This window comes from Hydrogenophaga sp. UC242_53 (assembly GCF_042696965.1).
GTDB lineage: Bacteria > Pseudomonadota > Gammaproteobacteria > Burkholderiales > Burkholderiaceae_C > Hydrogenophaga.
In genome coordinates this window covers 2,799,897-3,697,842 of record NZ_CP170552.1, presented here as the reverse complement: position 1 = coordinate 3,697,842, position 897,946 = coordinate 2,799,897, and the positions used below count along the sequence as shown (strand labels likewise).

Genomic DNA, 897,946 nt, shown 5'->3' with positions numbered 1-897,946 from the left:
GGTGCTGGGCGACATGGGCGAGGTCGGCGAACAGGGCCTGGCGTTCCACGACGAGGTGCTGCGCCACGCCCTGGCGCGCGGCATCGAGGCCGTGCACGTCGCGGGCGACTGGATGCGCCAGGCCAGCGCGCCCCTGCCCAAAATCATTCATTGGGTCGAAGTGCCAGCCCTGGCTGGCGCCGTCTGCGCCGCCGTGACCGACGACCGGCCGGTGTACCGCAGCGTGCTCGTCAAGGGCTCGCGCTTCATGCGCATGGAACGCGTGGTGCAGGCGCTGCTGGCGCTGGACCCCGCTCAAACAAGAGACAAGAAGGACAACGCCCATGCTGCCTAGCCTGGCCCTCTGGCTGCAAGGCCTGTCGCCCGAATTCGGATCCCTGCGGGTGTTCCAGTACCTCACCTTCCGCGCCGTGATGGCGGCCATGACCGCGCTGCTGGTCGGCCTGGTCGCGGGCCCGTACTTCATCCGGCGCCTGGCCGCGCTCAAGATCGGCCAGCCGATCCGCGAGTACGCCATGCAGACCCACCTGAGCAAGGGCGGCACGCCCACCATGGGCGGTGTGCTCATCCTGTTCTCGATCGCGCTGTCCACGCTGCTGTGGTTCGACCTCACCAACCGCTTCGTGTGGATCGTGCTGCTGGTGACCCTGGGTTTCGGTGCCATCGGCTGGGTGGACGACTGGCGCAAGGTGGTCAACAAGGACCCGGAAGGCATGCGCTCGCGCGAAAAGTACTTCTGGCAGTCGGTGATCGGCCTGGTGGCCGCGTTCTACCTGGTGTTCAGCGTGTCCGAGTCCAGCAACCTGCGCGTGCTCGAACTCTTCGTCGCCTGGGTGCGTTCGGGTTTCAGCGTGGACCTGCCGCCGCAGGCCGGCCTGCTGGTGCCCTTCTTCAAGGAAATCAGCTACCCGCTGGGCGTGTTCGGTTTCGTGATCATGACCTACCTGGTCATCGTCGGTTCGAGCAACGCCGTCAACCTCACCGACGGCCTCGACGGCCTGGCGATCATGCCGGTGGTCATGGTCGGCTCGGCGCTGGGCGTGTTCGCCTACGTCACCGGCAACACGGTGTTCGCGCGCTACCTGCTGCTGCCGCACATCCCCGGCGCGGGTGAGTTGCTGATCTTCTGCGCCGCCATGGCCGGCGCGGGCCTGGCTTTCCTGTGGTTCAACACCCACCCGGCGCAGGTGTTCATGGGCGACGTGGGCGCGCTCGCGCTGGGCGGCGCGCTGGGCACCATCGCCGTCATCGTGCGCCAGGAAATCGTGCTCGCCATCATGGGCGGCATCTTCGTGGTCGAGGCGCTGTCGGTGATGCTGCAGGTGAGCTGGTTCAAGTACACCAAGCGGCGCTACGGCACGGGCCGGCGCCTGTTCCAGATGGCGCCGCTGCACCACCACTTCGAGAAAAAGGGCTGGAAGGAGACGCAGGTCGTCGTGCGCTTCTGGATCATCACCATGCTGTTGTGCCTCGTGGGGCTGTCCACGCTCAAGCTGCGATGAATCAGCAGTCCGTTCTCATCCTCGGTCTGGGCGCCTCCGGCCTGGCCATGGCGCGCTGGTGCGTCCGCCAGGGTGCGCGCGTGACCGTGGCCGACACGCGCGAGACGCCGCCCCAGCTGGCGGTGCTGCGCGCCGAGTGCCCGGACGCGAATTTCGTGGCCGGACCATTCGACGACACGCTGCTGGCGCGCGCCGAGTGGAACCTGATCGCGCGCAGCCCGGGCCTGGCGCCCGAGATGCTGCAGGGCGTGTTCGGCTGGGCAACGGAGCGCGGCGTGGCCGTGGTCGGTGAGCTCGACCTGTTCGCCCGCGCCCTGCGCGAACTCTCGCAGCGCGCGCGCCTGCCGTACAAGCCCAAGGTGCTGGGCATCACGGGCACCAATGGCAAGACCACCGTCACCTCGCTCACCGGCCTGCTGCTGCAGCGCGCCGGCCTGAACGTGGCCGTGGCCGGCAACATCGGCCCGGCCCTGCTCGACGTGCTGTCCGCCGCGCTGGACACCGAAGCCGTGGCGCAGGCGGCCGACGACGAACGCGCGGCGGCCGAAGAAGCGCAGGCGCAGGCCGAAGCGCAGGCCCAGGTGCGCACCCGAGGCCCCCGTGGCCGTCGAAGCCGAGGCGGCGCCCGAGGAAGACGCCGACGCAGAGATCGACGAGGCCGATGAAGCCGTGGTCCCGGCGGATGCCGAGGCAGAAGGCGAAGGCCCGACCCAGCTCGTGCCGCCGCCCGTGGAGCCCCCGCAGCCGGCGCACCTGCCCCAGGCCTGGGTGCTGGAACTCTCCAGCTTCCAGCTCGACGGCACCGCCGGCGGCGACTGGGACGGCGTGCCCACCGCGGCCACCGTGCTCAACCTCACCGAAGACCACTTGGACTGGCACGGCAACATGGCCGCTTACGCCCTGGCCAAGAAGGCGGTGTTCGGCGCGCAGGCCCTGATGCTGCTCAACCGCGACGACCCGCTGGTCATGGGCATGCAGCCCGGCCTGGTGACCGTGAAAGTGGGCAACCGCAACCGCCAGCAGAGCGCGCGCCCCTGGGCCAGCTTCGGCCTGGACGCGCCCACCCGCGCGGGCGACTGGGGCATCGAATCGGTCAATGGCATGGCCTGGCTGGTGCGCGCCCTGGCGCTGGACGAAACGCGCAAGCGCGGCCGTGGTGCCGAAGAAGACGAAGAGATCTATTTCCAGCGCCTCATGCCCGTGGACGCGCTGCGCATCCGTGGCCGCCACAACGCGGCCAACGCCCTGGCCGCGCTCGCGCTGGCCACGTCCACCGGCGCCGCGCTCGGTCCCATGCTGCACGGCCTGCGCGAGTACCGCGGCGAGCCGCACCGCGTGGAACCCGTGGCCATCCTCGACGAGGTCGAGTACTTCGACGACAGCAAGGGCACCAATGTGGGTGCCACGCTGGCGGCCGTGCGCGGTCTGGGCGTGGACCGCCGGCTGGTCGTCATCCTGGGTGGCGATGGCAAGGGGCAGGACTTCCTGCCGCTGGCCGAGCCGCTGGCCCGCTTCGCGCGCGCCGTGGTCTACATCGGCCGCGACGCCGGCCGCATCCGCGAGGCCGTGGGCAACGCGCTGCAGGAGGCCGGGGTGCCCCAGCTCGACGCCGCCACGCTGCCCGACGCCGTCGCGCTCTGCGCGCAGCAGGCGCGCGCGGGCGATGCGGTGCTGATGTCGCCGGCCTGCGCCAGCCTGGACATGTTCGACAACTACATGCACCGCGCCCGCGTGTTCGTGGAAGCGGTGCACGCCCTGGCCGCCGAGCAGGGCCTGAGCCTGGAGGGGGGACTGTGAAGAAGAAAACCGCCGCCGCCGCCCAGGCCAACCGCGCCCCCTGGGGCGAGCGCCTGCGCGCCGGCCTGGCCGGCCTGCTGCCACGCTTCCCGGGACGCGACCTCGCGGGCGCGCTCGCCGGAGGCTCCTCGCGCGACAACCTGCCGGTGCGACTGTCCAACCGCACCTATGCCGGCACGCGCAACGTGGCGGTGCGCGAACTCGGTTTCGACCAGCCTCTGCTGTGGGTGGTGGTGGCGCTGCTCGCCTGGGGCCTGGTGATGGTGTATTCCGCCTCCATCGCGCTGCCCGACAACCCGCGCTTCCAGAACTACGCCCACACCCACTTCGTGCTGCGGCACGGCATCTCCATGGTGATCGGCGTGATCGCGGCCATGGTGGCCTTCCAGTTCCCGCTGCGCTCGTGGGAAAAGATGGCGCCCTGGCTGTTCGCGCTGGCGCTGGTGCTGCTCGCGCTGGTGCTGCTGCCCTTCATCGGCCGGGGCGTGAACGGCGCGCGCCGCTGGATCTCGCTGGGCATCATGAACTTTCAGCCTTCCGAACTGGCCAAGCTGGCCGTGTTGCTCTACGCCGCCAGCTACATGGTGCGCAAGATGGAGGTCAAGGAACGCTTCTTCCACGCCGTGGCCCCGATGGCGGTGGCCGTGGGTGTGGTCGGCATGCTGCTGCTGGCCGAGCCCGACATGGGCGCCTTCATGGTGATCGTGGTGATCGCCATGGGCATCCTGTTCCTGGGTGGCGTGAACGCGCGCATGTTCTTCCTGATGGCGCTGGTGGTGGTGGGCGCGTTCGCGCTCATGGTCATGACCAGCGAGTTCCGCCGCCAGCGCGTCTTCGCCTACCTCGACCCCTGGAGCGTGGAGCACGCCCTGGGCAAGGGCTACCAGCTCTCGCACTCGCTGATCGCCTTCGGCCGGGGCGAGATCTTCGGCGTCGGCCTGGGCGGCAGCGTGGAGAAGCTGCACTGGCTGCCCGAGGCGCACACCGACTTCCTGCTCGCCGTGATCGGCGAGGAGTTCGGCCTGCTCGGCGTCGTGGTGCTGATCGCGCTGTTCCTCTGGCTCACGCGCCGCATCATGCACATCGGCCGTCAGGCCATCGCGCTCGACCAGGTCTTCGCCGGCCTGGTGGCACAGGGCGTGGGCCTGTGGATGGGCTTCCAGGCCTTCATCAACATCGGCGTGAACCTGGGCGCGCTGCCCACCAAGGGCCTGACGCTGCCGCTGATGAGTTACGGCGGTTCGGCCATTCTGCTGAACCTGGTGGCCATCGCGCTCGTGCTTCGCGTGGACTACGAGAACCGCCAGATGATGAAGGGAGGGCGCTCGTGACGGCTCCCTGCGCCCTCATCATGGCCGGTGGCACCGGCGGCCACATCTTCCCCGGCCTGGCCGTGGCCGAAGCCTTGCGCGAGCGCGGCTGGCGCGTGCACTGGCTGGGCGCGCCCGGCAGCATGGAAAGCCGGCTCGTGCCGCCGCGCGGCTTCGCGCTGGAGACCATCGACTTCGGTGGCGTGCGCGGCAAGGGGCTGGTCACGGTCGCGCTGCTGCCGCTGCGCCTGCTGCGCGCCTTCTGGCAGTCGCTGCAGGTGGTGCGCCGCGTCAAGCCCGACGTGGTCGTGGGCCTGGGCGGCTACATCAGCTTCCCCGGCGGCATGATGGGCGTGCTCGCCGGCAAGCCGCTGGTGCTGCACGAGCAGAACTCGGTGGCCGGCATGGCCAACCGGGTGCTGGCCGGTGTGGCCGACCGCGTGTTCACCGCCTTCCCGAACGTGTTCAAGAAGGCCGAGTGGGTGGGCAACCCCCTGCGCACGCCTTTCCTGCGCCAGGCCGCGCCGGCCGAGCGCTTCGCCGGCCGCAGTGGCCCGCTGCGCCTGCTGGTGGTGGGCGGCAGCCTGGGCGCGAAGGCGCTCAACGACGTGGTGCCGCAGGCGCTGGCGCTGCTGCCCAAGGTGCAGCAGCCGCAGGTCACGCACCAGAGCGGCGAGAAGCAGATCGACGCGCTGCGCGCCAACTACATCGCCGCCGGCATCCACGCCGAGCTCACGCCCTTCATCGACGACACCGCGCAGGCCTTCGCCGACGCCGATCTCATCGTCTGCCGCAGCGGCGCCAGCACCGTGACCGAGATCGCCGCCGTCGGCGCGGCCGCGCTGTTCGTGCCGTTCCCCTCGGCGGTGGACGACCACCAGACCACCAACGCCCGCTTCCTGGTGGATGCCGGCGCCGCCTGGCTGGTGCCCCAGACCGAACTCACCCCCCAGCGGCTCGCGCAAACCCTGCAGACCGTGCAGCGCGAGCAACTGCTGGCCAGTCGCACCCAGGCCAAACAGATGCAAAAGACCGAAGCCGTGGCGGCCGTGGTGTCCGCCTGCGAGCAACTCGCGAAAGTCCCGAATCCATGAAGCACGCCATCCGTCACATCCACTTCGTCGGCATCGGCGGTGCCGGCATGAGCGGCATCGCCGAGGTGTTGCTCAACCAGGGCTACCGCATCTCCGGCAGCGACCTGGGCGAGAGCACCGTCACGCGCCGGCTGGTGGCGCTGGGCGCCCAGGTGTTCGTGGGCCACGACGCCGCGAACATCGAGGGCGCCGACGCCATCGTCACCTCGACCGCGGTGAAGGAAGACAACCCCGAGGTGGTGGCCGCGCACGCGAAACTCGTGCCGGTGGTGCCGCGCGCGGTGATGCTGGCCGAGCTGATGCGCATGAAGAAGGGCGCTGGCGATCGCCGGCACGCACGGCAAGACCACCACCACCAGCCTGGTGGCCAGCGTGCTGGCCGCCGCCCAGCTGGACCCGACCTTCGTGATCGGGGGCCGCCTCAACAGCGCCGGCGCGAACGCCCAGCTGGGGTCGGGCGAGTACATCGTGGTCGAGGCCGACGAGTCCGACGCCTCCTTCCTCAACCTGCTGCCGGTGCTCTCGGTCGTCACCAACATCGACGCCGACCACATGGACACCTACGGCCACGACTTCGGCAAGCTCAAGTCCGCCTTCGTGGACTTCCTGCACAAGATGCCGTTCTACGGCGCGGCCGTGGTGTGCGTGGACGACGCGGCGATCCGCGAGATCCTGCCCCAGATCGCGCGGCCCATCACCAGCTACGGCTTCGCGGAAGACGCGCAGGTGCGCGCGATCAACGTGCGCGCGGTGGACACGCAGATGCACTTCACCGTGCAGCGCCGCAACGGCGTGGAGCTGCCCGACCTGGACGTGGTGCTCAACCTGCCCGGCAACCACAACGTGCTCAACGCCCTGGCCGCCATCGGCATCGCGGTGGAGCTGAACGTGCCCGACGAGGCCGTGCAGCAGGCGCTGGCCGAGTTCAAGGGCGTGGGTCGGCGCTTCCAGCGCTACGGCGAAGCCGCGCTGCCTTCGGGCGGCAGCTGCACCGTGGTGGACGACTACGGCCACCACCCGGTGGAGATGGCCGCCACGCTGTCGGCCGCGCGCGGTGCCTACCCGGGCCGCCGGCTGGTGCTGGCCTTCCAGCCGCACCGCTACACCCGCACGCGCGACTGCTTCGAAGACTTCGTGAAAGTCATCGGCCAGGCCGATGCCGTGCTGCTGGCCGAGGTGTACGCGGCCGGCGAAGCCCCCATCGTCGCGGCCGATGGCCGCTCGCTGGCGCGCGCGTTGCGCGTGGCCGGCAAGCTCGAACCCGTGTTCGTGGACGACATCGCCGCCATGCCGCAGGCCGTGCTCGACAACGCGCGCGACGGCGATGTGGTGCTCTGCATGGGCGCGGGCACGGTGGGCGCGGTCGCCGGTCGCGTGATCGAGCTGGCGCAGGGAGCAACCGCATGAAACAGGAGAAGGCAATGACGGTGGATGCCAGGTCGCTTGGCAAGGTGGCCGTGCTGATGGGCGGGCGCTCGGCCGAGCGCGAGGTCTCGCTCATGTCGGGCAAGGGCGTGCTGGCCGCGCTGCAATCGAAGGGCGTCGACGCGCACGCCTTCGATCCGGCCGAGCGCGAGATGGGCGAACTCAAGCGCGAAGGTTTCCAGCGCTGCTTCATCGCGCTGCACGGCCGCTTCGGTGAAGACGGCACGGTGCAGGGGGCCCTGGAGCTGATGGGCATTCCCTACACCGGCCCCGGTGTGATGGCCTCCAGCGTGGCCATGGACAAGCTCATGACCAAGCGCATCTGGATCGCCGAAGGCCTGGCCACGCCGGCCTGGCGCCAGGTGCACAGCGCCGACGAGACCCTGGCCGCGTTCAAGGCGCTGGGTTCGCCCATGATCGTCAAGCCCGTGCGCGAAGGCTCCACCATCGGCCTGACCAAGGTGATCAGCGAGGCGCAATGCGCCGCCGCCTACGAACTCGCTGCCAGGCTGGATCCGCTGGTGATGTGCGAGCAGTTCATCGCGGGCGACGAGGTCACCTGCCCGGTGCTGGGCACGGGCGCCGACGCAAGAGCCCTGCCGGTGATCCGCATCGTCGCGCCCGAAGGCAACTACGACTACCAGAACAAGTACTTCACCGACGACACCAAGTACCTCGTGCCCTGCGGCCTGCCCGAAGGTGAAGAGGCCGCCATCCAGGCGCTGGTGCTCAAGGCCTACCTCACGCTGGACTGCCGTGGCTGGTCGCGCGCCGACGTGATGATCGACGCCAAGACCCGCAAGCCCTGGCTGCTCGAGATCAACACCTCGCCCGGCATGACCGGCCACTCGCTGGTGCCGATGTCGGCCAAGGCGGCCGGCCTGTCGTACGAAGACCTGTGCGTGGCGCTGCTGGCCACCGCCTCGCTGGACCACGCGGCCTGAGCCCCGGAACACCACCATGCCCAGCACCGAACTGCCCTTGGACGTCAAGCTCATGACCGTGGTCACGCACGTCCTGGTCGCGGTGTTCGCCGTGCTGAGCCTGGGCCTGTTCACCACCTGGCTGGTGCGCCACCCGATCTGGTCGGTCAAGGCCATCGCCGTGCATGGCGACGTGGCGCACCAGAACGCCGTGACCTTCCGCGCCCAGCTCTCGTCGCAGATGAAGACGCGCCTGAACGGCAGCTTCCTCACCGTGGACCTGCAGCAGGTGCGCCAGCTGTTCGAGTCCGTGCCCTGGGTGCGCAAGGCCGTGGTGCAGCGCGAGTTCCCCAACCGCCTGCGCGTGACGCTGGAAGAGCACCAGGCCGTGGCCTGGTGGGGCGAGTCGGGTTCGGGCCAATTGGTCAATCGCCTGGGCGAGGTGTTCGATGCCAGCCCCGACGACAGCGATGGCCTGCCCGAACTGGCCGGCCCGGTCGAGAAGTCGGCCCAGGTGTGGTCGCTCTACCAGCTGCTGCAAACCGAACTCGGCCGCCTCGACCTGGGCCTGGAGCGGCTCGAACTCACCGAGCGCGGCACCTGGCGCGCCAAGCTCGACAGCGGCGCCCAGGTGGAGCTGGGCCGCGGCACGCCCGACGAACTGCTGGCGCGCACGCGCCGCTTCACCGGCACGCTGGCGCAGCTCACCGAACGTTACGCGGGCGCGGTTCAGTCCGTGGACCTGCGCTACCCCAATGGCTACGCGCTGCGCCTGCGCGGCGTGACCACCGTGACCGACACGCCGGCTGGCGGATCTCAAAACCGAAGGTAATCAAGAAGCAATCATGGCCAAGGAATACAAGGATTTGGTGGTCGGACTCGACATCGGCACCGCCAAGATCATGGTGGTGGTCGCCGAGGTCCAGTCCAACGGCGAACTCAAGCTCGCGGGCCTGGGCGTGTCGGCCAGCCACGGCCTCAAGCGCGGCGTGGTGGTCAACATCGACGCCACGGTGCAGAGCATCCAGCAGGCCTTGAAAGAAGCCGAGCTGATGGCCGACTGCCGCATCGCGCGCGTCTACACCGGCATCACCGGCAGCCACATCCGCGGCATCAACTCCAGCGGCATGGTGGCCATCAAGGACCGCGAGGTCAGCGCCACCGACGTGGCGCGCGTGATCGAGACCGCCAAGGCGATCAACATCTCCACCGACCAGCGCCTGCTGCTGGTGGAGCCGCAGGAGTTCGTGATCGACGGCCAGGAGGTGAAAGAGCCGATCGGCATGAGCGGCATCCGCCTGGAAGCCAAGGTGCACATCGTCACCGGCGCGCAGAGCGCGGCCGAAAACATCATCAAGTGCGTGCGCCGCTGCGGCCTGGAAGTGGACCAGCTCATGCTCAACCCGCTGGCGTCCAGCCAGGCCATCCTGACCGACGACGAGAAGGAACTCGGCGTGGCGCTGGTGGACATCGGCGCGGGCACGACCGACGTGGCGATCTTCTCGGGCGGCGCGATCCGCCACACGGCGGTCATCCCGATCGCGGGCGACCTGATCACCAGCGACATCGCCATGGCCCTGCGCACGCCGACCAAGGACGCCGAAGACATCAAGGTGGAAAGCGGCTGCGCCAAGCAGCTGCTGGCCGATCCGGACACGCAGGTGGAAGTGCCCGGCCTGGGCGATCGCGGCCCGCGCATGCTCAGCCGCCAGGCGCTGGCCGGCGTGATCGAGCCGCGCGTGGAGGAAATCTTCTCGCTGGTGCAGCAGGTGCTGCGCGACTCCGGCCATGAAGAGATGCTGTCGTCGGGCATCGTGCTCACCGGCGGCAGCGCGGTGATGCCGGGCATGGTCGAACTGGGCGAGGACATCTTCCTCAAGCCCGTGCGCCGCGGCATCCCGAACTACACCAGCGCTCTGTCCGACATGGTCGCGCAGACGCGCGCGGCCACGGTGATGGGCCTGCTCGAGGAAGCGCGCCTGGCGCGCGTGCGCGGGCACAAGGTGGCACAGAAAGCGGGCTCGATGCAAGGCGCACTCGAGCGGGTCAAAAACTGGTTTGTGGGGACCTTCTGATGAACAACGCGAACACGCTGTCTTCGAGCCCGGCCCTCACGCCGGCCAACGCCATGAGCCTGGAACGCCACCAGCGAGGGCGGTGCACCGAATGCACCGGGCCGCCTGGATGAACCCTCGCCATTCCCCGATTCCGCAGATTTTTTGTATTGACAGATTGCCCGGCGACACCGTTCCAAGGGCCACAAAAGGAGCTTCCAAATGAGCATCGAAATGATCGAAGTTGAAGAATTCAACCAGGGCACCCAGATCAAGGTCATCGGCGTGGGCGGCGGCGGCGGCAACGCGGTCGAGCACATGATCTCGCGCAGCGTGCAGGGCGTGGAGTTCATCTGCGCCAACACCGACGCGCAATCGCTCACGCGCAGCGCCGCGCACAAGACCATCCAGCTCGGCACCAGCGGCCTGGGCGCGGGCAGCAAGCCCGAGAAGGGCCGTGACGCGGCCGAAGTCGCGGTGGACGACATCCGCGAAGCCATCGCGGGCGCGCACATGCTGTTCATCACCGCCGGCATGGGCGGCGGCACCGGCACCGGCGCGGCCCCCGTGATCGCCCGCGTCGCGCAAGGAAATGGGCATTCTCACCGTCGGCGTGGTCACCAAGCCGTTCGACTGGGAAGGTGGCCGCCGCATGACCAACGCCGACAGCGGCCTGGCCGAGCTCGAAGCCAACGTGGATTCGCTGATCGTGGTGCTCAACGAGAAGCTGCTGGAAGTGCTGGGTGACGACGTCACGCAGGACGAGGCTTTCGCGCACGCCAACGACGTGCTCAAGAACGCCGTGGGCGGCATTGCCGAGATCATCAACGAGTACGGCAACGTGAACGTCGACTTCGAGGACGTGCGCACCGTGATGGGCGAACCCGGCAAGGCCATGATGGGCACGGCCGTGGCCGCCGGCCCGGACCGCGCGCGCATCGCCGCCGAGCAGGCCGTGGCCTGCCCGCTGCTGGAAGGCATCGACCTGTCGGGCGCCAAGGGCGTGCTGGTGCTGGTGACGGCGGCCAAGGGTTCGCTCAAGCTGTCGGAGTCCAAGCTGGCGATGAACACGATCCGCGCCTACGCTTCGCCGGAAGCGCACGTGATCTACGGTGCCGCTTACGACGACGCCCTGGGCGACGAGATGCGCGTGACCGTGGTGGCGACGGGCCTGTCGCGCCAGGGTGTGCGCCGCACGGCGCCTCCGCTGCAGGTGCTGCGCACCGGTACGGACAACGTGCCGTTCAATGTGCCGACCGTGAACGCCGCTGTGGGCGGCCCCGGGTGCTGCGCAGCCGGACTACAACTCCATGGCGGTGCCCAGCGTCTGGCGCACCAACCGCACCCAGGCCGCGGCCAAGGTGGATGCGCTGGCTTCCGGCGGCATGGACGATTTCGAGATTCCTGCTTTCCTGCGCAAGCAGGCGGACTGAGTCTCTTCCCCGGGTTTTCTTGCCTGCACCTCGCGGGCTCGTGGACCCCGGGCGCTCTGCTCCGCGGGTATCCCCCGGACCGGCTTCGCCGGTCCTCCTCCTTACCCCGCTGCGCAGAACGCCCGGGGTCCACGAGCTGAAGAAGCGTTTGTTTGCCAGCGGTTCTCTTGCACGTAGGTCAGCGGTGATCGGGGTGGCCGGCGCAGCGGGGTAAAGGAGGAGCCCGTGGCGCAGCCACGGGCGGGGGACACCCGCGGAGCCGGCCACCCCGGTCGCCGCTGACCGTCTCAGCCGGAGAAAAACGGAGAAAAGCCTTCCCTATCAAGGCCATCAGCTTTCTAAACCATGTTCTGGCGCCCGGAAAACTACAATTCAAGGATGCTTGCCCAACGCACCCTCAAATCCCTGACCAAGGCCGTCGGTGTCGGCCTGCACAGCGGTCAGCGGGTGGAGCTGACGCTGCGGCCGGCCGCGCCCGACACGGGCATCGTGTTCCGCCGGGTCGACCTGTCCGCGCCGGTGGAGATCCCGGTCAATGCCATGGCGGTGTCCGACACCCGCCTGGCCTCCACCATCTCCAACGGCGGCGTCAAGGTGCACACCATCGAGCACCTCATGAGCGCCTGCGCCGGCCTCGGTCTGGACAACCTCTACGTCGACATCACGGCCGAAGAAGTGCCCATCCTCGACGGTTCCTCGGCCTCCTTCGTCTACCTGCTGCAAAGCGCCGGCATCGTGATGCAGAACGCGCCCAAGCGCTTCATCCGCGTCACCAAACCGGTGGAAGTGCGCGAAGGCGACGGCCGCACGCTCAAGTGGGCGCGGCTCGACCCCTTCCACGGCTACAAGCTGGCGTTCGAGATCGAGTTCAACCACCCGGCCGTGAACTCCACCGGCCAGCGCGTGGAGTTCGACTTCGGCAGCGGCCAGTACGCGCGCGAGATCGCCCGCGCCCGCACCTTCGGTTTCACGCGCGACGTGGAAATGATGCGCTCCAACGGCTTGGCGATGGGCGGCGGGCTGGACAACGCCATCGTGATGGACGACGTGAAAGTGCTCAACGCCGACGGCCTGCGCTACCAGGACGAGTTCGTCAAGCACAAGATCCTCGACGCCATGGGCGACCTCTACATCGTGGGCAAACCGCTGCTGGCCGCCTACAGCGCCTTCCGCAGCGGCCACGCGATGAACAACCAGCTGCTGCGCGCCCTGCTGGACCAGCCCGACGCCTACGAGATCGTGAGCTTCGAACACGAGCGCGAAGCCCCGCGCGGCTTCGCCCAGCTCGCACCGGCCTGGTAGGCGCCGCCGCCACCACCCCTCATGCTGCTGTTCCGCTGGACCGTGATGTTGCTGCTGCTGGCAGCGGGCGTGTGTTTTGCCTTCTACATCGGCACCGGCCAGGCACGTTACCGCACCTGGGGCATCGTGATCCTGAAGTGGACCGTCATCGCGGCCCTGGGATTCTTCGGCGTGCTCGTGCTGGAGCGCCTGCTCTAGCCAGACCGCCGTTCAGTCAGTGCGATGGCGGCTCGGTCACCGGCCGCACGAAGGCGCTGAAGAGCTGCAGCTCGCTGGTGTGGATCAGGCCGATCTTCATCTCCACTTCCATCTCGCGACCCTGCCGGTCCACCACCGTGCGCCGAAGCAGCCGGCCCGTGAACGGGGCCTTGCCGGTGGTGTGGAAATGCGCCAGCGCCTTCACGAAAGCGATGTGGTAACGCTCGGGCAGGATGGTGTCGGCCAGCGATTCGCCGCGCACCTCCTGGCGCTTCCAGCCGAACAGGGTTTCGGCCGCGGCGTTCCAGTCGGTGATGCAACCGTCGAAATCGATGCCGATGAAGGCTTCCTGCGCGCTGTCGATCACGGTCTGCACACGCTCTTCGTTGGCGCGCAGGTCGTCCACCGTCTCGCGCAACTCGGCGGTGCGCTCGCTCACGCGCCGCTCCAGCGCGGCATGGTTCTGGCGCAGCGCCGCCTCGTTGGCCTGCAGGCCCTTCACCAGGGAGTTGAAGGCATTGCCCAGCATCGCGCCTCGCGGTAGGCCGCGGTGGTGGGCGCCTTCACCGCGTAGCCGGCCTCGATGCCGCGCGCCACGTCGGTCAGGTCGAGCAGGGGCCGGGTGATCAGGCGCGCCACCAGCCAGCCCAGCAGGGAAAACAGCAGTGCCGCCGCGATGCCGCCGAGCAGCATGCGCCGGTGCAGCTGGTTCACCGGGGCGTAGGCCTCGTCCAGCGTCTGCCGCACCAGCACGCGCCAGCCCAGGCCGGCGTAGGTGTCGAAGCCGTTGTCGCGCGTGTGGCCCACGAGGTAGGTCTGGCCATCGGGCCACGTTTCCGTCGCATGCCCCGATTCGCCGCGCCCCGCGGCTTCCACGCTCGGCACCTTCAGCACCGTGCCTTGCAGGTCCTTGGGGCCGAGCAGCACCGCGCCGGTGGTCGAGACGATCAGCAGGTCGACGCTGCGGTGGCGGCTCACGGGGGTGAAGATCGCGTCCTGGATCTCGCTGGCCCAGTTCCACGACAGGTGCACGCCCAGCACGCCCGTGGTCTGGCCGGCCGCGTCGGTGAGCGGAAAGGCGATGTCGACGAAGCGCATCGGCTCGCTGCCCGGCGTGCCCAGCAGCTGGGCGAGCAGCACGGCATCGTGCACGTCGCCCATGGGGTGGCCGTCCATGGCGTTGCGGAACCAGGGGCGCGCCGACACATCCACGCCTTCGAGCATGCCGCGCGTGGCGGTGCGCACCACGCCCGCGGTGTCGGTCACGCCGATCCAGGCGTAGTGCGGGTAGCTCTTCTGCAGGGCCTCGATCTCGCCGCGGACCGCGCCGAAGTCGGTGTGGCCGCTCAGGCGTTGGGCGATCAGGCGCACCTCGCGGTAGCGCTCGAACATGGACCGGTCCAGCCGGCTCGCGGTCTGCTGCGCCAGCTCGGTCAGGTTGGCGCCGATGGCCTCGCGCACCTGGTTGCTCGCGGCGCGGTCGCTGAACAGCGTCAGGCTCAAGGTGAGCAACAGCGACAGGACCGTGAATGCGATGGCGAGCCAGGCCCCCAGGCTGAAACGGCGCAACGGCGAAGAACCCTCCATGCCCATCAATACACCCGGCCGGCCTTGTACGTGGCGTGGGTGCGAGCCTGTTGGGTGGAGACCTTGTTGATCGCCGCCAGGGTGCGGCTCACCTGGGCGTGGGTGATGGCCAGGCCGAGCGCGTCGGCCGCGTCCTTGCCGGGCAGGCCGGGCAGGCGCAGCAGGCGCTTGACCATTTCCTGCATCTGCGGCTTGCCGGCCCGGCCGTTGCCGGCCACGGCCTTCTTCAACTGCAGCGCGGTGTACTCGGCAACCTCCAGCTTGTTGGCCACGAGGGCCGTGAGGCAGGCGCCACGTGCCTGGCCCAGCAGCAGCGTGGCCTGGGGGTTGACGTTGACGAACACGATTTCACAGACCGACATCTGGGGCTGGTAGCGCGCCACCACCTCGGTGATGCCGTCGAACAGGATCTTGAGCCGCTCGGGCAGCAGGGCGCCGTCCTTCGGGCTGGTCTGGATGGTGCCGCTGGCCACATAGTGCAGGGCAGCGCCTTCGGTGTCGATCACGCCGAAGCCGGTGCATTGCAGGCCGGGGTCGATGCCGAGGATGCGCATGGTGGAAGGTCTCAAAGGTCGAAGGTCCAGCGCACCGAATGGAAGAACACGGGCGCGGCGAAGCACAGGGCGTCCACGCGGTCGAGCAGGCCGCTGGCACCGGTGACCGAGCGGCCCGCCAAGCCCCAGTGGGTCACGCCGCGGTCGCGCTTGATGGCCTTCATGACCAGGTGGCCGAAGCTGCCGGCCACACAGGCCACCAGGGCCATGGCCAGCGCGGGCAGGGGCTTGAAGGGCGTGAAGCCGGAGAGCACGGCGCCCAGCAGGCCGCCGGCGACCAGGCCCAGGGCCCAGCTGCGCCAGTGGAAGCTGCCGCTGATGGCGGGGGCCACCGGCCGGCGCAGGCCGCGCGCGGCCAGGTGCTGCACCAGCATGCAGGTTTGCACCACCAGCACCAGGAAGAACACCAGGAACGCGGTCTTGCCGACGAAGCCGGGGAAGCTGAGCAGCAGCAGGGCGGGCACGTGGCTCATGCCGTACACGCAGACCATGATGCCCCACTGCAGTTTGGCGTTGCGCTCGAGGAAACGCTGGGGGTCGTTGCCCAGCGCGCTCACCACGGGAATCGCGAGGAACACGTAGACCGGGATGAACACGGTGAACAGGTTGAAGCGTTCCGTCCAGACCAGCGCGTACTGCAGCGGCAGCACGATGAAGAAGGCCAGCACCAGGCTGCGGTGGTCGCCCCGGCGCGTGGGCGAGAGGCTGATGAACTCGCGCAGGATGAAGAACGAGACCAGGCCGAACAGCACGATGGCGAAGCCCTCGCCCATGACCCAGCCGACCCAGAACACCAGCATCATCATCCAGGAGCTGCGCAGCAGCGCCTGGTTGTCCTGCAGGCGCAGCGCGCGTTCGCCGCTGGCGTCGTCGTCGCCTGAGCGGCGCTCGCGCAGCGACAGCAGCACGCCCACGCCGCTGGCGATGATCAGCAGGCCGAACAGCACCACGAAGACGAGGCTGACCTGCTGGTCGGGGGTGAGGCTGCGAAGGAAGGAACCCATCAGACCGTCCGCCGGGCCGCCCCAAGGGCGGTCTGCGCCCCCTTGGGGGGCAATGAGTACATGAAATGACGAGTGTGGGGGCTCATGTTCTTAGACGTCCCGAAGGGCCATGACGGCCTCGCGGGCCCGTTTCAGGAAATCGGCGCGCGGTTCCTCGGCGCCCAGCACCAGCGGTTCGCCGAAGGTCACCGAGCACAGCACCGGCACCGGCACCACCTCGCCCTTGGGGATCACGCGCTGCACGTTGTGGATCCAGGCCGGCACCAGCACCACGCCGGGAAAGCGCTGCGCCAGGTTGTACAGGCCCGACTTGAAGGGCTGCGGGTCTTCCTCGTGGCCGCGCGTGCCCTCGGGAAAGAGGATCAGCGAGTCGCCGCTCTCCAGCGCCTGCACCAGCGGCGCCAGTGGGTCTTCGTCGCCCTTGCGCTCGCGCTCCACGTACACGGCGTTGAACACCTCGGTGGTGATCCAGCGCTTGAAGTTCGACGCGGTCCAGTAGTCCTTGGCCGCGATCGGGCGCGTGATGCTGCGCAGCTCCTGCGGCAGCGCGGCCCAGATCAGCACGAGGTCGGCGTGGCTCTGGTGGTTGGCGAAATAGATGCGCTGCTCGGCCTTGGGCGGGCAGCCGTGCCAGCGCGCCTGCGCGCCGGTGAGCAGGCGCACCAGGCCGAGCAGGAACACGCTCATGAAGGTGGCACGAAGGTTCATGGCAGCACGACCCCACCCATGCGCGCGACGATGGTGCCGGTGCGCCGCGCGAGGTAGGCCGATCCCTGCCGCGCCTCGAAGAACTTGGGCGAGGGCAGCATCACCGCCAGACGCGCCGCCTCGTGCGGGCTGAGCTTGCTGGCCGGCTTGTTGAAGTAGCGCTGCGAGGCGGCCTCGGCGCCGAAGATGCCTTCGCCCCACTCCACGCTGTTGAGGTAGATCTCCAGGATGCGGCGCTTGTCGAGCAAGGCTTCGAGCATCAGCGTGAGCACCAGTTCCTGGCCCTTGCGCAGCAGCTGGCGTTCGCCGGAGAGCAGCAGGTTTTTCGCGAGTTGCTGCGTGATGGTGGAGCCGCCGACCACCTTGGGCTCGCGCGCGGGCTGGGCGGGCTGGGCGGGCTGGCGCGCGGCGCGTTTTTCGGCCAGCTGCTGGCGGCGCTCGTTCTTCTGCCAGGCGCCTTCGATCGCGCCCCAGTCCACGCCCCGGTGGTCGGTGAAGCCGGCGTCTTCGGAGGCGATCACGGCGCGCTTGAGGTGCGGGCTGATCTGGGCATCGGGCACCCAGTGGTGCGACCAGCGCCAACCCTTGTCGCTTTGCAGGCTGGCGCCCGCGATGCGCCAGGCTTCGGAGCGCATGAAGGCGGTGCTGGTGGGATCGACCGCGACCATGAGCGCGATGCGCGCCAGAAAGAACAGCTGCAGGGCCAGCCCGGCGAGGACCAGCCACAGCAACCAGCGTCCGAGGGACCTCATGCGGTGTGGAAGGGCCTGTTCACACTATTTTTCCAAGTGCGAATGGGTTGAAAACAGCGCCAATCGAGGCGCGCGACGACGGCCAGACCGGGTGTCTGGCCTAGGAGTGCAACGAAGAGTGGCGCTGTTTTCAACCCATTCCCTTCGGGTTGCGGCCAACAAGGCCATGCGCGGCGTTGCGGAGCCTTGCCGGGGGAATGCCCCGGCTGCGTTTCGCGCCTTGCGCATGGCCTTTTTGATCCGCAACGCATCTTGGAAAAATAGTGTGAACAGGCCTTATTGCCCGGAGAGCTGGGTCTGCAGCGTCTCGTCGCGCGTGAAGCGGAAGCGCGAGACGACCACGATCTGGTCGGCCTGGCGGCGCATGGCTTCGTTGAAGCGGCCGAACGAGAGGCTGCGCACGATGGCCTGGGCGCGGCGGTCGAGCTGGCTGATGCCCGAGGGCTGCACCACCTCGGTGTCGAGCACGGCGCCGTTGTGGTTGACCGTGATGGTCATGGTGAGTTCGCCGTAGAGCTTGCGGCCGCCGACTTCGGGGAAGTTGGTGGTGCCCCGGTCCTCGATCTTGCGGCGCAGCTCGTCGTAGTAGATGGCGTAGACCGCCTCGCGCGTGGCCGGGCTGATGTAGCGCTTCTTGGGCCGCGCGTTTTCTTCGTTGATGCGCTTTTCGATCTCGGCCAGGATCTTCACCAGCGCGCGGCGCTTCTGCTCGCGCTCCGACGAGGCCTGGCTGGGGTTGACCGACTCGGGGTCGGGTGGCGGCATCTTGGCGAGCTCGCGGCGCACCTGGGCCAGCAGGCGGTTCTGCTGCTCGCGCAGCATCTCGATCGTGCGCTCGTCTTCTTCGTGCGCGTCGCCGATGCGGGCCACCGTGGCGGGTGGCAGGGGCGAGGTGGCGCGGCCGCGTTCGGCCTCGCCACCGCCGGCCAGCGAGGTCTGCGCGATGGCCGTGGCCTTGTCGGGCCGCTCGTTGCCGCGCGCGTTGACGAGGATGACTTCCAGCGGCGTGTCCTGGAACACGCGGTTGAAACGCTCGGGGTCCACGAAGCGCACCGTGAGCAGCGCGGCGTGCACGGCCACCGACACCCCCAGCGCCAGTTGCAGCGTGCTCAGCTTCTTGAAAAAGGACAGGGCGGACGGCTTCACGCGGGCATTATCCGTGCTGGGTGTCGCCTGGGCCTCAATCCCCTGCCGGGCCGGGCGTTTGGGGGGGCTGGGCGGCGCTTTCGCCCTCGGTTTCGTTGACGTCGATGCGCCAGGGCCAGCGGCGCGGCCAGTGCCTCCTCTTCCTCGGCGTCGTCGCCCGCGGTCTCGCCCACGTCGTCCACCGGCAGGTCCAGCCGCTCGGTGACGGTGCCGTGGATGTCGAGCGTGATGTCGTCGATCTCACCCAGCTTCACGCGCACGTGCGCGCCGCGCGGCAGGCCGTCGGCGCCCAGCACCGGCAGCACCAGGGGCAGGGTGTCGGCGCGCACCAGGTTGTCCTTGATCAGGGTGGCGGTGAGCTCGGTGATGCCTTCCTGCCGGAGGTACTGCAGCGTCCAGTAGCGCTCCATGCCGTTCTGGAAGCCGTTGTACGCGGTGTAGGCGGCGTCGAAGGCGCTGATGATGGAGAACAGGTTGGCGTCCTTGGGCTTGAACGGCGCGGCCAGCGCGGCGGTCTTGCCGTGGCGCGCGCAGGCAATGATCTGCCACTGGTTGACCAGGTCCACGTAGCGGCGCAGGGGCGAGGTGCTCCAGGCGTAGCTCTTGACGCCGATGCCCGCGTGCGGCTGCGCCTTGGTGCCCATGCGCACCTTGACGCCGGGCTGCAGGCTGGCCTGGCTGCGGTAGATGCCGGGCACGCCGCAGTCGGCCAGCCAGTTGCCCCAGGTGCTGTTGGCCAGGATCATGGCCTCGGCCACCATCAGGTCCAGCGGGGCGCCGCGTTTGCGGGTGCCGATGACCACGCGCTCGTCGCCCTGCGGTTCGTCGCCGCTCACGCCTTCGAGGCGGAAGGTGTAGTCCGGGCGGGTGAAGTTCTCGGGTTTGCCGCGCACCACCTCGCGTTGCGCCTTGAGGTGCAGGGCCAGGCGGAACAGGAAACCCAGCGAGGGTTGCAGGGCCGCGATCTCGGCGGGGACATCGGTCGCCGGCGCCTCGCCCGCGAGCCAGGCTTCGGTGATCACCGTGTCGAGCTGGTCGTGCCGCAGGTTGAGGGCGATCGGCACGCGCTCCAGCGCGGTGCGGCTGCCGGTGACGGCCAGGGTGGCTTCGTCGAAGCTGACGTACAGGGACACGGCGGGGCAATCGCGCCCGGCCATGAGCGTGTAGGCCTGCACCACCTCGTCGGGCAGCATGGTGAGCTTGTGGCCCGGCATGTAGACGGTGGACAGGCGCGTGCGCGCCACCTGGTCGATGGGGCCTTCCGGCGCCACGGCCAGGCCGGGCGCCGCGATGTGGATGCCCAGCGTGACGCTGCCGCTGCCCAGGCCTTGCAGCGAGAGCGCGTCGTCGATCTCGGTGGTCTGCGAATCGTCGATGGAGAAGGCCTGCACCGGCGCCAGGGGCAGCTCGTCGGCGATGACCGGGGCCTGCAGCGGGGGGAAGCCCGTGCCCTTGGGGAACTGGTCGAACAGGAAGCGCTGCCAGTGGAACTGGTAGGCGCTGCTGATGGCACCCGCGTTCTGCAGCAGGGTGAGCGGCGCGGTGTGGCTGGTGCGCGCGGCTTCCACCACGGCCTTGTACTCGGGCGCGTTCTTGTCCGGCCGGAACAGCAGCTTGTAGAGCTGCTGGCGCACCGGCGCCGGGCAACTGCCGCTGGCGAGCTCGGCCGCCCAGGCCTCGATCTGTGCCTGCACCTGTTTCTTCTTCTCGATCGCGGCCAGGGCCTGCGCGAGGATGTCGGCCGGCGCCTTCTTGTAGCGGCCCTTGCCGGCGCGGCGGAAGTAGTGCGGCGCGCCTTGCAGGCACAGGAGCGCGGCCACCTGTTCGGTGATGCCCGCCTTGTCGCTGAAATACTCGTGGGCGAGGTCCGCGAAACCGAACTCGTCTTCGGGCGCGAATTCGTAGGCCAGCTCCAGCTCCATGGTCTCCGCCAGGGCGGTGGCCGCCGGCATCAGCTGGCTGGGGGCGGGTTTTTCGAAGCGCAGCAGGGCATTGGCCGACTTGACCTTGACGCGTTTGCCGGATTCGAGCTCGACTTGCAGGGAACTTTCGGCCTCGGACAGGAGGCGGCCGGTCAACAGCTTGCCGGCTTCATCAAACAGGATGTGCATGGGCGCGATTGTCCCATGGGGCCGTTACAGGTCCAGGAAATGGAACAGGTCGTCGATGTGGTCGTCGAAGTCGCTGATGGCGTGGTCGCTGCCTTCCAGCAGGCGGGTCGTTCCCCCTGCGCAGAAGGCCTGCATTTCGCGCCAGTCCAGCACCTCGTCGCCTTTGGCCACGATGGCGAACTGGCGCTCCGGCGAGGCCGGGTGCAAAGGAGCCAGGCGGGCGATGTCGTCCTGCTGTTGCTGAAGCTCCCCCATGAAGGCCGGGTCGACGACGAAGCGCGCCTGCGGGTCGTGCCAGGCGGTCTGTTCGCCGATGTATTTCACCAGGTCGCGCGCGGGAAACACGGCCGGGTTGAGCAGCACCGTGCGGCGGCAACCGGTCTGCAGCGCCAGCCAGCGCGCGTAGAAGCCGCCCAGCGACGAGCCGACCACGCCCATGGTCTCGCGCGGCCAGTCCTGCACGCCGCGCACCACCATGTCCATGGCTTCGCGCGGGGAGGGCGGCAGTTGAGGGCACCACCAGACCACCTCCGGGTGCCGCGCCTGCATGCGCGCGGCGACCTTCTGCGCCTTCATCGATTGCGGCGACGAACGAAAACCATGCAGGTACAACAGGTGGGTGGTGGGGGATGTCATGGCCGAAGGATAATCGGGGCCCAACATGGCCGCCGTCTTCGACAAACCCACCCTGCTGCAGCGCATCGCCCCGATCTTCCAGGGCTTTGACGGCTGGCTGCTGTTCGCCATCCTGCTGATGGCCGGCGCCGGCCTGATCACCATGTATTCGGTGGGTTTTGACCACGGCACCCGCTTCGCGGCCCACAGCCGCAACATGCTGCTGGCCGTGGGGCTGATGTTCCTCGTGTCTCAGGTGCCGCCGCACCGCCTGATGACGCTGGCCGTGCCGCTGTACACCCTGGGCGTGATGCTGCTGCTGGGTGTGGAGCTGTTCGGCATCATGCGCAAGGGTTCGCAGCGCTGGCTGGACATCGGCGTCACCGTCATCCAGCCCAGCGAACTCATGAAGATCGCCATGCCGCTGATGCTGGCCTGGTGGTTCCACCGCCGGGAAGGGCAGCTCAAGCCGCTGGATTTCGTGGCGGCCGGCATCCTGCTCATCATTCCGGTGGCGCTCATCCTCAAGCAGCCCGACCTGGGGACTTCGCTGTTGGTGATGTCCTCCGGCCTGGCCGTCATTTTCTTCGCCGGCCTGAGCTGGAAGCTGATCCTGCCACCGGTGTTGATCGGCGTGATCGGTGTGGTGACGCTGATCGCCATGGAGCCGCAGATGTGCGCGCCGGGCGTGGACTGGCAGATCTTGCACGAGTATCAGCGCCAGCGCGTGTGCACCCTGCTCGACCCCTCGAAAGACCCGCTGGGCAAGGGCTTCCACATCATCCAGGGCATGATCGCCATCGGTTCGGGCGGCATCTGGGGCAAGGGCTTTATGCAGGGCACGCAGACCCACCTGGAGTTCATCCCCGAGCGCACCACCGACTTCATCTACGCCGCCTTTTCCGAGGAATTCGGCCTCATGGGTGTGCTGGGCCTCATGTCCGGCTTCATCTTCCTCATCGTGCGCGGTCTGCTGATCGCGGTGGAGGCGCCGACCCAGTTTTCCCGGCTGGTGGCGGCTGCGGTCACGCTCAACGTGTTCGTCTATGCCTTCGTCAACATGGGCATGGTCAGCGGCATCCTGCCGGTGGTGGGGGTGCCGTTGCCCTTCGTGAGCTATGGCGGCACGGCCATGGTGACGCTGGGCGTGGGGCTGGGCATCCTGATGGCGATCGCCAAGTCCAAGCGCCTGATGCAGTCCTAGAGCGGTTGACGGCAAGACCCTGACGGCAGCGCGCGGCGCCAGGGTTCTTACAATCGGCCGATGATTTCACGCGAACCCACCCTGGCCCGTCTCGCCACCGCCCAAAGCCTGTTGCTCGAACCGTTCGGGTTGAGCCCCACGCACCTGCAGCGCGCGCTCGGCGAGATCATGTCGCACGGCGTGGACGACGCCGACCTGTATTTCCAGACCACGCGCAGCGAAGGCTGGAGCCTGGAAGAGGGCATCGTCAAGACCGGCAGCTTCAGCATCGACCAGGGGGTCGGCGTGCGTGCGGTCAGCGGTGAAAAGACGGCGTTCGCCTATTCCGACGACCTGTCCTGGGACTCGCTGATCGATGCCGCCCACACGGTGCGCTCGATTTCGGCACAGGGCCAGGGCCGCAAGGTGCGCGTGCCGGCGGTGAAGGTGCCCAAGTCGCGTTCGCTCTACCCGGGCCTGGACCCGATCGCCACGCTCGACAGCACCGCCAAGGTCGCGCTGCTGGAAAAAGTGGAGCGCATGGCCAAGGCCAAGGACCCGCGCGTGAAGCAGGTCATGGCCGGCCTGGCGAGCGAATACGACGTGGTGCTGGTGGCGCGCGCCGACGGCACTTTGGCGGCCGACGTGCGCCCGCTGATCCGCCTGTCGGTGACGGTGATCGCCGAGCAGTCGGGCCGGCGCGAAGCCGGTTCGTCCGGCGGCGGCGGCCGTTTCGGCCTGGCCTATTTCGACGATGCCATGGTGCAGTCCTACGTGGACGAGGCCGTGTCCTACGCGCTGACCAACCTCGACGCACGCCCTGCACCGGCCGGCGAGATGGTGGTGGTGCTGGGCTCGGGCTGGCCCGGCATCCTGCTGCACGAGGCGGTGGGCCACGGGCTGGAAGGCGATTTCAACCGCAAGGGCTCCAGCGCTTTCGCCGGCCGCATCGGCCAGCGCGTGGCCGCCAAGGGTGTGACCGTGCTCGACGATGGCACCATCGCCGACCGCCGGGGCTCGCTCAACGTGGACGATGAAGGCCACACCTCGCAGCGCAATGTGCTGATCGAGGACGGCATTCTGCGCGGCTACATCCAGGACGCGATGAACGCGCGCCTGATGGGCGTAAAGCCCACCGGCAATGGCCGTCGCGAGAGCTACGCCCACGTGCCCATGCCGCGCATGACCAACACCTACATGCTGGGTGGCGACAAGGCGCCCGAGGAAATCGTGGCCAGCATCAAGAAGGGCCTGTACGCCACCAACTTCGGCGGTGGCCAGGTCGACATCACCAGCGGCAAGTTCGTGTTCTCGGCCAGCCAGGCCTACTGGGTGGAGAACGGCCAGATCCAGTACCCGGTGAAGGGCGCCACGCTGGTGGGCAATGGCCCGGACGCGCTGACCCGCGTCAGCATGATCGGCAACGACATGAAGCTCGACAGCGGCGTGGGCACCTGCGGCAAGGAAGGCCAGAGCGTGCCGGTGGGCGTGGGCCAGCCGACGCTGCGCATCGATGGCCTGACGGTCGGCGGCACCGCTTGACTCGGCGTTTTCAATTGCCTGTGCTACATTTCGAACCCATGTCTTCGCGCTTCGCCTTTTTTGCCTTTTATTTTTGGTTCTCAGTCCCCGGCGGACGAGAGGCGAAGCTGTAAGCGCATCACCGAATCTCGATACAACCGCCGGAGCTCCAAGCCCGGCGGTTTTTTTTCGCCCTTTCGAACCGTTTTTTGATTCAACCCCACTCAGGAGCCCCGTGATGACCGCCAAGAACGCCCCCGCCAGCAGCGACGCCTGGCATGCCCGTCCTGTCGACAAAACCAGCCAGACCGACGACGAACGCATCAAGGACATCACCGTGTTGCCCCCTCCTGAACACCTGATCCGCTTCTTCCCCATCGGCGGCACGCCGGTGGAAGCGCTCATCAGCCAGACCCGCCAGCGCATTCACCGCATCCTGCATGGGCAGGACGACCGTCTGCTGGTCGTGATCGGCCCGTGCTCCATCCACGATCCGGCCGCCGCGGTCGACTACGCGCGCCGTCTCAAGCCGCTGCGCGAGAAGTACGCCGACACGCTGGAGATCGTGATGCGGGTCTACTTCGAGAAGCCGCGCACCACGGTGGGCTGGAAGGGCCTGATCAACGACCCCTACCTGGACGAGAGCTACCGCATCGACGAGGGCCTGCGCATCGCGCGCCAGCTGCTGATCGAGATCAACCGCCTGGGCCTGCCTGCGGGCAGCGAGTTCCTCGACGTGATCTCGCCGCAGTACATCGGCGACCTGATCGCCTGGGGCGCCATCGGCGCGCGCACCACCGAAAGCCAGGTGCACCGCGAGCTGGCCTCGGGCCTCTCGGCCCCGATCGGCTTCAAGAACGGCACCGACGGCAACATCAAGATCGCCACCGACGCGATTCAGGCCGCCTCGCGCGGCCACCATTTCCTCTCGGTGCACAAGAACGGCCAGGTGGCGATCGTGCAGACCAATGGCAACAAGGACTGCCACGTGATTCTGCGCGGTGGCAAGGCGCCCAACTACGACGCCGCCAGCGTGGCCGCTTCGGTGAAGGAACTCGAGGCCGCCAAGCTGCCGCCGCGCCTGATGGTCGACTGCAGCCACGCCAACAGCAGTAAGCAGCACGAGAAGCAGCTCGAGGTGGCGCGCGACATCGCGGGCCAGATCGTTGGCGGCTCGCGCAGCATCTTCGGCGTGATGATCGAGAGCCACATCGAAGCCGGCGCTCAGAAGTTCACTCCAGGCAAGGACGAGGTGGGCGCGCTCAAGTACGGGCAGAGCATCACCGACGCCTGCCTGGGCTGGGGCGATTCGCTGCAGGCGCTCGAGGTCCTGTCGGCGGCGGTGCTGACCGCCCGCCACGCGCGGGGCTGATGCCGCCACGGGCTTTCACGGGGTGGATCGCGCACGGCGCGCGGTCCACAATGGGGCGAATCACCGATCAGGAGAACCCGACATGCGCAGCCAAGTCACCGTGAGCTGGGGCGGCACCGCCTCTTACCCGTTCGATCTCGAGGAGGTGCAGCCGATGCCGCACGACCATGCGCGCGCCTGGCTCGACGAACAGTTCACCACCCTGGGCTGTGACCCGATCCGGCCGACCGGCAAGGTGCTGACGGCCGACAAGATCCTGTGCGTGGCCGAAGCCGCTGGGGAGGGCCATTTCCGGGATGCGGCGCACCGTCCCTGGGCGGTGGCCTTTGCCCGCGCCGCGAGCGCGGCGCTGGCCAAACCGGTGGTGTCGATCGACGTGCCGAAGCACGTGCTGACGTACTGAGGGTCAGGCGGCCAGGGCCTTGAGCAGGCGGTCGTGCACACCGCCGAAGCCGCCGTTGCTCATGCAGACGATGTGGTCGCCGGGCTGGGCGGCCGCCGTTACCTGGGCCACCAGTTCGTCGATGTTGCGGCCGATCTGCGCCCGCGCACCCATGGGTGCCAGGGCCTCGGCTGCGTCCCAGTCCAGCCCGCCCGAGTGGCAGAACGCCAGGTCTGCCGCCTCCAGGCTCCAAGGCAGTTGGGACTTCATCGTGCCCAGCTTCATGGTGTTGCTGCGCGGCTCGAACACCGCCAGGATGCGACCGCGCGGCTGGCCCAGCTTGCGTTGCAGGCCATCGAGCGTGGTGCGGATGGCGGTGGGGTGGTGGGCGAAGTCGTCGTAGACCGTGATCGCGCCGCCTGCGCGAGGCACCATGCCCCGCACTTCCATGCGACGACGCACGTTCTCGAAGTTGCTCAAGGCGCGCGCGGCGTCCGCCGGGGCCACACCCACGTGCTCGGCCGCCGCGATGGCCGCCAGGCCATTGAGCTGGTTGTGCACGCCGGTGAGTGCCCACTCCACGCGGCCGACTGGTTGGCCGCGGTGCAACACGTCGAAGGCGTGGGGTTCGCCCTGGGCGGTGAAATCACTCACCGCCGCACCGAAGCTGCGCAATTCGCTCCAGAGGCCCTTGTGCAGCACGCGCTCGAGGCTTTCTTCCAGGCCGTTGACGACCACACGGCCGTTGCCCGGCACGGTGCGGATCAGGTGGTGGAACTGGCGTTCGATCGCCGCGAGGTCGTCAAAAATGTCGGCGTGGTCGAACTCGAGGTTGTTCAGGATCGCGGTGCGGGGCCGGTAGTGCACGAACTTGCTGCGCTTGTCGAAGAAGGCGGTGTCGTACTCGTCGGCTTCGATGGTGAAGGTCTTGCCCTGGCCCAGGCGGGCCGACACACCGAAGTTCATCGGCACGCCACCAATCAGGAAGCCGGGCTGCAGGCCGTTGGCCTCCAGGATCCAGGTCAGCATGCCGGTGGTGGTGGTCTTGCCGTGCGTGCCGGCGACGGCCAGCACATGGCGGCCCTGCAGCACGTGTTCGGCCAGCCACTGGGGCCCGCTGGTGTAGGCCGCGCCGCTGTCCATGATGGCTTCCATCAGCGGGAACTTGGGTGTGCCATCCGCCGTGCGGGCACGGCTGACCACGTTGCCGACCACGAACACGTCGGGCTGGAGGGCCAGCTGGTCGGCGCCAAAGCCTTCGATGAGGTCGATGCCCAGCGCCCGCAGCTGGTCGCTCATGGGGGGATAGACGCCGGCGTCGCAGCCGGTCACGCGGTGGCCGGCTTCGCGGGCCAGGGCAGCGAGACCGCCCATGAAGGTGCCGCAGATGCCCAGAATATGAATGTGCATCCCGGGATTCTAGGGGGCGCACCCACCGGGTTTGCGGGTATGGACCGTGCGCGCCGTGGGCGCCGCCGCCAGCGGGCACAATCCCCCTCCATGGATGCCAGCCGAGACGACACTTCCCACGAAATCGCCGCCGTGGCCGCCCGACTGGTGGTCGAGGAGGGCCTGGAATATGCCGCGGCCAAGCGCCGCGCGGTCAAGCAGCTGGGCTTGCCGGCGCGCACGCCCCTGCCCGACAACGCGATGCTGGATGCCGCGGTGCGCGAGGACATCGCCGTGTTCTGCCCGGAAAGCCAGGCCGTCGAGTTGCGCGCGCTGCGCGAACTCGCCTTGCTCTGGATGGACCGCCTGCAGGCCTTTCGCCCCCACCTGGGCGGCGCCGTCTGGCACGGCACGGCCACCCGGCACAGTGATATCTATCTTCAGCTGTTCTGCGAAGACCCCAAGGCGCCTGAGTGGACGCTGCTCGATCACCGCGTCGAATACCACCCGGGCACGGTCAACGGCTGGCGCGGCGAACCCGTGGAGGCGTTGACGCTGCGCGTGCGAAGCGAGGCGCTGGGCCAGTGGGTGCTGGTGCATCTGATGGTGCACGACCTGGACGACCAGCGCGGCGCCCTCAAGCCCGACGCCCAGGGGCGCAAGCCGCGCGGTGACGCGGCGGCCTTGCGCCGCCTGCTGGCCGGGGAGGTGGCGGCATGAGCCTGCAACGAAGAACCCTCTGGATGGCCGGCGTGGCGGTGGTCGCTGGTGGTGCCGGCGCCTTGCTGGCGCACGCGGCGCCTTCAGCTCCAGCCGGTGATGAGCGAGGCCGAGGCCGCGTTCTGGGCCGGGTCGTTCGACGGACCGAACGGTGAAGCCGTGCGCATGAGCGATTTCCGTGGCAAGCCCTTGCTGGTGAATTTCTGGGCCACCTGGTGCCCGCCGTGCGTGGAGGAGCTGCCGATGCTGAACCAGTTCCACACCGCGCAGGCCGCCAAGGGCTGGCAGGTGCTGGGCCTGGCGGTCGATCAGCCCAGCGCGGTGCGCAGCTTCATGCAGAAGCTGCCGCTGAATTTCCCGGTGGGCATGGCAGGCTTCGCGGGCACGGAACTCAGCCGCAGCCTGGGCAACGCCACCGGGGCCTTGCCCTTCAGCGTGGTGTTCGGCGCCGACGGGGCGCTGCTGCACCGAAAGCTCGGCAAGGTGTCGGAGACCGATCTGGCGCAGTGGGCCGAGTTGGGTTGACCTTTCGTCAACCCACTCGAACTCGACGAGAAAAAGAGGTAAATTCGTCGTTTTCACAAAAATGACTCAATGAGTCATCCCTTGCCCCGGGTTGAAAACCCTCCAGCGGGCGAGGTTGGGAAGCCGGTCCATTCGTGTACACTGCGGCACCCCGGCGGGTTGGTCAGCTCTCATTTCGTTGAAATTGAGTGCTTTTAGATCAACTTGACCGAACTTCGTTGGAGAAATCATGGATTTGAGAAAACTGAAGACACTGATCGACCTCGTGTCCGAGTCGAACGTGTCCGAGCTGGAAATCACCGAGGCCGAAGGCAAGGTGCGCATCGTCAAGAGCGCGCCTGTCGTGGCCGCCGCGCCCGTGACCTACAGCATGGCCCCCGCACCGGTGTCTCCACCCCTGGTGCCGGCCGTCGACGTGACGCCCGCCGCTCCGGTTGCGCACCGCCCCTGCCGCGCCGGCCGGGCACACCGTGAAGTCGCCCATGGTGGGCACCTTCTACCGTGCGTCGAGCCCGGGTGCGAAGCCCTTCGTCGAGATCGGTGACACCATCAAGGAAGGCGAGACGATCTGCATCGTGGAAGCGATGAAGATCCTCAACGAGATCGAGGCCGACAAGTCCGGCACCGTGACCCAGATCCTGGTGGAGAACGGCCAGGCGGTGGAGTACGGACAGCCCATGTACGTGATCGAATAAAGAAGAAGGCCCCGAGCCCATGTTCAAAAAAATCCTGATTGCCAACCGGGGGGAGATCGCGCTGCGCATTCAGCGCGCCTGCCGGGAAATGGGCATCAAGGCGGTGATGGTGTATTCCGAGGCCGACCGCGACGCCAAGTACGTGCGTCTGGCCGACGAGGCGGTCTGCATCGGCCCGGCGCCGAGCGCCCAGAGTTACCTCAACATGCCGGCCATCATCTCGGCCGCTGAAGTGACCGACGCCGAAGCCATCCACCCCGGCTACGGTTTCCTGTCGGAAAACGCCGATTTCGCCGAGCGCGTCGAGAAGAGCGGCTTCACCTTCATCGGCCCCACGCCGGAGTCCATCCGCACGATGGGCGACAAGGTGTCGGCCAAGCAGGCCATGATCCGCGCGGGCGTGCCCTGCGTGCCGGGTTCCGAAGGCGCGCTGCCCGACGACCCCGTCGTGATCAAGCGCACCGCCAAGGCGGTGGGCTACCCGGTGATCATCAAGGCCGCCGGTGGCGGCGGTGGGCGCGGCATGCGCGTGGTGCACACCGAAGCGGCCCTGCTGCACGCGGTGCAGACCACCAAGGCGGAAGCCGGTGCGGCCTTCGGCAATCCCGAGGTCTACATGGAGAAATTTCTCCAGAACCCGCGCCACATCGAGATCCAGATCCTGGCCGACCAGCACCGCAACGCGGTGTACCTGGGCGAACGCGACTGTTCCATGCAGCGCCGCCACCAGAAGGTGATCGAGGAAGCGCCTGCACCCGGCATCCCGCGCCGCCTGATCGAGAAGATCGGCGAGCGTTGCGCCGCGGCCTGCAAGAAGATCGGTTACCGGGGCGCCGGCACCTTCGAGTTCCTGTTCGAGAACGGTGAGTTCTACTTCATCGAAATGAACACCCGCGTGCAGGTGGAGCACCCGGTGACCGAGTGGATTTCGGGCGTGGACATCGTGCGCACCCAGATCGCGGTGGCCGCGGGCGAGAAGCTGCCGTTCACGCAGCGCCAGATCGAGCTGCGCGGGCATGCCATCGAGTGCCGCATCAACGCCGAAGACGCCTACAAGTTCACCCCGTCGCCCGGTCGCATCACGACCTGGCACGCGCCGGGTGGCCCGGGTGTTCGCGTGGACTCCCACGTCTACACCAACTACTTCGTGCCGCCGAACTACGACTCGATGATCGGCAAGATCATCGTGCACGGCGACACGCGGGAGCAGGCCCTGGCGCGCATGCGCACGGCGCTGGCCGAGACCGTGATCGAAGGCATCAACACCAACATCCCGCTGCACCGCGAGCTGATGGTGGACGCGAACTTCGTGACCGGCGGCACCAACATCCACTACCTGGAAGAGTGGCTGTCCCAACGTGAGCGCTGAAGCCTTCCAACTGACCCAGCCGCCGGCTGGGTCTCTTTTTGAGCTGGTGCTGCTGGTGCCCGAGGCGGCGGTGGACGACGTGGGCGATGCCCTGGTCGCGCTGGACGCGCTCAGCGTGTCGGTGGAAGACGCCGACGCGATGACCGACGCCGAATCGGCGCTGTTCGGCGAGCCTGGCATGCCGCCGCCCAAGGAGGGTTGGCAGCGCTCGCGCGTGGTGGCGCTGTTCCCCACCGACGCCGCGGCCCGCGACGCCGCGCAGTTGCTGGCGGTGCAGGACTTTTTTGCGGGCTGTGCGGTGCAGGGCGTGCGCCCGGTGCCCGATCAGGATTGGGTGCGGCTGACGCAGTCGCAATTCGAGCCGGTCGAGATCACGCCCAGCTTCTGGATCGTGCCGACCTGGCACGAGCCACCCGCCGCCGCGCAACAGGTCATCCGGCTCGACCCCGGTCTGGCCTTTGGCACGGGCACCCACCCGACGACCCGCATGTGCCTGCGCTGGACCGCGCAACACGGCCCCGTGGGGCCGCGTGTGCTGGACTACGGTTGTGGCTCGGGCATCCTGGCCATCGGTGCGGCCAAGTTCGGTGCGCGCGAGATCATCGCGGTGGACATTGATCCCGCGGCGGTGGAGTCCACCCGACTCAATGCCGAGGCCAACCACGCGGTGCTGTCGGCCGGCTTGCCCGATCTGGCGCGGGGTGAACACGATCTGGTGCTGGCCAACATCCTCGCCACGCCCTTGAAGGTGCTCGCACCGTTGCTGTGTTCGCACGTGCGCCCGGGCGGCCAGCTGGTGCTCGCGGGCATTCTGGCGCGCCAGGCCGATGAGCTGATCGAAGCCTATGCGCCGTGGGTGGCGTTGCAGGTCAGCGACGAAGAGGATGGCTGGATCCTCATGACCGCCGTCAAGGCCTGAGGCTGCCTGTCGCGCCCGCGATAATCGGCGCATGAGTTTCACCACCCGTTGCCCCTCGTGCGGAACGATGTTCAGGGTTGTCGCCGACCAACTGAAGATCTCCGAGGGCTGGGTGCGCTGTGGCCATTGCGCCGATGTGTTCGACGCCACGCTGTACCTGCAGCCGTGGATCCCTCCGGGCGAAGAAAGCACGCCCGACGATTTCGTGGCGGCGGCGCCTGCACCCGAACCGGCGCCGGCATCCGCGCACGCGGCGTTCGACGCCGACCTGGAAGCAGAGCTGGAGGCCGAGTCTCAGCGGTCCGTGGAAACGGTCGAGGAATCTGCCGATGCGATGTGGGGCACCGAGGCCGTCGCGGACGAGCGTGCCGTCGAGACCTTGCCGCCACCGATCATCGATGCCCCGCCCGCTCAGGCCCGGCCCGATGAGCAGGAGTCCGACTTCCACGCCGAACTGGAGCGCTTCGCCGCCGGTCTGGGTCGTTTGAAAGCCGATGGCGCTGCCGCCGATCCCACGGAACAGGTGGAGTCGGACGAAGAGGCGGTCGTGCCCCACGTCGATGCCATGCCCGATGCCCCCGGACCGCAGGACGTGGGTGACCTGGACGCTGAGGGGCCGGACTCGCCCGAGCTGGTGCCCGGCTTCGTGAGGCAGGCGCAGCGGCAGGCCTTCTGGCAATCCCGCGGCATGCGCGCCGTGCTCTCGCTGCTGGCCGTGGTGTTGGTGGTCGTGCTCGCCGGGCAATGGGCCCTGCAGGAGCGCGATCGATTGGCCGCCTGGCGGCCCGGCCTGCAGCCCTGGCTGCAGCGGGCGTGCGAACCCGTGGGCTGCGTGGTGGCGCCGGTGCGCCGCATCGACGCGATCGTCATCGACAGCACTTCGCTGGTGCGCCGGCTCGGCAACTTCTATTCCTTTGACCTCGTGCTCAAGAACACGGCCTCCATGGCGCTGGCTGTGCCCGCGCTGGAGCTGAGCCTGACCGACATCAGCGACCAGGTGATTTCGCGCCGCGTGTTCCTGCCCGAAGAATGGCCCGATGCCCCGGCGCTGTTGCCGGCGAACGGCTCGGTGAACGTGAGTTTTCGACTGTCACTCGCCCTGGGCGACGCCACGCCCATGGCGGGTTACCGCGCCCTGATTTTTTACCCTTGATCTGGAAGATTTTTCATGTCCATTCTGGTTTGCGGCTCGCTCGCCTTCGACACCATCATGACCTTCGAGGGCCGCTTCGCCGAGCAGATCCTTCCGAGCCAGCTGCACATTCTCAATGTGTCCTTCCTGGTGCCGGGTCTGCGCCGGGAATACGGTGGCTGTGCCGGCAACATCGCCTACGGCCTGCGCCAGCTCGGTGCCGATGCGGTGCCGCTGGCCATGCTCGGCAACGACGGCGGCGAGTACCTTGATCGCCTGCGCGAACTGGGCGTGGACACGCGCCACGTGTCGTCCTCCGCCGAGAGCTACACCGCGCAGGCCATGATCATGACCGACCGCGACAACAACCAGATCACCGCCTTCCACCCCGGCGCGATGTCGACGGCGCACGACAACCCGGTGCCTCGGCGCGACGACCTCAAGGTGGCCATCATTTCACCCGATGGCCGCGATGCGATGCTCACGCACGCGCGCCAGCTGCACGAGGCCGGTGTGCCCTTCGTGTTCGATCCCGGCCAGGGCCTGCCCATGTTCAATGGCGAAGAGCTGCGGCAGTTCATCGGGCTGGCCAGCTGGGTCACGCTCAACGACTACGAAGCCCAGATGCTGTGCGACCGCACCGGCCTCACGCTCGACGCCATCGCCGCGCAGGTGCGCGGCCTCATCGTGACGCTGGGCGCGGAAGGCTGTGACGTCTGGGATGGTGGCGCGGCCAAGGTGCGGGTGGCGGGCCTCCCGGCGGCCACGGTGGTGGACCCCACGGGGTGTGGCGATGCGTTCCGCGCGGCCCTGCTGCATGGCCTGGAGCAGGGGTGGCCGCTGCAGCGCTGTGCCGAGTTGGGCAACCGCATGGGCGCGGTGAAGATCGCCAGCCGGGGCGGTCAGAACTACACGCTCTGAGCCCGGGCAACGGGCATGAAAAAAGCCCGGCGCTTTCGCGCCGGGCTTGCAGGTCATCTCAACGAGAATCTCAGGGCTTGCTGGACGTGGGGAACGGCCACGCAGCCTGAGGGTTGAGCTTCGTCTGCGCCGCAGGAGCAGCAGGGGCCGCCGGCTTCTTGGCCGGCTCAGCTTTTTTTGCTGGGGCTGCCTTCTTCGCAGGGGCCTTCTTTGCAGGGGCCTTTTTCACGGCGGCTTTTTTGGCCGGCGCTTTTTTGGCTGCAACCTTTTTGGGAGCAGCTTTCTTGGCGACAACCTTCTTCGCCGGCGCTTTCTTGGCAGCGGCTTTCTTCGCCGGAGCCTTCTTGGCGACGACCTTCTTGGCCGCGGCCTTCTTCGCCGGTGCTGCCTTCTTCGCAGCAACCTTCTTCGCCGGTGCTGCCTTCTTGGCCGCAACCTTCTTCACGGCGGGCTTCTTGGCCGCGACCTTCTTGGCCGGAGCCTTCTTCGCCGGTGCTGCCTTCTTCGCAGCGGGTTTCTTGGCCGGAGCCTTCTTAGCCGGTGCGGCCTTCTTGGCCGGGGCTTTTTTTGCAGTTGCCATTGTTTTCTCCTTGATCAAGTTGCAAAGAGCACTTCAGCCAGCCTTGTTGCCGGTGAAGTGATTCAACGCCCTGGAGCCGTGTGGATGCATCCACGGCTGGCCCCAAGGTTTTGAATCCTGTGACAAAACCCTGCGCCCGGCGTCTGCGCGACGGTGACAGGGTTTTGATTGAGCGGAAATCATGTTGTTGGTCGGTATGGGCAATGCGGCTCCGGCTGCGTGGGCATCAATCCCAGGACAATGCCCCGCCGGTTTGGTATTCGATCACGCGCGTTTCGAAGAAATTGCGTTCCTTCTTGAGGTCGATCATCTCGCTCATCCAGGGGAACGGGTTCTCTTCGTTCGGGAACAGGGGCTCCAGGCCGATCTGCGTGGCGCGGCGGTTGGCAATGTAGCGCAGATAGCCCTTGAACATCGAGGCGTTCATGCCGAGCACGCCGCGCGGCATGGTGTCCTCGGCGTAGCGGTACTCGAGCTCGACAGCCTTGAGGAACAGCTCCTTGATCTCTTCCTTGAACTCGCTGGTCCACAGCATCGGGTTCTCCATCTTGATCGCGTTGATCAGATCGATGCCGAAGTTGCAGTGCATGGACTCGTCGCGCAGGATGTACTGGTACTGCTCGGCGGCACCGGTCATCTTGTTCTGGCGGCCCAGGGCCAGGATCTGGGTGAAGCCGACGTAGAAGAACAGGCCTTCCATCAGGCAGGCGAACACGATCAGGCTCTTGAGCAGGCGCTGGTCGGTCTCGGGCGTGCCGGTGTGGAAGTTCGGGTCCATGATCGCCTCGATGAAGGGGATCAGGAACTGGTCCTTGTCACGGATCGACTGGACTTCGTTGTAGGCGTTGAAGATCTCGGACTCGTCCAGGCCGAGCGACTCCACGATGTACTGGTAGGCGTGCGTGTGGATCGCTTCCTCGAACGCCTGGCGCAGCAGGAACTGGCGGCACTCGGGCGCGGTGATGTGGCGGTAGGTGCCCAGCACGATGTTGTTGGCGGCCAGCGAATCGGCGGTGACGAAGAAGCCGAGGTTGCGCTTGACGATGCGGCGCTCGTCTTCGGTCAGGCCGTTGGGGTCTTTCCAGAGCGCGATGTCGCGGCTCATGTTCACTTCCTGCGGCATCCAGTGGTTGGCGCAGGTGGCGAGGTACTTTTCCCAGGCCCATTTGTATTTGAACGGCACCAGCTGGTTGACGTCGGTCTGGCCGTTGATGATGCGCTTGTCGGCCGCGTTGACGCGGCGCGCAGGAGCGGCCGGCGCGGCGGCGGTGTTGATCGAAGCGGAGGGGAGAGGCGCGCGCTCACCGGACGGTGAGGACAGTGAGGCTTGCAGACCCGACGTGCCGGTGGGCAGTGGGCTGTTCGCTGGCTTCGAAGAGGGCGTGGTGTGATCGTCCCAGGTCAACATAGAGGTTTCCAATGTTCGGATTATGAAAGTGTGTGCATGAAATGCAAAGTGATCAGGCGAGATGCGCACATTTTGTGTTGCGGTGTTGCATCGAATTGCATTCGAGGGACACCGCAACACGTGCACGCATGACGGCCGAAATCACTGGCACGCTTCGCAACCCGGGTCGTCGATGGCGCAGAACTTGATGTCGGTGGCGGACTCCACGTCGGTGATATCCGCGGGTGCCGCAGCCGGAGCGGAGGCCGCGGCGGCGCTGGTGTTGCCGACGGAAACGGCGTTGAGCTGACCGGTGCGGCCGGTGGATTTTTCGATCTGCGTGGCCGAGGTCGTGCGCAGGTAGTAGGTGGTCTTGAGACCGCGCAGCCAGGCGAGCTTGTAGGTGTCGTCGAGCTTCTTGCCCGAGGCGCCGGCCATGTAGATGTTCAGGCTCTGCGCCTGGTCGATCCACTTCTGGCGGCGGGCGGCGGCTTCCACCAGCCACAGCGGTTCGACTTCGAAGGCGGTGGCATACAGCGCCTTCACGTCCTGCGGCACGCGGTCGATCGGGCGCAGCGAGCCATCGAAGTGCTTGAGGTCCATGACCATCACGTCGTCCCACAGGCCCAGGCGCTTGAGGTCTTTCACTAGGTAGCTGTTGATGACGGTGAACTCGCCGGACAGGTTGGACTTGACCGAGAGGTTGCCGAAGCAAGGCTCGATGGAGGCATCCACGCCGATGATGTTGGAGATGGTCGCGGTCGGCGCGATGGCCACGCAGTTGGAGTTGCGCATGCCGTCGGCCGCGATCTTCTGGCGCAGGGCGTCCCAGTCCAGGCTGCTGGAGCGGTCCACGTCCACGTAGCCGCCGCGCTCGCGCGCCAGCAGGTCCAGGGTGTCGGGCGGCAGGATGCCCTTGTCCCACAGCGAACCGCGGTAGCTGGCGTAGCGGCCGCGCTCGCGGGCGAGTTCGGTCGAGGCCCAGTAGGCGTAGTAGCAGACGGCTTCCATCGAGCGGTCGGCGAAGTCCACCGCTTCGTTGGAGGCGTAGGGAATGCGCAGTTCGTACAGCGCATCCTGGAAGCCCATGACGCCCAGGCCCACCGGGCGGTGGCGCATGTTGGAGTCGCGCGCCTTCTTCACCGCGTAGTAGTTGATGTCGATCACGTTGTCGAGCATGCGCATGGCGGTCTTGATGGTCGCCTGCAGCTTGGCGTGGTCCAGCACCTTGGCGCCGTCGTCACCGCGCTTGACGTGGTTGAGCAGGTTGACCGAACCGAGGTTGCACACGGCGGTTTCGGTGTCGCTGGTGTTGAGCGTGATCTCGGTGCACAGGTTGGAGCTGTGGACCACGCCGGCGTGCTGCTGCGGGCTGCGCACGTTGCAGGCGTCCTTGAAGGTGATCCAGGGGTGGCCGGTCTCGAACAGCATCGAGAGCATCTTGCGCCACAGGTCGCTGGCGGGCACTTTGCGGTACGGCTTGATTTCGCCGCGCGCGGCCTTCTCTTCATAGGCCAGGTAGGCTTTTTCGAAGTCGGCGCCGAACAGGTCGTGCAGGTCGGGCACGCTGTTGGGCGAGAACAGGCTCCATTCGCCCTTTTCCATCACGCGCTTCATGAACAGGTCGGGAATCCAGTTCGCCGTGTTCATGTCGTGCGTGCGGCGGCGGTCGTCACCGGTGTTCTTGCGCAGCTCCAGGAATTCCTCGATGTCCAGGTGCCAGGTTTCCAGGTAGGTGCAGACCGCGCCCTTGCGCTTGCCGCCCTGGTTGACGGCCACGGCGGTGTCGTTCACCACCTTGAGGAAGGGCACGACGCCTTGCGATTCGCCGTTGGTGCCCTTGATGTGGGAACCCAGGGCGCGCACGCGCGTCCAGTCGTTGCCCAGGCCGCCGGCGAATTTGGAGAGCAGCGCGTTTTCCTTGATCGACTCGTAGATGCCGTCGAGGTCGTCGGGCACGGTGGTCAGGTAGCAGCTGGAGAGCTGCGAGCGCAGCGTGCCGCTGTTGAACAGCGTGGGCGTGGACGACATGAAGTCGAACGAGGACAGCACCTCGTAGAACTCGATGGCGCGGGCTTCGCGGTCGATCTCGTTGAGCGACAGGCCCATGGCCACGCGCATGAAGAAGGACTGCGGCAGCTCGATGCGCGTCTTGCGCACATGCAGGAAGTAGCGGTCGTACAGCGTCTGCAGGCCGAGGTAGTCGAACTGCAGGTCGCGCTCGGGCTTGAGCGCGGCGCCTAGGCGGGCCAGGTCGAACTGCAGCAGTTTTTCGTCGAGCAGGTCGTTGTCCACGCCCTTCTTGATGAAGAGCGGGAAGTTCTCGGCGTAGCGCGCACCCATTTCGGCGGCGGGCACTTCCTCGCCCATCACTTCCTTGACGATGGTGTGCAGCAGCAGGCGGGCAGTGGCGTAGGTGTAGTCGGGATCTTTTTCGATCAGCGTGCGCGCGGCCAGGATGGAGGCCTTGTAGACCTCTTCCATGGGCACGCCGTCGTACAGGTTGCGCTTGGTCTCGGCGACGATGGGGTCGGCCTTGACGTCCTTGCCCAGGCCGCTGCAGGCGGCGGCGATCAGGCCTTGCAGGCGCTGCAGGTCCAGCGGCACGCGCTCGCCGCCGTCGAGCACGTGCAGCACGGGCTCGGCCGGGTGCGCCACTTCGGCCAGGTGCGCGCGCTCCTGCGTGCGGCGTTCGCGGTAGAGCACGTAGGCGCGGGCGACTTCGTGGTCGCGACTGCGCATCAGGCCGAGTTCGACCTGGTCCTGCACGTCTTCAATGTGGAAGGTGCCGCCACCCGGGCGCGAGCGCATCAGGGCGCGGGCCACGTTCTGCGTCAGCTCGTCCACCGTCTCGCGCACACTGGCCGATGCGGCGCCCTGGGTGCCGTGCACCGCCAGGAAGGCCTTCATCATGGCGACGGCGATCTTGCTGGGCTCGAACGGCACGACGGCGCCGTTGCGGCGGATGATCTGGTAGTTGGCGAAAACCGAGCTGCTCGCGGCCAGCGAAGCCGCGGCCGGGGTACCGGCGGTGGGCTTCAGCGGGGCGGGGGACGAGGTGGTGATGGGAGAAGCGGTCAGCATGGGTTCCTCTTTCATTTGTTGTTGGGTGAACTGCATCGGGGGCGCGGTGTCCGATGGCAGGTTGGTGGCTTGGGTGCCGGTATCAACGCAGGCCGCAGGGGGTGGACGCGGTCGTCTGAAGGGCATTGTTCAGGCGACGGCCATACTGGGCGGGGTAGGGTTCGGGACTCACAAGGCAACACTATATCTGGTGTGCATGTCCCGTTCAAGCCACTACGGGTAGTGTTTACGAGAAAAAGCGGTCGTTAGACGCGGCGCATTTTTCGTCAGACAAAAAATGCTGGTTCACATCCCCGCGCCCTGTGCGAATGATCGCTGGCGATTGGGCGGCTTGCTTGAATCCCGGTGGGCAACACCAATGCCGGCGGGGGCTTTGGCGCGATTTGTCTTGGCTGGCCGCGCCGTTGCACGGCCGGTGAGAACGGGGCGTTTTTGGCGTCGCCCTGGCTCAGTCGCCAGCGACGCTGTGACCGAGTGTGTCTTGTGGGAAACACGCTTCGGGCCAGTGAAGGTCGGCGCGCAGGCGCGACCAGTCGAAACCCGGTCCGGGGTCCTGCTTGCGTCCGGGCGCGATGTGCTCATGGCCCGCCACATGGCGCACCGGATAACGTTGCACCAGTCGGGTGCACAGCCGCGCCAGGGCGGTGTACTGCGCGGCCTCGAAACGGTCGCCCTCCAGCCCCTCGAGTTCGATGCCGATGGAATCGTCGTTGCAGTTGTGGCGGCCGCGCCAGCACGATGCGCCCGCGTGCCATGCGCGCGCATCGGCATCGACAAACTGCACCACTTCGCCGTCGCGGCGCACGAAGAAATGCGACGACACCTCCATGCCCCGGATCTGCTCGAAGTACGGGTGGGCGCTCCAGTCCAGCTGGTTGGTGAAGAGCTGCTCCACCTCCGGGCCGCCGTACACGCCCGGGGGCAGGCTGATGGAGTGGATGACGATCAGGTCGATCTGTGCACCGTCGGGACGCGGGCCGAAGTTGGGCGAAGGGCTGTGGCGCGCCGTGCGCAGCCAGCCGCCTTGCCAGGGATCATCGCGCTCGGCGGAATCAGGCCGTGGTGGTGTCGTCATCGTCCGACGGCATGGCGATGCCCAGCCGCTGGATGCGGTAGCGCATCTGGCGCAGGTTCAGGCCCAGGCGGGCCGCGGCCGCGGTGCGGTTGAAGTCGCATTCGCGCAGCGCCTTGAGCAGCACCTGGCGCTCCTGTTCGTCCAGGTAGGTCTGCAGGTCGGCGGGAATCTCTTCGGGCGGGCGGGTCATGGGTGCGCCGAGGCCATCGGCGGGCGCGAGCTGGTCGGGCTGGGTGGGCACTTCGGTCTCGTCGGCCTCGCCGAAGTCGTCCGGTTCGAGCACCTCGCCGCTGCTCAGGGCCAGGGCGCGCTGCAACAGGTTCTCGAGCTCGCGCACATTGCCCGGCAGTTCGCGCGACTGCAGCCAGGCCAGGGCGCGGGCCGACACCCTGGGCACGTTTTGCCCGGATTCGGCGCACAGCCGCGCCAGCAGAGCCTCCACCAGCAGAGGCAGGTCTTCGCGCCGCTCCCGCAGGGCGGGCGAGCGCAGGCCGATGACGTTGAGGCGGTAGAACAGGTCCTGGCGGAACTGGCCCGACTGCACGAGCGCGTTGAGGTCGCGGTGGGTGGCGCTCACCAGCCGCACGTCGACGGCCTCTTCCTGTACGCCGCCAAGCGCGCGCACGCAGCGCTCCTGGATCACGCGCAGCAGCTTGGCCTGCATCGCCAGGGGCAGGTCGCCGATTTCATCGAGGAACAAGGTGCCGCCCCGCGCCGCCTGGAAGTAGCCTTCGCGGTCGGTGGTGGCGCCGGTGTAGGCGCCCTTGCGCGCGCCGAAGAATTCGGCCTCGATCAGGTTTTCCGGGATCGCGCCGCAGTTGACCGCCACGAACGGCCCGCCGCTGCGGTGGCTGCAGTCGTGCACCGCGCGCGCCACCAGTTCCTTGCCCGTGCCGGACTCGCCCAGGATGAGCACCGGTGCCATGCTGGAGGCCACCTTTTCGATGCGCGACTTGATCTGCGCGATGCTGGGCGAGGCGCCCACGATGCGGCGCAGCGATTGCGCGCCGCTGGAGGTGGCGGCTGGTTTTCTGGGGGCGTCGCCCGCACCGCTGGCGTTGGGCGCGGGCGCCGTCGCGCCGTTGGCCATGGCGGCCGGGGACCCGCGCTGGCTTTGCAGTGCCGCCGTCACCGCGCTGCGCAGCTGCTTGAGGTCCACCGGTTTGGTGAGGTAGTCGAAGGCGCCGGCCTTGAGCGACTCCACCGCGTTTTCTGCCGATCCGTACGCGGTGATGACGATGCATTTTTCAGGCCGCTGGGCGTCCGCGAGTTCGCGCAGCAGGTCCAGGCCCAGGCCGTCGGGCAGGCGCATGTCGGAGATCAGCACGTCGAAGCGCTGCTGGGCGAGCCATTCGCGCGCCTGGGTGATGTCCGGCGCGGCCACCACCGCGTGGCCTTCGCGCAGCAGGGTGAGCTCGTACAGCGTGCGCAGATCGGGTTCGTCGTCGACGACCAGCACGGAGGCGGAGGAGGGGGCGGTGCGCATTGGCGTCGTGTTCAGCGGGTCGCCAGGGGGGCGTCACCCGAGAGCGGGTGGCCTTGGTGCTCGGCGCGCGCTGCGCACCGAATCGCCCATCGGGTACGACAGGCTTTGCTGTGTCGGCTCGCGGGTGGGCGCCGGGCTGGCGGCGGGGATCAGCGCATAGAACTCGTTGCCTTCGCGCTGGTCCAGGCGCGTGCGGCGGTAGGCGATCTGGGCGCCGTAGCGCTCGCAGAGTTCGCGGCAGATGTACAGGCCCAGGCCGCTGGAGCGGCTCTCGGAGGAGAAGAAGGGCTCGAACAGGTGGCGCATCACGCTGGCTTCGAGTGCCTGGCCGTCGCTCCACACCGAGAGGCGAACATGCTCGCTGCCACTGGGCTGGGTGATCAGGCGGATCGAGGAGGGTTTGCCGCTGGCGTGGCGCAGGGCGTTGTCCAGCAGGTTGATGAGCAGGCGGCGCAGGTGCTCCGGGTCGAAGCCCACATGGGCCGCAGGCGCGTGGGCATGCACGCCCAGGATGCGCTCGGCCTTGCTCTGGCGCACCCACTCGTGCGCGATCTGCCGAACGGTCTGGTCCAGTGGCAGGGAGGGGGCCGAGGTTGTGTCCTGGCTGGGCTGCGCGCGCGCGCACGTTGAGGATGTCGTCGACGATGCGCGAGAGCCGCTGGGCGTTCTGCTCGATCATGCGGGTCAGCCGCTTCTGGGCCGGTGCCTGCACCTCTTCATCGAGCAGCGCATTGGCCTGCGTGATGGCCGAGAGCGGGTTGCGGATCTCGTGCGCCACCGCGGCGGACATGCGGCCCATCGAAGCCAGTTTCTCGGTGCGCACGCGCGCCTCGACCTCGCGCAGGTCTTCGAGGAACAGCACGCACAGGCCCGCGCTGCGCCCGCTCTGCGCGGTCAGGCGGGTGCGCGCATGCAGGCGCTGGCTCGGCCGGTCCTCGTTGTCGATGGTGGTTTCGGTTTCCAGGGCCTCACCGCGCGCAAAGGTTTCGTTGACCAGGTGGGCCAAGTGCTGCCAGCTGGAGCGGGCGGACAGCAGGAGCTTGGCCGCCTGGGGCGAGACCTGGCCGAGCAGCATGGCCTGGGCCGCCGGGTTGGCGCTGCGCACCACGCCGTGCGGGTCCACCACCAGCACGCCCACCGTCAGGCTTTCGATCACCAGTTCGTTCACCTGGGCCTGCGCGCGCGCGGCGGCCTGGCTGCTGGCGGTCAGGGCCTCTTCGCGGGCCAGCCGGATCGCCAGCTGGTTGGCCAGCACGCCCACCAGGAAAAAGCCGGTGCCGGTGAGCGCCGCCTGCAGGAAGCGCGCGGTGGACAGTTCGCTGAACAAGGGCGCATGCAGCGCCGCTTCGCCCAGCAGGTAGAGCGTGACGCTGGCGGCGGTGGCCAGGGCCAGCGTGAGCGAGCCCAGGATGGAGGCCAGCAGCACCGGCAGGGCGAACAGCGCCGTGTAGTTGATGCTGCCGACCTGGAACGACTGCAGCAGCGCGAACACCAGCACATCCACGCCGATGGTCAGCAGCCATTGGACGTGCATCGGGGCGGCCTGCTCCGCCGGGCGCCACAGGTAGAGCGTGACCAGCGCGGCGCAGAGGTGGGCCGAACACACCACCACCAGCCAGTTGGGGCCGCCGGTCTGAGAGACCAGCATGAACACCTGCAGGGCGAGCAGCACGGTGGCGATGAACACCCGGGCCCGCATGAAGGCGCGCCACAGCCGGACGAAGGCACGCATGCGCTGTTCGCGGCTCTGCACATGGCTGCCCTCGAAAGCGGAGTACCAGGACGGGGCGAACTGTGAGCTGACGTCCCGGGCCATGTCAGGCGTCCATCCGGAGGGAGGTCATGCCGAACCGCCTTCGCGCAGCCGGCGGTGCTCGGTGCTGCAGTACGCGCCCTGCTGGCCCCGCACCGCCTCGGTCTCGGGCAGGTGCGTGCCGCATTGCAGGCAGGCCACCATGATGGTGGGGACGTTGGCGCGCGGCTTGGGCGGGGGCGCCTGGCGGGCGGCCTCGGCGCGGTCGCTCAGGCGGTTGTTGCGCCAGATGTAGAACGCCACCATCACCACGGCCAGGACGAGCAGGTATTTCATGGTCAATGCCTCAGCCGCGGTGCAGCATCACTTCGAGCACGAAGCGCGAGCCCGCGTAGCCCAGCAGCAGGAAACCGGCGGCCACGTAGAGCGTGCGCACGGCGACACGGCCGCGCCAGCCCAGGCGCCATCGGCCCCAGAGCAGTACCCCCATGGTGATCCAGGACAGCAGCGAGAAGGTGGTCTTGTGGTCCCAGATCCAGCGGTGGTTCAGGGTCTCGGAAAAATACCAGCCGGCCAGCAGCGTGGCGCTCAGCAAGGCAAAGCCGGCGGCGACGAAGCGGAAGGTGAGGCGCTCCAGCGTGAGCAGGGGCATGGACGCCTCGCTGGCATTGCCCAGCCGCATGGCCTTTTCGGCGCGCTGCATCAGCCAGGCATGCACCACCGCCGCGGCGATGAGGCCATAGGACGCGATGCCCAAGGCCCAGTGCAGCGGCAGCAGCGCGGAATGCAGGGCCGGGTAGCGCGTGCCCGGGAACACCAGCGCGAGCAGCACGACCACCATGCCCAGGATCGCCAGCGTCCAGCGCGCGCGCATCTGCGGGTAGAGCCGGCTTTCGATCAGGTAGACGGTGAGCACCAGCCAGCCGGTGACGGAGAGGGCGGGCGCGAACCCGAAGCGCGCGGGTTGTTCGAACAGGCCGAGCACCAGCACGACCAGGTGCAGCAGCCAGGCCAGGCCGAGCAGGCCGCGGCTTTGCGGCGCCGACATGCGCGGGTGGGCGATGGCGAGCATCGCGTAGGCCAGCGCCGCGCCGCCGGAGAACACGGCAGCGGGCAGGTTGGACGCGAGTGCGGGCAGCAGGCTCATCACCGGGGCAGCGCGCCAAGCGTGAAAAGGAAGGGCGCAGCTAAAATCATCCTCACAGTTTAACGGCCTTGTCCCTCCTGGACGCGCCGGTCCGCCGACCCAGGCGCCCGCCTGACCGCCCGCCCGACGCGGGTTTCCGCCCTTTTCCCCTTCTACCCGAGGCAGCATGGCTTCAGCCCTTTCAGACCGACTTTCACGCATCGTCAAGGAAATGCGCGGGCAGGCCCGCATCACCGAGGGCAATGTCACCGACATGCTGCGCGAGGTGCGCATGGCCCTGCTGGAGGCCGACGTCGCCCTGCCGGTGGTGCGCGACTTCATCGCGCGGGTGAAGGAGAAGGCGCTGGGCCAGGAGGTGGTGGGCTCGCTCACGCCCGGGCAGGCGCTGGTGGGCATCGTCAACCGCGAGCTCGCCGCGACCATGGGCGACGGCGTGGCCGACATCAACCTCGCGGCGCAGCCGCCGGCGGTGATCCTCATGGCCGGCCTGCAGGGCGCCGGCAAGACCACCACCACCGCCAAGCTGGCCAAGCACCTGATCGAGAAGCGCAAGAAGAAGGTGCTTACCGTCTCGGGCGACGTCTACCGCCCGGCCGCCATCGAGCAGCTCAAGACCGTGACCGCGCAGGCCGGCGCCGAATGGTTCCCCAGCACGCCCGACCAGAAACCGGTGGACATCGCGCGCGCCGCGATCGATTACGCGCGCAGGCATTTCTTCGACGTGCTGCTGGTCGACACCGCCGGCCGCCTGGCGATCGACGAGGCGCTGATGCGCGAAATCCAGGAACTGCACGCCGTGCTCAAGCCGGTGGAGACGCTGTTCGTGGTGGACGCGATGCAGGGCCAGGACGCGATCAACACCGCCAAGGCGTTCAAGGACGCGCTGCCGCTCACCGGCATCGTGCTCACCAAACTCGACGGCGATTCGCGCGGCGGCGCGGCGCTTTCGGTGCGCGCCATCACCGGCGCGCCGATCAAATTCGCCGGCGTGTCCGAGAAGATCGACGGTCTGGAGGTGTTCGACGCCGACCGCCACGCGCAGCGTGTGCTCGGCATGGGCGACATCCTGGCGCTGGTCGAGCAGGTCACGGCCGGCGTGGACATGGCGGCGGCGCAGAAGCTCGCGGCCAAGGTCAAGAGCGGCGAGGGCTTCGACCTCAACGACTTCCTCGACCAGTTGCGCCAGATGAAGCAGATGGGCGGCCTCTCCAGCCTGATGGACAAGCTGCCCGCCGCGATGGCCGCCAAGGCCAGCGAGGTCGACATGGGCCGCGCCGAGAAGGACATCAAGCGCAAGGAAGGCATCATCTGCAGCATGACGCTCAAGGAGCGCCGCAAGCCCGAGATCATCAAGGCCACGCGCAAGCGCCGCATCGCCGCCGGCGCGGGCGTGCAGGTGCAGGAAGTCAACCGCCTGCTCAAGGAGTTCGAGCAGATGCAGGACATGATGAAGAAGATGAAGGGCGGCGGCATGATGAAGATGATGAAACGCATGGGTGGCATGAAGGGCATGCCCAAGCTGCCCGGCATGGGTTGAGGACGCCACCGCCATGACCGCGCCCACCGACGACCTCCACACCATTCAGGATCTCGCTTCGCTGCAGGCGCTGTTCGGCCCGGTGGGCGACGCGTCGGTGCGCAAGGAGGTCTCGCGCCTGCACCCGGTCTACCAGCGCTGGATCGAGGCCTCGCCGTTCGCGGTGCTCGCCACCCTCGGCCCCGACGGGCTGGACGCCTCGCCGCGCGGCGATCCGCCCGGGCTCGTGAGCATCCAGGACGAACACACGCTGTTGCTGCCCGAGCGCGCTGGCAACAACCGCATCGACAGCCTCAAGAACATCCTGGCCGACCCGCGCGTGGCCCTGCTGTTCCTGGTGCCCGGCGTGGGCGAGACGCTGCGCGTGAACGGCCGCGCGCGCATCTCGGTGGCGCCGGACCTGATGCAGCGCCTGGCCATGGACGGCAAGCCGCCGCGGTGCGTGCTGGTCATCACGGTGGACACGGTGTTCTTCCAGTGCGCCCGCGCCATGAAGCGCGCCAGCCTGTGGGACGCGCGCGAAGCCGCGGCGGCGGTGCCCACGGCCGGCGAGATGCTCGCGGCCCTGACGCACAACGCCATCGACGGCGTTGCCTACGACCGCGCCTTGCCCGCGCGCCAGCGCGACACGCTGTACTGAGGCGTCAGCCCAGGGTGCGGGCCAGCGCCTGCGCCGCCGCCTCCAGGCGCGGCAGCTGCAACCGGGCCTGTGCCAGCGCCATGCGCGCGGCCGGTGCCTGCAGGGCGAGCGCGCAGCGCACCGTGCGCTGGCCGGGCGCGAACACCGGCACCGCCACGCACACCAGGCCTTCGACGAACTCCTCGGCGTCCACCGCGTGGCCGTCGCGCCGGATCGCCTCCAGCTCCGCTTCGAGGGCCTCGCGCAGCGTCAGCGTGTTGGCGGTGTAGCGCGTGAGCACCAGCCCGTCGAGCACGGTGCGGCGCTGGCGCGCGCCCATCCAGGCCAGGAACAGCTTGCCGCTGGCCGAACAATGCGCCGGCACGCGCGTGCCCGGGCGCAGCTCCAGCCGCAACGGAAATGCCGACTCCACGCGGTCGAGGTAGACCACCTCCGCGCCCGACAGGGCGGTGAGGTTGCAGCTCTCGCCCACCTCGGCCACCAGCTGGCGCAGCACCGCGTGGCGCACGCCCTGCTGCGTGCTGTTGCTCAAGGCGGCCTCGGCCATGCGCAGCAGGCGCGTGGCCATCGCGTAGCGCCGGCCGTCGGGCTCGCGCACCAGCCAACCGCCTTGCTCCAATTGTGCGAGCATGCGGTGCACGGTGGGCTTGGGCCAGCCGGTCAATGCGACCACCTCGGGCAGGGCCATCGGTTGGGCGTGGCGCGTGAGCAGGTCCAGCAGCTCCATCAGCCGCAGGCCCGGGCTGTTGTCGGTTTCTGTGTTCATATCTCGAAAAATGAGACGAATCCATAAATTATTCCGAGACGAATTCTAGAGACCCCTACATTGCGGGCACAACTTCGAGGAGATGGGTGGTTTGACGACGACGCCGAGCTTTCACAACGCCGTGGTGACCGGCGCCTGCGGTGGCCTGGGCCAGGCGCTGGCGCGTGAGCTCATCGCCGGTGGCGCGCGCGTGGCCCTGGTCGGCCTGCAGCGTCCCGCGCTGCAGGCGCTGGCCGCGCTCGAGCCGGAGCGTTGCGCGATCTACCAGCCCGACGTGTCGGACGCGGCCGCGATGCAGGCCATGGCCGCCGACTGGATGGGCCGTTTCGGCGCGCCCGACCTGGTGATCGCCAACGCGGGCGTGGCCGGCGGCTTCGACACCGCTCAGGCCGGCGACCTCGCCGTGATGCGCCGCATGCTCGAGATCAACCTGCTCGGCGTTGCGCACCACCTTCCAGCCCTTTCTGGCGCCCATGCGCGAGAGCGGCCGGCGCGGCGCGCTGGTGGGCGTGGCCAGCCTCGCGGGCTGGCGCGGCATGCCAGGCAACGGTGCGTACTGCGCGAGCAAGGCCGGCCTGATCGCCTACCTGCAAAGCCTGCGCGCCGAGCTGCGTCCCACGGCGCTGCGCGTGCACACCATCAGCCCGGGCTACCTGCGCACACCGCTCACGGCCGGCAACCGCTTCGCCATGCCCGGCCTGCTCGAAGCCGACGAGGCCGCGCGGCGCCTGCTCGCGGGCGTGGCCGCCGGCACCGAACACATCGTGCTGCCCCGGCGCATCGGTTGGCTTTCGCACGCGCTGGACTTGCTGCCCGCGCGCCTGCACGACCGCATCCTGCTCGGCCAGCCGCGCAAGCCGCGCGCGGGCGAACCCGGCGCGACCGACATTCCAGGCCTGAAAAAATGACGACACCCACCGAACAACAGATCGCGCTCATCGGTGCCGGCCCCTCGGGCCTGGCCGGCGCGCGCTGCCTGCAGAAACACGGCATCCCCTTCCAGGGCTTCGAGGCCCACACCGACGTCGGCGGTCTGTGGAACATCCACAACCCGCGCTCCACGGTGTACCAGTCGGCGCACCTGATCTCCAGCAAGCGCATGACGGAGTTCAGCGAGTTCCCCATGCCCGAGCGCGTGGCCGACTACCCGAGCCACCGTGAGCTGCTGGACTACTTCAGCGCCTTCGCCGACCACTTCCGGTTGCGCGAGCACTACCGCTTCGGTGTGCGCGTGCTGAGCGTGGTGCCGGTGAGTGATGCGCCCGGCACGCTGTGGCGCGTCACCACCGAAGACGCGGACGGCCTTCAGACCACCGCCGACTACAAGGGCGTGGTGGTGGCCGACGGCACCCTGGCCGAGCCCAACATGCCGCGCTTCGAAGGCCACTTCTCCGGGGAGCTGCTGCACACCTCGGCCTACAAGAGCGCCGACCAATTCCGCTACAAGCGCGTGCTCATCGTGGGCGCGGGCAACTCGGGTTGCGACATCGCCGTCGACGCCGTGCACCAGGCGCGCAGCGTGGACATCTCGGTGCGGCGCGGTTATTACTTCGTGCCCAAGTACGTGTTCGGCCAACCCGCCGACACCCTCGGCGGCAAGATCCGGCTGCCGCCCTGGCTCAAGCAGAAGATCGACAGCACCATCCTGAAGTGGTTCACCGGCGACCCGGTGCGCTTCGGTTTTCCCAAGCCGACCTACAAGATGTACGAGTCGCACCCGGTGGTGAACTCGCTCATCCTGTACCACATCGGCCATGGCGACGTGGGCGTGCGCGCCGACATCGCGCGTTTCGACGGCCACACCGTGCACTTCAAGGACGGGCGCCAAGGCGAGTACGACCTGGTGCTCGCGGCCACCGGCTACAGGCTGCACTACCCCTTCCTCGACCCCGCGCTGCTCAACTGGCAGGGCATGGCGCCCCGGCTCTACCTCAACATCTTCGCGCCGCGCTTCGACCGCCTCGCCGTGCTCGGCATGGTCGAGGCCAGCGGCCTGGGCTGGCAGGGCCGCTATGAACAGGCCGAGCTGGTGGCGCGCTATTTCAAGGGGCTGGACGAAGGCAAGGCCAGCGCCAGAGCGTTCCGGATCGCCAAGGCGGGGCCGCCGCCCGACCTCTCCGGCGGCTACAAGTACCTGCAGCTCGAGCGCATGGCCTACTACGTGAACAAGAACGTCTACCGCGACACCGTGCGCCAGGCGGCCGAGGCCCTGGCCTGACATCCCGCCCGACGACAAAGACAACAGACACAGGAGACCCGCATGCTGCCCGTGGACGAAATCCGCCTCAACTTCAACCCGGCTTCGCTGGCCGTGCTCAACGCGGTGCTGGCCTTCCTGATGTACGGCATCGCGCTGGACACGCGCCTGGAGGATTTCCGCCGTGTCATGCGCATGCCGCTGGCGTTCACGGTGGGCATCGTGGCGCAGTTCATCGCGCTGCCGGCCATCACCTATGCGCTCACGCTGCTGCTGCAGCCAGGCCCCAGCATCGCGCTGGGCATGATCCTGGTGGCCTGCTGCCCGCCGGGCAACGTGAGCAACATCCTCACGCACCGCGCCAACGGCAACGTCGCGCTCAGCGTCTCGATGACGGCGGTGTCCAACGCCATCGCCATCGTGGCCATGCCGCTGAACTTCGCTTTCTGGGGCGGCATCCACCCCACCGCCGCGCCCCTGCTCAAGACCATCGCGCTGGACCCGCTGGAGATGTTCGGCCACATCCTGCTGATCATCGGCGTGCCCTTCGTGCTGGGCATCTGGTGCGCGCACCGCTTTCCGAACTGGACCGCGCGCTTCAAGAAGCCGGTGCGCATCCTCAGTTTTCTCGCGCTCATCGCCTTCATCGTCGGCGCCATCGCGGGCAACTGGCGCTACTTCCTCGACTACGTGGGCCTGGTGCTGCTGGCCGTGGTGATCCACGACGCGCTGGCCTTCGGCACCGGCTACGCCATCGCGCGCGCCGCCGGCCTGCCCGACTACGACCGCCGCGCGGTGTCGATCGAGGTCGGCATCCGCAACGCGGGCCTGGGCCTGGTCATCATCTTCAGCTTCTTCGGTGGCCTGGGCGGCATGGCCGTGGTGGCCGGCGTCTGGGGCTTCTGGGACATCATCGCCGGCCTGATCCTGGCGGGCTGGTGGGCGCGCAGACCGCTGCAGGGCGGCGTGCCGGGGATCGAAAAGCCATGAGCGCGGCCATGGACAAGGCGCCGGCCGCCCGGCGCGTGCTGGTCACGGGCGCCGACGGTTTCCTCGGGCGCGGGCTGATCGACGCCTTGGCGCGCGAGCCTCACATCGAACACCTGGTGGCGGTGGACGTGCGCGAGGTGCCCGTCGCGCGGCGTTCACCGCGCGTGGCCTACGTGGTGGAAGACGTGCGCGACCGCGCCCTGGCCGCCACGGTGGAGGCGCACGGCATCGACACCGTGGTGCACCTGGCCTCCATCGTCACGCCGGGCAAGGGGTCGAGCCGGGCCTTCGAACATTCGGTCGACGTGGGCGGCACGCGCAACGTGATCCAGGCCTGCCTCGCCCACGGCGTGGCCCACCTCGTGGTCTCGTCCAGCGGCGCGGCCTATGGTTACCACGCGGACAACCCGGCCTGGCTGACCGAAGACCACGCGTTGCGCGGCAACGAGGTGTTCGCGTACGCGCACCACAAGCGCCTGGTGGAAGAGATGCTCGCCGAAACGCGCGCGGCCCACCCGGCGTTGCGCCAGACCGTGCTGCGCATCGGCACCATCCTGGGCGAGCGGGTGGACAACCAGATCACGGCCTTGTTCGAGAAACCGCGCCTGATCGCGATCGCCGGCAGCGACAGCCCCTTCGTGTTCGTCTGGGACGAGGACGTGACCGGTGCGATCGTGCACGCGCTGAGTGGCGAGGCCGTGCCCGGCTGCTACAACGTGGCCGGTGACGGCGCGCTGACCATCCGCGAGATCGCCGCGCGCCTGGGCAAGAAACCGCGCGTGCTGCCGGCGGGCCTGTTGCGCACGCTGCTGCGCGTGGGCAGCTCGCTGGGCGTGAGCCGCTACGGCCCGGAGCAGCTCGATTTCCTGCGCTACCGGCCGGTGTTGCTCAACACCGCGCTGAAGCAGCGTTTTGGCTACACGCCGCGCAAGACCAGCGCACAGGCGTTCGATGCTTTTGTGGCCGCGCGCGCTGCGCAGGGGCGACCGGTGAAAGTGATGGCGTGAACCCTGTGCCTCTTTCGCGCGGCGATCTGCTGCGCGCGCTTGCGGTGGTGGTGATCTGGGGTTTGAACTTCGTGGTGATGAAGATCGGCCTGCAGGGCATCGGCCCGATGTTGCTGGGGGCCTTGCGCTTTGCGGCGGCGGCCTTGCCGTTCCTGCTGTTCGTGAAGTTTCCGAAGCTGCCGTGGCGCTATGTGGTGGCGTATGGCCTGGCGCAGGGTCTGGGGCAGTTCGGTTTTCTGTTCCTGGGGCTGCAGATGGGGATGACGGCGGGCATGGCGTCGGTGGTGATGCAGACGCAGGCGTTTTTCACGTTGTTGCTGGCGGTGCCGGTGCTGGGTGAGCGGGCGCGCTGGTCGCAGGGGCTGGGTTTGCTGGTGGCCTTGGGTGGGCTGGTGCTGATCGCGACGGCGCACGGGGAGGGGCCGGGGCAGATGACGCTGGCGGGCTTTGTGCTGACCTTGTCGGCGGCGTTCATGTGGGCGGTGTCGAATCTGGTGGCGCGGTTGGCGAGTCGGGTGGCGGATTACGAGCCGTTTCCGTTCATTGTGTGGAGCAGCGTTGTTCCGATTGTTCCGTTCATGGCGTTGGCGCTGTGGATGGATGGGCCTTCGGTGGTGTGGGCGCAGGTGGCGGGCTTGAGTCTGTCGGCGGTGTTGGCGGTGTTGTTTCTGGCGTGGCTGGCGACCTTGTTGGCCTACACGCTGTGGACGCAGTTGCTCCAGCGCCATCCGGCTGGGCGGGTGACGCCGTTTTCTTTGCTGGTGCCGGTGGTGGGGCTTTCGGCGGCCTGGGTTTTCTTTGGCGAACTTCCCTTGTTTCAGCAGTGGCTGGGGACGGGGGCGGTGTTGATGGGGCTGGTGGTGAATCAGCTCGGGGGCTGGTTGGTTTCTCGTCGCTCTTCTTGAGGTTTCTGGCGTCTGCCTCGCGTCAGGCCGGTGGCGATGCCCGACTGCTCCGGCCCTGCTCGCGGGCGGCTGCACTGGTTCGCATGCACCCCTTCATCAACAGCGTTGCTGGTGCGCACCTTCTGTGGCAACCGCGAATGGGGGCCTGCGCATTCGGGCATCGCCACCGTCCTGCGAAACAACGTAGGCACGCCAAGCGTGGTGCGCCAGCATCTCTTTGGGGGCGGGTGGTTTGGGCATGCGGGCGCCGGCCCCATTCGCGGTTGCCACAAAAGTGGGCGTGCTCAAGCGGCGTTGACGAAGGGGTGAAGGCGGACCCGGGCAGTCGCCCGCGAGCGGCCGGCGCCCGCATGACCGGACCACCCGACCCTGCCCACCCGTTGGAATGAAGTAAGCCGTATCCTCACAAACCCCGTCAACCCAAGTGGAGCAAAACCCCATGAACACCCATCGCTGGCTGCAGAAAACCTCCCTCGCCATCGCCCTGGCTCTGGGGGCGGCAACGGCCCAAGCCGGAGCGCCCATGGTCAAGACCTCGGCGCCGGGTTACTACCGCATGATGTTGGGCGACTTCGAGATCACCGCGCTGTCCGACGGCACGGTGGACCTGCCGGTCGACAAGCTGCTCACCAACACCCAGCCGGGCAAGGTCACGACCGCGCTCAACCAGTCCTTCCTCAAGGCCCCGGTCGAAACCTCCGTCAACGCCTACCTCATCAACACCGGCAACCAACTCGTGCTGGTGGACACCGGCGCCGCCGGCCTCTTCGGCCCCACCCTCGGCAAACTGCTCGGCAACCTCAAGGCCGCCGGCTACCAGCCCGACCAGGTGGATGCGGTCATCGTCACCCACATGCACCCCGACCACGTCGGCGGCCTCCTGGCCGGCGACCAGCGTGCCTTCCCCAACGCCACCGTGCACGCCGACCAGCACGATGCCGACTTCTGGCTCAGCCAGGCCCAGATGGAAAAAGCACCGGCCGACGCCAAAGGCTTCTTCCAGGGCGCCATGGCTGCGCTCAACCCCTACATCAGCGCCGGCAAGTTCAAACCCTTCAACGGCAACACCGAACTCGTGCCCGGCATCAAGGCCCAGGCCTCGCGCGGCCACACACCGGGCCACAGCACCTACCTGGTGGAAAGCAAGGGCCAGAAGCTGGTGCTGTGGGGCGACCTGATGCACGTCGCCGCAGTGCAGTTCGCCAACCCGGCCGTCACCATCGCATTCGACACCGACAGCAAGGCCGCCGCCGCGCAGCGCCAGAAGGCCTACGCGGACGCCGCGAAGAACGGCTACTGGGTCGCGGCTTCCCACCTCTCGTTCCCCGGCATCGGCCACCTGCGCCGCGAGGGCAAGGGCTACCGCTTCGTACCGGCGAACTACAGCGTCGTGCGCTGAAACGACAACGCGCCGCAAGAGCGGCGCGTTGGACGGAAACGGGGGAGCCGGTCAGGCCGCGTGCGGCAGGCCGAAGCGGCTGGCATGGCGCCAGGCGCGGCGCAGCACCGCGGGTGACCACGATTCTTCGGGAATCAGCAGCACACCGCGCGAGCGCATCCAGGCACCCAGGTCCACATGGCTGGTGCGCACGGTCAGCGGCACCGCCAGCAGCAGCGGCATCGCCACCGGTGCCAGCCAGATCAGCGCGTTGGCGTTGATCGCGGCCACACCCACGGCCAGCAGGCCGATCACCAGCGTCATGGGGGCCAGCCGCGCCACGGCGTCGCGCCAGGTCACGCCGGCCGCTTCGCGCGGAGGCGACTTCCATTCCAGCTTCAGGCCGGTGATCGCCACCAGCACGAACAGCGAGTGCGCCAGCATGCGGATCGGCGCCTGCATCAGGGCCAGCACGGTTTCTACGGCCGAGCTGCCCAGCAGGCCCACGGTGCCACCGAAGGACTTCTGCTCACCCTTCATGAACACCGCCAGCAGGCCCAGCACGCGCGGCATGAAGAGCATGGTCAGCGTCCACATCCACAGCGCGCGCAGTTCTTCGGGCACGGCCTGCCAGCTCGGGATGGCGCTGGAATCGGCCGCCCACAGCGCGGTGCCGATGGACAGGAAGGCCAGCCACAGCGGGGCCGAGAGGTAGGACATGGCGCCGATGGCGAACATGGTGCGGTGCACGCGGTGGATGCCGGGTTCGGCCATCAGGCGCGAGTTCTGCAGGTTGCCCTGGCACCAGCGGCGGTCGCGCTGCAGTTCGCTCAGCAGGTCGGGCGGCTGCTGCTCGTAGCTGCCGGTCAGGTCGGACACCAGCCACACGTGGTAGCCGGCACGGCGCATCAGCGCGGCTTCGACGAAGTCGTGCGACATGATGCCGCCGGACATGCCGCCCGTGCCCTTGATGGGCGCCAGCGCGCAATGCTTCATGAAAGGCTCGACGCGGATGATCGCGTTGTGGCCCCAGTAGTGGGACTCACCCAGCTGCCAGAACTGCATGCCCAGCGTGAACAGGCGCCCGGTCACGCGCGAGCCGAATTGCTGCGCGCGCGCATGCAGGGTGGCGTGGCCGATGGCCTGGGTGGCGGTCTGGACGATGCCGGCGCGGGGGTTGGCTTCCATCAGCTTGACCATGGACACCAGGCAGTTGCCGCTCATGACGCTGTCGGCGTCGAGCACCACCATGTAGCGGTAGTCCTTGCCCCAGCGGCGGCAGAAATCGGCCACGTTGCCGGCCTTGCGGTGCGTGCGGCGGGTGCGCAGGCGGTAGTACACCTCGATCGACGGCAGCTCGGGCTGGGCGGCCAGCGCGGCGCGCAGGTCTTCCCAGGCCTTGCGTTCGGCCTGGGCGATCTCGGGGTTGTAGCTGTCGGAGAGCACGAACACGTCGAACTGGCCGGCGTGGCCGGTGGCGGCGAGCGATTCGCAGGTGGCGCGCAGGCCGGCGAACACGGTCGCCACGTCCTCGTTGCAGATCGGCATGATGATCGCCGTGCGCGCCTCGGGGTTCATGGCGTGGTCTTTCACGTCGGCCGCGCGCAGCGTGTGGCGGTCACCGAACAGCGAGACCCAGAAGCCCATGAGCGCCGTCACGAAGCCGGTGACGACCCAGGCCGAGAGCAGGCCGAACAGCGCGAGCTGGCCGTACTGCAGCCAGGCGTTGTGGTGCTCGGGCTGTGCATCGGCGAACAGGCTGGTGGCGAACGCGGTGCTCACCACGGTGAGCAGGGCGAACACCAGTCGGCGGCGGTTGGCCGCGCTCTGCCAGGCCATGGGCGCTTCGGCGACCTCGGCGGACGCCACGGCGGGCGTGCGCGGGGGCAGCACGCGGCTGGCCGTGCTCAGCAGCGCGGTGCCGATGCTGTTCCAGAAGCCGCGCCAGGGGCGAGGCACCATGGAGCCGCGGTTGATCGGAGGCGCCGTGACGGAATTGGGGTGGCGCTCTTCGCGCAGCTGGGTCAGGGCATGCTGGGGCATGGGAAGGCTTTCAGGCGCCGCACCGGGGTGCGAACTGGGGTGGGCCGTGCTCATTCGGGAAGCAGCAGATGTGTCCATGTTTCGCTCACGGTGTCGTTGTGGTGTTGAAGAAAGGCGCGCAGCTCGACCGGCTGGGTCGGGTCCACGCGCTCGACGCGCACGGTCACGCGCCAGGTGCGCGTGGCGGGATTGGGGTAGGCCAGGGTTTCGAGCACGCGGCCATTGGTGTTGGCCGTGACCACCGCCTTGACGGGCGCACCGGCGGGCAGGCTGTCCAGCGCGGGGCCGGCGAAATCGATCACGTACTGCGGCTGGCGCGCCTGCTCGGCCGGCGAGAGGCGGGTGAAGCCATAGCCCTTGCGGGTCTGGGTGACCCAGCTCGACGGGGGGCGCTGCTGGGTGTCGCCCTGCCAGGCCAGTTCGTAGCTCAGTTCCAGCGGCTGGCCGGCGGCAGGCAGTTGGGCGGGCACCCAGTAGGCGACGATGTTGTCGTGCGTCTCATCGGGCGTGGGCAGCTGCACCAGCTCCACACGGCCCGCGCCCCAGTCGCCCACCGGCTTGACCCAGGCGCTCGGGCGGCGCTCGTAGCGCGCTTCCACGTCTTCGTAATTGGCGAAGGCACGGTCGCGCTGCATCAGGCCGAAGCCGCGCGGGTTCTGCAGGGTGAAGGAGCTGACCGTGACCGCCTTGGGGCGCTGCAGCGGGCGCCACAGCCACTCGCCTTCGCCGCTGACCATCATCAGGCCGTCGGAGTCGTGCACCTCGGGGCGGAAGTCGCCGGGCATGGGCTGGTTCTCGCCCGAGAGGAACATGCTGGTGAGCGGGGCGATGCCCAGGGTGTTCACCGGGCCGGCGCCGGCGCGCAGGAACACGCGCGTGGTCACCGTGGTGGTGGTCTGCTGGCCGGGGCGGATCACGAAGCGGTAGGCGCCGGTGGCGCGCGGCGATTCGAGCAGCGCGAACACGGTGACCTCGGTCGCGCCCGCGGCGGGGCGCTGCAGCCAGAACTCGGAGAAGCGCGGGAACTCCTCGCCGCTGCCGCCCACGGTGTCGATCGCCAGGCCGCGCGCCGACAGGCCGTACTGCTGGCCCGCGCCGAGCGCGCGGAAGTAGCTCGCGCCCTGGAACACGATCAGCTCGTCCTTGTAGGCCTGGCCGTTGAGCGGGTAGTGCAGGCGAAAGCCCGCGTGGCCCAGGTCGCCCCAGCGGCTGGTGTCGAAGGTGTTCTTGCCGTAGTCGAAATCGGCGCCCCGGTAGGGCAGGTGGTTCACCGTGCCGTCGGCCGTCAGTTCATGGATGCGCACCGGCTCGGTCTGGTACAGGCCGAGGTGAAAAAACTGGGCTTCGAAGGGCAGGTTCTGCGCGCGCCAGACGGACTGGTCGGTCTTGAACCGGATGTCGCGCAGCTGGTCGTAGGTGATGGTGGCGAGCTCGGCGGGCAGCTTGTCGCTGTTTGCCTGATAGGGCTGCTGGGCACGCGCCTTGGCGAGCTGGGTGATCTGGTCCCAGTCCACACGCTGTGCGTGGGCCGACGCCCCGCAGAACGAGGCCAGCAGGGCGCCGAGCACGCCCCAGCCGCGCAGGCGGCGGGTGGTGAAAAACGGGCGAATCGTGAAGGGCATGCCGGTATAAGGGCAAACCCTGTGCCAACCCGAAAAAACCCAATCAGATCAACGACTTTTCCCGTATCCAGATGTGTTTTCGGCGTTTCGCCGCGCTGGCGGGCGTTTCAAGCCCCGTTTTTGTCGCCGAATGGCGACAGGCTGGGCCTTCGTTCAGAAAAAAACCAGCAAAAACAAGGGCTTGGCCTTGTCACTCATCGGCGACAGCGTCGCTGGCGGCGCCCGGCGCATCGCTTTTGAACAGCCCCGGGGTCAGGGCGTGTTTCTGCAGCAGGCGGTAGAACTCGGTGCGGTTGCGCTGCGCCAGGCGGGCCGCGTCGGCCACGTTGCCGTCGGTCATCTTGAGCAGGTCCACCAGGTACTCGCGCTCGAAGCGCTGCTTGGCGTCGGCGAAGCTGAGCACCTCGATCGACGGCGTGCGCAGCGCGCGCTGCACCAGCGCGAGCGAGACCAGCGGCGTGGTCGACAGGGCGCAGACCTGCTCGACCACGTTGTAGAGCTGGCGCACGTTGCCGGGCCAGGCCGCCAGGGTGAGCGCCTTGAGCGCCTCGGGCGCGAAACCCGAGCTGCGCTTGCCGTATTTGGCCGCGAGCCGGGCGAGGAAGTGGTTGGCCAGCAGGGCGATGTCCTCGCGCCGCTCGGCCAGGGTGGGCAGCGTGAGCGTGACCACGTTGAGCCGGTAGTACAGGTCCTCGCGGAACTGGCCGGCGGCCATCGCGTCTTCCAGGTCGCGGTGGGTGGCCGAGATGATGCGCACGTCCACCGGCAGCGACTGGCTCGAGCCCAGCGGGCGCACCGCGCGCTCCTGCAGCACGCGCAGCAGCTTGACCTGCAGGGCCGGCGGCATGTCCCCGATCTCGTCGAGCAGCAGCGTGCCGCCGTCGGCCGCCTGGAACAGGCCCTTGTGGTTGGCCACGGCGTCGGTGAACGCGCCTTTCATGTGGCCGAACAGCTCGGATTCGAGCAGGGCCTCGGGGATCGCGCCGCAGTTCACCGCGATGAAGGGGCGGTTGGCGCGCGCGCTGGCCTTGTGGATGGCGCGCGCCAGCATTTCCTTGCCGGTGCCCGAGTCGCCGCGCAGCAGCACGCTGGCGTCGGACTGCGCGACCATGCGCGCCTCGGCCAGCAGGTCGGCCATGCGGTTGGAGCGGCTCACGATCTCGCTGCGCCAGGCCTCGTCCACGTGGGTGTTCTGGTGCGCGGGCGCGCCCAGGGCCAGGGCCTGCGCGATCTTCTCGAGCAGTTCCTTGGCGTCGTAGGGCTTGGTGAGGTAGGTGAAGACGCCACGCGCCGTGGCCTCCACCGCATCGGGGATGGTGCCGTGCGCGGTCAGCAGGATCACCGGCAGCGAGGGGTGGCGCGCGCGGATCTCGTCGAACAGCGCCAGGCCGTCGCGCCCGGGCAGGCGCACGTCGGAGAGCACCAGCTGGGGCCGTTCGATGTCGAGCTGGCTGAGCGCGGCCTCGGCCGAGCCGACCGAGGTCACCTGGTAGCCCGCCGCGCCCAGGCGCATGGCCAGCAGGCGCAGCATGTCGGCGTCGTCGTCGACAACCAGCAGCCGTGCGCGCGGCGCCGAAGGCCGCTCGGGGCTGGCGTTCATGGCGTGGTGGGGCGCGCGCCGTTGGGCGCGGCGGCCGGTGGGCGCGTGGTGAGGCTGCGCTCGATGGCGCGCATGGCTTCCAGCCGTTCGTTGAGCTGGTCGATGCGGCGCTGGCTGTCGCGCAACTGCTGGGCCTGGCGGTCCGTGGTTTCCTCCAGCTTGCGCTGGTCCAGCAGGCGGTTGGCCAGCAGCCGGGCGAGCGGCTTGAGCGGCAGGCTCTCGGGGCCGGGGTGGGCGATCACGCGTTGGAACAGACCGAGCGCGCGCGCGGTGTCGGCCGGCTGGCGCAGGTGGGTCAGCGCCAGGGCCAGCTGCATCTGGCGCAGCGCCACGTTGCCGGGGTCGCCCTGCACCACGATCTCGGCGGCGAGGTCGGCGGGGCTGAGCGCGTGCAAGCGGTCGGCGTAGCTCAGCAGGGCCGTGACCACGTCGGGCACCGGGGTCGTGTCACCGCTGAGCACCATGGGGGGTTGCGAGGGTGGGGCCGTCACCGGCGTCACCAGGGGCGGCGCGGTGGCCACGGTGACCGTGGGGTTGGTCATCTGGATGGTCACCGTGCCGTTGCCGACGGTCTCGGGCGCGGTCGGCGCCGTGCCGCAGGCGGCCTGCGACAGGGCCAGCGCGGCGACCAGGCCGGTGAGGCGCCCTGCGTGGGTGGGGTGGGATGGGCTAATGGGCATGGGGCAGTTCGATGCGGAAGTGGGCACCCTGGCGCTGGGGCAGCAGGGTGATGCGGCCCCCGTGGGCCAGAATGTACTCGTGCACGATGGACAGGCCGATGCCGGTGCCGCGCACGGCGCCGCTCGGTTGCCGTTCGCCACGGTAGAAGGGTTCGAAGATGCGGTCGCGGTCGGCCTCGGCCACGCCCGGGCCCTGGTCCACGATGTCGATGCAGGCGCGGCCCGGCAGGTCCAGCAGCACCAGGCGGATGCTGCGCACCGGGCGGCGAGAAACGGATCGCGTTGGACAGCAGGTTGCCCACCGCCGAGGCGATCTTCTCGCGGTCCAGTGGCATCGTGGTCGGCACGCCCTCGACGCGCACGTTCAGCGACTGGGCCTGCCACTGCAGGCGCTGGGTGTCCACCTGGTCCTCGAGCAGTGCCAGCAGGTCGGTGCGCTCGCGCTTGAGCTGGCGGGCTTCGAAGGCCGCCGCGTTGAAGCGCAGCAGCGCCTCGATCTGGTGCTGCAGCAGCTGCGTGTTGTGCTGCAGGATGTTCACCACCTCGGCCTGGCTGGGGTTGAGCGCGCCGGCCACGCCGTCGCCCAGCACCGCCACGCCTTCGTGCAGCGAGGCCAGCGGCGTCTTGAGTTCGTGCGAGATGTGGCGCAGGAAACGCGCCTTGTCGGCATCGAGCTCGGTCAGCCGCAGGCGCAGCCATTCGAGCTGCTGGCTCACGCGGCGCACGTCGGACGGTCCGCGAATGTCGATCGGCACGTCGAGCCGGTTTTCGCCCAGGCCCTGGATGGCCTTCTCCAGCCGCTTGAACGGCCGCGCGAGCCAGATGCCGAAGCCCAGCGCCAGGATGGCCGCGATGCCGATGGAGCCCACCACCTGCTGCGTGAGTTCCTGTCGGCTGGTCTCGAAGCGGGCCTGCAGGGCCTCGTTGCGGCCGGTGATGATGGACTGCACCTTCTGCGCGATGGACGCGCTGTGGCCGTCGATCTCGCGAAAGGCCTGCGCCACCTCGCGCTCGCGGTCCAGCGCGGTTTCGGGCGGGCCGTCCAGCAGCACGGTGATCGCGTCCAGCCGGTCGCGCCAGTTGGTGGCGAAGTCGGGCGGCAGTTCGTTGTCCTCGAGCCGGCGCAGGATGTCGCGCGCGTTGCCGGCGGCTTCGTCGAAGCGCTGGCGCAGCTGCCGGTCGCGCAGCACCAGCGACTGGCGCGCCGCGCGCTCCATGGTCAGGCTGCGCTCGGAGAGCGACTGCGCGGCGGTCGACAGCGCGATTGCCTGCGCCGCGCTCTCGCGGCTCTGCGCCATCAGGGTCTCGAGCGAGAACAGCGCGCGCACCGCCGCCACGCCGAGCAGCGCCCCGATGAGCAGGAAGGCGACCAGCAGCAGCTGCTGGAAGGAGAAGCGCAGCGGTTTCACCGAGGGGTGCTCAATCCAGAAACACCGCGGAACCGGCTTTGCCGGGCGGCAGGTGTTGCCTCATCGAGGGGGTCGCGCGCAGCGCTGCGGGGGTGATTTCCAGACTGCCGCGCAGCGAATGCGGGCGCGCCTCGGTGATGCGCACGTCGAGCATCTGGCCGAGCAGGCGCTCGGCCCGGGGGCCGCCGTCGAAGTTGACGATGCGGTTGCACTCGGTGCGGCCCATCAGCTCGAGTTCGCCGTTCTTGCCGGGGCGGCGCGAGCGGCCCTCCACCAGGATGCGCTGCACCGTGCCTTCGCGGCTGGCGCTGATACGGCGCACGTTCTCCTCGATGACCGCCTGCAGGTGCTGCAGCCGCTTGAGCTTGACCTCGTGCGGCGTGTCGTCGGTGAGGTTGGCCGCCGGCGTGCCGGGGCGCGGGCTGAAGATGAAGCTGAAGCTGGTGTCGAAACCCACGTCGGTGATGAGCTTCATCATCTTCTGGAAGTCGTCCTCGGTCTCGCCGGGGAAGCCGACGATGAAGTCGCTGCTCATGCCAACTCGGGCCGGATCGCGCGCAGCTTGCGGACGGTGCTCTTGTATTCCATGGCGGTGTAGCCACGCTTCATCGCCATCAGGATGCGGTCGCTGCCGTGCTGCACCGGCAGGTGCAGGTGGTTCACCAGCTGCGGGATCTTGCCGTAGGCCTCGATCAGGCGCGGCGTGAACTCGTTGGGGTGGCTGGTGGTGTAGCGGATGCGCTCGATGCCAGGGATCTCGGCCACGTACTCCAGCAGCAGGGCGAAGTCGGCGATCTCGCTGGTCTCGCCCATCGCGCCGCGGTAGGCGTTCACGTTCTGGCCCAGCAGGGTCACTTCCTTCACGCCCTGGTCGGCCAGGCCCGCGACCTCCACCAGCACGTCGTCGAACGGGCGGCTGACCTCTTCGCCGCGCGTGTAGGGCACGACACAGTAGCTGCAGTACTTGGAGCAGCCTTCCATGATGGACACGAAGGCCGAGGCGCCCTCGACCTTGGCCGGCGGCAGGTGGTCGAACTTCTCGATCTCGGGGAAGCTGATGTCCACCTGCGGCAGCGCCTGGCGCGCGCGCTGGTTGAGCAGTTCCGGCAGGCGGTGCAGGGTCTGCGGGCCGAACACCACGTCCACATAGGGCGCGCGCTTGATGATCTCGGCGCCTTCCTGGCTGGCCACGCAGCCGCCCACGCCGATCAGCACGCCCTTTTCCTTGAGGTGCTTGACGCGGCCGAGGTCGCTGAACACCTTCTCCTGCGCCTTCTCGCGCACCGAGCAGGTGTTGAAGAGGATCAGGTCGGCCTCTTCCACGTCCTGCGTGGGCTCGTAGCCTTGCGCGGCGCCCAGCACGTCGGCCATCTTGTCCGAGTCGTACTCGTTCATCTGGCAGCCGAAGGTTTTGATGAAGACTTTTTTGCTCATGGGGAATTCCGTTCGGGAAAGGGCGTCGCGCCGCGGGCGCGCGCCATGGGCGGGGCCGCGGCCATGGTGACCGCGGCAGGCGCCGGGGGACTCAGTTCGTGGTGCGGGCCGGCGCGCCGGCGGGCAGGGTCTGTTGCGACTCGAAGACGAAGTTGCGCTGCGTGCCGTAGCCCGGGCGCTTGACCTTCGCTTCGGCCTCGGTCAGCAGCCACACCTGGTGGACCTGACCGCGCTGGTCGAGGGTGTAGTTCACCACCAGTTCCTGGTTGACCAGGGTGGAGGACATCACCAGCTTGTTGGTGCTGTCGAGGATGCGCGCGCCCGGTGCGAAGCGCGTGGCGCGGTCGTCCATGGCCGACCAGTGGCGGTTGCACCACCACCATGGTGCCGCGCAGCGCCTTGGCCGGGAACTCGCGTTGCACGGCCTGCGCGTGGGCGGCGCTGGCGGGAATCAGGAGGAGGGTGGCGGCGAGCGCGGTGCTCAGGCCGGCGAGGGTGCGCACGAGGGCGGGTCGGCAGCGGTTCATGGTATGTGTCCAGAGGCTGTGAGGAGGGGCGATTGTCTCACGCGGGGGCGGGGCGCTTCTGCATCAGAACCACGTTGGCGCCAGGCACTTCGCAGTGCCAGCCATGGTGGCGCGCCAGCCAGCGCAGCGTGGCCTCGCGGTAGAACACCACGTGGGTCGGGTCGCGGCGGTAGTGCCACTGCGCGAAGCGCGCGTCGTCGGTCTGGAAGCGCGTCATCAGCGCCAGCCAGCCACCCGGGCGCAGCAGCGCGTCCAGGCGGCGGAACTCGGCGGCGGGGTCGTGGAAGTGCTCGGCCACCTCGGTGCAGGTGATGAAGTCGTGGGGGGGTGGCCAGTGCGCCCGTGTCGGGGTGGAAGAACGGGTCGTACAGGGCCACCGTGTGGCCGGCCTCGCGCAGCAGGTCGGCCAGCACCGGGCCGGGGCCGCAGCCGTAGTCGAGCCCGCTGCACCCGGGCGCCAGGCGCTGCAGCAGCGGTGCTGCGCACCTGGGCCAGGAAGGCGCGGTAGCCCGCGTCGTCGCCGGTGTTGCGGTGCAGTTCGTACTCGGCGCGTTCGGCCTCGGGCGAGGGCCGGTGTTCGGGGAACAGAAAGGTGGCCTCGCAGCGCCCGCAACGGCCATAGGCGCGCTCGCCGACGACCTGGAACGCCCGGCCCTCAAGGCCTTCGCAAACGGGGCAGCGCATGGCGCGAAGGCCGGCCGGCTACTTCCAGCGCACCGGCTCGATGTGCACGCTGCCGCGCTCGCTGGAGAGCGTGAGCGCGCCTTCCTGCACCGTGGCCTGCAGCTGCATGCTGCGCTCGGCGAGCTGGGCCAGCGCGGGCGCCACCTCGGTCGGCAGGCGCCAGGCCTGCAGGCGGTCGAGCCGCGTGAGTTTGCCCTCGATGCCGCGCCACCACACGTCGGCCGCGCTGCCGAATGCGTAGACGACCACCGCGTCGGCCTTGCTGCAGGCCTTGGCCAGCGGCTTGTCTTCCGGCTGGCCGACCTCGATCCACAGGCGCTTGCGGCCGGTGAAATCGGTCAACGAGACGTCCGGGGTCGTCCGGGTCGGAGAGGCCGGCGCCGAAAGCCAGCGTGCCGTCGCCCCGGCAGGTGTCCTGCAGCTCGTGCGCGTGCAGCGCCATCGCCACCAGCCGGACCATCATGCGCTCGTCGGTCTCGCTGGGATGGCGGGCCAGGGTGAGCGCGTGGTCGGCGTAGTAGCCGTGGTCGATGTCGGCGATCTGCAGGTTTGCCTTGAAGATGGTGGACTTGATTGCCATGACGAGACGGACCGGAAATGAAAAAAGCGGGCCCCGTTGCCGGAACCCGCTTTTTGAGATGCTGGTGGCGATAGGTGGACTTGAACCACCGACATCAGCATTATGAATGCTGCGCTCTAACCAACTGAGCTATATCGCCAGCGAAGCGCGCATTATAGACAGTTTTTTTGGACGGCTCAGCGGTGCTGGAAAGCCGGCTTGCGTTTGTTGACGAAGGCGTCCATGCCTTCCTTCTGGTCTTCGGTGGCGAACATCGCGTGGAACAGGCGGCGCTCGAACATCACGCCGTCCGACAGCGTGCCTTCGAACGAGCGGTTCACCGCTTCCTTGGCCGCCATCACGCTGGGCAGCGAGAGGCCGCAGATCACCAGCGCGGCGCCCAGGGCCTCGTCCATCAGCTTGTCCAGCGGCACGACGCGGCTGACAAGGCCGGCGCGCTCGGCCTCGGCGGCGTCCATCATGCGGCTGGTGAGCACCATGTCCATGGTCTTGGCCTTGCCCACCGCGCGCGGCAGGCGCTGCGTGCCACCCGCGCCGGGGATGATGCCCAGCTTGATCTCGGGCTGGCCGAACTTGGCGTTGTCGGCCGCGATGATGAAGTCGCACATCATGGCGAGTTCGCAGCCGCCGCCCAGCGCGAAGCCGCTCACGGCCGCGATCACCGGCTTGCGGATGCCGCGGATGGTTTCCCAGTTGCGCGTGATGTAGTCGCCGTTGTAGACGTCGGCGAAGGTGTAGGTGGCGATGGCGCCGATGTCGGCGCCGGCCGCGAAGGCCTTTTCGCTGCCGGTGATGACCATGCAGCCGATGCCCTCGTCCGCGTCGAAGGCCTTGAGCGCCGCGCCCCAGCTCGTCCATGAGCTGGTTGTTGAGCGCGTTGAGCTGCTTGGGCCGGTTGAGCGTGACGATGCCCACGCGGCCTTCGGTGCGCACGGTGATGCATTCGGGTGGGGTGGCGGCGGTCATGGTGTCTCCTCGGGCAATGGCGTCGGGTTGAAAGCCCACCACTATATCGGGCCCGCCCTCCGGGAAAACATTAGCCGACCGATTGGTTGGTTAATGGTAAATTGCGATCCAACGCCCAACGACAACAGCAGGAGACCGCCGACATGAGCAACAACGCCACCGTGGTGTACGAAGAGCGCGGGGCCGTGGCCCTGGTCACGCTCAACCGCCCCGAAGCCCTGAACAGTTTCACCCGCCAGATGCACCGCGAGCTGTGGGCCGCGCTGGACCAGGCCGAGGCCAACCCGGCGGTGCGCGCGCTGGTGCTCACTGGCGCCGGGCGCGGTTTCTGCGCCGGCGCCGACCTGGCCGAATTCGATTTCGAGCCCGGCCCCGATCTGGTGAAGCGCGCCGACCCCGGCCCGGTGATCGAGCAGGCCTTCAACCCCACGGCGCGCCGCCTGCAGGGGCTGCGCATGCCCACCATCGCCGCCGTCAACGGCGTCGCGGCGGGTGCGGGCGCCTCGCTGGCGATGGCCTGCGACATCGCCATCGCCGCCACCGGCGCGAGCTTCATCCAGGCCTTCAGCAAGATCGGCTTGATACCGGACGCGGGTGGCAGTTGGTTCCTGGTCGAGCGCCTGGGCCTGGCGCGCGCCATGGCCTTGGCCCTGACGGGCGACAAGCTGCCGGCCACGCAGGCCAAGGAATGGGGCCTGGTCTGGGACGTGTCCGACGACTGCGTGGGCGCGGCACTGGCCCTGGCCGCGCGCCTGGCCACCATGCCCACCAAGGCCCTGGTTGCGCACGCGCGGCCTGCTGCGCGATGCCGGCACGCGCACGCTGGACCAGCAGCTGGACGTGGAGCGCGACACCCAGTCGGCCCTGGGCCGCACGCACGACTACATCGAAGGCGTGATGGCGTTCCGCGAAAAGCGTCCGGCGCAGTTCAAGGGCGAATGAGGATGAGCCCCGAAGACAAGGCCCGCAAGGTGGGCGAGACGATGTTCGCGGTGGACACCGCGAGCAAGGACACCATGGGCATGGAGCTGCTGGCCTGCGAACCCGGTCGCGCCGTGATGCGCATGGCCGTGCGCCCGCTGCATCTCAACGGCCACCAGATCTGCCATGGCGGCTTCATCTTCACGCTGGCCGATTCCACCTTCGCCTTTGCCTGCAACAGCCACAACAAGAACGCTGTGGCCGCGGGCTGCGGCATCGAGTTCCTGCGGCCCGCGCACGCGGGCGACGTGCTCACCTGCGAAGGCATCGAACAGACGCTGTCGGGCCGCCACGGCATCTACGACATGCGGGTGAGCAACCAGCGCGGCGAAGTGGTTGCGATGTTCCGCGGCAAGAGCGCGGTGATCGCCGGCACCGTGTTTCCCGAGGACGAGCAGCCATGAAGACCTTTCCCCTCGAACCGATCGAAAAAGCCGGCATCGACGAACTGCGTTCGCTGCAACTCAAGCGCCTGCAGGCCACGCTGCGCCACGCCTACCAGAACTCGCCGGTGTACCGCGCGAAGTTCGATGCGGCCGGCGTGCACCCCGACGACTGCCGCAGCCTGGCCGACCTGGCGAAGTTCCCTTTCACGACCAAGAAGGACCTGCGCGACAGCTACCCCTTCGGCATGTTCGCGGTGCCGCGCGAGCAGTGCGCGCGCATCCACGCCAGCAGCGGCACCACCGGCAAGCCGACGGTGGTGGGCTACACGCTCAAGGACATCGACACCTGGGCCACGGTGATGGCGCGCAGCATCCGCGCCAGTGGCGCCCGCCCGGGTGATCTGGTGCACGTGAGCTATGGCTACGGCCTGTTCACCGGCGGCCTGGGCGCGCACTACGGCGCCGAGAAGCTGGGGCTCACGGTGGTGCCTTTCGGCGGCGGCCAGACCGAGCGGCAGGTGCAGCTGATCCAGGACTTCCGGCCCGACATCATCATGGTCACGCCGAGCTACATGCTGGCGATCGCCGACGAGTTCGAACGCCAGGGCTTGGACCCGCGCGAGAGCAGCCTGCGCCTGGGCATCTTCGGCGCCGAACCCTGGACCAACGACATGCGGCTGGCGATCGAGCAGCGCATGGGCATCGACGCGGTGGACATCTACGGCCTCTCCGAGGTGATGGGGCCCGGCGCTGGCGAACGAGTGCGTGGAAACCAAGGACGGCCCGACGATCTGGGAAGACCACTTCTACCCCGAGATCATCGACCCCGACACCGGCGAGCCGGTGCCCGACGGCGAGCTGGGCGAGCTGGTGTTCACCAGCCTGACCAAGGAGGCGTTGCCCATCATCCGCTACCGCACGCGCGACCTCACGCGCCTGCTGCCCGGCACGGCGCGCCCCATGCGCCGCATGGAGAAAATCACCGGCCGCAGCGACGACATGATGATCGTGCGCGGCGTCAACGTGTTTCCCACGCAGATCGAGGAGCTCATCCTCAAGCGCGCCGAACTCAGCGCGCACTACCAGTGCGTGCTCACGCGCCAGGGGCCGATGGACGACCTCACCGTGGTGGTGGAGACGCGCTCGGGCCTGTCACCGGACAGCGAGGAGGCCCAGGGGGCCGCGCGCCTGCTGCAGCACGACATCAAGGTGTTCGTGGGCAGCAGCGTGATGGTGCAGTTGAAGCCCGAGGGCGGTGTCGAACGCAGCCAGGGCAAGGCCAAGCGCGTTCTGGATCAGCGAGGGCGCTAGTTCAGCCAGCTGGCGAGCTTGGGCGCATCGCCCACCGCCAGCCGCACGGTGAAGGACTCGGTGGGCCAGTCCAGCGGCAGGCGCAGCAGGCGCTTGTCGCGCGAGACCAGCGCGGTCAGCTTGGCGCGCCGCGCGCGCAGGGGCGGCAGTTCGTCGAGCTTGTGGAGGCGCCAGGCCTCGGCCTCGCCGCCGCGCTGCGCGGGCGCGAACTCCACGCCCAGCCACTCGTCGTTCGCGGCCATGCCGGCGGCCTCAGCCGCGCCGCCGCGCAGCACGGTCTTGAGCACCACGCTGCCCCCGGTCTCGCTCACGCGCAGGCCGAGTTGCTGCGCCAGCGGCGCCTTGTCGTGCGCCACCTTCACGCCATGGTCCTGCAGCAGCGAGGGCAGGGGCAGCTCGTCGGTGCTGTGCACCCAGGCCGCGATCTCACCTTCGTAGCTGCGTTGGCCCAGGCGCTTGAGCGCGCGCAGCACGTCGGCCTCGCGCATCGGGCCGCCTTCGCAGCGCTGCCAGAGTTCGCGCATCACCGCGTCGAGCGAACCGTGGCCTTCGGCGCGCAGCGTGAGGTCCAGGCACAGCGCCACCAGCGAGCCCTTGGTGTAGTAGCTCACCGTCGCGTTGGGCGTGTTCTCGTTCATGCGGTAGTACTTCACCCAGGCGTCGAAGCTGGCCTCGGCGACGGTCTGCACCAGGCGGCCCGGCGTCTGCTGCACCTGGTTGAGGGTCTTGGCCACCAGCTGCAGGTAGGTCGCGTCGTCGATCAGCCCGGCGCGGCGCAGCATGAGATCGTCGTAGTAGCTGGTGAAGCCTTCGAAGAACCAGAGCAGCTCGGTGTGGTTCTCGCTGTCGTAGTCGTAGCGCGCGAACTCGGCCGGGCGCAGGCGCTTGACGTTCCAGGTGTGGAAGTACTCGTGGCTGATCAGGCCCAGCAGCGTGGTGTAGCCGTCCGTGGCCTTGAGGGCGGCGGGTTTTTCGCCCGGCGCGGGCGTGCGCGGCAGATCGGCGCGCTGGCAGATCAGCGCGGTGGAGTTGCGGTGCTCCAGGCCGCCGTAGCCGTCGGCGCTGGCGTACAGCATGAACACGTAGCGCGAGAAAGGCGGGGGCTGCTGGCCGTGCCAGAAGGCGATCTGCGTCTCGCAGATCTTGCGGGTGTCTTCGATCAGGCGCTCGCCATCCATCCACTCGCCCGCGCCGGCCACCACGAAGCGGTGCTCCACGCCGCCGGCGGTGAAGCTGGCGCTCCAGAAGCGGCCCATTTCCACCGGGCAGTCGGCGAGCTCGTCGTAACCCTCGGCGAGGTAGTGGCCGAAGCCCTGGGCGTCCACGGTCTGCGGCGTCAGGCCGGTGGCGACCTGCCAGCCGGCGGTGGCCTCGCCACCCACGAGTTCGAGCGCGTGCGGCGTGTCCTCCTGGCCGAGCACGCGCAGGCACAGGCTGGTGGCGTTGAAGAAACCGCGCGAGGCGTCGAGGAAGGCGGTGCGCACCGAGGCGTCGAAGGCATACACCTCATACCGCAGCTCCAGCGGCTCGCCGGCCTCGGCCTGGGCCTGCCAGCGGTGTTTGTCGAGCTGCCTGAGGGCGACGGGTTGCCCGTTCTGCCAGGCGCGCAGTTGTTGCAGGTTCTGCGAGAACTCGCGCACCAGGTAGCTGCCCGGTATCCACACCGGCAGGGCCACGCGCTGGTTCTTCGCGGGCTGCTCGATGCGCAGCGTCACGGCGAACAGGTGGGCGTGCGCGCTGAGCACCGAGACGGTGTAGCGCACGCCCGCGTTGCGCGCGGCCTTGGCCGCCCTGGCGCGGGTGCTCAAGGCTTGGCTTCCGCGAGCTGTTTCTCGATCTGCTCGGCACCGATGGCGCCGGGCACGCGCGTGCCGTTGGCGAAGATGATGGTCGGGGTGCCAGTGATGCGGGCCTTCTTGCCGAACTCGAAGTTGCGCGCCACGGCAGCCGCGTCGCAAGTCGCCGAGGGCGGGGTCACGTCGCGCACCATCCAGTCGATGAAGGTCTTGCCCTTGTCCTTGGCGCACCAGATGTTGCGCGACTTCTCGCCCGAGTCGGCGCTCAGGATTGGGTACAGGAACACGTGCACCGTCACGTTGTCGATCTTCATCAGGTCGCGCTCGAAGCGCTTGCAGTAGCCGCAGTTGGGGTCCTCGAACACCGCCAGCTTGCGCTTGCCATTGCCGCGCACGATGGTGAAGGCGTCTTTCAGCGGCAGGTCCTTGAAGGCGATGGCGGTGAGCTTGTCCATGCGCTGCTCGGTCAGGTCCACGCGGGCCTTGGTGTCGATCATCGAACCCTGGATCAGGTAGTTGCCTTCGGCGTCGGTGTAGAACAGCTCGCTCTGGTTGACGCGCACCTCGTAGATGCCCGGCATGGGCGTCTTGCTGACCTCGTCGATGGCCGGCAGGTTGGGCAGGCGCTCGGCGAGGTTCTTGCGGATGGTGGCTTCCTGGGCGATGGCGGCCATCGACAGGGCAGCCAAGGCCGCGATCAGGAGGGATTTGAAGAGTTTCATCGTGGGAGCCTTGGAGGGCGTGCGGGATTCGAAAGAGGGTTTCAGAAGTGCGGCTGGCCCATGGCCTGGCGGGCGATCCAGCGCTTGAGCGGGCCGCTGCGGTCGAAGCCGTTGAGGCCCCAGTTGCGCAGCGCCTGCACGCGCGAGTCGCCGTGGGCGAACAGGCCGAACAGACCGTCGGTGACCCAGCCCATGGCGCCCACTTCGGCGGCGCGCGCGCGTTCGTAGCGGCGCAGCAGCTTGAGGTCGCCCAGCTCGCGCCAGTATTCGCGCTGCTGCAGCACGCGCGCCAGCTCGGCGGCGTCGGCCAGACCCACGTTCAGGCCCTGGCCCGCCAGCGGGTGCATGGCGTGCGCCGCGTCGCCGGCCAGCGCCACGCCGCCCTGGGCGGTGCGGGCGATCCAGCGTTGGGCGCGCGAGAGTTCGAGGGGCCAGGCCTGGGCGGGGCTTTCCATGTGCATGTGGCCCAGGGCCTGGGCGCAGCGCGCCTGCACGGCCTGGGTGAAGGTGGTCGGGTCGGCTTGCAGCCAGGCGTCGGCCTGCTGTGCAGGGACAGACCACACCAGCGCCACGGAGTTCCCGAACGCGCCGCCCAGGGGCAGCAGGGCCATCACCTCGCCGTTGGAAAACCACTGCCGGGCGATGCCGCCGTGCGGCTGGTCGCAGTGCAGCCGCGCGGCCACCGCCTTGTGTGGGTAGGGGCGCACGTCGAATTCCAGGCCCAGTTCCGCGCGCGTCTGGCTGCGCTTGCCCTCGCACACCACCGTCAGGGCGGCGTTGGGCGCTTCGCTCACGCGCTCGATGCCGCCCTGGAAGCCGATCGCGTCGGACAGGCGCTGCTCCAGCGCGGGCACGTCCACGATCCAGGTCAGCGCGTCCGCGCCCTGGTCGTCGGCCGAGAACTGCAGCTCGCCGCCGTCGTCGCCCCACACCTGCATGGCGCTCACCGGGGTGATGGGGGGCACGCGGTCGTCCTGCGGATCGGCCTCGGGCCAGGCGCGCACCGAGCGCAGCACGTCGCGCGAGGCCGCGTTGATCGCGTAGGCGCGCACGTCGGGGGTGTCCTGCGGGCCGCGTGGCGCGCCGACCAGAGCCACGCGCAGGCGGTCGCGGGCCAGCAGCAGGGCCAGGGTCTGGCCCACCACGCCGGCCCCTCGGATGGCGACGTCGAAACGCCGGGTAGAGCCGGTGCGGGGGGCAGGGGAGTTCATGGGGGGATTCTAGGAGCAGGGCACAATCCGGGCCTTCCCCCGGGCGATACCCGGTACCCCCATCCTGACCATCCACCATGAGTGCTGAACCCATTGCCGCCGACGTGCAGGCCACCATCGCCCAGCTCTGGGTCTATCCGGTCAAGTCCTGCGCCGGCATTTCGCTGACCGAGGTCGAGCTGACCGACACCGGCCTGCTGTACGACCGCGCCTGGATGGTGGTGGACGCGGACGGCGAGTTCGTGACCCAGCGCGAGCTGCCCCGCATGGCGCTCATCCAGACCGCTTTCAAGATGGGCCAGCTGGTGCTGCGCGCCCCCGGCATGCTCGCGCTGCACCTGGCGCTGGACGCGGCCGAAGGCCCGCTCCAGGTGCGCGTGTGGGACGACGAGGTGCAGGCCTACGACATGGGCGATCTGGCCGCGCAGTGGTTCAGCGATTTCCTCGGTCAGCCCCTGCGCCTGGCGCGCTTCGACCCCGAGGTGCGGCGCGTGTGCAGCCTGAAGTGGACCGGGGGCCGTGAGGCCGTCACGCAGTTCGCCGACGGTTTCAGCCTGCTGGTGACCAGCACCGCGTCGCTGGACGAACTCAACACCCGCCTGGGCGCGGCCGGCCACGGGCCGGTGGAGATGCTGCGTTTCCGGCCCAACGTCGTGCTGGCCGGCGTGGAAGCGCACGACGAAGACCGCGTGGGCGCGATGCGCATCGGCACCGGGGACGGCGCGTCCGCGCTGATCGAGCCGGTCAAGCCCTGCGGCCGCTGTCCCATTCCCAACATCGACCCGGCCACCGCCATCTCCAGCCCCGAGGTGAACGACACGCTGCAGGTCTACCGGCAGGACCCGCGCCTCAACGGCGCCATCACCTTCGGCATGAATGCCATCGTGCTCGAAGGCGACGGGCAGGTGCTGCGGATCGGCCAGCCCGTGAGCGCCGACTGGAAGTTCGACTGAACTCAGCCCTGGGCTGATCGTGGCGGGCTGGCCCGCTCGCTCGCGTAGCGCGCCAGCGTGGCCGCCAGTTCGCCCAGGTCGCGCTGCACCGTGGCGAAACTGGCGTTGCGCTCCCGGGTGATCTCGTCCATGTACACCGGGCGGCGGATCTCGATCTGCAGGCTGTGGCGCCCTTGTGCGGGCTGGCCGATGCGAGCGATCAGCTGCACGCCCTTGTACGGGTCGTTGCGGGCCACCGAATAGCCGCGCGAGCGCAGCTCGCGCTCCACCAGGTCGACAAACGCCGGGTCGCAGGTGGTGCCGTCGCGGTCGCCCAGCACGAAGTCCGCGAGTGGGCGGGTGCTGCGGATCTGGAGCCGCTCGTAGGCGTTGTCGGGCATGGAATGCAGGTTCAGGTGCCAGAGCGCGCCGAAGCGGTCCATGGTCTCGTCGATGCATCGCGACAGGGCCGCGTGGTACGGGCGGTAGCAGCGGGCGATGCGCGCCTGCACCTCCGCCACGGTGAGCCGACGGTGGTAGATCGGCGTGCTGGCATCGATGTTGCGCCACACCAGGCCGAAACCCAGGCGGGTTTTCTCGCTCGGGTTCAGCGGCGCCGGCCACGGGCCGTCGAGCAGGTCCGGGTCGAGGTCGTCCTCCGAGCGGTTGCAGTCCATGTAGGTGCGGGGAAAGTGGGCCGCCAGCAGGCTGCCGCCCACCGAGGGCACCGCCGCCCACAGCGCCTCCACATGCGTGTCCTCGCCGCGCCGCAGCAGCGCCCGGGGCACGGCGTGGTCGTAGTCCGCCGGGTAGTCGGTGCCGCTGTGCGGCGAGTCGCACACCAGGGGCACGGGCGTGGCGACAGGGCGGTGCAGCGTGAACGGCGGTGCGTCGATCGGCATGGCTCAGTCCAGCGAGATCTTGGCGATCTCGGCCACGCGCTCGTAGCGCTCCATGGCCTGCTGGATCTGCTGGGCGAACGCCTCGGGCGTGCCGGGGATCAGCGTGGAGCCCGAGGCTTCCATCTGCTTGATGAACTCGGGGTGCTTCATGCCTTTGTGGATGGCAGCGTTGAGCCTGGCCACCACCTCGGGCGGCGTGCCCGCCGGCGCGACCACGCCGAACCAGCCGCCACCGCCCATCTGGGGGAAACCGAGTTCGCCGTAGGTGGGCACCTCCGGCAGCGAGGGCGAGCGCTTCTCGCTCAGCACCGCCAGCGCGCGCAGCTTGCCGGACTGGATGTTCGGCAGGGCCGACGGCAGGTTGTCCGTGATGGCGGTCACCTGGCCCGCCATGGCGTCGGTCATGGCCTGCCCGGCGCCCTTGTACGGCACGTGCAGCAGGTTCATCTTGGACAGGGCCATGAAGTGCTCGATGTTGGCGTGGCCCAGGGAGCCAATGCCCGGCGAGGCGAAGCTGTACTTGCCCGGGTTGGCCTGGGCCAGGGCGATGAACTCCTTCATGTCCTTGGCCGGTGTGGCGGGATGCACCGCGAAGACGCTGGGCGTGGTCGCCACGTTGGTGATCGGCGCGAAGTCCTTCACCGGGTTGTAGCGCAGCTTGTTGCCATAGACCGCCGGGTTGCTGCCGTGCGTGCTGACGGTGGCGCATGCCCAGGGTGTAGCCATCGGCCGGCGCGCGGGCGACGAATTCCATGCCCGTCGAGCCACCGGCGCCCGCCTTGTTCTCCACCACGATGGACTGACCGAGCTCGCGACCGCCGTATTCGGCCACCAGGCGCGCGGCCAGGTCGGTCGAGCCGCCGGGGGCGAAAGGCACGATCAGCTTGATCGGCCGGTTGGGGTAGGCGGTCTGGGCCTGGGCGGCAGCGCCCAGAACGAGCGCGGTGGTCAGGGTCAGCGCGGTGCGCAGCAGGGTTCGGGTGGTCATGTGAGGTCTCCTCCTCGGGGATGGGAGCCGAAGGGTAGGAAATCCGACCAAGGCAGGCAAACGACATTTTCGCCGTGTGCGATGACATGATGTAATCAGCCGCATGCGCATCCGAAGCCCTTCTCTGGTGGAGCTGCACGCCTTCCTGGGCGTGGCCCGCCATGGCAATTTCCACCGCGCGGCCGACGAGCTGTGCGTGACCCAGGCGGCGGTGAGCCGCGCGGTGGCCCGGCTCGAGAAACACCTGGGGGTCCAGCTGCTGGACCGCGCGGCCAGCGGCGTGCGCCTGACCCCGGCCGGCGCCGACTTGCGCCGCCAGGTCGAAGGGCCCGTGGCCGCGCTGGAGGCCGCGGCGGGCCAGGTCAGGGCCCTGCCCGAAGCCCTGCGGCTGCGGCTGTCCGTGGTGCCCAGCCTGGGCAACCTCTGGCTGATGCCGCGCCTGGAGGATTTCCGGCACCGCCACCCCGAGATCGACATCGAGTTCCGCCAGTACCACCACGACGAGGACTTCACCCGCGCGGACGTGGATCTGTGGGTGGCGCTCAAGGCGCGGGCCGGCAAGCACTGGCCCCGCCAGGTGGCGGCGCAGTACCTCATCGGCCGCGAGATCGTGGCCGTGTGCGCGCCCGCGCTGGCGCAAGGCATCGACGGCGTGGACGCGCTGCTGAACCTGCCCCTGCTGTACCACAGCAACTACCGCGACAACTGGGCCCTGTGGGCCGATTCCGTGGGCGGGCAACTGCCGCCGCACTGGCGGGGAACGGGCTTCGACCTGGTCATGAACCTGATCGAAGCGGCCCGCGCGGGCATGGGCGTGGCGGTGGTCCAGCGCTGCATGGTGCAGGCCGAACTCGCCGCCGGCCGCCTGGTCACCCCCGTGCCCGGCAGCGCCAGCACCGGGCGGGGCTACTACCTGTGCCGTCCGCGCGCGACCGCCGGCTCCCGCGCGGTGGAGGCTTTCTCGCTCTGGGTCCGTGAACAGGCCCGGCGCGCGGGCGGCTGAGCGTCCGGGACGCTTCAGCGCGAGAGATTCACCCATCAGTACAATCGACACCCGTTTCCCCTTGGCAAGACGAGGACAACGTCCTCACGGAACCCGGTACCTCTCACCTCGGTTCGCAGCACTGCCAGACAGGCGCTACACAGTGCCACAGGGGTTGATTCATAAGGAATTTCCATGAGCCTCCAATGCGGCATCGTGGGCCTGCCCAACGTCGGCAAGTCCACCCTTTTCAACGCGCTGACCAAGGCCGGCATCGCGGCCGAGAACTACCCCTTCTGCACCATCGAGCCCAACACCGGTGTGGTGGAAGTGCCCGATCCGCGCCTGCAGCAGCTCGCCGAGATCGTCAAGCCCGAGCGCATCGTGCCGGCCATCGTGGAGTTCGTGGACATCGCCGGCCTCGTGGCGGGCGCGAGCACCGGTGAAGGCCTGGGCAACAAGTTCCTCGCGCACATCCGCGAGACCGACGCCATCGTCAACGTGGTGCGCTGCTTCGAAGACCCGAACGTCATCCACGTGCGCAACAAGGTCGACCCGATCGCCGACATCGAGGTCATCCAGACCGAGCTCTGCCTGGCCGATCTGGCCGCCGTGGAAAAGGCCCTGCACCGCGTGAGCAAGACCGCGCGCTCGGGCGACAAGGAGTCGATCAAGCAGGTCGCCATCCTCGAGAAGTGCCAGGCCGCGCTCAACGACACCCAGCCGGTGCGCACCATCGACTTCAGCAAGGAAGAGCAGGCGCAGCTCAAGCAGTTTTTCCTGATCACCGCCAAACCCGCGATGTTCGTGGCGAACGTGTCGGAAGACGGCTTCGAAAACAACCCGCTGCTGGACCGCCTCAAGGAATTCGCGCAGAAGCAGAACGCGCCCGTGGTCGCCATCTGCGCCAAGATCGAGGCCGAACTCTCCGAGATGGACGACGCCGACCGGCTCGAATTCCTCAAGGAACTCGGGCAGGACGAGCCGGGCCTGAACCGCCTGATCCGCGCGGCCTACCAGCTGCTCGGCCTGCAGACCTACTTCACGGCCGGCGTGAAAGAGGTGCGCGCCTGGACCATCCACGTAGGCGACACCGGCCCGCAGGCCGCTGGCGTGATCCACACCGATTTCGAGAAGGGCTACATCCGCGCCCAGACCATCGGTTTCGACGACTACATCGCCTACAAGGGCGAGCAGGGCGCCAAGGACGCGGGCAAGATGCGCGCCGAAGGCAAGGACTACGTCGTCAAGGACGGCGACGTGATGAACTTCCTGTTCAGCAGCTGAACTCGATCCGCCTTGGCTGAGCCAGCGGGCGTCAGTCCGCGGGCTGCGCCTTGCCCCGCCAGTGGCGGACGTTGAACGGGAACACCGGGCGGTGGTCCTTCATCGCCAGGGCGGCGTCCGGCGTGGCGCCCAGATCGCCCCAGCCACTGCCGTCGCCCCAGTGCCGGAAACCGTGCTGGAGCACGCTGTGGCTCTCGCCGGGAATGCCCAGCGCCGTGGTCTCGTAAACGCCCTCCCGGGCGGGGTTGCCGTTGGTCTCGATCGTGAACCAGGAATAGAACTCAGTGGACATGGAAGATCCTTTGTCAAACAAAGAGAGCCCCCACCTTAAGACAGAACGACACGCTTCGACTGTTCGCTGGGAAACACTCGATCGGCCGCGTGGCACGTGCTGCCAAAGCATGAAGGGGAAGTGGCATGCCGAAATGGTCACCCGCCTGGACACACCCGAACAGCGCGTAGAGTCGGCGGCATGAACGAACACGCTCCGATCCGTCCCGAACCCCAGCGCCTGGCCAAACGGCTCGCGGCCCAACTGCCGTGCTCGCGCCGCGACGCCGAACACTACATCGCTGGCGGTTGGGTGCGGGTTGACGGCACCGTGGTCGAGGAGCCCATGGCGCGCGTGCGCGACGAGCAGGCCGTGGAGCTCGATCCGAAGGCGCGGCTGGAACCGCTGGTGCCGGTCACGCTGGTCTGGCACAAGCCCTCGGGCCAGGCCCTGCCCGACGAATCGCCTTTGCCCGACGAGCTGGCCGCGCGCTGGTTCGCCCCGGGTGCGCGCTTCAAGGGCGACCGCTCGGGCGTGCGCCCGCTCAAGGCGCATGGCCACAAGCTGCTGCCGGTCTCGCCGCTGGAGGTGCTTGCCAGCGGCCTGATGGTGTTCACGCAGAACCCGGGCGTGGCGCGCAAGATCACCGATGCCTCCTCGCCGCTGGAACACGAGTGGCTCGTGGAGGTGCAGGACGATGCCGAACTCGACGACGACGCGCGGCGCGAAGCGGTGCTGCAGTCGCTGGGCAAGGCGCTGTTCTTCGACGGCTGGGCCGTGCCCACGGCGCGCGCGAGCTGGCAGAGCGAGCGGCGCCTGCGGCTGGCGATCAAGGGCACGCTGCCGGGGCAGGTGGCGCACCTGGCCGAGCGCGCCGGCCTGCGCCTGGCCTCGGTGCGGCGCCAGCGCCTGGGCCGCATCGGCCTGGACGGCCTGCCTTCAGGCCAGTGGCGCTACCTCGCCGCGCACGAGCGTTTCTGAAGCCACGCGGCCCACAGGCTCACGGCCATCGCGACCAGCATCACGGCCAGGCCGACCTGGTGCAGGTTCATCATGCGGCCCTGGGCGATCATCACGCCGCCCAGCGCCGCGCCCAGGGCCTGCCCGCCATACAGGGCCGAGGTGTTGAGCGCCACGGTGGCCGGGGCCAGCTCGGGTGAGATCTGCACCAGCCGCGCCTGCTGCGCCGAGTTGCACGAGAAGCAGCCCAGCGCCCAGGGGATGAGCACGAAGGCCTGGGCCCAGACGCCGTAGCGGCCCAGCGGCCAGAGCAGCAGGCTCAGCACGATGGCGCACAGCGTGATCAGCACGGCCCGGGGCGCGCCGATGCGGTCGATGGAGCGCGTGACCGCGACATTGCCTGCCAGGCCGAAGACGCCGAACCACAGGAAGATCAGCGACAGCAGTCCGCCGCCCGCGCCCAGGGTCTGCGCGAAGTAGGGGGCGAAGTAGGAGAACAGCGTGAACTGCCCGAAGGAGAAGAGCAGCGTCACGGCCACGGCGGTCATCAGCGGGGCCGAGCCCAGGGTGCGGCCCCAGGCCTCGCGCGACAGCGCGGCCGGTTTGATGCCGTCGGGCATCTCGCGCCACACCCAGGCGCCGCTGAGGAACGAGGTCAGCGCCACCAGCCCGAAGGCCCAGCGCCAGTTGAGTTCGCTGCTGATCCAGGCCGACAGCGGCATGCCCAGCACCGAGGCCAGCGACCAGCCCAGGAAGATGAAGGTGATGGCGCGCCCGCGCATCGCCGGGCCGACCAGGAGGCCCACGCTGGCCGCCGCCTGCGGCGTGAAGATGGCCGGCGCGATGACGGCCAGCACGCGCAGCGGCATCAGGCTGGCGTAGTTGGGTGCCAGCGCGCAGGCCAGCAGCAGCACGCCGTACCAGATCAGCGAGATCGTGAGCAGGCGGCGCCGGTCCCAGCCCGCGACCAGGCTGGCGAACAGCGGCGCGCCCAGGCCCATCAGGATGGCCGCGGCCGTGATCAGCTGGCCGGCCTGCGGGATCGACACGCCCAGCGAGTGGCTGATGTCGTTGAGCGTGCCGGGCACCACCATCACACCGGTGCCGATCACGAAGTTGCCCACCATCAGGGCCCAGAGGGCGCGTGGCAGGCGGTTGCTGGCAACGGTCATGGATGCAGGGTTCCAGGGAAGAACCACAACAGCGCGGCCGTCATGGTGAGGTAGCGGGCGAACTTGCCGATGGCCATGTAGGCCAGGCAGGGCCAGAACGGAAATTTGAGCCAGCCTGCCACGGCGCATAGCGGGTCGCCCACCACCGGCAGCCAGGACATGAGGCAGGCCTTGGGGCCGAAGCGCTCCAGCCATTGCAGCGCGCGCAGATCGACGTGGTTGCCGCGCGCCCGGTCCACCACCTTGTGCGTGCCCAGGCCCATGAGCCAGCTCACGGCGCCGCCGGCCGTGTTGCCGGCGGTGCGCACCAGGATGGCGGGCCAGAAGAGATGCGGGTTGATCTTGATCAGGCCGAACACCGCCGGCTCCGATCCCAGGGGCAGCAAGGTGGCCGATATGAAGGACACCACGAAGACCGTGCTCAGGCCGAATTCGGGCAGGGCCAGCTGCTCTATCAGGTAGGTGATCCAGTCGGGCATGGGCGGCGAAATCCGGGGGTGGGGGAGACCGGCGATCGGGAAGTCGGAGGGAGAGGGCAAAAAGGGTGCCGACATATCGCCTGCTGAAAAAACAGGCAGATACAATCGCGTTCCTTCGCCCCCCGCGTTAGCAGGGATCGCGGCAGTTCCACCGCTCGACACCGATTCTCCCACCGCCATGCAACTCGGGGCTTTCACCCTGCCCAATGCCCTGTTCGTCGCGCCCATGGCGGGGGTGACGGACCGGCCATTCCGCAAGCTGTGCAAGCGCCTGGGCGCGGGCTATGCGGTGAGCGAGATGGTGACCTCGCGCCCCGATCTGCAGGACAGCCTCAAGACCTCGCGCCGCGCCAACCACGAAGGCGAGGCCGCGCCGATCTCGGTGCAGATCGCCGGCACCGACGCGCAGATGATGGCCGACGCCGCGCGCTACAACATCGACCGGGGCGCGCAGATCATCGACATCAACATGGGCTGCCCGGCCAAGAAGGTCTGCAACAAGTGGGCCGGCTCGGCGCTGATGCAGGACGAGGCGCTGGCCATTGAGATCGTGCAGGCCGTGGTGGCCGCCTGCGAGCCGCACGGCGTGCCCGTCACCCTCAAGATGCGCACCGGCTGGTGCGCCAGCGTGCGCAACGCCCCCACGCTCGCGCTGGCCGCCGAAGCCGCGGGTGTGCAGATGCTCACCGTGCACGGCCGCACGCGCGAGCAGGGCTACAAGGGCCAGGCCGAGCACGACACCGTGGCCCACATCAAGAGCCGCGTGCGCATTCCGGTGGTGCGCAACGGCGACATCGACAGCCCCGAGCAGGCGCGCGAGGTGCTGCGCCGCACCGGGGCCGACGCCATCATGGTCGGCCGCGCCGCCCAGGGCCGGCCCTGGATCTTCCGTGAAATCGCCCACTTCCTCGCCACCGGCGAACACCTGCCGCCGCCCGACCTGGCCGACGTGCGGGTCTGGCTGCTCGACCACCTGCACGACCACTACGACCTGTACGGCGAATCCACCGGTGTGCGCAGCGCGCGCAAGCACCTGGGCTGGTACGCGCAATCGCTGCCGCTGCCCCCCGGCGCGGCCGCCCTGTTCCGTTCGCGCGTCAACGCCGTCACTACGGTGGAGGCGCAGCTGCGCTGCGTGAGCGAGAGCCTGGACGAGTGGTCGTCCGGCGAAACCACAACAACAACCCCGAGCGACAACTGGAAACTGGCCGCATGAAACAGAACAAATTGCACGACTGTGTGCGTGCCAGCATGGAAGACTTCTTCCGCGACCTCAACGGCACCGACCCCGCCAACCTGCACGACATGCTGGTCAAGGCGGTGGAAAAACCCTTGCTCGAAGTGGTGATGGAGCAGGCGCAGAACAACCAGTCGCGCGCCGCGCAATGGCTGGGGCTGAACCGCAACACGCTGCGCAAGAAGCTGCTCGAACACAAGCTCATCGACTGAGCCCACCGATTTCCCAACCTCCCAAGCCCTCTCTTCCATGCGCGCACTCATTTCCGTCTCCGACAAGACCGGCATCGTCGAACTCGCCCAGGCCCTGCACGGCCTCGGCGTGGCCCTGATCTCCACCGGCGGCACCGCCAAGCTGCTGGCCGAGAAAGGCCTGCCGGTGACCGAGGTGGCCGAGGTGACGGGCTTTCCCGAGATGCTCGACGGCCGCGTGAAGACGCTGCACCCCAAGGTGCACGGCGGCCTGCTGGCGCGCCGCGACCTGCCCGAGCACATGGCCGCGCTCAAGACCCATGGCATCGAGACCATCGACCTGCTGATCGTCAACCTCTATCCCTTCGAGTCCACCGTGCGCCAAGGCCGGTTGCACGCTGGAAGACGCGATCGAGAACATCGACATCGGCGGCCCCGCCATGGTGCGCAGCGCCGCGAAGAACTGGAAGGACGTGGCGGTGCTGACCGACGCGGCCCAGTACCCGGCCGTGATCGACGAACTCAAGGCCAGCGGCAAGCTCAGCGACAAGACGCGCTTCGCGCTCTCGGTCGCCGCGTTCAACCGCATCAGCAACTACGACGCGGCCATCAGCGACTACCTCTCGTCCATCGAGTTCGAGGAAGGCGCCAGCGTGCCCCGCCGCAGCGAGTACCCGGCCCAGAGCAACGGCCGCTTCGTCAAGCTGCAGGACCTGCGCTACGGCGAGAACCCGCACCAGAGCGCCGCCTTCTACCGCGACCTGCACCCCGCGCCGGGCTCGCTGGTCACGGCCAGGCAGCTGCAGGGCAAGGAACTCAGCTACAACAACATCGCCGACGCCGACGCGGCCTGGGAATGTGTCAAGAGCTTCGAGGTGCCGGCCTGCGTGATCGTCAAGCACGCCAACCCCTGCGGCGTGGCCGTGGGCAAGGACGCGCTGGAGGCCTACGGCAAGGCTTTCCAGACCGACCCCACCAGCGCCTTCGGCGGCATCATCGCGCTCAACCGCGTGCTCGATGGCGCGGGCGCGCAGGCAATCAGCAAGCAGTTCGTCGAGGTGCTGATGGCGCCCGGCTACACGCCCGAGGCGCTGGAGGTCTTCAAGGCCAAGGCCAATGTGCGCGTGCTCGAAATCGCGCTGCCCCCGGGCGGCGCCACGGCGTGGGACAAGGGCCTGAACCTCAGCGATGTGAAGCGCGTGGGCTCGGGCCTGCTGATCCAGAGCGCCGACAACCACGTGCTGCAACGCAGCAACCTCAAGGTGGTCACCCAGCTGCAGCCGACCGAACAGCAGATCGAAGACCTGCTGTTCGCCTGGAAGGTGGCGAAGTTCGTGAAGTCCAACGCCATCGTGTTCTGCAAGGACGGCATGACCATGGGCGTGGGCGCGGGCCAGATGAGCCGCCTGGACTCGGCGCGCATCGCCAGCATCAAGGCCGGCCACGCCAAGCTCTCGCTGCAGGGCACGGCGGTGGCGCAGCGACGCCTTCTTCCCGTTCCGCGACGGCCTGGACGTGGTGGTGGACGCGGGCGCGAGCTGCGTGATCCAGCCGGGTGGTTCGATGCGCGATCAGGAAGTGATCGACGCGGCGGACGAGCGCGGTGTCGTCATGGTCTACAGCGGCGTGCGCCACTTCCGCCATTGAGCGAACGGCGCCACGCGCCTGAATGCCCTCCGGGCCGCCGCAGAAACCTGCCGCGGCCCTTTTTCTTGCGGGGTCCCCGACCTTGAATAGTTAACTTCTATTCTTCGGATGCGGCCAATCAAATGGCTGTTTTCAAGGCGGCTCTCTATTCTCTGGGCCGGCGCGATCCAGACGGCCGACCCAGAACAACAACAGGAGACCCGCATGCTCACTCTGCAGAAGATGCCTGAAGCATCCACCGTGCGTTTTCAGCCCGAGCCCTGGATTCACCTGATCGAGCAGCTCGATGTGATCCTGGCGATGGTGCAAGCCGGTGACTCGAATCCCGTGCTCCGCCGCTTCGGTGCGCGCCGGCGTTCGGCCATGCACCGCCGCCTCATGCTGGAGCGAAGGCGCGTTGTTGCGGAGATCATGGTCTGGGGCCATGCCGACATCGCCATGGGCCCGATGCCGGATGCGCTGGCGCCGCAGCGCGATCTTGATGCCGAGTTCAGGCGCCTCGGAGACGCCTTCGACCTGTGCGCGCAGGACCCGTCGCCGCTGACGCAGGCCGCGCTGCGGGACTGGCTGACGCTGCGTTCGCACATGCACCGGGAGCACGCCCGTTTTTTTCGGGCGTACTGACCGAAGCCCGCGCTCAGCGCGCCAGCTGCTTGAACACCTCGCGCGCCGCAGCCACCGTGTCTTCGATGTCCTGGGCCGTGTGCGCCGCGCTCACGAAGCCGGCTTCGTACAGGGCCGGCGCGATGTAGACGCCGCGGTCCAGCAGGCCGTGGAACAGGGTGTTGAAGCGCGGGCCGTCGGTGGTCATCACCTTGGCGTAGTTCTGCGGCAGTTCGTCGAACAGGAAGAAGCCGAACATGCCACCCTCGCTGTCGCCACTCAGTGCCACGCCCTCGGCGGCGGCGGCGCCCTTGAGGCCATCAACCAGCGAACGCGTGGTGGCCGCGAGTTTGTCGTAGAAACCGGGCTGGCGAATTTCCTTGAGCGTGCGCCAGACCGCAGGCCGTGGCCACCGGGTTGCCCGAGAGCGTGCCGGCCTGGTACACGCCGCCCAGCGGGGCGAGCTGTTCCATCACCGCGCGCTTGGCGCCGAAGGCGGCCAGCGGCATGCCGCCGCCGATCACCTTGCCCATCACGGTCATGTCGGGCTCGAAGCCGGGGATGAGTTGGGCGTACACGCTTTGCGCGCCGCCCAGCGCCACGCGGAAGCCGGTCATGACCTCGTCGAAGGCGAGCAGGGCACCGTGCTGCGTGCACAGCTCGCGGCAGCGCTTCATGAACGGCACGCTGGCGCGCACGAAGTTCATGTTGCCCGCGATCGGCTCGATGATGAGGCAGGCCAGTTCAGGGCCGTGCTCGGCGAACGCGGCCTCGAGTTGTTCGAGGTTGTTGTATTCGAGCACGAGGGTGTGCTGCACCACCTCGGGCGGCACGCCGGAGCTGGTGGGGTTGCCGAAGGTGCGCCAGGCCCGAGCCGGCCTTGACCAGCAGGGCGTCGGCATGGCCGTGGTAGCAGCCCTCGAACTTGATGATCTTCTTGCGGCCGGTCGCGCCGCGCGCCAGGCGGATGGTGCTCATGCCGGCCTCGGTGCCCGAGCTCACCAGCCGCACCATGTCGATGCTGGGCACCAGTTCGACGATGGCCTCGGCCAACTCGACCTCGCGCTCGGTCGGCGCGCCGAACGAGAAACCCTCCAGCACGGCCTTTTGCACCGCCTCGACCACCGCCGGGTGCGCATGGCCCAGGATCATCGGACCCCAGGAGCCGATGTAGTCGATGTAGCGCTGGCCGTTGGCGTCCCAGAAGTGGGCGCCCTGGGCGCGTTGCACGAAACGGGGCGTGCCGCCCACCGCGCGGAAGGCGCGCACGGGCGAGTTCACGCCGCCGGGGATCAGCGCCTTGGCGCGGTCGAACAGTTGCTGGTTGCGATCGGTGGTCATGGAGCGAAGGTCAATGTCTCGTGGTGTCGAGCGGGAAATCGTTGGCGTCGAGTGTGCTGTCGGGCGTGCCTTCGGCGGGGGCTTCTTCTTCCTCGCCCTCGTCGTCGTGGGCCCAGAACAGGCGGTCGGGCACGGCGTGGCCCATGCCGGGCTGGAAGCCCGCGTCCAGGCACTGGTCGAGGTAGGTGAGGGCTTCGGCGCAGGCCGCCTGCAGGTCGCTGCCGCCCGCGATGAGCGCGCACAGCGCGGCCGACAGGGTGTCGCCCGCACCGGTGAAGGTGGCTTCGAAGCGCTCGTAGCGCGCCGTGGCCAGCACCGTCTCGGGCGTGGCGAGGTGGCTTTCCAGGTACTGGTCGGCCGCGTTGAACCCGGTCACCAGGGTGTAGGGCACGCCGTGCACGGCGGCCGCGCGGGCCACCTCGCGGGCGGTGGGCGGGCGATCGCCTTCCCATTCGGGCAGCAGCCAGCGGCACAAGGTGCTGTGGTTGCCCACCAGCACCGTGGTCTGCGGCAGCAGCAGTTCGGCGCAGGCGTCCAGGTAGGTGTCGATCGCCATCTCGTCCCACCAGGAGAGGTCGGGCATGTAGGTGATGACCGGGACCTCGCTGTAGTCGGTCGTGATCTCCGCGATCACGCTCAGGTTTTCCGGGCTGCCCACGAAACCGACCTTGAAGGCCTGCACCGGCATGTCCTCCAGCGCGCAGCGCGCCTGGTCGGCCACCGCTTCTTCGTCGAAGGCGTAGTGGTCGTGGATGTCGGAGGTGTCGCGGATGTAGGCGCCCGTGACGATGGGCAGCACGTGCGTCGACGCGCTCGACATGGCGGTGATGTCCGCGCTCAGGCCGCCCGCGCCGCTGGGATCGCTGGCGTTGAAGGTCAGCACGCACGGCAGGGAAATCTCGCCGGGCTTCTCGACCGTTTCGGGCGCGGAAGTTGCGGGTGTATCGGGCATGGGTACGGAGGGGGGGAAGGGTTGTGGCGCGGTCACCCGGGTGGGTGCGTTGCGCAGGGCGCCAAACGTGATCGACAGCCGGTCCAACTGGCTTGCGGAGCGGCTTATGTCGCTCGATACAATGCTTGCATTCTAAGACAATGCCCCCTATAACCATGACCGAAACCAAGACTTGGATGTGCCTGATCTGCGGCTGGATTTACGACGAAGCCGCAGGTGCACCCGAGCATGGCGTGGCCGCCGGCACTCCCTGGGCTGAAGTGCCGATGAACTGGACCTGTCCCGAGTGCGGCGCCCGCAAAGAAGATTTTGAAATGGTGCAGATCTGAGGTCGGGGTCTGCGCGCTTGATGGTTTCCTGGCGAACCCGGTAGGGTATTTCTCCGGTCTCGCTTTCCTCGTTCTGTCCCACCCTCTGGAGCTAGTGAAACGTGAGCACAACGCCTGCCCTCAAAGTCCTGGTGGTTGACGACAGCAACACCATCCGCCGCAGCGCCGAGATTTTCCTCAAGCAGGGCGGGCATGAAGTCCTGCTGGCCGACGACGGCTTCGACGCCCTGGCCAAGATCAACGACTACCAGCCCGATCTGGTGTTCTGCGACATCCTCATGCCGCGCCTCGACGGTTACCAGACCTGCGCCATCATCAAGCGCAACGCCCGCTTCGCCGGCATCCCCGTGGTGATGCTGTCGTCCAAGGACGGCGTGTTCGACAAGGCGCGTGGGCGCATGGTCGGCTCGCAGGACTACCTCACCAAACCCTTTACCAAAGACCAGCTGCTGCAAGCCGTGCAGCAGTTCGGCGCCAACCTGACAGGAGCAGTGTGATGCCCATTCGGAAAATCCTCGTGGTGGACGACTCGAAAACCGAGCTGATGGTCCTGTCCGATCTGCTGGGAAAAAACGGCTACACCGTGAGCACCGCTGAGAACGCGGACGAGGCCTTCCGTCGGCTTGGCGAGGAAAAGCCCGATCTGATCCTGATGGACGTGGTGATGCCCGGTCAGAATGGGTTTCAACTCACGCGTGCCATCACGCGGGACCCTCAGTATTCGAGCATTCCCATCGTCATGTGTACGAGCAAAAATCTGGAGACCGACCGCGTCTGGGGCATGCGCCAGGGCGCACGCGACTACGTGACCAAACCGGTCGACGCGGAAGAGTTGCTGTCGAAGATTCGCGCGCTGGGTTGACCGCACCACCGACCTGAACCGCACCGAGCATCGCCAAACGTCAATCACTCAAGGAACTCCAGGAACGATTGGCCCAGCGTTTGACGGCCGCCAAGACCGAAGCCGTCACCGCCACCTGGTTGGCGGTCGAAGCCGGCGACCGGCGTTACCTGCTCCCTCTGGTGCAGTCCGGTGAAATCTTCCCCTGGTCCGCGCTGCAGCGCGTGCCCTACACCAAGCCCTGGTACGCCGGGGTCGCCAGTCTGCGCGGCGGCCTGCACGGCGTGATCGACCTGGCCCGCCTGGTCGGCTCGGCGGCCTCGGCGCTGCCTTCCCCGACCAGCGAACGCGTGACCTCCGAGTCGCGCCTGGTCAGCCTGCACACCGCGCTCGGCTTCAATGCCGTGATCTGGATCGACCGCCTGCTCGGTCTGCGCAACCCCTCCATGTTCACCGCGCTCGGGGCCAATCCCGAGGGCGCGCCTTCGTATTTCACCCGCTCGCTGGTCGATGCCCAGGGTCAGTCCTGGCAGGAGCTGGATCTGCAGATGCTGGTGGCCGAGCCCGAGTTTCTGGCGATCGCCGCCTGAAGGTTGAACCCGCGGACCGCATGGGGTCCATTCGTCATTCTGTTTTCAGTTGGAAGGTTTTTACATGGCTATGCTTGATCGATTCCAGGGTCTCTTCAAGAAAAAAGCCGGCGACGAACCCGACCTTTCCAATGCCACCGACCAGGAGGTCGCCGAACTCGCGGCGGCCCGCCTGGCGCCGACGCTTGCATCGGAAGGCCTCGTCGGCAATCCGATGGTGGACGAGGACAGCCCCGACGCCAGCGGCCAGGTGACCCTGCCGCTGCTGGGCAGCAAACCGGCCGAGCAGCACCAGCGCACGCTGGCCATCCTGCTGGCGCTCGGCCTGGTCGTTCTCGGTGGCGTGACGCTGTATGCCCTGACCCAGACCGAAAAGGTGGGTCAGCAGGTGGCCGCCAGCGGCCAGGCCCTGATGCAGTCGCAGCGCCTGGCCAAGAGCGTGTCGCAGGCCCTGATCGGAAGCCCTGCCGCCTTCCCCGAGGTGCGCGACAGCTCGACCGTGATGGCCCGCACGCTGCGCGGCCTGCAGGGCGGCGACAGCGAGATGTCGCTCGACGCGCTGGGCGCCGAATATTCGGAAGACCTCGGCAAGATCCTGCCCAAGGTGGACCAGGCCGAGCGCAATGCGGCGGCGGTGCTGGCGCAGCAGAACATCCTGACGCAGGTGGGCAACGCCTTGCGCACCATCAACCGGCAGTCGTCGGACCTGCTGGAGATCGCCGAGACCGTGTCCTCGCTGAAGCTGCAGCAGAACGCGCCGGCCGCCGAGATTTCGGCCTCGGGCCAGCTGGTGATGCTGACCCAGCGCATCGGCAAGTCGGCCAACGAGTTCCTGACGATGGAGGGCGTGAGCCCGGAAGCGGTGTTCCTGCTCGGCAAGGACTTGAACACCTTCAAGGAAATCGCCGAAGGCCTGCTCAACGGCAGCGACGAACTGCGCCTGGCCGCCGCGCGCGACCCGCAGGTGCGCGAGCGCCTGGACGCCCTGCTCAAGCTGTACGAAGCCACGCGCGTCGAAGCCGGCGCGATTCTGGGCAACCTGCAGGGCCTGGTCTCGGCGCGTGAAGCGCAGGCCGGCATCATTGCCGACAGCGAGCCCTTGCGCCTGAGCCTGGAGAAGCTGCAGGGCGACCTGTCGTCGCGCTCGGGCCTCGGTGGCGGCCAGTTGGCGGCCCTGGCCCTCTCGGCCCTGTTTGCCCTGCTGTGCGCGGGCGGCCTGGCCTATGTGCAGCTGCTCGACAGCCGCCAGCGCCAGTCGGTCGCGGAATCGCAGCGGCTTGCTGCCGAATCGCTGGAGCAGGACGCCAAGCGCGTCAACGACGCCAACCAGGCGGCCATTCTTCGCCTGATGAACGAACTGCAGACGGTGGCCGAAGGCGATCTGACGCAGGAAGCCACCGTCACGGAAGACATCACCGGCGCCATCGCCGACTCGGTGAACTACACGGTGGAAGAACTGCGCTCGCTGGTGGGCAACGTGCAGGCCACGGCCACGCGCGTGGCGCAGACGACGTCGGCGGTGGAAAGCACCTCGACCGAGCTGCTGGCCGCGTCCACCGAACAGCTGCGCGAGATCCGCGAAACCGGCCAGTCGGTGCTGGATATGGCGCAGCGCATCAACCAGGTGTCGGGCCAGGCGCAGGAGTCGGCCACGGTGGCCCGCGCGTCGCTGCAAGCCGCCGAGTCGGGCCTGCAGGCCGTGCAGGACGCCATTGGCGGTATGAACGCCATCCGCGACCAGATCCAGGAAACCTCCAAGCGCATCAAGCGGCTCGGTGAGTCGTCGCAGGAGATCGGTGAAATCACCGAACTGATCTCGGACATTACCGAACAGACGAACGTGCTGGCCCTCAACGCCGCCATCCAGGCGGCGTCGGCCGGTGAAGCCGGCCGGGGCTTCTCGGTGGTGGCGGAAGAAGTGCAGCGGCTGGCCGAACGCTCCGCCGATGCCACGCGCCAGATCTCGGCGCTGGTGAAGGCGATTCAGACCGACACGCAGGACGCGGTGGCCGCCATGGAGCGTTCCACGCAGGGTGTGGTCGAAGGGGCCAAGCTGTCGGACAACGCCGGTACCGCGCTGTCGGAGATCGACCGTGTGTCGCGCCGCCTCGCCGAACTGATTGAACAGATTTCCGATGCCGCGTCCCGCGAAGCGGATTCGGCCAACGAGGTGGCCGGCAACATCCAGCACATCTTCGCGGTGACCGAACAGACCGGCGAAGGCACGCGCTCCACGGCGGCCCAGGTGCGCGAGCTCTCGGCCATGGCCGAGGAACTGCGCCAATCCGTGGCCCGATTCAAGATCGCCTGACGACCCCGCTCGGCGCCCGCGTCAACCCACTGGAAGAACATGCTCGACTCCGCCATCGACACCGACAGCCTGCCAGCGGACGCGCCGGTCGCCGACCTCGGCCCCCTGGCCTGGGTTTTCGAGGAACTGCGCAAATCGCTCGACGGCGCCAACAAGGCCATCCGGCGCTTCGTGCGCGAGACCGAACTGTCGCGCAACAACGACCTGGAGGCGGTGGACCCCGGTTCGCTGCGGCTGGCGCGCCAGCAGTTGCACCAGGCCGTGGGGGCACTGGAGATGGTGGGGCTGACCTCGCCGGCCCAGGTGCTGCGCGCGATGGAAGCCGCGGTGCAGCGTTTCGTGCAGCGCCCGAACACCTGCAACGAAGAGGCCGCGGGCAAGGTCGAGCGCGCGAGCTTCGCGCTGATCGAGTACCTGGAAGCGGTGCTCAACAACAAGCCGATCCAGCCGGTGGCGCTGTTCGCGCAGTACCGCGAGGTGCAGGAGCTGGCCGCGGCCGAGCGCGTGCACCCGGCCGATCTGTGGCCCTTCGAACACCGGGGCAAGGAGGTCGGCGCGCCGGTCGACGTCGCCGCGCTCGAATCCAGCGCGGCGGTGCGCTCGCTGTTCGACCGCCTGGTGCTGCTGGTCGTGAAGACCCAGAGCGTGGCCGCCGCGCAGCAACTGGCCAAGCTCAGTGCCGGCCTGTCCGCCGGCGCCGCCGATGCGCGCTCGCGCACGTTCTGGCGCGTGGCCGCCGGTTATTTCGAGGCGGTGGCGCAGCGCCTGCTGCCGCCCGACGTCTACGTCAAGCGCGCAACCTCGCGCATCCTGCTGCAGTTCGTCAACCTCAGCCAGGGCAAGGCCCAGGTGTCGGAGACCCTACTGCACGACCTGCTGTTCTTCTGTGCCCAGCCCACGGCGGTTTCCGCCACCACCACGCCCCACCTGGCGGCGGTGCGCGACGCCTTCGGCCTGGGCCAATTGCCGCCGGTGGACTACCACCAGGCCACGCTGGGCCGCTACGACCCGGCGGTGCTCGCCCAGGCGCGCAAGCGCATCCACGCGGCCAAGGAAGTCTGGTCGCTGTACTCCGGCGGCGACAACAGCCGCGCCCGGCAGGTGGCCGACCAGTTCAGCCTGATCGGTGATTCGCTGCTCAAGCTGCACCCGGCCAGCACCGTGCTGGCCCAGGCCCTGGTGAAGGCGGCCGATCAGGCCGTGCAGGAAGCCGGCAACGTGCGCCCCGAGCTGGCGATGGAAGTCGCCACCACCACGCTGTACCTGGAAGCGGCCTTCGAGGATTTCGACCCCAGCGCACCCGAGCTGACCGAACGCACGCAAGCCCTCGCCGAACGCCTGGAAGGCGTGCTCGCCGGGCGGCCCGCGCAGCCGCTGGATGTGTGGATGGAGCAGCTGTACCGGCGCGTGAGCGACCGCCAGACCATGGGCAGCGTGGTCGGCGAACTCAAGGCCTCGCTGGGCGAGGCGGAAAAATCGCTCGACCAGTTCTTCCGCAACCCGCAGGAGAAGGCCGGTCTGCACGTGGCGGTGTCCCAACTGGGGCAGATGCGCGGCGTGCTCTCCGTGCTGGGGCTGGAGCAGGCGGTGCTCACCGTGGCCCGCATGCGCAACGCGGTGGACCAGATCCTCGACACCGAGGTGGACGAGGCGCTGGCGCGCGAGGCCGGCACCTTCCAGCAGCTGGGCAACAACCTGAGCGCGATGAGCTTCCTCGTCGACATGCTCAACTACCAGCCGGCGCTGGCCAAGAAGCTTTTCGTGTTCGACGAAGAGAAGGGCGAGCTGTTGCCCCTCATGGGCCGCAGTGTGGGGGCCGATGCTGCGCACCAACCCGCCCTGGAAGAGGCGCAGGCCATCAGCGATGGCGTGCAGCGCGTGGTCGACAGCGTGCAGGGTGGCCTGAGCCTGGTCGATCTGAGCGAACAGCTCGACTCGCTGGCGGATCAGGCTTCGCTGGCCGAGCAGTCGGGTGTGGCGCGGGCCGCGCGCGAAGCGGCCGAGGCGGTGGTCGGTGACGATGCCGCCGCCGGTGCGCAGGCCCTGGTGGGCCTGTCGGCGTCTTCCACGGCGGCCCAGGCGCCCGAGCCCGAAGCGCCCAGCGACGCGGACAACGACGAAGACGACCTGCTCGACATCTTCCTGGAAGAGGCCCGCGAAGTCGTGGCCAACGGCCTGGAAGCCGTGTCGCACCTGCAGGTGCAGCCCAGCGATCTGGAGCACCTGACCACGCTGCGCCGGGCGTTCCACACGCTCAAGGGCAGTTCGCGCATGGTCGGCCTGGACGAGTTCGGCGAAGCGGCCTGGGCCATGGAGCAGTTGCTCAACACGGTGCTGGCCGAACAGCGGCCCGCCAGCCCGCCCCTGCTCACGCTCTCGGGCGAGGCCATGACCGAGTTCGGGCGCTGGGTGGACGACATCTCGGCACGCCGTGCCGTGCCCTGGCGCTCGCTGCCCTTCCGCGCCAGCGCCGAGGCGCTGCGCGACCAGGGGCAGTACCTGCCGCTGGCCTCGCCGGAGGCGGCCACGTCCGCACCGGCGCCTCTGGTGGAAGCCACCGTGTTCGTGCCACCGGAGGCGGCCAAACCGGCCCCGGTGGGGGAGGCCCTGGCCGAGCCCTCGTTCGACCTCGATCTCGATGCCGTGGCGGCGGCCGCAGCCGCGGCGGCGACCGCAGAGGCGCCTGCCGATGCACCGCCCACCCAGGATTTCCCGCCGGTGGACGCCGCCGCCGAGCCGCCGGTGGTGGCCCCGCCGCTGGACGCCGAGCCGCTGCTGGCCGACATCGATTTCGGCAGCCTCGCCGCGTTCTCCTCCGCCGCGCAAGCCGAGCCGGCCGAAATGCCGGTCGAACCCGAGCCCGTCCTGGCCGAGCCCGAATGGGCCGACCCCGAACTGGCCCAGGTGGTCGATCCCGTGGAAGAACCGCTGCCGGCGAGCGTGCCCGAGATGGTGGACGAGGCGGTGGTGGCACCGCTGCCCGAGCCCGTCGAGGCACCCCCCGCGGACGACCATCTGGCCCTGGAAGTGGCGCAGTCGGTCGAACCTTTCGCGCTGCCCGAACCCGAGCCCGAGGCCATCCCCGACGAACAGACCAAGGTCATCGGTTCGCTGCGCATCGGCCTCAAGCTCTACAACGTCTACCTCAACGAGGCCGACGAGTGGTCCCGCCGCCTCAACACCGTGCTGACCGAGTGGGCCCTGGAGCGCCACGAGCCGGTGCCCGAGCAGGCCGAGGCGCTGGCGCATTCGCTGGCCGGCAGTTCGGCCACGGTGGGCTTCCAGTCCCTGTCCGACATCGCGCGCGCGCTGGAGCATGCGATCGAATCGGTGGGCATGCACCAGCGCTCGGGCCACCCGGCCAGCGCCGGCCAGGCCCAGCTGTTCGTCGAGGCGTCGGACGACATCCGCCGCCTGTTGCACCAGTTCGCCGCCGGCTTCCTCAAGGAGCCCAACGCCGAGCTGATGGACGCGCTGTACCGCGTGGTGCACGACCCGCAGCCCGAGCCCGGGCCCGCCGTCGAGGAGCCAGCGCCCGCCGAGGTGCAGGCACCCCAGGACGACGGCGCGCCGGTGCTGGCGCTGACCGGTTTCGAGGTGCCCGACCGCGCCGAACACACCACCGCCTTCACCGCGCCGCACGCCGACGTGAGCCGCGTGCACGAGGTGGTGCAGGACATCGACGACGACATCGACGTGGCCGATACCGTGGACGTCGACCTGTTCCCGATCTTCGCGGAAGAGGCGCAGGAGCTCATTCCTCAGCTCGACGGCGCCTTGCGCCAGTGGGTGGCGCGTCCCGACAACAGCAGCGCGCGCGCCGAGGTGCTGCGCAACCTGCACACGCTCAAGGGCAGCGCGCGCCTGGCCGGCGCCTTGCGGCTGGGCGAGATGGCGCACCGCATGGAAACCACCGCCGAGCGGTTGGGCTCCGACCTTCAGCGCGGCGCCGACCTCGAACCCCTGCAGACCGCGTTCGACGCCATCAGCGCGCGTTTCGAGCAGTTGCGCAACGCCGACGCCCAGATCATCGACATCGCGCCGCCGGTGCCCGAACCTTTGCCGGCCCAGCCGGTGGCAGAGGCCGCCGCACCGCCCGTGGCCGCCACCGCCGCCATCGGCGGGGAAGGGGGCCTGAGCGGCATCTCGCTGCCGCAGGCGCCCACGATCCTGCAGGCCCGCGCGGGTGCCGCCGTGCGCGTGCGCCCCGAGCTGCTGGACCGCCTGGTCAACCAGACCGGCGAGGTGATGATCACGCGCTCGCGCATGGAGTCCGAACTCGTGACCCTGCGCGGCTCGCTCAAGGACCTCACGGGCAACCTGGACCGTCTGCGCGGCCAGCTGCGCGACATCGAGCTGCAGGCCGAGACCCAGATGCAGTCGCGGCTGGCCCAGGCGCGCGACGCCGACCAGTCGTTCGACCCGCTGGAGTTCGACCGCTTCACCCGTGTGCAGGAACTCACCCGCATGATGGCCGAGTCGGTGAACGACGCTGCGCACCGTGCAGCGCAACCTGCAGCGCGCGGTGGAGGCCACCGAAGACAGCCTGGTCGCCCAGGCGCGCCAGACGCGCGAACTGCAGCGCGACCTGCTGCGCACGCGCATGGTGGAGTTCGAAGGCATCTCCGAGCGCCTGTACCGCGTGGTGCGCCAGGCCTCCAAGGAAACCGGCAAGCAGGTGCGGCTGGACATCACCGGCGGCAACATCGAAATGGACCGCGGCGTGCTCGACCGCATGACCGCCGCTTTCGAACACCTGCTGCGCAACAGCGTGGCCCACGGCATCGAAGCCCCCGAGCGGCGCCAACAGGCCGGCAAGCCGACCGAAGGCCAGATCGAGATCGTGCTGGGCCATGAGCTCAACGACGTGTCGCTGGTCTTCACCGACGACGGCGCCGGCCTCGACCTCGCGCGGCTGCGCGAAAAGGGCCTGGCGCAAGGCATCGTGCCGGCAGGTACCCAGTTGAGCGACGAGGAAGCCGCCCAGCTCGTGTTCGAGCCCGGCATCAGCACGGCGCGCGAGGTGTCCGAACTGGCCGGTCGTGGCATCGGCATGGACGTGGTGCGCAACGACGTGGTGGCGCTGGGCGGCCGCATCGAGACCGCCACGCAGGCCGGGCAGGGCACCAGTTTCAAACTGGTGCTGCCGCTGACGACCGCGGTGACGCAGGTGGTGATGCTGCGCGCGGGCGGGCTCACCGTGGGCGTGCCGTCCAACCTGGTCGAGGTGGTGCGCCGCCTGGGCAACGACGACCTCACCAAGGCCTACGCCAGCGGCCACCTCAATGTGGCGGGCGAGGACGTGCCCTTCTACTGGGCTGGCGCGCTGCTGCAATCCTCGGCGCATTCGACCGAGGTGCATGGCCGCACACAACCGGTGGTGATTTTCCGAAGCGCGGCGCAGCGCGTCGCGCATGCACGTGGACGAAGTGCTGGGCAACCAGGAAGTCGTGGTGAAGAACCTGGGGGCGCAGCTCTCGCGGCTGCCGGGTCTGGCGGGCATGTCGGTGCTGGCGTCGGGCGCGGTGGCGCTGATCTACAACCCGGTGGCGCTGGCCACGGTGTACGGCGCCCAGGTGGCCGAGTGGGTGGCGAACCAGCGCACGACGCCGCAGGCGGCGACGTCCCTGGGCGAGGCGCTGGCGCAGAGCGCGGCGGAGGTCAACACGGTGCCGCTGGTGCTGGTGGTGGACGACTCCATCACCGTGCGCCGCGTGACGCAGCGCCTGCTGCAGCGCGAGGGCTACCGCGTGACGCTGGCGGCCGATGGCCTGCAGGCGCTGGAGAAGCTGCAGACCGAGCGCCCGACCGTGGTGCTGTCCGACATCGAGATGCCGCGCATGGACGGCTTCGACCTGGTGCGCAACATCCGCAGCGACGTGCGCCTGTCCGACCTGCCGGTGATCATGATCACCTCGCGCATCGCGGAGAAACACCGCGAGCACGCGCGCGAACTCGGGGTGGACCACTACCTCGGCAAGCCCTACTCGGAAGACGAGCTGCTGGCCCTGATCGGCCACTACGCGAAGGCGGCGGCCGAGGCCTGATGCTCAGCGGGGCGTCTTGCCTGGTTGTTTGACGACGGCGTAGCGCTCTAACGTGCGCTCGCGCGCCATCGCGTGGTCCACGATCGGCTGCGGGTAGCCCTCGCCCAGCACCAGACCGGCCGCCGCCAGCTCGATCTCGTTGGCCTTCCAGGGCGCGTGGATCGCCGCGTCCGGCAGGCCGGCAAGCTGCGGCAGGTACTTCCGGATGAACTTGCCCTGCGGGTCGAACTTCTCGCTCTGCGTCACCGGGTTGAAGATGCGGAACCAGGGCTGGGCATCGCAGCCGCTGGAGCTGGCCCACTGCCAGCCGCCGTTGTTGGCCGCGAGGTCGAAATCGATCAGGTGGTCGGCGAAGTAACGTTCGCCCCATTGCCAGTGCAGCCCCAAGTCCTTCACCAGGAAGCTGGCCACCACCATGCGCAGCCGGTTGTGCATGTAGCCGGTCTGGTTGATCTGCGCCATGGCCGCGTCGATCAGCGGGTAGCCGGTGCGGCCCTCGCACCAGGCCGCGAACTGCTCCTTGGCGTGCTTGCCGTGCTCGAACTTGATGGCGTCGTACTCGGGCTTGAAGGCCTTGTCCACCACGTGCGGAAAGTTGGCCAGCACCTGGTGGTAGAAGTCGCGCCAGACCAGTTCCGACAGCCAGGTGCTCGCGCCCGCGATGCCCTGCAGGTGCATCTGGTAGGCCACCGAGGCGAGGTGGCGGATCGAGATGGTGCCAAAGCGCAGGTGCGCGCTCAGGTAGCTCGGCCCCTTCACGGCGGGGAAATTGCGCGCCTCGGTGTAGCGGTCGATGCGGTCGACGAAGTCCTCGAACAGCGCCTGCGCCCCGCTCGTGCCCGTGGGCAGGGCGAGTTGCGCGAGGTTGGTGGGCTCGAAGCCGATGTCCGACAGGCTGGGGACCGGCACCGCGTGCTCGGCCGGCACGCCGGCCAGCGTGCCCGCGTACCGGGCGACCGGGTAGGCCTTCAGGTGAAAGGGCGTGAGCGCCTTGAGCCAGGCGTTCTTGTAGGGCGTGAACACGCCGAAGGCCTGTCCCGCCTGCGTGAGCACCTCGCGCCGCTCGAAGACCACGTGGTCCTTGTGGCTGTGCAGCAGGATGCCGGCGTGCGCGAGGTCGCCGAACACGCGCGCGTCGCGCGCCAGGGCGGCGGGTTCGTCGTCGTGGTTGGCGAACACCGCCTGCACGCCCAGCTTCTGCGCCAGCGCGGGAATCGCCTGCCGGGCCGGCGCGTGCAGCACGATCAGGCCCACGCCTTCCACGCGGTGCGCCCGCCCCAGCGCGCGCAGCCGTTCGTCGAGCTCCACCAGCGATTCGCGGATGAACTCCACGCGCCGGTCGGCGCGCAGGCCGCGTTCGATCAGGTCGTCCAGGATCTCGGTGTCGAACACGAACACGCACCACACCTGGCGGCAGACCTTGAGCGCGTGGTACAGCGCCGCGTTGTCCTCGGCGCGCAGGTCACGGCGGAACCACATCAGACCTTTGTCGTAGCTGTTCATGGGCCAGGGCGGGGGTTGCCCCTGCCGGGCAATGACCAGCAGAGTAGGCGGCTTAAAATCGCGCCATGTCCGCTGATTTTGCCCCCATCAACCTGACCAATCATTTCCTGATTGCGATGCCCGGCCTCAGCGACGAGCTTTTTGGCCGCAGCGTGGTGTTCATGTGCGAACACAGCGAGCGCGGCGCCCTGGGGCTGGTGATCAACAAGCCCAGCGACATCCTGCTGCCCCGCCTGTTCGAGAAGGTCGACCTGCCCATGGGGCGTGACGACCTGGCCGAGCTGCCGGTGTTCCAGGGCGGCCCGGTGCAGACCGAGCGCGGTTTCGTGCTGCACGAGGCGGTCTCGGGCGAGGGCGAGTCGGTCTACGCGTCCACCCTGTCCATTCCCGGCGGCCTGGAGATGACCACCTCCAAGGACGTGCTCGAAGCCATGGCCTCGGGCGCCGGCCCGCGCCGGGTGTTCGTCTCGCTGGGCTACGCCTCCTGGGGGCAGGGCCAGCTCGAATCGGAAATCACCGAGAACAGCTGGCTCACGGTGGAGGCCGACCCCAACCTCATCTTCGACGCGCCGGTGGCCGAGCGCTACGAGCGTGCCATGGCCCTGCTGGGCCTGCAGCCCTGGATGTTGTCGCCCGACGCGGGGCATGCATGACCGTGAACGCACCGGCGCCCACGACCATTGAAGTCCCGGCGCATTGCCAGGTGTTCCTGGCGTTCGACTTCGGCCTCAAGCGCACCGGCGTTGCGCACCGGCAACCGCCTCACGCGCAGCGCCACCCCCCAGCCCACCATCGCCGCCGAGGGCGACGCGCGCTTCGCGCAGATCGCGCAGCGCCTGAAGGAGTGGCAGCCCGACGCCCTGGTGGTGGGCGTGCCCTACCACCCCGACGGCGCCGCGCACGAGAACACCGCGCGCGCGCTCAAGTTCGCGCGCCAGCTGCGCGGCCGCCATGGCCTGCCGGTGTTCGAGGTGGACGAGCGCTACAGCACCACCGAGGCCCACAGCCTCGGGGCCAAAGACGCCGATGCCGCATCGGCCTGCATCATCCTGGAACAGTTTTTGAGGAGCCTGCCTTGACGTCGTCGTCGTCACCTTCCCACCTGCCCGATGCCGAGGCGCTCTACGCGGAGCTGGCGCGCGGGGTGAAACAGCTGCTGGCCTCGTCGCCCGCGCCCGTGGTGCTGGCCGGCATCACCTCCGGCGGCGCCTGGCTGGCCGAGCGCCTGCAGGCCGACCTGGGCCTGAGCGGGCCCGCGGGTGTGATCTCGTCGAGCATGCACCGCGACGACTTCGCGCAGCGCGGCCTGGCTTCGAGCGCGCAAACCCGACTGCCGTTCGACGTGAACGGCGCGCACGTGCTGCTGATCGACGACGTGCTCTACACCGGCCGCACGCTGCGCGCCGTGATCAACGAACTCTTCGACTACGGCCGCCCCGCCAGCGTGCGCCTGGCGGTGCTGGTGGACCGGGGCGGGCGCGAACTGCCGATCGAGGCCAACCTGTGCGCCGCGCGCCTGGACGTGCCCGCGGGCCGTTCGCTCGAGCTCGCGCGCGACGACAGCGGCCGCCTGAGCTTCGTGCTGGAAACCAAGGAAGCCTGACCGTGCAACGCAAGAACCCCCAGCTCAACAAGAACGGTGAACTGATTCACCTGCTCTCCACCGAGGGCCTGTCGCGCGACATCCTCACGCAGATCCTGGACACCGCCGCCAACTTCACGAGCGTGAGCAACCGCGAGGTGAAGAAGGTGCCACTGCTGCGCGGCAAGAGCGTGTTCAACCTGTTCTTCGAGAACAGCACGCGCACGCGCACCACCTTCGAGATCGCGGCCACGCGCCTCTCCGCCGACGTGATCAACCTCGACATCGCGCGCAGCTCCACCGCCAAGGGCGAATCGCTGCTCGACACCATCGCCAACCTCAGCGCCATGGCGGCCGACATCTTCGTCGTGCGCCACAGCGAGTCGGGCGCGCCCTACCTGATCTCGCAGCATGTGGCGCCGCACGTGCACGTGGTCAACGCGGGCGACGGGCGCCATGCGCACCCCACACAGGGGCTGCTCGACATGTACACGATCCGCCACTACAAGAAGGACTTCACCAAGCTGTCGGTGGCGATCGTCGGCGACGTGCTGCACTCGCGCGTGGCGCGTTCGGACATCCACGCGCTCACCACGCTGGGCTGCCCCGACGTGCGCGTGGTCGGCCCGCGCACGCTGGTGCCCAGCGACCTCGCCCAGATGGGCGTGCGCGTGTGCCACACGCTGGAGGAGGGCATCAAGGACTGCGACGTGGTGATCACGCTGCGGCTGCAGAACGAGCGCATGAGCGGTGCCCTGCTGCCCTCGAGCCAGGAGTACTTCAAGAGCTTCGGCCTCACGCCCGAGCGCCTGCGCTGGGCCAAGGACGACGCGATCGTGATGCACCCGGGCCCGATCAACCGGGGTGTGGAGATCGATTCGGCCGTGGTGGACGGACCGCAGAGCGTGATCCTGCCGCAGGTCACTTACGGTATCGCGGTGCGCATGGCGGTCATGGGCATCGTCGCGGGGAACGAGGCATAACGACATGAAGATCCTGATCCAGAACGGCCGGGTGATGGACCCGGCCAGCGGCCGCGACGAGATCGCCGACGTGGCGATCGCCGCCGGCCGCGTCATCGCCATCGGCAACGTGGCGCCCGACTTCCACGCCAACCGCACGCTCGACGCCAGCGGCTGCGTGGTCGCGCCCGGCCTGGTGGACCTCGCGGTGCGCCTGCGCGAGCCCGGGCAGGAGCACGCCGGCATGCTCGAGAGCGAGATGGCCGCCGCCGTGGCCGGCGGGGTGACCTCGCTGGTCTGCCCGCCCGACACCGACCCGGTGCTCGACGAGCCCGGCCTGGTGGACATGCTCAAGTTCCGCGCCGAGAAGCTGCACCTGGCGCGCGTGTTCCCGCTGGGTGCGCTCACGCGCGGCCTGCAGGGCGAGGTGCTCACGGAAATGGCCGAGCTCACCGAGTCCGGCTGCATCGGCTTCGGCCAGGCCGAGGTGCCCATCGTCAACGTGCAGGTGCTGCAACGCGCGCTGCAGTACGCCGCCACCTTCGGCTACACCGTCTGGTTGCGTCCGCAGGATTTCTGGCTTGGCAAGGGCGTGGCCGCCAGCGGCCCGCTGGCCACGCGCCTGGGCCTGGCGGGCATTCCTGCCGCCGCCGAAACCATCGCATTGCACACGCTGTTCGAGCTGATGCGCAGCGCCAAGGGCGGCGGCGCGGGCGCGCGCGTGCACCTGTGCCGCCTCAGCAGCGCGGCCGGCCTGGCCCTGGTGCGCCAGGCCAAGGCCGAGGGCCTGCCCGTCACCTGCGACGTCAGCGTGCACAACTTGCACCTTACCGATGTGGACATCGGTTACTACGACAGCCGCCTGCGCCTGCAGCCCCCGGTGCGCCAGCAGCGCGACCGCGACGCGCTGCGCGCGGGCCTGGTCGACGGCACCATCGACGCGCTGGTGTCCGACCACAACCCGGTGGACAGCGACGCCAAGACCCTGCCGTTCGCCGAGGCCGAGCCGGGCGCCACGGCGGTCGAGTTGCTGCTGGGCCTGGCCTGCACCTGGGCGCAGCAGGAAGGCCTGGGGCTGATGCAGGCGCTGGGCGTGCTCACCGTCGGGCCGCAGGCGGTGCTGGGCGCGAGCCTGGGCACGCTGCAGGCCAGCGCGGGCCGCATCGCCGTGGGTGGCGTGGCCGACCTCTGCATCTTCAACCCGGACAGCGGCTGGACCGTGCGGCCCGAGGCGCTGCGCAGCCAGGGCAAGCACACGCCCTTCGGCGGTCACGAACTGCCGGTGCGCGTGCACGCCACGCTGGTGGGTGGGCAGCTCGCCTACCAGGTCGACACCGAGCGGACCGCCACCGCGTGAAACCCTTTCGCGCGCTCTGGCGTGGCCTGCGGGCCACCGCGCACGTGCTGGGTGCGCTGTGGACCATCCGCACCGAGCTCGGCCGCCTGACCCCGTCGCAGACCGAACTCGTGGTGCGCGAGTGGACGCGCCGCATGCTGCTCATCCTGGGCGTGGAGCTGGTGGTCGAGGGCACGCCGCCCGAACACGGTCCGCTGCTGCAGGTTGCGCAACCACATGTCGTGGCTGGACATCCTGGTGATGAACGCCGCGCGCCCGAGCCGCTTCGTTTCCAAGGCCGACGCCGAACACTGGCCCTTGCTGGGCTCGCTCATCACCGGCGCGGGCACGCTCTACCTCGAACGCGGCAACCGGCGCGCGGCCATGCGCATGGTGCACCACATGGCCGAGCGGCTGGAGCTGGGTGACATCCTCACGGTGTTTCCCGAAGGCACCACGGGCGACGGCCGGGCCCTGCTGCCCTTCCACGCCAACCTGCTGCAGGCCGCCATCGCGGCGCGCGCGCCCGTGCTGCCCATTGCCTTGCGCTTCGTGCAGCGCGACACCGGCGAGCCGCACCCGGCGCCGGTGTTCGTGGGCGACACCACGCTGATCGGCTCGATCTGGGCCACGCTCAACGCCGACGGCCTGCGGGCCGTGGTGCGCTACGGCGAGCCGCAACACGACCAGGGACGCGACCGCCGCGCCTGGGCCAACGACCTGCGCGCGGACATCGACCGCCTGCGCGCGCTCTGAAAAAAGGACCCACCATGGGCACCGAAGGGCGCGACCAGCGCATCGACTACATCGAGTTCAACGTGGGCGACATCGCGCGCGCCAAGGCCTTCTATGGCGCGGCGTTCGGCTGGACCTTCGTGGACTACGGCCCGGGCTACTGCGAGTTCAACGACGGGCGCATGACCGGGGGCTTCGCCACCGGCGAAGCCGTTCGCCCCGGCGGCGCCCTGATCGTGCTGTACGCGGACGACCTGGCCGCGACGCAGCAGCGCATCGAGGCCGCGGGCGGGCGGATCTCCAGGCCCGTGTTCGACTTTCCCGGTGGGCGCCGTTTCCACTTTCTCGACCCGGACGGGCACGAACTCGCCGTCTGGTCGACGCCTTAACCCGCGTCCGGCGCCTGCGCCTTCTGCAGCCGCCGGTACAGCATGCCGCGCGAGACGCCGAGCGCGCGCGCGGCTTTCGCGATGTTGCCGCCGCACGCGGCCAGCGTGGTCTCGATCAGGCGCTGCTTGTGGTCCAGCAAGGTGGCCTGAGCGTGGTCGGTTTCCGGCGGTGTCGCGCAGGGCCGGTGTGTCGATGGCAGCCGGTGGGAGCGCCGTTTCGGTGACTTCGGGCGCGGGCTGTGACACGGCCACCGCGTGCTTGAAGTCGGCGCCGTTGCTCGCGGTCAGCGTGCCCGTCACCCACACGCCCAGGCCATTGGGCAGGCGCAGGGTCTGCGCCTGGTGCTGGCGCGGCAGGGCCAGCAGGCGCTCCAGCGGCACGCCGAACACCTCGTCCACCGTGTGCCGCTCTTCCATGCGGCAGCCCGTGAGCCGGCGGCCCGCGCCGTTGAGCCACAGCACCCGCCCGCCAGCGTCGATGCCGGCCAGGGCCTCCATCGGCGTGCCCAGCAGCGTGGGGCTGGCCTGGAAGTGCAGCACCAGGTGCTCGACCGACTGCAACTGCAGCAGGCGGTTCTCGATCGTGGTGGCGTACATGCCCACCACCGACGCGGCATCGAACTGGAAGCGCCCGGCCTCGATCGACACGTCCAGCACGCCCGCGAGCTGACCGTGGATGTCGCGGATCGGCGCGGCCGCGCAGTGCAGGCTCTGCAGGCTCTGGAAGAAATGCTCGGCGCCGGTGACGGTGCAGGCCTCGCCGGTGCGCACCACGATGCCCGGCGCGTTGGTGCCGACCTGGCCTTCGGTGAGGTTCACGCCCACGCGCGAGGCGGTCTTGAGCAGCGGGTGCTGGTTGGTCGCGGGCAGCTGGGTGGCGTGGATGATCACGCCCTGCGCGTCGGTCAGCAGCACGCGGCAGTCGGTGCCGGCCAGCGCGGCTTCCATGTGGTTGAGCTCGAGGTTGCCGGCCTGCAGCAGCTGCCGGTTGCGGTTCAGGCTGGCGTGGGCCCGGCTGCGCGTGACCTGCTCGAAGCTCACGCGGTCGGTGGGCTGCTGGTGCGCCGAGGCGCAGCGCAGCCACGACTGGATGACCGCCTCGCCCACCAGGCCGGAGGGGCGCGTGCCTTCGTCGAAGAAGCGCTGGCGCGCCAGCGCGGTGCGCTGTTCGGTGGTCTGGAAAAAGAGCTGGCGCGGCGTGCTCGCCTGCCCGTTCGTGGGGTGGGGCATGTTCTTGTCCTGCTGGGCGTCTCCTCGATCAGTATCCCGTTCATCGGCGCGCGGTGGCATGCGGGTAAGCCCTGCCCGCCGCCCGTCGGATGTTCCACGCCGGAACACATCGGCTTCAGGGAAATCCCGAAGATGAATCGGCTCCCGGAGAGGCAGAAGATGGCAAAGCTGGGCCGAGCACGACAGGCCCTGGCAGCCCCACAAACAGGCCTGCGCGCCGCAGGCAGCACAAGGAGACACGATGAATCCGTCACCACTTGCTTTGGTCAGGTGCCGCGCGGCCGCCTGCCTGTTCACCGCACTCACCACGCTCTGCGGCGCCGCGCTCGCGCAGCCGCAGGCCCCCATCAAGGGCTCGCAGGAGCACATCCGGGCCGCCGTCGGCAAGGTCAACGCCAGCTTCATGAAGGCCAACGCGAGCAAGACGCCGGACTGGCCCAGCTACGGCCTGGATTACGCCGAGACGCGCCACTCCAGGCTCAACCAGATCAGCACCGCCAACGTGAAGGACCTGGGCCTGGTCTGGTCCTACAACCTCGAATCCTCGCGCGGGGTGGAGTCCACGCCGCTGGTGGTCGACGGCATCATGTACGTCACCGCCTCCTGGAGCATCGTGCACGCGGTGGACGTGCGCACCGGCAAGCGCCTGTGGACCTTCGACCCCAAGGTCTCGCGCGAGGCGGGCTACAAGGGCTGCTGCGACGTGGTCAACCGCGGCGTGGCGCTGCACGAGGGCAAGGTCTTCGTGGCGGCCTACGACGGCCGGCTGATCGCGATCGACGCGGCCACTGGCGAACAGGTGTGGTCCAAGGACACCATCATCGACCGCAAGTTCAGCTACACCATCACCGGCGCGCCGCGCGTCTTCAAGGGCAAGGTGATCATCGGCAACGGCGGCGCGGAGTACGGCGTGCGCGGCTACATCACCGCCTACGACGCCAAGACCGGTGACCAGAAGTGGCGCTGGTTCACCGTGCCGGGCGACCCGAGCAAGCCGTTCGAGGACGAGTCCATGGCCAAGGCCGCCAAGACCTGGGACCCGGCCGGCAAGTGGTGGGAAGCCGGTGGCGGCGGCACGGCCTGGGACACCATGACGTTCGACCCCGAGCTCAACCTGATGTACATCGGTACCGGCAACGGCTCGCCCTGGGCGCGCAGCAAGCGCAGCCCGGCCGGCGGCGACAACCTCTACCTCGCGTCCATCGTCGCGCTCAACCCCGACACCGGCAAGTACGTCTGGCACTACCAGGAAACCCCGGGCGACAACTGGGACTTCACGTCCACGCAGCCCATGATCCTGGCCGACATCAAGCTCGACAACAAGCCGCGCAAGGTGATCCTGCACGCGCCCAAGAACGGCTTCTTCTTCGTGATCGACCGCACCAACGGCAAGTTCATCTCGGCCAAGAACTTCGTGGACGTGAACTGGGCCACCGGCTACGACAAGAACGGCCGCCCGATCGAGACCCCGGCCGCGCGCACCGCCGACCGGCCGCGCGAGATCATCCCCAGCGCGTTCGGCGCGCGCAACTGGCACTCCATGTCGTACAACCCGGCCACCGGCCTGGTCTACATGCCGGTGCAGGGCGTGCCGCTCACGCTGATGGACAACAAGGACTGGAAGTTCAACGCCGACCGGCCCGGTGAACCGCACGCCAACATGGGCTGGAACCTGGCCACCTTCGCCAACGTGGAGCCGCCCTCGAGCAAACCCTTTGGCCGCCTGGTGGCCTGGGACCCGGTGCAGCAGAAGGCGCGCTGGACGCAGGAGCAGATCTCGCCCTGGAACGGCGGCACGCTCACCACGGCCGGCAACCTGGTGTTCCAGGGCACGGCCGACGGCCGCTTCATCGCCTACAACGCGACCAGCGGCGAGAAGCTGTGGGAAACGCCCACCGGCACCGGCGTGATCGCCGCGCCTTCGACCTACATGGTGGATGGCAAGCAGTACGTGTCGATCGCGGTGGGCTGGGGCGGGGTCTATGGCCTGGCGCAGCGCGCCACCGACCGCCAGGGCCCGGGCACGGTCTACACCTTCGCCGTGGGCGGCAAGGCGCAGCCGCCGGCCTTCGTGAACTACCAGCTCGGCAAGCTCGTGGCCGGCGTGAAGTACGACCCGGCCCACGTGCCGGCCGGCACCGCGCTGTACGTGAGCAACTGCGTGTTCTGCCACGGCGTGCCGGGGGTGGACCGGGGCGGCAACATCCCCAACCTGGGTTACATGGATTCGGCCTTCATCGAGAATCTCGACAAGTTCGTGTTCGCCGGTCCGGCCATGGCACGCGGCATGCCGGACTTCACCGGAAAACTCAGTCAAGACGATGTCCAGAAAATCAAAGCGTTCATCCAGGGCACGGCCGATGCCATTCGGCCGAAGAACTAGCCACGCCTTTGGCGCCCTGGGGGCGGCCGCCGGTCTGGTGCTGGCGGTGCCCGGCTGGGCCCAGACCGCCACCAGCGAGCGCGACGGCGACACCGCCGGCGCGCTCGCGCCTGTGGTGATCACCGGCGGCTCGGCCTGGCAGCAACGCTGGCTGGCGCCGGGCTCGGTCGAGGTGGTGGATGGCGAGGAACTGCGCGCGGGCCAGTTGCAGATCAACCTCTCCGAAGGCCTGGGCCGCGTGCCCGGCCTGGTGGTGCGCAACCGGCAGAACTACGCGCAGGACCTGCAGATCTCCATGCGCGGCTACGGCGCGCGCGCGCCCTTCGGTGTGCGCGGCGTGCGCCTGTACGTGGACGGCATTCCGGCCAGCGCGCCCGACGGGCAGGGCCAGGCGGCGAACTTCCCCATCGGCAGCGCCGACCGCATCGAGGTCATCCGCGGTCCGTTCTCGGCGCTGTACGGCGCCTCGGCCGGTGGCGTGATCGCGCTCTACACGCTGGACGGCCAGCGCCCCACCGAGTGGCGCACCGGCGTGGCGGCCGGCTCCAACGGGCTGTGGCGCTTCTCCACCCAGCTCAGCGGGCAGACCGGCAGCGCCGAGCAGCCGGGCTGGTCGTACACCCTGGACGCGGGCAAGTTCGCCACCGACGGCGAGCGCCCGCAATCGGCCGCGTCGCGCAGCACGGGCAACCTCAAGCTCAGCCGCGCGCACGACGGCGGGCGCACGGTGCTCGTGCTCAACCGCCAGAGCAGCCAGGCGCTGGACCCGCTGGGCCTCACGCGCGCCGAGTTCGACGCCGACCCCGGCCAGACCACGGCGGCGGCCACGCAGTTCAACACGCGCAAGAGCGTCTCGCAGACGCAGGTGGGGCTGGCCTGGGAACAGGCGCTGGGGCAGGGCCACCGCATCGAACTCATGGGCTATGGCGGCCAGCGCGCCGTGCGCCAGTTCCAGGCCATTCCCACCGGCGCGCAGATTCCGGCCGGCAGCGCGGGCGGCGTGATCGACCTGGACCGCGACTACTGGGGCTGGAACGCACGCTGGCGCCTGGACCGCAGCTACGACAGCGGCCGCCTCACCGTGGCCGCCGGCATCGCCTCGGACCGGCAGACCGAGGACCGCCTGGGGTACGAGAACTTCATCGGCGCCGCGCTGGGCGTGCAGGGCCGCTTGCGGCGCGACGAGACCAACCGCGCCAGCACCTTCGACCCTTATGTGCAGGCCGAGTGGCGCACACCGGCGACCACGTTCCTGGCCGGGCTGCGGCACTCGCGCGTGCGCTTCACCTCGGCCGACCGTTACATCGTGGCGGGCAACCCGAACGACAGCGGTGCGGCGGACTACGACGGCTTCAGCCCGGTGCTGGGCATCCGCCGGGAGATCACGCCGCAGCTGCAGGCGTTCGCGAGCGTGGGGCGCGGTTTCGAGACGCCCACGCTCAACGAGGTGGCCTACCGCGCCTCGGGGCTGACGGGGCTCAACCCCTCGTTGAACGCCTCGCGCAGCCTGAGCGCCGAGACGGGTTTGCGGGGGCGCCAGGCTTGGGGCAGCTGGAGCGCCACGCTGTTCGAGACGCGCACGAAGGACGAGATCGTGGTGTTGTCGAACACGGGGGGGCGGTCCACGTTCCAGAACGCGGGGCGCACGCGCCGCCAGGGGTTTGAGTTGGCGGGGGTGATGCAGTGGGGGAAATTCACCGTGACGCCGGCGTACACGTGGATGGACGCGACCTACCGCGATGGTTTCCTGACCTGTGTGCGCACGCCGTGCGCGGTGCCGAATGTGCCGGTGGCGGCGGGCAACCGCCTGCCGGGCTTGGCGAAGCAGCAGGCGTATCTGCAGGTGGCGTGGGAGCCGGGGTGGGCCAACAGTGTGTTCACGCTGGAGGCGTTGCACACGGGGCGCATGGCGGTGAACGACCGCAACACGGATTTCACGTCCGCGAGCACGGTGTTCAACCTGGGGGTGCGGTTCGAGCAGAACCGGGGTGACTGGACCTGGCGGGAGTTCGTGCGCATCGACAACGTGAGCGACCGTTCTTATGCGGGGTCGGTGATCGTGAATGAGGGGAACAACCGGTTCTTCGAGCCTGGGGGTGGGCGGTCCCTGTACGTCGGCTTTGAGTTGGTGCGGCGGTTTCCCTGAGCTTCTTCGTTCGGGGTGTTTCCGGCGGGGACCTCGCGTCAGGCCAGTGGCGGTGCCCGCAGGCCTCCGGCCGCTCACGGGTGTCTGCGCGGGCGCACACAGATCACTTCGTCAACACCACCCTCGCACGCACGCTCTGGGGCAACCGTGAATGGGGCCTGCGCCTGCGGGCACCGCCACTGTCCTGCGAACAAACGCTGGCATGCAAAGGGGCGCGCGCCGACTTTGCTTGTAGGTGGGTGGGTAAGGGGTGTTTGGGCGCAGGCCCCATTCGCGGTTGCCCCAGAGCGAGCGTGCCAACCAAGGTGTTGACGAAGCGGTGAAGGCGAACCCGGGCAGCCACCCGCGAGCGGCCGGAGCCCAAACACCCCTTACCCACCCGCCCCGCCCACCCAGCCAGAGCGAAGAAAAGACTCAGCCCTTGGACCGCCCCAGCATCAACTCGGTGTTCGCCTTGCGATCCGCATTCACCTTCTGCACAGCAGGCCGCTCACCCAGCCGCTTCAGGTACTCCCGAGCCGGCGTATCGGCCAGGAAATCGCGGCCGTAGATGATCTTGGTCGCGCTGCTCACCAGCGGAAGGTGCACCGCCGCCGCGCAATCCGCCAACGTGAACTGCGAACCCGCGATGAACGGCGAATACTTCGTCAGCTTCGAAAACCCAGCCACGTTTTTCTCCAGCTGCTGGCCGATCTTCTCCTTCGCCGAATCGCTCACCTTGCCGCCGAAGAACGCCTCGGGATACAGATTGCGCGCCACCAGCTCCAGATGCAGCTCCAGATACCGCACCAACTCCCGCACCTTCGCCGCCTCGAACGCATCGCGCGGAAACAGCGGCACCTCGGGAAAAGCGCCCTCGATGTACTCCAGAATCACTGTCGACTCCGACAGCGACCCCTTGTCCGTCTTCAGGTACGGCACCTTGCCCAGCGGACTGCAGGCCTTGTCCGTCTCGCCGATCCAGGCCAGCTCCTCCTCGAACGCCACGCCCTTCTCGAGCAGCGCGAGCTTGACCTTGTTGTAGTAATTGCTGGCCGAAAAGCCGCAGAGTTTGAGCATGTCTGTCTCCTGTTGGGGTTGTGCGCACCATCGTAGCCCGGGGCATCCGCCCACGCGTCCCGCAGTTGACGGGCCCGGCTGATAAACTGCCCCGCCATGCGCTTCCCCCGCACCACCCACCGATTCGCCGCCTGGCTGGCGATGCTCGCCATGCTGCTGGGCGCGCTCGCGCCCACCGTGGCGCAGGCGGTGGTCGCCGCGCAAGGCGGCCCCGGCTGGGTGCAGGTCTGCAGCGCCAGCGGCATGGTCTGGGTGCAGGCCGATGCCATCGACGGCGACAACGCCGCCATGGCCGATGTCGGCAAGTCCATGGCCGACGCCTCGCGCCACTGCCCCTGGTGCAACTTGCACGGCGCCGTCGGCCTGCCGCCCGCATCGTCCATGCCCACCCTGGTGCTCGCGCCCCGCGCCGAGCCCCCGCCCGAGCCCTTCCGCTCGGCCCTGCCCGCGCCACCCTGGCCCGCCGCGCAGTCGCGCGCCCCGCCCACGGCCTGACGCACCCCACCGGCCCGCGCCCAGGCGCGGACCGCCTCTCCGCCCAAGCCCCTGTCGCCGCCCCGCCGCGGCCCGGGCCGGGCGAACCCGATCAATGCTTTTCGATGGACGACTCCACGATGAAATCCCTGCTCATCTCCACCCTGCTGGCCGTGACGGCCAGCGCCTGGGCGCAAGCGCCCGCCACCGCTCCCGTCGAGGTGAAAGACGCCTGGGTGCGCGCCACCGTCGCGCAACAGAAATCCACTGGCGCCTTCATGCAACTCACCGCCAAGGCCGACACCCGCGTGGTGGAAGCCCGCTCGCCCATCGCGGGTGTGGCCCAGATCCACGAAATGGCCATGGACAAGGACGTGATGCGCATGCGCGAGGTCAAGGGCCTGGCGCTGCCCGCCGGCCAGGCCATCGAGCTCAAGCCTGGTGGTTACCACGTGATGCTGCTGGACCTCAAGGGCCAGGTGAAGGCCGGTGACGTGGTGCCCGTGACGCTGGTGCTCGAAGGCAAGGACGGCCAGCGCAGCACGCTGGAAGTCAAGGCCACGGCGCGCGCGCTCGGTGGCACCAGTGCGGCACCGGCCGCCGCGGCCGAAGACCACGGCAAGCACAAGCACTGAGGCGGCCATGAAAGCCGTTGCTGAACGCGCGTCCGCGCTGGCGGACGCGGGGACGAAGCCGTCCTCGCATTCCAGTTTCCATGCCGTGGCCTGGCGCTGGCACTTCTACGCCGGCCTCTACGTCGTGCCCTTTCTGCTCATGCTGGCCCTCACCGGGCTGGTCATGGTGTTCTTCACCGGTTTCCAGACCCGCCTCGGGCCGGTGGTGACGGTGAACCCGATGGACCACGCGCCGCTGCCCGTGAGCGCGCAGGCGAAGGCCGTGCTCGAACTGCGCTCGCAGGCCACGCTGCGCGAGTACATCGCGCCGGCCGCGCCCGACCGCGCGAGCTGGTTCGTCGTCGCGCGCGACGGCACCACCGAAGCGGTGGCGGTGGACCCGTACACCGCGCAGGTGCTGCAGCTGGTGGACAAGGACCAGACCTGGTTCGCCTGGGCCGAGAAGATCCACGGCACGCTGCTGCTGGGCGACGTGGGCGACCGCCTGATCGAGATCGCGGCGGGCCTGGCATCGTGATGGTCGTCACCGGCTTCTACCTCTGGTGGCCGCGCGGCGGCACGCGCTGGGCCCAGGTGCTGCTGCCCGACCTGCGCCTGAAGGGGCGCCTGTGGTGGCGTTCGCTGCACGCCAGCCTGGGCTTCTGGCTCGGCACGGTGCTGCTGGTGTTCCTGCTCACGGGGCTGTCCTGGACGGGCGTGTGGGGCGCGAAGTTCGCGCAGCCCTGGGGCAGTTTCCCCGCCGCCAAGTGGGACGCCGTGCCGCTGTCGGACGCCACGCACGCCACGCTCAACGCCGGCGGCACGCACGAGGTGCCCTGGGGCCTGGCGCAGACGCCGCTGCCGGCCTCGGGTTCGCCGGGCGGCGCGGTGGGCGTGCCCGCCGGCCAGCCGGTGGACCTGGACAGCGTGGCCGCGCTCGCGAAGCGGCTCGGCTTCACGGGCCAGCACCACATCCAGCTGCCGCAAGGCGACACCGGCGTGTACACCCTGTCGGCCGACACCATGAGCGGCGACCTGGGCCGCCCGACGCAGGATCGCACGGTGCACGTGGACCGCTACACCGGCCGCGTGCTGGCCGAGGCCGCCTATGCCGACTACCCGCTGCTGGCCAAGGCCATGGCGGTGGGCATCGCGCTGCACCAGGGCGACCTGGGGCTGTGGAACGCCCTGCTCAACGTGCTGTTCTGCCTGGCCATCGTGTTCCTGTGCGTGAGCGGCATCGTGATGTGGTGGAAGCGCCGGCCCAAGGGCAGCTGGCGACTGGTGGCACCACCCGCGCCGCGCGACCCGTCGCTGTGGAAGGGCGGGGCGTTGGTGATGTGCGCGCTGGCGCTGGCCTTCCCGCTCAGCGGGGCGGTGCTGCTCGGCGTGCTGCTGCTCGACTGGCTGGTGGTCTCGCGCCTGCCGGCGCTGCGGACGGCGCTGGGCTGATCGATCGATGGATCAACCGCCGCCGACGCGGCGGTCGGTCTGCCGCACGATCAGCACCACCGGCAGCAGGCCCACGGCCACGATCGCCAGTGCCGGCACTGCCGCGTTGGCCCACATCGATTCGGACGTGAGCTGGAAGATGCGCACGGCCAGCGTGTCCCAGCCGAAGCTGCGCGTCATCAGCGTGATCGGCATTTCCTTCATGACATCGACCATCACCATGAGGAAGGCCGTGAGCAGGCCGCCGCGCAGCAGCGGCAGGTAGAGCCGGCGCAGCATCGCCCAGGTGCCCAGGCCCAGCGTGCGCGCGGACTCTTCCTGGCTGCGCGTGATGCGCTGCATGGCGCTGTCGATCGCGTGGTAGGCCACGGCCAGGAACCGCGCCGAGAGCGCGAGCAGCATGGTGCGCACGCTGCCCTTGAGCAATTGGAAGCCTTCGAAGCCCAGGGGCTGCAGCCAGGCGATGAGCAGGTTGTCGAGCCAGGCGATGGGGATGAAGACGCCCACGGCGAGCACGGCACCCGGCACCGCGTAGCCGATGATCGCCAGCCGCACCGTCCAGCCGGTGGCGCGGTCGGGGTGGTGGCGCCGCAGCCAGGCCAGCGCGAGCGACAGCAGCGTGGCGATGGCCGCGGTGCCCAGCGCGAGCCGCACCGTGTTCAGCGTGAAGTCCCAGTAGCGCGGCTCCAGCTCTTCGCGCCAGGTGCTCAGCGACCACATCACCAGTTGCGCGATGGGGATGGCGAACGAGGTCGTGAACACCAGCGCGCAGACCGCGAAGGCGGCCCAGCGGTGCCAGCCGTGCAGCGCCACCGGGGGGGTGTGGCGCGAGGCCACCTGGTAGCTGCGGCCCTGTTGCGAGCGCTGCTCGGCCGCCGCGAGCACCAGCACCACCAGCACGAGCAGGGCGGCGAGCTGCGCCGCGGCGTCGAGGTTGTGCAGGTCGAACCAGGCCTTGTACAGGGCGGTGGTGAAGGTGTCGTAGTTGAAGACGGCGACCGCGCCGAAGTCGGCCAGGGTTTCCATCAGGGCGAGCGCGAGGCCGCCCGCGATCCAGGGGCGCGCCATCGGCACCGAGACGCGCCAGAACGCGCGCGGCGCGCTGTGGCCGAGCGTGCGCGCGGCCTCCAGCGCGCGGCGGCCCTGCGTCATGAAGGCGTTGCGCGCGAGCAGGTAGACATAGGGGTAGAAGGCCATGGTCAGCACCATCACCGTGCCCCACAGGCTGCCCCGGATTTCGGGGAACCAGGCGCTGCTGCCGAACCACACGCGCAGCTGGCTCTGCACCGGGCCGGCGAACTCGAACAGGCCCATCTGCACGAAGGCCAGCACATAGGCCGGAAACGCCAGCGGCAGCATGAGCGCCCACGAGAAGAAGCGCTGGCCCGGGAAGGCGCACAGCGCGGTGAGCCAGGCCAGCGGCACGCCGACGCACAACACGCCGACGGACACCAGCAGCATGAGCAGCGCGGTGTTGGCCGTGACCCGGGGCAGCACGTACTGGATCAGGTGGTCCCACACCTCGGGCTGCGGCGAGAGCGCCACGCCGAGCACGGTGAGCACCGGGATCAGCGTGAGCAGGGCCACGGGCAGGGTCAGCGCCCAGCCCGGCCAGCGCCGCGCCACCCGCTGGCGGGGCGCCAGCGGTGTCGCGGCGAGGGTGTCGCTCAACGGTAGCCTGCGCGGTCCAGCAGGCGGATCGCGTCGGCCTGCTTGGAGCCGATGTCGGCCGCGTTCAGCGGGCTGGGCTTGAAGCTGGTGCCCCAGGCCTTGATGATCGCGTCAGGCTCCACCTTGGGGTTCACCGGGCTTTCGAAAGTGCCGCGCGTGTAGCCGTTCTGCGCCGCTTCGGACGACAGCCATTCCAGCAGCTTCTGCGCGCCGGCCGGGTTCTTGGCGTGGCGCGTGACGCCGCCGCCCGAGAGGTTCACGTGGGCGCCGCCTTCGTTGGCGCCCTGGTTGGCCCAGAACAGGTGCACCTTGTCCTTGATGCCGGCGTTGCTGGAGACCAGGCGGCCGTAGTAGTAGGTGTTGGCGATGCCCACCTCGCACTGGCCGGCGCCGATGGCCTGCAGCAGGCTGGCGTCGTTGGTGAACACGTCGGTGGCGAGGTTGCTCACCCAGCCGCGCACGATCTGCTCGGTCCTGGCCTCACCGTGCTTGGCGATCAGCATCGCCACCAGCGATTGCGTGTAGGTCTGCTTGCCGGTGCGCAGGCAGAGCTTGCCCTTCCACTTCGGGTCGGCCAGGTCTTCGTAGGTGGAGAGCTGCGCCGGCTTGACCTTCTCGGGGTTGAAGAAGATGGTGCGTTCGCGGCGCGACAGGCCCCACCACTGGTTGCCCGGGTCGCGGAAGTTGGGCGGCACGTTGTTGTTGAGCGTGGGCGAATCGATCTTGCGCAGCAGGCCGCGCTCGGCCGCGCTCCAGAGGTTGCCCATGTCCACCGTGAGCAGGATGTCGGCCGGCGAACCCGCGCCTTCGGCGGCCAGGCGCTCGGCGATCGAGCCGCCGCGGTCGGTCAGCAGGTTGATCTTCACGCCCGTCTCGGCGGTGTAGCGGTCGAACAGCGGCTTGATCAGCTGCTCGATGCGCGAGGAATAAACCGTCACCGCCGGCGCGGTCTGGGCCTGCGCGAGGGGGGCGGCCAGCCCGGCAAAAGCGAGGGCGGTGAGGACGAGGCGTTTCATCAAAAAGTACTCCAGACAGGTTGCAAATAAGATTTATTCCGATTTGGACCTGTGACGGAGTGTGTCCGCACCGCAAGAGTTCACTGCTTTGATAAGTTTTTTTTAAGTTTCAAGGGCAAAAAAAACCGGGCCGCTCAGGCCGCGGTCTGGCGCGAGCCCGGTGCGGGCGGCGAGCTGGCGCCACCGCCGCGTTCGAACGTGACCACGTGGTCCACCTCCGCGCGGATGCCGATCCACTCGCCCACCGCGTGGTTGTGGTGCGAGGGCACGTGCGTCATCAGCACCTCGCCGCTGGCCAGGCGCAGCGTGTAGAGGAATTCGGAGCCGCGAAACGCCTTGCGCAGGATCTGCGCCTTCACCGGCGCGTCGTCGTCGTGCACGATGTCGTCGGCGCGCAGCAGCACGTCGCACAGGCCGGCCTCGTAGGCCGAGGGCAGGGGGCATTCCTCCACGTCGTGCAGCGGGCCCAGCGGCGTCTGCACCGAGACCTGGTCACCCACCATCTGGATCTGCGCCGGGGCGAACACGCCGTGGCCGATGAACTCGGCCACGAAGCGCGTGGCCGGGCGGTGGTAGAGCGCGTAGGCGTCGTCCCACTGGTGCAGGTGGCCTTCATGCATCACGCCGATCACGTCGCCGATGGCGAACGCCTCCAGCTGGTCGTGCGTGACGAAGAGGGCGGTGGCGCCGGCGGCCTTGAGGATGCCGCGCACCTCATGGGCCAGGCGCTCGCGCAGGTCCACATCGAGGTTGGAGAAGGGTTCGTCGAGCAGCAGCAGGCGCGGGCGCGGCGCCAGTGCGCGGGCCAGGGCCACGCGCTGCTGTTGGCCGCCCGAGAGCTCGTGCGGAAAGCGGGCCTGCATGCCGGCCAGGCCGACCAGGCGCAGCACCTCGTCCACGCGGGCCTCGCGCTCGGCGCGCGGCAGGCGGTCGATGCCGAAGGCGATGTTGCGGCCCACGTCGAGGTGGGGGAACAGGGCGTAGTCCTGGAACACCATGCCGATGCGGCGCTGCTCGGCCGGCATGTGGTGCTGGCTGTCGCTCACGGTCTCGCCGTCGAGCGTGATGCCGCCGCCGCTGGCGCGTTCCAGGCCGGCGACCGCGCGCAGCAGGGTGGTCTTGCCGCAGCCCGAGGGGCCGATGAGCACGCCGATGTCGCCTGCGCGCAGCCCCAGCGAGACACCATCCACCGCGGCTTGGGACTGGCCCGCGTACCGCACGCTGAGTTGAGAGACGTTCAGGAACATAGGCGGTCTATTCTAGATAACTACAATTCTCATTTGTGTTGACGCGGGTCGATGGCCCTTTCACCTGAAACCTGCCCATGCTGCGTTGGTTGGCTCCCGCCCTGTTGATCCTGCTTGCGCTGCTGCTCACGCTGCCGGTGCTGTCGCTGGGGGCGTCCTGGTTCGAGTTCGATGCCGCCGCGCGCGACGTGCTCTCGCAGATGGCGCAGACCGTGCTGCCGGAGTACGCGCTCACCACGCTGGTGTTGTGCGTGAGCGTGGCGATCGGCGTGGCGGTGGTGGGCATCGCCACGGCCAGCGCGGTCACGCTGTTCGACTTCCCCGGCCGCCGTTTCTTCGAATGGGCCCTGCTGCTGCCGCTGGCCATGCCGGCCTATGTGGTGGCCTATGCCTACACCGACTTCCTGCAGTTCAGCGGCCCCCTGCAGGTGGGGCTGCGCGAGACCTTCGGCCTGTCCGGGCGCCTGCTGCCCGAGGTGCGCAGCACGCCGGGCGCGGTCTGGGTGTTCACCTTCTCGCTCTACCCCTACGTCTACCTGCTGGCGCGCACCGCGCTGGCCGAGCGCGCGGCCCAGCTCATGGAAGCCGCGCGCCTGCTGGGCGCGCCGCTGGCGCGGCGCATCCGCGAAGTGGCGCTGCCGCTGGCGCGCCCGGCCGTGGCCGCGGGCGTGGCGCTCGCGCTCATGGAAACGCTGGCGGATTTCGGCGTCGCCAGCTACTTCGGCATCCAAACCTTCACGGCCGGTGTCTACAAGGCCTGGCTCGCGATGGACAACCGCATGGCCGCCGCCCAGCTCGCCACGATGCTGCTGGCGCTGGTGGCCCTGCTCCTGTGGCTCGAACACCGCGCCCAGCGCCGGCTGCGCTTCGCCACGCTGCGCGGCCAGCGCGCCGGCAGCGCCGAGGCCCAGCCCACGCGCCTGCAAGGCGGGCGCGCCGTGTGCGCCGTGCTGGTCTGTGTGCTGCCCATCGCCTTCGGCTTCGTGCTGCCGGTGCTGTTCATGCTGCGCCCGCTCATCGGGGGCTGGGACGACCTGCCGTGGACCTCCTTCGTGCAGTGGTCGCGCAGCAGCGTGTGGCTGGCCAGCCTGGCGGCCGCGCTGACCACCGCGATCGCGCTGGCGCTGGCGTTCGCGTTGCGCGCACGGCCGGGCCAGCTCACGCGCGGCGTGGTGCAGCTCGTGAGCCTGGGTTATGCCGTGCCCGGCGCGGTGATCGTGGTCGGCCTGTTGCTGCCGGTGGGCTGGGTGCAGTCCCTGTGGCCCGAGGCCAGCGTGGGCTATTGGGTCACCGCCACCGCGCTTGGCATCGTGTGGGCCTACCTCGTGCGCTTCACCGCCGTGGCCCTGCAGTCACTGCAGAGTGGTTACGCGCGCATCCCGGCCAGCCTCGACGACTCGGCCCGCATGCTCGGCACCACCGGCCTGGGCCTGGCCGCGCGCGTGCACTGGCCGCTGCTCAAGCGCTCCACCGCCGCGGCCGCGCTGCTGGTGTTCGTGGACGTGATGAAGGAGCTGCCCGCCACCCTGGTGCTGCGGCCCTTCAACAGCGACACCCTGGCGGTGGTGACCTACCAGCTCGCGCGCGACGAACGCCTGGGCGAGGCGGCGCTGCCGGCGCTCACGCTGGTGCTGGTGGGTCTGGTGCCGGTGATCCTGCTCAGCCGCACCTTGCGGGCGAGGTGAAAGCGGCGCGCCTCAGTCGAGGCGCACCCCCGAGGCCTTGACGATCTGGCCCCACTTCACGCGGTCCTGCTGCGCCAGCGTGGCCAGTGCGGCGGGCGTGCTGCCCATCGGGCGGATCGAGAGGCGCTCGAAACGGGCCCTCACTTCGTCGGTCTTGAGCGCGGCGAGTGTTTCCTTGTTGAGCTTGTCGATCACCGCGGCCGGCGTGCCGGCCGGTGCGACCAGACCGAACCAGCTCACGATCTGCAGGCCGGGCAGGCCCGCTTCGGTGGTGGTCGGCACGTCGGGCAGGCTGTCCAGGCGCTCCGGGCCGGCGATGGCGAGCGCGCGCATCTTGCCCGCGCGGATGTGCGGCAGCACGGCGGGCGGGGATTCGATGCCGCCAGTGACCTGGTTGGACAGGATGGCCGTGGCCGACTCGGCGCCGCCTTTGTAGGGCACGTGGACCAGGGTCACACCGGCTTCGCGCTTGAGCAGTTCGGTGGCCAGGTGCGGCGTGGTGCCGTTGCCCGGCGAACTCAGCAGCAGGCTGTCGGGTTTGGCCTTGGCCTGCGCCACGAGTTCGGCCACGTTCTTCACCGGCACCAAGGCGTTGACGGTGACGATCAGCGGCATGTCGCCCACCAGCGAGACCGGGGCGAAGTCCTTGCCGGGCTCGAACCCGAGGCGGGGATACAGCGCCTCGTTGATGCTCAGGATGCTGCCCGTGGCCATGAGCAGCGTGTAGCCGTCGGCGGGGGCCTTGGCCACGTGCTGGCTGCCGATGTTGCCGCCCGCGCCGGCGCGGTTGTCGATCACCACCGGCACGTTCAGCGACTTGCCCAGGGCATCGCCGAGCGTGCGCGCCATCACGTCCACCGGGCCGCCGGGCACGAAGGGCACGACGATGGTGAGCGGCTTGCTCGGGTAGGCCGGCTGGGCGAGCGCGGGCGCGGCGCCGAGGCTCAAAGTGGCGCCCAGGGCGAGGGCCAGGCGGGTGAGTTGGCGGCGTTGCATCATGCTGGTTGTCTCCTGTGTGGGTAGTGGAAAAAGCGAAGGCACTCAGGCGGGCGCGGTGCCCGGCGTGTTGAGTTCGAGGGCGAGCCGCACGAAGAAGTCCAGGCTGCGTGGGTTGACCATGGCGTCGGGGCTGGCCACCTTCTCCAGCGGGGTGCCCAGCAGCAGCTTGCGCACCGGCACTTCCATCTTCTTGCCGGTGAGGGTGCGCGGAATCTCGTCCACCAGGTAGATCTCGTTCGGCACATGGCGCGCCGAGGCCTTGGTGCGGATCTGCCCGGCGATGGCGGCCTTGAGCGCGTCGTCCAGCACAACGCCCCGCTGCAACACCACGAACAGCGGCAAAAAGGACGGTCGGCCCAGGTACTCGAGGTCGACCACCAGGCTGTCGCGCACCTGCGGCATTTCCTCGACGACGCGGTAGATCTCGGCCGTGCCCATGCGGATGCCGAAGCGGTTGATGGTGCTGTCGGAGCGGCCGTAGATGACGGCGGTGCCGCGCGGCGTGAAGCGGATCCAGTCGCCATGGCGCCAGACGCCGGGGAAGGTGTCGAAGTAGCTCTCGCGGTAGCGCTGGCCGTCGGCGTCGTTCCAGAAGAACAGCGGCATCGAGGGCATGGGTTGCGTGATCACCAGTTCGCCGACCTCGTCCTGCACCGGCTGGCCCGCCTCGTTGAAGGACTGGGCCGCCACGCCGAGCTCGGCGCACTGGATCTCGCCCGCCACCACGGGCAGGCCCGGCGCGCAGGCCACGAAGCCCGAGGCGATGTCGGTGCCACCGCTGATCGAGGCCAGCCAGAGGTCGCTTTTCACCGCGCCGTAGACCCAGTGGTAGGCGTCGATGGACAGCGGCGAGCCGGTCGAGTTGATCGCGCGCAGCGCCGGCAGGGCGGCGAAGTCGCGTGGGCGCAGGCCGCGCTTCATGCAGTTCATGAGGAAGGCCGCGCCACAGCCGAACAGCGTGACGCCGTGCCGGTCCATGAAGCGCCAGAGCGCCTCGTCGTCGGGCCAGGCGGGGTTGCCGTCGTAGAGCACGGTGGTGGCGCCGGTGAGCAGGCCGCCGATCTGCAGGTTCCAGACGATCCAGCCGGTGCCGCCGAGGAACAGCATGCGGTCGCCTTCGCGCAGGTCGTGCTGCAGCGCGAGCGTCTTGAGGTGGGTGAGCACCACGCCGCCGTGGCCGTGCACCATGGCCTTGGGCAGGCCGGTGGTGCCGGAGGAATAGACGATCCACAGCGGGTGGTCGAAGGGCAGGCGCTCGAAGCGCAGCTCGGCGTGTGCGTGCTGTTGCATCGCGCCGTCCCATGCCAGGCGGTCGCGCCACGCCACGGCGCGTTCATTCGCCAGCGGGCCGGGCAGGTGCACCACGGTGCGCACGCTGGGCAGGCGCTCGAGCAACTGGTCCACGGTGTCGTGGCGGTCGTGCACCTTGCCGTTGTAGCGGTAGCTGTCGGTGGCCAGCAGCACCTTGGGTTCGATCTGGCTCAGGCGGTCGAACACCACCGAGGGGCCCATGTCGGGCGCGCAACTCGACCAGATGGCACCCAGGCTGGCGCAGGCCAGGAAGGCCGCCACGGTCTCGGCCTGGTTCGGCAGGTAGGACGCCACGCGGTCGCCCGGCTGCACGCCGTGATCCCGCAGGGTGGCCGCGAAGGCCGCGGTCATCTGGCGCAGCGCCGCCCAGGACACCTCGCGCGCTTCCTCGCCTTCGGTGCGCACCACCAGCGCGGGGCGCTGGGCGCTGGCCTGCCGGAAGACGTGCTCCGTGTAGTTCAGCCGCGTGTTCGGAAACCAGCGCGCGCCGGGCATCTCGCGGCTCGCGAGCACGGGTTCGGGTGAACCGTCGGCCAGCACCTCGAAGTGGTCCCAGATGCTGCGCCAGAAGGTGTCCAGGTGCTGCACCGACCATTGCCACAGCGCCGCATAGCTGTCGAAGCGCAGGCCGTGCTGCTCGGCGAGCCAGCGCTCGTAGCGCGCCAGGCGGCTGGCGCCGATGTCGTCCGCGCTCGGGGTCCACAGTGTGTCGTGGATGGCGGCGGCGTCGTCCGCGGTGGGGGCCGTCGTGGAATGCGTGCTCACGTCTTGTCTCCTGTTCGAAGCCGCCACGGTACGCAAAGAGAGCTTCGATCGCTAGACGCATGGACGATGTAAGTGCTATACACATCACGTATGAAGACGACCTACGACCGACTCGAACTGCTCGACACCTTCCAGCACATCAGCGAGGCGCGCTCGCTGAGCAAGGCGGCGCGGCAACTGGGCACCACGCAGCCCACGGTGAGCCGGCGCCTGGTGGAGCTCGAATCCCTGCTGGGCTGCAAGCTGGTGAACCGCACCACCTCCACCTTCTCGCTGACCGACGAGGGCCAGACGCTGCTGCTGGAGGCGCGCGACCTGGGCGAGCGATGGGCCGGTCTGTCCGACCGGCTGCAGGGCCGCCAGAGCCGGCCCGAGGGAACCCTGCGCGTGATTGGTCCGGCGGGCTACGGCGCCAGTTTCCTGACCGACGCGCTCACCGGCCTGATGGCGGAGCACCCCCGGCTGCGCGTGGAACTGGCGCTGGCCGAGCGCTACACCGACCTCTCGGCCACGGGGGCGGAGTGCTGCGTTTTCGTGGGCGAGGTGCCCGACCAGGACATCGTCTGCCGCACGCTGGGCACGATGGAGCGCGTGCTGGTTGCGCACGCCTGCGCTGGTGGAGCGCATCGGCCCGGTGACGCTGGCGCGCCTGCCTCGGCTGCCCTTCATCGGGCTGGCCGCGCACGTGGTGGGCACGGTGCAGCTCGTGCGCCGCAGCGATGGCGCCGCGCGCATGGTCACGCTGAACACGCCCTTTCGCACGCCGAGCCTGCCCGCGAGTTACCGGGCCATCCTCAACGGCGTGGGCATCGGATCGGCCGCCCCCTGGATGTGCCGTGAAGACATCGCCGCCGGCCGGCTGGTGCGTGTGCTGCCGCAGTGGGCGCTCGCGCCCGTGGGCATCCACGTGGCTTTGTTGCCAGGCCGCCACCGCCCCGCGCGCGTGACGGCTTTCATCGACGCGATCCGCGCACAGCTGCTGCTGCAGGAAGGCTTCGTGGCCGCGCCGGTGGCGCCACCGGCGGCCGGCAGGCGGTAACAGCTGTTGCGATTGCTTGTGCGCCAGGCCTGCACAGGGCCGTATGCTCTCGCCATGCCGAACACCACCGACCTCACCCTGTCCTCACCGCCTTCCTTGTTGCCTGGGCGCCGCCGGCTGCTGGCCACCGCTGCCGCCGGCGCGGCCGGCCTGCTCGCGGCGGGCTGCTCGGTCCTGCCTTCGGGCTCCAGCCGTCCGCCGCTGGCCGACGCCAGCTACCGGCTCGCGGTGGCGAACCACATCTACCGCCGCTACCCGGACCGCATCTACCGGGGCAAGCTGCCGCCGATGCTGTACGCCATCGGGGTGATGGAGCTCGAAATCGACCGCAGCGGCGGCGTGGACGCGGTGCGCTGGTTGCGCGGACCGAGCCACGCGCCGGAGGTGATGGCGGAGATCGACCGCCTCGTGCGGCAGGCCGCGCCGTTCCCCAACCCACCGGGCTGGGGCCGCGTGCGCAGCGTCGACACCTGGCTGTGGGACCGCAGTGGCCGCTTCCAGCTCGACACCCTGAGCGAAGGCCAGCTCTGACCGGCTCTGGCCGGTTCAGCGAACCGGCCACCCCACTTGATGGTGGCCTGCAGCCCGGGTGCCGCCTCGGTCACGGCTTGCCGATTTCCCTCGGCCCGCCGTTGATGCCCCAGGGCGTGCCGAAACGGTCGGTCACCATGCCGAAGGTGTCGGCCCAGAAGGTTTCGGACAGCGGCATGGTCACCTTGCCGCCGTCCGCCAGGGCCTTGAAGACGCGCTCGGCCTCGGCCACAGTGGGGAAGGTGATGGCCATCATGCAGCCCTGGATGCCCGCGAAGGGCACGCCGGGCGGCGCGTCGCCGGCCATGAGGGCGAAGTCCGGGTGCACCAGGTAAGCGTGCATGATGAGCTTGGCGTTCTCGGGCGGCACCGGTTCGCCGCCGGGCATCTCGCCATAGGTGATGAGGGCCTCGAGCTTGGCGTTGAACAGCTTGGCATAGAACTGCATCGCCTCGGCGCAGTTGCCGTTGTAGGACAGGTAGGCACTGAGTTGCGTCGACATGGGGATCTCCTGAAGGGTGGATGAAGGGGGCTTGCCACCTGACGACGTGCCAGGCGCGGCCGTTTCGACATCGGCCGGCGCCGCGCGACGAACGGCGGGTGCGCCGTTCAGCGAATCTCCTCCACCGACAGCTTTTTGTCCACCACCGTGGGTGTGACCAGCGCGTAGCCCTGGTTCTGCCAGTGCACCAGCTCGGTGATGGCCGAGGGCGTCACCTCCACGAAGGGCTGCATGTCGGCCGCGGTGTAGCCGAAGTCCTGCAGCGCCAGCCCGCAGACCTTGAACTTCACGCCCAGTTCGGTGTAGTAGCGCATGCGCTGCACCACCTCTTCGTACTTCGCCTCGTTCTTCTTCGCCAGCGCCACGAGTTCGGTGCCGTGCAGCAGCACGATCACGCTCATGTCCTCGTTGAAGAAGCTGTAGGGCGCTTCGGTGAGCGGGTTCACGAACGAGCGCAGCCAGTACAGCGCGGCGCCCAGCTTGGCCGGGTGGTCGAGGTAGATGTCGAACAGGGCCTTGGGGTTCTTGTAGGGCGTCTGCACGAACCTGGCCTGGGCCTGCACCGAGGGGGCCGACAGGGCCCATGCCAGACCGAGGGCGCAGAAGAACGAACGGCGGGGGTGGTTGATCGATTGCATGGACAGGTCTCCGTGGGCGCTACCATCGCTCTCCATGGCGCTGAACTGGGTCTGGGTCGGTTTCTTCATCGTGGCTTTCGCCACCGCCGTCGCGCGTTGGCTGCTGGGTGAGCAGGGCATCTTACAAGCGCTGTTGACGGCCATGTTCGATGGCGCGCGCTCGGGTTTCGAGATCTCGCTCGGCCTGGCCGGTGTGATGGCGCTGTGGCTGGGGCTCATGCGCGTGGGCGAGCGCGCCGGCATGATCGAGCTGCTCGCCCGCCTCGCCGGGCCGCTGCTGCGCCGCCTCTTTCCCGCCGTGCCGCAAGGCCACCCGGCGCAGGGCGCGATGACCATGAACATCTCGGCCAACCTGCTGGGCCTGGACAACGCGGCCACACCGCTGGGCCTGAAAGCCATGCGCGAACTGCAGACGCTCAACACCGAAGCACCCGGCACGGCGAGCAACGCGCAGATCATGTTCGTGGTGATGAACACGGCGGGCCTCACGCTGATCCCCACTTCGGTGATCGCCATCCGCCAGAGCGTCGCGCTCAAGCAGGGCCTGGGCGCGGGCTTCAACGCGGCGGACATTTTTCTGCCCACGCTGCTGGTCACCTTCACCTCGCTGCTCGCGGGGGTGCTGGCGGTGGCCGTGTGCCAGCGCCTGCCGCTGTGGCGCGCGCGGTTCCTGCTGCCGGTGCTGGCGGTGGCCGGCCTGCTCGCGGCGGCCGTGACCGCGCTGGCCCGCCTGCCGGCCGAACAGGCCGCGCGCGTGGCCGGCACCACCGGCGCGGCGGTGATCCTGAGCGTGGTGATGCTGTTCGTGCTGGCCGGGGCCTGGAAGCGCCTGAACGTGTACGACGCCTTCATCGACGGTGCCAAGGAAGGCTTTGGCGTGGCGATCCAGATCGTGCCCTACCTCATCGCGATCCTGATCGCCATCGGCGTGTTCCGCGCCGCCGGTTGCATGGACTTCCTGCTCTCGGGCATCGGCGCGATGGTGGCCGCGATGGGCTGGAACACCGACTTCCTGCCCGCGCTGCCGGTGGGCCTGATGAAGGTGCTGTCGGGCGCGGGCGCGCGCGGGCTGATGATCGACGTGATGCAGACGCACGGCGTGGACTCGTTCGCGGGCCGGCTCGCGGCCATCGTGCAGGGCTCGACCGAAACCACCTTCTACGTGCTCGCGGTGTACTTCGGCAGCGTGGGCATCCAGCACGCGCGGCACGCGCTGGCCTGTGCGCTGTTCGCCGATGCGGTGGGGCTGGCCGCCGCGATCGGCGTGGGTTACCTCATGCTGCGCTGAGCCTGCTCGCCAAAGCGCTGTTCGAGCCAGGCCTTGCCGAAGCGCACGAGGTCCCGTGCATCGAACAGGTGGCAGTCGGCCTGGCCCACACGGCCCGTGCGGTGGCGGCCTTCGGCCACGTAGGCCCGCGCGATGGTCTCCACCGCGTCCAGGGCGCCGTCTTGCGCGAAGCCGTCCAGGATGCCGTTGGTGTCGAACTCCTCGGCCGCGCGCCAGACCTTGCGGCCTTGGTCGTCGAGCACCGGTTGTTCGTAGCGCACGCGGCGCTTGTTCGGGATGTCGGCCAGGGTCTCGGCGTGGTGCAGCACCGTCACCGCGTCCAGGGGCGCACCGAGCAGCAGCACCTGGCCGCCCAGTTGCACGAAGCGGTCCAGCGGTGAACCGGGTCCGTAGCCCTCCTGGAGCGAATGGGGCGCGACCAACTCGTCCGCCTTCGCGCCCAGGGCGGCCATGTTGGCGTCGGGGTGCGCGCTGCGCCGCACGCCGGGTGTGTGGCAGATGAAGGCATTGAGCAGGCCGAAACTGCGTTCGGTGCCGGCGCTGGCCGGGTCGAATGCCGGCCAGGCCTCGCGCGCGGCGGCGCCCAGCGTGGCGCCGTTCAGGGTCTCTTCGTAGGGGGAGCGGTCCCAGGACACATAGGCCATGAGCGTGCCGCCCGGGCCGATGCTCTCCTGCAGCGCCCGCACGACCTGCGGGGCGCCGCCGGCCACCGGCCCGATGGCCTTGAGCGAGGCGTGCACCATGACCACGTCGCCCGCGGCCAGGCCCAGGCGGCGCAGCTGATGGACGAGTTCGCCGCCGGGCAGCGGTTCGGACATGGTGGCTCGAGGTGGTACCACCAACAGGAATCGAACCTGTATCTAGCGCTTAGGAGGCGCTCGTTCTATCCATTGAACTATGGCGGCGAAAAAGAGCCCGCATTGTACGGGGCGGGCTGCAGCCGGGACGCCCCCTCGCGGCGCTGCAGCTTGCCGCACACGGGCACGTATTCGGCCAGGAAATCGAGAAAGCTGCGCACCGCGGGCGAGAGGCCCCGGCGCGAGGGAAACACCGCATGCACCACACCCACCGGCGTGGACCAGTCGGGCAGCAGGCGCACCAGCTGGCCGCTGCGCAGTTCGTCCTCGCACATGTAGTCGGGCAGCCAGCACATGCCGCTGCCGCCGAGCACGGCGAGCTTGAGGGTGAGCAGGTCGTCGGCGATGTAGCGGGGGGTGAACTGCAGCACGGCCTCGCGCCCTTCGGGGCTGGTCAGGCGGATGCTGGTCTTGCCCTCGGTGGCGGACATCGCCACGCTGTCGAGCCGGCCGGCTTCCTCCAGCGTGGTGGGCGTGCCCTGGCGCGCCAGCAGCGCCGGGCTGCGCCACCAGCACCGAGCGCGCGTCGTCCAGCCGCTTGACGATCAGGCTGCCGCTTTCCTCCAGCGTGAGTCGCACGCGCAGCGCCACGTCCACGCCGTCCTTCACGAGATCGACCACGCGGTTGTTGACCTCCATCTCCACGCGCACCTGCGGGTGCCGCGCGAGGTAGATCGGCATCACGCCGCCCAGCACGGTCTGCGCCAGCGTGACGGGGCAGACCACGCGGATGGTGCCGCGCGGCTCGGTTTGCGCGTGGGCCACGGCGTCGGCGGCGGCCTGGGCGGATTCGCGCAGGACCTGGCAGTGGCGCAGGTAGGTCTCGCCCACATCGGTCAGCGAGAGCTTGCGCGTGGTGCGTTGCAACAGCCGCACGCCCAACTGCGCCTCCAGCCCGGCGATGCGGCGCGACAGGCGCGACTTGGGCAGGCCCAGCGCGCGGCCGGCGGCCGCGAAACCGCCGTGTTCCACCACCTCGGCGAACAGGATCATGTCATTCAGGTCTTGCATGGCGTTTCCCGTTGATTGTCCTGATTATGGAACGATATGTCGTAAGAATGCCGTCTTATCAAGTATTGGCATCGAAATCACAATCTATCCATGGTCACCTGGCGTGGCTTTCAACTTTTTCAGGAGATTTCCATGCAACTGCTTCACATCGATTCCGCGATCACCGGCGACCAGTCGGTTTCCCGTCAACTGACCGCCCAGACCGTGGCGACCTGGGTGGCGGCCCATCCCGGCACGCAAGTGCAGCACCTGGATCTGGCGGTCAACGCGCCGGCCCACCTGAGCGCCGACGCGCTGGGCTTTCGCACCGGCCAGGCCGCCGCCACCGAGGCGCAACGCCAGGAAAACGCCGTCTCCGAAGCGCTGGTGAGCCAGTTTCTGGCGGCCGACGTGGTGGTGATCGGTGCCCCTCTGTACAACTTCACCATCCCGACCCAGCTCAAGGCCTGGATCGACCGCGTGGCCCAGGGTGGCCGCACCTTCAAGTACACCGAGCAGGGCCCGGTGGGCCTGGCCGGTGGCAAGACGGTGATCGTGGTGCTCAGCCGCGGCGGCGTGTACTCCACCAGCGAAGGGGGCCGCGCCATGGAGCACCAGGAAACCTACCTGCAGACGGTGCTGGGCTTCTTCGGCATCACCGATGTGCGCTTCGTGCGCGCCGAAGGTGTGGCGATGGGCCCGGATGCCAAGGCCCAGGGTCTGGCGACGGCCGAGAGCGAGATCCGCGCGCACGTTGCGGAAGCCGCCAACCAGCCGGCGGTGGCCAAGGTCGCCTGAGGCCTTTCCGGCGCGAAGTGATGAAGTCCGGAACACCGCGGAGCTGGCTCTGCCAGGCCGCAGGTGTTGCCCCCTGAAAGGGGGGACGCGCCCACGGCGCGGCGCGGGGGTCAGTCAAATGTCGTCGTGAAGATCAGGTCGATGGCGTTCTCTTCACCCGCCCGCGCGCGCACCGTGACGCGCCGCGAGAGGTCGTAGAACATCGAGACCGTGCCCATGGCCCCGGCCAGGCTGGCTTCGTAGGTCAGGTAGAGCTTGTTGGACAGGCGCTTGCCCAGCGTGAGCGCGGCCGACGAGGTGGTGCCATCGGCGTTGGTGGAGCTGCCGGCAAAGGACAGCTCGTCCAGACCGAAGGCGCTGGCCAGGCCGCCGTCCAGGTTGCCACCGTTGCGCGAGAGCAGGGCCAGCGCGGCCTGCTGCAGCACGGCGGCTTCGGCCCCGGCGCCGCTGGCCGGGCGCCCCAGCACCAGCCAGGCGAGCTTCTCGCTGTCGGGCAGTTCGGGGTCGGAGAACAGGCGCACGCGCGGCAACTGCGCCGAGCCGCTGATGAGCACACCCACGCGCTGCGTGGTGTTGGGGCGCACGGCGGAGATGTCCAGCGTGGGGTTGTCGTAAGGCCCGTTGAAGCGCAACACGCCGGTTTCGATGTCGAGCCGCTGGCCGTAGGCCCGGTAGGTACCGCGCTCCGTGCGCACCTCGCCCAGCACGCGCGGCGCGGGCGAAGTGGGGGTGCTGCGCACATTGAGCTGGCCGGTCAGGCGCGTCTGCAGGCCCTGGCCGCGCACCTCGAAGTTGTTGCCCAGGTTCAGGTCCACCAGCACATCGGGTTGCACACGGAAGGCGTTCGGGTCTTCCAGCGGCCGCTCGGTGCCACGCACCACCACGTCCGCGCCGAGGCTGGGGGTGGACTCGTCGGGCAGCACGAAACGGGCCTCATCGGCCGTGAGCTGGCCGCGCAGCTGCAGCGTCGTGCCCGCCAGCTCGGCCTGCAACTGGCCCGAGAGCGTGAGCATGCGGTCGGCGCGGGTGGACACGCGCAGTTTCGTGGCGGTGGCCTGCAGGCTGATGTAGGGCTGGCGGCGCGGCTGGCCGTTCACCGTGACGGTGCGCCACTCGGTGCTGCCGGTGGCCAGCAGCGTGCCGCCGTTCTGCACGCCACCCAGGCCCTGCAGGTAAAAACGGTCGATGGTGATGCGTTCGCCCGCGAGCGTGGCGCGCAGCTGCCCGCGCGAGAAGGCGATGCCATTGACCAGCGAGCGCAGGGCCAGGTCGTCGGCGTTGAGCGAGCCGTTGAGCAGGGGTTTGTCGCGCGTGCCGCCCAGCGTGAGATCGGCGCCCAGGGAGCCGCGCACGCGCCAGCCGGGCGGCGCCAGCGCGGACCACACGCCCACCTGAGGCAGGCTGGCCTTGAGAGTGCCGCGCAAGGGCGCCTGCTCGGCCCAGTGCCAGGCGGGCTCGGCGGCGTTGGGCGGGCTCAGCGTGGTGCTCACGTCGGCGCTGGCCTGGCCCAGGCGCTCGCTGTCCCAGCGCAGGCGCGCCAGCACATTGCTGCCCTGGGTTTCCACGTCCAGCTGGGCTTCGCGGATGCCGGTCTGCAGGCGCTGGGTGGAGGCGGTGTTCTCGTCGAAGGCGCCGTCGGTCTGCACCGAGAGGTCGCCGCTGCGCCGGCGCAGCTGCGCCGCCAGGCGGGGCGGTGCGCTGGGGTCGGCCGGCAGGGTGAGGTCCCATGAGCCGTCGAACACCACGTCGCCGCCCAGGCCGGATTCGCTCAGCGGGCCGTGGCGCGCGCCCTCGGGCGTGGCGAGGGCATCCACCCAGGACAGCGGCAGGTGGCTGAGCTGGCCGCGCGTGTCGAGCGCGCCGGCCCGCCAGGTGATGCGTTCCCAGGCCAGCGTCATGGGGGTGGTGACGGTGGGCGTGGCGGCGGCCGCGGCCGCGGCAGCGGCCGACACGGCCACCGGGGACGCGGGCGCCGCGCGGCGGCGGAACACGGGCTGCAGCCGCAGCTGGCCGGCGTCGGCCTGCACCTGCAGCGTATCGCCGCGCGCGCCCTGCCATTGCACGCCCAGCGCGTTGGTGCTCTCCAGCGTCCATTCCACGGTGCGGTCGGGCCGCGCGCTGTCGGTGGCCTGCAGTTTCAGCCGGCTGAGTTCCAGGCGGCCGGTGTCGATGTCGGGCTGGCGGGCGTTGCCCAGTTGCAGCACGCCCTGGGTGTCGAGGGCGGCGCGCCAGGGGCCTTGTTCGGCCCGGCCGGCCAGGGTGAGGGCCAGGCGCTCGGGCGGGCCGTTGGCCTGCAGCTGGAGCGCGCTGAGAAGGATGTCCTGCGCCCTGGTGGGGTTGGCCGGATCGCCGGTGCGCACCTCGCGCGCGATGCGCAGGCGCGGCGCGTCCAGGCCGAGCTGCAGGCGCAGCGGGGCGGCCTGGGTGGCGCCGGCCGCCGGCGGCGGGTAGCCCAGCACGCCCAGACCACCTTGCCAGTCGGCGTTGAGCCGGGCGCTGCCTTCGGCCTGCAGGCCCGGCTGGCCGTCCAGCGCGGTGCGGATCGACGGGCCCACGATGGGCAGGGTCTGCAGGCTGCTCACCCAGGCCAGCACGCGGCTGGCGTCGTCCAGGTTGAGGTCCAGGTCGCCGCTGCTTTGGGCGTGCGCGGCCTTGCCCTTCCAGCGGGCCTGCGCACCGGGCAGCTGCAGCGCGAACTGGCCGTCGAAGCTGCGTGCCAGGGTATCGAGCGTGCCCTGGCCGTCCAGCGTGGCGTCGGCCACGCCCAGGCGGGCCTGGCGCAGGTCGAGCACGCCTTGCGTGGCGCTGTCGGCGCTGGGGCGCCAGCGGCCTTTCACATCGAGTTCGCGCAGCCGCAGGCCGGCCAGGGCGCCGCCCCGGGGTTGCGTGCCCGACGGCTGGATGCGCGCGCCCAGGTCGATGGCGGTGTCGACCGTGCGCGCCGTGACGGTGCCGTCGAGCGCGGCGGGGGCGATGCTGCTCCAGAGCTGGGCCGGGTTGATGCGGCGGGCCTGGATCTCGCCCTGCCACTGGCCCAGCGGCGAGGGCTGCGCGCCGCTGGCGGGTTCCCACTGGCCCTGGCCCTGCACACGGCCGCCGCCGAGCTGCGCGTCCAGTTGCGTCAGCGTCCAGCGCGCACCGCGCTGTTCGAGCGCGGCCTCGATCCGGTCGAGCGGCAGGCGCTGCCGGTCGGCCGGCCCGCTGGCGGCGTTGGTGAGCTTCAGCTCGGCGCGCCAGGCCTCGCCCTGGGGCTGGGCCTTCACCGTGCCGCTGAGCAGCGTCACCGGCGCCTGCGGCCAGAAGGCGGCGAGGTCGATGCGGGCCATGGTGGCGTCGGCGGTCTCGATCGGCTGCGGCCACCATGGGCGCAGGCGGGCCTGGGCATCCAGCGTGGGGGCCTGGGCCGGGTCGATGCCTCCGGTGGCCTTGACGCTGGCGCTGGCGTCGAGCGCGGCGTCGGTGGTGGCCAGCACGCCGGTGAGCTTGGCGATGACCTGCAGCGTCACGGGCTCACCGCCCGGCACGGTGGTGCGCACCTCACCGCTGGCGTCCACGCGCAGGGGCATCGGGGCTTGCGCGCCCAGCACCGCCTTGGCCTGGTAGCGGCCGCCGGCCACCTCCACGCTGTCCAGGTCGAACTGGTGCGCGTCGGTCACGCCGAGGTTCCAGGCGCGGTCGGCCGTGCGGTAGCGGTACTGGCCTTTCAGGCCGCTGAGGGTGAGCGGCGATTCGCCAGCCAGCACCAGTTCACCGATCGACCAGGGCAGGGTGACCGGCAGGGGCAGGGTAATGGGTTGCAGAGGCTCGGGTGGGGCCGATGGCGTGGGCGGGCGCTGGTCGTCGATCTGCAGGCGGCCGATGTCGAGCTGCGACAGGCGCACGCCGCGCCCGAGCACGGCGTCGGCCCAGAACCAGTTGCTCAGGCCGATGCGCGTGTCGCTGGCCTGCACGCTCAGGCCGTCGCGCGCCCATTGCAACTGCGTGATCTGGCCGCCTCGCAGCAGGCTGCCCTGCACACCGGCCACTTCCAGCGTGCCGGCCTGCGGCCCCTGCCGGGCCATGAACGATTGACCCCAGCCGATGGCCTGGGCCAGCGAGCCGGGCGAGGCGGCCCACAGGCCGACGCCGAGCAGGACCAGCAACACCAGCACCGCCAGGCCGCCGAACACCCAGCGCACCACGCGGCCGATGCGCGAGGGCGGGGGGGCGATGCGGTCGGGATCGTTGTCGCTGTTCATGCGCCGATCAGAACGTGAAGCCCACATTGAGGTGGATGCGGAAACGCCTGACCTCCAGGCCATAGGCCAGGTCCAGCTGGAGCGGGCCGACCGGGCTGTTGTAGCGGATGCCGGTGCCCACACCCCACACCGGCTTGAGGTCGCCGGCCTTGTTGGCGATGGCGCCGCCGTCGATGAAGAGCACGTTTTCCCAGTTGGAGCGTTGGTCGGCGTTGAAGATGGGGCGCTGCCACTCCAGGCTCACCACCCCTTTGTAGCGGCCGGGCCCAATGCTGCCGTCGGCGCGCGGCACACCGATGTCGCGCAGGCCGTAGCCGCGCACGGTGTTGTCGCCGCCGGTGATGAACAGCTGCGTGTCCGGAATGGGGGCCGAGTCGCGCGCCACCACCGCACCGCCTTCCACGCGCAAGGCCAGGCGGCCCAGCTGCGTGCGCCGCGACGGCGTGCTCACGTCGCGCGGCTGGCCGGGCACCGGGTCGGCGGCCCGGGCGATCGCACCGAGTTGCCAATAGGTGAGCCAGCGCGCCTGCGTGCGGGTGAAGGGCTGGCGGCTGCTGCCCAGCGTGTAGCCCACCCCCAGTTCCACCGCGAGGCCATAGCCGCGGTTGGGAAACACCTGGTCGTCAAAGCGGCGCCGCGTCCACGCGTAGTTGGCGCTGACGGCGGACCTGGCTTCCTGCTGCGCCGCGGCGGACAGCAGGCTGCTCTTCACATGGGCGCGGTCGTACTGCAGGTAGAAGCTGCGGTCGTATTCGACGCCCAGCTGCGTCTGGCCCACGCGCAGGCGCTGGCTGCTGGTGGTGGTGAAGTCGTCGAGCTGTTTCGCCAGCTGCGCGCCGGCGATCTTGCGCCAGCCGTCGTCGTTCGGGATCGAGCTCCAGTCGGTGCTGGCGAGCTGGTCGTCGCGCTCCAGCTGCAGCTTGCTGACCGCGCGCCAGCCGATGCCGGGCACGCTGTTGTGCGTGTGTTCCAGCGACAGGCGAGCGCCGTTGTCGGTGCTGCCGCCAATGCCGATCACGACCTTCTGCCGCTTGCTCTCGCGCAGCTGCACCATCACCGGCAGGGTCTGTCCGTCGGTCGAGGTCTCGGCGTAGACGAAAACCGAGTCGTAGTAGCCGCTCTCGGCGATGCGGCGTTGCGCGTCCTGCAGTTTCTCGAGGTCGTAGTCGCTACCGGGCGTGAGGCCGGTCAGGCGCACCAGGCGCTCGGCGGTCACGGCGTCGTAGCGCTCGGCCCCTTGCACCACCACCTCGCCCATGCGCATGGGTTTGCCCGAATCGAGTTCGATGTAGAGCCGGGCCTGGTGCGCCTGGGTGTCGATGTCGGCCAGGCTGTTCTGCATCCGGCCCGAGGGGTAGCGCTGGGCGATCAGCCGCCGCAGCGCGGCGGTCTTGGCGCGGTCCCAGTCGGCCTGCGAGAAGGGCAGGCCGGTGATCAGGCCGGCCTCGCGTTCGATGTCGGCGCGCTGCGCCTCGGCCTCGGGCGCGGTGGCGATGTCGCCCACGAAGGACACCGTGACCGAGGCCACCTGCGTGACCGGGCCGGGATCGACCTTCACGGTGATGGTGCCCAGCGAGGCGGGGCTGGTGGTGCGATCACCATCGCTCGTGGCGGCGGCCACCTCGCCCAGCCCGGGGGGCGGGATCACCTCGACCTGGGGCGAGAAATGGCCGAGCGTGGCCAGCAGTTCGCGCACGTTGGCCGGTGCCTGGGCCAGCAGGCGGCTCAGTTCGTTGGCTTCGAGGCTGCGCAGTTCGCGGTAGCGCTGCACCTCCATGTGGCGCAACAGGAAGTCGCGCATGGCCTCGCTGGGCGCCTGCATGTCGATCTCGAAGCGCGCGCCGGCTGGCGTGCGCGCCTCGCGCGGCGGACGCGGCACGTCGGCATCCGTGTCGTCCTGGGCGCGGGTGGCGAGCGGCCACAGCAGGGTCGCGCACAGCAGGAAAGGCCATGCCCGGCGGGCATCGCCAGGGAAAGGAAAAAGTCATTCGGCCGTTATTTCGAGAGCAGGCGCATCGTGTCTTCGAGCCCCTTCAAGGTCAGCGGGTACATGCGCTGGCCCATCAGTTGCTGAATCACGCTGATGCTCTGTCGATACTGCCACACCCCTTGGGGTTCCGGGTTGATCCACGCAAACTTCGGAAACGCGTGCGTGAGGCGCTGCAGCCACTCGGCGCCGGCCTCCTCGTTGTTGTATTCCACGCTGCCGCCAGGTTGCAATATTTCGTAAGGACTCATCGTGGCATCGCCGACGAAGATGAGTTTGTAGTCCTTGTTGTACTTGCGGATGATGTCCCAGGTCGGGAACTTCTCCGCGTAGCGGCGGCGGTTGTTCTTCCACATGAAGTCGTAGACGCAGTTGTGGAAGTAGTAGAACTCCAGGTGCTTGAACTCGCTCTTGACCGCCGAGAACAGCTCCTCCACGCGCTGGATGTGTTCGTCCATGGTGCCGCCCACGTCCATGAGCAGCAGCACCTTCACGTTGTTGTGCCGCTCCGGGATCATCTTGATGTCCAGGTAGCCGGCGTTCGCGGCGGTGGCGCGGATGGTGTCGGGCAGGTCCAGCTCGAGGTCGTTGCCTTCGCGCGCGAACTTGCGCAGGCGGCGCAGCGCCACCTTGATGTTGCGCGTGCCCAGTTCCTGCGTGTCGTCGTAGTCGCGGTAGGCTCGCTGCTCCCACACCTTCACGGCGGTCTTGTTGCCGCCCTTGCCACCGATGCGGATGCCCTGCGGGTTCTGCCCGCTGTGGCCGAACGGCGAGGTGCCGCCGGTGCCGATCCACTTGCTGCCACCCTCGTGGCGTTCCTTCTGCTCTTCGAGGCGCTTGCGCAGCGTCTCCATGAGCTCGTCCCAGTCCATCTTGGGCGCGTTGGCCTTCTGCTCTTCGGAGAGGATGCGCTCCATCTCCTGGCGCAGCCAGTCGGCCGGGATCGGCTTGGTGAAGTCCGCGATCATCTCCACGCCCTTGAAGTAGGCGGCGAAGGCGCGGTCGAATTTGTCGTAGTGCTTCTCGTCCTTCACCAGCGCGGTGCGCGCCAGGAAGTAGAAGTCGTCCATGGAGCAGGCCTCGGGGTTGCGCGGTCCCACCACGTCGGCCTGCAGCGCTTCGAGCAGCGTCAGGTACTCTTTGACGGAGACCGGCAGCTTGGCCGAACGCAGGGTGTAGAAGAAATCGATCAGCATGGCGATCTCCCGGGTTCGTCAGGCGTGCATGTCCCGCAGGTACAGCAGCTGGGCCTTGGCCTCGGGCCATTCGCCCGACCGCATGCTGTACATCACCGTGTCGCGGATGGTGCCGTCGCGGCGCAGGGCGTGGCCGCGGATGACGCCGTCCTTTTTCGCGCCCAGCCGCTCGATCGCGCGCTGCGAGGCGAAGTTGTAATTGTCGGTGCGCCAGCCCACCACGTGGCAGCCCAGCGTGTCGAAGGCGTGGCCCATCATGAGCAGCTTGCACGTGGTGTTCACGTGGGTGCGCTGCACGCTCTGGGCGTACCAGGTGTAGCCGATCTCCACCCGCTTCACCGCCGGCAGGATGTCGTGGTAGCTGGTGCTGCCCAGCACCCGGCCGCTGGCCTCGTCGGTCACGGCGAAGGCAAAGCGGTGGCCCTCGGCGCGCATCTGCAGCGCGGTTTCGATGTAGGCGCGCGTCTGCCCGGGCTCGGGCACCGAGGTGATGCGCAGCTTCCAGAGCTCGCCGTCGGCGGCGGCCGCGCGCAGCCCCTGCTCGTGGTCCAGCGCGAGCGGCACCAGGGCAAGGCCGTTGGCGCGCAGGGTGAGGGGTTCGACGAAGGCCATGGCGTGGACATCAGGGTGAGGGAGGCGGTGGCGGCGCGATCAGGCGCCGTGCCACCAGCTTGCCGACGCCGCAGCCCAGGGCGATCAGGCCCAGGCCGGCCATCTCGCGCCAGCCGAAGGCATCGGGCGCGGCGAAGAAGTCCAGGCCCAGCTGCTTGCCCAGGGCCCAGCCGGCCAGCGAGCCGATGACGAAGCCCGACGCATCGGCCAGGCCTTCCTTGAATGCATTGCGGGTCTGCTTGTCCATGGTGGGCTCAGCGGTTGCGCTGGTTCATGAAGACCAGCTTCTCGAAGAGCGTGGTGTCCTGCTCGTTCTTGAGCAGCGCGCCCACCAGCGGCGGCACGCTGACCTTGCTGTCGGCGCTCTGCAGGGCTTCGAGCGGGATGTCCTCTGCCATCAGGAGCTTGAGCCAGTCCAGCAGCTCGGAGGTGCTGGGCTTCTTCTTCAGACCGGGCAGGTTGCGCACGTCGTAGAAGGTCTTCATGGCCGCGGCCAGCAGTTCCTTCTTGAGCTTGGGGAAGTGCACGTCCACGATGCGCTGCATGGTCTCGGCGTCGGGGAACTTGATGTAGTGGAAGAAGCAGCGGCGCAGGAAGGCGTCGGGCAGTTCCTTCTCGTTGTTGGAGGTGATGAACACCAGCGGGCGGTGCTTGGCGCGGATCATCTCGTGCGTCTCGTAGCAGTAGAACTCCATGCGGTCGAGTTCGCGCAGCAGGTCGTTGGGGAACTCGATGTCGGCCTTGTCGATTTCGTCGATCAGCAGCGCGACCGGCTCGTCCGCCGTGAAGGCCTGCCACAGCACGCCCTTGACGATGTAGTTGTGGATGTCCTTCACGCGCTCGTCGCCCAGCTGCGAATCGCGCAGGCGGCTCACCGCGTCGTACTCGTACAGGCCCTGTTGCGCCTTGGTGGTGCTCTTGATGTGCCACTGCAGCAGCGGCAGCTTGAGCGCCCCGGCCACTTCCTCGGCGAGCATGGTCTTGCCGGTGCCAGGCTCGCCCTTGACGAGCAGCGGGCGCTTGAGGGTGATGGCGGCGTTCACCGCCAGCATCAGGTCTTGCGTGGCAACGTAATTCTCGGAACCTTGGAATTTCATGAAAAAGCGCCTTGTGCGAAGGTTGGCGGGGGTGTGGCCGGGGCTGAGGACCAGTCTATATAATCAGGGGTTGATTTTCTCAGCCGGTTCCATTCATTGTGCTTGCAAAATGATTCCAATGTTGTCCACGATCGCCCGCACCCTTGTCGCCGCTGCGACCCTCTCCGTCGCTCTCGCTGCCCAGGCCCAGGGCGTCACGGGTGATGTGCAAGCCGGCCACAAGAAGGCCGAAATGTGCATCGGTTGCCACGGCATCGTCGGCTACCAGAACAGCTTCCCCGAGATCCACAAGGTCCCCAAGATCTCGGGCCAGTCGGACAAGTACATCGTGGCGGCGCTCCACGCCTACAAGAAGGGCGACCGCAAGCACCCCACCATGCGCGGCATCGCGGGCTCGCTGAGCGAGCAGGACATGGCCGATCTGGGCGCCTACTACGCGTCGCAGGCCGACAAGGCCGCCCCCGAAGCGCCCCGCACCGCCAGCACCGCGGCCGCCGCGCTGATCGAGAAGGGCGCCTGCGCCTCCTGCCACGGCGCCAACTTCAGCAAGCCGATCGACCCGAGCTACCCCAAGATCGGCGGCCAGCACGCCGACTACCTGTTCTTCGCGCTCAAGGCCTACACGGTCGAAGGCAACAACATGATCGGCCGCTCCAACGGCATCATGGCCGGCATCGCCAAGCAGTACACCCCGGCCGAAATGCGCGAGATCGCCAAGTACCTGTCCACGGTGGACGGTGAACTCAAGGTCGTGCCGCAATCGCGCTTCCGCTGACCTGCCGCCACCCATCAAGAAAGCCGCTCATCGAGCGGCTTTTTTTGTGGTCAGTCCCGCGTGGCCCTGCGCCGCACCGCGTCGATGTAGGCCTGCCCGTCGGGTGGCCGGCCCGCGCGCTGGCTTTCCCAGAGCATGCTGCCCAGGCACTCCATCACCTCGTGGTGCGCCACATGCAGGTCGCCGCGCCGCGCGGCCAGCAGCTCCACCGCCTGGCGGATGCCCGGGGGCTGGTCGATGCTGCATTGCTCGCTGATGGACAGGTGCATGGACAGGTGCAGGAAGGGGTTGTCGCGGCCGCTGTCGGGCTCGCCCAGGCGCGCCAGGGCCGCGTCCACGTCGGACAGTTCGGCGTGGTACTCGCTGTGCTCGGCGATCCATTGGCCGGCCAGGGTTTCGATGGCCTCCATGGGTTGTTGCAGCAACTGTTTCTGGTGAACGGCGCAGAAGAAGCGCCGCACGTCGGCTTGGGATGGGCTGAACATGGTGCGGGGATTCTCCCGCATGCCGCGCACCCCTGCGCCCGGCTTGGGTACAGTCGCAGGTTGACCTGAGGAGAACACACATGAACCAAGCCTTCATCTGCGACGCGATTCGCACCCCCTTCGGCCGCTACGGCGGCGCCCTCTCCAGCGTGCGTGCCGACGACCTCGGTGCGATCCCGCTCAAGGCGCTGATGCAGCGCAACCCCGGCGTGGACTGGGCCGCCGTGGCCGACATCCTCTTTGGCTGCGCCAACCAGGCCGGCGAAGACAACCGCAACGTCGCGCGCATGGCCGGCCTGCTCGCCGGCCTGCCGCTGGAGCTGCCCGGCGCCACCATCAACCGCCTGTGCGGCTCCGGCCTGGACGCCGTGGGCTCGGCCGCGCGCACCATCAAGGCCGGTGAAGCCGGCCTGATGATCGCCGGCGGCGTGGAGAGCATGAGCCGCGCGCCCTTCGTGATGCCCAAGGCCGAGAGCGCCTTCAGCCGCGCCAACGCGGTCTACGACACCACCATCGGCTGGCGCTTCGTCAACAAGCTCATGAAGGCCCAGTACGGCGTGGACTCCATGCCCGAGACGGCCGAGAACGTGGCGACCGATTACAAGATCGAGCGCGAGGCGCAGGACCGCATGGCGCTGGCCAGCCAGCTCAAGGCCGTGGCCGCGCAGAAGGCGGGCCACCTCGCGCGCGAGATCACGCCGGTGACCATCGCGCAGAAGAAGGGCGATCCGCTGGTGGTGGACAAGGACGAACACCCGCGCGAGACCAGCCTGGAAGCGCTGGCCAAGCTCAAGGGCGTGGTGCGCCCCGATGGCACGGTGACGGCAGGCAACGCCAGTGGCGTGAACGACGGCGCCTGCGCGCTGCTGCTGGCCGACGAGGCCACGGCGGCGAAGAACGGCCTGACGCCCAAGGCGCGCATCGTGGGCATCGCCACGGCCGGCGTGGCGCCGCGCGTGATGGGCATTGGCCCGGCGCCGGCCACACAGAAGGTGCTGGCGCTCACCGGGCTGAAGCTGGAGCAGCTGGACGTGATCGAGCTCAACGAGGCCTTTGCCGCGCAGGGCCTGGCGGTGCTGCGCATGCTGGGGCTCAAGGACGACGACGAGCGCGTGAACGCCTGGGGCGGTGCGATCGCATTGGGCCACCCGCTGGGCGCCAGCGGCGCGCGGCTGGCGACCACGGCGGTCAACCGCCTGCACGCCACCGGTGGCCGCTACGCGCTGTGCACCATGTGCATTGGCGTGGGCCAGGGCATCGCGCTCGTGATCGAAAAGGTCTGAGGGCGAGCCCGCCGCCGGGCCGCCCCAAGGCCGGGCTCAGCCCCCTCGGGGGGCTGCGACCCGCGCAGCGGCGGAGCGTGGGGGCCTACAACTTCCACGCGGGAAGCTGCCAGTTGCGCCACAGGGCCAGGCCTCGCAGGCCGGCCGTGAACACCACGCAGGCCACCAGGGCGATCCAGCCCGGGGCCTCGATCTCCCACAGTCCCACGTAAAGCCAGCCACCGGCGAAGGCGCAGAGCGCATAGGGGCGGTGGTCCTTGAAGGCGGTGGGGATCTCGTTGCAGACCACGTCGCGCAGCACGCCACCGAACACGCCGGTGATCAGGCCCATGAGCACGGCCACCAGCGCCGGCATGTTCAGCAGCAAGGCCTGGTGCACGCCGGTGGCGGTGAACAGGCCCAGGCCCAGCGCATCGGGCCACTGGATGGCGCGCTCGGTGAGCTTCATGTGGCGCCCGCGCAGGAACACCATGGCGAGCACGCACAGCCCGAGCACGCCCCAGAGCAGCTCGACGTGGCGCACCCAGAAGAACGGGCGCTGATCGAGCAACAGGTCGCGCAGGGTGCCGCCGCCGAAGGCGGCCAGGAAGCCCACCACCGCCACGCCCACGGCGTCCAGCCGCATGCGCGCGCCCATGAGGATGCCGGAGAGTGCAAAGGCCACCGTGGCCGCCAGCTCGACCAGCAGGCGCAGGGTCTCGCCCCAGAACTGAATGTTGTGCATGCGCCGATTCTCGCCGGGCGGGAGGCAAGGGCATTCGCCTGCGGCGACAATCGCGCGCTTGAACTTCCCGCTCATCACCGATCCCTCGTTCTACCTCGTCGCGATTCCCGCGGTGCTCCTGCTGGGCATCAGCAAGAGCGGCTTTGGCGCCGGCTTTGGTTCCCTGGCCGTGCCCTTGATGGCGCTGGCGGTCACGGTGCCGCAGGCCGCCGCCATCCTGATGCCGGTGCTGCTGCTGATGGACCTGCTGGGCATGGCGGCCTTCCGCAAGAACTTCGACCGCCGCCTGCTGATGTTCCTCGTGCCCTGCAGCCTGGTCGGCCTCGTGGTCGGGGCCTTGCTTTTCAAATGGCTCGATTCTCGCGTGGTGGCGGGCATGGTGGGCGTGTTCACCCTGGTGTTCCTGGCGCAGCGCCTGCTGTTTCCGCCGCGCCCCGACAGCGCGCCGCCGCCGCGCTGGGTGGGTGCGCTGCTCACGGTGACCTCGGGTTTCACGAGCTTCGTGGCGCACGCCGGTGGGCCGCCGCTCAACGCCTACGTGATCCCGATGCGTCTGTCGCCAGCGGTCTTCACCGGCACGCTGGCCTACCTGTTCTTCTTCGTCAACCTCGCCAAATGGGTGCCGTACGCCTGGCTCGGTCTGCTCGATCTGCGCAACATGGCGACCTCGCTGGCGCTGCTGCCGTTCGCCCCGTTCGGGGTCTGGCTCGGGGTCTACATTGCCAAGCGCATCGAGCCTCAGCTGTTCTACCGGCTCATCTATGTGGGGATGTTCCTGACCGGTTGCAAACTGGTGTGGGACGCGGTGGCGATAACATAGCGCCCGATACCCCCCTCCCCATCACGCTGTCCGTGTGGGGCGTCCCGCACACAAAGGAGCTTTTCATGCCCATCGTGGTGGTTGCGAATCCCAAAGGAGGCGTTGGCAAGTCCACGCTGTCGACCAACGTCGCCGGCTACTTTGCCCGCCAGGGTCACTCGGTCATGCTGGGCGATGCCGATCGCCAGCAGTCGTCGGCCCTCTGGCTGCGCCTGCGCCCACCCGAGGCCCGGCCGATCCAGACCTGGGAGGTTTCGCAGGACCTGATCGCGCGGCCGCCCAAGGACGTCACCCACGTGGTGCTCGATACCCCCGCTGGTTTGCATGGCTGGCGCTTCAAGGACGTGCTCAAGATCGCCGACAAGGTGCTGGTGCCGTTGCAGCCCAGCATCTTCGACATCTACGCCACGCGCGCCTTCATCGATGAGTTGGCCGAGTCCCGCCGTGCGGGCCAGCTGCAGGTGGGCATCGTCGGCATGCGGGTGGACATGCGCACCATCGCGGCCGACAAGCTCGGCGAGTTCGTGACCGGGCTGGGCCTGCCCGTGCTGGGCGCCTTGCGCGACACGCAGAACTACGTGCACCTCGCGGCGCGCGGGCTCACGCTGTTCGACGTCACGCCCAGCCGGGTCGAGAAGGACCTCAAGCAGTGGCAGGGCATCTGCGAGTGGCTTGATCGCTGACACCCGGCGGTGCCGTGTCGCCGGCCCGACATGCGCGGCGCGGGGCCGGCGATACAGTGGCTCGCATGAAAACCTTTGAATCCCTGGCCGATCTGGCGGCTTGCGTGGGCCAGGAAGTGGCCGTCAGCGAATGGGTGGTGATCACCCAGGAGCAGGTCAACCGCTTCGCCGAGGCCACTGGCGACCACCAATGGATCCACGTGGACGTGGAACGCGCCAAGGCCGGGCCGTTCGGTGGGCCGATCGCGCACGGCTTTCTCACGCTGTCCTTGCTGCCGGTGTTCTTCGAGTCCTCTTTCGATATCCGGAACACGCGCATGGGGGTGAACTACGGCCTGAACCGCGTGCGCTTCACCGCGCCGGTGCCGGTGGGCAGCCGTTTGCGCGCGCGCCTGACGCTGCAGGCCATCGAGTCCATCGAACAGGGTGGGCAGCAGATGACCTGGGGCGTGGTGGTGGAGCGCGAGGGGGCCGACAAGCCGGTGTGCTTCGCCGAATCGCTGGTGCGCCAGTACCCCTGAGCGCGCGGGCAGGCCGGCCTACTTGATGCGGATGAGCTGCTTGGGCTCGAGCCAGCCTTCGAAGTACTGAATCAGCCGGTTGATGCGCTCGGCGGCGACCGACTGGTTGTGCCGCTGCGAGATGAGCTGGTACGCGTCGTTGCGCAGCAGCCAGAGTTCCTGCGGCGTGTGGGCCTGATCGATCTGTTTGCGCAGCCGGATCGCGGGTGTGCCGGGGCAGTCCTCGATGCTGCGCTCGAGATGGCGCCGGATGCGCGCCAACTCCTTGAGGCTGGGGCTCTTGGGCGCGCGCTGTCGAGACGCGAGGTTCACGCGGAAGATCCGGGTGAGGACAGAAATCAGGGCGGTCTCCATGCAGGCGGTCCGTGATGCGCAGAGTGGCGATCGGGCCGCCGCCCACAGGGTGTGGAGCCGCGCGGTCCCGATCAGGTTGGCAAGCCTATGTTGCGCGTTTCGCGCGCGATGTGATCTATGCCGTGCGCCACTTGCGTGACCTGCGTCACGGAACCGGCATCGCAAACTGCCGCTGGCGCCAGGCCTCGAACACGGTCACCGCCACGGCGTTCGACAGGTTGAGGCTGCGCTGGCCAGGCACCATGGGCAGCCGCAGGCGCTGCGTGGGCGCAAAGGACTCGCGCAGCGCGTCGGGCAGCCCCCGCGTCTCGGAGCCGAACACCAGCCAGTCGCCGGCCTGGAAGGTGTTGTCGAACACGCTGTGGCTGCCCCGGGTGGTGAAGGCGAACATGCGCTGCGGGTCCGGTGCTTCGGTCTGCAGGAAGCTGGCCCAGTCCGCGTGGCGGCGCAGATCGGCGTACTCGTGGTAGTCGAGCCCCGCGCGGCGCATGTGGCGGTCATCCATGGAGAAGCCCAGGGGCTCGATGAGGTGCAGGGTGCACCCGGTGTTCGCGCTGAGCCGGATCACGTTGCCGGTGTTGGGCGGGATTTCAGGTTGGACGAGGACGATGTGGAACATGGTGGCGGGCGAGCTTACCGCGCTGGCGTGCGCGCGAACACCAGCGCGCTGACCCGGACCGCCCCTGCCTGCAGCAAGGCCTGGGCCGCTGCCTGCAGCGTGGCGCCGGTGGTGGTCACGTCGTCCACCAGCAGCACGTGCCGGCCGTGCAGCCGGGGCGCGTGCAACGGGTGGGCGGCGAACACGCCTTGCAGGTTGCGCAGGCGCTGCTCACGGGGCAGGCTGTGCTGGTCGGGGGTCTCGGTCAGGCGGACCAGCGCCTCGGCCAGGGCCGGCGCCCGGGCGGCAGGCGTGCTCGCGCGCCGCAGGGCTTTCACCAGCTCCCAGGCCTGGTTGTAGCCGCGCCCGGCCAGGCGCGCCGGGGTGAGTGGCACAGGGGCGAGGAGGTTGCATGACGAGAGCAGGGCGCCGGCCTGCGGTGCCTGCAGCATCCGCCGCGCGAAAGGCCCGGCCCAGCCAGGCTCCTGGCGGAACTTGAAGCGGGCGATCAGGCCGTCCCAAGGGTAGGCATAGTCCACAGCCGCCGCGCAGGCGTGCAGCGCGGCCGGCGTGGGCCGGGTGAGACAGGCCCCACACAGCGGCACGTCCACGGGCACGCGGTCGGCACACGCCGTGCAGCGGGGCGCCTCGTCCTGGAACCGCGCCGCGCAGGCCTCGCACACCGCGCTCGATGGCCAGGCGCCGCAGACCTGGCAGGTGCCGGGCAGGGAATTCCAGAGCGTGCGCCAGGGGTTGAGCATGGGGCCAATATACTGGCGCGGCCTTGTTGTCCCGCCCGCCGGCATCCCGTTTGAACACCTCCACCCCCACTGAAACCCCCGTGCCCGACATGGACCCGGTCGCGGCCCTGCGCTGGCAGCAACGCGCCGCGACGACCAGTCCGTGGCTGCACGAAGAGGTGGCCTCGCGCATGGCCGAACGCCTGAAATGGTTCCGCGAGCCGCCCGCCAGCTGGATGCACTGGGAGCCCGTGGGCGGCGGGCTGCTCGCGCACCAGCAGCTCCGGTCTCAGTTGCCCGACGCGCCCTGCCACGTGGCCGCACAGCGCCTGCCCGAGGCCTTGCAGGCCACCCGGGAAGGGGGCGGGCCGGGCTGGAACCCCCTGAACTGGGGGCGCAGCCGAGGCCCGCAGGCGGCGAACGCCGACACCCGGGTGGGCATGCTCTGGGCCAACATGGCCTTGCACACCGAGCCACGGCCGCAAACGCTGCTCAAGCGCTGGAACGCACACATCGAGACCAACGGCTTCCTGATGTTTTCCTGCCTGGGGCCGGACAGCCTGCGCGAACTGCGCGTGGTGTACGCGGCACAAGGCTGGCCCGAGCCGGCCCACGCCTTCACCGACATGCACGACTGGGGCGACATGCTGGTGCACAGCGGGTTTGCCGAGCCGGTGATGGACATGGAGCGCATCACCCTCTCGTACAGTGGGGCGGAACCCTTGCTGGCCGAGCTGCGCAGCCTGGGCCGCAACCTTCATTCGGGCCGGTTTGCCGCCTGTCGGTCGCGGGGCTGGCGTGCGCGGCTGTGCGAGGCGATCGAAACGGGCCTGCCGCGCGCGGCCGACGGCCGGCTGCTGCTGACCTTCGAAATCATCTACGGCCACGCCTTCAAGCCCACGCCGCGAGTGCCCATGGGGCCTGCGACGACGGTGCCGATGGAAGACATGCGTGCCATGCTGCGGGGCCGCAGGGGCTGAGCCGGGCTGGCGGCGGGCCGTTTCTCGCCTGGAGATACCGCATTGTCCGAGTCGGATGGGGCGGCTTTGCAGCCGGGCGGCACCCTTCTCGCCGCTACAATTGGAGGCGATCCAAGTTTCAAGGGGATTTTCCCTGCGTTAACGCGCGCGCCTTCGGGCGCAGCGCGGCTTGAACCGGTGGTGGGTGGTGAACCTTACCTGCAACGCTCATCGTTTCGCGACCGAGTCTGAACAAGGCATGGAGTGGTCGCTGAAGCGCAACTGTTCGGTCACGCCCGCACAACTGGGATGGCTCTATGCCTCCATGTGTGTCGTGTCGTTGGGTGTGGCCGGATTCTTCTGGTCGCAAGGTGCAACGCTGGTGCTGCCTTTCGCGGTGCTGGAGTTGATCGTGGTGGCGGTGGCCTTTCTGGCCTATGCCCGCCACGCCACCGACGGCGAACGCATCCGCTTGCTGGAAGGCCGGCTGGTGGTGGAGCAGGAGATGGCGGGACGGACGAAGCGGTGCGAGTTCGCCCGTGAGTGGGTGCAGGTGGAGCCGCGGGGAGAAGACGACCAGATGGTCGAACTCCGCTGCGGCGGCCAGTCGGTGAGGGTGGGGCGCTTTCTGCGCCCCGAACTGCGGCCGGTGCTGGCGCGGGAGATACGCCAGGCCTTGCGTGGCGCGTGATGGTGGGGTTTTGGGTAGGTGTGCCCGGAAAATTTGTTCTAATCGGCATTGATATAAATCAATACTTATATTTGAGGCGCTTAAAGTGAGTACGACGAATAAAAAGGTGCATTCCCTGCGAAACCGGTGGGCCACGATCCGCGCCGTGGCAACCACGCTGGCCTTGGGCGCAGGCGCCTGGTCCACGGTCGCTGCTCAGGCGGTCAAGGACCTCGCTGGCGGCCCGGCGGTCAACCAGCTGAACTTCCACCCCCCGGTGACCCGCATCGCCGAGGAGCAGCACTGGCTGCACTGGTTCATGATGGTCCTGTGCGCCGTCATCTTCGTCATCGTCTTCGGCGTGATGTTCTATTCCATCCTGAAGCACCGCAAGGCGGCCGGGCACAAGGCCCAGGAGCTGCCGGAGCCGATCTGGGTGGAGCTGGGTTGGACCATCGTCCCGCTGCTCATCGTCATCGGCATGGCCCTGCCCGCCACCAAGGTGCTGGTGGCCCAGAAGGACACCACCAACAGCGACCTGACCATCAAGGCCACGGGCATGCAGTGGAAGTGGGGCTACGACTACATCAAGGGCGAGGGCGAGGGCATCGGTTTCCTCTCCACCCTGGACAACAACCAGCGCGTGATGTCCAACAGCGGCAAGCCCGAAGCCACGGACGACTACCTGCTCAAGGTGGACAACCCGCTCGTGGTGCCCGTGAACAAGAAGGTGCGCATCATCACGACCGCCAACGACGTGATCCACGCCTGGATGGTGCCGGCCTTCGGCGTCAAGCAGGATGCGATTCCCGGCTTCGTGCGCGACACCTGGTTCCGCGCCGAGAAGACCGGCGACTTCTACGGCCAGTGCGCCGAACTCTGCGGCAAGGAACACGCCTACATGCCGATCCACGTGAAGGTGGTGTCGGCCGAGGAATACACCGCCTGGGTGACCGAGCGCCAGAAGGCCATGGGCGCTGCCGCCGATGACCCGAGCAAGGTCTGGACGCTGGCCGACCTGGTCAAGCGCGGCGAGTCCGTCTACGCCGCCAACTGCGCGGCCTGCCACCAGGCCAACGGCAAGGGCGCCGGCCCGATCAAGCCCCTCGATGGCTCCGCGATCGTGACCGACACCGACCACGCCAAGATGATCAATGTGCTGCTGCACGGTGCGGCAGGCGGCGCCATGCCGGCCTGGAAGCAGCTGTCCGACACCGAACTGGCCGCGGTCATGACCTACGCCAAGAACAACTGGTCGAACAAGACCGAACAGATCGTGCAGCCGGCCGAAGTGCTGGCCGCCCGCAAGTGATCTGTTGACAGAAAAACATTGAGTCTCAAAGGAATCGACCATGAGTGCAGTTCTTGACCACCACGACGCACACGGCCACGACGATCACCACGACCACCATGCCCCCACGGGCTGGCGCCGCTGGGTCTACGCCACCAACCACAAGGACATCGGCACGCTGTACCTGCTGTTCGCCTTCACCATGCTGATGGTGGGCGGCGTGCTGGCCCTGCTGATCCGCGCCGAGCTGTTCCAGCCCGGCCTGCAGCTGGTGAACCCCGAACTGTTCAACCAGCTCACCACCATGCACGGCCTGATCATGGTGTTCGGCGCCATCATGCCGGCCTTCGTGGGCTTCGCGAACTGGATGATCCCGCTGCAGATCGGCGCGTCCGACATGGCCTTCGCGCGGATGAACAACTTCAGCTTCTGGCTGATGATTCCCGCGGCCATCATGCTCGTGGCCTCGTTCTTCATGCCCGGGGGCGCACCCGCCGCCGGCTGGACGCTGTACGCGCCGCTGACGCTGCAGATGGGCCCCTCGATGGACGCCGGCATCTTCGCCATGCACATCCTGGGCGCGTCCTCGATCATGGGCTCGATCAACATCATCGTGACCATCCTGAACATGCGCGCACCCGGCATGACGCTGATGAAGATGCCCATGTTCTGCTGGACCTGGCTCATCACCGCCTACCTGCTGATCGCCGTGATGCCCGTGCTGGCCGGCGCCATCACCATGACGCTGACCGACCGCCACTTCGGCACCAGCTTCTTCAACCCCGCCGGCGGCGGCGACCCGGTCATGTACCAGCACATCTTCTGGTTCTTCGGCCACCCCGAGGTCTACATCATGATCCTGCCGGCCTTCGGCATCGTGAGCCAGGTCGTGCCCGCCTTCGCGCGCAAGAAGCTGTTCGGCTACGCCTCCATGGTGTACGCCACCGGCTCCATCGCCATCCTGTCCTTCGTCGTGTGGGCCCACCACATGTTCACCACCGGCATGCCGGTGACGGGCCAGCTGTTCTTCATGTACTCCACCATGCTGATCGCCGTGCCCACGGGCGTGAAGATCTTCAACTGGATCGCCACCATGTGGAAGGGCTCGATGACCTTCGAGACCCCCATGCTGTGGGCCGTCGGCTTCATCTTCGTGTTCACCATCGGTGGCTTCACCGGCCTGATCCTGTCGGTCGCGCCGATCGACATCCAGATGCAGGACACCTACTACGTGGTGGCCCACTTCCACTACGTGCTGGTGGCCGGCTCGCTGTTCGCCATGTTCTCGGGCATCTACTACTGGCTGCCCAAATGGACCGGTGTGATGTACAGCGAAACGCGCGGCAAGATCCACTTCTGGTGGTCGATGATCTCGTTCAACATCACCTTCTTCCCGATGCACTTCCTGGGTCTGGCCGGCATGCCCCGCCGCTATGCCGACTACCCGATGCAGTTCGCCGACTTCAACGCGATCGCCTCGGTGGGCGCGTTCGGCTTCGGTCTGGCGCAGGTGTACTTCTTCCTGGCCGTGGTCGTGCCCGCCATGCGCGGCAAGGGCGAGAAGGCCCCCCAGAACCCCTGGGAAGGCGCCGTGGGCCTGGAGTGGGAAGTGCCGTCGCCGGCACCGTTCCACACCTTCGAAAACCCGCCCAAGCTCGACGCGACCGCCACCAAGGTGATCGGCTAAGCCTTTTCACGCCATGTCTGCCAACGCCATGACACCCGAACAGAAGAAGAACAACCGCCGCCTGGGCCTGATCCTCGCGTCCGTGGCCGTGGTGTTCTTCCTCGGCTTCGTGGGCAAACGCTTCCTGCTGGGCTTCTGACCATGGCCGTTCAGCGCGAAAACCTCAAGATGGTGGGCAAGCTCTGCGTGATCGCGCTGGGCATGTTCGCGTTCGGCTACGCGCTGGTGCCGATCTACCGGCATATCTGCGAGGCCCTGGGCATCAACGTGCTGGCGGTGTCGGAACTGCGTGTGCCCGGTGCCGCGAGCCTGCCTGCGAACACGCAGGTGGACCGCACGCGCACCATCACCGTCGAATTCGACACGAACGCCCGCGGCCCCTGGCACTTCAAGCCGGCCGTGCGCTCGCTGCAGGTGCATCCGGGCGAGCTCACCACGGTGATGTACGAGTTCCAGAACATCCAGAACCGCACGATGGCGGCACAGGCGGTGCCCAGCTATGCCCCCAAACAGGCGGCCGCGCACTTCAACAAGCTCGAGTGCTTCTGCTTCACGCAGTACACCCTGCAGGCCGGAGAGAAGAAAGAATGGCCGGTGGCCTTCGTCATCGATCCCCGGCTGTCCAAGGACGTGTCCACCATCACCCTGTCGTACACCTTCTTCGAGGTGGGCGGCAAGGTGCCGGCCGCGCCGACCGATGACGCGCCGCAGGCCCAAAGCCCGGCCACGCTCAAACCCACGGGGGACGTATGACCACACCCACACCTGCTCATCAACGCAAGGGCTCTTTCATCGACACGGTCAAGGCCGTGGCCTGGGGCTTTCTCGGCGTGCGCCGCAACGCCGACTACCAGAAGGACATCGCCAAGCTCAATCCGCTGCACTTGATGGCGGTGGGCGTGGGCATGGCGATCCTGTTCGTGGCGGTGCTGATCGTGGTGGTGAACTGGGTCGTCGGCTGAGACACGGCGACCCGATACGATTTTTGATTTTTGACATTAGATACAAGCGAAAGCACAACAGGAGTGAGCATGTCAGCAGCAACCCACGGCACGACGCCCTACTACTTCGTCCCTGGACCCTCGCGCCATCCGGTGATGGCCGCCATCGGCCTTTTCTTCGTCATCCTGGGTGCCGGGCAGTGGATCAACGGCCACGGCTGGGGCGCGTATTCGCTGGCGTTCGGCCTGGTGTTCTGGCTGTTCGTGCTGTTCCAGTGGTTCAGCGAGTCGGTGCGTGAAAGCGAAAGCGGCATGTATGCGCAGCAAGATCGACCTGTCGTACCGCTGGAGCATGAGCTGGTTCATCTTCTCGGAGGTGATGTTCTTCGGCGCCTTCTTCACCGCCCTGTGGTGGACGCGCACGCACTCCGTGCCGGCGCTGGGCAACATCGAGAACGCGCTGATCTGGCCCGACTTCTCGGCCGTCTGGCCCAGCCTGCAGGCCGGCGCCACCGCGTCGCCCGGTGGCATCGTCGAGCCTTTCCAGACCATGGGCCCGTTCTGGCTGCCCACCATCAACACCGCGCTGCTGCTGACCTCGGGCGTGACGCTGACCATTGCCCACCACGCGCTGCAGGTCGGCAACCGTGGCAAGACCATCGCCTTCATGTGGGTGACCGTGCTGCTGGGCATCGTCTTCCTGTTCGTGCAGGGCTATGAGTACGCCCACGCCTATGCCGACCTGAACCTCAAGCTCTCCTCGGGCGTGTTCGGCTCCACCTTCTTCATGCTCACCGGTTTTCACGGCTTCCACGTGTTCGTCGGCATGCTGATGCTCTTGTTCATCACCCTGCGCCTGCAGAAGGGTCACTTCACGGCCCAGCGCCACTTCGGCTTCGAAGGCGCGGCCTGGTACTGGCACTTCGTGGACGTGGTGTGGCTGGGCCTGTACATCCTCGTCTACTGGATGTGATTGGGTCGGGTGGTGCGTCCACCTTCCTCGGGCAACTGCCACAAAAAAGCGCCTTCCGGCGCTTTTTTGCTGAAGGGGCCCGACGGTTCTAGCCGCGCAGCGGCAGGCCGGTGGGCTGGATCCAGCCCATCAGGTAGCTGATGAGCACCACGACGAAGAGCAGGATGGAAAAACCGACCCGAAACGCCAGCGCGCGCGCCATGTGGTTCTTGCGCGGCGTGCCGTCCTCCTCGGTGTCGCTGCCGCCGCGCATCATGTACACCAGGGCGGCGGCGAGACTTCCAATGATGGCAACGAATGCCGCGATGACCAGGTACTTCATGCGCTCCATTATCCGTGCCCGGGCCAGGGTGGCTTGACCATGCGGCGCTCCACCTGGCGTTTCTGGATTGTGACCGCCGCGACCGCGCTCACCATGGCGGCCACGGCCTCGCTGGGCCTGTGGCAGCTCGATCGCGCGGCGCAGAAACTGGCCTTGCAGGCGCAGATCAACGAGCGCGGCGGGTTGGCCGCCTGGGACACGCAAGAACTTCTGGATTCCGCCGATGCCACGGCTGGCGTGCACCGCCCCGTGCGCCTGAGCGGCACCTGGGTGCCCGGGCGCACCGTGTTCCTGGACAACCGGCAGATGAACACGCGGGTGGGCTTCTTCGTGGTGACGCCGCTGCGGCTCGAAGGCAGCGAGCGCGTGGTGCTGGTGCAGCGCGGCTGGGTGCCGCGCGATTTCACCGACCGCAACCGCGTGCCCGAGGTCCCCACCCCGGCGGGCCTGGTGCGGCTGGAAGGCCGATTGGCCCCCCCGCCCGGCAAGCTATACGAGCTCGGCGCGGCGGGCACGGGGGTGATCCGGCAAAATATCGACCTTGCGGCGTTCGCGCAGGAAACCGGGCTGCCCTTGCTGGCGGTGTCCGTGCTGCAGACCGATGCCGCCGCCGATGGCCTGCTGCGCGAGTGGCCGCGCGTCGCGATCGACGTGCAGAAGCACCACGGCTATGCCTTCCAGTGGTTCGCCCTGTGTGCCCTCGCGGGCTTCCTCTATCTCTGGTTCCAAATCCTCTCCCCCCGCCGAAAGCGCAGATCCCATGGCACAGACGCCCGATGAACCCCTGACCCTGACCGTGCACAGCCTGCCGCAACTGGACCAGGCCAGCGCGGACGCGGCGGCCAGCACGCGCAAGGGCCGCTGGAAGATGCTGGGCCTGATGCTGGTGTGCGCCGCGCCGGTCATCGCGTCGTACTTCATGTACTACGTGGTGCGCCCCGAAGGCCGGCAGAACTACGGCGAGCTGATCGATCCCCAGCGCCCGCTGCCGGCCTGGACCGGCACCGACGCACAAGGCCGCGCCGTCCCCATGAGCAGCCTCAAGGACCAGTGGCTGCTCGTGAGCGTGGCCGACAGCGCCTGCAACGACGCCTGCGTGGAGCACCTGTACCTGCAGCGCCAGCTGCGCGAAACCCTGGGCCGCGAAAAGGACCGGCTGGACTGGGTCTGGCTGCGCACCGGGGACGCCGCGCTGCCCGAGCCACTGCAGAAGGCCACGGCCCCCGCCGTCGTGCTGCAGGTGGACCCGCAGGCCGTGGCCGGCTGGCTTCAGCCCGCGCCCGGTCAGAAGATCGAGGACCACCTGTACGTCGTCGATCCGCTGGGCAACTGGATGATGCGTTTCCCCGCCAAGCTCGACCCCAAGCAGGCCAAGCGCGACCTGGACCGCCTGCTGCGCGCCTCCTCGTCCTGGGACAAGGAAGGTCGCCCCGCGAACTGACATGGACGCCCAACCCCTGTACGACCTCGCGCCGGTGGCGCGCCTGATGCTTCTGGGCGTGGTGATCGCGCTCGGGCCGCTGGCCTGGGTGTGGCTGCGCAACCGCCATGCGCCGCCCGCGCACCGCTTGCGGGTGCTCACGCTCATCACGCTGTTCCTCACCTTCGACCTCGTGCTGTTCGGTGCCTTCACGCGCCTCACCGACTCCGGCCTGGGCTGTCCCGATTGGCCAGGTTGCTACGGCAGCGTAAGCCCGGTGGGCGCGAGCACCTCGATCGCGGCCGCGCAGGAAGCCATGCCGCACGGCCCGGTCACCTTCTCCAAGGCCTGGATCGAGATGATCCACCGCTACCTCGCCACCGCCGTGGGCGTGCTGATCCTGGTGCTCTCCATGGTCAGCTGGGTCGAGCGCAGGCGCCTGAGCGTGTCCTACGTGTGGCCGCTGGTCACGCTGGTGTGGGTCTGCCTGCAGGGCGCGTTCGGCGCGTTGACCGTGACCATGAAGCTGTTCCCCGCCATCGTCACGCTGCACCTGCTCGGCGGCCTCGGTCTGCTCGCGCTGTTGCGCGCGCAGTCGGTGGGCTACGCGCTGGCCGAGCCGGGCCACGCCGGGCCCGTGCCGCTGCCGGGCCGCCTGCGCTGGGCGCTGGGCGCGGTGTTCGTGTTGCTGTGGCTGCAGATCGCCCTCGGTGGCTGGGTCAGCACCAATTACGCCGTGCTGGTGTGCGGCGAGTTCCCCACCTGCCAGGGCAGCTGGTGGCCGGCGATGAACTTCCGCGAGGGCTTCACGCTCTGGCGCGAGCTGGGCCAGAACCACACCGGCGAACTCATTACCTTCCCCGCGCTGACCGCCATCCACTACGTGCACCGCCTCATGGCCTACCTCGTGCTGGCCGCCATGCTCTGGCTGGGCTGGCGCCTGTGGTCGGTGGACGGCATGCGACCCGCCGCGCGCGCGCTGCTCCTGCTGGCCGCCTGGCAGTTCGCCAGCGGCCTGACCAACGTGGTGCTCGACTGGCCGCTGCTGGCCGCCGTGGGCCACACCGGCGGCGCGGCCGCGCTGGTGATCGTGCTCACCGGCGCGCTCTGCGGCACGCGCCGCGCCAGCCAGCGCGATGCCGCTTCGTCCGCCACTTCCCTGCACCTGTCCACACCGATCCGATGAGCACCGCGCCCACCCCTCCTATTGCCGCCGCGCTGCCCTCGGTCTGGCGCCAGTACCACGCGCTGACCAAGCCGCGCGTGATCCAGCTCATCGTGTTCTGCGCCCTCATCGGCATGGTGCTGGCCGTTCCCGGCGCGCCCACTTGGGCCCAGGTGCGGCTCGCGGCCATCGCCTGCTTCGGCATCTGGCTGGTGGCAGGTGCCGCCGCGGCCTTCAACTGCGTGGTCGAGCAGCACATCGACGCGAAGATGAAGCGCACCGCCTGGCGCCCCACCGCCAAGGGCCAGCTCACCAACGGCAAGACACTCACCTTCTCGGCCGTGTTGTGCGTCGCCGGTTCGGCCGTGCTCTACCTCTGGGTCAACCCGCTGACCATGTGGCTCACCTTCGCCACCTTCGTGGGTTACGCGGTGGTCTACACCGTGATCCTCAAGCCGCTCACGCCGCAGAACATCGTGATCGGTGGCGCCTCGGGCGCCATGCCGCCGGTGCTGGGCTGGGCCGCGATGACCGGCGTGGTGTCGCCCGAGGCGCTGATCCTGTTCCTCATCATCTTCCTCTGGACACCGCCGCACTTCTGGGCGCTGGCCCTGTACCGGGTGGAGGACTACCGCAAGTCCGGCCTGCCCATGCTGCCGGTCACGCACGGCTCCGAGTTCACGCGCCTGCAGATCCTGCTCTACACCTTCGTGCTGTTCGCCGCCTGCCTCATGCCTTTCGTGATGCGCATGAGCGGCTGGATCTACCTCGTGGTCGCAGTGGTGCTGAGCATCGGTTTCTGCGGCTATGCCTTCGCGCTCTGGCGCAACTACTCCGATGCGCTCGCGCGCAAAACCTTCCGTTTCTCCCTCATTCATCTCGCGGTGCTCTTCGCCGCGCTGCTGATCGATCACTATGTCTGAGTCCCGAGCCATGAACCGTCGACAACTTCTCGCCCTGAGCCTGGGCACCGTGGCCCTCACCGCCTGCAGCGACAAGGCCGACGCGCCGGCCGCGTTCACCGGCATCGACATCACCGGCGCCGACTACGCCACCGGTTTCTCGCTCACCGACCACAACGGCCAGCCGCGCACCCTCGCCGATTTCAAGGGCAAGGCGGTCGTGATCTTCTTCGGCTTCACCCAGTGCCCCGACGTCTGCCCCACCTCCATGACCGAGCTGGCCGAGGCCAGGCGCCTGCTCGGCGCCGACGGTGAGCGCCTGCAAGGCCTGTTCGTCAGCGTGGACCCGGAGCGCGACACGCCCGAGGTCATGAAGCAGTACGTTGCGCAGCTTCGACCCGAGCTTCCTCGCCCTCTACGCGGCCCCCGGCGAACTGCCCGCGCTGGCCAAGAGCTACAAGATCTACTACAAGAAAGTCGAAGGCCCCACGCCCACGAGCTACACCATGGACCACTCGGCCGGCAGCTACGTGTACGACCCGCAGGGCCGCATCCGCCTGTACAACCGCTACGGCAGCGGCGCGGCCGCGCTGGCGGGCGATCTGAAGAAGCTGCTCGCGGGCGCCTAAGATCGGCCTAAGCCAAGCCCCGCACCATGGACGCGGGGCGCCCCGCCGGGGTGTTCGACAACCCACGGACCTGGAGAGTGCATTGCCATGAGGCTGTTGCTGGTCGAAGACGACACCATGATTGGCGAAGCGGTGCTGGACCTGCTGCGGGCGGAGCACTACGCGGTCGACTGGGTGCGCGACGGCGAGATGGCCGCCACGGCGGCGCAGGCCGAGAGCTACGACCTCATCCTGCTCGACCTCGGCCTGCCGCGCCGCGACGGCCTGGAGGTGCTGCGCGAACTGCGGGCCCGCAAGAACCGCGTGCCGGTGCTCATCGCCACCGCGCGCGACTCGGTGCAGCAGCGCGTGCAGGGCCTGGACGCCGGTGCCGACGACTACATCCTCAAGCCCTACGACCTCGACGAGCTGCTCGCGCGCATCCGCGCGCTGCTGCGCCGCGCCTCGGGGCGGGCCGAGCCGGTCTACGAGCACCTGGGCGTGAGCATCAACACCGCCACGCGCGAGGTGACGGCGCAGGGCGAGCCGGTGGTGCTCTCGGCGCGCGAATGGGCCGTGCTCGAACCGCTGATCGCGCGGCCCGGCCGCGTGCTCTCGCGCGCGCAGCTGGAGGAAAAGCTCTATGGCTGGAAGGACGACGTGAGCAGCAACGCGGTCGAGGTCTACATCCACGGCGTGCGCAAGAAGCTCGGCGCCGGCCTGATCCAGAACGTGCGCGGCGTGGGCTACATGGTGCCCAAGGCATGAACCTTCAGCGCCTGGCGCGCATTCGCTGCGCGCGCGCCTGATCGGCCTGCTGCTGCTGGCCATCGTGCTCGCGGCGGGCCTGCAGGTGGCGGTGGTGTACCGCCAGGCGCGCGCCGAGGCCGACGGCATCTTCGACTACCACATGGAGCAGATGGCGCAGGCCCTGCGCGCCGGTGTGATGCCCCCGGGTCTGCCCGCGCCGCCGGGCGACGACCCACCGCTGCCGGCCGAGGCGTTCGACTTCTTCGTGCAGGTCTGGACGCAGGAAGGTCTGCGCGTGTTCCAGTCCGGCACGGGCGCGGCGCTGCCGCAGCGCGCGGTGCTGGGCTTCTCCAACATCGAGGTCGACGGCAAGCCCTACCGTGTCTACTCCATGCAGTCGCGCACGCAGGTGATCCAGGTGGCGCAGGACCTGCGGCCGCGCCAGACCATGGCGCGCGCGCTGGCCTGGCGCACCGTGCTGCCCATCGCCTGGATGGCACCGCTGCTGATGCTGGTGGCCTGGGCGGTGGTGAGCGCCTCGCTCGCGCCCGTGGCCCGGGTGCGGCGCCAGGTGGCCGCGCGCGAGGCCGATGAGCTGGCCGAGGTGAGCGAAGCCGGCCTGCCCGACGAGATCCGCCCGCTGGTGCACGAGCTCAACCTGCTGTTCGGCCGCGTGCGCCAGGCCTTCGACGCGCAGAAGAACTTCGTGGCCGAGGCCGCGCACGAGCTGCGTTCACCACTGGCCGCGCTGCGCCTGCAGGTGCAGGGCCTGCAGCGCGCGCCCGACGACGCCACGCGCCAACTGGCGACGGAGCGCCTGCTGGCCGGCATCGACCGCGCCACGCGGCTGGTGGAGCAGCTGCTGGTGCTCGCGCGCCAGCAGGCCCAGCCCTCCAGCGGTGAGCCGGCGCAGCCCGTGTCGCTGGCCGAACTCGCGGCCCAGGTGGTGGCCGACGCGGCGCCGCTGGCGGCCACGCGCCGCATCGACCTCGGCCTGGGCGAGGCCGACAAAGGGCCGGTGAACGGCCACGCCGAGCCCCTGCGCATCCTGCTCGGCAACCTGGTGGACAACGCGCTGAAGTACACGCCCGAAGGCGGCACGGTGGACGTGGCGGTGCGGCGCGACCAAGACCAGCTGGTGCTGCTGGTGGAAGACAGCGGCCCCGGCATCCCCGAGGCCGACCGTGCGCGCGTGCTCGACCGCTTCTACCGCGTGCCGGGCTCGACCGCCACCGGCAGCGGGTTGGGTCTGGCGATCGCGAACGCCATCGCGCAACTGCACGGCACCGCGCTGGCGCTGGACCGCTCGCCCCGCCTCGGCGGCCTGCGCATCGCGGTGCGGCTGCCTTTAAGAACCGTCTAACTCTGAGGGCCCATATTCAAGGACATGTTCAACCTGTCCTTGCTGAAGGAGCTCTCATGAAAACCTTGTCTCTCACCGCGACGCGCCTGGTGCTGTCCCTGGCGGCCGCGGGCATCGTCGGCGGCGCCAGCGTGGGGCTGGTCTCCGGTACCCATGCCACGGCGGCCACACCGGTCGTCACCCAGTCCGCGCCCCTGGTGACGGCCGCCGCCGTGCCCGACTTCTCGCAGATCGCGCAGCGCCACGGCGCGGCCGTGGTCAACATCAGCGTGATCGGCAAGGCCGGCGCGGAAGACGGCCAGCAGGCGCAGAACCGCCTGCCGCCCGGTATCGACCCCAACGACCCCTTCTTCGAATTCTTCAAGCGCTTCCAGGGCCCCGGCCAGGGTGGTGCGCCCGAAGCGCCCTCGCGCGGCCAGGGCTCGGGCTTCATCATCAGCGCCGATGGCCTGGTGCTGACCAACGCCCACGTGGTGCGCAACGCGCAGCGCGTCACCGTCAAGCTCACCGACCGCCGCGAGTTCGTGGCCAAGGTGCTGGGCTCGGACCCCAAGACCGACGTGGCGGTGCTGCGCATCGACGCCAAGGACCTGCCCGTGGTGCCCCTGGGCAGCACCAAGGACCTGAAGGTGGGCGAGTGGGTGCTGGCCATCGGCGCGCCGTTCGGCTTCGAGAACAGCGTGACCGCCGGCGTGGTCAGCGCCAAGGGCCGCTCGCTGCCCGACGACAGCTTCGTGCCCTTCATCCAGACCGACGTGGCGGTGAACCCGGGCAACTCGGGCGGCCCGCTGTTCAATGCGCGCGGCGAGGTGGTGGGCATCAACTCGCAGATCTACAGCCACACCGGCGGTTACCAAGGCCTGTCGTTCGCGATCCCCATGGAGACCGCGCTCAAGGTCAAAGACCAGATCGTGGCCCACGGCAAGGCCAGCCACGCGCGCCTGGGCGTCTCGGTGCAGGAGGTGAACCAGACCCTGGCCGAGTCCTTCCAGCTCGACAAGCCCGAAGGCGCGCTGGTCTCCAGCGTGGAGCCGGGCAGCCCGGCCGCCAAGGCCGGCCTGCAGGTGGGCGACGTGATCCGCCAGATGGAAGGCCAGCCCATCGTGAGTTCGGGCGACCTGCCGGCCCTGATTGGCCAGGCCCTGCCCGGCGAAAAGGTGAAGCTGGACGTGTGGCGCCAGGGCAAGCCGGTGAGCTTGACGGCGCAACTGGGCGACGCCGCGGCCAAGGCCGTGAAGACGGCCGGCGATGAAAAGGCGGCCGACCAGGGCCGCCTGGGCTTGGCGCTGCGCCCGCTGGCGCCGCAGGAGAAGCGCGAAGTCGGGGTGGACGGTGGCCTCGTGGTCGAAGACGCCCAGGGTCCGGCGGCGCTGGCCGGCGTGCAGCCCGGCGACGTGCTGCTCGCGGTCAACGGCGCCAAGGTGCAGAGCGTGGAGCAGGTGCGCGCCATGCTGGGCAAGTCCACCAAGTCGCTGGCGCTGCTGATCCAGCGCGACGGCAGCCAGATCTTCGTGCCGGTTCCACTGGGCTGAGCGCTTCAACTTTGATGGCAACGGCACCTTCGGGTGCCGTTTTTCATGGGGAGGTGGCACCCGCAGGACAGGGGTCAAAAGGGGAAAACGTCTATGATCCCTGGCTCTTTCGCCGTGGCCGCCGGGCCGCCGGCCTGCCGTTCCCACATCCCATGTCCGCACCTACCGACCCCCCACGCGACGCGCGCGCCGACGACGCCGATGCCGCCACGCCCGCCAACCCGGACGATGAAAACACCCGGGTGCCGCTGCGCATCGAAGACTGGCTGACCGTCATCTCGATGGCGCTGCTGGCCCTGATCACCTTCGGCAACGTGATCGCGCGCTACTTCACCGACCAGTCCTTCGCCTGGACCGAAGAGTTCTCGATCTTCCTCATGATCGTGCTCACGCTGGTGGCGAGTTCGGCCGCGGTGGCGCGGCACCGCCACATCCGCATCGAGTTCTTCGCCGACGCCGGCTCCCCGCGCCGGCGCCACCTGCTGGCGCTGTGGGGCGCGATGGCCATGGTGCTGCTGTTCCTGCTGATGGCGGGCCTGAGCGTGCGCATGGTCTGGGACCACTACATCTACGAGGAAGTCTCGCCGGGCCTGGGCCTGCCGCAGTGGTGGTACTCGATGTGGCTGCCCATCCTCTCGCTGGCGATCGCGCTGCGCGCGCTGGGCCGCTTCAACCGCCTGCGCCGCGCCGGAGAACAGCCATGATCGCCGCGCTGCTCTTCCTGCTCTTCCTCGGCGCCATGTTCGCCGGCGTGCCCATCGCTGCGGCCCTGGGCCTGGCCGGCGCCGCCGCCATCGCCATGGCCGACTTCAACACCCAGTGGTTCGGCCTGCTGGCCGTGCCGCAGAACTTCTACGCCGGCCTGGGCAAGTACCCGCTGCTGGCCATTCCCATGTTCGTGCTGGTCGGCTCCATCTTCGACCGCTCGGGCGTGGCGCTGCGGCTGGTGAACTTCGCGGTCGCGATCGTCGGGCGCGGCCCGGGCATGCTGCCGCTGGTGGCGATCGTGGTGGCGATGTTCCTCGGCGGCATCTCGGGCTCGGGTCCGGCCAACGCGGCGGCGGTGGGTGGCGTGATGATCGCGGCCATGGCGCGCGCGGGGTACCCGGGTTCGTTCTCGGCCAGCGTGGTCGGCGCGGCCGCCGCCACCGACATCCTGATCCCGCCCTCGGTGGCCTTCATCATCTACTCGGTGCTGGTGCCTGGCGCCTCGGTGCCCGCGCTGTTCGCCGCCGGCATGGTGCCCGGCGTGCTGGCCGGCATCGCGCTGATCGTGCCGGCCGTGTGGCTGGCGCGCAAACACAAGATGGGCGCGCTCGAAGCCGCCATGCCACGCCCGCCGTTCTGGAAGAGCCTGCGCGAAGCCCTGTGGGGCCTGGCCGCGCCGGTGCTGATCCTGGGCGGCATGCGCGCGGGCTGGTTCACGCCGACCGAAGCGGCCGTGGTCGCGGTGTTCTACGGCCTGTTCGTGGGCATGGTGATCCACCGCACGATCCAGGTGCGCGACCTGTTCCCCATCCTGCGCGAAGCGGGTGAGCTCTCCGGCATCATCCTGCTGGTGGTCTCGCTGGCGGGCATCTTCGCGTTCTCGCTGTCCACGCTGGGCGTGATCGACCCGGGTGCGCAACGCCATCGTGAACTCGGGCCTGGGCGAGTACGGTGTGCTCTCGCTGCTGATCCTGCTGCTCATCACCGTGGGCATGTTCCTCGACGGCATCTCGATCTTCCTGATCTTCGTGCCGCTGCTCATGCCCATCATGGAGCACTACCAATGGGATCCGGTGTGGTTCGGCGTGATCCTCACGCTCAAGGTCGCGCTGGGCCAGTTCACGCCGCCGCTGGCCGTGAACCTCATGGTCTCGTGCCGCATCGCCGGGGTGCGCATGGAGTCCACCATCCGCTGGGTCGGGCCCATGCTGCTGGCCATGTTCCTCGTCATGGTGCTGGTGATCGCCTTCCCGCAGCTCGCGCTGTGGCTGCCTGCCCGACTGGGCTATTGATTTTCCATTTCAACCAAGGAGACAAACTCATGAAACTGCGCACCTTCCTGACCACCACGCTGGCCGCCGCCGCGCTGGCCGTGACCACGCAGGGCTTTGCCCAGAGCACCAGCGCCTACAAGGCCGAGTACCGCATGTCGCTGGTGCTGGGCACGGCCTTCCCCTGGGGCAAGAGCGGTGAGATCTGGTCCAACCTCGTGCGCGAGCGCACCCAGGGCCGCATCAACATCAAGCTGTACCCCGGCGTGTCGCTGCTGCAAGGCGACCAGACGCGCGAGTTCAGTGGCCTGCGCCAGGGCGTGATCGACCTCGCCGTAGGCTCGACCATCAACTGGTCGCCCCAGGTGCGCCAGCTCAACCTGTTCTCCATGCCCTTCCTGATGCCCGACTTCGCGGCCATCGACGCGCTCACCACCGGCGAAGTGGGCACGCAGCTGTTCAAGGACATCGAAAAGGCCGGCGCCGTGCCGCTGGCCTGGGGCGAGAACGGCTACCGCGAGATCTCCAACTCGAAGCACGCCATCAAGACCCCGGCCGACCTCAAGGGCCTGAAGATCCGCGTGGTGGGTTCGCCGCTGTTCCTGGACACCTTCACCGCGCTGGGCGCCAACCCCACGCAGATGAGCTGGGCCGACGCCCAGCCCGCCATGGCCAGCCGCGCCGTGGATGGCCAGGAGAACCCGCTGTCGGTGTTCCTCGCCGCCAAGCTGCCCACCGTGGAGCAGAAGCACCTCACGCTCTGGGGCTACGTGGCCGATCCGCTGATCTTCGTGGTGAACAAGGACATCTGGGCCAGCTGGACCGAGGCCGACCGCGCCATCGTCAAGCAGGCCGCCATCGACGCCGGCAAGGAAGGCAAGGCGCTGGCCCGCAAGGGCCTGGTCGAGCCGGGCAAGCCGCTGATCAAGCAGCTCAGCGACATGGGCGTGACCGTGACCGAGCTGACGCCGGAGCAGCGCGCTGAGTTCGTCAAGGTGACGCGCCCGGTCTACGACAAGTGGAAGAACCAGATCGGTGCCGACCTCGTGACCAAGGCCGAGAAGGCTGTCGCCGCGCGCAAGTAAGGGCGCCGCGCGTCCAACGAAAAAACCCCGCTTCGGCGGGGCTTTTTCGTTGTGAACGTGATGGGGGTCAGTCCACGGTCGCGCCCGAGATCTTCACCATGCGCTGGTACTTCGCGCGCTCGTTCTTCATGAACTCGTCGAACTGCTCGGGCGTGCTGGGTGCGGGCTCGGCCAGCAGCTGGGCGAAGCGCGTCTTCACCTCGGCCGAGTTCAGCGCGGCGTTGAAGGCGGTGTTGAGCTTGCGCACCGTCTCGGCCGGCGTGCCGGCCGGGGCGATCAGGCCCCACCAGGTGTCGATCTCGAAGCCGGGCAGGGTGGCGGCCACGGTGGGCACATCGGGCATCACGCTGCTGCGCTGAGCCGTGGTCACGGCCAGGGCCTTGAGCTTGCCCGAGCGGATGTTGGCCGCGGCGGTGGCGAGGTTGTCGATGTTGAAGTCGACCTGGCCCGACAGCAGGCCCAGCTGCGCCGGGTTGCCGCCGTTGTAGGGGATGTGCACGGCGTAGATGCCGGCCTGGTTCTTCAGCAGCTCGCCCGCGAGGTGGCCGGCGCTGCCGTTGCCGCCCGAGCCGTAGTTGAGCTTGCCGGGGTTGGCCTTGCCGTAGGCGATCAGGTCGGCGACCGAGTGGATGTTCAGGCGCGTGGCGGTCTCGGCGTTCATCACCAGCACGTTGGGCACGCGCAGCATCTGCGTGATGGCGGCGAAGTCCTTGGCCGGGTCGTAGGGCAGCTGCTTGAACAGCCAGGGGTTGATGCCGTGCGAGGCCGTGGTGGCGATGCCCAGCGTGAGGCCGTCGGCCGGCGCCTTGGCCACCGCGCTCACGCCGATGTTGCCGCCCGCGCCGGGCCGGTTCTCCACGATCACCGTGCCCAGCGTTCCCTTGACCGCTTCGGCCACGATGCGCGCCGTCACGTCGATCGGGCCGCCCGCCGCGAAGGGCACCACGATGCGCGTGGTGTTGGCGGCCTGCGCCGAGGCGAACCCCGGCAGGGCGAGGCTGGCCGAAGCCAGGGCGGAGCGGGTGATCAGTTGGCGGCGGTTCAGCATGGTTGTCTCCTATGAGTGAACGGGTGCACAGTCAGAAGCGCCGCGGAACCGGCTCTGCCGGGCCGCTGGCGCTGCCCCCTAGAGGGGGGATGCGGCTACACGCAGTGAGCAAGCGACGGGGGTGGGTCACAGTTTGTCGGCGGCGCTGGTGAACGAGTCGGCGAAGAAGGCCTCGTCGGGCAGGCCGGCCTGGGCGACGTAGTCGCGGTGGGCCGACTCGACCACGATGGGCGCGCCGCAGGCGTACACCTCGTGGCCCGAGAGGTCGGGGAAGTCCTGCAGCACGGCCTGGTGCACGAAGCCGGTGCGGCCGGTCCAGGCATCCTCGGGCAGGGCGTCGGACACCACGGGCACGTAGCGCAGGTTGGGCATCTCGGCCAGGCGCGCCTCGATCCAGGCGCTCTGGTACAGGTCGGCCGGGCGGCGGCCGCCCCAGTACAGCGTGGCGGGGCGGGTGATGCCCTTGAACTGCATGTGCTCGATCACCGCCTTGATAGGCGCGAAGCCCGTGCCCGAGGCGAGGAACACGAGAGGCTTGTCGCTGTCCTCGCGCAGGAAGAAGCTGCCGTAGGGCCCTTCGATGCGCAGGATGTCCTTTTCCTTCATGGCGCCGAACACGTGGTCGGTGAACTTGCCGCCGGGCATGTGGCGCAGGTGCAGTTCCAGCGCGGGCGCCGTGGCCTGCGTGTGCGGTGCGTTGGCCATGGAGTAGCTGCGGCGGTCGCCGTCGCGCAGCAGGAACTCGACGTACTGGCCCGCGTGGTACTGGAAGGCGTCGCTCGCCGGCAGCTGCAGGCGCAGCACGATCACGTCGTGCGAGGCGCGCTCCAGGGTGCTCACGCGCACCGGCATCTTCTTGATCGGGAAGGCGCCCGCCTCGGTGACCTGGCGCGATTCGAGCACCACGTCGCTGTGGGCCACGCCGCAGCAGGTGAGCACGTAGCCGGCGGCTTCCTCGTCGGCGCTCAGCGCCTTGGGCTGGTGGTGGCGATGCGTCACGCTGCCCGAGACCAGCTTGCACTTGCAGGAACCGCAGGCGCCGTCCTTGCAGCCGTAGGGCAGGCCGATGCCCTGGCGGATGCCGGCGGCGAGCATGGACTCGTCGGGCTCGGCGGTGAAGGTGCGCCCACTGGGCTCGACGGTGATGGTGAATGTCATACTGGCACGTGTTGGAACGGGAAAGGCCGACGGGGGCGACCCCCCGTGTGGCAACCCGCCATTGTCTCAAATCCGGATTTCGCATGAGCCTTCTCGGCGCTTTGCCCGCACGCTTCCGGCGTGAACGGGTTCTCATCGTGGGTTGTGGCGACGTGGGCCAGCGCGCAGCGCGCGTGCTGGGCGGCGGTGCCCGCGCGCGCCTGCTGGCCCTCACCTCCAGCGCCGCGCGCGGCCCCGAGCTGCGGGCCCTGGGCATCACCCCGCTGCAGGGCAACCTGGACGACCCGCGCAGCCTGCGCCGCCTGGCCGGCCTGGCCAGCGCGCCGTGCTGCACCTGGCGCCGCCACCCTCGGAAGAGCTGGCCGACTGGCGGCTGGACCCGCGCACCCGCGCGCTCACCCGGGTCCTGGCGCAGCGTTCGCTGCCCGCCTCGGTGGTCTACGGGTCGACCACCGGCGTCTACGGCGACGGCCAGGGCCGCTGGATGGACGAAGCCTCGCCCGCGAACCCCAAGACGCCGCGCGCCTGGCGCCGGGTGGACGCCGAGGCCGCCGTGCACTGGCTGGGCCGCGCCACCGGCGTGCGCACCACGGTGCTGCGCATTCCCGGCATCTACGCGCCTGACCGGGCCGGTGGCACGCCGCGCGAGCGCCTGCTGCGCGGCACGCCGGTGCTGCGCGCCGAGGACGACGTGTACACCAACCACATCCACGCCGACGACCTGGCGCGCGCCTGCGTGCTCGCGCTCTGGCGCGGTCGGCCGCAGCGCAACCTGAACGTGGTGGACGACACCGAACTCAAGATGGGCGACTACTTCGACCTCGCGGCCGATCTGTACGGCCTGCCCCGGCCGCCGCGCCTGGCGCGCGAGGGCGCGGGCGACCAGCTGCCACTGGTGCTGCTGAGTTTCATGAGCGAGTCGCGCCGGCTGCGCAACCAGCGCCTCAAGGGCGAGCTGGGCCTGCGCCTGCGCTACCCCACGGTGGCGCAGGGCCTGGCCTGAGCGGCGGGCAACAAAAAAGCCGTGCGGCTTGCCTGCACGGCTTGGGATTGTGTCGTGGTGCCCGGGGTCGGAATCGAACCGACACTCCTTTCGGAACCGGATTTTGAGTCCGGCGCGTCTACCAATTTCACCACCCGGGCTGCCAGAAGGGAGACTCGAAATTATGGCACAGTGGTGGGATGAACTACCCGACGATTGAAGACGCCATCGGCAACACGCCGCTGGTGGCGCTGCAGCGCATTGGCGCGGCGGCCAACCAGGCGCGAGGCAACGTGATCCTGGGCAAGCTGGAGGGCAACAACCCCGCCGGTTCCGTGAAAGACCGGCCCGCCGTTTCGATGATCAAGCGCGCCGAGGAACGGGGCGACATCAAGCCCGGCGACACCCTGATCGAAGCCACGTCGGGCAACACCGGCATCGCCCTGGCCATGGCCGCGGCCATCAAGGGTTACCGCATGGTGCTGATCATGCCGGAGGACCTGTCCATCGAGCGCGCCCAGACCATGAAGGCCTTCGGCGCCGAGCTGATCCTCACCTCCAAGAGCGGCGGCATGGAATCCGCGCGCGACCTGGCCGAGAAGATGCAGGCCGATGGCAAGGGCCGCGTGCTCGACCAGTTCGCCAACGCCGACAACCCGCGCATCCACTACGAAACCACCGGCCCCGAGATCTGGGCCCAGACCGGCGGGCGCATCACCCATTTCGTGAGCGCGATGGGCACCACCGGCACCATCACCGGCGTGTCGCGTTTTCTGAAGGAAAAGAACCCGGCCGTGCGCATCATCGGCGCCCAGCCCAGCGAGGGCTCGCGCATCCCGGGCATCCGCAAGTGGCCCACCGAGTACCTGCCCAAGATCTACGACCCGAGCACGGTGGACGAGCTGGTGTACGTGGGCCAGGGCGACGCCGAGGCCATGTGCCGCCAGCTGGCGCGCGAAGAGGGCATCTTCGGCGGCATCTCGGCGGCGGGCGCCTGCTGGGTGGCGCAGCAGATCGCCAGCCAGGTCGAGAACGCCACCATCGTCTTCGTGGTCTGCGACCGGGGCGACCGCTACCTCTCCACCGGCGTTTTTCCGGCCTGAGCGCCAGCGGCCGACCATGAGCACCGAATTCCGGTTCTGCCCCGTGTGCGCCACGCCGCTGGCGCTGATCGGCATGGAGGAAGACGGCGGCTTCACCCAGCGGCTGCGCTGTCCGGCCTGCGGCTTCACCCACTGGAACAACCCGACGCCGGTGCTCGCGGCCATCGTGGAGATGGACGGGCTCATCCTGCTGGCGCGCAACGCGGCCTGGCCGGGCAAGATGTTCGGCCTCATCACCGGCTTCATGGAGGCCGGTGAGACGCCCGAAGAGGGCATCCGGCGTGAGATCGCCGAGGAAACCTCGCTGGAGGTGGATGCGCTGGAGCTGGTGGGCGTGCACGATTTCCAGCGCATGAACCAGGTCATCATCACCTACCACGCGCGCGCGCACGGCGAGGTGCGGCTCTCGCCCGAGCTGGTCGACTACAAGCTGATGCGGCCCGAACAGGTGCGCTGCTGGCGGGCCGGCACCGGGCTGGCCCTGGCGCAATGGCTGCGCCAACAGGGGCACGAGCCCGTCTTCATGGAAGATTTGTCACAGAAACCCGCCGCGGGTCCGGCCGACGGCGCCGGCTAGCGTGCTTTGGGCCCCGCACGGGGGCCGCCGCGCGCTGTGGGCCGCTTAGAATGTTGACAACCCAGGAATACCCCCCACCCCATGACTGCCGACAAAGAACTCGATGCCCGCGGCTTGAACTGCCCCTTGCCCATCCTCAAAGCGAAGAAGGCATTGGCCGACATGCTCAGCGGCCAGACGCTCAAGGTGATCTCCACCGACGCGGGTTCGGTGCGCGATTTCCAGGCCTTTGCCAAACAGACGGGCAACCTGCTGATGCAGCAGGAGACGGTGGGCGGCGACCACATCACCCTGCTCAAGCGCCGCTGAGCACAGGCAGGCGCGATCAGGTTTCTTCATCCTCCACACCGCCCTGCCCACACCATGGAAGTTCTGCTGCTTGATCCGCTCGTGCCCGAGGCGCTGGCCTGGTTGCAGGAACGCCATGAGGTGAGTTTCCGGCCCGAGCTGGCCGACGATCCCGCCGAGCTGCGCAAGAGCACCTACAAGACCCGCGCCATCGTGCTGCCGCCGCACGTGGTGGTCTCCAGCGAATTCCTGGATTTCGCGCCCAAGCTCGAGATCGTGGCGCGCATGCAGATCTCCAGCGACAACACCGATCTCAACGCCTGCGCGCGGCGCAACGTGCGCGTGCTGCAGGCGCGCAGCGCCACGGTGCGCTCGAACGCCGAGTACCTGCTGTACGGCCTGCTGATGCTGTACCGCCGGGGCATGGTCAGCGCGTTGCTGGGGCGCAAGATCGCCCAGGTGCGCATGGGCCGCGAACTCTCGGGCAGCACCGTCGGACTGCTGGGCCTGGCACCGGTGGCGCACACGCTGGCGCCCATGCTGCGCAGCCTGGGCGTGCGCCTGCTGGGCTACGACCCGGCCGTGCACCACGCCGCCGACATCTGGGACAAGCTCAAGGTCGAACCCGTGTCGCTGCAGGAACTGCTGGCCCATTCGGACGCGATCTCGCTGCAGATGGTCTACGCCTCGCGTTTCCGGGGCTGGATCAACGAGCGCATGCTCAACCACTGCAAGCCCGGCCAGCTCTGGGTGGGCGTGAGCCGCAGCTCGCTGTTCGATGCCGAGGCCCTGGCCCTGGCGCTGTGCGACGGCCGCATCGACGCCTGTCTGCTCGATGGCGCCAACCCGCAGTTCGCGGCCGAAGGCACGCCGCTGCACGGCATTCCCAATCTGCACCTCACGCCGCGCCTGGGTTCGCACACCCGTGAGGCCAAGCTGCGCGCCAGCTGGTACGTGGCGCACCGTATGCACGAGACCCTGTCGCCGGAGTCCGCGCAGCACAACGAGAACCGGGTGAGCGACTTCTCGGCGCTCGACAACGTCGACTACCAGGACACGACGAGCGATCCGCAGGCGGTGTCACCGTCGCAGTGGAGTTCGATCGCGATGCATCGGGGTTGACCCCCCGCCGCGCTTCGCGCGTCCCCCTGGCAGGGGGGCGGCACCAGCGGCCCGGCAAAGCCGGTTCCGCGGTGCCTCTTGACCCGATACCTCAGGCGCCCAAACGGGCCAGTTGCTCGCGCACCTTGTCCAGCGTGGCGCTGAAGTCGCCCACGCGTTTCTTCTCCTGCTCGATCACGGCCGGTGGTGCCTTGGCCACGAAGGCTTCGTTCGAGAGTTTGCCGTTGGCCTTGGTGATCTCGCCTTCCAGGCGGGCCGCTTCCTTGCCCAGGCGGGCCTTCTCGGCGGCGACGTCGATCTCCATGAACAGGCACATGCGCGCCTCGCCCACCACGGCCACGGGCGCGGCCTGCGCGGCGGCGGCCCAGGCGGCCTCGTCTTCGAACACGCGCACCTCGTTGAGCTTGCGCAGGGCCTGCAGCACCGGGCCGGCGGCCTGCATGAAGGCGGTATCGCCCAGCACGTAGAGCGGCAGGCGCGTGGCGGGTGACACGTTCATCTCGCCGCGCAGCGTGCGGCAGGCGTCGACCAGGGCCTTGAGCTTGACCACGTGCGCGATGGCGGCCTCGTCGATCTTGGCCGGCTGGCTCTCGGGGTAGCGCGCGATGCTCACCGACGCGCCGGGCAGGCCGGCCACGGGCGCGACCTTCTGCCAAAGTTCTTCGGTGATGAAGGGGATGATCGGGTGCGCCAGGCGCAGGATGGCTTCGAGCGTGCGGATCAGCGTGCGCCGCGTGGCGCGCTGCTGCGAGGCATCGCCAGTCTGGATCTGCACCTTGGCGATCTCCAGGTACCAGTCGCAGAACTCGTTCCAGACGAAGTCGTAGATCGCGTTGGCGACGTTGTCGAGCCGGTACTCGGCAAAGCCCTTGGCCACCTCGGCCTCCACCTTCTGCAGCACCGAGCTGATCCAGCGGTCGGCCTGGCTGAAGCTCAGGTAGCCGTGGAAGGGCTGGCCCACGGCGCATTCGGCCTTGGTGTGTTCCTGCAGGCCGCAGTCGTGGCCTTCGCAGTTCATCAGCGTGAAGCGCGTGGCGTTCCAGAGCTTGTTGCAGAAGTTGCGGTAGCCCTCGCAGCGCTTGCTGTCGAAGTTGATGCTGCGGCCCAGCGAGGCCAGCGCCGCGAAGGTGAAGCGCAGCGCGTCCGCGCCGTAGGCGGGAATGCCGTCGGGGAATTCCTTCTCGGTCTGCTTGCGCACCTTGGGCGCGGTCTCGGGCTTGCGCAGGCCGGTGGTGCGTTTCTCGAGCAGGGGCGCGAGCGCGACGCCGTCGATCAGGTCCACCGGGTCGAGCACGTTGCCTTCGCTCTTGCTCATCTTCTGGCCCTGCGCGTCGCGCACCAGGCCGTGGATGTAGACGTGCTTGAACGGCACGCGGCCGGTGAAGTGCGTGGTCATCATGATCATCCGGGCGACCCAGAAGAAGATGATGTCGTAGCCCGTCACCAGCACGGTGCTGGGCAGGTAGAGGTTGTAGTCCTCGGTCGCGCCGTCCTTCTGGTTCGGCCAGCCCATGGTGCTGAAGGGCACCAGGGCCGAGGAGTACCAGGTGTCGAGCACGTCCGGGTCGCGCGTGAGCGTGCGGCCCGGGGCCTTGGCCTGGGCCTCGGCTTCGTTGCGCGCCACGATCACGTTGCCGGCCTCGTCGTACCAGGCCGGAATCTGATGGCCCCACCAGAGCTGGCGGCTGATGCACCAGTCCTGGATGTTGTTCATCCACTGGTTGTAGGTGTTGACCCAGTTCTCCGGCACGAAGCTGACCTCGCCCGAGGCGACGGCGTCGATCGCCTTCTGCGCGATGCTCTTGCCGGTGGGATCGGATTCGCTCACCTTGGACATGGCGACGAACCACTGGTCCGTCAGCATGGGCTCGATCACCTGGCCGGTGCGCGCGCAGCGCGGCACCATGAGCTTGTGCTTCTTGGTTTCCACCAGCAGGCCGGCGGCTTCCAGGTCGGCCACCACGGCCTTGCGGGCCACGAAGCGGTCCATGCCACGGTACTTGGCCGGGGCGTTCTCGTTGATGGCCGCATCCAGCGTGAGCACACCGATCAGGGGCAGGCCATGGCGCTGGCCGACGGCGTAGTCGTTGTTGTCGTGCGCGGGCGTGACCTTGACCACGCCGGTGCCGAACTCGCGGTCCACGTAGGCGTCGGCGATCACCGGGATCTCGCGGTCGCACAGCGGCAGCTTCACCGTCTTGCCGATCAGGGCGGTGTAGCGCTCGTCTTCCGGGTGCACCATCACGGCCACGTCGCCCAGCATGGTCTCGGGGCGGGTGGTGGCCACGGTGAGCGAACCGCTGCCGTCGCTCAGCGGGTAGGCGATGTGCCAGAGGAAACCGTCTTCCTCCTCGCTCTCCACCTCCAGGTCGGAGACGGCGGTCTTGAGCACCGGGTCCCAGTTCACCAGGCGCTTGCCGCGGTAGATCAGGCCCTGTTCGTACAGGCGCACGAAGGTCTCGGTAACGACCGTGCTGAGCTTGTCGTCCATGGTGAAGTACTCGCGGCCCCAGTCCACGCTGTCGCCCATGCGGCGCATCTGGGTGGTGATGGTGTTGCCGCTGTGCTCCTTCCACTCCCAGACCTTGGCGACGAAGTTCTTGCGCGCTTCGGCCGGGGTCGGGCCCATGTCGTGGCGGCTGATGCCCTGGGCCTGCAGCTGGCGCTCCACCACGATCTGGGTGGCGATGCCGGCGTGGTCGGTGCCGGGCACCCAGACCGTGTTCGCGCCCGCCATGCGGTGGTAGCGCGTGAGGCTGTCCATGATGGTCTGGTTGAACGCGTGGCCCATGTGCAGGGTGCCGGTCACGTTCGGCGGCGGCAGCTGGATCGCGAACGAAGGCGCGCCGGCCTCCGGTACTCCCGTGCCCCGGAAGCCGGCGGCGCCGTAGCCGCGCTGTTCCCACTCGGGGCCCCAGCGGGCTTCGAGCGGAGCGGGTTCGAACGATTTGGCCAGGGATTGCAGGCCAGGCTGGTTCAGGGTGTCGGTCATGGGCGCGCCAAAAATGAAAACGGCATCCCGCAGGATGCCGTCTGGGAGAGCAGGGGGACCCTGATTTTAGCTAGGCGTTCTCTTCGCTGCTTCGATGCAGGCTTTCAGCACCTTCGCATCGCCGATCTGGTTGGCCAGCAGCAGGATCAGGCGGGCGTTGAGCAGTTCGGCGTCTTCGCGGCTGAGGCCGGCGTGGGCGTCCAGCAGCTGTTCGTAGAACGCGTCCGCGTCCTGGAAATGCAGGTCTTGTCTCATGGGGTTTTGTCTCCGCGCAGGCCAAGGGAACGCTCGATGGCCGTGACCAGCCGGGCGTTGATGGTTTCGCCGGTGGCGGCGAGGTAGCCGTCGGGGCGCACCAGCGCCCAGGCGTGGCCGAACACATGGCAGGCCCCCTGCAGGTGGCCCTTGGGGTCGCGCACGTGTTCCAGGGCCTGGGCGGGCACGCCGTCGGTGCCGAGCACCTGCACGCTGCGCACCGGCGCGTCCAGGCAGAGTCGGCGCAGGCGCTGCAGCGCGGCGGGCGCGAGGTCGCCGAACACCAGCACCAGCAGATCGCCCTGGGCCCAGTTCAGCAGGTCGTTGACCTGGCCGGGGGTGCCGTCGGCCCATTGGAAAGGCACGTTCTGCACCGACTGGCCGGCCGCGCTGCCGGTTGCGTAGGTGCACGCGCTGGACTGGCTGTAGGGGTTGGCCACGGCCATGCGCCCGGTGTTGATGAGGCTGCGCGCGAACGGGTACTGCTTGGCCAGGCTGATGGCGGCCTGGCGGAACAGGCGCTCGCTGCCGTCGGCCGGGCGCAGGAAGCGCGCGGTGCGGTTGGTCACGCACACGTTCTGCTGCGCGGCTTCCAGGCGCTCGTCCTGGTAGCTCTGCAGCAGGGCCGCGTCGGCCTTGCCGCGCAGCACGGCGGCGAGTTTCCAGGCCAGGTTGTCGGCGTCGGCCACGCCGGTGTTGCCGCCGCGCGCGCCGAAGGGGCTGACCACCTTGGCCGAGTCGCCCATGAGGAAGACGCGCCCATGGCGCATGGCGTGCACGCACTCGCTGCGGTAGGCGTAGGGGCCGACCCAGACGATCTCCACGCCCACGTCGGGCCCGAACTGGCGCGCCAGGCGCTCGCGCACCACGTCTTCGCGGCTCACGTAGGCGGGGTCGGCGTTGGGGGCCATCTGGTAGTCGATGCGCCAGACGTCGTCGGCCATGAGGTGTTGCCAGACGGCGCGGTTCTCGTTGAACGGTGCTTCGATCCAGGTGTGGCGTTCGGCCGGCGGGTGGGTGGTGAAGCGCACGTCGGCGATGCACCAGCGGTCGTCGCCCCGGCGCGAGTCGAAGGGGACGTTGAGCCATTTGCGCAGCGGGCTGTTGGAGCCGGTGGCGTCGATGACGTGGTCGGCTTCGATGCGGTAGCTGCCGGCGGGCGTTTCCACGGTGAGGGTGGCGGCGTCGGCGGTTTGCTCGAAGGCGGTGAGGCGGTTCTGCCAGCGCAGTTCGACGGCGCCAAGTTCCTGCACGCGGTCGACGAGGAAGGCTTCGATGTAGAACTGCTGGATGTTGATGAAGGGCGGCTGGCTGGAGAGGTGGAAGTTGCCTTGTTGGCGCAGGTCGAAGTTGTAGACCTCGTCGTCGCCGGCGAAGGTGCGGCCGACGCTCCACTGGGTGCCTTTGGCGGCGATGCGTTCGAAGATGCCCAGGCGCTGGAAGATTTCGAGCGATTTCTGGGTGTAGCAGATGCCGCGCGAGGAGGCGCCTTTGACGCCGACGGTGTTGTCTTCGTCGATGAGCACGGCTTTCACGCCCAGGCGGGCGAGGGAGCAGGCGAGGGTGAGGCCGGTGATGCCGCCGCCCACGATGACGATGGGGTGGCGGACCCGGGCTTCGCTGTTCAGTTCGGGTGGGGGCACGAATTCGTATTCGGGCAGCACGTAGCCCGCACCGCTGGTGAATTCGTAGTTGTTGGTGTGGGCTGTCTCGCGGTATGTCGTCAGTGACATGTATCGCTCCTTGTTTGGGTTGTCTTCATGTCTTCTTGTCTCTTTCGATGACCTCGCGGGCCCGGCGACGCCCGGCACTCTGCTCCGCGGGTGTCCCCCGGCGGCTGGTGCCGCCTCCTCCTTTACCCCGCTGCGCAGAGCACCGGGCATCACCGCGCCAGAGTGACCGTTGAGTGCCCGCAGTTGTTGGTGCGCACGGAGGTCGGCGAAGGGTGGGTGAGGGGCGCAGCGAAGTAAAGGAGGAGAACCGGCGAAGCCGGTTCGGGGGACATGAGCGGAGCCCCTCGCCCACCCTTCGCCGACCGGACCCGGCCAACGCCAAAGCCAAAACCCTCAGGCCTTGACGCGCGCAACCACCTCCGGCCGGTCGTTCTGCTGCGGCTTCAGCGGCGCGGCGGATTTGCCCTCGGCGCGTTCCTTGCGCCACTGCTCCTTGCGCGCCGTCCACTCGGCCAGGCGCGCATGCGCGGTCTTGCTCTCCTTGAGCATCTCGAACTCGTCGGCCAGCTGCGCCGTGAGTTCCAGGCGGATGCCGTTCGGGTCGAAGAAGTAGATGCTCTTGAAGATGTGGTGGTCCGTCACCCCCAGCACCTCGATGCCGCCGGCTTCCAGGCGCGCCTTGGTGTTCTCCAGCTCCTCCACCGTGTCCACGCGGAAACTGATGTGGTTCACCCACTTCGGCGTGTTCGGGCTGGGCAGCGCGGCCTCGTCGTCGCCCAGGTCGAAGAAGGCGATGAAGGAACCGTCCTGCAGCCGGAAGAAGAAGTGCGTGTACGGGCAGTACTCGCCCGTGCTCGGCACATGGTCGCTCTGGATGATGTGGTACAGCGGCAGGCCCAGAATGTCCTCGTAGAACCGGCGCGTTTCCTCGGCGTCCTTCGCACGGTACGCATAGTGGTGCAGCTGCTGGATCGGCGCGGGCGGGGGCAGGGTGGCGGTGGTCGGCATGTCGGTCTCCTGGATGGGCGAAAGCGGGGCCTGTGATTCACCATTATGCAACGCATTTCTCTTATCGTAATTCAATAGGCCTGCGGCGCACTCCAGTTTGATGCTTTCGACCGAGGGTGTCGATCCTGTTGAGCGCCGATATCAACGCCCGTTCACGGATAGGCGAGGGCAATTCCCCGCATAGCCCAGAACTATTGGACGCTGGCTGACCGGCGGGCGTATGTTGCGGAGGTCCTGTCAGGTTCGGCGCCTGTTGTCCGGGCCTCATGGGCGTTTCTTCCACCCACGCAAGCAAGGAGATACCACATGCCCGCATTGAAAGGCTCGAAAACCGAGCAGTGCCTGAAAGACGCCTTCGCCGGCGAATCCCAGGCCAATCGCCGCTACCTGTACTTCGCGAACAAGGCCGACGTGGAAGGCCAGAACGACGTGGCGGCCCTGTTCCGCTCGACCGCCGAAGGTGAAACCGGCCACGCGCACGGCCACCTGGAGTTCCTGGAGCAATCGGGCGACCCGGCCACCGGCCTGCCGATCGGCTCCACCCGCAACAACCTCGCCTCCGCCGTGGCCGGCGAAACCCACGAGTACACCGACATGTACCCGGGCATCGCCAAGACCGCGCGCGAGGAAGGCTTCGACGAAGTGGCCGACTGGTTCGAGACCCTGGCCAAGGCCGAGCGCTCGCACGCCAACCGCTATCAAAAGGCCCTGAACGAACTCGTGGACTGAGCAAGCCCCCATTCCCTCGCTGTGCCACCGGCACAGCGTTTTTGAAAGGGCTTGGCCGAGCCCTTTCAAAAACCCACGAAACGACTCGCACCAGACGAGGAGACATCCCCATGCGCACAGAAGGCAATCTGCAGGCACCGACGCGGCACGCGCTCGACTGGAAGAACCCCGACTTCCACGACGAGGACAAGTGCCTGCACGAGATGGAGCGCATCTTCGACATCTGCCACGGCTGCCGGCGCTGCGTGAGCCTGTGCGGCTCCTTCCCCACGCTGTTCGACCTGGTCGACGAGAGCAGCACCATGGAGGTGGATGGCGTTGGCCAAGGCGGACTACTGGAAGGTGGTCGACCAGTGCTACATGTGCGACCTCTGCTACATGACCAAGTGCCCCTACACACCGCCGCACGAATGGAACCTGGATTTTCCGCACACCATGCTGCGCGCCAAGGCGATCCAGTTCAAGAAGGGCGAGGTGGGCCTGGCCGAGCGTTTCCTCGCCTCCACCGACGTGCACGGCCAGTTCGCCGGCATTCCGATCGTGGTGCAGGTCGCGCAACGCGGTGAACCGCACCAGGACCGCGCGCGGCCTGATGGAGCGCGTGGCCGGCGTCGACCAGGACGCCTGGCTGCCCGAACTCGCGACGAAGAAGTTCCGCTCGGGCGCGCCCGAAGCCAACGCCTCGAAGGTGGTCGATGGGGAGAAGACACCGGGCAAGGTCGCGATCTTCGCCACCTGCTACATCAACTACAACGAGCCCGGCATCGGCTTGGACCTGCTCAAGATCCTCGACCACAACGGCATTCCCTACACCCTGGTCGAGAAGGAAAAATGCTGCGGCATGCCCAAGCTGGAGCTGGGCGACCTGGACTCGGTGCAGCGAAGCAAGGAGGCCAACATCCCGGTGCTCGCGAAGTACGCGAAGGACGGCTACGCGATCCTCGCGGCCGTGCCCAGCTGCGCGCTGATGTTCAAGCAGGAAATCCCGCTGATGTTCCCCGACGATGCCGACACCCAGCTCGTGAAGGAGAGCGTGTGGGACCCGTTCGAGTACCTGATGGCGCGCAAGCGCGACGGCCTGCTCAAGACCGAGTTCCCGCAAGCGCTGGGCAACGTGAGCTACCAGATCCCCTGCCACGGCCGGGTGCAGAACATCGGCCGCAAGACCGAGGAGATGCTGAAGATGGTGCCCGGGACCACGGTGAACACCATCGAGCGCTGCTCCGGCCACGCCGGTACCTTCGGCGTGAAGAAGGCGCACCACCAGCAGGCCATGAAGATCGGCAAACCGGTGTTCAAGGCCATGGCCACCATGAAGGACGGCGCGAAGCCCGACGTCATCAGCTCGGACTGCCCGCTCGGTGGTCACCACATCGCGCAGGGCTTCGAGGTCAACGGCCTGGGTGCGCCGGAACTGCTGCACCCGCTGAGCCTGGTGGCCCGGGCCTATGGCCTGAAGTAAGAAAGCAAGGAGCACCCACCATGCAACTCACCGGCCGCATCACCGCCGACTCCCTCATGAGCCTGGAGGCCTACACCAAGTGGCGCAAGGTGCACAAGCCCGAGATCATGGCGCACCGCCGGCTGCGCAGCGTGCAGCTGGGCGAACACCTGCACCTGCAGTTCGAGTGCGAGACCACCATGCGCTACCAGATCCAGGAGATGCTGCGCATCGAGAAGATCTTCGAGGAGGAGGGCATCCAGCAGGAGATCGATGCCTACGCGCCGCTGGTGCCCGATGGCACGAACTGGAAGGCCACGATGATGATCGAGTACATCGACATCAACGAGCGCAAGCGCGAACTCGCGCGGCTCATCGGGGTGGAAGACCGCATGTTCGTCGAGGTCGAGGGCCATGCCCGTGTGTACGCCATCGCCGACGAGGACCTGGACCGCGAGAACGACGAAAAGACCTCGGCCGTGCACTTCGTGCGCTTCGAGCTCACGGCCCCGATGCGCGCGGCGGTGCTGGCCGGCGCGGCCGTCAAGCTGGGTTGCGACCACACCCACTACCCGGCGCACCTGCAAGTGCCCCCGGAAACGCTGGCGTCTCTCGCCGGTGACCTGAAGTAACACGGCCCGTTGGGGATAATCAGGGCTTCCCCCGGGAAGCCTTGCCGCTTCCGTGTTCGCCTCCCTCTGCGGCCCTGCCCGCCTCCAGCCCGACATGCTCTTCCTGATCTCGCCCGCCAAGGCGCTCGACTACGAGACGCCCCCGCACGTGCCCACCCACACCCAGCCGCTGTTCGTGAAACACTCGACCGAACTCATCGAGGTGCTGCGCGAAAAAACGCCGTTGCAGATCGGCGAGCTCATGGACCTGTCGGACGCGCTCTCGGGCCTGAACGTCGCGCGCTACCAGGCCTGGCGCCCGAAATTCACCGCGAAGAACGCCAAGCAGGCCGTGCTCGCCTTCGACGGCGACGTGTACGGCGGGCTGGACGCGAAGACCCTGGGCGAGGCCGAACTCGACTGGCTGCAGCAGCACCTGTGCATCCTCAGCGGCCTGTACGGCGTGCTGCGCCCGCTCGACTGGATGCAGCCCTACCGGCTGGAGATGGGCACGCGCCTGAAGACGGCCCGGGGCAAGAACCTCTACGAGTTCTGGGGCCGCCAGATCGCCGAGTACCTCAACCAGCGCGCCAAGGCCGACCTGAGCCCGGTGGTGATCAACCTCGCCAGCGAGGAGTACTTCAAGGCCGTGGACCGCAAGGCCCTGCTGCCGCGTGTGGTCACCTGCGCCTTCGAGGAGCGCAAGGCCGATGGCTATAAGGTCATCAGCTTCATGGCCAAACGCGCGCGCGGCCTGATGGTGCGGTACGCTGTGACGCACCGGGCCACCACGCCCGAACAGCTCAAGGGCTTCGACCTTGAGGGTTACCGTTTCGTGCCCGCCGCGTCCTTGCCCGACCGGCTGGTGTTCCGCCGCGAACAGAAGGCCTGACCGCCTCGACACACACATGAGCCAGACCATCACCCCCGAATTGCGCCGCTGGATCATCGAGCAGGCGTCCGCCGGCTTCACCCCCGAGGTGGTGCTGGCCTCCATGGTGTCCTCCGGCTGGCAGGAGTCGGTGGCCGTGGCGGCGCTCGAGAGTACGCTGCGCGAGCACCTGCGCGCCCAGGCCGCCAAGCCCCCGGTGGTCGCGCCTGCGGCCCAGCCCGATGCGGCTTCCACCGCGGCGGGCGTGCCGGTGCCCGACTTCGCTCTGAGCCAGTCCCCGCGCCAGATCGACGCGGGCGACCGTTTGGTGGACGTGATCGCCACGCTGAACCACCCGCGCGTGGTGGTGCTGGGCAACCTGCTGAGCGCCGAAGAGTGCGAGGCGCTGATCGCATCCGCGCGCCCGCACCTGGCGCGCTCGCTCACGGTGGAAACCAAGACCGGCGGCGAAGAGCTCAACCCCGACCGCACCAGCAGCGGCATGTTCTTCACCCGGGGCCAGACGCCCGAGGTGGCCGCCGTGGAGGCGCGCATCGCGCGGCTGCTGAACTGGCCGCTGGAGAACGGCGAGGGCTTCCAGGTGCTCAACTACAAGCCCGGCGCCGAGTACAAGCCGCACTACGACTACTTCGATCCCGCCGAGCCGGGCACGCCCACCATCCTGCGGCGCGGCGGCCAGCGCGTTGCGCACGCTGGTGATGTACCTCAACGAGCCCGCGCGCGGCGGCGGCACCACCTTCCCCGACGTGGGCTTCGAGGTGGCGCCGGTGCGCGGCAACGCCGTCTTCTTCAGCTACGACCGGCCCCACCCCTCCACCCGCACGCTGCACGGCGGCGCGCCCGTGATCGAGGGCGAAAAATGGGTCGCCACCAAGTGGCTGCGCGAACGCGAATTCATCTGACACTCTCATGTCCCAGAACACCCCCGAACAGTCCCAGCTCGGCCGCGCCTCGGCCTACGTCGACCAGTACGACGCCTCGCTGCTGTTTCCGCTGCCGCGCGAAACCAAGCGGCGCGAGATCGGCATCACCGGCAGCGTGCCCTTTCTGGGCGCCGACCTCTGGACCGCCTTCGAGCTGAGCTGGCTCAACCCGCGCGGCAAGCCCATGGTCGCGCTGGCTCACATCACCGTGCCCTGCGAGAGCACGCACATCGTGGAGAGCAAGTCGTTCAAGCTCTACCTCAACAGCTTCAACAACACGCCGTTTCCGAGCGCCGACGCGGTGCGCGACCGCATCCGCGCCGACGTGAGCGCCGCGATCTGGCACGGCGGCCCGATCCAGGCCAGCGCCGGCGTGAAGCTGCTGCTGCCCGAGCACTTCGACCGCGAGCCGGTGCACGAACTCAGCGGCCTGTCCATCGACCGGCTCGACGTGGAGTGCACGCGGTACCAGCCCGCGCCCGAGCTGCTCTCGGCCGCGCTCGATGAGCAGCCCGTGACCGAGACCCTGGTGAGCCACCTGCTCAAGAGCAACTGCCTGGTGACCGGCCAGCCCGACTGGGGCAGCGTGCAGATCAGCTACAGCGGCCCGCAGATCGACCAGGCCGGCCTGCTGCAGTACATCGTGAGCTTTCGCAACCACAACGAATTCCACGAGCAGTGCGTCGAGCGCATCTACATGGATGTCTGGCAGCGCTGCAAGCCGGCCAAGCTCACGGTTTACGCGCGCTACACGCGCCGGGGCGGGCTGGACATCAACCCCTGGCGCAGCAGCCACCCGCAATCGCCGCCGGCCAACGTGCGCACCGCGCGGCAGTGAGCCGGCTGGTTCAGAGCATCTTCTGGATCAGCGCGCCCTTGAACAGCACCGGCCCGGTGGGGCCGCGCTCGCTCGGCACGCCGCCCTTGGGCTCCAGGCTGATCGCCAGGGTCGGCACCTCGCGCACATCGCCCTCGCCAGCGGCGAGCTGCAGCAGGCGCTCCTGACCCAGCACGCCGAGCGAGCGCGGGCCGCCGGACGGCGGCAGCGCCCAGAGCTGCAGCGACTTGTCGCTCGCTTCCTGGAAGCCGCTCACGCGCTGCAGCGTGAGCTTCCTGCTCTTGGGATCGAAGGTGACCAGCATGGACGCGCTGGCCTGGTCGTCGTGCAGCACGGCCACGTACTCCACCTGCGGCGTTGCTTCGAGTTGGGCTTGCAGCTCGCTGATTCGCGTGCCCAGGTTGTCGCGCAGGCCGACGGCCGTGACCACGGCCAGCACGGTGGCCAGGGCGCCGGCCGCGGTGGCGCCGCGCCACAGCGCCAGGCTGCGCAGCCAGCCGCCCCGGCCGTTGGGTGGGGTGGCACGCGCGGCGGCCATGGCCTGCTGGTCGTTGTCGGCGCGCACCAGGTTCTCGATGCGCGTCCAGACCGCCGGGGCCGGCTCGCTCGGGGCCTGCAGTTCGTTCATGCTGGCCACGCGGCTCTGCCACACCAGGGCGGCGGCGCGCACCGGCGCCTGTTCGCGCGCCATGGCTTCGAAGCGGCGGCGCGCGCCGCCGCGCAGCGTGCCCAGCGCGTGGGCCGCGGCCAGTTGGTCCAGCAGTTCGGGGTGTTTCATGAGGTTCATGGCGAGGTCCTCACGCGAAGCGCGCCATGCAGGTGCGCAGCTGGTCCAGCCCCCGGCGGATCCAGGTCTTGACCGTGCCCAGCGGCAGCTTGAGCTGCTCGGCCAGCTCGCTGTGGCTCAGGTCGCGCAGGTAGGCCAGGCTGACCACCTCGCGCTGGCGGCTTTCCAGCTGGCCCAGGCACTGGTGCAGCGCCCAGGCCTGCTGGCTCGCCAGGCTCACGTCCATGGGGTTGGGAGACGTGCCCTCCATCGTGTCGGCCATCACGTCGTCGATTTCGTCGGTGAGGTGGGCGCGCTCGGCGCTGCGCCGGCGCAGGGCATCGAGTGAGCGGCTGCGCACGATCAGGCCGAGCCAGGCCATGGGCGGGCTCAGGCTGGCGCGGTAGTCGCCGGCCGAGCGCCAGATCTGCAGGAAGGTTTCCTGCAGCACGTCCTCGGCCCATTCGTGCTTGTTCACCACGCGCAGTGACAACCCGTAGAGCTTGGACGACACCAGGTCGTAGAGGCCCTTGAGCGCGGCCTCGTCGCGCTGGGCGATGCGGTCGAGCAGGGCGATGAGGGTGTCGTCGGGTTGGTCGCTCATGCGCGCATTGTGGGGCTGCGGGGGCTCCTGCGGGGCATTGCCGGGCCGGCTCCACACCAGCACGGGGCGGGAACCGCGCGCGGTGGGGCGGGGAATGTCGGGGCGTTGAGGGGGTGGTGAGGGCTTCATGGCCCTCTGGATACGCACCCGGGGCGCGCCTGGATTCAGCCGGGTGCTCAGGCCGCCCGCTGGAAGCCTTCGAGCAGGTTGACGGCGTTGGTGCCGACCTCGTCCACCGCGTAACCGCCCTCGAAGGTGAACACCGTGGGCAGGCCCGCGCTGGCCAGCGCCGCGCCGACGGCGGCGTAGTCGCCGGTCTGGAGCGTGAAGCCGGAGATCGGATCGCCCTCGAAGGTGTCCAGGCCCAGGGGCGCCACCAGCGCATCCGCACCGAAATCGCTCACCGCGCGCAGGGCGGTGTCGAGTGCCGCGCGCCAGGCCTGCACGCCGGTGCCGCGCGGCAGCGGCAGGTTGAGGTTGAAACCGGTGCCCGCGCCCGCGCCGCGCTCGTCCGCGTGGCCGAGGAAGAAGGGGTACTCGGTCGCCGGGTCGCCGTGGAGGGAGACCGTGAGCACGTCGGCGCGTTCGTAGAAGATGGTCTGCGTGCCGTTGCCGTGGTGGTAGTCCACGTCCAGCACCGCCACCTTGGCGTGGCCGGCGTCGCGCAGCGCCTGCGCGGCGATCGCGGCGTTGTTCAGGAAGCAGTAGCCGCCCAGAAAATCAGGCCCCGCGTGGTGGCCGGGCGGGCGCGAGAGCGCGAAGGCGCTGCGATCACCACCCGCCACGGCCTGCGCCGCCGCGAGCGCGCAGGCCGCGCCGCCGCGCGCGGCGGCCCAGGTGCCGGCGGTCAGGGGTGAGCCGGAGTCGAAGGAGAACAGGCCCAGGCGCGCCGCGAAGTTGTGCGGCAACACGTCGTTGCGAAAGCCGTGCCGGTTGGCCAGCGGCCACACCGAGGGCAGGGCGTCGCGCTGCGCGTTGGCCGGGTCCATCGCCCACCCAGTCGTCCCAGGCGGTGGCGCAGGAAAGCCAGGTAGCGCGCGTCGTGCACGCGGGCGATGGCGGTGTCCAGCGCGGCGGCGTCCACGGCCGGCGGGGTGAGGGTCCCCAGCGGGCGGCGCTGCAGTTCGGCGAGCACGAAGTCCAGCCGCGCGGGCACCTCATGGCAGGGCACCATGCGGCCGCGAAACATTTCCTGCTGGCCGGCGTGGCCGGCGTGGTGGGGGTTGTGAAAGGTTTTCATGCGCTGGCGAACGATGGGGGACGCCCATCGTAGCGAAAGCGGCCGCCTCAGGCCGCCAGCGCCAGCTCCACCTGCCGGGGCTCGGACCGGCGCAGCAGGCCGAACAGGTCCTTCGGGTCGGCCAGCGCGGGGATCAGCGGCAGCGCCTGGCCCAGGCCGAGCTCGCCCGCGACCTCGCGCAGGAAGCGCAGGGCCGAATAGTCTTCCAGCGCGAAGCCGACCGAGTCGAACAGCGTGACCTGCGCCGCGCTGGCGCGGCCGGGGGCGTTGCCCTCGAGCACGTGCCAGAGTTCGGTCACGGCGAAGTCGGCGGGCAGGTGCTGCAGGTCGCCTTCGATGCGGGTCTGCGGCTCGTACTCGACGAAGACCGAGGCCATGCGCAGCACGTCGGGGTGCAGCTCGGTCTTGCCCGGGCAGTCGCCGCCCACGCCGTTGATGTGCATGCCGGGCTCGATCAGGTCGGGCGTGAGGATAGTGGCGTTGGTCTTGTCGGCGGTGACGGTGGTCACGATGTCGGCGCCGCGCACCGCCTGGGCGATGCTGTCGCAGGCGAGCAGCCTCAGGCCGGGCTGGCCCGCGAGGTTGTCCATCAGCTTGCGCGTGGCGGCGGGGTCGGTGTCGTACAGACGGATCTCGTCGATGCCCATGAGGTGGTGGAAGGCCAGGGCCTGGAACTCGCTCTGCGCGCCGTTGCCGATCAGCGCCATGCGGCGGCTGTTGGGGCGGGCCAGCGCGCGCGCGGCCACCACCGACATGGCGGCGGTGCGCAGCGCGGTGGTGAGCGTGAGTTCGCTCAGCAGCACGGGCACGCCGGTGCGCACCTCGGCCAGCACGCCGAAGGCCATCACCGTGGGCAGGCCGCTCTGGGTGTTCTTGGGGTGGCCGTTGACGTACTTGAAGGCGTAGGTGGTGTCGTCGGCGATCGGCATCAGCTCGATCACGCCGTCGGTGGAGTGGCTGGCGCACGCGCGCCGACTTGTCGAACGAGGGCCAGCGCAGGTAGTCGGCGTGCAGGGTGCCGGCCAGGCGGTCCAGCGCGGCGGGCAGGCCCAGGCGGTGGACGAGGGTTGCGCAGCATCCTGGGCGCTGAGGAACAGGGTGGGCAGGGAGGACGAGGTGGCGGCTTTCATGGGGAATCCTTGGGTGATGTCCTCAGTGTCGCCAAGCGCTCGCTCAATGTAAATCGTCAACTGTGCTTGAATTTCGACAGAAAATTGTCAAAAAGTCAGCCTCGGATCGCATAATGCCCGAATGGACGCCCTGGACCAGCAACTGATCGGCCTTTTGCGCAAGGACGCGCGCACCAACGTGGCCGCGCTGGCCAAGAAGCTGGGCGTGTCGCGCGGCACGGTCACCAACCGCATCGCGCGGCTGGAGGACAGCGGGGTCATCGTGGGCTACACGGTGCGCCTGCGGCCCGATGCCAAGCCCGACGAGATCAGCGCCTGGATGAGCGTGGCGGTGGAAGGCAACCAGACGCGCGCGGTGATCGCCAGCCTGCTGGGCGAGCCCGGCGTGGCCGAGCTGCACGACACCAATGGCCGCTGGGACCTGCTCGCCGAGCTGCGCGCGAGCAGCCTGGCGGAGCTGTCCCAGGTGCTGGAGCGCATCCGCCTCATCCGCGGCATCAGCAGCACCGAGACCAGCCTGCACCTGGCGACGTACCGTCTGTCCTAGCCCAGGGCCTTGAACGATGGCAGCTCGGCCAGCGGCGTGAACTGGCCGGCGCGCTTGTCCTTCATCGCGCTGATGGCCTCGCGCACGTGGGCGTTGCTCCACACCGTGCCCTGCAGCCAGCCCATCTGGCGCAGGCTGTCTTCCACCGAGTGGTCGCGCGCGTAGGTCACGGCCTGTTTGGTGCCCCAGATCGCCACCGGGGGCTTGGCGGCGATTTCCTTCGCGCACTGCAGCGCGGCGGCCACCGTGGCTTCGGCGGTGTCGAACACCTCGTTGACCAGGCCGTGGCCCAGCGCCTTGCCCGCGGGCAGGCGGCGGCCGGTGTAAGCCAGCTCCTTCACGACGCCGAAGGGGATCAGCTTGGGCAGGCGCTGCAGCGTGCCCACGTCGGCCACCATGCCGATGTTGATCTCCTGGATGCAGAAGAAGGCGTCGGCGCTCGCGTAGCGGATGCAGGCCGCCGTGACCATGTCCACCGCGCCACCGATGCATCCGCCCTGGATGGCGCAGATCACCGGGATGCGCAGGTTTTCGATCTTGGTGAAGGTGGCCTGCATGTCGGTGAGCAGGTCGTAGATGGCCGCGCGGCCTTCGGGGCTCTGGTCGTCCATCTGGATCGCGCCGCCGAAGGTCTCCAGCGCCATGCCGGCGCTGAAGTGCTTGCCCGTGCTGCTGATGACCAGCGCGCGCGCCTGGCCCTCGTGGTGGATCCGCGTGAGCAGCTCGTCGAGCTCGCGCCAGAAGGTCGGGTGCATGGTGTTGAGCTCGGCGGGCCGGTTCAGCACCAGGTGGGCAATGTGGTCGGTCGTGCTGAGGGTGAAGCAGGTCGGTGCGGTCATGGCGGGCTGGTCTCGGTGGTGGTGGGCAACGGACCACTGTAGTCCGCGCGCGCCACGGGGACTGTCCCGGCCCGGACGGCCCGCCGCTCAGTTGTACGGCCCCAGCCAGTCGCAGCGCAGGCGGTGCGACCGGTGCACCTTGCGGCGCCAGCGCACGTACAGCCCGGGCGCCCAGATGCCCATCACGCAGAAGGGCAGCAGCCACAGGGCCTCCGAGAAAAAGGCCGGCACGCAACCCACCCAGCCCATCACCCAGAACGTGAGCATGCCGTCCCACAGCTGGTATTCCAGCGGGTGGTCCCGGCGGTGCGCCACGTGCCAGCGTTTGATGCGCTCCAACTCGTCAAGCCTGAGACAGAGATTCATGGCAGACCCCTCGGGAATGCGGCTGACATCCAGTCTCTGACACTGTAAGTTTGGCGTCAGCTTCCGTCAATGGCGGCCGCGCGGCCTCAGAACAATTGGGCCGGCTCCGGGGGGCGCTCGGGCTCGGGCGGCACCTCGCCGAGCTTGGCCAGCGAGCCCACGCGCACGCCCAGCAGGCGGATGCGGCGCGTGAGGTCCACCCGCTTGAGGCACAGGCCGGCGTGGCGGCGGATGCTGGTCGCGTCGCTGGTGAAATGGGCGATCGTGCTGTCGCGCGTGACGATCTGGAAGTTGTCGTAGCGCAGTTTCACGCCGATGGTCTTGCCCACGTAGCCCTTGCGCTGCAGGTCGTCGGCCACCTGCTCGCACAGCTGGGTGAAGATGGCGCCGAGCTCGGCGCGGTCGCGCACGGCGTGCAGGTCGCGGTCGAAGGTGGTCTCGCGGCTCATGCTCACGGGCTCGCTCTCGGTCTGCACCGCGCGCTCGTCGCGGCCCCAGGACACCTCGTGCAGCCAGGCGCCATAGCTCTTGCCGAAGTGCTCGACCAGCCAGGGCCGTTCGCGCTGCGCGAGGTCGCCGATGGTGTGGATGCCGTGGCCCTGCAGCTTGGCATCGGCCTTGGGGCCCACGCCGTTGATCTTGCGGCAGGGCAGGGGCCAGATCAGCGTCTGCAGGTCGTCCATGTGCACGATGCTGATGCCATTGGGCTTCTGGAATTCGCTCGCCATCTTGGCGATCAGCTTGTTCGGTGCCACGCCGAGGGAGCAGGTCAGGCCGGTGGCCTGGAAGATGCTCTTCTGGATCAGGCGCGCCAGCACGCGCCCGCCCTCGCGCTGGCCACCGGGCACGTCGGTGAAGTCGATGTAGACCTCGTCCACGCCCCGGTCTTCCATCACCGGCGCGATCTCGCGGATGGTGTGCTTGAACAGGCGCGAGATGCGGCGCACCTCGTCGAAGTCCACCGGCAGCAGGATGGCCTGCGGGCAGAGCTTGGCCGCTTTCATCAGGCCCATGGCCGAGCCCACGCCGAACTGGCGCGCCGCGTAGGTGGCGGTGGTCGCGACGCCGCGGCCGACGTAGTGTTCCAGCAGGGGAAAGAACTCGATCGGGATGTGGGCCAGGTCCTCGCCGGTCCATTCGCGTTCGGGGTAGGTCTCGCGCAGCCGCGCGAACATGTCGTCCTCGCGCCGCCGCCCGCCGCCGATCACCACCGGCAGGCCCTTGAGCTGCGGGTAGCGCAACAGCTCGACGGACGCGAAGAAGGCGTCCATGTCGAGGTGCGCGATGCGCCGGATGCGGGCCGTGGGAGAGGTCACGGCGGTGAGCATAGCGGCAGTGGTGCCGCCCTCACGGTCAGGTCGGGTACGTGCCCGGCAGCAGGATGCCTTTATCGACCTTCTCGATCTGCGTGTGGCCGCAGAAGGCCATGGTGAGGTCGAGCTCCTTGTGCAGGATCTCCAGGCACTTGCTCACGCCGGCCTCGCCCATGGCCCCCAGGCCGTACAGCATGGGCCGGCCGATGTAGACGCCCCGGGCACCGAGCGCGCGCGCCTTGAGCACGTCCTGCCCGCTGCGGATGCCGCCGTCCATGTGCACCTCGATCTGGCTGCCCACCGCATCCACGATCGCCGGCAGCGCCTCGATGCTGCTTTGCGCGCCGTCGAGCTGGCGGCCGCCGTGGTTGCTCACGATCAGCGCGTCCGCGCCCGAGGCCACGCACAGCTTGGCGTCCTCCACGTCCTGGATGCCCTTGAGGATCAGCTTGCCGCCCCAGCGCTTCTTGATCCATTCCACATCGCCCCAGTTGAGCGAGGGGTCGAACTGCCTGGCGGTCCACTCGCCCAGGCTGCCCATGTTCTCCACGCCGCTCACGTGTCCGACGATGTTGCCGAACTGCTTGCGCTTGGTGCCCAGCATCCCCAGCGCCCAGCGCGGCTTGCAGGCGATGTCGAGGATGTTGGCCAGGGTCATCTTGGGCGGCGCGGTCAGGCCGTTCTTCAGGTCCTTGTGGCGCTGGCCGATGATCTGCAGGTCCAGCGTCAGCACCAGCGCGCTGCACTTCGCGGCCTTGGCGCGGTCGATCAGGCGCTCGATGAAAGCGCGGTCGCGCATCACGTAGAGCTGGAACCAGAAGCCTTCGCCCGCGTGCTGCGCCACGTCCTCGATCGAGCAGATGCTCATGGTGGAGAGCGTGAACGGGATGCCGAACTTGCGCGCCGCGCGCGCGGCCAGGATCTCGCCGTCGGCATGCTGCATGCCGGTGAGGCCGGTGGGCGCGATCGCCACCGGCATCGCCACCTCCTGGCCCACCATGGTGCTGCGCGTGCTGCGGTTCTCCATGTTCACCGCCACGCGCTGGCGCAGCTTGATCTTCTGGAAGTCGGCGTTGTTGGCGCGGTAGGTGCCCTCGGTCCACGAGCCGCTGTCGGCGTAGTCGTAGAACATGCGGGGCACGCGCCGCTGGGCCAGGACGCGCAGGTCCTCCACGTTGGTGATCACGGTCATCTCGAAAGTCTCCGGTGTTTTGGGTGTCGTGGCATGTTAGCCGCGCGCCCCGGCCCTCGCTTGTGAAAGCGGGTGGCGCGGCTTTGAAATTTTTGCTGCGGTGCCGCAGCGCTGGGGGGACGGACGGCGGAACCGCCCCCGGGTCGCGGGAGTCCCACCGCCATGAAGCTGAACGCCCTGACCCTTGTCGTCGCCCTGGCGCTGCCCGGCGCGGCCCTGGCCGCCGATGTCTTCCGCTGGGTGGACGAGCGCGGCCAGACCGTCTACGGCACCCAGGTGCCGCCGCAGCACCGGGCCCGGGCCGTGCCGGCCGATGCGCCGCTGCCGCCCGGCACCAGCGCGTGCGAGGCGCGCTGGCACCGCTACCTGGCCAGCGCCGCGTGCTTCGACCAGTACCGCGTGGTCGGCGGCGGCCTCAAACCCGAGGCCTACCGGCGCTGCACCGAGGTGCCCCAGCCCGATCCCTGCACCTGAGCGCGAGCCCGAGTCGGGCCACGGGTTCACTGCGCGGTGATCTTCTGCTCGCGGATGACCTTGCCCCACTCGGCGGACTCGCGCACGATGTCGGCGGCCAGGGGTCCGGCCGGCATGTAGGCCGGCACGGCGCCCTGCTGCGCGGCGATCTGCGCGATGTCCGGCGCTTCCATCACGGTGCGCAGCGAGTCGCTCAGGCGCTCCACGATGGCGGCCGGCGTGCCGGCCGGTGCCAGCACGTACAGGCGCGGCACGGCGGAGAAGCCGGGCAGGGCGTCGGAAAGCGGCGCGATGTCTTCGGCGCCGGCCAGCTTCACCGGGTTCATCACGGCCACGGCGCGCAGCTTGCCTGCCTTGGCCTGGGCGATGGCCGAGGTCGCGCTCACCACACCGAAGGGCACCTGGCCGCTCATCACGTCGGGCACGATCTGCGACGCGCCCCGGTAAGGGATGTGCACGACGAACGTGCGCGCCTGGCCCTTGAGCATCTCGAAACCCAGGTGGTGCACCGTGCCCACGCCCGAGGTGGCGTAGGAGTAGCGGCCGGGGTTGTCCTTGAGCAGCTTCACGAACTCGGCCGGCGTCTTGGCGGGCACCTCGTTGTTCGCCACGATCACCAGCGGCAGGGTGAACACACCCGCCACCGGCGTGAAGGCCTTGATGGGGTCGAAGCTCATGCGCGGCTGCAGGTGCTGCGCGATCAGCAGCGAGCTGTCGCCCAGCATCAGGGTGTAGCCATCCGGCGCGGCGCGCGCCACCGCGTCGCCCGCAATCAGGCCGGCCGCGCCGGTGCGGTTGTCCACCACCACCTGCTGGCCGAGCAGCGTGGACAGGCGCGGCGCGATCAGCCGCGCCATGGCATCGACGCCGCCGCCCGCCGAGTAGCCGACCAGCAGGCGCACCGGCTTGCTGGGCCAGGCCTGCGCCCAGGCGCTGGTGCCGAGGGTCGCGGCCAGGGCCAGGACCAGCGCGGAGCGCCGGCCCAGGGAGAAGCGGTTGTTGAGGTTCTGCATGTCTTGTCTCCGTTTTTATCGTGGGGAATCTTTTTCAGGCCTTGCCGGCACCGCGCGAGCCCGGGCGCCTGGCGAGTTCCGCCAGCCGCTCGGGGTTGGGCTTGAAGCCCAGGCCCGGTGTCTCGGGCAGGCGCAGCACGCCGCGCTCGGGTTTGGGCAGGTCGTCGAAGACCAGCTCGCAGCACTGCACGGCCACCGAGTGGTATTCCACCAGCGAGCCGTTGGCCAGGCCGGCGTGCAGGTGCATGTTGTGGTGCGGCCAGGCGCCGCCGTTGGCGAAGCGCGTGTTGAAGGCCGCTGTCATGCCCGCGATGCGGCTGCACTGCGTGAAGCCGCCGCTGATGCAGGCGTTGGGCTGCACCACGTCCACCGCCTGCGCGACCAGCATGTCGCGAAAGCGCGAGGCCAGGCCTTCGTTCTGTCCGGCGGCCAGCGGGATGGACGTCTTGGCGCGCAGGCGCGCGAGGTTGGGAATGTCGTTCTGCGACACCGGCTCCTCGAAGAAGCTGATGTCGTAGGGCTCCACCTTCCTGGCCAGCGACAGCGCGTGGAAGTAGTCCAGGCTGCAGTTGGCGTCGATGTAGATCTGCACGTCCGGCCCCACCGCCTCGCGCACCGCGCGGATGCGCTGCACGTCTTCGGCGATCACCTGGTCCAGCGGGCGGGGTTCGTCGCGCCGCTGCAGCGCGTGGTGGCCCACCGTCATCTTCAGGCGCGAGAAGCCCCGGCCCACCCACTCGCGCGCAGCGGCGGCGAGCTCGTCGCGGTCGAAGAAGTTGAAGCCGAAGGTGGCGTACACCGGCACCTCGGCGCGCGCGCCGCCGAGCAGGCGCCAGCAGGGCTCGCCCAGCGCCTGGCCCTTGATGTCCCACAGCGCGAGGTCGATGGCGGCGATGGCGTGGCTGGCGTAACCCGACTGGCCGCGCGGCGTGAGCAGCCAGTAGAGGCGCTCCCAGACCTGCTCGTGGCGCATCGGATCCATGCCCACCAGGTGGTGCGCGGCGATGTCGTTGACGATGCTGCCGATCACCTCTTCCTCGGTGATGGCGGTCATGCCGGTGCCGATGAGGCCGGTGTCGGTTTCGATGGTGACGAGGCAGACCGAGAGGCTGGTGGTCTGGCTGCGGCTGGGGGATTGCACGGTGACGGGCAGGTTCAGCGGCGTGGCGCTGACGCGGGCGATTTTCATGAAGTCTCCGGCGCGGCCGGGGCGGCGGCGCTTGTGTTGTGGGGTCTGGGGGCCAGTGTAGGAACGGCCCCGCGTGGGCCGCAATGGCGTGCGGCAAAGGCTGCTTTCGCGTTTCGCGAAAGCCCGATCAGCGGGAGGTCAGCGCGCGGATCAGCGTGAGCGCGGCCGGTGCCGGCGGCGCGTCGGTGCGGGTGGCGATGTGGTGGGTGCGCCGCGCCCAGGGGTCGGACAACGGCACCGCCGCCAGCGGCAGGTGCGCCAGCTGGGGCGCGATCGCCTCCAGCGGCAGCACGCCCACGCCCAGGCCGGCGGCCACCATGCGGCACACGGCGTCGAAGCCGCGCATGCGCATGCGCACGTGCAGCGGCTGGCCCGCGTCGGCGGCCGAGGCGAGCAGGCGGTTGGACAGGGCGGTGCCGTCGGTGAGCGTGATGAAGGGCTCGTCCAGCGCGTCGGCCAGCCGCAGCCGGCGGCGCGTCGCCAGGCGGTGCGCGCGCGGCGTGAGCAGCACCAGGGTGTCGCTGAAGAAGGGCGTGAAGGCCAGGCCGGCGGGCGGCACGGGCAGGTCCACCACGCCGAAGTCGGCGCGGCCTTCGATCAGCGCGAGCGGGATCTCGGGGCTGCCGCGCTCCTCCAGGTCGATGCGGATCAGCGGGTGCGCCTTCATGAACTGCGCCAGCCGCTGCGGCAGCACCTCGAGCAGGGCCGAGGTGTTGGCCAGCACGCGCACATGGCCTTGCAGGCCCTCGCTGTAGCCGCGCAGGTGCTGGGCCAGCCGGTCGGCGTCGGTCAGCAGCGCGCGGCTGCGCTGCACCAGCATCTGGCCCGCCGGCGTGAGCTGCACGCCGCGCGATGAGCGCTCGAACACGCGGAAGCCCAGCGACTCCTCGAGCGCCGTGATGCGCGAGCTGGCGGCGGCCACCGCCAGCTGCAGGCGTTCGCTGGCGGCGCTGATGGAGCCGAGGTCGGCCGCCGCCACCACGACGCGCAGGGTGCTCAGGTCAATGGCTTCTTGCATGCTCTTTCACTCCCGCGCCGCGCACCTCGAAACGCACCTCGTCCAGCACCGTGCCGCGCGCATCGGTGAGTTGCATCACATGCCGGCCCGGCCAGGGCAGCCACTGCAGCCGGGTGCCCTGGCCCAGGGGCTTGCCGTCCAGGCGCCAGCGGCCGCCCGCGCCACTGGCCACGAAGCTCAGGCGCTGGCGGTTGGGCGGGATGTCCGGGTCCAGGGCGACGATGGTGCCCGGAGCCGGGCTGCGGATGCGCAGCGCGCTGCCCGGCGCCCTCGCCGGGGCCGGCGTGTCCATCGCGAAGCGGGCCTGCTCGGTGCCGACGAGGAACCATTCGCTGCGCGCCGCTTCCAGTGGCCGCGCGCCATCCGTGCCTTCGAACGAGGCGCGCGCCTGCACCAGGCCGGCCGGTGGCCGCGGCGCGCGGCTGGGCGTGTGGGCGTGCAGGTGCTGCATGACGGTGGCCCAGACGGGTGCCGCGCCGCTGGTGCCACTCACATCCCACATCGGCGCGCCGCTGGCGTTGCCCACCCACACGCCGACGGTGAAGCGCTCGGACCAGCCCACCGCCCAGTTGTCGCGCATGTCCTTGCTGGTGCCGGTCTTCACGGCGGCCCAGAAGCGCGTGGCCAGGATGCTGTCCGTGCCGAAGGTGCGCGCGCGCGCGTTGCTGTCGCTCAGGATGTCGCCCACGATGAAGGCGGCGCGCGGGTCGATGGCCGGCGCGGCCTGCGGCGGCGAACCCACGGGGCCGTGGCGCCCGCCGTTGGCCAGCGTGCGGAAGGCGTTCGTCAGCGCGAGCAGCGGCACCTCGGCGCTGCCCAGGGCCAGGCTGTAGCCGTAGTAGCCGGCGGGCTCGCGCAGGGGCAGGCCGAGCGCGCCGAGCTGGTGGTGAAACGCGTCGGGCGAGACCATGACCAGCGCGCGCACCGCCGGCACGTTGAGCGACGATGCCAGCGCGGTGCGCGCGGACACCCAGCCTTTGAAGCGGCGGTCGTAGTTCTGCGGGATGTAGAGGCCGCTGGTGGTGGGGATTGCGGCGGGCGAGTCCTCCAGCAGGGACGCGGCCGTCATGCGCCGCTCGGCGATGGCCTGGGCGTAGAGGAAGGGCTTGAGCGTGGAGCCGGGCTGGCGCGGCGCCGTCACGCCGTCCACCTCCGACGCGGCGCTCAGCTCGCCCGAGGAGCCGACCCAGGCCAGCACCTCGCCGCTGGCGTTGTCGAGCACGACCAGCGCGCCGTCCTGCACGTGGCGGCCCTTGAGCTCGCGCAGGTGGCGCTGCAGCGTCTGCACGGCGAAGCGCTGCAGCGGGGCGGACACGGTGGAGCGCACCGTCTGCGCGGGCCCGGCCGCCAGCACGCGCCGGGCGTGGTGGGGCGCGATGCCTTCGCTGGCGGTGAATTCGCGGCCTTGCAGGGCAATGGTGGTCAGGATCTTCATTTCGCCGCAGTCCACCGGCGTGCCGGCCTGCATGAGCTGGAGCACGCCGCAGGCGCGCTGCGCGACCTGCGCGGGTTTCGCGTTGGGTGCGCGCACCAGGGCGGCGGCCACGGCGGCTTCGCGCTCGTCCAGACCGTGGGCGGCCTTGCCGAACAGCGTGCGCGAGAGCGCATCGATGCCGACCAGTTCGCCCCGGAACGGCACGAGGTTGAGGTAGGCCTCCAGGATCTGGTCCTTGCGCCAGCGCCGCTCCAGCTGCTGCGCGGCCACCGCCTGGCCGAGCTTCTGCGTCAGGCGGCGGCCGCCCGCGCCGCGCTGCAGCTCGCCATCGGGCTCGTCGAGCAGGGCCGCCAGCTGCATGGTGATGGTCGAGGCGCCGCGCGTGCGGCTGTTCCAGAGGTTGCCCCAGGCCGCGGCCGAGACGGCGCGCCAGTCCACGCCGCTGTGTTCGTGGAAGCGCTTGTCCTCGCTGAGCACCAGGGCCGTGCGCAGCGCGGGCGACACGTCGGCCAGCGCGATCCACTCGCCCCGGCGCTCCTGGTGGTCGATGCGCACGCGCTGCAGCAGCTCGCCCTGGCGATCGAGCACCCGCGCCTCGGACGAGCGCCAGCCGGCGTGCACCTCGGCGAAGCTTGGCAAGGCCTGTGCCGGCAGCGCCAGGCCCAGGCCGAGCGCGGTCGCCGCGAGCGCGTGGCGCAGGTTCACCGCACGGCCTCCACCTTCACGCGGGCGTTCGGCGTTTCGCCGAACATCTCGGGCGCGTACATCGCCTCCACGCGGCTGGGCGGCAGCGAGAACTCGCCGACGTTGTTCAGGCGCACGGTGTATTCCATCTTGAACACGCCCTTGGGCACGTACTCGTAATAGCTGCGGTAGGCCTCGAAGCTGCGTTCCTCGAAGGCCGGCCAGGCGTTGCCGGCCGGGCTCTTCTGGCCCGAAGTCGCGATCTGCGAATCGCGGCCCAGCCCGCCGCCGAGGATGGTCGCGCCGCCCGGGATCGGGTCGGTGACCACCACCCAGGTCATGTCGGCGGAGGCGTTGACCTCCAGCGCCACGCGCCACACGTCGCCGCGCGTGTGCGTGCCGCTCACGGCCTGTTCCACCGGCGTGATGCTCTTCTTGATCGTGTAGCCCGCGCTGAACGGCGCCTTGAGCGGGACGGCGGCGAGGGACTGCAGCGTGAGCCAGGGCTTGCCGCTGCCCTGGTGGGCCACGCTCAGGGTGCCCTTGCCACCGTCGGCCAGCCAGGGCAGGAAACCGGTGTTGTTCTTCAGATTGCCCGGGCCGGCGGGGGCGCCGAACCAGGTCGTCTGGTTCGGTGCACCGAGCGCATCGCTGGTCTTCACCCGATCGACCTTGGCCCAGTCGATCGCGGCGGCACCCGTGCCCAGGGTGGCGCGCGTCGTGCCCGCGACGGGAGTGGCTTCGAACCTGGCCGAGAACTTCTCCAGCGCCAGGCCGCCCCAGAGGTTGGCGGTCGTCGTGTGCCAGGCGCCGCTTTGCTGGCGGCCGATGAAGCCGCTGGCCAGCCGGCCCATGTCGTCCTGCCAGGCCGGGTCGTTCATGACGGTGAGCATCAGGCGCGCGGTGTTCACGTCGCCGTTGGCCATGAGCCACCACCAGTAGTCGTCCTGCTCGGTGCTGAACACCAGCTTCGTGCCCTGGAAGCTCAGGCGCGCGCGCAGCACCTGCATGGCCTCGGCCAGGCGCTGCTCGCGCTGCGGCACGTCGCTCACGCGCTGGAGGATGTTGACCCAGTCGATCACCGCGCTGGTGGGCCACTGGTTGGGCGCGAGGGTGACGCTGCCCAGCATGCGGCCGCGCGCCTTGCCGTAGCGCGAGAGGGCCTCGATGGCGGCGAGTTTGCGCACGTCCAGGTCCTTGCGCGGGCTCCAGAACTCGCGCGAGATGCGGCCTTCGACAAACGCGATCAGGCCGCGCTCCATCGGCGCGCGGACCTCGTCCGGCAGGCCGAAGGCCGGGTCGAGGGTGGCCGCCTCGTGCGTGGCCGCCAGCAGGTAGGCTGTGAGGATGTCGCTGCCGCGGTTGGCGTCGCCTTCGCGCGGCGGGAAGTAGTTGGCCAGGCCGTCGGCGTCGAGGTAGTTGGGCAACTGCGCCACCACGCCCTGCCAGAGCCTGGCGTCTCGCAGGCCCACGGCCTTGCTGGTCTTCTGCTCCAGGCAGACGAAGGGGTAGTTGGCGAACCAGTCGCGCACGCCGGGCAGGCCCTCGGCCAGCTTGGGCTGCAGCGCGAGCTTCAGGCCGCCCCGGCCCGGCAGCGCGCCGGCTGGCGGCGCCACGTCGAGGTTGAACGCGCCATCGACCTGCACCAGCGTGGCCTGCTGCACCGTCAGCGGCACGGCGGGCACGATGCGCTGCCGGGCCTTGAGCGCGTCCTTCGCGCCACCCAGCGTGTCCCTCGCCTCGATCTCCCACAGGATGGCTTCGGCGCGCGTCTGCGTGAGCTGTGCGGGCGCGGTCACCGTCCAGGCGACCTCGCGCGCCTCACCGGCCGGGATGTCCACCGTCTGCGGCGCGAGCTCGAGCAGCGTGGCGCGCGGCGACACGGCCACCTTCATCGCCTTCTGGGTGGTGTTGCGCAGGGTGAGCTGCGCGCGGAACTGGTCGTCCTCGCGCACCAGCGGCGGCAGGCCGCTGATGATCTGCAGGTCCTGCGTGGCGCGCACGCTGGTCTGACCGGTGCCGAAGAGGCCGGTGCCCAGGTCGGCCACGGCGACGATCTGGAAGGTGGTGAGCGCGTCGTTGAGCGGCACCGTGACGACGGCCTGGCCCTTCGCGTCCAGCGTCACCCTGGGGTTCCAGAGCAGCAGGGTGTCGAGCAGTTCGCGCGCGCCGCTCTTGCCGCCGCCGCCACCGGCCGGCACCGCCTTGCGGCCGTAGTGCCGCCGGCCGATGATCTCCATCTGCGCGGTGGACGTCTCCACGCCCCAGGCGCGTTGCTGCAGCATGGCGTCGAGCAGGTTCCAGCTGCGGTTGGGCATGAGTTCCAGCAGGGCCTGGTCCACCGCCGCGAGCGCCACTTCCGCGTTTGCCGCCGGCTGGCCGTTGGGCAGTTTCGCGCTGATGGTCACCTTCGCCTGACCGCGCACCGGGTAGGTCTCCTGGTCGGCCTTGACGCTCACATCGAGCTGGTGCGCCCGCGTGCCGACGCGGATCTCGGCCAGGCCCAGGCGGAAACGCCGGCTTGCTCAGGTCCACCAGCGCGGTCGGCGCCACGTACTCGCGGCCCTCGTACCAGAACGAGGTCCACCACTCGCGCGGGGCTTTGTAGCCCCAGGTGAAGAACGAGTACCACGGCACCTCGCGCAGCCGACCGCGCAGGGCCAGCACGCTCACGTACACGTTGGGGCCCCAGCCTTCCTGGATCTTCAGTTGCACCGTCGGGTCCTGCCCGTTGAGCTGGACCACCTGCGATTCGAGGATGCCTTCGCGCTCCACCGTCAGCAGCGCGGTGGCGAAGCGGAACGGCATGCGCACCTGGAACTTCGCGGTCTCGCCGGGCTGGTAGCTCTTCTTCTCGGGCAGCAGGTCGATGCGGTCGTGGTTCTCGCCGCCGAACCAGAGCTCGCCCTGGCGCGTGACCCACACCGAGCTGGCGGCCTGGATGCTCAGGCCCGCCGCGTCCTGCGCGGTCACGATGAGTTCCACCTCGCCCGGTTCGCCGAGCTTGGTTTCGCACAGCAGCAGGCCGCGCGCGTCGCTCTGGCCGCTGCAGACCGTACCGAGGTCCTTGGTCTGCGTCTGGTTGTCGTAGGTGTAGAAGCCGCCCACCATGCGCTTGCGGCTGGTGGTGGTGATGTGGGCCACGGCCTTCACGCTCAGCGCGACCTTGGCCGCGGGCTTGCCCGCCAGGTCCAGCGCCAGCGCCTGGAACTTGATTTTCTGGCTGGCCGACACCCAGCCTTCGGTCTTGATGCCCGCCACCACGTTCGCCGGCCACACGGTGGAGACGCTGCGCAGCGTCTGCACCTCGCCGTTCGGGTCAGCGTAGGTGGCCTCCAGCAGCAGTTCCTGCGGCTGAGGGGCGGTGGGCACCTGCTCGATGGTGAGCGCGCCCGCGCCGTTGCGGTCCAGCGTGACGGGCAGTTTGTCCGCGATGACGCGCTGGTCCTGCGAGGCGGCGGCTTCTTCCTCGCCGTCTTCATGCCCCGGCGCGCCGTCCGCGCGGGGCGGCTGGAAGCTGAAGCCGTCGAAGTCGCGGAAGCTCAGGGCCTTGTCGCGCACCAGGGCCGATACGCGCACCGGCAGGTTGGCCGCGCCGCCGCCCGAGACGTAGCTGACCTGCAGCTGGGTCGGCACGGTCTTCACGTTGACCAGCGCCTGGTTCGCCTGCGGCGCGATGCGGCCTTCGAGCACCGGCAGCCGGAACTCCTCCACGCGGAACTCGCCGCTGCTGTATTGGCGCTGGCGCTCGTCGGCGCTTTTGAGCACGACCTCGTAGTTGCCCAGCTTGGCACCGGCCGGCACGGCAAAGCTGTTTTCCGCGCTCTGGCCGCCCGTGGCCGTCTTGCGCCAGGCCACGGGCTGCGTGAACTGCTGGCCGCTGCCGGTGTGCGTGATCACCAGGGTGTCGGGCAGGGTTTCCGGCAGGCCGAAGCCCTGGCTGGTTTCGGTGCGGATCAGGTGCTTCATCGACACCGTCTCGCCGGCGCGCAGCAGCGTGCGGTCGAACACCGTGTGGGCGCGCGCGTCCGGGCGCGGATCGCGGCTGGTCGGCACGTTGAAGCGCCAGGGCTCGATGCCCCGGTACCAGTCGCTCCAGGTGAAGGCCATGTCCTCCGTGGCGCCATCCTTGAGCCGCGCGCTGACGAAATAGGCCTGCGTGCTTTCACCGTCCCCGCTGTTGCAGCGCGGTGCTTGCGGCGGCACGCCCTTGAGCTCGGCCACACCCTGGGCGTTGGTGGTGGCCGTCGCACTTCCTTGCCGACGCAGTCGGACACGCGCACCAGGGCGCCCGCGGCGGGTTTGCCCTTGTCCAGCGTCGTCACCCAGGCCAGCGCGTTTTCGCGGCCCAGCTTGAAGTGCACGCCCAGGTTGGTCACCAAGGCGGAGGTGCGCACGTACATCGTGCGCGAGCCGCCATAGCGTGCGTCCAGCAGGGCGCCACCCAGGGCAGGCGAGGCGATCTCCACGACGTGGAAGCCCGGCGTGAGTGGGATGCCGACCACCTCGAAGGGGCGCGGGTCGCTGGCGGCGGGTTGGGGCAGGCTCATCGCCTTCACGCCGGCCTGGCCCTTGAGCAGCGACACGGCGCGCGACTCGACCCAGCGCTTGTCCCGGTCTTCCAGCACCTTGGGCAGCGGGCCCACCGTGTCGGCCTGCGCCTGTTTGCGCGAGACGTTGAACTGGTCGTAGCGCTGCAGCTTGCGGAACCAGGCAATGATCTCCGCGTCGGTTTTGGGCTGCAGGTCGTTCACCTGGCCGGGGCTGAGGCCTTGCACCTGCAGCGCGGCCTCGACGTTGCGCAGGGTCACGGGCAGCAGCGGGGTGCCGCCGGGTTCGGCGAAACGCTCGACGATGCCGAAGGGCGAGGCGGCGAACTTGGCCAGCGGGGGCATGGCGCCCGCTGCGCACCGGCAGCGGAAAACTGTCGGCGTTGGCCGGCGTGCGGCCCGCGTCGTCCTTGAAGTTCTTGGGCAGTTCGATGGTGAACGCGGTCTGCTCGGCGAAAGGCGGCTTGAACGTCAGCTCGGTGACCACGCTGTCGCCGTCGGCGTTCTCTTCTTCGAACACCGGCTTGTGCGTCTGCTGGGCCGACTTCAGGCGGATGCCCTCGGCCTGCTTGCGCGGCACGGGCGCGCTGAAGTTGAGCGTCATCGGCCGGATCGGCAGGCAGGCGGCCTGAGCGTTCTCGCGCTCGCAGCTGAAGCCGACCGTCAGGGCCTCGCGCACCTGGAAGTCGAAGCGCTTCTCCACGGTGTTCGCAATGCCCGAGGGTGTTGCGCACGCCCTTGCCGTACACGAGGGAGACCTTGGTGTCGGGCGTGAAGCGGCGGTTGCACGAGAGCGTCACATAACGCTGCGGCTCCTTGTCCGCCAGCTTGTCCCAGCCGTTGGCTTTCAGCAGCTCGCCGCGGTCCTTGCCTTCGATGAGCCGGATCGGCACCCGCTCGCCCAGGCCCTCGACCGCGCACCACACCTGGGACTGCAGGCTGGCCGCCGTCGCCGCGCCGTTGAGCCGCAGCACGAAATACTGTTCTTCGTCGATGCGCGACGAGGGGCCCGGGCGCACCTGCTGCACGAACGGGCCGCCGGTGTTGAAGCCGGTGCGGGTCACGGGCAGTTCCAAGCCCTTGGGCGACTTGAAGCCGCTTTTCACCTGCACTGTGCAGTTCACGCCGGGCGGCAGGTCGTTCTCGAACTCGAAGGCCCATTCGCGGTCGCTGGTCCAGCGGCCGTTGCCCCGGGTGGCCTGGGCGTCGCTGCAACTGAGCGACACGGGAGCGGGGGCTTTGGCGTCGCCGAAGTTGACGGCGCTGTCGTTGAACTTGACGACCACTTGGCGCACCCGGGCCACTTCGCCCTGGGGTGAAACGCTGGTGATCTGCAGCGCGGACGCGGGCAGGGCGATGGCCAGCCACGCGGTGGCGGCAAAGCGGAGCGGGATGTTGTTTTTCAAGGCTTCCTCCATGGCAGACGCCAAGGGTAGCTGAAAGCCCGCCGCCGCCCGTGTGCCCGCCGTGGCGGGCCGAGGGGTTTCAGCCCAGGCGCTTGCGGTGGCGCGCGATCTGCGCCAGCACCTGGGCCGGCGCGGTACCGCCCAGGGTGTTGCGCGCGTTCAGGCTGCCGCGCAGGCTCAGGCACTCGTACACGTCTTTCTCGATCGAGGCGTTGAAGCCTTGCAGCACGGTCAGCGGCAGCTCGGACAGGTCGCAGTTGTGCGAGACGGCGGCCTTGACGGTGTGTGCCACCGTTTCGTGCGCGTCGCGGAAGGGCAGGCCCTTCTTCACCAGGTAGTCGGCCAGGTCGGTCGCCGTGGCGTAGCCCTTCTTGGCGGCTTCTTCCATCGCCACGGCGTTGACGGTGATGCCGCCTTCCTTGGTGCCCGTGGCCGGGTTCAGCTGGCCGCCCACCATCTCGCCGAAGATGCGCAGCGTGTCCTTGAGCGTGTCCACGGTGTCGAACAGCGGCTCCTTGTCTTCCTGGTTGTCCTTGTTGTAGGCCAGCGGCTGGCCCTTCATGAGCGTGATCAGTCCCATGAGGTGGCCGACCACGCGGCCGGTCTTGCCGCGCGCGAGCTCGGGCACGTCGGGGTTTTTCTTCTGCGGCATGATGGAACTGCCGGTCGTGAAGCGGTCGGCGATCTTCACGAAACCGAAGTTCTGGCTCATCCAGAGAATGAGTTCCTCGCTGAAGCGGCTGATGTGCACCATGCACAGGCTGGCCGCGGCGGTGAACTCGATCGCGAAGTCGCGGTCGCTCACGCCGTCCAGGCTGTTCTGGCACACCTGCGGCTCGCCGCGCTCGTCCACCATGCCCAGGGTGCGCGCCACGCGCTCGCGGTCCAGCGGGTAGGTGGTGCCGGCCAGCGCGGCGCTGCCCAGCGGCAGGCGGTTGGTGCGGCGGCGCACGTCGGCGAAACGCTCGGCATCGCGCGAGAACATTTCCACGTAGGCCAGCAGGTGGTGCGCGAAGCTCACCGGCTGCGCCACCTGCAGGTGGGTGAAGCCGGGCAGGATCACGTCCACGTTCTTCTCGGCCACCGCCACCAGCGCGGTCTGCAGCTCGTCGAGCAGCGGGACGATGAGGTCGATCTCGCCGCGCAGCCACAGGCGCACGTCGGTGGCGACCTGGTCGTTGCGGCTGCGGCCGGTGTGCAGGCGCTTGCCGGCGTCGCCCACGAGCTGGGTCAGGCGGGCCTCGATGTTGAGGTGCACGTCCTCCAGGTCGAGCTTCCACTCGAACTCGCCGGACTCGATCTCGGCCGTGATCTGGGCCATGCCGCGCTGGATGGCCTCGAGGTCGGCGGCACCGATGATGGCCTGGTGCGCCAGCATCTCGGCGTGGGCGAGGCTGCCGGTGATGTCGGCTTGCCACAGGCGTTTGTCAAAGAAGACGCTGGCGGTGTAGCGCTTGACCAACTCGCTCATGGGCTCCGAGAATAGGGCGGACCAGGCTTCGGATTTTTTGTCGAGTTGGTTGGTGGACATGGTGTTACCAGCGGCTGGATGGAAAAAGGAAGGAGCGCGAGTGCGCCAGGGATGGGGCTTGGGGCAGTGGGCCCTGGGCCGGTTGGCGGCGCGGCAGACCCCTGTAGAGGCCCTCACGGGGCCGACCCGAAGACGGATGTGCTTCCCATGAAAGATTCCAGAATTTTATCGAGCTTCCAGGAACTGGCGCATGCCGCGGGTGCGCGCCCGATCGCGGACATGCCCGAGGACCTGCGCGCGCGGGTGCAGGTGTTCGACACCTGCCAGGTCGGCACGGTGCTGCGCGCGGTGCTGTTCGTGCAGGCCATCGTGGCGGTGGCGGCCCTGTTCGGCGCCCAGACCTTCATTGCCTGGGTCACGCAACTGGCGATCTACACCGGCGCGGCCTTGCCCGCCGTGCTGGCCTGGCTGCTGACCGTGTGCGGCCTCAAACGCCAGCTGGGCCTGCTGCCGATTCCGGGCCAATGGGCGGCGGCGGTCGGGTTTGGTGCGCTTTCGGGGCTCTACGGTTGCGGCCTGCTGGTCTGGATGGGCCTGGTGGAGCCCTCGCCCTGGCTGGCCAGCGCCGCCTCGGGGGCGCTGGTGTCGGCGGTGCTGGTGGCCGCGCTGATGTGGCGTTCCAAGGCGCGCGGACCGGCCGGCGCCACGGCCCGCCTGGCCGAGCTGCAGGCGCGCATCCGGCCGCATTTCCTGTTCAACACGCTCAACAGCGCGATCGCGCTGGTGCGCGAGGAGCCGGCGAAGGCCGAAAACTTGCTTGAGGACCTGAGCGAGCTGTTCCGCCACGCGCTGGCCGACGCCAAGGAGGCCGTGCCGCTGTGGCAGGAGCTGGAGCTGGCCGAGCACTACCTGGCCATCGAGCAGGTGCGCTTCGGCGAGCGGCTGAAGGTGGAGTGGAGCGTGGACGACACGGCGTCCAAGGCCAAATTGCCTCCCCTCATCCTGCAGCCGCTGGTGGAGAATGCGGTCAAGCACGGGGTGGAGCCCAGTGCCAGCGGGGCGGTGGTGCGCATCAGCACCCAGCGCCGGGGCAGTGTGGTGGTGATCAAGGTCACCAACACCGTGCCGGCAGGCAGTGGGCGGCGAGGCAATGGTCTGGCATTGGACAATGTGCGCCAGCGCCTGACACTGCTGCATGATGTACAAGGGCGCTTTCAGAGCGCCTTGGTGAATGGCGTGTTTCAGGTGAGACTTGAAATACCGGTATAAGCGGGGTTTGAATGAACCCCCGAACCGGATCTGGCAACGGAGCGTGACATGGCACTGAAGGTACTGATCGTTGACGATGAAGCGCTGGCGCGATCCCGGCTGCGCACGCTGTTGGGCGAATGCACCGAGCCACGGGCCGATGTGGTGGGTGAGGCGTCGAACGCGGTGCAGGCGATGGAGCAGATCCAGCGCACGGGTTGTGACCTGGTGATGCTGGACATCCACATGCCGGGCGTGGACGGCATGGCGCTGGCGAGCACGCTGCGCCAGATGGCGGCGCCGCCGGCGATTGTGTTCGTGACGGCTTATGCTGAGCATGCGGTGCATGCGTTCGAGCTGGAGGCGGTGGATTACCTGACCAAGCCGGTGCGGCGCGAGCGTCTGCAGCAGGCGTTGCAGAAGGTGATGAAGCAGCGCAGCGCGGGCGAGGGTGTGCAGGACGGGGGTTTGCCCGAGAGCCTGATCATTCAGGAGCGGGGCCGCAGCGAGCGGGTGGCGCTGGCCGATGTGATCTACCTCAAGGCCGAGTTGAAATACATCACCGTGCGCACGGCGGACAAGGAACACATCTTCGACGGCGCTTTGAGCGATCTGGAACAACGCTATGCCCACCTGTTCGTGCGGGTGCACCGCAACGCGCTGGTGTCGCGCCGGGCGGTTCGCGCGGTTGAGAAGCACAACGATCCGGTCGAGGGCGAGGGCTGGATGGTGCGGCTCGATGGGGTCGAGGAACGCCTGGCCGTTTCTCGCCGTCAACTGGCGGCGGTTCGTGAAGCGCTCATGAGCTGAGCTTCTTTCGTTGGCGTTGCTCCGGTCGCCAGCGGCTGGGGTGATCGCCTCCGCGAATGTCCCCCGAACCGGCTTCGCCGGTTCTCCTCCTTTACTTCGCTGCGGCGATCACCCCAGCCACCGGCGACCTCCCCGGCGAGCGGAGCGGTGGATGTCTGCTCTCTTTGACGTCACTGGCGCGAGGGTGTGGGCGCTCTGCGCAGCGGGGTAAAGGAGGAGCCCCGGCGAAGCCGGGGCGGGGGACACCCGCGGAGCAGAGCGCCCACACCCTCGCGGCCCGCGAGGTACAACGAACCAAGGGAGCCTCAGACCTCCGCCGCCTCCACCAGAAACCGGACCCGCCGCTGCCCCTGCCACTCATCCGCATCCAACCGGAAAGCGATCTTCACCCGCTGTGGCAGCGGCTCCGTGTGGCCGAACCAGATGCCGTCCACCGGTTCACCCTGGTGCTTGAGCTTCAGCGCCAGGTGCTTCTCGCCCACGAGACGCTGCGACACCACCACCACCTCCTCGCAGAACACCGGTGGCGCGAACCCCTGACCCCACACCTCCTGGTGCAACGTGTCCACCAGATCCGCGCGACGGTACTTCGTGTCCAGCGGGCCGTCCGCCTCCATGCGGCGCTGCAACGTCGCGGCGTCCAGCCACTCGTGCGCCACCTGCTGCAAGGCCGCCTCGAACGTCTCCAGCTGCTCCTCATCGATCGTGCAGCCCGCCGCCATCGCATGCGCACCAAACCGCAACAACACCCCCGGATGCCGCTTCGCCACCAGGTCGAGCGCATCGCGCAGATGAAAACCCGCGATCGAGCGCCCCGAGCCCTTGAGCTCGTGCTCCTTGCCCTCGGCACCGCTGGCCGCGAACACGAAGGTGGGGCGGTGCAGCTTGTCCTTCAGCCGCGAGGCCACGATGCCCACCACGCCCTCGTGGAAGTCGGGATCGAACACCACCAGCGCCGGTGGCGGCTCCTCGGATTCGTCGAACATCTCCTCGGCCATCTGCAAGGCCTGCTCGCGCATGTCGCCCTCGATCGCCTTGCGCTCGCGGTTGATGCCGTCCAGCGTGCGCGCCAGCTCGTCGGCGCGCAGCGCGTCCTCGGTGGTCAGGCACTCGATGCCCAGCGTCATGTCGGCCAGGCGGCCCGCCGCGTTCAGGCGTGGGCCCAGGGCGAAGCCGAAGTCGAAACCGGTGGCGGCGGCCGGCTTGCGCGCGGCGGCGTTGAACAGCGCCGTCATGCCCGGCGGCATCGCACCCGCGCGCACCCGCTTCAAGCCCTGCGCCACCAGGCGGCGGTTGTTGGCGTCGAGCTTGACCACGTCGGCCACGGTCCCCAGCGCCACCAGCGGCAGCAGGGTGTCGATCTTGGGCTGGTTCTGCGCGGTGAACACACCGCGCTCGCGCAGCTCGGCCCGCAGCGCCAGCAGCACGTAGAACATCACGCCCACCCCCGCGATCGACTTGCTCTCGAAGGCGCAGCCCGGCTGGTTGGGGTTGACGATGATGCAGTCCACCGGCAGGGCGATCTCGCCGTCCTTCAGCGCGGGCAGGTGGTGGTCGGTCACGATCACGTCCAGGCCCAGCTCGCGCGCGGCGCGCACACCGTCCACGCTGGCGATGCCGTTGTCCACCGTCACCAGCACGTCGGCGCCCTGGGCCTTCACGCGCTTCGCGATCGAGGGCGTGAGGCCATAGCCGTCCGTCACGCGGTCGGGCACCAGGTAGTTCACGCGGTCGAAACCCAGGGGCGCGCCCAGCAGGCGCAGGCCGCGCAGGCCGACCGCGCAGGCGGTGGCACCGTCGCAGTCGTAGTCGGCCACGATGCAGATGGATTTGCCTGCGGCCATCGCGTCGGCCAAGGCGCGCGCGGCCTCCTGGGCACCGAGCATCGAGGACGGCGGCAGCAGGCGCGCGAGCGCGTCGTCGAGCTCGTCCTTGCTGGTGATGCCGCGCGCGGCGAACAGGCGCGCCAGCAGGGGATGCAGGCCGCTTTGCTCCAGCGCCCAGGCGGCACGGGGAGGCACGTCGCGGGTGATGATCTTCATAGGGTGTCCAGGGTCTTCCAGGCCGGGGTGGGGCCCAGCAGGTTCTTGATGAGGCGGCCGAGGCGTGCGCCGGCGCCTCGGGGGGCGTTCGTGAAGCGCTGTGCGGCGCGTTCGCCGCACAGGGTGAGGGTGACCGCTTCGCCGCGTTGCGCGCGTTCGCGCCATTCGGCGATGGGGCCGGCATCGAGCGCGGCCCAGGCCTGCCGCCACGCGGCCCAGTCGGCCTGCAGCGCGGCGCGGCGCAACGCATCGGGCTGGGCCGGTGGGGGCTGCGGCGTGATGGGGCGGTCCAGCGCGCCGGCCCCGCTGACCCAGAACCCGTTGACCGGGTGCAGCCGCGCGGCCTCGCGCGCATCGTGCACGGCGTGGGTGTAGAACAGCATCTGCGCCTCGCTCTGCAGGCGCTTGAGCAGCAGGCCCCCGGCCGGGTTGGCCGTGCTTTCGGCCATCCAGGCCTCCACCGAGCGGCCGCTCACGCGGTCCAGGCTGGCGCAGGCGATGCCGCGCAGCGGCTCCCCGCGCGCGTGCCAGCGCGTGGCCGACTGGTAGGTGAGGGTGATGCCGTCTTCAGCGCAATAGGGCGCCAGGGCGTCGAACAGCGCGCGCGAGTGGTCGTCGCTCAGGCCCAATTGATCACCGGGCAACAGCGTCACCTGTTCCATGCCGACCTGAAAGTGGCAGGGCGTGAACCAGGCCTGGGGCGTGTCGGGTTGCGCGTCTTCCATCGCGGCCCAGGGAATCAGGCCGTCGCCGAAGGGGCAGCCGTCGGCGCGCACCAGGCCCAGCGCCTGCGCCAAGGCGCGTTCGTGCGGCGGGCTCAGGCTGTGGTCGTCGCCCGCGTCGGCGTAGACAGGCACCAGTTCGGCCAGCAGCGCGGTGAGCTGGGGCAAGGGCAAACCCGGGAGCGCGGCGCGGCAGGCGGGGTCGCTCGCGCTGGCGAAAGGAACCAGCAGGTGCAGGCGAGGCTCAGAGGCCGGGTAGGGGGCGGGCATGCCGTGATTGTCGGGGATGCCACAATGCCCGCTGCATCCCACCACCAACTGCATGCAAACCCCTTACGAACTCATCCTGGGCTGGCGCTACACCCGCGCCGGCCGCGCCACCCGGCGCAACGGTTTCATCTCCTTCATCTCGGGCGTGTCCATGCTGGGCATCGCGCTGGGCGTGGCCGCGCTCATCATCGTGCTCTCGGTGATGAACGGCTTCCAGAAGGAGGTGCGCGACCGCATGCTGGGCGTGCTCTCGCACATCGAGGTGTTCGAGCCCAGCGGCCAGGCGATCCCCAACCTGGCCGACACGCTGGCCCGCATCGAGCGCCATCCCGAGGTGGTGGGCGCCGCGCCGTTCGTGGGCGCGCAGGCGCTGATCGCGCGCGGCGAGGACATGAAGGGCGCATTGGTGCGCGGCATCGACCCCGCGCTCGAACCCAAGGTGACCGACCTGGCGGCGGAACTGGCCGACACCATGCTGCCGCGCCTGGTGCCCGGCGAGTTCGGCGTCATCCTCGGCGGTGAGCTGGCGCGCAGCCTGGGCGTGATCGCGGGCGACAGCGTCACGCTGATCGCGCCCAACGGCCAGGTGACGCCGGCAGGCGTGGTGCCGCGCATCCGCCAGATGACGGTGGTGGGCACCTTCGATTCGGGCCACTTCGAGTACGACTCGGCCCTGGCCCTGCTGCACCAGGACGACGCCGCGCGCATCTTCCGCGTGGAGGGCCCGACCGGCGTGCGCGTGAAGATCAAGAACCTGCACCAGGCGCGCGAGGTGGCCCTGTCCATCGCCTCCGACCTCGACCCCGGCCTGCTGGTGCGCGACTGGACGCGCCAGAACCGCACCTGGTTCGCGGCCGTGCAGCTCGAGAAACGCATGATGTTCATCATCCTCACGCTGATCGTGGCCGTGGCCGCGTTCAACCTCGTGTCCACGCTGGTGATGACGGTGACCGACAAGCGCGCCGACATCGCCATCCTGCGCACGCTGGGCGCGAGCCCGCAGAGCATCATGGGCGTGTTCATGGTGCAGGGCGCCATGGTGGGCATCATCGGCACCGGCGCGGGCCTGCTGCTCGGCCTGGGCGTGGCCTTCAACATCGACACCCTGGTGCCCGCGCTCGAACGCCTGCTGGGCGCGAGTTTCCTGCCGCAGGACATCTACCTCATCAGCCGCATGCCCAGCGATCCGCAGCAGACCGACATCCTGCCGGTCGCGCTGATTTCGCTGGTGCTGGCCTTCCTGCGCACGATCTACCCGAGCTGGCGCGCCAGCCGCGTGAACCCCGCCGAGGCCTTGCGCTATGAGTGACACCGTTCTCCAGGCCCAGGGCCTCACCAAGCGCTTCCACGAAGGCCGGCTCGACGTCACCGTGCTCAAGGGCGTGGACCTCGCGGTGCGCGCGGGCGAAACCGTGGCCATCGTCGGCGCCTCGGGCTCGGGCAAGAGCACCTTGCTGCACCTGCTCGGCGGGCTGGACGCGCCCACCAGCGGCAGCGTGCAGCTGATGGGGCAGACCCTCTCGGGCCTGAGCGCCACGCAACAAGGCACGCTGCGCAACCGGCACCTGGGCTTCGTCTACCAGTTCCACCACCTGCTGCCCGAATTCAGCGCGCGCGACAACGTGGCGATGCCGCTGTGGATCCGCCGCCTGCCGCGCGCCGAGGCGGCGCAGCAGGCCGAGCAGATGCTCGCGCGCGTGGGCCTGGGCGAGCGCCTGCACCACCGGCCGGCCGAGCTGTCGGGTGGCGAGCGCCAGCGCGTGGCAATCGCGCGCGCGCTGGTGACGCAACCGGCCTGCGTGCTGGCCGACGAACCCACCGGCAACCTGGACCGCAGCACCGCCGAGGGCGTGTTCCAGCTCATGCTGGAACTGGCCCGCGACCAGGGCACGGCCTTTATCGTCGTCACGCACGACGAGGCGCTGGCTGCGCGTTGTGCACGCGTGCTGCGGTTGACCGCAGGCGTTCTGACTTAGGGCTTGGTTCTGCTAAAGCGCAGGGGTTTGTCGAGGCCCTGCACGTGCATCAGCATCGTCCGTCCCTGCACCTCCAGTCGCTGGGCCTTCTGCAGCGCGTCCAGGTAGCGCGTTTCCTGGTCGTTCACCGCTTCGGGGCAGGCCATGCGCGTGCCGCCGAGCTGGCCGATGGCCACGCGGTCCTGCATCAGGGTGTACGAGCCGAAGAAGCGGTTGCACGAGCTGTTGCCGGCCACGCGCCCGGCTTCGGGGAAGGCGAGCGTGGCCTGCACGCGGTCCAGCACGCCGCGCCCGCCCAGGTCTTCCAACAGCCATTCGCTGCCCACCAGCGGGGCGGGCGCGGGGACGCCGGGCAGGGCGCAGGCGCTGAGGGCCAGCAGGGCGGGCACGGCGAGCGAGGCGAGGCGGGTGGTGTGTGACATGGTGATTTCCTTTCTTGCTGGCATTCTTGTGAGCGGGCCGGTGCGCTGGCGCTTGCCGGCACAATGGCCGTTATACCGCCATGTGGATCGACACACACTGCCATCTGGATGCGCCCGAGTTCGGCGCCGACCACGCTCTCGCGATCAGCCTGCGTGAAGTCGCGGCCGCGCGCGGCGTGGGCCGGTGCGTCATTCCCGCTGTGGCGCGCTTCAATTTCGACACCGTGCGCCTGCTCGCGCACCGCCTGGGCGACGCCTATGCGCTGGGCATCCACCCGCTGTGCGTGCCCAAGGCGACGGAAGACGACCTCACGGCCCTGGACGCGGCGCTCACCGATCACCGCGACGATCCCCGCCTCGTCGCGGTGGGTGAGATCGGCCTGGATTTTTTCGTGCCCGAACTCTGCACGCCCGAGATGCGCGAGCGGCAGACCGCCTTCTACCGCGCGCAGCTTCGGCTGGCGCGAAAGCACGGCCTGCCGGTGATCGTGCACGTGCGCCGCAGTGCCGACCTGTTGCTCAAGCATTTGCGTGAACTGCCGGTGGCCGGCATCGCGCACGCCTTCAACGGCAGCGAACAGCAGGCGCAGGCCTTCATCGATCTGGGTTTCAAGCTGGGCTTCGGTGGCGCGAGCACCTTCGAGCCCGCGCGGCAGCTGCGCCGGCTCGCGGCCGAATTGCCCTTGTCGGCGTTGGTGATGGAGACCGATGCGCCGGACATTCCGCCGCAGTGGCTGTACGTGACGGCGGCCGAGCGCGAGGCCGGGCGCGCGCAGGGCCTCAACAGCCCGGCGGAGCTGCCGCGCATCGGGGCGGTGGTGGCGGGTTTGCGGGGCATGCCGGTGGAGGATCTGATGGTGGCGAGCACCGTGAATGCCCTGGTGGCGTTGCCGCGCTTGGGGGCTTTGGCATGAGCCGGTTGCAGGGTCTGGCACCGGTGTTGAGCGCGAACACGCGGGTGTTGGTGCTGGGCAGTTTTCCGGGGGTGGCGTCGTTGCGGGCGCAGCAGTATTACGGCCATCCACAGAACCATTTCTGGAAGATCCTGGGGGCTTTGTGGGCCTTGCCTTTGCCTGCGATGGATTACGCGGGGCGGGTGGCGGCGTTGCGCGAGCACGGGCTGGGGGTGTGGGATGTGTACGGGGCCTGCGAGCGTGAGGGGAGTCTGGACGCCAACATCCTGAATGCGGAGTTGAACGATTTTTCGATGGTGCTGCGTGAGTGCCCGATGCTGGAGGCGATCGCCCACAACGGGGGCGAGAGTTTCCGGCATTCGCGGCACACGGAGAAGCTGGGGGTGCCGGTGTACCGGTTGCCTTCCACGAGTCCGGCGAATGCGAGTTGGAGTTTTGATCGCAAGCTGGCGGCTTGGGCTGAGGTGTTGCGGCGGCATGGGGTGGGGGGGTGAGTTCCTTGTTGGGTTGAGACCTCGCGGGCTCGGAGCGATAGGGCGCTCTGCTCCGCGGGTGTCCCCCGGCGGCTGGTGCCGCCTCCTCCTTTACCCCGCTGCGCAGAACGCCCTATCACTCCGAGCTACCCATTTGCAGGCACTCGACTCTCCCGCATACCAACCCTGCGGTTCACCGGGGGTGGCCGACGCAGCGAAGTAAAGGAGGAGGGGCGGCGAAGCCGCCCCGGGGGACATGAGCGGAGTCGGCCACCCCCGGTGAACCGCAGGGCGCCGCCGGAGAAAAACCCAACCCGACACTGTGTTCATAATCGTCCTCCCAAGGCCAGACACCCAGATGCAGCACTCCCCCCACCCCTCCGAACATTCCCCGCGTGACAGCGAGGGCAAGGCATGAAGGCCGGCGCCAATGCCGCCGCGCGCGCACGGCGCGCGGTCCAGACCCTGCCGGACGTGACCATCTCCGAAGACAGCGAAGTGCGCTTCCTGCACCTGGGCACCGAATGGATCCAGGGCTCGATGCTGCTGGAGTCGCCGTTCGACATCGAACTCGACTACGTCCAGCGCATGATGGCCTGGCTGCTCTTCGTCGATCCGGACTCGGTGCCCAAACGCCGCGCACTGCAGCTGGGCCTGGGCTCCGCCGCACTCACCAAGTTCTGCTTCAAGAAACTGCGCATGGACACCACCGCGATCGAGATCAACCCGCAGGTGGTCGCGGTGTGCCGGCAGTGGTTCAAACTGCCCGCCGACGGGCCGCGCCTGCGCGTGCTGCTCGCCGACGCCGGTGAAGAGATCCGCCGCGCCGACCACGTCGGCGCCTACGACGCGCTGCAGGTGGACCTCTACGACCACGAAGCCGCCGCCCCCGTGCTCGACAGCCCCGACTTCTACGCCGATTGCCGCGCCGCGCTCACCGACGACGGCTGCCTCACCGTCAACCTCTTCGGCCGCGACGCGAGCTACGAGCGCTCGCTGCAAAGCATCTGCGCCGCCTTCGTGTCCGACGCGGTCTGGGCCTTCAAGCCCACGCGCGAAGGCAACACCGTGGTGCTGGCCCAACGCACCGCCGAGCGGCCCACCCGCATGGCCCTGCTGGCGCGCGCGGAAGCGGTGCAGGCGCGCTGGGGTTTACCCGCTGTGAAGTGGCTGCGCCTGTTCAAACCGGTATCCTGATCGACGCATGAAGACCTCGCCGACGCCACCGCAGCAGCAACAGAAGACATTCGATGGCCCGCTCGACTGGCGCAGCCTCGTGGGCTGGCTGCGCGAGGACGGCATCATCTCCGCCGAGGAGGCCGAGCGCACCACCACGCGCTGCGCCTCGGCGCACAGTTCGCAGCACCCGCTGCAGCGCCTGGCGGTGGTGGGCATGTCGCGCAAGGCCGACCAGCACGTGCTCGACGTGGAGATGCTCACGCAATGGCTGGCCCAACGCAGCGGCCTGGAGTACATGCGCATCGACCCGCTGAAGGTGGATGTGGGCAAGGTGGCCGACGTGATGAGCGCCGCCTACGCCGAACGCCACAAGGTGCTGCCGGTGCTGGTGAGCCCGAACGAGGTGGTGGTGGCCACGGCCGAGCCCTTCATCCGCGACTGGGTGCCCGAGGTGGAGCGCCAGACCCGGCGCAGCGTGCGCCTGGTGCTCTCCAGCCCGCAGTCCATCAAGAGCTTCACCGGGGAGTTCTTCGCGCTGGCCAAGTCGGTGCGCGCGGCCAACAAGAGCGGCGCGCCGGGCGGCTTCGGCAGCTTCGAACAGCTGGTGGAGCTGGGCAAGGCGAACAAGCAGCTCGACGCCAACGACCAGGGCGTGGTGCAGGTGGTGGACTGGCTCTGGCAATACGCCTTCGACCAGCGCGCCAGCGACATCCACCTCGAACCCCGGCGCGAGCAGGGTGTGATCCGCTTCCGCATCGACGGCGTGCTGCACCCCGTCTACCAGATGCCCATCGGCGTGATGAACGCGATGACCGCGCGCATCAAGCTGCTGGGCCGCATGGACGTGGTCGAGCGGCGCCGCCCACAGGACGGCCGCATCAAGACCCTGCGCCCGGGCGTGGGCGGCGCGCGCGGCGACGAGGTGGAAATGCGCCTGTCCACCCTGCCCACCGCGTTCGGCGAAAAGCTGGTCATGCGCATCTTCGACCCCGAGTCGACCGTGAAGGACCTCAGCGCCCTGGGCTTCGCCGCGCACGACGCCCAGCGCTGGGAAAGCCTGACCCGGCAACCGCACGGCATCGTGCTGGTGACCGGCCCCACCGGCTCGGGCAAGACCACCACGCTGTACGCCACGCTCAAGCGCCTGGCGCACGGAAGAGGTCAATGTGAGCACGGTGGAAGACCCGATCGAGATGATCGAGCCGGCTTTCAACCAGACCCAGGTGCAACCTCACCTGGACCTCGACTTCGCGCAGGGCCTGCGCTCGCTGATGCGGCAGGACCCGGACATCATCATGGTCGGCGAGGTGCGCGACCTGGCCACCGCCGAGATGGCGGTGCAGGCCGCGCTCACCGGCCACCTGGTGTTCACCACGCTGCACACCAACGACGCGCCCTCGGCCATCATGCGGCTGATGGAGCTGGGCATTCCGCCCTACCTGATCAACGCCACCGTGCTGGGCGTGCTCGCCCAGCGCCTGGTGCGCACGATGTGCCCGGCCTGCCGCAAGCCACAGGACCAGGACGAGACCGCGGCCTCGCGGGCGACGCTGACCGAGCTGGTCAAGCCCTGGCAGGTCAGCGGCAGCTACCGGCCCTACCAGCCGGTGGGCTGCGTGGACTGCCGCATGACCGGCTTCCGAGGCCGCATGGGCCTGTACGAACTGCTGGTGGTCACCGAGGCCTTCAAGGACAAGGTCAGCCGCGAGCCCGTGCTCGACGCGCTGCGCCGGCAGGCCGTGCAGGATGGCATGCGGCCGCTGCGCCTGGCGGGCGCGGCGCGCGTGGCCGAGGGCCTGACCACCATGGACGAGGTGCTGGCCTGCACGCCGCCCGTGCAGTGAGCCGTCCGCGCGGTCACCACGACGCATGATCAAGAACCTGCAGGACTTTCTGGCCGGGCTGCTGTTCCTGGCCCTGGGCGTGGGTTTCGGCTGGGCCGCCTCGCGCCATGCGCTGGGCTCGGCGGCGCAGATGGGCCCGGGGTATGTGCCCCTGCTGCTGGGCCTCGTGCTGGGGCTGCTGGGCCTGCTCATCCTGTTCAAGGCGCTGACCTTCGAGGCCCTGGGCGGCGGGCGCGTGCGGCACTGGGGCTGGGGCCCCTTGCTGCGCCTGCTCGGTGGTCTCTTGTGGCTGGCCTTGTGCAGCGGGCCGGCGCAGTGGCCCTGGATCGGGGCCTGGTTCACTGGCTGGCCCACGCTGGGCCTGGCGGCGGGGGTGTCGGGTCTGGTGCTGGCGGTGGTGCCGGGTGAGCCCGGTGGCGCCAGCGGGCGCGTGTGGCTGTGGGCCATCGCGCTGGCGGCGGTGGTGTGTGCGCTGTGGATCGGCCCCCTGGGGCTGGATCTGCCGCTGTGGCCCACGCGCGCCTTGCGCTGAATACCGCGGGGACGCACGGGCATGGTGGACTTTTCCTGGTGGGACTCGCTGGCGCAGGGCCTGGCCGCGGTGTGGGGCTGGCAGGCGCTGGGCCTGATCGCGCTCGGTGTGCTGGTGGGCAGCGTGTTCGGCGTGCTGCCGGGCCTGGGGCCGGTGGCCGCCATCGCGCTGCTGCTGCCGGCCACGCTGGGCCTGCCCTCGTTGCCCGCGCTGCTGGTGCTGGCAGGCGTCTACTACGGCGCGCAGTACGGGGGCTCGCTGCCGGCCATCGTGCTCGACCAGCCTGGCGAGGCCTCGTCGGTGATGACCAGCCACGACGGGCATCCGATGGCCTTGCAGGGCCGGGCGGGCGTGGCGCTGTCCATGGCGACGATCAGTTCGTTCGCCGCCGGTTGCCTGGCCATCGCGCTGGTGGTCCTGCTCGCGCCGGCGGTGGTGTCACTGGGCCTGCAGTTCGGCGCGGCCGAGCGTTTCCTGCTGCTGGTCGTCGGGCTGGTGGGCGCGACGGTGCTGGCCTCGGGCTCGTTCCTCAAGGCGCTGGCCATGACGGTGCTGGGCCTGTTGCTCGGCCTGATGGGCTGGGACGTGCACACCGGCACCGCGCGCTTCGTGCCCGAAGGCCTGGAGCCCTGGATGGGGCGCCACCACGGTCTGACCGAAGGCGTGGGCTTCATCGCGCTGGCGCTGGGCTTTTTCGTGGTCGCGCCGGTGGCGGCCGAACTGGCGGGCCTCTCCGCCCTGGCGCCTGCGGCGCCTGTGCGCGAAACGCCCCCGGGCACACCGGTGGTCTCGGGCATGGCGACGCGGCCCACGCGCGAGGAACTCAAGGACGCGCTGCCGGCCCTGCTGCGCGGCACCGGCCTGGGTGCGGTGCTCGGCGTGGTGCCGGGCGGCGGCGCGTTGCTGTCCTCGCTGGCGGCGTACCGGCTGGAGGTCGTGGTCTCGCGCCACCGCACGCCGCCGCTGGGCCAGGGCAACCTGCGCGGCGTGGCCGCGCCCGAGGCCGCCAACAACGCGGGCGCGCAGACCGCCTACCTGCCCATGCTGGCCCTGGGTCTGCCGCCCAACACCGTGATGGCGCTGCTGCTGGGGGCGCTCGGCCTGCACGCCATCGAGCCCGGTCCCTCGGTCATGGGCGTGCAGCCTTCGCTGTTCTGGGGCCTGCTGGTGTCCATGTGGGTGGGCAACCTGCTGTTGCTGCTGCTCAACCTGCCGCTGGCGCGCTGGTGGGCGCCTGTGCTGCTGGGCGTGTTGCGCGTGCCGCGCCGCGCGCTGCTGGCCGGTCTGCTGGTGGCCGCCGGCCTGGGCGCGCTGGCGCTCGGCCCGCACGGCTGGGGCGTGTGGCTGGTCATCGGGCTGGGCCTGCTGGGCTTCGTGCTGCAGCGCCTGGGCTGCGAGGGCGTGGCGCTGTTGCTGGGCTTCGTGCTCGCCCCGGGCCTGGAAGAGCAACTGCGCCGCACGCTGCGGCTCTCGCGCGGCGACTGGTTCGTGTTCCTGGAGCGGCCGGTCTCCGCCCTGCTGCTGATGGTGGCGCATCCTGCTGCTGCTGGTCGTGGTGCTGCAGCCGCGCCGGCGCGCGCCGGACTGACGCAGCCTGCCATCGCCAAAGACGAAGCCCCGCGCGCCACGGGCCCTTCGCCGCGCCCGGATAATCGGCTGGATGCCCGCCGCGCCTTCCGCTTCCCACCCCTCGCCCCACCTCGCCACCGGCCTGTTGCTGGCGCAGCGCGGGCTCCATTGCCTTCAGCGGGAAGGCCATCATCGTCAAGCTGGCCTACCGCCATGGGGTCGATGCGGTCACGCTCATCATGTACCGCATGCTGTTCGCGCTGCCGCTGTTCCTGGCGCTGGCCTGGTGGGCCAGCCACCGGCCCGGCGGCGAGAAACCGGCCCCGCTCACGCGGCGCGACTGGCTGGGCGTGCTCGGCCTGGGCTTCACCGGTTATTACCTCGCGAGTTTCCTGGACTTCTGGGGCCTGCAGTACATCAGCGCGAGCCTGGAGCGCCTGATCCTGTACCTCAACCCCACGCTGGTGCTGTTGCTGGGCTGGGTGGTCTACAAGCGGCGCGTCACCGGCCTGCAGGCTATCGCCATGGCCGTGAGCTATGCCGGCGTGATGCTGGTGTTCGGCCACGAGGCCGGCTTTCAGGGGCCGGATGCGGTGCTGGGCACGGTGCTGGTGTTCGGCAGCGCCGTGAGCTACGCCATCTACCTCGTGTACAGCGGCGAACTCGTCAAGCGGCTGGGCTCGATGCGCCTGGTGGGCCTGGCCACCAGCGTGGCCTGCGTGCTGTGCCTGCTGCAGTTCGTGCTGCTGCGGCCGATGAGTGCGGCCGCCGTGGCACCCGAGGTGATCTGGCTCTCGCTGCTCAACGCCACGCTGTGCACCTTCGCGCCGGTGGTGATGGTGATGATGGCGATCGAGCGCATCGGCGCCGGCCTGTCGGCGCAGACCGGGATGATCGGCCCCATGTCCACCATCGTGATGGGCGTGCTGATCCTCGATGAACCTTTCAACCGCTGGATCGTCGCGGGCACGGTGCTGGTGCTCGGCGGCGTCTTCCTGGTGACGCGCTTTGGCTCGGCACCGAAAAAATAACCTCTGGAGATTCACATGGATTTGGGCATCAAGGGCAAATGGGCGCTGGTGTGCGGCGCGAGCAAGGGCCTGGGCCTGGGCTGCGCGCAGGCGCTCGTGGCCGAGGGCGTCAACGTGGTGCTGGTCGCGCGCGGCGCGGCCGACCTCGACGCGGCGGTGAGCGCGCTGCGCGCTGCGGCACCCGGCGTCAACGTGCTGGGCGTGGCGGCCGACATCACCACGACCGAAGGCCGCGCGGCCGCGCTGTCGGTGGCGGGCGGGCCGGGCAAGGCCTTCGACATCCTGGTCAACAACGCGGGCGGTCCGCCGCCGGGCGATTTCCGCTCGTGGGAGCGCGACGACTGGATCCAGGCGCTGGACGCCAACATGCTCACGCCGATCGAACTCATCAAGGCCGTGGTGGACGGCATGGCGCAACGCGGCTTCGGCCGCATCGTCAACATCACCTCGGGCGCGGTGAAGGCCCCGATCGGCATCCTGGGCCTGTCCAACGGCGCGCGCAGCGGCCTCACGGGTTTCGTGGCCGGTGCCGCGCGCAGCCCGCTGGCCGCGCAGGGCGTGACCATCAACAACCTGCTGCCGGGCGCGTTCGAGACCGACCGCCTCAAGACCACCATGGCCGGTGCTGCCAGCAAGGCGGGCCAGCCGCTGGACGCCGTGATGGACGCGCGCCGCAGCACCATCCCGGCCAAGCGCTTTGCGCAGCCCGCAGGAGTTCGGCGCGATCTGCGCCTTCCTGTGCAGCGTGCACGCGGGCTACATGACGGGCCAGAACGTGCTGGCCGACGGCGGCGCCTACCCAGGCACGTTCTGAGGCCGCGCGGCACCCCTGCACCAGGCTTGTGCGAGGGTGTCGAAAAGCGGTGAAAACGCACCGCCGAGGCGCATTTTCCGCACCACTTCCATGCGGTTTTTCCGAATGAAAACCGCCGCGGAAAAGTCGTGCGTTGATGCCTCAACTTGTGGGGGTGCCCGTCGATAGTTGGACCACGTTCAACCCTCCTCGATCGCCCCTCATGCCGTCCCTGATCCGAAACCTGCGCCTGGTCCACAAGCTCGTCCTGCTCGGACTCATCGCCGCCTTGCTGGTGGCCGTCCCCCTGACGGCCTATGTGCGCGACGCGCTGGGTGGACTCGCCGCCATCGAGGCCGAGCGCCAGGGCCTGGCGCCTTCGCGCTCGCTGCTGGAGGTGGTGCGCCTGGCGCAGATCCACCGCGGCATGACGGCCACCGTGCTGGGCGGCAAGGCCGATGCCGAGCCCCAGCGCCAGACCCGCGCGGCCGAGGTGCAGCAGGCGGTGCAGCGCTTCGAGGCGCTGCTGGCCAGCGACGTGGACGACGCGCGCATCCGCCGCGACTGGCGGGGCATCGTGGAGCAGTGGCAGTCGCTGTCGCAGGCGGTGGCCGCGCGCGGTGTCACGGGGCCGGAGAGCTTCGCGCGCCACACCGCGATGATCGCGGGCCTGATCGAACTCAACGACCGCGTGTCGGACCACTTCGGCCTGACCTCCGACCCGGACAAGTCCACCTACTTCCTGATCATCGGCACGCTGCAGCAGATGCCGCGCCTGACCGAGATGCTGGGCCAGGCGCGGGCGCGTGGGTCCGCGCTGCTGGTGCGCCAGTCGGCCACGCCGGAAGAGAAGGCGCAGATCGCCAGCCTGGTCGAGCGCGCGCGCGTCGGTGTGCGCGAGCTCGACATCAGCCTGGAGAAGGCGTTCGAACACGACCCCACGCTCAAGACCCGCCTGGCCGCCTCGCATGCGCAGGCGCGCAGCGAATTCGAAGGCGCGCTCAAGCTGGCGCGCGAGCAGATCGTCGAGGCGCCGGTGCTGCAGTACGCCTCGGCCGACTACTTCAAGGCCACGACCACCGCGATCGACGGCATGTACGGCCTGAGCGACCGCGCGACGAAGGAACTGGGTGTGGAGATCGAAAGTCGTTACACCGAACAGCGCGGCGAACTGGGCTGGGTGCTGGGCACCATCGCGGCGCTGCTGGGCGCGGGCGTGGCCTTCGCGATCGTCATCGGCCGCTCGATCACGCGCCCGGCCGAGCTGGCCCGCACGGTGGCGGCCCGCGTGGCCGCCGGCGACCTGAGCCAGGCCGTGCCATCGGGTGGTGGCGACGAGATGGGCCAGTTGCTCCGGGCCATGTCGACCATGCAGGCCGAGCTCACCCGCGTGGTGGGCAGCGTGCGCGGCAACGCCGAGGGCGTGGCCGCGGCCAGCTCGCAGATCGCCCAGGGCAACCACGACCTGTCGGCGCGCACCGAGCAGCAGGCCTCGGCGCTGGAGGAAACCGCCGCCTCGATGGAAGAGCTGAGCTCCACCGTGAAGCTCAACGCCGAGAACGCGCAGCAGGCCAACCGGCTGGCGATCAGCGCCTCCGAAGTCGCGACGCAGGGCGGTGACGCCGTGAGCCGGGTGGTCGACATGATGAAGGGCATCAACGACAGCTCGCGCCAGATCGCCGACATCATCAGCGTGATCGACGGCATCGCCTTCCAGACCAACATCCTCGCGCTCAACGCCGCGGTGGAGGCCGCGCGTGCGGGCGAGCAGGGCCGGGGCTTCGCGGTGGTGGCGGCCGAGGTGCGCAGCCTGGCGCAGCGCAGCGCCGCCGCGGCCAAGGAGATCAAGGGCCTGATCGAAGTGAGCGTGGACCGCGTGGAGCAGGGCACGGCGCTGGTGGACCAGGCCGGCAGCACCATGAGCGAGGTGGTGGGTTCGATCCGCCGCGTGACCGACATCGTGGGCGAGATCAGCGCGGCCAGCCGCGAGCAGAGCGACGGCGTGTCGCAGGTCGGCGAGGCGGTGACGCAGATGGACCAGGCCACGCAGCAGAACGCCGCGCTGGTGGAGGAAAGCGCCGCGGCGGCGCAGAGCCTGAAGTCGCAGGCCGATCAGCTGGTGCAGGCGGTGGCGGCGTTCAGACTCGCCTGATCACTTTCTCGACGAGACCAGGATGCCGCCCACGATCAGCACGAAACCGAGCGCGTGGTAGAGCCGGGGCGGCTCGCCCAGCAGGGTGGCCGAGAGCAGGGCGGCGAACAGCGGCGTGAGGTTGTTGAAGAACGCGGCCAGGGCCGGGCCTACGCGCGCCACGCCCGCGCCCCAGCAGCGGTAGGCCACCAGCGAAGGGCCCACGGCCACGTACACCAGCGCGGCGGCCAGCGGCCAGCCCCACTGGATGGGGTGCTGCCCTTCGGCCAGCGGGGGCAGCGTGAGCCACTCGCCCGCGGCGAACAGGCCCGACCACAGCACGCCCATGACGATCTGCGCGAGCAGGAAGGCGGCCCAGTCGGCCTTGATGTGGGCAGGCTCCGTGCCGGGCTTGGGGCGCACCAGCAGCCAGCTGTACCAGGCCCAGAGCAATGAGGCCAGCAGCATCCAGCCGTCGCCCGGCACCAGCTTCACCGCCAGCAGGTGGTCGAGCTCGCCGTGCGAGAGCACCACCGCCACGCCGGACAGCGAGAGCAGGGCACCCAGGGCCGCGCGCCGGGAGATCGCCAGCGCCATAGAAGATCCGGCCCAGCAGCAGCATCCACACCGGCATGCTGGCCGCGACGAGCGTCACGTTCATCGGGGTGGAGGTCTTCAGGGCCACGTACTGGAAGGCGTTGTAGCAGCCCACGCCCAGCAGGCCCAGCAGGGCGAAGCGCCGCCAGTGCGGCCACAGGCCGTCGGGGCCCGGGCGCAGAACCCGGCCGGCGAACGGCAGCAACAGCAGGAAGGCCAGGGTCCAGCGCAGGAAGTTCAGCGTGACCGGCGGCACCACACCCTGCATCATGCGGCCGACCACCGCATTGCCCGCCCACATCAAGGGCGGAATGACGAGCAGCAGAAGGGTGGTGGGGCTGAGACGGGCACTGGCGTTCTGGGACATGGCCCGCACTGTACCCGCGAGCCCATGACCGGCGAGGGCCTGGGGGTGATGCGAAGCGGCATCGGCAGGGCGGGCGTTTCGTGGCAGCATGGCCGCTTTCGAACCCCGAGGAGAAACCGAGATGAGCGAACAGACCAGCCGCGCCGTGCGCATCCATGCCGTGGGCGGCCCCGAGCAACTGGTGATCGACACCGTGAGCGTGGGCGAACCCGGGCCTGGCCAGGTGCGCATCCGGCACCACGCCATCGGCCTGAACTTCATCGACGTGTACCAGCGCACCGGCCTGTACCCCTTCCCCCTGCCGCTGGCGCTGGGCATGGAAGGCGCGGGCGTGGTCGAGGCGGTGGGCGAGGGCGTGACGCACCTGAAAGCGGGGGACCGCGCGGCCTATGCCGCCAACCCGCCCGGCAGCTACAGCGATGTGCGCGTGATGCCGGCCATGAACGTCTGCCGGCTGCCCGATGCGATCGACTTCGAGACCGGCGCGGCCATGATGCTCAAGGGCCTGACCGCGCAGTACCTGCTCAAGCGCTGCCGCCCCGTCGAGGGGCTGGAGGCGGGTGATTTCGTGCTGTTCCATGCCGCCGCCGGTGGCGTGGGCCTGATCGCGAGCCAGTGGGCGAAGTCGCTCGGCCTGCAGCTGATCGGCACCGCGGGGTCCGACGAGAAGTGCGCGCTGGCCCTGGCGCACGGCGCGGCCCACGCCATCAACTACCGCACCGAGGATTTCGCGGCGCGCGTCAAGGACATCACCAACGGCCAGGGCGTGAAGGTGGTCTACGACTCGGTGGGCAAGGACACCTTTGAAAAATCGCTGGACTGCCTGCGCCCCTTCGGCCTGATGGTGAGCTTCGGCAACGCCTCGGGCCCGGTGCCGCCGTTCGCGCCCGGCCTCCTGGCGGCCAAGGGCTCGCTCTACGTGACGCGCCAGACCCTGTTCGCCCACATCACCAGCCGCGAGCGCACCCAGGCCATGGCCGACGACCTGTTCGCGGTGGTGGAGGGTGGCAAGGTGAAGGTGCGCATCGACCAGCGCTTCGAGTTGACCGATGTGCAGGCCGCGCACAAGAGCCTGGAGGCGCGCGCCACCACCGGCTGCACGGTGCTGCTGCCGTAAAAAAAGCGGCCTGGGCCGCTTTTTTCGTCAGGCCGGTTGCGCCACCTTGGGCGCGACCTCGGCCAGGGCCCGTTCCAGGTGCTGGAGCGTGGCCGGCACGTCGTGCCATTTGTCCAGGCCGAACAGGCCGATGCGGAAGGTCTTGAAGTCCGGGCCTTCGTCGCACTGCAGCGGCACGCCGGCCGCGGTCTGCAGGCCTTGCGCGAGGAATTTCTTGCTCGACTGGATGTCGGGGTCGGTGGTGTGGCTCACCACCACGCCCGGCGCCTGGAAGCCGGCCGCGGCCACGCTGGGGAAGCCGTGGCGCACCAGCAGCGCGCGCACCTGCGCGCCCAGCGCCACCTGCTCCTGCCGCACGCGCTCGAAGCCGTAGGCCTCGGTTTCCTTCATGGTCTCGCGCAGGCGGGTGAGCGCGTCGGTGGGCAGGGTGGTGTGGTACGCGTGGCCGCCGCCTTCGTAGGTTTCCATGATCTGCAGCCACTTCTTGAGGTCCATCGCGAAGGTGGTGCTCTGCGTGGCGTCGATGGCGCTGCGGGCGCGTTCGCTGAGCATCACCATGGCGCAGCAGGGCGAGCTGCTCCAGCCCTTCTGCGGGGCCGAGATGAGGAGGTCGACGCCGGTGGCCTTCATGTCCACCCACATCGCGCCGGAGGCGATGCAGTCGAGCACGAACAGGCCGCCCACGGCGTGCACCGCATCGGCCACGGCCTCGAGGTAGTCGTCGGGCAGGATCATGCCGGCGGCGGTTTCCACGTGCGGGGCGAACACCAGGGCCGGTTTTTCGCGCGCGATGGTGGCCACCACCTCGTCGATCGGCGCGGGCGCCCAGGGGGCCTGCGCGCCGTCGCCGGTGCGCCGTGCCTTCATCACGGTGTGGCTGGCGGGGATGCCGCCCATGTCGAAGATCTGCGTCCAGCGGTAGCTGAACCAGCCGTTGCGGATCACCAGCACATGTTTGCCGTGCGCGAACTGGCGCGCCACCGATTCCATGCCGAAGGTGCCGCTGCCGGGCACCAGCACGGCCGAGTGCGCGCCGTAGACGCGCTTGAGCATGGCCGAGATGTCGGTCATCACGCCCTGGAAACGCTTGGACATGTGGTTGAGCGCGCGATCGGTGTAGACGACCGAGAACTCGAGCAGACCGTCGGGGTCGATGTGGGGCAGCAGTCCGGGCATGTTGTCTCCTGTGTCGGGCGCAAAAACGGAGAGCCAGCGTAGCACAGCCCTCCCAGGCTTGCACCCGTACGGATGCTCAGAGCCGGCTGGCGTGCGACGGTGGGGTGGGTTCGCGCAGGCGGCTGGGGGCCAGCACGCCGGCGCTGTCCAGGATGGGGTAGGCGATCGAGCAGATGTGCGAGTTGATGCGTTTCAAGTCGCTGATCAGGTCCAGGTGCAGCGAGCTGGTGTCCATGCTCTGCGGGGTCATGCCGGAGAGCCGGTCCAGGTGGGTGGCGGCGTACTCGCGTTCCATGTCGCGAAAGCGCACCTTCTCTTCCACCAGCTTCTGCGCGTCGCGCACGTTGCCGTTGAGGAACACGCTCATGCCCAGGCGCAGGTTGTCGAGCAGACGCGCGTGCAGTTCGGTGATCTCGGCCATGCCGGCCTCGGAGAAGCTGCGGCCCTTGCGGATCTTCTTGTCCTCGATGTCCAGCAGCACGCGCTCGACGGTGTCGCCGATCTGCTCCATGTTGATGGTGAAGCTGATGATGTCGGTCCAGCGCCGGCTCTCGGCCTCGCTGAGCTGCTGGCGCGAGATCTTGGTGAGGTAGTACTTGATCGAGGAGTAGAGGTTGTCGACGGTGTCGTCGAGCTTGCGCAGGTCCTGCGAGAGCTTGGCGTCGTTGTTGCGGATCACGGTGACCACGCCGCGCAGCATGGTCTCGACCACGTCGGCCTGGTGCATGGCCTCGCGCGCGGCGCAGGAGATGGCCAGCGAGGGCGTGCGCCAGGGCCGAGGGGTCGAGGTGGTTGGGCCGGTCCAGCGGGCTCTTGTCCTTCTTCAGCGGCAGCAGGCGGTTGACCATGCGGGCGACCGGCTTGGTCAGGCCGATGAAGACCGCGCCGACCATCAGGTTGAAGCTCAGGTGGAACAGCACGGTGAGCGTGGCCGGGTCCTGCACCAGCGGCTGCATGACCTGCAGCCACAGGGGAATGAGCCAGATCGCGATCGCACGCCCAGCACCTTGAACAGCAGGTTGCCCAGCGGCACCTGGCGGGTGCTGATGCCGGACTTGGCGGTGGTGATCACGGCCAGCAGCCCGCTGCCCAGGTTGGCGCCGAGCACGATGCCCAGGGCCACGTCCAGCCCGACCACCTGCAGCGCCAGGGAGGACGCCAGCAGCACCACCGCGAGGCTGGAGTAGGCCACCACGGCCAGCGCGGCGCCCAGCAGGATCTCCAGCAGCAGGTCGCTGGTGAGCGATTCCAGCATCAGCTGCACGGCGGGGTTCTGCGTCAGCACGCTGGTGGCGGCCGAAATGAGCCGCAGGGCCAGCAGCATCAGGCCCAGGCCGATCAGCACGCGGCCGAAGTCGCCCACCGGCGTGCCTTGGCGCGAGATGAACAGCGTGACGCCCAGGAAGATGAACAGCGGCGAGAGCCAGGACAGGTCGAAGGAGAACACCACCGCCATCAGGCTGGTGCCGATGTCGGCGCCCAACATCACCGCCAGGGCGGCGGGCAGCGCGATCAGGCCGCGGCCCACGAAGGAGGCGGTGATCAGCGCGGTGGCGGTGCTGGATTGCACCAGGGCGGTCACGCCCAGGCCGGAGAGGGCGGCGGTGAAGCGGTTGCCCATGCTCGCGGCGAGGAACTGCCGCAGGTTGCTGCCGAAGACGCGCAGCACGCCGGCCCGCACCAGGTGGGTGCCCCAAACCAGCAAGGCAATGGCCGCGAGAAGGTCCAGCAGATGTTTCATGAACCTCAAAACTATACGCCCCGGGGCGAAGCCCCGTGGGCGGTGCGGACTCGCGGGGCCGCGCGGGGGGTCAGCGGCGGCGGCGCACGCGCAGGATCTCGTCCAGGATCAGGGCCGCGGCACCGACCGAAATCGCGATGTCCGCGAGGTTGAACGAGGGGAAATGTCCGCCCGGGAACAGGCCGGCCAGGAAGGACCAGTGGAAGTCGAGAAAGTCCACCACGTAGCCGTGCCACAGGCGGTCGATCACGTTGCCCAGGGCGCCGCCCAGGATGCACGACAGCGCGAACGCGAACAGCTTCTGGCCCGGGTGCGAGCGCAGCATCCAGACGATGAAGACCGCCGCGCCCACGCCCACGGCGGTGAAGAACCAGCGCTGCCAGCCCCCGGCGCCTGCCAGGAACGAAAACGCCGCGCCCGTGTTGTGCACGCGCACGAGGTTGAAGAAGCTGGTGACGTGCGTGCTGTCGCCCAGCTGGTACACCGCCAGGATCCACTGCTTGGTGAGCTGGTCGGCCACCAGCAGGGCGGCCGCCAGGCCGAGCCAGGGCCAGAGGTGGCTGTTGGGGCTGTTGTTCGACATCAGGCCACCGTGCGCGGCTCGCCCGCGCCGAACAGGTTGCTGGTGCAGCGGCCGCACAGCGTGGGGTGCGCGGCGTCCGTGCCCACGTCGTCGCGGTAGTGCCAGCAGCGCTCGCACTTGGTGGCGCTGGACGGCACGACCTGCACCGACAGCTCGTCGCCGGCCAGCAGTTCCACGGCCGAGACGATCAGCGCGAACCTCAGGTCATCGCCCAGCGAGGCCAGCAGGGCATGGTCATCGGCCGGGGCGGTGAGGCGCACGTTGGCTTGCAGCGAGGAGCCCACCTGGCCGGCGGTGCGCACGGTCTCGATCTCCTTGTTCACCAGGTTGCGCACTTCGCACAGGCGCGTCCACTTGGCCAGCAGCGCCTCGTCGGCGTTGGGCAGCTGGGCGTAGGTCTCGAAGAAGATCGAGCCCTGGTTCTGCGCACCCGCGAGCACCGGCCAGGCCTCTTCGGCGGTGAAGCTCATGAACGGCGCCATCCAGCGCAGCATGGCGTGGGTGATCTGGTGCAGCGCGGTCTGGGCGCTGCGCCGCGCCAGGCTCTTGGGTGCGGTGGTGTAGAGCCGGTCCTTGAGCACGTCGAGGTAGAACGCGCCCAGGTCTTCCGAGCAGTACACCTGCAGCTTGGCCACCACGGGGTGGAACTCGTACACGTCGTAGTGCGCCAGCACCTCGGCCTGGAACTGCGCCGCGCGCGCGAGCGCGTAGCGGTCGATCTCCAGCATCTGGTCCAGCGGCACGGCGTCGGTGGCCGGGTCGAAGTCGCTCACGTTGGCGAGCAGGAAGCGCAGCGTGTTGCGGATGCGGCGGTAGGCGTCGACCACGCGGGCGAGGATCTTGTCGTCGCCGGCGATGTCGCCCGAGTAGTCGCTCGCGGCCACCCACAGGCGGATGATCTCGGCGCCCAGCTTCTTGGTCACCTCCTGCGGGTCGATGCCGTTGCCGAGCGACTTGCTCATCTTGCGGCCCTGGCTGTCCACGGTGAAGCCGTGGGTGAGCAGGCCTCGGTAGGGCGCGCGGTCGTGCAGGGCGCAGCCCAGCAGCAGCGAGGAATGGAACCAGCCCCGGTGCTGGTCGTGGCCTTCGAGGTACAGATCGGCCTCGGGTCCTTGCGAGTGGAAGGCGCCATTGACGTAGGCCTTGGCGTGGCTGCCGCGCAGCACGTGCTGGAAGGTCGAGCCGGAGTCGAACCAGACCTCCAGGATGTCCTGGCTCTTGGTGTAGTTCGGCGCGTCCTGCGCGCCCAGGATGTCCTCGGCCGTCACGCGGCTCCAGGCCTCGATGCCGCCCTTCTCGACGATGTCGGCCGCCTGGTCGAGGATCTCCATGGTGCGCGGGTGCAGCTCACCCGAGTCCTTGTGCAGGAAGAAGGGGATGGGCACGCCCCAGCTGCGCTGGCGCGAGATGCACCAGTCGGGCCGGTTGGCGATCATGTCGTGCAGGCGCGCCTTGCCGTTCTCCGGGAAGAAGTGGGTGTGCTCGATCGCGTCCAGCGCGGTCTGGCGCAGGGTGCGCGGCGCCTTGTCCTTGGTGAACACGCCCTCGCCCTCGTCCATGCGGATGAACCACTGCGCGGCGGCGCGGTAGATCACCGGTGTCTTGTGGCGCCAGCAGTGCGGGTAGCTGTGGGTGATGGGCTGGGTCGCCATGAGGCGGCCGGCGTTCTTCAGCGCCTCCAGGATGGCCGGCACGGCCTTCCAGATGTGCTGGCCGCCGAACAGCGGGAAGTCGGCCGCGTAGGTGCCGTTGCCCTGCACCGGGTTGAGGATGTCGTCGTAGGCCAGGCCGTGCGACACGCAGGAGTTGAAGTCATCCACGCCGTAGGCCGGGGCCGAGTGCACGATGCCGGTGCCGTCGCTGTCGCTCACGTAGTCGGCCAGGTACAGCGGCGAGAGGCGGCGGTAGCCGGCGTCCACGTCGTACAGGGGGTGGCGGAAGCTCAGGTCGCGCAGGGCCTCGCCGGGGGCGGTGGCGATCACCTGGCCTTCGAGCTGGAAGCGCTCCAGGCATTTCTCGACCAGCGACTCGGCCAGCAGCAGCACGCCGCGCGGCGTGTCGACCAGCGCGTAGCCCAGGGCCGGGTGGGCGTTGAGCGCCTGGTTGGCCGGGATGGTCCAGGCGGTGGTGGTCCAGATGACGGCGAAGCCGGTCTTGCCGGCCGGCAGCGCGGCCAGGCCGAAGGCCTTGGCGAGCGCGGCCGGGTCGTTGGCTTCGAAGGCCACGTCCAGCGTGTCGCTCTTCTTGTCGGCGTACTCGATCTCGAACTCGGCCAGCGAGGAGCCGCAGTCGAAGCACCAGTACACGGGCTTGAGGCCTCGGTAGACGAAACCGCGCTCGATCACGCGCTTGAAGGCGCGGATCTCGCCCGCCTCGTTGGCCGGGTCCATGGTGCGGTAGGGGCGCTCCCAGTCACCGAGGATGCCCAGGCGCTTGAAGTCTTCGCGCTGCAGGCCGATCTGCTCGGTGGCATAGGCGCGGCTCTTGGCCTGCATGTCGTCGCGGCTGAGGTTGCGGCCGTGTTTTTCTCGATCGCGTTCTCGATCGGCAGGCCGTGGCAGTCCCAGCCCGGGATGTACTGGGCGTCGAAGCCGGCCAGCTGGCGGCTTTTGACGATCATGTCCTTGAGCACCTTGTTGACGGCGTGGCCCATGTGGATCTGGCCGTTGGCGTAGGGCGGGCCGTCGTGCAGCACGAACAGCGCCGCGCCTTCGCGGGCGTCGCGCAGGCGCTTGTAGAGGCCTTCCTGGTTCCAGCTGTTCACCCAGCCCGGCTCGCGCTTGGGCAGGTCGCCGCGCATGGGGAAGGGGGTGTCGGGCAGGTTGAGGGTGCTGCGGTAGTCGGTGGGGGTGTCGGACATGACGGGAGTTCCATGGTGGCTTCGACAAGCTCAGCCCGAACCGGGGGAGTGCGAGGGGACTGGAGACAGAAACCGTTCGCCCTGAGCCTGTCGAAGGGCAGCGACCGGACAGACAGGTCGTCTAAATTCGGTCGCGGGTGGTCTGCCGATGGGTCTGGGTGTGCAGCGACGCAAAGAACGCGCGTGCGTCGTCGCAGTCCCGTGCGATGCCCTGGGTCAGGGCGTCGAGGCTGTCGTACTTCAGCTCGTCATGCAGTTTGTGCAGCAGTTCCACGCGCACGATTTTACCGTAGGCCTCTCCGTCGGGCAGGCTGGCGGCCAAGGCGGGCGGCCAGTCGAGGCAATGGGTCTCCAGCAGCACCCGCCCGCCGTTGACGTCGTCCGGGTCCAGCGAGGGCCTCACCCCCAGGTCTGCCACGCCCGGCAGGGGGGGCGAATCGGCGTGTGGGCCCAGGCCATGCACGTGCACCGCGAAGATGCCGCTGGCCGCCGGTTTCCAGTGCGAAAAGCGCAGGTTGAGGGTGCGAAAGCCGTCGCCGCGCCCGGGGCTGCTCTCGGCCAGCTGGCGGCCGAGCTTGCGCCCGTGCACCACGTGGCCGCTGATGCTGTAGGGCCGGCCCAGCAGGGCGGCCACGTCGTCCATGCGGCCGGCGCCCAGAGCCTCGCGCACGGCGGAGCTGGACACACGCAGGCCGTGCACCTCGTAGCTTTGCATGCGCGCCACGTCGAAACCCAGGCGACCGCCGGCGGCATCGAGCATGGCGTAGTCGCCGGCCCGTTTGGAGCCGAAGCGGAAGTCGTCGCCCACCAGCACGTACTGCACGCCGAACGCGCCCACCAGCGTGTCCTCGATGAAGGCCTCGGGCGCCTGGTTGGCCAGCCGGGCATTGAACGGCAGGATCACGCATTCGTGCACGCCGCAGCGGTCCAGCTCCTGCAGCTTGTCGCGCAACGTGGCGATGCGCGCGGGCGCCAGTTCCGGCTTGTGGTGCAGGGCGGCGAAGTAGTCGCGCGGGTGCGGTTCGAAAGTCATCACGCAGCTGGGCACGCCGCGGTGCCGCGCCTCGTTGTTGAGCAGCGCGAGCATGGCCTGGTGGCCCCGGTGCACGCCGTCGAAGTTGCCGATGGTCAATGCGCAGCCCGGGGAGCCGGGGGGGCGGGAGCGCAGGCCGCGATAGATTTTCATGCCGTGAGAGGGGGTCAGAGGCTGGGTCGAAAGGGCATTTGAGGGCGAAAGCCATGGCTTCCAGGCCTGCCGTCACGGCCGATTCTTCAAAGCTTGCTATATTGGCACACGATGATATGCGCCCGCAGGCCTTGCCCGCGGCCGCAGGGCGGCTTGCCCAGGGCCGCCCCTCCCCGGTGACATGTTCGTTGGAAGGAGCCCGTCTTGAAGGTCTTGAAGCTCTCCGCGCAGGGGCTGCCACAGTCGTGGATCAGCCTGGAGGAAGCCGTGTTGCATTACGCGGCGGATGAGGTGCGCTGGGAAATGGGGGCCGAGGTCGCGGTGTTCCACGGCGGGCACAACGCGGTGACCGGGCGCCAGTCCATCATCACGGTCAACTCCATCATCGGCACCCAGGGCGTGCCGCGCATCAACCCCTTCGACCTGCGGCCCACGCTGACCAACAGCAAGCTGTTCGCGCGCGACCGCAACGTGTGCGCCTACTGCGGCGAGAGCTGCCACGACGAGGTGTGCACGCGAGAGCACATCGTGCCGCTGGGGCAGAACGGTCGCGACACCTGGATGAACGTGGTGACGGCCTGCAAGTCCTGCAACCACCGCAAGGGCAACCGCACGCCCGAACAGGCCCACATGGGGCTGCTGTACACGCCCTACGTGCCCAGCCTGTGGGAAGACTTCATCCTGCGCAACCGCCGCATTCTGGCGGACCAGATGGAGTTCCTGATGTCGCACCTGCCCAAGACCTCGCGGCTGCACGCCTAGGGATGGGCGTGGTCCGGCGCCGGGCCGCCCCAAGCCGGGCCAGCCCCCTTGGGGGCAGCGACCCGCGAAGCGGTGGAGCGTGGGGGTGGTCAGTGCGTCAGTTCCAGCACCACGAGGTGGTTCTCGCCCGCTGGCCAGGTCCGGCCGGTGAGCTTCTCACCGTTGAATTCGGCCGCGATGGGCCGCGCGCCTTCCGTGGCGAGGGCCAGTTTCGAGCTGGACACGCCCGCGCCCGCGGGCGGCACACCGGGCAGGGCCTTGCCATCGAACGACATCGTGTCGCGCGCGGCATCGAAGTAGCCGCGCGGCCGGGTGAAGGTGACGATGGACTTCGCGCCGCGGTCGGCGGCCGCGATGCGCTCGGCGCGCAGGTGGATCAGTTCGCTGCCACGCGGGAAGGGGCTGCGGTAGATGTGTGTGGTGGCGTAGCCCGGCGCGCTGATGACGAACTCGTGGGCCACGCCAGGCTGGGCGGTGAACGGGCCCCAGAGGCCATCGGCGCCCACGGTCTTGCTGTGCACGGCCGCGCCCCGGCGCTCGCCCGTCGCGGGGTCGGTGGCGTACACCGTGAGCTGCGCGCCCGGCACGGGCAGGTTGTTGGTCTCGTTGCCCGAGGCCGGGTCGGTTGGCGACACGCCCAGGCCGGTGACCTTGCCGTTGAGCACCACCGGCGTCTGGGCGGTGATGGCCAGCGTGCGTGGCGCCTGGCCGGTGATGAAGCGGTGCATGGCATCGAACGCCGCGGGTGAGAAGGACGTCTCGCGGTGGTCCACGCGGGGCAGCACCACGTTGTGGGCACCCTTGAGCGCGGGCCCGTCGAAACCGACGTTGGTGGGCGTGCCCCGGGCGCCGATCCACACGCCGTCGGGCTGGGCGAACTTGTCGTTGTTGTCGGATCGCAGGGTCATCCACTTCACTGGGCCGGCCACTTCGTCGCCGGCGGCGTTCTTGGGCGCGTTCAGCGCGCTCAGGAAGGGGCCGGTGCCAGCGAATTCGTTGGCCTCCCGGAATCCCTTGATGGCCCAGACGCCGTGGTTGGGTGTGCCGCCCAGCACCGCGTGGCTCACGGTCTTGTCGCCGCCGCCATTCTGGATGTAGTTGCGCACCGCGTAGCCGCCGCGCGAATTCGCCACCAGCACCACCTGCGGCGCGCCGGTGGCCCTCAGGACCTTGTCCACCTCGGCCTTGAGGAAAGCCATGTGCTCGGCCGTGGACGAGCGCCCCGGCTGGGCCTTGCCGTCGTCGTCGCGCGCGAGCGGGTAGGGCAGGTCGATCGCGTGCAGGCGCTCGCGCGGCCAGCCGTTGGACTCGAAGCGCCACAGGGTGGTCTGCCAGATCGAGGCGGAGTCGCCGTTGCCGTGCACGAACACGATGGGTGGCTGCCCCGCACCCCGGGGTGCGCTGGCACAGGCCGCCAGCAACAGGCTGCTGGCGATGGTGGCGAAAATGGTTCGGCGGGTGGGCATCGGGTCTCTCCTGTTGAAGGGGTTGCGCAAAACACCGCGGCCCGCTGGGTGCGGGCCGCTGGGGGGATCAGGCGAACACGCCGGCCGTGTCCTGCATCCGGGCGGAGACCTCGCCCAGGTGGTGCAGGGTGTCGCCGTAGGTCATTTCCAGCTGCGTGAGCTTCTTGAAGTAGTGGCTCACGATGTACTCGTCGGTCACGCCGATGCCGCCGTGCAGCTGCACCGCCTGTTGTCCGACGAAGCGCATGGCCGTGCCCAGCTGCACCTTGGCCCGCGCCATGGCCGCGCGGCGCTCTGGCGCCGGGGCGTTGAGCTTGAGGCTGGCGTAGTAGCTCATGGAGCGCGCCAGCTCCAGTTGCATCTTCATGTCGGCCACGCGGTGGCGCAGCGCCTGGAAGCTGGCGATGGCCACGCCGAACTGCTTGCGCGTGTTCATGTACTCGACGGTGATGGCCACGGTCTTGTCCATCACGCCCACGGCTTCGGCGCAGGCGGCGGCGATGCCGATGTCCACGGCGTGTTCCAGCGCGGTCAGGCCATCGGTGGTGATCAGTTGGGCCGGGGCGTCCTTGAGCGTGAGGTCACCCGCACGGCCGCCGTCCTGCGTGCCGTAGCCGCGCGCTGCGCACGCCAGCGGCGGTGCGCTCCACCAGGAACAGGGCGAGCTTGCCGCCGGCCACGGCGGGCACGACGAAGGCGTCGGCCTGGTCGGCGGCGGGCACCACGTTCTTGCTGCCCGAGACCGTCCAGCCGCTGCCGGCCTGGGTGGCGGTGGTGGCGCACACGTCGAGCTTGTAGCGGGCCTTGCGCTCCTGGTGCGCGAGCACCACCAGCGCTTCGCCCGAGGCCATGCGCGGCAACCACGCGGCCTTGAGGTCGGCCGGCGCGTAACCGCCCAGCACGCCGGAGGTGATGAGGGTCTGGGCCAGGGGTTCGAGCACGATGCCGCGCCCCAGCTCTTCCATGACCACCATGCCTTCGATGGGGCCCATGCCCAGGCCGCCGTCGTCCTCGCTCACGTAAAGGCCGGCCAGGCCGAGCTCGGCCAATTCACCGTAGGCGGCGCGGTCGAAGCCGCCCGCGGCCACGATGCCGTTGCGGCGCTCGAAGGTGTAGCCCTTGTCGACCCATTTGCGCACGGCGTCGCGCAGTTGCTGTTGGTCGTCGCTGAAATCAAAGTCCATGTTTTTCTCCTCAGCCCAGAACGGTTTGCGCGACGATGTTGCGCTGCACTTCGTTGCTGCCGCCGTAGATGGTGGTCTTGCGCATGTTGAAGTAGGTGGACGCCAGCGGCGCGTTGGCGGTGACGCCGCCGGGGAAGTCGCCCTGCCAGCCGGCTTCCATGGCCTCCTCGATGAAGGGCAGGCTGTAGGGGCCGGCCGCCAGCATCATGAGTTCGCTGTAGCGTTGCTGGATCTCGCTGCCCTTGATCTTGAGCAGACCGGCGATGTCGAGCGAGTTCTTGCCCGATTTCTCGGCCGAGAGCACGCGCAGCACCAGCATCTCCAGCGCCACCACGTCGACTTCGAGCAGCGCGATCTGGTCGCGGAAGCGCAGGTCGTCCCAGACGCCTTCGGTCTTGGCGATGCGCTTCAGGCGCTCGAGCTCGCGCTTGGCGCGGTTCACGTCGGCGATGTTGGTGCGTTCGTGGCTGAGCAGGTGCTTGGCGTAGGTCCAGCCCTTGTTCTCCTCGCCGATCAGGTTCTCCGCTGGCACCTCGACGTTGTCGAACCAGACTTCGTTCACCTCGCTCTCGCCGTCCAGCAGCTTGATGGGCCGCACGGTGACGCCGGGCGAGGCCATGTCGATCAGCAGGAAGGAGATGCCGGTCTGCGGCTTGCCCTCGGTGCTGGTGCGCACCAGGCAGAAGATCCACTCGCCGTACTGGCCCAGCGTGGTCCAGGTCTTCTGGCCGTTGACGATGTATTTGTCGCCCTGGCGCTCGGCGCGGGTCTTGACCGAGGCCAGGTCCGAGCCCGAGCCGGGTTCGCTGTAGCCCTGGCTCCACCACACCTCGCCGCTGGCGATGCCGGGCAGGAAACGCTGCTGCTGTTCCTTGTTGCCGAAGGCCATGATCACCGGCGCCACCATCACGGGGCCGAAGGGCACCACGCGCGGCGCGCCGGCCAGGGCGCATTCTTCCTCGAACAGGTGCTTCTGCACCGCGGTCCAGCCCGGGCCGCCGAACTCCTTGGGCCAGCCCCAGCCCAGCCAGCCCTTCTTGCCGAGAATCTTGGCCCAGCGCTGCATGTCGTCGCGCGTCAGGCGCAGCGCGTTGTGCACTTTGTGGGCGATCTCGGCGGGCAGGTTGGCCTTGACCCAGCCCCGGATGTCTTCGCGAAACGCCTGTTCTTCGGGCGTGAATGCCAAATCCATGGAATGTCTCCTGGTGGCCGCCACAGGATGTGTGCCGGCAAATTGAACAACGCCGGCCAGTTTCGCACGACCGTTCGTTTTATGGCTGTCCGGGCTGCGACAAGCCGAGCTGCTCGTTCAGATTCTGAAGCTGGTCCTGCAACTGGGCCACGGTGTTTTCCAGCGTGCGCACCCGGCGGGTGAGGGCGATCAGTTCGTCTTCGGTGGCCGCGCTGCCCTGGGTGGACGGCGCCGCCGCGACGGCGCTGGTGTCCACCGGGCCGCAGAGCAGGTGGGCCCAGCGCTGCTCCCGGGCGCCGGGTGCGCGCGGCAGCTTCACCACCAGCGGGCCGCCTTTCTCGGCGCTGCGGTCCTGCAGTTCCTCCAGGAAGCCGTCGACCGAGGCGATGTCCAGGAACTTGTACCAGCGCTCGGTGTTCAGGCGCAGCTCACCGGCGGTCTGCGGGCCGCGCAGCATCAACATGCCCAGCAGCACGGCGGATTGTTCGGGCACGCCCACGGCGCGCGCGAAATTGTGTTCGTAGCGGGTGACCCGGCTGCCGCTGCCCTCCATCACCATGTGCAGGCTGCGCAGCTCGTCCAGCGCCTCCAGCACCAGGGCGTCGGCCAGGTTCATCACCGGGTCGCGGCTGGACTTCTGGTTGCAGCCCGTCACCAGAGCGTTGAGCGTCATGGGGTAGCTGTCGGGCACGGTGCGCGCCTTCTCCATGAGGGTGCCGAGCACGCGCGCCTCGGCGGGCGAGAGCGGGCGTTGCTGGAAATCGTGGCCGCGCGGGCGGCCGGCTGAAGGGGTTTGCAGGTCTGAGGTCATTACACTTCCCGGCCATGTCTGGCGTGAACAAAAACATCGTGATTCTCATCTCCGGCAGCGGCTCCAACATGGCCGCCATCGTGGAGACCGCCCGGACGCAACGCTGGCAGGCCCGGTTCGGCGCGCGCGTGGCGGCCGTGGTGAGCAACAAGGCCGCCGCCCAGGGCCTGGCCTGGGCGAAGGAACAGGGCATCGCCACCGCCGCGCTGGACCACACCGCCTACGCCAGCCGCGAGGCCTTCGACGCCGCGCTGATGGCCGAGATCGACCGCCACGGCCCCGCGCTGGTGGTGCTGGCGGGCTTCATGCGCATTCTCACCCCGGGCTTCGTGCAGCACTACGAAGGTCGGCTGGTCAACATCCACCCCAGCCTGTTGCCCGCCTTTCCGGGGCTCAAGACGCACCAGCGCGCGATCGAGATGGGTTGCCGCTTCGCGGGTGCCACGGTGCACCGCGTGACCAGCGAGCTCGACCACGGCGAGATCCTGGCGCAGGCGGTGGTGCCGGTGCTGCCGGGCGACACGCCCGAGGCGCTGGCGGCGCGGGTGCTCACGCAGGAGCATGTGATCTACCCCCGCGCGGTGGAGCGGCTGCTGGCCGCCGCCTGATCAGACGCCCTTGGCGAACACCAGCCCCGCGTGCTCGCGCATGGCGTGGAACTTGATCTTCGGCCAGTTGGCCTCCACGGCGCGCAGGGTGGCCGAGTGGTCCACCAGCAGCGTGGGCGCGTCCACCGCGTCCAGCGCCACGCGGTGGCTGTTGGCGTCGATGAAGCGCTTGAGTTCGACCTCGCCACCGTCCTCGGGTGCGCAGGTCACCCAGCGCGCCACCTGGTAGGGGCTGTTCATGATGCGGGCTTTCACGCCGTACTCGTGCTCCAGGCGGTGCGCGACCACCTCGAACTGCAGCTGACCCACCGCACCCAGCAGCAGCACCGAACCCGCCACGGGGCGGAACACCTGGATGGCACCCTCTTCGCCGAGCTGGGTCAGGCCGGCGCGCAGCTGCTTGCTGCGCAACGGATCGGCCACTTCCACGCTGCGGATGATTTCCGGCGCGAAGAAGGGCAGGCCGGTGAACTGCAGGCTTTCGCCCTCGGTGAGGGTGTCGCCCAGTTGCAGCACGCCGTGGTTGGGGATGCCGATGATGTCGCCGGCAAAGGCTTCGTCGAGCAGTTCGCGGCGCTGTGAAAGGAAGCTCACCACGGTGTTGGGCCGCAGGTCCTTGCCCGAGCGCACCACCTTGAGTTTCATGCCGCGCTCGAAATGGCCGCTGCGCCACGCGCACGAAAGCGATGCGGTCGCGGTGCGCCGGGTCCATGTTGGCCTGGATCTTGAAGACCACGCCGCTGAACTTGGTCTCCTCGGGTTTCACCACGCGCTGGATCGCGGGCCGTTCGCCCGGGGGCGGCGCCAGATCGACCAGGGCGTCGAGCACCTCGCGCACGCCGAAGTTGTTCACCGCCGAGCCGAACAGCATGGGCGTCTGCTGGCCGGCGAGGAACTTGGCCTCCTCGAACGCGGGCGAGGCGCCGGCCACCAGCTCCAGCTCGTCGCGCGCCTGCGCGAACTCGGCGCCGAAGCGCTGCAGGCTCTCGGGGTTGTCCAGGCCGGCCAGCACGTCCTCGTCGCCACCGCGGCGATCTTCACCGGCGGCGAACACACGCATCTGGTCGGTGCGGCGGTCGAACACGCCCCGGAAGGTCTTGCCCATGCCCACCGGCCAGGTGAAGGGCACGACCGTCATGCCCAGCTCGCGCTCGATCTCGTCCATCAGGTCCAGCGGGGCCTGCACCTCGCGGTCCATCTTGTTGACGAAGGTCAGGATGGGCGTGTTGCGCGCGCGGCAGACCTGCAGCAGGCGGCGGGTCTGGGGCTCCACGCCGTTGCCGGCGTCGATCACCATCAGCGCCGCGTCCACGGCCGTGAGCACGCGGTAGGTGTCTTCCGAGAAGTCTTGGTGCCCGGGGGTGTCCAGCAGGTTGATCACGCAGTCGCGGTACTCCATCTGCATCACCGACGAAGCGACCGAGATGCCCCGCTGCTTTTCGATTTCCATCCAGTCGCTGGTGGCGTGGCGCGCGGCCTTGCGCGCCTTCACGCTGCCCGCGATGTTGATCGCGCCCGAGAACAGCAGCAGCTTCTCGGTGAGGGTGGTCTTGCCCGCGTCGGGGTGGGAGATGATGGCGAAAGTGCGCCGGCGGCGCACCTGGTTCGGGATGTCGGACATAGCCTCTGATTATCCCCGGTGGACAATACGGCTTATGCACCCCAAAGCCCTTCTGGACGAAAGCGCCAGCCTGATCGAGCAGGTCTTCAAGTTCGAGCACCCCGCCGACGCGGTCGTCGCGCGCCATTTCCGTGAAAACCGTTCCCTGGGCCCACGCGAGCGGGCCACGCTGTCCGACACCGTCTACACCATCCTGCGCGAACGCCTCAAGCTGGAGTGGCTGGCCCGCTCCGGCAGCGGCTCCAAATGGCGCCGGCTGGCGATCCTGGCCTTTCCGGGCGACCGCGACTTCGTCAAGAGCGCCCTGACGGACGCCGAAAAAAGCTGGCTCGACCATTGCGACGCCGTCACCGACGCCGACCTGATGGCGCCGCACCGCCACAACCTGCCCGAGTGGCTGCGCCACCGCCCTGCGCGAGCAGGTGGGCGACGAATTCGACGCGCTGGTCGCCAGCCTGAACCAGCCCGCGCCCCTGGACCTGCGGGTGAACGTGCTCAAGGCCAAGCGCGACGCCGCCCTGGCCGGCCTGCAGAAGGCCGGGCTCACGGGGGCGGCCACGCCGTATTCGCCCCTGGGCATCCGCCTGCAGGGCAAGCCCTCGCTGGCCGAACTGCCGGCCTTCGTGCAGGGCGAGGTGGAGGTGCAGGACGAAGGCTCTCAGCTGCTGGCCTTGCTGCTGGACGCCAAGCGCGGCGAGATGGTGGTCGATTTCTGCGCCGGTGCCGGGGGCAAGACCCTGGCCATCGGCGCCGCCATGCGCAACAGCGGCCGGCTCTACGCCTTCGACACCTCCGGCCACCGGCTCGACGCGCTCAAGCCCCGGCTGGCGCGCAGTGGCCTGTCCAACGTGCACCCAGTGGCGATCGCCCACGAGCGGGACGACCGCATCAAACGCCTGGCCGGCAAGATCGACCGCGTGCTCGTCGACGCGCCCTGCTCAGGCCTGGGCACCCTGCGGCGCAGCCCGGACCTGAAATGGCGCCAGACGCCGCAGACCGTGGCCGCCCAGGCCGATCTGCAGCAGGCCATCCTGCACAGCGCCGCCCGCCTGCTCAAGCCCGGCGGCCGGCTGGTGTACGCGACCTGCAGCCTGCTCCAGGCCGAAAACGAGGCCGTGTGCGCGGCATTCGAACCGGCCCACCCGGACTTCGAACCGGTGCCGGTGGTCAGCCTGCTGGAGGGGGTGCACGTTTCCGGGGCATCCACCCTGTGCGCGGGCGAAAATGGAAAATGGCTGCGTTTATGGCCGCATCGGCATGCAACAGACGGCTTTTTCGCTGCCGTTTGGCGGAAAAAGGTTTGAATTGTGTTCAAGTCGCCTGAAATAAAGGCTTAAGTTTTCATCCCTGGCCGTCCATGGGTTGGTGATTTGCACCCCCGGCCTTAAAATCCAAGCTTCGCTGGCCCACACCGCCCATGGGCTTGGCGCCCCTCCATGTCCGTGACCCAGGGCGGTCTTTTAGGAACTCCATGTTTTCTTCCGATTCCGGAATCTTCTCTGCTGTCTGGGATGGCCTGATCCAGTTTCTGGCCAGCGGCCTGACGGGCGCCGCCTGGTGGCAGGTGCTTATCGTGGCCCTGGTGTTCACGCACATCACGATCGCCAGCGTCACCATCTACCTGCACCGCCATTCCGCACACCGGTCGCTGGATCTGCACCCGATCGCGTCGCACTTCTTCCGCTTCTGGCTCTGGATGACCACCGGCATGGTCACCAAGGAGTGGACGGCCATCCACCGCAAGCACCACGCCAAATGCGAACACGAAGGTGATCCGCACAGCCCGCACATCTTCGGCATCAAGAAGGTCTTCTACGAGGGCGCCGAACTCTACCGGGCCGAGGCCAAGAACGCCGAGACCATGGAGCGCTACGGCCACAACACGCCGAACGACTGGATTGAAAAGAACCTCTACACCGGCCGCTCGCGCCTGGGCGTGAGCCTGATGCTGATCATCAACGTGGCGCTGTTCGGGGTCCTGGGGCTGTCGGTCTGGGCGCTGCAGATGGCCTGGATTCCCATCACCGCCGCCGGCATCATCAACGGCATCGGCCACTGGTGGGGCTACCGCAACTTCGAAGCCGCCGACGGCAGCACCAACGTGTCGCCCTGGGGCATCCTCATTGGCGGCGAAGAGCTGCACAACAACCACCACACCTACCCGACCTCGGCCAAGCTGTCGGTCAAGCCCTACGAATTCGACATCGGCTGGATGTACATCACCATGCTGAAGTCCGTGGGCCTGGCCTCGGTGAAGAAGGTGCCGCCGAAGATGGCCTATGGCGCCGTGCGCCCGGTGGCCGACGAGAAGACGCTGGAGGCGATCATCGCCAACCGCTACGAAGTGATGGCCGGTTATGCGCGCGAAATGCGCGCCGCCTGCAAGCACGAACTCGAGGCCCTGAAGCAGCGCCGCGGCGACGCCACCGTGCTGCAGGCCGCGCGCCGCTGGTTGCACCGCGACGACGACAAGGTGCCCGCCAACGTCAAGCCGCAGTTGGCCCAGGTGCGCGCCGAGCACCCGGTGCTCGACAAGATGGTGACCATGCGCGAAGAACTGCGTGCCCTGTGGTCGAGCACGAACTCCACGCGCGAACAGCTCGCCGTGGACCTGCAGGCCTGGTGCCGCCGCGCCGAGGAAAGTGGCATCGCCGCACTGCGCGACTTCTCGATCCGCCTGCGTTCCGCCCACGCCTGATTGGCCCACCCCTGCGCCGCGCCTGCGGCGCGTCACCCCCTCAAGGGGGCGGCGCTGACGGACCGGCAAAGCCGGATCCGTGGCGCCCTGGAAGGAATAAAAAAACCCGCTGTTTTCACAGCGGGTTTTTTGTTGGGAATCGGCTCGATTACTTGAGCTTGATTTCCTTGTAGTCCACGTGCTTGCGAGCCTTGGGATCAAATTTCTTGATCAGCATCTTCTCGGGCGTGGTCTTCTTGTTCTTGGTGGTGGTGTAGAAGTGGCCGGTTCCAGCGGTGGATTCCAGCTTGATCTTCTCGCGTGCGCCTTTGGTTGCCATGTTCGGTTCTCCTTAAGCTTGACCGCGTGCGCGCAGGTCGGCGAGCACGGCGTCAATGCCGTTTTTGTCGATCAGGCGCAGGGCGGCACCGGAGACGCGCAGACGCACCCAGCGGTTTTCGCTCTCGACCCAGAAACGGCGGTATTGCAGGTTCGGCAGGAACCGGCGCTTGGTTTTGTTGTTGGCGTGGGAAACGTTGTTCCCGACCATGGGCTTCTTGCCCGTGACGTCGCAGACGCGTGCCATGAGGACACTCCGATCATTTCAAACAGCTGCGGACCGCGAACCGGAGGTGTCTCCGTGTCGGCCCCTCAGCCTCACCTCGCCAGGAAAGGGTGGCGGTAACCCGAATCTGCTTCGTGCCCGGGCAAGCCGGTAAATCTCAGCAAAGCCCGCAATTATAGCCAACTGGCGGCCAAGCCGCCAGGGCCGGCCGTCAGCCCCGCGCTCAGACGGCGTTCTGCTCCAGGAAACGCTGGGCGTCGAGGGCGGCCATGCAGCCGGTGCCGGCGCTGGTGATGGCCTGGCGGTACACGTGGTCCTGCACGTCGCCGGCGGCGAACACGCCGGGCACGCTGGTCATGGTGGCGATGCCCTGCAGGCCCGAACGGGTGGTGATGTAGCCGTCCTTCATGTCCAGTTGGCCCTTGAAGATGTCGGTGTTGGGCTGGTGGCCGATGGCGATGAAGCAGCCTTTGACATCCAGGTCTTCGGTCGCACCGGTCTTCACGCTTTTCAGGCGAACGCCGGTCACGCCGGTCGGGTCGCCCAGCACCTCGTCCAGCGTGCTGTGCAGTTTGAGCTCGATCTTGCCGGCGGCGACCTTGTCCATCAGCTTGTCGATCAGGATGGCTTCGGCCTTGAAGGTGTCGCGGCGGTGGACCAGCGTGACCTTGCTGGCGATGTTGGACAGGTACAGCGCCTCTTCCACGGCCGTGTTGCCGCCGCCGACCACGCTGACTTCCTGGCCACGGTAGAAGAAGCCGTCGCAGGTGGCGCAACCCGACACGCCCTTGCCCATGAAGGCTTCCTCGGAGGGCAGGCCGAGGTACTTGGCCGACGCGCCGGTGGCGATGATGAGCGCATCGCAGCTGTATTCACCGCTGTCGCCCTTGAGCACGAAGGGGCGCTTGGAGAAGTCGACCGCGTTGATGTGGTCGAAGATGATCTCGGTCTTGAAGCGCTCGGCGTGCGCCAGGAAACGCTGCATCAGGTCGGGGCCCTGCACGCCTTCGGCATCGGCGGGCCAGTTGTCCACATCGGTCGTGGTCATGAGCTGGCCGCCCTGGGCGATGCCGGTGATGAGCACGGGGTTGAGGTTGGCGCGCGCGGCGTAGACGGCCGCGGTGTAGCCGGCAGGGCCTGAACCCAGGATGAGGACTTTCGCGTGTTTCATGTTGAGCGCCCCATCGAATTTGGGGCCAAGTGGTTTAGAGTCGGTGGTTATATGGGCGCGTTCGGGGGCAAATCCAGTGCCGCGTGGCGCCCAATGTGTGCGAATCATTGTATGAAAGAGCGCCGCGCGCGCCGTCCCAACCAAGGAATACACGCATGTCTCTCCTGTCCAATCTCGACCTGATCCGCCGGGTTCCCTTGTTTTCCACCTTGACCCAGGCCCAGGCCGAATCGGTGGCCGATTCGGTGGTCAAGCGGCGCTTCAAGCGGGGGGAGTGCATCGTCGAGCAGGGCAAGAAGTCCAACTGCCTGGCCATCGTGCTGACCGGGCGGGCGCGGGTGGTCACCACCGACACCCGGGGACGTGAGGTGATCCTGGCCACCATGAACCCGGGCGACTACGTGGGCGAGATGAGCCTGATCGACAACCAGCCGCATTCGGCCACCGTGCGCGCCGAGGTGCAGACCGACGTGCTGATCCTGGGGCGCACCGAATTCGCGCGCTGCCTGCCGGAAAACACCTCCATGGCCTACGCGGTCATGCGCGGCCTGGTGCAGCGCCTGCGCCACGCGGACCGCAAGATCGAGTCACTCGCGCTGATGGACGTGTATGGGCGTGTCGCCCGAGCCCTGCTGGAGTTCGCCCAGCCCGACAAGGACGGCATCCTGACCATCAAGGACCGGGTCTCGCGCCAGGACGTGGCCAAGATGATCGGGGCTTCCCGCGAGATGGTCAGCCGCGTCATGAAGGACCTGGAAGACCGGGGTTTCATCGAGGTGACCGAAGAGGGCAGCACCGTCATCAAGGAGCGCCTCAACTCGCTCGGTTGAGGGCTCTTTCGCACCCGGCCGGCATCGCCCGGTCGGTGGCTGTCATGGGGTAAGCTTGTCGCTGGATTTCAGCGAGGCCTATGACTTATTCACTCAACACCCTCAACGCCGACCGCGATTCCGCGGCGCCGGCGGGTGTGTCCCGGTTTGCCCAGGAAATCGGCCTGGTGCTGGGCGCTGCGGCGCTCGCGTTCTGGCTGCTGGCACTGCTCAGCCACTCCCTGGCCGATCCCGCGTGGAGCACCACGGGCACCTCCACCGAGGTGAGCAACTGGGGTGGCCGCCTGGGCGCCATGCTGTCGGACTGGAGCTACTACCTGCTCGGCTTTTCGGTCTGGTGGCTGTTTCTTGCCGGGGTGCGGGCGTGGTTGTCCACCCTGGCGCGCTGGATCCGCGGCGCCCAAGGCACGGGCGATGAAGCCGTGGCCGGCGATCGCCTCTGGCACCGCCCCTGGGCGCGCCGCGCGCTGTTCTGGCTGGCCTTGGTCGTCCTGATGGCGGCCAGCACGGTGCTGGAATGGAGTCGCCTCTATCGGTTGGAGGCCTTGTTGCCCGACCACGCCGGCGGCGTGCTGGGCCATGCGCTGGGGCCTGTGGCGATGCGCTGGCTGGGCTTCACCGGTTCGGCGCTGGCGATGCTGGCGGTGCTGCTGGTGTGTCTGCCCACCGTCTTCCGCTTCTCCTGGGGCCACTGGGCCGAGGAAGTCGGGCACACGCTGGATGGCTGGTTCGAGGCCCGGCGCGAGAAGCGCGAGGCGGTGGAAGACCAGCGCATCGGCGAGAAGGCCGCGCGCGAGCGCGAAGAGGTGGTGAAGGTCGAGCGCGTCGAGATCGAGGAACACCACCCGGTGCCTGTGGTGATCGAACCCACGCTGGTCGATGTGCCCAAGAGCGAGCGCGTGGCCAAGGAGCGCCAGAAGCCGCTGTTCACCGAGCTGCCCGACAGCAAGCTGCCGCAGGTGGACCTGCTCGACAGCGCCCCCTTGCACCAGGCCGGGGTGGACAGCCAGACGCTGGAGATGACCAGCCGGCTGATCGAGAAGAAGCTCAAGGACTTCGGCGTGGAGGTGCGTGTGGTGGCGGCCGCCCCTGGCCCCGTGATCACGCGCTACGAGATCGAGCCCGCCACCGGCGTGAAGGGCTCGCAGATCGTCAACCTGGGCCGTGACCTGGCCCGTTCGTTGTCGCTGGTGTCGATCCGCGTGATCGAGACCATCCCCGGCAAGAACCTGATGGCGCTGGAACTGCCCAACGCCAAGCGCCAGACCATCAAGCTCAGCGAGATCCTGGGCTCACAGGTCTACAACGATGCCAAGTCCATGTTGACCATGGGCCTGGGCAAGGACATCGGGGGGCAGCCCGTGGTGGCCGACCTCGCCAAGATGCCGCACTGCCTCGTGGCCGGTACCACCGGTTCGGGCAAGTCGGTGGGCATCAACGCGATGATCCTGTCGCTGCTCTACAAGGCCGACGCGCGCGACGTGCGCCTGCTGTTGATCGATCCCAAGATGCTGGAGATGAGCGTCTACGAGGGCATTCCGCACCTGCTCGCGCCGGTCGTGACGGACATGAAGCACGCGGCCAACGGCCTGAACTGGTGCGTGGCCGAGATGGAGAAGCGCTACAAGCTCATGAGCAAGATGGGCGTGCGCAACCTCGCGGGCTTCAACACCAAGATCGACGAGGCCACGGCGCGCGGCGAGATCATCGGCAACCCATTCAGCCTCACGCCGGAGCAGCCTGAGCCGCTGGAGCGCCTGCCCTACATCGTGGTCGTGATCGACGAACTCGCCGACCTGATGATGGTGGTGGGCAAGAAGATCGAGGAGCTGATCGCCCGCCTGGCGCAGAAGGCGCGCGCGGCCGGCATCCACCTGATCCTGGCGACCCAGCGCCCGAGCGTGGACGTGATCACCGGCCTGATCAAGGCCAACATCCCGACGCGCCTGTCGTTCCAGGTCAGCAGCAAGATCGACAGCCGCACCATCCTCGACCAGATGGGCGCCGAAAGCCTTCTGGGCATGGGCGACATGCTGTACATGCCCTCCGGCACGGGTTTCCCGATCCGCGTGCACGGCGCCTTCGTCAGCGACGACGAGGTGCACCGCGTGGTGGCCTACCTGAAAGAGCAGGGCGGCGAACCCAACTACATCGACGGCGTGCTCGAAGGCAGCATGGGCGACGGCGAAGGGGGCGACCTGTTCGGCGAAGGCGGTGGCGAGGGTGGCAGTGGCGAGAAGGATGCGCTGTACGACCAGGCCGTCGAGATCGTGCTCAAGGACCGCAAGGCCAGCATCTCCTATGTGCAGCGCAAGCTGAAGATTGGTTACAACCGCGCGGCGCGTCTGCTGGAGGACATGGAGAACGCGGGGCTGGTCAGCGCGCTCACCTCCAGCGGGCAGCGCGACATCCTGGTGCCCTCGCGCGGCGGGGAATGAAGCCCGCCGACATGCAACCAAGTCGGCGCAACCGGGTCCTACCGTCCATGATCAAGCAACTCCTCACTTCCTGCGCGTTGTCGCTGGCCGCGCTCGCCGCCCACGCCGACGGCCTGCAAGACCTCGAAAGATTCCTGCGTGAAGTGGACAGCGGCAAGGCCGGCTTCACCCAGGTCGTGACCTCGCCCAAGCGCGCCAACGAAACCGTGGCGCGCAGCAAGACCTCCAGCGGCACGTTCGAATTCCTGCGGCCCAACCGCTTCCGCTTCGTGTACGCCAAGCCGTTCGAGCAGACCATCGTGGCCGACGGCCAGACCCTGTGGCTCTACGACGTGGACCTGAACCAGGTGACATCGCGTTCGCAGAAGGAAGCCTTGGGCAGCACGCCTGCCGCGCTGATCGCGGCCGGGACCGATCTCAAAGGGCTCTCGGACGCGTTCGAACTCAAGCCGGCCGCCGCCCGCGATGGCCTGGAGTGGCTGGAGGCCCGCCCGAAGGACCGCAACGGCCAGCTGCAAGTGGTGCGCGTGGGCTTTCGCCAGGGGCAGCTGTCGGTGCTGGACATCGAGGACAGCCTGGGCCAGCGCTCGGTGCTCACGTTCAACAGCTGGCAGGCCAATGCGCCGCTGAAGGCGGGGGACTTCAAGTTCCAGCCGCCACCGGGTGCCGCTGTCGTCAAACCCTGATCGTTTCGCCGTGTCGACCGCCAGTACCCATGTGCCCCTGGCCGAGCGCCTGCGCCCGCGCACGCTGGCCGAGGTGATCGGCCAGCAGCACATGCTGGGCGAGGGCATGGCCTTGCGCCTGGCCTTCGAATCGGGCCAGCCGCACAGCTGCATTCTCTGGGGCCCACCGGGCGTGGGCAAGACCACCATTGCCCGCCTGATGGCCGACGCGTTCGACGCGCAGTTCCTCACCATCAGCGCGGTGCTGGGCGGCGTCAAGGACATCCGCGAGGCCGTGGAGCGGGCCGAGGTGGCGCGCAGCGGCCTCTCGCCCCAGCGCACCATCCTGTTCGTGGACGAGGTGCACCGCTTCAACAAGAGCCAGCAGGACGCCTTCCTGCCGCACGTGGAAAGCGGCCTGTTCACCTTCATTGGTGCCACCACCGAAAACCCCTCGTTCGAGGTCAATTCGGCGCTGCTCTCGCGGGCGGCCGTCTACGTGCTGCGGCCCTTGTCGGAAGACGATCTGCGCCAGATCGTGGTCAAGGCCCAGGCGATCGACGCGGTGCCGGCCATCGAATCGACCGCCGTGGACCGACTCATCGCCTACGCCGATGGGGATGCGCGCCGCCTGCTCAACACGCTGGAGACCCTGGCGGTGGCGGCCGGGCGGGAAAAACTCGCCGAGGTGAGCGATGCCTGGCTGCTCAAGGTGCTGGGCGAGCGCATGCGCCGCTACGACAAGGGCGGCGAACAGTTCTACGACACCATCAGCGCCCTGCACAAAAGCGTGCGCGGTTCCGACCCCGATGCCGCCCTGTACTGGTTCGCGCGCATGCTCGACGGGGGCGCCGAACCCCGGTACATGGCCCGCCGCTTCATCCGCATGGCCAGCGAGGACATCGGCCTGGCCGATCCCCGCGCCTTGCGCCTGGCCCTGGACGCCGCCGAGGTGTACGAACGCCTGGGCAGTCCCGAGGGCGAGCTGGCCCTGGCCGAGTGCGTGGTGTACCTGGCGGTGGCGCCCAAGTCCAACGCGGTCTACAAAGCCTTCAACGAAGCCAAGGCCTTTGTGAAGAAGGACGGCACCCGCCCCGTGCCCATGCACCTGCGCAACGCGCCGACCAAGCTCATGAAGTCGCTGGACTACGGCAAGGGCTACCGCTACGCGCACGACGAAGAGGGCGGTTTTGCGGCCGGTGAACGCTATCTGCCCGATGGCATGGCCGACCCGGGCTTCTACCGCCCGGTCGAGCGTGGGCTGGAGTTGCGCATCGCCGATAAGCTGCGCGAGCTCAAGAAACTCAACAATCAAAAAGACTAATGCACTGCCAATCGCGCTGATGCGGTCTGGGGAGTTGCACCTAAAACCAGGGTAAACCCGCGTCCGCTAAGGGCTTACACGCATGTGGGCTCCAAAAGCCCCTCATTACAATCCGTCCACCAACCCGCAGTCGGTCCTGTTTCAAGGTCATGTCTGGCGGGTTTTTTGCTAGGTTGAAACGGGCCGGCGCCACAAGCGCTTCCCGGCCTGTCACAAAACACGGAGAAACATTCATGGAAGTTTTGCTGCAGCAGATCATCAACGGTCTGGTGTTGGGCAGTATGTATGCGCTGGTGGCACTGGGGTACACCATGGTGTACGGCATCATCGGACTGATCAACTTTGCGCACGGCGACGTGCTGATGGTGGGGGCCCTCACCAGCTGGACGGTCATCGGCTGGATGACCAGTGCGTCAACCGGACTGCCGACCTGGGTGGTCCTCCTGCTGCGCCACCATCATCGCGATGGTGGTCTGCGCCACGCTCAACTTCACCATCGAGAAACTGGCCTACCGGCCGCTGCGCAATTCCAACCGACTCGCGCCCCTGATCACCGCCATCGGCATGTCGCTGCTCTTGCAGACCTTCGCCATGATCATCTGGGCGCCGAACCCGAAGTCCTATCCCTCCATGCTGTCGCGCGAACCGATCGCGTTCGGTGGCGCGGTGATTTCGGTGACGCAGGTCGTCATCCTGGCCACCACGGCGGTCACGCTGGCCTTCCTGATGTGGTTGGTCAACCGCACCAATCTGGGCCGAGCCATGCGGGCCACGGCCGAGAACCCGCGTGTGGCCGCGCTCATGGGCATCAAGCCCGACGTGGTCATCTCCGCCACCTTCATCATCGGCGCCATGCTCGCGGCCATTGCCGGCGTGATGTGGGCCTCCAACTACGGCACCGTGCAGCACGCCATGGGCTTCATGCCCGGCCTCAAGGCCTTCGTGGCCGCGGTGATGGGCGGCATCGGCAACCTCGCCGGTGCGGTGGTCGGGGGCATTGCGCTCGGCCTGATCGAATCCCTGGGCGCCGGCTACCTCGGCAAGCTCACCGGTGGGGTGCTGGGCAGCCAGTACACCGACATCTTCGCCTTCATCGTGCTGGCGTCGTGCTCACGCTGCGTCCCTCGGGGCTGCTGGGTGAACGTGTGGCGGACCGTGCCTGACCGTCCGGGAGAAACACCATGATGAACACCAAAACCGGCAAGCTGATCGTCTTCCTGATCGCGGCGGTGGCTTTGCTGCTGCTGCCCATCATCCTGCAGTCCACCGGCAGCAACTCCTGGGTGCGCATTGTCGATATCGCGCTCATGTACGTGCTGCTGGCCCTCGGCCTGAACATCGTGGTCGGCTACGCCGGCCTGCTGGACCTGGGCTACATCGCGTTCTTCGCGGTGGGGGCCTATGTGTTTGCCTTGCTGGGCTCGCCCCACCTCGCCGACACCTTCCCGGCCATCAAGGCCATGTTCCCCAACGGCCTGCACTACAACATCTGGCTGGTGATGATCCTGGCGGCGGCGATTGCGGGGGTGGTTGGCATGATCCTGGGGGCACCCACGCTCAAGCTGCGTGGCGACTACCTCGCCATCATCACCCTGGGCTTCGGCGAGATCATCCGCATCTTCCTGCTGAACATGGACCGCCCGTTGAACATCACCAACGGTCCCAAGGGCATCAGCCAGATCGACACCATCTCGGTGTTCGGCCTCGACCTCGGCAAGCGCCTGACCATCGGTGACTACACCTTCCAGCCGGTCACGCTGTACTACTACCTGTTCCTGTTCTTCGTGGTGCTGGCCATCGTCATCTCCTACCGCTTGCAGGATTCGCGCATCGGCCGCGCCTGGATGGCCATTCGTGAAGACGAGATCGCCGCCAAGGCCATGGGCCTGAACACCCGCAACCTCAAGCTGCTGGCCTTCGGTATGGGCGCGTCCTTCGGTGGCGTGTCCGGCGTGTTGTTCGCCTCGTTCCAGCGCTTCGTTTCGCCCGAGTCCTTCTCGCTGATGGAGTCGGTGATGGTGGTGGCGATGGTGGTGCTGGGCGGCATCGGGCACATCCCCGGGGTGGTGCTGGGTGCCCTGTTGCTGGCGGGCCTGCCCGAGGTGTTGCGCCATGTGGCACACCCGCTGACCGAACTGACGGGTGGTCGCCTTGGCCCCGAGATCCTGCGCCAACTGCTCATCGCGCTGGCCATGGTGGTCGTGATGCTGCTGCGCCCCAGAGGCTTGTGGCCCTCGCCCGAGCACGGCAAGTCCCTGACCAAGTAAGCGGAGCATTCACATGAGCGACACCATTCTCAAAGTGGCGAATGTTTCCAAGCGCTTCGGGGGCCTGCAGGCCCTGAGCGATGTGGGCATCGAAATCAAGCGCGGTCAGGTCTATGGCCTGATCGGCCCCAACGGCGCCGGCAAGACGACCTTCTTCAACGTGCTGACCGGGTTGTACACGCCCGACAGCGGTTCCTTCGAACTCGCGGGCAAGCCCTACACGCCCAGCGCGGTGCACGAGGCTGCGAAGGCCGGCATCGCCCGCACCTTCCAGAACATCCGGCTGTTCGCCGAGATGACCGCGCTGGAAAACGTCATGGTCGGGCGCCACGTGCGCACCCATTCGGGCCTGATCGGCGCCGTGCTGCGCACGCCCGGTTTCAAGCGCGAAGAGGCCGCGATCACGGCGCGCGCGCGCGAGCTGCTGGCCTACGTGGGCATCGAGAAGTTCGCCGACTACAAGTCACGCACGCTGAGCTACGGCGACCAGCGCCGCCTGGAAATCGCGCGCGCCCTGGCGACCGACCCGCAGCTGATCGCGCTGGACGAACCGGCCGCCGGCATGAACGCCACCGAAAAGGTGCAGCTGCGCGAGCTGATCGACCGCATCCGCAAGGACAACCGAACCATCCTGCTGATCGAACACGACGTGAAACTGGTGATGGGCCTGTGCGACCGCGTGACCGTGCTCGACTACGGCAAGCAGCTCGCCTCCGGCTCACCGGCCGACGTGCAGAAGGACCCCAAGGTGATCGAGGCCTACCTCGGCACCGGCGGCCACTGATCAAGGATTGACGCAAATGGCAAACACACTCCTCAAAGTCAGCGGTCTGAAGGTCGCGTACGGCGGCATCAAGGCCGTCAAGGGCATCGATCTCGAGGTGCGCGAGGGCGAGCTGATCTCGCTCATCGGCTCCAACGGCGCCGGCAAGACCACCACCATGAAAGCCGTCACCGGTTCGCTCGCCTACGAGGCCGGCGACATCGAGTACCTGGGCCAGAGCATCAAGGGCAAGGGCGCCTGGGATCTCGTGAAGCAGGGCCTGGCGATGGTGCCGGAAGGCCGTGGCGTGTTCACCCGCATGACCATCACCGAGAACCTGCAGATGGGTGCCTACATCCGCAAGGACAAGGCCGGCATCGCGCAGGACATCGAGAAGATGTTCGGCATCTTCCCGCGCCTGCGCGAACGCAAGGACCAGCTGGCCGGCACCATGAGCGGTGGCGAGCAGCAGATGCTGGCCATGGCGCGCGCGCTCATGAGTCAGCCCAAGGTGCTGCTGCTCGACGAGCCGTCCATGGGCCTGTCGCCCATCATGGTGGACAAGATCTTCGAGGTCGTGCGCGACGTCTCCGCCCAAGGCGTGACCATCCTGCTGGTGGAGCAGAACGCCCGCCGCGCGCTGCAGATCGCCGACCGCGGCTACGTGATGGATTCGGGCGAAATCATCATGACCGGCGTGGGCCGCGACATGCTCGACGACCCCAAGGTGCGCGCCGCCTACCTCGGCGAATAACGAGAATTCGGCCCCGATCGGGCCGAAAACTACAATCATGGGTTGCGCACCTCGGTGCCCAACCCATTTTTCATTCATGACCCAAGCCCAAACCCCCCCCACCGCCGAGACCGGTGCGCCTGCGGCGCACGACGACAACCAGCTCATCGCCGAACGCCGCGAGAAGCTCAAGGCGCTGCGCGAGGCGCAGAAACAGGGCCAGGGGGTGGCGTTTCCCAACGACTTCAAACCCGCCGACAAGGCTGCCGACCTGTTCGCCCGCTATGGCGAGACCACCAAGGAAGCGCTGGAAGCCGAGCCGGTGCGCGCCAGCGTGGCCGGGCGCATGATGCTCAAGCGCGTGATGGGCAAGGCCAGCTTCGCCACGCTGCAGGACGCGTCCTTCGGCCCCTCGGGCGGCCGCATCCAGATCTACCTGAACAACGACGGCGTGGGCGAGGCGCAGCACAGCGCCTTCAAGCACTGGGACCTGGGCGACATCATCGCGGTCGAGGGCGTGCTCATGCGCACGCGCACCGGCGAACTCACCATCCAGGCCGACCGCATCCGCCTGATCACCAAGAGCCTGCGCCCGCTGCCCGACAAGTTCCACGGCATCGCCGACCAGGAAATCAAGTACCGCCAGCGCTACGTGGACCTGATGACCGACGAAACCGCCCGCAAGCGTTTCGTCGCGCGCAGCCAGGCCCTGGCCAGCATCCGCGACTTCATGGTGAGCCACGGCTTCCTCGAGGTGGAAACGCCCATGCTGCACCCGATCCCGGGCGGTGCCAACGCCAAGCCGTTCAAGACCCACCACAACGCGCTGGACCAGGAGATGTTCCTGCGCATCGCGCCCGAGCTCTACCTCAAGCGCCTGCTGGTGGGCGGTTTCGACCGTGTGTTCGAGATCAACCGCAACTTCCGCAACGAAGGCATCAGCGTCCGCCACAACCCCGAGTTCACCATGATGGAGTTCTACGCGGCGTACTGGAACTACCAGGACCTGATGGACTTCAACGAGGAACTCATTCGCCACGTGGTGCGCCGGGTGCGCGGTGACGAGCCGCTGACCTACCAGGGCCAGCCGGTGGACATCCTGTCGCCCTTCGAACGCCTGACGATCCGCGAAGCCATCGTCAAGTACACCGAGGCGGGCGACAGCGTGGACGATGCCGCCTGGCTGCTCGCGCAGCTCAAGAAGCTCGGCCTGAGCGAGGAGAAGCACCAGCTCTCCAGCCGCAGCCTGCCGAGCCTGCAGGTGCTGTACTTCGAAGAGAAGGTCGAAGACAAGCTCTGGAACCCGACCTTCATCATGGACCACCCGACCGAGATCTCGCCGCTGGCGCGCGCCAACGACGCGAACCCCGCGGTCACCGAGCGCTTCGAGCTCTACATCACCGGGCGCGAATTCGGCAACGCCTTCTCCGAGCTCAACGATGCGGAGGACCAGGCCGCGCGCTTCCAGGCGCAGGCCTCGGCCAAGGACGGGGGTGACGAGGAGGCCATGTTCTACGACGCGGACTACATCCGCGCGCTGGAGTACGGCATGCCGCCCGCCGGTGGTTGTGGCATCGGCATCGACCGCCTGATGATGCTGCTGACCGACAGCCCCAGCATCCGCGACGTGATCCTCTTCCCCGCGCTGCGCCGCGAGGGCTGATCAGAAGTTCAGTTTCAGGATCGCCTTGCGCGGGTCCTTGCGCAGGGCGTCCAGCGCCTGGCGCAGCCAGTCCAGGTGCGCCTGGGCGTCCTGCTGAAGTTCGGGCGTGGGATCGGGCAGCAGCGCCACGACGATCTTGAACTTCAGCGTGGTGCCCACGGGCAGTTGCACCGAAGGGCGCAGGCCGCCCGCGACGATGCTGGTGGCCGCGGCCAGGGCCTGCGCCTCGCGCACCGGCCCTTCCATCAACAGCGCCAGGGTGCTGTCGTCGACCCGGCTTGCCGTGTCCACGTCGCGCGCCACCGAGCGCAGCAGCGAGCCGGTGATCACCAGCGCGCGGTCGGCCACCTCGCGGCCGTGCTGCTCGGCAAACCAACCGTGGTTGTCCAGGCCGATCAGCAGCAGCGCGCTCTGGTGCCCGTAGCGCTGGGCCCGCACCACGCTGTCGTGCAGCCGCAGCATGAAGTTGTGCCGGTTCGTGAGGCCGGTGAGCGGTTCGGTCAGGGCCAGTGCGCGGGCGCGGGCCTGGGCCTCGTGCTGCAGGGACGAGCGTTGCAGCAGGCCGTAGATCAGCAAGGGCGCCTCGAGGGCGGCGGCGATCACCATGCCGTACTGCGACAGGAAACCCGATGAGATCAGGCCGAAGTTGCGCATCACCGGCAGCGCCCCGGCCAGCAGCACCGGCAGCATGCCCAGCGCGATCCAGCGCACCCAGCGGTCCCCCGTGCGCCAGGCCGCCCAGAGCATGGCGTAGACCAACGCGAGCGTGGCCGCGGACGCGGCCGTCACGGCCTGCAGGCTGCCATGGGTGGGGTACAGCGTGTCCCACAGAATCAGGCCCGCCAGAACCGCAGGCAGCGCCAGGGCGGAACGGTCCAGCCAGCGACCGATGCGCCTGGGTTGAACCACCTGCCGCACAAACAGCAGACCGAACACCGCCGCCATCGGCATCAGCACGAATTCGGCCAATCCGTTCCACTGCGCCGAGTTCGGCCAGAGGAACTGGCCGGCCACACCCAGCGACGCGGCCATGGCGCAGCCCGAGGACTGTGATGTAGATGGCATAGGCGGCAAAGCTGGTGTCCCGGAACACCAGCGCATTGGCCGACCGCGGTCGCGGTGAGCAGCAACGCCATGCCGAAGTAGGCGCCCAGCAGAAACTGCTGGTGGATGCGCAGCTCGCGCAAGGTGTGGTGGTCGTGAATCTGCAGCGTGCCGGAGAACGGCACGCGAGCGTGTTCGATGCGCACCCAGTAGGTCACTACAGCGTCGGTGCGGGGGTCGAGCGAGAACACCGGGTAGCGGTCGGGAAAGGCCCAGTGGCTCACCGCGAGGCGGTCGCCAGCGTGTTGCGCTTTCCATTCGCCATTGGACAGCCGGTGGTAGAGGCTGATGCGGTCGGTGCCCGAGCGCGCCAGTTCCAGCTCCCAGCGCGAATGGTCGTCGCGGGCCTGGGCATCGAAGCGAATCCACAGCGCGCCGCCGTCCGGAAGGAGGAGGCGGTGTTCGGCGCTGCGCACCGCAAACGGCAGTTGGTCCTGTTGGGCTTCCACCTCCTGCACCGTCAGCTGGCCGCCGGTATCCACCCAGTACAGGCTGCGCTGGGCCAGGGGCACGCTGGGTTGTGTGCCGTCGAGCACCACAGGCGGCAGCTCGGCGGCCACTCCGCGCAGGACAGGAAAAAGGGAGAAGAAGGCCAGCGCCAGCCAGGCGGCCAGCCTGCGAGCGCGACGGATCCCGGGCGTCGCGCCCTTCCACAAAACGTCAGACATCCCCCGATTGTGTCGCCTGTGACATTGGCCGGGCGTGACGCAGGTCCGGCGACGGGCACCGTTCGTAAAAAAGAAGCCCCGGGGTCGCGAAACCGCCGGGGCCGTGGTGGCAATGGGGGTCGTGGATCAGGCGTAAGCGGCCAGCGCCTTGCGCATCTTCTTCATGGCCGCCACCTCGATCTGGCGCACGCGTTCGGCGCTCACGCCGTACTCGGCCGCCAGTTCGTGCAGCGTCATGCCGCCCGAACCGTCGTCGTTCACCTTGAGCCAGCGCTCGCTCACGATGCGGCGCGAGCGTTCGTCGAGTTCGCTCATGGCGCGCGCCACGCCTTCGGTGCGCCAGCGCATCGCGCTGGGCCGATTCGAGCACCGCGGTGGGTTCGTGGGTGGCGTCCGCAAGGTAAGCGATGGGGCCGAAGCTGTCTTCGCCGTCGTCGCCCGGGGCCGGGTCCAGCACCACGTCGCCGCCGGAGAGGCGCGTTTCCATTTCGCGCACTTCTTCGGGTTTCACGTTGAGTTCGCGGGCCATCACGCCCACTTCGCTGTCGGACAGCACCTCGCGGTGGGTGTCGCCATCGACCGCATCGGCACGGAAGCCCTGCTTGCGCGAGCGCAGGTTGAAGAACAGCTTGCGCTGGGCCTTGGTGGTGGCCAGCTTGACCATGCGCCAGTTCTTCAGGATGTATTCGTGGATCTCGGCCTTGATCCAGTGCATGGCGTAGCTCACCAGGCGCACGCCTTGGTCGGGGTCGAAGCGCTTGACGGCCTTCATCAGGCCGACATTGCCTTCCTGGATCAGGTCGCCATGGGGCAGGCCGTAGCCCAGGTACTGGCGCGAGATCGACACCACCAGGCGCAGGTGGGACATCACCAGCTGGCCGGCGGCGTCCAGGTCGTTGTCGTCGCGCAGGCGGCGGGCGGCCTGCTGCTCCTGCTCCAGCGTGAGCAGCGGCAGGCGGTTGACCGCGGAAATGTAGGCGTCCAGGTTGCCCAGGGGCGGCACGAGCGCCCACGGATTCGCCACGGCGATCGAGCCGGTGGTGGCGGTGGCAACAGGAGCAAGCGTGTGGGACATGTGAACCCTCCTCAGGTGTCTGCTAAGAATATTAGCACTCTCTAGGAGCGAGTGCTAAAGCAGAAGTTCCTTGCCCTTGGCCGGGTGCGGTTTTGCATTCACTGCCATTCAGTTCGTAAAAAGGTATTCATTTTTGGAGGTTGCGCCACGGCGACTGCAGGCCTTGGCCCGTGCACCGACAATCGGTCCATGCCCATTGCCATCAATTCCGACGAAGTGCTCACCCCGCCCGTGGCCGCTGCCACCGTGATGGTGGTGCGCGACGGGCCCGCTGGCCTGGAGGTGCTGCTCGTGCGCCGGCACGGCAATTCGGGCGTGCTCGGTGGCGTGCATGTCTTCCCGGGTGGCAAGCTGGACGCGGCCGACCGGCAGACCGACCCAGCGGCGCTGGACCGCCCCGCCACCACCTGCCTCGCTGGGCTGGGCGAACTCGGCCTGGATGTGGACACGGCCCTGGGCCTGCACGTGGCGGCGTTGCGCGAGACCTTCGAGGAATGCGGCCTGCTGCTGGGCCAGGCGAACGGCGCCAGGCACGTGCAGCCCGTGCGCGAGCAGACGGCCACCGGCATCGCGTTCGCTGCCGCCCTGCAGGCCCAGGGCCTGCCCATCCCCACGGCGTGTGTGCTGCCGTGGTCGCGCTGGGTCACGCCGCGCGTGCCTTCGGTGACCAACAAGCGCTTCGACACACGCTTCTTCGTGGCCGTGGCACCCGATGACCAGACGGTGGAGCACTGCGCCCACGAAGCGACGGAAGCCGTGTGGCTCTCGCCGCGCACTGGCCTGGAGCGCTACTGGGCCGGCGAGATCGACCTGGCGCCGCCGCAGATCATGAGCCTGAGCGAGCTCAGCCGCCTGGCCGACGTGGCGCAGGTGCTGGCCACGGCGCGCAGCCGCCCGCCCTCGCTGATCGAGCCCGAGCCGTTCGACGAGGACGGCCGGCGCGTGATCTGTTATCCCGGCGACCCGAGGCACAGCATCGCCACCCGGGTCTGGCCCGGCCCGACGCGCCTGCTGCACCGCAACCAGCGCTTCGAGCCCGAGAACGGCCTGGCCGCGCTGCTGGGCTGAACGGCAGGAACTCGCCTCCCTGAAAACCATCGAAATGGCTTGAGCCACCGAACAGGAGCTGTCCATGCGTTTGCGCTTGTGGTGTTTGATCGGTGCGGCCTTCCTGAGCGCGTGCGCCGGCTACGGACCGACGGCCGACATGGCCGGCCAGAACCGCGACCAGGTCGTGGCGCGGATGGGTCCGCCGGAAACCACGCGCCAGATCGACGGGGGCACCCGGCTGGAATATCCCCGTGGCCCTTATGGCTTGCACACCTGGTTCGTGGACCTCGATGCCTCGGGCCGCGTGGTCCGCTCGGAGCAGGTGCTGACCGAGGCACGTTTCACCCAGATCAACCCCGGCATGAGCGCCGACGAGGTTCGCGCCAGGCTGGGGCGCCCGGGCGAGGTGCAAGGGCTGGGGCGGGAGCGGGGCATGGTCTGGAGCTACCGCTTCGTGAACCCGTTCTGCCGCTGGTTCCAGGTCGAGATCTCCCTGGAGAACGTGGTGCGCTCAGCGGGTTATGGCGAGCCGCCGGAGTGCGTCCGACGGGAGCCGGTGTTCAATCGTTGACCGTGCCGAAACGATAGACCGTGGTGGCGCGGTAAGGCCGGCCGGGCGCCACGGTGTTCTGCGGCAGCGCCGGGCAGTTGGGGGCGTTGGGAAAATGCTGGGGCTCCAGGCAGACGGCCGAGCGGGGCCGGTGCCGCACGCCCCACTTGCCGAGGTCGGGGCGCTCCGCCACCCCGAGCTGGCCGGCGGTGTACACCTGCAGCAGCGGTTCGGTGGTCCACACGGCCAGGGTGCGGCCGCTGGTGTCGCTGCGCAGTTGCGCGCACGGGCGTGCGGCGGATGTGGGCAGGGGTTCCAGCACGTAGCTCAGGTCGATGTCGGGCAAATCACCCAGCACCTGAGCCGTGCGCAGGTCCTGCGGGTGGCCGTCGAGCGAGACCTGGGGCCCCGTGGCGATGCCGTCGGCCCCGGTGGCCAGCACCTCGCGCGAGCCGGGCACCTGCAGCACGTGGCCGTCGATGCGCTGGCCCTGGCCCACACCGTCGAGGTTGAAGTAGATGTGGCTGGTGAAGCTCGCGGGGCCGGGTGCGTCGAGCGCGGTGGCCGTGTGTTCGAGCACCAGCGCGTTGTCGTCGTCGAGCCGGTAGGTCAGCTGCAGGTCCAGGGTGCCAGGGAAACCGTCTTCGGCGGTGAGAAAACGGTGGTGCAGCTGCAGGGTCTGGGCGTCGGTCTGCGTGGCGTCGAACACGCGGTGGCGCGAGCCGCGCGGCCCGCCGTGGATGCAGTGCGCGCCCGCGTTGGGCGTGAGGTGGTGCTCGTGCCCATCGAGGGTGAAGCGCGCGCCGCCGATGCGCCCGGCGTAGCGGCCCACGAAAGCGCCCATGGAGGGTGAGCCGGTGATCACGTCGGCCAGCTGGTCGTAGCCCAGCGCCACGTCGTCCAGCGCGCCCGAGCGGTCGGGCACGACGATCTGCAGCACCTTGGCCCCGAGGTTGGTGATCGCCACCACCATGCCGCGCGCGTTGCGCAGGAAGAAGAGGGCGGTGGGCTGGCCGTCCACTTCGCCTTGGAAGCGCGCCGGGTCGAGCAGATAAGGGAATGCGGCAGGGTTCATCGGCCCTATTGTGGGCCGAGCGCGTGAATCAGCTCGCCCAGGCGCTCGCGCTCGGCGGGCTGCAGGTCGGTGAGCGGCGCGCGCACCGGGCCGGCGCCGCGGCCCACGATCTGAGCGCCGGCTTTCACGATGCTCACCGCGTAGCCAGCGCCCTTGTTGCGGATGTCGAGGTAGGGCATGAAGAAGGACTTCAGCAGGCGGTGCTGCGTGGCGTGGTCGTCGCGGCGCACCGCCTCGTAGAAGGCCATCGCCGTCTTCGGGATGAAGTTGAACACCGCCGACGAGTACACCGGGGTGCCCAGCGCCTTGTAGGCCGCCGCGTACACCTCGGCCGTGGGCAGGCCGCCCAGGTAGGAGAAACGATCGCCCATCTTCAGGTAGATCGACATCATGAGCTCGATGTCCCCGATGCCGTCCTTGAAGCCGATCAGGTTGGGGCAGCGCCCGGCCAGGATGGCGAGCGAGTCGGGCGTGAGCTTGCAGACGTTGCGGTTGTAGACGATCACGCCGAAGTCCACGCTCTTGCAGACCTGCTCCACGTGGGCGATCAGGCCGGCCTGGCTGGCTTCGGTGAGGTAGTGCGGCAACAGCAGCACGCCGTGCGCGCCCAGGCGCTCGGCCTCCTGCGCGTGCGCGATGGCGGTGCGGGTGGGCCCGCCCGCGCCCGCGATGATGGGCACCTTGCCGCGGCAGGTGGTCACCGCGGTGCCCACCACCTCGCTGTACTCGGCGCCCGAGAGCGAGAAGTACTCGCCGGTGCCACCCGCGGCGAACAGCGCGCTGGCCCCATAGGGCGCGAGCCACTCCAGGCGCTCGGCATAGCCTCGGGCGTTGAAGTCGCCCTGCGCATCGAAGTCGGTCAAGGGGAAGGACAGCAGGCCGCTGCCGACGATGGATTGGAGTTCCTGGGGGTTCACGGGGCAGCTCAGTCCAGTTTGATGTTGGCCTCGGCGACGACCGCGCCCCAGCGCTTGCGTTCGGCGTCGAAGAAGCGGTCCTGCTCGGCCGACTGCATGGTCACCACCTCGGCGCCCTGGCCGGTCAGGCGGGCGCGCACGTCGGGGCTGCGGATGGCCTTGATCAGCTCGGCGTTCAGGCGCGCGATGAGCGCGGCCGGTGTGCCGTTGGCCACCAGCACGCCCTGCCAGGTGCCGGACTCGAAGTCCTTGACGCCCTGTTCGGCCAGCGTCGGCACCTCGCCCACCAGCGGCATGCGCGTCTTCTTGGAGATGCCCAGCACCTTGAGCCGGCCGCTCTGCACGTGCGGCAGCGTCGCCAGCATCCCGTTCATGATGACCTGGGTCTGGCCGGCCACCGTGTCGGTCACGGCCTGCGAGCCGCCCTTGTAGGGCACATAGGTCCACTTGGCGCCGGTGGCGCGCTCCACGGCCACGCCGGCCACGTGCGGCGCGCTGCCCACGGCCGTCACCGCGAAGTTCAGGTCGGTGGTCTTGGACAGGGCCACCAGTTCCTTGAGGTTGTTGGCCTTGACGGAGGGGTGCACGGCCAGCATGTGCGGCGAGTACGCCAGCATGGTCACGCCGCGCAGGTCCTTGCTCGGGTCGAACGAGAGCTTGGTGTAGACCGCCGGGCTGATGGCCAGCGCGCCCACGTCGCACAGCAGCACGGTGTGGCCGTCGGGCGCGGATTTCGCCACCAGATCGGCCCCCAGGTTGCCGTTGGCGCCAGGCCGGTTCTCCACGATCACCGGCTGCCCCAGGCTGTCGGACAGCGGCTGGCTGATGGCGCGCGCGATGATGTCCGAGGAGCCGCCCGGCGGGTAGGGCACGATGATCTTCAGCGGCTTGTTCGGAAAGCCCTGCGCGTGCGCGGCGGGCAGGCCGGTCACGGCGAGCGCGGCGGACGAGGCGAGCAGCTGTCGGCGGTTGATGGACATGGTGATCTCTCCTTGAAGGGGTTTACTTCACGAGGCCGGGCAGCCAGAGCGAGAACGCGGGCACGTAGGTGACCAGCATCAGGCAGATGCCCAGCGCGCCGTAGAACGGTGCGATGGTGCGCATCACCTGGCCGACCGAGATGCCGCCGATGGCGCAGCCCACGAACTGCACCGAACCCACGGGCGGGGTGTTGAGACCGAGCGCGCAGTTGATCAGCATCACGATGCCGAACTGCGTCGGGTCCATGCCGAACTGCATCGCGATCGGCATGAAGATCGGCGTGCAGATCAGGATGGTGGCCGCCATGTCCAGGAAGGTGCCGAGCACGAACAGCAGCAGGTTGATCATGAGGAAGATCACCCAGGGCTTGTCCGACACCGACTTCATGAGTTCGCCGGTGAGCTGCGGCACTTCGTAGAGCGCCATGAAGTAGCCGAAGGCGGCCGAGATGCCGATCAGCAGCAGCACCACGCCGGTGGTCTTGCAGGCCTTGGCGCAGGCTTTCAGGAAGTTGTGCCAGGACAGCGTGCGATACACCAGCACGGTGATCGCCAATGCCCAGGCCACCGCGATGGAGGCCGACTCGGTGGCGGTGAACGCGCCCGAGAGAATGCCGGCGAGGATGATCACGATCACCAGCAGGCCCGGCAGCGCGGCGCCGAAGGCGCGCAGCACCTCGCCCCAGCCGGGGAACTTGCCGTGCGTGGGGTAACCGCGCTTGACGGCCACGTAGTAGGCCGCGCCCAGGTTGCAGATCGTGAGGATCAGCGCCGGGATCAGGCCGGCCAGGATCAGGCTGAGCACGCTCACCGAGGCGATGCCCGAGGTGGCCAGCGTGAAGATGATCATGTTGTGCGAGGTCGGCATGATGGCGCCGACCAGCGAGGCGTGGGTGGTGACGTTGACCGCGTAGTCCGCGTCGTAGCCCTCCTTCTTCATCAGCGGGATCATCACCGAGCCGATGGCCGAGACGTCGGCCAGCGGCGAGCCGGCCACGCCGCCGAACAGCGTGCAGCCCACCACGTTGCTCATGCCCAGGCCGCCGCGCACGTGGCCCACCAGGCTGTTGGCGAAGCGCACGATGCGGTCGGCGATGCCGCCGTACAGCATCAGCTCACCGGCGAACACGAAGAAGGGGATGGCCAGGAAGCTGAACACCTGCATGCCGCCGACCATCTTCTGGAACACCACCGCCACCGGCAGGCCGGCCACGAGGATGGTGGCGACCGAGGACAGGCCGATGGCGAAGGCCACCGGCACGCCGAGGATCAGGAACAGGGTGAAGCTCAACCCCAGGACAGTCAGTTCCATGCGGGCTCCACGAGGGTGCCGCGGATCAGCGCGACGATGTGTTCGATCGAGAACAGCACGATGAGCGCGCCGGCGATCACGATGGGCAGGTAGTCGATGCCGTCGGGCACCGGCAGCATGGGTTTCTTCTCGCCCCACTTGGCGGTCATCCACAGCCAGCCGCTCTGCACCATGAGCGCGCCGAAGACCGCCACCAGGGCGTGGATCACGTACTCGATGCGGCGCTGCCAGCGCAGGGGCAGCAGGCTCACCAGCGATTCCAGGCCGATGTGGCCCGCGTCGCGCACGCCCACGGCCAGGCCGAAGGCGGTGACGAAGAGCACCAGCAGCATCGCCAGGGCCTCGGCCCAGGTGGGCGTGTCGTTGAAGACGTAGCGGCCGATCACCTGCCACTGCACGCACAGGACGACCGCGATCAGCCCGGCCACGGCCAGCATCAGGCACAGCTTGGACAAGCCGGCACACAATTTGGTGAACATGGGAAACCTTGCTCCCCCGCCCGCCGGAGCGGACGAGGGCTGGAGGAGAGGGATGGAAAAAGAGGACGCCGTTTACTTGGTGTCCTGGATCGCCTTGACCAGGCGCTTCATGTCCGGCGTGGTCATGAACTTCTCGTACACCGGGCCCATCACGGCCTGGAAGGACTTCTTGTCGACCTCGACGATCTCGGCGCCGGCGGCCTTCACGTTGGCGAGCGACTTGGCTTCCTGCTCGTCCCACTTCTGGCGCTCGAACGCGACCGACTCCTTGGCGGCGGCGCGGATCATGTCCTGCTCGGCCTTGGGCAGCTTGTCGTAGACCACCTTGGACATCACCAGGATCTCGGGCGCCATCGAGTGCTCGGTCTTGGAATAGATCTTCACGGCCTCGACGTGCTTGGCGGTGTCGAACGAGGGGATGTTGTTCTCGGCGGCGTCGATCAGGCCGGTCTTCAGGCCGGTGTAGACCTCGCCATACGGCATGGGCGTGGCGTTGGCGCCCATGGCGCTGACCAGCGCGACCCACAGGTCGGACTGCTGCACGCGGATCTTCAGGCCCTTGGCATCGGCCACGGTCTTGATCGGCTTCTTGGCGTAGATGGAGCGCGCGCCGCTGTCGTAGAAGGCCAGGCCGATGAAGCCGGCCGACTCGCAGCTCTTGAGGATCTCGTCGCCCACCGGGCCGTCCAGCGACTTGCGCATGTGCGCGATGGAGCTGAACAGGAAGGGCATGGTCGGCACCTGGGTCAGCGGGCAGATGGCGTTCATCGGGCCCACGTTGACGCGCGTGAAGTCCAGCGCGCCGATCTTCACCTGGTCGATCGTTTCCTTCTCGCTGCCCAGTGCCTGCTTGTTGAAGACCTTGATCTTGTGCTTGCCGCCGCTCTTCTTCTCCAGCAGCTCGCTCATGTGTTTCACGGCGGCCACGGTGGGGTAGTCGTCGGCGTTGTGCGTGTCGGCCGAGCGGAACTCGGTGGCCTGGGCCGCGAGGGCGGCACAGGCGGCCACGATGGTCAGGAGGGGTTTGATGTTCATGTCGTCCTCAGCGCTTTCGGTTGGGTGGTTGAAAACAGGGGCTTGGGCCTGGGGGCCTCTTGTGGGAATGCAGGGCTCAGAAAATCGTGCAGGTGGGTTCGGGCAGCCCGCGCACGCCGGGGCGCAGCGCGAACACGCCGCCCGCCAGCGGTTGGTCGGACAGGTCGCCACCGGGCCGGATGGAGGTGACGAACAAGGTGTCGAGCCCGCTGCCGCCGAAGGCGCACATGGCGGGCTTCTTCACCGGCACGGCGAGCGATCGGTCGAGCCGGCCGTCGGGCGTGAAGCGGTGCACCAGGCCGGCGTCGTTGCCGCAGATCCAGTAGCCGCCGTCTTCGTCCACCGCCGCGCCATCGGGCCGGCCGGGCAGGGCCTTCATGTCGACCCAGGCGCGCGGGTGGTGCGGCGTGCCGCTGTCGGTGTCGTACTCGTAGGCCCAGATGGTCTGCACGCTGGGGTGCGAGTCCGAGAGGTACATGGTCTTGCCATCGGGGCTGAAGGCCATGCCGTTGGGCGTGATGAAACCGCCCTGCAGCGCGCGCAGCGCGGCGCCGTCGAAGGCGTACAGGCTGCCCGCGGGCGCGGCCAGCGACATGTCCATCACCATGGTGCCGGCGCGCAGCCGGCCCTGGCGGTCGCAGCGGCCGTCGTTGAAGCGCATGCCGCCCTGCGGGTGCCGCACGCGGGCGCGCGCTTCCTGGGTGAGCGTGCCGTCGTCCTGCGGCGTGAGCACCGCCACGCCGGTTTCCATGGCGGCCACCCAGCGGCCGTGCGGCGTCGCTTCGCTGCCGGCGGCCAACGCCATGCAACCGGCCATCTCGGGCGTGGCCCACTGGCGCGATTGCCCGGTGGCCGCGTTCCAGCACCAGAGCGCGCGGCCGGGAATGTCCAGCCAGAACAGGGATTGGCGCTGCGCGTCCCACACCGGGCTCTCGCCCACGCCGTTGCGCGCGTCGAGCACCAGTTCGGCCTGCGTGGTCATGGTGGGCGTGCCGTTCAGAACGGGCCGGCCTTGACGAAGCCACCGCCCTGGTAGATCGCGGCGGGGTCGTTCAGGTCGGGTGCGCTGGTGCGCGCGAAGACGGCCTCGCGGAACACGTCCGAGGTGTCCCGGGGCACGTAGCCCACGTGGCGCGCGCGGCTGTTGTCCCACCAGGTCACGGCGTTGTCGGACATGCCGAACACGATGCTGTGGCCCAGCACCGGCGTGCTCAGGCAGGCGCTGATGAGGCGGTGCAGGTCGTCGAAGCTCAGCCAGGTGGCGAGCATGCGGCGGTCCCTGGGCTCGGCGAACGAGGAGCCGATGCGCACGCAGGCGGTCTCGATGCCGTGGCGGTCGTAGTACAGGCGCGCCAAGTCCTCGCCGAAAGCCTTGCTCAGGCCGTAGAAGCCGTCGGGCCGGGCCGGGTGGTCGGCGTGGATGGTCTCGCTTTGCTTGTAGAAGCCGGTCACGTGGTTGGAGCTGGCGAACACGATGCGCTTGACACCGTGCCGCCGCGCGGCCTCGTACAGGTGGTACGCGCCCAGGATGTTGGCCTGCAGGATGGCGGCGAAGGGCGCCTCCACCGAGATGCCGCCCATGTGCACGATGGCGTCGCAGCCGCTCACCATGGCGTCGACCTCTTCCGCGTTGGCCAGGTCGGCCAGCGCGATTTCCTCGCCGGCCTGTGCCGAGCCCAGGTCGGCGCGGTCCGAGAGGCGCAGCACTTCGCAATTGCGCTTGAGGCGATTGCGCAGGGCGGTGCCCAGGCCGCCGGCGGCGCCGGTGAGCAGCAGGCGGTGGTGGGTTTTGAGAATGACGTCCATGGTGTGTGCGGTCTTGTCTCGAAGGGCTTGGACTTTCGCGAGGGGTTTGCTACAGTCCGTCCATCTTGTTGTCTGTTGTCGGTTGTCAGACAACTTGGGCGAATTGTGTGAACGCCACAATGGCGTGTCAAGGAAAAAACAATGCTCCCCGTGAAAACCCTAGGAGACGAGGCGATGCCGATGGCAGCGCCGCCACCGCGCCCCCGCCGGCAGCGCGGCCTGGTGCCCGAAATCGTCGATACGCTGACGGCCGATGTGCGCGAAGGCCGCCTTCAGACGGGCGACAAGCTGCCCACCGAATCCGAGCTGATGGCCCGTTTCGCGGTCAGCCGCACCGTGGTGCGCGAGGCCATCTCGCGCCTGCAGGCCTCGGGCCAGGTGGAGACGCGCCACGGCATCGGCACCTTCGTGATGGCGCCGCCCGAGCAAAGCAACTTCCGCGTCGCGCCGGAGGACTTCGCCACCGTGGCCGACGTCATCTCGCTGCTGGAGCTGCGCATCAGCCTGGAGAGCGAGGCCGCGAGCCTGGCCGCGCAGCGCCGCGACGACGGCCACTTGCACAACATGGCCGCCGCGCTCGCGGCCTTCGAGGCCTCCATCGACGACGTCTCCGACGCCGTGCCCTCGGACTTCCAGTTCCACATGGAAGTGGCGCGCGCCACCGGCAACCGCCACTTCGCCGACCTCATGACCTACCTGGGCACGATGATCATTCCGCGCACCCGCCTCAACACCGCCAGCAGCGCGCCCGAAGGCCGCCTGGCCTACCTGCGGCGCGTGCACGGCGAGCACCAGAGCATCTACAACGCGATCCGCCTGCGCGAGCCCGAGGCCGCTCGCCAGGCCATGCGCCTGCACCTCTCCAACAGCCGCGAACGCCTGCGCCGCGCCCAACCCGACAGCCCGGCATGACGGACCGCCTCGGCGGCGCGGCCTTCTTCAGCCGGCCACGCAACGTGGTGCTGCTCGCCACCCTGTGCTGCCTGCTCTGGGGCAGCGCCTACCCGGCCATCAAGAGCGGCTATGCGCTGCTGGCCATCGGCCGCGACGACACGGCCTCGCAACTCGTGTTCGCGGGCTGGCGCTTCCTGCTCGCCGGCGTGCTGCTGCTCGGCATCGCGCGCGCCATCGGGCGGCCGGTGTTCGCGTTGCCGCGCGCCAGCATCGGGCGCATCGCCTTGCTCGGCCTGGCGCAGACCTCGCTGCAATACGTGTTCTTCTACGTCGGCCTGGCCCACACCACCGGCGTCAAGGCGTCCATCCTCAACGCCACCGGCACCTTCTTCAGCGTGCTCCTGGCGCACTTCATCTACCACAACGACCGGCTGGACCACCGCAAGGCACTGGGCTGTCTGGTGGGCTTCGCGGGCGTGATGGCGGTGAACCTGCGGAGCGGCGGCCAGGGGCTGGACGCGGGTTTCACGCTGCTGGGCGAGGGCTTCATCGTCATCGCGGCCTTCGTGCTCTCGGCCGCGAGCATCTACGGCAAGCGCCTGTCGCAGCGGATCGACGCCATGGTCATGACCGGCTACCAGCTGGCCATCGGCGGCCTGGCGCTGCTGCTGGCGGGCCACGCCTTCGGCGGCGCACTGCACGGCATGTCGCTTGCGCCGGCCGTGCTGCTGCTCTACATGGCCGTGCTCTCGGCGGTGGCCTTCGCGCTGTGGGCCGCGCTGCTGAAATACAACCGCGTCGGCATGGTCTCGGTGTTCAACTTCCTCATTCCGGTGTTCGGCGCGCTGCTCTCCGCGCTGTTCCTGGGCGAGCAGATCCTGGCCTGGCGCAATGCCGTGGCCCTGCTGCTGGTGTGCGGCGGCATCTGGCTCGTCACCACCGACCGGCGCCCACCGGCCAGCGCCACCACCCCGGCGGGTTGACCGCCGCGCCAGCGGCGCTACAGTGCCCTTTCGCCAACGCGGCGCCGGGTGGTCTGGTGCCGCACCAGCCAAAGGGGTTGTCATGACGTGGTTGATCATCGGCCTGGTGTTGTTCCTGGGTGTGCACTCGGTGTCCATCGTTTCGCCGCAAGGCCGCGACGCGCTGGCCGGGCGCATGGGCGAAGGCGGCTACAAGGGCGCGTACGCGCTGGTCTCCTTCGTCGGCCTGGCGCTGATCGTCTGGGGCTACGGCCTCGCGCGCCAGGCCCCGGTGCTGCTCTACACGCCGCCCACCGGCCTGCGCCACCTGGCGCTGCTGCTGATGTTGCCGGTGTTCGTGCTGCTGTTCGCGGCCTACCTGCCCGGGCGCATCCAGCGCGCGGCGAAACACCCCATGCTGCTGGCCGTGAAGTGCTGGGCGCTGGCCCACCTGCTGGCCAATGGCACGCTGGCCGATGTGCTGCTGTTCGGCGGTTTTCTGGCCTGGGCCGTGGCCGACCGCATCTCGGTCAAGCGCCGCGCGGCGGCCGGCCTGTTGCGCAGCCCGCCCGCGCTGCCCGGCAGCACGGCCAACGACGCGATCGCCCTGGTCGGCGGGTTGGCGGTCTACCTCCTCTTCGTGTTCTGGGCCCACGCCTGGCTGTTCGGCGTGCGCCCCATGGGCGGCTGACGGGGAACCCTGAGCGGTTCGCGCGCACCAACCGCCTTGCCGCCTCTTTTTCCGCCATCCCTTCCACACCACCATGACCCGTCCCTTCACCGCCCCCCTGCTGCCCCTGTGCGCCCTCCTGGGCACGCTGCTTGCCCCTGCCGCGCATGCACAAGCGCCCGCTGTCACCACCGAAGTCGTCGCGCGCGGCCTGCACAACCCCTGGGCGGTGGCCTTCATCGGCGAGGGCCGCATGCTGGTGACCGAGCGGCCCGGCCGCATGCGCGTGATCGGCACCGACGGCCGCGTGGGTGAGCCCCTGAAGGGCGTGCCCGACGTGGACGCGGTGGGGCAGGGCGGCCTGCTCGATCTGGTGACCGACCGCGACTTCGCGCGCAACCGCACGGTGCACTTCTGCTACGCCGAGCCCGGCGCGATGGGCATGCGCAACTCCACCGCGCTGGCCTCGGCGCGCCTCTCGGCCGATGCCCGGTCGCTGGAGAACGTGAAAGTCATCTTCAGCCAGCAACCCAAGGTGAGCAGCCGGCTGCACTTCGGTTGCCGCATCGCGCAGGCCGAGGATGGCAGCCTGTTCCTGGCCCTTGGTGACCGTTTCCAGCGCATGGCCGATGCGCAGACGCTGGACAACCACCATGGCAAGGTGGTGCGCGTGCGCCCCGATGGCCGCGCGCACCCCGACAACCCCTTCATCGGCCGCGCCGGCGCCCTGCCCGAGATCTGGAGCCTGGGCCACCGCAACGTGCAGGGCGCGGCGATCGGCCCCGATGGCCGCCTCTGGACCATCGAACACGGCCCGCAGGGCGGCGACGAACTCAACCGCACCGACGCCGGCAAGAACTACGGCTGGCCCGTCATCACCTACGGCGAGAACTACGGCGGCGGTCAGATCGGCGACGGCCTCACCAGCAAGGACGGTCTGGAGCAGCCACTGCTGTACTGGAAACCTTCCATCGCGCCCTCGGGCATGGCCTTCGTGAAAGGCGGCCCCTATGGCAAGGACTGGCAGGGCAACCTGCTGGTGGGCTCGCTCAAGTTCCAGTACCTCGTGCGCCTCGTGATGGACGGCGACCGCGTGGCGCGCGAAGAAAAACTGCTGCCCCAACTGGCCCAGCGCGTGCGCGACGTGCGCCAGGGCCCGGACGGCTTCATCTACCTCCTCACCGACGACCGCGACGGCCAGCTGTTGCGGCTCAAGCCCGGAAGCTGACACCATGAACCCCACGCCCCGACCGGTTGCCCCACAGCGTTCTTCCGACCCACGGCCCAACCGCGCGGGGCTCGCGCGCCACTACGCATCGGTGCGCGAACGCAGCCGCGCGCTCGCCGCGCCGCTCTCGCCCGAGGACTGCCAGGCCCAGTCCATGCCCGATGCCAGCCCGACCAAATGGCACCTCGCGCACGTCACGTGGTTCTTCGAGACCTTCGTGCTCGAACGCTTCGAGCAGGGCTTCAAGCCGTTCGACCCCGCGTTCCGCGTGCTCTTCAACAGCTACTACCAAGGCGTCGGCGAACCCTTCTCGCGACCGCAGCGCGGCCTGCTCACGCGGCCCGACCTCGCCACCGTGTGGCAGTGGCGCGAGCAGGTGGACGCGCGCATCGCCCACGTCATCGAACACACCGACAGCGCGGACGCGCTGCGCCTAATCGAACTCGGCCTGCACCACGAGCAGCAGCACCAGGAACTGCTGCTCACCGACGTGAAGCACCTGCTGTCCATCAACCCCTTGCGCCCGGTCTACCAGCGCCACTGGCCGCTGGTGTCCGTGACCACGGTGGCGCCGCGCTGGGTCGAGCAAGCCGGTGGCCTGGTCGAGATCGGCCACGCGGGCGAGGGCTTCGCATTCGACAACGAGCTGCCGCGCCATCGCCAGTGGCTGGAGCCTTACGCCCTCATGAACCGGCAGGTGACGCACGGCGAGTGGTGGGCCTTCGTGCAGGACGGTGGCTACACCGAGCCGCGCTGGTGGCTCGCCGCCGGCTGGGACTGGGTGCGGGCCCAGGGCCTGCGCGCGCCGCTGTACTGGACGCTGCCGTCGCAAGCCTCCGCGGCCTTGCCCACCGTGTTCACGCTGCATGGTGAAGCGCCGCTGGACCCGCACACCCCGGTCACGCACATCAGCCACTTCGAGGCCGACGCCTTCGCGCGCTGGGCCGTCGCCACGCACACCGAGTGGCAGGGCGCCCGCCTGCCCACCGAGGCCGAATGGGAGGCCGCGGCGGCCGGGCTGCCCGTGCAGGGCAACCTGCAGGAAGGCGGTGCGCTGCATCCCTTGCCCGCGCGCGCCGCCGGTGACGGCCTGCTGCAGATGTACGGCGACGTGTGGGAGTGGACCAGCAGCAGCTACAACGCCTACCCCGGCTACCAGCCCGCCGAAGGCGCGGTCGGCGAGTACAACGGCAAATTCATGATCAACCAGTACGTGCTGCGCGGCGGCTCGTGCGCCACGCCGGCGTCGCACCTGCGCGCCAGTTACCGCAATTTCTTCCCCACCGACGCGCGCTGGCAGTTCAGCGGCCTGCGGCTGGCGCGAAGCGCCTAGGAGACTTCCCATGCGATACATCGACCAGGCGCCGCACTTTGTCCAGCTGCACCACCCGCGCCCCGGCGCCACGCACCCGGAACTCATTGCCGGCCTGCTGGCGACACCGGCGCGCATCGCGCCCAAGTTCTTCTATGACGCATTGGGCTCGCGCCTGTTCGATGCCATCACCGAACTGCCCGAGTACTACCCCACCCGCACCGAGGCCGCCGTGTTCGCCGAGCATGGCGCCGACATGGCGCGCCACGTGCCCGAGGGCGCGGTGCTGGTCGATCTGGGCGCAGGCAGCTGCGCCAAGGCCGCGCGCCTGTTCCCCGTGCTGCAGCCCTCGGCCTATGTGCCGGTGGACATCTCGGTGGACTACCTGCGCGACACGCTCGCGGCCCTGCAGCAGCGCCACGCCGACCTGCCCATGCTCGGCCTGGGCATGGACTTCTCCACGCGCTTCGCGCTGGGCGCCGACGCCACCACCTGGCTGAGCGAACGCGCATTGGCGCAGCAGCCGCGCGTGGTGTTCTACCCCGGCTCCAGCATCGGCAACTTCCTGCCCGACGAGGCCCTGGCCCTGCTGTGCCAGGCGCACGCGGTGTGCGAAGCCGGCGGCACCGGCGGCGGCCTGCTGATCGGCGTGGACCGCGTCAAACCGCGCGCCGTGCTCGAACCTGCTTACGACGATGCGCTGGGCGTGACCGCGGCCTTCAACCGCAACCTGCTGCGGCACGTGAACCGCCTGCTCGCCGCCGACTTCGCGCCCGCCGCGTGGCAGCACGTGGGGCTGTACAACGCGGACGAATCGCGCATCGAGATGCACCTGCAATCCATCGGCGCGCAGACCGTGCGCTGGCCCGGCGGCGAGCGCCGCTTCGCCGATGGCGAGCGCCTGCACACCGAGAATTCGTACAAGTGGATACCCGAGGATTTCGAGACGCTGCTGCGCGAAGCCGGCTTCGGCGCGCCCCGGCACTGGACGGACGCCAATGGGTGGTTCAGTGTGTTCTGGGCGCCGGCCTGATCCGTTCGCCTCGGTTTCGGTGAGGCCGGTGGCTGCCGCACAATGGCGGCATGACCACTCCCATCTCCTCATCCCCCCGCGCAGAACCCCGCCTCACCAGCCTCTCGCACGGTGGTGGCTGCGGCTGCAAGATCGCGCCCGGCGTGCTCAGCGACATCCTCAAGGGCACCAGCGCGATGCCCATCCCCAAGGAACTGCTGGTCGGCATCGAGACCGCCGACGACGCGGCGGTCTACCAGCTCAACGATGAGCAGGCGCTGATCGCCACCACCGATTTCTTCATGCCCATCGTCGACGACCCCTTCGACTTCGGGCGCATCGCCGCCACCAACGCCATCAGCGACGTGTACGCCATGGGCGGCACGCCCATCATGGCGCTGGCGCTGGTGGGCATGCCGATCAACGTGCTCTCCACCGAGACCATCGGCCGGATCCTGGCGGGTGGCCAGAGCGTGTGCCAGGCCGCCGGCATCCCGATCGCGGGTGCGCACACCATCGATTCCGTCGAGCCCATCTACGGACTGGTCGCGCTGGGCCTGGTGCACCCGAAACGCGTCAAGCGCAACGCCGACGCGCGCGTGGGCGACCGCCTGGTGCTGGGCAAACCGCTGGGCGTGGGCGTGCTGTCGGCCGCGCTCAAGAAGGATGCGCTGCCGGCCGTGGGCTACGCGCAGATGATCGAGCACACCACCAAGCTCAACACCGCCGGCCCCGACCTCGCCGCGCTGGAGGGCGTGCACGCGCTGACCGATGTGACGGGCTTCGGCCTGGCCGGCCATGCGCTGGAGATGGCGCGCGGCTCGGCCACCACGGTGCGCGTGGACATGGCCCGCGTGCCGCTGATCGAAGGCGTGCGCGGCCTGGCCTCGGCCGGCATGGTCACGGGGGCCTCGGGGCGCAACTGGGCCGCCTACGGCCATGAGGTGCGGCTGGGTGCCGGCCTGCAGCCGGTGGACCAGGCGCTGCTGAGCGACCCGCAGACCAGCGGCGGCCTGCTCGTGGCCTGCGCGCCCGAGGCCGTGGCCGACGTGCTGGCCGTGTTTCACCGCCACGGCTTCGGCGCGGCGGCCGAGATCGGCGAGGTCGTGGCGTCGAGCGCCGACGGCGCGCGCCTGCGGGTGGATTGAATGAACAAGGGACCTCACACCATGCAACGACAGCACATCAGCTCCGGTTCGCCCTTCGAGGAACAGATCGGCTACTCGCGCGCCGTGGTCGCGGGCGATTGGGTCTTCGTCTCGGGCACCACGGGTTTCGACTACACCACCATGGGCATCTCGGACGACGTGGTGCAGCAGGCCGAGCAGTGTTTCCTGAACATTCAGGCCGCGTTGCAGCAGGCCGGGGCGAGCCTGGACGACGTGGTGCGTGTCAACTACGTGCTGCCCGACGCCTCGCTGTTCGAGGCCTGCTGGCCGGTGCTGCGCAAGCACCTGGGCCGGGCACGGCCCGCGGCGATGATGGTGTCGGCCGGCCTGCTGGACCCGCGCATGAAGATCGAGGTCGAGGTCACGGCCCTCAAGGCGCACTGAACACCATGACCCCGTTGTCCACCACCACGCCCGTCCTGGTTTTCGATGTCTTCGGCACCGTGGTCGACTGGCACGGCAGCATCGTGCGCGAGGTGCAGGCGCTGTACCCGCAGATTGATGCCGATGCCTTCGCCACCGCCTGGCGCGCGGGCTACCAGCCCGCCATGCAGCGCGTGCGCTCGGGCGAGCTGGGCTGGACGCTGATCGACGACCTGCACCGCATGGTGCTGGAGGCGTTGCTGCCCCGCTTCGGCCTGACCCACCTGAGCGAGGCCGAGCGCGATCACCTCAACCGCGTGTGGCACCGGCTCGACCCCTGGCCCGACGCGGTGGCTGGGCTGCAGCGGCTGAAGGCACGCCACACCATCTGCACGCTGTCCAACGGCAATATCGGCTTGCTCACGAACATGGCCAAGCGCGCCGGCCTGCCCTGGGACTGCGTGCTGTCGGCCGAGGTGTTCCGCGCCTACAAGCCCGACCCGCGCGCCTACCTGGGGGCCGTGGCGGTGTTTCGCCTGCGGCCCGAGCAGGTGATGCTGGTGGCGGCGCACCAAGACGACCTGGCCGCCGCGCGCGCCTGCGGCCTGGCCACGGCCTATGTGGAACGACCACTGGAGTTCGGCGCCGCGCGGCCCAAGGACGTGTCGCCGGTGGCGGCCAACACCTGGCACGCCCGCGATTTCGGGCACCTGGCCGATCAGCTGGGCTGCTAGGGCCTTATTCGACGCGCACGCTGGCGCTGACCGCGTCGGTGAGCGCCTTGCCGGGTGCGATGTTGTCCAGCAGCTCCAGCTTGAGGCCGTAGCTTCCCGGTGGCGGCGAGAGCCAGACCTCGGTCTGCCCTTCGACGAAATCCATCACGACCGGGGCGCCCGATGCGGGCGAGATGGTCAGGCGGAAGTGCCCGGTCTCGGGCAGGCGCTGCGACTGGTGGGCCACGTTGAGCGACGAGGCGTGGAACTGCACCCGGAACGGCCGCTTGACCACCGGGCCCTCCAACTGCAGGGCCACGCCCTTGACCGACAGCGTCTTGGGATCGGTCGGGTTCTTCTTGGTCACCGTGATGGTGGCGGGCTTGCTGTAGACGAAGTGGGGCAGGTGGTTCTGGTCGGCCAGCAGCATGCGCAACGTGTAGGTGCCGGGCTCCAGGGTGAGCACGGTTTCCATCTGGCCCTTGCCGAAGTGGATGTACTGGTCGTTGAACGGCAGCGCTTCCTTGAAGTTCAGCGGCAGGTCGCGGTTGACGAGCAGGTGGTGGTGTCCGCTTTTGGCCCGGCCCGGTTGCGCGATGGGCGCCAGGCCCCAGCCGCCCGACAGGCCGAACTTGAGCAGGTAGGGCGTCTCGATGCGGTCGCCGTCCTTGAGGTTGGTGAAGTAGGCCTCGGCCGTCAGGCGCGGCGGCGCGGCTTGCCAGGGGTGGGTTGTGCCGGGTGGGGTCTGCGCGAGGGCGGGCAGCAACGCGGCCGCGGCGAGGAGGAGAGAGGCAAGTCGGGTGGAGGCGCGCATGGCGGGCGGATCGGTGGTGGGCGGGGACGCCGTCGCGAAGTCTATCCAATCCGGCCCATACCCGGGGGGGTGTGGGCATCGCCAGGAGCCGGGGCCTGGCGGGGCCGTCATCAACGTGTCACGCGGTGCTGTTCCAGAAAACCGCGGTCGATTCGGTCTTTCCAGCCCCAGACCCAGCCGCCGGCCAGGGTCAGCGGCCCCCAGCTCGCGATGGCGTGGCCCGTGCCGCAGGCGAGCAGGGCCATGCGCGGGCGCGAGGGGGGCAGGGCGCGCAGCGCGGTGCCCTCGTGCGCGGCCAGCAGGTTGTGGGCCAATGCCGCGCCGGCGTGCATGTCGCCAGGCGCCCCATCCACGCGGGCGGCCACGCTGCCGGTGGCGAACACCTGCGGGTGGCTGGTGCTTTGCAGGGTCGGGCCGGTCGACACCTGCCCGCTTTCGTTGAGCGACAGGCCGCTGGCGGGCAACCAGGTGGGGGTGCGCACGCCCATGGCCAGCAGCGGCACGTCGCAGGCCAGGCGGGCGCCATTGCCCAGGTGCACCTGGCCTTCGCTCATGCCCACGCAGGCCTCGCGCAGCACGGTGATGCCGCGGCGCCGGAGCTGGCGCAGCACGCGCTGACGCACGCCGGGTGGCAGGTCGGTGCCGACCTCGTTACCCCCGGTGATGAGCGTGAAGCGGGCCCCCGGCAAGCCGTGTTCGCGGATGCCTTGTTCGGCCGCGAACACGAGTTCGATGCCATCGGCCTCGGCGCCCACGACGGCCACCGAGACGGCCTGTTGCTGCGCCAGTGCCATCACCTGGGGCCACAGCGCCACGAAGGCCTCCATGGGGCTCAGGTGCAGGGCATGGTGGTTGGCGCCCGGCATCTCGGCGTCGAGCCAGGCGCGGTCGGGCACGGTGCCGGTGTCGATGGACAGCAGGTCGTAGCCCAGCGTGGCCGGCACGCCTTGCGCGCCGCCCGTGGCCGCGACCTGCACCTGCCGCGACGCCACATCGAGCCCGGTGCAGCGGCCCTGCAGCCAGCGCGCGCTGGCCGCGCGCACCAGCGGCTCGAGCGCGACGCGCCCTTCGTCCGCCGTGTGCTGGCCAGTCATGAAGCCGGGCAGACAACCCTGGCCGGTGTGGTGCGCGAACGGTGTGAGCAGGATCACGTCCAGGTTGCCCGGGTGGTGCCGCGCCAGGCGCGCCAACACCTGCAGATGGGCCTGGCCGGCACCGAGCAACAGGAGTTTCTTGATGCCGTGGTGCATGGCTGCCTCAGACCACCAGCATGGCCGCGAACCAGGCGCAGCCGGCGAGCTTCACCGGCGCGGGGCGCCCGGGCGTGCGCCAGAGCGAGGCGAGCAGGAAACTGTTGTACGGCAGGGGAGCGAAGTGCACCGCCAGGGCCCAGGCGATCGGCTGGCCTTGCGAGACCAGCATCAGCGCCGCGAAGCCCGTGCACAGGTTGATGACGCTGCCCACGGCGAGCATGTCGCGCCAGAACAGCGTGCGCCAGGCGACCTGGCCCTGCCAACGCCGGCCCCAGAACCCGGTCGTGGTGGGTGCTGGGCCGGTCATGAGCAGGAGGGTGTTCAATGGGCGCTCAGGATGCCGGCGCCGAGCAGGCCGAAGACCAGCAGGCCCAGCGCGATGCGGTAGTACACGAAGGCCATGTAGCCGCGCGTGGACACCAGCTTGAGGAAGACCACGATCACGCCATAGCCCACGCCGAAGGCGATCAGCGTGGCCAGGGCGGTGGGGCCGGGCGCGACCGGGCTGCCGTGCTGCCAGCTGCGCAGCAGCTGGTAGAAGCCCGAGCCCATCACGGCGGGAATCGCCAGCAGGAACGAGTAGCGCGCGGCCGCTTCGCGCGTGTAGCCCATGAGCAGGCCGGCGGTGATGGTGCCGCCCGAGCGCGAGACACCGGGGATCAGCGCCATCGCCTGGGCCAGGCCGAACAGCAGGCCGTGGCCCCAGGTGAGCTGGTTCAGCGGGCGCTCGCGCCGGCCGTAGCGGTCGGCCGCGCCCAGGATGATGCCGAACACGATCAGCATGGTGGCCGTGATGTAGAGGTTGCGCAGCGAGCCTTCGATCGCGTCCTTGAACAGCAGGCCCAGCACCACGATGGGCACCGAGCCGATGATGATCAGCCAGCCCATGCGCGCGTCGGGGTCCTGGCGCTTCGCCGGTTGCGTGAGCGAGGCCCACCAGGCGAGGAAGATGCGCACGATGTCGTGCCGGAAGTACAGCAGCACGGCGGCTTCGGTGCCGATCTGGGTGATGGCGGTGAAGGCCGCGCCCGGGTCGCCGCCCGAGGGCAGCAGCGGGCCGATGATGCGCAGGTGCGCGCTCGACGAGATGGGCAGGAATTCGGTCAGGCCCTGGATCAGGCCCAGGAAGGCGGCTTCGAGCCAGGCGGTGGTGGGGCTCATGGGTGGGGCAGGCAATGCGGCATGGTGCGCGAAGTATAGGGATGCGCTGCCCGAGGGGCTCAGGCCAGCAGGGCCTGCGCGAATTCGCGCGCGTCGAAGGTTTCGAGGTCTTCGAGCTTCTCGCCGACCCCGATGAAGTAGACCGGCACCGGCTTCTCGCGCGCGATCGCGCAGAGCACGCCGCCCTTGGCGGTGCCGTCGAGCTTGGTGATGACCAGGCCGGTGAGCTGCAGCGCCTCGTCGAAGGCCTTCACCTGCATGAGCGCGTTCTGGCCGGTGTTGCCGTCGATCACCAGCAGCACTTCATGCGGCGCGCCGGCATCGGCCTTCTGCACCACGCGCTTGATCTTGCGCAGCTCTTCCATCAGGTGCAGCTGCGTGGGCAGGCGCCCGGCGGTGTCCACCAGCACCACGTCGCGCCCGCGCGCCTTGCCGGCGGTCACGGCGTCGAAGCTCACGGCGGCGGGGTCGCCGCCTTGCTGGGTGATGATTTCCACCGTGTTGCGGTCGGCCCAGACAGCCAGCTGCTCGCGCGCGGCGGCGCGGAAGGTGTCGGCCGCCGCGAGCAGCACCGAGGCGCCGCTGTCGGCCAGGTGGCGCGTGAGCTTGCCGATGGAGGTGGTCTTGCCCGCGCCGTTGACGCCCGCGACCATGATCACGGTGGGTTTGTGCTCGCCGATCACCAGCGGCTTCTGCAGCGGGGCGAGCAGGTCGGCGATGGCATCCGCCAGCAGACCCTTGACGGCGGCCGGGTCGGTGGTCTTGCTTTCCTTCACGCGGCGCTTCAGGTCGCTGAGCAGGTGGGTGGTGGCCTTCACGCCGGTGTCGGCCATCAGCAGGGCCGATTCCAGTTCTTCGTAAAGGGCATCGTCGATCTGGGTGCCGGTGAACACCGTGGCGATGCCCGAGCCGGTCTTGCGCAGGCCGGCCTTGAGTTTGTCCAGCCAGCCCTGGCGCGGCGCGGCCGCGGGCGCAGCCGGCGTGGGTGCCGCAGCGGCTGGCGCGGGCGCCGCAGGCGAGGGCGCGGGGGCCTCTGGCAGGGCGGGCGTGGGCGGGGTGGGGGCTTTTTTGCGAAAGAACGAGAACATTTTTCCAACTCTAGAATCCATTGCATTCTATGAAACGCCTTATGCCGCTGACCAAGCAGCGCTGTTCTGCACTCCTGATGGTCCTGGCGATGGCGGGCGGCACCGCGCTGGCCCAGTCGCCCGCCACCCCGGTTTCCCCTCCACCGAGCACCGCCCAGGCACCCCTGGCGCAGCAATTCACGCTGGCCAATGGCCTGACGCTGATCGTGCGGCCCGACCGCCGCGCACCCACCGTGGTCCAGATGCTGTGGGTGCGCGTGGGTGCCATGGACGAGGTCGATGGCACCAGCGGCGTGGCGCACGCGCTGGAGCACATGATGTTCAAGGGCACGCCCGACATCAAGGCGGGCGAGTTCTCGCGCCGCGTGGCCGCCTTCGGCGGCATGGACAACGCCTTCACCACGCGCGACGCCACCGCCTACCACCTGCAGATCCCCGCGCGCCGCCTGGAGACCGCGATGCAGCTGGAGGCCGATCGTTTCGCGCGCAACCAGTGGGACGACGACGAGTTCAAGCGCGAGATCGAGGTGATCAAGGAAGAGCGGCGCCAGCGCACCGAAGAGTCGCCGCGCGCCCGCATGTTCGAGGCGCTCAACGCCATGGTCTACCAGGCCCATCCGTACCGCCGGCCCGTGATCGGCTGGATGAGCGACATCGAGGCGATGACGCCCGACGACGCGCGCGCGTTCTACCGCCGCTGGTACGTGCCGGCGAACGCCGCCCTGGTGATCGCGGGCGACGTGGACGTGGCGCAGGTGCGCGCGCTGGCCGAGAAACACTTCGGCGCGTTGCCCGCCGCGGCCGTGCCCGCGCGCAAGCCGCGCGAGGAGCCCGCCCAGGCGGGGCCGCGCCGGCTCGAGTACCGCGCCGTGGCCGACCAGGCCCTGGTCGCGCTGGCATACAAGGTGCCGCAGTGGCGCGGCGCCGAGGTGGACAACGAGACCGACCGCGATGCCCTCGCCCTGACCGTGCTCTCGGCCGTGCTCGACGGTTACGATGGTGCGCGCCTGGACCGCGCGCTGGTGCAGGGCGTGGGCACGGGCGGCAAGCGGCTGGCCGACAGCGCGGGCTCGTCCTACGGCCTCATGGGTCGGGGCCCGCAGCTCTTCATGCTCACGGCGGTGCCTTCGGCCGGCGTGACGACCGAGATGGCCTCGGCCGCGCTCAAGGCCGAGGTGGCGCGCATCGCCCGCGAAGGCATCCAGGAAGCGGAACTGCAGCGTGTGAAGACGCAGTGGACCGCTGGCGAGATCTACAAGCTCGACTCCGTCCGCGCAACCAGGCGCGCGAGCTGGGTGGCTACTGGATCAACGGCATGGGCCTGGACGCGGGCGACCGCCTGATGGCCCGCCTGCGCACGGTCACGGCGGCCCAGGTGCAGTCGGTGGCACAGCGTTATTTCTCCGACGAACAGCTCAGCACCGGCGTGCTGGTGCCCGATCCCTCGCGCCGCGAAGCGGCTCCTGCGGCCCCGGCCGGTCCTCGGCCCGCGCTGACGCGCCACTGAAGCGAGCCGCGTACACCATGACCCTGTTCACCCTGCTGCGCCGAACCCTGCCGGCCCTGCTCTTGCTGAGCATCCTGGGCACCGCCCGGGCCACCATCCCCATCGAACAGTGGACGCACGCCAGCGGCGCGCGCGTGCACCTCATTGCCAGTCCCTCGATCCCCATGCTGGATGTGCAGATCGATTTCGATGGCGGCCGGCGCCGCGATCCCGCGGCCCAGGCCGGCCTGGCAAGCGCGACCGCCGGGCTGCTCTCGGGCGGTGTGGCCGCGCAGCCCGGACTGCCCGCGCTCGACGAGAACCAGCTCAGCGAGGCCTGGGCCGACCTGGGCGCTCAATTCGGTGCCGGCATCACCCTGGATCGCTTCAGCGTTTCACTGCGCACCCTGACCGAACCCGATCTGCTCGACCGCGCGGTGGCATTGGCCGCGCGCCAGCTGGCCGCACCCGCCTGGCCCGAGCGCGTGTGGCAGCGCGACCGCGAACGCCTGCTGGCCGCGCTCAAGGAGGCCGAGAATCGACCGGGCACGCAGGCCAGCCGCGCGTTCGGCCGTGCCGTGTATGGCGACCATCCCTATGGGTTCCGGGCCGATGCCAGCACCCTCAACGCGATCCGGGTGGCCGACATGCGCGCGTTCTACCGCCGCCATGTGGTGAGCTGCCGCGCCCAGGTATCGATGGTGGGGGCGGTGGACCGCGCCACCGCCGACCGCATCGTGGGCCGGTTGATGGCGGCCGTGCAGCCGCATGGGTGTTCGGCCTTGCCCGATCTGCCGCCCGTGCAGCCGCTGGCGAAGGCCCTGGATCAGCGCCTGCCCTTTGCCGCCGCGCAGGCGCAGGTGCTCATCGGCCAGCCCGGCGTGGCCCGCGCCGATCCCGACTTCTTTGCGCTCTACGTGGGCAACTACGTGCTGGGCGGTGGTGGCTTCGTCTCGCGGCTGATGACGGAGGTGCGCGAGAAGCGCGGGCTGACCTACGGTGTGTCCAGCTACTTCCTGACGGCGCGCCAGGCCGGCGCCTTCCAGATCGCCCTGACCACGCGGCCCGACCAGGCGGCGCAGGCGGTGGACGTGGTGCGAGAAGTGGTGCGCGACTTCGTCGCCAAGGGTCCGACCGAGGCCGAGCTGCAGGCCGCCAAGGACTACCTCATCAACGGCGAAGCCCTGCGGCTCGACAGCAACCGCAAGCTGCTGGACAACGTCGGCCAACATCGCCTGGAACGACCTGCCGCTGGACTATCTCGACACCTGGACGAAGGAGATCGAGCGCCTGAGCGTGGCCGACATCCAGCGGGCCTTCGCGCGCGTGCTGCAGCCCGACCGCATGGTCACCGTGGTGGTGGGTGCGCAACCCTGAGGTCGCGTAAGCTCGCTGCCATGAAAAAGCCTGCCCCCAGCGCCGCGCGCGCCGCCGCGAGCGCCCCCCACGAGGTGCGCATCATCGGCGGCCAGTGGAAACGCACCAAACTGCCCGTGGCCGACCGCCCGGGCCTGCGGCCCACGCCTTCGCGCGTGCGCGAAACCCTGTTCAACTGGCTCGGGCAGGACCTGAGCGGCTGGCGCTGCATCGACGCCTTCGCCGGCACCGGGGCATTGGGCCTGGAGGCTGCCTCGCGCGGCGCGGTGGAGGTGGTGCTGGTGGAGCAAGACAGCGCCTTGCTCGCCAACCTGGGCCGCATCACCACCCAGCTCAAGGCCACGGGCGTGCGCGTGGAGCGGGGCGATGGTGTGGCGGCGCTGCGCCAGCGGGCCGGGCAAGGGCTGGATGTGGTGTTCCTGGACCCGCCTTTTGGTGAGGGCCAGAACGAGGCCTTGTATGCCGCCGCGCTGGCCGCCGCGCGCCAGGCGGTGCAAGGGGACGGCCTGATCTACCTGGAGGCCCCACGGGCCTGGGGCGAGGACGAACTGGCCCAGATCGGCCTGCAGGTGCACCGCCAAGGCAAGGCCGGGGCGGTGGCCTTTCACCTGTTGCGGCCATTGCCGGCCCAGTGAGGCGCGGCGCGGGGCCCCTCGCGCATAATCTTCGGCATGAGTTCAGCCCTTGCTTCAACCGGCGGTGGTGGCCGCGTGGCGGTCTACAGCGGTACCTTCGACCCCATCACCCTGGGCCATGAAGACGTGGCGCGCCGCGCCGCGCTGCTGTTCGACGAACTGGTCATCGCGGTGGCCATCGCGCACCACAAGAAGACCCGCTTCACGCTGCAGGAGCGGCTGGACATGGCCGCCGAGGTCGCGTCCCGCATGCCGGGGCGGGTGCGAGTGTTGCCCTTCGAAGGCCTGATCATGGACTTCTGCCGGCAGCATGGCGCGACCGCCGTGGTGCGTGGCATCCGCAACCTCACCGACTTCGACTACGAAGCCCAGATGGCGGCGATGAACCGCAAGCTGAATGCGGCGGTGGAGACGGTGTTCCTGCTGCCGCAGGCCGAGTTGCAGTGCATTTCCAGCACGCTGGTGCGCGAGATCTCGCAGCTGGGTGGTGATGTGTCGCAGATGGTGAGCGGCGCCGTGGCCGCGCGGCTCGCACCCAAGCCCCTGCAGGCTTAGAACATGAGCCCCCACGCTTCACGCTTCGCTGTTTCGCTGCCCCCCGCGGGGGAGCGGCTTTGCTTGGGGCGGCCCTGCGCCGCAGCCTGACCATGGCCTTGCTGATCACCGACGAATGCATCAACTGCGATGTGTGCGAGCCCGAGTGCCCGAACCAGGCCATCTCCATGGGCGAGGACTTCTACGAAATCGACCCGGCGCGCTGCACCGAGTGCGTGGGGCATTTCGACGAACCGCAGTGTGTGCAGGTCTGCCCGGTGAACTGCATTCCGATCAACCCGGACCACGTCGAGTCGCGCGAGACGCTGTGGGAGAAGTACCAGCGCCTGCAGAAAGCCGGTCAGCCCTTGTCGGCCGCCGGTGACACGGCAGCCCCGCCACCCGCCTCGGCCTGAGGCGCTGGCGTGGTGGCCGGCCGCGGTGGCTTGGGCCGCGGCGGCTTGCTGGTGTGGATCAAGGCCGTGGCCTTGTCCATTTCGCCCGCGATCAACTGCGGCAAGGCCTTGAGCGAGCGATCCAGCGCCTGCGCGATCGCGATGCGGTCATCGGGCGAGGGCTTCTTCAGCACCCAGTTCGCCACTTCGTTCTTGTTGCCCGGGTGGCCGATGCCCACGCGCAGGCGCCAGTAGTCGGCACTGCCGAGCTGCGCGTGAATGTCGCGCAGGCCGTTGTGGCCCGCGTGTCCGCCGCCCTTCTTGAGCTTGGCCTCACCGGGCGCCAGGTCCAGTTCGTCGTGCACCACCAGCACCTCTTCGGGCGCGATCTTGAAGAAGCGCGCGACCGAGGCCACCGACTTGCCCGAGAGGTTCATGAAGGTCTGCGGCTCCACCAGCCAGACGCTCTGGCGCACCCACGTTGGCCCGCGCCACCAGGCCGAAATGCCCACGCTCCATCTGCAGGGACACCTTGAGCAGGCGCGCGGCCTCGTCCACCCACCAGAAGCCGGCGTTGTGGCGCGTGTGTTCGTATTCCGGCCCCGGGTTGCCCAGGCCGGCGATGAGTTTGATCATGGGATCGGATTATCGAGGCGGAAAACAAAAAGGCCCGCGGGTGCGGGCCTTTCTGACAGCAGGGGCTGGAATTACTTCTTGCCCTTGCCCTTGGCGGCCTTCTTGTCGTCGGCGGGAGCGGCCACCGGTGCGGCGACCACTTCTTCCACCGGTTCCACCACGGTGCGCACGGTGATGTTCTTGCGGCCGTGCGTCACGAGCTTGACGCCCTTGGCCAGCTTGATGTCGCCGGTGTGCACGGTGGCACCCTTGGTGACTTCACCCAGGTCCACTTCGATGAACTCGGGCAGCTGGGTTGGCCAGGCACTCGATTTCGATGTCGTTGAGCACGTGGCTGATCACGCACTTGTCGTTCTTGACGGCCGGCGAGTTGTCGGCGTTCACGAAGTGCAGCGGCACCTTCTTGCGCAGGCGGGTCTTGTCGTCCACGCGCTGGAAGTCCACGTGCAGCACTTGCGGCTTGTACGGGTGGTATTGCACATCGCGCAGCAGAACCTTCTGCACCTTGCCAGCGAGTTCCATGTCGAGGATGGACGAGTGGAACGCTTCCTTCTTCAGGGCGTGCCACAGGGCGTTGTGATCGAGTTCGATCGTGGCGGCCGGCGTTTCACCGCCGAAAACGATACCGGGCGCGCGACCGGTGTTGCGCAGACGGCGGCTCGCACCCGTACCCTGCTTGGCGCGCTCAAAAGCGACGAATTGCATGACTGACTCCTGTGGAGGGGTTCCGCGACCAGAACGCCTCTGTTTCAAAAAAGCCGCCCCCACCATGGAGACGACCCGCTTTTTGCTGCCTTCAGCCTCTTAGAAGAGGTTGTCCTGATCGGCAAACAAACTCATGACCGACTCACCCGAGGCGATGCGCGCGATGGTCTCGGCCATCAGCGGTGCCACGGAGAGCTGGCGAATCTTGGAGCAGGCCTGCGCGGCCTGCGAGAGAGGAATGGTGTTCGTCACCACCACCTCGTCCAGGGCACTGCCCTTGGCGATGCGTTCGATGGCCGGGCCCGAGAAGATCGGGTGCGTGCAGTACGCATACACGTTCTTCGCGCCGCGCTCCTTGAGCACCTCGGCGGCTTTGACCAGCGTGCCGGCGGTGTCGATCATGTCGTCCATGATCACGCAGTTGCGGCCTTCGATGTCGCCGATCACGTGCATCACTTCCGACACGTTGGCCTTGGGGCGGCGCTTGTCGATGATGGCCATGTCGCAGTTGAGCTGCTTGGCCAGCGCACGGGCGCGCACCACGCCACCCACGTCGGGCGAGACGATGAGCACGTCGGGGTAGTTCTTCTGGCGCAGGTCGCCCAGCAGCACGGGCGAGGCGTAGATGTTGTCGACCGGAATGTCGAAGAAGCCCTGGATCTGGTCGGCGTGCAGGTCCATGGTCAGCACGCGGCTCACGCCCACGGTCTGCAGCAGGTCTGGCCACGACCTTGGCCGAGATCGGCACGCGGGCCGAACGCGGGCGGCGGTCCTGGCGGGCGTAGCCGAAATAGGGGATGACGGCGGAGATGCGCTCGGCCGAGGCGCGCTTGAGCGCGTCGACCATGATGAGCAGCTCCATCAGGTTCTCGTTGGTCGGCGAGCAGGTGGACTGGATCACGAACACGTGGCGCGCGCGCACGTTCTGCGTGATCTCGACCGTGACTTCACCGTCGGAGAAGCGACCCACATTGGCCGCGCCGAGTTGCGTGCCCAGGTGTTGGGCGATTTCGGAGGCCAGCACCGGGTTGGCGTTGCCGGTGAAGATCATGAAATCCGGGGGCTGAACTTGCATGGTATTCCCAGCTGTCTGAACGACGGACCCAGAAGATCGCCGTCAAAAAAGGCCACCCGGGGGTGGCCGTTCCGGTGCTTGATGTGTTGAAACAGGGTGGCAGGGGAGGAAGGACTCGAACCCTCGCATGCTGGAATCAAAATCCAGTGCCTTTACCAACTTGGCGACTCCCCTACGCAGGTCGATGGTTCGGCGTGATGCCGGACAACCAACCAAAAACGTCGCAGGTTGCGCAACCACTGCCTGGGCTGTGCGCTGCCGATTCTAATCGGTGCACCAGTCGAGCAATGGATGTGCATCCATGTTGCCGCATTCTCGAACCTTCCAGCCGCCGGGGGCGTCTGTCAGGTCCACTGCCTGCGGCAGCTGTGCAAACACCGCGGTTCCCGATCCGGTCATTCGCCCTTGCAATCCATGGCTGTCGAGCCATCGAATGCAATGCCCCACATCGGGACAGAGCGCCTGCGCCACGGGTTGAAGATCGTTGTGTCCGAAGGCCAGAACTTTCTGGAGATCGATCACCGCGCCTTCACGCGAGTCATTTGCAGCAAAGCCTTGGATTGTAGCAGTTTTTGTGTCGCGTTTGAGCTCAGGCGAGCCAAAGATGCGTTGGGTGGAGGCGCCCGTGGGTGGCTTGACCACGAGGAAGCGGGTGGGCGGCAGGGCCACGGGGGTGAGCTGCTCGCCCACGCCTTCCACCCAGGCGTTGCGCCCGCCGATGAAAAACGGCACGTCGGCGCCCAGTTGCAAACCGATCGCCGCCAGCTGCGACCGCTTCAACCCCAGCCCCCAGAGCCGGTTCAGGGCCAGCAGGGTTGTGGCCGCGTCCGAGGAGCCGCCGCCCATGCCGGCCTCGGCGGGCAGGCGTTTTTCCAGGCCGATGTGCACGCCGTGAGCACAGCCGGTGGCCTGTTGCAGGGCCCTTGCGGCCCGCACAGACAGGTCTTCGGCCGGCAGGTGGCCGGGCGTGAGGTCCTCGCGGCTGATCGCGCCATCGGCCCGGCGCTCGAAATGCAGGTGGTCGCACCAGTCCACCAGCATGAAGATGGACTGCAACAGGTGGTAACCGTCGGCTCGGCGGCCGGTGATGTGCAGAAAGAGGTTGAGCTTGGCGGGCGCAGGCACGTCCAGCAGGCGCCGCACGGGGGCGTGGGAGGTCATGGCTGGAAGACGACGCGCAGTTCGGCGGTGGGCAAGGGGGTGGAGCGGCGTGCCGTGATGCGGCCTTCGGCCTGACGCGACAGATCGGCCTGCCAACCGGGCACATCGCCTTGCTCGCCGCGCAGCCAGCCGAACAGCGCCGCGACCGGCACCGCCGTGCCGCTGAGTTCGGTGGTGAGCTCGTCCAGGTTGCCGCGCCGGGTGACCTGGCCGCCCTGGCGCAACTCGGCGCTCTGGGGCGTCCACACCACGGTCGCCAGCGTGTTGCCCAGGGGCGAGGTGAGTTGCAGCTCGCCTTCGGCGGGGGCGCCGCGCAGGTCGAAAGCGGCGGAAAACGACTGGGGTGGCGCGCTGTCGACTTGAAGGGACAGGCGGCCGCTCCACACCGTTTCGCCAGGCAGTGCCGAGCGAGGCGGTGTGGCGCAAGCCGAGAGCACGGCGGCCAAGGCCAGCACGGCCAAGCGGCCCTGCAGCCTGGGCCAGGGGAAAGCCCGCACGGTCATGGTTTGACTTGCAGGCGTTTGAGGGTGGCCTGCAGGGTTTCGTTGTCGGCCGCGAGAAGCAGGCCTTCGCGCCAGATCTTCAGCGCCTGCTCGCGCTGGCCTTGCACCCACAGCACCTCACCCAGGTGCGCGGCGATTTCCGGGTCGGGCCGTTTGCCGTAGGCGGCCTGCAGGATGGACAGCGCGCGCGCGTTGTTGCCCATGCGGAACTCGACCCAGCCCAGGCTGTCCTGGATGTAGGCATCGCCCGGCGCGAGCGAGACCGCCTTCTCGATCAGTTGTTTGGCTTCCGGCAGGCGCATGTTGCGCTCGGCCAGCGAATAGCCCAGCGCGTTGTAGGCGTGGTGGTAGTCGGGCTTGAGGGCGATCAGCTGGCGCAGCAGGCGCTCCATGTCGGCCAGTTTCCCGGCCTTCTCGGCCATCATGGCCTGGTCGTAGATCAAGTCGGTGTCTTCAGGGAAGCGGGTGGCGGCCTCGTTGTAGACCTCGTAGGACTGCTGGTAGGCCTTGAAGTCGCGCAGCAACTGCGCTTCGGCGACCAGCTTGAGGCGCACGTCTTCGGGCCGGCGCTCGGGCTGGCCGCGCAACAGCGCGCGGGCCTGGGGCAACTGGCCCTGGCGGGCCAGCAGCGAGGCGCGCCGCATCTGGGCGGCCATGATGTCGTCGGCGTTCTCGATGCGGTCCAGCCAGGCATTGGCGGCGGGAAAGTCGTTCTGCTTTTCCGCGATCTGCGCCATCAGCAGGTAGGCCTGCGTCAGGCCGCGCGCGGTGCGCTCGTCGCCCGACTGGCGCGCCAGTGCCATGTACTTCTGCAGCGACGCCGTGGCGGGCGCCAACGCGTTGTCTTGTGCCTGCAGCGAAGCCAGCAGCAACCAGGGTTCGGCCTGGTCGGGTTGGCGCGCAGTGAGCGCTTCGAGTTGCGCACGCGCTTCGCTGTTGCGTTGCAGATCCACCAGGATGCGGGCATAGGCCAGTGCCACGGCGGTGTCGCCCGGCGTGGCGGCATTGCCGGTCTGCAGCTGTTGCCGCACGATGGCCTCGGCGTCGTTCTGCCCGCGCTCCATCAATTCCAGCGCGAGCAGGGCCGGGTAGGGCGATGCAGGATCGATCGCATGGCCTTCGCGCGCCGCCGCGAGGGCCGGGGGCAACTGGTCCTGCGCCAGCTCCATGCGGCCCACGGTGGTCCAGGCCGCCGCGGCATGGAAGGGTTGTTTGAGCGAGGGTGCCAGGGCCTCGCGCACCACGGTCGCGGCCAGGGCCTTGTCGGCAATGCGCCCGTAGGTTTGCGGAATGGCGTTGATGGTGTCGTTGCGCTCGGTCACCGGGCTGGCTTGCAGGATGGCCTGCAGCACTGGGCCGGTCTCGCCCACGCGGTTGAGCGCCAGCAGGATCTGCAGCACGAAGCGGTTGGCTTCCGGGCTGTTCGGAATTTCCTGAGCCCAGGCGCGCGCCGCGGTCAGCGCGGCCTCGCCCGAACGGGCCTGCAAGGCCACATCCACCGCGCGCCGGTACAGCTCCGGATCCTTCTGGCGGCGTGCCGCGTCCAGGATGAGCGAATAGCCCGTGCCCGGCTCACCCGCGCTGACATTGAGTTCGCCCAGCAGCAGTTGGTAGAAGAGGGGCGCGTTGAGGGCCGAATTGACCACGGCAGGCTCGCTTGCGGGGGGCTGGGCGGCGGCTGCGGGTGGCGCGGCCGGTGGGGCAGGCTGCGCGGCCGCGCCAAAAGCCAAGCCCAAGAGAACCAGGGTCGCGGTGCGGTGCAAGGTGTTCATCGGGTCATGATAATGGGAAGGGTTCAGGGGCACGGGGGTGTGACCCCAAGACCGCACCGGCGTTCCGGACCCCTGCAGAAAAACCACCCGCCATGCCCGAATTGCCCGAAGTCGAAGTCACGCGCCGCAGCTTTGCCGACCGCATCGCGGGCGCCCAGGTGCGTGCGCTGTCCCTGGGCAAGCCGCTGCGCTGGCCTCTGGGCTGTGAGCCTTCGAGCCTGGCCGGGCGCCAGGTGCGCTCGGTGGCGCGGCGCGGCAAGTACCTTCTGGTGCATCTGGACGAGGGGGTGTTGCTGTTGCACCTGGGCATGTCGGGCAGCCTGCAGTTCGCCCCCAGCCTGCCGCCGCGCGGCGTGCACGACCACTTCGAACTGTTGACCAGCCACGGGGTGCTGCGCCTGCACGACCCGCGCCGCTTTGGTGCGGTGGTCTATGCCCCGTCTCTGGAGGACGCCCGGGTGCTCAAGCTGTTGGGCGGCCTGGGGGTCGAGCCCCTGGAGATCGGCTTCGATGCAGTGAGTTTCCACCGGGCCCTGAAGCTGCGGCGCTCCGCCATCAAGCAGGTGCTGATGGCGGGCGACATCGTCGTGGGCGTGGGCAACATCTATGCGTCGGAGGCGCTGTTCATGTCGGGCATTCACCCCGCGCTGCGCGCCGATCGCCTGAGCAAGCCCCGCGCGGCGCGGCTGCACGCGGCCATTGTGTCGGTGCTGCAGCGAGCGGTGGCGTTGGGAGGCAGCACCTTGCGCGACTTCTCCAGTGCCGAAGGGCAGAGCGGCTACTTCCAGCTCGATGCCATGGTCTATGGCCGCGAGGGCCAGCCCTGCCGGGTCTGCGGGACGCCGGTCAAGGCGATGCGGCAGGGCCAACGGTCCACATTCTTCTGCCCCGTGTGTCAGAAAAAGTGACGCGCCAGCGGTGCGGTTTTGTGCCCGGGCGCCCGGCTGTCGGTCTTTCCGACCGGTCAGCTTTCTCCTGTGTGCCGATGCTATATTGACCTATTGACAGAGACACAAGGCCCATGAGCTTCAACCAGGAATTCGATCAGCACGGTGTGTGGCGCAAGCAGTTTGCCTTGCGCCTGAAGCTGTTGTCCGAATGGTTGACCGACCACGACCTCATGGAGTCTGGCGTGCGAGAGCGCCTCGACCAGCTGCATGCGCAGGTCAAGAACGACAAGATCATGGTGGCCTTCGTGGCCGAGTTCTCGCGTGGCAAGTCCGAGCTGATCAACGCGGTGTTCTTCGCCGGTTATGGCCGTCGCATCATGCCCGCCAGCGCCGGGCGCACCACCATGTGCCCCACCGAGCTGGGCTATGACGCGGAAGTGCCGCCGTGCCTGCGCCTGCTGCCCATCGAAACCCGCCTGCAACCGCAATCTTTGCTGGACTGGCGCAATGCGCTGGAGAAGTGGGAGCGGGTCGATCTCGACGTGAACGACCCCAAGCAGCTGGCGCGCGCGATCCAGAAGGTGGCCGAGGTGCGCCGCGTGACGCAGGCGGAAGCGGCGGCGCTGGGGTTCTGGCACGACGAGGTGCCCGAAGACAACCCCTTGCCTGGCCCGGACGGCCTGATCGAGGTGCCGAAATGGCGGCATGCCTTGATCAACATGGCGCACCCCTTGCTCAAGCAAGGCCTGGTGATTCTTGATACCCCGGGCCTCAACGCCATCGGCGCCGAACCGGAGCTCACCGTGAGCCTGCTGCCGCAGGCGCACGCGGTGGTGTTCATCCTCGCGGCCGACACCGGCGTGACCAAGTCCGACCTGACCATCTGGCGCCAGCACCTTGCGGTGTTGGGCGAGGGGCGCGAGTCCCGGCTGGTGGTGCTCAACAAGATCGACACCATGTGGGACGCACTGAGCTCGCCCGAGCAGGTGCAGTTGCAGATCGCTTCGCAGCGCACCGACTCGGCCGAGATCCTTGGCCTGTCGCCGCGCCAGGTGCTGGCGGTGTCGGCGCAGAAGGGCCTGCTGGCCAAGGTGCACCGCGACAAGAAGCTGCTGGCCGCCAGCAACCTGATGGAGCTGGAGACCGCTCTGGGCGTGGATCTGCTGGGTCAGCGCCGCAAGATCCTGGGCGCGGCCGTCGCCAATGGCATCCAGGCGCTTCGCTCGGAAACCGGCCGCATGGTGCACACCCGAGCGCGCGATCTGGTGGAGCAGATCCAGGAACTCGAAGGCTTGCGCGGCAAGAACACCGGTGTGATCAAGCAGATGCGCCTGCGCATCGAGCAGGAGCAGGCCGACTTCGATGCGAGCGGTGCCAAGATCCAGGCGGTGCGCTCGGTGCACCTGCGCCTGCTCAAGGACCTGTTCGCCATGCTCAGCTCTTCCCATCTCAAGGCCGAGGTGGCGACCCTGGGCAAGGCCTTGAAGCAGCCCGGCATCAAGCTGGGCGTGCGCCGCGCCTACGACCACACCTTCGACCGCCTGCGCACCGACATGGGCAAGGCCGATCGCATGGCGGGTGACATCCAGTCCATGCTGGAAGGCAGCTTCAAGAACCTCAATGCCGAGTACGGTTTCTCGCTGCAGGCGCCCACGCCGCCGCGCCTGGGACAGTACGTGAAGGACCTCGACCTGATCGAGAAAAGCCACCTGCAGTACCTCAGCCTGGGCAACGCGCTGCGCCTGGCGCAGCCCGAGTTTGCCGAGCGCCTGGCGCGTGCGCTCATGAGCCGGCTGCGCGTGGTGTACGACACCGCGGTCAACGAGGTGGAGCTGTGGAACAAATCCGCCGCCGCCCAGCTCGACGCGCAGTTGCGCGAGCGCCGCCGCAATTTCAGCCGGCGCATCGAGGCCGTGTCGCGCATCCAGCAGGCCGCTGGTGGTCTGGACGAACGCATCCGGGAGCTGCAATCGCACCAGGCCGAGCTGAATCAGCTCGACGTCAAACTGGCCGAGCTCACCGACCACCTGCTGGCCGCACCCGAAGAAGAACCCTCCGACGAAGCGCTCGCGGCATGAGCGCCGAGGCGATTTCGGTGAACCCCGTGGGGACTGCACTGCCCATGACTTTTGCGCCCCGGCTCATTGAATGGCAGCGCCACTCGGGCCGCAGTGGCCTGCCCTGGCAGAACACCCGCGATCCCTACCGGGTGTGGCTGTCGGAGGTCATGCTGCAGCAAACCCAGGTCAGCACCGTGCTGTCCTATTACCCCCGTTTCCTGGAGCGTTTCCCGGACGTGCGTGCCTTGGCCGCGGCCTTGCCCGATGACGTGATGGCCTTGTGGAGCGGCCTGGGCTACTACAGCAGGGCGCGCAACCTGCACCGCTGCGCGCAGGCGGTGGTGAAGGACCACCAGGGCGTGTTCCCCGACACGGCCGAGCAACTCGAGACCCTGCCGGGCATCGGTGCCTCCACCGCCGCGGCGATCGCGGCGTTCTGCCACGGCGAGCGCATCTCCATCCTCGATGGCAATGTGCGCCGGGTGTTGTCGCGCCTGCTTGCCTTCGAAGGTGACTTGGCGCAGGCCGGGCCGCAGCGCGAACTCTGGTCGCTCGCCCAGGCCTTGTTGCCGGACGCCCCCACGCGCGAGGACATGACGGCCTACACGCAGGGTTTGATGGACCTGGGCGCGACGGTGTGTCAGCGCACCAAGCCGCTGTGCGGGCGCTGCCCGGTGCAGATGGTGTGCCGCGCGCACGGGACGGATCAGATTTCGCGCTTCCCGGTCAAGACCCGCCGTGTGGCACGCCGTTTCGAGAACTGGTGGCTGTTGCTGGTGCGGGGCACCGGTGCCGATGGGCAACAAGCCTTCTGGCTGGAGCGCCGGCCCGCACCGGGCATCTGGGCCGGGCTGTACTGCCCGCCCGTGTTCGCCGATGAGCCGGCCTTGCAGGCGTCGCTGTCATCCGGGTTTGCCCGGCGGCTGCAGCCGCTCGAGCCGGTGTCGCACAGCCTGACCCACCGGGAGTTGCGCCTGCACCCCTTGCTGCTGGATCTGCGGGAAGGTCAAGGGTCTGACGGTTTGCCCGAAGGCCAATGGGTGCCCGCAGGCGCCTTGATCGACCACGGTCTGCCGACGCCTGTGCGCCAGCTGTTGTCGGCCTTGAGTTAACTCAGCTCGGCCGCCTGGCTCGCCGGCCCGGGCCAGTTGTCGTCTTCGCGGTGGCGCACGCGCGTGAACCAGTCGGGCGCGAAGGTGTCGGCCAGCCGCTCCACCAGGTACACCGAGCGGTGCTGGCCGCCGGTGCAGCCGATCGCCACCGTCACGTAGCTGCGGTGGTCGCGCAGCATCTGTGGCAGCCAGTGGCGCAGGAAGGCGGTGATCTGCTCTTCCATCTGTCCCACCTCGGGCTGGGCCGCGAGGTACGCGGCCACCGGGGCATCGAGCCCGCTCAAGGGTTTGAGTTCGGGTTCGTAGTGCGGGTTGGGCAGCATGCGCACGTCGAACACGAAGTCGGCGTCCATGGGAATGCCGCGCTTGAACGCGAAGGACTCGAACACCAGCGTCAGGGGCGCCTGCGTCGCACCGAGCAGGTCCTTGATCTGGCTGCGCAGGCGCGTGGGACGGATCAGGCTGGTGTCGAGCACGAGCGCCTGCTCTCGCAATTCGGCCAGCAGCTCGCGTTCGTGTTCGATCGCGTCGGTCAGCGCGCGGTGCTGGTCGTGGGCCTGCTTGAGCGAGAGGGGGTGCAGGCGGCGCGTTTCCGAGAAGCGGCGCACCAGCGTGTCGGTGGTGGCGTCCAGGAACACCGTGGTGAGGTGCACCGGCCGGTGGGCGCGGCGCTGCAGCTGGGCCAGGCGTTTGGGCAGGCCCGGCAGCGAGGCGGCACTGCGCACATCCATGGCGATCGCACCCCGGGGTGCCTGGTTGCTCTGCTCCAGTTCGATGAAGGACTCGAGCAATTCGGGTGGCAGGTTGTCCACGCAGTAGAAGCCCACGTCTTCGAGCGCGGTGAGCGCCACCGATTTGCCTGAGCCGGACATGCCGGTGATCAGGACCAGGTGGATCGGGGTGTCGTCAATCGGGTTCATGGCAGCGGCTGCGTTCTTCACACGGCCAGCATTTCGCGGGCATGCGCCAGCGAGATTTCGGACTGTTCGCCACCGCCCAGCATGCGGGCGAGTTCGCGCACGCGCGCGTCGGTGGCGATGGGCTCCACGGTGCTCTGGGTCTGGCGACCCACGGCCTGCTTGCTCACGAGCAGGTGGTGGTCGGCGCAAGCGGCCACCTGGGGCAGGTGGGTCACGGCGAGCACCTGGCGGTCCTTGCCGAGTTGGCGCAGCAACTGGCCCACGGTGTGGGCCACGGCCCCACCGATGCCCGAGTCCACCTCGTCGAAGATCAGCGTGGGCGCCTGGCCCAAGCGGCTGGTGACGACCGAGATCGCCAAAGCGATGCGAGACAGCTCACCGCCCGAAGCCACCTTGCCGACCGGCTTGGGTGTGGCGCCCGCGTGGCCGGCGACGCGGAACTCGACCTGCTCCGCGCCCTGGGCCTGGGGTTCTTCCAGCGGCAGCAAGGCCACTTCGAACACCCCGCCCTGCATGCCCAGCGTCTGCATGGTGGCGGTGACGGCCTTGGACAGCTTGGGGGCGGCCTTCTGCCGTTCCTTGCTGATGGCCTGCAAGGCGGTGCCAAAGGTCTTCCAGTCGGCGCGCTCGGCGCGTTGCAGGGCTTCGATGTCCAGCGCCTGATCCACCTGGGCGAGTTCGGCCTTCCATTGCGCGTGCACCTCGGCCAGCTCTTCCGGGGTGCGGCGGTAGCGCCGCGCCAGCGAGACCCAGAGCGACAGGCGCTGGTCCAGCGCCTCCAGGCTGGCGGGGTCCTGTTCGGTGTGGCGGCTGTACTGGTGCAGGCTGTGCACGGTGTCCTGCACCTGAGCGAGCGCGGCCTCCAGCGCTTCGATGGCGCTGGCGAACTGCGGTTCGATGTGGGCCTGTGCCTGAAGGGCCGAGAGTGCGCGGTGGATCAGGGCGGCGGCGTTGGTATCGTCTTCGTCCAGCGCGTTCGCGGCGACCTGGGCTGCGTCCAGCAAGCCCTGGGCGTTGGCCAGCCGGCTGTGCTGGGTATTGAGCTCTTCCCATTCACCCGGCTGAGGGCTCAGCTTGTCGAGTTCCGCGATCTGCCAGGCAAGGCGTTCGCTTTCCTGCTGCAGCGTGGCCTGTTTTTCGGTGGCGGCTTCCAGCGCCTTGCGGCGTTGGCGCCACTGTGCCCAGGCCCGGGCCGCCGGCGCGGTGTCGATGCCGGCGTAGGCGTCGAGCAGGTCGCGCACCGCATCGGCGCGCGTGAGGCTTTGCCAGGCGTGCTGGCCGTGAATGTCCACCAGGCCATCGGCCAGGGCCTTGAGCTGGGTCACGGTGGCCGCGCTGCCATTGATCCAGGCCCGACTGCGGCCCTCGGTGTCCACGGTGCGGCGCAGCAGCAGGCCGTCTTCGACGGGAAATCCCTGTTCCTCCAGCCACGGCGTGAGCGAAGCGGGGGCATCGAACTCGGCCGCGATGTCGCAGCGCGCCGCACCTTCGCGCACCACGCCACTTTCCGCGCGCGCGCCCAGCGCGAGTTGCAGGGCGTCGATCAGGATGGACTTGCCGGCGCCCGTTTCCCCGGTGAGCACACCAAAGCCGGAGCCGAGCTCCAGTTCGAGGGACTGCACGATGACGAAGTCGCGCAAAACGATGCGTCTGAGGCTCATGGGTGTAAGAGGCGCGGCGTTGATGAAATGGGAGCGCAGCCGCTATTCTGACCGGGCTTTCAGGCCCCTTCGTTCCAGTGCAGCTTTTTGCGCAAGGTGTCGAAGTAGGTCCAGCCCACCGGGTGCAGCAAGCGCAGCGCATGTTCGGAGCGGCGCACCACGATGCGGTCGCCATGCAGCAGGCTGGTGAGCGTCTGCATGTCGAAGTTGGCGCTGGCGTCGCGACCCGAGACGATCTCCACCGCGATCTCGCTGTGCGAAGGAATCACCACCGGCCGGTTGGACAGCGTGTGTGGCGCGATCGGCACCATCACCCAGCCGCCGATGCCGGGGTGGAGCAGGGGGCCACCGGCCGACAGGGCATAGGCGGTAGAGCCGGTGGGCGACGCGATGATGAGGCCGTCGGCGCGCTGGTTCGCCACGAAATGGCCGTCCACCTCCACGCGCAACTCGATCATGCTCGCCACGCCGCCCCGGTTGACCACCACGTCGTTGAGCGCCGTGGCCTCGAACACGCAACGGCCATCGCGCCAGACCGTGGCCGCCATCAGCGCGCGCGCGTCTTCCTCGAACTCGCCGCGCAGCATGGGGCGCAGCTTTTCCTGGTAGCTGTCAAAAGGAATGTCGGTGATGAAGCCCAGCCGACCCTGGTTGATGCCCACCAGTGGCACGCCATAACGCGCGAGCTGGCGCCCGATGCCGAGCATGGTGCCGTCGCCGCCGACCACCAGGGCGAGGTCGCAAGCCTTGCCCATGGCCGGCACGTCGAGCGCCGGATACTGCAGCAAGCCCGTGTTGGCGGCGGTTTCCTTTTCCAGCGAAACGTCGCAGCCTTCGTCGTGCAGGAAGTGCGCGATCTCGTCCACCGCATTGCGCGCACCGGGTGCGTGGTACTTGCCCACAATGACGACATGCGCAAAACGCAGGGGCCGGTTCCATCGGGCGGTCGTGGACCGGGTGTCGGTTGACATGCTCATTCGGAAATTACAACACAGCTTTCCTGTGGCGGAATGGCATAAAACCCTGTGCGTCGGCGGTACCGTCGGGGGCATCCGTCCTTAGAATGAAGCCATGTTGGATGACCGCGCCAAGTTGTTGCTCAAAGCCCTCGTCGAGCGTTACATCGCCGACGGCCAGCCCGTGGGCTCGCGCACGCTCGCCAGGGCCGCCGGCATGGAGCTGTCGCCGGCCACCATCCGCAACGTGATGAGCGATCTCGAGGAGCTTGGGCTGATCGCGAGCCCGCACACCTCGGCCGGCCGCATTCCCACGGCCCGTGGCTACCGGCTGTTTGTGGACACCATGCTCACGGTGCGCCGCGAAAGCCTGCCTACGGTGAGCGACATGGGTGCCCCGGGCATCGAGGCGGGGCAGCCGCATCGTGTCATCAGCAATGCCGCGCAGATGCTGTCCAACCTGTCGCAGTTCGTGGGCGTGGTCATGGCACCCCGGCGCGCCTCGGTGTTCCGCCACATCGAATTCCTCAGCCTGTCCGAACGGCGCGTGCTCGTGATCATCGTGTCGCCCGAGGGCGACGTGCAGAACCGCATCATCCACACGCAGGTCAACTTCACCCAGCCACAACTGCTGGAAGCCGCCAACTTTCTCAATGCCCATTACTCCGGTCTCACCATGGAGGCGGTGCGCGAGCGCCTCAAGACCGAGGTGGACGCCCTGCGCGGCGAGATCGCCGATCTCATGAAGGCGGCGGTCGATATCGGAGCCGAGGCCAGCGAGGCCCAGGACGAGGTGGTGGTGTCGGGCGAACGAAACCTGCTCTCCGTCAGCGAGTTCTCCAGCGACATGGGCAACCTGCGCCGCATGTTCGACCTGTTCGAGCAGAAGACCCAGCTGATCCGTTTGCTCGATGTGTCGGCCCAGGCCGATGGCGTGCGCATCTACATCGGTGGTGAAAGCCAGGTCGTGCCCTACGAAGACCTGTCCGTGGTGACTGCCCCTTATGAGGTGGACGGCCAGGTGGTGGGCACGCTGGGTGTGATCGGCCCCCAGCGCATGTCGTACGAGCGCATGATCCAGATTGTTGATGTCACGGCCAAGCTGGTTGGTAACGCGCTCAGCCACCACAAATAAGCCCCCCTACAATCCTTGGGCGGGCCGTTAGCTCAGTTGGTTAGAGCAGAGGACTCATAATCCTTTGGTCGTTGGTTCAAGTCCAACACGGCCTACCAAAAAAATGCTGCTATAATTCGAGGCTTCGCGGCTGTAGCTCAGTTGGATAGAGTACTTGGCTACGAACCAAGGGGTCGTGGGTTCAATTCCTGCCAGCCGCACCATATGGAAGCCCGCAGCCAAAAGCTGCGGGCTTTTTCATTTTTTGCCTGGGAATCGCCCACCATGAGCAAGGCCTTCACCCGCGAAACCGATTCGGACGATGAAGACGATCTGCCGGCCGCGGCGCCCGTGCCCGGTGGCAAGAACTACATCACCCGCGCCGGCTACGACCGGTTGCGCGCCGAACTGTTCTCGCTGATCGACGACGAACGTCCCAAGATCGTGGACATCGTTCACTGGGCGGCCAGCAATGGCGACCGCTCGGAGAACGGTGACTACCTCTACGGCAAGAAGCGCCTGCGCGAGATTGACCGGCGCATCCGCTTCCTGACCCGCCGGCTCGAGATCGCCGAAGTCGTCGACGCTTCGCTGCACTTTGGTGGCGATCAGGTGTTCTTCGGTGCCACCGTGACCTACGCCGACGACAACGGGCAGGAGACCACCGTGACGATCCGGGGCGTGGACGAAGCCGACAGCGCTCAGGCCCAGGTCAGCTGGATCTCTCCCGTGGCGCGTTCCCTGCTCAAGGCGCGGGTGGGCGATGTGGTGAAGCTCGTGGTGCCTGGCGGCGTGCAGGAGCTCGAAGTGCTGAGCGTGCGGTATCCGGCGCCAGGCGAGGGCGCCTGAAGTCAGGGCTTGTAGCGCTGCGCCTTGATGACCGAGGTGGTGCGTTTGAGGCTGCGCAACACATCGGCCAGGTGCTGGCGGTCGCGCACCGCCACCGAGAAACGGATGTCCGTCGCGGTCTGGGCGGGTTCATCGCCCATGTCCACATGGGTGATGTCGGCTTCGGCCGCTGCGATGCTGGACGCCACGCGCGCGAGCACCCCCTTGCCATTCGTGACGGTCACGATCACCGTGGTGTCGAACGAGCGCACGGGTTCGTCGGCCCACTCGACTTCCAGGAAGCGTTCGCCATCGCGCAAGAGCAGGCGTTTGCCGGTGGGACAGTCGTCCGCGTGCACCACGAGGCCCTCGCCACGACCGAGGTAACCGACGATGCGGTCGCCCGGGATCGGCTTGCAGCAGGGCGCGTACTGCACCGACAGGCCCTCGCTGCCGTCGAGCGTGACCACACCTTGCGAGACCGATTCGTCCCGGCCGCTGGCGTAGCGCTCGGTGCTGATCAGCAGGGCGTCGGGCTTGAGGCCGGTTTCGGCCAGCAGCACGGCCAGCTTCTTGCCCACCATGCTGGCGATGCGCTTGCCCATGCCGATGTCCGACAGCAGCTCCGCGCGCGACTTGTTCCCGGTGAAGCGCAGCAGTTTTTCCCAGGTCGCGTGGTGTGGGCCCACTTCGGACGGCAGGGTCGCGATGCCTTCGGAGCGCAGGGCCTGGCCGAGCATGCGTTCGCCCAGCTCGTGTGACTTCTCCTGTGCCACCGTCTTGAGGTGGTGCCGGATCTTCGAGCGCGCCCGGCCGGTCTTGACGAAGGACAGCCAGGTCGGGTTGGGCTCGGCCTTCTCGGCCGTGACGATCTCGACGACGTCGCCATTCGCCAACTCGGTGCGCAGCGGTCGCTGCTCGCCGTTGATGCGCGCCGACACCGTGTGGTTGCCCACGTCGCTGTGGATGGCGTAGGCGAAGTCCATCACGGTGGCGCCGCGCGGCAGCGCCATGATCTTGCTCTTGGGTGTGAACACATAGACCGCATCGGGGAAGAGGTCGATCTTGATGTGGTCCCAGAACTCCGCCGCATCGCGCGTTTCCTGCTGGATGTCCAGCAAGGACTGCAGCCATTGCGTGCCCAGCCGTTGCGAAGTGTCGCTGTTGGGTTCGCTGGCCTTGTAGAGCCAATGCGCGGCCACCCCCGATTCGGCCACCACGTCCATGGCGTGCGTGCGCAGCTGGAACTCGATGTTGGTGCCGAAGGGGCCGATCAGCGTGGTGTGCAGCGACTGGTAGCCGTTGACCTTGGGAAATGGCCACGTAGTCGCGGAACTTGCCCGGCAGCGGCTTGTAGAGCTGGTGCAGCACGCCCAGCCCGGTGTAACAGTCGGTCAGCTCGGGGACGATGATGCGAAAGCCGTAGATGTCGGTGACCTGCGAGAACGACAGGTGCTTGTTGTCCATCTTGCGGTAGACCGAATACAGCGTCTTCTCCCGACCCATGATGCGCACGCTCATGCCGTGCCGCACGAAGTCTGCTTCCACCTCGCGCTGGACGCGGGCGATCAGGTCGCGGCGGCGGTTGCGCGATTTGTTGAGGGCCTTGGAGAGCACCTCGTAGCGCCAGGGATGCAGGAAACGGAACGCCAAGTCCTGCAGTTCGCGATAGGTGAAGTTCAGGCCCAGCCGGTGCGCGATGGGCGCGTAGATTTCCAGGGTTTCGCTGCTGATGCGCTGCCACTTCGAGCGCGGCATGTCGCCCATGGTGCGCATGTTGTGGGTGCGGTCGGCGAGCTTGATCAGGATGACCCGCACGTCCTTGGCAGTCGCCAGCAGCATCTTGCGGAAAGACTCCGCCTGGTTCTGCTCTCGCGTGTCGAATTCCAGCTTCTCCAGCTTGGTGAGACCGTCCACCAGCTCGGCCACGGGCGCGCCGAAGCGCTCCACCAGTTCTTCCTTAGTCACGCCGCAGTCTTCAATGGCGTCGTGCATCAGCGCCGCCATCAGCGCCTGGGCGTCCAGCTTCCATTCGGCGCACTGGGCGGCCACCGCGATCGGGTGGGTGATGTACGGGTCACCGTTCTTGCGCAACTGGCCCAGGTGGGCCTCGTCGGCGAACCGGTAGGCCTGGCGGATGCTTTCAATGTCGGTCGGACCGAGGTAATCCAACTTGCCCAGCAGCGCGGCAAAGCTCGCCGCAGCGGCGCTCGCGGCCGGATGCGCCTGCTCGGCTGGGGACTGAAGGGTGCCGTTGTCGGCCTCGGTGATCATCCGCATACTTTAGCGCGAGACGATGGATCCCGCTGAGTCCATGCACAGAGTCTGTGCAAGGCACATGAATACGTCCGGAGCAGGGGCGAAAAAAAACACCGCAGCGCGGTGTTTTCTTTCGAAGGACCTGAAAGGCCTCAGAGCGGCACTTTCTTGAGCATTTCCAGGCCCACCTTGCCGTCGGCGATTTCACGCAGGGCGGTCACGCCGGGCTTGTTCTTGCTCTCGATCTTGGGCGCATGGCCCTGGCTCAGCATGCGGGCGCGGTAGGTCGCGGCCAGCACGAGCTGAAAGCGGTTGGGGATCTTTTCCAGACAGTCTTCGACGGTGATGCGTGCCATGGGCGGGCTCCAGGAAATGGGCGGTGAATCAGAGGATGTTGAGCGCTTGGAAGGTATCGCCGCGGGCGATACGCTGAGCGGAAAACTTGAGCCGCTGGGCATGGACGATGGCCTTGAGGTCAAACAAGGCCCGCTCGAACAACTCGTTGATTATAACGAAGTCGAATTCCCTGGCATGGGCCATCTCGGTGGCGGCGTTCTGCAGGCGCAATTCGATCACCTCGGCGGTATCTTCCGCCCGGCGCTCCAGCCGCGAGCGCAATTCCTCCCAGCTTGGCGGCAGGATGAAGATCAGCACAGCGTTGGGAAAGATGCGCTTGACCTGGATAGCCCCCTGGAAATCGATCTCCAGCACCACGTCGGCGCCCTGGTTGATGCGCTGCTCGATGGCGATTTTCGAGGTGCCGTAGCGATTCCCATGCACCATGGCCCACTCCAGGAAGGCCCCCTGGATGACCATCTGGTCGAAGGTTTCCTTGCTTACAAAGTAGTACTCCCGGCCATGCAGCTCCTGGCCCCTGGGCGGGCGCGTGGTGTGCGAGACCGATGGCACGACGCGCGAATCGAGCTCCATCAAGGCCTTGACCAGGCTGGACTTGCCGGCCCCGCTGGGGGCCGCGACGACAAACAGGTTTCCGGGGTATTCCATTACGAGGCAAGAAGTTGGGTTTCGCCGCCGGGCCGCCCCAAGGCGAAACGCGCCCCCTTGGGGGGCAGCGACCCGCGCAGCGGTGGAGCGTGGGGGCTGTATGTCATTCGATGTTCTGGACCTGCTCGCGCATCTGTTCGATGAGCACCTTCATGTCCACCGAGATGCGGGTGAGTTCGAGGTTGGACGACTTCGAACCCAAGGTGTTGGCCTCGCGGTGCAGTTCCTGGATCAGGAAGTCGAGCCGCTTGCCGACCTCGGCGCCCTTCTTCAACAGGCGCTCGATCTCGGTCAGGTGGGAGTCGAGCCGGGTCAATTCTTCGGCCACGTCGATGCGGATGGCGAAGGCGGTGGCTTCCGTGAGGGCCCGGTCCTGCGCCATGTCGGAGGTGATGGCGCTGCCTTGCGCCGTGGCGGATGCACCCGCGCCCAGGGCCTCGTTCCAGCGGTCGATGAAGCGCTGGCGCTGCTGCGCGACCAGTTGCGGGATCAGGGGTTGCGCGTCCTTGGCAAGCTGGCGCAGCTGACCCAGGCGGTCGAGCAGCATGGTGGCCAGGCGTTTGCCTTCGCGTTCACGGGCGCTGGTAAGGCCGTCCAGCGCGGTCTGTGCCAGGGTAACCAGGGCCTCGTTCAACTCGCCGGGGTTGCCCTGCTGGCGCGAGGTGAGCTGCAGCACCTCGGCCACCGACAGGGGCGATGCCGTGGGCAGCCAGGCGCGCACGTTGTCCTGCAGGCCCACGAGTTTCTGCAGGTCGAGCGCGCTGGGCGTGCGCGGCACGGTGTCGGAGCGGCCTTCGATCCAGGCCCGCACCTCCACCTTGCCACGTTTGAGGCGTGCGCCCAGCAGTTCGCGCAGCGCGGGTTCGGTGGCGCGCAGGTCGTCCGGCAGCTTGAAAGTGAGGTCGAGAAAGCGGCTGTTGACGGAGCGGATTTCGACGCCCACACCGGCCTGGGACTCGCGGCTGGACTCGGCGCTGGCCGGGGCCGCAGACCCGCCCGAGTGGGCCGAGGCGTAGCCGGTCATGCTGTAAACTGCCATTGAACTTTGCCCATCAGGGTGAGTGGTCCAAAACGAGGCGTTCCGGAAACCATCCGAATTATGTCAAAGGTCAAACCCGCACCGCTGCCGCCGGACACCGTGATCGGTGGTTACCGCATTGTCCGCAAGCTGGCGGCGGGCGGTTTTGGCGTGGTGTACCTGGCCGTGGACACGGAAGGCCAGCAGGTCGCCGTCAAGGAATACCTGCCCTCGTCGCTGGCCTCGCGCGGCCCCGGCGAGCTGCTGCCCCAGGTGCAGCCGGAGAAGCTGTCGCTGTACCGGCTGGGCCTCAAGAGCTTCTTCGAAGAAGGCCGGGCCCTGGCCCAGATCTCCCACCAGTCGGTGGTCAGCGTGCTCAATTTCTTTCGCGAGAACGAGACCGTCTACATGGTCATGAACTTCCTGGAGGGCGCGTCCCTGCAGGAATTCATCATCACGGCGCGTGAACTCAAGAAGCAGAAGGTGTTCCGCGAATCGACCATCCGCTCGCTGTACGACGAGGTGCTGCGCGGCCTGCGCATCGTGCACCAGCACAAGATGCTGCACCTGGACATCAAGCCGGCCAACATCTTCGTGACCGACGACAACCGCTCGGTGCTGATCGACTTCGGCGCCGCCCGCGAGGTGCTGAGCAAGGAAGGCAATTTCATCCGCCCGATGTACACGCCCGGCTTCGCCGCGCCCGAGATGTACCGGCGCGACTCCTCCATGGGCCCGTGGACCGACATCTACGCGATCGGCGCCTGCATCTACGCCAGCATGCAGGGCTACCCGCCCAACGATGCGCCCCAGCGGCTGGAGAAAGACCGCCTCTCGCTGGCGCTTTCGCGCCTGCGCGGCGTGTACTCCGACAACCTCATCGAGGTGGTCGAGTGGTGCATGTCGCTGGATCCGCTGTCGCGCCCGCAATCGGTGTTCGCGCTGCAAAAGGAACTGAGCCGCGAGACCGAGCGCAGCTACACCAAACTCACCGTGGCCGAGAAGATGCGGCTGCAGTTCGACAACATCGTGTCGGACAACAAGAAGTCCCTGCGCAAGTCCACCAACGCCGCGACCAAGTTTCGATGAAGTTTTCGGTCTACCAGATCAGCCGCCAAGGGGGCCGGGAGCGCAACGAAGACCGAATGGGCTATGCCTACACCCGGGAGTCGGGTCTGTTCGTGCTGGCCGACGGCATGGGCGGCCACCCCGAAGGCGCGATGGCGGCGCAACTCGCGCTGCAGACCTTTTCGGCGTATTTCCAGAAGGCCGCCAACCCCACGGTGCGGGAAGTGCCGGAGTTCCTCTCCAGCGCCCTGATGGCGGCACACCACCAGATCATCCGTTACGCCGCCGAAAAAGGCATGCTCGACACCCCGCGCACCACGCTGGTGGCGGCCGTGATGGAGCGCAACCACGTGCACTGGGTGCATTGCGGCGATTCGCGGCTGTACGTCGTGCGCCACGGCGAGATGCTCACGCGCACGCGCGACCACTCTTACATGGAGCAGCAGCAGCACCTGGGCCGCGCCACCGACCACATCAACCGCAACATCCTCTTCACCTGCCTGGGCTCACCCGCCAAGCCGGTGTTCGACCTCTCCGGCCCGGTCCACCTGATGCAGGGCGACCGCGTGCTGCTGTGCTCGGACGGCCTGTGGGGCACGGTCAGCGACGAAGAAATCACGTCCGAGCTGTCCAAGCGGCCGCTGGAGCAGGCCGTGCCCGAGCTGGTGGAGATGGCGCTCAAGCGCGGCGGCCCGCGTTGCGACAATGTGACCGTGCTGGCGATGGAGTGGGAGACGGCGGACGAATTCCAGTCCACCCGCGTCTCCACCGAGGACATCGACGACGGCGTGTTTGCTTCCACCATCCAGTCGGGCATTCCCGACCCTTCCATCGAAGACATGGACGACGCGGCGATCGAACGCTCGATCGCCGAGATCAATGCCGCGATCCGCCGCACGGCCGAACGCAATTCCTGAACTCCCGAGGTTTCCCATGAGCGATATGACCCGACCCGGCCAACGGGCCGCCGATGCGTTGCGCCCGGTGCGCATCACGCGCCACTACACCATCCACGCCGAGGGCTCGGTGCTGATCGAGTTCGGCAACACCAAGGTGCTGTGCACCGCGTCGGTGGAAGAAAAAGTGCCGTCGCACAAACGCGGCAGTGGTGAGGGCTGGTTGACGGCCGAGTACGGCATGTTGCCGCGCGCCACCCACACCCGCAGCGACCGCGAGGCGGCCAAGGGCAAGCAGAGCGGGCGCACGCAGGAGATCCAGCGCCTGATCGGCCGTTCGCTGCGCGCCGTGTTCGACCTGAAGGCGCTGGGCGAGCGCACCATCTCGCTGGACTGCGACGTGATCCAGGCCGATGGCGGCACGCGCACCGCGAGCATCACGGGCGCCTACGTGGCGGCGCACGACGCGGTGGCCAAGCTGATGGCGCAAGGCAAGCTGCCCGTGTCGCCGATCCGCGACCAGGTGGCCGCGATCTCGGTCGGCATCCTGCGCGGCAAGCCGCTGCTCGACCTGGAGTACGTGGAAGACGCGGCCTGCGACACCGACATGAACGTCGTCATGACCGGCGCCGGGCACTTCGTGGAAGTGCAGGGCACGGCCGAGGGCGCGGCCTTCACGCGCGACGAGATGAACACGCTGCTGGCCCTGGCCGAAAAAGGCATCGCCGACCTGGTGGCGGCGCAGCGCGAGGCGCTGGGGCTGGCATGAAGCTGGTGCTGGCGTCCAACAACAACGGCAAGCTCGCCGAGCTGCAGGCGTTGTTCGCGCCGCTGGGCGTGGAACTGGTGCGCCAGGCCGACCTCAACATCCCGGAAGCGCCCGAGCCGCACCGCACCTTCATCGAGAATGCGCTGGCCAAGGCGCGCCATGCCGCGCGCGAGAGCGGCTTGCCCGCGCTGGCCGACGATGCGGGCCTGTGCGTCGAGGCCTTCGGTGGCCTGCCCGGCGTGGACACGGCGTACTACGCCACGCAATTCGGCTACGCCAAGGGCGACGGCAACAACGTGCGCGCGCTGCTCGAGCAAATGGCGAACGTGACCGACCGCCGCGCGGCCCTCGTCAGCACGCTGGTGGCGCTGCGCAGCGCCGACGACCCCGAGCCGCTCGTGGCCACCGGCCGCGCGCCCGGGCTGATCACGCAGCAGCCGGTCGGCGACAAGGGTTTCGGTTTCGATCCCGTGATGTACCTGCCCGAGTTCGGCCAGACCTTCGCGCAATTGCCCACCGAGGTGAAAAACGCGAACAGCCACCGGGGCCGCGCGGCGCGGCAGATGCTCGAACTGATGCGTGAGCGCTGGTTCTCGCCCGCGCCCTCGGACACACCATGAGCGAACCCACCGGCGTGCCGATGTCCTGGCCCGGCGGCCAGCCGGCCGCCGCGGGCCAGGCCGACCCGGCCTGGAACGACGTGCGCCACTGGATGCGCCCGGGCACGCTGCAGCTGCAGAGCCTGCCCCCGCTGTCGCTCTACATCCACCTGCCCTGGTGCCTGAAGAAGTGTCCCTACTGCGATTTCAACTCGCACGAATGGACGGCCACCGCCGCGCCCGGCAAGGCGCTGCCCGAAACCGCCTACCTCGAGGCCCTGCGCGCCGATCTCGCGGCCTCGCTGCCGCTGATCTGGGGCCGCACGGTGCACAGCGTGTTCATCGGCGGCGGCACACCCAGCCTGTTCTCGCCCGCCGCCATCGACCGCCTGTTGGGCGACGTGCGCGCGATGTTGCGGCTGGAGGCCGATGCGGAGATCACGCTGGAGGCCAACCCCGGCACCTTCGAGAAAGACCGCTTCCGCGCCTTCCGCGACGCGGGCGTGACGCGCCTGTCGATCGGCGTGCAGAGCTTCAACGATGCCCACCTCAAGGCGCTGGGCCGGGTGCACGACCGCGATCAGGCCCTGGCCGCGGTGGAAGAGGCCGCGCAGGCCTTCGACACCTTCAATCTCGACCTCATGTACGCGCTGCCGGGGCAGACGCTGGCCGATTGCGAGGCCGACGTGCGCACCGCGCTGTCGTTCGCGCCGCCGCACATCTCGATCTACCACCTCACGCTCGAACCCAACACCTACTTCGCCAAGTACCCGCCCGCGCTGCCGCAGGAGGACGAGGCCTGGGACATGCTGGACCGCATCACCGAGCTCACCGCCGAGGCGGGCATGCAACGCTACGAGGTGTCGGCCTACGCGCGCGAGGGGCACCAGTGCTGGCACAACCTCAACTACTGGCAGTTCGGGGACTACCTGGGCATCGGTGCCGGCGCGCACAGCAAGCTCAGTTTCGCGCACCGTGTGGCCCGGCCGGTGCGTGTGCGCGAGCCGCGCCTGTACATGGAGCGCGCGCTGGCGGGCAACGCCGTGGTGAGCGCCGACGAAGTCTCGCGCAAGGCCTTGCCCTTCGAGTTCATGCTCAACGCCTTGCGGCTCAAGGACGGCTTCACGCTGCTGCAGTTCATGGAGCGCACGGGCCTGCCGCTCTCCAGCATCGCGCCGGCCCTGGCGCAGGCAGAGCAGAAGGGGCTGATCGCGCGCGACGCCACCCGGGTGTCGGCGGACCGAACGCGGCTTCGATTTCCTGAGCGACCTGCAGGAACTGTTCCTGGCGGACTGAGCCCGCCGGGTTCGCTCAGGCGCTGGCCGCGTTGGTCTGCAGGCTGAAGCCCACGCGCGTGGTGCCGCCGCTGGATTCGGCCGCCGGGAAACCGTCGTGCATGCGCGCGATGGCCGCCACGATGGACAGGCCCAGGCCATGGTGCGGTTTTTCCATCTCGCAGCGCGCGGCGTCGGCGCGGAAGAAGCGGTCGAAGAGGCGCGGCAGGTGCGAGGCTTCGATCGACGGCCCGGTGTTTTCCACCCACAGGCGCGCGCCACTTTCCGACTCGGGCGCGATGCGCACGCACAGCGCGGAGCCCTGGTCGGCGTAGCGGATCGCATTGCCCAGCAGGTTGGAGATCGCGCGCTTGATCAAAGGCGCATCCACCGACAGGTGGGCATCGCCCTCGATGGTCACGCGCAGCCCACGCTCGTCCATGGGGGCTTCGTGGAACTCCACCACCTGTTGCACCAGCTCGGCCAGGCTCACCGGCGCGCTGCGCCGTGCCTTCACGCCCCGGTCGGCCTGGGCCAGGAACAGCATGTCGTTGACGATGGCCGCCATGCGCTGCAGCTCTTCCAGGTTGGAGTGCAGCGTTTCCTCCAGCTCGGCCACGCTGCGCTCGCGGCTGAGCGCCACCTCAGTCTGGCCGATCAGGTTCGCCAACGGGGTGCGCAGCTCGTGCGCCACGTCGGCGTTGAAGCCCTCGAGCTGCACATAGGTGCGCTCGACGCGGTGCATCAGGCCGTTGAACTGGTCGATCACCGGTTGCAGTTCTTCGGCCGGTTCGGCCAGCGAGATTCGCTGGCCCAGGCGCCGCGCGTCGATGGCCTTGGTCTGGGCAGCCAGGTCCAGCAGAGGGCGCAGGCTGCAGCGCACGCGCCAGAAGGTGCCCCAGCCCACCAGAGCCCCACCGGCCAGCACGGCGCCGACCAGCAACAGGGCCATGCGGCGGGCGGTCTTGGCGTCCTGCGAACAATCCAGCACCACCTTGCCCTGCAGCAGGCCGCCAGCCGCCGTCGGCACCGCGAAATCCATGCCGCGGGCGGTGGATTGGTTCACGTCGAAGGTGGGTGCCGCGTCGCGGTAGAACTCGCTGCCGTCGGCGCGGTTCATCTGCACGAAGGTGCCCGGGCGGCGTTCGGCCAGCCAGGCCATCTTGGCCTTGACTTCGGCCTCGCCACCCTGGGCGTAGGCCTCGCGCGACACGTCCACCAGCACGGTGCTGTAGCTGCGCAGCTCTTCCTCGTGCTTGGCGATGAAGAGCATGGAGGTGGCGCCATAGATGAAGGCCAGCAGCACGCCCAGCCCGATCACCGTCTGCACGGCCAGCAGCAGCGAGAGGCGCCGGCCGATGGAATAGGTGCAGGGCGCCTCGGCGGGCTTGTCGCCGCCCAGGACCGGGGCCGCGTCCAGCACGGTCGTCGAGGTGTTCATGTGCGTTCCTCCAGCACGTAGCCCATGCCGCGCACGTTGTGCAGCAGCTTGGGTTTGAAGGGATCGTCCATCTTGGAGCGCAGGCGGCGCACCGCCACTTCCACCACGTTGGTGTCGGAGTCGAAATTCATGTCCCACACCTGCTCGGCGATGGTGGTGCGCGAGAGGATCTGCCCCTTGCGGCGCGCCAGCAGCGCCAGCAGCGAAAACTCCTTGGCCGTGAGGTCCAGCCGCTGGCCGGCGCGCCAGGCCTTGCGGCTGATCAGGTCCATCTCCAGGTCGCACACCGCCATGCGGGTGTTGGCCGCCTCGGCGACGGCGGCGGGGCCCCGGCGCAGCAGCGCGGCCACGCGGGCCAGCAGTTCGGAAAAGGCGAAGGGCTTGACGAGGTAGTCGTCCGCGCCGGCCTGCAGGCCTTGCACCCGGTCTTCCACGCGGTCGCGCGCGGTGAGCATCAACACCGGCGTGTTGCGCTTCTCGCGCAGCGCCGCGAGCACGCCGAAGCCATCGATGCCGGGCAGCATGATGTCCAGCACCAGCAACTGGTAGTCGCCTTCGAGCGCGAGGTAGCGGCCCTCGATGCCGTCGCGGGCGACGTCCACGGTGTAACCGGCCTCGGAGAGACCCCGCTTGACGTAGTCCGCCAGCTTGGATTCGTCTTCAATGACCAGCACGCGCATGGGAGTGGGGCTTAGTGACCGGATGGAGGGACAACAAGGCGGCAAAAGGCCTTGCACGACACCGAATTGTCACGGAATTGCCCGTTTTGCTGCATTACGAATCCGTAATTCTCGCGTTCTGAAAATGACAGACCCGGTTTTTACAGTCTCTCCTGTGCCGAAACCAAGGCGGCACAAACCTCCATCCAAACCTCCATCCATCCATTCAACCTACCGTTCAAGGAAGCATCATGAAACTCTCGACCCGTGTCCTCATCCCCCTCATGCTGACGGCTGTTGCCGGTGCCGCCATGGCCCAGAGCGCGCCGCTGACCCGCGCTGAAGTGCAAGCCCAGGCCATCGCCGCCCGCGACGCCGGCCAGCTGCCCGACACCGACATCGTGAAATTCGAAGTTGCCACGGGCTCCAGCCTGAGCCGCAACGAAGTCCGTGCCCAAGCCATCGCCGCCCGCGACGCCGGCCGCCTGGCCGACACCGACATCGTGAAGTTCGAGGTGCCCGCCGGTTTCGAGAAGACCCGCGCCCAAGTGGTGGCCGAGCTGAAAGAAGCCCAGCGCCTGGGCCTGGTGAATGAGAATGACGCCGCGTACCCCGTGATCGCCACCGCGCAACAGGCCGAGCAAGTGCGTCAGGCCGGTCTGCGCGCCGTCGCCGGCACCAGCGTCAGCCTGGGCCAGTGAAGGCAGCCCGCATGGCGAGGTGATCCGGCTGCCCCAAACTGACCTGCCGGAGCACCTTGTCAGGGTTGTTTTTCACCATGCAATAGGAGTGATGCCGATGCGAACCGCGTTGTCCGCACCAGAAACAGCAACGGGCCCCATGGGCCCGTTGCTGTTTCTGGTTCTGGCGGAGACTGTGTCCTCCATATTCAGATACTGAGAAATCTCAAGTCGTCTCATAAATCACGCTTCTACCTAGGGAGAAAGAATCTCATTGCACCCGCGTTGTATTTCGACGTATCATCGAATCTCGTTTTTTATGGTACGTTTTATGGTGCATGGAGCGGTGGATGCCTAAGAAGGCCGACGAACTTGGCGCGCTGGAAGTCAAACGACTTTCTGAGCCAGGCTTGCACTTTGTCGGCGGGGTGGCGGGACTAGGCCTGCAGATCACCCCGTCAGGTAGCAAGAGCTGGGTGCTGCGCGTCATGGTCGGAGCCAAGCGCCGCAAGATGGGATTGGGCGGGTTTCCTGACGTGACCTTGGCTAGGGCTCGTGATCTGGCTCGCCTGGCGCGCGAAAAGATCGGCGGTGGCGTTGATCCCATCGATGAGAAAAAGGCGGCGCGCCGGGATCTGGCTGCGAGCCGTGCAAAGGATGTGACCTTCCGGGCCTGTGCTCAGCAGCATATTGCGGCTCACCGCAAGTCGTGGAAGAACGAGAAGCACGAGGGCCAGTGGGAGCGAACGCTTGAGATGTACGCCTATCCCGTCATTGGGGACATGTGGGTTCGTGACGTCCGTCTAGAGCATGTCATGCAGATCCTGGAGCCGATCTGGCACACAAAGACCGAGACCGCCAACCGCCTACGCGGACGCATTGAGACGGTTCTCGATTCCGCCGCCACTAAGGGCCTTCGAGACGGGGTGAACCCTGCGAGATGGAAAGGCAACTTCGCCACCTTGCTCCCTGCGCGGCACAAGATTGCGAAGACCACGCATTTCCGTGCCGTGCCCGTGAAAGAGCTTCCATCCTTCTATGAAGCGCTGAGAAGCCAAGAGGGCATGGCGGCTAGGGCGCTAGAACTCCTTATCCTGACCAACGTACGATCTCACAACGTGCGGCATGCGTCATGGAACGAGATCGACATGAAGTCGAAAACCTGGCTCATCCCTGGCGAAGACGGTGAGGACTCAAAGCAGCGCATGAAGGCGGGCGTCGCTCATCGGGTTCCCCTCTCGCCCGCCGCCATCAGCCTGTTGAAGCGTGTCGGTGAGACTGCTGGCACAGATCTGATCTTTCCCTCACCGCGAAAGCTCGTGCCTCTCTCAGACATGGCGATGAGCAAGCTCATGAAGGACATGAAAGCCAACGGCGTGCCGCATGGGTTTCGTTCAACCTTCAGGGACTGGACCATTGAACACACCAACTTCTCGCGCGAGATCACCGAGCGGGCGATGGCTCACGCCGTCGGGGACAAAACCGAAGCTGCGTATCTGCGGAGCGACGCCTTTGAGAAGCGCCGCAAACTGATGGACATGTGGGCGGCGTACTGCACGACCACACCCCAGGCGAAGGGAAAAGTGATTTCGATCCGCTAAGCCCTGCGGCGGTTTTTGCAGGGCAAGTCGGGTCGCAAAGGTGGTGGAACACCGATGCGACCCTAACCAAGTCAACCTGTTCAGGAGGTTTAAATGGCTGAGGTCAATGTTACCCAATTCGCGCCGCTCACCCTGCGGATGCGTGCTCATGACGGTCTCGATGCGCGGCTGACGCAGCCTGCGCGCAAGCTTCTTCCCGCTTCGCAGGAGGCAGCATGAGCTTTTCACGATTCCTCCAAGCCGTAGGCATCGGCCAGGTTCGCATTGCTGGTCAGGTCCCAGACCGCATTCTTCAACACGTCAGCAACTCCGACGTATGCGGCACGTTTATGCCGGAAGACGGTGGGCCAACGCTCATCGTCGTGGGCGAGCGGGCTTCAGCCGAACGTCTGCGTGGGCTGGCGGTGAAACACCATCTTGAGCCGGAGTGTCTGCTGATGTTCGCCAGGAGGCACTGACATGCGAGTGCCTCAAGACCAGTTGAAGAAGCTCTCATAACGAGCGCGCAGCATGTCTGGCGAACGTCTGCTCCAGCGTCCAATCTATGGGGGCGTCTTCGGTGAGGAAGGCTCGTATTCACTTGCAAGCGTGCCCTGCGTGTCTCGTGGCCTGTACTCCACACGGTACATGGTTGTTCAACCGAAGGCAGGCATTGTCTTGAGCATTTCGGAAGACAAGGCGCAAGCCCTTGCCGATGCTCGCGTTCGCCTGACTGCAGCAAACGACCACCATCACATGCAGCCTGGCAGCGCGGTGCAGGGTGAGTTATGGCCAGACGAACCCTTCTTGACCATGATTCCTGCGCCTTCACAGCCTGTTTCGCGCAGGCGGCGGATCATCTACGAACAGTCGGCTGGCAAATGCCACTACTGCGGCGTGCCTTTGGATCTCTCGGGGAAATGGCACGTTGAACATCAACAGCCACGCGCGCTCGGTGGTGGCGATGATCCGTTGAATCTTGTCGCGGCGTGCGCGCCGTGCAACCTGGCGAAGAGAGATCGGACGGCGCTTGAGTTCGTCACGCAGAGTCTGGGGAGCGAAGCGCGCTGATCGGTAAGCCCCGCGCCGATTTCATGCGGGGCAATGTTACGGGCAGCCAGCCAATCCCGCTCACAAGCCGCCCAGAACAAACCACTACTGGAGATCGAAATGGCTACTGAAGCTGTCAAGCACCCCTGGAACGACGAGAGAGCAAAGATTTGCCTGAGCGGCGTATATGAGATGGACAAGATCGTGCGCATGCTTCCTGCCTTAGTGTCAACTGATGCCGATGATCAGGCGCACTATGCCGTCCGCGCTATTGCAGGTCGACTTCTGCGCATCTCTAGCCTTCTGCTGTCTGGCCTCAGTGATGACGCCGTCTCCAGTGAGGAGCTGAAAAAGTATGTCGATTTCAACAACAACGGACAAGGTTGATTCACAGCGAAGAAAGGATTTTTCCATGGCCACAGAAACTCAGCATTGCGCCTTCAGTGACACAAGGGTATTCGTTGTTCCCAATGCGGGAAACGGATCTACAGACGCGGGCCGCAGTGAGATCCTCACGACACAGGCCGAAGATGGGCCTACGTACATCAGGATCGGCATCGATTGCACGGACGCCTATTTGCGTGAGGTATGGCTGGAGCGCAAGCGCTTTCCCGGTCTTACTCTTGAACAGCTCGTGGCAGCGCGAGACAACAGCGTGAAAATCAGCGGGGTTCAGCGTGTCTAAAGTCAGTGACGCGGACATTCGCGCTCGCACCAGTGACATCCATGTTCACTTCGTGCGGCTAGGGCTCACCCATATCCACGGAACATGGCAGCAGCTGCAGGACGAAGGCTTTGTTCCGCGCACAGAATCAATGCCACCGGGAAACTACCTGCAGTTGAGATTGAACGACTGCGCGACTCTGTCGGCGCAACGCAAGTGGGTGCCGGGAACACGCGGCAAAGGAAAAGTCGGTGTCAAGCTGCGCGACTCCGATTGGTGGTGCATAACCATTGACCACGATCACTTCTCCCTTGAAGAGGACGAACTCTATCGCCACCGCGAGAAAGTTCGGCGGGAGATCCGAGCCTTAAGTCCGGAGGGGAAAAAAGAGCGGCATCGGACCGTCAGCATGGCTGCCAGGGCCTACTCTGATTCGGCTTTTCAGCAGTTCAAAAGAAGGCTACTGCTGCAAGCAAAGGGAGCTGTCCAACATGGCTAAGCCCAGCCCGATCGAGCCCGTAGACCGAGATCGCCTTTTCGCATGCAGCATTCTTGGCCTACGGCCGCGCTCACTCTTTGGGTCCGATCTGCCCCGGATCTGCGCAATGTCCACGGAAGATCGTTGGGAGCGACTTTGGGAAGCTTCGGATGCCTGCAATGACCCAAAGGCCACACAGATCTTTCTCGAAGTGATGTCTGAGGTCGAAGCAGGCTTAGTCGTGGAGCGCATTCGTCGCGCGTCACAAACTAGCTGTCGTTCAAAACGCTAGACTGATTCGCCCCAGCTAGGCCCGCGAACCGAAGAGCGGGAAACCTTCACCCGCCTGCTGGGGCACCCGTTGAAGGCCGCATCATGAAGGGGTGCGACGGTGAATGAGAACGAGAAAAAGAAAGAGCTGGACGCAATGCGCCCACCACCAGGGGTAGGAGGTGGCAGTGGTAGCGTTCCGCTGCATGCGACGGTTGACTGGGCATTTTGGAAGAAGCTGCCGGAGGTCAAGGTCTTTGAGGCAATCGCTTTGCTGCATGGCTCAGAGCCAGCCAGCCAGCCGCCGGACCCTGATGATGCAAGCCCTGAATATCGGAAGACCCTGCGCCTACTTCTGGCCAGCATGTCTGACGGTTCAGCGTTCACGCCGTGCACTCTGAACATAGGCGATGCGGCGCTGAATGGCGTGCGACTGCTTGAAGTTGGAAAGTGGGCGATGGCGAACGGGTACATGCTGCCTGACAAGTTTCCGCGTCCTGTGCAAGTGCCGAAAGCCCCAGCGCCCATCACGCCCCTGCGTGGCAATGGCTATTCGCCCTCGCGCAGACCGTCATCAGCGAACTGGAACAAGTGGAAGTTCATTCCAAAGGCGCAGTTGTGGGAGACCGTGTGCCTCACCCTGGACGTGGAGCCGGACGAGGAAGTTCTTGGCATGCGACATTGGCTGCAATCACGTAGGGGTGTGCCGCGTGGACTACCTCCAGAGTTCGCCGACCGCCTACATATTGCCCAGGCCAACATGAGTACGAACGGGCCGATACGCCCTCTGGCACTCTACTCAGGTGTTTTGCAGAGCCCTCATGCAGAAGTTTCGCTGTCGGAGGTAGCCGCGTTTGCAGTTCACTGTGGCTGGACATTGCCTGAACCTATGAAAGCCCTGGCACCTACCATCCCGTCGCTGGCAACCACGGAAGATGCGCGCGCTCAATTCTTCAAAACTGCTGACGCGCAGGATGCAGTGACGCCAAGGCAAGAATTGGGGTCGGTTTCGGCTGAGTCGGCAAAAGAGACCGTGGAAAGGGCGGGGAATGCAAACCCGCCCTCATCAAGCCCGAAATTCAGCAGCCCTAAAGAGGTGTTGATACGTGCTCACGAGCACCACTGGCCAACGATTCGTGGCGATCTGCACGACGCGAGCAAGAATGGACTGGCGGCAGCTAAAGCCGCGTCGCGCGGCTGGATTGAAGAAGAAGCCCTCAAGTGGGCGAAAGCCAAGGGCAAGCTAACTGACGTCGAATCTGCCCCCTCAGATCTGGGGCAGGCTATGCGAAATCTGAGTAGTTTGCCGTCCAAAAAGCACACGCTATAGGGCCAATTCTCCGGTAGTTCTACGGTGTTTCTCCGAAGATCCTCCGGTGTTTTTCCGTCCGCAAAATGTACCAATGATGGGGCTCCATACCGCAGTCAATCGACAACGCGGGACGAACCGTAGTCTCAGACGCATGAAGTCCAGGCTCGGTTTTTATGGAGCCTCGGATGAGTCAAATCCAAGCCCGGTCATATCGACCAAAGCAAGCCGCGGAACTGCTCGGCATCGGACCAGCCACGCTGTGGCGCTGGATCAAGGAACGAGAGGACTTCCCAAAGCCGAAACGCTTGAGCCCTCGATGCACGGTTCTTGACGGCGCAGAACTGATCGCCTGGCGCGACGCTCAAGGAGAAGGGGTGTCCAAATGATGGCCGCGATCCTTTACCTGTGGACCCGATACCGCGACGGGAGGGCCGCAAAATGAACGAAGCCCCGCACACCGACCAAGATGCAAACGGGGCTTCGAAGGAAGCGCGGATCGATTTTATGGCTCGCAGCACCTCAGGGGAAGCCCAGCGAGACCGGATCGTCCAAGCACTGCGAAGCGGTCCAAAAACCTCCTACGACCTTCGCCGCATCGGTTGCTACCAAGCTCCTGCACGCATCAAGGAGTTGCGAGACAGATATGGCTATGCGATTCGTACTGAGAGGGTGACCCTGTACGACCGAGATGGGTTTGAACATCGCGGCGCCGCTCGCTATGTTCTTGAGGCTGAGCCCCAGAGCGCTGCATCGCTGTGAACAAGCGTAACCCGGGCCAAAAGGGTAGCTCGGGGCGCGATGCTGGCGGGTTCGTAGCCCTGCCATGGACTGTCCTAGACAGTCCGGCATACGCCGCTCTGAGCCACCCCGCGCGCTCTCTGCTCATGGAGATCGCCCGGCAGTTCGTCCGCGACAACAACGGGCGTCTCCTGGCCTCAGCTGCCTACCTCGCGAAGCGCGGATGGAAGAGCAATGACGTCATAACCCGTGCACTGCGTGAGCTACTCGATGCCGGCTTTGTCCACCAGACCGTCCAGGGGTGCCGCCCTAACAAGGCGTCGTGGTTTGCGGTGACCTGGCAGACGCTCGACCGTCACCCTGGCTATGACATCGGTGCGCAGGAGCTATTTATGCGTGGCGCTTACCGCGATCTCGTGCCCCTGAAAAACGCATCCCTTACACCGTCTCGCGGTGTAGAGAGGCCTCCTATTGCACCGTCTCACGGTGTAGATAAGCGCCCGCCTACACCGTCTCACGGTGCTATCAGGGCCACTTTTGCCACTCTCCCTACACCGTCTCACGGTGACCATCTAGATAAGCCATCTGCTGTAGCAACAGTCACCCATTGAAAGACCAACATGAACTGGACCGAAGACATACCCAACCTGAAAATCCAACGGCTGGACAACGGCAACTTGCGGCTGGAGGACAAGAGCTTCTCCGAAGGGGCCATCGTGGACGTACACCCCTCGCAACTTCGACTGATGGCTGAGCGGCTCGGCCTCGTCCGAGAACTGTCCGCATCTGATGCGGATCTTCTGCGGGCTGAACGGGCGCTCTCAACCTCGTTGCGCCAGGAGCTGGAACGGCTGGTCCCATGGCTGGTTTTGATCGAAGCCAGGTCCGCCCAACTGCACGAAAACATCATGGGCGTCTCGATGCGTGGCAATGAAGACGTGAACATTGAGGTCGCGCAATCTTCCGCGCTTGCCGACATTGCTGAGGAGGTCTGCAACGATGCGAAGGCGGCGGTCGCGCGCTGCCTGGCGCACGGTGCCGATCGGCCAGCCACCTCAACCGGAACCCAGCAATCGCGGAAGACACCCATTGATGGTCGTGCTCAAGAGCCGGGATCTTCGGTGGCGACCGCGAGCGGCGCGCTACAAGCCGCCCTGATATGAGGTGCGCCATGCGACTTCAAACCGAAATTGACCAACTGCTACCCAGGGCTCAGTTCCTAGAGTTCGTGCGAGATGACTACGCGAGATTCTTGGCTGAGTACGGTCTGACCGCAGCCTGGGTGACGGCGGTGGTTGCGGACATGAGCGACCATGCTGAGATGCCCCCAGGGTACGACCGCTATGTCTTGGGCCCGTCCGAGATCCATGGGCACGGTCTATTCACCAAAGAAGCCATTCCGGCGGGTCAGCAAGTCGCCCCCGCTCGCTTGGGTAGTCGCCGGACCGTGGCGGGTCGACTGACCAATCACTCGCCTCTACCCAACTGTCGATTTGAGCCAATGCCCGACGGTCTCGTGATGGTGAGTCGCCATGAAATCGCCCCCGGAGAAGAACTGACCGTTGACTACCGCCAGGTCGGCAGCGTGAACGGGTGGGATCTTCAGCCCAAAGCCGACGAAACACTGGCCACGATTCGTTGGAGAGCCTCAAGCTTGCGATGGCTGGGTGACCCATGGGCGCGGTGGTTTGGCGCCTCCTGCGTCGATCTGACGCGCGAGGCGGGCTATTTGCTGGCGAAGCTTGGACACCTTCCCTCCATCGATGTGACTCCCATAGAAAAACAATCAAAGGAAATCAAATGACTGCTCCGAGCAAGAAGTCTGGCAAAGCCAAGGTCGCCAAGTCTCCAGTGCCCCCGCCAGTCGCGCCACCCATCAACAAGGCCCGAGTGCTCGAAATTGAGGGAAAGCCCTTCGACAGGGAGAAGATTGAGGCAGAGCTGGCCGTCGAGGGGCTTGTCTCAAATCTTGTTCTCACCCAGAGCTACGGCACCAACATCAACGGCGAGATTGGCATTACTCAAGCGGTGAAGGCTTTGCGCTCTACCCTGGTCGATGTGGAGGGGGGCAACTTGAGGGGCGCAGAGACCATGCTCTACAGCCAGGCCGTCGCCCTAAACGCAATGTTCGCTGAGCTGGCCCGGCGTGCAGCGGCCAATATGGGATCGTATATGGAGCCCACCGAGCGTTACATGCGTCTTGCGCTGAAGGCACAGAGCCAATGCCGCAACACGCTGGAGACGCTCGCCAACATTAAGAACCCGCCCGTAGTGTTTGCGAGGCAAGCCAATATCTCCAACGGCCCGCAGCAGGTCAATAACGGCACGGCGACGGGTTTCGAGACCAAGCGCGCACAAGCGCCCGCGCAGGCGTGCGGAGAAATCGAAAACGAGCCAACCAAACTTTTAGGAGAGACGCTGTATGGCGGGACGGATCTGGACACAGGAGCAGCGCGAGCGGCAGCGAGAGGCCATCAAACGATGGAAACCGTGGGAGCAGTCTACGGGGCCGAAGAGCGCGGACGGCAAGGCCAGAGTTAGCCGCAACGGCTGGAAGGGAGGGGCTAGACCTCTGATGCGCGGATTGGCAAGGGTCCTTCGCGATCAAGCTAGACATATGGACGACTACTGCCACGATGTTGAAAGGTCAACGTGAGGCCACAGTGTCATCGCGGCTGGGGCGCACGGCCCAGCCGTTCGAGTTTCTGCGCAAATGCCTGAAGATTTTGCATCTCAAGCGCATTGCGAATGCTCACTAGCCGAGATCCATCAGCGAGGAGAAATCCTTGTCGAAGAATCAGTGGAGGGTCGCTACGAGACACATGGAACACCCAAAGGAAACCTCCAAATGTGAGGTTGTAAGCCTTGATTCCATAGCTTCGTACAGGACGAGGCTCAGTGATCACTTGGAGAACTTCGGGACGCTCGCCAACCTTTAGGCCGAACATCAGCGCTCCATAGCGATCAGGGTGTCCGGGATCGGACGCATCGAGGTGACGACGTAAGACCTCTGCGTGTGGCCCTAACTGGCATTTTTCAAAGAACGGCAGCGTGCTCACCCCCGCGCGCCACAGAATTGACAACTCGAAGAGTTTCAGCTTGCTGTAGTCAAGGCGGCTCACTTGTAGCAGTGTGCCCTGTTGAGACATTTCCAAAGGCTTTTGCGGCTGGACAAAAACTGAGTGGGCGTACCCCTCCCAGACGGAAAGCTTCTGCTCGCAGTCATCGCATAGGAGGCGCTCACGCATTCCCTTCTGCTTTAGTTCATTCCGCCCATCTGGAATGACGGACAAGATTTCTAGCCGCCGCTTTTCGTCATAGAGAGGTTTGTATATCCACTCAGGGTAGATGTGACTGTTCCGAAGCGTGCGGTTCCGCAAACAAAGTGCGCAGGTCTTCATGTGCAGATTGGTTTTTTCGGTAGCCGCTTCTTAGAGCGTTCCCAGTCAGCTGCTTCGCGGTAGTTTCGGTTGCGCGCCCAAGAGGCTGGATGACGGCGCCGCAGGACTTTGGCTTCGTTCAACGCGTCATTGATCGCGTCGAGAACAAGCTCTCTCAAAGGTGGCTTGGTTTTTCCGGCCGTGCAGCAGCACAGCACTATGTCGCCTTTTCGATGGATAGCCGTCAGCCGCTCTTTGAAGTCAATCTCGCCATAGTCCTGCCACACCGCCATAAAGATTTCGTCACGGTGCGCTTTCGGAGCACAACCAAGCGAGCATTGGTACTGCACAGCGTTGACGAGAATGACTGAATAGTCTTTGTCATCAGCCTCATGTCCGACAACGGTGCGCAGCCAGCAAGCCAAGGCGAACCCGGTTCCTGACGCATTTTTTGCGGGCCCGAGGTCTCCCTCAAACTCTTCTATGTGGGGCGATTCGAGAACTACGATTAGAGCGGGGCCTTCGGGCCTACTCAGTGCTGGCTCTCTTTGTACGCTGTGCCATTCAGATGCTTGGTGCATCCGGCCGAATGCGGACAGATAGCCCACGTACTGATCGGGGCACGCTCGGCTTTCAATCGGCCCGCAAGGAATACGCCCCGAGCGACTGACGATCTCTGCAAACTTCATGTTCCATTGGCTCCGTGTATGAAACCTCATGGCCATATCGACTAACGAATAACGGAACTCCGTCACACCCCGGTCGGAAGATGGGAAAAAGTACCGTTGCCGCGCATTGCCATGAGCGTGAGAATGATTTGATCACGAGCGGAGTGTATTTTTCGGAGTCCGGGTCGTGCGCGCATCTGCCAGAACAATTACGAGGAGGACAGCACATGATCCGGTACGGGGCAATGGTGCTTGCGTTGATCGGAGGCGTCGCCACAGCGCAAGTGCCCGCTGTTTTGCTTGAGGCCTGTAATGCCCTGGAGCCTGCGTCTAAGCGGCTTGAGTGCTTACGTGCGGCAAACCAGAGAGCCCAGTCTGGCTCAGTTGGAGTAGCACCGCAGCCGGCCTATCGCCCTTCGCCGCAGTCGTCGCCGGCCAACTCCTACAACTTCGCGCCGACTCCAAACACCAGCTACACAGCGCCTGGTGGCAAGACTTGCTTCGTCGGTCCACGCGGCGGCACGTACACCATCACCAAGAGCGGAAAGAAGAACTATGGCGGCTGCTGAGCAAACCTCAACAAAAACTGTGGCGGCGGGCACCTTGAACGTCCAGGCGTCCGCTGGGTATGTGAAGGAGACCGGAACTAAAAAGGGCCTCGGGGTGTTTGCATCTCGCAAAATCCTACAAGGCGAGACAGTGGAGGTCTGCCCTGTTCTTGTTCTACGCAATCCCACCTATCAACTTCCCGCGTCCATTGCCGATCGAGTGTTTTGTTGGGGCCATCTCACTGGCGGCGTGCAGGTAGATTGCTTAGCGCTCGGTTGGGGCAGCATCTACAACCATGCCAACTCAGCGAACATGCGCTTCGCTGCTGACGAGAAGTCAGAGTTCCTAACATTCGTTGCTGTGCGCGACATCGAAGCCCATGAGGAACTGACCATCAACTACAACGGCGATCGGGGCGAGCCAACGTCGACAAGTGGCGACTGGTTCAGCGATCGTGACATCGATCCGATCTAAATCTCACTACTTCTCGGGGACGGTGATGGAAGCATTTCTGAACATCTTGTTGGCGTGCCCCAAGTGCTGGATAAAGATCGGGGTGTTCATTTCAGGCGCTTGCTTGTCGCTCTTATTGTTGGGCTTGCGCGTGAGCCGAAGGATGGAGCGACTAGAGGAGAGGGCTGGTGTTCTGATCGATGTGGACAAGATTGTTGCCGCGCTACCGTTCCCGATCCCGACCACCACAGGTCAACTTGTTTTGACTGGCGTCGGAGTTCTCTTGGGAGCTTATCTTGCGTACCTGGGCAACTGGGCGTCAAGGTTCTGAGGTCGTATGGGCATACTTGAAGCCCCCACTCCGAAGCACTGGAACTTCTTCCTCGCTCTAGAAGAAGATGTCCTTCGCTTAGCTCGATACCTGGAGCCCACAGAGGCCAATTTCAGTTCTTACTCTCTGGAACTCGCTCGGCTGCTGATGGCTGCAGCCTCCGAAGTAGATGTAGTTGCTAAGCAACTATGTCAGCAGATTGACCCAGATGCGAAAGCAGATGGCATAGCCCGCTACAAGTCAGTGATTTTGGCGGCGCATCCCCAACTGACAACGGCCGAGGTCATGATTCCAAAATTCGGGCTCACCTTCAAGCCGTGGGAGCGCTGGGGAGCGCACTCCAAGCCTCTGTGGTGGGAGGCGAACAACAACGTGAAGCACCACCGGCACACTCATTTTCCAGAAGCCTCGTTGAAGCACGCTTTGAATGCGGTTGCAGGGCTGTTTGTACTCCTGCTATTTTTCTATCGCAAGGAAGGCCCGGAAGGCGGGCTTTCACCAGATCCAACAATCTTCCGCATTGGGCAGCCTTTCCTCGTTGACCGTCCGATGTGGGGGCCAGACGTAAATCTCTACCAACTTCGTGGGCAAACATGAGCTGCGTATCCAGTCAATCAAAGGGCGATGTGGTGAGCGAAAAGTCCAAAGAACCGCCTCCAAGCGAAAAAGCAATCATCAGCTGCGTTCTGCTGCTCGTGGCGCTAGTCATCATTTTTTATGGGTTGCACTTCGCGGGCAAGTCCGTCGTGCCCGACGTCGAAAAGTGGGGGCAGTTCGGTGACTATTTCGGTGGGGTGCTCAATCCGGCTGTAGCCACGGCGGCGCTGCTTCTTCTGGCCCGGTCCGTGAGTATCCAGCGCACCGAGCTGGCAGATGCGAAGACTGCATTGAACAAGCAGGCGCAGAGCGCAGCCGACACTGCGGAGCTTGCGGCTCTTTCCAGCCTCGTCAATGCGGCGCTCGCGGAAACGCAGATGCATCGTGACTACGGGCAGTTTCTGGTGCAGCAAATCAGCACACAGGATCAACTTGCCATGCAGCGAAACCCAGGCGCCGCCATGGCTGGCATGCTTGATCTCAACGATGGCAAGTATTTGGTGCACACCTTAGAGGGCAAGAAGGTCGGCCGCTCCGGTGCCCTTCGTCAACTAGACCTCGTCAACACGGCGATTGTCAAACGCATGACTGCCAGCCAGGGCCACGAGGCCGACATTCAAGCGCTCTTGGACGCTCGGCGCAAGAAGGCGGCGGCTGCGGAGTAGGACGATGTGCAACATCTGCGGCAACATCGATGAAGACACGCTCGGATTGTTCCTTGGACAGGATTTCGCGCTTTCGTGGGAATAGCCTACCGGGTGATTTTTCAGGCAGTGGTCACGCCTATGCAGCAAGCCGGTGTTCGTAGTACGGCCTCACCGGGTCCTCAAGGATGGCCATCTGCTCGTCGAGTCGCTCGGGGTTGGGCTGCAGCCAGCGATCAACATTCTCTGACTTGATCGACACGATGCAGCGGTCGTGCCCAGCCGCCTCCACCTCGGGCGGCGGGTCATCGGTGATCGCTGCGAACGACAACAGGTCGGGTTGGCCAGGCGCTGTCCACTTGGACCACAGGCAAGCTACCAGCATGGGTTGGGCCGGCTCGGGGTGGAACTCCAGCACGACGTTGCCGCTAGGCCTGTCCACGTTCTCGTAGAACACGTCCACCATCATTAGCCCATGCGTGTACCCGAACTGGCCGCGCCAGAAGCCCGAAAGGCTTGTCTTGCGGGCGTTGTACGTGCCCGGGTACTTCTCATCGTAGAAGGCTGGCTTACCAGCAGGCCGGCATTGGTAGCGCATGAGCCGGATCATCTTGCGTCCGTCTTCCATGATCATCACCGGGGCATAGTGGCCGGGAAAGATCCGCGAGTCGCGTGGCTGCAGCTCGAAGCGGTTGAGATCCTTCAGGCGATTGTGGCCCCTGGCGATCTTGTCCGTCGCAATGCGCTTGCTCTCGGATGCCGCCTTTGTCACCTTGCTGGCCAGCTTGCGCTCCGCCTCGGCCAGGCGGCCCTTCTGCTTGAAAAGGTCCTGCTCGATCACCATCGCCTGTGCAGCGCGGTGCTGGTCGATCAGACCCTTGATGCGCTGTTCATCGGGATTGGTGGGGTGGTCGAACGAGGCCTCGACACCCTTGGGGATGCTGATCGCGGGATCGCTCAAGCGGGACCAGAAAAGCTCGGCGAATGTCGCGATGTCGATCTCAGAGCCATAGGCACGCTTGTATCGGCGGTAGTCCGCCCAGATCTGAGCCGAGTAGCACATTGCAGATCCTTCACGATCGACACAGTCACGCAGCCTTGCGTGATTTCGTCGGTGCAGCTTTTGGAGTTGTTGTCTTTTTGGCCGCACCGGACGCTGCCGCTTTCGACTTCATGCTCCGCAGGAGAAGTTCAGTGAGGTCCACGACATTGCTGCTGGTCTTGGCGGCGTCGCTCGCGATTTTTTCCACCTGTTCGACGTGCCCCGCGTTCGCCTTGTCCTCCACGAGCTTCATCACTTGCTCGTGAAAGGTATCTCGAAACTGATCCGGGGTCCAGTGGGCGAACATGTCCTCAATAAGTGCCTTCGCCATTTTCAGCTCCGGTTCGCGAATACCCGCTTCCTTGATGCCTTGAGGTGGTAGTTCCAGGGCCTGCCAAGAACGAATCTCTCCGCCCCAGCGAAGAAGATTCAAAACCAGCGCCGGACCACAAGGCATCAGCAGCGCCAAGTGCTGCTTGTTCGCAATGACGACTTTCGCGACACCAACCATTCGAGTGTCTGCCAGCGCCTCACGAAGCAGTGCGTAGACCTTCGCCCCCTTGTTGATCGGCGCAGTGTAGTAAGGCTTCTCCAGGTACACGAAAGGAATCTCGTTGATCGGAATGAACGACTCGATTTCGATGGTCTGGGTGGTCTTGGGATAGGCGGCCGCGATCTCTTCGGGAGTCAGCAAGACGAACTGGCCGTTTTCCCATTCGATGCCCTTGACGATGTCCGTGTTGGCGACTTCCTTGCCCGACTTCTTGTTGATGCGCTTGTAACCCACGGGGTCCATGGTGCGCTTGTCGATCATCTTGAAGTTGAGGTCACTCTCGTCGGTCGCCGAAAACAGGGCGATGGGCACATGCACCAGGCCGAAGCTGATGGCCCCCTTCCAAAGCGAGCGTGTAGAAGTCGGTGCTTTCCCCGCGTCGGGGTCGGGCTTGCTGGCGACCTTGGACTTTGCTGCGCAGCTTTGCTACCCCTTGGACCGATGAGGATCAGCAGAGCGGGGGTATGTGCGTTCTTCCTCGACTCGCCCATTGGCAAGATGGATCTTGACGGAGCCGGTCCGCTCGGCCATGAACTCCTCGGTCGCAGCAATGATCTCGGCCTTGGTGGGCTTAGAAATGGACGCCCGCTCAGCGCCTTCTTTCGTTAAGTCCCAATGCCCGTCATGGGGCTTGATGTGGTAGTTCTGCATGGTGCCTCCTGAAGGTGGACAACCATGGTGAACACCTGGGCGAGCTATTGCTGTAGGACGACGGAGGTTTCAACCGTGTATGGGCGATCACCCAACCCGATCCATTGAAGAGTGCCGACGCTCAGGCTTTAGCCAACCCTTGCCGACAGGCGTTTCAGCAGGATGGGGAGACACCTCGATCCTCCATTCCTGCACAACCCAGGCGTCTTCATCTCTTTCGACGCCGGCAAGCACCATCGTGGCCTCTCCCTGGGTGCATTCCTTCACCTTTGGGTCGTATAGCTCAACCATCCCGGGTGCACAGTTGGTCTGCTGAAACGCCAACACCTTCACCCAGGCGTCGCCAGCCTTGAACTTCTTGGTGTGCACGTCACCAGTCATAGGCTTCTGGCTTGAGGCGCCCAGCGCTCGGCCAGCTCGACGCAGCATGGTCATCGTCACTCGCATGGCTGCGCGCGTCAGGGTTGAGGCAGGGCGCTGGCGACTGGCTCAAGCCAAGCCCGGGCCGCATCGCTCGGCGTCATGGAGCGCAGGCGTTCGTCGCGCCACAAGTCTCCCGCAAGCTCCTCAAGTTGCCCAGGGTCTACCGTGCGCCACTGCTGTTGAAGCACATGGGCGCAAGCGGCAATCCAGATGTCGGCGGGCAGGGAGTCCATGGTCTGGAATCATACAGAAATACTGTACATACATACAGTTTGTCGACGTGCGGTAGTGTCCCAGGATGTCCACCAGCGTTGCAAAGATGGACTTGTGAGGACGTGTGCAAGGGAGGGCTGCAAACCGACAGAGAATCGACCTATGCGATCAGACCGACTTCATCACCGCGAACGCCTCAAGACGAAGCGCCGCTTTCTGTGGGGCAGGGATCTGCGCCTGGAGCCCGTGGCGCTGGCTCAGGCTGTGGACACGCCTACGCCTTGCAGTTGCGCCCTGTGCAGCCCGAGAATGAGAGGCGAGACGTCGATCAAGGACCTGGCCGCCAGAGAGGCTTGGCGCAAGATCGAGCGGGCGTAAAAAAGCCCGCGCTTAGGCGGGCTCGGCAGGATCAGAGGAGGCCTATGCCGCTGCTTGGTTCCTGCTGTGCTTGCGCTGCACGATCTCGATGAGCGCGCGCTGCTCTTCCGATGCTTGCTGGATCACTTGGTTGTATATCTTGCGCTTCTCAGCGGCAGTAGCTTTTTGCACAAAGTGAGACAGTGGCGTCTCTTCGACCAATGTGCGGCGGCTGTGGAAGAGTTTGAGCATGATGGTCCTAGATAGAGGTAACGATGCGTTCTACGTCTTCACGGGAGTATGGGATCGGCGCAGCGTGGTTCAAGTCGGAGATGTTCGCTTCGAACCGTCGGTTCTTTCCGTCGATGTCTTTGAAGATAACATCAACCTGAACGGACGGCCCGAACTTTACCTTGAGTTCGTTAACCACGTCACGAGCCCCGAAAAACTGGTCAACAAATCTGGCAGGAGGAATGTTCCGACCTTCGGCTTCCTCTCTAGCTTGTACGAATCTCCAGGCCTGCAAAGGTTCCTGATATACATACAAAAGAAGTACTTCTCGCCCCTTTTTTACCGCTCGTTCTACGTTTTCCGTGGAAGTTTTCATGTTGGACAAGGTGCCATCCAGCAGAAAGCTCTGTTTTTGTTCGAACGCCAAGTCCAAGACTTTGCCCAAAAGCACGCTTACAGCTGCCTGAAATAACCAAGAGTTCTTTCCGTTGTAGCCAGGAAGCGCGCTTCGGAAATCATCTGGGTCGATGTGCAAGACGCGCTCTCGGAACAACGCCGTAAGCGCCTTCGCCACCTCGGTCTTTCCGGCTCCAGGAGAGCCGGCCATGAATACCGAAACAGGCTGGGCCTCACCAGGGTATTTTTGGGGGTCAGCGAGCGCTCGCGCAAAGGACTTCTTGTTCGCCCTTGCCCAAACTAGTGCAGTGTCACTGATCAGTTTCTCTTCGTCAGTCATCATTGTCTCCGCCACTCCCAAGGTGGCACAGCCTTCATAGACCACACCCCGAGCCCTGCGTCTCGGGCTTGCTGCTCAACCTGGGCCAGATGCTCGTACCTCTTGCCGAACTTCACGTAGTACCAGGCTTGGCCCGCCCGGATCTGCTCCTGGCCTGCATCCTTGCCCCGGCACTCGACATCGGCGATCGTCCGCTTATACCGGTCGGTGCCTTTGGGTGCGATCCTGGCGGCCTGCTGGAAGCACAAAGCCGCCAAGTGCTGCCGAGACACGTTCCCGAAGTCCTGGGCCTTCTCAGGGGCGTCTATCGCGCTGATTCGGATGGTGATCTGTTCGTAGGCTCCCGGCACACCGCATCGGGCCTTAAGAGTGTCGCCATCGCTGATGGCAACGACCAGGCAGAGTAGGGCGGCTGACACTACAAGGTTCTATCTTTCGTTGACGAACGACGTGGAGTTTTATGGAACAGCTCGGTCGCTCGCTTCATCGCAGCAGTCGCGCCCCTGAGGTCGAAACGATTGACACGAAACTGACCGTCGTCCATCGCTATAGCAATGCCGATGTACTTCGAGCCCTGAGAAATCTTTTCGATGGTGTCAAACGGCTTCAGGAAGTAGCGAGTCTTACCCTCGCTTAGCTTTCCGCCGCAGACCATTTCGATGCTGCTTGAAGTGATTTCAGAACTGGTGAGGGCTGGATAAATCTCGCCTTCTTCGCAGCCGATGTTGTTGGCGAGTATCCAGTAACAGGACTCATCTTCAAAGAAGCAGTATTGACCTAAGACCGCTCCGCTATCGTTGATGGTTGCGGCATACACAGCGTCGCGACCATTTGTGATGCCGTGACTCCAACCGTTTTGTGCGGTAGCGGCATTGCTTTGGAGAAGCGCGCCAAGCACAGCGGCTGCAGACCAGAGATTCTTGTTCATTCATCCCTCCTAGCTCGTTCAACCCTTGCAACAGAGAATTTAGATTCTGTCTCTTCTCACGGCAGGTTGGACGAGAAGTCCATCACGCATCTAGCCGTTTGCACTTAGCCGCTCCCTCGCATGAGGCCATAGTGCTTCAGACCGGCTCAGTCAGTTTCGAACGATCTTGCGAACTGCGTTTGAGCCCCAGTCCATCACGAAGATCTGACCCAGCGCATCGATGACAACGCCCAATGGTTGGTTGAAGGAGGCGACATTACCGGCGCCATCCGTCGAACCTAATGCGCCAGTTCCGGCGAGCGTGGAGACGTCGCCATTCGGCAAGACGCGTCGAATGGTGTTGCCACCTTCATCTGCCACGTATACCGCCCCATCAGATCCAACATCTAGATCGTGCGGTCCATTGAAGCTGGCCGCATGGCGGGAGCCGTTTGCAGATCCTGCCGCACCACTTCCTGCCAGAGTCGATACGAGACCATTTTGACTAATTGTGCGAATGCGGTTGTTGAGCAAGTCAGCGACCAAGACATTGCCACCTGAATCGACCGCAAGACCACTCGGTTGATTGAAGCTCGCCGTGCTGTCTAGACCGTCTGAGAACCCCGCGACGCCATTTCCAGCCAATGTCGTAACGAGTCCCCCGACAGAGATTTTGCGGATGAAATTGCCTTGAACTTCGGACACATACAGGTTCCCAGCAGCGTCGCTCGCTAGGCCGAAGGGTCGGTTGAACGATGCTGCCACGCCAACGCCGTTTGTTGACGCGGAAGCGCCACTCCCAGCAAACACGTGCAATGTGCCGTCTGGCTCGACTCGATACACCCGGTTTTCACCGCTTCCAGCGACAAACATCTGTCCCGACACGTTGCTGACTCCGGCCGGGCCTGCAATACTCGTGGTGACGATGCTCACCACTCCAGATGGCGAGATGCTGCGCACGATGTTGTTCATGACATCAGTCACCCAAAGATTGCCACTTGCGTCGAACGCGCCGCCGCTTGGCGTTGGGGTGCTTGCGAAGGTGCTTACCAGCACACTGTCCGCACATGCGACTGTCACGTTGCTCACGTCGCTAGTTATTGGCCCTTGCCCATTCGTTACATCGCAGCGCTGAAAGGCGGGATCTGCGGCCACGGTCACCCGGTATGTAGAACCGTGTGACAAATGAAGAGGGAAACTGAAAGGGCCGCTCGCGGTCAAGGTCAAGTCATCACTCGCATTGTTTTGAAGAACCAGATTGCCCGCTAGTCCGTTGACTTCCCCCGCAACGCTGTAATTTGTTGGAGTGGCGGGTGGCGCTGTACCGGAGCCGTTCCCGCCACAGCCAGCCAAGACTGCAACGACCAACAAGGGAAGGAAAATGCGTGGCGCGTAGGGAGACATGGCGTCAGAGCTCCGATGGCAGTTGTTGACAGCGCTCACCTTAGCATCGATGAAGCAAATCACTGAGCACTCGACTCGCGATGGAGCATGCACGTAAAAAAGCCCGCGTGAGGCGGGCTGCTAGGCACAGTCAGGTATTCGATCGCGAGCGATTGGGCGGGAAGCTTGTACCCCCCCCAGTAGTGCGGTAACAACAATCAGGTCATCTCGCTAAGTCTCGCGCGGGATGGCACCTGTGATGGTGCGTTTATTCTGAGACCCCTCTGGAAGCCGCATAAACACTAGGAGTTTGGCGGAGACTGTGAGATTCGAACTCACGGACCCTTGCGGGTCGGCAGTTTTCAAGACTGCTGGTTTAAACCGCTCACCCAAGTCTCCGGGAGCGATGACAAGGGTGGGATTTTAGCCTGCGCCGGTGTTTCAGGCCGGCACGGGCTCCCGGGCTTCGCTGCGCAGCATGCCCCGGGTCTCGATGAAGCGCACCACCTCGTCCACACCCGTCAGGGTCTTGAGGTTGGTCATCACCCAGGGGCGGCGCGCGGCATCCGGGCGCATGCGCGCGGTGTCCGCCTTCATCACCTCCAGGTCGGCGCCCACGTGGGGCGCCAGGTCGGTCTTGTTGATGACGAAGAGGTCGCTCTTGGTGATGCCGGGGCCGCCCTTGCGCGGGATCTTTTCGCCCGCGGCCACGTCGATCACGTAGATCGTGAGGTCGCTGAGTTCGGGGCTGAAGGTGGCGGCCAGGTTGTCGCCGCCGCTTTCGATGAACACCACGTCGGCGTTGGGGAACTGGTCCAGCATGCGGTCGATGGCTTCGAGGTTGATCGAGGCGTCTTCCCGGATCGCGGTGTGCGGGCAGCCCCCGGTTTCCACGCCCATGATGCGTTCGGCCGGCAGCGCGCCGCTCACGGTGAGCAGGCGCTGGTCTTCCTTGGTGTAGATGTCGTTGGTGATGGCGATCAGGTCGTAGCGCCCGCGCATGGCCTTGCAGAGCATTTCCAGCAGCGTGGTCTTGCCCGAACCGACGGGGCCGCCGATGCCCACGCGCAAGGGGGGCAGGGTCTTGGTGCGGCGGGGGATGTGGTGCAGGGCGGTGGTCATGGCGGTCTCCTTGTGTGGGGGGGCGCGTGCTCAGGAGCGGAAGAGGCGAGAGTATTGCGTTTCGTGGCGCGCGGAAAGAATCGCGAGCATGGGGCTGAAGGCCTGTCGGGCGTCGTCGCTCAGGGCCAGGGCGTGGTCCACCGCGTCGGGAATCTGTTGCGCCAGCCGAGCGAGCATGCGCTGGCCCGAGCTCTGGCCGAGCGGCACCGATTTGATGGCGGCCTGCACCAGGTTCTCGGCCCAGCCGAAGGCATAGCCCACCAGGCTGTCGCGCACGCTGGCCTGCGCGCTCGCGGCGGCACAGGCGCAGGCCACCGGGTAGGTGGGTGGGTTCAGGTCGGCGGCTTGCAACTGCTCGAACACGCCCGCGCCCAGCTCGCCGAGCTGTCGCGCCCACTCGAGCAGCGAGCGCCCCATCTGCTCGGTCTGCAGGCGGAACTCCAGCGTTTCGCGGGTCTGCAGGACCCAGTGATTCAGCGCGCGCACGCGAGGCAGATCCTGCTTGCGCCAGGCGGGGATGGCCTGGGCCGCCACCGCGAGGTCGCTGCGTGCCAGGCCCAGGTGCAGCTGGTCGGTGAGCCAGGCGGCCGCGCTGGCTTCGTCGTGCACCAGGCCCGCGTCCACGGCGGCCTCCAGGCCCTCGGAATAGGAGAAGCCGCCCACGGGCAGCGCGGGCGAGGCCAGCCACAGGATCTGCAGCAGACTGGCGGCGGAGCGCTCGGGCACCGGGTGGCCCGCGTCAGCCGTGGTCATGTCCGTGGTGGTGATCGTGGCTGTGGCTGTGGTGATGGCCGTGCCCGTGGGCATGGCCGGCGTGGCCCGCGCCCTGGGCGCCATAGGCACCGCCCTCGGGCTCGAAGGGCTCGCGCGCCTCCACCACGGTAAGGTGCATGGCGCGCAGCATGTCGGCCAGCACGTGGTCGGGTTCGATCTTGAGGTGGTCGGGCCGCAGCTCGATCGGCACGTGCCGGTTGCCCAGGTGGTAGGCCGCGCGCATCAGGTCGAAAGCCTGGTCCTGCGCGGGGTGGTCGGGGCAGGCGGTGATGCGCAGCACCGGCTGCGGCGCGGCGACCACGCGCAGCAGCGAACCGTCCTTCGTGAGCAGCACGTCGCCACCGCGCACCACGGTGCCGCGCGGCAGGAACACGCCCACGTGGCGCTCGTCGGTCGTGGTGGCGTCGAAACGGCTTTTCTGGCGGATGTCCCAGTCCAGCACCAGCTGTGCCGCGCGCTGCACCAGCGGCTTGGCGAGGCCCTGGCCTTGGGGGATGAGCTTGGAGACTTGCAGCATCGCGGCGCTCAAAACAGGAAGTAGCGCTGCGCCATCGGCAGGCGCGTGGCGGGTTCGCAGGTGAGCAGCACGCCGTCGGCACGCACCGCGTAGGTCTGCGGGTCGATCTCCATCTTCGGCAGCAGGGCGTTGTGCACCATGTGGGCCTTGGTCACGCCCCGCACGCCGTGCACGGCCGACAGGGTCTTCTGCAGGCCGTAGCGTTCGCCGACGCCGGCCTTGAGGCCGGCCTGCGAGACGAAGGTCAGGCTGCTCTTCGCGGTGGCACCGCCGAAGCTGCCGAACATGGGCCGGTAGTGCACCGGCTGCGGCGTGGGGATGGAGGCGTTGGGGTCGCCCATGGCGGCCAGCGCGATGCTGCCGCCCTTGAGCACCAGCGCCGGCTTCACGCCGAAGAAGGCGGGCTTCCACACCACCAGGTCGGCCCACTTGCCCACTTCCAGCGAGCCGACGATGTGCGCGATGCCGTGCGCGATGGCCGGGTTGATCGTGTACTTGGCGATGTAGCGCTTGACGCGGAAGTTGTCGTGCCGAGAGCTGTCTTCGGGCAGCGTGCCGCGCTGGCTCTTCATCTTGTCGGCCGTCTGCCAGGTGCGGATGATGACCTCGCCCACGCGGCCCATGGCCTGGCTGTCGCTGCTCATCATGCTGATGGCGCCCAGGTCGTGCAGGATGTCCTCGGCCGCGATGGTCTCGCGGCGGATGCGGCTCTCGGCGAAGGCCAGGTCCTCGGCGATGCCCGCGTCCAGGTGGTGGCAGACCATGAGCATGTCCACGTGCTCGTCCAGCGTGTTGACGGTGTAGGGCATGGTCGGGTTGGTGGACGAGGGCAGGAAGTTGGCCTCGCCGACCACGCGCAGGATGTCCGGCGCGTGGCCGCCGCCGGCGCCTTCGGTGTGGAAGGCGCACAGGCTGCGGCCCTTGGTGGCCGCGATGGTGTTTTCCACGAAGCCCGATTCGTTGAGCGTGTCGCTGTGGATCGCGACCTGCACGTCGGCCTCTTCGGCCACGCTCAGGCAGGTGTCGATGGCCGCGGGGGTGGTGCCCCAGTCCTCGTGCAGCTTGAGGCCGATCACGCCCGCGTCCACCTGCTCGTGCAGCGCGGCGGGCAGGCTGGCGTTGCCCTTGCCCAGGAAGCCCAGGTTCATGGGCAGGCCGTCGGCGGCCTGCAGCATGCGCTCGATGTGCCAGGGGCCGGGCGTGCAGGTGGTGGCGAAGGTGCCGGTGGCCGGGCCGGTGCCGCCGCCGAGCATGGTGGTCACGCCCGAGGTCAGCGCCTCGTCCACCTGCTGCGGGCAGATGAAGTGGATGTGGCTGTCGATGCCGCCGGCCGTGACGATGTGGCCTTCGCAGCTGATGACCTCGGTGCCCGGGCCGATGACGATGTCCACGCCGGGCTGGGTGTCGGGGTTGCCGGCCTTGCCGATGGCGACGATGCGCCCGCCCTTCAAGCCGATGTCGGCCTTGACGATGCCCCAGTGGTCGATGATCACCGCGTTGGTCATCACCGTGTCCACCGACCCTTCGGCGCGGGTGCGCAGGCTTTGCGCCATGCCGTCGCGGATGGTCTTGCCGCCGCCGAACTTCACTTCCTCCCCGTAACCACCGGCGGCCAGGGTGTAGTCCTTCTCGATCTCGATCACCAGGCCGGTGTCGGCCAGGCGCAGGCGGTCGCCGACGGTGGGGCCGAACATGTCGGCATAGGCGCTGCGGGGGATGCTTGCCATGGGCTGTCTTTCAGAGGGCGCTTTGGGTCAGGCCACGAAAGCCGTACACGATGCGGTCGCCCGCGTAGTCCACCAGCTCGACGGTGCGCTGCTGGCCGGGCTCGAACCGCACGGCGGTGCCGCTGGCGATGTTCAGCCGCATGCCGCGCGCGGCGGCGCGGTCGAAGTCGAGCGCGCCGTTGGTCTCGGCGAAGTGGTAGTGCGAGCCGACCTGGATCGGGCGGTCGGCGCCGTTCTTCACCACCAGGGTGATCGTGCGCCGGCCGGGGTTGAGCGGGTGCTCGCCCGCGTCGGTGAAGAGTTCGCCGGGGATCATGGCTTCAGCCCGCCAGCAGGGACCAGCCCATGTTCAGGCCCATCAGCGCCACCACGCCGCCGGCCACGCGCGGCAGCCAGTGGTTGGCGCGCTTCAGGCCCAGGCCCATGCCGATGCCCACCGCGTGCAGCACGGCCGTGCCCAGCACCATGCCGGCCAGGGCCGCGCCATCGGCCAGCTCCTGTCCGTGCGCCGCGCCGTGGAACAGCGCGAAGGCCCCCACCAGCACCGCGCCCGCCGCCTCGGGCAGTTTCACCTGCGCGGCCAGCAGCAGGCCCACCACCAGCATGGAGGCCGCGATCATCGGCTCGATGGCGGGGAAGGCCACGCCCGCCTGCGCCATCAGCGCGCCGGCCAGCAGCAGGGCGGCGAACGACACCGGTGCGACCCACAGGCGTTTCGTGGTCATGGCGCTCCACACGCCCACGGCCAGCATGGCGGCGAGGTGGTCCAGCCCGGTGATGGGGTGCAGGAAACCGGTGAGGAAACCGCCGTGGTCGTGCGCATCGCCCACATGGGCGGCGGCGGAGAACGACAGGGCGGCGAGGGTGAGGGCGGGCAGGGCGCGCTTGAGGAAGAAGGCGAAAGTCATGGGGTCTCCTGAATCCTGAATGGGGTCACACGATCGGCTGGTGCACCGTGACGAGTTTGGTGCCGTCGGGGAAGGTGGCTTCCACCTGGATGTCCGGGATCATCTCGGCGATGCCGTCCATCACGTCGGCGCGGGTGAGCACGCTGCGGCCTTCGCTCATCAGCTGAGCCACGGTCTTGCCGTCGCGCGCGCCCTCCATCACGGCCGCGCTGATCAGCGCCACCGATTCGGGGTAGTTGAGCTTGAGGCCGCGCGCCTTGCGCCGCTCGGCCAGCAAGGCGGCGGTGAAGATCAGCAGCTTGTCTTTCTCTCGGGGCGTGAGTTCCATGGTGGTGCGCGATCGTCAAGGGAGCCTGAGCATACAAGTTGCCCTGGAATCAGCAATTCCCGTGCCCCAGGCCCGGCGTGGCATGAAAGCTGCGAAATCCCGGTGTGAACCCCGCCGTGCCCCCACCGCCTTCCCCGCCCGCCAGCGCCCCGCCGCCGGCCGGGCAGGACGCGCCGCAGCGCATCATCAAGGTGCGCCGCGACTACAACAGCTGGGTCGGCAGCGAGACCATGGAGGACTACGCGCTGCGCTACACGCCGCAGCGTTTCCGCAAATGGAGCGAGTGGCGGGTGGCCAACACCGCGTTCGGTGCCGCCTCCTTCCTGATCCTCGAGGCCGTGGGTGCCACGCTGCTGGTGCAGTACGGCTTCGTCAACGCCGCGCTGGCGATCCTCTGCACCGGCCTCATCATCTTCCTGGGCGGCCTGCCCATCAGCGTCTACGCCGCGCGCCATGGGGTGGACATGGACCTGCTCACGCGCGGCGCGGGCTTCGGCTACATCGGCTCGACCATCACCTCGCTGATCTACGCGTCCTTCACCTTCATCTTCTTCGCGCTCGAAGCGGCGGTGATGGCCTACGCGCTCGAACTCGCGCTCGACATCCCGCCCGCCTGGGGCTACCTGATCTGCGCGCTGGTGGTCATCCCCCTCGTGACGCACGGCGTCTCGGTCATCAGCCGCTTCCAGGTCTGGACCCAGCCGCTGTGGGTCGTGATGATGGTGGTGCCTTTTGGGGCGGTGGCCTGGATGGCGCCCGAGACCTTCACCAACGTGGTGCGGTACGGGGGCGAATCTGGTGCGGGCGCGGTGTTCGACTGGCACCTGTTTGGTGCGGCGCTCACGGTGGGCATCGCGCTCATCACGCAGATGGGCGAGCAGGCCGACTACCTGCGCTTCATGCCCGCGAAGGAGCCCGGCCACGCGCTGCGCTGGTGGCTGGGCGTGCTCGCCGGGGGGCCCGGCTGGGTGGTGCTGGGCGTGGTCAAGATGCTGGGCGGCGCGCTGCTGGCCTACTTGGCCATCAGCCACATGGTGCCGCCCGAGCGCGCGGTGGACCCCAACCAGATGTACCTCGCGGCCTACGAGTTCGTGTTCGCCGACTACGGCTGGGCGGTGGCGGCCACGGCGCTGTTCGTGGTGGTCTCGCAGCTCAAGATCAACGTCACCAACGCCTACGCGGGCTCGCTGGCTTGGAGCAATTTTTTCTCGCGCATCACGCACAGCCACCCGGGCCGCGTGGTGTGGGTGGTGTTCAACACGCTGATCGCCTTCATGCTGATGGAGATGAACGTGTTCCAGGCGCTGGGCGAGGTGCTGGGCCTGTACTCCAACATCGCCATCGCCTGGATCATGGCGGTGGTCGCCGATCTCGTGATCAACAAGCCGCTGGGCTGGTCGCCCAAGGGCATCGAGTTCAAGCGCGCCTACCTGTACGACATCAACCCTGTCGGCGTGGGCGCCATGGGCCTGGCCTCGGCGCTGTCCATCGTGGCCCACATGGGCCTGCTGGGGCCAACGGCGCAGGCGTTCTCGGCGGTGATCGCGATGGTGACGGCGCTCATCACCGCACCGGTGATCGCGTGGTTGACCCAGGGGCGTTACTACATCGCCAGAAGCGGTGGAGAGGTGCCGCCAGGCGCACCGCGGATCTGGCTCCGCCAGGCCGCCAGTGCGGCCCCCCTTCAGGGGGGTGACGCCGCAGGCGGCGCGGGGGGTGTTGTCCAAACCTGTGTGATCTGTGAACGCGAGTACGAAGCGCCGGACATGGCGCACTGTCCTGCGTACCAGGGCCACATCTGTTCGCTGTGCTGCACGCTCGACGCGCGCTGCGGCGACCTCTGCAAGCCGCACGCGCGCCTCTCCGAGCAGTGGATGGGCGCCCTGCGCCGCGTGCTGCCGCGCCGCGTGTGGCCTTACCTGGAAGCGGGCCTGGCGCACTACCTGCTGCTCATGATGATCGTGGCGCCGGTGCTCGCGGCCGTGCTGGGCCTGCTCTACCGGCAGGAGGTGGAAGGCCTGGCCCAGGGCCTGGGCGTGGCGGCCAACACCTCGCTGCTCGACGCCGCGCTGCGCTCGGGCTTCGTGCGCGTGTACGCGGTGCTGCTGCTCATCGCCGCCACCGTGGCCTGGTGGCTGGTGCTCGCGCACAAGAGCCGTGAGGTGGCGCAGGAAGAATCCAACCGGCAGACGCGCCTGCTGATGCAGGAGATCGAGTCGCACCAGCGCACCGACGAGGCGCTGCAGCAGGCGCGCCGCGCGGCCGAGCAGGCCAACCAGGCCAAGACGCGCTACATCTCCACCATCAGCCACGAGCTGCGCACGCCGCTCAACAGCATCCTGGGTTACGCGCAGCTGCTGCAGGAGGACACCGGCGTGGCGCCGCACCGCGCGCAGGCCATCCGCGTGATCCACCGCGGCGGCGAGCACCTGCTCTCGCTGATCGAAGGCACGCTGGACATCGCGCGCATCGAGTCCGGCAAGCTCGCGCTCGACGTGCGGCCCATGGCGTTTGCCGACGCCATGCGCGAGGTCGCCAGCATGTTCGAGCTGCAGGCGGCGGCCAAGGGCCTGCGCTTCTCGTTCGACACCGGCAGCCGCCTGCCCGACACCGTGCGCGCCGACGAGAAGCGCCTGCGCCAGATCCTCATCAACCTGCTGGGCAACGCGGTGAAGTTCACCCGCAGCGGCGAGGTGCGGCTGCGGGTCGCGCACGCGCGCGAGATGGCGCAGTTCGAGGTGCACGACACCGGGCCCGGCATGAACCCGCAGGACCTGGACCGCGTGTTCGAGCCCTTCGCGCGCGGGCAGGGCGAGGCGGCCGCCCACGGCGCGGCCACCGGCACCGGCCTGGGCCTGACCATCGCCAAGATGCTCGCCGACCTCATGGGCGGCGAGATGACGGTGCGCAGCACCCCGGGCCAGGGCTCGGTGTTCACCGTGCGCCTGTTCCTGCCCGAGCTGCACGGCGTGCAGCTGCCCGCGCCCACCGCGGTGCCGCAACACGCCGGCTACCAGGGCGCGCGCCGCCGCGTGCTGGTGGTGGACAACGAAGAGGCGGACCGCGAACTGCTCGCGCGCTGGCTCGCGCCCCTGGGTTTCGAGGTGATGCTCGCCACCAGCGGCCACGACGCACTGGCCCTGCTCGACGGCCTGCAGCCCGGCGAGCCCGGCGCGCCGCACGCGGTCTTCATGGACCTGGCGATGCCCGGCATCGACGGCTGGGAGACGCTGCGCCGCCTGCGCGCGCGCGGCTGGGGTGCGGTGCCGATGGCCATCGTCTCGGCCAACGCCTTCGACAAGGGACTGGAGAACGACCTCGGCCACCGCCCGCAGGACTTCTTCGTCAAGCCGGTGCGGCGCGAGGACCTGCTGGGCTGGCTCGGCCAGCGCCTGTCGCTGGCCTGGATCACCGAAGCCTCGCCCGAGCGCGCCGGGGCGCCGGTGGCCGCCGCGGCGCCCGCGACGAGGGACGAACTCGAACCCCTGCTGGAACTGGTGCGCCTGGGCTACTACAAGGGCATCGTGCAATGGCTGGACGAGTGGGTGCAGCGCCGCCCCGAGCAGGCCGCGTTCGCGCAGGGCCTGCGCACGCTGGCGCGCGAATTCCGTTTTGAAACCATCGAACAGCAACTGCTGCAACACCATGTCGCACCCGGTTGAAACCCTGGCGCCATCGACCGCGCGGCCGCTCACGGACGCGCTGGTGGTGCTCATCGTCGACGACGTGCCCGACAACGTGGCGCCCCTGCACGACGCGCTGGACGAGGCGGGCTACACCGTGCTCGTGGCGCTGGATGGCGAAAGCGCCATCCGCCGCGCCACCCAGGCCCTGCCCGACGTGGTGCTGCTCGACGCCGTGATGCCCGGGCTGGACGGCTTCGAGGTCGCGCGCCGGCTCAAGGCGCAGCCGGCCACGGCGCACATCCCCATCATTTTCATGACGGGCCTGACCGACACCGAGCACCTGGTGGCCGCGCTCGACGCGGGCGGCGCCGACTACGTGACCAAACCGATCAAGCCGCGCGAGGTGATGGCGCGCATGGGCGTGCACCTGCGCAGCGCGCGCCACGCGCGCCAGGGCGCGGTGGAGCGCAGCCAGGCGCGCAACGCGCTCGACGCCTTCGGCTACGCCACCATCACCGTGCGCGAGCGCGACGGCCGCCTGATGTGGCAGACGCCGCTGGCGCGCGACCTGCTGCGCCACCACTGCGGCACCGAGGCGCCGACCACGCCACCGGCCGTGCTGCAGTGGCTGCGCCGCCACCTCGGCGAGGCGCTGGCGCAGCGCGAGCCGCCGCGCCTCACGCTGGAGAACGGCCCGCGCCGCCTCACCTTCCGCCTGCACCAGTGCGTGGGCGATGAGGTCAACGGCGAGGGCGGCGACTGGCTCATCGTGATGCAGGAAACCTCGGACGCCAGCGTGCTCTCCGGCCTGGCCGCCGCCTTCGGCCTCACCGCGCGCGAGGCCGAGGTGCTGTACTGGGTGGTCAAGGGCAAGATCAACCGCGACATCGGCGACATCCTGGGTGCCAGCCCGGCCACGGTGAAGAAACACCTGGAGCGCATACACGCCAAGCTGGGGGTGGAGACGCGCACGGCCGCCGCCGCCATGGCGATCAACCGCGTGCCGCAATTGCAACCCCAACACGGCGGCTGAGCCCGCCCGCTGGTTCGGCGCAGAATGGCGCCACGGCGTCCCTTCCTTCCCGATGCGACTGCGAACCAAGATCCTCCTGCTGGCATCCTGCCGCTGCTGGCCTCGCTCGTGCTCATCGCGCTGGCCGTGCAGCACCAGGAGCGCGATCTGGCCAGGCGCGAATACGCCCTGGTGGAGCGCACCTACCTGGAGGCGCGGCGCGCCGAGCTGCGCAACTACGTGGCCCTGGCGGCCAGCACCGTGCAGCCGCTGTACGACCGGGGCGGCAACGAGGCGGCGGACCGCGAGCAGGCGCTGCGCCTGCTGGCCTCGCTGGACTACGGCCGCGACGGTTATTTCTTCGTCTACGACCTGCAGGGCCGCGTGCTCATGCACTCGCGCCAGCCCGAGCTGGTGGGGCAGAACCTGTGGGAGCTGCGCGACCCGCAGGGCCGGCCCACCATCCAGCGCCTGATCGCCCAGGCGCGCGCCGGTGGCGGCTTCGTGGACTACCTGTGGCGCCAGCCTTCCAGCGGGCAGGACACGCCCAAGCTCGGTTATGTGATCGCCTACGAGCGCTGGGGCTGGATGCTGGGCACCGGCCTGTACCTGGACGGCATCCAGGCCACGCTCACGCGCATCGAGGGCGAGGCCAACCGCAACATCGCCACCACGCTGCTGTGGATCGCCGGCATCGCGGTGTTCGGCATCGCGCTCATCAGCGCCAGCGGCCTGGCGCTGAACCTGAGCGAGCACCGCGTGGCCGAGAACAAGCTGCGCCTGCTGGCGCGGCAGGTGCAGCAGTCGCAGGAGGACGAACGCGCCCACCTCGCGCGCGAGTTGCACGACGGCATCAGCCAGACCCTGGTGTCCACCAAGCTGCTGGTGGAAGCCGGGGCCGGCACGCGCGATCCCGCGCCATTGGCCAAGGCGCTGCAGGGGCTCAACCACACCCTGGTGGAGGTGCGCCGCCTCTCGCACCGCCTGCGCCCGGCGCTGCTCGACACCCTGGGCCTGCCCGCCGCGCTGCAGCACCTGGGCCAGGAGTTCGAGGACGCCAGCGGCTTGCCGGTGGCGGTGCGCATCGAAGGCGCCGAGCGCGAACTGCCCGACGAGGTGAAGACCGCGCTCTTCCGCGTGGCGCAGGAGAGCCTGACCAACGTGCGCAAACACGCGCAGGCCAGGCAGGTGGAGCTGGTGCTGGCCTTCGGACCGGGCGGCACCGTGCGCATGAGCGTCACCGACGACGGCCGGGGCTTCGACAGCGCGGCCGTGCACCTGCACCCCGAGCGAGGCATTGGCTTGCGCAACATGCGCGAGCGCCTGGCCGCGATCGGCGGGCGGCTGAGCATCCAGGCCGAGCCCGGCCACGGCACCCAGATAGAAGCATCGACATGAACGACACCATCCGCATCCTTCTGGTCGACGACCACCCCATGGTGCGCGAGGGCCTGCGCGCGCGCCTCTCGAGCGTGGCGCAACTGGTGGTGGTGGGCGAGGCCGGCCATGCCGCCGAGGCCATGCGCCTGCTCGACGGCCTGGCGGTGGACGTGGTGCTGCAGGACGTGGGCCTGAAGGACGGCAACGGCATCGACCTGGCGCAGGCCATGCTGGCGCGTTGGCCCGGCCTGCGCGTGCTGATGTTCAGCATGTACGACAACCCCGAGTACGTGCAGCGCGCGCTGCAGGCCGGCGCGCGGGGTTACGTGCTCAAGGACGCGCCGGCCGGCGAAATCGTGGCCGCCATCGAGGCCGTGGTGGCCGGTGGCACCTTTCTCAGCCCCGGGGTCTCGAGCCGGCTGTTCCGCCAGCCCGCGCCGCGCCCGCTGCTCACGCCGCGCGAGAGCCAGATCCTGAGCGCGCTGGGCCGGGGCGAGTCGAGCAAACAGATCGCCAAGGCGCTGGACCTGAGCGTGCGCACGGTGGAAACGCACCGCCAGAGCATCAAGCGCAAGCTGGGCCTGGAGGGCCAGGCGGAACTGATCAAGTACGCCGTCGAGCACGCCCGCGAAATCCCCTGATACGGGTTTCCACCTAAGTGGTGCCACGCGGTCCGGCGCGCGGTGCAACGGATGTGCGCGTGCGCCCGGTTGCCGATACTGCCCGTCGCACGGCGGCCCGAATCGGCGAGGTCGCGGCACAAGAGGAGACAAGCATGTCTGGACTGGGTCGCCACCTGGGGTGGTTTTTCGTGGCCGTGCTGGGCGCTTTCGCGCTCGCGGCCGTGGCGCTGGGACGGGGTGAAGCCGTCAGCGCCCTCTGGGTGGTGGTCGCTTCGGTCTGCGTCTACCTGATCGCCTACCGCTACTACAGCCTGTTTCTGGCCACCAAGGTGCTCGGCCTGGACGCCACGCGCATGACGCCAGCCTGGCGCCACAACGATGGCCTGGACTACGTGCCCACGCACAAGTACGTGCTGTACGGCCACCACTTCGCCGCCATCGCCGGCGCCGGCCCGCTGGTGGGCCCGGTGCTGGCCGCGCAGATGGGCTACCTGCCCGGCCTGCTGTGGATCCTGGCCGGCGTGGTCTTCGCCGGCGCGGTGCAGGACTTCATCGTGCTGTTCATCTCCACGCGCCGCGACGGCCGCTCGCTGGGCGACCTGATCAAGCAGGAAATGGGCACCGTGCCGGGCCTGATCGCGCTGTTCGGCGCCTTCATGATCATGATCATCATCCTCGCGGTGCTGGCGCTGATCGTGGTGAAGGCCCTGGCCGAATCGCCCTGGGGCACCTTCACCGTGGCGGCCACCATTCCGGTGGCGCTGTTCATGGGCGTGTACCTGCGCTTCATCCGGCCCGGTCGCATCGGCGAAGTCTCCATCATCGGCTTCGTGCTGCTGATGCTGGCCATCGTGGGCGGCCAGTGGGTGCACGAGAGCCCGACCTGGGCGCCGCTGTTCACCTACGACGGCAAGGCCCTGACCTGGATGCTGATCGGCTACGGCTTCGTCGCCGCTTCCATTCCCGTGTGGCTGCTGCTGGCGCCGCGCGACTACCTCTCCACCTTCCTCAAGATCGGCACCATCGTCGCGCTGGCCATCGGCATCGTCGTCGTCGCGCCGCCGCTGCAGATGCCGGCGGTCACGCAGTTCGCGGCCGGCGACGGCCCGGTCTGGTCGGGCAACCTGTTCCCCTTCCTGTTCATCACCATCGCCTGCGGCGCGGTCTCGGGCTTCCACGCGCTGATCTCCTCGGGCACCACGCCCAAGATGCTGGACAACGAAGTCAACGCGCGCTTCATCGGCTACGGCGGCATGCTGGCCGAATCCTTCGTCGCCGTGATGGCGCTGGTGGCAGCCTCGTGCATCGAGCCCGGCATCTACTTCGCGATGAACAGCCCGGCCGCCCTGGTGGGCAGCACGCCCGAAGCGGTGGCGCAGACGCTCTCCACCTGGGGCTTCGTGATCACGCCCGAGATGCTGGTGCAGACCGCCAAGGACGTGGGTGAGAACACCATCCTGGCGCGCGCCGGTGGCGCGCCCACGCTGGCCGTGGGCATGGCGCACATCCTGCACCAGGTGGTGGGCGGCCAGACCATGATGGCTTTCTGGTACCACTTCGCCATCCTGTTCGAAGCCCTGTTCATCCTGACCGCCGTGGACGCCGGCACGCGCGCCGGCCGCTTCATGCTGCAGGACCTGATGGGCAGCTTCGTGCCCGCGCTCAAGCGCACCGACTCGCTGCCCGCCAACCTGATCGCCACCGGCCTGTGCGTGGCGGCCTGGGGCTACTTCCTGTACCAGGGCGTGGTCGATCCGCTGGGCGGCATCAACACGCTGTGGCCGCTGTTCGGCATCGCCAACCAGATGCTCGCCGCCGTGGCGCTGATGTTGGGCACCGTGGTGCTGTTCAAGATGAAGAAGGACCGCTACGCCTGGGTCACCATCGTGCCGGCGATCGTGCTGCTGGTCTGCACGCTCACCGCGGGCTGGCTCAAGATCTTCTCGGCCGACGTGAAGGTGGGCTTCCTCTCCAACGCCAGCCGCTACGCCGAGGCGCTGCAGAACGGCGTGCTGCTGGCGCCGGCCAAGACGCCCGAGGCCATGTCGCGCATCGTCTTCAACAACCGCCTGGACGCCGTGTTGTGCGCGCTGTTCATGTTCGTGGTGCTCAGCGTGCTGTTCTACAGCGTGAAGAGCGTGCTCAAGGCCCGCGCCGAGCGCAAGCCGAGCGTGGCCGAAACCCCCTACGAAGCGCTGCCGGCCGGCGCCAGCGTTGGTGGCTGATCCCTCCGCCACCGGCGCGGGCGGCCTGCTCGACGACCTCGGGCGGGCCGGGCGCTACCTCACGCAGAGCTTGCGCCTCATGGTCGGTGTGCCGGACTACGGCAGCTACGTGAAGCACATGCGGGCCACGCACCCGGACCAGGAGCCGATGAACTACGAGGCGTTCTTCCGCGAACGCCAGGCCGCGCGCTACGGCTCCGCCACCGGGCGCTGCTGCTGACATCGGCGCCAGCGGCGTACGCCACGTGGCGTACATACGCCATCCAGGGTCTTCCCTAGCATCCAGTTGTCCGTCGAGCACCGCCTGAAGAAGGCGGGCCGGCGGCGCCCAACACCCCTTCCAAGGGACCCCTGGAACACTGGAGAAGCGCCATGTCGAAGACCCCCCAAAAACGCCCGCCGATTCACCCTCAAGACCCTGGCCGCCGCGGCCACAGTCGCCACGCTCGGCTTCACCGGTCTGAGCGCCCACGCCCAGGAGACCATCAAGGTCGGCGTGCTGCACAGCCTCTCGGGCACCATCGCCATTTCGGAAACCGTGCTCAAGGACACGGTGCTGATGGCCATCGACGAGATCAACGCCAAGGGCGGCGTGCTCGGCAAGAAGCTCGAACCCGTGGTGGTGGACCCGGCCTCCAACTGGCCGCTGTTCGCCGAGAAGACCAAGCAGCTGCTCACGCAGGACAAGGTCGCCGTGATCTTCGGCTGCTGGACTTCGGTGTCGCGCAAGTCGGTGCTGCCGGTGGTGGAAGAGGCCAACGGCCTGCTGTTCTACCCGGTGCAGTACGAAGGCGAAGAGCTGAGCAAGAACGTGTTCTACACCGGTGCCGCGCCCAACCAGCAGGCCATTCCCGCCGTGGAATACCTGATGAGCAAGGACGGCGGCTCGGCCAAGCGCTGGGTGCTGCTGGGCACCGACTATGTGTACCCGCGCACCACCAACAAGATCCTGCGCGCTTTCCTCAAGAGCAAGGGGGTGGCCGATGCCGACATCATGGAGGAGTACACCCCCTTCGGCCATTCGGACTACCAGACCATCATCGCCAACATCAAGAAGTTCGCGTCCGCCGGCAAGAAGACGGCCGTGGTCTCCACCATCAACGGCGACTCCAACGTGCCGTTCTACAAGGAACTGGGCAACGCCGGCCTCTCGGCGAAGGACGTGCCGGTGGTGGCCTTCTCGGTGGGTGAGGAAGAGCTGCGCGGCGTGGACACCAAGCCGCTGGTCGGCCACCTGGCCGCCTGGAACTACTTCATGAGCATCAAGAGCCCGGCCAACACCGAGTTCGTGAAGAAGTGGAGCGCCTACGCCAAGGCGAAGAACATCCCCGGCCACAAGGACAAGCCTCTGACCAACGACCCCATGGAAGCGACCTACATCGGCATCAACATGTGGGCCCAGGCCGTGCGCCAAGGCCAAGTCCACCGACACCGACAAGGTCATCGCCGCCATGGCCGGCCAGACCTTCAAGGCGCCGGGTGGCTTCACCAGCACCATGGACAAGGAAAACCACCACCTGCACAAGCCGGTGTTCATCGGCGAGGTGAAGGCCGACGGCCAGTTCAACGTGGTGTGGAAGACGCCGGGCCCGGTGGTCGCCGATCCGTGGAGCGACTACATCGCCGAGAACAAGGGCAAGAAGAACGTGCCGGACAAGAAGTAACACCCCCCTGCGCCGCTGACGCGGCTTCCCCCCTCTCTGGCGCGCCTTCGGCGCTGGGAGGGGGGACGGCATCTTGGGCCGGCGGAGCCGGACCCTCGATGCCCCTGGTTCTGGCGTGTTGGCGCGCCATCGGATCCTGCTTTTGGGGATGGATATGAAGTTTCAATGGCTCCGCTGGTTGGGGCTCGCGGTGTGGTTGTCATTGAGTGTTTCGCATGCGCTCACCCCGGCCGACGCGCTCGCGCTGGTGGACGGCGACACCGACACCCGCATCGACACGCTCAACCGCCTGGCCGCCGAGCCGGACGAACGTGCCACCGCACTGATCAAGGCCATGGCCGACGAGGCCGTGCGCGTGCAGGGCGAGCGGGTGCTCATCGCCGAAGGCGAGGGCGCCATCGACGCCGTGACCGGCGAGAAACTCGCGGCGCTGCCCGAGGACGCCGGCGACATCATGGTCAACAACCGCCTGCGCAGCGCGATGGAGAACGCGCTGGCCGGCATGGAGCTGGTGGGCGCGCCGCCCGAGCGCCAGCGCGAAGCGGCGAGCACCCTGCAGCGCACCGCCTTCGAAGAGCCCGACACCAGCCAGCTCGCCTTGATCGACAAGGCCCTGGCCGGTGACCTGGACCCGCGCGCGCGCCAGAGCCTGGCGCTCGCGCGCGCCGCCGTGCTGCTGGCCAGCGAGGACCCGGCGCAGCGCCTCTCGGCCGCGCGGAAACTCGGCGAGGCCCAACAACCCATCGTGCGCCCGCTGCTGACGGCGCAGATGGAAAAGGAAGAAGACGCCCAGGTCAAGGCGGCGCTGAAGGAATCCCTCTCCAGCCTGGACACCACGCTGGCCATCGGCAGCGCGCTGGGCCAGGCCTTCACCGGCATCAGCCTGGGCAGCATCCTGCTGCTGGCCGCGCTGGGGCTGGCGATCACCTACGGCCTCATGGGCGTGATCAACATGGCGCACGGCGAGCTGATCATGATCGGCGCCTACGCCACCTGGCTGGTGCAGAGCTTCTTCCGGGCCTCGTTGCCCGAGTACTTCGACTGGTACCTGCTGGTCGCCCTGCCGGTGGCCTTCCTGGCCTCGGGCCTGGTCGGCGCGGCGATGGAGCGCACGGTGATCCGCTTCCTCTACGGCCGGCCGCTCGAGACGCTGCTGCGCACCTGGGGCATCAGCCTGGTGCTGATGCAGGCCGTGCGCAGCCTGTTCGGCGCGCAGAACGTGGGCGTGGAAAACCCCTCGTGGATGAGTGGTGGCATCACCCTGCTGGGCAACCTCAACCTGCCCTGGAACCGCATCATCATCATCGGCTTCGCGCTCGCGGTGCTGCTGGGCGTCACGCTGCTGATCGGCAAGACGCGCCTGGGCCTGTTCGTGCGCGGCGTCACGCAGAACCGCCCCATCGCCTCGTGCATGGGCGTGAACACCGCGCGCATCGACACCTACGCCTTCGCGCTGGGCTCGGGCATCGCCGGCCTGGCCGGCTGCGCGCTGAGCCAGATCGGCAACGTGGGCCCCGACCTCGGGCAGAACTACATCGTGGACTCGTTCATGGTGGTGGTGCTCGGTGGCGTGGGCCAGCTCGCGGGCACGGTGTACGCCGCGCTCGGCCTGGGCATGCTGAACAAGTTCATCGAAGGCTGGGCCGGCGCCGTGCTCGCCAAGATCGCGGTGCTGGTCTTCATCATCGTGTTCATTCAAAAGAGACCTCAGGGCATCTTCGCCATGAAAGGGAGGGAGGCATGAGCGCCCCCGTCGTCCTGCCCTCGCACGGCCCGCTGCTCACGCGCGCCGGCTGGAGCGCCTTCGTGGTCGCGCTGCTGGTGGTCTGCGCCGTGGCGCCGCTGCTCAACCTGTTCGTGCCCGAGGGCAGCGCCTTCCACCTGAGCGACTACATGGTCGGCCTGCTGGGCAAGATCATGTGCTACGCCATCTGTGCGCTGGCCATGGACCTGATCTGGGGCTACACCGGCATCCTGAGCCTGGGCCACGGCCTGTTCTTCGCGCTCGGCGGTTACGTGATGGGCATGTACCTCATGCGCCAGATCGGCACCGACGGCAACTACAAGAGCGAGCTGCCCGATTTCATGGTGTTCCTGGACTGGAAGGAGCTGCCCTGGCACTGGGCGCTGTCCGACAGCTTCATCGCCACGCTGTTGCTGATCGTGCTGGTGCCGGGTCTGATGGCCTTCGTGTTCGGCTACTTCGCGTTCCGCTCGCGCATCAAGGGCGTGTACTTCTCCATCATCACGCAGGCGCTCACCTTCGCCGCGCTGCTGCTGTTCTTCCGCAACGAGACCGGCTTCGGCGGCAACAACGGCTTCACGGACTTCAAGCGCATCCTCGATCTGCCGCTGGCGCACGCAGAACATGCGCATGGCGCTGTTCGTGCTCACCGGCCTCACGCTGCTGGGCTTCTACCTGTTCGCGCGCTGGCTGGTGAAGAGCAAGTTCGGCCGCGTGCTGCAGGCGGTGCGCGACGCCGAGAGCCGCGTGATGTTCTGCGGCTACAACCCGCTGCCCTACAAGCTCACCATCTGGACCATCTCGGCCGTGATGTGCGGCGTGGCCGGCGCGCTCTACGTGCCGCAGGTCGGCATCATCAACCCGGGCGAGATGAGCACGGCCAACAGCATCGAGATCGCGATCTGGGCCGCGGTGGGCGGCCGCGCCACGCTGATCGGCCCCATCCTCGGCGCCTTCATCGTCAACGGCGCCAAGAGCTGGCTCACCGTGACCTTTCCCGAGTACTGGCTGTACGTGTTGGGCGCGCTGTTCATCGTCGTCACGCTCTACCTGCCGCAGGGCGTGGTGGGCCTGGTGAAGAGACTGCGCCCGGCCAAGAAGGGAGGCCCGGCATGACGCCCGACCTGATGGAAGAGGGCGCGAAGCGCGCCGAACGCGTGGCCGCGCTCGCCCTGGGCGGCGCCACCGAATCCGGCGGCCGCCAGGCCGGTTTCTCGCGCCCGCTGGTGCGCGGCGAGGTGGACACCACGCACGGCCGCATCCTGTACCTGGAAGACGTGCACGTGAGCTTCGACGGCTTCAAGGCCATCAACGGCCTGAGCCTGGACATCGCGCCCGGCGAGCTGCGCTGCATCATCGGCCCCAACGGCGCGGGCAAGACCACGATGATGGACATCATCACCGGCAAGACCCGGCCCGACGCGGGCCAGGTCTTCTTCGGCAGCACGATCGACCTGCTGCGTTACCGCGAGGCCGAGATCGCCGCCATGGGCATCGGGCGCAAGTTCCAGAAGCCCACGGTGTTCGAGCACCTCAGCGTGTTCGAGAACCTGGAGCTGGCGCTGGCCACGGACAAGCGGGTGCGCCATTCCATGCTGTTTGTGCTCACCGGCGAGGAGAAGGACCGGCTGGGGGAGGTGCTGCACACGATCCACCTGGCCGACAGCGCTTCGCGCCTGGCCGGCAACCTGAGCCACGGGCAGAAGCAGTGGCTGGAGATCGGCATGCTGCTGATGCAGGACCCCAAGCTGCTGCTGCTGGACGAGCCGGTGGCGGGCATGACGGATGAGGAAACGGAGCGCACGGCGCAGCTGTTTCTGTCTCTCAAGGGCAAACATTCGCTGATGGTGGTGGAGCACGACATGAGCTTCATCCGCACGATCTCGGAGAAGGTGACGGTGTTGTGCGATGGGTCTGTGCTGGCCGAAGGCACGCTGGATCAGGTGCAGGCGGATGAGCGGGTGATCGAGGTTTATCTTGGGCGCTGATTGGGTTTCTTCTTCGGTTGGTTTTTGCTTTCGTGGCTGGCCGGGTCTCGCCCCGGCGGGCGACTCACTTTCTTTTGCTTCGCCAAAAGAAAGTAAGCAAAGAAAAGGCGACCCCGCCGGCCGTGTCCCTCCGCTTCGCTCCGGGCAACCTGCGGTGCTCGCGATGGGCGGGGTCTGCGCAAACTCGCTTCGCTCAAACATGCGCAGCCCTTTTTCCGCCCATCGCTCCGCTCCTCGGCACGGCCAGAGGGGAGCAGACGGGAGCGGGATCGGACTCCCCTTCAACGCCACCGCCGCTTCGCCTGAGGGGAAGTCCGATCCCGCCTGTGCCGTGTGGCCGGGCCGAGCAGCGCAAGGGCGCGGGGAAAAAGAAGTTCGCATGTTCGAAGGCCGCGAAGCGGACAAGTTTGCGAACTTCCCCCGTGACCTGAGCAGCGCAGGGGACCCCGAAGGGGCCCGGACTTCGGCTCGCCTTTTCTTTGCTTACTTTCTTTTGGCGAAGCAAAAGAAAGTAAGGCGCCTGCCGGGGCGCGACCCGGCCTGCCACGAAAGAAAAAACGCAGAAGGAACACCAAAATGCTGAACGTCAAAGATGTCAACCAGTACTACGGCGGCAGCCACATCCTGCGCAACGTCAGCCTGCAAGCCGAACTCGGCAAGGTCACCGTGGTGCTGGGGCGCAACGGCGTGGGCAAGACCACACTGCTCAAGTCGCTGATGGGCCTGGTGCCGATCAAGAGCGGCAGCATCGAACTCGACGGTGTGCCGATCCACAAGGCCACGCCCTACGAGCGCGCGCGCCTGGGCGTGGGTTTCGTGCCGCAGGGCCGCGAGATCTTCGGCCGCCTCACGGTGCACGAGAACCTGCTCATGGGCCTGGCGACGAAGAAGGGCAGCACGCCCATCCCGGCCGAGCTGTTCGAGTTGTTCCCGGTGCTCAAGCAGATGCTGGGCCGCCGGGGCGGTGACCTCTCGGGTGGTCAGCAGCAGCAGCTCGCGATCGCGCGGGCATTGGCCGCCGGCCCCAAGCTGCTGATCCTGGACGAGCCCACCGAAGGCATCCAGCCCAACATCATCAAGGACATCGGCAAGGTGATCCGCATGCTGGCGGACCGGGGCAACACTGGCCATCGTGCTGGTGGAGCAGTACTACGACTTCGCCGAGGCCCTGGCCGACCACTACCTCGTGATGGAGCGCGGCGAGGTGATCGCCAGCGGGCCGGGCAGCGAGATGCAGGCCAAGGGCATCCGGCAGCTGGTGGCGATCTGAGCCGCAAGGTCAGGGTGGGTGGAAGGATTTGCCGAAAAGGGGGATGATCCGTCCACGCCCCCCGGACAGTGAGGCGGAGGGCGCGGGAACACCGTTTGCCCGCCCAGGCGCATCACTCACTGCGAGAGGACCGCCATGCACACCCCGCACACCCAGCCCGCCCCCGACCAGGCCCTGGCCGAGCATCCGAAGGACTACTCGGATCCGGAATTGAGGGTCTACACCGACGAGGAGGCCGAGGACATCTTCGACTCCGTCGTGCACTACATGCCCCTCATGCTGCCCGCCATGGGCGTGCTGCAGATCTTCATGCTGGCCTTCATCGCCGTCTACATGGCGTGATGAAGGCCCGCCGCGCGTTCAGTCGGCCGTGATCTTGCGGTCGCGGATGATCGCGCCGAAGCGCTGCGAGTCGTCCATGCCGCGCTTGCCGAATTCGGCGGGCGTGAGCGGCAGGGCTTCGCCACCCAGCGCGGTGATGCGTTCCTTCACGCTGGCGGTGGCCAGGATCTTGTTGACCTCGGTGTTGATGCGTGTGATCACGGCCGGCGGCGTGCCGGCCGGGGCGTAGAAGCCGAACACGGTGTCGGCGTCGAAGCCCCTGAGGCCGGCTTCGTCCAGCGTGGGCACGTCGGGGAACAGCGGCGAGCGCTTGAGGCTGCCCACGGCGAGCAGCTTGGTGCGCCCGGCCTTGGCGTGGGCCAGGCCGATGCCGGGGTCGAAGTAGTAGTCGATCTGCCCGCCCATCAGGTCGTTGAGCGCGGGCGCGGCGCCCCGGTAGGGCACGTGCACGGTGAACATGCCGGTCTGGGCCTTGAGCATCTCGCCCGCGAGGTGGGGCGAGCTGCCGTTGCCGGCCGAGCCGTAGCTCATGCGGCCAGGGTTGGCCTTGGCGATGCGCACCAGTTCCTGCACGTTCTTCACCTCCAGCGTGGGCCGCGCCATCAGGTAGACCAGCACGCGCGCCGCGGAAGCCACCGGGGTGAGGTCTTTCACCGGGTCGAAGCTCATGCGCGAGAGGTGCGGGTTGACCGAGACCATGCCGCCCGAACTCAGCAGCAGGGTGTAGCCGTCGGCGGGCGATTTCGCCACCGCCTCGCCCGCGATGTTGCCGTTGGCACCGGCCCGGTTCTCCACGATCACCGGCTGGCCCAGCGCGGTGGCGCAGCGGCGTGGACACCAGGCGCGCGATCTGATCGGCCGCGCCACCGGGCGGGAAACCCACGATGACCTTGAGCGGCTTGTCCGGGAAGGCCTGCGCGAGCGCGCCCGTCACGGTGCCCAGGGTGAGCAGGGCGGTGGCCGCCGCGCGGCGCCAGGGCAGCGAAGACAGGGGGGTGGGGTGGTGCTTCATGCGGGTCTCCTTTGTTGTGAAAAACGGAAAGTCAGGGCGTCGAGGCCGGTTTGGCCTTGAGCCGGGGATTGTGCTGCCAGCGGATCGGCTGTGCCTTGACGGGGCGCGCGGGCGCGCCGTGTTGCCGCAGCGCCTGGTCCAGCGCCTTGCCGGCCTCGTCGCTCAGCGCGGCGTTGCGCGCGGCGGCCACGGCCTGGCCGCGCTGGGTGGCGCTGGCCGGGTCGGCCAGCGCGGGCAGGGCGAGGTGGTCGATGATGTGCAGCAGGTTGTCCTTGCCGCGCTCGTTGGTGCTGCCGTAGCCCTTGATGAGGCGGCCGCACAGCGCCACCTCGTGCGCGAGCGGGGCGTGCATGGCGGCAAGCTGCACCACGGCGTCGACCCAGCGGTCGATCAGCGCCTGCTCGGTGTGGAAGCGGCTGCCCAGCGGGCGCAGGCGCTTGCACGCGGCCAGGCCGCGCAGCGCGAGCATGCCCAGCACCGAGTGCGTGCCGATCTTCAGCGGCAGCGCCCAGGGCGCCTGGCCGGCGGCCACGCGCCGGCGGTCCCAGGCCAGCACGCGCCGCGCCAGGCCCTCGGGCAGCATCGCGGCGAACTCGGGCGCGCCGGGCTTGAAGTGGTCGTACACGCGCAGCAGGTCGTCCTGGCCGGCCTTGGCCTCGCCGCGCACGCGCGCCTGGCGGCTCGCGCGGCTCTTGAGGTCGGCCACCAGCACGATGTCGTCGAACGCCATCCACAGCGCGACCCAGCGCGCCATCTCCACCGTGGTGCGGTGGCCGTGCAGGTTCTTCGGGTCGCCGAGCGTCTCGGCGGCCAGCACGCGGCGCAGGCGCTGGGCATAACGCTCGCCGTAGGCCGCGTTCTGGTACTCGCAGACGCGCGCATGGCCCAGGGCCATGATGCCGTGCGCCTCCAGCGGGAATTCGCGGCGCAGCGCCTCGGGCAGGGCGGCCTGCGGCGGCGCGGGCGCGGCGGCGCCTTCGGTCGCCAGCACCTGTTCCACGTAGGCGGCCTGGGTGCGCTGCGCGTTCACCGCGTCGAAGGCGAGCGCGAAGCCGCGCAGGCTGGCCTTGGCGCCGCCGCCGCTCTCGGCGATCACCGCCTCGTAGTCGCGCCGTGCGAAGGGCAGCAGGCCGCTGCCCGCGATCGCGCCCAGCATCACCGCGCTGACCACGGTGCCGGCCTGTCTGGTGAGCGCGGCCATGTCGAGCACGTGGCGCGCGAGGCTGTGCTTGTTCACCAGAGCCAGCAGTTCGGCGTTGTCGCGCCGGCCGTCGCCCATCACCATCTTCTCGCCCGTGGTCAGGGCGCGCGCGGACGAGCTGATCACCAGCGTGTGCGTGCTGGAGGCCAGGCCGTTGGTGATCTGGCGGCCGGTTTCGAGCAGCTCGGAGGACACCAGCGCGTCGAGCCGGCCGGGCAGGGGGTTGAGGCCGAACACCGGCCGGCGCCCGCCCAGGTCGGCCGTGGGCACCGGGAAGACCTCCAGGTAGTAGGTGGTGGCGCCGGTGCGCTGCGCCACGCCGGGGATGGAGGTGGCCTGCGCCGGGTAGCCCGCGTGGCGCGCGGTGTCCACCAGCCAGTCGGTGAGGATGCCGCCGCCCTCGCCACCGAGGGCGCAGAGCAGCAGGGAGATGGGTTGTTGGGACGTAGGCATGTTCAGGCCGGTTGGAGCAGACGCACGACGCTGCCGCGCAGGGAATGGATCAGGCGCTCGTGCCAGCGCGGGTTCTGGATCACCTCGGCGCGGTAGAAGGACGGGCACAGCGTCGCCGCGTGCGCGTTGGCGCCGCACAGGCCGCAGCCCACGCAACCGTCGATGACGGTGCGCACCGGGTCCACCTTGAGCGGGTCGGGGTTGTCCTTGAGCGTGAGCGTGGGGCAGCCCGAGAGGCGGATGCAGGCGTGGTCGCCGTTGCACACGTCCTCGTCCACGCCGTACTTCACGCGCACCACGCGCCGGCCCTTCTTGAGCAGGCTGGCGATCCAGGGCTTGATGCGGCGCTGGCGCTCCAGCTGGCATTCGCCCTCGGCCACGATCACCTTCAGGCCCTGGAACTCGGTGGTGAAGGCCTCGGTGAGCGTGGCGCGCACCGTGTCCACCTCGTAGGTGTGCACGGTGCGCATCCATTGCACGCCCAGGCCCTTGAGCGTGGTCTCGATGGTCTGGTTGGTGTGGGCCAGGCTTTGCAGCTTGTCGGCGGCGGCTTCCTTGGCCTCGTCGCCGGGGGTCGAGATGATGTCCTGCGTGCCGGTGGCCGAGGTGTAGCCGTTCTTGAAGATCAGCAGCACCGCGTCGTCGCCGTTGAACAGGGCCGACTGCACGCCGGTGAGCAGGCCGTTGTGCCAGAAGCCGCCGTCGCCCATGACGGAGAGCACGCGCCGCTTCATCACCGGCGACACGCCGGCGCGGCTGGCCAGGCTCATGCCGTAGCCCAGGATGGAGTGGCCGAACGAGAAGGGCTCGAAGGTCGCGCAGCGCGTGGCAGCCGATGTCGCCTGCGATGTGCACCGGCCCCACGTCCTGCTGCGCGAGCTTGAGGGCCGAGAACACCGGCCGCTCGGGGCAGCCCACGCACATGCCGGGCGGGCGCGCGGGCAGCGGCGCCTGCAGCTGCTGCGCGGCTTCCTGGCGGCGCGTCTGGTTGCCCTGCAGCCAGGCGCGCGCGGCGTCGGTCACGGCCTGGGTGGCCGGGTCCTGCAGGTAGCGCCCGATGAAGTGCGCCAGGCCGTTGGCCATGACTTCGGCGGTGTACTCGCCCGCGTTGGGCAGCATGTCCTTGCCGTGCAGAGGCGTCTGGATGTCGCCGCGCCGCAGCAGGGTGGCGAGCTCCTGTTCGATGTACTCGGGCTGGCCCTCTTCCAGCATCAGCACCGCGCGCTTGCCGACGCAGAAGTCGGTGAGCTGCTGCGGCACCAGCGGGCAGGTGACGTTGAGCACCAGCATGGGGATGGCGCTGCGCCCGAAGGCATCGGCCAGGCCGAACTGCTGCAGCGCGCGGATCAGGGTGTTGTACAGGCCGCCCTGCACGATCAGGCCCAGGTCCTGGTGCGCGCCGTCGAAGTGCTCGTTCAGACCGTGCTCGACGATGTAGCGCCGCGCGGCCGGAATGCGCTCGTCGCTCTTGAGCTTCTCGTGGCGGAAGGTCACGGGCGGGTGGGCCAGGCGGTTGTAGTCGAAGCTCGCCGGCTCCTCGATCAGGTTGTGGCGCGAGAGCGCGGGCTTGACGTTGTCCTTGGCCGTGAAGCTGCCGCGCACGTGGCAGGCGCGGATGCGCAGCTCCATCAGCGCCGGCATGTTCGAGGCCTCGGACAGGCGGAAACCCTGCTCGACCATGTGCACCATGCGCTCCAGGTCGGGCCGCGGGTCCAGCAGCACCATGCTCGACTTGAGCGCGTAGGCGTGCGTGCGCTCCTGGATCACGCTGGCGCCTTCGCCGTAGTCCTCGCCCACCACCACCAGCACGCCGCCGGTGACGCCGGGCGAGGCCAGGTTGGAGAGCGCGTCGGCCGCCACGTTGGTGCCCACGATGGACTTCCAGGTGACCGCGCCGCGCAGCGGGTAGTGGATGGACGCGCCCAGCATGGCCGCGGCCGAGGCCTCGTTGGAGCAGGCTTCCACGTGCACGCCGAGCTCGTCCATGTAGGGCTTGGCCTGCACCATCACGTCGAGCAGGTGCGAGACCGGCGCGCCCTGGTAGCCGCCCACGTAGGCCACGCCGGACTGCAGCAAGGCCTTGGTGATGGCGAGGATGCCTTCGCCGTGGAAGGTCTGGCCGTCCCCCAGGCGCAGCGATTCGATTTCCTGGCTGAATGAAACTTCCACGGTGCGGGCTCTCCAGGGTCAGCGGAACAGGGTGTCGACGAAGGCGGCACCGATGCCGACCTTCTCGTAATGGGCGCGGCACAGGGCGATGTACTGGTGCACGTCGAAGTAGCCGTTCGACTCGCCCTGATCGTCCAGCCAGATCAGCGGGCCTTCGACGATGAAGAACACCTTCATCGGGTCTTTGTGCTCGTAGGCCACCAGCGTGTGGCCCTCGCCCGGGGTCTCGTAGACGAAGTCGCCCGCGGTCGCGGTCCATTCGTGCTCAAGATAACCCCATTTGCCGGAAATCGTATAGGCGAAAACCTGATGCGGGTGGTAGTGGCGGTTGACCAGGCCGGCCTTCCTGGCCATCAGGATGTCGCACCACTTGTTCTGGCTCGGCGAGATCCACAGCGGGCGCGAGGACACGGTCTCGGTGAAGGGCACGTAGAGGCGCTCGTCCTCGGTCGGCGCGTTGGGGATGTAGACCTCGGGCAGGGCATCGGGCTGGAAGACCTTCTCGATCGGCTTGAGGTCTTTCCAGAATTCATGGGTGGCGAGTTCGGGCATGGTGTGGGGTCCTTTCGTTTTGCATGGGGTCAGATGTGCATGCCGCCGTCGGCCATGAACACGCCGCCGGTGGAGAAACTGCTGCCAGCCGAGGCCAGGAACACCACCATGCGCGCGATTTCCTCGGGCTGGGCGTGGCGGTGCAGCGGGATGGCCTCGTTGAGCATCTGCGTGGCGTCGCGCCCCACCACGTCGCTCAGGCGGCGCTCGATGTCGTTCTGGAAGCCGTTGGTCGTGGGGCCGGGCGCGATGGCGTTGACGCGGATGCCGCGCGGCGCCACTTCCTTGGCGGCCACGCGCATCAGGCCGATCAGCGCGTGCTTGGAGGTGGCGTAGGCGCTCACGCCGGGGTCGGCGGTGACGCCCATCACGCTGGAGGTGATCAGCACGCTGCCGCCGTCGCGCATCAGGGGCAGGCCGTGCTTGAGCGCCAGGAAAGTGCCGCGCACGTTGACCGCCATCACGGTGTCGAACACGTCCTCGGGGTAGGCGGTGATGGGCACGATCTCGCCGTTGAGGCCGGCGTTGCAGAACAGGAAATCGATCGCGCCCGCGCGCGCCACGGCCTGCGCCAGGTAGTCCTGCGTCTGGCGGCTGTCGCTCACGTCGGCGGCGCTGGTGCCCACGCGCTCGCCGTGGCCTTCGGCCGCGAGCGCCTGGCGCGCGGCTTCCAGCAGGGCCGGGTCGCGGTCCACCAGGTGCACCGAGGCGCCGCGCGCGAGCAGCTGGCGGGCGGCGGCCAGGCCGATGCTGCCGGCACCGCCGGTGAGCACGCAATGTTGTCCTTCAAAGTCCGACACGGGGGTCCTTTCTGTCCGGGGTTCGGGGGTTGTCATGGCATGGGTCCCCACCAGGCCTCGGCCGTGGGGGCGAGCAGCGATTTGGGGATGCAGCCGTGGATGCCCTTGACACCGTCCACGAGCTGGGTGACCTCGAAGTCCACCACCAGGCTGGCCAGCGCGTAGGCCTCGCCCGTGTCCACGCCCGCGAAGGCCTGCAGCACCTCGACCGCGCGCCGCACCGCGTCGGCGGCGGCGGTGTCGAGGTCTTCGTTGAGGCCCATCACGATGTAGTGGCTGGGCGTCTCGGCCATGGGCCAGGCGAGCGCGCGGCGGGGATGCAGCACGAACTCCAGCCGGGTGGTCATGGAGGTTTCCAGCGCGGTCAGGTTGACCTCGCCGTTGCCCTGCGCGCCGTGGCCGTCGCCGGTGAAGAAGAGCGCGCCCGGCACCTGCACCGGCAGGTACAGGCGCGCGCCGGGCACCAGGTGCTTGAGGTCGATGTTGCCGCCGAAGCGCCCCGGCGGGATCGACGACACGCGCGAGGTGGGCGCCACCGCCAGGATGCCCATGAAGGGCCGCAGCGGGATGTCCAGGCCCTCTCGGAAGCGGGCGGTGCGGCGCGCCATGTCGATCGGCAGCACCTGGGTGCGTGGTTCGGGCAGCAGATCGGGCAGGCTGCCGGCGCCGGGTCGCGTGAAGTTGACGCCGTAGTGCGGTGCGCGCGGCTCGACTTCGTGGATGCGCACCTCCAGCACGTCGCCCGGTTCGGCGCCTTCGATGTGGATGGGGCCGGTGAGCACGTGCGGGCCCACGCCCTTGGGCACGGTTTTCACGATGTCGCAGATGTCCCGCGCGGCGTCGGTGAGTTCGAGCCGGTGCCGCTCGAAGAAGGCCTCGGGCGCGTCGGGCGGCACGCACAGCGCGTTGACGGTGTCGATGTCCACCGTGGTGCCCGAGGCGATGCGCAGCACCGGCGGCACGTCGGGGGCAAGGAAACCCCAGACCACGGTCTCGGGGCGCGAGCGCAGGTGCGGTGTGGCGCTCATGCGGTGGCTCCAGCGGCCGCGCCACCCAGGTAGGCGCGCTGCACGGCCGGGTCCTGCGCGAGGTCCTGCGCCGAGCCCTGGCCGACGATGCGGCCGTTCTCCAGCAGGTAGCCCCGGTCGGCGATGCGCAGGCTGCGGCGGGCGTTCTGCTCCACCAGCAGCACGCTCACGCCCAGGGTGCGGATCTGCGCCAGCGCACGGAACAGCTCGCCCGTCATGATGGGCGAGAGCCCGAGCGAGGGCTCGTCGAGCAGCAGCACGCGCGGCTGCGACATCAGCGCGCGGCCGATGGCCACCATCTGCTGTTCACCACCGCTCATGGTCTGCGCCATCTGGCCCATGCGCTGTTCCAGTTTGGGGAAGATGGACAGCACGCGCTGCAGCTGCTCCTTCTCGCCGGCGCGCGCGCGCTTCGCGTGGGCGCCGAGCTGCAGGTTTTCGCGCACGCTCAGCTCGCCGAAGATGCCCCGGCCCTCGGGCACCAGGGCGATGCCGGCTTCCACCACCGCGTGGGCGGGCAGGGCCAGCAGGTCCTGGCCGTCGAGCGCGATGCGGCTGCCCGGCAGGGAGGGAATGAGGCGCGCGATGCACTTGAGCAGGGTGGACTTGCCGGCGCCGTTGGCGCCCAGCATCACCACCACCTCGCCCGCGCCGATGCGCAGGTCCACCCCCTGCAGCGCCACGTGGTGGCCGTAGCTCGCGCTGACCTGGCTGACTTCAAGCATCGTCGTCTCCCAGGTAGGCGCGCACCACGGCCGGTTCGGCCAGCGCGGCGGCCGGCGGGCCGTCGGCGATGCGGCTGCCCGCGTTCATGATCACGCAGCGGTCGCACAGCGCGCGGATCGCCTCCATCACGTGTTCGACCATCAGCATGGTGATGCCTTCCTCGCGCAGCGAGCGCAACAGGGCGATGCCGTCCACCAGCTCGGACGGGTTCAGCCCGGACAGCCATTCGTCCAGCAGCAGCAGGCGCGGTTGCAGCGCGAGCGCGCGCGCCAGCTCCAGCCGCTTCTGGTTGATGTAGGTGAGTTCGCTGGCGGTGGTGTGGGCGAAGTCCGCCATGCCCACGCGCTCCAGCAGCTTCAGGGCCTGCGCGCGCGAGGCGCGCTGCGGCAGGTTCTGCGTGCCGAAGGCCAGGCCGGCCTGCACGTTCTCCACGCAGTCCATCGAGCCCAGCACGCGCACCAGCTGGAAGGTGCGGGCCACGCCGGCGCGCGCCACGCGGAAGGCCGGCAATCCCGTCAGTTCCTGGCCGTGCAGGGTCACCGAGCCCGCCGTGGGCGGCAGCGCGCCCGAGATCAGGTTGATCACCGTGGTCTTGCCCGAGCCGTTGGGCCCGAGCAGGCCGACGATCTCGCCCTGGGCCACCGAGAAGTCCACGCCATTGACCGCGACCAGGCCGCCGAAGCGCTTGACCAGGCCGTTCACCTGCAACAGGGGGGTGCTCATGCCTTGCCTCCCTGCAGACGGTCCATCAGGCCCACGATGCCGCGCGGCGCGAGGTACACGATGACGAGGAAGGTGCAGCCCAGCAGGATGCTGAAGTAGTTCGGGAAGTTGGCCGAGAGGAACTCGAACAGCAGCACCAGCGGGATCACGCCGAGCACCGGGCCGTGCAGGCGCGCGGCACCACCGAGCAGGGCCATGATCAGCACCTGGAACGAGACCACCGGGTTGAAGGCGATCGTCGGGTCGATGTAGGTCCAGCGCGGCGCCACGATGGCGCCGGCCAGGACCATGAACATGGCGCTGATGCCGAACACCAGCAGCTTGGCGAAGGTGGTGTGCACGCCGCAGTGGCGCGCGACCATCTCGTCGTCGCCGATCATGCGCAGCGCCAGGCCCACGCGCGAGCGCTTCACCAGCCAGCCCGCGAGGTAGACCAGCGCGGCCAGCGCGGTGAGCTGCCAGACGATGTGCTTCTGCTCGATGTCCAGGAACAGGTAGCGCCCGACCGAGCCCGAGTGGTTGGCCTCGTACCAGGTCACGACCTGGCGGATCAGCTCGGCCAGGCCGAAGGTGAAGATCACGAAGTACACGCCGCGCAGCCGCAGCGTGCGCCAGGCCCACCAGCAGCGCCACCGCCAGCGCGGCGAGCGCGGCCGTGGCCAGCACCGCCGGCCAGGGCCAGGCCTCGCCGAACACCGCGGCCACGTACACGCCCAGGCCGAAGAAGGCCACCGTGGCCAGCGAGACATAACCCGTGGGCCCCGAGAACAGGGCCCAGGCCGTGGCCAGCACGGTGAAGATCAGCAGGTTGATCGCCATCGACATGGCGTAACCGCTGCCAAAGAAGGGCAGCAGCGCGCAGGCCGCCAGCCCCGCCACGCCGAGCGTGACGAACACGATGTCGCCGCGCTTCATGCCCCGGCCTTTCCGAACATGCCCGTGGGGCGGATGATGAGGACCAGCAGGAACAGGCCGAAGGTGACCGCGAGCGTGAGGCCGGGCGCCACGAAGGTGCGCACCAGGCTTTCGGTCAGGCCCAGCAGCAGGCCCGCCACCAGGCAGCCCATGAGGTTGCCCACGCCGCCCATGATCACGACGATGAGGGCCTTCATGGTGAAGACCACGCCCATGGACGCGTTGATGGTGAAGAACATGCTGACCAGCGTGCCGCTGGCGGCCACCAGGCCACCCCCCAGCGCGAACGCGAAGGCGGCGGCCTTGCGCACGTCGATCGCGACCAGCTGCGCCGAGGTGGGCGAGACCGCGACCGCGCGCAGCGCCGTGCCCCGGCGCGTGTGGTGCAGCACGAGGTAGAGGCCGACGCCGATCACCACCGCGAAGCCCAGGGCCAGCAGCCGATTGGCCTTGAGCGGCGAGCCCAGCAGCGTGATCACCTGGCCCAGGTAGTCGTAGTTGTAGTAGTTGCCGCCGAAGATCACCAGCACGATGCCTTCGATGACGAACAGCAGGCCGAAGGTGGCCAGGATGCTGTCCACCTCCAGCGCTTCGCTGGTCTTGGCGCGCCGCACCAGCGGCGTGAGCAGCAGCTGGTAGAGCAGCCAGTTCAGGGCGAAGGCGGCCGGCGCGATCAGCAGCAGGCCCAGCAGCGGGCTCAGCGCGAAGGTGGTGAAGAGGGCGTAGGCGGCGAAGGCGGCGGCGATCAGCATCTGGCCGTAGGCCAGGTTCATGATGCGGGCCACCCCGTATTGCAGCGTGAGGCCCATCGCGATCAGGGCGTACACGCCGCCCAGTGTGAGCCCGTTGAGCAGGGCGTCGATCAATGCCATGGAGCGTTACCGTGGGAGAAAGAAAAAAAGGCGAGCCGCCCGCCACGTCTGCGCGTGGTTCGGGCGGTGCCGTGTGGGCGGTGTGACGCGTTACTGTTTCCAGGCCGGCTTGGGCAGCGCGACCGGCTTGACGCCGATGGCATTGGCGGGCGAGACCGGCTGGAACTGGCCGTTCTGCCACTGGCCGACCGAGGAGGCCTCGCTCCAGATGCGGTTCTTCAGCGTGACCGGGCCGATCACGGTGTTGAAGCCGCCTTTGCCGATTTCGGCCGAGACGGCCTTGCGCTCGATGCTGTTGGCGCGCTCGATCGCCTGCTGCAGCACCTGCAGCGTGGCGTAGGTCACCGCGCTGCCGTTGTAGTCGGCTTCCTTCTTGAAGACTTCCAGGTGGCGGGCGCGGTAGGCCTTGGTCACCGGCAGTTCGGGGCTCACGCCGCCCAGGCCCAGCACGCCTTCGGCGTTGGCGCCGAAGCGGTCCTTGAAGACCGGGAACACGGTGCCGATGGCGGTGTAGAACAGCTTGGGGTTGAAGCCCACGGCGCGCGCCTGGTCGGTCAGCGCCAGCGTGTCGGGCGGGTAGCTGAAGGCCAGGAAGACCTCGGGGTCGCGGCGCTTGACTTCGTTCAGGATGGACTGCAGGTCCTGCGAGCCCAGCGGGTAGCTCTGGTCGTAGACGACGTTGAAGTTGCCCTTCTTCAGGCCGTCGCGCGCCGCCTTGGACAATTCCACGCCGAACTGGTCGGCCACGTTGACGATCGCCACGTCGCCCTTGATCTTGCCCTCGCTGCGCAGCCGCGTGAGCAGGTCGATGACGCCGTTGGCGTAGTCGGTGGAGGTGAGCGTGAAGAAGAAGGTGTTGGGCCAGCGTTCGCGCAGCTGCGGAATGCGGTCCGTGATCATGGTGGTGGTCAGGTGCGGGTAGCCGTGGCGGTCCAGGATGGGCGCGACCGCGAGGTTCATCGCCGTGCCCCAGGGCGGCAGGATGAAGTCGACCTTGTCCTGGTTGACCAGGCGCTCGACGGCGCGCACGCCTTCTTCGGAGCTGCTGCGGTCGTCGTACTCGACGAACTTGACCGGCACGCGCTTGCCGTTGATGAGCATGCCACCCGACTTTTCCAGGTCCTGCTGCCACAGCTGGTAGTTCGGCAGCACGGTGGTGCTGGCGCCGCCCGCGTAGGGACCGGTCTTGGAAATGGCGTAACCGATGCGGATCTCGGTGGGGTCTGCCGCGTGGGCGGGCAGGGCGGCCAGGGCGCACAGGCCGGCGGCCGCGGCCAGCCAGGTCAGGGTGGTCCTCTTGTTCATCTTGTCTCCGGTGGGTTTTGTTGTTGAGTCGCGGAGTTTCACGGTCTGTGACATATTCGGCAATAAGATCAAGGGGATATCGAATATCAATGCCATGCATATCAACGACATCGACCTGAACCTGCTGCGCCTGTTCGCGGCGATCTACCGCGCCGGCAGCGTGAGCCGCGCCGCCGAGCAGGTGGGCCTGACCCAGCCGGCCGCGAGCCACGGACTGGGCCGCCTGCGGCTGCTGCTGGAGGACGCGCTCTTCGTGCGCACGCCCGGCGGCGTGAAACCGACGCCGCGCGCCGAGCGCCTGGCGGGCGCGGTGCAGAACGCGCTGGCCATCGTCGAGCAGGCGATCAACGAGTCCACCGGCTTCGACCCGCAGCGTTCGCGCCGGCTGTTCCGCCTGCACATGAGCGACATCGGCGAGAACCGCTTCCTGCCCGAGCTCATGGTCAGCCTGCAACAGCTCGCGCCCGGTGTGCGCGTGGCCAGCCGCCCGGTGGCCCACGCGCAGCTGGCCGATGCGCTGGACACCGGGGTGATCGATTTCGCCTTCGGTTTCCTGCCGCTGGTGAAGGACACGCAGCGCACCGAGCTGCTGCGCGACCGCTATGTGGTGCTGATGCGCGCCGGCCATCCCATGCATGCACCCTTGAAGCGCCTGAAGGGGGCGGCGCAGCTCAAGGCCTTGCAGAAGCTGGAGTTCGTGGGTGTGCGTTCGCACGGCGACACGCTGCGCATCCTGGAGCAGACCGGCCTGCAGGACCGCCTGCGCCTGACCACCGAGCACTTCATGGTGCTGCCCTCGATCGTGAGCGCGACCGACCTCTGCGTGGTGATGCCGGGCAACATCGCGCGCGGCTTTGTCGCCTCGGGTGGCTGCGTGATGGTGCAGCCGCCGTTCGTGGACTGCAACTTCACCGTCTCATTGCACTGGAGCCACCGCTTCGAGAGCGACCCGGACAACCGCTGGTTCCGCGAACAGGTGGTGCGCCTGTTCTGCGAGCTCTGAGGCGCGCTCAGGCGGCGGGCTGGGCGGTGGTGCCGGTCAGGCTTTCGGGGCTGGGCGGCTTGTAGCCGGCCGACAGCGAGACGCCGCCCGGCGGGGTCTGGCCGCTGCTGGTGTGCTCGCCCAGGCGGGTGATGGGCGCGGTGGTGCGGTAGAGCGCGCGCAGCGCCTCCACGCGTTCCTGCAGCGCCGGGTAGCTGTCCATGCGCTCGCTGTGGCGCTGCAGCACCTGGTGCGCGGACTCGATCAGCTTGGCGTTGCCGGTGCGTTCACCGGCTTCGAGCAGCTGTTGCACCGTGCCCTGCGGGTCGCCCTTGAGGCTCAGGGCCATGGCGTCCTGCGAGATGCGCAGCACCTGGCCGTGGGCGGCGCGGATGCGCTCGGCATGCCCCGCATCGCTGCCGGCCGCGCAGGCCAGCAGCTCGGTCATGGCGCGGCTGGTGCCGAAACGCAGCGCGAGCCGGTCCACCGCGCCTTCGGCGTCCTGCATGGGCAGGGAGCGCATCGCGAGCCGGCCCATCAGGGCGAGCAGGTTGCAGGCGGATTCGAAATCGAAGTCGGGCGTGAGCACGCTGTCGGTCAGGCGGCGCACGTCGTCGACGGCGCGCGTGGTGTTCTGCTGCTGCAGCGCGAGCAGGCTCTCGGCCATGGCCAGCAGGCGGTGTGGCCGCGCGGGCGCGTGGCTGCGGTCGCGCAGCCGGGTGAGCTGGTCCACCGTGCGCTGCAGGCCGCGCGCGTCGTTGTTGTCGAGCCGGGCGAAGGCCAGCAGCAACAGGGCCTGCGCGTCATACATCTTGGAGTCCAGGCCCAGGCGCGTGGCGCGGTCGAGCAGCTCCACGCCTTCGCTGCGCTCGCCGGTGTAGTAGGCCAGCATGCCGTGCTTGAGCAGGCGGCTGATGGACGAGGGCGTGAGGCGCGTGGCGATCTCGTAGGTGGTGAGCGCGCTCTGGAAGTTGCCCAGCTCGAACTGGGCGCGGCCCATCACGTCGTAGGCGTCCGCGTAGGCGTCGTCGTCGCGGATCAGGCTCTCCAGCGTGGTCACGGCCTTGGCCGGCTGGCCGTTTTCCAGTTGGGCCCGCGCCACCCCCAGGCGGGCCCAGGGCAGGGTCTTGGCCTCGATCACGGCCTGATACAGGGTCTGGGCCTCGTCCACGCGGCCGCCGCGCAGCATGAGCTCGGCGCCGATGCGCGCGGCGTACAGCCAGTAGGACTGGCGCGCTTCGAACCGGGTCTGGCACAGGTTGGCGGCGCGCTCGAAGTCCTGCGCGTCGATGGCGCTGAAGATGTCCTGCAGCGACTGCTTGCGCACACGCGCCTGCACGATGCGGTGGGCCAGGCGCGAGGCGGTGTGGGGTTTGAGCAGGTAGGCGTCCAGCGCCGACTCGGCGGCCTCGGCCACGCTGGCGTAGGAGGCCTCGGCCGTGAGCATCACGAACACGGTGTGAAAGGGCAGCAGCTGGTTGCGCCGCAGGTCGTCCAGCAGGTCCTGGCCGGAGCCGGACTCGCGCTCGAAACGCTGTTCGCAGATGACCACGTCGAAGCTCGCCATCTCGAGCTTGCGGCGCCCGTCGGTCAGGCGCGAGCACTGCACGACCGTGCCCACGCCCAGGTCGCGCAGCTGGGCGACGAGGATGGAGCGCGATTGCAGGTTGCCCTCGATCACGAGCGCATGGGCGTCGTGGAGCTGGTTGGGTGCGGAAGGCATGAGCGGACGCAAAAGGGGCAATGTCAGGATTCTGCCCAGCGCCACGCACCATGAGGGGGAGAAGAGGGTGGCGATTCCGGTGCTTTTCGGGCAGCAGACGAACGGTCGCCGCCCCAGCCTGGGGCGGGTCAGACGCGCCAGATGCGCGGCGGCACCGCCGACAGGCCCCAGGCCTCGGTGCGCAGCCCGCCCCAGACGCGCTGGAACAGCGCCATCAAGGGCTCCACCAGCGGCGCCACCGCGCGCAGCACCAGCATCTGCGGATTAGGGCAGGTGGCGCCGGCCTGCACGCCCTGGAGGTCACCGTCCAGGTGCGCGCGCACGGTCTCCAGCAGGTGCTCGCGCCGCTCGCGCGCGAGCGGGCTGCCGCAGGCCAGCCACAGCGTGCCCAGGCAGCGCTGGCCGGCCAGGCCCAGGGGCGATTCGAGCAGGCGGGTGTCGGCCGCGTCGATGTGCGAACGCTCCAGCCACAGGCCCGGGATCTCCAGGTGCTGGGTGAGGTGGCCGCGATCGAAGGGCTGGCCGGCGGTGGGCAGGCCGAGGGCGCACACGTCCCAGCCGATCAGCTCGGCGCCTTCGGCGAGTGTGGCGCGCAGGGTGTTGTGCGCCAGGCAGCCCGGGTAGGCGATGGCTTCGAGCGGCAGCCATTCGAGCCGCGCGCCGGCCTCCAGCGCGAGCGTGACCTGCTGCGTGGCGGCCGGGCCGTCCGAGCGGTAGAAGCGCGTGGCACCTGGCGTGGAGAGCAGGCCGTGCGCCTGGGCGCCCGCGCGCACGCGCAGGTCCAGCACGTCGCCGCCCACCAGCCCGCCGGGCGGGTGCACCACCACGTTGTGGCAGATGCCCTCGCCTTCGGGGTACAGGCTCTTGAGGATGCGCAGCGGCCCGGTGTGGGCGTGCTGCAGCACGGTGCGCTGGGCGTCGTCGCGGCGGTAGTTCAGGTCGAGTTGGGCGTGCCAGGGCATGCGGGGAGTTTACGGGGCGCTCCGGTGCGCTCAGGTTTTCCAGAAGCCCTGGTGCGGCTCGCTCGCCTCGTCCAGCAGCGCGGGGCCGATGCACTCGATGCGGTGCGGCGAGGCCGCGAACACATCGCGGCACGACAGCTCGGCATCGCGCTGCTCGGCGCGCTCGCCGCGGAACACGCGCAGGCTCACCGCGTCGATGCCGAACACCACGCGCCCGATGTTGCTCCAGAAGATCGCGCCCGCGCACATCACGCAGGGTTCCGCCGAGGAATAGAGCGTGGCGCGCGAGAGCGTCTCGCGGTCCACCACCGGGCTGAGCTGGCGCACCGCGTTGGTCTCGGCGTGGCCGGTGCAGTCGCCGGTCTCGCCGGTGTTGCACCAGGCCTCGGCGAGCACGCGGCCGTCGCCGGCGATCACCACCGCGCCGAAAGGGCGGTTGCCCCGCTCGCGCGCCACGCGCGCCCAGCCGATGGCCTGGCGCAGGTAGGCGCCGTCGCGCTCGTTCAGGGTGGCCGTCGTCATGCCTTGAGCACCCGGTCGCCGGCGGCCGGCAGCATGGCGCGGTTGAACACGCCTTCCACGCTGGGGCGGGCCTTGAGGCCGAACACGTCGACGACCTCGTCCACCTGTTGTTCCAGCGTGCGCTTGAAGACATCGCCCAGGCCGTGGCTGCGCGTGTCGGCCGCGGCGATGTAGCGCTGCGTGATGCGCCAGCGCTCGAGTTCGACGGCTTCGTTGAGGATGGGCTCGCGCAGCTTGGTGGCGGCGATCGCGGCGACCGGATCGGCCATGCTCTCCTGGATGGCGCGGTTGGTGGCGCGCAGGAAGCCGGCCACGGCGGCGGGGTTCTGCGTGATCATGGCGTTGCTCGCGAGGATGGCGTTGCCGTACAGGTTCACGCCGGCGCTGGTGTATTCGAGGATGGAGAGTTCGTCGAGCTTCATGCGCGCGAACAGCGAGACGGCGGAGTCGTGGAAGTAGGTGGCGCCGTCCACGTCGCCGCGCACGACGACGTTGTCGCGCGAGGCGAAGTCGGTGGTGGACCACTGGAAGAGGTCGTTCTTCACGCGCAGCCTGCGCGCCACCATGGGCCAGGCGCGGCGCGTGGACTCGACGGCGGCGGCCGCGATCTTCTTGCCTTCGAGGCTGCGGAAGTCGGTGGTGATGCCCCGGTCCTTGCGGCCAATGATCGCGAACGGTGCGCGGTTGTAGTACTGGTACACGGCCTGCACCAAAGGCGTGCCGCTCTGGGTCGCCTGGAACTCGATCAGCGAGCTGATGTCGCCCAGGCCCATCTGGTAGACGCCACTGGCGATGCGCGTGATGGAGGCGACCGAGCCGGAGCCCACGTCGATGCTCACGTCCAGGCCTTCGTCCCTGTAGTAGCCCTTGCTCTGGGCGAGGAAGAAGGGCGAGGTCTGGCCGGTGATGCGGAAGTCCAGCGTGAACTTGACGGGCGTGAGCTTGGGTGAGGCCTGGCCCCAGACGGTGGGGGCGGCGAGGGCCGAGACGGCGGCGGCGGAAGAGGAAGCGAGGAAGTGACGGCGTTGCATGGCAAGGCTCCGGACGGTGGGCTTGTTCCACTCCCGCAGGCCATGTGAGTCGCGACGGGAGACGTACAAGAGCAATTTCCGGGCGGGCGGTGTGGGGGCACCATCTGCTGAACGCTTCTACTCTGCGAGGTGCGGGTATGCACGAGGCATGCCAACCCGATGTGGCCTGCCTTTTGCTAGCATGCAGGGCCAGAGTAGAAGCGTTCAACCCCGTGCAATGCGGGGCGGGAAATTGCTCTTGAGACCCCACCCTCAAGCCATTTCTTTCAGGAGCGCCTTCACCATGCTGGTCACCCAACAACCCGTCTTCCGCCGTTACTGGCACGCCGTCATGCCGCTGTCGATGCTGGCCGACGGCCCCAAGCCCTTTACCCTGCTGGGCGAACACATCGTTCTGTTTCTCGACGAACACGGCGAGCCGGCCGCGCTCAAGGACCGTTGCTGCCACCGCACCGCGAAGCTGAGCAAGGGCTGGTGCAAGAACGGCAACCTCCAGTGCGGTTACCACGGCTGGGTCTACAACCGGCACGGCCGCGTGATCAACATTCCGCAGTACCCGCCGGAGCGCGAGATTCCCAAGGACTACGGCACGACGGCCTACCACTGCACGGCGCGCCATGGCTATGCGTGGGTGGCGCTGGAGGATCCGGTGGCGGAGATTCCCGCGATTCCGGAGTTCGAGGCGGAGGGCTGGCGCACGATCTTCCAGTTCTACGAGACCTGGCACACGAGCCCGGTGCGCGCGCTGGAGAATTCGTTCGACAACTCGCACTTCAGTTTCGTGCACCGCGCGACTTTCGGTGTGGCGGCGTCGCCGGCGCCGAGCAAGTACGAGCTGGTGGAGAACGAGGCCGGGTTTTATGCCGAGACGGTGATCGACGCGGTGAACCCGGAGAAATTCCAGCGCATCAGCGGGGTGAAGGAGGCGATCACGCAGCGGCACATGCGCAACGCCTACTACCAGCCGTTTTCGCGGCGGCTGGACATCGAGTACCCGAGTGGGGTGCGCCACGTGATCATCAATGCGTTCACGCCGATCGACGATGGGCGCATGCAGTTGTGCCAATGGCTGTTTCGCAACGACACGGAGGCGGATTGTCCGGCGCAGATGCTGATCGACTTCGACGATGAGATCACGCGGGAGGACAAGGACATTCTCGAGTCCACCGACCCGGACGCGGTGGTGGATCTGCGGCGGCGTGGGGTGGAGTTTTCAATGGACTCCGATCGGCCCGGGATTCTGATTCGCCGGCGGTTGATGGCCCTGCTTTCCTCTGCTGGGGAGGTGGAGGTGCATCGGTAGTCTTTCTCGCTGCTGCCTCGCGGGCCTCGTGAGCGGGCGGCGCTCTGCTCCGCGGGTGTCCCCCGACCCGGCTTCGCCGGGTCTCCTCCTTTACCCCGCTGCGCAGAACGCCACCCGCTCACGAGGCCGACGTGACGTTGGCGCGAAAACAGACCGAACGCCCTTAGGCCATCGGCGAGGGGGGAATGGCGCAGCGGAGTAAAGGAGGAGGGCGGCGCAGCCGACCCGGGGACATCCGCGGAGCCATTCCCCTCTCGCCGATGGCCGCCGTCGGCCGGAGAAAAACTCAGCGAGACGCCCAGAACCCCAGATGGGGCTCCAGCATCTCGGCCTCCAGCGAGGGCACAGGCCCGATGACCTCGATGACCTTCTGCCCCCGCGCAAGAACCTCCCGGCAGGGCAGCGACAGAGTGGGGTTCTCCTCGTGGCTGCCCGTCAACGCCAACAAGGCCTCCTCGCTCGCGCCATAGACCACGCGCCCGATGTTGGCCCAATACAGCGTGCCCGTGCACATGGCACAAGGCTCGAACGTCGTCACCAGCGTGCAGCGCGCCAGGTACTCGCCGGGATAGTTGTCGGCCGCCACGCGGGCCAGCGTCGACTCCGCGTGGTTCACCGTGTCGATGTTGCCCTGCTCGGCCAACACCGTCTCCCCATCCGGCGCCACCAGCAAGGCCCCGAACGGATGCCGGCCCATGCCCGCCGCACGCCGTGCCACCCCGTTGGCGCGGCGCAGGTGCTTCGCCACCTGTTCCGGACTCATGCGCTCTGCGAGCCGCGGTGCGCCCAACCCGTGGTGTGCTTCTCGATGAAACTGAACAGCTCGTACATCGCCATCGCCATCACGCCCACCACCAGCAGACCGCTGAAGGCCAGACCCATCTGCATCGACGAACCCGCCGAGATCAGCAGATAACCAATGCCCTCGTTCGACGCCGTCATCTCCGACACCGTCGTGCCCACGAAGGCCAGCGTGATCGCCACCTTCAGCGAACCGAAGAAATACGGCATCGAGCGCGGCAGGCCCACCTTGGTCAACACGTCCCAGCGCTTGGCGCCCAGCACGCGCAACACGTCCTCCAGCTCAGGCTCCAGCGTGGCCAGGCCGGTGGCGATGTTCACCATGATGGGGAAGAACGAGATCAGGAAGGCCGTGAGAATCGCCGGGCCCACGCCGATGCCGAACCACACCACCAGGATCGGCACGAAGGCCGCCTTGGGCAGGGCGTTGAACGCCGTCATCAGCGGATAGACCGCCGCATACGCCAGGCGCGAGCTGCCGATGAGGAAGCCCAGCAGCACACCGACCACGATGGCGATGCCGAACCCGGCCATGGTCACCCAGTAGGTGCGCCAGGCGTGGCCCAGGATGGTGACCTTGTGTTCCAGCGTCTGCTCCCAGATGCGTGAAGGGCTCGGAAAGATGAATTCCGAGACGCCGAAACCCCGGGTGATGATTTCCCAGAGGATGACGATGGCCAGCAGCAGCAGGAACGGCGACCATCGTTCCAGGTGTTTTTGTTGCATGTTCTTTGACTCCCGCTTCCTTATTGGTTGATGACGGTGCCGGCCTTGCGCATGGCGCCAATGTGGCCGCGCAGCTCGAGCACGATGTCGGAGAACTCCTTGGTGTAGGTCACCTCCAGGTCGCGCGTGCGCGGGATCGGGATCTCACGCTGCACCACGAAGCGGCCCGGGCTGCGGCTCATGCAGTACACCGTGTCGGCCAGGAAGACCGATTCGCGCAGGTCGTGCGTGACCAGGATCACGTTGAAACGCTGCGCCTCCCACAGGTCGCGCAGCGTGCACCAGAGTTCCTCGCGGGTGAAGGCGTCGAGCGCGCCGAAGGGCTCGTCGAGCAGCAGCATCTTGGGCTCGTGGATCAGCGCGCGGCAGATGCTGGCGCGCTGCTGCATGCCGCCCGAGAGCTCCCAGGGAAACTTCTTCTCCATGCCGCCCAGGCCCACGCTGGCCAGCAGCTTCTTCGCGCGTTCCTCGTATTCCTTGCGCCGGTCCTTGAACTGGCTGCGGTAGGGCTCGACGATTTCGAGCGGCAGCAGCACGTTGTCCAGCGTGGTGCGCCAGGGCAGCAGCGAGGGCGCCTGGAAGGCCATGCCCGAGATCTTCAGCGGGCCGGTGACGGGTTGGCCGTCGATGCGGATCTTGCCCATGCTGGGCATCTTCAACCCGGTGGTGAGCTTCATGAAGGTGGACTTGCCACAACCCGAGGGGCCGACGATGGCGATGAACTCGCCGCGTTTGACCTTGAGGTTGATGTCTTCCACCGCGAAGACGTTCTGGGCCAGCAGGTCTTCGTTGTAGGCCAGCCAGACCTGGTCGAAATCGACGAAGGGCTGGTCGCTGGAGGGGTCTTGCATGGGGTCGTCTTCCTGAAAAAAAGGCCAGCCGCCGTGGGGTGGCTGGCCGGGGCCGCGGGCTGGCGGCCGGTGGCCGTTCTTACTTCTTGGCGGGGGGCAGCACGTTGAGTTCGGCGGCCGAGGGCAGCATGGAGCCGTTCCAGATCGTGGCCGGGTCGATGCGGGTCTTGGTGCCGTAGGCGTCCGACACCTGGGAGGCCATCAGCGAGAGGCGGCCGGGGTTGACCTGGCCGAAGCCTTCCTTGCGCGCGTCGGGGCTGGCGACCACGGAGTCGATGGCCAGCACCAGGCGGCGGGTTTCCAGCGGCACGTTGATGATGCCGTCGCGCGCCTTCACGGTATCGATGCTGGCGGCCGGGTTGGCCATGACTTCCTTGGCGCCCTTGGCGAAGGCGGTCAGGAAGGCTTTCACGGCAGCCGGGTTCTCCTTGATGATCTTGGGCGAGGCAATGATCACGTTGCCGTACAGCTTCACGCCGTGATCGGCGAAGGGCATGATGACCACGTCCTCGGTCTTCACGCCGCGCGCCTCGAGGTTGAGCAGCGAGGTGAACGAGAAGCCCGTGATGGCGTCGATGTCGCCGCGCACCAGCATGGTTTCGCGCAGCGGCGGGTCCATCGAAGTCCAGTTCGCGTTGGAGAGGTTGTTGGCCTTCTGGAAGATCGGGTAGGCCTTGCGGCCGGCGTCGAACACCGGGGCACCGAGCTTCTTGCCGTTGAGGTCGGCGGGCTTGGTGATGCCGCTCTTCTTGAGCGCGAGCACCGCGGCCGGCGTGTTGTTGTAGACCATCATCACGGCCACCGGCTTGTTCGGCGCTTCCGGGTTGTTGGCGTGGAATTCCATCAGCGCGGCCAGATCGGCGAAGCCCAGGTCGTAGCTGCCCGAGGCCACGCGGGTGACGGTGCCGCCCGAGCCGTTGCCGGAGTCGATCGTCACGTCCAGGCCGGCGGCCTTGAAGTAGCCCTTGGCGGCGGGTTGCAGGAACAGCGCGGCAGGACCCTCGAAACGCCAGTCGAGCTGGAACTTGATCGGCGTCTGCGCGTGGGCGCTGCTGCCGAAGGCGGCGGCCGCGGCCAGGGCAGCGGTGATCTTGATGAGGTGGCGCTTGTTCATGGGTTCTCCTGTGATGGGCGGGGTTGCAGGGGGTTGCTCAGCTGTCACCCGGGCATGCCTTGTCATCAGCAATAAAGGTGCCAGCAAAGCGTGGGCGGCAAAAAGGCGCCGGGGCGCCTTTTGAGCACAGAATTTGTATACAGATTCTTGTTCGAGACGTTCGGTGCGTCATCGAGACTAACCCTGAATGGTGCGCACCACATCGGGGCTTGCACCATGTCCGGGCGCGGTGCGCGCATGAAAAAGGCCCCCGAAGGGGCCTTGTCGAAAGGGCGCGGGCGAAGCGCTCAGTGCGCCTCGGCGTGTTTGGCCGCTTCGATGGCGGCGCTGGTGTCGCCCCGGCTGCCATTGAAGTACAGGTTGAGCGCGACCGCGCTGATGGAGGCCAGCAGGATGCCGGACTCGATCAGGGGGTGGATGGCGTGCGGCATCCACATCTTGAAGTTGGGTGCGACCAGCGGGATCATGCCGAAGCCGATCGAGACAGCCACGATGAAGAGGTTGTTGCGGTTGCCCTTGTAGTCCACGCCGGCCAGGATGCGGATGCCGGTGGCGGCCACCATGCCGAACATCACCAGGCCCGCGCCACCCAGCACGAAGGTGGGCAGGGACTCGACCAGCGCCGCCATCTTGGGCAGCAGGCCCAGCACGATGAGGATGACGCCGCCGGCCACGCAGACGAAGCGGCTCTTGACGCCGGTGACGCCGACCAGGCCCACGTTCTGCGAGAAGCTGGTGTAGGGGAAGGTGTTGAAGATGCCGCCGATGAGCGTGCCCAGGCCATCGGTGCGCAGGCCCGCGGTCAGGGCCTTCTGGTCGATCTTGCGGTCGGTCATGTCGCCCAGCGCGAGGAACATGCCGGTGGATTCGATCATCACCACGATCATGACCAGGCTCATGGTCAGGATGAGGATGGGGTCGAAGATGGGCATGGCAATCTCGAACGGCAGCACCACATCGAACCAGTTGGCGTGTTTGACTTTCTCGAAGGTCATGAGGCCGGTGGCGGCGGCGACCACGGCGCCGACGACGATGCCCAGCAGCACCGAGATGTTGGCGATGAAGCCGCGCGCGTATTTGGCGATGAGCAGGATGGCGGCCAGCACGATGGCGGCGATGGCGATGTGGGCGGGCTGTGCGTAGGCGGGGTTGGGCACGCTGCTGGCGATGGACAGGCCTTTGGGCATGTCGGGCACCAGGCCTTTGGCGGTGGCCTCGTTCACGGTGTGCAGCCAGGTGATGTGCTCGGTGTTGGGGACGAAGGGGCTGGTGGCGCCGACGGGGTTGCCGAAGATCCAGTTGATGCCCACGCGCATGAGGCTGATGCCGATGACCGCGATGATGGTGCCGGTGACCACGGGTGGGAAGAAGCGCAGCATGCGGCTGACGATGGGCGCGATGAGGATGGAGACGATGCCCGCGCCGATGATGGAGCCGAAGATGAGGCCCGCGCCCTGGATGCCGGGGTTGGTGTTGGCCATGGCGACCATGGGGGCGACGGAGGCGAAGGTGACGCCCATCATCACGGGCAGCTTGATGCCGAACCATTGGGTGGCGCCCAGGGCCTGGATCAGCGTGACGAGGCCGCAGCAGAAGAGGTCGGCGGAGATGAGCATGCCAGCCTGCTCGGGGCTGAGCTTGAGCGCGCGGCCCACGATGAGGGGGACCGCGACGGCACCGGCGTACATCACGAGCACGTGTTGCAGGCCGAGCGCGGTGAGTTTGCCGGGGGGCAGGACTTCATCAACCGGGTGGACGGAGGTGGACATGGGGGTCTCCTTGAGGGGCGTGGTTCGGCTTCAATGCATGCAAAACTGTATACAGATTATGTGTACTGTCGAATTGGGCTCGGCCTAGGGGAAACCCGGTTTCGGACCGGCGGCTGGCTTGTTTCACGGGTGATTCGCTTTCCTGTGGCACCGGTCGCCGGCGCCGAGGGGGCGTGGCTCCGCGACTGTCCCCCGGACCGGCTGCGCCGGTCCTCCTCCTCCTTTACGTCGCTGCGCCACACCCCCTCGTCACCAACGACCTCCAGGCGCTCGCGATTGAAAGACCGAGGGTGGGTGTGCCTACATCACTTCGGCCCAGGGATGCCCGGCGCTCTGCGCAGCGGGGTAAAGGAGGAGCCCCGGCGAAGCCGGGGCGGGGGACACCCGCGGAGCAGAGTGCCGGGCGTCCCTGGGCCCGCGAGGTGCAGGCGAAAAAAGGGGCGCCCGAGGCGCCCCTTCCCAAACACAAGCGAGAAGACTCAGTTCTTCACCACACCACTGGCCGCCGCCAGCGCCGTCATGTTGAGCACCCGCCGCACCGTGGCCGCCGGCGTGAGGATGTGCACCGTGCCGGCCGCGCCCATGAGGATGGGGCCGACGGTGACGCCGCCGCTGGTGGTCGTCTTCATCACGTTGTAGAGGATGTTGGCCGCATCCAGGTTCGGGCAGATCAGCAGATTCGCCGAACCCGTCAGCGTGGTCTCGGCCAGGTAGGCGGCGCGGATCTCGGGCTGCAGCGCGGCGTCCCCGTGCAGCTCGCCGTCGCACTCGATCTCGGGGTGCGCCGCCACGAACAGGTCGCGCGCATCGGCCATCTTGCGAGCGGAAGCGCGCTTGCTCGACCCATAGCTGGAGTGCGACAGGAAAGCCACCTTGGGCGGCAGCCCGAAACGCTGCACTTCCTGCGCCGCCATCCACGCGATCTCGGCCAGCTCCTCGGCCGACGGCGTTTCGTTGACGTACGTGTCGGCGATGAAGACCGGGCCCCGGTTCGTCATCAGCGCGTTGACCGAGGCGTACAGGCCCGCGCCCTGGCGGCGGCCCAGCACGTTGTCGATGCGCTCCAGGTGCGTCATGAAGCCGCCGACCAGGCCGCAGATGAGCGCATCCGCATCCCCCAGCGACAGCATCAGCGAACCGATGATGGTGTTGGACCGGCGCACGGCGGCCTTGCGCACCTCGGGTGTCGCGCCGTGGCGGCCCATGATCTGGTGGTAGTGCTCCCAGTACTGGCGGAAGCGCGGATCGTCTTCCGGGTTGACGTTCTGCACGTCCTGCCCGAGCTTCATGCGCAGGCCGGCCTTGGCGATGCGCGCCTCGATCACCGCCGGGCGCCCGATCAGGATCGGCAGCGCGAGCTGGTCGTCGATCGCCATCTGCGCCGCGCGCAGCGCGCGCTCGTCCTCACCGTCGGCATACGCCACGCGCTGCTTCTTCGGCAAGGCCTTGGCCGCGTTGAAGATCGGCTGCATCAGGATGCCGGTCTGGTACACGAAACGGCCCAGCTGCTGGCGGTAGGCGTCCATGTCGGTGATGGGCCGCGTTGCGCACGCCGGAATCGGCGGCGGCCTGCGCCACGGCCGGCGCGATGCGCAGGATCAGGCGCGAATCGAACGGCTTGGGGATGATGTAGTCCGGGCCGAAGCTCAGGTCCTGGCCGGCGTAGGCGTTCGCCACTTCTTCGCTGGTCTCGCTCTTCACGAGCTCGGCGATCTGGCGCACGCAGGCCAGCTTCATTTCTTCGGTGATGCGCGTGGCGCCGCAGTCGAGCGCGCCGCGGAAGATGTACGGGAAGCACAAGACGTTGTTGACCTGGTTCGGGTAGTCGCTGCGGCCGGTGGCGATGATGCAGTCCGGCCGCACGGCCTTGGCCAGCTCGGGCCGGATCTCCGGCTCGGGGTTGGCCAGGGCGAGCACGATGGGCTTGGGGCCCATGGTCTTCATCATCTCGGCCGTGAGCACCCCCGGAGCCGAGCAGCCCAGGAACACGTCGGCGCCGTCGACCGCGTCGGCCAGCGTGCGCTTGTCGGTCTTCTGCGCGTAGCGCGCTTTCGACTCGTCGTAGCCACCGGGCCGGCCTTCGTAGACCACGCCCTTGGAGTCGCAGACGAAGATGTTGTCGCGCGCCACGCCCAGGCCCACCATCACGTCCAGGCAGGCGATGGCGGCGGCGCCCGCGCCGCTGACGGCGAGCTTGACCGAGCCGATGTCCTTGCCCACCAGCTCCAGGCCGTTGATCAGGGCGGCGGCCGAGATGATGGCTGTGCCGTGCTGGTCGTCGTGGAACACCGGGATGCCCATGCGCTCGCGCAGCTTCTTCTCGATGTAGAAGCACTCGGGTGCCTTGATGTCCTCGAGGTTGATGCCGCCCAGCGTGGGTTCGAGCGAGGCGATGATCTCGACCAGCTTGTCCGGGTCCTTCTCGTCGAGCTCGATGTCGAACACGTCGATGCCGGCGAACTTCTTGAACAGGCAGCCCTTGCCTTCCATCACGGGCTTGGCGGCCAGCGGGCCGATGTCGCCCAGGCCGAGCACGGCCGTGCCGTTGGTGACCACGCCCACGAGGTTGCCGCGCGAGGTGTACTCGGCCGCCATCGCGGGGTCGGCCTCGATGGCCAGGCAGGGGTAGGCCACGCCGGGGGAGTAGGCCAGCGAGAGGTCGCGCTGGTTGGACAGGGGCTTGGTGGGGGTGACGGCGATCTTGCCGCGCGAGGGCGTGCGGTGATACTCGAACGCGGCGTCGCGCAGGGCTTGTTCAGCAGGGGTCATGTTGTCTCCAGAGAGCTTGAATGCGGGTTCATTGTGTCACGCGTTCAAGCCCTCAAGACCGCGCCGGGCGCGGTGTTTCATGGATGGTTCAGGCGGGTTGCAGCAGCTCGAAGAGGGTGCGCGCGATCACCTTGGTGGCGCGCTTGAGGTCGTCGAGCTGCAGGTGCTCGTCGGCGCGCTTGGCGTTCGATTCGCGCACCGTGCGCGGGCCCGCGCCGTAGATCACGCCGGGGATGCCGCGCTCCACGTACAGGCGCACGTCGGTGTAGAGCGGCGTGCCCACGGCGGGGATGGTTTCGCCGAACACGGCCTGGCCGTGCTTCTGGATCGCCCGCACCAGCGGCTGGTTGCCGGGCAGCGGCTTCATGGCGCGCGCGAGCAGGATGCGGCGCACGTCCACCTTGAGCTCACGGCCGCCGCGCGGCGGCTGGAAGCTGGCCGCGGCCTGTTCGATGGTGCGGCGCAGCGATGCTTCCACCTCGGCCGGGTCTTCCTCGGGGATCATGCGGCGGTCCACCTTGAGCACCACCTTGCCGGGGATCACGTTGGTGTTGGTGCCGCCGCTGATCTGGCCCACGTTGAGGTAGGGGTGGGTGATGCCTTCGACCTGGGAGGTGACCTTCAGGTAGTCGGCGTTGAGCGCGTACAGCGCGTTGAGGATGTGGGTGGCGCCTTGCAGCGCGTCGGTGCCGCTGTCGGGAATGGCGGCGTGCGCCATGTCGCCATGCACCGTCACCTCCAGCTGCAGGCAGCCGTTGTGGGCCACCACCACCTGGTAGCTGAAACCGGCGGCGATCATCAGGTCGGGCTTGGTCAGGCCCTTGTTCAGCAGCCAGTCGGGGCCGACCTCGCCGCCGTATTCCTCGTCGTAGGTCACGTGCAGTTCCACGCCGCCGGCCAGCTTCGCGTTGAGCGATTCGAGCGCGCGGATCGCGAAGGTGAAGCTGGCGATGTCGCTCTTGCTCACGGCCGTGGCGCGGCCGTAGATCCGGCCGTCCACCACCTCGCCGCCGTAGGGGTCGTGCGTCCAGCCTTCGCCGGGTGGCACCACGTCGCCGTGGGCGTTGAGGGCGATGGTCTTGCCCGGCCCGTAGGGGCGGCGCACGATCAGGTTGGTGATGCTCTGCAGGCCGGCGGCCTCCACTTCGTTGGCGGGCACGGCGTGCCGTTCGGCCTTCAGGCCCATGGCGCCGAGCAGCTCGGCGGTGCGCTCGGCGTGCGGCGCGTTGTTGCCCGGTGGCGTGTCGGTGGGCACGCGCACGAGTTCCTGCAGGAAGCGCACCTCCTCGTCGAAGTGGGCGTCGATCCAGGCATCCAGTTGGTGTTCGGTGGTCATGATGGCGTTCAGTTCGGGTGTTCGGTGGCGAGTTGGTCGAGCAGGTGCGAGAAGGCGTTCACGCCCAGTTCCATGTCGTCGCTGGTGGTGGACTCCAGCGGGTTGTGGCTGATGCCGCTGTTGAGGCCGCGCACGAAGAGCATGGCCTGCGGCATGACCTCGTGCAGTTTCATGGCGTCGTGGCCGGCACCGCTGGGCATGCGGTGCAGCGGCACACCCAGGGCGGCCACGGCCTTTTCCCAGCGCGCCTGCCAGGCGGGTGCGCTGGGCGCGGCCGCCGCGCGCATGGTTTCTTCGGTCTTCAGGCCGATGCCGCGGCGCTCGCAGATGCCGCGCAGCTGCGCGAGGATGTCGCGCTCCAGCGCATCGCGCTGTTCGTTGCTGGGCGCGCGCAGATCGAGCGAGAACAGGCAGCGGCCGGGCACCACGTTGATCGATCCGCCGGGCACCTGCAGCATGCCGATGGTGGCGACCGAGTCGCCGTCGGCGGCGGCACGCTGCTCGGCGTAGAGCGCGAGTTCGGCCACCGCGCTGGCGGCGTCGCGCCGGCGGTCCATGGGCGTGGTGCCGGCGTGGCTGGCCATGCCGACGGCTTCGCACAGGTAACGCACGCTGGCGTTGATGGAGGTGACCACGGCCAGCGGCAGATCCATCTCGTTGAGCACCGGGCCCTGTTCGATGTGCACTTCCACGAAGCCGAGGTACTTCGAGGGGTCGCGCTCCAGCGCCCCGATGGCCTCCAGCGTGGCGGGCAGGCCGGCGTGCCGCATGGCGTCGCGCATGCTCACGCCATCGGCGTCCAGCTGATCGAGCCACGCGGGGTTGAAGTGGCCGGTGAGCGCGCCCGAGCCCAGGAAGGTGGCCTTGTAGCGCTGGCCTTCCTCTTCGGCGAAGCCGATCACCTCGAAGGCGAACGGCAGGCGCCGGCCCGCAGTGTGCAGCTGCTGCACGCAGGCCATGGGCACGAAGATGCCCAGGCGGCCGTCGTACTTGCCGCCGTTGCGCACGGTGTCGTAGTGGCTGCCCGTGAGCAGGGCCGGGGCATCGGGCGTGCTGCCGTGGTAGCGGCCGACCACGTTGCCCACGGCGTCGATGTGCACCTCGTCGAAACCGCAGTCGCGCATGCGGGCAGCGATGTCGGCGGCGCAGGCGCGGTGCGCGTCGGTCAGGTAGGTCACGGTGAGCTGGCCGTGTTCGGCGAAGCCGGGGTCGCTGTGGCGCGCGAGGTCTTCGTGCCAGTCCCACACGCGGTGGCCGACGGTGGGCTCGAAGCCGAACTTGTCGTTCAGCCGGATCTCGGCGATGCGGTGGATGTTGCGCAGGCACTCGGCGCGCTCGAAGTCCACCGGGTGGCCCAGACGGCGCTCGAAGGTGGCGATGATCTCGCGCTTGTTCAGGCCGACGCCGCGCGGGCCGCGCACCGCGAGGATGAACGGGAAACCGAACTTCGCGTTGTATTGCGCGTTGAGCTGCTGGATGTGCGCGAACTCCTCGGGCGTGCAGTTCGTGAGGCCGGCCTTGGTCTGCTCGTTGGTGGACTCGGCGGTGAGCGACTTGGCCACCATGGCCTTGCCCGCGAGTTCCGGGTGGGCGCGGATCAGCGCGAGCTGCGGCTCCCGGCCGGCCTGGTTGAGCACGGTCACCATGGCGTGCTTGAGCGCGGCCAGCGAGGCGAAGGGGCGTTGGGCCAGCGCCTGTTCCGCGATCCAGGGCGAGTGTTCGTAGAGGCCGTCGAGCATCTGCGTGGCTTCGGCCAGCGGCGCTCGGTTGAGTTGTTCCAGGGTGATGGGCATGGGGGCGGCCTCAGGCGGCATGTTCAGGGGGCGTCAAGGGGTGGGTGGCTGTCCAGTGGCGCGCGATGTCCAGGCGCCGCGCGACCCAGACCTTGTCGTGTTGCTGGATGTGGTCCAGGAAACGCTGCAGCGCGGTGATGCGGCCGGGCCGGCCGAGCAGGCGGCAGTGCATGCCGATGCTCATCATCTTGGGCCGGTCCAGGCCGTCGGGGTCGCCTTCGGCGTAGAGCGCGTCGAAGGTGTCCTTCAGGTACTGGAAGAACGGGTCGGCATGCGAGTAGCCCTGGGGCAGCGCGAAGCGCATGTCGTTGCAGTCCAGCGTGTAGGGCACGATGAGCTGGTGCGCGTCGCTGCCGTCGGTCTTGCGCACCTTCATCCAGAACGGCAGGTCGTCGCCGTAGTAGTCGCTGTCGTATTCGAAGCCGCCGTAGTCGGCCACCAGGCGGCGCGTGTTGGGGCTGTCGCGGCCGGTGTACCAGCCCAGGGGCCGGCTGCCGGTGAGGCGTTCGATCAGTTGCATGGCCTGCGCCATGTGGGCGCGCTCGGTGGCCTCGTCCACGTTCTGGTAGTGGATCCACTTGAGGCCGTGGCAGGCGATGTCGTAACCCAGCTCCTTGAAAGCGGCGGTCACGTCCGGGCTGCGCTGCAGGGCGGTGCGCGCGCCGAACACGGTGAGCGGCAGGCCGCGCCGCTCGAACTCGCGCAGGATGCGCCAGACGCCGGCGCGCGAGCCGTATTCGTAGATGCCTTCCATGCTGATGTGGCGCGCGGTGTAGGCCGCGGGATTGAACATCTCGGACAGGAACTGCTCGGACGCGTCGTCACCATGCAGCACGCTGTTCTCGCCGCCTTCTTCGTAGTTCAGCACGAACTGCACGGCGATGCGCGCGCCGTTGGGCCAGCGGGCATGAGGCACATCGCGGCCGTGGCCGGCCAGATCGCGCGGGTAATCGCGCGTGGAGTCGTAAAGCGTCATGACAAGGCCATGGAGATGTCGTTGGTCGGCAGCTTGCGGTCGAAGGTCAGGTTTTCCTCCACGTGCAGCAGGTGTTCGTTCATCAGGCGCACCGCCAGTTCCTCGTCGCGCGCGGCCAGGGCCTTGACGATGTCGGCGTGTTCGTCGTTCGAGTGTTCGGCGGCCTGGTTGCTCTGGTACATGAGGGTGATCAGGGCGCAGCGCGAGATGAGTTCGCGCAGCAGCTCGGACAGCACCTGGTTGCCCATGAGCTCGGCCATGCGCACGTGGAAGTCGCCCAGCAACTCGGTGCGACCGGCCACGTCCTCGTTGTTGACGGCCATCTTTTCCTGCGCCACGTGTTCGCGCAGCGCCTTGATCTTGGCGTTGGTCACGGTCTTCACGAAGGCGCGCGTCATCTCCACCTCGAGCATGCGGCGCACGGCGAACACCTGCTGCGCCTCCTGCACCGAGGGCGTGCGCACGAAGGCCCCGCGCGCCGGTTCGAGCCGGATCAGCCGGTTCTGCGAGAGCTGGAACAAGGCCTGGCGCACCAGGGTGCGCGAGACGCCGAAGTGGTCGGCCAGCTTCTGCTCGGCCAGCTTGGTGCCCGGGTGCAACCGGTGCTCCACGATGGCCCGCGTGAGCGACTCGACGATGTGCAGGGTGCTGGAGGTTTCCATGCGGCGCATCATATCCAGAAAAACAAAAAGTGTATACACTTTCGGTCGACCATCAAACACTGGAAGGACAACACACCATGGGCTTGAGCACACACGTTCTGGACACGATGCACGGCTGCCCTGCCGCCGGCATGGTGGTGGAACTGCACACCACCGAGGGCGACAAGGCCACGCTCGTCAAACGCTTCACGCTGAACGCGGACGGGCGCAACCCGGACGGGCCGCTGTACGACAACGCCAGCCTGAAGGTGGGCACCTACCGGCTGGTGTTCGACGTGACGGGGTATTTCGCGGCCAAGGGCGTGAAGCTGCCCGAGCCCAATTTCCTCAACCGCGTGTCGCTGGACTTCGGCGTGGCGCACACCGACCAGCACTACCACGTGCCGCTGCTGGTGAGCCCCTGGAGTTACTCCACCTACCGGGGCAGCTGAGCGGGCATAAAAAAAACCCGCCGGATGGCGGGTTTTTTTTCGAAGGGATCGAGGCCTACTTGTCACGCTGGCCTTCTGTCAGCGTGTCGAGCTGGAATTTGCCGCTCTTGTCCCACAGCCAGACCTCGGTGTAGGTCACGCTGCCCATGCGCACGGGCGCGGGGAAGGGGGCGGCGGCGCGCACGGTGCGCTCGATCTCGCGCATCACGTCGGGCACATGGCTGGGCGCGCGCATCCAGTTGATGTTCTGCACATTGCCGCGGCCATCGACCTGCACCTGCAGCACACCCACGGCATGCATCAGGGGCGGCAGCTGGCCCTTGTAAATGCGGTGGGCATTGCGTTCGTAGATGTGGCGCGCGCCGTCCTTGCGGTAGTCGTGCGGCGAGGCGGCGTGCGAAATGAAGTCGGGTGCGGGCAGGGCGCTCACGGGCGGCGGCGGTGCGGGCACCGGAGCCGGTGGTGGGGGCGGTGGCGGTGGCGGCGGTGGGGGCAGCGGCGCGGCACAGGCGGCCAGCAGGGCGGCGGTGCACAGGCCGAGCCAGCCCCAGGGCGCGCGGGGCTGGTCGGCGGCGTCCGCGCGCGGGGCCGGACGGGGAGCGGGGGTGATGTCTCTCATGGTGGCTGACCTGCAAAGGGATCGGGGGTCGGGCGGGGTCTTCGGCTGGACCATATGGCGGGGCGGATGAAGTGTATGGGCGTTTTCGGTAGGGCGTGGGTACAGTAGGGGCGGATACTGGGTGTCCTCGATTCCGATTGCGTGTCCATACCTCTTTTTTGACGGCGGCGCCACAGATGCTCTCAGACCTTGAAGCCTTTTTATTGCGTCTGGCGACGGAGCGCGCCGTGCTGGTGACGGTCGGCGCGACGCGCGGATCCGTGCCGCGCGAAACCGGTGCGTGGATGGCGGTGTTCGCGGGCGCGGCGGGTGGCGCGGTCGGCACCATCGGTGGCGGGCACCTGGAGTGGGACGCGATGCGGCATGCGCGCGAGGCGCTGGGGCGCGGGGCCAGCGAGCGGCCCGCCGCCTGGTCGCAGGCGGTCACCCTGGGCCCCAGCCTGGGCCAGTGCTGCGGCGGGGCCCTGGTGCTGCAATTCGAACTGGTCGATGCCTCCTGCCGCGAGGCGCTGCGCCAGCGCCTGACCTTTGGCCATGCGCCGCTGGCGCTGTTCGGCGGTCGCCACGTGGGCCGCGCCCTGGTGCAGGCGCTGGCGCCGCTGCCGTTCGATGTGACGTGGATCGACAGCCGGGACGAGGTGTTTCCGCACGACCTGCCGATCGGGGTGCGCACCGAGTACTCCGAACCGGTGCAGCTCGCGGTGCGCGACCTGGCGCCGCGCTCCAGCGTGCTGATCATGAGCTTCTCGCACGCCGAAGACCTCGACATCGTGGCGGCTTGCCTGCAACGGCAACGGCAACATGACGATCTGGGCTTCGTGGGGCTGATCGGCAGCAAGACCAAGTGGGCGACCTTCCAGCGCCGCCTGCGCCAGCGCGGTTTCAGCGAGGCGGAGCTGGCGCGAATCACCTGCCCCATCGGCCTGCCGGGCATCCAGGGCAAGGCGCCGGCCGTGATCGCCGCCTCGGTGGTGGCGCAGTTGTTGCTTGTCTGCGAAACCACGGCCGATGCGCGCATGACCTCTTGAATGTTCTCAAAAAGTGTATACACTTTGGCCGACCGGTCGCAGCGGAGCGGGTGTTCCCACAACACTCAAACGCGGCCCTCAGACGACTCAGAGCGCCCGCGGTGGTGAGTCGCAAGCCCTGACCTTGCCTTGAGGTGCCATGGAAACTTACCTGCTCGACTGGGCCAATCTGCTGCTTCGCTGGCTGCACGTCATCGTGGCCATTGCCTGGATTGGCTCATCTTTCTATTTCGTCTTTCTTGACAGCAGCCTCACCCCGCCGGAGGACGAGCAGCTCAAGAAGGACGGTGTCAGTGGCGAACTCTGGGCCCTGCACGGCGGCGGCTTCTACCACCCGGTGAAGTTCGCGGTCTCGCCGCCCAAGCTGCCCGACCACCTGCACTGGTTCTACTGGGAGAGTTACTCCACCTGGCTCTCGGGCTTCGCGCTGTTCCTCATCTCCTACCTCTGGAGCCCGAGCGTCTACCTGATCGACCCGAAGGTGTTCGAGTGGTCGCCGGCCGCGGCGATCGCCACCGCACTGGGTTTCCTGGTGGTGTTCTGGCTGCTGTACGACGCGATCTGCCGCACGCTGGGCCAGAAGGAGAACGGTGACGCCAAGGTGGGCGCGCTGGTGCTGGTGCTGGTGTGCGTGGCGGCCTGGCTCGCCACGCAGCTGTTCGCCGGGCGCGCGGCCTTCCTGCTGGTGGGCGCGATGATTGCCACCGCCATGAGCGCCAACGTGTTCTTCTGGATCATCCCGGGCCAGCGCACGGTGGTGGCCGACCTCAAGGCCGGCCGACCGGTCGACCCCATCCACGGCAAGCGCGGCAAGCAGCGCAGCGTGCACAACACCTACTTCACGCTGCCGGTGGTGTTCGCGATGCTGAGCAACCACTACAGCTTCACCTACACGCACCCGCAGAACTGGCTGATCCTCATCGGCATGATGTTCGCCGGCGCGGCGATCCGCCAGTTCTTCGTGATGCGCCACGGTTACAAGCTGGGCCGCAACAAGCACCCCTGGCCGTATGCGGTGGCTGGCGTGGTGGCGCTGATTGCGCTGATCGTCTGGCTCAAGCCGGCGCCGGTGCAGGCGGTGGCGGTGCCCGCCACCGTGAGCTATGCGCAGGTCAAGCCGGTGATCGACCAGCGCTGCGTGATGTGCCATGGCGAGGCGCTGCAGTCCAAGAACGTGCGGCTGGACACGCCCGATGCGCTCAAGCAGCACGCGCAGGCGGTGTACCAGCAGGCGGTGGTCACGCGGCTGATGCCGATGAACAACGCGACCGGGCTCACCGAGGAAGAGCGCGCCTTGATCGGCCAATGGTTCAAGGGCGGCGCGAAGACAGAGTGACCCCCCGCAGCGCTTCGCGCTACCCCCTCAGGGGGCAACACCTGCGGCCTGGCAAAGCCAGTTCCGCGGTGTTTCGGGTCTTGTCATGTCGCTCCGGTGAGGGGGTGTGATCTGCGGTAACCTCGTGACCGATTTCACAACCTCCGAGCAGAGCACACCATGAAGACGCAAGCCGCCGTGGCCTGGAAAGCAGGCCAGCCCCTGACCATTGAAACCGTGGACCTGGAGGGGCCGAAATTCGGCGAGGTGCTGGTTGAGATCAAGGCCACCGGCATCTGCCACACCGACTACTACACGCTCTCGGGCGCGGACCCCGAAGGCATCTTCCCGGCCATCCTGGGCCACGAAGGCGCGGGCATCGTGGTCGACGTGGGCCCGGGCGTGACCACGCTCAAGAAGGGCGACCACGTCATTCCGCTGTACACGCCCGAATGCCGCCAGTGCAAGTTCTGCCTGAGCCGCAAGACCAACCTGTGCCAGCTGATCCGCGGCACGCAGGGCAAGGGCCTGATGCCCGATGCCACCAGCCGCTTCAGCCTGGACGGCAAGCCCATCTTCCACTACATGGGCACCAGCACCTTCAGCAACTACACCGTGGCGCCCGAGATCTCGCTGGCCAAGATCCGCGAGGACGCCCCGTTCGACAAGGTCTGCTACATCGGCTGCGGCGTGACCACCGGCATCGGCGCGGTGATCTTCACCGCCAAGGTGGAGGCGGGCGCCAACGTGGTGGTGTTCGGCCTGGGTGGCATTGGCCTGAACGTGATCCAGGGCGCGAAGATGGTGGGCGCGGACAAGATCATCGGTGTGGACCTCAACCCCGCCCGCCAGGAGATGGCGCGCAAGTTCGGCATGACGCACTTCATCAACCCGAAGGAGGTGGAGAACGTGGTCGATGCCATCGTGCAGCTGACCGACGGTGGGGCCGACTACAGCTTCGAGTGCATCGGCAACACGCAGGTGATGCGACAGGCGCTGGAGTGCACGCACAAGGGCTGGGGCCGCAGCATCATCATCGGCGTGGCCGAGGCCGGTGCCGAGATCAGCACGCGCCCGTTCCAGCTGGTCACCGGCCGCAAATGGGAAGGCTCGGCCTTCGGCGGCGCGCGAGGCCGCACCGATGTGCCCAAGATCGTCGACTGGTACATGGACGGCAAGATCAACATCGACGACCTGATCACCCACAAGCTCAAGCTGGCCGACATCAACGAGGGCTTCGCGCTGATGAAGCGCGGCGAGTCCATCCGCGCTGTCGTGGAGTTCTGATGGTGCTGGAGACCTTGAGCGAGCACCGCTGCTTCGGCGGCGTGCAGGGCTTTTACCGCCACGCCTCGGCCGGGATCGGCCTGCCGATGAAGTTCGGCGTGTTCGTGCCGCCGCAGGCCGCGCAGGGCCCGGTGCCGGTGCTGTTCTACCTGGCGGGGCTGACCTGCACCGAGGAGACTTTCGCCATCAAGGCCGGCGCGCAGCGTGTGGCGGCCGAGCTGGGCCTGATGCTGGTCTCGCCCGACACCAGCCCGCGCGACACCGGCATCGAGGGCGCGAGCGCGGCCTGGGACTTCGGCCACGGCGCGGGCTTCTACCTCGATGCCACGCAAGCGCCCTGGGCGGCGCACTTCCGCATGGAAAGCTGGGTCACGAAAGAGTTGCGCGGGCTCGTGCTGTCGCAGTTTCCCGCGCGGGACGACCGCGTCGGCCTCTTTGGCGACTCCATGGGTGCGCACGGAGCGCTCACGCTGGCCTTGCGCCACCCCGGGCTGTACCAGAGCGTGTCGGCGTTTGCGCCGATCGCCGCGCCCACGCAGTGCCCGTGGGGCGAGAAGGCTTTCGGTGGCTACCTGGGTGACGACCGCGCCAGCTGGGCCGCGCACGACGCCACCGAACTCGTGAAGGCCGGGCGCAAGGCGCCTCCCTTGCTGATCGACCAGGGGCTGGCGGACAATTTCCTGGCCGCCCAGCTGCACCCCCACCTGTTCGAGGCGGCCTGCGCGCAGGCCGGCCAGCCGCTCACGCTGCGCCGGCACGAGGGGTATGACCACGGTTATTACTTCATCGCCAGTTTCATCGAAGACCACTTGCGCCACCATGCGCAAACCCTTTGTGCCTGACCCCATGCGCCCGCGCCAATTCGATCTCATCGCCTTCGACTGGGACGGCACCCTGTTCGATTCCACCGCGCTCATCACCCGTTGCATCCAGTCGGCGGTGGTGGATGTCGGGGGTGTGGCGCCCACCCGCGAGGCGGCCAGCTACGTGATCGGCATGGGCCTCATGCAGGCCCTGGCCCACGCCGCGCCCGACGTGCCACCCGACCGCTACCCAGAGCTCGGGCAGCGCTACCGCCACCACTACATGGCGGCGCAGCACGAGCTGAGCCTGTTCGAAGGGGTGTTGCCGCTGCTGGCCGAGCTCAAGCGCCGCCACCACTGGCTGACGGTGGCGCACCGGCAAGAGCCGGGCGGGCCTCAACGAGGTGCTGCACACGGTGGAGCTGCAGGGCGTGTTCGATGGCTCACGGACCGCCGACGAGACCGCGGGCAAGCCCAACCCCCGCATGCTGCACGAGCTGATGCGCGAGTTTGGCGTGGCGCCCGAGCGCACCCTGATGGTCGGCGACACCACGCACGATCTGCAGATGGCCGTCAACGCCGGCTGCGCGAGCGTGGGCGTGAGCTACGGTGCGCACGAGCCGGCCAGCTTCGCGGTGCTCAACCCCTTGCACGTGGCGCATTCGGTGCGCGAACTGCACGACTGGCTGAACGCCCACGCCTGAGCCGGCCATGAGCATCCCCTCCGACGATCCGGTCTACGCGCTGTGCAACAGCCGGGATCTGGTCGATGGGGGGCGTGCCGTGTCGTTCGACGTGGTGTACGCGGGCCAGACCTGCCGCGCGTTCGCGATCCGCTACCGCGGCCAGCCGCACGCCTACCTGAACCGCTGCACCCACGTGGCGATGGAAATGGACTGGCAGCCCGATCGGTTTTTCGACGACAGCGGCCGCTGGTTGCTGTGCGCCACGCACGGCGCGGTGTACGAGCCCGACACCGGTGCCTGCCAGGGTGGGCCATGCCGGGGCGGGCTGGTCAAGATCGAACTGGTGGAGCACGACGGGGTGGTCCACTGGCGGTCACAATACCACCTCAAACCCCTTGAATTCTGAGAGCCTTCGACCATGAACGACGATTTCCCCGGCCCGTCCGCCAACGCCTCCAGCGACCGCACGCCGGGCGTGGCCTGGGAGCGCGCCACCCTGGAAAAACTGGTTTTCGCGACCATCCGCGAGCAGCAGTCCGCGCGCCGCTGGAAGATGTTCAGCCGGCTGCTCTGGCTGGCGGTGTTCGGCGCCATTGCCTGGTTCGCCTACACCAGCAACACCACCACCACGGTGAGCACCCCGCACACGGCGGTGGTGGACATCAAGGGTGAGATCGCCAGCGGGGCCGAAGCCAGCGCCGAATACGTGGTGGCCTCGCTGCGCTCCGCGTTCGAGGACGAGGGCGCGCAGGCCGTGGTGCTGCTGATCAACTCACCCGGCGGCAGCCCGGTGCAGGCCGGCATCATCAACGACGAGATCACCCGCCTCAAGGGCCTGCACGACAAGAAGGTCTATGCGGTGGTGGAAGAAACCTGTGCCTCGGCCGCCTACTACATCGCCGCGGCGACGGACGACATCTACGTGGACAAGGCCAGCCTGGTCGGCAGCATCGGCGTGTTGATGGACGGCTTCGGTTTCACCGGCCTGATGGACAAGCTCGGCATCGAGCGCCGTCTCATGACCGCCGGGGCCAACAAGGCCATGCTGGACCCGTTCAGCCCGCAGGACGAGGCGCAGAAGGCCTACATCCAGACCATGCTGGGCCAGATCCACGCCCAGTTCATCGAGGTGGTGAAAAAGGGCCGTGGCGATCGCCTGAAGGAGAACGGCGACACCTTCAGCGGCCTGGTCTGGAATGGCCAGCAGGCGGTGGCGCTCGGCCTGGCCGACGGCCTGGGCAACCTCGACTACGTGGCGCGCGAGATCGTCAAGGCCGAGGAGATCGTGGACTACACGCGCCGCGAGAACGTGGGCCTGCGCCTGGCCAAGCGCTTTGGCGCCAGCATGGGCGAAGGGATGTTCCTGGCGGCCCGTGCGGCCGGCGTGCAGCTGAAGTGAGGGCCCCGGGGCGGGTTCAGCCCTTGTAGCCGTTGGGGTTGCCGCTCTGCCAGCGCCAGGCATCGGCGCACATCTGATCCAGCGTGTGCTTCGCCTGCCAGCCCAGCAGGCGCAAGGCCAGCGCCGGGTCGGCCCAGCACTGGGCCACGTCACCCGCGCGGCGTGGGGCAATCTGGTAGGGCACCGGGCGGCCGCTGGCCTGTTCGAAGGCGCGCACCACGTCCAGCACGCTGTGGCCGCTGCCCGTGCCCAGGTTCACCGTGAAGCTCTCGCCCCGGCTCAGCAGGGCCTTGATGGCGGCGACGTGGCCGGCGGCCAGGTCCTGCACGTGGATGTAGTCGCGCACACCCGTGCCATCGGGCGTGGGGTAGTCGTTGCCATACACGTTGAGGTGTTCGCGCTGGCCCACGGCCACCTGCGCCACGTAGGGCATCAGGTTGTTGGGAATGCCCGCCGGGTCCTCGCCGATCAGGCCGCTGGGGTGGGCACCGACCGGGTTGAAATAGCGCAGCGTGCCCACGCGCCAGGCCGGACGGGCCGCGCACAGGGCGGTGAGCATGTCTTCGATGACCAGTTTGCTGTGGCCATAGGGGTTGGTGTGGCTGCGCGGGAAGTCCTCGGTGATCGGCACGGTGGCCGGATCGCCGTACACCGTCGCGCTGCTGGAGAACACCAGCGTGGGCGCGATTGAAGGGTCTTCCGCGTGCACGGTCTCCATGGCGCGCAGCAGGCTGACCGCGCCGCCGATGTTGTTGTGGAAGTACTTCAGGGGCAACGCCACGCTTTCGCCCACCGCCTTGTCGCCCGCGAAATGGATCACACCCACAGGACGGTGGCGGCGCAGCACGTCTTCAACCCAGGGCGTGTCCAGCACATCGCCTTCTTCGAACGGCATCGTCTGCCCTGTGATGCGCGCGAGGCGGTCCAACACCACGGGGTGGCTGTTGGCGAAGTTGTCCAGCAACACCGGTTCAAAGCCGGCTTCGATGAGGGCCACGGCGGTGTGGCTGCCGATGTAGCCGGCGCCGCCGGTGAGCAGAACTTTCATTTTTTTACTTCTTGGTGGCGGGGTCGGGTTGGCGGCCGTAGATGTCTTCCAGCCGAACGATGTCGTCCTCGCCGAGGTAGCTGCCCGACTGGACCTCGATCATCTCCAGCACCATCTTGCCGGGGTTGTGCAGCCGGTGCACTTCGCCAATGGGGATGTAGGTCGACTGGTTCTCCGACAGCAGGTACACCTCCTGCCCACGCGTGACTTCGGCCGTGCCCTTGACGATGATCCAGTGTTCGGCGCGGTGGTGGTGTTTCTGCAGGCTGAGCGAGGCGCCCGGCTTCACGCCGATGCGCTTGACCTGGAAGCGCTCGCCCATGTCGACGCTGTCGTACCAGCCCCAGGGGCGCGCCACGCGGCGGTGCATCGCGGCCTGCGGCACCTTGCGCTGCGAGAGGTGGGCCACCACGTCCTTCACCTGCTCGGCGTGGTCCCGCTGGGCCACCAGCAAGGCGTCGGGGGTGTCGATGATCAGCAGGTCCTGTGTGCCCAGCGCCACCACGGTGCGGCCCGGCGCGTGGATGAAGGTGTTTCGCGCGTTCAGCGCGTGGCCCTGCCCGGTGATGCGGTTGCCTTCGCCATCGGCGTCGCTCAGTTCGGCCACCGCGTTCCAGCTGCCGACATCGCTCCACTGGCCCTGGAAGGGCACGACGGCCACGTCGTCGTGCGGCTCCATCACCGCGTAGTCGATGCTCTGCGAGCGGCAGGCGAGGAAGGATTCGGCGTCGGGGCGAACGAACTGGATCTGGCCCACCCGGTCCTGGCGCGTCCTGGCCATGGCCTTTTCGCAGGCCTGCAGGATGTCGGCGGCGTGCTGGGCGAGCGCGGCCAGCAGCGTGCTGGCGCGCGCGAGAAAGATGCCCGCGTTCCACAGCACGTTGCCTTGCAGCAGCAAGGCCTGGGCGGCGGCCGGTGCGGGTTTTTCGATGAAGCGGGCCACCTTGCGGCTGCCATCGGCGCGCTCATCGCCCTGCTGGATGTAGCCGTAGGCGCTGCTCGGGAAGCTGGGCATCACGCCGAAGGTGACGATGGCGCCGGCCTTGGCGGCCGGGACACCCTGGCGGATGGTCTGGGCGAAGGCCGAAGCATCGGGAATGTGGTGGTCGGAGGGGCAGAACAGCAGCAGGGGATCGGCGTTGTCCTTCGAGCGGGCGAGCAGGGCGGCCAGCGCCATGGCCGCGGCGGTGTTGCGCGCCGCCGGTTCGAGCAGCACCTGCCCGGGCACGTTTTCCGCTTCGATCGCATCGGCCACCAGGAAACGGTGGTCTTCGGCGGCCACGCAGATCACCGGGTTGTCGCACCAGGCCAAGCGGTCCAGGGTCAGCTGCAGCAGGCTCTTGTCGCCCACCAGAGGCACGAACTGCTTGGGAAAACTCTGGCGGCTCAGAGGCCACAGACGGGTGCCGGAGCCTCCGCAAAGGATGACGGGGGTGATGCTCATGCCGGATGGGAGTGGGTTGAACCAGTGGGGGGAACCCCGCTTTCAATCCGCTGCAGTGTAGCCTTTCGATGGACGTCGGCGTGTGCGCCGTTAACATGGTGAGCCTTTCTTCACGAACATGCGAGCCAAACCAAGATGACGATCCGCAAAGCCGTATTTCCCGTGGGTGGCCTGGGCACCCGTTTCCTGCCGGCCACCAAGGCGATCCCCAAGGAGATGTTGCCGGTGGTGGACAAGCCGCTGATGCAGTACGCGGTGGAGGAGGCCTACGCCGCCGGCATCCGCGAAATGATCTTCGTGACCGGGCGCCACAAGCGCGCCATCGAGGACCACTTCGACACCGCCTACGAACTGGAGATGGAGTTGGAGGCCGCGGGCAAGTCCGCCCTGCTCCAGCTGGTGCATTCCATCAAACCCGACGACATGGACTGCGTCTATGTGCGCCAGCCTCGCGCGCTGGGTCTGGGCCATGCGGTGCTCTGCGCCGAGCGCTTGGTGGGCAACGAGCCGTTCGCGGTGCTGCTGGCCGACGACCTGATGATGGGCCAGGACCAGGCGCAGGGCGGTGCCACCGTGCTGCAGCAGATGGTGCAGGCCTACGAGTCCAGCCCGGGTACGGTGCTCGCGGTGCAGGACGTGCCGCGCGCCGAGACGCGCCGTTATGGCGTCGTCGACGTGCACGGCGCCAACCAGGCGCTGGCCGAGGTGTTCGCGATGGTGGAGAAGCCGGCGCCCGACGTGGCCCCCTCGACCCTGGCTGTGGCCGGTCGCTACATCCTCACGCCGGCGGTGTTCGAGAGCATCCGCCAGCAACCGCGTGGCGCGGGGGGCGAAATCCAGCTCACCGACGGCATCGCGGCCCTGATCGGCAAGGAAAAGGTGCAGGCCTTCCGCTACGCCGGCAAGCGCTACGACTGTGGCAGCAAGGAAGGCTTCCTGGAGGCCACGATCGATCTGGCCTTGGCCAACACCGAACTCAGCGCTTCGGTGCGCGCGCACCTGAAGCGTCTGGGCGTCTGAGCCCGGACTTCAGCGGCCCAGCAGGAAGACGCAGGGCGCGTCCAGCGGCAACTCGCCGGACAGGGTCTGGGGGTTGCGCTTCCACTCCTGCACCAGCGCGCTGCGGCAGACCTGCTGCGGCAAGGTGAGTGCCCCGCACACGGCCAGGCGAGTGTGCGGATGCAGCGTTTGCAGCAGCGCCTGCAAGAGGGCGGTGTTGCGGTAGGGCGTTTCGATGAGGATCTGCGTCTGCCCGGTCTTCAGGGCCAGGGCTTCCAGTTCCCGCAACCGTTTGGCGCGCTCGGTGGCGTCCTGGGGCACGTAGCCGACGAACGCGAAGCTCTGTCCATTCAGCCCGCTGGCGGCCAGCGCCAGCATGAGCGAGATGGGGCCGGTGAGCGGCACCACGCGCAGGCCCATCGCGTGCGCGGCGCGCACGATGGAGCTTCCCGGATCCGCGATGGCGGGCATGCCGGCTTCGCTGACGAGGCCGATGTCGTGCCCGAGCAGGGCGGGGGCCAGCAGTTCACGGGCCTGTGCGTCGCCTTCGGCCTGCGGGGCATGGTCCCCCTTCTTGTGGGCCGCTCTGGGCAGCTCGGTGATCTGCTGCGCCTGCAAGGGTGCGGCCAGGCTGGCGAGGGCGTCCACCCGCTTGAGAAAGGCGCGCGTGCTCTTGGCGTTTTCGGTGATCCAGTGAGTCAGGCGCCGGGCGGTGCCCAGCGTCTCGGCGGGGAGCCACTCGGAGGGCGCCACGGGCGTGGCCTGCGCCACGCCGAAATCCAGGGGGGTGGGCACGAGGTAGAGCGTGCCGCGTGATTCGGAGTGGGCGCTCACAACAACTTCACCCCCGCCGCGCGAATCAGTCGGCAGGTGCGGATCATCGGAAGACCCACCAGGGCCGTCGGGTCGTCGTTGTCGATGCGCTCCAGCAGCGCGATGCCCAGGCCCTCGCTCTTGGCGCTGCCGGCGCAATCGTAGGGTTGCTCCGCGCGCAGGTAACGCTCGATTTCGCCGTCGCTCAGGTCACGGAACACCACCCGCACCGCAGCGATGTCGCTGTGTTCGAAGCCCGTGGCCTGGCACACCACCGCCAGCGCGGTCTGGAACACCACGGTCTGGCCGCGCATGCGCCTCAGCTGGGCCACGGCCCGCTCATGGGTGCCTGGCTTGCCAAGCGGTTCGCCAGCCAGGTCAGCGACCTGGTCGCTGCCGATCACCACGGCTTGGGGGTGTCGTTGCGCGACATTCCGGGCTTTTTCAATGGCCAGGCGAAGTGCCAGATCCGCCGGCTTTTCCCCGGCCCGGGGTGTTTCGTCCACGTTGGGGGCGATCGCTTCGAAGGGCACGCCCAGCCGGGACAGCAGTTCATGGCGGTACCGCGATGTGGAACCCAGAATGAGGGCTCGGGACGGGGTGTCGGATGACGGATCGGAAGCGGTGGTCATCCCGGTATTCTCCCCGCATTCTTTTACACTGCCCGGATGAAAGACACCCCCAAGACGGCCTGGAACCCTCGGCGCCTGGACGTGCGTGCCTTCGCCCAGGCGGCCGCCAGCCTGCAGGACGAAGAGCCGCTTTCGGCATTCCCCCGCGTCCAGGCCGAAGCGGCCCTGGACGATGGCGCGACGCTCACGCCCGTGCGCTGGCGGGCGCAGGGCGAAATGCGGCCGGCGGCCAGCGGCGGCACGCCCGATGTCTGGCTGCATTTGCAGGCCGATGCCCGGGTGCCGCTGACTTGCCAGCGCTGCCTCGCGCCTGTGGACACGCCCTTGACCGTGGACCGCTGGTTCCGTTTCGTGGCCGATGAGGCCACGGCCGAAGCCCAGGATGACGACTGCGAAGAGGACTTGCTGGCCCTGGAGCCCAGGCCCGATCTGCACGACGTGCTGGAGGATGAGCTGTTGATGGAACTGCCCCTGGTGCCCATGCACGACACCTGCCCTGAGCCGGTGTCCCTGCGCACGGCGGGGGCCGGGGACGCTCCCGAGGCCGCGGCGCCCCGCAAGAACCCCTTTGCCGAACTGGCCAAGCTCAAAAAGTGAGCCTCTGGCGCGCCATGGCCCCGGGGCTGGCGGCATTGCCGCCTTCGGGCTATAATGCTTGGCTTTGCGCTGGTATCCATTCGCACGTTGACGTGCCCGGGTCAGGCGCGCAACCGGTTGAACGGAGCGATTTCAGGTCTCCGTTTGTGCCACTCCGTTTGACCCTACCGATTTCAGGAGCCCACCATGGCTGTTCAGCAAAACAAAAAGTCCCCCTCCAAGCGCGGCATGCACCGTTCGCACAATGCGCTGAACGTGCCCGGCATCGCCGTGGAACCCACCACCGGCGAAACCCATCTGCGCCACCACATCAGCCCCAACGGCTTCTACCGTGGTCGCCAAGTGCTGAAAAACAAGTCCGAAGCCTGATGGCGGGCCGCCACGGGCCTCGCCGCGGTGTCGCGAACGGGGTCCGGTTCGCCAGTGAGGCACAGGCCCGCATGCTGCATGCGGGCTTTTTTTGTTCTTGGGGTGCACAAAGCGCTCGATCCGGGGTGTTGTCATGATCACCATCGCTGTGGATTGCATGGGCGGGGATGTCGGGCCGGCCGTCACCATGCCTGCCTGCACGGCCTTTCTGGCTGCTCATCCCCAGGCGCAACTTCTGCTCGTGGGCAAGCCCGAGGTGTTTCGCGCCTGGCCCCAACTGCTCAACAACGTGCGTTGCAAGGTGGTGCCGGCCAGCGAGGTCGTGACCATGGAGGATCCGGTGGAGGTGGCGCTTCGCCGCAAGAAGGACTCTTCGATGCGGGTGGCGATCAACCAGGTCAAGGACGGTGCCGCGCAGGCGGCCGTCTCGGCCGGCAACACCGGGGCGCTCATGGCGATCGCCCGCTATGTGTTGAAGACCATGGATGGCATCGATCGCCCGGCCATCGCCACCCAGATGCCCAACGCCCGGGGTGGTGCGACCACGGTGCTGGACTTGGGCGCCAACGTCGATTGTTCGGCCGAGCACCTGCTGCAATTCGCCGTGATGGGCTCGGCTCTGGTGGCGGCGGTCACGGGTCGGCAGGAGCCGACAGTGGGGCTGCTCAACGTGGGTGAAGAAGTCATCAAAGGCAGCGAAGTCATCAAACAAGCCGGTGTTCTGCTGCGAAATGCGTCCAACACCGGCGATCTGAATTTCTTCGGAAACATCGAGGGCGACGACGTTTTCAAAGGCACGACGGACATCGTGGTCTGTGATGGTTTCGTCGGCAACGTGGCGCTCAAGGCCAGCGAGGGCCTGGCTTCGATGATCAGTGGCTTCATCCGGGAAGAATTCTCGAAGAACATTTTTCGAAAAATGGCGGCCATCGTCGCCTATCCGGTTTTAAAGTCGTTTAAAAATCGCGTTGATCACCGCCGGTACAACGGTGCGGCGCTGCTCGGCCTGAAAGGGCTGGTGTTCAAGAGCCACGGATCGGCGGATGCCTTTGCGTTCGAACATGCGCTGAGCCGGGCTTATGATGCGGCCCACAACAAATTGCTGGACAACGTGCGGGAGCGCATCGCCCACGCCAAGCCGCTGATTGCTCCGGAGTCCGTGCCCAGCGAGCTCAAGAGCATTCCGACCCTTTGAAATTTCGCCTCTCACCCGCATGACACGCTACGCCCGCATCACCGGCACTGGCAGCAGCCTGCCGCCCCAGCGCCTGACCAACGCCGACATGGTCGAGCTGCTGGCACCGCGCGGCGTGGAAACGAGCGACGACTGGATCGTCGAACGCACCGGCATCCGGGCGCGTCACTTCGTGGCCGACGGGGTCTATGCCAGTGATCTGGCCGTCGAGGCCTGCCAACAGGCCTTGGCCGCGGCCCAGGTGGCGCCGGGCGACATCGACCTGATCATCGTGGCCACGTCCACGCCGGACATGGTCTTTCCTTCGACCGCGACCATCGTGCAGCGCAAGCTGGGCATCGCCGGGTGCCCGGCCTTCGACGTGCAGGCGGTGTGCACAGGTTTCATCTATGCCCTGACCGTCGCGGATTCATTGATCCGCTCGGGCACCTCGCGCAAGGCCCTGGTGGTCGGTACCGAGATCTTCAGCCGCCTGCTCGATTTCAGCGACCGCACCACCTGCGTGCTGTTTGGCGATGGCGCCGGTGCCGTGGTGCTGGAGGCCTCGGACACGCCGGGCATTCTGGCCACCGACATCCATGCAGACGGCAAGCACACGGGCATTCTGTGTGTGCCGGGCCACGTCTCCGGCGGGCAGATCCTCGGCGACCCACTGCTCAAGATGGATGGCCAGGCGGTCTTCAAGCTGGCAGTGGGCGTGCTGGAAGACACCGCGCGGGCCACGCTCATCAAGGCCGGCAAGACCACGGAAGACATCGACTGGCTGATCCCGCACCAGGCGAACATCCGCATCATGCACAGCACGGCGCGCAAGCTCAAACTGCCGCTGGACAAGGTGGTTGTAACCGTCGACCAGCACGGCAACACCTCGGCGGCCTCCATCCCGTTGGCGCTGGACCACGCGGTGCGACAGGGACAAGTCAAAAAAGGCGACACGCTGATGCTCGAAGGCGTTGGCGGCGGATTCACCTGGGGCTCGGTGCTGCTCGATTTCTGAGCACCGCCTTCTCTGCTTTCGTCTGAACTGAATATCTCCATGAAGAATTTTGCGTTTGTGTTTCCGGGCCAGGGCTCTCAGGCCGTGGGCATGCTCGATGCGTGGGGCGATCACCCCGCCGTTCAGGAGACGCTGAAGGAAGCTTCGGATGCCATGGGTGAAGACCTGGGCAAGCTGATCCACGAAGGCCCGGCCGATGTGCTGGCCATGACCGTGAACACCCAGCCTGTGATGCTGGTGGCGGGCGTGGCGGCCTGGCGCGTCTGGCGCGCCGAAGGTGGCGCTTTGCCCATGGCGGTCGCGGGGCATTCGCTGGGCGAGTATTCCGCGCTGGTGGCTGCGGGGTCCTTGACCCTCGCACAGGCCGCTCCGCTGGTGCGCTTTCGTGCGCAGGCCATGCAGGAGGCGGTGCCACCGGGCACGGGGGCCATGGCGGCCGTGCTGGGCCTGAGCGCCGCGGCCGTGGTGGCGGGTTGCCTGGAGGCACAGTCCAGTTTTGGTGCCGGCAGCGCCGAAGTGGTGGAGGCCGTGAACTACAACGACCCGGTGCAGACCGTCATCGCGGGCAGCAAGGCCGCCGTCGACAAGGCGTGTGAGGTGCTCAAGGCACATGGTGCCAAGCGCACGCTGCCCTTGCCGGTGTCCGCGCCTTTCCACTCGAGCCTGATGAAGCCGGCCGCCGAGAAATTGAAGGAAAAGCTTGCCGCGACGCCGTTTGCGGCGCCGCAGATTCCCGTGATCAACAACATCGATGTTGCGGTGGAGTCCGACCCCGATCGCATCCGCGAAGCCCTGTACCGGCAGGCTTTCGGGCCGGTGCGCTGGGTCGAGTGCGTGGGTGCGATCAAGGCCCGCGGCATCGACACCCTGGTCGAATGCGGGCCGCGCAAGGTGCTGGCCGCGATGGTCAAGCGCGTGGATCCGTCCTTGACCGGTGCGGCCCTGTTCGACCCCGCCACGCTGGCCGAGGTCAAGGCCTTGCTGGCCTGAAGTCTGGAGAACTCCCATGTCTGAAATCAAATTTGCGGGCCAGGTGGCCCTGGTCACGGGCGCCTCGCGGGGCATTGGCGCGGCCATCGCGCAGGAACTGGCGACGCGTGGCCTGATCGTGATCGGTACCGCGACCAGCGACGAAGGCGCGGCGCGCATCGGTGCGGCGCTGTCGGCCGCGCCTGGCGCTACTACCGGTTGCCGGGGCGCGAAGCTGGATGTGAATGACGCGGCTGCGGCCGAGGCTTTGATCGACGAGATCGTCAAGGCCCACGGCGGTCTGCAGGTGCTGGTGAACAACGCCGGCATCACGCGCGACATGCTGGCCATGCGCCTCAAGGACGACGACTGGGACGCGGTGCTGGACACCAACCTCAAGGCCGTCTTCCGCATGAGCCGCGCCGTCATTCGCCCGATGATGAAGCAGCGCTATGGCCGCATCGTCAGCATCACCAGCGTGGTGGGTGCGTCGGGCAACGCCGGCCAAGCCAACTACGCTGCTGCCAAGGCCGGCGTGGCGGGCATGACGCGCGCCTTGGCGCGCGAACTGGGCAGCCGCAACATCACGGTCAACTGTGTGGCACCGGGTTTCATCGAGACCGACATGACCGCGGCCTTGCCCGAAGAACAGCAAAAAGCCTTGTTGGGCCAGATCCCTCTGGGGCATCTGGGCAAACCCGCCGACATCGCGCACGCGGTGGCTTACCTGAGCAGCCCTCAGGCGGCCTATGTCACGGGACAGGAACTGCACGTCAACGGCGGCATGTTCATGTCCTGAGTCCGGAGCATTCACCCCTTTTCCTCGCCGCGTCAGCCGCCCGGCGGGCCACCCGGGATCACTTTCCCGGCACGGCTAAAATGGCGGACTGTATTTCAACCACCCTCAGAGGGACCTATGAGCGATATCGAAGCACGTGTTAAGAAAATCATTGCCGAACAACTCGGTGTGGAAGAGGGACAGGTCACCAACGAAAAGGCCTTCGTGGCCGACCTGGGCGCCGATTCTCTGGACACGGTTGAACTGGTGATGGCGCTGGAAGACGAGTTCGGTATCGAAATCCCCGACGAAGAAGCCGAAAAGATCACCACGGTTCAGAAAGCCATCGACTACGCGTTGGCCAACCAGAAGGCCTGAAGCACAGATGAGCCGTCGCCGCGTCGTCGTGACCGGTCTGGGTTGCATCAGCCCCGTGGGCAACACGGTGGCCGATTCCTGGGCCAACCTCCTGGCTGGACAATCCGGCATTGATTTCATCACGAGGTTCGACGCGTCGAACTTCGCCTGCAAATTTGCAGGAGAGGTCAAGGGGTTCAACCTGGATGAGTACATCACCGCCAAGGAAGCGCGGACGATGGACACCTTCATCCATTACGGCGTGGCTGCGTCGATGCAGGCGGTGGCGGATTCGGGCCTCCTGACGGGTGACCAGCTCAGTGAGGAGCAGGCCACGCGCATCGGTTGCGTGATTGGCTCGGGCATCGGCGGTTTGCCGCTGATCGAGGACACGCACACCGAGCTGACCAACCGCGGTCCACGGCGCATCACTCCCTTCTTCGTGCCGGCCTCGATCATCAACATGATCTCGGGACACGTGTCGATGAAGTTCGGCTTCAAGGGGCCGAACATCGCCATCGTCACGGCCTGCACCACGGGCCTGCATTGCATCGGTGAGGCCGGCCGCATGATCGAGTACGGCGACGCCGACGTGATGATCGCCGGTGGTTCCGAAGCCACCGTGTCGCCGCTGGGCATTGGCGGTTTTGCCGCCATGCGCGCGCTGTCGACCCGCAACGACGATCCCAAGACCGCGTCCCGTCCCTGGGACAAGGACCGCGATGGCTTTGTGCTGGGCGAGGGCGCGGGCGTGATGGTGCTCGAAGAGTACGAGCACGCCAAGGCACGCGGCGCGAAGATCTACGCCGAGTTGGCCGGTTTCGGCATGAGCGCCGATGCGGGTCACATGACGGCGCCCAACATGGACGGCCCACGCCGTGCGATGCTGGGAGCCTTGCGCAACGCGGGGGTCAACGCCGATCAGGTGGATTACCTGAATGCCCACGGCACCTCCACGCCGCTGGGTGACATCAACGAGACGAACGCCATCAAGGCGGCCCTGGGTGACCATGCCAAGAACATGGTGGTCAGCTCGACCAAGTCCATGACCGGCCACCTGCTGGGGGGCGCCGGGGGCATCGAGTCGGTGTTCACCGTGCTGTCGCTGCACCACCAGAAGGTGCCACCGACCATCAACATCTTCAACCAGGACCCGGAGTGTGACCTGGACTACTGCGCCAATACGGCGCGGGACGTGAAGATCGACGTGGCCGTGAAAAACAACTTCGGTTTCGGCGGCACCAATGGAACGCTGGTTTTCCGGCGCGCCTGAACGCTCTGATCGCGCCTATCTTCACGAAGAATCCGCATGCACAACGCCCCATCGGTGATGTTTCCGGTGGGGCGTTGTGGTTTGTATGGCGTCCTGCTCGCGCTTCTGGCCGTGCTGGGTGCCGCTGTCCTGGGCCTGTGGTATGGGCTCGACCCGACCCGCGGTGCTTCCTGGTCGGGCGTGGTGGGGGGCACGCTGTGGTCCATATGGGTGATGGGCGCCCTGTGGACCTGGCGACGGTCTCCCGTGGGGCGGCTGAAATGGAGTGCGCTGGAAAGGCGCGATCCCGAAACGCCGGCAGGTGTCTGGCACTGGTACAGCGAATCGTGCCCCGAGGGCGTGCCGTTGCAGCGCGTGGAGCGGGTGATGGACTGGCAGGGCGCTGTGCTGTTGCGCCTGTGTTCCGCAGACGCGCCCGCGCGCTGGATCTGGGCGGAGCGTGGTCGCAATCCAGCGCTCTGGAACGACCTGCGCCGGGCGCTGATATCGGCCCGCGCATGAGCCGGCGAATGGCCTGGGTTATATTTCCGCGCGCATGACTCTCGAAGACCACACCGCTCCACCACCACCCGACAGCGACGTCATGCTGGTGCAGCGCACGCTCGCGGGGGAGCAGCGTGCCTTCGAGATGCTGGTCATCAAGTACCAGCGCCGCGTGGAGCGGCTGATCGGGCGCATGGTCCGCGACACCGACCTGGTCCAGGACATTGCCCAGGAGACCTTCATCCGGGCTTACCGCGCGCTCGCTCAGTTTCGGGGTGACGCGCAGTTCTACACCTGGCTGTACCGCATTGCGGTCAATACGGCCAAAAAACAGCTCATGGAACTCAAGCGCGATCCGCTGGTCTTCCAGTCTCAGATGAAATCCGGGGAAGACGATGAAACTTCCGCTCCGGAACGCGAACTAAATTCGGGAGTGGCCGACACCGAAACGCCCGAAGCGGTGCTGGCCAGCAAGGAAATCGCCGAGGCGGTCAACGCCGCCATGGACGCGCTGCCCGAAGAGTTGCGCATGGCGATCACCCTGCGGGAAATCGAGGGCATGAGCTATGAAGAGATTGCCGCAGCGCTGGAATGCCCCATCGGCACAGTGCGATCCCGGATTTTCCGGGCGCGCGAGGCCATTTCAGGGCGCATCAAGCCAATGCTGGAGCGTCAGACAGGCAAACGCTGGTAGAAGAGGCGGGGCAGGCCATTGAAAGCTTGTCCATCGCCCCGCGAGTAGGGAATTTCAGGAAATTCATCATGAATGCCGCACAAGTCAATTTGAACCTTCGGCCTCAGAAAGAGATCGATCTCGTTGCCCCGGAGCAGGCTTTGTCCGCGCTGGTGGATGGCGAGCTCGATGCCGCATTGCTCGAAGGGCTGCTCGCAGCCGATGAAGGCCGCGCGGAGGTGTTCGCGAGTTGGCACACCTACCAGGTGATCGGCGATGTGTTGCGTGGCAACCGCGTGGTGGCCACCGCCCCAGGCACCCGGCGACTTTCTGGCCGGGGTGCGTGAACGGCTGCGATCGGAGTCGGCGCCCGTGGGCGAGGGGCGGTTGCTGGTGCAAAACCCGCCCGCAGCGCTGGTGCAGGTGCCTGCGGCCAATGACGCGGTTTTTCGCTGGAAGATGGTGGCCGGGCTGGCCTCGCTGGCGGCCGTCATGGCCGTGAGCTGGACGGTGTTGAGCGGTGCGCCCTCGGGCCCGGGCGGTGCAGCAGGCCCTCAACTGGCCTCGGCTCCAGTGCCAACGCAACAAGCCGCGGCTCCCGTGGCGGTCAGCGCGGCGGCTGCTCCGTCCAACGCGGTGGTGGTGAACACCGGGCAAGGCCCCTTGATCCGCGACGCGCGTCTGGAAGAGTTGTTGGCCGAACACCGCCAGAATGGCGGCATGTCGGCGCTACAGATGCCCACCGGCTTCATCCGCAATGCCACTTACGACGCCGCAGGACGCTGAGGCACCATGGCGCTAGTCCTGACCCTGCCTTTTCGTGGTGATGTGAGCGTGATGCGGTTTCAACATGGAAGGCCCGTCATCCGGCGCTGGGGTGCGGCTGCGCTTGTCGCCCTGGTTTCGGGCTTCATGGCGCCGGTGCATGCGCAGAACGCACCGGCCTCGGCCCATGTGCGAAGTGTCAACGAATGGCTGACGCGCATGCACGAAGCCTCGAACCAGCGCTCCTACATCGGTACCCTGGTGGTGTCCGCAGGAAGCGCCATGTCGGCCTCGAAGATCTGGCATGTGTGCGATGGCGCGCAGCAGATGGAGCGGGTCGATACCCTGACTGGCGCGCCGCGAACGACCATTCGCCGCAACAAGGAGGTCATCACTTTTGTGCCAGAGGCGAAAACCGCGTTCGTCGAGAAACGCGATTCGCTGGGCATGTTCCCCGAGCTGCTGCGCACGCCAAGCAACCTGATCCCGCAGTTCTACAGCGCGCGGGAAGTGGGTGTGCAGCGGGTGGCCGGGCATCTGGCCGACATGGTGGAAATTCTGCCGCGCGACGACCTTCGCTTCGGCTACCGCATCTGGTCCGAGCGCCAGACGGGGCTGGTGGTGAAGCTGCAGACCCTGGGCGAGCAGGGCGCGGTGCTGGAGCAGGTGGCCTTCTCCGAGCTGCAGCTCGATGCCCCGGTGAGCATGGACAAGCTCTCGAAGCTCATGAAAGACACCCGAGGCTATGAGGTCCACAAGCCCACCTTGAAAAAGACCACCGCGGAGGCGGAGGGCTGGCGTCTGAAAGAGCCGGTGCCTGGCTTCACCGCCATGAGCTGTCACACGCGCGAGACGCCCGGAGCCGCGGCGCAAGGTCCTGGCCAGGCCTCCATGCAATGGGTGTTCTCGGATGGCCTGGCGTCGGTGTCCCTGTTTGTCGAGCCGTTCGATGCGCAGCGCCACACGCAGGAGACCTCCGCCACGGTGGGCGCCACGAATTCGGTCAACCGCCGGGTGGGCGACCATTGGTTGACCGTGATGGGGGAAGCGCCCGCGGCCACCTTGCGCCGATTCGCCATCGCCTTGGAGCGAACCCGGTAGATGCGTCGCCTGGCCGCCCGGAGATGGCCTGCTTCGCGTCGGCGGCCGGCCTTGTTCCCGGCGGCCTTTTGTTTTTCGGCATATCCTCTTTTTTTGCGTACCTGTAAAGGATTTCCATGACGCGCTCCGACACCGTGCGAATCCCGCTCCTGAGCATGCTGACCACGGCCGCGCTGGTGGTGAGCGGCGCTGCAGGCTTGGCGACCTCGTCCACCGCGGCAGCCCAGGTTCCCACTGTGCCACCGGCGGCCAGCGTGCGTGGGCTGCCTGATTTCACGGACCTCGTGGACCTCGTGGGGCCGTCGGTGGTCAACATCCGCACCCTGGAGCGCGCCAGCAAGGAAGGCCCAGGCGGCTCGGCGCCGGACGAGCAGATGCTGGAGTTTTTCCGCCGCTTCGGCATTCCCATTCCTCCCGGCATGACGCCGCGCGGCCCCCGCCAGGAGCGGCCACCGTCCGAAGAGGCGCAACCCCGGGGCGTGGGCTCGGGTTTCATCCTGAGCGCGGACGGTCTCATCATGACGAACGCGCACGTGGTCGATGGCGCCGACGAACTCATCGTCACCCTGCCCGACAAGCGCGAGTTCAAGGCCAAGCTCGTGGGGGCGGACAAACGCACCGACGTGGCCGTGGTGAAGATCGAGGCATCGGGATTGACGGCCGTCAAGATCGGCGACATCAATCGCCTGCGCGTCGGTGAATGGGTCATGGCCATCGGCTCCCCCTTCGGCCTGGAAAACACGGTCACCGCCGGCATCGTGAGTGCCAAGCAGCGCGACACGGGGGATTTCCTGCCGTTCATCCAGACCGACGTGGCCATCAACCCGGGCAACTCGGGCGGCCCGCTGATCAACATGCGCGGCGAGGTGGTGGGCATCAACAGCCAGATCTATTCGCGCTCGGGTGGTTTCCAGGGCATCTCGTTCGCGATCCCCATCGATGAGGCGGTGCGCGTCTCCGATCAGCTCCGGGCCACCGGGCGCGTGACGCGTGGCCGCATCGGCGTGCAGATCGATCAGGTGAGCAAGGACGTGGCCGAGTCCATCGGCTTGGGCCAGCCCAAGGGGGCGCTGGTGCGCGGGGTGGAGCCGAACTCGCCAGCGGCCAAGGCCGGCGTGGAGCCGGGCGACATCATCGTCAAGTTCGACGGCAAGGAGATCGACAAGTCCGTGGATTTGCCGCGCCTCGTGGGCAACACCAAGCCGGGCAACAAGAGCAGCATGACGGTGTTTCGCCGGGGCAGCCAGCGCGAGCTCTCGATCATCGTGGCCGAGCTCGAACCGGAGCGCCCGGAGGCCAAGGCCGCAGCACCGGAGCCGACCAAGCCTCAGTCCAGCAATGCCCTGCAGGCGCTGGGCCTGAGCCTGGCAGAACTCACTGCGGCCGAGAAGAAGGAACTCACTCTCAAGGGCGGTGTGCGTGTGGCCTCGGCCGAAGGCCCCGCTGCGCGTGCGGGGCTGCGCGAAGGCGACGTGATCGTGGCGATCGCCAACACCGAGACCGCCAGCGTCAAGGAAGTCGAAGCTGCCCTGGGCAAGGTCGAGAAGAGCAAGCCGATCAACGTGCTGTTCCGCCGCGGGGAGTGGGCCCAGTATGCGGTGATCCGCGCAGCACGCTGAGCCGCGTCCTCCGGCCAATAACCCCCTGTCCCGATTGGGATTGGGGGTTATTTTTTTCGGTGGCCGATTCGCCACACGGGGTTTTCCACAGTACGCAGCACCCAAAATTTTCTTTTTGTTAGTGAACGCTTACAACACTTGTCGGTCTCATGACTGAATTCGCTAAAATAGCCCCTGTTCTGAACAGATTCCTGTGCCCATGCGCCACGTCGATCCACGATGTGGAAGTGCCGCAGGATGTTCCCAAGTCATCCACAGCTGCCTCACACGTTGTCCCGTTTTCCTGTGAATGAGCTGTGCATAACTTTGACGTTGCTGCGCTGCAACAGGGTAACGGCGGTGGTTCGGAGGTGTGCATTCCAGGCTTTTTGCCTACAATGAAACCCCAACTATCGCAGTTGCCATTGATTGTTGGTTACGGGCGCGTCAGCAGCTGACGCGCCCTTTTTTATGGCCGCCCGTTCCTGTGTGAACCTGCGGTTTTTCTCGTGCCTGAGCCGCTTTCCTGATGAATCACATCCGCAATTTTTCGATCATCGCGCACATCGATCATGGCAAGTCCACGCTCGCTGACCGCATCATTTCCCTGTGCGGGGGGCTGTCCGATCGTGAGATGAGCGAGCAGGTGCTCGACTCGATGGACATCGAGAAGGAGCGCGGCATCACCATCAAGGCGCAGACCGCCGCGCTCAAGTACAAGGCCCGCGACGGTCAGGTCTACAACCTCAATTTGATCGACACCCCGGGCCACGTGGACTTCTCCTACGAGGTGTCTCGTTCGCTCTCGGCTTGCGAAGGCGCGTTGCTGGTGGTCGATGCCAGCCAGGGGGGTCGAGGCCCAGACCGTCGCCAATTGCTACACCGCGCTCGACCTGGGTGTGGAGGTGGTGCCGGTGCTCAACAAGATGGACCTGCCCAACGCCGACCCGGAGAACGCCAAGAGCGAGATCGAGGACGTGATCGGCATCGATGCCACCGATGCAATTCCCTGTTCGGCCAAGACCGGCATGGGCGTGGAAGACATTCTGGAAGCGGTGGTCGCGCGCATTCCGGCGCCCAAGGGGCGGCCCGATGCGCCGCTGCGCGCGATGATCGTGGACAGCTGGTACGACGCCTACGTGGGCGTGGTGATGCTGGTGCGCGTGGTCGACGGTCGCCTGCAGAAGGGCGAGCGCTTCAAGATGATGGCGACCAACACCGTCTACAACGCCGACAACCTCGGTGTGTTCACGCCGGCCAACGAGCCGCGCGAGGCCCTGGAAGCGGGGGAGGTGGGGTACATCATCGCCGGCATCAAGGAGCTGCAGGCGGCGAAGGTGGGCGACACCATCACGCTGGAGAAGAAGCTGCCCAACAACGCCGGCCCGGCCACCGAAGCCTTGCCGGGCTTCAAGGAAGTGCAGCCCCAGGTGTTCGCCGGTCTGTACCCGACCGAGGCCAACCAGTACGACGCCTTGCGTGACGCGTTGGAGAAGCTCAAGCTCAACGACGCGTCGCTGCACTACGAGCCGGAAGTGTCGCAGGCGCTGGGCTTCGGCTTCCGCTGCGGTTTCCTGGGCCTGCTGCACATGGAGATCGTGCAGGAGCGCCTGGAGCGCGAGTTCGACCAGGACCTGATCACCACCGCGCCCAGCGTGGTCTACCAGGTGGTCAAGCCCGATGGCGAGGTCCTGATGGTGGAGAACCCGTCCAAGATGCCCGACCAGGGCCGGATCGAGGAAATCCGCGAGCCTATCGTCACGGTGCATCTTTATATGCCCCAGGAGTACGTGGGCGCGGTCATGACGCTGGCCAACCGAGAAGCGCGGTTTGCAGATCAACATGGCCTACCACGGCAAGCAGGTCATGCTGACCTACGACATGCCCTTGGGCGAGATCGTGCTGGACTTCTTCGACAAGCTGAAGTCGGTCAGCCGGGGCTATGCCTCCATGGACTACGAATTCAAGGAGTACCGCGCCTCCGACGTGGTGAAGGTCGACATCCTGCTCAACGGCGAGAAGGTCGACGCCCTGTCCATCATCGTGCACCGCACCCAGGCCCAGTACCGGGGCCGTGCGGTGGCCGCGAAGATGCGTGAGATCATCAGCCGCCAGATGTTCGACGTGGCCATCCAGGCGGCCATCGGAGGCAACGTGATCGCCCGCGAAACCATCAAGGCGCTGCGCAAGAACGTGCTGGCAAAATGCTACGGCGGTGACATCACCCGCAAACGCAAACTCCTCGAAAAACAGAAAGCAGGCAAGAAGCGCATGAAACAGATCGGCTCGGTCGAAGTGCCCCAAGAGGCCTTTCTCGCCATTTTGCAGGTGCAGGACTGATGCCGGCGGCCATGGCATCGATCACCGCGGTGATCCTGGCGGCGTTCGCCGCTTACGCGGTCGCCTGGTACACCGGTGTGGTGGAGGGCAACTTCGCCGTGCTGCTGATGCTGGCAACGGCGGTGACAGGGGTCTACTGGATCGCCGAAAAGCTGATTTTCCTGCCCCGCCGCCGCCGTGCGGCGCAGCAATTGCTGCTCGAGCACAACACGCGCAAGGAGGCGCTGCTCAAGCAAGGCTTCACGCACATCGAAGGCGACGTGGACAACGCGCGGCAGAAGCTGCTGGCCCAGCCCTGGTGGCTGGACTGGACGGCCGGCCTGTTCCCCGTGATCCTGGCAGTCTTCGTCCTGCGTTCCTTTCTGTTCGAGCCCTTCAAGATACCGTCTGGCTCCATGATCCCCACCTTGCGCGTGGGCGATCTCATACTGGTGAACAAATTCCACTACGGAGTGCGCTTGCCGGTCTTCAACACCAAGATCATGGAGAACCACACCCCCCAACGGGGCGATGTGATGGTGTTCCGTTATCCGCCGCAACCCAGCCTGGACTACATCAAGCGGGTGATCGGGGTGCCGGGCGACGAGGTGGCCTACCTGAACAAGCAGCTCACGGTGAATGGCAAGCCGGTGCCGCGCGTGGCGCAGCCCGAGTTCTTCGACAGCGAGACCATGCGCTATGCGCGCCAGTTCCGCGAGACCCTGGACGCGCGCAGCTACAACACCCTCAACGACGACGACCGTCCGGCCTTCATCCAGGGCACCACGGAGTTTCCCTTCAGCAACGCCTGCAGGTACACCGTCGAGGGCGTTACCTGCAAGGTGCCCCAGGGCCACTATTTCATGATGGGTGACAATCGCGACAACTCCCTGGACTCGCGCTACTGGGGCTTCGTGCCGGACGCGAACATCGTGGGCAAGGCCTTTTTTGTCTGGATGAACTTCGGGGACCTCGGCCGCATCGGGTCGTTCGAGTGAGCCTGCTGGTTGGTTTCAAGGGGATGAACACATGAAGCTGAAGCGACAACAACAGGGTTTGACCTTTTTCGGCCTGCTCATCGTCGGTGTCTTGCTGGCGTACACGGGTGTCATCCTCGCGCAGGTGGCCCCCACCTACATCGAATACCTCGCCGTGAAGAAGGCGGTGGACAAGGCTGCCGCTGGCAGCACGGTGGCCGAGGTGCGCAGCATCTTCGACAAGGCGGCGCAGATCGACGACATCCGCGCCGTGGCCGGCAAGGACCTCACGGTGGGCAAGGAGGGGGATCGCGTCGTGGTCTCCTTCGCTTACGCGCGCGAAATCCCCCTGGTGGGGCCGGCGCACCTGGTGATGAAATACGAAGGTCGCTCGAAGTGAAGAACATGACGGACCGGCAGCGTCCCGGCGGGCGCTGGTCCCATTGAGCCCCGAACTGCTGGCGCTGCAGAAGCGCCTTCAACACCCGTTTGCCAACCCGCGCCTGCTCGAGCGCGCGCTGACCCACCGCAGCTTCACCGCCGATCACAACGAACGCCTGGAGTTTCTGGGGGACTCGGTGCTGAGCCTGGCGATTTCCGGCCTGCTGTTCGAGAAGCTCAACCAGCTGCCCGAAGGCGACCTGTCCCGGGTGCGCGCCAACCTGGTCAAGCAGGACACCCTGTTCCAGATCGCTTCCAGCCTGGGGCTTTCGGCCTGCCTGCGCCTGGGCGATGGCGAAAAACGCTCGGGGGGGCACAAGCGACCCTCGATCCTGGCCGATGCCCTGGAGGCCGTGATCGGTGCCGTCTACCTCGACGCGGGCTTCGAAGTCGCCGCGGCGCTGGTGCACCGGCTCTACAGCGGGGTTGAGCTCAGCGCCCAGATGAGTGCGATGGGCAAGGACCCCAAAACCGAATTGCAGGAGTGGCTGCAGGCGCGCAAAATGAAACTCCCGGTCTACCGCGTCGTGCGCACGCTCGGCGAAGCGCACAAGCAGACCTTTGATGTGGAGTGCACCGTGACGGAAACTGGTCGCAGCGAGCGCGGCATTGGCGCTTCCCGCCGTGCGGGCGAGCAGGCCGCCGCCGCGGCCATGTTGCAGCACCTGACCGCCAGCCCGGGCGCCGCCGCCGCGTCCACCGAGTCCCCCGTGGTGAGCCGCACCACCCAGCCTTCCTGATCCATGTCCGCCCCTGCCACCCCCCCTTCCTCCAACCCCGATCTGGACGCCATGCTGGCCAGGGTCCTGGGCAAAGACACGGCCGACGCCGCCGCTCCAACCGGTGATCCGGCGGCGGATGAACCACCAGCGGCGGAACCCGTGGACCCGGCGGAGCAACGCTGTGGTTATGTCGCCATCGTCGGCAAGCCCAATGTGGGCAAGTCCACCTTGCTCAACGCGCTGGTCGGCCAGAAGGTGAGCATCACTTCGCGCAAGGCGCAGACCACGCGCCACCGCATCACCGGCATGCGCACCGTCGGCCCCACGCAGTTCGTGTTCGTGGACACACCCGGTTTCCAGACCCGCCACGGCAACGCGCTCAACCGCGCTCTGAACAAGACCGTGCTGGGCGCGGTGAACGATGTCGACCTGATCCTCTTTGTCGTCGAAGCCGGGCATTTCAACCTGGCCGATGCCAAGGTGCTCTCGCTGTTGCCCGCCAACGTGCCGGTGATGCTGGTGGCGAACAAGTTTGACCTTGTGCACCGCCGCGGTGATCTGGCGCCCTGGCTGCGCTCCATGCAGGAGCGCCATCCGTTCGCCGAGTTCGTGCCCATGTCGGCCAAGGCGCCCAAGGACATCCAGCGCCTGTTCTCGATCTGCGAAAAATACCTGCCGCAGCAACCCTGGATGCACGATCCGGACGACTTGACGGACCGCAGCGAGCGCTTCATGGCGAGCGAGATGGTGCGCGAAAAACTGTTCCGCCTGACCGGCGACGAGTTGCCTTACACCTCCACGGTCATCATCGACAAGTTCGAGGAGGAGGGCACGCTCAAGCGCATCGCCGCCACCATCGTGGTCGAGCGTGAGGGGCACAAGGGCATGGTGATCGGCGAGAAGGGCGAAAAGCTCAAGCGCATCGGCACCGAGGCCCGGCAGGAACTGGAGAAGCTCTGGGATTGCAAGGTGTTCCTGGAGCTCTGGGTGAAGGTGCGCTCGGGTTGGGCGGACGACGACGCTCGCGTGCGCTCGTTCGGCTACGAGTAAGCCAGCGGCTGCTGGACACCCGACCGGCACACGAGGCCACACGGCATGGCCCTGAAACGCTTCTCCGACGAACCCGCTTTCGTGCTGCACCGCTACGACTGGAGCGAGACCAGCCTGGTGCTCGAGGTCTTCACGCGCCACCATGGCCGCATCGCCCTGGTTGCGCAAGGGCGTGAAGCGGCCCACCTCCCAGTTCCGCCCCGTGCTGCTGCCGTTGCAGCCCCTGCATGTGTCCTGGAGCGGCGACGCCGAGGTGCGCACGCTGAAGGCAGCGCACTGGCAGGGCGGGCACGTCATGCCCACGGGCGAGGCGCTGATTTCGGGCAGCTATCTGAACGAGCTGCTCATGCGCCTGCTCGCACGCGACGACCCGCACGAGCGCTTGTTCGACCACTTCACCACTGCGGTGCAACTGCTGGCGGAGAAAAGCGATGCGCAACCGCTGATCCTGCGGGCATTTGAACTGCTGTTGTTGCGCGATGTGGGTCTGTTGCCCGACCTGGCCCAGGAGAGCAGCACGCTGACCGACCTGGACCCCTTGCGCCGCTATGTGCTGGTGCCCGAGAGTGGGTTGGTGCCCGCGCAGGACGATGATGGCCAGGCCCTCACCGGCGAGCAGTGGCTGGACCTGCAGGCCGCCATGGACGAACCCGCGCCATTCATTCCCACCTTGCGCGCCTGCGCGGCCTGCCTGCAGGCGGTGCGCGTGCCCCTGCGCAACCTGCTGCACTACCATTGCGGTGTGCGCGTGTTCAAGACCCGCCAGCTGATGCTCGACGTGCAAGCCATGACCCGGCCGCGAACGCCGTCGGATTCGGGCGCCTCCCCAGAGAACTTCCCCACCGCGACCTCACCATGACCGTGGCCTCCCGATCCCCGCATCCGACCACCGCCTTGTCGGTGAACCTCAACAAGGTGGCCCTGGTGCGCAACACCCGCCACCTGGGCATTCCCTCGGTCGCGCGCGCGGCCACGCTGTGCCTGCAGGCCGGCGCGCACGGCATCACCGTGCACCCGCGGCCCGACGAGCGCCACATCCGCACGCACGACGTGCACGAGCTCGCCGAGCTGCTCAAGGCCTGGCCCGACCGCGAATTCAACATCGAAGGCAACCCGTTCCACAACCTCATGGGCTTCGTGCGCGAACTGCGGCCGCAGCAGGTCACCTTCGTGCCCGACAGCGAAGGCCAGTTCACCAGCGACCATGGCTGGGGCTTCCCGGCCGATGCCGAACGCCTGCGCCCGTTGATCGACGAAGCCCGGGCGCTGGGGGTGCGCGTGAGCCTGTTCATGGACGCCGAGCCTGACCAGATGGTCGGTGCCAAGGCGGTGGGCGCCGACCGTGTGGAGCTTTACACGGAGCCCTATGCGGCCGCCTGGCACACGCCGCAGCGCGAGGCGCAATTGCAGCGTTTCCAGGCGGCCGCCCAGGCTGCGCTGGACGCCGGTTTGGGGGTGAACGCCGGGCACGATCTGAACCGCGAAAACCTCACGGCCTTCCTGCGCACGGTGCCGGGGGTGAGCGAGGTGTCCATTGGCCATGCCCTTATCGCGGACGCGCTGGAACTGGGCTACAGCGCCACCATCGCCGACTACCACCGCTGCATCGCCGACGCCTTCGCGCCATGATCTACGGCATCGGCACTGACATCTGCGACATCCGGCGCATCGAGGCCGTGTTGCAGCGCCAGGGCGAGCGCTTCGTGCGCAAGGTGCTGACCGACGCCGAATTCACCGTCTGGCAAAAGCGCAGCGCGCGTTGGCCGCAACGCGGTCTGCGTTACCTGGCCACCCGCTTCTCCGCCAAGGAGGCGTTTTCCAAGGCAGTGGGCATGGGCATGCGCCTGCCCATGACCTGGCGGCGCTGCGAGATCAACAACCTGCCCAGCGGCCAGCCCGTCATCGTCCTGCACGGGGATCTGAAGACCTGGTTCGAGGCACAAGGCCTGCGCGCGCACGTGACCGTGACCGACGAAACCGACTACGCCGCCAGCTTCGTGGTGGTGGAGCGGGACTGACTTTTCCGAAACTGTTTCCATGAACCCTCACGCTCCCCTCATCATCGACGTGGCCGGCCACAGCCTGACCACGGTGGACCGCCAGCGCCTGGCCCATCCCCTGGTCGGCGGCGTCATCCTGTTCGGCCGCAACTGGCAGGATCGGGCCCAGCTCACCGCGCTGTGCCGCCAGATCAAGGCTGTGCGGCACGACCTGCTGATCGCCGTGGACCATGAAGGTGGCCGTGTGCAGCGCTTCTGCACCGACGGTTTCACCCACCTGCCCGCCATGCGCAGCCTCGGCCAGATGTGGCTGCGCGGCCCCAAGGCCGGCGAACCCGCTGGCGCGGCGGCCCTGCAGGCGAGCAATGCCGCGACCGCGGCCGGCTTTGTGCTGGGTGCCGAGCTGCGCGCCTGCGGCGTGGACCTTACTTTTGCGCCGGTGCTCGATCTGGATTACGGTGAGAGCTCGGTGATTGGCGACCGCGCCTTCGGTCGCGATCCACGCCTGGTCACGGTGCTGGCGCAAGGCCTGATGCTCGGCCTGCTGCAGAGCGGCATGGGCCATTGCGGCAAACACTTCCCCGGCCATGGTTTCGTCAAGGCCGACTCGCACCTCGCGATCCCGGTGGACCGGCGCAGCCTCAAGGCCATCCTGGCCGAGGACGCCGCGCCCTACGGCTGGCTCTCGGCCAGCCTGCAGGCCGTGATGCCCGCGCACGTGATCTACCCCAAGGTCGACAACCGCCCTGCCGGCTTCTCGTCGCGCTGGCTGCAGGACATCCTGCGGCGCCGCCTCGGCTTTACCGGTGCGATCTTCAGCGACGACCTCAGCATGGCCGCGGCGCGGCAGATCGGTGGCCGTGAAGTGAGCTTCACCGAAGCCGCGCTGGCCGCGCTCACGGCCGGGGGGGACATGGTGCTGCTCTGCAACCAGTCGGTGGTGGACGGTGGCGCCCCGATCGACGAGGCGATCGACGCGCTCTCTCAGGCGGTGCTGGAAAGTCGCTGGCAGCCCAGCGCGGCGAGCGAAGAACGTCGGCTCGCGTTGCTGCCCCGCATGGCCGCCCCCGATTGGGACACGCTGATGGTCAGCGAGCGCTACATGCAGGCGCTGTCGCTGCTGCCGGGCTGATCAGCGGTTCAGGCCCAGCTTGTCCAGCAGGTCCGACACCAGCTCCAGGCGCAACAAAGGGTTGTCCAGCGCCATCAGGCGCTGTTTGAGCTCGGCCGGCGCGGGCAGCAGTTCGGCCCAGCGGTTGCGCCACCCAGCCACTGTCATCCCACTGGTAGGGCGGCTGCAGCGGCAACTGCTCCAGGCTGTCCGGGTCGCGCTCCTGCAGGTTCTGCAGCAGGTGCTGCAGGCCGTCCCGGGTGTGGGCCAGGTGTTCCGGCACGGGCACCGCAACCTCCGGCTCGTCGAGTCGCACATCCGCCACCCACAGGCCATGGGGCAGCTGGCTGCGGCGCTGCACGTGGAACCGCTGCAGGCCACGGCAGCGGATCATCATCAGGCCGGGTTGTGGCCGTTCCAGGCTTTCGATCTGCGCCAGCGTGCCCACGGGGTGGAACACCTCTTTCGCAAAACCGTCGCCCCCGGGGGGCGCCTCGGGGTCAAGGCGCCGCACCTCGCTGCCCTCGCTCAGGCAGACCACGCCAAAGGGCGCGCCGGCCTTGTGGCAGCGGCCGATCATGTCGAGGTAACGCACCTCGAAGATGCGCAGAGGAAGCCAGCCACCGGGGTACAGAACCGTCTGCAACGGGAACAGCGGGAGCTGCGACAGCGTGAGCGCCTCGGCAACCCCGGAGGTGGGACTCAATCGTCGACCACCGCGTCGGCGCTCTGGCGCTGCAGCATGGCCAGGGTGTTGGCGATGGTGGCGCGCAGTTCGCGCCGGTCGCAGATGAAGTCCACCGCGCCCTTGGTCTGCAGGAACTCGGCGCGCTGGAAACCTTCGGGCAGCTTCACCCGCACGGTGTTCTCGATCACGCGCGGGCCGGCAAAGCCGATCAGCGCCCGGGGTTCGGCGATCACCACGTCGCCCACGAAGGCAAAGCCCGCGCTCACCCCGCCCATGGTCGGGTCGGTCAGCACGCTGATGTAGGGCAGGCCCTTCTTGGCCAGGCGCGTCAGGGCCGCGTTGGTCTTGCGCATTTGCATGAGCGAGAGCAGGCCTTCCTGCATGCGCGCGCCGCCCGTGGCGGTGAAGCAGATGAAAGGCACCTTTTGCGCGATGGCTTCTTCGACGCCGCGCACGAAGCGCTCGCCGACCACCGAGCCCATGGAGCCGCCCATGAAGTCGAATTCAAAACACGCGACCACCAGGCTGACACCGTGCACCGCGCCGCCCATGACCACCAGCGCGTCGGTCTCGCCGGTGGTTTCCAGCGCGTCTTTCAGGCGCTCCGGGTACTTGCGGCTGTCCTTGAACTTGAGCGCGTCCACCGGCAGCACTTCCTGGGCGATTTCGTAGCGGCCTTCAGCGTCCAGGAACGCATTGAGGCGCGCGCGCGCACCGATGCGGTGGTGGTGGCTGCAATGCGGGCAGACGTTCTGGTTCTTTTCCAGATCGTTCTTGTAGAGCACGGCTTCGCAGCTCGGGCACTTGATCCACAGGCCCTCGGGCACGCTGCGGCGCTCGGTCGGGTCGGTGGGGGTGATCTTGGGGGGGAGCAGTTTTTCGAGCCAGGACATGTTTCTCTCCTTGCGGGGGACAAAGGGAATTAAACCATGGGAGAGGTTGGGCGCGGGCCAGCCGCCGGGCCGCCCCCAAGGCAGGCCCAGCCCCCTTGGGGGGCAGCGACCCGCGCAGCGGTGGAGCGTGGGGGCCTGGTTATGCGTCGAGCGCTTTCCGGATGGTGCGAAGGAACTGGATCGCCACCGCCACCACCTTTTCGTGGGGTTCGTTCTCCAGCAACTGGATGATCTTGCTGCCAATGACCACCGCGTCGGCGGTCTGGCCGATGGCGCGCGCCGTTTCGGCATCGCGGATGCCGAAGCCCACACCCACCGGCACGCTCACGTGCGCGCGGATGCGGGGCAGCATGGCCTCGACCTGGCCGATGTCCAGCGTGCCGGCGCCGGTGACGCCCTTGAGCGACACGTAGTACACATAGCCGCTGCGCAGCGCGCGCCACCTGCGCCATGCGCTCGTCGGTGGAGGTGGGGGCCAGCAGGAAGATCAAGTCCATGCCGTGCTCGCGCAGCGAGGCGGCGAATTCCTCGCATTCCTCGGGCGGGTAGTCGACGATCAGCACGCCGTCCACGCCCGCCTGGCTGGCATCGCGCACGAAGGCGCCCGCGCCATGCTTCTGGTCGTAGCGCTCCACCGGGTTGGCGTAGCCCATGAGCACCACCGGCGTGGTGTGGTTGCGCTCGCGGAAACTGCGCACCATGGCGAGCACCTGGGTCATGCCGATGCCCAGCGCCAGCGCGCGATCGCCGGCTTTCTGGATCACGGGGCCGTCGGCCGACGGGTCGGAGAACGGCACGCCGAGCTCGATGATGTCGGCGCCGGCCTCGGCCATACCGTGCATCAGGTCCGGCGTGATGTCGGCGAACGGAAAACCGGCCGTGACGTAGGGAATCAAGGCCTTGCGGCCCTGGGACTTGAGCTGGGAGAGGGTGTTTTCGATGCGGCTCATTTGGCGTTGCCCCCCTTCACGGTGAGCCCGCGCATGGAAGGTCTGTCGTAAAAATCGACGCCCGAGAGGTCGGCCACGGTGCCGATGTCCTTGTCGCCCCGGCCCGAGAGGTTGACCAGGATGGACTGGTCGGGCTTCATGGTCTTGGCCAGCTTGAGGGCGTAGGCCACGGCGTGGCTGGACTCCAGCGCGGGGATGATGCCCTCGGTGCGGCAGAGGTGGTGGAAGGCTTCGAGCGCTTCGGTGTCGGTGATGCCCACGTACTCGGCGCGGCCGACGTCCTTCAGGAAGGCGTGCTCCGGCCCCACGCCGGGGTAGTCCAGGCCCGCGCTGATGCTGTGGGTTTCGGTCACCTGGCCGTTGTCGTCCTGCAGCACGTAGGTGCGGTTGCCGTGCAGCACACCCGGGCTGCCTTTCTGCAGCGAGGCCGAATGTTTGCCACTCTCCAGGCCTTCGCCAGCGGCTTCCACGCCGATCAGGCGGGTGGCTTCATAGGGGATGTAGGGGTGGAAGATGCCCATGGCATTGCTGCCGCCGCCCACGCAGGCGATCACCGCGTCGGGCTGTTCGCTGCGGCATCCGGCGGCGGCCAGCATCTCGGGCACCTGCACCAGGCACTCCTTGCCGATCACGCTCTGGAAGTCGCGCACCATCATCGGGTAGGGGTGCGGGCCGGCCACGGTGCCGATGATGTAGAAGGTGTTGTCGACGTTGGCGACCCAGTCGCGCATGGCCTCGTTCAGCGCATCCTTGAGCGTCTTGCTGCCCGACTCCACCGGCACCACGGTGGCGCCCAGCAGTTTCATGCGGTAGACGTTGGGGCTCTGGCGTTTCACGTCTTCGCTGCCCATGTAGACCACGCACTCCAGGCCGTAGCGCGCGCAGATGGTCGCGGTGCGCAGCGCCGTGCTGGCCGGCCCCGGTTTCGGCGATGACGCGCGGCTTGCCCATGCGACGCGCCAGCATGGCCTGGCCGATGGTGTTGTTCACCTTGTGCGCGCCGGTGTGGTTGAGGTCTTCGCGCTTGAGGAAGATCTGCGCGCCGCCGGCCTCTCGGCTCATGCGCGCGGCGTGGTAGACCGGGCTGGGGCGGCCCACGAAATGGGCCAGCTCGCTCTCGAACTCGGCCAGGAACTCGGGGTCGTGCTGGTATTTCGCGTACGCGGCCTTGAGTTCGTTGATCGCGTGGGTGAGCGTCTCGCTCACGAAGCTGCCGCCGTAGATGCCGAAATGGCCGCGGGCGTCGGGTTGTTGGTAGGTCGTCTGCATGGGGTGTCTCGGTGGGACTGCCAGCCTGACCCCATGAAAGGGGTCAGGTCGAGCAGGGGGTCTGCGCATCGGCCGCCCGCACGGCGGCCACGAAGGCGAGCATCTTGTCGGGGTCCTTGATGCCTTTGGCGGCTTCGACCCCGGAGCTCACGTCAACGGCCCAGGGCCGCACGCGCGTGATGCCATCGGTCACGTTTGCAGGCGTGAGTCCACCAGACAAAACGAGGCGAGAGCTGGCGTTTAGAAGTGGATGTGACCAAGGGAAGGCTGTCCAGTCGAAGGATTGACCACCACCGCCATAGCCCTCGACGAGCGCGTCGAGCAGGATGGCCTGGGCGGCCGAGTGGTCCGAGGCGTATTTTAGAAGATCGAAGCCGGCCCCGGCGGGGCCGGTGGGAATGCGCGCCGCGCGCAGGTAGGGCCGGCCGGCGGCCTGGCACTCGGCGGGCGTCTCATCGCCGTGGAACTGCAGCAGGGCCTGGGGCACGGCGTCGCAGCCCTGGCGGATCTGGTCAGGGGTGGCGTTGACGAACAGCAGCACCGGTGTGACGAAGGGTGGCAGGCGGCGAGCGAGTTCGCCGGCGCGCCGCGCCGTCACATGGCGAGGGCTCTGGGCGTACAGCACGAAGCCAATGGCGTCGGCGCCAGCGCGCACGGCCGTGTCCACGTCCGCCTCGCGGGTGAGGCCGCAAATCTTGATGCGCGTGCGGTGGTGGGGTGTCATGGCAGCCAGTCGAAAGCGGGTGTGCCCTCGGGCAGACCCAGCCCGGCATCGTAGACCGGTCCGAGAAAGTACAGGCCGTCAGGGGAAAAGGTCGGGGCGGCGGCGTCGCGGCTGCGGGCCTGCAGCACCTCGGCCATCCAGGAGGGAGGACGGTTGCCGCTGCCAATGGCGATCAGGCAACCCATGATGTTGCGGATCATGTGGTGCAGGAAGGCCGAGGCCTCGAACTCGAAGCGCCAGTAGCTTCCGCGGCGCGCGATGTCCATCCTCATCAGATCCTTGACGGGCGAGTGGGCCTGGCACTGTGCCGCTCGGAACGAGGTGAAATCGTGTTCGCCCAGCAGGGCTTGCGCCGCCTGCACCATGGGATCCAGCGCAAGCGGGCGAAACACCCAGCCGACCTGGCCAGCGTCCACGCTCGGGCGCACCGGCGATTCGAGCAACACATAGGCATAGCGGCGCGAGCGGGCGCTGGCCCGGGCGTGGAAGCTCTGGGGCACGTGCCGCGCCCACTGCACGGCGATGTTGTCGGGCAGAAAGCTGTTGGTGCCACGGACCCAGGCGTTCTCGGGCCGGTCGAGTGGCGTATCGAAATGCACCACCTGCATCAAGCCGTGCACCCCCGCATCGGTGCGGCCCGCGCAGAGCGTTTTCACCGTGTCGTCCTGGGCGCTGAAGCGCGTTAGCGCCTGCTCGAGATGGTCTTGCACGGTGCGTCCGCCCGGCTGGCTTTGCCAGCCGTCGTAGGCGCGACCGTTGTAGCTCACGCCCAGTGCGACGCGGGTGCGGCTGGGCTCCTGGGGCGGTGGGAGCAAAAGCGAAAACCGAGGGCGCGTCAGGCCAGATCGGCCAGGAAAGTCCCTGCCTTGGCCTTGAGCGAACCCGAGGCTTCGGCCAGCACTTCCTCCGCCAGCGAACGCGCACCCTCGAAGTCGCCAATGGCGCGGAATTCCTCCGCCAGCGACAGCTTGGTCTCCAGCGGATTTTCTTCCGTCAGGCGGCCGGCCGAGGTGGCGTCGTCTTCCACGGGCGGCGCGCTCAGATCGAGGTTGAGGTGGTTCAGGTCGAACGACAGCATGTCGGCCGCCGCCGGGGGCGGGGTCTGGGGGCGGTGGTCCGCCGCGTGCGGGGTGTCCAGGTCGAGGATCGGGCCGTCGTCGAACGACAGCGAGTCGATGCTGGGTGCCGGGGTGCGGTCCATGGCTTGCACCGGCTCGGGCGCATGCTCCTGCAGCGGGGCGGGGCCGGACGGGAAGTCCAAGTCGAAGTCCATCGACATGGACGAGGGCGGGCCATCCTTCGCGTCCGCGGGGGCATTGGTCAGCGCCTCGGTCATCTTGAGGTCGTCCATGCTGGACATGCCCGCCTCCCGGGCGGCCAGCGGTGCGGCGTCCGAGGGTTCGTCGAGCGAAAAGTCCAGATCGAGGTCGAGATCGCCCAGGCCGGACGGCGGGGCTTGCTTGCCGGGCTCGTTCAGCGTGCTGGCGCCAAAGGGCATGGTGTTCAGGCCGGCACCCGCGATGCCCGCCGTGGCCGCGACCTTCACGGCCGGGCTGCCGCCGGGTTGGTACAGGGGGTTGGAGGGATCCAGGTCCTTGCCAAGTTCGCAGGCGTGTTCCCATTCCGGGCCCTGGCCTTGCGTGAGGTTGTAGGCCTCCGTAGCCACCACCTCGAACGCGCGCGCATCGCGGCGCTTGGCGTAGATTTCCAGCAGCTTGTTGTGGATGCGCCACGCGCGTGGGCGTGCTGCGCATCGCTTCCTTGAGGATTTCCTCGGCCTGCAGGTCGCGACCGTAGGCGAGATACACGTCGGCTTCGGCGACCGGATCCACATCACCTGCCGCATCCAGCTGGCTGGGCGAGTACACCATGGACGAGCCGGAGGCCACGGATTCCGCGGTGTCGATGCGCTGACCACCGCTGGAGCCGAAGAACGAATCGGGTTGCAGGCGGCTTTCCAGGAAGGAGCTGTCGACGCTCGAACCGTGCTTGCGCTGGCGGATGCGATAGAGGCCCAGGCCGGCCAGCAAGGCCAGCAGGCCGCCCGCCACAGGCAGGGCCAGCGGGTTGTCGCGCAACTGGTCGAAGAACGAAGGTTCGTCGGGCAGCGGCGTGGGCACCGGCAGCGGAGGCTTCACCGGAGCTGGGGTGGTGGAAGGCGCGGCGGCCGCTGGGGCCTCGGCCGGCGGTGCGGCCGGCGCCGGGGCTTCTGCCGCAGGCGCGGCGGGCGCGGGAGCTGCCTCGGTCGGCGCGGGTGCGGCGGGCACGGTCACCGTGGGAGCCGGTGCCGGAGCGGCCGCAGGGGCCGCCGCTGCAGGCGCTGCAGGGGCAGGCGCGGCAGCGGGAGCCGCCGGTGCGGGCGCAGGGGCGCTGCCGCCGCCCAGCTTGGACAATTCCTCGATGTTGCGCGAGAGCTCGGCCACGCGCGAGGACGCTTCCTTGGCCTGGCGTTCCTTGGCGATCTTGTCTTCGTTGGCGGCCTGGCCTGGCGCGGCTTCCTTGGACAGCGTCAGCTTGTCGGCGGCCGGTGCGGCGGGCTTGGCTTCCTTGACTTCGGTCTGCACCTGGCCGGCGGCCTGCCGATCGGCGGCGGCGACACCCGCCTCGGGCGCGCTGCCTGCGAGGCGGCGGCGGAATTCATTGAAATCGCGGCTCTGGGCCGTGATGGTCTGGCGTGCCTCACTCGGCGCGATGGCGCTGGCTTCCGCTGCGCTGGGCAGGTCAAGCACAACGCCGGCCTTCATGCGGTTGACGTTGCCCGAGATGAAGGCGTTGGGGTTCTGTCGCAGCATTGCCACGAGCATCTGGTCCAGGGACACGTCCGCTGGCTTGTTGGCGGCCGCGATGCCGCCGGCGGTGTCACCGGCTTTGACGCGGACCTGGCCTCCACCCGCGCTGCTGGGAGCGGCCGGTGCAGGCGTGGGCCGAGCCACCGGTGCGGGTGCCGGGGCAGGTGTGGGTGCCGCGGCGGCCGGCGCCGGGGTCGCGGCTCGGGGTGGCTGCACCTGAGGCTGGGCGACGCTGGGCGCGGGTGCCGCAGGGCGTGGCGCTGAGGCGGCCGGGGGGGCAGACACGCCCGGCGCCACGGGCACCGGCTGAGGCGCGGCCGCGCGCAGGTTCGGTGGGTCGAAGAGCAGGGTGTAGTCGCGAACCATGCGGCCGGACGACCAGTTGGCCTCGACGATGAGGTCCACAAAGGGTTCGGTGACCGGGCGCGAACTGGTCAGGCGCAGGTAGGCACGGCCATCGGCGCGCCGTTGCAGGCTGATCTGCAGGGTCGCCAGCGCGGCGTTGACGTCCACGCCCGCCGCCCGGAAGGTATCGCCGGAAGCCAGGCCCACCCGCAGGCTGGCGGCTTCTTCCGCATTGATGTCCGGCACGTCGATCTCGGCCCGTAGCGGTTCGCCCAGGGCCGACTGCACCACCACACGACCGAGCGCCAAGGCCTCGGCATCGCTGTGGTGCACGAGGCCCGCACACAGCACCGCCGCCGCAGCGACCGCATGCAACCGCGCGAGACCTCGTAAACCCGTGCCGGGAGGCACTGGGCGGGTCTGTTGGGATGGGGTGTGGCGGGAGATGGATGGCACTTTGACCTCGACGTAAAAAACCGAGAATTGACCTTAACATCAACGGATTACAGTGACAAGCTGAGAATCCGCTTGAGTTTCTTCGTCGACCCTCTGTCGTCGCGGGGCGGGTTGTTGCGTTGCAGTGGCGCAACGTGAACAACCACACCCTTCATCCATCGATGCCATCCCCGGGTGGGTCAGGCCTCGAGCAGGATGCGCAGCATGCGGCGCAGGGGTTCTGCCGCGCCCCAGAGCAGTTGATCGCCGATGGTGAAGGCGCCCACGTACTCCGGGCCCATGGCCAGCTTGCGAACACGGCCCACCGGGATCGTCATGGTGCCCGTCACGGTCACCGGGGTCAGGTCCTGGATCGTCGCTTCGCGCGTGTTCGGCACCACTTTCACCCAGGCGTTGTCGGCCGCGATCATGGCTTCGATATCGGCCACGGGCACGTCCTTCTTGAGCTTGAAGGTGAGGGCCTGGCTGTGGCAGCGCATGGCGCCCACGCGCACGCAGAAGCCGTCCACCGGGATGGCCGGGATATTGAAGCCTTCACCCATGCCGAGGATCTTGTTGGTCTCGGCCATGCCCTTCCACTCTTCCTTGGACATGCCATTGCCCAGGTCCTTGTCGATCCAGGGGATGAGCGAGCCGCCCAGTGGCACGCCGAAGTTGGCGGTCTCAGCGCCCGAGAGCGAGCGCTGCTTGGCGATCACCTTGCGATCGATCTCCAGGATGGCGCTCTTGGGGTCGTCCAACAGGGCCTTGACCTCGGCGTTGAGCGTGCCGTACTGCGTGAGCAACTCGCGCATGTGCTGGGCACCACCGCCGGAAGCCGCCTGGTAGGTTTGCGTGCTCATCCACTCCACCAGGCCCGCCTTGTAGAGCGCGCCCACACCCATGAGCATGCAGCTCACGGTGCAGTTGCCACCGATCCAGTCCTTGCCGCCCTGGGCCAGGGCGTTCTGGATGACGGGCAGGTTGACCGGGTCCAGGACGATGACGGCGTTCTTGTCCATGCGCAGCGTGGACGCGGCGTCGATCCAGTGGCCGTTCCAGCCCGCCGCGCGCAGCTTGGGGTAGACCTCGCTGGTGTAGTCGCCGCCCTGGGCGGTGATGACGATGTCGCAGCGCTTGAGGGCCGCGATGTCGTGCGCGTCCTGCAGCTGGGTTTCGTTTTTCGCCATCGCAGGGGCTTTGCCGCCCGCGTTGGAGGTGGAGAAAAACAGCGGTTCGATCAGGTCAAAGTCGCTCTCCGCGACCATGCGGTCCATCAGCACGGAACCGACCATGCCGCGCCAGCCAACGAGTCCTACGAGTTTCATGTCAACGCCCTTCAGTTAAAAAACCGTTTTGCCCCGGCTCGTCTGGCCGGGGAGGGGCGTGACGAACCGGAGCTGTATCAGCCCTTGGTAATGGTTTTGGTGATGGCGGCCACGACGGCATCGCCCATGCCGCGGGTGCTCACCTTGGTCGTGCCCTCCGACCAGATGTCCGTGGTGCGCAGGCCGGACGCGAGCACGCTGCTGACCGCAGTTTCAATGCGGTCGGCGGCTTCGGTCTGGTTGAACGTGAATCTGAGCATCATGGCAGCGGACAGTATTGTAGCCAGAGGATTGGCCAGGTTCTTGCCGGCGATGTCCGGCGCGCTGCCGTGGCTGGGTTCGTACAGGCCCTGGTTCTTCGTGTTGAGCGAGGCCGAGGGCAGCATGCCGATGGATCCGGTGAGCATGGACGCCTCGTCGGACAGGATGTCACCGAACATGTTGCCGGTGACGACCACGTCGAACTTCTTGGGCGCGCGCACCAGCTGCATGGCGGCGTTGTCCACGTACATGTGCTCCAGCTCCACGTCGGGGTACTGGGCGTGCACCTCGGTCACCACGTCCTTCCAGAACTGAAAGGTTTCGAGCACGTTGGCCTTGTCGACGCTGGTCACCTTCTTGTTGCGCTTGCGTGCGGCCTGGAAGGCCACGTGGGCGATGCGCTCGATCTCGGGCTTGCTGTAGCGCATGGTGTCGAAGGCTTCCTCCGCGCCGGGGAAGTGCCCGTCGGTGGCGGTGCGCCGGCCACGGGGCTGGCCGAAGTAGATGTCGCCGGTCAGCTCGCGGATGATGAGGATGTCCAGGCCGGAGATCAGTTCGGGCTTGAGGCTGGAGGCGCCCACCAGCTCGGGATAGCAGATGGCCGGGCGGAAGTTGGCAAACAGGCCAAGGTGCTTGCGCAGGCCCAGGATGGCTTGTTCCGGGCGCAGCGGGCGGTCCAGCTTGTCGTACTTCCAGTCGCCCACGGCACCGAAGAGCACCGCGTCGGCGTCCATCGCCAGTTTCAGGGTGGACTCGGGCAGCGGGTGGCCGTGGGCCTCGTAGGCCGCGCCACCCACCAGGGCGGACTCCATTTCGATCGGCAGCTCGAGTGCCTGAAGGACCCTGACCGCTTCGGCCACGATTTCGGTGCCGATGCCGTCACCCGGAAGAACTGCGATTTTCATGTGATGTGAAGTTGGAGTCGAGAGAAATGCTCAGGCCGCCATCGTGTGCGCGAGCCAGGGCTTGGTCGCCAGGCGCTCGGCTTCGAAGGCCGCGATCTTGTCCTTGTAGCGCAGCGTGAGGCCGATGTCGTCCAGCCCGTTGAGCAGGCAGTACTTGCGGAACGCCTGCACGTCGAAGGGGATTTCCTCGCCCTGCGGCTTGACGATCACCTGGCGCTCCAGGTCGATGGTGAGCTGGTAGCCGGGGAAGGCCGCGACTTCATCGAACAGCTGGGCCACCTGCGCCTCGGGCAACTGGATGGGCAGCAGGCCGTTCTTGAAGCAGTTGTTGAAGAAGATGTCGGCGTAGCTGGGCGCGATGATGGCGCGAAAACCGTACTGGTCGATGGCCCAGGGCGCGTGCTCGCGGCTGGAGCCGCAGCCGAAGTTCTTGCGCGCCAGCAGCACGGACGCACCGGCGTAGCGCGGCTGGTTGAGCACGAAGTCGGGGTTGGGCTTGCGGCTGGCCGGGTCCTGGCCCGGTTCGCCCTTGTCGAGGTAGCGCCACTCGTCGAACAGGTTCTCGCCGAAGCCGGTCTTGCGGATCGACTTCAGGAACTGCTTGGGGATGATGGCGTCGGTGTCGACGTTCTCGCGGTCCATCGGGGCCACGAGGCCCTTGTGGAGGGTGAATTTCTGCATGGTGATGTGTGCCTGTTATTTGGCGATGTCCTGGACCTTCTCGCCGGCTTTTTCAATGCCCTTGCCGGCCGCCTGGCCGGCTTGCTTGGCGTCCTGCTTGACGCCGGTCCAGGTGTTGCACGCGGCCAGCGTCAGCGAGAGGGCGAAGGCGGCTGCGATCCATGCAATGCGTTTCATGTGAATCTCCTGAGGGTGGTTGCGGGGGAAGGAGGAAGGGTCAAGCGAAGGTGCGCACGTCCACGAAGTGGCCGTGCACCGCGGCCGCGGCGGCCATGGCGGGGGACACCAGGTGGGTGCGGCCACCAGCGCCCTGGCGGCCTTCGAAGTTGCGGTTGCTGGTGGAGGCGCAGCGCTCGCCCGGCTCCAGCCGGTCGGCGTTCATGGCCAGGCACATCGAGCAACCGGGCTCGCGCCACTCGAAGCCCGCCGCCTTGAAGATCTCGTGCAGGCCTTCGCGCTCGGCCTGGGCCTTCACCAGGCCGGAGCCCGGCACGACCAGCGCCAGCTTGACGTTCTTGCGCACCTTCTGGCCGAGCTTCTTCACCACGGCGGCGGCTTCGCGCATGTCTTCGATGCGGCTGTTGGTGCAGGAACCGATGAAGACCTTGTCGACGAAGATGTCGTTGAGCGGCTTGCCGGGCGACAGGTCCATGTAGGTCAGCGCGCGTTCGATGGCGCCGCGCTTGTTGGCGTCCTTTTCGCGGTCGGGGTCGGGCACCGAGCCGTCGATGCCGAGCACCATCTCGGGCGAGGTGCCCCAGGTGACCTGCGGCACGATCTGCGAGGCGTCGAGTTCGACCACGGCGTCGAACGTCGCGTCGGTGTCGGACTGCAGGGTCTTCCAGTAGGCCACGGCCTGGTCCCATTCCACGCCGGTGGGCGAGAGCGGGCGGCCCTTGACGTATTCGATGGTCTTGTCGTCCACCGCCACGAGGCCGGCGCGCGCGCCGCCTTCGATGGCATGTTGCACACCGTCATGCGGCCTTCCATGCTCAGCGCGCGGATCGCCGCGCCGCCGAACTCGATGGTGTAGCCCGTGCCGCCGGCCGTGCCGATCTTGCCGATGATGGCCAGCACGATGTCCTTGGCGGTGCAGCCCTTGGCGAGCTGGCCGTCCACGCGCACCAGCATGTTCTTGGCTTTCTTGGCCAGCAGGGTCTGCGTGGCCAGCACGTGCTCGACCTCGCTGGTGCCGATGCCGTGGGCCAGGGCGCCGAACGCCCCGTGGGTGGAGGTGTGGCTGTCGCCGCAGACCACGGTCATGCCCGGCAGGGTCGCGCCGTTTTCCGGGCCGATCACGTGCACGATGCCCTGGCGCTTGGACATGAAGGGGAAGAACGCGGCCGCGCCGAATTCGGCGATGTTGCTGTCCAGCGTGGTGATCTGTTCCTTGCTGACCGGGTCGGTGATGCCGTCGTAGCCGAGTTCCCAGCCGTTGGTGGGCGTGTTGTGGTCGGCGGTGCGCGCCACCGAACTCACGCGCCAGACCTTGCGGCCAGCCTGGCGCAGGCCTTCATAGGCCTGGGGGCTGGTGACTTCGTGCACCAGGTGCCGGTCGATGTAGAGCACGGACGTGCCGTCCTCTTCGGTGTGGACAACGTGTTCGTCCCAGATCTTGTCGTAGAGCGTGCGTGGCATGGCGTGGGTCTTGTCGTGGAGGAAGGATTTTAGGCCGCCTGACGGACATCGGCGGCACTGAGGTGATCCACCAGCAGGCGTGCGCTGGCGGGCAGGCTGGAGAAATCGCGGGCCACCAGCACCAGCTGGCGCTGGGCCCAGGGATCGGTCAAGGGCACGGCCTGCAGCGCATCGCCGGTGCTCAGCAACTGGAAGGCGCGCTCGGGCATCACGCCCACGCCCAGGCCGTTGGCGATCATGCGGCACATGGCGTCCAGCCCAGTTACGCGGATGCGCACGCGTACGGTGGTGCCGGCCTGGGTGGCAGCCTGGTGCGTGGCCAGGTGGATGGAGCTGTTGGCGTGCAGGCCCACATGGTCGAAGGGCAGGGTGGCTTCGAAGGGCGCGGGGCCGCCGCTGGCCAGCGGGTGCCCGCGTGGCACCACGAGCGCCAGGCTGTCGCGCCGGTAGGGCAGGCTTTGCAGGCCAACGGTGCCCATGGCGCCGTTGCACAGGCCGAGGTCGGTGGCGCCCTCCTTTACCGCGCGCAACACCTCGGGGCTGAGGTGCTCCTCCAGATCGATCTTGATCTGGGGGTGTTGGCGCGCGAAGGCGCCCAGGTCTTCGGGCAGGAACTGCACGATGGCCGAGATGCTGGCGTGCACGCGCACATGCCCGCGCACGCCATCGGCGTACTCGGCCAGTTCGATCTGCATCTTCTCCAGGCCGAACAGCACGGTGCGCGCGTGGTGCAGCAGGCCCTCGCCCGCGGGCGTGAGCCGCACGCCCCGCGCATGGCGGTGCAGCAGTGTGGTGCCCAGCGCGCTTTCCAGGTCCGACAGGCGCTTGCTGATCGCCGAGGCGGCGATGAACTCCCGCTCCGCCGCGCGGCCGATGCTGCCCAGCTCGCACACGGCCACGAAGAGCTGCAGCGAGGTGAGGTCGATCTGGCGGGCGAAATTGCGTTCCGAGAGCATGGGGCGTTGGCTTCTCGTTTGGAGAGGTCGAAAAAGGATTTTCCCTCAGATAGTGAGTCCATGACATCGTCAAGGACGATGGGTGGCTTGCTGCTCTGCGCAGGCCGGAGGCGAAAAAAAGCCCGCCGGGCGGCGGGCTTTCAGGGGGGCGGACGCCGATCAGCGGTTCGCCAGCGGCTTGACGTCGCGGCGCACCGAGCCGGTGAACAGCTGGCGCGGACGGCCGATCTTGTACTCAGGGTCGCTGATCATCTCGTTGAGCTGGGCGATCCAGCCGACGGTGCGCGCCAGCGCGAAGATGCCGGTGAACAGGTTGACCGGGATGCCGATGGCGCGCTGCACGATGCCGGAGTAGAAGTCCACGTTCGGGTAGAGCTTGCGCGAGACGAAGTACTCGTCTTCCAGCGCGATCTTCTCGAGTTCCTTGGCCAGCTTGAACAGGGGGTCGTTTTCCAGGCCCAGTTCCTGCAGCACTTCGTTGCAGGTTTCCTGCATCAGCTTGGCGCGCGGGTCGTAGTTCTTGTACACGCGGTGACCGAAGCCCATGAGCTTGACGCCGGAGTTCTTGTCCTTGACCTTCTCCATGAACTCGCCAACCTTGGAGACGCCGCCGTTGCGCTGGATGTCTTCCAGCATGTTCAGGCAGGCCTCGTTGGCGCCGCCGTGGGCCGGGCCCCACAGGCAGGCCACGCCGGCCGCGATGGCGGCGAACGGGTTGGTGCCCGACGAGCCGCACAGGCGCACGGTGGAGGTGGAGGCGTTCTGCTCGTGGTCGGCGTGCAGGATGAAGATGCGGTCCAGCGCGCGCTCGAGCACCGGGTTGACCTGGTACTCCTCGCAGGGCGTGCCGAACATCATGCGCAGGAAGTTGCCCGAGTAGCTCAGGTCGTTCTTCGGGTACATGTAGGGCTGGCCGATGCCGTACTTGTAGGCCATCGCCCCCAGCGTGGGCATCTTGGCGATCAGTCGGATCGCGGCGATCTCACGGTGCTTCGGGTTGTTGATGTCCGTGCTGTCGTGATAGAAGGCCGACAGGCCGCCGACCAGGCCGGTGAGCACGGCCATGGGGTGGGCGTCACGGCGGAAGCCGCGCAGGAAAAACTGCATCTGCTCGTTGACCATGGTGTGGTTGGTCACGAGCTTGTGGAAGTCGCCCCGCTGCGATTCGTTCGGCAGCTCGCCGTTGAGCAGCAGGTAGCAGGTGTCGAGGTAGTCGCACTGCGTCGCCAGCTGTTCGATGGGGTAGCCGCGGTACAGCAGCTCGCCCTTGTCGCCATCGATGTAGGTGATGGCCGACTGGCACGAGGCCGTGGACAGGAAGCCCGGGTCGTAGGTGAACATGCCGGTCTGCGCGTAGAGCTTTCGGATGTCGATCACGTCCGGACCGATGTTGCCGGCGTAGACCGGCAGGTCGACGCTGGGGCTGCCGTTGGAGAACGACAGGGTGGCTTTGTTGTCTACGAGTTTCATGCAGGTTCCTCGGATGATGAGAGAGGTCGCAGGCCGCGCAGCAGTGCAAGCACTTGCGTCACGTCCGCGCGTTCGAGATCGCCTTGGAGGGGCTTTCGACCGAGCAGCAGATCCAGCAGGTCGTTGTCGGACAAGTCCATCAAGAGCCCGAGTGCATCGGCTTGGCGCACGGTTAAGCCAGATTCGTGCCTGGCGAAGAATCGCTCGATGAACAGATCGTTCTCGAGCAGGCCACGACGACACCGCCAGCGCAGCTTGCTCAGCGCGCGCTCGTCCAGCAAGGCATCCTGCAGGGGGGTGTCGGTCATGGGGTTCGGGGGTGGGCGCTCAGACCGAGCGCAGCACCATCATTTCCTTGATCTTGCCGATGGCCTTTGTGGGGTTCAGGCCCTTGGGGCAGACGTCCACGCAGTTCATGATGGTGTGGCAGCGGAACAGGCGGTACGGGTCTTCCAGGTTGTCCAGGCGCTCACTGGTGGCCTGGTCGCGGCTGTCGGCGATGAAGCGGTAGGCCTGCAGCAGGCCTGCGGGGCCGACGAACTTGTCCGGGTTCCACCAGAAGCTCGGGCAGCTGGTTGAGCAACTGGCGCACAGGATGCACTCGTACAGGCCGTTGAGCTCTTCGCGCTCTTCGGGGCTCTGCAGGCGCTCCTTCTCGGGCGCCACGGTTTCGTTGATCAGGTAGGGCTTGATGCTGTTGTACTGCTTGAAGAACAGCGTCATGTCCACGATCAGGTCGCGCACCACCGGCAGGCCGGGCAGCGGCTTGAGCACGATGTCGCCCTTGAGCGTGTTCATGTTGGTCAGGCAGGCCAGACCGTTCTTGCCGTTGATGTTCATGGCGTCCGAGCCGCACACGCCTTCACGGCACGAGCGGCGGAACGAGATGGAGGGATCCACCGCCTTGAGCTTCATCAGGGCATCGAGCAGCATGCGCTCATGGCGATCGAGTTCGACTTCGATGCTCTGCATGTAGGGCTTGGCGTCCTTGTCCGGGTCGTAGCGGTAGATCTTGAAGGTGCGTTTTGCCATGGTTTGTTCTCCGTGCGTCGTGGGTGCTGGGTGAAGGGGCTCAGAAGGTGCGGACCTTCGGGGGCACCGACTCCACGGTCAGGGGCTTGAGGTTGACAGGCTTGTAAGTCAGGCTGTTGTCGGCGCTGTGCCACAGCGTGTGCTTCATCCACTCCGCGTCGTTGCGGCCCAGGGGGAACTGCGCGTCGTCGGCCGGGCGCTCGTAGTCGTTCACCGTGTGGGCGCCGCGGCACTCGCGGCGCGCGGCGGCCGAGGTCATGGTGGCCTGGGCGCATTCGATCAGGTTCTCCACTTCCAGCGCTTCGATGCGCGCGGTGTTGAACACCTTGGACTTGTCCTTGAGCGTGATGGCGGCGACGCGTGCGCGCATCGCGTTGATCTTGACCACGCCTTCGTCCATGCTGGCCTGTGTGCGGAACACGCCGGCGTGCTGCTGCATGGCGGTGCGCAGGTCGTTGGCCACGTCCTGCGAATACTCGCCATCGGTGGCGTTGTCCAGGCGGGCCAGGCGGGCCAGCGTCTTGTCCGCCGCGTCGGCAGGCAGGGGCTTGTGGATCTTGTTCTTGTTGTTGTACTGGACGATGTGGTCACCAGCCGCCTTGCCGAACACGAGCAGGTCGAGCAGCGAGTTGGTGCCCAGGCGGTTGGCGCCGTGCACGCTCACGCAGGAGCATTCGCCCACGGCGTAGAGACCGTTGACCACCTTCTGGTTGCCCTGGCCGTCCGGAGTCACCACCTGACCGTGGATGTTGGTCGGGATGCCGCCCATCTGGTAGTGGATGGTGGGCACCACGGGGATGGGGTCCTTGGTGATGTCGACGTTGGCGAAGTTGTGCCCGATCTCGTAGACCGAGGGCAGGCGCTTCATGATGTCGTTGACGCCGATGTGCGTCATGTCGAGGTGGATGTAGTCCTTGTTCGGACCGCAGCCGCGTCCTTCCTTGATTTCCTGGTCCATGCAGCGCGAGACGAAGTCGCGCGGTGCCAGGTCTTTCAGCGTGGGCGCGTAACGCTCCATGAAACGATCGCCGTTGACGTTGCGCAGGATGGCGCCTTCGCCGCGGCAGCCTTCGGTCAGCAGCACGCCCGCGCCGGCCACGCCGGTGGGGTGGAACTGCCAGAACTCCATGTCCTGCAGCGGGATGCCGGCGCGCGCCGCCATGCCCAGGCCGTCACCGGTGTTGATGAACGCGTTGGTGGAAGCCGCGAAGATGCGACCGGCGCCGCCGGTGGCCAGCAGCGTGGTCTTGGCTTCGAGGATGTAGGTCTCGCCGGTTTCCATCTCCAGCGCGGTCACGCCGACCACGTCGCCGCTGGCGTCGCGGATCAGGTCCAGCGCCATCCATTCGACGAAGAAGGTGGTGCGGGCCTGCACGTTCTGCTGGTACAGGGTGTGCAGCATGGCGTGGCCGGTGCGGTCGGCCGCGGCGCAGGCGCGCTGCACCGGCTTCTCACCGTAGTTGGCGGTGTGGCCGCCGAACGGGCGCTGGTAGATCGTGCCGTCGGGGTTGCGGTCGAACGGCATGCCGAAGTGTTCGAGCTCGTAGACGACCTTGGGGGCTTCACGGCACATGAACTCGATGGCGTCCTGGTCGCCCAGCCAGTCGGAGCCCTTGATGGTGTCGTAGAAGTGGTAGTGCCAGTTGTCCTCGTTCATGTTACCGAGCGAGGCGCCGATGCCGCCCTGGGCCGCCACGGTGTGCGAGCGCGTGGGGAACACCTTGGAGAGCACGGCCACCTTGAGGCCGGCGCGCGCGAGCTGCAGCGAGGCGCGCATGCCGGAGCCGCCGGCGCCGACGATGACCACGTCGAACTGACGCTTGGGAAGGGATGCGGATGCGGTCATGGCTTCAGAGCCTCCAGAGAACTTGAACGGCCCAGCCCAGGCAGGACAGGAGCCAGACGATGGTGAAGACGTGCAGCACGAGGCGGATGCCGGCGGGCTTGACGTAGTCCATCCAGATGTCGCGCATGCCGACCCACACGTGGTAGGCCAGGGCCAGGAAGACGGCGAAGGTCAGCGCCTTCATCCACTGTTGGGCGAAGATGCCGGCCCAGCTCTCGTAGCCGATGGGGCCGCTGATGAACAGCACCTGCAGCAGCACGATCAGCGTGAAGATCGCCATGAGGGCGGCGGTGATGCGCTGGGCGAGCCAGTCGCGCAGGCCGTAGTGGGCGCCGGTGACGACGCGCTTGGAACCGTAGTTGACGGACATGTTCAGTTTCCTCGTCGCTATCAGTACAGGCCGAACAGCTTGGCGCCCAGCACCAGCGTGAGGCCGATGCTCAGCACCAGCGTGACGATGGCGGAAGAGCGGCCGAATTCCTTGCTCACCGCATGGCAGGCGTCCATGTACAGGTGGCGGACGCCGGCGATCAGGTGGTGCAGGTAGGCCCAGATGATGGACAGCACCACGAGCTTGAAGAACCAGCCCGGCACGAAGCCGATGCCGGCGGAAAACGCCGAGCTGAAACGTTCGAAGGACAGCTCGGACGACACGGAGGTGTCGAACAGCCAGACGATCAGGGGGAGCAGGATGAACATCAGGCCGCCGCTGGCGCGGTGCAGGATCGACACCCAGCCGGCCGGAGGCAGGCGGTAGGTGGTGAGATCCTTGAAGGCGTTGATGTTGCGGAACTCGGGCCGCTTCTTGGTCAACTCGGTCATGGTGGGGCTTTCTTCCGGGGAGGGAGGGGTCGTCGCGGCTTGGTAACTCGTTGGTAACTATTGCCAAGGCGCGTCAAATTCTATTGCAATGCACCAAACCGCAGTCCGGCACTCGGACGCTCCCCGATATCCGGGGCTCCGGCTGGGTGCGCCATCAGCTCAGCTCGTTGCGGTAATGGCGTGCGTCGGTGCGGTAGTAGCCGCGGCGCAACTCCATGGGTTCGTCGTTGTAGGTGTAGGCCAGGCGTTCCACGCTCAGCAGCGGGTGCCCGGGCGCGACGCCCAGCAGGGTGGCGGTGTCTTCGTCGGCGCTGACCGCCTTGATCTTTTCCACCGCGCGCACCATGCGCACGCCGAACTGCGTTTCGAACAGGGCGTACATCGGGCCCTTGTCTTCCGACAGCGCCTCGATCGTCAGGCCTTTGAAGGGGCCGCCCGGCAGCCAGAGTTCTTCCACGATGGCGGGGATGCCGGCGAACGCCAGCACGCGCTTGACCTGCAGCACAGCGTCGCCCGTGCGCAGGGCCAGCTGGCGCGCCACCTCGGCCGGCGCGCGCAGGCGGCGGCATTCGACGATGCGGCGCTCGGCCGGCCCCTGGTCTTCCAGCGTGCCGGTGTCGGGCAGCAGGCGCAGGAAGCGGTACTGGATGTGTTGCTCGGCGTGGGTGCGCACGAAGGTGCCTTTGCCTTGGCGGCGCACCAGCAGGTTGTCGGTGGCGAGTTCGTCGATCGCCTTGCGCACGGTGCCCTGGCTCACGCGAAAGCGCGCGGCCAGGTCGAATTCGCTCGGGATCATGTCGCCCGGCTTCCACTCGCCCGCCTGCAGGCTGCGCAGGATCAGGGTCTTGATCTGCTGGTACAGCGGGCTGAAGGCCGGCGCGGTGTTCTCGAACACGGGGGCGCCGGCCTCTGCAGGTGCCGCGTCGGTGGGATTCTGGGGTGAGGTGCGCATGCGTTTGCGGGCGCCATCGGGAGGGCGCTCATGGCTTCAATCATATCTTATATAAGACATAAGACAAATTGACGTATCAGGGTTTGCGAGGGTACACTCACGGGCTGTCCAGGGGGTTCGCCCGCCTCGTCATTTCTCTCTTCCCCAACGTCCTTTTCCGGAGTTTTCACCATGAACAAGAAGCCCGTTCGCGTTGCCGTCACCGGCGCCGCTGGCCAGATCGGTTACGCCCTGCTGTTTCGCATCGCCTCCGGCGAGATGCTGGGCAAGGACCAGCCCGTGATCCTGCAGCTGCTGGAAATTCCGGACGAGAAGGCCCAGAAGGCGCTCAAGGGCGTGATGATGGAGCTGGAAGACTGCGCGTTCCCGCTGCTGGCCGGCATGGAAGCCCACAGCGACCCCATGACCGCCTTCAAGGACACCGACTACGCCCTGCTGGTGGGTGCCCGTCCGCGCGGCCCCGGCATGGAGCGCGCCGACCTGCTGGCCGCCAACGCCCAGATCTTCACCGCCCAGGGCAAGGCGCTGGACAAGGTCGCCAGCCGCGACGTCAAGGTGCTGGTGGTCGGCAACCCCGCCAACACCAACGCCTACATCGCCATGAAAAGCGCGCCCAGCCTGCCGCGCGAGAACTTCACCGCCATGCTGCGCCTGGACCACAACCGCGCCGCCAGCCAGATCGCCGCCAAGACCGGTGGCAAGGTCGGCGAGATCGAGAAGCTCACCGTCTGGGGCAACCACTCGCCCACCATGTACGCCGACTACCGCTTCGCCACGATCGGCGGCAAGAGCGTGAAGGATGCGATCAACGACCAGGTCTGGAACGCCGACACCTTCCTGCCCACCGTGGGCAAGCGCGGCGCCGCCATCATCGAGGCGCGTGGCCTGTCGTCGGCCGCTTCGGCCGCCAACGCCGCCATCGACCACATGCGCGACTGGGCCCTGGGCTCCAACGGCAAGTGGGTCACCATGGGCGTGCCCTCCAACGGCGAATACGGCATCCCCAAGGACGTGATCTTCGGCTTCCCCGTCACCACCGAAGGCGGCAAGTACAAGATCATTGAAGGCCTGGAAATCGACGCCTTCTCGCAAGAGCGCATCAACAAGACGCTGGACGAGCTCAAGGGTGAGCAGGACGGCGTCAAGCACCTCCTGTAATCGGCTGGTAACCGCGCCTTGGCTCCGATCCATCCTCGCCACATCCTGCTCGGTGCCCAGGCCGGCGCGTTCGCGCTGCCGGTCTGCGACCACTACAGCGGGGTGGAAGCCCGGATGCGCAAGAGCCTGGCGCTGCAGGCCGAGATGGCCGAGGAGTTCGGCACCTGCGTCTTCGACGTCACGCTGGATTGCGAGGACGGCGCGCCCGTGGGCGGTGAGGCCGAGCACGCCGCGCTGGTGACCGAACTGGCCCTGGCCGCGGCGCCCGAGGCGCGCGTGGCGGTGCGCGTGCACCCGGTGGACCACCCGGCGTTCGACGCCGACGTCGCCACCATCGCGGCGCGCGCCGGCCATCGCCTCGCGCACCTCATGGTGCCCAAGGTCGAATCGGTCGCCGACGTGCAGCGCGCAGCGGACGCGCTCGACGCCGCTGGCGCCCGGGCCTTGCCCCTGCACGTGCTCGTCGAGTCCCCCGCGGCGGTGCACCGCGCGTTCGACATCGCCGCCCACCCCCGGGTGCAGAGCATCAGCTTCGGCCTGATGGACTTCGTCTCGGCGCACGGCGGCGCCATCCCGGCCGACGGCATGAGCGCCGCCGGCCAGTTCTCGCACCCGCTGGTGCTGCGCGCCAAGCTGGAGATCGCCTCGGCCTGCCATGCGCACGGCAAGGTGCCCTCGCACTGCGTGGTGACCGAGTTCAAGCACCTGGATGCCCTGCAGCAGGCCGCCCGCCAGGCCGCCCGCGAGCTCGGTTACACGCGCATGTGGAGCATCCACCCTGATCAGATCCGCCCCATCCTGGCCGCGTTCGCGCCCCAGGCGAGCGAGGTCCACACCGCCGCCGCCCTCATCGAGCGCGCCCTGGCCGCCGACTGGGCGCCGGTGCAGTTCGAAGGCCGCCTGCACGACCGGGCGAGCTACCGCTACTTCTGGCAAGTGCTGGAGCGCGCGCACCAGACCGGCCTGCCATTGCCCGACACGGTGCAAGCCCACTTCGCCGAACCCGCCGCCCTGCGGCATTGAGCTTGCTTGGCAACCGTCCCCACCTGTTTTCTGCCCCACGAATTTCACATCCCCACTGGAGAACCCCATGTCCACCTTCCTCACCGACTACCGCGCCCACGCCGCCGAACGCGCCGCGCTGGGCATTCCTCCGCTGCCGCTGGACGCCAAGCAGGTCGCCGACCTGATCGAGCTGATCAAGGCACCGCCGGCCGGTGAGGACGCCTTCCTGCTGGACCTCATCACGCACCGCGTGCCGCCCGGCGTGGACGACGCGGCCAAGGTCAAGGCCAGCTTCCTGGCCGCCGTGGCGCATGGCGACGTGAAGGTGAGCCTGATCTCCAAGTCCAAGGCCACCGAGCTGCTGGGCACCATGGTGGGCGGCTACAACGTGCACCCGCTGATCGAACTGCTGGACGACGAGGAAGTGGCCAGCGTGGCGGCCGAGGGCCTGAAGAAGACGCTGCTGATGTTCGACTTCTTCAACGACGTGGCCGAGAAGGCCAAGGCTGGCAACCTCAAGGCCCGCCAGGTGATGCAGAGCTGGGCCGACGCCGAGTGGTTCACCAGCCGCCCCGAAGTCGACAAGACCATCACCGTGACCGTGTTCAAGGTGCCCGGCGAAACCAACACCGACGACCTCTCGCCCGCACCCGACGCCTGGAGCCGCCCGGACATCCCGCTGCACTACCTCGCCATGCTGAAGAACACGCGCGAAGGCGCGGCCTTCAAGCCCGAGGAAGACGGCAAGCGCGGCCCGATGCAGTTCATCGACGACCTGAAGAAGAAGGGCCACCTCGTGGCCTACGTGGGCGATGTGGTGGGCACCGGCTCCAGCCGCAAGTCGGCCACCAACAGCGTGATCTGGGCCACCGGCCAGGACATCCCCTTCGTGCCCAACAAGCGCTTCGGTGGCGTCACGCTGGGCGGCAAGATCGCCCCCATCTTCTTCAACACCCAGGAAGACTCGGGCGCGCTGCCGATCGAAGTGGACGTGAGCAAGCTCGAAATGGGCGACGTGATCGACATCCACCCCTACGACGGCAAGATCACCAAGGGTGGCGCCACGCTGGTCGAATTCCAGCTGCGCAGCGACGTGCTGTTCGACGAAGTGCGCGCCGGCGGCCGCATCAACCTGATCATCGGCCGCTCGCTCACCGCCAAGGCGCGTGAGTTCCTGGGCCTGCCCGCCAGCACGGTGTTCCGCCTGCCGCAGGCACCCGCCGAAACCAAGGCCGGCTTCACCCTGGCCCAGAAGATGGTGGGGCGCGCGGTCGGCCTGCCCGAAGGCTTCGGCGTGCGCCCCGGCACCTACTGCGAACCCAAGATGACCACCGTCGGTTCGCAGGACACCACCGGCCCGATGACGCGCGACGAACTGAAGGACCTGGCCTGCCTGGGCTTCAGCGCCGACATGGTGATGCAGTCCTTCTGCCACACCGCCGCCTACCCCAAGCCGGTGGACGTGAAGACCCACCGCGAGCTGCCCGCCTTCATCAGCAACCGCGGCGGCGTGGCCCTGCGCCCGGGCGACGGCGTGATCCACAGCTGGCTCAACCGCCTGCTGCTGCCCGACACCGTGGGCACCGGCGGTGACTCGCACACCCGTTTCCCGATCGGCATCAGCTTCCCCGCCGGCTCCGGCCTGGTGGCCTTCGGCGCCGCCACCGGCGTGATGCCGCTGGACATGCCCGAATCCGTGCTGGTGCGCTTCAAGGGCCAGATGCAGCCCGGCGTGACCCTGCGCGACCTGGTGCACGCGATCCCGCTGTACGCGATCAAGGCCGGTCTGCTGACCGTGGCGCAAGGCCGGCAAGATCAACATCTTCTCGGGCCGCATCCTGGAAATCGAAGGCCTGCCGGATCTGAAGGTCGAACAGGCCTTCGAGCTGAGCGACGCTTCGGCCGAGCGCTCGGCCGCCGGTTGCACCATCAAGCTCAACCCCGAGCCGGTGAAGGAATACCTCACCAGCAACGTGGTGCTGATGAAGAACATGATCGCCCAGGGCTACGCCGATGCCCGCAGCCTGAAGCGCCGCATCGAGAAGGTGGAAGCCTGGCTGCGCAAACCCCAGCCTGCTCGAAGCCGACAAGGACGCCGAGTACGCCGCCGTGATCGAGATCGACTTGGCCGACATCAAGGAACCCATCCTCTGCTGCCCGAACGACCCCGATGACGCCAAGACCCTGTCCGACGTGGCCGGCACCAAGATCGATGAAGCCTTCATCGGTTCGTGCATGACCAACATCGGCCACTTCCGTGCCGCGGCCAAGCTGCTGGGCGGCCAGCGCGACATCCCCGTCAAGCTGTGGGTCGCGCCGCCGACCAAGATGGACGAGAGCGAGCTGATCAAGGAAGGCCACTACTCGGCGTTCGGCACCGCCGGTGCCCGCACCGAAATGCCCGGCTGCTCGCTGTGCATGGGCAACCAGGCGCAGGTGCGCGAAGGCGCGACCGTGGTGTCCACCTCCACCCGCAACTTCCCGAACCGCCTGGGCAAGAACACCAACGTGTACCTGGCCTCGGCCGAACTCGCGGCCATCGCCTCCAAGCTGGGCCACATCCCCACCGTGGCCGAGTACCACGAAGCCATGGGCGTGGTGAACAAGGACGGCGCGGCGATCTACCAGTACATGAACTTCGACCAGATCGAGGAGTACGCCGAGGCCGCGAAGGGTGTGACGGCGTAAAAGGGACCCCCCGCGCCGCCTTCGGCGTCACCCCCCGGGGGCGGCGCTGGAGGGCCGGTGGAGCCGGACCCTCGGCGCCCTGGATCAAAAAAGCCGCTGCGGTTGCAGCGGCTTTTTTACGCCTGCGCGGCGAGTTGCCTGAGCAACTCTGCAGACGCTTCATCGCCTGGAAAGAAGGTCTCCAGCGCCAGCTCCTGCAGGGTGATGTCCACCGGCGAGCCGAACACCGTGGTCGTGCTCACGAGGTTCAGCGCGCCATGGCCGGTGTTGAACTGGAAAGGCATCAGCACGCCATGGTGTTCGCCCGGCAGCGTGCCGGCGTCGTTGCCGAACGATGCCGGGTAGCCCTTGAGTTCGGCCAGCAGCGCGGCCAGCGCCTCATCGCCGGTGGCGTGGATCTGCTGGCGCAGGCGCTCGAACAGGTGCTCGCGCCATTGCCGCAGGTTGGCGATGCGCGGCGCCAGCCCCTCGGGGTGCAGGCTCAGGCGCAGCACGTTGACGGGGCCCTCCAGCAGCCGGGGCGAGGCCCCCACCATCAGCAGCGGCACCAGGCGGTTGGCCATCACCAGGTTCCAGTGCCGGTCCATCGCCAGCGCGGGCCAGGGTTCGTGGCAGTCCAGGATGCGCTTGACCGCCGCGCGCGCCGAGGCCATGTCGGGCGCGTCCAGCGGGCGCTCGCGGTACATCGGCGCGTACCCGGCGGCTTCCAGCAGCGCGTTGCGTTCGCGCAGCGGCACCTCGAGGCGGTCGACCAGGCGCAGCACCATGTCGCGGCTGGGGCTGGCGCGGCCGGTCTCCACGTAGCTCAGGTGCCGGGTGGACACATCGGCCACGTGCGCCAGGTCGAGCTGGCTCAGGCGGCGCCGCTGGCGCCAGTGGCGCAGGCGTTCGCCGAACGGGGAGGGGGTGGTCAGGGCGTTCATGGGCGGCATGGTAGGGCACCCGGGCGCCGCCCGGCCATGACCTGCCACGTCATGGACGCCGAGCACCCGCCGGCCGACCATGCACCTCGGATGCCCTGAATTCCATCCGTCCTCACCTCATCAAGGAGTGCACCATGTCCCTCATCGCTTCCCTCACCTCCCCGGTCGGCCTGCGCCGCGTGCTCTGGGCCGATGCCCTGTCCGGCTCCGGCACCGCCGTGCTGCACCTGGCCCTGACCGGCTCGCTGTCCACCTTGCTGGGCCTGCCCGGCGCGCTGCTCAGCGCCTCGGGCATCCTGCTGCTGCTCTACGTCGCCCTGGCCGGCACGCTGGCCCTGCAGGCCACGCCGTCGCGCGCGCTGCTGGGCGTGCTGGTGCTCGGCAACTTCGCCTGGATGGCTGCCTGCCTCGCGCTGCTGTTCGGCGGCCTGGTCTCGCCCACGCCGCTGGGCCAGGCCTACCTGGTGGTGCAGGCGGTGGCGGTGCTGGTGCTGGCCGAGCTGCAATGGATGGCGCTGCGTCGCCAGCGGCCGGCCGCCCTGGCCTGAGGCGTGTGCGCCAGCGCACAGATGTGCGCGCACCGAGCGCCTACGCTGGATGGGCGCCCGCGACGGACCGGCCGTCGCGGGCGCCCATCGGTCTTTTTGAACAAGGAAAACAACCATGACGCTTGGAACCATCCTCCTGATCATCCTCATCCTGATCCTGCTCGGCGTCTTTCCCACCTGGCCTCACAGCCGCGGCTGGGGGTATGGGCCCAGCGGGGTGCTCGGGGTGGTGCTCATCATCGTGATCGTGCTGCTGCTCACCGGCCGTTTGTGACGCAATTCATGGCCGTCAGCACGGATTAGCGGGCTCCTGACAGAATGGACCGGTGTTTCACCGATTCCGTCAGGAGCCCCACATGCCCACGACCAGCCATTTCGCCCATCCCTTCGCCTCCACCGTCAAGACCTTCAAGACCGCCTCGGGCAAGAGCGGCCGCTTCTATTCCCTGCCGGCGCTGGCCAGACAGTACCCCTCTGTGAAGCGCCTGCCGGTGTCGCTGCGCATCGTGCTGGAGAGCGTGCTGCGCCATTGCGATGGCGAGCGCGTGACGCCCGACCACGTGGCGCAGCTCGCGCAATGGCAGCCCAACACCGCGCGCACCGACGAAATCCCCTTCACCGTGGCGCGCGTGGTGCTGCAGGACTTCACCGGCGTGCCCCTGCTGGCCGACCTGGCCGCCATGCGCAGCGTGGCCCAGCGCCTGGGCCAGGACCCGAAGAAGATCGAGCCGCTGGTGCCGGTGGACCTGGTGGTGGACCACTCGGTGATGGTCGACCACTACGGCACCAAGCAGGCGCTCGACCTCAACATGAAGCTGGAATTCCAGCGCAACAACGAGCGCTACCAGTTCATGAAATGGGGCATGCAGGCCTTCGACACCTTCGGCGTGGTGCCTCCGGGCTTCGGCATCGTGCACCAGGTGAACCTGGAGTACCTGGCGCGCGGCGTGCACATGAAGGGCGGCATGTACTACCCCGACACCCTGGTGGGCACCGACAGCCACACCACCATGATCAACGGCATCGGCGTGGTGGCCTGGGGCGTGGGCGGCATCGAGGCCGAGGCCGCCATGCTGGGCCAGCCGGTGTACTTCCTCACGCCCGACGTGGTGGGCTTCGAGCTCACCGGCCGCCTGCGCGAAGGCGTGACCGCCACCGACCTGGTGCTCACCGTCACCGAGATCCTGCGCCAGCACAAGGTGGTGGGCAAGTTCGTCGAGTTCTTCGGCGAAGGCACGGCTTCGCTCGCGCTGCCCGACCGCGCCACCATCGCCAACATGGCGCCCGAGTACGGCGCCACCATGGGCTTCTTCCCGGTGGACGAGAAGACGCTGGCCTACTTCCGCGGCACCGGCCGCAGCGCGGCCGAGATCGAGGCCTTCGAGGCCTACTTCCGGGCCCAGGGCCTGTTCGGCGTGCCGGCCAGCGGCGAGATCGACTACTCCAAGGTCGTCAAACTGGACCTCGGCCTGGTCACGCCGAGCCTGGCCGGCCCCAAGCGCCCGCAGGACCGCATCGAACTCGGCCAGGTGGCGCGCCAGTTCTGCGACCTGTTCAGCAAGCCCAACGACCAGAACGGCTTCAACCGCCCGGCCGAGCTGCTGCACACGCGCTACCACGCGATCGACAACGAGATGGCGCCCGTGGCCGTGCCCTCGGCCAAGCCCACGCCCGAAGGCGCGCCGCGCTTCGAGGTGGAGATGGTGGCGAACCGGCCGGTGCGTGCCAGCGCGCCGGTCAAGGAACCGCGTGGCGACCTCACCATCGGCAACGGCGACGTGCTGATCGCCGCCATCACCAGCTGCACCAACACCAGCAACCCCGGCGTGCTGCTGGCCGCCGGCCTGCTGGCCAAGAAGGCGGTGGAAGCCGGCCTCAAGGTGCAGCCGCACATCAAGACCTCGCTGGCCCCCGGCTCGCGCATCGTCACCGAATACCTCACCCAGACCGGCCTGCTGCCCTACCTGGAAAAGCTCGGCTTCGCGCTCGCCGGCTATGGCTGCACCACCTGCATCGGCAACGCGGGCGACCTCGCGCCCGAGCTCAACGCCGTCATCACGCAGAACGACCTCATCTGCGCCGCGGTGCTCTCGGGCAACCGCAACTTCGAGGCCCGCATCCACCCCAACCTCAAGGCCAACTTCCTCGCCAGCCCGCCGCTGGTGGTGGCCTACGCCATCGCCGGCAACGTCATGAAAGACCTCATGACCGAGCCGGTGGGCAAGGGCAAGGGCGGCAAGCCGGTGTTCCTGGGCGACATCTGGCCCAGCAGCGACGAGATCTACCAGCTCATGAAGTTCGCCATGAACGGCAAGGCCTACCGCGAGAACTACGCGCGCGTGGCGCAGCGAGCCCGGCAAGCTGTGGGAGCACATCAAGGGCGTCTCGGGCAACGCCTACACCTGGCCCAAGAGCACCTACATCGCCGAGCCGCCGTTCTTCGAAACCTTCCAGCTCGCGGCCACGGCGTCCGCCGAGCCGCCGGCGGTGCGTGGCGCGCGCGTCATGGCGCTGTTCGGCGATTCCATCACCACCGACCACATCTCGCCGGCCGGCAACATCGCCGAGAACTCGCCGGCTGGCCAGTGGCTGCTGGCGCATGGCGTGCTCAAGGCCGATTTCAACAGCTATGGCGCGCGCCGGGGCCACCACGAGGTGATGATGCGCGGCACCTTCGCCAACGTGCGCATCAAGAACCTGATGCTGGCCCCCTTGCCCGGCGGATCGCGCGAGGAGGGCGGCTGGACGATCTACCAGCTCGACGGCGTGGGCCAGGGCCAGAAGATGAGCATCTTCGACGCCGCCATGCGCTACCAGGCCGCCGGCGTGCCCACCGTGGTGTTCGCGGGCGAGGAGTACGGCACCGGCTCCAGCCGCGACTGGGCCGCCAAGGGCACCCAGCTGCTGGGCATCAAGGCCGTGGTGGCGCGCAGCTTCGAGCGCATCCACCGCTCCAACCTGGTCGGCATGGGTGTGTTGCCATTGCAATTCAAGGCCGGTGACTCCTGGGAAAGCCTGGGCCTGGCCGGTGACGAAACCATCGACGTGGTCCCGCACCCCGACCTGCTGCCGCAGAGCGAGGCCCGGCTGGTCATCACCCGCGCCAACGGCGAGCGCCGCGAGGTGAACGTCATTCTGCGCATCGACACGCCGGTGGAGGTGAACTATTACCGCGACGGCGGAATCCTCCCCTACGTCCTCAGGCAATTGTTGAGCGCTTGAGCCCGATGCCGCAACGCGGCATGATGTGTTTTCGTTCTGCCCTTCGGGAGTCGCCATGCGAAAGCCTGCCTTGTACAGCCCGTCCACCCGCCCCGGGGTGCCGAAGGCGGGCGCGCAAGGCGCCGGGCCGGCCGCTGCACAGGCCGACGCCCCGGTGGCACCCATCCCGCGCCGGCGCCGCTGGCGGGCCGCCGTCGCCCGCTGGGCGGCCAGCCCGCGCGTCATGTGGTCGGCCCTGGCCCTGCTCGCGGCCCTGCTGGCGGCCAGCGCCTGGCAGGGCAGCGCGAACGGGCCCAAGGCGCTGACGCAGAAGGACATCGACGCGGCCGTGCTGCGCACCCTCACCACCCAGAACATCCCGTCCAAGGCCGCGCGCGCGGCGGAGAAGATCCGCCCCGCCGTGGTGCGCGTCATGTCCTACGGCAAGGACAAGAAGGGCGAGGAGCAGGAAATGGGGGTGGGCACGGGCGTGGTGATCGTGGACAAGGGCATCATTCTGACCAACCTGCACGTGGTGCAGCACGCGCAGACCATCAAGCTGATGTTCGCCGACGGCACCGAATCCGGCGCCAGCATCACCGGCGTGCAGGCCCAGAACGACCTGGCCGTGCTGCAGGCCCACACCATCCCGGACGACCTGATCGCCGCCACCATGCGATCCACCGGCGACCTCGTGCCCGGCGACGAGGTGGTCGCGGTGGGCTTTCCCTTCGGCATCGGCCCCTCCACCTCGTCGGGCGTCATCTCCGGTTTCGACCGCGCCTTCAAGTCGCCCGAGGGCGAGCAGGAGATCGGCAACCTGATCCAGTTCGATGCCGCGGCCAACCCCGGCAACTCGGGCGGCCCGCTGGTCACCATGGACGGCGAGGTCGTCGGCATCGTCACCGGCATCCTCAACCCGACCAGCCACCGCACCTTCCTTGGCATCGGTTTTGCTGTGCCGATCGAGAGCGCCGCCAGCGCCGCCGGTCTGCCCCCGTTCTAGTTCTTCCTTTCTTCACAGGAGCGTTCCATGGACCAAAGCACCGCCCCCGACACCGCCCAGCTCATGGAGCAGATCCTGTACGAGGTCAAGCGCGTGGTGGTCGGGCAGGACCGGTTCCTCGAACGTGTCATGGTCGCCATGCTGGCCCAGGGCCACCTGCTGGTCGAGGGCGTGCCCGGCCTGGCCAAGACCCTTACCGTGAAGACGCTGGCCAGCGTCGTGCAGGGCCGCTTCAAGCGCATCCAGTTCACACCCGACCTGGTGCCCGCCGACCTCGTGGGCACGCGCATCTACAACCAGAAGACCGGCGACTTCAGCACCTCGCTGGGCCCCGTGTTCGCCAACCTGCTGCTGGCCGACGAGATCAACCGCGCGCCGGCCAAGGTGCAGAGCGCGCTGCTGGAGGTGATGCAGGAACGCCAGGTGACCATCGCCGGCGAAACGCACAAGGTGCCCAACCCCTTCCTGGTGATCGCCAGCGCAGAACCCGATCGAGACCGAAGGCACCTACCCGCTGCCCGAGGCGCAGGTCGACCGCTTCATGATGAAGGTGATGGTGGACTACCCGAGCGACGAAGAGGAGTTCGTCATCGTCGAGCGCGTCACCGGCCCGGCCGTCAACGTCAACGCGGTTGCGCACCACCGACCAGCTCGCCGCGCTGCAGGCGCAATGCCGGCAGGTGTACGTGGATCCTTCGCTCGTGCAGTACGCGGTCAAGCTGGTCTCGGCCACGCGCACGCCCGAGAAACACGGCATCAAGGACATGGCGCACCTCATCACCTTCGGCGCCAGCCCGCGCGCCACCATCGGCCTGGTGGAAGGCGCGCGCGCCCTGGCAATGCTGCGCGGGCGCAACTACGCCCTGCCCGAAGACATGACCGATCTCGTGCCCGACGTGCTGCGCCACCGCGTGGTGCTGTCCTACGAGGGCCTGTCCGAAGGCCTGACCAGCGAAACCCTGATCGGCCGCATCATGAAACACATTCCCGCGCCGGCCCGGCCGTTGGAACACGAGAAAAAGGTGGCTTGACATGCTTGGGCGGCTGTTCGGCAGGAAAGGCGGAGCGCCGGCGAACGCCGCGGCCGCCGCCACGCCGGTCGCGCGCCGGGCCGAGGCGCTGCTGCGCCGGCTCGAATGGACCGTGCTGCGCCGGCTCGACGGCCTGCTGCAGGGCGACTACCGCACCCTCATGCGCGGCTCCGGCCTCGACCTCGCCGACCTGCGCGAGTACCAGCACCACGACGACGTGCGCCACATCGACTGGAACGTGACCGCGCGCCTGCAGACGCCGCACGTGCGCGTGTTCACCGAAGACCGCGAGATGGCCGCCTGGTTTCTGCTCGACCTCAGCCCCTCGGTGGACTTCGGCTCGGGCGAGCAGCGCAAGAGCCAGGTGCTGCTGGACTTCACCGCCGTGCTCGCGCGCCTGATCGGGCGCCACGGCAACCGCGTGGGCGCCGTGCTCTACGGCTCGCGCGGCCAGCCCGTGGTGGACGCGGTGCTGCCCGCGCGCGGCGGCCGCACCCAGGTGCTGCGGCTCATGCAGATGGTGCTGCAGCCGCCGGTGCACGCCAACGCGAAGAACGGCGTGACCCAGCTCGCCGACCTCCTCAAGGCCGCTGTGCACACCGTGCGCCAGCGCGGCACCGTGTTCGTGGTGTCCGACTTCATCAGCGAGCCCGGCTGGGAGAAACCCCTGGGCGAACTCGCGCGCCGCCACGACGTGGTCGCCGTGCGCCTGCTCGACCCGCTCGAACTCGACTTGCCCGACCTCGGCCTGATCCCGATCCGGGACGCCGAGACCGGCGAACAGCTCCTGGTCGACACGCACGACTCGGGCTTTCGCCAGCGCTTCGCGCGCATCGCCGCGCAGCGCGAGGCGCAGCTGCGTGAAAGCCTGGGCCGCGCCGGCGTCGACACCCTGGAGCTGTCCACCGACGACGACCTGGCCGAGGCCGTGCTGCGTTTCATCGACCTGCGCAAGCGCCGCCTGCGCGAGACGCGCAACGGCACCGGCGCACGCCCTGTGCCCACCCAGTTGCCTACCCGGGACCGCCGCAGCTTCAGCGGCGTCCCACGCGAAGGAGCCCGTCCATCATGAACAACTGGCCCGTCACCTTTCTCTGGCCGCAGTTGCTGTGGTTGCTGCTCGCGCTGCCGCTGCTGGTGCTGCTCTACGTGTGGCTGCTGCGAAGGCGCAAGCAGACCGCGCTGCGTTATGCCAGCCTGTCCATCGTGCGCGAGGCCATGGGCAAAGGCCCGGGCTGGCGCCGCCACGTGCCCCCGGTGCTGCTGCTGCTGGCCATCGGCATCATGCTGCTGGCCTCGGCGCGGCCCATGGCCACCATCGTGCTGCCCTCGACCCAGCAGACCATCATCCTGGCGATGGACGTCTCGGGCAGCATGCGCGCCGAAGACGTCAAGCCCAACCGCCTGGTGGCCTCGCAGAACGCGGCCAAGGCCTTCCTGGCCGAACTGCCGCGCCATGTGAAGGTCGGCATCGTCGCTTTCGCGGGCTCGGCGCAGGTGGTGCAGCCCGTCACGCTCAGCCGCGAAGACCTGGTCACCGCGATCGACAAGTTCCAGCTGCAGCGCGCCACCGCCATCGGCAGCGCCATCGTGGTCTCGCTCTCCGAGCTGTTCCCCGAGCAGCGCATCAACCTCGGCGACATGACCTACAGCCGCAACACCGATCCGTTCGCGCCCAAGGGCCGCTCGCTCGACCAGCCCAAGCCCGACGAGAAGACCTTCACGCCTGTGGCGCCGGGCTCCTACACCTCGGCCGCGATCATCCTGCTCACCGACGGCCAGCGCACCACCGGCGTGGACACCGCCGAGGCCGCGAAGATGGCGGCCGAGCGCGGGGTGCGCGTCTACACCGTGGGCGTGGGCACGGTGGACGGCGAGATCATCGGCTTCGAAGGCTGGTCCATGCGCGTGCGGCTCGACGAGGAAAGCCTCAAGGAAGTGGCGCGCGCCACGCAGGCCGAGTACTACTACGCCGGCACCGCCGAGAACCTCAAGAAGGTCTACGAGACCCTGAGCTCGCGGCTGACGGTGGAGAAGAAGGAAACCGAAATCTCCGGTCTGCTGGCCCTGGCCGCCTCGCTGCTCGCGCTGCTGTCGGCAGGCCTGTCGGTGCTCTGGTTCAACCGCATCCTCTGAACGCCGAGGGCACGCGCCGGCACGTCGTGCAGCGGCCCGTGCGTCGGCGCGCCACGAAAAAGGCCTGAACGGCGAACCGTTCCGGCCCACCGGCTGCGCCTGCAGAACCGGTGCTGAGCGCCTCCCATTTCACCACCATCGCACCGCGCCCTCGGCCATGAGGCGCGGGCCTCTGCGCGCGCCTTGACGCCGCATCACCGGCCGTCGCATCCGGGAAAACACTTATCTCATGAACGAGACAAGTATCAAAAAAGATACTAGTATCAAAACATAGAAGAGATGTCGAACCTCGCCGAAGCCTTGCGGCGATGTCCCGTGCAACGAAAGCCCTGTGGGGTGGAGACTCAAATGAGCAAGAAAGATGCGGTGGATGGCTACAGCTGGAAAGCCCTGGCGGGCTCGGCGGTGGGCTATGCGATGGATGGATTCGACCTGCTGATCCTGGGCTTCATGCTCAGCGCGATCTCGGCCGAGCTGCAACTGACGCCCAGCCAGGCCGGGTCCCTGGTGACCTGGACCCTGGTGGGCGCGGTCTTCGGCGGCATCGTCTTCGGGGCACTGAGCGATCGGTACGGGCGCATCCGGGTGCTCACCTGGACCATCGTGCTGTTCGCCGTCTTCACCGGCCTGTGCGCGTTCGCGCAGGGCTACTGGGACTTGCTGATCTACCGCACGATCGCGGGCATCGGCCTGGGCGGGGAGTTCGGCATCGGCATGGCGCTGGCGGCCGAGGCCTGGCCCGCCAAACACCGCGCGCGGGTGTCCTCGTACGTGGCGCTGGGCTGGCAATGTGGCGTGCTCGGCGCCGCCTTGCTGACGCCCTTGCTCCTGCCCGTCATCGGCTGGCGTGGCATGTTCCTGGTGGGGGTGCTGCCCGCCCTGGTGGCCTGGGTGATCCGCAACAAGCTGCATGAACCCGAGGTGTTCGTGCGCCAGGCCGCCAGGCCGGCGTCGAAGGGGCAGGCCTTCAGGCTGCTGGTGAAGGACAAGGCGACCACGAAGATCAGCGCGGGCATCGTGGTGCTGTGCTCGGTGCAGAACTTCGGCTACTACGGAATCATGATCTGGATGCCCAGCTTTCTGGCCAAGCAGCTCGGATTCAACCTCACCAAATCGGCCCTGTGGACCTCGGTGACCATCCTCGGGATGATGGCCGGCATCTTCATCTTCGGCCAGCTGGCCGATCGCATCGGCCGCAAGCCCAGCTTCCTGTTGTTCCAGGCGGGCGCCGTGGCCATGGTGCTGTTCTATTCTCAACTGACCGACCCCATCCAGATGTTGTGGGCGGGTGCCGTGCTGGGCATGTTCGTCAACGGCATGCTGGGTGGTTACGGTGCGCTGATGTCGGAGGCCTACCCGACGGAGGCCCGTGCCACGGCGCAGAACGTGCTGTTCAACATCGGCCGCGGCGTGGGTGGGTTCGGGCCCGTGGTCGTGGGGGCGCTGGTCAGTGCCTATTCGTTCCAGATCGCCATCGCCTTGCTGGCCGCCATCTACCTGCTGGACATGGTGCGCACGGTGTTCCTCATTCCCGAACTCAAGGGCAAGGAGCTGGAATGACCGAAGCGCTCCAGCGTCTCCCGGCCGCACCGCGAGCCTGCGCCACCTTGACCGAGCGCGCCTGCTTCCAGCGCAATGCCGAGGCGGTGGCCTCGCACCGCTGCGAGGTGGTGGAGCACCGCTGGGTCAACGACCGCTACAAGTACCTCCGGCTCACCGCCGAGGTGGATCTCGCGGCCATCACCCGGCCCGGGCAGTTCTACCAGCTCAAGTGCCCGTCGACCGACGACATGAAGCCCTTCCTGCTGCGGCCGATGAGCGTCTATGGCGTCGGCCCCGCACCCGGCACGATCGAATTCCTCTACAACGTGACCGGCCTGGGCACGAAGGCCCTGGCGACGCTGGCCGTGGGGGGGCAGATGGACATCGTCGGCCCGCTGGGCAACACCTTCGTGCTGGACGCCAGTGTCCGGCGCATCCTGGTGGTGGCGCGGGGCGTCGGCCTGGCCACCATGGCGCCCTTGCTGCAACTGGCGGCGCGCTCGGGCATCGCCATCACGGCGGTGATGTCGGCACGCGCACCCCAGGACCTGATGCGCGACGAATTCCTGCGCGGTGCGCAGGCCGATGTGCACGTGGTCCATGACAGCGATGGCAGCTCGTCGGTCGAGGCGGTCGAGGCCCTGGTGCGCCGGCTGATGGACGCGCAGCACCACGACGTGGTCTACACCTGTGGATCGCACCGCCTGCTCATGTTGCTGCAGCAGGTGCTGAAGGACTATCCGCAGACGCGCGGTGAAGTCGCCATGGAACAGCGGATGGCCTGTGGCATGGGGGTCTGCCTCTCCTGTGTGCGGCTGTTCGATCACGGCGGCGACAAGCGGTTCCTGCGCGTCTGCCGCGAAGGCCCGGTGTTCTCGATCGATCAGGTGGTGGGGGAGGTGGAGTTTGGCTGATCTCAATGTCAAAGTGGGCGACGTCGCGCTGCGCAACCCCGTCATGCCCGCCTCCGGCTGCTTCGCGATCGAATACGCCGAAGCGCTGGACTTCAACCGCTTGGGCGCGCTGGTGATCAAGAGCGTCTCGCCGAAACCCCGCGCGGGCAACCCCACGCCGCGGGTGACCGAAACCCACGGCGGGATGATGAACTCCATCGGCATCCCGAGCAAAGGCCTGGAACACTACCGGCGCGAGGTGCTGCCGCCCTACACGCGGTTCGACACGCCGGTCGTCGTGTCCATCTCGGCCGACACGGTGGACGAGTTCGCGCAGGCCATCGAGGAGATGTCGCTGCCGGAGGTCGCCGTGATCGAGGCGAACATCTCGTGCCCCAACCTGGAGGCCGATGGCATGGCCTTCGCGATGACGCCCGAAACCACCTACAAGGTGGTGAGCGCCATCCGGCGACGAACCCAGCACCCGTTCTGGGTCAAGCTCACCCCCAACGCATCGCACATTGCCGCCGTGGCGAAAGCCGCCGAGGAAGCCGGGGCGGACGCCCTGGTGATGGGCAACACGGTGCTGGGCATGTCCATCGACGTCCGCACCCGCAAGCCCAAGCTGGGCAATGTGATGGGCGGCTTGTCCGGGCCCGCCATCAAGCCGATTGCCTTGCGCATGGTGCACCAGTGCTACCGCAGCGTGCGCATCCCGGTCATCGGTTGCGGCGGCATCTCCAACGCCGAGGACGCGGTCGAGTTCATGCTGGCCGGTGCCAGTGCCGTCCAAGTCGGCACCGCGTCGTTCATCGATCCCGGTGCGATGCAGAAGATCATCGATGGGCTTCACGCCTTCTGCGACGAGACCGGCGTGACCCACGTCCGCGAGTTGACCGGCCAGGTCCGGCTGGATCGGCAGCTGTCCGACCGCTGGTTGCGCTTTGCCCAGCAATCGGGTTGATGCCCACCGCCGGCGACTGCCATGAACCTTGTTGAACTTCGGCCCCTGGCCGAAAAACTCTTTGCCGACGTCCGTGAACTCTCGTTCGACGGGGTGGGCGTGACGCGGGAAAGCTACGGCCCGGGCGAAACCGCCACGGCGGACTACCTGCGGGACTTCGCGCGCTCGGAGGGGCTGGTGCGCACCTCGGACCGGGCCGCCAACGTGGTGTTCTCGCTGCCGGACGCGCCGGTGGACCGGCCTTCGGTCTGGATCGGTTCGCACATCGACTCGGTGCCGCAAGGCGGCAACTTCGACGGTCTGGCCGGGGTCGTGGCGGGCCTGCTGTGCCAGGTGGCCCTGCGGCGCCAGGGCGTCAGTCCCGCGGTGCCCATCCAGACCATCGCCTTCCGGGGCGAGGAGAGCGCCTGGTTCGGCAAGGCCTACATGGGCTCCGGCGCCCTGTTCGGCAAGCTGGGCGCCGAGGACCTGGCGCTGCGCCAGCGCAGCACCGGCGAGTGCCTGGCCGATTGCATGAAGCACAGCGGCGCCGACATCGAGGCGGTCCGCGCGCAGGACGTGCTCATCGACAAGGCGGCGGTCAAGGCCTATATCGAACTCCACATCGAGCAGGGGCCGGTGATGGTGGCGCGCCAGCTGCCACTGGCCGTGGTCTCGGGCATCCGTGGCAACGTCCGGCACAACCGCATCGAGTGCCTGGGCGATGCCCAGCATTCCGGCGTGGTGCCGCGCTGGCTCCGCCATGACGCCGTCTTCGCCGTCTCCGATCTCGTCATGCGGCTGGACGCCCACTGGCGGGCCTTGCTGGAACGCGGCACCGACCTGGTGGTGACGGTGGGCGTCCTGCAGACGGACCCGGCGGAACACTCCATATCGCGCATTCCCGGCCAGGTGGGCTTCAGCCTGGAGGCGCGCAGCAAAAGCACGGACACGCTCGAAGCCTTCTACCAGCTGGTGCAGGCCGAGGTGAGCGCGATTGCCCGTGAGCGGGGCGTGAGCTTCCGCTTCGACCGCCGCCTGTTGAGCGAGCCCGCCACCATGGACGAGCGCCTGTGCGCCCTGTTGTCGCAGGCTTGCGCGGACCAGGGGGCGGCCTACGAAGTCCTGCCCAGCGGCGCCGGGCACGACGCCGCGCTGTTCGCCAACGCGGGCATTCCCAGCGCGATGCTGTTCATCCGCAACCAGAACGGCTCGCACAACCCGCACGAGTCCATGGACCTCGACGATTTCATGCTGGGCGTGCAGGCGCTCTCCGTCGCGGCCAGCCGCATCGCCTGAAGAGGCCGACCATGACCGACCTGATCACGATCCGACGCCCCGACGACTGGCACCTGCATCTTCGCGATGGCGACGTGCTGGCCACCGTGTTGCCCTACACCTCAGGGTCGTTCGGCCGGGCGATGGTCATGCCCAACCTCCAGCCGCCGGTGACCACGGTGGAGGCGGCCCGCGCCTACCGCGAGCGCATCCTGGCCGCGGTGCCCGCGGGCGATCGCTTCATGCCCCTGATGACCGCCTACCTCTGCGACCATACGCCGCCCGACGAATTGCGCCGCGGCCACGAAGAGGGCGTGTTCAGCGCCGTCAAGCTGTACCCGTCGGGCGCCACCACGCATTCGGAATTTGGCGTGACGGACATGGCCAAGGTGGCGCCGGCGCTGGAGTGCATGCAGGCCATCGGCATGCCGCTGCTGCTGCACGGTGAGAGCACGGACCCGGCGGTGGACGTGTTCGATCGCGAGGCGGTGTTTCTCGAGCGCACGCTGCAGCCGCTGCTGCGCGACTTCCCCGCGCTGAAGGTGGTGCTGGAGCACATCACCACCGAAGAGGCGGCGCAGGTGGTGCGGTCCGATCACAGCGGGCGCCTGGGCGCGACCATCACGCCGCAGCACCTCCTGTTCAACCGCAATGCCATCTTCACCCAGGGCATCCGGCCGCACTTCTACTGCCTGCCGATCCTGAAGCGGGAGCGCCACCGGCTGGCCCTGATCCAGGTGGCGACCTCGGGCGACGCGCGCTTTTTCCTGGGCACCGACTCGGCGCCCCACGCGCGCGCGTTCAAGGAATCCGCCTGCGGCTGCGCCGGGATCTTCAATGCGCCCACCGCCCTGGCGGCCTACGCCACGGTCTTCGATCAGGCCGGCGCGCTCGATCGCCTGGAGGCCTTTGCAAGCCTCAACGGGCCCCGGTTCTACGGCCTCTCTCCCAACGAGGACACCCTCACCCTGCTGCGCGCGCCGCAAGCGGTGCCCGACAACGTGGCGCTGCCCGGCGGCGCGGCGATCCACCCTTTCCTGGGCGGGAGCACCGTGCCCTGGCAGGTGCGCCCGGCGCCATGAGCACGACCCCCTTTTCCCATCGAGCACCCACGGCCCGGAGCCTGCCCATGAATTCGTCCGTTCTTCCCCCTGGCATGCGGGTGCGCCGCCGAACGGTGCGCGGCGGGACTGGCTCACCCGCCCGATGCCGGTATGTCTTTTCCAGCAGGTGCCCTATATTCTCTTTTTTGATTCGACCGAGTGAAAAAGAGATGAGCACACCCGTCTTGCCGCCAGCTTCCTCGATTGACTATGCGGACCTGGGCAACCGGCTCAAGGCCTATCGCATCGGCGCGTCGCTGCAGGCCGAGGATGTGGCCGAGCAGCTCGGCGTGTCGCGCGCGGTGGTGTACCGCATGGAGAAGGGCGAGATCGTCAAGATCGAGACCCTGGAAAGGCTGGCCCAGCTGCTGAACACGTCGCTGGCCTCCTTGCTGGGGGTGGAGGTCGAGTACTACTCGAACGCCCTGGGTCTGTTCGAACGCATGCGCCAGCTCGAGCAGACATCCGACCGCATCCTGGCCCACTTCGAACCCATTTCCTTGCTGCTGACCTCCGACGAGTACCTCACGCACCTGCGGGAAATGCTGCTCGAGGCCTCGCCGAAGTCCCAGGGCAAAGCGCGCCAGGGCGAAGTGGAGGACATGCTGACCATCCTGGCCGAGCGTCGGCGGTTCTTCGAGCAGCGCCGCATGAGCATCGTGAGCCTGATCGGCATGCGCGAGCTGGAGCGCTTCGTGCTGACGGGGCTGGTCGGGCGGGTCGATCTCCCGCACGAGGTCCGGATGCAGCGCGTGCGGGCCGCGCGCAACGAAGTGGTGCGCATTGCCGATCTGATGGAGAGCGAGCCGCTGAATGTGCAGATCGGCCTGATCGACGATGCCATGCCCTCGTCGACCTTCCAGCTGTTCTCCGGGAACCAGCGCACCGTGCTGGCGGTGAGCCCTTTCCGGCTGGGCGAGTTGCCCAACGTGCGCAACGGCATTGCCACCGTGACCGCCTCACCCGAAGCCGTGCGCCTGTACGAGGACATGATCGGCCGCCTCTGGAAGAGCGCCTACAAGGGCCGCACGGGCGCGCAGCGCTTGCGGCGCCTGCTGGAGCGGGTGGACCCATTGACGGAGTCGCCATGATGCCCAACCCATCCTCCGCCCACGCGGTGGCCGAGCTGCTGATCGAGGCGGGCTGCGTCAGCTGCCGAACCGATGAGCCTTTCCGCTTGCCATCGGGCTGGGCCAGCCCGGTGTACATGGATTGCCGGCGACTGATTTCGTTTCCGCGGACGCGGCAGGTGCTGCTGGAGCAGGCCCTGGCCCGGCTTCGCGCCGCCGGCGCCCTGGAGGGCCTGGCCGCCGTGGCGGGAGGAGAGTCCAGCGGCATCGCTTTCGCGGCCTGGATGGCGGATGCCTTGAACCTGCCCCTGCAATACGTTCGCAAGCGGGCCGTGGGCCAGGCGCAGGTGGAAGGGGTGGTGGCGCCCGGCTCGGCGGTGCTGCTGGTGGACGACCTGATGGCCGCGGGCCTGTCCAAGCTCACCTTCTGCCAGGCACTGCGCGCGCGGGGTGCCGTGGTCCGCGACGTCTTCGTGGTCTTCGACTACGGCACCTTCGATGCCACCGCGATGCTGCACGCGCACCAGATGCGGGTCCATGCCCTGTGCACCTGGCAGGACGTGCTGGATGCCGCGCGCGGGCGCGATGGGTTCGACCCATCGGCCCTCGCGGAATGGGCCGCATTTCTTCGAACCCCGGGGGCGTGGTCCGAGGCCCATGGTGGCATCGCATCCTCCCCCGTGTCCCCTGTCCCCGCTTAAAGGAGAACCTCCGGCATGACTTTTCAACACATCGCGCAGACGTTTGCGCAGGGCCTGGCGGGAACCGACCAGTTCAAGGCGTTCTACAAAGGCGCGTTCGCCCTCATGAAGACGGATCCGGACAACGCCGCGCTGTATTTCGTGGTGGGCGTCGCGGCCCACTCCTATGTGCAGAAGTTCGAAGACCAGGCGGTGGACCCCGCGCAGGCGGACCAGGCCAAGGCGACGCTCGACGCGTTCAATGCGCGCTTGCTGGCGTCGCTGTCCCAGTCGCCCGAGGAGCGCCTGGCCGCGGTGAGCGCCGTGGCGCTCGACTACGAGTGGAACGTCCAGGCGTTCTGAACGTCCCCGGGTGCCATGGCCGTCATCGGCGTCATGGGTTCGGGCTCCCGACCCTGGAACCGGCTCGCCAGACCACTGGGCGCGTGGATCGCCGAGGCCGGCCACCACCTGCTCACAGGCGGTGGCCAGGGCGTGATGGCGAGCGTGGGCAAGGCGTTTCACGAACACCCCGGCCGGCGCGGTTGCGCCATCGGGGTGCTGCCCACCCTGGCCGACCCCGAGCACGGTTTTCGGCCGCTGGAGGGCTACCCCAACGCGCATGTCGACATCCGGATCGTCACGCCGCTCCCGCGCCGCGCCGCATCCGATCCACCCGAGCTGCACACGCGCAACCACGTAAACGTGCTGAGCAGCGACGTCGTCGTGGCCTTGCCGGGTGCGCACGGCACCCGCGATGAGGTGCGCCTGTGCCTGGCGTTCCACAAACCCGTCATCGCCTTCGGGCCGCGGGCGCAGTTCGCGGACATGCCGGGCGAGCTGTTGGTCGTGCAGCGCCTCGAGCGCGTCGTCGCGTTCATCGAAGACCGGCTGAAAGCCTGATCCCTTCGCCCCTCGGCAAGCGCGCGTTCAGGCGCCGTTGCCATAGTCCAGTCTGGGGTACCAGTCCGTGCCGCGCCCGCCCGGCGTGAGGTCCAGGATGTTCCACAGCGGCGTGGGGTCGGGCGCGCCGCGCGGGTCCTGGCCCGGGTCGGCCGTGCCGCCGAGCTCGGAGCCCCAGAAGTGCCGCACCTGGCCGTCGCGCCGCACCCAGACATCGAGCGCGGGCCACTCCTCGCCATTGGGTGCCAGGCCCCGGTAGTCGCGCGCGAAGCGGTCGCCCACCGTCGCGTAGAACTTCAGGTTCTTCCAGCCCCGCTCGCGCGCGAAGGCCAGTTGCCGCTCCACCGGCGAGCGGCCGATCACCGCCAGCGCCACGCGCTGCGAGAGGTCGCGCGCGGGAATGTCGAGCGAGCCGATGAACGCGGTGCACATCGGGCAGGGCCGCTCGCGTTGCGGCCCGTACATCCAGAAGTAGGTCACCAGCGTGTCGTGCGCGCCGAACAGCGCCTTCCAGCCCACCGTCTTGCCGTTCTCGTCGCGGAACTCGTAATCGGCCGCCACGCCGCCCGGCGGCAACGCGCGCCGCTGCGCGGCCACGCGCTCGATGTGGCGCCGCAGTTCGATCTCTTCGGCCAGCAGCGCCGTGCGCGCCGTGCGGTACTCGCTGCTGTCGTTGGGGTAGGGCTGGCTGGCCGCCCGGGCCAGTTCGGTGGCGGGCTGGAGCGAGGCGGTCATCGGAGGTCCTTTCCGGGTGATCGAAGTGCCAGCCTATCGCGTTCCCCCAGCCTTGTTGGTGCGCTACCTCACGCAGCCCGGCCGGGGCGGCACAATCGCGCGCATGAACCAACAAGTGATCGTGGCGGGCGGTGGCATTGGTGGACTGGCTTGCGCCCTCGCGCTGGCCCGCGCGGGCGTGCGCTCGGTGGTGCTGGAACAGGCCGAGGCCTTTGGCGAGGTGGGGGCGGGCCTGCAGCTCGGGCCGAACGCGGTGCGCGTGCTGGCCGAGTGGGGCCTGATGGACGCCCTGCAGTCCTGCGCCGCGTTGCCGGAGGCGCTGCGCGTGCGCGACGCGCACCGGGCCAACCAGCTCGGCCACCTGCGCCTGGGCGCCCTGGCGCTGGCGCGCCACGGGCAGCACTACGCCACCCTGCACCGCGCCGACCTGCACGGCCTGCTGCTGAGCGCGGTGCAGCGCCGGCCCGAGGTGCAGCTGCGCCTGGGCGCGCGGCTGGCGAGCTGGACGGAAGAAGGCGAGGGCGTGCAGGTGGCGCTGGAGGAGGGCGAGACGCTGTCGGGCGAGGCGCTGATCGGCTGCGATGGCCTGTGGAGCCGGGTGCGCGCCGGCCTGCTCGGCGGGCCGCCCGTGCGCGCCACCGGCCACCTGGCCTACCGGGGCATGGTGCGCTCGGTGGACCTGCCCACGCCCCTGCGCGCCAACCTGGTCACGGCCTGGCTGGCGCCGCGCCTGCACGTGGTGCACTACCCGGTGAAGCAGGGCGACTGGTTCAACCTCGTGGCGGTGGTGCAAGGCCAGCTGCCGCCCGGCGACGACCCCCAGGGCTGGACGCACGAGGCCCACGCCAGCGACCTGCGGCGCGCCCTGGGCCCGGCCTGCGGCGAGCTGATGGCCATGGTCGCGGCCGTGCCCGACTGGACGCTGTGGCCGCTGAACGACCGGCCCGCCTTGCGCGGCCCGCACGAACAGGCGCGCGGCCGCGTGGCCCTGCTGGGCGACGCGGCCCACCCCATGCGGCCCTATTTCGCGCAGGGCGCGGCCATGGCATCGAGGACGCCTGGACGCTCGGGCGCCTGGTGCAGGACCGCGAGGCCGGCAGCGACTGGGCGCTGCGGCTGTCGCGCTACGCCCGGACCCGCTGGCAGCGCAACGCGCGCGTGCAGAAGCTCTCGCAGCGCAACGGCGTGGTCTTCCACGCCCAGGGCATGCTGCGTTGGGCGCGGGACTCCGCCATGAGCATGCTGGGCGAACGATTGCTGGACAATACGTGGCTCTACGACGGACCGCCCGAGCCGATGAGATGATGAGACACCCCCCTGCGCCGCTGCGCGGCTTCCCCCCTCCGTGGCGCGCCTCCGGCGCTTCGAGGGGGGACGGCATCTCGGGCCGGCGCAGCCGGACCCTTGATGCCTCTGGAGGGTGCACTTCTTTCGTTGCGGCTCGCGCTCCGGAGCAGTGAGAATCCTTGTGCATCCATCCCGAAACCAGAGGCAGACATGAACTTCCAGAACACCCCCGTCACCCGCCGCCATGCCCTGCGCCACCGCCGCCGCCGTGGCCGCTTCCACCGTGCTGCCCAGCGCGCACGCCCAGGCCGCCTGGCCCAGCCGGCCGCTGAAGATCATCGTGGGTTTCCCCGGCGGTTCCTCGCCCGACCTCACCGCGCGCCTCCTCGCCGAGCCGCTGCAGCAGGCCCTGGGCCAGCCGGTGGTGATCGAGAACCGGCCCGGAGCCGGCGGCAACATCGCCGCCGCGGCGGTGGCCCGCGCCACCGACGACCACACCATCGGCCTGATGATCAACGGCAACATGACGATCGCCAAGATCCTCAACCCCGACACCACCTACGACCCGATCACCGAGCTGGCCCCCGTCTCGCTGATCGCCGTCGCGCCCCTGGTGCTCAGCGTGCCCGCCAGCGTGGCCGAGAGCGGCGCGGCCTACATCGCCGCCGCGCGCGCCTCCGGCGACAAGTGGAACTACGGCACGCCCGGCGTGGGCACCGTGGCCCACCTGGGCATGGAGCTGCTCAAGAGCCGCGCCGGCATCGCGCCGGTGCACGTGCCGTACCCGGGCAACCCGCAGGTCATCACCGCCATGCTGGGGGGCCAGGTGCAGATGTCGCTGCTGCCCCCGGGCCTGGCGATGCCGCAGGTGACGGCGGGCAAGCTCAAGGCCATCGGCGTCACGTCGACCGGCCGCAGCAGCCTGGTGCCCGGCGTGCCCAGCCTGAGCGAGGCCGGCGTGCGCGACTTCCAGCTCGAGATCTGGAACGCCGTGGCCGCGCCCAACAGCCTGCCCAAGGCGCACGTGAACCGCCTGCGCACCCTGCTGACCGAGATCGTGCGCCGCGAGGACATCCGCCAGAAGATCTTCGGCCAGGGTTGGCAGGTCGCCGGCACCGGCCCCGAAGGCCTGGCGCGCCGCATCAAGAGCGACACGGCCGCCATGGCCGAGGTCATCCAGCGCAACCACATCCGCCCGGGCTGAGCGGCTGCTCCCCGCCGGCTGGCGGGGTCTCGCGGGTGGTGGCGCGAACGCCCACGAACTGCTAATGTCGCGCTCTCATGAGTGAACACGCTGCGCCCGCGCCCGTTGGGGTCCGCCTCCACGCGCTGGACAACCTGCGCGCCATTCTCATGTGGCTGGGCATCGTGTTGCATGTGGCCGCGGTCTACACGACGCACCCCATGCCCAACGTCTGGCTCGACGAGCAGCGCACGGCCTTCGCCGATGCCCTGGTGAGCTTCATCCACGTGTTCCGCATGCCCGCCTTCTTCATCCTGGCGGGTTTTTTCGCGGCGCTGCTGGCCGAATCGCGCGGCCCGGGCGGCCTGCTGCGCAACCGGCTCGCGCGCCTGGCCCTGCCGTTCGCGATCTTCTGGCCCATCCTGTGGGTGCTCACCAGCCTGGCGGCGCTGCTGTTCCTGAACCGGCTGGCGCTCAACCAATGGGGGTTCGACCTGGCCGTGGCCGCGAACGTGCCCGACCGCGGCATCAGCACCATGCACATGTGGTTCCTGTGGCTGCTGCTGTGGTTCTGCGTGATCACCGCCGGGCTGATGCGCCTGCCCCGGCGCTGGTTCGCGCCCGCTGGCGCGGTGCTCGCCTGGGTGGCGCGCCGGCCCTGGGGCTTCGCGCTGCTGGCGCTGCCGCTGCTGGCCGCCACCGCCGGCTACCCGCGTGGCTTCATCGTGAACTCGGGCTCCTTCCTGCCGCCGTGGAACGAGTGGGTGCACTACGGCGTGTACTTCGGCTTCGGGCTGATGCTGCATGGGCAGCAGGCGGTGCTGTTCGCGCAGTTCCAGCGCCGCTGGGGGCTTTTCGCGGCACTCGGCCTGGGGTTCTACCTGCTGTCCGGCCTGGTGACGCAGCGCCACGGCCCCATGCTGCTGGGCGCCTACAGCTTCCATTGCGCGGCCTGGCTCTGGGCCTTCGCGTCGATCGGCCTGGCCTTGCGCTTCCTGCAGTCGCGCCACAGGGTGCTGGGTTACCTCGCGGAGAGCGCCTACTGGGTCTACCTGGTGCACTTCCCGTTCACCATCCTGTTCGGCGCGCTGCTGTACCAGCTGCCACTGCCCGCCCTGCTCAAGATCGCCATCAACATCACGGCCACCACGCTGGTCTGCCTGGGCAGCTACCAGCTCTTCGTGCGCCACACCTGGATCAGCCAGCTGCTCAATGGCAAGCGCCACCCCCGGCCCCGGCGCGACCTGCCCGGCGCGGCCGGCGGCCTGGCCTGATCCCGGCCGGGGGGCTGGCCTCAGGCCGATGCGCGCAAGGCCCGCGCCGCGGCCACCATGTTGCCCAGCGCCGGGATGACCTCGGGCCACTGGCGGGTCTTGAGCCCGCAGTCCGGGTTCACCCACAGGCGCTCGGCGGGGATGCGCCGCGCCGCCTTCTTCATCAGCTGCACGATGTGGTCCTGCGTGGGGATGTTGGGCGAGTGGATGTCGTAGACGCCCGGGCCGATCTGATTCGGGTAGTTGAAGTGGTCGAACGCGTCGAGCAGCTCCATGTCCGAGCGCGAGGTCTCGATGGTGATCACGTCGGCGTCCATGTCGGCGATCGAGGCGAGGATGTCGTTGAACTCCGAATAACACATGTGGGTGTGGATCTGCGTCTCGTCGCGCACGCCGTTGGCGGTGAGGCGGAACGATTCCACCGCCCAGCCCAGGTAGTCCTGCCATGACGAGCGGCGCAGCGGCAGGCCTTCGCGCAGCGCCGCCTCGTCGATCTGGATCACCCGCACGCCGGCCTGTTCCAGGTCCAGCACTTCCTGGCGGATCGCCAGCGCGAGCTGCTGGCAGGAGACCGAGCGCGGCTGGTCGTCGCGCACGAAGGACCAGTTCAGGATCGTGACCGGCCCGGTGAGCATGCCCTTCATGGGTTTGTCCGTGAGCGACTGCGCGTAGGTGATCCATTCCACCGTCATCGGGCGGGGCCGGGCGATGTCGCCGAACAGGATGGGCGGTTTCACGCAGCGCGAACCGTAGGACTGCACCCAGCCGAACTGGCTGAACGCATAGCCGTCGAGCTGCTCGCCGAAGTACTCCACCATGTCGTTGCGCTCGGCCTCGCCGTGCACCAGCACGTCCAGGCCCAGCGCTTCCTGCTCGCGCACGCTGCGCGCGATCTCGGCCTGCATGGCCGCGCGGTAGCCCGCCGCGTCGAGGCGCCCGGCCTTGAACTCGCTGCGCGCGTGGCGGATCTCCGCCGTCTGCGGGAACGAGCCGATGGTGGTGGTGGGGTAGGCCGGCAGCTTCAGCAGCGCGGCCTGCCGCGGCGCGCGCTCGGCATAGGGGCTCTGGCGCTGGCCGAGGCGCGCGTCGATCGCCGCGACCTCGGCCTGCACCGCCGGCTTGTGCACGCGCGCCGACGCCCGGCGCGCCGCCAGCGCCGCGCGGTTGGCGGCGAGTTCGTCGCGCACGGCGTCGCGGCCTTCGTTCAGCGCGCGCCCCAGCAATTTCAGTTCATCGAGCTTCTGCAGCGCGAAGGCCAGCCAGGACTTCACCTCGGCGTCCAGCTTCTGTTCGCTGCCCAGGTCCACCGGCACGTGCAGCAGGGAGCACGAGGGCGCGATCCACAGCCGCTCACCCAGGCGCTGCGCGAGCGGCTCCAGCCAGTCCAGCAGTTCCGTGAGGTCGGTCTTCCAGATGTTGCGCCCGCTGACGACGCCCAGCGACAGCACCTTGTGCGCGGGCATCAGGTGGATCAGGGGCAGCACGTCGTCGCGCGCGTCCAGGGTGTCGATGTGCAGCCCGGCCACCGGCAGGTTCGCGGCCAGGTACTTGTTCTCCAGCAGGGGGCCGAAGTAGGTGGCCAGCAGCAGCTTGGTGCGGCAGATTTTCAGGTGGTGGTAGGCGGTGTTGAACGCGTGCTGCCACTCGGCGTCGAGTTCGGTGACGAGCAGCGGTTCGTCGATCTGCACCCACTCCACGCCCTGCGCGGCCAGCGCGTCCAGCAGCTGCGTGTAGACCGGCAGCAGGCGCGGCAGCAGCGCGAGTTTGTCGCTGCCGTCCTTGGCCTTGCCCAGCGCCAGGTAGGTCACCGGGCCCACGATGACCGGCTTGGCCTTCACGCCCTGGGCCTGGGCTTCGGCGAGCTGCGCGAGCAGGCGCGAGGCGTCGAGCTGGAAGTCGGTGGTGGCCGTGAACTCGGGGACGATGTAGTGGTAGTTGGTGTCGAACCACTTGGTCATCTCGCCCGCGGCCACGCCGCCGCAGCAGGCACCGTGCTCTTCCACGGCCTGGGCCGAGCGGCCCCGGGCCACGCGGAACAGGTTGTCCAGCGCATCACCATGGAAACCGCTCACGCGCTGGGGCAGGTTGCCCAGCGTGAAGCTCATGTCCAGCACCTGGTCGTAGAACGAGAAGTCGCCCACGGGCACGAAGTCCAGGCCGGCCTGGTCGGCCCAGTGGCGCTGGCGCAATTGCGCGCCGAGCGCCTTCAGGGCGTCGCGCGAGGACTCGCCCTTCCAGTAGGACTCGAGCGCGAACTTGAGTTCGCGCCGGGCGCCGATGCGGGGAAAGCCGAGGTTGTGGAGGGTGGTCATGGGCCGCTCTGAGGTGGAAATTGAAAGGAAAGAGCGGCGGATGGTAGGCAAATGGATCGATGAAGTAAAATGGTCTTATCTCACGTATTCATGAATTTCACTCATTCATCATGCTGGAACGCATCCATCTCGCCGTGGTGCAGGAAGTCGAGAAACAGGGCTCGCTGACGGCGGCGGCCGAGGTGCTGTGCGTCACGCAATCGGCGCTGAGTCACAGCATGAAGAAGCTGGAGCAGCAGCTGGGCACCGACATCTGGCTGCGCGAAGGCCGCAGCCTGCGCCTCACGCAGGCCGGGCAGTACCTGCTGGCCGTGGCCGGGCGCGTGCTGCCGCAGCTGGACCAGGCGGAAGACCAGCTGCGCCAGTTCGCGAAAGGCGAACGCGGCAGCCTGCGCATCGGCATGGAATGCCACCCGTGTTACCAGTGGCTGTTGAAAGTCGTCTCGCCCTACCTCGCGGCCTGGCCCGACGTGGACGTGGACGTGAAGCAGAAATTCCAGTTCGGCGGCATCGGCGCGCTGTTCGGCCACGAGATCGACCTGCTGGTCACGCCCGACCCGCTCTACAAGCCCGGGCTGCGCTACGAGCCGGTGTTCGATTACGAACAGGTGCTGGTGGTCGCGCGGGGCCATGCGCTGGCCGGGCTGCCCTACGTGAAGCCCCGGCAGCTCACGCAGGAGGTGCTGATCACCTACCCGGTGGAGACCGACCGCCTGGACATCTACAACCAGTTCCTGCAGCCCGCCGGCATCACGCCGCGGCGCCACAAGACCATCGAGACCACGGACATCATGCTGCAGATGGTGGCCAGCGGCCGGGGCGTCGCGGCCCTGCCGCGCTGGCTGGTGGAGGAGTACGCGGCCAAGGTCGACGTGGTGCCCGTGCGCCTGGGGCCGCGCGGCATCGCCAAGCAGATCTTTCTCGGCGCGCGTGAGGCCGATCTGCAGACCGACTACCTGCAGGCCTTCATCGAACTGGCGCGCCGGCGAGCGCAATGACCCGGGTCGGGCTCAGCCACGCCGGTGCCTCGTGAGCCAGGGCCACGATGCCATGGCCGGCAGCTCGCGCCGCAGCAGCCCGTAGAGCCGCCGTCCTTCATCGGCCGGCAGCGAGCTGAAGGCCTCGTCCAGCCACAGCACATCGGGGCGCACGAGCAGGGCCCGCGCGATGCCCAGGCGCTGGCGTTCGCCGGCGGAGAGCGCTTCGTTCCACGGCGCGTCGGTCGACAGCGGCTCGACGAGCCGCTGCAGCCCGACCGCCTCCAGCGCGGCCGCCGCCGACGCGAGCGGGACCTCGGCCGCGTCCATCGGGTACAGCAGGTCCTCGCGCAGGCTGCCGCCCAGGGGCAGGTAGCTCTGCTGCTGCACCACCCAGGGCCGCAGGAAGCCGCTGGCCGCCTCGCCCGAGGCCAGTGGCCAGGCGCCCATCACGGCGCGCATCACGCTGGTCTTGCCCGCGCCCGGCGCGCCCACGATCAGCAGCTGTTCACCGGCCCGCACCTGCAGCGCATCGACCTGGGCGATGGGCGCTCCGTGGCCGGGCGCGCCCACGCTCAACCCCCGCACCGACAGACCCTCCGCGGCGGTGGGGGCGATCGGCAAGGCCGTGCGCGCCTGGCGGCGCTGCTCGATCGCCGCCTCGAACTCGGTGAGCCGCTGGATCACCGCGGCGGCTTCCGCGATCGTGGTGTACGAGGTGATCAGGTACGACAGCGCGGTGCGCACGTGCGCGAAGGCCGAGCCCGCCTGCATCAGCACGCCCAGCGTCATCTTGCCGGCGAAGTACAGCGGGCTCATGATCATGTAGGGGAAGACCAGCGAGGCGTGGCGGTAGCTCATGGTGAAGAACGAGAGCGAGCGCTGCCGGCGCATCAGCGCGAAGGTGTTGCGCATCAGCGCCTCGAACCGGCGCGCCAGCCCGGCGCGTTCCCACGCTTCGCCGCGGGCCAGGGCAATGGCCTCGCCGTCGTCGCGCACGTGCACCAGCGCGTAGCGGTAGTCCGCCTCGCGCCGCTCCTGCTCCACCTCCAGCGGAATCAGCGGGCGGCCGACGAGGTGCGTGATCACCGTGCCGACGATCGCGTAGGCGAGCGCGGCCCACACCAGGTAGCCCGGCAGGTCCCACGACAGACCGAGCGAGGTGAGTGGCGCCTTCGCCGACAGCTCCCACAGGATGAACACGAAGGACGCCAGCGAGACCAGCGCGCCGATCAGGCCGACGGTGAGCGAGATCGCCAGGCGCACGAACGAGCGCACGTCCTCGGCGATGCGCTGGTCCGGGTTGTCCGGCCCGTCGCCCATGACCTGCAGGCGGTAGTGCACCGGCCCGTCCAGCCAGCGCGCGGCCAGCCCGTCGCTCATCCAGCGGCGCCAGCGGATCGACAGCCATTGCGTCACGTAGGTCTGGAAGGTGTTCACCAGCACGAAGCCGACGCCGATCCCGCAGTAGATCCACATCTGCCGCATGAACTCGCCGCCGTTGCGCTGCTGCAGCGCCTCGAAGAAGGCGCCGCGCCAGTGGTTGATGGCGACGTCGATGCCGACCATCGCCAGCTGGAGCGCGATCACGCCGATGAACAGGGCGCGGGCCATGGCCCGCTCCGATGAACCGAAGTACGGCCGCGCCAGGCGGATGCCGTCCTTCAGGGAGCGCCACAGGCTGCGTTTCGATGGGGTGGTCATGGGGGTCGGCACGCGCTGTTGGACGCGTTGAGCAGGGGACTCGGACAGGTGGTGCAGAACACGCGGTCCGGCACCAGGTAACGCATGCAGCAGATGCGCCGCATGCGGTGCACGCCCTCGGCGCGCGGCAGGTAGATCACCGGGCGGTGCAGGGGGGTGGGCATCTCCAGCCACTCGCGCGCGGGCGCCAGGCCGCGCAAGCCGGGGTGGGTCTCATCCAGTCGGCGGATGAAGGCCTCGAACAGGTTGCCCGCGTTGCTCCACAGCACGCGGCGCGTGACGCCGGTGCGCTCGGCCATCTGTTCGACAAAGGGCACGAGGTGCTGGTGCAGGAATTCGTGCCAGGACGTGTCGGGGTCGCCGGCCTCGCCGTCGGGTTCGCCCGGCGCGGGCAGGCGCAGGCAGAGCGTGCGGCCTTGCGCGTCCTGGTCGAAGCTCACGCCATCGAGCGCGGTGGGCAGGCGCCGGCCCATCAGCACGCGGCCGATGAACCAGGCCGGCATCACGATGGCGAAGTGCCATTTCGACCAGATCGACGCCACCACGCGCGCGTCGGTCGCGCCGTGCGCGGCATCGAAAAACCGGCGCACCCGGGCCAGGTGCGCCGGCGTCATCAGCGCCTGCACGCCGACGGTGTGCTGTCCGTCCGGCGGTGGCCCGATGCCGAGCCGGCCCCGGAACGGCGCCATGGGGCCGCCGAACGCGGCGTCGAGCTCGGCACCGTCCCAGGGCGAGGCCATCATGGCCGCTCAGAACGACTTCGAGGCGGTCAGGGCCACGCGGCGGCCCGTGCCGTAGTAGCAGTTCGTGGCGTTGTCGCAGTTCGCCACGTAGCGGCGGTCGGCCAGGTTCTTCACCACCAGCGAGGTCTCCCAACCCTTGAGCGAGGGCGAGAGGTTCACCAGGCTCCACTGCACGCCCAGGTCGAACAGCGTGGCGGACGGCACCTCGAAGGTGTTGAGCGCGTCGCCGGCCGACTCGCCCACGTGGCGCAGGCCGACCGAGAACCTCAGGCCCTGGAGCGCGCCCGCGCCGACGCGGTACGACAGCCAGGCCGAGGCCTGTTGTTCGGGCACGCCCACCGGGTGCTTGCCCACCCCGTTGACGGTGTTGGTCGCGGTGACGACCGCGTCGGTCGCCGAGTACGAGAGCATGGCGTCCAGGCCGCGCGCGAGCCCGGCCTTGAGCTCGATCTCGCCCCCGCGCGAGCGCACCCCGCCCGTCTGCGTGGCGAAGCCCGGGTTCGGCCAGGTCGTTGGTGAGCACGTTGCGCTGCTTGAGTTCGTAGACCGAGGCCGTGCGCACGAGGGCGCGGCCCGGCGGCACCCACTTGACCCCGGCCTCGATCTGCTTGCCGGTGTGCGGCTCGAACGGGCGGCCTGCCGCGCTGGTGCCGGTGACGGGCGAGAACGACTCCGCGTAGTTCACGAACGGCGACCAGCCACCGCCCAGGTCGTAGCTGGCGCCCAGCTGGCCGGTGGTGGCCAGGTCGCGCTTGGGGGTGTACGAAGGATCGCTGAAGTGCCCGGTGACGGTGTTGAGCACGGCGGTCTTCTGGTCCAGCGTGGCCTTGTCGCGGCGCAGCCCGACCAGCACCGACAGCCGCCCCCAGTCGATCTGGTCCTGCACGTAGAGCGCGGTCTGGCGCAGGCGCTGCTCGCGCTTGGACGTGATGGGGTTGGCCGGCAAGGCCTGGCCGTACACCGGGTTGTAGAGGTCCAGCGCGAAGGCCGGGGCCGCGCGGGTGCCGGTGCCCTGGTAGTTGGGCACGCGCGCCGCGTCCAGGCCCAGCATCACGCGGTGCTTCGTGCCGACGGCATCGAACCGCGCCACCACGCGCGTATCGACCTGCTTGGTCACGATGGTGTAGTCGGCCGCGAACAGCCGCCGCGTCCAGCCGGTGGCGCCCGCCGCCACACCCGTGGCCTGCATCTCGTCCACATGGATGTCCACCTTCTTGTAGGCGGCGTTCTGCTCGATGGACCAGACCTCGTTGAAGCGGTGCGAGAACGCATAGCCCACGCGCCAGGCGTCCTTGTCCGAGTCGTGGCGCGCCGGTTCACCGAGGAACAGGCCGCGCGAGATGAAGCGCCCGTTGGCGCCCGGCACGATGGTGCCCACGCGCGGCAGCGGCTGGTGCACGGTGAGGCTCGGGTCTTCCTGGCGGTTGCGCCATCAGCGTGAGCCGGGTGGCGGCGTCGGGCTTCCAGGTGAGGGCGCCGGCGAAGTAGCGGCGATCGGACTGGGTGTGGTCGATCTCGCCATCGCCCTTGCGCACCAGGCCCGTGAGGCGGTACTGCCAGGTGGCGTCGGCGTTCAGCGCGCCGCCCAGGTCGAACTGGCCCTGGCGCAGCCCATGGCTGCCCACGCGCAGGCCCACCTCGCGCACGGTCTCGGCCGTGGGGCGCTTGGTGCGCAGGTCGATCAGGCCGCCGGGGCTGCCCTGGCCGTAGAGCGCCGACGCGGGGCCGCGCAGCAGCTCGACGCGTTCGAGCCCGTAAGGCTCCTCGGCCCAGTTGCTGTCGTGCAGCTTGAGGCCATCGAGGTACTGGTAGACCAGGAAGCCGCGCACCATGGGGTACTCGCGCGTGAGCGCACCGCTCGAATAACCACCGCCGTACAGACCCGGCGCGTGCTCCAGCGCTTCCATGACGGACTGCGCGTCGCGCGCCTTCATCTCGGTGTCGGTGACGGCGCTCACCGAGCGCGGCAGGCGCTCGATGGGGGTGGCGCTCTTGGTGGCCGTGGCCGCCTCGCTGGCGCGCAGGCCTTCGGTGCGCACCTCGACCGGTGCCAGCGTCCCCGCGTCCTGCGCCGCCAGGGCGGCCGAGGACAGCGCGCCCATCAGGGCCACGGTGCAAACGGATGAACGGTGGCCGCGAAAGGCCCGGCCCTGGCGCTGACGCGCGGGCAATGAATGACGCATGAGAACTCTCCTCCAACGGCCCGCGTCCCCGCAGGCCCAACGACAGAAAAACGCGTGGGGAGGGAACGTGATGGTGGGGCGGCGCCGGCGCTGGCGGACGCAGCTCGGCTTGGCCCGGACCACGCACTCCCGCAGCGTCCGAAGGCGATGCGAAGGCCGGTATCCGGGCTCGCGGAGCGTCGTCGTGCAGGCGTTGTGGGCATGCTCGCGACAGGAACTTCTCGCCTTCCCACGCCTGGAGGCGCAGTGGCTGCCGATGCCGTGGCATCGCGTGAGCGTTCCCGAATCCGCTGACCGTTGCGGGGGCAGCACAGGCTTGTTGCGCCGTGAAAGACGCCGTCACCTGTTTCCCGTTTAACCCCATCGCCATGGCTGGCGGCGGGGCACCTTCGAACCGTGCGGTTCGACCCGATGGAAGGGTCGAACCGGCCGGCGATTATAGAACCCGCAGGGGTATCGCCTCGGTTCGGAGGCCGTGTTCCGCCAGGCCCTGGCTCGCCCGCAGGCGGTTCGGCGCGAGCGCGCCCGCGCAATCCAGGATGGGGTAGGCGATCGAGCAGATGTGCGAATTGATGCGCTTGAGATCGCTGATCAGGTCGATGTGCAGCGAGCTGGTCTCGATGCTTTGCACGGTGTTGTCGGTCAGGCGCACGAGGTGGCTGGTGGCGTAGGCGCGCTCCAGGTCCCGGAAGCGCGCCTTTTCCTCCAGCAGCTTTTGCGCGTCGCGCACGTTGCCGTTGAGGAACACGCTCATGCCCAGGCGCAGGTTGTCGATGAGCCGGGCGTGCAGCTCGCAGATCTCGGCCATGCCGGCGTCCGAGAAATTGCGCCCCATCTTGATCTTCTTGTCCTCGATGTCCAGCAGCACGCGCTCGACGGTGTCGCCGATCTGCTCCATGTTGATGGTGAAGCTGATGATGTCGGCCCAGCGCCGGCTTTCTTCTTCGGCCAGCGCCTCGCGGGAGATCTTGGTCAGGTAGTACTTGATGGCCGAGTACAGCTCGTCGACCGAGTCATCGAGCTTGCGCAACTCCTCGGCCAGGCGCAGGTCGTTGTTCTTGATCACGGCCAGCATGCCGACCATCATGGTCTCGACCACGTCGGCCTGGTGCATGGCCTCGCGCGCCGCGCAGGAGATCGCCAGCGAGGGCGTGGCCAGCGCCGACGGGTCCAGGTGGTGCGGCCGCCCGGCCACCCGGTTCTTGTCGGGCTTGGGCAGCAGGCGCTCGACCCAGCGCGCCACGATCTGGGTGACGCCGATGAACAGGAGGGCGACGGCGATGTTGAAGCTCAGGTGGAACAGCACCACCAGCGTCGCCGGGTCCGCCACATAGGGCTGCATGCCGTGCAGCCATTCCGGCGCCAGCGGCGCCGCCAGCAGCACGCCCAAGGCCTTGAACATCAGGTTGCCCAGCGGCACCTGGCGCACCTCGATGGCCGAACGCGCCGTGGTCACCACGGCCAGCAGACCGCTGCCCAGGTTGGCGCCCAGCACCATGCCCAGGGCCATGTCCGTGGGCACGACACCGGACGCCGCGAGGGTGGCGGTCAGCAGGCACGATCGCCAGGCTGGAATAGGCCATGAGGGCCAGCGCGGCGCCCACCGTGATCTCCAGCAGCAGATCGCTGTTGACGGAGACCAGCAGCGCCTTCACCACGGGCGACTGGGTCAGCACCTCGGTGGACTGCGACACCAGGCGCAGCGCCAGCAGCATCAGCCCCAGGCCGATCAGCACCCGGCCCACACGGCCGACGGCCGTTTGCTGGCGGGAGATGAACATCACCACCCCACCGAGAATGAGCAGCGGCGACAGCCAGGACAGGTCGAAAGAGAACACCACCGTCATCAGGCTGGTGCCGATGTCGGCACCCAGCATCACCGCGAGGGCCACCGGCAGGCTCAGCAGCCCCTGCCCGACGAAGGACGACACGATGAGCGCGGTCGCCGTGCTCGACTGCACCAGGGCCGTGACGCCCAGGCCCGAGAGGGCCGCGGTGAAGCGGTTGCCGATGCTGCGCGCCAGGACCTGCCTCAGGTTGGCACCGAACACGCGCAGGATGCCGGTGCGCACAAGCTGGGTGGACCAGACGAGCAGGGCGATCGCCGCCAGAAGATTCAACAGGTGTTTCATGTCGGCAGCCGATCGCAAGCTCAGTCGACCTTCGCCCCCGATGCCCGCACCACCTTGCCCCAGGCCTGGAGCTCGTCGTCCATGAAGCGCTTGAATTCGGCGCCGCCGCCCGTGCCGGGTTCGGCGCCATCGCTGGCCAGGGCCGCGTTGACGGTGGGGCTGCCGATCGCGTTCTGCGCCGCCTGGGTCAGGCGCTCGAGCACCGGCTTCGGTGTGCCGGCGGGCGCGAGCAGGCCGGCCCATGAGGTCACCGAGAAGTCCTTCACGCCCGCCTCCTGCATCGTCGGCAGCTCGGGGGCGGCGGTGGAGCGCCGGTCGGAGGTCACGGCCAGGCCCTTGAGCTTGCCGCCGCGCGCGTGGCCGATGGCGCTGGGCATGGTCTCGAAGCCGAACTGCGCCTCGTTCGACATCAGCGCGACCATGGCAGGGCCGCCGCCCTTGTAGGGGATGTGCTGCACGTCGGTGCCGGTGGCGCTCTTGAAGATCTCCCCTGCGAGGTGGGCCGGCGAGCCGTTGCCCGACGAGGCGTAGAACGTGCCCGGGTTGGCCTTCGCATGGGCGATGAGTTCGGGCACGGAGTTCACGCGCAGCTGGGGCGGCACGACGAGCAGCAAGGGGTACTTGCGCCCCAGCGCGATGGGCTCGAACGATTTGATCGGATCGAACTTGAGCTTGTAGAGATGGGGGTTGATCGCCTGGCTGCTGAGCGTCGCCATGAAGACGGTGTAGCCGTCCGGCGGCGCCGCGGCCACCATCTCGGCCGCGAGGTTGCCGGCCGCGCCGGGCCGGTTGTCCACGATCACCGACTGGCCCAGCAGTTCGGTCATGCGCTGGGCCAGCACACGGGCGAGCTTGTCGGTGGACCCTCCGGCGGCGAACCCCACCACGATGCGGACCGGTTTGTTCGGGAAGGCCTGGGCGGTGGCGGATCCCGCCGCCCAGAGTCCAAGGCAAACCAGGATTCCTTTTTGCTTCCAGCTGATCATGGGGGATGTCTCCTTTGTTGAAGTTTTCGAACGCACCGATGGCCAGTGGCCTAGGCTGTGTGGTTCAGCGCCAGGTCAATGACGTCAAAATTCCGCAGCCGCCGTTGCGGCACGCCCGTGAGCACGCGGTTGAAGAGAAGGGGAACGCGTTGCTCGGACAGCCCGCCGTGGGAGCGCAGCGGCACCGTGAGCCCCGACAGGTCGTGCTGGCTGCTCGAGGTGCCCAGCACCGACAGCCGGTGGCTCAGCACCACCAGATCCCCGATGCGGTCGGGCGGCAGCTCGAAGCGGGCGGCGGCGCTCGCCCGGTCCAGCACGTCTTCCACCTCGGGGATCCGCAGCAGCTGTTGCTGGATCGCGGGGATGTCCGCCGGGTTCGACACATAGACCGTGGCATACGAACCCAGGGCGCCGTGATGCACCACGTACGGGTCGGTGATCGGCAGCAGCACGCGGGCCTTGCCCAGGCCGGCGGTGCGGTCCAGCAGGTCCTGCAGGAACACGATGTTGGGCTTGCCCAGCGCATCGCTCTTCGCGTTCATGCCATGGTCCGCGGTGATGCCGATCACCGCCCCGAGCCGGTCCAGCTCCTGCAGGTAGCGGTCCATCATGGCGTAGAAGCTGTTCGCGCCTTCGGTGCCCGGCGCGAACTTGTGCTGCACGTAGTCGGTGGTCGACAGGTACATGAGGTCCGGCCGCTCGGTGCGCAGCAGCATCACCCCCGCCGCGAACACGAACTCCGAGAGGTCCGCGCTGTACACCGACGGCAAGGGCAGGCCGACCTTGGCCAGCACGTCCTCGATGCCGTTGTCTTTCAGGGTGGCCTGGTCGGCCTTCTCCGCGGAGAAGCAGATGCCCTGGAGCCCGTGGCCGAGCAGGCTGCGAAGCTTGTCCTTGGCCGTGACGACCGCCACCGTCCCCCCGGCCTGCGCGAGCTGCGCCAGGATGGTCGGCGCGCGAAGGTAGCGCGCATCGTTCATCAGCACCTCGGCGTTCTGCTCGGGATCGAAGAAGTAGTTGCCGCAGATGCCGTGCACGCTGGGCGGCGCGCCGGTGACGATCGACAGGTTGTTCGGGTTCGTGAAGGAGGGCATCACGCAGTCGCCCGACAGCACGGTGCCCCCTTGTGACAGCCGGGCGAAGAAGGGCGCATGCCCCGCCTGCACGGCCTGGTTGATGTACTCCTGCTCACAACCGTCGATGCAGACGATGACGGTCGGTGTGCCAGGGGTGTTGTAGGTGCGCTGGTTGACGGTGAGGGTGGCTGTGTTCATGGGTCGAAGCTTATTTGGATAGATAAACTGACACCATCGATAAATAATCGTCTTGCCGTGAGTAAAAATCACGGATCAAATGGTTTCCGTCCCCACCCACCTGGCCCGCCCACCATGCCCCACCAGCTCCCGCCCCTCAACGCCTTGCGCATCTTCGAAGTGACGGCACGCGCCGGCAGCTACACCGAGGCCGCGAAAGAACTGAACCTCACCCACGGTGCGGTGAGCCGGCAGATCCAGCTGCTGGAGCACTCGCTGGGCCAGCCCCTGTTCCGCAAGGAAGGCCAGCGCATGGTGGCGACGGGACATGCCAAAGCCTTCGCGCGCGAGATCAGTGCCGCGTTCGACCACATCAGCGACGCGTCCCGGCGCTATGGCAAGAACGCCGCGAGCAAGGTGATCCGCGTCAACGCCCCGGCCACGCTGGCGATGCGCTGGCTGATCCCGCAGCTGGCGGAGTTCCGCGCGCGCCATCCCGCCACCGAAGTGCGCATTTCCACGGCCTTCAGCCACGACCCGGTCCTCAAGGGCAGCTTCGATGTCGCCATTCGCCGGGCGCCCGGCGACCAGACGCAGTTCGAGGTGGCGCCGCTGTTCACCGAAAACACGACCGTCATTGCCAGCGCAACGCTGCTCCGGGGGCGCGCGCTGAAAACGCCGCGGCATCTGGAGAAGGCGGTGCTGCTGTCCACCGAGTCCCGGCCTGGCGACTGGGAGAACTGGCTCGGCGCGGCGGGTTGCGCGGACCTGCGCCCGATGCAGACGCTGCGCTTCGACCACTTCTTCGTCACGCTGCAGGCCGTGGTCGACGGCATGGGGTTCGGCATCGGCACCTTCCCCACACTGGCGGCCGACGTGGAGCTCGGCCGGCTGGTCACGCCGTTCCCGCGGTGGCAGGTGCCGGGCAGCGCCTACTTCGTGCTGGTGCCACTGGACTCCGACAAACCCAAGCACCTGCGCGAGTTCCTCGCATGGCTGCACGCCGCCAGCGAGCGTGCCGCGCAGTAGCCGCGGCCTAGTGGTTGCGCCACGGCGCTCCAGAGCATGGTGCCGCCCGCCACCAGCAACAGGCCATCCATGAGCAGCCGGAATCTCTCCGCGTCGAGCTGGCGGACGTAGCGCTTCGCGATGAACGCGCCGGCCATCAACGACGATCCGATCACCAGGCCCTTCGCCACGGACGCCAGGGGCAGCCCGCCCAGCGTGCCAAAGGCCAGCGTCTTGGCGGCATAGACACCCAGTGAGCTCATCGCCTCCGTGCCCAGGTACGCCCCTTTGACCAGTCCGTGCGCCAGAAAGAAGGGCGCGTTGATGGGACCGGTGCTGACGACGATGCCTGTCAGGAAGCCGATGCCCAGGCCGACCAGGGCCAGATGCCAGAGCCGGAGCACCAGGGCCTGGCGCGCCATCCAGCGGCGCAAGGGGATCATGGCGAGGAAAAACAGGCCCATCACCGCCTCCACGATCCGGCCTGGCAGGACCAGCAGCGTCGCCGCGCCGAGTGCCGCGGCGGGCATGCCGGTCGCGCTGTAGACGCCGACCACGCGCCAGTCCACCTCCCGCCACCAGGCGGCGACCCGCGAGGCGTTCGCCATCATCGAAGCGATTGCCATGATGGGCACGGCCTCGCGCGGCCCGAACACCAGCACCAGGGCCGGCATCAACATGATGGAGGTGCCGAAGCCGACGACGCCGCCCACCGTGCCGGCCACCAGCCCGAGCACGAGCACCAGCGTGAAGTCCATGGACATGGGATCTGAATGAATGAGGGTTGTCGGGCTGGGCAGAACTGTAACCAGCTTCCGCGCGCCGCAGGGTGGCCCGACCCCGGCGAGCCCTCGAAGCACCGGCAGGCGCTGCTCAGGTCCGCGCCACGCGTTCCAGTGGCGCGGGCCCGAAGCTCACGCGCTGCGGCCGCTTGTAGCGCGCCAGCCGCTGTTCCACGAAACCGATCAGCTCGGCCTCGGTGGCCGTCGCGCCGGGCTTGAGCGCGCAGGCCGCGTGCACGGCCTCGCCCCATTTCTCATCCGCCCGGCCGAACACGAAGGCCTCGGCCACGGCCGGATGTTCGAGCAGCACCTGCTCCACCTCGGCCGGGTAGACGTTTTCACCGCCGCTCTTGATGAGTTGCTTGTGCGCCGCGCGGCCGGTGAACCACAGCCAGCCGTCCCCATCGAGGCGGCCCAGGTCGCCGGTGCGGTGCCAGGGGTCGGCGGGCTTGAAGGGGCGTTGCTGCGCCACGTCCCAGTAGCCCAGGAACACCGTGGGGCCGCGCACCGCGATCTCGCCTTCCACGCCGGCGGCCACGGGCTGGCCGGCCGCGTCCTGGATGCGGATCTGCGAAGGCGGCACGGCGCGGCCGGCGGCGCCGGGGCGCTCGCTCTGCAGGCCCAGGCACACCATGCTCGACACCTCGGCCTGGCCATAGGCCGACCAGAAGCCGGCGCCCGGGCACAGCGCGGCCAGGCGCTCCAGCGTGGCCGGGGGTTCCAGGCCCATGCCGATGCGCAGGCTGGCCAGCGAAGCGCCGCTGGCCTGGGCCGCGTCGAGCATGGCGCCGAGCATGGGTGCGAAGGTGGCGCTCACGGTGACCTGGTGTTGTTCCACCGCCGCCACGGCGGCGGCCGGGTCGAAGCGCGGCAGCAGCACGCAGGTGCCACCCGCGGCCAGCAACGCGAGCGAGAGGCCGATGCCGGCCGCGTGGAACAGCGGCAGCACACCGAGCCAGCGGTCGTCCACACCGAGTGACCACACCTCGCCGATCTGCCGGGCCGAGGCGGTGAGCTGCGACTGCGCCAGCACCGCGCCGCGCGCGTGGCCTTCCACGGCGGCGGTGAACAGCATGACCGCGCCGAGTTCCGGCGCGTCCCGCCGTGCCACCGGGGGCGCGGTGGGCGGGCCGGCGACGGCGAGCGAAGGCCAGTTGGCCGCGCCGAGCACCGCCGTGGGCACGCCGGGCATGCCCTCGGGCCAGGCCGCCTGCCACAGGGGCGCGCAGGCGGCGTCCACCACGGCCAGCACCGGCGCGGCGTCGCGCGCCTGCTGGGCCATTTCGGCCGGCGAGAGCCGCAGATTCAGCGGCACCAGCATCGCGCCCAGCCAGGCCACCGCGCCCAGCATCACCAGCACCTCGGCGCGGTTGCCGGCGATCAGCACCACGCGGTCGCCCTGGCCGACACCCAGGGCCGACAGCGCGGCGGCCTGCCGCTGCACGGCCTCGTAGAGCATGGTGTGGGACTGCGGCGCGCCGTCGTCGATCACGGCGGGGCGGTCGGCGTGGGCCACGGCGTTGTGCGCGAGCAGGTCGATCAGCGTGGGCAGGGCGGAGGTCATGGCGTCATCCTAAAAACGGGAGGGGCCGGCGGGTGCGAAGCCCAGGCCGCGCTGGCGCGCGGCATCGAATTGGCCGGCGAGTTCGTCCACCAGCGCGGCGACGGGCAACACGCCGTGCACGCCGGCCACCGAGTGGCCGGCGCTGAAGAGTTCGGTCCAGCGCCGGGGGCGTTGCTGGGTGTCGCGGGTGCCGTACAGCTCGGCGGCGTCGGCTTTCAAGGCGCTGGCATCGAGCGCATCGGGGTCGAGGCCCGCATCGACGAGGGAGGCGCGCAGCCAGTTCACCGGCAGCCCGGTGAACGCGCTGGACGGCACGATGTCGTCCCAGCCCGCGTCCACCAGCATGCGCCGGTGGGCCTCGCTGGCCAGGCTCTCGGGCGTGGCGATGAAGCGCGTGCCCATGTAGCCGAGGTCGGCGCCCAGGGCCTGCGCGGCCCACAGCGCGTGGCCGTCGCTCAGGCCGCCGGCGATCACCAGCGGGCCGTCGAACAGCGCGCGCAGCGAGCGCACGCCGGCGAAGGGGCTGACCCAGCCGGTCTGCCCGCCCGCGCCCGCGCACAGCAGCACCAGGCCGTCCACGCCGGCGGCCAGCGCCTTCTCGGCGTGCGCGAGCGTTGCGCACGTCGGCGAACACGCGGCAGCCCGCACCGTGCAGCGGCTCCACCAGCGCGGCCGGCGAGCCCACGCTGGTGATCACGAGTTCCACCTTCTCGCGCAGCACGCAGGCCAGGTCGTCGGCGAGCGTGGCGCTGCGCACGATGAGGTTGACGGCGAAGGGCGCGGCCTTCGTGGTGTCGCCGATGGCCTCGCGGATGCTGGCGATCCACGCCGCCAGTTCACCGTGCCGGCGGCAGTTGGCGGCCGGGAAGGCCCCGATCACGCCCGCACGGCAGGCGGCCGCCACCAGCGCTGGCCCGGACACGTGCAGCATGGGCGCCGCGATCAGCGGCAGCCGCAGGCGCGTGCGCCATTCGGCGGGCAAGGCCATGGCGACTCAGCGGCCGGTGAACGTGGGCGCGCGCTTGGCCACGAAGGCCGAGGTGCCTTCGCGCGCGTCGGCGGTGCGGGCACAGGCCTTGAGCAGCTGCTGCTCCAGCGAGAGGTAGGCCTGCAGCGAGAGCGCGGGGCCTTCGAGCGAGAGCCGCTTCATGGCCGCGAGCGAGGCCGGCGCCGAGGCGCACAGGCGCTGCACCAAAGCCTGCGCGGCGGCCTCCAGTTCGGCGGCGGGAAACACCTGGTCCACCGCCCCGGCGGCCAGGCATTGCGCGGCGTCGATGGGGTCGCTGAGCATCAGCCACTGCTGCGCGCGCACCGGGCCCACGCGCCGCGCCAGGAAGTAGGAGGCGCCCACGTCGGGTGAGAGACCGATCGCCGCGTACCCCGTGCGCAGCTTCATGGTGTCGCTGGCGAGCACGAAGTCGCCGCACAGCGCCAGGCCCACGCCCGCGCCGCCCACCGGGCCGCCCACCACCGTGACGATGGGGCAGGTGGCCTGCGCGAGCTTGAGGTAACCCGGCAGCAGCTCGTCGAGGATCTCGTCCACCAGCTCATCGAGCCGGTCGCCCGCCTTCACGAATTCGCGGATGTCGCCACCCGCGCAGAAGATCGGCCCGCGCGCCTCGATCACCACGGCGCGCGGTTGCCCCGCGAGCACCTCGTCGATGGCGCGCACCAGCGCGGGCGCGTTCGACGGGCCCAGCGCGTTGTTGTGTTCGGGCCGGTTGAGCACGATGCGCCCCACGCCCTGGCTGTCCACGTTCCACTCGATGCCATTCATCTCTGTCATGGTGTTGTTCCGTTTGTCCAGCGCATCGAAGCACGACACGCAACGCTTGAAATGCCCCCTCCAGAGATGCCGCCGATCTGGCTTCGCCAGTCGGCAGGCATCGCCCCCGGGGGTGACGCCGAAGGCGGCGCGGGGGGTGGGCGTCAGCCCAGCCATCTCTTTCTCCGGCGGTAGTGTTTGACTTCGCGGTAATTGCGCCGCTCGCCGCTGGCCTGGTGGCCCAGGTAGAACTCCTGGATGTCCTCGTTGGCGCGCAGCTCGGCGGCCGTGCCTTCGAGCACCACGCGGCCGTTTTCCAGGATGTAGCCGTGGTCGGCCAGCTCCAGCGCGGCCTGGGCGTGCTGCTCCACGATCAGCAGCGACACGCCCTCGGCGCGCAGCTTGGCCAGCAGGCCGAAGATCTCGCTCACCATCATGGGCGCCAGGCCCAGCGAGGGCTCGTCGATCATCAGCAGCTTGGGTTGGGCCATCATGGCGCGGCCGATCAGCAGCAGCTGCTGTTCGCCGCCCGAGAGGTAACCGGCGGTGCGCGTGCGCAGCTCGGCCAGGCGCGGGATCAGGCCGTAGACCCGTTCCAGGCCGTCCTTCACATCGGCCATGCGCGTGAGCCGGTGCCCGCCCACCACCAGGTTCTGCTCGGCGGTCATGTGGCGCAGCACCTTGCGGCCTTCGACCACGTGCACCACGCCGTCGGCCACCATCCGCTCGGCGGACGCGCCGGTGATGTCCTGGCCCAGCATGCGCACGTTGCCCGAGGCGACGCGGCCTTCCTCCACGTCCAGCATGCCGGAGATGGTCTTGAGGGTGGTGCTCTTGCCGGCTCCGTTGGGGCCGAGCAGCACGGTGCAACCCCCCGAGGCCACGGCCAGCGTGATGCCTTTGAGCGAAAGGATCACGTCGGCGTAGAGCACCTCGACGTTGTTCAGGGCGATCAGCGGTTCCGACACGGCGCTGCTCTCGCTCACCACTTCGCCAGCTTGGGCACCGGCACGCCCCGGGCCACGGTGGTCAGCTTGCCGCCCACCACCTGGCCGATGTTGACGCGCGGGTCCTTGATGGGGAAGGGGGCTTCGACCGAGAAGTCGATGTCGCCACCGCCGGTGAAGCCGAAGAAGTCCTTGGCCGGGAAGTGGGTCTCGATCAGCGTGTTGTAGAGCATCTCGCCGGTGAGCTTGTCGCCGCCGTTCTTCTTCGCCGCCGCCTCCACCGCACGCACCAGCACCAGGGTCTGGTTGATGCCGATGGTGGTGATCGAGTGCCAGGGCGCCTTCACGCCGTACTTCGCCACCAGCATGTCGTAGAACTTCTTGGCCTCGGTGTCCTCGTCGGTGGCGATCACGCCGGCGTGCACCTCGTAGTCCCCGTCCATGGCCGACAGGCTTCCGAGCAGCTTCTGCAGCATGGCGGGCGAGTTCTGCAGGCTGTAGACGATGGGCACGTTCTTGCCCAGGGTCTGCATGGCGCGCTTCACCGCCACCGCCTGCTGGATGTTCGACGGCACCAGCACCACCTCGGCACCGGCGTTGAGCACGCGGCGCAGCTGCAGCGTCACGTCGGCCGGCTGGGGCTCCACGTACACCATCTCGACCAGGGTCACCACGTTGGGGTTGGCCTTGGCGTAGGCGATGATGCCCTTGCCCATGTCGGCGAAGGTGGGCGAGGCCTCGGTGGTGAACATCGCCACCTTGACCGGGCGGCCCGGGGTCTTGGTTTTCTGGAACCAGTCGATGAAGCCGGAGACTTCATGCACGAAGGTCGGCCGCGTCGCCAGCACCCACTGGTTGGGGCGCCAGCCGAAGCCGTTGGCCGCCGAGCCCAGGATCATGGGCACCTTGTCGGTGGGCAGGCGCTGCTGCAGGGCCGAGGTGTCGGGTCCGCCGAGCGACAGGCCGATCACCGGCTTGGTCGGCCAGCACGCCGGGCCACAGGCTGGCGGTCTGCGCGGTGTCGTAGCGCGTGTCGTAGGTCTTGAGCTCGAGCTTCACGCCCAGCTTGTTGCCCACCTCCGCGTTCCACCAGTTCACCACCCCTTCGCGGCCCGGGCCCACCATGGGCATGATGGCCGCGAACGGGCCCGAGTAGTCGGACAGCGCGGGGATCTGGTACACGGTCTGCGCGCTCGCGGGCGCGATGGCCGAGGCGGTGATGCCCGCCAGCAGGGCGGCTTGCGCGGCCCAGTGTTTCAGTGCTTTCATGACGTCTCCTGGTTGGAATGAAGGTTGGCGGAAAAGGGGCTCACCACTTGCCCAGCCTGGGCACGGGCACGCCCTTGGCGCACGGTGGTCAACTTGCCACCCACCACCTGGCCGATGTTGATGCGCGGGTCCTTGGTGGGGAAGGGCGCCTCCACCGAGAAGTCGAGGTCGCCGCCGGTGAGGCCGAAGAAGTCCTTCGCGGGGAAGGTGGTCTCGAGCAGCGTGGTGTAGATCAGTTCACCGCTGAGCTTGTCGGGGCCGTGCTTCTTCGCGGCCACCTCGATGGCGCGCACGGCCAGCAGCGTCTGCGTCATGCCGAGCGAGGTGATGGCGTGCCACGGCACCTTCATGCCGTGCCTGGCACCAGCAGGTCGTAGAAGCGCTTGGCTTCGGTGTCCTCCTCGCTGGTGATCACGCCGCCGTGCACCTCGTAGTCGCCTTCCATCGCGGCCATGCTGCCCACCAGCTTCTGCAGCATGCCGGGTGAGTTCTGCAGGCCGTGCACGATGGGCACGTTCTTGCCCAGGGCCTGCATGGCGCGCTTCACCGCCACCGCCTGCTGGATGTTGGTCGGCACCAGGATCACTTCGGCGCCGGCGTTGAGCACGCGGCGCAACTGCAGCGTCACGTCGGTGGGCTGCACGTCCACGAAGACCATCTCCACCAGGTTCACCAGGTTGGGGCTGGCCTTGGCGTAGGCCGACACGCCCTTGGCCATGTCGGCGAAGCTGGGCGAGGCCTCGGTGGTGAACATCGCCACCTTCACCGGGCGGCCCGGGGTCTTGGTCTTCTGGTACCACTCGATGAAGCCGGTGATCTCGTGCACGAAGGTGGGCCGGGGCGTGAGCACCCACTGGTTGGGGCGCCAGCCCGAGCCGTTGGCCGCCGAGCCCGAGATCATCACCACCTTGTCGGTGGGCAGGCGCTGCTGCAGCGCGGCGGTGTCGGGCCCGCCGGCCGAGAGGCCCACCAGCGGTTTGGTGGCCAGCACGCCGGGCCACAGGCTGGCGGTCTGCGCCGCGTCGTAGCGCGTGTCGTAGCTCTTCACCTCGATCTTCACGCCCATCTTCGCGCCCACCTCGGCGTTCCACCAGGTCGCCACCGCCTCGCGGCCGCCGGCCATCATCGGCATGATGGACGAGAACGGCCCGGAGAAATCGGACATCGCGGGCACCTGGTACACGGTCTGCGCCGTGGCCGGCAGGGCCGCCGACAGACACAGCCCGGCCACGGTGGCGGTGCGGGCCGCCCAGCTCTTGAGTGTTTGCATGTTGTCTCCTGTTGTCGTGATGGGTGCCGCCCCCTGGCGGTCAGTACGGGAACGGCCAGAGTCGGTACGCCTGCTTGGTGATCTGCACGCGGTGCATCACGCCCTTGGGCTCGAAGAGCAGGAACAGAATGATCACGGTGCCCAGCAGCACGTTCATGGCGGCGAAGACGAAGTCCTGCCCCACGGCGGGCACCCACTGGATGACGCTCGGGCCCAGGCTGGTCACGCCCTCGCGCGCCAGCTGGATCAGCACGGTGCCGATCAGCGCGCCGACGATGGAGCCCAGGCCGCCGACGATCATCATGGCGATCATCCAGATGGCGTTGAACAGCGTGAACTGCTCCACCGACACGTGGCGCAGCGCCACCACCCACAGGCCGCCGGCCACGCCGGCGTAGAAGGCGCTGACCAGGAAGGCGCGCGCCTTGGTGGCGGCCACGGGGATGCCCATCATGCCGGCGGCCACGTCGTCGTCGCGCACCGCCTCGAAGCTGCGGCCGTGGCGCGAGCGCACGATGCCGAAGGCCCCGATGGTCATGACCACCAGCACGATGAACGAGAAACCGTAGATCGCGCGGTCGTTGTTCAGCGAGATGCCCAGGGCGGTGGCCGACTCCACGTGCAGGCCGCCCGCGCCGCCCAGCCAGGCCTGCGGCAGGTTGAGCACCAGGAAGTGGAACAGCGCCTGCGCCGCGATGGTGGTGAGCGCGAGGTAGAAGCCCTTGATGCGCGCCGCCGTCAGGCCGAACATCACGCCGAAGAGGGCCGCGCCCGCGCCGCCGATGAGCAGCGCCGCGAGCGCGTCCCACCCGGCCGACATCGCCAGCGCCGCGCCGTAGGCGCCCACGCCCATGAAGGCCGACTGCCCCAGGTTGATCTGCCCCGCGTAGCCGGTGCAGATCTGCAGGCCGATCACGGCCACGGCGGTGATGAAGGTGGTGTAGCCGATGCTGACCCAGCGGTCCGAGGCCCACCAGGGCAGCGTGGCGCAGCACGAGCAGCAGGGCCAGCAGGCCCACCCACTGCGCGCGCGTGCGGATCAGGGAGCGGTCGCCCGCGTGGCTGGTAAAGAAAATGCCGGACGGGTCCATCACACACGCTCCACATGGCGCCAGCCGAACAGGCCGGTGGGGCGCACCAGCAGGATCAGCAGCATGAAAACAAAGGGCACGATGGACGAGGCCGAGCCGCCGATCGCAGGGTCCACATAGGCCGCCACCAGGGCCTGCACGATGCCGACGATGGCACCGGCCAGGATCAGCCCGCCGATGGATTCCAGGCCGGCGAGCAGCGCCACCGGCAGCGCGGCGAGCGCCACGTCGGCCGTGCCCACCGTGAGCGAGCGGCCGCTGAGCAGCACGATGGCGCCGGCCGTGGCGATCACCGAGCCCATCATCCAGGCCAGGGTGACGGCGCGCTTGACCGAGATGCCGAGCGAGATCGCCGTGGTCGGCTCTTCCGCCACGGCGGTCAGCGTGAGGCCGGCGCGGGTGCGGTTGAAGAACCACGACATGCCCACCGTGACCACCAGCGTGAGGATGGCGCCGATCACCAGCGACGAGGGGAAGATCATGTCGCCGACGATGAAGGGCGTGGGCGGCAGCAGCACCGGGAACTGGCGGTCCGCTGCGCCCCACACCACCAGCACGATGCCGCGGATCAGGATCACCAGGCCGATGGTCACCATCACCATGGAGAACACCGACTCGCCCACCAGCCGCTCGAAGAACAGCCGCTCGATCAGCCAGCCGTAGACCAGCGCGCAGACGAAGGCCAGCGGAATGGCCAGCCAGGGCGGGAGGTTGGCGCCCAGCGTGAGCGTCCACACCGCGTAGGCGCCGAGCATCATCAGCTCGCCCTGCGCGAAGTTGAACACCTTGCTGGCGCGGTAGATCACCATGAAGCCCAGCGCCAGCAGGGCGTAGATCTGGCCTTGCAGGAAGCCGTTGAAGAGGTAGTTGAAGAAGTCGATCATGGGGTCAGGTCTCCTGGGCGCGCGAGGCCGGCACATGGCCGGTGGTCACATCGGCGCGCAGCACGCCGGCGCGGCCGTCCTGGTAGCGCACGGGGATTTCGATGGTCGTGCCGGGCCGGTTGTCGTACATCGCGTCGATCAGCGCGCCGTAGCGCTGCTCGATGAAGTCGCGCTTGAGCTTGCGGGTGCGGGTGAGCTCGCCCTCGTCGGCGTCCAGCTCCTTGGGCAGGTTCACGAAGTGCTTCAGGCGTGCGGCCTCCGGCAGGGCCTGGTTCACGCCCGCGATCTCCTTCGCCACCTGCGCCAGCACCTCGGGGCGCTGCGACAGGTCGGTGAAGGTGGTGAACGACACGCCGTTGCGCTCGGCCCAGCGGCCGAACACGTCGCCGTCGATGTTCACCAGCGCCGTCACGTGCGAGCGCGTCGGGTCGCCCACCACCATCACCTCGCGGATGTAGGGTGAGAAGCGCAGCCGCACCTCGATGAACTGCTTGGAGAACAGGTGGCCGCCCTGCAGCCGGTTCATGTGCTCCACGCGGTCGTAGTAGATGAGTTCGTTGCCGCTGGGGCCCTGGCCCACCGCGTCGCCGGTCTGGAACCAGCCTTCGTTCATCTTCTCGGCGCTCTTCTCGGGCTTGCCCCAGTAGCCCGAGAAGCCCGCGCCGCCGCGCACTTCGAGCCCGCCGCCGTCGGTCACGCGCCACTCCATGGGCACGCCCCAGGGGCTGGCCATGGCCACGGTCTCGCCGATGGTCTCGGCGTTGACGCGCTCGCCCTGGTGCACCGTGATCAGGCCGAACTCGCTGCAGCCGTACACGTTGCGCAGCATCACGCCCATGGCCGCGAACAGGCGGAAGATGTCGGGCGCCACCGCCGCGCCGCCGGTGAAGGCGATGCGCGCGCGTTTCAGGCCCAGCTGCTCGCGCAGCGGGCGCAGCACCAGCGCGTCGGCCAGCGGCAGCTGGGCGCGCACCCACCACGAGCGCGCGCGGGTGTCCATCTGGTCCGCGCGCGCCAGCTTGCCGATGCGCAGGCCCCAGTCCACCACCTTCTGGCGCCAGGGCGCGGCGTCGAGCATGCGGGCGTGCACGCGCGCGGCCAGGCTTTCCCACTGGCGCGGGCCGAAGAACACCATCTCGCAGGCCAGCTCGCGGATCGCTTCCTGGATCTGGTCCGGCCGCTCGGCGAAGTTCACGCGCAGCGGGCGCATCAGGCCCATGGTCACGCCCACCCACTGCTCGGTGGCCCACGAGAGCGGGATGTACGACAGGTACTCGCCGCCTTCGGGCACCTGCATGGTCTGGCCGATCAGCTCGGCGTTGTGCATCAGCGAGGCGTGCGTGGTGATCACACCCTTGGGCGCGCCGGTGGTGCCCGAGGTGTAGGACAACACGGCGATGTCGCTGGCCTGGCCCTGCATCACCGACTGCTCGAACCAGGCCGCGTCCTCGGCCGGCGCGCGGAACGCGTCCCAGCCCAGCAGGCCTTCGTGCCGGTACGACCACAGGCCGCCCGACTCCCACCACACCACGGTGTGCAGGCCGCCGTGGCGCGCCATCACGGGCAGCACCTTGTCCACCTGCTCCTGGTCTTCGGCGAACACGCAGACCGCCTGCGCGTCGGCCACGATGTAGTCCACCTCGGCTTCCGCCGCGTCGGGGTACAGCGCCACCACCTTGGCGCCCACCGCCATCGCGGCCCACTCGGCCCAGTACAGCTCGGGCCGGTTCTCGCTCAGCAGCACCACGGTCTGGCCGCGCTGCACGCCGCGGGCGCGAAGGCCCAGGGCCAGGGCGCGCACTTCGTCGCGCACGTCGGCCCAGCTGAATTCGTGCCACACGCCGTCGCGCTTGTGGCGTTGAGCCACCTCGCTGCCGCGCGTGGCGGCGTTGTGCAGCAGCCATTGAGGCAGGGTCTGCGGGGTCTTGTTCAGGGTCGCGCTCATGCGTGGGCCCCCAGGTAGGCCGAGATCACGTTTTCGTCCTTTTGCACGACGGCGGGCGAGGCGTCGGCGATCTTGCGGCCGAAGTTCAGCACGATCACACGGTCGGCGATGTCCATCACCACACCCATGTCGTGCTCCACCAGCACCACCGGGATCTGCCTCGATTCGCGGATGTCCAGGATGAAGCGCGCCAGGTCCTCCTTCTCTTCGCTGTTCATGCCGGCCATGGGCTCGTCCAGCAGCAGCATGCGCGGCTCCATGGCCAGCGCGCGGCCCAGGTCCACGCGCTTGCGCATGCCGTAGCCCAGCGTGCCCACGGTGTGGTGGCGCAGGTGCTCGAGTTCGAGAAAGCCCAGGATCTCCTCGGCCACGGCGCGGTGCGCCACCTCTTCGCGGTGCGCGAAGGGGTAGTAGAGGAAGGCCGTGGTCAGCGTGCTCTTCATGTGCATGTAGCGGCCGACCAGGATGTTGTCGAGCACGCTCATGTGCGGCAGCAGGTGCGTGCCCTGGAAGGTGCGCGCCAGGCCGGCCTGGGCCACGCGGTGCACCGGCCAGCGGCCGATGTCCTGGCCTTCGAACCGCACGGTGCCGGTGCTCGGGCGGTAGAAGCCCGAGAGCACGTTGAGCAGCGAGCTCTTGCCCGCGCCGTTGGGGCCGATGAGGGCCACCAGCTCCTGGTGGCCGATGTCCACCGAAATCTCGGACAGGGCAGTGACGCCGCCGAACTTCAGCGTGAGGTCGCGCGCCTCCAGCATGGCGGCGCCGTTGCGCCGGGCTTCAGTCATGGGTGTGGGCCTTTGGCAAGGGGGTGAAGCGGGGCGCGGCGCCGGTGCGGCGTTCGCCCGAAGGCGTCCGCGCGTACAGGCCGCGCACCACGTTGTGCGGGTGGCGGGCGGCCTCGTCCAGCGTGAGCACCGGGGCGAAGCAGGCGTCCGTGCCTTCGAGCAGATCGCACCAGTGCTGGCGCGGCTGCGTGAGGAAGAGGGCGCGCAGGCGCGCTTTCAGGGCCGGCCAGGCGGTGGTGTCGAACTGCGCGGCCGGGTCCACGTCGGTGAGGCCGAGCTTCTGCACCAGCAGCGCGTAGAACTGCGGCTCGATCGCGCCCAACGTGACGAAGCCGCCGTCCGCGCAGCGGTAGACGTCGTAGAACGGCGAGTCGTGGAACACGCTGGGCCGGTCGTTGCCTTGGCCGCCCAGGCCGCCGGTGCCGGCGATCCATTGCGCCAGGCCGCCCAGCATGGCGACCACGTCCACGATGGCGGCATCCACCACGCAGCCCTGGCCGCTCTGGCGCGCCTGCAGCACGCCGCTCACGATGCCCAGCGCCAGGCCGAGCGCGCCGCCGGCATCGCCCAGCACCGTGGGCGGCGAGACCGGCAGCTGGCCGTGCACCGCCGACAGCGAAAGCATGCCGCTGAGCGCCACGTAGTTGATGTCGTGCCCGGCCGCCTGCGCCAGCGGGCCTTGCTGGCCCCAGCCCGTCATGCGGCCGTAGACCAGCTTCGGGTTCACCGCCGCGCAGGCGGCAGGGCCCAGGCCCAGGCGCTCCATCACGCCCGGGCGGTTGCCTTCGATCAGCGCGTCCGCGCTGGCGCACCAGGCCCAGGGCCTGGGCCACGTCGTCGGGGTGCTTGAGGTTGAGTTCGACCACGGTCTTGCCTTCGCGCAGCGGCGCTTGCCCGCCGCCCGAGAGCTTGTCGACCACGGAGGAGGTGCCCGGCCGCGCGATCACGGTGACGCGCGCGCCCAGGTCCGCCAGCACCCGGCCGCACAGCGGGCCGGGGCCGATGCCCTCGAACTCGATCACATGGAGGTGGTTCAGCGGTTGCATCAGCCGAGCACCTTGCGCGCGATCAGGTCTTTCATGATCTCGTTGGCGCCGCCGTAGATGCGCTGCACGCGCGAGTCGGCGTAGAGCCGGGCGATCGGGTACTCGGCCATGTAGCCGTAGCCGCCGAAGAGCTGCAGGCATTCGTCCGTCACCTTGCCCTGCTGCTCCGAGCACCACCACTTGGCCATGTAGGCGGCCTCGTTGTCCAGCGTGCCGTCCAGCTGGCGCTGGATGCAGTCGTTCACGAAGGTGCGCACCACGTGCGCCATCGTGGCGCACTCGGCCAGCTTGAAGCGCGTGTTCTGGAAGTCGGCCAGCGCCTGGCCGAAGGCCTTGCGCTGCTTGGTGTAGTCCACCGTGAGCTCCACCGCGCGCTCGATCACCGCCGCCGCGTTCACCGCGAGCAGCAGGCGCTCGTAGGTGAGCTGGCTCATCAGCTGCTTGAAGCCTTCGCCTTCCTTGCCGCCGAGCAGTTGCGAAGCCGGCACGCGCACGCCGTCGAACGAGAGTTCGGCGGTGTCCGACGCGTGCTGGCCCAGCTTCTCCAGCCGCCGGCCCACGCTGAAGCCGGGCAGGTTCTCGGTTTCCATCACGATCAGGGACACACCCTTGGCACCGGCCTCACCCGTGCGCACCACCACCACCAGCAGGTTGGCGGTGAAGCCGTTGGTGATGAAGGTCTTGGCGCCGTCCACCACGTAGTGGTCGCCATCGAGCCGGGCCTTGGTGCGGATGGCCTTCAGGTCCGAGCCCGCGCCGGGTTCGGTCATGGCGATGCCGGCCAGCATCTCGCCGCTGACGAGCCTGGGCAGCCAGCGCTGCTTCTGTGCTTCGGTGCCGTAGTCCAGGATGTAGTGCGAGGCGATGGAGTGCACGCCGGTGTTGGCCGGGATCTCCTGCTTGGAGAGCTCGTCCTGCACCACCAGCTGGTAGGCGATGCTCGCGCCCGGGCCGCCATAGGCCTCGGGCATTTCGGGCAACAGGAAGCCCAGCTCGCCCAGGGCGCGCCAGGACTCGCGGGGAATGAAACCCTGGCGGCGCCAGGCATCGAGCTTGGGTGCGAGCTTGTCCGCCACGCAGCGGCGGACCTGCTCGCGAAAGGCCTCGATGTCGGCATCCATCCAGGGATGCTGGTGCAGGCGCGGCAGCATGCTCACATGCCCGTGAGGCCGCCGGAGCAGATCAGCGTCTGGCCGCTGACGTAGTCCGACTCGGGGATGCAGAACAGGTACACCGAGCCCGCGGCTTCTTCCGGTGTGCCGCCCCGGCCCAGGGGAATGGTCTGCTCCATCATCGACAGCAGGCCGGGGTTCACGCCCACCTTGATGTCGCGCCCGTCGATGTTCGTGGTGGCGCCGTCGGCGGTGCTGCCGGTCAGCCGCGTCTTGATGAGGCCGAAGGCCACGCAGTTCACCGTCACGTTCATGCGGCCCCATTCCTTGGCCAGCGCCTGCGTCAGGCCCATGATGCCGGCCTTGGCCGCCGAGTAGTTGGTCTGGCCCACGTTGCCGAACACACCGGCCATGGACGAGATGTTCACCACCTTGCGCACCTTGCGCACGCCGCTGTCCGTCTCGGCCTTGGAGAGGGCGCGGATCACCGGCTGCGCCGCGCGCAGGATGCGGAAGGGCGCGGTGAGGTGGCAGTCCATGATGGCGTACCACTGCTCGTCGGTCATCTTCTGGATCACGTTGTCCCAGGTGTAGCCGGCGTTGTTGACGATGATGTCCAGGCCCTTGAAGTTCTCCACGGCGGTGCCGATGAAGCGCTCCGAAAAATCGGGCGCGGTCACGCTGCCCACGCAGGCCACGGCCTCGCCGCCCAGGGCCTTGATGGCCTCCACGGTCTCCTGCGCCGGATCGGCGTCGAGGTCGTTGATCACCAGGCGCGCGCCGTCCTGGGCGAGCTTGAGGGCGATTTCACGGCCGATGCCGCGCCCCGAGCCCGTGATCAGGGCCACCTTGCCGTCGAGTTTCTTCGTCATTGCGTTGTTTCCTCTTGCTGTCTTGAATGCGTTGTTCAGGCGAGCGCGACGATGGCCTCGCCGACGATCTTGTTCTGGCCGTATTGGTTGGAAGAGCTCACGGCCACGCGCGCGCAGGCCTCGCCGTCGAGGTCCATCAGCTCCACCACCTCGCCGCTGCAGGTGATGGCGTTGCCCAGGTGGGTGATGCCGGCGAAGCGCGCGTCGTACCGGCGCAGGCGCGACTGCGGCGCCCATTGCGTGATGAGCCGGCCCACCCAGGCCATGCCCAACATGCCCTGCGCGAACACGTCGGGCATGCCCGAGCGGCGCGCGAAGTCCAGGTCGATGTGGATGGGGTTGTGGTCGCCCGAGGCGCCGCCGAAGAGCGCGAGCGTGGCGCGGTCCACCGGCGGGAGTTGCAGGGCGGGCAGGCGGTCGCCGACCTTGATCGATGCGGTCATGGTGTTCTCTTCCCTTTCAGTGGCGGACCACGAGCACGGTGCGCAGCTCGGCGACGAGTTCCTCGCGCTGGTTGGTCACCCTGGAGTCCTTGACGGCGAATTCCAGCTTGCCGCCCTTCTTGTCGTAGATGTCGGTGATGGTCGATTGCACGGTCACCGTGTCGCCCGCGCACACCGGCCGGAGGTAGCGGAACGACTGCTCGCCGTGCAGCAGCTTGGCCAGCGGAATGTCCAGGTCGGCCAGCAGCTGGTCGTTGGCCCCGCTGTCCAGCTCGGCCGCGAACAGGAAGGTGGGCGGTGCCGGCACGTCGGCGTAGCCGGCGGCCTTCGCGGCGGCCGGGTCCACGTAGACCGGGTTCTTCTCGCCAATCGCCTTGGCGAAGAACTGCAGGCGCGTGCGGTCCACCGTGAGCACCGAAGGCTTGAGCTGATAGCCGATGAATTTCTTGTCGATCATGCGGCCACCTTTTCGTACATCGTCACCACGCAGGCGCCACCCAGGCCCAGGTTGTGCTGCAGCGCGATGCGCGCGCCTTCCACCTGGCGCTTCTCGGCCTGGCCACGCAGTTGCTGCACGAGCTCGGTGCACTGCGCCAGACCGGTCGCACCCAGTGGATGGCCCTTGGAGAGCAGACCGCCCGAGGGGTTGGTGACCACCTGGCCGCCGTAGGTGTTGTCGCCGTCTTCCACGAACTTCTGCGCGCCGCCGCGTTCGCACAGGCCCAGGGCCTCGTAGCTCAGCAGCTCGTTGTGCGCGAAGCAGTCGTGCAGTTCCACCACCTGCACGTCGCGCGGGCCCAGGCCGGCTTCGGCGTACACCTGCTCGGCGCAGGCCTTGGCCATGCTGAAGCCCACCACTTCGCGCATGTCCTTCGCGCCGAAAGTGGCGGGGCCGTCCGTCGTCATGGCCTGAGCGCGGATGCGCACGGCCGTGTTCAGGCCATGCTTCTTTGCGAAGGCCTCCGAGCAGACGATGGCCGCCGCCGAACCGCAGGTGGGCGGGCAGGCCATCAGGCGCGTCATCACACCCGGCCACATCACCGGCGCGTTCATCACCTCTTCTTCCGTCACCACGGTGCGGAACAGCGCCAGCGGGTTGTTCGACGCGTGGCGGCTCGCCTTGGCGCGGATCTTGGCGAAGGTGTTCAGCGGCGTGCCGAACTCCTGCATGTGGGCCAGGCCCGCGCCGCCGAAGTAGCGCAGCGCCAGCGGAATCTCGCCATGGCCCACCAGTTCTTCCGTGGCGTCGTCGAAACGCTCGAAGGCGCTCGCGCGGTCCTTGAACACCGAGCCGAGGGCGCCCGGGTTCATCTGCTCGAAGCCCAGCGCCAGCACGCAGTCGGCCGCGCCGCTCATCACCGCCTGGCGCGCGAGAAAGAGCGCGGTGGAACCGGTGGAGCAGTTGTTGTTCACGTTCACGACGGGAATGCCCGTCATGCCCACCTCGTACAGCGCGCGCTGGCCGGCGGTGGAGTCGCCGTACACATAGCCCACATAGGCCTGCTGCACCTTGGCGTAGTCCAGGCCCGCGTCGCGCAGCGCGGCGTTCACCGCCTTGGCCGCCATCTGCGGATAGGGCTCGCTCGCCCCGGGTTTGGTGAACGGCACCATGCCGACCCCCACGACATACACGTCTTGCTTCATGAACGGTCCTTTGTGCGGCGGGGCGGCGGCCCCGAAAAATTGGTTGGAAGACGGGGCAGATGCTAGGCTTCGACCCATTTCCTAGCGATAGCCGAACACCCTGAAACCATGGCAAAAGACCTCAAACAGCGAAAACCTCGGGAAAACCCGGGGGCCTTCATTGCCCCTGTTTTCGTGTTCGGCATGCTCTCCGGGCCGGAAAGCCGGGGCATGAACATGGATGGCTATCTACGTCAAGTCGGGGTGGACCCGCATGCCCTGCGCCAACCCGGCCACCAGGGCGTCACGCCCATGCAGTACGTCGCGCTTTTTTATGCGCTGCTCAACGACATGAAGGACGAATGCATGGGCCTGTTCTCGCGCCCGTTCAAGCCCGGCAGCTTCGCGCTGACGGCGCGCGAAGGCCTGTCCGCGCACGACCTGCGGCGCGCGCTCAAGCGCATGAGCGCGGCGCTCAACCTGCTGCAGGACGACATCTTTTTCTCGCTGCAGGTCAACGGCGACGAAGCCGGCCTGCACATGCAGACCATCGCCCCCGACCACGCCACGCCCGTGTTCGCGCAGGAGACCATGGTGCGCGTGCTCTGGCGCCTGGCCGCCTGGCTGCTGAACGCGCCGCTGCCCATCACGCACTTCGACTTCAGCTACCCCGAGCCCGACGGCCAGGAGGGCTACAACCTCGTGTTCCCCGCGCCCCGGCGCTACGGGCAGGCGGCTTTCGGTTTCTGGTTCAAGGCCAAGGAACTGGACACCCCGGTGAGCCGCGACGAGCCGGCCCTGCGCGTGTTCCTCACCGACGCGTACACGCAGGTCATTTCGCCGCCGCGCGACTTCGGGGCCGTGGCGCAGCGGGTGCGCAACCACCTCATGCGCAGCTACCCGCAATGGCCCTCGCTGGAGGCCGTGGCCGAACACCTGCACACCTCACCATCGAGCCTGCAGCGGCACCTCTCGGCCGAACACACCTCGCTGCAATGGCTCAAGGACGACCTGCGGCGCGACCTCGCGATCTCGCGCCTGTCGTCATCGCGCGTGTCGCTGGTGCAGCTGGCGAGCGAGCTCGGCTTCAGCGACAGCCCGACCTTTCAGCGCGCGTTCAAGAAGTGGACGGGAAAACACTGCGGGGCGTATCGGCGGCGCTGAACGCCGAAGCTATACTTCTTTCGTCGTACAAAAGTGCGATCAGGATTGGCGTCCTGCTGACAGCTTGCGTTTTGAGATGGCTGCAATGTTTCGGCGTTGCGGCCATCATCTTCTTCGTCTGTGCTTTCCTGTTTATGGTGGCCCGGATGGGGAGACGCAAGTCTCGCCGATGGTGCAAGCTGTCTCGGTACGCCAACCTGTTCGGGCCACCGCCACCTCAAAAGGGTGGTGGTGGAACTCATCGCAACAGGAAGGCCCATGAAGCAAGCACCGTTCTTTTTCCCCCGACCGCTCCGACTCGCGTTGCTGATCGACGCCGAGAACATGAGCTGGACATGCTGCGAACCCGTGATGAAGCTGGCGGCCGAACGCGGCCACCTGCTCATCCGCCGCGCGTACGCCGACTGGACCAACCCGCACGTCGCTTCCTGGCGCAAGGTGCTGGAGGCCAACGTGATCCGGCCGGTGCAACAGTTCCACTACCGCCACGGCAAGAACGCCAGCGACTCCGCGTTGATCATGGACATGATGGAAATGCTGCTCGCCCCACAACGCAAGGTGGATGGTTTCTGCATCGTGTCATCGGACAGCGACTACACGGGCGTGGTCACCCGCGCCCGTGAAGCCGATGTGCCGGTCTATGGCTTTGGCCGGCAAGATGCCGCGAAGAGTTTTGTGGCGGCTTGCAATGGGTTTGCGTTTCTGGATCACGGGGCCGATGACAGACACGATGCCGCTCGCTCGCCCAGTGCGAGCTACAGCGACCCGCCCGCCCAGTTCTCCTGAAGAAATTCCAGCAGCGCCTTCACCCGCGCCGTGCCCATCTTGCGGCGCGGCACATAGGCCTTGAACCAGTTTTCCTGCGGCTCGTGTTTGGGCAACAAGGGCACCAGCGTGCCTTTGGCCAGCTCGGCCCCCGCGATGTAGCGCGGCAGCAGCGCCACGCCCAGGCCTTGCAGCGTGGCGCGCAGCACGGTGCGGTTGTCGTCGGCGAGCAGGCGCGGGTGCACGTCGACCGTCACCACGCCGCGCGCGCTCTGAAAGGCCCAGCTGGTGCCGGTAGGCGCGAAGGCGATGCAGGCATGGTCTGCGAGGTCGCGCGGGTGCGTGGGGGTGCCGCGTTCTTTCAGGTACGCCGGCGCCGCGCACAGCACTGGTTGCACGGGGCACAGCGGCACGTCCACCACGCCTTCGTAGCTGGCGGCGCGCCCGCTGATGGCGAGGTCGAAGCCGGCTTCGGCCGGGTTGGTGGAGCGGTCGACCAGCGACAGCTCCAGCGTGATGCGCGGGTGCGTGGCGAGGAAGGCGCAGAACACGTCGCCGAGCTGCTCCATGGTGAGTGTGGTGGGGGCCATCACGCGCAGGTGGCCTTCGGGTTTGCCTTCGTCGCGCCGCACGGCGTGCAGCAGGTCCTCGAACTCGGCCACCACGCCGGCCGCGCGCAGGTGCAGCCTTTCGCCGGCTTCGGTCAGCGTCACCTTGCGCGTGGTGCGCTCGAACAGCCGGGCCTGCAGTTCGGCCTCCAGCTGGGCGATGCGTTGCGCGACCACCGAGGGCACCACACCGAGCTGCCGCGCGGCTTCGGAGAAGCCGCCGCAGCGCACGACCTCGACGAAGGTGCGGATGTGGGTGGTGGTGTCCATTTGTTCTTTAAAGAGTCAAGTGATAACCAAAATTGAGTTCAATTATCTTTGATTCAGATCAATAAAATTCGCCTGCCCCATTCGAATCCCAGGAGACAGACATGAAGAGACACCAGTTCCTCGGCGCGTTGCTGGCGGGCGCCGCCGTCCACCTGCTGCCCGGTGCCGCGCTGGCGCAGAGCGGCTACCCGGCCCGGCCGATCCGGATCGTCACGCCGTTCCCGGCGGGCCAGGGGCCGGACGTGCTCTTGCGCAACCTGGCCGAGAAATTGGGGCCGGTGCTGGGGCAGCCGGTGCTGATCGAGAACAAGCCGGGCGCGAGCGGTTTCGTGGCCTTCCAGGCAGCGCGCCTGGCGCCGGCGGACGGCTACACGCTGGTGCACATGGACAGCTTTCACATCGGCACGCAGCCGCACCTGTTCAACAAGCTGCCCTACAGCGCCACGCAAGACTTCGAGCCCGTCACGCCGCTGGTGCGCAACTACTTTTTCGTCGTGGTGCCCACGGCCTCCAAGTGGCAGAGCATGGGCGACCTGATCGCCAGCGCCAAGGCCAAGCCCGATGGCGTGACGTATGGCTCCTGGGGCGTGCGCCAGCCCGGCGCACCTGGGCGGCCTGATGCTGGAGTCGGCCACGGGCACGCGCATGACGCACGTGCCGTACAAGGAGTCTTCGCAGCTCTACACCGGCGTCGCGCAATGGCGAGCTGGACTGGGCGATCGGCTCGGCAGCCTCGGCCGGCGCGATGCTGCAGGCGGGCAAGGTGCGTTTCCTGGCCGCCGCCGCGCCCACGCGCATCGCGGGTTACGACAAGGTGCCGACCGCCGCCGAAACCGGCGCGCCCGCGCCGTGGGCGGTGGGCGGGTGGAACGGCCTGCTCGCGCCCAAGGGCACACCCAGGGACATCGTTGGCCAAGCTCAACGAGGCCATCGCCAAGGTGATGCAGACGCCGGACATGCGCAGCAAGCTGACGCTGTTCACCTACGAGCCTTACACCATGTCGCCCGCCGAGATGGGCAAGCTGATGGAGCAGGAGGTGGCGGCCTGGGGCCCGTTGATCCAGAAGTCCGGCATCAAGCTCGACTGAGGCTTGGACCATGGCACGGCCCAACTTCGACGTGCAGGTCAGCGCCGTGCGGCAGCTGACCGACCGGGTGCGCGAGTTCCAGTTGACCCGGGTGGACGGCAGCCCGCTGCCGTCGTATGCCGCCGGGTCGCACATCGCGCTGCACACGGTCTCGCCCGAGCGCGGGCTGATCGTGCGCCACTACTCGCTGGTGGGCGGCGCGACGCTGGACGACGATGCGCGCCACACCTACCGCATCGCGGTGCAGCGCGAGGACCATGCCCGGGGCTCGGCGCACATCCATGCCACGTTCGAGGTGGGCACGCGCCTGCGGGTCGGGCCGCCGGTGAACAACTTCCCGCTCGACCGGCGCGACCAGAACGTGTTGCTGATCGCGGGCGGCATCGGCATCACGCCCATCTTCTCGATGGTGCGCAGCCTGGCCCGCCGCCGCTGCGACTACCGCGTGTTCTACGCCGGCCGCGAGGCCGCCGGCATGGCCTACCGCGGCGAACTGGCGCAACTCGCGGGCGAGCGCGTGCGCTTCCACCACAGCGACGCGCAGGGCACGCCAGACCTGCAGGCGCTGCTGCGGGCCCAGCCGGCGGGCACCGCCGTGTACGTGTGCGGCCCCAAGCCGATGATCGATGCCACACATGAAGCGGCTGCCGCGCTCGGCTGGGCACCGGAGCGGGTGCGCAGCGAGCGCTTCACCGCCGCGATCTCGGGCGACGCCCGGCCCTTCAGCGTGCACCTGCAGCGCACGGGCAAGACCGTGCAGGTGGGCAGCGACGTGAGCATCCTCGATGCCCTGCTGGCCGAGGGCGTGCCCGTGTTGTGGGACTGCCGGCGCGGCGAATGTGGCCTGTGCCCCTTGCCGGTGGTGAAAGCCGAGGGCGGCATCGAACACCACGACCACTACCTCACCCCCGAAGAGAAGGCCGCCGACGAATCGCTGTGCATCTGCGTGTCGCGCGCGCGCGGCCCGTCGCTCGTGCTGGACGCCTGAACGCTGGAAAGACATCCCATGGACATGATCGTTGAACGCCCCGCCGAGTTCGAAGTGGAACCCTCGCGCGAGTTCGTGCCGGGCGGCTTCGCCGACCACACCACGCCGCTGGTGCGCAACTGCTGGTACGTGGCCGCGCTGGCCAGCGAGGTGACGCGCGAGATCATCAGCCGCCGCCTGCTGGGGGTGGACGTGGCGCTGTACCGCACGCTGGCCGGTGAGCCGGTGGCGGTGCGCAACCGCTGCCCGCACCGCTCGTTTCCGCTGGCCAAGGGCCAGCTGGTGGGCGACGTGCTCATGTGCGGCTACCACGGCATGCGGTTCGACCCCTCGGGCCGCTGCGTGCACATGCCGGCCATGCCCATCGTGCCGACGAACGCCAACGTGCGCAGTTTTCCCACGGTGGAGCGCGGCACGCTGATCTGGATCTGGATGGGCGACGCCGACCACGCGGACGAGTCCCTGGTGCCCGACACCGGCTGGCTGGGCAGTCCCGAGTGGAAGACGGTCAGCGGCGGCTTCCACCTGAAATCCGACTACGTGGCGATGCACGAGAACCTGCTGGACCAGACGCATTTCCCGTTCCTGCACCCGGGCGCCATCGGCACGCCGGAGTACGCGCGCTCGCGGCTGAAGGTGCGCGAGGAGGGCGGCATGGTGATCATCGACCGCGAGCTGCGCGACTCACCGCCGCCCGGCGTGTACGCGATGCCCACGGGCCTGACGGGCCAGCCGGTGGACCGGTTCTCGGACGCGCGCTTCGTCTCGCCCGCGCTGCACACGGCGTACGCGCGCATCGTGGACAACCGCGACCCGAGCGGGCAGCCGCGCACCTACCGCTTCAACATCAGCCACATCTTCACGCCCGAGACGAACCACTCGATCCACTACTGGTGGTTCTGCAGCCGCAACTTCCAGCTGGACGACACCGCCATCGACGAACACCTGCACAGCGCGTCGACCAAGGCCTACCAGGAAGACGTGGACGCGCTGGAGTGGATCATGGATGTGGTGCGCAACGACAGCGAGCCGCAGTTCGACCTGAACTTCGCGCCGGACAAACCGGGGCTGATGATGCGGCAGATCCTGTACCGCCTGGCCGCGGCCGAAGCGGGCGCGAAGGCGTGAGGGACGCGTTTCAGAGGTCGGTGCGCAAACGCCAGATCTCTGGGAACAGCACCACGTCCAGCATCTTGCGCAGGTAGCTCACGCCGCCGGTGCCACCGGTGCCGCGCTTGAAACCGATCACGCGTTCCACCGTGGTCACGTGCCGGAAGCGCCAGAGGCGGAAGGCGTCTTCCAGGTCGGTGAGTTTTTCGCCGAGCTGGTACAGGTCCCAATGGTCCTTGGGGTTGCGGTACACCTGCAACCAGGCCTGCTCGACGGCGTCGCTGGCTTCGTAGGGCTGGGTCCAGTCGCGCTGCGTGTGGCTGGCGGGCACGGCCAGGCCGCGCCGCGCGAGCAGGCGCAGGGCTTCGTCGTAGAGCGATGGCGCTTCGTAGGCGGCCTGCACGACGGCCATGCGCTCGGGGCTGTGGGCGTGCGGCTTGAGCATGGCCGCGTTCTTGTTGCCCATGGCGAATTCGATGCAGCGGTACTGGTGGCTCTGGAAGCCGCTGGACTGCGCGAGGTAGGGCCGCAGCGCGCTGTATTCGGGCGGGGTCATGGTGGCGAGCACGTCCCAGGCGTGCACCAGCTGTTCCATGATCTTCGAGGTGCGCGCGAGCATCTTGAAAGCAGGTTGCAGCTCGTCTTTCGCGATGCTGTGAATGGCGGCGCGCAGCTCGTGCAGCATGAGCTTCATCCAGAGTTCGCTGGTCTGGTGCTGCACGATGAAGAGCATTTCGTCGTGCGCGGGCGAGAGCGGTTTCTGCGCGTTGAGGATGGCGTCGAGCTGCAGGTAGTCGCCGTAGCTCATGTCGCGGCTGAAGTCGAGTTGCGCGCCTTCCTCGTGCACGATGTCTTCGGGCTTCGAGGCCGGATCGGTGTGGTGCGGGCACATGCTCAGGTCACCGCGTGTTTGGTGTTGAATTCGGCGCGCCGCCACTCGCCGGTCTCCAGCACCTGGCGCAGCTCGTCGGCGGCGTTCCACACGTCTTCGAAGCCGATGTAGAGGGGCGTGAAGCCGAAGCGCAGGATGTCTTTGTGGCGCTGGCGATCGCCCGCGCGGAAGTCGCCCACCACGCCGCGCGCGATGAGGGCCTGCACGATGGCGTAGGCGCCTTCGTCCTTCGTGAGGCAGACCTGCGAGCCGCGCTCGGCCGGGTCGAGCGGCGCTGGCCAGGCCGATGCCGTGGCCCTGGCAGCGTTCGTCCACGAGTTCGATGAAGAGGTCGGTGAGCGCGAGCGACTTGGTGCGCAGCGCGGCCATGCCGCCATGGGCTTCGGCGGCGAGCAGGGTGTCCACGCCGCATTCGAGCGCGGCCAGGCTGATCATGGGCTGGGTGCCGCACTGGTAGCGCGTGATGCCGGGCGCGGGCCGGTAGTCGGGCGTGAACTCGAAGGGCGTGGCGTGGCCCCACCAGCCGGCCAGGGGCTGCCAGAAGCGGTCGGCGTGGCGCGGGTTGACCCACACGAAGGCCGGCGCGCCCGGGCCGCCGTTGAGGTACTTGTAGCCGCAACCCACGGCGTAGTCGGCGCCCGCGCCGGTCAGGTCCACTGGCACGGCGCCCGCGCTGTGCGCGAGGTCCCACAGCATGAGCGCGCCGGTGGCGTGCGCGGCGGCGGTGATGGCGGGCATGTCGTGCATGGCGCCGGTGCGGTAGTTCACGTGGGTGAGCATGAGCACGGCCACCTCGGGCGTGAGGGCGGCGGGGATTTCTTCGGGCTCCACCAGCATCAGCTCGAAACCGTGCTGCTGGCACAGGGCTTCGGCGATGTAGAGGTCGGTGGGGAAGTTGCTGCGCTCGCTCACGATGCGCCGGCGCTTGGGGTGGTCGACGCTGGCGAGGTCCATCGCGGCCGAGAGCACCTTGAAGAGGTTGACCGAGGTGCTGTCGGTGGCGACCACGGTGCCGGGCTCGGCGCCGATGAGGCGCGCGATCTTGTCGCCCACCTTCTTCGGCTGGGCGAACCAGCCGTGCTTGTTCCAGCTCTGGATGAGGTCGGTGCCCCATTCCTGCGTCACCACCTCGGCCACGCGCGCGGGGGCGCTGCGCGGCATCACGCCGAGCGAGTTGCCGTCGAGGTAGATGGTGCCCTCGGGAATGAAGAAGAGGTCGCGCAGGGCGCGCAGCGGGTCTTGCGCGTCGAGCGCGCGGCAGTCGGCGAGGGTGGGGGCGTTGTTCATGGCAGTTGGCGCAGCACGGCGCGCACGGGGCTGGCGTCGGCGGTGGTGAGTTTGAGGGGCAGGGCGATGAGTTCGTAGTCGCCTTCGGGCACGCCGTCGAGCAGCAGGTTTTCCAGCACGCGCAGGCCGCGCCGGCGGATGGTCTGGTGGCTGTCGAGCGTCTTGCTGCTGGCGGGGTCGATGCTGGCGCTGTCGATGCCGATGAGCAGCACGCCGAGGTCGGCGAGTTGTTCCACGGTGTCGGGCGCGAAGGCGGGCAGGGCGTCGTCGAAGCGGTCCTGCGGCTGGTGTTCGTACACGCGCACGAGCACGCGCTGGGGAAGGTCGGTGAGCGCGTGCGCGATGTGTTCGGGCCTGACCAGCGGGCCGCAGCCGATGGCATGGATCACGCGGCAAGGGCCGAGGAAGGCGTCGAGCGGCACATGGCCGATGGCGGCGCCGTCGGCGTCGTAGTGCAGCGGCGCGTCGGCGTGCGCGCCCACGTGGGGCGAGAGCGTGATGGCGCTGACGTTGACCGGGCAGCCCGGGCCGATGGTGGCGGCCCACTCCTGGGTGTAGGCGGTGTCACCCGGAAAAACCGGGGCGCCGGCGTGCACCGGCGGAGAGATGTCCCAGAGCTGTTTCATGGTGCATGGAAGGTAGCACCCTGAAAAATTCCGTGGTGTCGGTTATTGCCAACAGACCCGGAAAATAGTTGAGGCTTGAATCAAATAAGCGCCGGCAGGCCGTGGCGCTGGCGGGCGCGCGCGCAGGCGTCGCTGCCTTCCTCGAACTCGCGGCAAGGCGAAGGCCGCCATTCGTAGATGCCGCAGACCGCCTTCTGGCCCACCTTGCCGGTGAGGGCGGCGCAGCGGGGCGGCGAATGGTCGGTGCCGCGCAGGCGGGCGGTGTGCTCGGTGACCTCGACCGCCAGCCCGCCAGGCACGCAGCCGCCCATCTCGTCCAGCTCGTGAACGGAGAAATCGACCCGGAAACAGGCGCAGCAGGCGCCGCAACTGGTGCAGGCGCTCATGGAACCCGAGGCGCGAGCGCCGGCGCGCGGTAGACCAGCACCTTGAGCGCGCGCTCGGGCGAGGCGTCGGCAAAGGCCTCGGGGTTGGGCAGGCGCTGTTCGAACACCAGCTCGGGCGCGGCTTCCTGCATCTGCTGCCGCAGGAAGGCGGTGTCGAGCTCGGGCGCGTTGAGGCAGAGCAGCACCCGGCCGCCGGGCAGCAGCAGGTCGGGCAGGCGGCGCATCAGGCGCTGGTAGTCCTTGGTGGCGACGAAGCTGCCCTTCTGGAAGCTCGGCGGGTCGACGATGACCAGGCCGTAGGGGCCGCCGCGGGTGATCTTGCCCCAGGTCTTGAAGATGTCGTGCGCGAGGAAGCTGGCGCCGCCCGCGAGGCCGTTGAGCGGGTGGTTCTGCTGGCCGATGGCCATGGCGCCGCCGCTCATGTCCACGTTGACCACCTGTTTCGCGCCGCCCTGCAGCGCCACCACCGAGAAGGCGCAGGTGTAGGCGAACAGGTTCAGCACCTTTTGTTTGTCGGCATGCTCGCGCACCCATTGGCGGCCTTCGGCCATGTCCAGGAACAGGCCGTGGTTCTGGCCCTTGAGCACGTGCACCAGGAAGCGCGCGCCGCGCTCGCTCACCACGTGGGGTTCGGGCACGGCGCCGGCCATCAGGCGGGTTTCGGTCTGGCTGTCGTGCCGGCACTGGAAGACCCAGTTCAGCGGTTCGCCGGGCGCCACCTGGGTCCAACGTTCGGTCAGCGCGGTGTGCAACACGGCCAGCGTGGCCTCGTTCACGGGTTGGAAGCTGGTCAGCACCCAGACCGGGGGAAAGGCGTCCAGCGCCCACTGCTCGCAGCCCGGGTGCAGGCCGCCCCGGCCGTGGAAGACCCGCCGCGCCTCGGCGGCGGGTTCGAGGCGCGCGATGGCGTCGAGCAGGGCTTGCATCAGGCCAGGCGGCCGAGCAGCAGGTACTCCATCAGGGCCTTCTGGACGTGCATGCGGTTCTCGGCCTCGTCCCAGACGACGGACTGCGGGCCGTCGATCACCTCGGCGCTGACCTCTTCGCCCCGGTGCGCGGGCAGGCAGTGCATGAAGAGGGCGTCGGGCTGGGCGGTGCGCATCATGGCTTCGTCCACGCACCAGCGCTTGAAGGCGGCGCGCCGCACCTCGTTTTCGGCCTCGAAGCCCATGCTGGTCCACACGTCGGTGGTGACGAGGTGGGCGCCCGCGCAGGCTTCGAGCGGGTCCTTGAAAACCTTGTAGCAGTCCGGGTTGCGGATGCCGGCGAGCACCGGGTCCACCTCGTAGCCGCTGGGGGTGCTCACGTGCACCGTGAAGCCCAGCAATTCGGCGGCCTGCAGCCAGGTGTTGGCCATGTTGTTGCCGTCACCGACCCAGGCCACGACCTTGCCCTGGATGGAGCCGCGCCGCTCGATGAACGTGAAGATGTCGGCCAGGATCTGGCAGGGGTGGAACTCGTTGGTCAGGCCGTTGATGACCGGCACGCGCGAGTGCGCCGCGAAGGCTTCGATCTTGCTCTGCTCGAAGGTGCGGATCATCACGATGTCGACCATGCGGCTGATCACGCGCGCGCTGTCCTCGATGGGCTCGGCGCGGCCGAGCTGGCTGTCGCCGGTGGTCAGGTGCACCACCGAGCCGCCCATCTGGTACATGCCGGCCTCGAAGCTCACGCGGGTGCGCGTGCTGGCCTTCTCGAAGATCATGGCCAGGGTGCGGTCGGGGTCGGCGAAGGGCTGGTACTTCTCGACCGCCTTGAACTTGCGCTTGATGAAGGCCGCGCGCTCGAACAGGTAGGCGTAGGTGGCGGCGTCGAGGTCCTTGAACTGCAGGTAGTGCGGGATCGTCATGGCGGGGGCGGCGCTCATTCGGCCAGGAAGGCGTGGATCAGCGGCAGCAGGATGGCGGCCACCTCGTCGGCCTCGGCCGTGGTCATGATCAGCGGGGGCACCATGCGGATCACGCTGTCGGCCGTGACCGAGAGCAGCAGGCCGGCGTCGGCGGCGCGCTGGGTGATCACGCCGCAGGGCTTGGTGAGCTCGATGCCGATCATCAGGCCCTGGCCGCGGATCTCCTTCACGCCGGCCTTGCCGATCAGGTCCTTTTCCAGCACGGTGCGCAGGTGCTGGCCCACGCGGGCGGCGTTCTCCAGCAGGCCTTCCTCTTCCATGATGCGGATGGTCTCGACCCCGGCGCGCATGGCCAGCGGGTTGCCACCGAAGGTGGTGCCGTGGTTGCCGGGCTGGAAGATGTTGGCGGCCTTGGGGCCGGCCACGACCGCGCCGATCGGCACGCCCGAGCCCAGGCCCTTGGCCAGCGGCATCACGTCGGGCACGATGCCGGCCCACTGGTGGGCGAACCACTTGCCGGTGCGGCCCATGCCGCACTGCACTTCGTCGATCATCAGCAGCCAGTCGTTGGCGTCGCACAGGGCGCGCACGTCCTTCAGGTACTGCGAGCGCATCGGGTTCACGCCGCCTTCGCCCTGGATGGTCTCGAAGAACACGGCGACCACGTTGGGGTTGCCGGCGGTGGCCTTCTTCAGCGACTCGATGTCGTTGAGCGGCACGCGGATGAAGCCTTCGACCAGCGGGCCGAAGCCGGCCTGCACCTTGGGGTTGCCGGTGGCCGAGAGGGTGGCGATGGAACGGCCGTGGAAGGCTTTCTCGTAGACCACGATCTCGGGGCGCTCGATGCCCTTGTCGTGGCCGTACTTGCGCGCCAGCTTGAGCGCGGCCTCGTTGGCTTCCAGGCCGGTGCTGCAGAAGAACACGTTGGTCATGCCCGAGCGCTCCACCAGCATCTGCGCGAGGTGTTCCTGGTCAGGCACGTGGTAGTAGTTGCTGGAGTGGATCAGCTTGGCGATCTGGTCCTGCAGAGCGGGCACCAGTTTGGGGTGGCCGTGGCCCAGGGTGTTGACGGCGATGCCGCCCAGCGCGTCCAGGTACTCCTTGCCGTTGGTGTCCCACAGGCGCACGCCTCGGCCGTGTGACATCGCGATCGGCAGGCGGCCGTAGGTGTTCATCACGTGGGGCGAGGCGACGGGCTTGAGGGCGGCGTTCATGCAGGGACTCCGGTGGGAAGGGCCAAAAAGAAAGCGGCTCAACGAAGGTTGAGCCGTTGAAGCGCGATTTTAGGGGCAGCGGGCGGGCATCATCATTGCTTGTTGGGCATCGCTGAAATGCGCCCGGTGTACGCTAGCGGGTCCGGGTTATCCCTCGTTCCAAGTCTTATATAAGATAGAATACCTGCCTCCTGCCCCGGCGAGCGATCCTCGGTCCGGCGGCGGCATTCTTCCAGTCGAGCCCTCCATCCGAAGGCCTCTCCCCCCGATGGTTTCACCGACAGCCAAACAAGTTTTCATCCAGGGTGTCACGAAGGACGGCCGCACGTTCCGACCCAGTGACTGGGCCGAGCGCCTGGCCGGGGTGATGAGCTCGTTCCGCCCCGGGGGCGCCACCCCCGGCAGCCACCTGAGCTACTCCCCCTGGTGCGTGCCCAACAACATCAACGGCATCAAGTGCGTGGTGGTGCATGCGGACCTGCGCGAGGCCGAGCCCATGGCCTGGGACTTCTGCATGAACTTCGCGCGCGACAACGGCCTGCAGGTGGTCGAGGCCTGCCTCCTCCCCGATCCCCCGTCCAAGACCTGATCCCCCCGCTTTTGGCGCGGGCAACAAAAAAGCCGTCTTGCGACGGCTTTTTTGCTTTTGCTGGCAGCGCACCCGTTTCAAACGGCAGGCCTTGGGGGCCCGGGCTGGTGGTCTGGCGGGGCCAGACCGGGGCGGGTTCAGGCAGCGGCTGCTGCGAGACCCTTGACTTTGGCCGACAGGCGGCTCTTGTCGCGCGCGGCCTTGTTCTTGTGGAAGATGCCCTTGTCGGCGACGATGTCGACGACTTTCTGCATCTTGGCGAACAGTTCGGTCGCCTTGGCTTTGTCACCGGTCAGAACGGCTTTTTCAACGTTCTTGACGGCGGTGCGGTATTTGGAGCGCAGCGAGGTGTTGGCTGCATTGATCTTGACGTCCTGGCGCACGCGTTTGCGGCCAGACGCCAGGCGGGGGTTCTTTTTCTTCGGCTTGGTTGCCATGGTGAGTTCCTTCGGTGTTTGGGGATGATGCCAGCAAAGCCCGCGATTTTAGCACGGCCTGCCGGGCTGGCAAGGGTGGCCGGCCGGGCGGGGGGAGGGGGCGATCCCGGTCGTTACACTCGCCGCGTGACCCTTTTCAAGTCCGCCTCCCTCGTTTCGCTGCTCACGCTGGCGTCCCGCATCACCGGCCTGGTGCGCGAACTGCTGATGGCGGCGACCTTCGGCGCCAGCGCGCTGACCGACGCCTTCAACGTCGCTTTCCGCATCCCCAACCTGCTGCGCCGGCTGTTCGCCGAGGGCGCGTTCAGCCAGGCGTTCGTGCCGGTGCTGGCCGGCGTGCGGGAAAAAGAGGGCGACGACGCCACCCGGGTGCTGGTGAACCAGATCGCCACCGTGCTGGCCTGGGCGCTCACCGCCACTTGCGTGCTGGGCGTGGTGGGCGCGCCGGTGCTGGTCTGGGCCATCGCCAGCGGCCTGGACGACCCCGGCTTCGACGCCGCCGTGTTCATGACGCGCTGGATGTTCCCCTACATCGCCTTCATGTCCTTCGTGGCGCTGTCGGCCGGCATTCTGAACACCTGGAAACGTTTCGCGGTGCCGGCGGCCACGCCGGTGCTGCTCAACGTTGCGCATGATCGCCGCCGCCGGCTGGGGCGCGCCCTGGTTCGCTTCGCTGGGCATCGAGCCCATCTACGCCATGGCCGGGGGCGTGCTGCTGGGCGGCACCCTGCAGCTGGGCGCGCAGATCCCGGCGTTGCGCCGGCTGGGCCTGCTGCCGCGCGTGAGCCTGCGCTGGTCGGCGCTGAAAACCGCCTGGCACCACCCCGGCACCCGCCGGGTGACCACCCTCATGCTGCCGGCGCTGCTGGGCGTGAGCGTGGCGCAGATCTCCCTGCTGATCAACACCCAGATCGCCTCGCACCTGGGCGCCGGCAGCGTGAGCTGGCTGACCTACGCCGACCGCCTGATGGAATTCCCCACCGCCATGCTGGGCGTGGCGCTGGGCGTGGTGCTGCTGCCGCAGCTGGCGGCGGCCAAGGCGTCCGACGACGCGGACCGCTACAGCGGCCTGCTCGACTGGGGCCTGCGCCTGGTGGTGCTGCTGGCCGTGCCCTGCGCGGTGGCGCTGCTCACCTTCGCCCACCCCCTGGTGGCCGTGCTGTACCACTACGGGGCGTTCACCGGTGCCGACGTGCAGCGCACCGCCACCGCCCTGATGGGCTACGGCGCCGGCCTGATCGGCCTGGTCGCGATCAAGGTGCTGGCGCCGGGCTTCTACGCGCGGCAGGACATCCGCACGCCGGTGAAGATCGCCATTGGCGTGCTGGTGCTCACCCAGGTGCTCAACGTCCTGCTGGTGCCCCGGCTGGCCCACGCCGGGCTGGCGCTGGCGATCGGCATCGGCGCCATGGTCAATGCCCTGTTCCTGCTGGTGGGGCTGATCCGCCGGGGCGCTTACAAACCGTCACCGGGCTGGGCCCGCTTCGGCATGCAGGTGCTGGCGGCCAGCGCCTTGCTGGCGGTGTTCCTGATGTGGGTGGCGGCGCGCTTCAACTGGCTGGGCTTCGAAGGCCAGGCCCTGCAGCGCGTGGGCCTGCTCACGCTGTGCGTGCTGGGCGGGGATGTTGGTCTATTTCCTCACGCTGCTGCTGGCGGGGTTGAACCTGAGGCAGTTCGTCAGAAAATGACGTAATCTGCGGAAACCGGATTCCCCACCATGCCGACCGCGTACGAATACCCCGCGCCGACCCCCCTGGGCTACTTTGCCGCCCTGGTGGGCGACGACGAGGCTTTGCCCCTGTTCGAGGCGGCCACGGCCGTGGCCCAGGACGAATACCCCGACCTCGACGTGCAGCAGGTGCTGGGCGATGTGGATCAGATGCTCGCGCGCGTGCGCCGGCGCTGCGCCGCCGACGCCGGGCCGCTGCAGCGGCTGCGCACGCTCAACCAGTTCTTCTTCCGCGACATGGGGTTCGGCGGTAACGTCAACAACTACTACGACCCCGACAACAGCTTTCTCAACGCCGTGCTGCGCACGCGCCGGGGCATTCCCATCACGCTGGCCGTGCTCTGGCTGGAGCTGGCCCAGGGCCTGGGCCTGAAGGCGCGTGGCGTCAACTTTCCCGGCCACTTCATGGTCAAGGTCAACCTGCCCAATGGCCAGGTGGTGATCGACCCCTTCACCGGCCAGTCGCTCAGCCGCGAGGACCTCTCGGAACGGCTGGAGCCCTACAAGCGCCGCAACGGCCTGGTGGACGACTTCGACGTGCCGGTGGGCCTGTACCTGCAGGCCGCCACGCCGCGCGAGATCCTGGCGCGCCTGCTGCGCAACCTCAAGGAAATCCACCGCACGCAGGAAGACTGGCTGCGCCTGATCGCCGTGCTGGACCGCCTGCTCATCCTGTTGCCCGACGCCTGGATCGAGTACCGCGACCGGGGCCTGGCCTGGGCCGAGATGGGCGACGTGCGCCTGGCCGTGGGCGACCTGGAAACCTACGTGGAACACGCCGACGACACGCTGGACCGCGACGCCATCGCCCAGCGCCTGCAGGAACTGCGCCGCGCGCTCAACTGAGCCGCCGCCCGCCCGCGGGGGCGGGGATGTGTCGCCATGTAATTCCGTTTGACGCGAGCGGGCCGCGCAGGGACCATGCGCGCCAACCCCCGCCGATCCGGCGACAAGAAAAACGACGGTATGAAACAACTGATGCTGGTGGGCGCCACCGGTCTGGTGGGCAGCCATGTGCTGCGACAGGCCCTGGCCGACCCCGCCGTGGAACGCGTGGTCGCGCCGACCCGCCAGCCGCTGGCCCCACACCCCAAACTGCTCAACCCCGTGGTGGACTTCGAGCGCCTGCCCGAAGACGCCGAGTGGTGGCGGGTGGATGCGGTGATCTGCACCCTGGGCACCACCATCCGCGCGGCGGGCTCGCAGGCCGCTTTCTACAAGGTGGACCACGACCACCCGCTGGAGGTGGCCTACCTCGCGCGCCGCCATGGCGCGCGGGCCTTCGCCCTGAACTCCGCGCTGGGGGCCGATGCGCGTTCGCGCGTGTTCTATTCGCGCACCAAGGGCGAGGTCGAGCGCGACCTGCAGGCCGTGGGCTACCCCTCGCTCACGCTGGTGCGCCCGGGTCTGATCGACGGCCAGCGGGCGCAGAGCCGGCCTCTGGAGCGGCTGGCGGTGCTGGTCTCGCGTGGCGTGCAGCCCCTGCTGCCGCGGCGCTACCGCGTGGTGCCGGCCGAGCGCATCGCGCACCACCTGCTGCAGGCCGCGCTGGCGGCGGCGCCGGGCGTGCACGTGCTGCCGTCCGAAGCGCTGATCTGAGCGGCGGCCGCGGCGCGGCTGCTTTTTTTCGCATATGGAAACTCGGAATCGATCGTTGTTGATGCGCTGACCCGTTCCTAGACTGCCTCCTCTGAACACATTTGTTGGAGAGCAGACGATGGCGCAACGTGGCCTTTCTTCCCCGCTGTTGAGCGATGCCGCCGGGCAGCAGCAGATCGAGACCGATGTCCTGGTGATCGGGGGCGGGCCGGCGGGCGCCTGGGCGGCCATCGCGGCCGCCGCGCGCGGCGCCAGCGTGACCCTGGTGGAGAAGGGCTTCTGCGGCACCTCCGGCGCCACCGCGCCCTCGGGCACCGGCCTGTGGCACGTGCCGCGCGACGCGGCCGCGCGCGAGAAGGCCAAGGCCAGCCGCTACGCCATGGGCGGTGAACTGGCCGAGCACGCCTGGATGGACCGTGTGCTCGAACAAACCTGGCTCAACACCGAGACGCTCACGGAATGGGGCTACCCCTTCCCGATCGACACCGAAGGCCAGCTGCAGCGCACCTCGCTGCAGGGGCCGGAGTACATGCGCCTGATGCGCAAGAAGGTGAAGGAGTCGGGTGCCCGCGTCCTCGACCACAGCCCGGCGCTGGAGCTGCTGACCGACGAGAACGGCGATGTGGCCGGCGCCACCGGCCTCACGCGCACCACGGGTGAGACCTGGGTGGCGCGGGCCGGCGCGGTGGTGATCACCACCGGCGGCTGCGCCTTCCTGAGCCGGGCGCTGGGCTGCAACGTGCTCACCGGCGACGGTTACCTGATGGGCGCCGAAGTCGGCGCCGAGCTCTCGGGCATGGAGTTCTCCAACGCCTACGGTCTGGGGCCTTCGTTCTCCTCCGTCACCAAGTCCCTGTTCTACAACTGGGCCACCTTTTACGACCGCGACGGCGCCGCGATCGAGGGCGCGGGCTCGTCGCGCGGCCGCAGCGTGATCGCGCGCACGCTGCAGACGCAGCCGGTGTTCGCCTGTCTGGACCGGGCCGACGCCGAGATCCGCGCCTGGATGCGCCACGCGCAGCCCAATTTCTTCGTGTCCTTCGACCGCCAGGGCATCGACCCGTTCAAGGACCACTTTCCGGTGGCCCTGCGGCTGGAAGGCACGGTGCGCGGCACCGGCGGCCTGCACGTGATCGGCGACGACTGCGCGACCTCGGTGCCCGGCCTGTACGCGGCCGGCGACGCCGCCACTCGCGAGCTGATCTGCGGCGCCTTCACCGGCGGCGGCAGCCACAACGCGGCCTGGGCCATGTCGTCCGGTTTCTGGGCCGGCGCGGGCGCGGCCGATTTCAGCCATGGCGCGCGCAGCCTGGCCAGGCGCCGCCTGCACCGTGCGGGCACCGCCGGTATCCAGGAAGGCGGGGCCCCGGCCTGGGACCCGGAAGAACTGGTGCGCGCGGTGCAGGCCGAGGTGTTCCCCTACGAACGCAACTGGACGCGCCGCGCCGACCTGCTGGAAGACTCGCTGCAGCGGCTCGACGCCCAGTGGGCGCGCGTGCGCCACGCCAGCGCGCCGAGCCTGCAGCAGGCGGTGCGCGCACGCGAGGCCGTTGGCGTGCTGCGCCACCTCGCGCTGGATGTACCGCAGCGCCCTGCAGCGCACCGAGACGCGCGGCATGGCCCGCCGGCAGGACCACGCCGGCCTGGACCTGGGCCAGCGGCACCGTCTCGTCAGCGGCGGCCTGGACGAGGTCTGGGTGCGCCCGCAAACCGTTCGCCAACCGGTCAATCTGGACCTTGAAAGGCTCGCCGCATGATCGAAATCGTCAGCCCCGAACGCTGCACCGGCTGCAACATCTGTGTGAGCGCCTGCCCCACGCAGGTGTTCGAGGCGGTGCCCGGCGGCATCCCGCGCATCGCGCGCCAGTCGGACTGCCAGACCTGCTTCATGTGCGAGCTGTACTGCCCGACCGATGCGCTGTACGTCGCGCCGGTGGCGGACCACGCCGTCACCGTGGCCGAGGAGGGCACCGAGGTGCGGCAATGGATCGGCAGCTACCGCCGCGCCGTCGGCTGGGGCAAGGACCGCCAGCCCACCGCCGCGCTCGATGCGAGTTTTGAACTGCTGCGGCGCGCGCACTGAATCTTCCCTATCCCACGAGAACCCACCATGACTTTCTGGAAACACCTGGCGGCCTTCGCGCTCGCCGCCACCGCCGCTTTCGGCGCCCACGCGCAGGCCCAGCCCGAGACCATCCGCTTCGGCGGTTTCGGCCAGGGCTTCGGCCAGCCCCACGGCGTGGCCTTGCTCGCCATCGCGCAGGGCAAGGGCTTCATCGCCGACGAGTTCAAGGGCACGCCCGTGAAGCTCAGCTTCGAGTATTTCACCGGCACCGGTCCTGCGATCAACGAGGCCATCGCCAACAACCGGCTCGACGTCGCGCAGTACGGCTCGCTGCCCAACATCATCGGCAAGGCCGGCGGCCTGCCCACGCGCATCCTCGCGTCCTACGGCTACACCACCGTCTTCGGGCTGGCCCGCAAGGACCTGGAGGTCAACTCGTTCAAGGACCTCAAGGGCCGCAAGGTGGCGGTGGCCGAGGGCACGGTGCTGCACTGGGCGCTGCTCAAGGCCCTGCAGGACAACGGCCTGACGCTGCGCGACATCCAGCTGGTCGACCTCAAGACCGCCGACCAGCTCGCGGCCCTGAGCGCCGGCAGCGTGGACGCGGCGGTGGGCTCCAGCAGCCTGCTGACCCTGCGCGACAAGGGCGTGGGCAAGGTGTTCTATTCGTCCAAGGACCAGGGCGCGAAAGCCTCGGGCTTCGGCGGCATCCTGGTGAGCGAGACCTTCGAGAAGCAGTACCCCGACGCCACGCAGCGCATCGCCAACGGCCTGGTGAAAGCCGCCCACTGGCTGGGCCAGGAGGCCAACCGCGACGAGGCCTACCGCATCTGGACGCTCTCGGGCATGCCCTACCAGGCCTTCAAGGACGACTACGACGGCGTCTCGCTCAAGGAAGCCTTCAACCCGCGCGTGGACGCCTTCCTGCTCAGCCAGTACGACGACGCGATCGACTTCACCAAGGACAACAAGCTGATCCGCAACGACATCGACGTGGCGAAGTGGGCCGCACCGCAGTACGTGGAGAACGCGCTGCGCGCCCAGGGCCTGCAGACCTACTGGACGAACCGCGCTGCCCTCGTGGCGCGCCGCTGAGGCCGATCCATGGCGGCCCTCGAACACCTGGCCGACGGGGTCGGCGCCTCGCCGCTGCCGCGCACCGCGGCTTGGCCCTGGCGCACCGCGTTGCCGGCCCCGCTGCGGCGCCTGCTGCTGGCGCTGGCCCTGCCGGCCGCCATCGTCGCGCTCTGGCAGTGGGCGGCGGTGCGGGGCTGGGTGCCGCCACAGATCCTGCCGGCGCCCGCGCTGGTCTGGGACACCTTCCTGGAACTGGCGCGCGGCGGTGAACTGCTCGACGGCTTCCTCATCAGCCTGCAGCGCATCGGCTCGGGCCTGGCCCTCGGCGGGCCGCTGGGGCTGGCGCTGGGCATCTGGCTGGGCGTGTCGGCGCGCGCGCGCAGCCACCTGGAGCCCACGCTGCGCGCGCTGTTCGCCGTGCCCACGCTGGGCTGGATTCCCATCCTCATCCTGATCTTCGGCATCGACGAGGCGCTCAAGGTCATCGTGATCGCCAAGGCCGTGATGGTGCCCGTGGTGCTCAACACCTCGCGCGGCATCCGGAACATTCCGGTGGCCTACCTCGAAGCCGCGCGCGTGCTGCGCCTGCGGCCCTGGACGCGCCTGACCCGCCTCACGCTGCCGGCCTGCCTGCCCACCGTGTTCAGCGGTTTCCGCTTGGGCCTGAGCCATGCCTTCATCGCGCTCATCGTGGTGGAGATGCTCGCGGCCACCGAAGGCATCGGCTACATGATGGTCTGGGGCCGCAAGCTGTTCCAGCTCGACATCGTGATCGTCGGCATCGTGGTCGTGGGGGTGGCGGGCTATGCGCTGGACCTGCTGCTGCGCCGGCTCGAACGCGGCCTGAGCCGCTGGGCGCCCGGCCATGGCTGAGACCCGCATCCCCCCGGGCGCCTGGCTGCCGCTTGCCATCGGCGCGGCCTGGCTGCTGCTGGTCGACACCGGTGCCATTGCCCACCCGCTGATGGTGCCGCTGCACGAGGTGCTGGCCGCGCCGTTTTTCGACGAACAGGGCCGCCAGATCTGGTCGGCCGCCGCCAGCAGCCTGGTGCGCGTGGCACTGGGCTTTCTCATCGGCGCCAGCCTGGGCATCGCCGTGGGCGTGGCCGTCGGTCTGTCGCGACCGGCGCAACTGGCCGTCGCGCCCACCGTGCACGGCCTGCGCCAGGTCGCGCTGTTCGCCTGGATTCCCTTGCTCACCGCCTGGTTCGGCAACGGCGATCTGGTGAAGATCGTGTTCATCTCGATCTCCACCTTCTTCCCGGTCTTCCTCAACACCGAGCAGGGCGTGCGCGGCATCGCGCCGGCCTACCGCGAGGTGGCCGCGATCGTGCGGCTTGGGCCCTGGCTGCGGCTGCGCCGGCTGGTGCTGCCCGCGATCCTGCCCTCGGTGCTGACCGGCGTGGAGCTCGCGCTGCTGACGGCCTGGATCGGCACCGTGGGTTCCGAATACGCGATCGGCACCGGCCGGGGCATCGGCGCCTACCTCGCCACCGCGCGCGACGTGTTCCGCATGGACCTGGTGCTGATCGGTGTGCTGGTGATGGCCCTGGTGGGTTACGGCCTGAGCCGCGTCGCGCAGCTTCTTTTCCTGCGCCTCATTCCCTGGAGAACCCGCTGATGAGCACCCCCACCCTGGAGGCGGTCGCCCCCACCGCCCTGAGCCTGCGCAACGTGGGCAAGACCTACCGGATCGAGGGGCAGGACCTGCCGGTGCTGCAGCGCATCGGCCTGGAGATCGCGCGCGGCGAGTTCCTGGGCATCGTCGGTGCCTCGGGCTGTGGCAAGTCCACGCTGCTGCGCCTGATCGCGGGGCTGGACGACCGCTTCGATGGCGACATCCTGATCGATGGCGAACCGGTGGCCGGGCCGGGCGTGGAGCGCAGCCTGGTGTTCCAGGACCACCGCCTGTTTCCCTGGCTCAACGTCACGGACAACATCGGCCTGGGGCTCGACAGCCTGGACCTGAGCCGGCGCGAGCGCGAGGCGCGCATCCGCGAACAGCTCGAACTCGTGGGCCTCACGGGGTTCGCGCAAGCCTGGCCGCACCAGCTCTCGGGCGGCATGGCGCAGCGCGCGGCCATCGCTCGCGCGCTGGTCTCGCGGCCGGACATCCTGCTGATGGACGAGCCCTTCGGTGCGCTCGATTCGATCACCCGGGCTCACATGCAGGAAGAACTGCTGCGCATCTGGCGCGAGCGGCGCATCACCGTGGTGATCGTCACGCACGACGTGGACGAGGCTGTGTTCCTGGGCGACCGCGTGGCGGTGATGGAGCCCCGGCCGGGCCGGGTGCAGAGCGTGATCGAGGTGGACCTGCCACGCCCGCGCGAGCGCACGGGCACGGCCTTCAATCAGATCAAGCAGCGCGTGCTCGGGCAGCTCAAGCGCTGAAACGGAGCACCCCCTGCGCGGCTTCGCCGCTCCCCCCTGAAGGGGGGCGACACCTTGGGCCGGCGAAGCCGGACCCTCGGTGTCTCTGGAAGGCGGGACTCAGGCCACGACCACGGCGGCGCCTTCGCCGCGTGCCGCGATCTTGCCGATCTCGTGCACGGTTTCACCGAGGCCGCGCAGCGTGGCGGCGCAGGCGGCGGCCTGGTCGGCGGCGATCACCACCACCATGCCGATGCCGTTGTTGAAGGTGCGGTTCATCTCGATGTCGTCGATGCCGGCGGTCTTCTGCAGCCAGGCGAACAGCTCGGTCTGCGGCCAGCTGCCCTTTACCAGGTGGGCGGCCGTGCCTTCGGGCAACACGCGGGGGATGTTCTCCAGCAGGCCGCCGCCGGTGATGTGGGCCAGCGCCTTGATGGGGTGCGCGGCCAGCGCGGCCAGCACGTTCTTCACGTAGAGCCGGGTCGGCTTCATGATCGCTTCGCGGAACGGCTGGCCGTCCAGCGTGGCGGGCAGGTTCGCGCCCGCGCGCTCCAGGCACTTGCGCACCAGCGAGAAGCCGTTGGAATGCACGCCGTGCGAGGCCAGGCCGAGCACCACGTCGCCGGCTTGCACGCTCTGGCCGGTGAGGATCTTGGATTTTTCGACCGCGCCCACGCAGAAACCGGCCAGGTCGTACTCGCCGGCCGGGTACATGCCGGGCATTTCGGCGGTTTCACCGCCGATCAGCGCGCAGCCGCTGAGCTCGCAGCCCTTGGCGATGCCACCGACCACGGCCGCGGCCGTGTCCACGTCGAGCTTGCCGCAGGCGAAGTAGTCCAGGAAAAACAGGGGTTCGGCGCCTTGCACCAGCACGTCGTTCACGCTCATGCCGACCAGGTCGATGCCCACGGTGTCGTGCATGTTCCATTCGAACGCCAGCTTGAGCTTGGTGCCCACGCCGTCGGTGCCGGAGACCAGCACCGGTTCCTTGTAACGCTTGGGCACCTCGAACAGGGCGCCGAAACCGCCGATGCCGGCCAGCACGCCTTCGCGCATGGTCTTCTTGGCCAGCGGCTTGATGCGCTCGACCAGGGCGTCGCCCGCGTCGATGTCAACGCCGGCGTCTTTGTACGAAAGAGGGGTGGAGGGGGTGGTCATGGGCGGTCGGCCCCGGCGCAGGGCGGGGCGGGTCGATGGGCTGGACGCGGGTGGGAGGGGACTTTCGGGTACCCTGGGGGGTGGCCCGATAGAATTTGCCCCTGATTTTAAGGGTTTGCTCTCCCGCATCCCTTGCCCACCCCGCCCAACCCCCGCCCCATGCCCCTGACCTCCAACCAGATCCGAGCCCTGCTGTGGGCCTCGATCGCGGTCGTCATCTGGCTGCTGCTTTCGCTGCTGGCCCCCGTGCTGATGCCCTTTCTGCTGGCCGCGGTGCTGGCCTATGCGCTGCACCCGCTGGTGGAGCGCCTGCACGGCAAGGGCGTGCCGCGCTGGCTGGGCGCGGGGCTGGCGATCACCCTGCTGATGCTGGTGCTGCTGGCGGTGCTGCTGCTGATCGTGCCCGTCATCACCAAGCAGGTGCCGCTGCTGCGCGAGCAGGTGCCCGAGCTGCTCAACCGGCTCAACGCCTGGCTCACGCCGCTGGCCGGGCGCTTTGGCGTGAGCCTGTCGGTGGACGTGAGCCTGGTGCGCGGCTGGCTGACCAAGCTGGTGTCCGGTCACGAAGGCGAGATCCTGGAGAGCCTGCTGGCGTCCCTGCGCATCGGCGGCAGCGCGCTGGCCGCTGTGTTCGGCAACCTGTTTCTCATGCCCATCGTGGCCTACTACCTGCTGCTGGACTGGGACAACCTGGTCGAGCGCACCAAGTCGCTGATCCCGCCGCGCTGGCGCGCCAGCGTGCAGAGCTTCCTGGACGAGACCGATGCGGTGCTGGGCCAGTACCTGCGCGGGCAACTGCTGGTGATGGGCGTGCTGGCGGTGTTCTACACCGTGGCACTGGCGCTCGTGGGCCTCGACCTGGCGCTGCCCATCGGCGTGTTCACCGGCCTGGCCGTGTTCGTGCCCTACCTGGGCTTCGGCCTGGGCCTGGTGCTGGCCCTGCTGGCCGCGCTGCTCGAATTCCAGACCGTGCTGGGCGTGGCCCTGGTGGCCGCCGTGTACGGCGTAGGCCAGGTGGTGGAAAGCCTCTACCTCACGCCGCGCCTGTTGGGCGAGCGCATCGGCCTGCACCCGATCGCCGTCATCTTCGCGCTGCTGGCCTTTCGCCACCTGTTCGGCTTCGTGGGCGTGCTCATCGCGCTGCCCGCCAGCGCGGTGCTGCTGGTGGCGATCCGCCGCCTGCGCCGCAGCTACATGGCCAGCGCGCTGTACCTGGAAGGCCCGCGCGCGGCGGTGCCGGAAAGCCCCGAGGCATGAGCACCGCCGGACCCACACCCCCCATGCGCCAGATGGCGCTGGACATCGGCTTCGCGCCGCTGCCCACCCTGACCAACTTCGTGGGGGCCGGCAACGAGGCCGCCATCGAGCACCTGCGCCTGTGGACCAACAACCCCCTGCGCTCGCCGGTGCCCACCTTCCTGTGGGGCGAGAGCGGCAGCGGCAAGACGCACCTGCTGCGCGCGGTGCGCGAGGCGCTGCGCGAGCAAGGCGGCCGCGTGGGCTGGCTGGACGCCACCGTGCTGGACCCGACCGAGTTCGACGACCAGTGGGACGCGGTGCTGCTCGACGATTGCCACCTCTACACCGCGGCCCAGCAGGCCGCGGCCTTCAACTGGTTCGTCAACGCGCAGAGCCCGGCGCACGGCGCCTCGCGCTGGGTGCTGGCGGCGGCGACCTGCCCGCCGGCCGACCTGCGCCTGCGCGAGGACCTGCGCACCCGCCTGGGCTGGGGCCACGTGTTCCAGCTGCAGGCGCTGAGCGAAACCGAACGCCGCGCCGTGCTGCGCCGCGCGGCGGACGACCGCGGCGTGTTCCTGAGCGACGAGGTGATGGACTTCATGCTGCGCCGCTTCTCGCGCGATCTCTCCAGCCTGATGATGCTGCTCGACCAGCTCGACGCCTATGCGCTGCGCACGCAGCGCGCCATCACCATTCCCCTGATCAAATCCATGCTGGAAAACGAATGAGATTGGCTCTCTTCGACCTGGATCACACCCTGATCCCGCTCGATTCCGATTACGCCTGGGGCGAGTTCACCGTCTCGCTTGGCTGGCGCGATGCCCAAGGTTTCTCCCAGGCCAACGCCGGCTTCTACGCCGACTACAAGGCCGGCACGCTCGACATCCACCACTACGTGCGCTTCGCCATCGAGGCGGTGCGCGAGCACGGCATGGCGGTGTCGCAGAAGGCGCACGAGCGCTTCATGCGCGAGGTGATCGAGCCCGCCATGCACGAGCCCGCGCGCGCGCTGCTGCGGCGCCACCAGGCCGCCGGCGACACGGTGGTCATCGTCACCGCCACCAACGAATTCGTCACCCGCCCGATCGCCCGGGCCTTCGGGGTGGACGAACTGATCGCGATCGAACTCGAGCGCGACGCGCGCGGCGAACCCACCGGGGCCATCCGGGGCACGCCGTCGTTCCGCGAGGGCAAGATCGCCCGTGTGGAACAATGGCTGGCCGCACGGGGACTGGACTGGTCGCGCGTGCAGCACAGCACTTTCTACAGCGACTCCATCAACGACCTGCCGCTGCTGGAAAAAGTCAACGAGCCCGTGGCCACCAACCCGGATGCCCGGCTCCGCGCCATTGCCCTCGAGCGGGGCTGGCGCACACTGAACCTATTCGAATGATCAAGAAATTCATCGATCGGCTGCTGGGCAAGTCCAGCGCCCCTGCCGGCCGCCGTGCCAACCCCTTCGGCAAGCGCGAAGACGTGCCGGCCAGCGTGCACGGCATCGACCGTTCGCTGGTGGACCAGCGCGCGCTGGACGTGGTGCACACCCTCAAGCAGGCCGGTTTCGAGGCCTACCTGGTGGGCGGCGCGGTGCGCGACCTGCTGCTGGGCCTGCGGCCCAAGGACTTCGACGTCGCCACCAGCGCCACGCCCGAGCAGGTCAAGGGCCTGTTCCGCCGCGCCTTCATCATCGGCCGGCGCTTCCGCATCGTGCACGTGATCTACGGCCGGGGGCGCGAGCACGAGGTCATCGAGGTCTCGACCTTCCGCGCCTACATGGACAACGCCGCGGCCGAGCAGGTGGCGGGCAACGAACGCACCAGCAAGGGCGAACTCGCGGGCATGAAGCACGCGGTGGACGCCAGCGGGCGCGTGCTGCGCGACAACGTCTGGGGCCCGATCGAGCAGGACGCGGCCCGGCGCGACTTCAGCATCAACGCGATGTACTACGACCCGGAGACGCAGACCGTGGTCGACTTCCACCACGGCATCCGCGACGCCAAGAAGCGCACGCTGCGCATGATCGGCGACGCCGCCACGCGCTACCGCGAAGACCCGGTGCGCATCATCCGCGCCGTGCGTTTCGCCGCCAAGCTCAGCGGCCTGGGTTTCACCTTCGACGCCAAGACGCTGGCGCCGCTGGCCTCGTCGCACACGCTGCTGGCCGATGTGCCTCAGAGCCGCCTGTTCGACGAAATGCTCAAGCTGCTGCAGACCGGCCACGCGCTGGCCAGCATCGAGCAGCTCAAGGCCGTGGGCCTGGGCACGGGCATCTACCCCTTGCTCGACATCGTCGTGCAGCGCGCCGACGACGACTTCGTGAAGCTGGCCCTGCAGGACACTGACCGCCGCGTGAGCGAAGGCAAGCCGGTGGCGCCGAGCTTCCTGTTGGCCTGCGTGCTCTGGGCCGACGTGCGCAAGGCCTGGAACCAGCACCTCACGCCGCGCCCGAACCAGCGCCCGCCCGCGCCCTTCGCGGCCCTGCAGGCGGCGGTGGACGACGCCTTCGAGGCCCGCATCGGCGACGTGTCGGGCCGCGGCAAGCTCGGCGCGGACATGCGCGAGATCTGGATGATGCAGCCGCGCTTCGACAAGCGCGTGGGCACCTCCCCGTTCAGCCTGGTCGAGCAGCCGCGTTTCCGTGCTGGCTTCGACTTCCTGCGCCTGCGCGGGCAGGTCGGTGAGGTCGAGGAAGAACTCGCGCACTGGTGGGAAACCTTCAGCACGGCGAGCGACGCCATGCGCGAGGACATGGTGGACGCGCAGCGCCGCGAGAACCTGGCCAAGCCGGGCGCCAGCAAGGCCCGGCGCGTCAAGCGCACGGACGCGGACCACCCGGCGGCGGCCGCTGCCGAACCGAACGAAGTCGATCCGCGTTTCCGCCCCGTCGAAGGCGACGAGGGTGGGGATGCGCCGTCGGACGACACCCCGCTGGACGAGGGTTCGGCACCGGCCAAGAAGCGCCGCCGTCGCCGCCGCAAGCCCAACGGCGCGGGACCGGTCGAAGGTGGCGGTGGTGGCTCGGACGAGGCCGGCGGCTGAGGTCTGCTGACACCACCGTGATGGCCGCGCCGCGCGCCGAGGTCACGGCCCATGTGGCCCTGGGCGCCAACCTCGGGGACGCCGGGAAGGCCTTGCGCGAGGCGCTTGCGGCCCTGGATGCCGTTCCTGGTGTGCGGGTGCAGCGCGCCTCCAGCCTGTACCGCACGGCACCGGTGGATTCCAGCGGGCCGGACTACCTCAACGCCGTGGCCGAGGTCGCCACCACGCTCACCGCGCCCGCCTTGCTCGACGCGCTGCAGGCCATCGAGCAGGCGGCAGGCCGCGAGCGGCCCTACCGCAACGCGCCGCGCACGCTGGACCTGGATCTGCTGCTGTACGGCGAGGCCCGCATTCACTCAACGCGGCTCACCGTGCCGCATCCCCGCATGGGCGAGCGCGCCTTCGTGCAGGTGCCTCTGGCGGAGATCGCGCCGCAACTCGTGAGCGCCGCCGCGCTGCGGGCGGTGGCGGGCCAGCGCATCGAGCGCGCGGGGCCGATCGAGGTGGGCGTCCGGCCTTGAAGGAGCCGGGGCCCGATGGCGCGTTTTTTTTTGCCACCGGCGCGAACCGTTTGCCTCCGTTGCCGCCTCTTAGGGTTTGAGGGTCTTCCTCGGCCAACAAGGAGTGCATGGTGATCTATGTCAAGAATGTCCCGAACTGGGAGCGCGTGGTGCGGGTGGTCATGGGCGCCATGGCCATCGCTTTCGCGGTGGTCAACTGGGGCGTCTCGAACGTCGCCGTGGGGGCCGGCGTCATGGGCGCCGTGCTGGCCCTGAGCGGCCTGGTCGGCTTCTGCCCGATGTGCGCGATGTTGGGCCGCCAGCTCGACAAGAGGGCCTGAGCATGGCGGACAGCGTGGCGGACCGCGACCACCTCATCCTGGTGGCACAGACCGGCGACCCGGCCGCCATCGCCCGCCTGCTGGCCCTGTGCCAGACGGATGCGCGCCGCTATGCCCACAAGCACTGCCACGCCAGCGACGTCGATGATGCGGTCCAGGAATCCTTGCTGGTGGTCTCGCGAAAGGTCCAAAGTCTCCGGGCGGCCGCGGCGTTCTCGTCGTGGCTGTTCACGGTGATCCAGCGCGAGTGCCGCAAACTGTCGCGCAGCCTGTTCCGGTATGAACCCTTGACCGACGACATCGCCGAAGCGCAGATGCTGGACCGACCGGATGGTGCGCTGCGGATCGACCTGGCCCATGCCCTGGAGTCGCTGCCAGCCCACTACCTCGAGGTGGTGCTGCTGCGCGATTTCGAGGAACTGACCATCGCGGAGATGGCTCAACGGTTGAGCGAGCCGCCCGGCGCGGTCAAGAGCCGCCTGCACCGCGCCCGCGAACTGGTGCGCGAGTACCTGCTCGGCGCTGACGCGCCCGCCAAAAGCTGAGCGTGCCGGGCCTCAGGGGGCGAGCCGCTCGCGCAGCCAGCCGCCGTCGGCCTGCGCGGTGTAGCGCAGCCGGTCGTGCAGGCGGCTCTTGCGGCCCTGCCAGAACTGCCAGGTGTCGGGCTTGAGTCGGTAGCCGCCCCAGTGCGGCGGGCGCGGCGGTTTCAGCAGGAACTGCGCGCCGTACTTCGCGGCGTTGGTCACGAGCACCGTGCGGCTCTCGATCACCTCGCTCTGCGGGCTGGCCCAGGCGCCGATGCGGCTGTCCAGCGGGCGGCTGTGGAAGTACGCGTCGCTCTCTTCGTCGCTCACCTTTTCCACCGTGCCCTCGATGCGCACCACGCGCTCGAGCTCGACCCAGTGGAACTGCAGCGCGGCGAACGGGTTGCCCGCGAGCTCGCGGCCCTTGCGGCTCTGGTAGTTGGTGTACCAGACGATGCCGCGTTCGTCGCAGCCCTTGATGAGCACGATGCGCGTGCTCGGGCGCAGGTCCGAGCCCACGGTGGCCAGCGTCATGGCGTTGGGTTCAGGTACCTCACCACGGATGGCTTCGTTGAGCCACTGGTCGAACTGTTGCAGCGGGTCGGCGTGCGAGGCGGACTCGCTGAGTTCGGCCTTTTCGTAGCTCTTGCGCAGGTCGGCGATGTTCATGCGGGCAGTATAGGAGCGAGGCCCCGGCGGGGCCTTGTGTCGGGTCAATCGGCGAGCGCCAGCAGCTTCTGCAGTGCCCGGTCGTGGATGCCGTGGTGCAGCAGGCCCTCGAAGGTCTGGCGCGCGTAGTCCAGCGTGGTGCCATAGCGCCCGCAGGAGCGGGCAAAGATCTCGCGGTAGCGCTCGTCGCTCAGCGTGCCGGTGTAGCTGGGGCTCTGGCGCGAGAGCGTGAAGGCCAGCGCGCGCACCGGGCCCTGGGGCGTGTCGCAATGTAGCCACCTCGGGTCGTAGACCGGGTTGGGCATCTCGCGCGCCCACAGCACCGGCATGAGGGCTTCCACCTGCTCGTGCGGCACGCGCAGCGCCAGGCCGGCGCAGCTGCCGCCGGGCATCAGCGCGAACACCAGGCCCGGGCATTCATACGTGCCCCGGTTGACGCGGCTCCACATCTGCAGGCAGCGGTGGTAGCCGCGCACGCGCGCCGGGCGCTGCTCGGCGGCCTCGAACTCGGGGCGCCAGACCAGCGAGGCGTAGGCGAACACCCAGAGGTCTGGACGCGGCCCCTGCGCGCGCCATTGCGCCAGCGTATGGGCCATCATCTGCGCGCCGTTTCTCAGGGCAGGGTCGTGGAGCGCGCGCGTCCTCGGGGTGTCACGGTCGGCCATTTACAATCTTTGTCGAGTTCTTTCCCATTATTCTTCACGGAGTGTTTCCCCATGTCCTCTCAGGATGACGAACCCGAGTACCGCGTTGTGGCGGTGGTGCTGATCAGCGCGATCCTGTTGGCGGTAGGCCTTGCCTTGGGCATGGGCATTTACAAGTCGCGCCAGTCCGCGCCCAGTGCCGGCCCGGCGGCAGTGGTTCCGGTCGCGGCCGTTGTGGCTGTGACCACGGTCACTCCGGTGGGCGACGACGCCAGCGTGGTGGTGGAAAACGGCGTGGTCAAGTTCTACTTCGCGTCTGGCAAGGCCGACCTGGCCGCCGGCGCGCTCGATGCGCTGGGCGAAGCGATCGCCGCGGCCAAGGCCGGCAAGAAGCTGGTGCTGTCGGGCTTTCACGACCTGACCGGCGACCCGGCTTTCAACGCCGAGCTGGCCAAGCAGCGCGCCATCGCCGTGCGCAGTGCCCTGGTGGGCGCGGGCGTGGCCGAAGGCGCGGTGGAGCTGAAGAAGCCCGAGCAGACCGCCGGCACCGGCAACAACGCCGAAGCGCGCCGTGTGGAAGTGCTGATCGTGCGTTGAGCTGGCCTGAGCGCCCACAAAAAAGCCCGGCATGCCGGGCTTTTTTTCGTCCACGCCCGGCAGGCGTTCAACGCAGGCCCTGGCCCGCTTCCTTCTCCGCGCGCTGGATCAGCTCGATCTTGTAGCCGTCGGGGTCGGTCACGAAAGCGATCACCGTGGTGCCGCCCTTGACCGGGCCGGCCTCGCGCGTCACGTTGCCGCCGGCCGCCTTGATCTTCTCGCAGGCCGCGTAGGCGTCGGGCACGCCCAGGGCGATGTGGCCGTAGGCCGTGTCGAGTTCGTAGCTCTCGGTGCCCCAGTTGTAGGTGAGTTCGATCTCGGCCTGGGCCGGGTTGCCTTCGTAGCCCACGAAGGCCAGCGAGTACTTGTACTCGGGGTTCTCGGAGGTGCGCAGCAATTGCATGCCCAGCACCTGGGTGTAGAAGTGAATCGAGCGCTGGAGGTTGCCCACGCGCAGCATGGTGTGTAGAAGTCGCATGGGCCTTATTTTGACGGCACTTCAAAGACCAGGCAGGTCGTTGTGGCATGCGCGTACAGCTTGCCGTCGGGTCCCACGATGCGGCCCTCGGCGGTCGCCAGCTGCCGCCCGGCATGGACCACCGTGCCGATGGCGCGCAGCGGGCCGCTCTTGTAGGAGGCCGCGCGCACGATGTTCACGCTGAGTTCCGCCGTCGTGTAGGCCCGGCCCACCGGCATGACGGTGTGCACCGCGCAGCCCACGGCGGAGTCCAGCAGCGTGGCGTACCAGCCGCCGTGCACCGTGCCCAGCGGGTTGTAGTGCTTGAGCTGGGGCTGGCCCTGGAACACGGCCCGGCCTTCACCGATTTCCACCAGCGAGAAGTCCAGCGTGTCGGCGATGTGCGGGTAGGGCAGCTTGCCGTCGAGCATGGCCTGCATCTGCTGCATGCCGGTCAGGCCCGCGAGATCGGCGGGGTTCGCCAGGCCCACGCCCGCGCCGGCGTTCATGCGGGCCACGACGGCCTCGTATTGCTGGATCCACTGGGCCTGGGTTTCTTCGACGGTCATGGTTGAATTCCTTTTTGTTTGCAGGTACAAGTATTGTAGATACAATCGTCTCATGAATGCCGACACCCAGGTGACATCGCCGACCCCGGTGGGTTGCACCAACTTCAAGCTGCGCCAGCTCACGCGCCGCGTGACCCAGCACTACGACCAGCACCTGGCCGGCTCGGGGCTGAAGATCACGCAGTACTCGCTGCTGACGCACGTGGACCGCCTCGGTCCGCTGGCGCCCGGCGAGCTGGCCCGGCGCATGGACATGGGCGCCTCCACCCTCACGCGCAACCTGCAACCCATGATCGCGGCGGGCTGGCTGGCGATGGGCGAAGGGGTCGATGCGCGCAGCCGGCTCGTGCACATCACCGACGCCGGGCTGGAGCTGCGGCGCCAGGCGCAGCGGCGCTGGAAGGCCGCGCAACTCTCACTCAACGACAAGCTGGGCCTGGCCACCGTGGCGGCACTGCACGGGCTGCTGGACCAGGGGCTGGCCGCGTTTCACGAGGAAGACACCCATGAAGACTGAAACCTTGACCGCCGCCGCGCCCGCGCGCGCGCCCTATGTGTGGTGGCTGGTGCTGCTGGCCGCGGCCGGGGCTTTCGCGCTGACCATGGGCACGCGCCAGACCATGGGCTTTTTCCTCTCGCCGCTGAACACCGCCACCGGTCTGGGGGTGGGCAGCATCAGCCTGGCGTTCGCCTTCGGCCAGCTCTGGTGGGGGCTCACGCAGCCTTTCGCGGGCGCCGTGGCCGACCGCATCGGCGCCGGGCGCGTGCTGCTCGCGGGTGTGCTGCTGGTGGCGCTGGGCACCTACCTCACGCCGCTGATGACCAGCACCTGGGGCCTGATCCTGGCCATCGGCGTGCTCGCCGCCGGCGGCGCCGGCATGGCCGGGCCTTCGGTGCTGATGGCGGCGACCGCGCGCCTGATTCCGGCCGAACGCCGGGGCATGCGCACCGGCATCGTGAACGCGGGCGGCTCGTTCGGCCAGTTCCTCATGGCGCCCCTGGCCGCCGCGCTCACGCTGGGCCTGGGCTGGGTCGGTGCGCTGCAGGCGCTGGGCCTGATCGTGCTGCTGGCGCTGCCCGCGGCCTGGGTGTTGCGCGGTCCGGGCCCGGCGGCGAAGGCCGGGGCGGCGCCCGCGCCGGTGGCCTTGCCCACCGGCCAGGCGATCCGCCAGGCGCTGAACACGCCGAGCTACCTGCTGCTCTCGGCCGGCTTCTTCGTGTGCGGCTTTCACGTGGCCTTCCTCGCCACGCACCTGCCCGGCGTGGTGGCCGCGTGCGGCCTGCCGGCGCCGGTGGGTGCCTGGGCGCTGGGCGTGATCGGTCTGTTCAACATCATCGGCAGCCTGGCCATGGGCTGGGCCGTGGGCCGCTGGCGCATGAAGTCGCTGCTCTCGCTGGTGTACGCCTCGCGCGCGGTGGCGGTGCTGGTGTTCCTGCTGGCGCCCAAGACCGAGGCCGTGATGCTGACCTTCGCCGCCGTGATGGGCCTGACCTTCCTCTCCACGGTGCCGCCCACCGTGGGCCTGGTGGCCAAGTTCTTCGGCACCGGCAACATCGCCATGCTGTTCGGCATCGTGATGCTGGCGCACCAGGTGGGGGCTTTCTCGGTGCCTGGCTGGGTGGCCAGGTGTTCGAGGCCACGGGCAGCTACGACTGGGTCTGGTACATCGACATCGTGCTGGCCGTGGGCGCGGCGCTGATCCACCTGCCGATCCGCGAAGCCGTGGTGGCGCGGCCCCGGCCCGCGTGAAGCAGGGCAGCGCTCAGACCGGCACGGTGTAGTTCAGCGCCATGCGCCCGCCGTCGACGGTGACGATCTCGCCGGTGACGTAGCTCGCCGCGTCGCTGGCCAGCCAGGCCACCACGTCGGCGATCTCGTCGGGTTCGCCGAGCCGCTTGAGCGGCGTGCGGCTCAGGATCTTGTGGCGCGCCTCTTCGCTGGTGAGCACGGCCTGGGCCGCGAGCTCGGTGGCGATTGTGCCGGGCGCCACCGCGTTGACGCGGATGCCGTGGTCGGCAAGCGCCAGCGCCATCACGCGGGTGAGCTGGTTGATGCCGCCCTTGCTCACGTTGTAGCTGGCGATGTTGGGGATGGCGAGCACGCCATTGACCGAGCTCATGTTCACGATGCTGCCGCCATCGGCCTGCTGCGCCATCGTGCGCGCCACCGCCTGGCCCATGAGGAAGGCGCCCTTGAGGTTGACGCGCAGCACCTCGTCGAAGTCTTCTTCGCTCACGTCCAGAAAGTGGGCCGCCTTGAAGATGCCGGCGTTGTTGACCAGCACGTCGATGCGGCCGTGGCTGTCCAGCGCCAGTGCGACGATGGCGTCCACGTCGGCCTTGTCGCCCACGTCGCAATGCATGTAGGTGCCGCCGAGTTCGCGCGCGAGGGCGCGGCCGCGCGCGTCGGCCACGTCGGCGATCACCAGCTTGGCGCCTTCGCGCGCGAAGCGGCGCGCACAGGCTTCGCCGATGCCCTGGGCCCCGCCGGTGACGAGGACGACGCGGCCCTGGTGGCCGAAATGCACGGAGGAGGAAGAGGCTGGGGTGTTCATGCCGCCATGGTAGCGACGGGACTCAGCGCGGTCCGCGCTCCTGCAGCGACGGCAGCTGTTCGGCGTGTCCCGCCTGTTGCGCGAGATCGATGGCGCGCAGGCCATCGCGGTCGGTGCGCTCGGGGTCGGCGCCTGCGCCGAGCAGCAGGCGCACCAGCGGGGCATCGCCGCGCTGCGCGGCCAGCATGAGCGCGGTGCGGCCCCGCGCGTCGGCGGCGTTCACGTCCGCCCCCTGGGCCAGCGCGTCGCGCACATCGGCGACCGCGCCACGCGCGGCGGCGGCCAGCAGGGCCGCGGCGGGCGAGAGCGGTGCGATGGCCTGGGGTGCGGGTGCGCCACGCCGCGCCGACAGGGCGGCGGGGGCCTGCTCTTGTGCCAGACCACGGGCACGGGGCGTGGTCGCCATGTCGGTCGATGCGGCGGCAGGGGCTTCGGCCTCCGCTGCCCTGTTGGCCGCACCGGGGGCGACAGGAGGTGCTTCTGCCGGCGCTGGAGCTGGCGGCGCGGGGGGCGGCAAGGTGGCTGCGGGTGCTGGACCGCGCGGCTTCGGATGCTCGGGCAAGGGGCGCGGTGCGGCCGGCGGGGTGGGCCGGGGTTCGGGCGGCACCGCGGCTGCGGGTGCGGCTTCCTGCGCGGCGGCCGGGGCCTCTGCCGGTGCGGCTGCGCGGGAGGGCGCCTGGGCCTCGCCGAGGGCGATCTCCCGTTCCTCGGGTGTGCCGCGATCGAACTGCAGCACCACCAGCGTGCGCCAGGCCCAGCACCGCCAGGCCACCGAAGGCGCGCCAGCGCCAGGCCGAATCGTTGGCGGCCGGCGGCTTTGTGTTCCCAGGGGTTTCGCGGGCTTGGGCCGCGGCGGTGCGCGCCTCGGCCAGCACCTTCTCGCGCAGGGCCGGGTCGGGGCGCGCGGGGTCGTGTGCGTTGGCCTCCCGGTAGCGCTGCAGCAGTTCGTCTTGCGGCTTCATGCAAAGGCCTCCAGGGCTTGGCGCAGGCGCTCGCGCGCGTAGCGCAGCCGGCTCTTGGCGGTTTCGGCGTTCACGCCCGTGGCCTGCGCGATCTCGGCCAGGCTCAGGCCCCCTTCGGCCTGCAGCAGGAAGGTTTCGCGCTGCGGCAGGGGCAGGGCGGCGAGCGCGTCCAGCAAGGCCTGGGCCTGCTCGCGCGACTGCAGCTGCCGCACCGGGCCGAAGCCCGAATCGGCCGCCAGCGTGTCGGCGAGGGCGGCGCCGTCGTCGGTTTCCGCATCGAGGCTGGCGTGGGCCTTGTGGGTGCGCCAGTGATCGACCAGGCGGTGGTGGGCCAGGGTGAACAGCCAGGTGCGAAACCGCGCGCGGGGTTCGTAGCGCGGGGCCTGGCGGATCAGCGAGAACCACACGTCCTGCACCAGGTCATCGGCCAGCGCGCGGTCGTGCACGCTGCGCTGCACGAAGCGCCACACCGGCAGGGCGTGGCGGTCGTACAGGGTTTCGAAGGCGCGCGCATCGCCCGCGGCAAAGGCCTGCATCAGGGTTTCATCGGCGGGCACGGCCTCTTCGGACATGCCCGCGATTATGGGAGCCGGGGGACCATCAACTCGGGTCGGGCGCGTAACCGGGGGGCACGGCGCCGGGGAAGGGATTGGGCCTGGGCGGCACGGCCTGCGTGGGGATGATGCCCATGGCGATCAGGTTCTCGCGGCTGTCGTAGCGGATGCGGATGACTTCATCGGGCCGGTCGCTGCGCCGCTCGAAGGTGGTGTGGGTGATGGGCGCATCCTCGCGCGCGCCGTGCCCCGTGCCCAGGCGCGGCGCCGGCGCGGCGGGGGCCATGCGGCGCGCGGCCAGCGACTCGGCGCGTTCGCGTGGTGCTTCGCTCTCGGCCTGCGTTTCGGCGGCGGCGTCGGCGGCCGAAGAGCGGTTCTGCGCGCCGCTCTGCTCGCGCAGCGAGGGCCAGGGCACCACCGCCGGCGGCGGTGGTGGCAGGGGTTTTTCGCGGAACACGGCCACACCGATCACGCCCACGTGGGCCGGGCGGCCGGTGCGTTCGGCGTACGAGGCGCTCGATGCCGTGAAGTGGAAGGCCGCGACCTCGGCATCGCTCTTGCGCCAGCCGGTGATGGCGTGCTGTTGCCAGGGGGAGAGCACGTAGCCGGTCTGCTGCCAGGCGGCGGTCTCGCCCGAGATCACGTTCACACCGTCGACCGAGACCACGCCGAGCACGCGGCCCGGCGTGGCGTTGCGCACCGACACGGCGTAGCGCGCGCCGGGCCGCCCGGCGACCCAGTGCTCGCCCAGGTGGCGGTAGACCGTGAGCGTTTCGCCGCTGTCGCGGTCGACCACCTGGATGTCGGTGAGCCGGCCCACGGCCTGGGCCGGCGAGGAGGTCAGGGCCGCGAGCGCGGCGGCCAGGGACAGGGCGAGGCGGAAAGAGGGGAGGGGTTTCATGCGGGCTCCGCGAACAGTGGATGGAGCCGGTTGAAACGAACGAACCGCCTCGACGGGGTTGAGGCGGTGCCGGGTTTTGTGTAACGGAGTGCGTCAGCAGCTGTTGCAGGTCGCCAGTGCGCTGCTCACGCGGGCGCGGGTCTGCTCGATGAGGTAGTCCAGAAACACCTCGGTGCGGCGCGGCATGAACTTGCGGCTGGGCAGGGCCGCGTACATCGTCAGCCGGTCGGTGATCCAGGGGTTGAGCACGCGCACCAGGTCGCCGCTCTCGATCATCGGCGCGGCCAGTTCGATGGTGGTGGCGGTGATGCCCGCGCCGTCGAGCGCGGCGTGCATCAGGGTGTCGGTGTGGTTGGCCCACAGCACGGGCTGCACCTCGATGTCGACGAAGCGGGCTTCGTCCGTCTCGTGCAGCAGGCGCCAGCCCCGGGTGCGGCCGGTCGCGGGCTTGAAGCGCAGGCAGTCGTGCCGCTCCAGGTCTTCGGGCCGCACGGGCGTGCCCTTGCGCTGCAGGTACTTGGGCGAGGCCAGCAGCACGGTGACGCTGGAGAGCACCTTGCGCGCGATCACGTTGGCATCGAACGAGGCCTGAGCGCCCATGAGCGTGATGTCGTAGTCCTGGATCGGGGGCTCGCGGGGGGAATCCACGTCGATGTCGAGCAGGATCTTGGGGTAGGCCTGCCGAAAGCCGCTGACCAGGGGGGCGAGCACGTGCGTGGCGAGCACGGGTGGTGCCAGCAGGCGCAGCACGCCCGCGAGTTCGCTGGTCTGCGAGCTCACCAGCGCGTGCGCCTCGTCGAGCTCTTGCAGGATCACGCGCACCCGGTCGAGGTAGTTCTCGCCCGCGTCGGTGAGGGAGACGCGGCGCGTCGTGCGGTGCAGCAGGCGGGTGCCCAGGTGGTCTTCCAGGTCGGCCACCAGCCGCGTGACCACGGCGGGCGACATGTCCATGGCGCGCGCCGCCGCCGCAAAACCCCCTTCATCGATCACTTTCTGGAAGGCACGCATCGAGGCCAGGCGGTCCATAACAAAGCTCCTTTAAAGGGTTTTCCCGGGTGTCAAAACCGTGATTATTGCTGAATTAGAAACACAATAGTCGTTTCAATGCTGTTTTTCTTCTGATTCAGAAACTTTACAGTTCATCCCATCGATGCACGCAAACCCCTCCGCAGAGGCATCGAAGCCGGCCAGACCGCACAACGGACCGACCGGCATGTTCAACCCTCTCCAAGGAAACTGTCATGAAAAAGCTGTCTGTTGTTGCCATCGCCCTCTCCACCCTCGTTGCCGGCCACGCCTTCGCCGCCGATGCCTCCGTGGGCAAGACCCGCGAACAAGTCCGCGCCGAACTGATCCAGGCCCAACGCAACGGTGACCTGATCGCCGACGGCCAAACCGGTGCCCGTTACAAGGACCTCGCCCCCCACCTCTACGCCCAACCCGTGGCCGTGAGCAAGAGCCGCGCTGAGGTGAAGGCCGAGCTGGCCGAAGCCATCCGCACCGGTGACATCGTGGCCGACGGCCAGACCGGCGCCAAGGCCAACGAGCTGTTCCCAGCCCAGTACGCCCAAGCCCGCGCCGACAAGGCCGTGGCCGCCACCGCCGCCGTGGGCAAGACCCGCGCCGAAGTGAAGGCCGAGCTGGCCGAAGCCCTGCGCACGGGCGACTACGTGGCCGATGGCCAGACCGGCGCCAAGGCCAACGAACTGTTCCCCGGCAAGTACGCCCAGCCGGTGCTGGCTGAAGGCAAGACGCGCGCTGAAGTGCGCGCCGAGCTGGTCGAATCGCGCCGCGCCAACGGCGGCTAAGTGGTCGGCAGTGCGCTGAAAGCGACGCGCACGCTCAAACCCCCCGGGGGGCTGCTGGCCAAGGTCAGCAGCCCCCCGTTTTGTTGGGCGATCTGCGCCACGATCGCCAGACCCAGGCCGCTGCCGGTGGCCTCGTTCTGCGGGTTCAGGCGCACGAAGCGCTCCAGCACCCGCTGGCGATCGGCCTCGGCAATGCCGGGGCCGTTGTCGTTGACGCTCAGCTGGGCACGGCCTTCGGCTTGCTCGACGTGCAGGTCCACCCGGCTGCCCGGGGGCGTGTGGCGCAAGGCGTTGTCCACCAAGTTGTCGAGCAGCACCCGCAGGTCCTGTGGATCGGCCAGCACGGTGGCGGCCTCGCGCCTGTCCAGCCCGAGATCGATGCCACGGGCTTCGGCGCGGGCCGAAAACGCGGCCACCACGTCCGCCGCCAGTTGATCCAGCCGCAGCGGCACGGGCTGGCGCTCGCGCCCATCCGCTTCCAGCCGCGCCATCTGCAGCAGTTGCGCCACCAGGTGGGTGCTGCGGGCGATGCCCTGGTCGAGTTCATCCAGCGCGGCCTCGCGCTCGCCCGGCGGCGCGCGGCGCGTGAGCTGGGCCTGCAGCTTGACGGCCGCCAGGGGGGTGTTCAATTCATGGGCGGCGTCGGCCAGCATCTGGCGCTGGCGCGTGAGCAGGCGCGACACGCGCTCCAGCAATTGGTTGAGCGCCTGGCCCAGCGGCGCGACCTCCTCGGGCAAACCGTCCGTGGCGATCGCTTGCAGGTCTTTTTCGTCGCGCCGCCGGATGTCCTGGCCCAGCGCCTCCAGCGGCGCCAGCGCGCGGTTGACGGCCACGCGGATCAGCAGGCCGAGCAGCAGCACGAGCACCGCCACCGGCACCAGCAGCCAGGGCGCCATCTGGGCGAAGCTGCTGGCGCGGTCGCTGGCGGTCTTGGCGATCTGCACGATTTCCTCGTCGTCCACCAGCGTGTAGACCCGCCAGGCTTCGCCCGACCACTCGACGTTGTGAAAACCGGGCTCCTGCAAGGGCGGGCCGATGCCCTCGACCGAGGCGTACAACAGCTCCGCGTCGGTGGACCAGATCTGGCTGATGAAGCGGCCCAGGTCGTCCGTGACCCAGGGTGGCGGGTTGTCCTGCGGGGCCGGGCGGGCCGTGGGCCGCGGTGCCGCGTGCTCGGGTGGGTCCAGGGCCCAGCTGTGGGGGCGCACGCCGTGCCGCACCACCGAATGCGCGATCTGCTCCATGCCGAAATCGCGCACCCGGTTGAAGGCCTGCCAGGCCAGGTGGTAGGTGAAGGCGCTGACCAGCACGCTGGTGACGACCAGCGCCGTGATCTGCCAGAACAGCAGGCGCTGGCGGATCGAGTTCATGCCGCGGCGACCAGCTTGTAGCCCACGCCCCGCACGTTCTTGATCCAGGCCGCCCCCCAGTTTGCGCCGCAGGTGGTGCACGTGCACCTCCACTGCGTTGCTCGCCACCTCTTCCTGCCAGCCGTAGAGGCGGCTTTCCAGCTGTTCGCGCGAGAGCACGGTGCCCGGGTTTTCCATCAGGGCGAGCAGCAGGTCGTATTCGCGCGCGGCCAGGGTGACGGGCTGGTTGTCGAGCAGGGCCTCGCGGCGCAGCGGCCGCATGGTGAGGCGGCCGAACTGCAGCTCGGGCTGGGCGCGCCCGCTGCCCCGGCGCGCGAGCGCGTGCACGCGCGCCACCAGCTCGTCGAGGTCGAAGGGTTTGGTGAGGTAGTCGTCGGCCCCCAGGTTGAGGCCGGCCACGCGGTCGCTCACGGCGTCGCGCGCCGAGACCACCAGCACGGGTACCGGGCGGTCTTCCGAGCGCAGCCACTGCAGCAGCTGCAGGCCATCCAGCCCGGGCAAGCCGATGTCGAGCAGCAGCACGGCGTAGGTCTGTTCGCGCAGCGCGGCCTGCGTCTGCGGGCCGTCCTGCGTCCAGTCCAGGGAAAAGCCGGCCAGGCGCAGCCCGCGCTCCATGCTCCGGCCCAGCATGAGGTCGTCTTCGGCGAGTAGAACTTTCATGGTTGCGTAGTGTGAGCGAAAAGCGCGAACGCCTCTGGTACAAAGCAAAGCCCGACTCCGGAGATTTCCTTGAGCACATTCCCGCAGGTGATTCTGTTCACCGACACCGATGGCCGCGCGCGTTTTCGCGAGGCCGAGATCCCCTTGTCCGAGGGCTCGCCCGCGGCCCGGCTCTCGGCCCTGCTGCCGGCGACGGCCTGCCAGTTGCGCCAGAGCCCGGTGGGCTTTCGCAGCGAGTTCCATTGCACCGGCGATGCGCAATGGCTGTTCGTGCTGCAGGGCTGCATGGAGATCGGCCTGCAGGACGGCAGCTGGCGCGCCTTCGGGCCGGGCCAGCATTTCTACTCGGCCGACACGCTGCCCCCCGGGGCCAGCTTCGACCCCACGGTGCACGGCCACCGCAGCCGGCAGGTGGGCGACGAACCGCTGGTGACCCTGTTCGTCAGGGGCTGAGCGGGCGCGCCGTCAGAGGAACCGGTCGAGCAGCCGGCGCGAGTGCGCGTCCAGCGCGAAGCGGTCGCGCACGCCGAAGCACACACCCTGGCCGCTCAGGATCAGCAGGGCCTGGCCTTCGAGGCGGCGGATGTCGTCCTCGCTGCGCAGCACGAAGCTGGTGGGGCCGCGGTCGGTGCTCACCTGCCAGGTGCTGGGCGTGGAAAAGGTGGACACCGATTCGATGCGCTGGATCACCGGCGTGAACTCGCGTTGCACCAGTTCTTCCTGCAGCAACTGCCGCAAGTCGGCTGGCAAGGCGGAGAGGCGGTCCACCCAGACCAGTTCGTGGCCGTCGCTGCCCACCAGCGACAGGCCTTCGTCGGGCGCGCCGATGGGGAAGGCCCGCACGGGCACCACGCCCACGTGGGTCTCACCGGCGGCGTCCGTGAGCACGAGGCGGCCGAAGGGGTTGCGCTGCAGTTGCCAGGCGGGGTTCGGGGTGTTCATGCGTCGTTGTCCTCGGGCGTGTCGGCGTCGAGCAGGGCGGCGGCCTCCTGCTCCTTGCGCGCCTGCGCTTCGTACAGGCGCCAGTAGGCGCCGCGCTGCGCCATCAGTTCGTCGTGCGGGCCGATCTCCACCACCTGGCCGCGGTCCATCACCACCAGGCGGTCGGCCTTGCGCAGGGTGGAGAGCCGGTGCGCGATGGCGATGGTGGTGCGGCCCTGCACCAGGTTGTCCAGCGCCTTCTGGATTTCCTTCTCGGTCTCGGTGTCCACGGAGGAGGTGGCCTCGTCCAGGATCAGGATGCGCGGGTCGATCAGCAGCGCGCGCGCGATGCTGATGCGCTGGCGCTCGCCACCCGAGAGGCCCTGGCCGCGCTCGCCGACCAGCGAGTCGTAGCCCTGCGGCAGCCGCAGGATGAACTCGTGCGCGTGCGCGGCGCGCGCGGCGGCCACGATCTCGGCGCGCGTGGCGCCGGGTTTGCCGTAGGCGATGTTCTCGGCGATGGTGCCGAAGAACAGGAAGGGCTCCTGCAGCACCAGGCCGATGTGGCGGCGGAAGTCGGCCACGCCGACGCGGCGGATGTCGGTGCCATCGATGCGGATGGCGCCTTCACTCACGTCGTAGAAGCGGCACAGCAGGTTGACCAGGGTGCTCTTGCCCGAGCCGCTGTGGCCGACCAGGCCGATCATCTCGCCGGGGCGGATGTCCAGGCTCAGGTTGCGGATCACGGTGCGGCTGCCGTAGCGGAAGCTCACGCCTTCCATCTGCAGGCCGCCCTGCACCTGGGTCAGCGGCACCGGCTGAGCCGGCTCGGGAACGTTGGAGACGTGGTCCAGGATGTCGAAGATGCGCTTGGCGCCCGAGGCGGCCTTCTGCGTCACCGAGACGATGCGGCTCATCGAGTCGAGCCGGCCATAGAAGCGCCCGATGTAGGCGATGAAGGCGGTGAGCACGCCCACCGTGATCTCGCTCTGGCTGACCAGCCAGATGCCGAAGGCCCACACCACCAGCAGACCGATCTCGGTGAGCAGGGTGACGGTGGGGGTGAACAGCGACCAGGTCTTGTTGATGCGGTCGTTGACGGCCAGGTTGTGCTCGTTGGCCTGTTTGAAGCGCCGCGCCTCGCGGGCTTCCTGGGCGAAGGCCTTGACCACGCGGATACCGGGGATGGTGTCGGCCAGCACGTTGGTCACCTCGCCCCAGACGCGGTCGATCTTCTCGAAGCCGGTGCGCAGGCGGTCGCGCACGAGGTGGATCATCCAGCCGATGAAGGGCAGGGGCACCAGCGTGGCCAGCGCCAGCCAGGGGTTGATCGAGAACAGGATCACCGCGGTCATGGTGATCATCAGCACGTCGGTGAGGAAGTCCAGCGCGTGCAGGGACAGGAAGACGCTGATGCGGTCGGTTTCGCTGCCGATGCGCGCCATGAGGTCGCCGGTGCGTTTGCTGCTGAAGTAGTCCAGCGAAAGCTCGAGCAGGTGGTCGAAGGTGGTGGTGCGCAGGTCCGAGCTGATGCGCTCGGACACCAGGGCCAGCAACCAGGTGCGCGCCCAGCCCAGGCCCCAGGCCAGCAGGGCCGAGCCCAGCAGGCCGCTGAGCAGGGCCAGCACCAGGCCGGTGTCGATTTCCTGGCCGTTCTGGAACGGGATCAGCACCCGGTCCATCAGCGGGATGGTCAGGTAGGGCGGCACCAGCGTGGCGGCGGTGGAGGCCAGCGTGAGCAGGAAACCGGTGAGCAGCGTCCACCGGTAGGGCCGGGCGAAGCGCCACAGGCGCAGCAGCACCCAGGTGGACGGCGGGGCCTGCGGCACTTCCTGGGCGCATTCCGGGCATTCATCGCTGTCGGCCGGCAGGGTGGCCTGGCACTGGGGGCAGGTGCGGGCGGGTTCCTCGATCACCTGCTCGGACGCCTGATCCAGCTGGGCCATCAGGCGATGGAACTGGTCGACCATGCGCGCGGCCCGGGCCTGCACGCCCATGGTGAAGCGCCACACCGCGATGCGCCCCTGGGCGTCCAGCAGCTCCAGGGTGCCGACACCGGCGTGGTCGCTCAGCCGCAGCTCCATACCCGGGCTCAGTATCCACTCCTGGCCTTCGAGTGTGAACTTTTGACGGGTTAACAACAGGGTGCGCGTACGGAAATGTAAATCGCTGTCCAAGTCCAGCGCCAAGGCAACGACAGCGCTATCATCGCCCCCCAGCTGGGTTGATGCGGGCCGCAAGGCGTCCTGTGCAGGGTCGGCTCCTGGGGCTGAGGATTCAGCTGGAAAGTGTGAAAGCATGGTGAAGATGACAGCGTGGCGTCGACCGCGAGAAATGGCATGCTCCCACGGGGGAGCCTTGCATTTTCACCGATGTCGAGCCCGCGATCGTTGATGGCATTGAAGTTCTTCTGAACCCCTGATCGGTACTACACCCGGTCGCCCGAATCACGCGTCCCGCCGGAGACATGAGCTCGAAACACGACATCACGCTGCTGCGCATCAACTACCTGCGCGGCCCCAACATCTGGACGTACCGACCGGTGCTCGAAGTCTGGCTGGATCTGGGCGATCTGGAGGACTTTCCTTCCAACAAGCTGCCCGGCCTCACCGAACGCCTGGTCGAATGGCTGCCCGCCCTCGAAGAACACCACTGCGGTGTGGGTGAGCGCGGTGGCTTCATCCAGCGCCTGCGCGAGGGCACCTGGGCCGGCCACATCCTGGAACACATCGTCATCGAGCTGCTGAATCTGGCGGGCATGCCCACCGGTTTCGGCCAGACGCGCGAGACCAGCCGGCGCGGTGTCTACCGCATGGTGTTCCGCGCCCGCGACGAGGCCGTGGCCCGGGCCGCGCTCACCGAAGCGCATGCCCTGCTGCTCGCCGCCATCCGCCAGCGCGAGGACGGCGCGGCCGGCTTCGACGTGCCGGCCGCCGTGGCGCGCCTGGTCGAGCAGATCGACCGCAGCTACCTCGGCCCGAGCACCGCGTCCATCGTCGCCGCGGCTACGGACCGGGGTATCCCCCACCTGCGCCTGAACGACGGCAACCTGGTCCAGCTCGGCCAGGGCCGGCACCAGCGCCGCATCTGGACGGCCGAGACCGACCGCACCAGCGCCATCGCCGGCAACATCGCGCACGACAAGGACCTGACCAAGAGCCTGCTGGCCTCCTGCGGCGTGCCCGTGCCCGAAGGCCAGGTGGTCGACAGCCCGCAAGCCGCCTGGGAAGCCGCGCAGGAGATCGGCCTGCCGGTGGTGGTCAAACCCTCCGACGCCAACCATGGCCGTGGGGTGAGCCTGGACCTGTCGGAGCGCGAAGACATCGAAAAAGCCTTCTCGGTGGCCGACGCCGAGGGCAGTGAGGTCATGGTCGAGCGCTACGTGCTGGGCGACGAGCACCGCCTGCTGGTCGTGGGCGGCCGCGTGGTCGCGGCGGCGCGCGGTGAAAGCCTGTCGGTGGTGGGCGATGGCCGCTCCACCGTGGAACAGCTCATCGACAGCCAGCTCAACAGCGACCCGCGCCGGGGCGAGGCCGAGGAGTTCCCGCTCGAGACCATCCGCCTGGACCGCGAACCCGTCATGCGCCTGCTGCTGGAGCGCCAGGGCCTATCGGGCGAGGCCGTGCCCGCCCTGGGCCGGCGCGTGATGGTCCAGCGCAATGGCAACGTGGCGATCGACTGCACCGACGAAGTGCACCCCGAGGTGGCGCACGCCGTGACACTGGCCGCCCGCGTGGTGGGGCTGGACGTGGCCGGTGTGGACCTGGTCGCCCAGGACATTGGCCGCCCGCTGCAGGCGCAAGGCGGCGCGGTGGTGGAGGTGAACGCCGGGCCTGGGCTGCTGATGCACCTCAAGCCCGCCACCGGCCTGTCGCGCCCGGTGGGCCGTGCCATCGTGGACCACCTGTTCGACGAAGGCGGCAACGGCCGCGTGCCCATCGTGGGCGTGGCCAGCTCGCGCCATGGCAACGCCATCGCCCGGCTGGTGGGCTGGCTGCTGCACCTGAGCGGCCACCAGGTCGGCCTGGCCTGCCAGGACGGCCTGTTCCTGGGCAACCGCAAGGTCGATGCCCGGCCCAGCGCCCATTGGGAGGCCGGCCAGCGCCTGCTGATGAACCGCGAGATCGACGCCGTGGTGCTGGAGAACGGCCCCGCCGTCATCCTGGACGACGGTCTGGCCTACGACCGCTGCACCGTGGGGGTCGTGACCGATCTCGACGACTTCCAGGGCCTGGAGCGGCACGACGTGCGCAGCACCGACCAGCTCTACCGCGTGATGCGCACCCAGGTGGACGTGGTGCTGCCCGACGGCGTGGCCGTGCTCAACGCCGACGACGCCCGGGTGCTGGAGATGGTCGAGCTGTGCGATGGGGATGTGATTCTTTACGGCATGGACGCCGCCTCGCCCGCGCTGCAGAAACACCGCGAGGCGGGCTCTCGCACCGTATCGGTGTTCGAAGGCCAGCTGGTGCTGGCCGAGGGCGTGCGCAAGGCCCACCGCGTTCGGCTGGACGCACCCGTGGTGCAGGGGCTGCTGCAGTCGCTGGGCGCGCACACCTTGATGGCCGTGGCCGCCGCCGCCTGGGCGCTCGCGGTCTCGCCCGAACTGATGGCCGCCGGCATCGAGACGGCGGGTCTCGACGTCGCTCCTATCCCCGAACGGCCAGAACCGGTTACCCTGGACGCGGCGCGCTGAGCGCCGGTCCTCTCTTCATTCACTCCCAGCTTCCGTCATGGACGTTTCTCGCATCCGGACCCTGCGCGGCCCCAATCTCTGGAGCCGCCACACCTGCATCGAGGCCATCGTCTCCTGCGAACCGCACGAGATGGACCTGCAAGCCCTGCCGGATTTCGAACGGCGGCTGCGCGAGCTCTTCCCCTCCGTGGGACCCCTGGAGCCCAGCAACCCGCAAGAGCATCTGACCCTGGCCCATGTGCTGGAAGCCACCGCGCTGGCCCTGCAGGCCCAGGCGGGGTGCCCGGTCTCCTTCAGCCGCACCTCGGCCACGCTGGAGCCGGGCGTGTTCCAGGTGGTGGCGCAGTACAGCGAGGAGGTGGTGGGCCGGCTGGCCTTCGACATCGCCCGCGAACTGCTCGCCGCCGCCGGCGCGGGCGATGCCGGAAGCTACGACGTGGAGGCAGCGATCGCCCGCCTGCGCGCGCTCGACGAAGACGTGCGCCTGGGCCCCAGCACCGGCTGCATCGTGGACGCCGCCGTGGCGCGCAACATTCCCTACCGCCGCCTCACCACCGGCAGCCTGGTGCAGCTGGGCTGGGGCTCGCGCCAGCGCCGCATCTGGGCCGCCGAGGTGGACAGCACCAGCGCGGTCTCGGAGTCGATCGCCCAGGACAAGGACCTGACCAAGGCCCTGCTCGGCGCCGCCGGTGTGCCGGTGCCCGAAGGGCGGCCCGTCAGCGACGCCGACGACGCCTGGGCGGCCGCCATGGAGATCGGCCTGCCCGTGGTCGTCAAGCCGCAGGACGGCAACCAGGGCAAGGGCGTGACGGTCAACATCGTCTCGCGCGAGCACATGGACATCGCGTTCCGCGCGGCCGCCGAGATTGGCGACGTGATGGTCGAGAAATACCTGCCGGGCAGCGACTTCCGCCTGCTCGTGGTGGGCGACAAGGTGGTGGCCGCCTCGCGGCGCGAGCCACCGCACGTGATCGGCGATGGCGAGCACACCGTGCGCGAGCTGGTGGACCTGGTCAACGCCGACCCCCGGCGCGGCGACGGCCACGCCACCTCGCTGACCAAGATCCGCTTCGACGACATCGCCCTGGCGCGCCTGGACGTGCAGGGTTTGAAACCCGAGTCGGTGCCCGAGATGGGCCGCCGCGTCGTGCTGCGCAACAACGCCAACCTGAGCACCGGCGGCACCGCGACAGACGTCACCGACGACCTGCACCCGGACGTGGCCGCCCGCGCCGTGGCCGCCGCGCAGACGGTGGGCCTGGACATCTGCGGCGTCGACGTGGTCTGCGAGAACGTGCACGTGCCGCTGGAGAAGCAGCACGGTGGCGTGGTCGAGGTCAACGCCGCGCCCGGCCTGCGCATGCACCTCTCGCCGTCGTACGGCAAGGGCCGCCCGGTCGGCGAGGCCGTGATCGCCAACATGTTCGAACCCGGCGACGATGGGCGCATCCCCGTGGTCGCCGTCACCGGCACCAACGGCAAGACCACCACCACGCGGCTGATCGCGCACCTCATTGCGCACCAGCGGCATGCGCGTGGGCATGACCAACACGGACGGCGTGTACGTCGATGGCCGCCAGATCGACAGCGGCGACTGCTCGGGCCCCAAGAGCGCGCGCAACGTGCTGCTGCACCCCGACGTGGACGCCGCCGTGCTCGAAACGGCCCGCGGCGGCATGCTGCGCGAGGGCCTCGGCTTCGATCAGTGCCAGGTCGCGGTGGTGACCAACGTGGGCACCGGCGACCACCTGGGCCTGAACTACATCACCACCGTCGAAGACCTCGCGGTGCTCAAGCGCGTGATCGTGATGAACGTCGCGCCCACGGGTTACGCGGTGCTCAACGCGGCCGATCCCATCGTCGCGGCCATGGCCGCCAAGTGCACCGGCGGCGTGGTCTTCTTCGCGCAGGACCACGACCACCCCGTGCTGGCCGCGCACCGCGTGCAGGGCAAGCGCACCATTCTGCGTCGAAGGTGATCGCATCATCGTGACCGAAGGCAGCTGGCGCGTGCAGATTCCGCTGCAGGGCGTGCCCATCACGCGCGGCGGCACCATCGGCTTCCAGAAGGACAACGTCATGGCGGCCATCGGCGCGGCCTGGTGCGCCGGCCTGGATTGGGACACCATCGCGCGTGGTCTGCCAGCTTCTCCAACGACGCCGACAACGCGCCGGGCCGCTTCAACGTGATGGACTACCGCGGCGCCACCGTGATCGCCGACTACGGCCACAACCCGGACGCGATGCGCGCCCTGGTCGAGGCGGTCAACGCCATGCCCGCGCGCCGGCGCAGCGTGGTCATCAGCGGCGCGGGCGACCGCCGCGACGAAGACATCCGCGAGCAGACCACGATCCTGGGCAAGGCCTTCGACGACGTGCTGCTGTTCCAGGACGCCTGCCAGCGCGGCCGCGAAGATGGCGAGGTGCTCACGCTGCTGCGCGAGGGACTCGCCGGGGCGAGCCGCACGAAAGAGGTGTTCGAGATCCGGGGCGAATTCGTGGCCATCGACGCCGCGCTGGAGCGGTTGCAACCCGGCGACCTCTGCCTCGTGCTGGTGGACCAGGTGGAAGAGGCGCTCGCGCACCTCGCGCAGCGCATCCGCGAAGCGGGCGCCTCAGCCCGCTGAGAGGGGCAGGTCGGGCAGGCGCAGCCGCAGCAGCGCCCGCACGAAGCCGTGGTCGCTGCGGCTGCGGTCGCGGCCCTCGAACAGGTGGTCGTTGAACACCTCCACGCGCCGCACATCGCCGATCGATCGCCGGCTGGTCGCGACGAACTGCTCGCTCACCAGCAACTGGTCCAGCACCTCGGGGTAGCCCTGGTGGATGTGCGAGTACGCCACGTCGCGGCGCATCGCCGCTTCGCCTTGCACGTCCCAGGCGCTGAACAGCGCGTGGTCGAGCGCGCCCTTGTCGTAGGCCACCTGCGAGGTGGCCGCGATCAGCTGCGTCGTCACGCTGTGCGGGCCGTCGTTCAGATCGCCCATGAGCACCAGCGGCAGCTGGGTGCGGTGCAGCAGCTCGACCACCTTCAGGCGCAGCGCCAGGGCTTCGCTGGCGCGCATGACCAGCGAACGCAGCGAGGCCAGCGCCTGCACCGCCGGGTCGGCCGTGTCTTCGATGCCCACCCCGTTGGCATCTTCCAGGAACTTGGGCCGCTTGCTCTTGAGGTGCGCGGTGATCACGCACACCGGCTGGCCGTGCTTGAGGCGCAGCATCGCGATCAGCGGCGGGCGTTCGAAGCGGGTGTGCAGGCCCAGGCCAGGCACCTGCACGCGGGCCGCTTCGGGAAAGTCGTTGAGCGACTGCAGCGAATCGACCTTCAGGCGCGTCACGATGCCCACCCGGGGCGTGCCTTGCGCGCCGATCTGGCCGGGACTGTTTTCGGCACCGGGCACGGCGACGAAACCGTATTGCAGCCCGCTGCGCGCCACCGCCGTGCGCAGGGCGGCCTCGTCCCAGACCTCCTGCACCGCCAGCACGTCGGCGTTGAGGGCCCGGAACCGATCGCCCAGCCAACCCACCTTGCGCTCGAACTCGGTGTGGGTGTAAGGGTCCTGCCCTTCGTAGAAGTGGCGGCCCGGCTGGGCCAGGTTGAGCACGTTGCAGGTCGGCGATCATGAGGGTGGCATAACGTGCCGGCGCCCGCTGCGCAGCAGAGGCCGACGGGGCGCCGAGGGGGGTGGTGCGGTCAAGGGACATGACCGCACTGTAGTGGGAAAGCCGCCTTAGCGGATGCGACCGTAGTTGGTGCGCAATGGGTCGGCCTGGCCGCCACCACCGGAGTTGCGCGGGCCGTTGCCACCACGACCGCCGCCGCCCTTGCCACCGCGGTTGCCGGTGCGCATCGCATCGATGCTGGTGCGCAGCGGATCGGGCTGGCCGCCGGGGTTGGCCGCGCGTGGGCGGGGCTCCTTGATGCGCAGGCTGCCCAGGTGGGCGTTGGGGCCGGGCTGGCGCTCGGCGCCAGGTTCGCGCTCCTCGCGCGGACCACGGTCTTCACGGAAGCCGCGGTCTTCGCGCGGCGGGCGCTGGCCTTGCTGCGCACCTCCGTGGCGTTGGCCCTGGCGCTGGCCATTGCCACCGCCGCCATTGCCGTTGGCGCGCTGCGCCACCACCGTTGCCACGCCGGCTTTCACCGCGCGGGCCATCGGCCTGGCTGCCATCACCGGCCGGGCGCTGGCGCTGGCCGCCACCACCGTTGCCACGGCCTTGCGGCTCGCCGGCCTTCTTCTCGCGCACGCGCTGCAGCATCTCGGTGCGCGCGGCCTTGGCGGCCGCCGCCATCACCTCGCGGCTGGGCGGCTTGCCCGCGCCGCCCCAGATGGTCTGGCGGCCCATGGCGATGGGCTCGGCCTTCTCGCCTGGCTCTGGCATGAACTCGGGGAAGATCTGCACCGGGATCTGCTGCTTGGTGAAGCGCTCGATCTCCATCATGAAGCCTTCTTCGTCCAGGCTCACGAGGTTCACGGCTTCGCCGCTGTTGCCCGCGCGGCCGGTGCGGCCGATGCGGTGCACGTAGTCTTCGCTGACGTTGGGGATCTCGTAGTTCACGACGTGCGGCAGCTCGTCGATGTCGATGCCGCGCGCGGCGATGTCGGTCGCGACCAGGGCGCGGATCTCGCCACTCTTGAAGCCGGCCAGCGCCTGGGTGCGGGCACCCTGGCTCTTGTTGCCGTGCAGCGCCATCGCGTGGATGCCGTTCTTGGTGAGGTACTCGGCGACGTTGTTGGCGCCGAACTTGGTGCGCGTGAACACCAGCACCTGGCTCCAGTTGTGCTGGTTGATGATGTGGACCAGCAGGGCCTTCTTCTTGCCTCGGCCCACGGGGTGGATCACCTGGGTGATGCGCTGCACCGTGGTGTTGCGAGGAGTGACCTGGATGTGCAGCGGGTCCTTGAGCAGGGCGCTGGCGAGGTCGCGGATCTCGTCGCTGAAGGTGGCCGAGAACAGCAGGCTCTGCTTTTCCTTGGGCACCAGCGCGAGGATCTTCTTCACGTCGTGGATGAAGCCCATGTCGAGCATGCGGTCGGCTTCGTCCAGCACCAGCATCTGCACGGTGGAGAGGTCGAGGAAGCCTTGCTGCTGCAGGTCGAGCAGTCGGCCGGGGGTGCGCACCAGGATGTCGACGCCGCGCTTCATGGCGTTGATCTGCGGGTTCATGCCGACGCCGCCGAAGACGACGGTGGAGGTCAGCGAAAGGTGTTTGCCGTACACGCGCACCGACTCTTCGACCTGGGCGGCGAGTTCGCGGGTGGGGGTGAGCACCAGGGCACGGATGCCCACGCCGCCAAAGCGGCTCTTGGCGCGCTCGCTGCCGGAGAGGCGTTGCAGCAGCGGGAGGGTGAAGGCGGCGGTCTTGCCGGTGCCCGTCTGGGCGCCACCGAGCAGGTCGCGGCCGGCCAGCACGGCGGGGATGGCCTCCACCTGGATGGGGGTGGGGGTTTCGTAACCGTGCTCGCGCACGGCTTGCACGATGGCCGGGGCCAGGTTCAGATCGTCAAAGGTCATGTAGATGAGGCGCCCGTCCAGGGCGCTGGGGGCATCGGCCACTCCGGATGTCGCGGCCTGGTTGGCTGCGGCGCCCGGTCAGTCTGGGGCAGATGGATTCAGGAAGTCGGTGGCCGCAAGCGGGTTGCGCACACCCCGGCGAAGTGCCGGCGCCGAGCCAACTGAAGTGCCCGACAGGGTCTATTGTCGCACGATCGGGGCTTTGCCGCCGTCAACCGCCGCTCAAAAGCGGTCCATGGGTGTCTGAGGGGATAATCATGGGTTGCGCGGCCGTCCTGGCTGCAGATTCTTCAGGCAGAACATTCCCATGGCTCAATACGTCTTTTCCATGAACCGGGTCGGCAAGATCGTGCCGCCCAAGCGACAGATCCTCAAGGACATCTCGCTCTCGTTCTTCCCGGGCGCCAAGATCGGCGTGCTGGGCACCAACGGTTCGGGCAAGTCCACGCTGCTCAAGATCATGGCCGGCATCGACAAGGAGATCGAAGGCGAAGCGATCCCGATGCCGGGCATCCGCATCGGCTACCTGCCCCAGGAACCCCAGCTCGACCCCGAGCAGAACGTGCGCGAGGCGGTCGAGGCCAGCATGAGCGGTGTGCGCGCCGCGCAGAAGCGCCTGGACGAGGTCTACGCGGCCTATGCCGAGGAAGACGCCGACTTCGACGCCCTGGCCGCCGAGCAGGCGCAGCTCGAAGCCATCATCGCGACCTCGGGCACCGACGGCGAACACCAGCTCGAAATCGCGGCCGACGCGCTGCGCCTGCCGCCCTGGGACGCCAAGATCGGCGTGCTCTCCGGCGGTGAGAAGCGCCGCGTGGCGCTGTGCTGCCTGCTGCTGTCCAAGCCCGACATGCTGTTGCTCGACGAACCGACCAACCACTTGGACGCCGAATCGGTGGACTGGCTCGAGCAGTTCCTGCAACGCTTCCCCGGCACCGTGGTGGCGATCACCCACGATCGCTACTTCCTGGACAACGCGGCCGAGTGGATTCTCGAACTCGACCGCGGCCACGGCATTCCCTACAAGGGCAACTACTCCACCTGGCTGGAGCAGAAGGAAGCCCGCCTGGAGCAGGAGCAGCGCACCGAAGACGCCCGCACCAAGGCCATGAAGAAGGAACTGGAGTGGGTGCGCCAGAACCCCAAGGGCCGCCAGGCCAAGAGCAAGGCGCGCCTGGCCCGTTTCGAAGAGCTGAGCGACGTCGAGTACCAGAAGCGCAACGAAACCAACGAGATCTTCATTCCCGTGGCCGAGCGCCTGGGCAACGAGGTGTTCGAGTTCAAGAACGTCAGCAAGTCCTTCGGTGACCGCCTGCTGATCGACAACCTGAGCTTCCAGATCCCCGCGGGCGCCATCGTCGGCATCATCGGCCCCAACGGCGCGGGCAAGTCCACGCTGTTCAAGCTGATCAGCGGCAAGGAACAGCCGGACTCCGGCGAAGTGAAGATCGGCCAGACCGTGAAGATGGCCTTCGTCGACCAGAGCCGCGAAGGCCTGGACGGCGACAAGACCGTGTGGGAAGACATCTCCGGCGGCCTAGACATGATCACCGTGGGCAAGTTCCAGATGCCCAGCCGCGCGTACTGCGGGCGCTTCAACTTCTCCGGCGGCGACCAGCAAAAGCGCGTGGGCAGCCTCTCGGGCGGTGAACGCGGTCGCCTGCACCTGGCCAAGACGCTGGCCGAGGGCGGCAACGTGCTGCTGCTGGACGAACCCTCGAACGACCTGGACGTGGAAACCCTGCGCGCGCTCGAAGACGCGCTGCTCGAGTTCGCCGGTTGCGCGCTGGTCATCAGCCACGATCGCTGGTTCCTCGACCGCATCGCCACCCACATTCTGGCCGCCGAAGGCGACAGCCAGTGGGTGTTCTTCAACGGCAACTACCAGGAGTACGAAGCCGACAAGAAGAAGCGCCTGGGTGAAGAGGGTGCCAAGCCCAAGCGCATGCGCTTCAAAGCCTTGAAGTAAGCCCACCCCCGCGCCGGCCCGATGCTCGGGCCGTCACCCCCTCAAGGGGGCAATGCCTGCGGGCCGGGGGACCCGGACCCGCGGCATTCTGGACCAGCACCACCTCTTCTTCCCGACATGTCCACTTTGACCGCCGAAGACGTTCTTGCCGCCACGCGCCACTGGATCGAGAAGGCCGTCATCGGCCTGAACCTGTGTCCGTTCGCGCGCGCGGTGTACGTGAAGAACCAGGTGCGCATCGTGGTGAGCACGGCGCGGCACCTGGACGCCTTCCTGGACGATCTCGACCGCGAGCTCGACCTGCTGGTGAACACGCCGGCCGAAGAGATCGACACCACCCTGCTGGTGCATGCCACGCTGTTCCCCGATTTCGAGGTCTTCAACGACTTCCTCAACGTGGTGGACGACGTGGTGGCCGAGCACGAGCTCGAAGGGGTGATCCAGGTGGCGCCGTTTCACCCTTTGTTTCAATTCGAGGGCACGGCGCCGGACGACGTGACCAACGCCACCAACCGCGCGCCGTTTCCCACGCTGCACCTGCTGCGCGAGGACAGCGTCGAGCGCGCGATCGAGACCGCCGGCGGTGACGCCGACGCCATCGTCGAGCGCAACTTGCAGACCCTGCGCGAGCTGGGCGCCGATGGCTGGCGCGCATTGATGGCTGAGCGGTGAACGCCAGGCCTTTCCGGCCTACTTTTGCGCTATGGTGACGGCACCCTCCTGCCGATAATGTGCAGAACCCTTTCCGTTTTCTTCCCCGCTCACGAAGGATACCGGCTGCATGGACGCCAGCAACACCCAGGCCTTTGACGCCTGCCTCCGCGAAGCCCTGGCGCAGACCCGCGAGTGGGTGCCGCGCTGGCTGGGCAAGCTGCACAGCACCCTCAAGGACCGCGAGCTCTCGGCCGGCCAGCTCAGCGAGAAGCAGGGCATGCTGCAGGCCCGCACCACGCTGGAGTCGCACCGCGACCTGATCGCCACCCGTTTTCTCGCCGCGTTCGCCGAGTCGATGGAGAACGCCCTGCCGCACACCGGCACCGGTTCGCGCCGCTCGCCCACCGTGAGTTTCGACGAGCTCGAACTCATGGGCGACGACCAGGTGCAGGAAACCGTGGAGCTCGCCCGCGTGCAGCAGGTCGTCAAGATGGCGGTGGACGAAGAGCTGGTCACGCTGACCTCGCGCATGAGTGGCGCCCAGGGTCTCACGGTCGTGAACCCCGAGGCCAACCCCCTGCGGGTCGAGGTGATCGTGGCCGCGCTGATGACGGCGCTCAAGGGCCTGCATGTGGAAGCCGCGGTGCGCACGCGCTGGCTGCAGGTCGGCGCCATGTCGCTCGGCGACGAGCTGCGCCACCTGTACGCCTATTTGAGCAAGCAACTCGATCGTGCGGGCGTGAAGCCGGCCGGTTACGTGGTGACGCAGACCGCGGCGCCTCGCCGGTCGGTCGCGGTGGCGCAGCCCGCGGGACGAAGCGGTCTCGGTGCAGGAAGTGCTGGTCAACGACAACCTGCTCACGCTCGACCATCTCCACCAGTTGCTGGTCGGCAACCTCGACCTCAACGAGAAGTCCAACAGCAAGACGGCGGTGTCGGACAACGTCATGGGCCGCACGCTGGCCAGCGAGGTGGTCACCCTCATGCTCAAGCGCATCGCGGCCGACGAGCGCCTGCTCGCGCCGGTGCGCAACCTGGTGCAGGACATGAAGCCCGCGCTGCTGCAGCTGGCGCGCAGCGAGCCGCGCTTCTTCGCCGACAAGCAGAACCCCGCGCGCCGCCTGCTCGACGCCATCACCGAGCGCAGCCTGGCCTTCACCAGCGAGATGGACCCGGGCTACAACCCGTTCTCCAACCAGGTGCGCGGCATCGTGCGCACCCTGCTCAAGCCGGGCGAGGACCTTGCCGAGCGCTTCCCCAGCCTGCTCGCGGACCTGCACCGTTCGCAAGCGGAGTCCGTGGCGCCCGCGCAGGTTCAGGCGCGTGGCCTGGCGGTGCAGACGCTGGTGCGCGTGGAGCAGCGCAATCTGCTGGCCGAACGCGTGGCGGCCGAGATCCGCGCGCGCAACGACTTCGACAAAGCGCCGGGTGTGGTGCGGCGCTTCCTCACCGGCCCCTGGTCGCAGGTGGTGGCGCAGGCGCGGCTGGAGATGTCCGAGTCTTCACCCGTGTCGCCGGTCGACTCGCCCGCGCGGCGCTACAGCGACATCCTGCCCGACCTGCTGTGGTCCAGCCAGCTGGCGCTGGCCAGCCTGAACAGGCCGCGCCTGGTCAAGGTCATCCCCGGCGTGCTGCGCACGCTGCGCGAAGGCCTGGACTCCATCGACTACCCGCGCGAGCAGACCGAGGCGTTTTTCCAGGCGCTCATGGGCCTGCACGAGGCGGCCTACAAGACCCAGCGCAGCAGCCAGGAGCCGCCGCCCGAGGAAGAACAGCCCAGCATCCAGCCGGAGATGGACGACGAGCCCTGGATGCAGCGCACCGAGGCGCGCGATTCCTGCCTGATGGACGACGTGCTGCTCGACTCTCAGCTGACCTCCACCCAGCCGGCGTTTCTCGAAACCCGGCCCATGCAGCGGCAGCGCGACTGGGCCGAGGTCAAGGCCGAGATGGCGGTGCAGCGCACCTCGGACCTGCCCGTGGGCTCCTGGGTCGATGTGCTGCAGGACGGTCAGGCCATGCGCTGGCAGATCACCTGGGCCAGCCCGCACGGCACGCTGTTCCTGTTCACCGGCGCGAACGGCCGTTCGCTGTCCATGACCAAGCGTGGGCTCGAACGCCTGCTGGAACAGGACCGCCTGCGCGTGGTGGCCGACCACGGCGTGGTGGACGAGGCCCTGGACGAGGTGGCTCGCCAGGCCTGGCTCAACAGCGCCATGGCGCAGGACAAAAAAGGCCCCTGAGGAACGGCCCTCAAGCCTTGCGCAGCAGCTTCTTGCGCACCAGGTGGATGTTGTTGCGCAACGCGTAGAGCTCGTCGGTGTACGACAGCGGCACCACCACCTTTTCCACCTTGGCCTCCATCGCGTTCAGCTGCTCCAGCAGCTCCTGCGCGCTCTCGTCGCTGTTTTCGCTGCGCTGCTCCACGTCGCGCAGTTCGGCGTACCAGCGGAACACGCGCTTGCGGATGCGGAAGGTGTAGAGCGGCGGCACGATGCGCGAGAGCGGCAGCGCCAGCGCGATGATCAGGCCCATCGCCAGCCACATGCGCTCGATCAGGTTGCGCCAGCCAGAACGGCAGGTAGCGCTGCAGGAAGGGCTGCGTGCCGCCCTTGATGGCGCGCTGCGCCTCGGGCGCGATGGGCACCTCGCTGTGCTCCAGGCTGGGGTACTCGCGCGCCCGGCTGAACCAGCTCGCACCGCTGTGCAGGCTGATGGCGGTCTGCGCGAACAGCTGCAGGATGGCCGGGTGCGTGTTCGCCTGCGCGAGCAGGCTGGTGGTGGACGCCACCAGGCGCACGTTGCGCGGCGGGATGTTGTTGGCCAGGTCCACCATGCCCTGCGGCATCACCACGGGGGTGAGGTAGCCGAAGCGGCGCGAGTAGGCCTCGCTTTGCGCGAAGTCCAGCAGGCGCACGCCGGGCGTCTGCAGCAGCATCTGCACCATCAGCGATTCGGGCGCCGAGGCGAACACCACGGCATCGAGCTCGCCGTTGAGAAAGGCCACCGTGGCGGGTGTCTGCTCCAGCTGGCTGAGCGTCATCTCGGAGGCGTTGAGGCGGTTCACGTCCAGCAGCGTGGAGAACAGGCGCGGCACGCCGCTGCCCGGCGTGCCCACGTTCACGCGCCAGCCCTTGAGTTCGGAGAGCTTGCTCACGGTAGGCGACTTGCGCAGGCGCTTGGCGGCGTCCTCCCGGTAGAACAGCCAGAGCGGTTCCACGAACAGGCTGCCCAGGGAGGTGATGGAATCTTCGTCGTCGTAGCCGATGTCGGCCGTGCCGCCCTGCACGAAACCCAGGTCGGCCTGGCCGGTGCGCAGCAGCTCCAGGTTGGCGGACGAACCTTCGGAGGGCAGCAGCTCGACCGTGATGCCGTTGCGCGCGAGCGCCTCGGCGTAGCGTTTGCCGAAGGCTTCGTAGGCGCTTTGCGCGGGCCCGGTGGCCAGCACCACGCGGTCCGGCGGGTTGGGCTTGAGCCACCAGTAGGTGAAACAGAGCAGGGCGACCGTGAGGATGGCGAACGGGCCGGCAGACAGCAGCATCTCGCGCAGGGAGAGCAGGGTGTATCGCAGGGTCTTGGGCATGGCGCGACATTAGCATGCCGACCCCCTGCGCCTGCTGTGACAGGATGTTCGGCCGGTGTCCGCTTTTCTCCTGGCGGAATCCGCCCAATCTCGCTTTGACGCCCTGGAACGCGCTTCCTACGATGGGCTCCATCGCTGCCTGTGGCGCAGCAGATTCCAACGGAGACACCATGAAGACCCTCGCCTGCGGCGCATTCGCCGCGATCCTCGCCTGCGGTGCCGCGCACGCGCAGCAGGATTTCCCGAACCGCAACGTGACCCTGGTGGTGGGCTACGCCGCCGGTGGCGCGATCGACCAGTCGGCCCGCCTGGTGGGCCAGGCGCTGGCCGCGCAGTGGGGGCAGTCGGTGATCGTGGAGAACCGCGCCGGTGCCAATGGCACCATCGCCGCGGCGGCGGTGGCCCATGCCAAGCCCGATGGCTACACCCTGCTGGTCACGGCCACCAGCCACACGCTCAACAAGTTCGTGGTCAAGGGCCTGCGCTACGACGTCGAAAAGTCGTTCGCACCCATCGCGCTCACCGTCGATGTGCCCAACGTGCTGGTGGTGAACGCCGCTTCGCCCTACCAGAACGTGGGCCAGCTGGTCGCCGCCCTGCGCGCGAAGCAGAAGTCCTTCAGCTACGCCTCGCAGGGCGTCGGGGGCATTCCGCACCTGGCCGGCGAGATCTTCAAGTTGCGCACCGGCACCGACATGCTGCACGTGCCCTACAAAGGCGCGGCACCGGGCATGACCGACCTGGTGGGTGGCGTGGTCGACATGTCGTTCCCGTCGCCTGGCTCGATCACGGCCTTCGTCACGGCGGGCAAGCTGCGCCCGCTCGCGGTCACGTCCAGCCAGCGCTTCCCTCACCTCAAGGACGTGCCCACTTTCGCCGAAGCCGGCATCGCCGACTTCACCATCGGCACCTGGCACGGCGTGCTCGCGCCGGCCGGTACGCCGCCCGCGATCGTGGCGAAGATCAACGCCGACATCAACGCGATCATCCAGACGCCCGAGTTCCGCGACGCCCTGGCCAAGCAGGGCAACGTCGCGGCCCAGCCGGTGACGCCGGCGCAGTTCGCCGCCAAGCTCGCCGGCGAACTCAAGGCCTTCGAGGCCGTGGCTGCGAAGATCGACCTGAGCGCGAACTGAAGGCCGCTCAGGCCCGCACGGCGCCCGCGCGCTGCTGCAGGCGGAAGACGCGCACCGCGTCGTTCATCACCTGGGCCTGGGCCTGCAGGGAGCCCGCGGCGGCGGCGAGTTGCTCGACCATGGCCGAGTTCTGCTGGGTCACCGCGTCGAGCTGGCCCACGGCATGGTTGATCTGGCCCAGGCCCAGGGCCTGTTCCTGCGTGGCGTGGGTGATGTCGGCGATCAGGCCGTTGACCTGTTCGACCGACTGCACCACCTCGGTCATGGTCTTGCCGGTGCTGTGCACCAGCTCGCTGCCGGCGGTCACCTGGCCCGTCGACTCGTCGATCAGCGCCTTGATTTCCCTGGAGGCGGTCATGGTGCGCTGGGCCAGGCTGCGCACCTCGCCGGCCACCACCGCGAAACCCCGGCCCTGTTCACCCGCGCGCGCCGCTTCCACCGCCGCGTTCAGGGCCAGGATGTTGGTCTGGAAGGCGATGCCGTCGATCACGCCGATGATTTCGCCGATGCGCTTGGACGAGCGGCTGATGTCGTCCATGGTGTGGATCACGCGCGCCATGGCATCGTTGCCTTCGCGCGCCACGCTGGCCGAGCGCTGCGACAGCACCGAGGCCTCGCGCGAGGCGTTCGCGCTCTGCTGCACCGTGCTGCTGAGTTCTTCCACCGAAGCGGCGGTCTGCTCCAGGCTGCTGGCCTGCGACTCGGTGCGCGAGGACAGGTCCTGGTTGCCGGCGGCGATCTGGCTGGAGGCCACCTGCACACCCTCGACCTCGTGGCGCACGTCGGCCACGACGGCCTGCAGGTTCACATTGAGCTGGTTCAGGGCCTTCGTGAGTTCGCCGAATTCGCCATTGGCGTGGCCCTGGATGCGCGCGGAGAGATCCCCCGCGGCCATCTGGTTGGCAAAGGCCACCGCCCGTTGCAGGGGCGTGAGCATCTGCTGGCGCAGCAGGAGCGCGGCCACCGAGGCCACGGCGAGCAGGGCCACGCCGGCACCGAGGTGCGCCAGGGCGCCGAAGGGGGCGGCGAGTTCGCCCATGACCAGGCCCGCCGCCGCCATGCCCACCGAGCACAGCGCGATGCGTTTGCCCAGCGTGAGCCGGGTGATGTCCTGCAGCCGGCCGAGCCAGCCGCCCTGCACCACCTGCCCTTGCCGCAGCGAGAGGGTGGCGCGCCCGTCCTGGCCTTCGGCCTGCATGCGGGCATAGAGCGCTTCGGCCTGCTGCACCTTGTCGCGGCTGGGCGCGGTGCGCACCGACATGTAGCCCACGGTCCGGCCGTTTTCCAGCACCGGGGTGGCGTTGGCTTCCACCCAGTAGTGGTCGCCGTTCTTGCGCCGGTTTTTCACCAGCGCCGACCACGGCGAGCCGCTGGCCAGGGTGGCCCACATGTCCCGGAAGGCCTCGGTGGGCATGTCGGGGTGGCGCACGATGTTGTGCGGCTGCCCCAGGAGTTCTTCGCGATCGAAACCGCTCACGGCCACGAAGGCCGGGTTGCAGTAGGTGATGCGGCTTTGCAGGTCGGTGGTGGACACCAGCGTGACCCCTTCGGGGATCACGTATTCGTTGTGGGTGACGGGCAGGTTGTTGCGCATGGGATGGTCATCGGCCATTGCGGCCGAAACCGAAGGGAAAAAACGCAGCAGCCGGCCCAGACTGGCCGCGGTTTGACGCAGATCAAACCGCGGACCAGCCACCCCCGCCGGCTCAGGGCGCCGGTTCGAGGCTCATCACGGTGTAGGCGCCGTTGACCTTGTCCGCCGTGAAGCGCACCTTGTCGCCGGCCTTCACCTTGCCCAGCAGGGCCGGGTCGCGCGCCTGGAAGACCATGGTCATGGGCGGCATGTCCAGGTTCCTGATCTCGCCGTGCTTGAGCGTGATCTTGCCGGCGGCGGTGTCGACCTTGCGCACCTCGGCCTCGCTGGCCGGCAGCGCGCCGGCCGCCGCATCGCCCGAGGTCGGTTTGAAGCCGCCGGTGGCCGCGCCCGCGTGGCGCTGGAACACGCGCGAGCTGCCGTCGCGCTGCACCAGCAGCACGTCGTAGGCGTCGCGCCGATCGCCGTACACCGGGCCGTCCATGCCCGGGCTGCCCACCGGCATGCCGGGCACGGCCAGGCCGATCGCGTCGGGTTTCTCGGCAAGCAGGCGGCGGATCTCGCTGGCCGCCACATGGCCTTCGACCACGTAGCCACCGACCAGGGCGGTGTGGCACGAGCCGTACTTGGCGGGCAGGCCCAGGCGCTGGCGCACGGCGGTGTTGCCGGTGTCGAAGACCTGGACCTGGAAGCCGTCGGCGCGCATGAGCTCGACCCAGTCTTTGCAGCAGCCGCAGTTGGGGTCTTTCCAGACCTGCAGCGCAGGGGTGGCGGGCGTCTGGGCGAAGGCGCCGCTGGCCGCCAGGGACAGGCCGATCGCGGCGCTGAGCAGGTGTCGTCGTTGCATGGGGTGCTCCTGAAGGGTGGGCATCAGGCCTTGGGCTTGACGCGGATGGTGCCACGCATGCCGGCTTCGAAATGGCCGGCGATCAAGCAGGCGAACTCGAAATCGCCGGGGCGGTTGAAGGTCCAGACGATGTCGCCGGTCTTGCCGGCGGGCACGTGCGCCATGTAAGGCTCGTCGTGTGCCATGCCGGGGTGTTTCTTCATCATCTCGGCATGGGCCCGCAGGTCCGCGCCCGTGCCGAGCACGATCTCGTGCATCACCTTGCCCTTGTTGATGGCGCGCAGGCGCAGCGTCTCGCCCTCGCGCACCTCCAAGTGGTTGGGGCTGAGCTTCATGTCGTCGGTCATGCGGATGTCGATCGTGCGCGTGGCGGCGCCGGGTTCGCCCGCGATGCCCCAGGGCTTCTGCTCCTTGACCACCGTGCTGGCGGCTTTGCCGTGCTGGTCGCCGTGCGCGTGCGCGGCGGGCAGGGACAGGGCCCAGGGCAGGGCGAGCAGGCCGAGCTGGAACTGGCGGCGGGTGGTGGTGTTCGTCGTGTTCATGGTGTGTCCTTTCAAAAATGGAATCAGTGTTGGTGGTGGCCCGCGTCGGCGGCGGGTTTGCGCACGGTGGCGCTGGCGGGTGAGGATGCAGAAGGGGTCGGGCGCGCGGCCGCGGGTGCCGCGCCGGTCTCGACCAGGCGGGCCTGGGTGCCCGGCGGCATGGCGTAGGGTCCCGGATCGCTGTAGTCGCCGGCCTTCTGATCGGCGCGCACCTTGAAGGTGGTGAACATGCCGCCCATCTCGATCGGGCCGTAGGGGCCGGTGCCGGTCATCATGGGGAAGGTATTGGCGGGCAGCTCCATCTGCATCTCGCCCATGTCGGCCATGCCGCGCTCGCCCATCACCATGTAGTCGGGCGAGGCGCGCTGCAAGGGTTTGACCAGGCCTCGGTGGTCGGCGCCGATCATGGTCGGCACGCTGTGGCCCATGGCCCCCATGGTGTGGTGGCTCTTGTGGCAGTGCATGGCCCAGTCGCCCGGCTCGTCGGCCACGAACTCGATCTGCCGCATCTGGCCCACGGCCACGTCGGTCGTCACCTCGGGCCAGCGCGATCCCTTGGGCGTGGGGCCGCCGTCCGTGCCGCTCACCTCGAACTCGATGCCGTGGATGTGGATCGGGTGGTTGGTCATGGTGAGGTTGCCCACGCGCACGCGCACCCGCTCGCCCAGGCGCGCCACCAGCGGCGTGATGGCGGGGAACACGCGGCTGTTCCAGGCCCAGATGTTCTGCTCCAGCATGGTGTTGACCTGCGGCGTCATGCTGCCGGGCTCGACATCGAAGGCGTTGAGCAGGAAGCAGTAGTCGCGCTGCACGTCTTCAATCAAGGGATGCTTTTGCCTGGGGTGCGTGACCCAGAAGCCCATCATGCCCATGGCCATCTGCACCATCTCGTCGGCGTGCGGGTGGTACATGAAGGTGCCGGGTCGGCGCGCGGTGAACTCGTAGACGAAGGTCTTGCCTGCCGGGATGGCGGGCTGGTTCAGGCCGCCCACCCCGTCCATGCCATTGGGCAGGCGCTGGCCGTGCCAGTGGATGGTGGTGTGTTCCGGCAGTCGGTTGGTGACGTAGAGGCGCACGCGGTCGCCTTCCACCACCTCGATGGTCGGCCCCGGGCTCTGGCCGTTGTAGCCCCACATGTTGACCATGAAGCCGGGTGCCACCTCGCGCACCACGGGTTCGGCCACCAGGTGGAACTCCTTCACGCCCTTGTTCAGGCGCCAGGGCAGGGTCCAGCCGTTGAGCGTGACCACCGGGTTGTAGGGCCGGCCCGCACCGGTCACGCCCGGCGGCGTCCACGGCGCGGCGGTGTCGGCCGAGGTCTGCTGCACGGCTTCGGGCAGGGCGGCGAGCGCCACGCGGCTCACACTGGTGGCGGCGACCGCCGTGGCGGCCGCGCCGGCAAAAAAATGTCGTCGGTTGAGGGAGGGGGTCATGTCAGTGTCCTGCGGCGGCGGCCGTGCCATTGCCGGATGAAGAGGAGGGGGTGTCGGGGCCGGCGTAGTCGGCGCCGGCGAGCAGGGCCTGCCAGTCGGCCTGCGCGAGCCAGTAGCCACGGCGCGCCTGCAGCGCGGCATCGAGCGCGCCCATGCGCTCGCGTGCGCTGGCCAGCAGCTCCCAGGTGCTTTGCAGCATGCCGTTGTAGCGCAGCTGGGTGTCCTGCTCCAGGGCGGTCTGCAGTTGCGCCACCACGGTCTGCGCGTGCTGGGCGCTCGCATGGCGCACCTGCAGCGCGGTCCAGGCCTGGCGCGCCATGGAGCGCCGCTCGGCCGCCTGGCGCAGCAAGGCCGCTTCGGCGCTCACGGCGCGCTCCAGCGTGTGGTCGCGCAGCAGGCTCAGGTTGTCGATGCGGGGTGGCGCCGAGTCCGCGCCGGTGACGGTGTCGAGCGCGGCATCCACCGCCTCGTTCCAGGCCTGTCGGCGCGCGGGTGACGGTGGGGCGATGTCGCGCCCGGCCAGCAGCCGGCTCTGTGCCAGCGTCGGGTGACCGCGCAGCACGGCGGCTTCCAGCGCGGCCTCGCTCACGCCCTCGCCGGGCGAGGCTTTCGCGGGCAACTCCGGCAGGCTGGTGGGCAGCTGCTCGCCGAGTTGCGCCACGGCCTGCGCGTCCCACAGGCCCAGCAGGCGGGCCAGCCGCTCCTGCGCGGCCAGGGTGGTGCCGCGCGCGTTCACGCTGGCCTGCCAGGCGCTGGCCTCGATCAGTTGCTCGCGCATCTGCCGGGCCTGGCTCCAGTTGCCCGCCACCACCATGCGCCGGCCCAGCTCGCTGCCGGTGCGCGTGGCGTCCAGCACCTCGGCGAGCAGGCGCTCGCTCTGGCGCGCGGTCACGGCGTCGATCCAGGCGCGCTGCACGTCCCGCACGTGCGCCGCATAGGCCACGGCCACCTGGCGTTGAGCCAGGGGGTTCATGTCGGCGTGGGTGAAGAGCTCCGGCCGGTGCCGCAGCGAGAGCCGCAGCGCCTGCGTGAGGTCCAGGGTCGGCCCGCGCCGGGGCTCGGCGCGGGCTTCACCGGGCTGGGCCGATTCCCAGCGCAGCAGGTCGGCGTGGCCGCGCGGAAACTCGGCCACGCGCTGGTTGGCGCGTTGCCAGATCGCGCGCGCCGCGGCGATGTCGGTCGGTAGCGCGGGCAGCTCGGCGTTGCCGGTGGGCGGGAGCACCAGGGGCGGTGCGGTGACGGGGCGGGCCGGGTCGGCCGCGCCGAGGGCGTCGGAAGACTGCGCATGGGCCGACGCGAGGGCCAGGGCACAGCCGATGAAGAGGCCGGCCCGCGCGCGGGTGGGCCCAGGTGGCGACGTTCGCCAGAAAAGGGTCATGGAAATCTCCTGAAAACACAAACCAGCGCCCATCGCGCGCCCTCATCGGGCGGCGGCGGACGCACCTCGGGTGTGTGCGCTCAGGAAATGGGTGGCTTGATGCCTTGGTGCGGCTCGGAGCTGACGAAGCGCTCGGCCGGTGGCGCGAGCAGGCCGTGCCGTGGGGACAGGGTGGGCACGGCGGGCACCGAGAGCGCCATCGCCGGGCCGTTGCAGACCTCGCAGCTCTTGTGCGTGTGTTCGCCGCCGCCGTCGGCCTGCATGTCGGCACCGTGCTCGGTCATGCCGGCGGCGCCCTGGTCATGGCCCTGGGCGTGCCCGGCAGGCATGGCGTGGTCGGTGCCGGCCGCGGCGGGGTGGTGCATGGTGGCCTGCGCCGGCGCGACCAGCATCGACAGCGCCATGGCGTCGCCCATCCAGCCGCGAATCGGCAGCAGGGCGATCATGAGGGCGAGCAACAGGTGGCGCATGGACTGGAATGATACGGCGCGGGCCGATTTGGTTCCCGAGGTCAGGGCAACTGCGGCGCGACGCCGAAGCGCGGGGGTGGCGAGGGGAGGATCTCTTCCACCGGCGCGGGGGCCTTGGCCGCGCGCACCGCCACCTGCGGCGGCAGGGTCATGCCGCGCGCCTGCATCACCGCGCGCAGGCGGTCGGGGTAGTCGGTGATGATGCCGTCCACCCCCCAGTCGATCAGGCGCGCCATGTCCTGGGTGTCGTTCACCGTCCACGGGATCACGCGCAGCTCCAGCGAGCGGGCGCGCTGCAGCAGGTGCTGGTCGACGTCGTTGAAGTTGGGCGACCAGAGCTTGCCGCCCGCGGCGGCCACCATGCCGGGCGCGTCCTCGAAGTCGGCCAGCCGCAGGCCGGCCGTCCACTCGCTGCTCTTGAGCGTGTTGCGCGACGACAGGTAGGACAGCGGCATGCCGGGCGCGAGCTGGCTGCGCACCTTCTGGATGCGCCAGTCGAAGCTCTGCAGGCTCACGCGCTGGCTCATGCCATGGGCCTTGATGACCGCCAGCACCGCGCGCACGAAGGTGTCGGGGTGGGGGGATTCTTCCGGGCGGCTGGGGTTGATCTTGAGTTCGATGTTGAAGCGCACCTGGTGGGCGCCCAGCTGGCGCACGCGCTCGAACAGCGCGGCCAGGGTCGGGATGCGCTGGCCGTCCTGCGCCTGCTGCTCGGCGAAATCGCGCGCGTAGCGGCTGGCCGGGTTGATGCGGCCCACGTCCCAGGCGCCGATCTCGGCCAGCGTGAGGCGGTGGAAGGGCTGGCCGCGCGCCTGCAGCCAGCGGCCGTCGGCGTCGCGCGTGAGGTCGGGGTTGGGGGCGATGTCGTGCGAGATCACCGGCACGCCCTCGGCGCTGAGCACCACATCGAGTTCGAGCGTGCTCACGCCCACGGCCAGCGCGCGCTCGAAGGCCGCCAGGGTGTTTTCGGGAGCGAGGCCGCGCGCGCCGCGATGGCCCTGCACGTCGAATGCGAGCGCGGCGCTCGCGCACCACAGCGACAGGCCCAGGGCGGTGGTGCAGCTCCAGCGGATCCAGGTCAGGCGTTGCACGCCCTGCGGGGTGGGTTCGTTCATGGGGGCAGTCTGACAGCCTCCCATGTCCGATGCAAGACAGCTCAATGACCGAGGATTTTGGACAGGAAATCGCGGCTGCGTTCGTTCTGCGGGTGGTTGAAGAATTCGGTCGGCGTGTTCTGCTCGACGATCTGGCCCTGGTCCATGAAGATCACGCGGTCGGCCACTGCCTTGGCGAAGCCCATCTCGTGCGTCACGCAGATCATGGTGATGCCTTGGTTGGCCAGCTCGATCATCACGTCGAGCACTTCCTTGATCATCTCCGGGTCGAGCGCCGAGGTGGGCTCGTCGAACAGCATGATCTTGGGCGTGAGGCACAGCGCGCGCGCGATCGCCACGCGCTGCTGCTGCGCACCCGAGAGCTGCAGCGGGAACTTGTGGGCCTGCTCGGCGATGCGCACGCGCTGCAGCTGCTGCATCGCCTTTTCTTCCGCCTCCTTTTTCGGCAGCTTGCCGACCCACATGGGCGAGAGCGTGAGGTTCTCCAGCACGCTCAGGTGCGGGAACAGGTTGAACTGCTGGAACACCATGCCCACGTTCTTGCGCACGCGGTCGATCGCCTTGATGTCGTCGGTCAACTCGATGCCGTCCACCGTGAGCTGCCCCTGCTGGTGTTCCTCGAGCCGGTTGATGCAGCGGATCAGCGTGGACTTGCCCGAGCCCGAGGGCCCGCAGATCACGATGCGTTCGCCCCGGGCCACGTCCAGGTCGATGTCGCGCAGCACGTGGAAGTCGTTGCCGTACCACTTGTTGACCTTGTCGAATCGGATGATGGAATCGGACATGTGTGTTTTCTTTCAACGGGCCTTGCTGGCGCTGAGCTGTTTTTCGACCCACAGGCTGTAGCGCGACATCGAGAAACAGAACGTGAAATACACCAGGGTGATGAACAGGTAGGCCTCGATCTTGAAGGGCCGCCAGTTCACGTCGGAGTTCAGCGCGAGCGCCAGCGCGCCGGTGAGCTCGTAGAGCGAGACGATGGTGACCAGCGAGGTGTCCTTGAACACCGAGATGAAGTTGTTCATCATGCTCGGCACCACCATGGCCAGGGCCTGCGGCAGCACGATCTTGCGCTGCGTCTGCCAGTACGACAGGCCCAGCGTGTCGGCCGCTTCCAGCTGGCCCTTGGGGATGGCCTGCAGGCCGCCGCGGATGATCTCGGCCATGTAGGCCGCCGCGAACAGGGTGATGCCCACGATCACGCGCACCAGCACGTCCAGCGTCACGCCCTGCGGCATGAACAGCGGGAACATGAACGAGGCCATGAACAGCACCGAGATCAGCGGCACGCCGCGGATGAGCTCGATGTAGACGATGCAGGCCGAGCGGATCGCCGGCAGCTGGCTGCGCCGGCCCAGGGCCACCACGATGGAGAGCGGGAAGGCCATGAAGAGCGAGAGCGTGGCCAGCATCACCGTGAGCGGCAGGCCGCCCCAGAGGTCGGTGCGCACCGGGCTCAGGCCCAGCACGCCGCCGCGCATGAGCGTGAAGAACACCACCAGCACGCCGAGCCAGAGCAGCGGCAGCCAGGGCTTCCAGAAGGCGCGCATGCAGCTGAGCACCAGGCCGCCGAGCATGACGGCGGTGGCGATCAGCGGTCGCCATTGCTCGTCGTAGGGGTAGCGGCCGAACAGGATGATGCGGTACTTCTCAGTCACCACGCCCCAGCACGCGCCGATGCCGCGCGCGGCCTGGCAGGCGTCCGCGTCGTTGATGTAGACGGCCCGAAGGAGCGCCCATTGGGTCAGCCCGGGCAGCAGGTAGACGATGAGCGCGCCGACGAACAGCGTGGTGAGGGTGCTGCGCCAGTCGGCGAACAGGTTGCGCCGCGCCCAGGGCACGAAGCCGGTGGTCCTGACCGGCGAGGGGCGGGGCGCGATGGGCACATAGGTGTCGGCCATGCTCAGCGCTCCTGGATGCGCCCGCGCTGGTTGTACCAGTTCATGAAGGCCGAGGTGGACAGCGAAGTGGTCAGGTAGACCAGCATGATGATGGCGATGCACTCCACCGCGCGCCCGCTCTGGTTGATGGTGGTGTTCGCGATCGAGACCACGTCCGGGTAGCCCACCGCCACCGCGAGCGAGGAGTTCTTGGTGAGGTTGAGGTACTGGTTGGTCAGCGGCGGGATGATCACGCGCATGGCCTGCGGCAGGATCACCAGGTTCATCTTCTGCTTCGGGTTCAGGCCGAGCGCGGCCGCCGCTTCGTCCTGCCCGCGGCTGACCGACTGGATGCCGCCGCGCACCACCTCGGCGACGAAGGCCGAGGTGTAGATCACCAGGCCGATCAGGATCGGCCATGAACTCGGGCGTGGCGCTCACGCCGCCATCGACCATGAAGGCCAGCTGCTCGGGGATGTTCCATTCGCGCGGCATGCCGGCCACCAGCCAACCCACCAGCGCGAAGACCGCGATGAGCGCGATCGGCGCCCAAACGCGGTCGGCGTTCTGGCCGGTGCGCTCGAAGCGCTTCTGCACGCCCTGCCGCCACGCCCAGGCCGCCACCAGGCCCAGGCCCACGCCCGCCAGCACCTGGCCCACGCCAGCCGAGGGAAACGGGAACGAGAAACCGCCCTTGCTCAGGTAGAACAGGTGGCCCAGGTTCCAGGCTTCGTTGGAGGGTGGCAGCAGCTCGATGAACACCAGGTACCACATCAGCAGCTGCAGCAGGATGGGCACGTTGCGGAACACCTCCACGTAGCCGTAGCACAGGCCACGCACCAGCGCGTTGCGCGAGAAGCGGCCCACGCCGAGCAGCACGCCCAGCAGCGTGGTGAGCACGATGCCGATGACGGCGACCTTGAGCGTGTTGAGCACGCCCACCCAGATTGCCTTGCCGTAGCTCTCGCTCGGGCTGTAGGGAATCAGCGTCTCGCCGATGTCGAAACCGGCGGCGGCGCCCAGGAAGTCAAAGCCGCTCTGGATGCCGCGAACGCGCATGTTTTCCTGCGTGTTGTGCGCAAGAAACCACACGCCCGCGGCGATCAGGAGCAGGGCGATGGCCTGGAAGATGAGACCGCGCGTGGCCCGGCTGTTGAGCGACCACGTGCGTTTCTTCGGCGGTGGCGCGGCGCTCAACTCAGCGCACCGGCGGGGCGTACATCAGGCCGCCCTGGGTCCACAGGTTGTTGGTGCCGCGCGGCAGGCCGATGGCCGTCTTGGGGCCGACGTGGCGCTCGAACTGCTCGCCGTAGTTGCCGCCGGCCTTGATGGCGCGCAGCGCCCATTCCTTGTCCAGGCCCAGCAGCTTGCCGGTGTCTTCGGTGCCCGCGCCCACCAGCCGCATGATGTTGGGGTTGGTGCTGCTCTTCATGGAGTCGGCGTTGGCCTGGGTGACGCCGTATTCCTCGGCTTCGATCAGCGCGTAGCCGACCCACTTCACGATGCTGAAGAACTCATCGTCGCCGCGCCGCACGGCCGGGCCCAGCGGTTCCTTAGAAATCAGCTCGGGCAGGATCACGTGCTCGTCGGGCTTGGGCGTTTCCTTGGCGCGGATCGAGGCCAGGCCCGAGGCGTCGGTGGTGTAGGCCTGGCAGCGGCCGGCCACGTAGGCGGCGGTGGCGGCCTCGACCTTCTCGAACACCACGGGCTTGAGCGCGAGGTTGTTGGCGCGCGAGAAGTCGGTCAGGTTCAGCTCGGTGGTGGTGCCGGACTGCACGCACACCGTGGCGCCCTTGAGTGCCTTGGCGCTCTTCACGTTGAGCTTCTTGGGCACCATGAAGGCCTGGCCGTCGTAGAAGTTCACGCCGGTGAAGGTCAGGCCCAGCGAGGCGTCGCGCGTCAGCGTCCAGGTGGTGTTGCGCGCCAGCATGTCGACCTCGCCCGACTGCAGGGCGGTGAAGCGCTGCTGCGCGTTCAGCGGCACGTAGCGCACCTTGTCGGCGTTGGAGAGGATGGCGGCGGCCACGGCGCGGCACACGTCCACGTCCATGCCGCTCCACTTGCCCTGGCTGTCGGCGGCCGAGAAGCCCGCCAGACCGGTGTTCACCCCGCAGATCAGCTCGCCGCGTTTCTTGACCGCGTCGAGGTCCTTGCCGGCGTGGGCCGGCAGGCCGATCAGGGTGGCGGCTGTGCCCAGGCCCAGGGCCGCCAGTTTCAGGGAATGCTGTTTCATCGGGGTCTCTCCAGTGGTAAGTGAAAGGGCAATGGCCGTCCCGCGAAACGCACCTGTTGGGTGCATGTTGCGGTGGCGCACCGAAATGTAGACCCGCCTTTTTGGGGTAGGGATCGGGGTTTACGTGGGCGGATCATGCAAATTGCACATGAGGGCATCACGCTGCAGATTCCGTGCCATCGCGGTCTCTCGCGCGACAAACGCGGGTTTCGGCGGGCGAAGGCGCCCCGTATGCTTGTCCCACAACACCCGTCACGGAGACATGTGGTGAGCAGCACCACTCCACCGTCATGACGGGCAGACTACCTGCTGCGTCGGCACACACGCTTCCGGATCCAGTGGTGGTGGAGGCGGTGGTGGCGGGCAAAGCCGCCTCCTTTCCTCATACTCCGCTCGTTCCTCCAGATAGCGCTCATAGCGACGAAACTCTTCTGTCGCATGGGCGCGCTGGGCTGCCAGCCACGATTCATAGGCCTCCTGGTTCTGCAGCACGCCAGGTTTGATCGTGTAGGACTCATTCCACACGCGCTCACCCTGCATGCCCGTGAACCCGCGCAGGATGGCTCCCGACATGAAGCCGACCGATGCATCAGTTGCGCTGACGCCCACCACCCCCAGACGCAGGCCCAGATAAGTCATCGTATTCAAACGCACGACCGTGCCCTTCGGGGCGTCTTTGTACGCAGCCAGTTCCTCAGGCAACGCCGGACCATACGACCTATATCCGAGAGGCACTCTCTCGAAGACACATTCAAAAGTCGGCTGAGCGCTCGCCCATCCTTCCACGTGCTGTTCGCCCCACAAACACTGTCGAGAGCCACCCATGCCCTTCCCTTGGAAGAGCTTTCGGCTCCACCCACTCTTTGACTCTTCGGGTGGCGCGAGCGACCAATATCCACCACCTGCGCTGACGAACACCGTCGCAGCACTGCTTTGATCAACGACTTTCTCCAATACATGCGACGCATCGTCTGGCGTCCGCACCACCACAGGCGCCGAGCCACCCGTCCACGGACGGGCCACGAAATCCGGAAACGGCGGCATGGGTTGGCGCGGCGGCGACTCCAACCCCCGCAGTGCGGCCAACACATGTTCGCGAATGCGGCCAGCCGTGGGCACCGCGGGATTGAGGTAAATCTCAAGCAGCCCATGCCCGATCAGATCGCGCAGGCCATTGAGGCCTGCGGGTCGACTGAAATACGGAGGAATGTCCGTGGTGTTGGGAACCACGGCGCCCACGGTCCTCAAGCCATTGATGACCAAGTCCTTGTCGGCCAGCGTGTGTGGGCCGGACAACATCGGCGATGCTGGCGCTACATGCACCACCCTGACCGACTTCGCATCGGTCCTGCTGAGGGCATGCGCATAGGCCATGTTGACAAACAGATTGCCTTGCGAGTGCGCGAAGAAGAGCATCTTCTTCTCAAGGCGCGCCCAATGATCGATCTGTGCCCGGTGGCGACCGGCCACTTCGGCCATGTTCGGGTTCCCGAGGTTGGCGGTCAGCTCGGTCATCAGTGCCGCCCGAGACAGATCAAACAAGGAATCCAGAAAACCGACCAGACTGGGGATGGCCGACGTGATCGCTCGCCACCAAGCCCCCTCACCGCGCGTGGCAGAGAAGAACAGTTCGAAGCGGCCGGCCAGCAGGCCCCCATGTTCGTGAAGACGCTGGTCGAATGTCTCCACGAAATCGGCGAAGCCTTGGGTGTCGTTGTAGAACAGGTCGTACGTGATAGGTTCGCCGTTGGGGGTGGTAGATCCATAGAGAACAGAAATATGTTGACGCACCGCACGTTGCGCATCGCCTTCTTGCGTCTGAACTCCGTTGAAAAACCCGAACACCACTCCATTGCGCTCACATTGTTCTTGACCAAATGCATTCGACGCAGATATGACGCTGAGCACTAGTACCCATCGTCGCCACCACCCCAGAAGAGATCGGTCAGTCACAGCTATCCACCTTCGGCATCGAGGAAACAGAACCACTGCGAGCTGCGTTGTATGCGAGGAAGGCTTGGAGCCGCTCCTTGGTGTTGGTCGTCATTGCCTTGATTTCTTGAGCCATCTCCCAACTTTGTGTTGAGCCCTCTGGCCCGGAAAAAGCCAGTGATTCACACCCCACGGCCCTCCACGACGCTTGCGACACGCGCTCAAGCGCCACCGCATCGTTCTTGTCCACCAACAGCATTTGCTGTAACGCTCGCGCCGTCTGCATCGCAGCCTTTCTTTGTGCCGGGTCCGTGTACTTGCGATGAATGTGGGTCTCGATGTCATCCCGCACGCCGTTGCCATTCGCGTCCATGCCTTCAACGCTGGGCAGGCGCTCGAGCTTGGGCAATTCGCCGCTCGCTTCCAGTTGCTCGATCACTTGTTGAGGCGTGCGCGCTGCGTCGCCACCCTCCGCACGCTTGTCCCCCCCGCAACCAATTAGCGCGAGCGTCCCAATCAACGCGCTTACCCCCAGCCCCTTGGCGAACTTGCGACTTGGTTTCATTTCGATGTTCCTTCCTTGAATATTGCAGTTGCTGAGTGGTCGACACACGCCGAGTTCGACCACCGCCGAAGTGAATGTAGTCCAATAGAACTACGCATACTCCAGGGAGCATTGCCGCGGCGGCGTGCCCTGCTGGATGCATGAAAGACATGAAGTTGGATCGATCTGTGCCCGGTGGCGACCTGCCACTTCGGCCATGTTCGGGTTTCCGAGGTTGGCGGTCAGCTCGGTCATCAGTGCCGCCCGAGACAGATCAAACAAGGAATCGAGAAAACCGACCAGACTCGGAATGGCCGACGTTATCGCTCGCCACCAAGCCCCCTCACCGCGGGTGGCAGAGAAGAACAGTTCGAAGCGGCCGGCCAGCAGGCCACCATGTTCGTGGAGACGCTGGTCGAACGTCTCCACGAAATCGGCGAAGCCTTGGGTGTCGTTGTAGAAGAGGTCGTGGGTGATGGGTTCGTCGTTGGGGGTTACCTCTCCGAAGACTTTGCGTATTTCGCGACGCGCATCATTCGCCTGCAGGTATGTCGTTTGTACGCCATTGAAGAAGCCCAAGGTAACGCCGCTCCTGTCGCACGGCTCTTGACTCATGGCGGAATGGTGCATCAACAATCCGCAGATCGTTGCGCGCAATAGGCGGTTGCGAAGCAGCATCTCAATCACAGCCGCGACTTTCATAGGACGAAGTTACGGAGCCACTTACAGCCTTGTTGAACGCAAGGTACGCATTCAGCCTCTCTTTGGTATTGGTGGTGATGGACTCCAACTCGTTGGACATCCGATAGCGGTGCTTCTCGTTGTCGGCTCCTGCAAAGATGTCAAAAGAACAGTCAACCGCTTTGGCTATTGCCTGTGCTGCCGCAGTACTTGCGATGAATGTGGGTCTCGATGTCATCCCGCACACCATTGCCATTCGCGTCCATGCCTTCAACGCTGGGCAGGCGCTCAAGCTTGGGCAGCTCACCACTCGCTTCCAGTTGCTCGATCACTTGTTGGGGTGTGCGCGCTGCGTCGCCACCCTCCGCACGCTTGTCTCCCCCGCAACCAGCCAGCGCGAGCGTCCCAATCAACGCGCTCACCCCCAGCCCCTTGGCCAACTTGCGACCCTGTTTCATTTCAATGCCCTCCTTGAATATTGCAACTGCTGAGTGGTCGACACATGCCGCGTTCGACTCCAGTCAAAGTAAATGTAGTCCAATAGAACTACACATACTCCAGGGAGCATTGCTGCAGCTGCGTGCCCTGTTGGATGCATGAAAGACATGAACTTGGATCGTAGGGGTCGTCATTGCCCTGATTTCTTGAGCCATCTCCCAACTTTGTTTTGAGCTGCCATCGCGGTCTCTCGCGCGACAAACGCGGGTTTCGGCGGGCGGAGGCGCCCCGTATGCTTGTCCCACAACACCCATAACGGAGACATGTGATGAGCAGCACCACCGAAGGCGGGCGCGCCGCGTCCACGCCCGATCCGCACGCGCACCACCGCTTCTGGCCCACGCGCCTGCCGCACCGCATCACCACGCCCGCCACCTCGCTCTGGTGCAACCTGGACGTGAGCGCGCAGCGTTACCCGGACAAGCCCGCGCTGGTGTTCTTCGATCACGTGCTCAGCTACCGCGAGCTGCGCGCGCAGGTGGAGCGCCTGGCGGCGCACCTGCGGCAGCAGGGTGTGCAGGACGGCGACCGCGTGATCCTGTTCATGCAGAACTGCCCGCAGTGGGTGGTGGCGCACTTCGCCATCCTGCGCGCCAACGCGGTGGTGGTGCCGGTCAACCCCATGAATCGGGCCGAGGAGCTCAAGCACTACCTGATCGATCCCGACGCGCGCGTGGCGCATCGCCGCGGCCGACCTGGCCGGTGAACTGCTCAAGGCCAACAGCGAGGTGCGCGAGGGCGACCGCCTGCGCCACCTCGTGGTCTCGCACTACAGCGACGCCATCGGCCCGGCCGCCGAGATCCCACCGGCCTGGGCCGACTGGCTGGGCACGCGCCACCCCACACCCTCGCTGCCCGGCGGCACGGTGAGCGACTGGGCCGAGGCGCTGGCCTGCGGCGGCAGCGCGCCCGCGCACAACCGGGGCCCGGACGACCTCGCCGTGCTGCCCTACACCAGTGGCACCACCGGCCTGCCCAAGGGCTGCATGCACCCGCACCGCACCCTCATGCACAACGCGGTGGGCGTGGGCCTGTGGACCAACAGCACGTCGGAGAACGTGGGCCTGCTGGTGGTGCCCATGTTCCACATCACCGGCATGGTGGCCGGCATGCACGCGGGCGTGTACAACGGCGCGACCATGGTGGTGATGCCGCGCTGGGACCGCGAGCTCGCCGGCCGGCTCATCTCGCGCTGGCGCTGCACCCACTGGACCAACATCCCCACCATGGTGATCGACCTGCTGGCCAGCCCGAACTTCGACCAGTACGACCTCTCCAGCCTGGTGCTGGTGGGCGGCGGCGGCGCGGCCATGCCGCAGGCCGTGGCGCAGCGCCTGCTCGACCAGTTCGGCCTGCGCTACTCGGAAGGTTATGGCCTGACCGAGACCGCCGCGCCCTCGCACAACAACCCGCCCGACCACCCCAAGCAGCAATGCCTGGGCATTCCTTTCCTGGGCACCGACGCGCGCGTGGTCGACCCGATCACGCTGCAGGAAATGCCGCAGGGTGAGGCGGGCGAGATCATCATCCACGGCCCCGAGGTGTTCGACGGTTACTGGAAACGCCCCGAGGCCACCGAGGCCGCCTTCATCACCTTCGAAGGCAAGCGCTTCTTCCGCTCGGGCGACCTCGGCCGGGTGGACGAGGACGGTTACTACTTCATCACCGACCGGCTCAAACGCATGATCAACGCCAGCGGCTTCAAGGTCTGGCCGGCCGAGGTCGAGGCGCTGATGTTCCGGCACCCGGCGATCGCCGAGGCCTGCGTGATCGCGACCCAGGACGCCTACCGGGGCGAGAGCGTCAAGGCGGTGGTGGTGCTGCGCGAAGCCGCGCGCGGACAGACCAGCGAGCAGGCCATCCTGGACTGGTGCCGCGAGAACATGGCGGCCTACAAGTGCCCGCGCACGGTGGAGTTCGTCACCGCGCTGCCCAAGAGCGGCAGCGGCAAGGTGATGTGGCGCCTGCTGCAGGAGCAGGAGGCCGCGAAGGCACCGCCCAGCACCGCCTGAGGTTCAGCCCGACAGCTCCGGGTGTTTCGAGAACAGCTCGGCGACCCATTCCACGAAGGCCCGCACCTTGGCGCTGAGGTGGCGGTTCGGCGGGTACACCACGTAGAGCGGAATGGTGTGGGTCGACCAGTCGGCGAGCACCCGCACCAGCTCGCCGCGCTCGATCAGCGGCACGGCGGTGAAGGCCCCCATCTGCGCCACGCCCAGGCCCGCGAGCACCGCCGCGGTCATGGCGTTGCTCTCGTTGACGGACAGCCGGGTCGGGCCCGTGATCTCCACCGTCTGGCCGTCCTTCTCGAACTCGTTGATGAAGGGGCGGCCGTTGCGCGGGGAGAAGTAGTTCAGCATCGTGTGCTCGCTGCCCAGCTGGTCCGGGTGCGTGGGCGTGCCGTGCGCCTGGAGGTAAGCCGGCGAGGCCACGGTCATCAGCGCCATGTTCGCGACGCGCCGGGCCACGAGCGACTGGTCCAGCAGTTCGCCGCCGCGGATCACGCAGTCCACGTTGTCGGCGATGAGGTCCACCGCGCGGTCGGAGACACCCAGGTCGAGCTGGATGTCGGGGTAGCGGCGGTAGAAGTCGGCGAGCGCGGGAATGATGATGTGCTGCGCCACCGAGGTCCCCACGTCCACGCGCAGGCGCCCGCTGGGGCTGGCCTGGGCGTTGGTCATGCTGGCCTCGATGTCGTCGAGGTCGTTGAGCACGCGGGCCGTGCGCTCGTAGTACGCCGCGCCATCGGGCGTGACGGTCACGCGCCGGGTGGTGCGGTTGAGCAGCTTGACCTTCAGCCGCGACTCCAGGTGCTGCACCATCTTCGTCACCGTGCCCTTGGGCAGGTCCAGCGACTCGGCCGCCTTGGTGAAGGTGCCGGCCTCCACCACCCGCGCAAATACCCTGATCGATTGGATCTGATCCATGCCCTCTGTCCTTGATGTGCTTTGTGGCGGGATTGTTCATGCAATGGAAACAGACAACTGGCGGCAGGTGGCTTTATCCGCAGAAAGGGTGTGTCTATAGTTCAGGTCATGGTTTCAACTGCCTCATCCTCTGCCGCCGTGCCGCCCGCACGCACCTTGTCGGTGCCTGGCAAGCCCCCGCTGGCGCTGCGCGTCTGGGGCGCGAAGCCGCGCGGCGGCGTGGTGCCGCTGGTGCTGCACTTCCATGGTGGCGCCTTCATCTCGGGCGATCTGGACAGCGGCGCCTGCCTGGCCGAGCTGCTGGCGAGCTCGGGCGCGGTGGTGGCGTCATTGGCCTATCCGCTGGCGCCGGCGCACCGGTTTCCCGATGCGGTGGAGGCCGGCTACACCACGCTGGAATGGCTGTTCAAGCAGCGCACGCGCCTGGCGGGCACGGGCGCGCCGCTGTTCGTCGCGGGTGAGGAGGCCGGCGGCAACATCGCGGCGGCCGTGGCGATGATGGTGCGCGACCGCGCGCACCCGCCGCTGGCCGGCCAGATCCTCGTCGCGCCCATGCTGGACCCGTGCGGTGCCACGCCCTCGCTGCGCCAGACCATGGGCGAATCCACCGGCTGCAAGTGGATGGATGGCTGGCAGCAGTACCTGCGCGGCCCGATGGACGCGGAACACCCCTATGCCGTGCCCTGCCGCGCGCAACGGCTGGCCGGCCTGCCGCCCGCGCTGATCCTCACCGGTGGCGACGACCCGATGCGCGACGAGGCCCTGGCCTACGCCGATCGCCTGCGCGAGGCGGGCATCGCGGTGCACAGCGGCCTGCTGCCCCCCACCACCGGCTGGCCCGAGTCGCTGAGCGAACAGCCCGCCGGGGAATGTCCGTGCGCCATCGAGGTGCGTGGTCACGTCCGGGCCTTCTTCCAGGCCGCGACGCCCCCGCCGTCCTGACGGACCCGCACCCCCCTTTCCCATCCACCTGAAATGCCCACCCCGGTGATCCACCGGGGGCGGCCCCGTTCGCCCTCAAAAAGGAAAAAACATGTCCGACCTGTCCCAATTCAAGCGCCGCGTCTGGTGGCCCACCGCCGCCGCCCTGGCCGTCCTCATCGTCGCGGGCGTCGTGCTCGTCCAGGAAGCGAGCCCGGCCCGGGCCAGCGCACCGGTGGGCGCACCCCCGCCCATGCCGGTCTCCGTGGCCACCGTGGCCGAGAGCGACGTGGCCGCCTGGCAGGAGTTCTCCGGCCGCCTCGAGGCGGTCGAGCGGGTGGACATCCGCTCCCGTGTGGCCGGTGTGGTGCAGGCCACGCATTTCCGCGAAGGCGCGCTGGTGCGCAAGGGCGACCTGCTGGTGTCCATCGACCCCGCGCCCTACGAAGCCGAGTTCGCGCGCGCCGAGGCCCAGGTCATCGCCGCGCAGGCCCGCGTGACCCACGCCAGCAACGAACACGCCCGTTCGCGCCGCCTGTGGGACGACAAGGCGATCGCCCAGCGCGAGCTGGACGACCGCGAGAACGTGCTGCGCGAAGCCGAGGCCAACCTCAAGGCCGCGCAGGCGCAGCTGCAGGCCGCGCGCCTGAGCCTGGGCTACACCCAGGTGCGCGCGCCGGTGGCGGGGCGCATCGGCAAGCTGGAGGTGACCGTGGGCAACCTGGTCGCCGCCGGCCCCGGCGCGCCGGTGCTCACCACCCTGGTCTCGGTCAGCCCGATCTACGCCAGCTTCGATGCCGATGAAAGAACCGTCTCCGGCGCGCTGCAGGGCCTGGCCGGCGGCGCGCGCCCGGCGGTCGAGCGCATTCCCGTGCAGATGGGCACCTCGGCCACCAGCGACACGCCTTACGCCGGCCAGCTGCAGCTGATCGACAACCAGGTCGACCCGCGCAGCGGCACGGTGCGCGTGCGCGCCGTGTTCGACAACAAGGACGGGCGCCTGATGCCCGGGCAGTTCGCGCGCATCCGCATGGGCCAGCCGCAGACCGCGCGCACCCTGCTGGTGAGCGAGCGCGCCGTCGGCACCGACCAGGACAAGAAATACGTGCTGGTGGTGGGCGAGGGCGACAAGACCGAGTACCGCGAGGTCACGCTGGGCGCGCCGGTCGACGGCCTGCGCACCGTGCTCAGCGGCCTCAAACCCGGTGAGCGCATCGTCGTCAACGGCCTGCAGCGCGTGCGCCCGGGCGACGTGGTGCAACCGCAAGCCGTGCCCATGAACAATGCCCGCGCCGGCACGCCCGAGCGCGCGGTGGCGGTGGCCAGGTCCTGAGCCCCGCGCGTGAAAAGAACACCATGAACCTCTCGAAATTCTTCATCGATCGGCCGATCTTCGCGGGCGTGCTCTCGCTGCTGATCCTGATCGCCGGCCTGGTCGCGCTGCGCGGCCTGCCGATCTCCGAGTACCCCGAGGTGGCCCCGCCTTCCGTGGTGGTGCGCGCCCAGTACCCGGGCGCCAACCCCAAGGTGATCGCCGAAACCGTTGCGCACGCCGCTGGAGGAGTCCATCAACGGCGTGGAGGGCATGCTCTACATGGGCAGCCAGGCCACGACCGACGGCGTGATGACGCTGACCGTGACCTTCAAGCTCGGCACCGACCCCGACAAGGCCCAGCAGCTGGTGCAGAACCGCGTGTCGCAGGCCGAGCCGCGCCTGCCCGAGGAAGTGCGCCGACTGGGCGTGACCACGGTCAAGAGCTCGCCCGACATCACGATGGTGGTGCACCTGGTCTCGCCCAACGACCGCTACGACATCAACTACCTGCGCAACTACGCGGTGCTCAACGTGAAGGACCGGCTCGCGCGCATCCAGGGCGTGGGCCAGGTGCAGATCTTCGGCGGTGGCGACTACTCCATGCGCGTCTGGCTGGACCCGCAGAAGGTCGCGCAGCGCGGCCTCTCGGCCAGCGACGTGGTGAGCGCGATCCGTGCGCCAGAACGTGCAGGCCGCCGCCGGCGTGGTCGGCGCCTCGCCGGGCCTGCCCGGTGTGGACATGCAGCTCTCCATCAACGCGCAGGGCCGCCTGCAGACCGAAGAGGAGTTCGGCGACATCATCGTCAAGACCGGTGGCGACGGCGCCGTGACCCGGCTGCGCGACATCGCGCGGCTGGAGATGGGCGCGGCCGACTACTCGCTGCGCTCGCTGCTCAACAACCAGCCCGCCGTCGGCATGGGCGTGTTCCAGGCGCCGGGTTCCAACGCGCTGGACATCTCGGCCGAGGTGCGCGCCACCATGGCCGAGCTGCAGAAGAACATGCCCGAGGGCGTGGAGTTCCGCATCGCCTACGACCCCACGCAGTTCGTGCGCGCCTCGATCCAGTCGGTGATCACGACCCTGCTCGAAGCCATCGCGCTGGTGGTGCTGGTGGTGATCCTGTTCCTGCAGACCTGGCGCGCCTCCATCATCCCGCTGCTGGCGGTGCCGGTGTCGGTGGTGGGCACCTTCGCGGTGCTGCACCTGCTCGGCTTCTCGATCAACGCGCTCTCGCTGTTCGGGCTGGTGCTGGCGATCGGCATCGTGGTCGACGACGCGATCGTGGTGGTGGAGAACGTGGAGCGCAACATCGAGGCCGGCCTGTCGCCGCGCGACGCGACCTACCGCGCGATGAAGGAGGTCTCCGGACCCATCATCGCGATCGCGCTGGTGCTGGTGGCGGTGTTCGTGCCGCTGGCCTTCATCAGCGGCCTCACCGGCCAGTTCTACAAGCAGTTCGCGGTGACCATCGCGATCTCCACCGTGATCTCGGCCATCAACTCGCTCACGCTCTCGCCCGCGCTCGCGGCCCTGCTGCTGCGCGGCCACGACGCGCCGAAGGACGCGCTCACGCGCGGCATGGACCGGATCTTCGGCGGCCTGTTCCGTGGCTTCAACCGCTTCTTCCACCGTGGCGCCGAGGCCTACAGCGGCGGCGTGCGGCGCGTGATCTCGCGCAAGGCGCTGATGATGGTGATCTACCTCGCGCTCGTGGGCGTGACCTTCGGCCTGTTCAAGGCCGTGCCCAGCGGCTTCGTGCCGGCGCAGGACAAGCAGTACCTGATCGGCTTCGCGCAGCTGCCCGACGGCGCCACGCTGGACCGCACGGAAGACGTGATCCACCGCATGGGCGAGATCACCAAGCAGAACCCGAACGTGGAAGACGCGATCGCCTTCCCCGGCCTGTCCATCAACGGCTTCACCAACAGCTCGAACTCCGGCATCGTGTTCGCCACGCTCAAGCCCTTCGCCGAGCGCCGGCGCGCCGACCAGAGCGGCGGCGCCGTCGCGGGCCAGCTCAACCAGGCCTATGGCGAGATCCAGGACGCCTTCATCGTGATGTTCCCGCCGCCCCCGGTGGCGGGCCTGGGCACCACGGGGGGCTTCAAGCTGCAGCTGGAAGACAAGGCCTCGCTCGGCTACGAAGCGATGGACGCGGCGGTCAAGGCTTTCATCGCCAAGGCCTACCAGACGCCCGAACTCGCCGGCATGTTCACGAGCTGGCAGGTCAACGTGCCGCAGCTCTACGCCGACATCGACCGCACCAAGGCGCGCCAGCTCGGCGTGCCGGTGACGGACATCTTCGACACCATGCAGATCTACCTCGGCAGCCTGTACGTGAACGACTTCAACCAGTTCGGCCGCACCTACAGCGTGCGCGCCCAGGCCGACGCGCCCTACCGCGCGCGCGCCGAAGACGTGGGCCTGCTCAAGGTGCGCTCGACCTCGGGCGAGATGGTGCCGCTGTCGGCGCTGATGAAGGTGAACTCCAGCTTCGGCCCGGAGCGCGCCATGCGCTACAACGGCTACCTCTCGGCCGACATCAACGGCGGGCCCGCGCCCGGCTTCTCGTCCGGCCAGGCGCAGGACGCGATCGAGCGCATCGCCGCCGAGACGCTGCCGCAGGGCATCGGCTTCGAGTGGACCGAGCTCACCTACCAGGAGATCCTGGCCGGCAACTCCGCGCTGTGGGTGTTCCCGCTGGCCATCCTGCTGGTGTTCCTGGTGCTCGCCGCGCAGTACGAGAGCCTCACGCTGCCGCTGTCCATCATCCTGATCGTGCCCATGGGCCTGCTCGCGGCCATGACGGGTGTGTGGCTGGACGGCGGCGACAACAACGTGTTCACCCAGATCGGGCTGATCGTGCTGGTGGGGCTGTCGGCGAAGAACGCGATCCTGATCGTGGAATTCGCGCGCGAGCTGGAGTTCGCCGGGCGCTCGCCTGTGCAGGCCGCCATCGAAGCCAGCCGCCTGCGGCTGCGCCCCATCCTCATGACCTCGCTGGCCTTCGTGATGGGTGTGCTGCCGCTGGTGCTGGCCACCGGCGCGGGCGCCGAGATGCGCTCGGCCATGGGCGTGGCCGTGTTCGCCGGGATGATCGGCGTGACCGCCTTCGGCCTGTTCCTCACGCCGGTGTTCTACGTGCTGCTGCGCCGCCTGGCCGGCAACCGCGCGCTCAAGCTGCACGGCACCGTGCCGCACCTGGAGGGTTTCGCCTCCGGCGGTGGCGGCAGCGCCCGCGCCGTGCCCGCCGCTCCCCTGACCCATTGAAGACCCGGAAGGTGAATCCCGTGAAACATTTTCATCGCCTGCTGACGCTGACCGCCGCGCTCGTGCTGGCCGGCTGCGCCACCGCGCTGCCGCCCTTGCCGGCGTCGGTGCCCACGCCGCCGCAGTTCAAGGAACAGCCGCGCCAGAACGAACACTGGACCATCGCCCAGCCCGCCGAAGCGCAGGCCCGGGGCACCTGGTGGAAGGCGTTCAACGACCCGGTGCTCGACGACCTGGCCGAACGCGCCGCCGCCGGCAACACCAGCATCCACGAAGCCGCGGCCCGCCTGGCCCAGGCGCGCTCGCTGGTGCGCGGCGCGCAGGCCGACCGCCTGCCGCAGATCGGTGTGGGCGCCGACGCCTCGCGCGGCGCCGGTGCCAACACCGCCAACGGCGCCACGCCGGCCACGCTGCTGCAGGCCGGCGTCAACCTGTCCTACGAGCTCGACCTGTTCGGGCGCCTGGCGGGGGCGCGCGACGCGGCCGCGCTGGACGCGCAATCGCGCGAAGCCCTGCTGCAGAGCACGCGCCTGCTGGTGCAGGCCGAGGTGGCCCAGACCTACCTGGCCCTGCGCGCGGTGGACACCGAGCGCACCCTGGTGCAGGACACCGCCGCCGCCTATGCGGACACGCTGCGCCTCACGCAGCGCCGCTTCGAGGCCGGCGACGTGGCCGAGCTGGACGTGATCCGCATCCAGACCGAGCTGGCCGCCACCGAGGCCGAGGGGTTCGCGCTCGGCCGCAGCCGCGCCGAGCTCGAACACGCGCTGGCCGTGCTGGTGGGCGAGCCGGCCTCCGGCTTCGCGCTGGCGCCCGCCGACGGTGCCCGGGTGCTGCCCGTGATCCCGGCCGGCGTGCCCGGCACCGTGCTCACCCGCCGGCCCGACGTGGCCGCCGCGCAGGCCGCGCTGCTGGCCGCCCAGGCCCGCGTGGGCGTGGCGCAGGCGGCGTGGTTCCCCAGCGTGTCGCTCACGGCGGCCGCGGGTTATGCCTCGCCCGACCTCGGCGACCTGTTCAAGTGGTCGGCGCGCGCCTGGGGCGTGGGCGCGCTGCTGTCGATGCCGCTGTTCGACGGCGGCCGGCGCGAGGCCGGTGTGCAGGGCGCGCAGGCGCAACTCGACGCCGCCGCCGCGAGCTACCGCGGCCAGGTGCTCACGGCCTTCCGCGAGGTCGAAGACCAGCTCTCCGCCCTGCGCTGGCTGCAGGACCAGTCCCTGGCCCAGGGCCGCGCGGTCAGCGCCGCGCAGCGCGCCAGCGCGATCTCGGAAACGCGCTACCGCAACGGCCTGGTGAGCCAGCTCGAATTGCTCGACGCGCGCCGCAACGAGCTGATCAACCGGCGGCAGGCCCAGCGCGTGGAGGCCGCCCAGCAGCAGGCCACGGTGCGGCTCATCCGCGCCATCGGCGGCGGCTGGGAGGCGGGCGCCCCCGCCCGGGGCGCCTGAGCGACCTCGGCGGCGGGCCGGGGCCGGCACAGATAGGGCATGCCGTCCCCGTCCGAGACCCTCCGCCGCCTCTGGCAGCCGCACCGTGGCCTGTTCTGGCTCATGGTCGGCCTGCAGCTGCTGTCGTCCTGCATCGTGCTGTTCGTGCAGCTCACCGACCCGCCCGACGCGCTGCGCCTCGTGCTCGGTCTGATGGCGCTGACCGATTCGCTGCTGGCCTGGTGGCTCACGGTGCGCCTGTGGCGCGAGTCGGCCCCTGCCACCCCTTCCTAGGAGATGCCCGTGTTCGAAGCCCTGCTGATCACCCGACCCGAGTCGGGCTACCGCTGCGAACTCACGCAGCTCGACGAGGCGCAACTGCCCGCCAGCGGCGACGTGACGGTGCGCGTGGACTGCTCCACCATCAACTACAAGGACGGCCTGGCCATCACCGGAAAATCGCCCGTGGTGCGCAGCTTCCCCATGGTGCCCGGCATCGACTTCGCCGGCTCGGTGACGCAGAGCGACCACCCGAAATGGAAGGCCGGCGACCGCGTGCTGCTCAACGGCTTCGGCGTGGGTGAGACGCACTGGGGCGGGCTGTCGCAGATGGCGCGCGTCAAGGGCGACTGGCTGGTGGCCCTGCCCGACACGCTGAGCGAGCGCGACGCCATGTCGCTGGGCACGGCCGGCTACACCGCCATGCTGTGCGTGCAGGCGCTGCAGAAACACTGGGCCGACGCGGGCGTGGCCGCCGGCAGCGGCGAGGTGCTGGTGACCGGCGCGGGTGGTGGCGTGGGCAGCGTGGCGATCTCGCTGCTGGCCGGTCTGGGCCACACCGTGGTGGCCTCCACCGGCCGGCCGCAGGAAGCCGACTACCTGAAATCGCTGGGCGCGGCCAGCGTGATCGACCGCAACGACCTGAGCGCGCCGGGCAAACCGCTGCAGAAGGAGCGCTGGATCGGCGTGGTGGATTCGGTGGGCAGCCACACCCTGGCCAACGCCTGCGCCAGCACACGCTACGGCGGCGCGGTGGCGGCCTGCGGCCTGGCCCAGGGCATGGACCTGCCCGCGAGCGTGGCGCCGTTCATCCTGCGCGGCATCACGCTTTACGGCATCGACAGTGTGATGGCGCCCATGGCCCAACGCGAGGCCGCGTGGGACGCGCTCGCGAAGACGATCAACCGCGAACAGCTGGCGTCGATCACGACAGAGATCGCGCTGCCCGACGCGATCGCCGCCGGCAGCCAGATCCTGGCCGGCCAGGTGCGCGGGCGCCTGGTGGTGAAGCTCAAGGCCTGAGCTTCATCGCGGCGGCACCACCTGGCGGTAGGCGTGCCAGGTGGCGTGGCCCACCACCGGGCCGACGACGATCAGACCCAGGAACCAGGGCAGCATTGCCAGCACCACCAGCAGCGTGATCAGCGCGCCCCACCAGGCCATCACGCCCGGGTTCTGCAGGCAGGCGCGGATGCTGGTGAGCGCGGCCGAGATCGCATCGACCTCGCGGTCCAGGATCATGGGGATCGAGACCGCGCTGGTGACGAAGATCAGGCCCGCGAACACACCGCCCACCAGGGTGTAGGTGATCAGGAACTCCAGGTTCTCGCGCGCCAGCAGCTGCGAGAGCAGGTTGGCGGTGTCGGGCAGGGTGCTGAAGCTGACCGCGAACACCACCAGCGAGGCGCGGCCCCACAGCATCTCCAGGATGAGCAGCACGCCCGCGAAGATCGCGATCGAGCCCTTGGTCTGCTCCCAGGCCAGCAGCGAGTCCGGCAGCGAGGGCTCGCGGCCTTCCTGCAGCGCGCGGCTCACGTGGTACAGGCCCAGGCACAGGAACGGCCCCAGCAGCAGGAAGCCGGCCGAGAGCGCCAGCACATAGGCCGGCGCGGCGCGGAACACCGCCATGAGCGCGTGCCCCATGAGGAAAAAACACAGGCCGTAGAACAGGCCGACGCGGCTGCGCAGGAAATCGCGCCAGCCCAGGCGCAGCCAGCGCAGCGGGTCGCCGGCGTTCAGCTCGGCCAGTCGCAGCTCGAACACCGACGGCGGTGGCGGTGGGGATTCTTCGGTCATGGCTTGTCTCCTCGGGAATGGCGCGCCATCTCGTGGGTGGGTGGCTGGTGCGCGGGAACGGTGGCGGGTCGGTGCAGCGGATCGGTTCAGCTGAGCGCGTGGCTTCGCAGGTGCAGCGCCAGCCCGGCGTCGAAGGCGTGCGTGTGCTTGGCGAACCACGAACCCAGTTCGCGCGCCATCTGGCGCACGGTCCCGAGCTGGCCGCCGCGGACCTGTCCCAGGCCCTCGCGCAGCAGGTTGAGCACCACGCGGTGCGCCAGCGCGTGCGCGTCCGCCTGGCCGTGGCCGGTCTCGCGCATCCAGCTGTCTTCCTGGCCGAAATGCGTTGCGCACGTGCGACACCAGCTCGGCCCAGGCCTGCGGCAGCTTCGCGTCGCTGGCGGTCTGCGCGCGGGCCAGCCGCGCCATGAGTTCGCGGTTCATGTTGTCCAGCGGGTCGAAGTCCAGCCAGAGGGCTTCGGTCCATTGCGCGGTGCTTTCCATCGGGTGCTGCTCCTTGGGGCCCAAGCTTGGCAGCGGCGGCGCGCCGGCGCCTTGATCCAGCGCAAACGCGCGCCACGCCAAGGCCCGACAGGCCGTGGGCCTGCTGGCGCGCCGCTACACTGGGCGGCCATATGACCAGCGAATTCCAGCCCCCTTACGTGCCGCTGTCCGATGTGCACAGCGCCTTGAAAACCACCGGCTTCGCCTTGCTGAGCGCCGAGGCCGTGGGCGAGTGGCTCGCCGCGCGGCCGGTGGACCTGGCCGGGCTGCACACCGGCTGGAACCAGCTGCCGCCCGACGCCTACCTGAAGGACGGCGGGCGCTACCGCAGCCGCCGCCACAGCTGCTTCGTGGTGGAGGACGACCGCGTGCGGCAGGTGCCGCACCGCGCGCACTGGCAGCCGCTGGAGTACAACGCCCTGCACGGCGGCATGCAGCGCTGGTTCGAACCCATGGAGCCCGCCACGGTGGCGCAGCCGGTGTGGAGCCGCCTGCTGGCCCGGCTGGGCGAGGCCGCCAGCGCGCTGCGCGGCGCGCAGCCCTGGAGCGTGGAGGCCCACGTGTTCCGCATCGACACCACCGACGGCATCGGCCGGCCCACGCCCGAAGGCGCGCACCGCGACGGTGTGGACCTGGTGGCCGTGTTCATGGTGGACCGCCACGCCATCAAGGGCGGCGAGAGCCGCGTGTTCGAAGCCAACGGCCCGAGCGGCCAGCGCTTCACGCTGCGCGAGCCGTGGTCGCTGCTGCTGCTCGACGACGCGCGCGTGATCCACGAGAGCACGCCGATCCAGCCGCTGGAAGGCGATGCCCTCGGCTGGCGCGATACGCTGGTCGTGACCTACCGCAGCGGGGCCTTCCAGGGCGACGCCTCAGCCTGACGGCGGCGGTTCGTAGGCGCGGATCGGCGGCAGCGGTCCGTCGAAACGCTCGACCTGAACCGTGCTGAGCTGGCCCGCGCAGCCCTGGGCCAGCGACGAGGTGCCGATGTCCCGGGTGAGCACATTGGGGTTGCCGTGCGCGCACATCGGCCGGCCCTGGGCATCCTGCACGGGGTCGTACCAGGCGCCGGTGGGCAGCTGAATCACGTCTTCGCGCATGTCGGCGCACAGGCGCGCGCTGGCCAGGCAGGCCCCGATCTCGTTGAAGAGGCGCACGGTGTCGCCCTCGCGGATGCCGCGCGCGGCGGCCGCGGCCGGGTGCAGGGTGCACACCTCGCGGCCCTGGCGCTTGGTGGACTGGCTGTGGGCGCCGAAGTCGAGCTGGCTGTGCAGCTTGGAATGCGGCTGGTTGGCCACCAGCCACAGCGGGTGGGCCGCATCGGGCGCGAAGCTCGGGGGCAGCCAGGCCGGGTGGCCGGGGCAGTCCGCGTAGCCGAAGCCGGCCACCACGGGTGAGCTGATCTGAACCTTGCCGCTGGGCGTGGCGAGCTTCGCGCCCTCGGGGTCGTGGCGGAAGGCGCGCAGGATGCCGCCATCGTCGTCCTTCTGCGGCAGCAGGAGCTCGCCGCGTTGCCAGAAGGTCTCGAAGTCCGGTGCCTCCTGGCCCATGGCTTCGAGCCCGGCGCGCGTGCGCTCGTACAGGTGCGCCAGCCATTGGCGCGTGTTCCGGCCTTCGCTGAAAGCCTGCAGGCCGCCCAGGCGCCCGGCCAGGTCGCAGAAGATGTCGTAGTCGTCGCGCGCCAGGCCATGGGGTTCGGCGATGCGGTGCATGGCGACCACCAGCGGGTCGGTGGGGGTCGCGCCGATGTCTTCGCGCTCCAGCGTCATGGTGCAGGGCAGCACGATGTCGGCGTGGCGCGCGGTGGCGGTCCAGGCGATCTCGTGCACGACGAAGGTGTCGAGCGTGCGGAAGGCGTCGGCCAGGCGCTTGAGGTCCTGGTGGTGGTGGAAGGGGTTGCCACCGGCCCAGTAGGCCAGGCGGATGTGCGGGTAGGTGCGGCGCTGGCCGTTGTAGTCGAAGGGCTGGCCCGGGTGCAGCAGCATGTCGCTGATGCGCGCCACCGGAATGAAGGCCTTCACGCCGTTGTCGCCCTGCGGCAGCGCGGCGGCGGGCACCGCGTTGTTGCGCTTGCCGTAGTGCGCCAGCGTGCCCAGCGCGTAGTTGTAGCCCCCGCCGGGCAGGCCGAGCTGGCCCAGCGCGGCCGCGAGCACCGCCCCCATCCAGACCGGTTGTTCGCCGTGCTGCGAGCGCTGCAGCGAATGCGCCACCACCACGAGCACGCGCTGGCCAACCAGCGCGCGCGCCAGGTCGACCAGTTGCCGCTCGGGCAGGCCGCAGATCGGCGCGGCCCAGGCGCAGCTCTTGGGCACGCCGTCGCCGCGGCCCATCAGGTAGTCCTCGAAGGCTTCCCAGCCGTCGCAGTACCGATCGATGAAGGCGCGGTCGAGCGCGCCGTCGCTCACGAGCTGGTGCACCAGGGCCAGCATCAGCGCGGTGTCGGTGCCGGGCACGGCGGGCAGCCAGTCGAACGCCGCCTCGTCGGGCAGGTCGCTCTTGAGCGGGCTGATGGAGACGAAGCGGCAACCGCGCGCGGCGGCCGCGCGCATGGACTCGCGCTCGATGTGCCGGCTGATGCCGCCCGAGGCCACGCGCGAATTTTTCAGCGCCATGCCGCCGAAGGCCAGCACCACGTCGGTGTGTTCGACGATCTGCTCCCAGGTGACGTTGCGCCGCGCCACCTCCTCCATGGTGCCGATGACGTGCGGCAGCATCGGGCCCGAGGCGCCGGCGCTGTAGCTGTTCACCGAGCGCACGTAACCGCCCAGGGTGGTGTTCAGGAAGCGGTGGACCTGGCTTTGCGCGTGGTGGAAGCGCCCCGCGCTCGACCAGCCGTAGGAGCCGCCGAAGATGGCCTCGCAGCCGTGTTGTTGCTGCACGCGCCGCAGTTCGTCCGCGAGCCGGTCCAGCACCTCGTTCCAGGCCATGGGCACGAAACGGTCGTCGCCGCGCCGCGCGTCGGGCCCCGGGCCGTTCTCGAGCCAGCCGCGCCGCACCATCGGCGTGGTGACGCGGGCGCGGTGGTGCAGGGCGGTCTTGAAGTTGTCGATCAGCGGGTTCGGGTCGGGGTCGCCCGCGTGGGGCCGCACGACGAGTTCGCCGTTCTGCCAACCGGCGGAGAAGACACCCCAGTGGGCGCTGTGCGGGCGCAGGGCGATGTCGGGTTCAGATGAAAACGAGGAGGGCAAAGACACTATTCCGCCTTGAGGTTGCCGCGCTCCACGCCGCGCTTGTAGTTGGCGATGTCCTTGAGCACGAAGTCGCGGAAGGCCGCCCCGGTCAGGGACGAGGCCTGGGCGCCGTCCGCGCTGTAGACGCGTTGCACCTCCGGTGCCTGCATGGCCTGTTTCACGGACCGGGTGATCTTGTCGATGACGGGCTGCGGCGTGCCTTTGGGCGCGGCCAGACCGTACCACTGCGTCATCACCACGTCGATGCCCGACTCCTTGAGCGTGGGCACCTGGGGCATGCTGGGGATGCGCTTGTCGGTGCTGACCGCGAGCAGGCGCAGCTTGCCGCCGTTGATGGCGCCCATGAGCGGCGTGTAGGGCGCGAAGAAGCTGTCGACCAGGCCGCCCATGAGGTCGGTCATGACCGGGCCCGAGCCCTTGTAGGGCACGTGCAGGATGTCCAGGCCCCCTTGCTGCTTGACCATCTCCATCACGATCTGCGCGGCACCGCCCGTGCCGGTGGAGGCGTAGGTCATCTTGCCGCCCTTGGCGGTGGCGATGTAGTCCTGGATGGTCTTGATGGGGGAGTCGCCACGGACCACCAGGCCATAGGGCGTTTCCACCAGCTGGCTGACGAACACGAAGTCGTCGGGCACCTTGTAGGGCAGGTTGGTGCGGATCGCCGGCGCGCTGCCCACGTTGCCGCTCATGGCGAGCAGCAGGGTGTAACCATCGGGCCTGGCCTGCGTCATCAGTTCGGCGGCGATGTTGCCGCCCGCCCCGGGCCGGTTCTCGACCACGATGGGTTTGCCGACGTGTTTGCCCAGCTCGTTGGCGATGGTGCGCCCATAGAGGTCGCCCCCGCCCCCGGTGGGAAGCCGATCAGCAGGCGGATCGGCTGATCCGGGTACTGGGCCGAGGCCACGGCGGCGAGGCCCATGAGCCCGGCGGCCACGACCGCGCGGGCGCCGCGGCGCAGCAGGGGTGTGAGGTGCATGAAGGTCTCCAGTGTTTTTTGGTGAGAGGGTGTCAGGCCGCGCCGGTGGCGATCGGGGCGCCCGGCTGGGCGCTCCATTCGCTCCACGAGCCGGGGTAGAGCGCCGCGCCGCGCAGCCCGGCGACCTCCATGGCCAGCAGGTTGTGGCAGGCGGTCACGCCGGAGCCGCACTGGTTGACCAGTTGCGCCGCCGGCCGGCTCCCGGTGATGGCGTCGAATTCCTGGCGCAGCTGCGCGGCCGGTTTGAAGCGGCCGTCCGCACCCAGGTTGTCCTTGAACAGCCGGTTGCGCGCGCCGGGGATGTGCCCGCCGATCGGGTCCATGGTTTCGTTCTCGCCGCGAAAGCGGTCCGGCGCGCGCGCGTCCAGCACCAGCCGCTCGGCGCTGTCGATGTTGGCCTTGACCTCGTCGTACGACACCGTGGTGACCAGCGAGGGTTTCAGGCGGAAGCTGCCCGGGGCGGGCGCGCCCGGCGCGTCCTGGCTCAGCGCGTGGCCCGCCGCTTTCCAGGCGGCGATGCCGCCGTCGAGCACCGCCACGGCCGGGTGGCCGGCCCAGCGCAGCATCCACCACAGGCGCGCCGCGTACATGCCGCCGGCGTTGTCGTACGCGACCACCTGCGTGTCCGCATCGAGCCCGAGGGCGGCCATGGCCGCGGCGAAGGTCTCGCGGCTGGGCAGCGGGTGGCGGCCGTTGCGGCCGGTCTTCGCGGTGGACAGCACCTGGTCCAGGTGCACGTAGCGCGCGCCCGGGAGGTGCCCGCTGTCGTAGGCGCGCTGGCCGGCTTGCGGGTCGGTGAGTTCGAAACTGCAGTCCAGCACCATCAGCGGTGCGCCGCTCTTCTGGGCGGCCGCGAGTTCGTCGGCGGAGATCAGGGTGTCGAAGGTGATCATGAAGCGGGTGCCCTTACTTGCTGGAGATTTCCTTGAGCAGGGCCGGCGTGAGCGCGGCCTTGTAGCGCGCGATGTCTTCGAGGATGAAGCCGCGGAACGCGTCCATGGGCAGGTTGCGCTCGGTGGCGGCGTCGCGGCGGATGGCGTCGCGCACTTCCGGTGTGGCGAGCGCGCGGCTCAGGTGGTCCGACAGGTGCTTGACCACGGCCTCGGGCGTGCCTGCTGGCGCGACCAGGCCGTACCACTGCGTCACCGGCACGTTCACGCCGAGCTCCTTGAAGGTCGGCACATCGGGGATGGCCGGGTTGCGCTTGTCGCCGGTGATGGCCAGCAGCCGCAGCTGGCCCTGGCGCACCTGGTTCACCAGCGGCGAGGCGGTGGCGAAGAAGCTGTCGACCTGGCCGCCCAGCATGTCCGTGATGGCCGGGCCGGAACCCCGGTAGGCCACGTGCAGCATCTCCACGCCGGCCTCCTTGACCACCATCTCCATGCCCATGTGCGCGGCCGCGCCGGCGCCGGTGGAGGCGAAGCTGAGCTTCTGTGTCTTGGCCGCGTCCAGCAGCTCGCGCGCCGTCTTGAAGCGCGAACCGTGCGCGACGAACAGGCCGTGCGGCGCTTCCAGGATCATGCCGATGGGCGCGAAGTCTTCGGGCACCTTGTAGGGGATGCTCTGCGGCCGGGTGGCCGGCGCCACCGCGAGGTTGCCGCTCATGGCCAGCAGCAGGGTGTAGCCGTCGGGCTTGGCCTTGGCCGACCAGGTCGGCGGCGATGTTGCCGCCCGCGCCGGTGCGGTTGTCGGCCACGACGGTCTGGCCCAGGCTCTTGCTCAGCGCGTTGGCGATCAGCCGGCCGTAGAGGTCGCCACCGCCACCGGGCGGGAACCCGATCACCAGCTTGATGGGCTGGTCGGGGTAGGCCGCGAAGGCCGGTGCGGCCGCGCCCAGGCCGAGCGAGAGCGCGAGGGCCAGCATGGTGCGGCGGCGAAGGGCTTTGAGGGCAGGGTGGTTCATCGGTTGGTCTCCATTGTTGTGGGGGAAGGAAGCAGCTGTGCCGCAGGCAGAGAATCTCAGTCCCGCAGCCAGGGCTGCTGCTGGGCCACCACGCGGTCCACCGTGGCGCCGCATTGGCCGAGGTACTGCAGCGGGTCGGTGAAGTCGCGGATCTCGTCGTCGCTCAGCAGCTTGGAGAGGCCTTCGTGCTGGCGCATGGCGTCGGCGAAGTCGAGCCGGGACGTGATGCCGTGCATGGAGGCCTCGTAGATCCACTCGTGGGCCGTCTGCTTGCCCACGCGCTCGGAGAGCTCCAGCATCACGCGCTCGGACAGCAGGTAGCCGCGCATCTTGTCGAGGTTGGCCGCCATCACGTCCGCGTTGACCTTCAGGCCGGCCAGCAGGTTCCTGGCCTGGAACAGCATGGCGCCGGCGATCAGGCAGCACTCGGGCAGGGCCTTCCATTCCATCTTCCAGGCGATGCCGTCGCGCTCGCTTTCCTGCACCATGCCCTCGACCATCATGGCGGCGTTGTAGCGCAGCGGGCGCGAGAGGCCGGCCAGGTTTTCGGCGGAGGTGGGGTTGCGCTTGTGCGGCATGGTCGACGAGCCCAGCTTGCCGTCGGAGAAGCCTTCTTCCACCTCGCCGAATTCGTTGCGCTGCATGTTGAACAGCTCGTTGCCGATCTTGGAGAGCGTGGCGCCCAGCATGGCCAGCAGGTTGGCGTACTCGGTGAAGCGGTCGCGCGCGGGCGCCCAGCTGATGGCGGGTGTGCCCAGGCCCAGCTTGGTGAGCATGAGCTGTTCGAGCTCCTGTGCCTTGGGGCCCAGCGAGGCCTGGCTGCCCACGGCGCCGGCCAGCATGCCGACCAGCACGCGCGGCGCGGCCTGCACCAGGCGCTCGTGGTGGCGACCGAGCTCGTCGAGCCAGATCGCGCACTTGTGGCCGAAGGTGATGGGCAGGGCCTGCACGCCGTGGGTGCGGCCGGCCATGGGCACGTCCCGGTGCGCCATGGCCAGGCGGGCCAGCTCCTGGCCGACCGCCTTCAGGTCGCGCAGCGCCACGGCGTGGAACTCCTTGAGCTGCAGGGCCACGCCGGTGTCGACCACGTCCTGCGTGGTCGCGCCGTAGTGCACCCATTCGCCGTTGTCCTTGCTGCAGCGGGCCTGCAGCTGCTTGAGCGCCGGCACCAGCGAATGCTTGATGCGGCGGATCTCGGCCGACATGGTGGCGATGTCGATGTGCTCGACCCGCGCCTGCTGCGCGATCTCCTGGGCGGCGGCGGCCGGGATGAGGCCCAGCTCGGCCTGGGCGGCGGCCAGGGCGGCCTCGAAGTCGAGCCACTTCTGGATGCGGTTCTCTTCGCCGAAGATGCGGCGCAGCTCATCGGTGCCCCAGAGGTGCTGGAGCGATTGCATGTCGAAGACGGAAACGGGCATGGAAATCCTGAAGGGTTAGAGAACGGGTTGGGGGACGGGCAGCGCGCGCGGCAGCACGCGCCCGGGGTTGAAGGTGTTGGCGGGATCGATCGCCTGCTTGATGCGCGCCATCAGCTCCAGCGCGATGGGCGGCTTGTGGTGGAGGAAGGCGGCCTGCTTGAGGCGGCCGATGCCGTGTTCGGCCGAGATCGAGCCATGCAGGCGCGCGGTGATGGCGTGCACCGTGTCGTGGATCGTGTCTTCGTGGCGCAGGAAGTCGCTGTCCGGCATGCCCGGGGGCTTGCTCTGGTTGTAGTGCAGGTTGCCGTCGCCGACGTGGCCGAAGCAGACCACGCGCACGCCGGGCAGCAAGGCCTGCAGCGCCGCGCCGGCCTCGGCGATGAACTCGGGGATGCGCGAGACGGCGACCGAGATGTCGTGCTTGATGGACGGCCCGTCCAGCCGCTGGGCCTCGGGCACGTGCTCGCGCAAGGCCCACAGGTCGTGGCTCTGCTGGCCCGAGCGGGCCAGCACCGCGTCCAGCACCAGGCCTTGTTCGATCGCCTGGCCCAGCACGTCTTCCACCGCGGGCGAGGGGTCCATGCGGGTGGAGGTTTCCGACACGTCGAACAGCACCGCCCAGCCGTACCCGCCGGGCAGGGGATCGCGCATGCCCGGTGTGCCGTGCGCCAGCACCTGGTCCAGCGCCTGGCGCCCCATCAGCTCGAAGGCCGTGACCCGTTCGCCGACCGCCGCGCCCAGCTCGGCCAGCAGCTCCACGGCGGCCTGCGGATCGCGCACGGCCACCCAGGCGGTGACCACCTGCCGGGGTGGCGCGAACAGCTTGAAGGTGGCGGCCGTCACGATGCCCAGGGTGCCCTCACCGCCAATGAACAGCTGCTTGAGGTCGTAGCCGGTGTTGTCCTTGCGCAGGGCGCCCAGGGCGTCGAGCACGCGGCCATCGGCCAGCACCACCTCCAGGCCCAGGGTCAGGTCGCGCGTGTTGCCGTAGCGCAGCACCTGCTCGCCGCCGGCGTTGGTCGACACCACACCGCCCACTGTGGCGCTGCCCTCCGAGGCCAGCGAGAGCGGGAACAGGCGCCCTTGGGCGGCGGCGGCTTCCTGCGCCGCCAGCACGGTGCAGCCGGCCTCCAGCGTCATGCTGTTGTCCAGCGGGTCCACGCGCCGCACGGCGGTCATGCGGTCCAGGCTCAGCAGCACTTCGCTGCGCGAGGCGTCGGGCGTGGAGCCCCCCACCAGGCCCGTGTTGCCGCCTTGCGGCACCACCGCCACCTGGTTCGCCGCGCACGCGGCCACCACGCGCGACACCTCCGCCGTGCTGGCGGGGCGCACCACGGCGCGCGCGGCGCCGGGAAAGTTGCGCCGCCAGTCGCCGACGTAACGCGCGGTGGCCGCGTCGTCCGTCAGCACATGGCTGGCGCCGACGATCGCGATCAGTTCGGCAACCAGGGGGTCAGGGGCATTCGACATGGTGGGTGTGTTGGGTTTGTTCATTTCATTCAATGAACTATGATTCAATGAATGAAACTATAAATCCGGCCACCCCCGCTGTCAACCGAGATAATCCGCAGTCGCGGACACCCACCATGAAGCCAAGCAAAAACCACCCAGCCCCATCGGTCCTTTCTGGCGAGCCGGCGAACGCCAGCGCCCCCAAGCCGCCCGCGGGCGTGCTCGAGCGCGGCATCTCCATCCTCGAATGCTTTCGCGAGGACCGCCTGCGCATGTCCCTGCGCGAACTGGCCGAGTGCACCGGGCTGGACAAGGCCACGCTGCTGCGCCTGCTGGGCGTGCTGCAGCGCGCGCGCATGGTCCACCGGTTCGACAGCGGCAGCTACGCGCCGGGCCCGGCGCTGCTGCACATGGGCATGCTCTACCGCAGCACCTTCGATCTGGGCACGCGCCTGCAGCCCGTGCTGCACGCGGTCATGCAGCAGACGGGTGAGACCGTGGCCTTCTACATCCGCAGCGGCGACGACCGCGTGTGCCTCTACCGCGAGAACACGGTCAAGGAGGTGCGCCACCATGTGGAGGTGGGCACGCGCCTGCCGCTGGCGGCGGGCGGCTCATCGGCCCACATCCTGCTGGCCTTCACCGGCAGCCCCACGCCGCACCAGGCCGAGATCGACGCCAAGGGCTACGCCATGACGCGTGCCGAACGCGTGGACGAGATGGCCTCGGTGGCGCTGCCGGTGTTCGACGGCGATGGGACCTTCCTGGGCGCCATGGTCGTCATCGGCCTGGCCTCGCGCCACAACATAGTGGCCCAGCGCAAGGCGGCGGACATCGTGCGCCAGGAACTCGCGCTGCAGGGCTTCGCCAGTGCCGCGCCCAATGGCTGGCGCGTGCCGACCGCCTGACGCGGCCCTGCTCAAATGCCGAAGAGGTCGGCGCTGGGCCGGCAGGGCGCCTCGTCGTTCGACGCGTCCGCGAAGGCCCCGCACCAGCGGGTCAGCTGCGCGGCCTGCGGGTCGGTCATGGCCGGCGCGAAGGCCCGCATGCGCGCCTGCAACTGCGCCCAGTCGAAAGGGTCTTCCGGGTCGCCCCGGCGCAGCTCGCGGTAGGCGCTCAGGCTGCGGCCGTCCTTCAGCGTGACCGTCACGCGCGAGGGGCGTTTTTCCGGGAAGCCGCGCTGAAAGGCCTCGTCCGTGCTCACGTGCACGCGATCGGCCAGGGCCAGCAGCACGGGCGATGACAGGTCGGGCGTTTCCATGTCGGCGATGCCGAGCCGACCCTGGATCAGCAGCGTCGCGCCACCACGTAGCGCAGGCAGAACGGCGTCTCCGCGGGCTTGGTGGGCCAGTGCACGCCAGCGATCTTCAGCGCGTGCGGAAAGATGACCACCTGCACCGACTCGATGTCCTGCACGGCAGGCGCATGCTGGTCGAGGATCTCGCGGGTGGCGTCCAGCGGCGTGAAGAGCTGGGCGCAGCAAGGCCAGGCCTTGATGGTGGCGGTGTTCAGGCGCTCGGGCGCGTCCAGGTCGCTGTCCAGCGCGGTCAAGGGGCCGTCGCCACCCAGCAGCGCGTAGAGGCCGCGCCGCCCCGTGACGAATGCGCGCGCGCCGGGGAAACCTGCCTGTGCCGCCCAGGCGGCCATCAGGCCGTTGCGCACCGCGAAGCCGGGGTGCAGCGATTTGGCCTCGTGGGCCTCGTCATCGACCAGTTGCCACAGGCCAGCCGACTGGGTGGCCGCGATGCCCAGGGCGTGGTGCAGCTGTGCCTGCGGCAGGCCCAGCGCCACCGCGCTGGCCGCCGCCGCCCCCACCGTGCCCGCCGTCGCGGTGGCGTGAAAGCCCGCGGCGTGGCGGGTGCCCAAGGCCTCGCCCACCCGCAGCGCCACCTCGTAGCCGGCCACGATGGCGTCCGCCGCGCGGCGCATCGACAGCGCCTGCGTGGCCGCCAGCGCGAGCACCGGCGAGATCGCCACCACACCCGGGTGCAGCATGGCGGCGCGGTGCGCGTCGTCGATCTCGCGCAGGTGCGCGATGCCCGCATTGGCGAAGCCGGCCGCCAGGGGCTGCGCCGGGGCGCCACCGAACACCGGCGCCGGCCCGGGGCCGGGCACGCTGGTGCGGGCCAGCGCCCTCAGCGCCGAGGCGCCCGGCATGCCGACGGCGGCCCAGCCGGCGGTGAACCAGTCCAGCAGCGCCTGGGCCAGCCGCTCGCGCGTGGCGTCAGAGAGGGGCCGCTGCTGAAGGCTGGCGAGGTGGGCGACCAGGGTGGACTCGTGGGTGGAGGGCATGTGACTGGTTCATTAAATGAAATGTGTTTCATTATATAAACCAAGCCCCACCACGAACCGATGCGCCGATTCAGACGCTCACCCAGCCCCTGAACCCGCGCGAGGCGTAATACGACTGCACGCCGTTGTGGTACGTGAACACCTGGTCGTAGCGCCGGTCGCAGAACAGGGCGCCCCCCAGCTTGCGGATCTCGGGCGGCGTTGCGCACCCAGCTGGAGGTCTTCAGGTCGAACTCGCCGAATTGTTGAAGCTGGCGGTACTGCGCCTCGGTCAGCAGCGACACGCCCATGGCCTGGGCCATCTCGGCCGCGCTGCCCGCCGGCTTGTTCTCCTTGCGCGCGGCCAGGGCTTCGCCGTCGAAGCACAGGCTGCGGCGCCCCGCCGGGCTTTCGGCGGCGCAATCGCAGAACAGGTAGGCGCCGTGCTCGTCCGCCGTGCCGATGACGTCGGGCTCGCCGCCCGTGCTCTCCATCTCGGCCAGGGTGTTCAGCTTGTCGGGCTTGCTCTGAAGGCGGGCCAGCACGTCGGCCCAGCCGACCTTGGCATGCCGCTTCATGTGCTTCTCGAACCGCTGCTTCAAGGTGCGCAGCAGCTCGTCGCGTTGTTCGGCTTTCATGTGGCGCCCCCTGTGTTCAAACCCGTTCGAAGATCGCAGCGATGCCCTGGCCGCCGCCGATGCACATCGTCACCAGCGCGTAGCGGCCCTGGATGCGCTGCAGCTCGTGGAGGGCCTTCACGGTGATCAGCGCGCCCGTGGCGCCGATCGGGTGGCCCAGCGAGATGCCCGAGCCGTTGGGGTTGACCTTGGCCGGGTCCAGGCCGAGGTCGCGCGTGACGGCGCAGGCCTGCGCGGCGAAGGCTTCGTTGGCCTCAATCACGTCCAGGTCCTTCACCGTGAGGCCGGCCTTCTGCAGCGCCAGCTTCGTGGCCGGCACCGGGCCGATGCCCATGTATTTCGGGTCCACGCCCGCGTGCGCATACGCCACCAGGCGGGCCAGCGGCTTCGCGCCGCGCGCCTTGACCGCGCCGCCATCCATCAGCACCACGGCCGCGGCCGCGTCGTTGATGCCCGAGGCGTTGCCGGCGGTCACGGTGCCGTTCTCCTTCAGGAACACGGGCTTGAGCTTGGCCAGGTCGTCCAGGGTGGCGTTGGCGCGGAAGTGCTCGTCGGTGGCGTAGGCCACGTCGCCCTTCTTGCTCTTGAGCATCACGGGCACGATCTGATCCTTGAACAGGCCGGCCTCGGTGGCGCGCTGCGCGCGGTTGTGGCTTTCCACGGCGAGCCTGTCCTGGTCCTCGCGCGTGATGCCCCACTTGGCCGCGATGTTCTCGGCCGTCACGCCCATGTGGATGGTGTGGAAGGGGTCGTGCAGCGCGCCGACCATCATGTCCACCATCTTGGTGTCGCCCATGCGCGCGCCCCAGCGCATGTTGAGGCTGGCGAACGGCGCGCGGCTCATGCATTCGGCACCGGCGCCGATGGCCACGTCGGTGTCGCCCAGCAGGATGCCCTGCGCGGCCGACACGATGGCCTGCAGGCCCGAGCCGCAGAGGCGGTTGACGTTGAAGGCGGGCGTGCCTTCGGCGCAGCCGCCCTGGATGGCCGCGACGCGCGAGAGGTACATGTCTTTCGGCTCGGTGTTGACCACGTGGCCGAACACCACGTGGCCCACGTCCTTGCCTTCGACGCCCGCGCGCGCGAGCGACTCGCGCACGACGAGCGCGCCGAGTTCGGTGGGAGGCTGGTCTTTCAGGCTGCCGCCAAAGGTGCCGATGGCGGTGCGCACGGCGCTGACGACAAAAACTTCTCGCTGGTTGCTCATGGTGTTCTCCGGGTGATGAAGGGGGGCGCCTGCCATCGTAGCGCGGCAGGACCGTTCAGAAGGCCTGCCGCGCCACCACCCGCAGCTGCGTGCCGCTGCCGTCCTTGCCCGGCCGGGTGAGCAGGATCTCGCCCATGGCCGGGGTCTGGCCGGTGAGGGCGGCGACGTTGATGTGGTGCGTGACCAGCGCCAGGTTGCGCGGGGCCGACCAGCCTTGCACGGCATCGAGCACCTCGCGCGTCTGCTCGTCGCGCTCGTCGGGGCTGAAGAAGGCGTTGAGCGGCGCCCAGACGGTGTTCTTCTTGAAGGCCAGCATGGCGGTGTCCACACAGCGGCACCAGGCGCTGGAGCGCACCTCGTTGATCTTCACGCGCTCGCGCAGAAAGGCTTCGTGCATCTTGTTGGCCTGTTTGCGGCCGGTGTCGCTGAGCATGCGCTGGGTGCGGCAGTCGCCGAGCGTGAAGCCCGGCGGGTCGCCCGCGCCGGGCTCGGTCTGCGCGTGGCGCATCAGCAGCACGCAACCGCCTTCGCGCAGCAGGGTCCAGAAGCCCGCGTCCTGCGTGAAGGCGAGGGTGGGCAGGGTGGTGAGGGCGAGGGCGGTGGCCTGGGTGAAGTGGCGTCGTTGCATGGGGTCTCCCGGTCGCGGTCAATCGCGCACGTCGGCGACAGGGTTGCTGCCGAAGTCGGGCCGGTCCAGCCAGGCCAGCACGCTCGCGGCGGCGTCTTGCGGGGTGCTGAGCTGGCCCTGGCTTTTCAGGTCCTTGAAGCGTCCGACGTCGGGGAACGCCGCCGGGTCGCCCGAGCGCAGTTGCGACTGCATGTCGGTGTCGATCACACCCGGAGCCAGCGACACCAGCCGCGCGCCATGTGGGCGCTGCGCTTCGTCGAGCGCGCTGCAGCGGGTGAAGTGGTCCATGCCGGCCTTGGCGGCGCAGTAGGGCGCCTGGGCCGCCATGGCGCGCCGGCCCAGGCCCGAGGAAATGTTGAGCACCTTGCGCGGGCCGCGCCAGCCGGTGTCCACCCAGGCGCCGGTGGCGCGCAGGAAGGCGGCGGTGAGCTGCATGGGCGCCTCCAGGCCCACGCGCAGCGCGTTGGCGAGGTCGTCGGGCGGGCAGTCGTCGATGGGGCCGATGCGCGGGATCACGCCAGCGTTGTTGATCAAGGTGGCGCTGGCGAAGCCCTGGGCGGCCTGCTCATTCAACCAGTCCTCCAGGCGCTGCGCGGCGCCGGTGGTGTCGGCGAGGTCTTGCGCCCATTGTGTGAGGGTGGCGTCGAGTCGCTGGGCTTCGTCGGCGAGCTGGGTGTTGATGTGGCGTGAGATGCAGAGCAGGTGGCCGTTGGGCCGCAGCGACTGCAGGGCCATGGCCAGGCCCATGCCGCGCGAGCCGCCGGTGAGGATGGTGAGTTGGAGTGGGGTGGTGGTCATGTCAGAAGGGGCAGGGGCTGTGGAAGTGCACGGTGTCGCCGTGCTGCGGATGGGGCAACGAGAGTTGGTGGGCGTGCAGCAGCAGGCGCGGGGCGCGGGCCTGCTGCTCGGGGGTGGCGTACAGCATGTCGCCGAGTATGGGGTGGCCGATGGCTTGCAGGTGCACGCGCAGTTGGTGGGTGCGGCCGGTGACGGGTTCGAGTTCGAGCCGGGTGGTGGTGTCGTCGTCGGTGAGGGGGCTGGCGAGGCGCCAGCGGGTGACGCTGGGTTTGCCGAGTTCGGCGCTGACGATGCTGCGGGGCCGGTTGGGCCAGTCGATGGTGAGGGGCAGGTCGATGGTGTTCCAGCCGTTGTCGGGTTGGGGTTTGTGCAGGGTGCCGGCGACGACAGCGGTGTAGCGTTTGTGGACTTCCCTTTGTTCGAAGGCGCGGCTGAGCTGGCGTTGGGCTTCGATGCCTCTGGCCATGACGACGAGGCCGGAGGTCGGCGATGTCGAGCCGGTGGACCACCAGGGCGTCGGGCCATTTCGCCTGGGCCCTTGCGCTGAGGCAGTCCTGCTTGTCGGGGCCTCTTCCGGGGACGGCGAGCAGGCCTGCGGGTTTATCGAGGACGATCATTTGTTCGTCTTCGTGGATTACCTTTAGGGTGCTCACTCGCTGCACCTCGCGGGCGCGTGGGCGCATGGCGCTCTGCTCCGCGGGTGTCCCCCGGCGGCTGGTGCCGCCTCCTCCTTTACCCCGCTGCGCAGAGCGCCATGCGCCCACGCGCCGGAAGCGATGTAGGCATGCAGTCTTCCGAATACCCAGGAGGTCATCGGCGACCGGGGGGGACGGCGCAGCGAAGTCAAGGAGGAGAACCGGCGAAGCCGGTTCGGGGGACATGAGCGGAGCCGTCCCCCCGGTCGCCGATGACCGGACCAGCCGGAGAAAAAGAGCAACACATCCACACATTCTCCAGGCAAAGGACAATACGCAGCATGCTGCTGCTGGCCCCCATGGAAGGATTGCTCGACGCCACCCTGCGCGATGTGCTCACGCGCACGGGCGGGATCGACCGCTGCGTGAGCGAATTCATCCGCGTGACCAACACCGTGCTGCCCGAGCGTGCCTTCATCCGCGTGGTGCCCGAACTGCTCAATGGCGGCCGCACCCGTGCCGGCGTGCCCGTGCGCGCCCAACTGCTCGGCTCCGACCCGACCCTGCTCGCGGAAAACGCAGAACGCCTGGCCGGCCTGGGCCCGCACGGCATCGACCTGAACTTCGGCTGCCCCGCCAAGACCGTCAACCAGAGCCGGGGCGGCGCCGTGCTGCTCGACGAACCCGAGCTGGTCGGGCGCATCGTGGCGGCCGTGCGCCGCGCCGTGCCGGCCCACATGCCCGTCTCCGCCAAGATGCGGCTGGGCTACAACGACGACGAACGCGCCGAAGACTGCGCCCACGCCATCGCCGAGGCCGGGCGGACGAACTCGTGATCCACGCGCGCACCAAGGCCCACGGCTACCGGCCTCCCGCCTACTGGGACCGGCTGGCCGAGGTGCGCGCCTCGCTGCCACCGGCCCACCGGCGCCTGCCGGTGATCGCCAATGGCGAAATCTGGACCGCGGCCGACGCCGCGCGCTGCCGCGAGGTGACCGGCTGCGAACACCTCATGATCGGCCGAGGCATGGTGACCGACCCCGGCCTGGCCCTGGCCATCAAAGGCCTGGGCGGTGTGCCCTGGTCGGTCCTGCCCCCGCTGTTCGAGATCTTTTGGCGGCAGGTGAGCGCCCGCGTGGAGCGCCGCCACCGCTCCGGGCGGCTCAAACAATGGCTCAACTACCTGCGCAAACGCTATCCCGAGGCCCAGGCCGCGTTCGACGAACTGCGCCTGGTGAACGAGCCCGACGACATCGAGGCCTGGCTGCGGCGGGCCCAGGGACCGGACATCCTTACCACAGAGTCGATCCGGGCGCTGCCAGCAGAAATGGCGCCGGCGTGTTAACTTCCGGCCCCGGACCCGAACCACGACGCCTGTATGACCTCTCTCGAACAACGGCTGGCCGCCCTCCCAGGAGACCGTCTGCGCGGCATGCGTCGCGGCATTGAAAAGGAAAGCCTGCGCGCCCAGCCCGACGGCAAACTGGCGCTCACGCCACACCCGGCCGCGCTAGGCAGTGCGCTCACGCACCCCCACATCACCACCGACTACAGCGAGTCCCAGCTCGAACTGATCACGGGCGTGCACGACAGCGTCGAAGCCTGTCTGGCCGAGCTGACCGAAGTCCACCAGTACACCGTGCGCAGCCTGCGCGCCCAGGGCGACGAGATGATGTGGGCGTCGAGCATGCCCTGCGGCCTGCCGCCCGACGAAACCATCCCCATCGGCCGCTACGGCTCGTCCAACGTGGGCCGCGCCAAGAGCGTCTACCGCATGGGCCTGGCGCACCGCTATGGCCGGCGCATGCAGACCATCTCGGGCATCCACTACAACTGGTCGCTGCCGGGCGTGGACAACGACGGCTACTTCGCGCTGATCCGCAACTTCCGCCGCCACGCCTTCCTGCTGCTCACGCTGTTCGGTGCCTCGCCCGCGCTGTGCTCCACCTTCGTCGAAGGCCGCCAGCACGAGCTGCAGAAACTGGGCGACACCGGCACGCTGTACATGCCGCACGGCACCTCGCTGCGCATGGGCCGCCTGGGTTACCAGAGCGAGGCCCAGGCCACGCTGGCGGTGAGCTACAACGGCCTCGAAGGCTACGCGGCCTCGCTGCACGACGCGCTCACGCGCCCCTGGCCCGCGTACGAGGCGGTGGGCATCCGCAACCCGGGCGGCGACTACAACCAGCTCGCCACCACGCTGCTGCAGATCGAGAACGAGTTCTACGGCACCATCCGCCCCAAGCGCGTGATCCGCCCTGGCGAGCGCCCGCTGCACGCCCTGCGCGAGCGCGGGGTGGAGTACATCGAGGTCCGGCTGATGGACCTCAACCCCTTCGAACCCATCGGCATCGGCGCGCCCACGCTGCGTTTCCTCGACGTGTTCCTGCTGCACTGCCTGCTGTCGGACAGCCCGCCCGACACGCCGGCCGAGATCCGCGAGCTCGCGCACAACCAGCACCTGACCGCCGCGCGCGGCCGCGAACCCGGCCTGAACCTGATGCGCAACGGCCAGAGCGTGCCGCTGATGCAGTGGGGCGCCGAGCTGCTGGAGCAGCTCGTCCCGATCGCCGCGCTGCTGGACGAGGCCCACGGCGGCAACGAGCACGCCCTGGCCGTGGCCCTGGCGCAAGGCCATCTGCAGGACCCCGACAAGCTGCCCTCGGCCCGCGTGCTGCAGGCCATGCACAAGCACCATGGCGATTCCTTCGTCGCGTTCGCGCGCGCCCAGTCGCGCGTGACGCACCAGCACCTGGCGGGCCTGCCCTGGGCCAGCAAGCTGCAGGCGAAGTACGAAGCGATGGCCACGAAGTCGGTGGAAGACCAGCGCGCCATCGAAGCGGCCGACTCCATGCCGTTCGAGATTTACCGGCAGGAATACACCTCGCCGGCGCGGCTGGGCCGTCCGCAGGCGCAGACCGCGTCGCTGGCGGCCTGAGGCAGGGCGGCAAAGCCCGCCTGACCGGATGGGCAATGGCCCGCCCGGCCCCGGGGGGACCTATCCTGCGATCTTTTTGCCGGAGATCGCCCATGACTCGTCTGACCGCCGCCGACTTCGATCAGGAACTGCTGATCCTGTTTGACGCCTACGTGCATGGCGACATCGACCGCCGCGCCTTCCTGGACCGCGCGTCCAAGTTCGCGGTGGGCGGCATGACGGCGGCGGGCCTGCTGGCCGCGCTCAGCCCGAACTTCGCCGCCGCCCAGGTGGTGCCGGCGAACGACCCCCGCATCAAGACCGAGACGGTGAGCGTGCCTTCGCCGATGGGTTACGGCACCATCAAGGCCTATGTTGCGCAAGCCCGTGGCGCCCCCCGCCGGCGGGCGCCTGCCGGCCGTGCTGGTGGTGCACGAGAACCGGGGTCTGAACCCCCACATCGAAGACATCGCGCGCCGCCTGGCGCTCGACGGTTATCTGGCATTCGCGCCCGATGCGCTCACGCCGCTGGGCGGCTACCCGGGCGACGAGGACAAGGCGCGCGCCCTGTTCGCCCAGCTCGACCAGGCCAAGACGAAGCAGGACTTCCTGGCCTCGGCCGCCACGCTCAAGGCCCGGCCGGACGGCAACGGGCGCATCGGCGTGGTGGGGTTCTGTTATGGCGGGGGCGTGGCCCACACGCTGGCCACCGAGCTGCCCGACCTGGCGGCGGCCGTGCCCTACTACGGCAACCACCCGCCGGTGGAGGCCGCGGCCAAGGTGAAGGCGCCGCTGCTGATCCATTTCGCGGGGGTGGACGAGCGCATCAACGCGGCCTGGCCGGCCTACGAGGCCGCGCTCAAGGCGGCGAGCGTGCGCTACACCGCGCACCAGTACCCGGGCACCCAGCACGGCTTCAACAACGACACCACGCCGCGTTTCGACGCCGCCGCGGCCAAACTCTCGTGGGACCGCACGCTGGCGTTCTTCAGGCAGCACCTGGTGTGATCAGCCGTTCGCCACCGGCCGACGTGGCGCTTTCCGCGAACGCATTCCCGCCCAGGGCCCGCGCCGTGACCACATGGGACGCCGCCGCCTGCCCATTCACATCGAGCAGGAACTCCGAGGTGACGACCCGCGCGCCGCAGAAATCGAAGATGCCGTGGTCGATCTGGGTGCGCATCGCCTTGTCGTAGCCGTGCCGCGCATAGGTGCCGCCGTCCGCGCCGCCGATGCCGATGAGGTGGACCGCGAGGCGGCCCAGCCGCTTGCCCAGCGTGCCGTCGGGCGCCTCGTCGTAGGCCCATCCATTGGCGAACACGCGGTCGATCCAGCCTTTGAGCTGACCGGGGAACGACCACCAATAGACGGGATAGACCAGCACGAGCGCGTCGGCGCGGTCGATGCGCGCCTGCTCGCGCAGGACGTCCGAAGGCAAGGGCTTCTGGAGAAAGTAGGCGTTGCGGTCGGCCTGGTTGAAAGCCGGGTCGAAGCCTTCCGCGGCAAGGTCGGCGAACTCGGTGGTGTGCTCGCCCGAGGCCGCAATGCCCTCGGCAAACGAGCGCGCGACGGCGTGTGTGAGGGACTGGGCATCGGGATGGCTGACGACGATGAGGGCGTGCATGGTGGCTCCTTGGGGTTTGGGTGTAAACTACCTTTGGTAATCTACTGTCTGTAGGTTACCTTTGGTAGGTTAACAATGTCAAGCCATCCGATGAACCCTGCTGATCAAGCCGCGCCGAAGAAGCGCCTGTCCAAGGAAGACCGCAACCGCCAGCTCATGGAGGTCGCGTGGTCCATCGTGCGGGGCGAAGGCACCGATGCGCTCACGCTGGGCTACCTGGCGGAGCGCGCGGGGGTGACGAAGCCCGTGGTGTACGACCATTTCGGCACGCGCACCGGCCTGCTCAGCGCGCTCTACGAGGAGTACGACAACCGGCAGCACGCCTTGATGGACGAGGCCTTGCAGGCATCGGGCAAGTCGCTCCCGGCCGTGGCGAAGGTGATCGCTGCCACCTATCTCAACTGCGTCATGGCGATGGGCCGCGAGATGCCCGGCGTCAGCGCGGCGCTGGCGGGCTCACCCGAACTCGACGCCCTGAAGAAGAAGCTGGAGGCGGCGTTCCAGGCGAAGTGCCAGGCCGCGCTGCAGCCGTTCGCGAAGCAGCCCATCGGGCCGGCGGGCATGCGCGCCATGCTGGGCACGGCGGAGGCCGTGTCGTTCGCGGCGGCCGCGGGCGAACTCGACCCGGTGGATGCCGAGCACGAGATCTACGACGCCATCGTGCGGATCGCGCGCAGGACTTGAAACGCGCTCACTGAAGGCGGCAAGGGGCGGATCAGGCCTCGCCGCCGAAGCGCTTGATGAGGTTGGCGATGTACTTTTCGACCAGCTTCTCGAACTCGCCCTCGACCACGGGGGCCACCACCATCTTCATCAGGCCGGGCAGAGGCACCTCGATCTCGCCCTGGATGGCCAGGGTCAGGCCGGTGGACTTCTTGTTGTCCACGATCTTCCAGTTGCCGCCCACCAGGGCGTTGCCCACGCCCTTGACCGGGGTCCATTTAACGGTGCCGCGCGCCTGGTCGCTCACGTATTTGCTGGCGTACACGGTCTGGATGTTCACCTGCGCGGTGCCGACCTTTTCCATTTCCCACTGGTAGACACCGCCGCCCAGGTCGCTGAGCTTCTCCACCTTCGGGAAATGGCTGACCGACTCGGGCACATTGGAGAGCACTTCGAACACCTCGGCCGCCTTGGCCTTGACGTCGAACTCGTAGCCCAGATCGATCTTGACGGTGATGCTCATGAGGCGCCTCTGCGGGTGTTGGATTGAGGCCGATTGTAGGGACGGCCCAGGCGCGCGACCCCGGGAGTTACACCAAGGCACAATCCCTGCACCCGCCCCGCAACCCCCGTTTCCCCAGAGAGATTCCCCCGATGAGCATCCAGTGGTTTCCCGGGCACATGCACCTCACGCGCAAGGCCATCACCGAGCGTGTGAAGGACATCGATGTCGTGATCGAGATGCTCGACGCGCGCCTGCCCGGCTCCAGCGCCAACCCGCTGCTGGCCGAACTCACCTCGGCCAAGCCCACGCTCAAGGTGGTCAACAAGCAGGACATGGCCGACCCCGAGCGCACCGCGCTCTGGCTCGCGCACTACAACGCCCAGCCGAACACGCGCGCGATCCCGCTGGACGCCAGCGTGACGGCACCGGCGCGCGCCATCATCGCGTCCTGCCACGAGCTGGCGCCCAACCGGGGCGGCATGGTCAAGCCCATGCGGGTGCTGATCTGCGGCATTCCCAACGTGGGCAAGTCCACGCTGATCAACACCTTCATGGGCAAGCGCGCGGCCAAGACCGGCGACGAGGCCGGCATCACCCGCACCGAGCAGCGCATCGCCCTGGCCGACGACTTCTACCTGTTCGACACGCCTGGCATGCTCTGGCCGCGCATCGTGGTGCCTGAAAGTGGCTTCAACCTCGCCGCCAGCGGCGCGGTGGGCCGCAACGCCTACGACGACCAGGAGGTGGCGCTGGAGCTGCTCAACAAGCTCAAGCTGTCTTACGCACCCCTGCTGGAGGCGCGCTACAAGCTGGGCCTCGCGCCCGAGGCCATCGCGGCCCTGCCGGACGAAGAGCTCATGGAGGCGATCGGCCGCAAGCGCGGTGCGCTGGCGGGCGGTGGCGCGGTGAACTGGCAGAAGGCGGCCGAGCTGGTGATCGCGGACTTCCGCAGCGGCACGCTCGGGCGCATCACGCTGGAGACGCCCGAGCAGTTCGTGCGCTGGCTTCAGGCCGGGCAGAAGGCGGACGCCGAGCGCCAGGGCCGCAAGAAGGAACGCGCGGCCAAACCGCGCAAGCCCGACCGGCGCTGAGCCGGTGAGCGGGCCTTGACCCGCGTCAAGGCGCCCGCGCCCGCGCGGTGCGAGCATGGGCTCCACCCCTTCTGGAGCCTGCCATGAGCACCTCTCCCCGCCGCATCCTGCTGATCGAAGGCCATCCCGACACCTCGGGCCGGCACCTCAACCACCTGCTGGTCGAGGCCTACGCGGGCGGCGCGATCGCGGCCGGCCACGAGGTGCGCCGCGTGGCGGTGGGTGAACTGGACTTTCCCGTGCTGCGCAGCGCGCACGACTGGAAACACGGCGGCGTGCCCCCGGCGCTGCAGGCCTCGCAGCAGCACATCCTCTGGGCCCAGCACGTGGTGCTGTTCTTTCCGCTCTGGCTGGGTGAGATGCCGGCGCTGCTCAAGGCCTGGCTGGAGCAGGTGGCGCGGCCGGGTTTCGCGGTCGGCCCCGAGGGGCCCAAGGAGTTCGGCCGCAAGCCCCTGAGCGGCCGCTCGGCCCGTGTGGTGGTGACCATGGGCATGCCGGCGCTGGCCTACCGCTGGTACTTCCGCGCGCACAGCATCAAGGCGCTGGAGCGCAACATCCTCGGGTTCATCGGCTTCGCGCCGATCCACGAAACGCTGGTGGGCTCGGTCGAGCAACTGGGGGAGGCCGGTGTGGCCCAGTGGCAGGCCAAGCTGCGCCGGCTCGGCCGCGACGCGGCCTGAGGCGTGCCGGTACTCAGGCCTCGATCTTCACGCCTTTCCAGAACGCCACGCGGCCCTTGACCATCTCGGCCTCGGGCTTGGGGTCGGCGTAGTACCAGGCGGCGTCGGTGTTGAGCTCACCGTTGACCAGCAGCGAGTAGTAGCTCGCCTGGCCCTTCCACGCGCAAGTGGTGCGGTGGTTGCTGAAGGTGACGTGATCGCGGTTGAGCGAACTCTCCGGGAAGTAGTGATTGCCTTCCACGACCACGGTGTCGTCGCTCTCGGCGATGGTCACGCCGTTCCACGTCGCCTTCATGCGGCGGCGCTCACTTGTTCTTCTCTTTGCCGCGCGGCATCACGGACGTGACCGGCGGCACCGGCCGGTCGGAGGACACGGGGCCCTTGGGCGCCGAGGTGTCCTTCTTGGGTTTCTTGGCCATTTTTTCGTTGCGTTGTTCCTTGCCCATGGGGACCTCCAATTGACACCGCGAAACGCGGCAGATGCGCCGATGGTAAGCGACAAAATGCGCGTTTCAAGCCCCTGCCGGGCGCCCGGAACGCGCAGCCTCGGGCTACTGCCCCATGCCCAGGAAATTGCGCAGGGCCTCGACGCCGAGGGCGCCGCTTTGCGTGATCACGGCACCCGTGCGCTGGTGCTTGGCGCACCATGAACGGCACCGAGGTGGCGCCCAGGCGCTCCAGCAGCGCGGTGTTGGCCTTGATGCTCGCCATCACGTCGTCCGGAATGCTGGCCGAGGCCGACATGCCGCCCTGGCCCGTGAGCAGCTGCTGCTCGTGCGCGTTCATGGTTTCCACCGGGTTGGCGGCGGTCATGATGGCCGCGCCTTGCGGCGCGCTCTTGGCGTTCATGATCGCCACGGGCAGCCACACGAACTTCACCTTGCTCTGCAGCGGCACGGACGCCTGCCACAGGTGGCCGCAGTGCGGGCACTGCGGGTCGAACAGCACGTAGACCGTGTTGGCGCTCATCAGGGCACCGGCGGTGAAGCCCTTGCCTTGCGCGGCGAGCACATCGTAGGCCTGGGCCGGGGGGATGGGGCTGGTGTCGGCCGCGGGGGCGCCAGCGGCGCTCGGCGCGCCGGTGGTTTCTTCCTTGGAGCAGGCGGCCAGCGAAAGGGCCAGGGCGGCCATCAGGGGGAGGGTGATGTGGCGGAGTTTCATGGCGGATCGCATCGGTGGTTTTCCTGGGCCGCATCATCGCAGAGAAGGCGCACCCCCGTGAGCGTGGGGCCCATGGCAAAGGGCGCAGCACCCCGGCTTGCGGATGTGCTGCGCCCTGGGCGCGGCGGTGTCTGCGCCGTGGAACGTCAGTTGTTCAGGATCAGGTTGGCGATCAGGCCGGTGGCGATGGCGACCAGCACATAGTCGGTGCCGACCTGCACCCACTGGTGGCCGCGCGGCGGCGCGTACAGGCGGTGCTGGTGCGGGTTCACCACCACGTACTGGCGGTTGCGGTATTCGTAGGGGATGTAGCCACCGCGGCGGAACTCGGGGCCGCGCGCGTTGTAGTAGTAGTGGTGGTAGTGCCGGTCGTTGCGCGAGTGGCGGTAGTCGCGCCGGTCGTCACGGCGGTCGTGGCGGAAATCGCGGCGATCGTCGCGCCGGTCCTGGCGGTAGTCCCGGCGGTCATCGCGCCGGTCGTCCACGCGCTGCAGGTGGCTGGGCTCGAATCGCGCACCTTGCGCGAAGGACAGCGAACTCACGCCGAGGGAGGCGGCCGCCAGGGCGTACACAACAAGGTTTCGGGATTTCATGGAGCTTTCTCCTGGGGTTGGTGAGACTCCATCGTGTCCGGCGCATGTGAACGCCCGGTAAATGCCGCGCTCCGCCTGTGCAAAGTTCTGTACCGGCTTGTGCCGGCCGCCGAAGCCGCGCGGCTCAGCCTTTCATGGCGGCCTGGGCGTGCAGCTTGGCCGCGATGTACTCACCATGTGTCACATGCAGCAGGCCGGCCACCTTGCTGATGACATGGTGCTCGTGCGCGTCCAGGTGGTGGTCGGCGAAGGCCACCTCCCACATCGCTTCCACCACACGGATCTTCTGCGCCTGGGTGAAGCGCTCGTTCATCAGCGCGGTGAAGCGCTGGTAGTCGTAGGCGGTGCGCGCGGTCTCGTGGGCCAGCTCCAACAGGCGCTGCAGCTCGTCGTCGCTCAGCGCGAACTTGCGGCGCAGGGCCGTCAGCACCGCGTCGCGCTCGCTGTCCTGCAGGCTGGGCTCGGCGCGCATCACTTCCACCAGCAGCACGGCGGTGGCGAGCTGCAGGGTGTGTTCCTGCTCGGCGGGCGCCTGGGCGCCGGCCGGTGCCGTGAGGCTGGCGGTGAGGGTGTCGAACAGGTCCTTGAGGTTTCTGAGCATGGTGTGGAAAAGGTGTGGCGCGGTGGTAGAGAGGTGGAGCCGGGGCGAGGGCTCAGGGTTCCCGGCGCCAGACCAGCAGCAGGTTGTTGGCCGGCAGGGCATGCCGTTCGCTCAGCACCAGGCCGGCGCGCCGGGCTTCACCCTCCACGGCTTCCCGCCGGCGGATGCCCCAGGCAGCGTTCTCGCGCCGCAGGCTCTCGTCGAACGCCAGGTTGCCGGGCGAGGTGGGCACACCGTCTTCCAGGTAGGGACCATAGGTGATGAGCGCACCCAGCGGCGTGAGGTGCCGGGCCGCGCCCTGCATGAGCGCCGCGCAGGTCGCCCAGGGCGCGATGTGCAGCATGTTGGCGCAATAGATGCCGTCAAAAGGCTCGGGGCCCACCGGCCACGCGGGTGCGAGCACGTCCAGCTGCAGCGGCGCGAGCACATGGCCTGCGGTGGTGTCGGCTGCCCAGGCGCGGATGGAGGGCAGGGCGTCGGCCTGGAAGTCCGTGGGCTGCCAGCGCCAGCCCGGCATGGCGGCGGCGAACCAGGCCGCGTGCTGGCCCGTGCCCGAGGCGATCTCCAGCACGCGGCTTTGCTCGGGCAGCACCTGGCGGAGCACGTCCAGAATGGGCCGCTTGTTGCGTTCGGCGGCGGGGCTCAGGCGCAGGATGTTGGCGTTCATGAGGCCATTGTCCGGCACGGACTGGGCGCTCAGGGCCGTCAGCGCAGGCGCGCGGGCTCGGTTTCCACCCCTTGTTCGCCGTCGCGGGGTGCCGTGCTGGCGAGTGGCCAGCGCCTGGCGCTCGGCTTCGTTGATCACGTCGGTGGGCGTGGCGCTGGCGGGGTCCACCGTGACCACGCCCAGGCCGATGCGCGGGCGAAACGGCTGGCGCTTGCGCTGCTCGTCGAACACCGTCAAGGGGTTGGACACCGTCAAGGCCATGCGCGCGGCCGTGGCGCGCACGGGGGGCTGGTGCGGGTCCATGGTGAGCACCACCACGAAGCACCGGGGGTGGTACAGCCCCACCACGCAACGAAAGCCCGCCGCGCGGCGGATGCGCGCCGCCACGGTGGACAGGATCTGATGCTCCGCGCTGGGACCGGCCGATTCGGCCAGTTCGTACAGGTTGCTCACGTACAGGCACAACACGGCTGCCTCGCAGTCCAGGCGGGCGGCGCGCCAGAGGGCGTGCTCCACGTCGGCGATGAGGGCCGAACCCGTGGACAGGCCGGTGGCCGGGTCCGTGCTGTTCGACAGGCGCGAGAGGCGCGCGATCTCGCGGTTGTGCCGGTTGCGCAGCAGGCCCAGCACCGAGGCCATGAGGAAAAACACCAGCGTGATCACCGCGGTGAACAGCCAGGCGCCCAGGCCCAGCCCCGGCACGTCGAGGCCGCGCAGGTAGTGGCCGATCGTCGTGACGGCCAGGCAGCCGATCGCCACCACCATCCAGCGCGCGAGCGGGTCACCCAGCCGGGCGGCGCGCAACGCGGCAGCCAGCGCCAGCAACACCGGCACCATGTTCACCACCGCGGTGCGCACCAGCAATTCGCGGAAATTGTCGGGTTCGATCTGGCTGGCCAGCACCACCAGGATGACCGTGGCAGACACCAGCAGCGCACCGCCCACCGCTGTGAGCCGGTGCACCCGCCCGTCCTCGCGGGCGCCGCCCAGCCACGTGCCCACGTAGTACAGGCCCATGGCCCCGGCCGCCGGGCCCAGGCCGGCCTTGAGCACCATCATCAGCCGCTCGGGCAGATCGGGAAAGAAGACCTCGGGCAAACCCGTCATCACCACGCAACTGGCGCCGGTGATCGACACGAACAGCAGGTTGCGAAGAGAGCCGATGCTGTGGCCCTGGAACAGGTCAGCCAGTGCCAGTGCCGCGAGGGTGCACAAGCCACCCAGCATGGCGGACCAGACAGCGATTTCGGCAATGGGCATGCGAGGATTATCGGGAGTCGACCGGGAGGGCGAGGTCCTATCCCGTCAAGTTTGTCACGCCCTTTCGCATTGCGTGCGGATCCAGCAGCGCAAGCGCTACCGGCCCGTGGCCGATGTGCGCTGCTGCTGTCCCTGAAAGGGCTCCTTGTGCCTGGGCTTGCTGGGGCGGGGCTTGAGCCGCGGCATCGGTTCGAGGAAGGTCGAGTGCTGGCGCAGCAGCATGGCCGCTTCGGCCTGCGCGCGGCGTTTGGACATCACGTGCAGCACCAGCAGCCCCACGCCCAGGCCCAGCGCCATCCAGGCCGGTGCAAGCAAGGCCTTGGCGGCGGACTTGAGCGAAGCCTCGGTCGCCATCGCCAAGGACACCATCCACAGGAAGATGCCTGCCAACAGCGCGCCGAGGCCGTTGAAAAGCAGGGGTTGGGTTCTGCGCCGATGGGCTTTGCGCCGCCCGGACTTGGTCTTGGAGCTGGTGGTCTTGGTCATGAGAAATCCCCGCCATCATGTGCCAAACGCCGTTCAGGCCGCCCCGCAGGGCGACCAACGGAGCCAGGGCCGGCTGACCGCGAAAGGCGTTACATCTGGCGACCGCGGGTGTAAGAAAAATCCCTGCCTGGGCACTTGCGCCTACATTCCTTGCATGCATTCTGTTTCCGCCTCCGGGCATGCCGTCTCGCGCCTGCGCACCGCCCGCCTGGCCGCCAGTGCCAAACCTTTTGTGGCCCGCGGCTCGGGCCTGGGGCGCTGCGCCGGTTGCCGGCTGACCGCCAGCCATTGCCTGTGCGCCTGGCGCCCGCGGACGCCCACGCACGCCGGCGTCTGCCTCATCATGGGCGACATCGAAGCGCTCAAGCCCAGCAACACCGGCTGGCTGGTGGCCGACGTGGTGGCCGACACCTGGGCCTTCAAATGGTCCCGCACCGAAGTGGACCCCGGCCTGCCCGCCCTGCTGGCTGACCCGCAATGGCAGCCTTACCTCGTGTTTCCCGGCGAGTTCGTGCCGCCCGAGCGCGTGGTGACCGAACTGCAGCACGCGGAGCCCGCACACGGAAGCGCCAGGAAACCCTTGTTCGTGTTGCTCGACGGCACCTGGTCCGAAGCGCGCAAGATGTTCCGCAAGAGCCCCTATCTGGACCACCTGCCCGTGCTCAGCCTGCACCCCGAACAGGTGGTCTCCAACTACCGCCTGAGGCGGTCGTTCCGCGAGAGCCACTTCTGCACATCCGAAGTGGCGGCGCTCTGCCTGGACCTGGCCGGTGAAAGCCATGCGGCACAGACGCTGGCCGCGTGGCTGGACGTGTTCACCGCGCACTACCTCAGCATCAAGCGCAGCACCCCGCTGGACATCGCCTCCGAGGCCCACGGGCGGCTGCAGGCGCTGCGTGCGGTAGATTGACGCGATGCAGAAAAAAGGTCTTGCTCACCGGTTTCGACGCCTTCGGCGGCCAATCGCTCAACCCCAGCTGGCTGGCCGTGCAGGCGCTGCACGGCCGCAAAGTGCTCGGCCACACCGTGGTGGCGGCGCAGTTGCCCACCGTGTTCGACGCCTCGCTGTGCGAGCTGGACGCGCTGCTGCGGCAGCATCAGCCTGCCCTCGTCATCTGTGTGGGGCAGGCCGGTGGGCGCAAGGTGTTGTCGCTGGAGCGTGTTGGCCATCAACGTGAACGACGCGCCCCTGGCCGACAACGCGGGCGCGAGGCCCGTGGACACGCCGGTGGTCCGGGACGCGCCCGTGGCCTACTTCACCGGCCTGCCCATCAAGGCCATGCTCGCCGCGCTGCACGAAGAAGGCGTGGGCGCCGAGGTGTCGCAGACCGCCGGCACCTTTGTCTGCAACCACGTGTTCTACGGCCTGATGCGCACCCTGTCCACGGTGCCAGAACTGGCGCACACGCGCGGTGGTTTCGTGCACGTGCCGTGGCTGCCGGAACAGGGGGTGCCGAACATGGCGCTCGACGACATCGTGCGCGGGCTGCGGGTGGCCGTGCGCAGCGCGCTGCAGGTGGACAAGGACCACGCGCTGGGCGCCGGCACCACCCATTGAGCCGGCCGACTCAGGCCTGCCAGACGCCGAAACCGGCCGAGCGCAGGTCGATGCCGATCTCGATTTCCTTCTCCACGGCCGCTTCGTACCGCATGGGGTTGAAGGCCTCGTAGAGGTCGGGCAGCAGGCGCAGCCCGTACTTGAACACGTAGGCATTGGCCTGGATGCCGGCCTTGTGCTTGTCGAAACGCACGTCCGGGTCGAGGCCGGTCATGCCGACGTAGACGCAGGGTTTGCCGTCGATGTAGCCCGGGTTGTTCTTGCGGAATTTGCTTTCGTTCAGCACGTCCCTGGAGAGTTCGATCACGTAGACGTGGTGGTGGGGGCGGGCCATGGGTGCAGACGCCAGCGATCAGTTCACGAAAAGCGCCACGACCCAGGCCCCGATGGCCGCCCACCAACCCACCTTGTTGGCCGTCCGGGCATCGGTCTTGCTGATCGGCCACAGCTCTGTACGCCGCCATGCGCATACGTTGCAGGCAACCATCAGCGCCAAACCCGCAAGGCCCACCCAAAGGGATTGCGTCACCAACGCGGCAATCCCTGAAGCAACCACCAAAAGCACACCGAACACCCAGATGCCGCTGGACGTGCTGCTGACGACATGAGAAAGCTGGCCGCATGCCGCGCACTCGGCGGGGCTTTCTCTGCTGGACCAACGAACGGCCAGATTGGGCACCGAGGCGTTGCGGCAGTGAGGGCAGACGTGCTGGTGCATGGGGCTGTTGTTTACGCGGCCTGCCGTGCCATTGTCAGGGTCTTCCTGCATCGGGGGTGGTTCGCACATCCCCAGAACATGGAGCTGTCCTTGCGGGACTGGCGCTCCACCATCTTGGTGCCACAGCTGGCGCAGGTCGGCCGCGCGTAGTCGCCCTCAAAAGCCACGGCCAGCAAGGCTTGCTGCTGCTCGGATGTGCGCGTGGCAATCAGCTTGAGCAGACCGACACCGTCCAGCGCGTGAATGCCGTTGCTCCTGGCGAACGTCAATGCGTCGGGCGTGAATGTCGAGGTGGTCGCGTAGGTGCCGCGTTTCAGCTGGTGCGATGCCATCACACCGAAGAACTCGCGCACTTCCTTGACGCCCACCGGCTTGGACAGCCAATGCTTGCATTGCACCACCGACACGGGCCCTTGCGCGTGCTTTGAATGCAGCCACACGTCCACCCCGCCGTCGGGTCCATGCGACTGCGTGCGCGCCTCAAACCCGGCTTGCGCGAACAGCGCTTCGCAGACCGCTTCGAAGCGCCGCCATTCGATGGCCTTGAAAACGGCAGGACTCCAGTTGGTGGGGGGAGGGCTGGTTGCTTTGGTCTCCGTTGCCGTGGGGGCCGCAGCGGCACGCAGCGGTGGCGGTGAGATTTTCGGCAGCGGCTGTTTGGCTTCTCCGGTCTTTTCCTGCAGCACGTAGTGGATGCCCACCAGCAGCACGCCGAAGCCGGTTGCCAGCCATGCCGGTGTGAGCAGCGCGACACCCATCGCACCAAACCGGGGGTGCCCGGACAGCATCAGGAACGCCAGAAAGAAGCCGGCCCCGACCATCAGGGCGGTCACACCCCTTTTCAGAAAGGGCCGTTGGTCTCGTCGGCGCGATCGGCGATGTGGCGGTTTCGCGATTGGCGGAACTCCCCTGTTCTTTGTGGTGTCGGCGCAGGCATGATGCCGCAGACCAAAACATGGGGGAGAGGCGAATGCGAACGAAAGTGTGGGGCAACCGGCGAACGATCACGCTGGGCCGACCAGCGGTCCTGGTCTTGGCCCTGGTGACGTTTGCCGGGCAGGCACAGACCGTGTACCGCTGCGAGGCCAAAGGTCAGGTTACCTACTTTCACGAGCCCTGCGTCGGTGCCCGAGCGGTAGACACCACGCCCACGCAGGGGCTGGACAAATCCAGCGGGGTAAGCCGCAAGGGGGTTGACGTGCGCCGTGCGGAGTTGGACAAGGTCATGGGAGATGCCATGCGCCCGATCACAGGGTTGGACGATTCACAGCGCGCCACCCTGCATCGGCGATTCAAGCTACCGCACGCTGCCAAGCTGGAATGCGCGCTGCTGGATTCGCGGTTGGAGAGCCAGGAGGCAGTGGAGCGCAGTGCGAGTCCGCAAAACTTGCATGCAGCGCAGTGGGACCTGTTCCAGAGCCGCAAGCGCTATCGCGAACTGAATTGCTGAGCTTGCGCCCACGTGCCGCCATGAGCGGCGGTGAAACGGTTTGCTCGGTCGCGTCTTCAGGACTCAAAGCCAGACAGACCCAGGCCCCGGGCTGGTCTCGATGGTGTACTCCGGCGAGCCGCCCAGCACGAAGGCGCCGAGCACCACGCTGAGCAACGACATGAACAGGCTGGCCCAGAACGCCGTCCAGAAGCCATCGACCTTGAAGCCGTTCACCACCTTGGCCACCAGCAACAGCATCAGCGCGTTGATGACCAGCAGGAACAGGCCGAAGGTCAGCAGCGTCAAGGGCAAGGTCAGCAGCACGAGCAAGGGTCGCACGATCGCGTTCGCCAGGCCCAGCAGCAGCGCCGACACCACCAGCGATGACGTGCTGCTGAACTGGATGCCCTTGAACACATGGCTCGCCACCCAGAGCGCGAACCCCGTGATGGCCCAGTGCAGCAGGAACGGCGTGAGGTTGGTGAGCATGGTGGGATGTTCCCTTGGATGTGTTTATTTGCCCCAGGAGTCTTTCAACCCCGTCGCCCGGTTGAACACCGGTTTGCCCGCCACGTGGTCCTGGCGGTCGGCCACGAAGTAGCCGTGTCGTTCGAACTGGAACTTGTCGTCCGGCTTCGCCTGGGCCAGTGAAGGCTCCACGTAGGCGGTCACCACCTTCAGGCTGTTCGGGTTCAGGGCTTCGATGAAGTCCTTGCCACCGGCGTCGGGCTGCGCATCGAGGAAGAGGCGGTCGTAGAGCCGCACTTCGGCTTGCACACCATCGGCCACGCTCACCCAGGTGATGGCGGCCCTGGCCTTCACGCTGTCGGCGCCCGGGGTGCCGCTCTTGGTGCCGGGGATGACCTTGGCGTGCACTTCGGTGACCTTGCCGTCCGCGTCTTTCGCGCAACCGGTGCATTCGATGACGTAGCCGCCCTTGAGGCGCACCACGTTGCCGGGGAACAGGCGCTTGTAACCCTTGGGTGGCACTTCCTCGAAGTCCTCGCGCTCGATCCACACGGCCTGGCCGATCTTGAACACGCGCGGCGCGGGCTCGGGCTGGCCTTCGGCGATGGCCGAGTGGGGCAGAGCGGGCTGGGTGCAGTCTTCGGTGTAGTCATCGCTGCCGAAGGTCTCGGCCCAGTTGGTAAGCACCAGCCTGACCGGGTCGAGCACGGCCATGCCGCGGTGGGCCTTGTTCTCCAGGTCTTCGCGCAGGCAGCCTTCGAGCGTGCTGTAGTCGATCCAGGAATCGCTCTTGGTCACGCCGATGCGCTCGGCGAACAGCTGGATGCTCTCGGGCGTGTAGCCGCGCCGGCGCAGGCCGACGATGGTGGGCATGCGCGGGTCGTCCCAGCCGCTGACCTTGTGGTCGTACACCAGCTGCGCGAGCTTGCGCTTGCTGGTGATCACGTAGGTGAGGTTGAGCCGCGCGAACTCGTACTGGCGCGGTGGCGGGGTCTGCAGCAGGCCGCCTTCGCACAGGCGTTCGAGCAGCCAGTCGTAGAACGGGCGCTGGTCTTCGAACTCCAGCGTGCAGAAGCTGTGGGTGATCTGCTCCAGCGCGTCCTCGATGGGGTGCGCGAAGGTGTACATCGGGTAGATGCACCAGGTGTCGCCCGTGTTGTGGTGCGTGGCGCGGCGGATGCGGTAGATCGCCGGGTCGCGCAGGTTGATGTTGGGGCTGGCGCATGTCGATCTTGGCGCGCAGCACCATGCTGCCGTCCTCGTGCAGGCCGTCGCGCATCTCGCGCAGGCGCTTGAGGTTTTCGGCGGGCGTGCGGCTGCGGAAGGGGCTGTCCACGCCGGGTTTGCCGAAGTCGCCCCGGTTCAGGCGCATCTGTTCGGTGGTCTGCTCGTCCACGTAGGCGTGGCCGGCTTGCACCAGGTACTCGGCCGCGCGGTACATGAAGTCGAAGTAGTCGCTGGCCTGGTAGAGGTGCTGCCGGCCGTGGGCCTCCCAGCTGAAACCGAGCCATTTCACGGCATCGATGATGCTGTTGACGTACTCGGTGTCTTCCTTCTCCGGGTTGGTGTCGTCAAAGCGCATGTGGCACACGCCGCCATAGTCGCGCGCCAGCCCGAAGTTCAGGCAGATGCTCTTGGCGTGGCCCACGTGCAGGTAGCCGTTGGGCTCGGGGGGAAGCGGGTGCGGATCTTGGCCGGGTCGGGCTGGCCCTGGGCCTGGTGCGCGGCGTCGCCGGGGCTGCCCGCCCAGCGGCGGCTCTGGTAGGTGCCTTTGTCCAGATCGTTCTCGATGATCTGGCGCAGGAAGTTGCTGACCTTGTGTTCGCCCTCGGTGGCGGGGGTGCTGGTTTTGTTGCTGGGGTGGGTGGAGCTCATGCGCCATTCTATTGATCCGGCCCGATGCCCACCGCGCCGGGCCGAGTGCTACTTTGGTTCCAGGGTGGCGCTTTCCGGTATCGTGGCCGTTCCCGGACGAGGAAGAGGAAGCCCGAGATGAACAACAACGACAACCCCGACACCATGCCCACCGACGAGCCGACGCGGTGGGAAATCACGCAGACGGAGGACGTGTTCCTGCCCTCGGTGCGCGTGCAGCTGGGCTGGCGCGACGTGGAGGCCGCCGTGGAGAGTGGGGCCATCCAGCCGGCCGAGGCGCATGCGCTCTGGGCGTCGTGGGCGTCGCCGGGCAGCCCGTTGCGGGTGGCGGCAGGTGCCTCGCCGTCCCCCTCCGTGGTGCCCACGGCGGCCGAGCTCGCCCAGGAAGACCTCGCCGCCGGCTGGGCGGCACCGCCGGCCCAGGCCCCGCGCCCAGCGTTGGACCGGGGCCCGGCGTTCAGCTTCACCAACACCCTCTACTACTTCGGCGGCATGCTGGCCATCGGCGCCATGACGCTGTTCATGACGCTGGGCTGGGAGCTTTTCGGCGCCTGGGGCGTGTTCGTGCTGGCCCTGGGCTACCTCACGGGGGCGCTGCTGGTGGCGGGCAACCTGCTGGAGAAGGGCCTGCGCACGCCCGCCGGCGTGCTGGCCACGCTGGCCGTGTGCCTGGTGCCGCTGGCGGTGTGGGCGTTCCAGTCGGGCATCGGCCTGTGGCCCGAGGGTGGGCCCGACAGCTACCGCGACTACCACCGCTACATCGATTGGCGCTGGCTCACGCTGGAACTGGCCACGCTGGCCGCCGCCGTGGTGCTGCTGTACCGCTACAAGCTGCCCTTCATGGTGATGCCGGTGGCGGTGACGATCTGGTACCTCAGCATGGATGTGGCGCACATGCTGATGCAGAAGGACGGCTTCGACTGGACATTCACGCGCGACGTGTCGCTGGTGTTCGGCCTGGCCACCTGCGCCATCGCGGTGTGGGTGGACCTGCGCACGCGCACCGCCGACAACGCCGAAGACCGGCAGGACTTCGCCTTCTGGCTCTACCTGTTCGGCGCGATCATGTTCTGGGGCGGCCTCAGCCTGCGCGACAGCGATTCCGAGCTCAACAAGTTCCTGTACGCGCTGATCAACGTGTTCCTGGTGTTTCTCGGCGCGGCCATCGGGCGGCGCGTGTTCACCGTGCTGGGCGCCATCGGCGTTGCGCAGCTACCTGGGCTACCTGGCCTACCGCGTGTTCGAGGACAGCCTGCTGTTCCCGTTCGCGCTCACCCTGCTGGGCCTGGGGGTGGTGGCGCTGGGCATCTGGTGGCAGCGCAACGAAGACCGCCTCCACGCCCGGCTGGCCGACTGGCTGCCGGCAGCACTGAAGCCACTGGCGCGTCCCGAATGAAGTGACCGCATCCAGAGACACCGAGGGTCCGGCTCCGCCGGCCCCAGGTGTCGCCCCCTCCCGCCGAAGGCGAGAGAGGGGGGAGCGCCGAAGGCGCGCGGGGGGAGCCCTTCAATACGTGAGGTTGAGCTGCATCACCGCGGTGGTGCCGCTCACTTCGTTGCCCACCACCAGCAGCGGCTTGCCGTTGGGCGAGCGGGCCGCGGGGATGAACACCAGGCCTTCGGGGCCCAGGTCGCCCGCCGTGGCCAGGCTCGGCGGGTTGGTGACCCACTCGTCGCGGGTGTTGAGGTAGTCCACGCGCTTGGGTGCCGTGGGGCTGGTGATGTCGTACACCAGCACGCCGCCCATGCGCTCCAGGCCGATGAAGGCGAAGGTCTTGGTGCCGATCTGGCCGAGCGCGATGCCCTCGGGTTCCGGGCCCTTGGCGTCGCTGCGGCTGTCCTTCGCGTTGCCCTCGTCGTGGCCGGAGTTGAAGTACGTCGCGCAGGGAATGCTGCGGTCGCGGCCGAGCTTGCAGTCGCTGCTGGCGAGGAACTTCTCGATCTCCGCGCCCGAGTCCCACACCAGGCCGCCATTGGCGTTCCAGATGCTGAAGGAGCGCGCGCCGTAGCTGTACAGCTGGTCGTACATCAGGCGGTTGCCCAGCGGATCGGCCACGCCGGCGGCGCTGAACATCATGGGCGAGCCATCGGGGTTGGTGCGGTAGCCCATGGTCCAGCTGATGTTCAGGCGGCCCAGGGCGGCATCGGCGCGGCAGCCCATCGGGTCGCCGGCAATGGCACCGCAGTAGCCGAAGGTGGCGGGGTTGAGCAGGCCGCCCGCGGCCATGGCGTTGAGCTGCGGTGGCAGGTCGTCGCCCGCGCGGCCGGCCCAGCCGTTCTTGTTGACCAGGTGCTTGACGCGGAACTCCTCGACGAAGCCCTTGGTGGCGTCACCGCCCCAGTACGCCGCGTTGCCTTCGCCCCAGGCGCGCGCGTCGCCTTCGTTGGCGGTGACCAGGTAGGTCGCGCCGCCCACGGTGTACGAGGCCATGGCGTCGGGCAGGTACATGCCGCGCACGCCGGGCCAGGTCTTGATGTTGATGGTCCCGCCGTCGGTGTCCGAGGCGTCGAGTTCGTTGCCGGCCACGCCATGGTCCTTGTGGCCCAGCGGCAGCACGCCGGTGACGGTGGCGGTGGCGATGTCCACCTTGGCCATCGCGTTGTTCTCCTGCAGCGTCACCCAGGCGGTCTTGCTGTCGGCCGAGACGGCGATGTACTCGGGCTCGAAGTCCTTCGCGGCGGTGGCGTTCGGGCCGTAGATGCGCACGCCGGCGGCGCGCAGGGTGGCTTCCTGGCCGTTGAACGCGGTGAAGGTCGCGGTGCGCACGACCGGCGCGGCGGGGTTGCGCACGTCGATGACGCTCACGCTGCCTTCGGGGTCCACCTGGTAGTCGTCGCTGGGCTCGCCCTCGTTCGCCACCAGCACGGTGTTGCCATCGGGCGTGAAGGTCACCATGTCGGGCAGGGCGCCGATGGTGACCGAGCTGATCAGGCTCAGGTCGCTCGCGCGGTACAGCGCCATGCGGCCGGTGTCGGTCTTCACCGGGGCCTGGATGCGCCACGGCCACGATGCCGTTGTGCACCGCCACGCTGTTGATCTCGGCGCCGGCCAGCACCGCGGTGGCGTCGATCACGCCGATCTTCACCGGATTGGCGGGGTTGGCCAGGTTGAGCACGTCCACCGCGCCGAGCTGCGCGTTGACCACGAACAGGCGCTTGCTGGCGGCGTCAAAGGCCGGAATCTCCGCCGCGCTCACACCGAACTGGCCCGTGCTGTAGCCGCCGATCTTCTCCAGCTTCAGGCTCACCGGCGTGGCCTCGGGCGTCGGCGTGGTGGGCGCCGGGGCATCGCTGCCGCCACCGCAGGCGGCGAGCACGGCGGTCATGAGCAGCGAGGCGGTGAACAGGCGGGTGGTGGGGGTGCTGGGCAGCAGGGGGCGCATTCGGGCGGTCTCGACGTGGTGGTTGAAAACCACGGTTGTAGAAACCGGCCGTGACGCGATCGTGACTTATTCGTGTCTTTTTGGTGACGTTTCCCTGGGACGCGCCGGCCTCACTGCCCGAAGCGCGGCCCGTCTTTCAGGAAGTCTTCTTCCGCGGGCGTGCTGGTGCGCCCGAGCACGGCGTTGCGGTACGGAAAGCGGCCGAAGCGGTCCACGATGTCGCGGTGCAGCCGCGCGAATTCGAGGTTGCGCTCCAGGGTGTCGCGCAGTTCGGGCGCGCAGGTGTCGAGCAGGCGCTGGAAACGCAGCACGCTCTCGGCCTGCAGGGCGGCGTCCTCCGCGTGCATCAGCGGCATGTTCAGGAACACCAGGCCCACGGTGGCGAGTTCGGCGTCCATGCCGCTGGCGTGCGCCTGCAGCGACAGCTGCTGGGCCCGCGCATCGCCCGCGAACGCGCGCGCCTGGCCCCGGTGCACGTTGCGGGTGAACTGGTCGAGCAGCAGCACCAGGGCCAGGCGCGTGTCGATGCGCGCCTCCCACTCGCCCAGGCCGCCGTCCAGCGCCTGTGCCACCAGCGCGCCAAAACGCTCGCGGATGCGCGTGTCGATCTCGGGGCTGCCGCCAAACCAGAGCTCGTCGCGCTTGTCCGAACACCAGCCGCGTTCCAGGCCGTCCCCGAGCCAGAAGTCGAGCACGTCCTGCGCGGTGGGTGGCATGAGGGTTTTCATGGGGGTTTCAATGTAAAGATGGGGCAGGCGTTACGTCTGGCAACGACTTTGACCGAGTATGTGGAACAGGTTAGCGCGGAATTGCCTGTAATACGGTCACGGGGTGCGCAAACCACCCTGCATTGGAGCCCACATGAACACACAGACCTTGAAAACCCCCTGGAGCCGCACCTCGGCGCTGGCCCGTGGCCTCACCCTCGCCACCCTGGCCGCTGGTGCCTGGGCCTTGTCGGCCATGGGCTCGCAGGCCCACGCCCGCAGCGACGTGCATTGGTCCATTGGTGTGAATACCCCGGGCGTGGTCGTGGGCGTGTCGAACGCACCGCCGGTCTACTACGCCCCGCCCCCCGTGTATTACGCGCCGCCGCCGGTGTACTACGCCCCCCGTCCGATCTACTACGCTCCCCGCCCGATCTACTACGGGCCGCCGCCGGTGTACTACGCGCCGCGCCCCGTCTACCGCTCCGGTTGGGGCCCCGCGCCACGGTGGGAAGGCCGCCGACACGGCCATCGCCACGACCGTGACGACGGCCGCTACGACGGTCGCCGCCGCTGAGCAAGGCGCATGCGTGGTGATCAGGCCGCGCCGCGGGCGATGCGCGCGGCCAGCCGCGCCGCCAGGCGCGAGGTGATGCAATCGCGGTCGAGCACCGGGCAGAGTTCGGCGATGTCGGCCGCGACGACGCGGCCAGACGCCATCACCTGATCGATCAGCCGCTCCACATGGGCCAGCGGCACGCCCAGCGTCGCTGGCGCTGACACCCCCGGGGCCTGCGCCCCGGGCAAGACATCCAGACACACCGTGAGGTACACGGCATCGCACTGCGCGAGGTCGAGAGACAGCGCCTGCTGCGCGTCGTGCACGCCGCCCGCGTCCTGCAGGTGCTCGTCCAGCCAGTAACGCGCGCCGATCTGCCGCGCCCGGTCGAACAGGGCCTGGGTGTTGGCGAAACGGCTGATGCCCAGCGCCCGGTAGTTGAAGGCCTGCTGGTGTTGCACGCACCAGTCGTGCATCTGGCGGAAGGGTGTGCCCGAGTTGGCCTGGGCCGCGGTGCGCAGGTCGAAATGGGCGTCGAGGTTGACCACCAGCAGGCGGTTCGTGTCGGGGCGTCTCTTCACGATGCCCTGGAAAGTGCCCCAGGCCATTTCGTGGCCGCCGCCCAGCACCAGCGGCAGGCTCTTGTGTTGAATGGCCTGGGCCACGCGCGCGGCCAGCCGGGTCTGGGCGTCCTCGAGCCCACCCTTCCCACAGCTCACATCGCCGGCGTCCCACACCGCGGGCTCGCCCAGCACGGGCAGGTTGCACAGGGCGTGGCGCAGCGACACGGGCCCGCGCGCCGCGCCGGGGCGGCCGCCGTTTCGGCGCACACCCTCGTCCACCGCGAAGCCGATCAGCGTGACGCCACCGGTGGATCTGGTGGTGGCCGCGCGCACGTGCTGGTGCCAGCGGGTGGTGACGCCGGTCTCTTCGGCGTCCACGCGGCCGCTCCATTCAAAGGGGGGTGCCATGTCCATGGGGTGTCCTTTCCTGTCCGCCCACCACCACGCGGTGGCAGGGGTTGCGGCCAAACCAGTAGGCCAGTTCGTTCGGGTGGTCGAGGTTCCAGGCCACGAAGTCGGCGCGCTGGGTGGCGGCGAGCCGGCCACGGTCGGCCAGGCCGAGGGCGCGCGCGGCGTTCACCGTGATGCCCTGCACCGCTTCCAGCGGCGTGAGGCGGAACAGGGTGCAGGCCATGCTGACCATGAGCAGCAGCGAAAGGCCCGGCGAGGTGCCAGGGTTGTGGTCGGTGGACACGGCCAGCGGCACGCCGGCCGCGCGCAGCGCCTCGATGGGCGGCAGTTTCGTCTCCCGGAGAAAGTAGTACGCGCCCGGCAGCAGCACGGCCACGGTGCCGGCCGCCCGCATGGCCGCGATGCCCTCGGCGCTCAGGTGTTCGAGGTGGTCGCACGAGAGCGCCCGGTAGGAGGCCGCGAGCGCGGCACCGCCCTGGTCGGACAACTGCTCCGCGTGCAGCTTGACCGGCAGGCCCAGGCCGACCGCGGTGTCGAAGACGCGCCGCGTCTGCGCGGGTGAAAAACCGATGCGCTCGCAGAAGGCATCGACCGCGTCCACCAGGCCCTGCGCGTGCAGCTCGGGCAGCCAGGCGCAGACGGCGTCGATGTAGCCGTCCGGCCGGCCTTCGAACTCCGGTGGCACGGCGTGGGCGCCCAGGAAGGTGGTGCGCACGGTCAGCGGCAGTTCGGTGCCCAGGCGGCGCGCCACGCGCAGGCAGCGCACCTCGGCCTCCAGCGAGAGGCCGTAGCCGGACTTGATCTCCAGCGTGGTCACGCCTTCGGCCATGAGGCACAGCGCGCGCTGGCGGGCGCTGGCCAGCAGCTGCGCTTCGCTCGCGGCGCGCGTCGCGGCCACGCTGGAGCGGATGCCGCCACCCGCGCGCGCGATGGCTTCGTAGCTCACGCCCTGCAGGCGCTGTTCGAACTCGGTCGCGCGCTGCCCGCCGTAGACCAGGTGGGTGTGGCAGTCCACCAGGCCGGGGGTGACGAGCGCGCCGCCCAGGTCCACCTCCTGGGCGGGGCGGGCGAGGGCGGGCAGGTCGGCCAGCGCGCCCACCCAGGCGATGCGACCGCCCTCGGTGAGCAGGGCGCCCCGGTCGATCAGGCCCCAGCCGTCGCCGCCCCGGGCCGGGGTCAGCGTGGCCAGTCGGGCGTTGCGCCAGAGGGTGAGGCGGCTCATGGCGGCGCGGGCCTCAGGGGGTCGCCCAGATGGCGGCGCACAGGTCCTGCTGCCCCGCGCCGGCCTCGCCTTGCAGCACCAGCCGCAGCGCGGCCTCGATGTCGGGCGCGAACAGGCGGTCCTGCGCGTAGAAGGGCACGCGCTCGCGCAGCGCGGCGTGGGTGCGCGCCAGGCGCGGGCTGGTGGCGCAGCGGGCGGTGGAAGTCCACGCCCTGCGCCGCGGCCAGCCACTCGATGCCGAGGATGGTCGCGGTGTTGCGCGCCATCTCGTCGAGCCGGCGCCCGGCGAAGGTGGCCATGCTCACATGGTCTTCCTGGTTGGCGCTGGTGGGCAGGCTGTCCACGCTGGCGGGGTGGGCGTGCGACTTGTTTTCCGAGGCCAGCGCGGCGGCGGTCACGTGCGCGATCATGAAGCCCGAGTTCAGGCCCGGGTTGTCCACCAGGAAGGGTGGAAGGCCCGAGAGCGTGCTGTCGATCAGCAGCGCGATGCGCCGCTCGGAAATGGCGCCGATCTCGGCGATGGCCAGCGCCAGCGTGTCGGCCGCGAAGGCCACCGGCTCGGCGTGGAAGTTGCCGCCCGAGATGACTTCGTTGGTGTCGGTGAACACCAGCGGGTTGTCGGTCACGGCGTTGGCTTCGATCAGCAGCGTGCGCGCGGCGTTGGAAATCAGGTCGCGGCAGGCGCCCATCACCTGGGGCTGGCAGCGCAGGCTGTAGGGGTCCTGCACGCGCTCGTCGTTGTCCAGGTGCGAGAGGCGGATCTGGCTGCCCGCCAGCAGCGCGCGCGTGGCGGCGGCCACGGCGATCTGGCCGGGCTGGCCGCGCGCCGTGTGAATGCGCGGGTCGAACGGCGCGTCGCTGCCCTTGGCGGCGTCCACGCACAGCGCGCCGATCACGGTGCCGGCCTCCAGCAGGCGCTCGGCCATGAAGAGGCCGTGCAGCGCGAGCGCGGTCGACACCTGGGTGCCGTTGATGAGGGCCAGGCCTTCCTTGGCGGCGAGCACCAGGGGCGAGATGCCGGCGTTCTTCAAGGCGGTGGCGGCGGGCACGCGCCGGCCTTGCACGAACACATCGCCTTCGCCCATCAGCGCCAGCGTCATGTGCGAGAGCGGGGCGAGGTCGCCCGAGGCGCCCACCGAGCCCTTGACCGGGATCAGCGGCGAGATGCCCGCGTTGAGCAGGGCCAGCAAGGTGTCGATCACCACCGGCCGCACGCCCGAGTGCGCAGCGCGCCAGGCTGGCGGCCTTCATGAGCATCACCAGGCGCACCGTGGCGTCGCTCATGGGCTCGCCGGTGCCCACCGAGTGCGACAGGATCAGGTTGCGCTGCAGGGTCTCGAGCTGTTCGTCCGGGATGCGCGTGCGCGCGAGCTTGCCAAAGCCGGTGTTGATGCCGTAGGCCGCGTCGCCTTTCTGAACGATGGCGTGGATCGCCGCGGCCGAGGCCGCGATGCCGGCCTGGGCCTCGGGCGCGAGTTGCACGGGCACAGCCTGCTGCCAGACGGCGCGCAGGTCGCCCAGCGCCATCTGGCCGGGCTGGAGGGTGAGGGTGGGAAGGGTCATGGGAGGGAGTGTCTCGCGCCTGCGTTCAGGCCACCATCGGGAGTTTCAGGCCGTGCTTCTTCGCAGTGGCGATCGCCAGCTCGTAGCCCGCATCGGCGTGGCGCATCACGCCCGAGCCGCAGTCGTTCACCAGCACGCGCGCCAGGCGCTCGGCGGCCGCGTCGCTGCCGTCGGCCACGATCACCATGCCGGCGTGCTGCGAGTAGCCCATGCCCACGCCGCCGCCGTGGTGCAGGCTGACCCAGCTCGCGCCACCGGCGGTGTTGAGCAGGGCGTTGAGCAAGGGCCAGTCGCTCACCGCGTCCGTGCCGTCGCGCATGCCCTCGGTCTCGCGGTTGGGGCTGGCGCACCGAGCCGGTGTCCAGGTGGTCGCGGCCGATCACGATCGGCGCCTTGAGTTCGCCCGTGCGCACCATCTCGTTGAATGCCAGCCCCGCGAGGTGGCGCTCGCCCAGGCCCAGCCAGCAGATGCGGGCCGGCAGCCCCTGGAAGGCGATGCGCTCGCGCGCCATGTCCAGCCAGCGGTGGGTGTGGTGGTTGTGCGGGAACAGCTCCTTGATCTTGGCGTCGGTCTTGTGGATGTCTTCCGGGTCACCCGAGAGCGCCACCCAGCGGAACGGGCCCTTGCCCTCGCAGAACAGCGGGCGGATGTAGGCCGGCACGAAGCCGGGGAAGTCGAAGGCGTTGCTCAAGCCCTGGTCGAAAGCCACCTGGCGGATGTTGTTGCCGTAGTCCACGGTGGGGATGCCCATGGCGTGGAAGTCGAGCATGGCCTGCACGTGCACCGCGCAGCTTTTCGCGGCGGCGTCGACCAGCTGCGCGTGCTGGGCCGAATCGCGCTGCGCGGCCTTCCACTGCGCCACGCTCCAGCCCATGGGCAGGTAGCCGTTGATCAGGTCGTGAGCCGAGGTCTGGTCGGTCACGAGGTCGGGCCGCAGGCCGCCCGCCTGGGCGCGTTTCACCAGTTCGGGCAGCACCTCGGCCGCGTTGCCCAGCAGCGCGATCGAGACGGCTTCCTTGCGCGCCGTGTGGTGGCGGATCAGCGCCAGCGCGTCGTCGATGTCGCTGGCCTGCTTGTCCACGTAGCGCGTGCGCAGGCGGAAGTCGATGCTGCTCTGCTGGCACTCGATGTTGAGCGAGCAGGCACCGGCCAGCGTGGCGGCCAGCGGCTGCGCGCCGCCCATGCCACCCAGGCCGGCGGTGAGGATCCAGCGGCCGGCCAGGTCGTTGCCGTAGTGCTGGCGGCCGGCCTCGACGAAGGTCTCGAACGTGCCCTGCACGATGCCCTGGCTGCCGATGTAGATCCACGAGCCTGCCGTCATCTGCCCGTACATGAACAGGCCCTGGCGGTCCAGTTCGTTGAAGTGTTCCCAGTTGGCCCATTTGGGCACCAGATTGCTGTTGGCGAGCAGCACGCGCGGCACGTTGACGTGCGTCTTGAACACGCCCACCGGCTTGCCCGACTGCACGAGCAGGGTCTCGTCCTCTTCGAGGTCTTTCAGCGAGGCCAGGATCTGGTCGAAGCAGGCCCAGTCGCGCGCGGCGCGGCCGATGCCGCCATAAACCACCAGGTGCTGCGGGTTCTCCGCCACCTCGGGGTCCAGGTTGTTCTGGATCATCCGGTAGGCGGCTTCGGCCACCCAGTTCTTGCAATGCAAGGTGTTGCCGCGCGGGGCGCGGATCACGCGGGTGGGGTCCAGACGGGGGTCGACGGTGGTGGTCACGGGGCGGGTTCCTTCAGGCGGGTGGCGGCTGGTGATGGTGTACATATTTTCCGGATAATCTTGAATATGTATAGACAACTTTATCTGCCGATAATCGATGCTGTCAAGACCACTTCAGCGGTTCACGCCCTGGTAGAAACCCTATGACCTCCGCTCCTCCCGCCTTGCCCGCCGCCGAACGAACCCCTGCCTACCTGCGGGTGAAGCAGCACGTGCTGTCGCAGATCCAGGCCGGCGTCTGGCGCGAGGGCGACGCCATCCCGGCCGAAGAGGCGCTGGCGCGCGAGTTCGGCGTCTCACGCATGACGGTGAACCGCGCCATCCGCGAGCTGAGCGACGAGCAGATCGTCGAGCGCGTGCAGGGCTCGGGCACCTACGTGGCGCAGCAGAAGTACCAGGCCACGCTGGTGGCGATCCGCAACATCGCCGACGAGATCACCGCGCGCGGCCACGCCCACCGCAGCGAGCTGCACAAGCTCGAACGCGCCAAGGCGGGCGAAGCGCTGGCGCGCCGCTTCGGGCTCAAGGCCGATCAGCCGCTGTTCCACTCGGTGGTGGTGCACTTCGAGAACGGCGAACCGATCCAGGTCGAAGACCGCTGGGTCAACCCCCGGGTCGCGCCGGACTACATGGCGCAGGACTTCAACAGCCAGACGCCCAACGCCTACCTGATGCGCGTGGCGCCGCTGCAGGGCGTGCATTTCGTGATCGAAGCCAGCGCGCCGCCACCCGAGGTGGCCGAGATGCTGCACATGGCGCCGGGCGACCCCTGCCTGGTGCTGCGCCGGCAGACGCAGTCGCAAGGGCAGGTGGCCTCGGTGGCCGCGATGTGGCACCCCGCATCGCGTTACCAGTTCACCGGCAGCTTCTGAGCCGCACCGCTGGCCTCACATGGCCTTGAACTGCGCCGCGTAGAGCCGGCTCACCGGCCAGTTCTCGGGGCGGCCGCGCAGGCGCAGGCTGTGCTTGCCCGCTTCGTCGCGCTGCACGCTGTCGATGGCATCGGCGCGCACCACCGTGCCGCGGTGCACCTGCCAGAACACCGCCGGGTCCAGCTGCGGAATCAGCTCCTTGAGCGGCGTGCGGATCAGCACCTCGCCCTTCGCGGTGAGCACGCGCACGTACTTGTCGGCGGCCTCGAACACCAGCACCTCGCCGATGGGCACCATGCGGATGCCCTGGCCCACGCTGGCCTGGATCACCTGCAGGCGCGGTGGTGCCGACGGTGCCGGCGCATGGCCCGAGAGCAGGGCGCGCAGGCGCACGAGCGTGGCCTCGTCGAACGCCGCGCCCCCGGCGCTGGCAGGCTGCCTTTGCGCCAGCACCTGCTGCACGCGCTGCACCGTGCGCGCCAGCCGATCGGGCTGCACCGGCTTGAGCACGTAGTCCACCGCCTGCGCCTCGAAGGCCTGCACCGCGTAGGCATCGTAGGCGGTGACGAACACCAGCGCGGGGAACGGCACGCCGTCGGGCCACTCGTCCGCCAGCTCGGCAGCGGCCTGCAGGCCGGTCTGGCCGGGCATGCGGATGTCGAGGAACAGCACATCGGGCTGCAGGCGCAGCGCGTGCGCCACCGCCGCGTCGCCATCGCCCACGGTGGCGCAGCACCTGAAGGCCGGGCCAGACCCGGGCGAGTTCGGCCTGCAGGGCCTGGGCCAGCAGCGGTTCGTCTTCGGCCAGCAGGGCGGTGGCGTTCATGGGGATGGGGTCCATGGCAGTGTGAGCAGGGTGCGCGTGCCGCCGCCGGGCTGGCCTTGCCAGTCCATGCGCGCACGGCCCGGGTAGGCCGTCTCCAGCCGCTCGCGCACCTGCGAAAGGCCGAAACCGGGTGTGGGCGAGGGCTCGCTGCCCACGCCCGTGTCGCTGACCTCCAGCACCAGGTCGCTGCCTTTGTGGCGCGCGCTGACGCGGACCTCGCCGCCCTGCAGGCTGGGCTCCAGGCCGTGGCGGATGCAGTTCTCCACCAGCGGCTGCAGCAGCAAGGGCGGCACGGGCTGGGTGGTGAGCTCGTCGGGCAGGTCCAGCGTGTAGCGCAGGCGCGGGCCCATGCGCACCGCCATCAGCTCCAGGTAGTCGCGCAGCCGGGCGAACTCCTGATCCAGCGTGTGGCGGCCGGCGCTGGCCTCGGTGCGCGAAGCGGTCAGCGTGGCGCGCAGGAAGTCGTTGAGCCGGTCCAGCATGGCCGTGGCGCGCACCGGGTCGGTGCCGATGAGCACGCGCAGGTTCGCCAGGGTGTTGAACAGCATGTGCGGTTCGAGCTGCGATTCGAGCAGCCTCAGGCGCGCCTCGCTGGCCTGGCGCTGGGCCTCTTCCTGCGCGAGGCGCGCATGGGCCAGCATGGCCCGGCTGGTGAAGTAGTAGGCGCCAAAGCCCCCGGCGGCCAGCGACATCAGCACGAATCCCAGCGTGGCGCGGGGCACGTTGCTCAGGCTCGCGAACAGATCGCGGCCCAGCAGCAGGTTCGCCACCACGCTGCCGCCCCCATAGGACGTCAGCACCGCGACCACCACCAGCAAGGCCATGCGCCAGGCGCCGGGCCAGCCGCTGGGGTTGAGCACGTGGCGGCCACCGTCGATCATCGCCCAGATGCCCAGGCCGATGCACTGCGAGTACACGAGGTTGACCGCGAACGCGTCGCCGTTGACCGCCGTGATGATCAGCGCGATCACGGTGTTGACCACCACGACCACCAGGGCGCGGCGGGCGGCGATGTCGGGCTTGAACTTGAACGGCGGCATGGCCGCAGTATCCCGCATGCCTGCCGCCGCCACGGGGCTCACCGGCCGTGTTCCCGCTGCAGCCGCTCGCGTTCCTGCGCCACCAGGCGCTGCTGCAGCCCGCCGCCGCCCAGCACGAGCCAGACCACCAGGCCATGGATCAGCAGGCCCAGGCCCCAGCCCAGCGCGGGGTAGATGGCCCAGTGGCGGCCGCTGGAGAAGGACAGCATCGCCAGCACGCTGTTGACCGAAAGAAAGACCAGCGCGTGCACGTACCAGCCCATGCGGGCGCCCGCGCGGCGGCGTGCCAGGCGGTCCAGGTCCTGGTGTTGGGGGTTCGAGAGGTTCATGGTGTGCTCCAGTTCAAGGGGGAAAGAAAGGAAGGGTTCAGGCCAGGCCCAGCCACTGGTGCCAGACCAGGCCGCCGAGGTAGCGGCTGGGCAGCAGGGTGAAGGCGCCGGCCACCAGGCAGGCGCTCACGTACAGCCACACCATCACGCGGCGGTGGGTGTTCACGTTGCCGCGCAGCAGGGCGCGGAACGCCAGGAAGAGGCTGCCGAAGACGATGGGCACCAGCAGGTGCACCGGCGTGTAGCCCGCGATGTTGGGCAGCTTGAAATCGCGGATGAAGATGGCCGAGATCGCGGTGACCAGCATCAGCGTGACCCAGGCGTAGCCGATGGCGCGGTGCAGGCGCGGGCGCTGGCTGTGGGCCTGGCGCGCGGCGTGCCCGCGCCGTGCCCAGAGCGCCACCGGGCCCAGCAGCACGGCGGCGATGGCGGCGGTCATGTGAACGGCGATGAGGGGCGTGAGTTGCATGGTGGGCTCCATCGGAGGGGATGGAGCGCACTGTGCCGGGGGCGCCGCCCGGGTGCCAGCGGCCTGCGACCGAATCGCCGATGCCTGGGGTGAAACGCCGCCAGCGCGGCGCGAAATGCAGGCGGGGGAACTCAGCTCGCCAGGGGTTTGGCGCTCAGCGTGAAGCTGAAGGTGGCGCCGCGCCCAGGCTCGGCGCTGGCCTGCAGTTCTCCGCCATGGCGCTGCACGATGCGCAGCGCGGTCGCCAGGCCGATGCCCAGGCCGCTGAACTCGTGCGGCATGTGCAGCCGCTGGAAAGGCTGGAACAGCTTGGCCGCGCGCGCCATGTCGAAGCCCGCGCCGTTGTCGAGCACGCTGAAGCGCTGCTGGCCGTGCTCGTAGGCACCCTCCACGCGGATCAGCGCCTCGGGCGTGTTCGCCGTGTATTTCCAGGCGTTGTGCAGCAGGTTCTGCATCAAGGCCTCCACCAGGGCCGGGTCGGCCATCACATGCAGCCCCGGCTCGATCTGCCAGCGCACCCGGCGCTGCGGCTCGGCGCCCGCGAACTCCTCCAGCAGCCGGGTGGCGATGGCGCTGAGGTGCACCGGCTTGCGCTGCAGCTCGCCGCGCGCGAACTGCGACAGCGTGAGCAGGCCATCGATCAGCTCGCCCATCTTCTTGCTCGCGGCCGTGATGCGCTGCAGGTGTGACTGGCTGTCGCTGCCCATGCCGGGGTTGTCTTCGTGCAGCGCCTGCGCGAAGCCGTTGATGATGCGCAGCGGCGAGCGCAGGTCGTGCGCTACCGCGTACGAGTAACTTTCCAGTTCGTCGTAGGCGGCCTTCAGGGCCTCGGTGCGGCGGTGGATGCGCTGCTCCAGCGAGGCGTTGAGCTGCTGGATCTCCAGCTCCGCGCGCTTGCGCTTGGTCACGTCCTGGATCACGCCGAGCGCGCGCACCGCGCGGCCCTGCGCGTCGCGCTCGAACTCGGCCTGCACCAGGAACCAGTGCTCCTCGCCGCCGAACAGCAGCCGGTACTCGATGTGGTAGTCGGCCTTGCCCTGCACCGCGAGCTTCCACAGCTCGAATGCCCTTGGAAAGTCGTCGGGGTGTGTCAGCGCGACCAGGTCCTGGGCGCTGAAGTCCGCCGAAGGCAGGCCCAGGATTTCGTGCGAGCCCGCCAGCGTGACGAAGCGCCCGGTGGTCAGGTCGGCGCGCCAGCTGGCCAGGCCCGCCAGGCCATGGGCCTGGCGCAGCAGGTGCTCGCTGGTGCGAAGCGCGTCCTCGATGGCCTTGCGCGCGCTGATGTCCTGCACCACCGCGATCAGGTAGTCCGGCTCGCCCGAGGCCTTGCGCACCAGCGAAATGGTGACGTGCGCCCAGACCACATGGCCCTGCCGGTGGATGTAGCGCTTCTCGAAGCTGTAGTGGTTGATCTCGCCGGCCAGCGTGCGCTTGAGCTGGCGCATGTCCAGCTCCAGGTCGTCGGGGTGGGTGAAGTCGCGGAAATGCTTGGTCAGCATTTCTTCCTTCGTGTAGCCCACGATGTCGCAATAGGTCTGGTTCAGTCGGATCCAGCGGCCATGGAGGTCGTTGTGCGCCATGCCGGTGGCGCTCTGTTCGAACGTGTCTTCCAGCTGCCGCTTGCTTTGCTGGAGCTGCTCGGTGGCCTCCTGAAAACGCTGGTTGCGGCGCTGCATCAGGGTGATGGCGCCCACCACCACGATCTGCGCCAGCAGGTGCCAGAGGTTGAGCCAGAAGGCCTCCACCGGGTGGTCGATCGCCAGGCTCCAGTACGGCTTGACCATCAGGAAGTTGATCAACACCGTGCCCAGCACCGCGCTGAGCATGCCGGGCAGGAAGCCGCCGTACAGCGCGGCCAGCGCGGTCGCGAGCGAGAGGGTGATGAAGCGCCCGCCCGAATCGGCCGGCGCCAGCGCCATGCGCAGCCAGACGGCCGCGAAGGTGAGCAGCACGGCCACCGCGCAGCGAAGCCAAAGGCTGTGTTCTTCGGGTTGCCAGTTCGCCACGCGCTGCCAGCCTTGCTGCAGCAGGTTCGTGGAGGACGGTGGGGTCGTCATGGGCGCGCGGTCCGAGGGGGTGCCCAGCTTACACCGGCTCGTGTCAGGCGGGGTGCCCCGGAGGCCGGCCGGCGGGGGCCAGAGCGCCCAGCACATCGTCGATGGCGGCGGCCGTCTCCAGCGGCTTTTCCATCGGGAACAGGTGGCTGCCCTCCAGGATGCGAAGCCGCTCGGGGTGCGCCTTGCCCACCAGGCGCAGCGTCATCGCCATGCCCACCTGCTTCATCTCCTGCGAGTCCGTGCCGCCGATGAAGCCCACCGGGCATTGCAGCGGGTGGCGGCGCAGCAGGCGGTCCAGGTTGTGGGGCAGGGTGTTGTAGATCGCGGTCTCCACCTCGCGGTCGAAGGCCAGCACGCGATGCGGCCGGCCTTGCGCGTCGGCCGCGTCGCGCGTGCCGTGGTGGATGTAGTCGCGCAGCACGTGCGGGTCCCATTGGGCAAACGCCTTCTTGCTGCTGAAATGGGCGTGCGCGGTCTGCGCATCGGGCCAGCTGTGGCGCCGGCGCCGGCTCACCTTGCCGGGCGAGACCGAGCCCACCAGCTGCGTGCGCTTGATCAGTTCGAGCGTGCGCGCGCGCCAGCCACCGAGCACCGGCGAGTCGATCAGCACCACGCCGCGCACCGCGTGGCCGCCCAGCCTGGGGTGGCGCGCGGCGCACATGAGGCTGAGGAAACCGCCCAGCGAATGGCCCACCAGCCAGGCGCCCTGGCCGTGGCGTTCCACCTCGGGGGCGGCGAAGTCCGCCAGCTGCTGCACCAGATGGGGCCAGTTGCTGGTCACCGGGTACTGCGGTTCATGGCCGAAGCGGTCCACCGCGCGCACCGTGTGGCCGCGGGCGCGCAGCGACTTGAAGAGCACCCCGTAGGTGCTCGCGGGGAAACTGTTGGCGTGGGAAAAGACGATCAGCGACATGCCTCAGATCAGCTTCTCTCGAGCGTTGGTGATCTTCTTGAGCGGCGCGTTGCGCGGGTTGTCGCTCAGCAGCGGCACGTCGGTGTGCGCGTCGTCCCAGGTCGGGTCCTCGATCTCGTCGAACACCTCGCGCAGCTTCTGGCCCCAGGTCTTGTGCAGCATGCGGAAGTAGGGGTTGTCGTTGTCGATGCAGGTGATCTTGTCGGACTGCAGCATGTTGGCCTCGTACACCGCCAGATCCAGCGGCAGACCCACCGACAGGTTGGACTTCAGCGTGGAGTCCATCGACACCAGCACGCATTTGGCGGCCTCGTCCAGCGGCGTCTCGGGCGCGATCACGCGGTCCAGCACCGGCTTGCCGTACTTCGACTCGCCGATCTGGAAGAACGGGGTCTCCGACGTGGCCTCGATGAAGTTGCCGGCCGAATACACCTGGAACAGGCGCATGCCCTCGCCGCGCACCTGGCCGCCGAAGATCATGGAGGCATTGAAATCCACGCCCGCGCGCTGCAGCGCATCGCCGTCGCGCTCGTACACATGGCGCACCGCCGAGCCCAGCACGCGCGCGGCATCGAACATGCTCTTGGCGTTCCAGATCGTGATGGGCTCACCCCCATCGGGGTCGGTGAGCTGCTCCACCTGCAGGATCTCGCGCACCGACTGCGAAATGCTCAGGTTGCCGGCCGACAGCAGGCACATGAAGCGGTCGCCCGGCTTTTCATAGACGATCATCTTGCGGAAGGTGCTGATCTGGTCCAGGCCCGCGTTGGTGCGCGAGTCGGAGAGGAAGACCATGCCCGCGTTGAGTTTGACGGCGACGCAGTAAGTCATGATAAGGCAGCGAGTTTCTTGAGGGCGTAAAGCTGTTCCAGCGCTTCGCGCGGGCTCAGGGTGTCGGGGTCGATCTGCGCCACGGCCGCCTGCAGCGGGTGCGCTTCAGGCTCCAGTGTGGCAGGTGGGGGCGCGAACAGGTCCACCTGGCTGCGGCTTTCTTCGCTCTGGGCCTCCAGAGCGGCCAGGGCGTGGCGCGCATGCTGCACCACCCCGGCCGGCACGCCGGCCAGGCGCGCCACCTGGATGCCGTAGCTTCGGCTGGCCGGGCCCGGTTCGATCTGGTGCAGGAACACGATGCCGCCACCGCCCTTGCCGCCCGACTCCACCGCGCTCACGTGCACGTTCACCGCCGCGTGGTGGCTGGCGGGGAATTCGGTCAGCTCGAAATAGTGCGTGGCGAACAGCGTGTACGCGCGCGACTTGTCGTGCAGGTGCGTGGCGATGCCGCCGGCCAGCGCCAGACCGTCGAAGGTGGACGTGCCCCGGCCGATCTCGTCCATCAGCACCAGGCTCTCGGGCGTGGCGGCGTTCAGGATCTGCGCGGCCTCGGTCATCTCCACCATGAAGGTCGACTGCGCGTTGGCCAGGTCGTCGGCCGCGCCGATGCGGGTGTGAATGGCGTCGATCGGGCCCAGGCGGCACGAGGTGGCCGGCACGTGGCTGCCCATGCTGGCCAGCAGCACGATCACCGCCACCTGCCGCATGTAGGTGCTCTTGCCGCCCATGTTGGGGCCGGTGATCACCTGCATGCGCTGCTTGGGGCCCATCACGGTGTCGTTCGCGATGAAGCTGCCGCCCGAGCTTTCGTTCAGCCGCGCCTCCACCACCGGGTGGCGGCCGCCGCGGATGTCGATGCAGGGCTCGGGCACGAACTGCGGCGCGCACCAGTTCAGCGTGAGCGCGCGCTCGGTCAGCGCGCACAGCGCGTCCAGCGCGGCCATGGCGCGCGCCAGCTGCGTGAGCGCGGGAATGTAGGCCTGCAGCTCGTCCAGCAGGTGGTCGTACAGCCACTTCTCGCGCGCCAGCGCGCGGTCCTGCGCCGACAAGGCCTTGTCCTCGAAGGCCTTGAGTTCGGGCGTGATGAAACGCTCGGCGTTCTTCAGCGTCTGGCGGCGGCGGTAGTCGTCCGGCACCTTCGAGGCCTGGCCCTGCGTGACCTCGATGTAGAAGCCGTGCACCTTGTTGAACTGCACGCGCAGGTTGGCGATGCCGGTGCGCGCGCGCTCGCGCTGCTCCAGCTCGATCAGGAAGGCGTCGCTGTGGTTCTGGATGCCGCGCAGTTCGTCCAGCTCGGCATCGAAGCCGTCGGCGATCACGCCGCCATCGCGCACCAGCGCGGCCGGCTCGGGCAGCAGCGCGTCGCGCAACAGCTCGGCGCAGCCGTCGGGTGGTGTGAGGTGCGAGGCAATGCCGTGCAGCAGGCCGCCAGCGGCCTGCGGGCCCAGCTGCGCCGCCAGCTGGCGCGCGCGCTCCAGCGTCTGGCCCAGGCCCACCAGCTCGCGCGGCTTGACCTGGCGCAGCGCCGTGCGTGCGGTGATGCGCTCCACGTCGCTCGCGCCCTTGAGCGACTGCCGCAGCGACTGCCACAGGCCACCGCGCAGCGAGTCGATGGCGGCCAGCCGCGCGCGCGCCTCCGCGCGGTCGCGCCGGGGCTCCAGCAGCCAGCTGCGCAGCGCGCGGCTGCCCATGCCGGTGCAGCACACGTCCAGCAGCGAAAACAGCGTGGGGCTGGTTTCGCCGCGCAGCGTCTGCGTCAGTTCCAGGTTGCGCCGCGTGTTCAGCGGCAGGTCGATGCGCTCGCCGCTGCGCGCCACCTGCAGGCTGCTCACGTGCGTGAGCGCGCGGCCCTGCGTGTGTTCGGCGTAGTTCAGCAGCGCGGCGGCGGCCGCGTGCGCGTCCGGCATGTCCTGCGCGTCCCAGGCGGCCAGGCTCGCGGCCTGCAACTGCTCCAGCAGCTTGCGCTGGCCCAGCGCGGCGTCGAACGCCCAGGCCGGGCGCAACACCGCCACCAGCCGCCCGCCATTGCTGCCGCTCTGGCTGGCCAGCGCCTGCACCGACTTTTCGAACGCGGGCGTGGCGTCGGCGCTGTACAGCACCTCGCCGGGCGAGACGCGCGCCACCCAGTCGGCCAGCTCGTCGCTCGCGCACTGCGCCAGGAACACGATGCCTTGCGTGACCGACATCCACGCCAGCCCACAACCCGTGCGCGCACCCGGGTGCACCGCCATCAGCAGCGCTTCGGACTTGTCCGACAGCAACTCGCTGTCCGTCAGCGTGCCCGGTGTCACCACGCGCACCACCTTGCGCTCCACCGGCCCCTTGGCCGTGGCGACGTCGCCCACCTGCTCGCAGATCGCCACCGACTCGCCCAGCTTGATCAGGCGCGCCAGGTAGGTGTCCACCGAGTGGAAGGGCACGCCGGCCATGATCACCGGCTGGCCGGCCGACTGGCCGCGCTGCGTGAGCGTGATGTCCAGCAGGCGCGCGGCCTTCTCCGCATCCGCGAAGAACAGCTCGTAGAAATCGCCCATGCGGTAGAACAGCAGCGTGTTCGGATGCCCGGCCTTCAGGCCGAGGTACTGCTGCATCATGGGCGTGTGCTGCGACAGGTCCGGCTGGGCGGAAGGGCTGTCGGAAAAATCCTTTTTCATCGATGAGGTCGTGAATTTCTGGCCAGGGGTTCACCGCGCTGTGCCGTGGCACGGGCTGCATCGGTGGCAGCGGGCGAAGGGCGGTGGGAACGGTGAACGGCGCGGGTGGGTCTGTGGAAGGCGGCTTCGATGCCCGAGCTATATCTTATGTCTTACGACAGGGGCGTCGGCGGCACTGCCCGTTTTTTTGGCAACACAGTGCCAAGCCCCGCAGGAACTCGCTGCCGCCAGGTTGCTCCAGCGACATCCACAAACTTATGCACAGAAAGAAGGGACAACTCGGGGTGGGAGCCATCCCCGATGGGCGCCTACAGCGCGTTCGCCGGTTTCACGTTCAGGCCGAAGTGCCTCAAGGCACCGACGGCGAGGGAGTCGATCGAGTCCACCACCGGCAGGTCGAGCGGCCCCCTGCCCAGGGCCGCGAGCGCAACCGGGAGCTCCGTGCAACCCAGGATCACCGCCGCCGCCCCTCGGTCGTGCAGCACCCGCACCGAGTGGGCAAGCGCCGCGCTGGCCTGCGGCAGCCGATTCTGTTTGACCGCCTTGATCGGCCGCACGCAAAGCCGCTGCACGTCGTCTTCGCTGAGCGGCAGCACCGCATAGCCCGCTTGCGCCAGTGCGTCCCGGTACAGGCTCGAATGCACGGTCGCCGGCGTGCCAAGCAGGCCGACGCGCCCGCCAGGGATGCCACTGGCCCGGAGCCTTTCAACGACCGACGAGACGATGTGGATCAAGGGCATCTTCACGCACATCGCCAGCTCGGGGTACCAGTGGTGCGCGGTGTTGCAGGGGGATCACGGCGCAGCTGCATCCGCTGGCCTCGAGGAACTGCAGGCCTTTTCGCATCGCCGGCAAAGGGCTTGTTCCACGCCCGAGCACCGCATCGGAGCGGTCCGGGATCTGCGGGTCGTTGACCAGCAACACCGGAAGGTGCTCCTGATCGCTGCCGACATCGGTCAGCAACGCCAGGCGATAGGCGAAGTACGCTCCCGCGGCAGGCCCCATGCCTCCAAGCACACCCAGCATTGATGCAAATCCCCATCGCGTTGTTCGGCGGTCAGGTCGACCGGGCTGCCCCACTCATGGACCCGCTCAATCCATGGTGATCTTTCCCTTCTTGATCACCTCGCTCCAGCGTTGGGTTTCGAACTGCACCAGCGCGGCATAGTCCGCACTCGACCCCGACAGCGGCACGGCCCCCTGGGCTGCCAGGCTTTCGGTGGTGCTCTTCTCCCGGCTGATCTTGTGGATCTCGGCGGAGAGCCTGTCGATGATCGCCTTCGGCGTGGCCGCTGGCGCCAGCACACCCGTCCAGGAATCCACGACCACGTCGGGAACCCCGGCCTCTTCCATGGTGGGCACGTCGGGCACGCTGGCCGATCGCCGTGCGCTCGCCATGGCCAGTGCACGGATCTTTCCGCTCTGGATGTACGGCAGCACGTTCGGCAGGTTGACGAACATCAGGTCGATCTGACCGGACAGCAGGTCCGTGGTCGCCGGGCCGGCGCCCTTGAAAGACACGTGCTCGAACTCGGTGCCCGTCTTGTGCTGGAACAGCTCGCCCACCATCTGGTTGACGCTGCCATTGCCCGCGGAGCCCATGAACAGCTTCTTGCCGCTCGATTTCGAGTAAACGATCAACTCCTTGACGTTCTTCGCGGGCACCTTGGACGAGACCACCAGCACATTGGGCACGGAGGCAAACAGGGCCACCTGGGCGAAGGCCTTGTTCGCGTCGTACGACAGGTTCTTGTAGAGCAGCGGGTGGAACGACTGATGGCTCGATGAGGCGAGCAGCAGCGTGTAGCCATCCGGCGGGGCCTTGGCCGACGATGTCCGCGCCCACCGTGCCGCCCGCGCCCGGCCTGTTGTCCACAATCACCTGTTGGCCCAGGCTTTCCGACAGGCGTTGCGCAAGCACCCGGCCGATCAGATTCACCGTGCCTCCCGGTGCAAAAGGCACGATCAGCCGGATGGGCTTCTCCGGATACGGGGCCGCCGAAGCGCCCGTGGCAAGCAGAACGGCAGAGGCAACCCCGATGAGCATTTTGGAAATGGTGTTCATGGTCAACAGCCTTGAAGGGAGGTGAAGGGGATTCAGCTGGCCGCGATGGCCCCGATGTCGCGTTTCATCTGTTGGCGTGCCGTGCCGAGCCGGCGCCTGATTGCCTGCACGCTGGCCAGCACGCTCTCGAGGTGGCGGCGTTGCCGCTCGACAGCCCGCACCACCTCCGCCGGGGCGGGCCCGCCGTGGCGCCGGGCATTCACGCTCGCGACAGGGTCCAGGTACTGGCTCAGCTTGTCCTCAGGCCACCCGATGGCGGTCCCGACCACATCGACGGCCACGCGGTCCAACATGTCGCTGGTCAGTTCCAGTGCCGACTTGCCCGAGTCCAGGGCGAGCCGCACCAGACCGCCGACCACGTGGTGCGCATCGCGGAAAGACAGGCCTGCTTCGGCCACGAGGCCGTCGGCCAGATCCGTGCGCAGCCGAAAAGTCGAACCGCACGTGTTGCAGCATGTGCTCCCGCTTCGGCTCGGCGCTGCTCAGGATCAGCTCGAAGAGCGAGAGGCAGCGCAGGGTCTCTTCCGAACACTCCCAGAAGCTCCGCATGCTTTCCCGGCTGCTGTCGCCCGAGTGCGTGAAGTGCGTGCCCTTCACCGCGATCAGGGACGTCGTGAGCAGCCCGATCACGTGGCTGGTCTTTCCCTTCAGGTATTCGAGCACGGCCGGGTTCTTCTTCTGCGGCATGATGCTCGACGTGCTCGCCACCCGGTCCGGGAAGGTGATCAGCCCGAACTCGGCGGTGGACCACACATAGAAGTCCTGCGCCACACGGCCCCAGGTCTGGGCCAGGATGCCATCGCCGACATGGCCTCCCAGGCGAAATCCCTCGAGGCGACCGCATCCAGCGTGTTCGCCACGACCGAGCTGAAACCGAGTGCCTCGGCCGTGACATCCCGGTCGATGGGGAACCGGGTGCCCGCCAGGGCGCCCGCGCCCAGAGGCAGTGCGTCGATGCGAGGCAGGACGCCCTGCAGGCGATCCATGTCGCGGCCAAGGGCCTCCGCCACCGCGCTCAGGTAGAAACCGAAGGTGATGGGCTGCGCGGGCTGCAGGTGGGTGTAGCCCGGCATCACCACTTCCTTGAACGCCTCGGCCCGTTCCAGAGCGACCTGCCGCACGCGGCCCATCGCTTCGATCGTGTCGAGCACCACCGTTCTCGCCCGGATGCGGTCGATCGTGGCGGCGATGTCATTGCGGCTGCGCGCCATGTGCAAGCGGCCCCCCACATCGCGCCCCGTGAGCGCCATCAGCCGGGCTTCGTAGTTGAAGTACGGGTCTTCCTTGGCGGGGTCGAGCTCCACCGCGGCCGGCCCCTCCGTCTCCATCCGCAGCAGACCGTTCGCCAGCTTTCTGGCGATGTCCGGTGAGACCAGGCCCGTCTTGTGCAGCATCAGCAGATGCGCCTGGTTCACGTCGGTGAGGTAGGTGAACTGTTTCGTGAAGTCACGCGCGAGGCGTGGCCCGTAGATGTGCTCGCAAATCTCTTGCGCTAGGGGCTGCGTGAGCCGCCGACTGACTTTCGATTCCATCGTCAAATCCTTTCGAGATGGACGAAGTATCGGAACCGCCATGCATGCCGTCAAATGACAGTTTCTGGTACGACCATACGCTTTTGATATGGCCTGTCGGGCGTACCATCGCGCCATGAACTTCAAACAGATCGAGACATTCCGTGCCGTCATGCTGACCGGATCGATGACCGCGGCCGCGCAGCAACTTCACACCTCGCAGCCCAACGTGAGCCGCGTGATCGGCAAGCTGGAGAACGAAGTCGGCTTCGAGTTGTTCGACCGCCTCTCCGGGCGCGTGGTCGCCACCAAGGGCGGCGAGGCCCTGTTCCGGGAGGTCGCGCGAGCGTTCGTGGGGTTGGACAGCCTCGCCGAATCGGCGCTGTCGATCCGCGAGGCGGGCGTGGGCACGCTTCGTGTCGCGGCGGCGGCCTCGATCTCCATCAGCGTCGTTCCGTTGGCCATCCGGATGTTCAGTGAACGCTACCCCGCCGTTCGCATCGTCGTCGACACCAGCGAGTCCGCCGTGATCGCCAACTGGACCGCCATCCAGCACTGCGACATGGGGTTCGTCTCCAACGTCTCCGACAAACCTGGCGTGGTGGCGTCCGTGCTGCACACCGAGAACGCGGTGTGCGTCATGCCTTCGGACCACCGGCTGGCGAAGAAGCAGCGCCTGTCGCCGCAGGACCTGAACGGGGAGCGCTTCATTTCCCTGCCCAATGGAGGCTCTTCGCGCCACGCCATCGATGCCGCTTTTCCCAAGGATGGCCGCATCCTCGCGCTGGAGACACCGTTCGCCGCCACCATCTGCAGAATGGTCAGCGAAGGCCTGGGCGTGAGCCTGGTCAACCCGATCCTGACCCGGACCATGAAGCTCCCAGGGATCGTCACCGTCCCCTTCAAACCCAACATCCCGTTCACCAGCTACCTGCTCAGGTCGCAGCTCGCACCGCGCGACACCCATGCGACCTTCTTCATCGCCTGCATGCGGGCGGCGTTCAAATCGCTTTGACGCGCGCGCCGCGCATGGCGCGGTTGGCGCTGCCTGCTCATTTCCTGGGCAACACAGCGGCAGGCCCCGCAGGCACTCGCTGCGGCAAGGTTGCTCCAGCGACATCCACAAAGTTATGCACAGAAAGACGGGACAAGTCGGGCACTGCCGTCTTTCGACAGGCGCCGACGGTATTACGCGGCCACCACGCTCGCGTGCGCGGCGACGATTCGCCAGTGCGCGCCCAGCAGTGCCCAAACGCGGGTGTATCTGAACCTGCCTTCAAAAGAATCGTTGCCATAGCGTCCAGCCAGCTGCACTCGCACCGCGACAACGGCCACATTGCCGAGCAGCCGGACGCTGCGGTCCGACGCATCGAGCGAGTCCAGCTTCAACAAGCCCGACCTGTGAACGTCAAGGTCTTCCTGCTTCGTCACAAGCATGCCTTGGTGGTTCGTGAACAGCAGATCGTCCGCCAGCAGTTCGTCCAGAACCGGGACATCGGAGGTGCGCATGGCGCGCGCCAGCCGTTCTTCGAGTTCAACAATGGCGTCGAGGTTTGCATCATTCATGACCGCATATTAATAGGGCCTTGCCACACCATGAGTTCGAGGGGTGCAATCCCTCAGGATTGCACCCCTCTGGTCAAGCTGCAGCCAACTCGGCCACAGCGGGCGGCGCCACCTGGTAGCCATCGAACTGCATCGTGTACTGCGCACGGCCTGATGAAAGCGCGCGCAGCCCACTGATGTAGCCGAACATCTCCTTCAGCGGCACCAGCGCGTCGACCACCGTGGCCGTGCCGCGCACCTCATGCCCTCGCACCTGGCCACGGCGGCGGTGCAGATCGCCGATCACGTCGCCCAGGTATTCGGTGGGCGTGATCACCTCCACGGCCATCACCGGCTCCAGCAGGTGCGGCCTGGCCTTGGCGAAAGCATCGCGCAGCGCATGGCTTGCAGCCAGCTCGAAGACCATGGCCGAGGAGTCGCGCTCGTGGAAAGCACCATCGAGCAGCACGGCGCGGAAGTCCACGGCCGGGTAGCCCGAAGCCGGACCGGCTTCGGCCGCGCGCCGGATACCCGCTTCCACCGCGGGAATGAACTCGCGGGGAATGGCGCCGCCGACGATGCGGCTTTCGAACTGCACGCCCGCACCTCGCTCCATAGGCTCCAGAGGCTCCAGGCGCAGCGTGAGCTGCGCGAACTGGCCCGGGCCGCCGGTCTGCTTCTTGTGCACGTGCGTCAGCTCCGCGACCGTGGCAATGGTCTCGCGGTAGGCCACCTGAGGACGGCCCACCACCACGCCCACGCCATAACGGTCGCGCAGCTTGTGCACGGCGACCTCCAGCTGAAGCTCGCCCATGCCCGACAGAATGGTCTGCCCCGATTCCTCGTCCTGGCGCACGCGCAGGCTCGGGTCCTCGCGCAGCATGCTCTGCAGCGCCTTGGACAGGCCTTGCTGGTCGGCCTTGGTGCGCGGCTCCAGCGCCATGTGGATCACCGGCTCCGGCACGGCAATGGACTCCAGCTGCACCGGGTGCCTGGGATCGCTCAGGGTCTGGCCCGTGAGGGTGTCCTTGAAGCCGACCACCGCGGCGATCTCGCCCGCCACGAGTTCATCGCGTTCGATGCGCTTGTCGGCATGCACCTCGTAGAGGCGGGCCGCGCGTTCCATGCGCCCGGTGCTGGTGTTGAGCACCGAGTCGCCACGCCGCAACCGGCCCGCATACAGGCGCACGAAGACCATGCTGCCGTGCTCGTCGGTCACCACCTTGAATGCCAGGGCGGCCAGCGGCGCGCTGTCGAGGCCCGTGGCCGTGCCTTCGCGCTCGCCAGGCGCGGGCAGCCAGTCGACCACCGCATCCAGCAGCGGCTCGACACCGCGATTGCGGAAGGCCGAACCCGCCAGCACCGGCACAAAGGCACGCTTGCGCACGCCCGCACGGATGCAGCGTTGCAGCAGTTCCACCGAGGGCTCTTCGCCCCGCAGCCAGGCCTCCAGGGCCTCATCGTCTTGCTCGACCACGGCTTCCAGCAGGCGCGCGCGGGCCGCCTGGGCTTCGGCCAGGAGGTCAGAGGGAATGGCGGCTTCCTGCACCGGCTGCGATGCATCGTCGCGCTCCCACAGCAGGGCACGCATGCGCACCAGGTCCACGACGCCGCGGAACTCGCCCTCGGCGCCGATGGGCAGGTGCACCGGGACGGCCTGCACGCCCAGGCGTTCGCGCATCGACGCGATCACGCGTTCGAAGTTCGCGCCCGTGCGGTCGAGCTTGTTGACGAAGGCGATGCGCGGCACCTCGTGCCGGTCCGCCAGGCGCCAGTTGGTTTCGGTCTGCGGCTCCACGCCAGCCACACCGTCGAGCACCACCACGGCGCCGTCGAGCACGCGCAACGCGCGGCCCACCTCGATGTTGAAGTCGATGTGGCCGGGTGTGTCGATCAGGTTGATCTGCACCCCGCGCCAATGCACGGTGGTGGCGGCGCTGTTGATGGTGATGCCGCGTCGGCGCTCCTCGGGGTCGAAGTCCATGTGGGCAGCGCCGTCGTGCACTTCGCCCATGCGGTGGCTCTCGCCCGTGTAGTAGAGGATGCGTTCGCTGGTCGTGGTCTTGCCCGCGTCCACATGGGCAATGATGCCGATGTTGCGGATGCCGTTGTTGTTGTTGATGCGGTTCATGGTGAATCTTTCCGGACCCCTCGAGGGTCCACATGTCAGGACGATCAAGCCGCCCCGGCATGGATTCACCAGGGCTGGCTCAGGAGGGAATGGGTCGGCCGGACCACGGGCGCACGCGCACGTATCCCACGTTCCGGCGGGCGGAAATCGTGGCGATCAGCTTGTCGTAAGTGCGCGTGAACATGTTGGAACCTGAAAAAACAAAAACCCCGGAAGACCATGCCTGCCGGGGTTGTGGGGCCGGAAGGTCATCTCCTTCCGATTGCCATCGAAAGGACGCAGCTAGGCAGCGAACGTGGGTTGGACGACGTTGAAATTGAACATGCCGCAATTTTCCTGGAATTGGAGTGCCCTGAGTGTCAGTAGGGCTGGAACTGGGCAAGATGAACATTCCGCTCGATGTGCGACGCAATCTCGTCTGGCGCTGCAACGACGGACCGACGAGGTGAAGAACGGATGTCACTGGCTGATGACCGTCAACGCCGATGATCCGTGTTGGCACGGTAACTGAGCCAGCCGGCCGTCATCGGCCCGCCGTCGCCCCGGTCTTTGGGATGGTTTCGGCCTTCCAACACAGGCACTTCATCAAAGTCAAACGGGCTCAGGCCAGCAATGCATGCCACGTTTACACCGTATTGGCTGGGGACGGAACGCCTGGAGTGAAAGGTATAGACGCCGCACACCGAGCAAAAGTAGTGCTTCGCCTGTCCAGTATTGAACTGGTAGAGCGTCAGCTTGTCCGCGCCCTGCACGACATGGATATCGTCCAGGTTGGCTGAGACGGCCACTGCGCCACGCATGCTGCAGTACGAGCAGTTGCACCGCCGCACGCTGCGCAGCCCATCAGTCAGAACCAAACGAAAGCGCACGGCACCACAATGGCAGGCCGCCTCGAGTTCGCGGCGTTCGTCAAAGTCAGAGGGAGTCAAAACTGCATTCCTTTCTTGGCCGATGGACGCCCATCGCAGCCAAAACTCGAATCAAGCCAGCGGCAGCACATGCCCCGTGCCCAACAAAGTGCGGCCCGACAGCAGCGCGAACTTGGTGCCATTCTTGAGCTGGGCCAGCGCCAGCTCCGGGCGCAGGAACTGCACCTCCAGCGTGCAAGGCATCTCGGGCACCGGCTCCCCATCGGTGGGCACCGCCAGGCGCGTGGTAAACCCCTCGGAGCCCACCACCAGCGCGCCATCGAAGTAGCCCGCACGGATCGGCCGGCTCAGCACCGGCGTGTCGGCTGCGAGCAAGGTGAGCTCGATCCGCGCATCTGGCTTGAACACTGTGCCCGCCGCGAAACCCTGCGGCAGGTGCTTCGGCGCCTTCGCACGCTGGATCAGCCAGCCGATGATGTTGCCGATGATCGGCAGCCACAACACCATCAGCACCGAGCCCAGATCGCGCGCCAGCGAAGGCTGTGGCGCGAGCCAGCGCACCAGGCCGCCGATGAGCGCGAGCACCAGCATCATCACCGTGATGATCTGACGGCGCTTGGAAATGGAGGAGGAGGAAGAAGAGGGAGAAGATCGTTGGGTCATGGTTGTGCAGGATACGGCTTGCCCAGCTTCCAGCGCGATTGCCAGTGCGCCATGTACTGGCTCGACACCTCGGGCATGCCGCGAATCACCACCACGTTCTCGGAATTCATCGTCTCGGCCGACGGCGCGAAATTGAACGAACCCGTCTGCACCGTGTGGCCGTCCACGATGATGGTCTTGTCATGGTGGATGTGGAAATGGTCGTTTGTCCGCAGCTCCACGCCGTGGCGGGTCACGAAGTCCATCGCCTTCCTGCTCGTCTTGCCCCGGTTGCGCTTCTTGTCCACCACCACGCGCACCTCCACGCCCCGGTTCTTCGCGTCCACCAGCGCCTGCATGATGTCTGGCGCCTGGAGCGCATAGGCCAGGATGTGAATGCTCTGCTGCGCGCTGGCGATCGTCTCCAGCACCAGCTGGCGCGCCGAGCCCTCCGGCGAGAAGCCCACCTGCACGCTCGGCGCCGCATGCGAAAGCAAGGAAGCGCCCAGCAGCCACGCCGCCAGCGCGATGGATCGCAGAAAAGTCGTCATGCCCATGCCCCCAAGCTGCGCCGGCACGAGGCGCGCGCCCGATGTGGGCCGCTGCGCAGGGCTGGCAGCCCACATCGTAGCCACAGGGGCTTGGCTTGGCCCCGTTCGGCCCGTTCAGTCCCAGCGAAGGGAGAACGTCGCGTTGTCGAACTCGCCGCAGTCGGCAGCGGCGTCGAGCAGGCGGGCCGCGAGTTCGCGCGCCTGCTCGGCGCTGAGGGTCCATTCCGTTTCCAGCGGCGCCTTGCAGGCCTGCAGCACCACGTCATAAGGGGCATCTTTCACCTTCGTGCGACGCGTGGACACCTTCAGCTCCGCCGACGTGCTGTGGTGAAGCGAAAACCACATGCGCTGCGTCGACACCGGTTTCGGGAAGAAGGGCATGTGCTCCGGATCGGGCGTGCATGTGGGCACTGCTGCTGAAGCTGCTGCCTGAGGGGATGGTTTGCGGCCAAAGAGTTTCATGAGGTCACCTTTTCATCGTCGTTCAAGCCCAACTCGCGCAGCACCGCGAGGCGGCACACGCTGGCCATGGAGCGGTGTTCGAGCCTGGCCCGCTCCTTCACATGCTCCAGCTCTGCGGGCGTGAGCCGCAGCGCGATGGGACGCGAACTGTTGACCCCGTTGGGGACGCGTTTGCGAGACGAAGAGACAGCGAATGTGGACATGGTCGAAGTTGCTCCTTTCCCTGGGCTAGCATTGAGTAACGGAAAAATACACAACAGGTACTTTTTTGGTACATGTCCATTCCATCATATCCCAGCTGTGGCAAAAATGAGTAACTTCGTGGAGCGATTTTTGGAGGAGAGGCGTCGGCTCAAACTCAACCAACAGGAGCTCGCCGACGCTGTTGGGATCTCGAAGCGCTCGATCGGAAACTACGAGCGAGGGGAGCGCAACCCGGACGCGGAAGTACTCGTCAAGTTGGGGGAGGTGGGTGTGAACGTCTGCTACCTGCTGACGGGCAAGCGCATCTCGACCAGGCTGGGCCTGGAGCCGATGCAAAGAGCCGTGCTCGATGACTTCGACCGCTGTACGGACGAGATGAAGATCGAAGCGGTGAGGTACATGGCGCTATTGGCTGAGGGCGCGATGCCGTCTGCGCCTTCCAAACAGGTTCACAAGTCCCGGACGAAGGGAGCCGAAGCCAAGGGCAATAAAAGTAATTGAGGTGTAGCTCCAAAAGAGCAGAAAGGCCCCTCGGGTGTTGTCTTCCACTGAAAACTGACCCAGTTAGAGCATCAATTTCCATTGAAAGCTGACCCACGTAAGAACCCTATCCTGCTGCTTTTGGCAGCAGGAGATTTCAGGAGTGATAGACGTGGCGACACTGAGTGTCATAAGACGCTGGGCACTGCGCGAGCAGATGTCCATCCGCGAGATCTCCAGGCGTACAGGCCTGGCTCGCAACACCGTTAAGAAGTACCTGCGGGCGGGCGATGAAGAGCCCCGCTACGCCAGGCGTGCGAGCTCCAGCAAGCTCGATCCATTCGCCGACAAACTTTCAACATGGCTGTCGATCGAGGCAACAAAGTCGCGCAAACAGCGGCGCACTTTGCTGCAGCTCCACACACCTAGATCTGAAAAGGAGAAAACGAAGCACTTATCCACACCGTGAGCTTCTTTGCTCACACAACGGGTGGGTCAGTATTCGATGGAAATCTCGGGTCAGAGATCAGTGAAATTCAACAGGTTTTGCCTACAAGTTTGTTCCGATGAATTTCCTCTTCGTCAGCCATAATTGCGCTCCCTGCAATACATCGCCATATTTGGTCCTCGCGGCCAGCCTGCCAATCCCTATCGACGCCATCGTAGCGGACCTAGGTGCGAGCTTCGAAGAACTTGTTGGGGATGCTGTGATCCGCCCACCGCATTTCGTCGAGTGCACCGCGAACACGACTTGTAGCTCGGCTTGCACTTCAATGACCGAGCGTTGAGCAGTTCTTGAGCGGCGTAAGACGGGAGCCCTATGTCGTGGTACGTCCGCCCTTGCATCGTCTGACTCACAGCGGCTCGGAGCTTCTTGTGCCGCGAAGGCTGGGACTTGACCGCGCTAGATGTCGGGTTTAGCGCGCTTATCCGCTGCTCACTTTGACAAAGTGTTTGTCCGGTAACGCTGCTTAGCGGCTGTTGACCAACCCCTTGCGTCTACCCGTCGCTAAAAGGACAACAAGAAAAAGCCCGGCCACCAGCAAGGCGGACGGGCTAAAGCTGCAGATCCACAAAGAGACAACAACAGCAACTGCTTGGCGCCACACACCGCATGGTGTCTGGCCTGGCGTCATTGTACTGTACGTTAATACAGTATTTTTTGCTGCGGGGTCTTACTCAAGCCGTCGAGCCCAGCCGCTCCGAAAGAAACTCCAGCACCACGCGCACCGAAGGCAGCAGGCTGCGGCGGTGCGGCACCAGCGCGGTGGTGGTGACGCTGCCCGCCGTCCAGCGCGTCAGCACGCGCACCAGTTCACCGCGCGCCAAGTGGTGCTGGCAGATGCTCTCGGGCAGGCACACGATGCCCAGGCCGGCCGTGGCCGCGTGCAGCAGCGCCACGGATTCGTCGGCCACCAAACGCGGCGGCGGCTCGGCGATCTGCACTTCGCCCTTGCTGTTGCGCAGCGTCCAGCGCGTGGCGTCCACACCCGTCAGCAGGGCCTGGTGCGCCGCGAGGTCGCTCGGCTGGCGCGGTGTGCCGTGCTCGCGCAGGTAGGCGGGGGCCGCGACCACCATCACGGGCTCCACCTTGAGCGTGCGCTGCACCAGGCCCGAGTCGGGCAGGGGGGCGAAGTGGCTGCGCAGCGCGATGTCAAAGCCTTCTTGCACCAGGTCCACAAACCGGTCGCTCGCGTGCAGCTGCAGTTGCAAGCGGGGCCAGGTGCGCGCGAGCGCGGGCAGGTGGGGCGCCAGCTGGAACTGCACCACCGGCACGGCGGCGGTGAGCCGCACGGTGCCGCTGGGCTCGGCCAGGCGCGACTGCACCACCTGCTGCGCGCTCTCCACCTCCACCAGCGCGGCGCGCGCGTGTTGGTAGAAGTCGTGCCCGGTGTCGGTGAGGCGAAAGCTGCGCGAGTTGCGCTCGATGAGGCGCACGCCCAGGCTGGCTTCGAGCGCGGCCACGCGTTTGCTCAGGGTGGATTTCGGCACCGAGAAGCGCCGGGCCGCGGGCGCGAAGCCGCCGCTTTCCACGGCCTGGGCGAACAAGGTGAGGTCGTTCAGGTTCATGCCGCCATTGTCCACAGATGTGGACGATGCGTTGCCTTTTGCCCGTCTAGGCGGCCATCGTCCACGCCGCAAGAATGCACTCCTTCGTCAATGCAACAGGAGTTGAAACCAACCATGAAACCCATTCTTCTTTTCTACGGCGTGCCCGAGGGCTGTTCGTTTGGCGCCATCGTGGCGCTGGAGTGGAGCGGCCTGCCTTACCAGCTGTGCCGCATCCAGATGCCCGAGGTGGTGAGCAGCGAGGCCTTCAAGCGCATCAACCCGGTGGGCGAAACGCCCTCGCTGCGCACGGCCGATGGCCGCTTCGTGAGCCAGAGCGTGGCGATCCTGCATCACATCGGGGCGGCTGCTGCTTCCAGCGGCTTAGTGCCTGCGCAGGGCAGCGCGGAGTTCGATCGCTTCAACGAGATGCTGGCGTTTCTGAACACCGATTTCTTCGAGTCATTCGCACCGCTCTGGTACGCAATGGAGCATGGCCTGCAAGGCGAAGCGCTGCGCGCGGTAACGGCCATGGGGCACGACAAGGTGCGGCGTGCCCATGCCGCGCTGGAAGGCTTGCTGGGCGGGCGCGACTGGTTGGTGGGCGAGCACCGCAGCGCGGCGGACGCGTACCTCATGGGCATCGCACGCTGGAACGAATTCCACCAGGTGCTGGACCGCCGCGACTACCCGGCGTTGAACGCCCTGTATGAGCGCCTGCAGGCCGACCCCGCCGTGCGCTTCGCGCATGGGGTGGAGCATGGGGAGGTGGTGCGCAGCGGCGGGGCGTTTGCTGGGCATGTTGAACTGCAATGAGCGGCCGTGGGTCGCCTCGATGGTTCAGCCTGAGCTAGCATGTCGGGCATCGGCCAGAAGCAGTCGCGCGCTGCGCTCCGCAAGCGCTTGTCCAAACCACGTATGGCATCCATGACCTCTACAGTCCCCGGAGCGGCTGGATACGGTGCGAACGCATCGGCCTTGGCCTCTCAATACGAGAGCATCACTTTCGCTGAGGTCTACCGAGACCTGATTCACCTGTTTCCCACACAGCCGGCCACGGTGGTCGACATCGGCGCGGGGTCGGGGCGCGATGCCGCGGCACTCGCCCGTTGTGGCCATCAGGTCGTCGCCGTGGAGCCCACAGGCGAACTTCGCCGCGAGGGTCAGCGCCTTCATGGCGCACTGCCCATCGATTGGATGGACGACCATCTGCCGACGCTGGACGTGTTGCGGCAAGCAAAGCGCCGGTTCGACGTCGTCCTTCTCACCGCCGTGTGGATGCATCTGGATCCTCAGGAGCGGGAGTTGCGCATGGAAGCTGTTGCCGCGCTGACGGCCGAAAACGGTCAAGTCTTCATGTCTCTGCGGCACGGCCCGATACCGGAAGGCCGAAGAATGTTCGACGTCTCCGCTGAGGACACGGTTCGGTTGGCCGCACGGCACGGGCTGCGCTGCCACCACCAGGCCGAGCGCGAAGACATGCTTGGGCGGGCGGACGTCAGATGGAGCTTCCTTGCACTGCGCCGGCTGGCCGCTTCAGCAGAGTAGCCCGTGCTTCTTGATGGGCCAGCCGCGTCGTGTGCTGATGCCCGACGGAGATCGATGAAGCGGAAGTCCGCGTCACCCAGCGGGCGCGGAGCGCTTGACCAAGTGCCAGCTGATCGCTTGAAGGCCCACGGTCGCGCACACCGGCCCGCCGTCTCGCGCCGTGCCGTGGATGCGACCTTCGATGGCGCGGTTGGCGTCTCCTGTGGCGGTCTCCACCAAGGGCTGGGGGATGCCGGCCAACTTGATCTTCGCCCTTCGCTCCCAGCGTGAATCGGGTTGGCCTGCGTAGGTCCCCGAGTTCAGGTAAATGAAGCGGTCGGACGGTGTGCCTTGCGCGAACGGGCCACGGAAGTTGAACGATCCGTCCGGCAGCGTGGGGCCGAGACTCATGGTGATGGCGAACGACACGAGCTCGGCCGTCGACGCGTAGGGCGGCAGCAAGCCATCGCGACCGTGTTGCACCGCAAAACGGACCCCGGGTGGGAATGCCGTGACAGCAAGGATGATCTGAAGTTCAGCGGTTGTTCCGTTTTTCATGGCTTCGGGGTGACAGGCTTGTGAGGGCTCTGGCGCGTGCTCGCTGTTGGCCGGCAGCCATCCTAGCTGAGATGCGAAAAAACAAAGGGCCCCATCGGGGCCCTTGCTCTTGAAGCTGCGCTCGCGCTCAGTCCGCCTTCAGCTTCACCGCCTGAAACACCCGCTGCAGCCGTTGCGCTTCGGCGCTGTAGAAGGTCTGCGCCTGTTTCAGCGGCATGGCGCGCGTGAGCGCCACGCCGCCGGCTTCGCGGGTGTACACGCCGAATTCCGGCCCTTGCAGTGCGGTGTCGATGGCTTTGTGCACGGCGGTCACCACGTCGGTGGGTGTCTGGCGCGGCAGGAAGACGCCGGTCCACACGGTGTAGACGAAGTCTTTCAGGCTGGCGTCGACTTCGCTCAGGCGCGGCAGGCCGGCCACGGTCTTGTCGGCGGTGTGGGCCAGGGCGCGCAGGGTGCCGGCTTCGATCAGTTTGGCGGTGCTGCCGGCCATGGGCAGGAAGGCCACGTCCACCTGGCCGCCGATGAGGTCGTTGACGGCCGGTGCCAGGCCCTTGTAGGGCACGTGCATGAGCTGCTGCGTGCCGGTGAGCATCTTGAAGTGCTCGCCCATGAGGTGGTAGAGCGTGCCGCTGCCGGGCGTGGCGTAGGTCAGGGCTTTGTTGGACGGGTTCTTGAGGTAGTCCACCAGGGCCTGCGCCGAGTTGATCTGCAAGCTGGGCCGCACGACGAGCGCGATGTTGGTGTACGAGAGCTGCGAGACGAGCACGAGGTCGTCGGGCTTGTAGCGCACGCTGGGCATGGTGAGCGGCGGCAGGATGGGCTCGGCCACGGTGGTGAGCAGCATGGTGTGGCCGTCGGCCGGTGCGGCCAGCACCTTGCCCACGCCCATGGCGCCGCCGACGCCGGCGAAGTTTTCCACGATGACGGTTTCTCCCAGGGCTTTCTGCATCAGCGGTTGCATGACGCGCGCGACCATGTCGGCCGGGCCGCCGGCGGGGAAGGGCACGACGACGGAGATGCGGCGCGCGGGGAAGGCCCCTTGCGCATGGGCCAGTGGGACGACGAGGGTGCCGAAGGCGGGTGCCAGGGCTGCGGCCAGCAGGGAGCGGCGAGCGATCTTCTTCATGGTGTCTTGTCTCCGGTGTGATGGGGTGGTCAGGCGGCGGCCTTGGCGGGCGGCGTCGCGGGGGCGGTGCTGTTTGCTCTGGTCGATGCGGTAGAGGCGCGTGGCGTTGCCGCCGAGGATGAGTTCGAGCGCGTGGTCGGGGATCTCGGGCATGTCGAGCGCGCGCGCGTGTTCGTTGATGTTCTGCACGGTTTTGTGGAAGGTCCACATGAAGGGGTTTTCCGAACCGTAGAGCAGGCGTTCCCAGGGGTTGACGCAGCCGAAGTCGTGGATGAGCTGGTAGACGGTGCGCGGATGGTAGAAGCCCAGCGCGCTGAGGTCGGCATGGAAGTTGGGGTTGCGCGCGACCACGCCCATGGCTTCGGCGGCGTAGGGGTAGCCCAGGTGGCAGATGACCACCTTCATCTTGGGGAAGCGCTGGCCCACTTCGTCGAGCAGCCAGGGTTGCTGCAGTTTCATGTCGGCGCCGCAGACGGGCGTGAAGCCCATGTGGAAGTGCACCGGCACGCCGAGCGCGGAGGCGGCTTCGTACAGGGGTTCGCAGGCCTTGTCGCGCGGGTCGAAGTGCGCGTAGGTGGGGTAGAGCTTGATGCCGCGGAAGTCGTGCTCGCGCACGCAGCGCTCGAGTTCGTCGGCGGCGCCCCAGGGGTCGATGATGGGGTCGGCGCTGCAGATGCCGATGAGCCGGCCCTTGGAGGCCTTGACCTGCTGGGCCACGAATTCGTTGGGCACGTTGTAGGGGCGCTGCTCGGGCGGGAGCACGCGGTTCCAGTTGCCGGCGAGCACGCAGCACACGTCGATGCCGACTTCGTCCATCACGTGGACGAGCATCTCACCGTCGCGGCGCTCGGACTTCACTTCGGTGCTGTGGTACCGGAAGCCGCGATCGCTCCAGTTCTTGCGCAGCTCGCTGTAGATGTGCTGCGAGACGTGAACACCCGGCTGGCCCAGGTGGATGTGGTTGTCGACGACGAACATGCGGTCTCCTGATTGATGTTGGGTCGAAGTGTAGTCATCGAATAGTTCGATGTCAAACTAATAGACAGAGAATGATCGGGTGGCTGCGTGCTATCCTGCCGGCTGCCCATGGCCGATTGCACTCCTCCTTCTTCTCCCGCGCTCGACGCTTACGTCGGGTACCACCTTCGAAAAGCGCACAACCAGGCGCTGCGCCGCCTGGACCTCGCGCTGGGCAAGCTGCAGCTGACGACGGCCATGTATGGCGTGCTGGAGCTGTTGAGCTGCAATGTGGAGTTGCCGCAGGGCCAGCTGGCGCGCGGCGTGGGGCTGACGAACCCGTCGATGGTGCCGCTGGCGGACAAGCTGGCCGAGCGCGGCCTGATCGACCGCACGCGCCAGGAGCACGACCGGCGCACGGTGTACCTGAAGCTCACGCCCGAGGGGCGCAAGTGCTGGAGCCGCGCCGCGCGCATCGTGCGCGAGCACGAGGCGGCGCTGCGCGCCGCGCTCTCCGATGCCGAGACCGCCGAACTGATCCGGCTCTTGGGCAAGATCACCGGGGACTGAGCCCCGGTCCTGCCCCGGGGCGTTCAGGCCATTTCTGCCTCGATGGGGTTGCGCAGCACGCCCAGCGCATCCACTTCCACTTCCACCACATCGCCCGGCCGCATGTAGAGCGGCGGCTGGCGCTTGAAGCCGACGCCGCCCGGGGTGCCGGTGACGATGACGTCGCCCGCTTCGAGTTCGGTGAAGCAGCTGATGTGCGCGATGAGCGAGGGGATGCTGTGGATGAGCAGGTCGGTGGTGGTGCGCTGCACTTCTTCGCCGTTGAGGCGGGTGACCAGGGTCATGACCTGGTCGGGGCGGATCTCGTCGGCCGTGACCATCCAGGGGCCGAAGGCGCCGGTGCGCGCGAAGTTCTTGCCGGCCGTCCATTGCGAGGTGGCGGTCTGCCAGTCGCGGATGCTGGCGTCGTTGTAGCAGGCGTAGCCGGCCACGTGCGCCCAGGCCGCGCTCTCGGCGATGCGGCGCCCGGGCTTGCCGATGATGACGGCGATCTCGCCTTCGAAGTCGAGCGCGGGCGATTCGGGCGGGATGAGCAGGGCCTGGCCGTGCCCGGCCTGCGAGTTGCGCACGCGCAGGAACAGCGTGGGCGCTTGCTGCTGCGTGACTTGCCGGCCGGTCTCGCGCACGTGGTCGGCGTAGTTGAGGCCCACGCAGACGATCTTGGCCGGCCGGCCGATCACGGGCAGGAACTCGACGGTGTCGAGCGGGATGCGCTCGGTGGCGGCGCGCGCGAGGGTGGCGGCTTTGTCAAGCAGGCCTTGCGCGATCGCGCTCTGGAGATCGGGCGCGAGCGCGCCCAGGGCGGGGCGCAGGTCCACAAGGTGCTGGTCGTCGATCACGGCGCCGTAGGTGGCGGTGCCCTGGTGCAGGAAGCTGGCGAATTTCAAGAGAGGCCTTTGGGGTCGGGGTTCAGTTCAGGGGGATGCCGGCGGCGTCGATGGCGCGTTTCCAGTAGGTGAATTCGGCTTTCCAGAAGGTGTCCATGGCCTGGGCGCCCATGGGGTCGGGCACGGCGCCGAGTTCGGTCAGCGTGCGCACCACCTCGGGCCGCGCGCAGGCTTCCAGCGTGGCTTTTTCGAGCTGGGCGACGATGTCGCGCGGCGTGCCCGCGCGCGTGAAGACGCCGAACCAGCTGGCGTTGGAGAAGCCCTTGACGCCCGCTTCGGCGAAGGTGGGCACGTCGGGCAGGGCGGGCGAGCGCTGGTCGGTGGAGACGCCCAGGGCGCGCACCTGGCCGGAGCGGATGGGGCCGATGACGCCGGTGATGTTGTCGAGCACCGCGACGATGCTGCCGCCCATGAGGTCCTGGATGGCGGCGGCCGCGCCCTTGTAGGGCACGTGTTCCATGGCGAAGTCGCCATCGCGCTTGAGGAGTTCGCCGGTGAGGTGCATCACGCTGCCGGTGCCGCCCGTGCCGTAGCTGGCGCGCTGGGGGTTGGCGCGCGCCCAGGCGGCGAACTCCTTGAAGGTGCGCACCGGAATGTCCTTGTTGATGATGAGCACGTTGGGCAGTTTTGCGCACCATCGCCACGGGCTGGAAGGCGCCGATGGGGTCGTAGGTGAGCGTCTTGGCCTGGGTGATGGGCGTGAGCACGGCCGAGGTGACGATGTTGGAGAGCAGGGTGTAGCCGTCGGGTGCGGCGCGGGCCACGTCGGCCGCGCCGATGGCACCGGCCGCACCGCCCTTGTTGTCCACCACCACGGTGCCCTTGAGCACCTCGCCAAGGTGCTTGGCGACCAGGCGGGCCACGATGTCGGTGGAGCCGCCGGCGGGGTAGGGCACCACCATGCGGATGGGGCGTTCGGGGTAGCCGGCGGCGCGGGACAGGCCACTGCCCATCAGGGCGGCCAGGGCCGTGCCGCCGGCAACAACGTGGCGGCGGGTGAGGCCATGCGGGTGGTGTGCGTTCATGGAGCTTCTCCTGGTGGGGGTGTGAGGGGTGTTCAGCGCAGCGACTGGCGCAGGTGGCGGATGGCATCGCCCTGGCGGCCGATCCAGGTGTCGTCGAGCGCGCGGGCGCGGCGGATCAGTTCCTCGAACACGCCGATGCCGCTGAGCCGGCCGAACACGTGGCCGTGGATGGAAGGGTTCAGGCGCACCGCGCCGGGCTCGTGGCGCTGCACGAAGTCGAGCCAGTCGTCGAACAGCTCCAGCATCTGGCGCGGTGCGTTGCCATAGCGGATGGCGTGCGGCGTGTCGTTCATCTCCATGCCGCCGGGGAAGGCCGCGATCTCGCGGTCGCCGAAGCGCACGAGGTAGGGCAGGTCGTCGTTCATGGTGTCGCCGTGCCATTCGTAGCCTTCTTCGGCGAGCAGGCGCGCGGTGCGCACGCTGGGCGAGGCGCGCGGGCTGATCCAGCCCACGGGGCGCACGCCGCAGGCCTGTTCCAGTGCCTCGGTAGTGCGGCGGATGTTGGCGCGTTCGGCGGCTTCGTCGAGGTAGGCTGGGATCACGTCCATGCCCCAGGAGTGCGCCACGATTTCGTGGCCGGCATCGGCGATGCGGCGCAGCGTTTCAGGGTAGCGCTCGGCCAGCACGCCGCAGACCAGCATGCTGGTCTGAATCTGCTGGCGCTCCAGCACGTCGAGGATGCGGTGGATGCCGCGCCGGATGCCGTACTCGACCCAGCCGAGCGCGTTCAGGTCGGGCGTGCCGGGCTTGAGCGGGTTGCCCATGGGGCCGAAGCCCGGCCACTGGTCGTCGGACCAGCCTTCCAGCGCGACGCGAAAGAAGATGCCGAGGCGTTGGCCGCCGGGCCAGCGGAAATCGGCGGGGGGCAGGGTTTCGATGGCACCGGCGTGCACGTCGAGTTTCTGGGGCATTCGGGGCTCCGGGTTCCAACCGCAAGGCGCCAGTGCCTTGCCTGAATGGTCCCGAGCTTACGGAGTCGACTGTGCAACCACAAACGACTTCTTTTGCACGCAGCGTTGATCTGCGCGCAACGCTGACGCACCGCTTCAGAGCGCGGCACGCCCCACTTCGGTGAGGTGCTTGAGGAAGGCCGCCGAGGCCACGGGCAGCTTGCGCTCGGAGAGCACGCAGACGTCGATGCCGCCCTGGCAGAGCAGCGCGTCGTCCAGTGGCACGCCCACCAGCTGCTCCATGGCCAGCTCGTTGCGGATGGACATGTGCGAGAGCAGGGTGATGCCGCCGCCGTTGCGCGCGAAGCCGCGCAGCACCGCGAGCGAGTTGGCTTCGAGCGCCGGCGTGATGTGGACCTTGGACATGTGGCTCTGCAAGTCGATCAGGCGGCGCACGCCGAAGCTGTTGTCGGGCAGCGCCAGGCGCTGCCCTGCGATCTGCGAGAGCGTGAGGCTCTTGCGCCGCGCCAGTGCATGGCTGGGCGCCATCACGGCGAGCAGGGGCGCGTGCAGGTGCAGGGCCGAGTGCATCTCGGCCTTGGGCTGCAGGTTGAAGACCAGGCCGATGTCGGCCTCGCCGCTGGCGATGCCGTTCTCCACCGCGCCGGTGCCGGTGATGCGCAGCGAGAAGGTGATGTTCGGGTAGGCGTCCTGGAACTGGGCGATGGCGGGGGCGAGGAAGTCCGAGGCGTAGCCCTCCACCGAGAGCAGCGAGACGTGGCCGCGGTGCAGGTTCTGCAGCGCGTCGAGTTCGGAGCGCATGCGCTCGATGCCGTTGAGCGCGTCGCGCACGTGGTTCAGGTAGACCTTGCCGGCGGCGGTGAGCACCATGCCGCGCGCGCGCCGCTCGAACAGGGTGACGCCCAGGTCTTCCTCCAGCTTCTGCAGCTCGCGGCTGAGCGCGGAGGGCGTGACGAAGAGCCGCTCGGCGGCGGCGCGGATGGAGCCGCTTTGCGCCACTTCGAGGTAGCGCAGCAGGGAGGTCTGCAGGATCATGCGGCGATTCTAGGATGTGTGTTGCGAAAATGGCAACTCATTGTTCAAAACAAATCGTTTGTTGCGACGCCAAACGGCAGGCACATTTGCGTTTCCAACGTTTTTCCGCACACAGGAGTTCCCATGACCAAACAAGTGATCTACAGCCCCAAGGTGACCCGCACGAAGGCGCCCCACGCCCACGCCGTGCGCACCGGCAACCTCGTGTTCGTCTCCGGTTGCCCGGCCTACCACGGCGAGATGCAGCTGGCCAAGGGCGACTTCACCGCGCAGATGCGCCAGTGCATGACCAACCTGCAGAACATCCTGGAAGAGGCCGGCTCGTCGCTGGCGCAGGTGGTGAAGGTCAATGTGTTCCTGGACCGCCGCGCCGACTTCGACGAGATGAACGAGATCTACCGCGAGTTCTTCGGCAACGACCCGCAGACCTGGCCGGCCCGCACCACCGTCGAGGCCCGCCTGCCGCGCAAGGATTTCCTGCTGGAAATCGAGTGCGTCGCCGAAGTGGAGTGAGACCCATGGGCAAGATCGAATCACGCCTGGCCGAGCTGGGCATCGTGCTGCCCGATGCGCCCATCATCAAGGCCAACCCGGCGCTGGTGCCCGGCGTCGCGGTGGGCAACCTGTTCTTCTGCCAGGGTGCCCTGGGGCACCACAACGGCGAGTTCCCCTACCTGGGCAAGGTGGGCGACAAGGTCTCGGTGGACGAGGCCTACCAGTCGGCCCGGCTGTGCGCGATCAACCACCTGGCCCAGGCCAAGGCCGTGCTCGGCGACCTGGACCGGATCGTGCGTGTGGTGCAGCTGCTGATCTACGTCAACGGCGCGCCCGGTTTCGAGCGCGCGCCCTACGTGTCCAACGGCGCGTCGGACCTGTTCGTGGAGGTGCTGGGCGCCGAGCGCGCGGCGATGGCGCGCGCCAGCCTGAGCGTGCCCGACCTGATCTACACGGCGCCGGTCGAGACGATCTGCACCTTCGAAATCCAACCCTGACCCTTCACCCCCTCACCCCGCGCAAAGGACCACCGCCATGCAAAGACGTCATCTCATCCAAGCCCTGGGCCTCGGCAGCCTCACGTCGGCATGGCCGGCCTTTGCCGAGGCTTTTCCTTCCCGCCCCATCACGCTGGTGAGCCCCTGGGCGGCCGGCGGCACGAACGACCTGCTGTGCCGCCTGCTGGCGCGCGAGGCCGGCGGCGTGCTGGGCCAGCCCATGGTGGTGGACAACAAGCCGGGCGCCAGCGGCGTCGTGGGCACCACGGCCGTGGCCCGCTCCAAGCCGGACGGCTACACGCTCACGCTGGGCAGCACGCCCGGTTACGCCACCGCGCCCGCGCTGTACCCGAACCTGCCCTACGACCCGCTCAAGGACTTCACGCCCATCATCGGCGTGGCGACCGTGCCCAACGTGCTGGTGGTGCCGCCCTCGCTGCCGGTGAACTCGGTGCAGGAACTCATCGCCTACATCAAGGCGCGGCCGGGCCAGGTGGCCTACGCCTCGGTGGGCAACGGCTCGACGCAGCACCTCTGCGCCAAGCTGTTCGAGCGCATGACCGGCACCGAGATGATCCACGTGCCCTACAAAGGCACGGCGCCCGCGATGCAGGACCTGCTGGCCGGCCGCGTCACGCTGGCGTTCGAGAACATGCCGCCGCTGCTGCCGCAGATCCGCAGCGGTGCCCTGAAGGCGCTGGCGGTCACCTCGTCGCAGCGCGTGGCGCAACTGCCCGACACGCCGACCCTGGCGGCCTCGGGCCTGGCCGACTTCGGCGCTTCGGTGTGGTACGCGGTCTTCGCCCCGGCCGGTGTGCCCGCGCCGATCGTGACGCAGCTGCAGAACGCGTTCACGCACGCGCTGCGCCAGCCGTCGGTGACGACGCAGCTCGCGCAACTGGGCCTGACCACGCTGGCCTCGGACGCGGCGGCCACCAAGGCCTTCGTGCAGGCCGATGCCACCAAGTGGGGTGGCATCATCCGCTCGGCCGGCATCACGGCGGATTGAAGACTCAGCAGCATCAGCATCAGGAGCGGACCTCATGAATGACAAGGAACAGGCCGGCGGTCGCCTGGCGGGGCGCACCGCCCTCGTCACCGGCGCGGGCAAGGGGCTGGGCCGCGCGATCGCGCTGGGCTTTGCCGGCGCGGGGGCCGACGTGGTGCTGATGGCGCGCACGCGCGCCGACCTGGATGCCGTGGCCCGCGAGGTCGAGGCGCTGGGCCGCCAAGCCCTGGTGGCCGTGGCCGACGCCACCGATTCGCGCCAGGTCGATGCGGTGGTGGAACAGGCGGTGGCGCGCTTCGGCCGCATCGATGTGCTGGCCCACGCGGCCGGCGGCAGCCTGCGCAAGCCCAGCGTGGACGTGACCGACGAGGAGTGGGACGGGGTCATCTCGGCCAACCTCTCGTCCACCTTCAAGGTGTGCCGTGCCGTGGGCCGGCACATGCTGGCACAGGGCGGCGGCTCCATCATCAACCTCTCGTCCACCGCCGGCATGCGCGGCCGGGCCGGCAACGCGCCGTACTCGGCGGCCAAGGCGGCGGTCATCAACCTCTCGCGCGCGCTGGCGATGGAGTGGGCGCCGAAAGGGGTTCGCGTCAACGTGCTCGCGCCGGGGCGTTTCCTCACGCCGCTGACCGAGGCCGAGATGTCGGTGCCCGAGAAGTACGCGGCCTTCGTGCGCCAGGTGCCGCTGGGCCGCATCGGCCGGCCCGAGGAAATCCAGGACATCGCCGTGTGGCTGGCCTCGGACGCCTCGGCCTACGTGACCGGCAGCACCATCACGCTGGACGGCGGGCAGACGCTCGCCTGACCCCCGGCTTTTCCTTTTCGAATCCCGCGCCCCGGCGACCTGGCCGGGGCGGGAGCCTTCCTGTCGCTTCACCATGCCCTCCGCCCTCTCGAACATCCTCGCGCTCAAGGACTTCGCGCCGCTCGCGCAGCGCCGCCTGCCCCGGCCCATCCACGGTTATGTGGCGGGCGCGGCGGAGGACAACGTCTCGCTGCGCCGCAACCAGGACGCGATGAACGCCCATGGCTTCGTGCCGCGCGTGCTGGTGGACGTGTCGCGCCGCACGCAGCAGCAGCCGCTGTTCGGCACCACTTACGCGAGCCCCTTCGGCATCGCACCCATGGGCCTGGCCGCGCTTTCGGCCTACCGCGGCGACATCGCGCTGGCCCAGGCCGCGCGCGAGGCCGGCATTCCCGCGATCCTGAGCGGTTCGTCGCTCACGCCGCTGGAGGACGTGGCCCAGGCCGCGCCGGGCACCTGGTTCCAGGCCTACCTGCCGGGCGACGAGGCGCGCATCCTCGCGCTGCTGCAGCGCGTGCGCCGCGCGGGCTACGAGACGCTGGTGGTCACGGTGGACATTCCCGTGAGCGCCAACCGCGAGAACAACGTGCGCAACGGCTTTTCCACGCCACTGCGGCCCAGCCTGCGGCTGGCGTGGGAAGGGGTGTCACACCCGCGCTGGCTGCTCGGCACCTTCGCGAAGACGCTGTGGCGCCACGGCATGCCGCATTTCGAGAACTCGTTCGCCGAGCGCGGCGCCCCCATTCTGTCGAGCAACGTGCTGCGCGACTTCTCGCACCGCGACCACCTGGACTGGTCGTTCGTCGAGCGCATCCGCGCCTTCTGGCCCGGCCCGCTGGTGATCAAGGGCATCCTCAGCGTGGCCGATGCGGTGAAGGCCAAGGCGCTCGGGGCCGACGGCATCGTGGTCTCCAACCACGGCGGGCGCCAGCTCGACGGCGCGGTGGCGCCCATACAGGTGCTGGCGCGCATTGTCGACGGCGTGGGCGGCATGCCGGTGATGGTGGACGGCGGCTTCCACCGCGGCTCGGACGTGCTCAAGGCGCTCGCGCTCGGGGCGCGCTTCGTGTTCGTGGGCCGGCCGTTCAACCACGCGCTGGCGGTGGCGGGCCAGCGCGGCGTGGCGCACGCCATCGAGCTGTTGCGCGCCGAGATCGACCGCAACATGGCCAATGCTGGGCGTCACCGGCTGCGGGCAGCTCGACCGCGATCTGCTGCTGCCCACGCCGCCCTGAACGCGCTCACTTCGTCGAGGCAGGGCGCTGGTCCACCGAGACCTTGAGGTCCTGCGCGGCCTGCAGCTGCTCGCGCAGGGCCGGCAGGTGTTTGGAGGCGAAGGCCTTGACCTCCGGGTCGCGCGATTCGAGCGCGGTTTTTTCGTACAGGGGAATGGCGCTCTTGTACGCCTCCACGCCCATCTGGTTGAGGTAGCGGCGGTCGAAGGTCTCGTCGCCCAGGCCGGCGATGATCATCTCCTTGCCCTTCTGCAGCATCGAGGGCTCGGTGGGCAGCTCCTGCTGCTTGGCGGCGGCGAGCGTGCGCAGCTCTTCGCCGACCTTGCTGTGTTCGTCGACCATGCGCTGCGCGAAGTCGCGCACCTTGGGGTTGCGCGCCTTGGTCAGGGCCAGGCGGCCGGCCGAGACCTCGGCGTGGCCGTTTTCGGCGGCCTGCTGCAGAAAGCTCTTGTCGATGGGCGCGAGGCCTTGCGCGAAGGCCGTGGTGCTCCACAGCAGGGCGGTGGTGAACGCCAGGGCGGTCAGGGGGCTTGCTCGGTGGTTCATGCGGGGGCTCCTTGAATCCGTTGGGGAGCCCGTCCACCGGCAAGTGGCATGCCCGTGCGGGCGCTGGTGGGGAGCGGGAGCGCCGTTTGCCCCTGGGAACGACCATGAGCCGCACCATTCGATTGCCACCATCCCCCCCGCCGCCGTCCGACGGCAGGAAGGCCGATGCCAGCGAGCTGCTGTCCTCGGTGGCTGGCGAGGAAGACCCGGGCGCGGCGCTGGACGCGCCGGTGCCGCCGCCGCGCGCCCCGCTCAGCGGGCCTGCTGCCGGCGGCTCACCAGGCGGGCCGCCGCCAGGTCCCAGCCGCCCCAGCCGCAGTTCTTGAAGAACACCGGGCCGCGCACCGGCCGGGGCGATGCGAGCCAGTCGGCCAGGGTGGGCACGGCGGTGACATCGATGCCGGCCTGCAGCAGGTCGCCGGCCTCGTGGTCGGCGTCGCGCGTGTCCACCACCAGCGTGCCGCGCGCGGCGAGGTCGCGGCAGACCTCGGGCGCCCACTCCACCATCTGCGGCGTGTAGGCGCCCACGGCGCTCACGAAGGCGTCGTCGCGCGGCGTGCCGCGCAGCGCCACCTGCCGGGCCGGCGTGGTGCTCACCACCAGCGGGCACTCGGCCAGCGCGGCGTCGGCATCGTCCACGCGGCGCGCGTCCAGGCCCAGCGTGCGCGCGTGGGCCACCAGCGCGTCGGCGCTGGCCGGATTGCGCGAGGCAATGCGCACCTCGCGCACGCCCAGGCCGGCGGCAAAGGCTTCCAGGTGCGCGCGGCCCTGCACGCCCGCGCCGACGATGAGCAGCGGGCCGTCGCTGCTGGGCGCGAGCAGGCGCGCGCCCAGCAGCGACACGGCGGCGGTGCGGCGCGAGGTCACGGTGGGGCCGTCGAGCAGGGCGGTGCGCTGGCCGGTGGCGACATCGAACACCACGATGTCGCCCTGGATGCTGGGCAGGCCGCGCGCGGCGTTGTCCGGGATCAGGGTGATGAGTTTGGTGATGGCCACGCGCGCGTCGACGGCGGGCATCGCGAACAGGGTGCCGCCACCGGGCAGGGCCTGCACGATGCGCGCGGGGACCGCCACCGTGGGGTCGCTCAGCAGCGCCTCGATCTCGTCGGCCAGCTCGGGGTAGGGCAGCGCGGCGGCGGTGGCGCTGGGGTTCAGGGAGGACGTCATGCCCCACATCATCGGGGATCCGACGTCCCCCGGTTCAGATCACCCGCACGCGCAGTTCGCCCAGGCCGTCGAAGCGCCCGCTCATCACGTCGCCGCGCCGCACCTCGCCCACGCCCACGCCCTCGGGCGTGCCCGAGAAGATCAGGTCGCCGGGCTGAAGCTCGAACAGGCGCGAGAGCGTCGCGATGGTCTCGTCGACGTTCCAGATCAGTTGCGAGAGGTCGGCCTGCTGGCGCGTTTCGCCGTTGACGTGCAGCGAGAGCGCGCCGGTGTCGAGGTAGCCGGTGTCCTGCACGGCGTGGATGGGGCCCATGGGCGCCGAGGCGTCGAAGGCCTTGCCGGTCTCCCACGGCTGGCCGGCCTTGGCGGCGGCGCGCTGCAGGTCGCGGCGCGTCATGTCCAGGCCGATGGCGTAGCCGAAGATGTGGCGGCGCGCCTGGTCCTGCGGGATGTCGCGCCCGCCCTCGCCGATGGCGACCACGAGTTCGATCTCATGGTGGCAGTTGCTGGTTTCGCCGGGGTAGGGGAAGCGGCCTTCCTCGCCGTCGGCGACCTCGACCACCGCGTCCGCCGGCTTGCAGAAGAAGATCGGTGGCGAGCGGTCGGGGTCGTGGCCCATCTCGCGCACATGGGCTTCGTAGTTGCGGCCGACGCAGTACACGCGGCGCACCGGAAAGCGCTCGGCGCGCCCCTGGATCGCCACCGAGGTGGCGGGTGCGGGTTCGAAGGCGTATCGGGTCATCGGTTGTTCACTCCACCACGATGTTGCGTTCGCGCACGAGGGCGCCCCATTTCTCGCGGTCGGCCGCGATCACCTTGCGCATCTCGTCGGGCGTGCTCGTGGTGATGGCCGCGCCCCGGCCCACCATGGCCTTGCTCACCTCGTCGGAGCGGATGGCCTTGATGAGTTCTTCGTTCAGGCGTTTCTCGGTGGCGGGGGGCAGGCCGGCGGGCGCGATGAAGCCGAACCAGATGTTGTCCTCGAAACCCGGAATGGTCTTGCCGATGGGCGGGATGTCGGGCGCCTGCGAGGAGCTGCTGGTGCTGGTCACGCCCAGGGCGCGCAGCTTGCCGGACTGGATCATGGGCAGGGCCACGGGCAGGTTCTCGAACGCCATCTGGATGTTGCCGGCCACGAGGTCCTGCATGGCGGGCGCGCTGCCCTTGTAGGGGATGTGCATGATCTGCAGCTGCGCCGAGCGCGAGAGCAGCTCGCCGTTGAGGTGCGCGCTCGAACCGGTGCCCATGGAGCCATACGACACCTTGTTGCCCGCCCCCTTGAGGTAGGTGATCAGTTCCTGCATGTTCTGCGCCGGCACCGAGGGGTTGACCACCAGCACGTTGGGCAGGGTGATGGCCAGGGTGAGCGGCGTGATGTCGCGCACGGTGTCGACGTTCATGTTCTTGTACAGCGCGGGGTTCACCGTCATCACGCTGGCGGGCACCATGCCGATGACCGAGCCGTCGGGCTTGGCGCGCGCGATGCCCTGCAGGCCCAGCACGCCGTTGGCGCCGGGCCGGTTCTCGACGATCACGGGCACGCCCATGTTCTGTCCCATCACCTTGCCGGTGAGGCGGGCCAGCGTGTCCGACAGGCCGCCCGGGGGGTAGGGCACGATGATGGTGATGGGGTCGGCGGCCTGCGCGGTGCAGGTGAGGGCCGCGGCGGCCAGCGCGACGAAGTGCCGGCGGGACAAGGGCAGTTTCATGGTGTTGTCTCCTGTGGTGTCGTGGGTCGGTGAGAGGTCAGGCGGCGGCGAGCGCGGTGGCGCACCGTGTGCTGGTACAGCTCGCGCTCCGAGATCTGCAGGCTGCGTTCCCAGGGCCAGCGCTGCATCGGGGGCTGGGGCGTGCGGTCCACCGCCTGCCCGCCAAGGTAGATGGCCGAGAGCTTGCTGCGGTCCTGCAGGATGCGGATGTCGGCCAGGGGGTCGCCGTCGACCACCAGCAGGTCGGCGAACTTGCCGGTCTGCAGCGTGCCGGTGTTTTCGCCGTCCACGGTGATGGACGCGTTGCGCGTGCCGCAGGTGATCGCCTCCAGCGGGCTCATGCCCAGCAGGGTCACGAACAGCTCGAGCTCGCGCGCATGCCATTCGCCGTACGGCGTGACGGCAAAGCCGCTGTCCGTGCCGCACATCATGGTCACGCCGTTGCGGTGCGCGTAGGTGAGGTTGGTGACGGCCTTCTCGAGGTCGCGCTTGAAGCGGTCGATGCGCGCCTGCGAGCAGCCGGCGATGTGGCCCCAGTCGGCCACGTTGGCGGTGAAGGTGAGGGCCGGGCAGCAGGGGATGCCGCTCTCGGCCAGGCGGTCGGCCTGCTGCGGGTTCATGAAGTCGGCGTGCATGATCCAGTCGATGCCGGCGTCCACGCAGTCCATCACCGATTGCCCGCTGCGGGCGTGGGCGGTCACGCGGCGGCCCAGGCGATGGGCCTCCTGCACGATCACCTTGAGCTCGGCGGCGTTGAACGCCGGCACGCTGCCACCCCCTGGCGTGAGGATGGACGACTCGCCACTGGCCGCGATCTTGATGAAGTCCACGCCGTTCTTCACCTGGTCGCGCACCTCGTTGACCATCTGGCTTTCGCCTTCGGTGAGGGCGCCCACGCCGGAGCGCGGCGTGCCCACCCACGAGGGGAAGTAGTCGGTCAGCGCCGCGTGTGTGCTGAGGTAGCGCGCGGCGGCCGAGATGCGCGGCCCGGGGAACAGGCCCGCCTTGATCGCGTTGCGCACCGCGACCGCCACGAACCAGCTGCCGCCGGGATCGCTGAACGAGGTGACGCCCGATTGCAGCACCGTGCGCGCGTGGTACACGCCACGGATCGCGCGGTACTCCGCCGAGGCGAACAGGTCCTGCTCCTCGATGCCGCGCGCCACGCCGTAGCTGATGTGGCAGTGCGCGTCGACCAGGCCGGGCATCACGGTCTTGCCGGCCGCGTTCTCGACCACCTCGGCGTCGGGGGGCAGCGGGGCGCCGGGGCCTTCGCCGGCTTCGATGTGGGCGATGCGATCGCCCTCCATCGCCAGCCAGTGCAGCGGGCGCGGCGCGGCGCCCGTGCCGTCGATCAGGGTGCCGCCCACCAGGTAGTGCCGCGCCACCATCAGCTCCAGCGCACGCCGTCGCGTGGGGTCTGGCCCGCGCGCTCGGCGAGGAAGTCGACCAGCACGGCGTTGAAGTCGTCCGCGCGTTCGTAGTAGGCGGTGTGCGCGGCGTCGGCCAGCAGGGCCAGGCGGCTGTGGGGCAGCAGGGCCCGCACCTTCTCGCCCACGGCCGGGGGCACGGTCTTGTCCTGCTCACCCCAGACCAGCAGCACGGGGAATGGGGCGCGCGCGAGCTGCTCGCCCACGACTTCCTTGTCCAGGTCGGTGGCGATGTACTGGCCGAGCGTGGCGAACGATTCGAGCGCGCCGGGCGAGTTGTTGATGCGCCATTCCTCTTCGAGCATCTCGGGCGTGACGAGCGCCGGGTCGAAGATCACGCGCTGCATCTTGGTTGCGCACGCCGTCGCGGGTCTGGTTGTTGGCGCCGGCCTGGATGCGGCCGCGCGCCTCGTCGCCGATGGGCACCAGGCCCATGCTGCCCACCAGGGCGATGGCGCGCACGCGCTCGGGCTGTTCGCAGGCGTAGGACGCGACCACGTGCCCGCCGAGCGAGGTGCCCACGATGACGGGTTTCGCCGCGCCGATGGCGTCGATGAAAGCGGCCAGGAAGGCGCGGTACGCCGGCACGGAGCACGCGACGCCCGGCCCCTTGGAGGCAAAACCATGGCCGGGCAGGTCCATGGCGTAGACGTGGAAACCGGCGGCGGCGAGCGCGTCGACGTTGCGCACCCAGCGGTCGGCGCGGCCGCCGGTGCCATGCACGAGCACCACGACCTGGTCGCCGCCGCCGGCCTCGAGAACGCGGGTGGTGACGGCCCCAACGGCCATCGGATAGCTGATCATTCAAAACTCCTTTTATTCATTGAGTGAATTACATATTCATTCAATGAGCGCCATTCTGTCGCGGGTGTCGGCGCCCGTGACTAGGGCATGTACGGAAGTTGAATGAATAGCCGCCGGCGCGCTGCCGGGGCCGGGCGGATCACTCGCGCTCGAGCCGCTCGATCACCGGGCGCAGCTGCTGCGCGGCCTGCATCAGGGCCTGCCCGGCCTCGGCGCGCACCGAGAGGTCGGCGAACACCGGGGTGGCCGAGGTGCAGATCAGCACGAAGGGCGTGGTGCTGGCCGGCGAGGAGAGCGGGATGGACACGGTGGTCAGGCCGGGGAAGAACACGTCGACGTTGGTGACGTAGCCCTGCCTGGGGTATTCCGCGATGGCGGCGAGCGCCTGCTTCTCCACGCGGCGGTGCAGCGCGGGGTCGGCCTTGCGGCATTCCTGCATCACCTGCTTGCGCTGCTCCGGCTGCAGGCCGGCGAGGTAGCCCCAGCCGGTGCCCGAGCTGATGATGGGCACCTGCGAACCGGCGCGCACGTTGAGCTTGAGGAAGGCCTGCGGCGACTCCGTGCGCTGCACGTAGAGCATCGAGGTGCCCTCGCGCGTGGAGAGGCTGGCCGCGGCGTTGAAGCGCGCGGCGATTTCCTCCAGCATGGGGCGCGCGAGTTCGGCCAGTTCGAGCGTGTCGAGCGCGGAGTAGCCCAGGGTGAGGATGGCCAGGCCGGGCCGGAAGCGGGCGCCTTCCTGGTCGGCCGTGAGGTAGCCGCCGTGCTCCAGCGTCTTGCACAGGCGCCACACGGTGGGCTGCGGCAGGCCGGTCATGCGCGCGATCTCGCTGCTGCCCAGGCGTTCGCGCCCGTGGTCGAAGCAGCGCAGCACCGCCAGCCCGCGCAGCAGCGCGGTCACCAGGGGTTGCCCCGGCTTCTTGTCGCTCATCGCGTCATTTCATGCGGTAGCGGTACACCCCGTCCGCACCGGTTTCGCGCACGGCCTCGTCGCGCGCGAGCAGGTGGTTGAGGTGGGCCACGCCTTCGCCGGTGGCGATGCCCAGCAGTTCGCCGTTGCTGTCGATGGCGCGCGCGAACAGCGCGCCGAACACGTCCACCGTGCGCTTGGGTGATTCGCCCAGGCTGCGGCGCAGGCGCTGCAGGCCGCGCTCGTGGCCTTGCGCCAGGCGGTCCAGCCGCGCGTGCAGGCCGCGGAAGGGCTCGCCGTGCGCGGGCAGCACCAGCAGTTCGTCGCCCAGCGTGCGGCGCAGGTGCTCGATGCTGGCGATCCAGTCGCCCAGCGGGTCGGCATCGGGTTCGGTGGGGAACACGCTCACGTTGGACGAGATGCGGGGCAGCACCTGGTCGCCCGAGACCAGCACGCCGAGGTCGTCGCTGACCAGGCAGGCGTGCTCGGGCGAGTGGCCGCGGCCGACGATGACGCGCCAGCCGTGCGCGCCGATGCGCACGGTTTCGCCATCGCTCAGGCGGCGGAAGCTGTCGGGCAGCGTGTGCATGTACTTGCTGTAGCCGCCGAAGCGGGTGCGGTAGATGTCCAGCGCCTCTTCGTTCCAGCCCATCTGGCGGTAGAAGTCGATGGCGTCCTGCGGCGCTTCGCGCCCGGTGTCGGCCACCAGCGTGCGGCAGGTGAGGTACTCGAGCCGGGTCATCCACAGCCGGCACTGGAACTTGCGCGTGAGCCAGCCCGCCATGCCGACGTGGTCCGGGTGCATGTGGGTGCAGAACACGCGCGTGATGCGCGCGCCCTGCGGCGTGGCGGCCAGCGGGCCTTCGGGCGCGGTCAGCTGGCGCCAGGCGGCCAGCGCTTCGGGCGTCTTGGTGCCGGTGTCGATGACGGCCCAGCCCGTGCCCTGTTCGTCCTCGTCGGCCACGGCCCAGAGGTTGATGTGGTTGAGGGCGAACGGCAGCGGCATGCGCAGCCACAGCACACCGGGCGCGACCTCGCGCACCTGGCCGGGCGCGGGCGGCTCACCACACGGGTATTGCAGGGCGTAGGGGGTGTCGGGGGCGGTGGCCGGATCGTCCGGGCGGCCGTCGGAGGTGGGGGCTTCGGGCATCGGGGGATTATTTCAGAAGGCCCCCCGGCGCGCTGTCACCCCGGGTTTCAGACTTCGCGCGCGCCGGCCCACCAGCCGCTCATGAGGCTGGCGGGCTTGGTGCAGGCGCACACGCGCGCGCTGCATTCCCAGGCCTCCACCTGCACGTTCAGGCCGGCGAACACGCCGTAGCCGGCGCCGGCGCGGATGACCTCGTGGGCGCTGAGGCTCTCGCCCGCGCGGATCGCGCCCTCGGCCACGATGGAGCGGCCGGCCTTGATGCCCCAGCCGGCCTCCAGGTGCATGGCGCATTCGATGGTGCCGCCGGCCTGGATGCCGTCGCCCGCGCGGATGCTGTCGCGCGCCGTGAGCCGGCCGCCCACCACCAGGCTCTTGCCGCACTCGATCGGGCCCTGGGTGATCAGGTCCTGGCCCACGTGGGCGTTGCCGGCCACATGCAGCGGGCCGCCGCACCACAGGTCCCAGGCCGCGCGGATGTCGCCGCCGCAGCGCAACTGCTCGCGCGCGTCGATGCCCCAGGCGGCCTTGATGTGCCCGGTGGCCTCCAGCGAGCCGTCGCTGCGCACGCTGCCGCCGGCCTTGATGTCGTCGCCCGAGACCAGCGACTGGCCGACCACGATGCTGCCGCCGGCCTGGATGCCGCGCCCGGTGCGGATCAGGGTGTCGACCTCGATGTTGCCGCGCACCACCAGCGAGCCCGCGAACACCAGGGCCTCGGCGGCCACGGCGTCCACCTCCATCACGGCGTTGGTGGGGCCGAACTGCGAGAGCAGCCAGCAGGCGTCGCTCACGCGGCCGGCCTCCACCAGGGCGTCGAGCAGGTCCTGGTAGTTGCTGCCGTTCTCGTGGTGGCGCAGGAACCAGCGGAAACCGTCGGCGCAGGGTTGTTTGGTCTTGATGAACTGTTTGGTGAGGTCCATGGCCGGCGTCATCCCTGGCTCGCCATCACGGGCACGGGTTCGGCCAGGCCGTCGAAGGGCACCACCAGCACATCGCTCTCGGCCCATTTCGCCAGCCGCTGGGCCACGCTGCCGGTGAGAAAGCGCGCGAACGCGGAGGCGCGGCGCTTGCCGACCACCACCAGTTCGGCGCGGGTGGCCTGCTGCTGCACGGCGGTCTGGTACGCGGGGTCGCCGTTGCCCACGTCGAAGGCCATGGCGCTGCCGGCCATGCCCAGCGCGCGGGTGAGCTGCATCAGCCGCTCCTTGGCGTGCTGGCGCGAGTCGAGGCGATTCGCGCGGATGGCCTCGAAGGACACGTCGGCCGAGCGCAGCTTGGATTCCTCGATCGTGTCGATGGCGTGGAACAGCTGGAGCGCCGAGGGGCTGGCGAAGCGGCGCGCGTAGGCGATCAGGTCGCGCGAGCGCGGCGTGAGGTCCACCGCCACCAGCACCTGCTCGTAGGTGCGCCCGGCCGCCTGCTTGACCACCAGCACCGGGCAGGGGCTGTCGTGCACGAACTGGTCGAGCGTGGTGCCGCGGTAGAAGGTTTTCCAGCTGCGTTGCCACAGGGGGCCCATCACCAGCAGGCTGGCGTTGCGGCATTCCTGCATGACGTCGTCCAGCGTCACGGGGTTGCGCTCCAGGGCCACGGCCCGGATGCCATGGCGCCGGGTCAGCTGGCGCGCGCGCTGCGACAGGCGCGCGATCGGGTCGGAGAAGAAGCGGTGGGGTTCTTCCGCGAAATGGATGAGCCGCAAGGGCGTGTTGTGTTGGCCGGCGAGGAGCGCGGCCCGATCCAGTGCGTGCTCGGACTGTGTCGTGAAGTCGGTGAGGGCGAGAATGGAATCGAAGGTCATGGGACATCCTGGACGTGCGGGGGCCAACCCCATGGCGTGGGCCGATGGGAGCGTGACGAAGGGGGCGCGGCGCGGGCGCGAGGGAACTACGTGGTGTAGTCGCCGCTGGCCTCGGGCTGGAACAGCAGCTCGACGACCTCGGCCTCGCAGGCATCGCCGTTGGGCGTGCGCCAGCGCGCGATGGCGCCCACGCGCTGGCCGAGCAGGCTGGCGCCGACGGGCGAGAGCACGGAGATGAAGCCCAGGTGCGGCTCCGCATCGGCCGGGTAGCACAGCGTGAGCTTCTGGCGCTTGCCCGTGGCGACGTCTTCGAGGATGACCTGCGAGTACATCGTGACGACATTGGCCGGCACCTCGCGCGAGGGCACGAGGTCCAGCGAGTCCAGCGTGTCCGCCAGCTCGGGCGGCATCTTGCCGCCGCGCAGGTTGTTCAGGCGCGTGAAATCGAGTTCGGTGAGCAGGCGTTCACCGGTCAGGGTCTTGTGCATGGAGCACTCCATCTGGTGCGGCCATGCTGCGGATGTGCAGCGGCCACGATCGCGCTGGGCTGGGGCCCGGCGATAGATGGTTTGCGCAAAAAGGAGGAGGGGGTATCGCCGGGCTTAGGAATGTGCGGCCGGCTGGCGCAGTCCCGCCGTGCCCATCAGCTTGCGACCGGCCACGGCCGAACCTGCCATCAGGGGCAGGCGCGTGTGCAGGTGGAAAGTGAGGGTGGACCGGGATGCCATGGGGGGTATTGTAGGCGCGGCGCCCATTCTGGCAAGGCTTGTGCGGTTGTTCTTCAGCGGCGCGGGTCCTTGCGCGGGGCGGTGGGCGAGGAGGGCGGCGCCTTCTGCGACGGGGACTTGCCGCCCGCGCCGGGCACGTAGCCGGCGCGCCGGCCCGCGTCCAGGCCGGGTGTGGCGCGCATGTCCGTGTCCACCTGGCCGTCCTGCAGGTCCTGGTGCGCCTGATGCATGTCGGGGTCCGGCGCGCTGGCCGTGCTGTCGGTGGACTGGTCGCGTTCGTGCGGCAGCTCCAGGTGGTCGTCGGTTGCCTTGGCCGGTGTCGAGCCGGGGGCGTCGGGCGTGCGGCTCACCGGGTTCGAAGGGTCGCGTCGCGGCGCGCCGGAGGGTCGGTGGGGCGCATCTGCGCGGGGCTTGCTCATCTCGAATCTCCTGGTGCGTGGAAGGTGTCCACCCGGTGGCAGCGGCAAGGCATGTGCCCGCCGGCTGACGCGCGGCCGGCGCACAGGCACTCGACTTGCCCCGATTTCAGGCGCAGGAAAGTCCTGTGCGCCTTCAGGAGATCACCATGAAACCTTTGCTTTCATCCCGCATGGTGCTCGGCGTGGCGGCCGCCGCCGCCTCGCTGATGCTGTTGGCCGGTTGCGACCGGCGGCCCACCGATGTGCCACCGCCCACGACGGGCGAGATGGAGCGCGATCGCGACCGCACCACCAACCCGCCCATGCCACCGAGCGCACCCGCGGTGCCCACGCCCGAGACCAGCCCGGCACCGCCGGCTGCTTCGCCCGCGACACCGGCGCCTGGCGGCACCACCCAGTAGATCCGGTTCGCCCTGCCTCAGTGGCGCTGGCGCTCCTTCGGAGCGGGCGGCGCCTTGCCGCCTGCCTGGCGCGCTTCCGACAGGCCGATGGCGATGGCCTGCTTGCGGCTGCGCACCTTGTCGCCAGAGCTGCTTTCCAGCTCCCCTTCCTTGAACTCGTGCATGACCTTTTTCATCTTGCGCTCGGTGATGGCTTCGGATCGGCTTTTGGTGGAGGTGTTTGCCATGGTGAACTCCTGGTTGACGAAGGGGGTGTGTGCCCGGGGCGAACGGCGTTCCCGATGCTTCTTGCGGCAAGACAGGCACACGCCTTGCCATGCAGGGGCTTCTTTCTTCAGACACCCACAGACAGGAGTCCCCGAATGACCATGGTTCACGCTCATGTGCCCGACGTGCCCAAGCCCACGCCCCCGGTGCCGCCCCCGCCGCCACCGGGACAGCCCGACGTGCCGCCTGAAACGCCCACGCAGTTGCCGCCGGACATCCGCGAACCCGAGGTGCCGGACGAGCAGACGCCCCCGGCGGGCGACCCGCCGCGGCAGCCCACGCCCATCGTGTCCTTGCACTGACAAGGCCGGCCCGGAAACCGGCGCGCGGCCGTGTGTGGGCCGGGCAAACGGTGGCATCATGGGCGCCGCTTCGATGCACGAACACGCCCGTGGGCGGGCGCAGACCAAGGAACCGCAAGAGATGACCCATGTCCTGATCGTGGACGACGACGTTGACGCTTCCGCGATGCTCGGCGAGCTGATCGCCATGCAGGGCCTGACCGTGGCGCACCGCGAACACGCTGCGCGATGCGCGCAAACAGCTGGCCTTGCAGGCCCCCGATCTGGTGCTGCTGGACCTGCGCCTGCCCGATGGCAGCGGCATGGACCTGTTCGCTGACCCCGAGCTGCTCGCCAACTCCGAGGTGGTGCTGGTCACCGGGCACGCCAGCCTGGAGACCTCCATCCTCGCGCTGCGCCTGGGCGCGGTGGACTACATCGTCAAGCCGATCACGCCCAAACAATTGCAGGGCGTGCTCTCGCGCGTGAGCAAACCTTCCGTGTTCAAGGCCGAGGTGGCGGGCCTGACCGCCAAGGTCGCCAGCACCGGCCATTTCGGCCAGCTGTGGGGGCGCTCGCCCTCGATGCTGCAGGTGTACGAGCAGATCACCCGCGTGGCGGGCACCGGCGTGTCGGTGTTCATCACGGGCGAGAGCGGCACCGGCAAGGAGGTGGTGGCGCAGACCATCCACGAGCTCAGCCGTCGGCGCAAGATGCCTTTTCTGGGCGTCAACTGCGGCGCCATCTCGCCCAACCTGATCGAGAGCGAGATCTTCGGTCACGAGAAAGGCAGCTTCACCGGCGCGGACCGCCAGCACCAGGGCTTCTTCGAGCGCGCGGCGGGCGGCACGCTGTTCCTCGACGAGATCACCGAGATGCCGCTGGACCTGCAGGTCAAGCTCCTGCGCGTGCTCGAGACCGGCCGCTTCCTGCGCGTGGGCGCGACCCAGAGCCAGGAAACCGATGTGCGCATCATCGCGGCGACCAATCGCCAGCCCATGCAGGCCGTGGCCGACGGGCGCCTGCGCACGGACCTGATGTACCGCCTCAACGTGTTCCCGATCGACCTGCCGCCGTTGCGCGAGCGCCTGGACGATGTGCCCTTGCTGGCGAACCGTTTCCTGCGGCTCATCGGCGAGCAGGAGGGCAAGGAGAAGAGCTTCTCGCCCGAAGCGCTGGATCGGCTCACGGCCTATGCCTGGCCGGGCAACGTGCGCGAGCTGCGCAATGCGGTGCAGCGCGCCTACGTGATGACGTCTGGCGAGGCGATCGGCGCGCAGTGGCTGCCAAGCGCCTCCGAACCGCCGGTGGGCGCGGTCGCGCCAGCGCCGGCGCCGGCCGTGGCGAGCGCGCCGGCGACGGTGGGCGCCAGCCGCCCGGAAGGTTCGGTGGTGCTGCCGCTGGGCATTTCGCTCGCGCAGGCCGAGCAGACCCTGATCCTGGCGACGCTGCAGCACTACGGCCGCCAGAAGGAGCGCACCGCCGCGGCCCTGGGCATCAGCCTGAAGACGCTCTACAACCGCCTCAAGCAGTACGCGGCCGAAGACCCGGCCGACGGGCCTCAGCCCTAGGGCGCGCTCGGGGGCTGCGCAAGGCACGCCGCTTGCCGCGCGGGGGCAGGAGGTGACCCACCGGTCGCCGCCGCCACAGGAGTGCCCCATGTCCCATGTCACCGCCGCAGGCGAGAAGAAGCCATGTGTGCTGGAAATGGCCGATGCCAGCCCGGCCTCGCGCGCCGAATCTCCGCCCGAACCGCGCCCGTGTGCCCTGCTGTGCGCGGATGCCACGGCCGACGGTGCGAACGCCCCCGGGGCTCCCCAGCCACCGCCCGCGCCCACCCCCGTTCCCTCCGCCCCGCCCGAAGACGAAAGCGCCGACCCGGTGGGCGATGGGCACAGCGACGCCGAGTGGGCCGAGCGCCATCCCCAAGGCGGTTGAGGCCGCCGCGCGAAAAAAAGCCCGCGGCAAGCGCGGGCCAAGGGGGAGGATGGGGAGGTCAGTGGGTGGCGGCGGCCTTGTGCTGGTCGCGCAGCGCACGGATCTGGTCGTGGTTGCGCTGCACGCCTTGCATCTGGGCCTCGACCACGCTGCGGATGTCGGCGGGCAACTCGTCCTTCAGCGCGGAGCGGTAGCGCGCCAGGGCGGTGTCTTCGCCGCGCTCGGTCTCTTCGAGCATCGGCCAGGTCGGTGTAGCCGGCCAGGGTGCCCTTGACGGCCACCCAGCCACGGTGGGCCGCACCGGTGGCGGTGCCGCTGTCTTCGGGTTTGCCACCTTGCTGCATCACGATGGTCTGCAGTTCCGCGGCGGCGCGCCGGCAGTCTTCCGCGCGGGTCATGAAGAGGGACTTGATCTGCGGGTCCACGGCGTGGTCCGCGCTGGCCTTGAAGCCGTACTCACCGTCCTTGCAGGTCTCGATGAGGTTGTTGAGCGTGTTGATGGTGCGTGTGTCTTTCATGGCGTTCCTTCGAAGTTGTGAACAGGACGCCGAACCGGGGGACTGGAAGTCCCAACCCATCCGACGTCTGTTCATGGGCACATGGCGTACCCGTTGGGCGGTCTTTGTCAGAGGGGGCGCTGCGCGATGGCCGCTTCGATGGCGCCCGCCAGCACCTCGGGCGGGCAGGGTTTGCGCAGCAGGCGCACGCCCGGCGGGGGCGACGTGTCGCCGTGGTGGCCGCTGATCAGCACCACGGGCAGCTGCGGCAAGATTTGCCGCAAATGGTTCGCGAGCGCGACGCCGTCCATCTTGCCGGGCATCAGCACATCGGTGACCACCACATCGAAGCCCGGCGGGGTGTCGATCAGCCGCAGCGCGTCCTCCGCGCTGGCGGTGCACACCACGTCGCAGCCGTAGGAGCGGAGCACGGCGGCGGTGGCCTCGCACAGGGCCTCGTTGTCCTCGACGAGCAGCAGGCGGGTGCCGGCGATGGCGGCGGGCGAGACCGGCAGGGCGGCGCGCGCGTCGGCGGGCTCACCGGTGTGGGCGGGCAGCACCAGCGTGACCGTGGTGCCCAGGCCCGGCATGCTCTCCAGGCGCGCTCGGCCGCCGGCCTGCAAGCAGAAGCCATACACCTGGCTCAGGCCCAGCCCGGCGACTTCGTGCGGTTCCCGGGTGGAGAAAAAGGGCTCGAAGGCGCGGTGGGCGACGGTGTCGTCCATGCCATGGCCGTCATCGCGCAGGGTGATGCGCACATAGCTGCCGCTGGGCAGGCCCTCCAGATCGTCGGGCTCGGCCGCAGCGGCGCGCAGCCAGAGGTGGCCATGGGCAGGAATGGCCTCGCGCGCGTTCAGCGCCAGGTTGATGAGCGAGAGCTCCAGCTCGCTCGGGTCCAGCTGCACGGCGGGCGTGTTTTCGTCGACCTCGGTGGTCAGCGTGACGCGGCGGTCCAGCAGGGTGCGCAGCAGTTCGGCGGTCTCGGGCAGGAAGGTCTGGAGCTGCATCACGCGCGGGTGCACGGTCTGGCGGCCGGCAAAGCGCAGCAGGTGCTGGGTCAGGCGGCTGCCGGTGTCGACCGCGCTCAGCGTGGCGTCGATCGCGGGTTGGATGGCGGGGGCCGGGGCCAGGCGGCGCATCAGGTGCGCGCAATTGCTGATGATGCCCAGCAGGTTGTTGAACTCGTGAGCGATGCCGCCGGTGAGCCGGCCCAGGGCTTCCACGCGGTGGTTGTGCGAGGCCCGCTGCTCCAGCTTGCGGGTGCGTTCCACCGCATCGCTCACCTGGCGTTCCAGCTCGATGCGCGCGTGGCGGATGGCGTGCCCCGCATCGTGCAGCGCCAGCGCGACCTGGTCGCACTCCAGCAGGCCGGTGCGCGTGCGCCGCAGGGGGCGGCCTTCGCGCAGGTCCAGCGCCATCTGCTCGATGGTGTGGATGGGTTGGACGATGCGCCGCGCCACCCAGGCCGCCGCGATGAGCGAGACCACCAGCAGCGCCAGCATGGCGGCGGCCACCTGCAGCACGGCGCGCGGGACCGTGCCCTCGAACTGCTCGCGCGACATGCCCGTGACGTAGGTCCAGCCTTGCGGCGAGGTGTGGAAGTACAGGGTCACGGGATTGCCATCGAGCGAGACCGAGTGCATCAGGCCCTCGCGTTCGGCGTCCAGGTGGGCCTTGAGGTCCGCCGTGGCCGGCCGCCCGATGTGGACGCCGCCGCCGGGATGGCGGGCGACCACGCGGCCCTGGTTGTCGATGATGGCCGCCAGCCAGCCCGCAGGGAGGCGCTGTTCGTCGATGATGCGCTGGAACTCGTTCGGCAGCATCGTGAGCGACAGGTTGAGCACCGCCTGGCCCTCGCGCAGCACCGGCTGCACCAGCGCGGCGTACTGAATGCCCAGCGCCGCGTCCTGCCGCAGCGGCTGGATCATCGGGCGGTCGACCAGCGCAAGCCGGGGGCCCGCGCGCGGCCGGGTGCCGGGTGGCTGGCGGGTGTTGACCAGCACCTGGTCCGCGCTGCGCAGCTCCAGCCAGCCTTCCAGCCCGGTCAGCGTGCGCCGCGCCTGCTGGTCGAAATCGCGCAGGGCGGCGGGCGACAGCTGGGGTGCTGTGTCGAGCAGGCTGGAACTCGCGAGCGCGCGCACCACGACGGCCCGCTGGGTCAACTCGCGGTCGAGCACCATGGACAGCGCGCGGGTGGTCTCTTCGAGCACGTGTTCGCTGCTCTCGCGTTCCATGCGGTAGGTGAGGCTCAGCACCCAGGCGGCGGCGCACAGCGCGGGCAGCAGCACCGCCAGCACCAGGGCGATCAGGCGCGTCCGGATGGAGAAGCCTCGGGCCGACAAGGCACCCGGTTCGCGCTTCGAAGGAAGTAGGGAAAACATCGGATGCCTGGCCCAAGGGTGCCGCACTGTCACTGCACACATTCATGGCGCCCTGGAGGATGAGGGCAATCCATGTGCCCGTCCGCGGTTCGATGTCCGCCTGCGGGCACCTGGCATCCCGCTTGCCGTGGTGAAGTGCTGCATTCCCTTTCAGGCGCAGTGTTTCTCCAACCCACCAGGACTCCCCATGAACCGCTCACTTCACCATCTCAAGGCGTGGCCGCTGGCCGCGATCGGCCTGGCCGTTGCGTGCTCGGTCTCCGCGCAGTCGGGCACGCCGCCCACCCCTCTGGACACCACGGTGGTGGCCCAGGCAGGCACCACCAACACCACGGCGCAGCGGCGCGCCTACGCACCGGGCGAAGGCAACTTCTCCGTGATTCCGTACACCTCGCACGGCTACGTCGGCATCAACGTCGGCAAACCCGACTACGACCTGGGCTGCGTGGGGGGCTTCGCCTGTTCGGACAACAGCACCTCGTACCACCTGTACACCGGCGGGATGTTCAACCGCTACTTCGGTGCCGAACTGGGTTACGTGAACCTGGGCGACATGGAGCGTGGCGGCGGCAAGGCCGAGGCACACGGCATCAACCTGAGCCTGGTGGGACGCGTGCCGCTGGGCGTGGTGCACCTGTTCGGCAAGGTCGGCACCACCTATGGCCGCAGCGAGGTCTCGGCCAGCCCGGGCTCGGGCATCGCCACCGGCAAGGCCAGCGGGTGGGAAGGTTCCTACGGTGCGGGCATCGGCTTCGACCTGAGCCCGCGCTCCTCCATCGTGCTGGAGTGGAACCGCTACGACGTGCGCTTCGTGGGCATCGGCAAGCGCGAGGTGGACACCACCAGCATCGGCTACATGCACCGGTTCTGAGGCCGGTTTCGGCGCATTTTTCGGGATGCCGAGCCCCGGCATCCCTTTTTTTGCCTGGGGGAATCGAACCGGGCGCGCCGTTTGCCCTGTGTAGGCCTGATCCGACAACCCATGGAAAAAGAATGGTTCTTCAGACCACCGGCGCGGGCGAGCCAAGCATGTACGAGCCCCATCCATCGCCTGCGGGCAGCGGCCTGCGGCTGCTGGTCGCGGACGACAACCGAGACGCCGCCGAGTCGCTGGCCCTGCTGATGGAGGTGGACGGCCACACCGTGCAGATCGCCAACGACGGGCGCGAAGCCCTGGAGATGGCGCAGCGGCTGCGGCCCGACGTCTGCATTCTCGACATCGGCATGCCCGGCATGGATGGCAACACGGTGGCGCGCTGCCTGCGCGATGCCTTGCCGGAGCAGCGCATGATGATCGTCGCCGTGACCGGTCGCTCGCAGCAGGACGACCGGGCACGCTCGATGGCCGCCGGGTTCGACCTGTATTTCACCAAGCCCATTCCGCTGGGCGCGCTCATGGGCAGCCTTGCCCAATGGCGGGACGAAGGCGCGGCGCTGTCGCCGTCCACGCCCCCGCAAGGCTGACCGCGATGTCCGTGCTGCAAACCATCTGGACCACGGTGCAGGCCGAGTTCGGCGACCTCGCCGATGTCGAGCGCATCACGCGCGCCACCTGGCGCATGGGCGAAGCCCTGCTGCTGGGCGCGGCCATCGGCTGGGACCGCGAGCGGCGGGATGCCGAGGCCGGGCTGCGCACCCACATGCTGGTGGCGCTGGGCGCGGCCCTGTTCGTGCTGGTGCCCCAGGCATCCGGCATGAACGAGGAGCAGCTCAGCCGCGTGGTGCAGGGCCTTGTCTCGGGCATCGGCTTTCTCGGCGCGGGCGCGGTGCTCAAGGACGAGAGCGAGGGGCGGATCCACGGGCTGACCACGGCCGCCACCATCTGGGCGACCGCCGCGATCGGCGTGGCCGCCGGGCTCGGCCAGACGGGCACCGCCGTGTTGGCCACGGCCTTCATCCTGCTGGTGCTTGTGTGGCTGCGCCGCTGGGGGCGTTCGATCCGCAAGGAGAAGGAGGCCGACCCCCCGACAGGCGGGGGACATTGAACGGTCGGTGGCTTTCGGGTGCAGAATGACGCGCGAGCCCTGAGCGCCGCTGTCGCCACCCACCTTCAAGGCCTACCGATGCCCCTGCATGGAAAAGAACTCATCGCGCTGGCGAACGAACTGACGCAAAGGCGTGAAGCCATTCTGCAGGCGTGGCGCGCCAGCGTCGCGGCGGACGCCACGCTGACCACCGGCGCCTCGCTGCCACACACGCAGCTCAACGACCACATCCCCGCCGTGCTGGAGGGCTTCGAGGAGCAACTGCGCGCACCCCGCGTGGAAACCGCGCACCTGGGCGACGCCGCCGCGCACGGCCTGCACCGCTGGCAGCAGGGCTTCGGCCTGGCCGAGGTGGTGCGGGAGCTCGGCCGGCTCAACGAATGCGTGGTCAACGCGCTGGAAGCGGTGGCCTCGGGCCACTCGGTGGCGGCGATGGCCATGGCGCGCGCGGTGTGGGCGCAGGTCTACAGCCTGGCCGTGAGCGCCAGCACCGCGCAGTACTTCAAGTTGCAGCAACTGGAGGCCACCGCCTACGCGCGTGGGCTGGAGCAGGCCCTGGAGGCCCTGCGCCATTTGGAGCAGCAGCGCGCCTTGCTCTGGCAGGAAGCCGCGCACGACCTGCGCGGCAACCTGGGTGTGGTGACCAACGCCACGGCCGGGTTGGGTGCGCGCCAGGCCGATCCGGCGGCACGCGAGACCTTCCTGCGCCTGCTGGGCCACAACGTGCAGGCGCTGCACAAGCTGCTGGACGATGTGACCACCCTGGCGCGGCTGCAAAGCGGGCAGGAGGAGCGCAACCTCGAGTCCATGGACGTCGCGCCGCCGCTGCGCGATCTGTGGGAGGCGCTGGAGGACCACGCGCAGCAGAAGGGCCTGACCTTCGGCCTGAACGGGCCGTCGCCCTTCGTGGTGCAGTCCGATGCGGTGAAGCTGCGACGCATCGTGCAGAACCTGGTGCTCAACGCGATCCGCTACACGCGCACCGGAGGCGTGGAGGTCACCTGGGCCGATGGCGGCGCCCAGGACCCGGATCGCTGGAAGCTGATCGTGAAAGACACGGGTCCGGGCATCCACCAGGCCAAGTCCTCGGAGCTGAAGGACGCGCTGGAGGTGCGCACCCAGCACGCAGAGCAGGTCGTGAGCGATACGCACGCGAACCAGATCACGCACATTCACGATGAGGACGCTGGCGTGCCCGCGCCGGGCGAGTCCACCGAGCACTACGTGCACGGCGAGGGCATCGGCCTGTCCATCGTCAAGCGCCTGTGCGAGGTGCTCGATGCCACGGTGCAGGTGGACTCGGACCACTCCGGCACGACCTTCCAGATCATGTTCCCGCTCGCCTACGACTGAGGCGGGGGTGGCGTCAGCGGGCGCCGGCGCCGGCCGCCCCGGGGGGTGTGGTGGGCGATGACGCGGTGCACCAGGTGCAGCTTGCGCACGGCGGGCCGCGACAGCACGAAGGGGTAGAAGTCGGCCACGCCCATGCTGCGCGAGATCTCGTTCAAAGCCACGGTGAGGTGCAGCCAGTGGTTGAGCCAGAGCAGGAATTGCTCGTCGGTGGCGTCCAGGGCCCCGTTGCCGTTTCCGTCCTCGCTCAGCACGTCGGGGCCGAAGGGTTCGCAGGCCAGTTCCACGCGGTCGCCCCGGATGCCGAAGCCGCGCGCCGTGCCCAGCGTGTCGCGCATGTGCAGGTAGTGCGCCCAGGTCTCGGCCCAGTCCTCCCAGGGATGGCAGCTGGCGTAGGCAGTGACGTGGCGCGAGCTCCAGTCCGCTGCCGCGCCGTGGTTGTAGTGGTTCTGCAGCGCCAGGGCGTAGTCGGTGCGCTCGTCGCCGAACACGGCCCGGAACGGCTCCAGCCATTCCTTGCCATCGACCAGGCGCTGCCAGAAGTAGTGGCCCGATTCGTGGCGCAGGTGGCCCAGCAGCGTGCGGTAGGGCTCGCGCAGCGAGGTGCGGCGGTGCTCGCGCGTGGCGTCGTCCGCCTCGGCCGCGTCCAGGGTGATCACGCCCCCGGCGTGGCCGGTGACCACGGGCGGCATGCCGGGCTGCGAGACCAGGATGTCGAAGGCCAGCCCGCGCTGCGGGTCTTCGCCACGCGGCACGATGGGCAGGCGCAGGGCGAGCAGCGAGGACACCATGCGCCGTTTGGCCTGTTCGATGCGGTGCCACCAGCCGGCGTGTTCCGGCACGTCGAGGTCGGGCAGCGTGCGCGTGAGCCGGCAGCACAGGCACAGCGAGGGCGTGTGCTCGCGTGGCTTGGCCGGCGGGATCAGCCAGTTGCACGCGGCCGGCGAGGACAGGTTCTCGCAGCGCTGGTAGGTGCGCTGGCGCGTGCCGGTCTCGCTGCTGCGCCACCAGCCGGGTTCGTCGGTGGGCTCCAGGGGCAGCAGCTTGCCGCGCGCGGCGTCGTAGCCCAGCGCCCGGCCGCAGCCCAGGCACACGCTGTTGCGAAAGAAGATCGGTTGCCCGCAGATGCAGGTGAAAGCACGGTTCACGGCGCGGGGTCCTCGGTGGTGCGGTCGGCGGTCTGATGCCGCAGGGTGAAGGCGCGCGTGAACTCCGCGCCGAGCAGGAACACCTGTGCCGAGTAGTACACCCAGAGCAGGAAGATGACCAGCGAGGAGGCCGCGCCGAACACCGAGGCGACGCCGCTGCGCCCGATGTAGGTGCCGATGACGGACTTGCCCACGGTGAGCAGCACGGCGGTGATCACGGCGCCGATCCACACATCGCCCCAGGCCAGCGGCACGCGCGGCATCCATTTGAAGATCATGGCGAACAGCACGCTGAGGAAGGCCAGGCTCAGGGCGAAGTCGACCGCGCCCGCGAGCATCGCCAGCTCGCCCAGCCAGGGCGCGGCCCACTTGCCCAGGGCCGCCAGGGCGGCGCTGAGCACCAGCGAGACCATGAGCAGGAAACCGATGGCCAGCACCAGCCCCAGCGAGACCAGGCGCGCGCGCAGCAGCTCGAGCACGCCGCCCCGTTTGGGATGCTCGGCGTTCGTGCGCCAGATGCGGTCCATGGCGTTGCGCAGCTCGGCGAACACGGTGGTGGCGCCGATGAGCAGCGCGCCCAGGCCCACCACCGTGCCCACGATGCCGGCGGCCGGGCGGTTCGCGTCTTCCACCAGGCTGTTGATGGTGAGCGCGCTGTCGCTGCCGACCAGTTGCGAGAGCTGCGCGAAGATCTCGCCGCGCGCGGCGGCTTCACCGAACCACAGGCCCGCGACCGAGATCACGATCAGCAGGATGGGCGCGACGGAAAACAGGGTGTAGAAGGCGAGGGCGGCGCCCATGCTGGGCGCGTCGTCGTCGATCCAGTTGACGACGGCGGCTTTCATCACGCGAAAGAGCATCGCGTGCCTTTCAGAGGCTTTCCCGCCCCCGGCGGGGCCGCTGGCGACCGATTGGCCGGTGCGGGTCGGGCGGGCGGGCTCGGAAATGTCGGCCAGCGCGGCGCCGGCCTGCTGCACGTCGCCCTTGGCGGCCAGATCGCCCAGCGAGAGGATGCCCACCAGGCGCTTGTCGCGGTCGAGCACGGGCAGGCGGCGGATCTGCAGTTGCTGCATCTTGGCCGCGACCTCGGCCAGGCCTTCGTCCTCGAACACCCATTCGACTTGGGCGCTCATCACGTCCTCGAGCTTGGTCTTGCCGGGCGCGAGGTCCTGGGCGACGCCGCGCACCACGATGTCGCGGTCGGTCACCATGCCGAGGATGCGCTGGCCATCGCAGACCGGCAGCGCCCCGATGTCCAGTTCTTCCATGGCCTGGGCCGCGAGCACCACGCTGTCCTGGGGCCCGAGCGTGCGCACGCCACTGGTCATCACATCTTTCACTTGCTTCATGGGAAATCTCCTGCTGCGGTTGTGGCGTTGGCCCGCCGCATGCCGGCGGGTGGGACCTTGACAGGGCAGGTGCTGTGCCCGCGGCCACCGGGAGCGGGGATTGCCCCCGGCAGGTTCGAAGGAACTTCCTGCGACCACTCTAACGAGGAGCAACGCCATGATCAACATCATCCTCTGGTTGGCGGTCGGCGGCCTGTTGGGCAGGCTGGCCAGCGTGGTCCTGTCCACGGATGGGCGCCAGGGCATCGTGCGCAATGTCGTGGCCGGCATCGTGGGCGCCGCCATCGGTGGCTGGGTGCTCTCACCCCTGATGGGGGTGGACACCCTCAACGACAGCGTCTTCAACGTGGGCGCCATGCTCGTGTCGCTGATCGGCGCCATCATCCTGCTGGCGCTCATCAACCTCTTTCGACACGAATCGATGCACTAGTCCGCGCGGGCCGTTTCGGCAAATCTTGCCGCAAGATGCGCCCTTGCGCGGGTCGGCCTGAAGGGCGTTCCGATCGACTGTGTCTGAATGTTCGGGAAGGTGCGCACCGTGTCCCTCTGTGAGGGCCTGACGGTTACGTGGTTTTGTGGGAATTTGTGTCTTCCGCGCTCGTGCGGCATGGTGGTTGCATAGGGTGTTGGTCTGAGGCGGCCGCACCTCGCGACACCGCCGACCATGCCTTACCGGAGGAGAACCGCATGATCCAGATGGACGCCCGCGCCGACCAGCGCCAGAGCCAGACCCTGTCTCCCCGCTTGCAGCACGCCGTGCGCCTGCTGCAGATGTCCTCGCTGGATTTCGGCATCGTGGTGCGCGACGTGCTGGGGCGCAATCCGTTCCTGGAAGCGGAAGAGGGCGATGACGAGGACGAGCGCGAAGGCCTGCGGGATGGTGACATCGACAGCCGATCGGGCGAAGCGGCCGGCGAGGTGTACGACGGACCGCGCGAGACCGATCTGGCGGCGCCGGCGGAGGCCGAGGTCGACCGGTCCACCGCGTCCGACAGCGACCTGTGGCTCGCCGATGGTCTGACCCCGGCCCGCCAGGGACATGACGGGGATGTGTCCGCGCTCGATTTCATGATGGAGGAAACCCCGCTCAATGCCCACCTGCACGGGCAGCTCGGCACCATGGCCCTGTCGCCGCGCGACCTCGCGCTGGCCGGTGTGGTGGTCGAGTCGCTCGACGACGACGGCTACCTGCGCACGCCCCTGAACGAACTGCGCGAGGTAGCGGACGTGGTGCCCGCAGCGACGCTGGAAGACCTGCAGATCGCGCTCAAGCTGGTGCAGTCGCTGGAGCCGGCCGGTGTGGCCGCGCGCGATGTGGCGGAATGCCTCAGCCTGCAGCTGGGCGAGATCGAATGCCCCCACGTGCGCGCGATGGCGCGCGCCATCGTCAACGACCACATGGACAGCCTGGCGGCGCGCGATGTGCCTGCCCTGGCGCGGGCGCTGGACGCCTCGGTGGGCGAGGTCGAGGCGGTGTGTGACCGCATCCGCCACCTCGACCCGCGACCGGGCTGGCGCCTGAGTTCTTCCCGGGTGAACTACATCGTGCCCGACGTGATCGTGAAGAAGGACCGGGGCGCGTGGAACGTGCGGCTCAACGCCGCGGTCGTGCCCAAGGTGCGCATCAACGAGGTGTACGCCCAGCTGTTCCAGCGCCACCGCTGCGCCGAGAACGCCGAGATGGGCGCGCACCTGCAGGAGGCGCGCTGGACGCTGCGCAACGTCGAGCAGCGCTTCTCGACCATCCTCGACGTGTCGCAGGCCATCGTGCGGCGCCAGCGCCACTTCTTCGAATACGGCAGCATGGCGATGAAGCCGCTGGGCCTGCGCGAGATCGCCGACGAGGTCGGCATCCACGAATCCACGGTTTCGCGCGTCACCAACAACAAGTACATCGCCACGCCCACCGGCGTGTACGAGCTCAAGCACTTCTTCTCGCGCGCGATGGTGAGCGCCAATGGCAAGGCCTGCTCGGGCACCGCGATCCGGGGTTTGATCCAGGACATCATCGAAGCGGAGTCGACCGATCGGCCGCTGTCGGACGCCGAGATCACGCGCCAGCTCGCCCGGCAGGGCCTGACGGTGGCGCGGCGCACCGTCACCAAGTACCGTCAGATGCTGCGCATCGAGGCCGTGGGCCGGCGCAAGCGCCATGACGGCCTGGCCGTCTCGGCCTGAGGCTCAGGCCGGCGGGGCGCGGGGCGCTTCTGGCGGCTCGCTCAGCAGCCGCAGCAGCTGTTCGGGGTTCACCGGTTTGAGCAGGTGCTGATCGAAGCCGGCCAGGCGCGCGGCCTCGCGGTCGGCGTCGCGGCCCCAGCCGGTGATGGCCACGAGGCGGATGCCCTGCGTGGTGGCATCGGCGCGCAGCGCCCGCGCCACCTGGTGGCCGTCGAGGCCGGGCATGCCGATGTCGAGCAGCGCCACGTCCGGCACCTGCGCGCGCGCCGCGCGAACCGCCGCTTCGCCATCGTGCACGACCTCGACCAAGTGCCCATGTGAGGACAGCACGGCCGACAGGCTCACCGTCAGATCGACGTTGTCGTCCGCGATCAGGAGGCGCAGCGGGCGCGAGGGCTGGGCGTGGGACGGCGCCACGGTGGGGGGCTCGTCGCGCGGTGGCTCTCGATGCAGGCGGGGCAGCCGCACCGTGAAGCACGAGCCGCGGTGCAGGCCCTCGCTGTGCATGGACAGCGAACCGTCGTGCAGCTCGATGATCTGGCGCGAGAGCGTCAGCCCCACGCCCAGCCCGGCGCTGCCGCGCTGCATGGACTGGTCCGCCTGTTCGAACAGGTCGAAGATGCGTTCCTGCATGGCGGGCTCCACGCCGATGCCGGTGTCCACCACCGTCACCTCGACCGAGGATGGCGTCGAGGTGAGCGAGAGGTCCACGCGCCCGCCGTGCGGGGTGTAGCGGCAGGCGTTGTTCAGCAGGTTGGAGAACACCTGCGTCAGCCGCACCGCGTCGCCGTTCACATACAGCGCCGCATCGGGCAGGTGCAGCGTGAGCTGCAGGCCATGCTGTTGCGCCAGCGCCTGCGCGCCTTCGGTGGCGGTGTGCAGCAGCTCGCCGATGTTCACCGGCGCCGTGTCGAGCGACAGCTTGCCGGTGCGCACCCGGGAGGCGTCCAGCAGGTCGTTGACCAGGCGCACGATGTGCTGCAGCTGGCGCTCGAGCACCGCCAGCGCCTTCTCCCGTGCCTGCGGCGACACCTGCGGCATCTGCAGCAGGGCCACCGCGCTCGTCATGGGCGAGAGGGGGTTGCGCAATTCGTGGGCGAGGGTGCGCCAGGAAGGTGTCCTTCTGGCGGTCGGCCTGGCGCAGTTCGCGTTCGACGCCCTGGCGCGTCACCATCTCGCGTTCGAGCTCGGTGGTGCGGATCTCGCACTCGGAGAGCATGCGGTTGAAGGCGTCGACCAGCACGTCCAGGTCCTTGTAGTCGGTGGCCGGTGCCCGCAGAGACCAGTTGTGGCTGCCGATCACGTCGCGCGCCACCGACGTCATCTTCTCCAGCGGCGCGGTGATGCGGCGCTGCAGGACCACGAACAGGTAGTAGGCCGCGACCAGGCTCACCGCGCTGACGGCCAGCACGATCAGCGCGAAGTCCACGAAACGCTGCCACACGCCGTGTTCGGCCTTGAGGTAGAGCATGCCGATGCGCGCGCCGTTGTGCTCGATGGGGCGGACCATCTCCAGCGACGAGCCGCTGAAGCGCGGGCCCCAGGCCTCCGATGTCAGCGGAATGCGGGCGCGCAGTTCGTTTTTCGCGGTGGTGGTGTGCGAGGCGATGAGCGCGCCGTCGCGGCCGTACACGGCGGCGGCGCGGATCTGGGGTTGCTGGCGCAGCAGATAGAGGTTTTCCCAGGCCGCCTGGGCGTCGCTCGATGCCAGCGCCGGGGCGGTGGAGCGCGCGATCAGATCGGCCTGGGTGCGCATGTCGGCGATGCCGACGCGGCGGTACACCATCAGCTCGTAGGTCAGCAAGGCGCCGGCGCTCAGCAGGATCGCCAGCAAGGTGGTGAGCATGGCCGCGCGCGTGAGTTGCTGGCGCAGCGAGGTGGGTTTCATGGTCTCCAGGGCACGTGGTGGTGAACAGCAAGCCACTTTAGCAGGCCAATTTCACGCACCGCAAGCCACACAGTCCGGCACAATTTGAGCCTGTTTCCGTCCTCCCACCCTTTCACGAGCGCGCATGGCCGAAGCTGTTCCCGAACCCCCGTCCACCATCGGGTGCGCAGCGTTTCCCCCGCAGCAGGAGGCGGGTTTGCCTTTCGAGGCCTTGTTCCTGGCCTCGCCGCTGGCCGCCATCGTCTCGCGCCTGAGCGATGGGCGCCTGCTGGCGGTCAATGACGCCTGGCTGGCGCTCACCGGCCAGCGCCGCGAGGACGTGATCGGCCGCACGACCGTGGAGCTCGGGCACTGGCCCAGCGCCGACGAACGCGCGCGCTTCGTGAACCAGCTGCCGTCGCCCGACACGGTGCAGCACCTGCGCCTGCGCGACGGCGTGATGCACCGGGTCCGCCTGCACACCACGGTGATGGACACGCTGCCCGAGCCCCTGGCGCTGGTCTACATCACCGAAGCCACCCGCGAGTTCGAGGCGACGGAAGCCCGGCTGCAGACCGAGGCGGCCCTGCGCGAGGCGAACCTCGGGCTGCAGCAGCAGGTGGAGCTGCATGCCGCGATCGAGAAGCTGGCGCGCGTGGGCCACTGGACCAACGCCCAGCATTCCGACAGCGTGGTGTGGTCGCTGGGGCTGTTCGAGATCGCCGGCCTGGAGCCGCGCGACCTGATCGCGCGCGGCGACGGCCGCGCGGGCATCCACCCGGACGACCGGCCCGCCTGGCAGGCCGCGCGCGAGGCGATGGACGGGCGCCAGGTCGAGTTCCGCTGGCGGCTGCCCGATGGCCAGCAGCGCTGGTTCCGCACCCGCATCGGCCAGACCAGCGTGGCCGGCAACCCGCAGACCGATTTCGGCGTGGTGCAGGACATCACGGCCGAGCGCGAGGCCAGCGAGCGCCTGACCGAACAGCTCAAGCTGCTGCAGAACATCGCGGCCCGGGTGCCCGGCATGATGTACCAGGCGCGCCTGCGGGCCGATGGCAAGAGCGTGATCTCGTATGTGAACGACGTGGTCCGCAGCATGCTCGAGATCGAGCCGGCCGAGCTGGAGGAGGATGCGGACGTGCTGTTCCGGCGGGTGCATCCCGATGACCGCGCGGAAATGATCGCCTCGCTGCGCAGCCTCGGCCCGGCATCTGGCGCCCTGGCGCCAGACCTACCGCGTGTGCCTGCCCAAGGCCGGCACCCGCTGGCACCACGTGGAGGCCATGCCCCAGCGCGAGACCGACGGCTCGGTGGTCTGGCACGGGTTCTCCACCGACGTGACCGAGGCGAGGCTGGCCACGCAGAAGCTGGAGCGGCAGCACCGCATGCTCGAGGCGGTGCGCCTGGCCCAGTCGGTCTTCATCGAGGCCGAGGACAAGCGCAAGGCCTTCGAGGGGCTGCTGCAGGCCTTCCTCTCGGTGACCGGCAGCGCCTACGGCTTCGTGGGCGAGGTGCTCTACAGCGACACCGGCGCGCCCTACCTGCGCACCAGTGCCATCACCAACATCGCCTGGGACGAGGCGTCCCGCCTGATGTACGCCAGCCAGGCCGAGGCGGGCATGGCGTTCCGCAACCTCGACACCCTGTTCGGGCGCGCCATGCTCACCGGCGAGCCCCTGATCGCCAACCAGCCGGCCAGCCACCCGCACGCCGGGGGGCTGCCGGGCGGTCATCCGCCCATGGACGCCTTTCTGTGCGTGCCATTGGCCGTGGGCGACCGGCTCGTGGCCATGGTGGGCCTGGCAACCAGCCCGGGGGCTACAGCGAAGACGACATCGAGTTCCTGCAGCCCTTGCTGGGCGCGGTGCGCCAGCTGGTGCTGGCCTGGCGCGGCCACATCGAGCGGCGCCGCACGCGCGAGCAGCTGGAGATCACCAGCGAGCTGCTGACCGAGAAGAGCCTGGACCTGCGGGCCACGCTGGAGAGCATCGAGCAGGGCCTGTGCCGGGTGGACGCGGACCACCGTATCACGGCCTACAACCACCGCCTGCTCGACATGCTGGACCTGCCCGAAGCCTTGTTGCAGGGGCAACCCACGCTGGAACAGGTGCGGCGCTTCCAGACCGAGCGCGGCGACTTCGGGCCCGGGCTGTCCTGGGTGGACCCGATCGCCCACGCCCACCTCATGCACGGACCGCCGGTGCCACCGCCCGAGAAGTACTGGCGCAAGACGCGCGATGGCCGCACGCTGGAGATGCGCTCCCGGATGCTGCCCGACGGGGGCATGGTGCGCACCTTCACCGACGTGAGTTCCTACATGCAGGCCCAGGAGGCGCTGCGCGAGCAGCGCCAGCGCCTGGCCTGGGTGCTGGAGGCCACGCGGCCGGGCATCTGGGAAAACAACATCGCCGACAACGTGCTCACGGTCAACGAACGCTGGGCCGAGATGCTGGGCTACACCCTGCGCGAGCTGCAGCCCATGCGCGCCGAGACCTGGGAGGCGCTGGTGCATCCCGACGACCTGAAGCGGGCCGACCAGATCCGCGACCAGCACATCGCGGGCATCCTGCCGTACTACGAGTGCGACATCCGCATGCGCCACAAGGCGGGCCACTGGATCTGGGTCAACACGCGCGGCCGGGTGCACAAGCGCGATGCGCAGGACCGCGCCACGTTCATGTCGGGCACGCACCTGGACATCACCGAGCGCGTGGCCGCGCAGGAGCAGGTGAAGGCGCTCAACGCCAGCCTGGAGCAGCGGGTGGGCGCGCGCACGGCCGAGTTGGAGCGCTCCATGCGCGACATGGAGGCCATCTCGTACTCGATCGCGCACGACCTGCGCGCGCCGCTGCGTTCGGTCAACGGTTTTGCGTCCATCGTGCTGGAGGACGAGGCCGACCGCCTGAGCCCGACCGGGCGCGACATGTTCGAGCGCATCGCGCGCTCGTCGCGCAACATGGGCCAGATGATCACCGACATGCTCGAGCTGTTGCGCGTGGTCCGCGTGGACCTCGAACCCGTGCCGGTGGACATGGCCGCGCTGGCGCAGTCGGTGGTGGAAACGCTCTCGCCGCAGACCAACCACGCGCGCATCGACATCCAGGCCATGCCGCAGGCGATGGGCGATGCCACCTTGCTGCGCCAGGTGTTGTCCAACCTGATCGACAACGGGCTCAAGTACTCGCGCCACCTGGCGCAACCCGAACTGGCGGTGGGTTTCGATTCGGGTCAGCGCGCGTATTTCGTGCGGGACAACGGCATGGGCTTCGACATGGCGCACGCCGAGAAGCTGTTCGGCCTGTTCCAGCGCCTGCACGCGGGCAGCAACGTGCCCGGCATGGGGGTGGGGCTGGCCATCGTGGCGCGCATCGTCGAGCGCCATGGCGGGCGCGTCTGGGCCGAATCCGCGCCCGGAGAGGGCGCGACCTTCTGGCTGCGCCTGCCGCTGGGCTGACGCCCTCGCGCGGCGCGGCTCAGTTCGCGGCGTCGGGGGCGGGGGTGGCGGCCGGGGCCGCGTCAGCGGCGCTGTCGGGCGCCTGGGCGGCCGTCTTGCGCGCCTGGCGCACCGCCGCCTTGTCGCCCGCGCTGGCGAACTTGCTGTACTTGCCGGTCAGGCCGACCAGCTGGCCGTAGATCTTGGGGTTGGCGGCCAGGCATTCCTTCTGTTCGAGGAAGTCGGACTCACCGGTGAAGTTGCCCACCAGACCGCCGGCTTCGGTGACCAGCAAGGCGCCCGCGGCCACGTCCCAGGGGGAGAGGCCCATTTCGAAGAAGCCGTCGGTGAAGCCCGCGGCCACATAGGCCAGGTCGAGCGCGGCCGAGCCGGGGCGGCGCACGCCGGCCACGCGCGGCATCACGTCGCCGAACATCTGCAGGTAGGTCTGGAAGGCGTCGCCCGGGCGGAACGGGAAGCCGGTGGAAATCAGGCAGTCGCGCAGCGTGGTGCGCTTGCGCAACGCGGATGCGGCGGTCGTTCAGGTAGGCGCCGCGCCCGCGCGTGGCGCAGAAGAGGTCGTTGCGCGAGGGGTCGTAGACGACGGCCTGCTCCAGCCGGTTGCCCACCATGAGCGCGATGCTCACGCAGTAGACCGGGAAGCCGTGGATGAAGTTGGTGGTGCCGTCCAGCGGGTCGATGATCCAGACATGGTCTGCACCGCCATGTTTGCCCGGGCGCTTGCCCGACTCCTCGGCCCAGATGGCGTGGTCGGGGTAGGCGGTGAGCAGGGTGTCGATGATCGCGGCCTCGGCGGCCTGGTCGACCTCGGTCACGAAATCGTTGGTCTGTTTGACCGAGACCCGGACCGACTCCACGTCCAGCGCGGCGCGGTTGATGAGGGTGCCAGCGGTGCGTGCGGCCTTGATGGCCACGTTGAGCATGGGGTGGAGTGTGGACGACATGAATTGTGAACCTCGGCGCGCTCCGCAGGGGAGGGCGCGGCAGTGGTGGAAGAGCGGGTGACGAAGCCCGGCGATGCGGGCGGCGACAATACCCGGGATTTTACCGTCCCCGCCCTTTTTTCGCATGCGCACCCGTTTTGTCCTGATCCAGACCAGCCACGCCGGCAATGTGGGCGGTGTCGCCCGCGCCATGAAAGTCATGGGTTTCGACGACCTGGTGCTGGTGCAGCCGCGCTGGGCCAACGTGCTGCGGCGCGAGGAAACCATCCAGCGCGCCAGCGGGGCCAACGACGTGCTGGCCCAGGCGCGCATCGTGGACACGCTGGACGAGGCGCTGGAAGGCATGAGCCACCTCTGCGCCACCGCCATGACCCCGCGCGACTTCGGCCCGCCCACGCGCGCGCCGCGCGAGCACTTCACGGGGCTGCTGGGCGCGGGCGATCCGCCGTCAGGGGTGGCCTTCCTGTTCGGGTCCGAGCGTTTCGGCATGCGCAACGAAGACGTGTACCGCTGCCATGTGGCGCTGAGCATCCCCACCGCGCCGACCTTCGGCTCGCTCAACCTCGCCGCGGCGGTGCAGCTGATCGCCTACGACTGGCGCCAGGCGCTCGGCGGCTTCGGGGCGCCACCGGTGGTGGCCGAGCGGCCGCAGGCCGATGCCCAGGCCCTGGGCGGCATGCTCGACCACCTGGAGCGCGCCTTGGTGGCGGTGGACTTTCTCGACCCCGAGGCGCCCAAGAAGCTCATGCCGCGCCTGAACCAGCTTTTCAACCGGGCCGCGCCCAGCGACGAGGAAATCCACATTCTTCGAGGTGTCGCCAAGGCCATGCTGCAAGCCGCCGAGAAGGCGAAGCGATAGACTGCCGGCTTATGTTCGACCGCATCCGCTCCGACATCCAGTGCGTGCTTGACCGCGACCCGGCCGCGCGCAGCACCTGGGAGGTGATCACCTGCTACCCCGGGCTGCACGCCGTCTGGCTGCACCGCCCGGCGCACTGGTGCTGGAACCACGGCTTCAAGTGGCTGGGTCGCTTCATCTCGCACATTTCGCGCTGGTTCACGGGCATCGAGATCCACCCGGGCGCCAAGCTGGGCGAACGCGTGTTTTTCGATCACGCCATGGGCGTGGTGGTGGGCGAGACCGCCGAGATCGGTGACGGCTGCACGATCTACCAGGGCGTGACGCTGGGCGGTACCTCGCTCTACAAAGGCACCAAGCGCCACCCGACGCTGGGCCGCGACGTGGTGGTGAGCGCGGGCGCCAAAGTGCTGGGCGGTTTTGTCGTCGGCGACGGCGCCAAGATCGGCAGCAACGCGGTGGTGATCAAGCCGGTGCCCGCAGGGGCGACGGCGGTGGGCATTCCGGCCCGCATCATCCCGAGCAAGACCGGCGAGAGCGCCGATGTGACCGAGCAGGGCCAGAAGTTCCAGGCCTACGGCATCACGCAGGACGACGATCCCTTGTCGCAGGCCATGCGCGGCCTGATCGACAACGCCGCCGGGCAGGAGCACCAGATCGCGCTGCTCTGGCAGGCCATCGAGACCCTGGCCGAGACGAAGAAGCGCGATTGCGTGCCGCAGGACGCGGCGCGCGAGGAATGCTTCGAGGCCGAAAAGCTCAATCAGCTGGTCGGGAAGTGACGCGCAGCGCCGGGTGGCCGGCTCCGCTCATGTCCCCCGGCGGCCTTCGGCCGCCTCCTCCTTCACTTCGCTGCACCGGCCACCCGGCGCTGCGCGTCACGCGTGGTGGTGCGCGGCGAAGCCTCGCTCAGTGATGGTGGCCGTGCGCGCCATGCGCGTGGCCATGGGCGATCTCTTCGGCTGATGCGGCCTTCACGTCGATCACGTTCAGCGTGAACGTCAGGTCCTGGCCGGCCAGCGGGTGGTTGCCGTCGAGCATCACCGTGTCGCCCTTGATCTTGGTGACGGTGAAGATCTGGCGGTTGCCATCCGCATCGCTGCCTTCGAGCTGGCCGCCCACCTTCACGCCGGGCGGGAAATCCTTCTTCGGGATGGAGGTCACCAGGCTTTCGTCGCGCTCGCCGAAGGCCAGGGCCGGCAGCAGCTTCACGGTGGTCTTGAAGCCCTTCTCCTGGCCTTCCAGGGCCATCTCGACGCCCGGCAGCGTGTTGCCGTAACCGCCGTGCAGGTAGGCGCGCGGCTCCTTGCCGTCTTCGAGCACTTTGCCCTTGGCGTCGACGGCGCGGAAGGTGAGGGTGACGATGGTGTCTTTGGTGATCTTCATGGCGGGTCGCTGGAATGGGTTAGCGGGCGGGGCGCACGGCGGACTTCGGGCGGAAGGCCTTGCAGACGTCGTCGTGCGTTTCAAGATAGGGGCCGCCGATCAGGTCGATGCAGTAGGGCACGGCGGCGAAGATGCCGTTGATGCGCTGCGTGCCGTCGGCGTTTTTCAGACCTTCGAGCGTCTCGGCAATGGCCTTGGGCTGGCCGGGCAGGTTGATGATGAGGCTCTGGCTGCGGATCACCGCCACCTGGCGCGAGAGGATGGCGGTGGGCACGAAGGCCAGGCTGATCTGGCGCATCTGCTCGCCAAAACCCGGCATTTCCTTGTGCGCCACGGCCAGCGTGGCCTCGGGCGTCACGTCGCGCAGCGCCGGGCCGGTGCCACCGGTGGTGAGCACCAGCGAGCAGCCGGCGTGCACCAGTTCGATCAGCGTGGCGCTGATGCGCGCCTGCTCGTCGGGGATGAGGCGCGGTTCGAAGGTGATCGGGTTCCTGAGCGCGCGCGTGAGCCAGTCCTGCAGCGCGGGCAGGCCCTTGTCTTCGTACACGCCGGTGCTGGCGCGGTCGCTGATGGACACGATGCCGATGCGCACCGGGTCGGCGGAGGAGGGCGTGGTGGTCTCGCTCATGGCTGGTCTGGTTCGTCGGTGGGGGGCGCCGTCGTCGTCCTCGCCCTGGTTCAGCGTGGCCTTGACGATCTGGAAGATCTCCCGGTAGGCCTTGCCGTGGCGCACGGCCTCGCCCGGGCGCTCCTGTGCCTGCGTGGCCTGGGCGTCCTTGCGCGCCTGGCGGATCAGCGCGCGCAGGTGCTGCACGTCGGCGCCCGCGTCGAGCTGCAGCCACTGGGTGAGCGCGTCGTCGTCGGCGATCAGGCGGTCGCGCCATTGTTCGGCCAGGTGCAGCGAGAGCGTGCCCTTGGCCGAGCCCTTGTTCTGCTCGTCGAGCGCGGCTTCCACCGCGGCGATGGTGTCTTCGTCCAGCGCACGCATCAGCTTGCCGATGAACTGCATCTGGCGGCGGCGGCCTTCGAAGTTGGTGATGCGCTTGGCCTCGGCCACCGCGTCCAGCAGTTTTTCCGGCAGGTCGAGCTTCTGCGTCAGGTCGGCGCGCAGGGTGAGCAGGTTCTCGCCGAGCGCCTGGAGGCGGTCGCTCTCCCGTTTCAGGTCGGTCTTGCTCATTTCGGCGTCGCCCTTGAGCTCGCGCTTGAGCTCCAGGTCCAGCTCGCTGCCCAGGGCGACGAACTGGCCACGAACGAAATAGCCTTTGGTGGGTTTGCGGGACATGTGGATCGTTGAATAGGCCTTCTGCGCGAATGGCAGCGGCCGGAAGGGGCGGCAAGTATCATAGCCGTCGACATGAAAAACCCCTCCCAAGCCCCTGCGGCAGCCCCCCGTTCCCCCCTTTCCGGTTTCCAGTACGCCCGCAGCCAGTTCGAGGAACTGGTCGATCTGGCCCTGGGCCACGCGAAACAGCTCGGTGCTGTGGACGCGGCGGCCGAGGTGTCCGAGGGCGCCGGCCTGAGCGTTTCGGTGCGCAAGGGCGAGCTGGAGAACGTGGAGCGCAACCGCGACAAGTCGCTGGGTGTCACGGTCTACCTGGGACAGAAGCGCGGCAATGCCTCCACCTCCGATTTCTCCGCCGCCGCCGTGCGCCAGACGGTGCAGGCCGCCTACGACATCGCCCGCTTCACCGCCGAAGACCCGGTGGCCGGCCTGCCCGACGCCCAGGACGTGGCCGACAGCTACCCCGACCTGGACCTGTTCCACCCCTGGTCGCTCGATTCGGAAGAGGCCGCGCGCATCGCCCTGGCCTGTGAGGCGGCCGCTTTCGCCACCAGCAGGAAGATCAACAACAGCGAAGGGGCCGGCGTGTCGGCCCAGCAGTCGCACTTCTTCACCGCGCACCTGCGCGGCGGCGAGCGTGGCAAGCCCGGCATCTTCAGCGGGGGCTACGCCAGTTCGCGCCACAGCCTGTCGGTGGCGCCGATCGCGGGCAAGGGCGCGAACATGCAGCGCGACTACTGGTACAGCTCCATGCGCTCGCCCGGCGAGCTGGCCACGCCCGAGGCGGTGGGCCGCTACGCCGCCGAGCGCACGCTGGCGCGCCTCAACGGCCGCAAGATCGCCACCACCGAATGCCCGGTGCTGTTCGAGTCGCCCCTGGCGGCCGGTCTGCTGGGCAGCTACGTGCAGGCCACCAGCGGCGGCGCGCTGTACCGCAACACCACCTTCCTGCACGACAGCCTGGGCAAGCGCGTGACGGCCAAGCACCTGGACATCCTGGAAGACCCGCACGTGCGCAATGGCAAGGGCAGCGCGCCGTTCGACGACGAAGGCGTGCGCACGGCCAAGCGCAAGGTGCTCTCGGGTGGGCGGGTGCAGGGCTATTTCCTCTCCACCTACTCGGCGCGCAAGCTGGGCATGCGCACCACCGGCAACGCCGGCGGCTCGCACAACCTCACGCTCACCAGCCGGCTCACGCAGCCGGGCGACGACCTGCGCGCCATGCTGAAGAAACTCGGGCGCGGCCTGTTCGTCACCGAGCTCATGGGCCAGGGCGTGAACTACGTGACCGGCGACTACTCGCGCGGCGCCTCGGGCTACTGGGTGGAAAACGGCGAGATCGCCTACCCGGTGCACGAGATCACCATCGCCGGCAACCTTAAGGACATGCTGCTGGGCATCGAGGCCATCGGGGCCGATGCCTACAACTACGGTGCGAAAACGACCGGTTCGATCCTGATCAACCGGATGAAGGTGGCAGGGAGCTGACCTGACCCACCCCCGCGCCGCGCCTGCGGCGCGTCACCCCCTCAAGGGGGCAATGCCTGTGGCCTGGCAAAGCCAGTTCCACGGCATTCTGGATGGGCTGCTCAGTTGGACAGCGCGGCCTTCACGGCGGCAGACACCTGGCCCATGTCGGCCTTGCCGGCCAGGCGCGATTTCACCGCGCCCATGACCTTGCCCATGTCGCCCGGGCCCTTGGCGCCGAGTTCGGCCACGATGGCCTTGACTTCGGCGGCCACTTCGTCGGCCGACAGGCGCGCGGGCAGGTAGCCCTGCAGCACGGCCATTTCGGCGGCTTCCTTGTCCACCAGGTCCTGGCGCGCGGCCTTGGTGAAGGCCTCGATGCTGTCCTTGCGCTGCTTGACCAGCTTGTCCACGATGGCGATGACCATGGCGTCGTCCAGCTCCACGCGCTCGTCCACTTCCTTCTGCTTCATCGCGGCGGTGAGCAGGCGGATGGTGCCCAGGCGCTCGCTGTCCTTGGCGCGCATGGCGGCTTTCATGTCTTCGGTGATCTGGTCTTTCAGGCTCATGGAGGCTCCTGGGGTGGTCGAGAGAGGAATCGGAAACAAAAAAGCCCGCCTGAGCGTCCTCCAGCGGGCTTGTTCGCGACCGGGCGGCAGGGCCCGGTGGCTCGTGCTCAGTACAGCTTCTTGGGCAGCTGCATCGAGCGCACACGCTTGTAGTGGCGCTTGACGGCGGCGGCCTTCTTGCGCTTGCGCTCGGCGGTCGGCTTTTCGTAGAACTCGCGGGCGCGCAGATCGGTCAGCAGGCCGAGCTTTTCGATGGTGCGCTTGAAACGGCGCAGGGCGACGTCAAAGGGCTCGTTGTCTTTTACACGGATGGTCGTCATTGGCGAAGGATGTCCAGAATGCGCGGAAAGAGGATGAACGGGAAGATCGGGCCCGGGCGTCGTTTCCGCAAAATGTCCCGTCATTAACTAGTATTGGCCGACGGGGATTTGCCAGCAAAGCCCTGGATTATAGCCATTTTCATGGGGTTGGCTACCGCAGTGGCGCAGCGTGGGGGTCACAGCGCCTGTGCACAGGCGTGGGCGCTGGCCCAGGCCCATTGGAAGTTGTAGCCGCCCAGCCAGCCGGTCACGTCCACCACCTCCCCGATGAAATACAGGCCCGGCTGCTTCGATTCCAGGGTCTGGGACGAAAGGTCGCGGGTGTCCACACCGCCCAGCGTGACCTCGGCCTTGCGGTAGCCCTCGGTGCCGGTGGGGGTGAGTTCCCAGCGCGAGAGGCGCTCGGCCAGCCGGGCCAGGGCCTTGTCCGAGGCTTCGGCCACCGGGCGCTGCCAGTCGGCGTCCTGCTGCACCCAGGCCTCGGCCAGGCGGCTGGGCACCAGGCTGGCGAGTTCGTTGCCCAGCAGCTTGCGCGAGCTGGCCTTGGCGCGCGCCAGGGCGGCGGGCAGTTCGGTCTCGGGGGCCAGGTTCAGGCGGATCGGCGTGCCTTCCTGCCAGTAGCTGGAAATCTGCAGCACGGCCGGGCCGGACAGGCCACGGTGGGTGAACAGCAGGTCTTCCAGGAAAGCCATGCGGCCCTTTTTCTCGCCGGTCTCGATGCGCACCGGCAACGCGAGCCCGGCCAGGCCAGCGTAGGGCGCCCAGCCATCGCCGTCGAAGGTGAGCGGCACCAGGCCCGGGCGCTGCGCCACCAGGCGCAGGCCGAACTGGCTGGCGATGCGGTAGCCGAAGTCGCTCGCACCGATCTTGGGGATGGACAGGCCGCCGGTGGCGACCACCACCGCGCGGCCGCGCACCGGGCCCCGGTCGGTGTCGAGCTCGTACACGCCGTCACCGCCCTGGCGCACGGCCTTCACGCCGCAGGGCTGCCAGCGCTGCACGCCGCCCGCGTCGCATTCGCGCAGCAGCATCTGGATCAGGTCGTCGGCCGAGTGGTCGCAGAACAGCTGGCCTTTGTGCTTTTCGTGGAAGGCGATGCCATGGCGCTGTACCAGGCCGATGAAGTCGGCCGGCGTGTAGCGCGAGAGCGCCGAGCGGCAGAAATGCGGGTTGGCGCTCAGGAAGTGCTTGTGCGGCGCCTGCGGGTCGAGTTCGCGGTTGGTGAAGTTGGCGCGCCCGCCGCCGGAGATGCGGATCTTCTCCGCGACCTTGTCGCTGTGGTCGAGCACCAGCACGCGCTGGCCCCGCTGGCCGGCGATGCCGGCGCAAAAAAGGCCGGCCGCGCCCGCGCCGATGACGATGGCGTCGAAATCTTGCATGGCGGGCAGTGTAGGCGCAGCGCGCCTTCAGCCTGCGTGCTGACTTCTTTCGGCGAGGATCGCGGCCTTGCGCGTGAGACCGTCGATCTCGCCCGTGATGTCCGAGAGCACGTTCGCCACCACGGCGAACTCGCGGCCGTGTTGCCCGGCCCGCGCGGCCACCACCTGCGCGTTGAAGCTCACCACCTTGGCCTCCTTGCGCACGCTCTGGATGTCGCCGACTATGCCGGTGAGCTCCTTCATCATCGCGTCGGCGCGCGCCTTGGCGACCTCGTCGAAGGCGGTGGTCGCGGTGTTGAGGGCGTCGAGGATGCGGTCGGTGTGGTCCACCAGCTCGGCCAGGGTGGTGGGCACGCGCGGGCTGTAGGCCTCGATCTGTTCGAGCGCGCTGTGCATGAGCTGCATGAAGGCCTGTACCACCGGCCCGACCCCGCGCGTGCCGTGGTAGGTCTCCTGGATCTTGCGGGCGCCCTGTGCCTCGAGCTGGCCCACCGTGCCCAGCAGGTGTTGCTGGCTTTCGCTGAACATCTGCAGGCTGCGCTGCGCGGCCTGCAGTCGCCCGGCCTCGCCGTTGGCGGCGAGCACGGTCTGCAGGATCATGCGTTGCGAGAGCATGCGCTGGCGCGCGGCGAGGTTGACCAGCGAGAGGCCCGCGATGTGGGCGGGCGTGTCGCGGCGAACGGGTCGGGTGGGGGCGAGGGATGTCATGGGGCTGACATCAAGCAATCGCCGGGCCATGGTGGCCCGGGCGGCGTTCAGGCGGCGCGCGCGACCGCCTCGGGCGCCTGCACGGCCGCGATGCCGCGGACCACGTCACCGACCACGATCACGGCCGGGCTGCCCAGGCCTTCGCGCTCGATGGTGGCGCTCGATTGCCCCAGTGTGGTGAGCGCGTGCCGTTGTTGGGGCAGCGTGGCGTGCTGGATCACGGCCAGGGGCGTGTCGGCCGGCAGGCCGGTGAGCAGGTCCTGCTCGATCTGCGCGGCGCTGGACACGCCCATGTAGATCACGAGCGTGAGCTTGGCGTCGCGCGCGGTGGCGGCCAGGGTCTGCCAGTCGGTGCCGGCGTCACCCGGCTTGGCGTGGCCGGTGACGAAGACCACGCCGTGCGCGTGTTCGCGGTGGGTGAGCGGCACGCCCAGCGAGGTGAGACCGGCCAGTCCGGCCGTGATGCCATTGACCACCTGCACCTCGATGCCGGCGGCGCGCAGGTGCTCCACCTCTTCGCCGCCCCGGCCGAAGATGAAGGGGTCGCCGCCCTTGAGCCGCACCACCATTTCGCCTTCCTGGGCCGCCATCACCATGAGCTTCTCGATGAAGGCCTGCGGCGTGCTTTTGCAGCCGCCGCGTTTGCCCACGTGCACGATGCGCGCGCGCGGCGACGCGTGGGCGAGCACGCCGTCGCTCACGAGGTCGTCGACCAGCAGCACGGTGGCCGCGCTGATGGCCTTGACGGCCTTGAGCGTGAGCAGTTCGGGGTCGCCGGGGCCGGCGCCCACCAGGGCCACGGTACCGGGCAGGAACTCAGACGGCGAGGGCATGGGTTGCGGTTTCATGTTGCACGACCTCTCGCAAGATGTGTTCCACCTGCAGGGCAATCGGTGTGGGGATGGGCTCCGTGCCATCGAGCACGGCGCGGATGTAAGCGGCGGTGTGCGAGGCGTCCACCGCGGGCAGCGACGGCAGCCTGGCCAGCGGCCCGTCCTGCAGGGCTTGCACCTCGGTGCGCTCGCCGTCGCGGAACACTTCCATGCGCGGCGTGCGGCGTGCGTCGGCCACGGGTTCGCCTTCGGTGCCGCGCAGCAGCAGCGCATGAGCGCCGGTGAGCGCCCAGGTGGCGGCCATGGAGGTCGCGTATTCGGGGTGGGTGTAGCTGCCGACGATGAAGGCCTTGCCTTCGCACGGGTTCATGAGTTTCACCAGGCTGTGCGCGGGGTTGCGCAGGCCGACCGCGCGGCGCACGTCCAGCAGGCGCTTGAGGCCGGGGCTGAGCACCTCGGTGGGCACGAAGGCGACCTCGCCCGCGCCGAGCGTGGGCACCGCGCTGGCCGAAGGCACGCCGAGTGTTTCGAACACCTGGGAGGCGAACACGCGCTGGTTCTCGGTGGCGGTGCCATGCACCAGCACCGCCGCGCCCCGGCGCGCCAGCAGCAGGGCCAGCAGCGGGGTGAGCACCGGCAGCTTGCGCGCGCCGTTGTAGCTGGGCAGCACGACGGTGGCCAGGCCGTTGTCGGGCAGGCGGCGCAGGCGCGCGTGGGTGGCATCGAGGAAGCCGGCCATCTCGTCGGGCGTTTCGCCCTTGATGCGCATCGCCAGGCAGAAGCCGCCAACCTCCAGGTCGGTCACGGTGCCGTCCAGCACCTGGCCGAGCAGGTCGGTGGCCTGCTCGCGCGTGAGCGAGCGGGCGCCGTCCTTGCCCCGACCGATTTCCTTGATGTATTGACTGATGGCCATGACTTGCAAATTTCGGCGAATTGTCAGGCAAGTTTGATGACTTATCGTTATATGGGCGTTCTGGCCGCTCAGGCGGGCTGGGCCAGGGGCGCGCTGGCGCGCACCAGCCGCCTGAGTTCGGGTACGCAGGAGCCGCAGTGGGTGCCGCATTGCAGGCTGGCCTGCAGGGCGGCCAGGCGCTGGTCGTCGCTGCCTTCACAGCTGGCCAGCCGGGCCTGGATGGCGTCTTCACCCACGTTGAAGCACGTGCACACCTGCCGGCCCTTGGCCACCACGGCCACGGGGGCCTTGGCGCCCGGCATCAGCAGCAGGCGGCCGTACGCGGCGGCGGGCAGCCCGTCCTGCAGCAGGGGCTTGATCCAGACCTCAGCGCGCGTGTCGCCGGCCAGCACGAAGGCCTCGAGCCGGGTGGTGTCGCCCTCGCGCACCAGGCGCGCGGTGCGGCGCTGGCCCAGGCGCTTGTCCACGTAGCGCAGCGCATCGGCCGTCTGCAGGCCCAGCAGGGCTTCGATGCGTTCGATCAGTCCGGGCTCGGGTGCATCGTGCGCGGCGGCGCGGAACAGGACGCCGGTGCGTTCGCGGCCGAAGGGCACGCACGAGGCGAACGGAAACTCCGCCATCAGCGCGCGCAGGCCTTCCCGCGCTTCCAGTGCCTGGGTGTCGGGCAGCCAGCCCAAGGCCAGCAGCGTCCAGGGCAGTTCGGCCTTGAGCACCTTCACCGCCGCGTGCTTGAGCTCGGGCTGTTTGGAGGTGGGGCAGTAGGCCGAGGTGGTCAGCGCGTTGACGCCGGCCAGCGGCTCGCCGGTGCTGCTCAGGCCGCTGAGGTATTCCGCGCCCCAGTGCATGGCGATGAAGGCCTGCGACAGGCCGATCTCGTCGGACGCCATGGCGGGCACCAGGATGGAGCCGCGCTTGCTGGTCACGTGCACCAGGTCGCCGTCCTTCAGGCCGCGGCGTTCCATGTCTTGCGGGTGCAGTTGCACCGAGGGTTCGGCGACGTGGCCGAACAGGCGGCCCAACGTGCCGGTGCGGGTCATGCCGTGCCACTGGTCGCGCAGGCGGCCGGTGGTGAGCGAGAACGGGTAACGCGACTCGCGCGGCTCGGCCAGCGGCACGAAGGGCAGGGCGGCGAAGCGGGCCTTGCCGTCGGGCGTGGCGAACACACCGTCTTCGTAAAGGCGCTGGCGGCCCTGCGATTCGCCGGCCTTGAGGGGCCATTGCTGCGGCCCCTGCTGCTGCAGCATGGCGTAGCTCAGGCCGGTGATGTCGAGGTCGCGCCCGCGCGTGGATTCGCGGTGCTCCAGCCACAGGCTTTCGGCATCGGGGTAGGGGAACAGCGTGGGCTGGCCGGGGCGCCAGCGGGCTTCGAGGCGCTGCGCGACGTCGACCACGATGCGCCAGTCGTGCCGCGCCTGGCCGTGCGCGGGCACGGCGGCGCGCACGCGGCTGATGCGGCGCTCGCTGTTGGTGACGGTGCCGTCCTTCTCGCCCCAGGTGGTGGCGGGCAGCAGCAGGTCGGCGTATTCGCAGGTGGCGGCGGTGGCGTAGGCCTCCTGCACCACGACGAATTCGGCGCGCGCCAGCGCGCGGCGCACGGTGGCCTGGTCGGGCATGGACTGGGCCGGGTTGGTGCAGGCGATCCAGAGCGCCTTCACCTGGCCGTCGGCGGCCGCCTCGAACAGCTCGACCGCGCTCAGGCCGGGCTTCTCGGGCACCGAAGGCAGGCCCCAGAGCGCGGCCACTTCGGCGCGGTGCGCGGGGTTGGCCAGGTCGCGGTGCGCGCTCAGCAGGTTGGCCAGGCCGCCGACCTCGCGCCCGCCCATGGCGTTGGGCTGGCCGGTGAGCGAGAACGGGCCGGCGCCGGGTTGGCCGATCTGGCCCGTGCGCCAGGTGCAGGTTGATCAGGGTGGCGTTCTTGGCCGTGCCGCTGCTGCTCTGGTTCAGGCCCTGGCAGTAGAGGCTGAGCGTGGCGGGCGAGGTCGCGAACCACTTGGCGGCGGTGAACAGGTCTTCGCGCCGCAGGCCGCAGACCTGGGCCACGCGCTCGGGCGTGTGTTCGCGCACCAGGGCCTTGAGTGCGTCGAAGCCGGTGGTGTGCGCGGCGATGTAGCCGCTGTCGATCCAGCCTTCCCACAGCATGATGTGCAGCAGGCCGTGGAACAGCATCACGTCGCTGCCCGGCTGCAGAGGGAGGTAGAGGTCGGCGAAACCGGCGGTGTCGGTGCGGCGCGGGTCGGCCACGATCACCTTCATGGCCGGGTTGTTCTTGCGCGCTTCCTCGATGCGGCGGAACAGCACCGGGTGCGCGAAGGCCGCGTTGCTGCCGACGATGAAAAGGCATTGCGCGTGGTTCACGTCGTCGTAGCAGGTGGGCGGCGCGTCGGCGCCCAGCGTGAGCTTGTAGCCGGCCACCGCGCTGCTCATGCACAGGCGCGAGTTGGTGTCGACGTTGTTGGTGCCGATCAGGCCTTTGGCGAGCTTGTTGAAGGCGTAGTAGTCCTCGGTGAGCAGTTGTCCGCTGATGTAGAAGCCGACCGCGTCCGGGCCGTGCCGCTCGACCACCGAGGCGAAGCGCTCGGCGGCGAGGTCGAGCGCCGCGTCCCAGGCCAGGGGCGACGCGGGCGCGCCGCGTTGTGCGCGCTGCATGGGGTGCAGCAGGCGTGTCTGCTGGGCGATCGCGGGCGACGCGGTGAGGTGCAGGGTCTGGCCCTTGGTGCAGAGGCGGCCGAAGTTCGCCGGGTGCTGCGGGTCGCCGCGCACGCCGGTGATCTGGCTGCCCACGCTTTCGATCAACACCCCGCAGCCCACGCCGCAGTAGGGGCAGGTGGAGCGGGTGGTGATCGGGCTCATGCGGGGACGGTGGCCGCCGCGCCGGGCCGCCCCAAGCCAGGCCGCTCCCCCTCGGGGGGCAGCGACCCGCGCAGCGGCGGAGCGTGGGGGTCGGTTGCCCTGCGCTGAGGGCCGGCCACGGGCCGCGTGAGATCGGTCGCCTGGGTCGCGAGTTCGTGCGCGTCCAGGTGCACCACGCCGTCCTGCACCTTCACCGCGAAGCGCGGCGTGCAGCCTTCGTCCGGCTCCTTGGCGCAGCCGCTGTCCAGGCCGATGGTCCAGTTGTGCATCGGGCAGGCCACGTGGGTGCCGAAGACGATGCCCTGGCTCAGCGGGCCGCCCTTGTGCGGGCAGCGGTCGAGCAGGGCGAAGACCTCGTCGCGGTCATTGCGGAACACGGCCACGTCCAGGCCCTTGTCGCGTTGCACGCAGCGCGAGCCGAGTACGGGGATGTCGTCCAGGCGGGCGATCGGAATCCAGCTGCTCATGCCGCGCTCCCTTCCAGTGCCACCGCTTGGATGGGAATGAACTGGCGCGTGTCCACCGCCGCCTTCTGGTGCTCGAACCACGGATCGGGCTCGCCGTCGAGCGCGAACTGCAGCTGTTCCCACAGCGCCTTGCGGCCTTCGGCGTCGTCGAGGATCTTCTTCTTCACGTGATCCAGGCCCACGCGGTTCACGTAGTGCACCGTGCGCTCCAGGTACCAGCCTTCGAGGCGGTAGAGCTGCATGAAGGCGCCGGTGTACTCCAGCACTTCCTCGGCGGTCTTGAGCTTGGTGAAGAACTCGGCCACCTCGGTCTTGATGCCGCCGTTGCCGGCGATGTACATCTCCCAGCCCGAGTCCACGCCGATGATGCCCACGTCCTTGATGCCGGCCTCGGCGCAGTTGCGCGGGCAGCCGCTGACCGCGAACTTCACCTTGTGCGGCGCGTACATGCGCCACATCGCGCGCTCCAGGTCCTTGCCCATCTGCGTGCTGTCCTGCGTGCCCATGCGGCACCACTCGCTGCCCACGCAGGTCTTCACCGTGCGCAGGGCCTTGGCATAGGCGTGGCCGCTGGGCATGCCGATGTCCTTCCAGACGTTGACCAGGTCTTCCTTCTTCACGCCCAGCAGGTCGATGCGCTGGCCGCCGGTGACCTTCACGGTGGGGATCTTGTATTTGTCCACCGCGTCGGCGATGCGGCGCAGCTCGTCGGCCGTGGTCTCGCCGCCCCACATGCGCGGGATCACGCTGTAGGTGCCGTCCTTCTGGATGTTGGCGTGCGCGCGCTCGTTGATGAAGCGGCTCTGCGGGTCGTCCCTGGCCTCCTTGGGCCAGGTGCTGATGAGGTAGTAGTTGACGGCCGGGCGGCAGGTGGCGCAGCCGTTGGGCGTGCGCCAGCCCAGGCCTTCGAACACGGCGCCGATGCTCAGCAGCCGGCTGTCGCGGATGGCGTCGCGCACGGCCTGGTGGCCGTGGTCGGTGCAGGCGCACATGGCTTTCAGCTTGGGCGTGGCGGAGTAGTCGCCGCCGGCGGTGAACATCAGGATCTGTTCCACCAGGCCGGTGCACGAGCCGCAGGAGGCGCTGGCCTTGGTGAGCTTGCGCACCTCCTCCAGCGTGAACAGGCCCTTGTCCTTGATGGCCTTGCAGATGCTGCCCTTGGTCACGCCGTTGCAGCCGCAGACCTCGTCGCTGTCGGCCATGGCGGCGGCCTTGCTGTGGCCCTGGTGGCCCACGTCGCCGATGTTGGATTCGCCGAACATCAGGCGGTCGCGGATGTCGGCCACGCTGCGGCCATCGCGCAGCAGCTTGAAGTACCAGCTGCCGTCCACCGTGTCGCCGTACAGGCAGGCGCCCACCAGCTTGTCGCCCTGGATCACCAGCTTCTTGTAGACACCGCCCGAGGGGTCGCTCATCACGATCTCTTCGGTGTGCTCGCCGCCCATGAAGTTGCCGGCGGAGAAGAGGTCGATGCCGGTGACCTTGAGCTTGGTGGAGGTGAGCGAGCCAATGTAGCGGCCGATGCCGAATTCGGCCAGGTGCGTGGCCAGCACCTTGCCCTGTTCGAACAGCGGCGCCACCAGGCCGTAGGCGATGCCGCGGTGCGCCGCGCACTCGCCCACCGCGTAGATGCGCGGGTCGGTCACGGTCTGCAGCGTGTCGCTGACCACGATGCCCTTGTTCACGTGCAGGTTCATGGACTCCGCCAGCGCGGTGTTGGGGCGGATGCCCACCGCCATCACCACCAGGTCGGCCGGCAGCTCGGTGCCGTCCTTGAAGCGGATCGCCTTCACGCGGCCAGCCTCGTTGTCCACCAGTTCCTGCGTCTGCGCGCCGATCAGGAAGCGCATGCCGCGCTGCTCCAGCGACTGCTGCAGCAGCTTGCCGGCCACGTCGTCGAGCTGGCGTTCCATGAGCCAGGGCGCGACGTGCACCACGCTCACCGCCATGCCGCGCTTCATCAGGCCATTGGCCGCTTCCAGGCCGAGCAGGCCGCCGCCGATGACGATCGCATGCTGGTACTGCGTGGCCGCGTCGATCATGGCCTGGGTGTCGGCGATGTCGCGGTAGGCCAGCACGCCCTGCAGGTCCTTGCCCGGGATGGGCAGCATGAAGGGGTTGGAGCCGGTGGCGATGATGAGGCGGTCGTAGGGCGCCTCGATCACGCCGCCCTGGCCGTCGCTGGCGCGCACGACGCGCCTGACGCGATCCACCTCGGTCACGGTCTTGCCCGCGTGCAGGGTGATGCCGTGCTCCTGGTACCAGGCCCAGTCGTTGAGCACGATCTCGTCCAGCGTCTGCTCGCCCGCCAGCACCGGCGAGAGCAGGATGCGGTTGTAGTTGGGGTGGGGCTCCGAGCCGAACACCGTGATGTCGTAGAGCTCGGGCGCGATCTTGAGCAGCTCTTCGAGCGTGCGCACGCCGGCCATGCCGTTGCCGACCATGACCAGTTTCAGGCGTTGCGAGGGGGGCAGGCGCATGTCCATGGGGTTCTCCTGGGCGGCCGGTCAGGCCAGCTTCTCCACGTGGGTCTGGCGGGTGTAGAGGAAGTCGATCACTTCCTTGCGGCATTGCTGGTAGGTCGGGTTGTCGGCCAGCGCCACGCGCTGGCGCGGGCGCGGCAGGTCCACGCGCAGCACCTCGCCGATGGTGGCGGCCGGGCCGTTGGTGAGCATCACGATGCGGTCGCTCAGCAGCACGGCCTCGTCCACGTCGTGCGTGACCATCACCACGGTGCTGTGCGTGCGCGCCACGATCTCCAGCAGCTCGTCCTGCAGCTTGGCGCGGGTGAGCGCGTCGAGCGCGCCGAAGGGTTCGTCCATGAGCAGCACCTTGGGTTCCATCGACAGGGCGCGCGCGATGCCCACGCGCTGCTTCATGCCGCCGGAGATTTCGCCGGGGCGCTTCTGCGCGGCGGCGGTGAGGCCCACCAGGGCCAGCGCGGCTTCGGTGCGCGCCTTGAGCTGCGCTTTGTTTTCGTTGGCGCCGAAGACGCGTTCGACCGCGAGATGCACGTTCTCGAAGCAGGTCAGCCAGGGCAGCAGCGAGTGGTTCTGGAACACCACCGCGCGCTCGGGGCCGGGGCCGGCGATCTCCTTGTCGGCGCACAGCAGCACGCCGCTGGTGGGCGTGGTCAGGCCGGCGATGAGGTTGAGCAGCGTGGACTTGCCGCAGCCCGAGTGGCCGATCAGCGTGACGAACTCGCCCTTGGCGACGGTGAGGTCGATCTGGCGCAGCGCGGGGAAGAGGCCCTTGCGGGTCTTGAAGGTCTGCTCGACGCCCTGGATCTCGATGTACTTGGACGCATCGCTCATTTGGAAACCTCCATGCTGCGCTTTGCGGTGCGATCGCCTTCGGGCGGCCGGGCGGCGCTCATGACTTCACCTCTTCGAACGTGAACAGCGTCGCCAGCTTGATGAGGCCGAACTCGAGCACCAGGCCGACGATGCCGATCACGAAGATGGCGATGATGATGCTGGCGACGTTGAGGTTGTTCCACTCGTCCCAGATCCAGAAGCCGATGCCCACGCCGCCGGTCAGCATCTCGGCGGCCACGATCACCAGCCAGGCCGTGCCCACCGCCAGCCGCACGCCGGTCAGCAGGTAGGGCAGCACGGCGGGGAACAGGATCTTGGTGAAGATCTTCCACTCGCTCAGGTTGAGCACGCGCGCCACGTTCATGTAGTCCTGCGGCACGCGCTGCACGCCCACGGCGGTGTTGATGATCATGGGCCAGATCGAGCAGATGAAGATGGTCCAGATCGCGGCCGGGTTGGCGCCCTTGAACACCAGCAGTCCGATCGGCAGCCAGGCCAGCGGCGAGACCGGGCGCAGCAGGCTGATGAGCGGGTTGAACATGCGGCTGAGGAAGTCGAAGCGGCCGATGGCGAAGCCGGCCGGAATGCCCACCAGCGCGGCCAGGCCGAAGCCCACGGCCACGCGCTGCAGCGACATGAGCACGTTCCAGCCCACGCCCTGGTCGTTCGGGCCGGCCTGGTAGAACGGGTCGGAGAACACGCCCACGGCCTGCGCCCAGGTTGCGCAGCGGCGTGGGGATGCCGCTGTCGCTGCTGCCGGCCACCAGCGACCAGACCAGCACGAGGAAGCCCAGGCCGAGCAGTGGCGGCAGCACGCCGCGGAAGAAGCCCGCGGCGCGCTCGCGCCAGGGCGAAGGCGAGGCCGGCCGGGCGGGCTCGACGGCGGCCGGCGCGAGCGGCGCGGCCACCGAAGGCTTGGGGTGGGGCACGGCGGCCACCGCGGGGGCGGCGGGCGCCACGGCCTCCAGGGGGGTGTGAAAAACGGCACTGACCATGGTGGTGTTCCTCGGGTGCGGCGGGCCGGGTCAGGCCGCCTTCATCTTGAAGCTGTCGGCGTACTTGGCCGGGTCCTTGCCGTCCCACACCACGCCGTCGATGAACCTGGCGCTGCGCAGGTCGGACTTGGGCAGCGGCGTCCTGGTGGCGGACGCGGCTTCCTTGTAGATGTCGATGCGGTTGACCTGCCTGGCCACGGCCAGGTAATCGGGGTGCGACTTGAGCAGGCCCCAGCGCTTGTGCTGGGTGAGGAACCACATGCCGTCGCTCAGGTAGGGGTAGTTGGCCGCCCCGTCGTTGTAGAACTTCATGTGGTTGGGGTCGTCCCAGGTCTTGCCCAGGCCGTTCTGGTAGCGGCCCAGGATGCGCTGGTTGATCGCGTCCACGCCGGTGTTCACGTAGGAGCGCTGGGCGATGGTCTCGGCCATCTTGTTCTTGTTCTGCAGGCCGGCGTCGATCCACTTGCCGGCTTCCAGGATGGCCGCCGTCACGGCGCGCGCGGTGTTGGGGTTCTTCTGCACGAACTCGGCCGTGGTGCCCAGCACCTTCTCGGGGTGGTCCTTCCAGATGTCCTGCGTGGTGTTGGCCGTGATGCCGATGCCGTCCATGATGGCGCGGTGGTTCCAGGGCTCGCCGACGCAGAAGCCGTCCATGTTGCCCACGCGCATGTTCGCCACCATCTGCGGCGGCGGCACCACGATGGCGCGCGCGTCCTTGAAGGGGTCGATGCCGGCCGCCGCCAGCCAGTAGTAGAGCCACATGGCGTGGGTGCCGGTGGGGAAGGTCTGGGCGAAGGTGTATTCGCGCTTTTCGGTGGCCATCAGCTTGGCAAGCGTTGGGCCGTCCACCGCGCCTTTTTCGGCCAGCTTCTTCGACAGCGTGATGGCCTGGCCGTTCTGCTGCAGGTTCATCAGGATTGCGCGGTGTCCTTCTTCGGCCCGGCGGTGCCCAGTTGCAGGCCGTAGATCAGGCCGTAGAGCACGTGGGCGAAATCCAGTTCGCCGTTGACCAGCTTGTCGCGCACGCCGGCCCAGCTGGCTTCCTTGGTCGGGACGATCTTGACGCCGTGCTTCTTGTCCAGGCCGAGTTCGGCGGCCATGACCACGCTGGCGCAGTCGGTCAGGGGAATGAAGCCGATCTTGACTTCGGTTTTTTCAGGTGCGTCGGAGCCGGCGGCCCAGACCCCGTGGTGGCCCAGCGTGGAGAAGAGGGCGGCCGTGCCGACGGCGCTGCCCTTCTTGATGAACTCGCGGCGCGAGGCGGTGGGGCCGTCGGCTGGGGTGGGGATGTCTGCGTTCATGTCCAACTCCTTGCTGATGAAAAAAAGCGGTGCCCCAAAGCACAACGGCGCCCATTTCCGTGCCTGCGCTGAGCGGGCGGGAAATGGACGCCGTTGTCCGTGTCTGGGAAGACTGTCTGGAACTCAGGCCGCCATTGGCCCGTTTTCCTTTGCCTGGATCAAAGCAGTTAGCGTGCCAGCCTCAGGGTTGTCCCGGGGTCGCGTGGGAAGCGCTTGATTTCCAAGGAAAAAACCCGACGGCCGGTGGGGCGGCATCCGGGTGGTGGGCTTCAAACTGGTGCGAGCCGATCCGGCGGGCACGCTATTTGTGCACCGCAGCACCGGGCCGCGTGTCAGTGGGGCCGGGCGGGCAGCACGTCGGCCATCGCCAGCACGGCCTCGGCCACCTCGATCAGCCGGCGGTTCTGGTTCATGGCGATCTGGCGCATGGTCTTGTGCGCTTCTTCCTCGCTGAGCTGGCGGTGCGCCATCAGCAGGCCCTTGGCGCGCTCGATCAGCTTGCGCTCGTTCAGGCTGGCGCGCACCGTGTCCAGCTCCTCGCCCATGGTCTGCAGGCGGCGCGCCTGGTCCTGCACCAGCTCGAGGATGGAGCGATCCAGCTGCAGGCCATAGCCCTGGGCGGCGGCGCCGAAGCCGGCGGGCACGGCCGCGGAAGGTGCGTCCTGGAAGAAGGAGAGGGCGTTGGCCTCGCGCGGGGCGGTGGTGCTGAGGGCCTGGTAGGCCTCCAGCTCGGTCCGGGCGGCGCCGATCTTGTCCTCGCAGGCGCGCAGCAGGTCGAGCGCGAGCCGGTCCTCGACCGCCTTCATGCGGTCCATGCGCTGGCTGCAGCAGTCGAACCAGACCTGGCTGAGCTGCACGTTGAGCGGCGCGCCCTGCGCGGCGGTGCAGAGCACGCGGCGCAGGCGCTCCAGTTCGGCCAGCGTGGCGCTGGCCTGGCTGGCCGCCCACAGGTCCACCGCTTTCGGGTTGGCGAACTCGGCGAACACCTGAAGGCAGCGCTCCTGCGACTCGATCAGGTGCAGCAGGCGCTGCTGCTCGATCGCCTCGGCGCGGCCGCTGACGAACAGGGCCGAGCCGGCGGCGCGTTCCTGGCCCGCGAACTCCTTGCCCTGCATGAAGTTGAACAGCGCCACCAGCAGGCGCGAGACCTCGGGGTCGCTCGCGCTGTCGGCGGCCTCGAACACCACCGCCAGCAGGCCCGCGATCAGGCGCACGTAGGCGTCGGTGGCCTGGCGGGTGGTCCAGGCCAGCGAGGCCACGCGCTCGCGCAGGTCTTCGAGCGCGTTCAGGCCGTGCAGCACGTAGGCGATGCGGCTGAACAGGCGCGCGCCATGGCCGACGCGGGCGGACTCGGTGTCCAGGCTGTCGAAACAGGCGCGCAGCTCGGCCTCGGTCTGGCGGCATTCCTCGATCTGGCGGGCGCGCATGTCGGTGAAGCGCGCGCCCTGGGAGCCGATGTGCAGGTTGGACAGGCCGCGCTCGCGCTGCAGACCGTGCACGAGCCGGCCGGTGACATTCACCAGCGCGCTGGTCAGCGCGAGCTCCTGCAGCTCGGCGATTTCGCAGCGCTTGGCGGCGACAAGGAAACTCAGGCCCGATTTCATGGGGGATGTTCGTGGGGTAGGGGGCATGCCCCTGCCACTGAGCAACAACCATGCCGCCCCGTACACTTCCCGCATGCGGATTTTGGGAATCGAGTCGTCCTGCGACGAAACCGGCGTGGCCCTGGTCGATGCCAGCGGCAACGCCACCCCCCGGCTGCTGGGGCATGCCCTGCACAGCCAGATTGAAATGCACCAGGCCTATGGCGGCGTGGTGCCCGAGCTCGCCAGCCGCGACCACATCCGCCGCGTCCTGCCGCTGACCGACGCCGTGCTGGCCCAGGCCGGCCTGCCGCTCTCGGCCGTGGACGCCATCGCCTACACCCGGGGGCCGGGGCTGGCCGGCGCCTTGCTGGTCGGCTCGGGCGTGGCCTGCGCCCTCGGGTTTGCCTTGGGCAAGCCGGTGATCGGCGTGCACCACCTCGAAGGCCACCTGCTCTCGCCCTTCCTGAGCGCCGACCCGCCCGAATTCCCCTTCGTGGCGCTGCTGGTCTCGGGCGGCCACAGCCAGCTGATGCGGGTGGACGGCGTGGGCCGCTACGAACTGCTGGGCGAGACCATCGACGACGCGGCCGGCGAGGCCTTCGACAAATCGGCCAAGCTGCTCGGCCTGCCGTACCCGGGCGGCCCGGCGCTCTCGCGCCTGGCCCAGCAGGGCGACGCCCAGGCCTACAAATTCCCGCGCCCGCTGCTGCACAGCGGCGATCTCGACTTTTCGTTCGCCGGCCTCAAGACGGCGGTGCTCACCCAGGTGAAGAAGCTGGCCCATGCCCACCCGGACGGCCCGGCCACGCTGCACCTGGCCGACCCGCTGAGCGCGCAGCAGAAGGCCGATGTGGCCGCCAGCGTGCAGGCCGCCATCGTCGAGGTGCTGGTGAAGAAATCCTTCATGGCGATCCGCCAGACCGGTCTGCGCCGCCTGGTGGTGGCTGGTGGGGTGGGGGCCAATGCGCTGCTGCGCGAGCAGTTGGGCGCCGCCTGCGCCCAGGCCGGCGTGCGCGTGCACTACCCCGAGCTGCACCTGTGCACCGACAACGGCGCCATGATCGCGCTGGCCGGCGGCATGCGGGCCCAGGCCGGGCTGGCCGGCGCCGACGCAGCGGGCGCCGGCGGTTACCCCTTCGACGTGAAACCGCGCTGGCCCCTCTCCGACCTGGGCCGCCCTGCCACCGCTGGATGAGCGGGCGGGCGATTCCTGTAATTATGAATTAAACTTCCGGCGCTGTCGCCTTGGCGACTCGGCTGCGTGGGCCATTCCCGGCCCCCGGCCTTTGCACCCGGAGCCCTTCTCTGATGAAACACCTGTTGGATTCCCTGTTTTCGCCGCGCCGCCGCGCGCTCGTCGCGGCCCTCGTGGGCGGCCTGACCACCACCCTGGCCGTGGCGCAGGCGCCCGCCACCGGCGCCCCGGTCCGCATCGGCATGATCGAAGGCCTCTCCGGCCCGATCGCCAACACCGGCGATGCGGTGTTCCGCAACCTGGTCTGGGCCACCGAGCGGGTCAATGCCCGCGGCGGCGTGAAGCTGCCCGGCGGCAACCGCCCGCTGGTGATCGAGCGTTTCGACAGCAAGGGCCAGACCGACGAGGCCCTCTCGGCGCTGCGCTCGGCGATCGACAAGGGCGTCACCATCGTCGCCCAGGGCAACTCCTCGGCGGCGGCGAGCGCGCTGATCGACGCCATCAACAAGCACAACGAGCGCGACACGGCGCGCCAGGTGCTGTTCCTCAACTACTCGGCGGTGGACCCGGTGCTGACCAACGAGAAATGCAGCTTCTGGCATTTCCGTTTCGACGCCCACGCCGACATGCGCATGAAGGCTCTCATGAGCGTGCTGCGCAAGGACAAGCAGCTCAAGAACATCTACCTGATCGGGCAGGACTACAGCTTCGGCCAGGCCGTGCTGCGCGAGGCGCGCAGCCAGCTCGCGGCCCAGCGGCCCGATGTGACCATCGTCGGCGACGAGCTGCACCCCATGGCGCGCGTGAAGGACTTCCTGCCCTACGCCGCCAAGATCAAGGCCAGCGGCGCGCAGGCCGTGCTCACCGGCAACTGGGGCAACGACCTCACGCTGCTGGTGAAGGCCGCGCGCGAAAGCGGCTTCGATGGCAGCTTCTACACCTTCTACGGCAACGCGCTGGGCGCGCCCGCCGCCATGGGCGACGCCGGCATCGGCAAGGTGATCGCCGTGGCCGACTGGTTCCCCAACGTGCCCACGCCCGAGTCCGAGGCCTTCTACAAATCGTTCCGCGAGCGCTTCCCCAGCCCGGCCGACGACTACGTGCACATGCGCATGCAGCTGCTGGTCGAGGCACTGGCGCAGGCCATCGAGCGCGCGGGCGCGGCCGGCCCGGTCAACGCCGCCACCATCGCCGCCCAGCTGGAAAAGGCCGACGTCACCCTCGCTGGCCAGCGCGCCCGCATGCGCGGCGCCGACCACCAGTTCCAGCAATCGCTGGCCGTGGCCGTGATGGACCGGCAGGGCGCGCCCGGCGTCAAGTTCGACGTCGAAGGCTCGGGCTACGGCTTTCGCGTGATCCGCAACCTCAGCCCGCAGCAGGCCGAGCTGCCGCACACCTGTACCATGCAGCGACCTTGATATAGCTTTGCGGGAGCGTGTGCCGATGAGACAGGTGGTGGAGCAGCTGGAGGCCTCGCGCATCCGGGAAGTCGCGAACGAGGGCCTGGGCCGGGCCGATGTGCTCAAGTTCTGGTTCGGCGAGAGCGACGAGGTCACGCCCGGCTTCATCCGCGACGCGGCCGTGGCCTCGCTGCAGGCCGGCGAGACCTTCTACGCGCACAACCTGGGCCTGCAGGAGCTGCGCGAGGCGCTGGCGGCGTACACCGACAAGCTCCACCCCGGGCGCGGCGCGGGCCACTGGTTCGATCGCCTGGCCGTCAGCTCGGGCGGCGTCAACGGGCTCATGCTGGCCTCGCAGGCCCTGGTGGAGGCGGGTGACGAGGTGATCGTGGTCTCGCCGGCCTGGCCCAACCTGGTGGCGCAGCCGCTCATCCTGGGGGCGAAGGTCAAGACCGTGCCGCTGCGCGTGCAGGCCGATGGCCCCCGGGCGGGGGCCTGGGTGCTGGACATGGACGCCTTGCTCGCTGCCATCACGCCCTCGACCCGCCTGCTGGTGGTCAACGCCCCCAACAACCCCACGGGCTGGACGCTCAGCGCCGCCGAGCAGCGCACCATCCTCGCGCACTGCCGCCGCACCGGCACCTGGATCCTGGCCGACGAGGTCTACGAGCGGCTTTATTTCGCGGACGACACGCCCAACGGCGCCGCGCCCAGCTTCCTGGACGTGGCCGAACCGGACGACCGCGTCATCGTCGCCCACAGCTTCTCCAAGAGCTTCCTCATGACCGGCTGGCGCCTGGGTTGGCTGGTGCTGCCGCCAGCGCTCACCGCCGCCATCGGCAAGCTCATTGAATACAACACCTCCTGCGCGCCGGTGTTCGTGCAGCGCGCGGCTACCGTGGCGCTGCAGCGCGGCGACGAGGTCACCCCGGCCCTGGTGGCGCACCTGCGGCACTGCCGCGACACCCTGGTGCCGCTGCTGCGCGCGCTGCCCGGGGTGACCCTGGCCGAGCCGCTGGGCGGCATGTACGCCTTCTTCCGGCTGGCGGGGCAGGACGATTGCCTGGCGGTGGCCAAGCGCCTGGTGCGCGAAGCCGGCCTGGGCCTGGCGCCCGGCAGCGCCTTCAGCCCCGAGGCCAGGGGCTGGCTGCGCTGGTGCTTCGCCAGCCGCGACACGGACCGCCTGGTGCAGGGCGTGGAGCGCCTGCGCCACTGGCTGGCCGCCCAGCCGCCGGCTGCCTCCTGAGTCCTTCTGGTCTATAATTCGCGGTTGCTGTCTTCACGGGCGGCAATTTCACGCCCGCGGCGGCCCACATCGGCTGCGGCGGGACGCACGTAACGCCAGGCAACTGGCCAAGGAACTTTCAATGATCGCCCAATCCATCAAAGCCGAAGTGGTCGCGGCCAACGCCCGCGCCGCCAACGACACCGGCAGCCCCGAAGTGCAAGTCGCACTGCTGACCGCCCGCATCAACGAGCTCACCCCTCACTTCAAGACCCACGCCAAGGACCACCATGGCCGCCGCGGTCTGCTGCGCATGGTGAGCCGCCGCCGCAAGCTGCTCGACTACCTGAAGTCCAAGGACGCCGAGCGTTACATCGCCCTGATCCAGAAACTGGGCCTGCGCAAGTAATTGGCACGGCTGTGACACACGAAACGCCTGAGTTGGTTCGCTGGCTCGGGCGTTTTTTGCTTGTCACGCGCCTTTTTTGATTCCGGAGCCCCGACAACAGAGCGAAGCTGTGTCATTCCAAACGGGTTGTGCGCCAGGTGTGGCGCCCACAGTCCTTCTGGAATGGCATCGTGTTCTGGGTTGTGTCTCCGGGTTTTGTGCAGCGAAGCTGCACGCATTTAACGGAGAGACACCATGAGCATGTTCAACAAGGTCACCAAGAGCTTCCAGTGGGGCCCCCACCACGTCACGATGGAAACCGGCGAAATCGCGCGCCAGTCCACCGGCGCCGTGCTGGTCAACATCGATGACACCGTGGTCCTGGCACCGTGGTCGCCAAGACCGAGGCCAAGGCCGGCCAGGACTTCTTCCCCCTGACGGTGGACTACACCGAGAAGTCGTACGCCGCCGGCAAGATCCCCGGCAGCTTCTTCAAGCGCGAAGGCCGCCCGAGCGAACTCGAGACGCTGACCTGCCGCTTGATCGACCGCCCGATCCGCCCGCTGTTCCCTGAAGGCTTCTACAACGAAGTGCAGGTGATCGTGCACGTGGTGAGCCTGAACCCCGAAGTGCAGGCCGACATCGCCGCGATGATCGCCACCTCCGCCGCGCTGGCCGTCAGCGGCATCCCGTTCAACGGCCCCATCGGCGCCGCCCGCGTGGGCTATGTCAACGGCGAGTACGTGCTCAACCCGGGCCAGACCCAGCTCAAGGACAGCCAACTCGACCTCGTGGTCGCCGGTACCGAAGCCGCCGTGCTGATGGTGGAATCCGAAGCCGACCAGCTGTCGGAAGAAGTCATGCTGGGCGCCGTGGTCTACGGCCACGACATGGGCAAGATCGCCATCGCCGCCATCAACGAACTCGTGCGCGACGCCGGCAAGCCGGCCTGGGACTGGCAGCCGCCGGCCAAGGACGAGCCGCTGATCGCCAAGGTCGACGCTCTGGCCAAGGCCAAGCTCGAAGCCGCCTACCAGATCCGCAACAAGCAGGCCCGCACCCAGGCCTGCCGCACGGCCTATGCCGACGTGTTCGCCGCCCTGAAGGCCGAAGGCGTGGAATTCGACAGCGTGGCCGTCGAAGCCCTGCTGTTCGAGATCGAAGCCAAGATCGTGCGTCGCCAGATCCTGGCCGGCGAGCCCCGCATCGACGGCCGCGACACCCGCACCGTGCGCGCCATCGAAATCCGCAACAGCGTGCTGCCCCGCACCCACGGCTCGGCCCTGTTCACCCGCGGTGAAACGCAGGCGCTGGTCGTGCGCGCGCTCGGCACCGACCGCGACGCGCAGCGCATCGACGCGCTGGCCGGCGAGTTCGAAGACCGCTTCATGCTGCACTACAACATGCCTCCCTTCGCCACCGGCGAAGCCGGCCGCTTCGGCACCCCCAAGCGCCGCGAGATCGGTCACGGCCGCCTGGCCAAGCGCGCGCTGATCGCCGCGCTGCCGAGCAAGGAAGATTTCCCCTACACCATGCGCGTGGTGTCCGAGATCACCGAGTCCAACGGCTCCTCGTCGATGGCTTCGGTCTGCGGCGGCTGCCTGGCGCTGATGGACGCCGGCGTGCCCATGAAGGCGCACGTGGCCGGTATTGCCATGGGCCTGATCAAAGACGGCAACCGCTTCGCCGTGCTGACCGACATCCTGGGTGACGAAGATCACCTGGGCGACATGGACTTCAAGGTGGCCGGTACCACCAACGGCATCTCGGCGCTGCAGATGGACATCAAGATCCAGGGCATCACCAAGGAAATCATGCAGGTCGCGCTGGCCCAGGCCAAGGAAGCCCGCATGCACATCCTGGGCAAGATGCAGGAAGCCATGGGCGAAGCCAAGACCGAAGTGTCCAACTTCGCGCCCAAGCTCTTCACCATGAAGATCAACCCCGAGAAGATCCGTGACGTGATCGGCAAGGGCGGCTCCGTCATCCGTGCGCTGACCGAAGAAACCGGCACGCAGATCAACATCGACGAAGACGGCACCATCACCATCGCCTCGACCGACTCGGCCAAGGCCGACGAAGCCAAGCGCCGCATCGAGCAGATCACGGCCGAAGTGGAAGTGGGCAAGGTCTACGAAGGCCCGGTCACCAAGATCCTGGACTTCGGTGCCCTGATCAACCTGCTGCCCGGCAAGGACGGCCTGCTGCACATCAGCCAGATCGCCCACGAGCGCGTCGAGAAGGTCACCGACTACCTGACCGAAGGCCAGATCGTGCGCGTGAAGGTGCTGGAGACGGATGAAAAGGGCCGCGTCAAGCTGTCCATGAAGGCCTTGGCCGAACGCAACACCGGCGAGCAGGCACCTCAGCAGCCTCAGTCGTGATGTCACCGGTGGTGCCGGTCATGCAAGCCGTTGAAATCAGCGCCTATGGCGCACCCGAAGTCCTGCGCCTGGGCGAACGCCCGGTGCCGGTCGCGGGTGCGGGCGAGGTGCTGATCCGTGTGAGTGCGTCGGGCGTGAACCGCCCTGACGTGCTGCAGCGCACCGGCAACTACCCGGTGCCGCTTGGCGCGTCCGACATTCCCGGCCTCGAGGTGGCGGGCGTGATCGAATCGGGCGATGCCGCCGCGATGGCGGAAGCCGGCCTGAAGGCCGGCGACCGCGTGTGCGCGCTGGTCGCCGGGGGTGGTTATGCGCAGTGGTGCGTGGCGCCCGTGGGGCAATGCCTGCCGGTGCCCGAAGGTCTGGACGACATCGCCGCCGCTTCGCTGCCCGAGACCTTCTTCACCGTCTGGAGCAACGTGTTCGACCGCGGTCGCCTGCAGGCCGGTGAAACCCTGCTGGTGCAGGGCGGCACCAGCGGCATCGGCGTGACCGCGATCCAGATCGCCAAGGCCCTGGGCGCTCGCGTGATCGCCACCGCCGGCAGCGACGACAAGTGCGCCGCCTGCCTCAAGCTCGGCGCCGACCACGCCATCAACTACAAGACCCAGGACTTCGTGGCCGCCGTGGCCGAGCTCACGGGCAAGCAAGGCGTCAACGTCATCCTCGACATGGTCGCCGGCAGCTACGTGAGCCGCGAGATCGAATGCTTGGCCGAAGACGGCCGGCTGGTGATCATCGCGGTGCAGGGCGGCGTCAAGGCCGAGTTCAACGCCGGCCTGGTGCTGCGCCGCCGCCTGACCATCACGGGGTCCACCCTACGGCCCCGGCCGGTGGCGTTCAAGGCGGCGATCGCGGCCTCGCTGCGCGCGCGTGTGTGGCCCTTGCTGGCCGAAGGCCGCATCCAGCCGGTGATTCACCAGGTGTTCCCCGCCGCGCAGGCCGCGGCGGCGCACACGCTGATGGAGTCCAACCAGCACGTCGGCAAGCTCGTGTTGAGCTGGGCCTGACCCGGTCAGAGAAGAACCCGTCATGAGAAAACTGATTGCAGGCAACTGGAAGATGAACGGCTCGCTGGCCGCCAACGAAGCGCTGGTCAAGGCCATGCTCGATGGCCTCGGCGGCCAGTCGCCCAAGGCCGACATGGCTCTGTGCGTGCCCGCGCCCTACCTGGCGCAGGTGGGCGCGCTGCTGCAAGGCAGCCCGATCGCCTGGGGTGCGCAGGATGTGTCGAACCAGGAGCAGGGCGCCTACACCGGTGAGGTGTCGGCGGCCATGCTGCGCGACTTCGCCTGCCGCTACGCCATCGTGGGCCATTCCGAGCGCCGTCAGTACCACGGCGAAACCGACACCTTGGTGGCCGAGAAGGCGAAAGCCGCGCTGGCCAAGGGCATCACGCCCATCGTCTGCGTCGGCGAAACGCTGGCCGAGCGCGAGGCCGGTCACACCGAGGAGGTGGTCAAGCGCCAGCTGGCGGCCGTCATCCATCTCTGCGGCCACTGCATCACCGAAATCGTCGTGGCCTACGAGCCGGTCTGGGCCATCGGCACCGGCAAGACCGCCACGCCCGAAGAGGCGCAGCAGGTGCACGCCGTGTTGCGCGCCCAGATTTCGGCGGCGACGCAGAATGCCGGTCGGGTTCACATCCTGTACGGCGGCAGCATGAACGCCGCCAACGCCGCGAGCCTGCTGGCCCAGCCCGACATCGACGGCGGCCTCATTGGCGGTGCGTCGCTCAAGGCGCCCGACTTCCTTCAGATCGTGGCTTCGGCCCCTTAATCCCCGCTCGCGCCCTGGGTGGCGCGGCGACAACCGATATCTCCGGAGAAAAAAGATGAACGTTTTGTTGACCATCCTGCTGGCGGTTCAGATCCTGGCCGCGCTGGGCATGATCGGCCTGATCCTCATGCAGCACGGCAAGGGTGCCGATGCGGGCGCGGCCTTCGGTGGTGGCGCCGGTTCGGCCAGCCTGTTCGGCGCCTCGGGTGGCGCGAACTTCCTGTCGCGCACCACGGCCGTGCTGGCCGCCATCTTCCTCGCCTGCACGCTGGCTCTGGCGTATTTCGGCAACCTGCGCACCGCCGCACCGAGCACGGGCAGCGTGCTGGAAGGCGCTGCCTTGCCCGCGCAACCGGCCGGAGCCGCCCAGCAGATCCCGGGCACCGGCACGGCGCCCGCGCCGGCTGCCGCAGGCGATGCCGCACCGGCCACCGGCGCGGCCCAGATTCCCGCCAAGTAAGCGAATCCTCCATCCGCCCGGACACCACGCTGGGCGGACTTTTCCTGCGCTGCGACAACCCGACCGATTCCTTCGGAAAAACCGGGGCAGCCCCCGGAAACAGGGGGCGTTTCAGGGTAAACTCTATGGGTTGTCAGCAAGGCTCGCACCATTCCTCGCGAGCCCATCAATGCAGACCCAGCCGACGTGGTGAAATTGGTAGACACGCTATCTTGAGGGGGTAGTGGCGAAAGCTGTGCGAGTTCGAGTCTCGCCGTCGGCACCAATCATTGGACAACACGGTCCCACGCCGTGTCAGCGGAATCTACCCAAGATGAGTCTCGAACAATACCTTCCTGTGCTCCTGTTTATCTTGGTGGGTATTGCCGTAGGGATCATCCCGCAGGTTCTGGGCTACATCCTTGGCCCCAACCTCCCGGACGCCGAGAAAAACTCCCCTTACGAATGCGGCTTCGAGGCTTTCGAAGACGCCCGCATGAAGTTCGATGTGCGCTACTACCTGGTGGCGCATCCTCTTCATCCTGTTCGACCTCGAAATTGCATTCCTCATTCCCTGGGCCGTGGCGTTCTCCGACATCGGGGCCACGGGCTTCTTCGCTGGCGTGGTGTTCCTGGCGATCCTGACCGTGGGCTTCGCCTACGAATGGAAAAAAGGCGCGCTGGATTGGGAATGAGTTCGACAGACGCGTGCGCGCGCACCGGAGCGGTTCATGATTGAAGGTGTATTCAAGGAAGGTTTCGTCACCACCAGCTACGACTCGGTGGTGAACTGGGCCAAGACCGGCTCGCTCTGGCCCATGACCTTTGGTCTGGCCTGCTGCGCGGTCGAGATGATGCACGCGGCCGCCGCGCGCTACGACATCGGCCGCTTCGGCTCCGAAGTGTTCCGCGCCAGCCCGCGCCAGTCCGATCTGATGATCGTGGCCGGCACGCTGTGCAACAAGATGGCGCCGGCCCTGCGCAAGGTCTACGACCAGATGGCCGAACCGCGCTGGGTGCTGTCCATGGGCTCGTGCGCCAACGGCGGCGGCTACTACCACTACAGCTATTCGGTGGTGCGGGGCTGCGATCGCATCGTGCCGGTGGACGTGTACGTGCCCGGCTGCCCGCCCACGGCCGAGGCGCTGCTGTACGGAATCATCCAGCTGCAGCAGAAGATTCGCCGCACCCACACCATTGCGCGTGCCTGAGCGCGGCGCCCCTGACATCGCTAGCACGTCACTGGCCCTGAAAGAACCCTGTTCATGACCGACACCGCCATGACTCCCCCTGCCGTCGAGCCCGAGGCGCTGAAGAACTCGCTGGCGGGTCTGCTGGGCGACAAGGCCCAATCCCTCCAGGTGGTCCGCGAAGAGCTCACGCTCACGGTGAAGGCGGCCGACTACCTGGCCGTCATGCAGACCCTGCGCGATGCGCCCGAGGCCCGCTTCGAACAGCTCATCGACCTCTGCGGCATGGACTACCAGACCTACGGCGATGGCCGCTGGGAAGGCCAGCGCTTCGCGGCGGTGGTGCACCTGCTGTCCGTCACCCACAACCACCGCGTTCGCGTGCGCGTGTTCTGCCCCGAAGACGATTTCCCGGTGCTGGCGTCGGTGACCCCGCTGTGGGCCGCGGCCAACTGGTACGAGCGCGAGGCCTTCGACCTGTACGGCATCGTCTTCGAAGGCCACGACGACCTGCGCCGCATCCTGACCGACTACGGCTTCATCGGCCACCCGTTCCGCAAGGACTTCCCGCTGTCGGGCCACGTCGAAATGCGCTACGACGCCGAGCGCCAGCGCGTGATCTACGAGCCGGTGACCATCGAGCCGCGCGAGATCACGCCGCGCATCATCCGCGAAGACAACTACGGCGGGCTTCACTGATGCACCCCCACGCTCATCACTTCGTGTATTCGCTGCCCCCCGAGGGGGCGCGGGCTTCCCTTGGGACGGCCCGGCGGGAGCCCTGACATGGCAGAGATCAAGAACTACACCCTGAACTTCGGCCCGCAGCACCCGGCCGCGCACGGCGTGCTGCGCCTCGTGCTGGAGCTGGACGGCGAGGTCGTGCAACGCGCCGACCCGCACATCGGCCTGCTGCACCGCGCCACCGAAAAGCTGGCCGAGCACAAGACCTACATCCAGTCGCTGCCCTACATGGACCGGCTGGACTACGTGTCCATGATGTGCAACGAGCACGCCTACTGCCTGGCCATCGAGAAGCTGCTGGGCATCGAGGTGCCGATCCGCGCGCAGTACATCCGCGTGATGTTCAGCGAGATCACGCGCCTGCTCAACCACCTGATGTGGCTGGGTTCGCACGGCAACGATTGCGGCAGCTCGACCATCCTGATCTACGCGTTCCGCGAGCGTGAAGACCTGTTCGACATGTACGAAGCCGTCTCGGGTGCGCGCATGCACGCGGCCTACTTCCGTCCGGGCGGCGTGTACCGCGATCTGCCGGACAGCATGCCGCAGTACAAGCACAGCAAGATCCGCAACGCGCGCGCCATGGAGCAGATGAACACGAACCGCCAGGGTTCGCTGCTGGACTTCATCGACGACTTCACCCGGCGCTTCCCGACCTACCTGGCCGAATACCACACGCTGCTGACCGACAACCGCATCTGGAAGCAGCGCACCGTCGGCATCGGTGTGGTCACGCCCGAGCGCGCGCTCAACCTGGGCATGACCGGCCCCATGTTGCGCGGCTCCGGCATCGCCTGGGACCTGCGCAAGAAGCAGCCCTACGACGTGTACGGCCAGATGGACTTCGACATCCCGGTCGGCAAGACCGGCGACTGCTACGACCGCTACCTCGTCCGCATGGAGGAGATGAAGCAGTCCAACCGCATCATCGAACAATGCTCGAAATGGCTGCGCGCCAATCCCGGCCCGGTGATCACCGACAACCACAAGGTGGCCGCGCCCGCCCGTGAGGCCATGAAGGCCAACATGGAAGAGCTGATCCACCACTTCAAGCTCTTCACCGAAGGTTTCCACGTGCCCGAAGGCGAGGCCTACGCGGCGGTCGAACACCCCAAGGGCGAGTTCGGCATCTACCTCGTGAGCGATGGCGCCAACAAGCCCTACCGCCTGAAGATCCGCGCGCCCGGTTTCGCGCACCTCGCCACCATGGACGAGATGGCGCGCGGCCACATGCTGGCCGACGCGGTGGCGATCATCGGCACCATGGACATCGTTTTCGGAGAGATCGACCGATGAGCACCGTCACGCCCGAGTCCTTCCAGGAGGCCACGATCCGGCGCTTCGACCGCGAGGTCGCGAAGTACCCCGACGAGCAGCGCATTTCCGCGGTGATGGCCTGCCTGTCCATCATCCAGCAGGAAGAGGGCCACGTGAGCCCTGAAGCCGAGGTGGCGCTGGCCGCCTACCTGCGTGTCGAACCGATCGCGGTGCACGAGGTCACGACCTTCTACAACATGTACAACCAGCGGCCGGTGGGCAAGTTCAAGCTCAACGTCTGCACCAACCTGCCGTGCCAGCTGCGCGACGGCAACAAGGCCCTGCACCACCTGGAGCAGAAGCTGGGCATCACCATGGGCGAGACCACGGTCGACGGCCTGTTCACGCTGCAGCAGAGCGAATGCCTGGGTGCCTGCGCCGACTCCCCCGTGATGCTGGTCAACGACCGCCACATGTGCAGCTTCATGAGCAATGAGAAGCTGGACCAGCTGGTCGACGGCCTCAAATCGTCCGTGCAGGCCTCGGAAGGACAAGCATGAACGCCGAGCAGATCCTCTCGCAGTTCCGCGCCACCGGCGTGCAGACCTGCTTCCACGGCCGCCACATCGAACCGCAGATCTACGCCGGCCTCGATGGCAGCAACTGGTCGCTCGAGGACTACGTGGCCCGCGGTGGTTACCAGGCCCTGCGCAAGGTGCTGGGCCAGGACGGCTCACCGCCGGCCGGTGATCCGCCCGTCGTGGGCATGACGCAGGACCAGGTGATCGCCACGCTCAAGGAATCGGCGCTGCGCGGCCGGGGCGGTGCGGGCTTCCCCACCGGCCTGAAGTGGAGCTTCATGCCGCGCCAGTTCCCGGGCCAGAAGTACCTGGTGTGCAACTCGGACGAAGGCGAGCCCGGCACCTGCAAGGACCGCGACATCCTGCTGTACAACCCGCACATCGTCATCGAAGGCATGGCTATCGCGGCGTATGCGATGGGCATCAGCGTGGGCTACAACTACATCCACGGCGAGATCTTCGAAGCCTATGAGCGCTTCGAGGCGGCACTGGAAGAGGCGCGCGCCGCCGGCTTCCTGGGCGACGGCATCATGGGCAGCGGCTTCAACTTCCAGCTGCACGCCGCGCACGGTTTCGGCGCCTACATCTGCGGTGAAGAAACCGCGCTGCTCGAATCGCTCGAAGGCAAGAAGGGCCAGCCTCGCTTCAAGCCGCCGTTCCCGGCCAGCTTCGGCCTGTACGGCAAGCCCACCACCATCAACAACACCGAGACCTTCGCGGCGGTGCCCTGGATCATCCGCAACGGCGGTGCGGCCTACCTGGCCTGCGGCAAGCCGAACAACGGTGGCACCAAGATCTATTCGGTCTCGGGCGACGTGGAGATGCCGGGCAACTACGAAGTGCCATTGGGCACGCCGTTCAGCAAGCTGCTGGAGCTCGCCGGTGGCGTGCGCAAGGGCCGCACGCTCAAGGCCGTGATCCCCGGCGGCTCGTCGGCTCCGGTGCTGCCTGCGCACATCATGATGGAGTGCACGATGGACTACGACTCCATCGCCAAGGCCGGCTCCATGCTGGGCTCGGGTGCCGTCATCGTGATGGACGACTCGCGCTGCATGGTCGAGTCGCTCAAGCGCCTGTCCTACTTCTACATGCACGAATCCTGCGGTCAGTGCACACCCTGCCGCGAAGGCACGGGCTGGCTCTGGCGCATGGTGGACCGCATCGATCGCGGCCTGGGCAAGCCCGCTGACATGGCGCTGCTCGACAACGTGGCCGAGAACATCATGGGCCGCACCATCTGCGCCCTGGGCGATGCGGCGGCCATGCCGGTGCGCGCCATGATCAAACACTTCCGGCATGAGTTCGAGGCCAAGATCACGGCTGCTCAGACGCCCGCCAAGGCCGCTTAAGAGAAGACATTCCCATGGTTGAAATCGAACTCGACGGCAAGAAGGTGGAAGTGCCCCCGGGCAGCATGGTCATGCATGCGGCCGAGAAGGCGGGCACCTACATCCCCACTTCTGCTACCACAAGAAGCTGTCCATCGCGGCCAACTGCCGCATGTGCCTGGTCGACGTGGAGAAGGCGCCCAAGCCCATGCCGGCCTGCGCCACGCCGGTTACGCAGGGCATGATCGTGCGCACCAAGAGCGACAAGGCGATCAAGGCTCAGCAGTCGGTGATGGAGTTCCTGCTCATCAACCACCCGCTGGACTGCCCCATCTGCGACCAGGGTGGCGAATGCCAGCTGCAGGATCTGGCCGTGGGCTATGGCGGCTCCGGTTCGCGCTACGAAGAAGAAAAGCGCGTGGTGTTCCACAAGGACGTGGGCCCGCTGATCTCCATGGAAGAGATGAGCCGCTGCATCCACTGCACCCGCTGCGTGCGCTTCGGCCAGGAAGTGGCCGGCGTGATGGAGCTGGGCATGTCGCACCGCGGCGAACACGCCGAGATCGAGACCTTCCTGGGCGACACGGTGGACTCCGAACTCTCGGGCAACATGATCGACATCTGCCCGGTCGGCGCGCTCACCAGCAAGCCCTTCCGCTACAGCGCCCGCACCTGGGAGCTCTCGCGCCGCAAGAGCGTGAGCCCGCACGACTCCACCGGCGCCAACCTGATCGTCCAGGTGAAGAACCACAAGGTCATGCGCGTGGTGCCGCTGGAAAACGAAGCCGTCAACGAATGCTGGATCGCCGACCGTGACCGCTTCTCGTACGAAGCCGTCAACAGCGAAGAACGCCTGACCTCGCCCATGCTCAAGCAGGGCGGTGAATGGAAGACGGTCGACTGGCAGACCGCGCTCGAGTACGTGCGCCAATGGCCTGAAGCAGGTCAAGGCCGACCACGGCGCCGCCGCCATCGGCCTGCTGGCCAGCCCGCACAGCACGCTCGAAGAGCTGGCCCTGGCCGGTGCCCTGGTGCGGGGGTTGGGCAGCCAGAACATCGACGCGCGCCTGCGCCACGCCGATTTCTCGAACACGGCACCCACCGGTGCTGCCCGCTGGCTGGGTCTGCCGATCGCATCGCTCTCCACGCTGCAGCGCGTGCTCGTGATCGGCTCCAACCTGCGCAAGGACCACCCGCTGTTCGCGCAGCGCATCCGCCAGGCCCAGCGCAAGGGCGCGCAGGTCAACGTGCTCAACGCCGTGGCGCAGGATTGGGCCATGCCGGTGAAGAACACCGTGCTGGCCGACAGCGGCCTGTGGGTGTCGGCGCTGGCCGGCATCGCGGCCGCCATCGGCGCCGAAACGGGTGCCGCGACGCCCGTGAGTGGCGAGGCCACGGACGCGCACCGCGCGGTGGCCAAGTCCCTGCTGGGTGGCGAACAGAAAGCCATTCTGCTGGGCAACGCGGCAGCGCACCATGCCAAGGCGGCCAGCCTGCTCGCGCTCGCGAACTGGATCGCGCAACAGACTGGCGCCACGGTGGGTTACCTCAGCGAAGCGGCCAACACCGTGGGCGCGCAGCTGGTGAACGCGGTGCCGGGGCAGGGCGGTCTGAACGCCGGCCAGATGCTGGTGGGCCAGCTCAAGGCCGCCATCCTGCTCAACACCGAACCCGCCCAGGACACCGCCGTCGGTGCCACGGGTCTGGCGGCGGCCGGCATGGTCGTCACCCTCAGCCCCTTCAAGACCAACCTCGACGTGAGCGACGTGCTGCTGCCCATCGCGCCGTTCACCGAAACCTCGGGTTCCTTCGTGAACGCCGAAGGCCGCCTGCAAGGCTTCCACGCCGTCGTGCGCCCGCTGGGCGACACGCGCCCGGCCTGGAAGGTGCTGCGCGTGCTCGGCAACCTGCTGGACCTGCCGGGCTTCGACGCCGATTCGTCGCAGGCCGTGCTGGCCGCGGCGCTGCCGGGCGTGAGCAACGGCGCCGTGGTTGATGCCGCCCGCCTGTCCAACGCGAGCAGCGCGGCGATCGACACGTCGCCCGCCGAAGTGGCGCCCTGCGTGGCGTCCATCTACCAGCTCGACGGCCTGGTGCGCCGCTCGACCGCCCTGCAACTCACCGCCGATGCGCGGACCGCTCAAGCCCTGGAAGGAGCCGCAGCGTGATCGATGCGATGTACAACGGCGGCCTGGGCCTGATCGCCGCCGACTGGTGGGCCACCGGTGCCTGGCCCGTCATCTGGAACCTGATCAAGATCGTGGTCGTGCTCGCTCCCCTGATGGGCGCGGTGGCCTACCTCACGCTGTGGGAGCGCAAGCTGCTCGGCTGGATCCAGGTGCGCCACGGTCCCAACCGCGTGGGCCCCTTCGGCCTGCTGCAACCGATCGCCGACGCGCTCAAGCTGCTGACCAAGGAACTGATCCGCCCCAGCGCGGCCAGCAACGGCCTGTTCCGCCTCGGCCCCGTCATGGCCATCATGCCGGCGTTGGCCGCGTGGGTCGCGATTCCTTTCGGCCCGGAGGCGATCATCGCCAACGTGAACGCCGGCCTGCTGGTGATCCTGGCCATCACCTCGATCGAGGTCTACGGTGTGATCATCGCCGGCTGGGCGTCCAACTCCAAGTACGCCTTCCTGGGCGCGCTGCGCGCCTCGGCACAGATGGTGAGCTACGAAATCGCCATCGGCTTCTGCTTCCTGGTGGTGGTCATGACCGCCGGCAGCCTGCACCTGGGTGAGATCGTGGCCTCTCAGGCGCGCGGCATGGGCGCCAACATGGGCCTGGGCTTCCTGTCCTGGAACTGGCTGCCCCTGTTGCCGATCTTCTTCGTCTACCTGATCTCCGGCGTGGCCGAAACCAACCGCCACCCCTTCGACGTGGTCGAAGGCGAGGCCGAGATCGTGGCCGGCCACATGGTCGAGTACTCGGGCATGGGCTTCGCCATCTTCTTCCTGGCCGAGTACGCCAGCATGTGGCTGGTGTCCGTGCTGGCCGTGCTGATGTTCCTGGGCGGCTGGCTGTCGCCGATCGCCGCGCTCGACTTCATCCCCGGCTGGATCTGGCTCGGCATCAAGACCTGCGTCGTGGTGTCCATGTTCATCTGGATCCGCGCCACCTTCCCCCGCTTCCGCTACGACCAGATCATGCGTCTGGGCTGGAAGATCTTCATCCCTGTCACGCTGATCTGGCTGCTCCTCGTGGGCGCGCTCATGCAGACCCCGTGGAACCTCTGGAAATAAGCCGGGCGAACGACCATGTCCACCACCACCGCCAATTCCACCGCGCCGTCCGCGCACGCCGCGCCGTTCTCCTTCCGCGATTTCTTCAACAGTTTCCTGCTGGTGGAGCTGTTCAAGGGCATGGCCCTGACGGGCCGCTACGCCTTCAAGCGCAAGGTCACGGTGCAGTTCCCCGAGGAGAAGACGCCGCTGTCGCCGCGCTTCCGTGGCCTGCACGCCCTGCGCCGTTACGAGAACGGTGAAGAGCGCTGCATCGCCTGCAAGCTCTGCGAAGCCGTCTGCCCGGCGATGGCGATCACCATCGAATCCGATGTGCGCGCCGATGGTTCGCGCCGCACCACGCGCTACGACATCGACCTGACCAAGTGCATCTTCTGCGGCTTCTGCGAAGAAAGCTGCCCGGTCGATTCCATCGTCGAGACGCACGTCCTCGAATACCACGGCGAGAAGCGCGGCGACCTGTATTTCACCAAGGAGATGCTGCTGGCCGTGGGCGACCGCTACGAATCCGAGATCGCCGCCGCCCGGGCCTCCGACGCCCCCTACCGCTGACCGGTGCCGAACCGATTCGGCCGGACCAGACGACACAAGAACCACGACGCCATGGATTACCAGACCGGCTTTTTCTACCTGTTCGCCGCGGTGCTGCTGTACGCAGGCTACCGCGTGATCACCGCGCGCAACCCGGTGCATGCCGTGCTGCACCTCATGCTCGCGTTCTCGCAGGCGGCGGCGTTGTGGCTGTTGCTGCGCGCCGAGTTCCTGGGCATCACGCTGGTGCTGGTGTACCTGGGCGCGGTGATGGTGCTGTTCCTCTTCGTCGTGATGATGCTGGACATCAACCTGGACACGGTGCGCCAGGGCTTCTGGAAGCACTTCCCGGTGGCGGCCTTGCTCGGCGCCTTCGTGGCGGCCGAACTCATCGCCGTGCTGTGGGCCGGTTTCCCCACGGTCACGGGCAATCCGGGCGCGGTGGCCGCCGACCCGGGCTACTCCAACACCCGTGAACTGGGCGTGCTGCTGTACACCGAGTACCTGTACCCGATCGAAGTGGCCGCCGTGATCCTGCTGGTGGCGATGATCGCGGCCATCGCGCTGACCCTGCGCCAGCGCAAGGACAGCAAGGCCATCAACCCCAATCTGCAGGTGCACGTGCGCGCCAGCGACCGCCTGGTGGTGCTGCCCATGAACGCCACGCAGAAAGCCGCCCCCGCCGCCGAAGCGGCAGCCGCCCAGGAGGGCCAGAAACCATGACCGTCTCGCTGGGCCATTTCCTCGCCGTCGGCGCGATCCTGTTCGCGATCTCGGTCGTGGGCATCTTCCTGAACCGCAAGAACCTCATCGTTCTGCTCATGGCCATCGAACTGATGCTGCTGGCCGTGAACATGAACTTCGTGGCCTTCTCGCATTTCCTGGGCGACATGCACGGCCAGGTCTTCGTGTTTTTCATCCTGACCGTGGCCGCCGCCGAATCGGCGATCGGTCTGCGCGATTCTGGTGCTGCTGTTCCGCAACAAGTCGTCGATCAGCGTCGAAGAACTCAACACCCTCAAGGGTTGAGGCCAGGGCCACCCCACACGAGAACTCAGGCAAGAACCCCATGAGCACCACCCTCTCTGCAAGCACCTTGCTCGCCGTTCCGCTGGCCCCATTGCTGGGTTCGGCGATCGCCGGCATCCTGGGCACCACCTTCGGCGGCAACGTGATCGGCCGCCGCGCCTCGCACACCTTCACCATCCTGGGCGTGCTGGTGGCCTTCATCCTCTCGGCCATGACGCTCAAGAGCGTGGCCGTGGACGGCGCGCGCTTCAACGAGACCATCTACACCTGGATGGTGGTGGGCGGCCTGAAGATGGAGATCGGCTTCCTGGTCGATGGCCTCACCGCGATGATGATGGTGGTCGTCACCTTCGTCTCGCTCATGGTGCACCTCTACACCATCGGCTACATGGAAGAGGACGACGGCTACAACCGCTTCTTCGCCTACATCTCGCTGTTCACCTTCTCCATGCTCATGCTGGTCATGAGCAACAACCTGCTGCAGCTGTTCTTCGGCTGGGAAGCGGTGGGCCTGGTGTCCTACCTGCTGATCGGGTTCTGGTTCAACAAGCCCACGGCCATCTTCGCCAACATGAAGGCCTTCCTGGTCAACCGCGTGGGTGACTTCGGCTTCATCCTCGGCATCGGCCTGATCGTGGCCTACGCCGGCACCATGAACTACACCGAGGTGTTCGCCAAGGCGCCCGAACTCGGCACGCTGGGCTTCCCCGGCACCGACTGGATGCTGATCACCGTGATCTGCATCTGCCTGTTCATCGGCGCCATGGGCAAGAGCGCGCAGTTCCCGCTGCACGTCTGGCTGCCCGACTCCATGGAGGGCCCCACGCCCATCTCGGCGCTGATCCACGCCGCCACCATGGTGACCGCCGGCATCTTCATGGTCGCGCGCATGTCGCCGCTGTTCGAACTGTCGGACACCGCGCTCAACTTCATCCTGGTCATCGGCGCGATCACCGCGCTGTTCATGGGTTTCCTGGGCATCATCCAGAACGACATCAAGCGCGTGGTGGCGTACTCCACGCTCTCGCAGCTGGGCTACATGACGGTGGCGCTGGGCGCCTCTGCCTACTCGGTGGCCGTGTTCCACCTGATGACCCACGCCTTCTTCAAGGCGCTGCTGTTCCTGGCCGCCGGCTCGGTCATCATGGGTCTGCACCACAACCAGGACATCCGCTGGATGGGTGGCGTGCGCAAGTACATGCCCATCACCTGGATCACCTCGCTGCTGGGCACGCTGGCCCTGATCGGCACGCCGCTGTTCTCCGGTTTCTATTCCAAGGACAGCATCATCGAGGCGGTGCACTTCAGCAACCTGCCCGCCGCCGGCTTCGCGCACTTCGCGGTGCTCGCGGGCGTGTTCGTCACCTCGTTCTACTCGTTCCGCCTCTACTTCCTGGTGTTCCACGGCAAGGAGCGCTACGACCAGAACCCGGACGCCCACCACGGTCACCACGATGACCATGGCGACCACCACGACGACCATGGGCACGGCCACGGCGATGGCAAGCCGCACGAGTCGCCCTGGGTGGTGACGGTGCCGCTGCTGCTGCTGGCCATTCCTTCGGTGGTGATCGGTTTCATCACCATCCAGCCCATGCTGTTCGGTGACTTCTTCAAGGACGCCATCACCATCAACACCGCGGCCCACCCGGCCATGGTGAAGTTCGGCGAGATGTTCCACGGCCCCCTGGCCATGGCGACCCACGCGCTGTCGACCGCGCCGCTGTACCTGGCGCTGGCCGGCGCGGTGTGCGCCTGGTACATGTACCTGATCAACCCGGCCGTGCCGGCCGCCATCGCGCGCGCGCTGCGCCCGCTGATCGTGGTGCTGGAGAACAAGTACTACCTGGACTGGTTCAACGAGAACGTGCTGGCCCGTGGCGCGCGCGCGCTGGGTGTCGGCCTCTGGAAGGGCGGCGACCGGGGCGTGATCGAAGGCGGCGTGGTCAACGCCAGCTGGAAGCTGGTGGGTGTGGTGTCCTCGGTCGTGCGCCGCGCGCAGACCGGTTACCTCTACCACTACGCGCTCATGATGATCGTGGGCGTGCTGCTGTTCATGACGTATTTCGTCTGGCTCGCCAAATAAGAAGAGGGATAACAAGATGGGTTTGCTGAGCCTTGCAATCTGGACGCCGATCTTCTTCGGCGTCGTGCTGCTGGCCCTGGGCCGCGACGATCAGGCGCACGTGGTGCGCTGGGTCGCGCTGGTGGGCGCCATTGCCGGCCTGGCCGTCACCGTGCCGCTGTACACCGGCTTCGAGCTGGGCACCGCCGCCATGCAGTTCGTCGAGAAGCGCGCCTGGATCGAGAACTTCAACGTCAACTACCACCTGGGCGTGGACGGCATCTCGCTCTGGCTGATCTTGCTGACCGCCTTCATCAACGTGGTGGTGGTGGTGGCGAGCTGGGAGTCGATCACCTCGCGCGTCAACCAGTACATGGGCGCCTTCCTGATCCTCTCGGGCCTGATGATCGGTGTCTTCAGCGCGCAGGACGCGATGCTGTTCTACGTGTTCTTCGAAGCCACGCTGATCCCGATGTACCTGATCATCGGCATCTGGGGTGGCCCGAACAAGATCTACGCGGCCTTCAAGTTCTTCCTGTACACCTTGCTGGGCTCGCTGCTCATGCTGGTGGCCCTGATCTACCTGTATACGCAGTCCGGCGGCAGCTTCGCGCTGGCCGACTGGTACAAGCTGCCCCTGGGCGGCACCGCGCAGACCCTGCTGTTCTTCGCCTTCTTCGCCGCCTTCGCGGTGAAGGTGCCGATGTGGCCGGTGCACACCTGGCTGCCCGACGTGCACGTGGAAGCCCCCACCGGCGGTTCGGCCGTGCTGGCGGCCATCATGCTCAAGCTGGGTGCCTACGGTTTCCTGCGCTTCTCGCTGCCCATCCTGCCCGATGCCGCGCACGAATGGGCCTGGCTGATGATCGCGCTCTCGCTCATCGCCGTGATCTACGTGGGCCTGGTCGCCATGGTGCAGCAGGACATGAAGAAACTCGTGGCCTATTCGTCGGTCGCCCACATGGGCTTCGTCACCCTGGGCTTCTTCGTCTTCAGCGACCTCGGCGTCTCCGGCGCGATCGTGCAGATGATCGCTCACGGCTTCGTCTCGGCCGCGATGTTCCTGGGCATCGGCGTGCTGTACGACCGCGTGCACTCGCGCGAGATCGCCGACTACGGCGGCGTGGTCAACACCATGCCCAAGTTCGCCGCTTTCGCGCTGCTTTTCACCATGGCCAACTGCGGCCTGCCGGGCACCGCCGGTTTCGTGGGCGAGTGGATGGTCATCATCGCCGCCGTCAAGGCCAACTTCTGGATCGGCCTGCTGGCCGCCTCGGCCCTGATTTTCGGCGCCGCGTACTCGCTGTGGATGTACAAGCGGGTCTACCTCGGCAGCGTGGGCAACGACAACGTCAAGGCCCTGGTCGACATCAACGCGCGCGAATTCCTGGTACTGGGCGTGCTGGCGCTGGCCGTGCTCTACATGGGTGTCTATCCCAAGCCCTTCACCGACGTGATGGATGCGTCCGTGGCCGAACTGCTGCGCCACGTCGCCATCTCCAAACTGAACTGAGCTCACGCTACACGAGAGAACGCTCACATGATTGACAAGCTCAGCTGGGTCGCGGCCTACCCAGAAATCCTCCTGATGACGATGGCCTGCGTGATCGCGCTGGTTGATCTGGCGGTGAAGACGCCGCTGCGCGGCGTCACCTACGGCCTGACGCTGCTGACGCTGGGCGTCATCGCGGTGCTGCAGGGCCTGGCCGCGAGCTCGGGCAACACCGTCTACGGCTTCGGCGGCATGATCGTCAGCGACCCGATGGGCAACTGGCTCAAGTGCTTCGCCTCCATCGCCATGATGGTCACCTTCGTGTACGGCCGCGCCTACTCGGGCCAGCGCGACATGCTGCGCGGCGGCGAGCTGTTCAGCCTGGGCATGTTCGCGCTGCTGGGCATGTTCGTCATGATCTCCAGCCACCACTTCCTGGTGATCTACCTCGGTCTGGAGCTGCTCACGCTCTCCAGCTACGCCCTGGTGGCGCTGCGCCGCGACGACGTGAAGGCCACGGAAGCGGCCATGAAGTACTTCGTGCTGGGCGCGCTGGCCAGCGGTTTCCTGCTCTACGGCCTGTCCATGGTCTATGGCGCCACCGGTTCGCTGAACCTCACCGAGGTGATGCTGACCATCGCGGGCGGCGACGACACGCTCGTGGGCTCGCCGCAGGTGCTCACCCTGGGCCTGGTGTTCGTGGTGGCCGGCCTGGCCTTCAAGCTCGGCGTGGTGCCCTTCCACATGTGGGTGCCCGACGTGTACCACGGTGCCCCGACCGCCATCACCCTGATGATCGGTGGCGCACCCAAGCTGGCCGCCTTCGCCATCGTGATCCGCCTGCTGGTCGAAGGCCTGCAGCCGCTGGCCGTGGACTGGCAGCAGATGCTCGCGGTGCTCGCCGTCATGTCGCTGCTGGTGGGCAACCTCGCCGCCATCGCGCAGAACAACCTCAAGCGCATGCTGGCCTTCTCGACCATCGCGCAGATGGGCTTCCTGATGCTGGGCCTGCTCGCGGGCGTGGTGCAGGGCGCCGACGGCCTGGACAGCAGCAACATGGCCAACGCCTACGGCTCGTCCATGTTCTATGTCGTCACCTACGTGCTGACCACGCTGGGCACCTTCGGTGTGATCCTGCTGCTCTCGCGCAGCGGCTTCGAGTCGGAGAACATCAGCGACCTGGCCGGCCTGAACCAGCGCAGCCCGCTGTACGCCGGCGTCATGGCGGTCTGCATGTTCTCGCTGGCCGGTGTGCCGCCGCTGGTGGGTTTCTACGCCAAGCTCGCCGTGCTGCAGGCGCTGCTGGCTTCGAGCGCCGCGTTCTATGTGGGCCTGGCCGTGTTCGCGGTGATCATGTCGCTGATCGGCGCGTTCTACTACCTGCGCGTGGTCAAGATCATGTACTTCGATGCGCCCACGCAGACCGCCGAGATCGAGGCCGGGCTGGACGCGCGCGCGGTGCTCTCGGTCAACGGCCTGCTGGTGCTGGTGCTCGGCATCGTGCCTGGCGGCCTCATGACCCTGTGCGCCCAGGCCGTGGCGCAACTGCTGGCCTGATCGCGTTGGCGGCGCACCGGTGAACTTGCCGGTGGCCGCCGGCTCACACCGTTCCATGACCCACACACTCTCTGTCTGGCTGGTGCTGATCACCGCCTTCGTCGCGGCCAACCTGCCCTTCCTCAACAACCGTTGGCTGGCCGTGCTGCCGCGCCGCGCGCCCAAGACGCTGTGGATGCGCGTGGGTGAACTGGTGCTGCTGTACTTCTTGGTCGGTGCGTTGGGCCTGGCGCTCGAACGCGACGCCGGCCAGATCGCCCCCCAGGGCTGGGAGTTCTACGCCACCACGGGTTCGCTGTTCCTGACCTTGGCCTTCCCCGGCTTCGTCTACCGCTACCTGTTTCGCCGCCGCGGCTGATGGCCGAGCTGCCCATGGCCGACGACAGCCACCTCCGAGAAACCCCGCTGTCGCGCACCGAGTTGCTGCGCGGGCATTTCCTGCACGTGGTGCGCGACACCGTGCGCATGCCCGATGGCGCCCACGCCACGCGCGAGTTCGTGCTGCACCCGGGCGCCGTGATGGTGATCGGCCTGCTGGACGACGGCCGTGTGGTGATGGAGCGGCAGTTCCGCCACCCCATGCAGGCGGTGATGATCGAATTCCCCGCCGGCAAGCTCGACGCGGGCGAGGGCAGCCTGGCCTGCGCGCAGCGCGAGCTGCTCGAGGAAACGGGCTACAGCGCCCGCGAATGGGCCTTCGCCGGCCGGCTCGCGCCCACCATCGCCTATTCCGACGAAGTCATCGACATCTGGTTCGCGCGCGGCCTCACGCTCGGTGAGCGCCAGCTCGACGAAGGCGAATTCCTGGACGTGTTCGCCGCCACCCCCGCCGAGCTGCAGGCCTGGTGTTTCAGCGGCGAGGTGATCGACTGCAAGACCCTGATCGGCTCCATGTGGCTGCAGAACGTGCAGCGCGGCGAATGGGTTCTGGAGTGGGCCACCCACCCGAACGGGGCGGATGCGGGACAATCCGGGGCATGAAGGTCCTCAACCTGCAGTGCGCGCACCAGCACGAGTTCGAAGGCTGGTTCGGCTCCGAAGACGACTACACGAGCCAGCTCGAGCGCGGCCTGGTGTCGTGCCCGATGTGTGGCGATGTGCACATTCAGAAGAAGCTCTCGGCACCGAGGCTGAATCTGCGCGCCGGTCGCCAGGAGGCGCAGGCGCCGGCCGAACCGGCCGCCGGCACCGCGGTGGCGATCGAGCAACCACGGTGGCGCAGCCCGACCTGGTCGGCGATGCAGGCGCGCATCATGCAGGCGCTGCGCGAGGTGATGGCGAACACCGAAGACGTGGGTGAACGTTTCGCCGACGAAGCCCGGGCCATGCACCATGGCGAGGTCGAGCATCGGCAGATCCGGGGCCAGGCCAGCCCGCAGGAAGCCCTCGAACTGATGGAGGAGGGCATCGAGGTGATCGCCTTGCCCTCCGTGCCCGGCATCAAAGAAACGCTGCAGTAGCCTCTCCGAGGCGCGTGCCTCACCCCAGAGATGCCGTGGAACCGGCTTCGCCGGGCCACAGGCATCGTCCCCCCTCCAAGCGCCGAAGGCGCGCCAGAGAGGGGGGAAGCCGCGCAGCGGCGCAGGGGGAGTTACGGATACAGGCCTCGCAGGTCGCGCGCGTGCAGGATGCGCTTGCAGGCCACGATGAAGGTCGCCGTGCGCAGGCTCACCTTGTTCTCGTCGGCCACCTGCCACACGGCGGCGAAGGCGTCCTTCATGATCTTGACCAGGCGGGCGTTGATCTCGTCCTCGCTCCAGAAGAAGCTGGAGAAGTCCTGCACCCACTCGAAGTAGCTCACCGTCACGCCGCCGGCGTTGGCGATCACGTCGGGCAGCACCAGCACGTTGCGCTCGTGCAGGATGTCGTCGGCCTGCGGCGTGGTCGGGCCGTTGGCGCCCTCGATCACCATGCGCGCCTGGATGCGGCCGGCGTTGGCCTCGGTGATCTGCGATTCGAGCGCGGCGGGGATGAGGATGTCGCAGGGCACGTCCCAGAAGGCGTCGTTGGCCATCACTTCGGCACCGGCAAAACCCGCCACCGTGCCGGCGCGCTTCACATGGTCCAGCAGCGCGGGCACGTCGAGGCCGGCCTCGCGGTAGATGGTGCCGCCGTGGTCCTGCACCGCGACCACCTTGGCGCCGGCCTCGGCGAACAGCTTGCCGGCCACGCCGCCCACGTTGCCGAAGCCCTGCACGGCCACGCGCGCGGTGGACACGTCCAGGCCGATGCGGCGCGCCGCTTCCACGCCCACGGTGAACACGCCGCGGCCCGTGGCCTCGCGCCGGCCCAGCGAGCCGCCCAGGTCCACCGGCTTGCCGGTGACCACGCCGGTGGCGGTGGCACCCTCGTTCATCGAGTAGGTGTCCATCATCCAGGCCATGATCTGCTCGTTCGTGTTCACGTCCGGCGCCGGGATGTCCTTGGTCGGACCGATGATGATGCCGATCTCGCTCGTGTAGCGGCGCGTCACGCGCTCGAGCTCACCGATCGTGAGCTGGCGCGGGTCCACGCGGATGCCGCCCTTGGCACCGCCGTAGGGCACGTTCACCGCCGCGTTCTTGATCGACATCCAGGCCGACAGGGCCATCACCTCGGACAGCGTCACGTCCTGGTGGAAACGAACACCACCCTTGCCCGGGCCGCGCGAGGTGTTGTGCTGCACGCGGTAACCCTCGAAGTGGGCCACGGTGCCGTTGTCCAGGTGGATCGGCACGTCCACGATCAGCGTGCGCTTGGGCCGCTTGAGGGTGTCGACCCAGCGCGCCAGCGGGCCCAGGTAGGGCGCGACACGGTCCACCTGTTGCAGGTAGACGCCCCAGGGGCCGAGGTGCTTGGGGTCGAGGTAGGAGGGGAGGGCTTGCGTGAAAACGGCCGGGGCGCTGGTGGCGCTGCCGGCCGGAAGGGGCGGTGTTTGTGACATGGAAGATTCCTTGTGGTGTGTGGCCCTGTGCTGAGCCAACAAGCGGAAGCTTACGGAGATGCCTTCTTCATGTCCAAGGCCATGATGCCATCGTGTTATGCATCGATTGCATAGTTGAACTTTTTTCTACAGATGGGCTACACGTTGAACTGCAGCGCCGCCAGCCCCGCGTACACGCCGCCCTGCGCCACCAGCTCGGCGTGCGTGCCCTGTTCCACCAGCCGGCCGTGGTCGAGCACCACGATGCGGTCGGCCTGCTGCACCGTGGCCAAGCGGTGGGCGATCACGAGCGTGGTGCGGTCCTTCATGGCCGATTCCAGCGCGGCCTGCACCATGCGCTCGCTCTGCGCGTCCAGCGCGCTGGTGGCCTCGTCGAGCAGCAGCAGGGGCGGGTTCTTGAGCATGGCGCGCGCGATCGCGATGCGCTGGCGCTGCCCGCCCGAGAGCCGCACGCCGCGCTCGCCCAGGAAGGTGTCGTAACCCTCTGGCAGTTTCTCGATGAACTCGTCGGCGAAGGCGGCCGCCGCCGCCGCGCGCACCTCGGCGTCGCTCGCGCCGGGCTTGCCGTAGCGGATGTTCTCCATCGCGCTGCTGGAGAAGATCACCGGGTCCTGCGGCACGATGCCGATGCGCTGGCGCAGCGCGTGCAGGTCCAGCTGGTCGATCGGCACACCGTCGAGCCGGATGCTGCCCAGCGCCGGGTCGTAGTAGCGCAGCAGCAGGCCGAACACGGTCGTCTTGCCCGCGCCGCTGGGCCCGACCAGCGCCACCGTCTGCCCCGGCTGCACGGCCAGCGTGAAACCGCTGAGCGCCGCCTGCGCCGGGCGCGAGGGGTAGTGGAAGGTGACGTCGTCGAAGGCCAGCGCGCTGCCGCCTTGCGGTGCCGGCGCCTGCAAGGGCCGCGCGGGTGACTGCACCGGCGATTCACTGGCCAGCAGCTCCATCAGCCGTTCGCTCGCGCCCGCGGCGCGCAGCAGGTCGCCATACACCTCGCCCAGCACCCCCACCGCGCCGGCCAGGATGATGATGTAGACCACGGTCTGGCCCAGGTGCCCGGGCGTGATGGTGCCGGCCAGCACCGCCTGCGTGCCCTGGTACAGGCCCCAGAGCAGCAGCGCGGCCGTGCTGATGATGATGAAGGCCACCATGCCGGCGCGGGCCTTGGTGCGGCGGATGGCGGTGACGAAGGCGCTCTCCGTCGAGTCCTTGAAGCGCCCCGCCTCGCGGTCTTCGGCGGTGTAGCTCTGCACGATGGGGATGGCGTTGAGCACCTCGGCCGCGATCGCGCTGGAGTCGGCCACGCGGTCCTGGCTGGCGCGCGAGAGCTTGCGCACGCGCCGGCCGAACCACATGCTGGGCAGCACCACCAGCAGGATGATCAGCAGCACCTGCAGCATCACATACGGGTTGGTCCACACCAGCATGATCAGCGCGCCGATGCCCATCACGCCATTGCGCAGGCCCATGGAGAGCGAGGAGCCCACCACGGTCTGCACCAGCGTGGTGTCGGTGGTCAGGCGCGAGAGCACCTCGCCGGTCTGCGTGGTCTCGAAGAACTGCGGGCTCTGCCGCAGCACGTGGCTGTAGACCGCGTGGCGCAGGTCGGCCGTGATGCGTTCGCCCAGCCAGCTCACCAAGTAGAAGCGCGCGGCGGAGAACAGGCCCAGGGCCACCGCCACGGCGAAGAGTTCGAGGAAGTGGCCGCGCAGCCCCATGGCCTGCGCGCTGCGGTCGCCCGCCACCAGGCCGCCGTCGATCAGGCCGCGCAGGGCCACCGGAAACAGCAGCGTGGCAACGGCCGCCAGCACCAGGAACAGCATCGCCAGCACGATCTGGGTGCGGTAGGGCCGCATGAAGGGCAGCAGGCCGCCGAGCGAGGTGGGCGATTCGGCTTTGGGGCGGTCGGAGGAGGGTGTGGGCATGGTGCAGAGTGTGCCGGTTTTGGGGGCCGGGCGTGAATGGGGGCTCGGTGCTAGGATGCCTCCCAATTTTTCAATTTCAAGGGACGGGGATGGCACAACAGGACGATTTCGCGCCCACCGTGGCGCTGGCGGATGAGCGCGCCGCGGCGGCGGCGCAGGCGCTGGACATCCGGTTCACCGGCTCGGGCAGCGAGTACTTCCGCATCTGGATCGTGAACCTGCTGCTCACGCTGGTCACCCTCACCCTGTATGCGCCGTTCGCGCGCGCGCGGCGCATCGCCTACTTCCAGAACAACACCCTGGTCGGCGGCGACCCGCTGGGCTTCCACGCCGACCCCTGGAAGATGTTCCGCGGCTACCTGCTGGTGCTGCTGCTGGGCGTGGGTTACTGGGCGGTGTCGAACTTCCTGCCCCACCTGGCGTGGATCGCGCTGCTGGTTTTCATGGTGCTCTGGCCCGCGCTGTGGCGCGCCTCGCTGCAGTTCCGGCTGCGCAACACCAGCTGGCGCGGCGTGCGCCTGAGCTTCGCGGGGGATCTGAAGGGCGCCTACCTCAGCATGCTGCCCTTCTTCCTGCCCGCGCTGGCCTTCGTGCTGTTCCTGCCCGCCGTGACCGAAGGCGAAGAGATGGCGCCCGAGGTGGCCCGACGCAGCGGCATCGTGATCGGCTCGGTGGTGCTGCTCTTCACGGCGCTCATGCCCTGGCTCCTGGCGCGCATCAAACGCTACCAGCATGGGGGCTATGTGTTCGCGCAGCAGCGCACGCAGCTGGACACCGGCACCGGCCGCTTCTACGGGCTGTTCCTGAAAACGGGTGGCGTGAGCCTGCTGGTGGGCCTGGTGGGCGCCGCGCTGGTCGCCCTGGTGCTGTTCGTGCTGGCGCGTGGCATGTTCGGCGACCTGGCGGCCGGCCAGCGGCGGGCCCTGGTGGCGCTGGTGGTGCCGGTGGCGCTGGGGGTGATCTACCTGCTGATCCCGCTGGTGAGCGCCCCGTACTTCGGCGCGCGTTTCCAGGACCTGCTGTGGAACGGCACGCGCAGCGAGAAGGTCCGCTTCGGCAGCGCGCTGCGCTTTCGCAGCCTGTTCCGCGTCACCCTGGTCAACTGGCTGCTGATCGTGGTCACGCTGGGCCTGTACTGGCCCTTCGCCAAGGTGCGCACCGCGCGCCTGAAGCTCGAGGCCATGTCCTTGGCGGTCGATGGGCCGGTGGATGACTGGCTGGCGAGCGCGCAGCAGGCCGGCAAGGGGGTGCTGGGCGACGCGGCCGGCGACTTCTTCGGCATGGACATGGGGCTCTGATGGGCGCTGCGCCTGCCTCGCTGCACAGCCAGTGGTTCGACGGCCAGTCGCCCAAGCCGCGCGCGGTGACGCTGCGCGTGGAGGCGGGCGAGCTGCTCATGCAAGCGGGTGAGGACACGCGGCGCTACCCGCTGGCGCGCGTGCGCTGGCCGGAGCGGCGCACGCACGGCCAGCGCCAGGCCGAGTTGCCGGACGGCGGTCTCATCCAGCACGCCGATGCGGCGGCGTGGGACGCCTGGGCGCAGGCCAGCGGTTTGCAGGACAGCGCGGTGGTGGGCTGGATGCAGAGCTGGCGCGCCGCGCTGGTGGCGCTCGCGGGTTCGGTGGTGTTCCTGGGGGCCGCCTGGTTGTGGGGCGTGCCGTGGTTGAGCCAGACGCTGGCGCACCAGGTGCCGGATTCGCTGGACCGGCATGTGGGGCAGCAGAGCTTGCAGCAGCTGGACCGCCTGTTTCTGCGGCCCAGCGCCTTGCCGCAGAAGCGGCAGGACGAGTTGCGCCAGCGTTTCAAGTCGCTGGTGGATCGTGCTTATCCGCAGGGGGATGCGCCGCACTGGGAGCTGGCGTTCCATGCCTCGCCGGTGTTGGGCGCGAATGCGTTTGCGTTGCCGGGTGGTTACATGGTGATGACGGATGAGTTGGTGGAGTTGTTGCACGACCAGCCGGATGCGTTGGTGGGTGTGTTGGCGCACGAGTTGGGCCATGTGGAGCACCGCGATGGGCTGGACATGGTGGTGCGCGCGAGTCTGATCAGTGCGTTGGTGGGGGTGGTGTTGGGGGATGCGAGCGGTTTTCTGGCGACGGTGCCGGCGACGTTGGCGACCCAGGCCTATTCGCGCGACACCGAGCGGCGCGCGGATGCGCATGCGGCTCGGCTGATGCACGCGGGGGGTGTGCCGCCGGCGGCCATGGCGGTGTTTTTCGAGCGCATGCTTGTTGAGGCCGACAAGGACTCTTCTCCGCAGGATGAGGAGGACCGTGTGTCGTTGCCCATCGCGATTGGCAGCCATCCGGATCACTTGGAACGCATTCGGTTTTTTCGGGAGTGGCGGCCTGAGGACTCGCGCTAGTTTCTGGCCTTGCACCTCGCGCTGACGGCTGACGTGGTCCGCGTTCTCCGGCGCTGCTCGCGGGCGTCTGCCCTGGCGCTCATGCGTTACCCCATCAACACCGCTGCTTCACACAGCCTCTGTGGCAACCGCGAATGGGCGCCTGCGCCCGCGAACCCCACCATCCGTCGAGAGGGAGGGAATGGAACGCCATTCAATTGAAACTTGAATTCAAACACTTGAATTGCACCATGCCACTGGGTCGATGGTGCGGGTGGCCGGGCGCAGGCGCCCATTCGCGGTTGCCACAGAGGTCGTGTGCCCACACGGTATTGACGAAGTGGTATGCGAGCGCCCGGGCAGCCGTCCGCGAGCAGCGCCGGAGAACGGCCACCCGCACCAGCGGCCCCGAGACCAAGTTGGCACAAGGGCCCCGAGACCAAGTCACCCCAGCCAAGCCACACGAACCAAAACCACGCCCTGTGGCAACATGACCACCCTAAAAGGAGCCACCACATGATCACCCTGGAATTCCTGATCACCTCCCTCATCGTCGTCCTCATCCCCGGCACAGGCGTGGTGTTCACCGTGTCCGCCGGGCTGGTGCAGGGAAAGCGGGCCAGCCTGTTCGCCTCACTCGGCTGCACCCTGGGCATCGTGCCCCACCTGCTGGCCACCGTGCTCGGCCTCGCCGCCGTCATGCACACCAGCGCGCTCGCCTTCCAACTCCTCAAATACGCCGGCGTCGCCTACCTCCTCTACCTGGCCATCGCCACCTGGCGCGACCGCTCGGCCTTCGTGGTGCAGGAAGGCGGCGCACGGCGCAGCGCCCTCAGCCTCACCGTCAAAGCCTTCCTCCTCAACATCCTCAACCCCAAACTCACCATCTTCTTCCTCGCCTTCCTGCCCCAGTTCGTCGACCCCGCCGCCACCTCGCCCCTGGGCCAACTGCTGCTGCTCAGCGGCGTCTTCATGGCCATGACCTTCGGCGTCTTCGTGCTCTACGGCCTGCTCGCGCACGCCTTCCGCCGCGCGGTCATCGACTCGCCGCGCGTGCAGGACTGGCTGCGCCGCGGCTTCTCCGCCGCCTTCGCCGGCCTGGGCGCGCAACTCGCGTTCACCGAACGCTGACGCACCGCGCTCACAGCACCAGCCGCTGCACGTAGCCCGTCATCTCCAGATACCCCCGCCCCACAGCCTTGCCGTTGCTGTCGATCAGGTCGGACAGCCCTTCCCAATACACCGTGCCGGTGCTCGAACGGCTGTCGAGTTCCTGCGGGTCGATGACGGCCTTCACCGTGTAGAAATCGCCCGGCGTGCGCACCACCCACTCCACCGGGTAGCGCGCGCGCGTGAGTGGGCTGGTCCACCAGCGCCGGGCCTGGAAGTCCACCTCGCCCGGGCTGAAGCGGTAGAGGTCGGTGGCGCTCTGCGCGCTGCCCGCCGCGCGGAACGAGCCGCCCGCCCAGAGCTTGCTGCCGTCCTTGCGGCGCAGCTGGAAGGCCGTGAGGCTGTGGCCGTCGAAGAGGTTCATGCCGATCCAGTCCCAGCCCACCGCCTCGGGGTGCAGCAGGGCCTCGCTCCATTCGTGGTCCAGCCAGGCGGTGCCGCGCACCTCGAAGCGCTGGCCTTTGAGCGCCAGCGTGCCTTGCACGGCCAGGTGCGGCTGGCTCACGTAGAAGCTGGCCTGCGACGCGTCCGGCCCCTTGCGCGAAAACCCCTGGTCGCCCTGCAGCAGCCAGGCCTGCTGCGGCACCGCCTGCAGATCGATGCCGAGTTCGTCGCCCACCACGCGCGCGGTGTAGTGGCCGTTGTCGGGCCGGCGCCGCAGCGACCAGTCGCGCAGCACCACCTGCGTGTCCTCGGCGCTGGCGAACACGCCGCGCTCGGCGACTGGCGCGGGCGGCTCGCCGTCCCAGCGCGCGATGCGCTGGTCGTGCAGCAAGCGGCCGCCCTGCACGTCGGTGATGGCCGCGTGCGCGAACAGCAGCTGCTTCGCGGCCAGCGGGCCGCGCAGGGCCTGCGTGCCGTCCACGCGGCTGCGGAAGAACGTCACCTGGAAACCGAAGTCGCGCCCGGCCGCGTCCTTCGCCTGGCCGGTGAGGTACCACCATTCGGTGCGCGTCTCGTTGTGCGTGCCGTGGTCGCGCGGGAACACGAGTGGGCGCGGCCGCAGCGCATCGCCCGGGCGGTGCGCCGGTTGTGCATGAACCAGGGGCCAGGCCAGCCCCGCCGCACCCAGCAGCAGGTGCCGCCGCGTGGGAAGCCCGGGCCGATTCATGGCGCCATCAACCTTGCAGCTGCGCCCGCACGCTCGCGAGCGAGGGCGCGACATCGCCGAAGCGCTCCTGCGCCCAGCCGGGGTCGAAGTAGGTCTGGCGGTAGCGCTCGCCGCTGTCGCAGAGCAGCGAAAGAAGGGCACCGCTCTCACCCCGCGCCTTCATGCCCTGTGCCAGGTCCAGCATCGCCACCAGGTTGGTGCCGGTGGACGGGCCCACGCGACGGCCCAGCAGGTCGGACAGGGCGTGCATCGCGGCCAGCGAATCGGCATCGGACACCTCCAGCATGCGGTCGATCAGGCTGGGGATGAAGCTGGGTTCCACGCGCGGGCGCCCGATGCCTTCGATGCGCGAGCCCGGCGCGGTGAGCGTGCCGTCGCGCAGCCGGTGGTAGGCGCAGAACACCGAGCCCGCCGGGTCGGCCACGCACAGCTGACTGGCGTGGCGCCGGTAGCGCAGGAAGCGGCCGATGGTGGCGCTGGTGCCGCCCGTGCCCGCGCCGACCACGATCCAGCGCGGCACCGGGTGGCGTTCGTGCGCCATCTGCTCGAACATGCTCTGCGCGATGTTGTTGTTGCCGCGCCAGTCGGTCGCGCGCTCGGCGTTCGTGAACTGGTCCATGTAGTGCGCACCGGTTTCCTTCGCGAGCGCGTGGGCCGCGGCGTACACCTCGCCGGTGGTCTCCACGAAGTGGCAGCGCCCACCGTAGAGGGCGATCTGGTCCAGCTTTTCCTGCGAGGTGCTGCGCGGCATCACGGCGATGAAGGGCAGGCCGAGCAGGCGGGCGAAGTAGGCCTCGCTCACGGCGGTGGAACCGCTGGACGCTTCCACGATGGTGGTGCCTTCGTGCACCCAGCCGTTGCACAGCGCGTAGAGAAACAGCGAGCGCGCCAGCCGGTGCTTCAGGCTGCCGGTGGGGTGGGTGGACTCGTCCTTGAGATAGAAGTCGATGCCGTGCGCCGCCCAGCCGGGCAGGGGCAGGGCGATGAGGTGCGTGTCGGCGCTGCGGCAGAAGTCGGCCTCGATGCGCGCGATGGCCTGGTGCACCCAGGCGGTGGAGGGGGTCATGTCGATCTTCGGTGAAGGCGGGGGGAGGCAGGCATTGTGTATTACCAGTCTTCTTTCACCGCGCGCACCGCATCGCGGTTGGCGGCGGCCTGGCCGGCGAGCCAGGCGGTGAGCGTGCCGGCCACCACCACGGCGGCGCACAGCGCGAGCAGGCGGGCCCAGGGCAGCACGAGGTCCATGGTCCAGTGGAAGCTCTGCGGGTTGACCACGTGCACCAGCACCAGGCTCACGGCCAGGCCGAGCGCGAGGCCGGCGAGCGCGCCGAGCACCGTCCAGGCCAGGCCTTCGAGCGCCACCACGCCCAGGATCTGCGACCGCGTGAGGCCCAGGTGCGCGAGCAGGCCGAATTCGCGGCGGCGCGCCAGCACCTGCGCGCTGAAGCTCGCGGCCACGCCGAACAGGCCGATGCCGATCGCCACCGCTTGCAGCCACACGGTGACGGCGAAGCTGCGGTCGAAGATGCGCAGCGAGTTGGCGCGGATCTGGCCGACCGAGGCGAACTCGATGGCATTCGCCGCACCCTGTGCCTCGGCCAGCGCGCGGATGCGTTCGCGCACCGCGTTTTCGTCGGCCCCTTCGGCCAGGTGCAGCGCGAGGTCGTTCACGCGCGCGTCGCCGGTGAGGCGCACGAAGTCGGCGCGGTCCATCACCACGCTGCCGTGCTGGCGCGCGTAGTCGCGCCACACGCCGGCCACGAAGAAGCGCGTGCCGCGCACCTGCGGCTCGGCGAAGGCCTGCGCGAGCGCGGGCAGCCAGCTGCCGGGCCGGGCACCGTACAGGTCCACCATGGCCTCGCTCACATAGACCGTGACCACGCGCTGTTCGCCCTCGGGCACGGCAGGGGCGGGCAGGGGGGTTGCCCACCAGGGGCAGGCTGAGCGTGCCGCCGGTGGTTCTCTCCAGCGGGCGCGTGAGCAGCGCGATGGCGGGGCGCTCGGGCGCGAGCTGCACCGGCGTGGCGCGCAGCGTGTCCACGCGCGCCACGCCGGGGACACCGGCCACGGCGGTCACGAACCCGGTGGGCAGGTGGCTGCCGTCGCCCGCGCCGCTGCCCACGCTGCGCACGTAGAGCTGGGCGGGCAGCACGGCGTCGAGCCAATGCGTGACCGAGTCGCGAAAGCTCGCCACCATCACCGTGAGCGCGACCGACAGCGCCAGGCTCGCGACCACGCCGCTGGTGCGCACGGCGGCGGTCTCGCGCAAACGGCGCGCGCGCTCCACCGCGAGCACCGGCAGGGCGTGGCGCGCGATGCGCGGCGCGATGCGGTCCAGCAGCCAGCCCACGCCCAGCGGCAGCGCCGCGATGCCACCCACCAGCAGCAGGCCCACCGACACATAGGCCGCCAGGGGAATGCCCGCCACCGGTGGTGCCCAGGCCATGGCGGCGGCCAGCAGCACCAGGGCCAATGCCAGCGTGTGGCGGCGCGCGCCGGGCCGCGGCGGCGCGCCCAGGCCCTTGAGCGCGAGCGCGGGCGCCAGGCGCGCGGTGGCCTGCGCGGGCCACCAGCCGCCCACCAGCGCCGCCACCACGCCCAGCAGCAGGTAGACCATGGCCGCGAGCGGGCTCCACAGCAGCGGCGGCGCCACGCCCGAGAAATAACCCCCGCCCAGGTCGCCGCCGAGCAGGCGCAGCGCGAGCGCGGCCAGGGCCGTGCCCAGCGCGATGCCCAGCGCGCTGCCCAGCAGGCCGAGCAGGGCCGACTCGGCCAGCACCAGGCGCAGCCGTTCGCGGCTGGACAGGCCCAGCACGCCCAACAGCGCGAACTGCGGCTGGCGCCGCGCCACCGACAGCGAGAGCACCGAGAACACCAGGAAGGCGCCGGTGAACAGGGCCACCAGCGCGAGCACCGTGAGGTTGACGCGGTAGGCGCGCGAGAGGTTGCTCACGCGCTCGCCCGACTGCTCGGGCCGCTGCGCGATCACGTTCGGCGGCAGGTCCAGCGCGGCCAGCACCTCGCTGGCGCGCGCGCCGCTGGCCAGGCGCAGGTCGATGCGGCTGAGCTGGCCCACGCGGTCCATCAGCGCTTGCGCGGCGGCCACGTCCATCACCAGCAGCGGCGCGCCGGGGGCGTTCACGCGGCCGGCCACGCGCAGCACCGCGCCGTTCTGCAGCCGCACGGTGCTCTGCCCCGCGAAGGCCTGTTGCGCCGCCGCGTTGAGGAACACGGTGTCGGGCGCGAAGAGGTCGAAGCGCCGCGTGGTGTTTTCGCCGTCGGTCACCGGCATCAGGGCGGGCGAGAGGCCGGCCACCACCAGCGCGTCCACACCCACCAGCTTCGCGCCCAGGCGCTCGCCGTCGCGCGCGAGGGCCTGCACGGGGCCTTCCAGCACCGGGCTGGCGAGCGCCACGCCGGGGTGCGCGGCCACGCGGGCGAGCAGGGTGTCGTCCAGCGAGCCCTGACGCGCGCGCAGCTCCACGTCGGGCTGGCCGTTGACCGAGCTCACCGCGCTGGAGAACTCGGCCAGCGCCGAGGCGTTGATCAGGTGCACCGCGAAGGCCAGCGCCACGCCCAGCATGACCGCCACCACCGCCGAGGCGTTGCGCCAGGGGTGGTGGCGCAACTCTTGCAAGGAGAAGGTCGAGAGCAGCGCGCGCATGGCGTGGAGCTTAAGCCCTCGCGCTTGGTGAGGCAGCGCACCGACGAAGCCGCGGCAAAGGCCTAAGATGGTCCAACGGTTGTCTGGCGTTCACCGATCACACAGCGCCTTCACGCGCTGCCGCCCGCCGCAAGGCGGGTCCACTTCTCCCCACACGGTGACCCCCATGGTTCGCATCCACCTCGCCATCGATCTGCAGTACGAGATCCACCCACCCGGTGCCGATTTCATCTTCAACGTGCAGGCCGCGCATTCGCCCCAGCAGACCGTGAGCTGGGAGCAGCTGCAGGTCAGCCAGCCCGTGCCCCTGCTGATGCACACCGACGCGGCCACGCGCACGCGCACGCTGCGCCTGAGCGCCGGGCCGGGCGCGCTGTCGGTGCGCTACCGCGCCACGGTGGACATCGAGCACCACGTGGCGCAGCCCGACAGCGTGTTCGAGACGCCCGTGGCCCAGCTGCCGCCCGAGGCGCTGGCCTACATCTACCCCAGCCGCTACTGCCAGTCCGACTGCGTCACCGCCATGGCAACGAGCTGTTTTCGCCAGTTGCCCATGGGTTACACACGGGTGCAGGCGATCCAGCAATGGGTGCAGAGCCAGGTGACGTTCGAGTCGAACACCAGCAATTCCATGACCTCGGCGCTGGACACGCTCAACGACCGCAAGGGGGTGTGCCGCGATTTCGCGCACCTCATGATCACGATGTGCCGCGCGCTCAACATTCCCGCGCGCTTCACCACCGCGGTCGACTTCGGCGCCGACCCCGCCCTGGGCCCGACCGACTTCCACGCCTACGTGGAAGCCTATGTGGGCCACCGCTGGTACATCTTCGATCCCTCGGGCACCGCGATCCCCATGGGCTTCCTGCGCATCGGCACCGGGCGCGACGCGGCCGACGCCTCGTTCGCCACCATCTTCGGCGGGGTGGTCACGCACGCGCCGCGCATCGACATCTCGGCCCAGACCAGCCCGCAGCACGGCTGGCTGATGCCGGTGCACCGGCCCGAGGCCTTGTCGACCGACGGCGGCTGGCAGGCGGGCGGCTAACGCTGCTCAAGCGCGGCGCGGGCCGCTTTCTCCGTGGCGAGCAGGTGCTGCTCCATGAGGGCGACCGCGGCCGTCGTATCCCTGCGCAGGACCGCGTCGAGGATCGCCTGGTGTTCCGCCTGCACGTCCCGGGCCACCAGCGGGCCCTTGTGGCGGGCCTTGCGGTAGCGCTGCGAATGGTCCATCAACTGGTTCCAGAACCGCAGCAGCCACTCCGAACCACAGGCGCTCACCAGCGCCGCATGAAAGTGGCGGTGCTGCTTCTCCCACTCGAGATCCGTGGTGCTGCCTTCGCTCCCGGGCAGGGGGGTGCGCCCCAGCACGTGCAGGGCGGCAACCACCTCTGCTTCCCAGCGGGCGTCGCCGTGCTGGATGGATTCGGTCAGGCAAAGGCGTTCGATCTCACGGCGCGTCTTCATCAGATCGGCCAGCTCGGCGAGTGAGATCTCCAGGACGCGCGCGCCCCGCCGCGCTTCCATGGACACCAGCCCCTCGCTGGCTAGGCGGGCCAGCGCCTCGCGGATGGGCGTGAGCCCCAGGCCGAACCGCTCTTCCAGCTCCGCGACCCGCAAGCGGTCGTTCGCCCCCAGGTCGCCCAACAGGATTTCCTGCCGCAGGCGGTGGTACGCGCGCTCGGTGCGCGAGCCCGAATCGAGGGCGGGGTCTTCTACAACGAACTGATTCATGAAGTAAATAGGAGTTTATACGAAACACAATATTTCATGAAAAACGTATATTTCATGAAATTCAGCGACTTTCGCAAACGGAGAAATTATCGCACCGACCGCCCTCCGTGGGCCGGTGAGCCGCCTTCTCCCCGCCGCGAAAGAGGCGTTTTCACCCCCCTGTCCCGAAAGTACCCATGAAACTGAAACGATGCACCCTTCTCCCCGCGCTGGTCCTGGTCAGCGGCGCCGCGTGGTCCCAGAGCACCAGCACGGTCTACGGCCTCGTCGACCTGGCCTTCGTGCGCGAAAGCGGCGGGCCCAACGGCGCCAGCGCCTCCAAGCTCACCAGCGGCGTTGCCGGCGGCTCGCGGCTGGGCTTTCGCGGCACCGAAGACCTCGGTGCGGGGCTCTCGGCGTTCTATGTCCTGGAAATGGGGCTCAACGCGGACAACGGCACGCTGGGGCAGGGCGGTCTCGCGTTCGGGCGGCAGTCGCTCGTGGGCCTGCAGGGCGGTTTCGGCAGCCTCTCGCTCGGCCGCCAGTACACCCCCATCGCCTTCGTCCAGACCGAGACGGATCCCTTCATCACGGGCCTGGCCGGGACGTCCGCCAACCTGATCAGCGCCGGCGGCGCGGGCGGCAACAACCGCATGGACAACACCGTGCGCTACACCTACGCGGCCAAGGCCGGCTGGACCGCCGATGTGGTCTACGGCCTGGGCGAAACGCCCGGCGACAGCAGCGCGCGGCGCCAGTACGGTGGCGCGATCGGCTATGTGTCGGGTCCGGTGTACGTCAAGCTGGGCCACCACAACGTCAACAGCGCCGCATCGGTGCCGGCGAAGATGAGCTTCCTCGGGGCGAAATACGACTTTGGCGTGGCGACGGCGCATTTCAACTACGTGGTGAACAAGGGCTCGGCGGTGTTCGGCCTGGTCAACGCGGACTCGCGCGACGTGCTGCTGGGGGTGTCGGTGCCTTATGGGGCAGGGCGGTTCATGGCCTCGTACATCCGCAAGAACGACCGGACCGCCGCCCACCACGATGCGAGCCAGTGGGCGCTGGGCTACACGCACGCCCTGTCCAGGCGAACGGGTGTCTACGCCTCGATCGCGCGCATCGACAACAGCGTGCCCGCAGGCTCCCCCACCGGCTTCTACCGGGTGGGCAACGCCACCGAACAAGGGCTGGGCAACCGGGCCTACAACGTCGGCATCCGCCATGCCTTCTGACGCCTGCCGCGCGCCAGAAGCGTCCTTCCCTCCATTGCCTTCAGACACCATGAACACCTCCTTCCATCGCCGCTCCTCGCTGCGGCTGCTGCTCGCCACCTTCGCCGCCGCGGCGCTGCTCGCGCCGAAGGCGCAGGCCCAGGCGCCGAACTACCCCAACAAGCTGGTCACCATCGTGGTGGGCTACCCCGCTGGCGGCGACACCGACGTGCTGGCGCGGTTGATCGCCGAGAAGCTCGCCCCCCGCCTGGGACAACCCGTGGTGGTCGACAACCGCACCGGCGCCGCCGGCACCATCGCGACCAACTACGTCTCCAAGGCACGCCCGGATCGCCAGCATCCTGCTGCTGGCCCCCAACACCGCGGCCATCACGCCCCACGTGATGACGGCCGCCGGCAGCGCGATCGACCCGAGCACGGAACTGACCTCCATCGTCCAGCTGGGCAGCCAATCGCTGTTCGTCGTCGCGGCGACCTCGACCGGCGTTTCTTCCGTGAAGGAACTGGTGGCCAAGGCCAAGGCCGGCGGCATCGTGAGCTACGCCAGCCCTGGCAACGGTTCGCCCATGCACATCCTCGGCGAACTCTTCAACAAGTCCACCGGCACGAAGATCACGCAGATTCCGTACCGGGGCAGCATGCCCGCCATCGCCGACGTGGTGGGCGGGGCGATCCCGCTGATGTACACCACGCTGGGTCCCGCCGCGCCGCACATCAAGTCGGGCCGCCTGGTGCCGCTGGCGGTGGCCGACCTGAAGCGCTCGCCCTTTCTGCCCGATGTGCCCACGCTCGCCGAGCAGGGCATCATGGGGGCCGAGGTCGGGGCCTGGCAGGCGCTGATGGGGCCCAAGGGCATGCCCGCCGACCTGGTCCAGCTGATCAACCAGCATGTCAACGAAATCCTCAAGATGCCCGATGTGATCGCGCGGATGGAGACCATCGCGCTCGCGCCAGCGGGTGGAGACCCTGGCAAGCTCGCGAAGCTGGTGGCCGCCGACTATGTCCGCTATGGCAAGGTCGTGGCCGAATTTGGTATCAAGGCGGACTGAGCGCCGCAAGCACCGTGACCCACCATCCACAGAACCTTTTGTCCCGCCTTTCACCGCAGCCGCCGCTTCCCTTCGAAGCCGCGCAGGCCTACGAAGAGACCGTGCTGGGCTGGGCCGCCGACGCGCCGCTGCCGGCCGGCATCGCCGTCGCGCGCGACCGCGCCTATGGCCCCGATCCGCAGCACCGCTGCGACGTGTACCGGTCCACCGATGCGCGGGACGACGCCCCCATCCTGATCTTCTGGCACGGCGGCGGCTGGACCAACGGCTACAAGGAGTACGTTGCCTTCATGGCGCCAGCCGTGGTCGGCCTGGGCATGGTGCTGGTGGCGCCGGGCTACCGGCTGGCGCCGGGGCACCGGCTGCCGGCGGCGTTCGAAGACGGCCTGGCGCTCACCCGCCATGTGATCGCCCATGCGGCCGACTTCGGCGGTCGCGGCGACCAGATCTACCTGGCGGGGCATTCCGCGGGCGCGCATCTGGCGGCGCTGGTGGCCTTGCGGCGCGAGGAAGCGGGCGGCGCCGGCATTCCCCCGGGCGCGATCCGGGCCTGCCTGCCCGTGAGCGGCATCATGGATCTGCACCACCCCGATCCCCCCCGCGGCCAGCCTGGAAGAGCGCATCTACAGCATGGTGCTGAGCGACGCGGCGCACGACGCCGTGATGAGCCCGCTGTGCTGGACGGTGGGCAACACCATCCCCATGTACCTCAGCCATGGCGAGTCCGACAGTGCCCGGGTGGTTCATTCGAACCGCCGCATGGCGGCCTTGCTGGCCAGGCAGCCGGCGCCGTCCCAGCTGCACGAAGAGCCCGGCCTGGACCATTTTGCGACCCACACCTGCCTGCGCGACCCGAAGGCGGCGTGGTACCAGCGCCTGGCCGGCCTGCTGCAGGCCCACCGGCGCCTGGATCCATCCGCTGTTTGAGAGGAAAAAGAATGCAGACCACCCCCACCCCCGCCGAGAGGGAAACCGCTTTCATCACCGGAGGCGCCTCCGGCATCGGCCGCGCCACGGCGCTGCGCCTGGCCGAGGACGGTTTCCGCGTCGTGGTGATCGACCGCAACGCGGCGCAGGTCGACACGCTGCTCGCGGAACTCACCCAGGCCGGGCGCGACGCGGCCGGCCACGCGGTCGACGTGTGCGACCGCCCGGCCATCGCGGCGCTGATCGCCGCCGAGGCGCGGGTCGACGTCATGGTGTGCGCGGCGGGGATCGGCCCCGCCCGGTCCTTCGACGACATCCGCGACGAAGACTTCCGCTCTGTGCTGGACGTGAATGTGCTGGGCGTCTTCATCGCCGCGCAGGAAGCCACGCGGCGCATGAAGCCGGGCGGTCGGGTCGTGACGGTGTCCTCGCGCGCGGCGCTGGGCGGCACTGGTTTTGCGCACTACGTGGCCTCGAAAGCCGCGGTGGTGGGCCTGACCCGGGCCATGGCGATGGACCTTCGCCAGCGGCAGATCGCGGTCAACTCGATCGCGCCGGGCTTCACCGACACCGGCATGACGCGCGCCATGACGCCCGAGCAGCACGCGGCGGCCAGCGCTTTCGAACCGAGCGGGCGGCCCGCCGATCCGGGCGAGATCGCCCATGCCATTGCCTTCCTCGCGTCGCCGCGCACCCGCTTCATCACGGGCCAGACCCTGTTCGTGGATGGTGGCAAGTCGCTGGGCGGCCTGGGCCTGTAAGGAGGCCGCGATGATCGTTCGAACCGCGTGTCTCGAAGGCACCGTGAAGCCGGAGGACGTGGACCGCCTGGATGCCTTCGTGATCGAGCAGTTGGTGCCGCTGATGAAGCGCTTTCCCGGCGTGCGCGCCGTGCGGGTGCTGCGCGCCCTGTCCATCGAGGACGGCGGCCCGCGCCTGCACATGACCTTCGAATCCTCCTACGACTCGGTGGACGCCATGGAGCGCGCCTTTGCCGATCCCGTTCGCCAGGTGCTGAAAGCCCAGCTCGCGCAGATCCGGCCCTGGTTCCAGGGCCGCCTGTTCCACGTCACGCAAAAGGTGCTGGCCGACGGGCCTTGCCCGACGCCCGACAGGGCATAGCCGACCAAATTAGTCTGCATGCCACTTCCCACGCCGAACGTTTGCCGGTAGAATTCAGTTCGTTTCAAGTAAGAAACACGGGTTTACTGAAGAAACGTTTGGCGCCCGGAGGCGGCCAGGCACTTCAAGGATTGCAGATGAGCGTACTGGGCATCGATCAAATCACCTACGGCGCCGCCGACCTGCCGCGCTGCCGCCAGTTCTTCCTGGACTGGGGCCTGTCGCTGGTGCAGGAATCTCCACAGGAACTGGTGTTCGAATCGCTCAACGGCTGCCGCGTGGTCGTGGCGCACTCCGACAAGCCCGGCCTGCCGGCCGGCGTGGAGCCCGACCCGACGCTGCGCGAGGTGGTCTGGGGCGTGGACACGGCCGAGAGCCTGGCGCTCTACCGCAGCCGCCTGCAGGGCCAGCCCGGCTTCGTGGAGGCCGATGGCCGCTTCGGCTGCACCGACCCCAATGGCCTGGCGGTGCGCCTGCAGCTCACGAAAAAGCGCGAGGTGCAGATCGAGAGCGCGCTCGTCAACACCTGGAGCGACCGCCCGCGCCGCAACCAGCGCAGCCCGGCCTACGACCGCGCCACGCCGGTCGAGGTGGGCCACGTGGTGTTCTTCGTGACCGACCTCAAGGCCACCGGTGCCTTCTACATCGACAACCTGGACTTCGTGGTCTCCGACCTGTACCCCGAGCGCGGCCTGTTCCTGCGCTGCGCGGCCGAGGGCGGCCACCACGACCTGTTCCTGCTGCAGCCGCCCGAGCCGCGCAAGGGCCTGAACCACGTGGCCTTCTCCGTGCGCGACCTGCACGAAGTGGTCGGCGGCGGCATGCACATGTCGCGCAGCGGCTGGAGCACCGAGCTCGGCCCGGGCCGACACCCGATCTCCTCGGCGATGTTCTGGTACTTCGAGAGCCCGGCCGGCGCGCTGGTGGAGTACTACACCGACGAGGACGAACTCACCGCCGACTGGGAGCCGCGTGAATTCACGCCCGGTCCGACGGTGTTCGCCGAATGGGCCATCAAGGGCGGCATCGACGGCCATACGCGCCGCCAGGTGAACGCCGGTGCGCCCAGCGGCAAATTCATGACCGACAAGCCCAAGCCGCCCACGGAATGACGACACCGAAGGAGACACCGCATGCGAACCCCCGACCTCTACAACGAAACCCACCAGACGCGCACCGCACCCCCGACCTCGTATGAGGGTTTGCTGGGCGATTCGATCGAACGCGCCTACGCTCAGGGCATCCACGACCTCGAAGGCCTGGTGAAGTACCTCAACGACGCGGGGCCCTCGGGCCCCAATGGCCAGCGCTGGACCGAGCAGTCCTTCCAGCAGGAAATGGCCCGCCTCGGCGCCTGAACCCCGCCGCCCGACCCCAGCCCCACCGCCAGGAGACACGTCCATGGATACCTCTGTCATCAACGTTCAGCTCGACCCGGTCGACGCCGTCCTCGAAGTCGGCCTCAAAGACCTGTGGTTCCCGGTCTGCCCGTCCAGCTTCGTGAAGAACGACCCGATCTCGATCCGCCGCCTGGGCTACAAGATCGCGCTCTGGCGCGACCAGGCCGGCCAGGTCCATGCGCTGGAAGACCACTGCCCGCACCGCGGCGCGCCGCTCTCGCTGGGTGTGAACCTGGGCGACCGCCTGGCCTGCCCGTACCACGGCGTCGAAGTGCGCTGCGACGGCACCGTCACCCGCGTGCCCGGCAGCCCCGGCTGCAAGCTCGAAGGCTCGCGCCCCGCGCGCATGTTCCACGCCGCCGAAGCGGCCGGCGCGATCTTTCTCTACAACGCGAGCAACCCCATCCTGGACGACGCGCCGCCGCTGCAGCTGCCCGAGGAACTGACCTCGCCCGAGTGGTCGAACTTCCTCTGCTACACCGAGTGGGGCGGCGACTACCGCTACGTGGTCGACAACGTCATGGACCCGATGCACGGCGTGTACCTGCACAAGCAGTCGCACACCATGAGCGAGGGCGACAGCCAGGCCGAATTCCAGATCCGCGACATCCCCAACGGCTTCTGCTTCGAGAAGAAGGGCCAGCGCGGCGTCAACTTCGACTGGACCGAGTGGATGGACCTGGGCATCCACGTGATGCGCCTGGAGATCCCGTACCCCAAGACCGGCGGCCCCGGTGGCAACTTCACCATCATCGGCAGCTACACGCCCATCAGCAACCGCACCTCGGGGGTGTTCCACTGGCGCTGCCGCCGCGTGAGCGGCTGGCAGCGCGACACCTGGCGCTTCCTCTACAAGAACCGCCTGGAAGAGCGCCACTGGAACGTGCTGGAGCAGGACCGCGTGGCGGTGGAGAACATGGAGCCCGACGCCAACAAGCGCGAGCACCTGTACGCGCACGACATGGGCATCGTGCGCCTGCGCCGCCACCTCAGAAACCTGGCCAAGGCCCAGCTCGACAAGCCCATGTGAGAATCGCGGGATGAGCAACAACGCCACCACCCTGCAAGCCTGGGTCCACACGCTGCGCCACGAAGCCGATGACGTGATCAGCGTGGACCTGCGTCCCGCCCCCGATGTCGTGTTCCCGCCGTTCGAGGCCGGCTCGCACATCGACCTGCACCTGCCCAACGGCATGGTGCGCAGCTACTCGCTGTGCAACAACAGCCAGGAGCGCCACCGCTACGTGGTGGGCGTGCTCAAGGACCGCACCAGCCGGGGCGGCTCGCGCTGCGTGCACGAGCAGCTGCGCGTGGGCATGCGCATCACCATCAGCGCGCCGCGCAACCACTTCGGCCTGCACGAAGAGGCCAGCCACACGGTGCTGGTGGCCGGCGGCATCGGCGTCACGCCCGTGCTGTGCATGGCGCGCCGCCTCAAAGACCTGGGCCGCAGCTTCGAATTCCTGTACTTCGCGCGTTCGCGCAAGAGCGCGGCCTTCATCGCCGAGATCGAGGCCCTGGGCGTGCCCGTGACCTGGCACTTCGACGACGAGAAGGGCGGCCCGCCCGACCTCACGGCCCTGCTGGGCCGGCGCGCGCCCGCGGCCAGCGAGCACTTCTACGCCTGCGGCCCGGCCGTGATGCTCGACAACTTCGAGAAGACCTGCGCCGCGCTGGGCCACAGCAACGCCCACATCGAGCGCTTCACGGCGGTCGAGGTGGCGGCCGCGGACGACGCGAAGACCAGCTTCACCGTCGAGCTGCGCCGCAGTGGCCAGATGTTCGAGGTCACGCCCGACACCACGCTGCACAAGCGCCTGATCGAGATCAACGCCGACGTGCCCTTCAGCTGCGAAGAGGGCATCTGCGGTTCGTGCGAAACCAAGGTGCTCGAAGGCATCCCCGACCACCGCGACATGGTGCTGACCGACGCCGAGCGCGCGGCCAACAAGGCCATGATGGTCTGCGTCTCCGGTTGCAAGAGCGACCGGCTGGTGCTCGATATCTAAGCGTCGATCGAGCCGTCGGCGTCGGCAGCCCCGCACTGCCGCCGCAGCTTGCCGAGCACCGTGTACAGCACGCGGCGCTCGTCCCGGCTGAGCGTGAGGATCATCTGCGCCTGGCTGCGCCGCGCCAGCGGCATGATTTCCTGGTACAGCGCCTGACCGGCTTCGGTCATCAAGCAGATGAGGCCCTTGCGACCCCGGGGACCCGGTGTCTGCATCTCCACCAGGCCCCGGTCGCCCAGCAGGCGCAGCGCGCGGCTGACCTGCGCCTTGTCGGCGGCCGCCAGTTCCACCAGTTCCGCGAACGGCAGTGAGCCCGCGTGCGCCAGCACGGACAGGATGCGCCACTCCGACACCGTGAGCTCGAAGCGGTTGGCATAGGGCAGGGTGATCGCGCGCCGCAGCCCATTGCTGGTGTGGCTGAACATGGTGGTCAAGAAGTCGTGCACCGCCAGACCCGCGCCATCGGGCGCCAGATCGGCCCAGGGGTTGCTGGCGCCGTCGTCGACCCCTTCGGGCGGCAGGGCAGAGGGGTTCGTCAGGGGCTCTTCTTGGGGCATGCGGGGATTCTCAGGGAAGCGGCGCGCCCGATCGGCTTCGCGCCGCGATCTCGTTGTTGATCAGTCAATTAAATTGCAACAAATTGTCAGAAATCGGGATTTCATCGTTGATCAGTCAACGACGAAGGCATACGATGAAGGTGTTTCTGTTGTGAACCCATGTTTCCAATATGAAACGTCTAAATGGCGCGGACGGACACCGGCCTGGACCCCACCCAACGGCATGAATCGCCTTCACAGGAGTGCATTGATGAAAACGGATCGTCGACAGTGGATGGCCTTGGCCCTGGCGGCCACGGCCTTGTTTGCGGGTGGCGCGGCCGCCCAGGCCTACCCCGAGAAAACCATCAGCCTGGTCGTGGCCTATCCACCCGGTGGCGACTCGGACGCCACCGCCCGGCTGTTCGCCGAGAAGCTGTCGCAGCGGCTCAAGCAACCCGTGATCGTGGACAACCGGCCCGGCGCGGGCGGCACGGTGGGCAACACCTACGTCTCGCGCGCCAAACCCGATGGCTACACGCTGCTCTTCACACCCAACCCCTTCACCACCGCGCCCATGGTGCTCAAGCTCGCGCCCAACGCCAGCTACGACGCGCTCAACGGCTTCGACCCGGTCGTGCTGAGCGCCATGCAGTCGGTGCTGCTGGTGACGCACCCCGAGAGCGGCATCAAGAGCGTGGCCGACCTCGTGGCCCAGGCCAAGGCCGGCAAGCAGCTCACCTACGCCAGCCCGGGCGCGGGCTCGCCGATGCACATCGTGGCCGAGTGGCTGAACCGCGCTGCCGGCATCCAGGTGCAGCACATCCCGTTCCGCGGCGTCGGCCCGATGATTCCCGACATGCTGGCCGGGCGGGTCAGCATGGGCTACGTCACCCTGGGCGCGGTGGAGCAGCACCTCAAGTCCGGCAAGCTGGTGGCGGTGGCGCTCACCGACGGCGAGCGCACACCGCTGCTGCCCAACCTGTCCACCGTGGCCGAGCAGGGCTACAAGGACGTCAAGCTCGGCGCCTGGAACGGCATCTTCGCGCCCAAGGGCACGCCCCCGGCCGTGGTCAAGCAGCTCAACGAGCACATGAACGAGATCCTGCGCATGCCCGACGTGGTCGAGAAGATGGCGACCTTCGGCTCACGCCCGGTGGGCGGCAAGCCCGAGGCGCTGGCGAAGATCAACGCCGACGATTACGCGCGCCTCTCCAAGCTCATCAAAGACCTGAACATCCAGGCCGACTGAGCCCAGGCGAGGAACTCCCATGAGCGAATCCACCCTGGGCCGCGACACGCCGCAGGTCAACGCCCGCGCCAAGGTGCTGGGCCGCGCGGTGTACGCCGGCGACATCAAGGTCGCCGGCATGCTGCACGGCAAGATCCTGCGCAGCCCTTACCCCCATGCGCGCATCGTCCGCGTGGACACCTCGGCGGCGCTGGCCCTGCCCGGTGTCAAGGCGGTGCTCACCGGCGCCGACGCGCCGCGCACGATGTGGGGCGTGCACCAGAAGGAGCGCCGCATCCTGGCCGACGGCGTGGTGCGCTTCGCGGGCGAAGAGGTGGCGGCCGTGGCGGCCACCACCGAAGAGATCGCGCGCGACGCGCTGGACCTGATCCACATCGAGTACGAGGAACTGCCGCCGCTGCTGACCCCCGAGGAAGCGCTGGCCGAGGGCGCGCCCGGCGTGCACCCCGGGCGCGGCAACGTGGCGCACGAGATCCGCTTCGAGCGCGGCAGCGTCGACGCCGGGTTCGCGCAGGCGGACCTGATCCATGAGGCCACCTACACCACGCACGCGCAGTACCCGGGCTACCTCGAGCCCATGGCCAGCGTCGCGGCGATCGACGCGGACGGCCGCCTGCAGGTCTGGACCTCGACGCAGTCGGTGTTCCTGGCGCGCGCGCGCCTGGCCGCGGCCCTGGAGCTGCCGGTCTCGCGCGTGCGGGTGCTGGCGGCCACCGTGGGCGGGGGCTTCGGCGGCAAGATCGTCGAGGACGACAACCAACTGGTGGCCGGCCTGCTCGCGCTCAAGACCGGGCGCGCGGTGCGCCTCGTCAACAACCGGCTGGAGGACTTCCAGGCCGCGTGCTCCAGCGTGCCCGAGCGCATCACGCTCAAGCTGGGCATGACGCGCGAGGGCCTGATCGTCGCCAAGGACGTGCACATCGTGGCCGACTGCGGCGCCTACTGCGGCCTCTCGCCCGAGGTCATGCACGTGAGCGCCATGCGCAGCGACAACATGCACCGGCTGCAGCACGTGCGCTCGCACGCCACCATGGCCTACACGCACACACCGCCGCACGGCGCGTTCCGTGGCTTTGGCGGCACGCAGATGCTGTTCGCGCTCAACAGCCACATCCACACCATGGCCGAGCGGCTCGGGCTCGACCCGGTGGAGATCCACCAGCGCAACGCCATCGGCCGTGGCGAGACCTCCATCCACGGCTGGCAGATCGGCAGCACCGGCCTGCTCGAATGCATCGCCCAGTGCACCGAAGCCATCGGCTGGGGCGAGAAGCGCGCGCGCTCACCGGGCACGGGCAGCCGCCGGCGCGGCGTGGGCATGGCCGCGGCCATGCACGTGAGCGGCAACCGCACCATCGGCAACTGGGACGGCTCCACCGTGATGATCAAGGTCAACGAAGACGGCCGCCTGGTGGTGCATTGCAGCGAAGGCGACATGGGGCAGGGCGCCATGACCATGCTGAGCCAGATCGTGGCCCACGAGCTCAACGTGCCATTGGCCCATGTGCTCGTGGTCGCGCCCGACACCGACAGCGCGCCGTTCTGCATCGGCACGCTGGCCTCGCGCGTGACCATGGCGGCCGGCAACGCCGCCATCGTGGCCGCGCAGGCCGCGCGCGACAAGCTCTTCGCCCTGGCCGCGCAGATGCTCGGTGCGCCAGCCGACCAGCTGGAGATCGCCGAAGGCCACATCCGCGTGCGCGAGCAACCCGGGCAGCGGCGCACGCTGGCCGAGGTGGCGCGCCAGCACATCTGGCGCCACGGCGGCGAAGGCATCCAGGTCATGGGCAGCTGGGACGCCAAGACCCAGATGCACGACGACCAGGTCCACGGCAACATCGCGCCCGCCTACTCGTTCGCGGCGCAGGCGGTCGAGGTCGAGGTGGACACGCAGACCGGCCAGGTCACGGTGATCGACAGCTACGTCAGCGACGACTGCGGCAAGGCCCTCAACCCGCTGGCGATCCACGGCCAGACCAACGGCGCCACCGTGCAGGCCATGGGCTGGACGCTCTACGAACAGCTGCAGCTCGAAGGCGGCCGCCTCATGAACGGCAACTTCGCCGACTACAACATGCCCACCGCCGACGCCGTGCCCTTGCTGCGCGGCGGGCTGGTGGAATCCCACGAACCCAACGGCCCGCACGGCGCCAAGGGCGCGAGCGAGACCGCCATCCTGCCCGGCGCGCCGGCGATCGCCAACGCGGTGTACCACGCGGTGGGCGTGCGCATCACCGACCTGCCCATCACGCCGCAGAAGGTGCTGGCCGCGCTGCGCGCCCTGAAGGAGACGGCCCATGCTTGACTTCGACTTCCTCGAACCCGCCAGCGTGGCCGAGGCCAGCCGCATGCTGGCCGACCTGGGCGACGAGTGCCGCGTGATCGCGGGCGGCACCGCGCTCATGCTCGGCATGCGCCAGCGCATGCTCACGCCCTCGCACCTGGTGTCGCTGGGCCGACTCGGCGCGCTGCGCGGCATCGCGCTGGACGAGCGCGGCGGCCTGCGCATCGGCGCGCTCACGCTGCACGCCGAGGTGGCCGCCTCGCCCCTGGTGCGCGAGCGCTGGCCCATGCTCGCCAGCATGGCCGCGCGCGTCGCGCAACCCGCAGGTGCGCAACCAGGGCACGATCGGCGGCAACCTCTGCTACGCCGACCCGTCCACCGACCCGCCGGGCTGCCTGCTGGCGCTGAACGCGCAGGTGGTGCTGGCCAGCGCGCGCGGCGAGCGCGTGCTGGCCCTGAGCGACTTCCTGGTGGACTACTACACCACCGCGCTCGAACCCGACGAGCTGCTCAGCGAGATCCGCGTGCCCGCGCTGCCCGCCGACGCGAGCGGCCAGTACGCGCGCTTCCTGCGCACGGCGGCCGAGCACCGGCCGCTGGTCAGCGTGGCCTTCGTCGCGCGGCGCCAGGGCGCGGTCTGCACCGAGGCGCGCATCGCCGTCGGTGCGTCCACCCCCATTCCCGTGCGCCTGCCGCGCGCCGAGGCGTACCTGGCCGGCAAGACCCTCACCGCCGACGTGGCGGCCGAGGCCGCCGACATCGTCGCCGCCGACATCGAACCCGTGTCCGACGCCCGGGGCGACGCCGACTTCCGGCGCGACATGGTGCGCGTGGTCGCGCGGCGCAACATCGCGGGCCTGTTCGGCCTGCCCCAGGAGTAAGCCATGAGCCAACACCCCATCACCCTCACCGTCAACGGCGAGGCCGTGCAGAGCACCGTGCCCGCGCGGCGCCTGCTGTCCGACTTTCTGCGCGACGACCTGCACCTCACCGGCACCAAGCGCGGTTGCGAAACCGGCATCTGTGGCGCCTGCTCGGTGCTGGTCGACGGGCAGGTCGTCAAGTCCTGCCTGAGCCTGGCGGTGCAACACAGCGGCCGCGCCATCACCACCGTGGAAGGCCTGTCGCAGGGCGAGACCCTGCACCCCTTGCAGGAGAGCTTCATGCAGTGCGGCGGCCTGCAATGCGGCTACTGCACGCCGGGCTTCCTCATGACCTCGTGCGCGATGCTGGCGGCCAACCCCTCGCCGAGCGAAGACGAGGTGCGCCATGGCCTCAACGGCAACCTCTGCCGCTGCACCGGCTACACCCAGATCGTCGAATCCATCCTGACCGCTGCGGAGAAGATGCGTGGAAATTGAAAAAACCCTGTTGCTGGACGCGCCACCGGCGCGTGTCTGGGCCCTGCTGCTGGACCCGAATGCCATGGGCGCCTGCGTGCCCGGCATGGAGTCCATTGAGGTCGTGAGCGACGACGAGTACGTGGCCGTGATGAAGGTGAAGATCGCCTTCATCAGCGCGCGCTTCAAGCTCAAGACCCGCATCGTCGAACGCGACGAGCCGCGCTACCTGCGCGCCGAAGGCACGGGCGAGGACGCCTCGGTGGCCAGCTCGCTCAAGCAGAACAGCGAGATGTGGCTGCAGGAGCGCGAGGGCGGTGGCACCGAGCTGCGCATGAAGGTCAAGGTGGACGTGCTCGGCCGCATGGGCACCTTCGGCCTGGGCGTGATGAAGACCAAGGCCGACCGCATGTGGGATGAGTTCGGCGTCAACGCGGCGGCGCGCCTGGCCGGCGGCACCGGGGCGGCGGTGGACGTGCCGGTGCCCCCGGTGGTCGTCGAAGCCGCCGTGCCCGTGGAGCCGGTGCCGCCGCCCCCGGCGCGTCCCGAGCCCACGCCGCCGCCGGAGGCGAGCGCGCAACGCCCCGGCTTCTGGGCGCGCCTGTGGGGCGGCTCGGGTCAGGACATCCGCGTGGAAGTGCGGCGCGGCGACACCACCATCACCGTGCACTGGCCGGTGCAGGCCTCGCAGGACTGCGCGGCCTGGCTGCGCACGCTGGTCTGACCCACCGCATCTTCAAAAGAAAAGGCCCGCTCGAGCGGGCCTTTTTTTTCTAGGCGGCGGCGCCCGGGTAGGGGCTGGTGTCCGCCGCCGTGAGCATGGCGCGCGCCAGCTGCTCCATGAGCGACTGCCGCAGCGGCAGCGAGGCCGCGTCGGCCCACAGGTTGCGCAGCTCCAGCGGGTCCTGCCGCAGGTCGTAGAGCTCGCCCCAGGGCTGGCCGTCGTACACCGTGAGGCGGTGGTCGTGGTTGCGCAGGGTGCGCATGCGCACGCGGCGGTCCATGCCGAAATCGCTGCGCTGGCTTTCTTCCTCGATCAGCAGTTGCTGGCGCACCCCGCTCGCCTGGCCGGTGACCACCGGCAGCAGGGAAGCGCCCTGCATGCCGTTGGTGGGCTCCAGGCCGGCGCGCTCCAGCACGGTGGCCGCGATGTCGATGGTCTGCGTCAGCGCGGCCGTGGCCGCCGTGGCCGGTGCCTGCGCGCCATCGCGCCAGATGAAGGGCACGCGGGTGAGGGCGGGGTAGTGCAGGCCGCCCTTGAACATCAGGCCGCGCTCGCCCAGCAGGTCGCCGTGGTCGCTGGTGAACATCACCACCGTGTGTTCGTCCAGGCCGAGCGCGCGCAGCCGCGCCATCACCAGGCCGATGTGGTCGTCGATGTTGGCCAGGCTGCCGTGGTTCAGTGCGATGGCCTCGCGCGCTTCCTGTTCGGAGCAGGCGAAGCTGCCGTAGCCGGGCCGGAACGCGGGGTTGTCGCGGCGCTGCTCACGCAGCCATTGCACCGGCGGTGGTGGGTCGGTCAGCTCGGCGTGGAACGACGCGGGCAGCGACACGTCGTCGGGCCGGAACAGGTCCCAGTAACGGCCGGGCGGCGTGAAGGGGTGGTGCGGGTCGGGGAACGAGCACTGGATGAAGAACGGCTGCTCCGCGCTCGCCATGCGGTCCAGCGCGTGGCAGGTCTGCTCGGCGATGTAGGCCGTGGGGTACAGCGCTTCGGGCACGCGGGTGCGCCAGGCGTGGCCGATGCGGGCCAGGTGCAGGTCGGGCGTGGGGATCGCGTGGGCGGGGCCGATCAGGCGGTCCGCGTCGGGCGTCTGCTGCCGCAGCCAGCGCCGCCAGTGGCCGTGCTGTTCGTCGGCGTGGCCGATGGTGAGCGCGACCTGCTCGAAGCCGTAGTAGGGCAGCTCCAGCTCGTGGGCCGGGTCTTCCTCCCAGCGCTGCCACACCTCCTGGCCGTAGCGCCCCGGGTAGGGGCGCAGGGCCTCGTGCGGGCGGCGCGGGCCCTTGCCGGGCCAGGCCGTGGGCAGGGTGGTGATGTTCTGCAGGTGCGACTTGCCCACCAGCGCGGTCTGGTAGCCCGCCTCGCGCAAGGTCTCCACGAAAGTGCGCTCGCCCAGCGAGAGCTCGCGCCCGTTCATCTGCAGCCCGTGCACGCTGGGCAGGCGCCCGGTCATGAGCGAGGCGCGGTTGGGCTGGCAGATGGGCGTGGCGACGTGGAAGTCGTCGAAGCGGCAGCCCTGCGCCGCCAGCGCGTCGATGTGCGGCGTGCGCACCTCGGTGTTGCCGTAGCAGCCGAGGTGGTCGGCGCGGTGCTGGTCGGTGATGAACAGCAGGAAGTTCGGTCGCCGTGCCATGCCGCTGTGCGCCTCAATCGGCCTTGATGTTGAGTTCCTTGGCCAGCTTGCCGTAGCGCTCGTTGTCGGCCTTCATGAAGTCGGCCAGCACCTGCGGCGTGCCGCCCAGCACGTCCAGGCCGGCGCCGGCGAGCTTCTCGCGCACGTCGGGCAGCTGCAGCGCTTCGTTGAAGGCCTGGTTCAGGCGCGCGATCACCGGCGCGGGCGTGCCGGTCGGCACGAACACGCCGTACCAGGCGTTCACCTCGACGCCGCTTACGCCCTGCTCGGTCGCGGTCGGCACATCCGGCAGCAGCGGCGAGCGCTTCTTTTCGGTCAGCGCCAGCGGCACCAGCTTGCCGCCCTTGATGTGCGGCACCGCGCCACCCAGGCCGGTGAACAGCAGCTTGACCTCGCCGCTGAGCGCGGCGGTGATGGAGGGGCCCACGCCACGGTAGGGCACGTGCATCAGATCGACCTTGGCCGCGCTCTTGAGCATCTCGCCCGCGAAGTGCATGGGCGAGCCATTGCCGGGGCTGCCGTAGGGCAGGCCGGGCGACTTGCGCGCGGCCTCCAGCGCGGCCTTGAGGTTGGTCACGCCCAGCGAGGGGTTGGCCACCAGCACCATGGGCGTGGTGGCGGGCGAGATCACGGGCACCAGGTCCTTGTGCACGTCCACGCCACCGCCCGCGCCGGCCGGCAGCACGTGGGGCGAGATCACCATGGTGTTGGGCGTGAGCAGCAGCGTGTGGCCGTCGGCGGTCGAGCGCGCCACCGCGCCGGCACCCAGCAGCGCACCGGCACCGGGGCGGTTGTCCACCACCACCGGCTGGCCCAGCTTGGGCGCCATCTTCTCGGCCAGCACGCGCGCGGCCAGGTCGGGGCCGCCGCCGGGCGGGAAGGGCACGACGATGGTGATGGGCTTGCTCGGGAAGGTCTGCGCCGCCGCGAAGGGCAGGGCCGAGGCGAGCGCGAGGCCGATCAGGCCCAGGGTGAAGTGGCGTTTCTGGTTTTTCATGGTGTGTCTCCTAGGGAAAGGTGGGGAAATCTCAGGCCTGGGCGAGCGGCACGTTCCAGGCGTCGTAGCCGTAGACCCAGTCGGCGTTGCCCTGGCCCTTCATCCACTGGTTGCCGCGCGAACCGATCTGGATCTTGGCCGTGCGCTCCTGGCGCGTCTTCTCGTAGCGGCGCAGCGCCTCGGCGGCCTGCGCACGGGTGCCCACACCGGCCAGCGCGCGGCCCAGCACCACGGCGTCTTCGATCGCCATGCCCGCGCCTTGCGCCATGAAGGGCAGCATGGGGTGGCAGGCATCGCCCAGCAGGGTCACCGTGCCCTGCGACCACTGCGGCAGCGGCTCGCGCTCGTACAGCGCGCTCTTGAGTGTGGTGTCGCAGGCCTCGAGCAGGGCGCGGGCGTCGGCGTGGAAGTCCTTGTAGAAGCCGCGCAGCTCGTGCACGTCGCCCGGGCTGGTCCAGGACTCTTCGGTCCAGCTCTCCTGGCCGGTGGTGGCGAAGACGAAGGTCTCCTTGCCCTGGTTGAGCGGGAAGGTGACGATCTGGCTCTGCGGGTTGGGGCCCCACCACTTGGTGAAGGCCTCGATCTCGGGCACGTGCTTCACGCGCTCGGTGGGCACCACCGAGCGGAACGACACCACGCCGGTGAAGCGCGGGCTCTCTTCGCCGAACAGGGCGGTGCGCACGCGCGAGTGGATGCCGTCGGCGCCCACCACCACGTCGAAGCTGGCTTCGCTGCCGTCGTCGAACTGCAGGGTCACGCCCGCGTCGCTCTGGTTCAGCGTCTTCAGGCGCTTGTCGAACGCGATCTGCTCGATGGGGAACTGCTCGGCCAGCGCGGCCAGGATGTCGGCGCGGTGGATCGTGACCTGCGGCGCGCCGTACTGCTCTTCGGCGACGTTGCCCATGCCCAGGCGCGAGGTTTCCTTGCCCGTGTCCCAGTCTCGGCTGATGCGGAAGGTGGGCTGGGCGCCGGTGCGGCGGATAAAGGCGCCCGCACCCAGGCCGTCGATGGCGCGCACCACGTTGGGCGTGAGGTTGATGTCCGCGCCCACGCGCGAGAAGCCCTTGGCCTGCTCGAACACGGTCACCTCGTGGCCCTGCTTGCGCAAGGCGATCGCGGCGGCCAGACCGCCCACACCGCCGCCGGCGATACCGATTTTCAAACTGCTCATGGGGCTGCTCCTGCAATGTCGAAGCGTGCATTGTTCAGCGCGGGCCCCGCGCACTCAACCGCTTGGGCGCCTGAAATGGGTACGATTCGTCCATGGATGTCCTCAGCGAAGTGCTCGCCATCTGCCGCGCCGAACGCGCGGTCACGGCCCGGTTCCACCTGTCTGCGCCCTGGGGCTTGCATTCCAATGGGGTGTCTGGCGCCGCCATGATCCGCATGGCGCGCGGCGCGCCCTGGTGGGTGGAAGCGGCCGGCGGCGGCGGGCCGCTGCGCGTGGAGCCCGGCGATCTGGTGATGATGCCGCTGGGCGCGGCCCACCGCATGGGCTCCGCGCCCGACGCGCCCACCGTGCCCTTCGCCCAGCTGCTCACCCAGCGCACGCCCGGCGCGCGCGACGAAGCGCCGCTGGACCTGCGCCACGGCGGCGGCGGCGAGGGCTGCGAGATGTTCAGCGCGCTGCTCTGGTTCTCGGCCTACTGCCGGCACTCCGTGCTCAGCGTGCTGCCGCCGCTCATCCACGTGCGCGCGAGCGAACTGCCCACGGCCGTGATCCTGGCCGCGTCCATGGAAACGCTCGTCACCGAAACGCTGGACCAGCGCCCGGGCTGGCGCCTCTCGGCCAGCCGCATGGGCGAGCTGCTGCTCATCAACATCCTGCGCGGCCACCTGCTGCGCGGCGCCGGCCCGGTGGAGGCCAACTGGTGGCGCGGCCTGTCCGACCCCGCGATCGCCCGTGCCATCGCCGCCATGCACCGCGAACCCGCGCGCAGCTGGACGGTGGAGACCCTGGCGCGCGAGGCCGCCATGTCGCGCTCGCGCTTCAGCGACCGCTTCAAGGCCCTGGTGGGCGACACGCCCATGGGTTACCTGGGCGGGCACCGCATGGCGCTGGCGGCCGAACAGCTGGAAGCCGGCCACCTGCCGCTGGCCCAGGTGGCGCAGGACGCGGGCTACGAGTCCGACAAGGTGTTCGCGCGCGCGTTCCGGCGCTGGTCGGGCCTGTCGCCCACGGCGTATGCCAAGCGCGAGGTGGCGCGGCGCACCGCCATGACCGATCCGCACACGGCGTCGGCGGGGGACTGACTCAGGGCGCGATGGGCGCCACGGCCAGCAGGTGGTTGGAAAAGCTGGTCTCGGTTTCGCAGCGCCAGGTGGCCCACAGCTTGCACCCTTCGGCCGACCCCATGTCCAGCTCCAGGGCCAGCCAGTTGCGGGCCGCCATCACATGCTTGTCGTGCCCCGGGAAGGGCATCACCTCCGCGACGTACTGCACGTCGATGTTCTGCGGCTGCTTGGCATTGCTGTTCAGCCACGACAGGAACAGCCGCTCCATCACCCCCATGAGCGAGGGATGCACCACGGCCGACGAGGTGAACTGATGGATCTGGGACCAGGTCTCCGTGGCCGGCAGGTCCTTGCGGTAGGCCGTGCCCCAGGCCGCGACGTGCACATCGCCGGACACCAGGGACACGCGGATCTTCTTGTCGCGCGCGAGGTTGGAGAGCACCTCCAGCAGGCGCTTTCGCTCGCCCTCGTGGTCGTCGTGGGACCAATGGTCCTTCAGGTCGTCGGCATTGCTGTCGGTGACGTGCTCTTGCCCGAACTTGTCCATCAGCAGCTCGGCCAGGGGCAGCTTCGGGTGCACCACGGGCACCGAGGACATGAACAGCAGGTGCTGGCACGCGCTCTTGGGTTGGGTGCCCGCGTTGCCGGATGCCAGGCTGGTCGTCCATTTCTTGATCTGGCCCCAGGTGTCCGAGCCCATCACCTGCGCCCGCGAGCGCTCGGTGCGCAGGTCGGCCGCCACGATGGCCACCGGCCCGATGGCGTGCGCGGAGGTGAAGCCCGGCTGGCCATCCAGCAGGGGCAGCGCCAGCGCATCCTTGGCGAGCACCTGGCTCCAGGCGATGGGTTTGAGCAGCGGGTCCTGGCGGGAAAAACCCGCCGGCGTCGTGTCTTCCAGTTCGGGCAGATCTTCCAGCGCATGCTGCATCTGGAACACCCAGAAGGCGCGCCGGGCGTGGCGGAACAGCGTCTGGAAAAGCGGGCTGTTCTGCATCTCGCAGCTGTACGAACCCCAGCCGTCGAAGATGTCGTGGTCGTCCCACATCATGATGGTGGGCATGGACGCCATCGCCGCGCTCGCATCCAGCGCGGGCGTGGGCGACGACCAGGGCTTGCGCTCAGCGGGCAGCCAGCGGTGCTTGTACAGCCCGAAGTAGTAGGCCTCGATCTCGCGCTCCAGCGCCTTGGTGACCTTGAAGTCCAGCTGCGCCTGCCGGGGCAAGGCCACCCACTGCCGCAGGGACTTGATGTCTTCCCAGATCGAGTCGAAGTAGATCTGATCGCCCCCCATCAGCATCAGGTGAAAGCGCTGCAGGCCCTTGTCGTGGATGCGCGTCTCGTGCCACAGCTGTTCCTTGTCCAGCAGCTTGACTTCACCCGCACCCTTCTTCCTGCGCAGCGCGCGGTCGTGGCTGTAGAGCAGGTCTTCCCACACCGCATCGGACGTGCGGATGAGCTTGCGCATCACGGCCGGGTCGGAAAACCCGTTGCACGACACATAGGCCATGCGCGGCGAGAAATCCTTGCCCGGCACCGTCATGCGCCACGTCGGTCCGCCCGGCACGCCGTAGCTCACCGTGCGCTCGCTCTTCAGGACCTTGCAGGAAACGTCGTAGCGCAGATAGCGTTCGCCGGGGATGGCCAGCAGCTCCTTCGGTGCGGGGCAGGCCTTGCCGTCCACCTCCAGCACAGGCACGGCCGCGCCCGCCTTGAGGCCCATCAGCGCGCTCACCTTCCAGACATCACCCTTGCCGATGCCGCGGAACGACAACACCGGCCCCAGCAGAAGATCCTTTTCATTCACGGTCGTCTCCCCTTTCAAACATCCATTTCTTTGGCCACCACCTTGACGATGCGGGCGCGAGACACCGCCCTGCGCGCCACCAGCGCCGCTTCGCCCGTCTGCTGCAGCCATTCGAAAAACCGTTGGCTCGCGTGGCGCGTCTGCGTGTCGTCGCGGCAGTTGGCCAGGAAGGCGAACTGCACCTTCTGCACGTCGTCCGCCACGAACACCCCGAAGGGGCCGCTCACCACCGTCGCGCCCGGAAACCCCAGCAGCGAGGTGGCCTGGGTCTCCGTCGCGCCCCGGTGGCAGGCGATCAGGTGCAGCGGCCCGTGCGCCGAAGCCAGCAAGTCGATGCGCTGGTGATCCTCCAGAAAGGGCCGCCCCACCAGCTCGCGCGCGGCGGCCACGCTGAACGAGGCCGGAATCGCATGAACCACCACCGCCACGTCCTTGCCATCCAGCTTGACCACCACACCGTCCAGGGCCGCGCCGACATCGAAGCGCGTCGAGGCACCCGCCTGCACGCCGCGTTGCGCCAGCGAGATCACGGCATCCGAGAGCGCTTCGAACACGCGCTTCTTCGCGTCGGCCACCGTCTTCACCTCGCCGCCCCGGAAGGCCGTCTGCCGCGAGAGATAGTCCTGGAAGCGCCGGTTGCGCTCACCCGCCGCGCCCTTGGCCTCGGCCACGGTCGGCAGCGCCACCAGTCGCACCTTGGCCTGCGCCGAGCGAAGGCCCTCCATGTACTCCGCGTGGCAGATGCCGATGTCCTGCTCGCCCGCGGCCCAGCCCGCGTTGCCGTTGCTCAGCACGATAAGCACATCGCAGTCGCGCACGGCCTGCAGGCAGGCATCCCAGCTGTCCTGCGTGCCTTCGGCGGGCGGCGCGTCTTCGTTGATCCAGACCTCGAACAGCTTTCGCCCCAGCACCTGCGCGGACTCGATCTCGGATTTCAGCGCCTGGCGCAGGTCCGTCAAGGTGGTCTTGCTGTCGGCGGGGAAGGTGTCCAGGCAACGGCTGGAGAGCATCACGCGGATGAGAGACTTGCGCAAGAGGCGTTCCTTGTTGTTGTTGTTGAACCTGGCGGATCGGCCCGCAGGTCTTGCGCCAGAGGACGCTGCTGGATTCTGGGCAAGATTTCCCTTGGCATCAACCGCTGGCGCCCGTTTCGCCGCTGCTCTTACCCCATCTGTGCATGTCAGACGCGGCGGTAATTCACCTCGACGGCCAAGGCCTCTTCGCCGGTGGGCGAGATGTTGTACATGCGCAGGTCCAGCGTGTCGTCGTTCGGCTGATCGATCGCGGTGCGCCAACCCCAGCGCGGGCCGCCCTGGCCGTCGGCGTAGCTGCCCAGCATCGACAGGCGCGGGTCGCCAGGCGCGCTGGTGCTGAACATGAGGGACGTGCCCGTGCCGAAACTCTCGGCCCACGCCGACTCGTAGCGGCGCTCGTCCAGGTGGTGCGCGATCAGCGCCACACCTTCCATGGGCTCACCGCCGCAGTGGCCGCTGTACTCGTGCAACAGCACGCGGCCACCCAGCAGCACGCGGATGCTGCCGCGCTGCACCGAGTCTTCGGCCGGCTCGCCCGGCTCGAACCAGAGGCGAAAGCGCCCCTGCCACTGCCCGGCCATGCGCGCCAGCTGGGCGTGCACGCCGCCCGCCAGCGAGACTTCGAATTCCTTGCGACCCATGATGTCTCCTTCCGAACCGACCGGCTACGCGCGGGCGCGGCGCCGGGTGATCTCGATCGCGGCGATGCACACCGTCAACCACGCCACACCAAAGGCGAAGCCGGCGACCACATCGCTCGCCCAATGCACCTGCAGGATCACGCGGCTCCAGCCGATGCTGAAAGCCAAGGCCGAGGCCAGCAGCACGCTGGGCAGATGCCAGCGCGGCGGCAGCAAGCGCAGGCACAAGTAGGCCAGCATGCCGTACACCACCAGCGAACCCGAGGTGTGCCCGCTGGGAAAGCTGTAGCCATCGGCCTGCGCGAAGCCGTGGTCGTGCAAGGGGCGCACCCGCTCGAAGATGTGCTTGAGCACCCGGTTGAGCGCGCCCGCACCCGCGCACGCCACCACCCAGCCCAAGGCCAGCGAGGTGCGCCGGCGAACGAGCAACAGCACACCCACGCCGCTCACCAGCAGCGTCAGCGGCAGAGGGTCGCCCAGGTGCGTCAGGTTGCCGAAGAAGCGCAGGGCAGAAGGCGGCAGCTCGCGCGCCAGGGTCTCGGTGAGCCGCACATCGAACTGGCCGATCTCCTCGTCCGCGTCGAACACCTCCAGCATCTCGGCGAACAGCGAAGCTGTGGCGACCAGCACACCCGCGCCGAGCGCCAGGCACACGCCCAGCAGCAGCGGGCGCGGCCAGCGGTCCCACGCGGCGTAGCTGCCGTAGCGCCTGAAGCCGATGACGAAGGCGGCGACGGCGATGAGCACCAGCACCAGCGCGGCGGCGAGCATGGGGGACCGCGTGGCGGCCGAGCCATTCGGCGCTGGCGAGGGCTTGGGTCAGGTCGTTGTCCATGGGTGCTGGTGCTTTCCTGGCTGGATCGTCGCGGCTGCGGTCGATTTTTGCACGCGAGGCCCGCCCGCAAAAAGCGCGGCTGTCCTACAGCCTCGCGCTCCGGCATTGCTCACCATGTCCTTCGATACGTTCACGACGGCTGTTGAGACCTGACGCTGGAAGGTCGTGTCGATTTGTCCTGCTGTCGTTCGTCGTGTAGCTACAAGGTGCCCATAGGGGGCACCTTGCAGGTCAACCCCACAGGAGTCTGATATGTCTTACATCGATGGTTTCGTGATCGCCGTTCCCACCGCCAACAAGCAGAAGTTCATTGAACACGCACGCCAGTTCGACCCGATATTCATCGAGCTGGGCGCCCTTCGTGTGATCGAGGGCTGGGGCGACGACGTCCCTGACGGCAAAGTCACCGACTTTCGCCGTGCGGTCCAGGCGACGGCCGAGGAGACGGTGGCCTTTTCGTGGGTCGAATGGCCGGACAAAGCCACGCGCGACGCGGCCATGAAGAAGATGATGGAAGACCCGCGCATGGACCCGTCCAAACCCGGCAACCCGCCCATGCCCTTCGACGGCAAACGCATGATCTTCGGCGGCTTCGAACAGGTGGTCGAAGTGAAGGCTTGATGGGGCGCAGCGCTGCCACTGGATGTTGCGCAGCGCGCACGCTCCGCTTCGCGAGCAGGCAGTGGAACGTCCCGTCTCGAGTTCTGTTGACAGCTTGATAAATATTCACCAAAATGGGTGAATGAATAACGCGTTGACGGCCAACCGACTCGACAACATGTTCGTCGCCTTGGCCGACGAGACCCGTCGCGCCATCCTGGCGCGGTTGTCCCTGGGCGAAGCCCGAGTGACCGAGGTGGCCGTGCCGTTCGACATCTCGCTCAACTCCGTGTCCAAGCACATCCGCATCCTGGAGCGCGCCGGCCTTGTCACGCGCCGCCGCTCTGGCCGCGAACATATCCTGCGTCTCGAACCGCGACCGCTGGCAGAGGCGTCGGACTGGCTTCAGTCGCGCCAACGCGACTGGGCGGGCCGATTGCAGCGCCTGCAGGCGCTGCTGGACGAGGAGGATGCAATTTCATCCCGGCAAACCAAAGGAGTCCATCGATCATGAAGAGCGAAGACCATCTCGCAGTTGCTGTCCATCACAGATTCCGCCAATCGGCCGAGAGGGTGTTCGATGCCTGGCTCGATGCGCGCCTGGCGAGCCGCTTCCTGTTCTCGACTGAAACCGGCGAGATGGTCCGCTGCGACATCGACCCGCGTGTCGGCGGGCAGTTCGTGCTGACCGACAGGCGTCCCGACGGCGATGTGGAGCACACCGGGGAGTACCTCGTCATGGAGCGGCCACGGCGGCTCGTGTTCACATTCGGTATCCCGGCCGCATCGCCGACCTTCGACATCGTGACCATCGAGATCACGCCGGAAGCGGATGGCGGCTGCACGCTGCATCTCACGGCGGAGATGCAGCCTGAGTGGAAGGATTACGCCGACCGTGCACGCCAGGGTTGGGCCCAGATCCTTGCCAGCCTTGAGGCCGCGCTGCGTGAGACCGGCGCCTGAGCGAGCGCGGCAAGGCGCGCTTGGCGCCCGGCTGCACTCAGGCGTCTTGCGTCAATAGGCACCCATGTAGTCGCGCTTGCCGACCTCAACACCGTTGTGGCGCAAGATGGCATAGGCGGTGGTCACGTGGAAGAAAAACTGCGGCAGGCCGTAGTGCAGAAGATAGGCGCTGCCGATCAGCTTCTTTTCCTTGGGGGTGCCGGGGCGCAACACGATTTCGCGGCTTTCACTGGCATCGAATTGCTCGGGCTTGAAGGAGCCGATGTGGGCCAAGGCCTTGGCGATCAAGGCTTGCAGGTCCGCGAAGCTGGCTTCCGTGTCGGGCCAGGAAGGCACCTCGGCGCCCGCCAGGCGGGATGCGATGCCCTTGGAGAAGTCAGCGGCGATCTGGACCTGACGAACCAGCGGAAACATGTCGGGGAACAGCCGCGCTTGCAGCAGCGCGTTGGGATCGATGTTCTTTTGCGTCGCGTGGTCTTCGGCTTTCTTGAGCACATCGGACAGGGCGCGCAGCATCTGCTGAAGGACGGGGACGGAGGCGTTGTACAGCGGGCTGGTCATGGTGAATTCACTTTTATAAATTGGGGCACGTTCGCCGGGGCCGGCATGGCGGAGGCCTTGCCGACCCTGCAAGGCTAACAGCACAGGTCCAACCCGCACCGGCCACCGAGACCGGTGCCCGCGGCAGATTTTTCTTGCGTTCTGCATGAATGCTTTCGTCGTATTGATGTAAAGTCTTCCCCGCTCACGAAAAAGGTGAGCACGGGCCTGAGAACCCGTTGCATCGCAGTCCAAGAGGCTGCATCACATCGACAAGGATTGCAGCCTCTGTCGTTCTGGTCCCATGTTTTGGCGGCCCGGACGGGAGGTCCGAAAGGTCCTGCCGGTTTCCACTGCGATGCCCGGTTCTCAGCCCGTTCGGGCCGCCGCCACTCTGTGTTGTGTGGCGGCGGCTGTTCTCCAACGAACAGGGAAGGCAGGCACTCCATGCCCAGGCTGCAGCACAAGCAACAGAAGATTGCCGTGTTGATCGACGCGGAAAACGTCTCTCACACACTGATCCGTTCCATCCTGCTGCGCGCGGCGTGTTACGGCGCGCTCATCGTCAAGCGCGCGTACGCCGACTGGACGCGGCCCCACATGAGCCGCTTCAAGAACGTGTTGCTCTACAACGCGATCGAGGCGGTGCAGCTTTTCCCATACGCCAAGGGCAAGAACGCGGCCGACATCATGCTCAGCGTGGAGGCGATGTCGCTGGTGAACACGGGGCAGTTCGATGCGGTCTGCCTGGTGTCGTCGGACAGCGATCTCACGCCGCTGGCGCTCGGTGTGCGGCGCGAGGGGGTGCGTGTGTACGGCTTCGGCGCGCGGCAGACGCCACGGGCCTTCGTGGCGGCGTGCAGCAGCTTCATCTACACCGAGTCGATCGCAGCAACGGCCGAGTGAGGCGCCGTCACCGTCCGGCGGCGTGTGTCCGGGGAATCCAATACGCCAGCGAGCCCGCCGCCGCGAAGGCGATGAGCCCGGTGACGGCGATGCCGGTGGCGCAGCGAGAGGCTGCCGGCCAGGAACGAGAGCAGCACCGGCCCGCACGAGGCGCCGATGTCGGACATGAGGCGCCACACGCCCAGGAAGTGCGCGCGGCCATGGCGCGGGGAATGGTCGGCGCCCAGTGTCATGATCATCCCGGAGCCGATGCCGTTGCCGAAGCCGATGGCCAGCGAGGCCAGCAGCAGTGTGGTGAAGCCCGAGGTGAAGGGCATCAGCAGCAGCGCCGTGCCCATGATGACCATGGATGGCACGGCGACCCAGCGCCGGCCTTTGTGGTCCATCACCTTGCCGGCGGGGTAGAACACCAGCATGTCGATGCCGCCGGCCAGGCCGTAGATGAGCGAGGCCACGGCCGGCGCCAGCGCGAGGTGATCCGCCCACAGGGGTATGACCACCTGGCGCGAGGCGCGCACGGCGCTGACCAGCACCACGCCGATGCCGAGCGTGAGGAACACCTGGCGGTGGTCCCTGAGCGTGGAGGCGATGGTGGTGGCCGCGGGCGGCGTCTGGCCGGCCGGCAGGTGAGGCGTCTCCAGGTCCGGCACGCGCGCGCCGAGGGCGGCCGCAGCCACCACCCCTGCGATGCCGACGCCGAAGGCGCCGGCCAGGCCGAACACATGCACGGCGGCCGCACCGAGGAACGGGCCGATGAACATGCCGATGCGGCTCACCCCGCCCAGTGTCGAGAGCGCCCGCGCGCGGTACGCGATCGGCACGGCCTCGGCCATGTAGCTCTGGCGCGCCAGGTTGTAGACGGCCCGGGACATGCCCACCATGAGGCAGCCCGTGGCGAACAGCGCCAGGTGCGAGGTCCCCACGCACAGCGCCATGCCCAGGGCGCTCCAGAGGCCTGCGGCGACGATGGCCCAGCGCTCGCCCCAGCGCATGGTGATGAGCGACGCGGGAATGTTGTTGAGCAGCGAGCCCAGGCCCATCAGCGCGACGACCAGCGCGGCCATGGGCACGGAGGCGCCCAGCTCGCGCGCCACGAGCGGGATGATGGGGAGAATGGCGCCTTCGCCCAGCCCGAAGAGCAGGGACGGGCCGAAGACCGGCACCGCGATTCGCTTGAGGGAAAACTCGGCCGAGGAAGAGGCGGCGCCGGGCGGGGCGGGAGGAGGTGGCATGCGCGGCGTGAGGGCGAGGGAACGGCGGTGGGGACGCCATTGTCCCCTTCCGCTGTTCGGCCCGCTGAAGGCCGGCGCGGTGCCCCTCAGGCCACGTAGGCCACGATCTCGATCTTCATCCCCGGCACCACCAGCGCCACCCCGGCGCTGGAGCGGTTGGGCCAGGGCGCGCGGAAGAACTCGCGGTACACGGCGTCGATGGCGGCCATGTCGGCCACGTCGGTCATGTAGATCAGCACCTGCGCCACGTCGTCCATGGTCTTGCCCGCGCGTTCCACCGCGCGCTGCAGGTTGCTGAAGGTCAGGCGGGCCTGCTGTTCGATGCTGCCGGTGGTGTCCACGCTGCCGTCTTCGCGCACCGGGCCGTGGGCGGTGTAGAGCACGCCGCCGGCGCGCACCATCCACGAGAACGGCTGCTTGAACGGCGGCAGGCCGACGTCGATGACTTCCTTCATCGCTGCGCGCGCCTCGCTCAGTCGGCCATGATGCCGGTCTCCCGGATCACCTTGCCGTAGCGTTCGTTGTGGTACTGGTTGATCTTGGCCAGCGCCGCCGGGTCGCCACCGGCCGGAATCAGCGCCATGGTGTTCATGCGCGCGATCACGTCGGGCATCTTGAGGATTTCGTTGAGGTGGCCGTTGAGCGTGCGCACCACGTCGGCGGGCATGCCTTTGGGCCCCATGAAGCCTTGCCAGGCGCCGACTTCGGCGTCTTTCACGCCGGCCTCGGCCAGGGTGGGCACGTTGGGCGCGAGCGGCGAGCGCTGCGGGTCGGCCACCGCCACGTTGACCAGCTTGCCCTGGGCGATGTACTGCGCCACCGGGCCGAGCGTGGTGTACATCATGGGAATGTGGCCTGCCACGAGGTCGACGATGGCCGGGCCGCTGCCCCGGTAGGGCACCTGGGTGAGCTTCACGCCGGCCGAGCGGTTGAACATCTCGCCCAGGATGTGCATGGGCGAGCCGCTGCCGGGGCTGGCGTAGTTGGTGACCTTGCCGCTCTTGGCCGCGGCCACCACGTCTTTCACGGTGTTCAGGCCCGAGCCGGCGTGGGTGACGAGGAACAGCTGTTGCGTGCCGGCCAGCAGGATGGGCGTGAAGTCGGTGAGCGGGTTGTACACGGCACCGGTGCCGGGCTTGAGCACCAGCGGGGCGGTGGCGAAGGTGTTGGGCGTGAACAGCAGCGTGTAGCCATCGGGCGCGGCCTTGGCCACGAAGGCGTTGCCGATGGTACCGCTGGCGCCGGTCTTGTTCTCCACCACCACGGTCTGGCCGACGCGGGCCTGCAGCTTCTCGGCGAAGGTGCGCGCCAGCGCGTCGGTGTCGCCGCCGGGCGGGAAGGACACGACGAGGGTGATGAGCTTGCTGGGGTAGGTCTGCGCCAGCGCGCTGCCGGTGGGCAGGGCGAGGGCGGCGGCTGCTGCGAGCGCGGTGAGCAGCAGGGGGCGGCGGGCGGTCATGTTCGATGTCTCCTAGTGGGGTGGGCTGGCAGGGAAAACTGAAACCGAAACAGAGAAAGCGGGGCCGTCGGGTGCCTGTTCAGAACACGCCGGTGAACGATCCGCCGTCGAGCAGGATGTTCTGGCCGTTGATGTAGCCCGCGTGCACGCTGCACAGGTAGGCACAGGTGTGGCCGAGTTCGCTGGGCTGGCCGATGCGGTGGGCCGGGTGCTTGGCCAGGCGCGCGGTGCGCACCTCGTCCACGGTCTTGCCTTCGCGCTTGGCTTGGGCGGCGAAGTTGCTTTCCAGGCGCGCGGTGTCGAAGGTGCCGGGCAGCAGGTTGTTGATGGTCACGCCGCGCGCCACGGTGGTGCGCGCCAGGCCCGAGACGAAGCCGGTGAGGCCGCTGCGCGCGCCGGTGGACAGGCCCAGGCCGTCCAGCGGCGATTTCACGGCGCTGGAGGTGAGGTTGATGATGCGGCCGAAGCCGCGCGCCATCATGCCGTCCACGGTGGCCTTGATGAGTTCGATCGGCGCGAGCATGTTGGCGTCGATCGCGCGGTGCCAGGTCTCGCGGTCCCAGGTGCGGAAGTCGCCGGGCGGCGGGCCGCCCGCGTTGGTGACGAGGATGTCGAAATCGGGGTGCGCGGCGAAGATGCGCGCGCGGCCTTCGTCGGTCGTCACATCGGCGGCGACCCAGTCCACCTGGCCCGCGCCGTGCGCGGCCAGGCGTTGCGCGGCCTCGCGCAGCGGGCCTTCGGTGCGCGCGGCGATCACCACGTGCACGCCGTCTTTCACCAGCGCCTCGGCGCAGGCATAGCCCAGCCCCGAACTCGCGCCGCACACGAGCGCTTTCTTGCCGGCAATACCCAGGTCCATGGTGGTTCAGCTTTCAGTAGAGAGAAGGGGTTGGGCTTCGCGAAGGTCCACGTCGAGCCGGGCCCAGGCGTCGATCTCCACGCGCAGCTCCGGGAACACGAGGGCCTTCACGGCCAACAGGGTCGAGCACGGCGTGTGCTCGCCAAAAAAATCGCGCCGGGCGCGGCCGACCTCGTCCTTGTCGGCGATGTCGGTCAGGTAGACCACGGTCTTGATGAGGTTGTGCCGGTGGCCGCCCGCGGCCGTCACCAGGGCTTCGAGCTTCTTGAGCACGACGATGGCCTGCTCGTAGGCGCCCAGCGCTTCGCCGCGCTCGGCGGCCTGGCGCGTGGCGGGATGGCCGGTCATGCCCGAGACCACCACCTCCTGGCCGATGCGGTAGCCGTTGGTCCAGCTCGCGGTGGGCAGGTCGGGCACCTGCGGGCTCTGGATCTTGTGCGCGACGGTCGTCATCACTGGCCTCCGGCGCGCACGCGTTCCTTGATGCGTTCGCGCACCGGCACGAAGTCGTAGGTGGGGTAGCACTCGGTCTGGAAGACGCCCCAGGCGGAGCGCTCCAGTTCGAGGTTGACGCGGCCCAGCAGGTGCGGTGGCACTTCGAGCGTGACGATCTGGCCCAGGCCCATGGCAACGGTCCACGACACCACGCGCGTGCCTTCCACCGGGAAGCGCTCCCACCATTCGCTGGCCTTGAGCTTCGCCTGCACGTCGTCCAGCGTGAGGCCGGCGTGGTGTTTCAACACGATGGTGATCAACACATTGGCGCAGGCGTGCACTGGCGTACCTTCGCCCTGCGGGCTGCGGTGCGAGCTTGCTTGGGAGCGGCCCTGCGCTGCGCTCATGACCTTCACTCCATCGTGATGTTGCGTGCCTTGATGACCTTGGCCCAGCGCGCGGTTTCGTCGCGGATGTGGGCGTCGAACGCGGAGGTCTGGATGTCCCAGGCGCTCAGGCCCTGGCCTTGCAGGCGCTCGCGCACGGCAGGCTCGGCCAGGATGGTGGTCGCATCGCGCGCGAGTTGCGCCACCACGTCGGCCGGCGTGCCGGCGGGCGCCAGCAGGCCGTACCAGGACGGCACCACCACGCCCGGCACACCCAGTTCGGTCAGCGTCGGAATCTCGGGCGCCGTGGGCGTGCGCGCGCTGTCGGTCACGGCCAGGGCGACCAGCTTGCCGCTGCGGATGTGCGGCAGCACGGTGGGCAGGTTGCTGAACATCAGGGGCACGGTGCCGCCGATCACGTCGTTGATGGCGGGCGGCGTGCCTTTGTAGGCGATGTGCAGGATGTCCACGTTGGCCTGCGACTTGAACAGCTCGCCCGCGAGGTGCAGGCCGCTGCCCACGCCGGGCGAAGCGTAGGCGAGCGAGTCGGGCTTGGCCTTGGCCCGCGCGATGAGATCGGCCACGCTCTTGATGCCCGTGGCCGGGTTCGTCACCAGCACGTTGGGCGTCTTGGCCAGCATCGCCACGGGCACGAAGTCCTTCTGGATGTCGAAGGGGAACTTCGGCATCAGCGTGGGGTTGACCGTGAGGTTGCCGGCCGGGATCACCAGCAGCGTGCTGGCGATCGGGTTTGGCGCGCTTGACGCGCTCCATGCCGATGTTGCCGGCCGCGCCGGGGGCGTTGTCGACCACGGCCACCTGGCCGTAGCGCTTGCCCAGGCCATCGGCCAGCACGCGGGCCAGCGTGTCGATGGGGCCGCCGGCGGGGAAGGGTGCGACGAGCGTGAATTTGTCGGCGGCCAGTTGTTTCTCGGCGGCCGTCTGTGCGTGGGCGGTGGTGGTGCCCAGCAAGGCGAGCAGCGAGGTGACGGCAAGAAGGGTGCGGCGGTTGGTCATGGTGTCATTCCATCGTGATGTTGCGTTGCTTGATGACTTTGGCCCAGTTGGCCGTTTCGGTGCGGATGTGCGCATCGAAGGCGGCGGGTTTCATCGTCCACTCGGTCATGCCCTGGGCCTTGAGCGTCTCGCGCACGTGCGGTTGCGCCAGGATCTCGACCATGTCTTTGGCGAGTTGATCGACCACGTTGGCCGGCGTGCCCGCGGGCGCGAGCAGGCCGTACCACGAGGGCACCACCACGCCGGGCACGCCTTGTTCGGCCAGGGTGGGGATGTCGGGCGCGTTGGGCGTGCGCGCGCGATCGGTCAGGCCCAGCGCCACGAGGCGGCCGCTTTCCAGGTGCGGCAGCATGGTGGGCAGGTTGCCGAACATCAGCGGCACCGTGCCCGCCATCAGGTCGTTGATGGCCGGCGTGGAGCCCTTGTAGGCCACGTGCTGGATGTCGATGTCGGCCTGGTCCTTGAACAGTTCACCCGCGATGTGCAGACCGCTGCCGATGCCGGTCGAGGCGTAGAACAGCGTGCCGGGCTTGGCCTTGGCCGCCTTGATCACGTCGGCCACGTTCTTGAAGCCGCTCTTGGGGTGGGTCACCAGCACGTTGGGCGTGGTGGCCAGCATGGTGACGGCCACGAAGTCCTTCTGCACGTCGAAGGGGAACTTCGGCATCAGCGTGGGGTTGATGGTGAGGTTACCGGCGGGGATCACCAGCAGGTTGTGGCCGTCGGCCTTGGCGCGCTTGATCTTGCCCATGCCGATGGTGCCGGCACCACCGGGGGCGTTTTCCACGATGGCCGTCTGGTCGTAGCGCTTGGCCAGGCCGTCGGCCAGCAGGCGCGCCAGCGCATCGATGGCGCCACCGGCGGGGAAGGGCGCGACCAGGGTGAACTTGTCGGAGGCCAGCTGTTTCTCGGCGGCGGTCTGGGCTTGCGCGGTTCCCATGAGGGCGAACAGCGAGGCGAGGGCGAGAAGGGTGCGGCGGCTTGTCATGTCGAGAGAAGGTTGCAAGGTTGGAAAAAGAAAATCAGCTGGTCGCCCAGGGCATGGGCGATTCGTTCAAGCCCCAGTAGAAGCTCTTCTGGCTGGTGTATTCGAGGATGCCCAGGCGGCCCTTCTCCTGGCCGTAGCCGCTCATCTTCACGCCGGTGAACGGCGTGCTGATGGAGAAGACCTTGTAGGTGTTGATCCACACGGTGCCGGTCTGCAGCGCGCGCCCGATGCGCCAGGCGCTCTTGAAGTCGCGCGTCCAGATGCCCGAGGCCAGGCCGAACATGTTGTCGTTGCACTGCGCGATCAGGTCGTCCTCGTCCTTCCACGGCAGCAAGGCCAGCACCGGGCCGAAGATCTCTTCCTGGCACATGCGCGCGCTGTTGGGCAGGCCTTCGAAGATGGTGGGCAGGTAGTAGCTGCCGCCGTCGTAGAAGCTGCCCGTGGGCCGCTCGCCGCCGCACAGCACCGTGCCGCCTTCGTCGCGGCCCAGCTGCACGTACTTCTCCACCGAGGCGCGGTGGCCCAGGTTCACCAGCGGGCCCATCTGCGTCTCTTCCCTGGATGGGTCGCCCACGCGCAGCTTCTTCACGCCTTCGAGCAGGCGGGCCTTGAACTCGTCGTAGACGCTCTCGTGCACGAAGGCGCGCGAGCCGGCGATGCAGGACTCGCCCGAGGAACTGAAGATGCCGTAGAGCACGCCGGCCACGGCGTGGTCCAGGTCCGCGTCGGGCATGACGATGGTGGGGGACTTGCCGCCCAGCTCCAGCGAGGTCGGCATGAGCTTCTCGGCCGCCAGGCGCTGGATGCCCATGCCCACGGTGGTGCCGCCGGTGAAGGCGATGCGCTTGATCAGCGGGTGCTTGACCAGGGCGTCGCCCACGATGCTGCCCTTGCCCGGCAGCACGCTGATGATGCCGGCGGGCACGCCGGCCTGCTCGGCGATCTTCGCCAGCTCCAGGGCCATGCGCGGGGTGATCTCGGCCGGTTTGAAGACCATGGCGCAGCCGGCGGCGAGAGCCGGGGCGAGCTTCTGGGCCTCGCTGGCGATGGGGGAGTTCCAGGGCGTGATGGCGCCCACGACACCCAGGGGTTCGTTGACGCTCATGCTGAGGTAGTCGCCGCGCGAGGGGGTGATGGTGTCTTCCCAGGTCTCGGCGGCGGCGCCGAAGAACTGGAAGGTGCCGGCGGCGCTGGCGACCAGGGCGCGGCATTCCTTGATGGGCTTGCCGTTGTCCAGGCGCTGGAGCTGGGCGAGCTCTTCGCCGCGCTCGCGGATGCCGTTGGCGATGCGGTAGAGGATGCCGGCGCGTTCGTGGTGCTTGAGCCTGGCCCAGGAAGGCTGCAGGCGGGCGCGTTCGGCCGTCTGCACGGCCTCGTCCACGTCGGCGGCGGTGGCCGCGTGCAGGCGGGCGACGGTGCTGCCGTCGTGCGGGTATTCGGTGGTGTATTCCGGGCCCGAGGCGTCGCGCCATTGGCCTGCGAAGTAGCTTTGAAGTTTGTCGGTCATGGAATGTCTCTTTTGTCGGCGCGAAAGGCTGTTGATCCAGAGGCGTCGCGGATCCGGCTACGCCGGTCCCAGACGCCGCCCCCTTGAGGGGGTGACGCGCTGCAAGCGCGGCGCGGGGGTGGGCTTCATATCGTCACGGAGGAAGTGCGGTTGTGCAGGAAACGCAGGGCGGACAACACGGTCAGCGCCGAGGTCTTGGGGTTGTCGGGCAGGGGCTTGCCGCGCATGGTGATGCGCATCTCGCCGAAGGCGCCGCGCACGTCGACCTCGTGGATGTTCTCGGTCACGGTCGGGTCGGCGATCAGGCGCACGCGGGTCGCGTCCAGCCCCAGGCCGGCGAGCGAGACGGTGGCGGCCACGTTGGCGTTCTTCGGGTACAGGTGGGCGGCTTCGCGCGCCGTGGCTTCGAGGATGACGGTGGGCTCGGTGATCGTGCCCAGGTCCGCCACCTGTTCGGCGGGGGTGCCGCGCCAGCCTTCGGGCGGCTTGCGGCCGGTGTAGGTGACGCTGTCCAGGCCGGCCAGGCGGGCCGAGGCGATGGCGTCGATGCCACCGATGGCGCCGGCCAGCAGGTGCACCCGCGTGCCGCCGCGCTGCGCGGCCTCGGCCAGCTTCTCGGGCAGGCCGTCTTCGGACAGCGCGCCGATGGACAGCACGGCGCATTCGATGCCGCGCTCCAGCGCGGGCAGCACGTGGCTGCCGATGGCGGCGTGGCCCGCGCATTCCAGCAGCAGAGCGGTCTCGGGCGGCACCTCGGTGCACACGGTCGCGGCCGTGCCGAGCGCGGCTTGCGCGTCGGCGACGTGGCTCTCGGACAGCACCACGTGCGTGATGCGCACCGTGGGGTGGCCGGCCATGCGCGCGAAGAGCGTGCGGCCGATGGCGCCGTAACCGATCAGCGTGACCTGCTGAAAATGAATGCCAGAACCTTCGTGCTGCGCACTGCGGTGCGAGCTTGCTTGGGAACGGCCCTGCGCGTCGCTCATGTTTCTTCCTTCTTCTTCGGGGGGCCGGCGAACTTCACGGCGAACGGGCCCCAGGCGTTCATGTCCACTTCCACCACCACCGGGCCGCTGGCGTGGGCCAGGGCTTTCTGCAGCGTGTCCTTGGCGGCGGCCGGGTCGGCCAGCTTGTGGTGAGGCACCTGCAGGCTGGCGCAGAGCTGAGCGAAGTCGGGCGTGTGCAGTTCCACGTAGGCGTGGCGGCTGCCGTAGATGTCGTCCTGGATGTTCTTGATGACGCCGTAGCGCTGGTCGTTCATGACGATGAAGACCACGTTGGCCTTCTCCTGCGCGGCGCAGGCGAGTTCGCCCACGTTGAGCATGAAGCCGCCGTCGCCGCAGAGCGAGATGGTGCGGCGGCCCAGCGCGTGTTCGGCATCGGCCACGGCCGCGCCCACGCCCATGGCCAGGCCCTGGCCGATGCCGCCGCCCAGGGCGTGCACGCCGGCGCGCGGGTGGTCCAGCACCGGGGCGCGGTTGCCCCACATGCTGTTGGAGAGCGTGATGTCGCGCACCCACCAGAGTTTCTTGCCGACCACCTCGGCCAGCGTGTTCTTGAGCTTGGCGTACTGGCCCAGCGTGCCGTCCACCAGCGAGGCGGCTTCGGCGCGCGCGCGCTTCACATCGGTCGCCAGCTTCGGGTCGATCCGCATGCGGCCTTCGAGCCGGTCGGCCAGCGCGTTGAGCGTGATCTCGGCGTCGCCGTGCACGAACAGTTCGCTGCTGTAGCCGCGGCCGTCGGTGAGGGGGTTGGCGTCGATGCGGTAGCGCGTGGCCGGCAGCTTGAGCTTGTAGTTCAGCGTCTCGTTGCTGCGCAGGCGCGTGCCCACGGAGAGGAAGGCGTCCACGGTTTCGTAGAACTCTTCGGCCGGCTTCTGCAGGTTGTAGGAGCCCAGCGTGGCGGGGTGGTCTTCGGGCACGATGCCGCGGCCCTGCACGGAGGACACCACGGCCCAGCCCATGTTCACCAGCCGCATCGCGGCGGCGCTGGCGCCGCGCGCGCCGCCGCCCAGCCACAGCAGGGGGCGCTTGGCGCTGAGCAGGCGCTCGGCGAGCAGGTCCACGGCGGCCAGGTTGGGCTGCACGGGTGGCACGGCCAGCGGCGAGAGATCGGCCGGCAGGTCCAGCTTCATCTTCTGCACGTCGATCGGGATCTCGATGCTCACCGGGCCACAGGGCGGCGTCTGCGCCAGGCGCACGGCCTCGCGCAGCGTCGCCAGGGCGGTCTCGGGGTTGCGGATGCGGAAGGCGTCTTTGCCCACCGCCTTGAGCATGGCCAGCTGGGCCGGGTGCTCGTGGATGTAGCCCAGGTCGCGGTCCAGGAAGGGGGACTCGATCTGGCCGGTGAGGTGCAGCAGCGGCGTGCCGGCGGTGATGGCCTCGACCATCGCGCCCGCCGCGTTGCCGCAGCCGGTGCCGGTGCTGGTGACGCACACGCCCAGCGTGCCGCTCACGCGGGCATAGGCGTCGGCCATGTTGCACGCACCTGCCTCGCCGCGCGCCGAGACGAAACGGATCTTCTGGCGCGTGTGGAACGCGTCGAGGATGGGCATGTTGTGGATGGAGATCACGCCGAAGGCGGCGCGCACGCCGCACTGCTCCAGGAAGCGGGCGGCGAGTTCCCCCACGGTGATGCGTTGGTGAGATGGGCTCATGCGACTTTCTTTTCGGTCGGTTTGGTTTGCCAGCCACCGCGGTTGGGCAGGTGGCTGATGCGTTCGGTGAGCTGGGCCGCGGCCTCGCGCACCTGGTTGACGAGAACTTCGAGTTCGCCGGGCTGCACCTGCTGCGCCGGCACGGTGATGCTGATGGCCGCCGAGACCTCGCCCCGGTCGTTGAAGACCGGTGCGGCGATGGTCGAGATGCCGGATTCGAATCCGCCCTGGCTCACGCCGTAGCCGTTGGCGCGGTCCTGGTCGATCAGCTGCTTGAGCTGCTCGACCGTGGCCGGCGTGCGGGGGGTGTACTTCGGCAGCTCGGGTTCGGGGTAGAGCTGGCGCAGGGCGTGCAGGTCGAGGTCGCTGAGCAGCAGGCGGCCCAGCACGGTGGCGTGGGCCGGCAGGCGCGCGCCGACCTGGATGGAATGGAACAGGGCGCTGCGCCCGGCGACCTTGGCGATGAAGACCACGTCGCGCGCGTCGCGCACCACCACATGGGCCGAGTAGCCGCACTGGTCGCGCAGCGCCTCGATGATGGGGCGGCCGTGCTCGGTGAGTTCCATGGAGGCCAGGAACTCGAAGCCCAGGCGCAGCACGGACAGGCCGAGCTTATAGTAGGCGCCGTCGCCCACGCGCTCGACGAAGCCGCCTTGCTCCAGCGTCTGCAGCATGCGGAACACCGAGGCGCGCGGCAGTTCGAGCCGGCGCGAGATTTCGGCACCGGTGAGTTCGCGCTCGTCGCGGTTGAACAGCATCAGCAGCTGCAGGCCGCGCATGAGCGCGGGCACGGTGTAGCGGTCGTCGTTTTTCTCGGTCGCGCATGGTCTTCTCCTTGTTCAGTTGAGACCCAGCAGGGCGTTCACCGCGCCGGGGGCTTCCAGCGGGCACGCGTGGCCCGCAGAACCCAGATCATTCCATGCCACGCCGGCGGCCTGGGCCACGGCCTGGCAGGAGGCGGGGGTGGTGATGCCGTCGGCGGCGCCGCTGGCCACCACCACCGGCAGGCGCAGCTGCGTCAGGTCGGCCGCCAGGGTGCCGTGGGCGAGCAGGCGCGCGGCCTGCGTGTAGCCGGCGGGAATCACCTGCGACATGCTTTCGCGCACGGCCTCGACCAGCTCGGGCGCCGCGCCGGGCGAGAGCATGGCCGCGCCGCGCGCCTGCGCCATGCCTTGCGGGCCCAGGCGCTCCAGCGTGGCCAGGCGGTCGCGCAGTTTCTGCTCGCGCACGGCCGGCTCGGCGTTGCCATACCCGCCGGCGGGCGAGAGCAGCACCAGGCGCTGCACGCGCGCAGGCGCCAGCAGGGCGGCCCGGCCGGCCATGAGCGCGCCCAGGGAGTGGCCCACCAGCGTGATGGGCGTTGCAACGCCCAGCGCGTCGAGCCAGGCCCAGAGGCGCTCGGCGTAGTTGTCGGCGCGCGGCCAGTCGGCTTTCACCGGGTCGCTGGTGCCGTAGCCCGGCGCGTCCCAGGCCAGCACGCGCAGGGGCTTGCCCGCCGCGGCGTCGAGCTGGCGCACCCAGCTGCCCGAGGCCGAGCCGATGCCGTGCAGCAGCACGTGCGTCACGTCCTTGGCCGATCCTGCCTCGCGGTAGGACAGGCGCGCGCCACCGGGCAGCGTGGCGCTGCGCAGCGGGTGTTGGGCGAGGGCTTGAAGAGGCGTCATGGCGGTGGGCGTCGCGGGGCTCAACGCTTGATTTTTGCGAGCGGGCTGTCGGGCGGGTAGGTGGGGGTGATGGGCTTGGGCGAACCCAGCATCACGCACATCAGCGCGTCTTCGTCGCCCACGTTGTGCTCTTCGCGGTACACGCCGGGCGGCACCGAGATCAGGTCGCGCTCGCCGACGATGGTTTCCCAGCGCTCGCCGTCCTTCTCGCAGACCACCTTCATCGCGCCGCGCATGACGAAGAAGATCTCTTCCACGTCGTAGTGGATGTGCGAAGGGCCGATGTTGCCGGCCGGGATCACCATGGTGGAGAAGGTGAAGTGCGCGGCGGGCACGGTGTTGGTGTCCTTGTTCACGCCGGTGCCGCCGGTGCCCACGTAGCGCATCTGCGCGCGGCGGTACTTGGGGTCGTAGTCGGCCTGGAACTTCAGCGCGTCCCAGTCGTAGCTGCGCGTGCTCCTGCGCGCCACGCGGCTCTCCATCCACTGCGCGAAGCTCTGGCCTTCCTGGCGCATCATCACGCGCTGCGTCTCGGCCTCGGACGGAATGTTCGCGTCCATCAGGCCGCGTTCGTTGAACACGGGCGCGTTGGCCGCTGCGGGTTTGGTGATGGTGGCTGTGCTCATGCGTTTTCTCCTTTTCAGTTCATCGTGAAGCCGCCGTTGACGGGCAGCAGCTGACCGGTAATGAAGCCGCTGGCCTGTGTCAGCAGGAACAGGGCGGCGGCGTTGACGTCTTCGGGGATCTGCGGCCGCTGGATCGCGCGGCCCTTGAGGTAGTGCTCGTGCCGCTCCTGCGGCACGTAGGCGGTGGCTTCGACCAGCGTGAGGCCGGGGGCGATGGCGTTGACGGTGGTGCCGTCCTCGCCCATCTCGCGCGCCAGCGAACGGGTCATGGCGATCACCGCGCCCTTGCTCGCCACGTAGGCCAGCAGGCGGGGCGCGCCCCAGAGCGCGGTGTCGGAGGCGATGTTGACCACGCGGCCACCACCGGCGGCGGCCAGGTGCGGGCGCGCGGCGGCGGTGACGAGCCAGGTGCCGCGCACATTCACGTCCATCACCAGGTCCCAGGTCTCGGGGCTGAGTTCGCCCATGCCCTTGCCGCCGGAGTTGGTGATGGCCGCGTTGTTGATCAGGCCGTCGAGGCCGCCCAGCCATTGCGCGGCGGCGTCCACGCCGGCGCGCACGCTGGCCGCGTCGAGCAGGTCCAGCGGCACGTAGTGCGCGTTCGGGCCGAGGTCCTTGGCGAGTTGTTGGCCGGCCTCGTGCAGCACGTCGCTGATGACGACGCGCGCACCGGCCTGCACCAGCGACTGGGCGAAGCTCGCGCCCAGGCCGCGCGCGGCGCCGGTGACGAGCACGCGGCGGTTGTCGAGTTGGATTTCCTGTGCCATGGTGTTCCTCAGGCCACGCGCCGTTCGGCGCTGGGCAGGTAGTGAAGCACGCGCTTCTCGGCGATCACCACGGCGTAGTAGGCGACGATGCCGATCACGGTGAGCGCGCCGATGACCACGAACACCCCGGCGGTGTTGCCCTGGCCTTCGAAGAACACCAGCATGTAGCCCAGGCCCATGTTGCCGCCCACGAGTTCGCCGACGACCACGCCGATGACGGCCAGCGTGCTGGCGATGCGCAGGCCCGAGAACAGGGGCGGCAGCGTGGTCGGGAACTCGACCATGCGGAACACCTGCAGCCGGGTGGCGGAGAAGGAGCGCGCGAGGTTGATCAGGTCGTGGTCCATGGTGCGCATGGCCGAGAGCACGTTGATGAGCACCGGGAAGAACACGATCAGGATCGCGACCAGGATCTTGGGGTACATGGTGTAGCCCAGCCACATCACGAACAGCGGCGCGAACGCGACCTTGGGCGCGATCTGCAGGGCGAGCAGGTAGGGCGAGAGCACGGCCTCCACCTTGGGCGAGAGGCCCAGGGCGTAACCGATCAGCGCGCCCAGCAGCGAGCCCAGGATGAAGCCGATGACGACCTCCGCGCCGGTGATGCCGGCGTGCCAGAGCAGGCGCTCGGTGCCCCAGATGCGGACCGCTTCTTCCCACACGCGCGAGAAGGGCGGCAGCACGAATTCCGGCACGCCCAGCAGGCCGGGAACGTATTCCCAGACCGCCATGAACACCACCAGGACCAGCAGGCTCCAGAGCGCTGTGCTGTAGCGCTGCAGTACGTCTTTCATGTCGCGACTCTCAGATGCGGGAAGGGAAGGGGGGCGCGACTCACTTGGCCGTCACGAACTGGTTGGTGTAGAGCTCCTTGACCGGGGTCTCCTTGGGCACCACACCGTTGGTGACGTAGAACTTCTGCAGCTCGGCCAGGCGGGCCTCGTCCATCGTGCCGGGCACCTTCTGCGCGGCGTAGACGTACTTGTTGAAGAGTTCGAAGGCCTTCTGGATGCTGGCTTCCTTGCCCTTGTGCACCGGCACGTGCGCCACGTAGGCAGCGGTGGCGGCCTTGGGGTCGGCCATGATGTCCTTCATGCCCTTGAGCGTGGCGCGCACCAGCTTCTGGATCAGCTGGGGGTTCTTGGCGATGGTCTCGTCGGAGGCGAGGATGGCCTGGGCCATGCTCTTGAAGTAGATGTCGGCCGGCAGGATGTCGACCTGCGCGCCGGCTTCCATCGCGCTCACCGTCCAGTCGGGCACGCCGGCCATGGCCGAGGCCTTCTTGGCGGCGAACTGCTGCCACACGCCCGCGGGGCCGGCGGCCTGGATGTTGACGTCGTTCTTGGTCAGGCCGACCTTGCTGAGCATGCCCAGCAGGGCGTAGTAGGTGGTGTCGGTGTAGGCCAGGACGGTGACGGTCTTGCCCTTGAGTTCGCGTGGGCTCTCGATCTTCTCGTCCTTGTGGCTCACGAGCTGGGTGAGCGAACCGGCGCCGAGCACGGCCACGGCCTTGACGGGGATGCCCTGGGCGCGGGCGATGATGGGGGTGTCGCCGATGGCGCCGCCGATGACGGCGTTGCCGGCGCCGATCTGCTTGGCCACGTCCACGCCGCCGCGCGCGGTGACGAAGTTGACCTTGAGGCCTTCCTGCTCGTAGTAGCCCTTGGCCTGGGCCAGCATCCAGGGGCCGAAGGCGGGCAGCGTGCCGGGCGCGGGCAGCAGGTAGGTGATCTCCTGCAGCTGGGCGTGGGCCGCCAGGGGCGAGACCAGCGCCGCGGTGGCGAGCAGGCTCAGGCAGGCACGGCGGGTACCGTTGAAAGCGCGGGTCATCTTCATGGCAACTCCAGGAGGTGGGTGAATGGGAATGCGGGGGTCAGTGCACGTCGGTCTGCGCGTCGAGCTTGAGCAGGTCCATCAGGCGCGAGACGTAGTCGCCCACGGCGGGGTGCTTGCGGCGCGCCATCGGGTTGTCGCGGCCGGGGATGTCGACCACGATCTCTTCGACGATGGTGCCGGGGCGCTCGCTCATGACCAGGATGCGGTCGGACAGCGCGACGGCTTCGGCCAGGTCGTGGGTGATGAAGAGCACGGTCTTCTTGTGCTCGGCCACGGTGCGCGCCAGGTCCTGCTGCAGGATCATCTTGGTCTGCGCGTCCAGCGCGGAGAAGGGCTCGTCCATCAGCAGCACGATCGGGTCCACCGCGAGCGTGCGCGCCATGGCGGCGCGCTGGCGCATGCCGCCGGAGAGCTGGTGCGGGTAGCTGTTGCCGAAGCCCTTGAGGTGGCACTGGGCCAGCAGCTTCTCGGAGATGGCGGCGCGGTCGGCGGCGCGCACGCCGCGCAGCTCCAGGCCGAACTCGACGTTCTGCGAAATCGTGCGCCAGGGCATGAGCAGGTCTTTCTGCAGCATGAAGGCGACGTGCTTGTTGGGGCCGGTGACCACTTCACCGTTGACCTTGACCGTGCCGGCCGAGGCCTTGGCCAGGCCCGAACCCATGTTGAGCAGCGTGCTCTTGCCGCAGCCCGACGGGCCGATCAGGGACACCACCTCGCCCGGCTGGATGGACAGCGTCACGTTGCGCGCGGCGATCACTTCCGGGTTCTTGCCCCGTGCGGGAAAGCGCTTGTCCACCCCGATGAATTCGATCGCGGGATGCAAACCGCCGCTGGTCGGGGCGGTTGCGCGGGAGCCGTGAAGTGCGTCGTTCATGGGGACCTGCGGGTGGATTAGGGTGTTTTGTATATGAAACGTTGATTCATTACAGAATCAATGCTAGGGCCGTTGCCCCACTTTGTCTGCAAAAACCTACTAAGGCCGCGGGGTATTGGCCTGGGCGGGCGGACCGGCCTGGAACGCGGGGGAGGGCGTGCCTGGGAGAGGGCGCGCCGTCTATGGCCTAATAGCGGCTTTTGCAATCTCTCTCAGGAACCAGCCATGGGCAACAAAATCGTCACCGAAGCCGACCGCAAAGCCACTCCCCGTCCGAAGCCCGTCGCTGGCGTCACCCTGACCACGCCCGGCCGTGGCGCAGCGCGTGAGCCTGGAGCGTGGTGCTGCGCACGCGCAGCAAGAAGAACCCGGGCAAGCGCTCGAAGAAGGGCGGCTGATCGCCCCCTGGCCCACCCGGCCAGGCCCCAGACAGAAGGCCCGCATCGCGGGCCTTTTCGTTTTTTCGACGCGGCTTTTTTGGCCCTCTCGTGCTCGCGGGCTTTTTTGAAGCCAAGACAAATATTGCCTAGGCATGTATATTCGCGGCATGCCTCGCACCACCCCGACCCCCGCCTTCTACGACGGACACAACTTCACGCCCGACCAGAGCGTGGGTTACCTCATGAAGCGCGTGATGATGTCCATCGTCTACCAGGCCGACAAGCGCCTGTGCCTGCACGACCTCACCACCGCGCAGTGGGGGCCGCTGATGAAGCTGCGCATGCAGGGCACGGCCACCGTGGCCGAGCTCGCGCGCTGGTCGCAGATCGACGCCGGAGCCATGACGCGCCTGCTCGACCGCCTGGAGAAGAAAGGCCTGTGCACGCGCGTGCGCTCCACCGAAGACCGCCGCGTGGTGGTGGTGGAACTCACGCCCGAAGGCAAGGCCGCCATGGAACACGTGCCCGAGGTGCTGGCCGATGTGATGAACCAGCACCTCGCCGGTTTCAGCAAGACCGAGTGGCAGGCGCTGCTGGGTTACCTGCGCCGCATGGTCGAGACGGGCGAGGCACTGAAGGACTCCGGTTGACGGACCGTTCGTGAACCCCCGCCTCATCGCCTTGTTGACCCCATTACTTGCCTAAGCAAATGAAGCCCCATCAAATATCCCCCGCACGCCGCACGGTGGCCGCCCTGAGCACCCTGGCCCTGGCCGCCGTGCTCGCGGCCTGCGCCAGCAGCGCGGGCATTCAATCCCAATCCACGGTGCTGGAACCGCAGGCCGTGGGCCTGGCGCAGCCCGCCGGCAGCGGCGCGGCCACCGCCGAACCGGTGCCCGCCGACTGGTGGCGCGGCTGGGGCGATGTGTCCCTGACCCAGGTGATCGACCAGGCCCTGCAGGCCCAGCCTTCGCTGAAGGTGGCCGAGGCCCGCCTGCGGCGCGCCCAGGCCGCCACGGCCGGCGAAGAGGCCAACGACGGCCTGAAGATCAACGGCAGTGCCGACGCCACGCGCCAGCACTTCAGCGCCAACAGCATCTACCCGGCGCCGCTGGGCGGCTCCACGCGCACGCTGGCGAACGCGCAGATCGCCGGCAGCTGGGAGTTCGACTTCTTCGGCCTGCACCGCTCCGCGATCGAAGCCGCCGTGGGCAGCGAGCGCGCCGCCGCCGCCGACCTGCAGGCCGCGCGCAACGTGCTCGCCAGCAACGTGGCGCAGACCTATGTGCAGCTCGGCCGCCTGCTCGCGCAGCGCGAGGTCGCGCAGCAGGCCCTGACCCAGCGCGAGCAGATGCTGGGCCTGATCCGCCAGCGCGTGGACGCCGGGCTGGACACGCGCGTGGAGCTCAAGCAGGGCGAGGGTGCGCTGCCCGACGCGCGCGTGCAGATCGAGCAGCTGGACGAACAGATCGTTGCGCACGCGCCACGCCCTGGCCGCGCTCGCGGCCCTGCCGCCGGCAAGCTACGACCAGTTGAAGCCCGACCTGCAGGCCCTGCGCACCCTGGCGCTGCCCGAGGTGCTGCCGGCCGACCTGCTGGGCCGCCGCCCCGACATCACCGCCGCGCGCTGGCGCATGGAGGCGGCCACCAAGGGCGTGGACGTGTCCAAGGCGCAGTTCTATCCCAACGTGAGCCTCACCGCCTTCGTGGGCCTGTCCAGCATCGGGCTGGACCGCCTGGTGGACTCGGGCAGCCAGCACTACGGCATCGGCCCCGCGATCCACCTGCCGATCTTCGACGCCGGCCGCCTGCGCGCGCAGCTGCGCACCCGCACGGCCGACCTCGACGCCGCGGTGGAGAGCTACAACGGCGCGGTGCTCGAAGCCGTGCGCGAGACCGCCGACCAGCTCAACGCCCGCCAGTCGCTGGAGCGCCAGCGCGAGCAGCAGGCGCAGGCGCGCAGCGCCGCCGAGGCGGCCTACGACATCGCCACCCAGCGCTACCGCGCGGGCCTGAGCGGTTACCTCACCGTGCTCAGCGCCGAGACCTCGCTGTTCAGCCAGCGGCGCCAGACCGTGGACCTGCAGGCGCGGGCCCTGTCCACCCAGGTGGCGCTGGTGCGCGCTCTGGGCGGCGGCTTCGCGCCCGACACCCCGGCCTCGCACTGACTTCCTTTTTCATCTTGCTCACCGACCAACGGAGCCCCTCATGACCACCCCTTCCGACACCACCGCACCGCAAGGCAACCCCGCCCGCAAGAAAGCCCTGACCGCCGTGAGCGCGGTCGTGCTCGCCGCCGGCCTGGGTTACGCCGCCTACTGGGCCCTGGTGCTCAACCACTACGAGACCACCGACAACGCCTATGTGCAGGGCAACGTGGTGCAGATCACGCCGCAGGTGGCGGGCACCGTGGTGGCGATCAGCGCCAACGACAACGACCACGTGCAGGCCGGCCAGTGGCTGGTGCGCCTGGACCCGACGGACGCGAAGATCGCGCTCGAACAGGCCGAGGCCCAGCTCGCGCAGACGGTGCGCGAGGTGCGCACGCTGTACGCCAACAACCGCACCCAGGGCGCGCAGATCGCCCTGCGCGAAGCCGACCTGGCGCGCGCGCAGGCCGACCTGCAGCGCCTGCAGGACGACGTGGCGCGGCGCCAGCCGCTGGTGGCCTCGGGTGCCGTCGGCCAGGAAGAATTCAAGCACGCCACGGCGCAGCTCGCCGCCGCGCGCAGCGCCACCGAGGCGGCCCGCGCGGCCGTGCTCGCCGCGAAGGAACAGCTGGCCTCGAACCAGACGCTGACTGAAGGCATCGCGGTCGACCAGCACCCCAGCGTGCTGCGCGCGTCGGCCCGCGTGCGCGAGGCCTATGTGGCGCTCAAGCGCGTCGAATTGCAGGCGCCGGTGGCCGGCTACGTGGCCCGCCGCAACGTGCAGCTGGGCCAGCGCGTGCCGGCCGGTTCGCCGCTGCTGTCGGTGATCGCGCTCGACCAGGTCTGGGTGGACGCCAACTTCAAGGAAAGCCAGCTCAAGAACCTGCGGCTGGGCCAGCCGGTGGAACTCAGCGCCGACGTGTACGGCAAGAACGTGACCTACCACGGCACCATCGAGGGCCTGGGCGCGGGCACCGGCGCGGCCTTCGCGCTGCTGCCGGCGCAGAACGCCACCGGCAACTGGATCAAGGTGGTGCAGCGCGTGCCGGTGCGCGTGCGCCTGGACGCCAAGGAACTGGTGGACCACCCGCTGCGCCTGGGCCTGTCGATGGAAGCGCGCGTGGACGTGAGCAAGACCGACGGCCGCATGCTGGCCGATGCGGCCGCCGCGCCGCAGGAGGTGCAGACCGCCGTGTTCGAACAGGACAACCGCGAAGCCGACACGCGCGTGCAGCAGATCATCGGCCAGCATGGTGGTGGTGGGTCGCGCACGGCGGCCGCCACGCGGGCGCCCGCCGCCCCCGCCGCGCCGGCCCTGCCGGCCGCCCCGGTGAGCACGGGCTCGGTGGCCCTGGCCCGTTGAACCGGCGCTGACCGCCATGGCCGACAGCCACGCCCTTCCCGCCTCGGGGGCCTTGCCCGCCGAGGCCCCACCGCCGGCGCCCGCGCCGAGCGCCTCGCCACCGGTGTTCGAGCCCCTCAAGGGCGCGCAGCTGGTGCTGGGCACGCTCGCGCTGTCGCTGGCCACGTTCATGAACGTGCTCGACACCTCGATCGCCAACGTGTCCATTCCCGCGATCGCGGGCGACATGGGCGTGAGCCCGGCGCAGGGCACCTGGGTCATCACCTCGTTCGCGGTGCGCAACGCCATCTCGGTGCCGCTCACCGGCTGGCTCACGCAGCGCTTCGGGCAGGTGCGCCTGTTCACCATGAGCGTGCTGCTGTTCGTGATCGCCTCCTGGCTGTGTGGCCTGGCACCCAACATCGGCCTGCTGATCGCGTTCCGCGTGCTGCAGGGCCTGGTCGCCGGCCCGATGATTCCGTTGTCGCAGACCCTGCTGCTGGCGAGCTACCCGCGCGCCAAGGCGGGCACCGCCATGGCCATGTGGGCCATGACCGTGCTGGTCGCGCCCGTGGCCGGGCCGCTGCTGGGCGGCTGGATCACCGACAACATCTCCTGGCCCTGGATCTTCTACATCAACATCCCGGTGGGCCTGGTGGCCGCCGCGCTCACCTGGTCCATCTACCGCAGCCGCGACCCCGGCCCGCGCCGCGTGCCGCTGGACGTGATCGGTCTGGTGTTGCTGGTGCTGTTCGTCGGCGCCATGCAGATCATGATCGACATGGGCAAGGAGCTGGACTGGTTCGAGTCGGGCGAGATCATCGCGCTGGCCGTCGTCGCGGTGGTGAGCTTCCTGTTCTTCCTGGCCTGGGAGCTGACCGACAAGCACCCCATCGTGGAGATCCGCCTGTTCGCGCGGCGCAACTTCGTCACCGGCACGCTCGCGCTGTCCATCGCCTACGGCCTGTTCTTCGGCAACGTGGTGCTGCTGCCCTTGTGGCTGCAGCAGCACATGGGCTACACGGCCACCTGGGCCGGCCTGGCGACGGCGCCGGTGGGTCTGCTGGCCATCGTGCTCTCGCCCTGGGTGGGCAAGAACGTGAGCCGCATCGACCCGCGCAAGCTCGCCACCGTGGCCTTCCTCGGCTTTGGCGCGGTGCTGTGGATGCGCTCGAACTTCAACACCCAGGCCGACTTCATGACCATCCTGATCCCCACGCTGTTGCAGGGGGCGGCCATGGCGTTCTTCTTCATTCCGTTGCAGGCCATCGTGTTCTCGGGCCTGCAGCCGCAGCAGACGCCGTCGGCCGCGGGTCTGTCCAACTTCGTGCGCATCACGGCGGGCGCGGTGGGCACCTCGCTGTTCACCACGCTGTGGGAAAGCCGGGCCTCGCTGCACCACGCGCAGCTGGTGGAGTCGATCCACACCGGCAACGCCACCGCCATGGCCGACGCTGGACCAGCTCATGGGCAGCGGCATGAGCCGCGAACAGGCGCTGACCACGATCGACCGCCTGATCAACCAGCAGGCCTTCACGCTGGCCGTGACCGACCTGTTCTACCTCTCGGCGGCGCTGTTCTTCGTGCTGGTGGCGGTGATCTGGTTCTCCAAGCCGGTGCTCGGCGGCTCCGTGGACGCGGGCGGCGCGCACTGAGCGCCGCAGCAACTCAGCGCGTGAAGCTCAGGAAGCGGCCCTTGTAGGCCTCGCCGTCTTCCAGCAGCCGGTCGGCCGCCTGCATGCTCAGCGTGAAGCCCAGCGCGGCCATGTCGCGGCCGAAGGCCGCGCGGTTGCCGCGGTCGGGGTCCACGATGATCACCACCGCCTGGGGCGCGGCGTGGCGGAAGATGAAGGCCGCGAGCTGCGCCGGCTGCTGGCGCTCGTAGAGCAGGTCGCTGCCCACGATGAGGTCGAAGCGGCCCAGGGCCGGGTTGTCGGTGGCGGCGGTGCTTTCCCAGTTGCCGGCCTGGTAGGGCATGGGGCCCAGGCCGTTGAGGGCCAGGTTGTGCCGCAGGAATTCTTCGGTCAGCGGGTGCCAGTCGCTCACCGTCACGTCGCCGCCGCGCCGGTGCATCACCAGGCTGGCCAGCGCCAGGCCCGCGCCGATTTCCAGCACGCGCAATCCCGCGATGGGGTGCGTGAGCATGGCCAGCGCGAGCACGCGCGAGGAGGGCCACACCTGCCCGAAATGCGACCAGCCCGCTGGTGGCAGGCCGATGTCGGCCGCGTGGTGCTGGGTGTCGGTGTACTGCTGGTCGTCGAGCAGCCGACGGATGTGCCAGTCTTCGCCGCCGAGGCTGAGGGTCTCGGTCCGGACTTGGTAGCCTGGCATGGGAGCTTTCGTGGAGGGTGTGGCCCACGGTACCATGCCCGGGCACCCGGCGGGTGGTGCGTTTGCGGGAGTGTTCACATGGGCTGGTTTTCCAAGAGCAAGGACGGCTTCTTCCTCAGCACCACCACGCCGGAAGGCGTGGAGCGGTCGCAGTACCTGGGCATCGTGCACGGCGAGGCCATCATCGGCGCCAACATCTTCCGCGACCTGTTCTCTTCGGTGCGCGATGTGGTGGGCGGGCGGGCCGGGGGCTACGAGCGCGCCCTCTCGGGCGCGCGCGACGCCGCCATGGAAGACCTCATGGAATCGGCGCGCGAGATGGGCGCCACCGGCGTGATCGGCATCGACTTCGACTACGAGGTGCTCGGCGAGACCAACGGGATGATGATGGTCGCCGTGAGCGGCACGGCGGTGAAGCTCTAGGCGTCGATCTGCATCGCCGGCCGGGCCTGCACCTTGCCCAGCCAGGCCGCGACGTGCGGGTGCGAGCCCACCGGCGCGCCGATGTAGGCGCTGTAGCCGATCACCGAGCCCACGATCAGGTCCACCAGCGAATAGGCGGCGCCGAGCATCCAGGGCTGGGCCGCCAGGCGCGCGTCCAGCAGCGCGAGCAACTGGTCCAGCCCCTTGTGCGCCGACGTGCCGTGGGCGTCGTCGGGCGTGCCCATGTCGCGCGCGGCCTGCAGGCGCACCAGCTGCGCGCCGTAGGTCACGTAGGACCAGGTGCTCCACGCCATCGCCTGCAGGCGCTCGGGCGTGCCCTCGGCCGGCCACAGGCCCTTCTTCACGCCGTAGGTCTCGCCCAGCCACATCTCGATCGCCAGCGCCTCGAACAGGGGTGCGCCGTCCACCGTCATGGTGGGCACCTTGCCGTTGGGGTTGAGGGCCAGGTAGTCGGGGCGGCGCTGCTCGCCTTTCGTGATGTCGATCTTCACGCGGTCGTGTTTCACGCCCAGTTCGGCGAGGGCGCAGGCGACCGGGGTGGCGCTGGACATGGGGTGCCAGTAGAGAACGATCTGGGACATGGTGGACTCCTGAAAGGGGGTTGAAGCATCGGCCCGACACCGCGTCGGGCACGTGCCTGCAATGTCGCGCCTATTGAGGACAGATTCGGCCCTCGATTCGAGGTAGAGTGGCGCCATGCTTTCGTCGTCTTCACGGCTGCTGCGCGTGTTGTCCCTGCTGCAGACCCGCAGCCACTGGGCGGGCACCGAGCTGGCCGAGCGGCTGGAGGTGCATCCCCGCACCCTGCGGCGCGACATCGACCGCCTGCGCCAGCTCGGCTACCCCATCCACGCCAGCAGCGGCGTGGCGGGTGGGTACGCGTTTCGCGCGGGCCAGTCGCTGCCGCCGCTGCTGCTGGACGACGAAGAGGCGCTGGCCGTGGCGATCGCGCTGCAGGTCGCCGCCTCGGGCACCGTGAGCGGGGTGGAAGAGAGCTCGCTGCGCGCCCTGGTGAAGCTGGAGCAGGTGATGCCCACCCGGCTGCGCCGCCGCACCGGCGCGCTGCGCTCGGCCATCGTGCCCTTGCAGCGCGGCGGGCCGACCATCGATGCGGGCGTGCTGGCCCTGTTGGCCGTTGCCTGCCGCGACCAGTTGCAGGTGGGCTTCCACTACCGCGACATGCGCGGCCAGAGCAGCGTGCGCACGGTGGAGCCGCAAGGCCTGGTGCACACCGGCAGCCGCTGGTATCTGGTGGCCTGGGACCCCGCGCGCGACGACTGGCGCACCTTCCGCATCGACCGCGTGGAAGGCGCGCCGAGCACCGGCGCGCACTTCACGCCACGGGCCGCGCCGGCGGGCGACCTGCGCGCCTATGTCTCGGGCACGCTGGCGGGGGTGCAGCACGGCGACGAGGCGCGCGTGGTGCTGCACCGGCCCCGCGAGGCCATGGCGCGCATCATCCCGGCCTCGGCCGCCACGCTGGAGGCCATCGACGACACGCGCTGTCTCATGCGGTGTGGCGCCGGCCAACTGGATTCTCTGGACTCGCTGGCCTACTGGCTCATGGCGATGGACGTGGACTTCGACGTGCTGGAGCCGCCCGCGCTGCACGAGCGCCTGCGCGCGGCCGGCGAGCGCCTGGCGCGCAACCTGGCCCGCGCGGGCCGCTGATTTCAGCCGCCGCGCAGCGCCTTCAGCAGCTTCTGGCCGGCGCGCCCGCTGGTTTCCTGGCCCAGGCGCTCCTGCTCGACGCGGATCGCCACGCGGCTCTTCTCGCCCAGCATGCCGTCCACCTCGCCGATGTCGTGGCCGCGCGCGATCAGCAGGGTCTGCACCTCGCGGCGCTCGGCGCGCGAGAGGCCCGGGTCGTCGGTGGGCCAGGGCGTGACGAAGGGGCCGCCGCCGCGCAGCCGGTCCGACAGGTGCGCGATCGCCAGGCCATAGCTCTCGGCCGCGTTGTAGCTGTAGATCGCATCGAAGTTGCGCAGCACCAGGAAGGCCGGCCCCTGCGGCCCGGCGGGGGTGAGCAGGCCGGCGCTGCCGCTGGCCGGCAGGGGCGAACCATCCACCCGCTTCACGCCGCGCGACACCCAGTCTTCCATGGTGCGCTTGGTGCGGCGACCTTCGTTGCCGGCGTTGAAGCCCGGGGGCAGCTTCACCTCGAAGCCCCAGGGCTGGCCGCTCTGCCAGCCGGCCTTGGCGAGGAAATTCGCGGTCGAGGCCAGGGCATCGGGCGTGCTGTCCATCAGGTCGGCGCGGCCGTCGCCATCGAAGTCCACCGCCAGCCGCTCGAAGGTGCTGGGCATGAACTGCGTGTGGCCGAACGCGCCGGCCCACGAGCCCACCAGCCGGTTGGGCGCGATGTGCCCGGCCTGCAGGATGCGCAGCGTGGCGTAGAACTCGGTGCGGAAATAGGCCTGCCGCCGGCCGAAGCAGGACAGCGTGCCCAGCGACTGCACCAGCGGCGACTTGCCGAAGGTCTGGCCGAAGTTGCTCTCCACCCCCCACACCGCCACCACCGTGGCGGGTCCACGCCGAAGCGCTCCTGCACCCGCTTGAGCGTCTCCGCGTGCAGCGCCAGCATGGCCTGGCCCTCGGCCACGCGCTGCTCGTCCACCAGGCCGGCGAGGTAGTCCCAGATCGCGGTGCGGAATTCGGGCTGGAAGTTCAGCTTGTCGATCACGCTCATGTCGGGCACCAGGCCCAGCGTGTGCTGCGTGAAGGTCGCCTCGCTCACGCCCACCGCGCGGGCGGGGGCGCGCAGCGTGTTCAGGCAGTTCTCGAATTCCTGGGGTGCGGGCGCCGGGGTGGGGTTGGGGGCCTGTGCCAGGCCGGCGGTGGCGAACAGGGCGGTGCAGAGGGCGGCGAGCAGGGGCGGGGCGGGGCGTCGGGCTTTCATGCGCCCGATCTTAGCCACGCACCCCGCCGGGGGCCTCAGTTCAAGGCGGCATCGAGTAACAGCATGAACACGAAACCCGCCAGCAGCGTGCCCGTGGCCAGGGTTTCGAAGCCGTTGCGGTGCGTCTCGGGAATGATCTCGTGGCTCACCACGAACAGCATCGCGCCGGCCGCCAGGGCCAGGCCCAGCGGGTAGAACGCCGGCAGGCTGCCCAGCACCGCGAGGCCGAGGATGGCCCCCAGCGGCTCGGCCAGGCCGGTGAGCGCGGCCACGCCCCAGGCCTGCGCCGCGCTGCGGCCCAGCGTGCGCAGCGCCATGGCCACGATCAGGCCTTCGGGCATGTTCTGCAGGCCGATGGCCAGCGCCACCGAGGCGCCGGTCTGCGCGCCCGCCGCGTCCTGCGGGCCGGCATAGGCGGCGCCCACGGCCAGGCCTTCGGGCACGTTGTGGATCAGGATGGCCAGCACCATGAGCTTGGCACTCTGCACAGCGCCGGGCGTGTGCGCGCTGGCGGCATGGCCCGGCGCGGCCGGTGGCAGCACCGCGTGTTCGTGCGGCGTGAAGCGGTCCACCGCCAGCATCAGGCCCATGCCCAGCGCCAGGCCCGCGCCACTGAGCGCGGCCGCGCCGATGCGGCCACCGAACAGCGCCTGGCCCGCATCGAGCGAGGGCAGCAACAAGGCGAAGATCGCCGCCGCCAGCATCACGCCGGCCGAGAACGACAGCAGGGCGGCTTCCTGCAGCTTGCTCACGCGCTGCACCAGGAACACCGGCAGCGCGCCCACGGCGGTGCGCCACCGCGGCCAGCAGCGAGGCCTGCACGCCGGCCGCCATGGCGCTGCCGTGTTCGGCCGCGTCCCACCAGGCGCGCGTGGGCGCCCAGAAGGTGCTGAGCGAGGCCAGGCCTGCCATCACCAGCAGGCCGGTGCCCAGGGCCAGCAAGGCGTTGCGCAGGGCGTGGGGCGGCAGCGGCGGCAGTTGCTGCAGCTGGACCCAGGCGGGTCGGACTTGTCGGATCAGTTCGGCCATGGAAGCTCCCGCGTCGAATGGAATTTGACGTTTAGTTTGACAAAAACTATCGTCGCAGGCCAATCGATGTTGCCAATGAAGGGGATAGGGAGCGCCGGTACAGTCGGGCAGGATGAACTCGTCGATCACCCCCCTCGCCGAACCGCACTTCAACGAGCTTCACGCGGTGCTCGATGCGGTGGCGCGCGAAAAGCGCTTTCTCGCGCTGACGCAGGCGCCGCCCTTGGCCGAGACCATCGCCTTCTTTCGGCAGAACCTGGACCACGATCGCCCGCATTTCGTCGCGCTGATCGACGGTGCCGTGGTCGGCTGGTGCGATGTGCTGCCGGTGTTTGGCCAGTCGCGGGCGCACATCGGCGTCCTGGGCATTGGCCTGTTGCCTTCGGCGAGGCACCGGGGCCTGGGCCGGCAGCTCATGGTCGCGGCCATCGACAAGGCGTGGCGCCAGGGCCTGACGCGCATCGAACTCACCGTGCGCGCGGACAACCCCAACGCGCGCACGCTCTACGAGCGCCTGGGCTTTCAGCACGAAGGCGTGCAACGGCAGGCGTTCCGGGTGGACGGCCAATTCATCGACAGCCATGCCATGGCTTTGCTGCGCCGTGCGGCCTGACCGGCTCGCTCCACCCCGGCGCGCATGGGCGCGTTGGCCGGTGCTGGTCTTGGTGCTGGCGGGCGTGTGGGGCGCCGCGTTCGCCGACCCCACGCCTGCGCCCGTGCGCGCGGAGATCGACGCCATGCTGAACCGCCTCGAAACCTCGGGCTGCCAGTTCCTGCGCAATGGCAGCTGGCACGACGGCGCGCGGGCCAAGGCGCACCTGCTGGACAAGCTCGCCTACATCGAGAAGCGGGGCACGGTGCAGAGCGCGGAGCAGTTCATCGAGCTGGCCGCGTCGCGCAGCAGCCTCTCGGGCCGGCCGTACCAGGTCCGCTGTGGCGGCCAGGCGCCAGTGGAAAGCCGCCGCTGGCTGGGCGATCAGCTCACGGCCCTTCGCGGGGCTGCGGGTGGCACCAAGCCCTGAGGCGGTGAGTGCCTCCCGCACAATGCCGGCCATGTCACCCATGCCTCCCCCCATCGCCGAGTTCTGGCAAGCCTATGTCGCGTCGACCGCCGGCGTGGACGAATCGCGTTTCTACGAGGCGTTCTACTTCGCCGACAGCGAGGCCCTGGCGGATTCACTGGCCGCCCTCGTGCTGTCCGGCACGAAGCGCGCGACGGCCTCGGCCTTCTGGACTTTCGAGGCGCAGGGCAGGCGCGCGCCGGTGCCGGGCGACCTCAGCGTCGTGACCAACTGGGCCGGTGTGCCGCAATGCGTCATCGAAACCGTGGCCGTCGACCGGGTTCCCTTCAACCAGGTCAGCGCCGAGTTCGCGGCCACGGAGGGCGAGGGCGATGGCTCGCTGACGTACTGGCGCGAAGCACATGAGCAGTTCTTCCAGCGCGAGTGCGCCTTGCATGGCCGCGCCTTCACCGAAGACCAACTGCTGGCCTGCGAGCGCTTCAAGGTGGTGTATCGGTCCTCGCCATTGAAGGACCCGTCATGACCAAGGACTTGCCTCAGGCCGTACCCGAAATCCCCGTGACCGACATGGCCGCCGCGCTCAGCTATTACGAAGAGAAGTTGGGCTTCACGGTGGATTGGGGTCGCGAGGGGGGGCGGGATCGCGGGCATCTCGCAGGGACGGAGCCGCATCTTCCTCACCGACACCTCGTTTCGCGATTACTTCGGCAACCCAGCACCGGTGGTGATCTGGCTGAACCTCGACAGCAAAGAGGAAGTGGATGCCTTGCACGCGGCCTGGGTCCGCAACGGTGCCGACATCCAGCACCCGCCCGAGTCCAAGCCCTGGTCCCCGCTGCACGAATTCGTGGTGCGCGATCCGGACGGCAATGTGATCCGGGCGTTCTACAACTACTGAGCGGTTTGCTGGGTCCGCCGGTGAGGGCATGCAGCGTTACATTTGCATGAAACCTCTTTCCGGTGAGGAGATTGACGATCTTGAACGCCTTTCTCCCATCGCTTCAGTCTTTGCTTCATTTTCGATGAGTTGCACGACATGCCTGTTCCCACGTACGACAAGTTCATTGAGCCACTGCTGAGGTATCTGGCCCAGCACCCTCTGGGTGTTGATGCGAAAGTCGCTCACGAGGCCGCCGCCAACCAACTCGGATTGACCGCGGAAGATCGAGAGCAGCTTCTTCCCAGCGGCAGTCAACCGATGTACAAGAACCGCGCGGGTTGGGGCCACGACCGTTTGAAGCGTGCGGGTCTCTCCAGCAGCCCAAAGAGGGGCTTCTGGAAAGTAACCCCCGAAGGAATGGCTTTCGCGAAAGAACATGGTGACCCTTTCACACCGGAGTTGGTCGAGCAGCTGGCGATGGGGTTTGTCGGCGTGAAACTGAAGCCGCAAAGCCTTCCGGGCGCGACATCCAGTGCGTCGCTTCCTGCTTTCGCCCCGACCTCTTTTTCCGCGACCGTCAGTCCAGACGATCGTCTTGGCCAGGCGCTGACGGAGCTTCATGAAGCTGCAACCACCGAGTTGCTGGACGCTTTGGCGCAGGTCAGCCCGGCCTTTTTTGAGACGATTGTTCTGGATCTTCTGCATCGAATGGGCTATGGGGCCAGCCGTGCAGATCTCCAGCAGGTTGGCGGCAGCGGCGATGCCGGTATCGACGGCATTATTTCGCTCGACAAGCTGGGACTTGAGAAGGTGTATGTCCAGGCCAAGAGGTGGCAATCGACCGTCGGCCGACCCGACTTGCAGGCGTTCTATGGTGCCCTGGCAGGTCAGAAGGCCAAGAAGGGTGTCTTCATCACCACGTCCGGCTACACGGTGCAAGCCCGGGAGTTTGCGGGATCGGTCGATGGCATGGTGCTGATCGATGGAAACCGACTCGCGGAGCTGATGATCCAACATGAGGTGGGCATCACCGCGCGGGCGGTGAAGATACCGAAGCTGGACAGCGATTACTTTGAAGAAGAAGGCACCTGACAAGCCGCTGGCCAATCTGTCCCCTGTGTCTTGCTTCAGACCGCTGCAACGATTCTGAAAGCAAAAAAAAGCGGCGCCTCGGCGCCGCTTTTTCATTCAGGTCTGAGCCTGTCAGGTCTGAGCCGGCCGATCAGCTGAAGAACGACTTGGCCTTCTCGAACCAGCCCTTGTCGTTCGGGCTGTGCTTGTGGCCGCCCTTCTTGAACGACTCGTCGAGCTCCTTGAGCAGCTTGCGCTGGTGCTCGGTGAGCTTGATCGGCGTTTCCACCGCCACGTGGCAGTACAGGTCGCCGGGGTAGCTGCTGCGCACGCCCTTGACGCCCTTGCCGCGCAGGCGGAAGGTCTTGCCGCTCTGCGTGCCTTCGGGCAGGTCGATGGTGGCCTTGCCCGCCAGCGTGGGCACGTCGATCTCGCCACCCAGGGCGGCCACCGTCATGCTCACCGGCACCTGGCAGTGCAGGTCGTCGCCCTCGCGCTCGAAGATGTCGTGCTTGCGCAGGCGCACTTCGATGTAGAGGTCGCCCGAGGGACCGCCGTTCTGGCCGGGTTCGCCGTTGCCGGTGCTGCGGATGCGCTGGCCGTCGTCGATGCCGGCGGGGATCTTGATCTCCAGCGTCTTCTGCTTCTTGATCTTCCCCTGGCCGTGGCAGGTGGTGCAGGGCTCGGGAATGATCTTGCCCTGGCGATGGCAGGTGGGGCAGGTCTGCTGCACGCTGAAGAAGCCCTGGCGCATCTGCACCGAGCCTTGGCCGTGGCAGGTGGTGCAGGTCTTCACGCTGGTGCCGGGCTTGGCGCCGGTGCCGCTGCAGGTCTCGCAGTTGTCCCACGAGGGAATGCGGATCTGCGTTTCCTTGCCGGCGGCGGCCTCTTCGAGCGAGATTTCCATCGCGTAGGAGAGGTCGGCACCGCGGTACACCTGGCGCCCGCCGCGCTGGCCGCCGCGCGCGCCACCGAAGATGTCGCCAAAGATGTCGCCGAACGCGTCGCCAAAACCGCCGAAGCCTTCGGCGCCACCCGCACCGCCGCGCATGTTGGGGTCCACGCCCGCGTGGCCGTACTGGTCGTAGGCCGCCTTCTTCTGCGGGTCCGACAGCATCTCGTAGGCCTCCTTGGCCTCCTTGAACTTCTCTTCGGCCGCCTTGGCCGCATCCCCCTGGTTGCGGTCGGGGTGGTGCTTCATCGCCAGCTTGCGATACGCCTTCTTGATCTCGTCGTCGCCGGCGTTCTTGGGCACGCCCAGCACTTCGTAAAAATCGCGTTTAGCCATGGTTTCTTGCGGTTCGTTTGGAGCACAAACGCCGCGTCAGGTTGCCCGGACGCGGCGAATGGGGTGGGAAGCGGGCCCCGATCAGCCCTTCTTCACTTCCTTGACTTCGGCATCGACCACGTCGTCGTCGTCCGGCTTGCTGCTGCCTTGCGGTGCGGCATCGGCGCCAGCACCACCCGCGGCGGCGGCGGCTTCGGCCTGCGACGCGGCGTACACCTTCTCGCCCAGCTTCTGGCTCGCGGCCATCAGGGCTTCGGTCTTGGCCTCGATGGCTTCCTTGTCCTCGCCCTTGGCGGCTTCTTCCACGTCCTTCAACGCGGCTTCGATGGCTTCCTTCTCGGCGCCTTCGAGCTTGTCGCCGTGTTCACCCAGCGACTTCTTCACGCTGTGCACCATGGCTTCGGCCTGGTTGCGGGCCTGCACCAGCTCGACCTTCTTCTTGTCGTCGGCGGCGTTGAGCTCGGCGTCCTTCACCATCTGCTGGATCTCGTCTTCCGACAGGCCCGAGTTCGCCTTGATGGTGATCTTGTTTTCCTTGCCGGTGCCCTTGTCCTTGGCGCCCACGTGCAGGATGCCGTTGGCGTCGATGTCGAACGAGACCTCGATCTGCGGCATGCCGCGCGGCGCGCTCGGGATGCCTTCGAGGTTGAACTCACCCAGCAGCTTGTTGCCCGAGGCGATCTCGCGTTCGCCCTGGAACACCTTGATGGTCACGGCCGGCTGGTTGTCCTCGGCGGTCGAGAAGGTCTGCGCGAACTTGGTCGGAATCGTGGTGTTCTTCGTGATCATCTTGGTCATCACGCCACCCATGGTCTCGATGCCCAGGCTCAGCGGGGTCACGTCGAGCAGCAGCACGTCCTTGCGGTCACCGGAGAGCACCTGGCCCTGGATGGCGGCACCCACGGCCACGGCTTCGTCGGGGTTCACGTCCTTGCGCGGTTCCTTGCCGAAGAATTCCTTCACCTTTTCCTGCACCTTGGGCATGCGGGTCATGCCGCCGACCAGGATCACGTCGTGGATGTCGGACACGCTGATGCCGGCGTCCTTGATGGCGGTGCGGCAGGGCGCGATGGTGCGCTCGATCAGCTCTTCCACCAGGGCTTCGAGCTTGGCGCGCGTGAGCTTGATGTTCAGGTGCTTGGGACCCGAGGCATCGGCCGTGATGTAGGGCAGGTTCAGGTCGGTCGCGGCCGAGCTGGAGAGCTCGATCTTGGCCTTCTCGGCGGCTTCCTTCAGGCGCTGCAGCGCGAGCACGTCCTTGGACAGGTCGACGCCTTGCTCTTTCTTGAACTCGCCAATGATGTAGTCGATGATGCGCTGGTCGAAGTCTTCACCGCCCAGGAAGGTGTCGCCGTTGGTGGAGAGCACCTCGAACTGCTTCTCGCCATCGACGTCGGCGATCTCGATGATGGACACGTCGAACGTGCCGCCACCCAGGTCGTACACGGCGATCTTGCGGTCGCCCTTTTCCTGCTTGTCCAGGCCGAAGGCCAGGGCCGCGGCGGTGGGCTCGTTGATGATGCGCTTGACGTCCAGGCCGGCGATGCGGCCGGCGTCCTTGGTGGCCTGGCGCTGGGCGTCGTTGAAGTACGCGGGCACCGTGATCACGGCTTCCGTGACCGGCTCGCCCAGGTAGTCCTCGGCGGTCTTCTTCATCTTGCGCAGGATGTCGGCGCTGACCTGCTGGGCCGAGATCTGCTTGCCGCGCACTTCCACCCAGGCGTCGCCGTTGTCGGCGGCCACGATGGAGTAGGGCATGAGGTTGATGTCCTTCTGGACTTCCTTCTCGGTGAACTTGCGGCCGATCAGGCGCTTGATCGCGTACAGCGTGTTCTTGGGGTTGGTGACGGCCTGGCGCTTGGCCGAGGCGCCAACCAGCACTTCGCCGTCTTCCTGGTAGGCCACGATCGACGGCGTGGTGCGCGCACCCTCGGCGTTCTCGATCACCTTGGTGTTGTTGCCTTCCATGATGGACACGCACGAGTTGGTGGTGCCCAGGTCAATGCCGATGATTCGTCCCATGTTGTTGCTCCGATGCGAAAAGTGAGGATGTTGTGAAAAACGATGTGGGGAAGGTGTGGATAACCGGTGGGTATTTCAAGCCCGCCGGGTGATCATTTGGGGGCTGCCACCGTCACCAGGGCCGGGCGCAGCACGCGGTCGGCGATGAGGTAACCCTTCTGCAGCACGCTGACCACGGTGTTGGCTTCCTGGTCGGCAGGCACCATGCTGATGGCCTGGTGCTGGTGGGGGTCGAACTTCGCGGCCCCGGTCGGGTTGATTTCCAGCACCTTGTGGCGCTCCAGCGCGCTTTTGAGCTGCTTGAGCGTGGCCTCGGTGCCTTCGCGCAGCTGTTCGCGCGTGGCTTCCTGGATGGCCAGGCCGGCTTCGAGGCTGTCGGCCACGGCCAGCAGGCTCTCGGCAAAGCTCTCCACGGCGAACTTGCGGGCCTTGCTGACCTCTTCCTCGGCGCGGCGGCGGGCGTTTTCGGCCTCGGCCTTGGCGCGCAGGAACTGGTCGGCCAGGTCGGCGTTCTGGGCCTTGAGCGTGGAGAGATCCTGGGTCAGGGCGGCGACGGCATCGGCCTGGTTGGCGGCCTCGGCGGCCAGGGCCTCTTCGGGGCTCACAGGCGCGTTCGGGTCGGGCTGGGCGGTATGGGGTGTCGTCTGGCTCATGGGTCTTTGAAGTGCGTGAAGTCAATGGCCAGGACGGCCATGCAGGGCAATTGGGGCCGACGGGCCCGGATTCAAGGGTGGGAGGTGGCACTTTGGCCACCGGTGGACGCTGCCGGCGCGAAGGCGGCCTGTCCAGGGGCGTGATTCTATGTCCCGGCGGGCAGGGGATGGGTAGCGCGCGCCTGCTGGTGTGACCATTTGCCCGCGAATTGCTGCACTTCCACCAGCCGGCGCGCCAGATCGGCGCCCTGGGTGGTGAGCCGGTAGCCATGGCCGCTGTGGTCCACCAGGCGGGCGGCGCGCAGCTCTTTCAGGCGGGTGTTGAGCGTGTTCGGGGTGACGCCGCCCACGCTGTCCTGCAGGAGCCGGAAGGTCTGGGGGTGGCCGTCGCTCAGGGCCCAGATCACGCGCATGGCGTAGCGCGATTCCAGCAAGTCGAAGAGTTGCATCACGGCAGCGTTGTCCTTGGCACTCATGCGAGGTCTCCTGCGACGGGCCCGTCTGGTTCTCGCAATATACGGCCCGCGCTACCGGTTTGCTAGCTGCGGGAACCCCCGTTCTGTGGCGCAAAGGCCAAGGCTACGGACTTACCCGGATTGCGCGGGCGTGGCCGGGCGGCGGTAGACCTTGCGCAGCAGGCCGATGAGGGTCTGCAGCTCCTCGGGCGAGAGGCGGTCGGCCACGTCGCGCTCCAGCGCGGTGGCCGTGGCCTGGGCCTCGCGGTACAGGCGCTCGCCGGGCGCCGAGAGGTGCAGGCCCTGGGCGCGCCGGTCGGTGGGGTGGGGTTTGCGCAGGATCAGGCCGCGTTTCTGCAGGCTCTTGACCATGCCCACCAGGTTGGGCGGCAGGATGTCCAGGGCGGCGCAGATCTGGCGCGAGGTCACGCCCGGGTTGTGCGCGACGACCGAGAGCACGGAAAAGTCCACCGGCCGCATGCCGAAGGGCTCCATGCGGCGCAGGAACACCGTGATCACGGCCAGCGCGGTGCGCCGCGCGTTGTAGCCCAGCAGGGTTTCGAGGTAGCTGGTGTCGATCTCGGGCCCGGCGCTCTCCGGCGCGCTGTCCAGCGGCGCCGGGGCGGCGGGCTTGCGCGGGCCGCGCGGGCGCCGCAGGGCATTGGCGGTGGAGAGGGCGGTTTCGGACATGGTCGCGGAGCTTAGGTGACCAGGGTGGCGTCCATCATGGCCAGGCGCATCTCGAACTCGGGCCAGACCCAGCGCCAGAAGGCGGCGCGGGCCTCGGCGCCGTGGCCGGCGGTGGCGGCCAGGCGCTCCCAGGCCCAGGCCATGAGCAGCAGGGCGGTGGCGCGCAGGAAGTCGTCGGCCAGCCAGAACGGGCGCTCGGCCGAGGCGCCGGCCATGGGCACGACGCGCTCGCGCACGAAGTCGCCGAAACGCGCCAGGGCGCCACGGGTGGCCGCCGCCTCGGGCAGGGCGGCCAGGTCGCTGTTGAGGTCGGCCAGCAGGGCCTGCAGCGCGGTGGCGCCGTCGGGCAGGGTCTTGCGCACCAGCAGGTCGATCGCCTGGATCTCGTTCGTGCCCTCGTAGATCATCGCCGACGCGCGCGTCGCGCACGTGCTGCTCGATGCCCCATTCGCGCACGTAGCCGTGGCCACCGAACACCTGCAGGCAGGCGCTGGCGCCGCTGAAGGCCTGCTCGGTCCAGGCGGACTTGAGCACCGGCGTGACCAGGCTGCACCAGCGCGCGGCGGCCTCGCGCCGGGCGGCGTCGGGGTGGTGTTTCTGGGTGTCGAGTTCGAGCGCGGTGCGGTAGGCGATCACGCGCCCGGCGTCGATCCAGGCGCGTTGGGTGCCCAGGATGCGCTGGATCGCAGGATGCAGGGCGATCGGGTCGGCCTCGCCGGCCTTGCTCGTGGTGCCGGGCGCGCGCATCTGGCGGCGCTCCTGCGCGTAGGCATGGGCTTTCTGCCAGGCGGCGTCGAGCAGGCCCACGCCCTGCAGGCCCACCAGCAGGCGCGCCGCGTTCATCATGACGAACATGGCGTTAAGGCCCTTGCCGGGCTCGCCGACCAGGGAGGCGGCGGCCTCGTCGAAGCGCATCACGCAGGTGGGGCTGCCGTGGATGCCCATCTTTTCCTCGATGCGCTCGCAGTGCACGGCGCTGCGGCTGCCGTCTTCGTGGAACTTGGGCACGAGGAAGAGCGAGAGGCCCTTGGGGCCGGGCGGGGCGTCGGGCAGGCGCGCGAGCACCAGGTGCACGATGTTGTCGGCCAGGTCGTGTTCGCCGCCCGAGATGAAGATCTTGGTGCCGCTGAGGGCGCAACGCCCGTCGGCCAGCGGCACGGCCTTGGTGCGCACCAGGCCCAGGTCGCTGCCGGCGTGGGGCTCGGTCAGGCACATGGTGGCGAGCCATTCGCCCGAGGCCAGCTTCTCCAGGTAGCGGGCCTTGAGTTCGTCGCTCGCGTGGTGGCGCAGGCATTCGTAGGCGCCGTGCAGCAGGCCGGGGGCCATGGTCCAGCCGTGGTTGGCGGCGTTGAGCATCTCGTGCAGCACCGCTTCCACCACGGTGGGCAGGCCCTGGCCGCCGTCTTCGGGGGCGCTGGCCAGCGAGGGCCAGCCGGCCTGCCAGAAGGCCTGGTAGGCGTCGCGGAAGCCGGGCGGCATGGTGACCGCGCCGGCGTTCCATTGCGCGCCCACTTCGTCGCCTTCGCGGTTGAGCGGGGCGATCACTTCCCCGACGAACTTGCCCGCTTCCTCGATCACCTGCGTGAGCAGGCCGGTGTCGGCGTGCTCGGCCAGCGCGGGCAGTTCGGCGATGTGTTCGTGCGCGCGCAGCACGTCGAACAGCACGAAGGCATGTTCGGCGGCGCGGGGCTGGTAGGCGTTCATGCGGCGGTGGCTTTGCGCGCGGTGCCGAGGTAGGTCTCGATCACGCGCGGGTCGCTGGCGAGTTCGCTGGCCGGGCCCTGGGCGCTGAGTTCGCCCATCTCGAGCACGTAGCCGTGGTCGGCCACCTGCAGCGCGGCGCGCGCGTTCTGCTCCACCAGCACGATGGTCACGCCGGTCTGGCGCAGGCGGTCGATGATGGCGAAGATCTCCTTGACGATCAGCGGCGCCAGGCCCAGGCTGGGCTCGTCGAGCATGAGCAGGTCGGGCGCGGACATGAGCGCGCGGCCCACGGCCAGCATCTGGCGTTCGCCGCCCGAGAGCGTGCCGGCGAGCTGGACGCGGCGCTCCTGCAGGCGCGGGAAGATGCTGTAGACGTCGTCCAGGCGGCTGCGCCACTGGGCGTTGCCCAGGCGCATCTGGCGGAAACCGCCGAGCAGCAGGTTGTCTTCCACCGCCATGGTGCCGAACAGCTCGCGCTTCTCGGGCACCAGGGCCATGCCGTTCATCACGCGCTCTTCGAGCGTGAGGGTGCTGATGTCCTGCCCGCGGAACTCGATCGCGCCCTGGCCGGGCAGGATGCCCATGAGGGTGTTGAGCAGCGTGGACTTGCCCGCGCCGTTGGGGCCGATGACGGTGATCACGCCGCCGGCTTGCGCCTGCAGGTCGATGCCGTGCAGCACCTCGGCGCGGCCGTAGCCGGCGCGCAGGCCCTTGACTTGAAGAATGGGGTTGCTCATGTCTCGTGCCTCAGTGTTCCGTGCCCAGGTAGGCGGCGCGCACCTTGGGGTCCTGCTGCACCTGCTCGGGCGGCCCCTGCGTGAGCAGGGTGCCGAATTCCATCACCACCAGGTGGTCGCAGATCTGCATCACCAGGTCCATGTCGTGTTCCACCAGCAGGATGCTCATGCCCTCGGCCTTGAGCTGGCGCAGCACGCCGGCCAGGGCCTGCTTCTCCTTGTGGCGCAGGCCGGCGGCGGGTTCGTCCAGCAGCAGCAGGGTCGGGTCGGCACACAGGGCGCGCGCGATTTCCATCAGGCGCTGCGGGCCCATGGCCAGGTTGCCGGCCTGTTCGTGCAGGTACTCGCCCATGCCGATGCGCTCGAGCTGGCGCTGCGCCTCGCGGAACAGCTGGCGTTCCTCGGCGCGGTTGGCGCGCAGCATGGCGGGCAGCACGCCCTTGCGGCCGCGCGTGTGCGCGCCCAGTGCCACGTTCTCGAGCACCGTCATGTCCGGGATCATCTTCACGTGCTGGAAGGTGCGCGCCATGCCCAGCTGCGCGATGGCGCGCGAGGGCTTGCCGATCACGTTGCCACCCTGGAAGCGCACCTCGCCGCTGGTGGCGGGCAGCACGCCCGTGATCAGGTTGAAGGTGGTGGACTTGCCGGCGCCGTTGGGGCCGATCAGGCCGACGATCTGGCCGGCGTGGATCTGGAAGCTGATGTCGTTCACCGCCACCAGGCCGCCGAACTGCATGCGCGCCTTCTGCACGTCCAGCACCAGCTCGCCAGCGGCGGGCTTGGCGCGCTCGGGCAGGGCGGCGGCGTTCTGCCAGTCCACCGCGCGCGGCTTCGGCGCCTTGCCCTTGCCGACCACGGACCACAGGCCGTCGGGCAGGTACTTGAGCACCACCACCAGCGCGATGCCGAAGACGATCACCTCGTAGCTGCCGCTGGTGCCGATCAGGCGGGGCAGCAGCACCTGCAGCTGGTCTTCCAGCACGCGGATGAGGCCGGCGCCGACGATGGCGCCCCACACGTGGCCCACGCCGCCGATCACCGCCATGAACAGGTACTCGATGCCCATCTTCAGGCCGAAGGCCGAGGGGTTCACCGTGCGCTGGAAGTGCGCGAGCAGCCAGCCCGCCACCGAGGCGAACAGCGCGGCCAGCACGAACATGGTGACCTTGTAGCGGAAGGTGTTGATGCCCATCGCCTCGGCCATCTGCGAGCCGCTCTTGAGCGAGCGCATGGCGCGGCCCGCGCGCGAGTCCAGCAGGAACATCAGCGCGGCCACGAAGGCCAGCAGGATGACCCAGGTCAACACGAAGAAGGCGCGGCCCTGGCCGATGTCGAAGCCGCCGATGGACAGGCTCTTGATGCCCAGCAGGCCGTCGTACTTGCCCAGCGCGTCCAGGTTGCCCATGAGGTAGTACAGCGACAGGCCCCAGGCGATGGTGGCGCAGCGGCAGGTAGTGGCCCGACATGCGCAGCGTGATCAGGCCCACGATGAGCGCGCTGCCGGCGGTCAGCGCCATGCCGATGAACAGCGTGATCCAGGGCGACACGCCCAGGTTGAGCGTGAGCCAGGCCGTGGTGTAGGCGCCGATGCCGACGAAGGCCGCCTGGCCGAACGAGGTGAGGCCGCCCACGCCGGTGAGCAGGATCAGGCCCAGCACCGTCATGCTGTAGATGCCGATGTAGTTGAGCTGTGTGACCCAGAAATCGGGCAGGGGCGCGAGCGCAAGCAACGGGATCGCGACGGCCAGGATCAGCAGGCCCAGGTTTTGATTTTTTGGCATGTCAGTGGTCCTCGTCGGAGTGCTTGCTGCGCAGCGAGCGGAACAGCAGGACCGGAAGAATGAGCGTGAAGACGATGACTTCCTTGAACGCGCTGGCCCAGAAGGAGCCGAAGGCCTCGATCACGCCCACGCCCAGGGCCGCGACCAGCGCGCCCGGGTAGCTCGCCAGGCCGGCCGCCACGGCGGCCACGAAGCCCTTGAGGCCGATCAGGAAGCCGGAGTCGTAGAACACCGTGGTGGTCGGGCCGATCAGCAGGCCCGAGAGCGCGCCGATGAAGGCCGCCATGGTCATGGTCAGCTGGCCGGAGGCTTGTGAGGAGATGCCCATCAGGCGGGCACCGGTGCGGTTGACGGCGATGGCGCGCAGCGCCTTGCCGCGCAGCGAACGCTCGAAGTAGAGCCAGAGCATGACGATGAGGGCCACCGTCGCCGCGAAGGTGATGATGGCCTGACCCGACAGCATGACGGGGCCGATGGCGTAGCGCGCGTCCCAGAACGCCGGGTTGCGGAAGCCCTCGGCGCCGAAGAACAGCAGGCCCAGGCCGGTCAAGGCGAAGTGCACGCCGACCGACACGATCAGCAGCACCAGCGGCGTGGAGCTCTCCAGCGACTGGTAGGCCACGCGGTACACCAGCGGGCCGTACACGGTGACCACCGCCACGCTGAGCACCGCCTGCACCCACAGCGGGAACTGCTGCGGCGCGGCCCAGATGGCGACGAGAGAGACGACAACGGGCAAGGCGAGCGTGCGCGCGGCCGCCTTGACGGCGATCAGCGCATTGCGCTGGTGCTGCCAACGGCCGAACAGCTCCATGAGCGCGGCCACGCTGGCCAGCAGCAACAGCAGCCACACGGTGCCGGGCACCTTGCCGGTCTGGAAGATCGCCAGGGTGAGCGCGCCGTAAGCGACGAACTCCCCCTGGGGAATGAAGATGATCCGGGTGACGGTGAACACCAGGACGATCGCCAGGCCCAGCAGTGCGTACACCGCACCGTTGGTCAGACCATCCAACGCCAGGATGCTGGCGATTGAGAAATCCATAAAAGCCTCAGCGCAAGAAAGAGACACTCTCGAACAGGGACACCGAGGGTCCGGCTCCGCCGGCCCCAGGTGTCGTCCCCCCTCGAAGCGCCGAAGGCGCGCCACAGAGGGGGGAAGCCGCGTCAGCGGCGCAGGGGGGAGTTTCGAATCACTCGACTTTGAACTTGCCGTCGACGACCTTCAGCATCACACCGGTCTCATTGGTGAAGCCCCAGTGGTCGTCCTTGGTCCAGTTCATCACGCCGTGCGCGAACACGGTGCGGCCCATGGTTTCGAGTGCGTCGCGCAGACCGGCGCGGAACTCGGGCGTACCGGGCTTGGCGGTCTTCAGTGCGATCGGCACGGCCTTGTTCAGTGCGATGGCGGCGTCGTAGGCGTGGCCCGCGAACTGGTTGCGCATGCCTGGGCCGACCAGCTTCTCGTAGTTGGTGACGAAGTCCATGGCCAGCTTCTTGGACGGGTGGTTGTCAGGCAACTGTTCGGCGATCACAGCCGGACCGGAGACCACGAAGGAGCCTTCCACGTCCTTGCCACCGATGCGCACCAGGTCGGGCGTGGCGGCAGCGTGCGTCTGGTAGATCTTGCCCTTGTAGCCGCGCTCGACGATGGCCTTGTGCGGCATGGCCGCGCCCGAGCCGGTCGCCACCACCAGGATCGCATCGGGGTTGGCGGCGGTGAGCTTGAGCGCCTGCGGCGTCACGCTGGTGTCGGCGCGCGCGAAGCGCTCGGCGGCCACGATCTTCATGCCGGCCTTCTCGGCCAGCGGCGTCATGGCCTTGAGCCACAGCTCGCCGTAGGCGTCGGTGTAGCCCAGGAAGCCGATGGTCTTGATGCCCTGCTTCTTCATGTGCTCGACCACGGCGAAGCCCATCACATCGTTGCCCTGCGGCAGGCGGAACAGCCATTGGTCGGCACCGGGCGGCACGCCCACGGGCGAAGCGGCCAGCTGCACGGTCTTGGCTTCGGCTGCCACCGGGGCGATGGCCGCGGCCACCGGGGTGAGGGTCGAACCGATGATGACGTCGACCTTGTCGTCGGTCACCAGGCGGCGTGCGTTGGCAGCGCCCTTGCCCGGGTCGCTCGCGTCGTCCAGGATGATCAGGTTGACCTTCTCGCCGCCAATGGTCTGCGGAAACAGCTTGAACTGGTTCTGCATCGGAATGCCGAGGCCGGAGCCCGGGCCCGTGAGCGAGAGGATCACGCCGACGTTGATGTCGGCCAGCGCCGCGGTGCTGGCCAGGGCCGTGACGGCGACGGCGACGAGGGTTTTGACGGCTTTCATTCGAGTCTCCTTCTGGGGTGGTGAAAAGGGAAAGGGCAGGGAAAACGCAGGGGTCAGGAACAGAGGGCCTTGATGTCCTCGGGCACGGGAATGGCCTTGATGCGCTCGGGCGCCTCGGGCGGGTGGATCACGAAGGCGCGCGTCTCGGTGCCTTCGCAGAGCACCTCGTCGCCGCGTTTCACCACGTGCCGGTGCATGAACACCTTCTCGCGCCACTCGGTCACGCTGGTGTGAATCTGCAGGCGCTCGCCGTAGGTGGCCGGGCGGCTGAACTTGGTGTGGATCTCCAGCAGAGGCGTGCCCACGATGCCGCGCGTCTTGACCAGCTCGCGCCAGGGCGGCACGCCGCACTTGACGAAGAAGTTCAGCGAGGACGCGTCCATCCACTTCGAGAAATTCGGAAAGAAGACGATGCCAGCGGGGTCGCAGTCGCCGAACATCACTTCCACTTCGTAAACAACGGTCTTGGTCATGAGGGGGTTTACCGGGGGGCCATGCGGAGTGCGCCATCGAGGCGGATCACTTCGCCGTTGAGGTGCGTGTTGGTGACGATGTGCGCGGCGAGCTGGGCGAACTCCTCGGGCTTGCCCAGGCGCGGCGGGAAGGGGATGCTGGCGGCCAGCGACTGCTGCACCGGCTCGGGCAGCTGCTTCATCAGCGGCGTGCTGAACAGGCCGGGCGCGATGGTGCAGACGCGGATGCCGTGCTGCGCGAGGTCGCGCGCCATCGGCAGCGTCATGCCCACCAGGCCACCCTTGGAGGCGCTGTAGGCCTGCTGGCCGATCTGGCCGTCGAACGCGGCCACGCTGGCGGTGAACACCATCACGCCGCGCTCGCCGTCTTCCAGCGCATCGAGCCTGGCGCAGGCGGCGGCGAACAGGCGGCTGACGTTGTAGGTGCCGATCAGGTTGACGTTGATGACCTTGGCGAAGTCTTCCAGCGGCGCGGGGCTGCCGTCCTTGGCGACCACGCGCTTGGCCGAGCCGATGCCGGCGATGTTCATCAGGATGCGCGCCGGGCCGTGGGCCGCGGCGGCCTGGTCGATCGCGGCCTGCAGGCTCTCGGTGTCGGTGATGTCGCACAGCAGCGCCACGCCGCCGATGTCGGCCGCCACGCGCTTGGCGTTGTCCAGGTTCACATCGAGCACGGCGACCTTGGCGCCCAGGCGCGCGAGTTCGCGCGCGGTGGCTTCGCCCAGGCCCGAGCCACCACCGGTGACGAGGGCCGCGTGTCCTTGAATGTTCATAGAGGTCTCCTTCTTCTCTGGTTTCAGGCGTTCGGATTTTGAATCAGGAGGGCCATGCCCTGGCCACCGCCCACGCACGCGCTGGAGATGCCGTAGCGCTGGCCGCTGCGCTGCAGTTCGCGCGCCAGCGTGAGCGTCAGGCGCACGCCGGTGGCGGCGAGCGGGTGGCCCAGCGCGATCGCGCCGCCGTTGACGTTGAGCTTGTCGAGGTCCATGCCGAGCTCGCGCGCCACCGCCAGGGTCTGCGCGCCTTGCGCTTCGTTCACCTCGAAGCGCGCGATGTCGCTCAGCCTCAGGCCGGTGCGCTCCAGCAGCAGGCGGATGGCCGGCGCCGGGCCGATGCCCATGATCTCGGGCGGCACGCCCACGGCGGCGGCGGCGACCACGCGGGCCAGCGATTGCTTGCCGTTCGCCTTCGCGTAGGCGCCGGAGGCGACCACGCAGGCCGCGGCGGCGTCCACCAGGGCCGAGCTGTTGCCACCGGTCTGCACGCCGCCTTCGAACACGGGCTTGAGCTTGGCCAGCACCTCCACCGGCGAGAGGCGCGGGTGGGTGTCGGTGCGCACCTCGGTGAGCTTGCCTTGCAGCTTGATGCCGCGCGCCTTGTAGCCCGCGAGCTCGAACTTCTCGGTCACCACCGGCACGATCTCACCGGCGAGAAAACCGCTTTCCTGCGCGGCCACGGCCTTGGCGAACGAGGCCGAGGCGAAGGCATCCACCTCTTCGCGGGTGATGCTGTATTGCTTCGCCAGGTTCTCGGCGGTCTGGATCATGTTGATGCCCGCCGCCGGGTCCTTCAGCGCTTCCCACATGTAGTCCTTGAAGCCCACCGGCGCGCCCAGCTTGAAGCCGGTGCGGTGGTCGAAGGCGGCGATGGGGTTGCGCGTCATGCTCTCGGTGCCCACCACCAGCGCGGCCTCGCAGGCGCCGCCCTGGATGTGTTCGCCGGCCTGGCGGAACAGCTCGAAGCCGGTGCCGCAGATGCGCTGCGCCATGATGGCCGGCACCTCCACCGGCACGCCGGCGTACAGGCCGATGTGGCGCGGCAGGAAGAACTGGTCGAAATCGCCGGGCGCCATGTTGCCCGTGACCACCGAGCCGATGTGCTCGCCCGGCACGCCCGCGCGCGCCAGCGCTTCGCGCGCGGCCTTGATGCCCAGGTCGGTGGGCGAGATGTGGCCGAGCGCGCCGCAGTAGTCCACCAGGGGGGTGCGCACGCCGTCGAGCAGCCAGACGTCGTCGAACGCGTTGAAGAATCCTCGGGAAGCCATGTCGTCTTTCGTTTATTCGGGTTTCAGGATGGCGTGCAGCGTGTCGGCGTGCAGGCGCTCCACGGTCTCGGCCCGGTGGGCCAGCACCGCGCGCTGGTTGATCGAGCCCTTGTCGGTGATCTCGCCGCGGTCGATGGTGGGCGGGTCGGCCAGCAGGCACAGGCGCGCGATGCGGCTGGCGCTGCCGGTGGACGTCTTGGCCAGTTCGGTCACCACGCGCTGGAAATGCGCGAGCACGGGCGCGCTGTCGAGCACCTCGTGCAGCGAGGCCTCGGCGCCCAGGCCGCTGAGCGCGCGCACCGCGCCGGTGGGGAACACCATGGCGCCGACTTCCTTCATGTTCAGGCCGGTGAGCACCACGTCCTGGATGTAGGGCGCGCCGGCGGCGATGATCTTGGCGCGCAGCGGGCCCACGCTCACGAAGGTGCCGGTGGCGAGCTTGAAGTCTTCGGCGATGCGGCCGTCGAACTTCAGGCCCTGGTGGATGTCGGTCTCGTCGATCCACTTCACCGCGTCGCCGGTCTTGAAGAAGCCTTCTTCGTCGAAGGACTCGGCGGTCTCCGCCGGCATGCGCCAGTAGCCCGGCGTGATGTTCGGGCCCTTGTAGCGCACCTCCGTCTTGCCGTCGGTGTCGACCAGTTTGAGCACCAGGCCCGGCGTGGGCAGGCCCAGGTCGCCGGCCTTCACGTTGGCGCTGGTCACGTACAGGCCGAACGGGCCCGACTCGGTCATGCCCAGGCCCGTGCCCATGACGATGCGCTCGCCGATCTCCTGTTCCTGCACCGCGTGCAGGGCGTCCCACACCGGCTGGGCCAGGGCGGCGCCCGCGTAGAAGAACATGCGCACGCGCGAGAGCAGGGTCTTGCGCAGGGCCTCGTCGGTCTTCATCGCGTTGGCAATCGCCTCGAAACCCGTGGGCACGTTGAAGTACACCGTGGGCGCGATCTCGCGCAGGTTGCGCAGCGTCTCGGCCATCAGCGCGGGCGTGGGTTTGCCGTCGTCGATGTAGAGCGTGCCGCCGTGGTACAGCACCATGCCGACGTTGTGGTTGCCGCCGAAAGTGTGGTTCCAGGGCAGCCAGTCCACCAGCACCAGCGGGTTCTCGGCCAGCACCGGCATCGACTCCGTCATCTGCTGCTGGTTGGCGCACCACATGCGCTGCGTGTTGATCACGGCCTTGGGCATCTTGGTCGAGCCCGAGGTGAAGAGGAACTTGGTGATGGTGTCCGGGCCGGTGGCGGCCATGGCGGCGTCCACCGCCGGTGTGGCCTCGGTGGCGCAGCAGCGAGGCGAACGAGGTGGTGGCGCGGCCGGGCACGCTGCCCGCGGTCGTCACCAGCTCCACGTCGGGCCCCAGCGTGGCCAGCATGGCGCGGCTGTAGCGCTGCGCGTCGGCGGCGAACACCAGGCCGGGCGTGAGCGTCTTCACCACGTGGTGCAGCTTGTCGAAGTCCTGGCTCACCAGCGAATAGGCCGGCGAGGTCGGGCAGTAGGCGATGCCGGCGTAGACGCAGCCCAGCGCGAGCAGCGCGTGTTCCAGGTCGTTCTCGCTCAGGATCAGCACCGGCTTGTCGGCGGACAGGCCGCGGTTCAGCAGGCCCTGGCCGATGCGGCGCGCCGCGTCCAGCGCCTGCGCGAAGCTGATGTGGCGCCAGTCGCCCGTGGTGCCGTCGGCGTTCTTCGCGCGGCGCGCGAACACGGTCTGGTCGGGGCGCGTCCGGGCCCAGTGCACCAGCCGGTCGGTGATGCGACCGGGGAAGGCGGGCAGGTCCTGCTGCGCGCTCAGGTAGTGCACGCCGGTGTCGCCGTCGCGCAGCGTGGCGCGGGTGACACCGAAGGTCAGGGGCCGATAACGGGCGGCCGTGGCGGGGTTCTGGCTCATGTCTCTCTCGGGCTTTTCTTTATCGATCAGTTTCTCGAGTCGCGTGTCTCATTCCAGAGATGCCGCGGAACCGGCTTTGCCGGGCCGCTGGCATCGCCCCCCTCCGGGGGGTGACGCCGAAGGCGGCGCGGGGGGAGCGACGTCAGTCGCGTTGCACTTTGTTCGCGCGGCCTTCGAGGAAGGCGCGCACGCGCTCTTTTGCCTCGGGGGCGTTCTGCACGATGGCGGCCATCAGCGCTTCGGTGAAGAAGCCCTGGTCGGCCGGTTGTTCGGCGATGCGCGGCAGGGCGTGCATCAGCGCGTAGTTGGTCAGCGGTGCGTTGCTGGCGATGCGCGTCGCCAGTTCCATGGCTTTTTCCAGCGCCGTGCCTTCGGGCACCAGGTACTGCGCCAGGCCGATGCGCTCGCCGTCCTCGGCCTTGTAGACGCGGCCGGTGAACATCATGTCGGCCATGCGCGCGGCGCCGATCAGGCGCGGGATGCGCACCGAGCCGCCACCGCCCACGAAGATGCCGCGCGAGCCTTCGGGCAGCGCGAAGAAGGACGAGGCGTCGGCCACGCGGATGTGGCAGGCGCTGGCCAGCTCCAGGCCGCCGCCGACCACCGCGCCGTGCAGCGCCGCGACCACCGGCACCGGGCCGTGCTGCACGCACTCCAGCGCGGCGTGCCACATGCGCGAGTGGTGCAGGCCCTGGCCGGCGTCGCGTTCCTGCAGTTCGGAGAGGTCCAGGCCGGCGCAGAAGTGCTCGCCCGCGCCGTGGATCACGGCGGCGCGCACGCCTTGCGGCATGCCCTGGAAGATGTCGCGCAAGGCGAGGATCAGGCCGTCGTTGAGCGCGTTGCGCTTGGCGGGCCGGTTCAGCGTGATGACCGCGATTTCGGACGATTCGCCTTGCAGGCTCAGGCTGATGTCGGTGGAATGGATGGGCATGAGGCAGGAAGGGCTTGCTTGAAGTGAGGTCGCATTATTGTTATAAACAATAACCAAAACAAGCACACTGGTCGAAAACGACCCCCGTGTTTACCCTAGGTAAAGAGACACCCATGGACCACAAGAACCTGCTCGCGATTGACATCCACACCCACGCGGAAGTGAGCTGCCGCAACCCCTTCGACAACTACGGCGAGGAGTACGACCGCGCGGCCGACAAGTACTTCGGCAGCAACCGCCGGCCCACCATCGCCGAGACCATCGCCTACTACCGCGAGAAGAAGATCGGCCTGGTGATGTTCACGGTGGACAGCGAATCGAAGCTCGGCCGCCGGCGCATCCCGAACGAGGAGATCGCGCAGGCCGCGCGCGAGAACAGCGACATGATGATTGCCTTCGCCAGCATCGACCCGCACAAGGGCAAGATGGGCGCGCGCGAGGCCGAGCGGCTGATCGCGGAAGAGGGCGTCAAGGGTTTCAAGTTCCACCCCACTGTGCAGGGCTACCACCCTTACGACAAGATGGCCTGGCCGATTTACGAGGTGATCAACGCGCACAAGCTGCCCGCGATCTTCCACACCGGGCACAGCGGCATCGGCTCGGGCATGCGCTGCGGCGGCGGCCTGCGGCTGGAGTACAGCAACCCCATGCACCTGGACGACGTGGCGATCGATTTCCCCGACATGCAGATCGTCATGGCCCACCCCAGCTTCCCGTGGCAGGACGAGGCGCTCAGCGTTGCGCACGCACAAGCCCAACGTGTGGATCGACCTCTCGGGCTGGAGCCCGAAGTACTTCCCGAAGCAGCTGGTGCAGTACGCCAACACGCTGCTGAAGGACCGCGTGCTGTTCGGCAGCGACTACCCGCTGATCACGCCCGAGCGCTGGATGAAGGACTTCGAGGTCGCCGGTTTCAAGCCCGAGGTGATGCCCGGCATCCTGAAGGGCAACGCGGTGCGCCTGCTGGGGCTGGATGCCTGAGGCCGCGCCCATGCAGGCCTTCACCACGCTGGCCGACATCGAACGGCTGGAGCAGACCCCGCGCGAACAGACCGCACCGCACCGCAGTCCGTATGCGCTGATCCGCGCCACGGCCGAGCGTTTCCCCGAGCGCGAGGCGTTCCGCTTTCTGCCCGACGCCGATCTCGCCACCGAGCCCCGCCGCATCAGCTACCGCGCGTTGGTGGCCGACATCCACCGCGCGGCCAACCTGTTCCGCTCGCTGGGCGTGGGGCCGGACGACGCGGTGGCGCTGCTCGCGCCCAACCTGCCCGAGGCGCATGCGGTGCTCTGGGGCGCGCAGCTCGCGGGCCGCGTGTGTCCCATCAACTACCTGCTGCAGCCCGATCACATCGCGGCCTTGCTGAAAGCCTCGAACGCCAGGCTGCTGGTCGCGCTCGGGCCCAACGGCGAGCTCGCGGTGTGGCCGGTGGCGCAGCAGGTGGTGCAACACCATGCGCTGCCGTTGATCCAGATCCGCGTGGGCGAGTCCACCGCGCCCGACGTGCCGGTGCTGCAGGACCTGCTCGCCGCGCAGCCCGAGGCGCTGGGCTTCGAGCCCGACCTGAACCCCGACCGTGTGGTGGCCTTGTTCCACACCGGCGGCACCACGGGCGCGCCCAAGCTCGCGCAGCACACCCAGGGCAACGAGGCGCACACGGCCTGGTTCGCCCACGCCTTCTACGACCTGGACGAACACGCGGTGGAGATCAACGGCTTTCCGCTGTTCCACGTGGCCGGCGCCTTCGTCTATGGCCTGGCTTTGCTCGCGGTGGGCGCGCGGCAGGTGCTGCCCACACTCAGCGGCATGCGCAACACCGGGTTCGTGCAGCGCTACTGGCGGTTCTGCGAGCGCGAGCGGGTGACGCACCTGGCCTGCGTGCCCACGGTGCTCGCGGCCCTGATGGGCGTGCCGGTGGACGCGGACATCACCACCGTGCGCGCGGCCTACACCGGTGGCTCGCCGCTGCCGTCCGAACTCGCGCAACGCTTCGAAGCCGCCAGCGGCATCCCCGTGCGCAACATCCTGGGCATGACCGAGTGCGCGGGGCTGGTGAGCATCGAGCCCTTGCTCGGGCCGCGCACGCCCGGCTCGGCCGGCCTGCGCCTGCCTTACACCGAGGTGCATGCCGTGCCCTGGCGCGATGGCGAGGCGAAGCTGGACGAACGCTGCGCGGCGGGCGAGACCGGCGTGCTGGTGCTGCGCGGCCCGCACGTGAGCCCGGGCTACACCGACGCGGCGCGCAACGCCGGGATGTTCGAGCAGGGCTGGATCGTCACCGGCGACCTGGGCCACCTCGACGATGCCGGCCGCATCCACATCACCGGCCGCGCGAAGGACGTGATCATCCGCGGCTCGCACAACATCGACCCCGGCCTGGTGGAAGACGCGTTCCTCGCGCACCCCGCCGTGGCCTTGTGCGCCGTGGTGGCCGAGCCCGATGCCTACGCGGGCGAAGTGCCGGTGGCCTTCGTGACGCTCAAGCCGGGTACGACGCTGCTTGCCGATGAGTTGCTGGCGCTGGTTGCACCGCAGGTCTACGAACGGCCGGCGGTGCCCAAACGCGTGGTGCTGCTCGAGGCCTTGCCCATGACCGCGATCGGCAAGGTGTTCAAGCCCGAGCTGCGGCTGCGCGCGATCGAGATCAAGCTGGCCGAGGCGCTGCGCGAATGGGCGCCCGGTGTGCCGGCGCGCGTGCAGGCGCTGGAGCGGGGCGGGCGGCAGTGCGCGGTGATCACCGTGTCCGGTCCGCGCGACGAAGCGCTGCGCGAGCGCCTCATGCAAGGTCTCGCGGCCATGGCCGTCGAGACCGAGCTGCGCTTCGACTGAGCGAGGGCTACCAGCCGCCGCGCGTGAGCCAGCGCTCGACCTGATCGAGCTTGTCCACGCCCCAGAAGGGTTCGCCGTCCACCACCACGGTGGGCGAGCCGAACACGCCGGCTTTCAGCGACGCGTCGACCATCGCGCGCAGCAGCGACGCGGCTTCGTCGCCCGCGGCCGCCTCGGCCACGGCATCGGCCGACAAACCCTCGGGCAGGGCGAGGCCGCGCAGGGCTTCGGGCGTGGAAAGGTCCTGGCCCTCGCCCCAATAGGCCGCGTAGATCGCGTGCGCCAGCGCGGCCGCGTGGGCCGGCTGGTGCTGCTTCACCCAGGCGAAGGCGCGCGCGCAGGGCAGGGGGTTCATCACCGGGTCGTTCGGCTGGCGCTTCATCGGGAGGCCGTGTTCGCGCGCGTGGCGCAGCACGTCGCGCGCGGTGTAAGGGCCCTTCAGGGGCGTGTCCATCAAGGGTTTGAGGCCCATCACCTTCATCACCGACACGCCCAGCAGCATGGCGCGCCAGTCCACCGCGCGGCCATGGCGGGCGGCCAGGGCCTCGATGCGCAGCGAGGCGAAGTAGCCGTAGGGCGAGATGAAGTCGAAGTGGAACTGGATCGGTGAGCTCATGGGTGAGGGCGAGCGATCAAAAACCGCCTAGCAGGTTTCATAACAAGATGGAATAGCTGTTTGTACCTAAACAGGCTGGCGCGGGGCGCGCGATGGCTGCACAGTGTGCCTCTTGTGCCTGACGCGGCACATGTCATGTCCTGGCCGCCCTTCAGGGGGTGGACCGCACGGATTTCGTTTTTTCTCGCCTTCCCCCTTTCTCTCAGGAGCATCTCCATGACATTCCTTCGACGCCGCAACGCCATCGTGGCGATGGCCGCCCTTGGCGCGGCCACCCTGGCGGGCAGCGCCCTGGCGCAGCAGACCGTGACGCTGCGCCTGCACCAGTTCCTGCCGCCGACGGCGCCCATCCCCGCCCTGGCCATCGTGCCGTGGGCGAAGAAGGTCGAGGCGGAGTCGGGTGGCCGCATCAAGGTGCAGCTGTTCCACTCGATGTCCATGGGTGGTTCGCCGCCGCAGCTGTTCGACCAGGTGCGCGATGGCGTGGTGGACATTTCCTGGACGGTGCTGGGTTACACGCCGGGCCGTTTCAACAAGGCCGAGGTGTTCGAGCTGCCGTTCATGAGCGGCAAGGCCGAGCCGGCGTCGCGCGCGTTCCACGAGTTCGTGGAGAAGCACGCGGCCGATGAGTTCAAGGACGTGAAGCTGCTGGCGGCGCACACGCACGGCCCGGGCCTGTTCCACACGAAGGAGCCGCTGACGAAGCTGGAAGACCTGAAGGGCAAGAAGGTGCGCGGCGGTTCGCGGGTGATCAGCAGCATGTTGTTGAAGCTGGGCGCGACGCCGGTGGGCATGCCGGTGCCAGCGGTGACGGAGGCGATGACCAAGGGTGTGATTCAGGGCACGACGATTCCGTGGGAGGTGGTGCCTTCGCTGAAGATCGCGGAGATCGTGAAGAACCACACCACGTTCTCGGGCCCACAGGGTTTGTTCACGCAGACGTTCGCGCTGACGATGAACCGCAACAGCTATGACAAGCTGCCGGCGGATCTGAAGAAGGTGATCGACGCGAATTCGGGTGTGGAGACGGCGGCGTTGTTCGGTCGCGCGATGGACGAGGGTGACCGCATGGGTCTGGCGTCGGCGACGAAGCTGGGCAACAAGGTGGTGACCTTGGACGCTGCTGAAACCAAGCGTTGGCAGGCGACGGCGGCGGCTGTGGAGGCCGATTGGGTGAAGGAAGTGCAGGCCAAGAACATCGACGGCGCGAAGCTGGTGTCCGAGGCTCGGGCCCTGCTTGCCAAGCACAGCAAATAATTCAAGTTTCTCTTGGATGGGCCGCTCCTTCGGGGCGGCCTTTTTTTGTGCCTGCTGGGTGGGCGCGCCAAGCTTGGTGTGCCCACGCCTCTTGCAGGCGGGCGTCGCCACGGGCCTGACGCGAGGTCAACGCCAGAAAAGGAAACTCAGCCCCAAACCTCCCGAGCCGTCTCCACCACAAGGGCGAGCTTCCGACGCTGATCCTCCACAGCGATGTTGTTCCCATGCACGGTCGAAGAGAACCCGCACTGAGGCGACAGACACATCTGCTCCAGCGGCGCGTACTTGGCCGCCTCATCGATGCGCCGCTTCAGATCGTCCTTGCTCTCCAGCTGACCGAACTTCGTCGTCACCAGCCCCAGCACCACGACCTTGCCCTTGCTCAAAAAACGCAAAGGCCGGAAATCCCCCGAACGATCGTCGTCGTACTCCAGGAAAAACGCGTCCAGCTTCATCTCCGACAACAAAGCCTCCGCCACCGGCTCGTAGTTCCCCGCCGCCGCGTGCGTGCTCTTGAAATTGCCCCGGCACAAATGCATCGCCAGCGTCATCCCCGCCGGCTTGTGCGCCACCACCTTGTTGATGAAACCCGCATACCGGTGCGGCAACTCGTTCGGATCGTCCCCCCGCTGCCGCGCCGCCTCCCGCATCCGCTCATCGCACAGATACGCCATGTTCGTGTCGTCCATCTGCACGTAAGTGCAACCCGCGTCCGCCAGACTCTGCAACTCCTCGCCATACGCCTTCGCCACATCGTCGTAGAACACCGGGTCCAGCTCCGGGTAGGCCTCCTTGCTGATCCCCGCGCGCCCACCCCGGAAATGCAACATCGTCGGCGACGGAATCGTCACCTTCGGCGTCACCGGCGCGGGCAGACCCATAGCCGCCACCTGCGCCTTCAGGTACTCGAAGTCCGCCAACTGGATGTTCTTCGCGTGCCGCACCTTGTCGATCACGCGGATCACCGGCGGCGCCAGCTCCTCCGTGCCGTCGGGTTTGCGGATCGTCACCGGAATGTCCGTCTTCACACCGCCCAGCTGCTCCAGGAAATCGATGTGGAAATACGTGCGGCGGAACTCGCCGTCCGTGATCGACTGCAGGCCGACATCGGCCTGGAACTTCACGATCTCGGTGATCGCCCGGTCCTCCACCTCGCGTAGCTGCGCCGCGCTGATCTCGCCCTTGGCCTTCTGCTCGCGGGCTTCGAGCAGGTAGGCCGGTCGCAGAAAACTGCCGACGTGGTCGGCGCGGAACGGGGCATGGGTGCGCAGGCTCATGGTGGAAAACGTCCTCGGGTCGTTGGGTTCTGGAAATGGGGTGAAGGCGCACTTTGCCAGCCTTCAATGCATACATAAACCTATGGAAAACCCCGACTCGATGGCAAATCGCTTGAAAAATGGCGGTTTCTGTATACATTGCGTATCCCATGACCTTGGACGCCACCACCCTGTCCCCGCCCGAGCCCGTGGGCGCCGCCACCGAGAGCGCGCAGGTGCGCGCCCTGCTGCAGCTGCGCGAACTCATCCTCTCGGGTGAGCTGGCCGGCGGCTCGCGCATCGCCGAACTCGCCATCGTGGAGCGCCTGGGCGTCTCGCGCACCCCCATCCGCGCCGCGCTGATGCGCCTGGAGCAGGAAGGCCTGCTCGAAGCCCTGCCCAACGGCGGCTACGTGGTGCAGACCTTTTCCGAGCGCGACATCGCCGACGCGATCGAGCTGCGCGGCACGCTCGAAGGCCTGCTGGCCCGGCTGGCGGCCGAGCGCGGCGCGCCCGGCGCGGTGCTGCTCGAAGCCCGGCAATGCCTCAACCGCCTGGACACCGTGCTCGCCGTGCCCGCGCTCGACGACAAGGGCTTTTCCGACTACGTGGCGCTCAACAGCCAGTTCCACGCCCTGGTCTGGGAAATGGCCGACAGCCCCACCATCGCGCGCCAGCTGGACAAAGTGCTCACCCTGCCGTTCGCCTCGCCCTCGGGCTTCGTCGTGATGCAGGCCCATTCCCAGCGCGCGCGCGACATGCTGGTGGTGGCGCAGGACCAGCACCGCCAGGTGCTCGACGCCATCGAACAGCGCGAAGGCACGCGCGCCGAGGCCATCATGCGCGAGCACTCCCGCCTGGCCCAGCGCAACCTGCGCGAGGTGCTGGCCGGTCACGCCACGGTGCACGCGCCGGCCTCCATGCCGGCCATCAAGCTCATCCGCCGCCGCTGAGGCGGGCGACCACCCGAAGGTTTCATAGAAAAACGGCATAACTGAAAGTCGGTTATCTGGCTGGCGGAGATGCCGGCGGCCATGCACAGTGTGGGCAAGACGTTCTTCAAGCCTGCCGGAAGTCGGAGTGCGCCCACACGCTACCGACCCGGCGAACACAAGGAACTGGAGACAAGCATGAGATTCATCCAACGCCGAACCGCCTTGCTGGCCGTGGGTGCCCTCGCTGGTGCCCTGATGGCGGGCAACGCCATGGCCCAGCAGCAGGTCACGCTGCGGCTGCACCAGATGCTGCCGCAGCAGGCCACCATCCCGGCGCGCGCGCTCATCCCCTGGGCGCAGAAGGTGGAGGCCGAGTCGGGCGGCAAGATCAAGGTCCAGCTGTTCCATGCCATGGCCCTGGGCGGCGCGCCCCCGCAGCTGTACGACCAGGCCCGCGACGGCGTGGTGGACCTGACCTGGACCGTGCTGGGCTACACCCCGGGCCGCTTCAACAAGTCCGAAGTCTTCGAGCTGCCCTTCATGAGCGGCTCGGCCGAGGAGTCCTCGCGCGCCTTCCAGGAATACGTCGAGAAGTTCGCCGCCGACGAATTCCGCGAGGTCAAGCTGATCGCGGTGCACACCCACGGCCCCGGCCTGTTCCACACCAAGACGCCGGTGACCGGCCTGGAAAGCCTGCGTGGCATGAAGGTGCGCGGCGGCTCGCGCGTCATCAACAACATGCTCACCAAGCTGGGCGCCACGCCCGTGGGCATGCCGGTGCCGGCCGTGACCGACGCCCTGTCCAAGGGCACCATCGACGGCACCACCATCCCCTGGGAAGTCACGCCCTCGCTCAAGGTCACGGAGCTGGTGAAGAACCACACCACCTTCGCCGGCAAGCAGGGCCTGTACACCCAGACCTTCGCGTTCTCCATGAACCGCGCCAGCTACGAGAAGCTGCCGCCCGACCTGAAGAAGGTGATCGACTCCAACTCCGGCATCGAGACCGCCGCCCTGTTCGGCAAGGCCATGGACGACGGCGACAAGGCCGGCCGCGAGATCGCCGAGAAGGCCAAGAACAACATCGTGGCGCTCGACGCGGCCGAGACGCAGCGCTGGCGCCGCACCGCGGCCACGGTCGAGACCGACTGGGTCAACGAAATGAAGGGCAAGAACATCGACGGGGCCAAACTCCTGTCGGAAGCGCGTGCGCTGATCGCGAAGTACCAGCGATAATCCCGCACCCCCCACGGGACGGCCCTCCTGGCCGTCCCTCTACTGAGTGACCGATTCGCTTTCGCTGTGCTCAGCGGACGTGAATTGGTCCTTTTTTTGAAGGTGACAAGTTTGAAAGTGCTGTCTTTATTGGCCAGGTTCTGCGCCATCCTGGCCGGGGTCCTGCTCACGGTGATCACCATCATCACCTGCTTCAGCCTGATCGGCCGCAACACCATCGGCGTCACGCTGGTGGGTGACTACGAGCTGACCGCTGTCACCGCGGGCGCGGCGGTCGCGCTCTTCATGCCCTGGTGCCAGCTCAAGCGCGAGAACATCATCGTCGACTTCTTCACCGCCAAGGTGTCCGAAGCCGGCATCGCGCGCCTGGACCGCTTCGGCAGCCTGCTGCTGGCGATCCTCATGTTCGCGCTCGCGTGGCGCACCGCCATCGGCGGCATGAGCGCCCACAGCTCGCAGACCACCACCATGATGCTCGGCTTTCCTGAATGGATCACCTACGCCTTCATGGTTCCGCCGTTCGTGCTGACTGGCTTGATCGCCCTGTACCAGGCATTCATTGGCAATTTTTCGGAGCAGGGTGAATGAGTTCTTTGAGTCTCGCGGGGTCGATCTTCGCAGTGATGCTGATCCTGATGGCGATCCGCGTGCCGATCGCCGTCTCCATGTTCGCCGCCGGCACCTTCGGCTACATCTACCAGGTGGGCCTGCCACCTTTCTTCAACAACCTCAACGGCATGGCGTTCGCGCGCTTCGCCAGTTACGACCTCTCGGTCATTCCGCTGTTCATCCTGATGGGCAACTTCGCCACCCAGGGCGGCATCTCCAAGGCGCTGTTCCAGTTTGCCGCCGTGGTCATGGGCCGCTTCAAGGGCGGCCTGGCCATGGCCGCCGTGCTGGCCAGCGCGGGTTTTGGTGCCATCTGCGGTTCGTCGGTCGCCACGGCGGCCACCATCACCTCGGTGGCCCTGCCTGAAATGAAGCGCCACGGTTATTCCGGTCGTCTCGGCCACCGGCACGCTGGCCGCGGGCGGCACGCTGGGCGTGCTGATCCCGCCTTCAGTGCCGCTGGTGATCTACGCCATCCTGACCGAGCAGAACATCGCCAAGCTGTTCGCCGCGGCCATGATCCCCGGGATCATCGCGATGGTGGGCTACATGATCGCCATCGCGGTCTATGTGCGCCTGGTGCCTGGCAATGCGCCCGAGCACGATGAGAACGACCAGAAACTCACGCTTCAGGCCCTGATGGGCGTGCTGCCCATCGCGATCGTGTTCCTGGTCGTCTTCGGCGGCATCTACGGCGGCCTGTTCACGCCCACCGAGGGCGCGGGTGTCGGCGCGGCCGCCACCTTTGTCGCGGCCCTGTTCAAGCGCGAGCTCACCTGGGCCAAGGTCAAGCTGTGCTTCTACTCCACGGCAGCGGCCAGCGCGATGATCTTCATGATCTTCATCGGCGCCGACCTCATGAACTCGGCCCTGGCCCTCACCCAGGTGCCCGCGCAGCTGGCTTCGGTCATCCAGGGCTGGGACGTCTCGCCGCTGATGGTGGTGGGCGGCATCCTGCTGTTCTACGTGGTGTTGGGCGCGGTGATGGACGAACTCTCCATGATCCTGCTGACCATCCCGATCTTCTTCCCCGTGGTCATGGGCCTGGACTTCGGCATGCCGCAGGAGTCGGTGGCGATCTGGTTCGGCATCATGGTGCTGATGACCGTGGGCTTTGGACTGCTGGCGCCGCCCGTGGGCCTGAACGTCTACGTGGTCAACGGCCTGGCCAAGAACGTGCCCATTGGCGAGAGCTACCGCGGCGTGATGCCTTTCCTGGCCAGCGACGTGGTGCGCACCCTGCTGGTGCTCTTCTTCCCGGCCGTCTCTCTCTGGTTGGTTCAATTTGTGGGGTAAATGACATGACGACATTCCTGAATCTCCGTCGCCGCGCCGTGCTCGGTGCCACCCTGGCTGCTGCGGCCATGGGTCTGGTGGCCCTGCCGGCCGTGGCGCAGTCCGCCTTCCCGTCCAAAGGCCTGCGCATCGTGGTGCCGTTCGGCCCCGGTGGCGTGGGGGACCTCACCGCGCGCATCGTGGCCGAGAAGCTGACCAGCCAGCTCGGCCAGCCGGTGGTGATCGACAACCGCCCCGGTGCCGGTGGCGTGGTGGCCGCCGAGTCGGTCGCGCGTTCCGAGCCCGACGGCCACACCATGTTCCTGATGTCCAACGGCACCGCCGTGACGGCCAGCCTGTTCCAGAAGCTGCCGTTCGACACCATCAAGGATTTCACGCCGGTCTCCACGCTGGGCTACTTCGACATCGCCGTGGTGGTGCCCGCGAACTCGCCGCACAAGACCCTGGGCGAGCTGGTGAGCTTCGCCAAGGCCAACCCCGGCAAGATCAACATCGGCAGCATCAACATCGGCAGCACCCAGCACCTCGCGGCCGAGCTGTTCAAGAGCACGGCCGGCATCGACGCGCAGATCGTGCCCTACAACGGCTCGCCCGCGCTGATCGGCGCCATCCGTGGCCAGCAGGTCGACGTGGCGGTGGAAATCCTGGCGCCGGTGCTCACGCAGATCCAGGGCGGCGCCCTGCGCGCGCTGGCCGTGACCGGCGAGAAGCGATCCATCGTGCTGCCCGAGGTGCCCACGGCGGTCGAGGCCGGCGTCAAGGACTACATCGCGTCGTCCTGGAACGCGCTGGCCGTGCCCTCGAAGACGCCGCGCGCGGTGGTGGAGCGCCTGCACAAGGAAATCGCCACCGCCGTGGCCGATCCCGGTGTGCGCGAAAAGCTGCGCGGCCTGAACATCGACGCGCGCTCGAGCACGCCGGAACAGAACGCGGCCTTGCTCGCGTCCGACATCCGCCGCTGGAGCGGTGTGATCGAGAAGGCCAAGATCCAGAAGCAGTGATCGGAGCACCCCCCGCCGCGCTGACGCGCGTCCCCCCTGAAGGGGGGCATGCCCTGCGGCCCGGCAAAGCCGGTTCCGCGGGCATTCTGGGTTGAGGCACGCGCGCCGGCTGCCTGGTTTTCTTTTTCTTCTCTTTTCTCTCCCCCTTGCTCGATATCCTGGCCATCACCGGGCCGATCTACCTTTGCATCGCGCTGGGTTTTGCGGCTGTGCGCTGGCGGGTGTTTTCGCCTGCGGACATGCGGGTGATGGGCAAGTTCGTCATCCAGTTCGCGCTGCCGGCGCTGCTTTTCAATGCGCTGGCTTCGCGGCCGATCGCCGAGTTGCTGCAGCCGGCCTACCTGCTGGCTTTCGGCGTGGGTTCGGTGGTGTGGCTGCTGATCAGCCTGTGGGGCGCGCACCGCCTGCAGAAGCGCTCGCTGACCGAGAGCGCCTACACCACCATGGGCATGACCTGCGGCAACAGCACCTTCATCGGTTACCCGGTGGTGCTGCTGGCGATCGGGCCGCTGGCGGGCGTGGCGCTGGCGATGAACCTGCTGGTGGAAAACCTCATCAAGCTGCCGCTGCTGATGACGCTGGCCGATGTGGGGGCGTCGGACACGGCGCGCTCGTCCTGGAGGCACGCCTTGCGCGAGACGCTGCACCGCCTGGTGCGCAACCCCATGATCATCGCCATCGTGCTGGGTTTCGTGGTCGCGCTGCTGGGCTGGCCCATCCCTTCGGTGATCGCGCGCACGGTCAATCTGTTCGGCGCGGCCAGCGGCGGCCTGGCGCTGTTCATCATCGGCGGCACGCTGGTGGGCCTGCAGGTGCGTGGCCTGCGCCGCCAGGTGGCGCAGATCACCCTCGGCAAGCTGCTGCTGCACCCCGCCGCGGTGTGGGCCGCCGTGATGCTCCTGCCCCTGATCGGCCTGCCCGCGCTCACCGGCGAGCTGCGCGCCGCGGTGGTGCTGTCCGCCGCCATGCCCATGCTGGGCATCTACCCGCTGCTCGCGCAGCGCCACGGCCATGAAGGCTTCACCGCGGCCGCGCTGCTGGCCACCACCGTGGCCTCGTTCTTCACGCTCAGCGCCATCCTCTGGTTGATGCGCCACAGCGCCGGGTGGCTGGGCTAAGTCACCAGCTTCCTGATCAGTTCCAGCGTGGTCTGCTGCGTCAGCGTGGCTGGGCGCTGGGAACTCACGGCCAGGCACAGGCGGGTGCGCAAGGGCGGGTCGCTCACCGGGCGCATGCGGTAGGCCGAGGGCCGGATCGAGCTGAACACCGCGTTGCGCGAGAGCAGGGCGGCGCCCGCGCCGTCGGCCACGAGGTCGAGGATGGCCGAGACGCCGTCGATTTCCAGCGCGATGTGGGGCCGGCAGCCGATGTTGGCGCATCTCGGTTTCCACGTGCATGCGGATCGCGTTGGGCCTGCTCGGGATCACCAGCGGCAGTTCGGCCACCTCGCGCAGCGGGATCGCCAGGGGCGGCGGGTCTTCCGGCAGGCCCGGTGGGCGGGGCTCCACCAGCACCAGTTCCTCGTCGGGCAGCGGGTGGATCTCGAGTTCGGGCGAGGGCTGCGCGTTGTAGAGCACGGCGATGTCCAGCCGGCCGTTCACCAGCGATTCCTGCATGGTCATGGACAGGCCCTCGCTGATCGACAGGCTGGCCTGCGGCAGCTGCTGGCGGAAGGCGCGCGTGAGCGGCACCGTGAGCACGCGCGCCAGGCTGGGCGGCAGGCCGATGGCCACGCGCCCGGCCAGCGCGCCGCGCACCCGGCCCAGCTCTTCGCGCGCCCGCTCCACCTGGTGCAGGATGCCGCGCCCGTGCGCCAGCAGCAGCTTGCCGGCCTCGGTGGGCGTGGCGCCCCGGCCGTTGCGCACCAGCAGGTTCTGCCGCAGTTCCACCTCCAGCAGGCGCACCTGGCGCGAGAGCGCGGGCTGCGCCACGTTCAGCGCCATGGCGGCGCGTGTGAAGCTGCCGAGTTCGGCCACGCGCACGAAGTATTCGAGTTGTTTCAGGTCCATGGAAAAGGTCGGGTTGCAGCCCCCATCATAGTTATGTGATTTTGTTCTAGCTGATAGCCGCGACTGTGACTTTTCTTGAGGGGTGCTGGGGGTCACAATGCGCCCTTCAACCCGAGTCCCTGCCCATGACCACCGAGACCCCACCGAGCATCCGAGGCATTTCGTCCATCGCACCCGCCAGGTGCTGGCCGAACTGGGCGCGGCGTTCGAGCAACGCGCGGGCGGCGCGGTGGCGATCGAGGCCGTCGGCGGCGTGGACGCGGCCAAACGCGTTGCCGCTGGTGAGCGCTTCGACGTGGTGATCCTCGCCTCCGACGCGATCGACAAGCTGATCGCCGCCGGCCACCTGCAGGCCGGCAGCCGCGTGGATCTGGTGCGCTCGAGCGCTGGCCATCGCGGTGCGCGCGGGCGCGCCGGTGCCCGACATCGGCTCCGAAGCCGCGCTGAAGCGCGCCGTGCTGGCCGCGCGCAGCATCAGCTACTCCACCGGCCCCAGCGGCGTGGCGCTGGCTGCTTTGTTCGAACGCTGGGGCGTGGCCGACGAGATGCGCGGGCGCACCGTGCAGGCACCGCCCGGTGTGCCGGTGGGCACGCTGGTGGCGCGCGGCGAGGTCGAGCTGGGCTTCCAGCAGCTCAGCGAGCTGATCCACGTCGACGGCATCACCCTCGTCGGCGGCATGCCGCCCGAGGTCGAGATCACCACCGTCTTTTCCGCCGGCCTGCCCGCCGACGGACCCAGGCCGCGCGCGTGCGCGCCCTGCTCGAATTCATGACATCCCCCGATGCCGAAGCGGCCAAGCGCCGCCAGGGCATGGAACCCGCCTGAATCCACCGACCCCCAAGAGGAGCCCCTACATGAGTCTCATCATCGACTGCCACGGCCACTACACCACCGCCCCCAAGGCGCTGGAGGCCTGGCGCAACCAGCAGATCGCGGGCATCCAGGACCCGGCGCTCATGCCGAAGGTCGCCGACCTGAAGATCAGCGACGACGAACTGCGCGAGTCCATCGAGACCAACCAGCTCAAGCTGATGAAGGAACGCGGCAGCGACATCACGCTGTTCTCGCCGCGCGCGAGCTTCATGGCGCACCACATCGGTGACTTCAACGTCTCCAGCACCTGGGCCGCCATCTGCAACGAGCTGTGCCACCGCGTCTCCACGCTGTTCCCCGACCACTTCGTGCCGGTGGCGATGCTGCCGCAGTCGCCCGGTGTTGATCCGAAGACCTGCATCCCCGAGCTGGAGAAGTGCGTCAAGGAATACGGCGCGGTCGGCATCAACCTCAATCCCGATCCTTCGGGCGGCCACTGGACCAGCCCACCGCTGACCGACAAGCACTGGTACCCCATCTACGAAAAGATGGCCGAGTACGACCTGCCGGCCATGATCCACGTGAGCACCAGCTGCAACGCCTGCTTCCACACCACCGGCGCGCACTACCTCAACGCCGACACCACCGCCTTCATGCAGCTCATCCAGGGCGACCTGTTCAAGGACTTCCCGACGCTGAAGTTCCTGATCCCGCACGGCGGCGGCGCGGTGCCCTACCACTGGGGCCGTTTCCGTGGTCTGGCGCAGGAGATGAAGAAGCCGCTGCTGGACACGCACCTGATGAACAACGTGTTCTTCGACACCTGCGTGTACCACCAGCCCGGCATCGACCTGCTCAACACCGTGATCCCGGTGAAGAACGTGCTGTTCGCCAGCGAGATGATCGGCGCCGTGCGTGGCATCGACCCGACGACCGGCAACTACTACGACGACACCAAGCGCTACATCGAGGCGTCGAAGATCCTGAGTGCGGACGACAAGCACCAGATCTACGAAGGCAACGTGCGCCGCGTGTTCCCGCGCCTGGATGCGCGTCTCAAGGCCAAGGGCCTGTAAGGAGTTTCACATGTACGAACTGGGCGTTGTCTACCGCAACATCACCCGCGCCGACCGCGCGGCCGCCGACGGCCTGGCCGCACTGGGCTCGGCCACCGTCCACGAGGCCATGGGCCGCGTGGGCCTGCTCAAGCCCTACATGCGCCCGATCTATGCGGGCCAGCAGGTCAGCGGCACCGCCGTCACCGTGCTGCTGCAGCCCGGTGACAACTGGATGATGCACGTGGCCGCGGAGCAGATCCAGCCCGGCGACATCGTGGTGGCCGCCGTCACCGCCGAGTGCACCGACGGCTACTTCGGCGACCTGCTCGCCACCTCGTTCCAGGCGCGCGGCGCCCGCGCGCTCATCATCGACGCCGGCGTGCGCGACGTGAAGACGCTGCAGGAGATGAACTTCCCGGTGTGGAGCAAGGCCATCAGCAGCAAGGGCACCATCAAGGCCACGCTGGGCTCGGTGAACATCCCCATCGTCTGCGCCGGCATGCTGGTGACGCCGGGCGACGTGATCGTGGCCGACGACGACGGCGTGGTCTGCGTGCCCGCCGCGCGCGCCGCCGCCACGCTGGAGGCCGCGCGCAAGCGCGAGAGCTTCGAGGGCGAGAAGCGCGCCAAGCTGGCCAGCGGCGTGCTCGGGCTGGACATGTACAAGATGCGCGAGCCCCTGGCCGCCGCCGGCCTGCGCTATATCGACTAACCCCCGCCGCGCTTTGCGCGACCCCCTTGAAAGGGGGCAACACCAGCGGCCCGGCAAAGCCGGTTCCGCGGTGTTTCTGGACAGCGTCACTTCATGCAGAAGGATTCGAGAATGACAAAACCGACTTCCGGTGATTTCACCAAGACCGCGGGCTGGCTCGACTGGTACGACGGCCCGAGCAAGCCGCGTTTCCAGCTGCCGGCCGGCGCCGTGGACGCGCACTGCCACGTGTTTGGCCCGGGCGCCGAATTTCCCTACGCGCCCGAGCGCAAGTACACGCCTTGCGACGCCAGCAAGGCCCAGTTGTACGCGCTGCGCGACCACCTCGGCTTTTCGCGCAACGTGGTGGTCCAAGCCACCTGCCACGGCGCCGACAACCGCGCCATGGTCGATGCCTGCCTCTCCAGCGGCGGCAAGGCGCGCGGCGTCGCCGCCGTCAAGCGCAGCGTGACCGACGAGGAACTGCAGCAGTTGCACGCCGCCGGCGTGCGCGGCGTGCGCTTCAACTTCGTCAAGCGCCTGGTGGACTTCACGCCCAAGGACGAGCTGATGGAGATCGCCGCGCGCATCCAGAAGCTGGGCTGGCACGTGGTCATCTACTTCGAGGCGGTGGACCTGCCCGAGCTGTGGGACTTCTTCACCGCGCTGCCCACCACCGTGGTGGTGGACCACATGGGCCGCCCCGATGTGAGCAAGCCGGTGGACGGCCCCGAGTTCGAGCTGTTCCTCAAGTTCATGCGCCAGCACCCCAATGTGTGGAGCAAGGTGAGCTGCCCCGAGCGCCTGAGCGTGACCGGCCCCAAGGCGCTGAACGGTGAACAGGCGGCCTACCAGGACGTGGTGCCGTTCGCGCGCAAGGTGGTCGAGGAGTTCCCCGACCGCGTGCTGTGGGGCACCGACTGGCCGCACCCCAACCTCAAGGACCACATGCCCGACGACGGCCTGCTGGTCGACTTCATTCCGCAGATCGCGCCCACGGCCGAGCTGCAGAAGAAGCTGCTCGTCACCAACCCCATGCGCCTTTACTGGCCCGAGGAACAAGTATGAACCCCCACGCTCATCACTTCGTGTATTCGCTGCCCCCCGAGGGGGCGCATGCCGCCCTTGAGGCGGCTCGGCGGGAGGCATAACCATGGCCCTGGACAAACCCTACCTGGACGTGCCCGGCACGACCATCTTCGACGCCGAGCAGAGCCGCAAGGGCTACTGGCTCAACCAGTTCTGCATGAGCCTGATGAAGGCCGAGAACCGCGAGCGCTTCAAGAAGGACGAGCGCGCCTACCTCGACGAGTGGGCCATGACGGAAGAGCAGAAGCAGGCCGTGCTCGCGCGCGACCTGAACTGGTGCATCCGCCTGGGCGGCAACATCTACTTCCTGGCCAAGATCGGTGCCACCGACGGCAAGAGCTTCCAGCAGATGGCGGGCTCCATGACCGGCATGACCGAAGAGGAGTACCGCAACATGATGGTGGCCGGCGGCCGTTCGGCCGAAGGCAACCGCGTGGTCGGCGAAGACGGCGATGCCCAGGCGCACCGCCAGCCACAGGGAAAAGGAAAGAACTGACATGGCCCGCATCACCGCATCCGTCTACACCTCGCACGTCCCGGCCATCGGCGCCGCGCTCGACCTCGGCAAGACCCACGAGCCCTACTGGCAACCGGTCTTCCAGGGCTACGAGTTCGGCAAGCAGTGGATGAAGGACAACAAGCCCGACGTCATCTTCCTGGTTTTCAACGACCACGCCACGGCCTTCAGCCTGGACATGATCCCCACCTTCGCGATCGGCACCGCCGCCGAGTACCAGCCGGCCGACGAGGGCTGGGGCCCGCGTCCCGTGCCCAAGGTGATCGGCCACCCGGACCTGGCCTCGCACATCGCGCAGTCGGTGATCCAGCAGGACTTCGACCTCACGATCGTCAACAAGATGGACGTGGACCACGGCCTGACCGTGCCGCTCTCGCTGATGTGCGGCCCGCAGGACCCGGTCAAGGGCGCCTGGCCCTGCCCGGTGATCCCGTTCGCGGTCAACGTGGTGCAGTACCCCGTGCCCAGCGGCCGGCGCTGCTACAACCTCGGCAAGGCCATCGCCAAGGCGGTAGCCAGCTACGACGAGGACATCAACGTGCACATCTGGGGCACGGGCGGCATGAGCCACCAGCTGCAGGGACCGCGCGCGGGCCTGATCAACAAGGACTTCGACAACGCCTTCCTCGACAAGCTGATCAGCGACCCCGAGGCCGCCGCCGACATCCCGCACATCGACTACGTGCGCGATGCGGGTAGCGAAGGCATCGAACTCGTGATGTGGCTGATCGCGCGCGGCGCGATGGCCGATGCGGCCGGCGGTCCCCGCCCGAAGGCCGTGCAACGCTTCTACCACGTGCCCGCGTCGAACACGGCGGTGGGCCACCTGATCCTGGAGAACACCTGACATGAGCAAAACCATCAAAGTCGCCCTGGCGGGCGCTGGCGCCTTCGGCGTCAAGCACCTGGACGGCATCAAGAACATCGACGGCGTCGAGGTCATCTCGCTGGTCGGCCGCGAGCTGGACAAGACGAAGGAAGTGGCCGCCAAGTACGGCATCGGCCACGTCACCACCGAGCTGTCCGAATCGCTCGCGCTCAAGGAGCTGGACGCCGTCATCCTGTGCACGCCCACGCAGATGCACGCCGAGCAGACCCTGGCCTGCCTGAACGCCGGCAAGCACGTGCAGGTGGAGATTCCGCTGGCCGACAGCCTCGCGGGCGCGCAGGCCGTGGTGGAGCTGCAGAAGAAGACCGGCCTGGTCGCCATGTGCGGCCACACGCGCCGCTTCAACCCCAGCCACCAGTACGTGCACAACCAGATCCAGGCCGGCAAGTTCAACATCCAGCAGATGGATGTGCAGACCTATTTCTTCCGCCGCACCAACACCAACGCGCTGGGCCAGGCGCGCAGCTGGACCGACCACCTGCTGTGGCACCACGCCGCGCACACGGTGGACCTGTTCGCCTACCAGGCCAACAGCCCCATCGTGCAGGCCAACGCCGTGCAGGGCCCGATCCACCCGACGCTGGGCATCGCCATGGACATGAGCATCCAGCTCAAGGCCGCCAACGGCGCGATCTGCACGCTGTCGCTCTCGTTCAACAACGACGGCCCGCTGGGCACCTACTTCCGCTACATCGGCGACACCGCGACCTACCTCGCGCGCTACGACGACCTGTTCAACGGCAAGGAAGAGCAGATCGACGTGTCCAAGGTGGCCGTGAGCATGAACGGCATCGAGCTGCAGGACCGCGAGTTCTTCGCCGCGATCAAGGAAGGCCGCGAGCCCAACTCGAGCGTGGGCCGGGTGTTCGCCTGCTACCAGGTGCTGCACCAGCTCGAGCAGCAGCTCAACGCGGCCGGCTGAGCCGGCGCGCCGATCGGCCCAGATGCACCCCAGTGCCTTCGACCACGGTCGCCTGTTCTTCGACACCTACCTCGATCCGCAGGCCGCACCGACCGTGCTCGACATCGGGGCGCAGGACGTGAACGGTTCGCTGCGCTCGCTGGCGCCAGCGGCCAGCCGCTACATCGGCGTGGACTTCGCGCCCGGGCGCGGGGTGGACGTGGTGCTCGACGACCCGTACCACCTGCCGTTCGCCGACGGGAGCATCGACGCCGTGGTCAGCAGCTCCTGCTTCGAGCACATCGAGCTGTTCTGGCTGAGCTTCAACGAGGTGCTGCGGGTGCTCAAGCCCGAGGGCCTGTTCTACCTCAACGCGCCCTCCAACGGCGACTTCCACCGCTACCCGGTGGACTGCTGGCGCTTCTACCCCGACGCCGGCGGCGCGCTCGTGCGCTGGGGCGTGCGCTCGGGCCACCGCCCGGCCCTGCTGGAGTCGTTCACCGCCTACCAGCAGCTCGACGTGTGGAGCGACTTCGTGGCGGTGTTCGTGAAGGACGAGGCCTGCGTTGAGCGCCACCCCGCGCGCATGCTCGATCGGGTGGGGCGTTACATGAATGGCCGCCGCCACGGCGTGCAGGGCATCCTGTGCCCGCAGGACCACACGGAAGAGGGCGCGCGCCTGCGCCGCCTGACCGGCCACCCCCAGGGCCTGGGCTGAGCCCTGGCGTGGCGGCTCAGGCGGTCTTGCGCAGCCACAGGCTGCCGCCGGTGTTGCGCAGGCAGGCCGGCATGTGCGCGGCGAAGAAATCGCGGTGGAAGTGGGCCATGTAGGTGTTCATCAGCAGCACCTCGAAGGCGCTGTTGTACTGAAGGAAGGCCCGGACCATGTAGGCCTCGTTCCAGACCCGGCCTTCGTAGATCCATTCCTTCGGGTACTCGAAGGGGTAGAAGACGTCGTGCAGGTGGATCACCACGCCCGGGGCCAGCGCCGGCAGGATCTCGAACAGCAGGCGGTTGACGTCGCTGCCGATCTTGCCGACGTGCGTGGAGTCGATGAACAGCACGTCGTTCTCGCGCAGCTGGGTGAACACCGCCAGGTCCACCTCCTGCAGCGCCTGGGCGAGCACGGTCGTGGTGGCCAGGTCTTCGGGCCGCAGCAGCGACTGCAGCAGCTGCGGGTAGGGGTCGATGAAGGTGGTGTGCATCCACGGGTCCAGGAAGTACTGCCGGGTGTCCAGCGTGACGCACGACGAGTGGCCCGACCCCACCTCCACCAGGCGCGCGGGCCGCAGGGTGCGCAGCATGCAATGCAGCATGATCGCGTCGGAGTAGCTGTAGGCCGGGTTCAGGTAGTGGTAGCGCAGCCCGGGCCGGGGCTCGTCGCCGAAGGGGATGTCGGGGTAGAGCGCCGCGAAGCCGTGCAGCAGCGCCAGCTGTTCGGGCTCGCGCAGGTCGATGCCGGGCAGGGTGGCGGGCGGCGCGCCGAACAACCGGGCCTCGTGGCGCCGAACCTCGTCCAGATCGGGCAAGGGCGAGTAGTAGTGGCCGGGCGGAAACATGGTGGGGGCGGTCTCGGGTGCGGTGGCGGTCGGGCGGACAAATTCTATCGAGCACACTAGGCGGGTCCGCATCCTCTTTTCACGCCCCAGCGATGTCCCCTGCGACCCCTTCCAACCCCGCCGACCCCGGCGCCGCCGCCCAGCTCGACGCCGTCTGGGGCGACCCGGCCACCTGGACCGAACACGGCCTGCACTGGACCCACCTGCCGGCGGTGAAGGCCCGCATCGCCGAGATGGTCTCGGGCGACGCGGGCATCCACCCGCTGGAGTGGTTCTTCCGCCAGGTGGCCGCCGAGCGGCCCCTGCCGCTGCGGCGGATCCTGGTGCTGGCCTGCGGCGCGGGGTATGTGGAGCGCGAGGCGGTGTCCCGGGGCTGGGCCGCCTCGGCGGTGGCGATCGACTTCTCGTCCCAGGTGCTGGCGCGCGCGCGCGCGCAGGCCCAGGCCGAGGGGCTGGCCATCGAGTACCACCATGCCGACATGAACCGCCTGCCCCTGGGGCAGGCGCCTTTCCTGCCCGGGACCTTCGACGCCGTGCTGGGCGTGGCCGGCGTGCACCACGGCAGCGACCTCGAGCGCCTGTACGCGGACGTGGCCGCGCTGCTGGTGCCCGGCGGCTGGTTCTTCCTCGACGAGTACGTGGGCCCGGACCGCTTCCAGTGGCCGCAGGCGCAAGAGCGCCACCTCAACACCTTGCTGGACCTGTTGCCGCCGCGCCTGCGCATGACGACCGACGGCCGGCTCAAGGGCAACGCGCGCCGCCCGAGCGTGCAGGAGGTGATCGCGGTGGACGCCAGCGAAGCGGTGCGCTCGTCCGAGTTGCTGCCGCTGCTGCCGGGCCATTTCGAGGTGCAGGCCGTGCGCCCCTACGGCGGCTCGATGCTGCACCTGGTGCTGGGGAGCATCGCGCAGAACTTCGCGCCGGCGGCCGAGGCGCCTTATCTGACTGCCTTGATGGAGGCCGAGGACGAGCTGATCCGCGCGGGGCAGATCGGGCACGACTTCGCCTGCGTCATCGCGCGTCCGCGGCCTGCCGCAGCCAGCGCCGCACCGCCTCCGGATCGTTGAGACCCAGGGCCAGCACGCGCGAGGGCGCATGCAGGGCGGCGTCGGGCGGCAGCCGCGCGTAGCTCTCGCGGATCGCGGCCCGCCGTTCGCTCAAGCGGGTGTTCGACGGGTCGAGCCCGGTCACCACGGTGAGTCCCGAGGGCGCGGTGGGCAGCGTGACGATGCGCAGATCGGGCCGCAGGGCGCGCAGGCAGGGCACGATCTTCCAGCCGTCGCCTGTGTGGAAACCGGTGAGGTGTTCGCGGCCGGCGGTCTCGGCGGTCAGCGGCACGGTGTCGTGCAGCAGCAGCACCGCGCCCGGCGCGGCCAGGCGCTCGGCACCGATGACGTCGTCGAGCACGGTGTCGAAGCGGTGATCGCCGTCGATGAAGGCGAGGTCGAAGCCGGTGTCGGCGAGGCCGCTGTCCGCCGGCACGGCGGCGAAGAAGTCGGCGCTGGTGCGGCGGTAGAGCCGCGCCGGCCCCGCGCAGCGGCTCAGGGGATCGCCCTTGGGCGCGGGATCGACGCCGATCACCCGCGTGTCCGGCCCCGCCAGGGCCAGCGTGCTGGCGATGCTCCACGCCCAGCTCGAGGTAGATCCGCGGCTTCAGCTGTTGGTGAAACCAGGCGAGCCAGTGGCGGTAGTCCGGCCCGGGCCAGCGCAGGCGGGCCAGGGTCACGTGCACGCCGGGCAGGTTGGGTTCGAGCGCGAGGGCGTCCCACAGCACGGCTTCGGCGGCAGCGGTCGCGCCCTCGGCGCTCAGGCGGCGCCAGCGGCGCAGGGCCGAGGTCTCCAGCGGATGCACGGGGGCGCTCACGCGGCGCCTTCCAGCACCTGCCGCAACAGCTGCCCGAAGCGCTGCGGGGCGTAACGTTCGGCGCACTGCTGCCACGCGGCCTGCTGTTGCCGTGTCCACAGGCCGTCGTCGCGCAGCAGGCGCGCGATGCCGTCGGCGAAGCTGCGCGCGTCGCGGCCGGCCTGGATGTCGAGGCCTTCGCGCCAGCCGAGCTGGCGCACCAGCAGCGCCGAGGCGGCGACCGGGATGCCCTGCGCGGCGGCCTCGATCACCTTGGCCGGCACACCGCCGGCGAAGCGCACCGGCGCGATGAAGACACGCGCGCCGTCGTACAGCGGCTCCAGCGCCTCGCGCGGGCCCAGCACCTGCACATCGTCACGGGCCAGCGCCATGACCCGCGCCGAGCGGTTGATGCCGACGACGGAGAGCACCGGGGGCTGCGGCAGCTGCGCGCGCAGCAGCGGCATCACCTGTTCGATGAACCACACCAGACCGTCCTCGTTGGGCGTGTCGGGGTGCAGCGCGCCCACGAACAGCAGGCCGCTGCGCCCGGCCGGCCCGGGCGCGTCGCGGCGCACGGCCATGCCGTGGCTCAACAGCGTGACGCGGTGGCCGGCCGCGCGAAAACACTCGGCGTCGCGCCGCGACACCACCAGCACGTCGCTGGCGCCGCGCGCCAGGGCGATCTCGCGCGCCAGATGCGCCTGCGCCGCCGCGCGCGACATCGGCTTGCCGCGCACGCCGGCCTCGGCGATCTCGCGCAGCGCGAACAGCGCTTCGGCGTCGTAGACCAGGCGCATGCCGGCGAAGAGTTCCGGCCGGCGCGCGCGCAAGGGCTGCAGGGCCCGCAGGTTGGGCGGGCGGCTGACCAGCAGCACGTCGTACACGCCGCGCCGGCGTTCGAGGAAGTCCTCGAGCCGCGCCAGGCCATGGTGCAGCACCACCTCGACGCTGGACGGCACCGAGGCGTGCACCTCGCGCCAGTCGTCGTCGGTCTGCCACAGCGGGAAGAAGCTCACCGGCCAGTCGCGCAGGGCCTGCAGCATGAGGCGCGCGCGCGGCAGCCCGCCGCCCTTGACCATGTGCGGCACCTCGTTGTCGATGATGAGCACGCGCGGGCGGCGCGGCTGGTCTTCGGGCGAACGCCAGCGGTCGCCGTCGAGCCGGGGGGCCATGGGGTAGGGGCGGTCCTGCAGCCAGTCGGCGTAGCGCGCCTGGAAGCGCGCGCGGTTCTCGCGCATGCGGTGGCCGGCTTCGTCGCCGGGGGCGCTGCCCCATTCCACGTGTTCCACCAGCACGCCGGGCTCGACCACCACGCGAAAGCCGGCGCGCCACACGCGCAGGCAGAAGTCGGCGTCCTCGTAGTAGGCCGGGACGAAGGCTTCGTCGAAGCCGCCGAGCATGCGCCACAGCGGCGCCGGCACGGCCAGGAACACGCCGGAGACGTAGTCGGTGGCGCGGCTGGTCATGGCGGCGGGGCAGAAGGGGTCTTCGTCGCGCCCGATGCCGTGCGCGTTGCCGTCGCGGAAGATGAGGTTGCCCACCTCCTGCAGCCCGCCCGCGCTGAGCACGATGCGCCCGCCCAGCGCGCCGACGGCGGGGTCGGCGTCGAGCCGGTCGCGCGCGGCCCGCAGGGCGCCCTGCTGCACGATGGCGTCGTTGTTGAGGAACACCAGGTGGCGCCCGCGCGCCAGGGCCGCGCCCTGGTTGGCGGCCAGCAGGAAACCGGTGTTGTCGGCATTGATCACGGTTCGCGCGCCCGACACGCGCGCGAGCAGTTGGGCCGTTTCGTCGCGGGAGGCGTTGTCGATGACGATGGTTTCGAAGGACAGGCCGCGCTGGTCGGCCAGGGCCTGCAGCGTGCGCCGCGTCAGCCCGGCCTGGTTGTAGAGCACCACGACGACGGAGAGGTCGGGCACGCTGTCCGGGGCGGGTTCGGGCAGGGCGATGCGGCTGCCGGGCTTGTCGAGCCAGACCTGCAGCGCGTGGCGGGCCTGGGCGCGCAGGCGGGTCTTGGGGTCGGCGGCGAACAGGCCCGGGTCGGCGCCGGCCACGGCCTGCGCGCACAGGGCTTCGATCTGGCGGGCCACGCGCCGGCCGTCGGTCAGCGGCGCGTCGAGCAGGCGCGCGCGCAGCGTGGCGCGGTGCTGCGCCAGGGCCGCCGCGTCCCCGGCCAGCGCCGCGGCGATGTGAACGAAGTGCTCGGGCGTGTCGGCCACCCAGGCCTGCAGGCCGAGGGCGTCCAGGATGGCATGGCCCTGGCGCGCGCCGGCGCGGTCGCCGCTGAGTGTGACGACGGGCACGCCCATCCAGAGCGGGTCCAGCAGGCTGAGGCCGCCGTTGCCGGGAAAGCTGTCGAGCACCAGGTCGATCTGCTGGAACCACAGCAGCAGGTCTTCGTAGGAGCGCGGCGGGTCGAAGCTCACGCGCTCGGCGGCCACGCCGTGGGCGTGCAGGGTGGCGAGGATGCGCGCGCGCTGCGGCCAGTCGGCGGCGACCTGGCCGACGAAGCGCAGGCGCGAGCCGGGGCAGGCCACCAGGCAGCGCGCCCAGGTCCGCAGGCTGGCGCCGTTGAGCCGCAAGCCGCGCGCGACCACGCCGAAGGTCACGGCGCCGGTGCGCTGCACGGGCGGCGGCAGCGGCGGCGGGGCGTGCGTGGGCGGGTCCCAGCACCATTGGCCGCCGTCCAGCCGCCACAGCGCTTCTTCGTGCGCCGCCTCGTGGGCGGCGGGCACGGTCGCGGCGTCGCAGAGCAGGGCGTCGAACAGGCCGCCGGCCGGGCCCCAGCAGCCCAGCCAGCCGACCTGCAGCGGCGCCAGCCGCCGTGTGAGAGCTTGCAGCACCTCGAACTGGCCCTCGAACGGGTGCAGGCCGCCGGCGTCGATGACGACGTCGATGCGGTTGGCGGCGCAGGCGCGCGCCAGCTCGGGCGGGTCCAGGGGTTCCTGGTGGATGTGGGTGGGCAGGCCGGCCATGGGCCGGTGCGCGAAGAGGAAGACCTCGGCGGCCAGGGGATCGTGGCCGGCGAGCACGCGGCGCAGCAGGCGCTCGTGCAGCTGGCCGGCGATGTAGGCGATGCGGGGGCGCGCGCCCGGTCGGCGCGGCAGGTCGGGACGTTGCCAGGTGTGCAGGCCCGAGCGCAGCTTGAGATCGCGGAACACGTGCCGCGCGGCCTCGGCCAGGCGGTCGCGCGTGGCGTCGGCGCAGAGCGACTGGGTGTAGAGCGCGGCGCTGGCGAGCCAGGGGTCTTGCGGGAAGTCGTGCGCGGCGGCCTGCGCCAGCCGCTGCAGGGCGTCGTGGCCGTGGCGGGCCGTGCCCTCGGCGATCGCTGCCCGGTAGGCGGCGCGGCGGTCGGCGTGCGGCACCAGGGCCAGCGCGGCGGGCGCACCGCCGGCGCCCAGGCTGTGCAGGCGCAGCAGGGCGCGAACGGCCTCGGCGCCGCGCTCGCGCTCGACGATCAGCTCGCGGCACAGGGCCACCGCGCGCGCCAGGTCGTCGGCGGTCGATGTCGGGTCTTCGCCCAGCAGACGCGCCCGCAGCAGCCGCGCCTCTGCATCGTCAGGGTGCAGGGTCTGCAGCCGGTCGATCGCCTGCAGACCCTGCGCGAACGCGCCGCCCCGCAAGCAGGCTTCGGCCAGCTCGCGCAGCGGCACGGCGGGGTCGGCGGCGCGTTCGCTGGCGTGCAGAAAGGCCAGGCGGGCCGCGCCGAAGCGTTGCGCGTCGAGCAGGATCCAGCCGAGCTGGCGCAGGCTGTCGACGCGCTCGGGTTGCAGCAGCAGGGCGGTCTCGATGGCGCTCTGGGCTTCGTCCAGCCGCTGTTGCCGGTAGCGCACCTGGGCCAGCGCGCGCCAGGCCTGCACGCTGGCCGGGTCCTGGGCCACGGCGGCCTGCGCTTGCAGGGCGGCGGGGGCCAGGTCGCCGGCGGCGGCGAACACGAACGCCGCCTGCACCCGGGCCAGGTGCTCGTCGGGCCGGTGCCGCAGCAACTCGCGCACGGCGCCGCTGGCGGTGGCCAGGTCGCCCTGGTCCTTGGCGATCCAGCCCAGCAGGCGCAGCACCTCGGCCTCGTCGCCGCCGGCGCGCGCGGCCCGCGCGAGCGCGCGCCGCGCCAGCACCCAGCGGTGCCGCCGCGCGTGCACCTGCGCCAGCACCAGCCAGGCGCCGGCGTGGCGCGGGTGGGCGCGCAAGCCCTGCAGCAACTGGCGCCGCGCGGCCTCGACGCGCCCGAGATCGAGCTGCACGCGGGCCATCAGCGACTGCGCGGGCAGGCAGTCCGGCCGGCTGCGCCAGGACTTGCATCAACAGCCATTCGGCGTCCACTGGGTGCTGCCACGCGACCAGGATCTGCGCACGCCGCAGCAGCGCGTCCCAGCGGCTCATGTCGCGCTGCTGGACTTCGTTGAAGCTGCGGTCGGCCGCCTTCAGGTCGCCCGCGCGCTGCTGCAGGGCGCCGAGCAGGTGCCAGGCGGCGGCCTGATCGGGAAAGGCGTCGACCTGGCGGCGCGCCACGTCGACGGCGCGGTCCAGGTGGCCGTGCTCGCACTCCCAGTCCACCAGGGCGGTCAGGAGTTCGGGCTCGTCGGGGTGGCGCGCGAGCCCGTCGGCCAGGCAGTCGGCGGCGCGCGCGGCCTGTCCCAGCGCCACCAGGCATTGCGCGCGGTGCAGGTGCAGGCGCACCTGTTCGGCCGCGTTCCAGGGGTAGGCCGCGACGGCTTCCTCGTACAGGGCCAGCGCGTCTTCGAATTCGCCCGCCTTCTGGTGCAGCCAACCCACTTGCAGCAGCCGGCCCGGCAGGCGCGCGCCCTGCAGCGCGCGCTCGGCCCAGGCGCGCGCCTCGGGCAGTTCGTCCAGGTCGTGCAGCAGCCAGGCCAGGGCGAAGGCGGTCTCGTGCAGCGATTCGTCCAGCAGGCAGGCCATGCGCAGGGACGCGGCGGCCTGCGCCGGTTCGCCCTGCCGCTGGCGCAGCAGGCCCAGGCAGGCGTGCAGGGGGGCGTGATCGGGCGTGCGCTCGCACGCGGCGAGCAGCACGTCTTCGGCCGCCACCAGATGGCCGGCGTGCGTCAGGAAGTGGCCGAGCGCGGCGGCGGCTTGTGGCGTCGGCGCGTCGGCGTGGGCCTGCAGCGCCAGGTGCAAGGCCGTGTCGAGGTGGCCGGCACGGAAGGCCTGCCAGGCCTCGCCGAGCAGGTCGTCGGTGCCGGCGTGGGGGTCCGTGCTCAAGGGGTCACACCTCGGGCCGTTCGCCGACCACGGTGAACAGCGGCACCATGCGGTCCATCGAGGGCTGCCGCTGGTGGTGCACGCTGACCCGCACCTCGGTGAAGCCCAGCAGGCCCAGCGCGGAGACGATGAACTGGGGCGTGAACTGCCACCAGGTGTCCACCTGATCCACACCTCGGTGCGGTTGCAGTTCGGCCAGCGCCCGCGGGCCGAGCGTGGCGTCGTACAGGTCCGTCACGATCAGGGTGCGGCGCGTGCGCCGGGCCACGCTCTGCAGCATGTCGAAGGGGCGGCGGCAGTGCAGCAGCACGGCGGCGAGCAGACCGATGTCGAACGGGCCGCAGTCCTCGGGCAGGGCGTAGGGGTCGCCCTCGACCATGCGCACGCGCGAATGCCGCTGCTGGTGCACGTACCAGAACGAATTGCGCACGCCTTCGATGTTGCGGGTGAAGGTCTTGCGCCACTTCGGGGTGTCGAAGCCTTCGAACGGCACCACGTCCCACAGGTGCGACATGGGCGGCTCCAGGCAGGTGACCTCGGCCCCGGCGGCCTCCATGTGGAAGGACAGGAAGCCGCTGGCCGGCCCGATCTCGATCACCGAGCGGCCCGCGAAGTCCACCTCGCCCAAGTACTGGGCGGTGGCCGGGCGCAGGTCCCAGTCACCGCTGACTTCCTCGCCATCGGCCAGGTTGTACGAGTGATAGAACAGGCAGTCTTCGCGGCGCGGCTGGCGCGGCGGAACCTCGCGCCAGGCGGCTGCGCCGGCCGGGGTCGGTGGCACGGTGTCCTGGGCCGGCACGGGCTCGCGCCCGGCCGTCTGCGCGGCGTGCACTTGCAGCAGGCCCAGCAGCCGGGCCACGGTGGTGGTGGTGCCGGCGACATGCGCCGCGCCCAGGCGCCGCGCGGCGTCGCGCTCGGCGGTGGCGAAGGGGTCGTACAGGCGGCGCAGCGCGGCGGCCCAGTCTTCCAGCGGTGCGTGCGGTTCCAGCACCATGCCGCCGCCACCCACCAGTTGCGGCAGGGCGCCGCGCCGGCTGGCCAGCACCGGCAGGCCGTTGAGCTGGGCCTCGACCACGGTGCGGCCGAACGACTCTTCCCACACCGAGGGCATCAACAGCACGCGCGCCTGGCCGAACACCTCGTGCATGGCCGCGCTCGGGCCGCGCCATTGAATGTTGCCCAGCTGGGCCGCGCGGGCCTGGCAGTGCGCGCGCCAGTGCGGGTCGAGGTGCCAGCTCTCCATCACGAGGAAGGGCAGTTCGGGGCAGGCCATCGCCAGCTCGAACATCCGCTCCACGCCCTTGATGGGCGTGGGGTTGACGAACAGCACCTTGTCGCCGGTGCGCGCTGCAAGGTAGTCCTGCGGCGAGACCACCGGTGGGATCACCGCGCAATCGAGGCCGTAGAGGGCGTGCCAGCGCTGCGCCGTGAAGTCCGAGTTGGCCAGGTAGAGCAGCGAAGGGTCGGCCACGAGGTGGCCGCCGAGCTGGCTGGTCTCGACGTTGTGCAGGTACACGGCGGTGGGCCGCCCGGTGTCCAGGCTGGCCAGCACCAGGGGCGCCAGGGTGGTGCCGCTCTGCACGACGATCACGTCGGCGTCGAAGCGGGCCGCGGCGGCGGGCAGGGCCTGCACCGGCCGGGGCGAACGCAGCACCGGGTAGCCCAGGTGCCCGTCCTGTGTGAGGGACGCCTCCGTGTCACCGGCGGCGGCCGTCGCCTGGCCACAGAGCACGGCGGCCTCGGCCCCCATGGCGCGGATCGCCAGGCACAGGTCGTGGGTGGTGGTCTGCAGGCCGCCGACGATGTCGGGCAGGTGCGGGTAGGTGGAGACGAACAGGACGCGCATGGTGGCGGATCAATGCAAAAAGAACGGCGGCTGCGCCAAGGCGAGCCGCCGGTCTGTGGAAGGGGCGCGGCCGTTCCTCGGTCAGGACTGGTTTTGAACCTGACCGGTGCCCAACAGATTTCGCAGCATGTTGGATGGATTGGCGCCGGTGACGCTGTCGACCACGCTTTTCAGGCGGTCGTTGGCGAGGGTCGAGCCAGGGCCGTTCGCGCCGCCCGGCGTGTTGCCGGTGCTGATCAGCTGGCCTGGAGGGGCCGGCGCCGGGTTCGAGGCCGTATTGCCCGCAGGAGGGCGGCTCTCCAGCCGCTGCAACATGTTGTTGAGTTCGGCAACGGGGAGGCGTTGCGGGGATGTCGGCGGGTCGTTGATGGTGAGCGCGCTGCCGAAGCCGGCCCGGGTCACGGTCTGGGTGTTGCCCTTGTTGTCGGTCAGGGTCATTCCCTGGCCGAACAGGAAGGTGCCCGACGTTCTGGCGCCATCGGTTTCGGCGATGGTGATGCCGCCCAGGATCTCGATCTTGCCGTGCGCCGTCGCGATCGTGGTCGCGGTGTTCTTGCTGATCTGGCCGCCCACCACGCGCACCAGGCCCTTGACCAGACCCAGGCGGATCCGGCCTTGTTTGGTGCCCGGGTCGAAGGTGAATTCGTCGATGGTGAGTTCCGCATTCGGGCCCAGGGTCAGGGCCGACTGGTCCATGAACAGCACATGCATCGAGCCGCCGGCATCGGTGCGCAGGCGCTGGCCCGGCACGACGCTGCTGCCCACCACCATCAGCTCGTTGTTGCCGGTGACCTTGCCGCCGGGGGCGACGGCCGTCACCACGCCGGTGCGGCCGTCGCCGCCCGCGGCCGTGGGGCTCTGGGCCATGGTCGCGGGCACGGTGGCGGTCGACAGTGCGGCGGCAAGCCACCAGTCCTTGGAAATCGGCGGGGTCATTTCGGGGTCCTCGGGAATGCGGTCGAAGGGGGGTGTGCGGGGCCGTGCATCGGCATCAGAAGCGGTAGCCGGCCGCCAGGTACAGCGAGGTGTTCTTGCTCTCGTTGTTGGGCAGGTTGGCGTTGGTCTTCATGTGCTCCAGCTGCACCAGCAGCGACCAGGCGTCCGACAGCGGAACGGTCTGGCCGACGCCGATGCGCCATTCGGTGTCGCGGCGCGCGGTGTTCGCATCGACCGCCGGATCGGCCGCGTCGTAGCTGCGGCGCAGCACCCCGCCCCAGACCGAGGTGCTCCACAAGCCGCCGCTCTTGAGCGGGCTGGCGTAGCTGCGCACGTAGGTCACGCGGACTTCCTGGGCATCGTGGTCGAGATAGCTCCGCTTCGTGCGTTGCCAGCGGGTGCGCAGCTCGCCGCTGAGCACGTGGCCGGGCGCGAGTTCGCGCGTCAGGCGCACGCGCAGCAGGTTGCTGGGGCCGCTGAGCTCGTCCGCGGCGGGCACGTCGATGCGGGTGGCGTAGTCGTTGTAGCGGTACTCGAAGCCGCCGTCGATGAAGGTGCGGTCGTTGAGGCTGTAGGCCGCGTCCAGGCCCGCGCCGTGGTTGCTCAGGTAGCGGTGGCCCTGCGCCACCAGCCCGGCGGCGACCAGGTAGGGCCGGATCGTCAACGCTGGCGCGCCGGTGGGCGAGGGCTTGAAGCGCACGCCCGAGGTGACTTCGATCAACCCCAGGTTGTACGGGTCGGTCTGGTTGGCCTGCAGCGTGCTGCCCGACGACGAGCTGAACTTGATCATCTGCGCCGTCAGCGAGCTGACGATGGCCGCTTCGTTCTGCAGGCCCAGGTCGTATTGGTGGTCCAGCCGCAGGGTGGCCTGGATGTCGGTGTCGCTCTCGGGGCGGTTGGGGTTGTTCACCAGCGCGCCGCCCGCCAGCAGGTTGGCGCTGTCGCTGCGCGCGGTGGGGTTGCTCTGGGCCCGCAGGCCCAACACCACCTGCCCGTCCAGGCGCGAGACCTGGGTGCGCTTGCCGATGTCCTTGAGCAAGGCCTCGGCCTGGCTGCGCTGAGTGGGGTCCAGGCGCGGGTCTTCGATGGCGCGGCGCAGCAGGCCGGCGGCCATGTCGTAGGAGCCGAGCCGGTAATACAGCACGCCCAGATCGAGTCGCACCGAGGCGGGTGCGTTCGGGTCCAGCAGCTGGCGCTCGATCGCGGCGATCGCGCCTTCGTAGTTGCCTGACTGCGCCAGCAACTGGGCGTAGCGTGTGGTGGCCGCTGCATCGCCGGGCGAGCGCATCGATTGGCGGAAGGCCTCGTCGACCTGCCGTTCCAGCGGTGGGTTGCTGGGTGCCTGAGCCCAGGCAGCGGTGCAGAAAAGGCTCCAGGTGGCAAGCGCCACGGCAGAGGAACGCAGTGGTCGGGTGTCCGGCACACGCATGGGGTCAGGCTCCTGGGATGGGGATGGGCGGTGAAAGCGCGTTTGATAATACACACTGTGATGTCTTGTAACGTGTTGAATTGGCCGCTTTGATGCGCGATTGACACGCTTGCTCATCACAATTTGCCTCGACTTGCTGCTTTCTTATTAATAGTGCCCGCCGACGACAACGCCCCTGATGCCGCGCAACGTTCGCCCCACGCCATGGTCTTCGGGAGCCACAGCGCGCGAGCGCGCACGGTGCTGGTCTACGGCAACTGTCAGGCCCCGTACCTGGCTCAGATGCTCGCGTCGCTCGACGACCTGAACGGCGACTACCGTTTCGTGGTCGCGCTCAACCACGCGCTGCCGGGCGATGCGCTCGCGCCGGCCATTCCCGACGAGGACCTGAAGGACGTGGTGCTGCTGCTGCGCCAGTTCGAGGACCAGCAGGACAACCCGGCCCTGACCGCGCTGACCTCGCGCCTGCCGGCCCACTGCCCGGTGATCCGCTACCCCAGCTTCGCCCTGCTCAGCGCCTGGCCCTTCGAATGCCCGGAGCCGCGTGTGCATCACGACCCGGCCTACACGCTGTGGAAGCGTTACCCGCTGGGCGACATGCTGGGCTTGCGGATCGCGCAGTCGGGGCTCACCGGGCCGATGGCGGTGGCGGCGTACATGGACCTGTCCGAGCGCAAGATGCCCGACCTGCGGGTGCGCCTGCAGCGCGACATCGACCGCATGCGCCACTACGACGCCCACAGCGACGTGCGGCTGACCGACTACGTGCTGGACCGTTTCCGCGACGAGCACCTGTTCTGGACCAGCGGTCACATGTCCGCGCCCGCCATGGCCGAGCTGACGCGCCGCGTGGCCGAGCGCGCGCGGCCGGTGCTCGGCGGCAGCGCCGCGCGGGCCGAGGCCTGCCTGGCCGCCGCATCGCACGACGGCGGCATGGGGGTCCATCAAAACCCCATCCATCCCCTGGTCGCCGAGGCCTTGGAGCTGCGCTTCTGGCACACGGACTTCGCCTACCGCTGGCACACGCAGCAATGGACCTACTATGAGTACATCCAGCGCTACATCGAATACGACACCAGTTGGTGAGGACCGTCGCGTGAACCTTGACTCGGTGGTGATCACAGCCGCGGCGCGCACGCCGATCGGCGCTTTCCAGGGCGTGTTCAAGGACGTGCCCGCGACCGCCCTCGGCATGAGCGCGATGCAGGCCGTGCTCACCCAGGGCGGTGGGGCGGCGGCGGACATCGACGAGGTGTTCTTCGGCCACGTGGTGGTGGCCGGCCTGGGCCAGGTGCCGGTGCGCCAGGCCGCGCTGCGCGCGGGGCTGGCGCCCGAGGTGCCGTGCACGGCCATCTCCAAGGTCTGCGGCTCCAGCCTGCAGGCGGTGATGCTGGTGCACGACCTGCTGCGGGCGGGCACGGTGTCGACCGCGCTGGCCGGCGGCATGGAGAACATGAGCCGCGCGCCGATGCTGCTCGGGCGCGAGCGCGGCGCGCACCTCGCCGGCCTGCTCGACCACCTGATGTTCGACGTGATGCAGGACGCCTGCACCGGCGCGACACCGATCGGCCTGAGCCATTTCGTCGATGCCACCGCCGCGGAACTGTGCCTGACGCGCGCCCTGCAGGAGGCCCAGGCGCTGAGCTCGTTCGAGCGCGCGCGGGCGGCGCAGGACAGCGGCGCGTTCGAGCGCGAGACCGTGCCGGTGACGCTGGCCGACGGCCGTGTGGTCGAGCGCGATGAACCGGTGCAAAACGTCCTGCCGGCGAAGTTCGCCGAACTCAAGCCCTTGAGCGGCCCGGGCGGCACGGCCACGGCCGCCACGGCCTCGCCCCTGTCGGACGGCGCCGCGGCCCTGGTGATGACCGTGCAATCGCGGGCGCGCGAGCGCGGCTGGCCGGTGCGCGCGCTGGTGCGCGGGCACGCCTCGCACGCACAGGCACCGGCACAGTTCAGCACCGCGCCCGTGGGCGCGGTGCGCAAGCTGCTGGACAAAACCGGCTGGCCGATCGACACGGTCGAGCTGTGGGAGGTCGGTGAGGGCTTCACCGTCGGCCTGCTGGCGGTGTGCCGGGCGCTGGGCGTGCCGCTGGCGCGCGTGAACGTGCACGGCGGCGCCTGCGCGCTCGGCCACCCCGTGGGCGCCACCGGCGCGCGCATGCTCGTCACGCTGCTGCACGCGATGGAGCGGCGGGGCGCGCGGCGCGGCATCGCCACGCTCTGCATGGGCGGCGGCGAGGCCCTGGCGGTGGCGCTGGAGATGCCCTCGTGAGAGCCCCACGCCTCCCTATACTGGCGCGCTTCCTTTCAACGTCTTTCGAGAAAACCGCCCATGCCTGAAGTCCGCGCCCTGATCGCCTCGGTGCTGCAGATCCCTGCCGATGCCCTCCACGACGACGACGGCGCCGAGACGGTCGAGTCCTGGGACAGCCTCAAGACCGTCATGCTCGCCAGCATGATCGAGATCACCTACGACATCACGCTCGACAACAGCGACATCGAGCGGCTGACCAGCGTGAGCGCGGTGCGCGAGGTCATCGCCCGCCATGTCTAGCTGGGCGGGCATTCGCGAGCGCCTGGCCGTGGCCCGGCCGCCGCTGCCCGAGCTGATGGCCTGCGCGACGGACATCGCCAAGCTCGCGGCCGAGGCCGCCGCTTCGGGCGGTGCCGTGCGGCATGTCGCGCTGGCCGCCGACCTCACGCCCGACCTGCTGCGCCAGGCCATCGCCTGTGCCATCGCCCAGGAGGGCGAACTGGCGCTGGTGCAGGCCGCCCCCTATGGCGCGATGCGCCAGGCATGCCTCGATGGGGGTTCGGCCCTGCACGCTTTCGAGCCCGAGGTGGTGGTGCTGGTGCCCGACTGGCGCCAGGCCCTCGAACCCCTGCCGCTGGACGCCGATGCCGACGCGGTCGCGGCCGACACCGCGCGGCAGGTGCAAGGCTTCGAAGCGATCTGGGCCGCGCTGGAAGCGCGCGGCTGCCGCATCGTGCAGCACCTGTTCGTGCCGCCCGCGCCGTTGTGGCGCGGGGTGGCCGACCGCCGTTCTCCCGCGTCGGACACGCGCCGCGTGCAGGCCCTCAACGACGCGCTGATCGACGCCGGCGCGGGCCGCGTGACCTGGCTGGAAGCCGACCGGCTCGCGGCCGGCGTGGGCCTGGCCGCGTGGTCGGCGCCGCGCTTCTTCCACGCCGGCAAGCTCGGCTTCGATCCGCGCTTCCTGCCGGACTACCTGCCCTGGTTCCGTGGCGCCTGGCGGGCCACCACGGGCCGCACCCGCAAGCTGCTGGTGCTGGACCTGGACGACACCCTGTGGGGCGGCACCATCGGCGACGACGGTCTCGGCGGCATCGCCCTGGGGCCGACCCATGGCGGCAAGGGCGAGGCCTTCGCCGCCTGGCAGCAGCACCTGGCGGGCCTGTCGCGGCGCGGCGTGGTGCTCGCGGTCTGCAGCAAGAACGCCCCCGAGATCGCCGCCACCGGCTTCGAGCACGCCGACAGCGCCCTGCGCCGCGAGGACTTCGCCGCCTTCGTCTGCAGCTGGGGCGACAAGGCCACGGGCCTGCGGCGCATCGCGCAGGAACTCAACCTCGGGCTGGACGCCGCCGTGTTCGTCGACGACAACCCGGCCGAGCGCGCGCTGGTGCAGCAGCAGCTGCCCGAGGTGGCGGTGGTGGACATCGGCGCCGACCCGGCGCAGTTCATCGAGCGCCTGGAGGCCGGGCACTGGTTCGACCAGCAGGCCTACACCGAGGTGGACCAGGGGCGCAGCGCCGCCTACGCCGCGCTGCGCCAGGCGCGCGCGGTGCAGACCTCGTCGGCCGACATCGGCAGCTACCTCGCGGGCCTGGCGATGCAGGGCCGCGCCGGGCCCGCGCGCGCGCAGGACCTGCCCCGGCTGGCGCAGATGGAACTCAAGACCAACCAGTTCAATCTCACCACGCGGCGCTACACCCAGGCGCAGCTCGCGGCGCAGATGCAGCAGCCCGACCGGCTGGTGCTGGCCTTCCACCTGAAGGACCGCTTTGGCGATCACGGCCTCGTCGGCTCGCTGCTCGCGGTGCGCGAAGCGCAGGCGCTGCGCATCGACAGCTGGCTGCTGAGCTGCCGCGTCTTCTCGCGCGGGGCCGAGGCCTTCATCCTGCGCGCGCTGGTCCTGTGGGCCCGCGAGCAGGGCGCGTCGGCCCTGGTGGGCGAATACCTGGCCAGCGCGCGAAACGCCGTGGTGGCCGACCTGTATGCGAAGCTGGGCTTCGCGCCTTGGTCCGCCGATGGGCGGCTGTGGCGGCGAGACCTGGCCGCGCCCCTCGATGACCTGACCTCGTCCATCGCCGAGGCCAGTCCCTGAAACCCGTTTTGAGAAAGAAACCCGCCATGAACCAACGCCAACTGGGCCCCTTCAGCGTCAGCGCCATCGGCCTGGGCTGCATGAACATCTGCCACGCCTACGGCGCGCCGGTGTCGAAAGAACAGGCCGAGCGCGTGCTGCTCACGGCCTTCGACGAAGGCGTGACGCACTTCGACACCGCGGCGCTCTATGGCTTCGGCGCCAGCGAAACGCACGTGGGCCATGTGCTCGCGAAGCACCGCCAGAAGTTCACGCTGGCCAGCAAGGGCGGCATGGCCGGTGTGCAGTTCGACGACGGCGTGAAGCGCGTGATCGACGGCCGGCCCGAGGCCATCCGCAGGAACTGCGAAGACAGCCTGCGCCGCCTCAAGACCGACGTGATCGACCTCTACTACCTGCACCGCTGGGACAAGCAGGTGCCGGTGGAGGACAGCGTGGGCGCGATGAGCGACCTGGTGCGCGCGGGCAAGGTGCGCGCGCTGGGCCTGTCCGAGGTGTCGGCCGCCACCCTCCGCAAGGCGCAGGCGGTGCACCCCATCACCGCGGTGCAGACCGAGTACTCGCTGTGGACGCGCAACCCCGAGATCGCGGTGCTCGACACCTGCCGCGAGTTCGGCATCGCCTTCGTGGCCTTCAGCCCGGTGGCGCGCGGCTTCCTGTGCGGCCCCGACCTGGACGTGAGCGCCTTCGACGCCAAGGACATCCGCCGCGCCATGCCGCGCTTCGCGCCCGAGCACTTCGCCGCCAACCTCAAGCTGCTGCCCGCCTACCGCGCGATCGCGAACGACGTGGGCTGCACGCCGGCCCAGCTCGCGCTGGCCTGGCTGCTGCACCAGGGGCCGGACGTGCTGCCCATCCCCGGCACCTCGCGCGAAGACCACCTGCGCGACAACCTGGGCGCGGTGGACGTGACGCTGGACGCGGCCACGCTGGCCCGGCTGGACGAACTCATCAACCAGCGCACGGTGAGCGGCAGCCGCTACAACGAGCAGTCGAACCGCGAAGTCGACACCGAAACGTATTGAACCTGAGTCGCGCGACGGCGTTTCAGGCGCCGCCGCGAAAGAGCGAGAAGCCCCAGGCCGTGAACTTGAACGGCAGGTGGTAGTGCTGCGAGGTGTCGGCGATGTGGAAGCGGTAGGGCACCGTTTCCAGGAACGCCGGCTCGGGCACGGGGGTGCCCTGGTCGCGGTAGAAGTCGCCCACCGCGAAGCGCACCTCGTAGCCGCCGGCGGTGATGGCTTCGCTCATCAGCACCGGGTGCTGCAGCAGACCGTTGGCGCCCACGCGGCCTTCGGCGAGCACCGGGCCGTGCGGCAGGCCGTCCGGCCCCAGCCGCACCACGGTCACCTGCAGGCCGACGGCGACGCGGCCACTGGCCACGTCCACACAATGAATGGAGAGTCCACCGTTCATGGCGTTCAATTCAACCGTGCGCCGGACGCTTTGACCGCGGGCGCCCATTCGTTCACCTGGTCGGTGACGAATCGGGTGAACTGCGCGGCGCTCATGGGCTCCGACTCCACCCCCAGGTCGCTCAGTCGCCTGGCCACGTCGGGCCGCGCCACGACGTCGGTCACCGCCTTGTTGACCTTGTCGACCACGTCCGCCGGCGTGCCGGCGGGCCCGGAGATGCCGAGGAAGTTCTCTGCCACCAGCTTGGGGTAACCCGCTTCACCCACCGTGGGCACGGTGGGCGACATGGGCGCGCGGGCGCGCGACGTGACCGCGATGCCGACCAGCTTGCCCTCCTTCATGAAAGGCACGTTCTGCGTCAGCGTGTCCACCGCGAATTGCAGGGAGCCGCCGAGCAGGTCGTTGTGCATGGGAGAAGAACCCTTGTACGGCACGTGTTCCATCTTCAGTTGGTACTGCTGCTTGAACATCTCGCCCACGATGTGGCCGATGGAGCCGACGCCACCCGAGCCGTAGTTGACGGGTTTGGCCTGCGCGTTGATCCACTTCACCAGCTCGGGCATGGTCTTGGCGGGCACCGAAGGATGCACCACGAACACATTGGGCACCGAGCCGATGTAGGCGATGTGCGTGAAACCCTTCACCGGGTCGTAGGGTGCCTTGTCCATCATGAAGGGCGAGATGCTCATGGGCGCGGTGTTGGACAGCAGCAGCGTGTAGCCGTCGGGCGCGGCGCGCGCCACCTCGTTGGCGCCGATGGTGCTGCCCGCGCCGGGCTTGTTCTCCACGATCACGGTCTGGCCCAGCTTCTCCTGCAGGCCGGGCTGCAGCAGGCGCGCCACGATGTCCGACGAGCCGCCGGGCGAGAAGGTCACGATGATCCGGATCGGCTTCTGTTGCGGCCAGGCCTGTGCGTGGACCAGCGGCGAGGCCAGCATCGACAAGGCACTGACGGCCAGAAGAAGGCGGCGTGGGGTGTTCATGACGGGGTTCCTGCGAGGGTGTTGACGGACGGGGAGGACGGAGGGGAGGGCTCGGGTGACACGGTCTGCGCCAGCCGTCCGCGCATGACTTCGCAGACCTGTTGCAGGGCGTTTCGGCGCTCGGTGCGCGCGTCGTTCGCCAGGCGCGCTTCACCGGCCTGCAGCACCGTGGCCAGCGAGCCGTGCAGCCGCAGCGCGACGATGAAGGGAAAGCCGAAGCGCTCGCGGTAGCGCCGGTTGAGCGATTCGATGCGCTGCACGGTGGCGGCGTCCAGCGCCAGCAGGCGCAGGCGGCCTTGTTCGCTCTGCGAATCCGCCGTCATGGTGCCGGCCCGCGCCTCCTGGCCGGCGAGTTCCGGATGGCTGCGCAGCAGGGCCAGCTGGCGGGCCTCGTCGGCGCCATGGATCACCCGCGACAAGCTGTCGTACAGCGACGCCCAGTCGGCGAACGGGCGGGCGGCCCAGGCCTCTCGGGCGACCCAGGGCGAATGCTCGACCACCGGCCCCAGGCGCGCGCAGAAAGTGGCTTCGTCCAGGGAGGCCAGGGCATGCCAGGCCAGGGGTGAGAGTGTCGGGGTGTTCATGCGGTCGCAGTTTGCGGCGCCATTGCATTGCTGTCCATCGCATAATTGGGCATGTTGCATTCGAATTTTCAGTGCGCATGAGTTCACTGAACCAGCTTCTGCATCCGAAGGCCCTGCGCTACCTGGCGGCTGTCGCGCAGCTCGGTTCGGTGCAGGCGGCCGCGCGCGAGGTGTCCATTTCCGCCTCCGCGATCGACCGCCACATCCTGCTGATGGAAGAAGACCTCGGGCTGCCGCTGTTCGAGCGCCAGCCGCGCGGCATGCGGTTGACGGCCGCGGGCGAACTGCTGCTGGCGCTCTCGCAGCGATGGAAGACCGACCTCAACCGCACGCTGTCCGACATCAAGCACCTGCAGGGCGTGAGCCAGGGCCAGCTGCGCCTGGCCGCGATGGACAGCCACGTCAACGGCTTCCTGCCCGAGTTCGTGGCGGTGGTGGCGCGGGAACACCCGGGCATCGTGCTGGAGGTGGACATCGTCAGCACCGACGACGCCGTGCAGCGCCTGCGCGCGGGCGAGGTCGATCTGGCGGTGGCCTTCAACCTCAAGCCCGGCCGCGACCTGCACATCGTGGCCAGCGCCGAGCTGCCGCTGGGCTGCGTGGTGGCGCCGGGCCATCCGCTGGCCGCGCAGGCCCAGGTGACGTTCAAGGACGTGGCGGCCTGGCCGATGGCCGCGCAAAGCCGGGTGCTGGCGATCCGCCGCTACCTGGAGCGGCGCCACAACTGGCTGCTGGAGGAAGCCCGGCCACCGCTGGTGACGAACTCGCTGCAGCTCGTCAAGAGCCTGGTGCGCAGCGGCAGCCACGTGGCGCTCACCTCCGAGCTCGATGCCGGTCCCGAGATCCTCGCGGGCAGTCTGTGCTTCGTGCCCCTCAAGGACAAGAGTGCCCAGCCGCAGACCGTGGGCGTGGCGATCAGCGCGAGCCGCTCGCTGCCGCGCATCGCGCGCATGGTCGCCGAGCGCCTGGGCGCGCATGTGAACGACTACCTGGCCCAGGTGCGTGCGGCCGGCGTCGATACAAAACGAAAAAAACCGAAACTGCGCTGAGACCCCGAGGCGCACCGCTGCCGGCACCATGGCGGTCATGTTCAACAGTCCCTTTGAAAGGACACCGTCATGAAACCCTGGATCAAGCGCTCGCTCATGGCCTTCACCGGCATCTCCATCGCCATCGGCGGCCTGGCCGCCTGCGGCACGCGCGGTCACCACGAGCGCGCGCCCATGAGCGCCGAGAAGATCGCCGAAGTGCGCGGCAAGGTGGTCAACCGCATCACGAGCAAGCTCGACCTCAACGCCGAACAGCAGCAGAAGCTCAACGTGCTGGCCGACAAGGTGCAGGCCCAGCGCACGGCCCTGATCGGCCAGACCACGAACCCGCGCGGCGAGATGCAGGCGCTGATCGCCGGCGAGAAGTTCGACCGCGCCCGCGCGCTGAACCTGCTCGACGAGAAGACCCGCGTGGTGCAGGTCAGCAGCCCCGAGGTGATCAACGCCCTGGCCGACTTCTACGACAGCCTGAGCCCGACGCAACAGGCCGAGGTGCGCGAGCGCATGGGCAAGCGCCGCGGCTGGTTCTCGCGCGGCTGAGCGGGGTGAACCCCATGTCGCCCGTGCTGCAACCGATCGCCCAGCGCCTGCGCGACCACGGTCCGGCGCTGCTGGCCGGGGTGGACGACCCGCACGACGAGCTGCTGGCCCTGGTGTGGGGCCCGCGCTTCGACCGCGAGCACGCGCTGGGGCTGTGGGCGCGGCTCTCTCGCCGCCAGCCGAACGACGCCGTGCCCGCGCTGCCGGCCATCCTCTCGGTGGCCGACCGTTTCGACGGGCTGGACCGTGGCGCGCAGCAACGGCTTCGCCGCCTCATCGTGCGCCACCGCAGCCTGACGGGCGCAATGTGACAATGCCGCATGCACCGCGTTCTGCTCATTGACGACGACGAACAGCTCGGCCCGCCGCTGGCGACCTACTTCCAGCGCTTCGAGCTGGCGCTGGCGCACGCGCTGCGGCCCAGCGAGGGCTTGGCGCGCCTGCGCGCCGAAGCCTTCGACGCCGCCATCCTCGACGTGATGCTGCCCGAGATGGACGGCTTCGAACTCTGCCGCACCATCCGCAAGGAAAGCGACATTCCCATCGTGATGCTCACCGCGCGCGGCGACGTGATGGACCGCGTGGTCGGCCTCGAACTCGGCGCCGACGCCTACCTGCCCAAGCCCTTCGAGCCGCGCGAGCTGGTGGCGCACATCCAGACCGTGCTGCGGCGCCGCCATGGCGGCAACGGCCCGCCGGCCGCGCCCGCCAGCGCGGTGGAGCCCGGCACCCTGGTGTTCGACGGCCTCACCATCGACCCGACGCGCCGCAGCGTGCTGCGCGAGGGCCAGGCGGTGGAGCTCACCAGCACCGAGTTCGACCTGCTGCACCTGCTCGCGCGCGAGGCCGGGCGCGTGCTCAGCCGCGACGACATCCTCAACCAGCTGCGCGGCCACGAGGCCGACCTCTACACGCGCGCGGTCGACATCGTGGTGAGCCGCCTGCGCAAGAAGCTCGAGCCGCTGGACTGCATCAAGACCCTGCGCAACGCGGGCTACTCGCTGGCGTTGCGCCGCATCGCGCCATGACCCAGGCGCTGCCCTGGTACCGCCGGGCTTTCCTGGCCTTGCGCTGCTCCCTCAAGCTGCGCATGGTGATGGTGTTCCTGCTGCTGGCCACTGGCCATGTCGTTCACCTTCATCAGCGGGGCGCAGAAGGCTTTTTCGGTCGGCTGGCGCGAGGCCGCGCGCCCGGTGCTCATGGACTACGTGGACCGCCTGACGGCCGATGTGGCCGCCGGCGGCAGCCCCAGCATCGAGCGCGCGCAAGCCCTCACGCAGCGCCTGCCGCTCACCATCGACATCGTCGGCCCGCGGGTCAACTGGCGTTCGCACCCCGACCACCAGCGCCCGCACTGGCTGCGCGAGCGGGCCCGGGACCGGGGCGCGGACGACGACGCCGGCTGGGGCGACGACAAGGACTGGCAACAGCTGCTGCAACGCACCACGGCCGATCGCCACCGCCTGGAATTCGGCTTGAACGAAGCGGTGTTCGACCGCCGGCCCAAAATCGTGGGCTACACGCTGGTGGCCTTGCTCATCCTCACGCTGCTCGCCTTCCTGTACGTGCGCCGCCTGCTGCGACCGCTCGACGACATCCGGCAGGGCGCCCTGCGCTTCGGCGCGGGCCGGTTCGACCAGCCCATTCCTGTGCGCCACCCCCGGGGGCCCGACGAACTGGGCGAACTGGCCGCGACCATCAACACCATGGGCCAGGACATCCAGCAGATGCTCGACGCCCAGCGCTCCCTGCTGCTGGCTATCAGCCACGAGCTGCGCAGCCCGCTGACCCGCGCGCGGCTCAACACCGAGCTGCTGCCCGAGGGCGTCGACGTCGCCCCGCAGCGCGAGGCCCTGTTGCGCGACCTCAGCGAAATGGCCCGCCTCATCAGCGACCTGCTGGAAAGCGAGAGACTGGCCGGGCGCCACCAGGCGCTGAGTCGCGAGCCCACCGACCCGGTTGCGCTGGCCCGTGACGTGATCGACGAACTCACCATCACGCAGCCCGCGGCCCGCAGCATCCAGCTGCACGCTCCCTACAGCCTGCCCACGCTGCCGCTGGACCAGATCCGCGTGCGCCTGCTGCTGCGCAACCTGCTCGACAACGCACTGCGCCACAGCACCGGCGCGCCGCGGGCGGTGGAACTGCACATCCGCGCGCTGGAAGCGGGGCAGGGCATCGAACTCGAAGTGCGCGACCATGGCCCCGGCGTACCCGACGACCAGTTGCCCCACCTTGCGCAGGCCTTCTTCCGCCCCGACACCGCGCGCACGCGCAACGCCGGCGGCGTGGGCCTGGGCCTCTACCTGTGCAGGCTGGTGGCGCAGGCGCACGGGGGCACTTTCGCGGTGCGCAATGCACACCCCGGGCTGGCGGTGACGGTGACCTTGCCTTCCGCCCCCTAGAATGCAACAAGAGGAAACAACGCCACTACCACACGCATGACGCCCGAGGCCCGCGCCCGCCAGACCATCGACGCATTGCTCATCGCAGCGGGCTGGCACGTCTGCAGTGTTGCGCAACGCCAACATCCATGCAGGTGATGGCGCAGTCAAAGGCGTCGCCATTCGCGAGTTTCCCCTCAACCCGGGCCACGGTTACGCCGACTACCTGCTGTACGTCAACGGCAAAGCCTGTGGCGTGATCGAAGCCAAGAAGGAAGGCGCCACGCTCAGTGGTGTGGAAGGGCAAAGCGCCCGATATGCGCAGGGACTGCCCGTCAGTCTGCCGGCCTGGCGCCGGCCGCTGCCCTTCGTGTTCGAGTCTACCGGGGTGGAAACCCGCTTCACCAACGGGCTGGACCCTGCACCCCGCGCCCGGCCGCTGTTCGCCTTCTACCGGCCTGATCTCTTGCTGCACTGGCTCACTCCCGTTCGGGCTGAGCCTGTCGAAGCCCACCCTTCGACAAGCTCAGGGCGAACGGTACAGGAGCCAGCGGCGAGATACGGTTCATCCGGCACCTTCCTCGCCCGCCTGCAGCAGATGCCCCCGCTCGTGACCGAATGGGGCAGTGGCGGCGCCAGCTACCAGCTGTGGCCCGCGCAGATCAAGGCCATCCAGAACCTGGAGAAGAGCCTGGCCGCCAACAAGCCCAAGGCCCTGATCCAGATCGCCACGGGCAGCGGCAAGACCTTTACCGCCATCAGCTTCATCTACCGGCTCATCAAGTTCGGTGGTGCCCGGCGCGTGCTGTTTCTGGTGGACCGTGGCAACCTCGCGCGCCAGACCAAGAAAGAGTTCGACGCCTACGCCAGCCCGCACAACAACTACAAGTTTGGCGAGGAGTACATCGTCCAGCACCTGCAAGGCAACAACCTGGACACCAGCGCCCGCGTCGTCATCTGCACCATCCAGCGCATGTTCAGCATGCTCAAGGGCAAAGACCTGCCCGAAGAGGCTGACGAGACTAGCACGGAAGGTGCCGAGTCTCTGTTCAAGGACCCCGAGCCCATCGGCTACAACCCGGCCATCCCCATCGAGATGTTCGACATCGTCGTCACCGACGAAGCCCACCGCAGCATCTACAACCTCTGGCGCCAGGTGCTGGAATACTTTGACGCGTACCTCATCGGCCTCACCGCCACGCCCAACAAGCAGACCTTCGGATTCTTCAACCAGAACCTGGTCATGGAATACGGCCACGCCCAGGCCGTGGCCGACGGCGTCAACGTCAACTACGACGTCTACCGCATCAAGACCGAAGTGACCGAAGCCGGCGCCAAGGTGGACAAGGGCTACTGGCTGGAAACCCAAGACAAAGCCACCCGCCGCAAGACCGCCTGGCAGCTCGACGAAGACTTTGAATACGACCCCACTGAGTTGGACCGCGCCGTGCAGACGCCCGACCAGATCCGCACCGTGGTGCGGACCCTGCGCGACAACTGGAATGTGGACCTGTTTCCCCACCGGCAGGAACTGCCCAAGACACTCATCTTTGCCAAGGACGACAACCACGCCGAAAAGATCGTCGAGATCCTGCGCGAAGAGTTCGCCCGCGGCAACGAGTTCGCGCAGAAGATCACCTACCGCACCACCGGCACCAGCCCCGAACAGCTCATCAAGGACTTCCGCACCGCCTACTACCCGCGCGTGGCCGTCACCGTGGACATGATCGCCACCGGCACCGACATCAAACCGGTCGAAATCGTCATGTTCATGCGCTCGGTGAAAAGCCGCAGCTTCTTCGAGCAGATGAAAGGCCGGGGCGTGCGCGTGTGCAACCCCACCGACCTCATGCAGGTCAACCCCGGCGAGCACCTGCGCAAAGACCACTTCGTCATCGTCGACTGTGTGGGCGTGTGCGAGCGCGACAAGACCGACAGCCGCCCCCTGGACCAGAAGAAGAGCGTGCCGCTCGACAAACTGCTGCAGGCGGTGGCCCTGGGCAATGTGGAAGACGAAGTGCTCAGCAGCGTGGCCGCCCGCCTGAGCCGGCTCGACAAGGACCTTGACGAAGAAGACCAGGCCCGCATCATCGAAGCCAGCGGCGGCCACAGCCTGCGCGAACTGGCACGCGGCATCGTGCAAGCCCTCAATGCCGAAGAAGACGATGACTCCACCCCCTTCGCACAGCAATCACGCCTGCAACAAGCCGCCCAACCCTTCACCAACCCCACCCTGCGCGAGCTCATCCTCAAGCTCAGACAGAAAGCCGATCTCGTCATCGACACCGTCACGCAAGACGCGCTGCTGCACGCCGGCTTTGCCGAAGGCAGCGACCGCGCCAAGGAGCTGGTGCAGAGTTTCGAAGCCTTCATCGCCCAGCACAAGGACGAGATCACCGCGCTGCAGATCCTCTACAACCGCCCGGTGCGCGCTCCGCTGAAGTTCGAAGACATCAAGGCCCTGGCCGACGCCCTGCACAGCCCGCCACACCTGATCGACGAAAGCGCCTTGTGGCAGGCCTACGCCGCGCTCAACAAGACCCGCGTCAAAGGCACCAGCCAGCGCCGCCTGCTCACCGATCTGGTGAGCCTGGTGCGCTTCGCCATGCAACAAGACAACGAACTCGTGCCGTACCCCGAACGGGTGCAAGCCAACTTCAAAGCCTGGTTCGCACAACAATCTCAACTCCCTCTCCCGCGTGCGGGAGAGGGCAGGGGTGAGGGCTCCCCCTTCACCCCCGACCAACTCCACTGGCTAGAAATGATCCGCGACCACATAGCCGCCAACCTCGGCATCGACATCGAAGACTTCAGCTACGCCCCCTTTGAGCAGGAAGGCGGGCTGGGCAAGGTGCATCAGTTGTTTGGGGCTGAGCTGCCACAGGTGATTGAGACGCTGAATCGGGAGTTGGCGGCGTGAGCGCACTCGTTGAGTTCAATGCTCTTAGCGAATTGCCCGCAGGCTGGGCTTGGAAGCCGTTGCAGAGCCTCACGAAAAATCCAAGGCAGGATGTGGTCGATGGGCCTTTCGGGTCCGACCTGAAGGCTTCAGAGTACGTGAGCGAGGGCGTTCCAATCGCACGCTTGCAAAACATTGATCGCAATGCTTTTGTTACTAAGAACATTCGATTTTTGACACTTGAGAAAGCACAGGACTTGGCACGCCACGAGTTCAAGCCAGACGACATCTTGATCACCAAGCTCGGTGACCCTTTGGGCAAGGCCTGCATCGTTCCTGAGTCGATTGGGCGTGGGGTAATCGTTGCGGATTTGGTTCGGGTGCGACCAGATGAGAACCAAGTTGATCGCCGATACCTCACTTACGCAATCAACTCCCCAGAGATCATTAAACAGTTCGAACTACACACAAAGGGCACCACGCGACCACGTATCAATCTGAGCGTGTTGAGGCAATTGCCCATCCCAGTGGCTCCTCGAGAAGTACAGGGCGAGATCGTCGCCGAAATCGAAAAGCAGTTCTCCCGCCTCGACGAAGCCGTCGCCAACCTCCAGCGCGTCAAGGCCAACCTCAAACGCTACAAAGCCGCCATCCTCAAAGCCGCCGTCGAAGGCCGCCTCGTAGAAACCGAAGCCAGCCTCGCCCACCGCGAAGGCCGCAGCTACGAAACTGGCAACCAACTACTGCAACGAATCCTCGAACAACGACGTATTCAGTGGGCTGGGCGTGGCAAGTACAAAGAACCCGAGTTCCTCACAAACGTGAGCCGCGTGGACATTCCGGAAGGATGGACATGGGCTTCGCTAGAGCAATTGCATCTTCAGATCGCTGACGTGGATCACAGGATGCCAAAGGGGCAGCAGGACGGTGTCCCGTACGTCAGTACGAAGGACTTCTTGGACGATGAAGGCATCGACTTCGCGGGAGCCAAACGAATTTCGTCAGAAGACTACGAGGCACTCTGCCGAAAGGTGAAACCAGAGCGCGGTGACGTACTATTGTCTCGATATGGCACTGTTGGTGAGGTCAGAGCGGTGACGGTCGACTCACCGTTTCAGGCGTCTTACAGTGTCGCGATCCTCAAGCCCGTTAGAGAAAATTTCCCGGTCAGATTCTTGATTGCAGCATTGCGTTCAGAGGTAGTGACGGCTCAGATCAAGCGAGACGTTCGCGCTACTGCGCAGCCAGATTTGGGGCTCGCTCACATCCGGAAGTTCGTAGTCCCTTTGCCGCCCATTGGGGAGCAGGTGCGGATTGTCGAAGAGCTTGATCGTTGCCTGTCAGTTATTCGCGAAGTGGAGGCCGAAGTTGCAGCTAACCTCCTGCGTGCGCACTCGTTGCGGAAAGCAACGCTTGCCAAAGCTTTCATGAAAGCGGACTGAACTATGCGCATCGGGTTTGAGAGCGATACCGGCCATGTATATGAAGGCGCCAGTGCGCCGCAGTTTGCCGTTTTGCCTCCACCGCTTCTCTCCCAGGCCAAGTTGATCACCAATCCCGAGGACTGGAGCGCACCACCCAAAGGCTTGTTTTCTGATCCGTTTGCCTGGGTGTTCCGGGAGGACAGTTTTGACACGGTGACTCGAGTACGCCGTGGGCGGCTATTTCAGCCTCAGAGCCAAAGCCAACCAGAGTCCGTGCTTACGGCAGGCCATCCACTTATTGAGAACGCACTCCGTTCCGTGGCGGGCGGTGGGCGTACTCGCAGGCTGTACACCTACATGCCTTGCACCGCTGTGCTGCACATGCCGAATGGCGGCCTCGGACAAACGTTGCTCATCGGGCAGGTGCGTGGCTCATCGGCTTGGCGGGTGATCCAAGCGGAGATGGTGCTCGGTGACGATGTCATGTTGACACTCAAGGCGCTGAGTGCATTCGGTGTGTTGCCCGAACTCGCACTCTCCGCCATTCCTGAAGCGGATCGAGCGGCTGTCAGGTCAGCGGTGGACCGTGTGCTGGATTCGGCGTTCCGTGAAACACCTGTCTCCGTCATCGATCAATGCCGTAATGCGATGACGGTCGTGTTGTCTCGCTGGCTGGTTGCAGACACGGGGGACTCGGCTTTTGCTGGCAAAGACTTGGCGGCACTGGCAAAGGCCATGGAAACTGTGAACCCGTCCAAGCAATGTGCGGCTTGGGTCGGTCAATTGTTGGCCCGTTTGCATGTGCGCGGCAAGTCGAATGAGCAGGTCTCTAGGTCGCTTCGGTTGCCCGTTGAAGAGGACGCAGAGTTGTGCCTACACAATTTGGGTTTTTTGCTGCGGGAGCTTGGTTGGGCACACTGAAGGGTAGCCTTGAGTTCATGCAACTTGAAAGAGCAGATGTCAAACATATTGAGTGAAGTGGATCCAAAAGGACATCGCCGCGTTATTGACCTTGTGCGCGAAGCTGGGGTGAACGTGTCTGATTGGTCAAACTTCAAGAGTGGCCCCAAGCCGGAACGCGCCGCGAGCAATCCGAAGTACTGTTACGAATGGGCGTTCGTAGAACCAGGCAAGGTTGTCGTTCTAAATCTTTGGTTTGACTCGATGAAAGAGCAGGGCGAGACATTGCGCCAGGAAATCAATCCACGTCAGTTCGGTATCGACATGGGAAGAGCCGGACGAAAGACTTGGGAGCGTCGAGCGTCCAGAATGGACCGCTGTATTCAGCAGTCAGCAAGGACCAAGATGCCGATTCGTGTGATTGTTTGCCAAGGCGAAATGAGAACGGCAGAAGATCCTGATGCGGAGCCTTCCCACGTTTATCGAAGAGCGTTGGACCCCGAGCCATGGGCCATTACCTTCTACGATCAGACAACTGGTGCTTGCGTCGTGACACGTGGTGCTGAGCCAGATCGCTTCACTGATCAGTTTGACGAGGTCCCCGGTGATCACTATCACTCTCCGGAGCAGCGCGATGCAAACGGAAAGGTCTTTGTTCGCAGTGCTGAAATACGGAAGCGTGTGCTTCGGAGAGCCGCTGGGCTATGTGAATTCTGTGGTGCGCTTGGGTTTGTGAAATATGACGGCCGAATTTTCTTGGAAACTCATCATGTGATCCCCTTGTCTGAGAAAGGCGGGGATGGCGAAACCAACGTCATTGCTCTTTGTCCCAACCATCATCGAGAAGCGCACTACAGCAACCGCCGGGTGCCAATGAGGGCGTTGATGCAAAGCAAGGTCTACGAAGCGAACAGTCGTGCGATGCAGGCCATTGCGATACCGATTGCTGCGCTGGACTAGGATGACAGCCAACACTCAGCCTTTCTCCCTTCGCATCTTCGTCGCCGACGGCGATCCTGACGGCCTGCGCATCGTCGAGCGCTTCAACGCCAGCGCCCGCGCCGTGGTGTTCCCGCGGGCCTTGCTGCCGCAGGTGAAGGCCCGGCCCGAATTGCAGCAGACCGGGGTGTACCTGCTGCTCGGCCCGCGGCCGGACGGCGAGGGTGAACTGCTGTACGTGGGCGAGGGCGACCCCATTCGCCCCCGGCTGGAGAGCCACTACGCGCAGAAAGACTTCTGGACCCGCGCCATTGGTTTCGTGGCGGTGGGTGGGTTGATGAACAAGGCGCATGTGCAGTTTCTGGAGGCGCGGCTGATCGCGCTGGCCCGCGCGGCCAAGCGCGTGCCGTTGGACAACGGCAACTATCCCAGCGAGCCCAGCCTGAGCGAGGCGGACCGGTCGGACATGTTGGTGTTTCTGGATCACATTCTGGGCATGCTGCCGGTGTTGGGGGTGCATGCGTTCGAACAGGTTGCTCCGAGACCGGTCCCGCCAGCTGAAGTACCTGACGCTGGACGAGAGGTCATCTATGAGGCTGGAACGTTGATGACATGCAGCGCAAAGGGCGTTTTCAGCTGCTGGGTTTGAGTCGAGCCAAGGCTTTGTGGTGCAAAAAGGCTCACAGGCAGTGCAGGTCGTCACGCCTTCGTTTCAGACTTTCCCGGGAAGCGTTCGGCGCCGTGATGAACTGATCGCGAACGGCGTACTGGTGCCTGACGAGAGCTGCTACAGGTTTGCTCAGGATTTTGCCTTTACGTCTCCTTCAGCGGCGTCCGATATGGTGCTGGGGAGCGTGACCAATGGCCGGACTGTTTGGAAAGACTCCCGCGGGCGAACGCTGAAAGAGTTGCAAGAAGCTGAGAGCAAGCAAGGATGATGTAAACAACGGTTGTGCGAGGCGTGCCGAAGCCGATTGGCCACCAGGGGGACAACATGAAAGAACAACACTTGCTGGTGGACTTCGAAAATGTTCAGCCCGGCATGGAAGACTTGTTGAAGATCGCGCCGAAGCTCACCGATGTATGGCTGTTTCATGGCCCGAACCAGACCAAACGCGCCGAGCAACTGAAGGCGGCGCATGAGCGGGTGACGCTGGTGCCGCACTCAGGCAAGGGCAAGAACGCGCTGGACTTCCACTTGTCGTTCTACCTGGGCTACCTGGCCGCCAAACACCCGGAGGCCAACCTGGTGGTGGTGGCGAACGACAAGGGCTATGACTCGATGCTCGGTCACGCCAAGTTGCTGGAGTTCAGAGCGACGCGGGTGGGGTTCAAGGCCAGGAAGGCGCCTGCCGCCAAGAAGGCCGCGCCAGCGAAGAAGGTCACGGCAAAGAAGGCCGCACCGGCCAAGAAAGTGGCGCCACCAGCCAAGAAGCTTGTGGCCGAAAAGGCACCGGCCAAGAAGGTGCCTGCCAAGACGGCGGTCGCCGAAAAAAGCGGTGACCAAAATGCCGGCGTCTGCGGTGCAGGCAACGGCCCAGACAACGCCCGCTCCAGCGGACAAGGTATTGGCGCGGGCGAAAGCGTCCTTGGCCAAGATGGGGAAGAACCGCCCAATCAAGCTCACTTCTCTGCTGCGCCACCTGAAGTCCATCGTGGGGCAGGGAGCGACGGCCGAAGACGCGGACGCCTTGTCTCGGCGTCTGGAAGAGGCCAAGGTCATCCAGGTGGTGGGCGATCTGGTGCTGTATCCCTGACGGCCTGCCGTGTCGACTTGCGGAAAAGCCGTTTGGCTGTTAAATTCTATATTCGCAAATCGAGAATATTGAACAAATGCAGCTCAAACCCCAGGATTTTCTCGTCGCCCTCAAGCTCGTGGCTTGGGGCGACCAGCGCTGGACGTATGCGCGCCTGGCGCAGGAGCTGGGGCTGAGCGCTTCGGAAGCCCATGCTTCGGTAAAGCGGGGTTTGCTGTCCGGGTTGCTGCTGCAGAACCGCGCTTCGGCGGCTTCGTTCGCGGGCGCGGCCGGCGCGGGAGCCCAAGCGCTGCGGGAGCCACAGGGCATTTATCGGGTCACGCGCAAACGGGTGCGCCGCAGTGCGGTGCACTCGGAAGAAGATGTCGGGCTGCCGGATAACCCGGTGCGCGTACATGCCCAGGCGCTGGCGGAATTCGCCCTGCACGGGGCCAAGTACGCTTTTCCCGGCGTGCGTCTGCCGCTGGCGGTCGGGGTGCCCACGAGCCACAGCGCGCCCGCGTTTGCCGGCGTGTTCGCACCCGGCAGCACAGACTTTGTCTGGCCGCACCCGAACGGATCGGTGCGCGGCATGGGGGTGGAGCCGCTGCACCCTTCTGTGCCCTTTGCCGCCATGCAGGACGCGAAGCTGTACGACATGCTGGCGCTGTTCGATGCTCTGCGCGTGGGCAAGGCGCGCGAGCGGAACATGGCCATGGAGCGGCTGCAGGCCTTGATCGACCCGAGTGCGCCCACGCCGCAAAAGGATTCGCCGCGTGGCTGACCCGAATCTGGCGCTGTTGATGGCCATGGCGCGCGCGATGGGTCCACTGTGCGAGCAGGTGGTGTTCGTAGGCGGTTGCGCCACGGGGCTGCTCATCGACAACCCAGGCTTGATGGACGTGAGGCCCACCGAAGATGTGGACGCCATCGTGGAAGTCACGTCACTGGCGGGTTACCACCAGCTGGCCGAGCACTTGGCGCAACGCGGCTTCAAGCAGACCATGGCGGACAACACGCCACCGTTTCGCTGGTATTGGAACCGCCTGCAACTGGACTTGGCCCCGCTGGACGAAAAGGTGCTGGGTTTCGCCAACCCGTGGTACCGGGCGGGCTTCGAATCGGCGGAGCAGGCCACAGGGGAAGACGGTTTGGTTCTACGGCACCTTTCGGCGCCGTACTTCCTGGCCACCAAGTTCGAAGCCTTCAAGGATCGCGGTCGCAACGATGTGTTTGTGAGCCATGATCTGGAGGACATCATGACCGTGGTGGAGGGGCGTGCAGCCCTTGTGAAGGAGGTCAAGGCCGCGCCCGACAATGTGCGGTTGCATATCGCCCGGTCGGTGGCAAATTTGCTGGCCTTGCCAACCTTCACCAATGCCTTGCCCGGTCTCCTGAGCGACCCGGAGCGCGAAGAGACTGCCCTTGCGCGTCTGAGTCAGATTTCATTTTTTGCTTGAGCATGAACAACAACACCCATTCCCTCGTCCAGAAGCTCTGGAACTACTGCAATGTGCTGCGCGACGACGGCATGAGCTATGGCGACTATGTGGAGCAACTGACCTATCTGCTGTTTCTCAAGATGGCGCATGAGCGCAGCCAGCCGCCGCATAACCAGGCGAGCATCGTGCCCAAGGGCTATGGATGGCCCGAGCTGCTGGCACGAGATGGCGACGCACTGTTTGACCACTACCGCCACACCCTGGAGCGCCTCGGGCTGGAACGCGGCACGCTGGGCCTGATCTTTGCCAAGGCCCAAAACAAGTTCCAGGACCCGGCCAAGCTGCGCCGCGTGGTGGCGGACCTGATCGACGCGGAAACCTGGACCATCCTGGGCGCGGATGTGAAGGGCGATGCCTACGAGGGCCTGCTGGAGCGCAATGCACAAGACACCAAGAGCGGCGCGGGCCAGTACTTCACGCCGCGCGCGCTCATTCAGGCCATGGTGGACTGCATCGGCCCGCGGCCGGGCGAGACGATTTGCGACCCGGCCTGTGGCACGGGCGGTTTTCTGTTCACCGCGCACCACCACATCACCGCGCACCACAAGAATCTCACACGCGACCAGCTCAAACACCTGAAGGAAAAGGCCTTCACCGGCTACGAGCTCGTGCAGGCCACGGCGCGCGTGTGTGCGATGAACCTGATGCTGCACGGCATCGGATCCGAAAAGTCGGTGCCGGTGGTGGTGGGTGATGCGTTGGGCGCCGATCCCGGCGCGCGCTTTGACGTGGTGCTGGCCAACCCGCCGTTCGGCAAGAAAAGCAGCACCGTGATCGTGGGTGAAGACGGCCGCACGAGCACGGAAAAAGACATCATCGAACGCGACGACTTCTGGGCCACCACGAGCAACAAGCAGCTCAACTTCGTGCAGCACATCAAGACGCTGCTGCGCACGAACGGGCGCGCGGCGGTGGTGCTGCCCGACAACGTCCTTTTTGAAGGCGGGGCGGGCGAAACCATTCGCCGTCGTTTGATGCAGGAATGCGACCTGCACACCCTGCTGCGCTTGCCCACAGGTTTGTTCTACGCACAAGGCGTCAAGGCCAATGTGCTGTTCTTCGACAAGAAGCCCGCCAGCGAAACGCCCTGGACACGGAAGCTGTGGATCTATGACCTGCGCACCAACCAGCACTTCACGCTCAAGACCAATCCATTGCGGCGCGAGCACCTGGACGAGTTCGTGGCGCTCTACAACATGGCCAACCGCAACCAGCGCCTGGCACCTGGAGCGCCGAACAGCCGACGGGGCGGTGGCGTGACTACAGCTATGAAGACATCATGGCCCGTGACAAGGCCAGCCTCGACATCTTCTGGCTCAAGGACGATTCGCTGGCAGACAGCGACAACCTGCCGGCACCCGATGTGATTGCGCAGGAAATCGTGGAAGACCTGCAAGCCGCGCTGGAGCAGTTCAAGCTGATTGCGGGGGACCTGGGTGCCGAAGTGGACGAGTCGGCGTGAACGAGATGAAGACCCTGCCGCTCCGCCTCACTCCCGGCCAGGACTTGCGCTCGGCCCTGGAGGCGGCAGTGCGCGAGCAGGGCTGTGAGGCCGCGTTCGTGATCTCGGGCATCGGCAGCCTGAGCGATGCGCGCCTGCGCTTCGCGGGCGTGGACCAGGCCCAGACCTTGGACGGTGACAGCGAGATCCTGAGCCTGTCGGGCACGGTGGGGGTGGACGGCGAGGGCCGCAGCCACTCGCACCTGCACATGGCCGTGTCCACCGCCAGCGGTGCCGTCTTCGGCGGCCACGTGGTGCCGGGCTGCCGCGTGCGCACCACGGCCGAGGTGCTGCTGGGCCTGCTGCCCGAATGGCGTTTCTCGCGCGAGGCCGACCCCGCCACCGGTTTCCCGGAACTGGTGGTGCGGCCGCGCGAAGCCTGAGGCGTGCGCCACCCAGAAAAAAAGGGAGCCAGTGGCTCCCTTTTTGTGACCGACCGCCGCTTACAGCGTGTCGATGAAGCTGCGCAGCTTGTCCGAGCGGCTCGGGTGCTTGAGCTTGCGCACCGCCTTGCTTTCGATCTGGCGGATGCGCTCGCGCGTCACGTCGAACTGCTTGCCCACTTCTTCCAGCGTGTGGTCGGTGGACATCTCGATGCCGAAGCGCATGCGCAGCACCTTGGCTTCGCGCGGCGTGAGGCTGTCGAGGATCTCCTTGACCACTTCGCGCAGGCCGGCCTGCATCGCGGCCTCGATGGGCGCGGTGTTGGCCTGGTCTTCGATGAAGTCGCCCAGGTGCGAATCGTCGTCGTCGCCGATGGGGGTTTCCATCGAGATCGGCTCTTTCGCGATCTTCATGATCTTGCGGATCTTGTCCTCGGGCATCTCCATCTTCTCGGCCAGGATGGACGCATCGGGCTCGAAGCCGAACTCCTGCAAGTGCTGGCGGCTGATGCGGTTCATCTTGTTGATGGTCTCGATCATGTGCACCGGGATGCGGATGGTGCGCGCCTGGTCGGCGATCGAGCGGGTGATGGCCTGGCGGATCCACCACGTGGCGTAGGTCGAGAACTTGTAGCCGCGGCGGTATTCGAACTTGTCCACCGCCTTCATCAGGCCGATGTTGCCTTCCTGGATCAGGTCCAGGAACTGCAGGCCGCGGTTGGTGTACTTCTTCGCGATCGAGATCACCAGGCGCAGGTTGGCCTCGATCATTTCCTTCTTCGCGTCGCGCGAGGTGGACTCGCCCTGGTTCATCCGCTTGTGGATGTCTTTCAGGTGCGCCAGCGGCACGACCACGCTGCTCTGGATGTTGATCAGGCCCTGCTGCAGCTCCTGCACCGGCGGGATGTTGCGCTCGATGATCACGCTCCACGGCTTGCCGGCGGCGGCCTGCTTCTCGACCCACTTGAGGTTGAGCAGGTTGGGCGGGAATTCCTTGATGAAGGTTTCCTGCGGCATGCCGCACTTGTCCACGATGATGCGGCGCAGCTCGCGTTCTTTCTTGCGCACGTCGTCGACCTGGCTGCGCATGGTGCCGCAGAGCTTCTCGATCGCCTTGGCGGTGAAGCGGATGGACATCAGCGTTTCGGTGATGGCCGTCTGCGTCTTGAGGTAGCTCGGCGTGCCGTAGCCTTCCTTGTCGTAGGTCTTGTGCAGCTTCTCGAACAGCGCGCGCATGTTGTCGAAGCGGGTGAGGGCTTCGCGCTTGAGTTCTTCGAGCTTGCGGGTCAGGGCCTTGGAGCCGCCCTTGCCGTCGTCGTCGTCGGCTTCGTCGTAATCGTCGAAGTCTTCTTCGGCCACGTAGTCATCGGCCTCGTCGGCGTCGGCGAAACCGTCCACCACGGTGGAGATGACGACCTTGCCTTCGCGGATGTCCTCGGCCATCACCAGGATCTCGGCGATGGTGGCCGGGCTCTCGCTGATGGCGGCCATCATGTCGTTGAGGCCACCCTCGATGCGCTTGGCGATCTCGATTTCGCCTTCGCGCGTGAGCAGCTCCACCGTGCCCCATTTCGCGCATATACATGCGCACGGGGTCGGTGGTGCGGCCGAATTCGCTGTCCACCGTGGACAGGGCGGCTTCGGCTTCTTCCTCGGCTTCCTCTTCGGTGGCGGCGGTCGGGCCGGTGTTGTTCAGCAGCAGGGTCTCGGCGTCGGGCGTCTGTTCGTAGACGGCCACGCCCATGTCGTTGAGCAGCGAGACCACCACTTCCAGGGTCTCGGCTTCCACCAGCTTGTCGGGCAGGTGGTCGTTGATTTCGCCGTGCGTGAGGTAGCCGCGCGTCTTGCCCAGCTTGATCAGGGTCTTGAGGCGTTCGCGGCGGTTGCGGGCTTCCTCTTCGGACAGGACGGTTTCGTCCAGGCCGAATTCCTTCATCAGCGCGCGCTCCTTCGCCTTGCTGATCTTCATGCGCAGGGGTTTGACCTTCTCGGTCGTCTGCGCGGCGGTGGTGTCCACCGCCTCGACTTCGGTCTCGTCACCCGTCAGGTCGTCCTCGATGTCGCTGAGGTCGGCATCGTCCAGGTCGGCATCGCCTCCCTTGCCCTTGGCGTCCGCCTTGGGCTTGCGGCCGCGCTTGGCCGCGGGCTTGTCGCCCGCATCGGCCTTGGCCGGGCGACCGGCCTTCTTCTTCGCGGGTTCTTCGAGCAGTTCGGCCTCGGACTTGGCCTTCACGGCGGTCTTCTTGGCGGGCGCGGCCTTGGCGGCGGCTTTGACGGGGGGCTTCTGGGTCACAGCGGGGGCTTTCTTCGGGGGAGAAACCGGGGCGGCCGCGCGCGGGCTGGCCTTCTTGGCGGTTTTGGTGCTGGACGCAACGGACGTACTGGATTTCTTCGCGGGCATGGGGACCTCAAAAAAATGTCGAACTGGAGCCGGCAGAACACACAAAAAACGCCTGAAAGGCCGCGCGACGCGGTCCGTTCCGGTGATTTTGTTGGGCACAACGCCTGCCTTTCGCCGGAAAGGGCAGGCCTGCAAGCTGTGGGGCGAACATTTGGTGTGCAGTCCTTGCGGGGTTCCGTCGGGCCGGGGAGGTCGCCGAGGTGGCCAGGAAGGTGTTCCATCTAGCCCCTTGCTGGGGCCGGGCCGGTGCCGGAGGTGCTGCTGTCGCGCTTGCGGTGCAAAACCTTGGATTATACCGCTGACAAAGTTTTTTTGTCAGGCGGGCGTGTCGCTTTGGAGGGCCTGCAGCTGGGCGTTGACCCGTTTGTAGTCCTCCATGGCGCTGGCATCTCCCGCGGCCACGCGCTCGGCCAGCTGGCGAGCCTGTTCCACCAGCCCGTCGCGGCGCAGGCGGTGCATCACGTCGTTCAGCTCGGACAGCTCGGCGCTCGGGTCGCCGCCCAGGGTCGCCTGCTCGACCTGGACGCAGGCAAAGGTCTCGTGTTCGTGGCCGCGCAGGGCCTCGCGCACCGCAGCCCAGGGCTGGTGCCCGTGTTCGTGCAGCTGGGCTTCCAGCCAGACGAACACCGGGCCGTGGGGCGCGGGCAGGTGGGCCAGCAGGGCGTGGTCGTCGGCCGAGAGCGTGTCCCAGGCCTGCGGGCTGGCCAGCAGCAGACCCACCGCGCGGTCGGCCCGGCTGCCCCCCGCGCGGCGCGTGCCCAGCATGCGGGGCGGGGGCGGCGGGCCTTTGCGCCACTTGCCGAAGCCCTTGCCGCCGCCGCCGTAGGTTTTGCCACCACCGCCGTAGCCGCCACCGCCGCTGCTGTAACCGCCGCCGGCGCCGCTGTCGTAGCCCGGGTCCGAGGTGTAGGCCGCGCTGGCCCCGCCGCCGTCGTAACCGGCGTCGTGCCCCGGCTGCGCGGGCGCCGGGCTGGCGGCCCGGGGCTTGCGCGGGCCGCCGCCGGTCTGCTGCCAGAGCTGCAGCAGGTCCGGGCTGCCGATGCCGATGCCGGCGGCCAGTTCGCCGATGAGCTGGCGCTTGAGCGCGCCATCGGGCAGGGCGCTCCAGAGTGGGCGCGCCTGGCTGGCCATGCGCGCGCGGCCTTCAGCGGTGCTGAGGTCGCAGTCGGCACCGGCGGATTCGACCAGGAAGCGCGACAGCGGCACGGCCTCCTTCACGCACTGCGCGAAAGCCGCCTCGCCGTTGGCGCGGATGAAGCTGTCCGGGTCGTGTTCGGCCGGCAGGAACAGGAACTTGACGCTGCGCGTGTCGGTGGCCAGGGGCAGGGCGGCATCGAGCGCCTTGCGCGCGGCGCGCCGGCCGGCGCCGTCGCCGTCGAAGCTGAAGACCACGGCGTCGGTGAAGCGGAACAGCTTTTGCACGTGGTCGGGCGTGCAGGCCGTGCCCAGCGTTGCGCACGGCGTTGGCGAAGCCGAGCTGGGCCAGCGCGACCACGTCCATGTAGCCTTCGGTGACGAGGGCGTAGCCGGCCACGCGGATGGCGGTGCGGCCCTCGAACAGGCCGTAGAGCTCGCGGCCCTTGCTGAACACCGGCGTTTCGGGCGAGTTGAGGTACTTGGGCTCGCCCTTGTCGAGCACGCGCCCGCCAAAGCCGATGCACTCGCCCTTGACGTTGCGGATCGGGAACATGATCCGGTCGCGGAAGCGGTCGTAGCGCTTGGCCTGGCCGTCGGCGCCTTTTTCGTCCTCGTGCTCGATCACCATGCCCGACTCGACCAGCAGGGGCGCCTGGTAGTCGGGGAACACGCTGGCCAGGGCGCGCCAGCCCTCGGGCGCGTAGCCCAGGCCGAAGGTCTTGGCGATCTGGCCCGAGAGGCCGCGGCCCTTGAGGTAGTCGATGGCGCGCGGCGAGACCTTGAGTTGCTTGGCGTAGGCCTGCGCGGCCTTCTCGAGCACGTCGGTGAGCGTGGCCTGCTTCTGGCGCTGCTGCGCGGCGCGCTCGCGGTCCTGCGGCGAGGCCTCGTCTTCCGGCACCTGCATGCCGGCCTGCTGGGCGAGGTCTTTCACCGCCTCGATGAAGCTCATGCCGGCGTGTTCCATCAGGAAACCGATGGCGTTGCCGTTGGCCCCGCAGCCGAAGCAGTGGTAGAACTGTTTGCTCGGGCTGACGCTGAACGAGGGCGATTTTTCGCCGTGGAACGGGCACAGGCCCATCAGGTTGGCGCCGCCCTTCTTGAGCTGCACGTAGCGGCCCACCACGTCAACCACGTCCACGCGGTTGAGCAGTTCCTGGATGAAGGTCTGGGGGATCGCCGCCGGGGTATTCTGACCGATGCACCCCGGTTGCTCAGTCCCCGGCGACGATGCCCTCGCGGCGGGGATCGGCTCCGCCCAGCCACACCCGCTGGCCGCGCTGCGTGCCCCGCATCAGGGCCTGCAGGCCGCTGGTCATGTCCGCTTCCTCCACCGTGTGGCCGCGCTGGCGCAGGGCCTCCACGGTGGCGGGCGCAAACCGTTTCTGTTCCAGCAGCAAGGGCCCACCGGTGGTGCCGAAGTTGGGCAGGTTGATCGCGTCCTGCGGCGACAGGCCCCATTGCAGCGTGCCGTGCAGGGTCTTGGCGGTGAAGTGGATGATGAGCGCGCCGCCCGGGCTGCCCGCGCTCATCAGCAGCTCGCCGCTGGCCTTGTCGAACACCAGGGTGGGCGACATCGAGGAGCGCGGCCGCTTGCCCGGTTCGACGCGGTTGGCGATGGCTTGGCCCTGGGCGTTGCGGGGAGCGAAGCTGAAGTCGGTGAGCTCGTTGTTGAGCAGGAAACCACCCGGGCGGCTCGGATCGGTGGTGACCATGAGGCGCGAGCCGAAGACGGCCTCGATGGTGGTGGTCATGGCCAGCGCATTGCCGTAGGCGTCCACGATGCTGATGTGGCTGGTGCCGTACTCGGGCTGCTCGGGCATGGGCGCCCAGCCCACCTGCACGCCGCCCGGCACGCCGGCGGGCGCCTGCGGCATGCGGGCGTTCGGGCTGATGAGGCGGGCGCGCTCGTCCAGGTAGCGCGCATCGAGCAAGCTGCTCCAGCGGCCACCAGGGGCGGCGACGAAATCCGGGTCGGCCACGTACTGCGCGCGGTCGGCGAACGCCAGGCGCGAGGCCTCGGTGTAGCTGTGCAGCCAGTCGGCCGAGGGCAGGGCGGTGCCCATCGCGGGTTTCACCAGCGGCTCCTGGGCCTGCGGCGTGCGCGCGAGCAGACCGAGGATCTGGCCGACCGCGATGGCGCCCGAGCTGGGTGGCGGGAAGCCGCAGACGCGCAAGGCGCGCTGCGCGGCCGTGTGGTCGTGGCACAGGGCTTCGCGCTCGCGCGGCTGGTAGCGCTGGAGGTCTTCGAGGCTGAGGCTGCCGGGTCGCACCGGGTGCTGCCGCACCTTGTTGACGATGGCCTGGGCCACCGGGCCTTCGTGCAGGGCGATCGGGCCCTGGGCCGCGATGTTCCTGAGCACCTGCGCGAGTTCGGGGTTGCGCAGCACATGGCCCACCGGGTGCGGCTGGCCGTCGGGCCGGTAGAAGTAGGCGGCCGCGACCGGGTCGTTCTTCAGCGCGGTCTCGGCCAGCAGCAGGGTGTGCAGCCGGGGGCTGACGGCGAAGCCCTGGTCGGCCAGCGCGATGGCGGGCTCGAACAGGCGCGCCCAGGGCAGCTTGCCGTGTTGGCGGTGGGCCTGCGCGAGCATCGCCACCGCGCCGGGGGGTGCCCACCGAGCGGCCGCTGGCCACGGCCACCATGAAGGGCAGGGGCTTGCCCTGTTCGTCGAGGAAGAGTTGCTCGTTGGCCCCGGCGGGCGCGGTCTCGCGGCCATCGAAGGCCTGGACGCGGCGCCCGTCGTGGTGCAGCAGGAAGGCACCGCCGCCGATGCCGCTGGACTGCGGCTCCACCAGCGTGAGCACCATCTGCACGGCGATGGCCGCGTCCACCGCGCTGCCGCCGGCGCGCAGGATGCGCGCGCCGGCCTCGGTGGCCAGCGGGTTGGCCGCCGCCACGGCCTGGCGCGGGAAGGCCCAGCCCGGTTTGACCGTGAGGCCCGAGGCACCCTCGGGCTGCTGGATGGAAGAGGAGGAAGGGGTGGTGGGTGTGCCGCAGGCGCTGAGCAGGCTCAGCGAGGCGATCAGGCAGGCAAGGCGTGTCATGGCAATGGCTCCTTGAAGATCGTTGTCGAGACGGCCACCGTATCCCAGAAACGCGGATGGACCGCCTTGGCGGTCCATGGAGGCGTAAGAAACCGTTTCGGGATTACTTCGGTGCCAGGCGGATCGCGCCATCCAGGCGGATCACCTCGCCGTTGAGCATGTCGTTCTCGAAGATGTGTTTGGCCAGCTTGGCGTAGTCCTCCGGGGTGCCCAGGCGGCTCGGGAAGGGCACGCCGGCGGCCAGCGCGTCCTGCACTTCCTTGGGCATGCCGAAGAGCATGGGTGTGCCGAAGATGCCGGGGGCGATGGTCATGTTGCGGACGCCGTTGCGCGCCAGGTCGCGCGCGATCGGCAGCGTCATGCCGACGATGCCGCCCTTGGACGCCGCGTAGGCCGCCTGGCCGATCTGGCCGTCGTAGGCCGCCACGCTGGCGGTGGAGATCATCACGCCGCGCTCGCCGGTGGCCTCGGGCTCGTTCTTGCACATGGCCTCGGCGGCCAGGCGGATCATGTTGAAGCTGCCCACCAGGTTGACCATGATGGTCTTGGTGTAAACGCCCAGGTTGTGCGCACCGTTCTTGCCCACGGTCTTCTCGGCCGGGGCGATGCCGGCACAGTTCACCAGGCCCATGAGCTTGCCCAGGGACAGGGCCTTGGCCACCACCGCCTGGCCGTCGGCCTCGTTGCTCACGTCGCACTTCACGAACGCGCCGCCAATCTCCTTGGCCACGGCTTCGCCCTTGTCGGCCTGCATGTCGGCGATCACGACCTTGCCGCCGTTGGCCGCCAGCATGCGCGCCGTGCCTTCGCCCAGCCCCGATGCGCCGCCGGTGACGATGAATACCTTGCCTTGAATGTCCATGGGTGTGCTCCTGTGTGATGAGAGGGGATGTGACGTTGACGTAAACGTCAATTCGACCCGGATTATGCGACATGCCCGTGTCACGCCCTTGTCACGCGGGTGCCCTAGTCTGGGCACTTTGTTTCCATCATGGAGCCCACATGTTTGACAGCCAGGACGAGCTGATGCGCCGCATCCACACCGACCTCATGGACGGTTACGACGAAGAGCTGGAGATGGAGCTCGAGGACCGCGTGCTGGACCAGGCCCTGGACGCCGATGAAGAGGCCAAACACAAGGAAGCGCGCCGCACCTACTTCCGCGAGCTGTTCCGGCTGCAGGCCGAACTCGTGAAGCTGCAGGACTGGGTGGTGCGCGCCGGGCACAAGGTGGTGATCGTGTTCGAGGGCCGCGACGCGGCCGGCAAGGGCGGGGCGATCAAGCGCATCACCCAGCGCCTGAACCCGCGCGTGTGCCGCGTGGCCGCGCTGCCCGCGCCCAACGACCGCGAGCGCACGCAGTGGTACTTCCAGCGCTACGCCGCGCACCTGCCCGCCGCGGGCGAGATGGTGCTGTTCGACCGCAGCTGGTACAACCGCGCGGGCGTGGAGCGCGTCATGGGCTTCTGCAGCGACGAGCAATACGAAGAGTTCTTCCGCTCGGTGCCCGAGTTCGAGAAGATGCTGGTGCGCTCGGGCATCCAGCTCATCAAATACTGGTTCTCGATCTCGGACGAAGAACAGCACCTGCGCTTCCTGGGCCGCATCCACGACCCGCTCAAGCAGTGGAAGCTCAGCCCCATGGACCTGGAGAGCCGCCGCCGCTGGGAGCTCTACACCCAGGCCAAGGAAGTGATGCTGGAACGCACCCACATCCCCGAATCGCCCTGGTGGGTGGTGCAGGCCGACGACAAGAAAAAGGCCCGCCTCAACTGCATCCACCACCTGCTGCGGCAGATGCCCTACGGCGAAGTGGAGCGCGCCACCATCACGCTGCCCGACCGCGTGCGCCACGAAGGCTACCGGCGCCACCAGGTGCCCGGCGAGATCTACGTTCCTCAGGTGTACTGACCGCCACAAAAAAGAAAAAGCCCCCATGCATTCACACGGGGGCTTTTTCTTTAGCCGAAGCGCCTCAAGTCCAGAACATCGCGGATCCGGCTTCGCCGGTCCGCAGATGTTGCCCCCTTGAGGGGGTCGCGCGAAGCGCGGCGGGGGGTGTTCTTACTTATAGCCCACGCGGTCCAGCATTTGCTGCACCTTGGTCATGTTCTTCGCCACCACGCCCAGCGGCACGGTCTCGGCCTTGAAGCTGTCGCCGCCCATGGCCTTGATGGCCGGGTTGTCGACCTTCAGGCCCTTGACGGTGGGGAACTCGTTGTTGCCGTTGGCGAAGTAGTCCTGGGCGTAGGGGCTGGACAGGAACTCCATGAAGGTGATCGCGTTGTCGCGGTTCTTGGCGTGCTTGCGCAGCGCCCGCACCGGCGATGTTCACGTGGGTGCCGCTGGTGGCCTGGTTGGGGAACATGACCTTCACCTTGCTCATCACGGCCTTGTCTTCCGCCTTGTCGGACTTGATCAGGCGCGCCACGTAGTAGGTGTTGGTCAAGGCCACGCCGCATTCGCCCGAGGCCACGCCCTTGATCTGGTCGGTGTCACCGCCCTTGGGCGCACGCGCCATGTTGTCCACCACGCCCTTGAGCCAGGCTTCGCCCTTCTGGTCGCCCAGGTGTTCGACGATGGTGGAGAACAGCGAGAGGTTGTAGGGGTGCGAGCCCGAGCGCGTGCAGACCAGGCCCTTGAGCTTGGGGTCGGCGAGCTGTTCGTAGGTGCGCACGTCTTCGGCCTTCACGCGGGCCGGGTCGTACACGATCACGCGGGCGCGGGTGGAAAAGCCGGTCCAGGTCACGCCGTCGGCGGTGGCGCTGGCGCGCAGGTTGGCGGGAATGGCGGCGTCGAGCTTGGCCGACTTGATCGGCTGGAACAGGCCCTGGGTGTCGGCCACGGCCAGGCGGGCGGCGTCCACCAGCATGATCACATCGGCGGGGGAGGCCGCGCCCTCGGCGCGCAGGCGGGCGATGATGCCGGCGTCGTCCGCGTCCACGCGGTTGATCTTGATGCCGGTGGTCTTGGTGAAGGTCTCGTACATGGCCTCGTCGGTCTGGTAGTGACGGGCGGAATACAGGTTGAGCACCTTGTCCTGGGCCTGGATCTGGGTATGGGCGCCCAGCGCGGCGGCCATGGCGATGGCATCATGGCGAGTTTGGGAAGTCGGGTCATGACGCGGTCCTTGGAGGTGGTTTGAAACGGAGCAGAGGAGGGGGACGCCCCGTCGATCGGATCGGTGGGCGAGGGGATAATTCCGCCGAGCATGCTAGCACGAACGAGAATGGTTCTTATCAAAAACTTACGCCCCAACTTGCCGCGAACCGCCTGGATTCTGGCCGCCGTCCTGCTGATCGCGGGCTGCTCCAGCGGTCCACGCCGGCTGCCGGAGACCCCCCCGGTTGCCACCGTTCCCCCAACCCCTGAGGTACCCACGCGCGCGCCCCGCCTGGGGCTGGCGCTCGGTGGTGGCGCCGCGCGCGGGTTCGCCCATGTGGGCGTCATCCAGGTGCTGGAGCAGAACGGCATCCGCCCCGATCTGGTGGTGGGCACCTCCGCCGGCAGCATGGTGGCCGCGATGTACGCCAGCGGCAAGACCGCCGCCGAGCTGGAGGCCACGGCCCTCAGCATGGAAGAGGCCACCTTGACCGACTGGTCCCTGCCCATCATGGGCCGGGGCATGCTGCGCGGCGAGGCGCTCACGCGCTACGTGCGCCAAGCCGTGGGCGGCAAGCTGCTGGAGAACATGTCCATTCCCCTGGGTGTGCTGCGCCACCGACCTGGCGACCGGGCAGGGCGTGCTGTTCCGCCGGGGCGACGCGGCTCAGGCCGTGCGCGCCTCCAGCGCCGTGCCGGGCGTGTTCGCACCGGTGAACATCACCGGGCGCGACTATGTGGACGGCGGCCTGGTGGCGCCGGTGCCGGTGCGCTACGCCCGCGACATGGGCGCCGAGGTGGTGCTGGCGGTGGACATCTCGAGCGCGCCCGAGGGCAATTCGGCGGTCGGCAGCGTGCAGGTGCTGCTGCAGACCTTCGCCATCATGGGGCAAAGCATCAACCGCCACGAACTGGCGGGGGCCGACGTGGTGCTGCGCCCCGCGCTGGTGGGCGTGGGCAGCGCGGACTTCACGGCGCGGCTGCGCGCCATCGAAGCGGGCCGGGCCGCGATGCAGGCGGCCTTGCCGCAGCTGCGCACCCAGCTGGCCCGGCGCCTGCCGGCCAACCGGCCATAAAAAAAGCCCTCACCTTGCAGTGAGGGCTTAAGGGGTCCGATGAAATCGAATTTCGAAAAGGACCCGAGGAGACAACCAGAAAAACAGACTTGAGATTCAAGCGCTGCCTTTGAGGGGTAGCGCGCCGTGACTTGATACTAGAGGGGCCTTTTTGACGTGTGTCAAGCGGGCCGATCAACGGCACGATCGCGGTGCTGTGCTGCTTAGCGCTTCTTGGCGGCCGTCTTGGTCGCGTTCACGGCCGAGGCGGTCACGGTGTTGAAGTTGGCTTCGGCCATTTCGGTGGCTTGCTTGACGGCCTTCTGGACCGATTCCATGGCGTTGTTGGCGGCGGAAACGGCGCTCTTCATCACGGCCACGGCGGTTTCGGAACCGGCGGGAGCGTTCTTGGCGGCGTTGTCCACGACAGCCAGGAACTTCTTCTGGGTGTCGCTGGCTTGGGCTTCAGCGGCCTTGCCGAACTCGGCGCCGGTGCCGGCGGCGATGTCGTACAGGTGGCGGCTGTAGGCCACGGTCTTCTCGGCCAGGGGCTGCATCAGGTTGGCTTGCAGGGACAGCAGTTCCTGCGCGTCCTTCACGCTCAGCAGGGCCTGGGCGCTGTTGGCGGATTCGGACAGGGCAGCCTTGGTGGCTTGCACGTTCAGATCGACCAGCTTTTCCACGCCTTCGAAGGCTTTCTGGGTCAGGCCGAAAAGGGTCTCGATGTTGGCTTTCTGGGCGGCAACGATTTGTTCAGCGGTCAACATATTCATACTCCTAAACTTTGTAAAACAAGGGCTTAGTTGAAGGCTGCTGAGAACACCGCGCTGTCGGGACGCTGTTGTTTTCGTTCGCTTTGCTGCACTGCAACATGACTCGAATTATAGGGAGATGCCGCGGACGTGCAAGCTCTTTTTGTTGCGCCGCAGCATTCTAGATGCGGTGTTCTAAAAGTCGGTGGTGGCACTGCGGCATCGTCCTGCGCCCACAATGGCCCGGCCCGACCGAATCCCTCGCCCCGATCTCCCTTCCGTGCACGCCTACTACGCCGACCACTTTGTCCTGCCGCTGCCCAGCGGGCACCGCTTTCCCATGGGGAAATACGCGCGCCTGCGCGAGCGGCTGGTGGCCGAGCTGCCCGAGGTGCAGATGCTCGAGGCCTTGCCCGCGAGCCGCGGCGAGCTGGCCCTGGTGCACACCCCGGCGTACATCGAGGCCGTGGCCAGCGGCACGCTGAGCCCGGCGGCGCAGCGCGAGATCGGTTTTCCCTGGAGCCCGGCCATGGCCGAACGGGCGCGCCGCTCGGTGGGCGCCACCCTGCAGGCCTGCCGCAGCGCCCTGGGCGGTGCCGGGCTGGCCGCGAACCTGGCCGGCGGCACGCACCACGCCTATGCCGACAAGGGCAGTGGCTTCTGCGTGTTCAACGACTTCGCCGTGGCGGCCCGCCTGATGCAGGCCGAGCACGCGCGGCTGAACCGCGCCCGGGGACCGCTGCGGGTCGCGATCATCGACCTCGACGTGCACCAGGGCAATGGCACGGCGTCCATCTTCGCCAACGACGCGTCGGTGTTCACACTGTCGCTGCACGGCGCGAGGAATTTCCCCTTCCGCAAGGAGCCCAGCGACCTCGACGTCGAGCTGCCCGATGGCTGCGACGACGATACCTACAGGGACGCGCTGGAGCGGGCGCTGGGTGAGCTGGAGCGCCGCTTCGACCCGGGCCTGGTGCTGTACCTGGCGGGAGCGGACCCGCACGAGGGCGACCGGCTCGGGCGCCTCAAGCTCAGCTTCGATGGCCTGGAGGCGCGCGACCGCCGGGTGATGGACTGGGCCTGGCAGAAGCGCCTGCCGCTGGCCATCGCCATGGGCGGTGGCTACGGCCACGACCTGGAGGCCACGGTGCAGGTGCAGGTCAACACCTACCGCACCGCGCTGCAGTACCGGCAGCGCTGGCGCGGCTGGGCGGCGGCGGTTGCCGGATCAACCCACTGGCACAATGCCCCGGCATGAGCACCGCCAGCAGCCCACCTCCGCGTCCGCAAGCCTTGCCCCGCAGCGCCTACCGGGTGTTCCGGCCCATCGGCACACGCTGGAGCGACAACGACATCTACTGGCCATGTGAACAACGTGGTGTACTACAGTTGGTTCGACACGGCGGTCAATGCGCACCTGATCGAGCAGGGCGCGCTCGACATCCATGGCGGCGAGGTGATCGGCCTGGTGATCGAGACCCAGTGCAACTACTTCGCGCCGCTGGCGTTTCCCCAGACCGTGTGGGCCGGCCTGCGCGTGGCGCACCTGGGCAGTTCCAGCGTGCGCTACGAAGTGGGCCTGTTCGCCGACGGTGAAGAGACCGCCGCGGCCTGCGGGCACTTCGTCCACGTGTACGTGAACCGCGAAACCCGCCGCCCCGTGCCGCTGCCCGACATCCTCAAGAAGACTTTGGAGACCCTGCGATGAGCCAGAACCCCGCGTCGCCCCTGATCGATGCCGCCAGCGTCGATGCCGCGATCAACAGCCGCATGTCCACCCGGGCCTTCCTGCCCGACCCGGTGCCGCGCGAGACCATCGAGCACCTGCTGCGGCTGGCCAGCCGCTCGCCTTCGGGCACCAACACCCAGCCCTGGAAGGTGTACGTGCTGCAGGGCGCCAGCCGCGACAGCCTGGTGGAGAAGGTCTGCGCCGCGCACGACGCGCTGCGCGCCGATCCGGCGCTGGCCGCCGAGTACCGCGAGGAGTACGACTACTACCCCGAGAAATGGGTCAGCCCCTACATCGACCGCCGCCGCGAGAACGGTTGGGGCCTGTACGGCCTGCTCGGCATCACCAAAGGCGACAAGGACAAGATGCACGCGCAGCACCAGCGCAATTTCCGCCTGTTCGACGCCCCGGTGGGCCTCATGTTCACGGTGGACCGCATCATGGGCCGGGGCTCGCTGGTGGACTACGGCATGTTCCTGCAGACGCTCATGATCGCCGCGCGCGGCCACGGCCTGCACACCTGCCCGCAGGCCGCCTGGAACGGCTTCGCGAAGATCATCCTGCCGCACATCGGTGCCGGCGACAACGAAATGCTGGTGTGTGGCATGGCCCTGGGCTACGCCGACCCCAGCCACCTGGTCAACGGCTTCCACACACCGCGCGAGCCGGTCGAGAGCTTCACCCACTGGCTGGAATAATCGCCGGTTCCACTTTTCATTCCAAAGGACACAACATGATCACCACCCCCAGCGGCCTGCAGTACGAAGACACCGTGGTCGGCAACGGCGAAGTGGCCCAGGCCGGCCGTCCCGTGCAAGTGCACTACACCGGCTGGCTCTACAACGATGGCGTGCAGGGCTCCAAGTTCGATTCGAGCAAGGACCGCGGCCAGCCGTTCGAATTCCCGCTCGGCGCCGGCCACGTCATCAAGGGCTGGGACGAGGGCGTGCAGGGCATGGCCGTGGGCGGCACGCGCCGCTTGGTCATTCCGGCCGCGCTCGGCTACGGCGCGCGCGGTGCCGGCGGCGTGATCCCGCCCAACGCCACGCTGCTGTTCGAAGTGGACCTGCTGGCCGTCTGACGGCATGCCGGCGCTCTGATGGGCGCCCTACCGCGCCCAGCGAAGGCGCTTCGGAGACAACATGACATCACCCACCCTGCGCCGGTTGTGCCTGGCGGCCACCCTGCTGCCCGGCCTGGCCCGGGCAGCAGATCTCGACGGCAGCCAGCTGTCCGTGTGGTGGGGCGTGCCGTTCGCGGGCGTCCTGCTCTCCATTGCCCTGATGCCCCTGCTGGCACCGGCTTTCTGGCACCACCACTTCGGCAAGGTGTCGGCCGCCTGGGCGCTGGCCTTTCTCGTGCCGTTCGCGATCGTGGCGGGTCCGGGCCTGGCAGGGACCAGCGTCGTGCACGCGCTGCTGGCCGAGTACATCCCGTTCATCGTGCTGCTGACCGCGCTGTTCACGGTGGCCGGCGGCATTTTCGTGCGGGGCAACCTGCATGGCAGCCCGGGCCTGAACACCGGCCTGCTGGCCATCGGCGCGGTGCTCGCCAGCTTCATGGGCACCACCGGCGCGTCGATGCTGCTGATCCGCCCGCTGATCCGCGCCAACGACAACCGCAAGCACCAGGTGCACGTGGTGGTGTTCTTCATCTTCATCGTCTCCAATGCGGGCGGCTCGCTCACGCCGCTGGGCGACCCGCCCCTGTTCCTGGGCTTCCTCAAGGGCATCGATTTCTTCTGGACCATGGCTCACCTGTGGATGGAAACCGTGGCGCTCATCGGCGCGCTGCTGGTGATCTTCTACGCCATCGACTGGTGGTACTACCACCGCCGCGAAGAGCTCCAGCCGCAGGACCCCACGCCGGACACCGCGCGCCTGGGTTTCGACGGCGGCTTCAACTTCGCGCTGCTGGGTGTGGTCGTGGCGCTCGTGCTCATGAGCGGCCTGTGGAAGTCGCCCGTGGTGTTCCACATCGCGGGCACCGACGTCGGCCTGCCGGGCCTGTTGCGCGACATCGGGCTGATCGTGGTCACGCTCATCTCGCTCAAGCTCACACCGTCCAGCGTGCACGAGAGCAACCAGTTCGCCTGGGGGCCGATGCAGGAGGTGGCCAAGCTGTTCGCCGCGATCTTCCTCACCATCATCCCGGTGATCGCCATGCTCAAGGCCGGTGTCGACGGCCCGTTCGGCGCGGTGGTCAGGGCCGTGACGAATGCGGACGGCTCGCCCAACCCGGCCATGTACTTCTGGGCCACCGGCGCCCTGAGTTCCTTCCTCGACAACGCACCCACCTACCTGGTGTTCTTCAACACGGCCGGCGGCGATCCGCAGGCGCTGATGACCACCATGGCGCCCACGCTGGTGGCCATCTCCGCCGGTGCCGTGTTCATGGGCGCCAACACCTACATCGGCAACGCGCCCAACCTGATGGTCAAGGCGATCGCCGAAGACCGCGGCATCCGCATGCCCAGCTTTTTCGGTTACATGCTCTGGTCGGTCGGCATCCTGGTGCCGCTGTTCGCGCTGATGACCTGGATCTGGTTTGTCTGACCCCTTGAAGGAACCTCCCGCCATGACCTCCCGCCCCGCCATCTTCGTTGCCCGCCAAGTCTTCCCCGAGGTGGTGGACAAGCTGCGGCAGCACTTCGATGTGGACACCAATGAGGACGACGCACCGCTGGCGCCGGCCCAGCTGATCGAGCGCCTGCAGGGCAAGGTGGGCGTGATCACCACCGGCAGCGAGCGCGTGGACGCGGCCCTGATCGCGGCCTGCCCGCAACTCAGGATCGTGGCCAACATCGCCGTGGGCTACAACAACTTCGACCTGCCGGCCATCACCGCCGCGGGCGTGCTGGCGAGCAACACGCCCGACGTGCTGACCGAAACCACCGCCGACTTCGGCTTCGCGCTGCTGCTGGCGCACGGCCCGCCGCCTCACCGAGAGCGAGCATTTCCTGCGCGCCGGCCAGTGGAACCGCTGGGCGCTGGACATGTTCGCGGGCGCCGAAGTGCATGGCAGCACGCTGGGCATCCTCGGCATGGGCCGCATCGGCCAGGCCATCGCGCGGCGCGGCGCGCACGGCTTCGGCATGAAGGTGATCTACCACAACCGTTCGCGGCTCGACGCGGCGACGGAAGCCGAATGCAAGGCCAGCTACGTGAGCAAGGAAGAGCTGCTCAAGACGGCCGACCACCTCATCCTCGTGCTGCCCTATAGCGCCTCGTCGCACCACGCCATCGGCGCGGCCGAGATCGCGCAGATGAAGCCCACGGCGACGCTGGTCAACATCGCGCGCGGCGGCATCGTGGACGACGCGGCGCTGGCCGTGGCGCTGCGCGAGAAGCGCATCGCCGCCGCCGGGCTGGATGTGTACGAGGGCGAGCCCAAGGTGCACCCCGACCTGCTCACCGTGCCCAACATCGTGCTCACGCCGCACATCGCCAGCGCCACCATCACCACCCGCAAGGCGATGGCCCACCTGGCGGCCGACAACGTCATCGCCTACCTCACGCAGGGCAAGACCCTCACGCCGCTCAACCCGGAAGTGGCGGGCCAGCGTTGAACGACACGATGAGCAACGACCTGCTTCTCTGGCTGCTGCTGATCGGGGTGGCGCTCAACCTCGCGCTCGGCCTGTGGCTGCTGCTGCGCCGTGCGCCGGTGGATGCCCAGGAGCTCGCGCACCGAGAGCGCCTGCTCGACCAGGTGCAGCAGCAAGGGCAGCAGGTGGGCCAGCGCGTGGAGCGGGTGGAAAGCGAACTGCGGCGCGAGATCAGCGAGCAGTCGCGTGGCGGGCGCCAGGAAATGCAGCAGACCCTGCGCACCTTCCAGGAAACGCTGTCGCGCCAGGAGGCCGAGGCCACGCGCACGCAGAACGCCCAGCTCGACGCCTTCGCCCTGCAACTCGTGCAGTTGCGCGGCACGCTGGGCGACACGCTCACGCGCCAGCTGCAGGACATGAGCGAAGGCAACGCGCGGCGCCTGGCCGAGATCCGCACCACGCTGGACGCGCAGCTCGCGCAACTGCAGCAGAACAACGCCGCCAAGCTCGATGAGATGCGCGCCACGGTCGATGAGAAACTGCAGAGCACGCTGCAGGCGCGTCTGGGCGAGAGCTTCAAGCAGGTGGCCGACCGCCTGGAGCAGGTGCACAAGGGCCTGGGCGAAATGCAGACGCTGGCGCAGGGCGTGGGCGACCTCAAGCACCTGCTGACCAACGTGAAGACGCGCGGCATGTTCGGCGAAGCCCAGCTGGCCGCGTTGCTCGAACAGGTGTTCGCGCCCGACCAGTACGCCGTGCAGGTGATGACCAAGCCGGGCAGCCGCTTCACGGTGGACTTCGCGATCAAGATGCCCGGCCGCAGCGAAGATGGCGCGCCTTGCTGGCTGCCCATCGACGCCAAATTCCCCAACGAGGACTACGAGCGCCTGCTCGATGCGCAGCAGCGCGCCGACGTCGAAGGCGCCGACCTGGCCGCGCGTGGGCTGGAGCAGCGCATCCGGCTCGAAGCGAAGTCCATGGCCGACAAGTACCTGCAGCCGCCGCACACGACCGACTTCGCCATTCTGTTCCTGCCCACCGAAGGCCTGTACGCCGAGGTGTTGCGCCGACCGGGGCTGATGGAAGTGCTGCAGCGCGAGCACCGCGTGACCCTGGCCGGGCCCACCACGCTCATGGCGATGCTCAACTCGCTGCAGATGGGCTTTCGCACGCTGGCGCTGGAAAAGCGCTCCAGCGAAGTCTGGCAGGTGCTGGGCGCGGTCAAGACCGAGTTCGGCAAGTTCGGCGACGTGCTCGCGCGCGTGAAGAGCCAGACGCAGACCGTGCTCAACACGCTGGACAGTGCCGAGACGCGCAGCCGCGCCATGGGCCGCGCGCTCAAGGCGGTGGAAGCCCTGCCGCAGGACCAGGCCAGCGCGCTGCTGCCGCTGGACCCCACCGACAACGGAGACGCTTGAACCCCCAGCTCCGATCCGTCCTCTGGCGCCTCATCGCGGCGCAGATCTGCCTGCATGCCTGCATGACAGGGTTTCGCATGGCCGCGCCGCTCATGGCGCTGCGCGAGGGCTACAGCCCGGCCGCGGTGGGCATGCTGCTGGCCCTGTTCGCGCTGGCGCCCGTCTTCATGGCCTTGCCCGCCGGCCGCTACGCCGACCGGCGTGGCCTGCGCAAACCGGTGATGCTTTCGGTGGCCGTGGCCTCGGCCGGCGCGGCGCTGGCGGTGGCCTTTCCGGTGTTCCCGGTGCTGTGCCTGACCGCGCTGACCTGCGGCGCGGCCACGGGCATGGCCATGATCGCGCTGCAGCGCCACGTGGGCCGCCTCGCGCACGGCCCGACCGAGCTCAAGCAGGTGTTCAGCTGGATGGCCATCGGCCCTTCGATCTCCAACTTCCTCGGGCCCTTCGCCGCGGGCGTGATGATCGACAGCTTCGGTTTTCGCGCCGCCTTTCTGCTGCTCGCGTTGCTGCCCTCGCTGGCCTGGTATGGCGTGCGGCACACCGTCGAGCACGAGCCGGTGGCGCCCGAGCTGCGCCAGGCCAGCGGCTCGTCGTGGAACCTGTTGAAGGACAAGGGCTTTCGCCAGCTGATGATGATCAACTGGATGCTGTCGTCCTGCTGGGACGTGCACACCTTCCTGGTGCCGGTGCTGGGCCACGAGCGCGGCCTGAGCGCGACCGTGATCGGCACCATCCTCGGCGCTTTCGCCCTGGCCGCCACCGCGATCCGCCTGCTCCTGCCCTGGCTGGCCTCGCACCTGCGCGAGTCGGTGGTGATCGGCACGGCCATGCTGGCCACCGCGCTGCTGTTCGCGGCCTATCCCATGGTGCACGCGGCCTGGGCCATGGGCACGCTCTCGGTGCTGCTGGGTTTCGCACTCGGGTCGGTGCAACCCATGATCATGAGTTCGCTGCACCAGATGACGCCGCACCACCGCCACGGCGAGGCGCTGGGCCTGCGCGCCATGGCCATCAATGGGTCCAGCGTGGTGATGCCGCTGATGTTCGGCTCGGCCGGCGCCCTGATCGGGGTGGGCGCGGTGTTCTGGCTCGTGGGCGCGGTGGTCGGCCTGGGTTCGCCGCTGGCCTGGCGCCTGCCGGCGCCTTCGGCCGAGGCGCCTCAGCGCATGCCTTAGGCGGGTGCGAGCTTGCGCGGAGCGGCCGCGCGTTGCGGGGCCCGCGCGGCGGGTTGGGTGAAGCCCAGCCCGGCGAGGTACACGTCCATCGTGTCGCGCCCGCTCTTCACGAGATCGAAAGCCTCGGGGTCGAGCAGCCAGTTCTGGATCAACCCGTCGATGATCACGTGCAGGCCGAGCGCGGCGGTGCCCAGCGGGATGTGCAGCTGGATGCCTTCGCGCTGCACCGCCTGCTGCAGGATCTCTTCGGTCATGGCCGTGCATTCGTTGCGCACCTGCAGATGGCGGTCGCGCACCGCCTGCATCTCGGCCACGTACTCCACCTTGTGCGTGGCGACCTCAAACACCCGGCGGGTCTGTTCGTCGTTGGCGGTCTGCTGGAGCGCGTTCATGATCGAGTCGCGCAGGGAGAGCAGGGGGTTGGCGGTGGTGTCCGCCGTGCGCGCGGTGCAGGCCAGCGTGCCCTCCAGGGGCATGGTCACGCGCTCCATCATGGCGTTGAACAAGTCGGCCTTGTCCTTGAAGTGCCAGTAGATCGCGCCGCGCGTGGTGCCGGCGGCGGTGGCAATGTCGTTGAGCGAGGTGCGGGAGACGCCTCGCTCCTGAAACAAATGCTCGGCAGCATCCAGCAGGCTGTGGCGGGTGGCCAGCGCATCGGCTTTGGTGCGTCGAACCATGGTGTGTGTGTCTCCAGAATGGAAGCCCGTGGGGATGGTTAGGACTATACATACATTCTTGTATGTATGTATACTTCGCCGTTTTGCGACAGCACAACCCGTCAGGGTATTCCCTGCCGTTGCGCGCCATCCCTCTTTCATACCCAAGGACTCCCATGCCCGCCTTGAGCCTTATCAAGTCAGTGCCCGTTTCGCGCACCCGGTTCGCCCCCTTGCCCCCGGCCCCGTTGTGGCGTGGCTTGTCCGTCCTCGCGTTGGCCGCGGTGCTGGCCGCCTGCGGCGAATCCGCTCCCCCGCAGGCTGCCGCCCCGGGTGGTGGCATGCCGGCCCCCGAAGTGGGCGTGGTCACGGTCGCCCCCGGCGACGTGGGCCTGACGACCGAACTGCCAGGCCGCCTGGAAGCGTCGCGCGTGGCGCAGGTGCGGGCCCGCGCGGCCGGCATCCTGCAGGAGCGCCTGTTCCGCGAGGGCAGCGACGTGAAGGCAGGCCAGCCCCTGTTCCGCATCGATCCCGCGCCGTACTCGGCCGCCCTGCAAAGCGCCCAGGCCAGCCTGGCGCGCTCGCAAGCCAACCTCACGCAGGCCACGGCGCTGGCCGAGCGCTACGCTCCGCTGGTGAAGGAAAACGCCATCAGCCAGCAGGAATACGCCTCGGCCGTCGCGTCCCAGAAGCAGGCCGAGGCCGACGTCGCGGCCGGCAAGGCGGCCGTGCAGACCGCCAACATCAACCTGGGCTATGCCCGTGTGACGGCGCCCATTTCGGGCCGCATCGGCCGCGCGCTGGTGACCGAAGGTGCGCTGGTCGGGCAGGGCGAGGCCACGCAGCTGGCGGTGATCCAGCAGATCAACCCCATGTACGTGAACTTCACGCAGTCCGCCGCCGAGGTCTTCAAACTGCGCAAGGCCATGGACAACGGCCAGCTCAAGGGCGCGGGCTCGCAAGCCGCTGCCGTGCAGGTGGTGCTGGAAGACGGCACCGTGTACGAACAACCCGGCCGCCTGCTGTTCGCCGACCTGACGGTGGACAGCGCCACCGGCCAGGTGACGCTGCGCGCCGAAGTGCCCAACCCCAAGGGCACGCTGCTGCCGGGCCTGTACGTGCGCGTGCGCCTGGAGCAGGCCAAGGCCGGCAATGCGATCACGCTGCCGCAACAGGCGGTGACGCGCTCGGCTCAAGGCGACACCGTCTCGGTGGTTGGCGCCGACGGCAAGATCGCTCCTCGCCAGGTCAAGGTGGGCGGGCAGCAGAACGGCCAGTGGGTCATCCTCGACGGCTTGAAGGCCGGCGAACAGATCATGGTCGACGGCTTCCAGAAGCTCCAGATGATGCCGCCTGGCACGCCCGTGAAGGCCGTGCCCTGGCAGGCGCCCGGCAGTGCACCGGCCGCCCCGGCGGCCGCGGCCCCGGCGCCCGAGGCCGCGAAGTAAGGAGCGCCCGACATGGCGAAATTCTTCATTGACCGACCCATCTTCGCGTGGGTGATCGCGCTCTTCATCATGGTGATCGGCGGCGTGTCGATCACGCAGCTGCCGATCGCGCAGTACCCGCCGGTGGCCCCGCCGGCCATCGTCATCAACACCGCCTACCCCGGTGCCTCGGCCGCCACGCTGGAAGACAGCGTGCTGTCGGTGATCGAGCGCGAGATGAACGGCGCGCCCGGCCTGATCTACATGGAATCGGTCGCGCAGGCCGATGGCAGCGGCAGCATCACGCTGAGCTTCGAGACCGGCACCGACCCGGAACTGGCGCAGGTGGACGTGCAGAACCGCTTGTCCCGGGCCACGCCGCGCCTGCCGGCGGCGGTGACGCAGCAGGGTGTGCGGGTGGACAAGTCCAACAGCAACTTCCTGCTGTTCGCCATGCTCTCGAGCGACGATCCGGCGCTGGACCCCGTGGCGCTGGGCGACTATGCCGCGCGCAGCGTGGTGCCCGAGCTGCAGCGCCTGCCCGGTGTGGGCCAGGCCCAGCTGTTCGGTTCCGAGCGCGCCATGCGCATCTGGATCGACCCGGCCAAGCTGCTCGGCTTCAATCTGAGCGCGTCCGACGTCAACAACGCCATCCGCGCGCAGAACGCGCAGGTCTCGGCTGGTGAGATCGGTGCGCTGCCCAACGTGGCCGGCCAGAGCATCGCGGCCACCGTGGTGGTCAACGGCCAGCTTGGCAGCGTCGAGCAGTTCGGCAACATCGTGCTGCGCGCCAGCGCCGACGGCGCCACCGTGCGCCTCAAGGACGTGGCCCGCATCGAACTCGGCGGCCAGGCCTACGCCACGTCGGCGCGCCTGAGCGGCAAGCCCGCGGTCGGTGTCGGTGTGCAGCTCTCGCCCAGCGGCAACGCCCTGGCCACGGCCGAGGCGGTGCGCACCAAGATGCACGAACTCGAGCGCTTCTTCCCCACCGGCATGAAATGGTCGATCCCCTACGACAGCTCGCGCTTCGTGAAGATCTCCATCACGCAGGTGGCCCAGACCCTGGGCGAAGCCATGCTGCTGGTGTTCCTGGTGATGTTCCTGTTCCTGCAGAACATCCGCTACACCATCATCCCGACCATCGTCGTGCCGGTGGCCCTGCTGGGCACGTTCGGCGCCTTGCTGGCCATGGGCTTCTCCATCAACGTGCTGACCATGTTCGGCATGGTGCTGGTGATCGGCATCGTGGTGGACGACGCCATCGTGGTGGTGGAGAACGTCGAGCGCATCATGAGCGAGGAGGGGCTGCCGCCCCTGCAGGCAACCCGCAAGGCGATGTCGCAGATCTCCGGCGCCATCGTCGGTGTGACCGTGGTGCTGATCTCGGTGTTCGTGCCGCTGGCGTTCTTCGCTGGCTCGGTGGGCAACATCTACCGCCAGTTCTCGGCGGTGATGGGCGTGTCGATCGCGTTCTCGGCCTTCCTGGCCCTGTCGCTCACGCCCGCGCTGTGCGCGACCCTGCTCAAGCCGGTCGAGGCCGGCCACCACCACGAGAAGACGGGCTTCTTCGGCTGGTTCAACCGCGGCTTCTCTCGCACCGCCAAACGCTACGAACGTGGCGTGGCCGCGCTGCTGCCGCGCGCCGGTCGCACGCTGATCATCTACGTGACCATCATCGCCGCCGCCGCCGTGGTCTACATGCGCCTGCCGACGTCGTTCCTGCCCAATGAAGACCAGGGCACGCTGCTGGTGAACGTGCAGCTGCCGCCGGGCGCCACGCAGGAGCGCACGCTGGATGTGATGAAGCAGGTGGAAGGTTTCATCCTGCAGCAGCCCGAGGTGGAAAGCATGGTCGGCGTGCTGGGCTTCAGCTTCTCCGGTCAGGGGCAGAACGCGGCGCTGGCCTTCGTGACGCTCAAGGACTGGGCCGAGCGCACCGCGCCCGGCAGTTCGGCCGAGGCGGTGGCCGGGCGGGCCTTCGGCGCGCTCTCGAGCATCCGCGACGCGTTCATCTACCCGCTGAGCCCGCCACCCATTCCCGAACTGGGGGCCTCGTCCGGCTTCAGCTTCCGTCTGCAGGACCGGGGCGGTCTGGGCCGCGACGCGCTGATGAGCGCGCGCAACCAGCTGCTGGGCATGGCCTCGCAGAGCAAGGTGATCACCCAGGTGCGCCCGGACGGCCTGGAAGACGCGCCGCAGCTGCAGATCGACATCGACCGCGACAAGGCCAACGCCCTGGGCGTGGGCTTCGACGTGATCAATGCCGCCATCGGCACCTCGCTCGGTTCGAGCTACGTCAACGACTTCCCCAACGCCGGCCGCCTGCAGCGCGTGGTGGTGCAGGCCGACGCGCCCGCCCGCATGCAACCGGAAGACCTGCTGCGCCTGAACGTGGTGAACAACAAGGGCCAGGCGGTGCCGCTGTCGGCCTTCGCCACCACGAAATGGATCACCGGCCCGATGCAGACGGTGCGCTACAACGGCTACCCATCCGTGCGCATCAGCGGCAGCGCCGCCCCCGGCATGAGCACGGGTGCGGCCATCGCCGAGATGGAGAAGCTCGCGGCCCAGTTGCCGCAAGGCATCGGCTACGAGTGGACCGGCCAGACGCGCGAGGAAAAGCTCGCCGGCTCGCAGGCGGTCATCCTGTACGCCTTCGCCATCCTGGCCGTGTTCCTCTGCCTGGCCGCGCTGTACGAGAGCTGGACCATTCCGCTGTCGGTGATTCTGGTGGTGCCGCTGGGCGTGCTCGGGGTGCTGCTGGCGACGTTGATGCGCGACTACTCGAACGACGTGTACTTTCAGGTGGGGCTGATCACCATCATCGGCCTCTCGGCGAAGAACGCGATTCTGATCATCGAGTTCGCCAAGGACCTGCAGGCGCAGGGCAAGAGCGTGATCGCGGCGGCGCTGGAAGCGGCCCACATCCGGTTCCGCCCCATCATCATGACCTCGATGGCCTTCACGCTCGGTGTGCTGCCGCTGGCGATCGCCTCGGGCGCCGGCTCGGCCAGCCAGCGCGCCATCGGCACCGGCGTGATCGGCGGCATGATCACCGGCACCGTGCTGGCGGTGATCTTCGTGCCGATCTTCTTTGTGGTGGTTCGCACCCTGTTCAAGGGCAGCGAACGCCAGCACCAGCGGGATGCCGAACAAGCGGCCGCCCACCATGGCCCAGGAGTGCAAATCGATGTTTAAGAATGCCCACCCCCGCGCCGCCTTCGGCGGCACCCCCTTCAGGGGGCGCACCGTGCGGCCTGGCGAAGCCAGTTCCGCCGATGCCCTGGATGTTTCGCCTCGGCGCTTGTCGCGCCTCGGCTTGACGCTGCTGGCCGTTGCCGCGATGTCGGCTTGTTCGTTCATTCCGAAGTACGAGCGGCCTGAGGCGCCGGTGGCCTCGCAGTTTCCTGGCCCGCAGCCCGCGGCGGCGACCGATGCCAAGTCGGGCGCTGACGTCGCCTGGCGCGAGTTCATCGGTGACGCCAAGCTGCGCGAGCTGATCGCGCTGGCGCTGAAGAACAACCGCGACCTGCGCGTGCGCACGCTCAACATCGAGCAGGTGCGCGCGCAGTACCAGATCCGCCGCGCCGACCAGTTCCCGACCATCGGCCTGGCCGCCACCGGCAACCGCCAGCCCGACGGCAATGGTGGCATCACCAGCGTCTACAGCGTGGGCCTGGCCCTGAGCAGCTGGGAGATCGATTTCTTCGGCCGCCTTGGTGCGTTGAAGGAAGCGGCCCTGGCCCAGTACCTCGCGAGCCAGGAAGCGCGCCACGCCGCGCAGACCAGCCTGGTGGCGGCTGTCGCCAGCACCTGGCTGAGCCTGCAGGCCAACGACGAGCTGCTGGTGCTGACCGAGCGCACCGTGCGCCAGCGCGCGAGGACTCGTTGCGCCTGAGCAAGCTGCGCTTCGACAACGGCGCCACCTCCGCGCTGGACCTGCGCCAGGCCGAGTCGCTGACCGCCGCGGCCCAGTCCGCGCTGGCGCAGCAGCGCCGCCTGCGCGCGCTGGACATCAACGCCCTCACGCTGCTGGTCGGCCAGGCGCCGCCGGCCGAGCTGCTGCCCGTGCCGCCGACCGTGCCCGCGCAGAGCGCCAATGCCAACGAGGTGGTCGTGCCGACCGCGCCCGTGCCTGCCGCGTCCATGCTGCGCGACGTGCCGGCCGGCCTGCCGTCGGACCTGCTCACGCGCCGCCCGGACATCCGCCAGGCCGAGCAGCAGCTGATCGCCGCCAACGCCAACATCGGCGCCGCGCGCGCCGCGTTCTTCCCGCGCATCTCGCTCACCGCGACGGCGGGCACGGCCAGCAGCAGCCTCTCGGGCCTGTTCAAAGACGGCTCCTGGGGCTTCACGATGGCGCCGCAGGCCTTGCTGCCGATCTTCGATGCGGGGCGCAACCGCGCCAATCTGGACTCGTCCAACGCCGGGCGCGACATCGCGGTGGCCCAGTACGAAAAGGCGATCCAGACCGCGTTCCGCGAAGTGGCCGATGCGCTGGCTGGCAGTGCGACGCTGGGCGACCAGCTCAGCGCGCAGCAGGTGCAGGCCACGGCCGAAGCCGAACGTTTCCGCCTGGCCGAGCTGCGCTACCGCAATGGCGTGGCGAGCTTCCTGGACGTGCTGGACGCACAGCGCTCGCTGTTCGCCACCCAGCAGGCGCTGGCGCAGACGCGCCTGGCACAACAGCAGAACCAGGTGAACCTGTACAAGGCCCTGGGCGGAGGCTGGGGGCCGGAGTAACCCCCTGCGCCGCTGACGCGGCTTCCCCCTGAAAGGGGACAACGCCTGAGGCCCGGCGAAGCCGGTTCCTCGGCGTTTCTGGCAGACGCGCCTCGCGCGCCGTGAGTCAGGCTTTCAAGTCGTAGAAGCGCAGGATGTGCTCCCACGCCGTCTGCGGATCGTCCACGTACTTGAACAGGTTCAGGTCCTCGGGCGAGATCGTGCCTTCCTCGACCAGCACGTCGAGGTTGATCAGCCGCTTCCAGTAGTCCGATCCGAACAGCAGGATCGGCACCGGCTTGGACTTCTTGCATTGCACCAGCGTGATCACCTCGAACAGCTCGTCGAGCGTGCCGAAGCCACCGGGGAAGGCCAGCAGGGCCTTGGCGCGCATCATGAAGTGCATCTTGCGCAGCGCGAAGTAATGGAACTTGAAGCTCAGCTCGGGTGAAACGTAGGGGTTGGCGGCCTGTTCGTGCGGCAGCGCGATGTTCAGGCCCACGGTGGGCGCGCCTTCATCGTGCGCGCCGCGGTTGGCCGCTTCCATGATGCCGGGGCCACCACCGGTGCAGATGAAAAGCTGCTCGGCCTTCGCGCATCTCGAGCTGTAGCGGGCCACGATGCGCGCGAACTCGCGCGCCTTGTCGTAGTAGTGCGCGTTGCGCACCATGGCCTGCGCGCGCGCGATCTCGCGCGCGTCGCCGCTGCGCTCGGCGCGCACCAGCTGCTCCTGCGCCTCGCTGGCTTCGCGAAAGCGCGCGCTGCCATACACGACGATGGTGTTCTCGATGCCCGCTTCGCGCTGAGCGAGGTCGGGCTTGAGCATCTCGAGTTGCAGGCGGATGCCGCGCGTCTCGCGCCGCAGCAGGAATTCGGGGTCGGCGAACGCCAGGCGGTAGGCGTCGGCCTGCAGGGGCAGTCCTTCGTTGGCGTGGGTCTGGAGTTCGGCCCAGGCATCGGCCAGGCGGCGTTCATTGAGGTCTTGGGGGGCTGCCATGGTGGGATTCCTTCGTTTGTCGTGTGATTCGGATGATGCCGCTCACAGGGCGAGCGCCAGGGCCAGCGGCACGAAGACCACGGCCAGCGCGTTGCCCAGCATGATCATGGCACCGACCTTGTCGGGCTCCTGGTGGTAACGGTCGGCCAGCATGAACTGCATCACGGCGGGAGGCAAGGCGGCGAACAGCAGCAGCTGGCGACGCGCCGCACCTTCCAGGTCGAGCGCCCAGGCCAGCGGCAGGGCGATGGCCAGGCCGATGAGCGGGCGGGCCAGCGCGCCGAGCAGGCCGATCGCCAGGCCCTCGCGGGTCAGCGCGGTCAGGCGCACGCCCAGGGAGAACAGCATCATGGGCAGCAGCGCGTCGCCCAGCAGCTTCAGGCCGGAGAGCACCACGTCGGGCGGGCGCACATCGGTCAGGGCGCTCGCGAAGCCGAGCGCCGTGCCGATCATCAGCGGGCTGGTGAGCAGGTCGCGCGTGCGCGCCATGCGGCTGGTGATGCGCGCGCCGAGCGAGAAGTGCAGCAGGTTGCTGACCGAGAACAGCGCCACGGCCGCGCCGAAGTGGGCCGGGCCGAAGGCCAGCAGCGCCAGGGGCAGGCCCATGTTGCCGCAGTTGTTGAACATCACCACCGGCACCAGGGTGCGCGGCTGCGCGCCCGAGGCCCGAGACAGGGCCCAGGCCAGCAGGCCGCCGCCCAGGATGATCACCGCGCCCCCCACGAGCAGGACCAGGTGCTCGGCGATGACGAAGTCGCGCGACGCGAGCGCCGAGTACACCAGCATGGGCGCGAGCACGTCGAGCGCGATGCGGTTGAAGGTGCCCATGTCGGGCGCCTGCCGGCGCGCGTAAGCGAAGCCGATCGCCACGATCAGGAACACCGGGATGATGACGTCGGCGATGCGGGCGATCAGGTCCATGCGGAGGGAGGGGGCAGCGTGCGGAGGCCGGAAAGTGAAAAGGCTCCCGCAGGAGCCTCTTCGAGGGTGGGTCGTGGGCGTGTAACGCTCAGACGCGCTTGCGGTATTCGCCGGTGCGCGTGTCGATTTCGATGCGGTCGCCCTGGGCCACGAACAGCGGCACGGAGATTTCGAAACCGGTGGCGATCTTGGCCGGCTTGAGCACCTTGCCCGAGGTGTCGCCCTTGACGGCCGGCTCGGTCCAGGTGATTTCGCGCTCGACGCTGGTGGGCAGTTCGACCGAGATGGCCTTGCCGTCGTAGAACACCACTTCGACGGTCATGCCGTCTTCGAGGTAGTTCAGGGCGTCGCCCATGTTCTCGGCTTCCACTTCGTACTGGTTGTACTCGGCGTCCATGCAGACGTACATCGGGTCGGCGAAGTAGGAGTAGGTGCACTCCTTCTTGTCCAGGATGATCTGGTCCATCTTGTCGTCGGCCTTGCAGACGACTTCGGTGCGCATGTTGTTCAACAGGGCCTTGAGCTTCAGACGCACGGTGGCGGCGCCAC

At 68.4% G+C, this 897,946-nt stretch carries 753 protein-coding genes, 8 tRNA genes, 144 pseudogenes and 1 riboswitch (2 of these 906 only partly in view); of the genes and pseudogenes, 450 read left to right on the top strand and 455 right to left on the bottom strand.

Translation table 11 applies throughout. The features are described from left to right. The 13 genes and pseudogenes from murF to ACFJI0_RS18535 form a co-directional block, all read left to right on the top strand. Positions 1–334: the 3' portion of a UDP-N-acetylmuramoyl-tripeptide--D-alanyl-D-alanine ligase gene (murF, locus tag ACFJI0_RS18595; protein WP_382321743.1), read on the top strand. It extends 1,085 nt beyond the left edge of the window; 334 of the gene's 1,419 nt are visible here — the last part of the coding sequence; the start codon falls outside the window, past its left edge; it ends in the stop codon at positions 332–334. Further along, entirely contained in the window at positions 324–1,502 is a 1,179-nt protein-coding gene (gene mraY, locus ACFJI0_RS18590) for a phospho-N-acetylmuramoyl-pentapeptide-transferase (RefSeq protein WP_382154568.1), read from the top strand. The genes murF and mraY overlap by 11 nt, the downstream gene beginning before the upstream one ends. Further along, positions 1,499–2,167: a Mur ligase family protein gene (locus ACFJI0_RS18585; protein ID WP_382321740.1), complete on the top strand. Its 669-nt coding sequence runs from the start codon at positions 1,499–1,501 to the stop codon at positions 2,165–2,167. Before mraY ends, ACFJI0_RS18585 begins: the two co-directional genes overlap by 4 nt. Positions 2,168–2,255: 88 nt before the next feature. Then, a pseudogene (gene murD, locus ACFJI0_RS18580) lies at positions 2,256–3,299 on the top strand (UDP-N-acetylmuramoyl-L-alanine--D-glutamate ligase); the annotation flags it as partial. A 65-nt stretch (positions 3,300–3,364) separates the two neighbouring features. Next, the gene (ftsW, locus tag ACFJI0_RS18575; RefSeq protein WP_382325722.1) at positions 3,365–4,630 is read left to right on the top strand and encodes a putative lipid II flippase FtsW; all 1,266 of its coding nucleotides are present in this window, start codon (positions 3,365–3,367) and stop codon (positions 4,628–4,630) included. Then, positions 4,627–5,703: an undecaprenyldiphospho-muramoylpentapeptide beta-N-acetylglucosaminyltransferase gene (gene murG / locus ACFJI0_RS18570; RefSeq protein ID WP_382321737.1), complete on the top strand. Its 1,077-nt coding sequence runs from the start codon at positions 4,627–4,629 to the stop codon at positions 5,701–5,703. The genes ftsW and murG overlap by 4 nt, the downstream gene beginning before the upstream one ends. Beyond that, a pseudogene (gene murC, locus ACFJI0_RS18565) lies at positions 5,700–7,110 on the top strand (UDP-N-acetylmuramate--L-alanine ligase). The gene murG and the pseudogene murC overlap by 4 nt, the downstream one beginning before the upstream one ends. Continuing rightward, complete coding sequence (locus tag ACFJI0_RS18560) at positions 7,107–8,072, top strand: D-alanine--D-alanine ligase (protein WP_382321735.1); 966 nt, start codon at positions 7,107–7,109, stop codon at positions 8,070–8,072. Before murC ends, ACFJI0_RS18560 begins: the two are co-directional and overlap by 4 nt. A 16-nt stretch (positions 8,073–8,088) precedes the next feature. Next, positions 8,089–8,883 (top strand): cell division protein FtsQ/DivIB, encoded by a 795-nt coding sequence (locus tag ACFJI0_RS18555; RefSeq protein ID WP_382321732.1) that lies wholly within the window; start codon positions 8,089–8,091, stop codon positions 8,881–8,883. 13 nt (positions 8,884–8,896) lie between these two features. After that, entirely contained in the window at positions 8,897–10,126 is a 1,230-nt protein-coding gene (ftsA, locus tag ACFJI0_RS18550; protein WP_291118114.1) for a cell division protein FtsA, read from the top strand. A 201-nt stretch (positions 10,127–10,327) separates the two neighbouring features. Continuing rightward, positions 10,328–11,538, top strand: a pseudogene (ftsZ, locus tag ACFJI0_RS18545) (cell division protein FtsZ). 378 nt (positions 11,539–11,916) lie between these two features. Next, entirely contained in the window at positions 11,917–12,840 is a 924-nt protein-coding gene (gene lpxC / locus ACFJI0_RS18540) for a UDP-3-O-acyl-N-acetylglucosamine deacetylase (protein WP_382321729.1), read from the top strand. Between the two features lie 21 nt (positions 12,841–12,861). After that, complete coding sequence (locus tag ACFJI0_RS18535; RefSeq protein WP_291119276.1) at positions 12,862–13,038, top strand: hypothetical protein; 177 nt, start codon at positions 12,862–12,864, stop codon at positions 13,036–13,038. A gap of 16 nt (positions 13,039–13,054) precedes the next feature. Here ACFJI0_RS18535 and ACFJI0_RS18530 read toward each other — a convergent pair whose 3' ends face one another. From ACFJI0_RS18530 to ACFJI0_RS18490, 9 genes and pseudogenes are all read right to left on the bottom strand, one after another. Beyond that, complete coding sequence (locus ACFJI0_RS18530) at positions 13,055–13,567, bottom strand: PAS domain-containing protein (RefSeq protein ID WP_382321727.1); 513 nt, start codon at positions 13,565–13,567, stop codon at positions 13,055–13,057. Then, complete coding sequence (locus ACFJI0_RS18525; protein ID WP_382321724.1) at positions 13,537–14,607, bottom strand: cache domain-containing protein; 1,071 nt, start codon at positions 14,605–14,607, stop codon at positions 13,537–13,539. The genes ACFJI0_RS18530 and ACFJI0_RS18525 overlap by 31 nt, the downstream gene beginning before the upstream one ends. 23 nt (positions 14,608–14,630) lie before the next feature. Beyond that, complete coding sequence (ruvC, locus tag ACFJI0_RS18520) at positions 14,631–15,179, bottom strand: crossover junction endodeoxyribonuclease RuvC (protein WP_291119282.1); 549 nt, start codon at positions 15,177–15,179, stop codon at positions 14,631–14,633. A gap of 11 nt (positions 15,180–15,190) precedes the next feature. Next, the gene (locus ACFJI0_RS18515) at positions 15,191–16,183 is read right to left on the bottom strand and encodes a phosphatidate cytidylyltransferase (RefSeq protein WP_382321721.1); all 993 of its coding nucleotides are present in this window, start codon (positions 16,181–16,183) and stop codon (positions 15,191–15,193) included. A gap of 90 nt (positions 16,184–16,273) precedes the next feature. Next, a complete protein-coding gene (locus ACFJI0_RS18510) occupies positions 16,274–16,891 on the bottom strand; it encodes a lysophospholipid acyltransferase family protein (protein WP_382321718.1) in 618 nt (205 codons plus the stop codon). Continuing rightward, a complete protein-coding gene (mtgA, locus tag ACFJI0_RS18505; RefSeq protein ID WP_382321716.1) occupies positions 16,888–17,643 on the bottom strand; it encodes a monofunctional biosynthetic peptidoglycan transglycosylase in 756 nt (251 codons plus the stop codon). The genes ACFJI0_RS18510 and mtgA overlap by 4 nt, the downstream gene beginning before the upstream one ends. A gap of 276 nt (positions 17,644–17,919) precedes the next feature. Then, positions 17,920–18,789, bottom strand: coding sequence for an energy transducer TonB (locus tag ACFJI0_RS18500; protein ID WP_382154605.1), 870 nt, complete (start codon positions 18,787–18,789; stop codon positions 17,920–17,922). Positions 18,790–18,823: 34 nt separating this feature from the next. Then, positions 18,824–20,900, bottom strand: a pseudogene (locus ACFJI0_RS18495) (ribonuclease catalytic domain-containing protein). A 24-nt stretch (positions 20,901–20,924) separates the two neighbouring features. After that, positions 20,925–21,536 carry a YqiA/YcfP family alpha/beta fold hydrolase gene (locus ACFJI0_RS18490; protein ID WP_382321714.1) on the bottom strand — a complete coding sequence of 204 codons (612 nt, stop codon included), beginning with the start codon at positions 21,534–21,536 and terminating at the stop codon, positions 20,925–20,927. A 25-nt stretch (positions 21,537–21,561) separates the two neighbouring features. Here ACFJI0_RS18490 and rodA point away from each other — a divergent pair, with 25 nt between their 5' ends. The 4 genes from rodA (at position 21,562) to ACFJI0_RS18470 (ending at position 25,994) form a co-directional block, all read left to right on the top strand. Beyond that, entirely contained in the window at positions 21,562–22,719 is a 1,158-nt protein-coding gene (rodA, locus tag ACFJI0_RS18485; RefSeq protein ID WP_382321712.1) for a rod shape-determining protein RodA, read from the top strand. Between the two features lie 60 nt (positions 22,720–22,779). Beyond that, entirely contained in the window at positions 22,780–24,240 is a 1,461-nt protein-coding gene (gene tldD / locus ACFJI0_RS18480; RefSeq protein ID WP_291119303.1) for a metalloprotease TldD, read from the top strand. 217 nt (positions 24,241–24,457) lie between these two features. Beyond that, positions 24,458–25,591, top strand: coding sequence for a 3-deoxy-7-phosphoheptulonate synthase (locus ACFJI0_RS18475; RefSeq protein ID WP_382321710.1), 1,134 nt, complete (start codon positions 24,458–24,460; stop codon positions 25,589–25,591). 82 nt (positions 25,592–25,673) lie between these two features. Continuing rightward, positions 25,674–25,994, top strand: coding sequence for a hypothetical protein (locus ACFJI0_RS18470; RefSeq protein WP_291119309.1), 321 nt, complete (start codon positions 25,674–25,676; stop codon positions 25,992–25,994). 3 nt (positions 25,995–25,997) lie between these two features. Here the strand turns inward: ACFJI0_RS18470 and mpl are convergent, their stop codons facing one another. After that, positions 25,998–27,383 (bottom strand): UDP-N-acetylmuramate:L-alanyl-gamma-D-glutamyl-meso-diaminopimelate ligase, encoded by a 1,386-nt coding sequence (mpl, locus tag ACFJI0_RS18465; protein ID WP_382321707.1) that lies wholly within the window; start codon positions 27,381–27,383, stop codon positions 25,998–26,000. A 90-nt stretch (positions 27,384–27,473) separates the two neighbouring features. On the opposite strand from mpl, the gene ACFJI0_RS18460 reads away from it, so the two are divergent. The 7 genes and pseudogenes from ACFJI0_RS18460 (at position 27,474) to ACFJI0_RS18430 (ending at position 33,643) form a co-directional block, all read left to right on the top strand. Further along, entirely contained in the window at positions 27,474–28,082 is a 609-nt protein-coding gene (locus ACFJI0_RS18460; RefSeq protein WP_382321705.1) for a hypothetical protein, read from the top strand. 99 nt (positions 28,083–28,181) lie between these two features. Then, the gene (locus ACFJI0_RS18455; RefSeq protein WP_382321702.1) at positions 28,182–28,607 is read left to right on the top strand and encodes a TlpA family protein disulfide reductase; all 426 of its coding nucleotides are present in this window, start codon (positions 28,182–28,184) and stop codon (positions 28,605–28,607) included. 229 nt (positions 28,608–28,836) lie between these two features. Beyond that, positions 28,837–29,302 (top strand): annotated as a pseudogene (gene accB / locus ACFJI0_RS18450) (acetyl-CoA carboxylase biotin carboxyl carrier protein). Between the two features lie 19 nt (positions 29,303–29,321). Then, a complete protein-coding gene (gene accC / locus ACFJI0_RS18445) occupies positions 29,322–30,671 on the top strand; it encodes an acetyl-CoA carboxylase biotin carboxylase subunit (protein WP_291119323.1) in 1,350 nt (449 codons plus the stop codon). Beyond that, positions 30,661–31,590 carry a 50S ribosomal protein L11 methyltransferase gene (gene prmA / locus ACFJI0_RS18440; protein WP_382321700.1) on the top strand — a complete coding sequence of 310 codons (930 nt, stop codon included), beginning with the start codon at positions 30,661–30,663 and terminating at the stop codon, positions 31,588–31,590. The genes accC and prmA overlap by 11 nt, the downstream gene beginning before the upstream one ends. 31 nt (positions 31,591–31,621) lie before the next feature. Beyond that, the gene (locus tag ACFJI0_RS18435; protein WP_382321697.1) at positions 31,622–32,743 is read left to right on the top strand and encodes a DUF3426 domain-containing protein; all 1,122 of its coding nucleotides are present in this window, start codon (positions 31,622–31,624) and stop codon (positions 32,741–32,743) included. 15 nt (positions 32,744–32,758) lie between these two features. Further along, positions 32,759–33,643 (top strand): carbohydrate kinase family protein, encoded by an 885-nt coding sequence (locus ACFJI0_RS18430; RefSeq protein ID WP_382154641.1) that lies wholly within the window; start codon positions 32,759–32,761, stop codon positions 33,641–33,643. Between the two features lie 70 nt (positions 33,644–33,713). Here the strand turns inward: ACFJI0_RS18430 and ACFJI0_RS18425 are convergent, their stop codons facing one another. From ACFJI0_RS18425 to ACFJI0_RS18385, 9 genes and pseudogenes are all read right to left on the bottom strand, one after another. Continuing rightward, positions 33,714–34,223 carry a histone H1-like DNA-binding protein gene (locus ACFJI0_RS18425; RefSeq protein ID WP_382163865.1) on the bottom strand — a complete coding sequence of 170 codons (510 nt, stop codon included), beginning with the start codon at positions 34,221–34,223 and terminating at the stop codon, positions 33,714–33,716. A 226-nt stretch (positions 34,224–34,449) separates the two neighbouring features. Further along, positions 34,450–35,631, bottom strand: a complete 1,182-nt coding sequence (locus tag ACFJI0_RS18420) for a ribonucleotide-diphosphate reductase subunit beta (protein ID WP_291119333.1) — start codon at positions 35,629–35,631, stop codon at positions 34,450–34,452. Between the two features lie 141 nt (positions 35,632–35,772). Next, positions 35,773–38,694: a ribonucleoside-diphosphate reductase subunit alpha gene (locus ACFJI0_RS18415; RefSeq protein WP_382321695.1), complete on the bottom strand. Its 2,922-nt coding sequence runs from the start codon at positions 38,692–38,694 to the stop codon at positions 35,773–35,775. Between the two features lie 448 nt (positions 38,695–39,142). Continuing rightward, positions 39,143–39,769, bottom strand: coding sequence for a 1,6-anhydro-N-acetylmuramyl-L-alanine amidase AmpD (ampD, locus tag ACFJI0_RS18410; RefSeq protein ID WP_382321692.1), 627 nt, complete (start codon positions 39,767–39,769; stop codon positions 39,143–39,145). After that, positions 39,747–41,255 carry a sigma-54-dependent transcriptional regulator gene (locus tag ACFJI0_RS18405; protein WP_382321689.1) on the bottom strand — a complete coding sequence of 503 codons (1,509 nt, stop codon included), beginning with the start codon at positions 41,253–41,255 and terminating at the stop codon, positions 39,747–39,749. The genes ampD and ACFJI0_RS18405 overlap by 23 nt, the downstream gene beginning before the upstream one ends. A 33-nt stretch (positions 41,256–41,288) precedes the next feature. Then, positions 41,289–41,792 carry a sensor histidine kinase gene (locus ACFJI0_RS18400; protein WP_382321687.1) on the bottom strand — a complete coding sequence of 168 codons (504 nt, stop codon included), beginning with the start codon at positions 41,790–41,792 and terminating at the stop codon, positions 41,289–41,291. Positions 41,793–41,940: 148 nt separating this feature from the next. After that, positions 41,941–42,045 (bottom strand): annotated as a pseudogene (locus ACFJI0_RS18395) (histidine kinase dimerization/phospho-acceptor domain-containing protein); the annotation flags it as partial. Between the two features lie 1,050 nt (positions 42,046–43,095). Next, entirely contained in the window at positions 43,096–43,344 is a 249-nt protein-coding gene (locus ACFJI0_RS18390; protein ID WP_382154656.1) for a PP0621 family protein, read from the bottom strand. Between the two features lie 10 nt (positions 43,345–43,354). Further along, positions 43,355–44,155 (bottom strand): inner membrane protein YpjD, encoded by an 801-nt coding sequence (locus ACFJI0_RS18385; protein WP_382154659.1) that lies wholly within the window; start codon positions 44,153–44,155, stop codon positions 43,355–43,357. A 166-nt stretch (positions 44,156–44,321) separates the two neighbouring features. Here ACFJI0_RS18385 and ffh point away from each other — a divergent pair, with 166 nt between their 5' ends. Next, entirely contained in the window at positions 44,322–45,692 is a 1,371-nt protein-coding gene (ffh, locus tag ACFJI0_RS18380; RefSeq protein WP_382321685.1) for a signal recognition particle protein, read from the top strand. Positions 45,693–45,705: 13 nt separating this feature from the next. Then, positions 45,706–46,332: a pyridoxamine 5'-phosphate oxidase family protein gene (locus ACFJI0_RS18375; RefSeq protein ID WP_382321683.1), complete on the top strand. Its 627-nt coding sequence runs from the start codon at positions 45,706–45,708 to the stop codon at positions 46,330–46,332. A gap of 4 nt (positions 46,333–46,336) precedes the next feature. Here ACFJI0_RS18375 and ACFJI0_RS18370 read toward each other — a convergent pair whose 3' ends face one another. After that, positions 46,337–47,098 carry an IclR family transcriptional regulator gene (locus tag ACFJI0_RS18370; RefSeq protein ID WP_382321681.1) on the bottom strand — a complete coding sequence of 254 codons (762 nt, stop codon included), beginning with the start codon at positions 47,096–47,098 and terminating at the stop codon, positions 46,337–46,339. Positions 47,099–47,180: 82 nt separating this feature from the next. Here ACFJI0_RS18370 and ACFJI0_RS18365 point away from each other — a divergent pair. The 7 genes and pseudogenes from ACFJI0_RS18365 to ACFJI0_RS18335 all read left to right on the top strand — a co-directional run. Continuing rightward, positions 47,181–47,492: pseudogene (locus tag ACFJI0_RS18365) on the top strand (SDR family NAD(P)-dependent oxidoreductase); the annotation flags it as partial. A gap of 79 nt (positions 47,493–47,571) precedes the next feature. Then, entirely contained in the window at positions 47,572–48,006 is a 435-nt protein-coding gene (locus ACFJI0_RS18360; protein ID WP_382325720.1) for an SDR family NAD(P)-dependent oxidoreductase, read from the top strand. After that, the gene (locus ACFJI0_RS18355; protein ID WP_382325717.1) at positions 48,003–49,316 is read left to right on the top strand and encodes a flavin-containing monooxygenase; all 1,314 of its coding nucleotides are present in this window, start codon (positions 48,003–48,005) and stop codon (positions 49,314–49,316) included. The genes ACFJI0_RS18360 and ACFJI0_RS18355 overlap by 4 nt, the downstream gene beginning before the upstream one ends. Before the next feature lie 42 nt (positions 49,317–49,358). Beyond that, positions 49,359–50,285 carry a bile acid:sodium symporter family protein gene (locus ACFJI0_RS18350; protein ID WP_382321679.1) on the top strand — a complete coding sequence of 309 codons (927 nt, stop codon included), beginning with the start codon at positions 49,359–49,361 and terminating at the stop codon, positions 50,283–50,285. After that, positions 50,282–51,292, top strand: coding sequence for an SDR family oxidoreductase (locus tag ACFJI0_RS18345; protein WP_382321677.1), 1,011 nt, complete (start codon positions 50,282–50,284; stop codon positions 51,290–51,292). The genes ACFJI0_RS18350 and ACFJI0_RS18345 overlap by 4 nt, the downstream gene beginning before the upstream one ends. Next, positions 51,289–52,197 (top strand): EamA family transporter, encoded by a 909-nt coding sequence (locus tag ACFJI0_RS18340; protein ID WP_382321675.1) that lies wholly within the window; start codon positions 51,289–51,291, stop codon positions 52,195–52,197. The genes ACFJI0_RS18345 and ACFJI0_RS18340 overlap by 4 nt, the downstream gene beginning before the upstream one ends. A 439-nt stretch (positions 52,198–52,636) precedes the next feature. After that, on the top strand, positions 52,637–53,596 hold the full coding sequence (locus ACFJI0_RS18335) for an MBL fold metallo-hydrolase (RefSeq protein ID WP_382321673.1): 960 nt from the start codon (positions 52,637–52,639) through the stop codon (positions 53,594–53,596). Positions 53,597–53,647: 51 nt separating this feature from the next. Here the strand turns inward: ACFJI0_RS18335 and mdoH are convergent, their stop codons facing one another. The 11 genes and pseudogenes from mdoH to ACFJI0_RS18280 form a co-directional block, all read right to left on the bottom strand. Further along, the gene (mdoH, locus tag ACFJI0_RS18330) at positions 53,648–55,618 is read right to left on the bottom strand and encodes a glucans biosynthesis glucosyltransferase MdoH (protein WP_382321670.1); all 1,971 of its coding nucleotides are present in this window, start codon (positions 55,616–55,618) and stop codon (positions 53,648–53,650) included. A 50-nt stretch (positions 55,619–55,668) separates the two neighbouring features. Beyond that, positions 55,669–57,240: a glucan biosynthesis protein G gene (locus ACFJI0_RS18325; RefSeq protein WP_382321668.1), complete on the bottom strand. Its 1,572-nt coding sequence runs from the start codon at positions 57,238–57,240 to the stop codon at positions 55,669–55,671. A 190-nt stretch (positions 57,241–57,430) separates the two neighbouring features. Continuing rightward, entirely contained in the window at positions 57,431–58,840 is a 1,410-nt protein-coding gene (locus ACFJI0_RS18320; protein ID WP_382154692.1) for a sigma 54-interacting transcriptional regulator, read from the bottom strand. After that, on the bottom strand, positions 58,837–59,520 hold the full coding sequence (locus ACFJI0_RS18315) for a hypothetical protein (RefSeq protein ID WP_382321665.1): 684 nt from the start codon (positions 59,518–59,520) through the stop codon (positions 58,837–58,839). The genes ACFJI0_RS18320 and ACFJI0_RS18315 overlap by 4 nt, the downstream gene beginning before the upstream one ends. Next, positions 59,510–60,944: pseudogene (locus tag ACFJI0_RS18310) on the bottom strand (ATP-binding protein). Before ACFJI0_RS18310 ends, ACFJI0_RS18315 begins: the two are co-directional and overlap by 11 nt. Before the next feature lie 79 nt (positions 60,945–61,023). Then, positions 61,024–62,363: pseudogene (miaB, locus tag ACFJI0_RS18305) on the bottom strand (tRNA (N6-isopentenyl adenosine(37)-C2)-methylthiotransferase MiaB); the annotation flags it as partial. 91 nt (positions 62,364–62,454) lie between these two features. Beyond that, positions 62,455–62,715 carry a hypothetical protein gene (locus ACFJI0_RS18300; RefSeq protein WP_382321662.1) on the bottom strand — a complete coding sequence of 87 codons (261 nt, stop codon included), beginning with the start codon at positions 62,713–62,715 and terminating at the stop codon, positions 62,455–62,457. Between the two features lie 212 nt (positions 62,716–62,927). Beyond that, positions 62,928–63,503: a class I SAM-dependent methyltransferase gene (locus ACFJI0_RS18295; protein ID WP_382321659.1), complete on the bottom strand. Its 576-nt coding sequence runs from the start codon at positions 63,501–63,503 to the stop codon at positions 62,928–62,930. A gap of 89 nt (positions 63,504–63,592) precedes the next feature. Then, a pseudogene (locus ACFJI0_RS18290) lies at positions 63,593–64,154 on the bottom strand (YaeQ family protein). A 62-nt stretch (positions 64,155–64,216) separates the two neighbouring features. Beyond that, positions 64,217–64,293 (bottom strand) — tRNA-Met (locus ACFJI0_RS18285). Positions 64,294–64,330: 37 nt separating this feature from the next. Next, a pseudogene (locus ACFJI0_RS18280) lies at positions 64,331–65,120 on the bottom strand (enoyl-CoA hydratase). A gap of 143 nt (positions 65,121–65,263) precedes the next feature. On the opposite strand from ACFJI0_RS18280, the pseudogene ACFJI0_RS18275 reads away from it, so the two are divergent. The 3 genes and pseudogenes from ACFJI0_RS18275 (at position 65,264) to paaK (ending at position 67,798) form a co-directional block, all read left to right on the top strand. Continuing rightward, positions 65,264–66,062, top strand: a pseudogene (locus ACFJI0_RS18275) (enoyl-CoA hydratase-related protein). Next, a complete protein-coding gene (paaI, locus tag ACFJI0_RS18270) occupies positions 66,059–66,505 on the top strand; it encodes a hydroxyphenylacetyl-CoA thioesterase PaaI (RefSeq protein WP_382321657.1) in 447 nt (148 codons plus the stop codon). Before ACFJI0_RS18275 ends, paaI begins: the two are co-directional and overlap by 4 nt. Next, a pseudogene (gene paaK, locus ACFJI0_RS18265) lies at positions 66,502–67,798 on the top strand (phenylacetate--CoA ligase PaaK). The gene paaI and the pseudogene paaK overlap by 4 nt, the downstream one beginning before the upstream one ends. Here paaK and ACFJI0_RS18260 read toward each other — a convergent pair. From ACFJI0_RS18260 to ACFJI0_RS18250, 3 genes are read right to left on the bottom strand one after another with little or no spacing between them, the layout of a single operon-like run. Then, a complete protein-coding gene (locus tag ACFJI0_RS18260) occupies positions 67,795–69,606 on the bottom strand; it encodes a M61 family metallopeptidase (RefSeq protein WP_382321654.1) in 1,812 nt (603 codons plus the stop codon). The pseudogene paaK and the gene ACFJI0_RS18260 sit on opposite strands and share 4 nt — an antisense overlap. Next, positions 69,603–70,316: a DsbC family protein gene (locus ACFJI0_RS18255; RefSeq protein ID WP_291120718.1), complete on the bottom strand. Its 714-nt coding sequence runs from the start codon at positions 70,314–70,316 to the stop codon at positions 69,603–69,605. Before ACFJI0_RS18255 ends, ACFJI0_RS18260 begins: the two co-directional genes overlap by 4 nt. A 41-nt stretch (positions 70,317–70,357) precedes the next feature. After that, complete coding sequence (locus ACFJI0_RS18250) at positions 70,358–71,527, bottom strand: FAD-dependent monooxygenase (RefSeq protein ID WP_382321653.1); 1,170 nt, start codon at positions 71,525–71,527, stop codon at positions 70,358–70,360. Between the two features lie 77 nt (positions 71,528–71,604). On the opposite strand from ACFJI0_RS18250, the gene ACFJI0_RS18245 reads away from it, so the two are divergent. Further along, positions 71,605–72,480, top strand: coding sequence for an MOSC domain-containing protein (locus tag ACFJI0_RS18245; protein WP_382321650.1), 876 nt, complete (start codon positions 71,605–71,607; stop codon positions 72,478–72,480). A 2-nt stretch (positions 72,481–72,482) separates the two neighbouring features. On the opposite strand, the gene ACFJI0_RS18240 is transcribed toward ACFJI0_RS18245, so the two are convergent. After that, positions 72,483–73,361 (bottom strand): N-formylglutamate amidohydrolase, encoded by an 879-nt coding sequence (locus ACFJI0_RS18240; RefSeq protein WP_382321648.1) that lies wholly within the window; start codon positions 73,359–73,361, stop codon positions 72,483–72,485. Between the two features lie 3 nt (positions 73,362–73,364). After that, a pseudogene (locus tag ACFJI0_RS18235) lies at positions 73,365–74,349 on the bottom strand (tripartite tricarboxylate transporter substrate binding protein BugE). Positions 74,350–74,452: 103 nt separating this feature from the next. On the opposite strand from ACFJI0_RS18235, the gene ACFJI0_RS18230 reads away from it, so the two are divergent. Further along, complete coding sequence (locus tag ACFJI0_RS18230) at positions 74,453–75,352, top strand: LysR substrate-binding domain-containing protein (protein WP_382321645.1); 900 nt, start codon at positions 74,453–74,455, stop codon at positions 75,350–75,352. A 174-nt stretch (positions 75,353–75,526) separates the two neighbouring features. Then, positions 75,527–76,618: a redox-regulated ATPase YchF gene (gene ychF / locus ACFJI0_RS18225; RefSeq protein WP_382321643.1), complete on the top strand. Its 1,092-nt coding sequence runs from the start codon at positions 75,527–75,529 to the stop codon at positions 76,616–76,618. A gap of 31 nt (positions 76,619–76,649) precedes the next feature. Here ychF and ACFJI0_RS18220 read toward each other — a convergent pair whose 3' ends face one another. Further along, complete coding sequence (locus ACFJI0_RS18220; RefSeq protein ID WP_382321640.1) at positions 76,650–76,910, bottom strand: hypothetical protein; 261 nt, start codon at positions 76,908–76,910, stop codon at positions 76,650–76,652. Positions 76,911–77,090: 180 nt separating this feature from the next. On the opposite strand from ACFJI0_RS18220, the gene ACFJI0_RS18215 reads away from it, so the two are divergent. Beyond that, a complete protein-coding gene (locus ACFJI0_RS18215) occupies positions 77,091–77,870 on the top strand; it encodes an RNA pseudouridine synthase (RefSeq protein ID WP_382321637.1) in 780 nt (259 codons plus the stop codon). Here ACFJI0_RS18215 and ACFJI0_RS18210 read toward each other — a convergent pair. Then, positions 77,843–79,021, bottom strand: a complete 1,179-nt coding sequence (locus ACFJI0_RS18210) for an MFS transporter (protein ID WP_382321635.1) — start codon at positions 79,019–79,021, stop codon at positions 77,843–77,845. The genes ACFJI0_RS18215 and ACFJI0_RS18210 overlap by 28 nt on opposite strands. Beyond that, a complete protein-coding gene (locus tag ACFJI0_RS18205; protein ID WP_382321632.1) occupies positions 79,018–79,500 on the bottom strand; it encodes a YqaA family protein in 483 nt (160 codons plus the stop codon). Before ACFJI0_RS18205 ends, ACFJI0_RS18210 begins: the two co-directional genes overlap by 4 nt. 178 nt (positions 79,501–79,678) lie before the next feature. Between ACFJI0_RS18205 and dusB the strand changes: the two genes are divergently transcribed. The 4 genes and pseudogenes from dusB (at position 79,679) to ACFJI0_RS18185 (ending at position 83,199) form a co-directional block, all read left to right on the top strand. Continuing rightward, positions 79,679–80,716, top strand: a complete 1,038-nt coding sequence (dusB, locus tag ACFJI0_RS18200) for a tRNA dihydrouridine synthase DusB (protein WP_382321630.1) — start codon at positions 79,679–79,681, stop codon at positions 80,714–80,716. Continuing rightward, positions 80,713–80,949, top strand: coding sequence for a helix-turn-helix domain-containing protein (locus tag ACFJI0_RS18195; protein ID WP_291120759.1), 237 nt, complete (start codon positions 80,713–80,715; stop codon positions 80,947–80,949). The genes dusB and ACFJI0_RS18195 overlap by 4 nt, the downstream gene beginning before the upstream one ends. Positions 80,950–80,986: 37 nt before the next feature. Next, positions 80,987–82,575: pseudogene (gene purH / locus ACFJI0_RS18190) on the top strand (bifunctional phosphoribosylaminoimidazolecarboxamide formyltransferase/IMP cyclohydrolase). A 204-nt stretch (positions 82,576–82,779) separates the two neighbouring features. Next, positions 82,780–83,199, top strand: a complete 420-nt coding sequence (locus ACFJI0_RS18185; protein ID WP_382321628.1) for a hypothetical protein — start codon at positions 82,780–82,782, stop codon at positions 83,197–83,199. Positions 83,200–83,212: 13 nt separating this feature from the next. Here the strand turns inward: ACFJI0_RS18185 and hemL are convergent. Both hemL and ACFJI0_RS18175 read right to left on the bottom strand, forming a co-directional pair. Continuing rightward, positions 83,213–84,519 (bottom strand): annotated as a pseudogene (gene hemL / locus ACFJI0_RS18180) (glutamate-1-semialdehyde 2,1-aminomutase). A 10-nt stretch (positions 84,520–84,529) separates the two neighbouring features. Then, on the bottom strand, positions 84,530–85,471 hold the full coding sequence (locus ACFJI0_RS18175) for a hydroxymethylpyrimidine/phosphomethylpyrimidine kinase (RefSeq protein WP_382321626.1): 942 nt from the start codon (positions 85,469–85,471) through the stop codon (positions 84,530–84,532). Positions 85,472–85,626: 155 nt separating this feature from the next. Between ACFJI0_RS18175 and ACFJI0_RS18170 the strand changes: the two genes are divergently transcribed. From ACFJI0_RS18170 to ACFJI0_RS18145, 6 genes and pseudogenes are all read left to right on the top strand, one after another. Beyond that, entirely contained in the window at positions 85,627–85,800 is a 174-nt protein-coding gene (locus ACFJI0_RS18170) for a rubredoxin (protein WP_291120767.1), read from the top strand. Between the two features lie 101 nt (positions 85,801–85,901). Then, the gene (locus ACFJI0_RS18165) at positions 85,902–86,297 is read left to right on the top strand and encodes a PleD family two-component system response regulator (protein ID WP_291125525.1); all 396 of its coding nucleotides are present in this window, start codon (positions 85,902–85,904) and stop codon (positions 86,295–86,297) included. Beyond that, entirely contained in the window at positions 86,297–86,662 is a 366-nt protein-coding gene (locus ACFJI0_RS18160) for a PleD family two-component system response regulator (RefSeq protein ID WP_291120771.1), read from the top strand. The genes ACFJI0_RS18165 and ACFJI0_RS18160 overlap by 1 nt, the downstream gene beginning before the upstream one ends. A gap of 29 nt (positions 86,663–86,691) precedes the next feature. Further along, positions 86,692–87,231 carry a chemotaxis protein CheW gene (locus ACFJI0_RS18155; protein ID WP_382154797.1) on the top strand — a complete coding sequence of 180 codons (540 nt, stop codon included), beginning with the start codon at positions 86,692–86,694 and terminating at the stop codon, positions 87,229–87,231. A gap of 64 nt (positions 87,232–87,295) precedes the next feature. Further along, positions 87,296–89,542 (top strand): methyl-accepting chemotaxis protein, encoded by a 2,247-nt coding sequence (locus ACFJI0_RS18150; protein ID WP_382321624.1) that lies wholly within the window; start codon positions 87,296–87,298, stop codon positions 89,540–89,542. Positions 89,543–89,581: 39 nt separating this feature from the next. Beyond that, positions 89,582–95,589: pseudogene (locus ACFJI0_RS18145) on the top strand (Hpt domain-containing protein). A gap of 3 nt (positions 95,590–95,592) precedes the next feature. On the opposite strand, the gene ACFJI0_RS18140 reads toward ACFJI0_RS18145, so the two are convergent. Beyond that, positions 95,593–97,092, bottom strand: a complete 1,500-nt coding sequence (locus ACFJI0_RS18140) for a cryptochrome/photolyase family protein (RefSeq protein ID WP_382321622.1) — start codon at positions 97,090–97,092, stop codon at positions 95,593–95,595. Between the two features lie 65 nt (positions 97,093–97,157). On the opposite strand from ACFJI0_RS18140, the gene ACFJI0_RS18135 reads away from it, so the two are divergent. The 7 genes and pseudogenes from ACFJI0_RS18135 (at position 97,158) to ACFJI0_RS18105 (ending at position 102,096) form a co-directional block, all read left to right on the top strand. Further along, positions 97,158–97,745, top strand: coding sequence for a YqgE/AlgH family protein (locus ACFJI0_RS18135; RefSeq protein WP_291121624.1), 588 nt, complete (start codon positions 97,158–97,160; stop codon positions 97,743–97,745). Next, positions 97,742–98,171: pseudogene (gene ruvX / locus ACFJI0_RS18130) on the top strand (Holliday junction resolvase RuvX). Before ACFJI0_RS18135 ends, ruvX begins: the two are co-directional and overlap by 4 nt. After that, the gene (gene pyrR / locus ACFJI0_RS18125) at positions 98,168–98,695 is read left to right on the top strand and encodes a bifunctional pyr operon transcriptional regulator/uracil phosphoribosyltransferase PyrR (RefSeq protein ID WP_382154813.1); all 528 of its coding nucleotides are present in this window, start codon (positions 98,168–98,170) and stop codon (positions 98,693–98,695) included. Before ruvX ends, pyrR begins: the two are co-directional and overlap by 4 nt. A 2-nt stretch (positions 98,696–98,697) precedes the next feature. Next, entirely contained in the window at positions 98,698–99,657 is a 960-nt protein-coding gene (locus ACFJI0_RS18120; protein ID WP_382154815.1) for an aspartate carbamoyltransferase catalytic subunit, read from the top strand. Positions 99,658–99,661: 4 nt separating this feature from the next. After that, complete coding sequence (locus ACFJI0_RS18115; protein WP_382321618.1) at positions 99,662–100,993, top strand: dihydroorotase; 1,332 nt, start codon at positions 99,662–99,664, stop codon at positions 100,991–100,993. Further along, positions 100,990–101,728 (top strand): annotated as a pseudogene (locus ACFJI0_RS18110) (lysophospholipid acyltransferase family protein). The gene ACFJI0_RS18115 and the pseudogene ACFJI0_RS18110 overlap by 4 nt, the downstream one beginning before the upstream one ends. A gap of 14 nt (positions 101,729–101,742) precedes the next feature. Beyond that, on the top strand, positions 101,743–102,096 hold the full coding sequence (locus ACFJI0_RS18105) for a VOC family protein (protein ID WP_382321616.1): 354 nt from the start codon (positions 101,743–101,745) through the stop codon (positions 102,094–102,096). On the opposite strand, the gene ACFJI0_RS18100 is transcribed toward ACFJI0_RS18105, so the two are convergent. Continuing rightward, positions 102,093–102,236 (bottom strand): helix-turn-helix domain-containing protein, encoded by a 144-nt coding sequence (locus ACFJI0_RS18100; RefSeq protein ID WP_382321614.1) that lies wholly within the window; start codon positions 102,234–102,236, stop codon positions 102,093–102,095. The two genes, ACFJI0_RS18105 and ACFJI0_RS18100, sit on opposite strands and share 4 nt — an antisense overlap. A 260-nt stretch (positions 102,237–102,496) precedes the next feature. Here ACFJI0_RS18100 and ACFJI0_RS18095 point away from each other — a divergent pair, with 260 nt between their 5' ends. Continuing rightward, positions 102,497–102,766, top strand: coding sequence for a hypothetical protein (locus tag ACFJI0_RS18095; protein ID WP_382321612.1), 270 nt, complete (start codon positions 102,497–102,499; stop codon positions 102,764–102,766). Here ACFJI0_RS18095 and ACFJI0_RS18090 read toward each other — a convergent pair. Continuing rightward, positions 102,727–103,044 (bottom strand): annotated as a pseudogene (locus ACFJI0_RS18090) (GAF domain-containing protein); the annotation flags it as partial. The gene ACFJI0_RS18095 and the pseudogene ACFJI0_RS18090 overlap by 40 nt on opposite strands. A 523-nt stretch (positions 103,045–103,567) precedes the next feature. Between ACFJI0_RS18090 and ACFJI0_RS18085 the strand changes: the two are divergent. Together ACFJI0_RS18085 and ACFJI0_RS18080 are read left to right on the top strand one after the other, a co-directional pair. Continuing rightward, entirely contained in the window at positions 103,568–105,709 is a 2,142-nt protein-coding gene (locus ACFJI0_RS18085; RefSeq protein ID WP_382321610.1) for a PQQ-dependent dehydrogenase, methanol/ethanol family, read from the top strand. Continuing rightward, positions 105,687–107,855 (top strand): TonB-dependent receptor family protein, encoded by a 2,169-nt coding sequence (locus ACFJI0_RS18080; protein WP_382321608.1) that lies wholly within the window; start codon positions 105,687–105,689, stop codon positions 107,853–107,855. The genes ACFJI0_RS18085 and ACFJI0_RS18080 overlap by 23 nt, the downstream gene beginning before the upstream one ends. Before the next feature lie 414 nt (positions 107,856–108,269). Here the strand turns inward: ACFJI0_RS18080 and ACFJI0_RS18075 are convergent, their stop codons facing one another. Continuing rightward, positions 108,270–108,914, bottom strand: coding sequence for a glutathione S-transferase (locus ACFJI0_RS18075; RefSeq protein ID WP_382321605.1), 645 nt, complete (start codon positions 108,912–108,914; stop codon positions 108,270–108,272). A gap of 96 nt (positions 108,915–109,010) precedes the next feature. Between ACFJI0_RS18075 and ACFJI0_RS18070 the strand changes: the two genes are divergently transcribed. The 4 genes from ACFJI0_RS18070 to ACFJI0_RS18055 all read left to right on the top strand — a co-directional run bounded on the left by ACFJI0_RS18070 (position 109,011) and on the right by ACFJI0_RS18055 (position 111,454). Then, positions 109,011–109,409: a DUF2946 domain-containing protein gene (locus tag ACFJI0_RS18070; protein WP_382321603.1), complete on the top strand. Its 399-nt coding sequence runs from the start codon at positions 109,011–109,013 to the stop codon at positions 109,407–109,409. A gap of 119 nt (positions 109,410–109,528) precedes the next feature. Next, positions 109,529–110,023, top strand: a complete 495-nt coding sequence (locus ACFJI0_RS18065; RefSeq protein WP_382321601.1) for a copper chaperone PCu(A)C — start codon at positions 109,529–109,531, stop codon at positions 110,021–110,023. 7 nt (positions 110,024–110,030) lie between these two features. Continuing rightward, the gene (locus tag ACFJI0_RS18060; RefSeq protein ID WP_382321599.1) at positions 110,031–110,540 is read left to right on the top strand and encodes a PepSY-associated TM helix domain-containing protein; all 510 of its coding nucleotides are present in this window, start codon (positions 110,031–110,033) and stop codon (positions 110,538–110,540) included. After that, positions 110,540–111,454 carry a PepSY-associated TM helix domain-containing protein gene (locus ACFJI0_RS18055; protein ID WP_382325715.1) on the top strand — a complete coding sequence of 305 codons (915 nt, stop codon included), beginning with the start codon at positions 110,540–110,542 and terminating at the stop codon, positions 111,452–111,454. The genes ACFJI0_RS18060 and ACFJI0_RS18055 overlap by 1 nt, the downstream gene beginning before the upstream one ends. Before the next feature lie 12 nt (positions 111,455–111,466). Here the strand turns inward: ACFJI0_RS18055 and ACFJI0_RS18050 are convergent, their stop codons facing one another. From ACFJI0_RS18050 to ACFJI0_RS18040, 3 genes are all read right to left on the bottom strand, one after another. Then, positions 111,467–113,125: an ABC transporter permease gene (locus ACFJI0_RS18050; RefSeq protein WP_382321597.1), complete on the bottom strand. Its 1,659-nt coding sequence runs from the start codon at positions 113,123–113,125 to the stop codon at positions 111,467–111,469. After that, the gene (locus ACFJI0_RS18045) at positions 113,122–114,141 is read right to left on the bottom strand and encodes an extracellular solute-binding protein (RefSeq protein WP_382321595.1); all 1,020 of its coding nucleotides are present in this window, start codon (positions 114,139–114,141) and stop codon (positions 113,122–113,124) included. Before ACFJI0_RS18045 ends, ACFJI0_RS18050 begins: the two co-directional genes overlap by 4 nt. A gap of 134 nt (positions 114,142–114,275) precedes the next feature. Further along, positions 114,276–115,388 carry an ABC transporter ATP-binding protein gene (locus ACFJI0_RS18040; protein ID WP_382321593.1) on the bottom strand — a complete coding sequence of 371 codons (1,113 nt, stop codon included), beginning with the start codon at positions 115,386–115,388 and terminating at the stop codon, positions 114,276–114,278. Positions 115,389–115,465: 77 nt separating this feature from the next. Here ACFJI0_RS18040 and ACFJI0_RS18035 point away from each other — a divergent pair, with 77 nt between their 5' ends. Continuing rightward, a complete protein-coding gene (locus ACFJI0_RS18035) occupies positions 115,466–117,073 on the top strand; it encodes an ABC transporter permease (RefSeq protein ID WP_382321591.1) in 1,608 nt (535 codons plus the stop codon). A 12-nt stretch (positions 117,074–117,085) separates the two neighbouring features. Here ACFJI0_RS18035 and ACFJI0_RS18030 read toward each other — a convergent pair whose 3' ends face one another. Together ACFJI0_RS18030 and ACFJI0_RS18025 are read right to left on the bottom strand one after the other, a co-directional pair. Beyond that, complete coding sequence (locus ACFJI0_RS18030; protein ID WP_382321589.1) at positions 117,086–118,072, bottom strand: Bug family tripartite tricarboxylate transporter substrate binding protein; 987 nt, start codon at positions 118,070–118,072, stop codon at positions 117,086–117,088. Between the two features lie 42 nt (positions 118,073–118,114). After that, positions 118,115–120,148, bottom strand: coding sequence for an acetoacetate--CoA ligase (locus tag ACFJI0_RS18025; RefSeq protein ID WP_382321587.1), 2,034 nt, complete (start codon positions 120,146–120,148; stop codon positions 118,115–118,117). A 90-nt stretch (positions 120,149–120,238) separates the two neighbouring features. Here ACFJI0_RS18025 and ACFJI0_RS18020 point away from each other — a divergent pair. From ACFJI0_RS18020 to ACFJI0_RS18010, 3 genes and pseudogenes are all read left to right on the top strand, one after another. Further along, positions 120,239–120,697, top strand: a pseudogene (locus tag ACFJI0_RS18020) (LysR family transcriptional regulator); the annotation flags it as partial. 67 nt (positions 120,698–120,764) lie between these two features. Then, positions 120,765–121,187, top strand: a complete 423-nt coding sequence (locus tag ACFJI0_RS18015; protein ID WP_382321585.1) for a LysR substrate-binding domain-containing protein — start codon at positions 120,765–120,767, stop codon at positions 121,185–121,187. 54 nt (positions 121,188–121,241) lie between these two features. Then, positions 121,242–121,718: a hypothetical protein gene (locus ACFJI0_RS18010; RefSeq protein ID WP_291121368.1), complete on the top strand. Its 477-nt coding sequence runs from the start codon at positions 121,242–121,244 to the stop codon at positions 121,716–121,718. A gap of 70 nt (positions 121,719–121,788) precedes the next feature. Here the strand turns inward: ACFJI0_RS18010 and ACFJI0_RS18005 are convergent, their stop codons facing one another. Further along, the gene (locus ACFJI0_RS18005; RefSeq protein WP_382321582.1) at positions 121,789–122,220 is read right to left on the bottom strand and encodes a VOC family protein; all 432 of its coding nucleotides are present in this window, start codon (positions 122,218–122,220) and stop codon (positions 121,789–121,791) included. Between the two features lie 107 nt (positions 122,221–122,327). Then, complete coding sequence (locus ACFJI0_RS18000) at positions 122,328–122,858, bottom strand: DsrE family protein (protein WP_382321579.1); 531 nt, start codon at positions 122,856–122,858, stop codon at positions 122,328–122,330. Positions 122,859–122,892: 34 nt separating this feature from the next. Here ACFJI0_RS18000 and ACFJI0_RS17995 point away from each other — a divergent pair, with 34 nt between their 5' ends. Then, on the top strand, positions 122,893–124,146 hold the full coding sequence (locus tag ACFJI0_RS17995; RefSeq protein WP_382321576.1) for a nucleoside recognition domain-containing protein: 1,254 nt from the start codon (positions 122,893–122,895) through the stop codon (positions 124,144–124,146). Here the strand turns inward: ACFJI0_RS17995 and aac(3) are convergent. The 3 genes and pseudogenes from aac(3) to ACFJI0_RS17980 form a co-directional block, all read right to left on the bottom strand. Beyond that, the gene (aac(3), locus tag ACFJI0_RS17990; RefSeq protein WP_382321574.1) at positions 124,128–124,964 is read right to left on the bottom strand and encodes an aminoglycoside 3-N-acetyltransferase; all 837 of its coding nucleotides are present in this window, start codon (positions 124,962–124,964) and stop codon (positions 124,128–124,130) included. The genes ACFJI0_RS17995 and aac(3) overlap by 19 nt on opposite strands. Before the next feature lie 12 nt (positions 124,965–124,976). Next, positions 124,977–125,051: transfer RNA gene (locus ACFJI0_RS17985), tRNA-Arg, on the bottom strand. Next, a pseudogene (locus tag ACFJI0_RS17980) lies at positions 125,042–126,014 on the bottom strand (LysR substrate-binding domain-containing protein). Before ACFJI0_RS17980 ends, ACFJI0_RS17985 begins: the two are co-directional and overlap by 10 nt. A 132-nt stretch (positions 126,015–126,146) precedes the next feature. Between ACFJI0_RS17980 and ACFJI0_RS17975 the strand changes: the two are divergent. After that, positions 126,147–126,791, top strand: a complete 645-nt coding sequence (locus tag ACFJI0_RS17975; RefSeq protein WP_382321571.1) for an FMN-dependent NADH-azoreductase — start codon at positions 126,147–126,149, stop codon at positions 126,789–126,791. Between the two features lie 110 nt (positions 126,792–126,901). Here ACFJI0_RS17975 and ACFJI0_RS17970 read toward each other — a convergent pair whose 3' ends face one another. From ACFJI0_RS17970 to ACFJI0_RS17945, 6 genes are all read right to left on the bottom strand, one after another. After that, positions 126,902–131,029, bottom strand: a complete 4,128-nt coding sequence (locus ACFJI0_RS17970; RefSeq protein ID WP_382321569.1) for a translocation/assembly module TamB domain-containing protein — start codon at positions 131,027–131,029, stop codon at positions 126,902–126,904. Positions 131,030–131,036: 7 nt separating this feature from the next. Beyond that, a complete protein-coding gene (locus tag ACFJI0_RS17965; RefSeq protein ID WP_382321567.1) occupies positions 131,037–132,908 on the bottom strand; it encodes an autotransporter assembly complex family protein in 1,872 nt (623 codons plus the stop codon). A gap of 116 nt (positions 132,909–133,024) precedes the next feature. Further along, positions 133,025–134,212 (bottom strand): VWA domain-containing protein, encoded by a 1,188-nt coding sequence (locus ACFJI0_RS17960; protein WP_382321565.1) that lies wholly within the window; start codon positions 134,210–134,212, stop codon positions 133,025–133,027. An 18-nt stretch (positions 134,213–134,230) separates the two neighbouring features. After that, the gene (locus ACFJI0_RS17955) at positions 134,231–134,824 is read right to left on the bottom strand and encodes a GNAT family N-acetyltransferase (RefSeq protein WP_382154891.1); all 594 of its coding nucleotides are present in this window, start codon (positions 134,822–134,824) and stop codon (positions 134,231–134,233) included. A gap of 10 nt (positions 134,825–134,834) precedes the next feature. Continuing rightward, positions 134,835–135,071, bottom strand: coding sequence for a hypothetical protein (locus ACFJI0_RS17950; RefSeq protein WP_382154894.1), 237 nt, complete (start codon positions 135,069–135,071; stop codon positions 134,835–134,837). A gap of 7 nt (positions 135,072–135,078) precedes the next feature. After that, positions 135,079–135,921, bottom strand: a complete 843-nt coding sequence (locus ACFJI0_RS17945; protein ID WP_382154897.1) for an AAA family ATPase — start codon at positions 135,919–135,921, stop codon at positions 135,079–135,081. A gap of 118 nt (positions 135,922–136,039) precedes the next feature. Here ACFJI0_RS17945 and ACFJI0_RS17940 point away from each other — a divergent pair, with 118 nt between their 5' ends. Further along, a complete protein-coding gene (locus ACFJI0_RS17940; protein ID WP_382154900.1) occupies positions 136,040–136,696 on the top strand; it encodes a c-type cytochrome in 657 nt (218 codons plus the stop codon). A gap of 50 nt (positions 136,697–136,746) precedes the next feature. On the opposite strand, the gene ACFJI0_RS17935 is transcribed toward ACFJI0_RS17940, so the two are convergent. Continuing rightward, on the bottom strand, positions 136,747–137,181 hold the full coding sequence (locus ACFJI0_RS17935; RefSeq protein WP_382154903.1) for a DUF1841 family protein: 435 nt from the start codon (positions 137,179–137,181) through the stop codon (positions 136,747–136,749). 80 nt (positions 137,182–137,261) lie between these two features. Between ACFJI0_RS17935 and pcaF the strand changes: the two genes are divergently transcribed. Beyond that, positions 137,262–138,464: a 3-oxoadipyl-CoA thiolase gene (pcaF, locus tag ACFJI0_RS17930; RefSeq protein WP_382321563.1), complete on the top strand. Its 1,203-nt coding sequence runs from the start codon at positions 137,262–137,264 to the stop codon at positions 138,462–138,464. An 85-nt stretch (positions 138,465–138,549) separates the two neighbouring features. On the opposite strand, the gene ACFJI0_RS17925 is transcribed toward pcaF, so the two are convergent. Continuing rightward, the gene (locus ACFJI0_RS17925; protein WP_382321561.1) at positions 138,550–139,188 is read right to left on the bottom strand and encodes a trimeric intracellular cation channel family protein; all 639 of its coding nucleotides are present in this window, start codon (positions 139,186–139,188) and stop codon (positions 138,550–138,552) included. 58 nt (positions 139,189–139,246) lie between these two features. Between ACFJI0_RS17925 and ACFJI0_RS17920 the strand changes: the two genes are divergently transcribed. From ACFJI0_RS17920 to ACFJI0_RS17910, 3 genes are all read left to right on the top strand, one after another. After that, positions 139,247–140,008 (top strand): sulfite exporter TauE/SafE family protein, encoded by a 762-nt coding sequence (locus ACFJI0_RS17920; protein ID WP_291121583.1) that lies wholly within the window; start codon positions 139,247–139,249, stop codon positions 140,006–140,008. A gap of 65 nt (positions 140,009–140,073) precedes the next feature. Beyond that, positions 140,074–140,691, top strand: coding sequence for a ParA family protein (locus ACFJI0_RS17915; RefSeq protein WP_291121582.1), 618 nt, complete (start codon positions 140,074–140,076; stop codon positions 140,689–140,691). Between the two features lie 65 nt (positions 140,692–140,756). Then, the gene (locus ACFJI0_RS17910) at positions 140,757–141,212 is read left to right on the top strand and encodes a MaoC family dehydratase (protein ID WP_382321559.1); all 456 of its coding nucleotides are present in this window, start codon (positions 140,757–140,759) and stop codon (positions 141,210–141,212) included. 18 nt (positions 141,213–141,230) lie between these two features. Here ACFJI0_RS17910 and ACFJI0_RS17905 read toward each other — a convergent pair whose 3' ends face one another. The 3 genes from ACFJI0_RS17905 to ACFJI0_RS17895 form a co-directional block, all read right to left on the bottom strand. Beyond that, positions 141,231–141,566, bottom strand: a complete 336-nt coding sequence (locus ACFJI0_RS17905; protein WP_382321557.1) for a hypothetical protein — start codon at positions 141,564–141,566, stop codon at positions 141,231–141,233. A gap of 145 nt (positions 141,567–141,711) precedes the next feature. Further along, on the bottom strand, positions 141,712–142,185 hold the full coding sequence (gene trmL, locus ACFJI0_RS17900) for a tRNA (uridine(34)/cytosine(34)/5-carboxymethylaminomethyluridine(34)-2'-O)-methyltransferase TrmL (protein ID WP_382321555.1): 474 nt from the start codon (positions 142,183–142,185) through the stop codon (positions 141,712–141,714). 14 nt (positions 142,186–142,199) lie between these two features. Then, entirely contained in the window at positions 142,200–142,925 is a 726-nt protein-coding gene (locus ACFJI0_RS17895; RefSeq protein WP_382321553.1) for a ComF family protein, read from the bottom strand. A gap of 89 nt (positions 142,926–143,014) precedes the next feature. On the opposite strand from ACFJI0_RS17895, the gene ACFJI0_RS17890 reads away from it, so the two are divergent. The 8 genes and pseudogenes from ACFJI0_RS17890 to ACFJI0_RS17855 all read left to right on the top strand — a co-directional run bounded on the left by ACFJI0_RS17890 (position 143,015) and on the right by ACFJI0_RS17855 (position 149,425). Beyond that, positions 143,015–143,884, top strand: coding sequence for a biotin synthase (locus ACFJI0_RS17890; protein WP_382325713.1), 870 nt, complete (start codon positions 143,015–143,017; stop codon positions 143,882–143,884). A gap of 238 nt (positions 143,885–144,122) precedes the next feature. Further along, positions 144,123–144,554 carry a DUF2244 domain-containing protein gene (locus ACFJI0_RS17885; RefSeq protein ID WP_382321551.1) on the top strand — a complete coding sequence of 144 codons (432 nt, stop codon included), beginning with the start codon at positions 144,123–144,125 and terminating at the stop codon, positions 144,552–144,554. 136 nt (positions 144,555–144,690) lie between these two features. Beyond that, positions 144,691–145,845: a cytochrome c oxidase subunit II gene (coxB, locus tag ACFJI0_RS17880; RefSeq protein ID WP_382325711.1), complete on the top strand. Its 1,155-nt coding sequence runs from the start codon at positions 144,691–144,693 to the stop codon at positions 145,843–145,845. A gap of 40 nt (positions 145,846–145,885) precedes the next feature. Next, entirely contained in the window at positions 145,886–147,511 is a 1,626-nt protein-coding gene (gene ctaD, locus ACFJI0_RS17875) for a cytochrome c oxidase subunit I (protein WP_291121576.1), read from the top strand. A gap of 28 nt (positions 147,512–147,539) precedes the next feature. Continuing rightward, positions 147,540–147,650 (top strand): cytochrome oxidase small assembly protein, encoded by a 111-nt coding sequence (locus ACFJI0_RS17870; RefSeq protein ID WP_366834041.1) that lies wholly within the window; start codon positions 147,540–147,542, stop codon positions 147,648–147,650. A gap of 2 nt (positions 147,651–147,652) precedes the next feature. Then, positions 147,653–148,264: a cytochrome c oxidase assembly protein gene (locus ACFJI0_RS17865; protein ID WP_366834034.1), complete on the top strand. Its 612-nt coding sequence runs from the start codon at positions 147,653–147,655 to the stop codon at positions 148,262–148,264. Next, on the top strand, positions 148,261–148,473 hold the full coding sequence (locus ACFJI0_RS17860; RefSeq protein WP_291121574.1) for a DUF2970 domain-containing protein: 213 nt from the start codon (positions 148,261–148,263) through the stop codon (positions 148,471–148,473). The genes ACFJI0_RS17865 and ACFJI0_RS17860 overlap by 4 nt, the downstream gene beginning before the upstream one ends. 69 nt (positions 148,474–148,542) lie before the next feature. Then, positions 148,543–149,425 (top strand): annotated as a pseudogene (locus tag ACFJI0_RS17855) (cytochrome c oxidase subunit 3). Positions 149,426–149,513: 88 nt separating this feature from the next. On the opposite strand, the gene ACFJI0_RS17850 reads toward ACFJI0_RS17855, so the two are convergent. Next, positions 149,514–149,747 carry a twin transmembrane helix small protein gene (locus tag ACFJI0_RS17850; protein WP_137922029.1) on the bottom strand — a complete coding sequence of 78 codons (234 nt, stop codon included), beginning with the start codon at positions 149,745–149,747 and terminating at the stop codon, positions 149,514–149,516. Between the two features lie 39 nt (positions 149,748–149,786). Here ACFJI0_RS17850 and ACFJI0_RS17845 point away from each other — a divergent pair, with 39 nt between their 5' ends. From ACFJI0_RS17845 to ACFJI0_RS17795, 11 genes and pseudogenes are all read left to right on the top strand, one after another. Beyond that, positions 149,787–150,527, top strand: a complete 741-nt coding sequence (locus tag ACFJI0_RS17845; protein ID WP_382321549.1) for an SURF1 family protein — start codon at positions 149,787–149,789, stop codon at positions 150,525–150,527. Beyond that, entirely contained in the window at positions 150,508–151,188 is a 681-nt protein-coding gene (locus tag ACFJI0_RS17840) for an SCO family protein (RefSeq protein WP_382321547.1), read from the top strand. The genes ACFJI0_RS17845 and ACFJI0_RS17840 overlap by 20 nt, the downstream gene beginning before the upstream one ends. Before the next feature lies 1 nt (position 151,189). Then, positions 151,190–152,353 (top strand): heme A synthase, encoded by a 1,164-nt coding sequence (locus ACFJI0_RS17835; protein ID WP_382321544.1) that lies wholly within the window; start codon positions 151,190–151,192, stop codon positions 152,351–152,353. Beyond that, positions 152,350–153,255 (top strand): heme o synthase, encoded by a 906-nt coding sequence (gene cyoE, locus ACFJI0_RS17830; protein WP_382321542.1) that lies wholly within the window; start codon positions 152,350–152,352, stop codon positions 153,253–153,255. Before ACFJI0_RS17835 ends, cyoE begins: the two co-directional genes overlap by 4 nt. Further along, positions 153,248–153,863: pseudogene (locus tag ACFJI0_RS17825) on the top strand (SCO family protein). Before cyoE ends, ACFJI0_RS17825 begins: the two are co-directional and overlap by 8 nt. An 87-nt stretch (positions 153,864–153,950) precedes the next feature. Next, positions 153,951–154,610 (top strand): response regulator transcription factor, encoded by a 660-nt coding sequence (locus ACFJI0_RS17820; protein WP_291121563.1) that lies wholly within the window; start codon positions 153,951–153,953, stop codon positions 154,608–154,610. A gap of 61 nt (positions 154,611–154,671) precedes the next feature. After that, complete coding sequence (locus ACFJI0_RS17815; protein ID WP_382325709.1) at positions 154,672–155,955, top strand: ATP-binding protein; 1,284 nt, start codon at positions 154,672–154,674, stop codon at positions 155,953–155,955. A gap of 56 nt (positions 155,956–156,011) precedes the next feature. Then, positions 156,012–157,487 carry a DegQ family serine endoprotease gene (locus tag ACFJI0_RS17810; protein WP_382321540.1) on the top strand — a complete coding sequence of 492 codons (1,476 nt, stop codon included), beginning with the start codon at positions 156,012–156,014 and terminating at the stop codon, positions 157,485–157,487. A 152-nt stretch (positions 157,488–157,639) separates the two neighbouring features. Then, a complete protein-coding gene (locus tag ACFJI0_RS17805; protein ID WP_382321537.1) occupies positions 157,640–158,191 on the top strand; it encodes a TRAP transporter small permease in 552 nt (183 codons plus the stop codon). Beyond that, positions 158,188–159,487 (top strand): annotated as a pseudogene (locus tag ACFJI0_RS17800) (TRAP transporter large permease). Before ACFJI0_RS17805 ends, ACFJI0_RS17800 begins: the two are co-directional and overlap by 4 nt. Before the next feature lie 29 nt (positions 159,488–159,516). Next, positions 159,517–160,551, top strand: a complete 1,035-nt coding sequence (locus tag ACFJI0_RS17795; RefSeq protein ID WP_382321535.1) for a DctP family TRAP transporter solute-binding subunit — start codon at positions 159,517–159,519, stop codon at positions 160,549–160,551. Positions 160,552–160,618: 67 nt separating this feature from the next. Here ACFJI0_RS17795 and ACFJI0_RS17790 read toward each other — a convergent pair whose 3' ends face one another. Both ACFJI0_RS17790 and ACFJI0_RS17785 read right to left on the bottom strand, forming a co-directional pair. Beyond that, on the bottom strand, positions 160,619–161,599 hold the full coding sequence (locus ACFJI0_RS17790; RefSeq protein WP_382321533.1) for a tripartite tricarboxylate transporter substrate binding protein: 981 nt from the start codon (positions 161,597–161,599) through the stop codon (positions 160,619–160,621). A gap of 126 nt (positions 161,600–161,725) precedes the next feature. Continuing rightward, positions 161,726–162,757: a CDP-6-deoxy-delta-3,4-glucoseen reductase gene (locus ACFJI0_RS17785; RefSeq protein ID WP_382321531.1), complete on the bottom strand. Its 1,032-nt coding sequence runs from the start codon at positions 162,755–162,757 to the stop codon at positions 161,726–161,728. An 83-nt stretch (positions 162,758–162,840) separates the two neighbouring features. Between ACFJI0_RS17785 and ACFJI0_RS17780 the strand changes: the two are divergent. Then, a pseudogene (locus ACFJI0_RS17780) lies at positions 162,841–163,760 on the top strand (SDR family oxidoreductase). A gap of 55 nt (positions 163,761–163,815) precedes the next feature. Here ACFJI0_RS17780 and ACFJI0_RS17775 read toward each other — a convergent pair. After that, a tRNA-Leu gene (locus tag ACFJI0_RS17775) sits at positions 163,816–163,900 on the bottom strand. 39 nt (positions 163,901–163,939) lie between these two features. Here ACFJI0_RS17775 and cysM point away from each other — a divergent pair. The 4 genes from cysM to ACFJI0_RS17755 all read left to right on the top strand — a co-directional run bounded on the left by cysM (position 163,940) and on the right by ACFJI0_RS17755 (position 166,829). Then, entirely contained in the window at positions 163,940–164,842 is a 903-nt protein-coding gene (cysM, locus tag ACFJI0_RS17770) for a cysteine synthase CysM (RefSeq protein WP_382154980.1), read from the top strand. 16 nt (positions 164,843–164,858) lie between these two features. Then, positions 164,859–165,419 carry an NUDIX domain-containing protein gene (locus ACFJI0_RS17765; protein WP_382321529.1) on the top strand — a complete coding sequence of 187 codons (561 nt, stop codon included), beginning with the start codon at positions 164,859–164,861 and terminating at the stop codon, positions 165,417–165,419. Between the two features lie 81 nt (positions 165,420–165,500). Further along, positions 165,501–165,728, top strand: coding sequence for a sulfurtransferase TusA family protein (locus tag ACFJI0_RS17760; protein WP_382154986.1), 228 nt, complete (start codon positions 165,501–165,503; stop codon positions 165,726–165,728). A gap of 54 nt (positions 165,729–165,782) precedes the next feature. Further along, positions 165,783–166,829 (top strand): D-isomer specific 2-hydroxyacid dehydrogenase family protein, encoded by a 1,047-nt coding sequence (locus tag ACFJI0_RS17755; protein WP_291121549.1) that lies wholly within the window; start codon positions 165,783–165,785, stop codon positions 166,827–166,829. Positions 166,830–166,920: 91 nt separating this feature from the next. On the opposite strand, the gene ACFJI0_RS17750 is transcribed toward ACFJI0_RS17755, so the two are convergent. The 4 genes from ACFJI0_RS17750 to ACFJI0_RS17735 all read right to left on the bottom strand — a co-directional run bounded on the left by ACFJI0_RS17750 (position 166,921) and on the right by ACFJI0_RS17735 (position 172,757). Next, positions 166,921–169,821, bottom strand: a complete 2,901-nt coding sequence (locus ACFJI0_RS17750) for a valine--tRNA ligase (protein WP_382321527.1) — start codon at positions 169,819–169,821, stop codon at positions 166,921–166,923. 66 nt (positions 169,822–169,887) lie between these two features. After that, complete coding sequence (locus tag ACFJI0_RS17745; RefSeq protein WP_382321525.1) at positions 169,888–170,076, bottom strand: DUF2783 domain-containing protein; 189 nt, start codon at positions 170,074–170,076, stop codon at positions 169,888–169,890. After that, a complete protein-coding gene (locus ACFJI0_RS17740) occupies positions 170,073–171,809 on the bottom strand; it encodes an FAD-dependent oxidoreductase (protein ID WP_382321523.1) in 1,737 nt (578 codons plus the stop codon). Before ACFJI0_RS17740 ends, ACFJI0_RS17745 begins: the two co-directional genes overlap by 4 nt. Positions 171,810–172,142: 333 nt before the next feature. Further along, the gene (locus ACFJI0_RS17735) at positions 172,143–172,757 is read right to left on the bottom strand and encodes a VOC family protein (protein ID WP_382154998.1); all 615 of its coding nucleotides are present in this window, start codon (positions 172,755–172,757) and stop codon (positions 172,143–172,145) included. Between the two features lie 306 nt (positions 172,758–173,063). On the opposite strand from ACFJI0_RS17735, the gene ACFJI0_RS17730 reads away from it, so the two are divergent. From ACFJI0_RS17730 to queF, 6 genes and pseudogenes are all read left to right on the top strand, one after another. After that, on the top strand, positions 173,064–173,486 hold the full coding sequence (locus ACFJI0_RS17730; protein WP_382321521.1) for a rubrerythrin family protein: 423 nt from the start codon (positions 173,064–173,066) through the stop codon (positions 173,484–173,486). Between the two features lie 110 nt (positions 173,487–173,596). Continuing rightward, positions 173,597–174,948, top strand: a pseudogene (locus ACFJI0_RS17725) ((Fe-S)-binding protein). Between the two features lie 20 nt (positions 174,949–174,968). Beyond that, complete coding sequence (locus ACFJI0_RS17720) at positions 174,969–175,559, top strand: DUF3501 family protein (protein WP_382321519.1); 591 nt, start codon at positions 174,969–174,971, stop codon at positions 175,557–175,559. A gap of 94 nt (positions 175,560–175,653) precedes the next feature. After that, positions 175,654–176,430, top strand: coding sequence for a peroxide stress protein YaaA (yaaA, locus tag ACFJI0_RS17715; RefSeq protein WP_382325707.1), 777 nt, complete (start codon positions 175,654–175,656; stop codon positions 176,428–176,430). 16 nt (positions 176,431–176,446) lie between these two features. Then, positions 176,447–177,332 (top strand): annotated as a pseudogene (locus ACFJI0_RS17710) (2OG-Fe(II) oxygenase). A gap of 7 nt (positions 177,333–177,339) precedes the next feature. Next, positions 177,340–178,191 carry an NADPH-dependent 7-cyano-7-deazaguanine reductase QueF gene (gene queF, locus ACFJI0_RS17705; RefSeq protein WP_382321517.1) on the top strand — a complete coding sequence of 284 codons (852 nt, stop codon included), beginning with the start codon at positions 177,340–177,342 and terminating at the stop codon, positions 178,189–178,191. Positions 178,192–178,201: 10 nt separating this feature from the next. Here queF and ACFJI0_RS17700 read toward each other — a convergent pair whose 3' ends face one another. The 4 genes and pseudogenes from ACFJI0_RS17700 to ACFJI0_RS17685 all read right to left on the bottom strand — a co-directional run bounded on the left by ACFJI0_RS17700 (position 178,202) and on the right by ACFJI0_RS17685 (position 181,931). After that, positions 178,202–178,978, bottom strand: a complete 777-nt coding sequence (locus ACFJI0_RS17700; RefSeq protein WP_382321515.1) for an anti-sigma factor domain-containing protein — start codon at positions 178,976–178,978, stop codon at positions 178,202–178,204. A 10-nt stretch (positions 178,979–178,988) separates the two neighbouring features. Then, positions 178,989–179,561, bottom strand: a complete 573-nt coding sequence (locus ACFJI0_RS17695) for an RNA polymerase sigma factor (RefSeq protein WP_382155019.1) — start codon at positions 179,559–179,561, stop codon at positions 178,989–178,991. 176 nt (positions 179,562–179,737) lie between these two features. Further along, positions 179,738–180,801: pseudogene (locus tag ACFJI0_RS17690) on the bottom strand (histone deacetylase family protein). Between the two features lie 47 nt (positions 180,802–180,848). Continuing rightward, positions 180,849–181,931, bottom strand: a pseudogene (locus ACFJI0_RS17685) (ornithine cyclodeaminase). Between the two features lie 121 nt (positions 181,932–182,052). On the opposite strand from ACFJI0_RS17685, the gene ACFJI0_RS17680 reads away from it, so the two are divergent. Further along, a complete protein-coding gene (locus ACFJI0_RS17680) occupies positions 182,053–182,478 on the top strand; it encodes an Lrp/AsnC family transcriptional regulator (RefSeq protein ID WP_382321513.1) in 426 nt (141 codons plus the stop codon). Here ACFJI0_RS17680 and ACFJI0_RS17675 read toward each other — a convergent pair. The 4 genes from ACFJI0_RS17675 to ACFJI0_RS17660 form a co-directional block, all read right to left on the bottom strand. Beyond that, on the bottom strand, positions 182,475–183,317 hold the full coding sequence (locus ACFJI0_RS17675; RefSeq protein WP_382321511.1) for an enoyl-CoA hydratase-related protein: 843 nt from the start codon (positions 183,315–183,317) through the stop codon (positions 182,475–182,477). The genes ACFJI0_RS17680 and ACFJI0_RS17675 overlap by 4 nt on opposite strands. 87 nt (positions 183,318–183,404) lie before the next feature. After that, entirely contained in the window at positions 183,405–183,683 is a 279-nt protein-coding gene (locus ACFJI0_RS17670; RefSeq protein WP_382155032.1) for a hypothetical protein, read from the bottom strand. An 86-nt stretch (positions 183,684–183,769) separates the two neighbouring features. After that, on the bottom strand, positions 183,770–185,011 hold the full coding sequence (locus ACFJI0_RS17665) for a Y-family DNA polymerase (RefSeq protein ID WP_382321509.1): 1,242 nt from the start codon (positions 185,009–185,011) through the stop codon (positions 183,770–183,772). Positions 185,012–185,036: 25 nt separating this feature from the next. Then, positions 185,037–186,188, bottom strand: a complete 1,152-nt coding sequence (locus ACFJI0_RS17660; RefSeq protein WP_382321507.1) for an L-lactate dehydrogenase — start codon at positions 186,186–186,188, stop codon at positions 185,037–185,039. 162 nt (positions 186,189–186,350) lie between these two features. Between ACFJI0_RS17660 and ACFJI0_RS17655 the strand changes: the two genes are divergently transcribed. Next, on the top strand, positions 186,351–186,662 hold the full coding sequence (locus ACFJI0_RS17655) for a DUF4124 domain-containing protein (protein ID WP_382321505.1): 312 nt from the start codon (positions 186,351–186,353) through the stop codon (positions 186,660–186,662). A gap of 26 nt (positions 186,663–186,688) precedes the next feature. Here the strand turns inward: ACFJI0_RS17655 and ACFJI0_RS17650 are convergent, their stop codons facing one another. The 6 genes and pseudogenes from ACFJI0_RS17650 to argH (ACFJI0_RS17625) form a co-directional block, all read right to left on the bottom strand. Further along, the gene (locus ACFJI0_RS17650; protein WP_382321503.1) at positions 186,689–187,675 is read right to left on the bottom strand and encodes a Bug family tripartite tricarboxylate transporter substrate binding protein; all 987 of its coding nucleotides are present in this window, start codon (positions 187,673–187,675) and stop codon (positions 186,689–186,691) included. A 34-nt stretch (positions 187,676–187,709) separates the two neighbouring features. Further along, on the bottom strand, positions 187,710–188,864 hold the full coding sequence (locus ACFJI0_RS17645) for a mandelate racemase/muconate lactonizing enzyme family protein (protein WP_382321501.1): 1,155 nt from the start codon (positions 188,862–188,864) through the stop codon (positions 187,710–187,712). A 127-nt stretch (positions 188,865–188,991) separates the two neighbouring features. Continuing rightward, positions 188,992–189,882, bottom strand: coding sequence for a LysR substrate-binding domain-containing protein (locus ACFJI0_RS17640; protein ID WP_382321498.1), 891 nt, complete (start codon positions 189,880–189,882; stop codon positions 188,992–188,994). After that, on the bottom strand, positions 189,866–192,016 hold the full coding sequence (gene pbpC / locus ACFJI0_RS17635; protein WP_382325705.1) for a penicillin-binding protein 1C: 2,151 nt from the start codon (positions 192,014–192,016) through the stop codon (positions 189,866–189,868). The genes ACFJI0_RS17640 and pbpC overlap by 17 nt, the downstream gene beginning before the upstream one ends. Positions 192,017–192,018: 2 nt before the next feature. After that, positions 192,019–197,969, bottom strand: a pseudogene (locus tag ACFJI0_RS17630) (alpha-2-macroglobulin). Between the two features lie 67 nt (positions 197,970–198,036). Continuing rightward, a complete protein-coding gene (gene argH, locus ACFJI0_RS17625; RefSeq protein WP_382321496.1) occupies positions 198,037–199,488 on the bottom strand; it encodes an argininosuccinate lyase in 1,452 nt (483 codons plus the stop codon). 147 nt (positions 199,489–199,635) lie between these two features. Here argH (ACFJI0_RS17625) and ACFJI0_RS17620 point away from each other — a divergent pair, with 147 nt between their 5' ends. Both ACFJI0_RS17620 and ACFJI0_RS17615 read left to right on the top strand, forming a co-directional pair. Continuing rightward, positions 199,636–200,697, top strand: coding sequence for a sensor histidine kinase (locus ACFJI0_RS17620; protein WP_382155057.1), 1,062 nt, complete (start codon positions 199,636–199,638; stop codon positions 200,695–200,697). A 48-nt stretch (positions 200,698–200,745) separates the two neighbouring features. Then, positions 200,746–201,486 (top strand): LytTR family DNA-binding domain-containing protein, encoded by a 741-nt coding sequence (locus tag ACFJI0_RS17615; protein WP_291121688.1) that lies wholly within the window; start codon positions 200,746–200,748, stop codon positions 201,484–201,486. A gap of 305 nt (positions 201,487–201,791) precedes the next feature. Here ACFJI0_RS17615 and recJ read toward each other — a convergent pair whose 3' ends face one another. Together recJ and ACFJI0_RS17605 are read right to left on the bottom strand one after the other, a co-directional pair. Next, the gene (gene recJ / locus ACFJI0_RS17610) at positions 201,792–203,528 is read right to left on the bottom strand and encodes a single-stranded-DNA-specific exonuclease RecJ (RefSeq protein ID WP_382321494.1); all 1,737 of its coding nucleotides are present in this window, start codon (positions 203,526–203,528) and stop codon (positions 201,792–201,794) included. Further along, positions 203,525–204,520 carry a phosphoglycerate mutase gene (locus ACFJI0_RS17605; protein WP_382321492.1) on the bottom strand — a complete coding sequence of 332 codons (996 nt, stop codon included), beginning with the start codon at positions 204,518–204,520 and terminating at the stop codon, positions 203,525–203,527. Before ACFJI0_RS17605 ends, recJ begins: the two co-directional genes overlap by 4 nt. Positions 204,521–204,572: 52 nt before the next feature. Between ACFJI0_RS17605 and ACFJI0_RS17600 the strand changes: the two genes are divergently transcribed. Then, positions 204,573–205,829, top strand: coding sequence for a lipoprotein-releasing ABC transporter permease subunit (locus ACFJI0_RS17600; protein ID WP_382321490.1), 1,257 nt, complete (start codon positions 204,573–204,575; stop codon positions 205,827–205,829). Beyond that, complete coding sequence (gene lolD / locus ACFJI0_RS17595) at positions 205,822–206,496, top strand: lipoprotein-releasing ABC transporter ATP-binding protein LolD (protein WP_382321488.1); 675 nt, start codon at positions 205,822–205,824, stop codon at positions 206,494–206,496. Before ACFJI0_RS17600 ends, lolD begins: the two co-directional genes overlap by 8 nt. Here lolD and ACFJI0_RS17590 read toward each other — a convergent pair. Then, positions 206,493–206,918, bottom strand: coding sequence for an META domain-containing protein (locus ACFJI0_RS17590; protein WP_382321485.1), 426 nt, complete (start codon positions 206,916–206,918; stop codon positions 206,493–206,495). The genes lolD and ACFJI0_RS17590 overlap by 4 nt on opposite strands. A gap of 80 nt (positions 206,919–206,998) precedes the next feature. Between ACFJI0_RS17590 and ACFJI0_RS17585 the strand changes: the two genes are divergently transcribed. The 9 genes and pseudogenes from ACFJI0_RS17585 to ACFJI0_RS17545 all read left to right on the top strand — a co-directional run bounded on the left by ACFJI0_RS17585 (position 206,999) and on the right by ACFJI0_RS17545 (position 217,405). Beyond that, positions 206,999–207,832: a TatD family hydrolase gene (locus ACFJI0_RS17585; RefSeq protein ID WP_382321482.1), complete on the top strand. Its 834-nt coding sequence runs from the start codon at positions 206,999–207,001 to the stop codon at positions 207,830–207,832. Continuing rightward, positions 207,829–208,326, top strand: coding sequence for a DNA-deoxyinosine glycosylase (locus ACFJI0_RS17580; RefSeq protein WP_382321480.1), 498 nt, complete (start codon positions 207,829–207,831; stop codon positions 208,324–208,326). The genes ACFJI0_RS17585 and ACFJI0_RS17580 overlap by 4 nt, the downstream gene beginning before the upstream one ends. Before the next feature lie 393 nt (positions 208,327–208,719). Then, positions 208,720–209,502, top strand: coding sequence for a spermidine synthase (locus ACFJI0_RS17575; RefSeq protein WP_382321478.1), 783 nt, complete (start codon positions 208,720–208,722; stop codon positions 209,500–209,502). 7 nt (positions 209,503–209,509) lie between these two features. Next, positions 209,510–211,328: pseudogene (locus ACFJI0_RS17570) on the top strand (GspE/PulE family protein). A 25-nt stretch (positions 211,329–211,353) separates the two neighbouring features. After that, positions 211,354–211,860, top strand: coding sequence for a hypothetical protein (locus ACFJI0_RS17565; protein ID WP_382321476.1), 507 nt, complete (start codon positions 211,354–211,356; stop codon positions 211,858–211,860). Between the two features lie 21 nt (positions 211,861–211,881). Next, positions 211,882–213,448: pseudogene (locus ACFJI0_RS17560) on the top strand (tripartite tricarboxylate transporter permease). Positions 213,449–213,520: 72 nt separating this feature from the next. Next, positions 213,521–214,460: pseudogene (locus tag ACFJI0_RS17555) on the top strand (DMT family transporter). A gap of 15 nt (positions 214,461–214,475) precedes the next feature. Continuing rightward, a pseudogene (locus ACFJI0_RS17550) lies at positions 214,476–215,274 on the top strand (SDR family oxidoreductase). Between the two features lie 202 nt (positions 215,275–215,476). Further along, positions 215,477–217,405 (top strand): methyl-accepting chemotaxis protein, encoded by a 1,929-nt coding sequence (locus ACFJI0_RS17545; RefSeq protein WP_382321474.1) that lies wholly within the window; start codon positions 215,477–215,479, stop codon positions 217,403–217,405. Here the strand turns inward: ACFJI0_RS17545 and ACFJI0_RS17540 are convergent. Then, positions 217,406–218,348 (bottom strand): annotated as a pseudogene (locus ACFJI0_RS17540) (DMT family transporter). It abuts the gene before it with no gap. A gap of 121 nt (positions 218,349–218,469) precedes the next feature. Between ACFJI0_RS17540 and ACFJI0_RS17535 the strand changes: the two are divergent. After that, positions 218,470–219,465 (top strand): quinone oxidoreductase family protein, encoded by a 996-nt coding sequence (locus tag ACFJI0_RS17535; protein WP_382321472.1) that lies wholly within the window; start codon positions 218,470–218,472, stop codon positions 219,463–219,465. Between the two features lie 27 nt (positions 219,466–219,492). Here ACFJI0_RS17535 and ACFJI0_RS17530 read toward each other — a convergent pair whose 3' ends face one another. From ACFJI0_RS17530 to ACFJI0_RS17510, 5 genes and pseudogenes are all read right to left on the bottom strand, one after another. After that, the gene (locus tag ACFJI0_RS17530; RefSeq protein ID WP_382321470.1) at positions 219,493–220,641 is read right to left on the bottom strand and encodes an aminotransferase class V-fold PLP-dependent enzyme; all 1,149 of its coding nucleotides are present in this window, start codon (positions 220,639–220,641) and stop codon (positions 219,493–219,495) included. A 76-nt stretch (positions 220,642–220,717) separates the two neighbouring features. Further along, positions 220,718–222,382 (bottom strand): annotated as a pseudogene (locus tag ACFJI0_RS17525) (Na/Pi cotransporter family protein). 70 nt (positions 222,383–222,452) lie between these two features. Beyond that, the gene (gene lspA, locus ACFJI0_RS17520; protein ID WP_382321468.1) at positions 222,453–222,965 is read right to left on the bottom strand and encodes a signal peptidase II; all 513 of its coding nucleotides are present in this window, start codon (positions 222,963–222,965) and stop codon (positions 222,453–222,455) included. Then, a pseudogene (gene ileS, locus ACFJI0_RS17515) lies at positions 222,965–225,825 on the bottom strand (isoleucine--tRNA ligase). Before ileS ends, lspA begins: the two are co-directional and overlap by 1 nt. A 121-nt stretch (positions 225,826–225,946) precedes the next feature. Then, a complete protein-coding gene (locus ACFJI0_RS17510) occupies positions 225,947–227,011 on the bottom strand; it encodes a bifunctional riboflavin kinase/FAD synthetase (protein ID WP_382321465.1) in 1,065 nt (354 codons plus the stop codon). A gap of 204 nt (positions 227,012–227,215) precedes the next feature. Between ACFJI0_RS17510 and ACFJI0_RS17505 the strand changes: the two genes are divergently transcribed. Further along, positions 227,216–227,773 carry an HNH endonuclease gene (locus tag ACFJI0_RS17505; protein ID WP_382155149.1) on the top strand — a complete coding sequence of 186 codons (558 nt, stop codon included), beginning with the start codon at positions 227,216–227,218 and terminating at the stop codon, positions 227,771–227,773. Between the two features lie 89 nt (positions 227,774–227,862). Here ACFJI0_RS17505 and ACFJI0_RS17500 read toward each other — a convergent pair whose 3' ends face one another. The 4 genes and pseudogenes from ACFJI0_RS17500 to ACFJI0_RS17485 form a co-directional block, all read right to left on the bottom strand. Next, complete coding sequence (locus ACFJI0_RS17500) at positions 227,863–229,239, bottom strand: alpha/beta fold hydrolase (RefSeq protein WP_382321463.1); 1,377 nt, start codon at positions 229,237–229,239, stop codon at positions 227,863–227,865. Positions 229,240–229,306: 67 nt separating this feature from the next. After that, positions 229,307–230,423 (bottom strand): annotated as a pseudogene (locus ACFJI0_RS17495) (acyl-CoA dehydrogenase family protein). A gap of 10 nt (positions 230,424–230,433) precedes the next feature. Continuing rightward, positions 230,434–231,615: an acyl-CoA dehydrogenase family protein gene (locus ACFJI0_RS17490; protein WP_382321461.1), complete on the bottom strand. Its 1,182-nt coding sequence runs from the start codon at positions 231,613–231,615 to the stop codon at positions 230,434–230,436. A 79-nt stretch (positions 231,616–231,694) separates the two neighbouring features. Continuing rightward, the gene (locus tag ACFJI0_RS17485) at positions 231,695–232,426 is read right to left on the bottom strand and encodes a YceH family protein (protein WP_382321459.1); all 732 of its coding nucleotides are present in this window, start codon (positions 232,424–232,426) and stop codon (positions 231,695–231,697) included. A gap of 14 nt (positions 232,427–232,440) precedes the next feature. Between ACFJI0_RS17485 and purN the strand changes: the two genes are divergently transcribed. Beyond that, a complete protein-coding gene (gene purN, locus ACFJI0_RS17480) occupies positions 232,441–233,034 on the top strand; it encodes a phosphoribosylglycinamide formyltransferase (protein ID WP_382321456.1) in 594 nt (197 codons plus the stop codon). Here the strand turns inward: purN and ACFJI0_RS17475 are convergent. Then, positions 233,035–234,655, bottom strand: a pseudogene (locus ACFJI0_RS17475) (peptide chain release factor 3). Positions 234,656–234,689: 34 nt separating this feature from the next. Here ACFJI0_RS17475 and ACFJI0_RS17470 point away from each other — a divergent pair. Continuing rightward, positions 234,690–235,959: pseudogene (locus ACFJI0_RS17470) on the top strand (RsmB/NOP family class I SAM-dependent RNA methyltransferase). A 167-nt stretch (positions 235,960–236,126) separates the two neighbouring features. Beyond that, positions 236,127–237,353 carry a fatty acid desaturase gene (locus ACFJI0_RS17465; protein WP_382321454.1) on the top strand — a complete coding sequence of 409 codons (1,227 nt, stop codon included), beginning with the start codon at positions 236,127–236,129 and terminating at the stop codon, positions 237,351–237,353. A 148-nt stretch (positions 237,354–237,501) separates the two neighbouring features. Here ACFJI0_RS17465 and rpmG read toward each other — a convergent pair whose 3' ends face one another. The 3 genes from rpmG to trxB form a co-directional block, all read right to left on the bottom strand. After that, on the bottom strand, positions 237,502–237,672 hold the full coding sequence (gene rpmG / locus ACFJI0_RS17460) for a 50S ribosomal protein L33 (protein ID WP_056269543.1): 171 nt from the start codon (positions 237,670–237,672) through the stop codon (positions 237,502–237,504). 12 nt (positions 237,673–237,684) lie between these two features. Next, entirely contained in the window at positions 237,685–237,918 is a 234-nt protein-coding gene (rpmB, locus tag ACFJI0_RS17455; protein WP_056269541.1) for a 50S ribosomal protein L28, read from the bottom strand. Positions 237,919–238,120: 202 nt separating this feature from the next. Continuing rightward, a complete protein-coding gene (trxB, locus tag ACFJI0_RS17450) occupies positions 238,121–239,068 on the bottom strand; it encodes a thioredoxin-disulfide reductase (RefSeq protein ID WP_382321451.1) in 948 nt (315 codons plus the stop codon). 155 nt (positions 239,069–239,223) lie between these two features. On the opposite strand from trxB, the gene ACFJI0_RS17445 reads away from it, so the two are divergent. From ACFJI0_RS17445 to lysS, 9 genes and pseudogenes are all read left to right on the top strand, one after another. Continuing rightward, entirely contained in the window at positions 239,224–239,898 is a 675-nt protein-coding gene (locus ACFJI0_RS17445; protein WP_382321449.1) for a Crp/Fnr family transcriptional regulator, read from the top strand. 80 nt (positions 239,899–239,978) lie between these two features. Further along, a complete protein-coding gene (locus tag ACFJI0_RS17440; RefSeq protein ID WP_382321447.1) occupies positions 239,979–242,336 on the top strand; it encodes a DNA translocase FtsK in 2,358 nt (785 codons plus the stop codon). Between the two features lie 50 nt (positions 242,337–242,386). Continuing rightward, positions 242,387–243,022 carry an outer membrane lipoprotein chaperone LolA gene (gene lolA / locus ACFJI0_RS17435; protein ID WP_382163881.1) on the top strand — a complete coding sequence of 212 codons (636 nt, stop codon included), beginning with the start codon at positions 242,387–242,389 and terminating at the stop codon, positions 243,020–243,022. A gap of 10 nt (positions 243,023–243,032) precedes the next feature. Continuing rightward, positions 243,033–244,325, top strand: coding sequence for a replication-associated recombination protein A (locus tag ACFJI0_RS17430; protein ID WP_382321445.1), 1,293 nt, complete (start codon positions 243,033–243,035; stop codon positions 244,323–244,325). Between the two features lie 233 nt (positions 244,326–244,558). Next, a pseudogene (locus ACFJI0_RS17425) lies at positions 244,559–245,488 on the top strand (branched-chain amino acid ABC transporter permease). 18 nt (positions 245,489–245,506) lie between these two features. Continuing rightward, the gene (locus tag ACFJI0_RS17420) at positions 245,507–246,592 is read left to right on the top strand and encodes an ABC transporter ATP-binding protein (protein WP_291121141.1); all 1,086 of its coding nucleotides are present in this window, start codon (positions 245,507–245,509) and stop codon (positions 246,590–246,592) included. Between the two features lie 13 nt (positions 246,593–246,605). Then, positions 246,606–247,376, top strand: a complete 771-nt coding sequence (locus tag ACFJI0_RS17415) for an ABC transporter ATP-binding protein (RefSeq protein ID WP_382321443.1) — start codon at positions 246,606–246,608, stop codon at positions 247,374–247,376. Between the two features lie 16 nt (positions 247,377–247,392). Beyond that, positions 247,393–248,109, top strand: coding sequence for an ABC transporter ATP-binding protein (locus ACFJI0_RS17410; protein ID WP_382155199.1), 717 nt, complete (start codon positions 247,393–247,395; stop codon positions 248,107–248,109). A gap of 76 nt (positions 248,110–248,185) precedes the next feature. Continuing rightward, positions 248,186–249,751: a lysine--tRNA ligase gene (gene lysS, locus ACFJI0_RS17405; RefSeq protein WP_382321441.1), complete on the top strand. Its 1,566-nt coding sequence runs from the start codon at positions 248,186–248,188 to the stop codon at positions 249,749–249,751. Here lysS and ACFJI0_RS17400 read toward each other — a convergent pair whose 3' ends face one another. The 3 genes and pseudogenes from ACFJI0_RS17400 to rpoH form a co-directional block, all read right to left on the bottom strand. After that, positions 249,752–250,783 (bottom strand): 7TM diverse intracellular signaling domain-containing protein, encoded by a 1,032-nt coding sequence (locus ACFJI0_RS17400; RefSeq protein ID WP_382321439.1) that lies wholly within the window; start codon positions 250,781–250,783, stop codon positions 249,752–249,754. It abuts the gene before it with no gap. After that, positions 250,702–251,523, bottom strand: a complete 822-nt coding sequence (locus ACFJI0_RS17395) for a 7TM-DISM domain-containing protein (RefSeq protein WP_382321437.1) — start codon at positions 251,521–251,523, stop codon at positions 250,702–250,704. Before ACFJI0_RS17395 ends, ACFJI0_RS17400 begins: the two co-directional genes overlap by 82 nt. Before the next feature lie 126 nt (positions 251,524–251,649). Then, positions 251,650–252,598, bottom strand: a pseudogene (gene rpoH, locus ACFJI0_RS17390) (RNA polymerase sigma factor RpoH). 189 nt (positions 252,599–252,787) lie between these two features. On the opposite strand from rpoH, the gene ACFJI0_RS17385 reads away from it, so the two are divergent. Continuing rightward, complete coding sequence (locus ACFJI0_RS17385) at positions 252,788–253,666, top strand: NUDIX hydrolase (protein WP_382321435.1); 879 nt, start codon at positions 252,788–252,790, stop codon at positions 253,664–253,666. Between the two features lie 64 nt (positions 253,667–253,730). Next, a complete protein-coding gene (locus tag ACFJI0_RS17380; protein ID WP_382321433.1) occupies positions 253,731–254,219 on the top strand; it encodes a hypothetical protein in 489 nt (162 codons plus the stop codon). On the opposite strand, the gene ACFJI0_RS17375 is transcribed toward ACFJI0_RS17380, so the two are convergent. From ACFJI0_RS17375 to ACFJI0_RS17340, 8 genes are all read right to left on the bottom strand, one after another. Next, the gene (locus tag ACFJI0_RS17375) at positions 254,209–255,273 is read right to left on the bottom strand and encodes an aldose epimerase family protein (RefSeq protein ID WP_382321431.1); all 1,065 of its coding nucleotides are present in this window, start codon (positions 255,271–255,273) and stop codon (positions 254,209–254,211) included. The genes ACFJI0_RS17380 and ACFJI0_RS17375 overlap by 11 nt on opposite strands. Before the next feature lie 5 nt (positions 255,274–255,278). Then, positions 255,279–256,190, bottom strand: coding sequence for a 5-dehydro-4-deoxyglucarate dehydratase (gene kdgD / locus ACFJI0_RS17370; protein WP_382321429.1), 912 nt, complete (start codon positions 256,188–256,190; stop codon positions 255,279–255,281). A gap of 8 nt (positions 256,191–256,198) precedes the next feature. Then, entirely contained in the window at positions 256,199–257,170 is a 972-nt protein-coding gene (locus tag ACFJI0_RS17365; RefSeq protein WP_382321427.1) for a Bug family tripartite tricarboxylate transporter substrate binding protein, read from the bottom strand. 22 nt (positions 257,171–257,192) lie between these two features. Continuing rightward, the gene (locus ACFJI0_RS17360; RefSeq protein WP_382155221.1) at positions 257,193–258,482 is read right to left on the bottom strand and encodes a TRAP transporter large permease; all 1,290 of its coding nucleotides are present in this window, start codon (positions 258,480–258,482) and stop codon (positions 257,193–257,195) included. Further along, complete coding sequence (locus ACFJI0_RS17355; RefSeq protein WP_382321425.1) at positions 258,473–258,961, bottom strand: TRAP transporter small permease; 489 nt, start codon at positions 258,959–258,961, stop codon at positions 258,473–258,475. The genes ACFJI0_RS17360 and ACFJI0_RS17355 overlap by 10 nt, the downstream gene beginning before the upstream one ends. Before the next feature lie 72 nt (positions 258,962–259,033). Then, positions 259,034–259,996 (bottom strand): TRAP transporter substrate-binding protein, encoded by a 963-nt coding sequence (locus tag ACFJI0_RS17350; protein ID WP_382321422.1) that lies wholly within the window; start codon positions 259,994–259,996, stop codon positions 259,034–259,036. 76 nt (positions 259,997–260,072) lie between these two features. Further along, the gene (locus ACFJI0_RS17345) at positions 260,073–260,978 is read right to left on the bottom strand and encodes an SMP-30/gluconolactonase/LRE family protein (RefSeq protein ID WP_382321419.1); all 906 of its coding nucleotides are present in this window, start codon (positions 260,976–260,978) and stop codon (positions 260,073–260,075) included. Between the two features lie 14 nt (positions 260,979–260,992). Then, the gene (locus ACFJI0_RS17340; protein WP_382321416.1) at positions 260,993–261,802 is read right to left on the bottom strand and encodes an NAD-dependent epimerase/dehydratase family protein; all 810 of its coding nucleotides are present in this window, start codon (positions 261,800–261,802) and stop codon (positions 260,993–260,995) included. Between the two features lie 141 nt (positions 261,803–261,943). Between ACFJI0_RS17340 and ACFJI0_RS17335 the strand changes: the two genes are divergently transcribed. From ACFJI0_RS17335 to ACFJI0_RS17295, 9 genes are all read left to right on the top strand, one after another. Beyond that, complete coding sequence (locus tag ACFJI0_RS17335) at positions 261,944–262,714, top strand: FadR/GntR family transcriptional regulator (protein WP_382321414.1); 771 nt, start codon at positions 261,944–261,946, stop codon at positions 262,712–262,714. Further along, positions 262,711–263,679 carry a DMT family transporter gene (locus ACFJI0_RS17330; RefSeq protein WP_382321412.1) on the top strand — a complete coding sequence of 323 codons (969 nt, stop codon included), beginning with the start codon at positions 262,711–262,713 and terminating at the stop codon, positions 263,677–263,679. Before ACFJI0_RS17335 ends, ACFJI0_RS17330 begins: the two co-directional genes overlap by 4 nt. 82 nt (positions 263,680–263,761) lie before the next feature. Continuing rightward, a complete protein-coding gene (locus tag ACFJI0_RS17325; RefSeq protein ID WP_382321410.1) occupies positions 263,762–264,349 on the top strand; it encodes an NnrU family protein in 588 nt (195 codons plus the stop codon). 73 nt (positions 264,350–264,422) lie between these two features. Beyond that, positions 264,423–265,556 (top strand): PQQ-dependent sugar dehydrogenase, encoded by a 1,134-nt coding sequence (locus ACFJI0_RS17320; RefSeq protein WP_382155238.1) that lies wholly within the window; start codon positions 264,423–264,425, stop codon positions 265,554–265,556. 4 nt (positions 265,557–265,560) lie between these two features. Continuing rightward, positions 265,561–266,889: an ergothioneine biosynthesis protein EgtB gene (gene egtB / locus ACFJI0_RS17315; RefSeq protein ID WP_382321408.1), complete on the top strand. Its 1,329-nt coding sequence runs from the start codon at positions 265,561–265,563 to the stop codon at positions 266,887–266,889. Positions 266,890–266,899: 10 nt separating this feature from the next. Next, positions 266,900–267,901: an L-histidine N(alpha)-methyltransferase gene (egtD, locus tag ACFJI0_RS17310; protein ID WP_382321406.1), complete on the top strand. Its 1,002-nt coding sequence runs from the start codon at positions 266,900–266,902 to the stop codon at positions 267,899–267,901. Positions 267,902–267,951: 50 nt separating this feature from the next. After that, positions 267,952–269,028, top strand: a complete 1,077-nt coding sequence (gene selD / locus ACFJI0_RS17305) for a selenide, water dikinase SelD (RefSeq protein ID WP_382321404.1) — start codon at positions 267,952–267,954, stop codon at positions 269,026–269,028. A gap of 21 nt (positions 269,029–269,049) precedes the next feature. Then, positions 269,050–269,433, top strand: coding sequence for a RidA family protein (locus tag ACFJI0_RS17300; RefSeq protein ID WP_382321402.1), 384 nt, complete (start codon positions 269,050–269,052; stop codon positions 269,431–269,433). 5 nt (positions 269,434–269,438) lie between these two features. After that, the gene (locus ACFJI0_RS17295; protein WP_382321400.1) at positions 269,439–270,146 is read left to right on the top strand and encodes a haloacid dehalogenase type II; all 708 of its coding nucleotides are present in this window, start codon (positions 269,439–269,441) and stop codon (positions 270,144–270,146) included. 4 nt (positions 270,147–270,150) lie between these two features. Here ACFJI0_RS17295 and ACFJI0_RS17290 read toward each other — a convergent pair whose 3' ends face one another. From ACFJI0_RS17290 to ftsY, 5 genes are all read right to left on the bottom strand, one after another. Next, the gene (locus ACFJI0_RS17290) at positions 270,151–270,939 is read right to left on the bottom strand and encodes a DUF4399 domain-containing protein (RefSeq protein WP_382321398.1); all 789 of its coding nucleotides are present in this window, start codon (positions 270,937–270,939) and stop codon (positions 270,151–270,153) included. Between the two features lie 110 nt (positions 270,940–271,049). Next, positions 271,050–272,189: an FAD-dependent oxidoreductase gene (locus ACFJI0_RS17285; RefSeq protein WP_382321396.1), complete on the bottom strand. Its 1,140-nt coding sequence runs from the start codon at positions 272,187–272,189 to the stop codon at positions 271,050–271,052. A 7-nt stretch (positions 272,190–272,196) separates the two neighbouring features. After that, positions 272,197–272,517: a hypothetical protein gene (locus ACFJI0_RS17280; RefSeq protein ID WP_382321394.1), complete on the bottom strand. Its 321-nt coding sequence runs from the start codon at positions 272,515–272,517 to the stop codon at positions 272,197–272,199. Continuing rightward, complete coding sequence (locus tag ACFJI0_RS17275) at positions 272,514–273,353, bottom strand: undecaprenyl-diphosphate phosphatase (RefSeq protein ID WP_382321392.1); 840 nt, start codon at positions 273,351–273,353, stop codon at positions 272,514–272,516. Before ACFJI0_RS17275 ends, ACFJI0_RS17280 begins: the two co-directional genes overlap by 4 nt. 59 nt (positions 273,354–273,412) lie before the next feature. Beyond that, positions 273,413–274,441, bottom strand: a complete 1,029-nt coding sequence (ftsY, locus tag ACFJI0_RS17270) for a signal recognition particle-docking protein FtsY (RefSeq protein ID WP_382321390.1) — start codon at positions 274,439–274,441, stop codon at positions 273,413–273,415. Between the two features lie 89 nt (positions 274,442–274,530). On the opposite strand from ftsY, the pseudogene ACFJI0_RS17265 reads away from it, so the two are divergent. The 5 genes and pseudogenes from ACFJI0_RS17265 (at position 274,531) to ACFJI0_RS17245 (ending at position 278,889) form a co-directional block, all read left to right on the top strand. Further along, a pseudogene (locus ACFJI0_RS17265) lies at positions 274,531–275,948 on the top strand (M16 family metallopeptidase). Positions 275,949–275,965: 17 nt separating this feature from the next. Next, positions 275,966–277,304: pseudogene (locus ACFJI0_RS17260) on the top strand (M16 family metallopeptidase). 20 nt (positions 277,305–277,324) lie between these two features. Next, positions 277,325–277,939: a 16S rRNA (guanine(966)-N(2))-methyltransferase RsmD gene (rsmD, locus tag ACFJI0_RS17255; RefSeq protein WP_382321388.1), complete on the top strand. Its 615-nt coding sequence runs from the start codon at positions 277,325–277,327 to the stop codon at positions 277,937–277,939. Between the two features lie 36 nt (positions 277,940–277,975). Continuing rightward, complete coding sequence (gene coaD, locus ACFJI0_RS17250; protein ID WP_382321386.1) at positions 277,976–278,494, top strand: pantetheine-phosphate adenylyltransferase; 519 nt, start codon at positions 277,976–277,978, stop codon at positions 278,492–278,494. Positions 278,495–278,586: 92 nt separating this feature from the next. Next, a complete protein-coding gene (locus tag ACFJI0_RS17245) occupies positions 278,587–278,889 on the top strand; it encodes a YfhL family 4Fe-4S dicluster ferredoxin (protein WP_291113989.1) in 303 nt (100 codons plus the stop codon). On the opposite strand, the pseudogene pth reads toward ACFJI0_RS17245, so the two are convergent. The 7 genes and pseudogenes from pth to ACFJI0_RS17210 all read right to left on the bottom strand — a co-directional run bounded on the left by pth (position 278,835) and on the right by ACFJI0_RS17210 (position 284,594). Beyond that, positions 278,835–279,504, bottom strand: a pseudogene (pth, locus tag ACFJI0_RS17240) (aminoacyl-tRNA hydrolase). The gene ACFJI0_RS17245 and the pseudogene pth overlap by 55 nt on opposite strands. Positions 279,505–279,575: 71 nt before the next feature. Next, positions 279,576–280,209: pseudogene (locus ACFJI0_RS17235) on the bottom strand (50S ribosomal protein L25/general stress protein Ctc). A 99-nt stretch (positions 280,210–280,308) separates the two neighbouring features. Beyond that, positions 280,309–281,284 (bottom strand): annotated as a pseudogene (locus ACFJI0_RS17230) (ribose-phosphate pyrophosphokinase). Positions 281,285–281,381: 97 nt separating this feature from the next. Beyond that, positions 281,382–281,458: transfer RNA gene (locus ACFJI0_RS17225), tRNA-Gln, on the bottom strand. 90 nt (positions 281,459–281,548) lie between these two features. After that, positions 281,549–282,427: a 4-(cytidine 5'-diphospho)-2-C-methyl-D-erythritol kinase gene (gene ispE / locus ACFJI0_RS17220; protein WP_382325703.1), complete on the bottom strand. Its 879-nt coding sequence runs from the start codon at positions 282,425–282,427 to the stop codon at positions 281,549–281,551. Positions 282,428–282,441: 14 nt separating this feature from the next. Continuing rightward, positions 282,442–282,948 carry a lipoprotein insertase outer membrane protein LolB gene (locus ACFJI0_RS17215; protein ID WP_382321385.1) on the bottom strand — a complete coding sequence of 169 codons (507 nt, stop codon included), beginning with the start codon at positions 282,946–282,948 and terminating at the stop codon, positions 282,442–282,444. Beyond that, the gene (locus ACFJI0_RS17210) at positions 282,945–284,594 is read right to left on the bottom strand and encodes a tetratricopeptide repeat protein (RefSeq protein WP_382321382.1); all 1,650 of its coding nucleotides are present in this window, start codon (positions 284,592–284,594) and stop codon (positions 282,945–282,947) included. The genes ACFJI0_RS17215 and ACFJI0_RS17210 overlap by 4 nt, the downstream gene beginning before the upstream one ends. A 218-nt stretch (positions 284,595–284,812) precedes the next feature. Here ACFJI0_RS17210 and mutM point away from each other — a divergent pair, with 218 nt between their 5' ends. From mutM to mutY, 3 genes are all read left to right on the top strand, one after another. Then, positions 284,813–285,628 carry a bifunctional DNA-formamidopyrimidine glycosylase/DNA-(apurinic or apyrimidinic site) lyase gene (gene mutM, locus ACFJI0_RS17205; RefSeq protein ID WP_382155298.1) on the top strand — a complete coding sequence of 272 codons (816 nt, stop codon included), beginning with the start codon at positions 284,813–284,815 and terminating at the stop codon, positions 285,626–285,628. Between the two features lie 113 nt (positions 285,629–285,741). Beyond that, positions 285,742–287,688: a dynamin family protein gene (locus ACFJI0_RS17200; protein ID WP_382155301.1), complete on the top strand. Its 1,947-nt coding sequence runs from the start codon at positions 285,742–285,744 to the stop codon at positions 287,686–287,688. Between the two features lie 44 nt (positions 287,689–287,732). Next, positions 287,733–288,782: an A/G-specific adenine glycosylase gene (gene mutY, locus ACFJI0_RS17195; protein WP_382321380.1), complete on the top strand. Its 1,050-nt coding sequence runs from the start codon at positions 287,733–287,735 to the stop codon at positions 288,780–288,782. Here the strand turns inward: mutY and rapZ are convergent. From rapZ to ACFJI0_RS17180, 3 genes are read right to left on the bottom strand one after another with little or no spacing between them, the layout of a single operon-like run. Beyond that, entirely contained in the window at positions 288,779–289,702 is a 924-nt protein-coding gene (gene rapZ, locus ACFJI0_RS17190; protein ID WP_382321378.1) for an RNase adapter RapZ, read from the bottom strand. The two genes, mutY and rapZ, sit on opposite strands and share 4 nt — an antisense overlap. 17 nt (positions 289,703–289,719) lie before the next feature. Continuing rightward, complete coding sequence (gene recN, locus ACFJI0_RS17185) at positions 289,720–291,363, bottom strand: DNA repair protein RecN (protein WP_382321376.1); 1,644 nt, start codon at positions 291,361–291,363, stop codon at positions 289,720–289,722. A 59-nt stretch (positions 291,364–291,422) separates the two neighbouring features. After that, entirely contained in the window at positions 291,423–292,340 is a 918-nt protein-coding gene (locus ACFJI0_RS17180; RefSeq protein ID WP_291113963.1) for an NAD kinase, read from the bottom strand. A gap of 94 nt (positions 292,341–292,434) precedes the next feature. On the opposite strand from ACFJI0_RS17180, the gene hrcA reads away from it, so the two are divergent. The 4 genes from hrcA (at position 292,435) to greB (ending at position 294,282) form a co-directional block, all read left to right on the top strand. Beyond that, positions 292,435–293,454, top strand: coding sequence for a heat-inducible transcriptional repressor HrcA (gene hrcA, locus ACFJI0_RS17175; RefSeq protein ID WP_382155312.1), 1,020 nt, complete (start codon positions 292,435–292,437; stop codon positions 293,452–293,454). Between the two features lie 21 nt (positions 293,455–293,475). After that, positions 293,476–293,552, top strand: a tRNA-Ile gene (locus ACFJI0_RS17170). Positions 293,553–293,580: 28 nt separating this feature from the next. Further along, positions 293,581–293,657, top strand: a tRNA-Arg gene (locus ACFJI0_RS17165). A gap of 61 nt (positions 293,658–293,718) precedes the next feature. Next, positions 293,719–294,282 carry a transcription elongation factor GreB gene (gene greB / locus ACFJI0_RS17160; protein ID WP_382155687.1) on the top strand — a complete coding sequence of 188 codons (564 nt, stop codon included), beginning with the start codon at positions 293,719–293,721 and terminating at the stop codon, positions 294,280–294,282. Positions 294,283–294,284: 2 nt separating this feature from the next. Here the strand turns inward: greB and ACFJI0_RS17155 are convergent. The 4 genes and pseudogenes from ACFJI0_RS17155 to ACFJI0_RS17140 form a co-directional block, all read right to left on the bottom strand. Further along, positions 294,285–296,535 (bottom strand): annotated as a pseudogene (locus ACFJI0_RS17155) (RelA/SpoT family protein). Between the two features lie 137 nt (positions 296,536–296,672). Then, positions 296,673–296,876, bottom strand: coding sequence for a DNA-directed RNA polymerase subunit omega (gene rpoZ / locus ACFJI0_RS17150; RefSeq protein ID WP_066268010.1), 204 nt, complete (start codon positions 296,874–296,876; stop codon positions 296,673–296,675). A gap of 28 nt (positions 296,877–296,904) precedes the next feature. Then, positions 296,905–297,525 carry a guanylate kinase gene (gmk, locus tag ACFJI0_RS17145; RefSeq protein WP_382321373.1) on the bottom strand — a complete coding sequence of 207 codons (621 nt, stop codon included), beginning with the start codon at positions 297,523–297,525 and terminating at the stop codon, positions 296,905–296,907. 103 nt (positions 297,526–297,628) lie between these two features. Beyond that, positions 297,629–298,564, bottom strand: coding sequence for a YicC/YloC family endoribonuclease (locus tag ACFJI0_RS17140; RefSeq protein WP_382321371.1), 936 nt, complete (start codon positions 298,562–298,564; stop codon positions 297,629–297,631). A 60-nt stretch (positions 298,565–298,624) separates the two neighbouring features. On the opposite strand from ACFJI0_RS17140, the gene ACFJI0_RS17135 reads away from it, so the two are divergent. The 5 genes and pseudogenes from ACFJI0_RS17135 (at position 298,625) to hemW (ending at position 303,171) form a co-directional block, all read left to right on the top strand. Then, on the top strand, positions 298,625–299,632 hold the full coding sequence (locus ACFJI0_RS17135) for a serine/threonine-protein kinase (RefSeq protein WP_066268004.1): 1,008 nt from the start codon (positions 298,625–298,627) through the stop codon (positions 299,630–299,632). Continuing rightward, positions 299,629–300,528, top strand: a complete 900-nt coding sequence (locus ACFJI0_RS17130; RefSeq protein WP_204733641.1) for a PP2C family serine/threonine-protein phosphatase — start codon at positions 299,629–299,631, stop codon at positions 300,526–300,528. Before ACFJI0_RS17135 ends, ACFJI0_RS17130 begins: the two co-directional genes overlap by 4 nt. Positions 300,529–300,595: 67 nt before the next feature. Beyond that, positions 300,596–301,276, top strand: a complete 681-nt coding sequence (gene rph / locus ACFJI0_RS17125) for a ribonuclease PH (RefSeq protein ID WP_382325701.1) — start codon at positions 300,596–300,598, stop codon at positions 301,274–301,276. Then, positions 301,273–301,896, top strand: a complete 624-nt coding sequence (gene rdgB / locus ACFJI0_RS17120; RefSeq protein ID WP_382155696.1) for an RdgB/HAM1 family non-canonical purine NTP pyrophosphatase — start codon at positions 301,273–301,275, stop codon at positions 301,894–301,896. The genes rph and rdgB overlap by 4 nt, the downstream gene beginning before the upstream one ends. Positions 301,897–301,916: 20 nt before the next feature. Further along, a pseudogene (gene hemW, locus ACFJI0_RS17115) lies at positions 301,917–303,171 on the top strand (radical SAM family heme chaperone HemW). 15 nt (positions 303,172–303,186) lie between these two features. On the opposite strand, the gene ACFJI0_RS17110 reads toward hemW, so the two are convergent. Together ACFJI0_RS17110 and ACFJI0_RS17105 are read right to left on the bottom strand one after the other, a co-directional pair. After that, positions 303,187–304,590, bottom strand: a complete 1,404-nt coding sequence (locus ACFJI0_RS17110) for a heavy metal sensor histidine kinase (RefSeq protein ID WP_382321369.1) — start codon at positions 304,588–304,590, stop codon at positions 303,187–303,189. After that, complete coding sequence (locus ACFJI0_RS17105; RefSeq protein WP_291113937.1) at positions 304,587–305,270, bottom strand: heavy metal response regulator transcription factor; 684 nt, start codon at positions 305,268–305,270, stop codon at positions 304,587–304,589. Before ACFJI0_RS17105 ends, ACFJI0_RS17110 begins: the two co-directional genes overlap by 4 nt. Positions 305,271–305,500: 230 nt before the next feature. Here ACFJI0_RS17105 and ACFJI0_RS17100 point away from each other — a divergent pair, with 230 nt between their 5' ends. The 14 genes from ACFJI0_RS17100 to ACFJI0_RS17035 all read left to right on the top strand — a co-directional run bounded on the left by ACFJI0_RS17100 (position 305,501) and on the right by ACFJI0_RS17035 (position 314,562). Then, the gene (locus ACFJI0_RS17100) at positions 305,501–305,950 is read left to right on the top strand and encodes a DUF4148 domain-containing protein (RefSeq protein WP_382321368.1); all 450 of its coding nucleotides are present in this window, start codon (positions 305,501–305,503) and stop codon (positions 305,948–305,950) included. A gap of 329 nt (positions 305,951–306,279) precedes the next feature. Further along, positions 306,280–307,530 (top strand): tyrosine-type recombinase/integrase, encoded by a 1,251-nt coding sequence (locus ACFJI0_RS17095; RefSeq protein WP_382321366.1) that lies wholly within the window; start codon positions 306,280–306,282, stop codon positions 307,528–307,530. 93 nt (positions 307,531–307,623) lie between these two features. After that, on the top strand, positions 307,624–307,749 hold the full coding sequence (locus ACFJI0_RS17090) for a hypothetical protein (RefSeq protein WP_382321364.1): 126 nt from the start codon (positions 307,624–307,626) through the stop codon (positions 307,747–307,749). Further along, entirely contained in the window at positions 307,746–307,988 is a 243-nt protein-coding gene (locus tag ACFJI0_RS17085) for a hypothetical protein (protein ID WP_382321362.1), read from the top strand. The genes ACFJI0_RS17090 and ACFJI0_RS17085 overlap by 4 nt, the downstream gene beginning before the upstream one ends. 199 nt (positions 307,989–308,187) lie before the next feature. Continuing rightward, the gene (locus ACFJI0_RS17080; protein WP_382321360.1) at positions 308,188–308,580 is read left to right on the top strand and encodes an HNH endonuclease; all 393 of its coding nucleotides are present in this window, start codon (positions 308,188–308,190) and stop codon (positions 308,578–308,580) included. 99 nt (positions 308,581–308,679) lie between these two features. Further along, a complete protein-coding gene (locus ACFJI0_RS17075) occupies positions 308,680–308,946 on the top strand; it encodes a hypothetical protein (RefSeq protein WP_382321357.1) in 267 nt (88 codons plus the stop codon). Next, the gene (locus ACFJI0_RS17070; protein WP_382321355.1) at positions 308,915–309,244 is read left to right on the top strand and encodes a hypothetical protein; all 330 of its coding nucleotides are present in this window, start codon (positions 308,915–308,917) and stop codon (positions 309,242–309,244) included. Before ACFJI0_RS17075 ends, ACFJI0_RS17070 begins: the two co-directional genes overlap by 32 nt. Continuing rightward, the gene (locus tag ACFJI0_RS17065) at positions 309,237–309,722 is read left to right on the top strand and encodes a hypothetical protein (RefSeq protein ID WP_382321353.1); all 486 of its coding nucleotides are present in this window, start codon (positions 309,237–309,239) and stop codon (positions 309,720–309,722) included. Before ACFJI0_RS17070 ends, ACFJI0_RS17065 begins: the two co-directional genes overlap by 8 nt. Positions 309,723–310,092: 370 nt before the next feature. After that, the gene (locus ACFJI0_RS17060; RefSeq protein ID WP_382321350.1) at positions 310,093–311,301 is read left to right on the top strand and encodes a hypothetical protein; all 1,209 of its coding nucleotides are present in this window, start codon (positions 310,093–310,095) and stop codon (positions 311,299–311,301) included. Positions 311,302–311,456: 155 nt separating this feature from the next. Further along, positions 311,457–311,669, top strand: a complete 213-nt coding sequence (locus ACFJI0_RS17055) for a helix-turn-helix transcriptional regulator (protein ID WP_382321348.1) — start codon at positions 311,457–311,459, stop codon at positions 311,667–311,669. Positions 311,670–311,721: 52 nt separating this feature from the next. Then, entirely contained in the window at positions 311,722–312,042 is a 321-nt protein-coding gene (locus ACFJI0_RS17050) for a helix-turn-helix domain-containing protein (RefSeq protein ID WP_382321346.1), read from the top strand. Positions 312,043–312,641: 599 nt separating this feature from the next. After that, positions 312,642–313,184, top strand: a complete 543-nt coding sequence (locus ACFJI0_RS17045; protein WP_382321344.1) for a hypothetical protein — start codon at positions 312,642–312,644, stop codon at positions 313,182–313,184. A gap of 8 nt (positions 313,185–313,192) precedes the next feature. Beyond that, positions 313,193–313,825: an SET domain-containing protein-lysine N-methyltransferase gene (locus ACFJI0_RS17040; RefSeq protein WP_382321342.1), complete on the top strand. Its 633-nt coding sequence runs from the start codon at positions 313,193–313,195 to the stop codon at positions 313,823–313,825. Beyond that, positions 313,822–314,562 carry a hypothetical protein gene (locus ACFJI0_RS17035; protein WP_382321340.1) on the top strand — a complete coding sequence of 247 codons (741 nt, stop codon included), beginning with the start codon at positions 313,822–313,824 and terminating at the stop codon, positions 314,560–314,562. The genes ACFJI0_RS17040 and ACFJI0_RS17035 overlap by 4 nt, the downstream gene beginning before the upstream one ends. A gap of 125 nt (positions 314,563–314,687) precedes the next feature. Here the strand turns inward: ACFJI0_RS17035 and ACFJI0_RS17030 are convergent, their stop codons facing one another. Together ACFJI0_RS17030 and ACFJI0_RS17025 are read right to left on the bottom strand one after the other, a co-directional pair. Then, positions 314,688–315,269 carry a hypothetical protein gene (locus ACFJI0_RS17030; protein WP_382321337.1) on the bottom strand — a complete coding sequence of 194 codons (582 nt, stop codon included), beginning with the start codon at positions 315,267–315,269 and terminating at the stop codon, positions 314,688–314,690. Positions 315,270–315,418: 149 nt separating this feature from the next. Beyond that, on the bottom strand, positions 315,419–316,090 hold the full coding sequence (locus ACFJI0_RS17025; RefSeq protein WP_382321335.1) for a hypothetical protein: 672 nt from the start codon (positions 316,088–316,090) through the stop codon (positions 315,419–315,421). Between the two features lie 534 nt (positions 316,091–316,624). On the opposite strand from ACFJI0_RS17025, the gene ACFJI0_RS17020 reads away from it, so the two are divergent. From ACFJI0_RS17020 to ACFJI0_RS17010, 3 genes are all read left to right on the top strand, one after another. Further along, the gene (locus tag ACFJI0_RS17020) at positions 316,625–317,092 is read left to right on the top strand and encodes an SET domain-containing protein (protein WP_382321333.1); all 468 of its coding nucleotides are present in this window, start codon (positions 316,625–316,627) and stop codon (positions 317,090–317,092) included. A 316-nt stretch (positions 317,093–317,408) separates the two neighbouring features. Further along, positions 317,409–317,999, top strand: coding sequence for a hypothetical protein (locus ACFJI0_RS17015; protein ID WP_382321331.1), 591 nt, complete (start codon positions 317,409–317,411; stop codon positions 317,997–317,999). Continuing rightward, entirely contained in the window at positions 317,996–318,664 is a 669-nt protein-coding gene (locus ACFJI0_RS17010) for a hypothetical protein (RefSeq protein ID WP_382321330.1), read from the top strand. Before ACFJI0_RS17015 ends, ACFJI0_RS17010 begins: the two co-directional genes overlap by 4 nt. Positions 318,665–318,782: 118 nt before the next feature. Here the strand turns inward: ACFJI0_RS17010 and ACFJI0_RS17005 are convergent, their stop codons facing one another. The 17 genes and pseudogenes from ACFJI0_RS17005 to ACFJI0_RS16925 all read right to left on the bottom strand — a co-directional run bounded on the left by ACFJI0_RS17005 (position 318,783) and on the right by ACFJI0_RS16925 (position 330,515). Beyond that, complete coding sequence (locus ACFJI0_RS17005) at positions 318,783–319,706, bottom strand: SOS response-associated peptidase family protein (RefSeq protein WP_382321328.1); 924 nt, start codon at positions 319,704–319,706, stop codon at positions 318,783–318,785. Between the two features lie 25 nt (positions 319,707–319,731). Continuing rightward, positions 319,732–320,580, bottom strand: a pseudogene (locus ACFJI0_RS17000) (Ku protein); the annotation flags it as partial. Between the two features lie 84 nt (positions 320,581–320,664). After that, complete coding sequence (locus ACFJI0_RS16995; RefSeq protein ID WP_382321325.1) at positions 320,665–320,889, bottom strand: DUF2188 domain-containing protein; 225 nt, start codon at positions 320,887–320,889, stop codon at positions 320,665–320,667. Between the two features lie 87 nt (positions 320,890–320,976). Next, on the bottom strand, positions 320,977–321,258 hold the full coding sequence (locus ACFJI0_RS16990) for a hypothetical protein (RefSeq protein ID WP_382321323.1): 282 nt from the start codon (positions 321,256–321,258) through the stop codon (positions 320,977–320,979). A gap of 687 nt (positions 321,259–321,945) precedes the next feature. Continuing rightward, positions 321,946–322,134, bottom strand: coding sequence for a hypothetical protein (locus ACFJI0_RS16985; protein ID WP_382321321.1), 189 nt, complete (start codon positions 322,132–322,134; stop codon positions 321,946–321,948). Between the two features lie 7 nt (positions 322,135–322,141). Beyond that, positions 322,142–322,849: a zeta toxin family protein gene (locus tag ACFJI0_RS16980; RefSeq protein ID WP_382321318.1), complete on the bottom strand. Its 708-nt coding sequence runs from the start codon at positions 322,847–322,849 to the stop codon at positions 322,142–322,144. Beyond that, complete coding sequence (locus ACFJI0_RS16975; protein ID WP_382325699.1) at positions 322,849–323,121, bottom strand: thermonuclease family protein; 273 nt, start codon at positions 323,119–323,121, stop codon at positions 322,849–322,851. The genes ACFJI0_RS16980 and ACFJI0_RS16975 overlap by 1 nt, the downstream gene beginning before the upstream one ends. Positions 323,122–323,267: 146 nt before the next feature. Next, a complete protein-coding gene (locus tag ACFJI0_RS16970; protein WP_382321315.1) occupies positions 323,268–323,777 on the bottom strand; it encodes a hypothetical protein in 510 nt (169 codons plus the stop codon). A 150-nt stretch (positions 323,778–323,927) separates the two neighbouring features. Next, positions 323,928–324,728 carry a hypothetical protein gene (locus tag ACFJI0_RS16965; protein WP_382321312.1) on the bottom strand — a complete coding sequence of 267 codons (801 nt, stop codon included), beginning with the start codon at positions 324,726–324,728 and terminating at the stop codon, positions 323,928–323,930. Positions 324,729–325,450: 722 nt separating this feature from the next. Continuing rightward, positions 325,451–325,538, bottom strand: a tRNA-Ser gene (locus ACFJI0_RS16960). A gap of 42 nt (positions 325,539–325,580) precedes the next feature. Beyond that, positions 325,581–326,261 (bottom strand): urease accessory protein UreG, encoded by a 681-nt coding sequence (ureG, locus tag ACFJI0_RS16955; RefSeq protein ID WP_382321310.1) that lies wholly within the window; start codon positions 326,259–326,261, stop codon positions 325,581–325,583. A 30-nt stretch (positions 326,262–326,291) separates the two neighbouring features. After that, positions 326,292–327,014 carry an urease accessory protein UreF gene (locus tag ACFJI0_RS16950; protein ID WP_382321307.1) on the bottom strand — a complete coding sequence of 241 codons (723 nt, stop codon included), beginning with the start codon at positions 327,012–327,014 and terminating at the stop codon, positions 326,292–326,294. Further along, positions 327,004–327,552 (bottom strand): annotated as a pseudogene (gene ureE / locus ACFJI0_RS16945) (urease accessory protein UreE); the annotation flags it as partial. The pseudogene ureE and the gene ACFJI0_RS16950, both read right to left, overlap by 11 nt. An 8-nt stretch (positions 327,553–327,560) precedes the next feature. Further along, a complete protein-coding gene (gene ureC, locus ACFJI0_RS16940; RefSeq protein WP_382321305.1) occupies positions 327,561–329,279 on the bottom strand; it encodes an urease subunit alpha in 1,719 nt (572 codons plus the stop codon). Positions 329,280–329,289: 10 nt separating this feature from the next. Next, on the bottom strand, positions 329,290–329,595 hold the full coding sequence (locus tag ACFJI0_RS16935; RefSeq protein WP_297399432.1) for an urease subunit beta: 306 nt from the start codon (positions 329,593–329,595) through the stop codon (positions 329,290–329,292). A 4-nt stretch (positions 329,596–329,599) separates the two neighbouring features. Further along, a complete protein-coding gene (locus tag ACFJI0_RS16930; protein ID WP_382155719.1) occupies positions 329,600–330,187 on the bottom strand; it encodes a HupE/UreJ family protein in 588 nt (195 codons plus the stop codon). A 25-nt stretch (positions 330,188–330,212) separates the two neighbouring features. After that, positions 330,213–330,515, bottom strand: a complete 303-nt coding sequence (locus tag ACFJI0_RS16925) for an urease subunit gamma (protein WP_382155722.1) — start codon at positions 330,513–330,515, stop codon at positions 330,213–330,215. A 104-nt stretch (positions 330,516–330,619) separates the two neighbouring features. On the opposite strand from ACFJI0_RS16925, the gene ACFJI0_RS16920 reads away from it, so the two are divergent. The 13 genes and pseudogenes from ACFJI0_RS16920 (at position 330,620) to ACFJI0_RS16860 (ending at position 346,389) form a co-directional block, all read left to right on the top strand. Further along, positions 330,620–334,177 carry an ATP-binding protein gene (locus ACFJI0_RS16920; protein WP_382321302.1) on the top strand — a complete coding sequence of 1,186 codons (3,558 nt, stop codon included), beginning with the start codon at positions 330,620–330,622 and terminating at the stop codon, positions 334,175–334,177. Beyond that, complete coding sequence (locus tag ACFJI0_RS16915; protein WP_382321301.1) at positions 334,161–335,174, top strand: response regulator; 1,014 nt, start codon at positions 334,161–334,163, stop codon at positions 335,172–335,174. The genes ACFJI0_RS16920 and ACFJI0_RS16915 overlap by 17 nt, the downstream gene beginning before the upstream one ends. Before the next feature lie 52 nt (positions 335,175–335,226). Further along, positions 335,227–336,551: pseudogene (locus ACFJI0_RS16910) on the top strand (cache domain-containing protein). Beyond that, on the top strand, positions 336,548–337,174 hold the full coding sequence (locus ACFJI0_RS16905; protein WP_382321299.1) for a response regulator: 627 nt from the start codon (positions 336,548–336,550) through the stop codon (positions 337,172–337,174). The pseudogene ACFJI0_RS16910 and the gene ACFJI0_RS16905 overlap by 4 nt, the downstream one beginning before the upstream one ends. Before the next feature lie 134 nt (positions 337,175–337,308). After that, positions 337,309–339,381, top strand: a complete 2,073-nt coding sequence (locus tag ACFJI0_RS16900) for a carbon starvation CstA family protein (RefSeq protein WP_382321297.1) — start codon at positions 337,309–337,311, stop codon at positions 339,379–339,381. Positions 339,382–339,406: 25 nt separating this feature from the next. Next, a complete protein-coding gene (locus ACFJI0_RS16895) occupies positions 339,407–339,601 on the top strand; it encodes a YbdD/YjiX family protein (RefSeq protein ID WP_382163902.1) in 195 nt (64 codons plus the stop codon). A 198-nt stretch (positions 339,602–339,799) separates the two neighbouring features. Continuing rightward, a pseudogene (gene urtA, locus ACFJI0_RS16890) lies at positions 339,800–341,045 on the top strand (urea ABC transporter substrate-binding protein). Positions 341,046–341,199: 154 nt separating this feature from the next. Continuing rightward, positions 341,200–342,789: an urea ABC transporter permease subunit UrtB gene (urtB, locus tag ACFJI0_RS16885; protein WP_382321295.1), complete on the top strand. Its 1,590-nt coding sequence runs from the start codon at positions 341,200–341,202 to the stop codon at positions 342,787–342,789. Next, positions 342,786–343,905, top strand: a pseudogene (urtC, locus tag ACFJI0_RS16880) (urea ABC transporter permease subunit UrtC). Before urtB ends, urtC begins: the two are co-directional and overlap by 4 nt. Then, positions 343,902–344,777: an urea ABC transporter ATP-binding protein UrtD gene (gene urtD / locus ACFJI0_RS16875; protein WP_382321293.1), complete on the top strand. Its 876-nt coding sequence runs from the start codon at positions 343,902–343,904 to the stop codon at positions 344,775–344,777. Before urtC ends, urtD begins: the two are co-directional and overlap by 4 nt. 379 nt (positions 344,778–345,156) lie before the next feature. Next, entirely contained in the window at positions 345,157–345,360 is a 204-nt protein-coding gene (locus ACFJI0_RS16870; protein ID WP_382321291.1) for a hypothetical protein, read from the top strand. Further along, positions 345,354–346,047 (top strand): annotated as a pseudogene (gene urtE / locus ACFJI0_RS16865) (urea ABC transporter ATP-binding subunit UrtE). Before ACFJI0_RS16870 ends, urtE begins: the two are co-directional and overlap by 7 nt. Positions 346,048–346,182: 135 nt before the next feature. Further along, positions 346,183–346,389 carry a hypothetical protein gene (locus ACFJI0_RS16860; RefSeq protein ID WP_291121965.1) on the top strand — a complete coding sequence of 69 codons (207 nt, stop codon included), beginning with the start codon at positions 346,183–346,185 and terminating at the stop codon, positions 346,387–346,389. A gap of 18 nt (positions 346,390–346,407) precedes the next feature. Here ACFJI0_RS16860 and ACFJI0_RS16855 read toward each other — a convergent pair whose 3' ends face one another. The 11 genes and pseudogenes from ACFJI0_RS16855 to ACFJI0_RS16805 form a co-directional block, all read right to left on the bottom strand. After that, positions 346,408–347,256 (bottom strand): Bug family tripartite tricarboxylate transporter substrate binding protein, encoded by an 849-nt coding sequence (locus ACFJI0_RS16855; protein WP_382321288.1) that lies wholly within the window; start codon positions 347,254–347,256, stop codon positions 346,408–346,410. A gap of 176 nt (positions 347,257–347,432) precedes the next feature. After that, positions 347,433–349,055 carry an indolepyruvate oxidoreductase subunit beta family protein gene (locus tag ACFJI0_RS16850; protein WP_382321286.1) on the bottom strand — a complete coding sequence of 541 codons (1,623 nt, stop codon included), beginning with the start codon at positions 349,053–349,055 and terminating at the stop codon, positions 347,433–347,435. A 2-nt stretch (positions 349,056–349,057) separates the two neighbouring features. Then, positions 349,058–351,224, bottom strand: a pseudogene (locus ACFJI0_RS16845) (thiamine pyrophosphate-dependent enzyme). A gap of 18 nt (positions 351,225–351,242) precedes the next feature. Further along, complete coding sequence (locus ACFJI0_RS16840) at positions 351,243–351,776, bottom strand: 2,4'-dihydroxyacetophenone dioxygenase family protein (RefSeq protein WP_382155761.1); 534 nt, start codon at positions 351,774–351,776, stop codon at positions 351,243–351,245. A 29-nt stretch (positions 351,777–351,805) separates the two neighbouring features. Beyond that, positions 351,806–352,576 (bottom strand): SDR family NAD(P)-dependent oxidoreductase, encoded by a 771-nt coding sequence (locus tag ACFJI0_RS16835; RefSeq protein WP_382321283.1) that lies wholly within the window; start codon positions 352,574–352,576, stop codon positions 351,806–351,808. Between the two features lie 32 nt (positions 352,577–352,608). Next, entirely contained in the window at positions 352,609–353,604 is a 996-nt protein-coding gene (locus ACFJI0_RS16830) for an acetamidase/formamidase family protein (RefSeq protein ID WP_382321281.1), read from the bottom strand. Continuing rightward, complete coding sequence (locus ACFJI0_RS16825; protein WP_382321279.1) at positions 353,601–354,329, bottom strand: ABC transporter ATP-binding protein; 729 nt, start codon at positions 354,327–354,329, stop codon at positions 353,601–353,603. The genes ACFJI0_RS16830 and ACFJI0_RS16825 overlap by 4 nt, the downstream gene beginning before the upstream one ends. Continuing rightward, positions 354,322–355,053, bottom strand: a complete 732-nt coding sequence (locus tag ACFJI0_RS16820) for an ABC transporter ATP-binding protein (RefSeq protein WP_382321276.1) — start codon at positions 355,051–355,053, stop codon at positions 354,322–354,324. The genes ACFJI0_RS16825 and ACFJI0_RS16820 overlap by 8 nt, the downstream gene beginning before the upstream one ends. After that, a complete protein-coding gene (locus ACFJI0_RS16815) occupies positions 355,050–355,643 on the bottom strand; it encodes a branched-chain amino acid ABC transporter permease (protein ID WP_382321274.1) in 594 nt (197 codons plus the stop codon). The genes ACFJI0_RS16820 and ACFJI0_RS16815 overlap by 4 nt, the downstream gene beginning before the upstream one ends. A 321-nt stretch (positions 355,644–355,964) precedes the next feature. Then, entirely contained in the window at positions 355,965–356,840 is an 876-nt protein-coding gene (locus ACFJI0_RS16810) for a branched-chain amino acid ABC transporter permease (protein WP_382321272.1), read from the bottom strand. A gap of 90 nt (positions 356,841–356,930) precedes the next feature. Continuing rightward, entirely contained in the window at positions 356,931–358,145 is a 1,215-nt protein-coding gene (locus ACFJI0_RS16805; protein WP_382155778.1) for an amino acid ABC transporter substrate-binding protein, read from the bottom strand. Positions 358,146–358,239: 94 nt separating this feature from the next. Here ACFJI0_RS16805 and ACFJI0_RS16800 point away from each other — a divergent pair, with 94 nt between their 5' ends. Next, positions 358,240–359,148 carry a LysR family transcriptional regulator gene (locus ACFJI0_RS16800; RefSeq protein ID WP_382155780.1) on the top strand — a complete coding sequence of 303 codons (909 nt, stop codon included), beginning with the start codon at positions 358,240–358,242 and terminating at the stop codon, positions 359,146–359,148. A gap of 7 nt (positions 359,149–359,155) precedes the next feature. Here ACFJI0_RS16800 and ACFJI0_RS16795 read toward each other — a convergent pair whose 3' ends face one another. The 4 genes from ACFJI0_RS16795 to ACFJI0_RS16780 all read right to left on the bottom strand — a co-directional run bounded on the left by ACFJI0_RS16795 (position 359,156) and on the right by ACFJI0_RS16780 (position 363,365). Then, a complete protein-coding gene (locus ACFJI0_RS16795) occupies positions 359,156–360,850 on the bottom strand; it encodes a tetratricopeptide repeat protein (protein ID WP_382321270.1) in 1,695 nt (564 codons plus the stop codon). A gap of 128 nt (positions 360,851–360,978) precedes the next feature. Continuing rightward, the gene (locus ACFJI0_RS16790; protein ID WP_382321267.1) at positions 360,979–361,812 is read right to left on the bottom strand and encodes an urease accessory protein UreD; all 834 of its coding nucleotides are present in this window, start codon (positions 361,810–361,812) and stop codon (positions 360,979–360,981) included. Between the two features lie 30 nt (positions 361,813–361,842). After that, positions 361,843–362,334 (bottom strand): nucleoside deaminase, encoded by a 492-nt coding sequence (locus tag ACFJI0_RS16785; protein ID WP_382321264.1) that lies wholly within the window; start codon positions 362,332–362,334, stop codon positions 361,843–361,845. Continuing rightward, positions 362,331–363,365 (bottom strand): ABC transporter substrate-binding protein, encoded by a 1,035-nt coding sequence (locus ACFJI0_RS16780; protein WP_382321262.1) that lies wholly within the window; start codon positions 363,363–363,365, stop codon positions 362,331–362,333. The genes ACFJI0_RS16785 and ACFJI0_RS16780 overlap by 4 nt, the downstream gene beginning before the upstream one ends. Positions 363,366–363,648: 283 nt before the next feature. On the opposite strand from ACFJI0_RS16780, the gene ACFJI0_RS16775 reads away from it, so the two are divergent. Continuing rightward, entirely contained in the window at positions 363,649–364,668 is a 1,020-nt protein-coding gene (locus ACFJI0_RS16775; protein WP_382321260.1) for a Rieske 2Fe-2S domain-containing protein, read from the top strand. A gap of 286 nt (positions 364,669–364,954) precedes the next feature. On the opposite strand, the gene ACFJI0_RS16770 is transcribed toward ACFJI0_RS16775, so the two are convergent. From ACFJI0_RS16770 to ACFJI0_RS16725, 10 genes and pseudogenes are all read right to left on the bottom strand, one after another. Beyond that, positions 364,955–365,431 carry a nucleoside deaminase gene (locus ACFJI0_RS16770; protein WP_382321258.1) on the bottom strand — a complete coding sequence of 159 codons (477 nt, stop codon included), beginning with the start codon at positions 365,429–365,431 and terminating at the stop codon, positions 364,955–364,957. Then, positions 365,428–366,195 carry an ABC transporter permease gene (locus ACFJI0_RS16765; RefSeq protein WP_291120841.1) on the bottom strand — a complete coding sequence of 256 codons (768 nt, stop codon included), beginning with the start codon at positions 366,193–366,195 and terminating at the stop codon, positions 365,428–365,430. The genes ACFJI0_RS16770 and ACFJI0_RS16765 overlap by 4 nt, the downstream gene beginning before the upstream one ends. 20 nt (positions 366,196–366,215) lie before the next feature. After that, complete coding sequence (locus ACFJI0_RS16760) at positions 366,216–367,046, bottom strand: ABC transporter ATP-binding protein (RefSeq protein ID WP_382155806.1); 831 nt, start codon at positions 367,044–367,046, stop codon at positions 366,216–366,218. A gap of 79 nt (positions 367,047–367,125) precedes the next feature. Then, positions 367,126–368,160, bottom strand: coding sequence for an ABC transporter substrate-binding protein (locus ACFJI0_RS16755; protein WP_382321257.1), 1,035 nt, complete (start codon positions 368,158–368,160; stop codon positions 367,126–367,128). Between the two features lie 287 nt (positions 368,161–368,447). Continuing rightward, positions 368,448–369,929 (bottom strand): nucleobase:cation symporter-2 family protein, encoded by a 1,482-nt coding sequence (locus ACFJI0_RS16750; RefSeq protein ID WP_382321255.1) that lies wholly within the window; start codon positions 369,927–369,929, stop codon positions 368,448–368,450. A 479-nt stretch (positions 369,930–370,408) separates the two neighbouring features. Next, positions 370,409–372,698: pseudogene (locus ACFJI0_RS16745) on the bottom strand (NADP-dependent malic enzyme). Positions 372,699–372,786: 88 nt separating this feature from the next. Further along, positions 372,787–374,034, bottom strand: coding sequence for a M20/M25/M40 family metallo-hydrolase (locus tag ACFJI0_RS16740; RefSeq protein WP_382321252.1), 1,248 nt, complete (start codon positions 374,032–374,034; stop codon positions 372,787–372,789). A gap of 8 nt (positions 374,035–374,042) precedes the next feature. Then, on the bottom strand, positions 374,043–375,827 hold the full coding sequence (gene uraD / locus ACFJI0_RS16735) for a 2-oxo-4-hydroxy-4-carboxy-5-ureidoimidazoline decarboxylase (RefSeq protein WP_382321250.1): 1,785 nt from the start codon (positions 375,825–375,827) through the stop codon (positions 374,043–374,045). A 10-nt stretch (positions 375,828–375,837) separates the two neighbouring features. Then, complete coding sequence (gene puuE / locus ACFJI0_RS16730) at positions 375,838–376,803, bottom strand: allantoinase PuuE (RefSeq protein ID WP_382321249.1); 966 nt, start codon at positions 376,801–376,803, stop codon at positions 375,838–375,840. Beyond that, positions 376,800–377,474: a GntR family transcriptional regulator gene (locus ACFJI0_RS16725; protein WP_382321246.1), complete on the bottom strand. Its 675-nt coding sequence runs from the start codon at positions 377,472–377,474 to the stop codon at positions 376,800–376,802. Before ACFJI0_RS16725 ends, puuE begins: the two co-directional genes overlap by 4 nt. 68 nt (positions 377,475–377,542) lie before the next feature. Here ACFJI0_RS16725 and uraH point away from each other — a divergent pair, with 68 nt between their 5' ends. After that, positions 377,543–377,896, top strand: coding sequence for a hydroxyisourate hydrolase (gene uraH, locus ACFJI0_RS16720; protein ID WP_291121102.1), 354 nt, complete (start codon positions 377,543–377,545; stop codon positions 377,894–377,896). A 55-nt stretch (positions 377,897–377,951) separates the two neighbouring features. Here uraH and ACFJI0_RS16715 read toward each other — a convergent pair whose 3' ends face one another. Continuing rightward, positions 377,952–378,515, bottom strand: coding sequence for an energy transducer TonB (locus tag ACFJI0_RS16715; protein WP_382155830.1), 564 nt, complete (start codon positions 378,513–378,515; stop codon positions 377,952–377,954). A gap of 176 nt (positions 378,516–378,691) precedes the next feature. Here ACFJI0_RS16715 and xdhC point away from each other — a divergent pair, with 176 nt between their 5' ends. The 7 genes and pseudogenes from xdhC (at position 378,692) to ACFJI0_RS16680 (ending at position 385,033) form a co-directional block, all read left to right on the top strand. Then, positions 378,692–379,543, top strand: coding sequence for a xanthine dehydrogenase accessory protein XdhC (gene xdhC, locus ACFJI0_RS16710; RefSeq protein ID WP_382321244.1), 852 nt, complete (start codon positions 378,692–378,694; stop codon positions 379,541–379,543). A gap of 139 nt (positions 379,544–379,682) precedes the next feature. Then, the gene (locus tag ACFJI0_RS16705; RefSeq protein ID WP_291121978.1) at positions 379,683–380,879 is read left to right on the top strand and encodes a urate hydroxylase PuuD; all 1,197 of its coding nucleotides are present in this window, start codon (positions 379,683–379,685) and stop codon (positions 380,877–380,879) included. A gap of 159 nt (positions 380,880–381,038) precedes the next feature. Further along, positions 381,039–382,145, top strand: coding sequence for an S-(hydroxymethyl)glutathione dehydrogenase/class III alcohol dehydrogenase (locus ACFJI0_RS16700; RefSeq protein ID WP_382321241.1), 1,107 nt, complete (start codon positions 381,039–381,041; stop codon positions 382,143–382,145). Between the two features lie 2 nt (positions 382,146–382,147). Continuing rightward, a complete protein-coding gene (gene fghA, locus ACFJI0_RS16695) occupies positions 382,148–382,987 on the top strand; it encodes an S-formylglutathione hydrolase (protein ID WP_382325697.1) in 840 nt (279 codons plus the stop codon). 4 nt (positions 382,988–382,991) lie between these two features. Then, positions 382,992–383,652 (top strand): annotated as a pseudogene (locus ACFJI0_RS16690) (HAD family hydrolase). A 7-nt stretch (positions 383,653–383,659) separates the two neighbouring features. Beyond that, the gene (locus tag ACFJI0_RS16685; RefSeq protein WP_291114379.1) at positions 383,660–384,040 is read left to right on the top strand and encodes a Rieske 2Fe-2S domain-containing protein; all 381 of its coding nucleotides are present in this window, start codon (positions 383,660–383,662) and stop codon (positions 384,038–384,040) included. 12 nt (positions 384,041–384,052) lie between these two features. Beyond that, a complete protein-coding gene (locus tag ACFJI0_RS16680; RefSeq protein ID WP_382321239.1) occupies positions 384,053–385,033 on the top strand; it encodes a S49 family peptidase in 981 nt (326 codons plus the stop codon). A gap of 16 nt (positions 385,034–385,049) precedes the next feature. On the opposite strand, the gene galE is transcribed toward ACFJI0_RS16680, so the two are convergent. Both galE and ACFJI0_RS16670 read right to left on the bottom strand, forming a co-directional pair. Further along, a complete protein-coding gene (gene galE, locus ACFJI0_RS16675) occupies positions 385,050–386,081 on the bottom strand; it encodes a UDP-glucose 4-epimerase GalE (RefSeq protein ID WP_291114373.1) in 1,032 nt (343 codons plus the stop codon). Between the two features lie 4 nt (positions 386,082–386,085). Beyond that, positions 386,086–387,525, bottom strand: a complete 1,440-nt coding sequence (locus tag ACFJI0_RS16670) for a mannose-1-phosphate guanylyltransferase/mannose-6-phosphate isomerase (RefSeq protein ID WP_382321237.1) — start codon at positions 387,523–387,525, stop codon at positions 386,086–386,088. Positions 387,526–387,660: 135 nt separating this feature from the next. Between ACFJI0_RS16670 and galU the strand changes: the two genes are divergently transcribed. Beyond that, positions 387,661–388,545, top strand: a complete 885-nt coding sequence (galU, locus tag ACFJI0_RS16665) for a UTP--glucose-1-phosphate uridylyltransferase GalU (protein WP_382321235.1) — start codon at positions 387,661–387,663, stop codon at positions 388,543–388,545. A gap of 9 nt (positions 388,546–388,554) precedes the next feature. Here the strand turns inward: galU and ACFJI0_RS16660 are convergent, their stop codons facing one another. Together ACFJI0_RS16660 and ACFJI0_RS16655 are read right to left on the bottom strand one after the other, a co-directional pair. Then, positions 388,555–389,358 carry an SAM-dependent methyltransferase gene (locus ACFJI0_RS16660; RefSeq protein ID WP_382321233.1) on the bottom strand — a complete coding sequence of 268 codons (804 nt, stop codon included), beginning with the start codon at positions 389,356–389,358 and terminating at the stop codon, positions 388,555–388,557. Continuing rightward, on the bottom strand, positions 389,355–389,969 hold the full coding sequence (locus ACFJI0_RS16655) for a Maf family protein (protein ID WP_382321231.1): 615 nt from the start codon (positions 389,967–389,969) through the stop codon (positions 389,355–389,357). The genes ACFJI0_RS16660 and ACFJI0_RS16655 overlap by 4 nt, the downstream gene beginning before the upstream one ends. A gap of 36 nt (positions 389,970–390,005) precedes the next feature. On the opposite strand from ACFJI0_RS16655, the gene ACFJI0_RS16650 reads away from it, so the two are divergent. From ACFJI0_RS16650 to nagZ, 23 genes and pseudogenes are all read left to right on the top strand, one after another. Continuing rightward, entirely contained in the window at positions 390,006–390,566 is a 561-nt protein-coding gene (locus ACFJI0_RS16650; protein ID WP_382321229.1) for a YceD family protein, read from the top strand. A 186-nt stretch (positions 390,567–390,752) separates the two neighbouring features. Then, on the top strand, positions 390,753–390,935 hold the full coding sequence (gene rpmF, locus ACFJI0_RS16645) for a 50S ribosomal protein L32 (protein WP_005794249.1): 183 nt from the start codon (positions 390,753–390,755) through the stop codon (positions 390,933–390,935). Between the two features lie 133 nt (positions 390,936–391,068). Then, on the top strand, positions 391,069–392,130 hold the full coding sequence (plsX, locus tag ACFJI0_RS16640) for a phosphate acyltransferase PlsX (RefSeq protein ID WP_291114260.1): 1,062 nt from the start codon (positions 391,069–391,071) through the stop codon (positions 392,128–392,130). A 19-nt stretch (positions 392,131–392,149) separates the two neighbouring features. Further along, positions 392,150–393,127 (top strand): beta-ketoacyl-ACP synthase III, encoded by a 978-nt coding sequence (locus tag ACFJI0_RS16635; protein WP_382155868.1) that lies wholly within the window; start codon positions 392,150–392,152, stop codon positions 393,125–393,127. Positions 393,128–393,166: 39 nt separating this feature from the next. Then, a complete protein-coding gene (fabD, locus tag ACFJI0_RS16630) occupies positions 393,167–394,117 on the top strand; it encodes an ACP S-malonyltransferase (protein ID WP_382321227.1) in 951 nt (316 codons plus the stop codon). Between the two features lie 16 nt (positions 394,118–394,133). Further along, positions 394,134–394,895 carry a 3-oxoacyl-ACP reductase FabG gene (gene fabG / locus ACFJI0_RS16625; RefSeq protein ID WP_382321225.1) on the top strand — a complete coding sequence of 254 codons (762 nt, stop codon included), beginning with the start codon at positions 394,134–394,136 and terminating at the stop codon, positions 394,893–394,895. Positions 394,896–395,012: 117 nt separating this feature from the next. Continuing rightward, complete coding sequence (gene acpP / locus ACFJI0_RS16620) at positions 395,013–395,252, top strand: acyl carrier protein (RefSeq protein WP_066269448.1); 240 nt, start codon at positions 395,013–395,015, stop codon at positions 395,250–395,252. A gap of 7 nt (positions 395,253–395,259) precedes the next feature. Continuing rightward, positions 395,260–396,504, top strand: a complete 1,245-nt coding sequence (gene fabF / locus ACFJI0_RS16615) for a beta-ketoacyl-ACP synthase II (protein WP_382155882.1) — start codon at positions 395,260–395,262, stop codon at positions 396,502–396,504. Positions 396,505–396,540: 36 nt separating this feature from the next. After that, positions 396,541–397,005 (top strand): hypothetical protein, encoded by a 465-nt coding sequence (locus tag ACFJI0_RS16610; RefSeq protein WP_382321222.1) that lies wholly within the window; start codon positions 396,541–396,543, stop codon positions 397,003–397,005. Positions 397,006–397,039: 34 nt separating this feature from the next. Beyond that, positions 397,040–397,681 carry an RNA polymerase sigma factor RpoE gene (gene rpoE, locus ACFJI0_RS16605; protein WP_382155888.1) on the top strand — a complete coding sequence of 214 codons (642 nt, stop codon included), beginning with the start codon at positions 397,040–397,042 and terminating at the stop codon, positions 397,679–397,681. A gap of 68 nt (positions 397,682–397,749) precedes the next feature. Next, the gene (locus tag ACFJI0_RS16600) at positions 397,750–398,007 is read left to right on the top strand and encodes an RseA family anti-sigma factor (protein ID WP_382321220.1); all 258 of its coding nucleotides are present in this window, start codon (positions 397,750–397,752) and stop codon (positions 398,005–398,007) included. A gap of 25 nt (positions 398,008–398,032) precedes the next feature. Further along, positions 398,033–398,446 (top strand): hypothetical protein, encoded by a 414-nt coding sequence (locus ACFJI0_RS16595; RefSeq protein WP_382321218.1) that lies wholly within the window; start codon positions 398,033–398,035, stop codon positions 398,444–398,446. Between the two features lie 51 nt (positions 398,447–398,497). After that, positions 398,498–399,526: a MucB/RseB C-terminal domain-containing protein gene (locus tag ACFJI0_RS16590; RefSeq protein ID WP_382325695.1), complete on the top strand. Its 1,029-nt coding sequence runs from the start codon at positions 398,498–398,500 to the stop codon at positions 399,524–399,526. A gap of 155 nt (positions 399,527–399,681) precedes the next feature. Continuing rightward, positions 399,682–401,145, top strand: a complete 1,464-nt coding sequence (locus ACFJI0_RS16585; protein ID WP_382325694.1) for a DegQ family serine endoprotease — start codon at positions 399,682–399,684, stop codon at positions 401,143–401,145. A gap of 508 nt (positions 401,146–401,653) precedes the next feature. Continuing rightward, positions 401,654–403,464: pseudogene (gene lepA / locus ACFJI0_RS16580) on the top strand (translation elongation factor 4). 11 nt (positions 403,465–403,475) lie between these two features. Beyond that, on the top strand, positions 403,476–404,441 hold the full coding sequence (gene lepB, locus ACFJI0_RS16575) for a signal peptidase I (protein WP_382155899.1): 966 nt from the start codon (positions 403,476–403,478) through the stop codon (positions 404,439–404,441). Positions 404,442–404,472: 31 nt separating this feature from the next. Then, positions 404,473–404,820 (top strand): DUF4845 domain-containing protein, encoded by a 348-nt coding sequence (locus ACFJI0_RS16570; RefSeq protein ID WP_382155902.1) that lies wholly within the window; start codon positions 404,473–404,475, stop codon positions 404,818–404,820. Positions 404,821–404,863: 43 nt separating this feature from the next. Then, positions 404,864–405,601, top strand: a complete 738-nt coding sequence (rnc, locus tag ACFJI0_RS16565) for a ribonuclease III (RefSeq protein ID WP_382321216.1) — start codon at positions 404,864–404,866, stop codon at positions 405,599–405,601. 3 nt (positions 405,602–405,604) lie between these two features. Then, a complete protein-coding gene (era, locus tag ACFJI0_RS16560; protein ID WP_382321214.1) occupies positions 405,605–406,633 on the top strand; it encodes a GTPase Era in 1,029 nt (342 codons plus the stop codon). A 45-nt stretch (positions 406,634–406,678) separates the two neighbouring features. Further along, positions 406,679–407,492 (top strand): annotated as a pseudogene (recO, locus tag ACFJI0_RS16555) (DNA repair protein RecO). Then, entirely contained in the window at positions 407,489–408,262 is a 774-nt protein-coding gene (locus ACFJI0_RS16550) for a pyridoxine 5'-phosphate synthase (RefSeq protein WP_382321212.1), read from the top strand. Before recO ends, ACFJI0_RS16550 begins: the two are co-directional and overlap by 4 nt. Further along, positions 408,259–408,651 carry a holo-ACP synthase gene (acpS, locus tag ACFJI0_RS16545; RefSeq protein ID WP_382321211.1) on the top strand — a complete coding sequence of 131 codons (393 nt, stop codon included), beginning with the start codon at positions 408,259–408,261 and terminating at the stop codon, positions 408,649–408,651. Before ACFJI0_RS16550 ends, acpS begins: the two co-directional genes overlap by 4 nt. A 19-nt stretch (positions 408,652–408,670) precedes the next feature. Continuing rightward, the gene (nagZ, locus tag ACFJI0_RS16540; RefSeq protein ID WP_382321209.1) at positions 408,671–409,765 is read left to right on the top strand and encodes a beta-N-acetylhexosaminidase; all 1,095 of its coding nucleotides are present in this window, start codon (positions 408,671–408,673) and stop codon (positions 409,763–409,765) included. Here nagZ and ACFJI0_RS16535 read toward each other — a convergent pair. The 21 genes and pseudogenes from ACFJI0_RS16535 to ACFJI0_RS16435 all read right to left on the bottom strand — a co-directional run bounded on the left by ACFJI0_RS16535 (position 409,766) and on the right by ACFJI0_RS16435 (position 429,728). Further along, a pseudogene (locus tag ACFJI0_RS16535) lies at positions 409,766–410,450 on the bottom strand (LON peptidase substrate-binding domain-containing protein). It lies immediately after the preceding gene. Further along, complete coding sequence (gene accD / locus ACFJI0_RS16530; RefSeq protein ID WP_382321207.1) at positions 410,447–411,325, bottom strand: acetyl-CoA carboxylase, carboxyltransferase subunit beta; 879 nt, start codon at positions 411,323–411,325, stop codon at positions 410,447–410,449. The pseudogene ACFJI0_RS16535 and the gene accD overlap by 4 nt, the downstream one beginning before the upstream one ends. Before the next feature lie 139 nt (positions 411,326–411,464). Further along, positions 411,465–412,275: pseudogene (gene trpA / locus ACFJI0_RS16525) on the bottom strand (tryptophan synthase subunit alpha). Continuing rightward, positions 412,272–413,544, bottom strand: a pseudogene (gene trpB, locus ACFJI0_RS16520) (tryptophan synthase subunit beta). Before trpB ends, trpA begins: the two co-directional pseudogenes overlap by 4 nt. A 43-nt stretch (positions 413,545–413,587) precedes the next feature. Further along, positions 413,588–414,268 (bottom strand): phosphoribosylanthranilate isomerase, encoded by a 681-nt coding sequence (locus ACFJI0_RS16515; RefSeq protein ID WP_382321205.1) that lies wholly within the window; start codon positions 414,266–414,268, stop codon positions 413,588–413,590. Further along, positions 414,265–415,083: a tRNA pseudouridine(38-40) synthase TruA gene (gene truA, locus ACFJI0_RS16510; RefSeq protein WP_382325693.1), complete on the bottom strand. Its 819-nt coding sequence runs from the start codon at positions 415,081–415,083 to the stop codon at positions 414,265–414,267. The genes ACFJI0_RS16515 and truA overlap by 4 nt, the downstream gene beginning before the upstream one ends. Before the next feature lie 20 nt (positions 415,084–415,103). After that, complete coding sequence (locus ACFJI0_RS16505) at positions 415,104–415,934, bottom strand: FimV/HubP family polar landmark protein (protein ID WP_382325691.1); 831 nt, start codon at positions 415,932–415,934, stop codon at positions 415,104–415,106. Positions 415,935–416,973: 1,039 nt separating this feature from the next. Beyond that, positions 416,974–417,072: pseudogene (locus tag ACFJI0_RS16500) on the bottom strand (FimV/HubP family polar landmark protein); the annotation flags it as partial. A gap of 965 nt (positions 417,073–418,037) precedes the next feature. Continuing rightward, positions 418,038–419,165 carry an aspartate-semialdehyde dehydrogenase gene (gene asd, locus ACFJI0_RS16495; RefSeq protein WP_382321203.1) on the bottom strand — a complete coding sequence of 376 codons (1,128 nt, stop codon included), beginning with the start codon at positions 419,163–419,165 and terminating at the stop codon, positions 418,038–418,040. A 77-nt stretch (positions 419,166–419,242) separates the two neighbouring features. Next, positions 419,243–420,331, bottom strand: coding sequence for a 3-isopropylmalate dehydrogenase (leuB, locus tag ACFJI0_RS16490; protein WP_382155946.1), 1,089 nt, complete (start codon positions 420,329–420,331; stop codon positions 419,243–419,245). A 30-nt stretch (positions 420,332–420,361) separates the two neighbouring features. After that, entirely contained in the window at positions 420,362–421,012 is a 651-nt protein-coding gene (leuD, locus tag ACFJI0_RS16485; RefSeq protein WP_382321201.1) for a 3-isopropylmalate dehydratase small subunit, read from the bottom strand. A gap of 15 nt (positions 421,013–421,027) precedes the next feature. Continuing rightward, complete coding sequence (locus ACFJI0_RS16480) at positions 421,028–421,189, bottom strand: entericidin EcnAB (protein ID WP_291114172.1); 162 nt, start codon at positions 421,187–421,189, stop codon at positions 421,028–421,030. Positions 421,190–421,229: 40 nt separating this feature from the next. After that, positions 421,230–422,650 (bottom strand): annotated as a pseudogene (gene leuC / locus ACFJI0_RS16475) (3-isopropylmalate dehydratase large subunit). Between the two features lie 29 nt (positions 422,651–422,679). Next, positions 422,680–423,606 (bottom strand): LysR family transcriptional regulator, encoded by a 927-nt coding sequence (locus ACFJI0_RS16470; protein ID WP_382321199.1) that lies wholly within the window; start codon positions 423,604–423,606, stop codon positions 422,680–422,682. Positions 423,607–423,765: 159 nt separating this feature from the next. Next, positions 423,766–425,076 carry a citrate synthase gene (locus tag ACFJI0_RS16465; protein ID WP_382321197.1) on the bottom strand — a complete coding sequence of 437 codons (1,311 nt, stop codon included), beginning with the start codon at positions 425,074–425,076 and terminating at the stop codon, positions 423,766–423,768. Continuing rightward, entirely contained in the window at positions 425,073–425,384 is a 312-nt protein-coding gene (locus ACFJI0_RS16460) for a succinate dehydrogenase assembly factor 2 (RefSeq protein WP_291119968.1), read from the bottom strand. The genes ACFJI0_RS16465 and ACFJI0_RS16460 overlap by 4 nt, the downstream gene beginning before the upstream one ends. Before the next feature lie 19 nt (positions 425,385–425,403). Beyond that, positions 425,404–426,108 carry a succinate dehydrogenase iron-sulfur subunit gene (locus tag ACFJI0_RS16455; RefSeq protein ID WP_382321195.1) on the bottom strand — a complete coding sequence of 235 codons (705 nt, stop codon included), beginning with the start codon at positions 426,106–426,108 and terminating at the stop codon, positions 425,404–425,406. Between the two features lie 40 nt (positions 426,109–426,148). Further along, complete coding sequence (gene sdhA, locus ACFJI0_RS16450) at positions 426,149–427,954, bottom strand: succinate dehydrogenase flavoprotein subunit (RefSeq protein WP_382321193.1); 1,806 nt, start codon at positions 427,952–427,954, stop codon at positions 426,149–426,151. A gap of 4 nt (positions 427,955–427,958) precedes the next feature. Next, positions 427,959–428,324, bottom strand: coding sequence for a succinate dehydrogenase, hydrophobic membrane anchor protein (sdhD, locus tag ACFJI0_RS16445; protein WP_291119976.1), 366 nt, complete (start codon positions 428,322–428,324; stop codon positions 427,959–427,961). Between the two features lie 20 nt (positions 428,325–428,344). Further along, the gene (gene sdhC, locus ACFJI0_RS16440) at positions 428,345–428,776 is read right to left on the bottom strand and encodes a succinate dehydrogenase, cytochrome b556 subunit (RefSeq protein ID WP_382321192.1); all 432 of its coding nucleotides are present in this window, start codon (positions 428,774–428,776) and stop codon (positions 428,345–428,347) included. Positions 428,777–428,930: 154 nt separating this feature from the next. Beyond that, complete coding sequence (locus ACFJI0_RS16435) at positions 428,931–429,728, bottom strand: GntR family transcriptional regulator (protein ID WP_382321191.1); 798 nt, start codon at positions 429,726–429,728, stop codon at positions 428,931–428,933. A 171-nt stretch (positions 429,729–429,899) separates the two neighbouring features. On the opposite strand from ACFJI0_RS16435, the gene ACFJI0_RS16430 reads away from it, so the two are divergent. From ACFJI0_RS16430 to acnB, 3 genes and pseudogenes are all read left to right on the top strand, one after another. Further along, positions 429,900–430,886, top strand: coding sequence for a malate dehydrogenase (locus ACFJI0_RS16430; protein ID WP_297403047.1), 987 nt, complete (start codon positions 429,900–429,902; stop codon positions 430,884–430,886). Positions 430,887–430,904: 18 nt separating this feature from the next. Beyond that, positions 430,905–431,909, top strand: a complete 1,005-nt coding sequence (locus ACFJI0_RS16425) for an HpcH/HpaI aldolase/citrate lyase family protein (protein ID WP_382321189.1) — start codon at positions 430,905–430,907, stop codon at positions 431,907–431,909. Positions 431,910–431,976: 67 nt separating this feature from the next. Beyond that, positions 431,977–434,579 (top strand): annotated as a pseudogene (gene acnB / locus ACFJI0_RS16420) (bifunctional aconitate hydratase 2/2-methylisocitrate dehydratase). Between the two features lie 116 nt (positions 434,580–434,695). Here the strand turns inward: acnB and ACFJI0_RS16415 are convergent. Continuing rightward, positions 434,696–435,502 (bottom strand): helix-turn-helix domain-containing protein, encoded by an 807-nt coding sequence (locus tag ACFJI0_RS16415; protein WP_382321187.1) that lies wholly within the window; start codon positions 435,500–435,502, stop codon positions 434,696–434,698. A gap of 134 nt (positions 435,503–435,636) precedes the next feature. On the opposite strand from ACFJI0_RS16415, the gene ACFJI0_RS16410 reads away from it, so the two are divergent. The 16 genes and pseudogenes from ACFJI0_RS16410 to ACFJI0_RS16335 all read left to right on the top strand — a co-directional run bounded on the left by ACFJI0_RS16410 (position 435,637) and on the right by ACFJI0_RS16335 (position 451,836). Continuing rightward, on the top strand, positions 435,637–436,050 hold the full coding sequence (locus ACFJI0_RS16410; RefSeq protein WP_382321185.1) for a hypothetical protein: 414 nt from the start codon (positions 435,637–435,639) through the stop codon (positions 436,048–436,050). A 115-nt stretch (positions 436,051–436,165) separates the two neighbouring features. Further along, entirely contained in the window at positions 436,166–436,324 is a 159-nt protein-coding gene (locus ACFJI0_RS16405) for a DUF3309 family protein (protein WP_297403479.1), read from the top strand. Positions 436,325–436,406: 82 nt separating this feature from the next. Continuing rightward, a pseudogene (locus tag ACFJI0_RS16400) lies at positions 436,407–439,272 on the top strand (aconitate hydratase). A 55-nt stretch (positions 439,273–439,327) separates the two neighbouring features. Beyond that, complete coding sequence (locus ACFJI0_RS16395) at positions 439,328–440,257, top strand: S1C family serine protease (RefSeq protein ID WP_382321184.1); 930 nt, start codon at positions 439,328–439,330, stop codon at positions 440,255–440,257. A gap of 27 nt (positions 440,258–440,284) precedes the next feature. Next, positions 440,285–441,288: pseudogene (locus tag ACFJI0_RS16390) on the top strand (AAA family ATPase). Between the two features lies 1 nt (position 441,289). Further along, positions 441,290–442,360 carry a DUF58 domain-containing protein gene (locus ACFJI0_RS16385; RefSeq protein ID WP_382321181.1) on the top strand — a complete coding sequence of 357 codons (1,071 nt, stop codon included), beginning with the start codon at positions 441,290–441,292 and terminating at the stop codon, positions 442,358–442,360. Then, complete coding sequence (locus ACFJI0_RS16380) at positions 442,357–443,424, top strand: VWA domain-containing protein (RefSeq protein ID WP_382156004.1); 1,068 nt, start codon at positions 442,357–442,359, stop codon at positions 443,422–443,424. Before ACFJI0_RS16385 ends, ACFJI0_RS16380 begins: the two co-directional genes overlap by 4 nt. 348 nt (positions 443,425–443,772) lie before the next feature. Continuing rightward, positions 443,773–444,984: an MFS transporter gene (locus tag ACFJI0_RS16375; protein ID WP_382321178.1), complete on the top strand. Its 1,212-nt coding sequence runs from the start codon at positions 443,773–443,775 to the stop codon at positions 444,982–444,984. Continuing rightward, a complete protein-coding gene (locus tag ACFJI0_RS16370; RefSeq protein WP_382321176.1) occupies positions 444,981–445,880 on the top strand; it encodes a dihydroorotate dehydrogenase electron transfer subunit in 900 nt (299 codons plus the stop codon). Before ACFJI0_RS16375 ends, ACFJI0_RS16370 begins: the two co-directional genes overlap by 4 nt. Beyond that, positions 445,873–446,823 carry a dihydroorotate dehydrogenase gene (locus ACFJI0_RS16365; protein WP_382321173.1) on the top strand — a complete coding sequence of 317 codons (951 nt, stop codon included), beginning with the start codon at positions 445,873–445,875 and terminating at the stop codon, positions 446,821–446,823. Before ACFJI0_RS16370 ends, ACFJI0_RS16365 begins: the two co-directional genes overlap by 8 nt. Before the next feature lie 21 nt (positions 446,824–446,844). Further along, positions 446,845–448,101: a hydantoinase/carbamoylase family amidase gene (locus ACFJI0_RS16360; RefSeq protein ID WP_382321171.1), complete on the top strand. Its 1,257-nt coding sequence runs from the start codon at positions 446,845–446,847 to the stop codon at positions 448,099–448,101. A gap of 11 nt (positions 448,102–448,112) precedes the next feature. Beyond that, a complete protein-coding gene (gene pyrC, locus ACFJI0_RS16355) occupies positions 448,113–449,162 on the top strand; it encodes a dihydroorotase (protein WP_382321168.1) in 1,050 nt (349 codons plus the stop codon). Positions 449,163–449,353: 191 nt separating this feature from the next. Then, positions 449,354–450,274, top strand: coding sequence for a helix-turn-helix domain-containing protein (locus ACFJI0_RS16350; protein WP_382321165.1), 921 nt, complete (start codon positions 449,354–449,356; stop codon positions 450,272–450,274). Then, positions 450,271–450,954 (top strand): orotate phosphoribosyltransferase, encoded by a 684-nt coding sequence (locus ACFJI0_RS16345; RefSeq protein WP_382321162.1) that lies wholly within the window; start codon positions 450,271–450,273, stop codon positions 450,952–450,954. The genes ACFJI0_RS16350 and ACFJI0_RS16345 overlap by 4 nt, the downstream gene beginning before the upstream one ends. A gap of 15 nt (positions 450,955–450,969) precedes the next feature. Further along, positions 450,970–451,296, top strand: a complete 327-nt coding sequence (locus ACFJI0_RS16340; protein ID WP_382321159.1) for a hypothetical protein — start codon at positions 450,970–450,972, stop codon at positions 451,294–451,296. Between the two features lie 15 nt (positions 451,297–451,311). After that, positions 451,312–451,836 (top strand): DNA-binding protein, encoded by a 525-nt coding sequence (locus ACFJI0_RS16335; protein WP_382321157.1) that lies wholly within the window; start codon positions 451,312–451,314, stop codon positions 451,834–451,836. 27 nt (positions 451,837–451,863) lie between these two features. On the opposite strand, the gene ACFJI0_RS16330 is transcribed toward ACFJI0_RS16335, so the two are convergent. After that, entirely contained in the window at positions 451,864–452,571 is a 708-nt protein-coding gene (locus ACFJI0_RS16330; RefSeq protein ID WP_382321154.1) for a DUF899 family protein, read from the bottom strand. A gap of 103 nt (positions 452,572–452,674) precedes the next feature. On the opposite strand from ACFJI0_RS16330, the pseudogene ACFJI0_RS16325 reads away from it, so the two are divergent. The 3 genes and pseudogenes from ACFJI0_RS16325 (at position 452,675) to ACFJI0_RS16315 (ending at position 456,315) form a co-directional block, all read left to right on the top strand. After that, positions 452,675–453,876 (top strand): annotated as a pseudogene (locus ACFJI0_RS16325) (FAD-dependent monooxygenase). A 226-nt stretch (positions 453,877–454,102) separates the two neighbouring features. Then, positions 454,103–455,062: a Bug family tripartite tricarboxylate transporter substrate binding protein gene (locus tag ACFJI0_RS16320; RefSeq protein ID WP_382321152.1), complete on the top strand. Its 960-nt coding sequence runs from the start codon at positions 454,103–454,105 to the stop codon at positions 455,060–455,062. A gap of 77 nt (positions 455,063–455,139) precedes the next feature. Continuing rightward, positions 455,140–456,315, top strand: a complete 1,176-nt coding sequence (locus ACFJI0_RS16315; protein WP_382156041.1) for an acyltransferase family protein — start codon at positions 455,140–455,142, stop codon at positions 456,313–456,315. A 20-nt stretch (positions 456,316–456,335) separates the two neighbouring features. On the opposite strand, the gene metE is transcribed toward ACFJI0_RS16315, so the two are convergent. Then, positions 456,336–458,627: a 5-methyltetrahydropteroyltriglutamate--homocysteine S-methyltransferase gene (gene metE, locus ACFJI0_RS16310; RefSeq protein WP_382321150.1), complete on the bottom strand. Its 2,292-nt coding sequence runs from the start codon at positions 458,625–458,627 to the stop codon at positions 456,336–456,338. Between the two features lie 110 nt (positions 458,628–458,737). Here metE and ACFJI0_RS16305 point away from each other — a divergent pair, with 110 nt between their 5' ends. Then, the gene (locus ACFJI0_RS16305) at positions 458,738–459,625 is read left to right on the top strand and encodes a LysR substrate-binding domain-containing protein (RefSeq protein ID WP_382321148.1); all 888 of its coding nucleotides are present in this window, start codon (positions 458,738–458,740) and stop codon (positions 459,623–459,625) included. A gap of 12 nt (positions 459,626–459,637) precedes the next feature. On the opposite strand, the gene ACFJI0_RS16300 is transcribed toward ACFJI0_RS16305, so the two are convergent. From ACFJI0_RS16300 to phnA, 7 genes and pseudogenes are all read right to left on the bottom strand, one after another. Further along, entirely contained in the window at positions 459,638–461,308 is a 1,671-nt protein-coding gene (locus tag ACFJI0_RS16300) for an ABC transporter ATP-binding protein/permease (protein WP_382321146.1), read from the bottom strand. Then, positions 461,305–462,051 (bottom strand): siderophore-iron reductase FhuF, encoded by a 747-nt coding sequence (gene fhuF, locus ACFJI0_RS16295; RefSeq protein WP_382321144.1) that lies wholly within the window; start codon positions 462,049–462,051, stop codon positions 461,305–461,307. The genes ACFJI0_RS16300 and fhuF overlap by 4 nt, the downstream gene beginning before the upstream one ends. A gap of 6 nt (positions 462,052–462,057) precedes the next feature. Further along, positions 462,058–463,417, bottom strand: a pseudogene (locus tag ACFJI0_RS16290) (TonB-dependent siderophore receptor). Next, positions 463,368–464,234: a TonB-dependent siderophore receptor gene (locus tag ACFJI0_RS16285; protein WP_382321142.1), complete on the bottom strand. Its 867-nt coding sequence runs from the start codon at positions 464,232–464,234 to the stop codon at positions 463,368–463,370. Before ACFJI0_RS16285 ends, ACFJI0_RS16290 begins: the two are co-directional and overlap by 50 nt. 136 nt (positions 464,235–464,370) lie before the next feature. After that, positions 464,371–464,640, bottom strand: a riboswitch (cobalamin riboswitch). Positions 464,641–464,670: 30 nt separating this feature from the next. Beyond that, positions 464,671–466,366, bottom strand: a pseudogene (locus tag ACFJI0_RS16280) (Na/Pi cotransporter family protein). Positions 466,367–466,386: 20 nt separating this feature from the next. Next, the gene (locus ACFJI0_RS16275; RefSeq protein WP_382321140.1) at positions 466,387–467,352 is read right to left on the bottom strand and encodes a Bug family tripartite tricarboxylate transporter substrate binding protein; all 966 of its coding nucleotides are present in this window, start codon (positions 467,350–467,352) and stop codon (positions 466,387–466,389) included. Positions 467,353–467,402: 50 nt separating this feature from the next. Beyond that, a complete protein-coding gene (gene phnA / locus ACFJI0_RS16270; RefSeq protein ID WP_382321138.1) occupies positions 467,403–468,626 on the bottom strand; it encodes a phosphonoacetate hydrolase in 1,224 nt (407 codons plus the stop codon). Between the two features lie 114 nt (positions 468,627–468,740). Between phnA and ACFJI0_RS16265 the strand changes: the two genes are divergently transcribed. Continuing rightward, positions 468,741–469,634 carry a LysR substrate-binding domain-containing protein gene (locus ACFJI0_RS16265; protein WP_382321136.1) on the top strand — a complete coding sequence of 298 codons (894 nt, stop codon included), beginning with the start codon at positions 468,741–468,743 and terminating at the stop codon, positions 469,632–469,634. Here ACFJI0_RS16265 and ACFJI0_RS16260 read toward each other — a convergent pair. The 19 genes and pseudogenes from ACFJI0_RS16260 to ACFJI0_RS16170 all read right to left on the bottom strand — a co-directional run bounded on the left by ACFJI0_RS16260 (position 469,538) and on the right by ACFJI0_RS16170 (position 487,032). After that, positions 469,538–470,377 (bottom strand): sulfite exporter TauE/SafE family protein, encoded by an 840-nt coding sequence (locus ACFJI0_RS16260; RefSeq protein WP_382321135.1) that lies wholly within the window; start codon positions 470,375–470,377, stop codon positions 469,538–469,540. The two genes, ACFJI0_RS16265 and ACFJI0_RS16260, sit on opposite strands and share 97 nt — an antisense overlap. A gap of 109 nt (positions 470,378–470,486) precedes the next feature. After that, positions 470,487–471,959 (bottom strand): AMP-binding protein, encoded by a 1,473-nt coding sequence (locus tag ACFJI0_RS16255; RefSeq protein ID WP_382321133.1) that lies wholly within the window; start codon positions 471,957–471,959, stop codon positions 470,487–470,489. Between the two features lie 9 nt (positions 471,960–471,968). Beyond that, positions 471,969–472,607 carry an NAD(P)H-dependent flavin oxidoreductase gene (locus ACFJI0_RS16250; protein WP_382321131.1) on the bottom strand — a complete coding sequence of 213 codons (639 nt, stop codon included), beginning with the start codon at positions 472,605–472,607 and terminating at the stop codon, positions 471,969–471,971. Between the two features lie 346 nt (positions 472,608–472,953). Further along, positions 472,954–473,745: an enoyl-CoA hydratase-related protein gene (locus ACFJI0_RS16245; RefSeq protein ID WP_382321129.1), complete on the bottom strand. Its 792-nt coding sequence runs from the start codon at positions 473,743–473,745 to the stop codon at positions 472,954–472,956. A 143-nt stretch (positions 473,746–473,888) separates the two neighbouring features. Further along, a complete protein-coding gene (locus ACFJI0_RS16240) occupies positions 473,889–474,710 on the bottom strand; it encodes an ABC transporter ATP-binding protein (protein ID WP_382321127.1) in 822 nt (273 codons plus the stop codon). After that, positions 474,707–475,570 carry an ABC transporter substrate-binding protein gene (locus ACFJI0_RS16235; RefSeq protein WP_382325689.1) on the bottom strand — a complete coding sequence of 288 codons (864 nt, stop codon included), beginning with the start codon at positions 475,568–475,570 and terminating at the stop codon, positions 474,707–474,709. Before ACFJI0_RS16235 ends, ACFJI0_RS16240 begins: the two co-directional genes overlap by 4 nt. Beyond that, positions 475,488–475,940, bottom strand: a complete 453-nt coding sequence (locus ACFJI0_RS16230; RefSeq protein ID WP_382321126.1) for a hypothetical protein — start codon at positions 475,938–475,940, stop codon at positions 475,488–475,490. Before ACFJI0_RS16230 ends, ACFJI0_RS16235 begins: the two co-directional genes overlap by 83 nt. Then, positions 475,937–476,290 carry a hypothetical protein gene (locus ACFJI0_RS16225; protein WP_382321124.1) on the bottom strand — a complete coding sequence of 118 codons (354 nt, stop codon included), beginning with the start codon at positions 476,288–476,290 and terminating at the stop codon, positions 475,937–475,939. Before ACFJI0_RS16225 ends, ACFJI0_RS16230 begins: the two co-directional genes overlap by 4 nt. After that, entirely contained in the window at positions 476,287–477,210 is a 924-nt protein-coding gene (locus tag ACFJI0_RS16220) for an ABC transporter substrate-binding protein (RefSeq protein ID WP_382321122.1), read from the bottom strand. Before ACFJI0_RS16220 ends, ACFJI0_RS16225 begins: the two co-directional genes overlap by 4 nt. A 40-nt stretch (positions 477,211–477,250) precedes the next feature. After that, a complete protein-coding gene (locus ACFJI0_RS16215; RefSeq protein ID WP_382321120.1) occupies positions 477,251–478,132 on the bottom strand; it encodes a branched-chain amino acid ABC transporter permease in 882 nt (293 codons plus the stop codon). Positions 478,133–478,300: 168 nt separating this feature from the next. After that, entirely contained in the window at positions 478,301–479,185 is an 885-nt protein-coding gene (locus ACFJI0_RS16210) for a branched-chain amino acid ABC transporter permease (RefSeq protein ID WP_382321118.1), read from the bottom strand. A gap of 4 nt (positions 479,186–479,189) precedes the next feature. Then, positions 479,190–481,130 carry an AMP-dependent synthetase/ligase gene (locus ACFJI0_RS16205; RefSeq protein ID WP_382321115.1) on the bottom strand — a complete coding sequence of 647 codons (1,941 nt, stop codon included), beginning with the start codon at positions 481,128–481,130 and terminating at the stop codon, positions 479,190–479,192. Then, positions 481,127–481,915, bottom strand: coding sequence for an ABC transporter ATP-binding protein (locus ACFJI0_RS16200; RefSeq protein ID WP_382321113.1), 789 nt, complete (start codon positions 481,913–481,915; stop codon positions 481,127–481,129). Before ACFJI0_RS16200 ends, ACFJI0_RS16205 begins: the two co-directional genes overlap by 4 nt. Next, positions 481,908–482,961, bottom strand: a pseudogene (locus ACFJI0_RS16195) (CaiB/BaiF CoA transferase family protein). The gene ACFJI0_RS16200 and the pseudogene ACFJI0_RS16195 overlap by 8 nt, the downstream one beginning before the upstream one ends. Beyond that, the gene (locus ACFJI0_RS16190; protein WP_382321111.1) at positions 482,961–484,112 is read right to left on the bottom strand and encodes an acyl-CoA dehydrogenase family protein; all 1,152 of its coding nucleotides are present in this window, start codon (positions 484,110–484,112) and stop codon (positions 482,961–482,963) included. Before ACFJI0_RS16190 ends, ACFJI0_RS16195 begins: the two are co-directional and overlap by 1 nt. A gap of 2 nt (positions 484,113–484,114) precedes the next feature. Then, a complete protein-coding gene (locus ACFJI0_RS16185) occupies positions 484,115–484,945 on the bottom strand; it encodes an SDR family NAD(P)-dependent oxidoreductase (RefSeq protein ID WP_382321109.1) in 831 nt (276 codons plus the stop codon). Between the two features lie 35 nt (positions 484,946–484,980). Further along, on the bottom strand, positions 484,981–485,388 hold the full coding sequence (locus tag ACFJI0_RS16180; RefSeq protein ID WP_297397169.1) for a MaoC family dehydratase: 408 nt from the start codon (positions 485,386–485,388) through the stop codon (positions 484,981–484,983). A gap of 16 nt (positions 485,389–485,404) precedes the next feature. Next, positions 485,405–485,845, bottom strand: a complete 441-nt coding sequence (locus tag ACFJI0_RS16175) for a MaoC family dehydratase N-terminal domain-containing protein (protein WP_382321106.1) — start codon at positions 485,843–485,845, stop codon at positions 485,405–485,407. Continuing rightward, on the bottom strand, positions 485,842–487,032 hold the full coding sequence (locus tag ACFJI0_RS16170; protein ID WP_382321104.1) for a lipid-transfer protein: 1,191 nt from the start codon (positions 487,030–487,032) through the stop codon (positions 485,842–485,844). The genes ACFJI0_RS16175 and ACFJI0_RS16170 overlap by 4 nt, the downstream gene beginning before the upstream one ends. A 210-nt stretch (positions 487,033–487,242) precedes the next feature. Here ACFJI0_RS16170 and ACFJI0_RS16165 point away from each other — a divergent pair, with 210 nt between their 5' ends. After that, complete coding sequence (locus ACFJI0_RS16165) at positions 487,243–488,175, top strand: AraC family transcriptional regulator ligand-binding domain-containing protein (protein WP_382321102.1); 933 nt, start codon at positions 487,243–487,245, stop codon at positions 488,173–488,175. A 228-nt stretch (positions 488,176–488,403) separates the two neighbouring features. Further along, positions 488,404–488,961, top strand: coding sequence for an NYN domain-containing protein (locus ACFJI0_RS16160; RefSeq protein ID WP_382321100.1), 558 nt, complete (start codon positions 488,404–488,406; stop codon positions 488,959–488,961). Here ACFJI0_RS16160 and ACFJI0_RS16155 read toward each other — a convergent pair. Beyond that, positions 488,931–489,818, bottom strand: a complete 888-nt coding sequence (locus ACFJI0_RS16155; RefSeq protein ID WP_382321098.1) for a LysR family transcriptional regulator — start codon at positions 489,816–489,818, stop codon at positions 488,931–488,933. The two genes, ACFJI0_RS16160 and ACFJI0_RS16155, sit on opposite strands and share 31 nt — an antisense overlap. Before the next feature lie 101 nt (positions 489,819–489,919). Between ACFJI0_RS16155 and ACFJI0_RS16150 the strand changes: the two are divergent. The 5 genes and pseudogenes from ACFJI0_RS16150 to ACFJI0_RS16130 all read left to right on the top strand — a co-directional run. Then, positions 489,920–490,396: pseudogene (locus ACFJI0_RS16150) on the top strand (Bug family tripartite tricarboxylate transporter substrate binding protein); the annotation flags it as partial. Between the two features lie 167 nt (positions 490,397–490,563). Next, positions 490,564–490,683 (top strand): annotated as a pseudogene (locus ACFJI0_RS16145) (tripartite tricarboxylate transporter substrate binding protein); the annotation flags it as partial. A 73-nt stretch (positions 490,684–490,756) separates the two neighbouring features. Further along, positions 490,757–490,906, top strand: a complete 150-nt coding sequence (locus ACFJI0_RS16140; RefSeq protein WP_382325687.1) for a hypothetical protein — start codon at positions 490,757–490,759, stop codon at positions 490,904–490,906. A 10-nt stretch (positions 490,907–490,916) separates the two neighbouring features. After that, complete coding sequence (locus ACFJI0_RS16135; protein ID WP_382321096.1) at positions 490,917–491,894, top strand: PDR/VanB family oxidoreductase; 978 nt, start codon at positions 490,917–490,919, stop codon at positions 491,892–491,894. Between the two features lie 18 nt (positions 491,895–491,912). After that, complete coding sequence (locus tag ACFJI0_RS16130) at positions 491,913–493,022, top strand: Rieske 2Fe-2S domain-containing protein (protein ID WP_382321095.1); 1,110 nt, start codon at positions 491,913–491,915, stop codon at positions 493,020–493,022. Positions 493,023–493,032: 10 nt separating this feature from the next. Here ACFJI0_RS16130 and kynA read toward each other — a convergent pair whose 3' ends face one another. From kynA to ACFJI0_RS16095, 7 genes and pseudogenes are all read right to left on the bottom strand, one after another. Beyond that, complete coding sequence (kynA, locus tag ACFJI0_RS16125) at positions 493,033–493,896, bottom strand: tryptophan 2,3-dioxygenase (RefSeq protein WP_382321093.1); 864 nt, start codon at positions 493,894–493,896, stop codon at positions 493,033–493,035. 2 nt (positions 493,897–493,898) lie between these two features. Further along, a pseudogene (kynU, locus tag ACFJI0_RS16120) lies at positions 493,899–495,183 on the bottom strand (kynureninase). Further along, positions 495,180–495,809 (bottom strand): arylformamidase, encoded by a 630-nt coding sequence (gene kynB, locus ACFJI0_RS16115; protein WP_382321091.1) that lies wholly within the window; start codon positions 495,807–495,809, stop codon positions 495,180–495,182. The pseudogene kynU and the gene kynB overlap by 4 nt, the downstream one beginning before the upstream one ends. An 80-nt stretch (positions 495,810–495,889) precedes the next feature. Beyond that, on the bottom strand, positions 495,890–496,195 hold the full coding sequence (locus ACFJI0_RS16110) for a YkgJ family cysteine cluster protein (RefSeq protein WP_382321089.1): 306 nt from the start codon (positions 496,193–496,195) through the stop codon (positions 495,890–495,892). Beyond that, complete coding sequence (locus ACFJI0_RS16105) at positions 496,192–497,121, bottom strand: class I SAM-dependent methyltransferase (protein ID WP_382321087.1); 930 nt, start codon at positions 497,119–497,121, stop codon at positions 496,192–496,194. Before ACFJI0_RS16105 ends, ACFJI0_RS16110 begins: the two co-directional genes overlap by 4 nt. Then, the gene (gene argF / locus ACFJI0_RS16100; RefSeq protein ID WP_382321085.1) at positions 497,121–498,062 is read right to left on the bottom strand and encodes an ornithine carbamoyltransferase; all 942 of its coding nucleotides are present in this window, start codon (positions 498,060–498,062) and stop codon (positions 497,121–497,123) included. Before argF ends, ACFJI0_RS16105 begins: the two co-directional genes overlap by 1 nt. Beyond that, a complete protein-coding gene (locus ACFJI0_RS16095; protein ID WP_382321083.1) occupies positions 498,059–499,258 on the bottom strand; it encodes an aspartate aminotransferase family protein in 1,200 nt (399 codons plus the stop codon). Before ACFJI0_RS16095 ends, argF begins: the two co-directional genes overlap by 4 nt. A gap of 268 nt (positions 499,259–499,526) precedes the next feature. On the opposite strand from ACFJI0_RS16095, the gene ACFJI0_RS16090 reads away from it, so the two are divergent. Then, positions 499,527–499,847, top strand: a complete 321-nt coding sequence (locus tag ACFJI0_RS16090; RefSeq protein WP_382156119.1) for a DUF3579 domain-containing protein — start codon at positions 499,527–499,529, stop codon at positions 499,845–499,847. Between the two features lie 137 nt (positions 499,848–499,984). On the opposite strand, the gene rpsT is transcribed toward ACFJI0_RS16090, so the two are convergent. Beyond that, on the bottom strand, positions 499,985–500,284 hold the full coding sequence (gene rpsT / locus ACFJI0_RS16085) for a 30S ribosomal protein S20 (protein ID WP_291120948.1): 300 nt from the start codon (positions 500,282–500,284) through the stop codon (positions 499,985–499,987). 126 nt (positions 500,285–500,410) lie between these two features. Between rpsT and murJ the strand changes: the two are divergent. The 9 genes and pseudogenes from murJ (at position 500,411) to ACFJI0_RS16040 (ending at position 509,148) form a co-directional block, all read left to right on the top strand. Further along, positions 500,411–501,972: pseudogene (murJ, locus tag ACFJI0_RS16080) on the top strand (murein biosynthesis integral membrane protein MurJ). Positions 501,973–502,001: 29 nt separating this feature from the next. Then, positions 502,002–502,859, top strand: coding sequence for a SirB1 family protein (locus tag ACFJI0_RS16075; RefSeq protein WP_291120952.1), 858 nt, complete (start codon positions 502,002–502,004; stop codon positions 502,857–502,859). Positions 502,860–502,979: 120 nt separating this feature from the next. Next, positions 502,980–503,612: an NAD-dependent epimerase/dehydratase family protein gene (locus ACFJI0_RS16070; protein ID WP_382321081.1), complete on the top strand. Its 633-nt coding sequence runs from the start codon at positions 502,980–502,982 to the stop codon at positions 503,610–503,612. Between the two features lie 118 nt (positions 503,613–503,730). Beyond that, positions 503,731–505,369: pseudogene (locus tag ACFJI0_RS16065) on the top strand (FAD-dependent oxidoreductase). Continuing rightward, complete coding sequence (locus ACFJI0_RS16060; protein ID WP_382156127.1) at positions 505,366–505,695, top strand: 4Fe-4S binding protein; 330 nt, start codon at positions 505,366–505,368, stop codon at positions 505,693–505,695. The pseudogene ACFJI0_RS16065 and the gene ACFJI0_RS16060 overlap by 4 nt, the downstream one beginning before the upstream one ends. A gap of 27 nt (positions 505,696–505,722) precedes the next feature. Continuing rightward, positions 505,723–506,772, top strand: coding sequence for an ABC transporter substrate-binding protein (locus tag ACFJI0_RS16055; RefSeq protein WP_382321079.1), 1,050 nt, complete (start codon positions 505,723–505,725; stop codon positions 506,770–506,772). A gap of 9 nt (positions 506,773–506,781) precedes the next feature. Then, positions 506,782–507,627, top strand: a complete 846-nt coding sequence (locus ACFJI0_RS16050) for an ABC transporter permease (protein WP_382321077.1) — start codon at positions 506,782–506,784, stop codon at positions 507,625–507,627. Next, a complete protein-coding gene (locus tag ACFJI0_RS16045; RefSeq protein WP_382321075.1) occupies positions 507,620–508,375 on the top strand; it encodes an ABC transporter permease in 756 nt (251 codons plus the stop codon). The genes ACFJI0_RS16050 and ACFJI0_RS16045 overlap by 8 nt, the downstream gene beginning before the upstream one ends. Further along, a complete protein-coding gene (locus tag ACFJI0_RS16040) occupies positions 508,375–509,148 on the top strand; it encodes an ABC transporter ATP-binding protein (protein WP_382321073.1) in 774 nt (257 codons plus the stop codon). The genes ACFJI0_RS16045 and ACFJI0_RS16040 overlap by 1 nt, the downstream gene beginning before the upstream one ends. A 99-nt stretch (positions 509,149–509,247) precedes the next feature. Here the strand turns inward: ACFJI0_RS16040 and purM are convergent, their stop codons facing one another. Then, positions 509,248–510,285 carry a phosphoribosylformylglycinamidine cyclo-ligase gene (gene purM, locus ACFJI0_RS16035; protein ID WP_382321071.1) on the bottom strand — a complete coding sequence of 346 codons (1,038 nt, stop codon included), beginning with the start codon at positions 510,283–510,285 and terminating at the stop codon, positions 509,248–509,250. Positions 510,286–510,444: 159 nt separating this feature from the next. On the opposite strand from purM, the gene ACFJI0_RS16030 reads away from it, so the two are divergent. The 7 genes from ACFJI0_RS16030 to ACFJI0_RS16000 all read left to right on the top strand — a co-directional run bounded on the left by ACFJI0_RS16030 (position 510,445) and on the right by ACFJI0_RS16000 (position 515,949). After that, positions 510,445–511,542: an AI-2E family transporter gene (locus ACFJI0_RS16030; protein ID WP_382321069.1), complete on the top strand. Its 1,098-nt coding sequence runs from the start codon at positions 510,445–510,447 to the stop codon at positions 511,540–511,542. A gap of 23 nt (positions 511,543–511,565) precedes the next feature. Beyond that, positions 511,566–512,252, top strand: coding sequence for a DnaA regulatory inactivator Hda (hda, locus tag ACFJI0_RS16025; RefSeq protein ID WP_382163911.1), 687 nt, complete (start codon positions 511,566–511,568; stop codon positions 512,250–512,252). Further along, positions 512,249–512,917, top strand: coding sequence for an HAD family hydrolase (locus ACFJI0_RS16020; protein ID WP_382156140.1), 669 nt, complete (start codon positions 512,249–512,251; stop codon positions 512,915–512,917). The genes hda and ACFJI0_RS16020 overlap by 4 nt, the downstream gene beginning before the upstream one ends. Further along, complete coding sequence (gene pcnB / locus ACFJI0_RS16015) at positions 512,914–514,563, top strand: polynucleotide adenylyltransferase PcnB (protein ID WP_382321067.1); 1,650 nt, start codon at positions 512,914–512,916, stop codon at positions 514,561–514,563. Before ACFJI0_RS16020 ends, pcnB begins: the two co-directional genes overlap by 4 nt. Positions 514,564–514,583: 20 nt before the next feature. Beyond that, positions 514,584–515,084, top strand: a complete 501-nt coding sequence (gene folK, locus ACFJI0_RS16010; RefSeq protein WP_382325685.1) for a 2-amino-4-hydroxy-6-hydroxymethyldihydropteridine diphosphokinase — start codon at positions 514,584–514,586, stop codon at positions 515,082–515,084. Between the two features lie 107 nt (positions 515,085–515,191). Beyond that, on the top strand, positions 515,192–515,404 hold the full coding sequence (locus tag ACFJI0_RS16005) for a DUF2892 domain-containing protein (protein WP_382321065.1): 213 nt from the start codon (positions 515,192–515,194) through the stop codon (positions 515,402–515,404). A gap of 2 nt (positions 515,405–515,406) precedes the next feature. After that, positions 515,407–515,949 (top strand): RNA polymerase sigma factor, encoded by a 543-nt coding sequence (locus ACFJI0_RS16000; protein ID WP_382321063.1) that lies wholly within the window; start codon positions 515,407–515,409, stop codon positions 515,947–515,949. Between the two features lie 12 nt (positions 515,950–515,961). Here the strand turns inward: ACFJI0_RS16000 and pdxH are convergent, their stop codons facing one another. After that, entirely contained in the window at positions 515,962–516,597 is a 636-nt protein-coding gene (gene pdxH / locus ACFJI0_RS15995) for a pyridoxamine 5'-phosphate oxidase (RefSeq protein ID WP_382156150.1), read from the bottom strand. 44 nt (positions 516,598–516,641) lie between these two features. Next, positions 516,642–517,262: a gamma-glutamylcyclotransferase gene (locus ACFJI0_RS15990; RefSeq protein ID WP_382321060.1), complete on the bottom strand. Its 621-nt coding sequence runs from the start codon at positions 517,260–517,262 to the stop codon at positions 516,642–516,644. A gap of 51 nt (positions 517,263–517,313) precedes the next feature. Here ACFJI0_RS15990 and ACFJI0_RS15985 point away from each other — a divergent pair, with 51 nt between their 5' ends. Continuing rightward, positions 517,314–517,838 carry an OmpA family protein gene (locus tag ACFJI0_RS15985; RefSeq protein ID WP_382321058.1) on the top strand — a complete coding sequence of 175 codons (525 nt, stop codon included), beginning with the start codon at positions 517,314–517,316 and terminating at the stop codon, positions 517,836–517,838. Between the two features lie 67 nt (positions 517,839–517,905). On the opposite strand, the gene gloA is transcribed toward ACFJI0_RS15985, so the two are convergent. Both gloA and ACFJI0_RS15975 read right to left on the bottom strand, forming a co-directional pair. Then, complete coding sequence (gene gloA / locus ACFJI0_RS15980; RefSeq protein ID WP_382321056.1) at positions 517,906–518,316, bottom strand: lactoylglutathione lyase; 411 nt, start codon at positions 518,314–518,316, stop codon at positions 517,906–517,908. A 5-nt stretch (positions 518,317–518,321) separates the two neighbouring features. Further along, positions 518,322–518,864, bottom strand: coding sequence for a PaaI family thioesterase (locus tag ACFJI0_RS15975; protein WP_291121768.1), 543 nt, complete (start codon positions 518,862–518,864; stop codon positions 518,322–518,324). A 52-nt stretch (positions 518,865–518,916) separates the two neighbouring features. On the opposite strand from ACFJI0_RS15975, the gene ACFJI0_RS15970 reads away from it, so the two are divergent. After that, positions 518,917–519,381 carry a MarR family winged helix-turn-helix transcriptional regulator gene (locus tag ACFJI0_RS15970; protein ID WP_382321054.1) on the top strand — a complete coding sequence of 155 codons (465 nt, stop codon included), beginning with the start codon at positions 518,917–518,919 and terminating at the stop codon, positions 519,379–519,381. Beyond that, positions 519,371–520,614 (top strand): annotated as a pseudogene (locus tag ACFJI0_RS15965) (MFS transporter). The gene ACFJI0_RS15970 and the pseudogene ACFJI0_RS15965 overlap by 11 nt, the downstream one beginning before the upstream one ends. Positions 520,615–520,627: 13 nt before the next feature. On the opposite strand, the gene ACFJI0_RS15960 reads toward ACFJI0_RS15965, so the two are convergent. The 5 genes from ACFJI0_RS15960 to ACFJI0_RS15940 all read right to left on the bottom strand — a co-directional run bounded on the left by ACFJI0_RS15960 (position 520,628) and on the right by ACFJI0_RS15940 (position 524,862). Next, a complete protein-coding gene (locus ACFJI0_RS15960) occupies positions 520,628–521,419 on the bottom strand; it encodes an SDR family NAD(P)-dependent oxidoreductase (protein ID WP_382321051.1) in 792 nt (263 codons plus the stop codon). Between the two features lie 22 nt (positions 521,420–521,441). Continuing rightward, positions 521,442–521,825: an ankyrin repeat domain-containing protein gene (locus ACFJI0_RS15955; RefSeq protein ID WP_382321049.1), complete on the bottom strand. Its 384-nt coding sequence runs from the start codon at positions 521,823–521,825 to the stop codon at positions 521,442–521,444. Positions 521,826–522,377: 552 nt separating this feature from the next. Then, the gene (locus ACFJI0_RS15950) at positions 522,378–522,953 is read right to left on the bottom strand and encodes an RNA polymerase sigma factor (protein WP_382321047.1); all 576 of its coding nucleotides are present in this window, start codon (positions 522,951–522,953) and stop codon (positions 522,378–522,380) included. A 28-nt stretch (positions 522,954–522,981) separates the two neighbouring features. After that, positions 522,982–523,836: a hypothetical protein gene (locus tag ACFJI0_RS15945; protein ID WP_382321044.1), complete on the bottom strand. Its 855-nt coding sequence runs from the start codon at positions 523,834–523,836 to the stop codon at positions 522,982–522,984. Between the two features lie 93 nt (positions 523,837–523,929). Further along, complete coding sequence (locus ACFJI0_RS15940; RefSeq protein WP_382156172.1) at positions 523,930–524,862, bottom strand: LysR family transcriptional regulator; 933 nt, start codon at positions 524,860–524,862, stop codon at positions 523,930–523,932. 215 nt (positions 524,863–525,077) lie between these two features. Between ACFJI0_RS15940 and ACFJI0_RS15935 the strand changes: the two genes are divergently transcribed. Next, positions 525,078–525,644 carry a DUF4148 domain-containing protein gene (locus ACFJI0_RS15935; protein ID WP_382321042.1) on the top strand — a complete coding sequence of 189 codons (567 nt, stop codon included), beginning with the start codon at positions 525,078–525,080 and terminating at the stop codon, positions 525,642–525,644. Here ACFJI0_RS15935 and ACFJI0_RS15930 read toward each other — a convergent pair. Continuing rightward, entirely contained in the window at positions 525,641–527,674 is a 2,034-nt protein-coding gene (locus ACFJI0_RS15930) for a response regulator (RefSeq protein ID WP_382321039.1), read from the bottom strand. The two genes, ACFJI0_RS15935 and ACFJI0_RS15930, sit on opposite strands and share 4 nt — an antisense overlap. A 69-nt stretch (positions 527,675–527,743) precedes the next feature. Here ACFJI0_RS15930 and ACFJI0_RS15925 point away from each other — a divergent pair, with 69 nt between their 5' ends. Beyond that, positions 527,744–528,127, top strand: a complete 384-nt coding sequence (locus tag ACFJI0_RS15925; RefSeq protein WP_382321037.1) for a hypothetical protein — start codon at positions 527,744–527,746, stop codon at positions 528,125–528,127. A gap of 12 nt (positions 528,128–528,139) precedes the next feature. Here ACFJI0_RS15925 and ACFJI0_RS15920 read toward each other — a convergent pair whose 3' ends face one another. Beyond that, positions 528,140–528,616, bottom strand: coding sequence for a DUF1854 domain-containing protein (locus tag ACFJI0_RS15920; protein WP_382321035.1), 477 nt, complete (start codon positions 528,614–528,616; stop codon positions 528,140–528,142). Continuing rightward, positions 528,613–530,895, bottom strand: a complete 2,283-nt coding sequence (locus ACFJI0_RS15915; RefSeq protein ID WP_382321032.1) for an ABC transporter transmembrane domain-containing protein — start codon at positions 530,893–530,895, stop codon at positions 528,613–528,615. The genes ACFJI0_RS15920 and ACFJI0_RS15915 overlap by 4 nt, the downstream gene beginning before the upstream one ends. A gap of 167 nt (positions 530,896–531,062) precedes the next feature. Between ACFJI0_RS15915 and cphA (ACFJI0_RS15910) the strand changes: the two genes are divergently transcribed. Both cphA (ACFJI0_RS15910) and cphA (ACFJI0_RS15905) read left to right on the top strand, forming a co-directional pair. After that, positions 531,063–533,291, top strand: coding sequence for a cyanophycin synthetase (cphA, locus tag ACFJI0_RS15910; RefSeq protein WP_382321030.1), 2,229 nt, complete (start codon positions 531,063–531,065; stop codon positions 533,289–533,291). A gap of 37 nt (positions 533,292–533,328) precedes the next feature. Further along, positions 533,329–535,918 (top strand): annotated as a pseudogene (gene cphA / locus ACFJI0_RS15905) (cyanophycin synthetase). Here cphA (ACFJI0_RS15905) and ACFJI0_RS15900 read toward each other — a convergent pair. Together ACFJI0_RS15900 and ACFJI0_RS15895 are read right to left on the bottom strand one after the other, a co-directional pair. Next, positions 535,907–536,909: pseudogene (locus tag ACFJI0_RS15900) on the bottom strand (endonuclease/exonuclease/phosphatase family protein). The pseudogenes cphA (ACFJI0_RS15905) and ACFJI0_RS15900 overlap by 12 nt on opposite strands. A gap of 107 nt (positions 536,910–537,016) precedes the next feature. Further along, positions 537,017–538,799: pseudogene (locus tag ACFJI0_RS15895) on the bottom strand (DEAD/DEAH box helicase). Positions 538,800–539,106: 307 nt separating this feature from the next. On the opposite strand from ACFJI0_RS15895, the gene ettA reads away from it, so the two are divergent. The 4 genes and pseudogenes from ettA (at position 539,107) to ACFJI0_RS15875 (ending at position 543,665) form a co-directional block, all read left to right on the top strand. Further along, on the top strand, positions 539,107–540,768 hold the full coding sequence (gene ettA / locus ACFJI0_RS15890; RefSeq protein ID WP_291121668.1) for an energy-dependent translational throttle protein EttA: 1,662 nt from the start codon (positions 539,107–539,109) through the stop codon (positions 540,766–540,768). Positions 540,769–540,885: 117 nt separating this feature from the next. Continuing rightward, positions 540,886–541,440: a DUF1415 domain-containing protein gene (locus tag ACFJI0_RS15885; protein WP_382321028.1), complete on the top strand. Its 555-nt coding sequence runs from the start codon at positions 540,886–540,888 to the stop codon at positions 541,438–541,440. 109 nt (positions 541,441–541,549) lie between these two features. Beyond that, positions 541,550–542,590, top strand: a pseudogene (locus ACFJI0_RS15880) (DUF1631 family protein); the annotation flags it as partial. After that, a complete protein-coding gene (locus ACFJI0_RS15875; protein WP_382325683.1) occupies positions 542,589–543,665 on the top strand; it encodes a DUF1631 family protein in 1,077 nt (358 codons plus the stop codon). The pseudogene ACFJI0_RS15880 and the gene ACFJI0_RS15875, both read left to right, overlap by 2 nt. A gap of 10 nt (positions 543,666–543,675) precedes the next feature. Here the strand turns inward: ACFJI0_RS15875 and ACFJI0_RS15870 are convergent. After that, positions 543,676–545,005 (bottom strand): annotated as a pseudogene (locus ACFJI0_RS15870) (TAXI family TRAP transporter solute-binding subunit). Between the two features lie 170 nt (positions 545,006–545,175). Between ACFJI0_RS15870 and ACFJI0_RS15865 the strand changes: the two are divergent. Then, positions 545,176–546,141, top strand: coding sequence for a Bug family tripartite tricarboxylate transporter substrate binding protein (locus ACFJI0_RS15865; RefSeq protein WP_382321026.1), 966 nt, complete (start codon positions 545,176–545,178; stop codon positions 546,139–546,141). Positions 546,142–546,148: 7 nt separating this feature from the next. On the opposite strand, the gene ACFJI0_RS15860 is transcribed toward ACFJI0_RS15865, so the two are convergent. The 17 genes and pseudogenes from ACFJI0_RS15860 to ACFJI0_RS15780 form a co-directional block, all read right to left on the bottom strand. After that, a complete protein-coding gene (locus ACFJI0_RS15860; protein ID WP_382321024.1) occupies positions 546,149–547,735 on the bottom strand; it encodes a methyl-accepting chemotaxis protein in 1,587 nt (528 codons plus the stop codon). Between the two features lie 112 nt (positions 547,736–547,847). After that, positions 547,848–547,997: pseudogene (locus tag ACFJI0_RS15855) on the bottom strand (copper-binding protein); the annotation flags it as partial. A 132-nt stretch (positions 547,998–548,129) separates the two neighbouring features. Next, a pseudogene (locus ACFJI0_RS15850) lies at positions 548,130–548,582 on the bottom strand (DUF411 domain-containing protein); the annotation flags it as partial. A 23-nt stretch (positions 548,583–548,605) separates the two neighbouring features. Further along, positions 548,606–549,124 carry a plastocyanin/azurin family copper-binding protein gene (locus ACFJI0_RS15845; RefSeq protein WP_382321021.1) on the bottom strand — a complete coding sequence of 173 codons (519 nt, stop codon included), beginning with the start codon at positions 549,122–549,124 and terminating at the stop codon, positions 548,606–548,608. Between the two features lie 23 nt (positions 549,125–549,147). Next, positions 549,148–550,557: a multicopper oxidase family protein gene (locus ACFJI0_RS15840; RefSeq protein ID WP_382321019.1), complete on the bottom strand. Its 1,410-nt coding sequence runs from the start codon at positions 550,555–550,557 to the stop codon at positions 549,148–549,150. A gap of 1 nt (position 550,558) precedes the next feature. Further along, entirely contained in the window at positions 550,559–551,935 is a 1,377-nt protein-coding gene (locus tag ACFJI0_RS15835) for a hypothetical protein (protein ID WP_382321017.1), read from the bottom strand. A gap of 80 nt (positions 551,936–552,015) precedes the next feature. After that, a complete protein-coding gene (locus tag ACFJI0_RS15830; RefSeq protein ID WP_382321016.1) occupies positions 552,016–552,405 on the bottom strand; it encodes a hypothetical protein in 390 nt (129 codons plus the stop codon). A gap of 41 nt (positions 552,406–552,446) precedes the next feature. Further along, positions 552,447–553,520 (bottom strand): glycerophosphodiester phosphodiesterase, encoded by a 1,074-nt coding sequence (locus ACFJI0_RS15825; RefSeq protein WP_382321014.1) that lies wholly within the window; start codon positions 553,518–553,520, stop codon positions 552,447–552,449. Positions 553,521–553,561: 41 nt separating this feature from the next. Further along, positions 553,562–554,305: an amino acid ABC transporter ATP-binding protein gene (locus tag ACFJI0_RS15820; protein ID WP_382321012.1), complete on the bottom strand. Its 744-nt coding sequence runs from the start codon at positions 554,303–554,305 to the stop codon at positions 553,562–553,564. 12 nt (positions 554,306–554,317) lie between these two features. Continuing rightward, entirely contained in the window at positions 554,318–555,421 is a 1,104-nt protein-coding gene (locus ACFJI0_RS15815; RefSeq protein ID WP_382325681.1) for an amino acid ABC transporter permease, read from the bottom strand. A gap of 2 nt (positions 555,422–555,423) precedes the next feature. Then, entirely contained in the window at positions 555,424–555,765 is a 342-nt protein-coding gene (locus ACFJI0_RS15810; RefSeq protein ID WP_382325679.1) for an ABC transporter permease subunit, read from the bottom strand. A gap of 454 nt (positions 555,766–556,219) precedes the next feature. After that, positions 556,220–556,459 (bottom strand): annotated as a pseudogene (locus tag ACFJI0_RS15805) (amino acid ABC transporter permease); the annotation flags it as partial. A 139-nt stretch (positions 556,460–556,598) separates the two neighbouring features. After that, entirely contained in the window at positions 556,599–557,633 is a 1,035-nt protein-coding gene (locus tag ACFJI0_RS15800; RefSeq protein ID WP_382321010.1) for an amino acid ABC transporter substrate-binding protein, read from the bottom strand. 288 nt (positions 557,634–557,921) lie between these two features. Next, positions 557,922–559,541 carry a hypothetical protein gene (locus ACFJI0_RS15795; RefSeq protein ID WP_382321008.1) on the bottom strand — a complete coding sequence of 540 codons (1,620 nt, stop codon included), beginning with the start codon at positions 559,539–559,541 and terminating at the stop codon, positions 557,922–557,924. 37 nt (positions 559,542–559,578) lie between these two features. Beyond that, positions 559,579–560,130 carry a hypothetical protein gene (locus tag ACFJI0_RS15790; RefSeq protein WP_382321006.1) on the bottom strand — a complete coding sequence of 184 codons (552 nt, stop codon included), beginning with the start codon at positions 560,128–560,130 and terminating at the stop codon, positions 559,579–559,581. A 90-nt stretch (positions 560,131–560,220) separates the two neighbouring features. Next, positions 560,221–560,811: a hypothetical protein gene (locus tag ACFJI0_RS15785; protein WP_382321004.1), complete on the bottom strand. Its 591-nt coding sequence runs from the start codon at positions 560,809–560,811 to the stop codon at positions 560,221–560,223. Positions 560,812–560,963: 152 nt separating this feature from the next. Continuing rightward, the gene (locus ACFJI0_RS15780; protein ID WP_382321002.1) at positions 560,964–561,248 is read right to left on the bottom strand and encodes a hypothetical protein; all 285 of its coding nucleotides are present in this window, start codon (positions 561,246–561,248) and stop codon (positions 560,964–560,966) included. A gap of 308 nt (positions 561,249–561,556) precedes the next feature. Here ACFJI0_RS15780 and ACFJI0_RS15775 point away from each other — a divergent pair. Continuing rightward, positions 561,557–563,300 (top strand): annotated as a pseudogene (locus tag ACFJI0_RS15775) (long-chain fatty acid--CoA ligase). A 3-nt stretch (positions 563,301–563,303) separates the two neighbouring features. Here ACFJI0_RS15775 and ACFJI0_RS15770 read toward each other — a convergent pair. Beyond that, a complete protein-coding gene (locus ACFJI0_RS15770) occupies positions 563,304–564,215 on the bottom strand; it encodes a LysR family transcriptional regulator (RefSeq protein ID WP_382156226.1) in 912 nt (303 codons plus the stop codon). Positions 564,216–564,323: 108 nt separating this feature from the next. Here ACFJI0_RS15770 and ACFJI0_RS15765 point away from each other — a divergent pair, with 108 nt between their 5' ends. From ACFJI0_RS15765 to ACFJI0_RS15740, 6 genes and pseudogenes are all read left to right on the top strand, one after another. Continuing rightward, the gene (locus ACFJI0_RS15765) at positions 564,324–565,157 is read left to right on the top strand and encodes an alpha/beta hydrolase (protein ID WP_382321000.1); all 834 of its coding nucleotides are present in this window, start codon (positions 564,324–564,326) and stop codon (positions 565,155–565,157) included. Positions 565,158–565,248: 91 nt separating this feature from the next. Further along, complete coding sequence (locus ACFJI0_RS15760) at positions 565,249–566,469, top strand: efflux RND transporter periplasmic adaptor subunit (RefSeq protein WP_382320998.1); 1,221 nt, start codon at positions 565,249–565,251, stop codon at positions 566,467–566,469. A 23-nt stretch (positions 566,470–566,492) separates the two neighbouring features. Next, positions 566,493–569,722: pseudogene (locus ACFJI0_RS15755) on the top strand (efflux RND transporter permease subunit). Between the two features lie 20 nt (positions 569,723–569,742). Next, on the top strand, positions 569,743–571,167 hold the full coding sequence (locus ACFJI0_RS15750) for an efflux transporter outer membrane subunit (RefSeq protein ID WP_382320996.1): 1,425 nt from the start codon (positions 569,743–569,745) through the stop codon (positions 571,165–571,167). A gap of 39 nt (positions 571,168–571,206) precedes the next feature. Beyond that, positions 571,207–571,440, top strand: coding sequence for a hypothetical protein (locus tag ACFJI0_RS15745; protein WP_382320994.1), 234 nt, complete (start codon positions 571,207–571,209; stop codon positions 571,438–571,440). Between the two features lie 3 nt (positions 571,441–571,443). Further along, positions 571,444–572,448, top strand: coding sequence for an MDR family oxidoreductase (locus ACFJI0_RS15740; protein WP_382320991.1), 1,005 nt, complete (start codon positions 571,444–571,446; stop codon positions 572,446–572,448). Between the two features lie 3 nt (positions 572,449–572,451). Here the strand turns inward: ACFJI0_RS15740 and ACFJI0_RS15735 are convergent, their stop codons facing one another. Both ACFJI0_RS15735 and ACFJI0_RS15730 read right to left on the bottom strand, forming a co-directional pair. Continuing rightward, positions 572,452–573,222, bottom strand: coding sequence for a DUF2189 domain-containing protein (locus tag ACFJI0_RS15735; RefSeq protein WP_382320989.1), 771 nt, complete (start codon positions 573,220–573,222; stop codon positions 572,452–572,454). Positions 573,223–573,308: 86 nt separating this feature from the next. Continuing rightward, complete coding sequence (locus tag ACFJI0_RS15730; protein ID WP_382320987.1) at positions 573,309–573,521, bottom strand: hypothetical protein; 213 nt, start codon at positions 573,519–573,521, stop codon at positions 573,309–573,311. A 315-nt stretch (positions 573,522–573,836) separates the two neighbouring features. Between ACFJI0_RS15730 and ACFJI0_RS15725 the strand changes: the two genes are divergently transcribed. Beyond that, positions 573,837–574,586: a 2OG-Fe dioxygenase family protein gene (locus ACFJI0_RS15725; protein ID WP_382156245.1), complete on the top strand. Its 750-nt coding sequence runs from the start codon at positions 573,837–573,839 to the stop codon at positions 574,584–574,586. Here ACFJI0_RS15725 and ACFJI0_RS15720 read toward each other — a convergent pair. The 6 genes from ACFJI0_RS15720 to ACFJI0_RS15695 form a co-directional block, all read right to left on the bottom strand. Further along, on the bottom strand, positions 574,578–576,899 hold the full coding sequence (locus ACFJI0_RS15720; RefSeq protein ID WP_382320984.1) for a molybdopterin-dependent oxidoreductase: 2,322 nt from the start codon (positions 576,897–576,899) through the stop codon (positions 574,578–574,580). The genes ACFJI0_RS15725 and ACFJI0_RS15720 overlap by 9 nt on opposite strands. Further along, positions 576,899–577,675 carry a Bug family tripartite tricarboxylate transporter substrate binding protein gene (locus tag ACFJI0_RS15715; RefSeq protein ID WP_382320982.1) on the bottom strand — a complete coding sequence of 259 codons (777 nt, stop codon included), beginning with the start codon at positions 577,673–577,675 and terminating at the stop codon, positions 576,899–576,901. The genes ACFJI0_RS15720 and ACFJI0_RS15715 overlap by 1 nt, the downstream gene beginning before the upstream one ends. Before the next feature lie 229 nt (positions 577,676–577,904). Next, positions 577,905–578,765, bottom strand: coding sequence for a sulfurtransferase (locus ACFJI0_RS15710; RefSeq protein WP_382320980.1), 861 nt, complete (start codon positions 578,763–578,765; stop codon positions 577,905–577,907). Positions 578,766–578,778: 13 nt separating this feature from the next. Further along, on the bottom strand, positions 578,779–579,477 hold the full coding sequence (locus tag ACFJI0_RS15705) for a tripartite tricarboxylate transporter substrate binding protein (RefSeq protein ID WP_382320977.1): 699 nt from the start codon (positions 579,475–579,477) through the stop codon (positions 578,779–578,781). 354 nt (positions 579,478–579,831) lie between these two features. Then, positions 579,832–581,193 (bottom strand): adenylosuccinate lyase, encoded by a 1,362-nt coding sequence (gene purB, locus ACFJI0_RS15700; RefSeq protein ID WP_382320975.1) that lies wholly within the window; start codon positions 581,191–581,193, stop codon positions 579,832–579,834. 15 nt (positions 581,194–581,208) lie between these two features. Further along, positions 581,209–582,663 (bottom strand): FAD-binding oxidoreductase, encoded by a 1,455-nt coding sequence (locus ACFJI0_RS15695; RefSeq protein WP_382320972.1) that lies wholly within the window; start codon positions 582,661–582,663, stop codon positions 581,209–581,211. 116 nt (positions 582,664–582,779) lie between these two features. Here ACFJI0_RS15695 and ACFJI0_RS15690 point away from each other — a divergent pair, with 116 nt between their 5' ends. After that, positions 582,780–583,553: an IclR family transcriptional regulator gene (locus ACFJI0_RS15690; protein WP_382320970.1), complete on the top strand. Its 774-nt coding sequence runs from the start codon at positions 582,780–582,782 to the stop codon at positions 583,551–583,553. Between the two features lie 11 nt (positions 583,554–583,564). Here the strand turns inward: ACFJI0_RS15690 and ACFJI0_RS15685 are convergent, their stop codons facing one another. From ACFJI0_RS15685 to ACFJI0_RS15650, 8 genes and pseudogenes are all read right to left on the bottom strand, one after another. Continuing rightward, the gene (locus ACFJI0_RS15685; protein ID WP_382320968.1) at positions 583,565–583,906 is read right to left on the bottom strand and encodes a hypothetical protein; all 342 of its coding nucleotides are present in this window, start codon (positions 583,904–583,906) and stop codon (positions 583,565–583,567) included. 26 nt (positions 583,907–583,932) lie between these two features. Further along, positions 583,933–584,937 (bottom strand): MmgE/PrpD family protein, encoded by a 1,005-nt coding sequence (locus ACFJI0_RS15680; protein WP_382320966.1) that lies wholly within the window; start codon positions 584,935–584,937, stop codon positions 583,933–583,935. Between the two features lie 70 nt (positions 584,938–585,007). Next, positions 585,008–585,106 (bottom strand): DUF4256 domain-containing protein, encoded by a 99-nt coding sequence (locus ACFJI0_RS15675; RefSeq protein WP_382325677.1) that lies wholly within the window; start codon positions 585,104–585,106, stop codon positions 585,008–585,010. 97 nt (positions 585,107–585,203) lie between these two features. Further along, positions 585,204–585,494, bottom strand: a pseudogene (locus tag ACFJI0_RS15670) (DUF4256 domain-containing protein); the annotation flags it as partial. 76 nt (positions 585,495–585,570) lie between these two features. Next, the gene (bktB, locus tag ACFJI0_RS15665) at positions 585,571–586,761 is read right to left on the bottom strand and encodes a beta-ketothiolase BktB (RefSeq protein WP_382320964.1); all 1,191 of its coding nucleotides are present in this window, start codon (positions 586,759–586,761) and stop codon (positions 585,571–585,573) included. Between the two features lie 55 nt (positions 586,762–586,816). Beyond that, positions 586,817–587,389, bottom strand: a complete 573-nt coding sequence (locus ACFJI0_RS15660) for a histidine phosphatase family protein (protein ID WP_382320962.1) — start codon at positions 587,387–587,389, stop codon at positions 586,817–586,819. Between the two features lie 18 nt (positions 587,390–587,407). Continuing rightward, positions 587,408–588,187, bottom strand: a complete 780-nt coding sequence (locus tag ACFJI0_RS15655) for an SDR family NAD(P)-dependent oxidoreductase (protein ID WP_382320959.1) — start codon at positions 588,185–588,187, stop codon at positions 587,408–587,410. A gap of 1 nt (position 588,188) precedes the next feature. Next, positions 588,189–588,870 (bottom strand): annotated as a pseudogene (locus ACFJI0_RS15650) (RluA family pseudouridine synthase). A gap of 293 nt (positions 588,871–589,163) precedes the next feature. On the opposite strand from ACFJI0_RS15650, the pseudogene ACFJI0_RS15645 reads away from it, so the two are divergent. The 3 genes and pseudogenes from ACFJI0_RS15645 to ACFJI0_RS15635 all read left to right on the top strand — a co-directional run bounded on the left by ACFJI0_RS15645 (position 589,164) and on the right by ACFJI0_RS15635 (position 592,747). Continuing rightward, positions 589,164–590,167 (top strand): annotated as a pseudogene (locus ACFJI0_RS15645) (tRNA dihydrouridine synthase). Positions 590,168–590,200: 33 nt separating this feature from the next. After that, positions 590,201–591,760, top strand: a complete 1,560-nt coding sequence (gene gshA, locus ACFJI0_RS15640) for a glutamate--cysteine ligase (RefSeq protein ID WP_382156282.1) — start codon at positions 590,201–590,203, stop codon at positions 591,758–591,760. Between the two features lie 351 nt (positions 591,761–592,111). Continuing rightward, complete coding sequence (locus ACFJI0_RS15635; protein WP_382320957.1) at positions 592,112–592,747, top strand: dienelactone hydrolase family protein; 636 nt, start codon at positions 592,112–592,114, stop codon at positions 592,745–592,747. Here the strand turns inward: ACFJI0_RS15635 and ACFJI0_RS15630 are convergent. Next, positions 592,728–593,363 (bottom strand): NAD(P)H-dependent oxidoreductase, encoded by a 636-nt coding sequence (locus tag ACFJI0_RS15630; protein WP_382320955.1) that lies wholly within the window; start codon positions 593,361–593,363, stop codon positions 592,728–592,730. The genes ACFJI0_RS15635 and ACFJI0_RS15630 overlap by 20 nt on opposite strands. Positions 593,364–593,438: 75 nt before the next feature. Here ACFJI0_RS15630 and ACFJI0_RS15625 point away from each other — a divergent pair, with 75 nt between their 5' ends. Further along, complete coding sequence (locus ACFJI0_RS15625) at positions 593,439–594,047, top strand: TetR/AcrR family transcriptional regulator (RefSeq protein WP_382320953.1); 609 nt, start codon at positions 593,439–593,441, stop codon at positions 594,045–594,047. 31 nt (positions 594,048–594,078) lie between these two features. Here the strand turns inward: ACFJI0_RS15625 and ACFJI0_RS15620 are convergent, their stop codons facing one another. Beyond that, complete coding sequence (locus ACFJI0_RS15620) at positions 594,079–594,549, bottom strand: hypothetical protein (protein WP_382156290.1); 471 nt, start codon at positions 594,547–594,549, stop codon at positions 594,079–594,081. Between the two features lie 131 nt (positions 594,550–594,680). Here ACFJI0_RS15620 and ylqF point away from each other — a divergent pair, with 131 nt between their 5' ends. Together ylqF and ACFJI0_RS15610 are read left to right on the top strand one after the other, a co-directional pair. Continuing rightward, positions 594,681–595,622 (top strand): ribosome biogenesis GTPase YlqF, encoded by a 942-nt coding sequence (ylqF, locus tag ACFJI0_RS15615; RefSeq protein WP_291113434.1) that lies wholly within the window; start codon positions 594,681–594,683, stop codon positions 595,620–595,622. An 83-nt stretch (positions 595,623–595,705) separates the two neighbouring features. Continuing rightward, on the top strand, positions 595,706–596,302 hold the full coding sequence (locus ACFJI0_RS15610) for an NAD(P)H-dependent oxidoreductase (RefSeq protein WP_382320952.1): 597 nt from the start codon (positions 595,706–595,708) through the stop codon (positions 596,300–596,302). Between the two features lie 13 nt (positions 596,303–596,315). Here the strand turns inward: ACFJI0_RS15610 and ACFJI0_RS15605 are convergent, their stop codons facing one another. From ACFJI0_RS15605 to ACFJI0_RS15575, 7 genes and pseudogenes are all read right to left on the bottom strand, one after another. Then, the gene (locus tag ACFJI0_RS15605; protein WP_382156294.1) at positions 596,316–596,597 is read right to left on the bottom strand and encodes a DUF427 domain-containing protein; all 282 of its coding nucleotides are present in this window, start codon (positions 596,595–596,597) and stop codon (positions 596,316–596,318) included. Then, positions 596,594–597,463 carry a hypothetical protein gene (locus tag ACFJI0_RS15600; protein ID WP_382320950.1) on the bottom strand — a complete coding sequence of 290 codons (870 nt, stop codon included), beginning with the start codon at positions 597,461–597,463 and terminating at the stop codon, positions 596,594–596,596. The genes ACFJI0_RS15605 and ACFJI0_RS15600 overlap by 4 nt, the downstream gene beginning before the upstream one ends. 146 nt (positions 597,464–597,609) lie before the next feature. Further along, entirely contained in the window at positions 597,610–598,056 is a 447-nt protein-coding gene (locus ACFJI0_RS15595) for an RcnB family protein (RefSeq protein ID WP_291113444.1), read from the bottom strand. Positions 598,057–598,180: 124 nt separating this feature from the next. Then, the gene (locus ACFJI0_RS15590; RefSeq protein ID WP_382320948.1) at positions 598,181–598,657 is read right to left on the bottom strand and encodes a TerB family tellurite resistance protein; all 477 of its coding nucleotides are present in this window, start codon (positions 598,655–598,657) and stop codon (positions 598,181–598,183) included. Positions 598,658–598,709: 52 nt separating this feature from the next. Beyond that, positions 598,710–599,324: a DUF938 domain-containing protein gene (locus ACFJI0_RS15585; RefSeq protein WP_382325675.1), complete on the bottom strand. Its 615-nt coding sequence runs from the start codon at positions 599,322–599,324 to the stop codon at positions 598,710–598,712. A gap of 99 nt (positions 599,325–599,423) precedes the next feature. After that, a pseudogene (locus ACFJI0_RS15580) lies at positions 599,424–599,963 on the bottom strand (diguanylate cyclase domain-containing protein); the annotation flags it as partial. A 717-nt stretch (positions 599,964–600,680) separates the two neighbouring features. Then, positions 600,681–601,070 carry a hypothetical protein gene (locus tag ACFJI0_RS15575; protein ID WP_382156306.1) on the bottom strand — a complete coding sequence of 130 codons (390 nt, stop codon included), beginning with the start codon at positions 601,068–601,070 and terminating at the stop codon, positions 600,681–600,683. 154 nt (positions 601,071–601,224) lie between these two features. Between ACFJI0_RS15575 and ACFJI0_RS15570 the strand changes: the two genes are divergently transcribed. Next, entirely contained in the window at positions 601,225–601,980 is a 756-nt protein-coding gene (locus ACFJI0_RS15570; RefSeq protein WP_382320945.1) for a tRNA-uridine aminocarboxypropyltransferase, read from the top strand. Further along, positions 601,977–602,628, top strand: a pseudogene (gene pcp, locus ACFJI0_RS15565) (pyroglutamyl-peptidase I). Before ACFJI0_RS15570 ends, pcp begins: the two are co-directional and overlap by 4 nt. Before the next feature lie 10 nt (positions 602,629–602,638). On the opposite strand, the gene ACFJI0_RS15560 reads toward pcp, so the two are convergent. From ACFJI0_RS15560 to ACFJI0_RS15550, 3 genes are read right to left on the bottom strand one after another with little or no spacing between them, the layout of a single operon-like run. Beyond that, positions 602,639–602,962, bottom strand: a complete 324-nt coding sequence (locus ACFJI0_RS15560) for a hypothetical protein (protein WP_382320942.1) — start codon at positions 602,960–602,962, stop codon at positions 602,639–602,641. 18 nt (positions 602,963–602,980) lie between these two features. After that, positions 602,981–603,346 (bottom strand): hypothetical protein, encoded by a 366-nt coding sequence (locus tag ACFJI0_RS15555; protein WP_382320940.1) that lies wholly within the window; start codon positions 603,344–603,346, stop codon positions 602,981–602,983. A gap of 11 nt (positions 603,347–603,357) precedes the next feature. Continuing rightward, the gene (locus ACFJI0_RS15550) at positions 603,358–604,179 is read right to left on the bottom strand and encodes a restriction endonuclease (protein ID WP_382320938.1); all 822 of its coding nucleotides are present in this window, start codon (positions 604,177–604,179) and stop codon (positions 603,358–603,360) included. A 137-nt stretch (positions 604,180–604,316) separates the two neighbouring features. Between ACFJI0_RS15550 and ACFJI0_RS15545 the strand changes: the two genes are divergently transcribed. After that, positions 604,317–604,796, top strand: coding sequence for a DUF4124 domain-containing protein (locus ACFJI0_RS15545; RefSeq protein ID WP_382320936.1), 480 nt, complete (start codon positions 604,317–604,319; stop codon positions 604,794–604,796). A 63-nt stretch (positions 604,797–604,859) separates the two neighbouring features. On the opposite strand, the gene ACFJI0_RS15540 is transcribed toward ACFJI0_RS15545, so the two are convergent. Together ACFJI0_RS15540 and ACFJI0_RS15535 are read right to left on the bottom strand one after the other, a co-directional pair. Further along, positions 604,860–605,267 (bottom strand): phage holin family protein, encoded by a 408-nt coding sequence (locus tag ACFJI0_RS15540; protein ID WP_382320934.1) that lies wholly within the window; start codon positions 605,265–605,267, stop codon positions 604,860–604,862. Positions 605,268–605,291: 24 nt separating this feature from the next. After that, positions 605,292–607,121: pseudogene (locus tag ACFJI0_RS15535) on the bottom strand (glutamine--tRNA ligase/YqeY domain fusion protein). Positions 607,122–607,238: 117 nt separating this feature from the next. On the opposite strand from ACFJI0_RS15535, the gene ACFJI0_RS15530 reads away from it, so the two are divergent. Further along, complete coding sequence (locus tag ACFJI0_RS15530; RefSeq protein WP_382320931.1) at positions 607,239–608,522, top strand: DUF2157 domain-containing protein; 1,284 nt, start codon at positions 607,239–607,241, stop codon at positions 608,520–608,522. Between the two features lie 106 nt (positions 608,523–608,628). On the opposite strand, the gene ACFJI0_RS15525 is transcribed toward ACFJI0_RS15530, so the two are convergent. Continuing rightward, entirely contained in the window at positions 608,629–610,104 is a 1,476-nt protein-coding gene (locus tag ACFJI0_RS15525; RefSeq protein ID WP_382320929.1) for a choice-of-anchor I family protein, read from the bottom strand. Here ACFJI0_RS15525 and ACFJI0_RS15520 point away from each other — a divergent pair. Then, positions 610,091–610,558 (top strand): hypothetical protein, encoded by a 468-nt coding sequence (locus ACFJI0_RS15520; protein WP_382320927.1) that lies wholly within the window; start codon positions 610,091–610,093, stop codon positions 610,556–610,558. The two genes, ACFJI0_RS15525 and ACFJI0_RS15520, sit on opposite strands and share 14 nt — an antisense overlap. 56 nt (positions 610,559–610,614) lie before the next feature. Here the strand turns inward: ACFJI0_RS15520 and ACFJI0_RS15515 are convergent, their stop codons facing one another. Then, on the bottom strand, positions 610,615–611,232 hold the full coding sequence (locus ACFJI0_RS15515) for a DUF924 family protein (RefSeq protein WP_382320925.1): 618 nt from the start codon (positions 611,230–611,232) through the stop codon (positions 610,615–610,617). Positions 611,233–611,365: 133 nt separating this feature from the next. On the opposite strand from ACFJI0_RS15515, the gene ACFJI0_RS15510 reads away from it, so the two are divergent. Continuing rightward, positions 611,366–611,788 (top strand): hypothetical protein, encoded by a 423-nt coding sequence (locus tag ACFJI0_RS15510; protein ID WP_382156328.1) that lies wholly within the window; start codon positions 611,366–611,368, stop codon positions 611,786–611,788. 20 nt (positions 611,789–611,808) lie between these two features. On the opposite strand, the gene hutG is transcribed toward ACFJI0_RS15510, so the two are convergent. The 4 genes and pseudogenes from hutG to hutU all read right to left on the bottom strand — a co-directional run bounded on the left by hutG (position 611,809) and on the right by hutU (position 617,298). Beyond that, positions 611,809–612,747, bottom strand: coding sequence for a formimidoylglutamase (hutG, locus tag ACFJI0_RS15505; RefSeq protein ID WP_382320923.1), 939 nt, complete (start codon positions 612,745–612,747; stop codon positions 611,809–611,811). Next, a complete protein-coding gene (hutI, locus tag ACFJI0_RS15500) occupies positions 612,725–613,966 on the bottom strand; it encodes an imidazolonepropionase (RefSeq protein WP_382320921.1) in 1,242 nt (413 codons plus the stop codon). The genes hutG and hutI overlap by 23 nt, the downstream gene beginning before the upstream one ends. A 13-nt stretch (positions 613,967–613,979) precedes the next feature. Beyond that, positions 613,980–615,529, bottom strand: a pseudogene (gene hutH, locus ACFJI0_RS15495) (histidine ammonia-lyase). A gap of 25 nt (positions 615,530–615,554) precedes the next feature. Beyond that, positions 615,555–617,298 (bottom strand): annotated as a pseudogene (gene hutU, locus ACFJI0_RS15490) (urocanate hydratase). A 98-nt stretch (positions 617,299–617,396) separates the two neighbouring features. Between hutU and hutC the strand changes: the two are divergent. Continuing rightward, positions 617,397–618,125 (top strand): histidine utilization repressor, encoded by a 729-nt coding sequence (gene hutC / locus ACFJI0_RS15485; protein ID WP_382156338.1) that lies wholly within the window; start codon positions 617,397–617,399, stop codon positions 618,123–618,125. Positions 618,126–618,140: 15 nt separating this feature from the next. Here the strand turns inward: hutC and ACFJI0_RS15480 are convergent. The 9 genes and pseudogenes from ACFJI0_RS15480 to ACFJI0_RS15440 all read right to left on the bottom strand — a co-directional run bounded on the left by ACFJI0_RS15480 (position 618,141) and on the right by ACFJI0_RS15440 (position 627,978). Then, a pseudogene (locus ACFJI0_RS15480) lies at positions 618,141–618,951 on the bottom strand (LytR/AlgR family response regulator transcription factor). After that, complete coding sequence (locus tag ACFJI0_RS15475; protein WP_382320919.1) at positions 618,948–619,991, bottom strand: sensor histidine kinase; 1,044 nt, start codon at positions 619,989–619,991, stop codon at positions 618,948–618,950. Before ACFJI0_RS15475 ends, ACFJI0_RS15480 begins: the two are co-directional and overlap by 4 nt. 38 nt (positions 619,992–620,029) lie before the next feature. Next, entirely contained in the window at positions 620,030–620,320 is a 291-nt protein-coding gene (locus ACFJI0_RS15470; protein WP_382320917.1) for a 2TM domain-containing protein, read from the bottom strand. Positions 620,321–620,357: 37 nt separating this feature from the next. Beyond that, positions 620,358–620,789: a DUF2306 domain-containing protein gene (locus ACFJI0_RS15465; RefSeq protein ID WP_382320915.1), complete on the bottom strand. Its 432-nt coding sequence runs from the start codon at positions 620,787–620,789 to the stop codon at positions 620,358–620,360. 131 nt (positions 620,790–620,920) lie between these two features. Beyond that, on the bottom strand, positions 620,921–622,846 hold the full coding sequence (locus tag ACFJI0_RS15460) for a PAS domain S-box protein (RefSeq protein ID WP_382320913.1): 1,926 nt from the start codon (positions 622,844–622,846) through the stop codon (positions 620,921–620,923). A gap of 43 nt (positions 622,847–622,889) precedes the next feature. Beyond that, a complete protein-coding gene (locus tag ACFJI0_RS15455) occupies positions 622,890–623,759 on the bottom strand; it encodes an alpha/beta fold hydrolase (protein ID WP_382320912.1) in 870 nt (289 codons plus the stop codon). A 3-nt stretch (positions 623,760–623,762) separates the two neighbouring features. After that, a complete protein-coding gene (locus ACFJI0_RS15450) occupies positions 623,763–624,590 on the bottom strand; it encodes a peptidase (RefSeq protein WP_382156352.1) in 828 nt (275 codons plus the stop codon). Beyond that, on the bottom strand, positions 624,587–627,244 hold the full coding sequence (mutS, locus tag ACFJI0_RS15445; protein WP_382320910.1) for a DNA mismatch repair protein MutS: 2,658 nt from the start codon (positions 627,242–627,244) through the stop codon (positions 624,587–624,589). Before mutS ends, ACFJI0_RS15450 begins: the two co-directional genes overlap by 4 nt. A gap of 308 nt (positions 627,245–627,552) precedes the next feature. Next, positions 627,553–627,978 (bottom strand): aspartate/glutamate racemase family protein, encoded by a 426-nt coding sequence (locus ACFJI0_RS15440; RefSeq protein ID WP_382320908.1) that lies wholly within the window; start codon positions 627,976–627,978, stop codon positions 627,553–627,555. Here ACFJI0_RS15440 and ACFJI0_RS15435 point away from each other — a divergent pair. Beyond that, complete coding sequence (locus tag ACFJI0_RS15435; RefSeq protein WP_382320905.1) at positions 627,968–628,273, top strand: hypothetical protein; 306 nt, start codon at positions 627,968–627,970, stop codon at positions 628,271–628,273. The genes ACFJI0_RS15440 and ACFJI0_RS15435 overlap by 11 nt on opposite strands. Positions 628,274–628,336: 63 nt before the next feature. Here the strand turns inward: ACFJI0_RS15435 and ACFJI0_RS15430 are convergent. Continuing rightward, positions 628,337–629,309 (bottom strand): annotated as a pseudogene (locus tag ACFJI0_RS15430) (Bug family tripartite tricarboxylate transporter substrate binding protein). Positions 629,310–629,341: 32 nt separating this feature from the next. Further along, positions 629,342–630,841 (bottom strand): annotated as a pseudogene (argH, locus tag ACFJI0_RS15425) (argininosuccinate lyase). Between the two features lie 115 nt (positions 630,842–630,956). On the opposite strand from argH (ACFJI0_RS15425), the gene ACFJI0_RS15420 reads away from it, so the two are divergent. Next, positions 630,957–631,835, top strand: a complete 879-nt coding sequence (locus ACFJI0_RS15420; protein WP_382320903.1) for a LysR substrate-binding domain-containing protein — start codon at positions 630,957–630,959, stop codon at positions 631,833–631,835. A 173-nt stretch (positions 631,836–632,008) separates the two neighbouring features. On the opposite strand, the gene ACFJI0_RS15415 is transcribed toward ACFJI0_RS15420, so the two are convergent. From ACFJI0_RS15415 to ACFJI0_RS15385, 7 genes are all read right to left on the bottom strand, one after another. Further along, positions 632,009–632,386 (bottom strand): nuclear transport factor 2 family protein, encoded by a 378-nt coding sequence (locus tag ACFJI0_RS15415; RefSeq protein ID WP_382320900.1) that lies wholly within the window; start codon positions 632,384–632,386, stop codon positions 632,009–632,011. 73 nt (positions 632,387–632,459) lie between these two features. Then, entirely contained in the window at positions 632,460–634,496 is a 2,037-nt protein-coding gene (gene fusA, locus ACFJI0_RS15410) for an elongation factor G (RefSeq protein ID WP_382320898.1), read from the bottom strand. Positions 634,497–634,972: 476 nt separating this feature from the next. Next, the gene (locus ACFJI0_RS15405; protein WP_382320896.1) at positions 634,973–635,425 is read right to left on the bottom strand and encodes a GFA family protein; all 453 of its coding nucleotides are present in this window, start codon (positions 635,423–635,425) and stop codon (positions 634,973–634,975) included. A gap of 51 nt (positions 635,426–635,476) precedes the next feature. After that, a complete protein-coding gene (locus tag ACFJI0_RS15400) occupies positions 635,477–636,028 on the bottom strand; it encodes a hypothetical protein (protein ID WP_382320894.1) in 552 nt (183 codons plus the stop codon). Continuing rightward, positions 636,025–636,558, bottom strand: a complete 534-nt coding sequence (locus ACFJI0_RS15395) for a phospholipase D family protein (RefSeq protein WP_382320892.1) — start codon at positions 636,556–636,558, stop codon at positions 636,025–636,027. The genes ACFJI0_RS15400 and ACFJI0_RS15395 overlap by 4 nt, the downstream gene beginning before the upstream one ends. A 114-nt stretch (positions 636,559–636,672) precedes the next feature. Continuing rightward, on the bottom strand, positions 636,673–637,020 hold the full coding sequence (locus ACFJI0_RS15390; protein WP_382320890.1) for a hypothetical protein: 348 nt from the start codon (positions 637,018–637,020) through the stop codon (positions 636,673–636,675). After that, positions 637,017–637,223 (bottom strand): hypothetical protein, encoded by a 207-nt coding sequence (locus tag ACFJI0_RS15385; protein ID WP_382320887.1) that lies wholly within the window; start codon positions 637,221–637,223, stop codon positions 637,017–637,019. Before ACFJI0_RS15385 ends, ACFJI0_RS15390 begins: the two co-directional genes overlap by 4 nt. Positions 637,224–637,329: 106 nt before the next feature. Between ACFJI0_RS15385 and ACFJI0_RS15380 the strand changes: the two genes are divergently transcribed. After that, a complete protein-coding gene (locus tag ACFJI0_RS15380) occupies positions 637,330–637,725 on the top strand; it encodes a helix-turn-helix domain-containing protein (RefSeq protein ID WP_382320886.1) in 396 nt (131 codons plus the stop codon). Positions 637,726–637,867: 142 nt separating this feature from the next. Beyond that, positions 637,868–638,125 (top strand): annotated as a pseudogene (locus tag ACFJI0_RS15375) (IS21 family transposase); the annotation flags it as partial. A gap of 758 nt (positions 638,126–638,883) precedes the next feature. On the opposite strand, the gene ACFJI0_RS15370 reads toward ACFJI0_RS15375, so the two are convergent. Beyond that, positions 638,884–639,774, bottom strand: a complete 891-nt coding sequence (locus ACFJI0_RS15370) for a LysR substrate-binding domain-containing protein (protein WP_382320883.1) — start codon at positions 639,772–639,774, stop codon at positions 638,884–638,886. A 114-nt stretch (positions 639,775–639,888) separates the two neighbouring features. On the opposite strand from ACFJI0_RS15370, the gene ACFJI0_RS15365 reads away from it, so the two are divergent. Together ACFJI0_RS15365 and ACFJI0_RS15360 are read left to right on the top strand one after the other, a co-directional pair. Further along, positions 639,889–640,569, top strand: coding sequence for a glutathione S-transferase family protein (locus ACFJI0_RS15365; RefSeq protein WP_382320881.1), 681 nt, complete (start codon positions 639,889–639,891; stop codon positions 640,567–640,569). A gap of 111 nt (positions 640,570–640,680) precedes the next feature. Then, positions 640,681–641,301, top strand: coding sequence for a class I SAM-dependent methyltransferase (locus ACFJI0_RS15360; protein ID WP_382325673.1), 621 nt, complete (start codon positions 640,681–640,683; stop codon positions 641,299–641,301). Between the two features lie 72 nt (positions 641,302–641,373). On the opposite strand, the gene ACFJI0_RS15355 is transcribed toward ACFJI0_RS15360, so the two are convergent. Both ACFJI0_RS15355 and ACFJI0_RS15350 read right to left on the bottom strand, forming a co-directional pair. Next, positions 641,374–641,838 carry a DUF5990 family protein gene (locus ACFJI0_RS15355; RefSeq protein WP_382320879.1) on the bottom strand — a complete coding sequence of 155 codons (465 nt, stop codon included), beginning with the start codon at positions 641,836–641,838 and terminating at the stop codon, positions 641,374–641,376. A gap of 127 nt (positions 641,839–641,965) precedes the next feature. After that, a complete protein-coding gene (locus ACFJI0_RS15350; protein ID WP_382320876.1) occupies positions 641,966–643,942 on the bottom strand; it encodes a tripartite tricarboxylate transporter substrate-binding protein in 1,977 nt (658 codons plus the stop codon). A gap of 108 nt (positions 643,943–644,050) precedes the next feature. On the opposite strand from ACFJI0_RS15350, the gene ACFJI0_RS15345 reads away from it, so the two are divergent. Continuing rightward, positions 644,051–644,491: a MarR family winged helix-turn-helix transcriptional regulator gene (locus tag ACFJI0_RS15345; protein WP_382320874.1), complete on the top strand. Its 441-nt coding sequence runs from the start codon at positions 644,051–644,053 to the stop codon at positions 644,489–644,491. Between the two features lie 23 nt (positions 644,492–644,514). Here the strand turns inward: ACFJI0_RS15345 and ACFJI0_RS15340 are convergent, their stop codons facing one another. The 5 genes and pseudogenes from ACFJI0_RS15340 to ACFJI0_RS15320 all read right to left on the bottom strand — a co-directional run bounded on the left by ACFJI0_RS15340 (position 644,515) and on the right by ACFJI0_RS15320 (position 648,349). Continuing rightward, positions 644,515–645,378: a fumarylacetoacetate hydrolase family protein gene (locus tag ACFJI0_RS15340; protein ID WP_382320872.1), complete on the bottom strand. Its 864-nt coding sequence runs from the start codon at positions 645,376–645,378 to the stop codon at positions 644,515–644,517. A gap of 22 nt (positions 645,379–645,400) precedes the next feature. Further along, on the bottom strand, positions 645,401–646,003 hold the full coding sequence (locus tag ACFJI0_RS15335; protein WP_382325671.1) for a Bug family tripartite tricarboxylate transporter substrate binding protein: 603 nt from the start codon (positions 646,001–646,003) through the stop codon (positions 645,401–645,403). 19 nt (positions 646,004–646,022) lie between these two features. Beyond that, positions 646,023–646,280, bottom strand: a pseudogene (locus tag ACFJI0_RS15330) (tripartite tricarboxylate transporter substrate-binding protein); the annotation flags it as partial. 155 nt (positions 646,281–646,435) lie between these two features. Next, entirely contained in the window at positions 646,436–647,314 is an 879-nt protein-coding gene (locus ACFJI0_RS15325) for a polysaccharide deacetylase family protein (protein WP_382320869.1), read from the bottom strand. A gap of 135 nt (positions 647,315–647,449) precedes the next feature. Continuing rightward, complete coding sequence (locus tag ACFJI0_RS15320) at positions 647,450–648,349, bottom strand: LysR family transcriptional regulator (protein WP_382156400.1); 900 nt, start codon at positions 648,347–648,349, stop codon at positions 647,450–647,452. 123 nt (positions 648,350–648,472) lie between these two features. Here ACFJI0_RS15320 and ACFJI0_RS15315 point away from each other — a divergent pair, with 123 nt between their 5' ends. From ACFJI0_RS15315 to ACFJI0_RS15295, 5 genes and pseudogenes are all read left to right on the top strand, one after another. Further along, positions 648,473–648,862 carry a RidA family protein gene (locus ACFJI0_RS15315; protein WP_291115815.1) on the top strand — a complete coding sequence of 130 codons (390 nt, stop codon included), beginning with the start codon at positions 648,473–648,475 and terminating at the stop codon, positions 648,860–648,862. 5 nt (positions 648,863–648,867) lie between these two features. Further along, entirely contained in the window at positions 648,868–649,341 is a 474-nt protein-coding gene (locus tag ACFJI0_RS15310; RefSeq protein ID WP_382156402.1) for a RidA family protein, read from the top strand. A gap of 37 nt (positions 649,342–649,378) precedes the next feature. Then, on the top strand, positions 649,379–650,350 hold the full coding sequence (locus ACFJI0_RS15305; protein ID WP_382320867.1) for a Bug family tripartite tricarboxylate transporter substrate binding protein: 972 nt from the start codon (positions 649,379–649,381) through the stop codon (positions 650,348–650,350). A 34-nt stretch (positions 650,351–650,384) separates the two neighbouring features. After that, the gene (locus ACFJI0_RS15300; RefSeq protein WP_382320864.1) at positions 650,385–651,158 is read left to right on the top strand and encodes an SDR family NAD(P)-dependent oxidoreductase; all 774 of its coding nucleotides are present in this window, start codon (positions 650,385–650,387) and stop codon (positions 651,156–651,158) included. Positions 651,159–651,231: 73 nt separating this feature from the next. Beyond that, positions 651,232–652,393, top strand: a pseudogene (locus ACFJI0_RS15295) (alpha-hydroxy acid oxidase). A gap of 6 nt (positions 652,394–652,399) precedes the next feature. On the opposite strand, the gene ACFJI0_RS15290 reads toward ACFJI0_RS15295, so the two are convergent. From ACFJI0_RS15290 to ACFJI0_RS15225, 14 genes and pseudogenes are all read right to left on the bottom strand, one after another. Next, a complete protein-coding gene (locus ACFJI0_RS15290) occupies positions 652,400–652,939 on the bottom strand; it encodes a DUF4142 domain-containing protein (RefSeq protein WP_382320862.1) in 540 nt (179 codons plus the stop codon). Between the two features lie 252 nt (positions 652,940–653,191). Continuing rightward, a complete protein-coding gene (locus tag ACFJI0_RS15285) occupies positions 653,192–654,106 on the bottom strand; it encodes a delta(1)-pyrroline-2-carboxylate reductase family protein (protein ID WP_382320860.1) in 915 nt (304 codons plus the stop codon). Positions 654,107–654,140: 34 nt separating this feature from the next. After that, positions 654,141–654,848, bottom strand: a complete 708-nt coding sequence (locus ACFJI0_RS15280; protein ID WP_382320858.1) for a fumarylacetoacetate hydrolase family protein — start codon at positions 654,846–654,848, stop codon at positions 654,141–654,143. A 7-nt stretch (positions 654,849–654,855) separates the two neighbouring features. Continuing rightward, positions 654,856–655,815, bottom strand: a complete 960-nt coding sequence (locus ACFJI0_RS15275) for a Bug family tripartite tricarboxylate transporter substrate binding protein (protein ID WP_382320855.1) — start codon at positions 655,813–655,815, stop codon at positions 654,856–654,858. Continuing rightward, positions 655,812–657,206 (bottom strand): amidohydrolase family protein, encoded by a 1,395-nt coding sequence (locus ACFJI0_RS15270; protein WP_382320854.1) that lies wholly within the window; start codon positions 657,204–657,206, stop codon positions 655,812–655,814. Before ACFJI0_RS15270 ends, ACFJI0_RS15275 begins: the two co-directional genes overlap by 4 nt. After that, positions 657,206–657,550: an alpha/beta fold hydrolase gene (locus ACFJI0_RS15265; RefSeq protein ID WP_382320851.1), complete on the bottom strand. Its 345-nt coding sequence runs from the start codon at positions 657,548–657,550 to the stop codon at positions 657,206–657,208. Before ACFJI0_RS15265 ends, ACFJI0_RS15270 begins: the two co-directional genes overlap by 1 nt. Continuing rightward, positions 657,525–658,034: pseudogene (locus ACFJI0_RS15260) on the bottom strand (alpha/beta fold hydrolase); the annotation flags it as partial. The pseudogene ACFJI0_RS15260 and the gene ACFJI0_RS15265, both read right to left, overlap by 26 nt. A 154-nt stretch (positions 658,035–658,188) precedes the next feature. Beyond that, positions 658,189–658,977: an IclR family transcriptional regulator gene (locus tag ACFJI0_RS15255; protein ID WP_382156423.1), complete on the bottom strand. Its 789-nt coding sequence runs from the start codon at positions 658,975–658,977 to the stop codon at positions 658,189–658,191. Positions 658,978–658,981: 4 nt separating this feature from the next. After that, positions 658,982–660,106, bottom strand: a complete 1,125-nt coding sequence (locus ACFJI0_RS15250) for an MBL fold metallo-hydrolase (protein ID WP_382320848.1) — start codon at positions 660,104–660,106, stop codon at positions 658,982–658,984. Positions 660,107–660,153: 47 nt separating this feature from the next. Then, a complete protein-coding gene (locus tag ACFJI0_RS15245) occupies positions 660,154–661,026 on the bottom strand; it encodes a hypothetical protein (RefSeq protein WP_382320846.1) in 873 nt (290 codons plus the stop codon). A gap of 8 nt (positions 661,027–661,034) precedes the next feature. Then, complete coding sequence (locus ACFJI0_RS15240; protein WP_382320844.1) at positions 661,035–661,904, bottom strand: universal stress protein; 870 nt, start codon at positions 661,902–661,904, stop codon at positions 661,035–661,037. A gap of 86 nt (positions 661,905–661,990) precedes the next feature. Further along, the gene (locus ACFJI0_RS15235) at positions 661,991–662,392 is read right to left on the bottom strand and encodes a GreA/GreB family elongation factor (protein WP_291115847.1); all 402 of its coding nucleotides are present in this window, start codon (positions 662,390–662,392) and stop codon (positions 661,991–661,993) included. 114 nt (positions 662,393–662,506) lie between these two features. Continuing rightward, entirely contained in the window at positions 662,507–662,632 is a 126-nt protein-coding gene (locus ACFJI0_RS15230) for a hypothetical protein (RefSeq protein ID WP_291115850.1), read from the bottom strand. 53 nt (positions 662,633–662,685) lie between these two features. Continuing rightward, positions 662,686–663,051 carry a hypothetical protein gene (locus ACFJI0_RS15225; RefSeq protein ID WP_382320842.1) on the bottom strand — a complete coding sequence of 122 codons (366 nt, stop codon included), beginning with the start codon at positions 663,049–663,051 and terminating at the stop codon, positions 662,686–662,688. A 146-nt stretch (positions 663,052–663,197) separates the two neighbouring features. Between ACFJI0_RS15225 and ACFJI0_RS15220 the strand changes: the two genes are divergently transcribed. Then, the gene (locus ACFJI0_RS15220; RefSeq protein ID WP_382156432.1) at positions 663,198–663,452 is read left to right on the top strand and encodes a hypothetical protein; all 255 of its coding nucleotides are present in this window, start codon (positions 663,198–663,200) and stop codon (positions 663,450–663,452) included. A 17-nt stretch (positions 663,453–663,469) separates the two neighbouring features. Here the strand turns inward: ACFJI0_RS15220 and ACFJI0_RS15215 are convergent, their stop codons facing one another. Next, positions 663,470–663,679 carry a DUF6496 domain-containing protein gene (locus ACFJI0_RS15215; RefSeq protein WP_382320840.1) on the bottom strand — a complete coding sequence of 70 codons (210 nt, stop codon included), beginning with the start codon at positions 663,677–663,679 and terminating at the stop codon, positions 663,470–663,472. Positions 663,680–663,814: 135 nt separating this feature from the next. On the opposite strand from ACFJI0_RS15215, the gene ACFJI0_RS15210 reads away from it, so the two are divergent. From ACFJI0_RS15210 to ACFJI0_RS15200, 3 genes and pseudogenes are all read left to right on the top strand, one after another. Further along, entirely contained in the window at positions 663,815–664,021 is a 207-nt protein-coding gene (locus tag ACFJI0_RS15210) for a hypothetical protein (protein WP_382320838.1), read from the top strand. A gap of 121 nt (positions 664,022–664,142) precedes the next feature. Next, positions 664,143–665,571 (top strand): annotated as a pseudogene (locus tag ACFJI0_RS15205) (sigma-54-dependent transcriptional regulator). A gap of 88 nt (positions 665,572–665,659) precedes the next feature. Continuing rightward, the gene (locus tag ACFJI0_RS15200; RefSeq protein WP_382320836.1) at positions 665,660–665,938 is read left to right on the top strand and encodes a hypothetical protein; all 279 of its coding nucleotides are present in this window, start codon (positions 665,660–665,662) and stop codon (positions 665,936–665,938) included. 58 nt (positions 665,939–665,996) lie between these two features. Here ACFJI0_RS15200 and ACFJI0_RS15195 read toward each other — a convergent pair whose 3' ends face one another. From ACFJI0_RS15195 to ACFJI0_RS15185, 3 genes and pseudogenes are all read right to left on the bottom strand, one after another. Continuing rightward, entirely contained in the window at positions 665,997–666,176 is a 180-nt protein-coding gene (locus tag ACFJI0_RS15195; protein WP_382320833.1) for a PA2169 family four-helix-bundle protein, read from the bottom strand. A 64-nt stretch (positions 666,177–666,240) separates the two neighbouring features. Beyond that, positions 666,241–666,456, bottom strand: a pseudogene (locus tag ACFJI0_RS15190) (PA2169 family four-helix-bundle protein); the annotation flags it as partial. A gap of 107 nt (positions 666,457–666,563) precedes the next feature. Further along, positions 666,564–668,777, bottom strand: a complete 2,214-nt coding sequence (locus tag ACFJI0_RS15185; RefSeq protein WP_382320831.1) for a response regulator — start codon at positions 668,775–668,777, stop codon at positions 666,564–666,566. Positions 668,778–669,003: 226 nt separating this feature from the next. On the opposite strand from ACFJI0_RS15185, the gene ACFJI0_RS15180 reads away from it, so the two are divergent. The 4 genes from ACFJI0_RS15180 to ACFJI0_RS15165 all read left to right on the top strand — a co-directional run bounded on the left by ACFJI0_RS15180 (position 669,004) and on the right by ACFJI0_RS15165 (position 672,154). After that, positions 669,004–669,687 (top strand): outer membrane beta-barrel protein, encoded by a 684-nt coding sequence (locus ACFJI0_RS15180; protein WP_382320828.1) that lies wholly within the window; start codon positions 669,004–669,006, stop codon positions 669,685–669,687. A gap of 122 nt (positions 669,688–669,809) precedes the next feature. After that, on the top strand, positions 669,810–670,280 hold the full coding sequence (locus tag ACFJI0_RS15175) for a response regulator (protein WP_382320826.1): 471 nt from the start codon (positions 669,810–669,812) through the stop codon (positions 670,278–670,280). Between the two features lie 5 nt (positions 670,281–670,285). Further along, positions 670,286–670,801, top strand: coding sequence for an MgtC/SapB family protein (locus tag ACFJI0_RS15170; protein ID WP_382320824.1), 516 nt, complete (start codon positions 670,286–670,288; stop codon positions 670,799–670,801). Positions 670,802–670,879: 78 nt separating this feature from the next. After that, positions 670,880–672,154, top strand: a complete 1,275-nt coding sequence (locus ACFJI0_RS15165) for an ATP-binding protein (RefSeq protein WP_382320821.1) — start codon at positions 670,880–670,882, stop codon at positions 672,152–672,154. Here ACFJI0_RS15165 and ACFJI0_RS15160 read toward each other — a convergent pair. Both ACFJI0_RS15160 and ACFJI0_RS15155 read right to left on the bottom strand, forming a co-directional pair. Beyond that, positions 672,145–673,299: a putative zinc-binding metallopeptidase gene (locus ACFJI0_RS15160; RefSeq protein WP_382320819.1), complete on the bottom strand. Its 1,155-nt coding sequence runs from the start codon at positions 673,297–673,299 to the stop codon at positions 672,145–672,147. The genes ACFJI0_RS15165 and ACFJI0_RS15160 overlap by 10 nt on opposite strands. Next, positions 673,296–674,648 (bottom strand): YhjD/YihY/BrkB family envelope integrity protein, encoded by a 1,353-nt coding sequence (locus tag ACFJI0_RS15155; protein ID WP_382320817.1) that lies wholly within the window; start codon positions 674,646–674,648, stop codon positions 673,296–673,298. Before ACFJI0_RS15155 ends, ACFJI0_RS15160 begins: the two co-directional genes overlap by 4 nt. Positions 674,649–674,805: 157 nt before the next feature. Between ACFJI0_RS15155 and ACFJI0_RS15150 the strand changes: the two genes are divergently transcribed. Both ACFJI0_RS15150 and rpoN read left to right on the top strand, forming a co-directional pair. Beyond that, the gene (locus ACFJI0_RS15150) at positions 674,806–675,078 is read left to right on the top strand and encodes a GlsB/YeaQ/YmgE family stress response membrane protein (protein WP_382320814.1); all 273 of its coding nucleotides are present in this window, start codon (positions 674,806–674,808) and stop codon (positions 675,076–675,078) included. 257 nt (positions 675,079–675,335) lie between these two features. Next, positions 675,336–676,826, top strand: coding sequence for an RNA polymerase factor sigma-54 (gene rpoN, locus ACFJI0_RS15145; RefSeq protein ID WP_382320812.1), 1,491 nt, complete (start codon positions 675,336–675,338; stop codon positions 676,824–676,826). Between the two features lie 3 nt (positions 676,827–676,829). Here the strand turns inward: rpoN and ACFJI0_RS15140 are convergent, their stop codons facing one another. After that, positions 676,830–677,894, bottom strand: coding sequence for an ATP-binding protein (locus ACFJI0_RS15140; RefSeq protein WP_382320810.1), 1,065 nt, complete (start codon positions 677,892–677,894; stop codon positions 676,830–676,832). A 451-nt stretch (positions 677,895–678,345) separates the two neighbouring features. Continuing rightward, positions 678,346–678,582, bottom strand: a pseudogene (locus tag ACFJI0_RS15135) (CHASE sensor domain-containing protein); the annotation flags it as partial. Positions 678,583–678,838: 256 nt separating this feature from the next. Here ACFJI0_RS15135 and ACFJI0_RS15130 point away from each other — a divergent pair. The 3 genes and pseudogenes from ACFJI0_RS15130 to ACFJI0_RS15120 all read left to right on the top strand — a co-directional run. Beyond that, a pseudogene (locus ACFJI0_RS15130) lies at positions 678,839–679,570 on the top strand (PAS domain-containing protein); the annotation flags it as partial. A 406-nt stretch (positions 679,571–679,976) separates the two neighbouring features. Continuing rightward, complete coding sequence (locus ACFJI0_RS15125; protein WP_382325669.1) at positions 679,977–680,642, top strand: GAF domain-containing protein; 666 nt, start codon at positions 679,977–679,979, stop codon at positions 680,640–680,642. After that, positions 680,558–682,147, top strand: a complete 1,590-nt coding sequence (locus ACFJI0_RS15120; RefSeq protein WP_382325667.1) for a PAS-domain containing protein — start codon at positions 680,558–680,560, stop codon at positions 682,145–682,147. The genes ACFJI0_RS15125 and ACFJI0_RS15120 overlap by 85 nt, the downstream gene beginning before the upstream one ends. Positions 682,148–682,166: 19 nt before the next feature. Here ACFJI0_RS15120 and ACFJI0_RS15115 read toward each other — a convergent pair. Continuing rightward, positions 682,167–683,091, bottom strand: a pseudogene (locus ACFJI0_RS15115) (inositol monophosphatase family protein). 124 nt (positions 683,092–683,215) lie between these two features. On the opposite strand from ACFJI0_RS15115, the gene ACFJI0_RS15110 reads away from it, so the two are divergent. Next, positions 683,216–683,950, top strand: a complete 735-nt coding sequence (locus ACFJI0_RS15110) for an RNA methyltransferase (RefSeq protein ID WP_382156472.1) — start codon at positions 683,216–683,218, stop codon at positions 683,948–683,950. Positions 683,951–683,961: 11 nt separating this feature from the next. Then, positions 683,962–684,732, top strand: a complete 771-nt coding sequence (gene cysE, locus ACFJI0_RS15105) for a serine O-acetyltransferase (RefSeq protein WP_382320808.1) — start codon at positions 683,962–683,964, stop codon at positions 684,730–684,732. A gap of 127 nt (positions 684,733–684,859) precedes the next feature. On the opposite strand, the gene ACFJI0_RS15100 is transcribed toward cysE, so the two are convergent. The 3 genes and pseudogenes from ACFJI0_RS15100 to yjgA all read right to left on the bottom strand — a co-directional run. Then, entirely contained in the window at positions 684,860–685,336 is a 477-nt protein-coding gene (locus tag ACFJI0_RS15100; protein WP_382320806.1) for a peptidylprolyl isomerase, read from the bottom strand. 19 nt (positions 685,337–685,355) lie between these two features. Continuing rightward, positions 685,356–685,964 (bottom strand): molybdopterin adenylyltransferase, encoded by a 609-nt coding sequence (mog, locus tag ACFJI0_RS15095; protein WP_382325665.1) that lies wholly within the window; start codon positions 685,962–685,964, stop codon positions 685,356–685,358. 72 nt (positions 685,965–686,036) lie between these two features. Beyond that, positions 686,037–686,513, bottom strand: a pseudogene (gene yjgA / locus ACFJI0_RS15090) (ribosome biogenesis factor YjgA); the annotation flags it as partial. 177 nt (positions 686,514–686,690) lie between these two features. Between yjgA and pmbA the strand changes: the two are divergent. Further along, positions 686,691–688,106 (top strand): metalloprotease PmbA, encoded by a 1,416-nt coding sequence (pmbA, locus tag ACFJI0_RS15085; RefSeq protein WP_382320804.1) that lies wholly within the window; start codon positions 686,691–686,693, stop codon positions 688,104–688,106. Between the two features lie 101 nt (positions 688,107–688,207). Here pmbA and ACFJI0_RS15080 read toward each other — a convergent pair whose 3' ends face one another. The 13 genes and pseudogenes from ACFJI0_RS15080 to ACFJI0_RS15020 form a co-directional block, all read right to left on the bottom strand. Then, on the bottom strand, positions 688,208–688,654 hold the full coding sequence (locus ACFJI0_RS15080) for a GatB/YqeY domain-containing protein (RefSeq protein ID WP_382320802.1): 447 nt from the start codon (positions 688,652–688,654) through the stop codon (positions 688,208–688,210). Positions 688,655–688,761: 107 nt separating this feature from the next. Further along, entirely contained in the window at positions 688,762–688,974 is a 213-nt protein-coding gene (rpsU, locus tag ACFJI0_RS15075; protein WP_056273869.1) for a 30S ribosomal protein S21, read from the bottom strand. 176 nt (positions 688,975–689,150) lie between these two features. Next, positions 689,151–690,353: an NAD(P)/FAD-dependent oxidoreductase gene (locus ACFJI0_RS15070; protein ID WP_382320801.1), complete on the bottom strand. Its 1,203-nt coding sequence runs from the start codon at positions 690,351–690,353 to the stop codon at positions 689,151–689,153. 27 nt (positions 690,354–690,380) lie between these two features. Next, complete coding sequence (locus ACFJI0_RS15065) at positions 690,381–691,061, bottom strand: methyl-accepting chemotaxis protein (protein WP_382320799.1); 681 nt, start codon at positions 691,059–691,061, stop codon at positions 690,381–690,383. Between the two features lie 47 nt (positions 691,062–691,108). Further along, entirely contained in the window at positions 691,109–691,894 is a 786-nt protein-coding gene (cobA, locus tag ACFJI0_RS15060; RefSeq protein WP_382320797.1) for a uroporphyrinogen-III C-methyltransferase, read from the bottom strand. Further along, on the bottom strand, positions 691,878–692,807 hold the full coding sequence (gene ybiB, locus ACFJI0_RS15055) for a DNA-binding protein YbiB (RefSeq protein WP_382320795.1): 930 nt from the start codon (positions 692,805–692,807) through the stop codon (positions 691,878–691,880). Before ybiB ends, cobA begins: the two co-directional genes overlap by 17 nt. Positions 692,808–692,875: 68 nt before the next feature. Further along, positions 692,876–695,657, bottom strand: a pseudogene (locus tag ACFJI0_RS15050) (molybdopterin-dependent oxidoreductase). 95 nt (positions 695,658–695,752) lie between these two features. After that, positions 695,753–696,124, bottom strand: a pseudogene (gene nirD, locus ACFJI0_RS15045) (nitrite reductase small subunit NirD); the annotation flags it as partial. Further along, positions 696,121–698,610 (bottom strand): nitrite reductase large subunit NirB, encoded by a 2,490-nt coding sequence (gene nirB, locus ACFJI0_RS15040; RefSeq protein WP_382320793.1) that lies wholly within the window; start codon positions 698,608–698,610, stop codon positions 696,121–696,123. The gene nirB and the pseudogene nirD, both read right to left, overlap by 4 nt. A gap of 21 nt (positions 698,611–698,631) precedes the next feature. After that, a complete protein-coding gene (locus ACFJI0_RS15035) occupies positions 698,632–699,438 on the bottom strand; it encodes an ABC transporter ATP-binding protein (protein ID WP_382320791.1) in 807 nt (268 codons plus the stop codon). A 58-nt stretch (positions 699,439–699,496) separates the two neighbouring features. Beyond that, positions 699,497–700,436: pseudogene (ntrB, locus tag ACFJI0_RS15030) on the bottom strand (nitrate ABC transporter permease). 30 nt (positions 700,437–700,466) lie between these two features. Then, positions 700,467–701,737 (bottom strand): annotated as a pseudogene (locus ACFJI0_RS15025) (CmpA/NrtA family ABC transporter substrate-binding protein). 332 nt (positions 701,738–702,069) lie between these two features. Beyond that, the gene (locus tag ACFJI0_RS15020; protein WP_382320789.1) at positions 702,070–703,341 is read right to left on the bottom strand and encodes a nitrate- and nitrite sensing domain-containing protein; all 1,272 of its coding nucleotides are present in this window, start codon (positions 703,339–703,341) and stop codon (positions 702,070–702,072) included. Between the two features lie 73 nt (positions 703,342–703,414). On the opposite strand from ACFJI0_RS15020, the gene tsaD reads away from it, so the two are divergent. The 27 genes and pseudogenes from tsaD (at position 703,415) to ACFJI0_RS14885 (ending at position 728,608) form a co-directional block, all read left to right on the top strand. Continuing rightward, positions 703,415–704,518: a tRNA (adenosine(37)-N6)-threonylcarbamoyltransferase complex transferase subunit TsaD gene (gene tsaD, locus ACFJI0_RS15015; protein WP_382320786.1), complete on the top strand. Its 1,104-nt coding sequence runs from the start codon at positions 703,415–703,417 to the stop codon at positions 704,516–704,518. A gap of 113 nt (positions 704,519–704,631) precedes the next feature. Beyond that, positions 704,632–705,936 (top strand): branched-chain amino acid ABC transporter substrate-binding protein, encoded by a 1,305-nt coding sequence (locus tag ACFJI0_RS15010; protein WP_382320784.1) that lies wholly within the window; start codon positions 704,632–704,634, stop codon positions 705,934–705,936. 25 nt (positions 705,937–705,961) lie between these two features. After that, positions 705,962–707,164, top strand: a complete 1,203-nt coding sequence (locus tag ACFJI0_RS15005; RefSeq protein WP_382320782.1) for a pyridoxal phosphate-dependent aminotransferase — start codon at positions 705,962–705,964, stop codon at positions 707,162–707,164. A 121-nt stretch (positions 707,165–707,285) separates the two neighbouring features. Next, entirely contained in the window at positions 707,286–707,552 is a 267-nt protein-coding gene (rpsO, locus tag ACFJI0_RS15000; protein WP_291117839.1) for a 30S ribosomal protein S15, read from the top strand. A gap of 234 nt (positions 707,553–707,786) precedes the next feature. After that, positions 707,787–709,915 (top strand): annotated as a pseudogene (pnp, locus tag ACFJI0_RS14995) (polyribonucleotide nucleotidyltransferase). 20 nt (positions 709,916–709,935) lie between these two features. Beyond that, positions 709,936–710,925: an NAD(P)H-quinone oxidoreductase gene (locus tag ACFJI0_RS14990; RefSeq protein ID WP_382320780.1), complete on the top strand. Its 990-nt coding sequence runs from the start codon at positions 709,936–709,938 to the stop codon at positions 710,923–710,925. Between the two features lie 22 nt (positions 710,926–710,947). After that, a complete protein-coding gene (gene tpiA, locus ACFJI0_RS14985) occupies positions 710,948–711,694 on the top strand; it encodes a triose-phosphate isomerase (RefSeq protein WP_382320778.1) in 747 nt (248 codons plus the stop codon). Positions 711,695–711,749: 55 nt separating this feature from the next. Further along, on the top strand, positions 711,750–712,154 hold the full coding sequence (gene secG, locus ACFJI0_RS14980) for a preprotein translocase subunit SecG (RefSeq protein ID WP_291117827.1): 405 nt from the start codon (positions 711,750–711,752) through the stop codon (positions 712,152–712,154). Positions 712,155–712,334: 180 nt separating this feature from the next. Next, positions 712,335–712,419 (top strand) — tRNA-Leu (locus ACFJI0_RS14975). Positions 712,420–712,467: 48 nt separating this feature from the next. Beyond that, positions 712,468–712,828: pseudogene (locus tag ACFJI0_RS14970) on the top strand (NADH-quinone oxidoreductase subunit A). Between the two features lie 36 nt (positions 712,829–712,864). Then, positions 712,865–713,344 (top strand): NADH-quinone oxidoreductase subunit B family protein, encoded by a 480-nt coding sequence (locus tag ACFJI0_RS14965; protein WP_066270388.1) that lies wholly within the window; start codon positions 712,865–712,867, stop codon positions 713,342–713,344. A gap of 69 nt (positions 713,345–713,413) precedes the next feature. Continuing rightward, positions 713,414–714,022: an NADH-quinone oxidoreductase subunit C gene (locus ACFJI0_RS14960; RefSeq protein WP_382325663.1), complete on the top strand. Its 609-nt coding sequence runs from the start codon at positions 713,414–713,416 to the stop codon at positions 714,020–714,022. A gap of 87 nt (positions 714,023–714,109) precedes the next feature. Continuing rightward, positions 714,110–715,363, top strand: a complete 1,254-nt coding sequence (locus ACFJI0_RS14955) for an NADH-quinone oxidoreductase subunit D (RefSeq protein ID WP_382156518.1) — start codon at positions 714,110–714,112, stop codon at positions 715,361–715,363. Further along, positions 715,360–715,884, top strand: a complete 525-nt coding sequence (nuoE, locus tag ACFJI0_RS14950; protein WP_382320776.1) for an NADH-quinone oxidoreductase subunit NuoE — start codon at positions 715,360–715,362, stop codon at positions 715,882–715,884. The genes ACFJI0_RS14955 and nuoE overlap by 4 nt, the downstream gene beginning before the upstream one ends. Continuing rightward, complete coding sequence (gene nuoF / locus ACFJI0_RS14945) at positions 715,881–717,254, top strand: NADH-quinone oxidoreductase subunit NuoF (protein WP_382320773.1); 1,374 nt, start codon at positions 715,881–715,883, stop codon at positions 717,252–717,254. The genes nuoE and nuoF overlap by 4 nt, the downstream gene beginning before the upstream one ends. A 14-nt stretch (positions 717,255–717,268) precedes the next feature. Beyond that, a pseudogene (locus ACFJI0_RS14940) lies at positions 717,269–718,002 on the top strand (2Fe-2S iron-sulfur cluster-binding protein); the annotation flags it as partial. Between the two features lie 112 nt (positions 718,003–718,114). Further along, positions 718,115–719,401, top strand: coding sequence for a molybdopterin-dependent oxidoreductase (locus ACFJI0_RS14935; RefSeq protein WP_382320771.1), 1,287 nt, complete (start codon positions 718,115–718,117; stop codon positions 719,399–719,401). After that, a complete protein-coding gene (gene nuoH, locus ACFJI0_RS14930) occupies positions 719,398–720,474 on the top strand; it encodes an NADH-quinone oxidoreductase subunit NuoH (protein ID WP_291120484.1) in 1,077 nt (358 codons plus the stop codon). The genes ACFJI0_RS14935 and nuoH overlap by 4 nt, the downstream gene beginning before the upstream one ends. A 15-nt stretch (positions 720,475–720,489) precedes the next feature. Continuing rightward, complete coding sequence (nuoI, locus tag ACFJI0_RS14925) at positions 720,490–721,026, top strand: NADH-quinone oxidoreductase subunit NuoI (RefSeq protein WP_291120482.1); 537 nt, start codon at positions 720,490–720,492, stop codon at positions 721,024–721,026. Positions 721,027–721,077: 51 nt separating this feature from the next. Further along, entirely contained in the window at positions 721,078–721,728 is a 651-nt protein-coding gene (locus tag ACFJI0_RS14920) for an NADH-quinone oxidoreductase subunit J (RefSeq protein ID WP_382156526.1), read from the top strand. Next, positions 721,725–722,034, top strand: a pseudogene (gene nuoK, locus ACFJI0_RS14915) (NADH-quinone oxidoreductase subunit NuoK). The gene ACFJI0_RS14920 and the pseudogene nuoK overlap by 4 nt, the downstream one beginning before the upstream one ends. A 40-nt stretch (positions 722,035–722,074) precedes the next feature. Further along, entirely contained in the window at positions 722,075–724,120 is a 2,046-nt protein-coding gene (gene nuoL / locus ACFJI0_RS14910; protein ID WP_382320769.1) for an NADH-quinone oxidoreductase subunit L, read from the top strand. Between the two features lie 16 nt (positions 724,121–724,136). Beyond that, positions 724,137–725,612: an NADH-quinone oxidoreductase subunit M gene (locus ACFJI0_RS14905; protein WP_291120474.1), complete on the top strand. Its 1,476-nt coding sequence runs from the start codon at positions 724,137–724,139 to the stop codon at positions 725,610–725,612. 27 nt (positions 725,613–725,639) lie between these two features. After that, positions 725,640–727,148 carry an NADH-quinone oxidoreductase subunit NuoN gene (nuoN, locus tag ACFJI0_RS14900; protein WP_382320767.1) on the top strand — a complete coding sequence of 503 codons (1,509 nt, stop codon included), beginning with the start codon at positions 725,640–725,642 and terminating at the stop codon, positions 727,146–727,148. 55 nt (positions 727,149–727,203) lie between these two features. Then, positions 727,204–727,506, top strand: coding sequence for a DUF2818 family protein (locus ACFJI0_RS14895; RefSeq protein WP_291120470.1), 303 nt, complete (start codon positions 727,204–727,206; stop codon positions 727,504–727,506). Continuing rightward, complete coding sequence (locus ACFJI0_RS14890) at positions 727,506–728,129, top strand: NUDIX domain-containing protein (protein ID WP_382320765.1); 624 nt, start codon at positions 727,506–727,508, stop codon at positions 728,127–728,129. The genes ACFJI0_RS14895 and ACFJI0_RS14890 overlap by 1 nt, the downstream gene beginning before the upstream one ends. Continuing rightward, the gene (locus ACFJI0_RS14885) at positions 728,126–728,608 is read left to right on the top strand and encodes a DUF1178 family protein (RefSeq protein WP_382320762.1); all 483 of its coding nucleotides are present in this window, start codon (positions 728,126–728,128) and stop codon (positions 728,606–728,608) included. Before ACFJI0_RS14890 ends, ACFJI0_RS14885 begins: the two co-directional genes overlap by 4 nt. Positions 728,609–728,739: 131 nt before the next feature. On the opposite strand, the gene ACFJI0_RS14880 is transcribed toward ACFJI0_RS14885, so the two are convergent. Next, positions 728,740–730,071 carry a Glu/Leu/Phe/Val dehydrogenase gene (locus ACFJI0_RS14880; RefSeq protein ID WP_382320760.1) on the bottom strand — a complete coding sequence of 444 codons (1,332 nt, stop codon included), beginning with the start codon at positions 730,069–730,071 and terminating at the stop codon, positions 728,740–728,742. 137 nt (positions 730,072–730,208) lie between these two features. Continuing rightward, positions 730,209–731,993: an ABC transporter transmembrane domain-containing protein gene (locus tag ACFJI0_RS14875; protein WP_382320758.1), complete on the bottom strand. Its 1,785-nt coding sequence runs from the start codon at positions 731,991–731,993 to the stop codon at positions 730,209–730,211. Between the two features lie 89 nt (positions 731,994–732,082). On the opposite strand from ACFJI0_RS14875, the gene ACFJI0_RS14870 reads away from it, so the two are divergent. The 3 genes from ACFJI0_RS14870 to ACFJI0_RS14860 all read left to right on the top strand — a co-directional run bounded on the left by ACFJI0_RS14870 (position 732,083) and on the right by ACFJI0_RS14860 (position 735,468). Next, complete coding sequence (locus ACFJI0_RS14870; RefSeq protein ID WP_382320756.1) at positions 732,083–733,291, top strand: YjgN family protein; 1,209 nt, start codon at positions 732,083–732,085, stop codon at positions 733,289–733,291. Next, complete coding sequence (locus tag ACFJI0_RS14865) at positions 733,291–734,358, top strand: M48 family metallopeptidase (protein WP_382320754.1); 1,068 nt, start codon at positions 733,291–733,293, stop codon at positions 734,356–734,358. The genes ACFJI0_RS14870 and ACFJI0_RS14865 overlap by 1 nt, the downstream gene beginning before the upstream one ends. A gap of 495 nt (positions 734,359–734,853) precedes the next feature. Then, positions 734,854–735,468, top strand: coding sequence for a LysE family translocator (locus ACFJI0_RS14860; protein WP_382156544.1), 615 nt, complete (start codon positions 734,854–734,856; stop codon positions 735,466–735,468). Between the two features lie 10 nt (positions 735,469–735,478). On the opposite strand, the gene ACFJI0_RS14855 is transcribed toward ACFJI0_RS14860, so the two are convergent. The 3 genes and pseudogenes from ACFJI0_RS14855 to ACFJI0_RS14845 form a co-directional block, all read right to left on the bottom strand. Beyond that, positions 735,479–736,618 carry a lipocalin-like domain-containing protein gene (locus ACFJI0_RS14855; protein ID WP_382320752.1) on the bottom strand — a complete coding sequence of 380 codons (1,140 nt, stop codon included), beginning with the start codon at positions 736,616–736,618 and terminating at the stop codon, positions 735,479–735,481. A gap of 7 nt (positions 736,619–736,625) precedes the next feature. Next, entirely contained in the window at positions 736,626–737,684 is a 1,059-nt protein-coding gene (locus ACFJI0_RS14850; RefSeq protein WP_382320750.1) for a PLP-dependent cysteine synthase family protein, read from the bottom strand. A gap of 41 nt (positions 737,685–737,725) precedes the next feature. Continuing rightward, a pseudogene (locus tag ACFJI0_RS14845) lies at positions 737,726–740,282 on the bottom strand (FtsX-like permease family protein). Between the two features lie 166 nt (positions 740,283–740,448). Here ACFJI0_RS14845 and ACFJI0_RS14840 point away from each other — a divergent pair. Further along, positions 740,449–741,330, top strand: coding sequence for a transglutaminase family protein (locus tag ACFJI0_RS14840; protein WP_382320748.1), 882 nt, complete (start codon positions 740,449–740,451; stop codon positions 741,328–741,330). On the opposite strand, the gene ACFJI0_RS14835 is transcribed toward ACFJI0_RS14840, so the two are convergent. Then, a complete protein-coding gene (locus ACFJI0_RS14835; protein ID WP_382320746.1) occupies positions 741,327–742,016 on the bottom strand; it encodes a GntR family transcriptional regulator in 690 nt (229 codons plus the stop codon). The two genes, ACFJI0_RS14840 and ACFJI0_RS14835, sit on opposite strands and share 4 nt — an antisense overlap. A 176-nt stretch (positions 742,017–742,192) precedes the next feature. On the opposite strand from ACFJI0_RS14835, the gene ACFJI0_RS14830 reads away from it, so the two are divergent. The 8 genes and pseudogenes from ACFJI0_RS14830 (at position 742,193) to ACFJI0_RS14795 (ending at position 749,737) form a co-directional block, all read left to right on the top strand. After that, positions 742,193–743,230: a porin gene (locus ACFJI0_RS14830; protein ID WP_382320744.1), complete on the top strand. Its 1,038-nt coding sequence runs from the start codon at positions 742,193–742,195 to the stop codon at positions 743,228–743,230. 49 nt (positions 743,231–743,279) lie between these two features. Further along, positions 743,280–744,279, top strand: a pseudogene (locus ACFJI0_RS14825) (Bug family tripartite tricarboxylate transporter substrate binding protein). 38 nt (positions 744,280–744,317) lie between these two features. Then, the gene (locus ACFJI0_RS14820; RefSeq protein ID WP_382320742.1) at positions 744,318–745,967 is read left to right on the top strand and encodes an SDR family oxidoreductase; all 1,650 of its coding nucleotides are present in this window, start codon (positions 744,318–744,320) and stop codon (positions 745,965–745,967) included. 10 nt (positions 745,968–745,977) lie between these two features. Next, positions 745,978–746,328: a hypothetical protein gene (locus tag ACFJI0_RS14815; RefSeq protein ID WP_382320740.1), complete on the top strand. Its 351-nt coding sequence runs from the start codon at positions 745,978–745,980 to the stop codon at positions 746,326–746,328. A 137-nt stretch (positions 746,329–746,465) separates the two neighbouring features. Continuing rightward, positions 746,466–747,440, top strand: a complete 975-nt coding sequence (locus tag ACFJI0_RS14810; RefSeq protein WP_382320738.1) for a VOC family protein — start codon at positions 746,466–746,468, stop codon at positions 747,438–747,440. Positions 747,441–747,461: 21 nt separating this feature from the next. After that, positions 747,462–747,686, top strand: a complete 225-nt coding sequence (locus tag ACFJI0_RS14805) for a recombinase-like helix-turn-helix domain-containing protein (RefSeq protein ID WP_382156567.1) — start codon at positions 747,462–747,464, stop codon at positions 747,684–747,686. A 43-nt stretch (positions 747,687–747,729) separates the two neighbouring features. After that, positions 747,730–748,758, top strand: coding sequence for a Rieske 2Fe-2S domain-containing protein (locus ACFJI0_RS14800; protein WP_382320735.1), 1,029 nt, complete (start codon positions 747,730–747,732; stop codon positions 748,756–748,758). Positions 748,759–748,768: 10 nt separating this feature from the next. After that, on the top strand, positions 748,769–749,737 hold the full coding sequence (locus ACFJI0_RS14795; RefSeq protein WP_382320733.1) for a PDR/VanB family oxidoreductase: 969 nt from the start codon (positions 748,769–748,771) through the stop codon (positions 749,735–749,737). On the opposite strand, the gene ACFJI0_RS14790 is transcribed toward ACFJI0_RS14795, so the two are convergent. Continuing rightward, positions 749,734–750,294 (bottom strand): MarR family winged helix-turn-helix transcriptional regulator, encoded by a 561-nt coding sequence (locus ACFJI0_RS14790; protein WP_382320731.1) that lies wholly within the window; start codon positions 750,292–750,294, stop codon positions 749,734–749,736. The two genes, ACFJI0_RS14795 and ACFJI0_RS14790, sit on opposite strands and share 4 nt — an antisense overlap. A 250-nt stretch (positions 750,295–750,544) precedes the next feature. On the opposite strand from ACFJI0_RS14790, the gene ACFJI0_RS14785 reads away from it, so the two are divergent. From ACFJI0_RS14785 to ACFJI0_RS14765, 5 genes and pseudogenes are all read left to right on the top strand, one after another. Continuing rightward, a complete protein-coding gene (locus ACFJI0_RS14785) occupies positions 750,545–751,525 on the top strand; it encodes a Bug family tripartite tricarboxylate transporter substrate binding protein (protein ID WP_382156575.1) in 981 nt (326 codons plus the stop codon). Between the two features lie 19 nt (positions 751,526–751,544). Further along, positions 751,545–753,830, top strand: coding sequence for a xanthine dehydrogenase family protein molybdopterin-binding subunit (locus tag ACFJI0_RS14780; protein ID WP_382320729.1), 2,286 nt, complete (start codon positions 751,545–751,547; stop codon positions 753,828–753,830). Then, a pseudogene (locus ACFJI0_RS14775) lies at positions 753,823–754,690 on the top strand (FAD binding domain-containing protein). Before ACFJI0_RS14780 ends, ACFJI0_RS14775 begins: the two are co-directional and overlap by 8 nt. A gap of 3 nt (positions 754,691–754,693) precedes the next feature. Next, positions 754,694–755,170 (top strand): (2Fe-2S)-binding protein, encoded by a 477-nt coding sequence (locus ACFJI0_RS14770; protein ID WP_382320726.1) that lies wholly within the window; start codon positions 754,694–754,696, stop codon positions 755,168–755,170. Continuing rightward, on the top strand, positions 755,160–755,873 hold the full coding sequence (locus ACFJI0_RS14765) for a CoxG family protein (protein ID WP_382320724.1): 714 nt from the start codon (positions 755,160–755,162) through the stop codon (positions 755,871–755,873). Before ACFJI0_RS14770 ends, ACFJI0_RS14765 begins: the two co-directional genes overlap by 11 nt. 49 nt (positions 755,874–755,922) lie before the next feature. On the opposite strand, the gene ACFJI0_RS14760 is transcribed toward ACFJI0_RS14765, so the two are convergent. The 3 genes from ACFJI0_RS14760 to ACFJI0_RS14750 are packed head-to-tail and all read right to left on the bottom strand — an operon-like array spanning position 755,923 to position 759,671. Further along, positions 755,923–757,503, bottom strand: a complete 1,581-nt coding sequence (locus ACFJI0_RS14760) for a sulfatase (RefSeq protein ID WP_382320722.1) — start codon at positions 757,501–757,503, stop codon at positions 755,923–755,925. A 13-nt stretch (positions 757,504–757,516) separates the two neighbouring features. Continuing rightward, positions 757,517–758,500 (bottom strand): Bug family tripartite tricarboxylate transporter substrate binding protein, encoded by a 984-nt coding sequence (locus ACFJI0_RS14755; RefSeq protein ID WP_382320720.1) that lies wholly within the window; start codon positions 758,498–758,500, stop codon positions 757,517–757,519. 31 nt (positions 758,501–758,531) lie between these two features. Next, positions 758,532–759,671, bottom strand: coding sequence for an FAD-dependent monooxygenase (locus tag ACFJI0_RS14750; RefSeq protein WP_382320717.1), 1,140 nt, complete (start codon positions 759,669–759,671; stop codon positions 758,532–758,534). Positions 759,672–759,763: 92 nt separating this feature from the next. On the opposite strand from ACFJI0_RS14750, the gene ACFJI0_RS14745 reads away from it, so the two are divergent. Then, positions 759,764–760,753: a cupin domain-containing protein gene (locus tag ACFJI0_RS14745; RefSeq protein WP_382320715.1), complete on the top strand. Its 990-nt coding sequence runs from the start codon at positions 759,764–759,766 to the stop codon at positions 760,751–760,753. A gap of 1 nt (position 760,754) precedes the next feature. Here ACFJI0_RS14745 and ACFJI0_RS14740 read toward each other — a convergent pair whose 3' ends face one another. From ACFJI0_RS14740 to ACFJI0_RS14725, 4 genes are all read right to left on the bottom strand, one after another. Next, entirely contained in the window at positions 760,755–762,539 is a 1,785-nt protein-coding gene (locus ACFJI0_RS14740) for an alkaline phosphatase family protein (RefSeq protein WP_382320713.1), read from the bottom strand. 14 nt (positions 762,540–762,553) lie between these two features. Then, positions 762,554–763,573 carry a DUF4062 domain-containing protein gene (locus ACFJI0_RS14735; protein ID WP_382320711.1) on the bottom strand — a complete coding sequence of 340 codons (1,020 nt, stop codon included), beginning with the start codon at positions 763,571–763,573 and terminating at the stop codon, positions 762,554–762,556. A gap of 146 nt (positions 763,574–763,719) precedes the next feature. Then, positions 763,720–764,214, bottom strand: coding sequence for a DUF1579 domain-containing protein (locus ACFJI0_RS14730; RefSeq protein ID WP_382320709.1), 495 nt, complete (start codon positions 764,212–764,214; stop codon positions 763,720–763,722). A gap of 24 nt (positions 764,215–764,238) precedes the next feature. Then, positions 764,239–764,985, bottom strand: coding sequence for a phosphatase PAP2 family protein (locus ACFJI0_RS14725; RefSeq protein WP_382320707.1), 747 nt, complete (start codon positions 764,983–764,985; stop codon positions 764,239–764,241). A gap of 316 nt (positions 764,986–765,301) precedes the next feature. On the opposite strand from ACFJI0_RS14725, the gene ACFJI0_RS14720 reads away from it, so the two are divergent. The 3 genes from ACFJI0_RS14720 to ACFJI0_RS14710 all read left to right on the top strand — a co-directional run bounded on the left by ACFJI0_RS14720 (position 765,302) and on the right by ACFJI0_RS14710 (position 766,612). Then, complete coding sequence (locus ACFJI0_RS14720) at positions 765,302–765,670, top strand: DUF1428 domain-containing protein (RefSeq protein ID WP_382156601.1); 369 nt, start codon at positions 765,302–765,304, stop codon at positions 765,668–765,670. A 157-nt stretch (positions 765,671–765,827) separates the two neighbouring features. Next, entirely contained in the window at positions 765,828–766,163 is a 336-nt protein-coding gene (locus ACFJI0_RS14715) for an ArsR/SmtB family transcription factor (RefSeq protein WP_382320705.1), read from the top strand. Then, positions 766,160–766,612, top strand: coding sequence for an SRPBCC domain-containing protein (locus tag ACFJI0_RS14710; RefSeq protein WP_382320702.1), 453 nt, complete (start codon positions 766,160–766,162; stop codon positions 766,610–766,612). The genes ACFJI0_RS14715 and ACFJI0_RS14710 overlap by 4 nt, the downstream gene beginning before the upstream one ends. 51 nt (positions 766,613–766,663) lie before the next feature. On the opposite strand, the gene ACFJI0_RS14705 is transcribed toward ACFJI0_RS14710, so the two are convergent. Continuing rightward, positions 766,664–767,173, bottom strand: coding sequence for a DUF1993 family protein (locus ACFJI0_RS14705; RefSeq protein ID WP_382320700.1), 510 nt, complete (start codon positions 767,171–767,173; stop codon positions 766,664–766,666). A 426-nt stretch (positions 767,174–767,599) separates the two neighbouring features. Between ACFJI0_RS14705 and ACFJI0_RS14700 the strand changes: the two genes are divergently transcribed. Further along, positions 767,600–768,058, top strand: a complete 459-nt coding sequence (locus tag ACFJI0_RS14700; RefSeq protein WP_382320698.1) for an NYN domain-containing protein — start codon at positions 767,600–767,602, stop codon at positions 768,056–768,058. 7 nt (positions 768,059–768,065) lie between these two features. Here the strand turns inward: ACFJI0_RS14700 and ACFJI0_RS14695 are convergent. The 18 genes and pseudogenes from ACFJI0_RS14695 to ACFJI0_RS14610 all read right to left on the bottom strand — a co-directional run bounded on the left by ACFJI0_RS14695 (position 768,066) and on the right by ACFJI0_RS14610 (position 784,364). Beyond that, positions 768,066–769,290, bottom strand: a pseudogene (locus ACFJI0_RS14695) (MFS transporter). Between the two features lie 86 nt (positions 769,291–769,376). Then, the gene (locus ACFJI0_RS14690; RefSeq protein ID WP_382156613.1) at positions 769,377–769,745 is read right to left on the bottom strand and encodes a RidA family protein; all 369 of its coding nucleotides are present in this window, start codon (positions 769,743–769,745) and stop codon (positions 769,377–769,379) included. A gap of 17 nt (positions 769,746–769,762) precedes the next feature. Continuing rightward, the gene (locus ACFJI0_RS14685; RefSeq protein WP_382320696.1) at positions 769,763–770,749 is read right to left on the bottom strand and encodes a Bug family tripartite tricarboxylate transporter substrate binding protein; all 987 of its coding nucleotides are present in this window, start codon (positions 770,747–770,749) and stop codon (positions 769,763–769,765) included. Between the two features lie 79 nt (positions 770,750–770,828). Next, the gene (locus tag ACFJI0_RS14680; protein ID WP_382156617.1) at positions 770,829–771,608 is read right to left on the bottom strand and encodes an SDR family oxidoreductase; all 780 of its coding nucleotides are present in this window, start codon (positions 771,606–771,608) and stop codon (positions 770,829–770,831) included. 6 nt (positions 771,609–771,614) lie between these two features. After that, positions 771,615–772,061, bottom strand: coding sequence for a RidA family protein (locus tag ACFJI0_RS14675; RefSeq protein WP_382320694.1), 447 nt, complete (start codon positions 772,059–772,061; stop codon positions 771,615–771,617). Further along, complete coding sequence (locus tag ACFJI0_RS14670; RefSeq protein WP_382320691.1) at positions 772,061–772,450, bottom strand: hypothetical protein; 390 nt, start codon at positions 772,448–772,450, stop codon at positions 772,061–772,063. Before ACFJI0_RS14670 ends, ACFJI0_RS14675 begins: the two co-directional genes overlap by 1 nt. A gap of 5 nt (positions 772,451–772,455) precedes the next feature. Next, positions 772,456–773,446 (bottom strand): annotated as a pseudogene (locus tag ACFJI0_RS14665) (Bug family tripartite tricarboxylate transporter substrate binding protein). Positions 773,447–773,450: 4 nt separating this feature from the next. Continuing rightward, positions 773,451–774,434, bottom strand: a complete 984-nt coding sequence (locus ACFJI0_RS14660) for a Bug family tripartite tricarboxylate transporter substrate binding protein (RefSeq protein WP_382156625.1) — start codon at positions 774,432–774,434, stop codon at positions 773,451–773,453. Positions 774,435–774,468: 34 nt separating this feature from the next. Further along, a complete protein-coding gene (locus tag ACFJI0_RS14655) occupies positions 774,469–775,941 on the bottom strand; it encodes an aldehyde dehydrogenase (RefSeq protein WP_382320689.1) in 1,473 nt (490 codons plus the stop codon). Between the two features lie 125 nt (positions 775,942–776,066). Then, entirely contained in the window at positions 776,067–776,927 is an 861-nt protein-coding gene (locus ACFJI0_RS14650) for an aspartate dehydrogenase (protein ID WP_382320687.1), read from the bottom strand. Beyond that, positions 776,924–778,597, bottom strand: coding sequence for a thiamine pyrophosphate-binding protein (locus tag ACFJI0_RS14645; RefSeq protein ID WP_382156629.1), 1,674 nt, complete (start codon positions 778,595–778,597; stop codon positions 776,924–776,926). The genes ACFJI0_RS14650 and ACFJI0_RS14645 overlap by 4 nt, the downstream gene beginning before the upstream one ends. Beyond that, positions 778,594–779,388 carry an IclR family transcriptional regulator gene (locus ACFJI0_RS14640; protein WP_382320685.1) on the bottom strand — a complete coding sequence of 265 codons (795 nt, stop codon included), beginning with the start codon at positions 779,386–779,388 and terminating at the stop codon, positions 778,594–778,596. The genes ACFJI0_RS14645 and ACFJI0_RS14640 overlap by 4 nt, the downstream gene beginning before the upstream one ends. A gap of 48 nt (positions 779,389–779,436) precedes the next feature. Further along, positions 779,437–780,261, bottom strand: coding sequence for an alpha/beta fold hydrolase (locus ACFJI0_RS14635; protein ID WP_382320683.1), 825 nt, complete (start codon positions 780,259–780,261; stop codon positions 779,437–779,439). Positions 780,262–780,281: 20 nt separating this feature from the next. After that, positions 780,282–780,779, bottom strand: coding sequence for a cupin domain-containing protein (locus ACFJI0_RS14630; protein WP_382163926.1), 498 nt, complete (start codon positions 780,777–780,779; stop codon positions 780,282–780,284). A 122-nt stretch (positions 780,780–780,901) separates the two neighbouring features. After that, positions 780,902–781,654 carry an SDR family oxidoreductase gene (locus ACFJI0_RS14625; protein WP_382320681.1) on the bottom strand — a complete coding sequence of 251 codons (753 nt, stop codon included), beginning with the start codon at positions 781,652–781,654 and terminating at the stop codon, positions 780,902–780,904. Positions 781,655–781,662: 8 nt separating this feature from the next. Further along, positions 781,663–782,448: an ABC transporter permease gene (locus ACFJI0_RS14620; RefSeq protein ID WP_382156637.1), complete on the bottom strand. Its 786-nt coding sequence runs from the start codon at positions 782,446–782,448 to the stop codon at positions 781,663–781,665. 40 nt (positions 782,449–782,488) lie between these two features. Then, entirely contained in the window at positions 782,489–783,484 is a 996-nt protein-coding gene (locus tag ACFJI0_RS14615; protein ID WP_382163928.1) for an ABC transporter substrate-binding protein, read from the bottom strand. A gap of 43 nt (positions 783,485–783,527) precedes the next feature. Then, positions 783,528–784,364 (bottom strand): ABC transporter ATP-binding protein, encoded by an 837-nt coding sequence (locus tag ACFJI0_RS14610; protein ID WP_382320679.1) that lies wholly within the window; start codon positions 784,362–784,364, stop codon positions 783,528–783,530. Positions 784,365–784,911: 547 nt separating this feature from the next. Between ACFJI0_RS14610 and ACFJI0_RS14605 the strand changes: the two genes are divergently transcribed. From ACFJI0_RS14605 to ACFJI0_RS14585, 5 genes and pseudogenes are all read left to right on the top strand, one after another. Then, positions 784,912–785,394, top strand: coding sequence for a MarR family winged helix-turn-helix transcriptional regulator (locus ACFJI0_RS14605; protein WP_382156641.1), 483 nt, complete (start codon positions 784,912–784,914; stop codon positions 785,392–785,394). A gap of 59 nt (positions 785,395–785,453) precedes the next feature. Further along, a pseudogene (locus ACFJI0_RS14600) lies at positions 785,454–786,143 on the top strand (TolC family protein); the annotation flags it as partial. Between the two features lie 73 nt (positions 786,144–786,216). Beyond that, entirely contained in the window at positions 786,217–786,912 is a 696-nt protein-coding gene (locus ACFJI0_RS14595) for an efflux transporter outer membrane subunit (protein ID WP_382320678.1), read from the top strand. Between the two features lie 40 nt (positions 786,913–786,952). Then, on the top strand, positions 786,953–788,257 hold the full coding sequence (locus tag ACFJI0_RS14590) for an HlyD family efflux transporter periplasmic adaptor subunit (RefSeq protein ID WP_382320676.1): 1,305 nt from the start codon (positions 786,953–786,955) through the stop codon (positions 788,255–788,257). Between the two features lie 16 nt (positions 788,258–788,273). Beyond that, positions 788,274–789,891, top strand: a pseudogene (locus ACFJI0_RS14585) (DHA2 family efflux MFS transporter permease subunit). A gap of 13 nt (positions 789,892–789,904) precedes the next feature. Here ACFJI0_RS14585 and ACFJI0_RS14580 read toward each other — a convergent pair. Then, the gene (locus ACFJI0_RS14580; RefSeq protein WP_382320674.1) at positions 789,905–790,567 is read right to left on the bottom strand and encodes a class I SAM-dependent methyltransferase; all 663 of its coding nucleotides are present in this window, start codon (positions 790,565–790,567) and stop codon (positions 789,905–789,907) included. 78 nt (positions 790,568–790,645) lie between these two features. Between ACFJI0_RS14580 and ACFJI0_RS14575 the strand changes: the two genes are divergently transcribed. Next, positions 790,646–790,990, top strand: a complete 345-nt coding sequence (locus ACFJI0_RS14575; protein ID WP_382156650.1) for a heavy metal-binding domain-containing protein — start codon at positions 790,646–790,648, stop codon at positions 790,988–790,990. Here ACFJI0_RS14575 and ACFJI0_RS14570 read toward each other — a convergent pair. Continuing rightward, on the bottom strand, positions 790,987–791,592 hold the full coding sequence (locus ACFJI0_RS14570) for a glutathione S-transferase family protein (protein ID WP_382156655.1): 606 nt from the start codon (positions 791,590–791,592) through the stop codon (positions 790,987–790,989). The genes ACFJI0_RS14575 and ACFJI0_RS14570 overlap by 4 nt on opposite strands. A 115-nt stretch (positions 791,593–791,707) precedes the next feature. Between ACFJI0_RS14570 and ACFJI0_RS14565 the strand changes: the two genes are divergently transcribed. Further along, the gene (locus tag ACFJI0_RS14565; RefSeq protein ID WP_291116900.1) at positions 791,708–792,682 is read left to right on the top strand and encodes a YafY family protein; all 975 of its coding nucleotides are present in this window, start codon (positions 791,708–791,710) and stop codon (positions 792,680–792,682) included. Positions 792,683–792,684: 2 nt separating this feature from the next. On the opposite strand, the pseudogene ACFJI0_RS14560 reads toward ACFJI0_RS14565, so the two are convergent. After that, positions 792,685–793,910: pseudogene (locus ACFJI0_RS14560) on the bottom strand (lytic murein transglycosylase). A 35-nt stretch (positions 793,911–793,945) separates the two neighbouring features. Continuing rightward, positions 793,946–794,695, bottom strand: a complete 750-nt coding sequence (locus tag ACFJI0_RS14555; protein WP_382320672.1) for a ZIP family metal transporter — start codon at positions 794,693–794,695, stop codon at positions 793,946–793,948. A 356-nt stretch (positions 794,696–795,051) separates the two neighbouring features. Between ACFJI0_RS14555 and ACFJI0_RS14550 the strand changes: the two genes are divergently transcribed. The 6 genes and pseudogenes from ACFJI0_RS14550 (at position 795,052) to ACFJI0_RS14525 (ending at position 797,933) form a co-directional block, all read left to right on the top strand. Continuing rightward, positions 795,052–795,552: a GNAT family N-acetyltransferase gene (locus ACFJI0_RS14550; RefSeq protein WP_382320670.1), complete on the top strand. Its 501-nt coding sequence runs from the start codon at positions 795,052–795,054 to the stop codon at positions 795,550–795,552. 40 nt (positions 795,553–795,592) lie between these two features. Beyond that, positions 795,593–795,961, top strand: coding sequence for a DUF5329 domain-containing protein (locus tag ACFJI0_RS14545; protein ID WP_382320667.1), 369 nt, complete (start codon positions 795,593–795,595; stop codon positions 795,959–795,961). 40 nt (positions 795,962–796,001) lie between these two features. Further along, positions 796,002–796,484 (top strand): ASCH domain-containing protein, encoded by a 483-nt coding sequence (locus ACFJI0_RS14540; protein ID WP_382320665.1) that lies wholly within the window; start codon positions 796,002–796,004, stop codon positions 796,482–796,484. Then, positions 796,481–796,591 (top strand): annotated as a pseudogene (locus ACFJI0_RS14535) (VOC family protein); the annotation flags it as partial. The gene ACFJI0_RS14540 and the pseudogene ACFJI0_RS14535, both read left to right, overlap by 4 nt. Beyond that, complete coding sequence (locus ACFJI0_RS14530; RefSeq protein WP_382325661.1) at positions 796,548–796,859, top strand: VOC family protein; 312 nt, start codon at positions 796,548–796,550, stop codon at positions 796,857–796,859. The pseudogene ACFJI0_RS14535 and the gene ACFJI0_RS14530, both read left to right, overlap by 44 nt. A gap of 138 nt (positions 796,860–796,997) precedes the next feature. Next, complete coding sequence (locus ACFJI0_RS14525; RefSeq protein WP_382320663.1) at positions 796,998–797,933, top strand: restriction endonuclease; 936 nt, start codon at positions 796,998–797,000, stop codon at positions 797,931–797,933. Positions 797,934–798,063: 130 nt separating this feature from the next. Here the strand turns inward: ACFJI0_RS14525 and dnaJ are convergent, their stop codons facing one another. The 15 genes and pseudogenes from dnaJ to ACFJI0_RS14450 form a co-directional block, all read right to left on the bottom strand. Next, on the bottom strand, positions 798,064–799,200 hold the full coding sequence (dnaJ, locus tag ACFJI0_RS14520) for a molecular chaperone DnaJ (protein WP_382320661.1): 1,137 nt from the start codon (positions 799,198–799,200) through the stop codon (positions 798,064–798,066). An 81-nt stretch (positions 799,201–799,281) separates the two neighbouring features. Continuing rightward, positions 799,282–801,237, bottom strand: a pseudogene (dnaK, locus tag ACFJI0_RS14515) (molecular chaperone DnaK); the annotation flags it as partial. A 77-nt stretch (positions 801,238–801,314) separates the two neighbouring features. Next, positions 801,315–801,875: a nucleotide exchange factor GrpE gene (gene grpE / locus ACFJI0_RS14510; RefSeq protein WP_382320659.1), complete on the bottom strand. Its 561-nt coding sequence runs from the start codon at positions 801,873–801,875 to the stop codon at positions 801,315–801,317. A 146-nt stretch (positions 801,876–802,021) separates the two neighbouring features. Continuing rightward, the gene (locus ACFJI0_RS14505; RefSeq protein WP_382320657.1) at positions 802,022–802,351 is read right to left on the bottom strand and encodes a winged helix-turn-helix transcriptional regulator; all 330 of its coding nucleotides are present in this window, start codon (positions 802,349–802,351) and stop codon (positions 802,022–802,024) included. Positions 802,352–802,462: 111 nt separating this feature from the next. Further along, positions 802,463–802,810, bottom strand: coding sequence for a MarR family winged helix-turn-helix transcriptional regulator (locus ACFJI0_RS14500; protein ID WP_382325659.1), 348 nt, complete (start codon positions 802,808–802,810; stop codon positions 802,463–802,465). A 221-nt stretch (positions 802,811–803,031) separates the two neighbouring features. After that, positions 803,032–804,724 (bottom strand): annotated as a pseudogene (locus ACFJI0_RS14495) (acyl-CoA dehydrogenase family protein). Next, on the bottom strand, positions 804,721–805,461 hold the full coding sequence (locus tag ACFJI0_RS14490; RefSeq protein WP_382320655.1) for an ABC transporter ATP-binding protein: 741 nt from the start codon (positions 805,459–805,461) through the stop codon (positions 804,721–804,723). Before ACFJI0_RS14490 ends, ACFJI0_RS14495 begins: the two are co-directional and overlap by 4 nt. A gap of 10 nt (positions 805,462–805,471) precedes the next feature. Next, positions 805,472–807,242 (bottom strand): annotated as a pseudogene (locus ACFJI0_RS14485) (ATP-binding cassette domain-containing protein). 1 nt (position 807,243) lies between these two features. Next, entirely contained in the window at positions 807,244–808,284 is a 1,041-nt protein-coding gene (locus ACFJI0_RS14480) for a branched-chain amino acid ABC transporter permease (protein ID WP_382320653.1), read from the bottom strand. A 148-nt stretch (positions 808,285–808,432) separates the two neighbouring features. After that, positions 808,433–809,566, bottom strand: a complete 1,134-nt coding sequence (locus tag ACFJI0_RS14475; protein ID WP_382320651.1) for an ABC transporter substrate-binding protein — start codon at positions 809,564–809,566, stop codon at positions 808,433–808,435. Positions 809,567–809,619: 53 nt separating this feature from the next. Then, complete coding sequence (locus tag ACFJI0_RS14470; protein ID WP_382320649.1) at positions 809,620–810,039, bottom strand: acyl-CoA thioesterase; 420 nt, start codon at positions 810,037–810,039, stop codon at positions 809,620–809,622. Between the two features lie 8 nt (positions 810,040–810,047). Continuing rightward, positions 810,048–810,812: an SDR family NAD(P)-dependent oxidoreductase gene (locus ACFJI0_RS14465; protein ID WP_382320647.1), complete on the bottom strand. Its 765-nt coding sequence runs from the start codon at positions 810,810–810,812 to the stop codon at positions 810,048–810,050. A gap of 23 nt (positions 810,813–810,835) precedes the next feature. Then, positions 810,836–812,083 (bottom strand): thiolase family protein, encoded by a 1,248-nt coding sequence (locus ACFJI0_RS14460; RefSeq protein WP_382320644.1) that lies wholly within the window; start codon positions 812,081–812,083, stop codon positions 810,836–810,838. 12 nt (positions 812,084–812,095) lie between these two features. Continuing rightward, a pseudogene (locus ACFJI0_RS14455) lies at positions 812,096–813,965 on the bottom strand (feruloyl-CoA synthase). Between the two features lie 142 nt (positions 813,966–814,107). After that, positions 814,108–814,896: a crotonase/enoyl-CoA hydratase family protein gene (locus ACFJI0_RS14450; RefSeq protein ID WP_382320642.1), complete on the bottom strand. Its 789-nt coding sequence runs from the start codon at positions 814,894–814,896 to the stop codon at positions 814,108–814,110. A 113-nt stretch (positions 814,897–815,009) separates the two neighbouring features. On the opposite strand from ACFJI0_RS14450, the pseudogene ACFJI0_RS14445 reads away from it, so the two are divergent. After that, positions 815,010–815,877, top strand: a pseudogene (locus tag ACFJI0_RS14445) (amidohydrolase family protein). 10 nt (positions 815,878–815,887) lie between these two features. After that, a complete protein-coding gene (locus ACFJI0_RS14440; RefSeq protein ID WP_382320640.1) occupies positions 815,888–817,726 on the top strand; it encodes an AMP-binding protein in 1,839 nt (612 codons plus the stop codon). 7 nt (positions 817,727–817,733) lie between these two features. On the opposite strand, the gene ACFJI0_RS14435 is transcribed toward ACFJI0_RS14440, so the two are convergent. Then, entirely contained in the window at positions 817,734–818,342 is a 609-nt protein-coding gene (locus ACFJI0_RS14435) for a 2-hydroxychromene-2-carboxylate isomerase (protein ID WP_382320638.1), read from the bottom strand. Positions 818,343–818,456: 114 nt separating this feature from the next. Between ACFJI0_RS14435 and ACFJI0_RS14430 the strand changes: the two genes are divergently transcribed. Next, on the top strand, positions 818,457–819,599 hold the full coding sequence (locus ACFJI0_RS14430; RefSeq protein ID WP_382320637.1) for a TRAP transporter substrate-binding protein: 1,143 nt from the start codon (positions 818,457–818,459) through the stop codon (positions 819,597–819,599). Between the two features lie 146 nt (positions 819,600–819,745). Here the strand turns inward: ACFJI0_RS14430 and ACFJI0_RS14425 are convergent, their stop codons facing one another. After that, entirely contained in the window at positions 819,746–820,876 is a 1,131-nt protein-coding gene (locus tag ACFJI0_RS14425; RefSeq protein ID WP_382320635.1) for a 5-methyltetrahydropteroyltriglutamate--homocysteine S-methyltransferase, read from the bottom strand. 170 nt (positions 820,877–821,046) lie between these two features. Between ACFJI0_RS14425 and ACFJI0_RS14420 the strand changes: the two genes are divergently transcribed. From ACFJI0_RS14420 to ACFJI0_RS14395, 6 genes and pseudogenes are all read left to right on the top strand, one after another. Further along, complete coding sequence (locus tag ACFJI0_RS14420) at positions 821,047–821,808, top strand: GntR family transcriptional regulator (protein WP_382325657.1); 762 nt, start codon at positions 821,047–821,049, stop codon at positions 821,806–821,808. A 177-nt stretch (positions 821,809–821,985) separates the two neighbouring features. Continuing rightward, a complete protein-coding gene (locus ACFJI0_RS14415) occupies positions 821,986–823,026 on the top strand; it encodes a TRAP transporter substrate-binding protein (protein ID WP_382320633.1) in 1,041 nt (346 codons plus the stop codon). 117 nt (positions 823,027–823,143) lie between these two features. Beyond that, entirely contained in the window at positions 823,144–823,614 is a 471-nt protein-coding gene (locus tag ACFJI0_RS14410) for a TRAP transporter small permease (protein WP_382325655.1), read from the top strand. After that, positions 823,611–824,931: pseudogene (locus ACFJI0_RS14405) on the top strand (TRAP transporter large permease). Before ACFJI0_RS14410 ends, ACFJI0_RS14405 begins: the two are co-directional and overlap by 4 nt. 5 nt (positions 824,932–824,936) lie before the next feature. Continuing rightward, positions 824,937–825,932 carry a Bug family tripartite tricarboxylate transporter substrate binding protein gene (locus ACFJI0_RS14400; RefSeq protein ID WP_382320631.1) on the top strand — a complete coding sequence of 332 codons (996 nt, stop codon included), beginning with the start codon at positions 824,937–824,939 and terminating at the stop codon, positions 825,930–825,932. 146 nt (positions 825,933–826,078) lie between these two features. Then, positions 826,079–827,050 carry an AEC family transporter gene (locus ACFJI0_RS14395; RefSeq protein WP_382320629.1) on the top strand — a complete coding sequence of 324 codons (972 nt, stop codon included), beginning with the start codon at positions 826,079–826,081 and terminating at the stop codon, positions 827,048–827,050. Here the strand turns inward: ACFJI0_RS14395 and ACFJI0_RS14390 are convergent. Further along, positions 827,047–827,941, bottom strand: a pseudogene (locus ACFJI0_RS14390) (LysR substrate-binding domain-containing protein). The gene ACFJI0_RS14395 and the pseudogene ACFJI0_RS14390 sit on opposite strands and share 4 nt — an antisense overlap. 125 nt (positions 827,942–828,066) lie before the next feature. Here ACFJI0_RS14390 and ACFJI0_RS14385 point away from each other — a divergent pair. The 8 genes and pseudogenes from ACFJI0_RS14385 (at position 828,067) to ACFJI0_RS14350 (ending at position 834,618) form a co-directional block, all read left to right on the top strand. Then, positions 828,067–828,767: pseudogene (locus ACFJI0_RS14385) on the top strand (substrate-binding domain-containing protein). 29 nt (positions 828,768–828,796) lie between these two features. After that, positions 828,797–829,831 (top strand): amidohydrolase family protein, encoded by a 1,035-nt coding sequence (locus ACFJI0_RS14380; RefSeq protein WP_382156723.1) that lies wholly within the window; start codon positions 828,797–828,799, stop codon positions 829,829–829,831. Positions 829,832–829,841: 10 nt separating this feature from the next. Further along, positions 829,842–830,525, top strand: coding sequence for a 4-carboxy-4-hydroxy-2-oxoadipate aldolase/oxaloacetate decarboxylase (ligK, locus tag ACFJI0_RS14375; protein WP_382156725.1), 684 nt, complete (start codon positions 829,842–829,844; stop codon positions 830,523–830,525). A 111-nt stretch (positions 830,526–830,636) separates the two neighbouring features. Continuing rightward, positions 830,637–831,572, top strand: a complete 936-nt coding sequence (locus ACFJI0_RS14370; RefSeq protein ID WP_382320627.1) for an amidohydrolase family protein — start codon at positions 830,637–830,639, stop codon at positions 831,570–831,572. Between the two features lie 85 nt (positions 831,573–831,657). Further along, positions 831,658–832,089 (top strand): protocatechuate 4,5-dioxygenase subunit alpha, encoded by a 432-nt coding sequence (ligA, locus tag ACFJI0_RS14365; protein WP_382320625.1) that lies wholly within the window; start codon positions 831,658–831,660, stop codon positions 832,087–832,089. 1 nt (position 832,090) lies between these two features. Beyond that, a complete protein-coding gene (locus ACFJI0_RS14360; protein ID WP_382320623.1) occupies positions 832,091–832,957 on the top strand; it encodes a class III extradiol dioxygenase subunit beta in 867 nt (288 codons plus the stop codon). Position 832,958: 1 nt separating this feature from the next. Next, entirely contained in the window at positions 832,959–833,921 is a 963-nt protein-coding gene (locus ACFJI0_RS14355; RefSeq protein ID WP_382156733.1) for a Gfo/Idh/MocA family oxidoreductase, read from the top strand. A gap of 22 nt (positions 833,922–833,943) precedes the next feature. Continuing rightward, the gene (locus ACFJI0_RS14350) at positions 833,944–834,618 is read left to right on the top strand and encodes a class I SAM-dependent methyltransferase (protein WP_382320620.1); all 675 of its coding nucleotides are present in this window, start codon (positions 833,944–833,946) and stop codon (positions 834,616–834,618) included. A 16-nt stretch (positions 834,619–834,634) separates the two neighbouring features. Here ACFJI0_RS14350 and ACFJI0_RS14345 read toward each other — a convergent pair whose 3' ends face one another. Beyond that, positions 834,635–835,459: a class I SAM-dependent methyltransferase gene (locus ACFJI0_RS14345; RefSeq protein ID WP_382320617.1), complete on the bottom strand. Its 825-nt coding sequence runs from the start codon at positions 835,457–835,459 to the stop codon at positions 834,635–834,637. 92 nt (positions 835,460–835,551) lie between these two features. Between ACFJI0_RS14345 and ACFJI0_RS14340 the strand changes: the two genes are divergently transcribed. Continuing rightward, entirely contained in the window at positions 835,552–836,526 is a 975-nt protein-coding gene (locus ACFJI0_RS14340) for a class I SAM-dependent methyltransferase (protein ID WP_382320615.1), read from the top strand. Here ACFJI0_RS14340 and ACFJI0_RS14335 read toward each other — a convergent pair. The 6 genes and pseudogenes from ACFJI0_RS14335 to ACFJI0_RS14310 form a co-directional block, all read right to left on the bottom strand. Beyond that, the gene (locus ACFJI0_RS14335; protein WP_382325653.1) at positions 836,471–837,067 is read right to left on the bottom strand and encodes a class I SAM-dependent methyltransferase; all 597 of its coding nucleotides are present in this window, start codon (positions 837,065–837,067) and stop codon (positions 836,471–836,473) included. The genes ACFJI0_RS14340 and ACFJI0_RS14335 overlap by 56 nt on opposite strands. 252 nt (positions 837,068–837,319) lie before the next feature. Next, positions 837,320–841,552: a glycosyltransferase gene (locus tag ACFJI0_RS14330; RefSeq protein WP_382320613.1), complete on the bottom strand. Its 4,233-nt coding sequence runs from the start codon at positions 841,550–841,552 to the stop codon at positions 837,320–837,322. A gap of 367 nt (positions 841,553–841,919) precedes the next feature. Then, positions 841,920–842,219, bottom strand: a pseudogene (locus tag ACFJI0_RS14325) (tetratricopeptide repeat protein); the annotation flags it as partial. A 304-nt stretch (positions 842,220–842,523) separates the two neighbouring features. Next, positions 842,524–844,365 (bottom strand): glycosyltransferase, encoded by a 1,842-nt coding sequence (locus ACFJI0_RS14320; protein ID WP_382320611.1) that lies wholly within the window; start codon positions 844,363–844,365, stop codon positions 842,524–842,526. Positions 844,366–844,446: 81 nt separating this feature from the next. Continuing rightward, positions 844,447–845,301 (bottom strand): FecR domain-containing protein, encoded by an 855-nt coding sequence (locus ACFJI0_RS14315; RefSeq protein WP_382320609.1) that lies wholly within the window; start codon positions 845,299–845,301, stop codon positions 844,447–844,449. A 55-nt stretch (positions 845,302–845,356) separates the two neighbouring features. Further along, positions 845,357–846,730 carry a surface lipoprotein assembly modifier gene (locus tag ACFJI0_RS14310; protein WP_382320607.1) on the bottom strand — a complete coding sequence of 458 codons (1,374 nt, stop codon included), beginning with the start codon at positions 846,728–846,730 and terminating at the stop codon, positions 845,357–845,359. A gap of 204 nt (positions 846,731–846,934) precedes the next feature. Here ACFJI0_RS14310 and ACFJI0_RS14305 point away from each other — a divergent pair, with 204 nt between their 5' ends. From ACFJI0_RS14305 to ACFJI0_RS14285, 5 genes are read left to right on the top strand one after another with little or no spacing between them, the layout of a single operon-like run. Beyond that, positions 846,935–847,816: a WcbI family polysaccharide biosynthesis putative acetyltransferase gene (locus ACFJI0_RS14305; RefSeq protein ID WP_382320605.1), complete on the top strand. Its 882-nt coding sequence runs from the start codon at positions 846,935–846,937 to the stop codon at positions 847,814–847,816. A gap of 10 nt (positions 847,817–847,826) precedes the next feature. Further along, positions 847,827–849,002: a thiolase family protein gene (locus ACFJI0_RS14300; protein WP_382320603.1), complete on the top strand. Its 1,176-nt coding sequence runs from the start codon at positions 847,827–847,829 to the stop codon at positions 849,000–849,002. Between the two features lie 60 nt (positions 849,003–849,062). After that, entirely contained in the window at positions 849,063–849,284 is a 222-nt protein-coding gene (locus ACFJI0_RS14295; protein WP_382156757.1) for an acyl carrier protein, read from the top strand. After that, a complete protein-coding gene (locus tag ACFJI0_RS14290) occupies positions 849,277–851,076 on the top strand; it encodes an HAD-IIIC family phosphatase (RefSeq protein ID WP_382320601.1) in 1,800 nt (599 codons plus the stop codon). The genes ACFJI0_RS14295 and ACFJI0_RS14290 overlap by 8 nt, the downstream gene beginning before the upstream one ends. Before the next feature lie 26 nt (positions 851,077–851,102). Then, positions 851,103–852,101 carry an aldo/keto reductase gene (locus ACFJI0_RS14285; RefSeq protein WP_382320599.1) on the top strand — a complete coding sequence of 333 codons (999 nt, stop codon included), beginning with the start codon at positions 851,103–851,105 and terminating at the stop codon, positions 852,099–852,101. 22 nt (positions 852,102–852,123) lie between these two features. On the opposite strand, the gene ACFJI0_RS14280 is transcribed toward ACFJI0_RS14285, so the two are convergent. From ACFJI0_RS14280 to uraD (ACFJI0_RS14270), 3 genes are read right to left on the bottom strand one after another with little or no spacing between them, the layout of a single operon-like run. Next, positions 852,124–852,492, bottom strand: a complete 369-nt coding sequence (locus ACFJI0_RS14280; protein ID WP_382156763.1) for a hydroxyisourate hydrolase — start codon at positions 852,490–852,492, stop codon at positions 852,124–852,126. 5 nt (positions 852,493–852,497) lie between these two features. After that, entirely contained in the window at positions 852,498–853,475 is a 978-nt protein-coding gene (locus ACFJI0_RS14275) for a Bug family tripartite tricarboxylate transporter substrate binding protein (RefSeq protein ID WP_382320597.1), read from the bottom strand. Next, entirely contained in the window at positions 853,472–854,059 is a 588-nt protein-coding gene (gene uraD / locus ACFJI0_RS14270) for a 2-oxo-4-hydroxy-4-carboxy-5-ureidoimidazoline decarboxylase (protein WP_382320595.1), read from the bottom strand. The genes ACFJI0_RS14275 and uraD (ACFJI0_RS14270) overlap by 4 nt, the downstream gene beginning before the upstream one ends. A gap of 77 nt (positions 854,060–854,136) precedes the next feature. Here uraD (ACFJI0_RS14270) and ACFJI0_RS14265 point away from each other — a divergent pair, with 77 nt between their 5' ends. The 16 genes from ACFJI0_RS14265 to ACFJI0_RS14190 all read left to right on the top strand — a co-directional run bounded on the left by ACFJI0_RS14265 (position 854,137) and on the right by ACFJI0_RS14190 (position 869,316). Then, positions 854,137–855,108, top strand: coding sequence for a LysR family transcriptional regulator (locus ACFJI0_RS14265; RefSeq protein WP_382156769.1), 972 nt, complete (start codon positions 854,137–854,139; stop codon positions 855,106–855,108). Positions 855,109–855,177: 69 nt separating this feature from the next. Continuing rightward, complete coding sequence (locus tag ACFJI0_RS14260) at positions 855,178–855,648, top strand: Spy/CpxP family protein refolding chaperone (protein WP_382320594.1); 471 nt, start codon at positions 855,178–855,180, stop codon at positions 855,646–855,648. 14 nt (positions 855,649–855,662) lie between these two features. Next, on the top strand, positions 855,663–855,959 hold the full coding sequence (locus ACFJI0_RS14255) for a hypothetical protein (RefSeq protein ID WP_291118856.1): 297 nt from the start codon (positions 855,663–855,665) through the stop codon (positions 855,957–855,959). A 9-nt stretch (positions 855,960–855,968) separates the two neighbouring features. Then, on the top strand, positions 855,969–856,676 hold the full coding sequence (locus tag ACFJI0_RS14250; protein WP_382156773.1) for a response regulator transcription factor: 708 nt from the start codon (positions 855,969–855,971) through the stop codon (positions 856,674–856,676). Between the two features lie 96 nt (positions 856,677–856,772). Next, positions 856,773–858,053 (top strand): ATP-binding protein, encoded by a 1,281-nt coding sequence (locus ACFJI0_RS14245; RefSeq protein ID WP_382320592.1) that lies wholly within the window; start codon positions 856,773–856,775, stop codon positions 858,051–858,053. 109 nt (positions 858,054–858,162) lie between these two features. Further along, positions 858,163–860,952 carry a type I restriction-modification enzyme R subunit C-terminal domain-containing protein gene (locus ACFJI0_RS14240; RefSeq protein WP_382320590.1) on the top strand — a complete coding sequence of 930 codons (2,790 nt, stop codon included), beginning with the start codon at positions 858,163–858,165 and terminating at the stop codon, positions 860,950–860,952. Beyond that, entirely contained in the window at positions 860,949–862,373 is a 1,425-nt protein-coding gene (locus ACFJI0_RS14235) for a restriction endonuclease subunit S (protein WP_382320588.1), read from the top strand. Before ACFJI0_RS14240 ends, ACFJI0_RS14235 begins: the two co-directional genes overlap by 4 nt. Before the next feature lie 3 nt (positions 862,374–862,376). After that, positions 862,377–863,276, top strand: a complete 900-nt coding sequence (locus tag ACFJI0_RS14230) for a hypothetical protein (RefSeq protein ID WP_382320586.1) — start codon at positions 862,377–862,379, stop codon at positions 863,274–863,276. A gap of 24 nt (positions 863,277–863,300) precedes the next feature. After that, positions 863,301–864,215 carry an HNH endonuclease gene (locus tag ACFJI0_RS14225; protein WP_382320584.1) on the top strand — a complete coding sequence of 305 codons (915 nt, stop codon included), beginning with the start codon at positions 863,301–863,303 and terminating at the stop codon, positions 864,213–864,215. A 1-nt stretch (position 864,216) separates the two neighbouring features. Then, on the top strand, positions 864,217–864,843 hold the full coding sequence (locus ACFJI0_RS14220; RefSeq protein WP_382320583.1) for a GIY-YIG nuclease family protein: 627 nt from the start codon (positions 864,217–864,219) through the stop codon (positions 864,841–864,843). 19 nt (positions 864,844–864,862) lie between these two features. Continuing rightward, positions 864,863–865,132, top strand: coding sequence for a DUF4357 domain-containing protein (locus tag ACFJI0_RS14215; RefSeq protein ID WP_382320581.1), 270 nt, complete (start codon positions 864,863–864,865; stop codon positions 865,130–865,132). A gap of 56 nt (positions 865,133–865,188) precedes the next feature. Then, positions 865,189–866,127, top strand: coding sequence for a PIN domain-containing protein (locus ACFJI0_RS14210; protein ID WP_382320579.1), 939 nt, complete (start codon positions 865,189–865,191; stop codon positions 866,125–866,127). After that, a complete protein-coding gene (locus ACFJI0_RS14205; protein ID WP_382320576.1) occupies positions 866,028–866,714 on the top strand; it encodes a hypothetical protein in 687 nt (228 codons plus the stop codon). The genes ACFJI0_RS14210 and ACFJI0_RS14205 overlap by 100 nt, the downstream gene beginning before the upstream one ends. Continuing rightward, positions 866,707–867,390 carry a hypothetical protein gene (locus ACFJI0_RS14200; RefSeq protein ID WP_382320574.1) on the top strand — a complete coding sequence of 228 codons (684 nt, stop codon included), beginning with the start codon at positions 866,707–866,709 and terminating at the stop codon, positions 867,388–867,390. The genes ACFJI0_RS14205 and ACFJI0_RS14200 overlap by 8 nt, the downstream gene beginning before the upstream one ends. 2 nt (positions 867,391–867,392) lie before the next feature. Beyond that, positions 867,393–868,799, top strand: coding sequence for an N-6 DNA methylase (locus tag ACFJI0_RS14195; RefSeq protein WP_382320573.1), 1,407 nt, complete (start codon positions 867,393–867,395; stop codon positions 868,797–868,799). A gap of 100 nt (positions 868,800–868,899) precedes the next feature. Further along, a complete protein-coding gene (locus tag ACFJI0_RS14190) occupies positions 868,900–869,316 on the top strand; it encodes a PPC domain-containing DNA-binding protein (RefSeq protein WP_382325651.1) in 417 nt (138 codons plus the stop codon). 60 nt (positions 869,317–869,376) lie between these two features. On the opposite strand, the pseudogene rpoD reads toward ACFJI0_RS14190, so the two are convergent. From rpoD to ACFJI0_RS14170, 4 genes and pseudogenes are all read right to left on the bottom strand, one after another. After that, a pseudogene (gene rpoD, locus ACFJI0_RS14185) lies at positions 869,377–871,717 on the bottom strand (RNA polymerase sigma factor RpoD). Positions 871,718–872,032: 315 nt separating this feature from the next. Beyond that, positions 872,033–874,052: pseudogene (gene dnaG / locus ACFJI0_RS14180) on the bottom strand (DNA primase). A gap of 13 nt (positions 874,053–874,065) precedes the next feature. After that, a pseudogene (locus ACFJI0_RS14175) lies at positions 874,066–875,896 on the bottom strand (gamma-glutamyltransferase family protein). A gap of 103 nt (positions 875,897–875,999) precedes the next feature. Continuing rightward, positions 876,000–876,758, bottom strand: a complete 759-nt coding sequence (locus ACFJI0_RS14170; RefSeq protein WP_382156785.1) for a 3-hydroxyacyl-CoA dehydrogenase — start codon at positions 876,756–876,758, stop codon at positions 876,000–876,002. A gap of 140 nt (positions 876,759–876,898) precedes the next feature. On the opposite strand from ACFJI0_RS14170, the gene ppk2 reads away from it, so the two are divergent. Next, on the top strand, positions 876,899–877,807 hold the full coding sequence (ppk2, locus tag ACFJI0_RS14165) for a polyphosphate kinase 2 (protein WP_382320571.1): 909 nt from the start codon (positions 876,899–876,901) through the stop codon (positions 877,805–877,807). 153 nt (positions 877,808–877,960) lie between these two features. On the opposite strand, the pseudogene ACFJI0_RS14160 reads toward ppk2, so the two are convergent. Then, positions 877,961–878,978, bottom strand: a pseudogene (locus ACFJI0_RS14160) (extracellular solute-binding protein). A 129-nt stretch (positions 878,979–879,107) separates the two neighbouring features. Between ACFJI0_RS14160 and ACFJI0_RS14155 the strand changes: the two are divergent. Further along, positions 879,108–880,074, top strand: a pseudogene (locus ACFJI0_RS14155) (patatin-like phospholipase family protein). A gap of 203 nt (positions 880,075–880,277) precedes the next feature. Here ACFJI0_RS14155 and ACFJI0_RS14150 read toward each other — a convergent pair. Beyond that, positions 880,278–880,820 carry a phasin family protein gene (locus tag ACFJI0_RS14150; RefSeq protein ID WP_204733310.1) on the bottom strand — a complete coding sequence of 181 codons (543 nt, stop codon included), beginning with the start codon at positions 880,818–880,820 and terminating at the stop codon, positions 880,278–880,280. 265 nt (positions 880,821–881,085) lie between these two features. On the opposite strand from ACFJI0_RS14150, the gene ACFJI0_RS14145 reads away from it, so the two are divergent. From ACFJI0_RS14145 to ACFJI0_RS14110, 8 genes and pseudogenes are all read left to right on the top strand, one after another. Next, complete coding sequence (locus tag ACFJI0_RS14145; RefSeq protein ID WP_382320569.1) at positions 881,086–882,063, top strand: histone deacetylase; 978 nt, start codon at positions 881,086–881,088, stop codon at positions 882,061–882,063. Then, a pseudogene (locus tag ACFJI0_RS14140) lies at positions 882,060–882,513 on the top strand (thioesterase family protein). The gene ACFJI0_RS14145 and the pseudogene ACFJI0_RS14140 overlap by 4 nt, the downstream one beginning before the upstream one ends. Next, entirely contained in the window at positions 882,510–883,232 is a 723-nt protein-coding gene (locus ACFJI0_RS14135; RefSeq protein ID WP_382320567.1) for a nitroreductase, read from the top strand. The pseudogene ACFJI0_RS14140 and the gene ACFJI0_RS14135 overlap by 4 nt, the downstream one beginning before the upstream one ends. Before the next feature lie 35 nt (positions 883,233–883,267). Next, positions 883,268–883,615, top strand: a complete 348-nt coding sequence (locus ACFJI0_RS14130; RefSeq protein ID WP_066271574.1) for an FKBP-type peptidyl-prolyl cis-trans isomerase — start codon at positions 883,268–883,270, stop codon at positions 883,613–883,615. Positions 883,616–883,676: 61 nt separating this feature from the next. Next, positions 883,677–885,089: a sodium:proton antiporter gene (locus ACFJI0_RS14125; protein WP_382320565.1), complete on the top strand. Its 1,413-nt coding sequence runs from the start codon at positions 883,677–883,679 to the stop codon at positions 885,087–885,089. Between the two features lie 22 nt (positions 885,090–885,111). Next, positions 885,112–886,102, top strand: a pseudogene (locus ACFJI0_RS14120) (2-hydroxyacid dehydrogenase). 8 nt (positions 886,103–886,110) lie between these two features. Next, positions 886,111–887,499, top strand: a complete 1,389-nt coding sequence (locus ACFJI0_RS14115) for a DNA recombination protein RmuC (RefSeq protein ID WP_382320563.1) — start codon at positions 886,111–886,113, stop codon at positions 887,497–887,499. A 62-nt stretch (positions 887,500–887,561) separates the two neighbouring features. Next, entirely contained in the window at positions 887,562–888,674 is a 1,113-nt protein-coding gene (locus ACFJI0_RS14110; RefSeq protein WP_382325649.1) for an MFS transporter, read from the top strand. Here the strand turns inward: ACFJI0_RS14110 and ACFJI0_RS14105 are convergent. After that, positions 888,671–889,351 (bottom strand): TetR family transcriptional regulator, encoded by a 681-nt coding sequence (locus ACFJI0_RS14105; protein ID WP_382320561.1) that lies wholly within the window; start codon positions 889,349–889,351, stop codon positions 888,671–888,673. The genes ACFJI0_RS14110 and ACFJI0_RS14105 overlap by 4 nt on opposite strands. A gap of 155 nt (positions 889,352–889,506) precedes the next feature. Between ACFJI0_RS14105 and ACFJI0_RS14100 the strand changes: the two genes are divergently transcribed. From ACFJI0_RS14100 to ACFJI0_RS14090, 3 genes and pseudogenes are all read left to right on the top strand, one after another. After that, a complete protein-coding gene (locus tag ACFJI0_RS14100) occupies positions 889,507–890,778 on the top strand; it encodes an efflux RND transporter periplasmic adaptor subunit (RefSeq protein ID WP_382320558.1) in 1,272 nt (423 codons plus the stop codon). 12 nt (positions 890,779–890,790) lie between these two features. Continuing rightward, positions 890,791–893,955 carry an efflux RND transporter permease subunit gene (locus ACFJI0_RS14095; protein WP_382320556.1) on the top strand — a complete coding sequence of 1,055 codons (3,165 nt, stop codon included), beginning with the start codon at positions 890,791–890,793 and terminating at the stop codon, positions 893,953–893,955. A gap of 145 nt (positions 893,956–894,100) precedes the next feature. Then, a pseudogene (locus tag ACFJI0_RS14090) lies at positions 894,101–895,500 on the top strand (efflux transporter outer membrane subunit). Positions 895,501–895,606: 106 nt separating this feature from the next. Here the strand turns inward: ACFJI0_RS14090 and ACFJI0_RS14085 are convergent. The 3 genes from ACFJI0_RS14085 to efp all read right to left on the bottom strand — a co-directional run. Continuing rightward, positions 895,607–896,476, bottom strand: coding sequence for a TIGR00730 family Rossman fold protein (locus tag ACFJI0_RS14085; RefSeq protein WP_382320554.1), 870 nt, complete (start codon positions 896,474–896,476; stop codon positions 895,607–895,609). A gap of 42 nt (positions 896,477–896,518) precedes the next feature. Further along, positions 896,519–897,397, bottom strand: coding sequence for an AEC family transporter (locus ACFJI0_RS14080; RefSeq protein ID WP_382320552.1), 879 nt, complete (start codon positions 897,395–897,397; stop codon positions 896,519–896,521). Positions 897,398–897,485: 88 nt separating this feature from the next. Further along, positions 897,486–897,946, bottom strand: partial view of an elongation factor P gene (gene efp, locus ACFJI0_RS14075; RefSeq protein ID WP_382320550.1) — the 3' portion only. Its footprint extends 94 nt past the window's final position; only the last 461 of its 555 coding nucleotides appear in the window; the start codon falls outside the window, past its right edge; the stop codon is at positions 897,486–897,488.

What these genes read in the sequence shown, in the direction of transcription:
- mraY (WP_382154568.1), top strand. Translation starts at nt 324, where the DNA reads ATGCTGCCTAGCCTGGCCCTCTGGCTGCAAGGCCTGTCGCCCGAATTC.
- ACFJI0_RS18585 (WP_382321740.1), top strand. Translation starts at nt 1,499, where the DNA reads ATGAATCAGCAGTCCGTTCTCATCCTCGGTCTGGGCGCCTCCGGCCTG.
- ACFJI0_RS18560 (WP_382321735.1), top strand. Translation starts at nt 7,107, where the DNA reads ATGAAACAGGAGAAGGCAATGACGGTGGATGCCAGGTCGCTTGGCAAG.
- ACFJI0_RS18555 (WP_382321732.1), top strand. Translation starts at nt 8,089, where the DNA reads ATGCCCAGCACCGAACTGCCCTTGGACGTCAAGCTCATGACCGTGGTC.
- ftsA (WP_291118114.1), top strand. Translation starts at nt 8,897, where the DNA reads ATGGCCAAGGAATACAAGGATTTGGTGGTCGGACTCGACATCGGCACC.
- lpxC (WP_382321729.1), top strand. Translation starts at nt 11,917, where the DNA reads ATGCTTGCCCAACGCACCCTCAAATCCCTGACCAAGGCCGTCGGTGTC.
- ACFJI0_RS18535 (WP_291119276.1), top strand. Translation starts at nt 12,862, where the DNA reads ATGCTGCTGTTCCGCTGGACCGTGATGTTGCTGCTGCTGGCAGCGGGC.
- ACFJI0_RS18530 (WP_382321727.1), bottom strand. Translation starts at nt 13,567, where the DNA reads ATGCTGGGCAATGCCTTCAACTCCCTGGTGAAGGGCCTGCAGGCCAAC.
- ruvC (WP_291119282.1), bottom strand. Translation starts at nt 15,179, where the DNA reads ATGCGCATCCTCGGCATCGACCCCGGCCTGCAATGCACCGGCTTCGGC.
- ACFJI0_RS18515 (WP_382321721.1), bottom strand. Translation starts at nt 16,183, where the DNA reads ATGGGTTCCTTCCTTCGCAGCCTCACCCCCGACCAGCAGGTCAGCCTC.
- ACFJI0_RS18510 (WP_382321718.1), bottom strand. Translation starts at nt 16,891, where the DNA reads ATGAACCTTCGTGCCACCTTCATGAGCGTGTTCCTGCTCGGCCTGGTG.
- mtgA (WP_382321716.1), bottom strand. Translation starts at nt 17,643, where the DNA reads ATGAGGTCCCTCGGACGCTGGTTGCTGTGGCTGGTCCTCGCCGGGCTG.
- ACFJI0_RS18490 (WP_382321714.1), bottom strand. Translation starts at nt 21,536, where the DNA reads ATGACATCCCCCACCACCCACCTGTTGTACCTGCATGGTTTTCGTTCG.
- rodA (WP_382321712.1), top strand. Translation starts at nt 21,562, where the DNA reads ATGGCCGCCGTCTTCGACAAACCCACCCTGCTGCAGCGCATCGCCCCG.
- tldD (WP_291119303.1), top strand. Translation starts at nt 22,780, where the DNA reads ATGATTTCACGCGAACCCACCCTGGCCCGTCTCGCCACCGCCCAAAGC.
- ACFJI0_RS18475 (WP_382321710.1), top strand. Translation starts at nt 24,458, where the DNA reads ATGACCGCCAAGAACGCCCCCGCCAGCAGCGACGCCTGGCATGCCCGT.
- ACFJI0_RS18470 (WP_291119309.1), top strand. Translation starts at nt 25,674, where the DNA reads ATGCGCAGCCAAGTCACCGTGAGCTGGGGCGGCACCGCCTCTTACCCG.
- mpl (WP_382321707.1), bottom strand. Translation starts at nt 27,383, where the DNA reads ATGCACATTCATATTCTGGGCATCTGCGGCACCTTCATGGGCGGTCTC.
- ACFJI0_RS18460 (WP_382321705.1), top strand. Translation starts at nt 27,474, where the DNA reads ATGGATGCCAGCCGAGACGACACTTCCCACGAAATCGCCGCCGTGGCC.
- ACFJI0_RS18455 (WP_382321702.1), top strand. Translation starts at nt 28,182, where the DNA reads ATGAGCGAGGCCGAGGCCGCGTTCTGGGCCGGGTCGTTCGACGGACCG.
- accC (WP_291119323.1), top strand. Translation starts at nt 29,322, where the DNA reads ATGTTCAAAAAAATCCTGATTGCCAACCGGGGGGAGATCGCGCTGCGC.
- ACFJI0_RS18435 (WP_382321697.1), top strand. Translation starts at nt 31,622, where the DNA reads ATGAGTTTCACCACCCGTTGCCCCTCGTGCGGAACGATGTTCAGGGTT.
- ACFJI0_RS18430 (WP_382154641.1), top strand. Translation starts at nt 32,759, where the DNA reads ATGTCCATTCTGGTTTGCGGCTCGCTCGCCTTCGACACCATCATGACC.
- ACFJI0_RS18425 (WP_382163865.1), bottom strand. Translation starts at nt 34,223, where the DNA reads ATGGCAACTGCAAAAAAAGCCCCGGCCAAGAAGGCCGCACCGGCTAAG.
- ACFJI0_RS18420 (WP_291119333.1), bottom strand. Translation starts at nt 35,631, where the DNA reads ATGTTGACCTGGGACGATCACACCACGCCCTCTTCGAAGCCAGCGAAC.
- ACFJI0_RS18415 (WP_382321695.1), bottom strand. Translation starts at nt 38,694, where the DNA reads ATGCTGACCGCTTCTCCCATCACCACCTCGTCCCCCGCCCCGCTGAAG.
- ampD (WP_382321692.1), bottom strand. Translation starts at nt 39,769, where the DNA reads ATGACGACACCACCACGGCCTGATTCCGCCGAGCGCGATGATCCCTGG.
- ACFJI0_RS18405 (WP_382321689.1), bottom strand. Translation starts at nt 41,255, where the DNA reads ATGCGCACCGCCCCCTCCTCCGCCTCCGTGCTGGTCGTCGACGACGAA.
- ACFJI0_RS18390 (WP_382154656.1), bottom strand. Translation starts at nt 43,344, where the DNA reads ATGAAATACCTGCTCGTCCTGGCCGTGGTGATGGTGGCGTTCTACATC.
- ACFJI0_RS18385 (WP_382154659.1), bottom strand. Translation starts at nt 44,155, where the DNA reads ATGAGCCTGCTGCCCGCACTCGCGTCCAACCTGCCCGCTGCCGTGTTC.
- ffh (WP_382321685.1), top strand. Translation starts at nt 44,322, where the DNA reads ATGGCTTCAGCCCTTTCAGACCGACTTTCACGCATCGTCAAGGAAATG.
- ACFJI0_RS18375 (WP_382321683.1), top strand. Translation starts at nt 45,706, where the DNA reads ATGACCGCGCCCACCGACGACCTCCACACCATTCAGGATCTCGCTTCG.
- ACFJI0_RS18370 (WP_382321681.1), bottom strand. Translation starts at nt 47,098, where the DNA reads ATGAACACAGAAACCGACAACAGCCCGGGCCTGCGGCTGATGGAGCTG.
- ACFJI0_RS18360 (WP_382325720.1), top strand. Translation starts at nt 47,572, where the DNA reads ATGCGCGAGAGCGGCCGGCGCGGCGCGCTGGTGGGCGTGGCCAGCCTC.
- ACFJI0_RS18355 (WP_382325717.1), top strand. Translation starts at nt 48,003, where the DNA reads ATGACGACACCCACCGAACAACAGATCGCGCTCATCGGTGCCGGCCCC.
- ACFJI0_RS18350 (WP_382321679.1), top strand. Translation starts at nt 49,359, where the DNA reads ATGCTGCCCGTGGACGAAATCCGCCTCAACTTCAACCCGGCTTCGCTG.
- ACFJI0_RS18345 (WP_382321677.1), top strand. Translation starts at nt 50,282, where the DNA reads ATGAGCGCGGCCATGGACAAGGCGCCGGCCGCCCGGCGCGTGCTGGTC.
- ACFJI0_RS18335 (WP_382321673.1), top strand. Translation starts at nt 52,637, where the DNA reads ATGAACACCCATCGCTGGCTGCAGAAAACCTCCCTCGCCATCGCCCTG.
- mdoH (WP_382321670.1), bottom strand. Translation starts at nt 55,618, where the DNA reads ATGCCCCAGCATGCCCTGACCCAGCTGCGCGAAGAGCGCCACCCCAAT.
- ACFJI0_RS18325 (WP_382321668.1), bottom strand. Translation starts at nt 57,240, where the DNA reads ATGCCCTTCACGATTCGCCCGTTTTTCACCACCCGCCGCCTGCGCGGC.
- ACFJI0_RS18320 (WP_382154692.1), bottom strand. Translation starts at nt 58,840, where the DNA reads ATGAACGCCAGCCCCGAGCGGCCTTCGGCGCCGCGCGCACGGCTGCTG.
- ACFJI0_RS18315 (WP_382321665.1), bottom strand. Translation starts at nt 59,520, where the DNA reads ATGCCCATTAGCCCATCCCACCCCACCCACGCAGGGCGCCTCACCGGC.
- ACFJI0_RS18300 (WP_382321662.1), bottom strand. Translation starts at nt 62,715, where the DNA reads ATGGACGACCGCGCCACGCGCTTCGCACCGGGCGCGCGCATCCTCGAC.
- paaI (WP_382321657.1), top strand. Translation starts at nt 66,059, where the DNA reads ATGAGGATGAGCCCCGAAGACAAGGCCCGCAAGGTGGGCGAGACGATG.
- ACFJI0_RS18255 (WP_291120718.1), bottom strand. Translation starts at nt 70,316, where the DNA reads ATGAAACTCTTCAAATCCCTCCTGATCGCGGCCTTGGCTGCCCTGTCG.
- ACFJI0_RS18250 (WP_382321653.1), bottom strand. Translation starts at nt 71,527, where the DNA reads ATGAACTCCCCTGCCCCCCGCACCGGCTCTACCCGGCGTTTCGACGTC.
- ACFJI0_RS18245 (WP_382321650.1), top strand. Translation starts at nt 71,605, where the DNA reads ATGAGTGCTGAACCCATTGCCGCCGACGTGCAGGCCACCATCGCCCAG.
- ACFJI0_RS18240 (WP_382321648.1), bottom strand. Translation starts at nt 73,361, where the DNA reads ATGCCGATCGACGCACCGCCGTTCACGCTGCACCGCCCTGTCGCCACG.
- ACFJI0_RS18230 (WP_382321645.1), top strand. Translation starts at nt 74,453, where the DNA reads ATGCGCATCCGAAGCCCTTCTCTGGTGGAGCTGCACGCCTTCCTGGGC.
- ychF (WP_382321643.1), top strand. Translation starts at nt 75,527, where the DNA reads ATGAGCCTCCAATGCGGCATCGTGGGCCTGCCCAACGTCGGCAAGTCC.
- ACFJI0_RS18220 (WP_382321640.1), bottom strand. Translation starts at nt 76,910, where the DNA reads ATGTCCACTGAGTTCTATTCCTGGTTCACGATCGAGACCAACGGCAAC.
- ACFJI0_RS18215 (WP_382321637.1), top strand. Translation starts at nt 77,091, where the DNA reads ATGAACGAACACGCTCCGATCCGTCCCGAACCCCAGCGCCTGGCCAAA.
- ACFJI0_RS18210 (WP_382321635.1), bottom strand. Translation starts at nt 79,021, where the DNA reads ATGACCGTTGCCAGCAACCGCCTGCCACGCGCCCTCTGGGCCCTGATG.
- ACFJI0_RS18205 (WP_382321632.1), bottom strand. Translation starts at nt 79,500, where the DNA reads ATGCCCGACTGGATCACCTACCTGATAGAGCAGCTGGCCCTGCCCGAA.
- dusB (WP_382321630.1), top strand. Translation starts at nt 79,679, where the DNA reads ATGCAACTCGGGGCTTTCACCCTGCCCAATGCCCTGTTCGTCGCGCCC.
- ACFJI0_RS18195 (WP_291120759.1), top strand. Translation starts at nt 80,713, where the DNA reads ATGAAACAGAACAAATTGCACGACTGTGTGCGTGCCAGCATGGAAGAC.
- ACFJI0_RS18185 (WP_382321628.1), top strand. Translation starts at nt 82,780, where the DNA reads ATGCTCACTCTGCAGAAGATGCCTGAAGCATCCACCGTGCGTTTTCAG.
- ACFJI0_RS18175 (WP_382321626.1), bottom strand. Translation starts at nt 85,471, where the DNA reads ATGCCCGATACACCCGCAACTTCCGCGCCCGAAACGGTCGAGAAGCCC.
- ACFJI0_RS18170 (WP_291120767.1), top strand. Translation starts at nt 85,627, where the DNA reads ATGACCGAAACCAAGACTTGGATGTGCCTGATCTGCGGCTGGATTTAC.
- ACFJI0_RS18160 (WP_291120771.1), top strand. Translation starts at nt 86,297, where the DNA reads ATGCCCATTCGGAAAATCCTCGTGGTGGACGACTCGAAAACCGAGCTG.
- ACFJI0_RS18150 (WP_382321624.1), top strand. Translation starts at nt 87,296, where the DNA reads ATGGCTATGCTTGATCGATTCCAGGGTCTCTTCAAGAAAAAAGCCGGC.
- ACFJI0_RS18140 (WP_382321622.1), bottom strand. Translation starts at nt 97,092, where the DNA reads ATGAACAGCTACGACAAAGGTCTGATGTGGTTCCGCCGTGACCTGCGC.
- ACFJI0_RS18135 (WP_291121624.1), top strand. Translation starts at nt 97,158, where the DNA reads ATGTCCGCTGATTTTGCCCCCATCAACCTGACCAATCATTTCCTGATT.
- ACFJI0_RS18115 (WP_382321618.1), top strand. Translation starts at nt 99,662, where the DNA reads ATGAAGATCCTGATCCAGAACGGCCGGGTGATGGACCCGGCCAGCGGC.
- ACFJI0_RS18105 (WP_382321616.1), top strand. Translation starts at nt 101,743, where the DNA reads ATGGGCACCGAAGGGCGCGACCAGCGCATCGACTACATCGAGTTCAAC.
- ACFJI0_RS18085 (WP_382321610.1), top strand. Translation starts at nt 103,568, where the DNA reads ATGAATCCGTCACCACTTGCTTTGGTCAGGTGCCGCGCGGCCGCCTGC.
- ACFJI0_RS18080 (WP_382321608.1), top strand. Translation starts at nt 105,687, where the DNA reads ATGCCATTCGGCCGAAGAACTAGCCACGCCTTTGGCGCCCTGGGGGCG.
- ACFJI0_RS18075 (WP_382321605.1), bottom strand. Translation starts at nt 108,914, where the DNA reads ATGCTCAAACTCTGCGGCTTTTCGGCCAGCAATTACTACAACAAGGTC.
- ACFJI0_RS18070 (WP_382321603.1), top strand. Translation starts at nt 109,011, where the DNA reads ATGCGCTTCCCCCGCACCACCCACCGATTCGCCGCCTGGCTGGCGATG.
- ACFJI0_RS18065 (WP_382321601.1), top strand. Translation starts at nt 109,529, where the DNA reads ATGAAATCCCTGCTCATCTCCACCCTGCTGGCCGTGACGGCCAGCGCC.
- ACFJI0_RS18060 (WP_382321599.1), top strand. Translation starts at nt 110,031, where the DNA reads ATGAAAGCCGTTGCTGAACGCGCGTCCGCGCTGGCGGACGCGGGGACG.
- ACFJI0_RS18055 (WP_382325715.1), top strand. Translation starts at nt 110,540, where the DNA reads ATGGTCGTCACCGGCTTCTACCTCTGGTGGCCGCGCGGCGGCACGCGC.
- ACFJI0_RS18045 (WP_382321595.1), bottom strand. Translation starts at nt 114,141, where the DNA reads ATGAAACGCCTCGTCCTCACCGCCCTCGCTTTTGCCGGGCTGGCCGCC.
- ACFJI0_RS18040 (WP_382321593.1), bottom strand. Translation starts at nt 115,388, where the DNA reads ATGTTCCTGAACGTCTCTCAACTCAGCGTGCGGTACGCGGGCCAGTCC.
- ACFJI0_RS18035 (WP_382321591.1), top strand. Translation starts at nt 115,466, where the DNA reads ATGCTGCGTTGGTTGGCTCCCGCCCTGTTGATCCTGCTTGCGCTGCTG.
- ACFJI0_RS18030 (WP_382321589.1), bottom strand. Translation starts at nt 118,072, where the DNA reads ATGATGCAACGCCGCCAACTCACCCGCCTGGCCCTCGCCCTGGGCGCC.
- ACFJI0_RS18010 (WP_291121368.1), top strand. Translation starts at nt 121,242, where the DNA reads ATGCCGAACACCACCGACCTCACCCTGTCCTCACCGCCTTCCTTGTTG.
- ACFJI0_RS18005 (WP_382321582.1), bottom strand. Translation starts at nt 122,220, where the DNA reads ATGTCGACGCAACTCAGTGCCTACCTGTCCTACAACGGCAACTGCGCC.
- ACFJI0_RS18000 (WP_382321579.1), bottom strand. Translation starts at nt 122,858, where the DNA reads ATGCAATCGATCAACCACCCCCGCCGTTCGTTCTTCTGCGCCCTCGGT.
- ACFJI0_RS17995 (WP_382321576.1), top strand. Translation starts at nt 122,893, where the DNA reads ATGGCGCTGAACTGGGTCTGGGTCGGTTTCTTCATCGTGGCTTTCGCC.
- ACFJI0_RS17975 (WP_382321571.1), top strand. Translation starts at nt 126,147, where the DNA reads ATGCAACTGCTTCACATCGATTCCGCGATCACCGGCGACCAGTCGGTT.
- ACFJI0_RS17970 (WP_382321569.1), bottom strand. Translation starts at nt 131,029, where the DNA reads ATGAACAGCGACAACGATCCCGACCGCATCGCCCCCCCGCCCTCGCGC.
- ACFJI0_RS17960 (WP_382321565.1), bottom strand. Translation starts at nt 134,212, where the DNA reads ATGCTGATCGATTTCTTCTACACCCTGCGTTCGGCCAAGCTGCCGGTC.
- ACFJI0_RS17955 (WP_382154891.1), bottom strand. Translation starts at nt 134,824, where the DNA reads ATGGCCTTCGTCGAACCCCTCACCCTGCGCGCCAACGGCCTTGCCCTG.
- ACFJI0_RS17950 (WP_382154894.1), bottom strand. Translation starts at nt 135,071, where the DNA reads ATGGACAAGCAGACCCGCAATGCATTCAAGGAAGGCCTGGCCGATGCG.
- ACFJI0_RS17945 (WP_382154897.1), bottom strand. Translation starts at nt 135,921, where the DNA reads ATGAAATTCCAAGGTTCCGAGAATTACGTTGCCACGCAAGACCTGATG.
- ACFJI0_RS17940 (WP_382154900.1), top strand. Translation starts at nt 136,040, where the DNA reads ATGTTGTCCACGATCGCCCGCACCCTTGTCGCCGCTGCGACCCTCTCC.
- ACFJI0_RS17935 (WP_382154903.1), bottom strand. Translation starts at nt 137,181, where the DNA reads ATGTTCAGCCCATCCCAAGCCGACGTGCGGCGCTTCTTCTGCGCCGTT.
- pcaF (WP_382321563.1), top strand. Translation starts at nt 137,262, where the DNA reads ATGAACCAAGCCTTCATCTGCGACGCGATTCGCACCCCCTTCGGCCGC.
- ACFJI0_RS17925 (WP_382321561.1), bottom strand. Translation starts at nt 139,188, where the DNA reads ATGCACAACATTCAGTTCTGGGGCGAGACCCTGCGCCTGCTGGTCGAG.
- ACFJI0_RS17915 (WP_291121582.1), top strand. Translation starts at nt 140,074, where the DNA reads ATGCCCATCGTGGTGGTTGCGAATCCCAAAGGAGGCGTTGGCAAGTCC.
- ACFJI0_RS17910 (WP_382321559.1), top strand. Translation starts at nt 140,757, where the DNA reads ATGAAAACCTTTGAATCCCTGGCCGATCTGGCGGCTTGCGTGGGCCAG.
- ACFJI0_RS17905 (WP_382321557.1), bottom strand. Translation starts at nt 141,566, where the DNA reads ATGGAGACCGCCCTGATTTCTGTCCTCACCCGGATCTTCCGCGTGAAC.
- trmL (WP_382321555.1), bottom strand. Translation starts at nt 142,185, where the DNA reads ATGTTCCACATCGTCCTCGTCCAACCTGAAATCCCGCCCAACACCGGC.
- ACFJI0_RS17895 (WP_382321553.1), bottom strand. Translation starts at nt 142,925, where the DNA reads ATGCTCAACCCCTGGCGCACGCTCTGGAATTCCCTGCCCGGCACCTGC.
- ACFJI0_RS17890 (WP_382325713.1), top strand. Translation starts at nt 143,015, where the DNA reads ATGGACCCGGTCGCGGCCCTGCGCTGGCAGCAACGCGCCGCGACGACC.
- ACFJI0_RS17885 (WP_382321551.1), top strand. Translation starts at nt 144,123, where the DNA reads ATGGAGTGGTCGCTGAAGCGCAACTGTTCGGTCACGCCCGCACAACTG.
- ctaD (WP_291121576.1), top strand. Translation starts at nt 145,886, where the DNA reads ATGAGTGCAGTTCTTGACCACCACGACGCACACGGCCACGACGATCAC.
- ACFJI0_RS17870 (WP_366834041.1), top strand. Translation starts at nt 147,540, where the DNA reads ATGACACCCGAACAGAAGAAGAACAACCGCCGCCTGGGCCTGATCCTC.
- ACFJI0_RS17865 (WP_366834034.1), top strand. Translation starts at nt 147,653, where the DNA reads ATGGCCGTTCAGCGCGAAAACCTCAAGATGGTGGGCAAGCTCTGCGTG.
- ACFJI0_RS17860 (WP_291121574.1), top strand. Translation starts at nt 148,261, where the DNA reads ATGACCACACCCACACCTGCTCATCAACGCAAGGGCTCTTTCATCGAC.
- ACFJI0_RS17850 (WP_137922029.1), bottom strand. Translation starts at nt 149,747, where the DNA reads ATGAAGTACCTGGTCATCGCGGCATTCGTTGCCATCATTGGAAGTCTC.
- ACFJI0_RS17845 (WP_382321549.1), top strand. Translation starts at nt 149,787, where the DNA reads ATGCGGCGCTCCACCTGGCGTTTCTGGATTGTGACCGCCGCGACCGCG.
- ACFJI0_RS17840 (WP_382321547.1), top strand. Translation starts at nt 150,508, where the DNA reads ATGGCACAGACGCCCGATGAACCCCTGACCCTGACCGTGCACAGCCTG.
- ACFJI0_RS17835 (WP_382321544.1), top strand. Translation starts at nt 151,190, where the DNA reads ATGGACGCCCAACCCCTGTACGACCTCGCGCCGGTGGCGCGCCTGATG.
- cyoE (WP_382321542.1), top strand. Translation starts at nt 152,350, where the DNA reads ATGAGCACCGCGCCCACCCCTCCTATTGCCGCCGCGCTGCCCTCGGTC.
- ACFJI0_RS17820 (WP_291121563.1), top strand. Translation starts at nt 153,951, where the DNA reads ATGAGGCTGTTGCTGGTCGAAGACGACACCATGATTGGCGAAGCGGTG.
- ACFJI0_RS17810 (WP_382321540.1), top strand. Translation starts at nt 156,012, where the DNA reads ATGAAAACCTTGTCTCTCACCGCGACGCGCCTGGTGCTGTCCCTGGCG.
- ACFJI0_RS17805 (WP_382321537.1), top strand. Translation starts at nt 157,640, where the DNA reads ATGTCCGCACCTACCGACCCCCCACGCGACGCGCGCGCCGACGACGCC.
- ACFJI0_RS17795 (WP_382321535.1), top strand. Translation starts at nt 159,517, where the DNA reads ATGAAACTGCGCACCTTCCTGACCACCACGCTGGCCGCCGCCGCGCTG.
- ACFJI0_RS17790 (WP_382321533.1), bottom strand. Translation starts at nt 161,599, where the DNA reads ATGCTGAACCGCCGCCAACTGATCACCCGCTCCGCCCTGGCTTCGGCC.
- ACFJI0_RS17785 (WP_382321531.1), bottom strand. Translation starts at nt 162,757, where the DNA reads ATGACATTCACCATCACCGTCGAGCCCAGTGGGCGCACCTTCACCGCC.
- cysM (WP_382154980.1), top strand. Translation starts at nt 163,940, where the DNA reads ATGAACTACCCGACGATTGAAGACGCCATCGGCAACACGCCGCTGGTG.
- ACFJI0_RS17765 (WP_382321529.1), top strand. Translation starts at nt 164,859, where the DNA reads ATGAGCACCGAATTCCGGTTCTGCCCCGTGTGCGCCACGCCGCTGGCG.
- ACFJI0_RS17760 (WP_382154986.1), top strand. Translation starts at nt 165,501, where the DNA reads ATGACTGCCGACAAAGAACTCGATGCCCGCGGCTTGAACTGCCCCTTG.
- ACFJI0_RS17755 (WP_291121549.1), top strand. Translation starts at nt 165,783, where the DNA reads ATGGAAGTTCTGCTGCTTGATCCGCTCGTGCCCGAGGCGCTGGCCTGG.
- ACFJI0_RS17750 (WP_382321527.1), bottom strand. Translation starts at nt 169,821, where the DNA reads ATGACCGACACCCTGAACCAGCCTGGCCTGCAATCCCTGGCCAAATCG.
- ACFJI0_RS17745 (WP_382321525.1), bottom strand. Translation starts at nt 170,076, where the DNA reads ATGAGACAAGACCTGCATTTCCAGGACGCGGACGCGTTCTACGAACAG.
- ACFJI0_RS17740 (WP_382321523.1), bottom strand. Translation starts at nt 171,809, where the DNA reads ATGTCACTGACGACATACCGCGAGACAGCCCACACCAACAACTACGAA.
- ACFJI0_RS17735 (WP_382154998.1), bottom strand. Translation starts at nt 172,757, where the DNA reads ATGCCGACCACCGCCACCCTGCCCCCGCCCGCGCCGATCCAGCAGCTG.
- ACFJI0_RS17730 (WP_382321521.1), top strand. Translation starts at nt 173,064, where the DNA reads ATGCCCGCATTGAAAGGCTCGAAAACCGAGCAGTGCCTGAAAGACGCC.
- ACFJI0_RS17720 (WP_382321519.1), top strand. Translation starts at nt 174,969, where the DNA reads ATGCAACTCACCGGCCGCATCACCGCCGACTCCCTCATGAGCCTGGAG.
- yaaA (WP_382325707.1), top strand. Translation starts at nt 175,654, where the DNA reads ATGCTCTTCCTGATCTCGCCCGCCAAGGCGCTCGACTACGAGACGCCC.
- queF (WP_382321517.1), top strand. Translation starts at nt 177,340, where the DNA reads ATGTCCCAGAACACCCCCGAACAGTCCCAGCTCGGCCGCGCCTCGGCC.
- ACFJI0_RS17700 (WP_382321515.1), bottom strand. Translation starts at nt 178,978, where the DNA reads ATGAACCTCATGAAACACCCCGAACTGCTGGACCAACTGGCCGCGGCC.
- ACFJI0_RS17695 (WP_382155019.1), bottom strand. Translation starts at nt 179,561, where the DNA reads ATGAGCGACCAACCCGACGACACCCTCATCGCCCTGCTCGACCGCATC.
- ACFJI0_RS17680 (WP_382321513.1), top strand. Translation starts at nt 182,053, where the DNA reads ATGGACGCCCTGGACCAGCAACTGATCGGCCTTTTGCGCAAGGACGCG.
- ACFJI0_RS17675 (WP_382321511.1), bottom strand. Translation starts at nt 183,317, where the DNA reads ATGACCGCACCGACCTGCTTCACCCTCAGCACGACCGACCACATTGCC.
- ACFJI0_RS17670 (WP_382155032.1), bottom strand. Translation starts at nt 183,683, where the DNA reads ATGAATCTCTGTCTCAGGCTTGACGAGTTGGAGCGCATCAAACGCTGG.
- ACFJI0_RS17665 (WP_382321509.1), bottom strand. Translation starts at nt 185,011, where the DNA reads ATGCTCACCGCCGTGACCTCTCCCACGGCCCGCATCCGGCGCATCGCG.
- ACFJI0_RS17660 (WP_382321507.1), bottom strand. Translation starts at nt 186,188, where the DNA reads ATGACCGTGATCACCAACGTGGAGGACCTGCGCGTCCTGGCCCAGCGG.
- ACFJI0_RS17655 (WP_382321505.1), top strand. Translation starts at nt 186,351, where the DNA reads ATGAAGCTGAACGCCCTGACCCTTGTCGTCGCCCTGGCGCTGCCCGGC.
- ACFJI0_RS17650 (WP_382321503.1), bottom strand. Translation starts at nt 187,675, where the DNA reads ATGCAGAACCTCAACAACCGCTTCTCCCTGGGCCGGCGCTCCGCGCTG.
- ACFJI0_RS17645 (WP_382321501.1), bottom strand. Translation starts at nt 188,864, where the DNA reads ATGAAAATCGCCCGCGTCAGCGCCACGCCGCTGAACCTGCCCGTCACC.
- ACFJI0_RS17640 (WP_382321498.1), bottom strand. Translation starts at nt 189,882, where the DNA reads ATGCAAGAAGCCATTGACCTGAGCACCCTGCGCGTCGTGGTGGCGGCG.
- argH (WP_382321496.1), bottom strand. Translation starts at nt 199,488, where the DNA reads ATGTCCACCAACCAACTCGACAAAAAATCCGAAGCCTGGTCCGCCCTA.
- ACFJI0_RS17620 (WP_382155057.1), top strand. Translation starts at nt 199,636, where the DNA reads ATGAAAGATTCCAGAATTTTATCGAGCTTCCAGGAACTGGCGCATGCC.
- ACFJI0_RS17615 (WP_291121688.1), top strand. Translation starts at nt 200,746, where the DNA reads ATGGCACTGAAGGTACTGATCGTTGACGATGAAGCGCTGGCGCGATCC.
- recJ (WP_382321494.1), bottom strand. Translation starts at nt 203,528, where the DNA reads ATGAAGATCATCACCCGCGACGTGCCTCCCCGTGCCGCCTGGGCGCTG.
- ACFJI0_RS17605 (WP_382321492.1), bottom strand. Translation starts at nt 204,520, where the DNA reads ATGCCCGCCCCCTACCCGGCCTCTGAGCCTCGCCTGCACCTGCTGGTT.
- ACFJI0_RS17600 (WP_382321490.1), top strand. Translation starts at nt 204,573, where the DNA reads ATGCAAACCCCTTACGAACTCATCCTGGGCTGGCGCTACACCCGCGCC.
- lolD (WP_382321488.1), top strand. Translation starts at nt 205,822, where the DNA reads ATGAGTGACACCGTTCTCCAGGCCCAGGGCCTCACCAAGCGCTTCCAC.
- ACFJI0_RS17590 (WP_382321485.1), bottom strand. Translation starts at nt 206,918, where the DNA reads ATGTCACACACCACCCGCCTCGCCTCGCTCGCCGTGCCCGCCCTGCTG.
- ACFJI0_RS17585 (WP_382321482.1), top strand. Translation starts at nt 206,999, where the DNA reads ATGTGGATCGACACACACTGCCATCTGGATGCGCCCGAGTTCGGCGCC.
- ACFJI0_RS17580 (WP_382321480.1), top strand. Translation starts at nt 207,829, where the DNA reads ATGAGCCGGTTGCAGGGTCTGGCACCGGTGTTGAGCGCGAACACGCGG.
- ACFJI0_RS17575 (WP_382321478.1), top strand. Translation starts at nt 208,720, where the DNA reads ATGAAGGCCGGCGCCAATGCCGCCGCGCGCGCACGGCGCGCGGTCCAG.
- ACFJI0_RS17565 (WP_382321476.1), top strand. Translation starts at nt 211,354, where the DNA reads ATGATCAAGAACCTGCAGGACTTTCTGGCCGGGCTGCTGTTCCTGGCC.
- ACFJI0_RS17545 (WP_382321474.1), top strand. Translation starts at nt 215,477, where the DNA reads ATGCCGTCCCTGATCCGAAACCTGCGCCTGGTCCACAAGCTCGTCCTG.
- ACFJI0_RS17535 (WP_382321472.1), top strand. Translation starts at nt 218,470, where the DNA reads ATGAGCGAACAGACCAGCCGCGCCGTGCGCATCCATGCCGTGGGCGGC.
- ACFJI0_RS17530 (WP_382321470.1), bottom strand. Translation starts at nt 220,641, where the DNA reads ATGCCCGGACTGCTGCCCCACATCGACCCCGACGGTCTGCTCGAGTTC.
- lspA (WP_382321468.1), bottom strand. Translation starts at nt 222,965, where the DNA reads ATGTCGAACAACAGCCCCAACAGCCACCTCTGGCCCTGGCTCGGCCTG.
- ACFJI0_RS17510 (WP_382321465.1), bottom strand. Translation starts at nt 227,011, where the DNA reads ATGAAAATCTATCGCGGCCTGCGCTCCCGCCCCCCCGGCTCCCCGGGC.
- ACFJI0_RS17500 (WP_382321463.1), bottom strand. Translation starts at nt 229,239, where the DNA reads ATGCCCACCCGCCGAACCATTTTCGCCACCATCGCCAGCAGCCTGTTG.
- ACFJI0_RS17490 (WP_382321461.1), bottom strand. Translation starts at nt 231,615, where the DNA reads ATGGATTTGGCATTCACGCCCGAAGAACAGGCGTTTCGCGAAGACATC.
- ACFJI0_RS17485 (WP_382321459.1), bottom strand. Translation starts at nt 232,426, where the DNA reads ATGACCTCAGACCTGCAAACCCCTTCAGCCGGCCGCCCGCGCGGCCAC.
- purN (WP_382321456.1), top strand. Translation starts at nt 232,441, where the DNA reads ATGTCTGGCGTGAACAAAAACATCGTGATTCTCATCTCCGGCAGCGGC.
- ACFJI0_RS17465 (WP_382321454.1), top strand. Translation starts at nt 236,127, where the DNA reads ATGTTTTCTTCCGATTCCGGAATCTTCTCTGCTGTCTGGGATGGCCTG.
- rpmG (WP_056269543.1), bottom strand. Translation starts at nt 237,672, where the DNA reads ATGGCAACCAAAGGCGCACGCGAGAAGATCAAGCTGGAATCCACCGCT.
- rpmB (WP_056269541.1), bottom strand. Translation starts at nt 237,918, where the DNA reads ATGGCACGCGTCTGCGACGTCACGGGCAAGAAGCCCATGGTCGGGAAC.
- trxB (WP_382321451.1), bottom strand. Translation starts at nt 239,068, where the DNA reads ATGAAACACGCGAAAGTCCTCATCCTGGGTTCAGGCCCTGCCGGCTAC.
- ACFJI0_RS17445 (WP_382321449.1), top strand. Translation starts at nt 239,224, where the DNA reads ATGTCTCTCCTGTCCAATCTCGACCTGATCCGCCGGGTTCCCTTGTTT.
- ACFJI0_RS17440 (WP_382321447.1), top strand. Translation starts at nt 239,979, where the DNA reads ATGACTTATTCACTCAACACCCTCAACGCCGACCGCGATTCCGCGGCG.
- ACFJI0_RS17420 (WP_291121141.1), top strand. Translation starts at nt 245,507, where the DNA reads ATGATGAACACCAAAACCGGCAAGCTGATCGTCTTCCTGATCGCGGCG.
- ACFJI0_RS17415 (WP_382321443.1), top strand. Translation starts at nt 246,606, where the DNA reads ATGAGCGACACCATTCTCAAAGTGGCGAATGTTTCCAAGCGCTTCGGG.
- ACFJI0_RS17410 (WP_382155199.1), top strand. Translation starts at nt 247,393, where the DNA reads ATGGCAAACACACTCCTCAAAGTCAGCGGTCTGAAGGTCGCGTACGGC.
- lysS (WP_382321441.1), top strand. Translation starts at nt 248,186, where the DNA reads ATGACCCAAGCCCAAACCCCCCCCACCGCCGAGACCGGTGCGCCTGCG.
- ACFJI0_RS17400 (WP_382321439.1), bottom strand. Translation starts at nt 250,783, where the DNA reads ATGGCCGCGTCGCTGGGTGTGGCCGGCCAGTTCCTCTGGCCGAACTCG.
- ACFJI0_RS17395 (WP_382321437.1), bottom strand. Translation starts at nt 251,523, where the DNA reads ATGTCTGACGTTTTGTGGAAGGGCGCGACGCCCGGGATCCGTCGCGCT.
- ACFJI0_RS17385 (WP_382321435.1), top strand. Translation starts at nt 252,788, where the DNA reads ATGCCCATTGCCATCAATTCCGACGAAGTGCTCACCCCGCCCGTGGCC.
- ACFJI0_RS17380 (WP_382321433.1), top strand. Translation starts at nt 253,731, where the DNA reads ATGCGTTTGCGCTTGTGGTGTTTGATCGGTGCGGCCTTCCTGAGCGCG.
- ACFJI0_RS17375 (WP_382321431.1), bottom strand. Translation starts at nt 255,273, where the DNA reads ATGAACCCTGCCGCATTCCCTTATCTGCTCGACCCGGCGCGCTTCCAA.
- ACFJI0_RS17365 (WP_382321427.1), bottom strand. Translation starts at nt 257,170, where the DNA reads ATGTCCATCAACCGCCGACAGCTGCTCGCCTCGTCCGCCGCGCTCGCC.
- ACFJI0_RS17360 (WP_382155221.1), bottom strand. Translation starts at nt 258,482, where the DNA reads ATGGAACTGACTGTCCTGGGGTTGAGCTTCACCCTGTTCCTGATCCTC.
- ACFJI0_RS17355 (WP_382321425.1), bottom strand. Translation starts at nt 258,961, where the DNA reads ATGTTCACCAAATTGTGTGCCGGCTTGTCCAAGCTGTGCCTGATGCTG.
- ACFJI0_RS17350 (WP_382321422.1), bottom strand. Translation starts at nt 259,996, where the DNA reads ATGAACATCAAACCCCTCCTGACCATCGTGGCCGCCTGTGCCGCCCTC.
- ACFJI0_RS17345 (WP_382321419.1), bottom strand. Translation starts at nt 260,978, where the DNA reads ATGACCACGCAGGCCGAACTGGTGCTCGACGCGCGCAACGGCGTGGGC.
- ACFJI0_RS17340 (WP_382321416.1), bottom strand. Translation starts at nt 261,802, where the DNA reads ATGGACGTCATTCTCAAAACCCACCACCGCCTGCTGCTCACCGGCGCC.
- ACFJI0_RS17335 (WP_382321414.1), top strand. Translation starts at nt 261,944, where the DNA reads ATGCTCCCCGTGAAAACCCTAGGAGACGAGGCGATGCCGATGGCAGCG.
- ACFJI0_RS17330 (WP_382321412.1), top strand. Translation starts at nt 262,711, where the DNA reads ATGACGGACCGCCTCGGCGGCGCGGCCTTCTTCAGCCGGCCACGCAAC.
- ACFJI0_RS17325 (WP_382321410.1), top strand. Translation starts at nt 263,762, where the DNA reads ATGACGTGGTTGATCATCGGCCTGGTGTTGTTCCTGGGTGTGCACTCG.
- ACFJI0_RS17320 (WP_382155238.1), top strand. Translation starts at nt 264,423, where the DNA reads ATGACCCGTCCCTTCACCGCCCCCCTGCTGCCCCTGTGCGCCCTCCTG.
- egtB (WP_382321408.1), top strand. Translation starts at nt 265,561, where the DNA reads ATGAACCCCACGCCCCGACCGGTTGCCCCACAGCGTTCTTCCGACCCA.
- egtD (WP_382321406.1), top strand. Translation starts at nt 266,900, where the DNA reads ATGCGATACATCGACCAGGCGCCGCACTTTGTCCAGCTGCACCACCCG.
- selD (WP_382321404.1), top strand. Translation starts at nt 267,952, where the DNA reads ATGACCACTCCCATCTCCTCATCCCCCCGCGCAGAACCCCGCCTCACC.
- ACFJI0_RS17300 (WP_382321402.1), top strand. Translation starts at nt 269,050, where the DNA reads ATGCAACGACAGCACATCAGCTCCGGTTCGCCCTTCGAGGAACAGATC.
- ACFJI0_RS17295 (WP_382321400.1), top strand. Translation starts at nt 269,439, where the DNA reads ATGACCCCGTTGTCCACCACCACGCCCGTCCTGGTTTTCGATGTCTTC.
- ACFJI0_RS17290 (WP_382321398.1), bottom strand. Translation starts at nt 270,939, where the DNA reads ATGCGCGCCTCCACCCGACTTGCCTCTCTCCTCCTCGCCGCGGCCGCG.
- ACFJI0_RS17285 (WP_382321396.1), bottom strand. Translation starts at nt 272,189, where the DNA reads ATGCACCACGGCATCAAGAAACTCCTGTTGCTCGGTGCCGGCCAGGCC.
- ACFJI0_RS17275 (WP_382321392.1), bottom strand. Translation starts at nt 273,353, where the DNA reads ATGAGCCCCACCACCGCCTGGCTCGAAGCCGCCTTCCTGGGCCTGATC.
- ftsY (WP_382321390.1), bottom strand. Translation starts at nt 274,441, where the DNA reads ATGTTCTCGTTCTTTCGCAAAAAAGCCCCCACCCCGCCCACGCCCGCC.
- rsmD (WP_382321388.1), top strand. Translation starts at nt 277,325, where the DNA reads ATGAAAAAGCCTGCCCCCAGCGCCGCGCGCGCCGCCGCGAGCGCCCCC.
- coaD (WP_382321386.1), top strand. Translation starts at nt 277,976, where the DNA reads ATGAGTTCAGCCCTTGCTTCAACCGGCGGTGGTGGCCGCGTGGCGGTC.
- ACFJI0_RS17245 (WP_291113989.1), top strand. Translation starts at nt 278,587, where the DNA reads ATGGCCTTGCTGATCACCGACGAATGCATCAACTGCGATGTGTGCGAG.
- ACFJI0_RS17215 (WP_382321385.1), bottom strand. Translation starts at nt 282,948, where the DNA reads ATGACCGTGCGGGCTTTCCCCTGGCCCAGGCTGCAGGGCCGCTTGGCC.
- mutM (WP_382155298.1), top strand. Translation starts at nt 284,813, where the DNA reads ATGCCCGAATTGCCCGAAGTCGAAGTCACGCGCCGCAGCTTTGCCGAC.
- ACFJI0_RS17200 (WP_382155301.1), top strand. Translation starts at nt 285,742, where the DNA reads ATGAGCTTCAACCAGGAATTCGATCAGCACGGTGTGTGGCGCAAGCAG.
- mutY (WP_382321380.1), top strand. Translation starts at nt 287,733, where the DNA reads ATGACTTTTGCGCCCCGGCTCATTGAATGGCAGCGCCACTCGGGCCGC.
- rapZ (WP_382321378.1), bottom strand. Translation starts at nt 289,702, where the DNA reads ATGAACCCGATTGACGACACCCCGATCCACCTGGTCCTGATCACCGGC.
- recN (WP_382321376.1), bottom strand. Translation starts at nt 291,363, where the DNA reads ATGAGCCTCAGACGCATCGTTTTGCGCGACTTCGTCATCGTGCAGTCC.
- ACFJI0_RS17180 (WP_291113963.1), bottom strand. Translation starts at nt 292,340, where the DNA reads ATGAGCATGTCAACCGACACCCGGTCCACGACCGCCCGATGGAACCGG.
- hrcA (WP_382155312.1), top strand. Translation starts at nt 292,435, where the DNA reads ATGTTGGATGACCGCGCCAAGTTGTTGCTCAAAGCCCTCGTCGAGCGT.
- greB (WP_382155687.1), top strand. Translation starts at nt 293,719, where the DNA reads ATGAGCAAGGCCTTCACCCGCGAAACCGATTCGGACGATGAAGACGAT.
- rpoZ (WP_066268010.1), bottom strand. Translation starts at nt 296,876, where the DNA reads ATGGCACGCATCACCGTCGAAGACTGTCTGGAAAAGATCCCCAACCGC.
- gmk (WP_382321373.1), bottom strand. Translation starts at nt 297,525, where the DNA reads ATGGAATACCCCGGAAACCTGTTTGTCGTCGCGGCCCCCAGCGGGGCC.
- ACFJI0_RS17140 (WP_382321371.1), bottom strand. Translation starts at nt 298,564, where the DNA reads ATGGCAGTTTACAGCATGACCGGCTACGCCTCGGCCCACTCGGGCGGG.
- ACFJI0_RS17135 (WP_066268004.1), top strand. Translation starts at nt 298,625, where the DNA reads ATGTCAAAGGTCAAACCCGCACCGCTGCCGCCGGACACCGTGATCGGT.
- ACFJI0_RS17130 (WP_204733641.1), top strand. Translation starts at nt 299,629, where the DNA reads ATGAAGTTTTCGGTCTACCAGATCAGCCGCCAAGGGGGCCGGGAGCGC.
- rdgB (WP_382155696.1), top strand. Translation starts at nt 301,273, where the DNA reads ATGAAGCTGGTGCTGGCGTCCAACAACAACGGCAAGCTCGCCGAGCTG.
- ACFJI0_RS17110 (WP_382321369.1), bottom strand. Translation starts at nt 304,590, where the DNA reads ATGAACACCTCGACGACCGTGCTGGACGCGGCCCCGGTCCTGGGCGGC.
- ACFJI0_RS17105 (WP_291113937.1), bottom strand. Translation starts at nt 305,270, where the DNA reads ATGCGCGTGCTGGTCATTGAAGACGAATCCAAGCTGGCGGACTACGTC.
- ACFJI0_RS17100 (WP_382321368.1), top strand. Translation starts at nt 305,501, where the DNA reads ATGAAACTCTCGACCCGTGTCCTCATCCCCCTCATGCTGACGGCTGTT.
- ACFJI0_RS17095 (WP_382321366.1), top strand. Translation starts at nt 306,280, where the DNA reads ATGCCTAAGAAGGCCGACGAACTTGGCGCGCTGGAAGTCAAACGACTT.
- ACFJI0_RS17090 (WP_382321364.1), top strand. Translation starts at nt 307,624, where the DNA reads ATGGCTGAGGTCAATGTTACCCAATTCGCGCCGCTCACCCTGCGGATG.
- ACFJI0_RS17085 (WP_382321362.1), top strand. Translation starts at nt 307,746, where the DNA reads ATGAGCTTTTCACGATTCCTCCAAGCCGTAGGCATCGGCCAGGTTCGC.
- ACFJI0_RS17075 (WP_382321357.1), top strand. Translation starts at nt 308,680, where the DNA reads ATGGCTACTGAAGCTGTCAAGCACCCCTGGAACGACGAGAGAGCAAAG.
- ACFJI0_RS17070 (WP_382321355.1), top strand. Translation starts at nt 308,915, where the DNA reads ATGTCGATTTCAACAACAACGGACAAGGTTGATTCACAGCGAAGAAAG.
- ACFJI0_RS17055 (WP_382321348.1), top strand. Translation starts at nt 311,457, where the DNA reads ATGGAGCCTCGGATGAGTCAAATCCAAGCCCGGTCATATCGACCAAAG.
- ACFJI0_RS17050 (WP_382321346.1), top strand. Translation starts at nt 311,722, where the DNA reads ATGAACGAAGCCCCGCACACCGACCAAGATGCAAACGGGGCTTCGAAG.
- ACFJI0_RS17045 (WP_382321344.1), top strand. Translation starts at nt 312,642, where the DNA reads ATGAACTGGACCGAAGACATACCCAACCTGAAAATCCAACGGCTGGAC.
- ACFJI0_RS17040 (WP_382321342.1), top strand. Translation starts at nt 313,193, where the DNA reads ATGCGACTTCAAACCGAAATTGACCAACTGCTACCCAGGGCTCAGTTC.
- ACFJI0_RS17035 (WP_382321340.1), top strand. Translation starts at nt 313,822, where the DNA reads ATGACTGCTCCGAGCAAGAAGTCTGGCAAAGCCAAGGTCGCCAAGTCT.
- ACFJI0_RS17030 (WP_382321337.1), bottom strand. Translation starts at nt 315,269, where the DNA reads ATGCGTGAGCGCCTCCTATGCGATGACTGCGAGCAGAAGCTTTCCGTC.
- ACFJI0_RS17025 (WP_382321335.1), bottom strand. Translation starts at nt 316,090, where the DNA reads ATGAAGTTTGCAGAGATCGTCAGTCGCTCGGGGCGTATTCCTTGCGGG.
- ACFJI0_RS17020 (WP_382321333.1), top strand. Translation starts at nt 316,625, where the DNA reads ATGGCGGCTGCTGAGCAAACCTCAACAAAAACTGTGGCGGCGGGCACC.
- ACFJI0_RS17015 (WP_382321331.1), top strand. Translation starts at nt 317,409, where the DNA reads ATGGGCATACTTGAAGCCCCCACTCCGAAGCACTGGAACTTCTTCCTC.
- ACFJI0_RS17010 (WP_382321330.1), top strand. Translation starts at nt 317,996, where the DNA reads ATGAGCTGCGTATCCAGTCAATCAAAGGGCGATGTGGTGAGCGAAAAG.
- ACFJI0_RS17005 (WP_382321328.1), bottom strand. Translation starts at nt 319,706, where the DNA reads ATGTGCTACTCGGCTCAGATCTGGGCGGACTACCGCCGATACAAGCGT.
- ACFJI0_RS16995 (WP_382321325.1), bottom strand. Translation starts at nt 320,889, where the DNA reads ATGCAGAACTACCACATCAAGCCCCATGACGGGCATTGGGACTTAACG.
- ACFJI0_RS16985 (WP_382321321.1), bottom strand. Translation starts at nt 322,134, where the DNA reads ATGCTCAAACTCTTCCACAGCCGCCGCACATTGGTCGAAGAGACGCCA.
- ACFJI0_RS16980 (WP_382321318.1), bottom strand. Translation starts at nt 322,849, where the DNA reads ATGACTGACGAAGAGAAACTGATCAGTGACACTGCACTAGTTTGGGCA.
- ACFJI0_RS16970 (WP_382321315.1), bottom strand. Translation starts at nt 323,777, where the DNA reads ATGAACAAGAATCTCTGGTCTGCAGCCGCTGTGCTTGGCGCGCTTCTC.
- ACFJI0_RS16965 (WP_382321312.1), bottom strand. Translation starts at nt 324,728, where the DNA reads ATGAACAACATCGTGCGCAGCATCTCGCCATCTGGAGTGGTGAGCATC.
- ureG (WP_382321310.1), bottom strand. Translation starts at nt 326,261, where the DNA reads ATGACCACCGCCCTGCACCACATCCCCCGCCGCACCAAGACCCTGCCC.
- ACFJI0_RS16950 (WP_382321307.1), bottom strand. Translation starts at nt 327,014, where the DNA reads ATGACCACGGCTGACGCGGGCCACCCGGTGCCCGAGCGCTCCGCCGCC.
- ureC (WP_382321305.1), bottom strand. Translation starts at nt 329,279, where the DNA reads ATGGCAAGCATCCCCCGCAGCGCCTATGCCGACATGTTCGGCCCCACC.
- ACFJI0_RS16935 (WP_297399432.1), bottom strand. Translation starts at nt 329,595, where the DNA reads ATGATCCCCGGCGAACTCTTCACCGACGCGGGCGAGCACCCGCTCAAC.
- ACFJI0_RS16930 (WP_382155719.1), bottom strand. Translation starts at nt 330,187, where the DNA reads ATGACTTTCGCCTTCTTCCTCAAGCGCGCCCTGCCCGCCCTCACCCTC.
- ACFJI0_RS16925 (WP_382155722.1), bottom strand. Translation starts at nt 330,515, where the DNA reads ATGGAACTCACGCCCCGAGAGAAAGACAAGCTGCTGATCTTCACCGCC.
- ACFJI0_RS16915 (WP_382321301.1), top strand. Translation starts at nt 334,161, where the DNA reads ATGTCGCACCCGGTTGAAACCCTGGCGCCATCGACCGCGCGGCCGCTC.
- ACFJI0_RS16905 (WP_382321299.1), top strand. Translation starts at nt 336,548, where the DNA reads ATGAACGACACCATCCGCATCCTTCTGGTCGACGACCACCCCATGGTG.
- ACFJI0_RS16900 (WP_382321297.1), top strand. Translation starts at nt 337,309, where the DNA reads ATGTCTGGACTGGGTCGCCACCTGGGGTGGTTTTTCGTGGCCGTGCTG.
- urtB (WP_382321295.1), top strand. Translation starts at nt 341,200, where the DNA reads ATGAAGTTTCAATGGCTCCGCTGGTTGGGGCTCGCGGTGTGGTTGTCA.
- urtD (WP_382321293.1), top strand. Translation starts at nt 343,902, where the DNA reads ATGACGCCCGACCTGATGGAAGAGGGCGCGAAGCGCGCCGAACGCGTG.
- ACFJI0_RS16870 (WP_382321291.1), top strand. Translation starts at nt 345,157, where the DNA reads ATGTTCGAAGGCCGCGAAGCGGACAAGTTTGCGAACTTCCCCCGTGAC.
- ACFJI0_RS16860 (WP_291121965.1), top strand. Translation starts at nt 346,183, where the DNA reads ATGCACACCCCGCACACCCAGCCCGCCCCCGACCAGGCCCTGGCCGAG.
- ACFJI0_RS16850 (WP_382321286.1), bottom strand. Translation starts at nt 349,055, where the DNA reads ATGCCTACGTCCCAACAACCCATCTCCCTGCTGCTCTGCGCCCTCGGT.
- ACFJI0_RS16840 (WP_382155761.1), bottom strand. Translation starts at nt 351,776, where the DNA reads ATGCCCGAACTCGCCACCCATGAATTCTGGAAAGACCTCAAGCCGATC.
- ACFJI0_RS16830 (WP_382321281.1), bottom strand. Translation starts at nt 353,604, where the DNA reads ATGAGCGCCACACCGCACCTGCGCTCGCGCCCCGAGACCGTGGTCTGG.
- ACFJI0_RS16825 (WP_382321279.1), bottom strand. Translation starts at nt 354,329, where the DNA reads ATGCTTGAAGTCAGCCAGGTCAGCGCGAGCTACGGCCACCACGTGGCG.
- ACFJI0_RS16820 (WP_382321276.1), bottom strand. Translation starts at nt 355,053, where the DNA reads ATGAGCACCCCCCTGTTGCAGGTGAACGGCCTGGTCAAGCGCTTCGGC.
- ACFJI0_RS16810 (WP_382321272.1), bottom strand. Translation starts at nt 356,840, where the DNA reads ATGGCATTGATCGACGCCCTGCTCAACGGGCTCACACTGGGCGGCGTG.
- ACFJI0_RS16805 (WP_382155778.1), bottom strand. Translation starts at nt 358,145, where the DNA reads ATGAACAAGAGGACCACCCTGACCTGGCTGGCCGCGGCCGCCGGCCTG.
- ACFJI0_RS16800 (WP_382155780.1), top strand. Translation starts at nt 358,240, where the DNA reads ATGCATATCAACGACATCGACCTGAACCTGCTGCGCCTGTTCGCGGCG.
- ACFJI0_RS16795 (WP_382321270.1), bottom strand. Translation starts at nt 360,850, where the DNA reads ATGCCTTCCGCACCCAACCAGCTCCACGACGCCCATGCGCTCGTGATC.
- ACFJI0_RS16790 (WP_382321267.1), bottom strand. Translation starts at nt 361,812, where the DNA reads ATGCCCTGGCACGCCCAACTCGACCTGAACTACCGCCGCGACGACGCC.
- ACFJI0_RS16785 (WP_382321264.1), bottom strand. Translation starts at nt 362,334, where the DNA reads ATGACGACGGCCACCCTGAACGAGCGCGACGGCGCCTACCTGCGCCAG.
- ACFJI0_RS16780 (WP_382321262.1), bottom strand. Translation starts at nt 363,365, where the DNA reads ATGCAACGCCGTCACTTCCTCGCTTCCTCTTCCGCCGCCGCCGTCTCG.
- ACFJI0_RS16775 (WP_382321260.1), top strand. Translation starts at nt 363,649, where the DNA reads ATGCTGGTCACCCAACAACCCGTCTTCCGCCGTTACTGGCACGCCGTC.
- ACFJI0_RS16770 (WP_382321258.1), bottom strand. Translation starts at nt 365,431, where the DNA reads ATGAGTCCGGAACAGGTGGCGAAGCACCTGCGCCGCGCCAACGGGGTG.
- ACFJI0_RS16765 (WP_291120841.1), bottom strand. Translation starts at nt 366,195, where the DNA reads ATGCAACAAAAACACCTGGAACGATGGTCGCCGTTCCTGCTGCTGCTG.
- ACFJI0_RS16760 (WP_382155806.1), bottom strand. Translation starts at nt 367,046, where the DNA reads ATGCAAGACCCCTCCAGCGACCAGCCCTTCGTCGATTTCGACCAGGTC.
- ACFJI0_RS16755 (WP_382321257.1), bottom strand. Translation starts at nt 368,160, where the DNA reads ATGAACAAGCGCCACCTCATCAAGATCACCGCTGCCCTGGCCGCGGCC.
- ACFJI0_RS16750 (WP_382321255.1), bottom strand. Translation starts at nt 369,929, where the DNA reads ATGTCCACCTCCGTCCACCCGGTTGATGAAGTCCTGCCCCCCGGCAAA.
- ACFJI0_RS16740 (WP_382321252.1), bottom strand. Translation starts at nt 374,034, where the DNA reads ATGACCACCGAACACCAACTGGATGCCTGGATCGACGCCCACTTCGAC.
- uraD (WP_382321250.1), bottom strand. Translation starts at nt 375,827, where the DNA reads ATGCCCATCACCCTGGAACAACTCAACCGAGCGCCGCTGGCCGAAGCC.
- puuE (WP_382321249.1), bottom strand. Translation starts at nt 376,803, where the DNA reads ATGACGCTTTACGACTCCACGCGCGATTACCCGCGCGATCTGGCCGGC.
- ACFJI0_RS16725 (WP_382321246.1), bottom strand. Translation starts at nt 377,474, where the DNA reads ATGCGCCGCATGGAAACCTCCAGCACCCTGCACATCGTCGAGTCGCTC.
- uraH (WP_291121102.1), top strand. Translation starts at nt 377,543, where the DNA reads ATGGGCTTGAGCACACACGTTCTGGACACGATGCACGGCTGCCCTGCC.
- ACFJI0_RS16715 (WP_382155830.1), bottom strand. Translation starts at nt 378,515, where the DNA reads ATGAGAGACATCACCCCCGCTCCCCGTCCGGCCCCGCGCGCGGACGCC.
- xdhC (WP_382321244.1), top strand. Translation starts at nt 378,692, where the DNA reads ATGCTCTCAGACCTTGAAGCCTTTTTATTGCGTCTGGCGACGGAGCGC.
- ACFJI0_RS16705 (WP_291121978.1), top strand. Translation starts at nt 379,683, where the DNA reads ATGGAAACTTACCTGCTCGACTGGGCCAATCTGCTGCTTCGCTGGCTG.
- ACFJI0_RS16700 (WP_382321241.1), top strand. Translation starts at nt 381,039, where the DNA reads ATGAAGACGCAAGCCGCCGTGGCCTGGAAAGCAGGCCAGCCCCTGACC.
- ACFJI0_RS16685 (WP_291114379.1), top strand. Translation starts at nt 383,660, where the DNA reads ATGAGCATCCCCTCCGACGATCCGGTCTACGCGCTGTGCAACAGCCGG.
- ACFJI0_RS16680 (WP_382321239.1), top strand. Translation starts at nt 384,053, where the DNA reads ATGAACGACGATTTCCCCGGCCCGTCCGCCAACGCCTCCAGCGACCGC.
- galE (WP_291114373.1), bottom strand. Translation starts at nt 386,081, where the DNA reads ATGAAAGTTCTGCTCACCGGCGGCGCCGGCTACATCGGCAGCCACACC.
- ACFJI0_RS16670 (WP_382321237.1), bottom strand. Translation starts at nt 387,525, where the DNA reads ATGAGCATCACCCCCGTCATCCTTTGCGGAGGCTCCGGCACCCGTCTG.
- galU (WP_382321235.1), top strand. Translation starts at nt 387,661, where the DNA reads ATGACGATCCGCAAAGCCGTATTTCCCGTGGGTGGCCTGGGCACCCGT.
- ACFJI0_RS16655 (WP_382321231.1), bottom strand. Translation starts at nt 389,969, where the DNA reads ATGACCACCGCTTCCGATCCGTCATCCGACACCCCGTCCCGAGCCCTC.
- ACFJI0_RS16650 (WP_382321229.1), top strand. Translation starts at nt 390,006, where the DNA reads ATGAAAGACACCCCCAAGACGGCCTGGAACCCTCGGCGCCTGGACGTG.
- rpmF (WP_005794249.1), top strand. Translation starts at nt 390,753, where the DNA reads ATGGCTGTTCAGCAAAACAAAAAGTCCCCCTCCAAGCGCGGCATGCAC.
- plsX (WP_291114260.1), top strand. Translation starts at nt 391,069, where the DNA reads ATGATCACCATCGCTGTGGATTGCATGGGCGGGGATGTCGGGCCGGCC.
- ACFJI0_RS16635 (WP_382155868.1), top strand. Translation starts at nt 392,150, where the DNA reads ATGACACGCTACGCCCGCATCACCGGCACTGGCAGCAGCCTGCCGCCC.
- fabD (WP_382321227.1), top strand. Translation starts at nt 393,167, where the DNA reads ATGAAGAATTTTGCGTTTGTGTTTCCGGGCCAGGGCTCTCAGGCCGTG.
- fabG (WP_382321225.1), top strand. Translation starts at nt 394,134, where the DNA reads ATGTCTGAAATCAAATTTGCGGGCCAGGTGGCCCTGGTCACGGGCGCC.
- acpP (WP_066269448.1), top strand. Translation starts at nt 395,013, where the DNA reads ATGAGCGATATCGAAGCACGTGTTAAGAAAATCATTGCCGAACAACTC.
- fabF (WP_382155882.1), top strand. Translation starts at nt 395,260, where the DNA reads ATGAGCCGTCGCCGCGTCGTCGTGACCGGTCTGGGTTGCATCAGCCCC.
- ACFJI0_RS16610 (WP_382321222.1), top strand. Translation starts at nt 396,541, where the DNA reads ATGCACAACGCCCCATCGGTGATGTTTCCGGTGGGGCGTTGTGGTTTG.
- rpoE (WP_382155888.1), top strand. Translation starts at nt 397,040, where the DNA reads ATGACTCTCGAAGACCACACCGCTCCACCACCACCCGACAGCGACGTC.
- ACFJI0_RS16600 (WP_382321220.1), top strand. Translation starts at nt 397,750, where the DNA reads ATGAATGCCGCACAAGTCAATTTGAACCTTCGGCCTCAGAAAGAGATC.
- ACFJI0_RS16590 (WP_382325695.1), top strand. Translation starts at nt 398,498, where the DNA reads ATGCGGTTTCAACATGGAAGGCCCGTCATCCGGCGCTGGGGTGCGGCT.
- ACFJI0_RS16585 (WP_382325694.1), top strand. Translation starts at nt 399,682, where the DNA reads ATGCTGACCACGGCCGCGCTGGTGGTGAGCGGCGCTGCAGGCTTGGCG.
- lepB (WP_382155899.1), top strand. Translation starts at nt 403,476, where the DNA reads ATGGCATCGATCACCGCGGTGATCCTGGCGGCGTTCGCCGCTTACGCG.
- ACFJI0_RS16570 (WP_382155902.1), top strand. Translation starts at nt 404,473, where the DNA reads ATGAAGCTGAAGCGACAACAACAGGGTTTGACCTTTTTCGGCCTGCTC.
- era (WP_382321214.1), top strand. Translation starts at nt 405,605, where the DNA reads ATGTCCGCCCCTGCCACCCCCCCTTCCTCCAACCCCGATCTGGACGCC.
- ACFJI0_RS16550 (WP_382321212.1), top strand. Translation starts at nt 407,489, where the DNA reads ATGACCGTGGCCTCCCGATCCCCGCATCCGACCACCGCCTTGTCGGTG.
- acpS (WP_382321211.1), top strand. Translation starts at nt 408,259, where the DNA reads ATGATCTACGGCATCGGCACTGACATCTGCGACATCCGGCGCATCGAG.
- nagZ (WP_382321209.1), top strand. Translation starts at nt 408,671, where the DNA reads ATGAACCCTCACGCTCCCCTCATCATCGACGTGGCCGGCCACAGCCTG.
- accD (WP_382321207.1), bottom strand. Translation starts at nt 411,325, where the DNA reads ATGTCCTGGCTCGAAAAACTGCTCCCCCCCAAGATCACCCCCACCGAC.
- ACFJI0_RS16515 (WP_382321205.1), bottom strand. Translation starts at nt 414,268, where the DNA reads ATGACACCCCACCACCGCACGCGCATCAAGATTTGCGGCCTCACCCGC.
- asd (WP_382321203.1), bottom strand. Translation starts at nt 419,165, where the DNA reads ATGAAACTCGTAGGACTCGTTGGCTGGCGCGGCATGGTCGGTTCCGTG.
- leuB (WP_382155946.1), bottom strand. Translation starts at nt 420,331, where the DNA reads ATGAAAATCGCAGTTCTTCCGGGTGACGGCATCGGCACCGAAATCGTG.
- leuD (WP_382321201.1), bottom strand. Translation starts at nt 421,012, where the DNA reads ATGCAGAAATTCACCCTCCACAAGGGCCTCGTGGCCCCGATGGACCGC.
- ACFJI0_RS16480 (WP_291114172.1), bottom strand. Translation starts at nt 421,189, where the DNA reads ATGAAACGCATTGCATGGATCGCAGCCGCCTTCGCCCTCTCGCTGACG.
- ACFJI0_RS16470 (WP_382321199.1), bottom strand. Translation starts at nt 423,606, where the DNA reads ATGCTCTCGGAACGCAATTTCGCCCGCCAGATCGACCTCACCTCGCTG.
- ACFJI0_RS16465 (WP_382321197.1), bottom strand. Translation starts at nt 425,076, where the DNA reads ATGAAACTCGTAGACAACAAAGCCACCCTGTCGTTCTCCAACGGCAGC.
- ACFJI0_RS16460 (WP_291119968.1), bottom strand. Translation starts at nt 425,384, where the DNA reads ATGACCGACACCCCCCTGCAGGATGCCTTGCTGGACGAGCGCGCGCTG.
- ACFJI0_RS16455 (WP_382321195.1), bottom strand. Translation starts at nt 426,108, where the DNA reads ATGGCAAAACGCACCTTCAAGATCTACCGCTACGACCCGGACAAGGAC.
- sdhA (WP_382321193.1), bottom strand. Translation starts at nt 427,954, where the DNA reads ATGACCGCATCCGCATCCCTTCCCAAGCGTCAGTTCGACGTGGTCATC.
- sdhD (WP_291119976.1), bottom strand. Translation starts at nt 428,324, where the DNA reads ATGTCCGTCAACTACGGTTCCAAGCGCGTCGTCACCGGCGCCCACTAC.
- sdhC (WP_382321192.1), bottom strand. Translation starts at nt 428,776, where the DNA reads ATGACCGAGTTGACCAAGAAGCGGCCCGAGTTCCGCAACATCAACGCC.
- ACFJI0_RS16435 (WP_382321191.1), bottom strand. Translation starts at nt 429,728, where the DNA reads ATGCGCACCTCACCCCAGAATCCCACCGACGCGGCACCTGCAGAGGCC.
- ACFJI0_RS16430 (WP_297403047.1), top strand. Translation starts at nt 429,900, where the DNA reads ATGAACAAGAAGCCCGTTCGCGTTGCCGTCACCGGCGCCGCTGGCCAG.
- ACFJI0_RS16415 (WP_382321187.1), bottom strand. Translation starts at nt 435,502, where the DNA reads ATGAACGCCCTGACCACCCCCTCCCCGTTCGGCGAACGCCTGCGCCAC.
- ACFJI0_RS16410 (WP_382321185.1), top strand. Translation starts at nt 435,637, where the DNA reads ATGTCCCTCATCGCTTCCCTCACCTCCCCGGTCGGCCTGCGCCGCGTG.
- ACFJI0_RS16405 (WP_297403479.1), top strand. Translation starts at nt 436,166, where the DNA reads ATGACGCTTGGAACCATCCTCCTGATCATCCTCATCCTGATCCTGCTC.
- ACFJI0_RS16395 (WP_382321184.1), top strand. Translation starts at nt 439,328, where the DNA reads ATGCGAAAGCCTGCCTTGTACAGCCCGTCCACCCGCCCCGGGGTGCCG.
- ACFJI0_RS16385 (WP_382321181.1), top strand. Translation starts at nt 441,290, where the DNA reads ATGCTTGGGCGGCTGTTCGGCAGGAAAGGCGGAGCGCCGGCGAACGCC.
- ACFJI0_RS16380 (WP_382156004.1), top strand. Translation starts at nt 442,357, where the DNA reads ATGAACAACTGGCCCGTCACCTTTCTCTGGCCGCAGTTGCTGTGGTTG.
- ACFJI0_RS16375 (WP_382321178.1), top strand. Translation starts at nt 443,773, where the DNA reads ATGAGCAAGAAAGATGCGGTGGATGGCTACAGCTGGAAAGCCCTGGCG.
- ACFJI0_RS16370 (WP_382321176.1), top strand. Translation starts at nt 444,981, where the DNA reads ATGACCGAAGCGCTCCAGCGTCTCCCGGCCGCACCGCGAGCCTGCGCC.
- ACFJI0_RS16360 (WP_382321171.1), top strand. Translation starts at nt 446,845, where the DNA reads ATGAACCTTGTTGAACTTCGGCCCCTGGCCGAAAAACTCTTTGCCGAC.
- pyrC (WP_382321168.1), top strand. Translation starts at nt 448,113, where the DNA reads ATGACCGACCTGATCACGATCCGACGCCCCGACGACTGGCACCTGCAT.
- ACFJI0_RS16350 (WP_382321165.1), top strand. Translation starts at nt 449,354, where the DNA reads ATGAGCACACCCGTCTTGCCGCCAGCTTCCTCGATTGACTATGCGGAC.
- ACFJI0_RS16345 (WP_382321162.1), top strand. Translation starts at nt 450,271, where the DNA reads ATGATGCCCAACCCATCCTCCGCCCACGCGGTGGCCGAGCTGCTGATC.
- ACFJI0_RS16340 (WP_382321159.1), top strand. Translation starts at nt 450,970, where the DNA reads ATGACTTTTCAACACATCGCGCAGACGTTTGCGCAGGGCCTGGCGGGA.
- ACFJI0_RS16335 (WP_382321157.1), top strand. Translation starts at nt 451,312, where the DNA reads ATGGCCGTCATCGGCGTCATGGGTTCGGGCTCCCGACCCTGGAACCGG.
- ACFJI0_RS16330 (WP_382321154.1), bottom strand. Translation starts at nt 452,571, where the DNA reads ATGACCGCCTCGCTCCAGCCCGCCACCGAACTGGCCCGGGCGGCCAGC.
- ACFJI0_RS16320 (WP_382321152.1), top strand. Translation starts at nt 454,103, where the DNA reads ATGCCCTGCGCCACCGCCGCCGCCGTGGCCGCTTCCACCGTGCTGCCC.
- ACFJI0_RS16315 (WP_382156041.1), top strand. Translation starts at nt 455,140, where the DNA reads ATGAGTGAACACGCTGCGCCCGCGCCCGTTGGGGTCCGCCTCCACGCG.
- metE (WP_382321150.1), bottom strand. Translation starts at nt 458,627, where the DNA reads ATGACCACCCTCCACAACCTCGGCTTTCCCCGCATCGGCGCCCGGCGC.
- ACFJI0_RS16305 (WP_382321148.1), top strand. Translation starts at nt 458,738, where the DNA reads ATGCTGGAACGCATCCATCTCGCCGTGGTGCAGGAAGTCGAGAAACAG.
- ACFJI0_RS16300 (WP_382321146.1), bottom strand. Translation starts at nt 461,308, where the DNA reads ATGACCACCCCATCGAAACGCAGCCTGTGGCGCTCCCTGAAGGACGGC.
- fhuF (WP_382321144.1), bottom strand. Translation starts at nt 462,051, where the DNA reads ATGATGGCCTCGCCCTGGGACGGTGCCGAGCTCGACGCCGCGTTCGGC.
- ACFJI0_RS16285 (WP_382321142.1), bottom strand. Translation starts at nt 464,234, where the DNA reads ATGCGTCATTCATTGCCCGCGCGTCAGCGCCAGGGCCGGGCCTTTCGC.
- ACFJI0_RS16275 (WP_382321140.1), bottom strand. Translation starts at nt 467,352, where the DNA reads ATGATCAGCTGGAAGCAAAAAGGAATCCTGGTTTGCCTTGGACTCTGG.
- phnA (WP_382321138.1), bottom strand. Translation starts at nt 468,626, where the DNA reads ATGAACACAGCCACCCTCACCGTCAACCAGCGCACCTACAACACCCCT.
- ACFJI0_RS16265 (WP_382321136.1), top strand. Translation starts at nt 468,741, where the DNA reads ATGCCCCACCAGCTCCCGCCCCTCAACGCCTTGCGCATCTTCGAAGTG.
- ACFJI0_RS16260 (WP_382321135.1), bottom strand. Translation starts at nt 470,377, where the DNA reads ATGTCCATGGACTTCACGCTGGTGCTCGTGCTCGGGCTGGTGGCCGGC.
- ACFJI0_RS16255 (WP_382321133.1), bottom strand. Translation starts at nt 471,959, where the DNA reads ATGACCTCCGCCCTGCCCACGCTGATCGACCTGCTCGCGCACAACGCC.
- ACFJI0_RS16245 (WP_382321129.1), bottom strand. Translation starts at nt 473,745, where the DNA reads ATGACAGAGATGAATGGCATCGAGTGGAACGTGGACAGCCAGGGCGTG.
- ACFJI0_RS16235 (WP_382325689.1), bottom strand. Translation starts at nt 475,570, where the DNA reads ATGATCCTGGGCTCGGCGGCCAACGGCTTCGGCTGGCGCCCCAACCAG.
- ACFJI0_RS16230 (WP_382321126.1), bottom strand. Translation starts at nt 475,940, where the DNA reads ATGAAAGCACTGAAACACTGGGCCGCGCAAGCCGCCCTGCTGGCGGGC.
- ACFJI0_RS16225 (WP_382321124.1), bottom strand. Translation starts at nt 476,290, where the DNA reads ATGAAGGTGCCGTGGCACGCCATCACCTCGCTCGGCATGACGCAGACG.
- ACFJI0_RS16220 (WP_382321122.1), bottom strand. Translation starts at nt 477,210, where the DNA reads ATGCAAACACTCAAGAGCTGGGCGGCCCGCACCGCCACCGTGGCCGGG.
- ACFJI0_RS16210 (WP_382321118.1), bottom strand. Translation starts at nt 479,185, where the DNA reads ATGATCGACTTCTTCAACTACCTCTTCAACGGCTTCCTGCAAGGCCAG.
- ACFJI0_RS16205 (WP_382321115.1), bottom strand. Translation starts at nt 481,130, where the DNA reads ATGAGCGCGACCCTGAACAAGACCCCGCAGACCCTGCCTCAATGGCTG.
- ACFJI0_RS16200 (WP_382321113.1), bottom strand. Translation starts at nt 481,915, where the DNA reads ATGACTGAAGCCCGGCGCAACGGCGCCGCCATGCTGGAGGCGCGCGAC.
- ACFJI0_RS16190 (WP_382321111.1), bottom strand. Translation starts at nt 484,112, where the DNA reads ATGCTGCCGCGCCTGCACCAGCATCCCTGGATGGATGCCGACATCGAG.
- ACFJI0_RS16185 (WP_382321109.1), bottom strand. Translation starts at nt 484,945, where the DNA reads ATGACGAAGAAACTCGACGGCAAGGTGGCCCTGATCACGGGCTCGGGG.
- ACFJI0_RS16180 (WP_297397169.1), bottom strand. Translation starts at nt 485,388, where the DNA reads ATGACCGCATCGATCAAGGTCGGCGACCGCCTGCCCGCCCTGCAACTC.
- ACFJI0_RS16175 (WP_382321106.1), bottom strand. Translation starts at nt 485,845, where the DNA reads ATGATCGACAAGAAATTCATCGGCTATCAGCTCAAGCCTTCGGTGCTC.
- ACFJI0_RS16170 (WP_382321104.1), bottom strand. Translation starts at nt 487,032, where the DNA reads ATGAAGCAAGACGTGTATGTCGTGGGGGTCGGCATGGTGCCGTTCACC.
- ACFJI0_RS16165 (WP_382321102.1), top strand. Translation starts at nt 487,243, where the DNA reads ATGAACATGGATGGCTATCTACGTCAAGTCGGGGTGGACCCGCATGCC.
- ACFJI0_RS16155 (WP_382321098.1), bottom strand. Translation starts at nt 489,818, where the DNA reads ATGGACACCACCACCCACATCCGCACCTTCGTCGAGGTCGTGCGCTGC.
- ACFJI0_RS16135 (WP_382321096.1), top strand. Translation starts at nt 490,917, where the DNA reads ATGGCACGGCCCAACTTCGACGTGCAGGTCAGCGCCGTGCGGCAGCTG.
- ACFJI0_RS16130 (WP_382321095.1), top strand. Translation starts at nt 491,913, where the DNA reads ATGGACATGATCGTTGAACGCCCCGCCGAGTTCGAAGTGGAACCCTCG.
- kynA (WP_382321093.1), bottom strand. Translation starts at nt 493,896, where the DNA reads ATGTGCCCGCACCACACCGATCCGGCCTCGAAGCCCGAAGACATCGTG.
- kynB (WP_382321091.1), bottom strand. Translation starts at nt 495,809, where the DNA reads ATGAAACAGCTCTGGGACATCTCTCCGCCGGTGCACGCCGGCGCCCCG.
- ACFJI0_RS16110 (WP_382321089.1), bottom strand. Translation starts at nt 496,195, where the DNA reads ATGAGCGCCTGCACCAGTTGCGGCGCCTGCTGCGCCTGTTTCCGGGTC.
- ACFJI0_RS16105 (WP_382321087.1), bottom strand. Translation starts at nt 497,121, where the DNA reads ATGCAAGCCCTGCTCGACGCCATCGCGCGCCTCGAACCCGCCGCCGAG.
- argF (WP_382321085.1), bottom strand. Translation starts at nt 498,062, where the DNA reads ATGAGCGCCGCCCCCGCCATGACGATCCCGCACTACCTGCAGTTCAAG.
- ACFJI0_RS16095 (WP_382321083.1), bottom strand. Translation starts at nt 499,258, where the DNA reads ATGAACGCCGCCCTCAAGCCCGTCGCCTCGCCCCACGTGATGAACACC.
- ACFJI0_RS16090 (WP_382156119.1), top strand. Translation starts at nt 499,527, where the DNA reads ATGGTTTCACCGACAGCCAAACAAGTTTTCATCCAGGGTGTCACGAAG.
- rpsT (WP_291120948.1), bottom strand. Translation starts at nt 500,284, where the DNA reads ATGGCAACCAAGCCGAAGAAAAAGAACCCCCGCCTGGCGTCTGGCCGC.
- ACFJI0_RS16075 (WP_291120952.1), top strand. Translation starts at nt 502,002, where the DNA reads ATGCCGACCGCGTACGAATACCCCGCGCCGACCCCCCTGGGCTACTTT.
- ACFJI0_RS16070 (WP_382321081.1), top strand. Translation starts at nt 502,980, where the DNA reads ATGAAACAACTGATGCTGGTGGGCGCCACCGGTCTGGTGGGCAGCCAT.
- ACFJI0_RS16060 (WP_382156127.1), top strand. Translation starts at nt 505,366, where the DNA reads ATGATCGAAATCGTCAGCCCCGAACGCTGCACCGGCTGCAACATCTGT.
- ACFJI0_RS16055 (WP_382321079.1), top strand. Translation starts at nt 505,723, where the DNA reads ATGACTTTCTGGAAACACCTGGCGGCCTTCGCGCTCGCCGCCACCGCC.
- ACFJI0_RS16050 (WP_382321077.1), top strand. Translation starts at nt 506,782, where the DNA reads ATGGCGGCCCTCGAACACCTGGCCGACGGGGTCGGCGCCTCGCCGCTG.
- ACFJI0_RS16045 (WP_382321075.1), top strand. Translation starts at nt 507,620, where the DNA reads ATGGCTGAGACCCGCATCCCCCCGGGCGCCTGGCTGCCGCTTGCCATC.
- ACFJI0_RS16040 (WP_382321073.1), top strand. Translation starts at nt 508,375, where the DNA reads ATGAGCACCCCCACCCTGGAGGCGGTCGCCCCCACCGCCCTGAGCCTG.
- purM (WP_382321071.1), bottom strand. Translation starts at nt 510,285, where the DNA reads ATGACCACCCCCTCCACCCCTCTTTCGTACAAAGACGCCGGCGTTGAC.
- ACFJI0_RS16030 (WP_382321069.1), top strand. Translation starts at nt 510,445, where the DNA reads ATGCCCCTGACCTCCAACCAGATCCGAGCCCTGCTGTGGGCCTCGATC.
- hda (WP_382163911.1), top strand. Translation starts at nt 511,566, where the DNA reads ATGCGCCAGATGGCGCTGGACATCGGCTTCGCGCCGCTGCCCACCCTG.
- ACFJI0_RS16020 (WP_382156140.1), top strand. Translation starts at nt 512,249, where the DNA reads ATGAGATTGGCTCTCTTCGACCTGGATCACACCCTGATCCCGCTCGAT.
- pcnB (WP_382321067.1), top strand. Translation starts at nt 512,914, where the DNA reads ATGATCAAGAAATTCATCGATCGGCTGCTGGGCAAGTCCAGCGCCCCT.
- folK (WP_382325685.1), top strand. Translation starts at nt 514,584, where the DNA reads ATGGCCGCGCCGCGCGCCGAGGTCACGGCCCATGTGGCCCTGGGCGCC.
- ACFJI0_RS16005 (WP_382321065.1), top strand. Translation starts at nt 515,192, where the DNA reads ATGGTGATCTATGTCAAGAATGTCCCGAACTGGGAGCGCGTGGTGCGG.
- ACFJI0_RS16000 (WP_382321063.1), top strand. Translation starts at nt 515,407, where the DNA reads ATGGCGGACAGCGTGGCGGACCGCGACCACCTCATCCTGGTGGCACAG.
- pdxH (WP_382156150.1), bottom strand. Translation starts at nt 516,597, where the DNA reads ATGAACATCGCCGACCTGCGCAAGAGCTACGAAAAGGCCGAACTCAGC.
- ACFJI0_RS15990 (WP_382321060.1), bottom strand. Translation starts at nt 517,262, where the DNA reads ATGGCCGACCGTGACACCCCGAGGACGCGCGCGCTCCACGACCCTGCC.
- ACFJI0_RS15985 (WP_382321058.1), top strand. Translation starts at nt 517,314, where the DNA reads ATGTCCTCTCAGGATGACGAACCCGAGTACCGCGTTGTGGCGGTGGTG.
- gloA (WP_382321056.1), bottom strand. Translation starts at nt 518,316, where the DNA reads ATGCGACTTCTACACACCATGCTGCGCGTGGGCAACCTCCAGCGCTCG.
- ACFJI0_RS15975 (WP_291121768.1), bottom strand. Translation starts at nt 518,864, where the DNA reads ATGACCGTCGAAGAAACCCAGGCCCAGTGGATCCAGCAATACGAGGCC.
- ACFJI0_RS15970 (WP_382321054.1), top strand. Translation starts at nt 518,917, where the DNA reads ATGAATGCCGACACCCAGGTGACATCGCCGACCCCGGTGGGTTGCACC.
- ACFJI0_RS15960 (WP_382321051.1), bottom strand. Translation starts at nt 521,419, where the DNA reads ATGAACACCCCAGCCTCTTCCTCCTCCGTGCATTTCGGCCACCAGGGC.
- ACFJI0_RS15955 (WP_382321049.1), bottom strand. Translation starts at nt 521,825, where the DNA reads ATGGCGACCACGCCCCGTGCCCGTGGTCTGGCACAAGAGCAGGCCCCC.
- ACFJI0_RS15950 (WP_382321047.1), bottom strand. Translation starts at nt 522,953, where the DNA reads ATGTCCGAAGAGGCCGTGCCCGCCGATGAAACCCTGATGCAGGCCTTT.
- ACFJI0_RS15945 (WP_382321044.1), bottom strand. Translation starts at nt 523,836, where the DNA reads ATGAAACCCCTCCCCTCTTTCCGCCTCGCCCTGTCCCTGGCCGCCGCG.
- ACFJI0_RS15940 (WP_382156172.1), bottom strand. Translation starts at nt 524,862, where the DNA reads ATGGACCGCCTGGCCTCGATGCGTGCCTTCCAGAAAGTGATCGATGAA.
- ACFJI0_RS15935 (WP_382321042.1), top strand. Translation starts at nt 525,078, where the DNA reads ATGAAAAAGCTGTCTGTTGTTGCCATCGCCCTCTCCACCCTCGTTGCC.
- ACFJI0_RS15930 (WP_382321039.1), bottom strand. Translation starts at nt 527,674, where the DNA reads ATGAAAGTTCTACTCGCCGAAGACGACCTCATGCTGGGCCGGAGCATG.
- ACFJI0_RS15920 (WP_382321035.1), bottom strand. Translation starts at nt 528,616, where the DNA reads ATGAACACCCCGAACCCCGCCTGGCAACTGCAGCGCAACCCCTTCGGC.
- ACFJI0_RS15915 (WP_382321032.1), bottom strand. Translation starts at nt 530,895, where the DNA reads ATGCTTTCACACTTTCCAGCTGAATCCTCAGCCCCAGGAGCCGACCCT.
- cphA (WP_382321030.1), top strand. Translation starts at nt 531,063, where the DNA reads ATGAGCTCGAAACACGACATCACGCTGCTGCGCATCAACTACCTGCGC.
- ettA (WP_291121668.1), top strand. Translation starts at nt 539,107, where the DNA reads ATGGCTCAATACGTCTTTTCCATGAACCGGGTCGGCAAGATCGTGCCG.
- ACFJI0_RS15885 (WP_382321028.1), top strand. Translation starts at nt 540,886, where the DNA reads ATGTCCACTTTGACCGCCGAAGACGTTCTTGCCGCCACGCGCCACTGG.
- ACFJI0_RS15875 (WP_382325683.1), top strand. Translation starts at nt 542,589, where the DNA reads ATGGACCCGGGCTACAACCCGTTCTCCAACCAGGTGCGCGGCATCGTG.
- ACFJI0_RS15865 (WP_382321026.1), top strand. Translation starts at nt 545,176, where the DNA reads ATGAAGACCCTCGCCTGCGGCGCATTCGCCGCGATCCTCGCCTGCGGT.
- ACFJI0_RS15860 (WP_382321024.1), bottom strand. Translation starts at nt 547,735, where the DNA reads ATGCGCAACAACCTGCCCGTCACCCACAACGAATACGTGATCCCCGAA.
- ACFJI0_RS15845 (WP_382321021.1), bottom strand. Translation starts at nt 549,124, where the DNA reads ATGAACACGACGAACACCACCACCCGCCGCCAGTTCCAGCTCGGCCTG.
- ACFJI0_RS15840 (WP_382321019.1), bottom strand. Translation starts at nt 550,557, where the DNA reads ATGACCCCCTCCCTCAACCGACGACATTTTTTTGCCGGCGCGGCCGCC.
- ACFJI0_RS15835 (WP_382321017.1), bottom strand. Translation starts at nt 551,935, where the DNA reads ATGACCCTTTTCTGGCGAACGTCGCCACCTGGGCCCACCCGCGCGCGG.
- ACFJI0_RS15830 (WP_382321016.1), bottom strand. Translation starts at nt 552,405, where the DNA reads ATGCGCCACCTGTTGCTCGCCCTCATGATCGCCCTGCTGCCGATTCGC.
- ACFJI0_RS15825 (WP_382321014.1), bottom strand. Translation starts at nt 553,520, where the DNA reads ATGAACGAACCCACCCCGCAGGGCGTGCAACGCCTGACCTGGATCCGC.
- ACFJI0_RS15820 (WP_382321012.1), bottom strand. Translation starts at nt 554,305, where the DNA reads ATGTCCGATTCCATCATCCGATTCGACAAGGTCAACAAGTGGTACGGC.
- ACFJI0_RS15815 (WP_382325681.1), bottom strand. Translation starts at nt 555,421, where the DNA reads ATGGCCGACACCTATGTGCCCATCGCGCCCCGCCCCTCGCCGGTCAGG.
- ACFJI0_RS15800 (WP_382321010.1), bottom strand. Translation starts at nt 557,633, where the DNA reads ATGAAACAGCATTCCCTGAAACTGGCGGCCCTGGGCCTGGGCACAGCC.
- ACFJI0_RS15790 (WP_382321006.1), bottom strand. Translation starts at nt 560,130, where the DNA reads ATGAAACCAAGTCGCAAGTTCGCCAAGGGGCTGGGGGTAAGCGCGTTG.
- ACFJI0_RS15785 (WP_382321004.1), bottom strand. Translation starts at nt 560,811, where the DNA reads ATGAAAGTCGCGGCTGTGATTGAGATGCTGCTTCGCAACCGCCTATTG.
- ACFJI0_RS15780 (WP_382321002.1), bottom strand. Translation starts at nt 561,248, where the DNA reads ATGAAACAGGGTCGCAAGTTGGCCAAGGGGCTGGGGGTGAGCGCGTTG.
- ACFJI0_RS15770 (WP_382156226.1), bottom strand. Translation starts at nt 564,215, where the DNA reads ATGGATCAGATCCAATCGATCAGGGTATTTGCGCGGGTGGTGGAGGCC.
- ACFJI0_RS15765 (WP_382321000.1), top strand. Translation starts at nt 564,324, where the DNA reads ATGGTTTCAACTGCCTCATCCTCTGCCGCCGTGCCGCCCGCACGCACC.
- ACFJI0_RS15760 (WP_382320998.1), top strand. Translation starts at nt 565,249, where the DNA reads ATGTCCGACCTGTCCCAATTCAAGCGCCGCGTCTGGTGGCCCACCGCC.
- ACFJI0_RS15745 (WP_382320994.1), top strand. Translation starts at nt 571,207, where the DNA reads ATGCCGTCCCCGTCCGAGACCCTCCGCCGCCTCTGGCAGCCGCACCGT.
- ACFJI0_RS15740 (WP_382320991.1), top strand. Translation starts at nt 571,444, where the DNA reads ATGCCCGTGTTCGAAGCCCTGCTGATCACCCGACCCGAGTCGGGCTAC.
- ACFJI0_RS15735 (WP_382320989.1), bottom strand. Translation starts at nt 573,222, where the DNA reads ATGACCGAAGAATCCCCACCGCCACCGCCGTCGGTGTTCGAGCTGCGA.
- ACFJI0_RS15730 (WP_382320987.1), bottom strand. Translation starts at nt 573,521, where the DNA reads ATGCGCGAGACCGGCCACGGCCAGGCGGACGCGCACGCGCTGGCGCAC.
- ACFJI0_RS15725 (WP_382156245.1), top strand. Translation starts at nt 573,837, where the DNA reads ATGACCAGCGAATTCCAGCCCCCTTACGTGCCGCTGTCCGATGTGCAC.
- ACFJI0_RS15710 (WP_382320980.1), bottom strand. Translation starts at nt 578,765, where the DNA reads ATGATCACCTTCGACACCCTGATCTCCGCCGACGAACTCGCGGCCGCC.
- ACFJI0_RS15705 (WP_382320977.1), bottom strand. Translation starts at nt 579,477, where the DNA reads ATGAGCGGCAACCTCGCGGTGGCGCCGGCCACCCGGCCGCAGAGCATC.
- purB (WP_382320975.1), bottom strand. Translation starts at nt 581,193, where the DNA reads ATGCCCGTTTCCGTCTTCGACATGCAATCGCTCCAGCACCTCTGGGGC.
- ACFJI0_RS15695 (WP_382320972.1), bottom strand. Translation starts at nt 582,663, where the DNA reads ATGTCGAATGCCCCTGACCCCCTGGTTGCCGAACTGATCGCGATCGTC.
- ACFJI0_RS15690 (WP_382320970.1), top strand. Translation starts at nt 582,780, where the DNA reads ATGAAGCCAAGCAAAAACCACCCAGCCCCATCGGTCCTTTCTGGCGAG.
- ACFJI0_RS15685 (WP_382320968.1), bottom strand. Translation starts at nt 583,906, where the DNA reads ATGGAAACGCCCGACCTGTCATCGCCCGTGCTGCTGGCCCTGGCCGAT.
- ACFJI0_RS15680 (WP_382320966.1), bottom strand. Translation starts at nt 584,937, where the DNA reads ATGCCCTCCACCCACGAGTCCACCCTGGTCGCCCACCTCGCCAGCCTT.
- bktB (WP_382320964.1), bottom strand. Translation starts at nt 586,761, where the DNA reads ATGAGCAACCAGCGAGAAGTTTTTGTCGTCAGCGCCGTGCGCACCGCC.
- ACFJI0_RS15660 (WP_382320962.1), bottom strand. Translation starts at nt 587,389, where the DNA reads ATGCAACGACGCCACTTCACCCAGGCCACCGCCCTCGCCCTCACCACC.
- ACFJI0_RS15655 (WP_382320959.1), bottom strand. Translation starts at nt 588,187, where the DNA reads ATGACCACCACCCCACTCCAACTCACCATCCTCACCGGCGGCTCGCGC.
- gshA (WP_382156282.1), top strand. Translation starts at nt 590,201, where the DNA reads ATGACCTCTCTCGAACAACGGCTGGCCGCCCTCCCAGGAGACCGTCTG.
- ACFJI0_RS15635 (WP_382320957.1), top strand. Translation starts at nt 592,112, where the DNA reads ATGTTGCGCAAGCCCGTGGCGCCCCCCGCCGGCGGGCGCCTGCCGGCC.
- ACFJI0_RS15630 (WP_382320955.1), bottom strand. Translation starts at nt 593,363, where the DNA reads ATGCACGCCCTCATCGTCGTCAGCCATCCCGATGCCCAGTCCCTCACA.
- ACFJI0_RS15625 (WP_382320953.1), top strand. Translation starts at nt 593,439, where the DNA reads ATGTCAAGCCATCCGATGAACCCTGCTGATCAAGCCGCGCCGAAGAAG.
- ACFJI0_RS15620 (WP_382156290.1), bottom strand. Translation starts at nt 594,549, where the DNA reads ATGAGCATCACCGTCAAGATCGATCTGGGCTACGAGTTCGACGTCAAG.
- ylqF (WP_291113434.1), top strand. Translation starts at nt 594,681, where the DNA reads ATGAGCATCCAGTGGTTTCCCGGGCACATGCACCTCACGCGCAAGGCC.
- ACFJI0_RS15610 (WP_382320952.1), top strand. Translation starts at nt 595,706, where the DNA reads ATGAGCACCTCTCCCCGCCGCATCCTGCTGATCGAAGGCCATCCCGAC.
- ACFJI0_RS15605 (WP_382156294.1), bottom strand. Translation starts at nt 596,597, where the DNA reads ATGAAGGCGACGTGGAACGGCGTGACCATCGCCGAGAGCGACGACACC.
- ACFJI0_RS15600 (WP_382320950.1), bottom strand. Translation starts at nt 597,463, where the DNA reads ATGAAACTCCGCCACATCACCCTCCCCCTGATGGCCGCCCTGGCCCTT.
- ACFJI0_RS15595 (WP_291113444.1), bottom strand. Translation starts at nt 598,056, where the DNA reads ATGAAATCCCGAAACCTTGTTGTGTACGCCCTGGCGGCCGCCTCCCTC.
- ACFJI0_RS15590 (WP_382320948.1), bottom strand. Translation starts at nt 598,657, where the DNA reads ATGCTCAGAAACCTCAAGGACCTGTTCGACACCCTCACCGCCAGCCTC.
- ACFJI0_RS15585 (WP_382325675.1), bottom strand. Translation starts at nt 599,324, where the DNA reads ATGAACGCCAACATCCTGCGCCTGAGCCCCGCCGCCGAACGCAACAAG.
- ACFJI0_RS15575 (WP_382156306.1), bottom strand. Translation starts at nt 601,070, where the DNA reads ATGACCAAGACCACCAGCTCCAAGACCAAGTCCGGGCGGCGCAAAGCC.
- ACFJI0_RS15570 (WP_382320945.1), top strand. Translation starts at nt 601,225, where the DNA reads ATGCATTCTGTTTCCGCCTCCGGGCATGCCGTCTCGCGCCTGCGCACC.
- ACFJI0_RS15560 (WP_382320942.1), bottom strand. Translation starts at nt 602,962, where the DNA reads ATGGCCCGCCCCCACCACCACGTCTACGTGATCGAACTCTCCAGGGAC.
- ACFJI0_RS15555 (WP_382320940.1), bottom strand. Translation starts at nt 603,346, where the DNA reads ATGCACCAGCACGTCTGCCCTCACTGCCGCAACGCCTCGGTGCCCAAT.
- ACFJI0_RS15545 (WP_382320936.1), top strand. Translation starts at nt 604,317, where the DNA reads ATGCGAACGAAAGTGTGGGGCAACCGGCGAACGATCACGCTGGGCCGA.
- ACFJI0_RS15540 (WP_382320934.1), bottom strand. Translation starts at nt 605,267, where the DNA reads ATGCTCACCAACCTCACGCCGTTCCTGCTGCACTGGGCCATCACGGGG.
- ACFJI0_RS15530 (WP_382320931.1), top strand. Translation starts at nt 607,239, where the DNA reads ATGAACAACAACGACAACCCCGACACCATGCCCACCGACGAGCCGACG.
- ACFJI0_RS15515 (WP_382320925.1), bottom strand. Translation starts at nt 611,232, where the DNA reads ATGAAAACCCTCATGCCACCCACCGCGCAGGACGTGCTCGACTTCTGG.
- ACFJI0_RS15510 (WP_382156328.1), top strand. Translation starts at nt 611,366, where the DNA reads ATGAACACACAGACCTTGAAAACCCCCTGGAGCCGCACCTCGGCGCTG.
- hutG (WP_382320923.1), bottom strand. Translation starts at nt 612,747, where the DNA reads ATGGACATGGCACCCCCCTTTGAATGGAGCGGCCGCGTGGACGCCGAA.
- hutI (WP_382320921.1), bottom strand. Translation starts at nt 613,966, where the DNA reads ATGAGCCGCCTCACCCTCTGGCGCAACGCCCGACTGGCCACGCTGACC.
- hutC (WP_382156338.1), top strand. Translation starts at nt 617,397, where the DNA reads ATGACCTCCGCTCCTCCCGCCTTGCCCGCCGCCGAACGAACCCCTGCC.
- ACFJI0_RS15475 (WP_382320919.1), bottom strand. Translation starts at nt 619,991, where the DNA reads ATGCCGCCGTTCAAGTTCAAGCCCGACATCGCCGCCCGCCGCGCCCTG.
- ACFJI0_RS15470 (WP_382320917.1), bottom strand. Translation starts at nt 620,320, where the DNA reads ATGAACCTCTCGAACCCCCAACACCAGGACCTGGACCGCCTGGCACGC.
- ACFJI0_RS15465 (WP_382320915.1), bottom strand. Translation starts at nt 620,789, where the DNA reads ATGCAACTCACGCCCCTCATCGCCGTTCACATGACCGCCGCCATCGCC.
- ACFJI0_RS15460 (WP_382320913.1), bottom strand. Translation starts at nt 622,846, where the DNA reads ATGACGACCCCACCGTCCTCCACGAACCTGCTGCAGCAAGGCTGGCAG.
- ACFJI0_RS15455 (WP_382320912.1), bottom strand. Translation starts at nt 623,759, where the DNA reads ATGTCGCTGATCGTCTTTTCCCACGCCAACAGTTTCCCCGCGAGCACC.
- ACFJI0_RS15450 (WP_382156352.1), bottom strand. Translation starts at nt 624,590, where the DNA reads ATGACTTACTGCGTCGCCGTCAAACTCAACGCGGGCATGGTCTTCCTC.
- mutS (WP_382320910.1), bottom strand. Translation starts at nt 627,244, where the DNA reads ATGAAAAAGGATTTTTCCGACAGCCCTTCCGCCCAGCCGGACCTGTCG.
- ACFJI0_RS15435 (WP_382320905.1), top strand. Translation starts at nt 627,968, where the DNA reads ATGTGGATCAAGGGCATCTTCACGCACATCGCCAGCTCGGGGTACCAG.
- ACFJI0_RS15420 (WP_382320903.1), top strand. Translation starts at nt 630,957, where the DNA reads ATGAACTTCAAACAGATCGAGACATTCCGTGCCGTCATGCTGACCGGA.
- ACFJI0_RS15415 (WP_382320900.1), bottom strand. Translation starts at nt 632,386, where the DNA reads ATGAATGATGCAAACCTCGACGCCATTGTTGAACTCGAAGAACGGCTG.
- fusA (WP_382320898.1), bottom strand. Translation starts at nt 634,496, where the DNA reads ATGAACCGCATCAACAACAACAACGGCATCCGCAACATCGGCATCATT.
- ACFJI0_RS15400 (WP_382320894.1), bottom strand. Translation starts at nt 636,028, where the DNA reads ATGACCCAACGATCTTCTCCCTCTTCTTCCTCCTCCTCCATTTCCAAG.
- ACFJI0_RS15395 (WP_382320892.1), bottom strand. Translation starts at nt 636,558, where the DNA reads ATGACGACTTTTCTGCGATCCATCGCGCTGGCGGCGTGGCTGCTGGGC.
- ACFJI0_RS15390 (WP_382320890.1), bottom strand. Translation starts at nt 637,020, where the DNA reads ATGAAACTCTTTGGCCGCAAACCATCCCCTCAGGCAGCAGCTTCAGCA.
- ACFJI0_RS15385 (WP_382320887.1), bottom strand. Translation starts at nt 637,223, where the DNA reads ATGTCCACATTCGCTGTCTCTTCGTCTCGCAAACGCGTCCCCAACGGG.
- ACFJI0_RS15380 (WP_382320886.1), top strand. Translation starts at nt 637,330, where the DNA reads ATGAGTAACTTCGTGGAGCGATTTTTGGAGGAGAGGCGTCGGCTCAAA.
- ACFJI0_RS15370 (WP_382320883.1), bottom strand. Translation starts at nt 639,774, where the DNA reads ATGAACCTGAACGACCTCACCTTGTTCGCCCAGGCCGTGGAAAGCGGC.
- ACFJI0_RS15365 (WP_382320881.1), top strand. Translation starts at nt 639,889, where the DNA reads ATGAAACCCATTCTTCTTTTCTACGGCGTGCCCGAGGGCTGTTCGTTT.
- ACFJI0_RS15360 (WP_382325673.1), top strand. Translation starts at nt 640,681, where the DNA reads ATGACCTCTACAGTCCCCGGAGCGGCTGGATACGGTGCGAACGCATCG.
- ACFJI0_RS15355 (WP_382320879.1), bottom strand. Translation starts at nt 641,838, where the DNA reads ATGAAAAACGGAACAACCGCTGAACTTCAGATCATCCTTGCTGTCACG.
- ACFJI0_RS15350 (WP_382320876.1), bottom strand. Translation starts at nt 643,942, where the DNA reads ATGTTCGTCGTCGACAACCACATCCACCTGGGCCAGCCGGGTGTTCAC.
- ACFJI0_RS15345 (WP_382320874.1), top strand. Translation starts at nt 644,051, where the DNA reads ATGGCCGATTGCACTCCTCCTTCTTCTCCCGCGCTCGACGCTTACGTC.
- ACFJI0_RS15325 (WP_382320869.1), bottom strand. Translation starts at nt 647,314, where the DNA reads ATGCCCCAGAAACTCGACGTGCACGCCGGTGCCATCGAAACCCTGCCC.
- ACFJI0_RS15320 (WP_382156400.1), bottom strand. Translation starts at nt 648,349, where the DNA reads ATGATCCTGCAGACCTCCCTGCTGCGCTACCTCGAAGTGGCGCAAAGC.
- ACFJI0_RS15315 (WP_291115815.1), top strand. Translation starts at nt 648,473, where the DNA reads ATGACCAAACAAGTGATCTACAGCCCCAAGGTGACCCGCACGAAGGCG.
- ACFJI0_RS15310 (WP_382156402.1), top strand. Translation starts at nt 648,868, where the DNA reads ATGGGCAAGATCGAATCACGCCTGGCCGAGCTGGGCATCGTGCTGCCC.
- ACFJI0_RS15305 (WP_382320867.1), top strand. Translation starts at nt 649,379, where the DNA reads ATGCAAAGACGTCATCTCATCCAAGCCCTGGGCCTCGGCAGCCTCACG.
- ACFJI0_RS15300 (WP_382320864.1), top strand. Translation starts at nt 650,385, where the DNA reads ATGAATGACAAGGAACAGGCCGGCGGTCGCCTGGCGGGGCGCACCGCC.
- ACFJI0_RS15290 (WP_382320862.1), bottom strand. Translation starts at nt 652,939, where the DNA reads ATGAACCACCGAGCAAGCCCCCTGACCGCCCTGGCGTTCACCACCGCC.
- ACFJI0_RS15285 (WP_382320860.1), bottom strand. Translation starts at nt 654,106, where the DNA reads ATGACGTCCTCCCTGAACCCCAGCGCCACCGCCGCCGCGCTGCCCTAC.
- ACFJI0_RS15280 (WP_382320858.1), bottom strand. Translation starts at nt 654,848, where the DNA reads ATGACCCGATACGCCTTCGAACCCGCACCCGCCACCTCGGTGGCGATC.
- ACFJI0_RS15275 (WP_382320855.1), bottom strand. Translation starts at nt 655,815, where the DNA reads ATGAAACTGCCCTTGTCCCGCCGGCACTTCGTCGCGCTGGCCGCCGCG.
- ACFJI0_RS15270 (WP_382320854.1), bottom strand. Translation starts at nt 657,206, where the DNA reads ATGGTGGCGCGGCACTACCTGGTGGGCGGCACCCTGATCGACGGCACG.
- ACFJI0_RS15265 (WP_382320851.1), bottom strand. Translation starts at nt 657,550, where the DNA reads ATGCTCGAAGAGGAATGGCGCATCAACAACTCGCCCGGCGCGCTCGAA.
- ACFJI0_RS15255 (WP_382156423.1), bottom strand. Translation starts at nt 658,977, where the DNA reads ATGAGCGACAAGAAGCCGGGGCAACCCCTGGTGACCGCGCTGCTGCGC.
- ACFJI0_RS15250 (WP_382320848.1), bottom strand. Translation starts at nt 660,106, where the DNA reads ATGCCCGAAGCCCCCACCTCCGACGGCCGCCCGGACGATCCGGCCACC.
- ACFJI0_RS15245 (WP_382320846.1), bottom strand. Translation starts at nt 661,026, where the DNA reads ATGGACCTCACCAAACAGTTCATCAAGACCAAACAACCCTGCGCCGAC.
- ACFJI0_RS15240 (WP_382320844.1), bottom strand. Translation starts at nt 661,904, where the DNA reads ATGACCTTCGATTCCATTCTCGCCCTCACCGACTTCACGACACAGTCC.
- ACFJI0_RS15235 (WP_291115847.1), bottom strand. Translation starts at nt 662,392, where the DNA reads ATGCACAAGACCCTGACCGGTGAACGCCTGCTCACCGAACTCGATTTC.
- ACFJI0_RS15230 (WP_291115850.1), bottom strand. Translation starts at nt 662,632, where the DNA reads ATGGCATCCCGGTCCACCCTCACTTTCCACCTGCACACGCGCCTGCCC.
- ACFJI0_RS15225 (WP_382320842.1), bottom strand. Translation starts at nt 663,051, where the DNA reads ATGAGCAAGCCCCGCGCAGATGCGCCCCACCGACCCTCCGGCGCGCCG.
- ACFJI0_RS15220 (WP_382156432.1), top strand. Translation starts at nt 663,198, where the DNA reads ATGAAACCTTTGCTTTCATCCCGCATGGTGCTCGGCGTGGCGGCCGCC.
- ACFJI0_RS15215 (WP_382320840.1), bottom strand. Translation starts at nt 663,679, where the DNA reads ATGGCAAACACCTCCACCAAAAGCCGATCCGAAGCCATCACCGAGCGC.
- ACFJI0_RS15210 (WP_382320838.1), top strand. Translation starts at nt 663,815, where the DNA reads ATGACCATGGTTCACGCTCATGTGCCCGACGTGCCCAAGCCCACGCCC.
- ACFJI0_RS15200 (WP_382320836.1), top strand. Translation starts at nt 665,660, where the DNA reads ATGTCCCATGTCACCGCCGCAGGCGAGAAGAAGCCATGTGTGCTGGAA.
- ACFJI0_RS15195 (WP_382320833.1), bottom strand. Translation starts at nt 666,176, where the DNA reads ATGCTCGAAGAGACCGAGCGCGGCGAAGACACCGCCCTGGCGCGCTAC.
- ACFJI0_RS15180 (WP_382320828.1), top strand. Translation starts at nt 669,004, where the DNA reads ATGAACCGCTCACTTCACCATCTCAAGGCGTGGCCGCTGGCCGCGATC.
- ACFJI0_RS15175 (WP_382320826.1), top strand. Translation starts at nt 669,810, where the DNA reads ATGGTTCTTCAGACCACCGGCGCGGGCGAGCCAAGCATGTACGAGCCC.
- ACFJI0_RS15170 (WP_382320824.1), top strand. Translation starts at nt 670,286, where the DNA reads ATGTCCGTGCTGCAAACCATCTGGACCACGGTGCAGGCCGAGTTCGGC.
- ACFJI0_RS15165 (WP_382320821.1), top strand. Translation starts at nt 670,880, where the DNA reads ATGCCCCTGCATGGAAAAGAACTCATCGCGCTGGCGAACGAACTGACG.
- ACFJI0_RS15155 (WP_382320817.1), bottom strand. Translation starts at nt 674,648, where the DNA reads ATGAAGCAAGTGAAAGATGTGATGACCAGTGGCGTGCGCACGCTCGGG.
- ACFJI0_RS15150 (WP_382320814.1), top strand. Translation starts at nt 674,806, where the DNA reads ATGATCAACATCATCCTCTGGTTGGCGGTCGGCGGCCTGTTGGGCAGG.
- rpoN (WP_382320812.1), top strand. Translation starts at nt 675,336, where the DNA reads ATGATCCAGATGGACGCCCGCGCCGACCAGCGCCAGAGCCAGACCCTG.
- ACFJI0_RS15140 (WP_382320810.1), bottom strand. Translation starts at nt 677,894, where the DNA reads ATGACGAGCGCGGTGGCCCTGCTGCAGATGCCGCAGGTGTCGCCGCAG.
- ACFJI0_RS15125 (WP_382325669.1), top strand. Translation starts at nt 679,977, where the DNA reads ATGCCCCAGCGCGAGACCGACGGCTCGGTGGTCTGGCACGGGTTCTCC.
- ACFJI0_RS15110 (WP_382156472.1), top strand. Translation starts at nt 683,216, where the DNA reads ATGCGCACCCGTTTTGTCCTGATCCAGACCAGCCACGCCGGCAATGTG.
- cysE (WP_382320808.1), top strand. Translation starts at nt 683,962, where the DNA reads ATGTTCGACCGCATCCGCTCCGACATCCAGTGCGTGCTTGACCGCGAC.
- ACFJI0_RS15100 (WP_382320806.1), bottom strand. Translation starts at nt 685,336, where the DNA reads ATGAAGATCACCAAAGACACCATCGTCACCCTCACCTTCCGCGCCGTC.
- mog (WP_382325665.1), bottom strand. Translation starts at nt 685,964, where the DNA reads ATGAGCGAGACCACCACGCCCTCCTCCGCCGACCCGGTGCGCATCGGC.
- pmbA (WP_382320804.1), top strand. Translation starts at nt 686,691, where the DNA reads ATGAAAAACCCCTCCCAAGCCCCTGCGGCAGCCCCCCGTTCCCCCCTT.
- ACFJI0_RS15080 (WP_382320802.1), bottom strand. Translation starts at nt 688,654, where the DNA reads ATGAGCCTGAAAGACCAGATCACCGAAGACATGAAAGCCGCCATGCGC.
- rpsU (WP_056273869.1), bottom strand. Translation starts at nt 688,974, where the DNA reads ATGACGACCATCCGTGTAAAAGACAACGAGCCCTTTGACGTCGCCCTG.
- ACFJI0_RS15070 (WP_382320801.1), bottom strand. Translation starts at nt 690,353, where the DNA reads ATGCAAGATTTCGACGCCATCGTCATCGGCGCGGGCGCGGCCGGCCTT.
- ACFJI0_RS15065 (WP_382320799.1), bottom strand. Translation starts at nt 691,061, where the DNA reads ATGACATCCCTCGCCCCCACCCGACCCGTTCGCCGCGACACGCCCGCC.
- cobA (WP_382320797.1), bottom strand. Translation starts at nt 691,894, where the DNA reads ATGCCCTCGCCGTCTGAGTTCCTGCCCGGTACCGTGGCCCTGGTGGGC.
- ybiB (WP_382320795.1), bottom strand. Translation starts at nt 692,807, where the DNA reads ATGGCCATCAGTCAATACATCAAGGAAATCGGTCGGGGCAAGGACGGC.
- nirB (WP_382320793.1), bottom strand. Translation starts at nt 698,610, where the DNA reads ATGGACATGCGCCTGCCCCCCTCGCAACGCCTGAAACTGGTCATGGTC.
- ACFJI0_RS15035 (WP_382320791.1), bottom strand. Translation starts at nt 699,438, where the DNA reads ATGAGCGATGCGTCCAAGTACATCGAGATCCAGGGCGTCGAGCAGACC.
- ACFJI0_RS15020 (WP_382320789.1), bottom strand. Translation starts at nt 703,341, where the DNA reads ATGAAATCGGGCCTGAGTTTCCTTGTCGCCGCCAAGCGCTGCGAAATC.
- tsaD (WP_382320786.1), top strand. Translation starts at nt 703,415, where the DNA reads ATGCGGATTTTGGGAATCGAGTCGTCCTGCGACGAAACCGGCGTGGCC.
- ACFJI0_RS15010 (WP_382320784.1), top strand. Translation starts at nt 704,632, where the DNA reads ATGAAACACCTGTTGGATTCCCTGTTTTCGCCGCGCCGCCGCGCGCTC.
- ACFJI0_RS15005 (WP_382320782.1), top strand. Translation starts at nt 705,962, where the DNA reads ATGAGACAGGTGGTGGAGCAGCTGGAGGCCTCGCGCATCCGGGAAGTC.
- rpsO (WP_291117839.1), top strand. Translation starts at nt 707,286, where the DNA reads ATGATCGCCCAATCCATCAAAGCCGAAGTGGTCGCGGCCAACGCCCGC.
- ACFJI0_RS14990 (WP_382320780.1), top strand. Translation starts at nt 709,936, where the DNA reads ATGCAAGCCGTTGAAATCAGCGCCTATGGCGCACCCGAAGTCCTGCGC.
- tpiA (WP_382320778.1), top strand. Translation starts at nt 710,948, where the DNA reads ATGAGAAAACTGATTGCAGGCAACTGGAAGATGAACGGCTCGCTGGCC.
- secG (WP_291117827.1), top strand. Translation starts at nt 711,750, where the DNA reads ATGAACGTTTTGTTGACCATCCTGCTGGCGGTTCAGATCCTGGCCGCG.
- ACFJI0_RS14965 (WP_066270388.1), top strand. Translation starts at nt 712,865, where the DNA reads ATGATTGAAGGTGTATTCAAGGAAGGTTTCGTCACCACCAGCTACGAC.
- ACFJI0_RS14960 (WP_382325663.1), top strand. Translation starts at nt 713,414, where the DNA reads ATGACTCCCCCTGCCGTCGAGCCCGAGGCGCTGAAGAACTCGCTGGCG.
- ACFJI0_RS14955 (WP_382156518.1), top strand. Translation starts at nt 714,110, where the DNA reads ATGGCAGAGATCAAGAACTACACCCTGAACTTCGGCCCGCAGCACCCG.
- nuoE (WP_382320776.1), top strand. Translation starts at nt 715,360, where the DNA reads ATGAGCACCGTCACGCCCGAGTCCTTCCAGGAGGCCACGATCCGGCGC.
- nuoF (WP_382320773.1), top strand. Translation starts at nt 715,881, where the DNA reads ATGAACGCCGAGCAGATCCTCTCGCAGTTCCGCGCCACCGGCGTGCAG.
- nuoI (WP_291120482.1), top strand. Translation starts at nt 720,490, where the DNA reads ATGTCCACCACCACCGCCAATTCCACCGCGCCGTCCGCGCACGCCGCG.
- ACFJI0_RS14920 (WP_382156526.1), top strand. Translation starts at nt 721,078, where the DNA reads ATGGATTACCAGACCGGCTTTTTCTACCTGTTCGCCGCGGTGCTGCTG.
- nuoL (WP_382320769.1), top strand. Translation starts at nt 722,075, where the DNA reads ATGAGCACCACCCTCTCTGCAAGCACCTTGCTCGCCGTTCCGCTGGCC.
- ACFJI0_RS14905 (WP_291120474.1), top strand. Translation starts at nt 724,137, where the DNA reads ATGGGTTTGCTGAGCCTTGCAATCTGGACGCCGATCTTCTTCGGCGTC.
- nuoN (WP_382320767.1), top strand. Translation starts at nt 725,640, where the DNA reads ATGATTGACAAGCTCAGCTGGGTCGCGGCCTACCCAGAAATCCTCCTG.
- ACFJI0_RS14895 (WP_291120470.1), top strand. Translation starts at nt 727,204, where the DNA reads ATGACCCACACACTCTCTGTCTGGCTGGTGCTGATCACCGCCTTCGTC.
- ACFJI0_RS14890 (WP_382320765.1), top strand. Translation starts at nt 727,506, where the DNA reads ATGGCCGAGCTGCCCATGGCCGACGACAGCCACCTCCGAGAAACCCCG.
- ACFJI0_RS14885 (WP_382320762.1), top strand. Translation starts at nt 728,126, where the DNA reads ATGAAGGTCCTCAACCTGCAGTGCGCGCACCAGCACGAGTTCGAAGGC.
- ACFJI0_RS14880 (WP_382320760.1), bottom strand. Translation starts at nt 730,071, where the DNA reads ATGTCACAAACACCGCCCCTTCCGGCCGGCAGCGCCACCAGCGCCCCG.
- ACFJI0_RS14875 (WP_382320758.1), bottom strand. Translation starts at nt 731,993, where the DNA reads ATGCCCACACCCTCCTCCGACCGCCCCAAAGCCGAATCGCCCACCTCG.
- ACFJI0_RS14870 (WP_382320756.1), top strand. Translation starts at nt 732,083, where the DNA reads ATGGCACAACAGGACGATTTCGCGCCCACCGTGGCGCTGGCGGATGAG.
- ACFJI0_RS14865 (WP_382320754.1), top strand. Translation starts at nt 733,291, where the DNA reads ATGGGCGCTGCGCCTGCCTCGCTGCACAGCCAGTGGTTCGACGGCCAG.
- ACFJI0_RS14860 (WP_382156544.1), top strand. Translation starts at nt 734,854, where the DNA reads ATGATCACCCTGGAATTCCTGATCACCTCCCTCATCGTCGTCCTCATC.
- ACFJI0_RS14855 (WP_382320752.1), bottom strand. Translation starts at nt 736,618, where the DNA reads ATGAATCGGCCCGGGCTTCCCACGCGGCGGCACCTGCTGCTGGGTGCG.
- ACFJI0_RS14850 (WP_382320750.1), bottom strand. Translation starts at nt 737,684, where the DNA reads ATGACCCCCTCCACCGCCTGGGTGCACCAGGCCATCGCGCGCATCGAG.
- ACFJI0_RS14840 (WP_382320748.1), top strand. Translation starts at nt 740,449, where the DNA reads ATGGTTCGCATCCACCTCGCCATCGATCTGCAGTACGAGATCCACCCA.
- ACFJI0_RS14835 (WP_382320746.1), bottom strand. Translation starts at nt 742,016, where the DNA reads ATGAATCAGTTCGTTGTAGAAGACCCCGCCCTCGATTCGGGCTCGCGC.
- ACFJI0_RS14830 (WP_382320744.1), top strand. Translation starts at nt 742,193, where the DNA reads ATGAAACTGAAACGATGCACCCTTCTCCCCGCGCTGGTCCTGGTCAGC.
- ACFJI0_RS14815 (WP_382320740.1), top strand. Translation starts at nt 745,978, where the DNA reads ATGATCGTTCGAACCGCGTGTCTCGAAGGCACCGTGAAGCCGGAGGAC.
- ACFJI0_RS14810 (WP_382320738.1), top strand. Translation starts at nt 746,466, where the DNA reads ATGAGCGTACTGGGCATCGATCAAATCACCTACGGCGCCGCCGACCTG.
- ACFJI0_RS14805 (WP_382156567.1), top strand. Translation starts at nt 747,462, where the DNA reads ATGCGAACCCCCGACCTCTACAACGAAACCCACCAGACGCGCACCGCA.
- ACFJI0_RS14800 (WP_382320735.1), top strand. Translation starts at nt 747,730, where the DNA reads ATGGATACCTCTGTCATCAACGTTCAGCTCGACCCGGTCGACGCCGTC.
- ACFJI0_RS14795 (WP_382320733.1), top strand. Translation starts at nt 748,769, where the DNA reads ATGAGCAACAACGCCACCACCCTGCAAGCCTGGGTCCACACGCTGCGC.
- ACFJI0_RS14790 (WP_382320731.1), bottom strand. Translation starts at nt 750,294, where the DNA reads ATGCCCCAAGAAGAGCCCCTGACGAACCCCTCTGCCCTGCCGCCCGAA.
- ACFJI0_RS14785 (WP_382156575.1), top strand. Translation starts at nt 750,545, where the DNA reads ATGAAAACGGATCGTCGACAGTGGATGGCCTTGGCCCTGGCGGCCACG.
- ACFJI0_RS14780 (WP_382320729.1), top strand. Translation starts at nt 751,545, where the DNA reads ATGAGCGAATCCACCCTGGGCCGCGACACGCCGCAGGTCAACGCCCGC.
- ACFJI0_RS14770 (WP_382320726.1), top strand. Translation starts at nt 754,694, where the DNA reads ATGAGCCAACACCCCATCACCCTCACCGTCAACGGCGAGGCCGTGCAG.
- ACFJI0_RS14760 (WP_382320722.1), bottom strand. Translation starts at nt 757,503, where the DNA reads ATGGCACGGCGACCGAACTTCCTGCTGTTCATCACCGACCAGCACCGC.
- ACFJI0_RS14755 (WP_382320720.1), bottom strand. Translation starts at nt 758,500, where the DNA reads ATGAAAAACCAGAAACGCCACTTCACCCTGGGCCTGATCGGCCTCGCG.
- ACFJI0_RS14750 (WP_382320717.1), bottom strand. Translation starts at nt 759,671, where the DNA reads ATGAGCAGTTTGAAAATCGGTATCGCCGGCGGCGGTGTGGGCGGTCTG.
- ACFJI0_RS14745 (WP_382320715.1), top strand. Translation starts at nt 759,764, where the DNA reads ATGGATGTCCTCAGCGAAGTGCTCGCCATCTGCCGCGCCGAACGCGCG.
- ACFJI0_RS14730 (WP_382320709.1), bottom strand. Translation starts at nt 764,214, where the DNA reads ATGGGTCGCAAGGAATTCGAAGTCTCGCTGGCGGGCGGCGTGCACGCC.
- ACFJI0_RS14725 (WP_382320707.1), bottom strand. Translation starts at nt 764,985, where the DNA reads ATGCTCGCCGCCGCGCTGGTGCTGGTGCTCATCGCCGTCGCCGCCTTC.
- ACFJI0_RS14720 (WP_382156601.1), top strand. Translation starts at nt 765,302, where the DNA reads ATGTCTTACATCGATGGTTTCGTGATCGCCGTTCCCACCGCCAACAAG.
- ACFJI0_RS14715 (WP_382320705.1), top strand. Translation starts at nt 765,828, where the DNA reads ATGTTCGTCGCCTTGGCCGACGAGACCCGTCGCGCCATCCTGGCGCGG.
- ACFJI0_RS14710 (WP_382320702.1), top strand. Translation starts at nt 766,160, where the DNA reads ATGAAGAGCGAAGACCATCTCGCAGTTGCTGTCCATCACAGATTCCGC.
- ACFJI0_RS14705 (WP_382320700.1), bottom strand. Translation starts at nt 767,173, where the DNA reads ATGACCAGCCCGCTGTACAACGCCTCCGTCCCCGTCCTTCAGCAGATG.
- ACFJI0_RS14700 (WP_382320698.1), top strand. Translation starts at nt 767,600, where the DNA reads ATGCCCAGGCTGCAGCACAAGCAACAGAAGATTGCCGTGTTGATCGAC.
- ACFJI0_RS14690 (WP_382156613.1), bottom strand. Translation starts at nt 769,745, where the DNA reads ATGAAGGAAGTCATCGACGTCGGCCTGCCGCCGTTCAAGCAGCCGTTC.
- ACFJI0_RS14685 (WP_382320696.1), bottom strand. Translation starts at nt 770,749, where the DNA reads ATGACCGCCCGCCGCCCCCTGCTGCTCACCGCGCTCGCAGCAGCCGCC.
- ACFJI0_RS14680 (WP_382156617.1), bottom strand. Translation starts at nt 771,608, where the DNA reads ATGGACCTGGGTATTGCCGGCAAGAAAGCGCTCGTGTGCGGCGCGAGT.
- ACFJI0_RS14675 (WP_382320694.1), bottom strand. Translation starts at nt 772,061, where the DNA reads ATGACGACCGTCGCGCACAAGATCCAGAGCCCGCAGGTGCCCGACCTG.
- ACFJI0_RS14670 (WP_382320691.1), bottom strand. Translation starts at nt 772,450, where the DNA reads ATGAGCGCAGCGCAGGGCCGCTCCCAAGCAAGCTCGCACCGCAGCCCG.
- ACFJI0_RS14660 (WP_382156625.1), bottom strand. Translation starts at nt 774,434, where the DNA reads ATGACAAGCCGCCGCACCCTTCTCGCCCTCGCCTCGCTGTTCGCCCTC.
- ACFJI0_RS14655 (WP_382320689.1), bottom strand. Translation starts at nt 775,941, where the DNA reads ATGACCGACAAACTTCAAAGCTACTTCGCAGGCCAATGGCGCGACGCC.
- ACFJI0_RS14650 (WP_382320687.1), bottom strand. Translation starts at nt 776,927, where the DNA reads ATGAGCGACGCGCAGGGCCGTTCCCAAGCAAGCTCGCACCGCAGTGCG.
- ACFJI0_RS14645 (WP_382156629.1), bottom strand. Translation starts at nt 778,597, where the DNA reads ATGAGCCCATCTCACCAACGCATCACCGTGGGGGAACTCGCCGCCCGC.
- ACFJI0_RS14635 (WP_382320683.1), bottom strand. Translation starts at nt 780,261, where the DNA reads ATGACGCCTCTTCAAGCCCTCGCCCAACACCCGCTGCGCAGCGCCACG.
- ACFJI0_RS14630 (WP_382163926.1), bottom strand. Translation starts at nt 780,779, where the DNA reads ATGATGCGCCAGGAAGGCCAGAGCTTCGCGCAGTGGATGGAGAGCCGC.
- ACFJI0_RS14625 (WP_382320681.1), bottom strand. Translation starts at nt 781,654, where the DNA reads ATGGCACAGGAAATCCAACTCGACAACCGCCGCGTGCTCGTCACCGGC.
- ACFJI0_RS14620 (WP_382156637.1), bottom strand. Translation starts at nt 782,448, where the DNA reads ATGAAAGACGTACTGCAGCGCTACAGCACAGCGCTCTGGAGCCTGCTG.
- ACFJI0_RS14615 (WP_382163928.1), bottom strand. Translation starts at nt 783,484, where the DNA reads ATGACCCGCGCTTTCAACGGTACCCGCCGTGCCTGCCTGAGCCTGCTC.
- ACFJI0_RS14610 (WP_382320679.1), bottom strand. Translation starts at nt 784,364, where the DNA reads ATGAACGACGCACTTCACGGCTCCCGCGCAACCGCCCCGACCAGCGGC.
- ACFJI0_RS14605 (WP_382156641.1), top strand. Translation starts at nt 784,912, where the DNA reads ATGCCTCGCACCACCCCGACCCCCGCCTTCTACGACGGACACAACTTC.
- ACFJI0_RS14590 (WP_382320676.1), top strand. Translation starts at nt 786,953, where the DNA reads ATGACCACCCCTTCCGACACCACCGCACCGCAAGGCAACCCCGCCCGC.
- ACFJI0_RS14580 (WP_382320674.1), bottom strand. Translation starts at nt 790,567, where the DNA reads ATGCCAGGCTACCAAGTCCGGACCGAGACCCTCAGCCTCGGCGGCGAA.
- ACFJI0_RS14575 (WP_382156650.1), top strand. Translation starts at nt 790,646, where the DNA reads ATGGGCTGGTTTTCCAAGAGCAAGGACGGCTTCTTCCTCAGCACCACC.
- ACFJI0_RS14570 (WP_382156655.1), bottom strand. Translation starts at nt 791,592, where the DNA reads ATGTCCCAGATCGTTCTCTACTGGCACCCCATGTCCAGCGCCACCCCG.
- ACFJI0_RS14565 (WP_291116900.1), top strand. Translation starts at nt 791,708, where the DNA reads ATGCTTTCGTCGTCTTCACGGCTGCTGCGCGTGTTGTCCCTGCTGCAG.
- ACFJI0_RS14550 (WP_382320670.1), top strand. Translation starts at nt 795,052, where the DNA reads ATGAACTCGTCGATCACCCCCCTCGCCGAACCGCACTTCAACGAGCTT.
- ACFJI0_RS14540 (WP_382320665.1), top strand. Translation starts at nt 796,002, where the DNA reads ATGCCTCCCCCCATCGCCGAGTTCTGGCAAGCCTATGTCGCGTCGACC.
- ACFJI0_RS14525 (WP_382320663.1), top strand. Translation starts at nt 796,998, where the DNA reads ATGCCTGTTCCCACGTACGACAAGTTCATTGAGCCACTGCTGAGGTAT.
- dnaJ (WP_382320661.1), bottom strand. Translation starts at nt 799,200, where the DNA reads ATGGCTAAACGCGATTTTTACGAAGTGCTGGGCGTGCCCAAGAACGCC.
- grpE (WP_382320659.1), bottom strand. Translation starts at nt 801,875, where the DNA reads ATGAGCCAGACGACACCCCATACCGCCCAGCCCGACCCGAACGCGCCT.
- ACFJI0_RS14505 (WP_382320657.1), bottom strand. Translation starts at nt 802,351, where the DNA reads ATGAGTGCCAAGGACAACGCTGCCGTGATGCAACTCTTCGACTTGCTG.
- ACFJI0_RS14500 (WP_382325659.1), bottom strand. Translation starts at nt 802,810, where the DNA reads ATGCGGCCGGTGGACTTTTCCGTGCTCTCGGTCGTCGCGCACAACCCG.
- ACFJI0_RS14490 (WP_382320655.1), bottom strand. Translation starts at nt 805,461, where the DNA reads ATGAGCAACCCCATTCTTCAAGTCAAGGGCCTGCGCGCCGGCTACGGC.
- ACFJI0_RS14480 (WP_382320653.1), bottom strand. Translation starts at nt 808,284, where the DNA reads ATGGATTTCTCAATCGCCAGCATCCTGGCGTTGGATGGTCTGACCAAC.
- ACFJI0_RS14475 (WP_382320651.1), bottom strand. Translation starts at nt 809,566, where the DNA reads ATGAAAGCCGTCAAAACCCTCGTCGCCGTCGCCGTCACGGCCCTGGCC.
- ACFJI0_RS14470 (WP_382320649.1), bottom strand. Translation starts at nt 810,039, where the DNA reads ATGACCAAGACCGTTGTTTACGAAGTGGAAGTGATGTTCGGCGACTGC.
- ACFJI0_RS14465 (WP_382320647.1), bottom strand. Translation starts at nt 810,812, where the DNA reads ATGAACATTCAAGGACACGCGGCCCTCGTCACCGGTGGTGGCTCGGGC.
- ACFJI0_RS14460 (WP_382320644.1), bottom strand. Translation starts at nt 812,083, where the DNA reads ATGGCTTCCCGAGGATTCTTCAACGCGTTCGACGACGTCTGGCTGCTC.
- ACFJI0_RS14450 (WP_382320642.1), bottom strand. Translation starts at nt 814,896, where the DNA reads ATGCCCATCCATTCCACCGACATCAGCCTGAGCCTGCAAGGCGAATCG.
- ACFJI0_RS14440 (WP_382320640.1), top strand. Translation starts at nt 815,888, where the DNA reads ATGCAGGCCTTCACCACGCTGGCCGACATCGAACGGCTGGAGCAGACC.
- ACFJI0_RS14435 (WP_382320638.1), bottom strand. Translation starts at nt 818,342, where the DNA reads ATGAGCTCACCGATCCAGTTCCACTTCGACTTCATCTCGCCCTACGGC.
- ACFJI0_RS14425 (WP_382320635.1), bottom strand. Translation starts at nt 820,876, where the DNA reads ATGAGCCTGCGCACCCATGCCCCGTTCCGCGCCGACCACGTCGGCAGT.
- ACFJI0_RS14415 (WP_382320633.1), top strand. Translation starts at nt 821,986, where the DNA reads ATGAGATTCATCCAACGCCGAACCGCCTTGCTGGCCGTGGGTGCCCTC.
- ACFJI0_RS14400 (WP_382320631.1), top strand. Translation starts at nt 824,937, where the DNA reads ATGACGACATTCCTGAATCTCCGTCGCCGCGCCGTGCTCGGTGCCACC.
- ACFJI0_RS14380 (WP_382156723.1), top strand. Translation starts at nt 828,797, where the DNA reads ATGAGTCTCATCATCGACTGCCACGGCCACTACACCACCGCCCCCAAG.
- ligK (WP_382156725.1), top strand. Translation starts at nt 829,842, where the DNA reads ATGTACGAACTGGGCGTTGTCTACCGCAACATCACCCGCGCCGACCGC.
- ACFJI0_RS14370 (WP_382320627.1), top strand. Translation starts at nt 830,637, where the DNA reads ATGACAAAACCGACTTCCGGTGATTTCACCAAGACCGCGGGCTGGCTC.
- ligA (WP_382320625.1), top strand. Translation starts at nt 831,658, where the DNA reads ATGGCCCTGGACAAACCCTACCTGGACGTGCCCGGCACGACCATCTTC.
- ACFJI0_RS14360 (WP_382320623.1), top strand. Translation starts at nt 832,091, where the DNA reads ATGGCCCGCATCACCGCATCCGTCTACACCTCGCACGTCCCGGCCATC.
- ACFJI0_RS14355 (WP_382156733.1), top strand. Translation starts at nt 832,959, where the DNA reads ATGAGCAAAACCATCAAAGTCGCCCTGGCGGGCGCTGGCGCCTTCGGC.
- ACFJI0_RS14350 (WP_382320620.1), top strand. Translation starts at nt 833,944, where the DNA reads ATGCACCCCAGTGCCTTCGACCACGGTCGCCTGTTCTTCGACACCTAC.
- ACFJI0_RS14345 (WP_382320617.1), bottom strand. Translation starts at nt 835,459, where the DNA reads ATGTTTCCGCCCGGCCACTACTACTCGCCCTTGCCCGATCTGGACGAG.
- ACFJI0_RS14340 (WP_382320615.1), top strand. Translation starts at nt 835,552, where the DNA reads ATGTCCCCTGCGACCCCTTCCAACCCCGCCGACCCCGGCGCCGCCGCC.
- ACFJI0_RS14330 (WP_382320613.1), bottom strand. Translation starts at nt 841,552, where the DNA reads ATGGCCCGCGTGCAGCTCGATCTCGGGCGCGTCGAGGCCGCGCGGCGC.
- ACFJI0_RS14320 (WP_382320611.1), bottom strand. Translation starts at nt 844,365, where the DNA reads ATGCGCGTCCTGTTCGTCTCCACCTACCCGCACCTGCCCGACATCGTC.
- ACFJI0_RS14315 (WP_382320609.1), bottom strand. Translation starts at nt 845,301, where the DNA reads ATGACCCCGCCGATTTCCAAGGACTGGTGGCTTGCCGCCGCACTGTCG.
- ACFJI0_RS14310 (WP_382320607.1), bottom strand. Translation starts at nt 846,730, where the DNA reads ATGCGTGTGCCGGACACCCGACCACTGCGTTCCTCTGCCGTGGCGCTT.
- ACFJI0_RS14305 (WP_382320605.1), top strand. Translation starts at nt 846,935, where the DNA reads ATGGTCTTCGGGAGCCACAGCGCGCGAGCGCGCACGGTGCTGGTCTAC.
- ACFJI0_RS14295 (WP_382156757.1), top strand. Translation starts at nt 849,063, where the DNA reads ATGCCTGAAGTCCGCGCCCTGATCGCCTCGGTGCTGCAGATCCCTGCC.
- ACFJI0_RS14290 (WP_382320601.1), top strand. Translation starts at nt 849,277, where the DNA reads ATGTCTAGCTGGGCGGGCATTCGCGAGCGCCTGGCCGTGGCCCGGCCG.
- ACFJI0_RS14285 (WP_382320599.1), top strand. Translation starts at nt 851,103, where the DNA reads ATGAACCAACGCCAACTGGGCCCCTTCAGCGTCAGCGCCATCGGCCTG.
- ACFJI0_RS14280 (WP_382156763.1), bottom strand. Translation starts at nt 852,492, where the DNA reads ATGAACGGTGGACTCTCCATTCATTGTGTGGACGTGGCCAGTGGCCGC.
- ACFJI0_RS14275 (WP_382320597.1), bottom strand. Translation starts at nt 853,475, where the DNA reads ATGAACACCCCACGCCGCCTTCTTCTGGCCGTCAGTGCCTTGTCGATG.
- uraD (WP_382320595.1), bottom strand. Translation starts at nt 854,059, where the DNA reads ATGAACACCCCGACACTCTCACCCCTGGCCTGGCATGCCCTGGCCTCC.
- ACFJI0_RS14265 (WP_382156769.1), top strand. Translation starts at nt 854,137, where the DNA reads ATGAGTTCACTGAACCAGCTTCTGCATCCGAAGGCCCTGCGCTACCTG.
- ACFJI0_RS14260 (WP_382320594.1), top strand. Translation starts at nt 855,178, where the DNA reads ATGAAACCCTGGATCAAGCGCTCGCTCATGGCCTTCACCGGCATCTCC.
- ACFJI0_RS14255 (WP_291118856.1), top strand. Translation starts at nt 855,663, where the DNA reads ATGTCGCCCGTGCTGCAACCGATCGCCCAGCGCCTGCGCGACCACGGT.
- ACFJI0_RS14250 (WP_382156773.1), top strand. Translation starts at nt 855,969, where the DNA reads ATGCACCGCGTTCTGCTCATTGACGACGACGAACAGCTCGGCCCGCCG.
- ACFJI0_RS14245 (WP_382320592.1), top strand. Translation starts at nt 856,773, where the DNA reads ATGTCGTTCACCTTCATCAGCGGGGCGCAGAAGGCTTTTTCGGTCGGC.
- ACFJI0_RS14230 (WP_382320586.1), top strand. Translation starts at nt 862,377, where the DNA reads ATGCGCATCGGGTTTGAGAGCGATACCGGCCATGTATATGAAGGCGCC.
- ACFJI0_RS14220 (WP_382320583.1), top strand. Translation starts at nt 864,217, where the DNA reads ATGACAGCCAACACTCAGCCTTTCTCCCTTCGCATCTTCGTCGCCGAC.
- ACFJI0_RS14210 (WP_382320579.1), top strand. Translation starts at nt 865,189, where the DNA reads ATGAAAGAACAACACTTGCTGGTGGACTTCGAAAATGTTCAGCCCGGC.
- ACFJI0_RS14205 (WP_382320576.1), top strand. Translation starts at nt 866,028, where the DNA reads ATGCAGCTCAAACCCCAGGATTTTCTCGTCGCCCTCAAGCTCGTGGCT.
- ACFJI0_RS14195 (WP_382320573.1), top strand. Translation starts at nt 867,393, where the DNA reads ATGAACAACAACACCCATTCCCTCGTCCAGAAGCTCTGGAACTACTGC.
- ACFJI0_RS14190 (WP_382325651.1), top strand. Translation starts at nt 868,900, where the DNA reads ATGAAGACCCTGCCGCTCCGCCTCACTCCCGGCCAGGACTTGCGCTCG.
- ACFJI0_RS14170 (WP_382156785.1), bottom strand. Translation starts at nt 876,758, where the DNA reads ATGGACATTCAAGGCAAGGTATTCATCGTCACCGGCGGCGCATCGGGG.
- ppk2 (WP_382320571.1), top strand. Translation starts at nt 876,899, where the DNA reads ATGTTTGACAGCCAGGACGAGCTGATGCGCCGCATCCACACCGACCTC.
- ACFJI0_RS14150 (WP_204733310.1), bottom strand. Translation starts at nt 880,820, where the DNA reads ATGTTGACCGCTGAACAAATCGTTGCCGCCCAGAAAGCCAACATCGAG.
- ACFJI0_RS14135 (WP_382320567.1), top strand. Translation starts at nt 882,510, where the DNA reads ATGAGCCAGAACCCCGCGTCGCCCCTGATCGATGCCGCCAGCGTCGAT.
- ACFJI0_RS14130 (WP_066271574.1), top strand. Translation starts at nt 883,268, where the DNA reads ATGATCACCACCCCCAGCGGCCTGCAGTACGAAGACACCGTGGTCGGC.
- ACFJI0_RS14125 (WP_382320565.1), top strand. Translation starts at nt 883,677, where the DNA reads ATGACATCACCCACCCTGCGCCGGTTGTGCCTGGCGGCCACCCTGCTG.
- ACFJI0_RS14115 (WP_382320563.1), top strand. Translation starts at nt 886,111, where the DNA reads ATGAGCAACGACCTGCTTCTCTGGCTGCTGCTGATCGGGGTGGCGCTC.
- ACFJI0_RS14110 (WP_382325649.1), top strand. Translation starts at nt 887,562, where the DNA reads ATGACAGGGTTTCGCATGGCCGCGCCGCTCATGGCGCTGCGCGAGGGC.
- ACFJI0_RS14105 (WP_382320561.1), bottom strand. Translation starts at nt 889,351, where the DNA reads ATGGTTCGACGCACCAAAGCCGATGCGCTGGCCACCCGCCACAGCCTG.
- ACFJI0_RS14100 (WP_382320558.1), top strand. Translation starts at nt 889,507, where the DNA reads ATGCCCGCCTTGAGCCTTATCAAGTCAGTGCCCGTTTCGCGCACCCGG.
- ACFJI0_RS14095 (WP_382320556.1), top strand. Translation starts at nt 890,791, where the DNA reads ATGGCGAAATTCTTCATTGACCGACCCATCTTCGCGTGGGTGATCGCG.
- ACFJI0_RS14085 (WP_382320554.1), bottom strand. Translation starts at nt 896,476, where the DNA reads ATGGCAGCCCCCCAAGACCTCAATGAACGCCGCCTGGCCGATGCCTGG.
- ACFJI0_RS14080 (WP_382320552.1), bottom strand. Translation starts at nt 897,397, where the DNA reads ATGGACCTGATCGCCCGCATCGCCGACGTCATCATCCCGGTGTTCCTG.